Here is a 772,500-nt window from a genome sequence, read left to right on the forward strand (position 1 = left end):
TTGTTTCTGATCCAGTTTTGAGTGAACGACGTTTACTCAAAAAAACATAGTGTGGTGGCGATAGCGAGAAGGATACACCTGTTCCCATGTCGAACACAGAAGTTAAGCTTCTTAGCGCCGATTGTAGTGAGGGGTTGCCCCTTGTGAGATTAGGACGTCGCCGCGCGATTGAGAGCATCCAAGTAGTGGATGCTCTTTTTTTTATTAGTAATAGAGTTACTGTGAGATTGTAAAATTTCACGGTAACTTTTTTTATTATCTGTTTTGTTTTTCTACATAAAAGGGTATTATTTTCAGTCAAAAAATGTTCATGTTATACTTAAATTATGAAGAATAATGGAGGAATATGATGAAAAAACAGGAATTCAAAGGCGGGATCGATTTACATCAGGATCCAGCCTTGCACTTGAGAGGAATTGATAATTATAAAAATGTGGAGAGCATTCATCCTAAGAGGGTTTACATTCCGGTTCAGCAACATATTGGTGAGCCAGCAGAAGTGATTGTTTCTGAAGGCGAGAAGGTTTTTTTAGGACAGCCTATTGCAAAAATGGGTGAAGGATTAGGTGCCAATGTCCATGCGAGTATTTCAGGAGAAATCATCGGAGTCAGATCAATCGATCAAGGTCAAGGGGACGAAATAACTTGTGTGGTTATCGAAAATGATTTTCGTGAGCAACCACGTGAAATTCATCATGAGACGATTGATGATTTAACCTCTGAGATGATTGTTGAACGTGTCGAAGCTGCGGGAGTCGTTGGGTTAGGTGGTGCAACTTTCCCTAGTCATGTAAAGCTGAATCCCAAAGAAGAGATTCATACGTGCATCTTTAATGGAGCCGAGTGTGAACCATTATTGATGGCTGACGCTGCATTAATGGTCACTCAAGGGGAAAAGCTGTTCAAGGGCTGTGAATTAGTTTTGAAAGCTGTAGCGGCGAAAAAGGGCGTTATAGCGATTGAAGATGACAAGCAAGAAGCGATTGAGGTCATGCGAAAGTTGTGTCAGAACAACCCGCAACTTTCGGTAGTTGAAGTTCCATCAGTTTATCCTCAAGGAAGTACTGAGATGTTGTTTAAAACGATTACGGGGAAAGAAGTACCCGCAGGAGGCTCAACACGGGATTTAGGTTATTTAATTATTAATGTGGCTACAACAGCTGCAGTATTTGAAGCGATCGATCCTGGAATTCCTTTAAGCCATCGTATCTGTTCAGTGGTAGGGGATGTTAAAAAGCAAAAAAATATCTATTTTCCTATTGGCACATCAATTGAAGATATGATTGATTTTTGTGAAGGGTTTGAAGGAAAACCTTCTAAAATTATTACAGGCGGTTTTATGATGGGGAAAACAGTTGATACGATGGCCGCGTCCTTAACTAAATCAGCAAATGGCTTAATCGTTATTAATGAAGCTCACGATGAGGACAGTACACCAAGTCCCTGTATCATGTGTGCACGCTGTGTTGAAGTTTGTCCAATCGATCTGTTACCTCATCAGCTGGAAAAAGCTTATTTGAAAGAAAATTGGGAGCGAATGGAAAAACTTTATGCAGATAGTTGTATCAATTGCGGTTGTTGTACATACATCTGTCCAGCCCGCCGTCACTTAGCTGAAAACATCGTTGCTGGGCAGCAAGTAATGAAAGAAAGGCAGGCATAAGTATGGATAAGCATCGTTCATTTGAAGAGCTTCGCAGTCCCCTTTACCCATTAATGGAAGCATCACCCCATCTACTTTTTCGCGAAAAGACAGATCGGATCATGCAACTTGTTTTATTCGCACTCTTGCCAAGTGTGGTTGCCTCAATTGTGTTTTTTGGTTTTCGTTCGCTGCTTCTTTATCTGATCGCAATAGGTACTTGCTTGTTTTCTGAATTTTTATGGTTCAAAATTCGTAAGAATACATTGCCTAAGGATTATTCGGCAGCAGTTACAGGGGTATTGCTAGCAATGAGTTTACCTGCTAGTGTTCCTTTATGGTACCCTGCGTTAGGCGGAGCTATTGGGATTATTCTTGCCAAGGAACTTTTTGGTGGGATTGGACGAAATTTGCTGAATCCGGCTCTAACCGGGCGTGCTGTCTTACGACTGGTTTTTGTCACGGAGATGTCAGCGAATGTACAACCACACCCCTTTTTCTCTCTAGGCGGCTTGGATGTTGTTTCTTCAGCGACTCCATTGATGGATGCTAAAGCTGGTGAAAGTTTGAGCTCAGGTCAACTACTTGATAGTTTGACAGGCTTGATTGCTGGTAAAAATGCGGAAACTACGGCGATACTTCTTCTTTTAGGAGGCTTATTTTTACTTTTGAAAAAAGTCATCACTTGGCGTATTCCCTTTTGTATGATTGGAACGGTGGTCATTATTGCGCTTATCTTAGGGAACGGTGATCCAACCATCGTTTTTGCTCATGTTTTTGGTGGAGCAACGATGCTGGGAGCCTTTTTCATGGCGACTGATTACAGTACATCGCCTACAACACCAAAAGGCGAAATTATTTATGGTATTTGCTGTGGTATTTTATTGATGGCTTGGAGAACTTTTAGTTCGATGCCAGAAGGAATGACTTTTATTTTATTAATTATGAACTGCTTTGTTCCGTTGATTGATCATTGGATGATTCCAAGACCATATGGAGTGAAAAAATAGCAATTATTTTCAGTAAAAAGTAGACGTTCTTTCATTCAAATGATAAAGTGGTAAAGTCACTGGCTATGACCAGTTTATCAAATATAAATCGTATGAGAATCAACCGATCAATGGGTTTGATTTTCACTTTTATAGTAGAGAGGACTGTTTTATTTGCTTTATGTAGCAAGGCACGGAGAAACGGAATGGAATAAGCTGGGAATTATTTCGGGGCGAAGCGATATAGCATTATCAGCAGTTGGCTATCAGCAGGCTGCTTTACTGGCAAAAGAAGTGGCTGAACTTGATTCGCCCATTACTAAGATCATTCATTCACCCTTAGAAAGAGCACATGAAACAGCACGGATTGTAAGTGAGACGAATCAGTTGCCGATGAGTGTGGACGAACGGTTAGTGGAGTTGGATTATGGGGATTATGATGGAACAAGTGATGAGCAAGAAGGCTACTTAAAACTTCGCACGCAATTCGCCGTACGTTACCCTAATGGGGAGTCATTGATGGATGTCTATGCGCGAATCGTTCCACTATTAGAAGAATTGGAAAGAGATACAGAAAATACCTATTTATTGATTTGTCACAATTCAGTGATTCGTGCCATCAAGAATTATTTTGAACCACTGGAAAATGAGAAGGTCTTCGACTATCGTACTCCTAATGCTAAATTGATCAGTTTTGATTGGAAGAAAGTTATTTCGATTATTCAGAGCGCTTAAAAGGCTGGACAATTGCGTCCAGCCTTTTTTAAATAGTCTCATACATTGAATGGATTGTTTGAATCGTATGCTGCCATTTTTTTTGCTCTGTATCTGTCAGGGTCAATGGGAAACTTTCACTGATTCCCTCGCGCGATACCTTTGCAGGAGAGCCAACATAGCAAGCCTCCACAGGGTGATAATGGCTAACGGGAACCACCAGATAATTATCGTTTAGGATCGCCTCAACAATCTTTACAGCCTGGATTGCAATCCCATAAGAGGTGTAGCCTTTTCCTCTAAAGGTGACCCAGCCGCCATCACGAGCGGCATTATCTAAAGCATTTAACTTTTCAGTATTTAAGCTCTCAGTAATAGGTATACCACCGATCCTAACACTGGACCAAGCGACAAATTGGCTTTCCCCGTGTTCTCCGATAACATACCCATCGATCGCTGAAGGATGCACCTTCAAACTTTTGCTAACCGCATGCTTCATGCGCCCAGTGTCTAACGAGGTTCCTGTACCGAAAACTCGTTCACGTGGAAACCCTGTTAGTTCTTGCAAGTATTGTGTGATGACATCGCAAGGATTTGTGATATTCAATATGATCCCCTTGAATCCTGATTTTTTAATTAGGGGTGTCCATTCAGCTACAATGGACTTGGTTAAATTTAATTCTGCAAATCGATCGGGATTTCCTTCAAAAATCGAGATATCTCCCGCCGCAAAAATAATGACATCCGTGTCAACAAGTTCTGCGATATCTGGACCAATCAAGCGCACTTGATTGTTTTGCTCCATTTGCCCATCCATCAGATCGTTCAGCTCTGCTTTTAAAATATTATCCTTTGAATCAAACAGAACCAATTCATCCACTATATTTTTTGAAATTAAGGTGTAGGCTGTCGTACTTCCCACATGTCCTACCCCAATAATTGCGACTTTTCTCAATTGCAACACGCCTCTCTCATTGAATTTCCTATTTTAAAAAGAATGCCCTTAACATGAGAAAAAGTCAATAGAAGAATTAGTAAATGATTAATTTGACGAAGTCTTTCTCAAAATTTGGTAAACGCGTTCGCAGTCTACAGCTGTTCCTCGTAACTCGTAATCAGCTAAGAAAGGAAAGCCAAATACTTCGCTGTATTGTTTTGCAGTTAAGCAATATTGATAGTTAAAGTTTTTGTTGCCGCTTCCCACGACCCCTAGACATTTTAAGTAGTTGTTCTCGTATTCGAGATATTCTCGCATTACTTCAGTAAGTATTTCAGTATCTCCGCTATTAACGCCATTTCCACCTTCTAAGTAAGTAGGGACAAAGGTAAAGAAGGGAGCTGCTTCGATATCGAATGGACTATTTTCTGAAATTTCCTTTGATGTGATTAAGGGATTTTCTGAATTCAGCTGATGCTGTTCCTTTGCATAAGCTTCTAATCTTTTGACGAATGCCCGTGTGTTTCCAGAAATAGATATATATAGAATATGCATAAATAATTCCTCCAAAGTTTTTCGGATCTGTTCCGATTAGTAGTCTCAACTTAAAGATTATAACACGAAAATGGAGAATCAGACGATGTGTAACCGCTTGCAAAAAGTCGTAAATTATGGTATAAATATAGGTGTAAGGGGTAGGTCCCTAAGGTTGTGAAAAGATACAACAGAAATGAATGGAAGCAGTGTTCATTTCACAGTGAATGCCGAAATGGCAGAAAGGAAGTAGGGATTTGAAGTCTCCTTACCAAGTTATTCTAATCTAGCGGGGAAGAGAAATGTAGACAGTAGAACCATTTCTCCACTTAATGGTGAGGCTTAAACGAGAATTCAACCACGAAAACGTTTAAGACCTAGAAAAGGGTGTAAATATTCCAGAAATTTGGAATGAAGAACAAACACTTAGCCATGAGACCTGCTAGATTATTTTTGTGCCTAATAAAGGGCCAGCTGATTGTCCAGCTAGCCCTTTTTCGCGTTCTATTTATTGTAATAACGAATATCACCACTGATTTTATTGATAGCAAACTCAGTCGAATCAGAGAACGTATAAGTTTCTCCGTCAGTCGGTAATTTCTCATTAAACATTTTTTCGTATTCTTCGATTGAAAGCTGTTTGCGATCGGCAAGCAATGCACGGTTTCCTTCGCTAGTTAAATGCTTCTTGTAATCGTTCATCAAGGTCATTGAGAAAAATTCGCTGACTGCGCCCGATCCGTAGCTGAACAAACCAATGCGATCTCCAGCGGCTAATTCGCCGTTGTCTAGTAAAGAGATCAATCCAAGATATAACGATCCTGTATAAAGATTTCCTACTGCACGACTATAGACCACCGCTTCATCGTAACGAGCTTCCAACCGCTGCTGTTCCGATTCAGGCATTTCTGGGAAGATAGCTCGTAAAGCCTTACGTCCCATTTTTGTATAAGGTAGATGGAAAGTCAGTGCAGCATAGTCAGTACTATCAGTTTGATTGACTTTCTTATTTTGCTCCCAAATACGCGTAAATGAATCAATATAAACTTGATTAGACATATGTCCATCCACTAATGGATAGTCATGTCCAGCAGGACGCCAGAAGTCATATACGTCTTCAGAGTAGAAGACACTATCATTATTAAATGCTAATAAGCTTGGTTCCTTGGTGATCAGCATAGCAACTGCCCCGCAACCTTGTGTAGGTTCTCCGCCAGTAGCTAAACCATATTTAGCGATATCAGCCGCGATCACTAAAACCTTGCGATCCGGATGTAACGCGACATAATCGTGCGCTTGTTGCAAGGCAGCTGTGCCCCCATAACAAGCGTGTTTTATTTCAAATGAACGAGCAAATGGTTGAATATCTAACAGACCATGAATAATTACGGCAGCAGATTTTGAGAAGTCGGTACTCGATTCAGTTCCGACGATTACCATGTCGATGTCCTTTTTGTCTTCGTCTGTAAGAATTTTTGCAGCAGCACTTGCCCCTAATGTGACGATGTCTTGTGTCTCAGGAATAATTGCCATCTGATCTTGTCCAAGACCAATGTGAAATTTGTTGGGGTCAGTCTCACGGGCATTTGCTAAGTCTGTCATATCAAGATAATAATTTGGTACGTGAAAACTGATTTTATCAATCCCTATATTCATATTGCTCCTCCTTTTCTTCCAAAGGTAAATATATCATAGAAAGGTCATAATTAGTTGTGTTTGAATCTTAAGAAATTATAAAACTATCTGTGCTATACTTACATCTGATTTTTAAAGACATTATTGGAGGTGCACCCTTGGAAGAAATAGTTATTTTGAGCGCTGTACGAACACCAATTGGCAGATATAAAGGCAAATTAGCAGCCGTTTCAGCAGTTGATCTTGGAGCTATTGCGGTAAAAGAGGCAATCAATCGGGCGAAGATCGAAACAGACCAAGTTGAGCAAGTATTCATGGGAAATGTGTTGCAGGCGGGCAATGGACAAAATGTCGCTCGTCAATCCGCAGTCAAAGCAGGGATTCCATATGAGGTTCCTGCAACCACAATTAACGAAGTCTGTGGTTCTGGTATGAAATCAATCATCTTTGGCATGCAGCAGATTTTGTTGGGCGAGGCAAGTGTTGTTGTTGCAGGCGGGACAGAAAATATGTCGCAAGCACCAAAGGTGACAAGCTTTGATTATGCGACACAGGAATGGCAGGAACCAAAATCAAGTATGATTTACGATGGTCTAACTGATGCTTTTAGCGGTAAGCACATGGGATTGACGGCCGAAAAGGTCGCTGAAGTCTATCAAATCACTCGTGAAATGCAAGACCAATACGCCTACGAATCACAAATGAAGGCAGCGAAGGCTAGTAAAGATGGCAAGTTTGAATCAGAAATTGTTCCAGTGGCACTTTCTGATGGCAGTACTCTTTGGGAAGATGAAGGCATTCGTTTTGATTCAACCTTAGAAAAAATCAGTTCCTTAAAGCCTGCCTTTAAGGAAGATGGGGTAGTGACTGCGGCAAATGCTTCCACCTTAAATGATGGAGCAGCGGCGATTGTTTTGGCCTCAAAAGCCTATGCGATTGAACATGGCTTGGCCTACTTAGCAGTTATTAACGATTATAGCGAAGTGGGTATTGATCCAAGTATTATGGGGATGGCGCCTGTTTCTGCTATTAATAAATTATTAGTGAAAGTGAATCGTACCATTGATGAAATTGATGCATTTCAGATCAATGAAGCATTCGCAGCGGCTTCCGTAGCGGTACAAAAAGGATTGGAACTGCCTGATCAAAAGATTAATAATTATGGCGGAGCGATTGCGTTGGGACATCCAATCGGGGCTAGCGGCACGCGAATTGTTACGACCTTAATTTCAGAATTGATTCAAGAGGAGAAGCAGCGTGGGGTAGCAAGTCTTTGTATCGGTGGTGGTCTAGGGCTAGCTTTGATGATTACGAAAGCTGAGGATCAAGAAATCGCAAAAAAAAAGTTTTATCAGATGACTCAAGCCGAACGCTTAGCTAAGCTGGTGAAAGAAAAAAAGTTATCAGCTAAAGAAGCTGCTCAGTTAGCGAACGAAACGGTGTTACCTGAAAAAATCGCGAATAATCTGATCGAAAATCAAATCAGTGAATGCTCAATTCCTTTAGGTGTTGCACAGAATTTCGTGATTAATGGTAAAAAAAAACTAATTCCGATGGCGACCGAAGAGCCCTCCGTGATTGCGGCAGCTAGTAACGCAGGAAAGATTATTGCAAAAGCTGGTGGTATTCACACGCACGTGATCAACCAAGGGATGACTGGCCAAATCGTTTTACGTAAAGTCACTGATTTTAAAACAGTTACTCAAACAATTAGTGAGCATAAAAAAACGCTCTTCATGATAGCAGAAAAAAGCTATCCCTCGATCTATCAGCGTGGAGGCGGATTAAAATCGATAGATACCCGCACTTTTGAAGAGGGGTATGTTTCCGTTGATTTAGTTGTTGATACAAAAGATGCGATGGGTGCGAATATCTTGAATACGATGCTAGAAGCTGTGGCTCAAGAATTAAGACACTTAATACCTGAAGCAGAAGTCTTATTTAGTATTTTAAGTAACTACGCGACTGAATCGTTGATCGAAGCGCGATGTGAGATTCCGCTCACACAAGTGACAACGGAAATCGCAGAAAAAATCGCGGCGGCGAGTGAATTTAGTAAATTGGATCCTTACCGTGCAGCGACTCATAATAAAGGAATCATGAATGGTATTGATGCGGTAGTATTAGCAACTGGCAATGATACACGTGCTGTGGCAGCGGCTTGTCATGCTTATGCAGCAAGAAATGGACGTTATGAAGGGTTAACTGAGTGGGTGATTCAAGGAGATAAACTTATTGGGAAATTAACATTACCAATGAAAGTTGGCGTCGTTGGCGGAGCAACAAAAGTTTTACCAAAAGCTCAGTTGAGTCTAAAATTATTAGAGGTGTCAAGTGCAGCAGAACTAGGTGAAATGATTGTGGCTGTCGGATTGGCTCAAAATCTGGCGGCAGTGCGGGCGTTAGTGACGGACGGGATACAAAAAGGGCATATGGCGATGCAAAGTCGTTCGTTAGCGATTACTGCTGGTGCAACCGAGAAAGAGATAGCTCAAGTTTCTAGTCAATTGCGTCGAGCAAAACAAATGAATCTTGCGACAGCTGAGACAATTATCAAACAGCTGCGACAAGCATAAGTTCATAAAGAAAAGTGATAAGATCATGAAGTTGATCTTATCACTTTTTTTATGTTATTCGTTATTGAGATCTGCCCGCAGATAAACCATATCAACCAATCGAACTCCTTGATCAATGATTGGTTCGTGGTAATTATCGGTGAAAAAATTCTTCACGCGATGCGATTCGCGGAATCCGCTTTTTTTATAAAATTCCAATATTCCAGGCTCATCACCAGTTCCGACATACATCGTTTGATAATGACCTAGAAATTCATGGAATAAAAACTGGATCATTGCTCTGCCATAGCCTTGTCCATGTACAGCGGGGACAGTCGCTATGTTTTTCAGCTCACATTCCTGTTCATTCAACTCTGTGACAACGGCCACGCACTTCAAGTCATCATCAAATAATACAAACATGCGACCGTCATCAAGGTAACGATCAATCATGTCTTCCTGCGGATCAGCTAAAAGCAGCAAGTCTAAATAGTTTTTCTTATCTGTAACGACTTCTTCAATCTGCATTTTTTTTAAATGTAAAATGGGGAAATGATTCCCTTGTTCATCTAGCTCAGATCGTCCGATCACATGGAACCCCATATGCCGATAAAAACCAAAGGCCTGCTGATTCTGTTCATTCACATCTACGTAGTGGATGTTTAGCGAATCAAGCGCAAATTGCAGTAATTTTTTTCCAATCCTTTTTCCTCGAGCTTGATTTGCAACGAAAAGCATTTCAACCTTATCTTGTTGAACCCCAATAAATCCTAATAGCTCAGGATCGTAATAACCGTAAAGCTGATCAATTAGCTGCAACGCTTTTTTTACCTCAGGCTTTAAGGCTTCAATATCATTCTTTGTTAAGAAGGTGTGGGTAGCTGTAACCGCTGATTCCCAAATGGACATCAGTGTATCTAATTCGTTTTTATTCTTTCGTTCAACTTGTTTAATTGTCATCATTCTATTTTCCTCCAATTTTTATCTATAAAAAGAGGTTTCAAGCCACAACAAATAAACGTGTATAAATCCGCGCTTAAAATAGGGCGATGAAACAACTCCTATAGCTTCTCCAAACAATGTTTCATCTTATAGTAGTTTTCTTGTTTGGAGTAGAGTAATGGTGCGTATATTGAAGGTGAACTTCCACATTGAAATAAGTCCTTTTCTGTGATTTTATTTCATTTTATCAAGGAGAATGAATAAACGCAAATAGCCCTAAACCTAACTGAATTTTAAAAAGTAAAAAAGGCAAAACCTTCTTCATCAGAGGTTTTGCTTTTTATGCATGTTCAATTTTTGACTGGACCGATCATTCGAGAAAAATGAATCCTTTAAAAGATACAGCTATTTTATTTAAAATTGAAATCCAAATATACGGGATTATGATCAGAATATTTAAATTGCATATCTTTGATGTGAACCGCTTTGACATTGATATTATCTGAAATAAGAAATCCATCAATTAAAGTTGTGTAGGTCTGTCCTTTTTTATAAGGTTCATTCAATGCCCGAGCGGATGGCTTTTTCTCTTCTGCCAGCTGTCCAGTAGGCAGGTGAAAACCCTCTGGCAATTCTTCCTTCGGAAATGGATGTGTCCATGTTTCCCGTTTTTTACTTGTTCCAAAAACTTCAGGACTGTTTCCCAAAACATCGTGATTATAATCCCCAGCAACCATCACATAGTTTTCCTTTTTATACTCGCTTTCCATGACGTCAAAAATCTTTTTCAGCTGAGCTGCTTGGATAGAACGATCCTTGGTAAAGGCGGATAAATGTGTATTGATCGCAATAAACTCTTTCCCACCTTTGACGGGAATTCGGCTAACTGTAAAAGCACGATCTAAATCAAAAAATTTGTTGAAGTTCGTTTCAATAGGTAAAGAATAACGTTTACTGCTGGTTATCTTGGCTTGGCTCATCGTAACCAGTCCGGATTTTGCTTGACCAATGGGGTCTGTAAAGGGATAAAATAAGTAAGAAGAATCATAATTTTGTCCATACAGACTATTATAGTCAGGTAGCTGTTGTCTCAGAAATGCGACCTCATCTACATGTTGGGAACGATCACCATCTTGATCGACTTCTTGGTAGAAGGCAAAAGTTGGACTCAATTCCTTCGTTGTTTCAACAATTCCCCGCATATTTTCGTTAACGGTCTTTTTATCATAAGCGCGTGAATATTTTCCGCCATCCATAAAGAAACTATAGCTTGGAGGATAGGCACCGTAACCAATATTATGAGTCATAGCGCGATACGTTTTATTGATTTCTAGCGTTTGGTTATGATGATTATCCGGGTTTAACGTCTGGTTGTCAGGTAGACGGTCATAGCTTGCGAAGAGGTAAATCAAATAACCGCCTAAAACTACAATAATTGCTACAACAATCCCTAAAAAAATCTTTATTATTTTTTTCATGAAGCTCCTCCTAGTTTTTTCTTCAAAAATATCATAGCATATAGCAAGTTAATAACCATTTGCAAAGTTCCTAGCTTCCGAAAAAAATGTTCTCGTGGTACACTAGAATAATGAAAATAGACGTTATTAAAAGAGAGGTTTTAAAATGATTCGATTTGCCAAAAAAGAAGATGGTAAAGCAGTAGCAAAATTAATATTAGTTATTTTAAAAGACATGGAACTGGAATTTCTAGATCAATTCGGTGAGGAGAAGGCATTGGAAGTTATTGCCGCTTGTTTTGAAGATCCGACCTATCGTTTTGGTTACGCTCGAGGTTTAGTCGATGAAATTGATGGCGAGATTGCGGGGGCTGTTTTTGGTTACCCTGCAAATAAAGAAGAGATCATTGATCGTCCACTAGAAAATTATTTGCGTTCACAAGGGATTTCAGATGAGGTGAAAATGTTTGTCGATCCTGAAGCTTTTCCCAATGAATGGTATTTAGATTCAATCGCGGTGGATGAAAAATTCCGCGGACAGGGGATTGGGTCAAAATTATTAACGGCAGTAGACCGATTGGCAACGCATGAAGGGGAAAAGGTTATTGGTCTGAATGTCGATAAAGGGAATCCGAACGCTAAACGCTTATATTTACGAGCTGGTTTTAAGGATGTTGGTGAATTGATGATCAGCGGTCATTTGTATGATCATATGCAGCGGGAGGTCAAAGGGTTTGATCGCATCAAGCGTCATTAACAAGTATAGTTGAAGTTTTGATTATTAAAAAAAACGGCTAATACATTTACTATGTGAAGTAAACGTATTAGCCGTTATGTTAGTTTTGAGAGAAGGTTACTTCTAAAACAGTTTCTGGTTCTTTAGTTCTATTACGATTATACAACCAATAGTCCATGATTGCTGCCACACAAATACAGACTGGAGCATCGGCCGGATCTGTGACATCTAAAACATAGTAATCACCGGTCAATAGGGTGGCCTTGTCCATCGTCATAATCGACTGATTGAAATGATTAATTTTATATTTATGGTTATAAATATCGCCATAGACGGCCCAATGAAGCTGCTGTATGTAATAAAAATCTCCAGGCCAATGGAAGATTTTGTGAAGCACACCAACTTTTGTATGGTCACAATAAATCTCAAACTTACGGCCAAAAATCACGCTGGCCTGTTTGATGTATGCTACGATCTGACCGTCCATTGCATAGAGTGAAAGTACATTTCCTTTACGCCCCCAATGTCCTACCATTAAATAGAGTGGAACACCTTTGTTGTCTTTGACGATCGTTCGTGTTGTGGAACTTAGTTGTTTTTCTTGAATAAAAAATTCAGTCATGATGCTCACACCTTTTGATTTTTATTATTCAGAAAGGATTCGATCGATTGCCGTTGCTACTCCGTTTTCTTCATTTGTGTCAGTGACATATTTAGCAATTTTCTTAATAGCCTCTGCCGCATTTCCCATCGCAACACTCGTACCAGCATATGTCAACATACTGACATCATTAAAGTTATCACCAAGAGCCATCACCTGATCGGCAGAAAATCCGCGTTCTTCTGCAAATTGCTTCAAGGCGATTCCTTTTTGAGCATTAACGTGATTGATCTCGATGTTTGTCAATTCAGAGGCTGCAATGGCTAAGTCACCAATTTTTTCTAACTCTCCGGTCACCACTTTAAGCTTTTCAGGCCCATTTTTATCAAAAGCAATAATTTTTAGAACGTCCTCATCTTTATCGATCAGTGTTTGTCGAATATCTTTTACAAAAGTGATCGGTGTAAGGGATAGATGTCGAGAAGATGCTGCTATCGCCATTTTCTTAGAAATCCCCGGCATTTTATCAATAATGTGCTCTGAGAAAAATTCGATCCGCATTGGCTGATTAGAGGAATACACATGATCAGCGGTAAAAATCTCATAATAGAGCCCTGCCTTCTCGATGGCATCCATCACTTCAATTGTTTTTTCTTTACCAATTGGAATCGTGAAAATAGTTTCTCGTTTGGCATTTACGACATGGGCACCGTTTAATAAAATCATCGGTACGTGAATGTTCGCCTCATCTAGTGAGATTTTAGCATGACTCATTCCACGTCCGGTTGCTGTAATAAATTCAATTCCTTGTGCTTGAGCTTTCTGAATGGCTTCGATATTTGCTGTCGGGACTTGCATTTGATCGTTTAACAGTGTACCGTCCATATCAGAGGCAATGAGTTTTATCAAAATTATTCACCTAGCTTTCCTATCATACATCGATAGTGTACCATAATCCCAAAGGGGATAACCATGTTGACAGAATTCTTTAAAAAGAATTATTTGAGTAGTAGGGGCCTTCATTCAAATTTTTTAGTGAGTTTTTTGTAAAATAGAGAGAGTAATACGAAATCAAGTGGGAGTGTATAGCATGAAAGAAATCATTCATAACAATTGGCAAACAGTATTAGCCGATCAATTTCAGGCACCCTATTATCTGAAATTGCGGGAGTTTTTAAAACAGGAATATAGTACACAAAAAATTCATCCAGACATGTACCATATCTATGAAGCCTTGGAATTAACACCATATGACCAAGTGAAAGTAGTCATCTTAGGGCAAGATCCCTACCATGGAATCAATCAGGCACATGGCTTATCTTTTTCAGTACAACCGGGGGTAAAGATTCCGCCTTCCCTACGAAATATTTATCAGGAATTGCAGAATGATTTAGGGATTCCCCCCGTTCAGCATGGCAATCTGGTTAGCTGGGCAAAACAAGGAGTACTAATGCTTAATACCGTTCTGACAGTTCGTGAGGGACAAGCCTACTCCCATCGCGGACAAGGGTGGGAGCAACTTACAGATGCGATTATCGAACGTTTAAACGAACGGGAAAAGCCAATCGTCTTTATCTTGTGGGGGAAACCAGCACAAGAAAAGATCAAAATGATCGACACGAATAAGCACGCGATCATAAAATCTGTTCACCCGTCGCCTTTATCTGCACATCGAGGATTCTTTGGCTCAAAACCGTTCTCGAAAACCAATCAAATTTTGACAGAGTGGGGGGAGGAACCAATTGATTGGCAACTTCCTGAAACAGTGTAGTATGACAACGGTTTCTGTTATAGAGACAGTTTGTGAAAAACCTCTTAATTCATATTTACTTGATTTTAATTAGTAGTACAGAGGTTTTATTCTGTCCTTTTCTTTTCTTGTGAAGTATTGTATGATAGATAGGAAATAAATATCTGGAGGTTTTATCGTGGATCTATTTGATAGTTTGAAATTTAAGATTATTCGTCGCAACATTAAAGTGGCATTTCCTGAAGCAACGGACGCACGTATTCTTGGCGCTGCATCTCGTCTAAAGGCAGAGGAATTAATTGAACCAGTTTTAATTGGGAATCTAGCAGAGATCGAGAAAGCAGCGGGCGCTCGTGGAATCGCTTTAGAGAACTTTACCATCATTGATCCTGATCATTTCGATCGTTGGGATGAAATGGTTGAAGCGTTTGTTCAACGTCGTAAAGGAAAAGCCAGCAAAGAGGACGCTGAAAAGATTCTTAAAGATGAAAACTACTTTGGTACAATGTTGACTTATATGGGAATTACTGACGGAATGGTTTCGGGAGCAATCCATTCAACAGGTGACACCGTTCGTCCAGCTTTACAAATCATTAAAACAAAACCTGGCGTTAGTCGTACAAGTGGTGCTTTCTTGATGGTTCGTGGGCGTGATCAAGAGAAATACTTATTCTCCGATTGTGCCATTAATGTAAATCCAACGGCTCAAGAATTGGCTGAAATTGCTGTAGAATCAGCTAAAACTGCGGAATTATTTGATATCAAACCTAAAGTTGCGATGATGAGCTTCTCAACAAAAGGATCAGCTAAATCTCCGGAAGTTGAAAAAGTTGCAGAAGCAACGAAGATTGCTCAAGAATTGGCACCAGACTTTTTGATTGATGGTGAATTACAATTTGATGCAGCGTATATTCCTGGTGTCGCTCAATTGAAGGCGCCAGACTCAGAAGTAGCAGGACAAGCAACTGTCTTTGTTTTCCCTGAACTACAATCAGGTAATATCGGCTACAAAATTGCTCAACGATTTGGCGGGTTTGAGGCGATCGGTCCTATTTTACAAGGATTGAACAAACCGATTTCCGATCTTTCTCGTGGCTCAAATGAAGAGGATGTATACAAACTTTCTATCATTACAGCAGCTCAATCATTAATGAGCTAAGAAATTCTCTATGAAAAGCAATTAACCAAAGCAAGAACTCGTTCATAAGACGGGTTCTTGCTTTTTTTGGTTTGTTTCAAATCTGTGTGGGAAAATTCCCTGAGCTAGACACTTAAGTTCAACTCTATAGTTCAATTCCCAAGGTTGCTCGATAATATTGAAAACGCTTTTTTGCAGCCTGTATAGTCAGAAATGTAAACAGGAAGAAGAACTTATTGGAAGGAGATGTGTTTTTGTCATGATGGAAAAGATTCAGCGTTTTGGAGGGGCGATGTTTACCCCAGTGCTATTATTTTCATTTTCAGGAATAATGGTGGCACTTTGTATCATTTTCAAAAATCCTATGCTTGTAGGGAGTATCGCAAGTGAAGGGACAACTTGGTATTCCATTTGGAGTATTGTAGAAAATGGTGCATGGACAGTCTTTAATCAGATGGAACTACTATTTGTTATTGGGTTGTCGATTGGGTTAGCAAAAAAAGCAAATGCGCGAGCTGCGATGGAGGCATTTGTCGTATATACCACCTGTAATTATTTCATTTCTTCAATGCTTGAATACTTCGGCGATTTTTTCGGAGTAAACTTTGCAGCGGAGCCTGGAGGAGAAAGCGGACTTAAATTAATTGGCGGAATCAAAACGCTAGATACCGGAATTATTGGCGCAATTTTTATTTCAGCCATTGTTGTTTTTCTGCATAATCGCTATTTCGAAAAGAAATTGCCAGACTTTCTAGGGATCTTTCAAGGATCGTCATTCATTGTTATTTTAGGATTCTTCGCGATGCTGCCGATTGCTTTTCTAATCTGCTTGATTTGGCCCAAAGTGCAACAAGGAATTGGCTCATTACAAGGATTTTTAGCAAGTGCAGGGATCTTCGGCGTGTGGCTCTACACCTTCTTAGAACGAATCTTGATACCGACGGGGCTTCATCATTTTATCTATACACCATTTGTTTATGGTCCAGCTGTTGTCGAAGACGGGATCACCAAATATTGGATGGGACATTTACAAGAATTTGCCCAAACAACGACACCGTTGAAACAGTTATTCCCAGAAGGCGGTTTTGCTCTACATGGAAACTCAAAGATCTTTGCATCACCGGGAATTGCGGCAGCCTTCTACTTTACAGCGAAGCCTGAAAATAGAAAAAAAGTTTTGGCGATTCTTATTCCAGCAACCTTGACCGCAGTTTTGGCGGGGATTACCGAACCATTGGAATTTACTTTCTTATTCGTATCACCACCACTATTCGCAGTTCACGCCCTTTTAGCCGCAACAATGGCCGCGACAATGTATGGCTTTGGAGTCGTAGGAGATATGGGTGGAGGCTTCATCGACCTATTGGCAAAGGTTTGGATTCCATTGTTCCAAAATCATAAAAGTATGATTTTTATCCAATTGATTATCGGACTTGCGTTTATCGTGATCTACTTCTTCGTCTTCCGTTTCTTGATTCTTAAGTTCAATCTAGCAACGCCAGGTCGGGAGGAAAATTCGCAAGATATTAAACTATATTCTAAAAAGGATTACAAAGCAAAACAAGGCGGCAACGCACCGGTCTTAGAAGGTGCGAATCAATATACGGAACAAGCAGCAGTTTATTTAGACGGATTTGGCGGGGCAGAGAACATCGAGAAGGTTAATAACTGTGCCACCCGCTTACGAATTACAGTCAAAGACGAAGCGCTTGTTCAACCGGATGATGTTTTTCGTTCAGGCGGAGCTCATGGCGTTGTCCGAAATGGAAATGCCTTCCAAGTAATTGTGGGTCTGGATGTGCCGCAGGTCAGAGAACAGTTTGAAACACTAATGGATATTGAAAACTAAGAAATTAAAAGGAGAGAATTTAAGATGAAGAAATTTTCAATTGTTATTGCAGGCGGAGGAAGTACATTTACACCAGGGATTGTATTAATGCTCCTAGACAACCTAGACAAATTCCCAATCAGACAAATCAAATTTTACGATAATTTGAAAGAGCGTCAAGATCATGTTGCAAATGCCTGTGAAATCTTACTGAAGGAACGTGCACCGGAAATTTCGTTTGTGGCAACCACGGATCCAGAAACCGCCTTCACTGATGTCGATTTTGTGATGGCACACATTCGTGTTGGGTTATATGCGATGCGTGAAAAGGATGAAAAGATTCCATTGAAATATGGGGTCGTTGGTCAGGAAACCTGTGGACCTGGTGGGATCGCCTATGGAATGCGTTCGATTGGCGGAGTTTTAGAGCTAGTTGACTATATGGAAAAATATTCGCCAGATGCTTGGATGCTGAACTACTCTAATCCAGCAGCGATTGTGGCTGAGGCAACTAGAAAATTAAGACCAGAATCAAAGATCATTAATATTTGTGATATGCCTGTAGGGATCGAAGAACGGATGGCGCATTCAATCGGTTTGAAATCACGAAAAGAAATGGAGGTTCGCTATTATGGACTGAATCATTTTGGCTGGTGGACAGATATTCGCGACAAAGAAGGCAACGATTTGATGCCGCAAATTAAGGCGCATGTTAAAGATCACGGTTATTCACTACCAGAAGAAATCGAAGAATCTCAGCATACCGATGCTAGCTGGATGCATACATTTGCTAAGGCAAAAGAAGTTTATGCGTTAGATCCAGATACATTGCCAAACACGTATTTAAAATATTACTTCTATCCACAAGATGAGGTTGCTCATGCAAATCCGGAATATACACGGGCAAATGAGGTTATGGCTGGACGTGAACAGCATGTATTCAGTGAATGTGACCGGATTGCAGAAGCAGGAACAGCGGAAGGGACATCTTTAGAAGTGGATGAGCACGCAAGTTATATCGTCGATCTTGCTCGTGCTATTGCTTATAACACACACGAAAGAATGCTGCTGATTGTGCCAAATGAAGGAGCGATCGTCAACTTTGATGAAACAGCGATGGTTGAAGTGCCATGTGTTGTCGGCAGTAATGGTCCAGAACCGCTGACTCAAGGTAAAATTCCACGCTTCCAAAAAGGGTTGATGGAGCAACAGGTAGCAGTCGAAAAATTAGTGGTTGAAGCTTGGGCAGAAAAATCCTATCAAAAATTGTATCAAGCATTGGCATTGTCAAGAATCGTACCAAATGCTCGGATTGCGAAAGAATTATTAGATGATCTGGTCGAAGCGAATAAAGAATTTTGGCCAGAATTAAGTTAGTTGCGATGAAAAACAACATTTTTTCCTCCTCCATCACGTATAATAGTGTAGGAGGGGGAAAATTATGACATTAGAGCAGTTGATTCATCAACATTTAGCAGAACTGAGTGAGTTGGATAAAGACATCTTGCAATTCATGCTTGCAAATCCTGAGAAAGTTAGAACCTCAGGAATTATGGAGCTTGCCGATATGGTCCATGCATCTAAATCATCTGTATTAAGAACGACGAAGAAGCTTGGCTTTTCCGGTTACTCAGAATTAAAGTATTTTTTACGGCACACTGAAACCAGTCAACAGCAGGAAACTAGCGACAAGGATATTTTTGAAAAGCAACTCGATGATATCAAGAAGACGATTGAGTACATGCAATCAGTGAACTTGGAGCCAATCAACGAGATGTTCGATCGAAGCCAAACGATTTATTGTTATGCAACTGGTTTTTCTCAAAAAAACATTATCGATGAATTCTATAAAATGTTATTAAATGTCGATAAACGTGCACTGGTTTTGCCGAACAAAACAGAGTTGGACATGGTGATGCCGATGATTACTCAAAATGATTGTGTAGTGATTGCATCCTTGAGTGGAGAAACAGATGATGTCAAAGAGAATCTAACAGCATTTGAAGTTCGAAAAATTCCAGTACTGGCGGTTACGGCAGTCGGAGATAACTATTTTGCTAGACACAGTACGCATCATTTAAATTTTTATTGTGACTTTTTTCTAATCGGCAGAAGAAGACTTCAATCGCAATCCTTGATTGGACTAAGCTGTTTAATGGATTACTTGCTACGATCCTATGGCATTTATACACTTGAGAAAAGTACTGATTCATCGACTTAAAACTTATCTAAATTTTGACATAAAAGGAGAATTTAAAATGATAGCGCTTAAATCTTTAAGAGTTAAAAGAAATGTCTTACTTGGCTATTGGGTTATGATGCCGGTGCTCTTTTACTTCTATTTATTTTTAGTAAGCTTTAATCAGCAGGTGTCCATCCAACATCTTATTCTTCAAATTCCGGGACTAACATTAGGCTTGCTGCTGTCATTTTTAATGCTCTTTCAAGCAGCTTGTCTGTATTTTATTAGTTCTCAAAGTGAGAAGAGTTTTTTCGTTGAAAAACGTTTCTTAACCTTTAGTTTGTTTCAGCAAGTTTTGACAGGAAATATTATTGGCGCTGCTTTGTGCTATTTCTATAATAAAAAAATGATTGCTGAAAATCAGTCTGTCTCACGCAATACAATGATTATTTTCTATTTTTCAATCGGATTTATTAGTTTAATTACGGCAATCCTTCTATTTATTGCGATGAGGATGAAAGGAGTTTAAAAAATGTTCTCTATGTTCAAAAAGAAAGATAAAATTTTTAGTCCAGCGGAAGGACAGTTGATTCCGTTGTCTGAAGTAAGTGATCCTGTTTTTTCTCAAGGGATGATGGGACCAGGATTTGCGGTTGAACCTGCATCAAATGAAATTTTTTCTCCTATTGCAGGAATAGTAACCAGTATCTTTCCAACTAAGCATGCGATTGGGCTTGAAATGAGTGATGGGAAAGAGATGCTGATCCATATTGGTATTGATACAGTGGAGTTACAAGGTCAAGGATTTGATATTCTTGTTAGCGAAACTGATAAGGTTACACCAGAAACAAAGCTGGCTGTTATAGATCGAGACTATTTGAAAGCACAAGGAAAAGCAAGTACGATTATGGTTTTATTTCCAGGTGCTACTGAAAGCTATACGCCAAAATCCAAATCAGTTGAAGCGTCAGAAGCAATCAAATTCAACTAATTAAATAAGCTCGGCAATCAATAAGATAGGCTAAATGCTTATCTTTTTTTGTTTGTCTAAAAATCTCTATAGATATGGTATCAAAAATGAAGAATCTTTTTCTTTTCTCTCAATGCTTAAATCGTTATACTAAATTGGTAGCAGAAAAGAGGAGAAAACACGTGATAACATTAGTCGATACAGCAGCCACGGAACGATTAGGAAAAATGATTGGCACGGTAGCCCAAGCCAGTGACAATTTAGTGTTGACCGGAGAATTAGGGGCAGGCAAGACGACCCTAACTAAAGGAATTGCATTGGGTTTAGGAATCGATCAAATGATCAAAAGTCCGACCTATACGATCATTCGAGAATATCAACAGGGGCGTTTGCCGCTTTATCATATGGATGTCTATCGGATCGAATCAGGTGCCGATGACCTAGGTTTAGACGATTATTTCGAAGGTGATGGCTTATCAGTGATCGAATGGGGGCAGCAGCTAGGGGAATATATGCCGGAGGATTACCTAGAATTGATTTTAGTGAAAGATGATCAAGAGGAAACTCTGCGTCGTGTTGATTTAATCGCGAATGGAAAACAGGCGGAAGCATTTAAGACGCGAATTTTGAAAGCGTGGGAAGTGAAATGAGTGAAGTAGAAGTCACGTTGAGAGAAGCAATCCCTGATGATGCAGCGGAGTTACTACAAATTAGCCGTCAAATAGCAAAAGAAACGGATTACTTGATTATGGATGAAGTGGGCTTAGGATTAACTGAAGAAATGTTGAGCCTGCAGCTGGCGGATTTATATGAAAGTGAGAACAATTTGCTGTTATTGGCTTTTGCTGATGGGAAGATCGTCGCAATGGCTTCAGTCAAAGCCGCACCGGAGTTTACTGTGTCACATATCGGTGAGATCGGGATTAGCGTACTGAAAGATTTTTGGGGAATCGGTCTTGGAACGGCGCTTCTAGATGAGGTTATCTATTGGAGTGAGAATGCTTCGCCATTACACCGCTTAGAATTGACAGTGCAAAAAAGAAACGAACGGGCGATTCATTTATATCAAAAATTTGGTTTTGAAACCGAGGCAGTGATGGAACGCGGCGCGCGAGATGCTCGAGGGGATTTTTTAGATGTTTTGTTAATGAGTAAATTAATCAATTAAAGAAGCGAAGCAGAGCGCTTCGCTTCATGTCTAGCTATATTGGTAAAACTAATTTTTTCAAAGGATCTACGCCAAAATGGTCTTCCTGATAAAGCAAAATTTTAGCACAGGCTCGGCTGTCTTCTAAAGCATCATGATGATGTTCTAACGGAATCGCTAATTCTTCACAGACGGTGTTCAGTCGATGATTTGGCATTTCTGGAAATAGTCGGCGACTGGTTCGAACTGTACAAAGTGACAAATAAGAGGGCTGCTCTAGATGATAATAATCCAGACAGCCAGCTAATATCTTTGTATCAAAGCCGGCATTGTGAGCGACAATCAAACGATTCTCCTGATAGTAGTGTTGGATTTCTTGCCATACTTCAGGAAATTTTGGTGCATCCTCCACGTCCTCTGGATGAATCCCATGGATCTGAATGTTTTTCCAGAAGAATTCTGTTTCTGGTTTGATTAAAGAATAATACTCACCCACGATTTGACTGTTTTTAACCATTACGAGTGCTAATGAACAAGCACTATGGGTTTGGTAATTGGCTGTTTCAAAGTCCATTGCGATAAAATTCAACAGGGTCACCTCTTCGCCATTGTTTTAACATATTTTTCTCAGCGGCGAAAGGCTTGCGGTAAAAATTTCAAACATTTTAAAGATTGATGTCCAATTCTACCGGGCAATGATCGCTGCCGAAAATCTCAGTATGGATCTTAGCGTCTTGCAGTTTTTCTTTTAAGTCATCAGAAACGACAAAGTAATCAATCCGCCACCCAGCATTGTTTTTACGAGCATTGAAGCGATAGCTCCACCAAGAGTAAATGCCCTCTTGATCTGGATAGAAATGACGGAAGGTATCAATATAGCCATTCTCTAATAAGATACTGAATTTTTCTCGTTCTTGTGGTGTAAAGCCAGCGTTTTTTTGATTGGTTTTCCAATTTTTTAAGTCGATGTTTTCGTGAGCGACATTTAAATCACCACAGAAAATAACGGGTTTCTTTTCTTTGAGTCCGTTTAAGTAATTCAAGAAAGCTTCTTCCCATGTCATGCGATAGTCTAAACGTTTTAATTCATTTTGTGAATTGGGTGTGTAGCAGGTGATCACGTAATATTCAGGATACTCTAGTGTAATCACGCGACCTTCTTGATCGTGCTCATCAATGCCAAGTCCATAAGTTACGTTTAGTGGTTCGTATTTCGTAAAAATAGCAGTACCTGAATAGCCCTTTTTCTCTGCATAATTCCAATACTCATAGTAGCCGGGCAGATCCATTTCGATTTGACCAGCTTGCAGTTTGGTTTCCTGCAGACAGAAAAAATCGGCGTCTAATTCATTAAAGACGTCCATAAAGTTCTTTTTCATCACAGCTCGCAGGCCATTGACGTTCCAAGAAATTAATTTCACAGTTCATTCCTCCATATTGTTAAATCTAATGATTTACTCATGGACTAATTGTAACGAAAAAAGATCAGAAAGCAAAGGATGCCAGACTGACAATCCACTATTTTAAAAATAGAATAGCTTTGATTTTTTGAATAAACTAAAGAAGAGAGAGGAGAATGTTAAATGAAAATTGGCGTTATCGGCATTGGAGGAATTGCACAAAAGGCTTATTTACCAACCTATGCCAAAATGCGTAAGGAAGCAACATTCATTTTCGCAACACGCAACGATGAAACGCGGGAAAAAATTTCTCAAGAATACCACTTTACCAACACAGTTTCGACGATTGATGAATTACTGGCTGAGAAAATCGATGCTTGTTTTATTCATGTTGCCACAAAGGTCCATTTTGAGATTGCTAAGCAATGTCTAGAAACAGGAGTGGCGGTTTTTATTGATAAGCCAGTTAGTGAAAAGCTAAAAGAGGTGCGTGAACTGCAAGATCTGGCTAAGGAGAAAAAGCTATTGTTCATGGTGGGCTTTAACCGTCGCTTTGCAACGATGGTTGATCAGTTAAAGCAGCTTCCGCAAAAGCATGTCATTCATTTGGAAAAAAATGAGCCGAATCATGCAATGAATGCGCAATATGGTATCTATGATTTATTTATTCATTTAGTAGATACGGCTGTTTACTTGTTGGATGATGAAATTATGGCGGTTCATTCAAAAATTCGTGAAGAAAAGGGGCAGATGACCTACGCACAGCTGCAGCTTTCAACAGCAACAACGGAATGTATCCTATCGATGGACTTAATGAGTGGTGGGAAAATGGAGCGTTACCAAGTGAGCTCGCCTGAACAAACGATGATTTTAAATCAATTGACCGATTTGACGATCAAAAAGGGAACAGTTGAAGAAGTTCAACGTTTTGGGGATTGGACGACCACGTTAGAAAAACGCGGATTTGAACAGCTAGTTATCTGCTTTATTGCCGCATTAAAAGGCGAGGATGTTGATTTGCGTCAGGAAAATGTTTTGTTAAGTCATGAGTTGTGTGAAAAAATGCTGCAACAGCACATTCGTCATCAACTATAAGGGGTGGTAAGTTTTTTTCTCGCGTGCTAAAATAGCAAAGATGTTTGAAAAATTTACCCGTAATGAACGAGAAAGGCTTATCAAAGTGAAAATTACTGAATTATCGAACGCATTACCAAGTGTGAAAGTCCTTTTGGATGAACCTTTAATGAATTATACCTTTACAAAAACTGGCGGTCCTGTTGACGCTCTAGCATTTCCCAAAGACAATGAAGAAGTGAAAGCATTAGTTGATTACTGTCGTTCAAATGACATCCCTTGGATCGTTTTAGGGAACGCTAGCAATTTGATTGTCCGTGATGGCGGTATTCGTGGTTTAGTGATCATGCTGACGGATATGACAACGATTCGAGTAGAGGAAGATACGATCATTGCCCAAGCTGGCGCGAAATTGATCGACACAACATATGTTGCTTTAGATCATTCGTTGACCGGATTCGAATTTGCTTGTGGGATTCCTGGGAGTATCGGTGGCGCGGTCTTCATGAATGCTGGTGCGTATGATGGACAGCTGGAAGATGTGTTTGAATCAGTGGATGTATTATTGGCTGATGGCACATTTGAAACGTGGTATAAGGACCAAATGAATTTTTCCTACCGTCATTCAGCGATTCAAGATCAACCAGCGATTGTTTTGAGTGCGACCTTCAAATTAACACCAGGCGATCACGACCAAATCGAAAAACGGATGAAGGAATTAACCGAACTACGTGAGCTGAAGCAGCCGTTGGAATATCCATCATGCGGCAGTGTCTTTAAGCGCCCAGTCGGTCACTTCACTGGGAAATTGATTCAGGATGCTGGCTTGCAGGGGTTAGTATGGGGTGGCGCGCAAATCTCTGAAAAACATGCTGGCTTCATCGTCAACATTAACAATGCAACAGCTACTGACTACATTGAGTTGATCGCTCATATTCAAAAAACGATTAAAGAAACGTTCGATGTGACTTTAGAAACCGAAGTGCGGATTCTAGGCGAAGAACCGAAATAATAAACATACAAAAATGCTTGGTAGAAAATCATTTAGATTTCTACCAAGCATTTTTTATTTTTTCATTAACCTTAATAATACGGCGCAAACACCCATTGTCGCAATACCTGCAACAATCGCTTCAACCAGACCGCTACCGAAAATAATTCCTAAAATGACACCATAAACGGCATCTGCTGTGACTTGCAATACATTTGCGTAGCTGTCTTTAAAGAAGAAAAAGATCAGGTTCATGACTAAAATTGTATTCGTCATCGAGCCTGCTAGACCAGCGATGAACAAGCTGACCGGACGAGCCTTTTGTTTCATTAATTTATATAATCCTGTATAAACGAAATAGGGAACGACACCAATCAAAATACGCGGAATAATTGCTACGACAACTGCGCGCCAGTCGCCTTGATTCGTTAATGGATTTGCAATAAATGGTGAAAAGACAAAAGACATTGGTGTGATAACGACAGTTGCTCTCGCTAAACTAATTACTCCAAAGACAGCTCCCAGACCAGCTCCAATGCGCGGACCCAATACAATCGAAGCAATAATCACTGGGATATGCATGGTCGTTGCATTGATGGGACCGATTGGAATAAATCCTAATGGTGTGACCGCTAAAATAATCATGATGGCTAAAAACATCGCGGTCAAAGTAAAGCTTCTAACATTTTTCTCTTTCATTTGTTACTCCTTTAATTTCGAATTTACGATATGCACAATTTCAGCAATATCTGCTAAAGCACCTCGGCCATAATCGCCGCAAGCTAGCAAGGCCTCTCTTGGTTCGATTTCTTGATAACCGACTTCTTTTAGTGTGGTCAAATTTCGTTGGACGATCGGGTTTTGATACATATAGGTATTCATAGCTGGCGCGATAATTTTGGGTGTATCCGGCAGCAATGCGAGAGCTACGGTTGATAGTAAATCATCCGCGATTCCGTTGGCTAATTTGCCAATAATATTTGCTGAAGCAGGGGCAACAAGAAAGAGATCGGCTGCCTTAGCCAAAGCAATATGATTGATCAATGCGGCATCAGGTTCTTCAATTACATCCAGATGGACACGTCGGTGAGACAAGGATTGGATCGTTAAGGGCGTAATGAATTCCGTACTGCTCTTGGTCATCACAACATCTAAGTTATAGCCTAGTTTGGTTAATTGGTTGGTAATGTCGGCTGCTTTGTAGGCAGAGATGCTGCCGCTGACTCCTAGTAAGATGTTTTTCATTTTACTTCCTCCAGTTTCATGACTTCCTTTTTGATCAGTTCAGCAATTTCAGTTTTTGTCTGTGCTTCTTTGACTTTATGCTGCCTATTGATCAGATAACCATGATGTTTTTCACCGCGAATTTCCGTTAAATCATTTGCCAAGATAAAATCAGCTTGATTTTTTTCAAGACTGGCTTTTGCTACATTTAATAATTCAATCATCGGCACGTCAACTAATAATTTAAAGCCAACCAAAATCGTTTGCGGCTGCAATTTTTTGATCAAAGATATGATTTTTGGCGTTTTCTTTAGAACAACGACTAGATGATCGGTATCTGAAGAGATTTTTTTCTCTGTTCGCTCATTGGCAACTTCTACTAAGGCTTTTGGTAAATCTGCTGGTTTTGCCGCCATTGCTGCTTCAAGATCTTCAAGAGTAACCGAACTTTCTGGTGTGAAATCACTGACCGCCATGCTATGGATGACTACATCATACGTATTTTCTGACATTAAATCCTTCAATGTTTTTTCAAGATCTGCGGTAGAGTCGATTAAGTATTGATGAATCATTTTTCCTTCAGGTTTTACCGCGTGACGTGTAGTAATCATATCAATTGTCGCGTTTTCTTTCGCAAAGCTTTCCGCAATCGCTTTGCCTAGCTTTCCGCTGGAATGATTCGTTATCGCGCGGACATCATCGATTTTTTCGGAAGTACCGCCTGAAGTTATTAGAATTCTCACTGGTTTGTTCCCCCTAAAGCAACGATTGTACGTCCTACATGCTTTCCTTCTAACAGGGCATTTGCCGTTTCCAATACGTGCTCTAATTCAATTTGTTGGACTTGGAAATGATCAGGCAACGCCCATTCATTCGCCATTTTTTTCCAAAGCTTTTGCCGTTGCTCCATCGAGGCTTCGACTGAATCGATGCCTAATAAGTTAACACCTCGTAAAATAAAAGGCAAGACAGTTGTACTCAGTTTGATGCCGCCAGCATTTCCGCATAAAGCAGCACTACCTCCATAGTTAATAAAAGGCAGAACCTGAGCCAGCGTATCGCCGCCGACTGTATCAATGACAAAATCAAAGAGCTGTTTATTCAACGGACGGACTTTTTCTGGAAACAATTCAGCCGGAGAGAGAACAGCGGTTGCTCCTAGTTGTTGCAAGTAATCTAATTGATTCTCTTTTCGACTTAGCGCAGTGATCTCTTTACAGCCGATTTGTTTTAGAAAATGCAGAGCAAATCCACCCACACCGCCAGTCGCCCCAGTAACCAATACCCGACTGTCCGCGTTTAATCCATGAGTTTGCAGCGCATCTACCGCTAGTGCAGCTGTAAATCCAGCTGTCCCGAAGGTCATTGCCTGTTTAGTAGATAAACCTTCTGGCAGGTGAACGACCCATGAAGCTGGAACAACTTGTACATCGCTTAAGCCGCCATCCTGCTTGACGCCTAAGCCATAGCCCGTGACTAATACTTCGTCACCAACTTTAAATTCTTCCGCTTTGCTTTCTATAATTATACCTGCCAAATCAATACCAGGTGTCATTGGATATTCGCGCAATACCCCAGTATTGGCTTTGGTTGCTAATGCATCCTTATAGTTAATACCAGAATAATTCACCTTAACTAATACTTCATTTTCTTTTATCTCAGGTTTGGTAAAGCTCTCAATCTCTGTGTGAAGGGTTTCATCATTCATTACACGTAAACGGCGATAAGTCATTAGTTGTTAGCCTCCCTGTACTTAAAAAAATAGTTACTCCTATCTTAGCGGAAATGAAAGAAAAAGCAAATTTATTTTCTTTTTAATTTCCATTAAAATCGTGAAAGAATTTCATTCAGATCGCTTGATTTTTAGGGAAAAGTTCGTATACTGGAATGGTGCTATTAAACAAGAAGTTTACTATTAGCAAACAAGGAATGGAGGACTGAGAGTATGGAGATTGGTGAGAAGCTGCGAAATCTTAGAATCCAAAAAAATTTAACGCAAGAAGAGTTAGGTGAACGAACCGATTTATCTAAGGGATACATCTCTCAGTTGGAACGTGACCTAAGTTCTCCTTCTATGGAGACTTTTTTTGATATTTTAGAAGTTCTAGGTGTGACACCAGCTGAATTTTTCAAGCAAAAGACCGGTGATCAGAAAATCGTCTATAAGGATGAAGACACTACTTTTTACAGTGATGAGGAACACGGCTATCATATTAAGTGGCTGATTCCTGAATCGAATGAGAAGGAAATGGAACCCATTTTATTAACGCTAGATAAAGAGGGACAATATAAACAGTTTACCCCTTCGTTGTCTGAAACGTTTATCTATGTATTAAAAGGCAAGGTGGCGCTGCAATTTGGCGAAACCTTATATGAAGCGGAAAAAGGCGAGAGTATCTATTACGAAGCGAGTAAACCGCACCGGCTGCAAAACCAGGCGAATGGAGTCAGCAAAGTGCTGATCGTCGCTACAGAATCTTACTTATAGAAAAAGGACGTGAAGTCATGACAAACACAATTATCTCCTTTAAAGATGTAATCAAACAATACGATGATGACGATCCCGTATTGAAAAAAATAAATTTTGATATTGAAGAGGGGCGTTTTTATACCTTATTAGGACCTTCTGGCTGCGGAAAAACAACGATTTTACGAATTATCGCCGGTTTCACAGACGTTAGTGAAGGCGATATTTTTTTTGAAGGAAAACGGATGAACGATATTCCGGCTAACAAACGTCAGGTCAATACAGTCTTTCAAGATTATGCGTTGTTTCCTCATATGAATGTTTTTGATAATGTTGCCTTTGGCTTGAAGATCAAAAAGCTGTCTAAAAAAGAGATTGAGAAGAAAGTCTTAGAGGCATTGAAGTTAGTTCAGCTACCTGGTTATGAGAATCGTGAAATCACCGAAATGTCTGGTGGTCAACGTCAGCGGGTGGCGATTGCGCGAGCAATTGTCAATGAACCAAAGATTTTATTACTGGATGAACCATTGTCAGCTTTGGATCTGAAATTACGAACGGATATGCAGTATGAATTGCGTGCGTTGCAAAAACGTTTAGGTATTACCTTTATTTTCGTGACTCATGACCAAGAAGAAGCGTTGGCTATGAGTGATGAGATTTTTGTGATGAATAAAGGCAAGATCGTACAAAGCGGTACACCAGTTGATATTTACGATGAACCAATCAATCATTTTGTCGCAGATTTTGTTGGAGAAAGTAATATTGTTGCTGGTGAAATGGTGGAGGATAACCTGGTCAAATTTGTCGGCAAAACCTTTGAATGTGTCGATGGCGGGATGCGTCCCAACGAACCAGTTGAAGTCGTTTTGCGTCCAGAAGATTTAACCTTGACCACACCTGAACAGGGAAAACTGGTTGTGACGGTTGATACGCAGCTGTTCCGCGGGGTTCATTACGAAATGAACTGTATTGATGCGGATGGGAATGAATGGATGGTCCATTCTACGAAGAAAGCCAAAAAGGGCAGCAAAGTTGGTCTGTACTTTGAACCTGAGGACATTCACGTCATGCGCTTCAACGAAAGTGAAGAAGACTTCGAAGCTCGTTTGGAAAGCTATGAAGATTAGGGAGGGATCACTATGAAAAATATGCGTCGTTTATATTCAATCCCTTACTTTTTTTGGCTGCTGTTTTTTGTCATTGCCCCGGTGATTTTGATCGTCTATCAGTCTTTCTTTGATATGAACGGCAATTTTACGTTAACCAATTATCATACGTACTTAACCTCAAAAACCTATTTGATGATGACCGTCAATTCCGTACTATTTGCGTTTTTGATTACGTTGATGACGCTGTTAATCAGTTATCCGACGGCGTACTTTTTATCGAAATTGAAGCATCGCCAATTATTACTGCTGTTGGTGGTTCTGCCGACATGGATTAATTTATTGCTGAAGGCATATGCCTTTATCGGTATTTTTAGCGCGAACGGTTCGGTCAATGACTTCTTGAGTTTTATTGGGATCGGACAGAAACAACTGCTATTCACGGATTTTAGTTTCATGTTTGTGGCAGCTTATATCGAACTGCCGTTTATGATCATGCCGATTTTCAATGCATTGGAGGAAATCAATCCTTCTTTGATCAGTGCTAGTCGCGATCTAGGAGCGAATAATTTTGATACATTTCGTCGGGTAATTTTCCCACTTTCCTTGAATGGTGTAAAAAGCGGTGTTCAAGCTGTCTTTATCCCGTCGCTCTCACTCTTCATGCTGACGCGCTTAATTGGTGGGAACCGCGTGATCACACTGGGAACGGCAATTGAAGAACATTTCTTGGTGACACAGAATTGGGGCATGGGGTCTACGATCGGTGTGATTCTGATCGTGGCTATGTTTATTGTAATGATGCTAACCGGTGAAAAACGTAAGGGAGGTCGGGTGAAATGAGAAGAAGAAAATTTTCTTGGTCCACTATTTATTTGATTTTTGTGTTTATTCTATTGTACATTCCGATCTTTTATTTGATTTTCTATTCCTTTAATCAGGGTGGAAATATGAGTACCTTTACTGGATTTACGTGGGAACATTATCAAAGTTTGTTTTCTGATCGTCGCTTGATTAGTATCGTTGTTCAAACTTTTGTTCTGGCATTCTTGTCCGCATTGTTAGCAACGATTATTGGGACTTTCGGTGCGATGGGCATTTATTATACACGTAAGCGAAATTCAAGAAATGTCTTGTTGGGACTAAATAATATTCTTATGGTTTCACCAGATGTTATCATCGGTGCCAGCTTTTTGATTCTATTTACGATGCTTGGCGGGGTTTTGAAGAACTTCCAGTTAGGCTTTGTCAGTGTGCTGCTTTCTCATATCGCCTTTAGTATTCCCATCGTTGTTTTAATGGTGTTACCGAAGCTGAAGGAAATGAATGATTCCATGATCGATGCGGCACGAGATTTAGGAGCGAATAATTTTCAAGTGTTATCTAATATTATATTGCCGTTTTTGACACCGGGAATTATTGCGGGATATTTTATGGCATTTACCTATTCGTTAGATGATTTTGCCGTAACCTTCTTTGTTACTGGAAATGGCTTTACAACACTTTCAGTCGAAATCTATTCACGGGCTAGACAAGGGATCAGTTTAGAAATCAATGCCTTATCGACCCTCGTCTTTATTTTCTCTCTGCTGTTAGTCGTGGGTTATTACTTTATTAGTCGCGATACCTCAAAGAAAGCGCGGAAACGCAAACGTGATTTTGAGGAGGTGGCAGTACTGAAATGAGAAAATTACAATCACTTTTTATCGGTGTCGTCGCCATCATTCTCTTACTGACATTTTTGGTCATTCGCTTGAATCATTCTTCCAATGCCAGTTCTAAAGTATTAAATATTTATAACTGGGGTGATTACATTGATCCAGAGTTAATCAAGCAGTTTGAAAAAAAATACGGTTATAAGGTCAATTACGAAACCTTCGATTCAAATGAAGCGATGGAAGCCAAAATCAAACAAGGCGGAACAGCCTATGATATTGCGATTCCTAGTGAATACATGATCCAAAAAATGAAGAAGGAAAAATTACTCTTACCATTGGATCATTCAAAAATTCATGGTTTAGAAAATATTGATCCGCGCTTTTTAGATTTGGATTTTGATCGAGAGAATAAATACTCGATTCCGTATTTCTGGGGAACCTTAGGGATCGTCTATAATGATAAATTTGTCGCTGGAGACAAAATCAAACATTGGGACGATTTGTGGCGTCCAGAATTAAAGAACAATATTATGCTAATCGATGGTGCTCGAGAGGTCATGGGTTTGTCCTTAACCACCTTAGGCTATTCCATCAATAGCAAAGATATGACGCAGCTGAATCAAGCGATCCAGAAACTAAGCAGCTTGACTCCTAATGTCAAAGCGATCGTTGCTGACGAGATCAAAATGTATATGGCAAATGAAGAAAGTGCCGTTGCAGTGACCTTTTCTGGAGAAGCAGCAGATATGATGTCTGAAAATGAGCATCTCCATTACGTGATACCGCCTGAAGGTTCAAATCTGTGGTTTGATAATATCGTGATTCCTAAGACCTCCAAAAATCAAGAAGGCGCCTATGACTTTATCAACTTTATGCTGAAGCCAGAGTCAGCTAAACAAAATGCAGAATATATCGGTTATTCAACACCGAATAAAAAAGCATTAGCGATGCTGCCAAAAAGTATTTCTGGTGACAAGCAATTTTATCCAGATGATGAGACCATTAGTCATTTGGAGGTTTATAAAGATTTAGGTCCGGAATATTTGGGGATCTATAATGATTTGTATTTGGAGTTTAAGATGTATCGGAAGTAGCTTGAAAACTCAAAACAAACGGTTTAAAGTCGCATTTTAAATGTGAAAAATTATTTTTACTTATTCCTTTTAAACTTTCCATCCAAACTACGGATTACGATCAAAGTAGTAATTATTCTACTTTATAATTATTTGGTTGAGTAAAATGAATGAACGCTAAAACAGTTCGCTAAATAAAAGAATAATCCGTAAAACCTGAATCTTATTTATAAGATTCAGGTTTTTTATTTATTAAAAGAAACTTTTGCTGCAATTTGTAATAGCTAAAAAAGAGACGCTCATCTTATGAACTGAGCTTTATCTTCTTAGGGAAGGAACCAGAATGTTTTTAAAAGGCTATGGTTATTTTCTATCAATTTCTATTAACGAATTGTTTTGTTCTAGTTTAACAACAGTTTAATAATTCGTAGCGGTCTATTTTTTTTTGCTGATTAAACTGTAGTCAAGAAGTAAAGGATGGGGTGCAAAAAATGAGAATGCGTGATAAACATTTTTTTCTTGGAAAAATTAGAAATCCTAAGCGGAAAAGGGAGCCCTTGAGCAATGAGGAAAAAATTATCATTGTCGCCCTCTGCATTTTTATCGCCGCTCTTTTTATACTGACTGTTTACGCTGTGGCATTCACAGTGTCTAGACTAAAATTTCTGATCTAAATCAAAGAATGGAGGAATTAACATGAAATATTTAACTTTTGTCGTACCAAGCTACAATTCTCAAGATTATTTGGCACGTTGTGTAGATACATTATTAGCTGGAGGAGAGGATGTAGAGATCATTATCGTTAATGACGGTTCCACAGATGCTACTGCAGCAATTGCAGACGGATATGCTGCTGCTCATCCGACAATCGTAAAGGTGGTTCATCAAGAAAATAAAGGACATGGCGGAGCAGTCAATGCTGGCTTGGCTCAAGCCACAGGCCGCTATCTCAAGGTGGTGGATTCTGATGATTGGCTAGATGTTAGAGGTCTTATTTCCGTTCTTTTCCAAATGAAAAATTGGGAAGAGAAACAGCAAACAGTCGATATGATCGTTTGTAATTATGTCTACGATCATTTATTTGATCAGAAACAGCATACGGTGGATTATCGCAATGTTTTTGAGACAAACCAGATTTGTGGCTGGGAGGGTATCGGTCGATTTAATCCGTCTCAATACTTAATCATGCATGCGCTGATTTTCAAGACAGAGATTCTGCGAAAGAGCGGGGTAGAGCTGCCGTTGAATACTTTTTATGTGGATAATCTATTCGCGTATCAACCATTACCTTATGTGAAAAAGATCTGCTATTTAGATGTTGATTTGTATCATTATTTCATTGGTCGTGACGATCAGTCGATCAACGAAAGCGTCATGATGGAGCGGATTGATCAACAAATCAAGGTGACGAAAATCGTTTCCGAATGCACCAATCTTGCGGATGTGGAGGTCTCGAAGTTATCTACCTATATGATGCGGAATATCTCGATTATGTTGGCGATTTCTTCGATTCATTTATTGCTGATCGGGACAGACGAAGCCTTGGCTAAACGCAAGGAATTATGGAACTATATCAAAACAATCAATCGAAAACTCTATTGGAAATTGCGTTTGCGAACCGTCGGCGGGCTAACCTATCTTCCTGGGAAAATCGGAAGTCTCGCGACAGTCACTGGATATCGAGCAGCCAAAACGGTCATTAAATTTCAATAGTTGAAAAGGAGGCCCGCAGATGGCTGAAGTATATATTGCGTTAGTGGATACACCAGGTTTTTTCGCCAGCATCATTAAGAAGGTCATCGGTATCGACTATTGTCATGTCGTCCTCTCGTTGGATGAGACTTTTGACCAAGCATATAGTATCAACCGAAGAAATCCGGCAATTCCTTTTTTTGCCGGATTTGTCAAAGAGGATTCAGTAAAGATTTTGCGGAAATTTCCGACAGCCTACTATCGAATCATTCGTGTGCCTTGCTCGATGGAACAAAAAAAAGCGATCCAAAAGGAACTGGAATCCTGCTATGAGCGACGCTGGACCATTCACTATTGTGTCATTGGGCTGCCCTTTTTGTTAGTAAAACGCCCGTTTTATCAAAAGAATCATTATACGTGTTCGTCATTTTTAGCCAAGCTCTTAGATGAACAAGGGATTTCTTTATTTGATAAGCATTCTTCACTTGTGACACCGAGAGATTTTTATGAATTAACCGGTTTTGAGAAAATTTATGAAGGCTCATTTTCTAGCTACCTTAGTGATCGAGTCTATTGGAAGGAGGCGAAGGGGCATGCTTGGTAAATACAAGCTCAGTATCATTCTTCTATTGATTCTGATTCTCTTAACAGTAGGCACTTTTCTCCAAGCCAATGATCTTTCTGAAGTGCTGTCAGCTTTATCAGAAATGAGTCTCTTATGGCTAGCATTGGGCATCCTGTCGGTTCTCTTGTTTGTGATAATGGAAGGGGTGATGATCTGGTATTTATTGCGTTCTTTTCAAAAGGGAATTGGACTGTGTCAATGTATCAGTTGGTCCTTCGTTGGTTTTTTTGTATCGGGAATTACGCCTTCTGCAACAGGCGGACAACCGATGCAGATTTATTACATGAAGCGTGCAGGGATTCAGGTCTCAGCGAGCATGCCAGTGCTGATGATTCTTGCTGTTCTGTATAAGCTGGTGATGGTGGGCATCGGAATCGGGATCTGCCTTTTCTGGTCAACAGGCATCGCAGCTTCCTTCGGTGATTATTTGTGGTTGTTTTATCTTGGACTGGGACTTAATAGTTTCGTCGTTGTTTTGTTGACAGTCATTATGATTCGCCCCAATTACGCGGAAAAAATAGTCTTAAAGGTCCAGAGACTCTTGACAGTCACCCGCATTTTGAAGGTGTCGCCAGAGCGTCAAACGAGGTGGTTATCAGCGATTGCTGAATATCAACAGGTCATCAATTTTTTTCGCGGACATAAAGCGACATTGTTTTCTGCCGCTCTCATGACCTTGATTCAACGATCCCTGCCTTTTTTATTAACTTGGATCATTTATCGGGGATTGGGGCTTTCAGGTATAGGGATACTTTCCTTAATGGCTTTGCAGGCGGCAGTTACTTTGTCAGTCGATCTGCTACCGCTTCCGGGCTCTATGGGAATATCTGAGTTGGTTTTCAGCGCTGTTTTTGCCGCTGTTTTTAGTGAGAAGCTGCTGCCTGCAGCTTTGTGTATTTCAAGAGGGATCAGCTTTTATCTGATTATGATCGTAAGCGCGGCTGTTTTCGCTTGGGTGCACTTTTCAAAAAGTAAAGTCCAAAGCAAGGAGCATCGTAATTTTTTAGTTTAAAGAAATGATTATAGGAGATGATGTAGATGAAAAAGGAATTTAGACCGGACGTACTGGTAATTGGGGCGGGTTTTGCAGGTTCTGTTTGTGCTAGAGAGTTTGCCGAAAAAGGAATGAGGGTTTTAGTTTTAGAGCAAAGACCGCATATTGCTGGAAATATGTTTGATGGACCAGATGAGAGCGGCTTAATGATTCACTGGTATGGACCACATATATTTCATACGAACAATCGCAGGGTATTTCACTGGCTGGATCGATTTACTGATTGGGTGCCTTATGAGCATCGTGTGTTGGGAAGAATTCAAGGTCAAGAGGTACCGATTCCTTTCAATTTTACTGCTATAGACACGCTCTTTCCTAGTAAGACTGCACAACAACTAAAAGAAAGGCTTGTTCAAAGCTTTCCCAATAAGGACCGCGTCACTATTTCAGAATTAATAAGTCACCAAGATGAAGAGCTGGCACGATTAGGAGAATTCATTTTTGAAAATGTTTTTGTCCACTATACAGCAAAACAGTGGGGGATCGCAGCTGAGCAGGTCGATTCCACGGTGATCAATCGCGTCCCTGTTTTATTGAGTTATGATGCTCGCTATTTTCAAGATGAGTGGCAGTTCATGCCTAAGCATGGCTATACTGAGTTGTTCAACCAGATACTGAATCACGAAAATATTATCTGTCGATTAGGTGTTTCAACATCTGAGGTTCTCAGACTTGAAGATGATGGAATACTTTCATTTGAAGGAGAACGTTTTGATGGTCCAGTAATCTACACGGGAGCGCCAGATCAGCTGTTGAACTATTGCTTTGGCCGATTAGCCTATCGTTCGCTGGATCTGTATTTTGAAACCATCAGAAAAACCCGCTTTCAAAAAGAAGCAGTTGTCAATTATCCAAATGAGGAGAAATTCACACGAATCACGGAATTTAAACAATTGACGTGTCAAATCAAGGAAGGGGTCACAGCTATCTTAAAAGAATATCCTTGTGCGTATACTGGCACTGATGCGCTCGAGCCGTATTATCCAATCGAAACAGCGGCGAATCGTAGGCAATATGAATCGTATCAGAACAAGCTGAGTACCTGGAAAAACCTTTATCTCTGTGGTAGATTAGCCCAATATAAATATTTTAATATGGATGAAGTAATCGAATCCGCTCTGCAGCTTTCAGCAGGCATAATGAAAATTCATTGAGAACCATATAGATACAAATAAAACGGTACTGCTTAAAGAAACGCGACTAAGCAGTACTGTTTTTTTGCGGATAAATAATCCTGATTTGAGGGGGAGTTAGCTGCCAAAAAATCGGTCAAAAATCAAGATGCTTTCCTCTTACACAGCAGGCTGTAATCGAAGCTTTTATTTATCTTAAAGTCAGTCAGCAATGATCAGAGACTGAAGGAAACGAAAAAAGATCCAGACTGAACAGCGTTTCGCTGCAGTCTAGATCGGTTAGTTAAGGTCGAAAGCGATAGCCTGCACCCCAGACTGTTTGGATATGCTGCGGATCGGCAGGATCTTTTTCAATTTTTTCACGTATTCTGCTGAGATGGACGGCCACAGTTCGACTATCGCCGAGGGCATCTAATCCCCAAATCTTTTCGTAAAGCTCTTCTCGAGTGAAAACAACCTCGGGATTGGACATTAGAAAAAGGAGCAGCTCGTACTCTCTGTTCTTAAATTCTACTTCGATACCATCAATAAGCACTCGTCTTGTTTTAGTATTTAATTTAAACTTTCCATAATCCAATACTTCAGAAACCGTCGAAGTATTTTGATGAGAGGCACGTGCATACTGAGCGATATTTGCTTTTACTCGAGCCACAAGCTCCATTGCTGAGAAGGGCTTTGTGATGTAATCGTCAGCACCGACCCCAAGGCCCATAATCTTATCGGTATCTTCGACCTTTGCAGTTACCATTAGGATCGGGATGGAGAGTTTCTCACGAAGCTGCTTGCAGATCTCCAAACCATCCATGTCAGGCAGCATTAAATCCAATAAAATTAGATCGTAAGGATTTGAAAGGGCCTCTTTTAACCCTAAATGCCCATTCATGACCACCTTTGTTTCATAGCCATTGATCGTGAGAAAATCCTGTTCTATCTTGGCGATTGCTTCGTCATCTTCAATGATCAATATCTTATCCATTCTCGATTCCCTCCAATAAAGGTAATGTGATGATGATCCTCAATCCGTTTTCTGAGCCATTCTCAGCATGGATCGTTCCTGAGAAGCGATGGATAATTTTAGCAGAAATAGCTAATCCTAACCCATTTCCATGACGTTTCCCTGTGCTGGTGCGCGCCTTATTCCCACGATAAAATACTTCAAACAACTTATTCAATGAATCCTCGGATACTCCTGGTCCGTTATCCTGAAAGATAATCGTGACACGCTCATTTTCCTGATAGGACTCTATGGATAGGTGATTATTCTTCTCTGCGCCATATTTTACGGCGTTTTCTGATAAATTTGTAAACACTGTACGCAATTGAACAGGATCGACTTCGACATATTTCTGGTGAGTCTTATTTTCCAGTGTGATGACCATATCCTCCGAATACTCATCTGATGCTCTTTTGGCAAAGCTGTCGAGAGCGGCACCGATATCGATGATTTCTTCAGAAAAAGGAAATTCGCCAAGATCCAATTTTGAAAAGAGGAAAAGCTGTTGGACAATGTGTTCGAGATCGTCCGTTTTGGAAATGATTGTTCTTAGATACTCCTTTTGCAGCAGTGGAGTGGTAGCGACACCTTCGGCAAGTCCTTCTGCGTAGGTTTTTATCGATGTTAACGGCGTGCGAAGATCATGAGAAATACCAGCCACAAGCTCGCGGCGGTTCTCATCGTCCTTCTTTCGAGCTTCAATCAGTTCCTGCAGTTGTCTTGCCATCTCGTTAAAATCATTACAAATTCCGGCAAATTCATCCTTTCCTTCATAGGCGATCCGATAATCCAAATTCCCATCCCTGATTTCGTGAACACCATCGACAAGGATATTCAAAGGATTGATAATGCTGCGAAAAACAAACCTAGTTAAGATCCCGTTCGTCAAGACAATTGCCAAAAGAATAAATATAGCGAACACTATTCCGGGATTAACGGTTTGATTCGCCAGATCAAAGCGCGTGTCATTACTATAGTTATGGTCTTTGTTATACAGATACACGCGGTACGGTCCGGCTTGAACGGTAAAAAGAGCAGTATTGTCGATAGTATAGTGCCCTTGGCTCTTCGCTTTCTCCTGGGCTAAAGAGGTGAGAGGAGATGTCTTAAAGCCGCCGGTTTGATAAAGCTCTTTGTTTCCCTCGTATAAAGCAACAGAAACGTTTTTGCTTTTTTCGGGAAGAGCAAAGGCAGCAAGATCCTTCTGGATTTCTTCCTCGTCGTCATTTTCCCATTCCGTTGACAACCGTTTCATTTTGGCAACCATTTGATAAAACACATCGTTGCTTCGTGCAGGAACGTTGCCCTCTATTCCCGCACGATTAAGAATGATATTGATGAAGATTGACGATAACAACAAACATAACAATATCGGTATGATGAGCATTAATACGTTTGAAAAAATCAGTCGTCGTCGAATGGTCATGACCCTCAGCCCCTTTTTGCCAGTATACTATAGGAAATATGTGCTGCCTAATTCATCTTTTTAACAAGATAATCGGAGAAAATTTTTTCGCCATCTTTGATTGCTTGGTCATAGTATTCTTTAACGGTTTTTGTAGGTAACAGAGGACGAAAGACTTCGAAAACCGTTGCATATCTTGCTTTTTTGAAAGTCAATTTTGTGTTGCGAATATTTTGATACGTTTTTTTCGCGTATTCACTAGCTTCTGCTTTTGAAACCTTCTTCGCCAGTGCTTTAGCAAGATCTGCATCGCCATTGTTTACAGCAATCGTTAACCAAGCAGAATGTTTCGTTTCACTGGTATAGTTCACTAAATACTGAAAGGCATGTAAGGAATGATTTTTTACCATTTCTTCTGCTAAAGTATCTGCCTTCCAACCTGAGGGCATCCGTTTAAGGACGATAGGAATGTAAGCGTCACGTCTTTGATCAATCGCGAGGGTCAGAAATTCTTCAAGGGTTTTCTGTGGGGCATTTGCTAATTGCTTTTCAAACTCTTCCGGCTGATTTTCCAAATAGCTTTTCATCAATGGGGTATTTTCATGATTCTTCATAATCGTTTCAACAGAGGATTTTTGCTGTTCACTAGCAAAAATCGGGCTTAAGGGACCGATTATCAGACTTAGTATAGTGAAGATTAATAATGTGATAGTGAAAATAATGGTTGCTCTCATTTTTCTTTCCTTCTTTCTTTCTTTTTTGAAATCCAAAGCAAATCCCTCTTATAAGAATTGAAAACTTGCCAATTCCCTTAGAACCTATGACTGAATTGATCTGAGAGGAGCGATCTTCTTTTGACTTCACTATCAGAGTAAACAAAAAGGTATAAATATGTCGCACGAAATAGTTAACAGTTGTTAAACTATCAAAAGTAGAAACTGATCATAGGATTGGGCTGGACATTTAATTTATTATTTTGTTTTCTAGCCTACAAAGGATTACTTAAAATTGTAGACTTTCTAATACCGCTTAATTAAGTTTTGGTATACTTGGTATAACCGAAAAAAGGAAGGGCAAACCTTATGCTGCCGATGATTATAATTAGGTATTTATCTTTTTCCCATTTATTAGCATTTGGAATCAATTATTTTATTCTGGACGATATCAAAGATAAAAAAAGGATCAACTATCTGTTAATTCCATTAATTATTCTATTTGGAATGATTGTTGGAACAAGCTTCTCATACATAGATACCGTAGTGCTGTATATCTTTTTCCTAATGCTCTCAGTAAGAAATTCAGCGGAAAGAAACGTCGTGACTTCTTTGATGATCGTCTCAAGTGCATGCCTGATAGAGATATTGGTCAGTAATATAACGAAACCACTGATATCATTTGTTCTCGAAAAGAACAGTATAGTGTTTTTTATAGGATTTCTCCTACTTCATTATGGTCTCTTGCTTATCAGTCTCTTAATTTACAAAAAATGGCTGCTGCCTTGGATCAGAAGAAAGAAAAAGTTAAATTTAGCGGCTTATTTGTTAACGATCTCACTAATTATTTATTTCTCCTATTGGACGATTACCGTGTACGCCGAAACCTTCTTTTTAAAATCTTTCGTAGCTGTTTTCTATCTCGTTTTTGCGGTCTTAGGTGGTGCGATCATTCAAGCAATTTCTCATAATCAAGATTTAAAGCTTGAAGCAGAAAAACGACAGCTTGAGTATGCTATCCATCATCGCTATCTTGAGGATCTGAAAAGACAGTACCAGGGAATCCGCGAGTTTCGGCATGATTATGTCAATCTTCTGACGTCGCTTGAATATTTTATCGAAAAGGATGAATTCGAAGCGCTGAAAGACTTTTTCAATTCTAGTGTGAAAAAGACTAAGAATTATTTAGGAAAGGATATCCTTCACGCGGATGAATTGAATAAACTCGACTCGTTGGAGATAAAAAGCATTTTAACGATGAAATTACTAGCTGCTCAAGAAAAAAATATTCATGTTCAAGTCGAGGCGGATGACAAGGTACGCTTAAATCCGGCCGTTGATTCGGTGGTGCTGATTCGCATTCTGGGTATTCTTTTAGATAATGCGATCGAAGAACTAGAAACGCTCTCAGATGGGAAACTGTTGATCGGTATTTTCTCGGTTAAAGGGGATACCATTTTTGTAATAGAAAATACTGCACGCAGACAGATTGAACCTCTGCAAACCTTAAAACAAAAAGGTTTCTCTACTAAGGGTAATGAAAGAGGGATGGGGCTTTCCAATATCGATAAGTTGACAGCAACAGAGCCGAAGATTCTGTTGGAAACAATTATAGATAAGCAACAATTTATTCAAAAGGTGATTGTGATTGGCGAGGAGGGCTAGGTATGCTGGGGATTTTTATCTGCGAAGACAATGCGATTCAGCGGAATCAAATTGAATCGTTTATTAAAAACTATTTGCTGATCGAAGAACTGGACATGGAGATCAAAATCAGCACAGATCAGCCGGAACATATCCTTGATTATTTGGAACAGCATCCGGATAGTAGAGGAATTTATTTTTTAGATGTGGACTTGCAGTGTGATATGAATGGAATTCAATTAGGCGCGAAAATCAGAGAGCATGATTTACATGGAAAAATCGTGTTTATTACCACCCATGATGAGTTATTGGCATTAACCTTCAAATATAAAGTTGAGGCTATGGACTATATTCTAAAAGAGGATGAAATCGCGGATGTACGGGAACGAATTCAAGAGGCATTAATTCAGGCACAGCGTCATTACCAAAAAGAAGCACAAAAAGCCGATGATTTCATCCAGCTTAAAATTGGCAGTCAAATTCGAGTATTCGAATTACAGCAGGTGATGTTCTTTGAAACAGCACCAACGCCCCATAAATTGATTCTACACTTGGCGAATAGCACGTTAGAATTTTATGGGAAAATCAATGATGTTCCAGCTTTATCGCCGTTACTAGTGCGAATCCACAAATCGTATGTACTCAATTATAAGAATATCCAGTTGATCGATAAGAAAAAAAGAGAGGTCATTATGGTAAACGGAGAGAAATGTTTACTTTCTATCCGACTAGTCAAACAGCTGGAAACAGCGATTAAGACAAAATAATGACCGTTTATGACAATTATCAAACAAATCATCGCTCAGCCTTTATACTTTGATGTAGTAGGAGGTTGATCGATGATGAAGAAAAAAATGCTAGCGGTCTTTTTATTAACAGTATTGGCAACGACGCCAGTGTCGGCACTTGGAGCAGAAAATGAGTATGGGAGCTTTGATAATCAAACAGGAGATATCGGAGCTAGGGCAGTAACATTAAAGCAATGGTTCAAAAATGTTCCGCCTAAAACCTATAGGGGAAAGAAAAGAATCGATTACTATAAGGCCATTGGTGGCGGGTATATCGGCGTATATCTATGAGAAAAAGATTAATTGTCATAGCCTGTTGTTTAGGATTGCTGCTTGTTTTCTTCGTACTGGAGATCAGTATTCACATCAGAATAATCCTCGTTTTGGCAACTCTACTTTATCTTCTGATAGATGGGACGCTATGAGAAAAGGAATCATCGCCTTAAGCGGCGGTGATTTTTTTGTATTTAAAAGTAGTTTGAATGAGAAAAAAGGTTAGCGTATTTTTTGGATAGTGGTGTTACTTTCGAAAGCAATAGAAAAAATTAAAAAAAAGAATAGTGTCTAAAAGTATACTTTTTTAGGCCTTTTTCTTAAGCTTGTCACCTAATCTTAAACTTTTTATATACCAATCTATTTTACTTCATTTTTCATTTATTTGATTGGTTATTATTATTCAGCATAAAGGATATAATAAATGGATTAAAATTTAACAGTTAGTGTTTCTTTATTAAAACGATTTCAATTTTAAATTTTTCTCTTTTTATTGAATAATAGAGATAAATAACGAGTCTTATATCTGATAAGTGGAAAGGGAATGAATTATATGGAAATGAAGCAACTGACGAGAAGGCAGCTTTTTACAATCAAAAAAAGGGAAAACTTAGAGAAAAAAGTGCGTAAATTCTGGGAGGAGACCGGAAATGTAGATCTAGTGACAGAATACATTATCGCCATTCTTTTGAGAAATGCGTTGGTAGTAAGTGATTTTTCACTACCTTGCCAAGAGCTTGTTCGGGAGCTACTTTTTCATGCTGAGCCGAGTGAAATGCTTAAAAAATTTTGTCCATTCTTGAAGGATTACGTGGAAGAGCATGAATGGCTGACAGTTATTAAACGTTTATTTAAAACCGAGACAAACTACTATAAAGCGACAAAAAAGGTGCGAATTTATGAGAGCTACTTGAAAAATAAGGGTACCGCTGAAATTACTGAAAAATATGATAGCTATACACTTGTCTCGTATTTTGAAGATGAAGACGGGAAGAAGCACACATGGAAATTGAGAGATGCTGATCCAAGAAATTCTCTAGAAGAGGCAAAGCGTATTCTTAGCATTCTAACAAAAATGACGATTTTCAAAAAGGGTAATATACGTCAATTTGCAAAATTCTTGGACTGTGAATGCCATGGGACCACTACGCTTTACAGTTCACGAGCACCGAAAAAGCAAGAAGAAAAACAGGTTGCTTTTGAATCTGAAGAAATAAAAGCGGTTTCTGAAGGAGAGACCGATCTATTGAACGGTTTCGACCTTCAGCTGCTAAATAAGGATCAGTTGATCACGCTGATCAAAAGCTTACTAAAGGAAGCAGAGGCAATTATGCATGAAGCGGAACTCGGTGATATAAGTGAAGAAGATTTTGAAATGTTGCCCTATAATAACCTAATCTCACAGAAAACGAATCTAAATGATCGAATTGCTCCAGAAACTACTGACAAAGCACTAAAAACAACCAAATCAACTTGTTCAAAAGATGAGAACGAACGGACTTTAGTGGCTGCCGGTACCATGCCTGAAGCACTTGTTGAAAAACCTTCAGAAGTCAAAACCGCCCCCAAAAAGTATTATAAAAAGCAGGAACGAGCACTGATGAAAAGATTTGGTAAGATTTAGAATAATTTTTTTTCCTTTTAATAAGGCTTATTTGCTATGTCCACAGAGATTCAGGTTATCGTTTGTATGAATTGATTGTATTGCCTCTGGATTTTTGAGAGAGAAGTTTGTAAAGGAAGCAAAAAAAAGCGAAAGAAAAGTCTATTACTTATTAATACATCCCAGCATAAAAATTTGAAAAGTAGTGTGATTAAAGCTCTTTGCTGATTGAGTAATTAGAGAAGTGATATTTTAGCGATTTAGATATACAAACTATATGTTCAAATAATGATGATACGGAATTAACTATCCTAGAGCAATTCCGCATCATTTTTTTACTCCATGTCTGTATGTCTTTCCAGCATACTTTCTCCAGTTTCTCCCATCCTTTCCATTAATTCTAAGATGATCCCATCATAAGTTAGAAAACTGATTTGTTCAAAGGCAGAACCCATCGGTTGAATCGAGGTGAGATTATTTTCTTTTAGTTTCGGTGATACGCCGGGAAGCCCGACAACGACATCGGCTAGCTTAGCTATTTCAGATTCTTTATCCATCGTAAGTAAAGCAATTGTCACCCCGTTTTTCTTAGCTTTTTTGGCTAAAGCTACCAAACTCGGTGTGGTACCAGAACCGAGAATCAACAGATCACCCTTGGTGGTTCTCGGACAACTGATCTCACCCACGAGACTGACTGTTAACCCTAAATGAAGCAAACGGTTCGTGAATCCCTTGATAGCGACACCTGATCGGCCAGCTCCAGAAAGGAAAATTTTTTTGGCGGCCAAGATTGCTTCTACTAATTGATCTAGCTCCTCATCGTTCTCGTAATCGACGAAGAATGACAATTCCTCAATTATTTTCTGCGTTTGTTTTTTTACAGACATACATTTCCCTCCAATAACTATTTGTATCTAAAGTCTAAAGAATGCTGAAAGGTCTCACAAGAGTATTTTTGACAGAGGTAGACTGACAAAGGTGTCCTTTTAAACGATAGCTTTTATGAATAACGCCCCCTATAATTAGTGTCAGAAGGCGCTTTCTAAAACGAATATTCTCAAGGAGGAAAAGAAAATGGAATTTCAGCAACCTGCAAATGCAAATAGCTGGCGAGCGAAAATTCAACGTATGGGTGGATTTTTAAGTTCGATGGTGATGCCGAATATTGGCGTATTTATTGCTTGGGGTTTGATGGCAGCGTTCTTTATCCCAACCGGATGGACGCCCAATGAGCATTTAAATGAATTAGTTCCGCCGATTTTGAATTATTTATTACCTGTCTTGATTGGATATACAGGCGGATACAACGTTTACGGTAAAAGAGGCGGAGCAATCGGCGCGTTGGCAACTATGGGGGTAGTTGTCGGAGCGGATATCACAATGTTGATCGGCGGCATGATCATGGGACCGATCGGTGCGATTCTGATGAAGAAGATTGACGGATTATTTAAGGGAAAAGTAAAGCCAGGGTTAGAAATGCTGGTGGACAACTTCTCATTAGGATTTCTGGGGTTTGCGATAGCGCTTATTGGATTTGTTGCAGTTGAGCCGATCTTTGCAGTTATTCTATCCTTCATTTCAGGAGGAGTCGATTGGTTGATGGCGCGTAACTTGATTCCATTGACCAGTATCTTTGTTCAGCCGGCACAAGTTCTTTTCTTAAACAATGCTGTGAACCATGGGATCATGATTCCATTGGGGACCCAGCAAGTACTAGAAACAGGCAAATCGCTCTTATTCTTAGTTGAAGCAAATGGCGGCGCTTGGGTTGGATTGCTGATCGCTTTTTCAATGTTTGGTACAGGGATGGCTAAAAAATCGGCGCCAGCCTCTATGCTTATCCAATTCTTAGGCGGGATCGGTGAAGTGGCCTTTCCTTATGCCATGATCAAGCCAGTCACGATCTTAGCACCGATTGCAGGCAACATGGTGGCCTTAGCTATTGGTCAATTATTCGGTGGTGGAACAGTCGGCGCCGTTTCTCCCGGCAGCTTTTTAGCTTTACTGATGATGACGCCGCGAGGAAACTTCGTCGTGAATATCGCGATGTACGCGTCAGCAGTCATAGTTTCCTTTGTTGTCGGCGCCTTCTTCTTACGCCTAAGTTTGAAAAAGGATCTTGCGGCTGAAGAAGCGTTGGCTTTAGAGGGTGCTGGTGCATCTACTACAGAAGCATTCGAAACGGCAGTGTCAGAACCAATCGTAACTGAGACTGCTGTGCCAACAGGCAAGATGATTAAGAATGTCATCATCGCTTGTGATGCAGGGATGGGCTCTAGTGCGATGGGGGCGTCCATGTTGAGTACCAAAGCCCGCAAAAATATGCTGGAGGTAACAGTCAAAAATGTTTCGGTCGACAACATTCCAGAGAACGCCGATTTGATTATTACCAATGAAATTTTATTAGAGAGGGTAAAAGGTCTGACAAGTGATAAACAGGTTCCTATTTTGACGATCAAGAATTTCTTAGACAATAGTGAATATGATCGTTTTATAAAGTTTATCCGAGAAAACAATGGCGAATAGGCGTATCCGCTTTCATATTAGTGTAGTATGATGAATTCTACTAATTCATAGATGAGGGAGGAATCTACATGTACTTATCTACCAGAGAAAGCTCTATCTTAACGATCTTATTAAATAGTAGAAATAAACATACAGCACAGGATATCAGTGAGCAGCTGAACATCAATGAGCGGACCGTTTACAGAGAATTAAAAAATATCAAAGCGACCTTGAAGACCTTTGATTTGGAACTGGTGACGATTCCTTCAGAAGGCTTTGAGATCCAAGGCAAGTCTGAAAGTCTCTCGGCACTGAAACAGGCTTTTCAAAAGCAGAATATTCATCAAATCTTGACTGTGACAGAACGGGTCGATCTCGTCACATTGATCCTATTGTTGGAAGAGGACTTTATCAAGATGCAGGCGATTGCTGCGGAATTATTAGTCTCTCTTTCAACAATCAAGAAGGATATCGCCTTTTTAACAGATAATCTACCTGAAAAGGGGATTCGAGTGATCTCTAAAAAAGGCGAAGGGATCAAATTGGAGACGGATGTGATCAATCGTCATATCCTGACTTTGGATATCTTGACGAAGCATGTGGCTTCTTCGGAATTTATCGCATGGTTTTTACTAAAAAAATCGAAGGATTCATTTTATAAAAAGATTTGTTTTCAAAAAATAAACGAACCTCTCCATTTTGCATACGAGCAGTTAGGTGAGTTGAAGGCAGATATTGACGATAATGATTTACAGGAGCTCGTCATTTTACTCTCTTTATGGCTCAATATCTGTCATCTGACCGCTCTGCCAAATAATTCGATTGATACGATCGCCATCGAGCTGGATCAAACAGGGAATAAACTTTATCAACGAATGATTGAAAAGCAAAAGACGATCTTGGCGAAAAAAAGTCATCCAGAATCCTTTTTGGATTACTTGAAGTGGATCATTCATTTATATTTCCAGCGAAATCATACAGATGAGTTTGACCTGCCGCGTTTTGATAATGATATTGCCGTTTCAGTGAAGGCCATGGTGAATAATGTCGAAGCACAATTAGGGGTGAAGCTTCACGGCAATGAACGACAAATTCGCGATCTGTCTGCGCATTTAAGAAAGGCAGTCACGCGGATCAATAGCGGGCTGTTTGTCAGAAATCCCATGAAAGATGAGATCAAGAAAAATTATCTGTTCATCTTTGAGATTGTCAGTCGCGCAGCAGAAGAAGTCTTCGGAAAAGACTTTTTTCCAGAAGATGAGCTGTGTTTCCTCGTGTTGTACTTCGTGATGATGATCGACAAGCTATCTAATAAGGCCTTTCGTGTACTGATCGTGTGCTCCAGTGGGATGGGTTCATCAAAAATGCTGACCAGCCGGTTGGAATATGAAGTTCCTGAGGTTTACGTAAAAGATATTATTTCGCTAACTGATCTGCACAATAAAGATGTTCATGATTACGAACTCGTTCTATCAACGATCCCGCTGCCATTGGCGCCGGAAGACTACTTAAAGGTGTCTCCTTTACTGAATGAACAGGAATTGGCTTTAGTCCAGACTAAGATCAACAACCATAAATATAGCGATCTAAAAACGATCCAGCGACAAAGGCAGATGAATGTCGAGGATTTTGAACAGCATCTTGTCCAGAAGCTGTTCTATACCCAAAAAATCTTGGAGCTGATGAATCATTGTCAATTCAGCGAAAAAAGAATATTCACTACAAAAATCAAGAAGAAGCGAGACGCACTCAAGCAGTTAGCTATTGCATTGGACGTTGATGAAGCGAAACTGACTAACAGCATTCAAACAACGGTGCAGCAGGAACAGACGGTGAACTTCATTGTTCGCAGAAACAAAGCTTTATCGGCGGATCGTATCCAGTTGATTTCTGAGGCATCCAAGCAGTTGGGCAATTATTATTTAGTCGTGATCGATACAACGGAAGATTTTTCAGAGATCAGTCAAAAGTTTTATCGACAAGTCAAAGAGATCTTTTTTGATCATGTCTACGAATTAAGCAAAATCGAATCAGCGAATGGTTTGAAAACCTATTTAGTAAAAATGAATGAAATTGTATAGATTGCGAGATGGGAAGATGAAAATTTTTAAAGACGAAAATATTCAATTGGATCAACACTATGAGAATAAAACCGAAGCCATTTTAGCTGCTGGAAAAATTCTAGTTGAAAATGGGTATGTAGAGGAAAGCTACCTTCAGGATATGCTGGCGCGGGAAGAAGAAGTCTCGACATACATCGGAAACAATATTGCTATACCCCATGGCATCGTGAAGTCAGTGGAAAAAATCCACTCATCTGGAATCTCGTTATTGCAGGTTCCAGAAGGGGTCGATTTTGATGGGAACACAGCCTATTTAGTTTTCGGTATAGCGGGAAAAAATAATGAACATCTAGAGATTTTAGGACAGATCGCGACGATTTGTTCAGAGATGGAAAATGTCGAGATTCTTCGTCAAGCAACATCTAAAGCAGAGATTCTGAAAATTTTTGAGGAGGTCGTCGTTTAATGAAACAAGCATTACACTTTGGCGGAGGAAGTATCGGGATCGGCTTTATCGCTGACCTGTTGAATGAATCAGATTTTGAGGTAACGATCGTTGATATTGATAGCGGTTTAGTTGATCAAATCAATGAAACGAACACCTTTGATTTGTATCTGATCAATCAGGAATACAAAAAGAAACAGCTGACACACATCCACGCATTATCTTCCATCGAAGATCAAGCAGCGATCATTGATCAAATCAATACCACTGACTTGATCACGACAGCAGTCTGGGCTGAAAATTTGCCAAAGATTGCCCCTGTTCTTCTTGAAGGATTGAAAAAGCGTGCGGATCATGGGCATGATCGAGTAAACATCTTGGCGTGTGAGAATGCGATGTTCAATAGTGAGATTCTGCGTAAAGCGATTCTTGCGTTAGATTCATCAGCGGAGGACTGGCTAGACACCATCGCGGCCTTTCCTAATACCGCGGTTGACCGGATGGTATTGGCATCTGAGCACGACGGGAAAAAGACGATCGACATCGGTCGCGACCATGAATTAGTGATCGAAGAATCAAAATTAGTCGATCCAGCAGATAAGCCGATCAAGGAGGCTGTCTATACGACCAATTTAAAAAAATATATCGAACGGAAGCTTTATATAGTGAACTGCGGTCATGCATGGGCCGGTTACATTGGTTTTGTCCATGGCTATTCCATTATCCAGGATGTTTTCCATAATGAAGAGCTGGTGCAGATGATTCGCGAAACAATGTGGGAATCCGCACATTTGTTAATGAAAAGATATGGCTTCACTGAACAGGATATGATCGACTACATCAATTTTATTATGGATCGCTACCAAACACCGGGCATCGAAGACCTGATTACCAGGGTATCTCGCTCGCCGATTCGCAAGCTGCAGCCAGAGGAACGCTTGGTAGGGCCATGTGTTCAATGCGAAGAGCTGGGACTAGAGAATCAACGCCTATTAGAAGGGATCGCAGCAGCATTCCTTTTTGACAATCCAGAAGACGAACAGTCGGTAGAACTGCTGTCATTTGTAGCCGAGCACGGAATCGATGAAGCAATTCTTCAATTTACTAAGATTCCATTAGACAATCGGATGCATCAGGCGATCAAGAAAAATTATCAGAAATTTCTGGAAATGAAGGGGTAGGCCGACATGAATGCAGAATTTTCAAATCAAGCAGGAAGTCTAGTGGTGGATGCGATTATTTCCACGATCAAAGCCAACAAAGGATATTTAAGTGAGGTCGATAGTCATGGCGGTGATGGCGATCATGGCATCAATATGAATAAGGGCTTCACCATCGCCAGAGAAGAGCTAGATGAACAATCTGTTTATACCATGAGTGAGGGACTAAAAGTCATCAGTCAGGTATTGATGAATAAAATCGGCGGCTCGATGGGACCATTATACGGAAGTTTCTTCAGAGGACTAAGTGCGGCATCCAGAAAGAGCGGAAAGATCAACAAAGAAATAATGCTGAATATGTTGAAGAAGGCGTATCAAAATCTGGCTGAACTAACGGATGCTCGAGTTGGTGATAAAAGTTTGATGGATGTGCTGATTCCAACAGTTGAAGCATATGAAGAAGCATTATCAGCAGGGAAAAGCTTTGAACTTTGTTTAGCAGAATCTTTAGCTGCAGCTAAGACAGGTCTTGAATCTACGAAGGCGATCCCTGCAAAAATTGGACGGGCAAGCCGGATTGGTGATCGCTCGATCGGTCATCAGGATGCCGGAGCGACCTCTTGTTACTTGATCCTTGAAGCGATGGTACACACAATCTATGAATTATTGGAGGAATAGTAGCGATGCAAATTTTTGTGAATAATCCAGATTTTATTGTTGAGGATATGCTGAAGGGCTTTGCGGCGGCACATCCTGAGGTAATGCTTTCGCCGCTGAATGAGCGAGTCGTCATCCTCAAGGACAAGAAAGAAAAAGTCGGCATAATTACGGGCGGAGGCAGCGGACACGAGCCAGCCTTTCTAGGTTATGTGGGTGAAGGAATGTTAGACGCTGTTGCGATTGGTGAAATTTTTGCCTCACCGCCCGCTCAAGCGTTCTTGGATGCAATGATTGAGGCAGATAATGGACAAGGGGTGGCCTGCCTGTTCGGTAACTACGCCGGCGATAATATGAATGTCAAAATGGCAATTCAAATGGCTGAGGATGAGGATATTGAAGTCAAGTATGTCGTGGCGACAGACGATATCGCCTCTTCTCCTAAGGAAACTCGTGAAAAACGTCACGGAATCGCTGGAGGGTATTTCATGTGGAAGGTTGGCGGAGCAAAAGCAGCGAGTGGTGCGACGTTGGATGAGGTCATAGAAGTAGCGCAAAAAGTAGTTGATCGAACCAGAAGTATTTGTGTCGGAGTCAGACCATGTACCATTCCAGCTGTCGGTACGCCTAACTTCTTGATTGATGAGGGGACGATGGAGTTTGGAACCGGTCACCATGGTGAGACAGGGATTGAAAAGAAAGCATTAGGTACAGCCGATGAAATTGCTGGCGAGATGACGGAAGCTATTTTGACGGACTTTGATTTTGATGAAAATAGAAAATTGGCTGTGATGATCTCAGGCTTAGGCTCAACCATGCTGATGGAGCAATATGTCATTTGTGGTGAAGTTTTAGCCATATTAAAGGAACAGGGGCATCAGGTCGAAAAGGTTTATGTCGGCAATTTTGTCACTTCGTTAGACATGGGTGGTCTATCACTAACGATCGTTGATTTAGACGCAGAGATCACGCAATTATTAGAGGCCGATGGACAGGCTACTGGATTGAAAAACTATTAAGGATAGGGTGAAAAAATGAAATTACAACTAGCTTTGGATGAGTTAAAATTAGAGGAAGCATTAGTCTTTGCAGAAAAGGTACAGGAGCACGTTGATATTATTGAGGTAGGTACACCATTTGTGATTGATTCCGGGATGGAGGCTGTTCGCCGGTTCAAAGAGAAGTTTCCAAATAAAGAGATCTTGTCCGATGAGAAAATCATGGACGGCGGCTATTATGAATCACAGTTAGGCTTCGAAGCAGGTGCCGAATATGTGACTGTTTTGGGAGTGACTGATGTAGCGACGATCAAGCAATGTGTCAAAGCAGGGTCCGATTTTGAAAAACAAGTCGTCGTCGATATGATCTGTGTGGCAAATCTTGAAGAAAAAGTGGCAGAAATGGAAGAGCTGGGGGTGGATGTATTAGCGGTTCATACAGGAGCGGATCAGCAAGCCTGCGGTCGAACTCCACTTGACGATTTGAAGGTCATGACAACTTGTGCGAAGAAAACCAAGATTGCAGTCGCTGGCGGGATCAGCAGCAAGACGATTGATAAATATGTTGCTCTGAATCCGGATATCATTATTGTTGGCAGCAGCATCACCCATGCGCCCGATCCTGTAGAAGAAGCACGCTTGATCAAAGAAGCGATGCTTGCGAAAGCTTAGGGGGGGCGAAAACGGATGACCCCATCAAAAAATTTACTTGCAATTCTAACTGAGCTAACTGAAGATGCTCAGCAAATCGACCAACTGCAATTGGAGCAGGTCCAATCGTTGATACTAAAGGCAAAACGTGTTTTCATTGCTGGTGCCGGACGTTCTGGGTTTGCGGCTCGTGCCTTTTCTAATCGTTTGATGCATTTGGGCTTTACCGTGTATTTTGTGGGCGAGCCAACTACCCCTTCGATTCGCGAAAACGACTTGATCATAATCGGATCTGGCTCAGGTCGTACAACAGGTCTGGTCAATATGGCAAAAAAAGCAAAAAGTGAAAAAGCCCAATTGGCGACGATCACGATCCACCCGAAGAATCCGATTGGTACGATGGCTGATGCATTGATTCAAATTCCCGGTATTTCAACGGGTGATAAGGTAACAGAGAAAGCACCATCGATCCAGCCAAACGGCTCCTCTTTTGAGCAGTTATCTTGGCTTGTCTATGATTCACTAATCGTTGATTTGAAAAAGGAACTAAACCAAGAGCAGACGGATATGGATTTCCGGCATGCCAATCTTGAATAACCATCAGCATCGAGCTTACGCTCGGTGCTCTTTGGTCAGGGAGGACAAAAATGAAGGTTGCATTGTTTGATTTGGATGGCACATTGATTGATTCAGAACGCTATTATTTTTCGATTTGGCAGGAATTGATGGTACGAGAGGGGTACTGTTTAGAGAAGGATTTTTATCAAAGTGTTGTCGGATCGCCGACATCGATCTTGAAGGAGATGTTCCAGGAGCACTTCGGGGAGATTCCGATGTTTGATCAGCTGTTTGAAGAGTTTATGGCTAGACGAGAACAGGCACAAGCGCAGGCGGTTTTTCCCATAACCAAAGGCTGTTTCGAATATTTGACTTATTTGACAAAGCGTGGGATCATTTGCGGCATTGTTACGTCTAGTTATCAAAAAGAAGCAGAAAGCATTCTGGAAAACTTGAAGCTCGCCCGATTCTTCTCTTTTGGTGTATACGGTGATCAGGTTACCAAAGGAAAGCCCGATTCCGAAATCTATCTCAAGGCGATCGAGGTCGCTCAGCAGCCTGTCGATCAAATCGTCGTTTATGAAGATTCCCCCAATGGGATACGATCCGCAGTTGCGGCTGGGTTGTCCTGTGTCCACATCAAAAACTTTGTCGATCCGACTCCAGCGATCGAGCAGCTAGTTGAAAGCAGCTGTTCTGATTTTTTTGAGGTCATGAGTCTCCAAAAGATCCGCTTAGAGTAAGCAGTCATCGCACTGCTTTTTTTAATTGGGAAAAACGAAAATCCTTCTAGCTACCCTGCACCATATCCTCTATAATAAAAAGACGATGAAATTTTGCTGATAAAAGCTTCATCGAGTGTCAGGAGAGGGAGCGACAGAATGAAGATAGAGCCGTTTAAAGTAGAATTATGGATGAATGAACATGAAGATAAAGCGATTTACAACACAGGAGAGACTTGCGTCGACTCCATCAGCATGGATGAACTGTTCACGATTGCTGGATTGAGTAAGCAAGAAACGCTAAATGAACTAACCCAAAAACGTTTGACTTACGGGCATATTTTTGGCAACCCTCAATTTAAAAAGGGTATCGCTTCGCTATACGAAACGATTCAGGAAGAGGATATCACAACGACCCACGGCGCGATCGGGGCGAATCATTTAGTATTGTATTCGCTAGTGGAGCCAGAGGATGAAGTAGTGGCTGTGCTACCGACTTATCAGCAATTATATTCAATTCCAGCTTCTTTTCGGGCCACGGTGAAGCAGCATGTGTTGGCGCCAGAGAATCATTTCTTGCCTGATTTAGCGGTGTTAAGAAAGCAAGTCAGTCAAAAAACGAAGCTGATTATTATCAATAATCCCAACAATCCTTCTGGTTCATTAATGGATCGCAAGATGCTGGAGGAGATCATTATGATCGCCAAAGAAGTGGATGCCTATATTCTTTCGGATGAGACCTATCGCGGATTGACTCAAGAAGAGGTGGAGAGCCCATCAATTGCAGATATGTATGAAAAAGGCATCAGTGTCAGCAGCATGTCTAAGGTTTGGTCGCTGGCTGGACTGCGATTAGGCTGGATCGCCACGAAAAATAAAGAAGTGCTAGAGCAATGTTTGCTTCATCGTGATCATAATACCATTAGCTGCGGTCTGCTTGATGAAGAGCTAGCGGCGATTGCTTTGGCGAATAAAGAAAAAATCTTGGCAAGAAACTTAAAAATCGTACGTGACAATCTGAAAATTTTGGATGAATGGGTGGCAAAAGAACCTCACATCTCTTATGTAAAACCACAGGCCGGCACAGTGACGTTGCTTTATTATGATTTCGATCGTCCCAGCAGAGAACTTTGTCTTGATCTCATCAATCATCATGGCCTGCTGTTCACGCCCGGGGATTGTTTTGAGTTTGAAAACTGTGTTCGGATCGGGTATGGCTGTAGTACAGAAGAATTGGTTGCCGGCTTGAACAAGTTTTCCGAGTACTTAGCAACCGTATAAGCTTCAATGCGTAATTCGTTTAATGACGTTTTACGCTTTTTTTGTACTAAGTATCCTGCTGGTTAATAAAATCCTACAATTGGTTAACAACTGCTCCATTATCAATTATCACTAGCAATGGTACACTAAAGGTGATCAGAGAGGGGCGATTAACATGACGTTGTTAATGGGGAGGATTATTCAGAAACTCAGAAAAGAACAGAATCTGACACAGGAACAGGTGGCATCCGCTTTAGGTGTGACGACAGCAGCCGTTTCAAAGTGGGAAACAGACAGTACGTATCCAGATATTTCCATGTTGAGTCCCTTGGCTCGTTTATTGAAGACAAATGTGGATCAGCTTGTCAGCTTTAAGGAAGCATTGAGTGAGCTAGAAGTAGCGAATTTTGAAAAAGAAGTCCGAACTATTTTTGAAGCTGGTGATAGTCGAAAAGCGATGGACTTTTGCGAGGCTTTGCTAAAAGACTATCCTAGTGATGACCTGTTACGATTTCGGTTGGCTTCTACCTATTTTTTCTATTTAAATGCTTCTTCGGATGAGTCTCAAGTTACGCATCAGCTTGACGAGACGATTCGGCTGTTTGAAGGACTTCGGACATCAGAAAATATCGAGCTTCGCCATGCATCCATTCATGTACTAGTCAGCCTTTATACGATGAAGGAGGAACTGGACAAGGCAGAGGCGGCTATCGAAGAACTGCCTGCTTCCGGTTATGATGCCCGAATGATGAAAACCAATCTTTTATATATGAAGAAAGAGTACGAAGAATCGCTAAAGCTGGCTCAACTGTGTCTGTTTCAGGAATTACGGGATGCCAGTTTAAATCTTTATCATCTAGCAAAAGTTGCACGCAAACAGGAGCAATATGAAAAGGCCATAGCGATCAGTGATATTGCCATTCAAATGGAGCAGCTGCTGCATGTCGATCAAATCACTGGGACGAATGCCAATTACTATTTGTTTAAGGCAGAAATTTTAGCGGTTCAAGGAAAGAATGAAGCTGCAATGAATGAATTAGAAAGATTCATCCCCGCTTTAAAAGCCGCGTTTGCCTTGAAGGATACAAAAGAGGATCTCCTATTCAATAAAATTCAGCTGAAAGACCCGTCTGTTTCTACGCAATACATCGCTGATAGGATGGCCGATTTAATCGAGCAGTCTGAAGAATTTCAACCAATACTGATGAATGAACGATTTATCAGATTGCTAGAAAATTTGCGAAATTTGCGCTAAGTGAGTGCACGTTGAAGAGATCAATTAGACGATTGTTCTCTTTTTTGCATTTTTATTAAACAAACGCAATAAAATTGACGAAAAACCAATAATTTGATAGTTTGAAATTAACAAAAAAGTTGGAGGTGAGTGGCGAATGGACCCTGACGCCGGTGAGACGTCGTTATTAAAGCAGAAGATTCCTTATTTTCAAAAAGAATAGGCTTGTTTTAGTGCGTTGTAAATACAAGGTGCTTTTTTGTCGTATTCAAAAATAAGGAGAAGAGAACGAATGAAGGAAGATTATTACCAGAGTATCAATCAATTAAAGAAAGATTACCCAAATGCCGATTTTGAACAAGGCCTGTTAACTGAAGAGGCAAAGGAACGTCTATTAACTGACGGGCCAAATAAGTTAGAGACGAAGAAGACGCCTAAGTGGCGAATTTTTATCAGACAATTCCACAATATGATCATTTACATTTTGATTGTTGCGGCATTGTTGACGATCCTGATGGGGCACTATTCTGACGCGATCATCATAGGTTTGGTCGTCATTATCAATGCGCTGATCGGCTATTATCAAGAAGCGAATGCTTCGGATGCCTTAGATAAGATCAAAGAGATGCTGGCTATTGAGGCAACTGTCTTTCGTGACGGGCAAAGGATCGATGTATCCACAGAGGATCTAGTTGTTGGTGATGTCGTATTCTTAGAGGCGGGGGATAAAGTCCCTGCAGACCTGCGAATCGTCGATAGCGACAATTTGCGTATCCAAGAAGCCTCGCTGACAGGTGAAGCTGATTCGATTGAAAAAACCGCAGAAGATTTGCCGAACCAAAATATTCCTTTAGCCGAACAAATCAATCGCGCTTTTGCCTCGACCTCAGTGACAAATGGGAGTGGGCTAGGAGTGGTTACCGCAACGGCCGAAAAAACGCAGATTGGTCAAATTTCTACAGAGGTCGGACAGGTTAAGACCCGAAAATCACCTCTGATGCAGCAAATCGACGGACTGGGAAAGGGCGTTTCCTACGTCGTGATCGGAGCTGCGGTATTGTTGTTTGGTTTAGGTCTTTTTCTTGAAACCTATTCATTATCAGTCTTGTCTTTAGCAATCGTTACGATGATCGTTGGTTCGATCCCAGAAGGACTGCCCGCGACAACTTCGGTGATTCTAGCAATGGGTGTCAGTGATATGGCGAAGAACAAACACACGATCGTAAAATCGCTACCAGCCGTAGAAACGCTTGGTTCAGTCGACGTAATTGCCACGGATAAAACGGGAACGCTGACAAAAAATGAGATGACCGTCAAGGATATTTTTCTAGCAGGCCATCAGTACGAAGTCAGCGGAAACGGTTATGAACCAAAAGGTAAGATCATGGAGAATGGGCGAGAAGCGGCCTCTTCTGAAGCGCTTGAATTGTTTTTAGAAGCCGGTTATCAAGCGAATGACACGCTACTTTATAAAGAAGATCGACGCTGGGGAATCAACGGCGAGCCAACCGATGGTTCCTTCTTGACGCTGTATCACAAATACTTTGGCGAAGGGCATGAATCTGAGTATCAGGAAGTCGATATGCTGCCTTTTGACTCGGATTATCGTTACATGGCGAAGCTGGTCAAAGCGCCAAATGGCAAACAATTGATTTTTATCAAGGGTTCACCCGATAAACTTTTTCCAATGGCGAAGGTGCAAGGAAATACTTGGTCGAAGATTGTCCAAGAACTTTCTGAGACAGGTAAACGTGTAGTGGCAGTAGGCTACAAAGAAGTTTCTGCTGAACAAAAAGAGATCAGCCATGAACTTCTCTATGAAGGAATCGGCTTACTTGGAGTAGCAGGAATCATTGATCCGCCGCGAGAAGAAGTAATCGAGTCCTTAAAGGATATGCGTAAAGCGGGAGTGGAAGTCAAGATGATTACCGGGGATCACCCGTTGACTGCAAAAACGATTGGTGAAAAACTCGGATTAGCACCAAAAATTCAGGTCATTACTGGACAAGAATGGGATCAGCTTTCTCAAGATGAGAAAGAAGAGGCAGCGGTGTCTCATCAGGTATTTGCTCGAACCACACCTAAAAACAAGCTTGAAATCATTGAAGCATTGCAGGCGAAAGACAAAGTCACTGCTATGACAGGTGATGGAGTCAATGATGCACCAGCGTTGAAGCGAGCAGACATAGGTGTCGCAATGGGAATCGAAGGGACCGATGTCGCCAAAGACTCAGCCGATATGATTTTGACTAACGACCACTTTGCGACGATGTCTGTTGCGATACGTGAGGGACGACGTATTTACGATAATATCAAGAAAAGTATCCTCTTTTTATTACCGACCTCCTTTGCGGAAGGGTTGATCATTGCCTTTACGATCTTGATGCAGCAGGAGATGCCGCTTCAAGCGACACAACTGCTATGGATCAACATGGTGTCAGCTATTACAATCCAATTTGCCTTTATCTTCGAACCCGCGGAGGATCAGATCATGGAACGTCCGCCGCAAAAAACGGGGAGCCGATTGATGAATAAGCACGATATTTTTCAAATGGCTTATGTCTCGGTGCTCATGGCACTGATTAGTCTTGTGGCTCATGATTGGCTGCTGGCACAAGGTTTGGATCAAATTACAGCTAGTACAATGATGGTCAATATTATTGTAATCAGCAAAATTTTCTATCTGTTCAATATCAGGACCTCCAAATTTGCTTTTTCAAAAGAATTTTTCAGCAATAAGCCGGCCTTTCTGATCATTGGGCTGATGGTCGTACTGCAACTGATTTTGACCTATGTACCGTTCATGCAACAGGCTTTCCATACTGCACCAATGAGTATGGTCGAATGGGGAATGACAATCTTAGCAGGTTTATTGATCTTGGTAATTACTGAAATAGACAAATGGATCCGTATGAAGCGTCAGGAAACGCGGCTGCGGGAACTCTATAACTAACAAGAAGCTGGACTAGCGATAGTTCAGCTTTTTTTATAAGAATATCACTAATTATAATTTTCATTTTTCCCATCTCTAGGAAAAAAGTAAGTTTGTGAGTGTCATTCAAAATTTCCTATAATAAGCTTGTAAATAAATGAAAGTGGTGAAGAAAATGAAAAACATCTTGTTAATTTGTGGATCAGGCGCTTCGAGCGGCTTTATGGCTGCGGCGATTAGAAAAGCGGCGAAGAAAAGAAAGGTCGAAGTAACTGTGAAGGCAGCGAGCGAATCGCAGTTGGATGATCGTATTAATGAAATCGATTACTTGTTGATTGGGCCGCACTTGTCGTACATGCTAAATGATCTTCAAGAGCAAACCAAAGATAAAAATGTTAAAGCAGCAGTGATTCCGCAGGCAGTGTATGGAACGTTAAATGGTGAAAAGGCATTGGATTTGATTTTAAAAATGGAGGATTAGCTGATGGATAAAATTATGAATTTTATGACGAACTCCTTTGCACCTAAAGTAAATAAGGTGGTAAAGAATCCATGGATATCTGCTATTCAGGATTCAATCATGATTGCTTTGCCATTGGTTTTCGTTGGTTCATTAGTAACAGTGGTGTCATTATTAAAAAATATTTTCAGCGGAATGCCTGATTTTTCCATGATCAGCAATTTCTCATTCGGGATGTATGCGTTAGTAGTAGCATTTTTAATTCCCTATTATTTAATGGAGAAAAAAGGCTACGGTGGTCAGAAGTTGATCTCTGGTGCAGCTTCCTTGGTATTATTCATGATGCTGCTCTTCCCAACGATGACAGCCGAGGGTGAAGCGGTCTTTATTCTTTCACGTTTTGGTGCGACGGGCATGTTCCTTTCCATGATTACCGGCTTGTTCGTCGGCTTCGTGATGAATTTTGCTGTGAAGTATTCATTCTTTGATGAGGATACCCCAATTCCCGATTTTGTTGTTGGCTGGTTTAACAGCCTATTGCCGATTACATTTGTCTTACTGGTTGGTTGGCTGATTACCTTCCAATTTAAAATTGATTTCTTTGATGTTGTTTTATTGGTTTTCAGTCCATTAGCAAGCATTGTCCAATCCTATCCAGGCTTTGTGTTATCCGTTTTCATTCCTGTATTTCTATATACATTCGGTATTTCTGGTTGGGTAATGATGCCCGTTGTTTATCCGGTTTACATGTCTGGTTTAGCAGCAAATGCGGAAGCGGTGGCAAATGGCGGACAAGCGATCAACATCGCTACCCAAGAAACCTGCTACGCCTTTTCTTCGATGGGTGGGATCGGAACAACATTGGCTTTATCTGTGATGATGTTGCTGTTGAGTAAATCCGCCCAATTAAAAGCAATCGGTAAAGCAGTTATCATTCCTTCAATTTTTAATATCAATGAACCATTAGTATTTGGAGCACCGATTGCCTTCAATCCTTACTTAATGGTGCCAATGTGGATCAACAGTATTATTGTTCCAACAATTGCTTATGTAACAATGTCGCTAGGATTAGTCAACGTACCATCCAGCACATTCCTGTTGTGGTATATGCCTTATCCATTTACATCCTATTTAGCAACGCAGGATTGGCGAGCAATTGTCGTTTGTGCCCTGATCTTTGTCATTACTTGGCTGGTCTTCCTGCCATTCTTCAAAGCCTATGATAATTCATTAGTTAAGCAAGAAGCGCAAGAGGCGTTAGAAGAAGCGGAAGCAGAAGTCGTTCATTAAAAATAACTATAAGCTATTAGCAGGAGGTCGCATATGGAAGAGACAAAATATTTAGAGGAGAATGATCAGTTAAATCAGCTGTCTATGAACATTTTAGTTCATGCCGGCAATGCACGGGATCATTTGGTCCGATCATTAGAAAGCTTAGAAAAAATGGATTTTGAGAATGCCAAGACAGAAGTTCTAGCGGCACGCAAAGAAGTCGTTGTGGCACATGGGTTGCAGACTGATACTTTACAGTTAGAAGCCTCAGGTGAACAAATACGTTATTCGACCTTATTCTGTCACGCACAAGATACCTTAATGACTGCGCAAAGTGAAATCTTAATCGGTGAACATTTGGTTCGCTTGTTTGAAACCTTTAGCCAAAAATAAACCACACAACTAATCAAGGAGGAATTTCATTGGAAAACTATCAAATGCCTAAGGACTTTTTATGGGGAGGAGCAATCGCTGCTAATCAAGCAGAAGGTGCCTATAAAGTGGATGGAAAAGGCATCAGTCTAGCGGATCTGCACAAGTACTATCCAGGTAAAAGCAATGCTGAAATTGCAAAAGATCAGCACAAAGGAATGTCTTTAGCTGATGTTAGAGCTAATCTAGCGGATACGGAAGGTTATTATCCAAAACGCCATGGGATTGACTTTTATCATACCTATGAATCAGACTTGGAATTACTCAGTGAAATGGGCTTCAAAACCTTTCGGACTTCAATCGACTGGACACGGATTTTCCCAACTGGTGATGAAACGGAGCCCAATGAAGAGGGGCTCGCTTACTATGATCGGTTGATTGATAAGATCATTGAACTGGGAATGGAGCCGATCATTACTATTTTACATTACGAGACACCTGTTGAAATTACGTTAAAATACGGGGGCTGGAACAATCGCAAAGTGATTGATTTATTTGTTAAATATGGGAAAGTAGTCTTAGAACGCTATCAAACAAAGGTGAAATATTGGATCGTCATCAATCAAGTCAATTTGATTCAGTTCGAGCCTTTTAATTCAACCGCGATTCCTTACGATACGGTAGATAATTATGAGGAAGCGAGTTTCCAAGCGGTACATCATCAGTTCGTAGCCTGTGCCAAATTGGCAGCATATGCCAAAACGATCAATCCTGATATGATGATTGGTACGATGATGGCAGATTGTACGGCGTATCCGTATTCCTGCGATCCTGACGATGTGAACTTGGCCTTGCGTCGAAATCGTATGCAATATTTCTATACCGATGTTCAATTCCAAGGCGCGTACCCACAATATGCCTTGAATTACTTTGCTGAAAATGGCATCCACCTAGAAATTACTGATGAAGACAAACAATTATTGAAGGATCATCCAATGGATTATTTAGCCCTGTCTTATTACTACTCGCAAATGGTCGATGCTTCAAAAAATACGATGAGTCCATCTTCGGTGACACCGAATCCGAATTTGAAGGCCAATCCATGGGGCTGGGCAGTTGATCCACAGGGACTGTACAATTCATTATCTCAATACTGGGATCGCTATCACAAATCCATCATTATTGCGGAAAATGGTTTTGGTATGTATGACAAATTGGAGGACGGACAGATCCATGATGATTATCGTATAGCTTATCTGTCTGAGCACATTGCTCAAATGAAGCGTGCGATGTATGACGGCGCAGACGTGATTGCCTATTGTGCTTGGGGACCGATTGACATTATCAGCTGTTCTTCTGCCCAGATGGAAAAGCGCTATGGCTTCATTTATGTTGATCTGGATAATGAAGGAAAAGGCTCTGGTCAACGAATCAAAAAGGACAGCTTTGACTGGTATAAACAGGTGATTGCTTCAAACGGCGAAACGTTATAATCAATTGAAAAGTTGATCTTCGTGATCAACTTTTCTTTGAATGGAGGTGTAAATGTGCTGACTAAAAAAGAAAAAGAGCTGATTGATTATCTAAACAAAAAGGCTCGGTGGGTAACTTCTGATGAACTAGCTGAATTTAGCAATTGCACCACTCGTACGATTCGTAACCGTGTTGCCAAGATCAATCAAAACAATCCGACGCTTATTTTGACCAGTCATCGCGGCTACCAGCTGAACGGGGAGGTGGGTATCGAGTCAGGCGGTACCGAAGATCGTAAATCCCGGATCTTTTTGGAGCTGCTGAAGCACTCATCAGAAGGTGTTGATTTTTATGAGCTGGCGGAGAAGCTCTTCATTTCCGAATCGACGTTAAAAAATGATATCCAGCAATTAAAAAGAGAAATCACCAATGATGCGATTCAAATTGTTTTCGAACAAGATTATATTAAGCTAACCGGACCAGAACGGGCAAAACGCCGCTACCTCATCTCCCTTTTATATAACGAAAGTGACCTGCAGGAAAAATTGAAGGTCAGTATTCAGCAAATGATCGGCTACATCTCTCTCGAAAAGCTGCAGCAGACGATTCAACAGGTGTTAGCTGAAAATAATATCCAGATCAATCAATACTCGCTGAATAACATCGTACTCCACTTTGCCATCAGCATTGAACGCATTCGCCAAGGGCATAGTCTAAAGAAAAGCTTGAATGAGAATCCCGCACAAAGTAGCCCGGAATTTTTAATCGCAGAAGAAATCAGTAATCAATTGGCTCAGCAATACGACATTCACTTTTCTCACGCAGAATTGGAGCAATTGTCATTATTATTTATTGGTATGCAAAATGAAACCTTAACAAAGGAAAAGAGTCAGCAGCTCTCAAGCTTTGTTGATCCCAAAATCATCAATGCCTTAAAGGATGTCTTAGCCGAGGTTGAGCGGACCTATTTAGTCGAATTGAATGATGAAGATTTTTTCAATAAATTAGCGATTCATTTGCAAAGTCTCTATTTTCGATCCCATTATGAAACCTTTACGCGTAATAGTAGCTTACTAGATTTAAAAACTGCTTACCCGTTGATTTATGATTTGGCTGTGTACATTTCTTCTCTGATTCAGGACCGCTTGGCTATCTGGTTCAATGATGACGAGATTTCATTTATTGCATTACATATTGGCTCCTTTCTTGAAACGCAAAAGCATTTTCGTAATCAGATTACTATTCAATTGGTGGTGAACGATTATCATGACCTTGGCAGAAATCTAAGAAATGAAATTGAAGAACGCCTGGGAGAAAATATCAACGTTATCGTGACGGAAAAATGGAAAGCAGCGAATGCGGAGTATGATTTATTACTAACCACAGATCGGGAAACAGCTTCTAAACACGAGGGGGCCGTTTTTATCCATCCTTTTCTAACCGATAAGGATGTTAGAAAAATTGAAAAAAGAATTGATGCGTTAAAATCACAGCGTGAAAAACGACGCATGTATCAAACCATCGAAAAATTCATTTTGCCAGAATTGTATTTCAATCAATTTGATCCTGCTGGATTAACGCCGATGGAAATACGGCAACAAATCAATCAGCGGATGATGAATGAAGGATTTGTAGATGCTCAATTTCTCGAGAGAGTAGAAAAACGCGAGCGGATGTCTCCAACCAGTTTTCCATCAGGAATCGCGGTTCCGCATTCGGTTGAGCTGGAAGCTAAAAGAAGCGGAGTGGCAATCATGACGCTGCAAGAACCATTGGTTTGGGCCGATCATACGATTAAGCTAATCGCTTATATTGCGATCAATAAAGAAGAAGCAAATGAGTTCAATGATTTTTTTGAGAAATTCATTGAGATCGTTTCAGAGCCGATCAATACCAAGCAGTTAAGTATGAGCGAAGATTATGAGGCTTTTATTTTAAGGCTAAAGGCGATGGTGGAGGCCGATGACTAAAAACTTTTTGAGTCGATTATTCTTGGTGGTTTTCGGGACAATTTTGATGGGGCTTGGAATCGAAATAATCGTGGTGGCCAATCAAGGATTTGATTCTGTTAGTACGTTGATTTTAGGCTTAATGAAACATACAGCGATTCCTTTTGGACGCTGGAGTCAATTGATCAGTTTTCTTTTTTTGTTGATGACTTTTTTGTACAATCGCAGGATTTTAGGAATCGGCAGTCTCATCAATACGTTCTTAGTTGGCGAAACCATCAATCGAACGGCAGACGTTTTTCAATCCATCGAATTTTTTCAGAATAGTATGGGAAATTCTTTTTTGGGATTCTGTCTAATGGCTCTAGGCACAGCAATATATTTAACTGGTGGCTTAGGTTCAGGTCCATTGGAAGGAATGATGTTTTGTGTCTGCGATCGTTTACAGGTTTCTTTACAAAAAGGTAGAATCATCTTAGATTTTATCATTGTCGTCAGCGGTATTCTTTTAGGCGGAACATTCGGTGTTGGAACGCTGTTTGCAATTATTTTGCTAGGGCCGATGATTCAGCTGTATGTATCGCTATTAAAACGAATTTCTTTGAATGCACTAACATTGCGTGGAAAAGAAAATTTCTCAAAATGACAGTGTTTTTTAGAGAATAGTTAGAATGATGCATTCTTACTTACAATGAAGTTTGCCGTTCAGAAGGAATAGGCATTCACTGTCTATTTGCAATTGGTTACTCAACGTGATTGCGTGTTAAGAAATAGCGATAACTTAGAAAAATAAAACAGCAGTATGTTCAGTAGTTTGCAGAGGCACCTACTAATGAACAAACTGCTGTTTTATTTATTCCTTTAAACTCAAAATGACTTTTCGAACTTTAGAAATGGTTTCTTGTGCGTTTTTACGATTGTTGAACATCAAAATTACATAGAGTGAATCAATAATACTCAGCTGAGCAATGCGCGAAGCCAATGCCTCAGAGCGAAATTCAATTTCTTCAGAGATTGAAATAAAGACGACATCGCCCAGTTTTGCTAAGGGAGAATTGATTTGGCTAGTAATAATAATCACTTTCGTTCCAGCCTTTTTGACCGCTTCAGCCATATGGATAGTTTCTTTGGATTTTCCCGAGTGTGAGATAAACAAAGCGCAGTCTTCTTCAGTGAGTAAAGAGGCCTCCATTAATTGAACATGATAATCGGTACTGTGTCCAACCGAGATAGGAGAACGTAAAAACTTATGGTAGGCATCTGTGGCTACGATTTCTGAACCGCCGACTCCAAAGAAGTACAGTCGTCTAGATTCGGAAATCATTTTAACGGCTTTTTTTAGGTCTTCTTCTTTAAGTAATTTCTTTGTATCCGTCAAGGTAGTCATATTTGAATCAAAAACTTTTTGAGCCATCGTTAATTCAGAATCGTCCTGCTGAACATTCTCATGTATCGTTACAGCGGTCAAATCATTTTCTTGTTTTAATAAAGCTACTTTAAAATCTTTGAAGCCATTAAAACCTAACGTTTTAGTGAATTGAAAAAAAGTGGAGTCCGCGATACCAAGCTCTGCAGAAAGATCACTGATAGAACTATGGCTGACCTTATTTGGATTTTCCAATATGTAATCGGCAATGGCTTGCTCTTTAGGACTAAAATGTTTGTACATCGATTTGATTTGTAAGTGAATTGGGCTAGACATCAGCTTTCCTCCTTCATTCAGTAGTATGTACTCATAAGATACTAGGAAACCAAAAAAAAATCAACAAAAATATTTTTTATTTTTTCTATTTACAAAAAAATATTTTTTTGTATAATAAAGGCATAAGGTTGAATGCGTTATCAGAAATCGGTTTACTTAACGTCATTCAATTTGTAAGATGCTTTGTTTTTATAAAAAAAGGAGATGAATAAACGAAGAAAAGAGAATTTATGTATAAATAAAGCACGGTAATTGCGAGTCATTAAGTTGTAAAGCAAGTTTAAAAGGAGCTTTAAGGATGGGAAAATACAAAATAGCGATCGTCAATTCAAGTAGTTTTGGAAAAATCTTCCATGATCAGCTGGAGCGGCTGGAGAAAATCGGTGAGGTTCATTCATTCACCGTGGATGGAGAAATCGGCGGACGGGAACTGGCAGAATTATTAGAGGGCTTCAATATTATTATTGCGAGTGTCACCCCATTTTTCACACAGGAATTTTTTGATTATAAGGACGAACTTATTTTAATAACCAGACATGGAATCGGCTACAACAATATTGATATTGAAGCCGCAAGAAAACACGGGACACTTGTTTCAATTATTCCGGCTTTAGTCGAAAGAGATGCGGTAGCAGAAAATAATATTACGAATTTACTAGCACTATTAAGGAAAACAGTTGAGGCAGATCTAAGTGTCAAGAACGATAGCTGGGAGGATCGAGCGAATTTTGTCGGTCGAACGCTATTCAACAAAACAGTAGGCGTTATTGGTGTCGGAAATACCGGCAGCTGTGTCGTAGAAACGTTACGAAATGGCTTTCGATGTAACGTTTTAGCCTATGATCCGTATAAATCAGCACTGCACATTGAAAGCTACGGAGCGAGAAAAGTGGAGCTTCCACAATTGTTAAAAGAATCGGATATCATTTGTCTTTGTGCCAGCTTAAATGAAGAAAACTATCATATGATTTCAACAGATGAAATCGCACAAATGAAAGAAAATGTGTATCTTTCCAACAGTGCACGTGGGGCATTGCTAGATGAAGAAGCAATTGTCAGCGCTTTAAAATCAGGGAAAATCGCAGGATTAGCGACGGATGTTTTAGAAGAAGAACCGGGTCGTAAGGACCATCCTTATCTTGCGTTTCCTAATGTGGTCATGACGCCCCACACTTCCGCCTATACGATGGAATGCTTGCAAGAAATGGGCGCGAAATGTCTGCGAGATGTCGAAGATGTGGTTGCTGGAAAAATTCCAGAGCGTTCCGTTCAAGCTGAGAGTAAGCTAGTCGGTTAGAAAGGAGCAGACAAATGCTAACGGATTTAAAAGTTAAGGTAGGCCCACAGTTTTATCGTTATCATTTTGGCGCAATCAATTATGTACCTGAATTACTACAGGAATTTTCAGCAAAAAATGTTTTGATCGTTCATGGTCAGATTTCCTTTGAAAAGGCAAAGACTTTTTTGAATTTTCTAAAGGATGACACCTATAATTTCCATTTTTTACAATACACCGGCGAGTGCAGTTATTACGGTGCAGAGCGAATTGCTAAAGTGGTAGAGGAGCAGAAGGTCGACTTCATTATCGGTGTTGGCGGTGGAAAGCTAACGGATTTAGTTGGTTATGCAGCCCATGTATTGAATGTTAATTTTGGTGTGATCCCAACTCTGGCTAGTAATTGTGCACCCTGGACCCCGCTTTCAGTGATGTATAAGGAGAGTGGTGAATCCGAAGGGAAAAGCGAACACTTTTTGCGACAGGCAGCCTTTTTTATAACAGATCCTAAATTAGTTATTGATGCACCAGTCAACTATTTTGTAGCAGGTTTAGCTGATACGATTGCGAAATGGTATGAATCGGATGCTATCTTGCAACAGGAACAGTTGATAAATGAACCGTTCTTGCAGGTAGCTGGGTTTACAGCTGAACTATGCAAAAAAGCCATTTTGGATCATTCTGCCAAGGCAATTAAAGACATGGAGAACGGCGAAGTATCAGAAGAGTTTGTTCATTTATCTGAAATTGTTTTTGGCGTAGCAGGGTTGGTTGGCGGCCTAGGCGATAAATACGCGAGAAACGCAATTGCGCATGCAATGCATGATGGGATGAGTAAGTATATTCCTGAAAGTCATGATTTTCTACATGGAGAAAAAGTCGCCTACGGTATTTTTTACCAATTGGCAGTTGAAAAAAAATGGACGCAAATTGATGCGCTGATGCCTTTTTATCAGGAATTAGCCTTACCTATGTCCTTGAAGCAGATGGATATTTATCCTGAAGATGAAGCAGTCATCGATCAAATCGTGGCGTTTGTGGATTCAAAAGAAAAAGTTCATTTACTGCCAATCCCGATTACGATGGATTTATTAAAAGAATCAATTGTTGAATTAGAAGAATATATTTCTAAGCGTTAAAAAGTCTAAGCGTTCCACTTTTTACAATTGGTATTGTGATGGAATGTCTAATGGTGTCACAGTCATCTAAAACGTAAATCACTAGTGGAGCGATATAAGACAAAAAAATAAGACCACTTTTTCCTCGGAAAAAGTCATTCTTTAATATGAATAAGGAGGAACTTATGGATACTTTAAGTGTTATGCAGAGTCTGTTGATCGCGTTATGGGTCGCTGCGGTAATGTCCAGATGGCTTGGAGGAGGAGCGACACTAACTTTGCGCTTCTCACCTCTAATGACAGGTTTAATTGTTGGGATTGTTATGGGAGATGTTGCTCAGGCGATGATTGTTACCGCCGCGTTGCAAATGATTTATATGGGGGTCTTCTCACCTGGCGGATCAATGCCAGCTGAACCTTCGATTGCTGCGGCAATTGCAGTTCCCGTGGCATTGTTAGGGAATTTAAAACCAGAAGCCGCGATTGCGGTGGCTGTACCCGTAGGATTGTTAGGAAGCTATTTGTATCAATTCCGTTTCTTTATCAACACATTCTTAGGTAAATATACAGATAAAGCAGTTGAGGACATGAATGCGAATGCCATCAAACGTTCAATCATCCTTTATCCAACGATCGCCTCATTTGTTTTGTTCGTACCGTTAGTATTTATTGCGCTTTATTTAGGTGCTCCAGTTATCGCTGATGTTATCAATGCGCTCGAAGGAACAGTCGTGATTCACATCCTTGAAGTAGTCGGTGGCGGATTAGCTGCGATTGGTATCGCGACAACGGTTTATGTCATCGGACGTAAAGACTACATGGTCTTTTTCTTCCTTGCTTATTTCATGAGTGTAGTATTGAAATCCTTGGAAATCACAATGGTTACTTATGCGATTTTTGGAATCTTGATTGCGTTGATCTTTGTACAGTCACAAAAAGGAAAGGGCGCAGCACCCGCAGCAGAATCTGCAGCACCAAGCTCTGGAGCGACCTTTGATGACGACGATGATTATGATGACGGATTTTAGTGAAGAGAAATAGGAGGGAAAAAACATGGCGGAAGTAACAAATAAAAGTTTAGCACCTGAAGAAATTACCAGTAAAGATGTCACCAAAGCGTATCTAAGATGGCACTTTGCGAATGAAATACCTCATTCCTTTGAACGTTATTTGGCACCATCTCTACTTTATGCGATGATGCCGATCTTGAAGAAATTATATAAAGACGACGATGCCTTAAAGGCAGCCTATAAACGTCAGTTACTATTTTTTAATACACAGTTAAGTTGGGGTGGCGGTGTTATCACTGGGTTGATGTCATCGATGGAACAACAACGGGCGCAGGAAGAATATGAGAAAAAAGAAATCCTGATGCAGGATGACTTGATGTATAACACGAAAGCCGGTTTGATGGGCGCACTCGCTGGAATTGGTGATGCGATTGACTCAGGAACGGTTCAATATATTTTTATTGCCATCGCTGTTCCTTGGGCACAGCAAGGAAGTGCGTTAGGAGCATTGTTCCCATTCGTGTTCTTCGCGATCTATCAAGCAGCATTAGGGGTGTTCTTTGCGAGACAATCATTTACGATGGGACGTAATGCGACAGGATTGATGCAAAGTACCGGTGTTCAAACAGCCATCGAGGCGCTTTCCGTATTAGGATTATTCATGATGGGGATTTTAGCTGGTAACTATGTAAAAGTAGAATCGACACTAAAATTTGCGATCTCAGGAAGGAAGTTCGTTATTCAAGAAATTCTCGACCAGATCGTTCCAGGTATTTTACCGTTAGCAGTAGTGATGGGTGTCTATTGGTTCTATACGAAGAAAGGTCTAAAAGTAACACAAGCATTGCTCTGGTTGACCTTGATCTTAATTATTTTAGCCGGAGTTGGAATCTTATAATTTTGAAAAGGAAGTGTGAGAAATGGGCGTAATAAATTTAGCTCGAGTAGATGAACGTTTGATTCATGGACAAGTAATGATGACCTTATCACAAAAGAGCGGTGTAAATTCAATTTTTGTGGTTGATGAAGTAGTAGCAAAAGATAAATTTATGCGAGACCTCTATAAAAATGCTGGAAGTCGAACAGGGCAAAAAACGATCGTGATCACGCCAGAAAAAGCGAAATTCTATTGGGATGAATTCAATTTCAAAGAGTATAACTGTATTTTGATCACAAAAACCGTCAGTGTTATCTATGATTTAGTTAAACATGGTGTGCCGATGAAAGAATTGAATATTGGCGGGATCGCTCAAAAAGATCCAGATAAAGACATCTTGGTAACGAAATCTGTTTACTTAAACAAAGAAGATGCTGAACGATTGAAGGACATGCATGAAAATTATGGCGTTGAAGATATTTATTTCCAAGCAACTCCATCGGCACCAAAATCAAGTTTAAAAGATGTCTTGAAGCAATTTAATCTTTAAAATCGTTTGAGTCAAAGAACAGGAGAGAGAATAGATGGAGCAATCAGAAGTATTCAAAGATTGGCTGTTTCGTTACCAATATGTTTATCGGCTGCGACGAACAGAAAAGAGCAAGAAGCGATTTCTCGCAGCTTTAGTAACAGATATTGCCAAGATGCGTGAAGATGTTCAAGTCATTGAATATGATCAGCAAAAAAAATATGCCTCACGAAATGTTTATGTCGGCAATATTAAACAGGCGGATCGTGTGATTTGTACCTTCTATGACACTCCTCCTGAAAGTATCGGTTCTTATCAGCTATTCGATAGAAAAGATCAGGCGAGAAAGACGACCACCTTTATTTTGGCTAGCACACTTATCGCGATTCTTTTGGGAGTTATCGGAACGCTTATCTATATGCGGCTTTCTCCGGATTCGTTCCAGCTGAATTCGCTTAGTACAATAATGATTATGTTGATTTATGCGGGCTATTTTATTCTGTTAGGGAAAATCACGAAGGGCTTATCCAATCGGAAAACATTAGTCCGCAATACGTCCTCGATACTAGCGATGCTGAAAATGATCGCAGAGAATAAACAAAAGAATATTGCTTATGCCTTTTTAGACGAAGGCAGCTATGGCAATAAAGGCTTAGAGGAATTGCAGAGGCAAGTCAATGGACACTGTAAAATTTATTATTTGGACAGTATTGGCGCTACGGCTCCGCTACATTTGGTAGGAAAATTGCCTAGCAATAAAAAAATAGGTGAAAACGTTGAGTATCAAGAGGCTGATCAAAAGGTCAGTTATCTCTTTAGTGCTAGAAAAGATCAAACCAACGCCGCCTTTTATTTAAATCCGGCTGACTTGAAGAAAAAGCAATTGAATATGGATAATATTGTCACTGTAACGAATTTGTTTCAGTGAGGGAAATGGAGGGGCATATGTTAGGAATTGTCATTGCCACACACGGAAAACTAAGTGATGGCCTGAAAGATGCTGCAGAAGTAATCGTAGGAACAACGAATAATATCACGACAGTCAATTTGAATCCCGGGGATGATGTCCAAGAATTAGGGACAACAATTGAAGCGGCAATTAGAGAAGTAGATGAAGCCTCCGGAGTGATCGTATTAACGGATTTGGTAAGCGCTAGTCCATACAACCAATCCGTTTTGATTACGAATGGTTTAGAGCCAGAACTGCAGGCAACTGTCTATGTAATTGGTGGTGTCAATTTACCGATGCTGCTAGAAACGATTAATCATCAGCTCTTAAGTACCCCCGTTGAAGAAGCGGTGCCAGCGATATTAGCACAAGGAACAGATAGCTTAGCAGCTTGGCATATTTCAGATGTTGAGGACGAGGATGAAGAGGACGGATTTTAGTTTGTAGAGTCAAAGTACAAATAGAAGCAGGATAGGAGACTAAAATTAATGAAGTGGGGCTTTAGATGGTATGGAGAGAAAGGCGACTCCATTCCTTTAAATCATGTAAGACAAATTCCCGGTATCAATGGTGTAGTCGGCACATTACTGAACAAAATGCCTGGCGATGTTTGGGAAATTTCTGAGATACGCGAGTTAAAAGAATCAATTGAAAAAGAGAAATTAGAGTTATTAGGAATAGAAAGTGTTGCAATCCATGACGCGATCAAAGCTGGTACGGCTGAACGCGATCAGTACATTGATAATTATATCCAAACCATTAGAAATCTTTCTGCATGCGATGTTCACTTGATTTGCTACAGCTTCAAACCAATCTTCGGCTGGGCAAAAACAACGTTAAATTATGAGAATGAAGATGGCAGCTTGGCTTTATTGTACGATCAAGCCGTAGTAGATAACATGGAACCAGGGGATATGTACAAATTAATCAGCAGTCAGTCCAAAGGCTTTCAGTTATCTGGTTGGGAAGAAGAACGTCTGAACAAGTTCAATTCGTTAGTGGAAATGTACGAAGGTGTGACAGAAGAAATTTTATTTGACAACTTGAAATATTTCTTGGAAAGAATCATCCCAGTTTGTGAAGAGGCTGATGTGAAAATGGGCATTCATCCGGATGATCCACCTTGGGAAATCTTCGGTTTTCCTCGTATCACAAAGAACTTGGCTGATTTACAACGCATCATTGGTATGGTTGATTCTCCATATAATGGCGTTACTTTATGTACAGGAGCGCTTGGTGCGGATCCAAACAATGACATGGTGGAGATCGTTCATGCTATTGGAGATCGGATCAATTTTGTTCATTTCCGAAATGTTGAATTTTTAGGGTACCGCAAGTTTAAAGAAACCGCCCATTTGTCAACAGAGGGTTCCCTTGATATGTATGCGATCATGGAGGCTTTAGTCGAGGTTGGTTTTGATGGCGTTATTCGTCCCGACCATGGCCGAACACTTTGGGGAGAAGTAGCGAGACCGGGGTATGGTCTATACGATCGAGCAATGGGCATTACCTATATGCAAGGACTGCACGAAGCCATTACTAAACGTAAAGACTAGAAATCCCATAGGAAGTGAGAAAATAATGTCTGTAAATATGGAGCATGAAATTTATCAACAATTGCAGAAAACCAAACTTTTACCGCTTTATACAGCAACGGATTTAAGTTACTTGCCAAAAGTAGAAGAGATTTTATTGGAGAACGATGTTCCTTTGATCGAAGTAACTTTTCGCAGCGCACTTGCTGGTGAAGCAATGAAACAATTATCAGAGTCTGCTAAGTTAATGGTCGGGGCAGGAACTGTTCGAACGCAAGCAGAAGCAAAAACCGCGATTGAAAATGGTGCACAGTTTGTTGTTTCTCCGGCAGTTGTCCCTGAGGTGATCGAGTACTGTTTGGAGCGAGATATTCCAGTTTTTCCAGGTACTGCAACACCTCGAGATATCCAATCAGCAGTAGCCTCCGGCATTAATATAGTGAAGTTTTTTCCTGCCGATATTTACGGAGGACTAAAAGCAATCAATGCACTGAGTGGACCTTTCTACGATGTGAAATTTTTACCGACTGGTGGGATTAACGAAGAAAACTTTGTAGAATATCTAGAAAATCCTCATGTAATCGGCGTAGGTGGCTCATTCATTCTTTCTGAAAAAGTGATCAAGGAAGATAATGGCGTTCAGATGAATCAGATTCTTAAAAATCTAGTTCAACAAATCAAATAATTAAGAACAAAAAAACAATCATGAGACTTTAGTCGGGACTCGTGATTGTTTTTTGATCAAAAATGAATTTGACGCTCTTCATAATTACGCCACAGTTTTTTCTTACTTTTATTCAAAAAGCTCATAGCTTTTTCAAACATTTGCAGTAAGATAAATATAACCCTAAAATAATTCTTTTTCCCCTGTGAAAGCAGGAACCCCCAGAAATAAAGCTGATGCGTACGCATCAGCTTTATTTTGTGTATGCCCAGGCATTCGCCAATTGTGACATAAGCTCATCCATCGAGTACTTTTTCATGTAGTGCCCTTTATCGGTACTATCGTTAGGATCGTAAACAATAATCTGATCGCTTTGCACATCCTTTTTGATCACCATAATGTGACCAACGTCGGTAAACTCGCCAGGATTAACAGAGACCACAATTGGCTGATTTTGATTCAAATGCTGCTGAATTTTTGCTTGATCTTTGCCGAGGTCCTCAACAGTCAGTCCATAGTTTTGAGCAAAGGCAGGGAAAATCGACCATGCGGTTCCTTGTCCAGCCTCGTAATACTGGTTGCCGCTCCATTGTAAAATTTCAGTTGGATAGACAGTCCGGTGTTCCCAATAGGAAAGAATCATTGCTAAAGAAGTAATCGCACATCCGTTAGTGGCTAAGTCATTTTGAGCGGAGCCGCTGCCATAGGATTTATCGGCCCAACGAGAATCGGTTTGTACGAGTAATGGAAAATCTTGTCCATGCTCCTGTAAGTATTGATTCGCATTAGCGGAAAAGTCCTGTTGACTATTAACATTATTATCAAAATGGAAAATTTTAGAAGAGAGGATTACTAGGCTAGAAATCACTAAAAAGCTTCCAAGTAAGATTGAAAAAGGACGAATTTTTCGTCGCATAAAAAACACCTCCACTCTTTTATTAAAACGAAAAAAGTGTGAGGTGTCATCGGTCAAAAGTTGTAAGTTATTCGAATTCTTCTAGTTCTAAGCTAAGCTCTTCCCAACTTGAAAGCTGCTCTTCTTGCTCGGCCTTTTTTGCTTCCAATTCAGTTGTCAACTCTAGGAGCTGAACGTGGTCGTTCAAGATATCCGGCTGACTCATTTGTATTTCAAGCTTAGCAATTTTTTCGTCCAAAGAAGAAAGATTTTCTTCGATAGTTTCGATCTTACGGCGTAAACTGCGTATCAACTTTTGCTGTTCTTTATCTTGGTAAAACTTCTTTTTAGGTGCTTCGGCGGGCACTGCTTCTTTTGCCTGTAATTCAGCGATTTCTTCCTCTTCTTTTTTCTTTTCTAGATAGTAATCATAGTCACCAAGATATAATTTACTACCTTCAGGAGACAACTCAATCACTTTGTTCGCGATACGATTAATAAAGTAACGGTCATGGGAAACGAAGAGCAGTGTGCCTTGATAATCGATCAAGGCATTCTCCAACACTTCTTTATTATCAATATCCAAGTGGTTGGTAGGTTCATCCAGAATCAAAAAGTTTTCCTTATTCATAGAAAGCTTCGCTAGCGCTACACGAGCTTTTTCACCACCACTAAGTAGAGGGATCGTCTTTTCAACATCTTCACCACTAAAAAGAAAGCCGCCTAAGACATTGCGAATATCTTTTTCCGGTGTGGTTGGATGTTCATCCCAAAGCTCGGCTAAAATAGTTTTATTACCGTGTAAATCAGCCTGTCCTTGATCGTAATAGCCAACTGTGACATTGGTTCCAAAATGCGGGGTGCCCTTGATGAAAGGAATTTGACCGATCAAAGACTTTAAGAGGGTAGATTTCCCGATTCCGTTTGGTCCAACAAGTGCGATAGCATCTTCTCGACGAATATCCATATCAATCGGTTCAGAGAGTGTTTCCTCGTAGCCGATAGCAGCTTCTTCAACTTGTAAGACGACGTTTCCTGAAACCTTATCGATATCAAACATAAATTTCGCTGATTTTTCTTTGCCATCTGGTCGATCTAGCCGGTCCATTTTTTCTAATGTTTTTCGGCGGCTTTGGGCGCGTTTAGTAGTGGAGGCACGAACCAAATTACGTGCAACGAAATCTTCTAATTTTTCGATTTCAACCTGCTGCTTTTCATAAGCCTTCCAGTCGCTGGCAAGCTGAGCGGCTTTCAAATCAAGATAACGGGAATAATTTCCAGTGTAATGACGGATTTTATGACGAGAAATTTCATAGATTTCATTGACAACGCGATCTAAGAAATAACGGTCATGTGAAACGATTAATAGCGCACCAGAATACCCTTGAAGGTAGTCTTCCAGCCAAGCCAATGTCTCAATATCTAAATGATTGGTAGGCTCATCTAAAATCAAAATATCAGGTTTGACCAATAACATTCGTGCCAAGGCAAGACGGGTTTTTTGTCCACCGGATAATGTACTGATTTCTTTATCATAGGAGCTTTCATCGAATTTAAACCCGTGTAAAACGCTGCGGATTTCATTTTCATAACCATAGCCGTTCTGATCATTAAAATCATGCTGAAGCTGATCGTATTCCTTCAATAGAGAGGCGTAGCGACTATCGCTTTCAGGTGTTTCACCAATCGCCACCTCAACATCCCGCATCCGAGCTTCCATCTGACGAACTTTATCAAAAGCTTTCAACATTTCATTCCAAATGGTCTCAGTTGAATCTAGGCCTGTATCTTGAGCGAGGTAGCCCAAAGTGGCTTGTTTGTTTTTGATTACTTGTCCAGCATCTGGTGCTTCAATATTGGCGATTATTTTTAATAATGTTGATTTTCCTGCACCGTTTCGCCCAACTAAACCGATCCGTGCTTTGCTGGCGACTTCAAGATGGAGATTTTCAAATAGGGTGTCCGCGCCAAAATAGCGAGCAATTTGATTTGCTTGTAATAAAATCATTGGATATCTTCCTTAAATTTATTTTTCCGAATGGATTTAGTCTAACATATTTTTGAGGTCGTTGCGATTGGGAGCGGTCATTTCGATTAATCGTGATTTTTTCACAAATTTTCGAGCAAGTGCGTTGCAATTTCACTAAGATTCTTGCTATTATAGTGCAGTAGTCAACAATTACGAAATTTTTTGATAAAGGAGAGTTATTGTGAAAGAACATTCAATTCCAAAAGCGACTGTTAAACGATTGCCGTTATACTATCGGTATTTACGTATTTTAAATAATGCTGGAAAAACCAAAGTATCATCAACAGAACTAAGTGAGGCCATCCAAGTCGACAGTGCAACAATTCGCCGTGACTTTTCTTACTTTGGTGAACTAGGAAAACGTGGATACGGGTATGATGTTGAAGATTTGATGCATTTCTTCGGGAAAATCTTGAATGATGACCAATTGACCAATGTAGCGTTGGTAGGGGTCGGTAATTTAGGGAGCGCCTTGTTGAAATTCAAATTCCATCAAAGCAATAGTATCCGTGTAAGCTGCGCGTTTGATGTTAAAGAAGACATCGTTGGTCGTATCGTGGATGGGATCCCCGTTTATCCATTAGACAATATGGTGGAACAAATCAAATTGCAACAAATCGAAATCGCAATCTTGACGTTGCCAGCACAACAAGCGCAACAGGTGGTCGATCAATTGGCTGATGCAGGAATCAAAGGGATCTTGAACTTTACTGCCGCTCGTCTAACCGCGCCAGATGATGTGATCATCCAAAGCGTTGATTTGACCAACGAATTACAAACCTTGATTTATTTCTTGCATCATAATAATGATAACAAATAGAGACTGAGCAAGCGCTCAGTCTCTTTTTTATTTGAATAAAGATTGATAATCCGTCGTTTCCGAATCTTTCGGCAATTGTTGCAAAAGTTTTTCCATTGAATGAAAATCAATAAAGCGTGCCTGACGGGAGATTTCTTTTCCCTCGTGATAAATTAATACTGCTGGTACTGTTAAAACTTCAAAGAAGCCAGCTAATTCTGGTTCTTGCATAATATCTAAATGTTGGAAGGGAATATTGTTTTCTTCAGCAAGTTTTCTTGCTTTAGGTTCGTCTACATGACAAATACTACATGTTTCAGAGGAAATGAAGACGATGTTATTCGTATTTTTGGTTATTGCCTCTTGAACCTTCGTCAAATTTTCCATACGGGACTTCCTCTCTAAGTGGTTGTACTTACTATCTGTAAGATAATCAGAATTGGTCAAATTGTCAATTTTATTGTTTGAAATAAATAGTTGTTTGATTTTATAAAAAGCGTTATACTCTCTTATGTACTGCGGGTGTAGTTTAGTGGTAAAACAGAAGCTTCCCAAGCTTCCGTCGCGAGTTCGATTCTCGTCACCCGCTTCAAGTGGAAGTACCTAAATCTTTGTATAGCAAGGGTTAAGGTGCTTTTTTTGTAAGTTCCCAAATGATTTACAAAATCAAAGCACTCAACTCTTGTCTTACAAAAAATACGCATTCTTTCTTTTTGGTATTTCTTACTTTTGTTGTAAAGCACTCTTGCTATTCAATCAATGATTGATGTATGCTAAGGGTGAAGCGAGAGGAAACTTTCGTTTAGGGTATTATATCCTGATTAAACCAACGTTTGTGGCTGAGCGTTGGTTTTTTTGTGCGTTTATGAAAGCAAATTATGCGAAAAAGGATATTTATATTTATAGGCAACTATTACTTTAATGAAGGGAATTGAATAATAAAAAAAGAACCCGTTTGCTGCTTGATTTTAGTAGAGTTCCACCAAACATGGGCATATACTATGTGCTAATCACATAAGGAGGGTAGAAAAATGATTTTTGAACAAGCTTACCGGTGGACCATTCGAATCAGTTTTGTTATCTCTATAGTACTCTTTGGGTTGGGAGTATTTTTTTATTCTCGCTTACCGGTTAAAATTCCCGTCCAAATCGGATTTAATGGAGAGGTGAACAGTTGGGGAAGCAAGATAACTGTTTTTCTATTTCCTATACTTTTGTTTGCTGTAGCGTTAATCTCCAGAAGTAAATATGTGGACATAAAATATCCATTAAATGGCGATAACCGCCTACACAAATTGGCTCTATGCTGCTGCTTAATACTACTTTGCATAGGGAGTACCTATTTCTTTTTCATGTATGGAAAATTGTTAGAATAAAAAAATCCTCACGGGGAGGATTAAAATTTGATGCCAAATATATTGAGAATCAGCAGTAAGAGCGCTGGCAACATCGAATTCATTGTATTTAGCATCCAGTGAACGATGATGGATCCCCAAATATTTTTTGAGAATAGATAAATTAAACCGAAATACACACCCGTCACCATGTAAGGGATCATAGCATATATATTGCCATTGAAATTGTTCCAGTGAATGAACCCGAATAGAATACCTTGAATAAAAAGCATAAGTATTCTTAGAATTTTGCTGGAGAATTTACCTAACAACAAGTAACGAAAGGTTAACTCTTCAGCAAATGGTGCAATAAACGGCGCAACAGCAGCTAATACTGCCCAACTAGGACTAAGTGATTGCGAAGGTTGATTTATCGAAGAACGAACTTGTAATAGGTCGCTAGGTATCAATCCACGTACGATGCGTAATAATAGAAAGGCTCCGGCTACTAAAAGAATGCTAAGTAATAATTTTAGGAAAAGCTTTTGCCGATAGAGTCGCCATTGTTCTCTTAAAAAATCGTGGAATAAATAGATCATGATCAGGAATCCAGCAAGGAAAAGCAGTGTGGAGGCCATTAATGCAACTTTTGGGTCTTTTGTTAAATGTAGAAGTGGGAAAAGGTAGTTACCTATTAATAATTCTAGAGGAATAACTACAAGTCCCCACCATTGCTTTTTACTTGTTTCCATTTTTATCCCCTTTCTTTTCAAATAGTGTAAAAAAAATGATGAAAAGTGTAAAGCAATATGAAACTAAGGAAAAATTGATTGTGAAAGATTTGGTATACTATTATAAAGGAGGAGATTGTGTTGGATTATCAAATGCAGAAAACAATGGGGAAATGTTTTCGCAGTAAAGGAGCTAATATTACGGGACTTATCCGCATTTTGGGTAGTTGGTATGATTACAAAGTAATTAATGGACCGCCAGAAACTGGAGACATGTTGGAAGTCATTGATTTTACCAGTCGTGAATTGTTAGTTACCATAAACAATAATTTAGAAGAAAGTGATGTGAATTATATTGTTAATCGTTAATATTATTTTAATTATTTTAGCCGCGATCGTGTTCTTCTTTATCATTAGTCAAATGGTTGTGATCGTTCAGCAAGGGGAAGTAAAAGTTGTTGAAAGTTTTGGGAAATATGTAAAGACTATCGAGCCCGGCTTGCATTTCTTAATCCCGATTTTATATGTAGTACGTCGGCGCGTTTCGTTAAAACAAACACCGATCCAAATTGAACCACAAAGCGTGATTACACGGGATAATGTTATTGTGGAAATTGACGAAGCGATTAAGTATCACGTGACAGATGCCCGGGCTTTTGTGTATGATAATGAAGATTCTGTCACGTCAATGATCCAAGATTGCCAATCTAACTTGCGCGGCATCATCGGTAAAATGGAACTGAATGAAGTATTGAATGGAACGGAAGAAATCAATGTTAATCTTTACGAGAGTGTAAAAGATATTACGGCTGGTTATGGCCTGTCAATTGACCGGATCAATATCGGAGAAATTTCTGTTTCAAATGAAATCGTTAATTCAATGAATAAATTGATTACTGCTAGTCGCGATAAAGAATCCTTGATCACGATTTCTGAAGGGAAGAAACAATCCGTCATCTTAGAATCAGAAGCAAAATCATCTGAGATGCAGATTGATGCGGAAGCACGCGCACGACAAACAAAAATTGACGCAGATGCGCGAGCAGAACGTACACGGATCGATGCTGCAGCAGAAGCGGATCGAATTGCTAAGCTGACCGAAGCAGAAACCGCTCGAATCAAAGCGATTAACCAAGCAATTGCAGAAAGTAATTTGACCGATGAGATGATTGCTTACTTAGGAATCGAAGCCTTCAAGCATGTTGTTGAAAATAACGGCAACACGGTCATCATGCCGAGTAATTTGACAGAGCTTGGCAATGTTCCAGCAATCAAAGAAATTTGGCAGCAAACCAAGTAGTAGGATCAGCGTGATGGGAAAACAGAAGTAGGAGTTGAATAACCATCGCAGCAAAGAAACAAGCCCCTAAAATAATTTCGGCAGTAGTCGTATTATTAGCGGGTATTTATGGACTTTACTCTCAAGTAAAGCCAGATAACCAAACAGATAATGCAACAAAAGAAGTCACAGTTAGCCGTTTATCGGAAGTTCCTGACTTTGATGGACAGCATCAAACGATCGAATTGAATCATAATCAGCCAAGTTTTTCTCAAAACGATCTTTCATTGGATCAAGGAACTTGGACACGTTTTTCTGATTTGGATAAATTGAATCGCGTTGGAGTCGCAAATGCCATGCTGGGGAAAGAATTGATGCCTCATCAAGAACGTGAGCGCCTATATGTGAAGCCGACTGGCTGGCGACAAAAGTTTTACAACGATGAGCCATTGTATAATAGGGCACATCTGATCGCTTATCAGTTTTCGGGTGAGAACAATAATCTAAAGAATTTGATGACTGGAACGGCTTCCCTGAATGATCCAGGTATGAATGATCATGAAAAAGAAATTGGGAACTATATTCGTAGAACCAACCATCATGTGCGTTACCGTGTGACTCCTTTTTTCAAAGGAGACGAGCTAGTCGCTCGTGGTGTACAGATGGAAGCACAAAGTATTGAAGACGACCAGATTTCATTCAATCTCTTTGTTTATAATATTCAAGATGGAATCAAAATTGACTACCAAAATGGTTACTCGCAAAAAGAATAAGTAAAAAACATCCACATTTTGAACCGACCCCCAAAAGTTAGACCAAAATCTAGCTCTTGGAGGTCGGTATTTTTTATGACTAAATATAGTTTTGAATTCAAATTGAAAGTAGTTCAAGAATACTTAGATGGGAAAGGTGGTTATAGCTATTTAGCAAAGGTACATTCGGTTAAGGATAGTAGACAAATACTAGATTGGGTGAATTCCTACCGGGAATTTGGCGAAGAAGGTCTTCTCAGAAAACGTAAAAATGCGAATTATTCTGTTCAATTTAAGTTGGATGCGATAGAGTTATATCAAACTAGTGAGCTGTCTTATCGTGAAATTGCCAATGTACTTAAAATGAATAATCCGTCTCTCATTGCCAATTGGATGAGAAAATTTCGGGATGATGGTATCGATGGACTCTCAAAAACGAAAGGACGTCCATCCGCTTTGGCTGAGAAAAAAGAACAGAAAAAGAAGCGTTCAATTGAGACAACACCGGAAGAACGAGACCGTATTAAAGAATTAGAAAAACAAGTGCGTTCCCTTCAAATTGAGAATGCCTTTTTAAAAGAGCTGAGGAAGCTGCGAAAACAGGAAGCCCAACAAAGACGAACGAATCAATCGCACGAACCATCGACAGCCTCCGAGGATCATTCAAATTAGTTGAGCTTCTTGAGACGTTGAACTTTCCTAAAGCGACATTTATGTACTGGCAAAAACGATTTGACAGAGAAAATCCCGATCAAGGAATCGAAGCCGAAATGCTTCGTATTCGTAAAGAACACAAAGATTATGGCTGTTTACGAATGACCAACGAACTAAAAGAGCGAGGCTTTCATGTCAATAAAAAGAAAGTTCAACGTTTGATTCGAAAACTAGGGATCGAAGTCCGTTCCTACACTCGGAAATCACGTCGCTACAGCTCTTACCGAGGAAAGGTCGGCAAAGTGGCGAAACACCGAATTCGTCGTCATTTTTACACGAATATCTGTCATCAAAAAATTACGACTGATACAACAGAATTCAAGTATTTTGAAATAGATACCAAAGGCGTGATCCGACAAAGAAAGTTATACCTAGACCCGTTTATGGACATGTATAATAGCGAGATTCTTTCGTACCGCATTTCAGAAAAACCGAATGCCTTGGCAATTATGGAAGGTTTAGAAGAAGCCATCGCGATCACGGCTGATTGCCCCTATCGTCGCACCTTCCATTCGGATCAAGGTTGGGCTTATCAAATGAAGGCCTATCGGCAAAAACTAAAGAAACAGAAAATCTTTCAAAGTATGTCTCGCAAAGGGAATTGTTTAGATAATTCAATCATGGAGAATTTCTTCAGTCTTCTAAAACAAGAAATCTTTCATGGGGAAACCTATCACAGTTTTGATGAACTAAAAACGGCGATCGATGACTATATCTATTACTACAACAATCACCGGATGAAACAGAAATTGAACTGGAAAAGCCCTGTTCAATTTCGAAAAGCTGCACAGAAAGCGGCATAATTGCCCATCTTAACAAACAAAAAAAGGAGTAGATTTCTCTACTCCGAAATAAGTCTAACTTTTGGGGGTCACTTCATTTGTTGGATGTTTTTTTTGAAAAGAGCACTGTGTGACAAGCGTCATGGATAAAAATCAGATAGAATTGTTAATAATTATCAATAAATAGAAGAAAGCTGGTGTAATTATGCAATGGTATGACATGTTCAATGGCGAACAGGAACCGACAGAACAACAAATCACGGATTTTATTGCCAACCCTCTTTGGCAGGAATTATCAGATCATTTAATACGGACGTACCGGATAAAACCCAAAAAAACCTACAGTAGATGCTCAATGGGGGAAGGTTACTGGAAAGGTTGGAATATAAAGTTTCAAAAAAGCGGTAAATCACTGTGTACTATTTATCCTAAACAAGGTTTTTTCGTAGCTATGGTTTCCTTTAGCGCTAAGGAAATAGACGATGCAGATGTACTAGTTCAGATGTGTGATAACTACACCAAAGAAAAATACAAAAATGCTAAATCTAGTAAACTCGGGAAATCCGTCTCCTTTGAGGTCACGAATGAAAACATCCTAAATGATATTAAAGAACTTGCTGCTTTTCGCACAAAATCAGCAAAAAAAGTCAAAATACCAACTGCCTAAGTTTTTTCTTAGGCTTCTTTTATTTGTTCTTGCTATCATGATAAAAATCCTTGAGAATGAATAAGAGTAGCTTAAGGAGGAAAATGATGAAGGAGTATTTAAAAGAACGTTATACTGCTGCAGCAATGACATTAAGCAAAAAATTAAATCGCAGGAATTTTAATCCGATTATTTGTCAAAATTTGACGGAAGCAAAGCATCAAGCTCTAAAAATTATTGAACCAAATAAATCTGTCGGATTTGGCGGTTCGATCACAGTTGAGCAATCGGGAATTATTGCTGATTTATATCAGCGAGGACAAAAGATGATTGACCGGGAAAAAACGACTACGCCGGAAGAACGACATCAAGTAATGAAACAAGCGTTGACCGCAGATTATTTTTTAACAAGTATTAATGGCATAACAGAAGAGGGAGAGCTTGTGAATATCGACAGTGTAGGGAATCGAGTGGCGGCAATTACCTATGGGCCGGATAAAGTTCTAGCCTTTGTCAGTATGAAAAAAGTCTATGGAGATTTAAATACAACACTTGAAATGGTACGTAAAAATACCTCTCCATTGAATGCACATCGCTTAGAGTTAGAAAAAACACCATGTATTAAAAAAGGGACCTGCGGAGATTGCTTACAAGCCGAATGCATTTGCAATACAATCGTAATCACGCGTCGGTCCATGGCAAAGGATCGCTTGATCCTCTTTCTAATAATTGATGAGGTCGGTTTATAGAGAATTCCAAGTTGAAGCAGGTAAGAATGACAAAGAAAAAAACCGAGGGCATCCTCGGTTTTTTTATGGTTTAGGTTTAGCTTAATGAGCTGCTGTTTTCCATTACTTCATCAATCAATCCATAAGCTTTTGCTTCTTCAGCAGTCATGAAGTTGTCGCGATCTGTGTCGCGTTCAATGACTTCAATTGGTTGTCCAGTCCGCTCAGCTAAGATGTTGTTCAATCGTTCGCGGGTTTTTAAGATATGACGAGCAGCGATTTCGATTTCTGTTGCTTGACCCTGAGCACCACCCAATGGTTGATGAATCATGATCTCAGCATTAGGTAAAGCGAAACGTTTGCCTTTCGCACCCGCAGTTAGCAAGAAGCTACCCATGGAAGCAGCCATACCAAGTACGATTGTCTGAACATCAGCTTTAACAAAATTCATAGTATCAAAAATTGCTAAACCAGCAGAAACGCTACCACCTGGTGAATTGATGTAAAGATAAATATCTTTTTCAGAATCTTGGGCATCCAAGAAAAGTAATTGGGCGATGATAGTGTTCGCCATATCATCGTTCACTTCGCCGCTCAACATAATGATACGGTCCTTCAATAAACGAGAATAAATGTCGTAAGCACGTTCGCCACGAGATGATTGTTCAATGACTGTAGGAACTAAATTCATAGTGAATCCTCCTTAAAATATTGTTCGTAGATTAGTTTAGCACAAACAAGGTTGGATTGCTAAAACATATAGAAAGTATACAACGTTGGTCAGTTTTGGTCAAATAGAAGGCTTCGTTTTTTTAAGCGACTCAAACTATCCTAGAAATAGGAAAATATGGTACTATTAATAGCGCAGACAATCAGATGTCACATTCAGTTTTCCAAAACTTTAGAAAATAACAATTTAATGAAATGATGTCTGGATTGAGAATGGTTTTTATTCGAAAAAATAATTCTATTGTTACTATGAAACAGGAGGGAAAAACGTGGAGATTGCATTTATTGGACTAATCGGCGTGTTGATCGGTGCAGGTATTACAGGAGTTGCTGTCTTTTTTGTCTTTAAGTATATTGATTTACGCCACAAACGTGAAAGAGAGTTGGAGCATCAGGTCAAAGAAATTGAAACCATAAATCTCTTAAATAAGAAAATCAACGAAATATTATCCAAACGCAATGTGTTGATGCAGGAATATGTGACGTTCAATTCATTTGACGATTGTTACATTACAATTGATGATTTCATTTATTTGAATTCTTTTGCTGCACAAAATAATTTTTATCTGCCCAATTACTTAATTGAAGAATTTTTTAAAAACATTTCACACCGAAAAGTTATTTTATCTCCTGAAGAAACGGTTAAAATTGGGGGCTATACTTACAAGGGAGGCCGAATTGTGATGGAGACTTTTTCAGAACAGCTGTTGGAGATTTTAGACGAAAAAAAACAGCAATTGTCTCGCAAAACGAAACAGCCGTTAAGCTATTTTAAAGTACAATAGATTTTTACAAATTGTGATTACGGACGAGGTGGTAAATAGATGACAGCAATTATTGCTCATCGTGGGAGCGCAGGGACTCATCCAGAAAATACTTTGCCTGCGTTTATGGAGGCGGTACGATCAGGCGCAGATGGGATTGAATTAGATGTTCATTTAACGGCTGATCAGCAATTAGTGGTGATTCATGACGAGAGTGTAGATCGCACAACAGATGGTAAGGGTTTGATTCGTGAATTAACGTTAAAAGAAATCAAAGAATTGGATGCAGGTAGCTGGTTTGATGAAAAGTATCAGGCAACAAAAATATCTACCCTGCAGGAAGTTTTGAATTTACTGCTACAGATGCGTTTTCGAGGAATTTTATGTATCGAAATCAAGACGAACAAATTTCACTATCCGGGAATTGAAGAAAAAATCTCGCAGGTTATGACAAGCAAAGAATGGCCTTTTACTTATTGGTATGCTAGTTTCAACTTTGAATCATTACGGATTATGCACGAGTATGAACCAGACGCACAATACGATCTGATTCAAAAAAACGACTTAGAAAAATATCAAATCGTTTTGGACAGCGATTTTATTGAAGGACTACATCCTAGTTCTGATTGGGTGAAACAGCATCCTGAGATTGTCAAAAACTTTGAAAAGTCGATTCGACCTTGGACTCCAAACTTATATGAAACGTTGATGATGTGTTTTGAAAACAATTTGGCTGGCGTCATTACTGATTTTCCAGAAAAAGCCATTCGAACGAGAAGCAGGTTCAAGCAATGAAGGTAATCGCAATCGTAGGACCGACTGCAGTTGGTAAGACCAGCTTAAGCATTGATTTAGCGAAACGTTTTAACGGTGAAATCATTAGTGGGGATTCAATGCAGGTTTATCGTGGATTAGATATTGGAACCGCAAAAGTAACGACTGAGGAGATGGCAGGAATTCCACATCATTTGATTGATGTACGTGGTGTTGATGAAAGCTATTCAGCGGCGGATTTTCAAAAGAGTGCCAGAGAAGCGATTCAAGAAATTAGTCAGCGTGGAAAGATACCAATTATCGTTGGTGGAACGGGACTTTATATCCAGTCTCTACTATGGGATTACAAGCTTGGTAGTGAGGGAGAACCAGAAGACGATTCCATTCGTGAGAAGTATGAAGTCTTTGCTGAAGAAAACGGGAATCCGGCGTTGTGGGAAAAGTTACAGCTAAGCGATCCCTTGGCTGCCGAGAAGATTCATTACAATAATCGTAAGAAAGTCATTCGAGCATTAGAGGTGTTCGAGTTAACAGGGCATTCAATTTTAGAGCCAAAAGAACAGCCAAAAGAACTCTATGATAGTTTTTTGATCGGCTTAAATACTGATCGGTCGATTTTGTATCAACGGATTAACCAACGTGTGGACCTCATGGTGGAACAAGGGTTACTGGAAGAAGCTAGGAATTTGGCGAAAAATCCAACCGTTCAAGCTGCACAGGGAATTGGCTATAAGGAATTTTTCCCTTATTTTTCTGGCGATTCGTCCTTAGAAGCAGCGATAGAGGAAGTAAAATTACATTCACGACGCTATGCTAAACGCCAGCTGACTTGGTTTCGCAATCGTATGTCTGTTCATTGGTATGATTTGATTCAGCAGCCGGAAATAATTAAAGTGATTGAAACAGAGATCGCTAATTGGTTAGCTAATGGCGACCACATTTCTCCAATTGATGAAGAATAAGTTGCATAGAATTGATTCATAAAAGCATTGGGAACAAGACTTTTTTCATTTTGAAAATATCGTATTACTAAATAGGAGGAAACGGATTGTCAGAAAGAGTCATTTTAGTCGGTGTCGAAACAGACGAGAGTAGATATAATTATTTAGAATCGATGCATGAGTTGGCCGGACTAACCAAGACGGCTCATGGCGAGATAGTTTTTTCATTAACTCAAAAACGTCCTAAGGTTGATCGTCAAACTATTATCGGTAAGGGAAAACTAGAAGAGTTAGCGCAGTTGGTAGATGCTCATGAAGCAGAGCTGGTGATTTTCAATCATGCTTTATCACCACGTCAAAGCCAAACAATCGAGGCGCAGGTAGGTGTTCCAGTAATTGACCGAATCCAACTGATTTTAGATATCTTCGCACAGCGTGCTCGCTCAAAGGAAGGAAAATTACAGGTGGAGCTTGCCCAACTAGATTATTTATTGCCTCGATTGGTCGGTCAAGGGCAAAGTTTATCCCGTCTCGGAGGTGGAATTGGCACGCGTGGACCTGGGGAAACAAAGCTAGAAACGGATCGACGTCATATTCGCCGCCGAATCTCCTCAATTAAAAAAGAGCTAAAAGAAGTAGAAGCCCATCGTGAGCGCAGTCGACAAAAACGTCAACAATCTAGTATTTTCCAGATGGGCTTGATCGGTTATACAAATGCTGGTAAATCAACAATTTTAAACTTGTTGACGAATGCTGATACGTATTCTGAAGATCAGTTATTTGCGACCCTAGATCCGTTAACGAAGCGTTGGCATTTACCTCAAGGAATGGAGACCACGATCACAGATACGGTAGGTTTTATTCAAGATTTACCTACGCAATTAGTCGATGCTTTCCAATCAACTTTAGAAGAAAGTAAAGGGATGGATCTTCTATTGCATATTGTAGATGCCAGTGCGGAAGATCGACAACAGCAGGAAAAGACCGTTATTGATTTATTGAAGGAACTTGAAATGGATGATATTCCTATGCTTACAATCTATAACAAAGCTGATCGAATCGATGAGTTTTCTTTTGTACCGACCTTATTTCCAAGTGTTTTAATTTCCGCAAAGACGAATAAAGGTAAGGAGCTACTAGCGGAGGCCATCAAGCGCGAAATTATGAATTTACTTGAACCATATATGCTGACTCTGAATGCGAATGAGGGTCAAGCCTTAAGTGGAATGAAACGAGAGACTCTTGTCTTAAGCGAAAACTTTGATGAGGAAAATGAACAATATATCATTCGAGGCTTTGCTAAGAAAAACTCTCTTTGGATTAGGAGAATGGAAGATGAATTGGACAACTAAGCTAGCACCAGAGCTGGTTGAGAAAATCGATCAAATTGATAAAAAAATAGCAGAACGATTACAAGAAGTGCGAGAAGTTGCTTTGTCGAATCAAGCAAAAGTATTAACGGCTTTTCGTGAGAATCATGTGTCGGAGAGTCATTTTCTGCCATCAACTGGTTATGGGAATGATGATCAAGGACGAGATGTTTTAGAGGCTGTTTATGCGCAGACATTTGGTACTGAAGCTGCCTTAGTTCGTCCTCAAATTGTTTCAGGAACCCACGCAATTGCGACCTCGCTATTTGGTGTGCTGCGTCCTGGAGATGATTTATTGTATATCACGGGGACTCCTTATGACACTTTACTTGAAGTAATTGGTGTTCAAGGCAATGGCATCGGATCGTTCAGGGAATACAATATTGGTTACGACAAAGTGGATCTTTTGGAAGACGGCACTGTTGATTTTGCTAGTGTGAAAGAGAAAATTACTGATAAAACAAAGGTTATTGCAATTCAACGGTCACGCGGGTATGCTTCACGTCCATCTTTTACCATTGAGAAAATCAAAAAGATGTGTGATTTTGTCAAAAGCATTGCTCCAAATGTTATTATTTTTGTGGATAACTGTTATGGAGAATTTGCTGAGTTACTGGAGCCAACCCAAGTTGGAGCGGATCTTATGGCAGGTTCACTGATCAAAAATCCTGGTGGTGGGATCGCTAAAACGGGCGGCTATATAGTTGGGAAGGAAGCGCTAATTGAACGGTGCGCGTACCGTCTGACAACGCCAGGGGTAGGTGCTGAGGGTGGTGCCATGTTGGGTAGTGTTTTTGATATGCTGCAGGGCTTCTTTTTAGCACCGCATGTTGTGAGTCAAGCGATTCAGGGTGCTATTTTTTCTTCAGCGCTATTAGCTGAATATCAGTTGGAATCGACACCGAAATGGAATCAACCGCGAACGGATCTGATTCAATTGATTGATTTTCGCGATCGTGAAAAAATGATTCAATTTTGTCAAGCAATCCAAAAATACTCGCCGATTGATGCATATGTCGCCCCGATACCTTCTTACATGGCAGGCTATGAAGATGACATTATCATGGCTGCAGGAACATTTGTCCAAGGAGCAAGTATCGAGTTGAGCGCAGATGGACCGTTGAGAGAACCTTATTCACTCTACTTACAGGGTGGTTTAACTTTCGAACATGTTAAAGTCGCAGTAACCAATGCTGTAAATGAAGTGTATCATCAGTCTTAAAGGAAAACCGAAATCTTAACGATTTCGGTTTTTTTATACTGTTTTCTGTTCCAATGCTTCTTCCGGAAAGGAATGTTTTTGATTCTTATCAAAATGGATCGAATAGGTATGGGTTTTTTTGGAGTAACTTGTGATGATTCCGATATACCCAGCGAATGGAAAGTTCTGTTTTATTTGAACGAAGTCACCAATATTAAACTTTTGCATTTTATTTTCCTATACTTTTTTCTTAAGTATAGCATCTTTTTGTCCTTAAAAAAGCCGGTAAACTAAGGAATTCTCGGAAAACGCGAACATTCTAAAACTCTATGTAAGAAAATCTAACATAAACCCTTGACGATTGGTCTATCGGATGGTATTCTTTTTCCAACATCAAAAAACAAGGAGGAGATGTTATGCGGGAAAAAGAATTGCGACGTTCGCTTGCTGTTTTTCCAATTGGTACAGTTATGAAGTTAACAGATTTGACTGCAAGACAGATTCGGTACTATGAGGAGCAAGAATTGATTCACCCAGAACGTAGTGAAGGTAACCGTAGGATGTATTCTCTGAATGACATTGATGTACTGCTAGAAATTAAAGACTATTTATCTGACGGACTTAATATGGCAGGGATCAAACGTGTCTATCAAATGCGCCAAGAAGAAGTAAAAGCTGCCAAGGAGAAACCACCATTAACTGATAAAGATGTTCGTCGTATTTTTTACGATGAAATGTTGACTCAAGGTGGATTTCAGCAACAAAATCCATATCAATCACAAGGTCCAAAGCTTTAGTGATTGTGGAATATAAAAAAATGAAGTGCGAGGAAGGGATTAGATAATATGCCGAAAAAAGATCTAAACAAAGAGGATATCAAACGAATTGTAGAAGAAGAAAACGTCCGCTTTTTACGCCTGATGTTTACGGATGTCATTGGAACAATCAAAAATGTTGAAGTACCCGTTAGTCAATTAGAAAAAGTTTTAGACAACAAAATGATGTTCGACGGTTCATCAATTGAAGGGTTTGTACGTATTGAGGAAAGCGATATGTATTTATACCCAGACTTGTCTACTTGGATGATCTTCCCTTGGGAAAGTGACCACGGAAAAGTTGGTCGATTAATCTGTGATATTTATAGTCCAGATGGTACCCCATTCCCAGGAGATCCGCGCGGAAACTTAAAACGAGTTCTAAAAGGAATGGAAGAATTTGGTTTCACTTCATTTAACTTAGGACCTGAACCAGAATTTTTCTTATTCAAAATGGATGAAAATGGCGACCCAACCCTTGACCTAAATGACAAGGGTGGATACTTCGATTTTGCACCAACTGACTTAGGTGAAAATTGCCGTCGTGATATCGTATTGGAGCTTGAAAGCTTAGGGTTTGAAGTTGAGGCTTCTCACCATGAAGTAGCTCCAGGGCAACACGAGATTGATTTCAAATATGCAGATGCCATTGAAGCTTGTGACAATATTCAAACATTCAAATTAGTGGTTAAAACGATTGCTCGTAAGCATGGCTTGCATGCGACATTCATGCCAAAACCTCTTTATGGTATCAATGGATCTGGTATGCACTGCAACATGTCATTGTTCAATGACGAAGGGAATGTGTTCTATGATGAAGAGGGTCCAATGAAGCTAAGTAAAACGGCTTATCAATTCCTAGCAGGACTTTTGAAACACGCACGTGCATACACGGCAGTATGTAACCCGATCGTTAACTCTTATAAACGTTTAGTTCCAGGTTTCGAAGCCCCTGTTTATGTTGCTTGGAGCGGACGCAACCGTTCTCCATTAATTCGTATTCCAGAATCACGCGGCCTATCTACTCGTTTGGAATTACGTTCAGTCGATCCAGCAGCGAATCCATACTTAACAATGGCTGTTTTATTAGAAGCGGGATTAGATGGCATCCGTAATGATTTGACACCACCAGCAGCAGTTGATCGCAACATCTATGTGATGACTGAAGAAGAACGTAAAGAGGCAGAAATTTACGATTTACCTTCTACAATCCATAATGCGATTAAAGCTTTGCGTGAAGACCAAATCATGATTGATGCATTAGGAAGTCATATCTATACGAACTTCAATGAAGCAAAACGCATGGAATGGGCAGCTTTCCGTCAAACTGTCTCAGAATGGGAACGCGATCAATACCTAGAGCTTTATTAAACCTAACTCGCAAAACTCTTGAGGGATTCCTCAAGAGTTTTTTTGCTATTAAAAAATTATCGCTTTACTTCTACGCGTTTGACATTCCACAAAGCAAGTACTAGAAACAGACAACTTGAAAGAAGCAAAATAGCGATTGGAAGAATTATATCGTTTCGCCCGTTCATGATGATTCCTAGTTCTTCTTTTACTGTAGACATAGCAGGTTTGTCAGCAGCGGTAAAGACATTTTCAGTTAATATTTGGCGAATTAAAACCACACCGCTGGTCAATGGAAAATATTGAACGACTGTTTGAGCCATGTCAGGCAAGCTTCCGATAGGAACGTAGCATCCGGTAAGAAAACCAATCAGTGGACCAATCACAGAAGTCATTGTGGAGAAGGTATCTATACGACGGAAAAAACTGGCAATAAAAAACATAAACGCAGAAGAACAAAAAACTGTAAGTAGACTAACAAGAAACAGCAAACCAAATTGTGGCAAAGTCATTAAATCGCCTTTTGAAAGAAACACGATATAGAGTTCAGCAATTACAATAACAACGAGGGTGACTAACAATGAAATCAAGAAAGTACTGAAGAAATACCCTAGCATGATCTTACTTTTAGAAATTGGTGAAATCATAAAATCTGTATAGACATTTCGTTCTTTGTCGCGAATCATCAAGCTGACCGAACCGAGTGTGGAGCTGGCAGAGGCAATTGCGATCACACCAGCTAGCATCCAAGCATCTACTACTAATCGTGGATGAGCAAGGACTGACAATGAGTTAACGATGCTGTCACCTAATAAAAAGACATATAGTACGATCATGATCAATGCACCAATGAAGGATCCGATCACCGCTTGTTTGTTTTTAAAAAATAATAATAACCCTCTATAAACTAATGCATTCATAATGTTCTCTCCCTTTTTCAATAATAGTTAAAAAGACATCTTCTAAAGTTAAACAATGATAATTTTGTTTTAATGTTTCTGGAGCATCGTATGCCATTACTTGACCAGCATCTAACATTAGAATATTGTCTGAATCACGAGCTTCCTCCATGTAATGAGTGGTCAATACGACAGTCATATGATACTTTTCCTTTAACCTGTGAATCAGCTGCCACATATCAGCTCGAGAGCTAATGTCGAGGCCTGTCGTTGGCTCATCTAAGAATAGCAGTGTCGGTGTATTGAGCAGTGCCCGTGCAATATCAACCTTTCTTTTTTCTCCACCGGATAGTACGCCGTATCGTTTGTTTAGTAAATGGCTTGCTTGAACATCCGCTAGTTTTTGTTTTGCTAAGGATTTAGCTTCTTTCCAGTTATTCGTATAAAAGTATGCCCGTAGGAATAAATTTTCTTTTACGGATAAATCTGGATCTAAAATGCTGTTTTGAAAGACAACAGAAATCATTGATTTAAGTTCAATTGAGTCTGAATCAAGCTTCCTACCGTCAAATAATATTTCACCCCTATCAGCTTTTGCTAAGCCGAGAATTAAAGAAATTAAGGTTGATTTTCCAGCGCCATTTGGGCCGAGAATTGAAAATAGCTCTCCTTCCTTAATCGAAAATGAAATAGATTTTAGCACTTCCTGTTGATTATATTGCTTACTTAGATTGGTAATTTTTACAAGTTCTTTCATGACGATGTCTCCTTTGATGAATAGATTTTATTTTTTCCATTAGACAAATTTTGAAGAGTAAACATCTGTTGCTCTTCTTGATAAACCCACTATAATCAACTTTTTTTGCGGAAACAATGGTATTTCTCTAAGTGGTCGATAACTGCTTCTAAGATGATTAAGACTGAAAAATTTTAGATAGATTCAAAGAAAAAGTAGTTGTTCGTAAGGGATTTGCTATAATAAAGGAATAAATTTGTGAGACGAAAGGACGAAGGAGATGAAAGATAACTATAGTACGTTTGCATATGATTACGATGAGTTCGGAGAGATCGATCATTATTTGGGAGCAGAAAAACTTTTTTTTAAAACTCTTTTTGCGGAGCATCAGGTTGAGAGCGTTTTAGATTGTGCCTGCGGAACAGGGCAGCATCTTTATATGATGTCTGAATTAGGGCTGAGGGTAGTAGGCTCAGATTATTCCCGAGCGATGTTGGAGGTGGCTGAAAAGAACCTAAAAGAAAAAGGAAAAGAAATTCCCCTACATCAATGTGATTTTCGTTTTTTGGAGGAGATATACAAAGACAAGTTCGATGCGATTGTCTGTCTAACGACCGCATTGCCACACTTACACACAGAGGTAGATTTGATCACAGCCCTCAAATCAATGAAGGGACGCCTTAAGGATGGCGGACTATTGGTTTTAACTCAAGGTACGACGCATCATAATTTAACGTTGCCACCAATAGAAGTGGTTGTTAATCGTGAAGATTTTTCTCGTGTCTTTGTAAAAGAGCAGGATGATCAATTTCAGACAATCCATGTATTGGATATGTATCACTCAGCGAAACGTATGGAAAATAATCAATATGACATTGTTTATAAAATCATTCTTGATGATGAGTATCGGAAACTATTGACTGAGGCTGGCTTTAAACGAATTCAAATTTACGGTGATTATGATAGAGCCCCTTATGATAAAGAAAGTACACGATTGATCGTTGTTGCACAGTAGCAAGTAAAAGAGAACCAGATTACTCTGATTCTCCTTTACTTGCTTCTTTTTGCTGTTGGATGAGTTCATTTATTTCGTCGGCCTCTTTTTTATCATTGCTGTAAATAAAGAATTTGATGAAGGCGTAAATCAGCAAAGTGATACCAAAATTTTTTACTAATCCGATGAAGCCTAATCCCCAATCGTACAAAACATCCCCAATTACGATTTGGACTAAAATCAACCCAATATAGATTATTTGGTTGATAACAATTCGGCGGTTTGAGTAGCTCTCATTGTCTTCAATGATAAAACGCAGAAGACCTGAGATGACCGAAACGACTAGCATGTATTCGATGATATCAAACAGTGTATCTTTACTGATAAATAGATTGATGGTAGCTAGTAAGGTGAAGATCATAGAAGATAAACGAAAAACACTTTTTAGATATTCCACTAGTCTCATAGACGTTTCCTCATTCCTAAACCCTTTTTCAAATCAGGAACATATTTTCTCGAAACAGCGACTCGCTCCTCATTTATCAATGTAGCTTCAAAGCGTCCACTGAAAGTAGGGGAAACCGCTTTAATGGCTTCGATATTCAGCAGCAATGATTTTCCTACACGAATAAACTTGTGCGGCAGCAGTTTTTCTTCAAGTTGGTAGAGTTTTTCGGCACTTTGACATACCAGATCCTTTGTATAAATAAAGCTCTTCTTATCAACTACTTCGATATAAAGAATATCTGAAAAAGGGATCTTGTAATGAGCGCCATTTTCTTCCCCAACCAGGAAAAGTTTTTTCTCCTCAAGGATTGTTAAGACATTTTGCAGCGTATCAGTCACTTCATGAACCATAAATCTAGCCATTTCTTCTTGGGAGGGTTTGATTATTTCAATCGAAGTCTTCAACTGTACATCCTTTCTAGATCGTTTTCTATGCTTAAAAGTATAACAAGCCGGTTTGATAGAGGTCAAATCAATAAAGCAGATTCTTGTGGAGTAACGTATAATAAATAAGTAGCCAATATTTTATATAGAAAGGAAAGGATCTATGATAAAAGGAAATAAAATAATACTGAAGGCGGCGACTTTGACAGACCGCCAACGTGTATACGAATGGTGTTTTCAATCAGAAACGACCAAATCTCATAGCGGACCGCCGGATTATCCTGAAAAAAAGCTTGCGACTTTTCAAGAGTTTAATACAGAGTACTATGAGGAATATTATTTTAATGGAACGCAACCAGAGAAAGGGCAAGGCTTTATCATTATGAATGATCAAGAAGCTGTGGGATTCATTAGTTATTCTGCTTTTCATTTGAAACCGCATTCTGCGGAGCTGGATATCTGGATGAAAGATGAAGCAAATTGTGGGAAAGGCTTTGGAAATGACGCGATTCTAGCTTTGAGTAATTATTTAAATCAACAGTTAGCCATTAAACTTCTAATACTTGCACCCTCCAATAAAAATATTCGAGCAATTAAATCCTATGAAAAATCAGGTTTTAAACGTACAAATAAAGTGATGTCTGACTTTCTTTCAGAGGACTATCGGTCACTTTACGGGGCGGGTGATTATGGCGTTTCAGGAACAGCGATCTTGATAAAGTGTTTCGAAAAATAAAAAAACTCCCAATGTGAAAGGGAGTCCTTTGAGAAAAACTAGTTTAAAATGGCTAATCCAAAGGAAAGATACGTTGCATAAATGATCCAAATTAGATAAGGAATGAAACAAATTGCTGCTCCTTTGGATAACGCGCGAAACTCGCGAATACTGAAAATAATCGTTATCAGAAGGAACAGACTGATAAATGATGCGATCCAAAAGTGCGATCCGCCGAAGAAAATGATACTCCAAATAAAATTAAGCACCAGTTGGATACCAAAAAGAAAATAAGCTAGTGTTTTATTTTTTGGCTCTTTACTGTCAATGACTAAAAATAACGCTAAACCGATCAATGCATAAAGTACGGTCCAAATGATTCCAACGATATTTCCTGGCGGTGCCAATAGTGGCTTATTTAGCTGTGCATAGATCGTGGGAATATCACCAGCAAAAAATCCTGATATAGAGCCTATCAATTCTACACCAATAATACAAGCGAGTAATTTAAAAAATCTATTTAACATAATTTGCCTCCTTTATTATTGAAGCTTTGTTGTACTGCAAGGTACTCTCTACTTAATCAGTATAACGAGGATTATTCTTAAAAGAAAAAAAGATGCTTAAGAAAAGTAATATAATCTTAGCAAAAGAATGTTATAATAATTCGGAAGATTTTCTAAAGCCAAGAGATTGGCAACTTGCAAAATTTGTAAGTTTTGTCTTCTTTTAGTAAAATGTAATTGTTGATAATTCCAAGGAGAGGTGTGAGAAAATGGGATACACAGATGAAACAGTCCGTTTTGATTTTGATGACAACCGTAAAAAAGAGATTAGCGAAACACTGACGATTGTCTACAATGCTTTAGCTGAAAAAGGCTATAACCCAATCAACCAAATCGTCGGCTATTTATTATCAGGAGATCCTGCGTATATTCCTCGTTATCAAGATGCACGAAACTTGATTCGTCGTCACGAGCGCGATGAAGTGATGGAAGTTTTGGTGAAATATTATCTGAAAGATCACGGTATAGATATTCGATGAGAGTAATGGGGTTAGATGTCGGCTCAAAAACTGTTGGTATCGCAGTGAGCGATCCATTCGGTTGGACTGCTCAGGGAGTCGAGATTATCCGAATCGATGAAGAAAAAGGAAAGTTCGGCTTTGAACGCTTAGGTGAGTTGGTCAAGGAATACCAAGTGACTAAGTTTGTGGTCGGCCTCCCTAAAAACATGAATAATTCAATTGGTCCCAGAGCAGAAGCTTCGATGCTTTACGCCGAAAAAATCAAGGAACTCTTTGATTTACCGGTAGAATTCCAGGATGAACGTCTAACGACAGTGCAAGCTGAACGGATGTTGGTGGAACAAGCGGATGTCTCGCGATCAAAAAGAAAAAAAGTAATCGACAAACTTGCTGCGGTCATGATTCTACAAAATTATCTTGATCGAACCAGCAATAAACTTTAGAAAAGAGGAATAGATATGGCACATGAACACACGCATGACCATGATCACGAGCACGATCATGACCACGAACATGAAGTAATTACTTTAGTGGATGATGAAGGAAATGAAACACTCTACGAAATTCTTTTGACAATCGATGGTCAAGAAGAATTTAATCGCAATTATGTATTGCTTTATCCAGCGGGCGCACCTGAAGACGAAGATGTTGAATTGCAAGCTTACGCATACGTAGAAAACGAGGACGGCAGCGAAGGCGAATTGCAACAAATCGAAACGGACGCTGAATGGGATATGATTGAAGAAGTTTTCAATACATTCATGACTGAAGAAGAATAGAGAAATAAGCGGAATCCTAATAAAAAAGGATTCCGCTTTTATAATACAGAATTTATTTATTTTGTCTCATCTCCACTACAAACGAGAGAAGGCTGACGACAAAAAATGTCGGCAAGATAAAGTGAATGAATGTGAATAAACTTAATTGCTCTTTTGCTAAATAATTACAAATAGAAGCAATGGAACATAAACATCCCAAAGTTATCGCATGCTCTAAATTATTTTTCAGAGATTTATTCATGAGGCCTTCCTCTCTTTAAAAGGCGATGTGTTTGAAAATTGAATATCAATTGTCTAATCGACCATTCTCGTTTATTAAATGATAAATCAAAAAGCTTTGTTAGTTCGATTTATGTCTTGAAAGAGGCATATTACGTCGCAAATGTGTGAAAAAGCGGAAATTTGACTTCCTTTGAGAGATCATCTTAGATTTTACTGGAAGATATACTAAGAGTACCGGATGCTGAAGACACCATTTTCTATTCTAAATTCACTATTATTTTAATGAATTTTTAGCAAAATAACTGTACAAGCTAATCATTTGTTTCCTAACAAAGGAAGGCGTAACATCATTTGTGTAAACGTTATCACTTTGGAGGTAGAGATTTAGATGGAGAAAATTTATCAAGCTAGCACAGCAGAAGGTGCAATCGATTTTATTAATATGTACGATTTAGAAGAAGCTGCAAAAGAAGTCATACCAAAAGGTGGATATGGCTACATCAGCAGCGGTGCAGGAGATATTTTTACGTATCAAGAAAATGAAAAGGCTTTTAATCATAAGCTGATTATCCCTCACGTATTAAGAGATGTTGAATTGCCGGACACAAGGACGAAGTTTGACGGTGAGGAGTTAACAGTTCCCATTATTATGGCTCCCGTCGCTGCTCATGGGTTGGCGAATGTAGCCGCCGAACGAGCTTCAGCTAAAGGTGTTGCCCGTTTTGGTACCATTTATACGGCTAGTTCCTATGCCTCTTGTACTTTGGAAGAAATCCGTGAAGCAGGCGGAGAAGATGCACCGCAATGGTTCCAATTTTATATGAGTAAAGATAATGGAATCAATCAAGATATTTTATCTATGGCTAAGCGCAATGGAGCAAAAGCAATTGTGTTGACTGCCGATGCCACTGTTGGCGGCAATCGTGAAACGGATCGGCGCAATGGCTTCACTTTTCCTTTAGCAATGCCGATTGTCCAAGCGTATCAATCAGGAATTGGACAGACAATGGATGCGGTTTATGGCTCATCAAAACAAAAACTAAGTCCGAAAGATGTTGAATTTATTGCAAGTTATTCTGATCTTCCGGTTTATGTCAAAGGTGTTCAGTCCGAAGAAGATGTCGAAAGAGCACTCGGTTCTGGAGCTTCAGGAATTTGGGTCTCCAACCATGGCGGGCGTCAATTAGACGGCGGACCAGCCTCCTTTGATTCCTTGCAATATGTGGCGGAGGCAGTAGCAGGTAGAGCTCCGATTGTTTTTGATAGCGGTATCCGACGGGGGCAGCATGTCTTTAAGGCACTTGCATCCGGTGCTGATCTAGTTGCAATTGGTCGACCAGCGATTTACGGATTGGCACTCGGTGGAGCTACCGGTGTACAGCAAGTCTTTGATTTCTTTAAAAGGGAATTGGAAATGGTGATGCAGTTAGCCGGTACTCAAACGATAGAGGACATTAAAAAAATTGTTTTAAGAGAGAATCGTTATTTGTAAAAAGTCGTTTTATTTATAGAGTCTATTTCTAAATGAATAGATGAGTAGAAGTTCTGATTTATTGACTTCTACGAAGAGGCATGCGTTTTCTAAGTAGTTGAGATAGGCTAGTCTAGAAGTCCTTTTAAAAGATACACAATAAAGCGAATTCGAATGTTCTTATTCCCGTCAACGACGAAGGAAATAAGAACATTTTTTTTGAATTTTAAAACAAGTAATTTGAACGCTTCTAAAAAACAATAAACAGCGTTATTTATATGGTGTTCTATTACACGGGAAAGTTCAATTTCTTCTGTATTATTAACTGTTTTTCATAGGCATTTTACTATATGCTTTTGTTTTTTATATGCTATAAATAAGGCATCGTTTATAACATATAAAAAGAAGTGGAGATGACAACAGTGAGAAAATGGTTGATGGGGTTAATGGTGATTGCAACGGTATTAGTACTAACTGCCTGTGGGAGCACAGAGTCCAGTGGGGATGATAGCTGGAAAAAAGTTAAGGATAGAAATGAACTGATAGTTGCTACGTCGGGGACGCTTTTCCCGTCTTCTTATTACAATGATGAAAATGAACTAATCGGCTATGATGTAGATGTTGCGAAGGCTGTTGCAAAAAAACTGGATTTGAAAATCAAATTTAAAGAATACAATGTTGATGGCCAGGTTACTGCTGTTAATCGTGGAGAAGCTGATTTTGCAGCGAATGATTTTGGCATGTCAAAGGATCGCGCTAAGAAATTTTCATTATCTTCTCCTATTAAATATTCCTTCGACAGTATGATAGTTCGAAAAAGCGATGATTCTGGAATTCATTCTTTAAAGGATTTAAAAGGTAAAAAAGCTGCTGGTGAACCCAATACGAGTTACATGAAAATTGCCGATAAATATGGTGCAAAAGCGGTGACTTACGATAACGCTACAAATGATCAATACTTGACGGATGTGGCCAATGGACGAACGGATGTAATTCTGAATGACTATTATCTGCAAAAAATGTCATTAGCGGCTTTACCAGATATTCCAGTCAAGATTTTAGAAGATGTTTATTTTAATGCAAATTCCACAGGATTTCTTTTTGACAAGAAAAATGAGACTCTAAAAAAGCACATTAATACGGCTTTAGCAGATTTGAAAAAGGATGGAACCCTAAAGAAAATAGCTGAACAATATTTCGGTACGGATGTTTCCTCAAAACCTAAACAAGAAATAACCGAAAAGGTCTCGGCGGACTAATGTATATACCGGCAGTTGACTTAAGATTAATGTTTGAATCGATTCCTTTTTTATTAAGTGGATTAGGCTATACTATTGGAATTAGTTTGGCGGCATTTTTCTTTGGTAATTTGTTAGGCATACTTATGACCATCTTAGGATTTGTTCCTTTTCGAATAGTAAAACTATTTGTTCGTTTCTATTTATCCTTTTTAAGAGGTACGCCCGCATTAGTTTTACTGTTTTTACTTTATTTCGGACTTCCATATCAGCTGAATGCGGTAGTAGCGGCGATTATTTGTTTTAGTTTTACTAGCAGCGCTTTTATTGGTGAAATCTACCGTGGGTCGATTGCCGGAGTAAATGCTGGTCAATGGGATGCAGCTTATGCATTAGGAAATCGTTTCTTTCCCACGATGCGTTATATCATTTTGCCACAAGCCTTCCGGATTTCAATTCCAGCTCTAAGTAATGTAGCGATGGATTTACTAAAAGGGACTTCTTTAGCAGCAATGATTACAGTGCCTGATATTTTTCAAAAGGCAAAAATCATTGGTGGACGTACCTTTGATTATTTATCGATGTATTTATTAGTGGCATTAATTTATTGGTTGCTTTGTATTGGGATCGGTCATCTTCAGTATCGACTAGAGAATTATTTTCAGAAAAAATATGTATAGTGACATTGTCCCTCTAATTAAGCAGAGTCCTAACCGACTCTGCTTTTTTGTCGTGCGTTGTAGAAATCAGTGGCTCGTTATTACTAATGTTCATTATTTGTTTGTTGACCCCATACTTAGTGATGAGGTCTTCGGGAAAGCGAAGTTTGGCCGAAAGAATCAAATAATAATTGTAAAAGCTCAGGCCTATGAAACCTGTTAAAGTTTTAAAGTGTCCTGTTGAAGATCCGATTAGAAGAGAACACAATCGTTTAGAAGTGAGATTCAAAAGCGTGATGATTGAATAAACTAACTTCAGTCATCACGCTTTTATTACGAAGGTTAATGGTCTGTGACTGGTGTTCTAAAAGAAAATTTGTGATAATAAAACAAAAAACTGAAGAGGTGTTTGCGGTGAAGGACGGGCTATACTGGGCAGAAAAATTACGTAAGAAAGAACTTAGCTTTCAAGAACTATTAACGAATTTTGAAGAAAAGGCACGTAAGCAAAACGCAATGCTCAATGCATTTGTAACTATAATGGATCATGATGCGCGTGAAGAATTTGAAAAACATACGGATCTCTTAAATCGTCCATTTGCCGGTTTGCCGATCCCTTTGAAAATGTTGGGCCAAGAGAAAAAAGATTGGTTGAGTACTTCAGGTTCTAAACTACTGAGAGAACACCGAGCAAGTCATAACAGTCATTTCACCGATAAACTAATAGAAAATGGATTGGTACCATTTGCTCAGACAAATACGCCAGAGTTTGGCTTTAAAAACATCACCGACGCCGAGCTTTATGGTCCGGCTAGGAATCCATGGAATCTTGATTATTACTCTGGTGGATCAAGTGGTGGAGCCGCCAGTGCTGTTGCTGCCGGTATTGTTCCAATAGCAGGAGCTAGTGATGGGGGTGGATCAATACGTATCCCAGCTTCTTTTTGTGGATTAATTGGGTTGAAGCCGACTCGCGGAACAATGCCTGTAGGTCCAAGTGGTTGGCGTGGATGGCAAGGAGCAGCGATTGATTTCGCACTGACGGTCTCGATGCGTGACACGGAAAAACTTTTTTATGGAATGCGCGGAATTAATAGTGCAGCGCCATACCAAGCTCCTGAAAGAGCGTGGAAGCATGAACAGGCTTCCCAGAAAAAGAAACTAAAAATTGCGGTGATTATTGATTCGCCAATTAATTCAAATGTATCACCTGAGGCCGCTAGTGCAGTCGAAAAAGCACGTGATTTTTTACTAAAACAAGGTCATCAGGTCGAGATGATTTCCTATCCTGTAGACGGAAAGGAACTAATAACGAGTTATTATATAATGAATGGTGCCGAAACAGCTGCTATGTTTACTGGAATCGAGCAAGGGTTAAGACGACCGGTTGAAAGAAATGACATGGAGCTAATGACATGGGGGATTTACCAGTATGGTAAAAAAATTCCTGCTAGTCATTTTATTCATGCTCTGAATGTATGGGATCGAGCAGCTTTTATAATGGAGCAATTATTTACTGAATATGATTTATTACTAACTCCTACAGTTGCGACGACAGCTCCGAAAATAAATGATGATTTACAAAGTACTGAGATCCGTGATGCGTTGGAAATATCAGCAAATTTATCGGAAAAAGAGCTACACCAATTAATTGATCAGATGTTTGAGAAAAGTCTTGAAATTACACCTTATACCCAATTGGCCAATCTGACAGGACAACCAGCTATTAGCCTACCTACCTATTTAACTGAAAAACAATTACCTTTAGGTATCCAATTTATGGCAGCACGAGGACGTGAGGATTTGTTGTTGCAGATTGGAAAACTGTTCGAAACAGAATATGGCTTCTGTTTACCAGAGCATTATTCAAATAAATAGAATTATTTGTTTGGACCGATAAAATTGGCTATCCATTTTATCGGTTCTTTTGTTACACTAAAAGAGTGAAAACGTTTCATAATTGGAGGGGACGCAAGAATGATTTTATTAAAGGCTCAGAAAGTAATTACTGGTGATGGAAAGACCATCATTGAAGATGGTGGTGTTGTTTATGATGAGGATATAATTTTAACGGTTGGAAAAGCAGATAAGCTTTTAGCGGATTTTCCACAGGCAGAGGTTCGTGATTATGGTAGTGGTACAATTCTTCCTGGATTGATGGATGCTCATATCCATCTTGGTTATTATTGGACACAACCTGATTTGCACCGCTACAACGATTTTATGATTGCTTACTATGCACAAAAACAAGCTGAAACTTGTTTATCTAAAGGCGTAACCACAATTCGTGATTGTTGTGGGCCACAATTTCTGCTAGAAACATTACGACTAGCAGCTGAAAAAGGATTCGTGAAAGCGCCACGCGTCCTACACACAGATCGAGGAATTTGTATCACCGGTGGACATGGACATGAAGATGGGATTGAAGAGGTTGATGGGGTAGAAAATATTCGTCACACCATTCGCCGTCAAAAGAAAGATGGAGCAGATTGGATTAAGCTATTAACGACAAATCGTGATGATATTTGTGAGTTTACTCAAGAAGAGTTGACTGCAGGTGTCGAGGAAGCACATCGCCTTGGAATGAAATGCGTGGTCCATTCAGGGACACAACCAGGTATTCAAATGTGTATCGATGCTGGATTTGATACCATTGAGCACGGAAACTTTTTAACTGTTGAACAAGCTAAGCAAATGGTGAAAAATGAGCAATCATGGACGCCTACGATGTATGCTTATCATTTTTTGGCAGAGTATAATCAAAAGGTTCAAGAGGTCGGGGTGGATCACTCGAATCAGTCAACTGAAACCTATTCCCATCACTTAGACTTCTTTGAAAGCTCAGTTCAAGCGTATTCAGAAAACTTCAAAGCGATTTATGATGAAGGTGTAACGATTCTTGCTGGAACTGATATGGTAATGTTGGAGGCACCGAGTGTTCCAATCGTAGAAGAATTGGAATTAATGGTAAGGTATGGATTAACTCCAATCGAGGCAATTCAAACAGCTACACAAAATCCTGCAAGAGTATTCGATTTGTCTGAGGTTACGGGTGAATTGAAAGCAGGATTACAAGCAGATATACTTGTTGTAGACGGAGATGCAACTACAGACATTGAGGCATTAAGAAACGTTCAACAGGTATTATTGGCTGGAACAGAAGTTTAAAATAGTAACTGCCTCGCCAAATTGAATGGACATTCTGGCGGGGCAGTTCTTTATATCAATTTTTTTGCTTTTTCTGTATTGGCGAAATGGAGCTTTGCAAATTTTCGCAATAAATCTATTCCACCCTGCCGCAATAGTTTAGCGGCAAGTTCATCAGAAGGTTTGCCTGCGCCAGAAGGAACTTTTGTCCCTAATTCTATTGAAGCTTTGTCCAGTTCCTCAAGGAAACTTGCCCGACTAATAATCGAAGCTGCTGCAACAGAAAGATGGTATTGTTCACCTTTAGTGACAAAATAAATTTTTTGATCGACGCGTTGCTGTTCTTGTTTAACATATTTCGTATAATTAGCTTCAGAAGTGAATTGATCAATTAGGATCGCTTCAGGCTTTGTTGGTGCAATCTGATCCAACAGTAGACGGATTGCTTGATTATGCAAGGCGACTTTCATTCGAACAGCATTGTATTTCGGTTGAATTTCATTATATTTTTCCGGATGAACAACTAACAAACGGTAAGGAATCAGTTCTTTGATTGCAGTTGCCATTTTTCGGATTTGATCATCAGTAAGCATTTTTGAGTCTTTCACGCCTAAGCGTTTCAGAGCGTCAAGATGCTCTTTATCAGCATAAGCGGCACAAACACATAACGGCCCGAAGTAGCTGCCATTTCCAACTTCGTCACTGCCGAGGACAGCGAGTGAGGCAAAATTTTTAGGCAGGCTATTACTTTTTTTAGCTTCTGAGGAATCCGTTTTTCCCCAGCGAGCAGCTTCTTGTTCAGCATTGTTTCCTTGGAACAAGACTTTTCCAGAGGTGTAGGCGGTGATACTGATACCGTTTTTCTTAGCGGAGAATTCACTGTAAGGGACTTTCTTAGTTAAAAGATAGTCAGCATAGTAGTTTTTCAGCTTTTTGATTTCAGTTTTTGATAATTTTAGTACAGCAGAACTCATAATTTTTCTCTTTTCTTTAAGTTAATTGGCTTTCAATTGATGAAAGTTGTACATACGAAAGATTTTAGCATATAATATATTAGTGTTTTTGTTACCAGAATATTTTTATAAAAATTGTTTTAGGAAGGTTGATCGATATGGCGCAAAATCGCTATAAGGCAATCGTTGCCGGTCAGACTTATACTATCATTGGTCAAGAATCCAAGCAACATATGGATATGGTTACCGCATTGGTCAATGAACAGTTAAATGAGATCATGTCGTTATCACCTGGGATTACGCAAGAAAAAGCCACGATGTTATTGGCGATCAATGCAGTCTCAGATCAATTGAAAAAGCAAGAAGCGTTAATGAAGTTAGAAAAACAGCAGTATACGCTTGAAGGGCAAGCCGCCCATAATCTTGAATTAGAAAATCGTATTAAGAAAATCGAAGCAATTGAAGCCGAAGCCAAAGAAATCATGCGGAAAAATGGAAAAGAAAATGTTCCAATCCGAAATCACGTAGAAGCGCAACAAATCGTCAATGAAAATCGAAAACGTGAGATTCAAAAAAGAGCGGCAAATAAATAAGTGAGGGATACTATGTTAACATTAGTAATTTTATTTGCATTACTGCTATCTTTTTACGTGGGCTATCGTCGCGGTACAGCCTATCAGATAGTATTTTCGATTGGATACTTGATATCCTTCGTAATTGCTCGGATGTTTTATCAGCAATTAGGATCTCATTTGGATCTATTCGTACCTTACCCATCCGTTACCAGTGAATCAAAAATGGTTTATTACTCAGTTGAACAAGCCTTTAATTTGGATAAGGCTTTTTACGCTGGTGTAGCATTCGTCATGATTTTAGTCATTGGCTGGTTAGTGACGCATTTATTTGCAATTTTTTTCAAAGATTTACTGTTCAAAGTGCTTATTCCTCAATATGATGGTATTGTAGCGGGAATCTTACAATTAATTGTTTGCTATGTTAGTATTTTTTTGATTTTAAAGTTGGTCAGTTTCGTACCGATGGCTTTACTCCAAAATCAAATCGAAGGAAGTTGGTATGCTCGGTTTATGATCGAACATTCGCTGTTCCTAAGCTCGCATTTTAACAATTTATGGGTGACAAATATTATTGGATAAATTAAAAACCGGGACGCTGTTTGACAGGTTTCGGTTTATTTATGTATAGAAGGTGAAAAAATGAATGAACGTATTCTAAAAACGTTAGAGTTTGAGCAAGTAAAGAAAATGATTCAACAGTATTTAACGACTGAACAAGGGGAAGAAGAAATCCGTCAATTAACACCTTCTAATGATGAGGATACTATCCAGTCTTGGCTGGATGAAACGGAAGACGGAATGAAGGTACAACGCTTGCGTGGAGGATTGCCAATTCCCAAATTGAACAATATTAAGCCACATATGAAGCGAATTGAAATCGGAGCAAATTTAAATGGCTTAGAGTTGGCCGAGGTCTCGCGTGTACTTTCTACTACAAGTGAATTGGTTCGTTTTATTGAAGATTTGAAAGACAGTGAATTAGAGTTTTTGCGATTATATTTCTGGGAAGAACAATTAACCACTTTACCTGAATTAAGTGGAAAACTCCGTCGTTCGGTGGAAGAAGACGGACGTGTACGAGATGAAGCTTCGTCAGAATTGCGTACCATCCGCAGCCAGATAAGACGTAGCGAACAAACGATTCGTGAACAATTAGATGGCCTGATTCGAGGGAAAAATGCAAAGTATTTAAGTGATAGCCTAATAACAATGCGAAATGACCGTTATGTGATCCCTGTGAAGCAAGAATACCGTGGTATTTTTGGTGGAGTAGTTCACGATCAGAGTGCTTCTGGACAAACCTTATTTATGGAGCCAAAACAAGTTGTCGAGTTGAATAATCGGTTGCGTCAACAGCAAATCGCAGAGCGTACTGAAATTGAACGTATTTTAGCTGAATTATCTGCAGAATTGGTGGCCCCTCGTAAGGACATCTTACACAATGCTTACGTCTTGGGACGTTTTGATTTGATGAACGCCAAGGCACGCTTTGCCAAAGCTCAAAAGGCAGTCGTACCAATGGTTAATCAGGAAAATCATGTGTATTTCAAACAAGCGCGCCATCCATTGTTAGATCCGGAAAAAGCGGTAGCCAATGATCTTATGATTGGAGAAGATTTTCAGGCTGTCGTTATTACTGGACCGAATACCGGTGGGAAAACTATTTCTCTAAAAACTCTCGGTCTTTTACAACTGATGGGACAAGCTGGACTTCCATTACCTGTCGGTGAGGAAAGTGAAATGGGTATTTTTACCGAAGTTTTTGCGGATATTGGTGATGAACAATCAATTGAACAAAGCTTATCGACATTCTCTTCTCATATGACAAATATTGTTTCAATTTTAGATAAAATTGATGAGCACAGTTTAGTGTTGTTCGATGAACTAGGTGCTGGAACTGATCCGCAAGAAGGTGCTGCATTGGCAATTGCAATTTTGGATGCGGTTGGTGCTAAATCCTCTTACGTTATGGCTACCACCCATTATCCGGAGTTAAAAATCTATGGGTATAATCGCTCAAACACTATCAATGCCAGTATGGAATTTGATGTGGATACATTAAGTCCGACCTATCGATTATTGATTGGGGTTCCGGGACGCAGTAATGCTTTTGAAATTTCTCGTCGACTTGGCTTAGATCCGCTAGTGATTGAGAGTGCGAAACAAATTATTGACGAAGAAAGTCAAGATTTGAATGAAATGATTTCCGATTTAGAGAATCAACGAAAAGCCACTGAAACGGAATATTTAGAGATTCGTCATTATGTTGATGAATCTGAGAAACTGTATCGTGATTTAAAAAATGCTTATTCTTATTTCTTCGATGAACGTGAGAAAGAGATGGAGAAGGCTCGTAAAGAAGCGAATAGAATTATCAGTGACGCTGAAGAAAATGCTGAAAAAATCATCAAAGACATTCGTCAGATGCAGTTAGATGGTCAAGGAAATGTAAAAGAACATCAATTAATCGATGCAAAGACCCAATTGGCTGATCTTAAGCAAGATGAAAATCTCAAGAAAAATAAAGTTCTGCAAAAAGCCAAAGCCAAAAAACAATTTAAACCGAATGATGAAGTGATTGTGGAAACATACGGACAACGTGGAACGCTAATTAAAAAAGTTGGCGATAATGAATGGCAAGTCCAACTAGGAATTTTGAAAATGACTGTATCTGAAGAGGATATGACTTTGACCACACCCGTGGAAGAACCGAAACAGCGTGTAATCACAGGTGTCCAACGCGGAGCCAGCTCCAAAGTGAAGCCAGAGTTGGATTTACGAGGAAAACGTTACGAAGAAGCCTTGGCAGAGGTGGATCAATATATTGATGCTGCACTTTTAGCAAACTTTGCCCAAGTACGAATCATTCATGGTAAAGGAACTGGGGCTCTGCGTAAGGGAATCACTGACTATTTAAAAAATAATCGTAATGTTCAAAGCTTTGAATTTGCCCCAGCAAACCAAGGCGGAAGTGGCGCAACAGTAGTTACTTTTAAATAGTTTACAAGTGTAAGCAGAACAGTAGCGAAGAAAATAGGACCGTGCTATACTACTTTTAGTAAGAAAAACGGATACCGATTTTAATGTATCCAATTTATATAGGAGGAATTCAAATGTCACAAGTAGTTACTGATAAAACGTTTAACGAAGAGACAGATAACGGTCTTGTTTTGATCGATTTTTGGGCAACATGGTGTGGTCCTTGTCGTATGCAAGCACCGATCTTAGAACAATTATCTGAAGAATATGATGAAGATGAATTCAGAGTCGTAAAAATGGATGTGGATGAAAATCCTGAAACACCTGCTTCATTTGGTATTATGAGCATCCCAACGCTTGTTCTAAAAAAAGATGGACAAGTTGTTGATAAAGTAATTGGTGTTCATACGAAAGATCAACTAAAAGAGCTTATCCAAGCTCACATGTAAGCAACTGAGCTGGGCAATTTGTCCAGCTTTTTTGTCAGTTTAGTTTTAATCTAATGATGTAGCTCGGAAGGGAAGCAACTTATGAACGAACGAATCAAAAATAAACTAGCGCTTTTACCAGATCAACCGGGCTGTTATCTGATGAAAGACAAAAATGGCACGATTATTTATGTCGGAAAAGCTAAAATTCTAAAAAATAGGGTACGCTCTTATTTTACTGGTAGCCATAATACGAAGACAGAGCGTTTAGTCAGCGAAATTGTTGATTTTGAGTATATCGTGACAGAATCAAATATCGAGGCACTGCTGCTTGAAATCAATTTGATCAAGAAAAATGATCCTAAGTATAACATCATGCTGAAAGATGATAAAACCTATCCTTTTCTGAAAATCACGAACGAAAAATATCCCCGTTTGATGATCACGCGAAAAGTTTTAAAGGACAAGGCGCATTATTTTGGTCCGTATCCCGATGTGAATGCGGCTAATGAAACTAAGAAGTTATTGGATCGATTGTTTCCACTTAGAAAGTGTAAGCCGTCGCAAAAAACTCCTTGTCTTTATTATCATTTAGGTCAGTGTCTGTGTCCGTACGCTTTCCATGTTGATCCTCAAGTCTATAAGGACATGGTGGAAGAAATCAAACGATTCTTAAATGGGGGACATACAGAAATTCAGAAGCAATTGGAAGAAAAGATGAATCTGGCAGCTGCTGATATGGAGTTTGAAAAGGCGGCAGAATACCGTGATCAGATTAGAGCAATTGAAACAGTTATGACGAAACAAAAAATGACGAATACAGACTTGGTTGATCGTGATATTTTTGGATATGCAACAGATAAAGGTTGGATGTGTGTACAGGTTTTCTTTGTCCGTCAAGGAAAATTAATTGAGCGAGATGTTTCGATGTTTCCATTTTATAATGATGCAGAAGAGGATTTTTTAACCTACATTGGACAGTTTTATCAAGAAAATGAACACTTTATTCCTAAAGAGGTTTTGATACCTGATAATATTGACAAGCCAAGTGTCGAAGCGATGCTATCAACAAAAATTTTACAACCGCAACGTGGAGAAAAGAAAAAGCTAGTAAAATTGGCAGGGAAAAATGCTCAAGTTGCTTTGAATGAAAAGTTTGATCTCATTGGTCGAAGTGAAGCACGGACAATTGGTGCAGTAGAGAAATTGGGCGATGCTATGAATATTCCAGCACCGATTCGAATTGAAGCTTTTGATAACTCTAATATTATGGGAACTGATCCAGTATCGGCCATGGTTGTTTTCATTGATGGAAAACCTGCAAAAAAAGAGTATCGTAAGTATAAGATCAAAACGGTCAAAGGACCAGATGATTATGCGTCCATGCGTGAGGTTATTTATCGCCGTTACTCTCGGGTATTAAAAGAAGGGTTGCCATTCCCAGATTTAATTGTAATTGATGGTGGGAAAGGTCAAGTTGATGTCGCAAAAGATGTATTAGCTAACCAGTTAGGAATTGATATACCGATCGCGGGACTAGCAAAAGATGATAAACATAAGACGAGTGAATTACTATTTGGTCCAGAATTAAACGTCGTGCCATTGGAACGTAATTCACAAGAATTCTTCTTACTACAGCGTATTCAAGATGAAGTCCATCGCTTTGCGATTACCTTTCATCGACAGTTGCGTAGTAAAAATAGTTTTGCTTCGAAATTGGATAATATTGATGGATTAGGACCGAAACGTAAAAAAATGTTGCTAAAGGAATTTAAATCATTGAAGAATATCCAAGCAGCCTCTGTAGATGAATTGCAAGAAGTAGGATTACCTAAACAGGTAGCTGAAAATACATTTAATCAATTACAAGAAAAATAATGTATAGCACCCTTTACATTCAATGTAAAGGGTGCTATACTTTTTTTGTGATATGTAAAGTTAACTATACATTTGAACGATTAATCTCTTTTTCTAATCGAATCTACTGAGTCAAAGAAACAAGTAAGAGAACTAAAATAAATATAAAGAAATAAGACGGAATGGGTCCCTCGGTATGATTAAGGAGTGATTATTTGCAAAATCGAATTCAAGAATTACGCAAAGAACGTAAATTGACTCAGAGTGAGTTAGCTGATCACCTAGAAGTTACACGTCAAACAATTATTTCTTTAGAAAATGGTCGCTACAACGCCTCCTTGATCCTTGCCTATAAAATTTCTAGGTTTTTTGGATTAATGATAGAAGAAGTATTCATTTTTGATGAGGAGGATGAATAATGGAAGAGTTATCAAAACTGGATCGTGAATACAGAGATAAATTAAAAAAGTTAAATAAGGTTTATTTTGTGGCAATTATTTTCATGCTAATTTGTTCAGCGATTTTATTTATTGGAGTTAACTGGTATGAATTGAAAATTAGCGATCGAGCAGTGAGCTTTCTAATGGGCTTCTTTCTTTCTATTGGCCTTGTATTTATAATTTATATCATTAGAAATAGAAATACGATGAGAAATCCTGAAAAATTGAAACAGCAGCGGATTATTAAGACCGATGAACGAAATCTAGAAATCTGGAGCAAAGCATTGCAAATTACAAGTTATGTAATGATAGTAGCATTGGTGATTTTGAGCATTATTGGAAGCTTCGTTTCAAAAAGTTTAATGCTTACTGCAAGTGGGTTACTTTACGTATTCTCGATTAGCTACCTGATCTGCTATTTCTATTTCAGAAAAAAACTATAATATCAGTTATAAATTCACCGTTGAAAAGTGAATTTAATTATAAAAAAGGAGTGAAAAAATGTTACAGGTTGAGAATTTGAGTAAGAGTTTTGGATCGTATAAGGCTTTAAATAATATGAATTTTACGATCGAAGATGGGAAAATTTTGGGGTTAATTGGACAAAATGGCGCGGGAAAAACAACGACATTTCGCTTGATATTAGATTTCTTGTCAAAGGACTCTGGAAGTGTTTCATGGAATGGACATGAACTATCTGGTAAGGATTACAATTTAATTGGTTATTTACCTGAGGAACGGGGACTATATCCTAAGGTAACAATTGAAGATCAATTGCTTTTCTTTGCTTCATTGAGAGGAAAGAGCAAACAAGAGATCGCTCCGAAAATAGATGAGTGGATGGATAAATTTCAAGTCAAGGGGAAGAAGACGGATAAAGTAAAATCACTCTCTAAAGGAAACCAACAAAAAGTTCAATTGATTTCAACATTGATTCACGAGCCGAAATTAGTCATTTTAGATGAACCCTTCAGTGGGTTGGACCCTGTTAATGCCGAATTATTAAAAAACGGCATTATTGAGTTAAAAGAAAAAGGATCATGTGTCATTTTCTCTAGTCACAATATGGACAATGTGGAGAAAATTTGCGATCACTTAATCATGCTTCGAAACGGAGAAACTGTCTTAAACGGGAAAGTCCATGAAATTCGTGAATCTTTTGGGCGGAGCAAATTGTATTTAGAATCGCATTTGACTAAAAAAGAATTAGAAGCTTTTTCAGGTGTTCATACAGTAATCCAGAAAGAGGACGGCAGCTTTGATATAACCTTAGAAGACCCAACGGCAGGGCAAGAAATTTTTGCCGAAGCTACAAAGGATGGTTACATCCCTATGTTTAATCAACAACCACCAACACTGGAAGAAATTTTCAAATGGAAAGCAGGTGCTGTAAATGAGTAAAATGGGCGTTATTATCAAGGACGTATATAAGAAGAACGTAAAATCAACGGCATTTCTCATTATGATCCTAGCACCATTTCTATTGATGGGAATTTTCTATCTATCACAGCATTTTTTTGGTGATGCCAATGATATTAATGAAATTGGTATTGTAAGTGATCAACCCGCAATTGCCGAACAATTGACGAAAACTAAAAATGATGATTATAAATTTAAAGTAATAACTACAGAGAAAAAGGCTCAGCAGCAATTAGAGAATAAGAAGATCGATGCTTATCTTAATTTGAAAATGGGTAAGGATAATGTTTCAGGAAAACTTTACAGTAAAGCTTCTTTAGGAACATCAACTGAAGTACAGTTACAACAAATTTTGAGTTCGATGCAGGCAAATATTCGGGCAAGTCAATTAAATTTGACGACGGCACAAGTTCAAAAAGTGATGGAGCCAGCGAAATTTGAGGCAACAAAAGTGACTTTTGAGAATGGTAAAATGAAAAATGATGGTGGAGATTCAGGAACTCAATTTATCTTGAGCTTCTTGACGACGATCATTATGTTTGTCTTTATTGTCAGCTATTCCTCAATTATCGCTCAAGAAATTGCATCTGAAAAAGGCACAAGAATTATGGAAGTCCTGCTTTCTAGTATGAAGGCTAAAACGCACTATTATGGGAAACTGATAGGTGTTTTATTAGTTGCTTTAACACAATTATTGATCTACGGTATCGCTATTGTGCTAGGATATAGACAGTTCAAGGATATGGATATGGTGAAGGATTTACTTAGTAATGTGTCCATTAAGGCCTTGTTAGGCAGCAGTGCTTTTGTCATTATCACCTTCATGTTAGTAGGATTGTTCTTGTACGCGGTGCTATCAGCGCTATGTGGTTCGCTTGTAAGTAAGCCAGAAGATACGGCAAAAGCGATCCAACCCGTAACTTATTTGTCGATGATTGGCTACATGTTGAGTTTGATTCTAGGAACTTCTGATCCGACTAACGTGATAATCAAAGTTACGTCCTATATTCCTTTCTTATCATCTTACAGCATGCCTTTACGGCTTGCCTCTGGAACAGTAGGCCTTTCTAGCGCCTTTGTATCTTTGGCAATTTTAGTTTTATTTACGATTCTTCTAACTCTATTTTCTGCTCAATTGTATAAGTCAAATGTATTAGTGTACAGCGAAGGTGGAACATGGAGCGCTTTAAAACAATCGATTTCAATTATGCAAAACGATCGGAAAAAGAAATAATCAGTTCTGCAGATCCTCGAAAGAGAGTCTTCAACAATGAAAGTGTACGATAAACGGTAAACATCATCTTTAACCTGAGTAGAGATACTCCTTCAATTTTCCGAAGGTTAAAAAAAGTATCCAGTAGAGCTAATTGACTTGTTATACATGCACTAATGAAGCAGCGCATGGTACTTGTAACAACTTAAAACATGAACAGACATTCTTCAGTCTATTCATGTTTTTTTGTTTTGGACAATAAATTAGAATTATTTTTTTCAGAACAGCGTTTCAGAAAAACATTTATGATAAAATAGCAAGAAAAAGGAGGAGTTTGATGGAGAATTTATTAGTGAAAATTAATTCTTTGATTTGGGGCGCACCGATGATCATCTTAATTTTAGGAATCGGCATTATTTTAACTGTTGGTTGTCGGATGATCCAAATTCGTCGTTTACCTTTGGCACTGAAGTATATGGTAAAAAATGAAGATGGGGGACAAGGGGACGTCACTAGTTTTCAAGCGTTATGTACGGCTTTATCAGCAACAATCGGCACGGGAAATATCGTTGGGGTTGCTACTGCAATTGTGGCTGGTGGTCCAGGAGCGTTGTTTTGGTTGGAACTTGCTGGACTATTAGGTATGGCTACGAAATATGCAGAAGGATTGTTGGCTGTAAAGTATCGTACATTTGATGATCATGGAAAAGCATTAGGAGGGCCATTCTACTATATCGAAAATGGATTGGGAGCTAAGTGGAAATGGCTAGCTAAAATGTTTGCCTTTTTTGGAGCGATCGCTGGTTTGATTGGAATTGGAACAATCGCTCAGATAAACGGTATCACTTCTGCTGCAGAAACTTTTTTTGACCCAGAAAAATTGAACACGATTACACTTTTTGGGAATGAGTATTCTTGGGCAGTCATCGTTACAGGTATTGTTGTCACAATTTTAGTTGCAATTGTTTTGGTTGGAGGGGTTCAAAGAATTGCTCGCGTATCTGAGATTATCGTACCATTGATGATTGTGATTTATGTTGGACTATGTCTATTTATGATTATCTTGAACATCACTAAATTACCTGCGGTCATTGTTGAAATTGTCCAAAGTGCCTTTGGCTTGCGAGCTGTTTCAGGTGGGGCATTAGGAGCAATGATGATTGCGATGCAAAAAGGGATCGCGCGGGGGATTTTTTCAAATGAATCAGGTTTAGGGAGTGCACCAATCGCTGCAGCTGCTGCGCAGTCGAAAGAGCCTGTTCGTCAAGGATTGGTTTCAATGACTGGAACCTTTATTGATACAATCGTTGTTTGTAATATGACCGGAATGGCCATTATTTTGACTGGGGCTTGGAAAACAGGACTAGACGGATCAGCTGTTACAATCTATGCGTTTGCTGAGGCACTACCTCTTTCTCAAACAGTTGCATCGCTTCTGCTAATGATTTGTCTAGCATTCTTTGCTTTCACAACTATTTTGGGCTGGAACTATTATTCGGAGCGTTGCTTAAGCTATTTAACGGGAGGAAATACGAAGTTTTCAGCAGTATTCCGCTGGGTATATATCTTCGCTGTTTTCATCGGACCTTATTTGACAGTTTCAGCGGTTTGGACGATTGCCGATATCTTTAATGGATTGATGGCCTTTCCAAACATTATTGCTTTGATCTTATTGAGTCCAGTTGTCTTTAAGGAGACCAAGTCTTATTTTAATCGATTATCAGCAGGGGAAATAGAGGAGTTTTCATCTGTATCATTAACAGATGCTTCACTTGATGATGATTAAGTAATAAAAACCCTGTCGCAACTTAATTGCGACAGGGTTTTTATTACTCGTAACGTAGCGCATTGATTGGGTCTAACCGAGCCGCTCGGTTGGCCGGAAAAGTTCCTGCTAAAAAGGCAATTAGCATAATTATTAGCAAAATAATTACCATGGATGGCCATGAAAACTGCAATAAAGTCAGACCTGTTAGGCCATCCAAAAATGATGTGGTAGCAAAATCGTTTAGAAAATGACCTGCTGTAACCGCCCCAGCAATCCCAGTCACACCACCCCAGAAACCAATTAGTAAGGCTTCAATACTGAAGGTCAAAAAGACTTTGAACCGCCCCATTCCCATTGCCTTCATCAAACCGATTTCTCTGGTTCGATCTTGAACAGACATGTATAGGGTGTTGATAATTCCAAAACTTGCGGCTAATAAAGCAATAGCTCCAAAAAGAGTAAGTACGCCTGTGATCGCGTTTATAACCTGTCGAATCATGCCAATCTCATCTTCAACAGTCATAGCAGTAAAACCTTTTTTAGTTAAACGTTTCTTTAGCTGTTCGATCTGTTTCTTCGACAAATCCTTATCCATGGTAGCAAAAAGGGTTCCATACTTATTTTTCATATTTTCTGGCATTCCTTTTTCGTTTACGCTGACAATTTTGTCTGATAAGGCTTTACTCATAATCGACTGACCTTGTTGGATCAAACTAACATTTCGAACACCGACGATAGTCGCATTAAGAATTTCTTGTTCACCTGTAGCTTGACTGCTGACCGCAATTTTTAACTTCTGATTGAGCGCGTCTTTGGCTGTTTTAAACCCTAAAGATTTCATATATTCAGGAGCAATATTAATTTCATACCTATCACCAGTACTGTTTACTTCGCGACCGGCTTCTAAATCAATAGAAATATCACTGACGCTTACAGCAGATAAAAGATATCTCTCTCCATCATTTCGTTGAATGTAATCCGTTGATAGAAAATGGAAAGGTTCAACCTTTTTAATTCCTTTTGTTGCCTTTATTTTCTCCAAATCCTTTGTTGTTAAATAATCGGCATCCGCTCCGGAAGCCTTATCAGGATCGTATTTTTGTGGCTCATCGTTAGTTGAGCCCATTTGAGATTCTGGAAAAATCATCAACTGATCTTCACCGCCGACACCATTGATTTGGCGATCAATATAATCATTAACCCCGTTATTGACAGCAGTTGTTAGCGAGATAGTAAATGCCCCAATAAAAATTGCAATGACGGTTAGAATGGTTCGCCCTTTATTGCGCCATAAGTTTGAGCTTGCAGATTTGATAATGTCAAATAGTTTCATGTTAGGCATCCTCCAATAACTGACCATCTTTAATATGAATCTGGCGATCGCATCGATCAGCTAATTCAGGATCATGAGTTACGATAATCAAGGTGATGCCTTTTTTTTGATTTAAATCAAAAAGTAACTTCTCAATTTTTTCACCAGTAGCCGTATCTAAATTTCCGGTCGGTTCATCGGCAAAAATGATTTCTGGTTGATTTACGATGGCACGCGCGATACAAACACGCTGTTTTTGACCGCCTGATAAATCATTTGCTTTATTATTCGCTTTATCATTCAATTCGACAGCCTCTAAGGCCTCTATTGCCATTTGTTTTCTTTTCCGACTTGGTATTCCAGCAATTTTTAACGGTAGTAGGACATTAGATAGAACCGTATCTTTAGGATTTATAAAAAATTGTTGGAAGACAAAACCAAATGTTTCGTTTCGCATTCTATTTAGCGAACGATGTTTTATTTGACGTGTATCTTGATTGAGTAAAGAAATTTTTCCTGAACTTGGTCGATCCAATAATGCTAATATATGCATCAAAGTTGACTTACCTGAGCCACTTTTTCCGATAATTGCGACGGATTCTCCTTTTTTTATTGTAAAATTAACCCCTTTTAATGCTTCAAAAGCTGCCTGGCCAGAGCCATAAACTTTCTTCACATCCGTTACTTCAATTGCATTCATTTTTTTCCTCCTCTTAGCTAAAAGTTATGGATTGATTCTCCCATAAGTTAGAAATAATAAAATGGTACTAAAGTAGTATTTTGTTAATTATTACGAAAAAAATGAACTTATCTGCACAATTATTGGAGTTTTTCTACAGTGAATAAAAAAAGAGCAAATCATTGATTTACTCGAAGTCTTGAACAAAATAATTAAATAACTCTTGCTCTTGAGGATTATTTTGTTGTGTTAATTCAGGATGCCATTGAACACCGATGATTTTTATGTTTCGATCGCGACTTTCCACAGCCTCAATGATACCATCAGTTGACCAAGCAATTGGAACAAGACTTTCAGCCAATTCTTTAATTGCTTGATGGTGATATGAATTGACCTGTGCCTGTTCGCTAAATATAGGTGCTAAAACTGAATCTCCTTTAACAGTAATAGAATGCAATCCGAAATCAGGTACAGTAGGAAACATATCGTGCTTTACTTTCCAGTTAGAATACTGGGTTAAGTCTTGATATAGTGTCCCTCCAAGTGTGACATTCAAAAGTTGTGTGCCGCGACAAACCGTAAAAATTGGTTTATTCTGTTTGATTGCTTCTTTGATTAGAGCCATTTCAAATGTATCACGATCAATGCTCGTAGGGCCAAGTTTCGGATGTGGTTCTTCTCCATATAGGAAAGGAGTGACATCCTGTCCGCCTGCTAATAACAATTTATCTATTGCTGCAATGTAATTACTGGCAAGTTCGGGATCACTGATAGGTAGTAAAATAGGGATGCCTCCCGCTTGGTGTACTCCGTTAATAAAACCTTGAGGGCTATAAGTAAACTGTTGATCAAAAAAATCTTGATTATTTTGATAATGTTGATTTGCTGCGATTCCTATAATATTTTTATTCATTAATAATCACTCCTTCTATCTTTTGATACCATAGTCAAAACTTAAAAAGCAAGTAATTCGATCTTTAAATTTTCTTTGCTTTTTAATCTATTATATAAATTGCTTACAACGTTAAAATATAGCCGTTTTCGTCTTAATTACTTTAGGAAAATTTTGTCTTTTTTTTGAAAAATAGTTACGAGAACGGCTTTTTTTGATATACTGTAACCATTGAATAAATACAAAAAGGTTGGGCGTAAGCTTCAAGGATCGTGTTCTTCAAGGGGTGAGAAGAACAACCTTGATAGTTTTGCGCTCTTTTTGTATGTAAAGGAGGGTTTGTGTGTTAGAAGCTTTAGAAAAAATAAAGTATGCTGAAGATCAAAATGAAAGAAAAAAGCAACAATTACTGGCAGAATTAGCAGCTTATGAAGCTAGTAAAAAACAATTATTACAGGAGAAACGAGAGGCATTACGAACAGATTTTTCGAATGCGTTATCCGAAAGAGAACAGGTTTTAGCTCAAGATTTAGAAGCTGAAGAGCAAGTTTTATCTAGCAAGGCTGAAGAGTCTATTAAATTAATGGAGGAAAATTATTCCTCTAAGAAAGAACAGACAATTCAAGAAATTATTGAAAGGGTGATCTCAGAATATGGCAGTCAGTAAAATGAGTAAATTGACATTGATTGCTCAAGAAGAATATAGCGAGCGAATTCTATCTGCGATTCAGGGATTTCAAGGAGTTGAAATTCGAGACCTCTTTCAGCAAACGGTCAGTAATGAGTGGGTTGAGGAATATTTTAATGAAGTAGAACCTTTGCCTAGTCAAGATACGCTTGCAAAGATTGATTATCAATTAGAAGAAATCACAAATGCCATTAGATTTGTCGAACATCATGGCAGTAGTCGCGAAAAAGGACTTCATCTTAAACGCCAAGTGGCGACACTTAAGACTCTAGAAGACAATTTCGACGAAGCTTCTTTGCTTTCAGAATTAGAAAGTATTCAAGCGTTAGAGAAACGTTTTTCGGATACTAACTCAAAGCAGCGTGATTTAAGTGAACAGGAAAGTCTTTTACAAAAATGGCAAGCGTTAGACTTTTTACCAAAAGAATATACGCTACGCTCATCAAAGTGTTTTTTAGGAACTGCTGACGCAAGTATCTGGGAATCATTCAAACAGGAGCTGCAAGATAAGCAAATTCATTACGAAGTTATTTATAGTGATGATCATATTGTTAATTTTGTTCTATTATTTTTACGCGCAGAACAAAGTGAGGTACAAGAACTTATTCGTCAATTTAGCATAGTTGCCTTCACTTACAATCGAGCACAACTTCCAAAAATTGAATTAACAACTATTCAACGTGAAATAATGGAATTAGTTGAAGAGCAGAAGAAATTAGCTCGATTAATTGGCCAGAAAAAAATCGTTATTGAACATCTGGAAACATCAGAGGAGGTATTGCTGGCGCAGAAAAATCGTTGGTTGATTCACGATCGTTTCATCAGAGATGATAAAGTATTTCTACTTCAAGGTTGGATTGAAACAGACAGCTTTAAGGAATTTGAGGATTTTGTAGGCGAATTGATTGGTGCTGAGAACCTGTATATTGAAATTGAAGAACCAACTAGTACAGAGATTGATGAGGAAATTCCGACCAAATTAAAAAATCATCGGTTAGTTAAACCATTCGAGATGCTGACCGAAATGTACAGTTTACCAAAATATCATGAAGTTGATCCGACACCATGGTTTATGCCGTTTTATTTTGTCTTCTTTGGAATGATGGTAGCTGATGCAGGATATGGTGCTTTGATGTTAGTAGCAACAACGATTGCTTTGCGAACAATTTTACCACGCGGAATGGAGCGATTTATGCGCTTTTTCCAAATTTTGGCTGTTCCGACTATTATGTGGGGATTGATTTACAATTCATTTTTTGGTTTTTCGTTAGGCTATACACCAATTCTTTCTACTAGTGACGATGTTATTAGTATTTTGATTCTGTCGATTATTTTTGGTGTGATACAGATTTTTATCGGATTAGGCTTAGCTGCCAAAGAAAATATCAAAGCTAAGAATTATCTAGGTGCGGTTTCAGATGGATTTGCTTGGCAAGGCATTATGGTTGGTGCAATCATTGGTGGCTTAGGGAAAATGTTGATGAGCAATCAAGCACTCTTCCTTATTGGTGTAGGACTAGCTGTATTAAGTGCATTACTGATAATTGTTACGCCGATGCTTCAATCAAGATCCAAAATCAAGGGACTTGCTAAAGGAGCCTACAATTTATACGGAATTACTAGTTATATTGGCGATTTGGTTAGTTATACACGGTTGATGGCTTTAGGGATTTCTGGTGGGAGTATCGCGGCAGCATTTAATATGTTGGTAGGCTACATGCCGCCAATTGCAAGATTCAGCGTTGGAATTTTATTAATGCTGGCTTTGCATGGACTAAATATCTTTTTATCTTTGTTGTCGGCCTATGTTCATGGTGCTCGACTACAGTATGTAGAATTTTTTGGGAAATTTTACGAGGGTGGCGGACGTGCGTTCCGTCCATTAAAAACGGAAGAAAAATATGTAAATATCGAACAAGAAAAATAATTGGAGGAATTTTAAACAATGATGGAGTATTTGATTAACAACAGTGGTGGTATTATTTTCGCAATTTTAGGAATGGCAACAGCAACGATTTTCTCAGGTATAGGCTCATCTAAAGGGGTAGGTATGACTGGTGAAGCAGCAGCAGCTTTGACGACTAGCCAACCGGAAAAATTTGGTCAAGCCTTGATCTTGCAGTTACTTCCAGGTACACAAGGCTTGTATGGTTTCGTTATCGCCTTCTTGATTTTCACGAATCTATCTGGTGATTTAACAGTTGTTCAAGGATTAGGTTATTTAGGGGCTTCGTTACCAATTGCATTTACTGGATTATTTTCAGGGATTGCCCAAGGAAAGGTTGCAGCTGCAGGTATTCAAATCTTAGCGAAAAAACCAGAACACTCAACAAAAGGAATTATTTATGCTGCCATGGTTGAAACGTATGCAATTTTAGGATTCGTTATCTCATTCTTGTTAGTTGGACAAGTGTAAGGAGTTTTTTGATGGAAGCAATCGAAAAGATAGTCGAGCAGCTGAACCAGCAAGCTGACTTGGAGCAGCGACAGCTGAAAGAAAAAGAGACCGAGCGGATTGATCAGGACTTTCAAGCGGAATTAACAGAAATGAAAGCAGATCATCAAAAACGTCTAGAGAAAAATTTGCAAAATCTTGAAAGTAATTATAAGCAGGCTAAGAACCGGCGGCAGGTTGCACAAAAACAAATGATCTTAAATCAAAAGCAAGCGATTTTAGAGCGAGTGTTTGCTGAGGCTGTTGTACAAATGGAAAATTGGTCTATGAAGGAACAACAAGAATTCGCTCATAATGCTTTAAAGAAAATGCAGTTACAAGGCGACTTGGTTTTCATTCCAGGAGAAAAATCTCAAACTGTTTTTACAAAAGAATGGCTTGCGGAGCAAAATTCTATACTCTCCTATCGTCTAATCATGGGAGAAAATCCTATCATGGCTCAAGCGGGCTTTATTTTAGATAAAGACGGTGTACAGTATAATTTTCTTTATCAGAGTTTAGTTAGAGAAATACAACAACGAGAGAGTTTTCAATTCGCTCAAACACTTTTTAACTAGAGTGGTGTAAATTTAGATTTTAGTAAAATTAAAAGACTACGAATTAGGAGGCATTGAATGAAACAATCTACGTATCATGAATTGAATCCGCTGGTTCGTTTGAAGGAATTGGAACTGTTATCATCTGATTTTATGGGGCGAATGTTAAAAGCCGAAGATATGGAAGAAGTTGAGACGCTTTTTAGAGGGACGATTTATGGCGAATATTTAACTGATAATTTTTCTGAAAGTTTTGAAGAGGCTTTAGGAAAAGCGCAAGAAGAATTGCTCTCAGAGTTAATAAAAATCGTGCCTGATACGAAAGTGGTATGGATATATACAATGCGCTTTACCTTTCATAATCTAAAAGCGTTAATTAAAGCTGAATTATTAAATCAAAACTTTGATGATCTCTATATATATGATGGCTTTTATTCTTTAGATCAAATCAAAACAGCAATTCGGACTGGTCAAGCCAGTGGATTGCCGGATTTTTTACTCGAAAGTTTACAAGAAGTCCGGGAGCATTTTGAAGAATCAAATAGTTTACAAGGGATTGATATTATTCTCGATCGAAAATATTTGTACTGTCAAAGAAAGATTGCTGATGCGATCGATGAACCTGAATTGTCAAAAGAAGTTATCAGTTTTATTGACTTTACAAATATGCTTATGGTAGCTAGAGGGATCAAACAAAAAAGAAGTCGCAACTTCATGTCTACAGCGTTATCGAGCCATGGTAGTATTCCAAAAGATGAATTACTTGATAGTGTTGAGGGGGATTTAGAACAGTTTACACTCTTTTTAAGATCAACCTCGTATGGTGAAATTATCGAACCAATCATTCAAGAAAATACGATTAATCTAAGTCAGCTAGAACGACTTTGCGATGATTACTTGACGGGCTTTTATGAAACAGCTCAAACACAGGCGTTTGGCCCATTGCCGGTGTTGGCATTGTTAAACGCAAAAGCTATCGAGGCCAAAAATCTTCGTTTGATTATCACAGGCAAAGAGGTCGGATTATCAGAAGAACAAATAAGAGAGAGGATGCGTGAGACATATGGCACATAAGATCGGTGCAATTGGCGACAAAGACTCAGTCTTACCATTCAAACTTTTTGACTTTGATACTCGAACAACAAAAGACAAGCAACTTATTCGACAGCAAATTGATGAAATGGCTAAAAAAGACTATGGCATTATTTACATCACTGAGGAATTTGCTCAGCTTGTTCCTGATACCATTAAACGTTATGAAGAAAAAATGATTCCAGCGATCGTTTTAATTCCTAATCATGAAGGAACATTAGGCATCGGCAAGTCCATGATACAAGGACAAGTTGAACGAGCAGTAGGACAGAATATTTTATAAAGGAGCTAATGACTTGCAAGAAGGTAGAATAATTAAAGTTTCTGGTCCACTAGTGTTGGCAGAAAATATGGAGCAAGCGGCTATTCAAGATATTTGTTACGTAGGTGACCTTGGAGTTATCGGCGAAATTATTGAGATGCGCGGCGATGTGGCATCCATTCAAGTATATGAAGAAACTGCAGGCATTGGACCAGGAGAACCAGTTAAAACAACAGGAGAAGCACTTTCGGTCGAATTAGGACCTGGGATCGTTTCTCAAATGTTCGATGGTATTCAACGCCCATTAGATACATTCAAGGAACAGACTGACAGCAATTTCCTTAGTCGCGGTGTTCAAATTCCAGCATTGGATCATACGAAGAAATGGTGGTTTGACGCAACTGTTGAAGAAGGAATCACTGTGTCAGCTGGGGATATCGTCGGAACAGTAAACGAAACGAAAATCATTACACATAAAATTATGGTGCCAAATGGTGTTAAAGGGACATTGAAAAAGATCACATCAGGAGAGTTCACAATTGATGAAACAGTTTATGTAATTGAAACTCAAAATGGCTTGGAAGAGTTTTCGATGTTGCAAAAATGGCCAGTTCGTCGTGGACGCCCTGTATCTGAAAAGCTAAATCCAGAGGCACCAATGATTACAGGTCAACGGGTAATAGACACCTTTTTCCCAGTAGTAAAAGGTGGGGCAGCCGCAGTGCCAGGACCATTCGGGGCTGGTAAAACGGTCGTTCAGCACCAGATTGCTAAATGGGCAGACGTGGACATTGTGGTTTATGTTGGTTGCGGTGAACGCGGAAATGAGATGACAGATGTATTGAATGAGTTCCCTGAATTAGTCGATCCGACTACAGGGGAATCTTTGATGGAACGGACAATACTAATTGCGAATACCTCGAACATGCCAGTGGCAGCGCGAGAGGCTTCTATTTACACCGGAATTACCATTGCAGAATACTTCCGAGATATGGGATATAATATTGCAATTATGGCAGATTCTACTTCACGTTGGGCGGAATCCTTGCGTGAAATGAGTGGACGTTTGGAAGAGATGCCTGGGGATGAAGGTTATCCTGCCTATCTAGGTAGCCGTTTAGCAGAATACTATGAGCGTGCTGGACGTGTGATTGCATTGGGAAGTGATGGACGTGAAGGTTCAATTACAGCGATCAGTGCGGTATCACCATCAGGTGGTGATACTTCTGAACCAGTAACTCAAAATACATTGCGCGTAGTAAAAGTATTTTGGGGATTAAGTGCAACATTAGCACAGCAACGCCATTTCCCATCAATTGATTGGATGGAAAGCTATTCGCTGTATTCTTCCGAAGTTGGGAAGTATTTAGACAATGATTTACAAGCAAATTGGTCTCAAATGGTAGCAGAAGGGATGCGGATGCTGCAAAAGGAATCTGAACTGAATGAAATCGTTCGTTTGGTCGGAATTGATTCGTTGTCGGAAAAAGATCGTCTGACACTAGAGGTTGCGAAGTCTTTAAGAGAAGACTATCTGCAGCAAAATGCCTTTGACGATGTGGATACTTTTACATCAAGAGAAAAACAATTCAAAATGATTCGAAACATCTTGACTCTCAATAAAGAAGGTCAACGTGCATTAGAATTAGGGACCTATTTGAAAGAAATCATGGATGGAACGGTCACTTTGCGCGATCGCATTGCTCGAAGCAAATATATCTCAGAGTCAGAGTTAGAAAAATTAGATCAAATCAACTTGGATATTGTATCGGAAATTCAAGCGATTGTTGCTGAAGGAGGAATGACCAATGATTAAAGAGTATAAAACCATCAATGAAGTGGTCGGACCTTTGATGGCAATTGATAAAGTTGAAGGCATAAAGTATGAAGAGCTACTGGAAATCCGTTTAAAAAATGGCGAATTGCGTCGCGGACAAGTTTTAGAAATCCATGAAGACAAAGCTTTAGTTCAGATTTTTGAAGGGACAAGCGGTATCAACCTAAAAGAATCTACGGCTCGTTTTTTAGGACATCCGTTGGAGTTAGGTGTCTCTGAGGATATGGTTGGTCGTGTCTTTGATGGCCTGGGTCGTCCAAAAGATGGCGGACCAGAAATACTAGCGGAAAAGAATGTTGATATCAATGGGGAAGTAATTAATCCTGTTTCGCGAGATTATCCTGATGAGTTTATTCAAACGGGGATTTCAGCGATTGACCACTTGAATACGTTGGTTCGTGGACAAAAATTACCCGTGTTCTCTGGCTTTGGTTTGCCACATAAAGAGTTGGCGGCACAAATTGCCCGTCAAGCAACTGTGTTGAATAAGGAAGATGACTTCGCTGTAGTGTTTGCCGGGATTGGTATCACTTTTGAAGAAGCAGAATTCTTTATGGAAGATTTCCGTCAGACAGGTGCGATAGATCGTTCAGTTGTGTTCATGAATTTGGCTAACGATCCAGCGATTGAGCGGATTGCAACTCCCCGCATGGCTTTGACAGCGGCTGAATATTTGGCCTATGAAAAAGGAATGCACGTGTTGGTTATCATGACAGACATGACCAATTACTGCGAGGCGCTTCGAGAAATTTCAGCGGCTCGTCGCGAGGTTCCTGGCCGTCGTGGTTATCCTGGGTATCTTTATACGAACTTGGCGACACTATATGAACGTGCTGGTCGAATTCGTGGCTTGAAAGGATCGGTAACTCAAATTCCGATTTTAACGATGCCGGAAGATGATAAGACACATCCAATTCCCGATTTAACGGGATATATTACAGAGGGACAAATTATTTTGTCTCGAGAATTAGATAAAAATGGTATCCAGCCGCCAATTGATGTATTGCCATCCTTATCACGTTTGAAAGATAAGGGAACCGGTGAAGGAAAGACGCGGAAGGATCATGCGCCAACGATGAACCAATTATTTGCAGCTTATGCTCAAGGAAAACAAGCTAAGGAACTAGCCGTCGTGTTGGGAGATTCTGCTTTGTCAGATGTCGATAAAATCTATGCAAAATTTGCTGAGCGTTTCGAAGAAGAATATGTGAATCAAGGATTTTACGAGAATCGTTCGATTGATGAAACATTGGATCTTGGCTGGGAACTATTAGCAATGCTGCCAAGAACAGAGTTGAAACGAATCAAAGACGATATGTTGGACGAATATTTAACAAAAGGAGAATGATCCTATGGTGAAATTAAATGTTAATCCAACAAGGATGGAGCTTACACGCTTGAAAAAGCAACTGACGACTGCAAGTCGCGGTCATAAGCTTTTGAAGGACAAGCAAGATGAGCTAATGAGACGTTTCATTTTACTGGTCAAAAAGAATAACGTCATGCGTGCTGAAGTCGAAGAGGAGTTGCAGCAAGCGATGAAGAATTTCTCTGTAGCCGATGCGTTATTGAATGACAAGTACATTGAAGAATTGTTAGCCGTGCCTAAAGAACGTGTAACGCTTGATGTGATTGAAAAAGATGTGATGAGCGTAAAAGTTCCGATCATGAACTTCCAACATGAAAAAGATCTTGCTGATGGTCCGCTTGAATATGGCTTTTTGAATTCTAACGATGAGCTGGATCAAAGTATTAAAAAATTCACGAAAGTTCTGCCTAAATTATTAGAACTGACTGAAATCGAAAAAACTTGTCAACTAATGGCAAAGGAGATCGAAAAAACACGTCGTCGTGTTAATGCTTTAGAGTATATGACGATCCCTCAGCTAGAAGAAACGATTTATTTTATCAAAATGAAATTGGAAGAAAATGAACGTGCAGAAGTGACTCGCATGATCAAAGTTAAAAATATGGGTGCTACTTGAGAAAGTAGCACTTTTTTTGAAGGCAGGAAACTATGAGGAAAGAAAAGCAATGGCCATTTAAAATTTATCCTATTCAATTTATCGCTCTAGGTTTTGCAGGAATCATTCTCTTGGGAAGTTTGTTACTGACTTTACCTGTATTTACAAAATCTGGACAGGGAACACCGTTCATAGACGCATTGTTTACAGCGACATCTGCAACTTGTGTAACGGGCTTGACAACCCTCACTACAAGTGAACATTGGAATATGGGTGGACAGTTGATCATTCTAGGATTAATTGAAGTAGGTGGTCTTGGTTTCATGATGATGCCATTCATTTTTATGGCGATCATGAAAAGAAAAGCTGGCTTGATGACTCGGATCATTTTACGGGAATCACTAAACCTAGATAGTTTATCTGGAGTTATGAGGCTTATGCTGTACATTTTTCGTTTTGCAATGGTATTTCAGTTGCTGGGTGTCGTTTTATTAGCTATTGATTTTATTCCAACATATGGATTAGGCAAAGGTCTTTGGTATTCATTTTTTCATGCTATCTCGGCCTTTTGTAACGCTGGCTTTGATTTATTTGGTGATAGTTTAGTAGGATTTCAAGGTAATGCGTATGTGTTACTTGTAATTTCTGGCTTAATCGTCGGTGGCGGCTTGGGCTTTATCGTTTGGCAGGATTTAATGAATTTTCGTAAGACAAGGAAGCTCAGTTTGCATAGTAAGCTAGCTTTAACTGTTTCCTTAAGTTTGTTGATTGTTGGAACTATTGTGTTTTGTATATCTGAATCTGGTGGACGTTATATAGTGGGGAATTCATCTCCAATTAATCGTTTTGCAAATATGTTTTTCATGTCGGTGACTGCTCGAACCGCAGGTTATTTTTCAGTTGATTACGGCAATGTCAGTCAAGCGGGTATACTATTTACGATAGTCTTGATGTTTATTGGTGGAACCCCTGGATCAACGGCTGGCGGATTGAAAACAACGACATTCGGTGTTTTATTGGTTCAAACGATTTCTATGCTGAGGGGGCGGATGCATGCGGAGGCTTTTAGACGAACGATTCGTCCCTCTGTCGTTTCTCGTGCGCTTACCTTATTTTTTATTACACTAAGCCTATGTATCGCAGTAACGATGCTGATGTCAGTAACGGAAGTTTTGCCACGTTTTAGAGGGATTGAATATCTTTTATTTGAGACTTTTTCAGCCTTTGGTACTGTCGGATTAACGATGGGATTAACACCAAGTTTAAGTCTTATGGGAAAAATTCTAATCATTGGTTTGATGTATATTGGCAGAGTGGGGATTTTGACAGTTGGCTTCTCACTAACCATGCGTCTAACGAAGAAAGATCAAGGAAATTACAAACTGCCAGAAGAAAGTGTCATGATTGGATAAAGTATCTCATCAGGATGTTAGTAAAAATATAAAAAAGAGCTGGATTCATTTAGTTGAATCTAGCTCTTTTGCTTTTAACGAATAACTTCAATTTTGTAGCCATCTGGATCAGTAATGAAGTAGTATGAAGGATCGGTTCCAGGGAGACCTTTCAAGTCGGTCACGTTGAAGCCCTTATTTTTTTGTTCCTCATGAAGTTTTTCTAGATCATTCGAACTAATGGCAATGTGACCATAACCGTCTCCTAGATCATAGGCAGCGTGATCATAGTTGTAGGTTAATTCCAATTCGTAATCATCACCTGGTAAAGTTAAATAAACGAGCGTAAATTTTGAATCTGGAAAATCACGACGACGAGATTCTTCAAAACCAAATGCTTCTTGATAAAATTTGACGGATGCTTCTAAATCTTTTACTCGAACACAAGTATGTGCCATTTTCATAAGTAAATACCCTCCTAATAATTATTAAATTCATAATAACATAAAACGTCAATTTACTGACATTTATGCTCAGTGGTTGTTTATGAGTTTTTTTTAATGTACACTAGCTAGTAAATACGTTACTTAGGAGGACACCAATGATCCCAGTGTTTGGCGAAAAGGAAGCCGAAAAAAAATATCAAGCCCGTTATGCAGCTTATGCAATTTTAATGAATGATGAAGAAAAAATTGCGCTCGTCCAAGCTCCTAATGGTGCATACTTTTTACCCGGAGGAGAAATCGAAGGTAATGAAACGAAAGAAGAGACAATCGAGCGTGAAATGCTTGAAGAATTGGGCTTTGAAGTCGTTTTATCAGAATATTTAGGGCAAGCAGATGAATATTTTTACTCGCGTCATCGCGGAACCTTCTTTTATAATCCAGGCTACTTTTATTCTACAAAAAGCTGGGAAAAAGTTTCTGAACCATTAGAAGAAGGAAACAACAGCAGTTGGGAGAAACCAGCAAAAGCGATTGAGTTATTGAAACGCGGCAGTCACAAATGGGCAGTAGAAGAGTGGCTAAAACAAAAACCTTTCTGAGAAATCAGAAAGGTTTTTTGTTTTAGTTAACTAATGCACCATTATGAATATGTTTAGCAAAGGCGCGGTAATAATCATCGAAGAGATCCGAGTTTTTGCTATCTAGTTGAGTCATTTCTTTTGGATAATAGAAACGAACATCGCCTTGACCTTGCCCTGTTAAAGCAGAAACAAGCTGGCTGGCTTTGGATAATTCAATCATTGATCCATCTTTTTGCATCAATTCGATTTGTGTACGGTGGCTGCCTTTTTCTGGATGGTAAAGATCATAAGGTAAGTCATAACTGGAATTGATTGCGGTATAATAGCGCGGATTAAATCCAGCTTTTTCAACCAAGTCTTTCATTTCAATCAGCAATGGATTTTCACTGGAATTAACCGTGATTGATTTTAAAGGTTTTCTATTTAAAAAGCGATACGCGAGATCACTTAAAATCAAATCCTGTTCATCTATCCATTGAGCAAAATAAGTATTCAAAACCCCATCGTCTAATTTCAAGTAATCTTCTAAAGAAAACTCTTCTTTCAAAAATGGAATCAAGAATTGCGAATGAAGTGAAAAAATTTCCGCATCTTCTTGGTACAGTTCATGGGCACGGTCCAGCAGATGCTCCAATAAAACTTCCATTCCACGAGAAACAGAATGGAAATAGACTTGAACATACATTTGATAGCGACTGACGATATAGTCTTCCACGGCATGCATCCCATTCATTGAAAAGGCAATTCCGCCTTCGTAGGGGCGAATAACTCGTAAAATCCGTGTTAAATCAAACGTTCCGTATTCTGTTCCAGTATAATAGGCATCACGTAATAAATAATCCATCCGATCGGCATCAATTTGACTAGAAATCATTTGCACGACTTGCGGATTATCGTAGGTTTTAGTAATCACGCTGGCAACTTTTTCAGGAAAGCCTTCTTCGACATTGTTCAAAATCTGGAAGACCTCAGTTTCTGGTGATGTAATAATTGCTACAGTCAATGCTTCATGATCGGTGTGGAAAATATGTTCAAATGTGTGGGAATAGGGTCCATGACCAACATCGTGCAATAACGCTGCACATAAAGCAACTAAGCGATGGGAATCATCCCATCCATCTTTACCGTACTTTTCTTGAGAATAGTTTCGATGAAAAATGTCGCAGATTCGGCGAGTGATATCGTAAACTCCCAACGAATGTGAAAAACGGCTGTGCTCTGCACCATGAAAAGTATAGGAGGTAGTTCCAAGCTGTTTAATCCTTCGTAAACGTTGAACTTCCTTTGAGTTAATTAAATCTAAAATTACTTGATGCTGAACATGAATATAGTTATGGACTGGATCGCGAAAAACTTTTTCCAGCGGCAACATTTGATATTTATAAGTCATTAAGTACCTCCTGAATAAGCGTATTACGTTGCTGCATATTTTGAATGCGGCGTTGATACTCTTCTAATTGATAAAAGTTTGACAGAGAATTTGTTTGATCATAATGAGGTATCACTTGCAATAATTCTTTTTTGACAAAATTTACGGATACTTCAAAGGATGCAGTGCCATCTAGCGTCGTCATACTATCAGGATTTACGGGTGGATATCCCACTCCAAATTGTTCTTTTAATCCATTTTGGTAATAAGAGTGGACGATCTTTCCTCGAAGCTTCTGATCGCCATTCACACTAAGATACATCATAATTGCAACGCCTTCTTTGACCCGTCGCTGGGCGATCCCAGCAATTTTTTTTCCATTGATAGAAAGGTCATATTTACCTGGACAATAAGAATCGGCAACTTCGCCGATTTCTATTCCCAATTTACCAAAGCAAGTTTGCTCTAGCCAGTCTACCATTGACTGATAGCCGTCATCGATCGACAAAGCAGTAATTGTATCCTTAGGAAGAATTAATGAGACATTCAAAATGCCAGTGTCACTAATGACTCCCAAACCACCAGCATTGCGTAGAAGTAAATGGTAGCCTTCTTTATGAACTGCTTTAAGTGCTTCGTTAAAATATGGTACACGGCTGTCCTTCATTCCTAGGATCAATGTTTTCGGTAACTGCCAAAAATGAATGATTGGTTGCTCTTGCTCCCCACTGAATTCTGTTAAGACATCGGTCAAAGCAAAAGGATTGAATAAGTCCGTATATGGTAGCATTCCTTGATCAAAAAGCAACGCTTCTTTCATCTAATCTTCCTTTCGTTCCTTATAATCACCTCTATTATAAACAAAAATACAGAAAGTAAGTAATTATGTCGCTCAAAAAGCAGAAGTAGTTGACAAAAAAAGTAAAACCGACAAAAATAAGTAGTGGAAGAATATCCACTTTATTTGTGCTTCTACGGTTATTTTGCCACAGCAGTATGATAAAGTGATAGATGGTTTGAAAAATGTAAAAGACTAAAAAAGGAGTGGGAGCTCTGTGAATATCAACGAAGGTATTCCTGCAAAAATTAAAGTTCAAACAAAAGTCACTCAGAATAATGAGACAGAGGACTTTGTGTTCGATCTTCCCGGTCAAGTTGTTAAAATGGGAGACACACTGTACATTCGTTACAAAGAGATTCAACCAGATGGACAAGAAGTTCCAGTTACGGTCAAAGTAATGCCAGATTCGCAGGTACAACTAATTCGTTCTGGTGAAACTCGAATGCGCATGCGTTTTGCTTATCGCGAAAAAATGGAGACCAGTTATAAGACACCGTTTGGTATGTTTATGATCACGACTTATGCCCAAAAAATGCATGTGAGTTTAAAAGACCGACCGTTCTCAGGAATCATTACGATTGATTATTCTCTTTTGATGAAAGAAGAAAAAGTCGGTGATTATCAGATGGTCTTAGAATTTACGACCTGAGCATAAGAAAGGTTTGCTTTTTACCTTTGGTTTTTGTATGATAAGGAGTAGACTTTGAAAGGACGTGTCATACTTGGAACTTAGTGTTTTTGATGGTTTGAACAAAGATGAATTATCAATGATTGAAGTGGCACACGCAATTCTGGAAGAACGCGCAGATGTAATGGATTTTTCGGATCTAGTAAATCAAATCCAAAACTATCTTGGCAAGTCAGACAGTGAGATTCGTGATGCATTAGCACAATTTTATACCGATTTGAATATTGATGGGAGTTTTATTTCTCTAGGAGATAATCGTTGGGGATTACGTTCATGGTACGCGATTGATTCAATTGATGAAGAAGTGAATCATGGCCTAGAAGATGAAGAAGAAGACGCTCCTCGTCGTAAGAAACGTAAAAAAGTCAATGCCTTTATCAATGATGATGAAGATGCGATTGACTACAATGATGATGATCCAGAAGATACGGATCTATTGGTAGACGATGAAGAAGATGAAATCGACGACGATGATGACGATGATGATGACGAAATCGCAGCATACAACTCTGATTTACAAGAAATTGGAGCGGATGCAAGCGAGGATGACGAAGAAGTCGTTCCAGGCGGAATCGAAGATGATCTAAGCGTGATCGATGATGACGACGATGAATTTGATGATGAAGAAGATGAAGAATAGATCATAGCGATCTATTCTTTTTTTATTCAATTTTTTAGCGTTCACAAGCGCTTCCTTTGATTCTTTTCTATGAAACGCGATAGTATAAAATTAGAAAAAGAAGAACAGGAAGTGGATGGCTATGGAAAAAGTACCGGAAATTAAAATCAAACTAACAGATGTGACCGATCGTTTAGACGAAGGCTATTTATTGCTTTCAGAATTACGCAAGGAGGCAAACGCTCCAGTTGTCAAAGCGCGTCTTCTAAACAAAGAAGTGATTGCGATTTATGGAAAAGAAGCAGCTAAGAAGTTCTATGATCCGCAAAATTTCAAGCGAGAAGGTGCAATGCCGAAAATTGTTTTGAAGACATTGTTTGGAGAAAACGGCGTTCAAACATTAGATGGTCAAGCACATGAGCATAGAAAAACCATTTTTATGGATTTGATGACCCCAAAACGGATGGAGGAATACCACCGAATTCTTGATAAAAATTTGACACAAAAATTAGATCAACAGCAAGGGGAGTTTGAATTATTCGACTTGGCTAAAGATGTTCTGTTCCGTTCGATTTGTGAGTGGGCAGGTATTGATTTATCTCAATTTTCTAAGAAGGAAGTAGATCAATTAGCTGAATATCAGATCTCGATGATTAGCTCTGCTGTAACAAACCCTGCGACTCACATTAAAGGAATCGACAACCGTAAAAAATCTGAAAAATGGGCACAATCATTAATCGAAAATGCACGAATCAATCCGGTGGCAGGAAAAGATGATGTAGCTCTTTATGCTTTCGCAAAAGCGACAGATGGTCATGGTGAATTATTACCAATCGACATCGCTGCTGTGGAATTATTAAATGTGATTCGTCCAACTGTGGCCTTGACTGTTTGGATTGCTTTGATGGGGCATGCTCTATTTAGTCGACCAGATATTTACCAACGTCTACATGCTGAGTTTGATCAATTACAGGATTCATTCATACAAGAAATGCGTCGATATTATCCCTTCTTTCCAATGTTGCCAGCTTTTGCAAAGAAAGATGTGGAAGTTGATGGGTACTTAATTCCAAAAGATAGTTGGGTTGTTCTCGATCTGTATGGAACAAACCATGATAATCGAACGATTGAAACGCCTGAGGTCTTTCGAATTTCCCGTTACCTAGGAAAAGAAAAGCATATTTCTTACGATGAAGAATACGAGATGATTGCTCAAGGCGGAGGGAAATTTGAAGCAATGCATCGTTGTGCTGGAGAATGGATTACTTTGCATACGTTAAGGGTCTTTTCTGATCAGCTTGTTAATAAATATCAGTTCTCGATACCAGAGCAGGACTGGAGCATTCCGATGAATCAATTTCCAACTTATCCGAAAAGTAAAGCATTATTGATCAAGAAATAAACAAATGAAACCTCTCTAGAAAGGCTGATCAGTCTTTCTAGAGAGGTTATTTTCATCTTTATAAAAGATTATTTTTCAGCAATTGAAGATTTCGTGCTTGTTTTAACCGTTTGAACAATCGTTGATAATTATTGCTATTACAGGATTTGTGCATTAAAAGGGAGCTGAAATAGATAAAATTGATAAGTATCTCTTAAAAAAGTATAATGGAACTTATGGAGATAGACTAAATGTATCGGTAAAAGAAAAGACACTCCTCAAAAATGAGAAGTGTCGTAAAAGTACGCGCCCTGAGGGAATCGAACCCCCGTCTCAAGAACCGGAATCTTACGTGATATCCACTACACTAAGGGCGCAAGCACGATTATTAGTTTAGCATATTATTTTAAAAAAACAAGGGGAAAGTATATGAAGTTTCAACAAGGTTATTCGCAAAAGCAGCAGCAAACCCAAAAATTAGCGATGACACAGGAGCTGCAGCAGGCGATTCAAATATTACAATTTAATACTGAGGAGTTGCAAGACTATGTTGAAACAGTTTCTTTAGAGAATCCATTGTTTGATGTAGTTGCTCCGAAAATACAAAGTGATTTAATGCAAATGCACAGCGGCGCAGTCAAGGAAGAATCCTTCATTCAAATTGCCGATCACCCTGTTTCGTTATTTGAACATCTAATCAATCAGATACATTTGAATTATCGAGATACCTTTATTCGTGAAATTATGCTGGTCTTGGTAGAGTATATTGATGTTAATGGATATTTGAGGGTTGATGAAGAAGAAATTAAAGAGGAGTTACACGCGACAGATATTCAATATCTAGATGCTTTAACACTCTTACAGCAATTAGATCCGCCAGGTGTCGGTGCCCGAAATTTACAGGAATGCTTGATGCTTCAGACTGAGCAAGATGATTATGCGCCAGAACTAGCTTATCTATTATTAGAAGAATCCTTTGATGCGATTGCAAAGAGGAAATTCGAACAGATTGCTAAAGAATATCAAATCAGCCTACCACAAGTTCAGCAAATTTTAGATTATATTCGGACATTGAATCCATTCCCAGGAGCAAGTTTTGGCGGGCAGGATTCGAACTTCATCATTCCGGATCTTACCTTAGTAAGAAGGGATGGACAATTAGTTGTACTATCAAATAAGCGGGGACAACTAAGACTGAATTTTCAGGAAAATTATTTTAATCGTTTGAAACAGCAAGCGGACGAAGAAACCAAAATTTATCTGAAAGAAAAATTGCAGCAATTTGAATGGTTGAATAAAACGCTTGGACAGCGTAAAGATACGATTTTAGAGGTTGGAAAGATCATCGTCAAGCATCAAGCAGCGTTCTTTGAAGAAAAGCAGGGAGCATTAAAGCCATTGATGCTTAAAGATGTAGCGAAGCAACTAGATGTCCATGAATCGACGATTAGTCGTGCTGTGAATGGGAAATATATCGAGACGGATTTTGGTGTTTTTGAATTACGGAGCTTTTTTGTCAATAAGGTCAATGATGACGAAGATACCTCGGCTGACGAAGTGAAGCAGTTAATTGCTTCACTAGTTGAACAAGAAGATAAACATAAGCCATTATCTGATCAGAAAATCGTCGAATTGCTTGCGGAAAAAGATCAAAAAATCTCTCGACGAACAGTTGCGAAGTATCGAGATGCATTAAATATTCCTAGCTCTTCGAAAAGAAAACGTTTTGATTAAGCCAAGTAAAAAAACTTGGCTTTTTCCTTGCGCAGAAGCCACAAAACTGTTACACTTTGTCATGTAAGAAATTAGCGAATTACAATGATTGATTTGACTTTCTTGCATTTTTTTTAGAATTCATGGGTCGCTAAAAGTCTATGAGGGACTACTTAAGTCCAACGGAGGAATTCCTTTGTTAAGTGAATTAAGAGTACTTGAAGCAATCGCCCCTGATGTGCTAGAGGTTGTAAAGAAAAGATATCGCATTATGCAGAATATTTTTTGGATGCAGCCGATCGGTCGAAGAAACTTAGCTGATTCATTAGGTCTTACCGAGCGAGTATTGCGTGGCGAGACGGATTATCTTAGAGATCAGCGTTTGATTGATGCAACGAAGAGCGGCATGTTATTAACTGAGAAGGGCGAGGGACTGTTACAACATTTGGAACTTCTGATGGAACAGTTTACTGGAATGGATCAGTTAGAAAAACAACTTGCTTCACTTTTTAAGATCGAACGATGCTTGATCGTTTCTGGTAACAGTGATGAGCAGGGTAAGGTAATCGGTGAATTTGGTGAGTTAGTTGATGAAGCACTGCAGCGTCAATTACCAGAAGGCCGAAATATTATTGCAGTGATGGGCGGCACAACGATGGCAGAGGTTGCCAGACATGTTAGTCCATTAGAAACAGCAAAACGACATAATCTTTTTGTTCCAGCTAGAGGTGGTATCGGCGAAGCCGTATCAATTCAAGCAAACTCAGTTAGTGCTTTAATGGCAGCAAATGCTCATGGTGAGCATCGTGCATTATATGTCCCAGAGCAATTGAGTGAAGAGGCGTATCATACTCTGTTGAAAGAACCTTCGATTAGAAGTGTCTTGGCGATGATCAAAGAAGCCAATTGTGTGGTTCACAGTATTGGTCGTGCATTGCACATGGCAGCTAGACGAAAAATGTCAGAGGATGAGATTGTTCGCCTGAAACAAAAAAATGCCGTTGCAGAATCTTTTGGGTACTTTTTTGACGAGAATGGAGAGATCGTTCATAAGGTACCGCGTATCGGATTATCCTTAGAGGATATTCAAAAGATGCCGACGATTCTTGCAGTCGCTGGTGGTAAAAGCAAAGTTAAAGCCATTACAGCGTATATGAAAAATGCTCCACAACAAACGTGGCTCATCACCGATGAAGCTGCGGCAAACGAGATTTTAAAAGGGACACCCCCTTTAAAATAAATATATTTTTTGATTCCATAAGGAGGAAATCTTAAATGACAGTAAAAGTTGGAATTAACGGATTTGGACGTATCGGACGCTTAGCATTCCGCCGTATCCAAGATGTAGAAGGATTGGAAGTTGTAGCTATCAACGACTTAACAGACGCTAAAATGTTGGCTCACTTGTTAAAATATGATACAACTCAAGGTCGCTTTAACGGAACTGTTGAAGTTCACGAAGGTTCATTCAACGTGAACGGCAAAGAAGTTAAAGTTCTTGCTAACCGCAACCCTGAAGAATTACCTTGGGGAGAACTAGGAGTAGATATCGTATTAGAATGTACTGGATTCTTCACTTCAAAATCTGCTGCTGAAAAACATTTAACAGCTGGTGCTAAACGTGTTGTTATCTCAGCTCCTGGTGGTAACGATGTTCCAACAATCGTTTATAACACTAACCATGAAACTTTAACTGGTGACGAAACAGTTATCTCTGGTGCTTCATGTACTACTAACTGTTTAGCTCCTATGGCTAAAACTTTAAATGACGAATTTGGCGTTGTTGAAGGCTTAATGACAACTATCCATGCTTACACAGGTGACCAAATGACTCTTGATGGACCTCACCCTAAAGGCGACTTCCGTCGTGCACGTGCTGCAGCAGCAAACATCGTGCCTAACTCAACTGGTGCTGCTAAAGCTATCGGTTTAGTTATTCCTGACTTGAACGGTAAATTAGACGGAGCTGCTCAACGTGTTCCTGTTGCAACTGGTTCATTAACTGAATTAGTTACTGTTCTTAACAAAAAAGTGACTGTTGATGAAGTAAATGCAGCGATGAAAGCAGCATCTAACGAATCATTTGGTTACAACACTGACGAAATCGTTTCTTCAGATATCGTAGGTATGACTTACGGTTCATTATTTGACGAAACTCAAACTAAAGTTATGACAGTTGGAGACCAACAATTAGTTAAAACTGTTGCTTGGTATGACAACGAAATGTCATACACTGCTCAATTAGTTCGTACTTTAGAATACTTCGCTAAACTTTAAGATTTAGTTTAAACGAAAATGACATTGTCTGAACAAGGCGGGGAAGCAACGCGCTTCTCCGTTTTTTTCGTAAGTTTATCATTGGCTCTTTTATCAAAAAGAGTTGTATAATAATAAAGATTTAAAAAAATTATTTGGAGGTTTTCTTTCATGGCAAAAATGACAGTTAAAGATCTTGACTTGAAAGACAAGAAAGTTTTAGTTCGTGTGGACTTCAACGTTCCTGTTAAAGATGGCGTGATTACTGATGACACTCGTATCAAAGCGGCGTTACCAACAATCAACTACATTTTAGAACAAGGCGGCAAAGCTATTTTGTTCTCTCACCTAGGTCGTGTGAAAACAGAAGAAGATAAAGCAGGCAAATCATTAAAACCTGTTGCTGAACGTTTAAGCGAATTATTAGGTAAAAACGTAACGTTCGTACCTGAAACTCGCGGTTCTGAACTAGAAGCTGCAATCGCAGACATGAAAGACGGCGACGTGGTTGTCTTTGAAAACACTCGTTATGAAGATATTGACGGTAAAAAAGAAAGCGGAAATGACGCTGAACTTGGTAAATACTGGGCTTCATTAGGCGACGTATTCGTCAATGACGCATTCGGTACTGCTCACCGCGCACACGCTTCTAACGTGGGTATTGCTTCTACTGGAATTCCAACTGTTGCTGGATTCTTGATGGAAAAAGAAATCAAATTTATCGGCGAAGCTGTTGAAGAACCTAAACGCCCTATGATCGCGATCTTAGGCGGCGCGAAAGTTTCTGACAAAATCGGCGTAATCAAAAACTTGATTCCTAAAGCTGACAAAATCTTGATCGGTGGCGGAATGACTTATACATTCTACAAAGCTAAAGGCATGGAAATCGGCAACTCATTAGTAGAAGCTGACAAAGTAGAATTAGCAAAAGAATTGATTGAAGCAGCTGGCGACAAGTTAGTTTTACCAGTTGACTCAATCACAGCGGCGGAATTCTCAAACGATGTTCCTACAGAAGAACATACTGGTGATGTTCCTGCTGGACAAATGGGTCTTGACATTGGACCAGAATCAATTGCTTTGTTCGCCCAAACATTAGAAGGCGCGAAAACAGTTGTATGGAACGGACCTATGGGTGTGTTCGAAATGAGCAACTTCGCTCGCGGAACAATCGGTGTTTGTGAAGCAATCGCGAACTTAAAAGACGCAACTACAATCATCGGTGGTGGGGACTCTGCAGCAGCAGCTGAACAACTTGGCTTTGCTGACAAATTCACTCACATCTCAACTGGTGGCGGTGCAAGTCTTGAATTACTAGAAGGTAAAGAATTACCTGGTCTTGCAGCAATCAACGACAAATAAAAATCGATACCTTACATTAAAAAAGGAGTTTTTATAAATGCGTAAACCAATTATTGCTGGTAACTGGAAAATGAATTTAACTGCATCTGAAGCAAAAGATTTTGCCGAAGCAGTTAAAAACAACATTCCTGCTAATGATAAAGTAGATTCAGTGATTGGATCACCTGCTTTATTCTTACAAGAATTAGTTGAAGCAGCAAAAGGCACTGATTTAAAAATCTCTGCTCAAAACTGCTACTGGGAAAATGCCGGAGCATTCACTGGTGAAACATCACCTGCTGCTTTAGCTGATCTTGGTGTGGATTATGTCATCATCGGCCATTCAGAACGTCGTGAATACTTCCACGAAACAGACGAAGAAATCAACAAAAAAGCCAAAGCGATCTTCGCTAACGGCATGTTGCCAATTCTTTGCTGTGGTGAGTCTCTAGAAACATACGAAGCTGGCAAAACAGCTGAATGGATCGAAGGACAAATCAAAGCTGGTTTAGCTGATCTTTCTGCTGAACAAGTTTCAAGCATGGTTATTGCATACGAACCAATCTGGGCAATCGGTACTGGTAAATCTGCGGATGCACAAATCGCTGATGAAATCTGCGGCGTTGTTCGTTCGACAGTTGAAGGTATCTACGGCAAAGAAGTTTCTGAAGCTGTACGTATCCAATACGGCGGTTCTGTTAAACCAGAAAATATCGCTGAATACATGGCAAAAGAAAACGTTGACGGCGCTTTAGTCGGCGGAGCTAGCTTAAAAGCTGACTCATTCTTAGCTTTATTAGAAGGCGCAAAATAATTTTTTATAGAAAATTGCGGCTTTTGTTTGCAACTGTCCGCGATTTTCACTAATATTGGTTATAAGGGTTTTAAACCCTTTAATAAAAACAAATTTTAAAGGAGAGACAAAACATGTCAATTATCTCAGACGTTTACGCACGCGAAGTCCTAGACTCACGTGGTAACCCAACAATCGAAGTAGAAGTTTATACAGAAGACGGCGCATTCGGCCGCGGTATGGTTCCTTCAGGTGCTTCAACTGGTGAATACGAAGCCGTTGAATTACGTGATGGCGACAAAGCTCGTTACGGCGGTAAAGGTGTTACTAAAGCAGTTGATAATGTAAACAACATTATTGCTGAAGCAATTATCGGCTACGACGTACGTGACCAGGCTGCTATTGATGCTGCTATGATCGAATTAGATGGCACTCCTAACAAAGGTAAATTAGGTGCGAACGCTATTCTTGGTGTTTCTATTGCCGTTGCTCGTGCAGCTGCTGACTTCTTAGAAATCCCATTGTACAACTACCTTGGCGGATTCAATACAAAAGTTTTGCCTACTCCTATGATGAATATCATCAATGGTGGATCACATGCTGATAACTCTATCGACTTCCAAGAATTTATGATCATGCCTGTTGGCGCTCCTACATTCAAAGAAGCTTTACGTTATGGTGCAGAAGTATTCCACGCTTTAGCTTCAATCTTAAAAGCTAAAGGCCTTGCTACTTCAGTTGGTGACGAAGGTGGATTCGCTCCTAACCTTGGTTCTAACGAAGAAGGTTTCGAAGTAATCATCGAAGCTATCGAAAAAGCTGGCTATGTACCTGGTAAAGACATCGTTCTTGCTATGGATGCTGCTTCTTCAGAATTCTACGATAAAGAAAAAGGTGTTTACGTTTTAGCTGACTCAGGCGAAGGCGAAAAAACAACTGAAGAAATGATCGCATTCTACGAAGAATTAGTTGCTAAATACCCAATCATCTCAATCGAAGATGGCCTAGACGAAAACGACTGGGAAGGTACTAAGAAATTAACTGAAGCTTTAGGCGATAAAGTTCAATTAGTTGGTGACGACTTGTTCGTTACAAACACTGAAAAATTAGCGAAAGCAATTGATTTAGGTGTTGCTAACTCTATCCTTATCAAAGTTAACCAAATCGGTACTTTAACAGAAACATTCAATGCTATCGAAATGGCTAAAGAAGCTGGCTACACTGCAGTTGTATCTCACCGTTCTGGTGAAACAGAAGATTCTACAATCTCTGATATAGCTGTTGCAACAAACGCTGGCCAAATCAAAACTGGTTCTCTTTCACGTACTGACCGTATTGCTAAATACAATCAATTATTACGTATCGAAGACCAATTGGGTGATGTTGCAGAATATAAAGGAATCAAATCTTTCTACAACTTAAAAAACAACCCATTCATCGGTAAATAATTAAGATAGTTTTTCTATCTATTATGTTTTATTTGATGATACCAAAAAATCCTCTTGTCTAATTTTAGACAGGAGGATTTTTTATTTACTCTAACTAAACATTTTCTCAATTAATAAATCTTCTAAGAGATAAGCTATTTTCATCTAGACAATGGTTCTATTAGTATGTTTATAATGAAAAGAGTAGCGCTATTTTAAAAATCGGAGGGAATTATGAAAAAGGTTATTAGTTTTGCAGTTCTAGCTGTAAGTGTTTTTCTGTTAGTTGGTTGTAGTACTGAAAAAGAACAAAAGCGAGAGGCGAGTATTTCACAATCTTCCTCTGAAAAAGAGAAGAAGCTTGAAATTATTTGCTTTAAGACTTTTGAAACGGATGAACTAGGTAAAGCGATCATTACTGGAACAACAGAGCCGGATGCAGTGGTTTCGATTGAGAATCAGAAGGAAACTGCTGATGAGCACGGATTATTTCGTTTGGAATATCAATTGAGTGAAGCAACGGTCAAAGAGCTGACTTTGACTTCTAAGAAAAACAGTGAACAGGTTGAAAAGAAAATTAAAATTGAGCCTTCAGCAAGTTTTCAGCGTTCTAAAGAAGAGACTTCGAAAACAGAACCTGTCGCAGAACAGCAGACATCAACCAAAGCTGTGGAACCATCGGCTCAAGCAACACCAGCTACTTCTGAGGAACCTCAAAAAAATGATCAAGTTGGACAAGTATTAGTCAGCCCGAATGGGGAAGCGGTAACGGTTCTTCGCATTTTGCCAAATGGTGAACGTGTGATTAGCGAACAGACTTCTCAAGCTGATTTGAACAATGATGGTATTCTCACCTATGAAGAATTAGTTAAAGCTGAGAATGATTTAAACAAACAGACGGAAGAAATAAGACGCAAGCAGTTGGAAGAACAAAATCAATAATGCGCCTAAAACAAAATATGATAGGACCTTAATTAACGACAATCAGATTCGTGTGCTTTTAAGGCACACGTTTTTTTGTTTTCAAAAATAGCATGAAAGGGGACTAATACTAAAAAGAATCTGGACTTTTAGAAGGTATTTTTCTACTGATAATAATCATCGATAAGTTTTTTTATAAAATAACTCAAAAAAATTTACACAAAAACAGAGAAAAAGAAATTTATTTTTTTTAGATAAACTATAAAAAATTGGTACTTACTTATATTTAGCAATTTGTAGGTTTATACTGATTTTTCAAAGGTACATTTTTTACAATTCAATTGTAAGTGAATATGATAAATTAAATTACAAGGAAAGCTTGCGCGCGCTTTTTCGAATGACAAACCTAGGAGGGCTTTAAATGAACACTGTTGAAAAAGTTATAGATGGATACATCAAAGGGACGTATACAGCAGATATCGATTTGTTGCAATCTGTTTTTCATGAGAAAGCAAGGATGACAGGCTATTTAGGAAACGAATTGCTTATTGGTGATCCGCAACCTTTTATAGAAGATATTGGTTCACAAGCATCAATGGAAAGTAATGGCGATCCATATGAGTCTGAGATTGTTTCAAAAGTGATCGTTGGAAATATTGCAAATGTAGTGATTAGGGAAAGCGGATTTCGAGGAACGTTAAAATTAGAGGATCATTTTCATCTGATTAATGATGGTTCACGATGGTGGATTATTTCAAAATTGTTTACTGTCATTGACTAGTTAGGAGGGCTAACTATGATCAAAGTTGAACGATTTACTACGATTATCAATATTTTTGTTGGTGTTGCTGTTTGTTTAGTATTAGGGCTGTACCTACAATATGTGAATAATGCTTTTAGTCCAGAATTAATCCTACACGGCTTTGTCAGTAGCTTTTTTGTGAGTTACTTCATTGGTGACATTATTCCAGGAAAAGCTTGGGGTGATCTGTTCGCAGAAAAACTCGGATTAAAACAAGGAGTTGCTCGACATGCTGTTTCGACCATTATATTGACTTTTTGTATGGTTACTCCTATCAGTTTTTTAAGTACGTATGTAGGTGTAGGGCCAAATCCAATGTTAGTTCAAATTTGGTTAGCTAATTTTCCAGTTTTACTAGGATTGGGTTATATTACCTTGTTTATTAGTTTTCCCATAGCATTGAAAACAGCAATTTTTCTAACGAAAGACTCTAGACCAGCAGTTTCTTAATATGAAGGAAGGTGAACAGCTTGAAAGTATTAGAGACGAAAAATAAACATATTTTGGCCACACCATTTCAACTGTTTACCTATGATGAGCGAGTGGTAGAGTATCAAGAGGAAATTGTTGTTTGGTCGAAAGAACATTTGAAGGCCGAGGCTTTATTTTATCAATTTCGAGCGAAAGAAGAGATCGTATTGGACTATCTCCCAGATGCTTGTGTTAATTTTTTATTCGAAGTAAATAATCGAGGGATTTCCGCGAGTTTTATGGGAATTATCACAAAAGCATATCCAATAATAATTAAACCAAATGTACTTTATTTTGGAATAAAACCTTATTCAAATGTCGGGCTTCGCTGTAGGGAAAAGGACCAGAGCAGGCTGATAGATACAATGGTGTCGCTTGAAACCCAGTTTAACGGGTGTGAGCAATTACTTCAAGAGCTAAGTACGGCAACTCATTTTGAGGAGCGAAAAAAAATAGTGTTATCGCAGCATCGCGAACTTTTTCTAGACGAAGAAGAACGTTCTTTGTTAGCGGAATATTTATCTGTTTTACTTTGTACTGAGACGACAGCTTTTTCGATGGAAACCATTGGTCGTGAAACAGGCTACTCTGAAAGATACAGCCAGAGACTTTTTAGAAAAAAGATTGGTATAACACCGAAGCTGTACAGTCGTATCATCCGTTTTCAAAATGCAATCAAGGCGATTTATTTTGATAAAAACACAACATTGGCCAAAGTTGCACAACAATTACGTTTTTATGATCAGGCTCATTTGATCCATGAATTTCAATTGTTTACCAACACGTCACCAATTAAATCAATACAGACAATAGTTAGTCAAGAAACTAACGAAAAAAGGGAGGATAAGTTATGAATGTCGGAAATTGCTTTCCAATCAATGGAAAAATTGAAACAGAGTGTTTGAGTGTTGCACTCTTTCAAATGAAATTAGCAGTGGTACCAAAGTCTCGAGAAGAAGTCATGGAAAATGTGGATAAAATTATTGAGTGGATTGAACGGACTGTTACGGGTTTTCCTGGAATTGATATGATAGTAACGCCGGAAGCCTCATTAAATGGTGTGGGTCCTCATGCTTCACTTTGCTGCGTCACCTTAGATGGACCAGAATTGGCTAGGCTAAGGGCTGTTTGTAAAGAATTTCAAATCTGGCTAGCTGTGGGCGCGTGCGTTGATGAAAAGGATGGAAATTTTTATAAAAACTGCGCAATCACGATCAATGATCATGGAGAAATCGTTGATATCTATCGAAAAGTAACGCCATGGAATCCGGTGGAGCCATCTAGTCCAGGAGATGAGATCCGGGTTTTCGAAGGACCAAAGGGTTCAAGGATTGCCTCGATTATTTGTTCGGATGGTGATTATCAAGACAATTGGCGAGAAGCTGCGGCTAAGGGTGCAAACGTTGTTTTACGCTTAACAACATATATGACGCCCTTTGAAAATCAATATGAGATCACTAATCGGGCGGGAGCGTATTTCAATAAAGTATATGTTGTAGCAGCCAATACTTCAGAAATGGATGAGTGCTATTCGTTATTCGGTAGAAGTATGGTAGTAAATCCAGAAGGAGACATTATTGCACAGGCACCGGTGGGGATTCCGTATATCTTTAAAGCAGATTTGTATCCTGGCTTATGTGATGCTATTCAGAAGCAGACTTTAATGGGAGATTTGTTATGGTTAAGAGAGCATCGGGGGGCGGCTTCGCCGGATACTCATGGAAAAGGTAAAGATACAACAATGTACACCTATTTAGAAGGTAAGTAAAGGAGGGGGCATAATGGGATTTCCAAATGTCGGTATGCACTATTTTGTAAAGGCTTTCAATAAAATGGATATTACTTTTCCCGTCACTAAAGAGGAATTGATCGAACAAGCGGGAACGATTCAAGTAAAAACGTGGGACGATCAGTTTACACCACTAAAAGATATTTTTGAATCTATGGTACCAGATGAATACCCGAACGGAACAGCATTTATGTGTGCTTATACATCGGCTAATTTACAAATGCCGAAGAAGATGTTTTTAGAAGGAGAATAAAGAAAAAGCGAAGTCCGCGTCGGCTTCGCTTTTTCTTTAATGCAATTTTTTGATATACTAGCACTACAAAACTAACGCAAGGAAGTGAAATAGATGGCAAAGGATGAATTGCAGCAGCATTTGGATAAGGGACGTTTTGGTGCGGCACGAATCAATCCAGACGAGCAAAGGAAATATTTAGGAACTTTTCGCGAACGTTGTTTTGCAAGCATGACGATAAGAGAAATGAAAAGTCAACGAGATCGTGAATACTTAGTTTCGGAAATTCAAAAGTATCCTGAAGGGAAACTTTTGATAAATGGAGCTGTTGACGGGGAGTTACAGAATGATTTTATCGCCCTAGCTTCAAAAAATTCTGTCGACTTTACCATCGTTAATGATGCAACCGTTGACTCGGAAGATAGTATAGGTGTCTTATTAGTGACCGATCATGCAGTGAATCAAGAGATTATTGATATTGAAGAAAAATATCCAGCTCAAAATGATGATGAAACTGCTGAAACAAAGCCAAAGAAAAGCCTTTTTGGGCGATTATTTGATTAAAGAAAATTAAGCAACTAATAATTACAGTTGACATTTTTCCAAAGTGTCGGTATTATACTGCTTGGGCACCCTTTTAGAAGGGTCATGTGTTTAGTGAATTCAAAGCTCCCTATTCGAATTGGATAGGGAGCTTTCTTTGTTTTTTCTAGACGTTTCCTGCAAATTAGTATGAAGGAGTTTTTTCATTTATGACAAAGTATATTTTTGTAACTGGCGGCGTAGTTTCATCAATTGGCAAGGGGATCGTGGCAGCATCATTAGGTCGTTTGCTTAAAAATCGAGGATTGAAAGTGACCATTCAAAAGTTCGATCCATACATCAATGTCGATCCAGGTACGATGAGTCCTTATCAACACGGAGAAGTTTTTGTGACAGATGATGGTGCTGAAACGGACTTAGACTTGGGTCACTATGAGCGTTTTATAGATATCAATCTAAACCAATACTCCAACGTAACGACAGGAAAAATCTATTCTGAAGTCATTCGCAAAGAACGTAAAGGCGAATACTTAGGAGCAACTGTCCAAGTGATTCCGCATATTACAAATGAGATCAAATCAAAAATCATGCGTGCGGCAAAGATGACCGACTCAGATGTAATTATCACGGAAGTTGGCGGAACGGTTGGAGACATTGAATCCTTACCATTCTTAGAAGCTTTACGTCAGATGAAAGCCGATGTTGGTGCTGATAATGTCATGTATATCCATACAACATTGATTCCTTACTTAAAAGCAGCGGGTGAGATGAAAACTAAACCGACACAGCATAGTGTAAAAGAACTTCGTGGTTTAGGAATTCAACCAAACATTTTAGTCGTTCGTACAGAACTACCTGTTTCTCAAAATACTAAAAATAAGCTGGCCCAATTCTGTGATGTCGCTCCAGAAGCTGTTATTGAATCTCGTGACGTTGAGACATTATATTCCATTCCATTAGCACTACAGGCTCAAGGAATGGACCAAATCGTTTGCGATCATTTAAAACTTGATGCACCTGTTGCGGACATGACAGAATGGCGTGCATTAGAAGAAAAGGTCTTGAACCTTAAGAAGAAAGTTAAAATCGCTTTAGTAGGAAAATATGTGGAATTACCAGATGCTTATATCTCAGTTGTTGAAGCTTTAAAACATTCTGGTTTTGCATTTGATTCAGATATTGAGATTGAATGGATTCAATCTCAGGATGTTACCCGAGAAAATGTGGCGGAAGTATTGGGCAATGCTGATGGAATCTTAGTTCCTGGAGGATTTGGCGATCGCGGAATCGAAGGGAAAATCGAAGCCATTCGTTATGCTCGTGAAAACGATGTGCCATTCTTGGGAATCTGTCTTGGAATGCAAATGGCTTGTGTGGAATTTGCTCGTAACGTAGCGGGACTTAAAGATGCAAACTCAGCAGAAACAGTACCAGACACACCAAACAATATTATTGATTTGATGGCAGATCAAGAAAATATTGAAAACTTAGGCGGGACACTACGTTTAGGCTTGTATCCTTGTAAGTTGAAAAAAGGTAGCAAAACAGCTGCTGCTTACAACAATGAAGAGGTAATTCAAGAACGTCATCGTCATCGTTATGAGTTTAATAATCAATATCGTCAATTATTTGAAGATAAAGGATTAGTGTTCTCTGGCGTATCTCCAGATAATCGTTTAGTAGAGATCGTAGAAATCCCTGAAAATAAATTCTTTGTGGGCTGTCAATTCCATCCAGAATTGATTTCTCGTCCAAATCGTCCTCAACCATTGATCAAAGCTTTCGTTGGTGCTTCATTGGAAAGTAAAGAAGCAAAATAGTAATTTTGACTGAAAGGCATAGACGCCTTTCAGTCTTTTACATGAAAAAAGCAAAAAAGTTGAAATGTAAAGGTTTTATTGGAAGGTTAGCAGTAGCAAAGATGGGAAAACTTTGATAGAATTAACACGTTAGTTAAGCATGGCTTAACCAAATAGTAAAAAACCTTAGGAGGAATTTTTTATGCCAGTAGTATCAGGAGCAGAATTCTTAAAAGCTGCACGTAAAGGCGGATATGCAGTTGGTGGATTTAACACAAACAATTTAGAATGGACTCAAGCAATTCTAAAAGCTGCAGAAGCTAAAAAAGCACCCGTTCTTATCCAAACTTCAATGGGCGCAGCAAAATACATGGGCGGATACAAAGTTGCTAAAGACATCATCACTGATTTAGTAGACTCAATGGGTATCACTGTACCAGTTGCTATCCACTTAGACCATGGTGATTATGAAGCTGCTTTAGAATGTATCGAAGTTGGCTACACTTCAATCATGTTTGATGGTTCTCATCTTCCATTTGAAGAAAACTTGAAATTGGCTAAAGACGTTGTTGAAAAAGCTCACGCTAAAGGTATCTCTGTTGAGTGTGAAGTTGGTTCAATCGGTGGTGAAGAAGACGGAATCATCGGTGCTGGTGAATTAGCTGACATCGACGAATGTGTACAAATGGTTGCTACAGGTATCGATTACTTAGCATGCGGTATCGGTAACATTCATGGTGTATACCCTGAAAACTGGAAAGGCCTAGCATTTGACCACTTACAAGCAATCGCTGATGCTGTAGGTTCTGATGTTCCTTTAGTATTACACGGTGGATCAGGTATTCCTCAAGAACAAATCCAAAAAGCAATCTCAATGGGTGTTTCTAAAGTCAACGTTAACACTGAATTCCAATTATCATTTGCTAAAGCAACTCGTGAATACATCGAAGCTGGCAAAGATAAAGAAGGAAAAGGCTTTGACCCTCGTAAATTGTTAGCACCAGGTGTTGCTGCAATCGTTAAAGATGCTGAAGAACACATTGACTGGTTCGGTTCAGCTAACAAAGCTTAATTTTTAATTTTTTAGTCTCGGAGCAACTGCTTCGAGATTTTTTTTGTGGATTTTTACGAAATTAATTTCTTGACGAATGATCTAAAAAAAGAAGATTTTTTTCACTTAGACAATTAAATCCAAAACTAAAAATTTTAAAAATACCAATAATTTCACTGGAGTAAAAAAGTTGAAGTCGAAAATTAGTCCTCAAGTAATCGATTTTCATTTTAGTCTAGATAAGCCGCTTATTTTCTAAGCGGATTTGAGAAAGGTTCCTTTTTATACAGACAATAATATGCTAGAATGGATAATGGTCTATAAACTTCAAAATAATTAATTAGGTGAAAATAAATGAGAAAAATCGAAATTCATGGTGGAAAACCATTATCAGGTAATATTACAATCAGCGGCGCGAAAAATAGCGCAGTCGCATTAATCCCAGCAGCAATTATGGCGGACTCGCCAGTAACATTAGAAGGTGTACCAGATATTCAAGATGTGCATTCTTTGATTGAAATTTTAGAGATCATGGGTGCGAAAGTGTCTTTTGAAGACAATCGAATGGTGATTGATCCAAGTAACGTTGTATCAATTCCGATGCCAAGTGGTAAAATCAATTCTTTACGTGCTTCTTACTATTTTATGGGCGCTTTATTGGGGAAATTCGGTGAAGCAGTTGTTGGATTACCAGGAGGATGCTTCTTAGGACCTCGTCCGATTGATTTGCATATCAAAGGGTTTGAGAGCTTAGGTGCGGAAGTTTCAAATGAACATGGCGTGATTTATTTACGAACAGATGAAGAGGGCTTAAGTGGCGATCGTATCTTTATGGATGTGGTTTCTATTGGTGCGACTATCAATGTGATGCTTGCTGCAGTAAAAGCCAAAGGCAAAACGATTATCGAAAATGCCGCACGTGAGCCAGAGATCATTGATGTTGCAACATTATTGAATAATATGGGTGCAAAAATTCGCGGTGCTGGTACGGATGAGATTCGGATCGAAGGCGTTGAAGAATTACATGGCTGCGTCCATTCAATCATTCCTGACCGAATCGAAGCAGGAACTTACTTGGCCTTGGCCGCTGCGATGGGTGAAGGTGTGACGGTTCATAATGTCATTTATGAACATATTGAAAGTTTTATTGCTAAGTTGGAAGAAATCGGTGTGGAGATGAATATCTCTGAAGACAGTATCGAAGTGCTGCCGTCTAAGAATTTAAAAACAGTTGATGTTACGACATCCCCTTATCCAGGCTTTGCCACGGACTTGCAGCAACCAATCACGCCATTATTATTAAAAGCCCAAGGATCTTCTGAGATCGTTGATACGATTTATTCGAAACGAGTGAATCACATACCAGAATTAGTTCGTATGGGTGCGGATGCTCGTGTAGAAGGCAATTTGATCATACTAAACGGATCGAATAAACTACATGGTGCAGAAGTAGTGGCTTCTGATTTGCGTGCGGGAGCTTGTTTAGTTATTGCTGGATTAATGGCTGAAGGTAAAACAACAATTTTTAACGTAGAATACATTTTGCGCGGATATGATCATATTATTGATAAACTAACGGCTCTTGGTGCTACTATCGAAATGATCGACGAGGAAGAGGCGGAATAATGAGCGATTATTTAACAATGGCGGAACTTGAGAACAAGACGCTAAAAGAAATTTATGCATATGCAAAAGATTTTAAAATTCCTTATTACAGTCAAATGAATAAGAAAGAGTTGTCGCTGGCTGTGATACGTGCACAGGCAGAAAAACAAGGCTTCTTTTATATGGAAGGCGTCTTGGACATTGTAGGACAAGATGGTTACGGTTTTTTACGTCCAATCAATTACGGATCAAGTGCGGAAGATATCTACATCTCTTCCTCACAGATTCGTCGTTTCGGATTGCGAAACGGTGATAAAGTGGCGGGAAAAGCTCGTCCACCGAAAGAATCAGAGCGTTATTACGGCTTGATGCACGTGGAAAGTGTTAATGGCAAAGATCCGGAAGAAGCCAAAGAACGTCCACATTTTCCTGCATTAACGGCTCTTTATCCTGAAAAGCAATTAGTTTTAGAAACAACTCCCGGTCGTTTGTCTACACGAATGATCGACATCTTCTCACCGGTAGGATTTGGTCAACGTGGATTGATCGTTGCACCGCCTAAAGCCGGAAAAACAACAATCCTGAAAGAAATCGCCAATGGCATTACTGATAACTATCCCGATGTTGAATTAATCGTCCTCTTAATTGACGAACGTCCAGAAGAAGTGACGGATTTAGAACGTAGCGTTAAGGGTGATGTGGTATATTCAACCTTTGATCAGCAGCCACAAAATCACACCCGTGTGTCGGAATTAGTGCTAGAACGTGCGATGCGTTTGGTTGAAGATAAGCGTGATGTCGTCATTTTGATGGATAGCATTACTCGTTTGGCTCGTGCTTATAATTTAGTCGTTCCGCCAAGTGGTCGGACATTAAGCGGCGGGATCGATCCAGCTGCATTGTATAAGCCGAAAAAATTCTTCGGTGCTGCTCGTAATATCGAAGAAGGCGGTAGTTTGACGATTTTAGCAACCGCGTTAGTTGATACGGGTAGTCGGATGGATGATGTGATTTATGAAGAGTTCAAGGGAACAGGGAACTTAGAATTACAATTATCACGCGAATTATCTGAACGCCGAATCTTCCCAGCGATCGATATCAAGAAATCGGGTACACGTAAAGAAGAATTATTGATGGCACCGTCGCGTCTCGAAGAAATCTTTAAGCTACGTAACAATATGACTGGCGATTCATTAGAATACACGTCACAATTTGTCAATTTCCTGAAAAAGACAAAGAATAACGAACAAGTTTTCAAAGCTTTCAAGGACGTTTCATTCGGTGGAAAAACCGTGCGAAGAAATCAAAAAAGATAATTGCATTGTCGAATCATTCATGATAGTATATTCATGTTGCAAATTGCAAAAATAACTCTGAACCAGCAAATGATTCAGGGCAAAGGAGCGAAAAAAACTATGAAACAAGGAATTCATCCAGAATATCATCCAGTTGTGTTCATGGACTCAACTACAGGTTTCAAATTCTTGTCAGGTTCTACTAAAACTTCACAAGAAACAGTTGAATGGGAAGATGGAAACACTTATCCTGTAATCCGTGTCGAAGTTACTTCGGACTCTCATCCATTCTACACTGGACGTCAAAAATTCACTCAAGCAGATGGACGTGTCGATCGTTTCAACAAGAAATACGGTCTCAAAGACGCCAATGCAGAGGAAAAATAAAAATTCTGTTCAAACAGACTTTAGCGAGCTTCCTATTATGGGAAAGCTCGTTTTTTGTATTTCCCAAAAATGGAGTACCTCAGGATTTATTTTTTGTTATACTAATACTGTGTTTAATGAACGATTAGGCGAGGTGCGAAAATGATCATCAATCCAGCGAAGAAGGCATTACCTTTATTTAATCAGCTATCTGAAGTGGTGGATAAAAAATGGGCGAGAAGCTTTTCAGATAAGAATCCGCTTTTTTCTTGGCATGCGAATTACTTCAATGTTAAACGAAAGAAAGTTTTATTATTGGTTAATGATTTGACGTATTTTCCGATTGTTTTGATCGGAATCGACGCTCAAACTAAGAAACAGCTAGGGAAAATTATTCCCGCAGCAATCGAAGAAGTATTCCAGGCTGCTGGAATCTCTCAAGCAAAAATTGCTGAATATCTTGATTTGGCTGGTGATATAGAGGTAAGTGCAGGATATAATCGTGTGATTACTGGGATCATTAATAACATGATCACATCCATGGAGTATCATGGAACGTTTAATTTGAATATGCTGGTGGATGTTAAGCTTAGTCTTTACTTAGCAGATTCTTTTTATAAAAGTGAGCGTCCGCTAGATAAGTTACGAGAAATTTTTGAAAAGCCATTTGTTCTTCGCGATGTTTCACAAGAAGAGATAGAGAAAAAATATGTGGTAGAAAGAAATTGGAAAAGCCTGGCTGATTTCAAAGTAGTCGATTTTTCTGATGAAGAGTATGAAGCTGCATTGGCGAACAATCGCTTAGTTTTAGCTGCATTTAAACAATACCTTGAACAGCATGAAAAGTTAACAAAGAAGACGGTAAATAAACATCTAGCCAATATTGAAGATTATCTGAGCGGGTATTTAATTTTTTATGGCTATGACCTAGCAGTGTCTACTTTTCAGGTGATTGGCGACTTCTTTAGTTGGGGCGCTCGAAAAAATGTCTGGATCAGTGAAAGTGCGGTTAAGAAGGCCGGATCATCTATGAAGAAGTTCTATCAATTTTTGATTGCAGCTGGGGAAGTGAATGAATCAGCTATGCCGGAGATTCGAGAGCAACTCGAACTGGGCGTGGATGATGGGATTATGACACTAGAAATGATGGATGATTGGTATTAATTGGTGATGAGAAAATAAGCACAAGAAGAACTTGGTTTTCTTCTTGTGCTTATTTGTTATGCTCTGCCCGGAATGCTTTTGGCGAAATACCAATTTTTCTTTTAAAGAGATAGCTGAAATAATTTGGATCGTTATAGCCGATCTCAAAGGCGATTGCAGTAATTAAAAGATCGGTATCTATTAAGAGTTCTTTCGCGTGATTCAATCGAATCTCCGTTAGAGCATCAATAAAATTTTTGCCTTTTGTTTGCGAAAAAAGGGTACTTAGATAGGTTAAGCTGACGCCAGCATTATCTGCGGACATCTGTAAGGAAAGATTTGGATCAGAGTAGTTTTCCAGCATTTCTTTATATACAGCTGTGACGACAGGATGTTCTTGATTCTTACTATGATAGCTTTTTTCTTTTATGCCATTTTTGATGGCTGTTAATAAAACTTCCAGCAGAAGACGATAAACAGAAGGTGTCTTGCTGATTAAAACGAGATCGGACTCTTGGTATTCTGCTAAGACTTTTTTCCCTTGGGTGGTATCAAGTTTTTCTAAGAATTTCATCAAGTATTTGGCGGCCTGATAAGCATAGGAGGAAGAGAAGCCATTTTTTGTTTCTAAGCCGTCCAAAATCAGATCAATGGCTTCAGTCACGTGAAAATCCTGATTGAGATTCAATAATGTTTTATCTGGTAAGACAAAACCTGTATCTTCGACATTTAGAGTATCGGCAAGACGGATGATTTTTCCGTTGAACGGACCAAGACTATCTATTGCGAATTGCTGCGTGATTAATAGGTTATTCCGAAGCTCAGTCAAACGATTAGAGGTATAGCCGATTGCGATAACGAAGGCAGATTCGTTAAGACTTTGAAGCTCGTATTTCAAAATATCAGCGGCATAATAGGCTTTATCCATTGAATCGGACTCGGTTGCAGCACTCACTAAACACTTGATGATCAGCGTGTCATAGACCACCGATAACACATTTTTATCCGAACCAAAGATTTCATTTAAACGTAATACTAAATACTGGTAGTTCTGCTCATTCAAATGCTTTTGAGGCAATTTGACGTAAATGGCGGTTAGGTGTTGTCCTAATAAGTTAAAGTTGAGCTTTTCTTGACGCTCGATTAGTTCACTAGGTTCATAGCCGCTCTTTTCTAAATGGTGAAAAAAATGCTCTTTATAGTATTCAAAGTGCAATATTTTATTTTTTTGATCCGGCTGTTTTTGTCGTTCGCGTTCTTGCTGGATCTGTTTTTGAGATGTCTTGATGGCGTTAGTCAGTTCGTTCGTAGTAACTGGTTTGGTGATATAGGAATCGACACCGATGGCGATGGCTTCCTGCGAATACGCAAAATCATCATAGCCGCTAATGATAATCACATGGAGCCACGGAAGCATTTCTTTGGCATAGCGAGCGAGATCTAAGCCATTCATGAAGGGCATCCGTATGTCTGTTAATAGTAGATCCGGCTTCAACTCCTGCATCATAGAAAGTGCCATATCACCATCGCTGGCTTCACCGACAAATTGAACATCGCTTTCCTTTTCTAATTTGGCAATTTGCTTGCGTAAGGATAAACGAATGATTTCTTCATCCTCTGCGATAAATACCTTAAGCATTCTCGTCCCTCTTCTCTACAAAGACATCTGTTTTAAGTGGCAAAATGATCGTGACGGTCGTTCCGTAATTTTCTTGACTGTCGATTTTCAGCTCAGCGGTCTCTCCAAAATACAAACGCAATCTGCGATAAATGTTATAAAGTCCATAGCCGCCGGATACCCCAGTAGGATCCAGTTCTCGGATATTTTTCTGCAGGGTCTCAATTTGCTGAGGGGTCATTCCGACTCCGTTATCGGTGACTTCAAAGATTAGTCTTTCCTCCTGTTGGCGGCCATTGATATGAATCACTCCACGTTGGCGGCTGTGTTTGATCCCGTGATACATTGCATTTTCGACGATTGGCTGGAGGATCATTTTAAGCATTTTGACAAGTTCGATTTTTGGATCGATCGTGATTTGATATTCCAAGATCGAGCCGTATCGAGTTTTTAAAATTTGCAGGTAACTTGTAACATGTTCGATTTCCTGTTTGACAGTGACCCAATCATTTCCATTATTGAGTGTCAGCTTAAAGAAATTTGAAAGGGCCAGTGTTGTTTCGACGACACGTTCTGGTTCATCTAACTCAGATAAAGTGATAATTGCGTCTAAGCTGTTGTAAATAAAATGCGGAGTGATCTGTGCCTGTAAAGCCCTCAACTCAGCCTTTGCAATCGCCTGTTGTTTGCGATCATTTTGCTCCAGTAGTGCTTTGATCTGAGTCATCATCTGATTGACCTCCGAGGATAAAATGTCGAATTCAACGATCTCAGAGCTTTCCACTTGAGTATCTAGGTTGCCTTTAGAAATCTCAGAGAGTGAGGTCAAAAGCTTATCCATGGGAACCTTGATACGGGCATTCAAATTTTTTTTATTTCGAGTGATGATAATAACGAGGATGATCACTAAGCAAATCTCTAAGAATATCAGGATAATGATCGTTTGGAAAATCTGATTGCTCTTCTTATTTGATAAATTGATTTCACCGGTTACAAATTCCTGCAACGTATCCTTCAACAGCACATTGACGTTTCGAATCTCAATTAAGATCGCTTCACTATCGCTGATCGGTTTTTCTGCTGCGATATTTTCCTTGATCGTATTCACATAGTGTTGATCAGTATCTAAAATGCGTTTGGCCACATCTAGTGTTTGCTGTTGATCGAAGGAGGAAGAGCTGTCCTTCAATTTGTCCAACTCTTTTTGATAGTGAACGATCAATTCGGTCGGGTCCTGCATTCTTGTTGGCTTGCCGGTGATCAAATAAAAGACGGAATTGTCTATTTTAGTAGACATTTCGGAATTCATCTTGTTTACATCGTTGACATTTTCAATCGATTGTCGGTATTGAAAGATATTGACCATAAAAAAGATACTGATCAAAACCATTGGTAGAATGGCTAAGAGGATCACCAATTTATAGTGGTAGTCTAAGGTGTTTCCGATACTTATCCGCTTCATGATCAATACCCTCGTTTATCGATTTTAGTCAAATCTGAATATTCGGAAAACACGCGTCCTGTCGTGTAGTTTTCTTTCGGAATACTTTTTCCCTCTAATACGGCCGTAACGACTTCAAAGAGTTTTTCACCCATATTTGGATCACATTCAATCACGCAATTGATTTTCCCAGCTTTTAGCAGATCAATGGCGCTTTGCTGCCCATCAACACTACAAATCGTGATATCCTTTCCGGGTTTAATATCTGTTTCTTCTAAATAGGAGACGACACCATCCGCCATGTCATCATTGTGACAATAAATCACATCAACTTGTTTGAGATCATGGGACTTCGTTACATTTTTAATTGCCTCCCGTCCTTTTGAAAGCATAAAATCACCGTGAACCGAAGCAACTAGATGAAAACGCGGATCGTCCTTCAATCCTTCCACAAGACCATCATGTCGGCTGATCGCTGGCGAGGCATCTTTGCTCCCTTGGATTTCCACGATATTAATTGGTTCCTGCACATCTTTGTATTTCTTTTTTAGGAAATCCGCGGTCTGGATTCCTTGGATCGGAACATCTGGACCAACAAATGTTTTATATAGATGAGAATCTTCTTTCGAGATCAATCGATCATTGATAACGACAGGGATATTTGCATCGGCGGCTTCCTCCAAAACATGTTTCCAGCCAGTTTCTACGATAGGAGTCAAGATAATCAAGTCCACGCGAGAAGCGATGAAGGAACGGAGATCTTTGATTTGTTCAGTCTGACTTTGATTCGCGTTTTCGTAGAGGATTTTATAGTTAGCTTTTTTTCCTGCTTCTAAGACAGACTCAGTGTTGCGTTCTCGCCAGGAGCTTTCTGCTCCGATCTGAGAAAAGCCGATCACATATTGTTTTTTTTCTTCATTTGATGAGCGGGAGTTTCTTGCAGCACAGCTGGTTAGTAGTAAAATCACCAGCACTAAGAACGAAAACCTTTTCATATTGTGGTTCCTCCTTCTATCGGCATCATTTCCTACTTATATTGTATGAAAAAAAATAAACCAAAGATAGCGTATCAGAAATATTTATAGGAGCTCCCTAAAAATAATCAAGGTTCTTTTTTGTCTGCTTTATAGATCAAGTTAAAAAGCTGAATTATTTTAAGTAAATCATCACAAATGATTCGTGGTAGCGTTTACAATGCTGACTTATGATTAACTCATCAAAAGAAAAGCGAGGGAAAATAATGAAAAAGAAAAAATTAGTCAGCGCGTTTTTGTCACTAACGATCCTTGGTACATTGTTAGCTGGATGTGGAGGCGGAAGTGCTTCTACAGATGATTCTGGTGCAAAAAAGGGCAAAGACGAAAAAATCACGATTGGTTTTTCTCAGTTGGGTGCAGAGAGTCAATGGCGGACGGCCAATACGAAATCGGTCCAAGATGCAGCGAAAAGCGATTCGGATGTCACCTTAAAATTTTCTGATGCGCAGCAAAAACAAGAAAATCAAATCTCAGCAATTCGTAATTTCATTCAACAAGGTGTCGATGTGATTGCTGTTGCTCCGGTTGTGGAAACGGGTTGGGAAACCGTCTTAACAGAGGCAAAAGATGCAAACATCCCTGTCTTGATCGTAGACCGCAAGATGAAAGGCAAGAAGATCGATGATTTGTACAGTGCCTGGATTGGAACAGATTCGAAGGACGAAGGCGAACGTGGAATCAAGTGGCTAGAAGACAAGCTGAAGGCGGACGGCAAAGAAAGCGAAGCCTTAAACATCGCTCATCTGCAAGGAACAACTGGATCTTCCGCACAAGTGGGCCGAACAGCCGGGATTACTGAAGGAGTCAAGAAGCATAAAAATTGGAAGATCATTGAACAGCAATCAGGTAATTTTACTCGTGCTGAAGGCAAAGAAGTTGCAGAAGCTTTCATGAAATCTAATGGTGATAACATCGATGTGCTTTTCTCGGAAAACGATGACATGGCTATGGGTGCGATCCAAGCAATCGAGGAAGTAGGAAAAGTTCCAGGTAAAGATATTACCGTTATCTCATTTGATGGAACGAACGATGCCTTAGAACAAGTAGTCGATGGAAAAATCAATTGTGTTGTAGAATGCAGCCCACTTTATGGTGAGGATATCATCGCGACAGCCAAGAAATTAGCCAAAGGCGAAAAAGTTGAGAAGGAAGTATTTGTTGAAAATGGCATCTTTGATAGTGAGAATGCAAAAGAAAACTTACCACGACCTTACTAATACTTTTAAAGGAATAGAGGTCTCTCTATTCCTTTTTAATCTATCGGAACAGTGTTTATAGGAGGAATACCCATGGAAAATGAAATCGTCCTTTCCCTAGAGCATATCTCAAAAGAATTCCCTGGAGTAAAGGCATTAGATGACGTAAAGATCAATCTCCGCAAGGGCGAAGTACATGCCTTGATGGGAGAGAATGGCGCTGGAAAATCGACTATGATCAAAGTTATGACCGGCGTCTATCCAAAAACTAGCGGTACCATTCTACTAAATGACGAAGTGATCGAACCACAAACACCGCAGGAAGCACAAGAAGCAGGAATCAGTACAGTTTATCAGGAAATCAACCTTTGTCCGAATCTAACCGTTGCGGAAAATATTTACATCGGCCGCCAGCCAAAAAAACTGGGAACGATCGACTGGAAGAAAATGAATCAAGATGCGAAGAATTTACTTGAAACTCTGAAGATCGATGTGGATGTCACGCAGACGTTGGACAGCTATTCGGTTTCGGTGCAGCAGATGATCGCGATCGCACGAGCAGTTGATATGTCATCTGGCGTGTTGATTTTAGACGAACCAACATCTAGTTTGGATGGCAATGAAGTAGAGCAATTATTTGGAATCATTCGCGAGTTGAAGAAGAATGGCATGGCAATTTTGTTTGTAACACACTTTTTGGATCAGGTGTACGCGATCTCTGACCGTATCACTGTTTTGCGAAATGGCCGTTGGATCGGAGAATATTTGGCGGCTGAGTTGAGTCAAATCGACCTTGTAACAAAAATGATTGGGCAGGAATTCAAGGATGAAAATTCACGGGCATTCAGAAAAGCCGATGAATATCCGCAAACAACGTTTGTCCAAATGAAGGATGTGACAAAAAAAGGAGTGATCAGTGATTTCTCAATGAAGATTCGTGAGGGAGAGGTTTTAGGCTTGGCCGGTCTGCTTGGTTCGGGACGTAGTGAAGTAGCAGAGCTTTTGTTTGGTGCTCAAGAATTCGACGATGGCGTGCTTTATATCGAGAATGCTCATATCAAAAAAATGTATCCGCAAAAGGCCATCAAAGAAAACATCGGCTTCTGTTCAGAGGATCGTAAGGTTTCAGGGATTCTAGCAGATCTGAGTATTCGCGAGAATATTATCGTTTCCTTACAAGCGAAACGTGGATGGAAGCGTATCGGCTTCAAAGAGCAGCAGGAGATCTCCGAACAATATATTGAGTTGTTGAACATAAAGACACCAGATGCAGATAAAAAAGTCGGAGAACTCTCAGGAGGGAATCAGCAAAAGGTGCTGTTGGCTCGTTGGTTGGTAACAGAACCCAAACTTTTGATTTTAGATGAGCCGACACGAGGGATCGACATCGGATCTAAAAGAGAAATTGAGAGTTTGATTTTATCACTTTCACGCAAAGGCATGTCAATCCTGTTTATTTCCTCCGAGTACGAGGAGATGGTACGCTGCTGTGACCGAATCATCGTCTTGAGAGATCGATTCTCAGTGGCTGAATTGACTGAAGAAGCCATTTCTGAAAATAATATTATGAGCGCTATTGCCGGGGAGGTATCGTAATGGAAAAACTCAAAGGAGTATTGAAGCGCAAAGAATTATGGGCAGTTGTCGGTTTGCTGCTGATTTTATTGTTCAACTTATTTTTTTCACCGAACTTTTTCAAATTGTCGATCAATAACGGTCATTTATATGGCAGTATGATCGATGTATTGAATCGCGGGGCTTCCTTGGTGATTGTCTCCATCGGAATGTGCCTAGTGATCGCGACACGTGGAATCGACATTTCGGTTGGTTCAGTCAATGCATTAGGAGCGATGGTGGCAGCCTACTTATTGACGATTGGAACACCAGTTGTGGTGGCGATTGCTGCTGGATTGCTGGTCGGCTGTCTTTGCGGGGTATGGAATGGTTTCTTAGTGGCAAAGTTGAATATCCAGCCAATGATCGCGACGTTGATTTTGATGACAGTCGGTCGTGGCTTCGCCCAGATTATCTCTGGCGGCGAGATTTTAACATTAGGAAAGACCTCCTATTCCTTTATCGGTCGCGGCTATTTCTTAGGTCTACCATTTCCAGCAATATTGATGGGCTTGATCGTTGCCGCTGTCTATCTTTTAACAAGAAAAACCTCGTTAGGATTGTCGATCGAATCGGTTGGTATAAATGAGCAATCGGCTCGTTATGCAGGGATCAATACACGGCAGGTTCTGTGGATCTGCTACATAATCTGCGGTGTACTGGCAGCATTGAGCGGTATGATGGATAGCGCGAATGTTTCCAGCGCAGATGGAAATAACAATGGCTTGATGTTGGAGCTGGATGCGATCTTAGCCGTAGTGTTAGGTGGAACATCAATGGATGGCGGGAAATTTTATCTTGGCGGGACTGTTGTGGGCGCACTGTTTATTCAAACATTGAGTACGACTATCTTTACCTTCGGGATTCCATCAGAGACCATCATGGTCGTTAAAGCCATCGTAGTGATCTTTGTCGTGCTGCTTTCTTCTGAACGAATGAAGGAATGGTCGGCAACGATGAAACAAAAACGGAAAGCAGGTGTCTCTGTTGAAAATTAAAATTGGTAATCTGAATGTTCCCTTATTGGCATCTGTCGGTATTTTCTTACTTTTGTTTTTAGCTGGCTCGATCATGTATCCTAGCTTTTTGTCACTACGAGTGATCTTGAATCTGTTTATCAACAATGCCCATTTGATCGTATTGGCCTGCGGAATTTGTTTCCCAATCTTAACAGGTGGAATCGACTTATCTGTCGGTGCAGTAATCGCGATGACTTCGATGATCGCCGCTGCATTGTTGAAGGGCGGCATGAATGCATTTCTAGTCATTCCGATTTGTTTAGTAATCGGGCTCATCTTTGGAACAGTCCAAGGCTTTCTGATTCAATATTTCAAAATGCATCCATGGATCGTCACTCTGGCTGGTATGTTCTTTGCCCGCGGAGTCTGCTATTTGATTTCCATCGAGTCGATTCCTATCACGGACAATACTTTTTATGAGCTTTCGCAATTTAAGGTCTATTTGCTACCGGGCTACTTTATTTCTCTAAATGTGCTGATTGCGATCGTCTTTGTTGTCGCATGTATCTATTTGTCGAGATTCACTCAATTCGGGCGGACCGTCTATGCCATGGGCGGCAACATGCAGTCGGCATTGTTGATGGGGCTTCCAGTAGATCGAACGAAAGTAATGATCTATTCATTAAGCGGCTTTAGTTCTTCGTTAGCAGGACTCATGTTTAGCTTCTACACATTATCTGGTTATGGCTTGCACGCGCAGGGACTAGAAATGGACGCGATCGCGGCCTGTGTCATCGGTGGTGTTTTGCTGACAGGCGGTGTTGGTTCACTGATTGGACCGGTCATTGGTGTCTTGATTACTGGTGTGATCCGGACGATGGTTGACTTTCAGGGCACACTCAGCTCATGGTGGACAAAGATCTTTGTCGGCTTACTGATGCTCTTATGTATCGTGATGCAAGTGGCGATCGTCAATCGGGGAAAACGAACGAAGGGGAAAAAGGAAACAAAAGAAGAAACTATCGAAGAGTCAATCGACGTAGCCATATAACTGAATGAAAGTAAATTAAAAACGAGTCTCCTGTTAGAAATGGGAGTCTCGTTTTTGTATTAGGAAACTTTGCATCGCATTAATTGTCGTTTAATAGAATATTTGCTAAAGTTTTGTTAACAAGAATATCGTATTTCCAAAAAATAAGGAGCTCCTTTAAAATGCATACGAAAAACTACAAAATCCTGTTTTTATTTCTTCTCCTTCTAATTTTTCCTTTGAAAGCAGAAGCTGCACACCATGGTTTGACAGTCGACCAACAAAAGGATTCGTTGGAGGACTATCATCATTTTTATCATGCCGCATTTTCTGATAAAGAGGAGGTTCCTGATTATGGTATGTATAAAATTCCTGGCTTGTATAATGCGAAGACGCTCAATTTGAAGACAAACGATATTAGCGATAGTCGAACGATGACGCCCCAAGGAATTGCTTTGACTGAAAAGTACCTTTTGATTTCGGCCTATAGTCATGATCATCAGAATCACTCCGTAATATACATGCTAGATCGACAAACACATCGTTTTATCAAGACGGTTGTTTTACCCAAGCATCCGCATCTTGGCGGGATAGCCTATGATCCAAAGCATCAGCGGGTATGGGTCACAACTGGTGGTCCACTTGCTGGTCTGGCATCTATTGATTTAAAGGAATTAGAAGCCTATCAGCTTAAAAGGGACAGTGTCATTTCATACCATCAGCAATTATCATTAAAAGAAGTTTCTCATGCTTCTGCGCTGACTTATACATCTGGTGTTTTGGTCGTAGGCTATTTTACGTTGAACGAATATGGCCGCATGGCGACTTATCGTCTAAATGATCAGGGTGAATTAACGATTGATTCACATGAAAAGATCTCTAGTTTTGATCAAGGAGAAAGGGTGCATTCAGGTTTGACACCTGTTCCTTCTTCTCAATTTGCTCGTTCCTTGGGTTCATGGAAAACGTTGGATATGATTCAAGGATTAACTTTTTATCAAGATTATTTATTAATGTCCCAATCTTGGGGACCTGACCGCCCAGGTAAAATTTACTTCTTTAACTTGGATAAAGTGGATAGATTTTTCTCGATTAAGGACGCGGAATTTTCAATAGACACACCGCCGTATGTCGAACAAATTACAGCGATAGATGATCAGCTGTATACACTTTTTGAAGGTGGGGCATGGCCTTACCGAACGAGAAACCCAGTATTAGTTGATCACGTTATCCAATTAACGATCAAGGAGTTACTTTCTAAATAGCTTGCTGCTGGACAAAGATTCTTTTTTATTAACGTATCTGAAAGTCAAAGATATCTGGAGTTTCCTATCTTGGAGACTCTTTTTTAATACTCAATTATCATGAAACGTGTTTCAAATCGTGAAACGAGTTGAGTTGTAAGCGGTATCTGTTTATTTTTAGAAAAGTGCCCCGTATACTGAACACATCATAAAACGAAGGAGATAGAATGATGAAAGCGAAAATCATGGATAGCATGCAAAAGTTTTCAAAGGCCATGTTTGTTCCTGTGTTGATCTTGCCGATCGCTGGTATTTTAATCGCGATTGGAAACGTTTTTACGAATCCGCGCTTGATCGAGACATTTGGCTTTTTAGATAATCCGATCACAATGGGATTCGGTAGTATCTTGTCCGCAGCCTTGCTGCCAGTATTAACAAATCTTGGAGTGATTTTTTGTGTAGGGATTGCACTAGGTTTAGCCAATAAGAAAAAAGCGGAAGCGGCATTTACCGCCTTGCTTGGGTATCTAGTTTTCTTATACGCAATGAATAAGTTTATGGAATTAAGAGAGATGCTGGTGGCTCCAGATCAGTTACAAGGATCGGGACAGGCATTGGTCTTAGGAGTACAAGTGTTGGATATGGGCGTTTTTCTAGGAATTATTCTTGGAATCGTCGTAGCGTTAATCCACAACCGTTTTATTGATACGACCTTTAATAATGCCTTTCAGGTGTATGGTGGTGCTCGTTTTGTCTTTATCGTATTGATTCCGGTCTTGGTATTGGCAGCCATTCTACTTTCCTTTATCTGGCCAGTCATTCAACAAGGGATTGACGGTTTAGGTGGAGTGATTCAAAAGACAGGTAACTTTGGGATATTCCTTTATGGTTCACTAGAAAGATTATTGATCCCGACTGGATTGCATCATTTGATTTATACGCCATTTCTGTACACCTCACTTGGTGGTGTGGCAGAAGTCGGCGGTCAGGTCTTTGAAGGTGCAAGAAATATTTATTTCGCCGAAATTGCTGATCCAGCAGTGAGAGTGTTGTCACAAAGTGTCATCTGGGACGCTCGTGGAATTTCGAAAATGTTTGGCTTGATCGGGGCGTGTTTAGCGATGTATCAAACGGCTAAACCAGAGAATAAGTTCAAGGTGAAGGCTATTCTGATTCCAGCAGTAGTCACTTCGTTTGTTGCTGGAGTGACAGAACCTATTGAGTTTTCGTTTATGTTTGTGGCACCTGCGTTGTTCGTCATTCATTCAGCATTGAGCGGGTTGAGTATGGTGGCATTAAATATCCTTGGCTCGCGGGCAATTGGTCCCAATGGGTTTATCGACTTTTTACTTTATAACATTCCATTGGGGACAGAAAAGACACGCTGGCCGATCTATCTTTTAGTTGGCGTTGCCTTCTTCTTCATTTATTACTTTATTTTCCGATTCTTAATCGTTAAATTCAATTTTAAGACCGTTGGACGAGAAGATGAAGATCAAGAGACGAAGCTCTATTCGAAAAAAGAGTACAACGAAAAGAAAACAGCAGTGCCAGACGAAGGTGTCTTAGCCGTTTCATCAGCTGATGACGAGTTATCAGGAAAAATCGTAGAGGGCTTAGGTGGTGCAGAAAATATTAAAACGATTGATAATTGCTATACGCGGTTACGATTAAAGCTTGCGAAGCCGGAATTAGTGAATGAAGGTCTATTAAAAAATCAGACACAAGCCAAAGGTGTCATCAGTAATGGCGAAAATGTCCACGTGGTCTACGGGTTGACAGTCCCGCAGGTCCGAGAAAAACTTGAAAAATATTTAGGTAGAGACAACGGAGGAGACGAATAGCGATGAAAAAATTTTCAGTAGTGATTGCCGGCGGTGGGAGTACCTTTACTCCAGGAATCGTCATGATGATGTTAGATAATTTGGAGCGTTTTCCATTACGAACCTTGAAGCTTTATGATAATGACGGTGATCGACAAGGAATTCTTGGTGAAGCTTTAGAGATTTTATTGAAGGAGCAAGCGCCTGAGATCGACTTCTTATATACAACTGATCCAGAGGTTGCTTTCACAGATGTCGATTTTTGTATGGCCCACATTCGTGTAGGAAAGTATGCGATGCGTGAGAAGGATGAAAAGGTTCCATTGCGTCATGGCGTCTTTGGTCAAGAGACCTGTGGACCTGGCGGAATCGCTTATGGTATGCGCAGTATTACCGGGATGTTAGAGATTATCGATTATATGGAAAAATATTCGCCAGATTGCTGGATGTTGAATTATTCGAATCCGGCAGCCATTGTGGCAGAGGCGTGTCGAGTGTTAAGACCAGAGTCGAAAGTCTTGAATATTTGTGACATGCCTGTTGGAACACTGCGTCGGATGTCCCAAATTATTGGTAAGAAACCAGAGGAACTAGAAGTTCGCTATTTCGGATTGAATCATTTTGGTTGGTGGACTAGCGTTAAAGACAAAGAAGGACATGAGTATCTAGATCAAATTCGAGAATATGTTTCTGAACATGGCTATTTGACTCAAATCGAAGTAGACACACAACATACAGATCCTAGCTGGCAGGAGACTCATAAAAAGGCTAAAGATATTTTAGCGGTTACGCCAGAATACCTGCCGAATACCTATTTGAAATATTATTTGTATCCGGATTACGTCTTTGAGCATATGAAGGATCATCCTGAGTTTACTCGTGCCAATGAAGTGATGGAAGGACGAGAAAAAAATGTCTTCGATCATGCGCGACAAATCATTGCCAATGGATCAGCAGCCGGAATTGCATTCGATATTGATGCTCATGCTACATTCATAGTTGATCTAGCCCGCGCGATTGCCTTTAACACTCATGAACGGATGGTGATGATCGTTGAGAATAATGGCGCGATCGCCAATTTCCCAGATGATGCGATGGTAGAGGTGCCTTGTATTGTTGGAACGGATGGACCAGAAGCATTGGCTCAAGGACAAATCCCAGCCTTTCAGCAAGCCTTAATGTTCCAACAGGTTACTGTTGAAAAATTAGTTGTTGAAGCCTATGTAGAAAACAGCTATCAAAAAATGTGGCAGGCTCTGACTTTATCCAAGACTGTTCCTAGCGCACAGGTGGCCAAAGAATTACTAGACGATTTGATTGCCGAAAATGGCGATACTTGGCCAGAATTACATTAACTATAGAATGGCAGCAGTAACGACTGTTAAGTGAGTTGCTGCTGTCATCTTTTTAATCAAAAATTCAGGGGGAATGAGAATGAAAATCACGATGATCGGACTCGGAAAAATGGGCATGGGTATTGCTGAAAATTTATTAAGACATAACCATCAGGTGAATGGGATCGACATAGATCAAAAGGTTGAAGTCGTATTAACTAAATTAGGCGGAACGTTTTTTACGGATATTGAATCGTTACTAAAAGATTCAACCACGCGTCGGATTATTTGGCTGATGCTGCCAGCTGGAAGCATAACGAACAATACGGTTATGGAGATTGCTGATAAATTAACTGTAGAAGATATTGTGATTGATGCAGGAAATTCTCATTATCAGGATAGTTTAAAGAACGCTGAGTACTGTAGGGCTAGAGGCATTCATTTTATCGATGTGGGAACCTCTGGTGGTGTTGCAGGAGCAAGACAAGGTGCGTGTATGATGATTGGAGGCGAACAGGCGGTTTTCGAGGAATTAAAACCATTGTTTATCGATCTATGTGTTGAAAAGGGCTGTATTTACTCTGGATCAGCAGGCAGCGGACATTATCTCAAAATGGTTCATAATGGGATTGAATACGGGATGATGCAAGCAATCGGCGAAGGATTCAATTTACTACATCATAGTCTTTATGATTATGATATGGCTGAGGTCGCGCAAGTGTTTAATCATGGTTCGGTTATTCGTTCTTGGCTAATGGAATTAACGGAAAACATTTATCAGGAGCAGATCGATCTAAACGAGCTAGCAGGGATCATCCCATCATCTGGGGAAGGAAAGTGGACGGTAGAAGAGGCGCTGCGTCTAAAGGTAAATATTCCTGTCATTACCCAGTCACTTATGACGCGCTTTGCTTCAGAGGATTGTGATAAGATAAGTGAGAAGCTTGTCGCATTATTGCGCAATCAGTTTGGCGGGCACGCCTTTGTAAAGGATGAATAAATTTGTCAGTATTTTTAGGAATAGATATCGGAACAACAGCCATTAAGCTAGGAGTGATTCAGGAAAATAGCTTGCTTTATACGGGTGATTTACCACTTCAGACCTATGGCGATGATCGAATCAAATATCAAGATGGAAATGAGATTTTAGGAATTTTACAGGCGGGGATTTTGGCAATTCCAGTAAATCTTCGGCAAAAAATTACCACGCTTAGTTTTAGTACGGCGATGCATAGCCTGATGCCTGATGACGGCAGGAGACAGATTTTTTTGTGGTCGGATCTACAGGCTGCAAAGACAATAGATCGCTTCAAGCAAACCGAGCTAGCAGCGCGCTTTTATGAGATTTCAGGCACACCGATTCACGCGATGTCCCCATTTGCTAAATTGCTTTATTTTAAAGAAAAGCAATTCTATTCCAGCGAGACCTGTTGGTATGGACTGAAAGAACTGGTTATGGAATATTTTACCGGTAAACCAATCATTGATTTCGCTACAGCCTCGGCTACAGGAATGTTTGACTTGCGAAAACAGGCATGGAGTGGAGAAATTCTAAGCTATCTCGGAATAAGAAAAGAGCAGCTGGCAACATTGGTAGACACAAATCAGATCGTTGAAATATTGCCGGAAATACGCGAACTATTTGATTTTTCTAATAGTGTTCAAGTTGTCGCTGGTGCAAGCGACGGCACGTTAGCTGCATATGCGAGTTTTTACTCTACTGGTCGATCAGCAAGTCTGACGATTGGAACAAGCGCAGCGGTTCGCCAAGTCGCGAATAAGATCCAGCTGGATCAGAAAAAACAAAACTTCTGTTACTATTTAAAAAAAGATTTACTAGTGAGCGGAGCACCTTCCAATAATGGCGGGGTCGTGTTAGCGTGGGCGGCAAATCATTTAGCAGAAAATCCAGCACAATTTTATGAAAGCCTGCCAGATCTATTGGATCGTACAGAAGCCGGAGCAAACGGTCTACGTTTTTGGCCTTTTTTGAATGGCGAACGCGCGCCTTATTGGAGCAACGAGATCAAGGGTGGATTTTACGATTTGACCTTGCAGCATACACAAATGGAAATGATGCGAAGCGTGATCGAAGGCGTTTTGCTCAATGTTCGTCAACTAGTTGAGCTAGTCGCAAAAGGGGAGGCACTTTCTGTTAGCGGCGGATTTTTCCAAACAGCTGCCTTAGGTCAGTTGGCTGCAGATGTTTTCGGCACGCCATGTTATTATGCGCAACAAAATGAACCAATTTTTGGCTTGTACTATTTATTGGAGCAGCCGGATCTGACGATCGAGAAGGGGCAGGAAATATTCATTCCCGACCCTTTAAAAAGTGAGTTATACAAGCAGATTGCTCAAGGCTATTTCGACTAATTATTTCTGAGTAAATTCTTGAACGATGTATTCCATCAGCAATAATAGCTTGCCGAAAAAACTATTATACTTAATATTTTGGCTATCTAAAGGACGTTCGTCAGCGACTTCAAAAACAATTGTTGCAGCTTCTGTTGCACGGGATTGACTGTTACCTGTAAACAAGATGGTCGGAATCATTCGCTCCTGTGAAAATTGCATTTTTTCGATCACTTTTTGAGTTTCACCGGATTTAGATATGACAATCAGCATGCTGATATTATCGGCGTTATTGTTGATGATCCCAGACGAATCTGCTGCATTTACGAAAAGCGTTTTAATGCCATTTACTAACAGCTTTTTGTAAAGATATTCTGCGATAATACTCGAAAAGCCTGTAGCGTAAATGGTAATGAATTTTCCTTGATTTTCTTGATAGATTTTTTTCATATCTTGAATCGAAGGAGCGATTTTCTCCGTTGGAATTGAAATATCGACAGTTGCTTCGACGAATTGATTTTGTGGCTGATATTGATTTTTCAAGAAGTAAAATAATTCTAGATAACCAGAAAAATCCAACTTTTGCGCTAATCGTACAATAGTTGCTGGTGAAGTATAGAGTGTGGCAGCGATTTTTCTTAAAGAAACGCCCTCTAGTTCATTAACATGCGCGGCTAGATAAATCAAAATGGTTCGATCATTCTCCGATAATTGTTTTCCTTTAGTAACTATTTCCAGATCCATTTTTTCACCTCTTAGACAAAATAAAAAAGCCCTTACTTATGGTATTATACACTAAGAAAAGCCAAAAAAAGTAAGCTGTATTCTGAAGACATCTATTTAAAATATTAAAATGTTATAGGGAGGAGTATGACAGATGTTTGGATTATTTAAAAATAAAAGTAATGAGATCAGTACACCTGTAAATGGAGTAGTGGTTGATCTTAAAGAAGTAAATGATCCGGTTTTTAGTGAAAAAATGATGGGGGTAGGCTTCGCGGTGAAACCTTCGGATGGAAAGATCCACGCCCCGATAAAAGGCACGATCAAATCAGTTTTTCCTTCGCTGCACGCCTTGACCTTAGAGGCGGATGATGGATTAGACATCTTAATTCATATTGGGTTAGATACAGTAGAATTAAATGGTTCGGGCTTTAGCTCGACGATTAAAGAAGGACAAAAAGTGAAGTCAGGTGACTTACTAGTTCAAGTCGACCGGACTTTTTTAGCTGAAAACAAGAAAGATGACATTGTAATAGTTGTTTTTCCAGAAATGAAAGACAAAAAGATAACTGTGAACATGGGTGAAAAACAAGTCGGAGATATTGCCGCGACTATAAAATAATGAAGCCCTTACTGTGATAATCCATCAATACCGCTCAAATTATCAAGCGTAAAGAAAGGCAGACGGCGATCGAGGTTCCTTTTCCAATCCATGTGATTTGCACGTGAATTGAGAAGGAACCTTTTATGCTTTTCGCAGAAATGAATGTACTTCATAAATAGACTTAATATTGATGAGAAATTATCAAGCCCACCATTTAATAAATCCCCTTTAATTATCTTCATCGGAGCAGCAAAGTATTTTGTCCAGCTCAAAGAAGTTCATGCCGAATGAACGTGCTTTTTCTTATTACTAAACACAATCACAGAGAATCATTTCTTTTTTTTCTTCCTCTTTTTGTCTCTAGTCCCCAGCTTTCCGCTATTTCCTAAAGCCTTTTCAGTTCTTCTTTTTAACGATTTTTCGTTGCGAGTTTTTTCGATTTGTTCTTTGGTTTTTCCATAGCGCAAGTAGCTGGTATCCATTTTCTGAGGAGGTGCGGTCGTATTTGCTTTTTTTGCTGGCGGCTTCATGGTTGCCGTCGCATTTGATCCTGTAGAAGAGGACGCCTGTTCAGTTGCGGGGATTTCACCAGGCAGTGGGTACTTGTTTTCTATCTTTGCAGCGATTTCATCATAATAAGGTGATGTATATGTGGATGGTACCGGAACTGACTCTAAAGGAGATGTCATTTCACTAGAAGCTGTTGGGGCACCACATTCTTCGATTGTTTCCTCTGCTTCATCCGCTTCATGCTGCGCATGAACACGGTCTTCGCGATTTTTAAAACTTAAATATTTGGCAAAACGACGAACACCAGCATGTTGAAAAACTGTCAAGGTCGTCAGAAGTTTCAAAGTATCTGAGGTTTCCGCTTCTAATTCCTCGGAAACCATCTTCGTATCTCGTAGTGTCCAAGTATATTTTTTACCATCTGCATTTTTAAAGATTGAGACAATCCTGCACGGAAACTCAGAAGGTTCTGCTGTTACACGGTGCATTTTCTCTAGAAGAGTTCTATATGAACAAGTTTCCTTGGTAGCTTCATAGTATTCTGTTTCATTTTTGAAGAGGCGTTCCACGACCTTTTGCCATTCTTCCGTTGAAAAGAAGGATTGAAAAAAGACACAATGCTTCCGCAGTGTATCATTTGGCGTTGTCGTAAGGAAAATCTGCTGGATAAGTTCCATTAACGGTATCAGTGAGTAGTCGCCAATACATAAGGCATCACGCAAAAGAATCGCAACTAAATACTCCACCACCTGCGGAGCATTTTTGGTTTGTTCAAAGTATTGCGCTACACGCTTCATAAGATTATTAGGTTTCATTGCAAAAATCTGTCTTTGTCCGAGCTTCACTGTATCCATTTTTACCCCTCCATTTATTTCCACTTATTACTCATTGGTCACTTGTACCTCTATTTTCGAGATTATAATAACACTCTGTTTTTAAAATGAAAAGGTTTTCCAAGAATATTTTTTTCGGTTAAATAACCTAAAACTTTTGGGTAATAGCATTTTTCGTTTTTTAATTATAAAAATAGAGATAATCACGATATTTATAAATAACTATTGCTTTGGTACATTCCCAGTAGACTTAGAAAGGGAGTTGGTTATTTGTTTTTTTAAAATATTTTGAGAGAATCAAGTTTTTAAGTTGTTACAATTTTGGATAGCATCTTCCTAAATTTATTTTTGAATTCATTCAATTTTTGTCTTAAGAGATATTTGTTGAGTACCGTCCTTTTTTCATTCTTTACAAATGACTTTCTAGTCTATAAATCCTTTATGATAAAATAAAGAATACGCAGATGGCATGGAGGTGTTTTTATTATGGCGACGATTTTGATTGCAGAAGATGAAAAAAAGATTCAAAGGATAATAGCAGATTATGCCAAAAAGGCTGGCCATTTTGTTCTAGTTGCGAATGACGGGACGGAAGCTTTAATAATTTTGAAAAATTATTCGGTCGATTTATTGATTTTAGATATTATGATGCCTTCTATTGATGGGTATGAAGTTTGCAAGCAAGCACGAAAAATTAGTGAGTTGCCGATCATTTTCTTAACAGCGAAGTCAGCGGAAGCTGATAAGCTGCAGGGCTATCAATTAGGAGCGGATGATTATGTGACAAAGCCTTTTAGTCCGAATGTGTTGATGGCCAAAGTACAAGCTTTGTTAAAAAGAATTGGAAAAAATCAAGCAAACGAGACTTTACTACGAGTTGGACAAATTGTTCTGGATAAGAAGTTTCGTGAAGTAACCATTAATGATACGATAATAAAATTGACCCATACAGAATATGAACTACTGCTGTTGTTTATGCAAAATCCTAAGCAGGTTTTCTCTCGAGAGCAATTACTTAATTGCATTTGGGGTTATGATTTTGAAGGAACAACAAGAACGGTAGATGTCCACGTAAAAAATCTTCGCCAAAAATTAGGTGGGGAAGGACAGGCGATCGTGACACTGATTCGATCTGGCTACAAGCTCGAGGTGAATGCAGATGATTAATCATAAATGGTATTCTACTTATCAAATAAATAAAAAAATTTTTTTGTTGTCTAAAATAGTGATTGCCGGTTGTCTTTTATCGTACATTATTTCTTCTGCATTTGATGGTTGGCTTAGAGACACGATTTTTATCGTTTTACTAGTTGCTTTGATAATAAGCTGGGATTCGATTTTACGCAAAATCATTTCACAGCCTATTCATGAAATTAGTGAGACTGCCAAAAGAATGGCAGCCTTAGATTTTTCAAAGCCGTGTACGCTTGAAACGAAGGATGAACTGGGAACTCTGGCAGAAAATCTGAATAAAACGGCCAGGAATCTTGAGCAGGCGCTTACTCAGCGAAAGGAGCTAACAGATTCGTTGTCTCATGAATTGAAGACACCCTTAGGAATCATTCGGGCTTATACAGAAGGGCTAGGGGATGCGCTGCCAGAGCAGGAAACACTCTATCGTCAAACGATTATTGAAGAAACAGAAAAGATGTCAGAGATGGTAAATGCTCTATTGGATTTATCTGCGTTAGAAGCCGGTTCAACAACACTTGCTAAAGAAGCCTTCGATTTCGTTGAGTTGGTGGAGACGATCGCCGGACGAGAATATATTGATCATCCAGCGGCACATTTTGAAATCAGCTATTTGTTACCGGATACACCGATACTCATTGTTGCTGATTTGAATCGGATGCGACAAGTACTGCATAATTTTATGAGTAACGCGAAGAAGTTTGTGACGAAAAATGGGAAAATCCATATCGAGGTAAGCAGTTCAAATGAGCTAGTTCGCTTTTCTATTTATAATGACGGTTCAAAGGTTACAAGGGAGATTTGGAAAAAATTTGAACGAGAAAAAAGTTCGGCAAATAAAAATGGTTCGGGCTTAGGTCTGACCATCACCGCGCAGATTTTGACGATGCATCAAGCAGATTATGGTTTTATCAATCACGCTGCTGGCGTGGAATTTTATTTTACGATGCCTACAAATGAATAGTCGTTACTTTGCAGAACCGTACTAAGTAAGTGCGGTTTTTTTACATGGTCTTTATTCCAACTTTACACCATCTTTACAGTAAAGTCGTACATTGTATAAAAGAAACGCTATTCAGTGATAGGAGGGATCACAATGTTTTTAGGACTTGCTTGGTATTGGTGGATCATTTTCGCGGTAGTTTTTCTGCTCTCACTCCCTTTTAAGATTCGATTTATGAACTGGTGGTCAATGAGAAAAAAGACAGAAACAAAGCAGGATAAGTGGGGGAATGAAAAATGATTGAAGTAAGAAATTTAACATTCAATTATGCTAAAAACAAGCAAACACTGCATGGAATTGATTTTTCGGTAAAAGATGGAGAAATCTTCGGTTTTTTGGGACCAAATGGTTCAGGGAAGTCAACAACTCAAAAAATCCTAACGGGACTTTTGCGAGCATACAGTGGTGAGGTCACACTCTTTGGTCAAAATCTTCAACACAAACTGTCATCAAGCTTTTTTCAGAAAATCGGTGTTCTATTTGAATATCCTTACTTGTATACGAATCTGAGCGCGTTAGATAATTTGAATTATTTCGCTTCCTTTTATCCAAGAGATCAAATTCGAAATATTCCCGAGTTGTTAGAACTGCTTGAATTTAAGCAAGACTATCTTACTAAACCTGTTTCCTCTTATTCCAAAGGCATGCGACAACGTGTAAGCATGGTTCGAGCCTTAATGACCAGTCCGAAATTGTTGTTTTTAGATGAGCCGACAAGCGGACTTGATCCTTCTGGAGCGGTCTTATTTCGAAAAATCATCGAGGAGGAACGAAGAAAGGGTACAACAATCTTTTTAACTACTCACAATATGATCGATGCGGACTTACTTTGTGATCGTATCGCATTTATTGTTGATGGTACTATTGCGGCAATCGACACTCCTAAGAATTTGAAGGAACGAAATAGTGAACGACAAGTGGTTGTTACGTATGCTTTTAATAATGAGCGAAAAAGCCAAACGATTCCTATAATGGAAGTTGGCAACGGCTGGTCATTTCCCCATGATGAGATCATACAGATCCATTCTCAAGAGCCGACACTGGAGAAAATATTCATTCAGTATACAGGAAGAGGGTTATCTTAATGCGGACGATTTTCTTCTCACTTTTAAAAAAGGACCTTCGAATGATTATTTCTAGCAAATTTCTATTATTGACCCTAGGCTCTTTAGTCTTATATTGCTGTTATATTCAACTGGTTTATGTAAATGTTGATCAAAAAGCCGACCCAATCTTTCTTTACGACCCCAAAAATACATTGCTCGAGGTTTCTTCTGATACCAATAAAGTGGACAGTTTAGACGAACTTGAGAAACAGGCGATGGCTCAAAGTGGAATTGGAATCGATCTAACACAAGAAAAGCCAAGGCTTGTGTTTCAGACATCAGGTTCAAAGAAAGGGGATCAGTTGAAAATCAACTATGCCCTAGCCATGTTGTCTCCCACAAAGAGTAGTGAAGTAAGGGTAATCGGTCAGTACAATAGCAGAATGAAAAAGCTGCGAGAAATTACCAGTGAATTTCTCTTTTTCGAATTAGTGGCAGTCGGCTTTTTAGGTGTGGCATCAACGTTATTTAAGGAAAAACAGATGGGAGTCATCAGAGTTCACGGTGTAATGCCTATGAGCAGAAGCCTCTTTATAGTATCGAAACTCGGTCTATTTCTATTTATCGACTTATTATTTGCGTGTCTGCTCACGTTTCTTAATCTGGGACTGAGTCCTGGAATAAGCCTTTTACCAGCTGTATTGCTTCAAACAGGAATTCTGTCGCTTATTATGGCACTTATTGGCTTTATTTGTGCCATCTATTTATCTGATTTTAAGCAATTTTCTCTGGTTTATTTAGTTCTTGCAGTATTCATTACAACTCCAGTTTTTTTGGCTGGACAAACGAGTATCGAGTTGCAATGGATCAATTTTCATCCGCTATATCATTTATTTTTAGCGTTTAAACAAGCCTATTTTCAAAATCCAACGACTGGATTTGTTTACTATTTTAGCTGTATTGTTACCATATTTCTGCTCTTCTTTTTAGCTCGAAAGGTTTTGTCGTTGGAAATGCTAAAGGAGGGATAAAACATGAGCGGAATTGCTTATCAATTAAAAAATGTGCGTAGGGATAAGCTATCCATTTTAACCTTTCTACTACCAATTATTCTTGGCTTAGCTGTAAATGTCTTTTCAAATTTTGAGCTCTCCGAGACAAGCGAACCAGTTTATGGTGTAGTTAACGATCATTTGACGAATGAGCAAACGCAGTGGTTGAGAAGTGTTGGAAAGGTAAAATCTTATAAGAATCAAGAGCAGTTGCATCAAGCGGTGAATGATCCTGCTAGTCAGCTAATTGGTGTAGCCGCTGACGGAAATGCGCTCAAGACTTTTTTATCTGGGGATGAATGGAGCCTGTATCAAACGCTCGGTCAGAAGATTCCGGCAATGTATGCCCAGAGAGAAGACGCAAGTTCAGTAAAGGTCGATATACATTTTGCTAAAAGCAATGGTGACTGGTTAAAAAGATTGTTCTTAGTGATTACAATGGTGACAGCTATGTTCATGGGCTGTACATTTAACGCGATGAATATCATCGGTGAAAAAGAAGAAGGAATAGCTATGATCAATAAGATTATTCCCATGACACGCAGAGAATACCTCATTCAAAAGATTTTTTTAGGTTTTTGCGGGGCTGCCGTATCGGCGATACTCACTGCTTGTATTTGCATTCGCTTGAATAGTACACTAGTTGTTGCTTTGTTGGGATTGATTGTTCTTTCAGCCTTCATCGCAGGACTATTAGGCTTGTTTATCGGCTACTTTTCAAGCAATATGATGGTTGGGATCGTATACATTAAGCTCGTAATGATTTTATACCTAGCCCCGCCCATTCTTTTTTATTTGCTGATTCCTGAAAACAGTTCATTACGCCTTTACTCATTCATCTTGCCATCAAGCTGTACTTTTTATGGACTTATGGACTTACTGAATGGACGATTTGAAAGCATTTTGTACTATTGTGGGATTTTAGCTATTCATTGTGTGCTGGGTTTAACTTTCTACTTGTTCATTATCGGTAGAAGAAAAGCAATGGAAGAAATCTAACCGCTGAATTGTTGACTACGATAAGGTTGAAAAAGATTCAAGAAGTTAATAGTCAAATGACTCCGTCTATTCATTTAACAGATAACAAGAATTTTTATGAATGCGGATAATTGACACTAGGGTTTGATTAAACTATAGTGTGCGGAGAAGCAATTTGAGGTGAAGAGAATGAAATCAATTTTATTAATCGGGCAATCCAACATGGCCGGAAGAGGTTATTTAAAGGAAGTGCCTGCTATTTATAACGAGAATATTGAGATGCTGCGTAATGGACGGTGGCAAATGATGGCTGAACCGATTCATTTTGATCGAGAAGTAGCAGGTGTTGGGCCGGCAGCTTCTTTTGCGGCGGCATGGACACAAGATCATCCAGAGGAAAAATTAGGTTTAATCCCTTGCGCTGAAGGTGGGAGCTCCATCGATGAGTGGGCAGAAGATCAGTTGCTGACTCGTCACGCTATCACTGAAGCAAAATTTGCGATGGAAACAAGTGAACTAATCGGAATTTTGTGGCATCAAGGAGAAAATGACAGCTTAAATGGACGTTATAAGGAGTATGGGGCAAAATTAAAAGCGGTATTTGCCCATTTTCGCAAGGAATTGGGAATTCCTGATTTACCAATCATCGTCGGTGAACTTCCAGATTTTTTGGGCAAGACTGGCTTTGGTTTAAGTGCCACTGAGTTTATGGAAATCAATCATGAAATCAGCAAAGTCGTTACAGAGGAACAAAATTGTTATTTGGTCAGTGCCGAAAATTTGACGGCAAACTCGGATGGCATTCATATCAATGCTGAATCACAACGGCAATTTGGCATTCGTTATTACGAAGCTTTTTCGAAGGGAGCCAATGTTTCTCAAGCGATGGGAAATGAAGATGAAAGATTGAGTAAAATTTATGGTAGAGAAACAACGAAAAATGAAAAAATCTATTTATTGAGTCGTGATTTTGCTTTTGGAAAACTGAATTATCAAAAGTTTATGGAAAAATATGCTGAAATCACTGGAGCTTGATTCTGCTCTTTTTAACTAGACTCATCACTAGCTTTGTAGTAATAATTTTTACAAAGAACTCTTTTTATAAGCAACCCTTGAATATTAAATATGATAAACAGCCTCACGGTGTTCTTTCGTGAGGCTGTTTGTATATTTAGTGAAGCAAAATTTTAAGGGAATGCTTCCGTAATTAATTGAAAGTTTTTGATTTAGGGCTAGTTCAAGGCTACCTTTTCTTGTATGGTTAATTAAAGAAGGTTCTGTTGGAAAAGGAATGAACAGAGTTTTGATTGGTAAGTCCATTTTTTTATGTGTTCTTCCTTTTGCTTTTAAATAAAGAAACGGTCAAATTTAGCATCAACCTTGGAGGAGTGATTATTTTGACAGAATTAGAGTTGTGCAACGGGGATTCGTTACAAGCAAAAGAGCCAATGATTCGACGGCTGGGGCAGGATGAGTTAAATGTTGCAGCCCAAGTGATTCGCGAAAGCTTTATAACTGTCGCTAATGAGTTTGGTTTGACGAGTGAAAATTGCCCGACAAACGGGGCATTTACTCAATCTAAGCATTTGAAAGTGGATTTGGAAAAAGGTTGTTTCCTTTTTGGAGTGTATTTAGGAATGAAAATGATCGGTTTTTTTGAGCTTGTTTATAAAGAAAATCACGCTACATTGGAAAAGGTCGCAATTCTTCCAGCAGAACGTGGAAACAAGTATGGCAAGTTTATCTTGGATAAGGCTCAAGAGATTGCTAGAAATGATCATATCAAGCAAATTGATATTGGTATTATCAAAGAGAATACACGTTTGAAGCGATGGTATCAAAAGAATGGCTATCAAATTGTTCGTTCTGAAAAGTATACCCATTTACCTTTTGTGGTACTCATTATGCAGCTAAATTTAAATGACGAGGTGACAAATGAATAAAATCGAAGTGAAAACAAAGATTTCGCAAGCATATCCTGATTTAACGATCGATACGTTAGAGTTTTTAGGGGAGGGGTTTGATAGTGAAGCCTTTCTAATCAACCAATCCTATGTTTTCAAATTTCCGCGACATACTAGAGCTGCTAGAAATCTTTATAAAGAAGCGCTTATTTTTGATGGAATAAAGAATCAATTACCACTGAAGGTTCCAAAAATTTTTTTCATCGGAAAATCGAGTAAATCCGATCAACTAGAATTTGTCGGATATGAAAAAATTGAAGGTGTTCCTCTTAATAATAAAATTTTGGCAACCTTAACCGAGGAACGAACGGACGAATTAGCCCAGGAACTAGCTATCTTTTTCAAAGTATTGCACAAGGTTGAGCTTCCAACAGCAATCAAAGGGATGGAGGTAGATAAAAAAAAGAAGGCTGCTTATGAGTATGACGTAATTAAAAAAGCAGCATTTCCTCTTTTAGATAAGTCTGTTCAACAAGAAATCGATGAAGTCTACAGAAAAATACTGCAGCACGATTTTAATGATAAAAAATGTCTAATTCACAATGATTTCGGTGCAAGTAATGTCTATTTTGATCTGATGACCAATAAAATTTGCGGGTTGATTGATTTTGGGGATGTGGCGATTTATGATCGGGATATGGAGTTTATTTGTCTCCTATTTGATTATGAAGAGGGATTTTCTCAAGTGTTCGTAGAAAAGATGATGGACTATTATGGGCTTAAAATTGAGGACTTACAAAATAAGTTAGCCTTTGTCGAATTTTATAATCAGCTTGAGAATGTTTATTTAGGCAAAGAGTTCGGTATGGATAAGTTGTTTGCAGAAAGCATAGCTGAGATTAAAGCTGGGCTGAAAGGCTATGAAGAAAATATTTTACTTGATGATCGAACGATTTATTATATGTAATGAAACTAAGCCGCGTGGTATTGATGAATACGTGGCTTAGTTTTTTTTATTATTGATTGTCAGTTATATCTGAATTAACTGAACAAAAGATGATACCAACGTTTAAGCATTATTAATTAATGAGTAGGTCTGCTTTCATCGTTCTTCTTCGCTATTTTTTGTAAGAGCTCGATTTGCAGTTGCTGTAATTCAACCAAATGTTGCCACTTTGTTTCCATTAAGTAATCAATTTTTTCGTGGAGCAGCTGAATTTCGACCTCTGATTTTACATTCACTTCATAATCGTTATCGGCTTCAACACGATCGCGATCGGATTGACGATTTTGACTCATTAAGATGATGGGGGCTTGAATAGCTGCTAAACAGGATAGTGCTAGATTGAGTAAAATGTAAGGAAATTTATCAAAAGGCTCGAAAAACAAGGGTAACGTATTCAAAGTAATCCAAGTAGCCAGGACCAGAACAAATAAAATTATGAAGGTCCAGCTACCACCGAATTTAGCAATTCCATCTGCGACCCTTTGTCCGAATGTTTCTTTGATTTTTAAGGCATCATTTACATTTTTGATCTGAATTTGTTCTGTTCGGATTTTATGCTTCAACTCATGGTCGAATTGTTTGGAGATAGGAACTTCCTTTTCGAGCATATAATTAATGTGTTGAATGCGAAAATTTAATAAATCTGTAGATGAAAGAAAGCTTTGGACGGATAAATTTTCATTAGATGTTAAGATAAATTCTTGAAGATTTCTATCTAGTTCATTGACCTGGACATTATTTTTCTTTTGTTCATTCATAGGGATCACCCATTTTTTATTAATCATAGCATGTTGTAAAAAATTTCTATTTGAAGATGCTTCTTGAAAAACGTAATGCTCTTTTCAAATAAAGTGAAAAGGCATAGTTCTCTTTCATATTTCTATTATTGGTCAGATGTTCGTAGCTTCTATGTGGGGCCAACACATGCGTTGAGTACAGCGGCCTCGCTTTGGCAAGGATCTTCCAATTTTAGAAGATGTATTAGGCGGATTTGCAACATTGATTAGTGAGAATGAGGGGGTTCACCTGATTCTACGTCATGATTTAACTGGAAAACACGAAGTTGGCAGCGGCTCAAGTCCACAGGCAGTAACGACAGCCTTGATCGCTAGTATCTTAGAAAAAGCTCAATTGACTATTAAGGATGTCGATGTATATTCGGTAGAAATGCAAAACCCCGATATCACGAAACCAGCGAGTGCAGGAGATGTTTCTTTAGCTAATCTTAAAATGATTGGTGCAATCGGTGTCTTACGCAAGGATAGCGAGAAAAAAGAGCTAATGGAGTTTGTAAATGACAAAGCTTTAGTAGGCTGGGCGCCAACACAAGGTTACATACCAAGTGGTATTCCTTATTTAGGATTTGCGACAGAGGATTTAGTAAAAGGAGATAAAAATCGGGCTATGATTGTTGGTAGGGGCTCGCTTTTCTTAGGACGAATGACGAATCTATTTGATGGGGTGTCGATCTTAATTGAACGAAACAGCGGAAAATTATCCAATGATGCCCAACAGGATTTAGAGGAAATAGTTAAACGAGAAGTTGCGCAGGCATTGAGAAATTTCGCTTCCAATCTTTCAGCAGAATAGAGGTGGATTCAATGTCTGATCAAGTAAAAGAAGCAGTCAAAAAAGTTTTTGAGGATCTGGCGTCGAGCCTAGAAACTGGGCGGATGGAATCCAGACTTAAAATTGGATTGACTATTGATGGCAGTGAGCTCGGTATGGATGTGATGAAACAGGCTGCTTATTCTAGTAAACAAAAGAATCTTTTTGATATCGTATTGATCGGCAGTGATGTTGAGTGGGCGAAAGATTTCGAACACTATTCAACGACAGAATGTCAAAAAGAATCCTCAGAGGTAATGGAGGAATTATTAGATAGTGGGGAAATACAGGGCTGTGTGACTTTGCACTACAATTTTCCAATTGGTGTTTCAACTGTTGGCAGAGTTGTTACTCCTGCGTTAGGTCGTGAGATTTATATTGCGACTACGACAGGGACGACCAGCGGTGTTCGCAATGAAGCGATGGTGCTGAATGCGATTAATGGGATCATTGCAGCAAGAACCTGCGGTATCAAGCAACCAATTGTAGGGATATTAAATATTGAGGGGGCAAAAACAGTCGAACGTTCCTTAATTACGTTGCAGGAAAATGGTTACGAAATGGCCTTTGGTGAAAGTCAACGTGAAGATGGCGGAAACGTTTTGCGCGGGAATGATTTGTTACTGGGGAGTGTGGATGTTGTCGTTTGTGATAGCTTGACTGGAAATATTTTGATGAAGCTGTTCTCAGCTAGTTCAAGCGGAGGAAATTACGAAACGATAGGTTCAGGCTATGGTCCGGGAATCGGTCGAAATTATGATCGAAATATTTGTATCATTTCTCGTGCCAGCGGGGCTCCTGTGATCGCGAATGCTTTGGAATATGCTTATGAGTTAGCAAAAGGGAAGCTTGAAAAAATCACCCAAACAGAATATCAGAAAGCCGATCAAGCAAAACTCAAACAAATTTGTTCAGAATTACAGGCTCCACCAGTAACAGAAGCCGCTAAAGCGATCGTCCCGCCGCCTAAAGAAATCGTGACAGCAGAAATTGCTGGCATCGAGATCATGGAGTTGGAAGACGCGGTAAAAATTTTATGGGAAGCAGACATTTATGCCGAAAGTGGGATGGGCTGCACTGGCCCAATCATCTTGGTCAATGAGAAAAATGTGTCAGCGGCACAAGAGCAATTGAAAAAAGCCAATTATTTATAGAATGAAACCAGCTCATTGATTGGGCTGGTTTTTCGCATCTCAAAGCAGAATGAATTATTCTGAAGAAAAAGAATTTATTTGTGCCTTGACTCTCCAGTTGCGGAAGACTTTAGACTAGATGGGTAAGGGGGGATTTAGATGAAACCATTGAGATTAATCGGTCTCACACAAAATAATCTGCAGCATCTTTCATTAGAGATCGAGAAGAATCAGCTGATTGTATTTACAGGGGTGTCAGGTTCTGGAAAATCTAGTCTAGTATTTGATACAGTCGCGGCAGAAGCACAGCGACAAATGAATGCGAATTATTCTACATTTGTACGAAACCGGATGCCTAAGTTCATCAAACCGAGAGCAGAACGGATTGAAAATCTGAATCCAGCAATCGTGATCGATCAGACTCCTTTAGGCGGCAATCAACGGTCGACAGTTGGTACGATCACTGAAACGTATTCGTTGCTGAGATTACTCTTTTCACGGATTGGACAACCTTCTATTGGTTCAGCTAGTCAGTTCTCATTCAACCATCCTCAAGGTATGTGTCAAACATGCTCCGGATTAGGACGAGTAAATCAAATCAATCTAAAAAAGTTGATTGATCAAGAAAAATCTTGGAATCAAGGCGCAGTAATGGATACCCGATATGCAGTAGGAAATTGGTATTGGAAACAATATGCAGCAGCCGACTTTTTTGATAACGATCAACCGTTGAAGGAGCTGACGACAGCCCAGTGGAATCAATTAATTTATGGACACCCAGAGAAAGCTTCAACACCTGTCAATCCGAAATTGGAAGGAATCTGTCGCAACTATGAACGGATCATTTTGAAGCGCGACCTATCCGAGCGAAGTAAAATGTATGAGGAAAAGTTGAAGGAATTGCTAGTTGAAGCTCCTTGTCCAGACTGTGAGGGACGACGCCTGAATAAGGAGACTTTATCAGTCAAAATTAACGACTGTTCAATTGCAGACTGTGTTCAGATGGATATGAATCAACTATTTCAGTTTTTAAAGCAGCTGTATTATCCAGAGGTGAAGGAAGTAATCAATGAGCTTCAACGTCAGGTTCAACGATTGATTGATATCGGGTTGGACTATTTGCAGTTAGATCGTCAGACCCCAACCTTATCTGGTGGAGAAGCGCAACGGGTGAAATTAGTCAAGCACATGGGAAGTGCCTTAAATGGGATGTTTTATATCTTTGATGAACCGAGTACAGGAATGCATGCACGAGATGTTTCTCGTATCAATCGATTATTGCAGGATCTTCGTGACAAGGAGAATACCGTTTTCGTTGTGGAGCACGATCCAGATGTGATCGCGATTGCTGATGAAGTGATTGATATTGGCCCCTTGGCAGGCAAACAAGGCGGAGAAATTGTCTTTCGTGGGGACTACCAAGCGTTACTTCAATCAGACAGCCTAACGGGAAAAGAGATTTGTCAGACACTGCCGCTTAACACCCAGCCTCGTAGTTGGTATGAAAAAATGACGATCAGAGAAGCAAACCTACACAACTTGAACAATGTGACGGTGGATATTCCTAAGAATGTGTTAACAGTTATTACCGGTGTAGCCGGCTCAGGAAAATCTACACTCATCACAAAAGTTTTACCAGAACAATTTCCTAACGAAATAGCCATCATCAATCAAGCCCCAATCAAGGCAACGAATCGTGCTACACCAGCAACTTATTTAGGTATTTCCGATGAAATTCGACGAACCTTCGCTAAGGCAAATGATGTTCCTGCTGGCATGTTCAGCTTCAATTCAACTGGAGCTTGTCCTACTTGTCATGGTAAGGGTGAGACAACAGTCGAGTTAGTTTTTATGGACCCTATCGTAAATGAATGTGAGACTTGTGGTGGAAAACAATTTTCAGAAGAAGCGTTAAGCTATCGTTTAAGGGAGCGTACAATTTTAGAGGTATTGGATATGACTCCAAAAGAGTTGCAAGATTACTACGAAGGACACGCCAGTCGAAAATTCATGGAAAAACTACAGGCGATGATTGATACTGGATTAACTTATTTACCATTAGGACGAAATCTAGTTACATTATCGGGTGGCGAACGCCAACGCTTGAAGTTAACCAAAGCAATCACGCAAAATGAAACAATATTTGTGCTTGATGAACCGACTACTGGACTACATTTATCAGATATAAAAAGATTAAATAGTTTGTTCCAACGAATGGTAGATAATGGGAATACGTTGATTATTATTGAACATCATAGTGAAATTATTAAGCAGGCCGATTGGGTCATTGACGTTGGCCCCGATGGAGGCGTGAATGGTGGTAAGATTGTTTTCAGCGGTGTGCCAGAGGATTTATTAAAAAGTGGAACGATTACTGGAGAATATTTAAAGAAGAGTAGTGAAAGAATCGAAAATTTTATCTCTTGCTGATTTTTGCAGGAGATTTTTTTGCTTGATCGGAAAATTCTAATCGATTATTTTGATCAGAAATACAGATTATAAAATAATAAAAAATATTAATTAAAAGAATTATTTAAATTGATTATTATTTAAAAGCTAAAAACGCAACGGGGAGTAAGGTTCGTGAATAACCTTTGATTTTTTAAAAAATATTGGCGAGATTTTTTCTTTTTTGAGTTCCTTTTTTTGTTATACTTAAGAGGGGATGATTGTGATGGATAGATTGAAAAATATCTGTTGCTATGCACCCATGATGGTGTATGCAACACCAGAAGTAGAAGCAAAAGTGGATAAATTGTGTTTAGAAATGGTCACCCTAGCAGCAAAAGGTTGGAGTGTAGACCAGTTATATTATTATGCCCTAAAACATAGCGCTGAAGTGAAGGGAATAGAAATGGTATTATCGGCAGATTCTAAGGGATTAGTCATCGTCTTTCGGTCAGAGCCAGAAAGACAGGAGGTGGAAGAATATGCCAGTGAATACTTTTAATTTAAGCCTTATTCATCAAAAAATGTGTGATGAATTCATTGCAGATATCTGGATTTTCGCCATTGAGAACTGTATCGATTTATCTGAGGCATTTGTTGCAGCTAGAAAAGACGATCAGCTTAAATACTTCTATAATTTAATAGATCAAAATGAAGAAATGTCTTTATATGTGCATGAAGAATTGGGACTGGATTGCTAGTTCCAATTCTTTTTTTGTGGAATTGCTTCTCATGATAGAAGCCTTGTATACTTATGATAATAGATTTTTGTTGAAAAGCCGCATAAAGAAGACAGAATTTAAAGGAGAAAATAGGTATGACTAAAACCCTTAGATTGATATTTCCTCAATGGCAGGGAGGAAATAATCCAAATTATGTTTTTGGCTCCTTGTTGTTAGGTCACATTGTTCCACCAGGCGATAAGGCGGAGACCATTCAAATCATGATCGATGAGGATACTTCACAAGAACTATCGATCGAAAATGGTGTAATTGGTGGAGATGGGTTGTTAAAGCAAATGTCCGAAGCAACGAAGGTTTTAGTGGAAAAGGCTCCTGATAAGGTAATCACTTTAGGCGGCGATTGCTCTATCTCGCAGGCACCTTTCGATTATTTACATAGAAAATATCCTGACTCGCTGGGGATTCTTTGGCTAGATGCTCATTCGGACATGTCAACAATCAATGATAGTCAAAAAGGTCATATGCATGTATTAGGAAATCTTCTAGGTCAGGGAGCGCCACAGTTTGCCGAAAAGGTTTGTCATCCCTTCAAGGTGGAGCAGGTTATGCTAGCTGGTCTAAAATATGAAGAGCTGCGTCCCTGTGATCATCAAGTAAATGATCTGAAAATGAATTACCTCACGCCCGATAAGCTAGTGGATGATAGTCGCTTAATAATTGATTGGATTACTCAAAATCAATTTAAACATCTTGCGATCCATTTTGATTTGGATGTTCTGTCGCCACAGGATTATCGATCGATAAATCCGGGAAAACCATACTTAGAGATAGAAAAATTTCCTGCACCGGTTGGAGCGATGACACTCGAACAGATTACCCGTATCATGAAAGACGTGTCTGAACAGACCGAAATTGTAGGATTTAGTATCGGGGAACATTTACCGTGGGATGCGATCAATTTGCGGAAAGCGTTGGAGAGTGTAGAAATATTTAGGGATTAAAAAAGTCAGCGGAGTTCGCTGACTTTTTAGAGATGATCGTCATTATTCACAATTTCATATTTGATTCCATCTGGATCTTTAAAGAAAAAAGCATAGTAGTTCGGTCCGTGTTGTGGGAAAATCTGTGGTTCATCCAAAATCTCAGCATCTAATTTAAGTATCTCTTGATAGATGCGATCAACTTCACTTCTGGATGGCGCTCGAAACGCAATATGATGAACAGCGCCTGGTTTTCTACGATGGACTGATTCTTGCTGATAGTCATTAAGGGCGGAACAAATGCCGAAATCATAGGAGCTATCAAGATATTCGATGACGTTCATATCCAATTCCTCTAAGTAAACCTTGATTTTTTTGCTCAAATCAAAGCCCAAGCTTTCCATCAGTCCATCATAAAAGGCTTCTACTACATTAATATCTCTTACTGTGACTTGCATATGATCGATTTTCATTGGTAACACCATGATAACGGCTCCCTTCAAAACAGTTATATTTTCCAATAGGTCGTGCCATCTACGGTACGACCTAAAATTCCGTACTCAATCAAATATCGTCTGATCGTGACATAATCATCAAACATTGTAGAAATGACCTCATTGATTTCCTTTTCTGTGTATTGCTTTTCAGGAATAAAATTCTCAGCTAATTTTTGAATTAGAATTATCCGCTTTTTTTCTTTTTTTGGTATTTGGTTGGCTTTTCCATTCTCATCAAGGAAAACTTTAAAGACTTTTGCTCTTTCATTTTGTGTTGATACAAAGCGTTCATCAGAATCAATAATTGAATTCGCAGTGAAATCTCGTTGTTCTTTTTCTTCGATCGATTCCAATAAAGCTAATAAAATTTTTGCTTGACGTTTTTTCTCTTTGAATTTGAAACGATGATTTCTTACCGCGGAAGTCGTAATATTCAACTGATCGGCGATTTCCTGATCATCCATACCTTTTGAAAATAGATTCAAAAAATTTTTTTGTGTTTCGCTTAGTCCAGTTTGATTTTTGTCAAGATTAAGTAAAGCAATAAAAGGACCGTGATGTGTGTGCTTCACATGATAGATCATCGCACCTTCAGCTCGAGCGAATTGACTATTCGATTCACTGATCGGGTAGACAAAGCGATCATCAAATGTTTGATCACAATATAGGCAGTGAAAAAGAAATTCTCCTTTTTTTGAATAACCTTTTTTTATTTCTTTGATAGTTAATTCATTCTCCATACCATCTCTCCTTTTCAATATAATGCTAACACAAACTGAAATTGTTTGCAAATTAAGTTGCGAAATAAATTTTGGTCTTTATTTTTAAGTGCTGTTGACCTTTACGTAACGTCAACGATTATGATAAAAGAAAGGAGGTTATCATAGTGAATAATTTTGAAGTAAAACTAGTTGATTCGCTGAGCTTTTATGAACGATGTTTGCACAGTCAGGTGGACGAAAATAGCTTTCGTTATGAAATCATGCAGCCATTTGAAGAAATGTGGCGCTACTTAAGCGTTCCACTTGTACCTAAAACACCGGGAGGTTACGACGTAGTAATGGCATCAGAGATGCTAGGCATCTGGACACCAAGGAAGGAAATAGAGTTGATTAAATCAAAAGTAACTTCATTGAAAGACACGAATATTTTCAGGCAATACAATCAGGTGATTAACGAGAGTGTTCAACTTTTTAATGATATTGGGTATGACATTCCTGTGAATGAATTTCGCTTGAATATCTTACTTGGTGATTCCGAAAATAATATATTGATGGCAAGTGAGGGATATAGTGGATTTGGCGGTATACCTGGATACATTTTGCTGATTGTTGTACCGAATGCCTTTAATCGAACGCGATTAAAATCAGCATTAGCCCATGAGTTTAATCATAATGTTCGCTTTACTTATGAACCTTTTAATCATGGAGATGTAAGTGTCGAAGATTATTTAGTAATTGAAGGGTTAGCGGAAGTTTTTGCTGAAACCCTTTATGGAGTTGAACAGCGTGGTCCTTGGGTACAAGAGTACGATCAAGAGGAGTTAGAGTACACAATCGAGGTAATGAAGTCTGGACGAGAGGCTCGTGGCTTCGATCAGGTTTCCGCTTATATGTACGGGGATGAGGTGGCGCGTGAACAGGGCTACCAGCCAGTGGGGCTTTCAAGAAATGCCGGATACACGATCGGCTATCATCTTGTAAAGGATTATTTAAAAAATACTGGAGAAACAATTGCTCAAGCTACTTTGACGCCAAGTAGAACGCTAGTCGAAGAATCCAGAATATTTGATTAAGTTCAGATGATTTTAAATAACGGTCGTTTTACTAAAAAGAGTATGTTATACTTTTAATAATTGAATGACACTAGGGGTGCTTTTGAAGCTGAGATTATACCCATTGAACCTGAGATTATACCCATTGAACCTGAAACAGTTAGTACTGACGCAGGGAATGTGTGATGTTTTTAGAATTTGCACCCGACCGTTTTTTTGCGGTCGGGTTTTCTTCTGTACGCATGTTTTGAGCAGCAAGCCTCCTTTTCATTCTTATGTGAATAAAGGAGGTTTTTTTATGGTTTGATCCGAGATGATTTCTAACAAGTAAGAACACTAAGAAAGAACAATAAAAGGAGACTGAGAATGACTTTTACAAAAATTGCACGTGAAGAAGCAGCATTCTATTGGGAGAAGAGTTTTGAACATCCGTTTATCCAAAGACTGGCAGCCGGAGATTTAGAATCAGAGATCTTTCGTTACTATCTACTTCAGGACCGTTATTATCTTGAACATTTTAGTAAGCTTTACAGTAAGATCGCGGAACAGACGAATGATCAAGAAGCCCAGCAGCAATTGAAAGAGAATGCAGAAAATCTTAAACTTGGCGAAATGGCCATTCGTAAAGAATTCTTTTCAGAATTGGCGATTTCGGATCAAGAGATTCTGGAGACACCAATTGCTCCCACAGCGTATCACTATGTTTCTCATATGTATCGACAGTTAGTTGATGGGACACCAAACACTGCTTTTGCCGGCATGCTTCCTTGTGCCTGGCTTTATCAAGAAATCGGCGTTCGTTTGATTGAAACAGGTTCACCTGATTCTTTATATCAGCGATGGATTGAAACGTATGCAGGCGAAGCAGCTGCAGAAGGGATTAAAAAGGAGTGTGCCCTCTTAGATCGTTTGTATCAAGAAAGTCTAAAGAAGGAGCAACAGCAAATGATCCAGGCTTTCGTGATTAGCAGTAAGATGGAGTATGCTTTTTGGGAAATGGCTGTCAAGCTGGAAAAATGGTAGGAAATAGGAGATCGTTCGGAGGAGAACGGTCTTTTATTTTTTGAAAACGGTTGACAACTAATGTAAGTTGTATGTTAAAATGCAAGTCAATACTTGCATTTTAAGGAGGCGTGAAAAATGATTTCGGGAGCAGAGATGGTTGTTAACGCTTTAGTCAAAGAGGAGGTTGAAGTTTGTTTTGCCTATCCGGGCGGGCAGGCTATTGATTTGTTTGATGCACTTTATCAAAGAGAAGAGTTTCGGGTTGTTTTGCCGCGACATGAGCAGGGACTCATCCATGCTGCGGATGGATATGCTCGATCGACGGGAAAAGTTGGTGTTTGTCTGGTAACTAGTGGACCAGGGGCCACAAATTTAGTTACTGGAATTGCTACTGCAGGCTATGATTCTTCCCCTTTAGTTTGTATTACAGGTCAGGTCTCGACACACTTGATTGGAAAGGACGCTTTTCAAGAAGTAGATATGGTAGGAATTTGTCGTTCAATTGCAAAATATGCAGTAACCGTCAAAAAACGAGAAGATTTAGGAGAGATTCTAAAAAAAGCGTTTGTCATTGCACAAACTGGCAAACCAGGTGTGGTAGTAGTAGATATTCCTAAAAATATTCAGCAAGAACTTGGCTCAGAAATGTATCCAGAAGAAGTCACAATTCGTGGTGGTCAGAAAACACCACATATTTCATTTGAAAAATTAACAGAAGCGGTTGAATTGTTAAATAGCGCTAATAAGCCTGTGGTACTTCTCGGTGGTGGAGTTCATCGTGGAGCAGCCTATCGAGAAATAGCAAAATTTGTTGAAAAGTATAACGTGCCAGTTGTCACAACGATTATGGGAAAAGGCGCGTTGCCTAACAATCATGTGAATTATATTGGTAACGTAGGAATTCATGGCAGTTGTGCGGCGAATCACGCCCTTATGAATAGCGATGTTCTTTTCGCAATAGGGACAAGGCTAAATGATCGCGTAACTGGAAACACAACAACATTTTGTCCGCTAACTAAGCTGATCCACCTAGATATTGATCCGGCTGTCATTGATAAAAATGTCGATTCACAGATTCGCCTAGTAGGTGACATCAACGATTTATTACCAAAAATAACTAGTCATCTTCATCAATCAAGCTATGATGAGTGGCTACAAGAAATAAAAAAAATCAATGAAATTCTGCCTGTTCGGATGGAGGAAAGGGGCCTAACTCCTGAAAAAATAATCAAAAAAGTGAATGACCATTTCTCAAATGCTATTGTAGTGACAGATGTTGGACAAAATCAGCTGTGGACAACACAATTTCTTGAAGTAACAAAAGAGCGTCAATTATTAACCTCAGGTGGTCTAGGAACAATGGGCTTTGGCTTTCCTGCTTCGATTGGTGCAAAATTGGGAAATCCCAGTAAGGATGTTCTGACAATCACTGGTGATGGAGGATTCCAGATGAATCTTCAGGAGCTAGCAACCATTATCCTAGAAAAAATTCCGATCATTATTTGCATTTTCAACAATAGAAGCTTAGGAAACGTTCGTCAGTGGCAAGAAATGTTTTATGGGGAACGCTACTCTTACACGATGTTGAGTAATAGTAATGACACGTATGTACCGGACTTTATTGCATTGGCACACAGTTATGGGTTAGAAGGAATGAGAATTACCAAAGAAGAAGAGCTTGATAGTGCCTTTGAAAAAGCAAAACAATCGAAGGATAAGCCAATTGTTTTAGAGTTCATGCTTGAAACGGAACAAAAAGTGCTACCGATCGTTGCACCAGGTCAAGGGTTAAAGGAGATGATCACTTATGAAGACAACTGAACAGAAATGGTTAAGTGTTTACGTTGAAAATGAAGTAGGAGTACTAGCAAGAGTCTCTGGATTATTCTCTGGGAAATTGTATAATTTAAATAGCTTGACGGTTGGGGAAACGGAAGCAAAAGATATTTCTCGGATGACTATCAGTCTTTTTAGTGATGATCGTACCTTTGAACAAGTCAAGTATCAGTTAAGCAATATGATCGAAGTGATTCAAGTGATTGATTATTCCGACATTCCGATCCACACTAAAGAGGTGATGTACATTAAGCTTCCTTATGATGAGAACCTAGAGAATGACCTGGATAAATTAGCTAAGAATAATTCATTTACTATTGTTGAAGAAACAACACATCAATTACTGATTGAGTGTATAAATACGGATAAGCAAAATAACCAATTAATTGCCGATCTAAAGCAATTCATTTCTCAAGAAATCGAAATAATTCGGGGAGGAAGTGTGGCGATTGCAAGTTTAGTGAAGGAGTAAAAAATTCTGTATGAAAAATACCCGAACCAATATTATGGCTGCGACAAAAAAGCTAATTGTTGAAAAAGGCTACAGTGATATGACAACGAAAGATATTGCAAAAGAAGCGCAAGTAAATGAAGCAACGCTATTTCGACAGTTTGGCAGCAAGAAGGAGTTGCTATTGACAACTTTAAAAGAGGCCGATTGGGTTCCTTCTGTTAATCCAAACATCGCCGAGGGATTTCATTGGAATCTAGTCGATGATCTCCACTTGATAATGAGAGAGTATTTGAAGCAGGTGACGCCAGAGATCGTGCGCTTTTCTTTAGGCCTTCGTGCACAAGAAATTTATCAGGAAACGATGCCCTATGTAGAAAAAATTCCAACAGCTTTTATTAAAATACTGGAAGCATATTTGATTGAGATGAACTCGCAGCAGAAAATCGAGATTCAAGATCCGAAAAAAACGGCTGAGATTATTTTTTCCAGTATGATTGGCTTCGCTTTTTTGCATGCCTATTCTAGTAATGATCAGTATGAAAGAGAAGCAGAAGTGTTTATTTCTCACGCAACTGATCGCTTTATTAATGGATTAATTTGATTATAAAAGAACGCTTGAATACCTCGACTGATTATCCAAACAGTCTGTATTCAAGCGTTTTTTATTCCAACGTGATTCTTTTTAAAAGCGAACGGATTTTTTCTTTTAACTGTTTCGTTTTCCTCGGGTTCTTTCCATTAGTAGTCAAAGCGATGGCAAAATCGTTTTCTTTGATCAATGCCATATTGAAGAAATTACTATTATGTTGGTTTGTCGTATCGTTTACAAGCTGTCGCGGAGTAGTTTCGTTCAAAACGGCTCGATTGACGGCAGCGTTATCCGTACAGATAAAAATTACTTGAAAGCCGGCTGTATCGCCATACTGAAATGAGCGTTCACGCAACAGAACGGTTCCGTTCTTATTGGCTGTATGTAAGGCTTCAGAAAAATTTGGTGCTATAACTGTCGGTTTTGCACCTGCTTCAACCAATCCGCAAACTTTTCGAGTGGCTATTTTTCCACCACCAACGACTAGCACAGAAAGCTGTTGAATGTCAATTAAGATTGGATACATAAGCCTATCTCCTTAGTCCATGATTTTACGAATTATCACTGTTTTGTTTAGAAAGACCTACTAAAGCTTTTTTCTGTTCAAAACGAAAATAGATGAAGTGGGAAAGAACCCCAAAAAACACAGGACCTAATAGCAGAGTCGAAAAGTTCAAATAATTTCCCAGCTTCAATGGCTCATAAATTTGAAAGGCAATCGCAACAAAAATACAGACACAAACGCTTATTGAAAGAAAATAGTTTAGCCGATTGTTCTTAATAATCAAGGATTCTTTCTGGATAATCCTTTTTCTTAAAGAGAAAGGAAAACTAGCTGCAACAATAAAATACGGAATTGCCCGCGAAACATTTGTCATATAAGTCAATTGGTTAAACAAGTCTGACAAAAAGCTATTGCTGAATGAAAGCAGACCAATGAATAAAGAAATCAGCAGCGCTTGGAGCCAAAGTGCATTTTCAGGCATTTGGTTCTTATTTAAGGCTGAGAATTTCGGCCAAAATATCTTTGGCGTACTCTTGATCAAGCTTTTTAATGGTCCATAGCTAATGGAACTCAGTAGACTCAAGTACGCTAATCCCATTGTCAGTGCAGTGTAACGAATGAAGAGCTGAGTTAATAAATACGTGTGACTAGCAGAAAGGCTGAAGGTGGAGGCTAAGGTTTTGGCTAATTGCTCCATGACACCATACATGAGATTTCCTAAATGCAGAGAAGCGACATTTCTCAAGTTATCAATGTTATTTGCACAGCTCCAAATGATGATGCCGCTGACATATAAAAATAACACTATGAACGAACTGATAATCACTGCACGTGGGAATCTACTGCGACTTTTCTTTGTTTTATCTGCCAGACTTGCAATGGTATCTAATCCACCAAATGCAGTAATAGAAAATATAAAAAAGGGCAATTGTGACAGGAGGCGATTGGATGATTCTTGGAAAAAGCTGGGCACAGTTAGGCTATGGTTGATATTTATGATCACCTGTTCAGGATTTTTAACAATCAAAATCAAATTACCAGCTAAAGAAAGGATCAATAAGCCGACCATGGCATAACCGCTAATATGCAGAAATCTAAAAATTACTTGGAAACCGCGTTTGTTCATCCAAGTGATAAAGATTACCGCCAGAATGGAAAATACTGCTAACCAGACTTGAGAAGGAACACCAAACCAATTCATTGTCGAGGTCATGTCTCGCCCAAATAAAAGAATAGAGACTGGGATGAGAAGCTTCATGAATAAACTAATCATCCAAATGAAGTAGCTGCTATACCACAAAAAGACCGTCGTAAAGGCGGCTTTTGGCGAGAGCGACTCTTTTAACCAGTCATAAATTGCCCCTGAACGATGCGCGTACTTTTTTGTATATTGGGCTACGATAAGTGCGTAAGGAATAAAATAAAAGAGCGCACTAATGAGAAACCAAATAAGTGACTGACTCCCTAACATAAAAAAAGCTGAGATCATGCTAGAAAATGAGTACACGGTGGTGGTAATGATCAAAATCAAATTTTGTGAAGACGGCTTCTTAGTCATTGTCCCCTCCATAGATCTTTTCTCCATCTTATTTTCTTTTAAAAAAAAAGACAAGCTGATTTTTAAAGCAAAGGAATTACTTCAATCAAAAAGTGACCGATAAAAGTGAATGAGATGATTGATAAATCAACGATTCTAAAAACGATGATTAAGTAATAGCAAAATCTTGCCTTGTTTTTGCTGCAAAATAACAATATTTGGCTAATTTTAGTACTTGAATCTTTTTTTAATCACCTTAATAAGGAACAATTTACTAAAGTGCTTGTGTGAAGAAACTTTAGCTAGCCAATTTACACAAACTAAGCTAGTCAATAACAGTAAGCAAAGATTTATTGCTGAAGTATGAGTAGTTTCTTCAAAAGTGAAAAGTATAATCGTTCTCTTACGATCTCTTTTTGTAAGGAAAAGAACATAATTTAAATAAATTCGCTTTTTAATCTGGTTTAATTAATTGCGTAATCAAGGCTTCATTAAGTTGACACACTTTTCTTCAATCTTTTTTTTAAATTGTCAGTCTCGTTTGAATATAGCAATATTTTGCTCTTACTTTTTTTAAAATAGCACAATGTGGCTGAGTTATAGAAAAAAGCAAAGATTGAATAGAAAGCTTTGCTATAATAAAGAAAATCGAATAATTAATAACTGAGCAAGGGAATGAGGTGAAAATCCTCAACAGCCCCTTTCTACTGTATATGCGGATGAACTCTCATAAGCCACTTTTCGGGAAGGCGAGATAGTAAATAGATGCAAAGTCAGGATACCTTGTTCAGGGATTAAAAATAATTGGATTGGGAAGATTATTTTGCTAACTGTTTATTTGGTGTACCTAAGACAAATAAAAAACGCGGCGAGCCCATCTTTTCTGGACTCACTGCGTTTATTTTTTTTGAATGTTCGTCCAATTGTTATCTTCCACTTTTGTAAAAAGCATAGTAATACGAGTACTCAATTATTATGTTAGAAAAATTAAGATAGTAAAACAAATAAGGAGTGAAACATGATGAAGTATTCAACAAAGAAATTGGCAACATTGGCAATCCTACTGGCGCTGTGTGTGATCGGGGCAAACATCAAGATTTTAGGTTCAATCGCGTTGGACTCTTTTCCTGCATTTATTGGGGCAATCATCCTCGGTCCCGCCGCAGGAGCATTTTTAGGCTTTTTTGGACATATGATTTCTGCATTATTATCTGGATTTCCTAATACGTTATCGATCCATTTAATTATTGCTGTATTAATGGCGGCCTGCATGTTCTTTTATAGCTGGACACGTAAAAAGCTGCAAAAAAACAAAATCGCAGCCTCTGCCGTTTCAATGTTAGTTGCGTATCTGATTAATGTTCCACTGGATCTGATATTGCTCTATCCATTAATGGGCCCTGTTGTTTTTATGCTTTTTGTTCCGCTGACGCTAGCGACGGTCGTGAATTTATGTCTTTCTGAGGTTGTGATTCTTGGAATCCCTCAAAAATATAAAGAAGCAATCTTTCTAAAATAATCAAGAAGTGGAGTCGTTTTTATGGCAGTGAAGCATGGAGGGAATCTTCAAGAAGTCAGTGAGCTATACAAAATTGAGAAGAAGAATTTAATTGATTTTAGCGCGAATATTAATCCATTGGGCATTCCTGAAAGAGTCAAAGAGGTATTAATTAAAGGAATTACAGAACTAGTTCATTATCCGGATATCCGCTATCGAGCATTGAAACGGGCGATTGCCGATTTTCATGGGCTTTCCGAAGAATTTGTTTATCCAGCCAATGGTGCCGCGGAAGCGATTTTTATGCTAGGAAGAACACTGCAACTGAAAAGGCTGCTGCTACTTGCCCCGACATTCATGGAATATGAAGCAGCTTTTAATCAACAAGAGACCGAATTTTGTTATTTCAACTTAGAACAACGAAATTTTCAATGGACAATTTCAGAATTGATGCGATCGGCGAAAGAACAGCAAGTCGATGGTATTTGCCTTTGCAATCCGAATAATCCGACTGGACAAATGCTGAAGCAATTTGAACTTGAGGAATTATTCGCCTTTTGCCAAGAAAACAAAATAGTATTGATTGTGGATGAAGCATTTGTAGATTTTACAAAGGAGGAATATTCGTTTGTTTCTTCAATCAATACTAACGAAAACCTCTACATCTTTCGATCGTTGACGAAAATGTTTGCGATTCCAGGTTTAAGACTGGGCTATTTACTAACAAGTAATCGCTCAATCCTATCGGCTATTGTAGAAAAAACGGTGCCTTGGCATATCAATACGTTTGCCGATCTTGCGGGTCAGCAGGCTTTAAAGGAAACACGTTTCATTGAAGATAGTCAGCATTATATTGCACAAGAACGGGGCTTTTTGGAGGAGCGCTTAGCTTTCTTTAAGGAGCTGGAAGTATATCCCAGTCAGACGAATTTTTTGTTCATGCGTTATCAGGGAGCAGGTTGTCTGCAAGAAAAGATGTTGAAACAAAATGTCTTGATCCGAAATTGCAATAGCTTTAATGGGTTGACGCAGAAATACTATCGAATTGCTGTCAAGTCAAGAGCGGATAATCAGATTCTGCTTGCTGCATTGGAGGCGGTTTTATGCGAGTAACAGCTTCCTGTAATGGTTCATGTGGAGAACTCATTCAAGGATGGCTTGGTGATTCACAAAAATTAGTTAGTTATGGGATTGATCGGTTTTCTAAAGTGACAATTCAAACAGGCGTTGCTTCTAAAGTAATCAAACCAAAAGTTGAAGAAGCTATCTATAGAACGTTAGACCATTTAGGGATTCCTATTTCAGAAAAAGAAAAATTATCTTTTTTGATTGATTCAGATTTACCAGTAGCTAAAGGAATGGCGAGCAGCACAGCAGATATTGCCGCAGCTTGCCAAGCGACGGCGGCTTATTATGGTCGAAAAATTTCTAGAGATGAAATTATTAATATTTGTTTAGCGATAGAAAGAACCGACAGCATACTTTTCCCGACTCTCACATTGTTTGAGCAGAAAAATGGCTCAGTAAGAGAATGTAGCGGATGGGCCCCGCATTTTTACGTAGTTGTTTTGGAAACGGAAGAAACACTAGCCACCGAAGTATTTCATTCGCGGAAGACCGATCGGCTATTTTATCAGCAACGGGAACAATTTGCGGATGTTTATCGAAAGTATGAGATTGCCGTCAATGAGAGATCTTTACGAAAGCTGGGAGAAGCTGCTACATGCAGCGCTAGATTGAATCAAGCGATATTACCTAAACCCTATTTTTCAGAGTTACTGACACTTAGGAGGAATTATCAGTGGCTAGGAATCAACGTTGCACATAGCGGTTCAGTAGTCGGGCTGATGATTGAAAAATTAGACGAGATTCCAACGGCGTTAGCAGCAATTAAGAAATCAGGGATGATTCGTTGTTATTCTAAGGTAAGTGTCCATCAAAGCTGCTACCAAGGGGTACGGCTGATAGAAGCGGGGGATGTTAATGAAAAAGGTGATGATTGCCGCGGCTTCCAGCGGTTCGGGGAAAACTACGATAACACTGGGTTTAATGAAGCTGTTGCAAAATCGAGGGTATCGAATTCAACCTTATAAAGTGGGACCAGATTATGTCGATACCGAATACCACACACGAATAACTGGGAGAGCCTCTCGAAATTTAGATATGTTCCTGGTTCAAGACAATGCCCGTATGCGAGCACTCTTCGAAAAAGAAGCACAAAAAGCAGATATTTGTGTAATTGAAGGAGTAATGGGGCTTTTTGACGGATTAGGTGTAGAAAAAGATTTTTGTTCTAGTGCCGGGGTCGCGAAGCAGCTAGATTGTCCCGTGCTATTGGTGGTCAATGGACAATCAGCTTCAACCTCCGTGGCGGCGGTGATAAAAGGCTTTGCTGAATTTGATCCTGATTTAAATATCTGTGGTGTAATCATTAATAAAGTTGCCTCAGAGACACATTATCAATTGATAAAAAAGGCAGTAGAGAAATACACAAATGTTCCAGTTTTTGGTTATTTGAAACGAGAAAAAGGTGCAGAGCTTCCCTCTAGACAATTAGGTCTAGTTCCTGACAGAGAAATCAATAATGTCACTGAAAAGATTCTACAGGTAGCGGAATCTTTAGAACGAACATTTGGACTCGATCAGTTATTAGACCGGCTGCCGAATGAACAAGTCCGGTTTACAGCACCGCACTACCCGCAGTTTTCGGATATCAAGGTCGCATATGCTTTAGATGAAGCCTTTCATTTTTATTATCAAGATAATCTTGACTTGCTGAAAGCGCATGGTGTAGAACTGCTTACTTTTAGTCCTATGAAAGATCGACAGCTCCCTGAAGCTGATTTGTACTATTTTGGCGGGGGGTATCCTGAGGAATTTGCTCAAATACTCTCTGAAAATGAAGAGATGCGCAAGAGTATCAAGGAAAAGCATGAACAGGATGCGTTTATCTTAGCTGAATGTGGCGGCTTAATGTACTTAGGGGCAACGTTCAATAATGATGAGAAGCATTACCCGATGGTAGGGATTTTTGACGGAGCCAGCAAGATGACTTCAGGACTACGAAAATTTGGCTATTGTTATGGGAAAGCTACTCAAGAGACCTTGATCGGAAATACGGGAGATACGGTAGTAGGACACGAGTTCCATCATTCGATTTTTGAAAGTTCAGAGCCGACAGTCTTGGAAATGAAAAAGAAACGCGACGGAGAAGTAGTCAAAAGATGGACTGGTGGGTATCAGAAGAAGAATACATTCGGTAGTTATCTCCACCTTCATTTTTATCAAAGTGAGGATTTTCTTCTGAACCTGCTGGAAAAAGTGAGGAAAGGTTCATGATTTATTGGATTATTATTGCTTTTATCTTAGATTTGCTGATTGGTGATCCCTACAATTGGCCGCATCCGATTAAGCTGATCGGCAACTTTATCAGTTGGTTCCAAGACAAATTTACACAGGAAAAAACAGAACAGGAAAAGTATCGTTGGGGTATTCTTTTGTGGGTTATTACCGTTTTCGGGTCTGGATTCATAACGTATTGTCTTTTAAGAGTCAGCTTTCGAATCCATCCTTTCATTGGGATCGCTTGCTATATCTATCTTGCTTACACGACCTTGGCAACCAGAAGTTTATCATTAGAAGGAAAAAAAGTTTATCAAAAGTTAGTTAATGATAGCTTGGATAATGCTCGTAAACAGGTTGCAATGATTGTCGGAAGAGATACCAATGAGCTATCAAAAGAAGAAATTACTAAAGCAACAATTGAAACTGTCGCTGAAAATACGAGTGATGGCGTAATTGCACCGTTATTATGTTTGTTTCTTGGCGGTCCTACGTTAGCCATGATGTATAAAGCCGTTAATACATTGGATTCGATGGTGGGCTATGTGACACCCAAATATCGTGCAATTGGCTGGTTTTCTGCAAAAATGGACGATATTTGGAATTTTATCCCTGCACGCTTGACTTGGCTCTATCTCCTAGGCGCCACAAAAATTCTCCATTTAAATACTTCCAATGCTTGGAAAGTAGGTAAAACGGATTGTCGCAATCACAAAAGTCCTAACAGCGGTTATCCAGAAGCAGTCGTAGCAGGTGCGTTAGGAATTCAATTAGGAGGTACGCATTTTTACCATGGTGTTGAAATTTACAAACCAACGATTGGTGTCTCACTTCGTTCAGCCAGACCAAAGGATATTTTGACTGCCAATAAACTTTTATATACAACAGCGATTCTGAGCCTGTGTGTATTTAGTGTTATAGCAATTATCATCAATAATTACTTTTTATGAGAGGGGAAAGAGCGTGGACTATATTAAAAATCCGCAATTGATTGAAACAGAAAGCTTTAAAATCATTCAAGAAATTATCGATCAAGAATTTCCAGAATATGTTTTCTCATCTCCCAAGGAAGAAAAAATTATTAAGCGAGTGATTCATACGAGTGCTGATTTTGACTACTTGAAGAATCTGGTTTTCTCTAATGATGCTGTTTCGGAGCTTGAGAAATTTTTCTTAGCCGGTAAGGGAACAATTTTTACAGATACAACGATGGCGCTTAGCGGTATCAACAAGCGTTTCTTAGATAAGCTAGGTATTCGCTATGAATGTTATATCGCTGATCCAGAAGTAGCTGAGCAGGCAAAGGCTAAGGGGATGACTCGTTCAATGGCCGGGATAGAACGGGCGGCAACAATTGCTGGACCGAAAGTATTTGTTATCGGAAATGCCCCCACCGCAATTTTCAAATTATTGGAACAATTCCACGATGGAGAACTTGAGGTTGCCGCGGTTATTGGCGCTCCTGTGGGTTTTGTCGGGGCGGCGGAATCAAAGGAAGCATTGTTTGAAAGCGATATTCCAGCAATCGTAGCTAGAGGGCGTAAAGGTGGAAGCAATGTTGCCGCAGCAATCATTAATGCAATGCTATATCAATTGGTTGAAAGGGAAAATTGATGGAGGAGTTTGTTTTCTATAACGGAAAGAAGTTAAGAAAAGGCTATACTACGGGTTCTTGTGCGACAGCTGCAGCAGTAGCTGCGACGGCTTTCCTTTTTGAAGAGGAAGCATCAGAAGAAATCTGCATTGAATTACCCAATAAAAAAAATTTAACGATCCCAATTGCTTCGATTGAGACCGTAGAAGATGGCTGTCAAGCTTTTGTCGTAAAAGATGGCGGCGACGATGTTGATGCAACAGATGGTATGTTGATTGGTGCAAAAGTTGCAAAAACGAATGGAAATCAAATTCATATTGACGGTGGAATTGGGATTGGACGAGTAACAGAAGCAGGACTGCAAATTCCAGTAGGAGAAGCCGCAATCAATCCGGTCCCACGAAAAATGATCGAAGAATCCGTTCGTAAGATCATCGGACCGAATCAAGGCGTAAAAATCACGATTTTTGCTCCAACAGGAGAGGCGATCGCCAAGCAAACGATGAATCGGCGTCTAGGTATTTTAGGTGGCATCTCAATTTTGGGGACGACGGGAATCGTTACACCGATGTCTGAGGAAGGCTGGAAGCAGTCTATCTCTCTGGAACTAGAAATGAAGAAAAGCCAAGGACATTCCTCAGTCATTCTGTGTCCAGGTAATTATGGGGAGGCTTTTGTTCTAAATACCATGAAACTCAATGGGGAGAATGTCGTCTCGATGAGTAATTTTGTCGGTTATGTCTTGAAAGAAGTCCAACGTTTGGAATTTGAAAAGGTCTTGATGGTGGGACATCTAGGAAAATTAATCAAAGTTTCCGCAGGAATTTTTTCTACTCATAGTAAAGATGCCGATGCACGAACAGAAATTTTAATCGCAAATCTTGCTTTGCTAGGGATGCCGGTGAGTCAATTGCAAGAAATTGAGAAATGTTTAACGACAGAGGCGGCTGGAGAGATTATTGCCAACTCAGGTTATGGTGCGGTCTATCAGGTTCTGGCAGAAAAGGTCAAGAAGCGGTCTGAGGATTTATTAAAGTATCGGGAGCACGAACCACGTATCGATGTCATTCTTTTTTCGTCAAAACGAGGGTACTTAGCTTCAACCAAACCTTTGGAGCAACTGAAGGAGGAATGGGAATGATCACTGTTGTCGGTATTGGACCAGGAGGAACGCAAGACTATTTATTCGGAAAAGCTCAAGCGGCTCTTAAAGAAGCTAACGTAATTATTGGAAGTGAAAGACAACTGGAAATTCTTACCGAAGAAGAAAGACTTAAAGGAGTTCGGCTTCCCTGTAAACTGGATGATTTGGCGGAACTTTTAAAAAAGAATCAAGAAGCACAGATCGTGATTTTAGCTTCCGGTGATCCACTGACCTATGGTATCGGAAATTGGCTCATTAAACGATTTTCTGCAGAAAATTTACGTATCTTACCGGGGATCAGTTCACTTCAATACTTATTCAATCGCCTGAAAATTCCGATGGAGGATTGCTTTATCACTAGCAGTCATGGGAAAAAGCCAGATTTTTCACTGATCTTCAAATTACCGAAAGTCGGTCTGGTAACAGATAAAAAAATGGGTCCCTATCAACTAGCGCAAGAAGCTGTGAAGCGAGGACATGAGGCGACCTTTTATATAGGTGAAAAACTTAGCTACTCTGATGAAAAAATAAGATGTTACAAAGCTTCTGAGGTTCCCGATGAAGACTATCTAATGAATGCAGTGGTGATAATCAATGAAGGATGAGTGTTTTATTCGTGGTAACGTTCCGATGACAAAGGAAGAGATACGAACGATTAGTTTAGCAAAGCTGCAATTAAGCAGAGCTGATAATTTTTTAGATATTGGTACAGGAACAGGCAGCATTGCGATCGAAGCGGCTTTGCTATATCCGCAGCTGAAGGTCATAACCATCGATTCAAACCAAACAGCTTTGGATGTTTTGGAGCAGAATCTGACAAAATTTCAGTTGAAGAATATCCAGAGTATTCTTGGTAAAGCACCGATTGAACTAGATGAAAAATTTGATGCGATCTTTGTTGGCGGAACAGGTGGCAATATGACAGAAATACTTGCCTGGAGCTTTCAGCATTTGAAGGTTGGCGGTCGCTTAGTATTGAATTTTATTCTTTTAGAGAATGCGCTTGCTGCGAAGGAATGGTTAGAAAACAATCATTTTCCTTTCCAGACTATTCAAATACAAGTCAGTCATTTTACTAAATTAGGTCAGGGAAATTATTTCAAACCGCAAAATCCAGTAATTATTATAGAGACAAGAAAAGAGGAATAAGTATATGGCGAAGGTGCATTTTGTCGGCGCAGGACCGGGTGATCCTGAACTGATTACATTTAAAGGCTATCAGTTATTAAAATCAGCGGATATTGTGATCTATGCGGGATCACTTGTGAATCCGGAGCTGTTGAAATACTGCACAGAAGAGTGCGAGATTTTCAATAGCGCTTCAATGGATCTAACCGAAATTATTGACGAAATGGAGCGTGGCGTTCAAACAGATAAGGAGGTTATTCGATTACAGACCGGGGATTTTTCTATTTATGGGTCGATTCGTGAACAAATCGAAGAGCTAAAAAAGCGCAACATCGAGTTTACTTGTACACCTGGTGTTAGCTCCTTTTTAGGGGCAGCCTCTAGCCTGGGGGTGGAATATACTGTTCCTGAAATATCTCAAAGTGTGATTATCACTCGAATGGCTGGAAGAACTCCCGTACCGGATAAAGAGAGCCTGAGATCTTTTGCTCAACACCAAACATCAATGGTGATTTTTCTTTCTGTACAAGGAATAAAAGAGGTAGTTGCCGAGCTATTGGCGGGAGGCTATCAGCCAACAACACCTGTTGCTGTTATTTATAAAGCTACTTGGCCAGAGGAAAAGAAGATTGTTAGCACGTTGGAGAGAATTGCTGAGCAAATTGAGGCAGCGGATATCACAAAAACGGCTCTAATAATGGTAGGAGAATTTTTGGGAGATGAATTCTATTATTCTAAATTGTATGACGCTTCCTTTAAGCATGAATACCGCGATGTGAAGTCCGATGAATAAAGCAGCAATTTTAGCTTTGACTTCAGCCGGTATCCAATTGGCTAAAGAACTTCGAGATAAATGGGACCAAGAAATACCTATTTTTGTCTCAAAAGATAATTTAGAAGAAGGACTGCAACTTTTTCCTACAGGTAAATTTGGAACAGGGATTCAAGTACTATTCAAACAATTTGATGCTCTGATTTGCATCATGGCAACTGGTATCGTGGTTCGGAGCATTGCAGGATTACTGGAGGATAAACGAAAAGATCCAGCGATCGTCGTCATTGATGAAAAAGGCCGACATACGATTAGTCTATTATCAGGCCATATTGGCGGAGGCAACCAATTAACACTAGAAATCGCCGCAAAGTTGAACAGCTGTCCGGTAATTACGACCGCGACAGATGTGCAAAACGTAACGGCGCTTGATTTGTTAAGTAAAGATATTAACGCTTGGTATGCGGATTTTAAAGAAACAACGAAGAAAGTCAATCGCCTTCTAGCCGAACATCAACCAGTTGGACTGATCCAACGTGAAAACTGGGTGAAGGATTTACGAGGGCTCACGTTACTTCAAGAAGAAGACTCTTTTGCTTCCTACGAAGTGGTACTGTTGATCTCTGACAAAATAGAAGAGCTTAATTCAGAAAATATGATTCAAATCGTGCCAAGACGGTATGTTTTAGGTATTGGAGCCAAAAAAGGCATTGATTTTTCAATCATTCAAGAGGAATATCTTCATTTTTGCCGATCAGAAAATGTTCATTTCCGCAGTATTAAGAAAATCGCTAGTATTGATATTAAAGAGCAAGAAGCTGGAATTTGCCAATTAGCCGAATGGCTGAGCGTTCCCTTCGAAACCTATTCAGCGGCAGAGCTACTATCTGTTTCAGAGAAATATCCGCAGTCAGCTTTTGTCAAGCAAGTAACAGGTGTAGGAAGTGTTTGTTTAGCAGCGGCCGATTTAGCAAGTAATGGAAAAGTGGTGACCGAACGCTATGCCAGCAAGGGAGTCACCTTTGCGTTGGGAAAGGATGAAGACGACACATGTTATACGTTGTGGGATTAGGGCCAGGTGAGAAAGCAAAAATGTCGCTTGAGGCTATTGACGTCATAAAAAAAGTAGACGTAATTGTTGGTTATACAACCTACGTCCGGTTAATTAAAGAGCTTGTAGGTGAAAAAGAAATCGTCAGTACAGGAATGAAACAAGAAATTGATCGCTGCAAAAAAGCGATTGATTTGGCTAGAACAGGCAAGGATGTTGCTGTCATTTCTAGTGGGGATGCGGGTGTTTATGGAATGGCTGGCTTGGTTTTAGAGCTTATCAGTCAAATAGATGAAGAACTTCCAGTCAAAGTGATTCCCGGAATCACCGCCAGTATTGCGGGTGCAGCTTTGTTAGGAGCACCTCTTATGAATGACTTCTGTCACATCAGTTTAAGTGACTTAATGACACCATGGGAAATGATTGAAAAACGTCTTCACGCAGCGGCCAGTGCTGATTTTGTGATCTGTTTGTATAATCCACGAAGCAAAGGCAGACCGGATCATTTAGCAAAAGCATTAGCAATTATTCAACACTATAAATCCAAGGACACGATCGTTGGTTTGGCTAAAGATGTAGGTCGTAAAAAAGAGCAGGCTATATTCACCTCAATCAGCAATTTGGATGAAACTCTAGTAGATATGACGACTGTAGTATTAGTTGGAAATAAGGAAACCTATCTATCTGGAGACCGAATGATTACACCTCGAGGCTATCAATTATGATTCTTTTACTTGGGGGCACCTCTGACAGTTTGAAAATTGCGCAAGGATTAAACGAAGTAGGTCTAGACTTCTATTTATCGGTGGTTTCAGATTATGGAAAAAATTTGGCTGCAACAATAGCGAAACGTGTCATTAAGGGCCGTTTAAACCCAAAAGAAATGGTTGAATTTATTCAGCTACATCAAATTACTCAATTGATTGATGCGACACATCCTTATGCTATAGAGGTGTCAAAAAATGCTATGTCGGTATGTGCTCAGCTGGGAATTACCTATCTTCGGTTTGAACGTCCGTCATTGATAAGCGAAGATATGATTACTGTCAAATCAGTAAAAGCAGCCTGTGAGCAGGCCATGAACTATACAGGCAACATTTACTTGACGACCGGAAGCAAAACACTAGCAGAATTTTTAAAGTATTTACCTAAGGAACGACTGGTTGTTCGAGTGCTACCAACACTTGAAGTGATAAGCACAATTGAAAAACTGGGAATACCTAATGGTCAAATCGAAGCGATTAAGGGACCTTTTTCAAAAGAACTAAATCGCGAGCTTTTGATTCATAATCAAGCTAGAGTAATGATTACCAAAGAGAGCGGTCAAGCAGGTGGTTTTTTTGAAAAAACTGAGGCGTGTAAAGATCTGAATATTCCATGTATTGTAATTACGCGTGAACACTTAGACTATCCTGAAAAGTTTTCTTCGATTGAACACTTGATATCTCAAGCAAAAAAGAGACGTTCCTCTGGCTTATCATAGTTTGTTTGACTAAAAAAGAAGAATGAATGACTACAATTGAAAAGGAGCGATGAAATGACTGGACAAATTGCCTTAGTCGGTGCAGGACTTGGAGATCCAGAATTATTGACTGTCAAAGGATTGAGGAAAATCAAACAAGCAGATGTGATTGTGTATGATCGTTTGATCAATCCTGCGATTCTGAATTCCTGCAAAGTGGATTGTGAGAAAATTTACGTTGGGAAAAAGCCCAATTATCATCCGGTTCCTCAAGAAAAAATCGAGGAAATCATGATTGAAAAGGCTCAGCAAGGCCTTAATGTAGTCCGACTAAAAAGCGGAGATCCCTATGTTTTTGGTCGCGGTGGGGAAGAAGGTGCCTCCTTAAAGCAGGCGGGTATTTCCTTTGAAGTCATTCCTGGAATCACTTCTTCAATTGGCGGACTAGCTTATGCCGGAATTCCAATCACTCATCGAGATTTGGCGGCAGACTTTCATGTTTATACTGGACACCTAAATAACTCAGAACGTGAAATCGATTGGTCGACAGCCGCTAAGGTTGAAGGAACTTTAGTCTTTTTGATGGGGATGTCCGGGTTAAAAAAAATTACGGAACAGCTAATTTTTCATGGAAAGGATAAGCATACCCCAGCAGCGATCATTCAATGGGCAAGTCGCAAACAGCAAAAAACAGTAGTCGGCACGTTAGAAACGATTTTTGACAAGACCAGTGCCGCTAAATTGCAGCCCCCTAGTTTAATAGTAATCGGTGAAGTGGTTACCCGCAGAAAGGATCTAAATTTCTTTGAAGAACGACCATTGTACTCAATTAGTATTGCAATACCATTTACGAAAAAGAAAAAGATGACCAGCCGTCTGACGGATTTGGGAGCAGAAATCATCGAATTACCACCTAGCGATACGCGAATTTATGATCAGACGATTGATTTCTCTCAGCCTCACCAAATCGTTTTTACTGATTCGCTGAGTGTTGACGTGTTTATACGGGCAATGAAAGTACAAAAAATCGATTGGCGAAAATTAGCTGACTGGCAATTTATATCCGTTGGTCATCATACTGGAACGATTTTAGAAAAAGCTGGGATACGAGCAGATTTCGACTTTCCCGATTTTGAAAAATACTTGGAAGAATCAGAAGGACAGTCAAAAAGTTTAATTTTAGGTGATTCTTGGATGATCGGAAAGCTAACTGAACAAGGAGTTATAGGGACAAAACTGATTACCCATGAAGAGAAAATCACTGTGGAAATTCCTGATTTATGGCAAAAAGCGGACTTTATGTATTTTCCAAACTCAAAAGCAGCCCGATTATTTTTAAGCGCTTTAGCTGAGGAGGAATTGGTCGTTGTCGCACAAAAGAAAATTATCGTGATGGGGCAGAAGACAAAAGCAGTTTTTGATGACTATCAACTATCTGTAATTCAGACGGCAGAACCTAGCTTTGATTGCGTCGTAGAAAAAATAAAAGAGGAGATGAAGCGATGAAACCTGCATTAATTGCTGTTAGTTTTGGTACTAGTTATCCAGAAACGCGGAAAAAGACCATTGAGGCTGTCGAAGAAAAGTTAGCAAAGGAATATCCTGAGTTTGATATTTTTCGAGCTTTTACTTCCAATAAGGTAATCAAAAAAATCAAAGAGCAAGAGCAGATGACGATTTTAACAGTTGATCAACAGATGCAAAAATTGATTGCTGAGGGGTACAAAGAAATCTATGTTCAACCGCTTCATATCATCCCTGGCAGTGAATATTCTAAGGCACTCCATCAAGCAATGCGTTATAAGGATCAACTAGAACTCATTAAAGTCGGTAAACCACTGCTTAGTAGTATGGAAGATTATCAAAAAATTGTTGCGTGGTTAGAAAAACTTTCCCAGGATCTTAAGACTGATGAGGCACTTGTATTGATGGGACACGGCAGTCAGCATTCAGCTTTTACAGTCTATGCTTGTCTTGATCATATGCTATTGGAAAAACCGATTTTTATTTGTGCGGTGGAGAGCTATCCTGAGATTACTTTATTGATTGAAAGACTAAAAAAGAGCAGCTATAAAAAAATCAAGCTGTATCCATTAATGCTGGTAGCGGGTGATCATGCTACAAATGACATGGCTTCTGATGAAGAAGATTCATGGAAGTCGCAGTTGGAGCAGGCCGGTTTTGCGGTTGAAGCATATCTGAAAGGAATGGGTGAAGCTGCAGAAATTCAGCAGCAATTTGTGGAGCATGCAGCGGCGATGATGGAAGGAACAATAAATGAGTAAATTTTATGGAGTTGGCACGGGACCTGGAGCGTCAGATTTATTGACAATTCGTGGAAAGGAAGTTTTGCAGCTGGTCGATTGTCTTTATGCGCCAGAGCCAAAAAAGGCCGGGAAAAGTCTTGCCTTAAAGATTGTCAGTCCTTATTTAAGACAAGATCTGACAATCAAGCAGCGGCATTTTCCGATGGTGAATGATTGGGATGAAAAACGAAACGCATGGGATTCAATCGCCGAGGAAATAATTGCAGATGTAAAAAATGGATTAAATGTGGCGTTTATAACATTAGGAGACCCCATGGTATATAGCACCTACAGTTATTTATTGGAGCGTATGCAAGATCAAATAGAGACAGAAACAGTTCCAGGAATCTCTTCTTTTTGCCAAATCTCGAATGATTTGCAGATCCCTCTAGTTATTGATGAAGAAAGCTATGCTGTTTTACCTGCAACTGCAGACGAGGAAATTCTTCGAACAGCTTTAGAAAAAATGTCTACCGTGATTTTGATGAAGGTTTCGATTGCGTTGCCCAAAGTATTAAAGCTTTTAACAAAGCTAGAATTATTGGAGCAAACTATCTTAGTTAGTGATTCTTCAATGAATTCAGAAAAAAGTATGATTGGACTAAATGAGTTAAATGAGCAGGATACCCTTTCCTATTTCAGTACTATGATTGTTTATAAGAATAGAACGTTGAAAGGAAGTTAAAAAGATGAAAATCAAAGTAAAAACAGTTAGAAAAGTTCTTTTTGCAGTGCTTCTTTTAATTCTAATCGTACCGCAAAAGGCGCATGCGATGCATATTATGGAAGGTTTCTTACCTCTTGGCTGGTGTTTGTTTTGGTATGCAGCATTTATTCCGTTCTTTCTTTATGGTTTGTTCAGTATCAAAAAAGCTGTGGCAGATAGTCCGCAAAATAAAGTACTGCTAGCTTTTAGCGGGGCCTTCATTTTCATTTTATCAGCACTGAAGATCCCGTCCGTTACGGGTTCAACTTCCCATCCAACTGGTGTTGGAATCGGAACAGCGCTCTTCGGACCAGGAGTAATTAGTGTTTTAGGGACCATTTGTTTACTATTTCAAGCCTTATTGTTAGCTCATGGGGGGATAACAACTCTAGGAGCGAATGCCTTTTCTATGGCAGTTGTAGGTCCATTTGTTGGTTATGGCGTTTACCAGATTTTGAAAAAGGCGAACGTATCAAGTTCTATTTGTTTATTCTTATGTGCCTTTATCGCAGATTTAGCTACGTACCTCACAACCTCGATTCAACTAGGTTTAGTTTTTCCAGATCCTTCATCGGGCGTTTTTGGCGCTATCATGAAGTTTGTCGGAGTTTTCATGCTGACACAAATTCCGATCGCTATTGCTGAGGGTCTTTTAACCGTCGTTGCATATAATCTTATTTCAGCGAATTTTCCTTTTCATGAAAGTGGGGTTTTAGACAATGGAAAAAAATAAATCAAAAATGAGTTTGAATATCATTCTTTTATTGGCGGTTGCGGCTTTGATGGTGGGTGCACTATTAATCAATCAAAACGGCGAGTATGGCGGTTCAGATGGTGAGGCAGAAACCGTTATTACAGAAATTAATCCAGATTATGAGCCGTGGTTTGATTCCTTATTAGAGCCTAAGAGTGGTGAGATTGAAAGCTTACTGTTTACTCTTCAAGGAAGTTTAGGAGTGGGAATCATCACTTACATCTTGGGCTACTACAAAGGTAAGAATAAAAATGCTGTTAATTGACAAGATTGCCTATGAAAATCGGCTGATTGATCTGTCCCCGGGGATTAAGGGTTTTCTATATCTTTTTCTGTTAATCAGCTGTTTTCTAGCTCCACCAACGATTCAGATCTTAATTAGTCTCGTTATTGGAGGCGCGACAATTTATGTCACAAAGGTAAGAATTAGTAGATATTTCAAATGGCTGCTTATTCCTTTACCTTTTCTCGTGATAAGTATTTTGACGATCTTGTTTTCAATCAGTACGTATTCAAAGGAGTTTATTTTTGAGATTCCAGTGTTCAATCATTATCTAGGTGTTACGGAATCGTCGTTTCAACTTGGAACTCGTTTATTTTTTCGTTCGGCCAGTTGTGTCATCTGTACCTACTTTTTCATTTTGACTGTTCCTTTTCATCAAATTTTAGTGATCATGAAAAAAGCGCACTTTCCGGCGTTATTAATTGAACTAACAATGTTGATGTATCGCTTTATTTTCATATTTATTGATGAACTTCTAGTGATCAAGCGGGCACAAGATATGCGGTTTGGTTTTAAAGGATTAAAAAATAGCTATCAATCATTGGGAGCATTAATCAAGATTCTTTTTTTTCAAACCTTTGATCGTTTCAACAAGATGATCCTTTCGCTTGAAATGAAGTTTTTTGATGGCGATTTTCCACTATGATTACTAATTGAAAGAAGGAGCTAACATGTTTAAGGTTGCAGATTTATGTGTCAGTTACGAAAATCAAGCAGATGTCTTGCATCATCTTTCTTTAGATTTTAGCGATCATCGAGCTATCGGTGTATTAGGGGCAAACGGGTCAGGAAAGTCTACCTTATTTGCTGCGATTGTAGGGTTATTGCAACCGACTCATGGTGAAATCATTTATGAAGGCAATTCTTTGAATTATAAAAAAGCGGCTCTTTATCAGTATCGTCAAGAAGTAGGTATCGTTTTTCAGGAGCCTGAACATCAGATATTTTATTCGATTGTGGAAGACGATGTCGCTTTCGCTTTAAAAAACTTGGGATTTGATTCCGCACAGATCCAAGTCAGAATGGACGAAGTGTTCGCTCTATTAAAAATCGAACATTTAAAAAAGAAGCCGGTTCAATATTTAAGTTATGGACAAAAGAAAAAGGTCGCTATTGCCAGCGTTTTGATGCTTAAAACGAAATGGTTGCTGCTGGATGAACCAACTGCAGGTTTAGATCCGGCTGGTAGGCAACAAATGATTGAAATCATCTCTCGATTGTTACAGCAGGGAACGAAGATTATTTTATCCAGTCATGACATGGATTTAATGTATGAGGTTTGCGAGTATCTATATGTTCTTGATAAAGGAACGATCATCAACGAAGGGGAAGCGGATCAAGTTTTTTTGGATGAGACGATTCTCAAAAAAGCCGGATTAGAGCAGCCTTGGTTAGTGAAAATTCATCAGCAATTAGGCTTTCCGTTAGTAAAAAATCAACAAGAATTTATGCAAATAAAAATGAAGGCGAGGTGAGAAAAGTGGGGAAAAGCTTGATGGTCCAAGGAACTGCTTCCGATTCAGGTAAGAGTATTTTAGTCGCAGCCTTATGTCGTATTTTTCATCAAGATGGCTTGAAGGTCATGCCATTTAAATCACAAAATATGGCATTGAACTCCTACATCACGCTAGAAGGAAAAGAAATGGGGCGGGCACAGGTTTTTCAAGCAGAAGCTGCTGGAATCGAACCAGATGCACGAATGAATCCTGTTTTATTAAAACCAACCTCTGACCGTAAGTCGCAGGTGATTTTTAATGGAAAAGTTCTTTGTGATATGGACGCCGTGGAATACCACGAATTCAAACCGCAGTTAATAAAAAAAATATCAGAGTTATATCAGGAGCTGTTAAAAGAGAATGATGTAATTGTACTTGAAGGAGCAGGCAGTCCAGCAGAGATCAATTTGAACAGTCGTGATATTGCAAATATGGGAATGGCAAAAATCGCAGATGCCCCAGTTCTTTTAGTCGCGGATATTGACAAGGGCGGAGTCTTTGCGTCAATTTATGGAACAATCCATCTGTTGGAACCAGAAGAAAGAGCGCGAATTAAAGGGATCATTATTAACAAATTTCGCGGAGATATTGCTCTTTTAGATCCCGGGTTGAAAATGATTGAAGACTTGACTGATGTGCCAGTAGTTGGAGTTATTCCTTATGCACAGTTGAATATCGAAGATGAAGATAGTGTCGCGTTATCAAAGGTAAGTCGAACCTACAATACTCAAAAAGAGTTAGATATCGCCGTAATTGGATTATCTAAAATTTCCAACTTCACCGACTTTAAGAGTTTGGAAAGCGAGCCCGACGTGTCTGTTCGGTATGTTTTTCCTGGTGATCAATTAGGCAGTCCGGATATTCTTATCTTGCCAGGTAGTAAAAACACTTTAGAGGACTGTCTCTACTTAGAACGATCTGGGTTAGCCAAAGAAATTGAACGCGTAAGAAGTGAAGGCAAAATGATTTTTGGAATCTGCGGAGGGTTTCAATTACTGGGCAAAAAATTGCATGACCCGTACCAGGTGGAATCGACTCATGGCACTCTTGAAGGATTAGGTTTACTGGATACGGAGACCTATTTTGAGGCAGATAAAACGACCACGAGGGTAGAAGCGAAAATCGGAGAAGAGTCGATCAGCGGCTATGAGATTCACATGGGCAGAACAGAACGTCATGAGCAGAAGTATTTTGCTCAAATAATTACTGTTAATGGGGAAGCTTTTTCGAAGGAAGATGGAGCTGTCAGTTCTGATAAAAAAGTGATCGGCACTTATCTGCATGGTGTTTTTGATAACAGTGCTTGGCGACGAAAACTGTTAAATCAGGTTCGAGCGGAAAAAGGACTGGCACCAATTGAAAAGATAGCGACCCCGTATCAGGAGTATAAAAATCAACAATATGATCAGCTGGCTGATTTGGTTCGTGAGAATGTTGATTTGGAAAAAATCTATCAAATTATGAATCAGGAGGTAATTGTATGAACGTCTATACGCGTTATGGGGATCGAGGATTCACTAGATTGGTTGGGGGAGGTAGAGCAAAAAAGAATGCTCCCCGCGTCCAAGCGTATGGATCGATTGATACATTAAACGCGCAGGTAGGGCTAACGGCGGCCTCCCTTGCTGAGAAAGATTCATTGTATGATGAGCTAGTTCAGGTACAACAATGGATATTTGATTGCGGCAGTGATTTTGCAACCCCTGAGGAGAAGCGTCCTTATAAGGTTCATGCACAGACAATCATTTGGCTGGAAGAAAAAATTGATTTCTATTGGGAAGAATCACCAGAGATTGATCGGTTTATTTTACCTGGAGGAACGATCACTGCGGCAAATTTGCATCTTTGCCGCTGCTTTACTCGAGAAGCGGAACGAAAGGCTGTCGAGCTTCTAGAATACGACGAGGCGTTCAATGAAGAAGCATTGAAGTTTCTAAATCGGTTATCTGACTACTTTTTTGCTTTGGCTCGTTGGGTCAATGGGCAAGAGAAACAACCAGAAATTTTTTATGAAAACAGTTCGTCGGTTTTTAAAAGAAAAAAATAATCTAGAAAAAAGAGCTCTGCGAGTGAAAGAAGGAAAAACATGAAGAGGCTGAGAGTTGGAACACGGGGCAGTAAATTAGCCACAACCCAAACAAAACAAACATTAGCTATTTTTCAAGAACACTATCCAGAGGTGGAAGTTGAGTTAGTAAGAATCAAAACAAAAGGAGACCATCTGGCAACGCATAATTTGCAAGCAATTGGCGGACAGGGCTGTTTCGTAAGAGAATTAGAGTATCAGCTGCGGGAAGGAAATATTGATTTTGCGATCCATAGTTTAAAGGATATTCCAACCACGATTCACGAAGAATTAGCGTTGGCCTGCATAATGAAGCGCCATTCACCAACGGATGCTCTGATTATTAGAGAAAATGGGAAAACGTTGGAAACGTTACCTAAAAATGCCATTGTTGGGACCAGCAGTCTTCGTAGAAAGGCACATTTACTGCATGTACGACCGGATTTTGATATTCAACCCATTCGAGGAAATATCGACACGCGGATTCGTAAGATGACTGAAGGTCAATACGATGCGATCGTTTTAGCTTTAGCGGGCTTGGAACGTTTAGGCTTGGATCAGACCGTTTATCATCAAGAACTATCTCCAGAGGTCATGCTACCGGCGATTGGTCAGGGTGCGATTGCTTTAGAATGTCGCAAGGATAATACTGAAATCCTTCAGATGCTGCAAGCCATGGAAGATTCAGAAACGGCGACAGCTGTGACAGCAGAACGGGCTTTTTTGAACAGTATGGATGGTAGTTGTATATTTCCTGTGGGCGCATACTGTTTGCCTAAAGGTGATTCTTATGAGTTGACCGGTATGATCGGCAGTGAAGACGGAAAAATTATTTTGAAAGAAACGATGCAGGGGAATGACCCAGTGACTTTAGGAAAAGCTGTTGCCGCGAAAATCATTCAGCAAGGTGCGACTACGTTGATTGAGGAGTGTAAGAACGATCAAAAAGAAACTTTTATACACTAGAGAAACGCGCATGCCAGAGGATATTCAGCAAGCTTTTGCCGAAAAAGGAGTCGAAGTCGTTGCTATTCCGCTGAATCGCACGGTCTTCCAACCCTATCAAAGCTTAGAATTTGATTATGATTGGATTTTTTTTACTAGTGTAAATGCTGTTAAGTATTTTGATTTTACTCAATTGAATCCTCAAGCCAAAATTCTGGCTATCGGTAATCAAACGACTAAAACTTTGCGAAAGTTGGGCTATCCTGTTGATTTTCAGCCTAAAGAAGGTTTTTCTGAGGGACTGGTGCAGGAATGGCTTGGCTTTGTAGAGCCGAAGCAGCGTGTTTTTTGGCCGCATTCATTCCAAGCTCGACGTGTGATCTACAATGCGTTGACACGGCAAGGCCATGATGTTTTGGAGCAAGTCATTTATAGAAATGACTTTTTTCCAGAAGATCAGGAAAAATTGCGAACACTTATATTAAATGAAAAAGTGGATTATGTGTTGTTTGCAAGTCCTTCAGCTTGGCTTTCTTTCAGCAAAACCATAAGAGAGCTTCCAGATTTCCCCAAGGATTTTTGGTCACGATTAAAAATCGCAGCCATTGGACCTGTGACAGCAAGAGTGATTGAAAAAGAACAACGAGTGGCAATTCAACCAGCCGTTTATGATATGCCGCATCTTTATAAATGCCTATTAGAGAACATAGATCAGGAAATTGGCAGCACATCATTTCGCAATTTACTGAGAGAATAATTCTTTTATTAAGATGAAGGATACAAAAGATTCATATTGAACAAATAAGGGGGATAAGGCTGTGATTTTAACGCAAGAGTACCGCGATCTTTCGATTTTACCGGTTTCGAATGAAAAATGGCTAGTTATAGCCTGTGACTCCAGTGCTGGAATCGGAAAGAAGAAACAAGATGCCGTTGAGATTGATCCCGCGATAACCGCTGCTTTTTGTTTGCGGGTTCCTTTAATGGAATTATTCTGTTATGGAGCAGAACCGATCGCTGTGATTGATTTGATAGGAAATGAATACGAGCCTACAGGTGAACGGATGATCCTAGGGATAAGTGCAGAATTAGTGAAAGCAGGGCTTGCTGATATTCCGCTTAATGGAAGTACAGAGGAAAATATGCCTACTAAGACCACCAGTGTTGGCGTTACCGTTATTGCCGAGATAAAAGCAGGCAAAGAAAATTTTCAAATGAATGAAACTTGCAGCCTGCTGCAATTAGGTGAGCCTTTTGTTGGGGAACAGGTTGTGAAAAATCGTGAACGGATTTTTTCTTATCCTTTGGTAAAAGCGTTAAGAGCAGAGCCTGGAGTTATGGATATGCTTCCTGTTGGATCGAAGGGAATTCAGTATGAGGCGCAATTGATGACGAAGGATTCTGAATTTCAGATCCATTTTCTAGAGAAGGATGGATTGGACTGTTCAGCTGGACCGGCAACAGTCATCCTATTAGCAGTTAAAACAGATCAAGAAGCGGATATTTTGTCGCGTTATGCCGAACTTAAAAAAATTGGTGAATTTAAAAAGAGGTGACGAACGTTGGGAGAAATTACATTAGTTACTGGTGGCGCGCGTAGCGGAAAATCAGCTTTTGCAGAGAGCTTGTTGGATACAGAAGCCGAAATTAATTACATTGCGACAAATTGCTCGGCTCAAGATCCTGAAATGGCAACTCGAGTATCACTTCATCAACAGCGCCGCCCTAAAAATTGGCAAACCACTGAAACTTATTTGGTTGTCGCCGACGTGATCGAGCAAGCGCAAGTCTCAGCACATTTATTAGATTGTGCCACGATGCTGACAACGAATTATTTTTTCGATTTAATGAAAGAACGATTCGGTGAGGATTACGCGGTAATCGATGAAGAGATCATGAAGTTATCAGAAAAAGATAAAGCTGTGATTGAAGGCGAGATTCTTAATGAATGGGAAAAAATACTTACAACGGCAAAAAAAAATCAAGCAGATTTGGTTGTTGTGACGAATGAAGTTGGGCTTGGCATTGTGCCTGAAAACGCCTTTTCTCGTTGGTTTAGAGATGTATTAGGTTATGTAAACCAATCCTTAGGAAAGGAAGCGGATGCTGTATTTTTAGTGATAGCCGGTATCCCTATGAAGATAAAATGATTGATAGTTTAATTCTGTATTTCCAATTTTTTACGCGAATACCGATTCCTGTTGCGGTCGATGAACCTGAAGAAAAAATGCGTTCAGGCGTCCGTTTTTTTTCATTGTTTGGTTTATTGATTGGCCTGTTAGAGGCGATTGTCTATTGGCCGCTACAGTATTTACTCAGTCCCAGTATTGCTTGGATCGTCATATTATTTTTTGATGTGATGTTGACTGGCGGCTTTCACTTGGATGCGCTGTCGGACATGGCTGATGGGCTGTTTTCTTCTCGCAAGCGAGAACGTATGCTAGAAATTATGAAGGATAGTCGAGTAGGTAGTAATGGCGTTCTGGCAATTGTTTTTTATTATTTGATGTTAGTTTTTAGTTTTTTAGTTTTGCTTCCTAGTCTAAGTATCCAGCTTCAGGCAATAATTGTTTTGCTATTAAACCTTGTTGGAAAAAACGGTATCAGTCTATTGTTTTATCAGATGCAGTATGCCGGAAATAATCCTCATGGTTTAGGCACCACTTTTTTGAATGTAAAAAATCAAAATGTCATTATTTGTCAGTTGATTTCCTTTTGCACATTGTTGCTTTTTTTAGGCAGGATTGGCATTGTCTGTTTTGTTACTAACATTTTTGCCGCATTACTTTATCGAAAATTAGTCTTGAGTAAGGTAGGCGGTTTTAATGGGGATACTTTAGGTGCTTGTTCACCGATTTCTCAGGGAGTATTTTTGTTGACGTTAATCTTAATGCGAGGGTTTTTATGAAAATAATCTTGATTCGGCATGGTGAAACAGAATACAATCAAAGACATCTATTCTATGGAAAGACAGATGTCTCATTGAACGAAGTTGGAATTCAACAAGCCCGCTTATTGTATAAGAAATTGGCGGGAATGAAGACAGAAGCATCAATTTATACGAGCTACTTAAAACGAACGATTGAAACTGCTGAATTAATTTTTCCAAATCAGACAAAAATTCCATTAAAAGATTTAGATGAAAAGGATTTTGGGTTATGGGAGGGGTTGGATGCGGATCAAATCAATCAACGATTTCCTGTTGAATGGCAAAAGTGGTTATCTTCTCCTTTCGAAATAACACCTACAAATGCTGAAAAATTTTCGGATTTTCAAAAACGCGTCTTAAAATGTTTAAGGACGATCCTTCAGAAAAAACAAGATTTTGTCATTGTAGGACACCTAGGTGTTCTGAGAGTTATTTTGAAATATTGGTTTCCCGAACACAATTTTTGGGAAATCGTTCTAGAACAAGGTAATTATACGTTAGTGGAAATTGAAGACGGGTTTATAAAAATAATTGCTTGGAACAAGTAATTATTTTTATAATTTAATCGGATCAATCAATTGAATACGCAATGATGGACCGTGTAGCTTTTAACGGTTCTTTTTTTATTAATGATAGAGATCATAAGCAGTTTATAAAAAAATCCATAAAAAACCTTTCATAGTGGTGGATTTGATTATTTTTGGTATAAACTAGGTGGATAGTTTTACTTAATTACGCAACTAGAAAGCTTGGCAATTTAAGTTATCTACTTTTGTTGTCTAGAAGAGGAGTTTCAAATGAAAGTTTTTAAGCGTGTGGTCTTGATCATTTTAGGAATACTATTGGTTTTTGAATGTTATCTAGTTTTCTCCTTTATCCAAGGATATGAATCAACAAAAAATGCTCAAACTAAGCAGACGATTAAGTTCAACGGAGAAGAAGCTCCTGATCAGAATGATTTGAATGTTTTAATCATCGGGACTGACTCTCGCGGAGAAGATCGTGGTCGATCAGACTCTCTGATGATTGCTCATTATGACCAAAAAAAGAAACAACCGAAGTTAGTTTCAATCATGCGGGATAGTTATGTGGATATTCCAGGTCATGGTAAAGACAAAATCAATGCAGCATATTCCTATGGAGGTATTGAATTAGTACGTAAAACATTAAAAGAAAACTTTGATATTCCGATTGAATACTATGTGACGATCAATTTTGATCATTTTAAAGAAGCTGTAGACAGCCTTTTTCCAAAAGGTGTAACAATTGATGCTGAAAAAGATCTAGATTTGGATCAAGTGTTCATTAAGGCTGGAAAGCAGAAGATGGATGGAAATACGCTATTACAGTACTCTCGATTTCGCGAGGACGAAGAGGGAGACTTCGGACGAATTCGCCGACAGCAGCAAGTTCTGTCAGCGATTTCCCAACAGGTTACAAACGTCACTTCATTAAGCAAGTTACCCAAAACTACTGGAAAGCTTTTGGGGTATGTGGACACCAATCTATCTGAAGGAACGATTTTAAGTGTCGGAAAAGATTTTGCTCTAGGTGATACGAAAAAAATTGAATCACTTGCTGTGCCGATTGATAAAACGTGGGAATTTAATAACGACACGCCAAGTGGAAGTGTCTTAGAATTGGATACTGAAGCAAATGCAAAAGCCATTAAAACCTTTTTGACGGAATAGGAAATACACTCTTAGAAGTTCGAGAATATGCTCTCAGCCAACGACGAGTTCGTTGGCTTTTTTTCTTGTTTCATGCTTTGATAAATGTAGCCTCTCAAAAACTATAATCAACAAATAATTTTTAGACAGATCATCCAATTTGTTTATTAACAGCTTAACAGGTTTTGGTTATAATCCTTTGCAAGGGGATGAATTAACTAATGAAGAAATTAGCTTTAATCGTATCAGTCGCCGGGCTAACTAGCGGCTTCTTTTTGTTTGATACAACAGCCGCACATGCCGTTAATTCGGAAGCTGCATCGTCGGAAACTATGGCAAACAGCGGAATAACGGCTAATGATTTTGCGAATAGACAGGCGGAGATTGACAATGCTCTGAAGTTGGCGCAACAACAATTTGAAATGCAGCAAAAACAAATTGCACAAGACATATTAGACGCTCAGCAGCATTCACAGAAACGACATGAGGATCTTCATAATGATTTTGAAACTATTCAAAATCAAATTGATCAGACTCATAATGACTTTCAAAACCATTTTAATGAAGTAAATGACCAACTGCAAACGGATCATGTAGCGCTTGAAAATCAATGGACACAAGCAAAGGAACAATTAGATCAAGCGCGGAATGACTTTAACGGAAAACTTGCCGATCTAGAAAAATTGCAAAAGAAATTGAATGCAGATCGATCAACGATTAACCAAAGTATTTCAAATGGTAAAAAAAGCGCACAATCAGTCGATAATCAGCTAACTACGGGAGTAGAAAATACGCAGAAAGCGACTTCTGATATCCAAAATCGGGTGAACGATATCGAAGGCAGTGTTAATCGTATAAAAGGTATTCTTGATTCAGCGGGAAATGATCTATCCGTAAAAGCAACGAAAGCAGAACAAATATCTGATAAAATGCCTGCATCATCAAGTCAAAATATAGCTGGACAAGCTAATTCAAAACAACAATCAAAGGAATTTCCGAAAACAAATGACTATCAGAACACTTTTCTTTCTTTAGTAGGGATTAGTGTTGTTGGGAGTATCGTTTTTTTCTATGCGCGTAAAATCTATAAATAGTATATCAAACAAGACTTGAAAACCCGATATAGTTTATTTAGGGTTATCAAGTTCTTTTTATGACTTTAAAAATGTTATGAATATTTCAAATAATCGTGTGCTTCCTTCTATAATAGAAATATATGGTAGAATACGTCTGTTACTACTACTAAGAAAGAGGAATGAGATGACAGAATCCACTTCAGCCTACATTCACATCCCGTTTTGTGAACATATTTGTTACTACTGCGACTTCAACAAAGTATTTCTTGAAGGACAGCCAGTAGATGAATATATTGAAGCGTTGTTGAAAGAGGCACGCTTGGCATTAAGTCAGAATCCAGTGAAAAATATGAAAACACTGTATGTCGGAGGAGGTACACCAACGTCCTTAAATGCGACACAATTAGATCGCTTATTAAGTGGTTTGCGCCAAATCCTTCCATATAATAATGGAGAATTTACAGTAGAGGCGAATCCCGGTGATTTGACTGCCGATAAGTTAAATGTAATGAAAAATTATGGAGTCAATCGCCTATCAATGGGTGTTCAAACATTTGATGATCGTTTGTTGAAAAAAATTGGTCGTAAACATACAGCACAGGATGTGTATGAGACGATCCAACTGCTAGAAGAAAAAGATTTTAGCAATATAACGATTGACTTAATTTATGCGTTGCCGGGTCAATCTCTAGAAAGTTTTCGTGATACGGTAACACGAGCCTTAGCTTTGGATTTACCTCATTATGCATTGTATTCATTGATTTTAGAGAATCAAACAATGTTTATGAATTGGGTTAGACGTGGGAAAATTCACCTTCCTGAGCAAGAAATAGAGGCACAAATGTATACAGAAACTATCGAGGCGATGGAAAAAGCGGGGCGAAAGCAATATGAGATCAGCAATTTTGCAAAACCTGGATTTGAAAGTCAGCACAATTTAGTCTATTGGAACAATCAAAATTACTTTGGTCTTGGAGCAGGAGCTAGCGGCTATCTTGGAAATCGACGATATAAAAATCGTGGGCCGATCCAGCATTATTTGAAGTCATTAAAAAATGATCAGCTTCCCGTGTTAGAGGAAGAAATACTTACTCAAAAAGCTCAGATTGAAGAGGAAATGTTCTTAGGCTTAAGAAAAATTTTAGGTGTTGATAAAACCGTTTTTGAAAACCGTTTTGGGCTTAGTATGATGGATGTATATGGTGACGTGATTGAAAAATTGAAGCAGCAAAAGCTGATAACAGAGACGGATTCGCGGGTTTGTTTGACTGAGGAGGGCTTGTTTCGAGGGAATGATGTTTTTGAGGAGTTTTTATTGAATAAGGGCGATTAGCACTCTCGACACGAGAGTGCTAATTCTTTATATTTTTTCCTTGACTTATATAGAAGTTGTTGGTATATTAATAATCGAGTTAGCACTTAAAAAGAAAGAGTGCTAACTAAAGGATGAGAAGAATGTTAACGGAAAGACAAAAACTGATTCTCAGCTTGATCATCAAAAACTTTACCAATACGGGTCAACCGGTCGGATCAAAAAGTTTGATGGAAGAAGGCGTAAAAGCAAGCTCCGCAACTATCCGCAATGATATGAAGGCGCTAGAGGAATTAGGTATGTTGGAGAAAACCCATTCTTCATCGGGGAGAATCCCATCCGCTTTAGGCTATCGTTATTATGTGGATCATCTACTAACGCCAACTAAGGTGAGTAATCAAGAAGTAGACCAGATTCGTAGATCATTAAAGAAAGATATTCATGAGATTGATGATATCATTCAACAGTCTGCAAAAATACTTTCGCAAGTTACCAGCTATACGGCGTTCTCGCTTGGACCGGAAATGAAAGATCGGACATTGACCGGTTTTCGGATTGTTCCATTGAATGATCGACAAATATTAGCGATTATCGTCACAGACAAGGGAAATGTTGAGAGCCAAGTTTTTCGCATTCCTGAGAATGTTGACAGTCAGGACCTTGAAAAAATGGTTCGCATCATTAATGATCGTCTTGTAGGTCAGCCTTTGGTCAGCGTTTATCAAAAATTGAGAACCGAGATTCCAATGATTTTGCATCGCTATTTTCAAACAACCGAAGGAATCAGTCATCTGTTTGATGTGATTTTGAATGATGCTTTCGAGGATAAGGTGTTTGTCAGTGGTCGAATGAATATTTTAAATTTTAATCCGGACCAAGATTTTAATCATGTGAAATCAATGTATTCATTGATGCAGAACTCGGATGAGCTGACACAACTACTGTTACCTTCTGATAGTGATATTCATGTTCGGATTGGTACGGAGATGGGCAATGACTTGTTTGATCACCTAAGCATGATTCAAGCAAATTATGAAATCCGTGGTCACGGTCGCGGAACGATTGCTTTATTGGGTCCAACATCGATGCCATATTCAAAAATTTTTGGGCTATTGGAAGTTTTCCGATATGAGTTGACAAACGCATTGGATGATTATTATCGTTCTTTGGGTTTATATCACTAGAAACGATTCCTACAAAGAAAGGGAGTACGCGCAGTGGCAGAAAAAAAGAAACAAGAAGTTGAAGAAGAATTAGAAGAAGTCGAATCGGCAGAAACAGAGTCGACTGAAAAAGAAGCGGAAGACATTGATATTCCAGAAGTTTCGGAAGTTGAAGAATTGACAAACAAGTTCAATGAGATGGAAGACAAATTTTTACGAGCTCGTGCTGAGATCGCAAATATGTCCAACCGCAACAAGAACGAGCGTGAACAGTTAGTTCGCTATCGTTCACAAGATCTTGGTAAGAAATTGTTGCCAGCGATCGACAATCTAGAAAGAGCCCTAGCAACTGAGGTCACTGACGATCAAGGCGCTAGCCTGAAAAAAGGGGTAGAAATGGTCCTTGAAAGTTTAACCGTTGCATTAAAAGAAGAAGGTATCACAGAAATCAAAGCAGAAGGCGAAACTTTCGATCCGAATTTGCATCAAGCAGTGCAAACTGTTCCAGCTGAGGGCGAAGTGAAACCTGAAACAATTGTAAATGTGCTGCAAAAAGGGTATCAGCTGCATGATCGCGTATTGCGTCCAGCAATGGTGATCGTAGCTCAATAAATATATAAACTACTAAATTAAACATATAATGGAAAAGGAGATTTTCAACTATGAGTAAAATTATCGGTATTGACTTAGGTACAACAAACTCTGCTGTCGCTGTCTTAGAAGGCGGAGAAGCTAAAATCATTACTAATCCAGAAGGAAATCGTACAACACCATCTGTTGTTTCATTTAAAAATGGCGAAATCCAAGTCGGTGAAGTAGCAAAACGTCAAGCAGTGACAAACCCACACACAATTTCATCTATTAAACGTCACATGGGTGAAGCTGGATATAAAGTAGAAGCAGATGGCAAATCTTATACACCTCAAGAAATTTCTGCAATGGTATTACAATACATTAAAGGTTTCGCAGAAGATTACTTAGGTGAAAAAGTTGAGAAAGCCGTTATTACAGTTCCTGCTTACTTCAATGACTCACAACGTCAAGCAACAAAAGACGCTGGTAAAATTGCTGGTTTAGAAGTTGAACGTATCGTTAACGAACCAACTGCCGCAGCATTAGCTTATGGATTAGATAAAACAGATAAAGACGAAAAAATCTTAGTATTTGACCTTGGTGGTGGTACTTTCGACGTTTCAATCCTTGAATTAGGAGACGGCGTATTTGACGTATTATCTACAGCTGGAGACAACAAACTAGGTGGGGATGACTTTGATAACAAGATCATTGATTACTTAGTTGCTGATTTCAAACAAGCAAACGGAATTGATCTTTCTAAAGATAAAATGGCAATGCAACGTTTGAAAGATGCTGCTGAAAAAGCGAAAAAAGACTTATCAGGTGTTAGCTCAACGCAAATCAGCTTACCATTTATTACCGCTGGTGACGCTGGTCCATTGCACTTAGAAACAACTCTTTCTCGTGCGAAATTTGACGAAATCACTGCTGATTTAGTGGAACGTACAAAAGCGCCAGTTCGTCAAGCATTGAAAGATGCTGGATTGTCACAATCTGACGTTGATGAAGTTATTTTAGTCGGTGGTTCTACTCGTATCCCTGCTGTTGTTGAAGCGGTACGTAAAGAAACTGGCAAAGAACCAAACAAATCAGTGAACCCAGATGAAGTAGTAGCAATGGGTGCTGCAATCCAAGGTGGGGTTATCACTGGTGATGTGAAAGATGTCGTATTACTAGACGTAACACCATTGTCATTAGGTATTGAAACAATGGGCGGCGTATTCACGAAGCTAATCGATCGTAATACAACGATCCCAACAAGCAAATCACAAGTGTTCTCAACCGCTGCTGACAACCAACCTGCAGTAGATATTCATGTGTTGCAAGGTGAACGTCCAATGGCTGCGGATAACAAAACATTAGGTCGTTTCCAATTGACAGATATTCCAGCAGCACCTCGTGGAATTCCTCAAATCGAAGTAACATTTGATATCGATAAAAATGGTATTGTTAATGTTTCTGCGAAAGACTTAGGAACACAAAAAGAACAAAAAATCACGATCAAATCTTCTTCAGGCTTATCAGACGAAGAAATCGAACGGATGGTAAAAGACGCTGAAGCAAATGCTGATGCCGACAAAGCTCGTAAAGAAGAAGTAGATCTACGTAATGATGTTGATGCTTTACTATTCTCAGTTGACAAAACTTTGAAAGAATTAGAAGGTAAAGTTGACGCGGATGAAGTGAAGAAAGCTGAAGATGCTCGTGATGAATTGAAAGCAGCAGTTGAAGCGAACGATATCGAAGAAATGAAAGCAAAACGCGATGCATTGAACGAAATCGTACAAAACTTAACGGTTAAACTTTATGAACAAGCAGCACAACAACAAGCAGAGGCTGATCCAAACGCAGCTCAAGGCGGCGCGGATGATGTCGTGGATGCTGATTTTGAAGAAGTTAACGATGACGACAAATAATTGATTCGTTACGAAAGGCCAAAGTCATCGCTTTGGCCTTTTTTCTTTCAAGATTGGTGATTCCTTTAGAAAAAATCTAAGAAAAGTATCGTATCGATTTTGAGTGTGATACAATACTAACGATTCTATGAAATTATGGAGGGAAGCCAATGGCTACAAAACGGGATTATTACGAAGTCCTTGGGGTGCAAAAGGGCGCTTCGGATGATGAAATAAAAAAAGCATATCGTAAGCTTTCCAAGCAGTACCACCCGGATATTAATAAAGAAGCTGATGCTGAAGAAAAGTTTAAGGAAATTTCTGAGGCTTATGAGATCCTAAGTGACCCGCAAAAACGTGCTGCTTATGACCAATACGGTCATGCAGGTACCGATCCAAACTTTGGTGCTGGCGGAGCAGGTGGCTTCGGAGGCGCTGGTGGTTTCGGCGGAGCAGGCGGTTTTGGATTTGAGGATATTTTTGAATCCTTCTTTGGCGGCGGTGGTTCACGTCAAGCGGACCCTAAGGCACCAAGACAAGGATCAGATTTGCAGTATTCGATCAACTTGGAGTTTGAAGAAGCTATTTTTGGTGTGGAAAAAGATATTAAATATAATCGCGAAGAAACTTGCCATACGTGTAACGGGAATGGTGCGAAGCCAGGAACACAACCAGAAGTTTGTCATAAATGTCATGGCTCAGGTTCAATCAATGTAGAACATCAAACGCCACTTGGCCGTGTAATGAGCCGTCAAACGTGTGATGTTTGTCATGGGACAGGTAAAGAAATTAAAGACCCTTGTCCAACTTGTCATGGTTCAGGTCATGAAAAACGTCCTCATACAGTCAAGGTGAAAGTTCCTGCTGGTGTAGAAGATGGACAACAAATGCGTCTAGCTGATCAAGGAGAAGCAGGTGTCAATGGCGGACCATATGGAGATTTATATGTGGTCTTTAAAGTAAAACAAAGTGATATCTTTGATCGTGATGGTGCAGAGATCTATTACACATTACCTCTAAGCTTCGTGCAAGCTGCGCTTGGTGATGAGATCAATGTTCCAACTGTTCATGGCGAAGTGAAATTGAAGGTGCCTGCTGGAACTCAGACAGGAGCGAAGTTTAGACTCCGCGGAAAAGGCGCACCAAGACTTCGTGGAAATACGAATGGTGATCAACAAGTAACGGTTAAGATCATTACGCCGAAGAATTTGAATGACAAGCAACGGGAAGCCTTGCGGGCATTTGCTGAAGCAGGTGGTCAAACCGTTAGCGAACAAAAAGAAGAAGGTTTCTTTGGCAAGGTGAAAGATGCTTTTGGCGGAAAGAAATAATTATGGAGACTCAATCAATTGACTGTTGATTGAGTCTCTTTTTTCTTTTACTATTAGGTTAAGAAGAGAATATGTGTTGAAGGAGGTTCATATGGATAAGTTAGACAAGTTATTTGATCGAATGACTAGAGACATGATGCATTATTTTATTGCAGGAGGACTCGCTGAACCTGATGGCCTTATTCGCACAGTCGAATTTTTTTTAAGCTTTGTTGATAAAGGGAAATTAAGTGATAAACTTTTGGACAAACAAGTGGTTAAAGAGGCATTAATCCATCACATGCCTCAACATATGCCATTATTTATTGATGAAAGCTTTTATGCTTATCAAATTTTATTGGATCTCTATAGTGCGCTGTATCACGAGAGAGTTATCACCGAAGAAGAGTGTAAAGAGATGCACTATTTTATTTATCTTAATAAAACGCCTTTTTTGACTCGTATGAGCAATCCAAATTATTGGTCAAAGGCTAAATTAGCGATTATGGACGAGTGGCGTGAAGGGAATTTTGACGTTGAAGATCCCTATAATGTGGAGCACTATGATCTCGAAGAAATGCCAAAGAAAACAATGCCCGACAATATTTTGGCGTTTCCTAAACAGAAGAAGGTTGAAAGTCGAAGGACAAGCTATCTTGTTCGAGTGGACCTAAAAGGGTACAAACCACCGATTTGGCGACGATTGAAGATACCGGCAGGGGTTACCTATGAGCAACTTCATCATATTCTTCAAATTAGTTTTGGATGGGAGAACAGTCATTTACACAGTTTCTTTGTTGATCGGACTAAGATGATTGGACCAAGTGACTTGGAAATGTCACAGTTTTCTGAAGAACGCAGGTTAATTGACGAAGATTTTCAAGAAGGTGCTAAAATCGAATATATTTATGATTTTGGCTGTGATTGGGAACACCAAATTATTGTTGAAAAAGTTCTTATGGATGAAGCTGTACGTTTTCAGTACGCGGTGTGCGTAAAAGCCAAGGGAGATACGCCTGTTGAAGATTCACGAGGAGAGGAAATTTGGCAGCCGTTTGATTTGGCGGAAATAAATTTAAAGCTTGAACAAGAAAGAGTCAATCGAAATTAATTAATAAAAAAGTCTGGAACTAAATTGTCCAGACTTTTTCATTTGTATCGAACTTCTATTTGTATGCTATTTTTGGTGGAACGAATCAGTCTCTAAAAATAAAGCGACGAAGACCATGGTATTTTTTTTCTTCTTGGATTGGCGAATTATCTGTGATTAACAGAGCGATCATGACATAACCAATCCAACTGTCACGGGAGTAGAGTACATATTTTGGCAACCATTCGTTGGCGTATTTGTCTTTGTATTCTTTTAGACCGCCGAAGGAATAGAAACGAGAACCAAAATTGTAAACCAAATAGGCAATTCGTTCTTGAGTAAAGCTTTTTCGAGATGTTCCTACGTTAGCTAACGGTGCCATTCCTAAATCGAAATACTTAATGTCCATTTCATCTCTCATGTATTGGAAAAGATTAATAAAAAGGAAATCCATCGTGCCGCTTGGGGCTCTTTCTGGGCTGTGACGCATTAAATCGATTGTTCCGATATCATCGGTATAAGTAGGCATAAAATTCGCAAAGGCTACGATGTTTTCTTCGCTATTTCTAATCACTGCAATGGGTGCTCGTTGCAGATAATCCTCTGAGAAGAAGCCTAGAGAAAAGCCTTTTTCCTTCCGTCCTCCTAACCACTCATCTGAAACTTCTTTTAAAGCATTCATTGTTTCAGTTGAGAAAGGAGGTTTTATAACATCAAATTGAAAACCTTCTTTAAGAACTTTATTAAAGCTGGCCCGTTGCCCCTTCATCTTCTTGCCGCTTAATGTAAAGTCTGGTAAATGAACATGGGCTCTTTCACCAAATTTGATGAAATCATAGCCAAATTCATGAAGAATCATGACCATCTCTTCGCTGTTCTCGTAAAAGACCGGCAGATAATTGTAGCGATCAACTTCATTGATTAAGGCCTCGGTTGCCGCTTCAAAGTCACTTGCTTTCCCTGAAGGATCACCCATAACTAAAATTTTATTGTTAAATGTTGATAATTGGAAGAATACCGTGTCTTCTTCTCCGTTGTTATAATAGAAAACCTTCTTATCCTTTAGGAAAACTAATTGACTATCAGCATTTCCGCCATAAGTCGATAGAATATGTTGAACACGTGGCTCGTCAATCTCTTCACCAACTTGAATGCGTTTGTTCTTCAAAAAGCGGATCAATAATAAGATAATGAAAGAAACCAGCAAAATAGCTACAAATCCGACAAACCAAATTTGTTCACTAGGGAATAAGAAAAATTCCGGTAAACGATGACGATGGTGAATTTTTGGGCTGTTATAAACGCCGATAATAATATAGAGGAACGTTAAGCTACCCATAATAATACCATCGATAGTGACCCATTCAGCAGAGTAGACAAGCTGTTCTCTAAATAATTCGTTTTTCGAAAAAATAACAAAAAGCAACAGCATGGCGAGGAAAACGCCCGTTGAAAAACGGAATCCAGCTAGTAATGAATAAAGAAAGGTCAGAGTCACAATTACGATCGTAGGAACATAAGCTCTTTTAACCCGCGCAGCAATTCCACGACCTGATACAATCAACAAGAAGCCTAATAGTATGGCTGGAAAGACTACGATTACACGTGAATGAATAGGGTTTAATCGTTGTAAGAAAGGCAGGCGAATGAATGCCTCGGGTATTGTTGCTGATAAAACTAGCATGCTTCCAGTAAAGTAGAGTAAGAGAACTTCGAATTTATGTGCTAATTCTTTTAATAAACTAATCGGAATTCCTTTGTAACGTGTATTGATCGTTGTACCGATATTTTTGAAAAAGAAAATCAAGCCAATCGCAAAAGGAATTAGGTAGTAAAATAGTCGGAAAAGTAATAGCCATGCCACGACGGTTTCACGCGGCGTTCCTAAAGCAGACAGGCCGATGATCATCATCAGGTCAAAACTGCCCAATTCTCCGGGAATCATCGATGCGATCCCGATTACAGTCGCTGCAATAAATAACGGAACAACATCACGAATGCTTACTTGGACGCCCATCAACAGCCCAATCGAAATGAAGCTAGCCAATGCACCAGTCCATTCTAAAAAGGAGGTCGCAATTAGCTCAAAACGATGCGAACTCTTTAGATCGCCAAGGTATTCGCCTTTGCCGAAGAGGCTTAAGCAGAAAATGATCGGAAAGTATAACCCGCCTCCTATTAGCCATATCCAATATTGACGTAAATATTGATTATGATCATCAAACATCACTAGGAAAAAGGAAATCAACGCATAAATGGATAAACCAGACATTGTAAAAACTAGAATTTTTGATAAGGCTTGAACAACTTTTTTTCCGGAGGTCTGTTTGCCGTAAAACTCTGATCGCAATCCGGCACTAATCACTCCACCAAAACCTGCTATGTTATTTAAAGTGTTAACAAGCCAGCTTGTTTCGAAGACATAGAGTTTTTTTGGTTTTTGTCCCAAGATGTTATTTAGGGTAAAGTCATAGCCGATCATCGGAATTATAGAGACTAATCCGATCACTGCCATCAAAAGAATGTTCCAAATGCTGATTTCGCTTAAGAGTGTTGAAAGCTGTTCAAATGATATTTTTTTCGCAATATTTGATAATTCAAAAAAGACAATTATAATAACAGAAATCAAAAAAATTGTTTTAATTTTACTTAAATGAGTTTTGACCCATTCGATAAACTTTTCCATCAAATTACTCCTCACCGATTAAAAATTGTAGGACTTCCTGATTGAAACGTTTTGGATTTCTACGTGCAAACATGTGCCCTTGACCAGAAACAATTGCAAAACTCGCATTTGGTATTGAACGAGCAATGTACATTGAATGCTGTGTTTTAATTGAGTCGTGTTTTCCCACGATAACTAAGGTGGGGGCCTTAATTTTATTCAGATCCTCAGTGGATAACCCGATGTCGCGGAAAAGCAGACGCAGAATAGGTAAGAAATTACGCATCCCCGTATCGATAAATGAACCGACCCAAACAATGGCATACTGCACGTAACTTAGAAGGTGGTAAAGCGTTCGAACGCCGCTGGGAACGGTATTTCCGGCATTCAAAATCAAATGATCCACCTTGTCAGGGAAGAGTCGTGCAAAGACCATTGCCAAATTGGCACCGTCGCTAAAACCCAGGAGATCGGCACAGTTAAGCTCTTCTTGTTCCATGATAGCAGCGAGATCCTCTGCCATTAATTGGAAACTTGTTTCTTTTTGCGTATTCGTCGAACGTCCATGTCCACGGCTATCCACGACATAAACATTAAAATGCTTGCTAAAACTGTTTAGTTGTTTCGAAAAGTATCTGCCGCTTCCGCCGTTACCATGAAGCAGAAAGAGTGCTGGACCTTCTCCGTATTTTTCATAATAAATTTCTGAACCATCGCTCATTTGAGCAATTTTCTTTTCATTTTTCACAACATCACCTACCAGACTTAAGTATACCGATTTTTTTGTTTCTTGCACATTAATTTAATTGTTGAACGAAATGAAAACTTTAGAATGATTAATTAAATATAAAACTATCATTTTTTTCTTTTAAATGATCTTGCGACTCTTGTAGTATGGTTAGAGATAAAAGAAGACAGATAGGTAGATTTCATGTTAAAGATAATTGGAAAGCTTTTAAAAATAATGATTATATGTGCAATTTTAGTGACCGTAGTGGTCGGTGGGTTGTTCACAGTTCGAATCTATAAAAATACAAATACGGTCAATGGTTATCGCAATGACGTTCAAGTTTTGGCAGAACAAGCAGGTGTGGGAGACTACACGGATGTTATTTTAGGTATCATGTATACTGAATCAAAGGGTCAAGGGACAGACTTGATGCAAAGTTCTGAAAGTGCGTATGGCAGTCGTGGGAAAATTATTAGTCAACAGGAGAGCATCGAAAGCGGTGTTAAGCATTTTGCGGAAAGTTACAAACAAGCAAAAGCGGCGGGGTGTGATCTTAACACAGCCATTCAAGCATACAATTTTGGGACCAAATATATACAGTACGTCCAAGAACATGGTGGTAAAAACAGTGTAGAGCTTGCAGAAGAGTACTCGCGGGACGTTCTATCACCAGGATACGGAAATGATCAGCAACACACATATCGTTACATGCAACTACAGTCAGTGTTATACAACGGCGGGTACTTATATCAAAACGGTGGGAACATGTTTTACGCAGAAATTGTACAAATGAACAAACGGTTCATTACGATGTTTCAAAGGTTTCAAAATAGTTAAAATAATGAGCGGAAAGCTTGTAATAATAAAGAAATATGCTAAAATGATAGACGTATAAGTTTGTCTAAAAAAATCGCGCTGATCGAGAGATGAATTAGGGCGATTTTTTACGGCTGTTATCATATTTTTTGGGAATTGGGGTGAGGTTTTTTTGGCGCAAAGAATTCCCCAACAAGTGATTGATGAGGTTCGTGAAAAAACAAATATCGTTGAGGTCATTGGGCAATATGTTCAATTGAAAAAATCCGGTAAAAATTATTTGGGACTGTGTCCATTTCACGAAGAGAAAACTCCGTCATTTTCGGTTGCTGAAGACAAGCAGATTTTTCACTGTTTTGGTTGTGGTAAAGGCGGCAATGTTTATACTTTTTTGCAAGAGCTAGAAGGAATTAGTTTTCCAGAAGCAGTAAAAAAAGTTGCCGACATGGAACAAATTCCTTTAGGTATTGAGATTTCTAGCGAGCCAGTAAATCAAACGTCGACAGGACAGCAGCAGTTGATTGCTTTGCATGAACGGACACGTGATCTGTATCATCATTTGTTGATGAATACGAAGGTTGGCGAAACGGCGTTAGAATATCTTCATGAACGTGGACTGAGTGATGAACTGATCAATGAATTTAAGATCGGATTCGCACCTAGTCAACGAAATTTCTTAGTTCAAGTAGCTCAGCAAGACAAGGTTAATGCTGAGTTAATGGAACGTAGTGGATTGTTTATTCGCCGAGACGACGGCAGCTTTAGTGATCGTTTTTATCAGCGCGTGATGTTTCCACTGAATGATTTTCGCGGAAAGCCGATTGGTTTTTCGGGACGTTTGTTGAAGACAAAAGACTTTCCCGGAGAAGACCAACCAAAATATCTGAATTCTCCTGAGACAGAGTTATTTAATAAACGACAGGTTTTATTCAACTTTGATAAAGCGCGTAATGAAATTCGCAAGCAAGGTGAAGCGATCCTTTTTGAAGGCTTCATGGATGTATTAGCTGCTTGGCAAGCGAATATCAAAATCGGTTTAGCTTCCATGGGAACAAGTTTGACAGAGCAGCAAATTGCAGCAATCGAACGTGTGACCAACCAAGTAGTCATCGCTTACGATGGTGACGATCCTGGACAGGCCGCTACAGACCGCGCTTTGACGATTTTAGATGCACATAGTCGTTTGAATTTAAGTACTGTTACTGTACCGGAGAAGCTCGATCCAGATGAGTATTTGCGGAAATACGGTGTGACTGAGTTGCAGAACTTATTGCAACATGGCCGTCAGACACCGTTTGCATTTAAGATGCATTATCGCAAAAAAGGCTTAAATTTGGATAATGAATCAGATCGCTTGAATTACCTAGAGGTCCTGATGCAAGACTTGGCAAAAGTACAGTCTCCTGTAGAACAAGATTTGTATTTAGGTCAACTAGCCAACGAGTTTCATTTAACGCGAGAAAGCTTAAAACAGCAGCTGCAAATGGTTCGACAGACTTTGCGAACCGAACGACGTCAACAGCAGGTGCCAATTTCTCCAGTTCCGACTCAAACGGTTAGAAAGGTCCTGACCAAAGAAGAAAAAGCCGAACGAATGCTGCTGTATCGTAGTATGAATGAAAGTTCGATTCGCGAACAATTAGTGCAATCGGAATTTCAATTCATCCATGACCAGTATCAAGAATTGCTTCTTTACTTAGATAGTTATATGATGGTTCATGGAAATTTTGTTTTAGCGGACTTCCTGAACTATTTAAAAGAGGACGAGATGAAGCAGTTAGTCATCGACATCTCTATGATATCCATGTCAGAAGATAGTAATGAGCGGGAAATCTATGATCTGATGCGGGTAATCTCCCAATCTAGCATTGCTGAGGAAATCAAACAACGACAAGAAGAGCAGCTCGAGGCTAGAAAAAGTGGAAACCAGCAACGGGAATTAGAATTGACCGTGCAAATTATCGAATTGACGAAACGCTTGAAACAAGCCTAGAAGTGAAAGGGGCATTTATTTTATGGCAGATGTAAAAAACAAAAAAGAGTACGAAAAAGCTTTAGCAGCCTTCATTAAGGAGAAAAAACCTTTAGGACAGGTAGTCTACGATGAGTTAACCAATCGTTTGGCGACACCTTATGAATTAGGTGCGGAAGCAATGGATCAATTGATCCAAAAAGTCGAAGACGCTGGTATCAGTGTTGTTGATGAAAATGGTGAACCTTCTAAGGCTAGCTTGAAACAAAATGAAGAAACTGCAAAAGCCGCACAAAAAGAAGATTTATCGGCCCCAACTGGCGTTAAGATCAATGACCCAGTTCGTATGTATTTAAAAGAAATCGGACGCGTTTCATTGTTGACTGCGGAAGAAGAAGTTGAACTTGCATTATTGATCGAACAAGGTGATCAAGAAGCAAAACAACGTTTAGCAGAAGCAAACTTGCGTTTAGTTGTAAGTATCGCAAAACGTTATGTGGGACGCGGAATGCAATTCTTAGATTTGATCCAAGAAGGAAATATGGGCTTGATGAAGGCAGTTGAAAAATTTGATTATCGTAAAGGATTCAAATTCTCGACTTATGCGACATGGTGGATTCGTCAGGCGATTACTCGTGCGATTGCTGACCAAGCACGTACGATCCGTATTCCAGTTCATATGGTTGAAACTATCAATAAATTGATTCGTGTACAACGTCAATTATTACAAGATTTAGGCCGGGAACCAACGCCAGAAGAAATTGGTGCTGAAATGGACTTGCCAACTGAAAAGGTTCGTGAAATCTTAAAGATCGCTCAAGAGCCGGTTTCTTTGGAAACACCGATTGGGGAAGAAGACGATTCTCATTTAGGTGACTTTATTGAAGACCAGGAAGCAACGAGTCCTGCTGAACATGCCGCTTCTGAAATGTTGAAGGAACAATTGGAAGATGTGTTAGATACTCTTACTGACCGTGAAGAAAATGTTTTACGTCTACGTTTTGGCTTAGACGATGGCAGAACACGAACATTGGAAGAGGTTGGTCGTGTGTTTGGCGTTACCCGTGAACGGATTCGTCAGATTGAAGCGAAAGCTTTGCGTAAATTGCGTCATCCATCTCGCTCTAAACAATTGAAAGACTTTTTAGAATAAAAGCGTTAAGCTCCTCGAGGGATTCCTTGAGGAGCTTTTTATATAGAGAAAGAGCGACTAACCTTCCTCGATTCATCAATCTCAAAATGTATATGGAATTTATTATTTTTGATTAATTCGCTCGAAAATTGCTTGGAACATCCCTAAACATATGATAGATTAAAGCATATGATTGAAAAAAGGAGCCGATTTCATTGCAAAAATGCCCTAACTGTGGGTTTGAACCAGTTGAAGGACATTTAACTTGTCCGAATTGTGGTTTTTCTCTACAGTTAAATGATCAAGAAAATACCAAAGATGTCACTGATAAAAATGATACAATCGAATGGTCTGATCTAGCGGATATGCCAATTGAATCTGTGCAAAAAATGTTTAAGGATAATGAGGATAAAATGAAAGAAGAGAATTCAAACGAAACAATTGAAGAAACTCCAGAAATGAATCCGATTTTGGCGCAGTATATTCGTGAACATAAGGATGACCTTAACGAATCCGATAAAAATGAAATAGAAACGAACTCTGAAGAAGCCGTTGAGGCGGACTCAGTCAATGAAGATGAAATTGAAATTTCAGAGGAAAAAGAAGCCGTTGCTGCAGAAACGCAAGAACCTGTTTCTGAAGAAATTGTAGAGGAAAAAGAAGCAGAAGCTGGAGAACCGATTGAAAAGGATGAGGTGATCGAAGAAGCAGAAGTTTCCTCTGATAAAACAATCGTTGATTCGAAAGAAGAAGCATTGCTTGATCCTGCTATTCCTTATGAGGAAGAAAACGTAAAATCTGATTCTGATGAGAGGGAAAAAGAGTTGGCAGACACTGTGCCGACTGATGGATCTGGTGGCAATCACCTTCCACCAAACAATCCACGTCCCACTGAAGAAAAACCAAAGAAAAGCCGTAAAAAGATGTATATTACGCTAGCGGCAATCGCTGTTTTGGGTATTGGCGGTGCCTACTATTATCAGCACGAGAAAGAAGTTGAGGCGCAACGCGTCGCAACTGTAAAAAAAGAAAATAAAGCTCTTGATTCGATCGAAGAAAGTATCAATGGTTATTACACGGACGATCAGCATACGTTTCTACTTGCTGAAAAGGTGAATCTTAATCCTGGCAAAATCGACGAGGAACTGTCTAAGTATAAAGATCATAAGCGTTATGAGGATCTGAAAAAGGACTATGATGAGCTGACAAACAAACAGAAAGCTGAACAATCAGTGAACCAACTATTTACAAGTGCAGCGATTAATGGAAATAAGGTTGCAGAGAAGCCGCTCTTGAAGGCTGCTGAACCAGTGAATCTAACCGTTAATACAGGTGATAAAGCGTTTGATGATTTAATGAATCAAGCAATCAACAATGCAAAAGAACAGTATGACAAAATTGACGTTGCCAAAAAAGCAACAGATGGATTATTGAAAGATGGAAGCGTCGTTGACTCTGTCAATCGTGATCAATACAATAAGGCCAATGATGCAGTTAAAGCGGTGGCTAATCAAGCGTTAGTGCAGACTCAAAAGGATGAATTAACGAAAGTCGATCAAGTCTTGAAGGACAAAGAGAAAAAAGCGGCTGAAGAAAAGGCCGCAGCTGAAAAAGCAGCTCAAGAAAAAGCCGAGCAAGAAAAGGCGGCTCAAGAAGCTCAAAACAAACCTTCTTCCAACACTAGCCAGGCAGGTGACACCAGCAGTGATGCCTATGCATGGGCGCCAGGAGTGAAAGAAAAGGTTATCCAAACGTGTATTTCACGAGGGTACATCGTGGAAGGTGGGTACAGCTTGGAACCGGTGAAGGTTGAAAATGGCGAAGGCTATTATAATTTGTATGCCACTTCCAATCGTGCTTCTTTGACGAAGGGCTATTCAGATAGCGATTTACCGATGTATTTAGTAACAATCAACTGTAAAACAGGTTGGTTTAAAGGCAACGGTCCAAATTAAAAGAAAATCAAGGCTGGAAAGAAAGTTTTCTTTCCAGCCTTAGTCATGAGCTGTGGTAAAATATGATAGGCGGATGTAATGTTTTTCAGATTTGATGATGAAAAATAGATAAAGTGAAAGCAAAAGGAGCAACAAGTATGAATGAATTATTAGGTCAAGTTTTTACAGGGTTGATCATTGATGAAAATGACACAATGTATTTAGTGCAAAAAAACGGAGTCACTTTCCGTTTATTAAAAACTGAGAATGACGCTCACAAAATTGGCGACTCGGTTGAAGGGTTCGGCTACGTGAATCAAAAGAAGGAAGCCATTTTTACTACTTTGATTCCGCAAGTTCGAATCGGTCATTATGCATTTGGCGAAGTGACAGATGTTCGTCGGGACCTAGGCGTTTTTGTGAATATCGGGTTACCTGATAAGGACATGGTTGTTTCTTTAGATGAAATGCCTAGTATGAAAGAATTGTGGCCTAAAAAAGGCGATCGCTTGATGATCAGCATGCGCGTCGATGAAAAAGATCGGATGTGGGGTGTTTTAGCCGATGAGGCGATCTTTCATTCATTAAGTCGTGCAGGAAATGCAGAAATGCAGAATGAGAATAAAAAAGGCACGGTCTATCGTCTAAAAGTTGCTGGTTCTTATTTAATTACCGATGATTTTTACATCGGTTTTGTCCATCCTTCTGAACGTTATCAAGAACCGCGATTAGGTGAAGTCGTTGAAGCGCGTGTAATTGGTGTTCGTCCAGATGGTGTGTTGAATATGTCTTTGAAACCACGCAGCTACGAAATGATCAATGATGATGCAGCGATGATTTTAACGATGTTGCAAAGAAATGCAAATCATACGTTGCCTTACTGGGATAAGTCTGCTCCTGAAGTGATCAAAGAAGCTTTCGGGATCAGTAAAGGTCAGTTTAAGCGAGCAATTGGGCATTTATTAAAAGAAAAATTGATTGAACAAAGTGAAGGTCAGATTCGATTAAAGGGCTAATTGAGAATGTCCTTGCATAAATAAAGGTGATAAACTATAATAATTCTAAGAAAAACGGCAGTCACATTGTTGGTTGTTTAGAATTATTCTAAATTAGATAGAGGAGGGCTCTCTTGAACGCAATCCTAGCCTTACAAAAAACCAAAAAACAACTTCATGATTCTGGATTCAAGTTGACGCCTCAGCGCGAAGCGACCGTTCTCGTTTTATTGGAAAATGAAAAAGATCATTTATCAGCGGAGGAAATTTATTTTTTAGTAAAGAAAAAAAGTCCGGAAATCGGCTTAGCAACTGTTTATCGTACATTAGAAATTTTAACAGAATTGCAGATTGTCAATAAGATCAGTTTTGATGATGGCTTAGCCCGCTATGATCTTCGCAAAGAAGGGGCAGAGCATTTTCATCACCACTTGCTGTGTCTTGAATGCGGGAATATTGAAGAGATCGAAGAAGATCTTCTTGGTGAGGTAGAACGTGTAGTTGAATCACGGTATCATTTTTTAGTTAAGGATCACCGTTTGACATTCCATGGCATTTGTCAAACTTGCCAAGAAAAAAAAGAAGCATAAGGCTTCTAGCTTGAAATGGATTAAGTTATAATTAATTTATATAGTCCCTTGCAAAGATACGTGCTATCATTTCAAGGGACTTTTTGTTATGATAAGGCGAAAGTGGTGAGAACATGGATGATCAAATAACCGAATATTTGCATTATTTAACGATCGAACGGGGGCTTTCGGAGAATACTCGTGTGAGTTATCAAAGGGACCTTCACCAGTATTTGTCGTTTCTGCAGGAGCAGGGAGTAACCGAATGGCAAGCAGTCGATCGTTATATCGTTGTGGCTTTTTTGGCAAGTTTAACAGAGGCAGGCAAGGCATCCACGACAATAACGCGAATGATTTCTAGCTTGCGCCGATTTCATCAGTTTTTACGTCAAGAGCGTTACACGGATCATGACCCAATGCAACATATAGACAGTCCCAAAAAGGCTCAAAAACTACCTCAGACGCTTTCTTTAGCGGAGGTTGAACGATTGATCGCTGCTCCAGATACAACAACAGATTTAGGGATTCGGGATCGAGCGATTTTAGAAGTAATGTATGCCACAGGTTTACGAGTGAGCGAGCTGATCGGACTAAAACTTGGCGATATCCATTTAGAAATGGGGTTATTACAAACTGTTGGGAAGGGTGACAAAGAGCGGATCGTGCCCCTTGGCGACTATGCGATTCATTGGCTGGAGCGCTACTTAACAGAGGTGCGCCCATTATTAACGAAAAAAACACCTAATGAGCCCTTTCTATTTGTCAATAACCACGGTCACGGAATGAGTCGACAGGGAATTTGGAAAAACCTAAAGCAATATGTGATTAAAGCTGAGATTACTAAGGATGTTACTCCTCATACGTTGCGTCATAGCTTTGCGACGCATTTGCTAGAAAATGGCGCGGACTTGCGAACTGTTCAGGAGCTTTTAGGTCATGCTGACATTTCGACAACTCAGATCTATACACATATTACTAAACGAAGAATGACCGAAGTCTACAAAGAATTTTTCCCACGGGCTTGACAGGAGGAGAAAGAATGCTTAGTCAGTATCGAAAAAATCAACGGAAAATTGCCATGGGACTTTTAAGCTTCCATGAAAGCTTGAAGGATCACCAGCATTTGCTAAAAGAAATTGATACATATGAAGAGGATGATCGTTATCAGCTTTACTGCTATTACGATGAGCATTCTGATAATGTTCAGGGTGTTATCGGAATCAGTCAATTGGAAGATCAAGAAATTGTTTTGCATGATATCAGTTTAAATCCCTCTTATCGTGGGGAAGGTGTGAGCCGAAAAATGATGGTGGAATTACAAGCGCTGTATCCAGGGCAAAAAATAATTGGGACACCAGCAACGTCTGCCTTCTTAGCAAAATGGCAGGAGCATAAGTGAGGGTAAAATGGAAACAATTAGTTTGAAATTAGATGTTTTTGAAGGGCCGCTGGACTTATTGCTGCACCTGATTCAACAACTGGAAATTGATATTTACGATATCCCGATAGCGGAAGTGACGGAACAATACATGAATTTCATTCATGCGATGAAGACATTGGAACTTGAAGTAGCAGGAGAATACCTAGTTATGGCTGCAACTTTGATGTCGATCAAAAGTCAAATGCTTTTACCGAAACCTGAATTAGCGTTTGACTATGATGACGAAGAAGGTGAAGATCCACGAGAAGCCTTGGTCCAACAACTTTTGGAATATCGGAAATATAAATATGCGGCTTCTGTTTTATCAGAAAAGGAACAAGAACGAAGCTTGTTTTACACTAAGGCGCCCATGGACCTATCTGAATATGAAGAAGAAATTTTACCTTTACCCAAAAATCAATTGAATACAATTGATCTTTTCTTGGCCTTGCATGATGTTCTGCAACGAAAGAAAAGAAATCAGCCAATGGAAACAACAGTGACCGCTGAAACGATCACTGTCGATCAAAAAGTGACTGAGATTGGTCAGAGGTTAGACAAACTCCCCGAGAATGAAGGTTTGCCGCTGGAGTCTTTTTTTGTGCAATACACGAAGGATGAAATGATCACAACCTTTATGGCATTATTGGAATTAATGAAGAAGGGCCAAGCCACCGCGACTCAGGAAGAAACCTATGCACCAATTTTGATTTTTAAAGGAGTCAATATATGAATCAATTAAGTCAAATCGAAGCGATGCTTTTCGTGGTAGGTGAGGAAGGAATAAGTTTAGAAGAATTAGCTTTCACGTTGAAAAGACCAACCCCGGAAATCTATCAGAATATTATTGATTTAAGGGAATCCTATGAGGAAAATGAGACGTCTGCGCTTACTTTATTAGAAGTAGGCAATCATTTTGTTTTAAGTACAAAAAAGAAATTTGCTCCACTACTAAAAGAATTTGCTCGTTCACCGATGGCTAATCGATTAAGCCAAGCGGCACTTGAAACACTATCAATCATTGCCTATAAACAGCCAGTGACACGATCAGAAATTGATGAGTTGCGCGGCGTCCAATCAAGTGGAGCGGTTCAAACGCTGGTAGCACGACAGTTAATTGAAGAAAAGGGTCGTGTTGATGGACCAGGTAGGGCGATTTTATATGGAACCAGTGCTTACTTTATGGATTACTTCGGGCTTAAGGATATCGAAGAATTGCCGGATGTACAGAAGATGGAAGCAGATTTAGCAGATGAAGAAGAACCATTGGATTTGTTTTATGATCGTTTTAAAGAAGAGGATGGACAATAAATGGAGAGATTACAAAAAGTTATCGCCCACGCAGGGATTGCCTCGCGTCGTAAAGCCGAAGAATATATTACTGGCGGACGTGTTAAGGTAAATGGCGAAGTGGTGAAAGAGTTAGGAACAAAAGTAGGCAAAAAGGATATTGTTGAAGTCGACGGTGTGCCAATTTACCAAGAAGAGCCCGTCTATTACTTGTTTTACAAACCTCGAGGAGTGATCTCGGCCGTTAGCGATGATAAAAATCGCAAGGTCGTAACGGATTATTTTGCTGCTGTTCCAGAAAGAATCTACCCCGTAGGACGCTTGGATTACGATACGTCAGGTATTTTACTATTAACAAATGATGGTGATTTTTCACAACGATTAGCGCATCCTAAGCACCAAATCGACAAAGTTTATGTAGCAAAAGTAAAAGGCTTCGCAGAAAAAAGAACGCTTTTACCTTTGACAAAAGGAATTCGCATCGAAGGAAAGAAAACAGCTCCGGCTCGTTTTGAAATTCTCTCGACAGATAAAAAAGCGGAAACAAGTATCGTTGAACTGACAATTCATGAAGGCCGTAATCATCAGGTCAAAAATATGTTAGCTGCAGTGGGGCTACCGGTCCAAAAATTGAAACGTGAACGCTATGGTGACTTAACTTTACAGGGATTACGCCCTGGAGAATATCGTCGTTTGAATACTAAAGAAATCAACACTTTATTGAACCAATCAAAATAGAAAACCATTTACTTGTTTTTTGATAGTAAACTTGTTATAGTAATTACACAATAAAAAATAATTTAAGGTTCGTCTTCAGGGGCAGGGTGAAAATCCCGACCGGCGGTGATAGTCCGCGAACTGCGCAAGCAGCCGAATCGGTGAGATTCCGATACCGACAGTACAGTCTGGATAAAGAAGATAGAGCTTATTTGAGTGAGATCGTATTCAAGTAACTCTATGCTTTTTTCTGAAGCATAGAGTTTTTTTGCGTCGAAGTCTGACTCAAATAGTTCGATGAAGATGATTCCGAAACGGAGGATTTCACATGAAGAACTTACGGTTACAAAAAATGACAGCAGTAGCAGTGGCAGCAGCAATGGGACTAATATTACAATTTATCGCTTTTCCCATTCTCCCGATGTTCCCTTTTCTAAAGTTGGACTTTAGCGATATTCCAATTTTGATTAATATGTTTATCTTTGGACCATTGACAGGAGTTGCGACAGCTTTCATTCGATCATTGCTGCATTTGACGATGACCGGTTTTTCAATCGACAACTTGATTGGAGATTTTGCCAGTTTCTTCGCTTCAACCTTGTATACATTACCGATTTTTCTAATGTTTAGAAAAAGAACAACCTCGAAACGTATTATGGGTCTTGGTTTAGGTATTTTGGCCATGACGCTATTCATGAGTGTGGCAAATTACTTTGTCATCACACCGCTCTATCTAAAAGTTTTTGGACTTACAGCAGGACAAATGCTAGGAATGAGCATGGGACGCTATATCTTAGTTGGTATCGTGCCCTTCAATATCCTTAAAGGAGTCTTTGTCAGCACTGTTTTCCTAGCGTTGCATGCGAAGCTGCTTCCTTGGTTATCGAAAAAAACGATGACTTCGCAGCATCATTCAGTATAATTCAAAAAATCTCAGACACGTTTGTCTGAGATTTTTTTTATGAATATTGATAGTATTCGTGAACTTTTTTTAAATATGTTATTATGAATTTTGATATAAGATGGCATGAGAGGGACAACGTTTTGCAGACTGAATGACAGCTGCTTGGTGTTCTTCAGGAATGAATTCGTGGGTCGCTTCAGACTCTCCCAAAAAAAGGACCAGTCCATCATCGGTATAATCAAATATTTCGGGAGCGATCGTCTGACATAAACCGCAGGCGATGCAACGCTCAGGAATAATTTCACATTTCATTTTTTCACCTTCCACAGGAGATTTTACTATGACTTTTTTTATTCTAACGTTATTTCAGACAGGCTACAAGATAAGAACCTCGACATTGTATCATTTATTGGTCGGGAAGAGAACGAGCTCTGTTTTGCTACACGGTTTTTTTTACAATAATCTGATTTATTTAGGGGCTCTACCAACCTTGAAGGAAGCAATTTTCCAAAAGGAACTTCAGAACTTGGTTGCTGCTGGCTGGATTACCATAAATGAAGGCTTTGGGCAATTGACACAGCAAGGTAGAGAACAATTATCTGAAAAAAACTTTGATCTGGTTGGCTTGAATAATTTACGTTATGGTAGAATGCGGGAAGATTCTTGGCAGTTGATTCTTTTTGCTGTACAAGTTCTCAGCTATTTATCTTATAGTGAAAAAGACTATCTGCCGATTGAAAATCGACCGTTCTATTTGCAGCAGCTCAAAAAATGGTTAACAAGGTCACAGCCTCACTTGATTGAACGTTTCCAAAAAGAATTGCAAACGATCTTTAAGCAACTGCCAGTCGAAGAGGCTGATTTCTTGGCGAATCAATTTTCAGGTTATGGCTTTCAAGGCAAGACGACTTTTCAATTACTGCCAGCGAAGTATCAAGATGAACCGTGGAATCAACTTTATCGTCAACATGCGATTGATCTTTTTTTAGCACAAGTTAAAAAGGGAGAGCTAGCAAGATTGATTTCAACGTTGGATCAACAAAATCTTAATAAAAGTATGTTAAAAACAAGAGAATTTTTTTTAGCAGGTAAGACAGAAACAGACATTTTAACATTAAGACATTTGAAACAGGGAACGATCAATGATCACTTTATTGAATGGGCATTAATGGAGGAGACCTTTCCCTTTAAACGATTCCAATTGCTTGATTTCAGTCATCTGAGTATTGAACAAGTAATTGACCAGCACTATCAAGAATACGATGTTCCGTATTTAAGTTTTCGATTGTCCCAAATCTATCACTTAAGGAAATTTACATGGAATTGAAGAGACTATTAAAAGAAAAATTTCATCATGATCAGTTCAGACCTGGACAACAGGAGATTATTGAAACGATTTTAGCTGGAGAATCCGCTTTGGGGATGCTGCCGACGGGAACTGGGAAATCATTGTGTTACCAATTACCAGGTTACCTACTAGAAGGAACAGTAATCATTATTTCACCATTGATTTCTTTAATGGAGGATCAAGTGACTCAGTTGCAACGACTTGGAGAAAAACGAGCGGTAGCGCTAAACAGCCTACTCTCATCTTGGGAAAAGCAATGGATTTTAAGTGAACTTCATAATTATAAATTTATTTTCATGAGTCCCGAAATGTTCTTGGGGGCGGATGTTCAAAAAGCGCTAAAGTCTGCTAAGCTAGCCTTGATTGTAGTTGATGAGGCGCATTGTATTTCGCAATGGGGAATTGATTTTCGCCCGGAATATTTAAAGCTAGCTGACGGGATTAAGTTTATTGGTACTCACTTAGTATTGGCATTAACAGCAACGGCCACACCAGAGGTTCGAAGAGATATTCAACGGCTGTTATTTAAGGAAGAACCTGCGAAGGAATTTATTTATTCTGTTGATCGTCCGAATATCAGTTATTTTGTCTACCAAGAGAACAAGCTGGAAAAATTACGGGGGTTGATTGAAACCTTAGAAGGATCAGGAATTATCTATTGTGCTACCCGGAAGAAAGTTGAAGAGTTGTATCAAATGTTTAAGCACCAACAAGCGATTGCTTACTATCATGGCGGTCTTAGCGGACAGGAACGACGAATGCTTCAGCAGCAGTTTCTAGAAAATGATCTGAGGATTTTAATTGCGACGAATGCATTTGGCATGGGAATCAATAAAGAAAATATCCGTTTTGTGATCCATTATGATTTACCAGACTCACCAGAGAATTATTTGCAAGAAGTCGGCCGTGCGGGGCGAGATGGCCTAGCGAGTCAAGCAATTTTACTCTATGAAGCAGGCGATGAGCATATCCATCATTTTCTTCAGGAACAAACCGATCAATCGAAGAAATTATTTGAGATTAAGCAAAAAATGAGTGATCTAGTTTTTGAAGACCCATTAATAAAAAAGTGGGAACAGTTTTTTCCTAATGAAAGTGTGCGGTTGATGGATTTATTAAGTCAACGTGGAAGAACCAAAAAGGTTCAATTACAAAAAATGTTGGACTATATTTCTACTAACGAGTGTCGAAGAACCTTTTTGATCGCTTACTTTGGTGAAGAATTATCTGAAAAAAGCAAAAATTGCTGCGACAATGACGGGGCTATATTGAAAGTAAAAGCAGGAAAACACTCGTCGGGGGAAGAACAACTTCCGTGGGAAAAAATTCTTCAAAAAATTTTTAAAAATGATGAGAAAGATTGAAAATTGGCGCCACATTTTCAAGAGCTATGGTATAATACATGGCGATAGCATTTAGGAGGTTAGAGAAATTGAGTAGAAAAGATCGCTATAACGATACGAACAACGAACCGTGGGATCAACATATTTACGAATCTGATAGTGAAGAAGAAACTTATTCACGCAGCCAGTCTCGTCGTAGTGGTGGTGGCAATAAAGGTGGCGGAAATACGAAATTCTTGACGATTCTAGTCGCGTTATTATTAGCCCTTATTTTGATTCCAGCTGGTGCCTTTTTCTGGATTACTCGTGACAACGACAAGCCAGCAGCCTCTCCTGAGAGTACTACTCAGGTATCTAAGGTTTCTTCAACAGAAAAATCAAGCACCAAAGAAAGCAGCACAGAAGAAAGTACATCTACGTCTGAATCAGAACAAGATCAACAACAACAGCAACAGCAACAAGCCGCTGATCAGCAAGCACAGCAACAAGCTGCAGCTGAATCTCAGGCAGCCGCAGAGGCGCAAGCAGAAGCATCACGTTCTGCCGCAGCAGCTGCACAACAAACAACACCATCTTCAAGTACTACAAACGATGCAAACGCACAATACGGTACGGTTCAATCAGGTGAAGGTCCGCAACAAATCGCAGGCCGCTATGGTTTAAGTGTAGATGAATTCTTACGACTGAATGGGATGGATAGAAGCAACTTCTATTTTGATCCAGGTCAGCAAGTGCGTATTAAATAATTTGAATACTTTGCCGTAATCGCTAGCGATTACGGCTTATTTATTGAAAAGAGGCAGAACATGGAAAAAATTTCAATTGCAATCGACGGGCCTGCATCATCTGGTAAAAGCACAGTGGCCAAAATCTTAGCGAATGATTTTCATTTTATTTATGTAGATACAGGCGCGATGTATCGCGCCGTGACATTTTTAGCCATCAAACATAATGTCGCATTTTCAGATGAAGCGGGTTTAGCGGAATTAACAAAAAAATATCCGATCACCTTCAAGCAATCGGCACATGGACAACTTGTCTTTGCTGATGACGAAGAAATTACCCAAGCGATTAGACAGCCTGATGTGACTGGAGCTGTTTCTGAGGTGTCGGCACACGGAAAAGTTCGTGAGGAATTGGTCGAAGCGCAAAGACAGCTAGCCCAAGCCGGTGGAATTGTTATGGATGGACGAGATATCGGTACAACTGTTTTGCCACAGGCAGAAGTAAAGATCTTTCTAGTCGCAAGTGTTGAGGAACGGGCACAACGCCGCTACAAAGAAAATCAGGAGAAAGGCATCAAAATGGATTTTGAAGCGATCAAAGAAGCGATCGCCAAACGGGACTATTTGGATTCCCATCGTGAGGTTTCACCCCTTGTTCAAGCCACAGATGCTGAATTGGTCGATACGACTGGAATGTCGATTGAACAGGTAGTAACGAAGATTAAAGCGGTCATCCACTCAAAAGGTTTCTAAATTTTGGATAAAAACGATAAATAAAGCGGATTTCTTTCAAATTTTTAGAAAAAAAGAAGAAATCGCTTTATTTTTCATGTGGATTATTCTAAAATAGAACATGTAGTGTATTTTACGCAGAATTGTTGGTAAGGAGGACAAACGACATGACAGATTTAGAACAAAATTCGATGGACAACGAGAATGTTTCCATGGAAGCAGCAATGGAAAATGTGTATGAAGTTCAAGTTGGCGATATTGTTAAAGGTGAGGTGCTTGCCTTAGAAGATAAACAAGTGATCGTCGGTATTGAAGGCGCCGGAGTAGAAGGTGTTGTTCCAGCAAAAGAACTTTCGACACTACCTGTTGAAGATATCAATGAAGAAGTCAAGGTTGGCGATATTCTTGATTTAGTCGTTATCTCTTCTATCGGAAAAGACAAAGAAAATGGCAGTTATCTCCTTTCTAAACGCCGTTTAGACGCGAAAAAAGTTTGGGAAGATATTGAGAAAGAATTCCAAGATGGAAAAATCATTGAAGCACCTGTTACTAGCAGCGTTAAAGGCGGCTTAGTTGTTGATGTCGGTGTGCGCGGTTTTGTGCCAGCGTCAATGATCGATGATCATTTCGTAGATGATTTTTCAGCATACACTGGAAAAACATTGAAATTTAAAATCATTGAAATCGAACCTTCAGAAAATCGTTTGATTTTATCTCATAAAGCAGTTGTTGAAGCAGAAAAAGCTGAGAAGAAAAAAGAAATCTTATCAGAACTTTATGAAGGACAAGTCATTAAAGGACAAGTTGCTCGTTTGACAGACTTCGGAGCCTTCATCGACCTTGGTGGTATCGATGGCTTGGTTCACGTGTCAGAAATTTCTCATAGCCATGTGGCAAAGCCTGCTGATGTATTAAGCGTTGGCGATGAAGTAGAAGTTCAAGTACTTTCAGTTGATCCAGAAAAAGAACGGATTTCATTGTCGATTAAGGCCAATCTGCCTGGTCCTTGGACAGATATCGAAGAAAAAGCGGCTCCAGGTTCTGTACTTGAAGGAACGGTGAAACGTTTGACCAGTTTTGGTGCATTCGTGGAAATCTTCCCTGGTGTCGAAGGTTTGGTACACATTTCTCAAATCTCTCACAAACATATCGCAACACCGCATGAAGTATTACATGAAGGTGATCAAGTTCAAGTGAAGGTTTTAGAAGTACATCCTGAAGATCATCGGGTAGCTCTTTCGATTAAAGCGTTAGAAGAAAAGCCTGAGGAAGCAAAAGCAGAACCTGCTGAAGAAGAAACGTATGAATTACCAGAAGAAAACACTGGTTTTACCATGGGTGATATCTTAGGCGATGCTTTGAATGAAAATTCAGAAGAACAAGAATAGAGTGTATTGAAGGCGTGCTTTAGCACGTCTTTTTTGTCCGATTTGATGATCATTTTAAAGGGACACCTGATATTTTAATGAAAATCGCTCCTTCTCTTGCAAGAAGGAGCTTTCTTGGTTAAACTAAAGAGAATTTGGAAAAAGTACCAGCGCTTTACGAGTGGCTGGTATCTGCTATGAACATCAGATAAAATTTTTTCTAATAGAAAAGTATTTAATAGGAACGAGGAATTAAATTATGTCAAATCCTACAATTGCCATTGTTGGTCGTCCCAATGTTGGAAAATCAACCTTGTTTAATCGGATCGCTGGGGAACGTATTTCGATCGTGGAAGATACCCCAGGCGTTACGCGCGACCGGATCTATGCAAAAGGCGAATGGCTAGACCACGAATTTTCAATCATTGACACCGGCGGGATCGATATTGGTGATGAACCATTTATGGAGCAGATCAAACAACAAGCACAAATTGCTATCGATGAGGCGGATGTCATTTTACTTGTTGCCAGCGGTAAAGAAGGCGTTACGGATGCCGACGAAGCAGTCGCTAAAATCTTGTATCGCAGTAAAAAACCGATTATCCTCATGGTTAATAAGGTGGATAATCCGGAAATGCGCAACGAAATTTATGAATTTTATTCATTAGGCCTTGGCGAACCTTATCCTGTATCGGGAAGCCATGGACTTGGTTTAGGTGATGTGTTAGATGAAGCGGTTAAACATTTTCCAGAAGACAATGAAGAGGACGAAGACCAGTCCATCAAATTCAGCTTGATTGGTCGTCCCAATGTCGGGAAATCTTCTTTAATTAATGCTATTTTAGGTGAAGATCGAGTGATTGTCTCTGATATTGAAGGGACGACTCGTGATGCCATCGATACAAAATTTGTTGGCGAAAATGGTCAGGAATTTACCATGATTGATACCGCCGGGATGCGTAAACGCGGAAAAGTTTATGAGAATACTGAAAAGTACTCAGTTATGCGCGCAATGCGAGCAATTGATCGTTCGGATGTCGTACTAGTTGTTTTAAATGGAGAAGAAGGCATTCGGGAACAAGATAAACGAATTGCTGGATATGCCCATGAAGCGGGGCGTGGAGTGATTATTGTCGTTAATAAATGGGACCTGGTGAAAAAAGATACCAATACCATGAAAGAGTTTGAAGAAGAGATTCGGGATGAATTTGCGTATTTAGATTACGCACCGATCGTTTTTGTTTCTGCTATGACAAAGCAACGCTTGAACAAGATCCCAACGATGATTGAAGAAGTCAGCATGAATCAGAACTTGCGAATTCCTTCATCTGTCTTAAATGATATTATCATGGATGCAGTAGCGATCAATCCAACACCCACAGACAAAGGCAAACGTCTGAAGATTTTTTATGCTACACAGGTAGCGGTAAAACCACCAACCTTTGTTGTCTTTGTAAATGAAGAAGAGCTAATGCATTTTTCATATGCACGCTTTCTAGAGAATCAAATTCGAAAAGCCTTCGAATTTGAAGGAACACCGATAAAAATAATCGCTCGCAGAAGAAAATAAGGTATTTTATCATACTTTTATTTTGCTGACAACAGATTTCACTGAATGATAAAACAACCATGAATTTTGTGCCATTAATCGCTAAAAACCTTGCTAACATAAGGTTCTTATGCTATCGTTATAACAGAATATTGACCAAATCAATATTTCTTTACTGATGACTGGACCACTCAGTTTATCAGGTGATGTTTTTAACATCAATACTCATTTCTCAGGAGGTGAATTCATTCATGGCAAACAAAGCAGAATTGATCGAAAAAGTTGCAGCAGCTACTGACTTAACTAAGAAAGACGCTACAGCTGCTGTCGATGCTGTATTTTCAACTATCCAAGACGCATTAGCTGAAGGTGAAAAAGTTCAGTTGATCGGCTTCGGTAACTTTGAAGTACGTGAACGTGCGGCCCGCAAAGGACGTAACCCACAAACTGGTGAAGAAATCGAAATTCCAGCAAGCAAAGTACCTGCATTCAAACCAGGTAAAGCGCTAAAAGACGCAGTTAAATAATTTTTGCTGCTGAAACCGTTGTGACTCTTGAGTCGCAACGGTTTTTTTCTCGTTAAAAATGGAATCAGAATTATTAGATACTTATTTCTAGTAGAGATCGTTATTTCACTCAATTTTTAACTTATTTTTCATTTTACGAAAGCCTTGGCTTACGATAGAATAATAAAGAGGATTTAATGAAAAAGGAGAAAGTGGGTGAAGCGATGTCGAAGGAAAAATTATATTATGTGCCGAAAAATGATTCTTGGCATACCTATGAATTTCTTGCACAACGGCAAAACGATCCAAAGTGGCGACAAGCTTTTTTAGCTGCGGAAGCACAGATTGAAATGGAAGACAAAAAAAGAAAACGTCGCAACTTTATCATATTATTAATATCCGTCCCGCTAGTACTCATCGGAGTAATGGTTGGGTTGTATTTCTACGGGTCTTCCGATGATGTAGTCATTCCGAAGCGCGAGATAAGTTTAAATGATTCGGTAGAGGCATCGTCAGAGGTAACAGAGGAATCATCGACAGTTGATACCTCTAGTATCGGACAAGTATTGACCACGCCTTGGGGCGAGCAGGTAACGGTTTTACGTATCTTACCAAACGGTGAGCGGGTCATCAAAGAGGGCTATTCGCCATCAGACTTAAATAATGACGGGGTACTAACCTTTGAGGAATTGTCCGAGGTGGAAGAACGAGCAAATCAGCAGCAATATCAACAAACACCGCAGCAAGGACAAAACAATTATCAGCAGCAAACACCACAGCAAGGACAGAATAATCAACAACAGCAGGTGCCGCAGCAAGACCAAAATCAGCAACAGACACCTCAGGGAAATCAAGGGGTGCAACAGAATCCATCCAACGGGCAACAACCCGCTTCAAATCAAGAAGGACCTGTGCAAGAGCAGCAGACGCCGCAAAGTCAATAATTTCTATGATTTGCTTGGGATAGCTTTTGGATCTTCAAAATTTTTAATATTTGAGTGATTTTTGAAGATGATGGACAAAATGACCGACAGCCTTTCGCAGATTTGTTGCGGGAGGTTTTTTTGTAGTATAAAATGAAGTAAACGGGGTGAGTGTGATGGAAGTAACATACCGAAGCAAGCTTAATGAAACACGAATCACATATGGTGAAACCGTCGCTTCAATGATGCGTAAAAAGAATTTGGAAAATAAACAGATCCTTTTTTGCGGCAACCAGCGTTACTATGACCTATACGCGGAGAAGCTTCGGCAATTTATTCCGAAATCCAGCTCACATGATTGGTTTATCACACCGAATAATCGTTACTGTAATACGATGGAAAATTTTCAGGAGTTGATTCGCTATCTGGAACGATTCAGCCGCCAAAAAGAAACGATTTTCTTGGGTATTGGTAATGAAGGAGTGATTGAACTACTGGGATTTACGCATCATGTAGCAAATGTTAAAGCGGAATTATGTTTTTTACCGGTTTCGCTGCGTTCCTTCGCTCAAAGTCTTTCATTTGTTGATCAAATTCTTTCCGAAAAAAATTTATTGACCGTCATGGAGATCGAAGAGGTGCCTCAAAGTATCTTATTTGATCATACTTTAGCTGATCAGCAAACAACCGGGAAAATGGTGGACCTTTTAACCTTGATTCGTTGTGGAATCGTTTGTGATTACCCCTTTTTGCAAAGTTTATATGTCAATTTTCCAACTCGCGAAGCGTTATTGCAACAGTCGTTTTCAGCTTTCAGTGAAAGACTGATTAATTATTACCAAACAAATAGCGAGCAGTTACGTGATTTTGGCAAAATCTTTGAGCGGGCTTTTTTTCAAACGGAAAATGGGTCCCTGTTGTCAAATAGTATGAAGACGATGTTTGGATTATTGTTTGAGCTGGCTTGGAATGTTTCAGCAAGTAATCTTCATTTCAATTTCAAAAATTTTATGATATGGTTGGTGCGATTAGGATTTCCTATCATTGTGCCAGAGGGAATTTCGCTAGCTGACTATGGTCAGCAGGTGATTGCTTTAGCAAAAGAAAAACCATTGGCTGGGTTGATCCAAGTCGGTGAGGTCGGAATGAAAAAGGTTCCGACACAAAAAGAATTGCTTCAAACATTTGAGTTATATGAAAAAATCGTTACAGAGATCAGGGGAGAATAGATGTCAAGTTATAGTGAAAAAATGCTCGCAGCATTAAAGGAAGAAGATTTAAGTGAAGCAAATCTGATGTTCGAAGAGGCGCTTAAAAAGGATGAGCCAGAAATTCTGGCAAGTCTAGCAGAAGAACTGCAAGCATTGGGCTTTCTGGATGAAGCGAAACGTATTTTGGAAAAATTATTGAAGGATTTTCCTGAAGAAGATGTTTTCTATCTTTCATTAGCTGAAATTGCCATTGAAAATGATGACATTGATGCGGCCTTCGAATATCTAGAAAAAATTGCACCGGAAAGTGAAAACTATTTGGAAAGCTTATTAGTGACAGCCGATTTGTATCAAGTTTTAGGCATTCCTGAGGTGAGTGAAGCGAAGCTATTACAAGCCAAAACGATCGCTCCTGAGGAACCTTTAATCACCTTTGCTTTGGCAGAGCTGCACTTTACGGCCAATCAGTTGGGTGAAGCTATTAACGAATATGGACAGCTTCAAAAGCAAGGAATTGATGAAATTGCCAATATATCAATTGATGAACGAATTGGCACAGCTTATAGTATGATGGGAGGCTTTGAAGAAGCGATTCCATTCTTGGAACGCGCATTGGAGCAAGAGCATACTTCAGACCGTCTCTTCCAATTAGGGTTCACCTATTATCAAATTCACGATCATCAAAAGGCCATTAATTATTTACAAGAGCTGATTACACTTGATCCGCAATATCAAAGTGGTTATTACTATCTTGCTGATAGCTTGAAGGAAGAAGAGCTGTTGGAAGAAGCATTGGTCGCTGCAGAAGAGGGAGTCAAAGAAAATCCTTACCAAGTGGAGCTGTTGCATCTCGCGTCGGAAATCGCTTATCGCTTGCGTGATAGCAAGAAGGCTGAGGAATTGTTGCAGCAGGCGTTGGAAACTGGCGATAAAACAGATGAGACCTTATTAACCTTGAGTAATCTCTATTTGAATGAAGATCAGCCGGATAAAGCGATTGAGATGATCAGCCAAATGGATGAAGAAGGCAATCCTTATGCTGCTTGGAATTTGGCTCAGGCCTATAATGAACTAGAGGATTTTGCTGCTGCTGGGACTTATTATAAGCAGGCTTACGAAGAGTTGGCACATGAGCCAGATTTCTTAAAAGCTTACGGAATCTTTTTACGAGAAGATGGTCAGTTAGAAGAGGCGCAGACAGTATTGACACATTATTTAGAAATGGAACCAGGTGATTTAGAAGTACAATCATTATTAGAAGAGTAGAGAGGTGAGGAAAATGATCGATGTAGGTGAAAAACGTGAATTTCTTGTCTGGTTAATCAACAACGTGAGTTTTCAACGACGAGAAGTGATCTGGATTTTGAACTATCTAATTAATCATGAAGCCATTTTGCGCAATGTCCATATTGTGGAACAAGCGTTAGAAACGGAACGTGGATTGGTTTTTCGTGATATCACCCAACGGGAAGAGCCGATGGTCTTTTCAATTGAAGGGCATCAATTTACAAATAGTGATCAAATTTTTCATGAAATTCGTCTGCATTGGCAACAGCCTTTGTACTTAGAATGCATTTTCCCAAATTCTTGGCAAAATGCCCAATACTTATCTGTACTTGAGGATAACCCAGCTCTTTCTTGGAATGACAATGTCAGTCAGGAAATTGTTTCAGAGGTCGAGAATTTCTTAAAACATCAGGAACAAGAGGCGCAAATCAATCTGCTTAAGAAGCAGATCGATATGGCCTTGGAAGATGGGGATAAAGAAGCATTCCTCATTCTTTCAGACGAACTGAATCGCCTGAAACTTACGTTAAGTCAATAAAAGCATCGCACCGTTCGCCAATCAAGCGAATTTGTGCGATGCTTTTTCTAATTGGAACGTTTTAAAGTAAATCTCCGTCGCTGCGGTCTTAGGTACGTGAATCCTTCTCCTTCAACATCATGGACATTGCTGATTAGGATAAAGGCTTTTTCATCAACGGAGTGAATAATTTTCTTCACTTCATTAATTTCTTGTTGAGATACCACAATGTAAACAATTCGTTTTAACTCTGAAGAAAATCCGCCTTCGCCATGAAGGTAAGTAACTCCCCGTTCTAAATGAGCCATTAATAACTCCGCGATTACATTGCTTTCGTTAGAAATAATCATCACGCCTTTAGCGGCATAACCACCCGAAGATAATACATCCACTACTTTACTAAAGACGAAGGATACGATCAGCGTATACATCATACGCTTTAAATCTAAGTAAGTCAGTGAACAAATCAATACAACAATATCAAAAATCAGTAAGGATTTTCCCATGGTAAAGCCGATTTTCTGTTCTAAGATCCGTGCGATCACATCCGCGCCTCCAGTGGTTCCGCCGTTTCGATAGACCAAACCACTACCGAAACCAGCAAATAACCCGGCCAAGATAGAGACAATGAATAGGTCGTGATCCAAATTAATCTGTAGGGGAATCCGTTGCCAAATCCATAGGAAGACAGACAAGCAAACGGTTCCTAAAATAGTGTAATAAAAGGAACGTTTTCCCAAAATCTTTCCACCAATTAAAATCAATGGAATATTGATAAGCAATGTAGTATAGGCAGGATCGATGCCAAAAAGAGCGCGAATAATCAGAGTAATACCGGTGACGCCGCCTTCTGCCAAATGATTGGCAATATTTAAATAAACAAGACCAAATGCATAAATGGCTGTTCCCACCACAATAAATAGAATTTCTTTGATCCGTGTAGTCATAGTCGTTTCCATACGACACCTCCTGATTTGTATTTGATGAATAGAGAGCGACCAAAAAAACTTGCACAGACGCTTGTCTTGTGCAAATTTGATCCTCAACCAACATAGCACGAAATTCAGATAGTTACAACAACATGATAGGAAACAAAACTGTTTTTTGATAAGATAGGTTTGAGGTGGTTTAATGAATGAAAAGACAATGAAAATCATGCAACAGGAAGTTGATGATTATATCCAACAATTTAAAACCGGTTATTTTTCCCCGCTTGGTCAAATGGCCCGCTTAACAGAAGAAGTCGGAGAACTGGCGCGTGAGGTCAATCATTATTATGGAGAAAAGACAAAGAAGGATACTGAAAAGCCAAAAACGGTTGAAGAGGAGTTAGGAGATGTCCTGTTTGTGACGATCATTATGGCGAATTCCCTGGGAATTGACTTAACGGAGACCTTTAATCGCAACATGGAGAAGTTCAATCAACGTGACCGTTTTCGCTTTGAACGCAAAGACGGTTTGACGGAAGGGGACGCACAATGAGATTAGAAGCCTTTCCTTTAGAATTTCAAGGGGCAATGCCAATCTTGCGCAAGCTACAGGAGGCAGGATACGAAGCCTATTACGTTGGAGGCAGTGTTCGTGATATTCTCTTAAACAAACCGATCCATGATGTAGACATTGCTACCAGCGCTTTTCCGGCGGAAGTCAAAGAATTGTTCCATCGGACCATTGATGTTGGCATTGATCATGGAACGGTGATGGTGATTACAAAGGAAGCCACCTATGAAGTCACAACATTTCGAACAGAATCAACCTATCAGGATTATCGGCGTCCGGATCATGTAGAATTTGTTCGCTCCTTAAAAGAGGATTTAAAGCGCCGCGATTTTACTATTAATGCATTAGCGGTGGGAATTGATGGTACGGTGATTGATTTATTTGACGGGTTAGATGATCTGCGAAATAAAGTCTTGCGGGCAGTAGGGAATCCCTATGAACGATTTCATGAAGATGCCCTGCGAATGATGCGTGCTCTGAGATTCGTGAGTCATTTAGGTTTTACTCTTGAACCGAATACGTTTGAGGCGATTCAAGAATATCACTCACTACTAGCGAAAATTTCTGTAGAACGGATTAACGTGGAGTTTGTGAAGTTGATGATGGGGTCATTTAGAGAAGCAGGGCTGCGTTCCTTTGTTGAATCAGAGTGCTATATTTATTGTCCGGGACTACGTGATTATGGATCTGCATTGTTAAACTTTTCAGAGCTTCATGGTCCGGCTATCCCTACAGAACGTCAGGCTTGGACTTTATTAATGACGATGCTGGATATGAACATCACCGATATTCGCTACTTTATGAAGGAATGGAAGTGCTCCAATCAATTGATTCGTGAAGTAACTCAAATGGTTCCAGCGTTACAATTCCGTTTGAAATATGAATGGGACAATTGGACGTTGTATCAACTGGGCAGAGAGCTAGCTTTATCCGTTGAGTATTTGCTTTATTATTTTGATCGGGAACCCAATCTGGCTAAAATTCGCTTGCTTTATCAATTCTTGCCGATTTATTCATTAAAGGATCTAGCTTTGAAGGGGAATGAAGTGAAGGATCATTTTGATTATCCTCGCGGCCCGTGGATCAGCATGACCTTGAGTAAGCTGGAGCAGGAAGTCGTTGAAGGCAGATTGAAAAATGAAAAAGAAGCATTGCTGGCTTTTGCAGAGGATTTTTTGAAAAAGGAGATGCCATGAAAAATTTAGTTCAACTTTATCAGGTGAAGGAAGATCAAACGGCGTTAAAAATGGGTTCAGGTGATTTGGAGGTTTTGGCAACCCCGTCTTTGGTGGCAATGATGGAGAATTGTGCCAAGCTACTCTTAGCGCCTGAGCTTTCCGCTGAGCAAACCAGTGTTGGTTTTAAAATGGAATTAAAGCATTTAGCACCGACAGCTGTTGGGGCGGAGGTAAAGGTTGAAGCAGAATTACTTGAGAAGGAACGAAACAGAGTCTTTTTTTCCATTAAAGCGTTTGATGATGGACATTTAATCGGCGAAGCAACTCATCAGCGAGTGATCGTAGAAACAGCAGCTTTCCTAAAAAAACTGAAGTGAGAGCACAACATGTGACCGTTTACTCAAGGTATGCTAAACTAATTTTAGATCAGTAGTGAGGAGAATGTCGAATGGCAAGAGAAATGACAGCGTTAAAATTCTATTTTCGTAATGGCGAAACATGGACGATCGATCGTCGTTACATCGGTGATTTATGGATCAAACAAATTACGACTAGCTTCGGAAGAATTCATGGAAGTGAGTTTGTAGAAATCCATCCATGTGCCGGATTTAAAATCGAAATTTATCAAGAAGGCGACCATGTACAAACGACGGATATCAACCTAGGAGGATTAGAACTAGGTATGTTCGAACGTGCACGGAAATTTGAGGACATCGAGCGAATGGACATTATTTATCGTGCAGGACATCCTGATTCTGTGTACTTCCCGTACAAGGACAAAGACACTGAAGGTCTTGACAATGTATATCAATCAACAAAAGTTTCTGAAAAAACAAAAAGCCTATACATCGTAATCGATCCAACAAAAAATGTGGATGATGTTTACGGCGATCAATTTTAATCATTTGCTAAACAAGTATTCCCTCGTGAATGCTTGTTTTTTTTGTGTAAACAGAAAAACGTTTGTAAATTCATTGAGCTGAAGTATTTCTTTTTAAAAGAGAATTAAAGAAATTATTAAGGTACCAGAATAAATACTGAGTTCCCTCTTGATTTATTATTCAGGTACCTGTATTATATAGATGTAAGGTACCTGAACAAAATCAAAGGAGAGAGTACAATGGAAAATCAATTAAATGAACAATTTATGAAACTGCAACATGACTTGCGTCGTTATTACCATCGTCAAATGGCTAAAAATCAAGGATTTGGACCTCATCGTGGACAAGGCAGAGTTTTAGCGTTGTTGAAGATGAACCCTGAGATCAGTCAAAAGGATTTGACGTTTGTCCTAGGGATGCGGCCACAATCAGTTGGCGAGTTATTGCAGAAGTTAGAGGATAAGGAATTAATTACACGTGAAGCATCAGAACAAGATCGTCGTGTAATGATCATTCGTTTAACAGAGCTAGGTCGTGAAGAGGCAGAAAAGCTCTCAGAGGCCCCAGATTTTGGCGAAGAATTATTTGCTGATTTTAACGAGGAAGAAAAAGTTGAATGGACACGTCTCGTAGAAAAACTAAGTGAGACATTGAAAAATGAATTAGGCGAGGAAGATCCAGAGGAATTCTTTGGTGGCGGCAGAGGCTTTGATGGTCCTCGTCCACCGCATGAACATGGACCTCATGGTCATGGCGGCCCGCACGGTAAGGGCCCAGGTCATCCCCATCACTTTTCAGAATTCACTGATTTTAACTGGTAAGCAAAAGACCGCAAAGGAAAAATTTCCTTTACGGTCTTTTTTTGTTACAATAACGGAGAGAAATTTGAGGATGGTTCGAGATGAAAGAATTAAAAGTAACAGAGCTTTATAAAACCTTTGGTGACAAAACATTATTTGACCGTATTTCTTTTTTAATTCATGAAAAGGATCGAATTGGTTTAATCGGAGTTAACGGCACCGGAAAGTCTAGCTTATTAACGATTTTAGCTGGAAAAGATAGCGGTGATGGGGATGTTTCAGCGATTGAAAAAGCAAGTGATTATCGGATTGGTTATTTGGCGCAGGAGCAAAATTTTTCTGAGGAATTATTGGTATTAGATGTTGTCTTTCAGGGAAATAATCCATTGATGCAAACAGTTCGCGACTATGAAAAGTCTTTACTGCAATTGTCACATGAGAACAATGCAGAATCTCAACGACAATTTACGCTAGCGGAAGAAGCCATGAACAAGCAGGATGCCTGGACAGCGGATAGCGAAGCGAAAGCAATTTTAAATAAGCTGGGGATTGATACGTTGAACAAGCGAATCAGCGAGCTTTCAGGAGGACAGATTAAACGCGTAGCATTGGCTCAAGTATTGATCGATGCGCCTGATCTGCTTTTACTAGATGAGCCCACTAACCATTTGGATTATGATGCGATTCAGTGGTTGGAAAGCTATTTGAAAAGCTATACTGGCTCATTATTGATGGTCACCCATGATCGTTATTTCTTGGATCGGGTAACAAACCGGATTTTTGAACTTTCTTTCGGCAAGCTCTACGAGTATCAAGGCAACTACGAAGCCTACTTAGTTGAAAAGGCGGAACGTGATCGGGTGGCAGTGGAGCAAGAGGGCAAAAGAAAGCAGCTCTACAAACAAGAATTAGCTTGGATGCGCGCAGGAGCAAAAGCACGAACGACTAAACAGCAAGCACGGATCAATCGATTTGAGGACTTGAAAGAAAATCTCAATCAAGTGAAGACCGATGGTCAGCTGGAAATGAATATCGCAACAACGCGACTCGGCAAGAAGGTTTTAGAGGTTAAGCAAGCTTCCTATGCGATCGAAGGGAAAACGATCTTGAATCAGTTTGATTTGCTGATTCAGACAAAGGAACGTCTTGGAATCACTGGGAAGAACGGGGCAGGTAAATCGACCCTGTTGAATCTTTTAGCCGGGCGTTTGCAAGTAGATAGTGGTGTGATCGAAGTAGGTGAAACGGTTCGTTTGGCTTACTACACCCAACAAAATGAAACGTTAGATCCAAATAAACGCATGATTGCATATTTGCAAGAGGCCGCAGAAGAAGTCAAGCAACGAGATGGTTCGCAAATTAGTGTCGCGGAAATCTTGGAGCGTTTCTTATTTCCTCGTTTCATGCATGGAACCCTGATCGGTAAATTATCAGGTGGTGAAAAGCGGCGGCTTTATTTGCTGAAGCTGTTGATTCAACAGCCGAACGTTCTATTATTAGACGAACCCACCAATGATTTGGATATTGCCACGCTGACGGTTTTAGAGGATTACCTTCAGGAATTCTCAGGAGCAGTTATCACCGTTTCTCACGATCGCTATTTCTTGGATAAAGTGGCGGAGAAGCTTTTGATTTTTGAAGGCAATGGAAGAATTGTTTCTTACTTCGGTTCAATTATGGATTACTTAGAACAGCAGGTTCCAGTAAAAGAAGAAAAAGCGATTAAGCTGAAAGCTCAGCCGAAGGAACGCAAGAAAAAGCTTTCTTATAATGAGCAAAAGGAATGGGAAACCATTGAAGATGATATCGCTCTGCTGGAAAGTAAGATTGATGAGTTAACGGAAGAAATGAATCATCAAGGCGATGATTTTACAAAACTGCAGGATTTGCAAAAGGAAATTGATCAGACGGAGCAGGCGTTGGAGGATAAAATGGCGCGTTGGGAATATCTGAGCGAAATTATTGAGGAAAATTAACGGATGATTCCGTTAGGACATGGTAGGAGGAACGATATGTTAATTGCGATTTGGGCGCAGGATGAAAATGACTTGATAGGGAAAGAAAATCGGTTGCCTTGGCATTTGCCAAATGATCTGCGCTTTTTTAAAGAAACAACGATCAACCATACTCTAGTAATGGGACGGAAAACCTTTGAGGGAATGGGAGGCCGGCCATTACCAAATCGCCAAACGATTGTACTAACACGAGACAAGAATTATCAAGCGGATAATGTAGTAGTGATGCATTCTATGGAGGAAGTTTTGGCTTTTGCCCGTACTAACGACGGCGGAACATTCATCGCTGGCGGTTCTGCAATCTATGCGGAATTCCTGCCGTATTGTGAGAAAATCTATCGGACCTTTATTGAGGAAAGCTTTGAAGGCGATGCTTATTTTCCTGAAGTCAATTGGGAAAAGTGGCAGTTGACCAATCGAAAACAAGGACCTCAAGATGAAAAGAACCCTTATCGTTATTATTTCGAAACGTATCAAAGAATCGAGTCTTAAAAACACGGTTCTTTCAAGATTTTTAAAGAAGTAGTTTCAACAATGATTTATTTCATTAGTTTTGATATACTAAAATTAATTTGAAACTAGGTATGGAAAGAAGGATCAGAATGCCAACTGTTAAAATTGTAACCGACTCGTCTTGTACGATCGAAAAATCTGTTCGAGATGAATTAAATATTACTGTCATCCCATTATCAGTGATGATCGATGATGTGGTGTATCCTGACGATGATGAATTAACCGGTGAGCGGTTTATGGAGATGATGGCGCAGGCCAAAAATTTACCCAAAACCAGCCAACCACCCATCGGCTATTTTGCGGAATTATATGATGAATTAGGAAAAGATGGCAGTCCCATTGTATCAATCCACATGTCGCACACATTAAGCGGAACTGCCGAAGCAGCTCGGCAAGCGACGTTTCTAAGCAGCAGCAATGTGACAGTGATTGACTGTGGGTTTATTGATCAATCGCAAGCTTTTCAAGTCATTGAGGCAGCGAAGTTAGCCCAAGCTGGCGCTTCCTTAGAGGAAGTTTTAGCCGGTGTAGAAAGAGTGAGGGACCATAGCAAGCTGTTTATCGGTATTTCGTCACTTGATAATTTAGTCAAAGGAGGACGGATCAGTCGTGTAGCGGGCGTCATCTCCAGCGTGTTAAATATGCGCGTTGTGATGGAGTTGGAAGACGGCGAGTTATTGCCGATCACTAAGGGCCGCGGCAAAAAGACATTCAGTAAATGGTTTGCAGCATTCAAAGATGAATTAGCTAAAGTCAACGTCAAACAAATCGGGATTTCCTACGCTGGAAAATTGGATTTTATTGACGAAGCGAAACAAGCATTGCAAGAAATGTTTCCCGATATGCATATCCCAGTGTTGCACACGAACCCAATCGTGGCTACCCACACAGGACCTGGTGCTTTTGCAATCATGTACTATACAGATTAGTCGTCCCTGCCTCTAGAGATAGAGGCGCTTTTTTTACGAAAGATAAGCTGATGAGGACACTAATTGTATAAAAAGAAGGAGCAGATGAATGAAACGATTTTCAACAGTATTGATTCCAGTGGTAACGGCGATTGTTACGCTACTCGTTCTTTTTCTAACGATTCCTAAAGCGGAGTCGCGAATTCGTGTCGTTCGAGAGGATGACCAGAATTATAAGAAATCTGTCCATTTTGTGGCGGTAGGCGATTCACTAACGGAAGGGGTAGGCGATGAGACGAAACGCGGCGGTTACGTGCCTTTAGTAGCAGATGCGCTGCAGCAAAAATATGAGTTGTCGTCCATTGAAAAGGATAATTATGGCGTTTCCGGTGAGCGCAGTGATCAAATTTTAAAACGGGTAAAAAAAGACTCTGACCTGCGCAATAGCCTTGCCAGTGCTGATTTTATTACGATGACCGTGGGCGGAAATGATCTTTTTCAGGCATTTCAAAAAAATATCACCGCAAAATCAGCGAAACAATTCAATCGTCCAATCAAAAAATATGGGCAGTATGTGACGAATATTTTGGAGGAAATGCGGGAACTAAACCCTAAAGCACCAATTTATGTCGTCGGTATCTACAATCCGTACTATCTGAATTTTCCAGATATCAAAGCGATGCAGACAGTAGTAGATAATTGGAACGAGGAAACTGAACGGTTGACTAAGGAAATGACCAACTGTTTCTTTGTCCCTGTCAATGATCTGCTTTACAAAGGAATCGCTACTAAGGATAGTGATGAAACGACCAGTTCCAACTCTGAAGTGAAGAACGATGCCCTGTATGACGAAGACAATTTTCATCCAAATAACCTAGGCTATCAATTGATGGCAAACGCGATTCAGGAAAAAATTGTCGATACGAAGGATTTATGGTTAATAAAGGAGCGCAATTAATGACCGAAAACGAAGAAAACAAAGAAATCGAAGAACAGAAGGTTGCTGAGAAAAAGACCGAAACAAGAAAGACAAAAACCGTAAAAAATAAAATCAACGGCTGGAAGGTCGCGTTTTTGGTCTTAATTGGTATTATACTAGGCGGGCTCATTTTCTCTACGGTCCGAATATTCACGGCTCGTGAAACGAATCTGCCGCCTAGCAGTGAAACAACAGTACCGAAAGGTTCACCTGTCTTAACGATGAATACGAACAAAAAGAAATTGAACACTGTAATGGCTTACTTTTTAAATGATCTGCAAAAGGGCTCAGATATCAAGTATGAGTTTTATTTAGAAAATCAAGCGATGCTAAAAGGTGAGTTCAAAATTTTAGGCGCCGATGTGGATTTTTATCTTTACTTTGATCCGTATGTTATGGATAATGGCAATGTTCAATTAAAAGCACGGGATTTATCAATTGGGTCTTTAAATCTGCCGGTCAGTCAAGTGATGGAAACAGTGAAGCGCGGATACAAATTCCCTAAATGGGTAGCGATTGATCCGAAAGATCAAACAATCGTTTTGAAATTGAATGAGTTCAAACTAAGTAATGGAATGTTCATCAAAGCCAACCATATTGATCTTGTGGGCGATGATATTCAATTTAGTTTGTATTTACCAAAAGAAAAGAAAGCCAATGATTAATCAAGCAAATGAAGAGCAATCATTGAGGTGAATCAAATGAGAAGAAGCTTTTACCATTATATACTGACGCAACGCGGGCATAACCTTCATGATCCTGTTGAAGCATTTGCGGGGGAAGTGGCCAAAGATATCATGTTTCCGAAGCAGTCGGAGGATTATCATGAAATTGCCGATTACTTAGAATTAAATGTTGATTATTTGGACTCGATGGATTTGTTCGATCAAGTATGGGATAAATACTTAGAAAACAATAAATAATAAAAAGGAAAAGTTGTTGAAGGCTTTTCCTTTTTTTTCTAGCGTGCTATCATGAAAAAAAGGGTGAAAGGAAAATGCGCCTTGCAGAAAAAAACAGTACCAGTATCGATTTTTGTCATTTCGATCATATGCACGATCGTCATCACTGCAGTAGTCACTCATTTTATCGAGCAAAAACAAGCAATGGATAACGATTCAGTTGTCAAGATTACTCGTGATGATTTGGACGATGTTCAGGATTTGTATGATTTAATCAGCACCAATTATGTAGATAAAGTAGATAAAGAACAACTGATTCAAGGGGCCTTAAAAGGGATGACAGAGTCTCTAAATGATCCAGAATCCGAATTTTTAACTGCGAAAGAAACCAAAGAATTAAATGCCAAAGTAGCTGGAAGTTTCGAAGGCATCGGAGCCAATCTGCAGCTGGAAAATCGCTTGCCAGTGATTGATCGCGTTCCTGTCAAAAATTCTCCTGCTGAAAAAGCCAAATTGAAGGCCAAGGATATCATCTTAGAAGTGGATGGTAAAACGACGAAAGATCAGTCGTTAGATCAGATCGTCAGTATGATTCGTGGCAAAAAAGGCACACAAGTAAAATTGTTGATCCAACGAGGCAATGAAGAATTTGAAGTCTCACTTGAGCGGGATGTCGTTCCTGAGGATACCGTAAAAGGCAGCCTTGATAAAGAAAACCCGACAATTGGCTCGATTCAAATTGATAATTTTCGTGAAACAACAGCGTTAGAATTCAGAACGATTATTGAGCAGTTACGAAAAGAGGGAGCGAAATCCTTTGTGATCGATCTTCGCCAGAATTCCGGCGGACTGATTGCTGAGGCAGAACGTGTAGCTAGTTACTTTTTAGAAAACGGTGACACGATCGCACAATTCTCAAACAATAAAAAAATGATCTCCGTTGATAAGGCGGGGAAAAAGATCGATCAAGGATTTAAGGTGAAGGAACCGACAGTCTTTTTAATCGATCAGGAAAGTTCGTATGGTGCCGAGTTAGTTGCAGCTGCGGTCAAGAATAAAAACTATCCGCTGATTGGGGTCAATACTTTTGGCAAGGGCAGTGTTCAAACGCTTAGTCCGATCGGTAAGGATAATTTTGTTCAATTGACGATTATGAAATGGTTCGCGCCAGATGGGTCTTCTGTTGAAGGCAAAGGCGTCACGCCAACGATCGAAGCAGATTATCCTGAATACGCGAAACTCCCACCTATCTCTAAGCAATCAAATTGGCGCATTGGTGATTCTGACAGTGCGATTAAAAATCTTAATACGATGCTAAAGGCTTTGGGCTACCCAACAGAGGGGGATCTATTCAACGAAGCGACAAAAGAGGCAGTTAGCGAAATCCAGATAGAAAACAATTTATCTGCAACTGGCGCGTTGGACGATAAAACAGTGGATGCGATACAAGAAAAAGTGTTTGCGCTTGTTAAATCCAATGATGTTGCTTATGCTAAAGCTATAGAAACACTTAAAAAATAAAGGGTGTGACAGAAGTGGTCAGCGGCAAGAAAGTTCAGCTTATTTCCGAAGAAGCTACTTCTGGAACACCGTTCATTCGGAAAAAGGGACTGTGACAAGATGTTTCTCACAGTTCCTTGATTGCAAGGGGGGGAACCATTGAAAAATTTACTAACCAAATCGCACCTGTGGCTAGGTGTCAAATATTTATTGATTTCCCTCTTTTTTGGTGTGGTCATTCGCGGTTTTCTCTTGATTCCGGTCCCGGTAACAGGCAATTCAATGGATCAGACGCTTTCCCAAGGTGATATGGTCCTAATGGAGAAATTTAGTCGCGTCAAACGGTTTGATGTGATTGTATTCCAACAATCAGATGGCACAATTTATATCAAACGAGTGATTGGTCTGCCTGGGGATGAAATCCGTTACGACAAGGATCAGCTCTATATCAATGGTAAGAAGGTTACCGAATCGTTTTTAACGAACAACCGCAGTCACGACCACCAAGTTTCACCTTATACGACTGATTTCACTTTAAATGAATTAACTGGAGAGAAAAAATTACCAAAGAATGAGTACTTTGTCTTAGGAGACAATCGGCGAATCTCGAAGGATAGTCGTTCGTTCGGCACGGTACAAAGCGATGATATTTTAGGCAAGGCCCAAGCGGTTTATTACCCGTTAACACATATCAAGATTATTTCGTAGCAGAAACAAGAGGTTCTAAGCTCGTCTTTTGAGTTTAGAGCCTCTTATTTTTATCCCGTATAGCTAATTGATTTAACGTGCAACTAAGATTTTTTCGAAAGAAGTGTAAAAAAAAATTGAGAAAAGTTCTCATTTTATTCAATTGAAGTCAAATTTTTATTGGGTTACTCTTGAGGTAGGAAGTCGACTCCTAATCAATGATGAAGGAGAAAATTATATGTATCATGCAAGATTTAACGGCACACATTATGAAATTGGTAAAAAATGGGGACTGCTGCTTAAGAAAAATGGCAAGCAGCTAGTAGACACTATTCCCTTTGAAATGACAAAGGAAATGTACGAGTTCGGCCAACAATGCTACCCGGTCTATAAAGAATTTTTCCCTGAGATTATTGAGGAAATAAACGGAATTGCAGACGGGCAAGAGATCGATCCTGAAACGCTTTATGCTGTCCTGTTTTCAATGTATTCACTCGTCAGGGTCACAAATTGTTCAAGCTTTATTATTAAGAATGAGCATTCCTTTTTACTAGGGCGGAATAGCGACTTTTTAACGGCGATTGAAAAATTGTATATGAATTGTCTTTATACTTTTAAAGAATCCGATTCCTACGCTTTTTCAGGCAATACGACGGCTTTCGTGGAGATGGAGGACGGTGTAAATCAATTCGGACTTGCTGTTGCATTGACCTCTGTGTTTCCTGATCAGCTAAAACCTGGGATGAATGTGGGCATGATTTTGCGTGTGCTGTTGGAAAAATGCCAGACAGTCACAGAAGCTCTCGAATGGCTAAAAAGACTGCCACGTTGCTCAGCGGGCACTTTGGTAATGGCTGACTCTTCTGGCGACGCCTGTTTAGTTGAATTTACCAATGATAAAGTGGCTTATTCTGCCTTGGATAAAGAAGGCTTCCTTTGCGCTACCAATAGTTTCCATTTGCCGGAAATGGTTTCGCGAAAAATAACCATTGAAGATGATTGGTTTGCTGAAGAGCGGTACCAGACATTGGAAGACTATTTAACGGATCATTTTCGAGAGGTGGGCTTGTCTGAGTCTAAGCAATTACTAGCCGGTGAATTTGGCTTTTTGTGTCAATACGATCGTAAGACAGGTAAGGATACAGTTTGGTCTGCAATCTATGATCTAAACAGTAAGCAGGTTTATCGCTGCGAAGGCAATCCAGCACGGAAAACGTATCAAGAAGATGCAAGGTTTCGGATTCAATAACGAGGGTTCAGTTCTTTAGCAAAATAAATTTGGATCAAACACCATTTACTAGTGAAGGCTTCACATTTTCCGATAAAAGAGGATAATTGCAATAGAAACTATCCTATTTCTTCGTAGAGACGATCAATCAACGCGATCGTCTCTTTCTTTTTTGTATCGTAATCATCAAAAGCGTTCATCAAAGGCAAGCCATTAATAAGTTCGATGATCGCGAGGTAGCCTTGAATGATTTCCTGCAGCTCCTCAATCTTCTTTGAAAAAAAGATTTTGGAATTCTCAGCAGCTTCTATGTGATTATGAGTGCTATGAAAGTTTCGAAGAATTTTTTTGATTTCATCAATTGAAAAATGGTAATGACGCATTAACAGGATGAGTCGCATCGTTCTAAGGTCTTCATCAGAATAATAGCGATAACTATTTTCTCCTCTTTGTGGAGTAATCAACTTTCGTTTTTCATAATAGTGCAGGGTGGAAATAGGAATATTCAGGATTTTTGCCGCCTGTTGAACTTTGTACATCGTTGATTCCTCCAGAATGATTTTCTTCATTTTAGCATATTGACTCTCAACTTGGGTTGAGTGTTAAGCTGAAAAAAAGTTTTGAGGTGATGAAATGAAACACGTAATTTTCTATTTTTCAGGAACAGGTAATTGTTTACACGTGGCTAGAACGATTGCTAAAAAGATGGGAGGGACTCAGATTCTGCCAATGGCGAGTTTTCTGGAGCCCAAATTAGAGGGAGAATATGAAAGTATAGGCTTCGTCTATCCTACATATTTTCAAGGCCTTCCTGGCGTAGTAGAAGACTTTGTTCGACGTTTGGATGTATCCGACTGTAACTGTGCCTATTATTATGGAATTACAACATATGGTGAGCTACAGGGAAACGCGTTACCGCAATTAGCAACGCTATTAAGAGAAAAGGGTGCAATGCTCCATTATAGCTCGGGGTTAAAAATGTTCTCCAATTATGTTGTAATGTACAATTTGAGTAAAGAGGTTTCTAGTAAGACCGAGCAGGCAAACCTAGCGTTGCAGAACATCCTTTCTGAAATTCTTCAAAGAAAGCTAAAAAAGACAAGAAGAAGGATCCCCTTTTTGAACAGCTATCACGGTTGGCAAATCAAGCGCTCGAAATCCTTAGATCGTCATTATCAGGTAAATGATGCGTGTATTTCCTGCAACCTTTGTCAAAGAGTTTGTCCGGTTAATAATATCGAGATGGTCAAAGGCAAGCCAACGTTCCTAAACCACTGCGAGCAATGTGTGGCTTGCCTGCACTATTGTCCAAAAAAGGCAATCAATTATAAGGAAAAAACACAGACTCGAAGACGATATCACCATCCTGCTGTCTCAGCTAAACAATTAATTCAAAGTAATAAAACGGTTAAATACTAGACTATCCAAAAGAAAACGAGTCTCGAATTTGAGAATTGTTTTCTTTTTATTTTATGAACAATTTCATTGATTTTATCTAAAAAAAGAAGTGTGGTGAAAAAACTACAAAAAATATAATTATGTTATTGTATAAGGATGTATATCAAACTTATAATTCGTCTAATTCTTCTTAATAATAACATTTTCCATCTTCTATCCACTATGGTTTCAATCTTGATTATTGTTATTAAAATAGGTATTATTTTTATGAGGAGTCCCTCTGATAAATGAGAATCTCAAAATAAGAAAGGTGATGAAAGTGGCAGAACAAAAGAAAGCACAAGAGTTAAGTGAGAAGCAAATTGAGTATCAAAGAAGCTATTGTCGAAAAGTTTCAACTAGATACGAAGACTATAGTGAAGAGGCACTAAAATTTGTTTTTACCCCCTATAATCAACCCGATGTGTGGGAAGATGCCGCTAAGGTCTATCAACAATTAATTGTCGATTTTCTTCCATTAGATAAAAACGAAATTCCTGTTCTTTTCGTAGGAGCCAATGCTCAAAATAGAATCACTAGAAAAAGTAATGCCACAGGTTTCTTAGTAACCGATCATATGATCTATGTGAGAGAAGCAAGTCTGTTTAATGACTATCTCCCTAAGAAATATCCTTATCCTAAATCAATAACGGAAGCAATAAATGTTTTAGGCAAAGCGGTGAAATCCTTTGATTGGGATTACTTAAGCGACATTTTATCTGAAGAAGTGAAAAAAGAATTGATGCAATTGATGATCGAGGCAGTCACGGATATCCTAACAATCAAAGAAACGCTGAAAATTGTACACCTTGAATCCTTCAAATCAAAGGATGTGCAGGGAAGAATTGCTGATCTGGGTGTGCAAACAAATTCTTGCATAAAGATGGGAAATGACGAAAAGCATCAAAAGCACTTCCGAAAGGTCATGAAGAAATTCAACATTCCAGCAGCTGAAAAGATTTTATTTGCATTCACGGATTCGACACTTGTTGGACCTTATGGATTAGTGGTGACGGACCACTTCATCTTTTCAAAAGATACGCTGGAACAGCCAGTATCAACTAAACGCAGTGAATTGGAGCCGTGTTATCCAGTTAAGATTGTCGAGGATAGCATCATTCTAGGAACGAATACCGCACATATTTTACCTAGCAGTCTCAGTAAAACGGAAAAGGAGTCTGTTAGAACGATTCTGCAGGAGTTTATCAATGAAGAAATCACAGTTTGAGAAGGTGTTGGATAAAAAGGAGGTTTAGATGAAAAAGGTTGGTCTAGTATTATTTACGATTGTGACTATAGGTGTTTTGGCTGGATGTGACCAGGATAAAGAGCCGACGGAAAGCACTTCTAATTCATCAGAAGTTATCAGTAAAAGCTCAGAAACTCTGCCAAAATTCGAAGAGAACCAATTTGAAGTCGGAAAGAAACGATTTACCATCATTATTCCTGATTTCAATGTGATACCAGAAGGAGATATGGTGGATGCCAACGGGAATACTTGGTTGATTATGCAAAGCGAGAAATACGAAAACCTACTGATCCAATTATCGTTGCATAATAAAGCGTCTGAACAAACACCAGAGGATTATTCCCCAGAAGAATTAGGAGCGAAGATTACCAGCACGAAGTCGGTCAACTATCATGAGTTTTCACAAGAAGCTTTGCAAGAAACAGAGGATGAGAACGGACTGGTCTATCAATTCGATATAGATAAAATGGAAGGACAGCTGCTGTTTATTTCTGAGGAAAAGCTAAGCAAAAAGGAGAAGACCCTATTTGAAGCGATGATTAAGAGTATCAAGGTTGAAGATATTGACTAGTTAACACTACTACTCTGGAATCAGGAGGTTATAAAAAATGGAAATCTACATTCAGGAAATTATCAGCTATATGCAAGCATTTGCCTGCGAGGGATTGAAGGTTGAACAGGTGGCAGCGCATTTTGGGTATAGCAAATTTCATTTTAGTCGCGAATTTAAGAAGCTGACTGGCGTGACGCCCAATGAGTACCTATCTTCGATCAAAATAGAAAATGGGATTGATTCGCTGGTTCGGGGAGAGTCCGTCATCAATTCTCAATTGGATGCAGGGTATTCTAGCGCTGGCACATTTACGACCACCTTTACCAAGAATACGGGCTTGTCACCTAAAGCCTATGCGACTCAGGTCGATCAGTTGTATGAACTTGTGAAGCAACAGGAAATCGTCGACGAGGATAGCGATACACTGTTTTATCGAAATCCTAATTTTCCAGTTGCGGTTACTCCATATAAATTGACGATACATATTAGAATTCCTGGTGATTTTAAAGGCATTGTTTTTAGCGGTTTATTTTTGAGACCGAATCCGAATCATCAGCCTGTGATGGGCAGGTGCAGAGTCAAGGAATTCACGTATGATTTTTACCATTTACCAGCCGGGACCTACTATCCTATGGCCTGTGGTGTTAGAAAAAGCAAAAACCCCTTCAGCTATTTTCAATTGAGCAAAGCATTACGGGCTTGTGATGGACAAAAAATTACCTTTCCATTACAAAAGAACGAAGAACTAACGATTCAACTTAGAGAAAAAAGAGTCAGCGATCCACCATTGATTATTAATTTACCGAATATTTTAGCACACGGCATCAAACAACAAATGGCCAGAAATAGACGAAAAATCAAAAAAAGAGTACTGCAAAAGACCGCAAAGTAGAAGAAGTCTCGTTGGTTATTCTTTGTTAAGCTTAGTTTATCAAAGAAAAGGGAGCGATTTATGATGGAAAGAGTAGACTATTTGCAGGCGGTTATTGATTCACAAAGAAGTCCGATTGAAGTGTTTATGGGAATTCAGGAAAACAAAGAGGCCTTTGAAGTTGTTGACGTTCGAATCGGCGACCCAGAATTTTTAAAAGAAAAAATTGTTGGTGCGAAGGAAATTCCGTTAATCGCGTTAGAAGATCGATTAAGCGAATTAGACAAATCAAAACTGATCTATGTGGTGACCTGGAGCGCAGCATGTACATTGGCGAAGCAGGCGAGTATTCTTTTGCTTAACCACGGGTATCAGGTGCTAGAGATTGCCGGCGGAAACGAAGCGTGGAAGGCAACAGGATTGCCAATGCAGGAAGTCTAGGCGAGAAAAATGACATCAGGATTTTATCTAGCGGCTATCATAGGGACCTTTGGCTCGTTTATTGCTGGCTGTATCTGGTACACCGCAATAACTGGAAAAGTGTGGCAAAAAGAAATGGGATTTTCGGATGAAAAGATTCGTCAAATCTTCACTCCGAAACGAATGATTTTTGCCTTTATCAGTGAATGGATCGCGGCATTTTGTACGATCGGTATTTTCTTCAATCTCCCCGTCGATTTGATCTATAAACTATTGATGGTATCAGCAGTTGTGGTCTTTCAAGGAATCAAGCTTTCGATATTTGATGGGAAAAGCCTGAAGGTAATTGCTATAAACGAAGGCTATCGCATCATCAGTATACTTATTTTAGGCATCACGTTTGCCGTGTTTATGTAGCCAGACCTTCTAAAGGACACATTGTTCTTTAGAAGGTTGTTTCCATTTAAAAAAGGTACATAGTAATAGCAGAATCTAATGAAAAGGGTGTGGAACGAATGAGCATTTTAATCTATCTTTTAAAGACTTTTCTTTTTGGAGCTATTGCTTTTGTCACTTTATTTGTTCTTACACTTGCCATTGTGGTCTTCATCATTAATAAGATAGCTCAAAAAAAAGAAAAAACAAAGTTACAAAATGAAACACCGATAGAAAAAACGTGGAAAGAGACCCCAGAATTCATTGAAGCAATCAAAGAAATACTTCGACTACTTTCAAATAATGATCCTCAAGTATTAGAAGCAATCCAATTACTTAATCTAGAAACAAAGGGTACCTTTGCTCAGACTTATCTAGAAGAAATACATATGGAGAATCAGGATGATTATGACGGCTGGGACCTGATGATTTTCACTTTAGAAAAATTTGGCTATTTGTCTTACAATGATTGGAAATTTTTGATGGAGGATCTTGTTTTCAATCTCAAAACGAATTTGGAAAAAATGGCGATTGATCCGACGATTTTTGATACTTACCCTGACTTGGAAGAGGGAATCGAGCCTTCGAAATTCCTCGAACTCGCGAAATACTTACCATCGGGATACGTTTTGGCAACTCTAGATACTGGGGGCGATGACTATACCATGAATGTGGCGCCGATTGAGAATGTTCGAAAGGCAATAGAAATAAGCGAGAATATGGAGCTGCCTTTTGGGGTGAGGAGTATTGAGATGTATGGGGGACCCGAAAACTAGTTAAGTTTTAAGATTATTCGAATAACTAGAAATAGAGCTGTTTAGTAGTTAATAAGCGAAACAGCTCTGATTTTGTGCGTCTCTATTTTGTTTGAGAAACAAAATCTATAATCACATTCAAATGATTTTAAGTCTATAAGACATGCCCTCATATTCTTGATCGCTTAATAAAAAAAACCACTGAACAAAGTCAGTGGCAAGGGGGATGTATTCAACGAAGGTACTGGCTTTCATCGTTAAGAAAAGCTTTTGATAGAGATTCAATGGAATCATACATCCCCCTATAGATTATTCTAACACATTGATAATTAAAAAATAGTATTTTTGGTTTGGATGACGACTTTATCGATTTCTTTTTGACTATATGTTAGTTATATACTTTGTGTTTTTTTACCAAAAATGTTTCTAATTGTTTATTTCGCTTCGGTGAAAACCATATCCATCGTTATATCGAAAAGTTTCCTCACAAGAAAAATACTTTTTTTGATTAAAGATTCAAAAAGGTTGATTTGATAGCGTTTTAAAGCATAATAAGTTAGCTCAAAAATGTTCAATCTTTTTCATTCCGTCAAAATCGTTGGCAGCATAATAGTTACAACTATGGGGATTGGCAAGCTATTCTTGATCATAGTGTCCGCGATTTTGACAATACAATCTAATGGATTATTGTGAGTAGAAAAAAATTTTCCAGGTCGCTTTATTTAATACCATAGAGCTAGAAAGCACAGAAAAGGAAGAAAGCTGAGAACTACTGACAGGAATGCTAGAATAAATCAGTTATCTGGTCAGTAACGCTTGGAAGCTTTGCTTTCTTATCTCATCATAGTTCAATAATTGTTGCGACTGACGAATAGAAATTTTGGTGGTTAATCTCTTTGAAAAATCCTGTGTTAAATCCTTATTCTAGAAAGTCAGCAAAATACTAGTCCTAGAAACTATCCGACTAAATGACTACAATGAAAATACGCCCTTTGACCTATGACGAATCATGATTGATCTTGCATAATATAGACATAAGATAAAAACACATCGCGAGTGGAAAATAGGATTAGGAAAAGGGAGAGAATTAAAATGAAAAAAATGTTGACGAAATCAAATAATAATCGAGTATTTACAGGGACTCTAGCTGGTATCGCGGAGTATTTCGGGATTGATCCGACCATTGCACGTATCCTTTATGTTTTTGCTAGTCTTACCTTCATCGGCGCACCAGTTATCTTGTATATCGTAATGGCGCTGCTTATTCCATCAACGGAGGATAGCCGTTCCCATGCAAGCTTCTCAGAATTTGATGCTCAACCTAGGTAAGGGATAGGGTTTCTTCAAAATTAGTGATTAATCGGGTTGAATCGGTCCATGTGAGGTAGATAGAATAAAGTTAATCGAGAGCTTAAAACCACGAAAGTGATTTTGAGTTCTTTTTTGTATGGACAGGCTTTAAACAAATGATTTATAAGGTCAAAAATAGACATAAAATAACGGTTTATTCTTTATCAATTATTTGATCTATCTATTTTCAGTAGTTCTTAAAATACCGCTTGGAAAGAGAAAATGCTGAAAAACTTTATCGTATCTCGAAAAATAGTTATTTTGCTTTTTAAAAGCTAGTTCCCCGTTGGCTTTGTGGCTTGTGAATTGCCCTTTTGAACCAAAAAGTGGTTTGACATTCGGGCAGTTGTGGGATTATAGTCGAGGCGTGATCACAGATAAGGTGAAAATAAGGCTGTTCAATCAACGCTTGTCAGTTATTCGATCAAGCCTTCGTTGACTGAGAACAGCGCAATCAAATCAAACAAATTAAACCCAACAGGAGGTACACCATGGAAAAACCATTGTTTAGCCCGAATCAGATTTTTTCGCTAAAACGTAAAACGATTGAAAAACGAATGGAAAACTATTACACAGAAACACATGATGAGAAAGCAACGATCCAAATTCTGGTAGCGCTTCAAGTGCGAGATGAGCTTGGACAAGAGGATTTCTCCTTCTGCATGAAGGGACTCGTGCGGAGAATTCTTATGAAAAGCAAGACGTCTCGAACATTACGCCGCTATTATATTTATTTCAAAAATTATTTTTCTTCGAAGGAGTGGAAGGTGGTTAGTCTGCGACTATTTGCAGTCAAGACCTTCGTAAAAGAGAAAATTGAAAAACTTGTTAGTCAATTTATCAAAGAACCATTACAAGGCTTAGTGGGCTCATGAGCAGAAAGAGAAAATGTCTAAGGGGAAAGGAGGAGATACTATGACAGATATAGTCGCAAAATTTGAAAATAGCTTAGGTAGAAGGCATAAATTACGTGTGAAGGACGCGAATCCAGCGCTTGACCCAGAAGCAGTCAGAGCTTCTTTGGAAAAATTAACAACAGTCGATCTTTTTCGCAAAAAGGACGCCTGTCTATTTGATAAAGTGCTGAGTGCAAGCTATATCGAAACGATTGAAACCTACATTTTTGATGATTCGATCGATGAAGAGGTTTGTGAAGTTTGTATTGAAGAACCCACAAGCGTTGAAAAAACGGGAGAGTTGCGCGTACTGGCTCAACCAGAAATACCAGCAGCGCTTCCACCTCTGTCGATGACCGACTGGAATATCACGCTGATTGAAGAAGAAATGGTCGAGCCGACACTATTAAAACAAGTGTTGGAGTTGCCATCAAACGTAACGATGGAGCGTTTATCCGAAAAACAAAAACGTTCTTTAGTGACGTCAAAAATGCCAGAAGGCGGACAGCCTATCACGGCAAACATCTATAAAGAGAGCAACCGCATCCGTATTGAGCTATTAGCAGAGCTTAAGGAAGAGATAAAGGAGAAAGATAAATCCTCACCGCCGAAGGATAAACACAGGCGATGGCGGCTATTAGACCGCTTTAAGAAACGAAGGTAGAGAAAGTTGACTTGATGGCGCGATGAAGAACAAGCGACTCATTTCCGCGGGTGAGGAGTTGTTTCGTCACAAATAATCCTAGTCCGGACGTAGGTTTATTTGTGATGAAAAAACATCGTATGCTAATCGAGTTAGCATGCTACTAGCGCACTCATTTTATAAATATAGAAACCGTTCAATCACAACAAATTACTGACCTTTCCGACAAAAAATCTGGAGTATTGGTCAGGCTTCTTTCGTTTGAAGTTTTTCTTCCGCGCCTCTTTTCCTCTGTGTTAGTAAACAAAACGTGCGCGCAATTCTTATTTTTTATTTGGGAATTATTCCGTCTTTTTACGTATCTTATGTAAGAAGGATTTTGATAACCCATCATTGTCCATGCTATAATGTAGGCGACAAATGCCTTTCATTGTTGGAGAATGATCCTATCTGAAAGGCGGAAACCAATGCAAAAAATCTTACCTACCAACGATTTGTTATTTAAAAAAATGCTGACCTCCGAAGATTCCCAACACATCCTGAAAGCTTTTGTTAAAGACTTGTTAGGTATTGAATTCAAATCCCTACGACCAAAAGAAACCTACCACATCGACAGTTATAAAAGATCTCATCTTAAAGAAGTAAAGAAAATGGCGATTCTTCGAACGGAGGTAGATATTTTAGCAATATCTGAAGATGGTAGCCATGCAACGATTGAATGTCAGATTCAGCCTCATAAGTATTTTCATGAGCGTTCCTTATTTTACTTGTGTGAAGCCTACCGTTCTCCTTTTGGAACGATCCCTACGAACGAATCAGAGAAAAAGAATAACTTTTCTAGCCTACGTCCAGCTTATGGGATCAATATTGTCGATTTTCATTTATTTGATTCACAAGAGAATGCTATGCAGCTATTTCGTTTGATAAATGAAAAGACGTATCAGCCATTCTTAAATAAAGAAGGAAGAGAACTGTTGATATTAGGTTTCCTCAGTTTGAAAAATGAAAATTTAGACGGAACCAACGCGGCTTATCACTGGCAATATTTCCTAAAGACCGGAGAAGTTACAAACGATACCTCTGAATATATCAAGGAAGCAAAAAGAAAGACGGACTTCTTAACCTTAGAAAGCGAGGAAAAAGAAATGATCATGAATATCGAAAAAGCAAAAGCCATTTCTGATGCCGTATATGTAACCGCGATGGAAGAGGCTGAAGAAAAGGGAATGAAAATAGGTATGGAAAAAGGTATGGAAAGAGGTATGGAAAAGGCAAGTCGGAAAATAGCGATTAACTGCCTGAAGAATGGACTGACGATCGAACAAGTATCGGAAATTACAGATTTAGCCATCGAAGAAGTTAGGAAATTAACTGAGGAACAAGAGAAGTAGTTTCATTCCAAGCTTTTGCGTCGTCTCCGATCACAGTAGTTAACAGGTATATTTTTTGTTTTAATCAGCTAGGGACAATGATAGGAATAGAAAAGTGTTGAACTCTGATTCAGACTTTACTCCTATCAAATAGGTGAGTGCTGATGTGAAAGAAATGGGAGGGATTATTAATGGGAATCAATAATATTGCCAAACAAATGGTGAAGCAGTATCAGGTTGAAAAGATGACTGAAAAAACTTCTCAGCAGTATTCTCTTTTCATGAGTCACTTTAAAAATGAGGTTGAACTATGCGACAACCACAAGAAAATAATTAAAAAAACTGATGAATAAAATTTTTAGATTCTTTCAGATTCTCTTTGAACTAGTTTTACAAAAACAATGAGTCTTTTATCAGATATAAGTCATCAGTGCTCCTTCATATCGATCTCAATAATTAAAAATGGAGAGTTCAGCCTAAGTAGTGCTGAACTCTCTTTTTTACTGATTAAATAGCTCGAAATAATCTAAAGATAAAATGGATATTGAATAAAATAGACTTTCAGTGTATAATATATTTTACATAGAGTAAAATGAAACATACACAAAGTCTAATTTGTTAATCTTAAAGAAAGGAGAGTTTCCATGTCTTATCATAGTAAAAGAATTCTCGGTTCGATCGTTTTAGGATGTTGTTTGGCAGTTGCTTATGTAGTCTATGTTTTTAGATTAAATCCGCAGCTTTCGACAGATTTAAGTAGATGGGCGAGAGTCGTCTTAGTGTTCATTGGTATCGGTATCATTGGTGCGATTATTTCACATATTATCGGGGTAATCCTTTATACAATAAAGGTTTCAGTAACGGATAGTGAATTAAGCGAAAAGGATGTCGATCGTGTTGTTGAGTCTTCACTTTTTGAAGATGAGATGGATAAGTTAATTGGTTTGCGAGCATCACGTGTTGGCTATTATTTATCAGGATTTGGAGCAATCGTTGGGATTGCGATCTTAGCTTTCGGAATGGTTCCCTTTGTAGCGGTCCATATTATGCTTGCGGGTTTTTTCCTTGGTAATTTAGTTGAGGGGATCATGTGTATCTATTTATACGAAAAAGGTGTGCAGCATGGCTAAAAAAATAAAAATCACAAATAATATTCGCAAACTTCGCTTCTTCGCAAATGAGATGACCCAATTAGAGCTAGCGGAAAAAGCAGGTGCATCAAGACAAACGATCATCGCACTAGAGGCAGGAAAGTATACGCCATCATTGGAAATGGCCTTTCGAATTGCGGATGTTTTCAACGTAGAAATCGGTGAGGTTTTTCAACGTGAGGTGAATGAAAATGAATAGCAGAGAATGGTTATTATGTCCGAACTGTAAGAAGAAGACACGGGTTCAAATATGTGAGGATACACTTTTAAGGAACTTCCCCCTCTTTTGTCCGAAGTGCAAGCAAGAAACGATGATTGATGTCATACAAAAAAATATCATACTAGCAAGAGAGCCAATCGTGAAAACGTAGAGCCGGTAATTTGTGAGAATACTCCTCATAGATTATCGGCTCATTTTATTTTGCAGAACTCATTTTAGGAGGAACCAGTATGCGAACAGTAATCAAAGAGAAATATGGTGACTATCAAGTATTAAAACTCAAGGAGCGTCCAATACCTGTACCCAATGAAAAGCAAGTATTGATCAAAGTACGAGCGTCAACGATTAATGCTTATGATGTTCATCTAGTGAAAGGTGATCCATTTCCAGTGCGAATGACAGCTGGTCTATGTCGACCTAAAAATAATCAATTAGGGTGTGACTTGGCTGGAGTAATTGAGAATATTGGAAGTAAGGTCACGAAATTCAAAAAGGGTGACGAAGTATTTACTTGTCTAGCCGACGGTAATGGAGACGATGCTTATTCTGACTATGTATGCGTGAATGAAGAGCTGCTGACTTTAAAACCTCGGGGAATTTCTCATGAGGAAGCTGCAACGATTCCCATGGCTGGATTAACCGCGCTACAAAGTGTTCGTGATTTCGGAAAGATTCAACCGGGTCAAAAGGTCTTGATAAATGGAGCAACTGGAGGAGTAGGAAGTTTCGCTGTTCAAATTGCGAAGTTATTTGGTGGAATAGTCACTGCAGTTTGCAGAACAGAGAAAGAGGAATTTGCCTATTCTATTGGAGCAGACTATTTCATTGACTACACTAAAGAAAATCTCATTACTAGTAGAGAAAAATATGACCTGATCATTGATGTTGTAGGTAATCACGCATTTTCTGAATACAAAAAAGTTCTCAATGAAAAGGGAACATGCGTAATGGTTGGTTTTTCTTCCATATCACATATGATAAAGGTTGGCTGGGACATCTTCCGAACAAGAAATAAGCAACAGAAAATTGTGTTGTCGTTCGCGAAAAATTCCCAAGTCGAGGATCTTGAATTTTTAGCAGAAAAAATGAATGATAAAAAAATCAACGCAATCATTGATCAAACTTTTTCTTTAAGTGATATCCAGCAAGCTTTTCAATACTTTGAAGCAGAGCATTTAAACGGAAAAGTAGTGATTTCCGAATGATAGGAGAGGTAAATTTGAAATAATTATCTAAAAGAATTCAAATTGTCGGATTTTAGATGCCACTTTGAACTTCTTGTAGATACTGTTTTAAAGAAAGACCTAGAAACAATCATACTAAATGACTACAACAAAAATACGCCCTTTGACCTATGACGAATCGTGACCGATCTTGCATACTATAGACATAAGATAAAAACACATCGCGAGTGGAAAAAGTAGGAGTTCATCAGTTTGGTCGAATTCCTTCATCTATCAATCAAAAAAAGGATTAGGAAAAGGGAGAGAATCAAAATGAAAAAAATGTTGACGAAATCAAGTAGTAATAGAGTATTTACAGGGACTTTAGCTGGTATCGCTGAGTACTTCGGAATTGATCCGACCATTGCACGTATCTTATATGTTTTCGCCAGTCTAACTTTCATTGGCGCACCAATCATCTTGTATATCGTTATGTCACTACTTATTCCATCAGCAGAAACTAGTAACTATCAAACAGAGTATTCAGATTGCGGTGCATAAACCTAGAATATAGGTGGAAGAATATTGAATAATAGTTTCGTTTGTTCTCAGTTGATGAGAAACGATTGGGCAAATGTCTCGTTATGAAGACATGGGGCACGGATTATTGAACAGGATAATTTTAATAAAATATAGTAAATAGAAAAGAGCTAAAAAGCTAAAAAGCGAACCTTATTATAGAGGGTTTGTTTTTTAGCTCTTTTTTCGGATAGAAGCAGAAAGATTCATCGTATATGCTTATATTTTTCTCTGAAAGGTTTTAAATTAAGATTCGAAGATAAAAAATGGGTATAAATTAAAATTAATTTTAAATAACTCTAATAATTTACTGAATAATATTATAGAATATAAAGAGATTAATATATTTAGGGGAATTACATATATGGTGTATTTAAGTGGCTATGATTATGTTTATCATTTTAAGAATCTTGGTTTTTTGATAATCAATCTTGTGATTTTACAAATCATGTTTTACGTGCCATTTCAGGTTTTTTATAAAGACAAAATGAATTGGAAATTTATAATCAGCGTATTCTTTTTTCTATTTTTCTATTTTTTGATTTATATGGATTATTTGGAACGTTTTTTTGCGGGAATGAAAATGGTTAACTACTATTTAATCATCCTTGCGATTTTAATTATTTATTCGATGTTTAACTATTTTTTGAATGGAAAGGATATAGGATTTCAGTTCTATTTGTTTTCATATAGTTTGTTTATGATGCTTTGGTTTTTAGTTGCACAATATAGCACCTTTTGGCTATACGACAGAGTTCAGATGGGTTCTTTTTTCACATTTTATGGTATCAATTTATCTGGAGCTTATTTGTTTATTCAGGCGTATAGGGGATTAAAAAAAAGAGTTCATCCTACTAAGAAAAGGAATCTTTTTATCGGTTGTTTCTATTATGTTGTTTTGCTAACACTTAATCTAAAGGAAATAATGTTATTCTCCTTCAAGAAAAATTTTATCATGATCGTCGCGAAAAAAGGACATCTTGCCAGTAGTATCATCAATCGTTTTTCTAATCGGATTCGTCATTTATATTGGGACATGGATTTTCATGTCTTTTCGATTGTACTTTTTATCGTTGTTTCTTGTATTCCTGCAATTATTGTTATTCAACTATTAGTAAAAAAGCAGCAGGATAAAGAAATCATCAGTCTACAATCAAAACGGGAAGACGAATTAAAAAAATACATACAAATGATTGAATCCATCAATCAAGAAACGCGTCAGCTTCAGCATGATATCAAGAACGTTCTGAGCTCGTTGGGCATGTACATCTATCAAGAACAAGTAAATATCGTATCCATGCGAAATTACTATGATCAAGTGAATCAGGATTTTGGGTTACGTCGGATTACGAAAATTCCAAATGGAAAATTAACCCATCTGAAAAATCCCGAAATCCTCGGTCTGGTCCTAGATAAATTGATGAGAGCCAAAGAACTAGATATTCAGTTGAACTTAGAAATCGAAGAAGCCATTGCTTTTCCATCAAAAGGCTTGGTTCCAATTGTACGAATCCTTGCGATTCTTCTGGATAATGCCTTGGAAGAAAGTCAGAAGTATCCAGGAGCTGTAGTTCGATTGGCATTTGTTTCGGTGGGTGAAAATCAACTTTTGACCATGGTGGAAAATTACACGATGAATTCGAATTTTATTGGACAGTATTTAGCAGGAACGATTCAGAGTGACAAGGGCGAAGGTCGCGGTCAAGGATTAAGCATTATCCAATCTTTGATAAAGGAGAATAAACAATTAAACCTAGATTGTAAGCAAGCCGATCAGCTGGTATTGTTTTCGTTTTTAGTAGATGGGAAGGGATAAAACATGGTAAGAATTTATATTTGTGAAGACAATCAGAGGCATCTTGAAGAAATCAAACGTCATGTTGGGTACTTTGCGTCCTTTTCAGAATGGAATATGCAGATTGCAACAGCCTCAGTTTTTCCAGAGGATATTCTCGATCAGCTAGTGGTGGATCACGAGCCGAATATTTATATTTTTGATGTGGATTTGAAAGGTACAAGTTCGATTGATGGATTTCATCTTGGAAAAAAAATCAGAGAAGTAGATCCACATGGCTATCTTATTTATCTAACGAGTCATATTGAACTATCTTATTTAACGTTCCAATTCCATGTGAAGGCAATCGATTATATTGAGAAAAACGGTATTGAAGATTGGCATGGCCGACTAACGAACTGTTTGAAAGAAATTGAGAAGCAATTGGGGACCATTAAAAGAAACCGTGAAAAGAAGGTTCTCAAATTAATAACCTTCTCAGGACCAACAAACTTCTACATGGAAGAAATTATCGCATTCGAGGCAATTCCAGATCATAAGCTGATCCTGTATCTGCAAAATGAAAAGACGACGATTTTGCAAAAATCGCTGGAGCAATTGGAAAGTGAGTTGGGAGAGGCGTTCTTCCGCTGTCATCGCAGCTTTCTAATTAATCAGAAGCGAATTCAACGGATCGAGGTCGATTTTTCCTCGGTCATTATGGAGAATCAAATGATTGTTCCAATTGCTTATCGCAAACGCAAGCTGTTAAAGGAGCAAAGTAGGATTTGTTCCTAATAAAATGAAAGAAGCTGTTTCTTGGGTAGTGCTCAAGAAACAGCTTCTTTTTTGCGCTCAGGATTCCTAAACGCAAAAATGAGCGCAAAATTTGTGCGCTTAGGATTAATTTCGATGCGGTCAAGGAAAATAAGACTAATTAAATGAAAATAATTTTAATATATAAACTATAGAAGGACAAAAAAATTCCTATTCCTTTATAGAATAGGAAATTAAAATTAAAATTTACAAAATAAAAATTTGAAAAGGTTATTACAAGATTATTTTAGATTATAGGGGTTCTAAATGCAATCCTTTTTATTAAAAAAAATTAAACTTTTTTAGAAAAAAGAATAATAACGTCTCGTATTTATTGTTTGGAGCAAAGTGCAGGATTGAAACTTTGATTTATTCACATTTTTAACCTTTATTCTACGTCGTCAAAATAACCGTCAAATTTTAGGAGGTCCTTATATATGAAAAGAAAGGGAGAAAACATCTACCGAAGAAAGGATGGCAGATGGGAAGGCCGCTATATCAAAGAACGAAAAAGCGACGGAAAAATTCGTTACGGCTATGTGTATAGTCGGAATTTTCAAGAGGTAAAGAAAAAACTCTTCTTATATAAGATGCAATACAAGGAGAATTATCTAGTTCAAGAAAAGAGAAACTCACGGTCAATGACCTTACAAGATTGGTCGATTCACTGGTTGGCGAAGCAGGAAAAACGGGTAAAGCCCAATACGTCGATCAGCTATGAAAGTAAATTGAAGAACCATCTATTACCTTCTATTGGACAGTATGAACTAGAAGAGTTAACCGGTACGAAGCTACAGGAGTTGGTGAATCAGCTAAGTCGCTCGCTAAGTATTTCTTCCTTAAGAGCGGTATTCAGAGTTTTACGAACTTGTTTGAACGATGCGGTTAAGGAAGACCTTCTTCCCACGAATCCCTTGGATCAGGTGACATATCCATCAGAAGGACGGAGTGAAGTCAAAGCGTTCTCCGTTGAAGAACAAGAAAGAATCCTTGAAGCTATTACAGAAGAAAAGTATTTACCGATCCTGACCGCTATGTATACCGGCTTACGAATTGGTGAGATTGCTGGTCTGACTTGGAACGATATCGACTGGAAGGAAAAAGTTCTCTATGTGAGAAACAATGCCCAGCGGGTACGAACGAAAAAAAAGACGCAGCATTCAGAATTGGTGATCATGTCACCAAAGACCACACTCTCACAACGGGTCATTCCATTGAGCGAGTCCTTAGTGGAGAAGCTGTGGGCGCTACATGAAGTAAGCAACTCAAGCTTTGTTTTCTCAAACAAACAAGGACCGCTTGATCCGCGTACCATTCGGAATCGTTTCAAAAAGGTCAAAGAAATCGCGCAGGTATCCGATTTACCCTTCCACGCGCTTCGCCATACCTTCGCTACTCGTTGTATCGAAAATGGCGTGACGGTTACAACGGTTAGTGCGCTGTTAGGGCACAAGTCAATCAAGATGACACTGGATATTTACACTAGCAGCTTTATTAGTGAGAAGCGTGAAGCGATTTCAAAAATCGGTTAAATAAAACTCAAAGTCGTCAGCTTGCCGTCAAATGGCGCAAAAAACTAGACGAGTCAAGGGCAGACAAAAATTTCCTATTCTATAAAGGAATAGGAAGAAAATCTTATTTACAACTAAAAACTATATCATAAGGCCCTTATTTTTTCCAAGGTATCACCCTGAGCAATCAGGATAGATATAAATATAAAAAACAAAAGGAGAGAGAAAGAAATGAGTAAGAAAAAGATTATGGCAGGATTGTTTTGTACATCAATGCTAGGCGCGATGTTGGTAGGTCCGTCAGTTTCTCTGGCTGCCCCTGCTCCAATGGATGGTACATCAACAGGATCAGTTGAGTTTAAGGAGAAGACCATTCCAAATACAGATAGTTCTATTGGCGTTCTAGAAGTACCAACTGAGTTCAATTTCGCAAAAACAGAAGTTGCCGGGACTATACCTACAAGTGAAACGGTAATTGATTTAGATCCAACTGTTGAATCTGCTCCTGGTGCAAATCCAGCGACTAAGCGGATTGTTGTTGCCGATGTTCGTGGTGAGCATAAGGATGGATGGAAATTAACAGGAAAGATTTCTTCTGAATTGACTTACACACCTAGTGGAGGAGGAACACCAAAAACCTTGCTTGGTGCATCAATTAGAATGAAGCAAGATCTTAATTATTTACCCAATGCATTTGATGATCCACAAGACTTAGCTACGATGGTACCTTCAGCTTCATTCAATGCTGATATGCTAAAACATGCACCTGATGTAGTAACTGGTTCTATTCATTCTTCAACAACAAATGACATTGTAGAAATTAAAAATGTTGATAGTCCGGTATTACTGGCTTCTGGAGAAACTACAAGTGGAGCGCAAGATGGACGTGGTGAAGGTGCCTGGGCAGGTGAATTTACAGATATTAAATTAGCTATTCCAGCTGATCCAATGAAAAATGTTATGAAAAATGAAAAATACAGTGGTGTTATCACTTGGACAATGACTGATTCTGCTACTTAATAACTGATCGTTTAAAGGGTTGCGAGATCGCTCTCCAACCCTTTTGTCAAAAGGAGTGTTTCCCATGAATAAATATAAAGTCAAAGTCATACCAATTCTTTTCCTTTCCGGAGTTCTATTGCTACTCTTTAATCTGTTATTTCCGTTATCTGTTCTAGCGAATGAGGATGTTCAGCAAGCGGCAGGTTTTACCGTTAAAACAAAAATACCTGAGAATCAAATTGACACGAGAATCAATTATTTTTATTTACATGTAAACCCTGGTGATGAGCAAACCTTAGAAGTAGAGATCAGCAACAATACGGATAAAAAACAAAGCTATAAAGTCCAAGCGAATCAGGCGGTTACAAATAGTAATGCTTTAGTAGTTTATGACCAACCTGATGTTCCTGTGGATAAAAGTCTGGCTGTTTCTATTCCTGATATAGCAAAAGTAGAAGAAAAGAAAGTAACAGTGGATGCGAAAAGTAAGGGGACTGCTAGAATCCATTTAAAAATTCCACAAGAACCAGCGATCAATGGGATATTACTTGGAGGAATCCATATTTCTTTAATGGAATCGGATGATGCTGAATCAAAAGGAACTAGTGTAAGTAGTACTTACGGCTATGCTATCGGTTTAATAGTAACTGAAACACCGGAATCACCATTATATGGTGAAACAGGAGTAGAGCTAAAAAGTGTAGAGCCTGTTCTTGATTACGGAAGCAAGGTTTTACAAGCGAATATTCTTAATCCGAATCCAGAGATTATGAAGGATGTTTCTGCAAGTGGGTCAATTAGTAAAAAAGGCAGGAACGATAAGGTAGCGAGTTCTTCTTTAAAGGATGGAAAAATTGCACCGAATTCTGTACTACCTTTCCAAATTGATTGGGGAAAACAGGATGTAGAAGCAGGAACCTATGTTTTCAACGGACAATTAAAAACCGAGAACCAGAGCTGGAAATTCCAAAAAGAATTTACGATTTCCAAGGAAACAGCAGATAAATTGAACAAAGAGAGTGCCTTCAAATTAGTGGTTCCTCAGTGGTGGACGACGACTTTTTATATCATGTGTGTACTAACAGTTTTACTGTTTATTCTTTTGACAGGACGAATGGTTATCCAAAAAAGGAGAGGATAATGTATGAAAAAAATAGGCATACTCCTTTTGGTAATTATCATGACGTATGTCCCGACTGAGTTAGCAGAAGCAGCACAAAGTGATCAATCACAAACAAAGTTCGGTGTAACTTTTGTTGAAAATAAAGATGACGGTGGAACCGCAATTCCTGGCGGTTCATCAGGAGATAATACTATCTACCCAAGTTCAAGTTCATCATTCGGAAAAGACCTAAGATTGCCGAGCACAGGTAGCATATTAAACGGAGGAATTACTCTATTAGGGATTTGTTGCTTGTGGCTGATGTTCCTTCTCTGGTTATTAAAGAAACGAGAGGAGGATGAACATGTGGAAGAAGTTTCGTAAAGTAGCAAAAGTATTATTTTTTCTCTTACTTTTGATTATTGCTTCAAACATTGGAATTAAAAGTGCTCACGGAGTTACTCACACTCAAACAATTCCTTCTAGAAAACTAATAATTGAGGTGCTTGATCGGAATGGAGATCCTTTTACTGATGGACTTACAATGCCCGCAGCAAGAATGCAGTCAGGTACTTCAATTCCTTCGACGTGGTCAGGTTCGTACTATAACTATAGCTATACTAGCTTAGGTACTGATAATGCAAGTGTTTCCGAAATAGGCGATGGAAAGTTTGAAATTACGACACCTGCTAAAACACTCTCGGTTAATGATCAACCTGCCTATGCCTGGCAAGGAGCAAATGGACAAGTATACCATGCCGTGCCACAAGCATTAATGGGATTTGACTCTTTAAGATTAAATAGTTCAAATGAGTTGAATTATGTAAAGAATTTTACAACTAATCCACCCACTGGATTAGGTAGTCGATCACTTTACACTGCTTATACTTATCAATATGATGGGAAAACTTCTTCATCCAAAGTAGATAGAATTCATAGTGGTAGAAAATTGACCAATAAGAGTTTTAATTTGGCGGATGGTAGTATTCAGATTCCATCCAATGGAGGACAAGTCAGCTCAACATATTTTGGACTTGCTGTTTTGAGTTCGGTTTATAGTTACAATTCTAACGGGGCTATAACAGGAACTTTAGGATGGGGTAGAGGAGTATATGGCCTTCAAGGAGAAAAGCTAGTTTTTTATCCGAATTATCAGCAAATTACGGAAATTTTTGAGAACGAAAGTAAAACAGCGATAGTTGCTCCTACTGGTTTCACTCAAAGTAAAAAGACTGATATGACTTCAAGAGATTTTGTCTATACCATGGAGAATACTGACAATTTACCTAAGTTTTATACAAATACTGCTGGAACAATTGGTTACACCTATAAGGGCTGGTATCGAGGTGCGACAAAACCTACAAATTTAAATGAAGAATTTCCGCCTGAGATTTCCTTTAATCCAGATGGAGTGGATGCTGATGACACTGTGCACATAGTGTATAGTCAAGCTTCGACTGCAAACTTAACTGAGCAATTTCGTGATAGAAATGGGAAAGTGATAGAAGCAAGTTGGGATAAAGCATCACGTAAAGTTCCTATGGGAGTTTATACGACAACTCCTGAAGAAAACAAAACTGACACTCAAGGGCGCAAATGGGAGTATTACGGTTGGCGTGTTGGAACTACAGGCACAATTCAAACAACGCCGGTGAGTCAAAATTTAGCCGCAAATTCAAACACCACAATCCAATACATTTATCAGGAACCTAAAACAACGGGTGATCTCAGTCTAACGATTGAACCAGAAGTGATAGATAATGAGGGTGATACGACTCTGGTTGCTATTCTTAAGAACATTGGGACTAGTGATATGAAAGAGTTGAAAATAAAATTTTCCGATAAATGGATGCTTACTAATGGATCAATAAGCGGTATTTATTCTCCTTCATTTATTTTTGTAACCGTTGAAGGAGAAGCGCAGAAAAAAATAGGAACGAATCAAAGTAACTTTACGATTGGACAGCCTTTGACAGACATTGTCATTCCAGCAGGAAAAGAAGCACGAATTGAAATTCCAATTCGTGGTAGGGGGAACCCACTAGAAATGCTACAGGCGGGAATAGAAGTTACTGGTAATTTGATTGATGACGAAGGAAATGACACTACGTTAAAAGCATCTAACGTTGTTCGCATCGATGATCCTGAAGCACCGACAATTGATGGTGAAGGGGATGCGGGTTTCGTCAATATCTTTAAGAATCTGAATTTTGGAACCACCAGCTATAGTCCAAGTGCGCAAACGAAAGCTTTAGATATGACGAGCTCACCTTATCTGCGTTTTTACAATATGGATGATTTGCAGCCGCAATGGAGTTTACAAGCTAAATTAGATGAGTTTAAAACAACGGGTAATAAGACCCTACCAACAACAACATCCATTTCATTTAAGGATTTTCAATTGTATGACATCAATGATTACAAGAAGACGAGCGAAAATATAAGTGTGAATGGTGCGGCAATTTCAGAGTTTGTATTGCCGTCAGATGGGAATACAGTGGAAGTTACCAATCGAGGAAATAAAGGCTATTACGAAATTAAGACTGGACCGAGTAATGTGCAACTGAATATACCAGCATTTGCTGGATTATCTGGCGAAGCTTACTCAAGTACATTGACGTGGACATTATCAACAGGACCGTAGGGAGGGGAATATTTTGTATAACTATGTTTGGTTTTCTTTAGGGGTAGGCGTCTTCATTTTGATTAGTGGGATGTTCCTTTTATTGAAGGATTCATCTTTAATCGATAAGTTCAATCGAACTGCTGCAACAAAAGTGAACAAATTAGTGTTTGTTTCTCCAAATATTCTCTATTTATTACTGGGCATTGGCTGGTTAGCATTAGGAGTGTTTCTATATCTAGCATTCCAACAGCAATTGTCGAATAGATAAGTCGCCGCAATCAAAGGGAAAGTAAAGTATGTAGAGCGATTGCACTTGCTGTAATCGCTCTTTTTTTAAGATTCAATCTAAAGTCATTCAAAATGAGTTAGAAATCTTATCTAGAGAAGAGTGATTCATTGAGGATTATTTAATCTCAAAGTACATAGACTGCTTATCAAAAAATATTTAGCAGTTCTTGGCAGTGGATAGTGAATTTCCCTGTCTGAGTTTATCGCAATTCGTGTCATTGAAGTAATGAGAAAGAAGGGGAATGAAATGAAAAATATTTTACTCTTAACCAAGTCTTTAATTAGCGAACAATCACTTGAACAACAGCTCCAACAGCTGGACTGTGAAGTGTATGTCTCGAAACGGGTATTAGAGAGCTGCCTGTACGATGAGGTGGATCTGAATCTGCTTCAGAGCTTTGAAATCATCATGATCAGTGAAACCGTTAGTAATAACGAACTCACATGGTTGTTGCCAGCAATTACGGAGTCCCAAAGCTTCATTATCCGCAAATCAGATAGTTATTTGACCGAAGAGGAAAAGAAAGATTGGAATAAAAAAGGTGTCTTTAGTTGGATCAAAACTGAGAACTCTTTAGAAGAACTGAGAGAATCTATTGATGATGTGATGTCCATGAAGAACGCCGCAAATCGAACCTCCAATATTATCTCTATCAGAAGAATCAAAGAAAAGCGAAACTTTAGCTCCTTGATCCTGACGCATAAAGAACGGAAATTATTATTGTTGCTATTTCAAGCTAATGGACAGACGATCTCTCGTGAAGACTTAAGTCAAAAATTATGGGATCAAGCACCTTGTAATTCAACGATGACGCAGTTATCTACTTTGACCCATCGTTTGAAGATCAAATTAGCAGAACAAGGAATCTACGGCGATATTCTCCAAACGGTTTGGGGTGTTGGCTATCGATTGTTGGATGATTTTTATGATCAGGTGAACGCGGATGAAGTGTATGCAGAAATGTAAGCAACTAGAGGGAGAGAATTATGAAGAAAATTCTAGGCGGACTATCCGTTATTCTATTAATCGGGATAACGTTACGATTGATCACCGGACAACAATTACGAGCAGATGATGAGGTCGTGCAAACCACCGATTCTTCCATCACCAGTGTGGAATCGCAGCCTTCAAGTGAACAAGCCGCTATACCAGAAGAACAGGAAGCAGAGCCGACTGAGGAGATTCCGGTGATTCCTGAGAATGAAACGAGTACTCCTGTGGAAGAGTCCATTTCAGAGGAGTCTAACTCTTCAGAAATTTCCAGTGATTCTTCTTCTGAGGAGTCAGTGGAATCCAGTACCAGCAGTTCGAGTGACACGAGTGAAAGTAGTACAACGATGACCAGCTCAACGTCGTCATCCAGCAGCACCTCCACAAGTAACAGTAGCTCCAGTACGTCGTTATCCAGTACGACGATTAGCAGCACGACAGCCAGTAGTTCCTCAACAACACCTAGTTCGACGGGTACTACAACAACTACAACAAGGACCGGCAATACAGAGCCAACGTACAGTAATTCGATTGAACCAACGATTCCAAAGAGGAAAACGACTGTCGTGAGTCCGAATCCAACGGGTTCGATCTACTCAGGGCTTAATGACTTCTCGAATACAGCGACTTTGGGGTTGGATCAGTCCTATAAGACCGACTTTGCTGATTCGGAATTAAAGGGTTTTGAATTGCCGTTATTGAATTCCTTTGAGGACAAACGTCACGCGGCGCTAATCTATGAAGCAATCAAACAGCTCAGTGCAGAACAGGAAGAGACGTTGACGAATGAGGGATTTATTTCGGGGATTTATAAACGAGTGCTCCAACAAGACCTAAAAACTCTTACTGAACAGGAACTGGCAGAGGACCAGCTAGTCGCTGGGGATGTGTTGTATTTCAAAAAAGAAGAACAAACGGTTTGTGCCGGAATCTATCTCGGTGATGGCTATCTATTATCTGTGAGGGATCCTTCAGAGGAAAATGAGGAAGAGGAGGACACACACAAATCCTCAGAAACAGAGAAAGAAGAAGTCAAAAAGACTGAAAAACAAAAGAAGCGTACAAAAGTGTCTTCGAGTAATAAGGGTAGTACCCCAACAGATGATTCTGTCGAAAAAGAAGATACAACCAAAAAATCTGACGAGAAAAAAACTGAAGAGGAAGAATCTAAAGAAAGCCAAGAAAACGATCAATTAGTTGTCCAACAAACCAGTGATCGTGATGCCAAGGGCAAGTGGCTGGTCTTACGTGAAACAACGAACGAACTAACCACCTATGGGCAGGAATTATTAAAGGAATATCCGGCATCTTTGGACTTCAAAGCCAGCGCACAGACACAAAAATTTGTGGAAACGATTGGTGAGGATGCGCAAAAGCTGGGGCAAGAATACGATGTCTTTGCCTCGGTAATGATCGCCCAAGCGATTTTGGAAAGCGGCTCAGGAACCAGCGGACTTTCGGTCGCTCCTTATTACAATCTCTTTGGGATTAAGGGCAGCTATAAAGGCAATGCCGTTAACATGTCCACCCAAGAAGATGGTGGCAGCGGCAATATGTATACGATCCAGTCGGCCTTTCGTGCTTATCCAAACTATGCTGCATCTTTAGGCGATTATGTAGAACTCATTCGCGGCGGGATCAGCGGTTCAGAGAATTATTACTCAGATGTTTGGCGTTCCAATGCCAAAAACTATTTACGCGCTTCTGAAAAACTAACCGGAAAATATGCGACGGATACCTCGTATCACCGCAAGCTGGCTTCCTTGATTTCTGTTTACCATCTGACCCAATACGATAAGCAACAGGTTCAAGCGGAAACACCGCTAAACGGTTCAGGCACAGAGTCAGGTGTTTTTATCAAAGGCAAGAACGAGATTCCAGCAGAATATGCCAAGTTAATGAAATACAAAGACTACAATGGCGTGAATTATAACACATCCGGCTCTTATCCAGTCGGGCAATGTACCTGGTATGCCTTTAACCGCGTCGCCCAATTAGGCAAACAGGTGGATGACTTTATGGGTAACGGCGGCGAGTGGGCAACCAAGGGGCGTGCATTAGGCTATGAGGTCAGTTCGACACCGAAGGCAGGTCGATTGATTTCCTTCACACCAGGAGTTGCCGGCTCTGATCCTAGATACGGGCATGTGGCCTTTGTCGAAGCGGTGGGGCCGAATGGCATCTTGATCTCAGAAGGCAATGTCTATGGTGGTACCGTAATTTCGTATCGTGTGATTTCCAATGATCTCGCCTTATCAAACCTTGTGTCTTATGTGATACCAAAATAGAAAAGAATGAGCGCGCATGAAGAAAATTGTCGTATTCAGTATCCCTGTCCTTGTCTTTCTTTTTTCAGTTTTAATGGTTCAAACATACAAAATTCATCCAGTAAGTGGAACCTCCATGGAAGAGAAGCTGCATGACGGGGATCATGTTCTAGTCAATAAACGAAGTGCCATCAAACGCTACGACGTGGTGGGCTTCTCCTTAGATGGCGAGTCCGACCTTTATGTGAAACGAGTGATTGGGATGCCAGGAGATCAGATCTTGGTGTCTCATCAAACGATGATCATCAGTCTAAATAAGATAGGAGATTTTTCAACGACTTATCGGGTGAAGCTTTCTAAAGCGACAGCGGAGAAAATGAAAAGTATGAAACAAATCCCAAAAAATCAGTATTTTTTGATAGGGGATCATTTGGATGTTTCTAATGACAGTCGAGCCTTCGGTCTTGTTTCAAAATCTCTGATTGAAGGGAAAACTGAAATTCGGTTATTTCCAATTAATCGGATTGGCACCATTAGTTAGTAGAGAGGGAGAGGGCTGTGGTTACTTTTTATTTCATTATTATCATCTTGGTACTGTTAGTCATCAATATTGGCATTATTTTATCTAGAATCTATCTTCAAGATCAGTTAAATTATGCCAAAAAGTCCAATCCAGATTCGATTACTTTTTTGCGAAAATTTTCCTATGTTCAACAAAAAATCGTTGCGAAGCATTCTACGTGGCTCTTCATACTAAGTGCAAGTTTAACGGTTAGTTTGGTTTTAATGGTGTTTGTCGTTTTTCAGCTTTCTGGAGACAATCAATCAACGAAACGTCGATTGGCAAAAGCAGAGGAAGAAACTGTACGAGTGATACAGCAGCAAGAAGACATTATTAAACAAACAGTGATCCAAAGTTACCCAGAAAAAGGGTTAGGAATTAAGAATTACAATTGGCAGGAGGTTTTTGCTGAAGAAAAAAAAGATCTGCAAGCAAAAATCGAGGGGGATTTATCCGCTAGTATGGCACCATATTTTGGATCAACGACCTCCCTAACAATGGTGGAGGTAGCATCGCAGAAATTAACAATTGCCTTTTCCTGCAATCCAGGGACTAGTCGAAATAAAAAAATTGTTATGGATAACATTAGTGCATTAATTAAAGAACTTGAAGAAATTGAACAAGTAACACTAGTTAATTTTCAGATCGTCTTTGAAGATGAAAAAGAGACAGAAAACTATCGTTGTTCGTATCAACGTGAAAATGAGGAAGAATCATTTCAACAGCTATCCTAAAAACTTAGATGAAGGGTGAAAAATCAATGGCAAATAAGAAAAAAGACAATTTTTTTAGTAAGAATATTTTGGGAGTAATAAATGATGTTCCAGATGAGTTAGTTGATCCTTCTGGGGGTGAAAATGAATTAGGAAAAAGAAAAATCGAAGAACTAGAAAAGAAACTAAAAGTCGCGCAAGAAGAAAAGGCGGCACTGGAAATCATTCAAGATACCAAAGAAACAGAAATGAAGAACACGTTGGAAACCATGAAAAAGCAGCAACGTGAAATGGAGCTGCGGATTGAAACCCTGGAAATCGAGAAACAAACCCTTCGAAAAGCGGCAGAAAATTCCAAGAAGCCTTCCGTGGAACAATGGGAAGCCACCGAAGCTATCAAACGAGAAAACGGCCGCATGCAGGAGCAGCTGTTTGCCATGAAGGCGGAGAACAACAAGCTGAAGGAACTTGTCAATGGACCAGACAACGAAAAGGAAGAATTAAAAAAAAAAGTGGAACAATTAGAAAGTGAGCGACAACAGATGATGGAAAACTTAGCGATCGTCAAGGAAGAAAAGCAGAAAGTCATTGAATTGAACGACACCATGAAGCAAGAAGCCGCGGCAGAAAAAGAAGCGGTGCAAGAACTGAAGAAGCAAGTAGAAGCCCTGCATCGAGAAAATGAAGAATTGAAGCTTCAGAATATCCAGCTTGAAGAAGAACGTTCTGAAGAAGAAGTCGAGATTATTCAAAGTGAAAACAATCAGCTGAAACAGGAAAACAACCGGCTGAAGGTGCGGATCAAAGGATTGGAGGAGTCTACCTCCAGTAAGCTGGAGCTGCATGAACAGGAAATGAGCTTGAAACGGGAACGAGAAGCGTTGGATTCAGAAATTTTCAAGGCACAACAGGAAATCGGGGAAGTGCTGTTAAATGCACAAAAACAAGGCAGTCGAACGATTGAACGAGCGAAGCTGGATGCAGAAGAGATTTTAAAATCGGCGAACGAAGAATTACATCTGATCAAGATGCAGGTGAAGGACATTTCCTTAGAAATCGAAGAATCCAAACAGAGTGTGGTGGGAATTTACTCAGAGCTGCAATCGCGGGTGCATAAAATGGTGGATGACGTGAACGAGTTGAATTAAGAAGGAGAAAAAAATGAAAACTACGGGGTTTAAACGGTTGATGGTGGTTTCTTCTTGCGGCTTGGTCTTATCTGGAACGCCAGTGGCTATGGCACAAGAGCTGGTGGAACCTTCTCAGGAGCAAACAACAGAGGAAACGACGATACAAGAACCAGAGGTACTGGAGCAGGAACAGCCAGCGCCGGAACAAGAGGAAATCAAGGCAGAAGTAGTTAACGAAGCGCCTGTCAAAAAAACACTGCCCGTGTTGAATGGGGTCAAGAATCACACCATCAAAGAAGGTGAAACATTTGATCCAAAAGATGGGGTGACGGCGCAGGATGAACAGGATGGCGATCTCACTGATCAGATTCAATTTACCGGAAGCGTGGATACTAACCAAGCAGGAACGTATACCTTAACCTATTCCGTTAAGAATCTTCTCGGAGAAAGCGCAACGGCAACAGCCATCATTCAAGTAGAAAAAATAGAAAAACAAGCAGCGCCACTACCGCAGCCACGAGCATTTACGCTGGAAATTAATGATTTCACGGCGCTGCGCCATAGTGATCTCAAAGCTCAGATTATTGAACGACTGGTACTAAAAGAAGTGAATGGCGATCCTGCTACATTGGACGATGTAGCCACCTTTACGATTGATCAGCCAGATGCGACCAATACCCTCGGAGAGAAGACTATTTCCTTGTCAGTAACCGCCAGTGATGGCACCGTGAGTGAAAAGACGATCACCGTTACCGTCGTTAGTGGGTTGCGGATCGAAACGGCAGATTTAACAGTGATTGATGAAGAGAGCTTTGATCCCTATGCGGGCATTCAGGCGTTTGAAACCGCCAGTGATGGCAGTGAAATACGCTTAGGTGCCTATGATCCTGCAACGAAAACAGGGATTGAAGTCATCAAGAATACCGTTGATTTGAACAAGGCTGGTCTGTATGAGGTTCGTTATCGGGTTCATACAAGCTTGGGAGAAACCGCCGAAAGAAGTATTCGTGTCACAGTAATCGTGAAGCAAGTTTTCGATCCGACCATCTATCTTACCGTCAACGATCAGGACATGACTGTCGGTGAGGAATTAACCAGTGAGAAGATACTTGGCTGGGCAGAGGTATTAGGCGCAAGTCATATTGCCTATGAAATCGTGGATCAGGTGATTCCGGTGGATGCGTATAATCGCTTAACCACCGCGGGAAGCTATCGGATTCGTTACACAGCCACTAAAGAAGGAGTGCCCTCTGTCCAAAAAGAGATTACCCTGACCGTGCGAGATCGTGTGTGCTATTCCGCGCCAACTATTCAGAAACGAATCCTTCGTACCTCTCCACAACTAGGAAGTGTACGAACGGAAAGAACACTGCCGAAAACAGGGGAAACAAAGTCGGGTCTGTTAAATCCACTACTGGGATTGTCTTTGATCGGCTTAGTGGCGTTTCTAAAAAGAGAACGCCTTCTTTCAAAACTGATGGGGAAGAAATAGTCAGGAGGAAGTGGGATGAGTTGGGAATATGATAAGGGCACCATTATCTTTCTAGGAATACTCGGTGTATTCATCGTTTTTTGTGGAATCATGGCGATTCGATCAGCGAAACGACAAAAGCGTGAAACGCCGAAACAACGAGAATTGCGTCAACAACTTAGTCAGGAAATGACCCGACGAGGCGTGATCCTCTTTTTTGGAATTCTTTGGTTGGCGATCGGGATGTTGGTCTTTAGTTTATATGAAACGGGGATGCTCAATCAAACCTTTAAAATTCCGAGAGTCCTTACGTTCTTTTATGACGTTTTCGGAATAACAGTCGGTTCAATCGTTCAAGTTGTATTGTCCTTGTTGGTCATCGTTCTAACGATTCATTCGATGGTTAAAAAGCGGCGGGAGTTAACGTCAAAAACAGGAGGAGAGTAACGAATGAAAAAGTTGGTTTCAATTATTAGCTTATTCCTAGTTGCAGGGGTTCTCGGCGGGTGTGGTCCGAGTGCGCAGGAGCAGTTCAAAGAAGAATTCAAAACACAAAAAGAAATGAACGATCAAACCTTCAAAGTAACCATCGATAAGCTTTCCATCAATCCAAAGGAAGAAACAAGTGCGGATGAGAAACTGTCTTACGATGTTATTGAAAAGCAATTGAAAGGTTTAACACCGAAAGCCAATGTATTGCAGGATAAGAAAACGAAAGATATCACTTCCACGATATCGACAACTCTGTTTGGGCAAGAGTTAGAGTATGAGATTTTCACAAATAATAAAACAAAGGATGTCTATATTAAAGGGGATGCCTACAATCAGACGATTGAATTCATGAAACAGTTTTCAGACGAACTTCCTGTTGATGTAGTTGACTCTGAAGTAATCCAAGGAAAATATATTCTCCTTACAAAAGAAGACATGGAGGATTCACTTGATGAAGCCAATGAAGTGACAAACATTTCCGATAAGCAATACGACGAATTTTACGATTCATTGGACAAGAATTCATTTAAAAAGGAAGGTGATACCATCACACATCGGTTTACGAAAAAAGAATTAGAGGAATTCGTCGATAGTCTTTCAGAGAAAAAGGATAAAGACTTGCGCTCTTCCTTGGAAGAACGGTTAGAGCAATTTAAGAAATTAACGATCGATTTAACAGTAGATACGAAGAAGCACACGAAGAATGCAAAGATCGTCGCGACATCCAAACCAGTAGATGGCAATTCCTACTCAATGAATGTAACGGTTGAACAACACGCAAAAAATAGTGAGAAGCGTGTGGAATTACCACCTAAGACAGACATAATCTCACTAGCCGATTTTGCGGAGAAAGCGGCGAGTACCGCGATTGTGAAGGTTAGTGATGAAAACTTGAATACATTAATAGAAGGTGCTCGAAAGAATAAGGAATTTATCGATGCAGAGGCAGCAGAATTATATAAAGAGGAGTACCGTCAATACCTGAATGAAGAACAGTACAAGGAATTCAGCAAGGTATTGGATGAGATCGTCGCTGAGAATAATCAATGAAAGTTTTGATAAATAAACAAATGATTTAACAAATATTTAGCAGAAAAAGGGGATTAAAAACAAGAAAAGTAGTTGATTGAGAGAAGGATTACCTATTTGTAGTGCATGAAACTAAAAAACACTTAGTTTCATGCCATTTTTTTATTTTGAAGGGATGTTTTGTATGAGAAGAACAGTGAGCAATCGGGAGAAAGGTAGCACATCTAACTTATTAACTGTCAGCGCCAAGGTTTTACCAGTCTGGAAAGTACTGGTTTCTTGGGTAGGAATGGGCATGGTTTTTTATATGAGTTCGCAAGTACTTAGAGGTGTGCCTGCCAATTTCTTCTTGTGCTTTGGGATGGTCGCTGTGTTGACCTTCCAATATGGAACAGACTCCGTGACTAAATTATTTGGGCGTATGCGAAAGGGAACGAAACGCTGGATGTTGTTTTATCTTTTTGCGGGTTTTGCGGTACCACTAGTCTTAACTCTGATTCTTAAACCATTTTTAGTGCCACACGCGAGTGTTGAAAGTACCAGTCAGCTATCGCCACTAGTATTTGTTTTAGAAATGTTGGTTATGGTTATTGGTTTGATCGGAGAAGAGGTAGGCGTGGCGATACTTGCTTTTCCAATATTTGGTTGGCTCAATCAACAATCAGAATTACGTAGATACGCCTTTTTTCTCTCTGCGCTGATCAGCAGTGTGATTTTTGGGCTTTCTCACTTGCCAGTTTATCAATGGAACTGGTTTCAATGTATTTTCATCGCTGGAATACCAAGAATTTTTTACAACTATGCGTGGAAGAAAACGGATAGCTTGTGGGGCGGTGTCTGGGTGCATGTGCTGAATAATTGGATTGCTTTTGGATTAAGTTATCTAAGCCAAGGTCTTCCGAGGCATTAAGAACAAAGGAGTGATTTAGATGGAAAATAGATGTTCGCTTTCTGGTGAAGAGCCGGAAAATTCATTCTTTATAAGAATATGTTTGGTTTTATTACCGGTACTTTTTCTACTTGTCGGTTGCGGACAGGAACCCACTACTACTGAAAGGAGTTCGACGCAATCGTCTACAAGCGAAAGTCGTGTAATTCCAGCTAGTTCTAGTGATACGAGTATTCCATTTTTAACAAAGAATATCACGGGATTAAATGGTATGGTCTATCAATTATCACTTCCTTCCAATTGGATCGAAGAAGTAGATCCTGCCAGCCGAAACAAGGATTTTCAGTTTATGGTCAGCGATGAAAAACAGGAAGAATTTATTGGTTGTATCACCGAGAATAAAGAAGATTTTGCAGATATAGAGGCGTACACAAAATTAGCAACAAAAGGCTTAGAAGAGAATACAGGGACTAAAATAGGTTTTCAGAACGAAAGAATAAATGGAAAGCAAATACAAGTCGCAGAGTTTTCAGCAGTGGTTGATGGCGTGAAGGTCAGCTATATCTATCACATTATCGAAACGAAGACAGCCTATGTTCAATTATACGGATGGACCTACACACGATTATTCGAAGAGTCAAAGGATCGTTTGAAGACGATTTTGAATAGTTTTGAAGAAACTTAAAAGGAGGCCAAGCAGGTTTAGTGAAGAAATGAAGCACATATAAAGAAATAAAGTAGGAAAAATTACTCTTCTCCTGTATACAGGGGTTGAGTAGGAGGAAGGGAAAGAAAAAAATGAAGAAATTTATTATTGGTATTGGTGTTTTGGCTGTTTTAGGAGTGGGGTATTTGCTTTTGCAGGGTCCACCACCAGAGGAAGCAGAAGGAACCTCGGTAGAGATGTATGAGGTGAAGAAGCAGACGCCGCTTCACTTAAAAGGACAAGTGAAGCCTACGAAAAAGCAAACTGTTCTAGTGAACGCTGATAAAGGACCGATTCGAACGATCCATGTGAAGGAAGGCGATCACGTGGTGAAGAACGCGCCCTTATTGACGTATCGTTGGGGAGAAATCGTTCGTGCGGACAATGCGTCATTAGTGACGATGTTAAATGAAGATGCGAAAAATGATTCGCAGCAACAGCTAATGGTGCTAAAAAGTGAGGAATCGGCTATCAAAGGAACGGTAACAGAGTACGATCGCTCAAAAATCGTGTTGAATGAGCCGATTGAGATCAAGTACGCAAATAGTGAGAAGACGGTGACCGGCAAGATCACCACCTTATCTGAAATGAATAATGAAGCGGAGAAAGAAGAAAAGGACAGTTTAGTGACCTATAACTTTACAGCAGTTCCTGATGAGGCGATTCCTGTAGGCTACTCTGTCGAATGCTTGATTCCACGTACTGACATTCATCTGCCATTAAAGAGCGTCGTGGAAAAGGATGGTGAGCAGTTTGTCTATATCGTTGAAGGAAAAAAAGCCAAGAAACAGCTAGTAACCGTAGAAAAAGGCAATGGCTACTATATTTTACGGGAAGGACTCAATGAAGAACAACAAATCGTCAAAGATGCGACCGCTGTGAAAGATGGAATGGAAGTGAACACAAAATGATCGTCATGGAAAACATCAATAAGTACTATACCGCGGATCAAGAACGCATCCATGTGTTGAAGGATATCAGCCTAACCATAGATGAGCATGAATTTGTGGCGGTGATGGGGCCCTCTGGTTCGGGGAAGTCCACATTAATCAATACGATCAGTTTTCTCGATGGAAACTTTGAAGGGAGCTATCGCTTTGAAGGCAATGATGCCTATCGTTATAAGGATGAAAAGTTGTCTGCTTTACGAAATAAATCCGTTGGCTTCGTTTTTCAATCGTTTCAGTTAATCGACAACAACACGGTACTGGAAAATGTCGCCTTGCCCTTACTTTATGGTGGGATGAGGCAACGCCAAACCAAACCGTTAGTCATGGAGGCCTTACGAAAAGTGGGCATTGCCGATAAATACAACAAGCTTCCGAAACAACTTTCTGGTGGTCAGCAGCAGCGAGTGGCCATTGCTCGAGCGATTGTTGGTAATCCGAAATTTATTGTTGCGGATGAACCGACAGGTGCCTTGGACAGTCACACCTCTGAAGAAATCATGGATCTTTTCCAACACCTCAATGAAGAAGAAAAGGTCACGATCTTGATGGTGACCCACGATCCAGAAGCAGCGAAGTATTGTCGGCGAATCATTACGGTAAAGGATGGCGAATTATTGGAAGAAGGTGTCGTTTATGCGGATTAGTGAAATTTGGAAAACAGCGTTTAAAGCGATTGGGAAGAACAAGCGACGCAGCTTTTTGACGATGATTGGGTTAATTATAGGGGTCTCAGCGGTGATCACCGTCTTTTCCATTGGCCGTGCTTTTGAGAATTATGCCTCTGAATTTATGGGGCTGGATTCAGTGGAAAATAATTTGTTATTTGATTTCACCCCGAAAAGCAAAGAATTTATGGACAATGGTCTGGATGGCTTTACAGAGGAAGACATCAGTCGAATTGAAAGTCTTCCTGGTGTCCAATCGGCGAATTATTTTGACGATCAGAAATATGCGTCGAAAACCTTCGATGATGTCGAAAGCGAAGCACAGGCGGGAAATTTCAAGTTACTAAAAACAAAGGGGTCGAAGACCGTATACGGGCGTCCTATCCAATCAAGTGATTATTACAATCAAAATCCGGTTGTCGTCATTAATCAAACAACAGCGAAAGCAATCAATAAAGAAACACCAGAATCACTCATTGGTCAGAGTGTGAAGATTGGTGGGCATCTGTTTGAAGTGATTGGTATCATGAAGGACCGGATAAGTGGAACCATGATTACTACTCAGGAGAATAGTGTGACGGCAGAGGTACCAAAGACTGTTTTTAACCATTATTTTAAAACAGAAGATAGGAATGCGCTTGCCGTGAAACTAAGATCAGGGGTCAAAATGAAACGTATGACTCAATCCATTGAGAATACGCTGAAAGAATATGGCTCATGGAAGAATCTTGGCAGTTATAGAAATGATAATGATGCGATGAAGAAGCAGGTGGATTCATTACGAACGATATTGACAGGGATCACCTTGCTTGTGTCAGTCATTGGCGGCATTTCATTGTTTATCTCAGGTATTGGTGTGATGAACATGATCTATATCTCTGTCTCAGAACGAACCAAGGAGATCGGCGTGCGTCGTGCGATGGGAGGAACTAAAGGAAATATCATGTTGCAATTTCTGCTTGAAGGGATCACCTTAACTCTTTTCGGTGGAACGATTGGTTTTCTGCTTTCAATCTTGTTAGGAAATGTGGCGACGAGATTTAGTCCTCTCACTGTGCGCCCTGATTCCTTTACGATCGCTTTAGCCTTCGGTCTGTCGCTGGTCATTGGCATCGTCTTTAGCTGGTTGCCAGCTAAAAGTGCCGCGAAGAAGGATATTGTGACGTTGTTGCGGTAAAAGCAGGAGGATTAAATGAGTAAATTTTTGAAAGGGAGCACAGCTACTGTCTGCGTTCTCGTTTTCGCGACGATTGCGATGTCTGCCTATGAACTGTTAACGGAATTGATTAAAAGTGTGAACCCGCTAGTGACGAGTTTTATTGGAGCCATTTCAGGCATTGTGATTTTTTTAGTAGGCGTATATCTATGTGTAAAAATTGAAGGAAAAGCGCTTCGCGATTATGGGATTTCTTGGAACATGCGAGAAGTAAAACATCTGATTTCTGGTTTAGAAATAGGGATTGCGGCGTTTGTTTTCGTGGTGGTTCCGCTGTATATGATGAATGTCTACCACTTAACGACGGCTTCTTATTCATTGACGAAAATTGTGAGTATGCTCTTCCAATTTATCGCCGTAGGCTTTCTCGAGGAATACCTCTGTCGCGGCTTTATCCAGCACCATCTACAGCGTTATGGATGGTTTCCGGCACTTATTGTCACTGCCAGTATTTTCAGCCTGATGCATCTTGGAAATCCTGGTATCACCCCGTTAGCGCTGATCAACATTGCTCTTGCTGGAACTTTCATGGGTAGTGTCATGTATGCATTCAATAGCATCCATGCTGCTGTGGGTGTGCACATTACCTGGAACTGGGTTCAGGGTGCGATCTTTGGTATCCCAGTGAGCGGAACGACGCCAGCCGGCTATTTTTCTACCACGATTGTAAGTGAGAATCTTCTTCTTTCAGGTGGCTCATTTGGAGCAGAGGCCTCACTTATGTGTACAGGAGTGACATTTATGCTAACGATTCTTTTTTTAATTATGGCTCGAAGAAACGGGAATTTGGATAAGTTTAATTAAACTTATATTAGTTAAAATAAATATATTTTTTTATATTCTACTATTTGAAGAAAGAAAAATAATTCGCCATATAGCTATAGGAAGTCAAGTATGTGCCTTTACATGATGTGCTCTTCAATCTTTAGTGGACTGAGGGGGACGAAACCCTTATAATATCAACGGTAGATATTAGTAAGTGATACACAATCAGGGGAGTTAAAAAGCCACCCTATTTGTCTTATATCTAAAGATTGCCGATCAATGCCGATAAAAGAGGTTGATTGGTAAATGGAGGAGGAAATATAGCTATGACCATTCAATGGTTCCCAGGCCACATGGCGAAGGCACGGCGGGAAGTTTCTGAAAAATTAAAGTTTGTTGACATTGTTTTTGAATTGATCGACGCGCGCTTGCCGCTATCATCACGCAACCCGATGTTAGATCAAATCGTGCAGCAAAAACCGCGATTGATTTTATTGAACAAATCAGATTTGGCTGACCCAGTTCAAACAAACTTATGGGTTAATTATTTTCGTGAGCAAGGACATCACGTGCTGGCGTTGACAGCGAAGGAAGATAAAAGTGTAAAGCAAATTGTTCCTGCTAGTAAAAAGGTATTGGCAGAAAAATTCGCTCGTGACAAGGAAAGAGGATTGAAGCCGCGTGCGATCCGCGCGATGGTACTAGGGATTCCTAACGTAGGGAAATCTACTTTGCTGAATCATTTGGCAGGAAAAAAAATTGCCAGTACTGGAAATCGTCCGGGGGTTACAAAGGGGCAGCAATGGCTGCGTTTTGGTTCGCAATTAGAATTATTGGATACACCGGGGATTCTATGGCCGAAGTTCGAAGATCCAGCAGTTGGAAAGAAACTAGCACTGACGGGCGCGATCAAAGATGATCTTTTACATCTCGATGACTTGGCGCTTTATCTGTTGGAAGTATTTTGCCGTTTTTACCCAGAGCAATTGAAAGAACGTTATAAATTAACAGAAGATAACTTATTTATGGAGCTGCCAGAATTATTATTACTGATTTCTGAAAAGCGAGGCTTCAAAGATGATTATGAACGTGCAAGCGAAATGCTGATCCTTGAATTGCGTCAAGGAAAATTAGGACGATTTACGTTGGATCGTTTTGAGGAGCTGAGTGAGTAATATGGAAAAACAATCAATCAGCGCCATTAAGGCAGAGCTAAAGACGATCACTTCCGCAGCTGATCCTCGTTTAGCGGAATTCCGTCTGGATACGCGAAAAGGGGTCCAATTGGCGTTAACTCAATGGCAGAAGCAGCAGGACAAGCAAGCGGCGCTAGTAGAAAAGTATCAAGAAATGTCCGTGTTTGAACAGGCGAAAAAGGCTCAGGGCTTTCAAGCGATTTGCGGAATAGACGAAGTTGGACGCGGCCCTTTGGCGGGACCAGTCGTTGCGGCGGCAGTGATTCTAAATGATACGCATGAAATACTAGGCTTGAATGATTCGAAACAGCTCTCGGCCCATAAACGTGAAGAGTTGGTAGCGGAAATCAAAAAGAACGCGCGGGCTATCGGTATCGGAGAAGCAACCGCTGAAGAGATCGATCAGTTGAACATTTATCAGGCAACAAAGGTAGCGATGCAACGGGCAATTGATCAATTATCGATTGCGCCAGATTGCTTATTGATTGATGCGATGATATTGGATAATGGGTTGCCGCAGGAAAAAATCATCAAGGGTGATGCCCGATCCGTTTCGATCGCGGCTGCTAGTATCATTGCAAAGGTTTATCGTGATGATTGGATGGCTGAGTATGGTGAAAAATATCCCGCATACGGGTTTGCCAAAAATGCCGGCTATGGAACGAAGGAGCATTTGCAGGCAATCGAAGAGCAGGGCATTTTGCCGATTCATCGTAAAACATTTGCGCCCATTAAAAATAAACAATAAATAATATTCCTTCTTTTTTTGTATCTTTTTAATAAAGAGCAGAAAAGAGGGATTTTTTTGAAGAATAAGTTTTTATTACGGTTGAGTTTGACCAAAGGTATTGGGGCGTTTGGGAAGCAGAAAATATATCAAATTGCCAAGAAACATCACTGGTGGGAAATGAATAGTCTAGATATTCGTCTGGCTGCACAAACGACCAAGAAGAACGATTGGGATGAGTGGACTGAAGAGCGTCTTCAGAAAATTGAACAAACACATCAATACATCACGATTGAGGATGAGGCCTATCCAGAAACATTGCGTCAAGTACCGACGCCGCCACTTGTTTTATTTTATAAAGGAAATTTAGCTTTATTGGAGCGAGAAAAGCTAGCGATTGTCGGTGCAAGAGCGGCGACGGACTATGGCTATCAGGTTTTGCAGAAAATAATGCCAGAACTCACGAAACGCGGATTTGTCATTGTCAGCGGCTTAGCGAAAGGAATCGATAGCTTTGCCCATCAATTTTCGATCAGTAATCAAGGAAAGACGATTGGTGTGGTAGGCACAGGGCTAGATATTTGTTATCCTAAATCTAGTGGGAATTTACAAATCGAAATGAGTCAGCACCATTTGGTTCTAAGCGAATATCCTAATGGCACGCAGCCTGCGAAGTTTCATTTTCCAATGCGCAATCGAATTATTGCCGGTTTAAGCGGAGGCGTACTAGTAGTAGAGGCTAAAAAGCGCAGCGGTTCGTTGATCACGGCTCAGCAGGCGTTGGACTATGGCAAAGAGGTTTTCGCGGTTCCAGGATCGATCTTAGATGAGCGTTCAAGCGGATGTCATCAGCTGATTCAGGATGGTGCTATTTGTGTTGAAAAAACACAAGATATTTTTGATTCCTATGATTTATGGAATAAAATTCACTAGTCGCGACTTGACAAACAAAATTTGAATAGCGTATTATAGGCTACGATTTGTCAGTAGTTACCGATATATAATAGTAGAAAAAAATTGAGGAGGCAAAAACATTTGGCCTATAAATACCTAGTTATCGTGGAATCACCAGCAAAAGCAAAGACAATTGAAAAGTATCTGGGAAGAAATTACAAAGTAGTCGCAAGTGTCGGACACGTGCGAGACTTACCAAAAAGCAAGATGGGAATCGATGTTGAAAACAATTATGAACCCCATTATATCTCGATTCGCGGAAAAGGCGATGTCATCAAAAGCTTGAAGCAAGCGGCTAAAAAGGCACAAAAAGTCTATCTCGCAAGTGACCCGGATAGAGAAGGGGAAGCCATCGCTTGGCACCTCGCTTATCTATTAGGATTAGACTTAAAGGACAAGAATCGTGTCGTATTTAATGAAATCACTAAGGACGCTGTAAAAGCTGCCTTTAAAGAACCGCGTTCGATTGATGTGTCACTTGTTGATGCTCAGCAAGCACGTCGCGCGTTGGATCGCCTAGTTGGTTATTCCATTTCACCGATTTTATGGAAAAAAATTAAAAAAGGCTTGAGTGCTGGTCGTGTTCAATCAATCGCTCTAAAAATGATCATTGACCGCGAACAAGAAATCCGTGACTTTGTACCAGAAGAATACTGGAGCATTGATGGAAACTTTAAAAAGAAAACCAAAAAATTCAAAGCCAATTTCTGGGGTGTTGATGGTAAGAAGAAAAAATTACCAAATGCCGAAGCAGTAAAAGAAGTGACGGCTAGAATTGATGGCAAGGACTTTGAAGTGACTAAAGTCGAGAAAAAGGAGCGGAAACGTAATCCAGCGTTGCCATTTACCACCAGTAATATGCAACAGGAATCTGCTCGTAAATTAAACTTCCGTACGAGAAAAACTATGATGGTGGCACAGCAATTGTACGAAGGAATCGCACTTGGCAAACAAGGAACAGTCGGTTTGATCACCTATATGCGTACAGACTCGACTCGGATTTCAGATACTGCTAAAACTGAAGCAGCAGAGTTTATCGAAAAGACTTACGGAAAAGAATATTCGCAGCATCATGCCCGCAAGGCGAAGAATCCTCAAGGGGCACAGGATGCCCATGAAGCGATCCGTCCAACCAGTGTTCAACGGACACCGGATGAAATGAAGCAGTATTTAGACAAGGATCAATTAAAGCTCTATACCTTAATCTGGTCACGTTTTGTTGCTAGTCAAATGACTGCGGCGATTCTTGATACGATGAAGGTGACGTTAGAACAAAACGGGGTTATCTTTATTGCTAATGGATCGAAAATCAAGTTCAAGGGGTTCATGCAGGTCTACATTGAAGGCCGCGATGACGGAAAAGAAGATAAAGAAAACATTCTACCGGAGCTTGAAAAGGGCGAAATCGTTCAATCTGTCAATATTGAAAATAAACAACACTTCACTCAGCCGCCTGCACGATTTAGTGAAGCAACGCTGATCAAAACGCTGGAAGAAAATGGGGTTGGACGTCCTTCAACCTATGCGCCAACTTTAGATACGATCCAACGTCGTTATTACGTGAAATTGACGCAACGGCGTTTTGAACCGACTGAGCTTGGGGAAATCGTCAATACGTTGATCGTTGATTTCTTCCCACAAATCGTTGATGTCAACTTTACGGCTGAGATGGAAAATGATTTGGATAAGGTTGAAGAAGGCAAGGAAGAATGGACAACAGTTGTCGATCGTTTCTATAAACCATTTGCAGTTGAATTGGAAAAAGCCGAAGAAGGCATTGAGAAAATTCAAATCAAAGACGAACCAGCAGGATTCGATTGTGATGTCTGCGGGCATCCAATGGTGATTAAATTAGGGCGTTATGGCAAGTTCTATGCCTGCAGCAATTTCCCTGACTGTCGCAATACCAAACCAATTATCAAAGAAATTGGTGTCGAATGTCCAGTCTGTCATAAAGGGCAAGTGGTTGAACGTAAGTCGAAGAAGAATCGTTTGTTCTACGGCTGCTCACGCTATCCGGATTGTGACTTTACTTCTTGGGATAAACCAATCGGCCGGACTTGTCCGAAAGACGGCGGCTATCTAGTTGAGAAGAAAGTTAAAGGTGGCAAACAGGTCGTCTGTGTCAACGGTGACTATGAGGAAGCTGTACAAAAATAGCAATACAAAAAAAGAGTATTAAGTGAGGATTAAATGGTAAAAACAGTAAATGTTATCGGAGCCGGTCTCGCGGGAAGCGAGGCTGCTTGGCAATTAGCCGAAGCAGGTGTTCCAGTGAATTTATATGAGATGCGTCCAGTGAAATCAACAGCGGCGCATCACACAGCTGATTTTGCGGAGCTTGTTTGCAGCAACTCCCTGCGAGGAAATGGGTTAACGAATGCGGTTGGGGTTCTGAAGGAAGAAATGCGACGTTTAAATTCTTTAGTCATCTCCTCTGCGGATGAGACGGCTGTACCAGCGGGTGGTGCGCTTGCAGTAGATCGCAATAATTTCTCTGGCTTAGTTACGGAAAAGTTAAAAGCGCATCCGATGGTAAAGGTCATTTCAGAAGAGATCACAAAAATTCCTGAAGGGATCACCATCATTGCGACCGGTCCCTTGACCTCAGAAGCGCTAGCAGAGGAAATCGCGGAATACAATGGTTCCCACGGTTTTTACTTTTACGATGCGGCAGCTCCGATCATTGATAGTTCTACCATTGATCGGGATAAGGTGTATTTGAAGTCTCGGTACGATAAGGGCGAAGCCGCTTATCTGAATTGTCCAATGACCGAAGAAGAATTCATGCGTTTTTATGAAGCCCTGATCACGGCGGAAGTGGCTCCGCAAAAAGAATTTGAGAAGGAAAAATTCTTCGAAGGCTGCATGCCAATTGAGGTCATGGCCAAACGTGGAATCAAAACAATGTTATTTGGACCAATGAAACCGGTCGGATTGGAAGATCCTAAGACGGGGAAACGCCCTTATGCAGTGATCCAATTACGTCAAGACAACGCGGCCGCTTCGATGTATAACATCGTTGGTTTCCAAACCCACTTGAAGTGGGGCGAACAAAAGCGGGTCTTTCAAATGATTCCTGGGCTAGAAAATGCTGAATTCCTGCGGTATGGTGTGATGCATCGCAACAGCTTTATGAATTCGCCAGAGTTGTTAAGACCGACTTATCAAAGCAAAAAACGTGATGATCTATTCTTTGCTGGTCAAATGACTGGCGTGGAAGGGTACGTTGAAAGTGCAGGCAGCGGTTTAGTTGCTGGACTGAACGCAGCACGATTGGCAAAAGACGAGGAACTGATCGAGTTTCCTCGCGAGACGGCAATCGGTTCAATGGCTTATTATATTACTCACGCGGAAGGGAAACATTTCCAGCCGATGAATGCGAATTTCGGCCTATTTCCAAGTTTGCCTGAACGTATTCGTGATAAAAAGTTACGTTATGAAACACTGGCTGAGCGGGCCTTGAATGCTCTTGCTGAGATGAATAGTTAGCTAAGATTCCGTTGCTTCGGCAATGGAATTTTTTTGTGCTGTTTACATACGAACACGGAATTATTTTCGGTTTTCTAGAAAAGAGTGTTCAATTTGCGAAAGATTTTTGACAAAAATAAAGCGGATTCCTGTTTGATTTGAAAACAATTATGAAATATCTGTAAAGAATTGTTAGTATATTCGTGAAAAGTCAATAAATTCTGACAATTCAATTGTAATTAAAAAGCTCTTATGCTACATTTGTGATATGTTTGTGAGGTGAGAAAAAGTTTGGAAAATGAAGCAGCAATGCAAGAGTTTATGAGTTATTTAATGACTGAAAGAGGGTACTCTGAAAAGACGAAAGAAGCCTATCAGCGCGACTTAAATGACTTTTGTCAGTTCTTGGAAAATTCTGGGAATTCTTCATTAGTAGCCGTTGATCATTTGGATGTGCGGGTTTATTTGGCCTTTTTAAATGATCAAAAATACAGCCGTAATACCATCAGTCGAAAGATTGCTAGCCTGCGCTCTTTTTATCAATACCTTTTGAAGCATGAAGAGATCAAAGAAAATCCTTTTTCTTACGTTCATCTCAAGAAAAAGCAAGCACGTTTGCCACGCTTTTTTTACGAAAAGGAAATCGAAGTTTTATTTGCTAGTGTAGAAGGTACTGAACCATTGGATCAACGAAACCGCGCATTGTTAGAGGTACTTTACGGCTCTGGCTTGCGGGTCAGCGAGTGTGCCAATTTGCGATTATCGGTAGTTGATTTTGATAATAGCGTTATGCTGATTCACGGAAAAGGGAATAAAGATCGTTATGTACCGTTAGGCTCTTATGCAGCAGATGCGATCCAAGAATTTGTCGCTGATGGACGCAAGCGGTTAATGGCGCGTTTTGGCAAGGATCACGATTATCTATTCATCAATCATCGCGGAGAACAAATCACCGCTACGGGGATTGAATATGTATTGAAGCAAATCATTAAAAAGAGCAGCCTGAACAGTGATATCCATCCGCATATGCTGCGTCATACTTTTGCGACACATTTATTAAATAATGGGGCCGATTTACGTACGGTTCAAGAGTTATTAGGCCATGCGAACTTGTCGACCACACAAATTTACACGCATGTTACAAAAGAAAGTTTACAAAAAAGTTATCGCTCGTTTCATCCAAGGGCTTAGAAAACAGTTTAAATCAAAGGAGAGAACAAGATGTCAGAATCACAATTTCATTCAACCACAATCTGTGCGATCGAAAAAGACGGAAAATTAGCCATGGCTGGTGACGGCCAAGTGACTATGGGAGAACAAGTTATCATGAAGGGAACCGCGCGTAAAGTTCGTCGAATCTATAACGGCCAAGTGGTTGTAGGATTTGCCGGGAGTGTGGCAGACGCGTTTACCTTAGAGGAAAAATTTGAAGGCAAGTTAAATGAATATAACGGGAATTTACAACGAGCCGCAGTCGAGCTTGCACAAGAATGGCGGACGCAACAAGCGATGAAAAACCTAGAGGCACTGTTGATTGTCATGAACGATGAAGAAATGCTGTTAGTATCCGGCAATGGTGAAGTCATCGCACCGGATGACGGTATTTTGGCGATCGGCTCTGGCGGAAACTACGCGTTGGCCGCTGCGCGTGCTATGAAAAAACACAACACAGAGATGTCTGCTAAAGAAATCGCAGAAAGTGCTTTGAACATCGCAGCAGATATTTGTGTCTTTACAAACCATAATATTATAGTTGAAGAAATGTAGAGTGATTTATTTTTTAGAATACGTATATTCTTCAAAGACAATTAAATTTAGGAGCAAGGAGAATCCAGATGACTGAAGTTAATAAAACACCAAAAGAAATCGTTAGTGAATTAGATCAATACATCATTGGCCAAGATGAAGCAAAACGCTCTGTAGCGATTGCTTTACGGAATCGTTATCGCCGAATGCAACTAGAAGAAACGATGCAGCAGGAAGTAACCCCTAAAAATATTTTAATGATCGGACCAACAGGTGTTGGTAAAACGGAAATCGCTCGTCGTTTAGCGCGAATCGTCAAAGCACCTTTCGTTAAAGTCGAAGCGACGAAATTCACTGAAGTCGGCTATGTCGGTCGTGATGTGGAATCAATGGTTCGTGACCTAGTTGAAAATGCGATCACGATCGTTGAAAAGGAACAATACTCAAAAGTGTATACTCAGGCACTAAAACGTGCGAACAAACGCTTAGTGAAGATTTTAGTTCCTGGGATTAAGAAAGAGCAAAAACAAAGCAATAACCCGTATGAACAAATGATGAATATCTTCAACCAAGCACAAACTGAACCAAAAGAAGAAGTGACTGAGGACATCAAGGTAAATCGCCAAACTGTTCTTGAGCAGTTGGAAAAAGGACTATTAGACCAACGAGAAGTAAGTATCGAAATAACCGAGCCGAAAAAAACAATGCCGATGAATAATGGGCTAGAGCAAATGGGGATCGACCTTTCAGACACATTAGGCGCGTTAACTCCTGAGAAAAAAGTTCAACGCACTGTGACTGTTAAGGAAGCACAGGAGCTGTTGGTGAAAGAAGAACAGGCAAAACTGGTCAATGAAGGGGATATTTATACTGCGGCGATCAAATTGGCAGAAAGTTCTGGGATCATCTTCATTGATGAAATTGATAAAATCACCTCTAAATCGCAACAAAATTCTGGTGAAGTCTCTCGTGAAGGCGTTCAACGGGATATTTTACCAATCGTTGAAGGATCACAGGTTAATACAAAATATGGTGCGATTCAAACAGACCATATCCTATTTATCGCCAGCGGGGCCTTCAGCTTATCGAAACCGAGTGACTTGATTCCAGAATTGCAAGGACGATTCCCAATTCGTGTCGAATTAAGTGATCTATCTGCAGAGGATTTTGTGAGAATTTTGACTGAACCAAACAATGCACTGATTAAGCAATACATTGCTTTAGTGGGTACCGAAAATGTCAGAATTATTTTCACACAAGAAGCCATCGAGCGAATCGCTCAAATTGCCTTTGATGTGAATCGGGAAACAGACAATATCGGGGCGCGTCGTTTACACACGATCTTGGAGAAATTATTGGAAGATCTTTTATTTGAGGCACCAGATATGCAAATGGGAGAGATCAAGATCACGGAAGCGTACGTGGATGAAAAATTAGCATCAATTGCACAAAATAAAGATTTAAGCCGATTTATTCTTTAAAATGGAGGGGAAAAAGTGGAAACATTATTAGAGAAAACACGTCAGATTAATAAGTTAATGCAGCAAAAAAATGCCTTCGAACCGGCTGCGGAGTTACCTTACAACAATATGGCGCGGATTTTAGGGGACGTCTTAGGCTCATTGACGTATATCATTGGAGCCGAAGGTGAATTGTTGGGATTAAATGAAAAGATTGATATCAATACTGATCGTGTCCGTTCATTTCTGGTTGACCGTCAATTTCCAGATAGCTATGTTTCGGGTATGAAAGAAGTTTTTAAAACGGAGGCGAACATTCCGGTTGCCAGCGATTTAACAGCATTTCCCACGGAGCGTGCGGAGCTTTATCCCAACGGGTTGACCACGGTCGTTCCAATTTTTGGCTCAGGTGAGCGTCTAGGAACGATTATAGTGGCTCGGACAGAAGGGGCTTTTGATGACGATGACCTGGTATTAGCTGAATATGGCGCTACAGTTATTGGAATGGAAGTTCTCTATCAGCAATTCTTGAATGTTGAGGAAAAAATCCGCAGTCAAACGGCGGTTCAAATGGCTATCAGTACGCTTTCCTACAGCGAATTAAAGGCAGTTAAGGCAATCTTCGACGCTTTGGAAGGTGATGAAGGACGTTTAACCGCTTCAAATATCGCTGATAAAATTGGCATCACTCGTTCAGTGATTGTCAATGCGTTGCGGAAGCTGGAATCTGCTGGGATCATTGAATCTCGTTCATTAGGGATGAAGGGTACGTATTTGAAAGTCCTGAATCCGCTGTTCAAGGATGAATTAGTTCGTCATAAATAGAGGCTCCTCTATTTCTACGCAGATCCCTTTTTTATAAGAGGAATCTGCGTTAGACTGTTAGAGGAGAGATTATTTGGAATCAAGACTTTTCTACAAGAATAATTTGCGTTAGCAGGGAAAAGGAGTGGGGAGTTATGTCAGTAACAATTAGCAACGGCTTTTTGGAAGCAACGATCAATGAAAAAGGGGCGGAGCTTGCTAGCTTGCGCGCCAATGAAATTGAATATATTTGGCAGGCAGATCCAAAGTATTGGAACCGTCATGCACCGTTCTTATTTCCGTTTGTCGGTCGTTTAAAAGATAATCAGTACACCTATAAGGGAAAAACCTATCCGATGGGGCAACATGGTTTTGCCCGCGATAAGGATTTTACTGTGATTGATCAAGCTGAGGATAAAGTCTCTTTCTTACTGGAAAGTGATGAAGAAACGAAAAAGATTTATCCATTTGATTTTGCTTTAACGATTAGCTATGAAATTTGGGGTGAAGGAATTCGCATTCGTTTTAACGTTGAAAATACGGGTGCTGAAGAAATGATTTTTGCTTTAGGAGGTCATCCTGCTTTTAATATTCCTTTAACAGATGATTTGAGTTTTGAAGATTACTTCATTGCCTTTTCTCCACAAAAATCTCGGGTCAAAATTCCATTAGAAGGACCGTTTGCGAATTTGGATCAAAAAACTATCGGACAAACCAATACGAATATTCAATTAAGCCGTGAATTGTTCAAAGAAGATGCATTGATCTATGAGACACGAGGGCTGAATGCGTATACGTTGGGCAGTGAGGAATCACCCCACGGAGTAACCTTGGCATATAACAATATTCCTTATGTGGGTTTATGGTCCCCTTATCCTGCTGAGGCGCCGTTTGTTTGCATCGAACCTTGGTGGGGCTTTGCGGACACCGTTGACAGTACTGGGCGTCTAGAGGACAAGGAAGGGATGAATCGCTTAGCTGCGAAAGAAACCTTTAAAACAGAATTTTCTATTACCGTAAGTTAATTTAGTTTGGTTTCAATAAAAAAATAGTCGAGGAATTCTATGCTATCACTCTTGATAGTCGTAGAATTCCTCGACTTTTATTTTGTAAATAAGTATATTGGACTGCACTCGCTTAGTCGAAGGGGACCTGCCAGTCTTTTGTATTATGGGCGTTGAAGCACAGCTCGATTTGTGCTTTGGTATTCTTTTCCTCAGCAACAGGTGGCAGTTGATCAAGTGAAAACCAGTCCGTCTGGAGGGTTTCGATATTTTCGATAAAGTCTCCTCCAATAAGTTGGCACTCAACAAATACCTTGCAAACACTATACGCATAGCGAGGAGGATTATGTTTGTTTCGATCTTGGATGGCGATTACTTTTAAAGGTTCAACAGTTAAGCCTGTTTCTTCAAGGGTTTCCTTGATCGTGTTTTCCTTGATTGATTGGTCAAAATCGACCCAACCACCAGGTAACGACCAAAGTCGGTTCTTTTCTTGAACTAATAAAATTTTCTTTTCTTTAAAAATCGCGGCCCGAGTATCTAATTTAGGAGTTGGATAACCAACTTCTTCGGAAAATAGTTTTCGTAATTTTGGAATGGGGATCGGGGATTGGACTGCCAGCATTTCTGTTGCGATCGTGCGAATCCGTTCAAATCGTTCTTGATCAAAGGGGTCCTTTGTATAGGTTAGTCCCGCCTGAGCAAGCGCCTGCAATTCAATGGCCCAATCTAAAAGTTGCTCCTCCATTTATTTCTCCTTTTTATTCAAACCAAAGGATACACGATTTTCGTTTCCAGCTTTAATCCGTTGAATATTTTCTCTGTGACGATAAACAATATAGCAGGTCAAGACAAAACAAATCACTGTCAATAAAGGGCTGAATTCAGGTAAGATCGTCGGCCAAACAAAAGGCAACACGATCGATGAGAGGGTGACGAAAACGGCAGAGGCGATACTTGCTGCACTGACCATGCTCGTAACAAAAAGGACGATTAAAAAGAAAATCAATGAATAGAAAAAGAATAATGGCGCAAACGCCAGCAGCATGCCAGCACTCGTAGCTACCGCCTTTCCGCCTTTAAATCCAGCGAAGACAGGTAAGGTATGTCCAACGACAGCGACTAAGCCTAACCATAATGGATTGATATCCACGTGAAACAAAGTGGGAAGGAGGGTTGCTAGCGACCCTTTTAATAAGTCCATCGCAAAAACGACAAAGCCAGCTGGTTTTCCTAACACTCGGAATGTATTCGTAGTCCCAGAACTATGGCTGCCAAACTCGCGGATGTCTTTTTTGAAGAAAAATTTTCCAATCCAGATACCGGATGGAATGGAGCCTAAAAGATAAGCTAGGACAAAAATTATGGCGGTTTTCATATGAATCCTCATTTCTCTAGTTGTAAGGCTATTTTAGCAGATTTCAAAAGAGTGAACAAATCCTAATCCCGTGATATACTCAATATTGTGAGTAATCAAAAATTAGATTGAGCGAGGGAAAGCAAATGAGTTTTCAAAATCCTAGTCAAGAAAAGATTTTTCAGTATTTAGACGAAGCGAAGGTTATCGCGGTCGTTGGTTTGAGCGACAATCCTGGTAAAACAAGTTATCAAATTGCCGAAGTGTTGAAGGGACACGGGTACAAGTTATACGGAGTTAATCCAAAGTTAGCTGGTCAAACAGTCAATGAAATTCCTGTGGTTTCCAGTTTAACGGAGGTACCGGAAACGATTGATATCGTGGATGTCTTTCGCCGGAGTGAATTTTTACCCGCAGTTGCCGAAGATTTTTTGAAAACCGATGCGAAAGTTTTCTGGGCTCAGCTTGGTTTAAGCAGCGAAGAAGCGGCGGAAATGCTGCAGGCTCAAGGTCGTAATGATATTGTTATGGATCGTTGTGTGAAGATCGAATTGAACAAAAAATCCTAATTTTTGGCTTGATTTTCTTAAAAAAAAAGCATAAAATGCCTTTTCAGAAACAGGAGAGGCTTTTTTTTTGAGCTTTTTTAGCGTATCATACAAATGATGTACTTGAGATAGTGATATCAATCCAGCTTTTACTGAATCATCTTGAAGTTGGCTAGGGGATTGTACGAATGAAATTATCTTTCGACAGAAAATAATTTCGTCAATCGATGTAAGAATGTCCGTTCAACTTTTCGCAGGATCCATAATTAGAAAAGTATCAAGTAGTCGCGGTTAGCGTTGTGCCTATGTCCGTTAGCTGAATGATAGAGGGCATTTGAATCAAATACTTTTTTGAAAACTAATACATTAAAACGAATAAGGAGCTGTAGGATTGGCTAATATGAACAACGAATACAATGATGCTTCGATCCAGGTACTAGAGGGTCTAGAAGCGGTTAGAAAACGACCAGGAATGTATATTGGCTCAACGGATAGTCGTGGATTGCATCACTTGGTGTATGAAATCGTCGATAATGCAGTTGATGAAGCCTTGTCTGGTTACGGAAATGAGATTGAAGTGACCCTTCATCCTGATAATAGTGTTGAAGTAAGCGATAAAGGACGCGGGATGCCTGTTGGGATGCACGCTTCAGGAATTCCGACAGTGGAAGTTATTTTCACCATTCTTCATGCTGGAGGAAAATTTGGTCAAGGCGGCTATAAAACTTCTGGAGGACTACACGGGGTAGGTGCCAGTGTCGTAAATGCTCTTTCTGAATGGCTAACTGTGACTATCGTTCGTGATGGTGTAGAATATCGCGAAGAATTCAAAGATGGGGGCAAGCCTCAAGGAACGTTGAAGAAAATTGGCAAGACGCGCAAACCGAACGGAACGACGGTTCATTTTTTACCTGACGCACAAATTTTTTCAACGCTGCATTTCTCTTATGACACCTTATCTGAACGGTTAAGAGAGTCGGCTTTCTTACTGCGGGGCGTTAAAATCACTTTGACAGACCTACGCGGTGAAGAGAAAGTCACAGAGGGCTTCCATTTTGAAGAAGGAATCAAAGAGTTTGTCGAATATTTAAATGAAGATAAAGATACATTGACTCCGGTCGTGTATTTTTCAGGCGAGCGTGACGGAATTGAGGTCGAGTTTTCTTACCAATACAATGACGGCTACTCTGAGAATTTGCTTTCTTTTGTGAACAATGTTCGAACCAAAGATGGCGGAACCCACGAGTCAGGCATGAAGACCTCTATGACGAAGGCTTTCAATGAATATGCTCGAAAATCTGGTTTGCTGAAGGAAAAGGATAAGAACTTAGAAGGTTCTGATTTCCGTGAAGGGTTATCTGCAGTATTGTCTGTTCGAATCCCTGAAAACTTGCTGCAATTTGAAGGACAAACGAAAGAAAAACTAGGAACGCCCGCTGCACGTGGCGCAGTTGACAGTGTCATTGGCGAGCAAATGGGCTTCTATTTGCAGGAAAATAGTGAAAACAGTCAAATGCTGGTACGAAAAGCGATCAAAGCTCGTGAAGCTCGTGAGGCTGCCCGAAAAGCTCGTGAAGAGAGCCGAAACGGCAAGAAACGTAAAAAAGGCGAATCATTACTTTCAGGAAAACTGACGCCTGCACAATCACGTAACGCAGCGAAAAATGAACTGTTTTTAGTCGAAGGAGATTCTGCCGGTGGGTCAGCAAAACAAGGCCGAGATCGGAAATTCCAAGCGATTTTACCTTTACGAGGTAAAGTCATCAATACTGAAAAGGCGAAGATGCAGGACATTTTGAAAAATGAAGAGATCAATACCATGATCTATACGATCGGTGCCGGCGTGGGGCCTGAATTCTCCATCGAAGATTGCAACTACGATAAGGTGATTATCATGACCGATGCGGACACGGATGGGGCCCATATTCAAGTCCTACTGTTGACGTTCTTCTATCGTTATATGAAACCACTGATTGAAGCCGGAAAAGTTTACATTGCTTTGCCGCCATTGTATAAAGTGTCAAAAGGTGCCGGACGTAAACAAGTAATCGAGTACGCTTGGACCGATGATGAGCTGCAGGATGTGACGAAAAAGGTCGGTAAAGGCTACATGTTGCAACGCTACAAAGGTCTGGGAGAAATGAACGCAGAACAGCTGTGGGAAACAACGATGGACCCAGAATATCGGACACTGGTTCGCGTGCGTATTGATGATGCGGCTCAGGCAGAACGGCGCGTGACGACTCTGATGGGAGATAAAGTAGAGCCAAGACGTAAATGGATTGAAAATCATGTCCAATTTACATTAGAAGAAGATGGCAGCTTGTTGGATAACAAGGAGGAAACAACTGCTGTATCCGTGGCTGAACAAAAAGAAATAGAAGAAGCAACTGATGACGTCAAAATAATCAGTTTGTTTGATGAGTAGGAGGTGGTCAAACGATGGATGCGAAACATTCAATTCAAGAATTAACACTGGAAGAAGTAATGGGTGACCGTTTTGGCCGCTATTCAAAATATATTATTCAAGAGCGAGCTTTGCCGGATATTCGAGATGGTCTGAAGCCAGTGCAACGCCGAATTTTATATGCCATGAACAAGGATGGCAATACGTACGATAAAGGCTTCCGAAAATCTGCGAAATCAGTCGGAAACATCATGGGGAATTACCATCCTCATGGTGATAGTTCGATTTATGAAGCAATGGTGCGGATGAGTCAAGATTGGAAGCTGCGCCAGGTACTGATCGAGATGCACGGAAACAATGGTTCGATGGATGGTGATCCACCGGCTGCGATGCGTTATACCGAAGCACGTTTGTCTCAATTGAGTGGTGAGATGTTAAAAGACATCGAAAAAGACACAGTGGATTTGGTCTGGAACTTTGATGATACTGAAAAAGAACCAACTGTTCTACCAGCGGCTTATCCAAACTTGCTAGTGAATGGTTCAACTGGTATTTCCGCCGGATATGCGACGGAGATTCCGACTCATAATCTAACTGAAGTGATTGATGGCACGATTTATCTGATTGATCATCCAAATGCTTCATTGGAAAAAATTATGGAGTATATTCCCGGTCCAGATTTCCCAACAGGTGGAATTCTACAAGGAAAAGCTGAAATCAAAAAGGCTTATGAGACTGGTAAAGGCAAAGTCATTCTGCGCTCGAAGACCTCCATTGAACCGCTAAAAGGCGGCAAGCAGCAAATCGTCATTCATGAGATTCCTTATGAAGTGAACAAAGCTGTTTTAGTGAAGAAAATGGATGAGATCCGTTTGAGCAAGAAGATTGACGGGATTGCTGAAGTTCGTGACGAATCAGATCGGACGGGATTGCAGGTAGTTGTGGAATTGAAGAAGGATGCAAATGCTGAAGGAATCTTAAATTACTTATTTAAGAACACAGATCTGCAGATCAATTACAACTTTAACATGGTTGCAATTGATAATATGACTCCGCAACAGGTTGGCTTGAAGCATATTCTAGAGAGCTACATCGTTCACCGTAAAGATGTGATCACTAAACGGAGTCAGTATGAGCTGACTAAGGCACAAAAAAGACAGCATATTGTTGAAGGTTTGATCAAGGCGTTATCAATCCTTGATGAAGTCATCGCAACGATTCGCGGCAGTAAAGATAAAAAAGACGCAAAAACGAATTTAGTAGATCGTTTTGATTTTAGCGAAGAACAAGCTGAAGCAATTGTAACGTTGCAATTGTACCGCTTGACCAATACCGATATTACGCAATTGGAAAGTGAAGCTGAAGAATTAGCTGCTGAAATCAATGAACTGCATCTGATTCTAAACAGCGAAAAAGAATTGCACAAAGTCATGAAGCAAGAGCTGCGCCAAATCAAAAAAAATTATGGCAACGATCGTATGACGCAAATTGAGGATGAAATCAGCGAGATCAAGATCGAAACAGAAGTATTGATTGCACAAGAAGATGTCATCGTGACGTTAACAAAAGAAGGCTATTTGAAACGCAGCAGCTTGCGTTCATACAACGCTTCACGTCCAGATGAGCATGGAATGAAGGATGGCGATTCGATTATTTTCATCGATAAGCTGAACACCTTGGATCATCTGTTGATTTTAACCAATCACGGAAATATGATTTATCGTCCTGTTCATGAGATTACTGAATTGAAGTGGAAAGATGTTGGCGAGCACATTTCCCAAACGATCACGAATCTTTCGATGAGTGAAGAAATCATTGCAGCGTTCCCGTACAAAGAGATCGATGCGAATAAGCTCTTTATCTTCATGAGTCGCGAGGGAATGATCAAACAAACGCGAATGACCGAGTTTTCACCTTGGCGGACCTATCGCAGTCGTCCGACTACCGCGATGAAAATGAAAAGTGATACGGATCAAATTGTTTCAGTTTTCTTAACTAGTGATGTTCGGAATATCGATGTGTTTATTGCTTCAAATCGTGCCTTTGGGTTACGTTATCCATTAGATGAGGTACCTGTAGTAGGCTCAAAAGCAGCTGGAGTGAAGGCGATCAACCTAAAAGACGGCGATTTTGTAGTAGCTGGTGCATTAGTACCATCAGAGGGAGACTCACCTGTATTATTATTGAGTCAACGTGGGGCAGCTAAACGTATGCTGGCACAAGAATTGCCACAGCTAGGTCGGGCAAAACGCGGCTTGTTGATTTTCCGAGAATTGAAGAAAAATCCGCATCGTTTAGCTTATATGACAGCTGAAACAGAAGGAAAACTTGTTTTGACGACAACCAAGGGAATCGAAAAGGAAATTGAGATTTCTGACGTAGCAATCAGCGATCGGATTTCTAATGGTACCTTTGCGATTGATGAGAAAAAAGAGGGCGAACTTTATTCTGTTATGCAACCACAGGAACTGATTGAAGAATAGTCTCTGTATTATATAAAAATATTACAGCTGGGCATCTGTTTTAGTACAGATGCCCGTTTTTTTGTTCACAAAATCATGTAAATAAGACGATAATGATAAATTATTTCAAATGAATTAATATTGCTAAAGCCTTTGTTTTCAATTGTTTGCTAACGATTACAAAATATTTTTAACTTCTAATTAATCTTTCACAAGGAAAGGCTTGCATAAAAGAATTTATGTGTTATACTTTGTTCGTAAAGCTGTAGCAATAAAGTTTTTATATTCTAAGGAGGTCCTTTTGAAATGGGAACTGCAACAAATGAACTAGATCAAATGAAAAACACTGAAAAAGCTGCTTGGGAAGGGTTTAACGGGCGTTTATGGAGAAGCGAAATCAATGTTCGTGATTTCATTCAAACAAACTATACCCCTTATGAAGGCGCTGCCGAATTTTTGGCTGAGCCAACTGAAGCAACTAACAAATTATGGGGCAAATTACAAGAACTTCAAAAACAAGAACGTGAAAACGGCGGCGTATTAGACATGGAGGCAGATGTTGTATCTGCAGCGAATGCGTATGGCGCTGGCTATATTGATGAAAGCTTGAAAGACGAAGAAGCAATTGTTGGTATTCAAACAGACAAACCTTTAAAACGTGCATTCATGCCTTATGGCGGTATCCGTATGGCTGAAGAATCACTTGAAAGATACGGCTACACGCCAAATCCTAAATACACTGAAATCTTTAACGATTACCATAAAACACATAACCAAGCGGTATTCGATGTTTACACACCAGAAATCCGTGCGGCACGTCGCGCTAAGATCATCACTGGACTTCCTGATACTTACGGCCGTGGACGTATCGTTGGTGACTATCGTCGTATAGCTCTATACGGGATCGATTACTTAATGCAAGAAAAATTAAAAGACCACGCAAATTGCGGACATGGTCAGTTCACTGAAGAAGATCTTCGTCTTCGTGAAGAAATCAGCGACCAATATAAAGCATTGAAACGCATTAAAGAAATGGCTGCTTCTTATGGCTTTGACATTTCTCGTCCTGCTGAAAACGCAAAAGAAGCGGTTCAATGGACGTACTTCGGTTACTTAGCAGCAATCAAAGAACAGAATGGTGCGGCTATGTCTATCGGACGTGTTTCAACATTCTTAGATATCTACATCCAACGTGATATCGAAAAAGGACTTCTTACAGAAGAAAAAGCGCAAGAATTGATTGACCACTTAGTAATGAAATTACGTATGGTGAAATTCGCACGTATTCCTTCATACAACGAATTGTTCTCAGGTGACCCAGTATGGGCAACTTTATCAATTGCTGGTATGGGTATGGATGGACGTACTTTAGTAACTAAGAACGACTTCCGTTTCTTACACACATTGGAAAACATGGGACCATCACCAGAACCAAACTTAACTGTTTTATATTCTTCTCGTTTACCAGAAGGATTTAAAGACTATGCAGCGAAAATTTCAATCGATACTTCATCAATCCAATACGAAAATGACGATGTTATGCGTCCGGTATGGTTAGATGACTATGCAATCTGCTGCTGTGTTTCTGCAACACAAACAGGGAAAGAAATGCAATTCTTCGGCGCGCGTGCCAACTTAGCGAAAGCTTTGTTATACGCGATCAACGGTGGGGTTGATGAAAAATCTAAAGCACAAGTTGGACCTGACTTCCGCCCAATCGAATCAAATGATGCCTTAGACTTTGATGAAGTAATGGCTAAATACGACGAAGTGTTGGAATGGCTTGCTGGAATGTATGTCAACACCTTGAATGCCATCCACTACATGCACGACAAATATTACTATGAAGCTGCTGAATTAGCTTTGATGGATACAAACTTGAAGCGTACATTTGCAACTGGTATCGCTGGATTCTCACATGTTGTGGATTCATTAGCAGCTATCAAATACGCAAAAGTATTCCCAATTCGTGACGAAGACGGTATTGTTACTGACTTCAAGATCGATGGCGAATTCCCTAAATATGGTAATGACGACGCTCGTGCGGATGATTTAGCTGTTTGGGTATTGAAAACATTTATGGAAAAATTAGAACATTACCATACTTACCGCAACTCAGAACCAACAACGTCAATCCTTACAATCACTTCAAACGTTGTTTACGGTAAAGCAACTGGAACAATGCCTGATGGACGTAAAGCAGGCGAACCATTGGCTCCAGGTGCAAACCCATCATACGGTGCGGAACAAAATGGTTTATTGGCTTCACTTAACTCATTGACAAAATTACCTTACGAATATGCTTTGGATGGTATTTCAAATACACAAAGTATCAATCCAGATGCATTAGGTCATGATGAAGATGAACGTGTTGAAAACTTAACAAACGTTCTTGATGGTTACTTTGATCAAGGCGCTCATCACTTAAACGTGAATGTGTTCGGCAAGGAAAAATTAATTGATGCAATGGAACATCCAGAAAAAGAAGAATACGCAAACTTCACCATTCGTGTTTCTGGTTATGCCGTTAAATTCATCGATTTAACTCGCGAACAACAAGAAGATGTAATCAGTCGTACATTCCACGCAAAAATGTAATTGCTGATTTCAACAATTGAATGTATAGTTAGGGCGGATGGACGGAAAGTCTATTCGCCTTAGTTTTACGAGTTACTCTTCACGTTTTTAATGTGTTAGAGGAATCGTATACGCTCGAAAATAAATTTCGAAAATAAATTCATTTTTTGTGGTTTTGAAAAAATGATTCCATTACTTAGAGATAGTTACCAGTCCTACTCTTTGCTTTAGCAAAGTTAGTAGGATGGTATGCGTGAAGAGGATTGAAGTTATTTTCGCTTTTTTCGAAAAATACCTCCATTTAAAACGAATTAGCGACGAGTTACTCTTCGCATTTTCAATGCGTTAGAGGATTGTATACGCGATAAGGATCAAACTCAATAAAACGAATTAGCTAGAATTTCTATTGCTTTTTACAAACGAAAGAAATTATAGAACAGTGAAAATCAACACTTTAAAAAATTACATATATTAGAGGGGGACTGTTTATGTCTACTGTGGCTGAACAACCTATTGTTGGAAATGTTCATTCAATTGAAAGCTTTGGTTCTGTTGACGGACCTGGTGTGCGTTTTATCGTCTTTATGCAAGGTTGTCGGATGCGTTGCCAATTTTGTCACAACCCGGATACTTGGAAAATTAATGATCCAAAGGCTAAAAAAAGAACAGCAGACGATCTATTAAAAGAAGCCTTGAATTACCGCAGTTACTGGGGAAAAAAAGGTGGTATTACTGTTAGTGGCGGTGAACCGCTGCTGCAAATTGATTTCTTGATTGATCTGTTTAAGAAAGCCAAAGCAATGGGAATCAACACGACGTTAGACAGCTGCGGCAAGCCCTTTACTTTCGAAGAACCGTTCTTCTCTAAATTTGAAGAATTAATGCAGTATACGGATTTGATTTTGTTTGATATCAAGCAAATTGACAATCAAAAACATAAAGAATTGACCGGACAAGGAAACGAAAATATTTTAGAAATGGCGAAATACCTTTCAGACATTAATAAACCTGTTTGGATTCGTCACGTGTTAGTTCCGTTTAGAAGCGACTATGATGAATTTCTTATTCGTTTAGATACATTTATCAAAAGCTTGAACAACGTTGATAAAGTGGAAATTTTGCCTTATCACACGATGGGCAAGTATAAGTGGGAAGAAATGGGGATGAAATATCCTTTAGAAGGAATTGAACCACCTACAGATGATCGTGTGGAAAATGCGAAGAAGCTGCTTCATACAGAAGATTATAAGGGCTATTTAAAACGTAAAAACTAAAATAACGGAAAGATCAGATAAAGAAGTTTGTCTGATCTTTTTTTTGCAATAAATATGAGAAAAAATAAGTAGCAGGTTGTTGCTCTTTTGCTTTTTTTTGATATGATAAAGAAGAACTTATTTAAAGGAGCGATTCAACTATGGGAAAAGTTTTAATTTTTGGACATCAAAATCCAGATACAGATGCGATCGGAGCTGCGATTGCCTATGCGAACTTGCAAAAAGAACTAGGTGTGGACGCAGAAGCTGTAGCACTTGGAACGCCGAATGAAGAAACGCAGTTTGCATTAGACCACTTTGGGTTGACGGCTCCACGTGTGGTGGAAAAAATCGCCGCTGAAACAAATGATGTCATGTTAGTCGATCACAATGAATTTCAACAAAGCGTTAGTGATATCGAAGACTTAAATATTTTAGCTGTGGTGGATCACCACCGGATCGCAAACTTCCAAACGGCTAATCCACTTTATTATCGTGCAGAGCCAGTTGGTTGTACATCAACGATCGTGTTAAAACTTTACAAAGAAAACAACATTGCTGTACCAGCAAAAATTGCAGGGATGATGCTTTCAGCAATCGTTTCTGATACTTTATTGTTTAAATCACCAACTTGCACACAAGAAGATATTGATGCAGCAAACGAATTAGCTGAAGTTGCTGGTGTTGAATTAAACAGCTACGGGTTGGATTTATTAAAAGCCGGAACAAACCTAAGCACGAAATCAGAAGCAGAATTATTAGATTTGGATGCGAAGTCTTTCCCGATGGCTGACAAAACAGTCCGGATTGCCCAAGTAAACACGGTAGATCTTGAGGAAGTATTTGCGCGTCAAGATGCCTTACGTGATGCGATGTTAGAGGAAAATGTGAAAAACGGCTACGATTTATTCCTATTATTGGTTACGAATGTACTAGATTCTGATTCAGAGTTATTAGTAGCGGGTGAACCAAGAGAAATGGTTACAGAAGCCTTCAAAGTAACACTTGAAAACGACCGTGCCTTCTTACCGGGAGTGGTTTCTCGTAAGAAACAAATCGTTCCTCAACTAACAGAAGCGTTTGAAAAATAATTTAGTTTTATAAAAAGTGGACTTTCAAAGGTCCACTTTTTTGTGGAAATTTTTAAATAGGATTATAATGCGAATGGATCAAGAAATCGTTAAGAGCCAATTGAGTCTTATTCCTTCCATTAAGAAAGAAGGCTACTCTGGAAATGGAAATATTTACTAGCGATAAAAAGGTTCAACAAAGATTGGATCGTCTCGAATACCAAGAACTCCTGGATTATTTTCGAAGATTACAGGAACCAGTTATTTTACGGGAAATTCGAAAAAACTTTCCTGAGCACAAGCATCTAGATAAAGACCTCGAGTTTTTGATTGAGCAGGGGATTGTATCCCGCATAGAACGCCGATACAAACTTAGCGTCCCGCTCTTAACCAACTATCCGACAGATGAAAAGGTAAATGCGTTTGTTCACGAAAGTAACAACCAGTACTCGCCAGAGGAGCTGTTAGTCTGGCTGGGAGAAGAAGTATGGAGTGACCAATTACGATCGACAGTGGCAGTTGATTTTCCTTTAGCTACACGTAATTGTCTAGAGAATGAGGCATTTCGACTAGTAACGATCAATCAAGGGGGGACATTGACGGAAACTTTACCTAATTATTTTGAAACAATTGAACAGCCGACTTTGTTTCCAACCCTAGCACCGTTAATCGGTGATGTGAATCTTGAGTTTTTTATGAATCAAATCACTCTGATTCTAGAACGAGTTCTGGCAATGAAGGCACCCCGCCGAAAATCGATCTTTTTAGAGAGTTTAGTAACGAGTCAGTTGATTGCCGAGCAACCAAATTGGCATGTCTCTATTCCAGTGTATGAAGAAAGCTTTTCACTGCCTCAGTTGCCAAAAGAGCAGAATGAAACGGCATTCTTTTTTAGCCGTCAATTAGCCGAGCGATTATTAGGCGATCAAGCAAGTTTTACGTATTTAATAAAAAAGAAGGCCTGAGAAATGCAAAAAATGATCAAAGGACTCGTGTTAATTATTAGTTTTCTACTGGTATTTGCCGGTGTTTATTATGCAAAAGTCCGTTACTTTAGTCCGGGAACACTGGCTAAGCAGAAAAATATCCGTTATTCAAATGTTCCAACGGTGTTTATCCATGGATACGAAGGGAATTCCTTTTCTTTTGGTCCGTTATTACGACGATTAGAAAGAGAAAATGTCGCCAAACGGGAAATGACAATCGTGGTTCAGGCGGATGGCAAGCTGACTGTGGAAGGAAAACTTAAAAATAGAAATGATAACCCGACGATCATGGTGCTTTTTGCGAAAGATGTACCAGATGAGATCACCCAAAGTAAATGGATTGATAACGTGATGCGGTATCTTTATCAACAAAAGGTCACGCGCGTCAATCTAGTCAGTCATTCGATGGGCGGTGTTTCTTCTTTACGCTATCTATTAGAATATGCTGGGAACAAGACCCCAGTAACAGAACGCTTTGCGGCGATCTCAGCCCCATTTAATGATTTGGAGATCGCTGAAGATACGCAAGATGTCTTTGCCTATGAACTGACAGAACAAGGTCCAAGCGGGGAAACTCCGATCTATCAATATTTTGATCAAGCAATGGAGAAGCTGCCTAAAAATATCCATGTACTTGATGTAGCAGGTGATCTAAAAGATGGGACAGAAAGCGATGGGTCTGTGTCGACCCATAGTGCATTTGCCTTACGTTTATTATTTCAAAAACACGCACAGAGTTATCAGGAACTGACGGTGACAGGAAAAAGCGCGAGTCACTCATCAATTACTAAAAGCACGAAGGTAGAGAAGAAGTTAATCGAATTTATGTGGAAAAAAACAGCTTGAAGCTAAGGCTTCAGGCTGTTTTTTTGTCGTTTACGTACTTTTTTTGTCCAGAATCCACCGGATATGTATTTCGGCTCATAAGAAATGATAAATGCGCGCTCTTCAACTTCCTTGATTAACGCGTAAAGTGTCCTTTCTGTGTTGCGTGGGGACAGGATCTCCAGCACCATTCGACCGCCCTCCAAGCCTTCACCGTAGGATTGAGTGACGCCATAGCCATTTTCGCGTAAAACACGAGGAAGGCTAGCTTCCTGATTTGTATTTGTTGGTAAAATGACGGTCACCATGATATAGCCTAGGGCTAATTTGTCTTCAATTTTTATACCGACACTTATCCCGATGGCATAGCCTAACGCATAGGTGAATAGATTAAAAGGATTATCTAAGCGATCTAAAACCATTGAAAGTCCCAGAATATAAATAGTAATCTCCACCATACTCATTAGTGGCGCTAGAATTCGGTAGCCTTTCATGGTCAGCATGAAGCGCAGCGTATTCAATGTGACATAGGCAAAATTGATTAAAAATATCATTATTAGCATTTTTATGTCGACCATTATAAAATCTCCTTTGTTGTCTAAAGTTCCTTTTTAATAGCGATATTGGTCATGATTTGTTCCATATGAACTAGCGTAACGATTATTTTGTCAAAAGGCAAATAGAAGGACAGTAGGGTAAAAGAAATTCTTTATTATTTGTCAGAAAAACAGTTACTCGAAATAATAATCGTTATTTTTTGACAAAAAATCGATTTATTTAAAAGAATTGAAAATTTTATCTTCTATTTTAAATCTTATTATAATATAATGTTAGGTAGAGGGATTTAATAATGCAAAGCGAAATTAGTGAAGCACGTTAATCGTTATTTATTAAGGGTTTGTGTTATTATAATAAAACGCCCTTTGTTTTTATTATTAAAATTTACACAGAAAAATGTAATATAAGGACGCTCTGCCGTTCGTTCGAAAAGGTGGTTCTCATGAAAAATAAAAAAGAAGATGGAATGCAGCAAATTGATGATGCTAAAAGAACATTTTTGTCTGGAGAAAATTTTTATGCGCAACATTTACTAGGCGCTCACCAAGAGAGAGACGGCTACATTTTCCGCGTATGGGCACCGAATGCCCTCGCAGTTTTTTTAGTTGGTGATTTTAATGGCTGGCAAGATCAGGCGATGGAAAAGGATGAAGAAAACGGAATTTGGCATGTTTATACTGAAGCACCAAAGGAAGGCGATCTATATAAATTTAAGGTTCGTCAAGCTGATGGTCGCGAAATTTTGAAAATCGATCCGTTTGCTGTTCGCTTTGAGAAAAGACCTGGTGATGCTGCTGAATTGTACAGTTTCCCTGAGAAAAAGTGGAAAGACGGCTTATGGCGCGGACGCAATAAACGTTCCAATGCGTTCAAGCGTCCATTGAACATTTATGAAATGCACGCGAGTTCATGGAAGCATCATGAAGATGGGACGCCCTATAGTTTTGCTGACTTAAAAGAGGAGCTTATTCCTTACTTAGTCAAAATGAATTACACCCATGTTGAATTTATGCCGTTGATGGAGCATCCGCTAGGCCGTTCTTGGGGCTATCAATTGATCGGCTATTTTGCCTTGAGTTCTTATTACGGTACACCAGAAGAATTTCAGGATTTTGTCGAAGCTTGTCATTTGAATAATATCGGTGTATTTGTCGATTGGGTTCCTGGTCACTATTGTATTAATGATGATACCTTACCATATTATGATGGGACGCCGCAGTTTGAATATACAGATCCTGATCGAGCAAAAAACAACCGCTGGGGATCAATCAACTTTGATTTAGGCAAACCACAGGTACAAAGCTTCCTAATCTCTAGTGCGATGTTCTGGATTGAGATGTTCCACATTGACGGTATTCGTGTAGATGCTGTTTCCAGCATGATCTATCGCGATTATGATGACGGTCCTTGGACACCAAATCATGAGGGTGGTAATCGGAATTTTGAAGGCTATTATTTCTTACAAAAGCTGAATGCTGTGATTAAGCTGGCACATCCTAACGTATTGATGATTGCTGAGGAAAGTTCTTCTGAGACGCCGATAACAGGAATGATCGAAACGGGTTCATTAGGGTTTGACTTCAAGTGGAACATGGGATGGATGAATGATGTCCTGCGTTTTTACGAGATGGACCCGGTGTTTCGCAAGGATCATTTCAACTTGATTACTTTTTCTTTCATGTACATGATGCAGGAGAATTTCATTTTACCGTTGTCCCACGATGAAGTGGTTCATGGGAAAAAGAGTCTAATGCATAAAATGTGGGGCGATCGTTACAAACAATTTGCGCAGTTGAGAAACTTGTACACCTATTTCATGGTACACCCTGGTAAAAAACTTTTATTTATGGGGAGTGAATGGGGACAATTCTTAGAATGGAAATTTGATGAAGGGTTGGAATGGACGGATCTGAACGATTCATTAAATCAATCCATGCAGCATTTTACCGCCGAACTGAATACTTTTTATAAAGAGCAGACCGCTTTGTGGGAGCTAGAGGACTCCTACGATACGATCGAAATCATTGATGCGGACAATACTGGCGAATCAGTCTTAACCTTCATGCGTAAGGGAAAGCGAAAAAAGGATTTCTTAATTATTGTTTTAAATATGACACCGATCGAACGTCGCGAGTTTCATGTGGGCGTTCCATATCCGGGCACATATAAAGAAGTTTGGAATACTGAAATGAAAGAATTTGGTGGGACTTGGACAAAACACAATGAGGATTGTCAAAGTGAACCAATCAAATTTAAGGAGTACGGTCAGTTGATTAAGACGACTGTCCCAGCTCTAGGCGCCATTATTTTAAAACCAGAGTCAGTCAACACACGCAAGTAATAGAGGGGAGGTCGATGAAGGAAAGTCCTTCATCAAATAAAATGAAAACAGAAATTTTAGCAATGATCTTAGCCGGCGGGAAAGGTTCTCGTCTCGGCAAACTAACACAAAAAATTGCAAAACCTGCAGTCCCTTTTGGCGGTCGCTATCGGATTATTGATTTTACATTAAGTAATTGTATCAATTCAGGGATTAACAATGTTGGGGTTGTTACGCAATACCAGCCGTTGGCTTTGAATAATCACATTGGAAACGGCTCGAGTTGGGGCTTTGATGGTTTGAATTCTGGCGTTACAATTTTACAACCCTATTCCAGCAATGACGGCAGTAAATGGTTTGAAGGAACAGCCCACGCCATCTATCAAAATATGGATTATATTGACCAAGTGGACCCACAGTATGTTTTAGTATTATCTGGTGACCATATTTACAAAATGGATTACGAAGCGATGTTGGAGGATCATAAAGCCAATAATTCTTCCTTGACTGTCGCAGTCATCGAAGTGCCAATTGAAGAAGCTTCACGCTTTGGAATCATGAACACCGATGAAAACGATCGGATTATTGAGTTCGAAGAAAAACCAGAAGAACCAAAAAGCAATTTGGCATCCATGGGAATTTACATCTTCAACTGGAGCCGTTTGCGCAGCGTGTTGTTAAACAGCTACAAAAAGGATGATCAAATGCTGGACTTTGGTAAACACGTGATCCCAGCATATCTGGAAAGCGGCGAAAATGTCTTTGCTTATCGTTTCGACGGCTATTGGAAAGATGTGGGTACAATTGATTCTCTTTGGGAAGCGAGTATGGAGTTCATTGACCCAGAACATAGCTTGAACATTCGTGATAAAAATTGGCGGATTCTAGCAAAAAACACCGTTTCACCACCACATTTTTTGACCGAACATGCGAATGTGAAAGACTCGTTGGTTGTTGATGGCTGCTATGTAGCGGGGGAAGTAGAGCACAGTATTCTATCGGATGATGTTCAGGTTAAAGAAGGGGCTAAGGTCATTGATAGTGTGATCATGCCTGGAGCAACGATTGGTAAAAATGTACAAATCACCAAAGCGATCATCGGTGAAAACGCGATTATTGGCGATGATGCCGTGGTTGACGGGAGCGAAGAAATCGCTGTAGTGGGTTATTCAGAAGTGATTGGAGTGTTGACAAGTGAGAGCGAATAAAATGTGTGCCATTTTGGGCAATGTGTACGAATGTCCAGAGTTACTACCTTTAACTGAAAAAAGACCTTTGGCGACGTTGCCGTTTGATTGTAAATACCGTTTGATCGACTTCAATTTATCGAATGCAATCAATGCCAATATTAAATCTGTTTACATGGTTTTCAATCAAGGAACCACGAAGTCCGTTTTCGACCACATTGGAGGCGGTCGTGAGTGGCATTTGGACAGTGTAGACAGTCGCTACTTCATCCATTTTTATCAAGATTTCTTGAAGAAAAAAGCCGAAGGACGTCCCTATTTTGAATCAGTCATTGACTATTTAAACAAATCAAAATCGGAATACACGGTCTTCATGGGCAATCGCATGTTGTGCAATATTGACTTGGCCTCCGTCTTAAAAATCCATCTGCAAAATGATAGCACAATGACAGTTGTTTATAAAAAAATGCCTAAAAATCAAATTTATCGCCAAGATGAAATTATCGAAGCAGACGAACACGGCATTGTCCAAGGCCATCATAACTTCTTAGAAAATAAGACGGATGATGAACTGTTAAATCTTAGTATGAAGATCTTTATCTGCCGCACAGATTGGTTGATCAATGCTTTGCAAGAAGGCCAGAACCTTGGTGGGCCCGTTGCACTCGTTGACTTCTTAACTTTAGCAATGGAACAAGTGAAGACATATGCTTATGAATATACAGGATTCTTAAGCAATATTTTTGATATCAAATCTTACTATGATGCAAACATGGCTATGCTTGATCCTAAAAAATTCACCTCTTTACTTTATTCTAAGCAAAAAATTTATACTAAGTTGAAAAACGAGGTTGCTACCTATTACTCACCGACTTCTGAGGTGAAAAATAGTCAATTCGCAACAGGCTGTCTGGTAAATGGAAAAGTTCACGGATCGCTGGTGGCGCGAAGTGTTGTGATTGAAAAAGACGCAGAAATTGAAGATTCAATAATTATGGCTAGCTGTACGATCAATGAAAAAGCCTATATTAAACATGCAATCTTAGACAAAAATGTCGTGGTTGAGCCGGGAATTAAAATCATTGGTTCAGCAGATCAGCCTGTTGTAATCAAGAAAAATACCCATGTGTTAAGTGACGTTTACGGAGGCGAATAGGCGTGAAGACTTTATTTGTAGCGGCGGAATGTGCTCCCTTTTTTAAAACAGGAGGATTGGGCGATGTTGCCGGCGCTTTGCCCAAAGCGTTAAAAGAAAAGGGAACCGAAATTAAGGTAGTGCTACCATTTTTCACAAAAATGCCGCAGCGATACAAAGACCAATTACAGGATCTATTCTCTTATGATGTGTATGTTGGTTGGCGTAAACAGTACTGTGGCGTGAAATATTTACAGCTTAATGGGATTGATTACTACTTTTTGGACAATCTTTATTATTTTGACCGTCCTGAGTTGTACGGCTATTTTGATGATGGGGAGCGGTTTGCTTTTTATCAACAGGCGGTTATTGAATTAATGGAAAAAATCGATTTTATTCCTGATGTGATGCATTTGAATGATTATCATACTTCTTTCATTCCCTGCTTATTAAAGGAAAAATATCGATGGATTCAGAAATTCAGTAAGATTCGAACAGTTTTAACCATCCATAATATTGAATTTCAAGGACAGTATGATCCAGGAATTTTGTATGATTTATTTGGTATGGGTAGTGAGCGCTATGATGATGGGTCGATTCGATTCAATGATTGTGTGAATTTTATGAAGGCAGGAATCCTTTATGCCGATCGAGTAACCACAGTCAGTCCCTCATATGCTGAGGAAATTAAGACCCCAGAATTTGGTGCGGGCTTAGATGTCATCTTGCGGATGGAAAGTGGAAAGCTGCGGGGAATTCTAAACGGTATCGACTACGATGCGTTTGATCCAGCAAAGGACCCAGCCCTTTTCGCAAATTATGACCAAAAGCATTTAGATAAAAAAATCGAGAACAAAGTTCAATTGCAAAAATACCTAGATTTACCTGTTCGTCCGGATGTTCCAGTGATTGGAATTGTCAGTCGTTTGACGTATCAAAAGGGCTTCCATTTGCTTTTACAGGAAATGGAAAATTTGATGCAATTTGATGTGCAATTGGTTTTAATCGGTACGGGAGATCCCAACTTTGAGAATCAATTCCATTACTTTGGCGGAAAATATCCAACGAAGGCCAGTATCCATATTGCCTTTGATGTAACATTGGCTCAAAAAGTTTACGCAGGCGTCGATATGTTTCTAATGCCATCAGCATTTGAACCATGCGGCTTATCTCAGATGATATCAATGCGCTATGGCACTTTGCCGATCGTTCACGAGATTGGCGGATTACGTGACACTGTTGAGCCTTATAACCCTATTACGAATGAAGGAACCGGCTTTGGCTTTAACATTTATGAGCCATTCTATCTGATGAACGCCATGAAACAAGCGATCGAACTTTATCAAACTCAGCCGAAGATTTGGCAGAAGATGATGACAGAAGCCATGTCACGTGATTTCAGTTGGGATGGATCAAGTGAGCAATATTTAGAACTATACAAACAGATGTAGGATTCGAAGAGCCAGAATCTAAGCCATTAGGCGAGGGATTTTGGCTTTTTCTATCATTCATTTCTCATAAAGGTTATTATGTATATTAAGTAAAACACGTGATGATTAATCAGTGTAGGTTGGAGATGAAAAAATGAATAAGACAGAATTTAAAAGGTCGTTCAGTCAACGTTTGGCTGAGAAATTTGCAATGGAAGTCAATGATGCTTCACCGAATGAGCTTTATCAAACTTTAGGTTCGCTAATGACCTCTGCATACTCAAAAAATTGGCAGCAAACGTGGAAGGATTACCGAGAAGCAGATCAAAAGCAGACCTATTATTTTTCCATTGAATTTTTACCAGGAAAAATGTTAAAGAGCAATCTTTTGAACATGGGCTGGTTAGAAATGGTTACAGAAAGCTTAGCTGAATTAGGAATCAATTTAGATGATTTGGCAGAAGTAGAACCGGATATGGCGTTAGGAAATGGCGGTTTAGGACGTCTAGCCTCTTGTTTCATGGATTCAATCGCTTCGATGGGCCTACCTGGCAATGGAAACGGGATTCGATATGAGTACGGACTCTTCAAACAACGTTTTGTTGATAATTATCAGGTTGAGCTGCCCGATGAATGGTTGCAAAAGGGAAACCTATGGGAAGTCCGAAAAGAAAGTAAAGCGGTCGATGTTCGCATTGGCGGAGATGTCTATATGAGTCATGACGAGTTCGGCAATCTAGTTCCTCACTATTCAGGAGGAAAAACCGTACGTGCAGTCCCTTATGATACAGGAATGGTTGGCTATCAAAATGGAATTGTAAACACGATGCGTTTATGGTCTGTGGAGATTCCGCCAGAGGAAGAAGAGCGTTATCGCAGCATCGGAGACCGCCGCGTGGTCGAAGATTTGACATCTGTGCTTTATCCGGATGATTCGAATGAAGCCGGAAGAAGACTGAGGTTATCACAGGAATACTTCTTTGTTTCAGCAGGTGTGCAAAGTATTTTACGTTACTACAAGCAGTTGAATAAATCGATGGATGAAATCAATCAATATATCGCGATCCATATCAATGATACACACCCGGCAATGTGTGTTGCTGAATTTATGCGTCTTTTAATCGACGAAGAGAAGATGGGCTGGGAACGCGCTTGGAATGTGACGCAAGAAGTAATGAGCTACACGAATCATACTATTATGGCAGAGGCCTTGGAAAAATGGTCGATTAATATGATGAAAAGTGTCTGCCCAAGAATCTATCAGATCATCGAAGAAATTGATCGCCGCTTTGTTGAAGAGATGACAGGTGTCCATGATTTTGATCTGATTCAGCGTACACGAATCATTCAAGGCGATCAGGTGCATATGGCACATCTTGCAATTATCGGTTCTCATTCGATCAACGGTGTAGCGAAGCTTCATTCCGATCTTTTGAAAGCAGTGGTCTTGCACGATTTTTATCTGCTTTATCCGGCTCGATTTAATAACAAGACAAATGGTATTGCGATGCGTCGCTGGACACAGCTGGCCAACCCAACGATGAGCAAAGTTTTGGATAAGCATATTGGAGATTCTTGGCGAAAACAACCAAGAGATTTACGTCTATTGCTGAATTATGAGGACGATGATCAAGTACTCGATGCGCTAGCTGAAGCAAAATTAGAAAATAAGAAACGTTTAGCAGCATATATCAAACAGAATTGTGGCGTAGAAGTCAATCCTGAGGCCATTTTTGATGTACAGATCAAGCGGCTGCATGCATACAAGCGACAATTATTAAATCTGCTGCACATTATCAAACTCTATTTGGACTTAAAAGAGAATCCAGAGCTTGCGATTGAACCACGCGTGTTCATCTTTGGAGCAAAAGCGGCACCGAGCTATCACTATGCAAAATCGGTTATCAAGGTAATCAACGAAACGGCCAGCTTAATCAATCAAGATCCGTCAATCAATGACAAACTAAAAATTGTTTTCTTAGAAAACTATAACGTGAGTTTAGCTGAACGTATTATTCCTGCCGCAGATGTCAGTGAACAAATTTCTCTTGCCTCTAAGGAAGCATCCGGCACTTCAAATATGAAATTGATGCTAAACGGCGCTGTGACGATTGCTACGCTAGATGGTGCAAATGTAGAGATTCGTGATGCGGTAGGGGATGATAATATCGCGATTTTCGGTTTGACAGAATCTGAAGTGTATCAATATTATGAAAATAGAAACTATTCTTCTGCCGATATTTTTAGAGATGATGCGGTGGTCAATAAAGTCGTGAAAACACTGATCGATGGGACGATTCCTAATATTCTTGCAGAAGGTCAGGAAATTTTCGACTCTTTAATCAAATACAATGACGAATTTTTTGTTTTACGTGATTTTGAAGATTATTGCTTGGCTCAGCAATCAGTAGACCAGGCTTATAAGGACAAAAGACGTTGGCGTCAAATTAGTTTGCGCAACATCGCAAATGCGGGGCGTTTCTCTTCGGACAACACCGTCCAGCGGTACGCAGATGATATTTGGCAAATAGAACCAGTCTTCGCTCATGAAGACGATCGAGGTGTAACACAACATGACTCATATCTACTTTAATCCTTGGTTAGAGCGTTACAAACAACCATTTGGGGCTGTTCAAGAGGGGACGATGGTCAATATCTGGCTATCGGTCCCTGAACAGCAGAATACGAAGGTGTTTCTGATCGTTCGCAAAGAAGGCAGTTCTGTCGGCCAAAAAATCTTTCTGATGGAGCCAGCAACAGAGGACCGATTTCATTTTCAGACGATTATGGATCAGGGCTGGGGACTGTATTTTTACTATTTTAAAATTGTTCATGAATCCGATGGCTATGAGACGATCCAATATTATGGCTTCAACGGACAGGGTGGCGAAGGGCGAATTTACGGATCAGAACGTGAGGTCGTTCCCTATCAGTTGACTTGCTATCAAAAGCCAGAGGTCGCACCGAGATGGTATCGGGATGCAGTATTTTATCAAATTTTCCCAGATCGTTTTGCTAATGGAAACCCGAATCGTGTAATCAACCAGCCTAAAAAAAATTCATTTATCTACGCGACAGAAGAGGATGAACCCTTTTACATTAAGAACAAGGAAAATGAAATTGTTCGCTGGGACTTTTTTGGCGGGAATTTTAAAGGCATTCAAGATAAAATTCCTTATTTGCAGGAGCTGGGAATTACGGCGCTCTATTTGAATCCGATTTTCGAAGCCAGCTCGAATCATCGCTATGACACCAATGACTATTTTCAAGTGGATAGTATTTTAGGAACAGAAGAAGAGTTCCGCAGCTTAATTGCAGCTCTTCACACGGCCGGCATCGCGGTTGTATTGGACGGTGTTTTTTCTCATGTTGGTAAAGACAGCCGCTATTTCAATATTTCTGGGCTTTATGGTGAACATACGGGTGCTGCTCGTGATCCGCAAAGCCCGTATCGTGATTGGTTCACCTTTAATCATTATCCAAATGATTATAAATCCTGGTGGGGTGTAGCGGATCTGCCGGAGGTTAGAAAAGAAGATCCAAGCTATCAGGAATTTATTTATGGCGATTTAGACAGTGTGTTATCAAAATGGACTTCAATGGGGGTTGATGGGTGGCGTCTAGATGTTGCAGATGAATTGACGGATGATTTTATTGCTGGTATTCGTAAAAATTTGTTGTCCTATCAAGAAAAGATTTTGATCGGCGAAGTCTGGGAAGATGCATCTAACAAGATTGCATATGATACTCGTCGCAAATATGTTTTTGGCGATCATTTGCAGGGAGTGATGAATTACCCGTTGCGTCAGCAAATTTTGGATATTTTAAAACAATCGCGTTCATTACAAGATATTTGTGAGGAAATGATTCGCTATCAGGAGAATTATCCAGCGGACTTTTACTACAACCAATTAAACAATATAGGTACCCATGATACGGAGCGTATTCTAACGATGCTTGATGGTTCTGTTGAGGCTTTGGATCAGGCCTGGGGGTTGATGTTTATGATGCCGGGAATCCCTTGTGTGTATTATGGGGACGAGGCTGGATTAACTGGTGGCAAGGACCCAGATAATCGAAAATTTTTCCCTTGGCAATCGATTGATCCAAGACTATTCAAAAATTGTCAGAAATGGATTGAACGAAGAAAGAAATACGATGTCTTAAAACATGGCCAATTTTTCCCATTTTATTCCAAAGTGCAGCAAATCTTTGGGATCATTCGCTATTCAGGAAATGCCTATGTAATCTATGCGATCAACTTGTCTGATCAAGAGCAAAGTCTAAACGTTGGCGAACTTTCAAGTCCATGTGCTTATCGTGGAGAGTATGCTGTTTTAGATCGGATATTAGAAGGTGAAATTCTGGCGCCTAAAGGTAGCTTGTTCATGTATGATGCGGAATAAACGGCTGTTTTTCTGTTTCATAGGAAATTAAAAAGCATTTTTTCCGCTTTTATGCTAAACTATTGCTATATCAGAACAATGAGGATGATTTTATGCAAACGTACACCAGAAAAAAGTGCCGCTTTCCTGCTTTTGATGATGAAGCAGGTGTTAAAATAGTACAAACCAATCAACGTGTCTTATTTGATGGACAAGATGATTTGATTACAAGTTATCGCCTTGAAGCGAAAGATATTTTTGAACGTCAGCTACCGAAACCAAAACGAACCAGACGTGTTAATTTAGACGATGAACCAAGAAGAGAATTGGATCATCATAAAGCTAATTTGCCTAAATACAACGATCATAAAGAATCAAAAAAAGTAAATTTATTTGAAGAACGGAAACCAAAGGAACCGACTCAGTCGACCTTTAACACTCGAAGTGCTCGAAACGGCCGTAGTGCCACACCGTTTGCACCAAAGTATGTGCCTTCTTCCTTGATTCCTGATACACCAGCAGATGCGATATCGCCTAGAGAATTGATGAGCCGAATGGAAAAAGCACCTCAATCCTACATTTTATTTGCGTCTGAAAATGAAGAGCAGTCTCCAGTGATGGAAAGAAAAAATTCACGTCAACGGTTGGATCGTTCATTAAGAGGAATTATGCAAGAGGACAATTCACAGATTGAAAACAGTAAATATTTTCACGATTAAGACAGAAGGTGCCTTTGGCAGCCTTCTGTTGTTTTGCCAGTCCAACTTTCAACAATGAAGTAGAGATTTATTCAAGAGGGTTAGTATGAGCTTCCTTAAAAACAATTATTGGATGAATGGCAGGATAAAACAATACGAAATAACGGCACCAAGGAGAGAGAACAATGAATCCATTTGAAGAAAAAATTCGCCAGTTAAGAGCGGGAGAAATTGAGAAAATCGAAGTAACTAAAGATGATTTCTTTTTATTCAGAGAAGCGTGGATCAAACAAGAAGACAAGAAGTTTTTCCGTGGAATTGCGGGACTTAAGGGCAACATTACCTATGTTTATGATACAACGATTGTTTAAACTATTGACTTTTTAACGTCAGCTCGGTATCATAAATAAGGTTCTGCGCGGCGGTGTTGGAATTGGCAGACAAGCATGACTAAGGATCATGTGAGAGCGATCTCGTGTGGGTTCGAGTCCCATTCGCCGCATTAAAATGAGGATGACTCATAATTGTTCAGTATCCAGAAAGAAAAATGAGATGTCATAAACAGTTGCTCAAATTTTTGACTTAGTTTTGCAGATGCTGCTTGTGACTCGTCGTTTATTCGTTAAAGGAGCTGATCCGAAAGTCCAGAGACTTTTGGGTCAGCTCCTTCTTTTTAGCGAAAAGTGTTGGACTCGGTTTTTGACAGCAATACTTTTCATTTCAATTCAAATATTTTAGCTATTTCGAACGCAAGAGTTGCTTGTAAAATCATCATCGGCTAAAATTAAATTATTAAAAATGTGAATTTGCATATTTTGGAGGAAACGGTAATGGAAGCGATCGGTCAAGTCTTAAAAGATTTTAGGAAAGAACATGGCATGACACAAAAAGACCTTTCTCAAGGGATTTGTTCACAAAGTGTTTTGAGTCGAATCGAAAACAATGAAGAGATTCCTAATATTATTGTGATCCAGCAGCTTTGTCATCGATTAGGAATTACGATCGACCAATTGATGCTTGATTTTCTCCCAGAGGAATTATTCCTGCGTAAGTATTTCAACAAAATGTTTATGTATTTGCGAATCGGAAAATATTTAGAGATTCGTGCAACGTTGGACTACTTAGATGAACGCCAAATCACTCATCTAGATAAGGATCGTCAGCTAGCTTGCTTTTTCAAAGGAGTATGTGCCTACTTTATTGATGAAGACGCGGAAGCCGCTTTAGCGTTTGTCACTCAAGGACTTGCAATCTGTGTATCCAAAAAATACGATGGGTATTTTGATAGTCGTATTTTACTTTTAAGTTTTGCTGGTAAAATGAGCTCAGTCTTAGGGCGTGTGAATGACGCACATAGTTACTACAATCAAAGCTTTGAATTATTCAAAACGATGATGGCGGATTATTCCGAACGGAGTGAATTAAGCAACCTCTTTGTGAACTATGGAACTTTTTTAGTGAAGCAGGACCGGCTGGATTTAGCTGAAAAGGTTGTGGATATGGGGCTGAAATGGAATCGTCAGCAATGCAGTTACTACAAGTTGAAGGAGCTTTTGGAACTAAAAGTTCTTATGTTAGAAGCACGTGATGAGATTCATTTGTTGATCAATTATCGGAAAATGCTACGTGCTTTGGAAAAGATAAAAGATTTGTAAATGGTCTACACCATTCTTGACTTATAGTGGATTCAGGAGTAACTTTAAGGTACTAAGAAAAAAGGGAGAGCTCACAATGAAAACATTTATTTATGCTGACAAATTCTTTTTAAACTCTGGTGTAAAAGGTGAAGGTTATTTAGATGTCACTGATGGCATTTTTGGATCATATACGAAGGAAAAACCAGAAGGGGCAGAGATCATTGACCAAAGTGGAAAATGGATCGCACCTGGTTTAGTGGATACGCATATTCATGGATATAAGAATCATGACGTGATGGATAACGATGCTGAAGGAATCAAAGTAATGTCTGAAGGCTTGTTATCGTGTGGTGTAACAAGTTTCTTACCAACAACATTGACTTCTTCAAAAGAACGTTTAAAAGATGTTGCGGAAACCATTGGAAAAGTCTATAAGGATGTAGATGGGGCAAAAATTCAAGGAATTTACTTTGAAGGACCATTCTTTACTGAAGAACACAAAGGAGCGCAAAATCCTAGCTACTTTGGCGACCCAGACTTGGATACTTTCCATGAATGGCAAGAAGCTTCTGGTGGTTTGATCAAAAAAATCGCTTTGGCACCTGAACGTAAAGGTGTGAAGGAATTTGTCAAAACGGTAACTGACGAAGGCGTAGTCGTTTCACTGGGACACTCAAATGCAACATTAGAAGAAGCACAAGTGGCTGTTGAAGCAGGTGCAAGTGTCTTTGTTCATGCGTATAATGGCATGCGCGGGTTAAATCACCGTGAACCAGGTATGGTTGGTGCTTTATTAACTTTACAACACGTCTTTTCTGAATTGATTTGCGACGGACATCATGTCCATCCGCAAGCAGCAGAAGTATTGATGGAAAAAGCTGGCCATGATCATGTTGCTTTGATTACAGATTGTATGATGGCAGGCGGTATGCCTGACGGTAACTACAACTTAGGTGAATTCCCAGTAGTTGTTGCAGAAGGAACTGCTCGTTTAGAATCTGGTAATTTAGCCGGAAGTATTTTGAAATTAAAAGAAGCAATCAAAAATGTGGTTGACTGGGGAATTGCAACACCAGAGCAAGCAATCATGATGGCTTCATACGTACCAGCAGTCAGCTGTAAAATCGATGACAAATGCGGCATGATCGCTGAAGGTCGCGCTGCTGACTTTATCGTGTTAGAACCTAACATGGATCTTGTAGCAACGTACCTTGATGGTGTAGAACGTTACCACGCATAATTCAATTGAACATTTCAAGCTCGGTCATTCATTGATCGAGCTTTTTTGTTTTTCGCAAATTCTACAAAATACATTGGTATAAAATGAGCAGGCTGCGGTGACGGTCATTTTATGGTAAAATTTTTTCACAAGTTTTTGTGAAGGAAAATTCAATTAAAAGGAGAAAACGATGAAACCGATAATTGGTATAATGCCGCTATACGACGATGATCGTGATAGCATTTGGCTCTTGCCGGGGTATCAAGAGCTGATTGAGAAAAATGGTGGAATTCCATTAGTGCTGCCGTTAACAGCGAATAAAGAAACGTTGCTGCCATTTTTTACAATTTGCGATGGCTTTCTATTTACTGGTGGGCAGGATGTGACGCCTTCTTTATACGACGAAGAAAAAAGAGCGGTTTGCGGCGAGCAAAATCTAACGCGTGATGCAATGGAATATTTTTTTATGCAAGAGGTAATCGCTAAGGATAAACCGCTCATTGCAATTTGTCGAGGAGTACAGTTACTGAATGTGATTTACGGCGGAACGCTCTATCAAGATTTGCCAAGTGAATATACCAGCAAGATTGCCCATCACATGATGGCCCCTTATGATCGAATTCAACATGAGGTGGAACTACCTGAGAATAGTTTGCTGCAGCAATTGTTGAAGCGAAACAAATTGGGGGTAAATAGTTACCATCATCAAGCCATCAAGGAATTAGGTGAAGGATTAGAAGTGACGGCTGTTTCAATTGATGGCTTGATCGAAGGCGTTTCTGTGCCTAGTGCCAAATTTATTCTAGGCGTTCAGTGGCATCCGGAATTTTTCAATGCTACTACATCAGAGAATCAGGCGTTGATGACGGCATTTTTCACAGCCTGCAAGCAGACGCATGTTCAGTCGAATGGAAAATAACTTAACAGGAGGAAAGCAGAATGACCATAGAACCAAACAAAACGACCCTCGCAGACAAGGATAGTTTCCTTTTGATCATTGATTTGCTAAATGAGCTGCAGATTCAGTACTGGGTGGAGGGTGGTTGGGGAATCGATCTTCTTCTTGGCAAGCAAACCCGTGAGCACCGAGATATTGACATCGATTTCGATGCTTCTGTTGAGTCAGTGTTGATGGAAAAACTGTTGGAGCATGGCTATCAACTCATGACGGATGAACGTCCGACCCGAGTAGAGCTATACCATCCTGAACACGGCTATCTGGATCTTCATCCCTTTGATCTCAGTGAGCCTGACAAGATGAAACAGGTCAATCCAGAAGGCGGCTGGTTTGAGCTAGAAGCTGCTTGGTTTTCAGAAGCTATTTTTGAAAGCCGCCGGATTCCCTGTGTTTCAGTTGAAGGGCAACGATTGTTTCACAGCGGCTATGAGCTGAGAACGGTCGATCAGCTTGATCTAGAACGGTTGAATGCTCGTTACCCGAACGATAACGTTACTTAAAAAATAGGTCTATTGGTTGTTTGATTCACTCGCAGTGAGATAGGCATCAACCTCTAGTTGATTAAGTTTTCGTATTTCTGTTTTTGGAAAGCACTGATATTTTCCATGCCGGAAGAGGGCTTGATTGTGATTCGTAGTTTTCTTTTTATTTTTACTTAGGTAATCTGCATAGGCTTGGTCATTGACAAAAATCTTGAACGATTTTCGTCCAGTCTGACTGATGATTTCATAGATGCCACAGGGTACTTGCTGAAGTTGATCTGCGACTCTTAAATAAAGCTTTGCGATTTCCACACTTTTAAAGGGAAAATCGATACGTCGTAATTGACGTATAGGGTCTTTTTGACAGCAGATACATCTCCCGCAAGTTCCACAGATATATTGCTCATGATTTTCTAAACAGTCTTTTTTGCCTAGTATGGGTGTTGCTTTAGGATCAGTAGCATAACATTCGATGCATTCATTCATAGATGGCACCTCCTTTTCTTCATTATGTTATCAAAAACTGCAGTTTTCAATTGTTTTTTAGAAGAAGTTTTTTATGCTAGCGGCATCTGTCGTTGGCTTTTTTTTGTGCTATGTTAAACTAAAAGAGTTAATAATTATCGATGGATAAGGGGGATTATAGAGTGTCGTATATTGATGTAATAGATGAGAGTAAGCATTATAAGATGGGTGAGACCATTATTAAGGCGAATGAAAAAATAAATTTCTCGATCGAAAAAGGAGAGGTTGCCGTCATTCTGGGACCAAGCGGAGCGGGAAAATCAACGGTGTTGAATATTTTAGGCGGTATGGACAGCTGTGATGAAGGAAAAGTTGTCGTGGATGGGACCGATATTGCCACTTTCAATGACAAAGAATTAACTACCTATCGACGAAATGATGTAGGATTTGTGTTTCAGTTTTACAACTTGGTTCCTAATCTGACAGCAAAGGAAAATGTTGAACTGGCTTCGCAGATCGTTTCGGACGCATTAGAGCCTGAAGCTGTTTTGCGCTCCGTCGGTTTAGGTGAACGAATGGATAATTTCCCAGCGCAATTATCAGGTGGAGAACAACAACGGGTGACGATCGCTCGAGCTTTGGCAAAACGACCTAAATTATTGCTTTGTGATGAACCAACTGGTGCATTAGACTTTGAAACAGGCAAACAGATTCTAAAAATATTGCAGGATACCGCTCGAGAAAATGGGACAACGGTTGTCATTATTACCCACAACTCGGCAATTGCACCAATGGCTGATCGTGTGATTCGAATCAATGATGCCCGTGTTCGAAGTGAAGAGCTGAATGATCAACCTCAATCAATTGAAGATATCCAATGGTAAGAGGTGAGTAAGATGAAAAAAGCGATGCGTCGCACGAATTGGCGTGAAATTCGCCAATCAAAAACCCGCTTCTTTTCTATTTTAGGTATCATTTTCTTAGGTGTTGCTTTTTATGTCGGACTGCGAGCAACGGGTCCTGATATGCTGAAGACGGCGGCTGCCTATTATCAGAAGCAAAAGCTGGCTGATACACGCGTGGTCTCTTCATTAGGGATAACCGATGAAGAACTCCGAATGATGGAGGAAATTGACGGTGTGAAGGCGGAGGGACGTTATTTTCAAGATATTAATTTGAGTAAAGAGGATCAGATTTTTCGTATTTTCAGTTATGATACGAAGCAACGCATGAATCGCGTATCGGTTACGGACGGGCGTCTACCGAAAAATGCTAATGAAATTGTCTTAGACGAACGTGCCAAAGAAAAGGGCTATAAACTGAACCAACGCTTTAATCTAACTTCGGATGATTGGCATAAGAGTTTTAAGCAGGACAGCTATAACGTTGTGGGATTTGTTAAAAGTCCTGAGTTTATCGAAAACATTTCCCGTGGAAATACCACCGTTGGCAAAGGCTCCATTGACTGTTTTGCCTTTATTTTACCAGAGAATTTTAAGCAAAAGGTTTATTCCGAGGCGTTGGTCCGTTATCAGGATTTAGAAAAAAGTTCCGCGTATTCTGAGCAATATGAAAACCGCTTAAAGACAGATCAAAAGGAACTGAAGCAGCAGTTAAAAAAGATTGCTTCTATTCGTTTGGCTGATTTGAAGAAAGAGCAGCAGGGGAAATTGGATCAAGCGAAAGAAAATTTTCAGCAGCAAACGTCCTTGACACTTGATGCGCTTAATCCAGAACAATTGGCTGCTGTAGCGGGAGTAAATTCTGAAATTCCTAAACAAATTGAACGCTTAGAAAAGCAGCAGGAAATGATTGATCGCTTACCTGCTCCTGAATATCATCTTTTTGCGCGTTCAGACAATCCTGGCTACAGTGAGTTTAAAGACAATGCTCAACGCATCTCGTCGCTGGCTTCGGTATTTCCTTGGATTTTCTTCTTGATCGCCGCACTGGTCACATTAACAACTATGACGCGAATGGTCGAAGAGAAGCGAAATGAATTAGGAACGTTCAAGGCTTTAGGCTATCGTAACGGGGAAATCGCGGAGAAGTATCTGTTGTATGCGACATTGGCAGGTGGCGGAGGGACCCTATTAGGCCTTACAGTCGGTTTTTATTTGCTACCAGTGATTATTTTTAATGCTTATGGGCAGCTGTATAATCTGGAAAATGTCTCAACGCCTTGGTATCTGTCTTATGCGCTGATTGCACTAGCAGTCGCTTTAACTTGCTCTGTTGGTTCTGCCTGGTTCGTTTTACGTTATGATTTGAGAGCGACCCCAGCAATTTTAATGCAGCCTAAAGCACCCAAAAAGGGCAAGCGAATTTTCTTGGAACGCTTAAGCTTTATTTGGCGCCGACTGTCCTTTAGTCAAAAAGTGACATTGCGGAATTTATTTCGCTATAAGCAGCGGATGTTGATGACGATAATCGGGATCGCTGGCTGTATGTCCATGATTATTACTGGATTTGGCTTGCGAGATTCAATTGGCGATATTGTTTCTCTGCAATTTGATAAGCTTTGGCATTATCAAGGAACGACTGTTTTCATTGAGCCGCCTTCGCAAAGCCAAGAACAAAACTATGGGAAAGAGTTGGAAACTTTGCCAGATTTTCAAGATCATTTGTTTGTTTCTTTAGAGACGGTTACTTCACAAACAGACGCGGTCGCCAAACAGGAGATTAGCTTGACAGTACCAAAGGAAACCAAGAATCTTTCTGAGTTTCTCTCTTTTAAAAATCGGAAAACCAATGAACAGTATTCGTTGACTGATAAAGGCGTTATCATCAATGAAAAATTAGCCAAGCTCTTTGAGTTAAAAAAGGGTAGTCAATTGAAGATCAAGTCAATTGCAGGCAAGGAATATACCGTGAAAGTAGCGGCAATCGCTGAAAATTATGTTGGTCATTTCATTTACATGACCCCAGCATATTATCAAAAAACTTTTGCCGAAAATCCCGTTTATAATACGGATCTGTTACTTTTCAGTATGGAGCCAACGCAAAAAACTGAAAATAAATTGGCGAAGCAATTAATGGAGAATTCAGCCATTGCAAATGTCAGCTTTATGTCGAAGTCTCGTGATGCCTTGAAGGATACCGTAAAGAGTCTGAATATCATTATGTGGGTCTTGATTGTTTCGGCTGGACTGTTAGCCTTCATTGTTCTATATAATCTGACCAATATTAATGTTTCTGAACGGATACGAGAATTATCTACAATTAAAGTCTTAGGCTTTTATGATGGGGAAGTCGTTCGCTATGTATATCGGGAGAATATTCTGTTGACCTTGATGGGGATTGTTTTAGGATTATTTCTTGGAAAAATCGAACATCGGTATATTTTACAAACAGTTGAACTGGATATGACGATGTTTTCACCAGATATTCAACCCCTTAGCTATATTTATGCCAGCTTGATCACGTTGTTCTTTACATTGATTGTTGGGGTAATCATGTATTTCAAACTGAAGAAGATTGACATGATTGAGGCATTGAAGGCAAATGACTAAAAAGACGAACAGTTAATTTGTTTGAAGTATTGGATTTTTTCTATCAATCGAAAAAAATAAATAAAGGATCAAACCTATTTATGGGTTTGATCCCAGACTGTAGACAAAAGACGTTCCAAACTCGAAATTTGAGTTTGGGACGTCTTTTTATCTGATTTCTTTCGAAATTCAGGACAAAAAAATAAAGGCTTCTTGCCTTTCCATAGCCATGTGGCTAATTTCTTTAAATTCATTGCAGCAAACACCAGCATCGTATGCGTCGCGACTTTTTCCAAACCTCGATACTTGGTCCAACGCATCCCATGCTTCTCTTTTGCATCCGCAAATATTCGTTCAATCGTTTGTTTTCGTTTTTTATAAATCGATTTATTCCGATCCGTTAAACGAAGATGTTCCGCTTCATCCATTAAGTCTCCCCAAACATGTCTCGTGATGACTCGTTGATGATTTTTACTTTTAGTACATTGGTTTAGCAGAGGGCAGTGCACACACTCTTTTGGATTGGATTTGTATTCACGATATCCATCTCGAGTGACTGTTGAAAAATCGAGCATTTGATCCTGCGGACAAATGTAACAATCATAATACTCGTCATAGAGAAACTCGTTTTTTGATACTAGTCCCTTTTTCCCTTTGGGCCTTGAATAAGGCAAACAAGGTCGAAGGTTCATATGAGTCAAAAAGTGAACAAACTTAGGTGTCTTATACCCGGCATCAGCGACAACACAATTGATTTCAGGAAAAAGTCTCTTCGATTGTTTGACGAGTTGAAAGGCGACTTGACTGTCATGAATATTTCCAGGAGTTATGATGGTGCTGAGAACAAATCCGTTGTCGTCGCATGAAGTATGGGCAGAATAAGCAAATTGTTTTTCTCGTTCACCTTTGACGTAGTAGCCACTTTCCGGATCAGACTTACTTATTTTTCTTTCTTTCAGCTTCACTTCCTTTTCTAGGTCCAAAGTAAAAGGGCGTTTTCCGGCCTCTATTCGTTGACGATTGATCTCATCTTCTAATTCATCTTGATAGGCTTTCGCTTCATCATGGGTCATTTCCTTCGTGAACTTATGCTTATTGGCGTTGGCTTTGATGTGGGTAGAATCCAGATACAAATTATCCTCTGTTACGAAACCTGCTTTAACTGCTTGTTCTAAAATATAGGCAAAGATATCCTCAAACAACGTCGTTTCTCTAAATCGGCGGACATAATTCTTTCCAAAAGTTGAGAAATGGGGGATTTTCTCCTCGAAGGAATAGCCTAAAAACCAGCGGTAAGCGACATTGGTATCGACTTCCTTAATGGTTTGGCGCATGGAACGGATGCCGAATAAATACTGGATAAACACCAATTTGATCAGAATGACTGGATCGATACTTGGTCGACCTAAATCGGAGTAAGTGGCTTCGACGATTGGATAAATAAAGTCAAAATCAATCGCGGCATCAATCTTTCGAACGAGGTGATCTTGAGGAACCAGATCATCAATCGTGAGCATCGCAAATTGATTTCTACCGTTCGTATTGTTTTTAGACATCATAACTATCACTCCTTGTATTCGATTTCATAAATCTATTATAAAAGAAAAGACTGTAGACATCATCCATAAAATGGACTTTGTCTACAGTCTGGGATCAAACCTATTTATGGGTTTGATCCTTTATTTGCTTGCGTACATCATAGAGCATCTTATTCAAGTCCGCTTCCTTTTTGCGAAGCTCTACTAAATCTTCTTTAATTTGCTTTTCCTTTTCATCCGTTTGAGGAGAAATAATGCCGTTTAAAGAAATTCCGATGATCGTTCCGATAAACGTATCTAAAACGCGATTCAGCGCATACACAAAGGATTCACCTTGGGGGATACTCAAGGCAATCAATAGCATCGTAGCAATGGCTGAAATGATTCCCGAATTATTGTTCAGTCCATCAGAGAGAACGATCACTAAGATCACAAAGAGAGGCAAAATAAACAGCTCGATCAAAAAATCGTTTTTAAAAAAAGCTTGAATATAGTAAAAAATCAAGGCCAATAATCCGCCAAGTGAGTTTCCTAATACGCGGGAACGACCAAAGGAAATACTTGTGGTCAGATCCTGACGCAGAGAAAAAACGGCAGCCAGTGCAGCGATCAAGGGAGAACCACGATCGGTCACATGGAATAACAAAATACAGAGCATGACAGCTAGTGCCGTCTTTATCGTTCGCATACCTAAACGAAAACGACCAATTTGCAATTCTTCCTCCTACTTTCTTTTCTTTATACTTAATAGTTTAGCGGAACTTTGACAAAAAAACAAAAGGCATTGTCTAAACAACACCTTTTGCTTAAAAAACTATTGATTTTGTTGCCATTTTTGCTGCATTTGGTCTAAAATGTCGATTACATCTTTGGTAAAGAAGAGGGATTTATTTGGAAGCTCTCCCTGAATCATTTGTACCATGTGTTCGATTTCGTAATTCATTGCATTTTCAGAGAAGCCGGATTCAATCAATTCCTTGGTTCCATCATTGAAGAACAACTCCGCTTTATCCGCTCTTGGATACTCATCAATGGTTATGTAGCCATTTTCAAAAGCCACAATTCCTTTTTTAGGCATTTTCGCCTGGAAGGTTAAACTGACTGTTGCTAGTTCATTCTTTTCATTTTGTAAAATGGTCACTGATTGCTCATCTACCCCAGTTGAAAAGGGAACCATCGTAGAGGCAATCACAGCTGGTTGTTCAGTCATGAACCAGCGAGCAAAAGAAACGGCATAGGTCCCAATATCCAATAAGGCACCACCAGCTAGATCGGGATTGAAGAATCGGTTGGTAGGATCAGGTTCTTTATAACTGCCAAAAGGTGCTTGGATCATTTTCAGTTGGCCCAATCGGCCGCTGTCCATTAACGCGTGTAATTCATGGTATAGCGGCATATTGAAAATCGTCATCGCTTCTGCTAAAACAAGCTTCTTCTTTTCAGCAAGTTCTATCGCCGATTGCAGCTCATCAAGGTTCATCGTAATTGCTTTTTCGCACAATACATGTTTGCCCGCTTCCAAAGCCTGCATGATATGTTGATGATGCTGGCGATTTGGCACCGCAATATATATAATAGAAATATCCTTATCAGCTAGTAATTCTTCATAGCTGCCATACGCTTTTGCCAAGTTGTATTGTTTGGCAAATGTTTCCGCTTTTTCTAAAGTTCGTGAGGCACAAGCGGTAAGAGTACTTGTTGTTTGATTGAAATTTTCTGCAAAACTGTGGGCGATGCCGCCGAGTCCGACGATGCCCCATTGTAGGTCTGTCATAATGCTCCTCCTAAAGTAATTTCAAATTGCGCGGACAAAAGTTAAAAATTTATTGAATCATTTTCCAAAGTATAGCAGTAAATGTTAAAATATTTCAATCCATTTGCTAAAGAGCTGTTTTTTTTCTAAAAATTCAGTAGAATAGAAAAGGAGGGATTTTTCGTGAATCAAATTTATTTAGATTTAGTGATGAGTGCCATTTTTGAACAATTTCATACAGAGCAAGATTTTTATCAGAATTATTTAGGTGTTAGTGAGGTTCAGTGGCAACAGTGGAAAGCTGGCCAAAATAATTTAACACCAGAAGCGAATCAAAAAATCAAAAACTTGTTCAGTGATTACGAATGGATGTTGAGTCAAAAAGTGATTCGCCAAACCTTTTTGTTCCCAGAAAAACGTCCAACCGCGGTTGCCGAATACCGTGAGATGAAATCAGTCATCGCGCAAAAATGGATCGCCAGCGGCTTAGCTCAGGTTGAGATGATTCCTTTTAAAAATAAAAATGAAGAGGAAAACCATGATTTTATCGATTTGCGCGTAACAATCGATTATGATCATTGGGGTTACAGTGATATACTGAGTTTTCGTTTACCAGCTCATATTCAAAATCAAATTGCTAGTGCCCATAAGAAAACGGCCTTACTTGATTGGGTAAATGAGAATTTAACGGAGACTTATACGTCGCTAGACGATTAACGAGAGGATTTTTACATTGAAAAAAACAGTAGGACTACTTTCAGTCATCATCATGTTTGGGATGACCGCCTATTCGCTTTTTTACAGCACACCAGCAGAATCAGATTCAAAAAAAGAAACTGCAACGACGTATTCTTTTGAGAAAAAGAAGACGGCAACAAAGAAAAACGCTGTACAAAAGGCATTGCCTGATTCGAACGCAAAAGATTGGAATCTTGTGCTAGTCGGACCCAAAAATAAAATTGAAAAAGAAGTTGCTGAAAGTCAGTTGACTACACTGTCTGACAATAGTCATCAAGTCGATAGCCGTATCGCTAAGGATTATGAAGCATTTTCCGAAGCTGCAACGAAAGCAGGCTTTCCATTGGTTATTGTTTCAGCGTTCCGTTCTGTTGAGGCACAAAAGGAAGTCTTTGACACAAATGTTAGTGGCTTGATGAGCGCTAATGGGATGTCGGAAGAAGAAGCCATTGCTAAGACGAAAGAAACAATCACGGAGCCTGGCTATAGTGAGCATCATACAGGCTTAGCAATCGACATCGTGGATCAAGACTGGTACAATACGTATTCTTCACAAGTCTTAGATGCATCCTATGGGGATCACCCGGGGGCAAAATGGATTGCTGAGAATGCGCCTAAGTATGGATTTATTATCCGTTATCTGAAGGATCGCCAGGATATTACAGGAATTACTTATGAACCATGGCATATTCGCTACGTTGGAAAAGAAAATGCCGAGTATATTTCTAAACACGATTTAACATTGGAAGAATTTTTGAAACAGTTGTCAGCCAAGTAAGGAGGCACTATGCCTAAAAAAACTTATCGAAAACGGAAGACCAACGCTTCGATCCCTCTGATTTTTGCGGGGATCTTAGTCATTGGGTTGGCTTTCGTTTTTTCTTTACATACATTATCAAATTCTGGGGTTGAAAAGGAACCGCAGGAAGAAACACTTTCTCGTCAGCAGTTCATTGATCAACTAGCCCCCCATGCCAAGCAATTGCAGCAAGGCTACGGGGTATTGCCTAGTATTATCTTAGGGCAAGCCATTTTAGAATCTAATTGGGGACAATCACAATTAGCGAGTCAATACAAGAATCTTTTCGGTATTAAAGCATCTGGCAATCAGCCAAAGGTTAGCCTAGAAACAAAGGAATACGTTAACGAACAATGGATTACGATTCAAGGGGACTTTAAAGTTTATAATTCTTGGGAGGAATCCTTGGATGATCATACGATGCTCTTCGTAAATGGCACCAATTGGGACCCTAAGCTTTATGCCGGGGTTTTAACTGCTACTGACTATAAACAAGCAGCCCAAGCACTCCAAACTGCGGGTTACGCGACTGATCCGGACTATGCGAATAAGATCATCAGTGTGATTGAATCGTATAATTTGGATCAATACGACCATTCATAGTAAACTTGGTTTAGAAACCTGTTAGGGAGATGACCGATATGTCAGAAAACAAGGCACCTGAAATTATGACCGAATTACGAAAAGACATCGTACGAGTACCAGAAGTGATCCAAAAAGCTTCCGGAATCGTCATTTTTGGAAAAAAGATTCGCTCCATTATTTTTACAACGGATATTGCGATTATCCGAAATACCGACGCGGATGCAGTAATCGCTGTTTATCCTTTCACTCCGCACCCGGCAATCACAAAGAGTATTATTGAGGCAGCAGATATTCCAGTCTTTTCCGGAGTAGCTGGAGGACTCACTCATGGGGCTCGTTCAGCTTATATGGGGATGTTTGCCGAATCGCAAGGGAGTCTTGGTGTCGTAGTAAATGGACCTACACCAGTTGAGACCATTCGAGCGATCGAAGATGTCGTAGATGTTCCGGTAATTGCCACAGTTACTTCAAAATATTCTAAAATTGAAGAAAAATTAGCAGCCGGAGTAGACATCATTAATATCAGCGCCGGAAAGGATACCGTCGATGCGGTGAAGCATTTTCGAGAAATGTATCCTGAGCTTCCAATTATTGCTACGGGTGGTCCAGATGAGGAAACCATTGAAGCGACGATTGAAGCCGGTGCAAATGCAATTACGTATACACCGCCGTCAAATGGTGTTTTATTTAGTAAGAAGATGGAAAAATACCGTAAAATGGAATATGATGAGGATCATCAATAGGAAATCTGCCTAGAATCTATAATGATTCTAGGCTTTTTTTGACGAAGCTTACCGTTGTTTTAGGTTTATTTAAGCTCTACTTGTCATACTTTCCCTGAAGCTAAAGATAAGGGGTGAGTATAATCAAACGAAGAGTAAACTATCTTGGGAGTGTAGTAATTATTATCATCAGTGGACTCATTTTTCAAAGTAAAATGGCAAGTTCTCCGGTCAATAGTCAAACAACTGATTCATCGCAGGCAGAAGTTGTACTAGCAGATGCACAATTATCAGCCAACACCCTACTTGATGTCCCATTAGAGAATCAAAATGCTGGAGAGGTTCCTCTGGAAAACGGCTGTGAGATTACAGCACTATCCATGTTATTAAATTATTACGGCTATGAAACAGATAAAAATGAATTAGCTGAACTGCTTGATTATGTTCCTCTTTATGAAGACGAGGGAGAAGCCATTTACGGGAATCCTCATGAAGGTTTCGTAGGAAATATCTATGAGGGGTATGATGCAATGGGTGTTGCAGTCGAGCCGATTACCGAAGTAGCGAATCAAATTATTCAAAACAATCAGACAGTCATTGCTGATACAGATACTTCATTTTCGAAGATAGCCAGTGTTGTTCAAGCAGGAACGCCTGTCTGGGTAGTTACCACGGTTGATTTTCAAGTACCAACGAGCGAGGATTTTAGAGTATGGCAAACGACTAGTGGCGAAGTAGAGGTATCCCCCTTGTGTCACGCCGTCGTTATCACAGGTGTTGATGAAGAGAGTGTCTATGTGAATGATCCCTATGGCTACAAAAATCGAATCGTGGAGCGTAGTGATTTTGAAGCAATTTATCAGTTGATGGGCAGTGAATCCTTATATTTGGAAGACAAATAAAACATACTAAGATTAGAGGGACGAATCAGTGACGGCTGATTCGTCCCTCTATCTTTTCTTTTTGGATTATAGTGAGAAGTGAGAGAAAGCTCGGACATAACCTCATGGGCGGCATATAAGCCCGCATTTAAAAACGAGCTTCTTCACTTACATTCTTGAATCAGGTTTAAGTATGTTGGGGCTTCGAGCCCGTGTATAGGAAATTGGAATCGGAATGAGTAGTGAAGAACTTTCTAAAACAGAAAGAAGGATTTGTATGGCAACGATTGTCGCACTAGATGTTTCAAAAGGAAAAAGTTTTTATGTGATGTATCAAGAAATGACGTGTCTTTATGAAGGTGAAATCACGCATACCAAAAGCGGCTTTCAAGAATTACATGCTCTTATTAAGAATTTACCTGAAGTGCCGGAAATTGTCTTTGAATCGACAGGTATTTACTCTCGACCAGTAGAAACTTTTTGTCAAAAGAATCAGTTGATTTATTATATTTTAAATCCACTTCAAGCCAAACAACAGATGGAAAAGGAATCTTTGAGAAAATGGAAGACCGATAAACGGGATGCGCATCGATTAGCACAAACTCATTGGAATAATTCAAGGACGAAGTCTGTTTCAGCTGAACCTCTCTATAAAGAACTTAGAGACCTTTCAAGATTCTATCAAGAAATCATGGATGAAATCGGACGTATGCGCATGCACTTGCACAACGCCATCCAACTAACCTTTCCTGAACTGGAACAAGTCTTGTCTAACAGGCTTACGCCATATGGGTTGACGATGATCGCTCAATACCCTCATCCATCATTCGTGCTGAAACAATCTAGGACAATCATTAAAAATCGTCTAATGGCCTCTACCGCAAAGAAAATCTCAGAGAATCGTGCAAGAAACAAAGCAGATGAACTGATTGCTTATGCCAAAGATTCCTATCCAGCTGTTTCTGAAACGGCGATACCCGTCGCAAAAACACGCTATTATGCGGAGCAGCTCCAAGCTCTTTTAAATCAGAAAGAACGCTTAGCGAACCAAATGATTGAAACAGCCAAACAGTTGGAAGAATTTTCAGTGATCGCTAGTTTTCCTGGCATTGGTGAACTCAGTGCTGCCCAGTTCATTGGTGAGCTAGGAGACCTTCGACGGTTTTCTGATCCCAGAAAGGCCAACGCTTATATTGGTATTGACATAAGGCGCTATCAATCTGGAAACTATTTAGCACAAGACCACATCAATAAACGTGGAAATCCAAAAGGTCGAAAAATTCTCTTTTTTATTGTCAAAAATATGATAAAAGCACAACACGCTGCTCCAAATCACATTGTCGATTACTATTACAAATTAAAAAAGCAACCCCTCCCGAAAAAAGAAAAGGTTGCCATCGTAGCTTGTATGAACAAGCTGCTAAAGTGTCTCCATGCCATGATTAGGAATGGGACAAAGTACGATTACTCGTACACGGTCTCAACGGACCATTAATATAGCGTAATTATACCACGATTTTCCCTTCTTTAAAAAAAAGCAAAGTGAGGGCTATTTGATGTGGGTAAAAATAAATAGAGGCTCTTCTTCGTTTCTCTTGACTAATCGTAGGATAGAGGTTGTGACAGAAGTGGTCAGCTTCAAGAAATTTCGGCTTATTTCCGAAGAAGCTACTTCTGGAACACCGTTTATTCGGAAAAAGGAGCTATGACAAGACTTTTGTCACAGCTCCTCTTCGAATTTATTTTAAGCAAAAATATGTTGGAACGTAGGTAATAATTGATCAAAAGAGGTAAGCTCGATATCTTGGATCTGAGACGTCCCTTTGGGTAATTGGCGATTACGATGATTCAACCATAGAGATTGCCAGCCGGCACGTTTTGAGCCGATTACATCGTTGTTAAAATTATCACCGACATACAGTGAATTTTCAGGATTTAATGAAAATTGTTTTTTTCCTAACTCAAAAATTTCTACATCCGGTTTTTCGTAACCTGTCGCTTGGGAAATGATAATATTGTCCTCATTCACCCAATTCAATAATCCTAGCTGAAGGATTTTCTTATATTGATGGTCAGTTGGTCCATTTGTGATGATGCTTACTGGAACCTTTTTAGTTTTCAGAAAATCAAGGGTTTTTTCAACTTCCTGATGCATAGTGATAGCATCAAGCTCTGCTTCGTATACCTCTTGGAAAGTCAACGCTTCTTCATCCGTAATGTGGGGATAATCCAAATCCTTCAGTGATTGACTGATCCGGTGGGAACGCATGTACTCTAAGGTCCACTCTTGAGTAATGACTTTGTTAAAGTTGGCGTCACTGTGGACGCGGAAACGAGTGTAAAGGGGAAGCATATCTTCCTCGCTTACTAATGGAAATAATTTCTGGACTGCTTTACGGAATGGTTCTTGTTGATCGTAGATAGTATCATCGATATCAAATACGACAGTTTCAATCAAAATCGACACGCCTTTCATTTTCAGCAAATTTTCAAATTATTACAGTTGCTATTTTAGTACAAAAAATCACACAAAAAAAGAGCAAAATCGTTGATTAGAAAAGGTTTTTACTACTAAAAAAGACAAACCGCCGTCTATCAATTTTCAGTATTTGGAACTAAAAAAAAGATTTCTTTTTAAATTCTAATCAATTATGATTAGAGTAAAGAAAAATGGATGGGCGGAAGAAAAGTATGCGAAGAAAAAAACGACAAGTCACAGATGTAGCATCAATCAAGAATTTAGTCGAAAAATCACAAGTAGTAAGAATTGCTTTGAACGGGGAAGAGTATCCTTATGTTGTTCCCGTGAACTTTGGTTATGAATGGAACGAGGAGAAATTAACGCTCTATGTTCACGGTGCGAATGAAGGTAAGAAAGTTTCCATGATCAAAAACGATCCTAAGGTAGCAGTAGAAATGGATGGCAACCACAAATTAGTTGAAGGAATGAGAAACGCGGCAGCTTATTCTTATGCATATCAAAGCTTGATTGGTTTTGGTAAAGCTGAGCTATTGGAAGATTTAGAGGAAAGAAGGAAAGCCTTGCATTTATTGATGGATCATGCGGCAAAAGGGGCTGAATATGATGAAATTCCTGAAGGCATGCTGAAGCGCACTGGGATCATCAAAATTATTTTGGACTCTTATACGATGAAGGAAAATATTCATCCTGAGGATAAATAAAAAGATTGCAAACCGCATTAAAAACGGTTTGCAATCTTTTTTTACTTACGGATCTTTTTCAAACGATATTCCTCAAAGTGAGCGGCATCTCCGCGACTTTGAACATGTGCGTAAATTCCCATTAAGACCGCTCCAATCGTATTGGTTAAGAGATCACCCATCGTGTCCATCAATGCCTCACGTCCGACTAATAATTTCCCGGCAGAAGTTGCATATCGTTGAAGATTCATATCCGCAACGGTATCGCAAAGAAATTCCCAGAACTCCCAGAAAACGCCGCAAAGACCGGCAAAGGCGAAACCAAATAACAAGAATAGCCAAGGGGATGTTTTGCTGATATCGGCATCCTTCATGAAGTATCCAATCAAGCCATAGCCAAGCGCTGTCAAGACCATTGGACTCACGGTATGCAGGATCTTATCCCAGAAGGAAATGATCGAAATCATGTGCAACGAAGTCCCTAAAAAGACGGAAATCACTAAGAAGAACCAATAAAAATAAATAATTTTTTCAGGTAAAATGATTTTGAATAATTTCGTAATAATTTCAGGTAGGAATATCAAAGCAATCCCGGCTAAACACTCAATTACAAAGATCACTCCTTGCTTAGTGGAGTATTTACCAATTGCAAACTCGTAAATATTGTAGAACAAACAGATTGCTCCAAAAATCAAAAGAGCCAAACGGTATTTTTTATAAGTCATGGAAATCACTACCTTCTATAAAAGATTTGATTTGCTCCAACAACGCTTTTTCGGTGCTGACGATCGTACCATTCAATTTGATTAGACCGACAGTATAAAGGTTTAAGTAATGAAATTGATTTTCCGCAGGTGTTTGCAACGCATCCAATTTCTTTTGATTATCAGCGCCTTGTTGCCGAGAATCTGTATACAATCCGATTACAGGAATGCCTTTCGCGTAAGCAACACCGATTTCAGAAGCAACACCTGCATCAATGGTCAATCCATCTAGCAATGCCACCATCAAATCACTTTTTAAAACCTCGTCAGTATCGGCAAGGGCGATCATTTTGCTATCAGCATAAGCTGATTTATCATTAATTCCTTCATTTTCCTGAGGCAAATAAACAGTAAGCGTTGAATCAATTTCTCGAATTTTTTCAACTAAATAGTTGTTATAAAGTAAGTCGCTTTGTGCAAATAGCGGTGCAGCAAAATAAATGTGTTTAGAAGTAGTCACTAAAATAAGCCTCCATATCTGGGATTGTTGTTTCTAATAATTCAATTGCTTTTTTGTCGGCCTCAAGCCGCTCAATTCGTGCGAGATACGCAGCCCGCCGATAATTCATCAGCATGCAGGTCAAGGTTTGAATATTCAATGCAATTCGTCTTCCCTGGGGCTGATCGGAAATAGTTAACTCACCAGCATCATTCCAGCTAAGAGCGAAAATACCATTGTTCCATTCAGCGACGGGGTCCTCCACCTCAAAATAGAAGGGTTCGACTGGTTTTTCAAATGGGTATTCCAGCAAGAACTCTTTTACATCAACGATCCGCGCCATAAAGAAAGGAGCAATCGTCTCGGTAATCTCGCTGTCATCCAATAAGAAGGAGAGTGGTTCATTTTTAAAAATATCGCCTTTGACCCAATAAACCATCGAAAAATGCGCACTGATAAAATTCCATAGTCCATTTCGAGCCTCTTGATTCAAGTAGAACATTTCCTTGATATGGAAGACTTCGTCGGAAATCCAATAAAACAAGACACCCGTTGGCTTTTTGTCGGCATCATAATAAATCGCCGCAATCCGTTCCTCTTCATTTTCAAAGCGCCAATATTCTTCCCAATTCAATTCTTTCCGAATCATCGCCCCATGATTATTTAACGCAAACTCATGATACACCTGATAAACATCAGGATCGTCAACTTCTCTACGCTCAACGATTCCCGGCAGGTCGACTTGTTTTGGTAGCTGAGTGTCTTTGATTTTAAAGCTGAGCTTGTCAGACATAATTTCCCAGCCTTTACGGCGATAGTAGGGGATATTGTAAGGATACAGATAGGAAATCCATTGTTGATCCTCACGCATTTGGACCAATGCTTTTTTGATCAAGTCCTTCATCAAGCCATGGTTGGCATATTCGGGATAGGTTCCAACGCCAGTAACACCGCCCATTTGGAAAAGCTTCCCGTGAATATTTACTTCACAAGGGTAAATGGCAATCTGTGAAATCAAATTATCACCATGGAACCAGCCAAAAACTTTTGATTGTTCTAAGACCGGCTTTTTCGCTCGCACCATTTCTCTTTTATTCTCGTATCCGCTGTTTTCAATATCACTTTCTGTCACTTGAAAGACATAACTAAGCAGCTCATCATATTGCGCTAAGTGTTCCTCACCTACAGGCTTTAAGACGAGCTGTTCCTTAAAGTCACTATCCATACGTTCATCTCCTAAAAAAAATATCCTATGAGTTATTCCACTAGACTAGCTAAATAGCTGGTAGAATGGAGCCTCAAAATTCATCTATATTCTAAGTATAGCAAAACAAGAATGATATTTCTCTTCCCGACTTTTAGAAATAGGGGAAAAGACTTTTTTTCTATTCCGATCGTTGGTATAATTGACAGTGCTGAGTGAACTACTCACCACTTAGCTAAACTTATCGGTTCTTCACGCTTGAAGTGGGAGCTTCTTGGGAAGAGAGCATACTTGTAAGTGCATTTTTTTCTCACAGCGGTTTCTCTTATTTACCAAGCTATCCCCGTAGTTCCTACGGTTCTTGTGGTTACCTAAGCCAACGTTTGGAGTCGTAATCCTTCGTTCAGAATATTGATACTCGCATTGATGTCTCGATCGTGATGAGTATGACAAACAGGACACGTCCATTCTCGAATGTCGAGTGTCTTCTTGCCGTCCTTGTGTCCGCATTCTGAACAAATTTGACTAGACGGAAACCATTTATCTATCTTGATAATTTCTCGTCCATACCAGTCGGCCTTGTATTGCAATTTAGTGACAAAGTTAGACCAGGATACATCTGAAATGCTTTTGGCTAATTTATGATTACGCAACATGCCTTTCGTGTTTAAGTCTTCGATACAGATGACATCGTGATTTTTGATAATCTCTGTACTCAACTTATTCAGAAAGTCGGTCCGTTGATTCATTACTTTTTCGTGTAGCCTAGCGACTTTTTTCTTTTGTTTTTGATAGTTTCTCGCTTCAAAAAGGTCTTTCCCTAATTTTTTAGCGAGTAACGCGCGTCTCGATAATTTTCGTTGTTCCCGTTTGAATTTCTTTTCCATTTTTGATGTGAATCGATTATTATCGAATTTTTGACTATCAGAAAGAATCGCAAAATCAGTAATACCTAAATCAATACCGATCGCAGAGCTTGTTTTAGGGAACTCGCTGATTTCTTCTTTACACAACAAAGAAATATAATATTTACCGCTAGAATGTCGGGAGATTGTAGCCGATTTTATGAGCCCTTTTGGTTGTCTGTGGAGTGTAATTCTAATAAGTGATTTCAGCTTAGGAATTTTGATGAAATTATTCCCCACCAAAGCGACTGTTCCTTTTTGATTATTAGTTGTATAGCTTTGAACGGGATTTTTCTTACTTTTGAAACGAGGAAAGCCCACCGATTTATCGCGAAAGAAGTTCTTGTAGGCCTTATTCAAATTAAGTTGTGCATTAGCTAGAGCAAGACTATCGACTTCTTTCAAGAACGGAAAATCGTTCTTGTATTTTGCAGGTGTTGGGAAATATCTTTTCTTCGAGGGATCATTCTTGGTTTCTTCATACGCTTTCATACGGTCGCCAAGCATAAGATTGTAGACCTTACGGACGCAGCCAAAAGTCCTAGCAAAAAATTCTTCTTGATCCTCTGTTGGATAGATTCTGAATTTGTAGGCTTTTAGTCGTTCCATCACGTTTGCTCGCTTTCCATTGATAGTCATAAAGCTAAGAGACGAAACCTTTATTCTCTAAGGTTTGTTCGTTGATTTATTATACCAAAAGGGGAACAAGAAGGGAACAGAATCAAAATAGAAAGGCATTCATCCCCCACCTACAGAGGATGGGCGACTTCTGCCTGAATCGTTAAAAGAAATGAGGAACTTTGATGAATATAGAAGAAATGAAGAAACGCCAGCAGATGATTCGAAATTTTTCGATCATCGCGCATATTGATCACGGGAAGTCGACATTGGCTGACCGGATCTTAGAACAAACCAATACAGTGAGTTCTCGTGAAATGCAGGAGCAATTGCTAGACTCAATGGACCTTGAACGTGAACGCGGAATTACGATTAAATTGAATGCGGTCGAGTTGCATTATACTGCTAATGATGGTCAAAATTATATTTTCCATTTGATTGACACACCAGGACACGTCGATTTTACCTATGAAGTTTCACGAAGCTTGGCGGCCTGTGAAGGTGCGGTCTTAGTCGTGGATGCGGCACAAGGGATTGAAGCCCAGACTTTGGCGAATGTTTATTTAGCGTTAGATAACGATTTGGAAATCTTGCCAGTTATTAACAAAATTGATTTACCAGCCGCTGATCCAGAACGTGTTCGTAAAGAAATTGAAGATGTGATTGGGATTGATGCGGAAGATGCAGTTCTTGCTAGTGCGAAAACCGGCATCGGGATCAGTGAAATTTTGGAGCAAATCGTTACGAATGTTCCTGCACCAAGCGGTGATCTAGACGCGCCATTAAAAGCGTTGATCTTCGACTCTGTTTATGACAGTTATCGCGGGGTCGTATTAAATGTTCGGATAACAGATGGGATTGTTCGCCCTGGTGATAAGATCCAATTAATGAGCAATGGTAAAACCTTTGATGTAACAGAGGTCGGTGTCTTTTCACCGAAAGCTGTTCAACGAGATTATTTGATGGTCGGCGATGTCGGCTATATCACTGCCAGCATTAAGTCTGTTCAAGACACGCGTGTCGGGGACACTGTGACACTAGCGAATAATCCTGCAGCAGAAGCTTTGGACGGATATCGTAAAATGAATCCAATGGTATTCTGTGGGTTATATCCGATCGACACTTCGCGCTATAACGATTTACGAGAAGCGTTGGAAAAATTACAATTGAACGATGCTGCTTTACAATTTGAGCCAGAAACCTCTCAAGCATTAGGGTTCGGTTTCCGTTGCGGCTTCTTAGGCCTTCTCCACATGGATGTCGTTCAAGAACGTCTGGAGCGTGAATTCAATCTTGAATTGATCACCACGGCACCATCCGTTATTTACCATGTAAACTTAACAGACGGTACGCAGTTGATCGTGGATAATCCTTCAGATTTTCCTGATCCATCAAAAATTCAAAACGTTGAAGAACCTTTCGTGAAAGCCAACATCATGGTACCAAACGATTATGTCGGTGCCGTTATGGAGCTTTCGCAACGCAAACGTGGCGAGTTTATTACCATGGATTATCTCGATGATTATCGCGTGAATGTTGTTTACAATATTCCATTGTCGGAAATCGTCTTTGACTTCTTTGATAAATTAAAATCAAGTACCAAAGGCTATGCTTCATTAGACTATGAAATGGCTGATTATCGCGAAAGCCGCTTAGTCAAGATGGATATTCTGTTGAATGCAGAAAAAGTCGATGCCTTAAGCTTTATCGTTCACCGCGAGTTCGCACAAGAACGTGGCCGTGCGATCGTTGATAAATTGAAGACCCTGATCCCGCGTCAACAATTCGAAGTACCGATTCAAGCAACCATTGGTACCAAAATCGTTGCCCGTACAGATATTAAAGCCTTACGTAAAAATGTATTGGCGAAATGTTACGGCGGGGACGTTTCTCGTAAACGTAAATTACTAGAGAAACAAAAAGAAGGGAAGAAACGGATGAAACAAATTGGCTCCGTTGAAGTCCCTCAAGAGGCGTTCATGGCTGTTCTTAAGATGGATGAAGACGATAACAAGAAATAGCCTTTTTAAACGAGAAAAGCCTATTAAATCAACGTTTCGAATTTGTTGCATTTGAGTAAAAATTGTTTTTATACTGTTTTATGCTGTCACGGCTGCTGTCGCGAACAGTAAAAATTGCCAAAAGTGGAACATTTTCTTGAAGTTGTTTTGTTTAATGTAAGATGAAAACATCTCTTTTGAGGTGTTTTTTTCTTGCACAAAAATGAAGCAGAGTTTATGAAATATGGCAATCACTTAGAAAAGCTTCGAAAAAAGAAAGAATTTAGTCAACTTCAATTGGCTGAAAAAACTGGAATCAGTAGAAGTATGCAATAAAATATGAAAAGGGATTACGAAAGATTTCACCAAAAAGTAAATCACTAGTTTATCGAACGTTAGACGTAAATCAAAGTTTAAACGAAGAAGGGAACGAAAGAGACTCTTTATTAAAGAGCCTCAAAAATTCGAAACAAAAGTATAGTCTTAGTTCAACTGAGTTAGCTAAAAAGTTAGAAACTGGCGACCTATTCCCCCAATTAATCATTGGGATTGAAAACCGTGATATAAAACCACCTGAAAATATGATTAGAAGAATAAATAAACTATTATCAAAATCGCGGGACACTACTATTTATGAACGATCTAATGTCGTTGAAATCAAGAATAGACCATCACAAAATTAGGCTTAATCTATGAATCAATTAAAAAATATAAGGTTAAGATTGATAGCCAACTATTTTAGGATGATTATTTTTGATTTCATGACTATTTGGTCACAATAAAAGCAGTTTTTGCTACTCTTTTTTTGTAACAATAATAAAAAAATGGAGTGTGTTGATATGACAAAATTAAAAAAATTAAATTTATACGAAATGAAGAATATTGCTGGCGGTACCTATTATGGCAATGGTGTATCTTGTAACAAGAAAGGCTGCTCAGTTGACTGGGGCAAAGCTATCAGTATTATAGGAAATAATTCCGCAGCAAACTTAGCAACTGGCGGTGCTGCTGGTTGGAAGTCATAAGACTTTATTTTTAAGGTTAAAAAATTAGGTGGTGAGTTTATGTCTACAGTAAAATGGTTTTCTGGCGGTAATGAAAGAGGAGATCAAGCAGTAAATATTATCAATGTGTTACTTGATTACAAAGACCTTAGTCAAAATGATCAATTACGAAAAACTTTGATTGAATATAAAGCTGAGCTACAAAAACAAGGATCATCTGTACCTTTTATTCTAAGCCGAATGAATCTAGATATATCCAAGGCTTTACGAAATGATGGCGTTTATCTTAACGAAGAGCAAAAGAAATACTTAAAACAGTTAACTTCTTTGTCAAATATTCGATATGGATATTAGATCAACTATCTTTACCATTTTATATTTGATAATGAAAAAGTCATTTTTCTGTTTGGAATAATAGGAGTTGTTTTATCTAAAAATTGTGACTTTAAATGAAAGTTGATATGAAATGCACCACCGTCAGGTATGGAATGAACCTTCCATACTTCTGGGGGTGTATTTTATTGGATTTTTACGATTCCTTATCCTCTCTATTAATTAGAAAACTTAAACATTTTCGAATGAAGATTCAAACAAATTGAAAGTTTTCATTTTGCGACAATATCTAGCTATTAGAAGATAAATTCGACATTTAATATGAATAGCTATTTAAAATAAATTTGTATCATAAAAAAAAGATTCATAAAAGAAAGGAAAAGAAAAATGATTAAAAAGGATGTATTAAAGAAAGTAGATTTAAAAAAGGTAGTAGGTGGTGGCGGTGCATCAGGAACTTGGATGGATAGTAAAACCAAAGCTTGTATCAATGGTCAAGCAGGAGGAATGTTGGCTGGGTCTCCAGGCGGTATAGGTGGAATTATCATTGGCGGTATAGGTGGGGCAATTGCCGGTGGGTGTTTTGGTTAGGATTTTAATCCAAGTACTTTTGTTTATGATTGTGGTTGGGTTCATGACCAAATCAAATTTTTCCGTATCAGAATTTCTTTTAGGTACAGGAGTTTTTGCACTTGGAACTGTATTTGAAAGAATCGTAATTTCTAAGTTTTACAATAAAAAGAGCTGAAAAGCTCTTTTTTTGATATTGTGATCATTCATTCCGAATTATTTCACAAAAGTTAATTGAATTAATCAAAACAATTGGAAAACTCGTTCACTTTGATTGCTACTTTAGGATCAATATGTTGGATTTTAGGATTTTTTGTAATAGATACGAGTCATTATACTTATTCTTATGTAAAGAGCATATTTAGAAATGAGGATAAACATGAAGAGATTGAAGTTGATTAAACAGCATGACGAAAAGGATTGCGGTGTTGTTTGTCTTGCTATGATTCTAAAAACATATGATACAACATTACCTATCAGTAAGTTGAGAATAATGTCTGGAACGAATACTCAAGGAACATCTGCCTATGGGCTTGTAATGGCATTAGAATCTCTTGGATTCAAAAATGAAGTTTTTCAAACAGATTGCTCGATTTGGAACGAGAAAACGTTGCCTTTTCCATTCATCGCTCACGTTATTCTAGATGAGTCTTTTATGCATTACGTCGTTGTATATGGAAGAAAAAGAGGAAAATTGTTAATTGCTGATCCTGCACGTGGAAAGTTGAAAAAAACTCCCAAAGCGTTCAATCAAGAATGGACGGGCATTGTATTAACAGCAGTCCCAGACGATGACTATGAACCGATCCATGAAACATCTAATGGGTTATTCTCTTTTATCCCATTACTAAAAAGCCATAAAAAAAGTATTATTGGTATCGTTTTTCTTTCATTCATTTTGACAGGATTTGGGATTATTGGGTCCTATTATTTTCAGATAATTATTGATCAAATTGTTCCGGCCAAATCAATTCATTTATTGACAATGCTATCTATTGGACTGCTGTCTATGTATATGCTTCAAGGTTTTTTTCACTATTTTAAGCAGTATTTATTAATTAAACTCGGACAGCGACTCAGTTCTTCAATTATGCTAAAGTATTTTGATCATGTTTTGCGATTGCCAATGGACTTCTTTTCGACAAGAAAATCAGGGGAGATTATTTCTAGATTTTTAGATGCTAGTAAGATTATTGATGCTTTGGCGAATGCGGCACTATCATTGTTTCTTGATGCATCAATGGTTCTCATCATAGGCGGAGTATTGTTTCTACAAAATCGCCTATTATTTTTAATTAGTTCAATGACGATACCAATATATGCTTTAATTGTATTTATCTTCATGAAGCCTTTTGAGCGAGCAAACGAGGAACAAATGGAAGCAGGAGCAGTCGTTAATGCTCAAATTATTGAAAGCTTAAAAGGAATTGAAACAATTAAATCGTTAAATGCTGCAAATAAAATATCTAATAAAGTACAAACACAGTTTGAAAAAATGATGGAAAAATCTTTTAAAACAGAGAATTTGGATAATCTACAAATGAATTTAAAAACAGTACTTCAAGTGCTAGGATCTACAACTTTGTTGTGGGTAGGAACATCCCTTGTTTTAAAAGGACAATTATCCATAGGGCAACTAATTACCTACAATGCCTTGATGTCGTTTTTCACAACGCCCTTACAAAACATCATCAATTTACAGGTGAAAATTCAAACAGCGAAAGTAGCTAATGATCGATTAAATGAAATTTTCTATTTAGATCAGGAAAGTTTAGAGCTAGGTCAAGAGGGGAGTCGATTTTCTTCTTCAGTAATTAGTGATCGTTCTTTTCCCATGATTGAGGTCGAAAATCTTTCATTTGCTTATGGTTTTGAAGAAAATGTATTGAATAATTTATCCTTAAAAATACAGAAAAATGAGAAGATTGCAGTTGTTGGTATGAGTGGTTCTGGAAAATCTACATTAGCAAAATTATTAGTTAACTTCTATCAAGCACAAGAAGGAGCTATCAAAATTCAAGGACAGAATCTTAAATCAATTTCCCGAATTGATTTAAGAAATGCAATCAGCTATGTTTCACAGGAAGTTTTCTTTTTCAGTGGGAGTATTTATGAGAATTTGCTTTTTGGGTTAGATCGAGAGCCCTCCGATGAAGAAATAGTCCGGGTATGTGAATTAGCGCAAATAAGGAAGTATATTGAAGAGTTACCTCTAGGGTACCATTCTCCAATAGAAGAGGGCGCAGGAAATCTGTCAGGCGGACAAAAACAACGTCTTGCGATCGCAAGAGCTCTTCTCAAAAATTCTGACATAATCATACTTGACGAAGCAACTAGTGGGCTAGACACGCGACTAGAACACGACATCATTCAGAATTTGATGAGTATGAAAGACAAAACAATTATCTTTATTGCCCATCATCTTTCAATTGCAAAAGAGTGTGATCACGTATTTGTTATGGAAAATGGAAAGATCGTAGAAGCTGGTACGCATCAGCAATTGCGATCACTCAATGGAATGTATGAAAACTTATGGGAAATGATTGCTACTGCCTAACAATGAAAGCTGGCTTTTTTCACGATCTCCTATTTTGATTGATTATTGTTATAATAAGGTAACTATCATGATAGGAAGTGAGTCTGTGATACAGTTAGACATATTCACCTATTTTTTCAAGGAATTTTTCGATTTATTATTATTGTTCGTCCTAATTGGGCTCCTCACAAAAATAAAGAACAAAAGCTTTTATGGATTGTTGATAGTACTTCTATTTCCAATTACCCTATTATCTGTTACGGATACGTTTTTAACAGGAATAGCCCTAACTATTGTTTTTATTCTTTTACGAGTTCCGGTGTGGAAGAGAACACCAGATTGTAGAATAAACGATCTGTTTGGCTATCTTCTTTCTTTATCGTTATACGCCATTGTTCCTCTTTTTTCATCGATCATTGCAACAAGCGGTTCAAATCTTAAATTTTATGTTCCAATAAAAAATGGACCGCTAATCGCGTTAGTGATGGTTGTGCTTGACTGGTCTATTTCATTAATACTAGTAGTATTAATAAAAAAGAACATACTGAATCGCTCATTTAGTAAGGATGAAAAAAATATCTTCACAATGCAGCTTGCTGTATTCTTAACCTTTGTCTATTTATTCGGAGAAATTTTACGTAAAATGGAGGTTTTAGGTGTCTTTAGACTCATCATGGTTGGCTTTTTAGTTGCTCAATTTTCTTTCACTATTTTTCTCACCTATCTATCAATAAAAAAAAATCAAGAGAAAGTGGAACTAAAGAACCTTAAAGAGCAAATCGAAATGATGAACGCTTATACTACAGATGTCGAGAAAAATTATCAAGAATTACGTAAGTTCCGTCATGACTACAAGAATATGTTGCTTGGGTTAAAAGCTGGTAAAAATGAGTCAGAAATTAATCGAGACTATTTAGAGCAAATGATGGTCTATTCGCATCAAATGATCGATACTAGTGTAATGCGATTTTCGGGGATCAGTCATTTGAGGATTGCCTCGATCAAATCGTTGATAATCACCAAACTTTTACAGGCAGAGCAAGCGGGATTGACTGTAAATTTTGAATGTTTAATTCCTATCGATAAGATTAATATGAATGAGGTAAAGTTAATTCGAATACTAGGAATTTTGCTCGATAATGCGATAGAAGCAGCAGGTGAATCACAAGATAAATTCTTAACGATCCTTTTCATTGATTCTTCGAATACTATAGAAATTTCGATAGAAAATAGCTATAAAGGAAAACTACCCTCCATAGTAAAAATGAACAAAGAAGGATTCAGTAGTAAGGGGAAAGATAGAGGGTTAGGACTAGCTAATATTCAAGATATCCTATCTACAGCTAAACAGACAGATGTTTCCTATTTCTCAGATAATGGGGTATTTGTTTCAACAATAACCATAAAGAAAGCGTGAATACTATTATGACACTACCGATCATTTTATGTGATGATGATACTCTTTTGTTATCCCACTATAAGTCCGTTATAGAAAATTGGATAATGATCAATGACTATGAGATGAAATTGGTTCTGGCGACAACGGATCCGGAGGATATTTTCCTTTTTTTAAAAAACAATAAATTCACGAATAGTCTATTCTTCTTAGACATTGATTTAGGTAAACAACTTGATGGAATTGATGTTGCGCAACGGATCAGAAACGACAATGAATTTGCAGAAATTGTTTTTATTACGTCTCATCAGGAGTTGGCTTTAGAGACTCTAAAACGCCAAATAGCCCCATTAGATTACATCATTAAGGATGAAAAAACTGAGAAAAGGCAGATAGAGAAGATCTTAGACGGTCGTCATACAAAAACATTTATTGATCGTGGGCCTAATGAACGTCACTTATCATTCATGATTGGTTCCAGAAATATTAGGATTGATCTTTCGTCGATATACTTTTTAGAAACATCAGTGACACCGCATAAGGTCATTCTATATGGCGAAAATATGATGTATGAATTCTATGGGAAAATGAATGATTTGGAAAAGGAATATCCTGAATTAATGCGCGTTCACAAATCATATTTAATTAATTTAAAAAAGGTAAAATCAATCGATTTTAAATCACGTACAATACTTTTTCCTGAAGAGTATACTTGTACCTTTCCTTTGGCTAAGGCGAAGTTGTTAAGAACTAGCTTTAGCTAATGCTGAGAAAATCATACGGAAAAATTTACTTAAAGACATTTTTTTCATTTCATGATCGAATTGTTTTGTTTTGCGACAAAACGAACAAAATAGCTACTCATTTTCATACACTGAATTTATCAAATAGAAGGAGGGATTCACATGTCAAAAAAGAGACTAGTTACGAAAGAAGAACAAAAGAAAATCAAAGGAGGGACTCCTGGGGGATTTGATTATCTTACCGGCGGTCCACATGCTGCAAAAGGTATTCTAAATGCGATCAAAAATTATTTTAAATAGGAAGAGTACGAAGATGAAAGGAAAAGTGTTTAGGTATCGCGTAAATCAAAAGAGGACGTTATAAAATTTGAATGAAGGTGTGGATAGTTGTCATCACAGGCAATTTGGCTCGGACGATATTGATAATCAATCCTTCGTTAAATTTGACTATTAAAACAACGTTTACTCCCGTTGATTGAGAGTAAACGTTGTTTTTTAAGATCTAAGAATAGTACTCAAAGTATTAGATTTTAGAGCCGAACATTCTTGCTATAGTCATAGTTTTTGCCCATGGTCCTAATCCATTGAAAACTATTTTTTGAAGTTCATCCCATCGCTCTTGGGAAGCTGAGTCAAATTTAAATCCATTCAAGCCAATTTCAATATTGATCTTCTGAATCAGATTATCAAGGCAATTCTTGAATTGTAATCCATGAACTTTTGACAACTCAATAAGCGAATCTTCAATAGTAGTATAAGCTTTTGATTTATACTGATTTTGACTATGGCTCAATTGCAGCTGGATTTCTTTAAGTAGCAATAGAATATCCTCTTCAGTGTATTTTTTCAAAACTTATTAGCCCCTCCCGGCACCGATGAGTGCATTCGTTACATTGTTTACAGTTTGATTTGCAACGACATCCCACTTAACACGGCAATTCCCGACTTTAACAACTCCGTTGATGCATTCCATATTATCTGTAAATGAAACAGTCTTCCAATTTGCTCCGCCTACTGTTTTTCTCAAATCTTCTCCTAGTAATGACTTTTTAATCATATGAACACGTCCTTTCATCTTATGTATAAATAGTAATGAATATTAGGCGAGTAATGTCGCAAAAGTCATAAGATAGTGAATTCAAGTCTCAAAATGCATCTATTTAGGTGTCTTCACGGATCATCAAGAAAAATACAGAATAAAAGTAGATGAATGAAGCTTAGGGGATGAATAGCAGTCAACTAAATAAAGTGAAACCTTTTCTGGAAAATTTCATTTGTGTAATGTTAGAAAAATGAAGCACTGTTTTGCCAACTAGTGGACATGGATCAAATTTTTTCGAAGAAAGAAGGTAGTCTTAGTTCAATTTCTCAGTTTATTTTTAAATTCCATCATTGATTAATGAAAGAAAGCTTTTCATTTCTGGCGATAGCCATTTATTTTTATGATGGATATGCACGGCGGTCAAAACATGCCCGCTTGAATGCAGTGGAATTTCCTTTAGGAGTCCATTCGCCAACTCATCTTCTACAGTAAAACGTGGTAAAAAAGCAATACCTAAATTACTTAAAACGCTACGTTTTGTTGCTTCAATACTTCCGACTTCCATGAGCCCAGTTAAGGTAATGTCCATTTTATTCAAATAGCTATCTAACTTTTTTTGATAAACGCTTTGCTTATCGTCTGTAAGTAGGCACAAATCAAAGTTTTGATGCATCTTTTTAAAATTGAATACATTTAAATTGATTTTTGGATTCCCAATTAGCACCAAAGGGAACTCTCCTAAAGGTTCAGAAACAATGCTTTTCCCATATCCGCCAACATTATAATGGATACCTAGCTCAATATCTCCATTTTCTACTTTGTTTCGTATTTCATAACAATTTAAGGCTTGTAGAGAAAGTGTAACATTTGGTGCAACATGTCGAAATTTTTCTAAAAACGGCTGTATGCGATAAGTTAGGATTGTTTCAGGTATAGCAATTTCAAGGCTACCGCTAAGCTCATTATTCTTATTTTTATAGTTTTTCATGATTTTTTCTGAGTGAAGAATGATCTCGATCGATGGTAGCAAATCCTTTCCAGCCTGAGATAACGCCATTCTTCTTCCAACTTTTTCGAAGAGTTGAACAGAAAGTTCTTCCTCCAATTGCTGGATTTGGGAGGTGACTGTTGATTGTGCAAAATTCAATTTTTCAGCTGCCTTTTTAAAATTGCCCTGTTCCAAGATCGTTTTAAAAGTGATGAGATTCTTTGTATCCATTGTTTCCTCCTGATCGTTCGAAAAATACGAATAATAAATTTGAATATTTCGGCTTTTTTGAACTATATCTTTGGGTTAGTATAAGTTTCAGAGAAATGATTGTCAATGAACTGGAGGAAATAAAAATGAAAATCATCCCTTATGAAAAGCACTACAAAAATCAAGTTATCGCACTAATTCTGTATTTACAAAATTTTGATAATAAAGTGGACTTATCACTAGAAGAGCAGCCAGACATGAATGATATTGAAACATACTATTTAAAAAATGGAGGAGGCTTTTGGCTAGCTATTAATGAAACAGACGATGTCATAGGAACTTTGGGCTTAATGAAGAAAGAAGGACACTTCGGCATTTTAAAAAAATTTTTCGTCGATCCGACGTATCGAGGAAAAGAGGCCGGTGTTTCTAAGGAGCTTTATGATCAGTTGATCAACCATGCGAAGCAAAACAATATCGATTGTCTCGTTTTAGACACACCTGCTAATTGCAAACGTGCACATCATTTCTACATCAAAAAAGGCTTTCAAAAAATTAAGTTTGCGGAGTTGCCGTTCGACTATGACTTTCCTGATAGAGATTCTTACTTCTTTTTAAACTCTTGGTTTTAATCCAAAATGAATTTTACAAAAATGAAAGCCATATAGGTTTACTTCATAGAGAGTTGGAAATATTTCTTCAGTACAATAAGTTAGAGCTGATACACCTATCAAAGTTGTTACCACTATTAGCGTAGAATAAGAGGATATCTAATTTTTTACCAGCAACCTAAAAAAGGATCGATCCAGTCGTTATTGACAGGGATCGATCCTTTTTAGGATATTTAGGAGTTTAGAGAAGAGCTTAAGCAATCCGTTCATAGAACCAAAGCAATTGCGTTTCTTCTTGACTTTCGTTGCACCAGCCGTGATTTTCTTTCGAACTGTAACTTAAACAATCGCCTTCCTCTAAGTGGTAGACCGTTTCTTCACCAATAGTGAAGGTTACTTTGCCAGAGAGGACAAAGACGATTTCATTTCCTGAATGTGGTTGCAGGGTAGGCCGTTTTGAACCTGGCTGTAAGGTGTAAAGCATAAATGAAAGTCGAGAATTATTTTGATTCAAGAGGTTTTCAATCGAAAGACCACCATTTTTATCCACTACCCGAACACGCTGATCTTTCCTTACTAATTGGGAGGTTTCTTCAGGATCAGTGGAGAGATAGTAAAGGACATTCTCTCCATAGTAATCCGCGATTTTTTTTAATACTTCAACACTAGGATTGACCTGCATATTTTCAATTTTGGATAGGTAAGACGTCGAGATGCCAACAGCTTCTGCAACTTCTTTAATTGTTTTATTTTGCGATTGGCGACTTTCTTTCCATTTTTCACTAAGAAAGCTTTTTGTTAAAGCATTCTCACTAGGTGCTTTAAGCTCATTTAAATTATAGGAATCCACCATCATTTTTACCGCTTGGGTACCCATCTTCATATCAACAGACCAATTTTTTATTTTCCTTAACATTTCGATGTCATGTTGGTCAAAAATACGATAGCCATTTTCACTTCGCTTCGGTTTGAAAAAGCCATTCTGTTCCCAGTTTCGAATAGTGGCAGGAACTACCTCAAGGATTTTGGCGACTTCTTGTATTTTAAAATAGATGTTATTAGATATTGGCATGAGAAAACTCCTTAAATTCATTATGTGATTTCAAATGAAAACGAAATAGAATCGTTCTTGAAAAACGAGAAGTGATCATTTATGAGAACTCATTTAATTTTAAAATAGGTTGCCTATCATTGTCAATAAACCTTGCAAACGAGAGGAAACTATTGTGAATTATCGATTTTTGTTCAAACTTTTTTTGTCTTTTATTCAGCAAATCACTGACTAGCTAATTGTTTTTTATAAAAAAATAAATGATTTATTTATCATTGTTCTGCGCTATTCAAAAAAATGAGCTGTTATGTATTAGGTTATTTCCAGTTCCCTTTTTTGTTCGTGAATTTACTAACTTGTAAAAAGGTGTTTACAAAGTTAAGAAAATGACTTACGATGTTTTTGAAAACGTATTCATAAAAACTTTGCGCAAAGTCAGTTGAATAATTTCACCATTTTTTTCGATAAAGGGAGGCTTTTTTTATGAAAGTTGTACTGTTGGATTCACAAGTAATTAGTGGATACGATTACGCCATTGAACGAAAAATTGTTGAGGATGCTGGGTTTGAGTTTGTCATGGGTACTTGTAAAAGTGAAGATGAGGTGATTGAAAAATACAGTGATGCAGACGCTATATTAAACATTGCAACCAAAATGACCGAAAAAAGCATCAGTCAATTAAAAAATTGCAAAGTGATGATTCGTTATGGAATCGGTGTCAATGAGTTTGATATGGATGCTGCGAATAAAATGGGCATCAGAATTTGCAATGTGACGACCTATTGCATCTCTGAAGTTGCTATTCATGCAACGGCACTTGCGTTGGCTCTGACTAGACAATTGAAACATTTTGATGATGCAGTTGCACGAGGTGTTTGGAACCAAGAGTTAGGGAGAAAAATGCGTCGTCCATCTGCTCAAACAGTTGGTTTAGTTGGTTTCGGAAATATTTCTCGACAAATTTCTCGTAACTTTCAAGGACTTGGTTATAGCGTAATTGCTTATGATCCTTATGTACCAAATGAAGTTTTCAAAGAAAATGGTGTCGAACAGGTAGATCTTGATGGGTTATACGCAAAGGCGGATATTATTTCTCTGCATTTACCGGAAACAAAAGAAACAGCGGGCATGATCAATAAAGAAGCTTTCAAGAAAATGAAGGATAATGTCATTTTAATCAACGCGGCACGAGGTGGATTGATTGATACAGAAGATTTAATTGACGCACTCAATTCTGGAAAAGTTGGTGGAGCAGGTTTAGATACACTTGCGGATGAGCCAATGAAGGATGTGAAGAATCCGTTAATAGGAATGAAAAATGTGATCCTCACCCCGCATATTGCTTATAATTCCGCAGAAGCGAATCAGGAACTCTTTGCTTCAGTGGCTCAAACTGCAGTCGATGTGCTGAATGGAAAGAACCCAGCGAATATCTTGAACAAGAAGGCATTGAATTTATAAGGAGAAGCGAAATGGAAAAAAAAGAAAGCACTCTTCAAAGTTTGCTCGTTTCTTTTGGATTGGCCTCCGTCTGGTTCGGTATTTATATTGGTCCGGGGTTTTCAGGCGGTGCGCAGCTTGTTAGTTTTTTCGTAGGACAATCATGGCTTGGTGTGTTTATCGGTCCGCTTTTCACAACAACAGTAGCTGGAGTCATTTGCTATCTGGTGTTGGAGTACTGTCGAACATTTGAGTTGTATGATTTTCGTTCATTTTATGATCGCGTCTTTGGAAAATTTAACTTCTTCTTCGCGAATGTTAAAGAATTTTCGGCGATCTTAGCGTGTATTACGATTTCTGCACTGACCTTTGCTACAGGTGGACGACTGTTGTCGGAGTTTTTCCACGTTTCTTCTGTTGCGATGGGATTATTAACGTTTGGGATAGTAGCCGTATTGATTCTTGCTGGACAAAAGATTGTTTTAAAATCAGCCTCTTTTATTGCCATCGCGCTGATAGGACTGATTGGTTACATTGCGGTAAGAGGCGTCCCAGCGTCTTGGGAAGGCATGAGTCACTATGTTGGTAATCGTACGATGAACGCCCCACTATCGCAGGTCCTTATGCAGATTGTGCTATATATCAATATCATGGTTGCCTTCATCGATGCGGTAATCCCAGCATCTAAAGGACAGGTGAAAACTAGAAAGCATTCACTTGGGACCGCAATTATCGGAAGTCTGATGGTTTTTGTTTCAACGATTGCCATGAATATCATTTTTGCTGCCGGAATGCCAACTGTTGCCGGCGAAGATTTGCCGACTTTATGGAGTTTGAATCACATCATTGGTGCAGGTTTTACTGTCCGATTGCTTTATACAGCGATTGCTTACTTAGCCGTTCTTTCAACAGGGGCTGGCTATCTTTACGGAATGATCGAACGTTATCAATTACTTGTTCATAAAGTTTGGAAGGGTTCGAGCTACAATGCTCGTCGGATTTTGTTAGTGGTTATTTTGACCGCCTTAGCTTTTTACTTTGGGCGTGCAGGTATTCCGCAAATTGTCACAACAGCATATGGAATTATCGGACGCATTAATATTCCACTGTTTGAAATTCCATTTTTAGTCATTTTGCCCTATCAGCTTTATAAATATCAAAAAAATAAGATCGCCCCTGAAATTGAGTTATCTGAATGAACTACAGTCAAATCAAAGGAGGAATTAGGAATGGGTTTTAGAGAAGAAGGAAAATGGTGGGTCAGTCCCTCAAATTATGATGAAAAGGTGAGAAGTGAGTTCAAGTTTGTCGATCAAATCCAGTTTTTAGATACAACATTACGTGATGGGGAACAACAACCGGGGATTGTCTTAACAAAGGAAGAAAAAGTCGAAATTGCTAAAAAATTAAATGCAGTAGGTGTTCATAGAATTGAAGCAGGAACGCCTGCGGTAACGCAAGAAGATGCCGATGCGATTAAAGAAATTACAAGTTTAGGACTAAAAGCGGATATTTATTGTTTTGTACGTAATATGGTAAAAGATATGGAATTAGCTAAAGAATGTGGTGTAGATGGTGTTGTAGCAGAAATTCCAGGAAGTGAACATCTACTGGCTAAAGGAATCAAGTGGGGTGCTGAAAAAGCGATTAAATCAGCGATCGAAGCAACAGCAAAAGCCCACGAATTAGGCTTGAAGGTGCTCTTCTTTCCGGCGGATGGTTCACGAGCAAGTATGGATTTCTTGATGGACACGGTTCAAGCGATTGTTGATGGTGGCGGACATATGGATTCTTTGGCATTGGTGGATACTTTCGGCGCTTTATCACCAGAAGGTGCCCGCTTGAGAATTTCTCAATTGATCGAACGCTTCCCAGGAACGCCAATTGAATGTCATTTCCATGACGATTTTGGTCTAGGAACTGCAACATCATTGGCTGGTTTGGCAGCAGGTGCTTCGGCAGTCCATGTCACTGTTAATGGAATTGGTGAAAGAGCTGGATCAGCACAACTGGAGCAAGTTGCGTTATCACTAGAAGCATTATACGGTCAGGATACTGGATTAGATCTGTCGAAATTGAAGGATTTGTCTGATACAGTAGCACGTTTGGCTCGTGAACCAATCAATCCAACGGCACCAGTTGTCGGAGATGAAATTTTTGGTTGGGAAACGGGGATGCCTTCTAGCTTATGGGAGAATGCTCGCAAATCTGATCCGTTAGTAATGCTTCCATATCGTTGGGATCTTGTTGGAAATCGTGAACCAATCCTGGATTTAGGGAAAAAATCTGGAAAAGACAATTTGCGTGTCTGGTTGGAACGGTATGATTTAACAGTTGATGAAGACAAGAAAATGGATCTTTTGATGGCTGTTAAAGCAAAAGGAATCGAATTGCATAGAACGTTGAATGAAGCAGAATTTAGAGAATTAGTTGCGAAATTTCAATAATTATAGAAAGTTGGCTACTTGAAATGAAAGCGTTGATATTGAATTTGGGTGGAACCTCTACGAAAGTCGCTATTTGTGATGAGAATCAAATGATTTTGAAAGAGTCGATTCGCCATCCTTCCGAGGAGATTGAAGGCTTTAAAAAAATCTGGGCGCAATATGAGTATCGAAAAGAACGCATTCTTGGTTTTTTAAATAAAAATAATCTTTCGATTCATGATATCGAGTTGTTCATTTCTCGTGGGCCATCAGTGAAACCCTTAGAATCAGGCGTCTACGAAGTGAATGAATCAATGGTAACAGATACCAAGTCGGGAGAATATGGTCAACATGTGTGCAATTTAGGTTGTGCAATTGCTTTGAGTTTTGCAAAGGAGAACGGAAGGAAGGCATTAATCGCCGATCCGCCTTGTGTGGACGAAATGATTCCAATTGCACGGTATACGGGTCTTCCTGAAATTACGCGCCACAGTTATTTCCAGGCATTGAGTCATAAAGCTTTTGGAAGATTCATAGCGGCTAATTTAGGGAAAACGTATGAGGAAAGCAACATTGTGATTACTCATCTCGGGTCAGGGATTTCCTGTGGCACACATAAAAAAGGAAAAGTGATCGATATTACGAATGGGTTAGATGGCGATGCCCCCTTTGGAATGGATCGTAGCGGAACACTGCCTGCAGCAGATTGGAAGAAATTAATTCAATCGCAAAAATATAGTGAGGAAGAGCTGGACTATATGCTAAATGGCGGTGGTGGGTTAATGGCTCATCTAGGAACAAACAACGGTGAAGAAATTGAAAAAAGAATCTTAAGCGGGGATAAAAAAGCTCAGGAAGTATTCGAGGCAATGGCTTTTCAAGTCAGCAAGGCTGTTGGTGCAGCGGCTGGGGCGATGGGTGAACAGCCAGATGCAATTGGTATCACTGGAGGCTTAGCTCATTCTGCTCGTTTTGTCGATTTCATAAAGAAACAGGTATGGTGGATGGCACCAATTTATGTCAAACCAGATATTGATGAGTTGGACGCCTTAAGTTCTGTCTGCATTCCGGCCTATTTAGGAGAGATCGACATTAGAGAATACACGTAAGGCAGGTGAAATGATGCAAATCAAAACATTTAGTGAATTACGTACACAGGTACGTGAAAACACTCAAGTAAGAATTGTCATTGCGATGGCGGATGAAGAAGAGGTAATGCTGGCAGATAAAGCGAGTAAAGAAGGTCTCGCTACATTTAGTTTAATCGGAAAAGCAGACCGCATTCAAGAATTATTGGATAAGCACGGTTTGTCTTCTGTACATTTTGACATCCTTAATGAACCTGATTCTAAGCGTGCGGCTACAGCTGCGATAAAAATGGTCAATGAACAGCAAGCAGATATTCCCATGAAGGGGCTGCTTCACACCTCTGATTTTATGAGTGCGGTTCTTAATAAAGAATACGGATTTGAAAGAATGAAAAGAATCAGTCAAATAACAGTTTTTCAGGATCAATCGAATACATTAAGATTCCTAACCGATTGTGCTATCAATATTGAGCAAAGCCTATCTGTAAAGAAAGATATTATTGAAAATGCTGTGCTCGCAGCCCACGCATTCGGTAATCCATGTCCAAAGGTGGCGTTATTAAGTGCCGTAGAAACAGTAAATGAAAAAATGCCAGATACCACATTAGGGGCCATTCTGGTACAAATGAATCATCGGGGACAGATAAAAAACTGTATGATTGATGGACCACTTTCGCTGGATAATGCCATTTCAAAAGAAGCAGCCTCAATCAAAGGGATTCACAGCTCAGTGGCTGGAGCAGCGGATATCCTGGTGGGCTCTTCTCTGCAGGAGGCGAATACTTTAAGTAAAGCACTAAACTTTTATGCAGGGTTTGAAACAGCTTCGATTATTATGGGGACCAGAGAACCGTTTATTATGACTTCACGAACAGATGCTTTACAAAACAAGGTAAATTCGATTGCGGCTACTTGTTGGCTCTATCAGAAGAATAATTGCATCCAATAGAAGAACTTTCCATGGTCTAGATTATGATCAAAGCACGGATTTGATGATAATCTAGACTCTTTTGGACTGTTCGAATGACGAACGTTATAACAGGTATGGTACAATTAATATAACAGAGAAAACTTTATAAGTTGGTGACTAAAATGAAAAAAGTACAGTATCAAAATGCGGAAGATTGCTTTATTCAAATTGATGAGCCAGAGGTATATACGCGAAAAAAAATGATTGTGTTGATTCATGGCGGCTATTGGCGGCAAGAAAAAAGCCTAGAGACGGTTACTAGCATGCAAAATTGGTTTGTGTCAAAGGGTTATCCTGTCTGCAATATCGAATATCGTAGAGGTGTGAATAATCCTTGGCCGATTCCCTTGTCTGATGTAAAGAATGCGATTAAGAAGATTAAAGAACTGTATGAAGCTTTTGAGCTTATTCTGATTGGTCATTCGGTCGGTGGGCAGTTAGCACTTCTGAACGCTGATACAGCGCAACAGGTCATAGCATTAGCGCCAGTGACGGATTTAGTATACACCAATAAACATCAATTGGGTGATGATGCGGTGGGTGAGTATTTCGGTAAAAACGTTGACGAGAAGGAATTACTCGCTGCTTCGCCACAGCAGCATCTTCCTTTAACAACAGAAAGGTGTCTGATCATTCACGGTAGTGACGATGTGCGTGTGGACGTTAAAACAACACTAAACTATTTAAAAAAGAACCTATTAAGCAAACAAAACATCGAACTGCTTGTCCTTCCTCAAATGGCTCATCAAGATATTATTGATCCTAGTCAGCAGCATTTCCAGTATCTATTGAGCTGGCTAGACTAGAGAATAGTCAAAGTAAGTGAAGAAATGGTGATACTCAAGGCATTAACTGTGTTTCAAATATAAAGACACAAAACGGTATTAAAGGAAAGAGGATTACGCTAAAAACAATCAGTTTTTAGCATAACCAAACGCTGCGTTTCAAGTGCATCATTTTTATCAAAAGTCCATCAATCGATGGGCTTTTTTCTTGTTTTTTGGAATAAAAACAAAAAGTTCAAATTGCTTTTCTGTTATTTCAAATATTTATAAAAATCTTCATAACGGTATTTCGGCATATAACATTTGTTATGTTTGAGAAAAAATAAATTTTTTGGTTTGTATAACACCGCCGGATAGGCGTATGTTGTTGGTGTAGATATCTCAACAAAGAATTATTCCAAAGGAAAGGAGAGAATGGATGAACGATTATGGCATTACCAATCAAAAACTATTTACGTTGTCACGGCAAACCGTCGAAAAACGGATTCGCAAGTTTTATCATGAGACCAAAGATGGATCGGCCACCATCGAACTGTTGATTGCGCTCCAAGTGCGGGCGGACCTTTGCGAAGCAGAATTTACTCATATCTTGAGTGGATTAGTTAACCATATTTTCTTGAAAACCCGATCGACAGCTGCCATGCGGCGCTACTATATTTATTTTACCGATTACTTCGGAAAGAAAGATTGGCAATTACTAAACGCGAAATTATTTCCAGCACAAACTTATGTTGCTGAAGAATCTGAAGAGTTTCATACACAAACCAATCAACTTGTGGAGGGTGTGGCAGAATCATGACTCTGATTCTAGATAGAAAGAACAAATAAAACGAAAAGGATGGAACCTATTTATGAAAACGATTACGTTGGATGCGGAATTTGCTGATGAAAATGGCAAGTCCCATCATTTAAAATTAAAGCATTTTGATCCGACAAAAACTGCGGATCAAATCAAAGCAGCCTTAACCAAATTAACCAAACTGAACTTGTTTGAAAAAGACGGGGTGGCTTTGTTCAAAAAAGTCTTACATGCAAGAATCATCGTGCAAGAAGTCCAAACGCTATTTGATGATCGAGAAGAGAACGAGAGCCCAGTTGATGATCCAATGACTGTTATGCTGGAGCCAGCTGAGGCAGAACCAGTTGTGGAATCATCGCCTGTAAAGGAAGAACCACAGCCGAAGTCTGTCAAAAATACAGGACAAATCCGCTTTCCTGAAGACTTTACGATTACCGAAGCGCATCCGAAACCGGGCTGGTTGATCAAAACCATCCAGCTGCCAGTGGGTGTTGAACCACAGGATATTAGTGAAAGCCAGGCAATGATGATGATTACTGCCTGTCTGCCAGCAGGTGTTTCCGTGGAGGACCTGGCGGTAGATGAACAAGCGACACCAGCCAAGCTGATCATTACCGCGAAATATGAGGAGGAAGCAGAAGAAGCAAGCGCCTCCGCAAACAAAGAATCGCCGCCGGAAAAACCTAAGAAGCAACGCAAACGGCTGCTGAATCGTATGCGCAAACGAGAGTAGCTGAGTATAGCCGGTTCATTAAAAAAATCCAACGTTGGGATGAGTCGGTTTATTCAATTTAATTTGAGTGCTCGGTCAGAGCAGAATCGATTTTTGCCCGCTTTAACGGCGGGCTATTTGTCTTGGTAAATAATTTTTGATCAATAATAAGTAGCTTCTCATCTCAACTTGCTACGCTAGAATCATTTGAGTATACTGATTAAATGGTCTTCGTTTCCGATTTTCTCTCTCTTTTACTTGGCTAGATAAATTCCAAGAAGAAAGGTTTAAGATCGTGTTTTACTAAATAAATTTCGTTATTGGTTTTGATACCAATTCAATCAGAAAGGGTACATACATGGAACGAATGAAAGCTTTATTAGCAGAAAAATTTGGTTATACAGAATTTAGGAGTGGGCAGGAGGAAATCATTCAAAAGGTTCTACAAAAGCAGAACGTTTTAGGGATTATGCCTACTGGTGGTGGAAAGTCGATTTGTTATCAATTGCCTGCTTTAGTTCTAGATGGATTAACTTTGGTCATTTCTCCTTTGATTTCCTTAATGAAGGATCAGGTTGATAGTTTGAATGAAGTGGGCATCCCTGCTGCATTTATTAATAGTACCTTGTCGAATCTTGAGATGAATGAACGTGTACGAAAAGCTGCCCGCGGTGAGATTAAATTGCTATATGTTGCACCAGAGCGCTTAGAATCTGCTGATTTTCGCGAGTTGTTGCGTTATGTTCCGATCGAACTTTTAGCAGTCGATGAAGCTCATTGTATTTCTCAGTGGGGACATGATTTTCGTCCAAGCTATTTAAAATTAGCAGAAACGATTCAAAATTTTGACCAACAGCCGACAGTCATTGCGTTGACTGCGACTGCAACTCCACAAGTCGCAGATGATATTTCAAACCTACTACATATTTCAAAAGATAATGAAATCAAAACAGGTTTTGCGCGAGAAAATTTGGCGTTTCAAGTGGTCAAGGATCAAAAAGATTTGTATTTGACGGAGTATTTAAAGTTAAATCAGGGGCAATCAGGTATTATTTATGCTTCTACCCGTAAAGAGGTGGAGCGTTTGTATCATTTATTGAAGCATCAGCAATTTTCTGTGGGTAAATACCATGGTGGTTTGAACGACGTCGAGCGTTTGCAGAATCAGGAGGATTTTCTATTTGATCGCGTGGAAGTGATGATAGCCACCAATGCTTTTGGCATGGGAATCAATAAAAGCAATGTCCGCTTTGTGATTCACGCGCAAATTCCAGGGAACTTGGAATCTTATTATCAAGAAGCCGGTCGTGCTGGTCGTGATGGATTGCCAAGTGAGGCTGTCTTATTATATGCGCCGCAAGATCTTCAGATTCAGAAATTCTTTATTGAACAATCTCAGTCAGAAAGCTCGTATCAACAAAATGAATACACGAAATTGCGAGAGATGAATCAATATGGGCATACTCAAATGTGTTTGCAGCGCTATATTTTAAACTATTTCGGTGAGGATCAGCCGGATTGTGGAAAATGCAGCAACTGTTTGGATGACAGAGAGTTGGTCAATATTACTACCGATACACAAAAGGTTTTGTCATGTGTGAAGCGGATGGGAGAAAAATTTGGAAAGGCGCTGGTTGCCAAAGTTTTAACCGGCTCGAACGATCAAAAAATTAAGCAATGGCGCTTTGAACAGCTGCCAACCTATGGATTGATGAAGGAGTATTCGCAAAAAGAAGTGTCTGGCTTGATTGATTATTTGACTGCTGAGCACTATTTAGTGCCTTCCGAAGGACAATATCCGCTACTAACTGTATCTGAACAAGGAATTTCGGTTCTTTTAGGCAAACAGGAGGTTTATCGTAAACAGGCACCGGTGAAACAATTGGTCGCAGACGACGCACTTTTTGAAGAGATGCGAAGCTTACGTTCTCAACTAGCCCAAGAAAAAAATCTACCGCCATATGTGATTTTTTCGGATAAAACCTTGATGGAGCTAGCAGAAAAGCAGCCGCAAACTTCTCTAGAATTTTTACAGATCAAAGGGGTCGGTAAAAGCAAGCTGGATAATTATGGCGAGCAATTTTTAGCGCTTTTGAAAAAAGAAAACTAGGCAGTATAAAAACACGTTCTCACTTTGGCTGAGAGCGTGTTTTTTTCAGTGAGTATTAATTTGTTTCAAATATTCGTGGGATGATTGTGTCGATTCGCGACAATTCATCCTCAGAAAGCGTCTTTCCATCTTTTTTCCAGACATTGATGCGACGCTGCTCCTTTTCTAAGGCGTAGTTTTCTGTCACATATTTTGCTCGCGGATTATTCAGCAGTTCTTTAATAAATTGAGCCCGCAATTGGCTAAGCGTCAGCCCATGCTCTCCTTGTTTTAAAAAAGGTGATTCATAGTGGTAAACACGTTGGTCAGTTGAAACTGTTCCTCGCATAGTAGTCTCCTTTTCTTAGTGTATAGCATCTATTTTAACAGTGATTGATGTGTTAAAAAATAGTATTCCGAAAGTTAATAAAAAATTTCTTATTATTTTTCAAAAAAAAATAAACTTCTTTATCTGCTGACTTGCCCGTATAATATTAGTTGAAGCAGTAAGCGCTTGTTTAGGAGGCAAAAATGAAAAGAATACTGATTTTAGAAGATGATACTGACTTAAATGATGGGATCAAATTGGCCTTGGATCAGGGGGATAAGATTTTCTATCAGTGCAAAAAAATTAGTGAAGCAAAACAGATTTTAAATGATTTTACGATCGATTTGCTGCTATTGGATTTAAATCTTCCTGATGGTCACGGAATGGTTTTTCTAAAAGAAATTCGGCAAACGATCAAAGTACCAATTATTATCATTACAGCAAATAATTTAGAATCGGATATCATCCTTGGACTGGAGGCTGGGGCGAATGACTACCTCGCGAAGCCCTTTAGCTTAATGATTCTTCGTGCTCGCGTGGCTGTTCAGTTAAGACAGATCACGCCGCAACGGAAGTTTGTCATTGATCACTTCGTATTTGATTTTGATAAGATGGTGTTTCACGTCTCTGGAAATTTAATTGAATTAAGCAAAACAGAACAACGTTTGCTTTACTTGCTATTAAATAATCAAGGAGCAACATTGAAGCGTGGTTACTTAATAGATAAGGTTTGGTCTGGCGACAGTGAATTTGTGGATGAGCACGCGTTGACGGTGGTTATTCAACGTCTGCGGAAAAAAATCGGTGATGATCCAAGTCACCCTAAATACATAAAAACAGTTTACGGGATTGGTTATAGTTGGAGGTGACGGAATGGATTGGAGAATAACAATTTTAGTATTTTTGTTTGGCGCTGTTTGCAGCGGCACCATTTGTTTGATTCTATTTAGACGAAAGCAAAAAAAGGTGATTGATTCGCTTCAGGAAATGATCGCTGCAGCAGCAAGCGGCAATTTAAAATTAACCAATTACGAAGAGTCCCAACGATCATCATTGGAAAATGATCTATATAATTATTTATCGAGTACACTTGTGACCGCTGAGAATCTTACTGAGCAGAAGCAGGTGATCCAAACATTAATTTCTGATATCTCCCATCAATGTGTGACACCTATTGCTAATATCCTATTGTACGCCCAATTATTAGAGGAAAAGGATCACCAAGAAACTCGCGAGATCAAGTTGATTTCTCAACAATCAAAAAAATTAGATTTTCTGATTAAAGCACTAGTAAAAATGTCACGACTTGAAATTGGAACAATCGTCCCGGTGGTAAAGAAACAGTCGGTAGCTCCATTGCTTGCCCTAGTAAAGAAACAATTTCAAACCAACCTCTTGGAAAAAGCAATTACTTTAACGATAAAAGAATCGAATGAATCTGCTATTTATGATCGAAAATGGACGAGCGAGGCGTTGTCTAATATTTTAGATAATGCGATTAAATATAGCCCCGCTGGCAGTAACATCCAAATGACAGTTGAAAGCACACCTATGTTTACTAAAATCAGTGTTCAGGATGAAGGCAACGGCATTTCTGAAAAGGATCAAAACAGAATTTTCCAGCGATTTTACCGCAGTGAAGATGTTGCGGATCTGCCAGGTATTGGTGTGGGGCTGTATCTTGCGCGACAAATTATTGAAGCTCAGAGCGGTTATATTAAATTGACTTCGGAAATGGGACAAGGCAGTTCCTTTTCCCTGTATCTTCCGACAGAATAGAATCTCTCAAAACTGATACTTTTGAGAGACAACTTAGAGATAGTTATTTGCTATAGTTTGGATTGTAGAGATACGATGCAAACTTTTTTCTTGGAGGTGAGTAGAAATGGAAATTATACAAACAATCGGAGTTGAAAAAAACTATGGTCAAGGCGATGTAAAAGTACAAGCACTAAGAGGAATCAATTTAACGATCAAACGTGGGGAATTTTTAGCGATTGTAGGAACTAGTGGCAGTGGGAAATCCACGTTGCTGCATATTCTTGGTGGCTTGGATCAACCAACAAAGGGGGAAGTGAAGGTTCATGGCAAGAATATCGAAAAGTTGAATGATGAAGCTTTGACAATTTTTCGCAGAAGAAATATCGGCTTTGTGTTTCAGAAATACAATTTAGTTCCTATGTTGACGGTGTGGGAAAATATCGTTGTTCCGATTTTATTAGATAAGAAAAAGATTAATAAGGAGTATATATCGGAGCTGATCACTCTTTTACGACTAACGGATAAGGTAAATAGTCATCCCAATGAGTTATCAGGAGGGCAGCAGCAACGCGTCGCAATAGCCAGAGCATTAGCGACCAAACCAGTGATTATCTTTGCAGATGAGCCGACGGGGAACTTGGATTCTAAAACCGGACAGGATGTACTTGGGTTACTAAGAATTACCAGTAAGAAATTTAAACAGACGATGGTGATCATTACCCATGATGAGGAAGTTGCTCAACTGGCTGATCGAATCATTCGAATGGAAGATGGCATCTTAATATAGGAGGTGTGTGATGGATAAAATTGAAACGAAAAATACGCTATTAGGGCTAACAATCCGTTTTGTAAAAGACTATCGAAAAAATTCCTTCGCACTTATCTTAAGTCTGGTGCTATCAATCACATTGATTTTCAGTATTTTCACCCTCTTGCACACGAATCATCGCGTGATTGCCAAACAAAATTTGTTTATCTACACGGCAATTGATTATGAAATTAACGGCTTGGATGCTGAACAGATACAGTTGCTAAAGCAACATTCTGAAATCAAACACTTAGGCATTGGAAAGCAGTTGGGAAATATTCAAACAAAAGATTCTCAAAGAGGAATACTGCGTGCATCAAATTCCGAGGAAATACTTGCGGTAGCGAAACTACTAAAAGGAAGAATGCCTAAAAAAACCAAAGAAATTGTTGCGGAAAAATGGGCCTTGTTGAATCTAGGGATCAATCCGATTCTTGATCAGGAAGTAGTTGTGCCGGTTAGCTATGATAATGCTACAAATAAGATAGTGACGGAAAAATTTAAACTGGTTGGAATCATCAGCGATCAGGCTTTTCATAAAAGAGCCGCAGTGGTCACCCTGTATACTGGGTTGGATACGAAAAACGATCATGACAAGGATTTAACGGCTGCAATCACGTTCGATGAAGGCAGCCATAAACAGAAATTAGCGAAAATAAAACAGCAATTAAGTCTGAGGGATAAGCAAATTAGAAAGAATGTTTGGAAAGAGAACCCAAAAGATTTACTGCTGCTGGATGTTCAGATGGGGGCACTGATGATTGCTATTTGTGCAATTGTCATTTTTGGAATTCATCGAATTGCTTTAATGGTAAGAAAAGATCAATTCGGTATTTTACGTGCATTAGGATTAACCAAAAAACAAATAAGGAAAATGATTCTTATGGAACTTAGCGGCCTGACCCTAGTCTGTTTACCCATTGGAATCATCGCAGGCTATGGCTGTTCTTTTCTTGTCACTTTTCTTTCTAAGGATCAAAATATCAAAATTTATTTCTGGGGCAAGACGGATCCTTTTGATTTGATAGTTCCGATTTTTCCGATTGCTATTTGCCTTTTTTGTTTCTTCTTGACAATTTTAATGGTGGGCTATCTCGGTGCGAATACGGTAAATGCTGGATCAGTAACAGCCACCATCTTTGGTAATGAGACCAAAGAACAATTAGATGTGCGTTTCTTCCGATTAACAGACGCCCCTAAAAAACCGACAATCTATCAGCAGTTAGGGCTAAAATATGTTTTTAGAGATATAAAAACCTCTCTCTTTATAGTTTTATCCTTAATTCTAGCTTCAACGTTATTTATTGGTTTGTTTTATCAAGCAATTTTAGCAAAAGAAAATCAGCACATTAGAAAAACTACGAGTTTTTACAATAGCGACTATTTACTGACTACTTATGAGGATCTGGATACTCGTTTAGGTATCAAGCCGGAGGTCTTTTCAAAGATTGAGAAGATTAAAGGGATAAAGGAAATAGAGACACAAAGTGCTTTACCAGTTAAAGTTATTGATTCTGGTGTTGATCGCAATGAGCAATTTTTGAAGGAAAAAGACGAGATCGTTTTACGAAATTATGGCTTTTCTTTGACCGGCAAGCTTCAGGGGAAGTCGGTTTATCATACAAAATTAAAAGGCTATAATTCAAATGCTCTAAAGAAGTTAAAAAAATATTTGAAGACTGGTGATTTTGATCCTGAAAATCTGAGTGAAAATGAAGTAATTCTTGCGATGCCAACAACCAGTATTTCTGGACAATCAAAAGGATCGGTAGGTTATTTTAAAAACGGGGAACAGCTGATGGACTATCAGCTGGGGCAAGCTCTTACAGTGAAGTATGTTTCAGATTTTGCCACTAAAAGCGAAGACTATTGGAAAATGACGGACAATCAGACAGACTATTCGCAAAAGAAAATGACGATCGTTGCAATCGCCTATTATCCTTATATGCAAGAAGTGTCATTAGTAGAACAGGGGTATCCGTTAATAATAATGAGTGACCAAGCTTATCAAAAAATGGTTTCTAGTTACACCTATGAAACAATGAATGTCCATGCAAATGCTGAGCTAACCAACGTCCAGAAGGAGTCGATTGAAGAACAGCTCATCCGATTGGCTGTGAGAAATCAGCAGGTCACTGCCAGAAGTCTGATTGATGAAAAGGAACAGCTGTATTCCATATATCGGAAAGAAATTGTCTATGTTTTTGGGATAGCACTTGTTGTTCTATTGTTAGTCATCATTAATCTAACCAATAATTTGACGTATCGCATCGAAACGCGGAAACGAGAACTTTATCTATTTAAAGCGTTCGGTTTATCTTATAAAGAGTTAGAGAAAATGATAACTTTTGAGAGCACTTTGTTTGTCTTCATTTCAATCATTATCTCAACGGCGGTATCCCTCATAATCACAAAGCTTCAATACGATTATTCTCAAATCTATTTGTTAGGGATGAGGTTTGAGTATCCTGTACTGCCGGTGATCGGACTCAGCTTTTGTATTTTTGGCTTGTGTTACTTGATCAGTATCCATTTAGCTAGAGGACTTCGGAGTAGTAACATTATTGAAGAATTTAATAGGCTAGAGTGAAAAAGACCTGTCTTCGGAATCCATCGAAGACAGGTTTGTTCTTTATGAAAACGAATTTTACTCTACCATTGATCATTCTTCATAGTTGTAATCTTAAAAATGAAGGTTTGAGAAAATACTAGAAATCTAGTAATCAATTTTTTCTCAATCTCAATGATTCGAAGATGCCAAGTTTGAAAATAGGTTTTGATTTTGTTGTGCTTATAAAATTGCAAACGAACGAAATCCATTAATAATACAGTAATGCCTCCAGCAAAGCCGCAATTATACAAATTGATTCCAGCGGTTACATAATGCGTGTTACGAGTTATCAGTGAAAAAATTCCACCAGAAAGGGTGCCTGTTACTAACCCATATTTACGCGTCATCGGTGAAAGTGTGCTGGCAAAAAGCATAATCACGATGTTATTCGTTGTCGCGGCGTCTTGATAGAAGAATAGCGCAGTGAGGAACACACCAAGTGCAGGGAAAAAGAAGTAGCGAAATTTGAAATTGTACATACTAAAACCAGCGAAAGTCAAAATAGCTCCCACTAGGATTCCACTTAAAGGGACTTTTAGGATTAGAGTAAAGAGCACAGCCAGGTAGCCATAAAGTGAAAAACGGGCGATTTTTTTTAGATCCAAAAGTAAATACTTAGAACGAGCGATGTTCCTTCTATAAAAGGACAGGAAGATAAGAAACGGCACAGTAAATAAAGCAACTAAAAAGGAAAGTAACGCGTAGTGGTGATCAAAGGAAAGCGCATGAGGCACGATTTTTATCGCTAAAACATTTCTCGTGGTCAAGTTTCCGATAACCCCAATAAAACCAGCGGAAAAGCCCATGTTATAAAGATTTAACTCTTTTGTGTGGACTTTCAAAAATTCGAAGATCGGCAGAATCGTGTAGCCGATAACTAACCCTGCTACCAGAGCTATGAACGTATTCGAAATAAAAAAATGATCCGGTGCACAATAGATCGTGCTAACGATTGGCGAAAGGCACGTGCTCAAAAGCCCCATGACCAATAAATCCTGTCTGCCAGAATGATGAATTCGCAGATACAGCAAACACCCTAAAATAATCGGTGCTGAGTTGACGATGTTTTTCCCAAAAAAAGAAAAACCGGAAAGCATCATGATGACTGAAACAGTCAAAGAGCAAAAATGGTGTTTGTGCTTCCGTAAAAGGAAAAGGCTACTTAAGGTTAATAGCCCGCTGTTTAAAAACGCCGGACCAACACCGGCAATATGAACATAATCAGTAATTAAATTACTGGGGGATTGTATAATCTTCAGCATTCCTATAGTTAGATCATTCGGACTAGCGAGAAAAAATGCAGACAACGTAATCGCTAATCCATAGGAAAGCAAAAAAATAAAGATGATGTTTGTCGAGAGTAGTACGTGTTTTGTTTTTCCCAATACTTCACACTCCTTTAGTTGACTTGAACGACTGTTACACCCATTTTTCGAATCTCTTCTAACAGTTCTTCTGAACTGAATTGATCGGTAATGAAATAATCAAAGGCGGAGATATCACACATTTTGACCTTCGAGGTTACTCCGACTTTACGATGATCAGCCACAAGAATCTTACATCTGGTCGCGCGTTTGATCATTATCTCGTTAATCGTCGCTTCGCTCATAGTCTTGGTTGTAACCCCATTTTCTAAATCTATGCCACTGCAGCCCACAACGCAGACATCCGCATTGATGACAGATAAGGTGTTGATAGCGACATCGCCAACTAATGCTTCTTTTGGATAGCGCATTTCTCCACCTGTCAGGACGTAATTGTAATTGGCATGGTGTGGGGAATAATTGATTTTTAAGTTATTGGTTATGACTGTTAAATGATCGATATGGATAAAATCGATCGTTTTTAATGCAGTAGAGCTGGCATTAATAAAGATCGTGTCACAATCGTGAATAAATTTACTAGCCTCTTGCGCGAGTGCCTGTTTAATACGAATGGGCCCTGAATGATCGTCATCAGGTTTGTTTTCATAATTAAACATGCAGTAGCCAAATTTGCGAATAATATCGTTTTTTTCTTCCAGTAAATGTAAGTCGCGCCTGATCGTACTTAAGGAGACATCTAAAGCTTCAGCTAGTTCCAAAGTAGTCATGTGTTCCTTCTTTTCCAGAATATCTAAAATATCTTTGTGACGTTTATCGATGTTCATGATTGAATTTTTCATTAAAGTGCCTCCTATATAAAACCTTTAAATAGGGAGCTAATAAAAAGAAAGCGGTTTTATATGAGTTTATTATACATTTTTTGCTGACAAAAAGATATAAAAAATCATAAAAAAATCATTCAATCATATAGAATCTGATGTGGTTAAAGCTAGAAAGGCTAAGTAAAGAATTTAAGACTTAAGACCTATAGCTGTAACAATATTTTTCCGCTAAAATATAGGTAACAAGTTACTCATTTTTGAAGTTATCGAGGTGTTGTACATGAACATTGAAAGTTTAACGGAAGCCTACAAAAGTGGGCGTGATAATCAACAGCGAGCGATTTTTGCTAGTTTATTCATTTTGGGCAATCGCCTGCAGACATCCTTCGACAAAGTAGATCCAGTTATAACAGTGAAGCAATTCATGGTGCTTATCATGATCAAGCAGGTGCCAGAAAAAGTGTTGGATTTGACTAGCTGCGGTGAGCTGCTGGGCTGTTCAAGACAAAATGTTAAAAAGCTGGCGGTTGCCTTGGAAAGGAAACAACTCATCACGATCAGTCGAAATAGAAAAGACAAACGAAGGACGGATTTGTGCCTGACAGAAAAAGGGGAACGGTATTTTCAGTCAGTCGCAAAGCTTCATGACGAGGCCCTTTACTCAATTTTTGAAGGCTATACTGATGAAGAATTAACGCATTTCTTTATCCTATTAATGAGATTGTACACAGGTGTCGACAAACTAGAGGAGTTAGCGGTTAAAAAACAAGGAGGGAATTAGTATGAGCACGATGGTGATTTATGCAACAAAAAGAGGGAGTTCTGAATTGTACGCAAAGACCTTTGCGCAAAAGAACAAGTATCAAATTATTAAGCAGGAACAGGCTTCTTCAGAGGAGCTGGCAAAGGCAGACGAAGTTTATTATTTTGGTAGTGTCTATGCTGGAAAAGTATTAGGTTTAGAAGAGCTGAAAAAGAAACTAACTGGTAACAATCGTTTGACAATCCTTTCTGTCGGTTTGACAGCAGTCGAGGATCAGGAAAAATTAGCTGAAATTCGTGAAGGTGTTTCCAAGGTGTTTCCTCAGGCGAGCTTTTACCATCTAAGAGGGCGACTAATCAAGCAGCAGTTAAATATGCCGGAAAAAATCATTCTAAAAATGATTAGTAAAAGCAGCAAAAAGAAATCTCTTCAGGAAAAAATGGAAATTGAAAAAGCTATTGAACAAGCAGTGGATGAGGGAAGTGTCGATTGTATTGATTTGTCAGAATTAGAAAAGATTGGGTAACTGTTATAAGACAGAAGGGATTGGTGGGGTCATGGGAAAACGAATAATGATCATTTTCGTTGTTGTCATTTTACTTGTGCTTTGTGTAAAAGTAGGCGCTGATTTTTGGACGAAACGTACGTTAAAAAAGGTTGACATCAATGAGGTGCCGATTTCTCAAGTAGCAGATGGTGACTATCTGGGTGAAGCACAAATCAAACCAGTTTCAGCAAAGGTCAACGTGCAGGTTGAAAATGGAAAAATTATCGATATTGAGATTAACGATCATATGACCGGCTTGGGAAAGAAGGGCGAGAAAATTATTGATCAAATCATGAAGAAACAGAGTTTGAAGGTTGACGCAATTAGCGGTGCGACCCAAAGCAGTGTCACAATTACGAAGGCTGTCGAAAACGCATTGTCACAAGAAAATTAATTTTTACCCATCCTTTTTTATCCTTATTGAATTTGGTTCTTTTACTAGATATAATGGACCTATCAAATAGGAAAGCAGTCGATTGATATGTTCTATATCATTTACAATAAAGTGTGCATTGAAAGTTGCTCCGCACAATCGAATACGATGAAACATTGTACGGAGCCTAATAGAAATAAATCTTCATCAGTCAACTAGAGTGATCAGAAATTAGCTAATTTCTGGTTTATTCAAGATGTCTGCAAGATTTTACAAGGCCATTGACAGTGTTTTTGTCAATGGTCTTTTTTTGCATTTTCGTGTGCGTAAAAGAAGGTCATGTCATCGGTGACCTTCTTTTCTTTTTAAAAAATAAAAAGGGATGAGAACATGAGTAAATTTCATGATTTAACAACAGGCAGTGTCACAAAACAATTAATTCGTTTTGCGATTCCACTTTTTTTAGCTAATTTATTGCAGTCGCTCTATAATATTGCCGATATGCTAGTGGTTGGAAGGATCGTTGGAAGTACGGGCGTAGCAGCAATTAGTAATGCATCCTCCTTAGTTTTTATTGTCAATGCGATTTGCATGGGGATTACGATGGGAGGTACCGTGCTGATTGCTCAATATCGAGGGGCGAGGGATGAGCTTGGACAAAAAAAGACAATTGGCACAATTTATACAATGACGGCAGTTGTTGCGATCTTAATCACCTGCGCAGGTCTTTTCTTTTATAAGCAGATCCTAACCTGGATGAATGTTCCAAAGGCGGCCTATCAAGACGCCTGTGATTACATGCTGGTGATTTTTATCGGAACTATTTTTGTGTTCGGTTATAATGCCACCTGCTCGATTTTGCGAGGCTTCGGCGATTCACGAAGTCCTTTATATTTTGTCATGATTGCAGCGGGAATAAATGTCTTGCTAGATTATTTTCTGGTAGGCGTATGTCGTTTAGGGACTGTTGGAGCGGCGTATGCGACGATAGTTTCGCAAGCCATTTCTTTCTTTAGTGCGATTCTTTATTTAAGAAGAAAAAAATTTATTTTTGAATTTCAACTATCAAGTTTTAAGCTTGAAAAAACCGTTTTGTCAAAACTGCTAAAGGTGAGTTTGCCAACAGCGATCCAAATGACCGTAGTCAATATTTCGTATTTACTGATTGCAGTCATGATCAATAAGTACGGAGTAGTCATTGCGGCAGCAGCGGGAATCGGTTTGAAGATCAATACCTTTGCCGGCATGCCGTGTTGGGCAATCGGTCAAGCAGTAACGACAATGGTTGGTCAAAATATGGGGGCGAGGCTTTTAGAGCGAACGAAAAAAATCGTCCAGAGTGGTTTCATCGCAAGCATTCTTGTTTCTTTAGTAGCAATTTTGTTCATTCAAGTATTTGCTGAACCGCTAATTCGCTTATTTGATCCAGAAAATCAAGCAGTCTTAAAGGCCGGCGTAGTATATTTGAGAATTTGCTGTTGTTGGAATAGTTTGTTTTATGCCACAATGTACAACTTTGACTCTTTTGCAGTCGGGGTTGGATTTGCCAATCTTGGCATGATTAACGCACTGTTAGACACGTTGGTCATTCGTTTACCGCTGTGCTGGCTTTTAGGAACACTGCTAGCGTTTGGTGTTACAGGGATTTACTGGGCACAAGCACTATCACCAATTGTTCCGGCATGTATTGGAATGCTGTACTTTTTCAGTAGGAAGTGGCAGGAACGAAAACTAATTTAACAAAATAGCGTGTCTGCTTCAGCTGGTCAGAAACAGATACGCTATTTTGTTGATCATAGAATCACGTGGGCTACAAATAATACTTAAACAGATCCGGTAGATCCACACGAACAAGTTCTTCGGAAGCTAGCACCAGTTGATTTTTCGTATCGTAGACGGTTCCCTTATGCTGAATCACTGATAGACCGCTTTGAACATTGAACACTGCTGCTTGCTGATCCGTTAATTGTTTGATAGCCACTTGGTTCATTCCTTTAACTTTGGGTGCTATTTCATGCTCCGCCAGCACTTCATAGAGGGATCCGGAAAGGTCACATTCATATAAAAAAGTAAATTCCGTAGGTAAATAATTTTTCTCCAGCATGATTGCCACCCCATCGACCTTACGAAGACGCTCGATCATGATACTTTTATCTGAGTTAAAAAGGGGAATAAAATCTGCAGGGACAATCGTTTCTTTCACTGCAAGTACATCTGAAGTAAGTTTTTTTCCTTGATCAAGACAAACCTGAGTCAGAGAGAGGCTTTTTTGTATACCCTGATTCTGATGCTTTACAAAGGTTCCTTTTCCTTGAAGGCGAGTTAAATAGCCTTCTTCCACCAATTCATCAATGGCCTTTCGAACCGTAATTCGACTGACTTGAAAGCTCTTTTGAAATTGCGCTTCAGAGAGGAGCTTGTCTCCTGCAACCAACTCCTTTTCCTTAATTTGTTGAAGGATGGCTGCTTTAATCTGCAAATAGAGTGGTTTATGTTCATCAATTATCTTTCGAACCATTGCTACACCGCCTTTTCTCAATTATAAACAAAAATTTTTAATAGTTCAACTATAGTACAAGTTTTAAAATTGGTTCTATACACGTATTGACATGTATTTTAACTTGTATTAAACTCATCATATCAATAGACGTAAAAGTATTTTGAGAATGAAAGGAAGAAAAAGTATGGAAATCAAAGAAATGATACAGACGATTCATGCAGAGAAGCAGTCCAGCGGAGGTATCCAACAGGTGATTTGGTTAGCGGCAGGGGGAAGTTATGGTGGTTTTTATCCTGGTCATTATTTCTTGGATCAGGAATCCACGACGCTGCGTTCGAAAAATATCACCAGTAATGAGTTTGTTAAAGCGCCACCCGCCTTTGTGAATGAAACGACCTTGGCTATTGTTTGCTCTATGCGAGGAACACCAGAAACGATTGAAGCAGCAAAAGTGGCTAAAAGTCTCGGTGCAGCAACAATTGCGTTGTATATTGATGAATCTGACTTGACGGAAGTTTGCGACTACAAAATTAATTACGATTCCGTCGCTATTGATGAAAGTGATTTTTCAAAAACCAATGCCGCCTTTGGATTGAGGCTGGCTATGACCGTGATGGATGTTGTGGAAGGCTATCAGCATATGGACTTGGCCATTGAAGCTTTTGAAAAAGTCGATGCTCTATACAAACAAGCGGTTAAGGATATTCGAACAAAGGCAATTAAGTGGGCGCTGCAAAACCGTGATTCTAAGTCCATTCATGTTATGGGTAGTGGTGCTGCTTTTGGTGCTGCCTACATTTTCTCTATTTGTAACATTATGGAGATGCTGCAAATTGATTCCCCAACAGTCAACAGCTGTGATTTTTTCCATGGACCTTTCGAAGTGATTGATGAAGAAACCTCTGTTTTTCTTTTAATTGGAGAAGGCGGCAGTCGACCAAATGATGAACGAGCGGCTCGCTTTTTACAAGAGTTTGGCGGAAAGAAAGTGTTCGTACTAGACTCACAGGATCTAGGATTAAGTCAAATTGACTCAAAAATCTCAGAGCATTTCAATCACTTGATCTTTTCACCAATATTGAACAATGTCTTTATGCGAGAACTCGCTTACCAAATAAAAAAAGATTACACTCAACGGACTTATATGTGGAAGGCACCATACAACTAGAAAGAGGCTCAGTGAATCAATGACATTCACTGAGCTTTTTAAATGCTACTATATAAATAGTAATAAAAGTAGAATAAGCCATGCTCATTATCAACCTCCTCAAAATCTTCTTGTTCAAAAATTCTCTAAAAAAGAGCTTCAACACTCTAATCACACAATTTATTGAAATTGGAAAGAAGTGTTGAAAAGGATTAACTAGCCTTGATAGAACAACCTTTATTCGTTACAACTAAAGTTGGCACACCAATTGCTTATATAAAAGTGAGAACATTACAAGGATGTCGATTTACTAAGAGAAAGCGCACTTTATAAAGATTGAAGAAATCTTTGAAAAGAGCAGCTTAATTGAATGATAGTCGACATTCGAATCGAATTAATTTTTCCGTGAAAAGTTAATTCATTAATATGAACGAGGAGGATAGGGAATGAACAAGATTATTTTAGCGAGTCACGGAGAATTTTCACAGGGATTAAAACAAACAGCGTCGATGATCATCGGTGATGAAGGCAACATTTTCGCTTTATCCGCTTTTCGTGATGAAGACGAGCCAATCAAGCAGCAGGTAGAACGCTTACTGGAAAAAATTGGGTATGACAATGTCTATCTTTTAACGGACATTTTCGGAGGTAGCGTAAATAATGATCTGCTAGCAATTCAGCGAGAGCATCCAGAAGTACATTTATTCGCGGGAATGAATTTACCGCTTGTAATCTCCATCGCGACACAATCTGGAAAGATCAACCCAGATCAAATGAACCTGATACTCGAGGAAAGTCGTCAGGGAATGATCGACTGCAAGCAGTTATTAACAGCAAAAATAAATGTAGGAGGTGACGATTTATGATTAAACTAGTACGAATTGACTATCGGTTATTACATGGCCAAGTGGTTTTTTCTTGGACCAAATCACAAGGGATCAACCGCATTATCGTAATTAATAATGAAGCAGCGACAGATGAATTCAAAAAGATGTCCTTGAATTTAGCCAAGCCCACCGGAGTGAAGCTGAATATTTTTACAGTTGAGGAAGCTCTCTCAAAAATGGCGAAGGTGGAAACACTGAAAGAAAACATCATGCTGATTTTTGGAAACACTAAGGAGACACTGGCATTTTGCGAAGCTTATCCGAAGATCAAGGAAATCAATTATGGCGGGATACCCAAAACCAATGACGGCAAGCAATTTGGCAGTGCGATTTTCTTGAATGAGGAAGAGCAGATGGAAGCGAAAAAATTGAAGGAGATGGGAGTCAAGCAGTATATGCAGCAGATACCAACCTCTAAATCAGAGGATTTAAATAAATTAATTTAAAAGGAGGGCTTTAAATGTTGGTTCAATCAATAGTTTTAGGATTGATTGGTGTGTTCGTCATGTTGGATTCCCGTTTACTGGGCCGGTTGAACTTTGAGCGTCCGTTAATTGTTGGGACCTTGGTCGGTTTAGCTTTAGGGGATTTGGAGAAAGGGTTGCTTGTTGGGGCATCGATCGAATTGATTTCATTAGGGGTTGTTCAGGTCGGAGCAGCCGTCCCTGCAGATATGACATTAGGAGCAGTTATCGCAACAGCTTTTGCAATTTTATCTGGTTCAAATGCAGAGACAGCTTTGACAATCGCTATTCCGATCGCAATCTTAGGCCAATTGTTAGGAATTCTGATGCGAACGGTTCTAGCCAGTTTGACTCACCGAGCCGATGCATTGATTGAAGAGGGAAAGTTTAAACGGGTGCAGCATATTCACATTGTTTGGGGAACCATTCTTTATTCACTAATGTATTTTGTTCCGATCTTCTTAGCGATTTACTTTGGAACAGACCTAGTAAAATCAATCGTTGATGCGATTCCACAATGGATTACGGATGGATTGAGCTTAGCAAGTAAATTACTGCCAGCTTACGGGTTTGCGTTATTACTGCAAACGATGCTGTCTAAAAAAATGATGCCTTTCCTAGTTTTGGGCTTTTTAATCACTGCCTATTCAGGATTGGGAATTACTGGTGTGGCGTTGTTTGCAGGGATCGTGGCCTTTGTGATGTATCAAATTGAAGCCAATAAATCTGGCGGCAGCGGCAGTGGTGGACCAGATCAGGAACCTGACGCATTGGATGATCTATAAGAGGAGGGGAATAAAATGGCACAAGAAAAGGATCAAAACCGTCGTAAATACTGGCAATTTTTCTGGCGCTCATGGGCGATTCAAGATTCTTGGAATTATGAGCGTGCGATGAATATGGGGTTCTTATACGGAATAGCCCCAACATTAGACCGGATCTATAAAGATCCAAAAGACGATGCATTGAAAAAGGAAGCGTATCAACGACATATGCTCTATTACAACTGTACACCACAAACGAGTGCGTTTGTTTTAGGTCTGACCGCTTCAATGGAAGAACAATATTATGAGGATCAAGAAGGATTTAATCCAGATACGATCAATTCAGTAAAAACGTCACTAATGGGACCGTTATCTGGGATTGGTGACTCCTTCTTCCAAGGAACCGTCCGGGTTTTAGCCTTCGGTTTAGGGATCAATCTCGCACAACAGGGCAGTATTTTAGGACCGATTCTGGCAATGATTATTTCCTTTGTTCCATCATTTCTAGTGACCTATTACGGCGGGAAATTCGGCTATAACATGGGGAATAAATATTTGACTAAGTTATATGAAGGCGGATTGATGGATCGCGTGATGTATGTTTGTTCGATCATTGGTCTGATGGTTATTGGCGCAATGATTGCCAGTATGATCGGTATTACAACACCGATTAAATTCGGGAAAACCTTTGTTTTGCAAGATGTTCTAGACAATATCATGCCGCAAATGTTGCCGTTTGCTTTAACCATGTTCATGTATTGGCTGCTGCAAAAGAAAGTCAACACCAGCATTATGTTGTTGATTTGTATTGTTGGCGGATTAGTTTTAAGTGCTTTAGGCGTATTTGTTTAATTGCGGTAGTTAGAACCAAACGTTGAAAGTAGAAGTACTAGATCGTTTGTTTCTCTAATATAAAAAAAGAAAACTGAGGAGGAATTCAGAAAATGAATTCAACGATGGAAGCAAAAGAAATTATCAAAGAGATTGTAGGTAAGCACGAGGTAAAACACGTTGTTTTCGTCGGCTGTGGCGCATCAAAAGCAGATTTGTATCCAGCAAAATACTTTTTAGACCAAAATGCGAAACAATTACGCATTAGTCACTACACAGCCAACGAATTCAACTATGCGACACCTACTTCGATCGATGAGACCACAGTTGTGATCTCGGCTTCACTTGGAGGGGCAACTCCAGAAACAGTAGAAGCCAATGCGATTGCCAAAGATAAAGGTGCTACAGTAATTAGTTTAACACGAATGATTGATGCACCGTTAACAAAAGATGCAGATTATGTTATTTATCATGGATTTGCTGAAAACTACGCGACAAAACTTGAAAAAACAGGTTATTGCTTATTGTTAGCTGTAGAACTTCTAAACCAAGTCGAAGGCTATGAACACTATGACAAAATGATGGATGGCTTTGCTAAAATCTATGATTTATCACAAGAAAGTGCCGAATCTGCTCGTAAAGCCGCAAAACAATTTGCTCAACGCTTTAAAGATGAAAAGGTTATCTACATCATGAGCAGCGGTGCTACGCACGAAGTCGCTTACTCATCCTCTGTTTGCTTGATGATGGAAATGCAATGGATCAATTCAGGAACTTTCCATGCAGGTGAATTCTTCCATGGCCCATTTGAGATCGTGGACAAAGATGTTCCTTTCATTTTATTGATGAACGATGGGAAGACTCGTGCGATTGATTCTCGTGCTCTGGCCTTCTTGGATCGCTTTGATGCGAAAACAGAAGTTGTTGACGCGTTAGACTATGGCTTGTCCGCTTTCATTGAAAAAGAAGTGTTGGATTATTTCAATCCATTTGTGATTACTGCGGTATTCAGAGTGTATGCGGAAGAGTTGTCTTATGCTAGAGAACATCCACTTACTAAACGCCGCTATATGTGGAAACTTTCTTATTAGTCGTAGGTTATTCGGCGGAAAAACTGAGATGTACTGTCTCGGTTTTTTCGCAGTTAAAAATGTCATCCCTTATGAGCAAGGAAATGCTATACAATAGAAGTAAAGGTACATCAAATCGATTAAAGCAGGTGAAAAAAATGAAAAAGGAACTTGATGATTATTTATACGAATTAACTATGAATCTGAAGGAGGATTCCGATGAACGTTTTTCGGCATATCAAATCGCTGAGACTCTGCAATTAAATCGAAGTACCATTAGCAGCTACTTGAATCAAGCATTTCGTGATGGAGAGCTAGTAAAAATCAAAAGCTATCCAGTCTTGTTTTTACATAGAAAAGCCTTGGAGGATGCGTCAATTCAAGTTTCCAAGGTGGAATATGACTCGCTGGAGGAGTTATTTATTCAGGACAAAGGAAATGCGCTGGAGAAAATTATTGGTGCAAATGGCAGTCTAAAGGAAGCGATTGATCAAATCAAAACCGCCGTTTTATATCCCCACAATGGATTACCGATCTTGTTAATGGGTGTAAGTGGTTCAGGAAAGACCTTTTTAGCAGAGAAGATACATGAATACGCCAAAGAGCAGCAGGTGATTGATTCAAAAGCGCCCTTTATCGCCTATAATTGTGCGCAATATTTTAATAATCCCGAGCTACTTTCATCGGCATTATTCGGTCATACCAAGGGAGCCTTCACTGGTGCTGACCATGAACACAATGGGCTGATTGAAAAGGCTGATGGTGGAATTTTGTTCTTAGATGAGGTTCACCGTTTATCAGAAGAAGGACAGGAAAAATTATTTACCTTCATGGATACAGGTGAATTTTCTCCGATGGGGGATACGAGTATTCGAAGAAAAGCCAATGTTCGTTTAATTTTCGCTACGACAGAAAATGTATACTCAACCTTTTTACCCACATTTTTAAGGCGTTTGCCAGTCATCGTGACCTTACCAAAATTTCAAAATCGACCGCAATCAGAACGTCTGCGTTTGATTGATTCTTTCTTTATTGCAGAAAGTAGTATTCTGGAAAAGGAGCTGCAGGTATCGTATCCGATGATTGATTTTCTATTAAATAGTGATTTAGAAGGAAATGTCGGGAAGATCAAGAATATTATCAAGTATGCCTGTGGGAACGCCTACGTTCATCAAAAGGAAAAAGGGACAATTACCGTACGTTTGAAGGATTTACCGTTGGAATATAATCTGAAATTCAAAGAACAGTTTAGTAAACCTAAAAAGAAAATGTCTGATCGGACGTATTTACCAAATACAACGCAACAAATCTATTTGGAAAGCAAAGAAACGCAGCTTTTACGGAAGTTCTTTGATGAAGTTTTGTGTGATTTCAAAAAGATTCAGCAAAAGGAAAGTCTGGCTCAAGAGTTTATTGATAATAATGTGGCTCGAGTCACTCAAATGATGGATGAATTCATTTTTCAAGGCACGTATGAAAAGGAAGAATCATTGTACTCAGTCCTGACCTACCATATTCGTCAAACCTTAGATATGATGTACGAAAATTATGGTTTCGAGCAGGATGGCAATCGTGTGGTTTCCTTAGCTAGTTATCTTTATTTAAAGGACAATACGGATATTTTAGGCAGTCATTACGAATGGCAAGAGCAAAAAAATGAACTGCTGCAATTTTTAGACTCTTTTTTAGAAACCCCATTTTGGTATGCTAAGAAGCTGTTGAATTATTTGTCGCAGCAATTGGATCAGCAATTATTAGAAGAAGATATTGTTTTCGTCACCTTTTATTTTTATAGTTTGCATATCAGTAATTTGCCAAATGATGTGAAGTGCATCGTCTTGGCTCATGGCTACTCAACAGCCAGCAGTTTAGCAAATGTGGTCAATCGAATGCTGGGGAAAAATGTTTTTCAAGCATACGATATGCCAATCAATATTACCCTTGATAAGGTGGAGTCACAAATCATTCGTTATATCAACGATTATCGAACCGATTCAGGGCTGATTTTGCTGGTTGATATGGGTTCTTTTAATCAACTAGGGGAGCGATTATCTAATCATATTAAAAGTCCGTTGGTTATTATCGATAATGTCAGCACGCCACTTGTTCTAGAAGTTGGCCAGCATATCATCAGCGGCGATAGTGTGACCGAGGTTTATGAAGCGATTAATGTGGAGAATCGCATCCAAAAGCAGCTGATTATTCCAGAATTAAATAGAAAAAAAGCGATCATCACTTGCTGTTACACTGGAATCGGAAGTGCGACACAGATCCAGGAAATCTTAATGAAGTGTCTGGGAGATTCTGCAAAGGAATTAATGATTCTGCCTTATGATTATAAAAAATTATCAGAAAATAAGATGTATGAAACACCTTTCCAATTGTATGATGTATTAATGATCGTCGGGACAGAAAATCCGAAAATCAATCAGGTTCCATACATTGGTTTAGATCAGCTGATCAATGGAGAAGCTGTGGCAGAGTTTGCTGAACTCCTACATGAACAGGTAGATATTGACAGTGAAGCCTTCAAGAGTCAATTGATTTTCAATTTCTCAATTAATAAAATCGTCGAAAATTTAACGATTCTAGATGCTACTAAGGTCTTACGTTTGGTTCAAAAAGCAGTGAAGGAACTTGAAAAGCTAATGGCTATCGAGTTTTCAAATAATCAACTATTCTTACTGTACATGCATTGCTGCTCCATGATCGAACGGATTTTGCGTAAGGAAAGTGTCGATGAGCAAGCGGATATTGAAGACTATGTCCAAAAAGAAGGGCACAAGATGGAACTAATCCACCAAGCCTTTCAAGAGGTGGAAAAGGAATACACGATTGAGTTGCCGTTATTAGAGCTGCGCTTATTAAATGATATTGTAAAGGAATAGGTGAAGAAATGGAAAAAGCAGTCATTTTTGATATGGATGGGGTGCTGATAGATAGTGAACCTTTCTATTTTCAGCGGCGAATGAATTTTTTTAAAGAAAAAGGAATTCAACCGGGATCGGATAAATTTGAAGATTATGTCGGCAACTCTGAAAAACAAACCTGGGATTTACTGGTCTCTGAGAGTGAAGCAAGACGTGAGATGCTTCATCAGGAATATCTTGAATACAAAAAACACAAGGGAATTGATTTCAAAAAAGCCTTAAGAAATTCAGTACCGGATGTGTTAACAAAACTGACAGAGAATGGGATCTCAATTGGTCTGGCCTCTTCTTCTCCACGCAAAGAGATTAATCAGATGCTTTCCGATTGCCAGCTTGAGAGCTATTTTTCATTTACGATTAGTGGCGAAGAAGTGAAGGAAAGTAAGCCGAATCCAGAAATCTATTTGATCAGTCGTAAAATGTTAAATTGTCACGATTATTTAGCGGTGGAAGATTCTGCTTTAGGAATCGCTTCTGCTAAAGCAGCAGGTATCTACACGGTCGCTTTGAAACAAGCCTTTCCAATGGATCAACGAGAGGCAAATGTAGTAATCGATGAGTTAGAGGAACTTTTAATTTTGCCACAACTAATCAAGTAACGAGAAAGAAATTCTCCAACGAAAAAGCTGGAGAATTTCTTATTTTGTTGCATATTTATTTTTTTTGTATTAGAATAACAACAATTAATAATCACGCATTGAAGAGAAGAGTAATTGATCGTGAAACGATTAAAAGAGACCCTCGGCTGGTGAAAAGAGGGATCGTGGAAAATCAATGAAGATGAGCTCTGAGCATTCAGTTTGTTCACGCAAGCTGTACGGGAAGCGACCGTTATATCGCCGGGTATGTCTGTACCGTTGAGGTATTATCTGTGAGGATAATACGAATAAGGGTGGTAACGCGAAAATATTCGTCCCTTTATTTATCAGTGATCTGGTAAATAAAGGGATGGATATTTTTTTATTTGTCAAAAAATAATAGGAGTGTGTCAGTATGAAGAAGGTTCGTTTGGTTTTAATGATTTTAGGAAGCATCATATTTTTAACGGCTTGTGGTTCAAGCTCTGCAAAAACAACGAATAAAATCAAGATTGGGGCATCACCAACTCCCCATGCGGAAATTCTGGAGCATATTAAGCCAGAATTAAAAAAAGAAGGGATTGATTTAGAGATCGTCAAGTTCGATGACTATGTTCTACCTAATAAAGCATTAGAAAACGGCGACATTGATGCCAATTACTTTTCAACTGTTCCATATTTTAATCTACAGAAAAAAGAAAATGGGTATAAATTCTCGAACATTGGCGGTATTCATTTGGAACCGATGGGGATTTACTCACATAATATAAAAAAGGTTAGTGAGATACCAAATGGCGCAAAGGTAATCGTTTCAAATGTTCCTTCAGAGTGGGGACGTGTTCTAACTATTTTTGTGAAAAATAAGCTGATAAAATTAAAATCGGGAGTAGCAATTGATCAAGCGAGTTTTGACGATATTATAGAAAATCCTAAAAAACTCGTTTTCACACACAATGTAGATCCGACGCTTTTAACATCAGCATATGAAAATAACGAAGGGGATCTTGTAGCAATTAACTCTAACTTTGCTTATGAAAAAGGATTAAATCCGGTCAAAGATTCATTAATGATCGAGCAGAAGGATTCTCCATACGTCAATATTGTTGCGACTCGAACGGAGGATAAGAGCAACAAAGAAATTAAAAAAGTCGTCGAAGCATTACATGAACCTAAAGTCCAAAAATGGATTGAGAAAAAATGGGGCGGCTCAGTCGTCCCTGTAAACGAATAAGAAAGAATAGGTGATATAGATGGAAAGAGCAATTTTTGCAGGTGGATGTTTCTGGTGTATGGTCAAACCTTTTGATAGTCAGCCAGGTATTGAGTCCGTTATTTCAGGTTATACCGGCGGAGAAACAGAAAATCCTAGCTATCTGGAAGTAAAAAGCGGAAAAACTGGACACACGGAGGCTGTTGAAATTATTTTTGATCCTGAATTGATCTCCTATGAAGAATTAGTTGAGATCTATTGGCAGCAAACCGATCCAACCGATGCCTTTGGTCAGTTTGAAGATCGCGGCAGTAGCTATCGTCCAGTAATCTATTATTTTAATGAGAAGCAGAAGAAGACAGCCGAAAAAAGCCGTGCTGCTCTCCAAACCAGTGGCCGATTTGATAAACCAATAGTGACTCAAATAGAGAAAGCTTCAGTCTTTTATCCGGCAGAAGCAGAGCATCAGGATTACTATCAAAGAAATCCGGAAAACTACCAAAAAAATGCCCAACGAAGAGCGCATTTTATCAAAGAATTTTGGTAGGATTACTCTTCTGTGCCTTCAACCTCTTTTTATAAAGCTCGTCATTTTGTACAAGGACTAAGAGGATTAAGTATTCTCCGAAAGGTACAATAATGAAAAAAGAGGTGAAAATTCATGGTGAAAAAATCGATTGAAGCGGTTCTCAACGAATCAGTGGAGACAATCTGGTCAATTGTAACAGATTTGACGAATGCAGAGTGGCGGAGCGATCTTAGTAGAATTGACGTTTGCAACGATCAGAAAAGTTTTATTGAGTATACGAAGCAAGGGTTTGCTACAAAATTTACTATAACAACCTTTGAACCCTTAACGTTATACGCCTTTACAATGGATAACGCGAATATCTTCGGAAATTGGACAGGAGAATTTTATCCCCTAACTGATTCAAAGACGAAAATCATTTTTACTGAAATTATTACGCCCAAGAAGAGGTATCTGACACCCTTTGTAAAAGGGTATTTGAGAAAACAGCAAAAGCAATATGTAGACGACTTAACAAGATATTTAGCAGCGCGGCAATGAGTGGGAGGTCTAGTTGACTGTTGAAAAAAAGCGTGGGAAATTTCTAGTTTTTTTCACTTAGCGTTAACAAAATGTGACATATGTCCTAATTGATTTTTCGTTCATTGGTTAAGATACGAATATAGGAGGTGTCACTATGTTTACGCTACTATTATTCATCCTTTTGATTGTTAGTCTTATTGTTTTGACACAACGGGAAAAACACCAGTCCAACAAAGCATATTGGGATCGTATCAATGCCATTGAAGAGGAACGAAAAACCAAAATTTTATTCCTCGCTCTTGAACATCAACGACTGCTAAATGATAAATAGCCATCCATTTCTTTTTGAAGAGGTCGGATGGCTTCTTTTTTTGGGTAGGGATCTGATTTAAAAACAGTGAACTTAATGATTCAGTGATTTTTAGTAAAGTACTCCGCTCCAGATGAGCGTTGAACAAGCTGCTCCTTATCAAGAATTTGGAATCTCCGCTTCTCTCGTTGCAAAATCCCATCTTCGCATAATTTATTTAACAGACGCAGCAGGTGTCGATAACTAATCCCAATTGTAGCAGCGACATCCGTCAAATTATCAAAGAAATAGTTTTTATAGGCTCCTTGTAAAATGTACGTACATAGGCGTTGCTCCCCAGAATACAAAGCGTTTGAAGTGTAATTATAGGAACTGTTAATCAGATTTTCAGATAGACCTCTTGCTAAAGTGGTCATAAACGTAAGATTTTTAAACATTGAATCATGATTATCTTGGAAAGGAACGATAATACATTCAAAAGGAGATAAAGTAATGACTGATGCAGTGGCATATGTTGTGTCAGACATCAATTCAACGTCACCGATCAGACCACTTGAAAGATAATAGGCTAGAACCAAGTCCTTACCACTAGGAGCACTCGTACAGACCTTCGCTTTACCTGAAACAACGATCATAATATATTTATATTCAATCCCTTGAGCAAAAACCGTTTCACCTGATTTATACTGACGAACTTTACAAACTGACTGGTGATCTGACAGCCCATATTTATCAAGTAAGTCTAGGTGATGCTTCTCCAATTTCTGATTCATCCTTATCTCCTCGTTTCTAATGATCTTACTCTCATTTTACTATTCTTCCAGATACAAAGCTTTAAAAGTTACTCAATATTCAAGTTCAGCTTCTTAATGCTCGTGTAAAGAATGAAAGAAACAACGCCGTTAACAGAGTCAACGCTTTTGAAAATCCAGTTCAACGAATCAACCATGCATTTCAAAGCTGTTCTTTAAACGTCCTTCTAGGTACCATAAACAATACTAATTACTTTTTAAAAGTTATTTTAAAATATTTGCTTTTTTTAAAATATCATTCGTGAAGTATGTTACAATCATAATTGTAATGTAAACACTTTCAATTATTAGGAGGTATACTGAATGACAAAAACAGTAATCGTAGGTACAAACCATGCCGGAATTGCAGCAGCCAATACACTTTTGGATAACTTTCCAGATCAAGAAGTGGTAATGATCGACCGGAACAATAATCTGAGTTATTTAGGTTGTGGAACGGCACTGTGGGTTGGACGGCAAATCGATTCATATGAAGGATTGTTCTACACGAAACGCGAGGATTTTGAGAATAAGGGTGCGCGAATCTCAATGGAGACGACAGTCGAACGAATTGACTATGATAAGAAAGAAGTTCATTGTGTAACACAATCAGGAGAGACAGTTACTGAAAGTTACGACAAGCTGATTTTAGCAACGGGCTCGGTTCCGATTTCTCCTAAAGTTCCAGGTCGCGAGCTAGAAAATATCCATTTCTTAAAACGTTTCCAAGACGGAAAAGCTGTCGATGAAATTTTGAGTACCGATGGCATTGAAAATGTGGCTGTGATCGGAGCAGGTTATATTGGGGTGGAAATAGCAGAGGCGGCTAAACGCCGCGGCAAAAATGTTTTACTCTTTGATGCGATGGAACGCTCATTACCAAGTTATTACGATAAATGGTTCACTGACGATATGGATACCGTTCTGAGCGAACATGGGATTGAGTTGCATTTTGGTGAATTGGCTAAAGAATATAAAGGTGAAACAAAAGTAGAAGCGATCGTTACGGACAAGGGGGAATACAGTGTTGATCTAGTAATTAACGCGATTGGTTTCCTACCGAATAATGAATTAGGAAAAGAACATTTGGAATTGTTTAAAAATGGTGCTTATCTAGTGGATCTTCATCAGCAAACCAGCGATCCAAACGTCTATGCTGTAGGTGATTGTGCAACAATTTATTCAAATGCGCTGCAGGATACAACGTATATCGCGCTAGCTACAAATGCCGTGCGATCAGGAATCGTAGCGGGCTACAATATTGGTGGCGTAGCACTGGAATCAACAGGTGTCCAAGGATCAAATGGAATCTCGATTTTCGGCTTGCATATGGTTTCAACGGGTCTTTCAGTAGAAGCAGCGGCTAAAAATGGGCTTACGGTGAAGTATACGGACTTCGAGGATTTACAACGTCCGGGCTTTATGAAACAAAATGCAAAAGTTAAAATACGGATCGTTTATGAAGAAAGTTCTCGACGAGTAGTGGGTGCACAGCTATCATCAACAGAAGATATCTCAGGTGTGATCCATATGTTCTCGCTTGCTATTGAAGAGCAAGTAACCATCGATAAGCTGAAACTATTAGATATTTTCTTCTTGCCACATTTCAATCAGCCTTATAATTATATTACAATGGCTGCATTGAGTGCAGAGTAACATAAAGAAGAGAGTCATTGCCTAGTGCAATGACTCTCTTCTTTATGTCTTCCCGTGTTGATCTAAGAAATTAGGAAAATACTAATCTACCTTTTTCAAGATGTCCAATATTTTCTGATAATTTTGATTTTGAAAAATTTCATAGTTCAATTTTTTATATAATTTTACCGCGTGATGACTCCAAGTTTGAGTATTCAGATAAAGATCTTGACCTGGATAATAGTCATGGAGCAGTTCAGTCACACGTATCGTCAGTGCTTTAGCTAAACCTTTTCGCTGTTCTTGTGGAAGCACGCCTAACCAATGAAGTCGGGGAGAATGATCTTCAGTCCACCAAGCGGTGAAGGTAGCCACTTTTTCTCCTTGAGGATTTTCAATGAACAGCATACGTCTTTTTAATTCATCTTGATAGGGTGCAAACGAACGCTCAAAATACTCAGCCGCTGCTTTTTCCGAATCAAACTCTAAAACAGCCGTTTCGATCCGACACCAATCCTTTTCATCACCAGGTTGATAAAAGACGATTTGATAACCTGCAGGTAATTGGACTTCCGGAAGCGAAGGGGCATTCGAAGGGCGGAACATGGTAAACGGAATGAAAGGTACAGATTTATCCAACATAACAGAACCTCCAATTTTTTCTCAATAGAATCGTATCACGTAAAGATAGTAAAAGCTATATAGACTTTTGTCGGCTTGTAAAATGATCGAAACGCTTGTTCTCCATAAAAACTTCTATTATAAAAAAATTGGAGACAACGAGTTTACGCTCTATTATATAATGAAATGAGAAATTGACTCGCAGATTTATCAGAGGTTGTCAAGAAATTTCTTTATTTTTTACTGGCGAATAACTGATACAGTTTTTGAGCAATGAAAAAGTTAGGGAGGTAAATTTTTATGGCGAAAAGAGTTTTTTTCAGTTTTTATTATGAAAATGATTTATCAAGGGCGTTGGTTGTTAAAAACAACTGGTCTTTGAAAGAAAATGAAGAATCAGGTTTCATCAACAATTCAGAGTTTGAGCGAATGAAACGAGACGGGGATGAGACGATCGAACGCTGGATTGACAAGCAATTAACCGGGACAACGGTGACCGTTGTTTTGATCGGAAGCGAAACATTAGATTCAAGTTATGTTCAATACGCAATCAAGAAAAGCTATGAACGAGGCAATGCCATCATTGCGCTGAAAATTGGAAAAATTAAAAATCTAAGTCAGCAAACGTCTATTAGTCAGTCGGCAGTAAAAATTGTTGGTAAAAAAAGTGATGGAGAGTTACTTTGGTTTGATGAAATCATTGATGGGGAATATGACTACATCAAAAATGACGGATACAATAATCTTGAAAAATGGATTAATCATGTCGACAAGGTAAAGGAAAGATAAGAGAGAATTTGGTTACTGTCTTTTAAAAGATTTAGGTAGTGCTCGTTGATTACTGTTTAAAAAGGAGACAATGAACGCGAATGGAAAAATTAAAGGGGAAAAACAAAGCTGCGACGCTTAGAGAGAAGAAAAGGACAAGACATTGAACAAAAAGTTCAGTTCTTGTCCTTTTCATTTATTTTGCCAACGCTAGCGCTAGTGCTTTCTGAACGGCGACAATATTCTTATCCTTTCTAAATTGAATGGTTTCAGCAGGCAATTCCGCACTGGATATCCAAATCTTCAATTCTGCATCTAGGTCAAAGTGACCACTAGTCTCAACTGAAAAACGCGAAATCGAACGATAAGGAATTGATTTATACTCCGTCTTTTTACCAGTCATTCCTTGTTTATCGACTAAAATCAAACGGAAATCAGTAAAAACAATCAGGTCGCGAACAAGCTTAAAAGCTAGAGAGACTGTTTCATCTGATATTAAGACATCTTCTAGTTTTTTCTCGACAGCTTTATTGTCATGTTGGCTAGCATTTCCCATTAACCCATCAAAAATACTCATAAATAGATTTCCTTCTTTCTTTAAATGATTATCTTCATTTTAGCTGATTTTTACTTCGAAGACTATACCACCACAGGTTAAAGTAAATGTTGCATTTTAATTAAATATGCACTTTTTCACAAAAATGATTTTTGTTCTTTTTCGATCGAAATTCCCTTGCTAAATAAAACGTGTTTCGTTATACTCGGTAGGGAAAAGAACTCAATTCTAAAATAGATTCAGGAGGTGTTCTCATGTTTAAAAACTTTCAACAGTGACTATGATCTCAATCATTACTTAGAGTTTCTAAGCAAGTAGAACAATTGAATGTCCTCCAGAAACCTTTTTTTGTGCTGAGCTAAAAGGGTTATTCAGCTTGTAACTAAGAATTGATTAGGAGGAAGCATACTTGTTAAGTATGTTTTTTTGTTGTGCTTAAAAGGTCAGTAAACTGTTGTTGAAAACGGTTCAAGTGAAAGAATAAACTTAAAGGAGCATGATGATGAAAAAAGTATTAACAGTAGTAAGTTGCTTATTATTAACCGTATTAGTGGTTTTTGTAAAAACAGAACAGGTTCAAGCTGCGAAGAAGACGGATAAGGTACAGCGTTTAGTAAATAGCAAGGATATTAAAAAGGATGATTTCTTTGTTGACGCAAAATGGTTGAAAAAACAATTGAAAGACGATGATAAGACCGTCGTTATTGAGGCTTCTTACGGTGAAGGAAAAGACTACAAAAAAGCCCATATTCCAGGCGCATTGCATATCGATACGATGGAAATCGAAACGGAAGAAAACAATTGGAATATTTTAGATGCGGAGACCTGCAAAGAAGTCTTCTTAAAACGCGGTGTGACAAAGACGACACCAGTAGTTGTCTATTCTAGCGATATCAACGCGGCAGCACGTGTAGCCTTTGTTGCTTACTGGCTAGGTGTCGATCAAGTAAAAATTCTTGATGGCGGATTGAAGGCTTGGGAGAAAGCTGATTACAAAGTAGAAAAAGGAGACCAAGATGCTGAAGCTGCGAAAGATTTTGGTGCAGCTGTTCCTGGACGTCCTGAATACCTGATCTCAACCTCTGACGATTTATTAGCTGCGAAAGAAAAAAATCCTGATTTGGTTTTAGCAAGTATTCGTTCTTGGAAAGAATTCACTGGAAAAACAAGTGGGTATGATTATATTGAAAATGCTGGTGAGCCAGAAGGTGCAGTATATGCCAAATCAAGCAAAACGAGTGCCGATGTTGCTCAATTAATGAACAATGATGGAACAGTAAAAGACCCAACTAAAATTTTTGCTGCTTGGGAAAAATGGGGCATCACTCCAGACAAAGAAGTTGCTTTCTATTGCGGTACTGGTTGGCGTGCAGCAACAGCATTCTTTATTGCGAAACAAGAAGGTTGGAAGGATGTCCGTCTCTTTGATGGCGGCTGGTATGATTGGGATAAAGCGCATCAGAAAGACCCAAGCAAATACCCTGTTCAAGTTGGCGATCCAAGAGATAAAGACAAGGTGAAAATTCTGAACTAATGAAAATTTTGCGCTACTTTTTACATCTCCTTCAATTTGGCTTAATCTATGGAATGTATTTAATGGATGATCTTTATCATAATCATTTAGGCTTTATGCGGAATGTTTCCTTTTATTCTCGTAAAGTGGATGCAAGTCTGTTCGGCAGCAAATTGTTTTTGCTGCCGCTCTTGTTAACGATTGTTGCCTTTTTAGTAGTAAGAAAGAAAAAAAGTCTAGAATCACTGTTGTTGTTAATGATAGCGATTATTTTTCTAATTTGGCAGACAACAATCACCTTGCAAGTAATACCTATTTATTATCTAGTGAGCGGAATAATCCTTATTGGTTTCTTACTGCAACTAGTGATCGTTTTGCTAAAAAAGGAGTTTGTTTAATGGATTATTCGAAGGGAACAATTGAAACGGCTCGCTTAATCGCGGAAAATTGTACCAGCTGTCAACGGTGCATGAAAGATTGTCTCTTTTTGCAGCAGTATTGTGATGATCCTAAAAAGCTGTTTCAACAATTTTTAGCAGAAGGGTTAGAGCCAATCGTTCCGTACTCCTGTATGTTGTGCGGTCGCTGTACAGTTGTTTGTCCGTTAAAACTGAAATTAGACGAAGCCTTTTTAGCGATGCGTCAAGATCTAATCAAGGAAGGATTACCGCTTAAACAGCTCAAAAGCGTCGAAATGCATCAAAAACTATCAACAAGTAAACTATTTACGGCTGTGAATCGAGGAGAAGCAAAATGAAATATGGCTTTATGGCAGGCTGTTCTCTAAGCTCTAGCAGTCCGAAGCAAGTCGCACAAATTATCGATTATTTAAAAGGTTTTTATCCTGATTTAGCTGTTATCCAAAGTTGTTGCGGCAAACCGACTCGGATGATCGGTCAGGAGCAATTGTTTCAGCAGCGCTTTGGACAACTATCAGAACAGGTCCACAAGGCTGAAATTGATGAATTGATCGTTGCATGCCAAGGGTGCATAAAAACAATGACTCTTCAAAATCAATTTCCTACATCCTCGTTATGGGTAAAGATGGCTGAGTTAGGATTACCAAAGGAAGCTATCGGAAAAGGGAAAACAAGTGATGTTGTTTTTTCTATCCAAGATTCCTGTCCAACGAAGGAAATGACGGAGATTCATCAAGCGGTTCGCTATCTACTGGAGCAGCTAGGCTATCAGGTCCAGAAAAATCGTTTGTCGGGAAAAAACACTCTCTGCTGTGGAATGGGTGGGATGTGCGGTGTTTCTAATCCAAATCTCGCGAAGGATTTTGCAACCAAGCGTGTGCAAGATTTTAAAACTGATCATATTGTTACCTATTGTTCCAGCTGTACTTCAGCCATGATTCTTGGCGGGGGTGAGGCTTGGCATTTATTGGATTTGATCTTTGGAGAGGTAATACATAAAGACGACAAAAGTCCTGCGCATCCACTAGATAATCCGATACGAGCTTGGAAGAATCGTTATCAATCAAAAAAAATAGTCACAAAAGCATAGGAGCAAATAATGAAAAAATGGTTAGTCGGTCTACTGACAGTAGGGATGTTTTTTTCTCTAGCTGCCTGTAAGACCAGTGAAACAAAAGAAACGAAAACAACAGATTCTATTAGTAGCTTTTCTGAGGCAGTAAAAAAAGGCAAAGGTGAAACAGTGACTTTCTATGGATACGGCGGCGACGAAAAAGCGAATGCGTGGGTTGACGAAGTTGTGACACCAGCCATGAAGGAAAAATATGATATTACTGTTAAACGTGTTCCGATGGACATTGATCAAATTCTGAATAAGCTGACGACGGAGAAAGAAGCTGGCGCGAAATCAGGAGATATCGATGTTATTTGGATCAATGGTGAAAATTTCTATACGGCCAAGCAGGCAAAACTGCTCTATGGTCCCATCACAAATAAGGTCGATAGTTTTGAAAAATTAATGGATACCAAAGGACATCATTCAACCTATGATTTTGGCGTCAAAATTGATGGCTTTGAAGTTCCATATGGAAGTGCCCAATTGGTCTTCGCGGGAGACAAAGAAAAATTCAAAGCTGGGTTTCCAACAGATACTAAAGCTTTGTTAGCGTATGCGAAAGCAAATCCCGGAAAAATTACTTATACCGCTCCGCCAGAATTTACCGGAAGCGCCTTTGTTCGTAATATAATCTGTGATATTGTTGGCTATGATAAAGTAGAACAGGCGAAAGCCAATAAACAAGAACTATATAAGGTGATTAAACCAGGATTGGATTATTTAAATGAAATCAAGCCCTACTTATGGCAAGAAGGAAAAACATATCCGACAACGACTGCCGAATTGGACCAAATGTTTGCAGCTGGACAGATAGACCTAAGCTACAGCTATGCTCAAATGCACGTAGCTGAAAAACGTAGTGATAATGAATTTAAAGCGACGACTGAATCTTTCTTATTTGATAAAGGAACGATTGCAAACCAGAGCTACTTAGCGATTGCGGATACCTCGAAAGTCAAAGCAGCAGCATTAGTCTTAATCAATGAAATGACAAGTGAATCTGCGCAATTGAAAAAAGCAGAGGCGCAATACGGCTACAGTATTCCACCCTTTGATTCAGAAAAATTATCAAAAGAGAGTAATCAAAAGTTAGCGGATATCTATAAAAATCAAGGGGTCTTATCACTTGAGGAAATGCAGGAAAAACAAATTCCCGAAGTTCAAGCGGAAAAAATCCCAATAATTGAAGCATTATGGAAAGAGCATGTTTTACATGAATAGAAAAATTTTATTTCTTCTGCCTTTTATTCTTTTAAACAGCGTTGTTATTCTCGCAGCGCTGTTTAAGGGAATACAGATTAGTTTAGGATATTATCCATTACTAGGTCTGAATAAAATGACATTCGCAAATTTCCAACAGGTTCTAACGGATCCATTTTTTAGAAAGTCGCTCGTTTACAGCTGCTATTTGGCACTGACCGCGACTTTTTTGTCATTGTTACTGGGAATAGTTGTCGCATTCCTTCTATTAAAAGTAAAAAGTTCATGGTTGCATAAAATAATCAGTTTACCAATTTCTTTGCCGCATATCATTGTCGGGTTGATGATGCTACAATTAATCAGTCAATCGGGTATTATTTCTCGTCTGTTTTTTCAAGTCGGGATCATTCATGAGATTGGACAATTTCCTTTACTGATTCACGATTCAAAAGGGATAGGAATCATTCTTGTTTTTCTATATAAAGAAATTCCTTATGTTGCGGTGAGCCTCTTGGCGATCCTTCTTCAACTTGAACTAGGCTATATAGAAGTTGCTAAAAACTTGGGTGCGTCAATTATCCGAATTTTTTTCTCCATCGTTTTGCCAATGATTCAAAAGACATTAGCAAGTTTGTTTGTTCTTTTATTTTGTTTTACCTTCGCCTCTTTTGAAGTTCCCTATTTATTAGGTAGTCCCAGTAATCAAACGGTCGCTTTGACCGCCTATGATTTATTTACTCAAGCAGATCTAACTACTCGTCCGCAGGCTTTTGCCTTAAATCTTGTTATTTCGGGTGTTTGCTTGGCCGTTACGCTGCTTATTTTGACCATTAGCAAAATGTTGCCAGGAGGGAGAAAAACAGTATGAAACTCTCTTCAAAGAAAATGTATTTTTTATTGGGGTTAGCAGCATTGCTCGTATTATTTCCTTTGTTTATTTTGATCCTATGGACTTTTAGCGGGAAGTGGATGTATCCAGCAATTTTCCCGCAAGTAATGAACCTAAAAATTGTTCGACAAATGCTCAGTGAACCAAATTTCTTTCCGGCAATCTTGAATAGCTTTGTTATTGGTTTTGCAACCACCTTTGTAACGATCCTTATTGCGTTACCGGCGGCGAGCTTTTTTGCTTTTCAAAAGAAGCTGTCAAACCGCTTAATAGAAGTGATTATTTATCTACCATTAATTTTACCAGCTATTGCAATCATCACCTCCAGCCAGGTCCTTTTTCTGCAAGTACGATTAACAGGAACATTTTTTGGTATTGTGCTAATCCATACATATCTTTGCTTACCCTACGCGATGCAGATCTTAATAGAAAGTTATCGTCAATTTGGGGAGGGGTATCGCTTGACAGCTAGAAGTTTAGGGGCGCGTCCTTGGTCCATTTTTTGGCAGATTACTTGGCCGCTACTAAAACCAGGCGTGAGTACTGCCGCTGTTTTGGTTTTCATCGTCTCTTTCAGTCAGTACTTGCCAACATTTTTTATTGGCGGTGGAAGGATCGTAACATTGCCGCTCTTGTTACTGCCATATGCTAGTAACGGGCGTTTAGGGATAGCCTCCTCATACAGCTTAGTTTTCTTGGGCTGCACCATGGTGGGAGTGTTCATTTTAAAGAAAGTGATAGGGGGCATGCAACATGGGATTAAGCGTTAAAAACGTACAGCTAGACTATGGCAAAAAGGAAATACTGCGTGAAATGTCTTTTGATGTTCAGGATGGTGAAACCCTTGCACTTTTTGGACCCTCTGGCGTTGGAAAGACTAGTTTACTTAAATTAATTGCAGGTATTCAACCAATTACTCATGGAAGGATAGATTTTACGGGGGATTTTTCGCAAGCAAGTACAGTTTTAGTTTTTCAGGATTATTGGTTGTTTCCTCATATGAACGTATATGACAATATCGATTTTGGTTTGAAGGCCCGTAAATTTTCAAAAACGGACCGTCAACAAAAGATCAAGAAAATTATCGACGCCTTCGATTTAACAGGATTAGAGCAGCATTTTCCTGATCAATTATCCGGTGGTCAGAAACAACGCGTCGCGTTAGCACGAGCAATTGTTTTGGAACCAAAGTTATTGTTATTGGACGAACCTTTTGCAAATTTAGATGGTTATTTAAGAGTTTCAATGCGTAAGTATTTGCGCCATTTACAGGAGACGTATCGTTTCAGTACTATTCTGGTTACACATGATCGCGATGAAGCCTTTCAGCTAGCTGATCGCATGCTAGTTCTTTCAGAAGGGGCTATTCAGCAAGTCGGTAAACCAAAAGAGATTTATTTTTATCCTGCGAATAGAAAAGTTGCTGAAGCAATCGGAGAAACAAACTTTATTGCTGGGACAGTCAGTGATCGCCTTTTCCGAGCAAAAGACTTAGAAATAATTGTTCAAAATCCTGCACAGATTAATGGAGAAGCTTTGCTGTTTATTCCTTGTGGAACCGAAATCACTACTGGAGAATCCGGTGTTTTAGGCTTTATTGAAAGTAGCGAGTGGTCGCCAAATGGTCAACGGGCTCAGATTCGACTTGGAGAAGCCAGCTGTACATTCACCAATGTGACAGGAAAATTAGTTGCAGGAGAGAAAGTATCCTTACTATTTAATCAAACGTTGCAGGTGATGGAATGTTGATCTCAATTATTATTCCAGCTCTAAATGAAGAAAAAAAACTGGGAAATTTGCTACAACAGTTAATCCAGTTGGATAAAATGATTCCTTTTGAAATAATCGTTGTGGATGGCGGCAGCCGGGATCGTACCGTCGCGATTGCGCGTGAATACGCTACAGTTTATCAAGTGAAGCAGGCGAATCGCGGCGCACAGTTAAAATTCGGCGCAGAAAAAAGTAACGGTGATATTTTGTGGTTTTTACATAGTGATAGTTCCTTGGGAAATCAGCCCAATATTTTATCGTATATCCAGCGAGTCTTGACCAATAAAAAATATAGTGCGGGCTTTTTGAAACTATCCTTTGATTCATCCGCTTTTTTTTATCGCTATTTAGCGAAAACTTCCACTTTGCGGGCACGCTATCTCGGCTTGATCTTTGGTGACCAAGGATTATTTACGACACGTGAAAATTATGAAAAGGCTGGTGGATTCGAAGCTGTTCCATTGATGGAGGATTGGCGGTTGAGTCGCAAGTTGAGGAGAGTCGGAAACTTCTATTTCCTGCCGCTAACGATAACAACTTCAGCTCGTAAATTTGAAAATGGAAGGATAAGAACCCACTTACGTATGCATAAAATAAAAATATTCTATTTATTAGGAATGTCCCCAGAAAAATTAGCAAAACGTTATTATAAATAGCGAGGAGGATTATATGCTAGAAAAAATCAAACGCTATTTGAAACAAAATCTGCTTTTACAGAAATTGCCGTTACACGAACCATTTACAGTCGAATTTTTAGCACAGGGTGAATACAATCAGAATTTTTTACTTTCTGATAATAAAAACAGGTATGTGTTTCGCTTAAATTATGGGAGCCAGTTGAATTTAACTAATCAGATTCGTTATGAATACCAAGCGTTAAAATGGCTTGAGCGAACAGGAAGAACGCCAAAAGTTTACTATGTTGACGATAGCCGTCAAAGCTTTGATCAAGGCCTATTAATTATGGCTTTTTTACCGGGGAATCCGTTAGATTATCATAAAGATTTATCAGAGGCAGCGACTATTTTTAGTCAAATTCATAAAGAACCAATTGATGAGCAGGCGGAAATTTTTTTTGTTGAGGAAAAAGCCACGATTTTATCTGCTAGGGTTAGCGAATGTCAAAACCTATTAGAGCCTGTATTTAGAAGTTCTTTTGTTCCCTTACAAGCCCAGCGACAATTAGCAAATGCGTTGGAGACGTGTCAAAAAAAAGTGAGTCAACAGAAATTCTTTGTTGAGTTGAATCAATGGTGTATCACCAATACAGAGGTTAATTCGCATAATTTTATTATTGGGGAAAAAGGCTTTTTAATTGATTGGGAAAAACCAGTTATCAGTCATCCCGTACAAGATATTTCACAATTTTTAGCTTCTACCACCACTCTTTGGCGAAGCAATCTGATTCTGAAACAAGCAGAAAAACGAGCATTCCTTTCTCGTTATCTAGCTGAAACAAAATTCGATGCCGAGGCTTTTGAAGAAGCTCTTAGAATCTACCATCCATATCTAATGTTGCGAGCACTGTCGTGGTCCGCGATGGCTTTTGATAGCTACCAAAAAGAAACAAAAGCATTGAAGAATCAAGAGATTTTCGAAAAAGTTTCCAGCTATTTACAAGAAGAGTTTTTACGTCACGCATTAAAGGAGCAAATCTTTGAATAAATGGGCCTATATTTTATTTACCCGTGTACCTGTAGAAAATAAAGTCAAAACACGTCTGCAAAGCTTACTTAGCGGCGAAGAAGCTGCTCGAGTTCAGCAGAAAATGCTGCAGGACAGTTTAAAAAAATTTGAACGGTTAAATGAATTCGGGATAGATTTGTATCTCGCCTATTCAGATGAAGGAGATCCAAATCACTTACTCTCTTTACTACCGAAAAATGCCCATGCATTTCAACAGCAGGGAGAAACGATCGGGCAACGAATGAATGACGCAATCAAAACGGTGTTTGCAAAGAACTACGAAAAAGTTGTTTTAACAGGCAGTGATATTCCTAACCTAGATACAGCAATCATTCAATCGGCCTTTCATCAAATGCGCGAGATTGTTTTTGGACCGTCACTAGATGGTGGCTACTATTTAGTTGGCTGCACTCAATCCATTGATTTGACACCAATTTTTGAAACGGATATTTCATGGGGGAAAAACAACGTGTTAAATGAAACCCTTCAATATTTACCAGACTTTGATATCGTTTTACTACCGGCTTTACAGGATATTGACTATCCTGACGATTTAAAATTAATGCGTCATGAACTTAAAAAAGAGAATCACTTTTTAAGATATTGGCTAGAGGAGAATCGAGGATTACTAGAATGAGAAAAGTCATTTTTGATTGTGATAATACGTTTGGTTTGTCGAATCACGATGTTGATGATGGATTGACGCTTTTCTATTTGTTAGGAGCGCCTATGATTGACTTACTTGGCGTGACGTTAACCCATGGAAACGGTTCTCTTAAGGAAGTAGAAAAGATGACTAAAGAGCTTCAACAGCGATTAAGATTGTCATTTGATTATTATGCGACGAATCAAGCAGAATACTTGGTAGAGCAAGTTAATCAATACCCAAATGAAATTACATTGCTTGCAACCGGCGCGTTGACAAACCTATTAGAAGCACAGAGAATTGACCCAGCTTTTTTAAAAAAGGTTAAAGAAGTCGTTTTGATGGGTGGGACGATCGAACCGCTAAAAGTAAATGATCGAACAGTAACAGAGTTGAACTTTTCTTGTGATCCAGAAGCAACAAAAGTCGTCTTATTAAGCCAAGCAAACCTTACGATCATGAACGGACACATGACCTCTGAAGCCTTCTTTTCACAGAATGAGTTGAAGCAGTTTTTAAATTTGGCGAAAACGGTAACAGATTTCGATGCCTTAGAGTGGCTCAAACAGACACTAATGAACTGGATCGAGTGGAATGAAACATTTTTTGATTTCAGTGGTTTTTGTAATTGGGATATGACAACAGCGGTCTATTTAGAGCGTCCTGAGTTATTTAGTCCTGAGCAATACAACTTATCAGAAAAACAAACAAGTCTTACTCAAGGCAGAATAGCATTGGTAGATAAATCTGTGTATTCCGTAAAAATGCCTAAGCAGCTATTAAATATATCAGAGTTTAATCGATTGGTAATAAAGAGGATGGTCTCGGGATTAGCAAGAATTAAAGCAGAATAGATAATATGCCAATGAGTTGATGTAAAAGAAAGGAGCGCAAGTGAGAAAAATTATTCTTTTTATTGTTTTCGTTTTATTCATTATTTTTTTAGCCTACCATTTTGGTTTTGTCGATTTCTTAACGGATATTTCCGGTTTAAGAACTTATTTAGAAAGTTTGGGGTGGTGGGGGTATGGGATATTCATTTTATTATCCATTATTGTCGCCATCTTTCTTTTACCAGGGCAATTTCTAGCTATCGTCGGCGGATTGGCTTACGGTGGCCTTATTGGCGGCCTGTTAACGATTATTGGTGCATCACTTGGTGCCAGCATTTCTTTTGTTATTGGAAAATATGTGGCAAGAGAGTATATATTACAGCGATTTGGGAATGATCCTACTTTTCAAAAAATTGAAAAAGGGGTTAGAGAAAATGGAATCTCGTTCTTAATTTTTACTCGTTTGGTTCCGATCTTTCCCTTCGCGATCCAAAGCTATGCTTATGCCATGACTCCAATGAGTGTTAAAAAATTTAGTTTGATTTCCTTTTTAACTATGATGCCAGCAAGTTTCATCTATGCTTTTATGGCTTCTGAGATTGCCTCTAGAGGCGTATCTATCACTTTGTTAGTGGAACTAACAATCGCTGGCATCCTTTTAGCTTTGTTCGCTTATTTACCTAAGAAGGTTAGCAAAAAGATGAGCCAACTGGATTCTGAATACAAAAAAGAATAGCCAATCAAAGGATCAGGGCACACTGCTTTGATCTTTTTTCTGTTTCTCAATGGTTGATTTCAACCCGCGTAAGTTAACTGGAACTCCATTGTTTTCTTTTATAAGTCATTCTAAAATGAATATAAAGGGGGAGAGGAAGTTGGAAATGAATATTGGACCTATCATAATGGAGAAACGTAAGGAAAAGCAGGTCACTCAGCAGGAATTAGCAAATTTTGTCGGTGTTTCAAAAGCTTCAGTATCGAAATGGGAAACCGGTCAAACTTACCCTGATATTACGCTATTGCCGCTTTTAGCCGCCTATTTTGATATCACGATTGATTCACTGCTAACTTATGAGCCACAACTAGATAATCACGAGATACAACGCATTTATGCGATGCTGAAGGAATCGTTAGAAGCAAAACCACCAGAGGATGTCTTAGCAACCATTCGCAGCTTTGTCAGACGCTACTATTCTTGCTACCCATTCATTTTACAAATGGGCCTATTTTTACTGAATCATGCAGATTTGCTCCCGGGAGATGAAAAAGTTAAAACGTATACTAAAGAGGCTCAAGAACTATTTATTCATGTGAGAACACAGTCTAAGGAACCAGAGTTAATCACACAAGCATTGAAGTACGAGGCCTATACGGCACTTAATTTACAGGAATTTGATCAGGTCTTAACGATTCTTGGCGATCAGGTTCCAATCGTATTTCCCATTGAAAGCCTAATAGCAGCGGCACAACAACAGAAGGGCGATCAAGAGCAAGCTGTTTTTACTATGCAAAGTGCAATTTATCAATATACAACAGTTTTTTTGAGTTTCATAACCAATTATCTTCAACTATTGATTAACGATTCTAAAAAGTTTTCTGAAACTGTTTCGAGAGGGCAGGAATTTGCAAAGCTTTTCAATTTTAAACAGCTGCATCCAATCGCATGGATGAATTTTCAATTGTCAGCGGTTTTCGGTTATACACAAATCGGAGAGGAAGCAGCCGCATTAGAATCGCTAGAAGAATTTGCTGAAGTTTTCCAAAATACCGCCTTTCCTGTTGTTCTTCATGGAGATGCGTATTTTGATCAAGTTGAAGAGTGGCTAGAACACTTAGAAATCGGCAATCAGCTGCCAAGAGATTCAATAAAAGTTAAAGAGGGATTGCTGGATACGGTAGTAGATAATCCTGCGTTTGCAAATTTTAGTAATCAAGACCGATTACAAGATATATATCAGGTGTTGCGTACTATAAGAGAACAGGGTGTGACTAATCATGAATAACTTTGATTTTTTTAAAGAGAATCTACCCATTTTTCTACCATTAGTACTGCTGGAACTGATTCTAATGATCACAGCAGTTAGACATGTATTGAAGCATTCCCACTATCGCTTTGGCAATAGAGGAATATGGTTATTGATCGTCATTCTAATTCAAATTATAGGTCCAGTGATCTACTTTGTTTTTGGAAAAGAGGAGGATCAATGAGTATTTTAGAGTTGAAGGGTGTTACAAAAAAGTTTGGTTCTAAAACGGTGTTGGATAATCTAAATTTGTCGGTGCCGACAGGATCAATTTTTGGGTTTGTAGGAGAGAATGGCGCAGGTAAGACGACGACTATGAAAATGATTCTTGGACTGGAAGAAATCACTAGTGGAGAGATAGTGATAAATGATTTACCAGTTTCCTTTGGAGATAATCAAACGAATCGCCTGACAGGATACTTACCAGATGTACCACAATTTTACGACTACATGTCGGGACAGGAGTATTTAAGGTTTTGTGGAGAAATTACTGGTTTTTTAAAAACAGAATTGGATCTGAAAGTTACTGAGATTCTATCATTGGTTGGCTTGAAAAAGGATAACCTAAAAATTAAAGGGTATTCACGAGGAATGAAACAACGATTAGGAATTGCTCAAGCCTTGCTAAATGATCCAAAATTATTGATTTGTGATGAACCAACTTCGGCGTTAGATCCTAGCGGACGGAATGATTTTCTTGAAATGTTGGCAGCGTTAAGAGGAAAAATGACGATTCTATTTTCTACACATATATTAAGTGATGTGGAGCGAATTTGTGACTATGTTGGAGTATTAGATCAAGGGAAAATAGTTATCAATGGCTCCTTGATTGAATTAAAGCAACAATACGCAAAAAAACAGATTGAAATTGAATTTTCAAAATCAGAGGACTTAGAAAAATTTGCCGAAAAACTTTCCTCCCACAAAGACGAAAGAATAATGAAAGATTACTCATGTGATTTTTCCAAAAAAATACTAATGATAACTTATCTCCAATCGTACGAGGAAGCAGCACAGCTGATTTTCCAATTATTTGAAGCCTATCAAGTATTTCCGAAAACAATTAAAAAGATCGATCCATCATTAGAAAAAATTTTTCTGGAGGTGGTTCAATGAAAAACTTGTACTTTTTCACAATAAAAGAGTTAGTAGAAAGCTGGCGAACCTCGCGTTTGTTAATTCTAATTATTATTTTCCTGATTTTAGGTTTAATGAATCCTTTATTAGCGAAATTGACACCGGAAATTATCAAAATGACCATTGGAAAAACAATGGTAAATGAGATTCCAAAACCAACTTCAATAGACTCATGGACGCAGTTTTTTAAAAATCTTACTCAAATAGGATTGATTGTTTTAGCATTGATGTTTAGCGGGACGGTCAATAACGAAGTCAATAAAGGTACGTTGATTAATTTAGTAACAAAGGGTTTAAGAAGGTGGGTGATTATCGTTGGGAAAATGATTAGTCTGATAATTCAATGGACTTTCTGTTTTCTTTTGAATTTTCTAATTACGTGGGGGTATACTGCGTACTATTTTCCTGACGACAAAAGTCCATATCTTTTACAGGCAGTTCTACCAGTGTGGGTGTTTGGGTCGTTATTACTTGGAATTCTTCTTCTATCATCTACGGTCGCGCGTAATGGTTATGAGGGATTACTGTTTACTGGCGGCGTTATAGTGATCATGGTTTTAATAAATTTAGTTGAAAAAGCAAAACAATATAATCCACTCTCGCTGGTAAGCAAAAACCTTGTTTTTTTGCAAAAATCTGCAGAGTTCTCCAAATATTTACCAGCAATGCTACTGTCTGTGTTCTTTTTTTTACTTTTGACTGTACTTAGTGTTTACTTTTTTAATAAGAAGAAATTATAGTATTCAAAGACCTAGTTAATCTAGCTAGGTCTTTTTCTGCTTTGAGGTAACAATTACTAGAGGATAAAGAAAATCGAATCCAAAACCAATGATTTCATTTGAGGTGTTTTATAAAAATAAAAAAGCAACAACCAACTGTTGATGCTTTGACTGACTAAATGAATAGATAAATGACGGAGTAAATATAGTAAGCTAGCAGCAATAAAGCAATAACACAAGAAATTTTTGATAAAAGTCCGCCGCTCTTTGGACTCGATGATTGACGAGATTGTCGCCGTGTCATTTCATTGAATTCAATATCAGGAAATTTTGATTTTGAAGGTCTCAAAAGTACAACTGCTAATAAATCGATAAAAAGCAATCCTTGCAAAATGATACTGACGATAAAAATAATTTGATCGCCTTTCACCATTCTGAATACGAACAGAATAATCATTAAAAGATCAAATAGTAAAGTTAGTAAAAGCGCCATGTTAAAGCTCCTTTGATTAGGTTAGAATAGACAAGCCTTATTATAGCATACAACTAATAAAAAATAGTACGAATTATTTATGAACAATTCAAATTGAGGTCTCATTTATTTTTTTTTGAAAAAAGTATATAGCAACCAATAAAGCATAAATGTTCCCAGTGAAATAAACATTAAAAGAGCCAATGTCCAAGCTCCCTCAACGGGTTGGTAATGATGATAATTCATAAGTAAATAAATGCATAGAAAAGTCGGGGTCAATGAAAAATATAAATGAATCAACACTCGGTCTTTTTTAAATAGCCAGAAATAAATGATCGTCATAGAAAAGAAAATTAAGTAGATCACAAATGACACTGCAACACCAATATCCATGAGCTCCCCTCCTTCGTAAGTCATTATATCAGAATATGGCACTGAATAAATAACAAAAAAATGAGAAATGATCAGTTTTGTTAATGAGAAAATGCCATTTCCTAATTCATAAACGGCTTCCTAATCATAAATACGAATTTGATAGTTATTTTCTTTCTTTATTTTAAAAAACTAGAAAAAAATTGAAAAACAGTTGTTATTAAAGGGTTTTATCAAGTCAAACTTGAATAAAAAAATTTTACATTGTGATTAATTTTTGTTACTTTATATAAGGAGAGGGAAGAAACAAATCATTAATTGTAACCGTTAATTAATGATTAAAAGAGGGGGACGACATGGATTATAAAAAACTATTATGTAGTGTAATACTGTTAGGAAGTTTAGGAACATCGACTTTAGCGGCTTATGCTGACGAAACGGTAGACTCTACTGATGTAAAAGAGAGCTCAGTTTTTACTGAATCATCAAGCTCTTCTGAAAGATTGAGAGATACAGCTCCACAAGAAACTGACGCAAAAACAACGAGTTCGACAATGGAAACTACTTCGAGTGAACAAGTCACGCCAAGCAATGAAGCTGTTGATGAAGAGGAATATGATTCTCAAGGTAATTTGCAATTTCATCATCCGGTTCGATTTGAGGATTTCACACTAGAGCCACCTGCGTTTAGAAGCGCACGATCAACTATGAGCACACAACAAGCATTTATTAATCAAATAGCGCCATCGGCTAAGACATTAGCTAGTGCAAATGACTTATATGCCTCTGTCATGATTGCACAGGCAATTGTTGAAAGCGGTTGGGGCAGCAGCACACTTTCTAAAGCTCCAAATTATAATCTATTTGGGATAAAGGGAACGTATAATGGTCAATATGTAATAATGAAGACACAGGAATGGAGTGCCTCACAAGGCTGGTATTGGATTGATGCTAAATTTAGAAAATATCCTTCTTATAAAGAGTCTTTAGGTGACAATGCGACAGTTCTGAAAACAACTTCTTTTTCTCCAGGTAACTACTACTATTCTGGTGCTTGGAAGAGCAATACAAAGTCTTATAAAGATGCGACTGCTTGGTTAACAGGTCGATATGCAACTGCTCCAAATTATGCAACTACTCTGAATAGTATTATCCAAACGTATAATTTGACTCAGTATGATACGAGCGAACCCAATGTCTCATCACCTGTAACTTACTCAAGTCATGTGAATGAAAAAGGCTGGTTGAACGCCGTTTCAAATAATTCAATATCTGGAACTGTCGGCGAAGGCAGACGAGTAGAAGCTATAAAAATGTCTCTGGCAAGCAATCTTTCTGGAAATATTGAATATCAAACACACATTCAAGGTATAGGTTGGGAATCAACTTGGAAAAAGAATGGTCAAATTTCAGGAACTACTGGAAGTGCCAAAAGGGTTGAAGCATTAAAAATAAAACTCTCTGGTGATGTTGCAAGTAAATATGATGTTTATTATAGAGTACATTCACAAAATTTTGGTTGGATGAATTGGGCGAAGAATGGAGAAGCAGCCGGAACAGAAGGCTTTGCGTATCGTGTGGAAGCTTTTCAAGTCCAGCTTGTCCCTAAAGGAAAAAGCGCTCCTGTAGGTGAGGGAAGGAAGTTCGCCAAATTCCAAGATGTAAATGTTTCTTATCAATCACATGTACAAAATAAAAACTGGATGACACCCGTTTATGACAGTAAAGTTTCTGGTACTGTTGGTAATAAGCTTAGAATAGAGGCCGTGAGGATTGGAATAGTTAATAATCCTTTAGCCTTTTCCGGGACTCTAGAATATCAAACTCACAGTGCGAATATTGGTTGGCAAAATTGGAAGAACAATTATAATATCGCTGGTACTGTAGGGCAGAGGTTGAGAGTTGAAGCAATAAAAATTCGTTTAACGGGTGATTTATCAAAACATTACGATGTTTATTATCGAGTTCATAGTCAGACATATGGTTGGTTAGGCTGGACTAAGAATGGTCAAATGGCAGGGACTACTGGGAAGGCGAAACAGATGGAAGCGATTCAAGTGAAAATTGTTCGGAAAAATACAGCTGCTCCAAAATAAGTCAAAGGACATAAAAAACTCTCATTGAAAGCATTACCTTTCAGTGAGAGTTTTTTTTAATTTACATCAGTTATTTCGGAAATCACAAAAAAGCTATGAAGACTGTCTGTTGAGTACTCATATTTTTTGCTTATCTCGGAAAGAATCTGTTGATTTGATTTAACGATTTGTTCGTTCCCATCATACAAAGTGTCTGTTGGAAGATGAATTTCAAAAGGTTTTTTGTTGTCTAACACTAAAGGTTTTTCAAAGAAATATCCAGCGATCTTTTTCATGAGAATTACTCCTTTTCTATTATTTTGTTATATATTACATCAATGAAATATGTAAAACCAGAATTAAGCTCTATAACGAATGTAATTTAAATCAGTCGCAAGAGTGCAATTCCTAGAACGCCTGTCAAGACAATTTTCATAAGATCATTGGTCCGTATGCCTACGATCAAAGCGGGAATACAAGCAAATACCTCTGGAAATCGTAGTGTTGGAAAATGACCAGTTTGAAAATTTAGAAGACTTTGCATCAATAAAGCTGTCAAGATCGTCATAGGAAGATAGCTTAAAAATTTTTCTAAAATAGGTGGCAAAGTGATTGCCTTAGTAAGTACAAAAGGTAATACACGTGGAATCCAAGTAACTACTGCACAACCCAAAAGTGTTAATAGATAATAGTAATTATTCATCTTTTATCAGTACCCCCGTAAAACAACCTAATAGTGTAGCGAAAATAACCGATAATTCTGCAGTGACAAAACGCATGAAAAGGAAAAGACTACTAGTCGTTACAATTAAAAGAACAATCGTTTTATTCGTTTGTTTTCTTAGGGGTAATTGAACTTGAAAAAGAAACAAGCCTAGAAACATAGCAGTTAATGCGAAATCAAAGCCAAACGTAGTAGGATCAGGAATAAAGTTTCCTAATACAGCACCAATGACCGTTGAAAGAATCCATACTAAGTAAGCAGTTATATTGAGCCCATGCATCCAGTTACTTGTCACTTTCTTTTCTTGTGCTAAAGTTGTCATTAATACACCATATGATTCATCCGTCAGCAGGGTACCGATTGCGATGCCATTTAATAATGAATCTTCGTGAAAGTAATGAGCTACAGAAAGGCTCATAAGTAAATGACGCAGATTAACAAGAAAAACAGTAAAAACAATTGATAAAATTGGAGCACTTAGGAGAAGTAACCCACATAAGATGAATTGGGCGCTTCCTGCATAAACCAAGGTAGACATTAAAAAAATTTGCCAAATAGCAAGTTGTGCAGACTTTCCTACAATTCCCATTGCAATACCAATTCCTAAATAGCCCATGATCGTAGGTAAGCATGCCTTCACGCCATCTGAAAAACTATGTGTTTGTGTTATTTCATTATTCATCTACCTCACCTCTCATTTTGTTTTAATCATATTAGACCAAAACCAATAAAAAAACAAGAGGGATAAGTAGTGAAAAAAGAGCAACGAAGCCAAAGATAAGCAATATCAGCTGAAAATAGAGGCCGTTACTCTATTTATTTTACCATAAAATTATTAGGGTAAAACCTAAATAAATTATTTTTTTTAGTAAATAATGGAAAATTAGTTGGGGGAGAAGAGATTGTCTATGTTTTTCTTGAATGAAGTAGTTAGTGTATAATAGAAGTAAGGGAGGCGTTATCAATGAAAGAAAGTTATAAAAGAATCCTAGTAGCAGTAGATGGTTCGTCCTCTTCAACTAATGCATTCAACGAAGCGTTAAATGTTGCAGAACGAAATAATGCGAAACTTTTTATTCTTACTGTAGTTGATTTTAAATTTTCAATCGGTGATCCAGCATTTATTAACGATGCGCTGAAATTTCACCTTAATAATGCTGAAATTGAATTGGAGAAACTGATTGCTAATTCCAAGTTGAGTCAAGTTGAGTATGAGACAAAAATCGATTCTGGCAATCCTAAACGTAAGATAATTGAATACGCATTGGAAAATCAAGTTGATCTTATCATGTTGGGATCAACAGGCAGAGGAGCAGTAGAACAGGCAATAGTCGGGTCAACGACAGCTTACGTAGTGAATCATGCTGACTGCAATGTCATGGTAGTAAAATCTTAAATTAATATAATGACAAATAAAAAAAGTTTTTGCTTTGTTTGAAAGCAAAAACTTTTTTTATTGGGATAGTAGGGCTCGAACCTACACTTACCTGATTCAGAGTCAGGCGCCTTACCAATTTGGCCATATCCCAATGAGAACAGAAAAATTATAACGCTAGTTCTTCTATTCTTCAAATAAAATGTCTTGTCTATTTTTTTCTTGCCTGTTTCAAAGCAGCTAAAACAACATTTCCGTCTGCAAAGCCTAAATTGATCTTAATTATTTCTGTGTCAAAAGTTAAGGATAAGCGAATACCATTCAATTTCTTTTTGCCACTAATTTCTTTACATTGGTAAAGATTGTATTTATAGGCTTTCTGTTTACTTAAAGCATATAGAGTATTTCCAGAAATTCCATATGCAGTTAAGCCCTCCTGCTTTTTTAAACTTTCATATTTATGAAAGCCGATAAAAGAGAAAGTAAACGTTGTTTTGGGAAAAGATTTTAGGAAACTGTTAAATAGTTGAATACCCTTTTCTTCGTTCGTATTGTAATTGATACCATATTTTTTCGTAAATTGATAAAGTTCACTTGCAGTGTTCATAGTAACCTCGCTTTTTTTAATAGCTCCAGTATAATTGTTTCTTTCTATAGAAACAATTAGTAATTAATTGAAGCGACGAGTATTAATAAATTCTGAAACAGCCATGGTGATTAGCAGAAAACCAAATAGTTGGAAAAGAATCATCATACTGCTAAATGGATTAAACAAAAGGAAAAAACCAGCTACAATCATCAAAGCACTGTAGATAACTTGACCTGTAACAGGGAAACCATTTCGTCTCGCATTCCAGCTTTGCATGAATTGGCCAATTGCAAAAATCAAAATAATGAATCCCAAAAACATAGGCAAGATGCTTATAATTCCCTTGGCGAACCAAAGAACTACAAAAGCGATGATGACGCGAATAATACCTGCAGTTGTTTCAAAACCGACGTTGCCTGTATATTTCTTTGTTCGAATGCCTCGAATAATTTCCAAAATACCAAAAATTAATAAATAGAGGAAAACAATATAGACAATTCCTCGAAAAACACTTCGTGGGGAAAGTAAGATAGCGATTCCAAGGATTAGGTAGCAAGCGCTTCTTAAATACCCGTACTTCTTAATTGATTCAATAAAATTTGACATAAAATATCACTCCCTGGGAATAATTTTACCCGATTTGATCTTTTTTTGCGAATGAAGTGAAGAATTCGATTGTAAACCATTCCATACTTCGGTATAATTGCGAATAACATTGATCCAAAAGATTAGACGAACAAATGAATGTCGATACTGGAGGGCTTACTTATGAATGAAGAAGAAATTGAACTTGGAAGAAATTATCGTTGCCATCCAATTGGTTTCGAAGAATGTGTAGAAGGGGAAGTCATTTCAAAAATGACGAATTGCGCAGTCGTTCGTATTAACCAATGCGAAGAGGTAGATCAAGAGCAGCGAGATGACAAATCTAACATGGTCGTGGTAAAATATTCTAATTTCATTCCAAGTTAGAAGGCGGTTCTTTTGAATATATTTACATTGTTATTAGGGATTTTTACGATTGTTTTGTATGTCTTTTTATGGCTGGCACGCAAAGATATTGTCATCCCGGTTTTTAAGCGACGGAAGCAATACTCTTTTTATGTTTTCTTAGCACTATTGATTTTATGGATCGGGTTTAGCAACTGGCAAGATTTAAATGGGCGTATACAGACAGTTTTAGCTGCATTAGTCATGATTAGTTTTTTACTAGATAAAAAGGGATTTACAGAAGAAAGCTTAATTCTTTTCAGTTTGGATAATCGCGGAATTCCGTTGAACGAAATTGAACGAGTCGTTTTGTTTCAAGAAGAGAACGGCTTAATCAAGTTAAACTATTTTCGTAAACAACGTCGCGGGCCCATTCTAACCTTTGATTACTCACTAACTGAATTTGTCGTTTTTCTTTCGACTCATCTAAACGAAGGTAGCACACTGGAAATTCTAACCAAAGACGATCAGGATAAGAATGGTAAATAAACAGGCAATGCTGAATATTCAGCATTGCCTGTTGTCATTTAAAGGATTAATGGAAAACGCGGAAACGTTCATCATCAGCCAAATATTCTTTTTCGTTGGCTTCGCCTTCTTTAGAACCAAAAACTAACTGTGAACGTAGTTGCCAGTTAGCTGGAATGTTCCATTCCTCTGCGACAGCGTCATCAATAACTGGATTATAATGTTGTAAGTTTGCACCTAGACCTGCAGCTGTTAAGGCAGTCCAAGTATTCGCAGTGGCGATACCATTTGATTGCTCTGCCCAGTCAGGGAAGTTATCCGCATATAACGTGAATTGTTCTTGTAGATTTTTCACTGTATCGGTTTCTTTAAAGAATAAGACGGTTCCATAAGCATTTCTGAAGCTTGCAATTTTTGCTTGTGTATTAGGGAAAGCTTCTGCTGGAGTTAATGGTTTCAACGCTTCCTCAACAATATCCCATAATTTTTCATGTGCATTGTCAAAAAGGATGACAGCACGAGGAGATTGTGCATTAAAAGCTGTTGGGCTGTTTTTAACAGCATCTTTGATTAATTTAGTAATTTCTTCTTCTGATAATTTAACGTCACGTCCTAATGAATAAAATGAACGACGATTTTTTAAAGTTTCTAAAAATTGAGACATAGTAATTTCCACCTTTTCTTGTTTTGTTCTTATTAACAAAATCTACTTTACCATCTTACAAAAAGTAAGAAAAGAAATATGCTCGCAGAAAAATAAAATTTTTTAAAGGGGCAAAGAATAACCGCTATGAAACCGCTGAGAATATGATAAACTAATTATATGAATGTAAAAGATGGAGGCTCACAAATGAATATAAAAGAGGTAGGTAAAACGATTCTATGGTTTTTAATTTTGGGGGCAATTTTAATTGGACTCCGCCATTTCGTTTTCACCCCTGTAGTGGTTAAAGGGGATTCGATGGATCCAACACTGATTGATGGTGAGCGTGTCATCGCATTAAAAAATACAGAGGTCAAGCGTTTTGATATCGTAACTTTTCCAGCCCCAGATGATCCGGGCAAGAATTATATTAAACGCGTCATCGGTTTGCCGGGAGACACGGTTGAATACAAAAATGATGTACTGTATATCAATGGTAAAGAATATGCTGAAGCTTATTTAGATGATTTTAAGGGAAAACTAAATGATGGTCAGCCATTGACCTATGATTTTACGTTAAATGATTTATTTGGAGCGGAGAAGGTTCCAGAGGGCCAATTATTTGTCTTAGGTGATAATCGTCGAATCTCAAAAGACAGCAGAATGATTGGGATGATTAAAGAAAAAGACATTATGGCTGATGTGAAGTTTGTTTTTTGGCCGCTTAATCGCTTTGGTACTGTGGACTAGCAAATTCGCTAGTCTTTTTTTGCGTTCTATATAATTAAACGCCGTTCATCGCTTAATATTGTTGAGAAGCTGATCGCGCTTAAAATTGAGTATTTTGTAGTTATTTTGTACATTGTTTCAACCATGCGCAGATTTAGGCGAACTGTTATAATATATTGGGTAACATAATTTGAAGAAATGAGGGGAAACGATGTCTTTACAATTTTTACTAGGTGTTGGACAGAATGATGCGAAAGAGCGAATGATTCAAACTGCACAGACGTGGTTAGCGCAAAATTCTTCGAATCGCGTGTTTTTCTTAGTCCCCAATTATAATAAATTTGAACAAGAAATCGGCTTGTTATCAGCGATGAAACAAGCGAACAATCATACAGAATTTAGTACAATCCGCACACAAGTTTTCAGTTTTCAGCGATTAGCCTGGTATTTTTTACAAAGAGATGGTCAAGTTCCAGGAAATCTTTTATCTGACGCTGGCAACGCAATGATTTTACGAAAAATACTTCATGAATTACGAGAAGAATTGACGATTTTTCGAGGAGAGGTGGATAAAACTGGATTTATTCAACAACTAGTAAGTTTCTATCAAGAAATGCAAATTGGAAACGTGACAGTTGATGATTTAATAGAAACTGGTAATGATCAAGATCAGGTGTTGAAATTACAGGATCTTCAAAAGGTTTTTACTGCATATGAAAAGGCGTTAACCAATTATCAAATTGCCAACGTGGATCCTTTACTTTTACTAGAATCTTATTTGAGCGATCAAAACCTTTCAAATAGTCTTTTTATTGTTAGCGGATTTACCCGTTTTAACGCACTCGAGTTATCAGTATTAAATACGCTCATGATTACCGGGAGACTGTTTGTTTCTCTAGAACTAGATCGTTCTTATCCTAATGAGGAACCGAATCCTTTGAATTTGTTTGCTGAAACGGGAAAGACCTACTTTCAGTTAAAGAGGATTGCGGATGGACAACAAGTTCCTGTAAGTCGAGATCAATTTGCTCGTCAACGACAGAGTGTTTTTAACCAAGTCGGTGATTTTTGGGCAAATCAGAAAAACGCTGATTTAATTCAGTCAGATCAAGTACAAATTACAAGATATGCGACAGCAGCGGAAGAGATTCGCAAGATAGGTGAGGAAATTCGTCGTTTAGTCAGAGACGAGAATTATCGTTACAAAGATATCCAGATTTTACTGCGTAATCCGAGCGTTTATAACAGTGTGTTGCCGGATCTTTTTCAAAAGCTAGAGATTCCTTTTTATTTGGATGAGACTTTAGAGATGGCGACTCACCCCTTGATCGAGTTTTTACAATCGTTGTTTTTGGTCGATAAATATCACTTTCGAATTAATGATGTTTTCAGGATGCTTCGTACAGAATTATTTGCGCCTTTTAATTGGGAATCGAATACCTGGCTTACAGAGCAGCAATTATATAGAGAAAAGATTGATCAAACGGAAAATGTTTGTTTAGCCTATAATTTCCGCGGCAGTTCTTGGACTAAAAAAACAGATTGGGAATTTGTTGACTATGATTTTGAGGCCGATATCTTCAACGATGCCAAACAATTGGAGGCGACAACGAATGAAGTTCGTCGTTCTGTGCAGCAAATATTACCTGGATTTTTCAAAAAGATTAAAAAATCTGAGGATGGGCTATCAGCAGCAACCGTTTTTTATCACTTTTTAGAAGAAAGTGGTGTGAAGCGGCAATTGTTATTTTGGCGAGATCAGGAAGTGGCTAAAGGGAATTTGGACAAAGCGCGTAATCATGAACAGACCTGGCAAGCTCTGCTTGATCTTTTAGATGAATATGTTTTAATCTACGGAGAAGATGCGTTTGATTGGGTAACTTTTCAGGAAATCTTTTTAGCAGGTTTAATGAATCTGACTTACGGAAAAATCCCGACAGCGATTGATCAAGTTCGGGTTAATGATTTAGAATTGGCTCGGATTGATCAAACGAAAATCACTTTTGCCATTGGGTTAAATAACAATGATTTTCCAGCTCGCTTCGATGATAAGGGACTATTATCAGCAGAAGAACGCTCGACGTTTAATCAAAATCTACCCGAAGGAAAATTTTTACCCGAAAGTAACAGTTCTAAAGTAAGCCGTGAACCATTTTTGGCCTATTTAGTTTTTCTTTCTGGAACCGAAAAACTTTATCTTAGTGTAGCGACAACAGTTGAAGGTGAAAAAAAATTAGAGATATCATCCTTTTTGAGACAATTAGGTCGCGGTCTGAATATCACAATCAACGATAATGTTTCGTTGAATTTGTTTAGTTCTCCTGAAAATCACTTGGGCTCTATACGGACACTGCTTTCAGACTTAATTGCCTTGAATCGTTTGGCGCAAGATCAGAATCGAGCTTTTTTACCAGACTGGCGTGAGCTGCAAAAATTTATTCAGAATAGCTCATTGGCACCGATGGCCCAACGAGTATTTAAAAGCCTACAGGACCTTAACGTTCCAAGGTCACTTTTACCAGAAACGGCTGAACAATTGTACGGGAAGAATCTTTATGTTTCAGTTTCTCGAATTGAGAATTTCTATAATTGTCAGTATAAGTATTTTGCTAATTTCGGCCTTGGTTTAAAAGAACGAACGGTTTATGGATTGACACCGGCAGCAGCAGGTGATTTTTACCACGAGGCTTTGGATTATTTCTTCCGTTTATTAAAGGAACAAGGGATGCGTTTGGCTGAATTGAATGAAGTGGAACGTAATCAACTAGCTAATGAAGTGTTGAAGGAAATCTTTGGAGAATTGAAGTTTGCGATTCTATCAAGCTCGGCGCGAATGAATTATATTCGTTATCAGCTGTCACGAACAATTCAAAAAGTTAGCTGGGGCCTGGTTCAGCAAGGGACGCGAACAAATTTTGAAACACAACAAACGGAGGTAATCTTTGGCTCAATTGGTGGACAGAAAGGGATCCCAGGAATTAATTTACCCCTAAGAAACGGTGGTGAAGTTGCAATTCGCGGGAAAATTGATCGTTTGGATCAGCTTCAAAGTGCTGATCAAGACTGGTTAAGTGTAATTGATTACAAATCAAGCCCTCATAGCTTTAATGTTGCGGATGCCTATTATGGAATCGCCTTACAATTAATTACGTATTTAGATGTCGTTGTGACTGATTTTAGTCGTGCTAATGATAAGAATGTGAAGCCGGCAGGGGCTTATTACCTGCATGTTCATAATCCAGTACTAAAAGATCCTAAAAATATTGAAAAAGATATGCTGAAGGCTTATCAGTATGACGGTTTATTTGCAAAAGAGCCAGAGCTTTACGATCAGCTAGATCAAAGTTTACAAGAAAAAGAGAGCTCGCTACTATTTCCGATTAAAAAAGATAAAAATGGTCAAACTGTAATCGTCTCTCAGTCCAAGGACAAGTTTTATGAGTTATCTGAAATTGAGCTCCTAAGGCAATACAATCGTGAAAAAATACAGCAAGCCGGAAATCAAATTGTTTCTGGTGAAATCAAATTAAATCCTACTTATAAAGACAATCAGCGGATTGCTTGTCAACATTGTCCTTTCCGCAGTGTCTGCAAATTCGATGCGATGCTGAAGGAAAACAATTATCATCGTTTAGAAAAACTTTCGAAAGAAGAAGTCTTGAAACGAATGGAGGAAGAATTACATGACAACTAACTTTCCGATCCCTCCTAAAGCACCCAACGAAATGTACACTGATTCTCAGTGGCAAGCGATTTATGATCAGGGGACCAATCTTTTGGTCTCTGCCTCTGCTGGATCTGGGAAAACTGCAGTTCTTGTTCGACGAGTTATTGAAAAAATTAAGCGGCAACAGCTATCCGTTGATCAACTATTAGTTGTTACCTTTACAGAGGCTGCCGCGAGTGAGATGAAGGAACGGATTCAATCTGCTTTGCAAGAAGCAATTAATGAGGAAACAGATCAGAAATTAAAGAATCATTTCACTCGTCAATTGATGTTGCTGCCGACTGCAAATATCTCTACATTACACTCGTTTTGTTCGAAAGTCATACAACGCTTTTTCTATTTAATTGATCTAGATCCGAGTTATCGAATGTTGACTGATGATACAGAAACGATTTTGTTAAAGGAAGATGTTTGGGACGAATTGCGTGAGACATTTTATGAAGAAAATCAGGAAATTTTTTATCGCTTAACTGAGAATTTTTCAAATGACCGCAGTGATAGCGGGTTGGAAGAGTTGATTCTTTCGATGTATGAATTTGCGCGTGCGAACCCGAACCCTTTTCAATGGTTAGATGGCTTGGTTGAAAATTATCGAGTCGAGTCTCTTACTGAGTCGGCTATCTATCGTCAATTGATTCGTCCACAAGTGTTAAGTAGATTACAGGAAATTGACCAAACCTATCAATGGATGTTATCTGCCAGTCAAGGAGTGGATGAGTTACAAAAAATTACTGAACTTGCGCAAAATGAGCAGATGCTTACGCAGCAAATTACTAGTCTATTATCAGAAGACAGACTTGACGACGTCTACGCTATCTTCGAATCTTTTAAATTTGCTACTTATCCTTCTCCCCGAAAAAAAGAGGTGAAGGAGCTTTATGGCGATGTGATCAGTGAATGTAAAAATTATCGAGATCAAGCAAAGCAAGCATTGACGACGATCAAAGAGATCTACTTTCCGGTTTCACCTGAAGAGCAGGTCGAACGATTGCAGGAGGCTTTGCCGATCGTTGAAGAGTTGATTCGTGTTGAAAAACGTTTTATCGAAGAATACTCGGAGAAAAAAAGAGAAAAAGGAATGCTGGACTTTAATGATTTGGAGCATTTTACCTTACAAATTCTTCAAACTGAGGTAGATAAAAATAAACCGGCCAAATCGTATTATCGCCAACGTTTTGCAGAAGTTTTAGTTGACGAGTATCAGGATATCAATCAATTACAAGAGTCAATCTTACGCCAGCTTAGTAACGATGAGCCGGGAAATCTCTTTATGGTTGGAGACGTAAAACAATCAATTTATGGTTTCCGGTTAGCCGACCCCACACTGTTCATCAAAAAGTATCATGACTTTGCTACTGAAGAGGGTGGACGACGGATTATTTTAGCCGAAAATTTTCGTTCGCGTAAGGAAGTGTTGGATTTCACTAACTTAGTTTTTACTCAACTAATGGATCAGGCTGTTGGGCAAATTGAATATGACAAGCAAGCAGAACTAATCAATGGTTTTACTTCGTTTCCAGAAACGGAAAACTTTGCTCCTGAACTATTAATCTATCAAAAAAGTAACGAAGCTCCTGAGTGGATTGAGGATAAAGCCATGGGAGAAATCTTTATGGCTGCTGTAAAAATTCGTGAACTGATTGATCACGGTTTTGAACTATATGACAAAAAAGAAAAAGCAATGCGACCAGCGCGATATGAGGATATTGTTTTGCTGACTCCTACAAGGAGCAACAATCTGACGATATTAGAAGTATTTAAGCAATTGGGCATTCCGTTATCAATCAATGATACACAGAATTACTTCCAGTCGACTGAACTAAGGGTGATGATTTCCTTGTTACAGATCATCGACAATCCATATCAAGATATTCCACTCGCTGCAGTCTTACGCTCACCTATTGTTGGGCTGCAAGAAGAAGAATTGGCTCAAGTGCGATTAGCCTTGCCACAAAAAGAGTATTATCAAGCTGTTAAGTTCTATACCCAATCCAACGAAGATACGACAGCTAAAAAATTGGCGATTTTCCTTGAACAATTAAACGATTGGCGTGAATTTGCTCGACGGGAAGCTTTGGCAGATTTATTGATCAAAATTTATAATGAAACCGCCTATTTGGATTACGTTTTAGGTATGCCAGCTGGTCAACAGCGCCACGCGAACTTGTTAGCCCTGATCGAGCGAGCAAAGGATTATGAACACAGTAGTTTTCGTGGATTGTATCAATTTATTCGATTCATTGAAAAAATGCAGGAGAAAGATAAGGATCTAGGTGAACCGCCGACTGAAGAAGTCGAAGATGCTGTTCGAGTAATGACGATTCACGGTAGTAAAGGCTTAGAGTTTCCAATTGTCTTTTTAATGGATATGAGTAAAAGCTTTAACGTTCAAGATACTCGAAAAAATTATGTTTTTGATGAGGAATTGGGACTTGGTGTGAAACTATTAACACCAGATGATCGTATCAGAAAAGATACGCTACTCTTCCAAACAGTTAAACAAAAGAATTTGAATAAGCTCTTGTCAGAAGAAATGCGGAAGTTGTATGTTGCGCTGACGCGAGCAGAACAAAAGTTGTATCTAGTTGGTTCCTACGATGATGAAGAAGCAGCCTTAAAAATCTGGAGCAAAGGAGCTTTGAATGAATCCTTGGTTTTAGACGCTGGTTTAAGAAATGGTCAGAAAGACAGCTTCATTGATTGGGTAGGAATGACACTTTTCAGACATCCAGGAATGAATAATTACCAAAATCAGTACACAGTGAGTCAACTAGATGTTTTAAAGAAACATCCAGCATCTTTCAAGATAACGTTTGTTGAACCGCAAGCAATTGCTGAAACTGTCCAGGGCTATCTCCCAGAAGTGAAAACATTAGAAATTCCACAGGGTGCAATCAATATTCAACCGTTAAAGCAGCGCTTGTTATTTAAGTATCCCTATCCTGAAGCAACAAAGACAACTAGTTATCAATCAGTATCTGAATTAAAACGAATCTATGACGATCCGGATAATCGGGAAACACTAGCTCTTTCTCCTACACAAAATCAGTATCGATTTACTGAAACGGATTTAGGAGCCCCCAAATTTTTAGGAGCGAAAAAGGAATTGTCTGCGGCGGAGATTGGGACAGCTACTCACTTAGTGATGCAATTGCTTCCACTAAATGAAAAACCAGAGAAAAAGATGATTGAAGATTTGATTGAAGACCTAGTTCAACGAAAAACATTGACACCAGAGCTTGCTAATCAGATTTCGATTAGTCAGATCCTGCAATTTTTTGATTCTAAAGTTGGAAATTTTCTCGTTGAGAATGCGAAGGCTCTACACCGTGAAGAGCCGTTTGCAATGTTGCTTCCTGCTGATCAAGTATTTAGTGACTATCAAACGCAAGATGAAATCCTAATTCATGGGATTATTGACGGTTATTTGGAATTCGATGACAAAATTTTCTTGTATGATTTAAAAACGGACTATTATACACCGGAAAGAGAACAGCAATTGATTGACCGCTATCGAGGGCAATTGCATCTATATAAAGATGCATTGGAAAAAGCTAAACAAAAATCAGTTGAAGCCGCATATTTGGTCTTTTTACAGGGAAATAAGGTAGTTGATTTATTAAAAACTTTTTAGAGGTAGGCAAGATGTACTTATAAAAGGTAAGTGATGTGCTATACTCTCTCTATCGAGGTGAGAATGATGGAACAAGTAGAAGTAATGGACTTTTCGCTCTGTCCAAAGTTTGAGAAAGGTTTTCAAATTTTAGGCAAAAAATGGAACGGTTTGATTATTGATGTATTGTTAGAAGGCGGACCTCAAAGATTTGTTGATATTGCTGCGATGATTCCAGATGTCAGTGATAGAGTACTGACAGAACGATTAAAAGAGCTTGAAGCAGAAGGCATTGTTGGTCGTGTAATCGCTTGTGGAAGCCAAAAACGTATGGATTACTGTCTAACGAAAAAAGGCGAAGCTTTAAAAAATGTAATGAATGAGATTCATCAATGGGGCGACACTTGGATTACAGATGAAGAATGTAGTTGATAAATCTTCCAATTTCTTGTAGTATTGGATTAGTCAATTGAATAGTTTAAAAAGCGTTGATAGAAAAGAGTAATCTTTCTGAATCTTAAAGGGAATGTCTGTCACTGACTGAAAGCAGACTAAGAAGAAAAAGGATGAAGTTCACTTCTGGAGCTTGTCGAAAGACCGGCATAGCCGTTAAAGAGTGAAGAGCGTCAATGCAATTGACGAATTAGGATGGTATCGCGAGACCTCGTTCCTTTGTTGGAATGAGGTCTTTTTTTGTATTTAAAATATTTTTGAATCATTCACTGGATACAAGTGAGTTTTTCTCACTTTAGCAATAGGGAAAGGAAGAAAACAATGAGTTTACAAGACCAATTAGAAGAATTGAAAAGTCAGACGTTAGCCAAGATCGAAGCCACTGAAGAACTTTCTGCTTTGGAAACAATCCGTGTGGAAACGTTAGGAAAAAAAGGACCGATCACTGAGGTACTACGAGGAATGCGTGATCTTTCAGCAGAGGAGCGGCCAAAAGTTGGCGCTTTTGCAAATGAAATCCGTGATTTGTTGACAAGTGCAGTTGAAACGCGTAAATCTGAACTAACAGAGCTTGCATTAGAAAAGAAACTGGCAGCGGAGACACTAGATGTTACGTTACCAGGAAAACAGAGCACACATGGTTCACGACATGTACTAACTCAAATTATGGAAGAGATTGAAGACACCTTTGTCGGTATGGGGTATCAAGTAATCGAAGGGACTGAGATTGAATCTGACCACTATAATTTTGAACGAATGAACTTACCGAAGGATCATCCAGCTCGGGACATGCAGGATACGTTTTATATTTCTGACGATGTATTATTAAGGACTCATACTTCTCCCGTCCAAGCACGAACGATGGAGAAACATGATTTTTCTAAAGGTGCTTTGCGGATGATCTCTCCAGGAAAAGTATTCCGACGTGATACCGATGACGCTACTCACAGTCATCAGTTTCACCAAATTGAAGGACTGGTTGTTGACAAAGGAATTACGATGGGGGATTTGAAAGGAACACTAGAAGTATTATTGAAAGAATTGTTTGGAGCCGATCGTAAAATTCGCCTGCGTCCAAGCTATTTCCCATTTACTGAACCTTCAGTTGAAGTCGATGTCAGCTGTTTTAAATGTGGCGGTAAAGGCTGTAATGTTTGCAAATATACCGGTTGGATCGAAATTCTAGGTGCTGGTATGGTTCATCCAGATGTACTAGAAATGTCCGGGATAGATTCAAAAGAGTACTCTGGCTTTGCTTTCGGTTTAGGACCAGACCGGATTGCTATGCTACGTTATGGTGTCAATGATATTCGTAATTTCTATACAAACGATGTTCGTTTCTTGGAACAGTTCAAGGGGGAGTAAAAAGCAATGTTAGTTTCATATAAATGGTTAAATGAATATGTCGATGTAAAAGACGTAGCACCTAAAGAGTTAGCAAATCGTCTTTCATTAACGGGAATAGAAGTAGAAGGTTTGGAATCACCAGAGGATGGTTTGAAAAAAATTGTCGTTGGTGATGTGAAGGAATGTATTCCGCATCCTGATTCAGACCACCTTTCTATTTGCCAAGTTGATGTCGGAGAAGAAGAATTATCGCAAATCGTTTGCGGTGCGCCAAATATCAAGGCTGGCGTGAAGGTTATTGTCGCATTGCCCGGCTCTCGAATTGCCGGTAATGTAAAGATCAAAAAAGGAAAAATGCGGGGACAAGTTTCGAACGGAATGATTTGTTCATTACAGGAACTTGGCTACAGTGACTCAGTAATCCCTAAAGAATATTCTGAAGGAATCTATTACTTACCACAAGATGCGATTGCTGGCGAACCTGTTTTTCCTTATTTAGAAATGGATGATACAATTATCGATTTATCGATTACGCCTAATAGAGCAGATGCATTAAGCATTCGCGGTGTCGCACATGAAGTCGCTGCGATTTATAACAAGGAAGTGCAATTTCCCGCGGTAGAGCTAAAAGAGGCTGAGGAAAAGGCTAGTGATAAGATTACCGTTTCTGTTACAGATGAACAGGATGCCCCTCATTATGAAATTCGTATTATTGAAAATGTAAAGATTGGACCAAGTCCACAATGGTTGCAAAATCGGTTAATGAATGAAGGCATCCGTCCAATCAGCAACGTGGTCGATGTGACGAATTACATTTTATTATTATTCGGTCAACCTTTACATGCTTTTGATTACGATAAATTGGGTAGCAAGGAAATTCTGGTTCGTCGCGCAAAAGAGAAGGAACTGTTTAAAACATTGGATAGCGTTGAACGGACACTGACTCCAGAAAATATTGTCATTACTAATGGTGAAATTCCTGTTGCTTTAGCTGGTGTTATGGGCGGTTTAGATTCAGAAATTTCTGATGAAACGACTACAGTGGCATTGGAAATGGCCATGTTTGATCAAACATCGGTTCGTCGAACATCGCAACGTTATAATCTTCGTAGTGAGTCATCTATGCGCTTTGAAAAGGGAATCAATCAAGGTGAAATTAGTCTAGCCGGTGAAGTAGCCGCTGCAATGATCGCGGAATTAGCTGGAGGTAAAGTTTTACAAGGATCCGTAAAAGGTAGTGAGGTTCATCCGAAGAATGAAGAAGTCAGCACAACACTTGAAAATGTCAATCGTTTCTTAGGAACGGACTTAACTCAGGAGCAGATCAACACTATTTTTAAAGCACTTGGGTTCGAAGCCAAGGTTAGTGAAGGGGTAACAACAGTTAGTGTGCCTCCACGTCGTTGGGATATTCGAATTGAAGCAGATTTAATGGAGGAAATCGCTCGTATATATGGGTACAACAACCTCCCATCTACTTTGCCAGAAGGGCAGACAGTTGCTGGATATTTAACTGATGCACAAAAGGCAGTCCGAAAAGTCCGGAATCTTTTAGAAGGTACAGGTTTGTCAGAGGCGATCAGTTATGCTTTAACGACAGAAGAAAAAGCGCAACAATTTTTACTAAACGAAAGCAAAGTGACTCGTGTGGCGTGGCCGATGAGTGAAGAACGTTCAACAATGCGTTTAAACTTGATCAGCGGTTTACTTGAAGATTTATCCTACAACGTTGCTCGTAAAAATAGCGATGTGGCTTTTTATGAAATTGGTCATGTCTTTTATCAAAACAATGATCCGAAAAAAGATTTGCCTATTGAACAAAACCACGTTGCAATTGCAGTAACTGGGAACGTCCTTGAGAAGTCTTGGGCTGGAAAAGCGGAAGCCTATGACTACTTTACAATAAAAGGAATGGTTGAGGAACTAGTTGAAGGATTAGGTTTAACCGAAGAAATATCTTATCAAGCATTGCAGATGTCCGAGATGCATCCTGGTCAAACTGCTGGAATTTACTTAGGAGAAGACTTGATTGGATTCGTTGGTCAAGTTCATCCTAAAATGGCTGCCAGCTACGAATTGAAAGCTGCTTTTGTAGCAGAACTAAACTTGGAAGCTTTACTTGGACAAGAAAAATCACCACTTGTGTTTGAGGCAGTATCGAAATATCCTGCTGTAAGTCGTGACATTGCGATGTTAGTCGATGAAACGAATACGAATGCAGAAATCGCAGAAATCATCGGTAAGGCTGCTGGCAAGTTCTTAACGAAACTACAAGTTTTTGATGTCTATCAAGGTGAAAATATTGAAGCTGGTAAAAAATCAATGGCTTATAATTTAACTTTCGTAAATCCAGAAGCAACATTGACCGATGAAGAGATTAACCGTTTAATGGCTAAAGTAATTAAAAACTTAGAAGAAAAAATTCAAGCAGTTATCAGATAAAAAGAAACCCCCTCAAAATAGAATTTTGAGGGGGTTCGCTATTTGACAGAAAACATTAAGCTGATTTCATTTCACTTGTGGTGACAACATCAATTCCGGTATTTAATAAATTTTTGATGGCAACATCACCGATAGTCACTGGTGCCTGTAATCGAACACGGTTAATTTCTTTCATAGCCTCAAGGACTAAGTTTTTCGGAATACCGTCTGCAGTTTTTACAGAACAAAGAGGCGTCTTACCACCTTCTACGAGAACAGTGGAGGTTACAACCCGAACAGGATGGGTAGCTTCAGCCTTACCATATTTCACTCCTTTGTTGCAGCTATGTCCGCTTACTTGATAATCGTTGGCTTCATCAACAGTTAGGTGACAGCCCTTTGGACACATAATACAGATAAACTTTTTCATCGTTTTGCAACCTCCTCTACACAAATTTCCAGTTCCCCCTCGCGAACTTTATCTAAAACCTTTTTAGATAGTTTGATTTTTTCCATCTCACCAGGGACTATATAGCTTTTCTTTTGTTTTGCCAAGATTTCTCCTTGAGATTTGATCAAGATTTGACTATCATCAAAAACTTTATTGACACGGAAGAAGACGTCGACTTTCCGATCAACATTTTCATCTCGAATTTTTTGAGGAACAACATACGTTACGTGATCGCCATTCTTGACAGAAAGACAGCGTGTCAAATTTTTTTCGTGTTCTAAAATATAGCTCGCTGCAGCAGTGCCCGCCCGAATACTTTCAGCTGTTACAAAGTCAACTAAATCATGAACGTGGACAACATTTCCACAGGCAAAAATTCCAGGAATAGAAGTTTCCATGTTTTCAAAAACAATCGGACCGCTAGTTTTGCTGTCCAAATTCAAATTTGCATCACGACTGAGCTCATTCTCAGGAATCAAGCCGACTGACAATAAAATGGTATCACAATCAAAGGTCTGCTCCGTCCCTAAGATTGGTTGCCGCTTTTCATCCACTTCTGACACGACCACTTGCTCTACACGATTCTTACCACGAATTTCTGTGATTGTATGGGAGAGATACAAGGGGATATCATAATCATCCAAACATTGAACAATGTTTCGTGTTAATCCCCCAGAATATGGCATGACCTCAATGCAGGCTAAAACCTCCGCACCTTCCAAGGTCATCCGACGTGCCATAATTAGTCCAATATCTCCTGAACCTAAGATGATTACCTTCTTTCCAACAAGATAGCCTTCCATATTGACATATCGTTGAGCAGATCCAGCTGTATAAACACCCGCTGGCCGGCTTCCGGCGATACCAATAGCGCCGCGTGTTCGTTCACGACAACCCATCGCAAAAATCAGAGCCTTCGTTTTTAAAATTTGATATCCATTTGTCTTATTGACGATGTGCACTTCTTTTTTTTCTGTAACTTCTAAAACCATTGTATCTAATAAAACTTTGATCTCTGTATCTTCAATTTTCTTGATAAAGCGCGCTGCATACTCAGGCCCAGTCAATTCTTCTTTAAAGTAGTGCAACCCAAAACCATTGTGGATACATTGATTCAAAATACCTCCGAGTTGTTGATCCCGTTCAATAATTAAAATATCCTCAATCCCATTTTCATATGCTGCGACTGCTGCTGCTAATCCGGCAGGGCCGCCACCAATTACAATTAAGTCATGCATATTAATGTCCACCTTTCGTTGCTTCTACTAAAATATAGCTGCCTTCACGATCCTGCAGGATATCTAAGGGAGATTTGTGCAGTTCGTCAGCCAGAATTTCTACAACGCGCGGGCCGCAAAAACCACCTTGACATCGTCCCATTCCGGCATTGCATCTTCGTTTGATCCCATCAACGGAAACAGGAGGAATAGGGGAGTTCGCCGCTGCTCGAATTTCGCCTTCTGTGATGGTCTCACAACGGCAAATAACTCTGCCGTAATCTGTATTTTCGGAGATAATTGTATTCTTTTCATCAAGATCAAGTTCTTGAAAAACAATTTTTTCTCGAGAATCAATAAATGATTCTTTTTCAATAAACTTCTCTCCAGCAGATTTTTCCAACATCTCAATCCCATACAAAGCAATAGCAGGGGCAGAGGTCAGACCCGGTGATTTGACTCCAGCCAAGTCGATAAAGCCAACTGCTGCTTCTTGCAAAACAAAATCTCCAGTAGAGTTATTGGCACGAACGCCAGAAAAATTTCGAATCGACTGCCGCAAGTTGAGATCAGGAACGGATTTTCTTGCTAATTCCCCAACGCCCTTTAAACCGGCAATTGTATTTCCTGTATCTTTTCCCGTATCCAAATCAGCATGTTGTACAGCCTCTGAATTAGGGCCTACGACTAAATTTCCATGAACAGTCGGACTAATTAGCACGCCTTTTCCAATGCTAGATGGGCATTGAAAAATCACATGATTTACAACTGTTCCTTCTGATTTGTCCAATAAATAGTATTCCCCACGTTTTGGTGTGATCTCAAAATTTGGCTCAGCGATTAAGTTATGAATATCATCTGAATGAACACCGGCAGCGTTAAAAATATATTTTGTCTGGTAGGTGGACTTAGTCGTTGTGATTTCATAGCCATTTTCAATTTTATCGATAGCAGTCACTCGATTGCTTAAAGCAATTTCTACACCGTTTCTTACAGCTGTTTCGGCCAATGCTAAACAGAATTCCCAAGGATTTACAATTGCTGCAGTAGGGGCGTAAAGAGCCCCAAGACTCTTAGTTGAAAGATTCGGTTCTTTCTTCAGAAGTTCTTCCTGATTCAATAGCTCAAGATCTGGTACCCCATTTTTGACACCACGATCATAAAGCAATTCGATAAGTTCCAGCTCCTCTGGTGAAAAAGCTACGACAAGAGAACCTATTTGGTTATAATGAACAGAAAGCTTTTGGCAGAGCTCTTTTGCTCGTTTAGCGCCTTCGACATTTAATTTTGCCATCAAAGAACCAGGTTCCGGGTCGAAGCCGGCATGCATGATCGCACTATTTGCTCTAGTCGCTCCTAAACTGACATCATTTTCAGCCTCTAAAATCAGAGTTTTTAATTTAAACTTACTCATTTCATATGCGGTAGCAGCACCCACAATTCCGCAGCCAATTACAATTACGTCGTACATAATAAATTTCCCTCCTATATAAGTAGAGTCAATAGTTCTTGTAGCAGCTTCTTTGACGTACACAAAAAAGAGTACAGTGAACAAACGCCAATGATTGTTGACGTTTGCCGCTATACTCTTTTTATCTCTAGCAGTTATTAACTTACCTGTATTATAACACCTTTAGAAACGATCAACAATCGTTAAATTGACCAGATTGCACTTGCAGTTGTTGAGACCGCGAGACTTCCAGCACCTAACGCACCCATAATATCTTCTTTGTCACGGATTAGCCCACCAACAATCAGCGGTTTTTTCGAGCGGGTAACCAGCTGTTTAATAATTTTTGGAGAAACGCTGGGCAGAACCTCAACTAAGTCTGCTTCAGTATAATTTAGTTGACGTTCTACATTCTCTAAAGCGGAAGAGTCCAATAGAAAGAAGCGTTGAATAGCTAACAACTGATGTTTCTTTGCGTGGCGAATAATTGCTGGTTTCGTTGAAATAATACCATCGAAGGCGGTAGCTTTTTTTATATAATCAATGGCCTTTTCATCAGAAGAGAGCCCTTTGACCAAATCGGCGTGTAAAATTGCTACTTTTCCGCGGGATTTGATTTTATTCGAGAGTTCAGCCAACTCCATTAGATGAGATTGAAGTATAAAAATAACCTCAGCTTCAGAATTAAGAGCAGCATCAAGTTCAGCTTCATTTTTCGCAGCAGCAATAACTGGAGCTAGTTCTAGTATTTTGTATAGTTCATGAGTATTCATCCGTCCCAACTCCTTCTAATTTCTCATTTTTTATTTTACCATGAGAAAAAAAGAAGAGGTAGCTTTGTTTGCAGAGAGCTAAAAAAATAAATTTGTGTAATTAAAAAGAACGCCCTCAGATTGCTATTTCAATCTGAGGGCGTTTAATTCTTAATAAGATCTTTCCAAAAGTTGAGTGGCTACTTTGCTTAGAACCTCTTTATTTCTTCCGCTAGGTAATTCTTCTATCTCAGTTAACGCTTTTTGTGTTAACTTCTCAGCAAAATTAAGAGCGCCTGACAACCCATTGAACGTCTCAACATAGTGAGCCAATTCTATTAGCTCATTACGTGACAGGGTTTCCGGGTTAACTAGATAGGGTCGAATAACTTCAGGATGATTATCTCGTGCAATCAGTAAAGGCAAAGTGAAGATTCCTTGTTGAACGTCCGTTAAAATAGGTTTTTGTTCATTTCCCAAGTCCAAAGAATAATTTAAAATATCATCGTAGACTTGAAAGGCTAGTCCAATCGCTGATCCGATTCTTTTTGCACGAGCTTGAAGCTTCCTATCCGCACCACCAAAATAGGCACCCTCATGACAACTGAGACGGATAAGTTCTGCCGTTTTTCCATTGATGTTTCGCAAATAGTCATCTACTGTTTGATCAGGATTAAAAGTACAAGTCATCTGAGTTAATTCACCTTGAAGCACTTTTTTCATCGCTTGAGCGTTTTTCAGAAGAAAAGGAGTCTGACTCATACATTCAGCTAGCAATTCAAAATAACTAGTATACATAAAATCTCCTGTGTAAACCGCGACATCTTTACCAAAACGTGCTTGGATAGACGGTGATCCGCGACGAGTAGGAGAATCATCAATAATGTCATCATGGACAAGTGTTGCAGAATGCAGCAATTCAAGGGAAGCCGCGATTTTTATTAATTGTTCCTCATCTTTTTTTACCCCAAAATCTGCAAAAAGAAAAAAGAGTGCCGGACGGATCATTTTTCCTCCTGTTGAAGAAAATTTTGTGATGGCCTCTTCAATCGATTTATTATTAATAACAAGTCTTTGTGAGATCAATTTCTTAACCTGAATTAGATTTCCCTGGATTTCAGGATATTCATTCCAATAGTCTAACATGGGAGCTCCTTCTTACAACGTTTTCACTTTTATTTTAGCGCATACTTCTCGTAAAGACTATTAGAATGCTTAATGAATATTTAGTGAGAACAAACACATGTAAGACAAGCAAATCTTTTGAACAAAAAGTGTAAAAATAGCATAATGAGTATGAAAAAGAAAACATAGAAAGTTGGGTGAAATGAATTTAGCTGTTTTCTTGGAGCTCGTGGAATTTAAAGCGAAAACTGCGAGTGTCCTGCCTTTTTTTATTGGGATTTGTTTTAGCCTGTATAATTTTCACAAACTTCATTTAGGTCTAGTCCTGTTGTACTTTATCGCGATGGTCATTTTTAATATGGCTGTCGATATTTTAGATAATTACAATGACTATCACCATGCGACGGAAATTCACGACTATCGAGAAAAGACCAATATCATTGGAAGAGAAAACTTGGATTTAAAAATCGTTTTCCGAATGATGATTGGAATGATCATTGTTTCGGCAATGATTGGAATCGGTTTGTCTTTCATAGTCGGATGGCCTTTTTTATTAATGGGGTTATTTTGTTATGGTGTTGGTATCTTTTATTCATCTGGACCAAAACCACTATCCAGCCTACCGTTAGGAGAGGTCTTTTCCGGTATAACAATGGGGTTTATGATCACACTCTTGTGTGTCTATCTAAATGCGTATGACGTATTTCAATGGAGCTTCAATAATTTAAGTGAAATCTTTATGATCTCACTACCAAATACGTTGTGGATTGCAAATTTGATGCTGGCGAATAACATCTGTGACTTAGAAGAAGACGAAACGAATAATCGCTTTACTTTGGTTCATTATCTAGGGAAGCATCGAGCACTCAATTTATTTGTTACTTTGAATATTCTTGCTTTTCTGGCCATTTTATTGTCGGTGCTTCTCAGATTTGCTCCGTGGTCAATGCTGGGAACTTTTTTGGCAGCACCTTTTATTTTCAAACAGGTTCAATTGTTTTTGAAGCGACAAATTAAACGTGAGACGTTTATCTGTGCAGTCAGAATTTTAGCGGTAGGAGCGACCGCACAAGTAATCAGCTTCGCATTAGTGTTTCTATTTTAAAGGGGGATTTGTAAAATGAAAGAAATCGTCATTTTAGGTGCAGGTTATGCAGGATTGCGGGCCTTGCATGTATTACAAAAATCAGGAGCAGATATTCATATTTCGTTAGTGGATCGCAACGACTATCACTATGAATCTACAAGTTTGCACGAGGTTGCTGCTGGTACACAACCAGATGAAAAAATTTGCTACAATATAAAAGATGTTGTTAATCCAAACAAAACGACTTTTATTCAAGATACGGTAGAAAAGATTGATGCTGAGGAAAAGAAAGTTTATTTAGAAAACCAAACACTGTCTTATGACTATTTAATTGTAGCTTTAGGTTTCCAATCAGAATCATTTGGTATTCCTGGTGTAAAAGAAAATTCTTTAGAAATGGTTGACGTGAAGACAGCGGATCTAGTACACAAACACATTATCGAACAAATGAAGAAATATAAAGAAACACAAAATGAAGAATATTTACGAATCGTAGTCTGCGGTGCTGGCTTCACAGGTATTGAACTAGTAGGAGCTTTAGTAGAAGGTAGTAAAGCTTTTGCAGATATCGCTGGTGTAAAACCGAGTGAGATTGAGATTTATTGCGTTGAAGCGGTGGACAAAATTTTACCGATGTTTAGTGACAAACTGGGGCAATATTGCTTAAACTACTTGGATAAATGGGATGTAAAATTACTGACTGGCAAACCAATCAAAAAAGTTGAACCTGGGGCAGTCATTTACCAAAATTCAAAAGAAGATGAAAATGATCTTGTTGCGCTTAAAGCGAAAACGATTATTTGGACAACCGGAGTTAGCGGAAGTCATGTGGTAGGAGATTCAGGCTTTGAAGAACGTCGAGGTCGCGTAATGGTGAAACCAAACTTAACTGATCCAAATCATGATGACGTTTATTTACTAGGTGATGTATCTGCGGTTATGGATCCTTCAAGTAACAGACCATATCCAACAACTGCACAAATTGCTTTAAAAATGGGTTCGTATGCAGGTAAGGATATTTTGAATCAAATAAAAGGGCAACCAAGCAAACCTTTCTCATTCAAATCCTTGGGTTCTGTCGCATCAATTGGTAACACACATGCATTCGGTGTAGTAGGCAGCACAGAAGTAACTGCGTATCCGGCATCCTTTATTAAAAAGGCGATTATGGACCGCTCACTATTTGAAACAGGCGGCGTCAAAGAAGTACTGGCAAAAGGCCGTTTTGATTTTTATCATTAAACCGAAACCTGATAATAGGGTATTTAAAAAGCACTCGAAAATTTTCGAGTGCTTTTTTCATTAACCAAAATAATTAATTCCCATTGCTTGCTTTACTTCAGCTAAAGTTTCAGCAGCGACTGCTTGTGCTTTCTCGCTACCTTCTTTTAGCATTTGCATGATGGCATCGGGATCTTTAGCATATTCTTCACGGCGCGCACGAATTGGGCCGAATTCAGCTTCCAAGACATCAATCAAATACCGTTTTATTTTAACATCACCCAGGCCACCACGACGATAATGTTCTTTAAGTTCAGCAATTTTTTCTTTATCCTTACCAAAGACGTCTAAGTAAGTGAACACCATATTGCCTTCAACTTGACCAGGATCTTCCACATGAATATGGTTGGGGTCGGTGTACATACTCATAACTTTTTTTGCTAAAACATCCGCAGAATCTGCTAAATAGATGCCATTGCCTAATGATTTACTCATTTTTCCGTTGCCATCAATACCTGGCAGACGACCTTGCCCTTTTTCAGGAAAAACTCCTTTTGGTTCAACCAACACATCGCCGTAAGTATGATTGAAACTTTGAACAATTTCCTGTGTTTGTTCAAGCATCGGTTTTTGATCTTCACCAACAGGAACAAGGTTTGCTTTGAATGCTGTAATATCTGAAGCTTGAGAAACAGGATAAATAAAGAAGCCAGTAGGAACACTTTCACCAAACTTTTTCTGCTCGATTTCAGATTTAACTGTCGGGTTACGACGAACACGTCCGACACTTACTAAATTCAAGTAATACATTGTTAATTCCGCTAACTCAGGAATTTGTGACTGGATAAAGAGTGTGGAACGTTTGGGATCTAGTCCCACCGCCATATAGTCAAGCGCAACCTGTAAAACATTGGAGGACACCTTTTCTGGATTTTTTGCATTATCAGTTAAAGCCTGCATGTCGGCTATCATAATAAATAACTTGTTTTCAGGTTTTTCCTGCATTAATACACGATTTCTCAACGAGCCAACATAATGGCCTAAATGTAATTGTCCAGTTGGACGATCTCCAGTCAAAATGATATTTTTCATTAACTCACCTTTTCGTAAAAATTTCTTTCATTAGTCTCTTCAAATACTACCTTTTTTTTTCAATCATGACAACTCTTATCCCCATTTTAATCACAACCGACAAATAGTCTTATGTAAGAAAACATTACACGATAATGATAAATGATAGAAAAATTTTTTCGATCGTTGAGTTTTTTTCTTTACAAAGTAAAAAAACTTAGCTTATAATTAAACTCACATTGGAAAAATTAGAGAACGATAAGGAAAATGGGGTGGTTAGACATGCCAATGGTTGAATTTAAGCATGTGGAAAAATACTATGGGAAATTTCATGCTTTAAAAAAAATTGATTTATCCTTTGAAAAAGGAGAGGTCGTTGTGGTGATCGGACCATCTGGATCAGGGAAGAGCACAATGCTCAGATGTATCAATGGTTTAGAGGATATTTCCTCAGGGGAACTACTGGTAAACGGTAAAAACCTCCACAGCAAAGAAGTAAAATTAAAAGACATTCGAAAAAACATCGGAATGGTTTTTCAACATTTCAATCTTTACCCAAACAAAACTGCGTTAGAAAATATTACGTTAGCACCAATCAAAGTCTTAAAACAGTCGCCAGAAGAAGCTACTAAGACTGCTGAAAAATTATTAGATAAAGTTGATATGTTAGACAAGAAGGATTCATACCCTTCCATGTTATCTGGAGGACAGCAACAACGGATCGCCATCGCTCGCGGTTTAGCGATGAATCCTGACTTGCTGCTTTTTGATGAGCCAACATCGGCACTAGACCCAGAGATGATTGGTGACGTGTTGAATGTTATGAAGAAAATTGCTCGTGATGGCATGTCAATGATTGTCGTAACTCATGAAATGGGATTTGCTAAAGAAGTAGCGGATCGGATCATTTTCATGGCAGACGGCGAAGTCTTAGAAGATACACGGGATATCAAAGGGTTCTTTGAAAAACCACAAGAGGTCCGAGCACAACAATTTGTTAGCAAAGTAATTAATCACTAGGAGGGCAGTATATGTCGAAGATTAAAAAAATGGTCTCCTTGCTAGTTCTTCCATTACTGCTTGTAATCGTGTTGTCAGGATGTAAAGGAGACAGTGTTGCAAATGAGAATATTGCGAAACGAATCAAAGAAGAACCAACGATCACGTGGGGCGTGAAATATGATACGCGCTTGTTCGGTATGATGGATATTAAAACGCGTAAAGTTGAAGGTTTTGATATTGATATAGCAAAGGCCATCACAAAAGAAATTCTTGGTGAAAATGGGAAAGCAGAATTTGTCGAAGTGACATCAAAGACACGGATTCCGTTACTTAAAAACGGAAATATTGATGCAATCATTGCCACTATGACAATTACTGAAGATCGAAAAAAAGAAGTTGATTTTTCGGATATTTATTTTGATGCAGGTCAGTCACTATTGGTAAAAAAAGGCAGCCACATCAAAAATATCAAGGATTTGACATCTGATGATACGGTGTTAGCCGTTAAGGGGTCCACTTCTACGATAAATATTCGCAAACACGCACCCGATGCTAAAATTCTCGAATTAGAAAATTATGCAGAAGCATTTACCGCCTTACAATCTGGACAAGGTCAAGCGATGACTACAGATAACGCGATCTTGTTAGGGATGGCATCAGAAAATGATCAATATGAACTAACAGGTGGTACATTCACGAACGAGCCATATGGTATTGCGATCAATAAAGGCCAAGACGATTTCTTGAAAGAAGTTAATCGTGCGCTTCACAGAATGCATGACAATGGCACTTACAACAAAATATTTGAAAAATGGTTCCCTAAAGATGCAGACGGTCGAGCGAAAAAGGGGGCACAATTCTAATGACACAATTATTCCAAACGTTTTCTGCTGATTTTGTCAGTGGCTTTAAGTTTACTATCTATGCGAGTATATTAGCTTTAGTTTTTAGTTTAATTATTGGGACACTTATGGCAATTTTACAATTGTCTCACAATCGAGTTATTCGAAGCTTAGCAAAAGCCTATGTGGCCTTTTTCCGAAATATTCCGCTTTTAATCATTGTAATGTTCTTTTATGTCGTAGCACCAATGTATTTCTACAGTTTCGATGGTTTTCAAGCGGGGACGATCGGTTTGACAATCTATACCTCGGCGTTTATTGCAGAGACTGTGCGTTCAGGAATTCAAACAGTACCTAAAGGGCAAATGGAAGCCGGACTATCGTCAGGGTTCTCATACGCTGAGACAATGCGTTATATTGTATTACCGCAAGCGTTCAAAATTGTGGTGCCACCATTAGGAAATCAATTTATCAATTTAATCAAAAATTCTTCAATTTTGGCAATGGTTGCCGGGTTAGATTTAATGTATCAAGGTGATTTGATTGCCAGCACGACTTTTAATACGTTTGATACCTACATTATTGTTGGTTTGTTTTATTTAGTTTTAACACTGCCATTGTCTTATCTGATGAACTATTTAGATAAGCATTGGTCAAATGCCTAAAAAGGAAGGGGTAAAAAATAATGAGTGATGCTTTTTCATGGATTAATTTACGATTCCTTTTGGATGGGCTGTGGGTGACGATTCAAGTTTCAGTCGTATCGATTATTTTTAGTATGATACTCGGGGGAATCGCTGGAACTGTTCGTTACAGTAACATTCCGATACTTTCAAAGGTTGTAGGTATAATCGTAGATATTATTCGTAATTTACCATTATTACTAATCATCTTTTTCACGTATTTTGCCTTACCACAAATTGGAATCAAACTGAATATTTTCTGGGCAGCAGTTGCTGCACTGACCATTTTTGAATCAGCGATGTTATCTGAAATTTTCCGTGCCGGATTAAATGCTGTTCCATCTGGACAAACAGAAGCGGGAATGTCATCTGGTTTGACTTATGTCCAAACCTTGACCATGATTGTTATGCCGCAGGCTTTTAAATCAATGCTGCCGGCAATTTTAAGTCAGTTGATCTCGCTGATTAAGGATACGTCGTTGGCCGTGATTATTTCATTGCCTGAGTTGACGCATAACGCAAAAATTATTTATGGTCAAAATACCAATTATGTTATTCCGATGTTTATTGCAATGACGGCAATGTACTTTGTCGTTTGCTATTTATTATCCGTAGTTTCAAACATATTAGAAACAAGTAAATACAATTACTAAAAAAGTGAGGCTCTTCATTAAATATAGAAGAGCCTCACTTTTTATTCTTTTTCTTGTTCTGTTTCTCGTTCAGTTTCTTTCATAGCTGGATCTTCATAAATGGCACCGGCTTCCGTTTTGCCGAGTTTTTCCAACATGCTTGGTTCATGATCATCTACAGGATGTTCTTTTTTCTTTTTTTCTGTTTCCTTTTCTGTCGCTTTGATTGCGGGATCTTGATTACGATCGCCAGCAGAAACTTTCCCCATGTTTTCGGTTAGTTCTTTTTTATCCATTTTTATCCACCTCTCTCGTAAATAGTGTAGCATTAATTGTTATTCATTCAAAAGAAAACGCTTTTTATAAGACGGGGTTCTAGGGCTTGAAATATTTCGTTAAAAAGTGGAAAATAAGATGATACTTGTAACAAGATAGGGTGAGCGTTTTGTCAAATGAAAGACCAATTGGATTTATTGATTCTGGTGTAGGTGGATTAACAGTAGTGAAGGAGGCCATGCGCCAGTTACCTAACGAAGAAATCGTATATCTTGGAGATACGGCACGTTGTCCGTATGGTCCTCGACCTGCTGAGCAAGTCATTGAGTTTACGTGGCAAATGACTCGTTTTTTATTGAAAAAAAATATTAAAATGCTTGTGATTGCCTGCAATACGGCGACTGCAGTAGCATTAGATGAGATCAAAAAGAATGTTGATATTCCGGTAATAGGTGTTATTCAACCTGGTTCGCGTGCAGCGTTAAAAGCTAGTAATAGTGGACGAGTTGGCATTATCGGGACGTTAGGAACGGTTAAAAGCGGCTCTTATAAGCACGAGTTGCAGGAAAAAGCTCCGGACACCTATGTATCCAGCTTAGCATGTCCGAAATTTGTACCAATCGTAGAAAGTAATCAGTTTAATAGCTCAGTAGCGAAAAAAATTGTTTCGCAAACACTGACGCCTTTAAAAAAAGAAAAATTGGATACGTTAATCTTAGGCTGTACGCATTATCCTTTGTTACGTCCGATTATTCAAAATGTCATTGGTCAACAAGTGACATTAATTGATTCGGGTGCAGAAACGGTCAACGATGTTAGTACGTTGCTGGATTACTTCAATTTGAATAATTACGAACAAACTGAAAATAAGGCGAGAATGTTTTATACGACTGGTTCACCAAAAATGTTTAAGGATATCGCTGGTGAATGGTTAGCTATTAGAGATTTAGATGTGACACATATTGATTTAGGAGGAAAATAATTTGCGACACGATGGAAGAACAGTTCAACAATTACGACCGATTAAGATCGAAACGAATGTTTTTAAGCATCCTGAAGGATCAGTGGTCATTTCTTTTGGTGATACGAAAGTTATTTGTTCAGCAACATTAGAAGATTCAGTACCGCCGTTTTTACGTGGTAGTGAAACAGGATGGGTTACAGCTGAATACAGTATGCTGCCAAGAGCAACAAATACACGTAATCGACGAGAAAGCGCGAAAGGAAAACTATCCGGTCGTACCATGGAGATTCAGCGTCTGATTGGTCGTTCTTTACGAGCTGTCATCGATCTTGAGCTATTAGGCGAACGCAGTATTATCGTTGATTGTGATGTGATACAAGCTGATGGCGGAACGAGAACCGCAAGCATTACAGGAGGATTTGTCGCATTACGCTTAGCTGTTAACAAACTGTTAGCGAGTGGTGAGTTACTAGAAGATCCAATTAAAGAGCATTTAGCAGCGATTAGTGTCGGAATGTTGCCAGATGGAACGGTTGTCACTGATCTGGATTATCAGGAAGATTCTTCGGCAGCCGTCGATATGAACTTGGTAATGACAGAATCTGGCCGTTTTGTAGAAATTCAAGGAACTGGGGAAGAAGCGACCTTTGACGACGATGAATTGAATACATTGATTCTACATGGAAAAGCAGGGATTGCTGAATTAATAGCCTACCAAAAAGAGACACTTTTTGATGAAGTGGAAACGGAAGACAAGACGATTGTTATTGCGACACGTAATCCAGGTAAGGCGAAAGAATTTGCCGCCTTGTTCGCAAAAGAGGGGTATCAAACGAAAACACTACTAGATTATCCTGATTTGCCTGATGTTGAGGAAACTGGGAAAACCTTTGAAGAAAATGCTCGTTTAAAAGCTGAAACGATTGCTCAACTGCTACAACAACCTGTTTTAGCGGATGATTCTGGATTAGTAGTGGATGCCTTAAATGGAATGCCAGGAATATTTTCTGCTCGTTTTGCCGGAGAACGAAAAAGCGACGCGGCAAACAATGCGAAGTTATTGCATGAGTTGACCGACGTTCCAGATGAACAAAGAACTGCTCATTTTCATTGTACGTTAGTTTTTGCCGCGCCTAAAAAAGAAAGTTTAGTGGTGGAAGCGGACTGGGATGGGCAAATTGCTCGAATTCCTCAAGGAGACAATGGTTTTGGCTATGACCCATTATTTATCGTTCCTGGCTACAATAAAACATCTGCTGAATTAACATCTGAGGAAAAGAATGAAATCAGTCATCGTGGGATGGCTGTAAAAGAGTTAGAAAGAAGCTGGAAAGAATGGTTGGAGGGAAATAAATGAAGTATCTAGTTGTGAGTGACAACCATGGTGACCGTAATATTTTAACAGAAATTGTTAATCGCTATGTTGATAGGGTAGATCATATGTTTCATTGTGGTGATTCAGAGTTGAAAGCCAATGATGAGCTATGGGAGCATTTTACTGTAGTTACTGGTAATTGCGATTATGACCCTGGGTATAAGAAGGAACAGATTGTTTCAGTTGGTAATGATGTTATCTATATGACTCACGGTCATTTATCAAATGTTCGCTTTGGATTGACAATGCTTTCTCTACAAGCGCAAGAAGTTGGAGCAAATATTGCCTTATTCGGACACATCCATCAAGCAGTGGCTGAGCTTGATAAAAATATTTTATTCGTGAATCCGGGGAGTATTTCACAGCCGCGAGGGCCAATTCAGATTCCTAGTTATGCGATTATTGACAGCGAAGAGGCAGAATATCGTATTCAATATTACAATCGTGCGCATCAGGAGATTGAAGAGCTGAGCGCTGTTTTTGAACGTTAGTTCCTAATTTTTATTAAATTTTTGATGAAATACCGCTTTCTTTTTGCCGTTACGGTAAAATAAGGTGAAGATATTAGAACGGAGGCGTCATATGATTAGTCCCGCAATTGAACAATTAATGATGGAACATGAGGAAACTATGATGATTCCAGCGGAGAATGTGGCTAATGTGATGAAGGAACATCCATTAGAACATGCGCTATTGCTTTTGTCACAGGCTGGTTATTCAACCATCCCTGTTTTAGATAAAGAGGATCATTTTGTAGGTTTGCTAAGCTTGAATGATATTGTAAAAAAAATGTTAGGGATCGATGGTATTGATACATCCAATTTAGAAGAATTGACTGTAGCGGATGTTATGAAGACGGATGTTGCAGTGATGCGACCGGATGCCGAATTAGAAGATATTTTACATTTATTGGTTGATGCTTCTTTCTTGCCAGTATTAGATCACGATGGAATCTTCTGCGGAATCGTGACTCGCAGAGAAATTTTAAAAGCGGTAAACTATACTTTTCATGCTTTTCATCGGAAAAATCCTGAAACTCAATTAATTTTCCACGCTAATTCTTCAAACTAATAAAGCTCCTAAACAGGAGATTGGATTGACGATTAAACAGACCTTACGTTCAAATAATGGACGTAGGGTCTGTTTTTTTTACTACTAGGATTATAGTGTAAAAAGTAGTCTTTTTATAAAATAGTATCCTTTAGGCCAAATATGGATATTCCCATTTAATTAGGTATTTTATGACTATTTTTTTATGCTTTTCGTATCAAAATATGAGATTCCGTTTAGCGACAATTTTCATTTGTACTTTTATACCTGATCGATTAGGAGAGTATAAATACATCGTTTTAAAGCAAGCTTCTCCATGTCCGGATTACGAACGAGCTTTTCAACTTAAGCTATGCAATCAGTTGTTCAAAAGCGGAGATAGTTCGTCATACGTTTTTTGAGAACATAGTGAGAATACAGATGAATTGACAATAACAATGAATCATGCTAATTTTATCAAGCAAGTGTTTAAATAGTAACCGTTACGGTTAAGCTCGATTGATTAATCAATTAGGAGAATATGAATGGCAAAAAAATCTAAAATTGTTAAAATGCAAAAACAACAAGCGTTAATTGAACATTACGCAGAACAGCGTTTAGCTTTAAAAAAGGCTGGCGATTACGAAGGTTTATCGAAATTACCGCGTGATTCGAACCCTAATCGACTAAAACATCGTGACCTAATCGATGGACGTCCAAGAGGCTACATGCGAAAATTCGGCATGTCTCGCATCAAATTTCGTGAGTTGGCTCATAAGGGCCAGATTCCTGGGGTTAAAAAAGCTAGTTGGTAAAATTGCTATAAACTGTTCAAAACTAGAAGCATTCCTCTTTTAATTTTGTTAGACTAAAGATGTTTAACAAAGCGGAGAGGAGAGATAGAATGAAAAAAGCTTTATTTGTCCTGTTAGATGAGTACGCCGATTGGGAAGCTGCCTATTTACTGAGTCTTCTAAATCAAAGAGACGATTGGCAAATTGAAACTGTTTCAAATTTACCTCAAGTAAGATCCATTGGAGGGTTAAAAACGATGATTGATCTACATTTTTCTGAAATTGATCAAATGCATCATTTACTCGTTCTGATTGGTGGTAATTCTTGGGATATCCAAGATCAAAATCTTTATCGAATGATCGATGAACAACTATCTAATGGGTTACCAGTTGCTGCTATTTGCGGTGCGGTGGATTACTTAGCGTTTCATGGTTTTTTAGAAGGATACAGACACACAGGAAATACTCGTATTCGTTGGCAGGATTTTTCAAACTATCAGTCTCCTGAGAACTTTGTAGAAAGGTTAGCGGTCATTGATCGAAACCTTGTTACTGCGAATGGAACGGCAGCTTTGGATTTTACCGAATTTGCTTTACAATTAATCGGTGACAGTATGATCGAAGCGAAAAGAGAAGTTGATTTGTATCGGCTCGGATTTTATGGGTATCAAGAAAAATACGGTAGCTCCTTTGGAAAATAAAGAAGTTCGTTCCATGAATATACATGGAGCGAACTTCTTTATTTTCCTAACACAATCGGATCGTTTGGAATAGTAAAACCATTTTGATTTAAAATTTTCACATAAGCAGTCAAAAATTCCTCCTGCAACTTGTATTGTTTCCCGTTTGTAACATATAGAATTGTGCGAATCGCGTAATTGCTGTTACCTAAGTCAACCATTCCAAAAAGAGTCGGCCCATCAAATATTTCCTCTTTAAATTCCTCAGCCAGCTTTTTATTCGTTTCTTCAATCAACTGACTAATTTTATCGAAACCCTCATCTGGTTGAATTCGAATATCTACTTTAACCTGCATGTGCGCCCGAGAAAGATTACTGATGGTTGTAATGTTACGATTAGGAATAAAATGAACGGTACCATCTGTGGATTTCATCTGCAGCATACGAATACCAACAGAGGTCACAGTACCTTCAACTTGCAGGTCAGTTAATCGGATATAATCACCAACATCGATCTGTTGTTCCATAATAATGAAGAAACCAGTGATGATATCATTCGTAAAACCTTGAGCGCCTAATCCTATGGCAATACCAGCAATACCAGCACCGGCTAGAAGTGATCCCACTGGAATACCAAGCGTATCCAAAATTGAATATAGGAAAAAGAAAAAAAGTGTGTAAGAAAACACATTCATTGATAAAGCATGGATTGTTTCAATCCGAGTAGCGTTATCGGTCATTTTCTTTTTCTGTCGATCAAAGGATTGATTAATTAAAAAACTTCCAATTTTTCTTATCAAATAAAACAAGATCAAGACTGCAAGAATAGTGATTCCTTTTTGAATCAGAACAGAAAAGACACGATCCCAATCAATTGATTGCCAATATTTTTGCCAGGCAGATAATTGTTCGGTTGCTTGATCCACTACATTGGTAGTACTTGAATCCACTGTTTGCGTTGTAAATAAAAACATAATGCACTCCTATTAAATTAATAAAATCAGTGTAACAATCTTTCGCTTTTCTGTCGACCGAGGGATGAAAGATATCATTTCATTATAATTGAAAAAAATCATGACAACGGTGTGAGAAAATGATAGACTAACATTTAAATAAGAAGGGGATGATAGAATGGTGAATATAAAATGGGAAGAATTGGGTTTTGATTATATCAAGACACCTTTCCGCTATATATCTCATTGGAAAAACGGGCAATGGGATGATGGTGTATTAACTGAGGATAATACAATCACCATTAATGAAGGCTCGACTTGTCTCCATTACGGACAAGAATGTTTTGAAGGCTTGAAAGCTTATCGAAGAAAGGATGGAAAAATTAATTTATTCCGACCGGATGAAAATTCAAAACGTTTGAACAAGAGCGCTGAACGTTTGCAGATGCCAGCTGTACCAGAGGATAAATTCATTGATGCAGTGAAGAAAGTGGTAAAAGCGAACGAAGAGTATGTACCACCTTATGGTACAGGAGCAACTTTGTATTTACGACCATACTTGATTGGTGTCGGACCGAACATCGGGATTGTTCCGGCTCCTGAATATATATTTGGTGTATTTTGTATGCCAGTAGGGCCATACTTCAAAGGAGGATTGACACCGAGTAATTTTATTGTCTCCGAATATGATCGGGCAGCACCATTTGGTACAGGGGCTGCTAAAGTCGGTGGGAACTATGCAGCAAGCTTATTACCGGGACAAATTGCGCACGATCGAAACTTTTCTGATTGCATCTATCTAGATCCTGCAACACATACGAAAATTGAAGAAGTTGGCTCTGCTAATTTCTTTGGGATTACGCATGATAATCAATTTATTACACCGGATTCACCATCGATTTTGCCAAGTATCACAAAATATTCATTGCTTTATCTCGCAAAAGAACGTTTTGGCTTGGAAGCAATTGAAGGGGATGTTCGCCTAGATGAACTAGATAAGTTTTCCGAGGCTGGAGCCTGTGGTACCGCCGCAATTATCGCGCCGATTGCCGGAATTCAAAATGGGGAAGATTTCCATGTTTTTTATAGCGAGACAGAAGTAGGGCCTGTAACGAAAAAATTATATGATGAGCTTGTAGGAATACAATTTGGCGACGTCGAGTCACCAGAGGGATGGATTTTTGAAGTTTAATCATTGATAATAAAAATCGCCGTTCTTTAAGGACGGCGATTTTTATACGTAAGAAAGATTTAGCTTAAGTGTACACCCTTATCGACATAAATAATGTCACCGATGATTCCAGTAGCTAAAGGACTAAGCAAGAAGGCACATGAGTTACCAACTTCTTCAATTGTCACTGCGACCTTATCTGGTGTACGTTCTTCAGAAAGACTCAACAATGATTGATAATCCTTTACACCTGTTACTGCCAAGGTTTTAATAGCTCCTGCTGAAATTGCGTTGACCCGTATATTTTTGGGAGCCAATTCAGTGGCTAAATAACGAACCTCAGCCTCTAATGCCGCTTTTGCGATTCCCATCATATTGTAGTTAGGGATCGAACGCTCAGATCCCATGTAAGTCATTGTCACGATGCTGCCGCCATCAGTCATTAACGGAGCAGCATACTTTGATACTGCTAATAATGAGTAGGCACTGATATCTTGCGCTAGTTGGAAGCCATCTCGCGTGATCTCAGTAACATTTCCAGACAATTCTTCTTTATTAGCAAAAGCAATCGAATGAACTAAACCATCGATAGAACCAAATTCTTCTTTAATGATAGAAAATGCTGCTTCAATCTTTTCGTCACTTGCTACATCAAGCTCAAACATGTTGGCATCTTCGCCAACTAGCTTCACTAAATTTTTCTTCATACGATCGTTTTGATACGTGTAGATGATTTCTGCTCCCTGATCAGCAATGGCTTTCGCGCATCCCCAGGCAATGCTTTTTTTATTGGCTACGCCAGTTACGACAATTTTTTTTCCAGTTAAGATAGACATTAAATGACACACTCCTAAGTAATATAAAAAATAATATGCTCTCATTATGTTGTAAAAAGCTTTGATTGTCAAACTATTTTTTCAATTGTTCTAATACGTCTTGATTAAACTGTTAGAATATGATAGTTTGATAATCAAATAAAATATTCATAGAGGTGCAAAATGGAAAAAATTATGAATGTCGAAGAAATTATGGCTGCGATTCCGAATCGCTTTCCCATTTATTATTTAGATGCGGTCACAGAGTTTGAAGACGAGAAGCATATCACAGCGGTAAAGAACTTAACTATGAACGAAGATTTCTTCCAAGGCTATTTTCCAGGTGAACCAATTATGCCTGGAACATTGATTGTAGAAGCACTTGCTCAAGCAGGTTCGTTGCTAATCTTGAAATCAGCAGCGTTTGAAGGGAAGACAGCCTATATTGGCGGTATCAATAAGGCAAACTTTTTAGAATTCGTACGACCTGGAGACACATTATTTTTGAATTTTGATATTCAGAAAGTCAAAGGTCCTGTGGGCACGGCAAAGGCATGGGCAACAGTAGAAGATAAAGTCGTAACGGAATGTGAGTTCACATTTATCGTTGGAGACAAAGATCAAAAAAAATAATTTAAAAAAGAACCGAATTCTCTCAATTAAAGAAAATTCGGTTCTTTTGACTATTTCTTCGGTTCTTGCAAGACCTTTACTTCTGTGACCTTCACCGGATCAACAGGTGTTGATTTTTCACCAGAACCGCTGTCCTTGACTTCACCGCCTGCAATCTTATCAACAACATCCATACCCTCAGTGACTTGACCAAACACGGTGTACTCACCGTCTAATTTTGGTGCGCCACCTTTTTTGTAGGCTTCGATAATTTTTTCAGGATAGTATTGAATCGCTAAACCGTCACTCTGATCTTCATTATTCGTTACGATAAAGAACTGACTGCCGTTACTGCTGCGAGATTCTGCTCGTGCCATTGAAAGCGCACCGCGGATATTATAAAGTTGCTTGGAATCTTCGGTCTTGAAGCCTTTTTTCCAAATACTTTCACCGCCAGTACCATCACCTTTAGGGTCGCCGCCTTGGATCATAAAGTCCTTGATCACTCGATGGAAAGGTGTGTCCTTATAGTAACCACCTTTAGCATGTTTAACAAAGTTTTCTACTGCTTTTGGTGCTTGTTCTGGGAAAAGCTTGATCTTTATGTTTCCTTCAGTTGTAACAAGTTCCACTAAGTATTCATCATCAGTAACTTTATCGTTCAACTGAGGCAAATCCAATTTATTTAAATCTACACTGGATTCCGTTGTTTTTGTGGCACTTTCTTTTGTATCTTTCGTAGCATTATCGCTGCCACAAGCGGCGAATAATCCGATCGACAAGGCTAAGCTTGCACCGATCATTAATTTTTTGAATTGCATATAATTCTCCTTTTCAAACTTATTATCATTCTTATGATAACAAACTTTTAAGTCAGTTCCTATGAAAAAAAGGTGACTTTTGCTTCAAAAAATTTATTGAAATGCCCAATAAAAAAAGGAGATCAAAAATGATCTCCTTGAATGCTACTCGAATTTTATAAATTAGCAAATTTTTCTAACAAACGAATCATTTGGCAAGTAAAGCCGTATTCATTGTCATACCAAGCAACTGTTTTAACTAATTGGTAGTCGCCCGCTGAAGTTACTTCAGTTTGTGTTGGGTCAAAGATTGATCCTTGAGTAGTTCCGATGACATCACCAGAAACGATTTCGCGATCGTCGTAACCAAATGATGGGTTATCAACGGTATGTTTCTTAATCGCTTCGTTGACTTGATCAGCAGTTACTTTTGTTTTAAGAATTGATACCAATTCAGTCAATGAACCATCAACAACAGGAACACGTTGTGCATGTCCTTGTAATTTTCCGTTCAATTCTGGAATTACTAAGCCGATAGCTTTAGCAGCACCAGTTGAATGTGGAATCGTATTATCAGCAGCAGAACGTGCAGCACGTAAGTTACCGCCTTTAACCGGTCCATCTAACAACATTTGAGTTGAAGTGTAAGCATGAACGGTAGTCATTGTACCAACTTCAATACCGAATTCTTCATTTAAGAAGTAAGCCATAGGGGCTAGGCAGTTGGTTGTACAAGAACCTGCTGAAATAATTTTATCGTTAGAATCTAAAGTATCATCATTTACGTTGTAAACGATTGTTTTCATTTGACCTGCTGGGGCTGAGATAACGACACGTTTAACACCTGCGTCTAAGTGAGCTTGTGCTTTTTCTTCTGAAGTATAGAATCCAGTACACTCAAGCACGATGTCAACACCGTTTTCTTTTACCCAAGGGATTTTACTTGCATCTGGTTCAGCATATACACGCGTTTTTTCACCGTCAACAACGATTGAATCTTCTGTCGCAGTAACTGTTCCAGGGTATGTGCCATGTGTTGAGTCAAATTGTAATAATTGTGCCAACATTGTAGGACTTGTTAAGTCGTTGATTGCTACTACTTCGATATCGTCTGATACTTCTTTGATCCGGCGGAAAGCCAAACGACCAATACGTCCAAATCCATTAATACCTACTTTTACTGTCATAACCAAAAGTTCCTCCTTTTTAATATCAAGCAAAGCTTGATGCCTTACATTTTTCATTTTGCAACGCATCAATTTTTTTGTCAAAAGATATTACCTGAGAAATATATTTATAGGAAAATCACTATAAAAAGAGAGCCCACCAATTTTTTTCTTAAGCTTCTATCAATAAGAATGGACTTTTTCGCGTAATCTAGCTACAATAAACGAGACTTTGTTTAATGTGGAGATTCAGTAGTCAATAAAATAAAGAGTGAAGGAGGACACGAAGATGTCCATGTTTTTAGATCAAGTAACAATTGATGTCAAAGCTGGTAAAGGCGGCGACGGAATGGTTGCTTTCCGTCGTGAAAAATACGTACCTGATGGCGGACCAGCCGGCGGCGATGGCGGACGAGGCGGCGATGTGATTCTAGTCGTTGATGAAGGGTTACGTACATTGATGGATTTTCGTTATAATCGTCATTTTAGAGCCACTCCAGGAGAAAACGGAATGAGTAAAGGAATGCACGGACGTGGAGCTGAAGATACGTATGTTAGCGTCCCACCTGGAACGACTGTTCGTGATGCCGATACTGGTGCTTTAATAGGTGACTTAATTGAAAATGGTCAAGAATTGATTGTCGCTCACGGCGGGCGAGGTGGGCGAGGCAATACTCGTTTTGCTTCTCCAAGAAACCCAGCGCCTGAGTTAGCAGAAAACGGTGAACCAGGTCAGGAACGAAATATCGAACTAGAATTGAAGGTCTTAGCTGATGTTGGTTTAGTTGGTTTCCCTTCTGTTGGAAAGTCAACGATCCTTTCAGTCATTTCATCAGCACGACCAAAAATAGGAGCGTATCATTTCACTACGTTGGTACCTAACTTAGGAATGGTCACCACCAGTGATGGACGTAGTTTTGCAGCTGCTGATTTACCAGGTTTGATTGAGGGAGCATCGCAAGGTGTTGGTTTGGGAACTCAATTCTTACGACATATTGAGCGCACACGTGTCATTTTACATGTGATCGATATGAGCGGAATGGAGGGTCGCGAGCCTTATGAAGACTACCAAGCGATTAATAAAGAGCTAAGTACACATAATTTACGCTTGTTGGAGCGCCCACAAATTATTGTTGCCAATAAGATGGATATGCCAAATGCGGAAGAAAACTTGAAGAAGTTTAAAGAAGCGTTGAAAAAAGACAAGAAAGATGAATTTGCCGATGATATTCCTGTTTTTGCAATTTCAGCGATTACAAAGCAGGGATTGGATAATTTGTTGAATGCTACAGCGGATCTATTAGAGGTGACACCAGAATTCTTGTTGTATGACGAGGAAGTAGAAGAAGATACAGTTAATTATGGCTTCCAATCAAACGAACCAGAATTTACGATCACTCGTGAACCGGATGCAACTTGGGTACTCAGTGGCGAGAAATTAGAGAAGCTCTTTAAGATGACAAACTTTGATCACGATGAAACAGTTATGCGTTTTGCTCGTCAACTTCGTTCGATGGGCGTCGATGAGGCATTACGTGCTCGAGGAGCAAAAGATGGCGATCTCGTACGAATCGATAAATTTGAATTTGAATTTGTGGATTAAATAAAAATACTCTATCAAAAAAAGTATCGCAATTCATTTTGCGGTACTTTTTTGTGTGAAGAAAGCTAAAAGAAAGTGTTTTTAATTATCAATAAATAGACCAATTTGAAAAAACCAACACAAAAGATGTTGTCAATTATTAATTTATTTTTAAGAGAAATTATTGATTGAAGAATTTTGAGATTTTAAAAAAACAATGAGAATAAAAAAATAGAAAATAACGTGTTATTTTTAACTAGTTTAATCGCTATTTTTTTGTAAGTATCAATAACTGATAAAATTAAAAGAAAATGGCCTCTTAAGATCTTTCTTAAATGGTTTCGATTGAGAGTGAAAGAGATGCTAAAGTGATTAAATCTTATTTTTACAACGCTGTTATCGGTTTTATTTGGACAAAAGAATTTATTTTGTTACTAAGCCCTTAATAAAATTACTGGAGTTATATGTTCTAAATTTTTATGAATGATTCAAAAAAGTGTTGTTTAAATATGACTATTGAATTATTTTATCTAAGAAAAGTTTTTTTAACCCAAAAATTTTATCAATAATTCTAATTGTGAGTACTGAAATATAAGCTTTTGGGTAGCGTAATAGACCACGCCGGTGTAAACTAACATTGTAACAAGTAATAATTATATTGTTAATTAATAAAACTTTCCTAGTCAATCGGTTGGAAACTTATTTTTAATAATAAAAAAGGGGAATAATGTGATGCAAGTATTAATTTTAACGCACAATATTTTAGTTGAGAGACCTTTAGTTGAAAAGCTGCAACGTCTAAACATTGAAGTTTTAAGTTCAGCAAAATTACTAACAATGCTTCAAGCGAAGCAAGTACCATTAGAAGTAATGAGCTTTTTTGATGTTTTAATTGTTAGTGAAACAATTTCTGATCAAGAGTTATCAATAATTCTTGAAGAGGTCGGTGAAAAATTCACGATCATCAGAGAAACAGATCGGATGCCTCAAAAAGAAGAAAAAGCAGATTGGGAGTCTCAAGGTGTTGATGAATGGCTCCTTGAAGATGAAACACTTAGCGGGTTAAGAGAGAAACTTGCTGAGAAAACATTGAAAGAATCTGTTTATTCAATTGGTTTTGGTATGCGTACACAACAAAAAGAAAACGAACAAGAGAAACGTCCAATTCCATTGTGGAATTTAACACGTTCTGAACGTGAAATGTTGAGTACATTGATTTCAACGAAAGAAGCACCTATTAGCCGAAATGATTTGGCAGTAAAAATTTGGGGTGACAGCGACTCCGCAAGTCATATGACTCGTTTATCAACGATTATCAAACATTTACGCAACAAGTTAAAAATCGATGGTGTTGAATATGATGTCATTCGCACGAATTGGGGCGAGGGATATCAATTATCAAAAGTTTTCTTTGATCACTACATTATTGATGATCGTATTATGGAAGAAATTAAAACTGGAAACTAATTGTCAATTTGGATTGTAGAGACTATTCTCCTTAGAGTAGTCTCTACAATCTTTTTTGTATCAATAAATTTCGAAAGGATAACTCATACTATTTTCCAAAATTTCTTTTTATTGCTAAACTAGAATCAAACGAATAAGGGAGCGAAAATTAATGGAAAAACGAGTAATCATTATGAACTTCGATGTTGAATCAAAAGCCTATGAGGCATTCTCTAAGGCTAAACGGCTACACATGAATAAGTCATTTAAAGGGGAACAAATGGCTGTTGTACATCATTCTGATGATGGCGAACACAAATTTGAGATTGAAGATTTTTTAGATTTCACTGGCAGTAACAAAAGTTCCACTGGTGGTTTAATCGGTATGATGGTCGGCATTCTTGGTGGTCCAATCGGTATTTTATTGGGTTGGTTCACCGGAGGAATGATTGGCGCTACACAGGATGCGAAGGAAGTTCGAGAAGCTACTGGTGTTTTTGAATTTTTAATTGATAAAATCGGCGAGGGAGATACTGCATTGCTTTTAATTGCAGAAGAAGATGATAATCGTCCGTTAAATCAATTGGTTATGATGGAACTTGGTGGAGAAATCACTCGTCTTGATTATGAAGAAGTTGAGAATGAAGTTAAAAAGACGCAAGAGATGGCAAAAGCTTCTAAAGAAAAAGCAAAGACTGAGGAAAAGAATAATTTAGAAGAGTAATCAAAATCGGAAAAAGAATTAATTCTCTATTTAGATTGCACTGAGCAGGACTTTCTTCTAAAATAAGGTTAATTTGATAGAAAGTCAGGAAGATTATGGAATTAGAATTTTTAGGAACGGGCGCAGGTGTACCCGCAAAACATCGAAATGTTAGTGGTCTAGCCTTAAAGTTATTAGATGAGCGAAATGCAATTTGGTTATTTGATTGTGGTGAAGGAACGCAAATGCAAATTTTGCGAACAAATATTAAACCTCGTAAAATCGAAAAGATATTTATTTCTCATTTGCATGGTGATCATATCTTTGGGTTACCTGGTTTATTAAGTAGCCGTTCTTTTCAGGGTGGTGAGGAACCAATCACCATCTATGGTCCAGTTGGGTTAGAAAATTATGTACGAACGTCATTACAAGTGACAAAAACTCACTTAGCTTATCCGTTGAAGTTCATCGAGTTGAGTGAAGGGGTCATTTTTAAAGATAAGCAATTTACTGTTGAATGTATGCGATTGGATCATGGAATTGATAGTTATGGCTTTCGTGTGAAAGAAGCAGATCATGAAGGGATGCTTCAGGTAGAAAAATTAGTAGCGTTAGGTATTCCAGCTGGTCCAATATACGGGAAGTTAAAGCAAGGTCAAAAGGTAACCTTATCTGATGGACGAGTGATTGACGGAACAGATTTTGTAGGGGAAAGTAAAAAGGGACGAATCGTAACCATTTTTGGTGATACCCGATTTACCGACCGATCCGCGGAATTCGCTAAAGCTAGTGATGTGATCGTACATGAAAGTACCTTTAATAAGAATGAAGCAAAACTTGCTCGAGCTTACTTCCACACGACTACCCACCAGGCAGCAGCAATTGCCAAAGAAGCGCAAGCACAAAAGCTAATTTTGACGCATATTTCTGCAAGGTATCTGGCCAAAGAAGCGAAAGAATTAGAAGATGAGGCTCGTGAGATATTTCCAAATACACAGATCGCAAAAGATTTCGATGTTGTTGATGTTCCATTTTCATAAAAATCACGTAAGAATGTAATAGTACATTAAAAGAAAGAAGGAAGCTTGATGGATTTAACCGATAAAGTAGTCGTAGTGACTGGCGGATCAGCCGGCTTAGGCGAGCAAATTTGTTACGAAGCAGCTAAACGCGGAGCAATTGTTGTCACATGTGCTCGACGGATCAACTTGATTGGTCAAGTAAGGGAACACTGTAGTGAGTTAAGCGGCAAAGAAGCCTACGCTTTTCAATTAGATATCGCTGACCCAGAAAGCGTAGAAACTGTGATCGGAAAAATCGCAGATGAAGTGGGAAATGTCGATATTTTGGTAAATAATGCAGGGTTTGGTCTGTTTGATAGTTTCGTTGAATTTGACTTAGATGTCGCAAAAAAAATGTTTGATGTAAATGTTTTAGGCATGATGTATTTTACACAAAAAATTGCTGTTTCTATGGTTAATAATAAATCCGGGCATATTTTCAACGTGGCTTCTATGGCAGGAAAAATGGCGACGCCAAAATCTACAGTTTATTCAGCAACAAAATTCGCGGTTCTGGGTTTTTCAAATGCATTACGTCTAGAGTTGCGGCCGGCAAATGTTTTTGTAACAACGGTTAATCCGGGACCAATCGCTACCGAATTCTTCGATAAGGCTGATCCAAGCGGTAGTTATTTAGAAAATTTAGATGGGATCGTCTTAGATCCTCAAAAATTGGCTAAAACAATCGTGAATAAAATGGGTAAACCGACACGTGAGATTAATCGTCCGTTCATCATGGAAGGGGCTAGTCGTTTTTATACCCTATTCCCACATATCGGGGATTTTCTAGCGGGTGGATTATTTAACAGGAAGTAGGAAGGCCAAATGAAAAAACAATGGAAAGTTTTTTTAGGATTTATTTTAGTCTTGTTGATTGTAATCTTCGCGCTTTCCAATAGCCAAGAGGTCCCAGTGAATTTCTTAATTAAGAAAATCTACTCTTCACTTGTTTTAGTGATTATTGGATCGGCTCTAATAGGAGCGTTAGTTGTCTTTTTAACTTCCGGTGCGACAGTATTTCAACAACGTAAAGAAATTAAACAATTAAAGGAAACAATTCAAAGTTACGAATCGAATAATGAAAAAAAATTGGCAGAAGAAAAAGCAGCTTTCCAACGTGAACAAGAAAATGAAATCGCAGTGTTGAAAGCAAATTACGAAAGTCTTTTAAAAGAGAAAGATCAAGCTTTGGCTTCGATGCAAAGCTCTCAAAATGACCATGAGAAGAAACAGCCAATTGATTATTATGATTAAGAAAGAAGACCTTAGTTAGAAAACTAAGGTCTTCTTCTCTTTCTTGTCCGTTTCTTTTTTGCTATACTAATACGGTTGGGAAGTGATACAGTGAAAAAATCAAGCTTCGATTGGCAGTTCAGAGACGCGACTCCAATAGATTCCACCTTTAAAGAAAATATGGTGAGTCAAGGATACAGCGAAATGTTTGCTGAACTTTTATGGAATCGAAATATACATACAATGAACGATTTTTCGCAATTGATGAGAGCAAATATCGACGATCTTCATGATCCGTTTTTGATGCATGATATGGATAAAGCAGTCGAACGAATTCAAAACGCTATCATGGAAGAGCAACGGATTTTGATCTATGGGGACTACGATGCGGATGGGATCACTAGTACGTCAATTATGCTAGAATCGTTGGAAATGATTGGTGCAGATGTTCATTACGTCTTGCCGAATCGATTTATCCACGGTTATGGTCCAAATAAAGAGTTGTTCGCAGAAAAGATCAATGAGGGAACTCAATTGATCATTACCGTAGATAATGGTGTTGCGGGGAACGAAGCGATTGACTTTGCTAATTCGCAAGGAGTGGATGTAATTGTAACTGATCACCATGAGATGCCGCCGGTTTTGCCAGATGCCTATTGCATTGTGCACCCTAGACATCCAGACGGGCATTATCCATTTGGGGAGCTAGCTGGGGCAGGTGTTGCCTTTAAATTAGCGACGGCATTATTGGAGGAAGTACCATTAGAGATGTTGGATCTGGTTACTATTGGAACAGTTGCGGATTTGGTATCAATGACCGGGGAAAATCGTAATCTTGTGAAGCTTGGCTTACAGGCTATTAAACAAACACAGCGTTTAGGCCTTTTAGAATTACTGAAAATTAGCAGTATTGATTTGCAAAAGGTTGATGAAACAAGTATTGGTTTCAGTGTGGGACCAAGGCTAAATGCTATTGGTCGCTTAGGTGATCCTAATCCCGCTGTTGAATTAATGACAACCTTTGATGGAGAGGTTGCACATCAACTAGCCGAAAAATTAAATCAGATCAATGATGAACGGAAAAAAATCGTACAAGAAACAACTGCTGAAGCGGCCGCATTAATTAATCCAGAAGATGCTGTTCATTTGATTGCTGCAGAAGGGTGGAATCCCGGTGTCTTAGGAATTGTTGCTGGAAATATTTTGAAGCAGACGGGACACCCAACAATCATTCTATCAATAGATGAAAATGGGGTTGCGAAGGGATCAGGACGAAGCATTGAAGCTTTAGATTTGTTTGGTATGTTGAATACCATGCGTTCTAAGTTTACTCATTTCGGGGGACATGCTGCAGCTGTAGGATTAACTATGCCAGCAGAGAACATTCCTGTTCTTCAGAAAATGATGAATGACTACATCTCTGCTGAACAAATTGATTTAAGTAAGGGCTCCGGGCTCCTAATTGATGAAGAATTACCATTATCGACTATTAATCTAAAATTTGTTGAAGAATTAAAAAAATTAGCGCCTTTTGGAACAGATAATCCAGCACCACATTTCTTGGTTGAAGGAAATGTCAGTCTATTTAAGCGTATTGGCAGCGATCAGCAACACGTTAAATTTTCATTGAAAAATGAAGATAGTCAGCTAGATGCAATTGGTTTTGGTTTTGGTGATGAAAGTGAAGAAATTCAACAGCCAGAGACAAAATTTGTCGGAGATTTAGAGATTAATGAATGGAACGGTCAGAAAAAAGTCCAACTTCGTTTGATTGATTTTGCATCTGACGGATTACAGGTGGTTGATCGCCGAGCAAAATATACGTGGAATCAAAAAATTGAAGGCGAAAACGTTCTTTATTTAGCTTTTCAAACGAAAAGCCTGAAATTCTTTACGAAAGAACTACAAAAGCCAGTGTCTTTATATGATGAAACAATTAATTGGACAGACTACGATCAACTAGTTGTTCTCGATTGTCCAGATCAAAGAAATCTGTTGAAGGAAATCACAAATAAAGGACGCTTTGAGCGAATTTATTTATTTCTTTACAGTCCTGATGACGCTTATCTTAATGGGATGCCGAAGCGCGATCAATTTGCGAAATTATACCAATTTTTTCAAAAACAACCGCGAGTAGATATTCGTTTTAAACTGAAAGTTGTTTCGAATTACTTAAGAATTCCAGAAAAATTATTAGTATTTATGATTCACGTGTTTTCCGAGCTGAAATTTGTTACAATAGACGACGGCGTTTTACAAATGGTTGAATCACCAGAAACTCGTGCTTTTGAAGAGAGTAAGATTTACCAGAAACGCATGGCTCGAATTGATAGTGAAGAATTTTTATTGATGAATGATATTCAAACGATTAGAAATTGGCTGAAAAGCTAGGAGGAAATACCGAAATGAATTTGAAAGATTATATTGCTAGTATCCCAGATTATCCTAAAGAAGGGATCATTTTCCGTGATATCTCACCCCTTATGGCTGACGGTGAAGCTTATCGCGAAGCAACAAAACAGATCGTGAATTATGCGAAAGAAAAACAAATTGACATGGTTGTGGGGCCAGAAGCCCGTGGATTCATTGTAGGATGTCCTGTGGCGTTTGAACTAGGCTTAGGCTTTGCGCCTGTTCGCAAGCCTGGTAAATTGCCTCGTGAAGTGATCGAGGTAGAATACGAAAAAGAATATGGAACAGATACATTGACGATTCATAGTGATGCGATTAAACCAGGACAACGTGTATTAATCACTGACGATTTACTAGCAACTGGCGGAACGATTAAGGCCACAATTGAACTAGTTGAAAAACTTGGTGGTGTCGTTGTCGGCTGCGCTTTCTTAATTGAGTTAGAAGAATTACATGGCCGCGATAAAATTCAAGGGTATGATATCTTAACTTTGATGGACTATTAGTAAAAAATGAGCTGGAGAATTTTCTTCAGCTCATTTTTTGTAGTTTTTTTGAATTTAACGTAAGAAAGGCTTTGCGAACTCGCTCAGTTTTTGAGTACCAGATTAGCTCTGTAAGCAATCCCTGTGTGTCTCAGCAACAAGACCCAAATAGTTCGTTCTAAATTGCCAAGAAACATAGTGATCGAAGAGAACTGATGTTGATTGGTACTTAATCGGTGCTTCTTAAATATCGAAATATTTTTTTATTGTCGATAGACTAGTTCTGCTTAATGGAGTTTAGCAGTAACTTCATGCGTAGAAAAGTTAGTTCGTGAAGCCGGACATAGATATACCTGCTGTAAACAATTTATTCATGGGTGAATTGCTTCTTCCTGTATAGTCAAAAAAGCTGCTAGAAAAATTAGCAGCTTGTAAAACAATTTAAGCGGACTTGTGATAATGATGATCGTAAGTCACGTAATAAAAATCTTCGGCTGGTTCCTTATAGTATTGTTCATCCTCGAACTCTTCTTCATCGAGTTGACGCTCAGCATAATGCTGCGCATACTTCCGTTCATCCCACAACATGAACCAGACAAGAAACAAACCAGAGAAAATGACGACCGTAGCTAAAGAACCTAACTTACCGATCAATAATCCTAGCAACAATACGGCGATAATTAAACCAAATCTTCTTACTGCTTTCATCAATAATCACTCCTATATATAAATACGCGAACGTGTGTTTGTATTTCTATTATACGAATGTTTGTTCGTTTTGTAAAGAAAAAAATAATCGGAAATCAATTCCGATTAATAAATATGGTTTCGGTACAAGCCAACTACTTTACCAAGAATAGAAACATTATCGTAAATCAACGGTGCTAACTCATCATTTTCAGGTTGCAAACGAATATGATCAGCTTCGCGATAAAATCTCTTACAGGTTGCTTCATTCTCATCCGTCATAGCGATCACGATCTCGCCGTTTGTGGCTGTTGATTGCTTTCTGACAATGACATGATCACCATCATAGATACCTGCGTTAATCATACTTTCACCGCGAATCGTCAACATAAATAAGCTGCCTTCTTCGCTAGAAAGATCTGGAGGAACAGGGAAGAAGTCGGAAGCTTCCTCTACTGCTAAAATTGGTTCACCGGCGGTAACTACACCTAACATAGGAATGACCTGCGGAGTTACTCCAATTTTTTCTAAACCAGTTACGGTTAATTCGATTGCTCTAGGTTTTGTTGGGTCCCGTTGAATCCAACCCTTTTTCTCTAATCTGGATAAGTGGCCGTGAACTGTTGATGTAGATGAAAGATTCACAGCTTCTCCGATTTCTCTAACAGTGGGTGGGTAACCTTTATCTTCAACGCGTTCATGAATGAAACGTAAAACTTCTAGTTGTTTTGTTTCCGTTCTTTTTGCCAATGCCCGCACCTTCTTTCGTTTTTTTAGTGTAGCATAGTTATTCAAACAAATCAAACAAGCGTTCGTATTTCTTGGTACTTTCAACTTATTTTTTTTTATGTATAATTAGAAGGGGAAAAGAGGTGCTTAAGATGATTAATGATGAAACTATTGCACGCATCAACGAGTTAGCAAAGAAAAAGAAAACAGTCGGATTAACAGACGCAGAAGCACATGAGCAGAAAGTCTTAAGAGAAGAGTATATTTCTTCTTTTCGCAGTGGAATGCGTCACCACATTGAAGGAATGAAAGTTGTTGATCCTGAAGGCAACGATGTTACTCCAGAGAAATTGAAAAAGATCCAAAAAGAAAAAGGCCTGCACAACAGAAAATAAATCTTTTACTGGTTAAGTGATTGAAATGTTAAAATAAATCGGTTACAATGAATCTGTAATTAAAGTATTTATGACCAAAAAGGAGGAACTAATTTGTTCGACAAAATCGATCAACTAGGTGTAAACACAATCAGAACGTTAAGTATTGAAGCAATCCAAAAAGCAAACTCAGGTCATCCAGGTTTACCAATGGGGGCTGCTCCAATGGCGTATGCTTTATGGACAAAACATTTGAATGTTAACCCTGCAACGTCATTAAACTGGCCAAATCGTGACCGCTTCATTCTATCAGCAGGACATGGTTCTGCAATGCTTTATAGTCTTTTGCATCTTGCGGGCTATCAAGTAACAATTGACGACTTAAAGAATTTCCGTCAATGGGAAAGTAAAACACCCGGTCATCCTGAGTTCCATCATACAGATGGCGTAGAAGCAACTTCAGGTCCTTTAGGTCAAGGTATTTCAACGTCTGTTGGGATGGCAATGGCTGAGGCGCATTTAGCGGCAACTTACAACCGTGACAGCTTTAATGTAATCGATCATTACACATACGCTTTATGTGGTGATGGCGACTTGATGGAAGGTGTTTCTGGCGAAGCTAGTTCTATGGCTGGTCATATGAAGCTTGGTAAACTAATTGTATTATATGATTCAAATGATATTTCATTAGATGGCCCAACGTCAAAAGCCTTTACTGAAAATGTTGGTGCACGTTATGAGGCTTACGGTTGGCAACATATTTTAGTTAAAGACGGCAATGATTTAGAAGCAATTTCTAAGGCCATTGATGAAGCGAAGGCTGAAACGGATAAACCAACCTTGATCGAGATTAAAACAGTGATTGGTTTCGGTTCACCAAAAGAAGGAACCTCAGCAGTTCACGGTGCTCCAATTGGACAAGATGGAATCGATGCTGCGAAAGCTGTATATGGTTGGGAATATCCTGACTTCACCGTTCCAGAAGAAGTAGCTAAACGCTTTAAGGAAGAAATTAATGATAAAGGTGCTAAAACTGAAGCTGATTGGGATGCTATGTTTTCAAATTATGAAAATGCCCATCCTGAATTAGCGAAACAATTCAAAATGGCCTTTGCAGGGGAACTTCCAGAAAACTGGGAAGAAAGTTTACCAGTTTATGAAGATGGAACGGCTCAAGCAAGTCGTGTATCAAGTAAAGATGCGATCCAAGCAATTGCGAAAGCTGTACCAAACATCTGGGGCGGATCAGCGGATTTATCTGGTTCAAACAACACAACAATTGCTGATGAAAAAGAATTCCAACCTGACTCCTATGAAGGTCGCAATATTTGGTTCGGTGTTCGGGAATTTGCGATGGCAAGTGCTATGAATGGGATTCACCTGCATGGTGGCACTCGTGTGTACGGTGGAACATTCTTTGTCTTCACTGATTACTTACGTCCAGCAGTTCGGATGTCAGCGATTCAAAACTTACCGGTTATTTATGTGTTAACCCACGATTCTGTTGCAGTTGGTGAAGATGGCCCTACGCATGAACCAATCGAACAGTTAGCAAGCGTTCGTTGCATGCCAAATGTGCAGGTCATTCGTCCGGCTGATGGTAATGAAACTTCAGCTGCATGGATTCAAGCTTTAGAAACGAAAAACAAACCAACCATTTTAGTATTAAGTCGTCAAAACTTGCCAGTTTTACCGAACAGCAAAGCTATGGCTAAAGAAGGCGTAGCTAAGGGCGGTTATGTAATTTCTAAAGCTGAGTCAGATACACCAGAAGGTATCTTGATCGCCACTGGTTCTGAAGTGAACTTGGCCGTTCAAGCCCAAAAAGAATTAAAAGCCCAAGGAAAAGACGTTTCTGTTGTTTCTCTCCCAAGCTTTGATTTATTTGAAGCGCAAGATGAGGCATACAAAGAGTCTGTTTTACCGAAAGCAGTCACAAAACGTGTAGCGATCGAAGCAGCTTCACCATTTGGATGGGAACGTTATATCGGAACAGATGGTAAAATGATCGGCATTGATCACTTTGGCGCATCTGCACCTGGCGATTATGTCTTAGAACAATTTGGCTTTACCGTTGAAAACGTCGTAAATACTTTTAACGAATTATAATCATAGTACGTCTAAACTGAGAAGGGAAACTTTCTCAGTTTTTTTACTTTTAAATTTATAGAACGAGGGCAAACAGCAAGAGAGTTGTATAAAAAAATTGTTTACATAATAAAAATATTTTTATCTGTTTGATTTTTTTATTTATTACGGTTACAAAAATTCTTTGAGAAGAATAAAAATGTTTATCTGTGAGCAAAATAATTTAGACAGAATATAAATTCTGTTATACTGTCCTTGTGCAAAAGTTTGCAAACAAAAAACGAAACAACGAAAGTGGGATGACAATGAAAGTAGTAGTAGTAGGATGTACACATGCCGGTACCGCGGCCGTTAAAAATATTTTAGCAAATCACCCAGATGCAGATGTAACAGTCTTTGAACGGAATGACAACGTTTCTTTCTTATCTTGTGGAATCGCTTTATATGTGGGTGGAGTCGTTAAAGACCCAGCAGGTCTGTTTTATTCTAATCCTGAAGAACTTGCTTCTTTAGGTGCAAAAGTGAACATGGAACACGATGTAACAAACATTGATACAGATGCGAAAAAAGTAACAGCAAAAGACCTAAAAACAAATGAAGAAAAAATTGTTGATTATGATAAATTGGTTGTTACGACAGGATCTTGGCCGATTATCCCGCCAATCAAAGGAATTGATTCTAAAAATATTCTTTTATGCAAAAACTATAACCAGGCAAATGTTATTATTGAGCAAGCGAAAGATGCCAAGAAAGTAGTAGTTGTCGGTGGTGGATATATCGGAATCGAATTAGTCGAAGCATTTGCTGAATCCGGTAAAGAAGTAACACTAATCGACGGGCTTCCTAGAATTTTAAATAAATACTTGGATGAGCCGTTTACAAGTCGATTAGAAAAAGAATTGGTTGAGCGTGGCATTACTCTAGCATTAGGTGAAAATGTTGATGAATTTATTGCTGATGAAGCTGGTACCGTTAAAAAGGTTGTAACAGCAAGTAAAGAGTTTGATGCGGATATGGTGATTCTTTGTGTAGGATTCCGTCCTAACACAGAATTGCTTAAAGGAAAAGTAGATATGCTGCCAAGTGGTGCAATTATTGTCAACGAATATATGCAATCAAGTGATCCGGATATCTTTTCTGCAGGCGATTCAACCGTGGTTCATTATAATCCAACGGGACAAGATCAATATATTCCGTTAGCAACGAATGCTGTCCGTCAAGGAATGCTAGTTGGACAAAACCTAGTCGAACAAAAAATGAAGTATCGCGGGACGCAAGGTACTTCAGGACTTTATCTATTTGGCTGGACAATCGGTTCAACTGGATTAACGAAGGAAAGTGCCGCACTAAATGGAATTGATGCGAACGTCACAGTGATCGAGGATAACTATCGTCCAGAGTTTATGCCGACAACTGAAAAAGTTTTGATGGAGATTGTTTCAGAAAAAGGAACGAACAAGATCTTAGGCGCGCAATTTTTATCAAAATATGACATTACTCAGTCAGCCAATACTCTATCAGTAGCAATCCAAAACGGAATGACTTTAGAAGACCTAGCATTACAAGATTTCTTCTTCCAACCTCATTTTGACCGTCCGTGGAACTACTTGAATCTGTTGGCTCAAGCAGCATTAGCTGAAGTAAAATAATGAAACGACAGGAGGGGAGACCTTCCTGTTTTTTTGTCCACTAAGAACTCTCTGGTACTATTGGACTTCCTGATTTTTTAGTGTAAACTAAAAAAGTGAACGGAGGATTTTTAATGATTTCATTGAAAGATTATTTAGCAGGTGGAGAGACAACGATTTCCAACCTGCTATTACAAAATTATACAAAACTGGGATTGAAAACCGATGAATTTATGTTATGGTTGCAGCTTTATGCGGCTCATCAAGCAGGAGAAGATTTTCCTGATTTGACTTTAATTGCTCAAAATATGGGTAGTACGACTGAAAAGATTTATTCCGCATTGAACACACTTGTTGAGATGGAATTTGTTTCGCTTGAAACCGCACGAGATGAACAGGGAAAACAAAGTGATCATTACAATTTACTTCCAGCTTTTGATAAATTAGACGTGTTGAAAGAGCAGCAGCGCTTTGAAGCAGAGGAAGAAAATGATTTGGCAGCACAAAAGAAAATGCTGCGCTCTTTCGAACAAGAATTTGGGCGACCATTATCACCAATTGAATATCAAAAAATTGGCTATTGGCTGAACGATGATCATTATTCGCCTGCCTTGATTGAATTAGCCTTACAGGAGGCTGTCTTGAATCAAGCGTATAATTTTAAATATATCGAGACGGTTCTGCAAAGCTGGGAAAAGAAAAATATTCGATCAAAGGCCCAAGTAGAAGAAGAGCAACGACGACGAAAACAAATTTTGCTGCAAAAAGAGGAAGAACAAAAACAATCTGAAGAATTACCAAAAGTCTCTTTATATAATTGGTTAGAAAGGAAGGACCCGGATGCTTAGCAAAGAGAAAACAATGGAAGCTTTGTCGCGCATGTATGATATGTTTCCAGATGCAGTCGGAGAGCTTCATTCTGAGTCACCATTCCAACTATTGATCGCAGTGATCTTAAGTGCCCAAGCGACAGATGTTTCGGTTAACAAAGCGACACCAGCGCTTTTTGAAGCTTATCCAACGCCGGAAGCTTTGGCTCAAGCACCCATTGAAGATATTATCACAAAGATCAAAATGATTGGTTTGTATCGGAATAAAGCTAAAAACATCAAGGCTTGTGCAAAAATGCTGCTGGACAATTACGGGGGCGTGGTTCCTGCATCTAGAGAAGAGTTAGTTAAATTACCCGGCGTTGGCAGAAAAACAGCAAATGTTGTCCTTGGCGATGCTTTTGGAGTGCCTGCGATTGCAGTTGATACGCATGTCGAACGGGTCACTAAGCGATTAAGAATATGTAAATTAAATGCTTCCGTCACAGAGGTTGAAGCAACATTGATGCGAAAAATCCCAAAGGAACTATGGGTGAAAAGTCATCACACCTTAATTTTCTTTGGTCGATATCATTGTACCGCCCGATCTCCTAAATGTGAAATTTGTCCTTTGTTGGATATGTGTCAAGATGGAAAAGACAGACTAAAAGCCGCTCGAAAGTGATTCGAGCGGCTTTTTTTTAATTGCTAGATCTCGGTTGTTCATTTTGAGCAGCCGGTGTCTGTGTAGGAGGCTGACTACTTGACGACGGTTGAGATGGTTGGGGTTCGGCGGCCGATGAAGATGGCACCGGTGTTGAGCTTGCCGGTGGAACATTGCTGCTTGCCGGCGGAGCCACTGTTGACGATTCTGACAAACTTGATTCAGGTGCTACACTGCTGCTACTCGAACTCGTTGATTCATTAAACGTACTACTACTATAGTAAGAACTTTGGTAGGAATAGCTAGGTGCTGGAACCGATGAAGCTCCTTTAACGTAGAGTTCGTTCCCGATTCTTAGAACATCGTTAGGCATCACCCAATCTTCATTTGAGACATTTTGTGAGGCGTAGCTCATCATCTCGCGGTAAACCTCTTGTGCAATGTTTTCCGATTGTGTGGTGATTGGCGTTAACCGTTTATCATATCCAGCCCATATAGACAAGGAATAGTGGGGCGTATATCCCGTGAACATGACATCTGGTGAAATTGATCCATAATGAGGAATCTTCGCCAATTCATCATCCGTATAGTTTGACGTTCCCGTTTTACCTGCTTGGAATAGGTTAGGAATTTGTGCATACGTTCCGGTTCCTTTGGTAATTACGTCTTTTAACATATCTGTAATCATATAAGCAGTGTAGGGCTCCATTGCTTTTTTTCCTTTATTTTCAAAGGTTTGCTCTGAGCCATCTTGGTATTTGATTTTATTGATGTATAGTGGTTCGTTATAGGTACCACCATTAGCAAAAGCAGCATAGGCTGCTGCCATTTTTTCCGTGGAAATGCCATATTTCGTTCCGTCTTGGGTTTCCGTATTACTTGAGATTGCATTCGCTTGTTGAATTTCTTTATATTGAATACCTAAATTTTTCAAGAATTTCGACACATTTTCAGGTCCGACTTCATTGAAAAGCTTCACAGCTGGGACATTTCGAGAATTATACAGGGCTTGACGCAACGTAATATTTCCTTGGTAGCTGTTGTCCCAATTCTTAACGGCCGTTTTTGTTCCTTCGTAATAATAAGGCTGATCATCAATCCGCTCAGCAGTGGATTTTTGTTCATATTCAATAGCTGGGCCGTAATCAGTAATAGGTTTAACCGTTGAACCAAAATCGCGGTTTGTACTTACCGCACGATTCAAGCCTAAGTAAACATCGTCCGCAATGTTTCGACCTCCGATTTGAGCTGTCACTTTTCCAGTTTTGCTATCCATCAAGGTAGCAGCGATTTGTAAATCTTCATCCGGATATTGGACATATTCATCTCCGTTTACAATCGAGTAAAGTCGATTTTGCGCATCAGTGTCTAGATTCGTGTAGATATCTAGGCCGTCAGTGTAAACATTTTTCCCAGTTTTATCTTCAACTTGAGCAATAACTTCTTTCACATAATTATCCGCCACTTTGCGCTCTTGATTATCTGTTTCTAAAGGAAGTAAACCTTGATCAATTGGTTCATTGATGGCTGCATCATACTCTTTTTGAGAAAGCTTTTTGTTGTTTAGCATCGTGTAAAGTACTGTATCACGACGTTCCTTGGCAGCTTCCGGGTGTTTATAAGGATCATAAGAATTAGGTGCCTGCGGCATCCCCGCCAATAACGCCGTTTGCGCGATCGTCAAATGCTGCAATTCTTTACCGAAATAAGTTTCGGCAGCTGTTTCCATCCCATACAGGCCGTTTGCCATATAAACCTTATTTATATAGTAGGTTAAAATTTCTTGTTTCGAATGCTTCTTCTCTAGTTGAATGGCCAACCATGCTTCTTGGGCTTTTCGACGTAAGGTTTTATCCGCTTCCTCAGTCGTTGTTGAAAAGAAAGAAAGCTTGACCAGTTGCTGGGTCAGGGTACTTCCGCCTTGCAAACCACCCTTATTAGTAAGGTTGTGTAAAGCAGAGCCTGCAATACGTACTGGATCAACGCCATTATGTTTGAAAAAGCGGCGATCCTCGACGGATACGATCGCATCATCTAATTCTTGTGGAATCTTGTTTGCGCTGACCTTTTCGCGTTTTTCGGCACCAAGGTCTTCAAAGATATTTCCGTTACTGTCGAAAAGCTTAGATGATACCGTTGCTTCTAATTTTTTTTCACTCAAAGCTGGTGCATCTTTTACATAGTAGAAAAAGATACCGATACCGGTTAACAATGCCACGCAAAGCGCCCCTACGATTGCGATAGCGATCTTCAGACCGATATGGCGATTCTTTTTAGTTTTTGATTTAGGTTCCTTTCCTTGAGAGGTTCGCATTTTTTTTTGCGAACGTGAGGGATTAGCCATTTGATTAACTCCTTTTTTCAAGATATTGTTCCACCGCATCCAAATAAGGGATTCTTGGAGCAATTTGCGGTGTGATCTCGATACCAACTGTTTCAATTAATTCTAGCGGTATTGATTTTTTCCCATTTTCCTGCTCGTTCCAACAGTTTACCAGTTCTTCAGCAGAAAGAAAAAAGCAACGATTCAAACTTGAAAACCAAAGTAAAACAAAGCAAATCGCATCCTGCTTTAAACATTGCTGCATGTGAGTGATCTGGTGTTGATGGAAGTTTTTGAGTGGAAAGGAGGTCTTGTTTTTTGATTCCTTTGCTTCAAAATCTAAATAGTATCCGCGATAAACACCATTATAGTCAGTTGTAGAGGGCTGTCTAAAATAAGCCTCCTTAATCACCGCAGCACTTCGTTTAGGGTAATCGACCTTAACAATCTGAAGTGGTGTTGGCTTTTTATGGACAACTGCCTTATCATGAGTTAAGTAGTACTCGTTGCTTTGATTGATTGCTTCTTCAAAGCGCATGCCGCGATTAGCAAACGTCGTTTCTTTTTGTAATGGGCGTTCTCTTGGATTCTTTTGTGAAAATAGCTGACCATTGGGGTAGTGAAAGGCCATATTTCATCACACTCCTGTTTGCTATTATAGCAAATTTTTTTGAAAGATATTTTATTTTTAAGTGAAAGTAAGGAAAATGCAATGAATGAAACAATACAACGACTATACGTAACAGGATATCAAAGCTACGAACTAGGAATTTTCAGTGAACAAGACCCTCGTGTGCAAGTCATTAAGAATGTTTTAAAAAGAGAATTGACTGCACTGATTGAAAATGGTTTGGAATGGGTCATGATTAGTGGTAGCCTCGGAACAGAAATTTGGGCAGGACAGGTGATCAATGATCTGAAGCAAGAGTATCCGGAAATTAAATTAGCCATTATTTTCCCATTTGAAGAGTTTGGAAATAACTGGAAAGAACACAATCAATTACTTTTAAGCGAACTCGTACAAACAGCTGATTTCGTGGATGCAGTCAGTCATCAATCGTATCAGAACCCCGGACAATTTAAAAATCATATAAATTTTTTATTGCAACATACAGAAGCGGCGCTAGTCGTCTATGATACTGAGTATCCTGGAAAAAGCAAATTCTTTTTAGCTGATGTAGAAAAATTTCAGGAGCAAAATCCCTACGATTTGCTTACAATTACAATGGATGATTTAGAAAATTCTTCAGACTTTGGGGATAGTGTTTGATTTCCTTAGGTTTATCAGCTAGAATATATAGGAAAGTAAATTAAGATAAGAGCTAATGAGGTGGAAAAATGGCGAATGTAATCTATACTCCTAACGATATTTTGGAGCAAGAATTTAAAACAAAAATGCGTGGTTACGATCCGATTGAGGTCGACGAATTTTTGGACAATGTAATTAAAGATTATGAAGCTTATAACAAAGAATTATTAACACTAAGAGAAGAAAATGATCGTTTGAAAGCTAAAGTTGAACAACTATCTAAAGCTCAGCCAGCACCTTCACGTGTGAAAGAGGCAGCGCCGAAGAGTTCAGCTGTTACAAACTTTGATATCTTGAAACGTTTATCAAATCTTGAAAGAGAAGTGTTTGGTAAAAAACTCGATCAACAAGCAGCAAACCAAACTTCAGCTTCTGATTTTGGTCAAAGCTACACTCAAGACGAAAACGATATCGAGAAAACTCGTCAGTTTTAATTTGAATGATGCAATTTTTGGGTGATCGCGGTTTGCACTACGCAGGCTGAGGAAAGTCCATGCTCGCACAGACTGAGATGTCTGTAGTGTTCGTGCTTAGCGAAACCATAAGCTAAGGTACTTCTTTATGGAGTAACGGCAGAAAAAAAGGCTAAGGAGCAATCTATGTCTGAGTATTCTTGAAAGTGCCACAGTGACGAAGCATTTTGAGAAATCAAAATGGTGGAACGCGGTAAACCCCTCGAGCGAGCAACCCAAACAATGGTAGGGGCGCTTTTTCTAAGGAAATGAACGATGAAAGAGACGGCATTTTTGCCGGAGATAGATGATTACCACGACGATCACACTTCCCTGAGTTGATCGTCGCACAAAACATGGCTTACAGAAAATTGCAGCAATTCAGGGTGCCTTCCAACTTTGCGTTGTGAAGGTCTTTTTTTGCGAGTTCCACTTTGCGCTTTAGCGCAATTAGTGGAATCGTATGCGAAATGAGAATAAAACTAATTTTTTCGCTTTTTGAAAAAAATTATTACCTTAGTACGAAATAGCTGCCAGTCCAACTTTTCGCAGAGTTCCAAGTCGGATTGATAAAAAAAGCTTAAAACTTTATATTGATACGCGTGATTTAGTTGGATGGTATGCGTACGAAAATAAAGCTTTTTTCGGTCTTTGAAAAAAGCAATCCATTGAATTGAGCTAGATGCGAATCCCACTTCACATTTAGCGCAATTAGTGGAGTCGTACGCGAAGAGAAAATAGAACTCATTTTTTTGGTCTTTAGAAAAATGAATACCTTAAAATGAAATAGCTGTCAGTTCTGCTTTTATAGTAGTCAAAAACCGAACTGACATTAGCAAAATAAATTCATTGATCATACTGTTTAGTAGAATGATTTGTGGATAAAAAGTACCTCTTATAGACTTGCTTTACTTTACACTTCAACTTAAATGAACTTAATACTATAAAGAAAAAACCAAAGGAGCTATTATGAAAAAACAATACAGCCTGATTGCTACTGCCGCAGCAGGTATCGAGGCACTAGTAGGTAAAGAGTTACGGGACTTGGGTATTGATTGCCAAGTCGAAAATGGGCGTGCCCGTTTTAAAGGCGATTTGGAAACGATCGCTACTGCCAACTTATGGCTAAGGACAGCTGACCGAGTAAAAATCATTGTTGATGAGTTTGATGCATATACTTTTGACGAATTATTCGAAAAAGTTAAGGCAATTCCATGGGAAGATTATTTACCAATGGACGCTGAATTTCCAGTGGCTGGGCGGTCAATCAAATCGAAATTGTACAGTGTGCCCGATTGTCAATCAATTACCAAAAAAGCGATTGTTGAACGCTTAAGAGAAGTTTATCATCGTCCTGCTCGTGTGCCATTACCTGAAACAGGAGCATTATTTCAGTTGGAGGTTGCTTTGTTAAAGGATCACGTCGTTTTGACATTAGATACAACAGGCCCAAGCCTATTTAAACGTGGTTATCGTTTGGAAAAAGGGGGCGCTCCTTTAAAAGAAAATATGGCAGCGGCATTAGTTATGTTGACTAATTGGCGAAAAGATCGTCCATTTTATGACCCAGTTTGTGGATCAGGTACCTTATGTATTGAAGCGGCGCTGATTGGTCACAACATTGCACCAGGATTCAATCGTGACTTTGCCTGCGAGTCGTGGGATTGGTTTGACCCAGCTGTTTTTGATAAAGTTCGTACCGCAGCGGATGAAGCGGCTGACTATGATATCGAATTAGATATCGCTGGTTCTGACATCAATGGTCGGATGATCGAGATTGCTCAAGCCAACGCAGAAGAAATCGGATTAGGTGATTCAATCCAATTTAAACAGCAAGCGGTCAAAGATTTTAAAACAGAAAAGGAATATGGTGTGATTGTAGCCAACCCACCTTACGGAGAACGTTTAGGGGAAGAAGAGCAAGTGCGTGTATTGTATCGCGAAATGGGTGATGTTTTCCGTCCGTTAAAGACGTGGAGTAAATACATCCTGACAAGTGATTTAGCCTTTGAAGAGTTTTACGGGGCGAAAGCAACCAAAAAAAGAAAGTTATACAACGGCGCGATACGTACGGATCTATTTCAATATTGGGGCGAACGTCCACCGAGAAGACCACGTAATGAAGCAGAATAAAGTAAATGTGACTCGTCAATACGCGAAAGAAAAGCTTGGCGATGATCGCAGTGGACACGATTTTTACCATGTGGATCGGGTAGCGAAAATTGCGAAGAAGTTGGCAGAACAAGAAGGTCTTAAGGATACAGTAATAATTGAAGCTGCCAGTTATTTACATGATGTCATTGACGACAAGGTAGTTGAAAATGTAGCAGTTGAAAAAGAAAACCTTCAAAAGTTTTTAAAAGAACAGAACTTTTCTGTCGAAGAAATCTGTGAAATTTTTGAAATCATCGAAAACATTTCTTTTTCTAAAGAACTGGAGGAGGGAAAAGCGGATCTGACGTTATCCGGCAAAATTGTACAGGATGCTGATCGTATTGACGCATTAGGAGCGATCGGTATTTTGCGAACGGCCTATTATGGAGGACACACGCAAAGTCCGCTGTATGATCCGAATATTGCACCTCAAACATTCAAGACGAAACAAGCGTATCGTGAAAAAAGTACGGTGATCAACCATTTTTACGAAAAATTGTTTAAGCTTCCCGCCACAATGAATACGCAAGCAGGCGAAAAGGAAGCACAAGAACGTCTGATTTTTATGAAAGAGTTTTTAAAAAAATTTTATGATGAGTGGAATTTATCATAAATAGGACTCGAAAATAATAAGATTAAAATAAAAATATCCTTTAAACAAGCCTTTTCATTTCCAGAGAACTTCTTTTTCTCCTATAATATTGTTGGTTAGGAGGAACTCTGAATGCTACATCGTGAAATACTGAGTCCCGAAGAAGTTTTAGAAAAAATGCCTGGCTTGTCTGAAGGATTATTTGCCATTCGCTGCGGGCTTACAAAAAAGACCTATCAAATTATTTTATATAAATATCAAGAGGATTATTTTTTAGTAGAAAATCCCACACTGATTAGTGTCTTGCTTGAAAAAAAACAAAGCTTTTTTGGAACACCAGAACAACTTTTAAATGAAATTGAGATTTCTTTCGAGGAAAATCATTATCAACCTGCCTCGAAAGAGTGGGTTAACTTAGATTTGAATACCTTGAAATTATTAAATAATGTAGAAATCAAATTTTTTGATTTGGAAGAATAACAGGAAAACCTGTTATTCTTTTTTTCTGAATTGACGAAAAAGATAGTACACATTAATAACGGTGAGAATTGCTCCTAATAGAAAAGGGACGATCAAGCGACCTTGACTGTAACCAAAGTTTTTTTGAAAACTTTCTACAGAGGTCAACGAGACAATCGTTTGGCTATAGTTATAGACTTGATAACTGAAAGTTGTTAAAAAAACAGCAATCAATGTTAGAGCAAAACGACGATAGTCATTCGTTTTCTTTTTTCTAGTAAAAAAAAGAATGATATAAGCGACCATCAAAGCCGCGGGAACGCCAAACGCAAAAAGCGGGTTAAGCATCTATTTTACCTCCTTAAAACATATCGAATACATATTTTGATTTGTATCTATTTTACCACAACTTAGAAAAAGCTTGGATAATGAGAGGATGAGCAATAAGAAATTGTAATAGAGATTAGATTCTGGAAACTTTCTGGCTTTCAGAAGTTTGATTGGATTCGTATCAAAAATTAACAAAGCTTTCGTGAACATTGGACTATGGTAATAAGAATAAAAACCGCAATCATTTTCTTCGCTTTTGAAAAAAAGATATTTTAAACTATATTAGGTAACCACTTTGTGTTCCTTTGGAAAGCCGATCAGAAAGACAAATGACTAACGCTATCTAGGCGAATGATTGATCGTGTATGAAAAAGTAGATTCTTTTCAAAAAAATAAATCAAATTGTATAAAATTAAACGAGGGAGTTTTTTCATGAACAGTTACATTTTTCCAATCAAAGTTGCGGTAATCACTTTTCCGTTTTTGGCAATGATCATTACTGCGCCATTCTTGATCTATTATTATCGAAAGTATGGCGAACTAGGCAAGCTTAGAAGCGTCATTTTATATTCTTTTGTTTTTTATTTATTGTGTGCGTATTATTTAGTCATTTTGCCATTGCCAGATATTAGTGCGGTAGCGAAGATGACTGGCCCACGCTACGAGCTTCATCTATTTCAGTCGTGGCACAATTTTATGAATCAAACGGTACTGCAACTAAATAATCCAAGTACCTATTTACCAGCAATCAAACAAAGTGTCTTTTTGGAACCGGTCTTTAATATTTTCCTGCTTTTCCCATTTGGCGTTTATTGCCGCTATTATTTCAAGCTTTCAATTTGGAAAACTATTTTGGCGAGTTTCTGTTTGTCACTATTTTTTGAGTTAACCCAATTGAGCGGACTCTACTTCATTTATCCGCGCCCTTATCGGTTATTTGATGTGAATGATTTATTGCATAATACGTTGGGAGGCACTTTTGGTTTTATCTGTGCCCCTTTATTCACGTTCTTCCTGCCGACGAGAAGCGAGTTGGATTCAGAATCACTAGTAAAGGGGCAAAAAGTATCATTGTTGAGACGATTTATGGCGATGGTAATTGACTGGGTAGTGATCGGCTTCTTCAGTAGTCTATTGAGCCTATTCGCAAACTTCGTGCCAGTGGCACTTGAAGACTTATTGAACTACCCGATTGTTAGCTTCACATTAGAGGTTATTCTCTACTTTATGGTTGTCATGTACCTTTGGAACGGACAAACAGTTGGTAAAAAGATTGTACGAATTAAAGTTGTTGAAGAGAATCGGGAGCATATTCGATTCTGGAGCTTAGTGAAACGCTATAGTGCTTTTTATCTACTGCTTAATGGATTAATGCAGATTTTTGTCTTTACAATGACCAATTTTCCCCTTAATAATCATTCAATTTTTATCGCCTACGTCACATTTGGTTTTATGAGTTTAGGAATTTTACTTTTATTTCTATTCAACTTATTGTATGCTCTCATAAGAAGAAAAACCCGCCTATTCCATGATAAAGCGAGTCACACCTATACGATCAGTACGCTAAAGAAAGAGGTATAAGATGAGAACTTTTGAATCATTTAATTTCCAGCCGTTTATTCTTGAGGCTATCAAGGATAAGGGGTTTACAGAACCAACTGCGGTTCAAGAAAAATTAATTCCACTAATTAAAAAGGGGAAAAACGTTGTTGGACAATCCCAAACAGGATCAGGTAAAACCCATACATTTTTATTGCCATTAATGGACAAGATCGATGCTGCAAAGGATGAGGTTCAAATCGTCATCACAGCACCAAGCCGCGAATTAGCAACACAAATATACCAAGCTGCCATCCAAATTGCACAGTTTTCACCTTCGGAAATTCGTGTAACCAATTTTGTCGGCGGAACTGATAAACAGCGACAAATTGCTAAATTGACGACGCACCAACCTCATGTGGTTATCGGGACACCCGGTCGTATCTTGGATATGATGAATGAGCAAGCGTTAAAAGTTCATACCGCAGAATATTTTGTTGTCGATGAAGCGGACATGACTTTGGATATGGGCTTTTTGACCGAAGTCGATCAAATCGCTGGACGTTTACCAAAGCATTTACAAATGTTGGTTTTCTCAGCGACGATTCCAGAAAAATTACGTCCGTTCCTATTAAAATATATGGAAAATCCAGTAATTGAAGAAATTAAGACGAAAGCGGTAATTTCTGATACGATCGAAAATTGGTTGATTTCCACGAAGGGACAAGATAAAAATCGTTTGATTTATCAACTATTGACGATTGGCCATCCGTATTTAGCCATCGTGTTTGCTAATACGAAACAGCATGTGGATGAAATTAGTGCTTACCTAAAAGCACAAGGATTGAAAGTCGCTAAGATCCACGGAGATATTTCACCACGAGAACGGAAACGTGTCATGCGTCAGGTTCAAAACCTTGATTATCAATATGTGGTGGCGACAGATTTAGCCGCACGAGGAATCGATATTGAAGGGGTTTCTCATGTGATTAATGCAGAGGTACCGCAGGACTTAGATTTCTTTATCCATCGAGTCGGCAGAACCGGCCGGAATGGTTTGTCTGGTACGGCCATTACCTTATATGGACCGAGTGATGAAAATGATATCAGCTTGATTGAAAATATTGGTGTGACCTTCCAGCCAAAAGAAATCAAAAATGGAGAGATTGTTGATACTTATGATCGTAACCGTCGAAAGAAACGGGAAAAATCAAAAGATGAGCTAGATCCAACGTTGATTGGTTTGGTTAAGAAGTCAAAGAAAAAAATCAAACCAGGCTACAAGAAAAAGATTGATCGTGCGATTTCAGAATCAAATAAACAAAAGCGTCGTGTTGCGCGCCGTCAAGAAGAACGTGGTGCACGGAAGAATAAGAAACGTTCAAACTCCTAAAATTTTAGAGAAGTAAACATTAAAAGAACTTGTATCTATTAATCCGATACAAGTTCTTTTTGCATTTTGACACAGGGAATGCCGTCTTCTTCAAAGATATCGGAAACCACACGATAGCCAGCTTTTTCGTAAAAAGACTGAGCACTAACTTCAGCCGAAAGAATGGAGAACTGGCAGCCTTCTTGTAGCGCTCGTAATTCGATTTGTTTTAGAAGCTTCATTCCCAATCCTTGATGACGATAATTAGGATGGACACATAAGCGATCTGGATTCAATGTTAATTGATCCAGCTTTTGATAACGTACCGTCGCAACTGGAAACTGTTCCTCAAAGAAAACAAGATATTGGCGATCCGGCGTATCTAATGAATCAAATTCCAACTCAGCTGAGATATTTTGTTCTAAGACAAAAACTTGATAACGTAAATAAAAGGCCGCGGCTTGTAGTTCTGGCAAAGCGCCAAAATAATCCATCATCTTTTTCCTCATTTCTATATGATAATGGTATAATTCTAGCATATGAGTGTTGGAGGAGGCAGAAAGATTTATGAACTTGTTAGATCAATTAGACTGGTCCTATTGGAAACGATTGAATCCAAAGGAGAAACGCACCATGTTAAGCCAGCTTTTGCTTCATTTTGTCAATCCATTAATGAAGATTTCAGATATTGAATTAAAAGATTTTGAACTATACGGCATTAAATGTCAAACGTTCCAATTACTGATTGATGAAGAGGAGTTTGTCTTTATCCCTGGGAATAAGGATGCGATTCTCGGTTGGAACCTAGGAACAAAAGGATTGTCGTTATTAGAAACGGCACCAAATAAGCAAGAAATTATTATTCCGCAAGAATTAAGAGGACAATACAATTTCTTCGATGTAGATTCGCTAGGGGAATTGATTAATGATAAAACAACCAGCCTGCGTAAGGTTCAGATTCCACCTATGTTCGTGCAACGGTATGCTTTGCCGGCTGGAACAAGTTATTTAGGGATTTATGATTCTGTGACTGGAAGTTTCTCCGGAGAAGCGGATCAATTTTCAACCTATGAGCAAGAAATCAAAGAGATTTTGTCACCAACCCTGACCCCGGAAGAGAGCATGACTTGGTCATTTCCAAAAAACGTTTTGAAAGAAGATCGCTGGTACATTGAAATGGTCCCAAATTCTGATAGTTATCATGTGTTTAGTCATGAACGTCTTACGTATACAAGTTTACGAAAAAAAATTCGGAAAAAGAATTTTGACTTATTGACAGAGGATCAATGGGAATATGTCAATGGGGCAGGCAGTCGACGGTTATTCCGCTGGGGGAATGATTTAAATGTCACAGACCCTTATCGTGGGAAGAATGTCCGAAAAATGATGGAGCAGGAGAATATGTTCGGGCTATTTTTCGATACCTCGATGGAACGCTTTGAAATTACGGAAGATCCCGGCGTATTGAAACTGACCAATAAGAAAAACAATGTGGGGATTCCGATCGTTGATTTTCTACCATTATCTAGTTACTACAGCAATACGACGACCATGCTGCATGAGGAGATTCTTTCACCAAGCGACTATTTGTATCGTAAGGCGATTTTAATCAAGATCTAGTTTGACTTTTGACGGACTTTTTTCTATACTCTAAAAAGGATATGGTTTATTAATTTCGCTTCCACAGAAAGTGCACGATTGCTGAAAGCTGCACGTGGCGTATGATAAATTGCTCCCAGCAACTTTTGATTGAAAAATCAACGCTGCTCAGCGTTAACGAGCTGAAGAGGTAATGATCAAACTATCATTGCAATCAAGGTGGTACCGCGAGTTTTCGTCCTTGACTGCAGTGGTAGTTTTTATTTTTTTGAGAAAAGAGGAGAACAGATGAAAAAATTATCAAGCGCGCAAGTGCGCCAAATGTTTTTAGACTTCTTTAAGACCAAAGAGCACATGATCGAACCCAGTGCATCTTTAGTTCCAGTAAATGATCCAACGTTGTTATGGATCAACTCAGGTGTGGCGACCATGAAAAAATACTTTGATGGTAGCGTCGTACCAGAAAACCCACGGATTGCCAATGCACAAAAATCTATCCGGACAAACGACATTGAAAATGTTGGTAAAACTGCGCGTCACCATACGATGTTTGAAATGCTAGGAAATTTCTCGATCGGTGATTATTTCAAAGTGGAAGCCATTGAATGGGCTTGGGAATTCTTAACTTCACCTGATTGGATCGGCTTTGATCCAGATAAATTGTATGTAACGGTTTATCCTGAAGATAAAGAAGCAAAACGCATCTGGTTAGAAGAAGTCGGTATTCCAGCAGACCATGTGGTTGAAATTGAAGACAACTTCTGGGATCTTGGTGCTGGCCCAAGCGGTCCCGACTCAGAAATTTTCTATGACCGCGGCGAAGCCTTTAACGATTTAGCTGAAGACGATCCAGAAAATTATCCTGGCGGCGAAAACGAACGCTATCTAGAAATCTGGAATCTGGTCTTTTCAGAATTTAACCACACTCCACAGGGCACCTATGAACCATTGCCACATCAAAATATTGATACGGGGATGGGGCTTGAACGGATGGTTTCGATCATTCAGGATGCACCAACTAACTTTGAAACAGATTTATTTTTACCAATTATTGGCAAGGTTGAAGAATTGAGCGGCAAGAAATATGGCGTGGATAAGCAAATGGATGTGTCATTCAAGGTCATTGCGGACCATATTCGTTCATTAGCGTTTGCGATCGGCGATGGTGCGTTACCGTCAAATGAGGGACGTGGATATGTCTTACGTCGTTTGTTGCGTCGTGCGGTCATGCACGGCAAAAAATTAGGCATCGATCAAGCTTTCTTGTACAAGCTCGTTCCAGTGGTGGGCGAGATCATGGTCAGCTACTATCCAGAAGTAAAACAACAAGAGGCCTTTATTCAAAAAGTCGTTCGGACAGAAGAAGAACGGTTCCATGAAACCATCAATGACGGCTTATCAATGCTGAACGATGTGTTAGCTGAATTAAAAGCGAAAAACGAAACAACGTTAGACGGGAAAGTTATTTTCAAATTGTACGATACGTTTGGTTTCCCTGTAGAATTAACAGAAGAAGTCGCAGAAGATGAAGGCTTAAAAGTCGATCATGAAGGCTTTGATGTGGAAATGCAGGCACAAAAAGAACGTGCTCGGGCTGCTCGTACAACAGAAAAATCAATGGGTGTTCAAACCGCTTTATTAGGCGATATCAAGGTAGCAAGCAAATTTGTCGGCTATGATCATTTGGAAAGTGAAAGCGAATTGCTGGTGATCCTAAAGGATGATGCGATCGTTGACATGGTCGGTGAAGGCGAAGCACGCTTGATCTTTGCGGAAACACCGTTCTATGCTGAGATGGGTGGACAAATCGCGGATATTGGGATCATCGTCGATAGCGAGGGCCAAATCATCGCTAACGTGACCGATGTGCAAAAGGCACCAAATGGTCAAGCACTACACACCGTTGAAGTCCTTGCGTCATTAAAAGAAGGCGAAAAATACTTCTTGCAGGTCAATGCTGCATACCGCAATAAGATCATCAAAAACCATACAGCGACTCACGTCCTGCATAAAGCCTTGAAGGAAGTGTTAGGCGATCACGCGAACCAAGCCGGTTCATTAGTAACAGACAAGCATTTACGTTTTGACTTTACCCATTTCGGTCAGGTGACAGCAGTCGAACTAAAAGAAATGGAAAAAATCGTCAACCAAAAAATTTGGGAAGCTATTCCAGTGGTAACGATCGAAACCGATATCGATACGGCGAAAAATATGGGTGCAATGGCATTATTTGGTGAGAAATACGGCCATGATGTGCGTGTTGTCAACATCGGCGATTGGTCGATCGAACTTTGTGGGGGAACACATGTCATTAATACGGAAGATATCGGCTTGTTCAAGATCGTATCTGAATCGGGGATTGGTGCTGGTGTTCGCCGGATTGAGGCATTAACAGGTAAAGAAGCCTATGAAGCCTTCCGTGAAGAAGAGGAACAGCTGTTGCAAGTCGCACAAATTGTGAAATCACCACAAATCAAAGAGGTTGTTAGCAAAACTGAACAACTACAGCAACAACTTCGCGAACTGCAAAAAGAAAATGAGCAGTTGGCTACCAAACTAGCCAATCAACAAGCTGGCGATGTTTTCAAAGATGTTAAGGAAATCAACGGTACAACTGTGATTACCGCGCAAGTCAATGTGAAAGATATGAATCAATTGCGTCAACTGGCGGATCAATGGAAACAAAAAGCCTTGTCAGATGTTTTAGTTTTAGGAACCGTTCAAGGTGAAAAAGTAAATCTGTTGGCAGCAATGAGTCCAGCAGCCAATGAAAAAGGATTAAAAGCTGGCGATTTAATCAAAGCAATTGCACCAAAAGTTGGCGGTGGCGGTGGCGGCCGTCCAGATATGGCTCAAGCCGGTGGGAAAAATCCAGCTGGTCTAACGGATGCATTAGCAGAAGTAGCAAATTGGTTGGCTTAGTTTTATGAGTTTGAAGACAGCATCCTTGTGGTGCTGTCTTTTTAATGAGAAAATGAAGATTCCCCAGCGACTTTCTTTTATTAATAAGGCGATTTGGGTATAATTCAAATGAGAGAAATATTTTCTGAAAAGAGGGGACCATTTGGGAATTATTGAGCAAATTATTTTATTGATTTTTATTGTCAACTTGGTAGGGGCAATCATTACTGTGTTTCGTAAGCCAAGAAATATTACGACAATCTGGGCCTGGTTATTGACCCTAATTTTTTTACCTGTGATTGGATTTTTGATTTACGCTTTTTGTGGACGAGGCATCGATGGGGAAACGATGTATCTGTTTGAACAAGAGGATGAAGACCGTGTTAAGGAAATCAACGAAATTATCCAACACGATAATCGTCATGTAGATTATAATGAGCCGGATCAATTGTATCCTGCTGCAACGGCACTAGTAAAATATTTCAAAAATTTAGACGAATCACCGTTGGCGATCCGAAATGAATTGGATTTTTTCTTAGATGGAACGGAGAAATTTGAACGCCTGTTCAAGGATTTGCGGGAAGCACAAAGTACGATTCATGTTGAATACTATGCGTTCTTCAACGACCGTATCGGTAATCGCTTTATGCGGATTTTAGAGGATAAAGCTGCTCAGGGTGTGGAAGTTCGGATGATCTATGATCCATGGGGGTCACCAAAGACGAATAAAAAGTTTTTTGAGACCTTGATTAAAAATGGCGGAAAAGTCGCACCTTTTATTACTTCAAGAAATATTTTGGCTAAGACTCGCTTAAATTACCATTTACATCGGAAAATTGTGGTTATCGATGGACAAATTAGCTGGACAGGTGGTTTTAATGTAGGGGATCAGTACCTTGGAGAATCGAAACGATTTGGAAGATGGCGTGATACTCACGGGAGAATAGAAGGAACTGCAAGTTTTACCCTGCAGGAAATCTTTATTCGTGATTGGAATGCTTCTGTCAAAGATAAGACTAATCGGATGAGTTATTTGCCAGAATATTTTGTTTTGCCGCAAAAGCAGATCGAAAAAGGGGTTCCTATGCAAATTGTTGCAGATGGTCCTGATTCCAGCGAACAAATTATTAAAGATGGTTTCGTACGGTTGATTTTAGCTGCTGAAAAAAGTGTTTGGATTCAAAGTCCATACCTTGTTCCCGACGAGACGATGATCTCAGCCATTTTAATCGCAGTGCGTTCAGGGATTGATGTACGAATTATGATCCCGAATATGCCAGACCATCCATTTATTTATCGCGCGACGCAATACTACGCCAACTATCTCCATCAACGAGGAGTAAAAATCTATCACTTCGCAGATGGCTTCATTCATTCTAAAACCATCGTGGTTGATGATGAACTTGCCACTTTTGGTTCTACGAATCAAGATATCCGCAGCTATGAATTGAACTTTGAGGTCAGCAGTTTTATTTATGATCCAGAGATTGCTCAGCTGTTTAGAAAGATTTTTGAAGATGATATGAAGGATTGCATCCTATTGACTGATGAAATGATTGCGAACCAATCACATTGGTTAAATTTCAAGCAACGCTTTTCGCGCCTATTATCACCTGTTTTATAGTTTTTTTCGCAAACCTTGGCGGGCAAGATTGTCCGCCCCTTTATTTTTGCTCTCCGGAATCCATTGAAGGACGAGTAGAGGAAATTGCGGAGCTAATTCATTAAACTCTGATAAATATGGCTGGAAGAGCTTGTTTTTTGTCTGACCTTGGTCTAAAATTTTTATTGCAGTTTTACTATCTGAATGAAGTAAAATCGTTTGATCATTCAGTCCTTGATCAATTAAATAGTGTAATGCACGGAGAATGACAGCAAATTCAGCTTGGTGATTGTTGGTCTCAGTCATCGAGAATGCGAGCTGTGTTTGCTTTTCAGAAATAATTAAGATACCTCCACCGCTTTTTTCGGTATTCGTAGCAGCATCTGTATAAACTTTTAACATAATGACCATCCTTTTTAGAGTAGGAGTAGATGAATGAAGAAAAAACGCTATTTTTGGCAACCAGAGCTGTCAATCAGCATCATTTATTGGTCGTTGACCTTTATTGTTCTTTTTTACGGATTAATTTTGACTTTGGAGAAGACCCATCCATATTTACAAGGAAATATTGTTATCGGCATAGCAATTCTATTTGCGATTGTTGGTCTTCATCGTTATTTAACGATTGATGAGTCTGGTATCAGGGTTCGCTTTGCTAGATTATGGCGCCGCGAGACGCTTTTACGGGAGCATATCGATTATTTAACCCCCTGTAAAGACGGGGTAATCATCCAGCGAAAAGGACTCAGTGGCGCTTCCTTTCATTTCGCCATGCGAAAAAAAAGAAAAGCTGCCTTTATAAAAGATTTCATGAGCTTCTATCCTGAAATTGAAATCAGAGAAGAAAACGAAAAGATCAGTCACGACTGATCTTTTCGTTTATTTCTTTTTTACATGAGCTGCCTGCATCCCGCGAGCACCTTCCACAATTACAAATTCAACTTCGTCACCAGGATCCAGTGTTTTGAACCCCTCGTTTTCAATCGCGGTGAAATGAACAAAAACTTCTTGATTTTCTTCGTAGGTAATAAAACCATACCCTTTTTTTTCATCAAACCATTTAACAATGCCACTATTCATTACGCAACACCCCTTTGCAATTGCTGGTTTTATTATACGTGATGGAAACAAAAATTGCGAATCAATGAGTTTGGTGATTCTAAGTGGTGTTTTTCTTGAAAAAATTCGTTATAATAAAAAGGAACGAATAAAAAAGTGTATTTCTCTGAGTAACGTTCGGGAAAGGGAGTTTTTATGAAAACTGATATCGAAATATCTCAAGCGACGACTTTAGCACCAATCACGGAGGTCGCAGAAAAAATCAACTTATCTTTTGATGATCTGGAGTTACATGGCAAATATAAGGCAAAGATTGAGTTTGATGCGTTAGACCGGATGAAAGAACAGCCAGAAGGAAAACTGATTCTTGTCACTTCGATCAATCCAACGCCAGCAGGAGAAGGAAAATCAACGGTAACGATTGGATTAGGAGATGCTTTAAATAAAATAGGCAAGAAAACAGTCATTGCTTTACGCGAGCCTTCTTTAGGCCCTGTGATGGGCATTAAAGGCGGTGCAACAGGCGGTGGTTATGCGCAAGTATTACCGATGGAGGATATCAATCTTCATTTTACCGGTGATATGCACGCGATCACAACGGCGAACAATGCTTTATCAGCCTTGCTTGATAATCACATTCACCAAGGGAATCAATTGAACATCGATGCCAGACGTGTGATTTGGAAACGGGTGGTGGATTTAAACGACCGTGAACTGCGCCATATTACGGTTGGTTTAGGCGGACCAATCAACGGGGTTCCTCGGGAGGATGGCTTTGATATTACGGTTGCTAGTGAAATCATGGCAATTTTATGTCTTGCGACAGATATTGAAGATTTGAAAAATCGCTTAGCCAATATCGTGGTCGCTTATACGTTTGAGCGTGAACCAGTAACAGTAGGTGATTTGAAAATCGAAGGGGCTCTTGCGTTAGTTCTTAAAGACGCTATCAAACCGAATTTAGTTCAAACCATTTATCAAACACCGGCCTTTGTCCATGGCGGACCGTTTGCCAATATTGCCCATGGCTGTAACAGTATTTTAGCTACAAGAGCTGCTCTGCATTGCGGGGACTATGTGGTGACTGAAGCTGGTTTTGGGGCAGATCTTGGCGGTGAAAAATTCTTAGACATCAAAGTACCAAGCTTGGGCAAAGCACCGGATGCAGTGGTAATTGTAGCGACGATCCGGGCATTGAAGATGCATGGCGGCGTAGCTAAGTCGGATTTAAGCATGGAAAATCTTGACGCATTGAAAGAAGGCTTTAGCAATTTAGCGAAACATATTCGTAATATGCGTAAGTATGGCTTACCGGTGGTTGTCGCTATCAACGAATTCATTAGTGATACCGATAAAGAAATCGCACTGTTAAAAGAGCTTTGTGAGCAGGAAGGTGTCAAGGTTGAATTAGCCAGTGTTTGGGAAAAAGGACCAGATGGCGGGATTGATTTAGCAAATACAGTTGTTGAGACAATTGCGACTGAAGAAAACCAGTTCCATTCAATCTTCAGCAGAGAGCACGATGATTTAACTGAAAAAGTTGAGACAATCGTCCGTGAAATCTACGGAGGAAATGAAGTTATCTATAGTAAGAAAGCAAAACAACAACTGGCCAGCTTTAAAAAATACGGCTGGGATCGTCTGCCTGTTTGCATGGCGAAGACGCAATATTCCTTATCCGATGATCCAAGCAAGTTAGGTGCACCCATTGATTTTGATGTAACGATTCGCGAATTTGTACCAAAAATCGGTGCTGGATTTGTAGTCGCGTTAACAGGCGATGTTATGACAATGCCTGGACTGCCTAAAAAGCCCGCAGCTTTAAATATGGATGTCGATGAAAAAGGCAATGCTATCGGATTATTCTAAAATGAGAAAAGGCGTATACACTTGTAAAAACAGGTGTATACGCCTTTTTGCATATTCAAAAGCTGATTTTGCATAATTTATCGAAAATATGCAAAATAATTTATAAAAAACCATTGACTTGTATAAACAGTACACGTATAATCTTCACAAATAGTAGTTTTCTAATCGTATTATTATTCAATTCCAAGGATAGTAGATACTTTTCACAGGGGCCATGATTGCATTCTGCTTTCGTAGATTCCTAGCGTGGCATGTGTAAGAAAGCTCATACATTAGTAGCAAAAGGAGGGGTTAATATGAAAGTTTCGATTATTGGAGTGACTGGTTATAGTGGTGTTGAACTGGTGCGACTATTGTTGCAGCATCCTAAGGTAGAAATAACTTCCATTCATAGTCATTCACAGAACGGCAAAGATATTGATGAGTATTTGCCGCACTTAAATCGATTGTTGGACCTTCCTTTGGAACCAATTGACTCTAAGAAAATCATGGAGCAGTCAGATTTAGTTTTCTTTGCTACTCCATCAGGTATTTCAAAAGAGATAGCAACAACATTTGTGAAGGCTGACTTTCCCGTCATTGACCTTTCGGGCGATTTTCGATTAAAAACAGATGGGCAATATGAGAAATGGTATAAAAATTCAAGTGCTCCTTTTGAAATTTTGCAAAACGCTCATTATGGTTTAGCAGATTTTTATACAGAACCTTCATCAAAATTAATTGCCAATCCCGGTTGCTATGCCACTGGAACGTTGTTATCACTGGCACCGTTGGTTCAACAAAAAGTCATTGAAAAAGATTCAATCATAGTGGATGCAAAATCTGGACTTTCTGGAGCTGGAAAGAATTTGTCGGAATCTAGTCATTTTGTCAACAGCAATGAAAATATGACCCTGTACAAAATGAATAGTCATCAACATATCCCAGAAATTATGCAGCAGTTAAAGAAATGGAATAAAGACATTCCAGCCATTCAGTTTTCAACATCATTAATTCCAGTAACTCGCGGCATTTTTATCACGACCTATGCGCGTAGCAAGGAAAAGTTGACACAGGAAAAGGTTTTGGAGCTATTCCAAACTTTCTATCAGGAAAAACCTTTTGTTCGTGTTCAGGATCAAGATGTTTATCCCAATTTACGTCAAATTGTCGGTTCGAATTTCTGTGATATCGGTGTGGCTTATAATGAAGTCACCAATATTATTACCGTTGTTACAGTATTAGATAACTTAGTGAAGGGGGCCGCTGGCCAAGCGGTTCATAATCTAAATCATTTAGCAGGTTGGCCGGAAACTACCGGATTAAATCTCGTACCAATTTATCCATAAAAAATGTCGGAGCGTGAAGAATATGCAAATTATAGATGGAACAATCGCCAGTCCTAAAGGCTTTTATGCAACTGGCTTACATGCAGGGTTAAAAAAAGAGAAGAAAGACTTAGGCGTGATTTATTCAGAGGTTCCTGCTAACGCTGCGGCCGTTTACACAACAAATCAAGTCAAAGCAGCACCAATCTTTGTGACCAAAGAAGCAATGAAGGATGCCAAAATTCAAGCGGTGGTAGTTAATTCTGGCGTGGCCAATGCTTGTACCGGAAAACTTGGGTTAGAAAATGCGAAAGAGATGCAAGCCTTAACAGCAGCTCAGTTAGCGATCCCACAAGAAAATGTCGCGGTTGCTTCTACTGGAGTGATTGGGAAACAGTTGCCGATGGAAGTCATCGAAGCAGGAATTAGCAGCATTGATTTGCAGAAACAAGAACAGCCATATGGCTTTCACGAGGCCATCCTGACGACTGACACAGCGACGAAAGAAATCGTCATTACCGAGGAATTCAACGGACAGCAGGTAACTATGGCTGGGGTTGCCAAAGGATCAGGAATGATCCATCCCAATATGGCGACGATGCTGGCATTCATTACCACCGATGCTCAAATTTCAGAAGAGTTGCTGCAGGAAATCTTAGCAGATAAAACAGAAACCACCTTCAATCAAATCACTGTTGATGGGGATACATCCACGAACGATATGGTGCTAGTTTTAGCCAATGGCTTAGCCGAAAATCCAGTGATTGAAAAGAATTCCGAAGCTTATGAGAAATTTGTTGCGATGTTTCAACTAGTCAGTGAAACATTAGCTAAAAAAATCGCTAAGGATGGCGAGGGCGCGACGAAATTGATCGAAGCACAGGTTGTCGGCGCACTTAACGGCAGCGAAGCACGATTAGTTGCGAAGAAAGTCGTTGGTTCTAGTTTAGTAAAAACAGCGATGTTTGGCGAAGATCCCAACTGGGGACGAATCATTTGCGCAGTTGGTTATGCGGGGTCACATACGAATCCAGAAAAAATCGATATGTGGATTGGTGACCAGCAATTATTAAAGAATAGTCAACCGCAGGAATTTGACGAAGCGTTGATGAAACAAACGTTAGAAAAAGAAAAAATCAATATTACCGTTGATCTAAATATCGGTGATCAAAGCGGACAAGCTTGGGGCTGTGATTTGACCTACAAATATGTCGAAGTAAATGCTTTGTATCACACATAAGAGTATAGGGAGCGAAAAAAATGGGTAAGATAGTCGTAAAAATTGGCGGTGTGGCCAGTGATAATTTAACAAATAATTTTTTTGAGCAAATTGAGACCTGGCAAGCTGACGGTCATGAAATCATCGTTGTTCATGGTGGGGGTTATTATATTACGGAAATGATGGAGCGTTTAAGCATTCCGGTTATGATCAAGGATGGTTTACGAGTGACAACTGAACAGGCGTTAAAAGTGACGCAAATGGTACTGATTGGTCAGGTTCAACCGACCATTACGACTTTATTTCAACAACAAGGCTTTGGTACGATCGGTCTTAATGCCTCCAGCGATAATATGATTCAAGGGACTTTTATTGATCAAGAAAAATTAGGATATGTCGGCGAAATCACCGAGATCAATCCAGCGGCGATTGAAGGGGTTTTGTATAAGAATTACATTCCGATTATCGCGCCTCTGGGCATGACCGCAAATGGTCAATGGCTTAATATCAATGCAGATGATACTGCGTGTAAAATCGCTGAAGCCCTTGAAGCAGATGCGCTGTATTTATTAACAGATGTACCAGGAGTGAAGCAAGAGGACAAATGGCTTGAAAAGATTTCGATCCATGAAGTCGATCAGCTGAAAGCCGAAAAAGTAATTACTGGGGGCATGATCCCTAAATTAAATAGTGCCGTTGATGCGTTAGAAAACGGCGTTTCAGAAGTTCACATTACCAATTGTATCGAATGTGCAGGTACTGTGATCGTAAAGGAGGGGGTCTTTGCATGAGTCATTTGTTTCCAAATTATGCAAGGGATACGATTGATCTAATGAATGGTTCAGGAAGCTATGTTTATGATCAAGATGGAAACAGCTATTTGGATTTTATGAGCGGCATTGCTGTCAGTAATTTAGGTCATAACCATCCTAAGGTGATGCAGGCCTTGACTGAGCAAGCGGATAAAATCTGGCACAGCTCAAATTTGTATTCCAATCATCTGCAAGAGCAGGTAGCTGAAAAATTGACTATGGGAAAGGATTATTTAGCTTTCTTTTGTAATAGTGGAACCGAGGCCAATGAAGCGGCGATTAAATTAGCGAGAAAGGCCACTGGGCGTTCGAAAATTCTTAGTTTTGAGCAATCATTCCACGGACGAACCTACGGGGCTTTGAGTGCAACGGGACAGCCGGCGCTGCAAGAAGGTTTTTTCCCAATCGTCGAAGGGTTTGACTATCTTCCTTATAATGAACTAGCTCCTTTAAAAGAGAAGTTGACTGATGATGTAGCCGCAGTTATGTTAGAGGTTATTCAAGGAGAAGGCGGGATTGTCCCTGCAGAAAAAGAGTGGCTTCAAGCAGTCGCAAAATTATGCAATGAAAACGGCAGTTTATTGATTATTGATGAAATTCAAACCGGTATGGGAAGAACAGGAACCTTCTACGCGTTTGAGGATTATCAGATCGAACCAGATATCATTACGATCGCCAAAGCTTTAGCTAATGGCATCCCGGTGGGTGCGATGTTAGGAAAAATCGAATTAGCCGAAGCTTTTGGCCCAGGTTCTCACGGAACAACCTTTGGCGGAAACAATCTGGCGATGAGTGTGGCGGACACCGTGGTAGGCGAGATCAATCAGCCGGAATTTTTAGCAGAAGTTGCGGCTAAAGGTCAGTATTTGATGGATGAACTCACCAAATTGAGCAAGAAATCTAATAAAGTCCTCGAGGTTCGGGGAAAAGGTCTGATGGTAGGTGTAGAGTTGGATTCACCAGAGACGCTACAGCAGGCAATCCAAGAGTTAAAGGCGCAAAAACTCTTAGCCATCAAGGCTGGAAAAAACGTACTTCGCTTGCTGCCACCGTTGACCATCAGTCATGATGAATTAGCAAAAGGTGTTGAAATTATCAGCTCTGTATTACTAAAATAGGTCAATTTTAATTCAATATGTATAAAAAATCCTCTTCATTTTAACCGATGTTGAGGATTTTTAGCGTGTTTAGGTAGAGAAAACAGCCTTTTTAACAGATATTCAACTTTTTTATTGTTATTTAAAAAGTGATTGAGAGTTGATATATCAAAGTATTTAACAATGATAATCATTATGTTTAAAAGGGAATAAACTTTTAGGGATGTAAACGTTTGAAAAAAGGGCTATCTTTTAAGCGTGAGATAATTACGAATCATTCTCAACTAAGAAAATAATAGTGAGCGGCTTCTCTTTTGACCCTTGCGGTGCACAGTAAGTAAAGAAGAGCAGCAGATACTTGAATATAGATCAAATTATGAAAAGAGAGGAGGAGGATTATGAAGAAGCATTTATTAGATAAGAATCAGCTTTTTTCACTGAAGCGTAAGACATTAGAAAAGCGCATCAGCGAGTATTATTTTGAGACTGGTGATGTCAAGGATACGTTGGAGTTTTTACTTGTACTGCAAGTGCGAGAAGAATTAACCAGCGATGATTTTTCTTTTATGACAGTTGATATCGTTAAGCATATCTTTATGAAAACGAAAAATACGCGTTTATTACGCCGTTTAGCTGTTTTCTTCGAAGCATACTTTGATAAGAAAGAATGGAAAGTTTTGTCACGTAGATTGTTTACCATTAAACATTTCATTGGTGAAAAGCTTCCAAAGCTATATGAACACTTCGTTAAAATACCTTTGGAAGGATTAGTCGGTTCATGAAGCTGATTTATCCAGAATAAGCAGAAGGGGATGGAGAGTATAAGTAAGACGAGAATCAGACTACAAGTTAAATATGAAAAAAGCAACGGAAAATACCATCGTTTTAGTATCCAAAATGTTGATCGGGATGTATCAGCAGAAAAAATCAAGTCTTCCTTAGGAAAACTGGCGATTGTTGATCTGTTTGATCAAGAGGGCGTTGGCTTTTTTAAAAAGGCGGTTGAGGCGAAATTTGTCGAAACCACTGAGTCAGAGATTTTTGATAAACAAAACGATGAGAAGACCCTACAGGAGAAACAACCCAAAGCCTTAGCTGAAGAAAATCCGATTCGAATCCCAGAAGATCTGATCATCACGGAAGAAAGACCGGAGCCAGGTGTTTTGATCCAAAAAATTGGGTTACCAGCGGGAATTGATCTTCAAAAATTGAATGATCAACAAACGACTTCTATTTTGGTCACTTGTATGCACGTCGATGCTGAGCTGGCAGATGTTTGGATTGAAGACAATCGATTTGTGCTGATTGAGAGAATGAACAGCTAATCGATCCTTTTTAAACAAAGAAACAATCAGCACCTATAGCATCATTTCTGTTTGCTTTATCAGAAATCCAACGTTGGTATAAGGCGAACAACTAACAAAATTAGGCCTAGTTGTTGTTGTGGTTAAACTTAATTATGATTTTTTAAACCTGCTGAACTAGCGGGTTATTTGGCGAGGCTGATTTTTTTCTAGTTTATTTAACTCGTTGCGTAATAGTCAACGAGCCAAGTAATTTCCCTTTACCTTGAATCCTCAAACACTCCTCTGAATGTTGTCTTCTTATTTTTCCTCATACCTGAGACTTTCCATCACGCTTTTTTTCACTTATACTGGAGCTATCGGATTTTATCTGAATTAGAATCGAAAATAGTTTTTTTTAAATTGTTTAGAAAATCTAGTTCGTTGGATTTAAAAAATGATTTCACTAGTAAGGAATAAGGAGCAGCCGAATGGGAGAACGGGCAGATATTTTTTTAAGTACCTTTAATCGGATTGAAAAAGAACTAAAACGCCAATTGGGCAATCCCGCGAATATGAGTTTTAGCGAAGCGGTTCGTCGTCTGTCAAAACGACGCGACAATATCATTGGCGGAAGCGAGAATGATTTATTGCAATTAGCACAATTACGCAATGCGATTGTGCATGATCAGGTAGCGGATGATTTTGTTATTGCTGAGCCAAATGAGTGGGCCGTCAAACGAATTAAACAAATCGAAGAGAGCTTGCTGCGTCCGGAAAAGGTGTTGCCGCGGTTTGGCAAAAAGGTCACTGGATTTGAGCGAAGTCTGCCATTGGTAGAAATCATGAAAATTATCACGGAGAAACGGTTTTCGCAGTTCCCGGTATATGACTCTGGGAAATTCATGGGCTTGATCACTTTGAGAACCATCGGATTTTATTTTGCGCAGGCCAGTTTGTCTGGTTCGGTCAGTCTTAAGGGACGGGTGGCTGAGGATTTATTACTGGCAAATGGCAAACGGGCGAATTTTAAATTTGTTTCTGCTGATACGAAAGTGTCTGAGGTAGAAAAAATGTTTCAAACAGAAGCCATTTTAGAAGCGATTTTGATTACCAAAGATGGAAATTCGGATGGCAATCTGTTAGGCATCATTCGTCCACGGGATATTTATAGTCAAGAAGGGGAGCAATAAGCTTGTTAGTCATTTATTTATTATTAAGCGCAGGAATCATTGCGCTGGATCAATGGTTCAAATGGTGGATCGTCAATCAGTATAATTTTGGTGATAGTCAATCGATCATTCCAAATGTTTTGTCCTTAACACATATCCGCAATACCGGCGGTGCGTTCAGTTTATTTGAAGGCCAGCAGATTTTCTTTATTATTATTACCATTGTAGCTGTCGTTGCGGTGCTTTACTATTTAGTCAAACATTTACATGAGAGTAAGTGGTTGACTCTAGGCTTAAGCTTCTTTTTGGCTGGTGCGATCGGTAATTTTATTGATCGTTTCCGCTTAGGTTATGTCGTGGATATGTTCCGCTTGGATTTTATCAACTTTCCGATTTTTAATATCGCTGACATGGCTTTAGTCGTTGGTGTCATCATGATTTTTATTTATATTCTATTAGATGAGAGAGACAAGAAAAATGGATAATCAAATTGAAGTAATTATTAAAGAAGAAACTGGTCGGATCGACAAGGTCTTAAATGACCGGTTGGCTGATTTTTCCCGTTCACAGATTCAACAGTGGATCAAGGAGCAGCATGTTTCGATTGATGGTAAAGTTGTCAAAGCGAATTACAAGGTGAACGCAGGCGATAAAGTTCTGATCGAGATTCCTGAACCAGAGGAATTGGATCTGGTGCCGGAAAATCTTGATTTGGAGATCGTTTACGAAGATGAGGATGTGGTGATTGTGAACAAACCGCAGGGCATGGTGGTCCATCCTTCTGCTGGTCACCCGAATGGTACGTTAGTGAATGGATTGTTGTATCAAATCAAAAATCTTTCAACGATTAATGATGTGGTTCGTCCAGGAATCGTTCATCGGATTGATAAGGATACCTCTGGTTTATTGATGGTCGCGAAAAATGATCGCGCCCATGAAGCGTTAGCGAAACAGCTTAAGGACAAGACGTCGCTAAGAAAATATGTAGCGCTGGTTCATGGCGAGATTCCTCATGAAAAGGGTCGCATCGAGGCTCCGATCGGTCGTTCGAAGGTCAATCGTAAAATGCAGGCTGTGATCGAAGACGGCAAACCGGCTGTGACACATTTCGAAGTTTTGAAACGCTTTGAAGGCTTCACGCTGATTGAGTTACAGTTAGAAACGGGCCGGACGCACCAGATCAGAGTCCACATGCAGTATATCGGCTACCCGGTTGCCGGCGATCCTTTATACGGACCAAAGAAAACCTTGAAGGGCAATGGGCAATTTTTACATGCGAAATTATTAGGCTTTGAACATCCGACAACTGGCGAGATGATGGTCTTTGAAGCACCGCTGCCAGAAATTTTCAAAAAAACTTTGAAGCAGTTAAAAGAAAAAGATTGATTTCTTAAATAAGGAATAGTATAGTGTCTGTAGTAAGAAATAAATAACTAAATAGTAATCCTTTAAGAGTAGTCCCGTGAGGCTAAGAAGGAAGTAGATAGTGATTTGGACTAGGTGCGCCTAGGTGAACACTATCGTTTTGACGAAGTCGATAACATTCCTCCTACCTAACTACGGGTAGGAGTTTTTTTATTGGAAAATTTAAGGATGTCAGTTCAACTTTTCGCAGTTTACTTTAAGAAGAGAAACTAGTTCCAAAAGCTGAGCCAATCATCCGAGTGAACACTCTAGTTGAATGATATACGGCATTTGAATCGAACTAATTTTTCTCTGAAAAATTAATTCATTAAAACAAATAAGGAGGAAACAGGATGCATAAAAAAGAAGTTGTAGATGAGGTAACAATGAAACGGGCATTGACTCGAATCACTTATGAGATCATCGAACGAAATAAAGGAGTTCAGGATATTGTCTTGATCGGGATTAAAACCCGCGGAATCTTTATCGCACAAAGAATTGCTGAACGCCTTAAACAGTTGGAGCACATCGATGTGCCAGTTGGAGAACTAGATATCACGTTGTATCGAGATGATGTGGATGTAGCGGAAGCTGAACCAGAATTGCATTCTTCAGACATTCCTTTCTCAATCGAGGGCAAGGAAGTAATCTTGGTTGACGATGTATTGTTCACCGGCAGAACGATTCGCGCAGCGCTAGATGCTGTCATTGACTTAGGACGTCCAAACCGTATCTCATTAGCCGTTTTAGTTGACCGCGGCCATCGTGAATTACCGATCCGCGCGGATTACGTTGGAAAAAATATTCCAACAGCGTTAACGGAAGAAATCGTCGTTGAAATGGAAGAAAATGACGGACAAGATCGCATCTTAATTCAAAAAGAAGACTAATTAGACAACTGTTTAGATACTAGAAAGAGGAAGTTTCATGCAAGAGTTTCATAATGATGACGTTGTTTTAGATATTCACGATCGCCCAAGTGCAGGACACTGGGTCGGCTTAAGTATTCAACATTTATTCACCATGTTTGGTGCAACGGTTTTGGTACCGATCTTAGTCGGAATCAATCCAAGTATCGCACTGGTAAGTTCAGGTCTAGGAACATTGGTTTACCTGACTGTAACCAAAGGCAAAATCCCTGCCTACTTAGGTAGCAGCTTCGCTTTTATTGCAGCGATGAAATTATTGATGAAGAGTGACGGCTATCCGGCAGTCGCCCAAGGTGCTTTGACCTGCGGCTTGGTTTACCTGATCGTTTCCTTCATTATAAAAAAAATCGGCTCTGGCTGGTTGGATAAAATCCTACCGCCAATCGTCGTTGGACCAGTTGTCATGGTTATCGGCTTAGGCTTAGCCAGCAACGCCGCACAAAATGCGATGTATAACAATGGCGAATACAGCTTCAAATATGTGTTAGTCGCTTTGATTACTTTGGCCTTAACGATTTTCTTCAACATGTTCTTCACCGGATTTTTAGGCTTGATCCCAATCCTGTTAGGAATTGTTGGCGGCTATGTAACGGCAATGATCTTCGGCATCATCGATTATCAACCGATCATCGACGCAAAATGGTTGGCAATGCCCGCTTTCAGCGTACCATTTGCCACTTATCAGCCAAAGCTGTACGTCAATGCGATTACCACGATGGCGCCTATCGCTTTTGTCACTATGACTGAGCATATTGGTCACTTGATGGTCTTGAACAAGCTAACAAAACGTAACTTCTTCGAAGATCCTGGTTTGGATCGTACCTTGATGGGCGATGGATTAGCACAAATCGTCGCAGGTTTAGTTGGCGGACCGCCAGTAACCAGTTATGGCGAAAACATCGGTGTCCTTGCAATCACTCGCGTACACAGCGTATTCGTTATCGGCGGTGCAGCAGTCTTCGCAGTCTTACTAGGATTTGTCGGCAAACTCAGTGCTTTGATCTTAAGTATCCCGGGGCCGGTGATCTCAGGCATCAGCTTCATTTTGTTCGGAGTCATCGCAGCCAGCGGATTGAAAATCTTAATTGAAAACAAAATTGACTTTGATAAGAAAAAGAATCTATTGATCGCTTCAACCATCCTTGTCATCGGTATTGGCGGTTTGGTCTTTGAAGCGGGTACCTTCACCTTATCTGCCATGGCATTAGCCACAGTTTTAGGAATTATCTTGAACTTAATCTTGCCGGAACAGGCACGTAGCGAGAAATAATCACTTTATCTAGGAATTAAAGGAGGAAATTTCATGATCATCCAGTCTGAAGAGATCAGTCTGAAACATTTATTGACCGTCGAAGCTCTAACCGATCAAGAGGTAATGGGACTGATTCGCCGAGCGCAGCAGTTCAAACAAGGTGCGCGCTGGACACCCCACAAGGACCAATATTTTGTCTCTAATCTTTTCTTTGAAAACAGTACCCGGACCCATAAAAGTTTTGAAGTCGCTGAGAAAAAACTCGGACTTGATGTGATTGATTTTGACGCCAAAACTAGCTCGGTTCAAAAGGGCGAGACATTGTACGATACTGTGTTAACAATGTCGGCACTAGGTGTTGATGTCGCGGTGATTCGTCACGGGGATGAAAATTACTACGATGAATTAATTCAAAGCAAAACGATTCAATGCTCCATCGTCAACGGCGGGGACGGCAGCGGGCAGCATCCAACGCAATGTTTGCTTGACCTAATGACGATTTATCAAGAGTTTGGCCGCTTTGCTGGATTAAAAGTCGCGATTGCAGGAGATATTACCCATTCGCGTGTCGCAAAATCTAATATGCAAATGTTAAAACGCCTAGGTGCAGAAGTGTTCTTTTCCGGACCGGAAGAATGGTACGACGAAAGCTTTGATGTCTATGGGACCTATCGTCCATTAGATGAGCTTGTACCTGAGGTGGATGTCATGATGCTCTTAAGAGTGCAGCACGAACGGCATGATGGACAGGAAAGCTTTTCGAAGGAAGAGTACCATCAAAAATATGGGTTAACGATTGAACGCGGGAAACAATTGAAAGAAAAAGCGATCATCATGCATCCGGCACCTGTGAATCGCGATGTCGAAATTGCGGACAGTTTAGTTGAAAGCTTACAATCACGAATCGTTCCGCAAATGACCAATGGTGTCTATATTCGGATGGCTATTTTAGAAGCAGTACTTAATGGAAAAGCGTAAAGGGGCAGATAATATGAAAACATTAATTAAAAATGGAAAGATCGTAACAAAAGACAATCAAACAATGGCATGTGACCTTTGGCTAGAGGACGGGATTATCGCCGGTATCGGCAAAGACTTTTCGGACATTTCGTTTGATCAAGAGTACGACGCAAACAATCAATTAATCACACCAGGTTTAGTTGATGTTCATGTTCATTTACGAGAACCAGGCTTTACTTATAAAGAAACCATCAAGGATGGCTCAAAAGCGGCAGCTCGCGGCGGCTACACAACAGTCTGCGCGATGCCGAATCTTGATCCAGTTCCTGACACCGTCGAAAAATTCAACGACGTAAAAGCGATTATTGATAAGGATGCAGTCGTAAAAGTCCATCAATACGCACCGATTACAGAAGAGCTTCGCAGCGAAACCTTAACCGATCAAAAAGGCTTGAAAGCAGCCGGCGCCTTCGCCTTCACGAACGATGGAGTAGGAGTACAAACAGCTGGAACCATGTATCTAGCCATGAAGGAAGCCGCGGAAAATAATATGGCGCTAGTCGCTCACACCGAAGATGAATCCTTATTATTCGGCGGCGTGATGCATCACGGAAAAATCAGTGAAAAGCTTGATTTACCAGGGATTTTGAGCGCGACTGAATCTTCGCAAATCGCTAGAGACTTGATCTTAGCAGAGGAAACCGGCGTGCATTATCATGTTTGCCACGTTTCTACTAAAGAAAGCGTGCGTGTCATCCGCGACGCGAAGAAAGCCGGTGTGCACGTAACCGCAGAGGTTTCTCCGCATCACTTGATCTTAGTCGATGAAAATATTCCAGAGGATCACGGCTACTGGAAAATGAATCCACCGTTACGCGGGGTGGAGGATCGCGAAGCCTTGATCGAAGGTTTGCTTGACGGTACGATCGATTGTATCGCAACGGACCATGCGCCTCACGGCTTCGAAGAGAAAAATCAAAGCTTCTTGAAATCACCATTCGGAATCGTTGGCAGTGAAACAGCTTTCCAATTAATCTATACACACTTTGTTGAAACAGGACGCTTTACTTTAGAACAAGTAATTGATTGGATGGCAGTCAAGCCAGCAGAGATTTTCGGAATGACGGTAGGAACCTTAAACATTGGTCAGCCAGCGGACATCGCGGTATTTGACCTTAGTCACGAAGAAAAAATCGATGACAAAAAATTTGCTTCATTAGGAGTGAACACGCCTTTCACTGGCTGGCCAGTCAAGGGTGCGACACTGATGACCTTCGTGGATGGTCAGTTGGTATACAACAAGGAGGACTAAGACGTTGAAAAGACTTTTAATATTAGAAGATGGCACAGTATTTGAAGGGGAAGGCTTCGGCGCTGAAGCAAATGTGGTCGGCGAAGTGGTTTTCACCACAAGTATGACCGGTTATCAAGAAACGATTACGGACCAAAGCTTCAATGGACAAATCATTACCTTCACCTATCCAATGGTCGGAAATTATGGCGTGAACCGCGATGATTATGAATCCATCGCCCCCACCTGTAAAGGCGTGATCGTAAAAGAACATGCCCGTTTAGCTAGCAACTGGCGCAACCAAATGACGCTAGACGAATTTTTGAAGCGTAAAGGGATTCCAGGAATTTCCGGAATTGACACTCGCGCATTAACGAAAAAATTACGCAGCGTTGGAACCATGAAGGGCAGCATTGTTGATCCAGCCGATCAGTTTGAACATTCGTTTGACCAACTAAAAGCAACGGTCTTACCAACGAACCAAGTTGCACAAGTTTCGACAGTGACGCCTTACCCAAGCCCAGGCGTAGGCCGTAATGTGGTCGTGATCGACTTCGGCTTAAAACACAGTATTCTGCGCGAATTGTCACGTCGTGAATGCAATTTGACTGTGATGCCTTATAACACAGATGCTCAAACGATTTTAGACCTTTGTCCGGATGGTGTGATGCTGACTAATGGCCCTGGAGATCCCAAAGATGTGCCTGAAGCAATCGAAATGATTCAGCAGATTCAAGGAAAAGTGCCGATTTTCGGGATTTGTCTTGGACACCAGCTGTTCTCATTAGCCAACGGAGCGGATACTTATAAGATGAAATTTGGACACCGCGGATTGAATCATCCGGTGCGGGAAATCGCTACAGGTCGCATCGATTTTACTTCACAAAATCATGGATTTGCAGTGGATGAAAAAACAATTGATCCAGAAAAATTAATGGTGACCCACGTAGAGGTCAATGACGGCACGGTTGAAGGAGTTCGTCATCGGAATTACCCAGCCTTCAGCGTTCAGTATCACCCAGACGCTGCGCCGGGACCACATGACGGGGTTCATTTATTTGATGAGTTTATGGAAATGATGGATGCATGGAAGGAGCAAGCATAAATGCCAAAACGTACAGATATTAAAAAGATCATGGTGATCGGTTCTGGACCTATCGTGATCGGACAAGCCGCGGAATTTGATTACGCCGGCACACAAGCTTGCTTAGCGTTAAAAGAAGAAGGCTATGAAGTTGTTCTGGTGAATTCAAACCCAGCAACGATCATGACCGACAAAGAAATCGCGGACAGTGTTTATATCGAACCAATCACGCTCGAATTTGTTTCTCGCATCCTGCGCAAGGAATTACCAGATGCGATCCTGCCAACATTAGGCGGGCAAACTGGCTTGAACATGGCAATGGAATTAGCAGATTCAGGCATATTAGATGAGTTAAAAATTGAATTGCTGGGAACAAAATTGTCAGCGATCGATCAAGCGGAAGACCGCGACTTGTTCAAGCAATTGATGGAAGAGTTGAACCAACCAATTCCTGAATCTGAAATCGTGAATACCGTTGAAGAGGCGGTTGCCTTCGCCAATACCATCGGTTATCCGATCATCGTTCGTCCGGCCTTTACACTTGGCGGAACCGGCGGCGGGATGTGTGACAACGAAGAAGAGCTTCGGACTGTCGCTGAAAACGGCTTGAAGCTTTCACCAGCGACGCAATGTTTGATTGAAAAATCTATCGCTGGCTTCAAGGAAATCGAATATGAAGTGATGCGAGATTCAGCGGACAACGCGATCGTGGTTTGTAACATGGAAAACTTTGATCCGGTTGGTATTCATACTGGCGATTCGATCGTCTTCGCACCAAGCCAAACACTATCTGACTACGAATATCAAATGCTGCGGGACGCTTCCTTATCGATTATCCGCGCCTTGAAAATCGAAGGCGGCTGTAATGTGCAGCTGGCTCTTGACCCACATAGCTTCAACTACTATGTAATCGAAGTAAATCCGCGAGTATCTCGTTCATCAGCTCTAGCAAGTAAGGCAACGGGTTATCCAATTGCGAAGCTGGCAGCAAAAATCGCGATAGGCTTGACGCTGGATGAAATGAAAAATCCAGTAACAGAAACGACGTATGCAGAATTTGAACCGGCCCTAGATTATGTCGTTGCAAAAATTCCGCGTTGGCCCTTTGATAAATTCGAAAGCGGCGAACGTGTCTTAGGCACACAAATGAAAGCCACTGGTGAAGTCATGGCGATCGGCCGGAACATCGAAGAATCATTATTGAAGGCCGTTCGCTCACTAGAAATTGGAACTTACCATGCGGAATTACCAGAACTAAGCGAAGTGACTGATGACGAATTAACTGAAAAAATGGTCAAGGCACAAGATGATCGCTTATTCTATCTAACTGAAGCCATTCGTCGCGGCTATTCAATCGAAGAAATCAATGAGTTGACCAAAGTCGATCTCTTCTTCCTAGATAAGCTGCTTCATATCGTTGAACTAGAAACAGCTTTAGCTCAAAACAAAAAAGATGTTGAGCTATTGAAGAAAGCCAAACAAAATGGGTTTGCCGATGTAAAAATCGCGCAGCTTTGGGATATGACAGCAAATGAAGTGCGTGAATTCCGAACTGCCGAAAAAATCGTTCCAGTCTACAAAATGGTAGATACTTGTGCGGCAGAATTTGAATCCCAAACGCCCTATTTTTACAGTACCTACGAATTTGAAAATGAGAGCGTTCGTTCTGACAAAGAATCTGTCCTGGTTCTTGGTTCAGGTCCGATCCGGATCGGGCAGGGAGTGGAGTTTGACTACGCGACCGTCCACTCGGTAAAAGCAATTCAAGCAGCTGGTTATGAAGCGATCATTATGAACAGCAATCCAGAAACTGTTTCGACTGATTTCTCCATCTCAGACAAGCTCTACTTCGAGCCGTTAACTCTTGAAGACGTGATGAACGTAATCGAGTTAGAACAACCGATCGGGGTCATCGTCCAATTCGGTGGACAAACTGCGATTAATCTTGCTGAACCTTTAGTTAACAATGGGGTTAAAATTTTAGGAACAACCATCGAAGATTTAGACCGCGCGGAAGACCGTGATCAGTTCGAACAAGTGCTGAAAAGTCTCTCCATTCCGCAACCGCCAGGTGATACAGCAACGAGCGCGGAAGAAGCAGTTAAGATCGCTGAAAGAATCGGTTATCCAGTCTTGGTTCGTCCAAGTTATGTCTTAGGCGGACGGGCGATGGAAATCGTTGAAAACCAATCCGATTTGGAAGACTATATGGCCCACGCGGTTAAAGCCTCTCCTGAACATCCTGTTTTAGTCGACAGCTACTTAGTCGGTAAGGAATGTGAAGTAGATGCCATCTGTGACGGCGAAACGGTCTTGATTCCAGGAATTATGGAACATATCGAACGCGCAGGGGTTCACTCAGGCGATTCGATGGCGGTCTATCCGCCACAAACCTTCTCCGATGAATTGAAGGCAACGATTGAAGATTACACACGCCGGTTAGCATTAGGCATGAACTGCATCGGCATGATGAACATTCAGTTTGTCATCCATAACGATGAAGTCTTTGTCATCGAAGTTAATCCTCGTGCGAGTCGTACAGTGCCATTCTTGAGTAAAATCACGAATATCCCGATGGCGCAGATCGCAACAAAAGCAATCTTAGGCCAAAGCCTGAAAGAACTAGGCTATGAAGATGGCCTTTATCCTGAAAGCGACATGGTCCACGTCAAAGCACCAGTCTTCAGCTTCACGAAGCTGCAAAAGGTCGATACTTACTTAGGACCTGAAATGAAATCGACGGGTGAAGTCATGGGAACTGATCGTAATTTGGCAAAAGCTCTATATAAAGCCTTCGCAGCATCTGGCTTACATTTACCAGATTTCGGTGCAGTCCTATTCACGGTAGCTGATGAAAACAAGGATGAAGCGCTAGATTTGGCAAAACGCTTCAAGGCTGTCGGCTACAGTTTAGTTGCGACAGAAGGAACAGCCAATTTCTTAGAAGAAAATGGCTTAAGTGCGGAGCGAATCGCGAAAATCTCTGAATCAGACGATCATAATGTGATTGAGTTGATTCGCACGGGCAAAGCGCAAGTGGTCATCAATACGACCGATAAAAATCGCCAAAATTCATCCGAAGACGGCTTTATCATTCGCCGCGAAGCAGTTGAGCACGGTGTGCCATTGTTCACATCCTTAGACACAGCGGATGCCATCTTAAGAGTCATGGAATCACGCGCATTTTCAATCCAAGAAATTTAATTCATCCAGAGTGGAGCATGCTTCACTCTGGCGATTTATAGGGAGGCCGTTATGAAGCAGGAAATGATGACGATTGTTCGTCAACAAGAGTTAGCACCGAGAATCTATGAACTGGTTTTAACCGGAGAATTAGTCAAAGAAATGACGATGCCGGGGCAGTTCTTGCATATTCGCGTACCAAGAAGTGATTTATTATTGCGCCGTCCCATTAGTATTAATCAATACGATCAATCCGCAAGCACTTGCACGATCATTTATCGTGTCGAAGGTGATGGGACCAGCTATTTTTCTGAAATGTCCGCTGGCGAACAGCTGGATGTGATGGGACCTCTAGGCCATGGTTTTGAGATCGACAGCTTGAATGCCGGAGACACTGCCTTTATCGTGGGTGGCGGGATCGGAATTCCCCCTTTATACCAGCTTTCAAAAGAGCTTAAGGCAAAAGGGGTAAAGGTTATCCATTTCTTAGGCTTTGGTACACAGGAAGTGGTTTATTATGCAGATGAATTCCAAGCATTAGGTGAGACGCAATTTTCAACCGATGATGGAACGTTCGGTATCCAAGGCAATGTCGGTAATTTATTGCTGGCAGAAGAACGCCAACCAGACGCGGTCTTTGCTTGCGGCAATAACGGTCTTTTAAAAACAGTCGAACAATTATACAGCGAAGTCGCCAATGTGCAGCTTTCATTAGAATCCCGCATGGCTTGCGGGATGGGCGCCTGTTATGCATGCGTCTGTCATGTACCTGAGGATGAAAACAAGAGTGTCAAAGTATGTGAAGACGGGCCCGTTTTCCAAGCAGGGGAGGTCATCTTTTAATGAGTATTGCAGTGAAGTTACCCGGATTAGACCTGAAGAATCCGATTATGCCGGCAAGCGGATGCTTCGGATTTGGCAAGGAGTATGCGGATTACTATGATTTGAATCAATTAGGCGCCATCATGATCAAGGCGACTACACCAAAAGAACGCTTTGGAAATGCAACTCCGCGCGTAGCGGAAACACCAAGCGGGATGCTAAACGCGATCGGTCTACAAAATCCTGGCATGGAAGTCGTGCTAGAAGAGATCCTACCAAGTTTAGAAAAGTATCAAGAACTGCCCATCATTGCCAATGTGGCAGGTGCTTGCGAAGAAGACTATGTTGAAGTTTGCGCTAAAATCGGTGACGCACCAAACGTCAAAGCCATCGAATTAAATATTTCATGCCCCAATGTAAAACACGGCGGAATCGCTTTTGGGACCGATCCAGAGGTTGCTTATCGATTAACGAAGGCAGTTAAAGAAGTTGCCACTGTTCCAGTCTACGTCAAATTAAGTCCCAACGTGACCGATATCGTACCGATCGCTAAAGCCATTGAAAAAGGTGGGGCGGATGGTTTCACTATGATCAATACCTTACTTGGTATGCGGATCGACTTAAAAACGCGCCAACCAATATTAGCGAATAGAACCGGCGGCTTATCCGGTCCAGCCATCAAACCAGTCGCAATCCGGCTGATCAACCAGGTGGCTGCCGTTAGCGAACTGCCGATTATCGGCATGGGCGGCGTACAAACCGTTGATGATGTCTTAGAAATGTTTATGGCCGGAGCAAGTGCGGTAGCAGTTGGAACAGCCAACTTTACCGATCCATATATTTGTCCGAAACTGATCGAAGAACTGCCGATCAGAATGGCAGAACTTGGCATTGAATCCTTGGAGCAGCTAAGACAAGAGACTAGAGGAGGGTTCTAATGGAAAATCGACCGATTATTGCTTTTGACTTCGCTTCAAAGCAGGAAATTGACACCTTTTTAACCCATTTTCCCATCAGCGAAAAACTATTCGTGAAAATCGGGATGGAACTTTTTTATCAAGAAGGACCAGCAATCGTTAATTTTCTACGTAGTCAAGGACATGACATTTTCCTTGATTTGAAGCTCCACGACATTCCTAATACCGTACAAAAAGCAATGCGGGGAATCGCGAAGATGGGCGTGAAAATCACGAACGTCCATGCAGCCGGCGGTGTGGAAATGATGCAAGCGGCGAAGCAAGGGCTGACCGAAGGAACAAAAGAGAATCAAACAATTCCTGAATTAATCGCGGTTACCCAATTAACCTCTACCAGCGAAGAACAAATGCATGAGGATCAGCTAATCGAGGTCAGTCTGCAAGAAAGCGTGCTGCATTACGCAAAATGTGCAGAAAAAGCTGGATTAGAGGGCGTTGTTTGTTCGGCACATGAAGTAGAAAAAATCCATCAAGCAACAAATGCTAATTTCATCTGCTTAACGCCGGGAATTCGTCCGAAAGGGGCGAGCGTTGGCGACCAAAAACGCGTAATGACACCGGCAAAAGCCCGTGAGATCGGCTCAAATTATATCGTAGTGGGAAGACCCATCACCCAAGCTGAAAATCCTTATGAAAGTTACTTACAAATCAAAAAAGAATGGAACGGTGAAGCATAAATGATCGCAGAACAAATCGCCAAAGACTTATTATCAATCGAAGCAGTCTCTTTAAGTCCCGACGAACCTTTTACTTGGGCCAGCGGACTCAAATCACCTATTTATTGTGATAACCGTGTAACCATGAGCTATCCAGAAGTACGCCGTGCCATCGCGCAAGGCCTAGCAGCAAAAATCAAGGAAGAATTCCCCAATGTAGAAGTCATCGCAGGAACAGCAACGGCAGGTATCCCGCACGCTGCTTGGGTAGCGGAAATCCTAGATTTACCAATGGTTTATATTCGCAGTAAAGCCAAAGATCACGGCCGCGGCAACCAAATCGAAGGTCGGATTACGGAAGGCCAGAAGATGGTCGTGATTGAAGACTTAATTTCAACCGGAGGCAGTGTCCTAGAAGCTGCCGCCGCGGCAAAACGCGAAGGCGCTGATGTCTTAGGAGTTGCAGCAATCTTCACCTATGAGCTAGCTAAGGGCAAGAAGAATTTCGAAGAGGCCAACACACCATTAGTTACCTTAACCAACTATTCAACCTTGATTGAAAGTGCCTTACAAGAAAATTACATCAATCAGGAACAGCTTGAGCTGCTAAAAAAATGGCGGAAAGATCCTGAGAACTGGTTGAACTAACTAAAAAGCATCTTCGGGTGCTTTTTTTGCTCTACCTCATATTGAAAAAGATGTTTTTTTATTCATTGTATTAACGGCCAGTAACAGGATTGTTAGTGGTCTATTTTTAATTCCCTCATGCTATTTTTCTCTTATAAGTATATTAGAAGCCCAAAATGACGTTTAATGGTATAGTATTTTCAGTAGATTTTTAAACTTGCATGTCGTCAACTTTATTAGTTTGGATGGAAATAGTTAGCAGATTGAGGAATTTGTTATTGTTCTGTCCAACATGTAAGAAACACATCTAAATGATAAGAGGGTTTTGTATGTACGAAAACTTTATAGGCAATCTTCGTTTACGAAGATTCACAGTCTTAGCGCTGGTCATCTTCATTTTATTTTTAGTTAGAGATTTTATGACACCGATATTGTTAACGTTTATTTTCACGTTGATCTCGGTCAAAATCGTCAAATTTGTTCAACGTTATATCAAGGCGCCGACATTCTTATTGGCGACCATTCTTTATCTGTTTGAATTGTGGCTTTTATATCTTTTAATCTCAAGATATTCAACCATTTTAATTGATCAAGTCGTTTCAACCTACAATTCAATCGTTCATTTCTATCAGCATAAAGAATTTAACTCTGATGTTGCAACGAATTTTATTTCGAATTACTTTAAAAACCATAATTGGCAAGACAAGGTTGAAAGTGGAGCCGGAATCATTTTGGAACAACTGCAAAATGTTGGTCGCCTAGCCATCGCTTTTATTGTCTCGTTTATACTGAGCTTTTTCTTCATGGTAGAGAAGGAGAAAACGATTCTGTTTTCAAAGAATTTTTTGAGTAGTAATTATGCATGGTTTTTCCAGGATTTGTTTTACTTTGCCAGAGTCTTCGTTGAAACATTCGGTGTCGTCGTGGAAGTTCAATTATTGATTGCGATCGTCAATACAGTGATTACCACAGTTGGTTTAGGGCTGATTGGTTTTACGCAATTGCCGACATTAGCGATCATGATTTTCTTCTTAAGCTTAATCCCTGTTGCTGGAGTGATTTTTTCTTGTATTCCGTTAACGCTAATTGCTTATTCAACCGGGGGAATACAGACCGTCATTTACGTATTGATTTTGATCGTGGTGGTTCATTGTATTGAGGCCTATATCTTGAATCCGAAGTTTATGTCGAGTCGGACAAAATTGCCGATTTTTTATACTTTCGTTATTTTATTAGTTAGTGAAAAATTTTTAGGTGTATGGGGACTGATTGTCGGTATCCCAATTTTCAACTTCTTCTTGGATATATTAGGGGTCAAAATTCGTACGAAATTGACAAAAGACTAGGACAAAAAAATGGAGCAGCCAGATTAGGCTGTTCCATTTTTTCGTAATTGCTCAACAACGGATTCTTCGGGTGTCACGTACAATGTTTTTTGATTTTCATAAATCACGAATCCCGGTTTAGCACCATTCGGTTTATGAACATGTTTAACTGCGACATAATCAACCGGGACCTGTGCCGATTGCCGGAATTTTGAGAAATAGGCCGCTAATTCAGCAGCTTCTAGCAATGTTTCTTCACTAGGGGTATCATTCTTTACAATGACGTGCGAGCCAGGAATATTTTTGGCATGCAGCCAAATATCGCTTTTCCGCGCTTGCTTCAAGGTCAATTGATCATTTTGTAGATTATTCTTTCCAACGAAGATTTCTGTTCCATCACTCGCAACAAAGCGTTCTGGTTTAGAAGGGGCCTGCTTGCGATTTTTCTTGCTGCGTTTCTTCTTTAAGTAGCCACTGGCAATCAGCTCTTCTTTGATGACTTCGATATCCATCGGTCCAGCGATTTCTAATTGAGCTAAGACGGATTCAAGATAGGCAATTTCGTCTTTAGCCTCAGCAATTTGATCGTAAATCAATTTGACCGCATTTTTCAGCTTTTGGTATTTCTGGAAGTACTTCTGTGCGTTTTGATTAGGCGTTAATGCAGGGTTCAATTTGATCGTTATTGGCGCATTGTCCTCATAGTAATTCTGTAATTCAATACTTTCCGCTCCCCGTGGGACCTGCGCCATGAAGGTGGTCAGTAATTCACCATCACGACGAAACTCTTCTGCGTTTTCTGAATCTCTCAAAGTTTTTTCGCGCTTTGCTAACTTGGTTTGATTGCGCTTGATCTCATTTTCAACTTTACGAATGAGATCATTCCCCAACTGTTTAACGCGATCTTTTTCAGCCTTTTCCCCATAAAAAGCATCCAGCAGGGCGCTTAAACTATCATAAGCAGTACTTTCTTCGAAGGTTTTAAAGGCCAGCGGCGCAAAGAACTCCTTCTTATTTTTAACTCCCAGTGTGGGTGCAAGTGCCGTTTGAACAATTTCCCAAAACGTAGTCCAAACGACCATTTTCTCATTTGGACGTTCGCTGAGACGGTAAGCCAGCTCGTCAGCGGTGTCTCGTCCTAAACCTTGGAAACGCTGTTGCAAGTAGCGACCATCTAAATTCTCTGCGGTAGAAAGGAGGTTAAACACTTGCTCCTTGGTTGCGTGAAAGGGATTCAGCTGCTCTTGCTTCGGCGGTTCAATATACTCGCTGCCAGGCAGGATGGAGCGGTAAGTATTCTGCGAATGGCCGATATGCTTAATGGCATCCAGAATTTTACCTGTTTGCTTATTCAACAGGACAATCGTTGAGTGACGTCCCATTAATTCAACGATCAGGACGATATTTTGCAAATCACCTAATTCATCCCGCTTACTGAAGGTGAAGTGAACCACACGATCATTCTCAACTTGGTGAATATCCTCTAAAATCGCGCCTTCCAAATGTTTTCGCAGCATCATCACAAAATTCGGCGGATTGTCAGGATTTGTATAAGCAATTTCAGTTAATTGAATTCGTGCGTAACTCGGATGTGCGGAAAGCAGCAAACGACGATTCTTTCCTTGTGCCCGAATCACCAAAACGACTTCATTTTCATAAGGTTGGTGAATCTTGGATATTCTTCCAGTAACGAGTTGATCCTTCAATTCTCGTACCATTGCATGGGTAAAAACTCCATCAAAGGACATTTTTTATCCCTCATTTCTATTCATAATAGCTCTATTATAAACAAAAAAACGCCAGTGACCAAGTAAGTCACTGGCAAAAGCTTAGACTGTAATCGTTTCTTTGTAGTTATGAAGCTGATCCAGTAAATATAAAAGTAACTGTTCGGCTTCATTTGGCAAGCGGTCATAGCCGCCCTGATAGGTTTTACGAGACTGTACAAAAGCCAAACGAGTCTCCAGTCGGGTCATTAAGTGAATCAAATAGTGATGACTATTAAAGTCTGGCTCATGCTTTTTAACCGGCAGATAGCTAATTTCTTTTAACGGGCCAAAAGGTTTAAACTCTGCTGTGCCGTCTATGATTTTTTCAATACTGCCAAGGGTTTCTTCTGGCGTCACTTTCCGTCCTTTAAAGTCACCGGTATTCAAAATGTAGCAATCCGTTTTTTTCTTTTGGAACAAGTCTTTGAAATCCTGATAGTCTTCTTGTAAAGGATAACAACGGAACGGATTTGCAAACGGTTCAATCACCAATTGATCAGCTACTTCTCCAACAACATTTTCGGCCGTTGAGCGTTTCGTGGCTAAGGTTGCACCAAAAACAGCGGCGAGGGAAGGATCTTCTATTTTGATCAACGGCGGAAGGCTGTCGTCTTTCATAATCCAAAACAGACCATCGACTTTTTCATCAATATGATCGACTCGGTTAGGTGTTGCGTATCGACTCTTGATGCTACGCCCATTTCCGTTACGAATATCTTCTGTTACCAAAACCTTCTTGTTCTCTTCATCGAGTGTCACACCAACATTTTGTGCGGTGACAATATATTTAATCTGTTCACTAGACATTGGGTAATCCTGTGTCTTGTCAAAATAAGCCGGTTCTAAAGCGGTTGTTGAGCCTTTTTCTTTCGAAATAACGAAAGCATCATCATGGAGAACATGGACTTCTCCTTTATTTTTCGGTTTGGCTAAAGTAATGGTGGATTTTCCTGAGCCAGATAAACCAAATGCCGCCATCGTGTATTTTTTATCTTCTAATAGATACTGTTTCATACCGCCATGACAAGCGATAAAGCCATTTCGATGAGCAGTTGCCCAAGCAAGGGTGAGGGTCGCTTTTTTTAATTCTCCAAAATAACGCAAGCCCAGGATACCGGCGCAATTATGCAACGGATCAATCACCACCACACCATCAGGAAAATCGGGGTGCTCCCAATCTGGATCAGCAAAAATGAAAATATCACCCGTATGAATCTCGTCCGATTGCTGATAGAAAAGATGTTTGGCATCACCGATTTGAAAGTTCAATAAATAAGAGTAGAGGTTCGGGCTATAATCGGCAGGAATCATCAAATGGGATTTGACTGTAAATTCTTCATCTAGACCAACAATGACTTCGCCTGAATAGAATTTTTTCGACCGTGCCTGAAAAACAGCTTCACGCAAAAGCTCGCTGTAAAAATCAGCATTAATCCCTTTTTGACCAATGATTCGACGTGCGGCTGCAGTCCGACCAACGATTTGGCCATCATTGGTAACTAAAACTTTGGCATCTGTAGGCAATTGCAAGCGACTAGTATAGGCGACATCAAGATCAGTCGTGATCGTTCCAGGACTAGACTTGGCCAACGCATAGGCATCCGTTAGATGACGAATGCGTGTCACATTGTTTCCATAGAATGCCGTCTCGATCACACTGCGAATATTGGAAAAGAGTCGATTCTTTTTATTGATATCCTTATGCGAAAAATGTTCAATACTGCTCATCATAAAACCTCCTCAAAAAAGTTGTTATTATTATAATAGCATTAAAATAAAGCGCTCACAATCCAATATAGAACAGATTTTTCTTTGCTTATACGCCAAAAAATCTAAATTGATCGCTAGTGGTAGCGCTCTTAAGATAAAAATAATATAATGATAAGTAAGGAGGCGTTATTATGGAAAGATATTTAGCGATAGTAAAAGAGAAAATCCTTATTTTTTGGCGTAAATTTATTATTGTTGTCTCAGAAAATGAACGCCGATCCTTATTTATTGCAGCAAGTCTCGTCGTATTTGCCATCATTTTTTCTACTTCAGCAGCTTTTGCTCAAAAAGCGATTCGACAAGACCAATTAAACGAACTTGTTTTTGATTCTTTACAATCAGATCACCTCATACCACTGGAATATCAAAAGGTGGATCAAAAAATAAAAGAGACCAAAGCCATTTCTATTATGTTTAGCCAGCCAGATGGGACGTCCTTCAACAACGTTATGACGATTCTTGATGATCCTGATCAAAATCCTATGTTGAACCGTCAGTTTTACTACTACCCAATCGTCTATGATAGTGAAACAATCGCTGAGAAATACCAACTAGATCCGAGACAGGTAACCTTTATTTTCTTCCATAATGGCAAAGAGAAAAATCGCTTTGTTGTTGAGAGCTTGAAGGACTTAAACAATGAGTTTATTCCTGAGCTGAATCGACTGCCGATGTGGAACCTTAAAAATTAAAATGAGAGTTCAAATAAATTAAATGAGTTTTTTTTAATAAAAAGAGTTGACACTCCATTTTTTTTCCGCTAAACTAACTTCAACATTAAAAAAAGGAGTGGCATTCATGAAAAAGGCAAACTTATCTAATCAATTGAATAGCTGGCAAAACTGGCGTAGATAAGTTGTATTTATGAATTCACTCATAGATACAACGTTTAGACAACTTCTAAATTTTGTATCTATGCTGGATATTTTTCATGCTTATTCCCGCATAGAGACCATCTATGCGGTTTTTGTTTTTTTAAGACAACTACCGTGAAATTTTGGGTAGTTGTCTTTTACTGTTTTTAGCTCAACGAAAAAATCAAAAATCGGAGGAAACTATCATGAAAAATAAAGGGATTATCGGGTCAATCATCGCATTAGCAGTTGTATTAATCGGGGTTTTTGCTTATCAAATGGGGTCACGTCAAACAGGCGCGGCAACAGATAATAAAGAAGAACTGAAAACGGTCGGAATTTTACAATTCATCAGTCATCCATCGTTAGATCAAATCAAAGACGGAGTGATCAAAGGCTTAAAAGACGAAGGCTATGAAGATGGAAAAAATATCAAAATTGAATTTTTAAACGGTCAAGGGGATCAAAGCAAATTAAACAGTATGAGTCAGCAATTATTAGAAAAAAAATCTGATGTGTTAGTCGGTGTTGCTACACCAGCTGCTAAAGCATTAGCGAATGCCACCAGCGACACACCAATCATTATGTCAGCCATCAGCGATCCGATCGGCGCAGGCCTCGTAACAGACCTTAAGAAGCCAGGTGGAAATATCACTGGAGTCAATAATTTAACACCGGTGGATCAGCAATTAGATATGGCAAAAGAGCTGTTCCCAGATGCAAAAACCGTCGGGATGATTTATTCATCTTCAGAAGAAAATTCAAAATCACAAATCGAACGAGCAGAAAAACGTGCAACAGAGGATGGCTTAACGGTTAAGAAATACGCAATTAGTTCAAGCAATGATATTGCTCAAATCACACAGCAAGCTTGTCAAGAAACCGACTATTTATACATCCCGCAAGACAATACGATCGCCAGTGCTTTCCAAACGATGATCAATGAATCAGACAAAGCGAAAAAACCAGTATTTGTATCCGTAGACAATATGGTAAAAGAAGGCGGAATTGCGACAGTTGGTCAGAACCAGTTTAATCTAGGTGTGGAATCTGGAAAAATGGCGGCGGATGTTTTAAGCGGCAAAGCAAAACCTGCAAGCACTCCGGTAAATGTGATTGATTATGGTGACATGATCATCAACGAAGAAAAAGCGAAAGAATTAGGAATTACGATTCCAGAAAAAATCAAAGAAAAAGCAGAAGTAGTTAAAGGGGAGTAGACAGATGGTTATTTCAGCAATCGGACAAGGATTTTTATGGGGGATTTTAGGATTAGGGATTTTTATGACCTATCGCATCTTAAATTTCCCCGATATGACAACAGAAGGGTCATTCCCACTAAGTGGTGCCGTCTGTGTGACAGCCATCACCAATGGCGTATCACCCATTTTTGCGACCTTACTAGGAATTGTTGCAGGAATGTGTGCCGGTTTTATTACTGGCATGCTTTATACAAAAGGAAAAATCCCAGTCATTCTTGCTGGAATACTTGTTATGTCAGGACTAAATTCGGTAATGTTATTCATCATGCAAACACCGAATCTTTCCTTACTAAAACAGCCTAAAATCCAGGACTTCTTTACGAATTTAAACCTGCCGGATCATTTTGACATCGTCCTACTAGGGCTGATCGCAATCGTGATCATTGTAGGACTGCTATTATTTTTCTTCTTTACTGATTTCGGTCAAGCCTACATCGCCACTGGAGATAATGAAAATATGGCACGTTCAATTGGTATCAATACCGATCGTATGAAAGTCATCGGCCTAACCTTATCAAATGGTGTGATTGCCTTATCTGGTGCATTAATTGCCCAAAATGACGGTTATGCCGATATCGGTAAAGGTGTTGGTGTGATTGTTATCGGTTTGGCTTCCATTATCATCGGAGAAGTCTTGTACGGAGAAGTGACCTTCATTGAACGGTTAGTTGCGATTGTTTTAGGCAGTATCATTTATTAATTATTAATTTTAGTCATCATTAAAGCTGGTTTAGATACCACCTATTTGAAGATTTTCTCTTCAATCATTTTGGCATTGTGCTTGATGATTCCACGCTTAAAAGAAGCCTTAAATTTGAAAACGGGATTAGAGAAGGAGGAGTAGTCAGATGAACGCTGTAGAAGTAAAGAATGCCAGCAAAACCATTAGTAACGGCATGAACGACAAACGCAAGATTTTAAATAATGTCAGCTTAACGATCGCTCCCGGGGAATTCGTTACAGTTTTAGGCGGAAATGGGGCAGGAAAGAGTACATTGTTCAATAGTATTTCCGGCAGCCTGCAATTGGATAGCGGCACTGTTTCAGTGATGGGCAAGGATTTGACGAAGTTGTCCGAAGAGCAACGAGCAAGCTCAATCGCTCGAGTCTTTCAAGATCCAAAAATGGGCACCGCTCCTCGTTTGACCGTGGCAGAAAACTTAGGTTTAGCAGAAAAACGTGGTCAAAAACGCCGTTTGCGGCAGCGCCAGCTGAATCAAAAGAAGGAAATGTATCGCGAACTTTGCCAATTGATTGGAAATGGGCTAGAAAATCATCTCGATACACCAACAGGCTTCCTTTCTGGTGGTCAGCGTCAAGCGTTGAGTTTATTGATGGCGACGATCACAAAACCAGATTTACTATTACTAGATGAACATACAGCTGCACTTGATCCGAAAACTGCGAAGCAATTAATGTTGTTGACCGATCAACGAATCAAGGAAGAAAATCTCACCTGTTTAATGGTCACCCATAAAATGGAGGATGCGTTGCATTACGGCGATCGTGTGATCGTGATGGAAAAAGGGGAGATCATTAAGGACATCAGTGGAGAAGAGAAGAAACGCATGACATTGGCGGATTTATTCCTACTGTTTGAAGAGAGTGACACAGTAGCTGAAGTAATGTAAAAAAAACTTTTTTACAGAAAATTAAAATAATGGGTTGACTTATGTGAAAAACAAATCTATACTAAGTTCAATCTTAAATCAGTTTGGAGCGATTTTTATGAATAAGAATAAGAGTGCGCACACACAACTGAATAATTATTACTTTAGCTATTTTAGATAGGTTTGTGTTCATGGTTCATGGATGCAAACGACAACAAGTTTGTATCTATGATGGCTAAGGATTTTAAGTTCGACTTAACGCCACATAGATGAAAATCTATAGTGGCTTTTCTTTTGGTATTTTTTGGGAGACTAGGCTCATTGTAGATTTTCTACAGTGGGCCTTTTTTTCGGGTTCCACTTTCACAGTTTATATTGTTAGTTTCCCATTGATAAGGATTTGAGCTATCAAAAGAGACTAGCACTTTAGTGGAATCTTATGTGAAACGAGGATGGATGGTTTTAGAAAAATGACTTTCCATAAGTCGAGCTAGCTGCGAGTTATAACAAGCAACAAAAAAAGAAAAAATGAAGGAGTGAGGAAAGATGGAAAATGAAATTTCAGGAAAGACACGATTAGCCGGGTTATATGCGCTACCTGCAAGACACAGCTTTTCACCAATCATGCAAACAACAGCGTTTCAAGCAACAGGGGTGGATGCAGTTTATCTAAGCTTTGATGTCCAGCCAGAAAGACTTGGGGAAAGCATTCAAGCCATTCGTGATCTTGAAATGTTGGGAGTCAATTTATCGATGCCTCACAAAATGGAAGCCATCAAATATGTAGATGAGCTTAGTCAAGCGGCTCGATTAATTGGAGCAATCAATACCATCGTGAATCAAGATGGGAAATTGATCGGCCATATTACAGACGGAATCGGCTGTATGGAAAGCTTGAAACAAAACGGGATTGAAATCATCGGAAAAAGAATGACGATTCTTGGAGCTGGCGGCGCTGCAACTGCGATTATCACTCAAGCGGCGATCGACGGAGTAACAGCTATTGATGTTTTCAACATCAAGGATGATTTCTATCAAAAAATTGAACCGAAACTTGCGACGATTGCAGAGGAAACCAACTGTCAAATCCAACTACACGATTTAGCAGATCAACAGCAATTGGCTGATGCCTTAGCGTCAAGCAGTTTACTGGTTAATGCAACAAATATCGGAATGGCACCAAAGACTGATCAAATGCCGTTACCGGATGAATCATTGTTAAGAAAAGACTTACCAGTTTTCGATGTCATCTATCATCCAGGTGAAACGAAACTTTTAAAAGCAGCGAAAGCGACTGGAGCAACTGCTGTTAATGGCTTAGGAATGCTGCTATTCCAGGGTGCTGCCGCCTTTAAATTATGGACAGGCAAGGAAATGCCCGTCGATCAAATCCAACCGTTATTGGAAAACGAAATCAAAAAATAAAAAGTGAAGGAAGTTATTATTATGATCTTAATTATTAAAAAAGGAATTCAAGAATCAGAATTATCCCCAATTTTATCTCGCATCAAAGAAGAGGGGTTAGGCGTACAAATCAATCATGGGAAAGATCGTTTAGTTCTTGGTCTTTTAGGTGACCCAAAGATTATCCAAAATGTCCCTTTCCAAGCTTACAGCGTCGTTGAACGTGCAGTGGCGATTTCAAATACCTACAAGATCACCTCAAGAGAATTCCATCCACAAGATACAGTCGTTGACGTTGATGGTGTAAAAATCGGTGACGGTAGCTTCGTAACGATGGCTGGCCCTTGTTCGGTAGAAGGTGAAGAACAAATCATGGAAACAGCACGGATGGCAAAAGCTGGCGGCGCAAAAATTTTACGCGGCGGTGCTTACAAACCACGGACTTCTCCATACGCTTTCCAAGGCTTAGGTGAAGAGGGCTTGAAGATCATGCGTAAAGCTGCAGATGCACATGGTTTGAAGGTGATCACAGAGGTAATGGACGAAGCGCATATCGATGTTGTTTGTCAATACGCCGACATTATTCAAATTGGTGCTCGCAACATGCAAAACTTCCGTCTATTAGAAGCAGTTGGTAAAACCGGCAAACCAATCGGCTTGAAGCGTGGGATTTCAGGGACGATTCAAGAATGGTTGAACGCCGCTGAATACATTGCTGTTCAAGGCAATTCAAACATTATCTTCATTGAACGAGGCATTCGGACATACGAAACAGCGACACGAAACACGTTTGATTTAAGTGCTGTCCCATTGATCAAAAAATTGAGTCACTTCCCAATTATCGTTGACCCAAGTCACGGTACTGGCGTTTGGGATCTAGTTGCTCCAATGGCACGTGCAGGAGTCGCAGCTGGAGCTGACGGAATGATCGTAGAGATTCACCCCGACCCATTACATGCTTGGTCAGATGGGGAACAATCACTGAATGAAAAAAATTACCTACAAATGATGAGTGAAGTGGAAGTTATGGTGGACGCGATGAAGAAAATCAAAGATTTGAACAAAGAAGCGACACTTATCTAAGCGGGAGGAAACCTTCATGGACATTGTTCTACCAGGAAAAAGCTATGAAATCATTATAAAACGCTATGCCTTAGACTCAGTTGGGGAGTGGATTGATTCACTTTGGCAAAATAAAAAAATCGCCATTATTAGTGATGAGAACGTCTTTCCAATTTACGGAGAAAACATTCAGCAGCAATTAACAAACTACGAAGTATGTCATTATTCGGTGCCAGCAGGCGAAAGCAGCAAATCACTAGAAATGGCTAATGCTATCTATGATTTTTTAGCGGATAATCAATTCACTCGCAGCGATGCCATCATCGCTCTGGGTGGAGGAGTTGTTGGAGATCTCGCCAGTTTTGTCGCATCTACCTATATGCGAGGCATCGCGTTTGTGCAGATTCCCACGTCTTTGCTGGCGCAGGTCGATTCAAGTATTGGCGGCAAAACAGCGGTCAATTCTAGTAAAGCCAAAAATATGATCGGGACCTTTGCTCAACCAGACGGGGTGTTGATTGATCCAGAAACATTGAATTCTTTACCTGAATTGCGGGTTCGCGAAGGAATCGCAGAAATCATCAAGTGCGGTGCGATCAGCGATGCGTCACTCTGGCACGATCTTGAGAAACTAACAGGAATCCAAGATCTTTTAGACCACAGCGAAGCAATCATCCAGAAGGCCTTGCAAGTGAAAAAAACCGTCGTGGAAGAAGACGAGTTTGATAACGGTTCACGTTTATTATTGAATTTTGGTCATACGATTGGACATGCAATTGAAAATACCGCTGGATATGGAGAAATTAGCCACGGAGAAGCAGTTGCAATCGGAATGGTAACAATTTCCCGAACAGCAGAAGAAAAAGGGCTCTCTCCAATAGGTACAACCGAAAAAATCATTGCCATGAATCAGAAATATCAACTACCAAGTAGATACCAGCCTTGGGAGGCTGAAAAATTTTATGCGGCTATTACGCATGATAAAAAGGCTCGAGGAGACAGCTTGAACATTATTTTACTAAAGGAAATTGGGCAAGCCTACATCAAAAAAATCAACATGACAGAAATCAAAGACTTTTTAATAGAAGGGAAGTAGTTTATGCGTTACTTAACAGCTGGAGAATCTCATGGACCAGAATTAACAACGATCATCGAAGGTGTTCCAGCCGGACTTGCACTTTCCGTTGAAGCAATTAATCAAGAATTGGCTCGCAGACAAGGCGGGTATGGTCGTGGTGGGAGAATGAAGATCGAAAAGGATCAAGTTCGTATTACATCAGGCGTTCGTCATGGGAAGACGTTGGGGTCACCCATTACCATGATCGTAGAGAACCGCGATTGGAAAAACTGGCAGAAAGTTATGTCCGTTGAACCAGTCGAAGAAAAAGCAGAAAAATTACGTCGGGTAGCAAAACCACGACCAGGCCATGCCGATCTCGTTGGGGGGATGAAATACCATCACAGCGATCTGCGAAATGTTTTGGAACGCTCCTCAGCTCGTGAAACCACGATGCGGGTTGCCGTGGGAGCGTTAGCTAAACAAATCTTAGCTGCAGTAGATATCGAAATTGCCAGTCATGTTGCAGTACTTGGCGGAATTGAAGCGACTGTACCAGAAAAATTAAGTGTGAAAGAGATTCAAACGATAACGGCCACATCTGAAGTCAATATGGTAGATGCATCGGTGGAGGAATCGGTCAAAGAATTGATTGATCAAACCAAAAAGGCAGGAGATACCATTGGCGGTGTCGTGGAAGTTCGAACAGATAATGTGCCAGCAGGACTAGGCAGCTACGTTCAATGGGACCGCAAGCTTGATGGTAAGATCGCGCAAATCATGCTAAGTATCAATGCCTTTAAAGGGGTGGAATTCGGTATTGGGTTTGAAGCCGCTCGTCAGCCTGGCTCAAAGGTCATGGATGAAATCGTTTGGAACGAGGGCTACAGCCGAACAAGCAATCATCTTGGCGGGTTCGAAGGCGGGATGACGAATGGTGAACAAATCATTGTTCGCGGTGTCATGAAGCCGATCCCGACATTATACAAGCCGCTTATGAGTGTTGATATTGATACGAAAGAACCGTATAAAGCAAGCGTTGAACGTTCAGACAGCACGGCTGTTCCAGCTGCCTCAGTTGTAGCGGAGCACGTTGTTGCTACAGTATTGGCAGAAGAAATTCTAGAAAAATTCTCATCAGATACAATTGATGAATTGCAGCAAGCGGTAGCAGAATACCGTGAAGCAATCAAAAACTTTTAAGAAAAGAGGGTACGTCTATGAGAAAAAAAGTGTTCGTCTTAGGACTTGGTTTAATCGGCGCTTCACTTTGCAGAGCAATCAAAAATCCATCCATCGAGTTGTTTGGTTGGGACTATTCAGCTGAAACTCGTGAAATCGCTCGTGAAGTTGCCTTAGTCGACCAAGTTTCTTCTATTAAAAAGGCACCTGAGATGGATGTGATTATTTTAGCCGTACCCGTTTTATCTACATTGCACTATTTGCATGAACTAGCGCGTTTACCGTTGAAAGAATCAGTGATTGTCACTGACACTGGAAGTACGAAAAATGAGGTTATGAAATTAGCCAAAACTTTACCATTTACTTTTATCGGGGGTCACCCCATGGCGGGTTCGCATAAATCTGGCGTCAAAGCAGGAAATCCAAATCTTTTTGAAGAAGCCTACTACATTCTGACACCGCCTGAAGGGATCGACGTTAAACCTTTAATGGAATTACTAGAGCCGACCCGGGCAAAGTTCGTAGTGATTGAACCTGACTCTCATGATGAAATCGTTGGTGTGTTAAGTCATTTACCACACATCGTGGCATCAGGTTTGGTTAAAATGAGTGATCAGCTGACAGATGCATACCCACGAGCGACACAGCTCGCGGCTGGCGGATTTCGTGATATTACGCGAATCGCTTCCTCTGATCCGCAGATGTGGACAGATATTCTACTAACCAATCGCGGGACCTTACTGGGTTTGATTACTGATTGGCAGCATGAGATGTCTAAGATTCGCGAAAGCCTAATAAAAGAAGATCAACCAGCGATCTATGACTTTTTTAGTCAAGCAAAACATTCACGTGATCATCTACCTACGAAGGATCGCGGTGTTATCCCAGCATTCTACGATCTTTACATTGATATTCCAGATATCGCCGGAGCGATCGCTAAGGTTATGACGATTATCAGTGATGCAAAAATCTCTATTATCAACCTAAAGATCCAAGAAACACGAGAAGATATTTTCGGGGTTCTAGAACTATCGTTTAAGAATCAAACAGATTTGGAAAAAGGCCAATCATTAATTGAAGAAGCGGATTTTCGTTGTCGCAGGAGGAGTTGAACAAATGAAACTATTAAAAGCTAAATCAGGGTTAACAGGAGCATTGACTGTTCCAGCAGATAAATCTATTTCTCATCGCAGCATTATGTTTGGTGCGATTAGTCAGGGGAAGACAACGGTCCACAATTTTCTAAGAGCTGAAGACTGTATGAGTACTATCGCTGTTTTCAAAGCGTTAGGAGTGGACATCTGCGATGATGGAAAGGAAATCATCATCGAGGGGAAAGGCTTTGACCATCTACAAGCGCCGCAAAACATCCTAGATGCAGGAAATTCCGGTACGACGATGCGTTTAGTCTTAGGGATTTTAGCAGGTCAGTCCTTTCATTCAAAAATCGCCGGCGATGCTTCATTAAATCGGCGGCCAATGGAAAGAGTCATGGGGCCGCTAAGAACAATGGGCGGCAGCTTGCAGGGAAAAGACGGTAGCGAGTATCCACCAATTGAAGTAGAAGGTAGTGAGTTATCAGCGATCACTTATGAAATGCCAATTGCTAGTGCCCAAGTAAAATCGGCGATTCTTTTTGCCGCATTACAAGCAAAAGGTACGACTACTATTTTTGAAAAAGAGAAATCACGCAATCATACAGAAGAAATGATCAAACAATTCGGCGGTGAGATTACCGTAGATGATAAAACCATCACAGTAGCTGGCGGACAGCAATTGATTGGACAAGAAGTAACCGTTCCAGGAGACATTTCATCAGCGGCTTTCTATCTCGTAGCAGCAAGCTTGATACCAAATAGCAATCTGCAATTGAATCACGTAGGAATCAATCCAACACGGACTGGGATTTTAGATGTTCTTAAAGAAATGGGTGCTGACATCCAACAAGTCGCTTTAGACAAGCAAAATCAAGCAGCGGATTTGTTGATCAAGACCGCAGACTTAAAGGCCACTGAGATCAGCGGAGAAATTATTCCGCGTTTAATTGATGAGTTGCCGATCATTGCCTTAGCAGCGACTCAAGCAGAAGGTACGACCGTGATCCGCGACGCACAGGAATTAAAGGTCAAAGAAACCAATCGGATCGATGCCACAGCACAAGAGCTGAATAAGTTAGGCGCTAAGATCGAAACGACAGAGGATGGCATGATCATTCACGGGCCAACGCCATTACATGGGGGAAGCGTCGAAAGTCACGGAGACCATCGAATCGGAATGATGCTGCAAATTGCCGCATTATTGACAAAAGATCCTGTTGAACTGAACAATCCAGAAGCCATCAACATTTCTTATCCAAACTTTTTCACAGATTTATATTCATTGATCGAAGCGTAGTAGGAGAAACTATGCAGAAGAATTTGCGGCAGTATAATCAAAAAATTCAGTCCAACTTTTCACAGTAAAAGGAAAAAGGAGAATGTTTTATGGAATCAATTGTCTTGATCGGTTTTATGGGAGCCGGAAAAACGACTATTAGTAAAGAACTTGGTACAACACTAAATGCTCATGCAGTGGATATGGATGATATCTTAGTCGAGCGGATCGGACAACCAATTAGCGAATACTTCGAAGAACATGGTGAAGCCTCATTCCGTGAGCATGAAACCAATCTTTTAAAAGAAGCACTAAGTGAGGAATCGGTGATCGCTACTGGTGGCGGCGTCATTTTGCAAAAAGAAAATCAACAAGTTTTAGCTGATAAATTAGTTGTCTATTTAAAAGCTGACGCGAACGTACTTATTAAACGAATTCGTGAGGACAAGGTTAACATCCGGCCTCTAGCAATAAAGAATGATGACGGTGATTTAAAACGACTGTTCTTTTCAAGAGAAAAACTCTACGAAAAACTGGCAAAAATTACCGTAGATACTTCAGAGAAGACGCCGAAAGAAATTGTCAGCGAAATTCTTCAACAAGTTGGGGTTAATTCTTAATGAAAGTTGGCTATTTAGGACCTAAAGGGTCATTCACTTATAGTGCAGCAGTAAACTTTTTCGAGGAGGCGGATCTGTTTCCTTACGATTCTCTGACTGCATTACTGGAAGAACAAAGAAAAGGAACCTTAGATTATTGCGTGGTTCCAATCGAGAATACGATCGAAGGATCCGTTTTGCCGACGCTGGATTTGATTTTTCAAACACTGCCAACGATCCAGGCAGAAATTGTTCTACCGATTCAGCAACAATTGATGGTTCATCCTAGTCATGCAGATTCATGGGAAAAAACCGAATTAATTTGCAGTCATCAGCAAGCTCTGGCTCAATCACAGGTATTTTTGCTAAATCATTTTCCAACGGTCCACATTGAACAAATAGGTTCCACTGCGCAAGGGGCTCAAAAAGTCGCCGATAATCCAGAAAAACGGTATGCCGCGATTGGAGCACGAGCTGCTGCAGAACGATTCGGTTTAACGATCGTTCAGGAGAATATTCAATCAATCAGTGAAAACGAAACCCGTTTTTGGGTGTTAGGTGAACAGCCATTAAGCAGCAATTTAGCTCAGGGAATGAATAAAGCGACCGTTCTATTTGATCTGGCTTCTGACCATCCCGGTGCCTTGTATCAATGCTTAGCGATCTTCGCAGCTGAGAAGATTAACCTGACGAAAATCGAATCACGAACGCAGAAAACGAAATTGGGAGAGTATTTCTTTATTATTGACTTTGAAACCCCAGAAGAAGACAAACTGCAGAAAGTATTGCATCAATTTGAAGAACAGAATTTTACAGTGAAACTAATCGGTAATTACACCACTTATTTTCCAAACGTTAGAAAATCTTAGTAGTTAAGGTTTTCTAATTTTTTTGGTGAAAAATAAGACAAACTCTGAATGATTTGCTATTTTAATACTAATAGTATTGAGATGAAGAGGTGCACTATGAGCCGAATGGACAAATATAAAAAAATCCACGAGGAAAGTCAAAAGGAAGAGAAAAAACCTTTTGGCTTTCGTCGTGAGATGAAGAAAGAAAACCAGAGTGAAAAAACGCGTATTGAGGAAACTCATTTTGAAAAAACAGGAGAGCCTCAGATAGAATCTGAAGAAGAGTTTTATTACGAGGATCATTACCAGGAGTCTAAAAATAAAAAGACGCGTCCCAATTTCAAACTACCAGTGATCAAAAATCCTTTTAAGCGAAAATCAAAAAATCCTTATGAACAGAAGCCAAAGAAAAAACGTAGCTGGAAAAAAATTCTAGTCATGATCTTAGTGGCGCTTTTTGGCTACTCTGTTGTGGCTTTTGGCGTGGGCAATATCGCGGCAAAGACGGATTCGTCAATGCCTAAAATGGAGACACAAGAGTTTAACGGGGCAGCTTCAGAAAATGGAACAAAAAATATCTTGCTGTTGGGTAGCGATACTCGCGACAACATCAGTGGACGTTCTGATTCAATGATGGTGCTGCAAGTTGATGGGCGCGGCAAACCTAAGCTTGTTTCTTTCATGCGGGATATGTATGTTAATATCCCTGGTGTTGGTGAAAATAAACTGAATGCGGCTTACGCCTACGGTGGTGCTGATTTGGTTCGTCAGACACTGAAAGAGAATTTTGGAATTGATTGCCGTTACTATGCGATGGTCGATTTTCAGACCTTTGAGAAAGGGGTAGACGCTCTTTTTCCAAGTGGTGTGAAAATTGATGCTGAAAAGGATATGAGTGCCTACATTGATGAGCCAATCACAAAAGGGCCTCAACGGATGAACGGACACACCTTATTAAATTACGCTCGTTTCCGAATGGATGAAGAGGGAGATTTTGGGCGTGTTCGAAGACAACAGCAAGTGATGCAATCTGTTTTTGGTCAATTAAAAAATCCGCTAGTCTTATTAAGAGGACCTTATGCGGCGGGTAAAATTTGGGGATACTTGTCGACCGATATGCCAAATACGTTCGTATTAGCAAATCTATTCAACTTTGCTAAGGCAGCAGCTGGTATTGAACGTTTGACTCTGCCAATTGACGGCTCATGGTCTTACATTGATACGGCAAATGCTGGTAGTGCACTAGCAGTCGACACCACTCAAAATGCCCAAGCCGTTCAAGACTTTTTAGGGAAGTAATCGGATTTTTGATTCCCATGAATCTATGAGTGTGCTATATTATAATTATTGTAAATTTTGATTGAAACGAGGAAACAATTATGAAATTAGCGATCGTGACAGATAGTACCGCCTATCTGAATGAACGTATACGCAATCATAAAGATTTATTCATTATACCGATACCAGTCATCATTGACGGCCAGCCGTTTGAAGAAGGAGTGGATATCGGGTACGAAGAGTTTTATCAGAAGTTGAAAAGTAGTAAAGACTTCCCTAAAACATCACAACCAGTACTTGGTGAAGTGTTCGAATTATATCGCTCAATCAAGGAACAGGGCTATGATACGGTCATCAGTATTCATTTATCAGAAGGAATTTCAGGCTTTGTTCGTACCTTAACGGCAATTAAAGAAGATATCGACGGATTAACGATCATTCCCTATGACTCAAAAATCACCAGTGTTCCCATGGGGTACATGGTTGAAAAAGCCTTAGAATTAAGCGATGAAGGAAAATCATTGGATGACGTCTTAGCAGCAGTAGATGAGATTCGTGATACCACCAATGCGTATATTATCGTCGATGACTTGGATAACTTAGTACGTGGTGGGCGTTTGACAAATGGCGCTGCGATTATTGGCGGATTATTAAAGATCAAACCCATTCTTACCTTTGAAGACGGTAAGATCGTTTTGGCGGAGAAAATCCGTTCATTAAAAAAAGCATTGCAACGTACGGAAGAAATTATTGAGGAACGCCGCCAAAATAACCCTGATGAGTTACGGATTTTCGTAATCCACGGAAATAACCCCGAACTAGCCCAGCAGGAGTATGAAAAACTCAGTCAGAAGTACCCCGATGCCACGATTGATATTGGGACTTTCGGGCCGGTAATTGGCACTCATTTAGGCGACAAAGCCATCGCACTTGGTGTCGCAAAATAATGATTAGCTTTACAATGTTATGATTGAAGAACAAATACTTAACAAAAAGAAAGTCGAAGCGTCATACTCTTTCATATTGGAAAGAGTATGACGCTTTTCTTATCAATCAATCCTTTCTTCTTTCATAGTTTATTAGACTCATGCTCACTAAACAACTCACAATCTAAACCACCGATAGGAGTTCTTTAGATTGATGGTATACGTGACGAAGATAAAACTCATTTTTGTGAATTTCAAAAATGAATTCCTAGAGATTGAGTTAGTTGCCAGTCAATCTTTTCACAGTTTGCTTAGCTTGAGAGAATACAATTAATTCCTTTGATTATCACAAAACGAGCTGTTTAGATTGATGGTACACGCGACGAAAATAAAACTCATTTTTGCGCATTTCAAAAATAAATTCCTTAAAGTGAGTTAGTTGCCAGTAAATCTTTTCACAGTTTACTTAGCTTGAGAGAATACAATTAATTCCTTTGATTATCACAAAACGAGCTGTTTAGATTGATGGTATACGTGACGAAAATAAAACTCATTTTTGCGCATTTCAAAAATGAACTCCTAGAGATTGAGTTAGTTGCAAAAACCTTTCTTTTTTCGTATTCTTTTTTCATTAGTAGTTTAGTAATTTAGTAATTTACTAAAGACGAATGACAGATTAGGAGGAGTTACAATGAAAATACCGACAAATTTAAAACATAAACCCGTTTTTTTAGTTGAGGATTACGATAAAATCGATGGACACCATGCTTGGGATAGCGATGCTAAGGGATTAACCTTAGGGTTGGCGCAATGGAATGATCGCGGACGTGTAGATATTTCTGGAAAAGTTTGGCGTCATACTGGTGAAAAATGGTCGCGACAATCAGAGGAATTGCCGATTACGCGAATTCTAGATTTGGCGATTTTAGTGGCACAATCCAGTATCTATCTGCAAGATGCCTATCGCTATGAAAAATTCTATGATCCTGAGAACCCCAAGGTAGAAATTCTCGGCTTACAAGGAGGACGTATGGAGGTTCAAGTGGATACGGATAATCCAAAGATTGATGAGGATATTATTCTATTTAACGATACGATGAACAAAGATGGGGATTTAATCGCACAACGTTATCGTACCTTAAAACGTCTTTTAGACGAACTAGGCTATTAAAACAGAAGATGAGGTGAGTAAAGATGGAGCATACTTTTGTCGTTACAGAAGGACGAAAGTTTACCAAAGTTGAAGAACAAATGATTTGGCGCAAACCAACAAGTCATAAAACAAGTCAGGAAGAAGTGCGAATTGCCTCAGAAATTAAAAATAACTGGCTTGATCCTGAAATGAAAATTATGAACGTGTTGCTAGAAGGGGATGCGGGATCGGGGAAAACCCAACTTGCACGTGCCTTATCCGCAGATTTGCAGCTTCCTTATACCAAGGTGACTTGTTTTGCTGATATGGATAAAACAGATGTGTTTGGCGCGCTATTACCAGTCGTCTCAACAGATGATGACGAAGATCAAGAATTGCTGGAGGCTATTTATCAAACCGACTCGTTACAAGAAGTGTTGTCGGTAATTGAAACTCATTTTCAAATCAGTGCCGATCAAGCAAAGCAACGCTTAAGTAAACTGATCGAACGAACAAATCAGGAGGAGCTTCCTACAAGTGTCGAATACAAGTTTTATCCTTCAGAGATTGTTCGCGCAATGCAAAAGGGATATTTGCTTGAAATACAAGAACCAACCGTTATTCGTGATGCCTCGGTTTTGGTGGCGTTGAATTCTGCTTTGGAGCCAAATGGGCTCTTGAACATACCAACAGGAATTATTCGCCGGCATCCTGATTGTGTAGTGATCATCACCACCAACCGAAATTATCAAGGAAATCGACCGCTAAACGAATCTTTGCGAGATCGAGTGCAACATGCGGAAAAAATGGACCTTCCTACGATTGAAGTAATGATTGATCGGGCAATCGCCAAGACTGGTTTTGCTGATTACGATTATTTAGAAATTATGGCCAAAATCATTCGTCTGTTGGATGAAACAGCTAAGGCAAACGCGATTAAAGGAGTTGCAGGGATGCGTTCCTATTTCTTTTGGGTTAATAGCTTAAAGCAAGGCCAGAATCCTTTGGAAAGTATTTTCCCTAAGGTTTTATATAAACTGACGACAGATGAGACGGAATTACAAATACTACAAGAGGCATTGGAACACAGCCGTTTATTGACAGATCTTCAACAGGTAAAAAATCAACAGAAATTGAAGCAGGGCAGAAAAATCAGTCAAGCTGAAGCTGATCAACGGAATATTTTAGAAGAAGCAGAGGAAGCAACTCTGAAAAATGAAGCTACAGAAGCTAACGCATCGACAGAAAATGAAGAAACAAAGCTAGAGGAAGCTACCTCTGAAAAGGATAAACAACCCGAAGCCTTAACAATTCCAGAGGAAGTCAGCAAAAATGCGGACGAAGGCGAAAGCACCTCCGCGTCCATTGATGAGGAGGACAAAATCGGCTCAGCGATGTCGCTAGAAGAAATGGCTGAAATCGATAAGACAAAACGAAAAAAACGAAATCGTGAGATTCGTGAAAGCCTGAAGGAAACGATTCACGCAAAAGAAGGCACCATTCTTCATCGACCTACAATTAATGAGGAAGCTATCAAAAATGGGCAGGAACTAACACAACAGGTTTTACCAGAAGTAGAAAGCTTGAGTCGTGTGATTAATGATCTATTGAATAAAGAGGTCAGCAACGATTTTTCCAGCGGGAAATATTATGGTGCCCGTTTTAATCCAAGTCATGTTGCATACGGTGATTTGCGCAATTTTGATAAGAAAAATCCACCAAGTGAAAATCCTTCTTTGGCATTAGCTGTCCGTGTGGATGAATCAGGTTCAATGCTACGAGATGATCGGATGCAAAATGCTAAATTAGCTGCTGTTGCACTCAGTTTGTTTGCAGAAAAAACCAATATTCCACTGATGCTCTATGGTGATTCTGCCGATCTTAGTCAACGGGAAAAGACCTCGATCTATTCCTACAAGGAATTCGACGATAGCTACGATTTTATGGCAGCAAAACTATCTACAATGAAACCACGGCAAAACAATCGAGACGGTGTACCGTTGCGTTTGTTAGCAGAAAAATTGAGTCAGCAAGCCGCAGATACAAAGGTTTTACTATCCATTAGTGACGGACAGCCGAAAGCCTTACCGGACTATACTGGCGAAAAAGCTCGCCAAGATATTCAAGATGTTTTGTCTGACTATGAGCGTAAAGGCATTCTCTTTATTGCATGCGCTATTGGCGAAGACAAGGAGCAGTTGCGCGCCTTATATGGTGAAAATAACTTTGTTGATATTTCAGATATCTCTACGCTGCCTCAACAGTTACTCCAATTAATTGCTCGTTTTGTTTAAACACTAATAAAAGTCAAACACTGAGATACTTTTCAAGCGTTAAGTACATCGGTGTTTGACTTTTCTTTTGTAAACTAAAATTTAAAATTACTTATCATTCTGATAGATTAATAGGTTGCGCGCGGGCCGCCAATATATTTTGGGCGACTGCGTAAAGCTGTCACATGAGCACCGCCTAGTTCCTTGATAGAAGGACGAACTGGTACTTGAACATATTTAACGTGCATACCAATTGACGTATCACCAATATCAATTCCTGCTTGAGCCACAATATGCTCCACTTCTACAGGATCACTAAATTGCTCAAAGGCAGCAACCGAACAGGAGCCGCCTGCATGGAGGGCTGGCTTCACAGAGACGATTTCCCAGTCCTTTTTCTCGGCGATTTCTCTCTCGACAACAACTGCGCGGTTGATATGTTCACAGCCTTGTACGCCTAAGTAAATCTTTTTAGGATCAAGAATCGCTTTCAAGGTTTCAATAACCCATTGGCCAACTTCCTGGCTCGAATTTTTTCCGATCGTTCCGCCAACGATCTCACTGGTCGTACAGCCTAAAACAAAAACATCCCCAGCTTTAAGCTGTGCTTCTGTTAAAACATCATTAACGATTGTTGCTAAATCTTGTTGAATTTTTTCTTTTTCCATTTGGATAACTTCCTTCTATTTAAACTATTTATATTGAGGGTGACGTAGCACTCTTTGCAACGCGTGATAAAGAGGGACTGTCACCGCGATACCAAAAATATTTTGTACGAGATTACTTGGCAATGAAGCCAAACCCGCAGGCCAGCCAAATAATAGCGCAGTTGCTAAAGCATAGCCGACAATCATGAATAAACTCGCAAATAGGAACCCCGAATAGAGTCCTCTTCGATTAGGGTATTTTTGATACAGATAACCAAGAATAAAGCCTTGTACGCCATGAATCATAATCGAGAAAAAAGCCCATTCAGGATATCCAGAAATTAAATCAATCAGACCACCACTTAAGGCACCGACCAGTAAGCCGCCGGTTGGCCCAAAAAGCAGGGCGGAAGCATAAATTCCCACCTCACAGAGTGTAACAAATCCCTTTGTAGCAGGAATCGGGATAATGAAAAGGATTGAGAGGGTCACAGTCAATGCTACCATCATTGCCAATTTTGTCATTTCTTTTGTTTTCACACGATCACCTCCGATTTTACACTATCACCGAACCAAACATTGCCTTCGCCATTTTTCAAAAGAACGCCGTTTTTGATTCCTTGATAGACATATTCTTTACTCTCACTGATTGCAGGTATCAATGTCTTGCCTGAAACAAGATTTGCTGCAATAGCAGAAGCAAAGGTACACCCAGCACCATTGATTGTCACGTTTGCCAATTTCGGCTTGGAGAAGTTTTCAAATTTCTGCCCATCGTAAAAGAGATCCGAAGCGAGATCACCAGACAAACGTTCACCACCTTTGATCACTACTGATTGAGCGCCTAGTGCGATAATCCGTTCCGCTGCTTGTTCCATTTCAGTCAAATTAGAAATTTTTTGTTGGCTCAAAATTTCCGCTTCTTTTAAATTAGGTGTAATAACTGCAGCATGAGGAAAGAGCTCAATCAATTTTTCGCGGTAAGCATCACTATACACACGATTCGTTTCCTTAAATGCCATTACTGGGTCTAATACAATCGGACCATCAAACGTTCTCAAAAAGTTTTTGACAATTTCCAATGATTCTAGTTGATGAACTAACCCAATTTTTATGCCATCGATAGAAAGATTTTCCTTTATCGTACGTAATTGATCCTTTAATAGTTCAGTCGGCAGATCAGTGATTTCAAACTGTTCATTCTTCATAGTGGCAATACAGGTAATTGCAGTCAATCCAAACAAACGATAATTTTCAAATGTTTTTAAATCCGATTGCAAGCCACCTCCAGCAAGTGTATCTGATCCCGCAATCGTTAATACTGTCTTCGTCATAAAAAACTCCTCATAGTAAGACGTATAAATACCGTCAATCTTTAAACTCAAATTGAATTAATGATTTCATTATAAAGTTGTAAGTTGAAAAAGAAACAGCCAATTGGTTGTTTTCTATCTCATCCAATTGTGAGAGCAATTCCTTGTACCGAATCACAAAATACGTTAGCATAGCTGATGAGAAAGGGGATCATGTCGATGAAATTATTTATTGCTGGAGCCACAGGAAGAGTTGGCGAAGAACTGATCAAAGATTTAGTCGAAAAAGGACACACCATTTATGCTGGAGCACGTCGTGACGAAGATATTGAAATCAGCGATTCCGTTACGCCAGTTCATTTAGATTTACACGGTACTGTAGATGAAATTGCAGATACATTAGGGGATGCTGAAGCCGTGTATTTTGTTGCCGGATCACGAGGAAAAGATCTTTTACAAACAGATTTGTATGGAGCTGTAAAATTAATGCAAGCAGTGGAGAAGAAGGGGATTAAGCGATACATTCATTTAAGTTCACTATTTGCTTTACAGCCAGAAAAATGGAGTGATGCGTTGACGGATTACAACATTTCAAAATTCTTCTCAGATAATTGGTTGATTGATAAAACAAATTTAGAGTATACAATCCTACAACCAGGTAGCCTAAAAGAAACCCCTGGTAGTGGAAAAATAACTACAACCATCACCAAAAAATCAGAGAATTCGATTGAAAACGTCGCTGCTGTTTTAGCCGAAATCCTTGAACAAGATAACACCATTAAAAAAGTGATTCTGATGGGCGATGGAGATACACCAATCAAAGAAGCAGTAAATAAAATATAAAATATTTGATCCACTCGACAAGAATCCTTGTCTGGGTGGATTTCTCTTTTATTAATTCAGACGAGGCGAAAAATATTAAATAATTTCTTAGTTTTTCTACTGACTTAATGATAAAATAGAGACTGCCGAACATCGAATTCCGTGAGTAAGGAGCAGCCTTATGAATCTTCAAAATATCCATGATCTTAGAATCGAAGAGGGGGTTCAAATGATCAGAAAAAGAAAAATTGCGAAGTATTATATGAAAGAACAAGGTTTCGCTAAGAAAGAAGCGTACGAAACAGCGAAAAAAACGCAACCCGAATTTGCTGAAGCGCGCAATCTTTATCTTGCCTTGTTTTATGAAGCAAAACCCATATTTGCTGATCGTACCGAAAAAGAAAAAGCCTTAAGAGTTTACCAGGTATTTAGCGTGATTGCGTTGATTTGCTTCGTTATCTGGCTATTCAGTAACGGCTATCTTGATGGCTCCAGTGTAACAGACAACTTTTTATTGATTGCTCTGGTCATTAACGTGGCGATTACATGTTATTTTGATGAAAAGGTAACTGAACGAATCCATGAGAGAAAAATCAAAGATTTGTTACGATACAAGTCTGAAGCGATAAATAAACTAAAACAAGTTGAAGAAATCAAACGAAATATTTTTCGAGCAGAGCATCGTGGAATCGCATTAGTAGAAGAACGTAAAGAGGAAATAGAAAAGAATTCCGAACCGCAATCGAAAATTATTACACTTGAAAAAATAAAGGCTTTACGAGCAAAAATGAAGAAATAGCCAACTGCGTTGAGTGACTACGTAATTGGCTATTTTTGTGTTTCAATGCGGTTATCCATTTGCTTTTACTAAAAAGGTTTGCCATAATTTTCTATAGATAATTGAAGGAGGGCATTTAAATGCTTAAAGCAATCATTTTTGACATGGATGGCGTGATCGTGGATACAGAATTTCAAGATTTTCGAATTCAACAAGAATTCATTAAAAAAGAAAACCCTTCAATCAATCCAGCAGAAACCAATTTTGATGAATTGATTGGTCAATCTTACAACATGCTTTATGAAACGCTAAGAGAATTTATTGGTAGCAAGGATTCTTTGAATGAGATTAAACAGCGGTTTGAAGAATACAATGCGATCGCTTATCAAACAATCGATTATCGCGAACTATTCCGTAGTGATATTCTCTTGATTTTGAAATGGGCGAAGACCAATGGTATTTCACTAGCAGTAGCGTCATCATCAACTTATGAGCATATTATCGAAGTATTAGCTGCTTGTGGCATCAAAGAATACTTTGACGTCATCTACAGCGGTGAATTTGTTGAAGAAAGCAAGCCGAATCCAACCATTTATCTAAATACGCTCCAAAAGCTAAATGTCAATTCAGATCAGGTCATTGCTATTGAAGATTCTTATTATGGGATCTGTGCAGCTAAAGCAGCCGGTATTACAACGATTGCCTATAAGGAAACAAGGGCAATGGTGGATCAAAGCGCAGCCGATTATTTAGCTGTAGATATGAAAGAAGCCTATGAGAGGATCAAGGCTATAAATAAATAGGAGGAGCGGGGAATCTTGTTGAAAATAGTGCTAAATAAGCCATCGGCCTTTCTAACGTTCATTTACGCAATAGTTCTTTTACTTATCAAAAAAACTAGAAAACATACGTTATTACGAAAACGTATTCACTAAAAAAATAGATTTATGTAATGAATCAAAAATTGTTTAAAAACTCGTAAAATTGACGTTTAACGAAAAAATCTACAAAAATCATTATGGAAAATTTATATTACAAAAAGTACTCAAAAGATTATCGTGAACTTTTTTCAACGATCAACGATATCAAAACGAAAATTTGAAAAGCAATTCAGGTTAAAATTGTTAAACGAATAAGGAAAATGATTTTCGAATGGATAATTTACAAAAAATATAGGAAAAAGCACTAAAAGTACACGATAATCCCAAAAGTGATTCAAATACAAATCAGCGAATTAATGGATTCAATAAGTCTGGTTTTTAAGCATTTAACTTTGTTTAATGTATATTACCGTTAACTCATAAAATTATAACACCTCACTTGAGGTGTTATTTTTTATTGAATGGCTCATAATCGAAGAAATCCTTTAGGGAAATTTTCAAACCACCACATATTTTAGATAATGTTGATAAATTAGGAATTCTTTCTTCATTAATTATTCCATTCAACGTTGATTGTCTAATATTTGATAAAGAGGCGAGCTTGTTTATTGTTATGTTATTATCATGAGCTAATTGTAATATTCTGTCAACAATCATCTTATGTTCATCCAATTTGTTCATGCTCCACACTCCTTTTTCTCTCTATATAATAACACGTTTCGTTACCCTGATTAGGTTGATTATAGGGTTTTGATACGCTTATAATTACATTATAACCGATAAAGGTTAAAAAAGAGAAGAACATGAAGAAAGGAGAAAGCCAATGTTTATTAGCGCAGGAAAGTTAATTTTCGAGAAAGTTGAAGAGAAAGTAAGTAGTAAAGGCAATCCTTACAAACTGGTTCATATTATTGATACAGAAAACTATCAACGATTAGAATTTTTTGCAGATGAAGAATTTCAACAAAAAGTATCAGAAAACCAACCATGCAAAGTCACTTTGAAAGCCGTCAAAATGGGCTACAGCACGTCAATGAATTGTCTTGCTGTTAATCCTTCATAAGAAATATGGATGAACATCAAAAAAACCTAGACAATGAAATTCTAAACGAGCTAAAGCAATTGAACAAAAACACATATAACTTAATTTCCTTAATGAAAGCTCGTGAGGAAGATCGTTTGAAGGATAAACAGACACAAGCCACTAAGGATTCCGAGCAAGCCACTTTAGATTCTGAGCAGGCTGTTAAAACGGCTGAGTCACTCGAAGCAGAAAAAATAAAACAGGAAGCAGACGAGCTTCAAGACAAGCAACGACATGCTGAATTGGTTAGTGAGTTGAAAAAGACCAGTGAAGCAGTGGGCAAAATGAATTTAAGTGAAGATCAAGCAGACGTTTTGGAAGAGGTTAAATCTGTGAATAAAAATCTTCAAACAGTAATCGAGCAACAAGATTCAAGCACGCTGGTTCAAGAAAACTCATTTTCTCTTGGGACACTCGCATTTGCCGGTTTTCTCTTTTGTATAGGCGCCTATGCAGTATTGAAACTAGGCGGATTTGTTTATTCCGAGATAACTAAAAAAGTATTTAGATAAAATGTGGAGGTAATAATTATGAATTATTTTCTATTAGGCGCAACTATGCCAACTTTTCCGACGCTTGACCTTAGCGATCAAATTAAGTGGTTTCAAGATGGAATTACTGGAATCATGTCAGCTAATGCTAGTGTCATTATTATTGCTGGCGTAGTAATTGCCGCTTTCAGTGCTGCAATTTTCTACATCCGCCGATTTGGTAAAAAAGCAGTCAAAGGTTAAATCGTTTGGGCTAGGCTAATGTAGCCTAGCTTTTTTTATTGAAGTAGCTGAGTAACGTGTTGGGATCTCAACACATGTTTGACGAAGTAGGAAAGGAAGAAAATATATGCAAATGAAAAAAGTCTTTAAAGTGATCGGTGCGGTTTTTTTATTCTTTATTTTGGCTGTTTTAGCTTACCTGTTCACGCCGTTTCTGGCGTTAATAATGGTGTCAATGCAGTCAGTGACAGCAGTATTAATGGAGTTGGTAATTCTTCTAGTGTTTCTAGTTTTGACGAAAATATTGCTCCAAACTCTAATGGGCAAGAAGATTCAAATTCGAATGTTTCACTTGATGGCTCAAAAGATAAACCTGTTGAAAAAGAAAAAAATTCAGGAGGAATAACAACTTTTGCAACGACTTGGCAAGATGAAATTCGATATTTAAGAAATGAGTTCTATTCGTTTCGTTCTCTTGTTTGGGACGATTTTACTACGATCAACCTAAAAATATCTAAGGCGAATGAACGTATTGATAGAGTAGCAAATAGATTGACAGTCGTTGAAACAGACGTAAGCTCTTTAAAGACGCTAACCACAAGTTTAAACAGCAAAGTAAGCGAACTCTATTCTTTGCATAATATTCAACAGACGTCACTTGATTCTCATAGTGCTAGTATTAGACAACTTTATAGTTTGAACAATGAAAAAGGTGTTGTTTTAGGACAACATGCTAACTCAATTAATCAACTTTATCAATTAAGAAATGAACAGCAAAAGGTTCTTGAACGTCACTCCGAATCTCTAAACAATGCTGGAGAAAAGTTCAGTCAAATATACAGTTTAATTAATGATCAAGGTGTAGTGCTTGGTAGACATACAAGTTCAATCAATCAGCTTTATCAATTAAGAGACGAACACCAAAAGATTTTAGAACGTCATTCTGACTCTCTAAACTCTGCGGGTTTGAAATTTAGCGAGCTGTATCAGCTTCATAACATACAGCAAGATTCCTTAGATTCGCATTCTAAAATAATAAATAGCCACACAGAAACATTGAGTACAAATAAATCTCAAATATCACAATTATATCAACTTCATAATACACAACAAGATTCCTTAGATTCACATTCTGCTATTCTAACGGCTAATTCTGCTAGTATTCTTCAGTTGTATCAGCTTCATAATGCTCAACAAGAAGCAATTGACAATTTAAAAATTGAGCTTTTGGGCATTATCGCTGCAATTGTTAAAGCAAGTAGTGACAACATAGGTTTATGGGACGCAGAACACTATGACGGAGGTTCAGTCAGTGAGAATGATGGAAAAGCAGTAAGACTATTCAAGAATCAATTTCAAGAGTCTAGATCACATTTTGCGTTAATCATGAAACACTATTTTGACATGGACAACAAAGAGAGCTCCATTTATAGACTTAGATACTCGATTGTTGCAGGTTTCGAAGAAACAAAAGATTTGTTAAAGGAATGGTTTGTGACGCTCTTAGAAAGCCAAAATACGACTAATAAACTGCTTTTACTTCTAACCGATTGGTTAGAAATGCAACACGCACTTTTAGACAAGATACATGATGATTTGACTTATGTATTAACTGCATTGAATACCGTTAACACTAATCTAATGACAGTGATTAACAGTCTTGGTTTGGTCAATAGTAATCTGGGACAAGTCAATTCGAATTTAGGTTTCATATCGTCTCAATTGAGTACAACTAATACAAATTTGAGTACGATTATTACTTATCTATCACTCCAAGAGGAACATTTCAAAACTGCTGAGTTATATTTTCAATTTATTATTGGGTGGCTAGCTGATATTTATGAAAAAATCGGCTCTGAGGATGGTTCTGGCTGGATTAGGGAATTAATACAAACTATTGGGAGTCTATTAGAGACAGCAATTAAAACTCTAGGGACTGTGTTGGAAACAGCAATTCAAGAAGTAGGTTTTTTATTGAGCCAGGTCTTAGACTTTTTAAAAGGATTACTTGATGATCTAATTCATTTGATCGTTCCTGAAAATCTGGATTTTATTCATGAAAAATTTGACGATACAGGCGACTCTATCAAGATAAAATTTCCGTTCGTCTTTGGTTGGATTGATATTTTTAAAGGTTTATTCGGCGTTCAAACTAAAATCGAGGATCAACAATTTAATTTGAATGGTATGTTTGAGGGTGACGTTAGGCTTCCTTTTTCTAAATTAAATGATTTTGCTCCAATAATAAGGGGGTTCGCTACAGGATTTGTACTGCTAGGCTTCTTAATTGATATGTATCATTGGTTCCACTCTAGGGGTGAGGTGATCGAATGATTTTTGAAATGTTGTTCGAACTTTTATTTGGCGTCATTGATTTCATTATAGGATTGATTCCCTCATTCGATTTTGATTTTAATCTGGGATACATTGCCGAGTTAGGAAAAGTATTTAAGTATATAGATATTTTGATAGACGTAAAAGTTCTTTTAATGATAATTTCAGTAGTTGTCATACGAGATAATTTCGTCTTCTTAAAAAATATTTTTATGGCGATCGTTAAAAAAATCCCTTTTATCAATTAAGCAGGAGCTGAGGCTCACGCCCGCGTGAGTGTCAGCTCGCTTATTTAAAAGTATATTTAAACGTTGCCGAAAAAAATCTCTTAAGGGAGGAATTACACGATGAAAATACTAAAGTTCATAAAATGGAAAATCGTCGATATGCATAGGTATTATCAGCTTATTAAAGAAGGGAAAAAGCCTTTCAATGAGTATGGCTTGCGTCTTTATAGTGGTGTGCAAGGTTCAGGGAAAACTATGTCAATGGTAAAGGATTTGATTACGTATAGAGAACAGTATTCTAAGCTATTGATTGCTACTAATTTTGGGTACAAGGATGAAGATTTTTCTTTAACCAGCTTGGCGGAATTGCCTACTATTGCAAAAATAGCTCGTGAAAATGGTTATTGTGGTGTCGTGATCGGTTGGGATGAGATACAAAACGATTTCGACAATCAAACAAGATCGTTTCCAATCACTATTCTTCGTACGATCACACAACAGCGGAAACAGGGTATAAAAATATTGGCCACTAGTCAAGTATTTACACGAGTGGCCAAGGCAATTAGGGAACAAACCTTTGAGGTTGTAGCCTGTAAAACTTTACTAGGTCGTTGGACCTTCGAACGATACTATGACCCGATTGAGTACGAATATTTTATTGCTAATCCTGATAAGAAAAATAAGATGAGTTGCTGGCGTAGAAAAAACTTTATTCAAACTGATACTATCCGAGAATCTTATGATAGTTACGCTGTGATCGATTCTCTGGATACTCGTGTAGAAGAGGACGAAAAAGTTATTCAAGCTTTTTTCAATCGTTCGGAAATTAGTTGAGAATTCTAGTTGCATTTAACATTGAAAGTTAATAGAACACGAACAAACGTCACGCCTGGCATTCGTTTTCGTTCGTCATTAGGAGGTGGACTATGCAATTTTATGAACTATGTTGTTATTGGTCTGTTGTGATGATGGTGGTGATTATAGGTACAGTTATATATGAGAGTGAAAAAAAATAAATTCATGATTTGGAAAAATGAGGAGGGGTTTATCCTTATTTTTATGAATCATTTACCGGAGGCGCCGAGGTAGGGCGCTCAAACTTCAGTTTGAAAATTTAACGTGAGAGGGTTGATTGTATGTTTACAGAACATGAATTTTTTTTCGTGGATAAAATCTTTATTTTCGGTTTAAATGATAGAATGGCTCAATCTATTCAACTGAGAATACCTCATTCAGGTGAGAACTTCAATTTTCCTGTTAGGAAAAGCATTGATCTATCAGAGTTTTCTAGATGGGATCGTGTTCGAATCGAACTTGGCTTAACTAATAAAGGAAATTCTAAATCACCTCATTTTTATATCAGGAGAATTGAACGTTATATTTTGGAAGGAAGTGTCTCAAATTGAAGACTGAATTTCAGGATTCAACCCCCTGTTCTAACAGGGGGGTTATCACTCCAAACACTAACACATTAACATCTTGTGTTGACTGGTTTTCCGCTACTTTTTTCAATTGCAAAAATTGGCAAGAATTGTGCGGAATAATTTGTGTTTCAGAAGGACTTTTTGATGTTAAAGAAAAAGGGATCAACGGTTATTCAAAAAGTGCAATTTGGGGAAATATCCAAATCTTTTTTGATGGTCATTCAGATAACATGGGAATATTTTTAAATATGTCTGGGCAAGGTTGCAGACAATTCGAGGAGACTTTTGAGGAAACAGGATGGGGATGGAGCGATTTTTTTGAATATGTTTTAGGCTATGAAATGAATATCACTCGTCTTGATGTAGCAATTGATGACTTTTATGGATATTTTAAACTCAAACAAATTGAAAGTTGCATTAGGCGTGGGTGTGTTTTAAGTAGATTTAAAACTGCAAGAAATTTCGAAGAATTTATTTTAAAAAATGGGGAAACTAATGGTCAGACTATATATTTTGGTAAAACAGATGTCATCATTCGTTTTTATGATAAATATGCTGAAAGGGTGAATAAAGGATATGCTCTTAATCGCGAAATAGACTTTTGGCAAAGAACAGAAGTACAGTTGAGGGGAGATAGAGCTAAAGCCGCAGTAGAGACTATCGTTAATAATGAGTTGCAGATAGGAATATTCATTAAAGGGGTTTTGAATCGATATTTGTGTTTTAAAGAAAAGGGCACACAAAAACACCGAACGCAATGGAAAAATTGTCGATGGTGGGATAAATTCCTTAATGGCGTTGACAAAATTCGACTCTCGTTAACAGCTCCCGAAAAGACAATTTTACGTACAAAAGACTGGATTGACACACAAATATGTGCATCAGTAGCAACTCTTTTTGAAGCGCTCGGTGATGATCCACTTTTAATTGACTATATATTAAAACGTGGAAAAAAACAAATGTCTGAAAAACAAATAGAAATGGCAAATGATTTTAAAATGAATATCAACCAGAGAATTATGATAAAAGAGCAAATAAAAGAATTCATAGATTATCATAGTATTGAATTTGAAAAGGAGTGGATACCTAAGAATTAGCTCTTTTTGATTCCCTGATTAGACTAACTAATTTGTTTCTATCCCATAATTCAACATTTAATTTCTTAGCAAGTTGTTTGGCTGAATCGGTAAAGTAGCTATTAGTAACTACTATCGCTTGATCGAGAGAGTAGAAGCCAATACCTGAGTAAACCTCTTGAACGGCTTTATTACCAACTTTCTTTTTCCAGCGCTTACATTGAATTCCAATTTTTACAGAATCCTTGTTTGTAATTATATCAATGCCTTGATCGGATTGAGCTGGAGTTAATTTAGGATTGCGGTAATCAAGTTTTTCAAGCAAGTAAGCAATATATTCCTCAAATTCGATTCCTGACATAGAATCAATCGAACTTAATTCAGCATTAGCAAAGCGTTTAATTTTCGAAATAAATGGAATAATTTCAATTAAAAAAGCAATGATAATTGCTGAAATTCCTGAATATAAAAATAAAACTTGCTCATTAGAGTATTTAAAAAAGTAGATTAATAAACAGATCCCAATGAAAAGAAATCTAAAAGTATCTTTTTTCACGAATAATTTCCTCACAAAACAGTAGATTTTAATAGCATTATAGCATAGTTGAAATATTACAAATAGATTAAATAACCAAAAAGTAGACATCCAAATTAAAAAGTCTACTTACTAAAAAACTCTATTTAACTTTGTTTAATGTATATTATGTAAACTAGAATAAAAAATTTAAAGGAGCTGCTGTTTAAGCTCCTTTATTTAGGCTTCAATAATGAACCGTTCATTTTCTATTTTAACTAACTATTTTCTTGCAACAATTTAGAAATATTTCCGTAACCGAACTCATTCGCATAATCTTTTGCTGTTTTACCGTAATTATCAGCAATGTTTGGATCTGCATCATGATTTAATAATTCGGCTACAATGTCCTGATAAACTTGTGAACCATCTCTTAATGCAACAGCTTCGATCAATGCTGTATAGCCGTAGTTATTTTGATGATTGATATTCACTCGGCCATCATTTAAAAGTATTTTTACATTTTCCAGATGACCTTTTTCAGCTGCTGGAATCAGTGCATTTCCGCCAAAACGATTGGTAATGGCTTGATCTGGCGAACTATTAGTTAGCATATAAGCTAAAATTTCTGTTCTACCTTCTGCTCCTGCGTATAGATACGGACTGTCTTGAATAGCATCTTGATAATTAATATTCGCACCAGCATCAACCAACTTTTTAGCGATTTCCACTTGGTTATTATGCACAGCAATCATCAAAGGCGTTTCTTTTTTATCATTTACTTCGTCAATTGGATATGAAGAAGATTGAAGAATGTCGATAGTCTTTTCAAGATTATTTGTTGACACTGCTTGTAACAAACTTCCTGGATTGTACGTCATAGCCTCTTCCTCCTTTGGCTGTTGGGCACTAGATGCTTTACTTTCTATTGTTTCAGAAGAAATCCTCATTTTTGACGAAGAAGTTTCCGTGTGACTGTTCCTTTTATTTGATGAATCGAACTGACAGCCGCCTAATAAAATAAGAAAAAGACCTGCAATAATGATTTTTTTCATAGTCATCCTCCTCAATCTGAATTTTATTTAACTATTTAAATAGGCTCGTTCATCTCCCTACTCATTTTCGCACATTATAGCATTTGTATGATGATTCAGCAGTTTTGAGAACTCCAATATAAGAATCATTTTAACTGGTAAATTGCGTTTATTAAGAATTGCTTACATTCTCTGAGATAATAGATAGAAATGCTGGTATATCAATGGATTTTACCGTGATCAGTTTGACCTCCAATTAAAAAACCGATAAACTATTTAAGTATATGGAAAATAATGATGAGGAGCATGCAAATGTCTCGTTTAAAAAAATATAGTAACTTTATAAATACTAGAATCGGCTTCTTCAGCCTATTAATTGGTTTGCTTTGGCTTAAAAATATGTTTGCTTATGTCGTCGATTTTCATTTGGGAATTCAAAACCCGATGCAATTATTTATTTTATTAATCAATCCGTTAAGTGTTTCGATGTTGCTAATCAGCATTGGGCTCTTTATCAAACGCTCAAAGGTCGCTTATACGACTTTGTTTATTATTTACGGAATTTTGTCGATTTGGCTCTTCTCTAATGCGGTCTATTATCGTGAGTTTACGGATTTTATTACGATTAATACGATGCTTGGCGCTGGCCAGGTTTCAACCGGTTTAGGTGAAAGTGCCGTCCGGCTGTTTCGCTGGTATGATATTTTTTATATCTTAGACTTGTTTGCTCTACCTGTTCTACTTTTTAAGAAGAAAATTATCGTGGAGGAAAAACATCCGCGATTTCGTAAAGCGGCCGCTCTTTCTGCTCTCTCCTTACTAATATGCAGCGGGAATATTTTCTTGGCTGAAATTGATCGCTCAGGGCTGTTGAGTCGTCAATTTTCTCGTGAAAATTTAGTAAAATATCTTGGTGTCAATGCTTTTACCGTTTATGATAGTTATCAAACGTTTCAAAATAACCAAATCCGGGCGGAAGCTAGTCCGAATGATTTGAAGGAAGTAAAAAGCTATGTGAATGAGCATTATGCGGAACCAAATGATTCAATGTTCGGTCTTGCTAAAGGGAAAAACGTGGTTTACATTCACTTAGAAAGCTTTCAACAATTTCTGATTGATTATCAGCTGCCTGATGAGAATGGGGTTAATCATACGGTGACGCCATTTCTAAATAGTTTGTATCACGGTGAAAGTACCTATAGTTTTGACAACTTCTTCCATCAAGTAAAAGCTGGAAAAACTTCAGATGCTGAAACATTAATGGAAAATTCTTTATTCGGATTGAATCAAGGAGCATTATTCACGCAAATGGGTGATAAAAATACCTTTGAAGCCGCTCCGAATATTCTAAGTCAAAAAGCCGGATACACCTCTGCTGTTTTTCACGGACATTCGGCTTCATTTTGGAATCGCGATAAAACCTATAAACATTTAGGCTTTGACTATTTCTTTGATTCCTCTTATTACGATATCAATGATGATAATTCGTTCCAGTACGGCATGCACGACAAACCTTTTTTAAATCAATCAGTTCAATACTTAGAGCATTTGCAGCAGCCTTTTTATGCGAAATTTATCACAGTCTCCAATCATTACCCTTATTCTCGCTTTAAGAATGATGAGGATGGATTCCCTGTCGCTAATACGAAGGATGAAACAATTAATGGCTACTTTGCTACTGCTAATTATTTGGATACTGCTCTAAAAGAATTTTTTGATTATATGAAGGCTAGCGGCCTTTATGATAATTCGATCTTCGTTTTATATGGTGATCACTATGGAATCTCAAATACACGAAATAAGGAGTTAGCTCCTTTGCTTGGAAAAGATTCGGACAGCTGGACAGATTTTGACAACGCTCAGCTGCAACGCGTACCTTTCATGATCCATGTTCCTGGAGCAACAAATGGCGGCATAAATCACACCTATGGTGGACAAGTCGATGCTCTCCCTACTCTACTTCATTTATTGGGAATCGATTCGAAGAACTACCTGCAATTGGGTCAGGATCTATTCTCACCCGAACACAAACAAGTTGTCGCCTTTCGTGACGGAGACTTTGTTACTCCACAATATACCTTCTATGGTGGGAAGATGTATGATAATCAAACGGCACAGGTAATTGATGAGCCAACACCTGAACAAGAGAAAACCTTTGTAGAGCTGAATCAGGGGGTTGATGAGCAACTGATAACTTCTGATAAAATTACTAATGGTGACTTATTGAGGTATTATCAAGACAGTGGTTTAAAATCAATTGATCCCAGTGCTTATGATTATCGTAATCAGAAAGAACGGTTAGAAGAAATAGAACGACAAAAAGGAGCACAGTCCTCTAGTTTATATAGCGAAAATAATCAAAAATCTACCGTTGGACTATATAAAACAAAATCCTATCAGCAATATGAGTAAAATAAATCCTCCAGTCTTTTTGACTGGAGGATTTATTTAGTCTTGTCTTCTTTGCAAAGCTTCTTTTCTCAATTTACGTTGGGCCTTTTTCGATCCACGATCAATGTCTCGACGTTCTTTACGTGTATGGAAGTCTTCAAATAGATTTTCTAGTGGATAGTCCGCTGGATAAAGTTCACTGGCTCGGAACTCAAGCTTAATTCGTCGCTTTGGTACTTCGATAAATTGATCATTCAAAAAGACCGTCACATTGTCTGTGAATGGTACTTCTTGATAAACAAGAGCTGATGTTTGTTGTTCCAATAAAAAGATTTTATCGCCCTTATAATAAGTCATTTCAACCGCCTCAGAAGCCAACTTCTTCGCTTTCTTCTTGAAGGTTTTCTTTTCAAGGTTGTAATGACGATCTGAGAAGTAATTCTGCGCTTTAGCGAGAATCTGATCAGAGATCGCCATTTTCTTAGCAATCCACAAAGCATTACTTTCTCCGGTTTGACCAATTAATAAACGATACTTTGGAGTTAAATGCTCAGCATCAAAATCCATTGCTGCGGTAATAAAATCAGGATGCTGTTCCGCAAACCGTTTAATTTCACCATAGTGAGTAGTAGTTATTAGAATACTCCCCTTTTGATAAAACTCTTCCATGATAGCGATCGCTAATGCCGCGCCTTCATTTGGTTCAGTTCCGCTGCCCAATTCATCTAATAAAATCAAACTATTTTTATGCGTTTGTCGCAGAATTTCAGAAATATTTTGCATATGTCCTGAAAAAGTACTCAACGCATTTTCAATACTTTGAGCGTCACCGATATCAACGAAAATCTGATCGAAAATCGCTATTTCAGTTCCCTCTTTAGCGGGTATTTGTAATCCGATCATCGTCATTAAAGTCATTAAGGCAACCGTTTTTAATACGACGGTTTTCCCGCCTGCGTTTGGTCCAGTAATCGTTAATCCGCGATAGTCATCACCAATCGTTAAATCTAGTGGGACGGCGTTTTCAATTAATGGATGAGTCGCGGATATCAAATGGATGTAGCCATAACCATTTATTGCTGGAGTGATCCCCTTTAACTCACGACTAAATTTTCCGCGAGCAAAGATATGATCAAATTCCGAGATGATCTCAATGTTCTGTTGGATCAAAGGTAGAGCCTCGGCAAGTAACCCCGTCAAAGTCGCAAGGATTTGATAAACTTCCGCCTCCTCTACCATTCGATGATAGATCAATTGCTCATTCCAACGACTGACATTGCTTGGCTCAATATAAGCGGTTGTTCCTTTACTAGAAAGCTCAATAATTGTGCCTTTCACTTGCTTCTTATACGCAGCCTTAATCGGCACAGTGAAGACATCATTTCTTTTAGTAATGATCGCCTCTTGCATTTTTTCTTTATTTTGACGAATAAATTTCTTTAAAAGATCCTGTATTTTATCTTGTGTTTCCGCAATATCGCGACGCGCACGACGTAACTCGCGACTAGCATCATCAACGATCCGACCATTGCGAATCACTTGGTAAATCTCCGCTTCAATTTCATTAAAATCATTTAGTCCTTGAGCGTAACGATTTAGTGTCGGTGCGATACTTTGGTTCTTCTCAAAGAATTGTTGAATCAATCGTAGGCTTCGTAAAAAATCGGCATATTCTAATAATTCTTGAGGTGTTAGAACAAATCCTTTTTCAAGCTGATTGGTGATATGTTCGATACTTTGCAATCCCATAAATGGTACGTGTAAATTACTGTCAAGTAATTTTTTAGCCTCAGTTGTTTCATTCAATCGCTTTTCGACAACTGAAAGTTTTGAATGCGGTTGGGTAGCTTCTATCAACTTCTTGCCAAAGCTACTAATTGCATAACTGCTTAGTTGTTGTTTGATTTGGTTAAATTGTGTTTTTGTAAATGTTTCGTTATTCATGGTCTCTTCCTTTCGATTGAAAAGACACCCATCGAAGCCTTGGAAACTTAGCAAAAATATCATTATGAAATTCATACGCATACGATTTAATCAACTATCATGAGCACGGATAAACTGACTCACAGCTAGCTCGCCTATAAGGAATTATTTTTCCAAAAAACGGAAGAATAATTCGATTTTCGTACGCATACGATTCCACTAGGTGCGCTGAAGTGCACAGTGGAAGTCGCAAAAAAAGCTGTGAAGATTCCTCTTCACAGCTTGAATAGATATTCATTAGCTTTGATAGGTATCATCTAATTTGGCATGCGAAATAAACCTGTATCAACAGTCTTTTTTTCGCTATCAAGTTACTCCAAATTAAATAACTACACTCACCAAGACACCTCATAATTTTTGTTAAGTTTCCTTATTGCTAGTCTAACGTGGCATTAGACATTTGTCAATTTTTAATTGAAATTAACCAATTTTTGCTGGAACGGGTTTTACACCATCATTGATGAAATACACTTGGTACCAAGTCAAGAATGTGTAGATCGTCCAGATTTTACGACGACCATCTGCTGTTCCGGCAAAGTTATCGTCTAGTAGTTTTACAATTTTCTCTTGATCAAAGAATTCTTTGACAAAGTCTTGCGTGAACACATCACGGACGATTTGATAAAACTTCTCTTCTCGTAACCAATCCTTGATCGGTACTGGGAAGCCAAGTTTTTCACGGTTGTACCATTCCTCTGGTAAGTGACGTGCTGCCGCTTGGCGGAAGGCGAACTTCGTATTTTCAGCATTGATCAAGTATTTAGTGGGCACGACTTCAGAAACTTTCATCATTTCTTTGTCGAGTAATGGCACCCGAACTTCCAACGAATTAGCCATCGCTAATTTGTCAGCCTTCAATAGAATATCTTTTGGCATCCATTGGTGCATATCCAAGTATTGCATCTTTTTGATCTCAGACATATCTTGAACTTTTTCGTAATGAACATCAACAATGTCTTTGATCGTTGGACTTTGTTGGTATTCAGGCTGTAAATAGTCAACAGCTTCATCTTCTTCAAAGACCTTCGCTTGACCAATAAAGAACTCTTCGGCCGGTGCTAAAGAAGTATACAAATGCAATGCGCCTTTAAAGGTTTTGCCCTTCAATCCCTTCGCGATCGAGTAACGCATACCTTTTGGTAATTTTTTCAAGCCTTCAGCAACGACCTTAACTGCTTTTGACTTTGTATTCATACCATATGCTTGATAACCCGCAAACAATTCATCAGCACCTTCACCACTCAATGCCACTCGTACGTCACGGCTAGCAAGTTCGGTTAAGAAGTATAACGGTACACATGAAGGGTTAGAATCCGGTTCATCTAAGTGGTATTGAATCAATGGGAAGTATTCAAAGGCTTCATCGCCGGTCACCACACGAGAAGTATTATTTAAATCAATCAAATCAGCCAATTTTTTAGCTTCAATTGATTCGTTATATGATTTATCTCCAAATCCAATCGAATAAGAATGCTCTGGGCGTAAAACAGCCGTTACATAACTTGAATCCACACCTGATGACAAGAATGAACCAACTTCAACATCGGCAATTCGATGCGCTTCAACTGATTTCACCACGGTATCATCAATTAAATCAACGGTTTCTTCTAAAGTCATATTGGTTTCTTGTTCTTTCACATCCCAGTATTGCTGAATGTCCAACTTACCATCTTTGTAGATGAAATAATGGCCTTCTTTGATCCGATAAACATTTTTAAAGAAGGTTTCATCCAATGCTGAGTATTGGAAAGTCATGTAAGGTTTTAAGGCTTCCTTGTTCAGTTCTTTGACAAAATTTGGATGCTGTAAGAAACTCTTGATTTCTGAACCATACATAAAAGTTCCATTCATGATTGTATAATATAGAGGTTTGATCCCAAAATGATCACGGGCACCAAATAACTCTTGTTTTTTCGTATCCCAGATCACAAAAGCAAACATCCCGCGAACTTTTTGTAATAAATCAATCCCGTACTCTTCATAGCCATGCAATAGTACTTCAGTATCTGCATGCGTAGTAAAAATATGGCCCTTAGCAATCAAATCTTCACGAATGCTTTGGTAGTTATAAATTTCTCCGTTAAAGGTAATAATTTTGGTACCATCTTCATTCTTGATTGGTTGCGTTCCACCTTCAAGGTCGATGATACTTAAACGACGGAACCCTAGAGCGGCACCTTCATCAATAAATTGCCCCGCACTATTAGGTCCACGGTGAACGATTGTATCCATCATATTTTTAACAATTTGTTCTTTTTGCGTTGTATTTGAACGATCAATAAATCCTACAATTCCACACACATTCTCTACCCTCTTTCAAACATGGTAAACTGATACTCTTTCATATCAACTTTCAAAGTATATCATAGGATTTGCGGACTTTCACGAGTGAACGTGATTTCCTCTAAAAAAAGCGCCGAAAAATTAATTTTTTACAAAGAGCAAAATGAACATTCAAAGAAATTCAAAAAAAAGAACAACACATATCCTCCAAAGTAGTTTTGGCGCAACATGTGTTGTTTCATTCTTATTCAGTAATCGTCAACGGAACTAAGAAAGGATAGCTGCCAAAAAATTCAATCAACGATTTGTTTTTACGATCGGTATTTAGTTTTAGACTGCTTGATTCCTCTGTCGGACTTTGTTCGATCGTCACTGTCTGATTTCCGTCTAAGGCAATTAGGTAACTGTTCTCATTAAGCTTTTTAAAGTCATAATTGTCATTGTTCATAGTTGTAATAAAAATTCTGTCCAAGACATCAATCGGAGTCTTGTGATGAAGGTCTACGGATAGATCCAATGGCTTACTATTGTCTAATAAGTTGTCATCGAACTCGAATCCAAGTTCCTTCATATGGGCCATAACGTCATTCATTTCACGGCTGAACATTGAATTTTGACCACTTGTGTAGATATGCTTGTTATAGCAATCTTTTAACAAGGTTAATACAGCGTCGTCCAAAACGATTACTTTCATCGTTTCAGGATAAACTTCCATTAACTTGATTTTTTCATTTCGAAACTTGCCATCAGAGGTCGGCATCATAAAACTAAATTTAATTACATTCGCACTTGTCAAACGATAAGAAAGATTGAAATGTTTGCTCTCCCAGGTAGAAAAGTCATTTGTCGAAAGATACAACCCATAATTTTCTAACGGCTTAATCAGTTCAAAGGTAATGTACTCTAATAAAGCGCCCTTAGCGATCGCTGAAATCGAAAATTCTTCACCAATAAATATTTTTTTGAAGTAGTCCAGCAATGTCGGAAAATCAGATTCCATCAGTACTTTTCTAAACTTTAAATCAGCGATTTCTTTTTCTGCATCATCTATCAATCGCAATAAATCCTGATAATTCTCATTCCGATTATCATAATAATTAAGTGAAGAATCGCTAACAGATTTAGCTTGAGGTGTCGCCTTAAAAGCTTCCACAGATTCTTCCGTCGGTTCATCATCAGGGTGGAGAATTTCCTTCTCACGAATATTTAAGCCGGGTTCTTCAGAGTCGACTAAAGTATCATAGATCTGGTTAATTTTGTTCTTTTCTTCAGACATTTATTCCGCCCCCCTGTTTAAGAAATCTTTGATGAAAATCTCAAGTGCGGCATCCATTTCCTCTAATCCGCCGAAACGTTTCTTAATCAAACGCAATTCTTTTAATGCAATTGCCTGTTCTAGTTCAAGACGGGCAATTTTGCTTTCCAATGCAATTTTTTGGGATTCTCCTGATAACTGATCGCCAACAAAAGGCGTCCATTCACTTCGTTGCTTTTTTAATTCCTTAAGCTTGTCATCAATAACTTCAATTTCTTCTTCGATTTTTTTTCGATTCATGAAGCTTTTTGTTTCTTCAAGCTCTGCTTTTAGTTTTTCCTGATGCGCAATTTTACCGTTTATTTCTCTTAATTCTGATTGAGCAGCAATTGTTTTCGCATCAAAGTCATCCTGTTGATTCTGAAGCGCTAATAATTGCTCTTTATAGTCACCCTTCATGACCCTTTCCCATTGATCACGAATCTCAGGTAATATTTTTATCGTTGGCTGTGTCGCATCCACTTGCAACACTGAGCGATCTCTATAATAGCTGCCTATTTGATAGTTCATCAAGATTGGTGAGACAACCTCCCGCATGATCATAAATGGGAACGTCCTCTGAATTTCTTGATCCAATTTGCTTGTCAAAAAATTATCGATCTCATGATTGGCATTACTGGATTGTTGGATTGAGGCTGGCAATTCATGCCAATAGATTTGGTAAACGTCACCCATACGTTCTTCTTTCATTGCCTCTTCCAACCGTTTGATCTGCCCCATCAACCCACCTAACACATCGGAAGCAGATTCCTTCACTGAATCAAATGAAGTTTCAGTTTGAAGTTCTTCCTGTTTCTCTGGAGTCTCCATCTAAGACCCTCCTTCATTTTTATTAGTTAACTATATAATAAATATTACCATAATTATTATTGATACCCTTCATTGAAAGAGAAAATACCTACATATTTCCCTTAAAATCAGAAACCACTCCTCTATTTTACCCTAGCTGAAGGATAATGATAAGTATAAACTGTTAGCGAGTGTAAAAAAAGATTGTGTCAGTTTAATAAAATGACACAATCTTTTTAATTAATTTGTTAATCCGCCAAAGAAATCTTTAATTTGCTGCCATAAATTTGCAAAAAATCCTTGATTCTCTTCTAATTTACCTTTGAGCGAATCACCAAATTTTCCAAGTTGATCAGAAACCTTATTGACAGTTCCTTTGAAGTCATCACTGATTTTGTCCAGCTGTTGAATGGATTCCTTATCCAGCACTCCATCTGTTGTTTGGTATTGTTGTGCTAGTGTAACTAACTTATTGATATCGTCTTTAGTCACATATTGGGAAAGGTTATTCTTTTCCAATGCATCGTTCACAATTTTCTCAACATCTTCTTTAGTGGCTAACTCACTTTGTTTTTCCTTGAGATCAGCCAATTCCTTTTTGATATCTACTAAAGTTTGATTTAATTGCGCTTTATAGGCTTCATCAGCTTTTTCTTTTTCACTATCAGAAAGGTTTTGATTTTGACTTTGCTCATTCGCTTTGTTAACAACCGATTGTGATACATCTGAAGTTGTATCCAGTTCTGTTTGGGCTAATTGTGCCCGTTCCGGATCAACTTTTTCGCCATTTGATTCAAACGCTTTGTACACACCGGTCAAAGCACTTTCCCCTGTCACTTTTACTACGCTTGCTACTTTAACCGTTGCATCAGTAATACCCGCAGTAACTAACGGATTTTTATATTGGTCGGCTGTAATTTGTGTTATATTTTGCGGCGTCAAGATTTTAACATTAATTCCTTTTCCTAGATCTTCACGATTCACAACGACTGAGCTCAACATTACGCTGTCATCACCGCTACCATAACCCAAATATTTAACTAAATCAGCACCTGTGGCCTTTTCCATTTTGACACTGTCTTGAGTGATTCCTAATTTATTCATCGTTTCGTCTAATTGCTGCTGGTTCAATCCTGCTCCAGCAACAAAAGTTGGTTTTCCCCAACGTTCATTAATTGCTCCATCATCAGAATCAGCATGAGCGTTGGAGCTGTTTAATAATCCTGCTCCTAAAGAGAGTCCGATACCTGCCAATAAAATATATTTATGAAGTTTCATACTATTGCCTCCTGTTTCTTGATAATCCCATTTTAGCTGATTTGACCTTGTTTACTAACTCAAAACTCTTCTGTTTAACTAATTATTTACCAAGCTTAGAATCTCTTAAGTATTTTTTCAGTCTTAAGGTGGAGGAAAAAATTATTTTCCTATGGTTTCAATATAAAAAACTTCTCAACATTTTCTGTTGAGAAGTTTCAAGAATCAATTCTCTTTAGTTGTAAAATGAATCTTCTCTTGGTCATCACGTTCCAAGTAAGTCGTTTCTTTTAGATAGCTAAAGTGTAATTCTTTGATGCTGTTATCCTCCAGCATTTTTTCGTAGCCTTCAAAAATTGCTCGAATATATTGTTTGTAGGCTTGTTTTTTTCGTTGTCGCTTGTTCATAAGACACCGTCCTTCTTGGTTATCTTACCAAGCAACGGCTTTTCAGACAAGTATTTTATTGATAGGTTTGGTTTAAATAAGTCAACAAATCTTTAGAAAGATCCGTCGCAGATGTCCCTTCAGGTTTATTCTCAAGGAATTCAACCACTGAATAATTTTGCTTTTCCGTATCAAAAGCGTAAAGGAAACTATTTTCCTGTCCTTTTTCATCTTGTTTTTGTTTGATTTCTGCCGTACCCGTTTTGGCTGCTAATGGAATATTTAGCGCCGCTAGGCTGTGGGCAGTACCATTTTCGTCACTAACCACCGCTTGCATATCAGCAGTAACTGTTTCAGCAGAGCTTGGTCTAATTACCTCTTTTTCGTCTTTTGTTTCCTTATCAGCGATTAGCTTAGGATAAACCATTGTTCCTTTGTTAGGAAAGACAGAATAAGCTGCAATCTGTTGAATAGGATTCAGCAACAATTGACCTTGTCCATAGCCAGTATCTGCTAGTAGAATTTCTGAGTCAAAGCTATCTTTGCTGGAAATTTGCGCTTTGTCCATTGCAATCGGCAGATCCAAATCTTTTCCAAAAATAAATTTATTTAATCCAGCTCGGAATGTTTTCTCACCCATTTTCAAAGTTTCTTGCGCCATATAAATATTATCCGAATAGACTAGTGCCGTTCGCAAATTGACTGGACTTACATCGGATACGCGCGTCACTTGATAGGAACCCCAAGAACTGTCTTTTTGCCATTTTAACCCATTGATCGTTAGCTCTTCATTCGGATTTAGCGTACCTGCATCTAAGCCAATTGCAGCCGTAATTGTTTTAAATGTTGAGCCAGGTGCATACCCTGTGGCGAAACGACTCATAAAGGGTTGGTTTTTATCATTGCTATACGCATCGTAGTCAGCTTGACTGATACCATTCGTCATTTTATTTGGATCAAAGCTTGGTGAACTAGCCGCAACCAATAGTTCGCCCGTTTTAGGAGCCATCACAACACTTGAACCAGGCTGGCCGTTTAACCCGCTATAGGCGATTTGTTGTGCGCGACTATCAATCGTCAATTTGACATTTTCGCCGTCTTTTTTATCGATTTTTTGTAAGACTTTTTTCTCAGTTCCTTTACTATCAGTGATAGTCAAAGAACCACCATCTTTTCCTCGCAGCTGTTTATCTAATGCCATCTCTAATCCACTGCGACCAATCAAACTTTCACTAGCAAGCTCATTATTTTTTTTCAGATCTTCAGCAGTTACTTTCCCTACATAACCAATCAGCTGTGCTGCTGCTTCCTTTAATGGATAGGTCCGCCCGGTTGTTTCTCTAACTTCTAAACCATCTGCCGCGTCTTTTGGTGCATCAGCGGATGTTTTTAGTGGTACGAAGTAATCTTCTTGTACCCATCCTTGAGCTAAGGCTGATTCCACTTCCTTCGAAGTAATATCTAAGCTCTTAGCAATTGCAGCGATTTTTGCTGAACGTTCTTCTCCTGTACCAAGGTTTTTAGGGACCACTCCCAACTGATAAACCGTCCCATTTGTAGCGATGCCTTGTCCACTACGATCGAGGATCTCACCACGAGTGGCAGGATCAACGGAATAAGTGATCTTATCCTTACCAGACATACCAGGGAAAATCAGATTTGGCTTCCAGTTTATTTCTTTCCCATCAGCTGTTAAGGTTCCAGTGTATTTTTGATTCTTTAACTTTCCGAAACCCGTATTGACTGACAGCTCATAGGCAAATTGATAACTGTTATCTTTTTTATCAATGGTTAAATCCTTCATTTTTATATTCGAAGCATTGATTCCTGAAAAAATCGATTGGTATTTTTCGGCTACTTGTTTCTTCGTATACCCACTGGCTTTAACTGATTCTGCATTCAAGTTTTTAGTGATATCTTGATAATTACCTTTTTGCAGGCTTTTTACAAATGCCTGAACGGTTGCTTCACCTTGTTTTTTTTCCTGACTTGCTTGATAGGCGCGTACTCCAAAGAAACCGGCAGCAAGCAAAATAATAATACCAATGATAATGAACGGCAAGTATTTGTTTGATTGTTTTTTAGTGCGTGTACTTCTCTCCATATAGGGTCCCCTCCCTAGCTTCTTTCGTCCTATTTCTTTATACTATAAAAAAGGACGTGTTAATGATGAATCATTGTTACTTATTCATTGGACCAAGCGGTTCAGGAAAAACTAGTTTAGCTGAAAAAGCTTTTGCCCCTGAACAAAAAGTTATTTCGTATACGACACGTGCTCCTCGCAAGGGTGAGCAACATGGTCGCGATTACTTTTTTGTATCAAAAAAAGAATTTAAGCAAATGGTCAATCAAGATCAATTTGCCGAGTTTGATGTTTACGATGAAGAATTCTATGGTATTGCCAAAGCGACTTTAAGAGACGCCTTAGCTGCAGGTGATTGCTACGATCCAATAACGACTACTGGATTTATCAATCTGCACCGGATTTTCGGTGATCAAATGGTGCCCATCTGGATCAATATCTCACAGGAAACGATGATCACTCGTCTGGAAAAAAGAGCCACTGCTGAAGAATTACAGCGTCGTTTAGCGATTTTTCAAGAGGATCAAAAAAGCCTTGATCGTTTGAAAAAATTTCCCAATTTAATCGAAATCAATGGTGAAACCACCTTAGACAATATGCTGCATCAATTACGTCAGGCTCTGAAGTAGTTGAAAAGCTTTTCGTTCCCCGTGCTCAAAAGGGAAACAGATCATTCCGCAGTAAACAAATCCCAATTTATTGATTAAAGTCAACATTGGTTGATTAGCGGGATAGGTATCGATGCGAATGTCCTCCAAGCCTAAAAGCTGCGCCTGCTGTATCGCTGAAGTTAAGAGCGTCTTGCCAAGCCCTTTTCCACGATAATTTTGGCTAACTGCAACATGATGTAATGATACATAAGGTCCATTGCCTTGCCATTTTCCGTCAATTGCTTCATAAATAGGGTCTTTCTCAGCTATCAAAGCAACGGTTCCAACGATTTCACCATTTAAAGTCAGTACATAACTGGCTTTTTTTTTGATGTCCTCGCGAATCACCGCTGCATGAGGTTCGTGTCCATTTTGCCATTGTGGTGATCCTTGTTCCTTCAAATATTTCTTCGCTTGATTGACGATAACACCGATTGCTGGCACATCCTCAATCGTACTCAACCGGAAATCAAAAGCTTCTTCCTTCAGCTCGCTAGTCTTCGCTTCGTTCCCAAATGCTAAAATTGTTTCAGCATCTTTTTTTCCAACGATGCCTCCTAAGAGTTCACCCATTTGTTTCGCTTGCCTAACAATAAAATCTTCCTCTTCATATCCCATGATTATTCCATCCTTTCTGCCAATGATCCCCGTATTCCAAGAAGGCTCCGATTAATTCTAAATGATGTGCCAATGACCATTTTTTAATCGTTCCCAATCCGGGAAATTTTTGCGTTTCCTGATAGCGCAGTAATTCTTCTAAACCAAGTGTCAGCAATAGCTGATCCTGATTTCGAGAATACCACTCTGATAATTTTTCTAATGCTTCGAAGAATTTGCCACTTTGATTTTGGGCATTTTCATTATTATCAGAAACAAAATGTTTAACTCTAATATTAAGGTACGCATCAAAATAGCTAATGTGAATCGCTATCGCACGACTTGGTCCACCTTTGTCAAAATAACGGCTACCTTCGATTGTGTAATCACTGAACCCCTGTGATTCAGGGGATAGATAGAGGTGTTCATCGCTATAAAAATCATCCACCTTTTCAGCGTAATTGGCAACATTTTTTTTCACTTGAAAGGCTTCTCTGAGTAAAATTTTATTTGGCACATCTAAAATTCTAAAACGTCCCTGATCGGGGATAACAGACAACCGATTTTCCTCAATCGCTAAGCGCTCTTTTTTACGAGGAGAATGTGCGTTAAACACATAAAGTTTTGCTTCAAAAGGATTTTCATTCGTCACAATCTCTGCAGGTTTAACATTGGATTCTGCTCCTAATTCCCATTCGAAACGTTTCTCTGCAAAAAGCTTGGCCGTTCCAACTTGAGGATTGGTAATCAAATAGCAAATAAGCTGCTTTTGATCAAACAATTCAATCGTCTTTTTCAACGTAGCCGAATCACGAACCGGTTCGATGATTGGATAAATTTTTTTCGACCAGCGTGCTTCTTTGATTAAGGTATTAATTGCAAGCAGGTCAAATTGTTTTCCACGTAAATAAGGATAGTACATAGTCTCACTCCAATGGTTCAGTCGGACGACGTCGAACCTGTCTTTGCTGACGTAAATAGTCATAATCCTGCTCTAGAGCCCGTAGCTCTTCTTCCAAACTTTCAATTCGAGCTAACTGAACATCTTCAATAAAACGCTGATAATAATTGTTTTCCTGCAAACTGTCCTTCTCATCCAAACGTCGACGCAATTCTTTATACAGCTGTTCTGTAGAGAAGAAACTTGTGCCATAGGCCATCCGCTTGGCCTTTTGAACTTCACGGAACAACGAAGCCATAAACCGCTGAGTCAAAGCAGTTTCTTCAACCTGAAGCACTCTTTTCATTGGTTTTTTGGCAACAAAGAAGGTCCCAGCTGCAGGCAAATCCTCAACCTGAGTATAAGGTCGGTAAACTAAGACACCAATCTCATTGGGGATATCCTCCTGAACCTTCTGATACAATTCTTCCGTCAAAACAAAATAATTGTAATGACCGATAAATGAAAGCTTTGCTTTAGAGTAAAAATCAGCCTTCGTAACTTTTAGTTCGTAACAACGCCACTCTATTGAATCGGGTCTAAAGAAGCAAGCCAGTGTATCAACAATTCCTTGTTCATTCGGCATTGTAACCTCTTCCACAACGATTCCGCCAAGTTCAATACAGTAATAATACAATGCCTTTTCAATTTCTTGTGTTAAATTTGTTTTCATACTCTCACCATGGGAACGTATTTTCGTAAACTTTAGCATAATTGCACAAAAAAAAACAGAGGGGAACCTCTGTTTTAAATAAAATATGAAAGATCACTAGCTGGACTTGGATAGGCAAAAATAAATTTTTCAATTTCTTCATGAGTCATTTTCTTTGTTAAAGCAATCAAAAGATAATTGATGACTTCATCCGCGAGTTGACTCAAGCAACTAATCGCAGCAATTTTATCTTCTTCATCGTAAACAAACTTAATCTTCGCACCTTTATCATTAATCCGATGATAGGTGTACCAACTAGATAAATCCATCGTTTGTGAATGATATTTTTCAGGATGAGTAGATAACTCTTTTTCGCTTACTCCTAATCGTGCAAGTCGTTGATCACCAAAGACAATTGTTGGAATTAATGGGTACTCAATTGCCTCTTCTTTACCAGCCATTGCCTTAACAACATATCCCGCTTCGAAACCAGCTACAGGAGTCAGTTTTGGCTGGCTTTTAGCTACAATATCTCCGCAGGCAAAAATATTATGCTGCGTGGTACGTAAATGATCATCCACTTTAATTCCTCGTTTATCGTATGCAACTCCTGCTTTTTCAAGGTTCAAACCTTCAACGTTTGGAATACGTCCCGTGGCACCAAAAACCATGTCAGTGATTAATTCAAAATTTTCACCTGTAATTCGATACTGTGGATGCATCAGTTCGACCGCTTTAGTATCTACATTAAAGTGAAATTGAATACCATCTTCCTTCATATGTTCGACTAAATCTGCAACTAAATCTTGGTCAAATTCTTTTAATGGTCGATCGTTGTGATGGATAATGTGTACCTCTGAACCAGCAGCACTAGCAATTACAGCCAATTCAAAAGCAATGTAGCCTGCTCCAATAAAAGTAATTTTTTTAGGAAGGTGTTCCAAAGATAAGAAATCTGTACTGCTTTGCAAAAGGTCTTGACCTTCAATCGGTAATACTGCTGGTCGTTGTCCGGTAGCTATCAAGAACTGATTTGACGTTAGAACTTCATCGTTGACAATAATTTGATTCACATCAATAAAACTAGCTTGTCCTTGATAACGATCAATGCCTACGGAGTCCAGTCCTTCCTTTGTATTTTGGGGAACACTATCCGTATAACTTCGTTTGAAGGTCATTAAATCTTCCCAAATAATCCTTGGTGTTTGTTCAAAACCATTCCCGATCATTGTTTCTATTCGTTTTTGTGCCTCTACTCCGCTCATCAGCATCTTCTTAGGATCACAACCGCGATTTGGGCAAGTACCTCCCCACAAATCTGACTCGATAACTGCTACATTTTTTCCTTGATCCTTAAAACCATACGCAGCGGCGTTTCCAGCAGGACCGCTACCTATCACAATTACATCATATTTTTCCATTACTAACCCTTCTTATTCCTATTAAAGTATTCATTTTTCCAACATCGTGAAAAATGAGTCTGATTTTCATGCCGCATACCATTCCACTAGGATATTGCTTTTCATTATAGCAATATAACTTTGAAGGATAATCCTTTTAGTTTACTGTCAAAAGTGGAACTGGCATTCTTATTCCTATTAAAGTATTTATTTTTCAACATCATGATAAATGAGTCTGATTTTCATGCCGCTTAGTTAATTGCTAAAAGTGGAGCTGGATTCTTGGCTTAGGTAACGGAAGACATCGCTCCGATTAATGATACCTATGGTTTTCCCGTCCTTTTTCATCGCAAAGGCATCCTGTTCAGCCAATAGATCAAAAACTTCACTTAAATTAGTTTCAATATTTAAAGGTAAAAGCTCGGGAGCTGCCATTTCTGATTTTTGATAAAAGCCGCCGTTGTATAAAGCTTCTAAAGTTTGTGTATAAACCTCGTCCGTGGTTTCATCAAAGAATTCTTCGACAAATTTATTGGCAGGATGCTTTTGAATTTCATCAGGTGTATCACATTGAATCAACTTTCCTTCATGCATGACAGCGATACGACTTCCTAATTTCATCGCCTCCTTCATGTTATGGGTGACGAAAACTACCGTATTTCCTAATTTTTGATGCAACGCCAATACAAGATCTTGAAGACTTGCACGTGAAATTGGGTCAAGGGCACTGAAAGGTTCGTCCATTAGGACAATGTCCGGCTCTGAGGCTAATGCACGGATGATACCAATTCGCTGCTGTTGTCCTCCAGACAATTCACTTGGCATACGATCTCTGAATTGTTCGGGGTCCATGTCAACTTCCTTCAATAGTTCATCTACACGTTTATTCCGGCGCTCTTTGTCCCACCCCAACATATCAGGGATGACTTCAATATTCTCCTTCACACTCATTGTAGGGAATAGTGCAATTTGCTGTAGTACATAGCCAATTTGCCAACGAAGTTTTTGAATATTATAATCCTTAATTCGTTTTTCTTTAAAGTAAAGATTGCCATCAGTTGGTTCAATTAAACCGTTGATCATTTTTAATGAGGTAGTTTTTCCGCTCCCAGAAGGACCTACTAAGACAAAAATTTCTCCTTTCTTCACTTGAAAGTTTAAGTCTTTCAAAACAACATTCCCCTCAAATTCTTTACTAACATCCTTAAACTCGATAATTGATTCCATTTATTTATCCTCCCCAATGATTTTTTCTTTCACTAAGAAGTCATGGGCAACCTTAGCTGGTTGTTCTTTCTTCACGTTAACTAGGTAATTCATCTCGACCATCTGATCCTCGGTAATTTTTCCAGCCAAACGATTCAGCGCTTTGACAACATCCGGGTGCTTTTCAGCAAATTCTTTTTTCATCAGGGGTGCTCCTTGGTATGGAGGGAAGAGGTGTAGATCATCTTCTAACGTAACTAGATCGTACTGCTTAATTTCACTATCCGTTGAATAAGCATCGATCACATCAACATCCCCATTATTGATCGCCTGATAGCGTAATGCTGGTTCCATACTCTGAACAGAACTTAATTTCACCCCGTATTTGTCTTGAATGCCACGATAACCATCTTGACGATCAATAAATTCCAGAGTAAATCCAGCCTTTAGCTGATCCTGTTGGCCTTGCAATTGAGAAATCTTAGTAATACCACGTTTTTGCGCTTCGCTTTTCTTCATTGCTAAAGCATACGTATTTTCATAATCCATAGGTTTCAATAAGCGCATATCAAATTGCGAACCTAACAATTTATTGGCCTCTTGATACGTTTTTTCTGGCGACAAATTATCTGGCGTATTTTTTGGTACCTTGACTAAACTTTCCAAAACAGTACCTGTAAATTCAGGATAAATATCAATTTGATCACTCTTTACAGCACTGAATAAGAAGCTCGTTTTACCGAAATTTGGTTTTAACTCAACATTTATAGACGGATCTTCATCCTTAATGACTTCTTTATACATGTTAATTAAGATATCTGGTTCAGAACCCAATTTACCGGCAATTGTCACAGTTTCACTACCAATCGGATTGTTTTGAGCAAAGAAAATCCCACCAATACTTAGGCAAATTACGCCAAGTGTTATCAAAGTTACCTTTCCACTGCGATTTTGCAAGAAACGGATTAATGTACTGAAAATGATAGCTAGTAATGCAGAACTGATAGCTCCTATCAACGTTAGATTAGGATCGTTCCGATCAATTCCAAGTAAAATAAATGTACCAAGTCCACCTGCACCAATCAGAGCAGCTAATGTCGCGGTTCCGATTATTAAGACCAAGGCAGTCCGAACCCCTGAAATAATTACCGGCATAGCCATCGGTAATTCGACACGCATTAATTTCCGCATTCGTGACATTCCAAATGCATCAGCAGCTTCTTCGATTGATGGATCAATCTCCGCTAACCCAATATAAGTATTTTGGAAAATGGGTAATAACGCGTAAACCACGAGTGCAATTAGTGCGGGAACAGTTCCAATACCCACGAAGGGAATCAGCAACCCTAACAAGGCCAGTGATGGAATTGTCTGCAAAATACTTGTAATTTGCAGAACAACTTCTGCCAGTTTTTTTCGTTGGCTTAATAGTATAGCCAATGGAATTGCGATCACTATGGCAATCAATAGTGCACTTAAAGAGATGGCTAAATGCTCAAAAATCGCCGATAAGAGATCGTCCTTTTTTTCACTAAAGGTATTAATTAATTCATTCATAAAGTATCCTCTCAAAATTATGACTTGTTTTTATTATAGCTTAATAGAAAAAGGTGACAAAAAGATTGGCTCGCTCATAAAGTAGTATAATGTTGATTGGTAGTTGCTCAGAAAGAAGCAATTAGAGAAATATCGTACCAATCACACAGATAATACTGTTGGAAATGAAAGAAAGAGGCGATAAGAAGATGAAAACAATGGATGAATTAAAACAGGTTCAGCGTACCGAAAGTGAGAAAACTTATTCCTATTTAAATTCTTATTATTACAACTGGTTTAAAGCAATTGATCTGAATTTATTGAATAGCGACGGATTTACCAATTATTTCTTACGAATCAAACAAAATGAACCAACGATATTTGAGGAATTACAGGAAAAAATTCTAAACGCGACAATTACTGGCTTTCAACAAAATTTATCTGAAATAGATAGCTTCGTTCTATTAGCGGCGGCTTGGGCAAATGGTTTTGTTCCCGAAAAAGCTTCGGCCGCAATTCAAGAGTTTGATCGCTATCTAAATAATTACACGATTCAAAAAGACCCTTTGACCGGAATTAACCAAATGAATGCAGATTTAAATCAGGTTCTGATGCAGCATCTGCCAAAAGTTCGGCGTCAGGATCTTCGTTTAATCTACCGTCTACTTTTATTGAAAGAAGCGACGGAAAGCGACGTTCAAATTGAATTAGCTTCTTTAAATATGCCTACAGTAAAAAGAACAAAAGCCATGCTAAAGCTTTTTAAAAGCCTATAAAGAAAAAAAGAAACGACAAGTTAGGTCGTTTCTTTTTTAATTACCTCTCCATTGGCGCGATCAGCACATGCCATTGTTGCAATTCATAACGATAAAGACCACTTTGAAATACTGGGTCCGCATCTGAAATTGCCTGGGCTTCGGCTAAATTTTCTGCCTCAAATATCACCATTGCCCCATTGATCTCCTCTGTTGACAGATCACCAAATACACCCGCTTTTAAATACCGTTCTTCTGAAAGCTGCTTTAAATACGCCGCAGAATCCATTGCGATTTGCTCATTAACCTCTGCTTCACCAGTTTTAAAATCGGTTCGAACAAATAACTTCTTTCCCTCTTTCATACAATTACTCCCTTTCTTACAATAAATAATTATTTTCTTTGCTGGCTATTTGTAATCGATGTAGCTCATACGTCGCAAAACCAGCAACAATCAAAGGCTCTTTTTTACAAATCGCCTCCGCCTCCTCATAACTTTCAGCTTTTAAAACAAACATCCCAGCCATTCCTGAATATCCTTTAAATGCACTCGCTAATTCAATCTTCCCCGCGTTATCCAGCTCTTGCAAGTTCTCCACGTGTTCGGTAAGTTTGGCTTTATTTAATCGCCGATATTCTTTCGTTTTTTTGATTAACATGACATAGACCCATTCTTCCACTAGATATCCTCCTCTTGATTGTACTGTTGTGCGATTTTCAGCGCACGCTTTTTTAACTCTGAACGTGCCTCCACAGGTTCAAGTATTTCTACATAGGGGCCAAATGAGAGCAAACGATGATACGTCCACTCGTTCATCGGATATTGAACTGTTACCAAATAGCAATCACTAGAGCAACGCTTTACTTGGTCTTCTTGGAATTCATCAAATAGACGATAGGCCATTTCTGGTGAAAAGCGTAGTTTGAATGTCACATATTCGGTACTGTAGGTTGAGTCTCCTAACGAAAAATCTTCAGCTAAAGCTCGATCAAAAGTTTCATCCAAGACGTTGATTCTTTTCATTCGTGACAGACGGAACACTCGAATGTCCTGATTATGGCGACAATAGCCAACGATATACCAAGCATGAGATTTAAAGATTAAACGCAGTGGCTCAACTTCTCTATTTGATCGCTGTAATTCAGAATTAAAATAATCGAAACGTAAAAGTTTTTTTTGCGTAATCGCTCGTCGTAGTTCAGAAATTGTGATTTTCTCATCGTCACTACTCCCCCAATAACTAAAGTCAATCTCTAACCAATCCTCAGCAGGTAATTGATTAAAAAGTGATCCGATCTTATTTAACGCTTGATCTGCCTCTGGATAATTCGAAGCCTGCAAAATCTGCAAACCTTGATAGACCTGCAATTGCTCCTCATTCGTCAAAAATGACCTATTCAAAGTGTAGCCGTCCAGTAATGAAATCCCTCCACCGCTTCCTTTCTTAGAAACGATTGGAATACCTGACAAGGTTAGCGTTGTGATATCACGATAAATTGTTCGTGTGGAAACCCCAAAGTACTCGGCCAACTCTTTCGCAGTGACCTTTTTGCGGCTAATAATATAAAAAATCATCTGTACTAACCGTTCAATCTGCATCCAGCTTCTTCCTTTCATGTAAGACAATAGCAATGTTAATGTGACACCTAGCTGTCATATTAAAAGAAAAAGCAGATGAAAACACTTGATTTCATGTTTTCCATCTGTTTTTAAGACAAACGAGTAATTTCTCGTTCGATCAATGCAAGAGAAAGATTCAGTGCATTTACACGCTCCCTAGATAAAGTGATTTGGGCTTTCAATTTTCGTCCGGAAGCTTGTTTTTCTTCTAATGTTATGATCGCTTGCTGAATCTTGTTTCGCGTTGATATTAGTGACTTTTTTGCAGACAAATAGTCGTTTAATGCATACTCTTCCAAGTAGATCCGCCCCTTTATTCAATTATAACAAAAAAAATCTCCCCTTAATGAAAGAGGAGATAAATTTTCTATTATCTATTATATTAACGAATCCCAAGTGCAATACGTGCGTAACGACTCATTTTGTCAGTTGTCCATGCTGGGTACCAAACAAGTTTTACTTCTACATTGGTAACTTCCGGAATTTCTGATAATGCTGACTGAATGTTGTCCGTTAAAATATCTGCCAATGGACAGCCCATGGTCGTTAATGTCATCTTAATGACAGTGTTCCCAGTTTGTTCAAAATCTACTTCATAGATTAAGCCAAGGTTGACGATATCAATGCCCAACTCAGGGTCAATCACTGACTCCAAAGCAGTCAAAATAGTTTCTTTAATTTCAGCTACTTCTGCATCAGTCCATTTTTGTGTGTTCTCTTCCACCTATTCCACTCCTTTCGAGTTTCAAGAAGTATTTTACTCTATCTTAATGCTTTTGTAAATGAGAATTGATCCTTCTCTATTCTCATTTAAGAATCGTCACTGACTACTTTGTGACTTCTTCAACTGCAATTGCTCATCTTGAGTTAAAAAAGTACCAACAACAGAATCTGTTGCCACAATATTAGTAAATGAATGAGGATCAACATCTGCAACCACTTGCTTCAATGCGTATAATTCGTAGCGAGTAAAAACGATCATAATCATTTCGCGTTCACTGGAACTAAAGCCGCCGCGTGCCTGAATAACGGTCATTCCTCGCAAAAGTTCGTTGTTTAAAGCCGCCCGCATGTCAGCGCTTTTACTTGTCGTAATAAAAGCAGTCATTTTTTGGTGACTGGTATGAACGTAATCGACGACCGTGCTCATAGTAAAAATTGTAATGATCGTATATAAGGCGCTCTCCCAAGTGAAAAAGAACCCTGCAACAACAACAATGACACCATTTAAAAGCATCATATAATTTCCCACTGTTCGTCCAGTCGTTTTAGACAATAGCAATGAGACGATATCCAATCCGCCTGTTGTAAAACCAAATTTCAACGAAAGTCCCGCACCGATTCCAAGCAATACACCACCAGTGATCGCATTCATCAACACATTATCCGTAACTTGACCAGTAGGCACAACAGTTGTAAAGAACGACATCGCAATCACGTTGGCAAAACTCAGTATCATTGCCGACTTTCCTAATTTAATAAACCCTAAAATGAATACAGGAACGTTCAGAAGAAAGATCAAAATCCCAGTATCAATTGATAAACCAGCATTTGAGAGCAAATGCTCCACAATCTGGGCAATCCCAGTCATACCAGCAGAAAAAACATTCGCTGGAATCAAGAAATAATTTAGTCCAACTGCTCCAGTCAGACCTGTAAATAATATGACAAGGATTTTTTTCGTTAAATCCTTTGATGTATAATTGATAACCTTCTGCATCCGTGATTCCCCTTTCATTATCAAACCTATAATAGAGTAACAGGTTCTCTCATTAATAATCAATCTTTTTCCATATTAGATTGGAGAATAATTATGGCTTTCTTAGCAATTTTTGATAAACTATAGGAAATGGATTGGGATGTCTTAATGAATGATAGTTGGCATTTGAATCCTTAGAAAATAAGTTTCTAAATCGAATAAGGAGGATGTCTATGGCTAAAGATGCAAGCTTTGATATTGTTTCGGAATTGAATAAAGAGGAAGTTAAGAATGGCGTACAAATTGCCCTGAAAGAATTAAAGAATCGCTTTGATTTTAAAGGTAGTATCTTTGATATTAAGTTAGAAGGAAATCAATTAGTTATTAAAGCGGAAGATGAATACAAAGTGGAACAAGTCAAGGACGTGCTTTTCAGCAAACTGATTAAACGTGGAGTTCCTTTAAAGAACATTCAGTTTTCTGCTTCAGAACACGCGTTAGGCGGAAATGCTCGCCAAGCAGCAGAATTAGTAAACGGAATTGACAGAGATAGTGCAAAAAAAATCACGACTGCGATTAAGAACAGCAAGATCAAAGTAAAAGCGCAAATCCAAGAAGACCGCTTGCGGATAACTGGAAAAAACCGGGATGATCTGCAACAGGTCATCGCATTAGTAAAAGATATCGAACTACCGATTGATGTACAATTCATAAATTACCGTTAAAAAAAGCCGACACTTTTGCTGGGCTCCCCGTCAAGTGGACAATGAAATAGAATAAAATTATTTTGACGACTGTCTACCGAAATTCGGTAGGCAGTTTTTATGTTTTTTACTTTGTTTAACCTCAACTTTGCTCGACTGGTCTCCTTCTTGGATAGGCGGATTTATTCTATTCGCTTGTCCAAGAAGGAGAGTGATTAAGCTGCCATTAATAATTCTTGATGAACTTGGCTCGGTGTCTTACTCTTCAAACACCGTTGATAGCGACCATTGTTGTAATAGTTCATGTATTTCTCGATCATTTCAACGAGACTTTCTCTACTGATAAACTTTCGCCGATAATATTTTTCTCGTTTAAGCATTCCCCAGAAGCCTTCCATTGGACCATTATCGGTACAACGGGCGACACGAGACATACTCTGCTTCATTTTCGCTTTCTTTAGTTTTGTGCAAAAAAATTTACTTGTATATTGAAATCCGCGATCGCTATGAAATAGCGGATGAGCGGTTGGTTCGGCGGCGACTGCTTGATCGAAGGTATCAAAGACTAATTTATTATCATTTTTGTCGCTGATGACAAATGAAACAATGCGACGATCGGCGAGATCAAGAATAGCGCTCAAATAGATTTTCTTCACTTCGGACCCTTCATAATACTTGAATTCACTCACATCTGTTAGCCATTTTTGATTCGGTTGATCCGCATAGAATTTTCGATTCAAATGATTTTTCGCAATATGATACGGAGTCTTGGATGCCTTAGTGATACTATTGCCTGAATGCTTGATGGTTGATTGGATTTGAAGTTTGCGACAGATTCGAAGAATACGCTTGTCATTCACTTGAAAGCCATAATCATTCACGAGATCTTCACAGATTCTGCGATATCCTTTATCGTTGTCTGCTTCATAAATATAACGAACAAGGTCAGCCAACTGTTCATTAAATACCACTTCAGGCAGTTTGGGATTTTTTAACCAACGATAATAGGCCGATCTTGTGACATGGAGCAGGGTACACATGGTGTTAATTGGATAGCTTTTTGTCTCGTGCAGCTCTTTGATCGATTGGTATTCAAACGTATGACGAACTAATTCAAATCCCGCCTCCTTTCTAACTCGCTGACTTTTTTAACAGGTCATTTTCCATTTCAAGCAACTTGATCCGTCGTTCTTGTTGAGCCAGTTTATCGCGCATTTCTTCTTCGGGTGTTCTGGCAGGTTTACTTCCCGCTCGTTGCCCTCGACGATCTTCTAAGCCTTTTTCTCCCATCTCGTCGTATTTCAACACCCAGTTCCGAACTTGTTGGTAAGAGACTTGGTACTGAATCGCGGTTTTCCCATAGTCCCGACCGTTGATAATACAGTCATACACAATTTTAATTCGTTCATTCACTGTTGTTTTTCTGGATTTACTCATTCTACTTCCACCACTTTCTGATTTGAAGTTTCTATGAGTATTATATATCTTTAACCAGTCTTCTAATTGTTTTTTGTTACGAAGTCCGTATTTCTTGGCGATAGCTCTCAAGCTACCATATGTTCCAGCTAAATAATCATGGACCGCATTCAGTTTCAATTCTGTTGAGTATGATTGATTCCTTTTTGTAGGGAGTAAACCTGTGAGTCCTTCATTCTCATAAAGAGTGATCCACCTTTCTATCGTACTGCTATCGACGTGTGCTTCTTTGGCCAGGCTGCTTATGCTAGCTTCATTTCTTAAAGCTCTTTCTACAAGAGCTAGCCGTTCTTCTGAACTTAATTTCATTTTTCCTCTGGACATACAAAATCCCCCTATATAAGCCACTTTATATTTCAGTGTCCTATATAGGGGGAGCATATCACTTTTGTCGGCTTTTCTTTCTTCTTAATGAAGAGAGCTTTCGGTTACCTACTGATTACTGAGAAATGGGCCTTTATTTCATATGCGATATTTTTATCAATTATTACAGGAAAAAGTTCAATCCTGCACTACTCAAAGTTTTATTTTATTTCTTGCCAAAATTTGCGTGCTGACTTTTCTACATCTTCTGCTCCGTAAACTATTTTTCGATCTGACCAGCTGACTGGCAACAGATTTTGATAATGCGGATTGGTATAACGCTGATCGAGTAACAAAATAATTCCCCGATCTTCCATCGTGCGAATCACACGACCGGCAGCTTGAATGACCTTGTTCATACCAGGTAACTGATACGCATAACTAAATCCTTGATTCCGTTTTTCATCATAATATTCTTTGATCAACTCTTGTTCATGGTTGACTTGCGGCAATCCGACGCCAACAACAACCGTTCCAATCAAGCGTTCGCCAACTAAGTCAATCCCTTCTGAAAAAATGCCACCTAATACGCAAAATCCGATCAACGTTTTTTCAGGTTGATCAACAAAAGCTGCTAAGAAATCCTCTCTTTCTGCTTCGTTCAATTTTGAACCCTGAATCTGGATCGCATATTCTGGATAAATGTCATGGAAATAATCTGCCACCTGGTCTAAGTATTGAAAGGATGGGAAGAAAACTAAATAGTTGCCTGTTTTCGTTTTTATTAGTCGTTCAATCGATGCAGCGATTTTGGGAATACTTTGAGTCCGTTTTTGATAAGTCGTTTGGATACTGGCATCTACCATAACTAATCGATTTTCATTTGGAAAAGGACTTGGCAAACGATACGTTAAACTATCCTCGCCCCCGCCTAAGACCTCTTGATAATAATCTAGGGGTGAAAAACTAGCAGAAAATAGGATACTGCTACCGACCTTCTCCATTGTTTGCTCTAGAAACCAAGAAGGATCAATGCAGTATTCTTTTACAATCAGATCATAGCTTTTATGTTCAACGGTTGTTTGATAGTGATCGTCGTAGAATTCACTCATACGTGTAAAGCGAATAATTTCAAAATAAACCGGCAGCATTTTCTGCTGCGCTGGATGATCGGGATTCTCTGCCAACCATTCCTTGATCTGCTCTTGCAATTTGAACAAACTATTGATTAAACTTTCAGGGGCAGCCTGCTGATGGTGATAGGCTTCTCCCTCTAGTGATTGATGGATTAGTTCAAACTCATTATCAACTCTGGTAAATGCTCTATTCAATTTTTTAAAGGACTTATCTAAGTCTTTTTGCATCTGCGCGATGTTTTCCCTAGAAATACTAGCAGAGTACATCTCTTTCGAACGATTGACTAGATTATGAGCTTCATCAACTAACACTAAGTTCGTTTTATTCTCTTCTTCAAAGAAACGGCGCAAATAAACCGTTGGATCAAATAGATAATTATAATCGCCAACGACCAAGTCGCAAAAACGACTAATATCTAATGACAATTCAAAAGGACACAGCTCGTGCTTTCGGGCGTATTTTTCAATGACTGGACGTGTATATTGATCATCATTGTTTAACATATCCCAAAGACCGTCGTTGACCCGATCATAATATCCCTTCGCGAAGGGACAATGCTCTGGCGTACAGTTACGTTCTGTTAAAAAGCAAATCTTGTCCTTGGCCGTCAGTGTGACACTTTTAACCCTAGCATCCTTTTTGGTGATTTTCGTAACTGTTTCTTCTGCTACCTGTCGGGTAATGGTTTTAGCGGTTAGATAAAAAATCCGCTCACCTAATTCTTCACCCATCGCCTTGAATGTCGGAAAAAGAGTTGACATGGTTTTGCCAGTTCCAGTCGGCGCTTCCACATACAACTTTTGCTGTGCATGAATTGTTTTATAAACAGCCGCGGCCAGCTCCCTTTGACCTGCTCGATAGGTATCAAAAGGAAATGCTAATGACTTTAACGACCTATTGCGTGTTTCTCGCCATTGCATTTGAAAAACTAGCCAGTTTTCATATCGTTCAATCAAGTAATTGAAAAATTCTGTTAATTCTTCAAAACTAAATGTCCGAATCTTTCGCGTGATCTTTTCTTCTGTTGTTTGAAAATAAGTCAGACGCGTACCGATTTCCGTTAGTTCTTCTTGTTCACTATAAATATAGGCATAAACCATCGCTTGATAGAAATAGAGATCAATAATTCCTGCCTCAAGTTCTTCAAAAGGGGTTTCCGAAGTTTTAATTTCATCTATAATTATTTTTTCATCTTCTAAATAGATACCATCTGCCCGTCCTTCAATTTGAACGGCAGTTTCAGCAATCTCAAGAGACTTTTTCAGCCATACTTCTTTTTGGTAGCCTTCGCCCGCTTCTTTTTGTAATTGACGATGAATTCGGGCGCCTTCTTGAGGTGTATGATTACTGTTTTTTCCTTCATCAATACTGCCGCGACGTAAGATAAACTCAACGAGTTCGCGAATCGCTATTTTCTTGACCACCATACACTCACCTCATTCTTTGTTTCTGTTCAATGATTCTCAAAATCATTTCGCTGTTTCACCATAGAAGATTTTCAATCACTCGTCAAGTTTTATTCGTCATTCTTTTCCTTTGATTCTTTTGAATGGGCATAAATACTTTTATAGGGTCTTCATTTAATTAATACTCGTTATATAACTCTCATTCAAATGAGCCACAAAATTCCTGATAGAAATGTCAAAATCGTTCTGGGGAGCCGCATTTTTTTTACTTTTAAGGTATAATGAAGAAGGAATTTGTGATTCTAAATTTATTGATACTCATTATGAGTCAGCAATAGTGAATCGAATCAAGAAACACACTTTTAGTTTTCAGGGGGAAAATAAAAATAATGATTCAAATCGAAGGTTTTGTTACTGGAATCGCGCAAGAAAATTGCTACCTGATTCATAACGAACACAATTTATTGATCGTTGATCCTGGCTCAGAGGGAGATCGGTTGATTCAAGAAATCAAACGCATTGGAAAAACTCCGCGAGCTATTCTTTTAACGCACACCCATTACGACCATATTGGTGCAGTTGAACAGCTGCGAAAGAAATATGAGATTCCCGTATACGTGAGCCCACTGGAACAAAAATGGTTAGGCGATCCAATTTTAAATCTTTCTGGTCTTGGTCGCCATGATAATATGCCCGATCTGATCGTTCAACCAGCAGAATACGAATTTGAAATGAAAGAGTATACGATTGCCGATATGACTTTTCAAGTTGTACCGACACCGGGACATTCAATTGGCAGCCTGAGCTTCATTTTTGATGATTTCGTAGTGGTAGGTGACGCTCTGTTCAAGGGTAGTATCGGCCGTACAGATCTTTATACTGGCGATATGCAGCAATTGTTATACAGTATCAAAACGTATCTATTCACTCTTCCACGGGAATTGCCGGCTTATCCAGGACATGGTCCTGCAACTACCATTGGTCATGAGATCGATACGAATCCATTCTTTAATTAATCAACTTTTTGGAGGTTTTAAATATGGCAGAAACAAATCTTTATATTGTTCGACATGGTAAAACAATGTTTAATACGTTGGCTCGAGTGCAAGGCTGGTGTGACACTCCCCTCACTCAAAGCGGGCGTGACGGGATTCACTATGTTGGTTTGGGCTTACAAGACACGAAGTTTGAAGAAGCATATTCCAGTGATTCTGGTCGAGCGATCGAAACCATGCGCATTCTTTTAGGTGAACATCCTGATGGAAAAGATATTCCTTATCATGTGGATCCACGTATTCGTGAATGGTGCTTTGGTTCATTAGAGGGTGGTTTTGATGCAGAAATGTGGGGCGTTTTACCGCGAGTATTGAACTTCAAGACTGAAGATGAGCTTTTCGCGACTGAAGTGAGCTTTGAGGAAATAGCCAATGCTGTTTACGCTGCGGACACGGCAAACTGGGCAGAACCTTATGAAAAATTGCGTGATCGTGTATGGCAAGGCTTTGAAGACATCGCACAACACCGTGAAAAGCAAGGCGGCGGAAATGTTCTTATCGTTTCTCATGGCTTGACGATTGCCTTCTTATTAAGCTTAATCGATTCAAAACAGCCGGTTCGTGCAAACTTACTTAACGGCAGTATCAACCGTCTGCGTTACGAAAATGGGGAGTTCTCTATCCGCGCAATCAATGACATCAGTTATATGGAACGTGGAAAAACTATCTCAGATCAAATTGACGAATAGAAATTGGAACTGTCGACAACTGTCGGCAGTTTTTTCTTATAAAAAGCTTAGCCTTTTTTCGATGGTCTTTTTAAAGGTGAAACGGTATACTAATTATTGTTATTAATTTGAAAGGACGTAAACTATGCTTATTGCCAATATTTTCAAAGCAATTATTCTTGGGATCGTCGAAGGGATTACCGAATGGTTACCGATTTCTTCCACGGGCCATTTGATTTTAGCGGATGAGTTCATCAAGATGAATATGAGTGCCGCTTTTACCGAAATGTTCAATGTTGTAATTCAGTTAGGTGCGATTTTAGCCGTGGTGGTTTTATATTTCAATAAACTCAACCCCTTCTCAGCTAGTAAGTCGCATCAGGAAAAAAACGACACTTGGACATTATGGTTTAAGGTAATTATTGCCTGTGTGCCTGCTGCGGTGATTGGGTTGCCGTTAGATGATTTTTTAGAGGCCCATTTCCACAAATTCTTACCAGTAGCGATCATGCTGATCGTTTATGGGATCGCCTTTATTGTTGTTGAAAAACACAATAAAACAAAAACACCCAAATGTACCAATTTAAATGATTTTACTTATAAAGCCGCATTGATTGTTGGAGCCTTTCAACTACTATCCTTGATCCCCGGAACTTCACGTTCTGGAGCAACGATTTTAGGGGCTATCATCATTGGAAGCTCACGCTTCGTTGCAACGGAATTTTCTTTCTTCTTAGGCATTCCAGTAATGTTTGGCGCTAGTGGATTGAAAATCGTCAAGTTTTTGATGAATGGAAACAGCTTTGGCGTTTCCGAAATCGTTGTACTATTAGTCGGCATGGTGACTGCTTTTATAGTTTCAGTCATTGCTATCAAATTCTTATTGGATTATATTAAACGAAACGATTTCACCGCTTTTGGTTGGTATCGAATCGTTCTAGGGATTATCTTGATCGGCTATTGGCTAATTGCTATGTAGGATTTGTATAGATATAAATAAGTTCCGAGCTCGTAACGTTGAGCTTGGAACTTATTTTTTTGTTTACTAATTATTTAACGTCGCTTTCAATATGGAATCAGCTGTCACTTTTATTCTCATGGTAACATCGATTTAACATTAATAATATTAATTATAAATTGAAATAAAAAAAGGAAATCTTCTTTACTACGTTGATATAATAGTCTTTACTTTAACAAACACTAATGATAGTCATTCTCAACGCTAATTGATAATTACTTTCGTTCTCAATTAGCGAATTCTATTATCATTTACACTGACTCCTGTGGTACTATAATGGTGAAGATAACCCGTGAAATCATTTGCGGCTTACAAATTGAAAGGAGGAAAAGTGATGAGTAAAAAAGAACGAAATGCTTTTCTCTCTACCCTTTTCTGTTTACTATTTTTAATTGTTGGAAGAATTTCAATTGAACTTTCTCAATCTATTTATCCCCTCTTTTTCATCTTGGCGATTATTAGCGGCGGCTGGAAGCAAACCTATGAAGGTCTCAACGAACTAATTCATGAGCGTACATTGAATGTCGATTTATTGATGGCGTTAGCAGCAATCGGTGCATGTCTAATCGGAAACTGGTTTGAAGGAGCAATGCTGACCTTTATTTTCTGCTTGAGCGGTGCCTTGGAGGAATACGCGACTAATAAAAGTACTAAGGAAATCACTGCTATGATGAATGTAGCTCCAAATGAGGCGATTAAAATCGTTGAGGAAAAACACATTACGGTTCCTGTCGAAGAATTAGCCGTCGGTGACTTTGTTTTCGTACCGAAAGGCCAAGCAGTCCCGATTGACGGTCGCATGTTATCCTCCTCTTCAATTGACGAGTCAGCGATTTCTGGCGAATCTGTTCCAGTGGAAAAGGCCATAAACGATGATGCTTTCAGCGGAACAATCAACCTAGGTCAGGCTTTTACTTTAGAAGTGACCAAGACCAGCGATGATACCTTGTTTGCACAGATTCTGAAGTTAGTTGAAAACGCTCAAAATGAACAAAGCGCAACTGCGACGTTTATTGAGAAAATCGAAAATGTTTATGTGAAGATCGTTCTGATCGCAGTCCCTTTGATGATTCTATTGACTCACTTTGTACTTGGTTGGAGTTTTACAGAAAGCTTTTATCGTGGAATGGTGCTTTTAGTTGTCGCTTCACCTTGTGCTTTGGTGGCCTCTGCTACTCCGGCGACACTTGCTGCGATCTCCAATGGTGCGAAAAAAGGTATCCTCTTCAAATCTGGAAAAACACTGGAAAAACTAGCTGATCTGCGAGCGATCTCTTTTGACAAAACGGGAACATTAACCCAAGGAAAACCACGAGTAACTGACTACAAGACATTTTCTGATGAACCTGTCATTCCACAATTATTTTACTCGATGGAACGGCAATCTACTCATCCATTAGCCGTCGCAATTACCAATTTCTTTAAGGATGAAAAAACACTGGAACTACAGGTGGAAGAAAAAGCCGGTTTCGGATTACAAACTACCTATCACGGTGAGACGTGGCAATTAGGTAAACCACTGAAGAATCAGCAGCACCCCCTCATTGAACAATGGCACAATGAAGGTAAAACAGTCGTTGTCCTTAGTAATAAAGAAGAAATCGTGGCACTTTTGGCCTTAATGGATTTACCTAAACCATTTACCTCTGAGGTGATCTCCTACTTCCAAGACCAAGCAGTCGAAACAGTAATGCTTACTGGTGATAATCTTGGAGCAGCGAAATATGTTGCTCAACAGTTAGGTTTAAATGATTATCACGGCGGCTGTCTCCCTGCTGATAAAACCGATCTTGTAAAGCAGCAGCAGGAGGAATATACCATTAATGCGATGGTTGGTGATGGGATCAATGATGCCCCTGCGCTTGCCACTGCTAGTATCGGAATTGCTATGGGTGAAGGAACAGATGTGGCAATGGAAGTTTCTGACATGGTCTTAATGAAAAATGATTTAACTAAACTGATGTACAGTCATCGTCTAGCGAAAAAAATGAGACGAATCGTTCGACAGAATATTATTTTCTCTCTATGTGTCATCGTATTGTTGATTGCTAGTAATTTTCTTCAATTTCTCACCCTTCCTCTAGGGGTTGTAGGACATGAAGGAAGCACCATTTTAGTGATTCTGAATGGATTAAGAATGCTGATGCCCTTAAAGGAAGCCGAAAGTTTAGATGAAACCAGATGCACCTCCTGCCCGCTTTATAAGGCAGAACATTAGGAAGAAGCAGAATCGCAAAAGATTCTGCTTCTTTAGGTGTGTAAATTAATTATGATTTATCCAAAGAAATAATTTCCCATTTTTCTTTATTTTCTGTTAAGGAAAAAAACTTGTCACGATTTTATTGCATTAAAAAGCGGCTTTATGTATAATGAGTAATGTTGAATTGTACGGTATTAACCGTATAAGACTGAATTCGGAGGTGAAATCCATGCCAAACATTGAATCTGCAATCAAACGTGTCCGCACTAGCGAAGCTGCTAACGCTAAAAACTCATCACAAATGAGCGCAATGCGTACTACTGTTAAGAAATTCGAAGAAGCTGTTGCTGCTGGCGCTGAAAATATGAACGATCTTTACAAAGAAGCTGCTAAAGCAATCGATATGGCTGAATCAAAAGGTTTAATCCACAAAAACAAAGCAAACCGTGATAAAGCACGTCTTGCTAAAAAATTAGCTAAATAATAAAAACCGATCAAATGATCGGTTTTTTTATTTGTGCTCATAAAGATAGCGCCGATACACTCTGCATCGACGCTATGCTTTATTTATTCGTCAGTTCTTCGTAACTTTTCGCGCGTTCTTCCATATCTTCAACTGTTTGATTCAGCATTTCTTCTACTAGCGCATCATCTTTCTTAATGTTGTGCAAAGCAGAGAATCGAGTTTGACCTTCTAAGAAGTCATTCATTTTGCTGAAATCCGTTTTCTTGAAGTCGATGCGCATTGGGTCTTTACCTTTTTGTGCACGAACAGGATCATAACGATAAAGCGGCCAGTATCCTGACTCTACAGCTTTCGTAGATTCTTCGATTGATTTGCTCATACCACCGCGGATACCATGATTAATACAAGGAGTATAGCCAATAACCAATGAAGGCCCAGGATAAGCTTCCGCTTCTTGAATTGCTTTTAAAGCTTGTGTTGGATTGGCCTCGATTGCAACCTGTGCGACATAAACATCGCGATAAGTCATGGCAATCATCCCGAGATCTTTTTTCTTCGTCTTCTTACCACCGGCAGCGAATTTCGCAATAGCTGCTGATGGCGTTGCTTTCGACATTTGACCACCGGTATTGGCATAAACTTCATTATCCATTACCAAAATGTTCACATCTTCGCCAGAAGCAAGAACATGGTCGATTCCGCTAAAGCCGATATCGTATGCCCAACCATCTCCGCCAATAATCCATTGGCTAGGTTTCGCAAACATTTCGCTATCAGCTAGAATAGATTGCAATTCTGGATCTGTTTCTTCGCTTAATACCGCGCTCAATTTAGCAGCACGTTGCTGACTACCTTCGCCTTCTAACATATGGTCCAACCAATCCTGCATCTGTGCTTTTGTATCTTCAGAGCCAAGACCTTTTGCTAAAGCAGATATAATTTTGTTAGCAACACGATTTCGTTTAGTTTCATTTGCCATATGCATTCCTAAGCCATATTCAGCATTGTCTTCAAATAACGAATTACTCCACGCTGGGCCACGGCCGTCTTGATTGACTGTATACGGTGTCGCTGGTGCTGAACCGCCCCAGATTGAAGAACAGCCAGTCGTATTTGCGATCATCATGCGATCACCAAATAATTGTGTCAACAGCTTCACATAAGGTGTCTCACCACAGCCGGCACAAGCTCCCGAGAATTCAAGCAACGGTTGCTCAAACTGAGAACCCTTAACAGAAAATTTCTTCGCTGGGTTTTCTTTTTGACGCAATGTCATCGCGAATGCCCAATTCATTGCTTGTTCTTTTTGCTCTTCATAAGATTTCATGACTAGCGCTTTTTCCTTAGCAGGACAAGCTTCTACACAAAGGCCACATCCAGTACAATCTTCCAATGACACCTGAATACGATATTTGAAGCCATCTTTTCCACGCATGTCGCGAGTTACGAAACCTTCAGGTGCAGCTGCCATTTCATCTTCATCAGCAAGAAACGGACGAATCGCTGCATGCGGGCAGATAAAGGCACATTCATTACACATTGTACAAGCTTCTGGAATCCACTCAGGTACCTCTAAAGCAATTCCGCGCTTTTCATAAGCTGCTGTACCAGAAGGCATCACGCCGCCTAACATGCCGTTTTCGATTAGGTCATTTACAGAAAGCTGATTTCCCTCCTGACGATTAACCGGTTCGAGAATATTACGAATATAGTCTGGTTTGTTTGCATCGCCGCCATTAAACAAAGGTTTCACTTCGATAGTCGCCCACTCAGTTGGAATTTCAACCTTCTTCAACTCAGCAACTGTCGCATCAATCGCCTGCCAGTTTCGCTCAACAATTGTTCTAGATTTTTTCCCATAAGCTGCATCTACTTCCGCTTTAAGTAATGGCAGATAAGTTTCATGATCCATAATATCCGTCAGTTCAAAGAATGCTGTCGACATTACTTGATTGATCCGACCGCCCAAACCAGTTTTTTGAGCAATATCCATTGCATTGATAATATAGAAATTGATATTATGCTCTGCTAGATAACGTTTGATCCGGCCTGGTAGTAATTGTTTAACTTTCTCTTCATCCCAAACAGTGTTGAGCAAGAAGGTGCCGCCATCTTTCAGTCCCTTTACTAAATCATATTGATGAATATAAGCACTGTTATGACAACCAACAAAATCAGCGGCTTCTACATTATAAGTAGAGAGAATCGGTTCTTTCCCGAAACGCAAGTGAGAATTTGTCAGTCCACCAGACTTTTTGGAATCATAAGAAAAATACGCCTGAGCATAATAATCAGTGTTATTTCCGATAATCTTGATTGCCTGTTTATTCGCTCCAACTGTACCATCTGAACCAAGACCCCAGAATTTTGCCTGGAACGTTGATTTTGGTGTCAAATCTAACACTTCACTCATTGGTAAAGATAGATTGGTCACATCATCAATAATCCCAACTGTAAAACGTTGTTTCATTTCAGCCGCCGGTAACAATAAATGCTCAAAAACGGCTACGATTTGATCTGGTGTCACGTCTTTTGAAGCAATGCCGTAACGACCGCCGATGACGATTGGACGATTGGTATGACGGTAAAGAACGCTTTGAACATCTAATAATAATGGTTCGCCGTCTGATCCTGGCTCTTTTGTGCGATCAAGCACAGCAACCTTCTCAACAGTTGTTGGTAATTTTTCTAATAGATTTTCTGCTGGGAATGGACGATATAAATGGATATCCAAGAAACCGACTTTACGGCCATTAGCATTTAGATAATCAACGGTTTGCTGAATTGTTGGTGATGCTGATCCCATAGCAATAATGACTTCTGTTGCTTCAGGATCGCCGTAGTAATTCGTCAAATCGTAATTCGTACCACGAAGATTATTGATCTTGTTCATATACTTCTGAACAATCGCAGGCATTTCATCATAATAGCGATTAACAGTTTCTCTTTGTTGGAAATGAATATCCGGATTTTGTGCTGTACCAGAAACATTCGGACGATTAGGATTCATTCCTAATTTTCTGAATTCAGCTAATGCTTCCCAATTCATCATTGCCTTTAAATCATCATAGTCAATGACTTCGATTTTTTGCAGCTCATGACTTGTTCTAAAGCCATCAAAAAAGTTCATGAAAGGCAGCTTGCCTTCGATACTGGCTAAGTGTGCGACCGCGGACAGGTCCATTACTTCTTGGACTCCTCCTTCAGCTAGCATACAGAAACCTGTTTGCCGAGCAGCCATTACATCACTATGATCACCGAAGATACTTAATGCATTGGTGGATACTGCCCGTGCTGCTACATGGAAAACAGTTGGCAATAATTCCCCAGCAATTTTAAACATGTTTGGAATCATTAACAGCAAACCTTGTGAAGCTGTATAAGTTGTGGTTAATACTCCTGTTTTCAACGATCCATGGACAGTACCCGCGGCTCCAGCTTCTGATTGCATCTCTACTACTTTAACTTCTTCATTAAAGATATTCTTTCGGCCTTGTTCCGCCCACTCATCAACGACCTCAGCCATTGTTGAACTTGGAGTGATCGGGTAAATACCTGCAACTTCAGTAAATGCATAGGAAATATGCGCTGCCGCCGTATTTCCATCCATCGTTTTCATTGTTTTCATCATCTACACCTCTGTCTTAAACCAATTGCTCCTGCCTTGTCTTTTGAATATATTGATCAATCTCATTTGCTGCAATTTTTCCGGCACCCATAGCTAAAATAACAGTGGCTGCTCCTGTTACGATATCTCCACCAGCAAAAACACCTGGAATCGAAGTCGCACAGGTTTCTTCATCCGCATCAATATAGCCCCATTTATTCAGTGCTAACTCAGGGAATGTATCTAATAAAACTTTATTGGCTCCTTGTCCAATTGCTTCGATAGCAGTATCTGCTTCGATAATGAACTCACTACCAGGAATCACGATTGGTCGGCGACGTCCAGATTCATCTGGTTCGCCTAATTCCATTTGAACACATTTGACAGCTTTTAATCGTCCATTGCCATCATCTATGTATTCAATAGGATTGCTCAACCAATGGTATTCGATCCCTTCCTCAACTGAATGATGATACTCTTCTTCACGAGCAGGCAATTCTTCCAATGACCGTCGATAAACGATCGACACGTTGTCTGCACCTAAACGCTTCGCTGAACGTGCGGCATCCATTGCGACGTTCCCACCGCCAATAACAACGACATTCTTTGATTTTTGAACTGGGGTATCATACTCAGGAAATTGATAGCCGTGCATCAAATTTACTCGAGTTAAGTATTCACTAGATGAGTAGACTCCGTTTAATGACGTCCCTTTGATGCCCTGGAATCTCGGAGCCCCCGCTCCAACAGAAAGATAGCAGGCGTCAAACTCATCAATGATTTCTTCCATTGTGATCGTTTTCCCTACGACGACATTTGTTTCAATTTTTACCCCTTGCGCGACGATTCGTTCGATTTCTTGCTTGACGATTCGTTTTGGCAGTCGGAACTCCGGAATACCGTAAGTCAATACCCCACCTGGTGCATGTAATGCTTCATAAACAGTCACGTTATAGCCTAATTTCGCTAAATCACCTGCTGTGGTAAGACCAGAAGGCCCTGAACCAATTACCGCTACGCGGCCCTTATCGCCACTCACTTCTTTGTATTCAAATGGCTGTTCTAGCGCCCAATCTGCAACTAAACGTTCCAACTTTCCAATAGCCACTGGCTCGAATTTTTTTGAACGTCCTAATCGACAGACCATTTCACATTGCTTTTCTTGGGGACAAACACGTCCGCAGATTGCTGGCAAATTCGTATATCGGCCTAAAATTTCATAGGCTAACGGCATGTCGCCTTCTTCAATTGCTTTAATAAAACCAGGAATATCAATCATTACTGGACACTCCGAGATACACGGAGCATTTTTACACTGCAAACAACGACTTGCTTCAAGCTGGCCTTCTTCTAAAGTATACCCTAACGCTACTTCGTCAAAGTTTTGATTGCGGATCTCTGGTGCTTGTTCCTTCATCGGAGTTTTAGTATAACTGCGTTTAGCCATTTGAACTCACCTGCTTTTCATATCTTTCGTTAGCCAGTAATTCCTCTGGACGATACTGCTGCATTCGATTGACAAATTCATCCCAATCGACTTCTTCGCCTAAAAACTCTGGCCCATCCACGCAAGCGAATTTAATCGAATCACCAACTGTCACACGACAACCGCCACACATACCTGTTCCGTCAATCATAATTGGATTTAATGAAACGTAAATCGGTACATCATATTTCTGCGCAGTAAGCGTGCAAAATTTCATCATGATACTTGGTCCGATAGACCAAGCCATTGAAATTTTCTCACGTTTGAAGACTTCCTCCATTGCATCGGTAACCAGACCCTTTTTCCCAAGTGAGCCATCGTCTGTCATCAAAATCAGCTCATCGGAATACTTTCCACAGTCCTCCTGAAGAATCAATAAATCCTTATTTTTTGCTCCAAGAATAGTGATCACACGATTGCCGGCTTCCTTTAAGCCTTTTACGATCGGGAACAACGCCGCGATCCCAACTCCGCCTCCTACTAAGAGAACGGTACCATAATTCTCGATATCTGTCGCTTTACCTAAGGGGCCTACAATATCCGTTAAAGCTTCACCAGCCATAACAGTCGCGAGCTGGGCTGTTGATTTGCCGATCACTTGAAAGATTAAGCGTACCCAACCCGCTTCTTTGTCTGTATCAACGACAGTCAGCGGAATACGCTCACCGTTTTCGTCAATTCGCAAGATTACAAACTGCCCTGGTTGTGCTTTACTGGCAATTCGTGGTGCATCAACCAAAATCTCAAATTCAGTTGGTGCCAGTTCCTTGCGTTCTAATACTTTAAACAAATCCTCACTCCGTTCTTTCAATGTGATTCCTTACTCTGCTGCTTCAATCAGCGTTTTTACAAAAGTCTTCAATACTTCTTCGTCATCATCGTCTGCTTCATTTTCGATTTTCACAGTTTCTGCTGCCTTTTTCGCCCCAGTTTTAGCAAAAGCTTCATCAAATGCAATTGCTGCGTGGCAGAAGTAATCGGGATACAACTCGCTATCTCCGCTTCCTACTACCCCATAAACTTTTCCTGATAAATCTTCTTCTGGCAGCTCTTCATGAAAATCTTCCAAATCAAACGGAATCTCGCCATCACCATCAGTATAGGTAGCTAGGACACAGATGTCTGCATCTTCATAAAAATCTGATTCTGCATCATCCGCGTCAACGCGTTCTACGTCGATCCCATTCGCTTCGAAAGCATCCTCGAGAATTTCAGATATTCCTTCTGTGTTACCTGTGTTAGTTGCATAAACGATCTTTGCTAATGTCATTTTGTTCATCCTTCCTTTTATCTGATTTTGGATAAATAAAGCCAGTTAGATTTGGCTATTATTCCTTAATTAATGAAAACCCTTTTTTGCATTTTGGAAAGAAACTTCAAAAAAATATTAGAAGTTTGCCACTTTTATCATAACCTAAAACTGTGAATTAATGAACAGTCCCTAAGGATTTTTATTCGTAATTTTTTTAATAAAACATGTTTTTCAAATGTTTTTTGAGTTCTATCTACTCTAATTGAGAAAGCTTTTCATTTAGCTGTATTTTTTTGAATTAGCAACCAAAACATAATAAAAAACTAGCGCGACAAAATCGTCGAGCTAGTTTAGCAAACTGGATAAATATTGAACGAATTTGAGAAAAAATTCTAATTCTTAATTCGTTCGGTTGTTTTTAGAATAAACAATTGAAAATTTAACTCTTTTTCAGCTTGACCTGTTTTTACTTCATAATCATTTTCAACTAATTCATCATACATAGATACAAGTAAATTTAATGGGAATTTTGCTACTTGCTGTATCGCAAGCTTCACTCGATAAGGGTGCACACCGAGTGTTTCTGCAATATTCGCCTGCTGATACCCAATTTTTTGTAAAATTTTGGTTTGTAGCAGCAGACGTATCTGACCAATTAAGATGGCGGTTAGCTTGATAGTTTCCTCTCCTTGAAGATGTAACTCTTCGTATGTTTGGTAGGCCTTCGCAGTATCCCCCATTAAAATTTGCTCTGTCAGTTCAAAGATATTGTGTTCCAATGTTTTAGGAACCAAGTCTTGAACTAATTGCAACGTAATAGTCCCTCCTTCACCAGCCAGCAATAATAGTTTTTCAATCTCATTCATTGCTTTAGATAAGTCAAAATCCGTTAATCGTAAGAAAAGATCGAAGGCTTCTTTTGATATCTTCACATGTTCATTACTGATGTAACGTTGCAAGTAATTACGCAATTCTCGTTCTTGTAATGGAGCGGCATCAATCATCGCTGTTTTCTTCAAGGCCTTCGTTACTTTTTTCCGAGCATCAAGTTTAGGATACGTTGCCCAGAAAACGACGATCGAGGTATCTAACGGCTGTTTCAAATAGGCCATTAAGCTGTCAGTATCCTGTTCGGGTGTGCTGCTTTTCTTTTCCCCTGTCAAAAAATAAGGCTTTTCAACAAAAATTAAACGATAATCACCAAAGAATGGTAACGTTTCAGCTTCATCAATTACTGCTCCTAGTCCAGATTCCTCCATATCAAAAGACATGAAGTTTAATTCTTCTAAATCATCTTGCTTCATTCGATCCAAAAAAGCTTGGCGAATCTCCTGAATCAAATAATCCTCCGTCCCAGTTACAAGATATACAGGTTTTAATGGATCATTTCTGATTTGTTTGAGGGCTTCTTGTGTATTCATGTCAGTACTCCTAATTTAATAGTAAAAAATTTCTTCTACAGATTCTATGATGATTAAGACATAACAGAACTCTGACTATTTATGCTACCACGATTAATCCAGAAAATCTATTAAGAGTTCTATTTCACCACGTTTTGTTATGGGAGACCATTGATAATAGATCATTCCTTGCTGATCCGTTCGGAAAACGGTAATTTTATGCCGTTTCAACTTTGTTAAGGTTTCTTGTGTTGGGTGTCCATAACGATTCTTTTTACCTACTGAGATTATCGCGTATTTCGGTTGCATTTGTTTTAAAAGTGTTTCACTCGTTGAGGTGTTACTTCCGTGATGCCCAATTTTTAGGAAATCTATTTTAAGCTGCGGATAATTTTTTAGCAGAACTTCTTCTCCCGTTATTTCTAAATCCCCAGTCAATAGAAAGCGCTGCTGGTTTAGATTAAAGTACGTAACTAATGAATCATTATTCTCACCTTGACTACTCTCGGGTGACAGTATCTGTAATTTTAATTTCTTTCCTACAGTATCTCCTTTCTTCAACAAATGAATCTTGGTGCCTTTAATTGGCTGTAGAAGCTTCTTTAATTCCATGTGCGAGCCCTTCGCTAAATAAAGATTTTTTACTTTCACTTTGTTTAACACATTCAATAATTCTCCCATATGATCGGCATCATTATGCGTTATCAATAAGTGATCGATTTTCGTACAACCTAAAGATTTTAAAAATGGAAGAAGGTTGTAATCTGAAGAGTGTTTTTGCTGTCGTGCTTGCCATTTCTTTTGTTTAAAATTTAATCGCCCGCCAGTATCAATCAAAAAAGTCTCCTGCTTAAACGGCAGCTTGATAAAAATGCTATCGCCCTGACCAACATCAACAAATGCTACCAAACCATTCGCCGAAAAAGAGATCGAGAGTATTAGAAACAGAAAGACCACCAGAAACCAATAAATTTTTTGTTGATATTTTAGACGATCAATCACTAATAAAACTAGCAAAATGAGAAGTAAAAATAGAAAAAAATCTGGTCGCCCAATCGTTAAATTAGGTAAAGCCGCTGATTCTAAAACTTTTTCAAGAATCTGAAAAAAAAGATCCATAAAGATACTAAGAAAACCTGGAAGTGGAAAAAAGCAGCCAAAAAAAAGAACCAAACACCCTGGAAGAATTAGCCATTCAAAAAAAGGAAATAATAGAATGGTAAGCAGTCCGCCGATAATCGTCCACTCACTAAAGCTATAAATCAAAAGTGGCAAAGTAAAAATGGCAAACAACAGTGCCTGTTGCCAAGATTTAAGTTTCAGGTCGTTAAGATAGAGTAATATCAAAGCAAAATAAATACTTAACTGTGCACCCACAGACCAAAACACTAAAGGGAAACAAAAAATGACTAGAAAGAGCATTATGCTCCATTGATCAAGTTTAGATAACTGGAAATTAGCAGTTACGCAAGCAAAAGCAATAAGAAAACTGAAAATTGCCCGAATCGTACTAAAACTACCTCCAGTTAAAAAGATTAATAGAAGTCCTACTAAACTCAAAAGAACAAGACGCATTTCTCTGACTAATCCGACTCTTTTCAAAAGCAAATGAAATCCACCTAAATAAAATTGAATGTGCAAGCCAGAAAGAGTGAACAAATGCAACAAACCCGTCGTTTTATAGGCAGATGTGTATTCAGCAAATTCAGAATCTTTGTAGCCGATCACCAAGGCTTTAACATAACTAGCCACTCTCTTGGAGTAGCGCTGATCAATTTGCCAAATTAATTGTTGACGAACCTCACTCAACGAGAATTGCTTTTGTCTAAAAGGCTTCATTGAATCAGTTCGAAGAATTTGAGTGAAGCCAAGACTTTGATAGTATTTCTGCGCATCAAAGCCATTCAAGTTTCTCGCACGATCAAATGCTTCTGTCTCACCACTAATTATTGCGGTATTTGGCAGTATTTTCCTTTCCCAAATAGCTTTTTCTTTCGATGTTTTTAATGAATAGTAAACTAGATACTTTTCTCCTTGTATCTTACCGGTTAGCTTCAAAAAATTTCCATCGACTTTAATGGAATCCCCTTGAATCTTCATAACTTGATTTGTAACTTTTTCTGGAATATGGTCCAACTTGTTTACATAATAATATGTTCGTAACCCAATAAAAAAACTGCACAAAAAGACCATAAGCACTAGCTTGTGGTTTTTCATGCAGATGATCCGAATCAATAAAACAATCATTAACAGAAGCAATCCTAGATGAAACTGATAAAGCAGACTTGCCAATAAGATAGCCGTCAGGATCGGCAAAATCAAATAATTTTGTAGTGCTTCTATCCTTTTGGTAATGTGGCAGCATCTTCTCCTAACTGAAGTTTTGTAAAGTATTTGCTCTCTAAGTGAACTTGGTGAGCGCTAGCCCCCACTTGATTGATCAATTCGATTGCGTAAGGGTCATTGCGATAATCTTTTAGGTAGTGAATCTTTTTGATTCCCGCTTGCAATAATGCCTTGGTACAGGCCAAACAAGGAAAATGCGTTACGTAGACCTCCGCTTGATCCGTTGCAATTCCTAATTTTGCACATTGCAACAAAGCATTCATTTCCGCGTGGATTGTTCGCAGACAGTGCCCGTCAACGACATAGCACCCTTCATCCATGCAGTGCACATCGCCACTGACCGATCCATTATAACCTCCTGCGATGATTCTTTTATCTCGTACAATTGTCGCGCCAACTTCCAAACGAGTACACGTACTTCTTAATGATAGTAAAACAGCTTGCGCCATAAAATATTGATCCCAAGGGATTCTTTCTGTCGTCAAATTATTCGTCCTCTCTTTCGATCTTTCTTATATTGTAATCGAGTCCTTCAAATTTTCAAGCGTCTTTTCACCAATACCAGATACTTTTGTCAAATCCTCTATCGCACGAAAACTGCCATTTTCCTCGCGATATTTAATGATGTCTGCAGCCCGCTTTTCACCGATTCCTGATAATTGTTGTAACTCTGCTGCATCTGCTGTATTAATATTGATTTTTTCGATTTCTGAGTTGGAGCTTTTAGTCCCTCCGGTTGAATCATTTTCATTGATTAAGGGGATTTCTTCTCCAACTTTTGGTACATAAATAATCTCCTGATCTGCTAATAATTTGGAAAAATTAATTTTATTTTGATCGGCTTCTTCTGTAAAACCACCAGCTAGGTCAATCGCATCCATTAAACGCATACCCTCTGTGATGCGATACATCCCAGTCTTTTTGACTGCACCTTTAACATCAACGTACCACTCCTGACTACTAGACTCAGATGTTTCCTTTACACTGCTTTCCGTTGAAAAAAGTGCTGGCTCAATGGTCTCTTTCTCAGGTTCTCTATTTAAAAAGAGAAAAACAGCAAGGATAAGAAACACTGGTACTCCGATTAGATATGGATACTTTTTAAGATAGTCTTTCATAGTGCCCCCTTTCACTCTTAAAATACGCAAATGGCATAGAAGGTTCTTCAAAGAGTTGAATTTTTCGCAAAAAAAAGTGCTGAACGTTTTTGTTCAACACTTTTAGAAAGTTTATTTCATTTTTGCTAGATAGTTTAAAGCATCCTGTACCGTTTTTACTGGTACAATCTTCATATCTGTTTTTAGTTCTTTAGCAGCGGCTTTTGCTTCTTGATAATTGGATTTGATATCTGGCTGCGCCTTTTTCATTTCTTTAGTGATTTCGTCATCGGGAGCAAAGAATACTTTATTGTTGCTAGCAGCAGCACTGGCAACTTTTTTATCAATTCCACCGATTCTTCCAACTTCGCCTTCAGAATTAATTGTACCGGTTCCGGCGATCTTTTCACCATGCCGCAAATCTTTATCGACTAATTGTTCATAAATCTCCAAAGTGAACATCAAGCCTGCTGAAGGTCCACCGATATCACCTGCATCAACTTTTACCTTATCTGAGGAGTCGATCTCTGTGTGATCGGTCAGTGTGATTCCGATCCCTGGTTTTTTATCAGTAGGAAGCTTAATTAATTTCTCAGTCGCTTCCTTTGTTTCTCCGTCATGTGTGTAAGTCACTTTCATTTCCTGACCAACTTTTTGTGATTTTACATATTTCATAAAATCCTCGCTGCTGGTGAAGGTTTTTCCGTCAGCCTTTGTGACTGTATCCCCGACAGTGATTTTCCCAAAAAAGTTTGATTTCTTTTCGACGCCTAAAACATAAACCCCTTTGTATTTCATCTCATAAGGTTTATTTGCCAATTTTAAGGCTTGCTCTATCGCAAAGTTCTGAGATGTTTCCATATTGAATTTCTGAATCTGCATGTATTCATCATCACTGGCACCGCCAGTGAGTTCATCCGCCGAAATAATTTCGTGGAACGGTTGAACCTTGGCCTTAATTGCGGTAAAGACGGTCGCCCGTCGAATACCTACAGAGGTTAAACTGAAGGAACCTTTGTGTTCATCTTTTTTATCATTAACGGTGATTAATTCTTTTAGATTGATCGTCTCTCCCGGCTCCTCAATGTAATAAGGGATCGGCACGATCACACAAGCCACTACTACTAAAGCTAAAAAAATAAGGGCTAATCGTTTGACAAGTTTATTATTTTTCACTATTCTCACGCTTCTTTTCCAACGCCCGATAAACTGCCTCGGGCAAATATTCTTTGACATCCCCATTAAATGTCCATACTTCTTTTAAAATTGACGAACTGATATGGCTGTATTTAGGTTCTGCTAGTAAAAAGACTGTCTCCAACTCCTGATCAAGATGATGATTCATCAAGGCGATCTCTTTCTCATATTCATAGTCTTTGATACTGCGGATTCCACGTAGCAGGAATTTTGCTCCAAGTTTTTTGGCAACAGACACGGTTAACTCATTCTCTTGAGTAATCACTCGTACATTTGGGATATGGTTGACTGATTCCATCACGACAGCAAGTTTTTCCTCTGAAGTAAAGTAACTTTTTTTGTTCGTATTCACAAAAACGCCGATAATTAACTCATCAAACAATTTTGCTCCGCGTTCAATCGTGTCCAGATGCCCCATTGTCAATGGATCAAAACTACCAGGGAAAAGCGCGATTCGTTTCATCTTAATCCTCCCAATCATAAATAGTTACAGCAGTAATGCCGTAATCATGACGTTTACGTTCTATTAGTTGACCGATTACCTTTGGCAGCACAACTTCCTTATCTGTCTCACAAACGACAACCGCGTCTGCTGTCAGTAATTCATTTTTGAGCAACATCTCAATTTGTTTGACAATTTCTTGCTGCGCATAAGGGGGATCCAATAGGACCAAATCATATTTTAACTCGCCTTCTGCTAGTTGTTGGATAGCTTGATTGGCCGGCATCTTCATTAACTGAAATGCTGCTTCATTTTTGGTCATCGTAACATTTTCGCGGATAATCTCCATTGCACGATAATTTTTTTCGACTAAAACAGCGTGGTCCATTCCACGAGAAACGGCCTCGATTCCAAGGGAACCACTGCCAGAAAATAAATCTAAGGCGGCACCTCCGTTAAAGTAAGGACCAATCATATTGAACATGGCCCCTTTCACTTTATCCGTGGTAGGGCGTGTATTGTTCCCTGTTAATGTTTTTAGCTTCCGTCCACCAAATTCACCTGCTACTACACGCATGATTGACATGCCTCTCTTTCCTACTTAAATACGTCGTGTTGAAAAAACGTGCGAACACACCTATTATCAAAGAAAAAGATGAAAAATGTTTGAAAAAATCAGACATTTTTCACCTTACTTAGACTGTTTCTGCTAACCGAATCTTTGTATTGGCTTCCACTACATCTAACTCCTCATCATCTTTCACTTGATAAGCAGCTTTTGTCCCGATCCGATCTGCAAAATTCATTTCAATATCTGGTCTGTAGGATCGCTCCACTTGGCGTACAAAATGTAGTGTCTGAAGTTTTTCTTCGACTTCATCGACTACTTCTTCATTCACATACAATACCACATATTTCATCTTTCTTGAGACAAAATGCACTAAGCCATATCGTTTCAAGGTCTTTAATTGCTTTAAGGAATATACCCACACGATTATTCCCCGTCTTTTTTGCATTATAAATTCAGTATTATCCATGACAATTCCCCTTACAACTATGATTCCCTGTTTCAAAAAAAGGATTCCCTGCATCAACCTTGATCTCCGAAGAAATAGTCTGAGCAATGCGCTGACCAACTTCATCCAATAATTGTTGAAGATCTGTTTCTGCCAACCGAAATGCTGCGACTTTCTCATTAAGATCAAGTGTGCGTTTACTCAATCGAACTTTACGCTGTTGTTGGTGATAATCCGGTGCATATTCGCCATAACTTGCGATTTGTTCAAACCGATCTTTGTCTGCTTGAAACGCTTTTTTGAGCTTTGCGACTTCTGGACTAGTATTCATTTCATTTCTTGTCAGCAGATAGTTTTTATAGCTTTGGCTCGCTAGAATTTCCTGTATCAACAGCTGATTCTGATCCTCTAGCCGAAAGAAAGCATCATTAATGATCAATTTACTCACTATCCTTTGTTTTCTCTGGTTCCTGCAACAAGATTAGCACATTTTCTTGATCAATTGCAACGCCAACATCCCTCTCAGAAGCGTCAAACAGTTCATTCAAATGATCTCGACTAATCCAATTAAAAAGATTGAATAAAGGATCAACCATTGGGGAATAGAATAATCCGCTTTGATAATCGATTTTGTCATGCTTAGCTAGGTCCTTAAACTCAGCTTGCGTTAACTCAAAGGACAAATTACTCAAGTGTGCTCCTTGATCCGTTTGCCATTCTTCTAAACGCTCATTAGACAACACTCGTTTAGGAGTTGTTAAAAAACTTTTTAATAGTTTTTTACTATTTTCTCTAGTTCTATCAGTCACTGTTAATTTAGGTAATTTGTTTAAGCCACGATATTGATTGATGGCTTCCACAGTTCGTGATTGTTTTTGTTCATTCAAAACATTCCAATCAAGATTACTCTCTTGTACTCGATTTGCCAAAGGATTTCCGCTATTGATCTGGTAAGGCATCAAACGCAAAAGGTTTTCTAAGTCTAAATATACCATTCCTATAAGCTTTTCGCTGTCTCCATTAAAAAAAAGCATGGCAAATGTATTGTTGTCAAAAGCGATCAGTGGCCGGAAACGCATATCATTTTCGCTCAATTCGATTGCTACAGGCTCCTCGTCATAGGTCAGAGCAAAATCTGCCGATAAATTGATTTGATCGGATAGCTGGCCGCTCGTCATCCCGAACTTAAATGGTTGAATATCCGCTTTTTTCGCCATCACTTTAATTGTACTAACTTTTCCAGCTTCTACATTCACTTCAAGAATGCCTCTTTCAAGCTCATAATCACGCGTTTGAAAGAAAAAGCCGCTGTCTTCTACTTTTGTCGGCTGACCAAACTTTTGTTCAAATGTTTCAATTGGTTGTGAGACATATTCGGCATAGCCCTCTGCCTTGATTGTTTGATGCTTCAATGCCTTATGACGTACCACTTGATTTTTTTGTTCAACCGGTACTTGCTTTTGCGTAGGCGGAAAGAGGACTGGTTGTAAATAGTAACCAATCAAAACTAAACATAAAATACTAAGAAAACCAATCACTCTTTTCACACGAAAACGCTCCTACTTATACTGCTTATTTTTCTTTTACTTCGATCAATAAATCGCCTGAAGAAATACTTTCACCTTCTTCAACATATAAATGCGAAACTTCGCCTGCAAAACGTGCATCAATGGACGTTTCCATTTTCATCGCTTCGGTAATCAGCAATGGTTGGCCCTTCTCTACATGGTCGCCTTTTTTAACTAAGACTTTCAAGACTGATCCAGTCATTGTCGCACCGATCTGTTCACGATTAGTTGGTTCAACTTTACGCTTAGTTTGGACCGCACTCTTGATGGACGCATCTTTCACGACGATTTCACGACGTTGACCATTTAAGTTGAAGAACAACGTCCGATTTCCTTCAACATCTGCTTCACCGATTTCATCTAGACGAATAATTAATGTCTTCCCTTTTTCGATTTGGACATTGATTGTTTCGCCCAGACGCATCCCGGTAAAGAAGGTTGGTGTATCTAGCAATGTAACGTCAGCAAATTGACCATAAGATTTTTGATAATCTAAAAAGACTTGCGGATACATCAAATAGCTTAATACATCTGTCTTGCTTGGCTCAAAGCCGATCAATTCTTGTAACTCTTGTTTCACTTTTTCAAAATCTACTGGTTCAGCAAATTTTCCTGGTCGTTCTTGCATTGCTGGACGGCCTTGTAAAATGATTCGTTGTAGCTTTTCAGGGAAGCCGCCTACAGGTTGACCAAGTTCCCCTTGGAAGAAGCTGACAACCGATTCAGGATAGCTTAACTCATCTCCATGATCATAGATATCTTCTTCTGTCAGCTCGTTTTGCACCATGAACAATGCCATGTCACCAACCACTTTAGAAGACGGCGTTACTTTTACAATATCACCAAACATCAAATTAACAGTTTGGTACATTTCTTTGATTTCATCCCATTTATCGCCTAAACCGACAGCTTTAGCTTGCTGTTGAAGATTTGAGTATTGTCCACCAGGCATTTCATGATTGTAGACTTCCGTTTGAGCGGCCATAATACCATTTTCAAAACTTGAATAGTATGGACGAACATCTTCCCAATAGTGATTGATTTGACGAACGTTCTTCAAATTCAACTCAGGTGTACGATCTCCGTACTGCAAAGCAAAATACAAACTGCTCATACTTGGTTGACTAGTTGCTCCGCTCATCGCGCTGGTTGCAACGTCAACCACATCCACTCCTGCTTTAACAGCCGCAGAAAGCGTGATAAGTCCATTTCCAGAAGTATCATGGGTATGAAGATGAATTGGTAAATCCGTTGTTTCTTTCAATTCACTGATCAAACGGAAGGCAGCCTGTGGTTTCAATAGACCAGCCATATCCTTGATTGCAATCATATGAGCACCGATTGATTCCAATTCCTTCGCCATGCCTTTATAATAGTCAACATTATACTTTGTACGATTTGGATCTAAAATATCGCCTGTATAACAAATCGCTGCTTCAGCAATTTTACCTGCATCACGAACATATTGAATGCTTTTCTCCATTTGCGGAACCCAGTTTAAGCTATCAAAGATTCGGAAAACATCAATGCCGTTATGAGCCGCTTCTTTAATAAATTCTTCTAATACATTGTCTGGATAATTGGAATAGCCGACTGCATTTGAGCCGCGGAACAGCATTTGCAGCAATGTATTTGGCATTGCTTTACGCAATAATTTCAGACGCTTCCAAGGATCTTCTGTTAAGAAACGATAAGCAACATCAAAAGTCGCCCCACCCCACATTTCACTTGAGAACAATTCAGGAATGCCATCTCCAGTCGCCTGGGCTACATTTAAAAGATCGTGTGTACGAACTCGCGTAGCCAACAAGCTTTGGTGCGCATCACGGAAAGTTGTGTCGGTCAATAGGACTGAATCTTGTTCTTTGACCCATTTAGCAACTGCCTCTGGACCAGATTGATCCAAGATATTTTTCGCAGTGATGATTTCTCTTTTCTCAATTTTGGGCTCGCGAGGTGTTTCAAAATAACGTTTTTCTTGTTTTTCAATTCCTGGAAAGCCGTTAACTGTGATTTCGGAGATATAGCGCATCGTTTTATTTCCACGGTCACGAACACGCGGAAATTCAAATAATTCAGGAGTGTTGTCAATAAACGTCGTCTTCGCATCACCACTTTGGAAAACGGGATGACTAATCACGTTGTGCATGAAAGGTATATTCGTCTTCACTCCGCGTACTCGGAACTCAATTAAGCAACGTTGCATTTTCTCGATTGCTTGATCAAAATTCAAAGCATGCGTACAGACTTTTACTAATAATGAATCAAAGTATGGCGTTACTGTTGCTCCGGCATAGGCGTTACCGACGTCTAAACGCACACCAAAACCACCTGGTGAACGATACGTATCGATTTTACCCGTGTCTGGCATGAAGCCATTCAACGGATCTTCAGTTGTTACGCGACATTGAATCGCCGCACCAGACATTTGCACGTCATCTTGCTTAGGCAGTCCGATTTCTTTGTGTAAATTTTTGCCTTGCGCAATCATCAATTGTGAAGTAACAATATCTACTCCTGTGATTAATTCAGTAATCGTATGCTCCACTTGGACCCGGGGATTTACTTCAATAAAGTAGAAGTTGTCACCCTCAACTAAAAACTCAACCGTTCCGGCGTTGACATAGCCCACATGTTTCATTAATTGAACAGCGGCTTGACAGATTTTTTCTCGTTGTTCACTATTCAGGGAAATACACGGTGCCACTTCAACCACCTTTTGATGGCGGCGTTGCACAGAACAGTCACGCTCAAATAAATGCAAAACATTTCCATGAGTGTCACCTAAAATCTGAACTTCAATATGTTTAGGATTAGCAACATATTTTTCTACGTAGATCTCATCATTCCCAAAAGCCGCTTTGGCCTCACTTTTGGCACGATCATAGCCTTCACGAGCTTCTTTCTCATCATGAGCCACCCGCATACCGCGACCGCCGCCGCCTAGCGCTGCTTTGATCATGATCGGATAACCATGTGATCCAGCAAATTCCAAGACGCCTTCAATCGTGTCCACGGGACCATCAGAACCAGGAATTGACGGGATTCCAGCCTCTAATGCAGCCGTTTTTGCTTTGATCTTATCGCCGAAAATATCTAAATGATGCAACTCAGGTCCAACAAAAATAAGCCCCTCTTCACGACAACGTTTCGCGAACTCTAAGTTTTCAGAAAGAAAGCCGTAACCCGGGTGAATTGCATCCACCTTTGCTTCTTTCGCTACTCGGATAATATCCTCAATATCTAGATAAGCATCAATCGGTTTTTTTCCTTTTCCGACTAAATACGCCTCATCTGATTTAAAGCGATGGACCGAATATTGATCCTCCTCTGCGAAGATCGCCACCGTTTTAATGTTTAATTCGCTACACGCACGAAAAACCCGCGTTGCAATTTCTCCTCTATTTGCTACCAATACCTTTTTCATACACTTCACTCCTGACTTTTTAAGTATTCATACTCAATTGCTAGTTTTGTTCGTTTTTCATCCGCGCTGATATTCAGTGCAAAAGCCACGCCAACTGACAATACGAGTAAGCTATTTCCTCCTTGACTCAAAAACGGGAATGTAATCCCAGTCAAAGGAATAATTCCTAAAATACCACCAAGATTAATAAAAACTTGTAATAACAACAAACTTCCAATTCCGATACAAATCAATGAATTGAAAGGCTTCTTCGAACGAATCCCAACCAAGTAGATTCGCGCGATCATGAAAATCAAAATTGCTAATATAATTAAAGCGCCGATCAAACCAACTTCTTCTATTACAATAGAAAAGATAAAGTCCGTATGAGCTTCACTTAAAAAACCTTTTTTCTCAATACTATTCCCTAAACCACGACCAAACCAGCCACCATTAAACATCGCATAATAGCCATTGACCATTTGATGTCCGGTATCGAGTTCGAATTTAAAGGGATTTTTAAAGCTTTCAAAACGACTCGCAATATATTTTAGCTTACCAGGAAGAACCTTATCCCCAAAATGAGTCAAAAATTCGATGACTAGAAAACTGCCGGTAATTCCAGCACCACCGATAATCAAGCTATAGACCCAATTAACCCCACTAGCTAATAATAGAATCAATGCCAATAATGTAATAATCGCTGCATTCCCCATGTCAGGTTGAATGGCAACCAAAAAAATCATAGCAAATACTAAGATTAAGGGGCGTTTCATATCGCTGATAAAATTATCTTGGATTGTTTCTTGACGTTTCGATAAGATATATGAAAGATACCAGATAACCATGATCTTCAAATATTCAGCTGGCTGCATAGTGAAACCACCGATATCAATCCAACCTTTGGCACCATTTCTTTCATCCCCAAAAAAAAGCACGACAATCAACAAGATAAAGATCAGATATGTCACAAAAATGATCAGTTGCTGACTTTTCAATACATCGGTCTTCATTTTATACATCAGACTAATTACAATTAAGCTCAAAACCCAAAAAATCCCTTGATTCATTACCAAACTTGTCGGAGTCACGTTATTCGTAATTAATAAATAGGATGTTGAACTATAAACAAAAATCAGACCAATCACAGTTAGAATTAAGTATGGAATCAAAATGCTATAGTCTAAAAAATGACGTTTCTTTATCTTCGTAGGCAAGAGTTAAGCCTCCCAGCCGGCGTCCGTCATATCCTGACGAGTCTCGTACAATTCCGTATATAAACGATTCAGTTCTGCTTCCAATTCACTAAGCATCTTTTGTCCTTCGCCACGCTTCAAGATACCGACCTTTTCAGCGAAGAAGACTTGACGTGAGAAGCCATACATTTGTGTATCGACGACTTCTTCGAAAGCCTTACATTGAGAGATACAAAGGCTATTCGTTTGATTACGAATCAATAACTTGATTCGATCAGCATCCTCTTGTAATACTTTAATGGCAAAATCAGAAGAAATATTTTCCATTTTGCTTCCCTCCTATCTTGATTTAACATTATAACATAGAAAAATTTTAAAAAGGAAAAAAAGTAAGCTAGACTAAGCTTTTTCTATACCCTTCGTTCGGGTTTTAAGTTTTACACAGCCTATCTAATATTACATAAAGATTACAAACCAAAAACTTAAGCAAAAAACGCTAAAAATCAATTCTTTCCTAACTCAAGCCCGTGAAACAAACACTAAATATGAAACATAACGTTTTTCTCTGTTTATTCGATCGTGAGGTTTACTAAGAAAGAAATAGCTAATTATCGTTGTTCGAATTTTATTCAAGCATCATTTCCCTAAACTTTGCTGGAATAATAAAAAAAGACCATGCTATAAAAGCATGATCTAAGATTACTCATTATTCTACAGCTAATTTGCGTTTCTTCGCTGCTTTTTCACGTTCAGATTTGTTTAGAATTTGTTTACGTAGACGAATTGTTTCTGGTGTGATTTCACAGTATTCATCGTCATTCAAGAATTCTAAAGATTCTTCTAAGGTTAAAATCCGAGGTTTTTTGATAACTGACGTTTGGTCTTTGTTAGCTGAACGAACGTTTGTCATTTGTTTTGCTTTCGTGATGTTTACGCCTAGGTCTTTATCGCGGCTGTTTTCTCCAACGATCATACCTTCGTAAATTTCGGTTCCTGGTTCAACGAAGACTGTTCCGCGTTCTTCAACACTCATGATTGAGTACATTGTTGCTTTACCCGCATCAACAGAAACTAACGCACCATTACGACGTCCACCGATTACGCTCTGGATTACTGGTAAGTATTGGTCGAAGGTGTGACTCATGATTCCGTACCCACGAGTCATTGATAAGAATTCAGTCGTAAATCCTAATAAACCACGAGCAGGCGCTAAGAAGATCAAACGAATTTGACCATTTCCTGAATGGACCATGTCTTGCATTTCAGCTTTACGTTGGCCCAATGCTTCGATTACGCTACCCATGTATTCTTCAGGTGTATCAATTTGAACTCGTTCGAACGGTTCACATTTCACGCCGTCAACGATTTTCTCGATAACTTCTGGACGTGATACTTGTAATTCATAGCCTTCACGACGCATGTTTTCGATTAAAATTGATAAATGCAATTCCCCACGGCCTGAAACAGTCCAAGCATCTGGTGAATCAGTATTTTCAACACGCAATGAAACGTCTGTGTGTAGCTCTGACATCAAGCGTTCTTCGATTTTACGAGACGTTACGTATTTTCCTTCACGTCCGGCAAATGGTGAGTTGTTCACCAAGAACGTCATTTGCAACGTTGGTTCATCAATGTGTAAGATTGGCAATGCCTCTTGATGGTCAACAGGCGTAACTGTTTCACCAACGAAAATGTCTTCCATCCCAGAAACGGCGATCAAATCGCCAGCCTTCGCTTCTTGAACTTCCAGACGTTGCAATCCAAAGAATCCAAAGATTTTCGTCACACGGAAGTTTTTAATAGAACCATCTAGCTTCATAACTGAAACTTGGTCTCCAACTTTCATTTTCCCGCGGAACACACGGCCGATACCGATACGACCTACATAGTCATTGTAATCAAGCAATGACACTTGGAATTGTAATGGCTCGTCGCTGTTATCAACGGGAGCTGGAATTTTTTCAATGATTGTATCGAATACAGGAGCCATTGTAGGCTCTTGTTCTTCAGGATTGTCTGACAAGCTAGATGTTCCATTAATCGCTGAAGCATAAATTACTGGGAAATCTAATTGATCATCGTCCGCACCTAATTCAATAAATAATTCTAATACTTCATCAACAACTTCTTCTGGACGAGCAGATGGCTTGTCGATTTTATTCACCACAACAATTGGTGTCAAATGTTGTTCTAAAGCTTTTTTCAACACGAAACGTGTCTGCGGCATTGTGCCTTCATAAGCATCTACAACTAGCAGTACGCCATCAACCATTTTCATGATACGTTCCACTTCACCACCGAAATCGGCATGTCCTGGTGTATCCATGATGTTGATTTTGTAGTCTTTGTAGTTAACAGCTGTATTTTTCGCTAAGATCGTGATTCCACGTTCTTTTTCTAATGCATTGGAATCCATGGCACGTTCTTGTAGGCTAACGTGGCTATCAAGGGTATCTGATTGTTTAAGCATTTCATCAACTAGTGTTGTTTTACCATGGTCGACGTGGGCAATAATAGCCACGTTGCGGATATCTTCTCTGTAATTCAATTTTAATTGCTCCTTTTCTTGTAACGCGAGACTCACTCGATTGACAATTATAACAGAAAATCGTTAAGAGTGTTAGTAAAACATTTTCATTTTTTCAGAAAAAGTCTCTTTCTTAATTTTTCTCTTCATCAAACGCTTGAATGTCAGCCATTGCTGCTTGAGTAGCCCCTATAAAATATTCCCGACCATAAAAACGCAAAGGGGCTTGATTAGCTCCGCAAAGGGTCATTCCCAGTTGTTCCATCATAATTCCCCCAGCCGCATAATCCCAAGGGCTTAAAGAGCTTATATAGCCAATCTGAGTACCTTTTAGAATTGCAATGAAGTCCAAGCCAGCACAACCTAAAACACGGATGCCCATGGATGCTTTTCCAATCTCTTGTGCATGATAAAAATTCTTGCGATAAAGTGCCGCGTTCATCCCAATCAAGCCTTCACTCAGCCCTTTGTTTTCTGGAGCAGAAAGTTCTTTCTTATTATGATAGACTTTACCAACTTTCGGGCCTCCCCAAAAAAGATCATCCCGCATAACATCATAAATGAAACCTAGTTGTCCCACACCTTCCTCATAAACAGCGATCATGATACAAAAATTTTCTTGTTGCATCACAAAATTCAGTGTGCCATCAATTGGATCAATTACAAATACACGACCGTCATCAATTGGTGTTTGATCCAAACCATTTTCTTCACCTAAAATCTTCGCATTAGAGTCAAAGGTATTGATTTTTTCGACAATAAAGTCTTGGATTTCCTTATCAACATTCGTTACTAGATCCGTACGACCATTTTTTTGATCAACTTTCAACGCATCCCCTAAGCCGATTTTGATCTTTTCTGCTGCCTCATAGATCCAACTAATAATCTCATTTTCCATCGTTATCTCTCCTAAATAAAAGATTCGTCTATTTTACATTTTAAAGCGCTTAGCCGTCGTCTTCTTTGCCTGCTGCAGGGTCCGATAGATCGAATAACCGCTGACTTCTTCAAATTCGCGACCAATGCGCTTTTCTTCACCAATACTTTTTACGACTGTTTTAAATTTTTGATAGCTCTTTAAAAAGTCCTCCGCCTCAACACCAGATTCATTGGCTGCTTCGACTTGATTTAAAAAATTGATCACTAATGTAATTTCCTCGTGTGACCAATCCTCATCGATTGGATATCCATAATTTGCCACTGCTCCACACCCCATTCGGAAATAGTTTACCATAGAATTGTAAATGCTTTGTAAAAGTCGCTTTTAGACTTGATTACGTTTTGATTGATAGCCGGTTTTATCTTCTGCGGTGATTTCTCGTAAGTCGCGTCAAGGATTGCCGACAGCGATCACATTGGCTGGAATGTATTTGGTTACGACACTCCCAGAACCGATGATCGTATTTTTACCAATTGTCACACCTTGGTTGATGGTAACGTTAGCCCCGACCCCACTTCAGCCTCAATAATAACATTTTTAAAGTAGCCGCCACCAGCTCTTCCGAGTCCGTTGCATAATTGGCCGTAAAGACACCAATACGCGGGCCAAACAGTACATCGGCGTCGATGATAATTTCATCGCCGTCTAATAAAATACAGTTAAAGTTTGCAAAAAGCGATCACCATGATGGATACTCTTACCGAATTCACAACGAAAGTCCGAGTCAAAAAAAGGATTGTCCTCTACTGAACACAATAGCTTTTCAGGAGCTCCTTTCTTTTTTCTCGTCCTTACAATATAAACGTTATACTTAGTAGTTATCTTCACTACGCCTTTTTAACTTGCGCCACAGTTGATTGATAGATAATGTTCAAACGGTTGCCGTAATTTAAATAGCCGCAGTCCTCGACAAAAATCTCGATGATCCGTTCACACTGACGTGGACCTTTCGGATCGTTCTTCTTGATCAGCAGCAGTCCATAGACAAATTTTGCGTATAGATCATAATGAAGATATTTCATATCGCGATTAGGGCTCAAATTATTTAGGTATTCTAACAAGATCTTCTCCGCTAAAGCTAACTGATCCTCTTCGATTAAGTAACGAGCCAAATGAAGTACGGCATCATGACGCCATTTTCGTACTTCAAAGCTGCCATGATCCTGTTTGACTAGCTTTTTCGCGTAATAATACGCTTCCTCAGGCTTAAACAGATCTCCGTTGTAAGTGATCAAAAAGAATTCGAACTTCCCCCATGTTTCGGTTTCCCGCAAATAATCAGCAATGGGAGACAAATCAACGGTATAGCTTGGCAAGAAAATATAATTATAGAAACGTTTACCAATGATAGCCGCGAACAAAAAACGATTTTCATTTGTCTCTTGATACAAACGCTCTTGTTTTTCCACGAATTTTTTTAACAAAAAAGAATTTCCTGCATGATAAGCCTGATCAATTTCTTCCTCAATTAAATAAAACCAACAATCCATGCTTTCATCGATCTCAAAAACAAACTCGTCGATCGTTGTATTGAGGCGATTCAGTAATTGGATCAGATTTGAAAAACGAATATCTCCGTTATCACGTTCGTATTTCCGTAAAAATTGCGGCGTTACGATACCTTCAGACGTATTCATGATCGTTTGATTCTTCTTTTCCCGGATTTCTTGAAAAATTTTCCCAGTCACTTTATTTGCCCCCTTGCTCATTAAAACAAGTTCCATTTTCACTCCATGTAACAACGAACGAAACTTTTGTTTCCATTTTACCTAGAATACCATGGAAAATTAGTGAGAATATCGGATTATTGAAAAGATTGTTTCGAAAAAATGAATTTCTTTGATTTCTCCCTATACTTAAATTAAATAATAAATGAAAAAGGGGTATAAAAAATGAAAAATCTTAGTTTATCACAACAATATCTACTTTTAACGATGAATCGCCAAGGAAAGATTTCTTCACTAAATTATTATGTTGGTATGTGTCTGGTCATGGCTGGGTTGCTTGATCTGCAAAGCGCGAGTGTGGTCGAACTGAATCAAAAGGAAATCATTATTCTAACGGATGAGCTACCTGATGAATTGGCTTATCTGAATTGCCTTTTAGATAAGATCATGATCCTAAAGAAGAAACGGATCGACAAACTCGCGGTCGCCTATGGCGGAACATTCTTTGAAAAGGACTTGAAACAATTAGTGGCTCAAATTCGCAGATCGCTGATCGAACTCAATGAAGTCAGTGTGATAAACGACACCAGTTATTTAGCAAAAGAAAATACCATCGTGAAATTGGTCGCTCGTTTGGAAAACTTGAACCAACTGGACTACGATGGATTAAAACTCGCGATCCTCCTGAAAAAATCTTCTTACTTGAAACAATACATTGAAAAAGAAGATCGAAAAAAGCTTGAAGCCAAGATAAAAGCAGCCAAGAAAGATCCTGTTTCACAACAAACCCAAACAATGATCTCGCAACTTGATTGGTTAGTTGGATCACTTGTGATAATAACTAGCGTATAAACCTTCTATCCAGTCGCTTTGACGCAAATAAAGGGATTTTTTTAGAAAAGAGGAACGAAATGGAAAAGTATCAAGAAGGGTTCAAAAAAATGAAAGCGGTGCTGAAACAGGAAGGCTATCGAGAAAAAGATGTGACGTTCACTGCTAAGGAAGCAACGGTGATAGGTATTCTCTATTCAATACCATTTATTGCTATTTTAGGAATCATCTATCGTTTTTTCTTGATTGATCGGGCACACTTAACTGAAATTACAGGCAGTTCGTTCTATCTTATGTTTATTAGCGTTGTCATTATTTCTGTAGTTATCCATGAATTGTTGCATGGGATCGGTTGGTCAGTCTCAAGTGGTAACGGCTGGCAGACTGTTCGTTTTAACATCAACGCTTTGATGCCTAGCTGTGCATGTAAATCTCCATTGAAAAAGCACCAATACTTATTCGGTGTTCTCTTACCTCTATGCGTTTTAGGAACAGCCAGCACGATTTTTCTATTTGTATATCCCGGAACGGTTGCAATTCTGACTATGCTCGTTAACTTCGTCGCAGCAGGCGCAGATTTGATTATTGCTTCTAATGTATTAAAAGAAAGGGATAGTTTGATCGTTGATCATCCAACTGAAGCTGGCTATATCGCCTTTTATAAATAGAAAAATCGACGCACACTTTCTGAATGTTAAGTTTTTAGAAAAAAACTTTCCTTTTGTTAAGAATCAACAAGATATGCTTTCTAAGTAGAAATTTTAAACAAGTATCTGTTCAGTCATGAATATACAAAAAAAGACGACAAAATCCGCTGAAAAAAAGGACGTTGTCGTCTTTGTATTTTTAAATATGAATTGGCAAACCTAAGGCTAACTCAGAAGCATCCATGACTATTTCTCCTAATGAAGGATGTGGATGGATCGTTAACGCGATATCTTCTGCATTCATGCCTGATTCGATCGCTAAAGCAAGTTCAGAAACCATATCACTTGCACCGACACCGGCAATTTGACCACCGATAATAACATTATCTTCAACGGTCGTAACTAAACGAATAAAGCCTTCTGTCTTACCAAGCGATAGTGCGCGACCATTTCCAGAGAATGGGAATTTGAAGGCTTTTGCCTCTAGTCCTGCTTCTTTGGCTTCTTTAATTGTCATTCCTACAGTAGCCAATTCTGGATCAGTAAATGCTACAGCAGGCATTGCTTTATAATCAACCGCAACTTTCTTGCCTGAAATGGCTTCAGCCGCAATTTTTGCTTCATAGCTTGCTTTGTGGGCTAAAGCTGCACCAGGAACAATATCACCGATCGCATAAATACTTGAAACGTTTGTGCGACCTTGTTTGTCTACCTTGATCAACCCACGGTCAGTCATTTCGACACCTGCTTGTTCTAAGCCCATGTCATTCGTGTTTGGACGACGGCCTACAGTGACCATCACGTAATCTGCGTCAACACTTTCTTCCTTGCCATCAACTTCATAACGAACGGTTACGCTATCGCCGTTATCAACTGCTTCGCGAGCCATTGCAGAGGTGACAACTTTAATACCCTTTTCTTTAAAATCTTTCTCTACAAGCTGCACCATGTCTTTTTCGTAGGTCGGTAAAATCTGTGCCGTACCTTCGATAATAGTCACTTCAGCGCCTAAATTAGCGTAAGCTCCACCTAATTCCGCACCAATTACACCACCACCGATAATGACTAATTTTTCAGGCACTTCTTCTAAAGCCAACCCACCAGTAGAGTCGATCACACGTCCGCCAAATTTGAAGCCTGGAATCTCAATTGGACGAGATCCCGTCGCCACGATCGCATTGTTGAAAGAATATGTTTGGGCTGAATCTGGATGAATCACACGCAAGTTTTTATCATCCACAAAGAAGGCTTCTCCTTCAATGATTTCTACCTTGTGTTTCTTAAGTAAGAATTTAACTCCTGACGTTAGCTTATTAACCACGCCGTTTTCTTTCCATTCTTGGGTTTTCGCAAAGTCTAGCTTTACATTTTCACTAGTTACACCAAACATGGAAGAATCTAGCGAATCTTGATAATGATGACCAGCAGAAATCAATGCTTTTGAAGGAACACAGCCAACGTTTAAACAAACGCCGCCGATGTATTCCCGTTCAATGATCGCTACCTTTTGTCCCATTTCTGCGGCGCGGATGGCGGCAACATAGCCGCCAGGTCCAGCACCGATTACAACTGTATCTAATTCAATGGCAAAATCTCCAACTACCATGATTTTATCATCCTTCCATTAATAGTAATTCTGGATCAGCTAATAAACGTTTGATATTGTTCATCGCTTTTTGTGCTGTCGCACCATCAACGATACGATGGTCAAAACTTAATGAAAGTTTCATGACACGACCAACCGCTAATTCGCCTTCATCGTTCACGATTGGTTGTTGAGCAATCGTTCCGACACCAAGGATGGCAACTTCAGGGTAGTTGATAACTGGTGTGAACCAGCCGCCGCCAACCGATCCAATATTAGAAATCGTGATTGTTCCATTACGCATATCATCTGCAGCCAATTTTCCATCATGAGCCAAAGCGGCTTTTTCATTGATTTCGTCAGCGATCTTGAACATGCCTTTTGTATCAGCATTTTTAACGTTAGGAACATACAAGCCGTGATCTGTATCCGTTGCGATACCAATGTTATAGTAATTTTTATACACAATTTCTTGCGCAGCATCATCAATTGATGCATTCAAAACTGGGTATTTTTTGACTGTTGCAGTCAATGCTTTAACCACGTATGGCAAGAACGTTAATTTCGTACCATTGTCCAAAGCCACTTGTTTGAACTTCTTACGATGATCCCAAAGTTTAGACACTTCAACTTCGTCGTGCAAGGTTACATGCGGCGCTGTATGTTTACTATTTACCATTGCTTTAGCAATTGCTTTACGTGTCGGTGTTAACTTCTCACGGGTTTCCATTTCGCCCATATTAGAAGTAAATGGTTGCGCAGGCTTTTCTGTTTTTGCAGCTGGCGCACTTGAAGTTGACGCTGCCGTCTCAGTAGCTTGAACTTCTGATTTTGCTGGTGCTGCTTGTCCGCCACCAGAAACAAACGCGTCGATGTCTTCTTTAACAATTCGTCCGCCCTTACCGGTTGCAGTTACTTGTGTAATGTCCACATCTTTTTCGCGGGCATATTGACGAACAGATGGCATAGCCAGTACGCGTTTGTCAGGATTGCTTGCTTCTACTACTGAAGAGTTACTTTTTGCTTCAGCTTTCGGAGCTTCCGCTGGTGCAGAGGACTCACTTGAAGATGCGCTGGAATCATTGTGTCCAGGTGCGTCAATTTCTACTAAGACGTCGCCAACATTTGCTACTGTGCCTTCGTCTACGATGATTTTTTTGATTGTCCCTGTTACAGGTGATGGAATTTCTTCCACTGATTTATCATTTTGTACTTCTAATAATGTATCATCCTCGTTAATTGTGTCGCCTGCTTTGACAAACCACTTAACGATTTCGCCTTCTGCGATGCCTTCCCCGATATCTGGAAGTTTAAATTGGAAAACGCCACCGTTATCACTAGAAGAACCGCCTTCCGCAGCTGGTTCAGCAGCTGGTGATTCCGGTGTTTGTGACTCAGCAGCGACACCTGCATCCCCTTCATTATCTTCGTGTCCAGGTGCGTCGATTTCTACTAACACATCCCCAACATTTGCTACTGTACCTTCATCAACAATAATTTTTTTGATCGTTCCTGTGACAGGTGAAGGGATTTCTTCCACTGATTTATCGTTTTGAACTTCTAATAAAGTATCATCTTCGTTAATCGTGTCGCCTGCTTTAACGAACCATTTGACGATTTCGCCTTCCGCAATGCCCTCACCGATGTCAGGCAATTTAAATTGAAATGCCATGTCTTTTCGCTCCTTATTCTATTTGCCAACCTTCAAGCTAGCTCACAAGTTTTGTCTAAATCTTTCTGCTAGAAAAATTCAATCTTTTCTTACACATTTATTTTTACTAACCTACTGATATTGACATAGTAGGTTAGTAAACTGGCAATTAAAATTCTACGATTTCTTTTACTTTCGCTTCGATATCTGCTGCGTTAGGCAACCAGATACCTTCCGCTTGTCCGAATGGGAAAATCGTATCTGGAGCAGAAACTCGTCCGATTGGTGCTTCCAACGAAAGAATTGCTCGCTCAGAAATTTCAGAAATGACCTGTGCAGAAACACCCGCTTGTTTTTGTGCTTCTTGAACCACGACTACACGACCAGTTTTTTCCACTGATTTAATGATTGTTTCAATATCAAGTGGTGCCACTGTACGTAAGTCAATAATTTCTGCATTAATGTTTTCTTTTGCTAAATTATCTGCTGCTTTGATCGCTTCACGAACCATTGCTCCGTATGTGATGATCGATACATCAGAACCTTCTTTAGTAACAGCCGCCTTATCCAAAGGCACTTCATAAATTCCTTCTGGCACTTCCTCACGGAATGAACGATAAAGTTTCATATGTTCTAAAAAGACCACGGGGTCGTTGTTACGGATTGACGCGATTAAAAGTCCCTTTGCATCATATGGATTAGATGGGATAACCACGCGTAAACCTGGTGATTGTGCCATCAAACCTTCTAAGTTATCTGAGTGAAGTTCCGGCGTGTGTACGCCACCACCAAATGGCGCACGGATCGTGATCGGTAAATTGCGTGTATTTCCCATACGGTAACGTGTACGAGCCATTTGACCGACAATTTCATCCATTGCTTCAAATACAAAGCCAAAGAATTGAATTTCAGGAACGGGACGGAAGCCTTGTAAAGCTAGACCGAAACCAAGTCCGGCGATACCTGATTCTGCTAACGGTGTATCAAATACTTGATCTTCGCCAAATTTTTCTTGAAGTCCTTCTGTAGCACGGAATACTCCACCATTTTTACCGACGTCTTCACCGAAAACTAAAACTTCTTTATCTTTTTCAAGCATCAGAGCTAAGGCATCTGTAATTGCTTGGATCATTGTTTTTTGTGCCATGATTATTTCGACTCCTTCGCTTCATAAAATTCAATTTGTTCTTTAATACTTTGCGGTTGTACTTCATACATATTCTTTAAGAAATCAGAAACCTTTTGTTTTGGTACACGGTCAGCATCAGTGATTGCTTGTTTGATTTCTTCTTTCGTTGCTTCAATGACTTTCTCTTCTTGTTCTTCTGACCATAAGCCTTTTTCCGTTAAATATTTACGGAAGCGAACCAACGGATCTTTCTTCGTCCATTCATCATCCATCTCTTTTGAACGATAGCGAGTTGGATCATCACCAGAAAGTGTGTGTGGACCATAACGATAAGTTAATGTCTCAATCAAGACTGGACCATTTCCATTTGCTGCCCATTCGCGAGCTTTTTTCGATACATAATAAACCGCTAATGGATCCATACCATCAACTTGGATTCCAGGAATTCCAGCAGCAACAGCTTTTTGTGCTAAGGTTTTAGCGGCTGTTTGCTTTTCTCTAGGAGTTGAGATAGCGAAGCCGTTGTTTTGAATATAAAATACAGCGTTTGCATGGTACGCTCCTGCAAAGTTAATTGCTTCGTAGAAATCGCCTTGCGATGAACCACCGTCACCTGTATACGTAAATACAACATTTTTACTATTACGTTTTTTCAACCCTAATGCTACACCGGCAGCTTGTACATATTGAGCTCCGATAATAATTTGAGGTGGTAAAGCTTGTAAATCAGCCGGATAGTTATTCCCAGCAACATGTCCACGTGACCATAAGAACGCTTCCGCTAAAGGCAAACCGTGTTTAATCAACTGTGGAACATCACGATACCCTGGTAATAAAACGTCTTCTTTTTCAAAAGCAAAATGGCTGGCTAATTGGCTAGCTTCTTGTCCAGCAGTTGGTGCGAAGAATCCTAGTCGTCCTTGACGATTCAATGCGGTTGATCGTTGATCTAGTACGCGAGACCAAACCATTGAAGTCATCAACTCAACAAGTTCTTCATCAGTCAATTCAGGAACTAGGTTCTCATTGACGATTTTCCCATCCTCATCTAACGCTTGGTACACGGGGAAATCCGCGTTTACATCTTGTAGTAAGGCTTCAAAATCAATCGTTAACTCTTTTTCTGCCATGGTGTCACACTTTCCTCTCTTAAGTAAATTAAGTCTTGTTATCAGTGCAACAGCAACTCAATCTGTATCATTGCTATTGCCCCTTCCTCTCTAAATTAGCATTTTTAGATTCAATTGACAACAAACTTGCTCAATAATTCTGAACAAATTGAAGCGTTTCACTTTTTTTGCTTGTGAAAACTTAAGCAACAGTTTTTTAATAATCATTTCTCAGCATTTAGAATCAATAAGTTTGCTGGCTAGCAAAATAATAATTTTATCATATGTCTCGTTAACACCTAACTAAAGAAGGACAAAATAAACAGAATTAATCCCTTATTAATCCATAATTTGTTACTTATTTTCACAAAAAAAGAAACAGAAGAGCAATACAGGCCCTTCTGTTATAGTTCAGATCCATTCTTTAGCAATTTTTATATATAGAACTTTTCCTAGTTGCGTTGCCAGCATATAAGCAATAACGATTCCGACATACCAGAACCAATAGCTCGTTGGTAAATGAACAAAATCAAATTGTTCAGCAAGTGGCGTTAGCACGACTAATGCTCCGACGACGACTGCCATTAATAAGCTGATAAACACTTGTGGTGCTGGTCGACTTTGAATAAAAGGAATTTTCTTTGTCCGTACCATTAAGACAACCAATGCTTGTGTAGTTAAGCCAATCATGAACCAGCCCGTTTGAAACAGATTTTGAGCACCTACAGTATTCGCACCAAATACGAACCACATTACCCAGAAAGTGATAATATCGAATATTGAGCTAATTGGACCAATGCACACCGTAAATTTTAGCAATCCTCTTGTTTCCCATTTCGTTGGTACTTGCAATTCCTCCTCATCAACATTGTCCCAAGGAATTGTTAACTGAGCAAAATCGTAAATTAGATTTTGCAATAACAATTGAAGGGATAACATTGGTAGAAATGGTAAGAAAGCACTAGCAATTAAAATTGAAAACACATTTCCGAAGTTTGAACTGATAGTGATTTTGATATATTTCATCATATTGCTAAAAACGCGACGACCTTCGATTACCCCATTTTCTAACACACCTAAACTTTTTTCTAACAAGATAATCGAGCTGGCATCTTTTGTAATATCTGCAGCGGTATCCACAGAAATTCCTACGTCCGCTTTCCTCAGCGCAGGTGCATCATTAATTCCGTCTCCCATGAAGCCAACAGTGTGACCTTTACTTTGCAACGCCTCAATAATTCTTGATTTTTGCATCGGATTCAACTTCGCAAATAAATTAACCGTTTCCGCCACTTGATACAATTCGTCATCTGACATGTCATCAATTTGGTTTCCCAATACATATTCATCTGCTGGAATCCCTACATCTTGACAAACTTTCTGTGCCACAATTGCGTTGTCTCCCGTAAGAACTTTTACGGTTACACCATGTTGGTGCAGTGATTTGATAGCCGGTTTAGCAGACGCCTTCGCTGGGTCAAGGAATCCCATAAAGCCAACCAAAATCATGTCTTTTTCATCGTCTGTGGAATAGATTGCTTCATCATGAGCATCTCGTCGAACAGCTACGGTAATAACCCGCATGCCTTGACGATTCATTTTTTCATTCACAGCTTGCAGCTTTTGTCGAATTTCCGAAGTTAATTCTAAAATTTCCCCGTTAATCTCAACATACTTACAAATTGCTGCCATTTCTTCAACCGCACCCTTAGTGATCATCAATTGATGATCATCTGTTTTCATCACCACTGTCAAGCGCCGGCGAGAAAAATCAAAAGGTATTTCATCAATTTTTTGAACTATTTGATAAGGCAGGTGACGATCTTGTTCTTCAAAATAATTAATAACGGCAATATCCATCAAATTTTTCCAACCCGTTTGATACGTAGAATTCATAAATGCTAGATCTAGCACTTGTTCATTTTCATTTCCTAATGGGTCGAGATGTTGAACTAAAACTACCCGATCCTCCGTAATCGTCCCAGTTTTATCTGTACATAAAACATCCATGCTGCCTAAATTTTGGATTGAGGCTAATTCTTTCACAATGACTTTGTGTTTCGATAACGTTAAGGCTCCTTTAGCTAAGTTAGAGCTCACAATCATCGGCAACATTTCTGGTGTAAGTCCAACAGCTACAGCAATTGCAAAGAAAAAGGCGCTACTCCAATCCCCTTTCGTTAGTCCGTTGATCAAGAACACTAACGGAAATAAAATCATTACCATCCTCAGTAACATTTTGCTTACTTTAGTTAAGCCTATGTCAAAAGAAGTTTTTCCACGTTTTGACGTCGCATTTTTGGCAATATCACCGAAAAATGTTTGTTGACCGGTTTTTAAAATAATTGCTTTTCCTTGACCGCTTAAAACATCGGTTCCCATAAATACCAAATTGGTTAAATCCAAAGCCGTTGTTTCCTCTGTTAAATCTTTGTCTTTTGCGAGATATTTTTCAACAGGCATCGATTCTCCTGTTAGCGATGATTGGTTGACAAAAAGATCTTTTGTCCAAATCAAAACGGCATCCGCCGGAATCATATCGCCGGTTGCTAACGTTAAAATGTCACCTGGTACTACTTCATCCATCGGAATTTCTTTTGTCTCTCCATTACGTGTGATGGCAGCAGTATTCTCAATCATTTCTTTTAATTCAATGCTCGCCTTTTGCGAACGATATTCTTGAATAAAAGTTATTAAAACACTTGCCAAAATCATAATCGACATAACCACAGCTGCTTCTATATCGTTTGTTAATAAGGAAACAATTGCTAATGCGGCCAAGACATAAACGAAAGGATCGTTAAATGCTTGTAAAAATAATAAAAATCCTGGCGTTGGTTTTTGCGCCGAAACTTCGTTTGGACCGTACTCTTCCAAACGGCTTTGCGCATCCTCTTCAGATAATCCTTGTAAAGAAGTTCGCAGATTAAGAAAAAGATCGCGATCAGACAGAATCGCTAATTTTTTCAATTCTTGATCCTTGTTGACTTTGCGAGCAAGAAGGTTTTTTTTGTTCATCATAATGGTTCCTCCTAAAATTCAGGCCAACCTCAGTCGCCCTCGAGTAGTTACTTTTCGGTCGACTATCGTCATGATCCATCTCCCTCACATCCTTTCCATTTAACTAATAGACACTGACTTGGACACACAAATAAAGCGCGCACTCGAAAATGAGCACGCGCAAAAGTTTCATTCATGTTCATCGTCGAGCTTTAGCACTATAGGGCGTAGACAGATTTGTCAGCTACATTATGAATCACCTTCACGATGATCCCTGTTATACCCATTGGCGTCTCTCGACATTTTTGGGCAGTAGCCTGTGTCCATATAGGAGCCTCACCTAACAATTAATTTAATTTTCATCCTTACTATAAGGTACTTACCTATCAGTGTCAAACTTAACACCGAAAAATTTGTTAATTTTCAGAAACTCATCCACCTTTTTATTCGGAGTGTTACTAAAATAGTCGGCAAACTTTTTACTCCATAGCTTTGTTTCCCGAGCTTCAGCAAATTTCTCCATGGTCTCATCATACGTTTCAATTAAAGAATAATCGTAATCTTTATAGGTATCATAATGGATGACGGCTTGTTCTGGTAATCTAGGTTTTACCTGCATTTCCACATTCGGCTTTCCAATACTCAAACCAGCAACTGGCAATACATAATCAGGCAGCTTTAATAATTCGCTGACCTCAGCAATATCTTTGCGAATTGTCCCAACAACTACAGAGCCTAAACCTAATGCCTCAGTCGCGATCACGGCATTTTCTAATGCTAAAGCTGCATCGGTGACAGCCGTGATTACTGGGTCAAATCCTTCATTGATTCGATACTCAACCCCATAGTGTTCAGCAACTTTTTGTGTTCGTTTCAAATCTGCTACAAATACTAGAAAAACGGAACTATTCAGTACATGAGGGTTTCCAGGATTCATTGCTACTAGTTGTTCACGAATCCCCCGATCCTTAACAACAATAATGCTGTACATTTGGCCGTTCATCCAGCTTGGAGCTTGCCGGCTAGCTTGTAAAATTTTTTGCAGCTCCTCTTCTGATAATTGATACGTTTCATCAAAGTTCCGATACGTCCGATGTTGATTCATTACTTCTAGCGCTTCCATCTAACTCCTCCTTAATTCCTTTGAGATTGCTTGCAATTTGATAAAAAACTCTTGTCTCGTCTTTTTAGACATGCGAGTATAATTTACTCTCATTGACATTGTATCATTACTAAAAAGAAATGAGGGCGCGATCAATAATTTTTCCTGTAAAAAAATCTCCCAATCTTTTCGCGTTAAATGTTGGTGTCGCCATGTCAGATATACATATATGCCGCCTTCAATCTTTGAAATACTCCAATCACCCGCGATAATTTTTGACTGATCAATAAAAGCCTGGGCTTTCTGCTTTAAAGCAACAACTAATTCTGCCTGATTTTGTTCAAATAATGGATCTGTTAATGCCGTATGTGCGATTACTTGAGGAAAAATGCTGATTGAGAAATCCATCATTTGTTTAGCATCAGATAAGCGTTGAATTAGCTTCTGATCTGCGACAATCCATCCAATCTTGATCGAAGAACCAAATATTTTTGAAAGGGAACCTAGGTGAATCACCTGGTGTGGTGCAAGTTCTTTTAAAGATGGTGGAATTTTTTTGAAATTCATTTCGCTAAACACTTCATCTTCTACGATCGGCAGCTGGTATTTGAGACTGAGTTCGATTAATTCATTTCTGCGTCTTTCTGACATCGTCGTTCCAGTAGGATTTTGAAAAGTTGGATTCAGAATGATTAACTTAATTTTTTTTGTCAAAATCAATTGCTCTAATTTATCAATTCTCATTCCCTCTTTGTCCATTTCAACACCGTACAACCGTACTCCAGCACTGGCAAAAATTGGTAATGAATACAAAAATGAAGGATCTTCAATTGCAACACTATCACCACTTTGCAACATCACTTGTAATAATAAAAACATGGCCTGCTGACCACCAGAGGTGATTAGTACTTGATCGGACGAAACGTCAATTTTTTGTTCTAATTTGATTCGTTTACAAATAACTTGTTGTAAAGGGCGGTACCCTAACGAACTTTGCTTTTTTTCTTCTAACAATAATTCTTCCCATGTATAAGATGGAAAACGGAAGTCGGGGATCATACTTAGTGGTAGTTCTCCAGAATATAGATCGATGATATCTGGCTCCTTCAATAACCGCTGAGCCCTTTCCAAAAAGGGTTCTTTAGGATGGGTTTCTTGAGTAAATAAACTACGCCAATCTACTCGTGGATGGGTACTTCGCCCCCAGTTCCCCTCATTGACGAGGGTGCCGCTGCCTTGCCTACGAATGACCCAGCCCAAACTGACTAGTTCTTCTAATGCATGAACCACGGTGGAACGATTCACTTGATAATATTCTGCTAATTTTCGTTCCGCGGGTAATTTATCTCCTGGCTGCAACGTACCATCTTGAATATAGGAAATAATCTGTTCGATAATTTGTTGATAAATTGGTGTGGATTTTGTATTTGCTAATTGCCACATAATCTTTCCTCACTTACCATTGGATGACTTAAAACTAACCCAATCATCCACCACTGTCAATCGATCTTTAAAAACATATCATTCGAGCGAACAAAAAAAATGAACGATTACCTACTATTGTAATCGTTCATTTTGAATTAATTTGTTTAGTTTCAAAAAACAGGATAATCTTTTAAAAGTTTTCTAAAAATAGTTAAATCGTATCACCGTTGAAAATTGAGTTCTTCACAACCACATAATCTACCTTCTGCAAAGCTTCTAGATCATTTCCGCCAGCGTAAGAAATGGATGATTGTAAGTCTTGTTGCATCTCAACTAAAGTGTCTTTTAAAGAACCTTTATAAGGGATCCAAATTTTCTTACCTTCAACATTTTTCTTCTCCCCTTTTTGAAACTCTGAAGCACTACCAAAGTATTCTTTGTAAACAACACCATCTTCTACTTTCGTTTCGCCAGGAGATTCCTCATGACCAGCAAACAATGAACCAATCATCACCATTGTTGCACCGAAACGAATCGATTTTGCTACATCGCCATGCGTTCGAATTCCACCGTCGGCAATAATTGGTTTACGCGCTGCTTTAGCACACCAACTTAATGCCGCCAACTGCCAGCCACCGGTTCCAAAACCAGTTTTGATTTTCGTAATACAAACTTTTCCGGGTCCGATTCCAAGTTTTGTAGCATCTGCTCCCGCATTTTCCAATTCACGAACAGCCTCAGGAGTACCTACATTTCCGGCAATAACGAATGTTTCCGGCAAATACTTTTTGATATGCTTGATCATATTGATTACAGGATCTGAATGACCATGAGCGATATCAATCGTAATATAGTCTGGATTTAATTTATCTTCTGCTAATTGTTTTACAAAATCGTATTCATATCCTTTTACACCTACACTGATTGATGTAAATAGACCGCGAGATTGCATTTTCTTTATGAAGGGAATTCGTTCTTCTTCATAAAAACGATGCATGATATAGAAATAACCATTTTCTGCCAAAAACTCTGCAATGTTCTCGTCAATAATTGTTTGCATATTGGCTGGTACTACAGGCATCTTAAAACTAAATTTCCCAAGTTGAACGGTCGTATCACACTCAGAGCGACTGTTCACAACACATTTGTTAGGGATCAACTGAATATCTTCATAATCAAATACTTTCATAGTGGCCTCCAATGAATAAGATAACTATCTCATTTAATTTTTCTTCACGCTTAAAAAAAGAAATTATTATTTTTTATTTAAAGTAACAAGCGTGAACAATAAAAAACATAGGGCAGTATCGCCCTATGTAATTTACAACATATTCATCTAAAAAGCAAGCTGATTTTAAATTAAACCGCAAAAACACGAACATTTATTTTTCAAACCAACGCATTCCTTAATTTTTTAGCCTGTAAGCTAATTAGAAAAATAACATCTTCCATTTCCTCTTCATTAGTAACTTTCATTTCTATCTGCTGAGTATTTTTTGACACATCTTCAAACTTTTCCTTGAATTCATTCGACATTACCTTCACCATCGGTGTTAAGTAGCTGATTCCGAAATCTGGAAATGGTGTGACCACAGAGAAGTAGTTTTCATGAATTTGAATACGGCAAAGCACCCCATTATATTGTTCAATTAAAAGCTTCCAGCCTGTTTGTTTTTGGAAAATGTATTTAATTGTTGGATCATAATGTCTCATAATTTGAGCTAATAAAATTTTTAAATACTGAGAATTCGGTAATCCGGATAGAATCATTTTTAAATCATGATTCTCATCATCCGTTTTGGATCGTTTTCTCTCCATAGTACTCGCCTCTTTCAATACGCTTTGGAACGAAAAATATTTCTACTAATGCAATTGACTCTATGAGTTAATTCTTTTTATTTTTCTTCAAATTCCTATATTTTTCTAACGCTTTTTTCATATTCAGTTTACCACTTTTAATTAAAGCTGTCATTTTTTAAATCTGAGAGCTTTTTGTACATAAGAAAGGCTTCGCGAACTCGCTCAGCTTTTGAGCAATAAGACCAAAATATTTCTAAATTGTTTCTCAAATTTCGAAATATTTTTGTTTATTGCCGATAAAGCTAGTTCGTGAAGCCGGACATGGATATTCCTGCTGTAAAGCGATTTATTTATGTGAAAATTTTATACTCCCTTTAAGTATAAAAAAACGGCCAACTGGCCGTTTTCTCTTATTTAATAGATTTAGCACCAATATCTTTTCGATAAAAGTACCCCATAGTGTCAGCACCGTCTAAAGCTTGATAAACTTTTTTTTGCGCCGCTTCAATCGTTTCTGCTTCTGCTTCTACTAGAAGTACACGTCCACCTGAAGCACGTGTTGTTCCTTGATCATCAATGACTCCTGCGTAGTAAACAGTCACCTGATCATTGAAACATGGAATCGCCATCCCTTTTTGATAATCATTTGGATACCCTTCAGCAGCTAAAACGACTCCGACTGATGCCTGATTACTCCAAACCAATACTGGCTCTTGGTCGTTCAAGATAGCGTCAATCACTCCGGCAAGATCACTGGTTAAGCGCGGTAAAACAACTTGAGTTTCTGGATCCCCAAAACGAGCATTGAACTCGATGACTTTAGGTCCAGCATCAGTAGCAATCAATCCTGCATACAAAATACCTGTAAACGGTGTATCATTTTTCACCATCCCAACAGCGGCTGCCTTCAAGATTGTTTCAACAGCTGTATCGACCATCTCTGAAGAAATTTGCGGTACCGGAGAGTATGCCCCCATCCCGCCAGTGTTCGGTCCCTGATCATTATCATAGGCCCGTTTGTGATCCTGAGCAATTACCATCGGATAGACCTGTTCATTTTTAACAAAGGCTAATAGCGAAAATTCTTCACCAGCTAAAAATTCTTCAACAACAACTTTATCTCCACTTTCTCCAAAACGATGATCAGTCATCATCTCTTTCAAAGCTTGCAAAGCTTCATCTAAAGTCATCGCTACCGTGACACCCTTACCGGCGGCTAATCCATCTGCCTTGATCACAATGGGGGCTCCTTTTTCCTTCACATACGCACAAGCCGCTTCGTAATCGGTAAAGGACTCGTAATCAGCAGTTGGAATCTGGTTATCCACCATAATCTTCTTAGCAAATTCTTTTGAACCCTCAATCATCGCCGCCGCTTTATTCGGTCCGAAAATTTTAAGCCCTGCTGCCTGAAAATCATCGACGATTCCATTTAATAATGGAACTTCTGGACCGACAAATGTCCATTTAATTTCATATTCCTTAGCGAAGGAGATCAGTTCTTCGTGATTATCTTCAGCAATATCTACAATTTGGATACCATCCTTTTTCATGCCGGGGTTTCCCTTAGCACAATAAACATCCGTCACTTGCGAACTCTCTAACATTTTTTTAGCAATAGCATGTTCACGACCGCCGCTACCAATAATTAGTAATTTCATTGAATCCTCCTCGAATTAATGTCTAAAGTGACGAACACCAGTGAAGACCATGGCTACACCATACTTGTTAGCCATTGCAATTGAATCTTTATCGCGAATACTTCCGCCGGGTTGAACAATGGCTTTGATTCCATGCTGAGCAGCGTATTCCACACTATCATCCATAGGGAAATAGGCATCACTTGCTAAAACAGCACCTGCCATACGCCCCTTTGCTTCTTCTAAAGCGATTTTAACTGAGCCAACACGATTCATTTGTCCTGCGCCAACACCAACTGTTTGATGTTCATTCGCCACCACGATGGCGTTGGATTTCACATGCTTAACAGCTTTCCAAGCAAACGCTAGAGCTTTCAACTCTTCATCTGTTGGTTTACGATCCGTTACGACTTCCCATTCTTCAGCAATTTCTTCAACAACGTCCTGATCTTGAACTAGTAATCCGCCTAAAACAGAAACCATTTCTGGCTGATTACTTGTCTGATCACTAAAATCTAAAGTCATTAAACGTAAGTTTTTCTTGCCTGATAATACGTCGAATGCTTCTTTGCTAAAGCTTGGTGCGATGATGATCTCTAAAAATAATTTGTGCATTTCTTGAGCGGTTTCCAGATCAATTTCACGATTTGCTACTAAGATTCCGCCAAAAATTGATGTTGGATCTGCTTCATAAGCGAATTGATACGCTTCTGAAATCGTCCGGCCGCTGCCAATTCCACATGGATTCATATGTTTTAATGCAACAACTGTTGGCTCAGTAAATTCTCTAGCAATCCGAATTGCTGCATCTGCATCTTTAATGTTGTTGTATGATAATTCTTTTCCATGTAATTGCTGTGCACTAGCAATTGAATAGGAAACTGGCAAGGCATTTTGATAAAACGCAGCAGATTGATGACTATTTTCACCATAACGCAGAGTTTGTTTCAATTCATATGTCAAAGTCATTTTTTCCGGTTCGACATCACCGACACGCTTAGTTAAATAATCCGCGATTAACGCATCATAAGCTGCTGTATGACGGAAAACCTTCGCTGCTAATCGTTTACGCGTTTCTAAAGACGTTTCATTATCGCTTTTTACTTCCGCTAAAACTAATGCATAATCTTTAGGATCAACCACCACAGTAACCGATGCAAAGTTTTTAGCTGCAGAACGCAACATGCTTGGCCCACCGATATCAATATTTTCAATCGCATCTGCTTCCGTTACATCCGCTTTAGAAATCGTCTCTTTAAACGGATATAAATTTACACAAACAAAATCAATTGGTTGAATATCATGCTCACTCATAGCATCCATATGACTTGTTAAATCTCGCCGTCCTAATAAACCACCATGGATTTTCGGATGCAAGGTTTTTACTCGACCATCCATCATTTCAGGAAAGCCTGTTACTTCATCGATACTTAGCGTTGGAATTCCTGCTTCGTCCAAAACTTTCTTCGTTCCACCAGTAGAAATAATTTCAATTCCTGCTTGAACTAATCCTTTAGTAAATTCTACAACTCCGCTTTTATCTGAAACACTAATCAATGCTCTTGTCATGATGACTCTCCTTATTTGTATTAATGAACTGCTATTTCTCGTATTTAACTTTACTAATGTAAAAAATCTTTTAATTATTCTTTACATATGTTAAGGCAGAACGAAAATCGCTAAATGATTTTACTGTTTATTCAGATGAAAATCTTTCGCAATTTCTGCTAGAACTTGTGGATAAAGCTGATGTTCAACTTGATGGATTTTTATTTCTAAGTCCTCCAAAGTATCACCCTTTGCAATTTCAACACTACCTTGAGCAATTATCGGACCAGTATCTACCCCGCTATCCACATAATGAATCGTGACACCCGTTTCTTTCACCCCGGCTTCATAGGCATCCTTAATCCCATGCAATCCTGGAAAATTAGGTAGCAAAGCTGGATGAATGTTGACAATTCGGTTAGGAAAAGCCGCTAATAAATCTTTTCCAATGATTCGCATATAGCCTGCCAAGACAACTAAATCTACTTCGTATTGTTGTAACAATCTTAATAAAGCTGTCTCATAACTTTTTTTATCAGGAAATTCTTTTAGCTCAAAGCTTTCACAGGGAATCTCAAAGTTTTTTCCACGTTGTAACACATAAGCATCACGATGATCGGAAAAAAGCAACGTCAACTCAGCATCTATCTTTTTATCTTTTACTGCTTGAGCAATTACTTCAAAATTTGATCCATTCCCTGAAGCTAAAACGGCTAGTCTCATGCCTGCGCTCCTTTGAAAACAATTGCTGAATCTTGTTTTTCTATTACTTTACCAATTACAAAAGATACTTCATTTCGTTCCTTCAAATCAGCTTGCAACTCTGCTAATTTTTCTGGCGCTACAGCCAATACCATCCCTATTCCCATGTTGAAAATCTCATACATTTCCATTTCAGGAATCTCACCATATTTTTCCAGCGCTTCAAAAATCGGTAACACCGGCCAAGAGCCCATTTCAATTTCACAAGCCAATTTTTCTGGTAACATGCGTGGTAAATTCTCAACAAAGCCGCCACCAGTTACGTGTGCGATCCCATTCACTAATTCCTTTTTAACCAAAGGAAGCACCGCTTCAACGTAAATTCTAGTCGGTGTTAAAATCTCATCACTAAGTTTTCCAGATAATTCTGGTAAATTTTCATCAAGTGAAAAGCTATTTGTTTCGAAGAAAACCTTACGAACTAGTGAATAGCCGTTGGAATGAATCCCTGAGGACGGTAATCCAACCAAGATATCGCCTGCTTGAATTTTCTCACCAGTAATCATTTGACTTTTTTCAGCGATACCAACAGTAAAACCAGCTAAATCGTAATCATCTTCACCATACATCCCTGGCATTTCTGCTGTTTCGCCTCCGATTAAAGCAGATCCCGCTTGAACGCAGCCTTCTGCAACACCTGCAACCACCTGCTCTAAACGGGCGGGCACATTTTTACCAGTAGCAATGTAATCCAAGAAATAAAGCGGTTCAGCCCCCTGCGCTACGATGTCATTGACACACATTGCCACACAATCAATCCCGATCGTATCATGTTTGTCCGCTTGGATTGCTACCATTAATTTTGTCCCTACACCATCCGTTCCAGAAACTAAAATAGGTTCCTTTAAATCAAATTGACTAAGGTCAAAACAACCTCCAAAACCGCCTATTGCTCCCATAACGCCTAGACGTTCAGTTCTTTTCACATGCTTTTTAATCCGTTCTACTACCTCGTAACCAGCTTCTACGTCGACACCAGCTCTGGAATATGCATTTCCCACTAGATCCGCTCCTTATTCACATTAAAATTTTAGTCACTTCGTTGATCTTCTGCTTTCTAATAAAAAGAAGTTTTTTCTTTTAGAGTCGCTTGATAATGCTTTTCGTAATCATACAGCGGCGTTGGATAATCCCCATTGAAATAAGCCATACATAATCCTGAATAAGGCGCGTCAAAATCTAATCCAATAGCATTAATCAAACCTTCTTCACTTAAAAATGACAACGAATCAGCGCCAATCATTTCACGAATTTCTTCAATAGAATGGTTCGCTGCAATCAACTCTTTACGAGTTTGGATATCAATACCATAAAAACATGGGTAACGTAACGGTGGCGAAGCAATTCTTACATGGACTTCCTTCGCACCTGCTTCTTTCAACAGATTAACGATCCGACGACTGGTTGTGCCGCGGACGATTGAATCATCAACCATGATGACGCGTTTTCCTTCCACAACCCCGCGCACTGCAGATAGCTTCATACGAACGCCTTGTTCACGTAACTCCTGCGTTGGTTGAATAAATGTTCGTGCGACATATTGATTTTTCACTAAACCCATTTCATAAGGGATCCCAGATTCTTCTGCATAGCCACTGGCAGCAGACAGGGAAGAATTTGGTACGCCAACGACCATATCGGCTTCGATTTCAGCTTCATTAGCTAAGATACGCCCCATATTTTTACGGGCACTATGAACATTCACGCCTGCAATATTCGAGTCCGGTCGTGCAAAGTAAATGTATTCCATTGAGCAAATGGCGTGTTGCGTATTCTCAGTAAAAGTTTCGACTTTTAACCCTTCATCATTGATTGTAATAATTTCACCGGGATTAACGTCTTGAATGAATTTCGCACCTACAACTTCTAACGCACAGGTCTCCGATGCAACTACATAAGCGCCATTGACCATTTGACCAATTGATAATGGTCGAAAACCATTTGGGTCTAGGGCAGCCACCATCGATTCCTCTGTCAGCATTAGATAGGCAAAACCGCCTTTAACAGTGTTCAACGCTTCTTTCATGCGTTCACACAAAGTCTCTTTTTGGCTGCGGCGGATCAAATGCATCAAAATTTCTGTGTCAGAATTTGAGTGAAAGATCGCGCCGTCAATTTCTAACTCTTTTCGCAGACTTTTCGCATTGGTCAGATTTCCGTTGTGAGCTAAAGCAAAAGCACCATCATAAAAGTTGAATAAAAACGGTTGAATATTATCAACACTGCTTGTTCCTGCTGTCGCATAACGAACATGTCCAATCGCTGCTTGGCCAGTTAAACGACTTAATTGACGTTCATTCTTGAATACTTCCGAAAGAAGCCCTAATCCACGATGACCATTCAACTTTCCAGCATCATTACTGACGATTCCAGCGCCTTCTTGTCCGCGATGTTGCAAGCTGTGTAAGCCAAAATAAGTGACGCGCGCAGCATCTGGGTGTCCCCAGATGCCAAAAACGCCACACTCTTCATTTAAACTTCTTACTTCATTAGACATGGAATGGCTTCCTCCCATACTTCTTCGGCCTTTTTAGTAGCGACGTTGATTTCACCGCCAAGCGCAGTCAACTTCAAGTCACCTGTATTAGTTATTTCACCGATATTCACTGCTTTTTCACCCGCTAAAGCCTCGAAATCTGCTTGTTTCTCTGGTTTTACAGATAAAACAAAACGAGATTGTGTTTCTGCAAATAGATTTTCGACAGGCATTTCAACAGAAATCTCGACTCCTAACTGATTGTTAAATGCGGCTTCAGCAATAGCTACTGCCAGACCGCCTTCCGCACAATCATGAGCACTTTCAACTAAGCCTGCTTTGATTGCTGAAAGCACTAATTCCTGATTAGCTTTTTCAACAGCTAAGTCAAACGCCATCAGTTTCCCTTCAATCAAGCCCTTTTGCATTTTTTGAATCTCTGCACCATTAAAGTCTGCTTTAGTTTCTCCAACGAGATAAACCAAATCACCAGCAGCTTTAAATTCTTGCGTTGTGATATGTGACAGGTCTTCGATCAAACCAACCATACCGATCATCGGCGTTGGATAAATAGCTTTCCCGTTAGTCTCGTTATACATTGAAACATTTCCTGAGATAACCGGAGTATTCAATGTGCGGCAGGCTTCCGAAATACCGTCAGCCGAGGTCCATAATTCCCAGAATCCTTCAGGTTTTTCAGGAGATCCATAATTTAAGCAGTCCGTGATCGCTAACGGCTGTCCTCCAGATGCAACAATATTTCGAGCTGCTTCAGCAACCGCGATTTGCCCGCCGATTTCAGGATTCAAGTATAGATAACGTGCATTACAATCAGTTGTCATTGCCAATGCCTTATTTGTTCCACGAACACGTAAAACGGCCGCATCGCTTCCTGGTCGAACAACCGTATTAGTCCTAACCTGTGAATCGTAGGTTTCATAAATCATTCTCTTTGAAGCGATCGTTGGTTGTTGTAACAATCCTAATAATGTTTCCGTTGCGTCTGCCACTTCTGGTTTGAAATCAGTCATATTAGCAAATTCTTGGATTCGAGCGGGTTCCCGTTTTTCATTTTCATAAACAGGCGCATCTTCGGCAAGCGCATCAACTGGTAAGTTAGCTACTTCTTCACCATGATGATACAAACGATACAACCCATCATCTGTTACTTCACCGATTGTCACCGCGTCTAATTCATAGCGTTTAAATAATTCAACCACTTCATCCTCATGCCCTTGTTCAACACAGATCAGCATCCGTTCTTGTGATTCAGATAACATCATTTCATATGGTGTCATATGAGTTTCCCGTTGTGGGACGTCATCTAAATACAGCTTCAATCCAGAACCCGCTTTTGAGGCCATTTCTGAACTAGAAGAAACTAACCCAGCCGCACCCATATCTTGAATACCTACCAAGATATCTGAATGATCTAAGATTAACTCCAAACATGCTTCCAACAGTAATTTTTCCATGAAAGGATCGCCCACCTGAACGGCAGAACGCTGTTGTTCTTCACCTTCGACAAATTCTTCTGAAGCAAAAGTCGCTCCGTGAATTCCGTCACGTCCTGTTTTTGCTCCAACGTACATGATCGAATTGCCGACCCCTTTGGCTTGCCCTTTTTGGATGTCCTTGTGATCAATCAAACCAACACACATCGCATTAACTAAAGGATTGCCTTCATAGCAAGGATCAAAGGCTACTTCTCCGCCAACTGTCGGTATCCCAATACAGTTACCGTAACCACTAATTCCAGCAACAATCTCTTCCAATAAATATTTCGTTCTTTCTGTTGTTAATTCGCCGAAACGTAAAGAATCTAAGACTGCTATCGGACGTGCACCCATACTGAAAATATCGCGGATGATTCCACCAACACCTGTTGCGGCACCTTCATAAGGTTCAACAGCTGAAGGATGATTGTGACTTTCTGCCTTGAAAACCACAGCTTGATTGTCACCAATATCGACAATTCCAGCACCTTCCCCAGGTCCTTGTAATACTTGAGGACCATCCGTTGGAAATTTACGCAGGACTGGCTTCGAGTTTTTATATGAGCAGTGCTCACTCCACATAACGGAGAACAGTCCCGTTTCTGTATAATTGGGCAAACGACCAAGAATCTCTTCTGAAATCAAACGATATTCTTCATCAGTCAGTCCCCAACCAGCGTAAATACGCTGATCTTTGATTTCTTGTGCCGTCGGTTCTAATTTCATCATTAGTTTGCAGTCACCTTTCCAAAATTAGTTAAAATAGAAGCAAAGAACTTCTTACCATCATCAGAACCTAGCAATTTCTCCATTGCTCGTTCTGGGTGAGGCATCATTCCTAAGACGTTACCAGCTTTATTCGTAATGCCGGCAATACTCTCGATACTCCCATTGATATTTTCACCTTCATAAGTAAAGACAATTTGATTATTCGCTTTTAACTCAGCTAATGTCTCATCATCACAATAATAGTTTCCTTCACCATGGGCGACTGGGATTTGAATAACTTCATTTACTTGATATTCAGATGTAAATTTTGTTTGATTGTTCACAACTTTTAGCGGCGTAATTTTACTGATAAATTTTAACGATTCGTTACGACGCAAAGCGCCAGGTAAAAGCCCCGCCTCCGTTAAAATTTGAAATCCATTACATGTGCCGAAAACTGGCTTTCCTTCTTCAGCAAAACGAATCACTTCTGACATAATATTGGCAAAGCGAGCAATCGCACCGCAACGTAAATAGTCGCCGTATGAAAAACCACCTGGCAATAATACACCGTCAAAGCCATCAAGACTCTCTGCGTCATACCGAACATACTCACAGTCGGCTTTCATGATTTCCTTCATTGCCCAGTACATATCTAAGTCACAATTAGAACCGGGAAATACAATGACCGCAAATTTCATGCTATACTTCCTCCGATGTCAAAATTTCATAACGATACGTTTCCATATTGACGTTTGCTAATAGTTTGTCACAAACCTCTTCGATCATTTCTTCCACAGGACGATCACTTTTGGCAACTTTAATCTCAAAATATTTTCCGATCCGTACATCTTCGATTTCGTTGTAGCCCATCCGATGGACTGCGCCTTTCACTGCTTCTCCTTGTGGGTCCAATACAGAATCCTTATACGTTACATAAACTTTTACAAAATACATCCTTATTCTCCTCGCTTTTCTAATCTATTTAGTACTTCTTGATATACCGGAATGATGTCACCTAAGTCTCGACGATAAATATCCTTATCCAAGTGTTCCTTCGTCTTTTTATCCCATAAACGACAAGTATCAGGAGAAACTTCATCTGCCAATAAAATCGATCCATCTTTTTGACGACCGAACTCTAACTTGAAGTCAACTAATGTGATATCTATTGAATCAAATAGTTCTGTTAGTGCCTGACCAACTTCTAAAGCCATCTGACGTAACTGAGTAAGTTCTTCAGTACTAGCAAGTTCTAGAGCAAGAATATGTGCATCAATAACCATTGGATCATCTAACGCATCGTTTTTATAGTAGAACTCAACAATTGGTGATTTTAAAGGAGCTCCTTCTGGAATCGCTAATCGTTTCGAAAAGCTGCCAGCGGCAATATTTCGCACAACCACTTCTAAAGGGATGATCTCAACAGTCTGAATTAATTGTTCATTGGCAGAAAGCTGCTTGATATAGTGATTAGTAATTCCTTTACTTTTTAAGAAATCAAAAATCAAACCGGTGATCCGATTATTAAGTTCGCCTTTACCGCTAATTTGATCTTTCTTTGCCCCATTTAAAGCAGTGGCTTGATTCAAATATTCGACCCATATGATAGTTGGATCATCTGTTTCAAACAATTGTTTTGCCTTACCTTCATAGATTAAAGTTCCTTTTTCCACGTCATAACGCTCCCTTTTTATGAACATTTATAAACGAACTACTTTAATTGTTCGTTTCTTAATTTCTTATTTAGTGTAACAACTGAAATTAGATTTTTCAATATTTTATCGGATATTATAATGAAATAAGTCTTTCAATGTTCGTGTTTAACGAAAGCATCTTTCTTGTTTTCTAGAACCTTTACAAAGAGAGCGTTTACATTTTGTGAAAATGGTGCTATATTTAATTCGAATGATATATATGGGGGAATCGCTTATGTTAGATGCGCCGGTAGCAGCTGAAAAATTTCTTAATTCAATGCTAGAAACAGACAAACAACACTTACTAAATGCGTTATTGGGTTTAGACAACACTCATAGTATTAACTGCAATACCAGCTTTTATTCCTATCGTAATCTAAAAAAAATACTGCATCCAAGACAATCGCAACCTATGCAGTCTTTACGTTTTTCTAACCAGTCTCAGGATGAATTGATCATTCGGCAATTGAAGGATCACTCCTTCTTGAAGAACTCCTATCGTATTGAAATTCTTTTGAATTCACAAACTTATGATTATCAACTAATCTGCTGCTTATTGGAACAACTCCATGAAAGTTGTTTTGTTGACGTGTATTCATATGCTTAGTACAAAAAAACTCTTACCGCAAATTTTTTGCGGTAAGAGTTTTTTTATTTGATTCCGACACGTTCAAAAACTTTGTCGACATTTTTCAGGTGATAATTATAATCAAAAGCGTCGTCTAACTCAGCCTTAGATAAAACATTCGTGATTTTTTCATCCGCATCTAAAAGTGGACGAAACTGCGTTTGATTATCCCAAGCATAGGCAGTTTTTGGTTGAACCAAATCATACGCTTCTTCACGAGTCATTCCTTTATCAATCAACTTCAGCATCACTCGCTGACTATAGATCAAACCAAATGTTGCCTCCATGTTGCGTTTCATATTCTCTGGGAACACAGTCAGATTCTTAACGATATTACCAAAGCGATGCAACATATAATCGACTAGAATCGTGGTATCTGGTGTAATAATCCGTTCCGCAGAGGAATGAGAGATATCACGTTCGTGCCATAAAGCTACATCTTCAAAAGCAGTAATTAAATGCCCCCGTACAACTCGAGCCAAACCAGTCATATTTTCTGAACCGATTGGATTTCGTTTATGAGGCATCGCAGAAGACCCTTTCTGTCCTTTTGCGAAAAATTCTTCAACTTCACGAGTTTCAGATTTTTGCAATCCACGAATTTCTGTCGCAAACCGCTCAATTGAAGTTGCGATCAACGCCAAACTTGAAAAGTATTCGGCATGTAAGTCCCTTGGTAATACTTGTGTTGAAATTTCTTGCGGACGAATACCTAATTTTTCACAGACAAATTCTTCAACAAATGGTGGAATATTGGCAAATGTACCGACTGCACCAGAAATTTTTCCAGCTTCCACACCCTTAGCCGCATGTTCGAAGCGCTCGATATTACGTTTCATTTCCGAGTACCAAGTAGCTAATTTCAAACCAAAAGTCGTAGGTTCTGCATGAACGCCATGCGTCCTTCCCATCATAACTGTATCTTTATGCTCTAAAGCTTTTTGCCCAATAATTGTTAAGAACTCTTGCAAATCTTGACGCAAAATATCATTTGCTTGTTTATATAAGTAGCCGTACGCAGTATCAACGACATCTGTACTAGTCAAACCATAATGAACCCATTTACGTTCTTCCCCTAATGTTTCAGAAACCGCACGTGTAAAGGCTACAACATCATGTTTCGTTGATTGTTCGATTTCTAAGATACGATCGATATCGAAACCAGCGTTTGCACGGATTTTTTCAACATCTTCTTTAGGAATCTCTCCTAATTCTGCCCACGCCTCATCAGCTAGGATTTCAACTTCCAGCCAAGCTTTATAACGATTTTCATCGCTCCAGATGTTTCCCATTTCGTCTCTTGAATATCTAGGTATCATTAATTTTCTCCCTCGTAAATCATTTAATTTTTTAACGATAAACTCAAAAACACATCATTGAATAGAATGATTAGTCCCATGTTTCGGTCTTTTTAATATCGTCTAATGTTCGTTGAATACTGTCGGTTAATATTGTAATGTGCCCCATTTTACGACCCTTTTTAGGCATGGCTTTACCATAATAATGAAAATGCCATTCTGGCCATAAATCAATAAGTTCGTATGTCTTCAACAGGTTCTCACCCAAAACATTGACCATTACTGCATTTGACAACAGCTTGGGTTCACTCAATGGCCAACCACAAATTCCACGAATATGCGCATCAAATTGACTCATATTGCAGGCTTCAATCGTGTAATGACCAGAATTATGCGGCCGTGGAGCGATCTCGTTAACGTATAATGCGCCGGCTTTGGTTAAGAAAAACTCTACACAAAGAGTGCCGACTAAATCGACTCCTTGAGCGATTACTTTTGCAATTCGACTGGCTTCTTTTGCTACAGCCGCGTCAATTCCCGCCGGAACAATTGTTTCGTGCAAAATATTATTGCGGTGAACATTTTCCACTACTGGAAATGTTACATAATCGCCAATGTTATTTCCTGCCACTTGCACCGATAACTCTTTTTCAAATGGAATCCAGGCTTCCAGTACGCAAGTACCTTGACGCAATAGATTCATCGAAGGGGCTAAGTCAGCAGTGCTGTTCAAAACATATTGTCCGTGTCCATCATATCCCCCACGCGTAGTTTTCAAAACACAAGGATAACCGATTCCTTCAATTGCATCTTGAATGTCTGTTGGACTGATTATCGTCGCATAAGGTGCAATCACGATATTATTGTTTTCTAAAAAAGACTTTTCCATTAATCGATCCTGACTGATGGCTAACAGGTCAGTCCCCTGAGGAATATTGGCGAAATGTTGAATATGATTGATGGTATCTACATCTACATTCTCAAACTCATAGGTAATCACCTGTGATCTGCGAGCCATTTCTTCCAATGCCATTTGATCATCATAATCAGCAACAATATGCCAATCTGAAACTTGCGCAGCCGGACAATCTTCCGTTGGATCGATTACACCCGTACGGAATCCCATTTCCTTCGCACTGATAGCCATCATACGGCCTAATTGTCCTCCGCCTACGATACCAATCGTAGAGCCTGGTTTTAACGATTTAACCAAGTTGCTCACTACTTTCCAATACAGTTTCTGTCATTTGCTGCCGTTTCATTTCTAAACGTTCAGCTACTTTGTTATCATACATTGAAAGCATCTGTGCCGCAAGTAGTCCTGCGTTGGTTGCACCAGCTTTTCCGATCGCTGTAGTAGCCACAGGGACACCGCCAGGCATTTGTACAATCGATAATAATGAGTCTAAACCATTCAACGCCTTTGATTGGACTGGAACACCAATAACTGGCAAGGTCGTTTTGGCAGCTACCATACCTGGTAAATGAGCTGCTCCTCCGGCTCCTGCGATAATCACCTTAATCCCTCGTCCGCGTGCCTGTTCAGCAAAGTCGAACATTAAATCCGGTGTGCGATGTGCTGAAACAACCCTTTTTTCATAGATCACACCTAGTTCATCAAGACTATCACACGCAAACTTCATTGTCTCCCAATCGGAGGTACTGCCCATAATAACTGCAACTTCTGGATTCATAATTTGCCCCTTTCATTATTCAAGCTTATTTTAGCAAGTCCCTTTTCGTAAGTCAAAATGTAATTCGAATATTAACAGACAATTCTAACCTATTGTTCGCTTTTTACGAAAATAAAAAAGAAACGCAGCTTACGCTACGTTCCAGACTGTAGACAAAGTCCATTTTATGGATGCTGTCTACAGTCTTTTCTTTTATAATAGATTTATGAAATCGAATACAAGGAGTGATAGTTATGATGTCTAAAAACAATACGAATGGTAGAAATCAATTTGCGATGCTCACGATTGATGATCTGGTTCCTCAAGATCACCTCGTTCGAAAGATTGATGCCGCACTTGATTTTGACTTTATTTATCCAATCGTCGAAGCCGCTTACTCCGATTTAGGTCGACCAAGTATCGATCCAGTCATTCTGATTAAATTAGTGTTTATCCAGTATTTATTCGGCATCCGTTCCATGCGCCAAACCATTAAGGAAGTCGACACCAATGTCGCTTACCGCTGGTTTTTAGGCTATTCCTTCGAGGAGAAAATCCCCCATTTCTCAACTTTTGGAAAGAATTATGTCCGCCGATTTAGAGAAACGACGTTGTTTGAGGATATCTTTGCCTATATTTTAGAACAAGCAGTTAAAGCAGGTTTCGTAACAGAGGATAATTTGTATCTGGATTCTACCCACATCAAAGCCAACGCCAATAAACATAAGTTTACGAAGGAAATGACCCATGATGAAGCGAAAGCCTATCAAGATGAATTAGAAGATGAGATCAATCGTCAACGAATAGAGGCCGGAAAACGCCCTTTTACTTTGGACCTAGAAAAGGAAGTGAAGCTGAAAGAAAGAAAAATAAGTAAGACTGATCCGGAAAGTGGCTACTACGTCAAAGGTGAACGAGAAAAACAATTTGCTTATTCTGCCCATACTTCATGCGACGACAACGGATTTGTTCTCAGCACCATCATAACTCCTGGAAATATTCATGACAGTCAAGTCGCCTTTCAACTCGTCAAACAATCGAAGAGACTTTTTCCTGAAATCAATTGTGTTGTCGCTGATGCCGGGTATAAGACACCTAAGTTTGTTCACTTTTTGACTCATTTGAACCTTCGACCTTGTTTGCCTTATTCAAGGCCCAAAGGGAAAAAGGGACTATTATCAAAAAACGAGTTTCTCTATGACGAGTATTATGATTGTTACATTTGTCCGCAGGATCAAATGCTCGATTTTTCAACAGTCACTCGAGACGGGTATCGTGAATACAAATCTGATCCAAAAGAGTGTGTCCACTGCCCTCTGCTAAACCAATGTACCAAAAGTAAAAATCATCAACGAGTCATCACGAGACATGTTTGGGGAGACTTAATGGATGAAGCGGAACATCTTCGTTTAACGGATCGGAATAAATCGATTTATAAAAAACGAAAACAAACGATTGAACGAATATTTGCGGATGCAAAAGAGAAGCATGGGATGCGTTGGACCAAGTATCGAGGCTTGGAAAAAGTCGCGACGCATACGATGCTGGTGTTTGCTGCAATGAATTTAAAGAAATTAGCCACTTGGCTATGGAAAGGCAAGAAGCCTTTATTTTTTTGTCCTGAATGTCGAAAGAAATCAGATAAAAAGACGTCCCAAACTCAAATTTCGAGTTTGGAACGTCTTTTGTCTACAGTCTGAAACGCAGCTTACGCTACGTTCCCTTCTTATTTTACTTCTCTCTTATATCCGTGAAATAGAAGATTCAAAATAATCGCAGATAAACTGCTCATCACGATTCCATTTCCTGTAAACATTTGAACTGTTTCTGGCAACTTAGCAAATAAAGTCGGCATCGCATTAAATCCTAAACCAAAACCAATTGAAATGGCAATAATCAAGAGATTTTTTTCATCGTTGTAATCAACTTTAGACAGCATCTTCATCCCTTGAACAGCTACCATACCGAACATTACCAACATCCCACCACCTAAGACAGGTTCAGGAATAATCTGGGCCAAAGCACCAACTTTTGGGAATAGTCCTAAGACAATTAAAAAAATGGCTGAAAAGTAGATTGGACGACGAGTTTTTATTCCCGATAATTGAACTAGTCCCACATTTTGAGAAAAGCCTGTGTAAGGGAATGTATTGAATAATCCCCCTAGAATAACCGCTAAACCTTCTGCACGATAGCCGCGTTTCAGATCGTCCTCCTTCACTTCTTTGCCAACGATATCGCCTAGAGCAAAATAAACTCCGGTGGATTCAACCATACTTACAATCGAAATAATAATCATTAATAAAATAGAAAATGGCTCAAACTTTGGTGTTCCGAAATAAAAGGGCTGGGGAACATGAAACATTGGCGCATGACCAATAGCTGCTAAATCAACTTGTCCCAAAAGGGCAGCCAAAATGGTTCCACCAACTAAACCGACTAAAACCGCAATTGAACGAACAAACCCTCGACCAAATATTTGAATAGCTAGAATCAAAATAATCGTTACGAAAGCTAAAATTAAATTCGTAGGGTCCCCAAACGTCTTATCAGCAGCATCGCCACCGCCCATTTTCGTAATAGCAACAGGAATCAATGTTAGTCCGATGGTTGTGATGACTGTTCCCGTTACGATTGGCGGAAATAATTTTTCTACCTTAGAAAAGAAGCCTGAGATCAGCACAACGAAAATCCCAGCAGCAATGATCGATCCATAAACCGTGCCAACTCCATGCGTTTGTCCAATCAAAATCAATGGTGCGACCGCTTGAATGGCACAACCTAGTACAACGGGTAACCCGATTCCGAAAAATTTATTAACTGTTAATTGCAGTAGTGTTGCCACCCCACACATAAAGATATCGATGGAAATCAGATAAGTCATTTGCGCTTCGTTAAAACCTAACCCTGTTCCAATCAAAAGTGGTACTGCTACTGCTCCTGCATACATCGCTAAAAGATGTTGCAAACCTAATACTGCTGATTTTCCATTTCCTGTCTCACTTGTCACTCTATGCGTCCTCCTCGATAAATGTAACTTTACCGTCATGTAAGGAAGAGATTCTAGCTAAGGATACAACAGGAATTCCCATGTCTTCAATTAACTGGCGCCCATCTTGGAAAGATTTTTCAATCAAAATTCCAATTCCGGCAACACTTGCTCCAGCTTGTTGGCATAGTTCAATCAATCCTTTTGCCGCTTGGCCGTTCGCTAAAAAGTCGTCGACTAATAAGACATTGTCCTCTGCAGAAAGGAATTTTCGAGAAATGGAAATAGTACTGGTTACTTGTTTGGTAAATGAATAAACAGAAGCCGTCAATAATTCTTCATCCATCGTTAAGCTCTTAGATTTACGTGCGAAAATCATCGGTACCTTTAGGGCTTGAGCAGCGTAGACCGCAGGTGCAATTCCAGAAGCTTCGATTGTCACTACTTTAGTGATCTTTTTATCTGCGAAAACCTCTGCCAACCGTTTACCCATTGCGTCCATCAATTCAGGATCTACTTGGTGAGTAATAAACTCATCAACTTTTAAGACACCTTCACCTAAAACACGGCCATTGTCTTTGATGCGATCTGTCAATTCTTTCATTATACTTTCCCCTTTTCTTGTCGTTTTTTGATTAATACAAAAAACGCACCTCATCTGCAAAGCAAAAAAGGTACGTTACCGTACGATTTTTACTTATAGTCTTGCGTTTACGGCACAAGGTAGAAACTGTCATCCATATTATGACGATATATAAGTTTACTTCTAATGAAAATTTTCATTGAAGTTTATGAAATATGAAAATTATTATATCAGATACAAATTAGGTGTAAACTAGAATTAATTTAAATGAGAAGATTTATACCTGACTAACATGATTGTTTAACCTTCTCAAAATTTCTTCCATTATATAAGAAGTTTATTCTGCGTTCAATTATGACGATTCAAAATAATTGGCAATCATCTAAGGATTTGAGATGATTAAATTAATAAATTAAAAGCAAGGAGAGTTCTACATTGATCGATTACTTTTCAATTTCGGAGGAAGGGGTTCGTCCACAGACGAATAAAGGAAATTGGATAGCTGTTTCCAATCCAACCCTCGAAGAAAAAGAACAATTACATAATTTATTTGAATTACCAAAAAATTTCTTTTCTTTAAACGAAAACTACTCCGATGTTTCTTTTTTTAAAAACTATTCGACAGAAAATGAAAAAAAACTGTGTTTGATGCTTTTTATCGATATCCAATCAATTGATGAGCCTGAATCATTGCCTTCTACTGTGACCGTTTTTCTAACATCAAATACATTAATAACTGTAAGTGAACAATCGTTGGTTACTGAAGTCTTGGACAACTACGAAGCGGAAATTTCTAGTAAAGCCGGAGGCATTTTACATATGATTCAGATCATCAACCGACATTATTTACTTTTTTTACACGAACAGCGTAAAATGATTGAAGAAATCAGTCGCGGTGCCTCAAACGGATCAAACAGGAATATATTAGAAAAGACAACTGATACCGAAAAGACACTTGTTTACATTGATAATCTATTAAAAGAGCAGAGCAAAACGATTAATTCTCTTCTAGACTCTAGTTTAGTCGCTTCAGATCGTGATTTAGCGATTGAGATCGAGTTGCAAACCAAACAAGCTACTACCTCCGTTCAAATTTATCGAGAGATGTTAAGTTCCATCAGCGGTCTAATCAATAGTATGATGGATCACCGTCTAAATCAATTGATGAAATTCCTAAATACAGCCTCCTTGTTGCTGGCATTACCGACATTAATTTTCAGCTTATGGGGAATTAATACTGGCGGGTTGCTCTGGCGAGATTCGGAGATCGGATCAATCATGGTCGTTTTATTAGCATTAATTGTTTCAATCGTTAGTGGTATTTATCTCTTTAAAAAGGATTATGATACTTAAAAAAGAAGTAACGGCAGATGCCGCTACTTCTTTTACTATGCTTATTTCAATTCATTAGCTACTGAAAAATGACCGATAACGTCAGTGATTCGATTTAAATCGACATTACCGCCAGATACGACAGCAACTACTTTTTTTCCATTTACATAATTATCGACTTTGCCTGAAAGTATAGCTGCTGTTGCCAGCGCACCTGCTCCTTCGACAACAATTTTCGTCCGTTGAATCAAGTCTTTCATCGCAAGTTCAATTTCATGTTCAGAAACTGTCACCATATCATCAACTAAATCTTCTACTACCTCATAAGTAAGATTGCCAGGAAATTCTACTGCACAACCATCGGCAATCGTAGGGGCTTTCTTGTATCCAACTTTATGACCCGCACGGAAGGAAGCCGTCATTCCATGAATATTATCTGCTTGGACCCCAATAATATTAATGTTCGGATTAAACGTCTTCATTGCAACTGCTATTCCCGCAATCAATCCGCCACCTCCGACAGGAACAATTACAGTATCAACATCCCATATAGAATCTAGGATTTCAAGTCCAATCGTGCCTTGTCCAGCCATAACGAATTCATCATCATAAGGCGGAATATAGGTTACTCCAGTTTCCTCAACGATTTTTTCGCAATAGGCTTTTGCATCGTCAAATCCTGAACCATGCAAAATGACTTTTGATCCATACCCTTCTGTGGCTTCAACTTTCGCTTTGGGAGCTGTTTCTGGCATAACGATCGTACTTTGAATCCCCAAAAGCTTAGATGTCAGTGCCACTCCTTGAGCGTGATTGCCGGCAGAAACTGCGATAACACCTTTATCTTTTTCCGCTTGTGTTAAATGAGCAATTTTATTAAACGCTCCGCGGAATTTGAATGAACCAGTAAGTTGCATATTTTCCAATTTCAAAAATACTTGCCCGCCTGTTTTAGCTGTTAGGAACATTGATTGAATCAATGGTGTTACCCGTCCATATTGTTTGACCACATTTTTCGCTTCATGAATATCTTCAATCGTGACAGGAAGCTTTGTCATTGTGCTAGTCATTACAGAACATCTCCTACTTCAGTATAAGCGACATCAATTGAATCCGCTAAAGCTTTAGAAACGACTTTACCATTGTAAACACTTAAACCAGATAATAACGATTCGTCAGATTTCAAAGCAGCCTCTAAACCTTTGACACTGACATCCTTAAGAAATGAAATGTTTCCTTTTGCTAACGCGATTGTTGCTGTTCTTGGTGTAGCCCCAGGCATGTTAGGAACGGCGTAATGAATAACACCATGTTTCGTGAACACTGGATCTGCATGATTAGTTGGTTTATCAATAGTTTCTACTGTACCGCCCTGGTCAATCGCGATATCGACAATCACTGAACCTGGCTTCATTGATTCAACCATATATTCTTTCACTAATTTTGGTGGTTTCGCTCCTGGAATTAAGACAGTAGAAATAAATACATCTGCTTCTTTAATTTTTTCTTCTAAGTTTTCAGTATTTGAAACAATGACATCAACATTGTGGTCTTTATATCGATCTTCCAATTGTTTCATGCGTTTTTCATTTACTTCAAGAATAATTACATGACATCCAATACCAACAGCCATATCAGCGGCGTTTTCAGCGGCATTTCCTCCACCTAAGATGACCACTGTTCCAGCTTCAACGCCATCAATACCAGGAAGTAAAATTCCTTCGCCGCCATGTTGTTTTTCCAAATAGTATTGACCTAAATTCACTGCACGACGTCCAGCGATTGCACTCATTGGTTTCAATAATTCTAAAACGCCGTTGATCGAAATATTTTCACCGGATAAAGCCGTAACGCCAACTTCCATCATTTTCTCAACACACGCTTTGTTTGCTGCTAGATGTAAAAAGCCCCAAATAATTTGACCCTTCTTGAAATAGTGATATTCACTTTCCATTGGTTCCTTCACTTTTACAATCAAGTCTGCTGTCCAGGCTGTATCTGTGTCAACAATTTTTCCGCCGGCTTCAACATATTGTTCATTTGTAAAGCCTGAACCCGCTCCAGCATTATTATCAACGAGTACTTCGTTTCCTGCTGCTACTAAAATCTTTACATTTTCAGGTGTCATTCCGACACGTGCTTCACCTTGTTTTGGATCTTTAATTACACCGATTTTCATAAGAAATCACTCCTAAAAGGTTAATATTGAAGTTTTTTAACTTCAGAACATGTTTAATATATCACAATCCATTCTAGAAGCAACGATCATGCACCAAGTGTTATTGATATCTCATTATTATAGATAGCCCCTTCATTTATTTGACCATTAAAGACAAAAAAACGCCTGTATAAAGGCATTTCAAAATAAGAACACTTTCATTTTATCTTTTTAATTTCTCTTCAAAAAGTTTTTTTAATAAAAAGTTTGAAAACGTAGTCAATCATTTTATGTGATTTTTCTCATTTGCAATACTTTTCATTTTGTTATTTTAGACAAAACAAAAGCTGAGGATTACTCCTCAGCTTTTGTTTGACAATCTGGACATAAACCATAAACCTCTAATCGATGCTTATTGATTTGATAACCTGTCAATTTACTAGATGCCATCTCTACGTCTTCTAATCCAGGATAGAAAAAGTCGACGATCTTCCCACATTCTGTACAAATTGCATGATAGTGCTGCTTGTTTGTGAAATCAAAGCGACTAGCTGCATCACCATAGTTCATTTCTTGAACGATTCCAATTTCAACGAATTTTCTCAAGTTGTTGTAGACTGTCGCCACACTCATATTTGGGAAGCGGCCTTCTAACGAACGGAAAATCTCATCAGCCGTTGGATGATTGCGGTACTCAATTAAATACTCTAAAATGGCATAACGTTGTGGGGTAATGCGAACTCCGCCGGCCTTTAATTCTTTGACCGCTTGATCAACTGCCTCATTTACCATATAAGCCCCTCCTGTTTTGATTCTATATTAAAATGATACTATTATCTGAGGGGAAATACTAGCTGGATTCAAAAATTAATATTTTTCATAAAATTATTGGTTAAATTGAAATAATTCAGTGGATAAGTAACGTTCACCGTTATCTGGGAGTAAAACCAATATTTTTTGATCGGAAGTCATTTTCTTCGCTATATCGATCGCTGCAAACAGCGCAGCACCAGAAGATATACCAACTAAAATGCCTTCTTTTTTCGCAATTTCTCTAGCAGTTTCCATAGCATCATCACTTTTAACCGGTAAAACTTCATCATAAATGTTAACATTTAATATACTGGGAATAAAACCTGCGCCAATGCCTTGAATTTTATGAGGCCCCGCTTGTCCACCTTCCAATACAGGTGATTCTTCAGGTTCTACTGCATAAATCTTGATATTGGAGTACATACGTTTCAGTTCATTTCCCACTCCTGTGACCGTACCACCCGTTCCAACTCCTGCAACGAAAGCGTCTAATCCGTTCTTTTCAAAAGCGTTAACAATTTCTTTAGCCGTAGTTTCTTCATGGACCTTTGGATTTGAGGGATTGTCAAACTGTGCTGGGACAAAACCATGTTTTTCTTCAGCTAATTCTTTAGCCTTTGCGATTGCTCCCTTCATCCCATCAGCACCAGGGGTAAGAACTAAATTCGCACCATAAGCTTGCATTAGCTTGCGGCGTTCTACACTCATTGTTTCAGGCATGACTAACATCACAGGATAACCTTTTGCCGCTCCTACCATTGCTAGACCAATTCCAGTATTCCCTGATGTAGGTTCAATGATCATCATTCCGGGCTTTAATGCACCTTTTTTTTCGGCATCTTCAATCATTCTTAAAGCAATTCGATCTTTAACACTGCCACCAGGATTAAAAGACTCTACCTTTACATAAACTTGTGCCATCTCATCGGTTGTCATGTTTTTAAGCTTTACAATTGGTGTTTCACCAATTGTGTCCAAAATAGATTGATAAATTTTTGTCATCTGTCCTCGCTCCATTTCTTACCTTATGTAAGTTATCTTAACGAATAATTAGGGAAGATGCGAGAAATTCGACTTTAATTTTTGTATAATATCATTTTTTTTAAAGAGGAATCTCTAGCTCAGCCTAATTTTTGAAGCCATCAAAACATCCATTACCAAGTCATTGAAACATGAGCCGTATGAAAAATAAAGGACTATTAAAAAGATGGAACAAATTGCCCCATCTCAAAAATGTTAAATGACGATTGTATCTCCAGGCATGATTGTTGAATCAGTATTCCAACCGTTATCTGCCAATAGTTGATCGACACTAATATTAAATTTTTCTGCAATTCCCCAGATTGAATCTCCTGATTGAACCGTATAAGATTGACCGCTAGCTGAAGTAGCTGTTTGCTGAGTACTTTGAGCCGCTGAGGCATTTTGTGTCTGACTTGAAGTCTCAACAGCCGTTCCTGCTCCAGGTGTATCAAAACGAGTCAAATTATAGCTTTGAATTAAAGAGATTAATTTTCCGGCATAACCAGGATCAGTAGCGTAGCGACCCGTTAAGTACACTGCCGCATCTTGGTAGCTATTTGTATGACTTTTTCGTGCACCTGCATAGTAAGAACCAGTTAGAAGACTAGCATGAGCTTGAAATGACTCGGCATAACTGTTGTAAACAGCAAATGGTTCATTCATCGTTACCCATTGTCCATTCAAGTATTCTTGGGTACTCATTGAAACTGATGGGCCGCCGCTGTATTCTTTAACACCAAATAAATTGTAATAAGGTGCCGCTGATAGCTGCGATGTACCAAATCCAGTTTCAACTAAAGCTTGCGCAACCATAATAGAGGCATAAAGATCATTTGAAGCAGATACTTGCATTGCAGAAGCACCTAATTGTTCAATAAACGCAGATTGGTTCTGTGTCTGTCCCATTTCAGCTGCATGTGCCTTTATATTGTGTGTAGTCAGAACAGCAGGTGAAAGAATCATCGCTGTACCTAGAATAGGAACTGTTCTTTTCACCGTTTTCATTCGTTTTTCCCTTTGTTGAGTTTGCATATATTTATATTTTTCGGTACGGGTTTTAAATTGGTTCATTATATACCTCCAAGAAACCTTTCCAAGCTCTTCATTTTTAATTACTTTAAAAGTATAATGCAAGAACAAATAACAAACAATTTAAACACCGTAAATTCACTAATTTGTCATTATATCGTAACATCCGTAACGAAAAAGTTGTTATGTTTCCGTTTTTCTACACTTGATTTTTTTATTTTAGCAGAATAAATACTAACAGTAGAAAAAAGAATGAAACGGCACGATCAATTACATGCTGTTTCATTCTTAATTTCTAATTTTATTTTGATTACAAAATTATTTTATTCGTCCAATGGTTGATTCTGAAATGCCAATTGATCATCAAATAATTCGATGGAAACTTTGGTTTTCGGCATTACCCGACCAGCAATAATTTCTTTTGCCAGCGGCGTTTCCACTTCTCGTGTAATGAAACGTTTCAAGGGACGAGCACCATATTGTGGTTCATAAGCTTTTTCTGCGATCCAACTTTTCGCATCCTCAGTGATATCCAGTTGAATCTCCTGTTCTTCCAAACGATGAGATAAATGCTGCACGATTTTCTCAACAATGCCTTTCACATCTTCTAAGCTTAATGGTGTGAATAGAATTGTATCATCGATTCGATTCAAAAATTCTGGTTTGAAATGTCCGCGCAACATGCTTAATACCTGTTCTTTAGTAGTTTCAGGAATTTTACCTTCAGCGGTTACACCATCCAACAATACTTGAGAGCCAATATTGCTAGTCATAATCAATACGGTGTTCTTAAAATCAACTAAACGACCTTTAGAATCCGTCAATCGTCCGTCATCTAGAACTTGTAATAAAATATTAAACACATCTGGATGAGCTTTTTCGATTTCATCTAACAAAATGATCGTGTAAGGATTTCTCCGAACTGCTTCGGTCAATTGACCGCCCTCTTCATAACCAACATAACCTGGAGGTGCCCCTACTAACCGTGACACAGAATGTTTCTCCATATATTCGCTCATGTCGATTCGTACCATATGATCCTCTGAATCAAATAGATTTTCAGCTAAAGCTTTTGCAAGTTCCGTTTTTCCCACACCAGTTGGTCCTAAGAATAGGAATGAGCCCAATGGACGATTTGGATCTTGTAGCCCCGCACGTGAACGTAATACAGCATCGCTCACGGCATCAATGGCCTCATCTTGACCAATTACTCGTTTGTGCAAGGTGCTATTCAAACTTAATAGCTTTTCACGTTCACCTTCGACCAATTTGGTTACAGGAATTCCTGTTAATCGTCCAACCACTTGCGCAATTTCATTTTCTGTAACTGATTCTTGCACCATCTTGATGTCATTCTTTTTATTTTTTTCTTCTAATTCAGCTAACTCTTTTTCCAAATTAGGAATCGTACCATGCCGTAATACAGCTGCTCGCTCTAAATCATAATTGTTCTCTGCATCTTCAAGTTCATGTTTTGCTTGATCAATTTCCGCCCGTTTGTTTGATACCACATTGACTTCTTCTTTTTCCGTTTCCCATTGCAATTTCATTGCATTCGTTTCTTCGCGAAGATCAGCCAGTTCTTCTTGCAAGTTTTCTAAACGTTTCTTACTAGCATCGTCGCTTTCTTTCTTCAGAGCAGCCTCTTCGATTTCCAGTTGCATTAATCGGCGAGTGACCTGATCAAGCTCTGTCGGCATCGAATTCATTTCTACGCGAATGCTGGCACTGGCCTCATCGACTAAATCAATGGCCTTGTCTGGCAAAAAGCGATCTGTGATATAGCGATCCGATAGTGTTGCTGCAGCAACTAAGGCATTATCATGAATATTTACACCATGATGAATTTCAAAGCGTTCTTTTAATCCACGTAATATACTGATCGTATCTTCAACTGTTGGTTCCTTCACCAATACTTTTTGGAAACGGCGCTCTAACGCCTTATCTTTTTCCATATATTGACGGTATTCATCCAGTGTTGTAGCACCAATCAAATGCAACTCACCACGAGCTAACATCGGTTTTAAGATATTCCCAGCGTCCATACTACCTTCAGTTTTTCCAGCCCCAACGATATTATGGATTTCATCAATAAACAGTAAGATTCGACCATCCGATTTTTTTACTTCCTTTAAAACCGCTTTAAGTCGTTCTTCAAACTCCCCGCGGAATTTGGCTCCAGCAATTAATGAGCCCATATCCAAAGAAAAAACCGTTTTGTCTTTTAAATTTTCTGGTACATCTTTTCGAACAATACGTTGGGCCAATCCCTCAACAATAGCTGTTTTACCTACACCAGGTTCTCCAATCAACACAGGATTATTTTTGGTTTTTCGCGAAAGTATTCGGATAACATCACGAATTTCTTCATCACGTCCAATGATTGGGTCTTGTTTGCCATTTTTAACCTGTTGAACTAAGTCAACGCCATATTTTTCTAGTGCTTTATACGTTTCTTCTTGATTTTGTGAGGTCACTCGATCCCCTCCTCGCATTTCTTCTATATTTTTTTGTACTTCGCGTTCATTTAGACCTTGCTGATTCAAATATTTCGTCAAGGAATAATTTTTCAATTTCATCAAGGCTAGAATGACAATTTCTGTTGATAAGAAATCATCTTGAAATTTTTCACGTAACTGATCAGCTTCATTTAATAAATTAAAAAGATTCTGACTGATATTTTGACCATATTGAACATTGCCACCACTGACAGTTGGATATTCATCCAATACTTTGTCAACTTCACGTTCAAATTGTTCCACATCAATCCCAGCGTCCGTATAAAAATTGCGACCAAAGTGATTAGTCTGTAGAAAGATTTTCCAAACATGAGCGATGTCAATTTCCTGATGATGTCTTGTCACCGCAATTTGCTGAGCTTCAGCAATTGCTTCTTGTAAGGTTGTCGTCATTTTTTCGATATTCATAAGCATACCTCCGACATAATTATTCATTTACATTAATAGTATATAACTATGGTCAGTAAAGGTCAAACATTTTACCTTTTAAAATCAAAGTTTATTATTATGAAGAAAAACAAAATAATGCTACAATTCTCTCATTAATAGAAAGAGAGTGATTCAATGATTTCACGCGTGATTGGATTTGAAAAAGGGTTTGCGCTCTCAAGCGGAAACCATTTTGAAACTTACGAAGTCATGCTTCCTAAACTAAATAAAACGGATCTTGTCGTTAAAAATATGGCGACCTCTATTAACCCAGTTGATACAAAATTAAGACAGACTGGTAAAGGAACGCCACAACCACACGTTTTAGGCTTTGACAGTGTGGGGGTTGTTACTCAATTAGGGAGTGCAGTAAAGCATCTTGAAATCGGCGACCGTGTCCTTTTTGCCGGTACCACTAAAAGATTCGGTAGCTATAGCGAACATCAAGTCGTTGATTCCCGCATCGTCGCAAAGTTACCTAATGGAATTTCAACGGATGAAGCCGCTGCCATGCCCTTAACCTTCATCACCGCTTATGAGATGTTATTTGAAAAAATGGATTTGGTTCCTAATGAAAATCAAAACAATGGGACAATTTTGATAATCAACGGTGCCGGAGGTGTTGGTTCTATTGCGACTCAACTAGCTAAATGGGCAGGATTAACAGTCATCACGACAGCTTCTCGCAAAGAAAGTAAAGATTGGTCAGAAAAAATGGGCGCTGATCATATCATTGACCATCATAAGGATTTGACCAAACAACTTAAAAAAATCGGCTATCAATCACTGCCTTACATTTTGATTCTTCATTCCACTGATCGTTATTTTGAAGAGATGAGTGATTTGTTGGAACCCTTTGGTCACTTGGGTTCGATCGTTGAATCAAGCAAAGACTTAAATCTAGCAAAATTAAAGAATAAATCTGGCAGTTTTGACTGGGAATACATGTTTGCTAAAACAGACTTTGATCATAATACTGCTTCACAAGGTGCCATTTTAGCATTACTAGTTCAGCTACTGCAGGAGAAAAAGATTCAAAGCACTTTGACCAAGATAATCCCTGGATTTACACCTGAGGTCTTTTATCAGGCACATCAATTCGTAGAAGAAAGTACTATGATTGGTAAACTTGTGGTTCATTACTAAAATAAAAAGAAGTTAACGCTCATTAGTCGTTAACTTCTTTTTTAGCTTCTTTGATTTCATGATTGATTTGTCGCTGCTTGTTGAATAGTACATAAATCATCCCAATCAGAAACGGCAGCAAATATGTCGCGTATCTGTACAATAACAATGAAGACACCGCATCTACCCTGCCAACAACGTTTCGGAAAAGTAAAACATAAACAAACTCAAAGCCACCGATTCCGCCTGGAGCCGGCAACACACCGCCGATAATCACCGTAAAACTGATGAAAGCCACTGTTAGCCAAAGATCAATAGTAGGATAATCCTGAACCAAAATGAAATATGGTAATGAATACCAAACAACCAGCTTTGCCATATTTGAGAAAAACACGCGAATAACAGAACGACGATCACGAATAAACGTTTTGATCGCTCCCCGTAAAGAATAAACTTGATTATTTACCTGGTCGACGACATCCCGTAATTTTTTACGTTTAAACAAACGATTGCAGATGATTACTAATAGCACCTGAGCGTTAATATTTAAACTCAAAATCAGCAAGCCAGAAATAATCACCAAGGTTACCAAAATCCCTGCCAACACCAAAAAGATCCCGTTTGAAATATGTTCTTGAATCGCATCGCTTTTTACGATTAAAAAAACCAATGCCCAAACCATTAAAGCGACTTTATACGTGACCATTCTTAAAGCACTCGTCCCTGTCCCTTCAGAATACCTCAGATCTTTTTTGTGATAGTAAATAACCTCAGATACGATTGATCCTGTACCAAATGTGATGACACGATAGAAAGTTGCATATGCTGATGCAAAGAAACCATCTCGAATGGTAAATTCTGGGTTAAATTCACCCGCGATATTTTTAATCGTGTACCCTTCAATTACTTGACTAATTAAACCAAGTCCTGTCACACCTAAAAGGACCGGCAAAGAAGTTCTGCCTAATTCAGTAAAAATATCACTTAGCGAATCGCGAATAACAAAAACAATAATACCGATCATAACCACAAACACTAAGATATTTAGAATCAATTTACGATTAATTGATAAATTCATTTATTTGCCTCATTTTTTCTTTATTGCTATAGACTAACACATACGAATGAGCAAAAAAAGAAAAAGCTTCAAGTTTCCTCAAAGCTTTTTCAGAAAAAAATTATTTAGCGTTATTTTCAATGATCTTCACAATTACATCAACAGCTTTTTCCATCGTTTGTAATGAGACAAATTCAAAACGTCCATGCATGTTTTCTGCACCCGCAAAAATATTAGGTGTAGGAATACCCATGAATGAGATCTTAGAACCATCTGTTCCTCCGCGAATTGGTTCAATAACTGGTTTTACATCTACCTCTTCCATCGCGCCTTTAGCTAGATCAATGACACTCATATCCTTTTCAATGATTTCGCCCATGTTGTAATATTGATCATACATGTTAATTTCAACCCGCTCTTGATCGAACTGGCTGTTCATTTTCGTTTGAAGATCCGTAATCATTTGCTTACGTTCCTCAAATTTATCACGATCATGATCGCGAATAATGTAAGTCATTTTCGCTTCTTCCACATTACCATTTAAAGCTAATAAGTGGAAAAATCCTTCGCGTCCATCCGTTTTTTCTGGTCGATCGCCTTCTGGTAATTGATTGTGGAAATCAATCGCCATTTGCAAAGCATTGATCATTGTATTTTTAGCCGTTCCAGGATGAACATTTTTACCATGCATTGTAATTTCAGCTTGCGCCGCGCTAAATGTTTCATATTGCAATTCACCAATTGGTCCGCCATCCATTGTATAAGCAAAATCTGTGTTGAATTGTTTTACATCGAATTTATCTGCACCAATACCGATTTCTTCATCAGGACCAAAGCCGACACGTACTTCTCCGTGTTTGATTTCAGGATGAGCAATTAAATACTCCATCGCTGTCATAATTTCAGCAATTCCTGATTTGTCATCAGAACCAAGTAACGTTGAACCATCTGTTGTGATCAATGTTTGACCAGCATAATTTTTTAAGTTAGGAAAATCCTTTACATTCAATGTATATTTTCCATCAGCGTCTAGTTTAATTGTAGATTCACCATCATAATTCTCAACGATTTGAGGATTAACTCCATCAGCGTTGAAATCTGCTGTATCCATATGAGAGATAAAACCGATAGTCCGCGCCTCTTTGTCAAGGTTGCTTGGCAAAGTAGCAATCACATAACCGTTATTTTCATTGTAGGTAATATCCTGCATGCCAATTTCTTTTAATTCCTTCATCAGCTCATGGGCAAAAGACACCTGTGTTTGAGTTGTTGGTGTTGTGGTGCTTGTCGCATCAGAACGAGTTTCTGTCTTAACATAGTTTAAAAAACGCGGTAATAAATTTTCGTACATCTTACTCTCTCCTTTAATGCTATTTATTTAAATGAAAAAGGGTTTGTGGAGGTCTCAGAAACAAAGAAATCAACCTTCCAATCCTCTTCATTTTTCCATTGATTAAATAAGTCCACCATTTTTTCTTTACATAGGGACTCAATGTAGTGTCCTGGATCAATTACCAACATTCCTGTCTCTTGCATGTCATGGGCGGTATGGTAGTAAACATCTCCAGTAATATAGACATCTGCTTTCGCTGCTAAAGCATCCCGGTAAAATTTTTCTCCGCTTCCTCCGCATATTGCTACTCGCTTGATTGTTTTCTTTACTTTATGTGGGTAAATAACGCGTAAACCTTCCAAATGGAAAGTTTCTTTCACTTTCGCTATAAAATCCTCCGTAGAAACAGCTTCCTTCAACTCTCCAACTCGACCGATTCCATAATTTTCAGCTAGATTATCCAACTGATAAATATCGTAAGCCGGTTCTTCATACGGATGAGCCTTCAGCATAGCTGACACAACTTGCGTTTGTTTCGTCTCAGGAAAAATCACTTCGATTTTGCTTTCTTGAACTTGCTCCGGAACATTTGCCGAACCAATAGTTGGATTCGCTTGATCATTTGGTGTAAATCGACCAGTACCGTTTACAGTAAATGAAGTTGAGTGATAATCTCCTTGCTGTCCCGCGCCAGCTTTTGCCAAAGCCTCACGCATTTTTTTAGCATCCGTTTGCGGAACATAAACCGCCAGCTTTTTCATCTTAATCGTATGAGTAGGAATCAAATATTCTGTATCATAAACATCTAATGCTTCACAAAACCAATCATTCAAGCCATTATCAATAATGTCCATATTGGTATGTGCTGCATAAACCGCTATGTCATGTTTGATTAAATCAGCATACATCTTAGTTTGGACATCATCTGTCGTTAAACGAGAGACCGGACGAAAAATCGGTGGATGCTTCACAACCAGAAGGTCAATCTTCTTTTCAATCGCTTCTGCAACAACAGCAGGGCGAACATCCAAGCTCATCATGATTCGATTGACTTCTTTGTTTAAGGTGCCAATATGCAAACCCACCGGATCGCCATCTTCGGCCAACCATTCGGGACAATATTGATCAAAACGCTGGATAAACTCACTTCCCTGCATCTGCAAGTACCTCCTTAATCCATTCAATTTCCTGCATAACTTCACGAATTTTTTCCGCAACATCCTGGTCACTCTGATGTAAACTGTTTAAGATCTTTTCCTGCTTGTTTAACTTGTGCTGCCATTTTCCGACAAAAACAGGGGCTTTTGTTTTCAATAAAACAGGTCCAAAGAAAATTTCTTTATCCGTGTAGGTAGGCTGATTCGACTTCTTATCCGCAACGATGATTTCATAAACCTTATTGTTCTCTTCTATAATAGATTCATTCGTAATTGTATATCCTTCACTTATCAACCATTGACGTAATTGTCGTTCACCGACATTCGGCTGTAAAATCAACCGTTCCTCTCCGGATAGACGTTGTTTTTCTTTTCCTCGTTGTAGGATATCACGAATCAAGACACCGCCCATCCCGCAAATTGTAATAGCAGAAACCTGATCACTCAACGATACCGCTTCAAGTCCATCGGCTAAGCGAACATCAATTTTATTCTCTAATCCATACTTTGCTACCTGTTTTTGGGCAGATTTATACGGACCAACTACAACTTCTCCCGCAATGCCGTAAGAAATTTTCCTTTGCAGCATCAAAGCAACGGGCAGATAAGCATGGTCTGAACCTATATCTGCTAAACGAGCATCTTGTGGCACAAACTCTGCTGCTTTTTGTAAACGAATTGATAAATCTTTAGCATTCATTTTTTCACATCCTAAAAGTAATTATAACACTCCTTAAAAAAAGCGCCCCTGAAAAAGTGCTAAATGATAGCGCTTTTTAATAGGACGTTTTCCTTTTTCTAAGAATTTTTTCTTTTTTAACCGTTTCTACGATTTTCTCCAGTTACTGTTATTTCTTTACTTAAGTAACGGACTCGCTCCATTATTCGTTTCGCTTTTAGTACATCCTCATTTCCATTTTTTGTAAGCGAAAGGTAGGATTCCAAATCATCCATATTAGTATTTGAAGAGAAAAATGTCGGAAGTTGTTCTTGCATTCGGTGTTGTAAAATCACTCCTAACACTTCATCACGAATCCACTCGCTCATTGATTCAGCTCCAATATCATCAATCATTAGTATCTGTGCTTTCTTAACTGAATTTAATTTAGGACCCACTTGATCATTAGAAATAGCTTGCTTCATTTCACCAGCAAACGTTGGAAAATGAACAAGTGTAGTTTCAAAACCTCTTAAAGCAAGCTCGTGAGCAGCAGCTCCTAAGAGATATGTTTTACCTACACCAAAGGTTCCGACTAAATATAATGCTTTGTGAAAATCTTTAGGTCTTTGAGTATATTCTTTTATGAACTTCATTATAGCATCGATGGCATCATTTTTTCCTTCAGTCCAATCAACAGTACTTATTGAAGCATTACGTATATCTTTTGGCATATTCAGTGCATTAATTCTGCTTCGTATTTCGACATCCCGCTTCATACGAAGTAATTCATCTGTTGGAACATATATAACATCTACGAAATGAAAATTCAGACTTAATTGCGGCTCATAGCCTGGTGCAATCATTGTAGGATCTGATGCTAAATACTTTTTCTTTTCTTGTACAAATTCATACAATTTTGCAAATGATTTTTCAATATCCTCTTGGGATAGCTTATCTTTATGTTTTTCAATAAATTGACGAACATCCGGATGATCCAAAATTTCTTCCATCATTTGGCGGTAGCGTCCATCGACGCCTCGGCTCATAATTATACGATTCAATTCTTTACCAACATCTTCCATTAATCATCACCATCCCTTCTCATGAACTCTGCCATTCTGCGTTTTACTTCCGCTTCCTTTTCTGCACTTACTTTTTTTGGTTTTGGAGGATTTTTTATATATTCAGGTAAATCCCTTCTCAAACCAGTATTTCGATGATGAGATTTCGATTTGTCTACTTGTGATTTACCTATAAGTTTATTACCGTCATTTCTCATATAAAGAATAGCTTCTTCTGGGGTTCTAACATTATTTTGCGCCCAAGCATTTGAAACACTATCAAGATAATTTTTATTGATTCCTGTGTTTTTCTTAATTACTAAAATATAATGTATCATCATATTTATTACACTTGAATCAAAAATATTTCGTTTTATCAATTTGTCTAATAATGTGACTTCTCCGTCATAAACAAAGCCTCCTTTAGCATTTTTTATTGAACTTATAAAATCTATTGGAGTAAGTTCTTTGCTTTGTTTGATAAGTTCTAATTCTTTTGAATTAAATTTTTCATTAATAGATACATTTTTCTTTTTGTCAATTCTTTTCAATGCAGGATTAGGTCTATTCTCTTTATCTACTAATTTTCTTAAATAGCTGAGATTTAATCCATCTTTTTCGGCCACTGTCGCATTTGCAACATAACGAGCCATGTCTAACGGGTTTAAGCCATAAAGAATTTGTAGTTGTTTGACATTAAACTGTTCTTCGGGAGTAAGAGATATCTTATATACCTGTAATAATTGTTGCGTAAACAGTTTCCAATTAGATTCTTCCTCTGTTGTAAAATCACTCTGAGTTTGCTCCAAAATATCACTTTGACTATCAAATGAAGTTTCATCCAAACGATACACTTCAAAAAAGCGCTTTGTAATGTTTTGGGCACTACTCATGTCAAAAACTTTTGGTTTAAATCTTTCTACTAAACGATCATAGCGAGTTCTCCCAATTTTTTCAATCAATAAAAAACTCAATAGTTGATCTTGAAAAAAATCTATAGAATCTGAAGGAGTCATCAATTGGTAAATCAAGTTCATACCTATACTTTCATCTTCTAATTTATATGTTCTCAATAGACCAATACCTTCAAGTTTTTCTCTTGCTTTTATCATACTTGATAACCCAATATCAATTGCCGCTAATAGTTCTGCATGCATTAAAGCAGGACTTTTTCTTTCTATTGTGACATCACTCGCAAGATTCAAATATAAACTTAACGCCTTACTTCCGATAATTGGCTGGTATAAGTAAAGCAGCGCATCTTGTTTGCTTTGATCAAGTTGTGGCTCGCCGTAGACCGTGTAAAAGGTACTGGGTTTTAGTTCTTCTGCCACTAAAAAGCCTCCTACTCTTCATCCGTTGATTTGGCTTTGTCAACGATCTCTTGTAATTCCTTTAAGAATACTGACATGTCTTTAAACTGTCGATATACACTCGCGAAACGGATATACGCAATTTCATCGACCTCCATTAAGTCCTCCATGACAAATTCTCCGATTTGGCTAGTTAGAATTTCATTTTCTCCCATGCTGCGAACACGATTTTCTACGTGATCCACGATTTGTTCCATTTGTTCCATCGCTACTGGACGTTTCTCTGCAGAACGAATCAATCCACGCAAGATTTTGTCACGACTAAATTCTTCGCGATCACCATTGCGCTTCACAACTAATAACGGGGCAGCTTCGATACGTTCAAAGGTCGTAAAACGAAATCCGCAGCTTTCACACTCTCTTCTACGGCGAATTGCTCGCCCATCATCTGTCTGTCGACTATCAATTACTCGAGAATTATTATGATTACATCTTGGACAACGCATAATTCCACCTACACTTTCTTTATATTGGACAAATTCACTAATTATATGTGAATAATTATTTTGTTTATATAACAAGAGTTTACCATAACCAGTCCACTAAAAAAAGCGTCGTAAAGCTACGACGCTGAATTCTTTAAGAAACAAATTTGTTTTTCTTTAACCAATCTAAGACCTGTTCTTTGGTTCTTTCTTGAGAATCACAATTATCAAATACAATGTCCGCTCGTTTTTTCTTTTGCTCCAGTGAAAGTTGACTATTAATCCGAGCCAAAGCAGCTTTTTCGGAGAGATCATTTCTATTCATTAATCGTTTCAATTGAATTTCTGGCGTGACATAGACAACTGCCACTGCACTCATCATCGCTTCATAATGTCCCTCGAATAAAAGCGGAATATCCACAATCACTAAATCACTCTTGTTTTTTGCTTCAACGGTTTGTTTTTCGATCTCTCCTCGAATAAACGGATCAAGTGTTTTGTTTAATACTTGTCGTTTTTGCTCATTTTGAAAAATTAATGCTCCTAGTTTTTTACGATCTAGACTGCCGTCTTTTTGTAGAATTTCTGATCCGAACATTTCTTCTAAAGCGTTTAATCCTTCACTTCCCGGCTCAACCACTTCGCGAGCCACAATATCTCCATCAACAACTGGGAAGCCTTCTGTTTTAAAAAAATTAACGACGGTCGATTTTCCACTAGCGATTCCACCAGTGACACCTAATACGAAGCTCATTTCTTACACCTTCTTCAGTTTTTGACAATGAGGACATAGATGTGTTCCTCTCTGCGCTACTTTAATTTTAATAATGGGTGTGCCGCATCGCGAGCATGGTTTTCCGGTTTGCCCATAGACATGCAACTCCTGTTGAAAGTGACCTGCCTCTCCCAACGCATTTAAATACGTTCGAATCGTCGTTCCCCCAGCTTTTTTCGCTTTTCCGATCACCTCGATAATCGCTTCACGTAAATGACCGACTTTTTGTGAGCTCAATGTATTTGCGGGTTGTTCAGGATGAATCTTAGCCAACCAGAGCACCTCATCAACGTAAATGTTCCCTAAGCCTGCCACTACCTTTTGATTTAGTAATAAGGGCTTGATCATGGTTGAAGCCTTCTTCAATTTAACCTTAAAATCAGCTAAATCAAAATCTGTATCTGTTGGTTCCGGGCCTAACTGCATCAAACCTTTATATTCCTTCGCCATTCCTTTTTTCAATAAAGCCATTCGACCGAATTTTCGTACATCATGATAAATTAGCTCAGATCCATCAGTAAAAATGAAACGGACATGGCTGTGTTTGTCTAGAGTAGTCGGTTGATCAAAATATTCATATTTTCCTTCCATCCGTAAATGTGACACCATTTCATAATGAGAAAATTTAAAAATTAAATACTTTCCACGTCGATCAACCGTTTTAATTGTTTCGCCAATTAATTGTTGTTGAAAAATTTCGACTTCTGGAAATTCTATAATACGTGGCCAATAGACGTCTACTTTGGTAATTGTCTTGCCCTTAACTAAAGAAACTAGCCCCTTTCTGACTGTCTCAACTTCTGGTAATTCTGGCATAATATTTCACTCCTAAACCAAAAAGCTGGAATCTCTCCCAGCTTTCTATTATTTTGCTTCATACCACGTTTTACCCCAATTACTGTCAGTTAACAACGGAACATCCAACTGAACGGTATTTTCCATTACTTCCTTCACTAACTTATCTAATTGTTCCAATTCACTTTCTGGAACTTCAAAGACCAGTTCATCGTGTACTTGCAATAGCATTGTTGCCTGTAATTTTTCTTCCTTCAAACGTTTAGCCATTTCGATCATCGCTAGCTTCAAAATATCTGCTGCACTACCTTGAATCGGCGTGTTGATGGCCGTCCGCTCTGCGAATGAACGAAGATTGAAGTTTCTTGCATTGATATCTGGTAAATAGCGTCGACGATTATAAAGTGTTGCCGCATAGCCTTTATCTTTTGCCTCACGCACACTTTCTTCCATGTAGCGTTTCACATCAGGATAGTTTTCAAAATACGTATCAATATACTCTTGCGCTGCCTTACGCGTAATCCCTAAATTTTGCGATAAGCCATAATCGGAAATACCATAAACGATTCCGAAGTTTACTGCTTTGGCATTGCGTCGCATATTCGGTGTCACTTCATCTTCAGTGACATTGAAGACTCGCATCGCGGTACTAGTATGGATATCCATCCCATCTCGGAACGCCTGTTTCAAATGCTCATCACCAGAAATATGTGCGAGAACTCGTAGTTCAATCTGTGAATAGTCAGAAGAATAAATCACCCAGTTTTCATCGCGAGGGACAAAAGCCTGACGAATCTTTCGACCTTCTTCCAAACGAATCGGAATATTTTGCAGATTAGGATCAACTGAACTTAATCGACCTGTTTGCGTCAAGGTTTGAATATAGCGAGTGTGAATTTTATTATCACTTTGAATCACCTTTAATAAGCCTTCAACATACGTTGATTGAATCTTTGCGATTTGACGATAATTTAAGATATGTTCAACGATTGGCGCTTGTTCACGTAACTGTTCTAATACGTCGACAGCCGTAGAATAACCCGTCTTCGTTTTCTTAATAACGGGCAGATTCATTTTTTCAAACAAAATTACACCTAACTGTTTTGGTGAATTGATATTGAATTCTTCGCCTGCTTCTTGATAGATTTTTTCTTCAATTTCCTGTAGACGTTTTGAAAATTCTCCCCGCATTCCCTGTAAGGTTTGGGCGTTAACGGTTATCCCAGCAATTTCCATTTCTGCTAAAATACGAGAAAGTGGTAGTTCCATTTGATAAAATAGCTTATCCTGTTTCTTTTCTTCCAATTCTTTCTCTAACTTATCGTTTAGAAAATGGATGGCTTTGATTTTGCGAGCTAGGTGTCCAAAGAAAATTTCATCATCTTCGGGCAACCCTTTTTTGGCGCCCTTTCCGTAAATCTGGTCGTCAGTTTGAATTTCTGTATAACCATAGTATTGTGCCACGCCAGCAATATCGTTACTGTTATCATTCGTATCTAATAGATATGCGGCTAATAACACATCAAAGTTGATTCCCTCAGTTTTTGTACTATAACGATTCAATGCCACATAGGTACGCTTAGCGTCATAAACTTTCTTACCATTCGCAGTCTCTAGCCATTTCTTGAAGGCTTCATTTTCAAACAAAGCCAGTTCGTTCGTTACATAGATTTTATCTTTTGTACCCCAAGCGACACCCACAATATCAGAGATATGATAGTTATCTTCCAGCATTTCGACATATAGAGCTGAATCCGGGCCAAACATTTTTTCATTGAACTCTGTAACAACTTCAAAATGGATGTCTTCTAACTCGACTTCTTCTTCTTCCACGTTCAGTTTGCTTAAAAAGCCTTTGAAATCCATTTCCTTAAAGAAAGGAATAAGCTTATCCAAATCTTTTCCAGTATACACTAATTCATCAATGGAAATTTCAACTGGTGCATCTAATTTGATTGTTGCTAATTCTTTCGATAAAAAGGCCTGATCCTTGTCATTGATCAGATTTTCTTTCATCTTACTTTTCTTTAGCTCATCAATGTTTTCGTATACACCTTCAACACTGCCAAACTGCTTCAATAATTTGATTGCTGTCTTTTCTCCGACTTTCGTTACACCAGGGTAGTTATCTGAAGTATCTCCAGCAAGCCCCTTCATGTCGATAATTTGATTTGGGGTTAAACCGTCATATTTTTCAGCAACATGTTCCGGTGTATAAGACTCGATTTCACTAACACCCTTAACCGTAATATCCACCTTGATCTTATCTGTGGCTAACTGCGTTAAATCACGATCTCCAGATAAAACAACAACTTCATAGCCTTCATCTTCTGCCTTGTGTGCTAAGGTTCCAATGATGTCATCCGCTTCGTAATTATCTAATTCATAATGTTTAACCCCTAAACCGACTAATAATTCACGTAAGTAAGGCATTTGCTCGCGAAACTCTCCAGGCGTCTTTGAACGACCACCCTTATACTCAGAATACATAGCCGTTCGGAAGGTGGTATTTCCCGCGTCAAAAGCCACCAAAACATGGGTCGGTTTTTCGCGATCCATCACATTTTCAAACATGTTATTAAATGCATAAATCGCATTTGTGTGCAGGCCATTTTTGTTTTTAAATCGCTCCAGCGAATTATGCAAGGCAAAAAAAGCACGGAATGCTACACTATTTCCGTCAACTAATAATAATTTCTTTTCACTCATACCTTCGACTCCTACTATTATTTTTTTCTGTTCATCACTAAGTATGGTTCTTATTTTTAGTAAAATTGAACCCTAAGTCATAATTGTGAAAACAGTAAACGAATCAAGTTTCCTCTTGTGTATATCGACAAGCTCACGTTTCATTTTAACAAAGACTGCAATGAAATGAAAAGAATGCAGTCAAGTTTTGTAGATTTCTTTTTCCTTTTAACGTTTTAAAAACAAGAAAAATCATTTTACTCTCTTCAAGTAATTAAATTACTTCTCTCATTGTTTAATCCTTGAAATAAAAAAAGAGACGATTGCTCGCCTCTATTTGCTATTTCCGAAAATTCGTAAGAATGAAATGAATAGGTTAATGAAATCTAGGTATAGCTGCAAGGCCATAAATACGGCAACTCCGTTTCCTGCTTCGCCATTTGTACCAAGGTAGATTTTACGAATCATTTGATTATCATAAGCGGTAATACCTGACATAATTACGACCATTAAAATGGAAATGAAGAAATCAACCGCACCACTATGCAATACAAAGACATTCAATAGCATTGCAATGATAATTCCTAATAAACAGCTCAATGCAGCTCGCCCGATTCCTGATAAATCACGTTTAGTAAAAGAACCTACTAACGACATTACTAGAAAAGTAGCTGACGCCGTAACAAAGGCTTGGGTCACCGTACCTAAATCGTACATTGCCAACGTAACAGCTAAAGTCAGACCGTTTAAAGCAGAGTAAACGATAAAACCACTGATAGCTAGTGTTGGATTTTTTTGTGCCTTTACTCCAAGGAAAATGACAAGTGCAATCTCAGCAATCCAAATCCCCCAAAAGCCTAATGGAAAGTTTTGAATGAAACTTCCAACTTGATAAGCCCAAGGGCCTAAAGCCATATAGGAAATTACTGCACTAATTCCAATTCCTAAAGCCAAAAATGCATAAATCTTTCCATAGAAACGATTTAGGCCATAAACGCGTGTCTCTTGATTATTCATTTATCTCTTCTCCTAACTGTGCTTGTGGTGGTTTCACCATCACCACAGCATCTAAAATGCGTTTTTCTTCGTTATCCGTTGATTCAACAGCTTCGACAGAAATAGTAACGACATCTTTCATTTTGTCTACTTTGATTACTTCAAATTCAAAGGTTAATGTTTCATAGTGGAAAACTGGATCAATAAAATTGATTGAGAAGTTCACCACGTGAGAACCCGGTCCTGGTAAATGTTTTGAAATCGCACTTGTAATAATCCCCATCAGCATGATCGATGGTACAAGTGGTCGTTCATACTCAGTTTCTTTTGCGTAGTCGTGCTGAATGTACAAAGGATTTGCATCATTTGTCAATCCTAAGTATAAAAGAATCTGATTATCTTCGATCGATTCCGTTAACGATAACGAGTCACCTTCCTCAATTTCGTCAATCGTTTTGCCTATTTTCCGAGCCTTCATATTATACAAATTCATTCCCTCCGTAATGTGTTCTACTCATTATTTTATCAGAAAGCATCTAAAACACAAGTTTGTGCATACTTTCGTATAAAGATTTCTAAAGCCACGATATCATTCGTTTCAAAAAAATTGTTAAAAGAAGGGTTCGGACAAAAAAATGTCGGAACCCTTCTTTTACGTTATAGAACGTTACGTGTTGTATTGCTTAACAGATCCTCGTAAGCCCGTTCAAATTTTTGAACATCACCGGCCCCCATAAAGATCACTACTGCATTTTCATGATCCAATAAAGGTGACATGTTTTCTTCTTTGATTACCTGTCCGCCTTTTTGAATCTTTTCACCTAAGTCTTCAATTTTTACATCGCCAGCTGTTTCACGAGCAGATGAGAAGATATCACATAAGTAAACCTGATCCGCTTTATCCAATGCTTCAGCAAACTCGTCCATCAGTGCAATCGTCCGAGTAAAAGTATGCGGTTGGAAAACTGCTACCAATTCTTTTTCCGGATATTTTTGACGAGCAGCATCAATTGTCGCTTTAATTTCAGCTGGGTGGTGCGCATAATCGTCCACGATAATCATGTCAGCAACCTTTTTCTCAGTAAAACGACGTTTAACACCAGAGAAAGTCAACATTTCTTCTTTGACTTTGTCCATGTCTAATCCTTCAAAATAGGCCACTGCAATAACGGATAGCGCATTTAGAATATTGTGCTTGCCGAATGATGGAACAGAAAAACGTCCGATAAACTTCTCTTTATGATAAACATCAAAAGCAGAACCATTTGTTGTACGTACAATGTTGCGTGCTTGAATATCATCGTTTTCAGATAATCCATAATAATAAATTGGCACATTTGCTTTCAATTTTCGTAAGTATTCGTCATCCCCATAAGCGAAGATTCCTTTTTTGACTTGTGAAGCCAACGTTTGAAATGCTTCGAATACATCAGCGATACTCTTGAAATAATCTGGGTGATCAAAATCAATATTCGTCATGATTGAGTAATCAGGTGCATACGCTAGAAAATGGCGTTGGTATTCGCAAGCTTCAAACGCAAAGAATGTTGCATCAGGTACTCCATGCCCCGTTCCGTCACCAATCAAGTAACTTGTAGGTGCTAAACCGTTTAAGACATGAGCCAATAACCCAGTCGTACTTGTTTTCCCATGTGAGCCCGTTACTGCAATACTTGTGTAAGGTTGGATGAATTCACCAATGAAATCATGATAGCGGACGATCTCTAATCCTAGTTCCTTCGCCCGAGCAATTTCTTCATGAGTATCAGGAAAAGCATTTCCTTGAATGATCTTCATGCCCTCTTTAATATTATCTTTACTAAATGGCAAAATAGTAATGCCGGCTTTTTCTAAGTCACGTTGTGTGAAAAAATATTTTTCGACGTCAGAACCTTGTACATGGTAGCCCTTTTCATGCAAGACCAAAGCCAATGAACTCATCCCTGATCCTTTGATTCCAACAAAATGATAAAGTGTGTCTTTATTATTCATTTAATCCTCTTCCTTATATGTACAAAATTGTTTGCGGTTCACATTATCATATAAATCTGCAAAAATAGCAATCTTTTATTCTCTTAAGCGCTTTTTCTCTACCTATATTTCAATCGTCTTCAAAAAATTCAGCTTTCCATGACAATTTCCACACACATAGCGTTTTGTATCGAGCTTTCGACGGCGTTTTACTTCTTGATCGCATTTTTCGCATGAATATACATGATACTTTTCTATCACAAGTTTTGGCGCAAATCGCGTTCCACCTGTTGCTTTTAATAATTGTTTGAATTCCAGATCCTTATGTTGATACCCTCTTCCAGCCAAATGTAGGTGATAGTGGCAGAGCTCATGCTTGATCACTTTGATCAACTCTACTTCGCCATATTTTTCGAAAAGAACTGGATTAAAATCTAAATCGTGACTCTTTAAATGATAACGTCCACCTGTTGTTTTTAACCGGCGATTAAAACTGGCTTTATGACAAAAGGGTCGTCGAAAAGATTCCTGAGAAATCTTTTCGACGAGAGCCTGTAACTCTTGATTAGTCATTTTTATCACTTTGGACCATCGTCAAGCTAATACGGCCTTTTTTAACATCTACTGCTTCGACCCAAACGGTCACCACATCTCCGACAGATACAACATCTGTTGGATGTTTAACGTATTTTTTACTCAATTTAGAAATATGAACTAGGCCATCTTGCTTCACGCCAATGTCAACGAAGGCTCCAAAATCAATCACATTCCGAACCGTTCCCTGCAGTTCCATACCTGCTTGTAGATCCTCCATTGTCAGTACATCTTGACGTAACAAAGGAGCCGGCATTTCGTCCCGCATGTCGCGACCAGGTTGAAGTAAAGCCTGTAGAATATCCTTAATCGTTTCCTTACCGATTTCAAGTTTTTGCTGTAACTGACTTAGCTGCAATGCTTTAATTTTTTCTGTTGCTTCTTCCGTGCCTAACGATTTCAAATCAACTTCAGCTAGTGCCAAAATTTCTTTGGTGCTATCGTAGCTCTCTGGATGAATTGCCGTTGTATCTAAAATATTTTTAGCTTCAGGAATACGCAAGAAGCCGATTGCTTGTTCATAAGCTTTTGGTCCCAAACGAGGCACTTTTTTCAATTGTGGGCGCGAAGTGAACGCTCCATTTTCTTCACGATAAGTGACAATATTTTGTGCAGTTGTCTTATTTAAACCAGAAGCGTACTGCAGTAACTGTGGGCTGGCGGTATTAACATTCACACCAACTTGATTGACCGCTGTTTCCACTACAAAGTCCAAGCGTTCAGAAAGTCGTTTTTGCGAAACATCGTGCTGATATTGGCCAACACCGACTGCTTTGGGATCGATTTTTACTAACTCTGACAATGGATCTTGCAAACGGCGAGCGATACTGACTGCGCTTCGTTCTTCCACCTGTAAATCAGGAAATTCAGTCCGAGCGATATCGCTAGCAGAATAGACAGAAGCTCCTGCTTCATTGACGATTACATAAAAAACTTCTTGTTGAACTTGTTTTAACTGATCCGCTACAAATAGTTCTGACTCGCGACTAGCTGTTCCATTTCCAATGGCTACCATTTCAACACCATATTTATTAATTAATTCCTGAAATGCAGGGCCAGCAGCCTGTCGTTTGGCCTGCGGGGCTGGTTTGTGCGGATAAATCACTTCAATCGCTAAAACTTTTCCAGTTTCATCAACAACGGCTAACTTACAACCTGTTCGATACGCTGGATCGAATCCTAGGACAACTTTCCCTTTCAATGGTGGTTGTAATAATAAATTGCGCAGGTTTTCTCCAAAAATATTAATGGCCTGTTCGTCAGCCTCTTCCGTCAACTCATTTCGAATTTCACGTTCAATCGCGGGACCAATAAAACGTTTATAGCTATCTTTATAAGCTTCACAAACAAACTCTGCAGTGATGGCCCGATTATTTTTTACTAACTGACGTTCTAGATAGTCAAATATTTTATCTTCTTCTACGACAATCGAGACTTTTAAAATTTCTTCCTTTTCACCACGATTAGATGCTAAAACACGATGAGAAACCATTTTATTGATCGGTTCAGCAAAATCGTAATACATTTCATAGACACCTTTTTCATCTTTCTCAGCATCTTTGACTTTGCTTTGATATACCCCTTTATTTTTTGTAAACGTCCGAATCCATGTCCGAAAATCAGGGTTGTCACTGATCTGCTCTGCTACGATTTCATGGGCACCTTGCAAGGCTTCTTCTGCATTTGCAACATTTTCATTGGTAAATTCACCAGCTTTAGCATAAACATCACCAGATTGTGGGAAGCTCATCAGATAGTCTGCTAATGGTTCCAACCCATTTTCTTTGGCAATCGTGGCTTTTGTCCGACGTTTTTGTTTATATGGACGATATAAATCTTCGACCTTTTGAACTTTGACTGCTTTTTGGATTTTTTGAGCCAGTTCTTCTGTCAGTTTTCCCTGTTCGTCAATTAAGCGCAATACTTCCTGTTTACGCTTTTCTAAGTTTTCTAAATAATTATACCGTTCTTCGATTTCTCGAATTTGCACTTCATCTAGACTACCGGTCATTTCCTTTCGATATCGCGCTATAAAAGGAACGGTATTTCCGTCAGTCAATAGTGTCAAAACGACATTAATCTGTTGCGGACGATAGTCCGTCATTTCTTTATTCAGTAGTTGAATGATTGCTTGGTTTAAACCTTCTGCCATTTTAATTCCTCATTTCATCCAAAATCTTTTTTATTTTATCATACTTCTTGAAAGATTGCTTAGTAGCCTTAAAACCTCATTCGCAGATCTATTTTTATTCTTCCAATTTTTTTCGTCGATGCAAAATATTAGGCAGCTCGGATAAAATCAAGCCTGATAGAGTTAGTAAAATTCCAAAAAATGTTTTAACCGTCATTATTTCACCCAAAATAAACACAGAAGCTAGTGTTGTCAGCATGGGAATCGTGTAGATATAGACTGCTGCGCGAACGGCCCCTAGGTTCTTAACCGAGAAATTCCAAGTAACAAAACATAGTGCAGATGCACCAATACCTAAAAACAGAAGGTTGGCGAAATTTCCCATCTTCATGAAGCGTGAAAAATCAAAAGAATCTATAGAAATTAGTAGAACTGGTACCATAAACAATAGCCCGTAGAAGAATATCCGTTGTGTTGTAACAATTGTTCCATAGCCAAATCCACTAATTTTTTTGATGATCAAGGAATAGGATGCCCAGCAAATCGTTGCCAGCAATGCTAACCCATCGCCAATCGGATTTACATTTAATGTTCCTGAAAGACTTATCAATGAAATTCCAATCATTGAACAGATAAAACCTAAAACAAATACACGTGGAATCATTCCTTGTTTCAGCACAAAACGACTAATTAAAGCCGTCATAAATGGACTAACTGAACCAATAATTCCAACATTCATCGCTAAAGTATAGGTCAACGCTACATTTTCCAAATAATAATATAGGAAAACGCCAAATAAACCAGCTATCATATAAAAAGCTTCTTCATGCCAATTTTTGAAGGGCAAAAGCTTCCGTGAAATAAGCGCCAAAATAAAAAAGCCAATCAAAAAGCGAATAAATAGAATCTCGATCGGCAGAAAATCTTTTAGTAATACTTTAGTAGAAATAAATGTTAGCGCCCATATGGTCACAGTTAAACTTGCGGCTAAATGTCCTTTTATTGTATCTGACAAGGGTACACACCTTCCTTTATTTGATTTTGCAGTTATAATTAGCCTCTTATACAGTTGAAATACTTTCAAATGAAGCAGCTTTTTTTTCTTACCAGTCGAACAATAGACGATACTTTGACCTGCAAGGATTTCTAACAGGAACTTACAAAAAAGAAAGCGAACGCTCTTTTTTCTTTCCAATTAGAAAGTTTTCGAGCGCTCGACTTATCTACTGATAACTCCGATTCTTTTATAGCACAAGTTATTAATCAAATCGGAAACCATAAGTCATTTATTAAAAGTCAGGTTGCCATGGACCATCTTTATTGGGAATTTCATAATCATGGACAATACCATCTTTATCAAAGACTACCCCGTGCAATGTCCCACCAAAGACTGCCCCGCCGTCAATCCCGATCTTTCCATCTGATTTCCAGAGAGCCGTAGTTTCCATATCACCATAGAGCATCGGTGTAATCGTATGTCCAAATACGATTGTCATTCCAGTATTATTTTTTCCTTCATGAAATGGTTCGCGAATCCACAAAAAATCCTGTGGAGATGTCTCACGCCATTCTTTTGTTAAATCAACTCCAGCATGAACAAAAACATAATCTCCCCACTCACAATACAATGGACGTTCTGCCAAAAAATCAAGAACTTTTTTATAGCGACTACGAATCATCATGGCAATCTCAGTCGGCGAGTATTCCTCTGTTGCCCCTTTATGTAGTAGACTTTCGATTGTTTCTTTTCCACCATTATACAAATAGCTTGGAAACCAATCTTCGGGATTATCCATAAATTCTAAAAAATATTGCTCATGATTGCCACGTAAATAAACTGCCTCATATTTCTCAACGAGTTCCATCCCTAAAAGCCAGCAATCTTTACTTTTCGGCCCTCGATCATTGAGATCTCCGATTAAGATTAGTTGCTGTTTCTCCGGTTGATACTTCTTCAAGATTTCACGGAACATTTCGTACTCGCCATGAATATCACCAATTACAAAAACTTGCTCCATTTGATTCGCTCCTTTTAATCGAAGACGCTTTTAACTACCCGACACTACAAAATAATTACCATCTTTATCAACAAAATTAAATACAAATTCCTCACCAATTTGAGCCAACTCACCTAACTGAACATCTACAGTTTGCAGTTTTTTGTATAACGACATGACGTCATCACTACCAAAAATCAACGCGGGAGAAGGTTCAACGACTTCATCATCATTTTTTTCAATAAATTCTCTATCGTAGATTACTAGATGCGTGGTACTGGTTTTGCTCATGGCCACTTCAGCTACCCTTGATCCGTCCAGCTCTTCAAAACTAATTTCTACAAAACCCAAACTTTGCCAAAATTCGCTGGCCTTTTGCACATCATCTGCATATAAAATTACTTTTACCTGTTCATTAAACAAACTTTTCACTCCAAACAATTTTTTTTAATTGACAGTTATTCAAGATATCAAAGCGTCTCACTTGAATAACTATCAATCAATCAGAACCATTAAACTAATCGTTTCTATTGTCCCTACTTGTATAGCAAAACTGTATTGCTAACACTATCCGTAATATGAGTGTACTAAAAAAGACTTGGTCGCGCTAGCCAAGTCTTTCTTAGTATTAAGAATTCACTTCGATCGAAGCATTCTCATCATGTAAAATTTCACGATTCAGCTCATGAATTCGTTCACTGGTAACAACACCAGCAACCATACTACCGCTAACATTCACAGCTGTACGAGCCATGTCAATCATCGGTTCCACAGAAATTACTAAACCAACAATAGCAACTGGTAAATTCATCGCACCTAATACGATTAATGAGGCAAATGTTGCTCCGCCTCCGACACCAGCAACCCCAAACGAACTGATAGTTACGATAGCAATTAGCATCACAATGAACTTCAAATCAAAAACATTTACGCCGACTGTTGGTGCAACGATCGTCGCCAACATTGCTGGATAAACACCAGCACAACCGTTTTGACCAATCGAAATACCAAAACTTCCTGCAAAGTTAGCCGTGGCTTCGTCTACACCTAATGCTTTGGTCTGTGTTTCAATATTCATTGGCAATGTTCCAGCACTTGAACGTGAGGTAAATGCAAAACTCAATGCTGGGAAAGCCTTCTTAAAGAAATTGATTGGGTTCACCTTAACTCCTAAAAGAATAATAGAATGAACCAGTAAAACAACGATCAATGCACTATAAGAAGCTAAAATGAATTTACCTAAATTAACAATTGCTTCAAAATCACTAGTTGCTAATACGTTCGTCATTAAAGCAAATACACCATATGGTGTTAAACGCAATACTAGTGTGACAATACGCATAATAATCTTATACAAACTCTCAATCAAATTCGCGAAAAAATCCGCTTCTTTTGGTGCTTTGCGACGAACGCCAAGAAAAGCAATCCCCACAAATGCCGCAAAAATTACCACACCGATCGTACTTGTTGGGCGTGTTCCCGCAAAATCAGCGAAGACATTGGTTGGGATAAAGGATAAAATCTGTTGCGGAATTGAAAAGTTTTGAACCATTGATTGACGATCCGCCAATTCCTTGATTCGGGCGGTTTCAGCCGCCCCCTTGGTAAATGTCGCGCCGTCAAGTCCGAAGACCATAACCGCTAAAATTCCAATCAAAGCAGCAATCGCTGTCGTGGCTAATAACGTAACCAAGACATTCGCGCTGATTTTACCTAATTTCTTGCTGGATTTCATTTTGGTAAAAGCACCAACGATGGAAATAAAAACTAAAGGCATGACTAACATTTGTAATAATGAAATATAACCATTACCAACGATCCCGATCCATTCCATTGCTTGAGAAATAACTTTGCTATCATTGCCTAAAAGCAGTTGCAAAACGCCACCGAAAACTATTCCGGCTCCTAATCCAACAAAAACACGATTAGAAAATTTTACATGCCTTTTTTGCATTTGATAGAAAACAACAATCAACGCAACAAACGCTAAGATCACTAATACAGTGAGCAGAGTTGTCATTGTAATCCTCCTTATACGATTTAATGAACAAATTTTCCAGAAAATTGTTCGATTCGAAAGTCCTTTATCATTCAACTAGAAATTTATTACATATTCCCTTCAATAAGGAATGTCTTTTATGCCCATCATGATAGTTGTTTCACTAACTCAAGCAAATAAAAGATAATTGTAAAAACTGACTAGAATTTTAAAATAACTTTCAATAATGACAAGTCTGTCAAAGGAAGTAAAGGTTCCCGGTATCCGTTCTTCAACAAAATACCCTAAAATATAGCTGCGCGAAACATAAATTTTAGTGACCTATAAATTATAACTCATATAAAATAATCTGTCTTATGATTTGCATAGTTTCAAAAAAATTTCATGATAGCATTGAAACAGAACGCCTACTTAAATTACTTCCAAAAGAATACTTTTGAAGTGGTTTAAGTAGGCGTTCTGTTTAAATAGTATTTGAAGAAAAATTGATTTTTACGCCTGGTTTATCCAAAGCGATTTCTGTGATTTCATAGACCATGCGTTCGATCAATCTTAGAATTGGACGAATCATTTCATTTGCTTCAGCTTCAGTTAAATCATTTTGCTGCTTAACTTGGCGCCCGATCACATGAATTACCTGAGAAAGCACGCCTCCGATAATAAATTCTTCGAAGGGAAGTACGAATTCTATCCTTACACCCATAATGCTATTCTCAGCTGGATAGTTAGGATCCACTGCTTCTAATGGACTAAAATTAATTAACAGTTTTTGCTTCACTACTTGGTCCTTTGGAGGTAATCCGTAATTAAATGATTCTACGACCTCCTGATCGCGTTGTAATTCCATTTCGCACCTCCTTATTTAAAATAATCATTTAAACGAAAATAATGAAAGTTTCATATTTTTAAAATTGCTACTTAAGAATTTGAGCCCTTATCCCAATTATAGCTTTCTGCTCAAAAAATTTGTACCATTTCTTTTAAATTATTTATAAAATAATCCGCTTTTATATCTTGATTAAAATAATCTATATCAAAGAAAACGGTTAATACACCAGCGTTATTGCCGGCTTCGATATCAAGTTTACGATCACCGATCATTATAGTTTTTTTTGCATCTAGCCGATACTTATGAATAAAATAGTGAATAGCTGCTGGATTCGGTTTTCGCGGAAAATCAGAGTCGCTTCCAATGATATCAACAATTAGGCTATCCAAATCATCTCGTTTCAGTAATTGCCATGTAGACTCCACTGTACGGTGAGTCAAAATAAAATGCCTTCCACCTTTACGTTGAAGTTGTTCCAAAGTTTCCTTTGTCTCACTAAAAGGAAAAGAACTCTTGTTTTGTTGGGCTTCATAACTATGATACGTTTGATCAAAAGCTGGTGCAGGTAACTGCCAATCAATGATCATTTGACGAATAGAATCAGTTTTAATTTTTCGATAAACCTCTTCTTCCTCTTTTTCAATCTCAAATTCCTTAAAAGTTTGCATTAAAGCCTTTAACATCATTGGATAAGTGTCATATAAAGTGCCATCAAAATCCCAAATATAATTCATGATAAACCTTCCTAAGTCGACATAATAATTTTATAGTATTTCTTTTTGAATAAGTTCTAGTTCTGCGTTAAATGTATATACCATCGGAGTTGCATTAGGAATATCTATTTGATCTACTTGATCAGTCGGAACGTCTTCCAAAAATTGAACTAACGCGCGCAGACTATTTCCGTGCCCGCAAACCAAGGTCGTCTTTTCAGCTAATAAATTCGGAGCAAGTTGATCCTGCCATAGGGGCATTACTCTTTGTAAAGTCATATGCAGACTTTCTCCTACTGGAATCAATCGTGGGTCTAACCTGTCATATCTACGATCAAAAAGATTTTCTTTCGCCAATGGCGGTATTTCATCAAATCCTCTACGCCATTTTTTCACTTGGGCCGTCCCAAAATGCTCTGCAATTAAGTCTTTATTCTTTCCTACTAGTGCCCCATAGTGACGTTCATTTAAACGCCACGTTTTGTATTCTGGGACAAAGCTTGCTTCCGCTACTTGCAAAATCATTTGTGCAGTTTTTATCGAACGTTTCAATACGGATTCATAGGCAACATCAATTAACAAGCCGTGATCCTTTATTTTTCTACCGGCTACCTTGGCTTGCTCAATACCTTTTTCAGTTAGATCAACATCTAACCAACCAGTCCAATAATTTTCAAAATTCGCTTCACTCTCGCCGTGACGAACTAAAATTAATTTCATTTTCTCACCTTCTCGTTAAAAGAATATCAGAAAAAGCCTAGTTTTAAAAACTAGACCTTCTTAACGAATTGGGTATGACAATTTTTACAGGTAACTTTGATTTTACCTCGACCTTTGGGAGCTCGCAGTTTTTGCTTGCATTCAGGACATTTGAAGTAACGATACGTGCCCTTTTTACCTTTAAGAAAATCTTTCACCTGAGCAAGCCATTGAACAAATTTTTGATTTTCATTGCTTCGCGGATAAATCTTTTTCGAACAGAAGCGATAAACTACCAAAGCAAAAGCAATAATCGCCAGAATGTTTCCAATATAGAAGGGGATCCAACGATCAAAAATCATCATCACAGCCCACACAATTAACAAAGCTTTATTGATTTGATCCAATCTGCCATATCGTCCACGCATTAAATACGCATACTTTTGATAAAATTTTGTCAGTCGTTGCATCCAAATGTTTCCCAACGAAAATACCCCTTTCTATACTCTTACTTATTAAAGATTTTTGGTCCTTTGCGCATATTCTTGCGATCATTTTTTGGTGTTTCCATTTTCTTGGAACGTCCGCCACCTTGTTTCTTTTTGATTAGTTCGAGCATTTTTTCTTTTTGATTCATTTTTTATACCGCCTTTACAAGTAATGTTACGGATTCGACATGGTGGGTTTGTGGGAATAAGTCAACTGGTTGAACTTTCACAGCATGATAACCAAGGTCTTCATACCTTCTTAAATCTCTTGCTAAAGTCGCAGGGTTACAAGAAATATAAACAATCTTTTCAGGATTTACTGCAACTGAAGCTTCGATAAATTTCTCATCCAAACCTTTTCTTGGCGGATCAACGAAGATCACTGACGGCTCGATTCCCTCACGCGCCCAACGCGGCATGATTTTCTCTGCTTTCCCGACCTCGTAATTGGCATTTTCGATCCCGTTTGTCTTCGCATTTGTCTTCGCGTCTTCAACCGCTTGTGGCACAATTTCCACACCATAGACATGCTTGACTTTTTCAGCCAAAGATAACCCAATCGTTCCAATTCCGCAATAAGCATCTACAACAATATCCTCTGAATTCAAATCAGCAAAGTCAATTGCCGTTTGATATAGGACTTCCGTTTGTTCTGTATTCACTTGATAAAATGATTGAGGTGAAATTTGATACGTTTTACCTAATAATGTATCAATGATGGTTGTTTTTCCGAGTAATACTTTTTCCTCACGACCCATAATCACGTTCGTCTTTTCTGGGTTAATGTTTTGAATCACCGAAACAACCTCTGGCAACTCAGCTTTAATTACTTTGGCAATTTCGATTCCTTTAAAGAAACGTTCAGTACGCGTAACTAATATTACCATCATTTCGTGACTATAATGCCCACGACGAATGATAATGTGGCGAATAAACCCCGTATTCTCTCTTTCGTTATAAGCTTTTACGTTAAAACGTCGTAAAATATCTCTTACGGTAATAATCGCTTGGTCAATTTTAGGATCTTGAATGAAGTAATTTTCAATTGGCAGCAATACATGTGAATTTTTACGATAAAAACCTGTCATCAATTGATTTTCAACTTTTTGAACAGGAATTTGTGCTTTATTTCGATACTGAACTGGATTGTCCATTCCTAAAGTAGGAGTTACTAACAATTCAGGCAGTTTCGCAATCGTCTTTAATACCTTTTCGACTTGTTGCTGTTTAAAGCGTAATTGATACTCATAGGTCATATGGCTTAAAGGTGCAATACCACTTCTCAATAAATCTTGGTCCTTCACTTCCTGACGTTCTGAATTGTCAGTAAACCGTTCGATCACTTTTCCATATCCGAATTTCTTGCCGACTTTAACTGCCTTGATTGTCATCTCTTCTTCAGGCAAAGCATTTTCGATAAATAGCGGATATCCGTCAATGTGAGCGACGCCTAAACCTTCATGTGACAAGTCATCAATTGTGACGGTGTATGTTTGATTTTTTTCTACTGTGGTCATGTTAATCTCCTTTAAGGCTGATTTACTTATTCTAATGAATTCTACTGAAAAAAGCAAGGTGAGCTTAGTTATCGATAGCTTAAGAGTTTTGTAAGAATGCCCATTTGCTTATACTCTTTCACGTAAAAAAACTTCAAGAGGAAATATGCTCTTGAAGTTTCTTCTAGATAAGAATTTTCTATTAATGATTCCCCATTTTAAGCATGAACTTAAATCCATCCTTTTGATGTGGCGAATATTTTTTCTTCTACCAGTTCTATCCTTGCTGGATTAAATGGTTTGCAGCACGTAATGCTAGTTGATAGGTTTCAAATCCAAAGCCGCACATCACTCCGGCCGCTTTTTCCGAAAAAACCGAATGGTGTCGGAATTCTTCGCGAGCATGCACATTAGACATATGCATTTCTATGAAGGGGACTTCTAAGATTTCTAATGCATCTCGAATCGCGTAACTATAATGGGTCCAAGCACCCGCATTAATAATTACTGCATCTACTTTATCCTTATAGCCTTGATGAATTCGTTCCACCATTTTTCCTTCATCGTTCGTTTGATAGTGTTCAACTTCAACGGTTAACTCTTTGGCAAGGTCTGCCATGTTTTGATCAATTTCGTCAAGTGTCACTGTCCCATAATGTTTGGGGTTACGATGACCGAACATATTGTGATTCACTCCATGAAGCATTAATATTTTTTTCATTTTTATTTCTCCTTCTTATTGCCACGGCACGACATCTAAAATATCACGGACAGTCTCTGGGTTAGCTTGTAAGATTTCGATACACAGTCCATCCGGCAACTGCCACCAGTTATCTCCCTGCGGCATTGGTTTGACATCGTACTGTTTGATTTTTTCGAGTGTGTTTTGCTGGTCCTCGGCCATGATACCAAGATGACCTAATTTCCCAATCGCTTGATCCTCTGGAACCTCGATTAATTGAATTCCGCCATACAACCAGACTTGTTTAGGTTGTCCCGACTCTTGTTTGCGCATGCGCTCAGTGAAACCTAAAGTATTATTGAAGAATTCGATGTACCAATCAATATCCTTCACATAAACGGCGACGTGTTCGATATACGCTTTAGCCATTAGCCGTCACCTCATTTCGTATTTCGATTCCTTTCACGCATGCAGTCAAAGCATGATTAACGGGCGTTTCAATATTCAATTTCTTTCCCCAGCGGACAACTGCACCGTTAATAAAATCGACTTCCGAACGTTGCTTTTTCTCAAGACTTTGTAAAATCGAAGTTTTAAATTCATATGGCAAGCCTACTGCCGCTTTTTCCCAAATCTGTTTCGGCTTTTCAGTGCTCAGTGAAATATTGCTTGCTTTTGCCACGGCGATTCCTTCTTCGATCGCTGCAAAGGCGGTTTCTTCGATTTCTTTGATCTTGTAGAGATCACCATATCCCAACCCGGTAATTCCCGCCAATGCACCCGTTGCAACATTTATCAGTAGTTTATCCCAAATCATACCCTTGATATTGTCACTAATTTTTGTGATGATTCCACCGTCATTGAATTCTTGTGCAATTTTTTTTATGCGTTCTGTCGTTTCACCAGTCATTTCACCGATACAAATTTCTTTACCAACAACGCCAGGAATAATTTTTCCAGGGGCCTTCAGTACACCACCGACATAGGCTTTACCACCGATGATTTTTTCAGAACCAACTTGCTTCTCGATAATTTCCTCGTTACCAAGCCCATTTTGTAAAGATACAACGACAGTTTCAGGCCCAATCAATGGTGATGCTTGTTTGATTGCAGCTTCTGTTGCGAATGATTTCACCAAGACAACGATCACATCCATTGTTCCAAGTGTTGAAGGATCGGTCACTGCTTTTATCGGGATACGGATCTCTTTTTCATCTTCAATAAAAATCAAGCCATCCTGGTTCATTCGATCTACGTGTTCTTGCCATTGATCCACTAAATAAACTTCTTTGCCATTGCGAGCCAAGGTTCCGCCAATGGCACTGCCTAACGCTCCAGCACCCAAAAAACAAAACTTCATCGATCCATCTCCTCTTCATGTATAAATTTTAAAATGTGCTGGGCGTACACACAAATGTCCCCATGCTGATTAAATATTTCAACGTCAGAATATGTTTTCATTGCTTCGGCATCGACCTTTTTTACGGTATATTTTGCAGTGACAGTATCTCCAAAGAAGACTGGTTTGATAAAACGTAATTTATCATAGCCATAAGAAACACTTGGAATCTCTGCTTTCATTTGTTGTTGGATTAGTGTGGATGCGGTACATCCGAATGAAAACGTCAGTACTCCATGAACGATTCGCTCTTTGTAGGGCGTTGTTTTCATAAATTCCGCGTTCATGTGCATTTGACTAAAGTCTCCTGTAATCCCCGCGTAGAGATACACGTCGGATTCGCTGATTGTTTTGGTGTAGGAACAGGTGTCATTTACTTTCAATGGTAAATCTGTCATTTTTATTTTCCTCCTAATTGATTTTCTGACCATTCTTTTTTGATGCCCATAATATCTTCATTGAACAAGCGTGAATCCATCACACTTAAAGGCTCTGAAATTTTTGGGCGAAACGCCATTTGCTGCACAATATCTCGCTCAAGGTCTACACCTGGAGCGATTTCGATTAACGCTAGACCGTTTACAGTTAGCTTGAAAACAGCCCGCTCTGTCACGTAGTAAACTTCCTGCCCTCGTTGAATGGCGTCTTTTCCGTTAAATGTGATCTCCGGAACCCTATTGATAAATTTTTTGAAGCGCCCCTCCTGCTCGATCTTGATTCGCTGATCATTGATCGTCGTCTTTAATCCGCCAGCTGTTAATGTGCCACAAAAGACAACTTTCTGTGTATTTTGGCAAATATCAATGAAGCCGCCTGTGCCAACAATTTTTCCATTGAAGCGATGGACATTGACGTTTCCTTCTTTGTCTACTTCTGCAAAGCTCAAGTAACAGACATCCAGACCACCACCATCATAAAAATCGAACTGTGCAGGCATGTCCATCAATGCTCGACTGTTTAAAGTCGCACCGAAAAAGATTCCCTGAGCAGATTCACCGCCGACTGCTCCTGTTTCAACAGTCAAAGTGAACGCATCCTGTACGCCTTCTTCTCTGGCAATGATCCCAATACCATCAGCGATCCCGACACCCACGTTTCCAACATCACCAGGTGAAACCTCAAAGAGTGCTCGACGCCCAACGACCTTCCGCTGGTTTAACGGAATTAACTCACTGGATTCTGAACAAAAAGTGTAATCTCCTGAGATAAAGCGATTGACACCACCAACATACATCTGTGATTGCTCCTCATCCACCACAATGGCATCTACCAAGAAGCCGGGAATCTTGACTTGCCTTGGATGAATGGTCCCTGCTTTGACTACTCTTTTCACTTGAACGATAACCTTACCTCCATTGTTGTGGGCAGCCTGTGCCATGACTAATGCATCGGCATAAATGATTTCATCCTCCATGGAAATATAGCCATCGGTATCCGCAGTTGTTCCTCGGATGATTGCAACATCAAGCGGGATGGTTTTGTAAAATAAATATTCTTTCTCATCGATTGTTTGTTTTTTCACTAATGGGTCCATCGTTTTTTTATTTAGACGGCCCCCCGTTTGATCAGGATCAACAAATGTTCCTAACCCAACATGGGTTAAAATGCCTGGTTGCTTCGAAGCTGCTGCCCGAATCAAATGGCACACTACTCCTTGCGGAAAATTGTACGCTTCGATTTCATTACGTTCTGCCATTTCTGCCAATCTAGGAGACTGCGCCCAGTGACCTCCAATCACTCGTTTGATCATCCCCTGTTGTGCTAGTGGGGACATCCCGCGATCATTTCTATCACCAAGTCCTGTTGTATGAATTAATGTCAGATCTTTTGGTTGCTGCTCCTTTTTGAATCGTTGAGCTAGAGCCTCGATCACTTTTGTAGGTTCAGTAATTCCGCCTCCTGCTCCACAGAAACCAACGACCTCATCATCGGAGATTAGTCGAACGGCTTCACTGGCTTTCATTAGTTTTGATTTCTTCGTTCCCAAAACATCGCCCCCTTTTCTTTATCATAAGAGAACGCTACCATGAAATCTAATATCGTTTTTTTTAATTTCAATAACTAATAGTTATCAAAATAAGCTATACTATCTTTAAAGGAGTGATTAAAATAAACATTCAACAAATTCGTTACTTTCTTCATTTAGCCAATACTGAAAATATGAAGCAATCCGCAGATGAATTATTTATCAGCCAACCTGCCCTAAGTAAATCCATCAGCAATCTTGAAGAAGGTTTAGAGGTTAAACTCTTTGATCGTGTTGGCAGACGCATTCAATTGAACAAATTTGGGAAACTCTTCTGCCAACGAGCTTATCGCGCAATGAATGAGCTTGATGTTGCGCAGGAAGAATTGTATGCATTAACGAACGCTGAAAGTGGTCGAATCGATCTTGGATTTGTTTATTCATTAGGGCCCGTCTTCATTCCCAACTTGTTAGCGATGTACGCAAAAAAAAGCCACGTAAAAATTCGTGTCAGTCAAAATAATACGGTTAATTTATTAACCCAACTTCAAGACGGCAACTACGATGTTGCTTTTTTTACAGGTAATGACGAATTTCCTGATGTTGCACAATTTGAAGATTTGGACATTATGCCCATCCATGTACAACCGGTCATTTTTATTGCCGGCTTACATTCTGAATTCTCAAGCGAAAAGGTTTACACACTTGAAGAACTTTTGAGCTGTGATTTTATTACCTTTCATGAACCGAGTACGCTTCGTCCCTTGATAAACCATTACTTTGCCGAAAAAAAAATGGTGCCTAATATTACCTATGAGGTGTTAGACGATTTAACACTTCTTAGTCTAGCCAGTAAAAATTTAGGTATTGGAATTTTTCCTCAATCAAGTATCATAGAAAACTTTGGTGTGAAGGAAATTCATCTTAAGGAACCTTTTCTTACTCAGACAATTTACTTGGCACAAAATCCGTTACGCTATAAGTCTCCAGCAGTGAAAAAATTTGTTGAATATATTAAATTGCAAAAAGAGGATCTGCTGAAACATATTTAGTTGTTTGAGGATTAGTTGCATTCAGATTACCAATAAAGTTTAGTCGTTCGTACAATCATCAGATTGTTATATAAACTAGTGGTAATTTCTAAAAGTCTAGCTGAAAAATTCATTTACAGCACTTCTACCTGCTTGAAGTTATTTTCTTTATTTGAATTTCTTATGATTGAAAGCTTTAGCAGGGGGATGAGTTCCTTTTAAATTTAACTTCATTTTCATTAATCCTTGAACAAAAAAAAATCTCATCGGATTGATGAGATTGTTTTTTTGTTATTCTTTTATGTCTTCATCTTGAATCTTTTCGTATTCTTTGACCAATTCAATACCTGCTTCTCTTTTCTCAGTGTCTGGGCCTAGAATCGCAGCATCATCAATCTCATCAGTATTCGCATAAAATTCAATATGCTGATGGAGATTTTCAAAGCGCATAGGCGCATCGCCGCCATATTCACCATCTAAATTGATCATCATTTTTTTGTCAGTATCAATCAGACTAGCATCTAAAAAGCTGGTTTTTACATATAGAACTTTCGAATCGTTGACATGCTTTCCACCATTTAATACTAGTGTAATCAAACGAACAATTTCGAAAAGATTGGCCGTTTTCACGACAATCAGTGAAAACTTTCCATCATCCAACTTTGCATCTGGAGCGATTGTTTCGAACCCACCGATTGAATTTGTTAAGCCTAAGAAAAACATCGAAGCGTTGCCTTCATATTCGCCGCCTTCATAAATCAAACGCATTTTGGTTGGTTTGATTCTTGGTAGCATTTCTGCACCTTTAGCTAAATATGCCAAATAACCAAAAATGCTCTTCAATTCAGAAGGAACTTCGTAGGTCAACTCAGTTAATGAACCCCCGGCTGCAATATTGATAAAATAAGTATCTGCTGCTTTTCCGATATCCATTTTGACCGTTTGCTGCTTTTGAATAACTTCAGCGGCTGCTTTCACATTATTGCGAGGAATTTTTAATGCACGAGCATAGTCATTTGTGGTACCAGCTGGAATGATCGCCATTTTAGGGCGTTTTTTCAATCCGGCAATCCCATTTACTACCTCGTTGATAGTTCCATCCCCGCCTGCCGCAACCACTAATTCAAAACCAGCTTTTGCGGCACGAGTTGCTTCATTTTTTGCAGAATCAGGCTCAGGAGTCGTCGCAAAGGCACTTGCTTCATAACCTGCTTTTTCAATAGCATCTAAAATATCTGCTAAGTTATTGCGCATGATCTCTTTTCCAGATACGGGATTATAAATCAGTCGTGCTTTTCTCATGATCGAGCTCCCTCTACCGTTTCGCTAATTCCTCTTGAAGTAATTTGTTGACTACTCCTGGATTTGCTTTTCCTTTAGTTGCTTTCATAATTTGTCCAACTAAGAAACCAACTGCCCGATCTTTACCATTTTTAAAGTCTTCAACAGATTGTTCATTATTATCAAGTACTTCATTAATCATCGGCAACAATTGGGCTGGATCGGATAATTGTACAAGACCTTTTGCTTCTACAACTTCCTTAGCATCTCCACCATTTTGGATCAATTCACGGAAGACTTTTTTGGCGATCTTGGAGCTAATCGTACCATCTGCGATCAATGTAATCATACCCGCTAAATTATTTGGAGTTAATTTTGTATCCGCTAATTCTAGTTTTTCACTATTCAAGTAAGCAGAAACCTCACCCATCAACCAGTTAGAAGCTTGTTTTGCATCCGCGCCTTCTTTCAAAGTATCTTCAAAGAAATCAGACATTTCACGACTCATAGTTAAGACCATCGAATCGTACTCTGGTAAGCCTAAGTCATTTACATAACGTTCACGACGAGCTGCCGGCATTTCGGGTAATGTTTCACGAACTTTTTCAATCCACGCATCATCGATTTCAAAACGTGGAATATCTGGTTCTGGGAAATAACGATAATCACTTGAGCCTTCTTTGACACGCATCAAAATCGTTTTGTTCGTTCCTTCATCGTAACGACGGGTTTCTTGTTGAATCGTTCCGCCAGAAAGTAAAACTTTTGTTTGGCGTTGTACTTCAAAGGCCAACCCCTTTTTGACAAAGCTAATAGAATTCAAGTTTTTCAACTCAGTCTTTGTTCCGAATTCTTCTTGCCCATAGGGACGCAAAGAGATATTCGCATCACAACGCATTGATCCTTCTTCCATTTTCACATCACTAACGCCAGTGAACTGGATGATTGAACGCAATGCTTCCAAATAGGCATTGGCTTCTTCTGGCGAACGCATGTCCGCTTCAGAAACAATCTCGATCAATGGTGTACCTTGACGGTTCAAGTCAACGTATGAATAGCCGCCGATACCGTGCATATTCTTTCCAGCATCTTCTTCCAAGTGAACACGTTCGATACGGATTTTTTTCTTTTTACCATTTACATCAATTTCGATCCAACCATCGTGACCAATTGGCTCATCAAATTGCGAAATTTGGTAAGCTTTTGGATTATCTGGATAGAAGTAGTTTTTGCGGTCAAAGTGCATGTTTTTAGAAACTTCACAATTTAATGCAAGTGCTGCTTTCATTCCAAACTCGATCGCTGCTTTATTCATAACTGGTAAAACGCCTGGATAACCCCAGTCGATAATATTCGTATTCGTATTTGCTTCTGCACCAAAGTGAGCGGGCGCAGGTGAAAAGATTTTAGAGTTTGTTTTTAATTCAACATGGACCTCTAGCCCAATGACTGTTTCTAAGTTCATTATTTGTCCCCCCCTAAAATCACTGGTTTTTGCTTATGGAAATCTGTTGCTTGTTCAAAAGCGTATGCCGCTTTATACATAGTTGATTCGTCGAAATGCTTTCCGATGATTTGTAATCCAACTGGCAATCCTTCAGAGAAGCCTGCTGGAACAGACATCCCTGGTAAACCAGCTAAGTTTACAGGAATTGTTAAGATATCATTTAAATACATGGTGATTGGATCATCGATATTTTCGCCGATACCAAAAGCAACTGTTGGTGAAGTTGGGCCAATGATCAAATCATAATCAGCAAAGACTTTGTCGAAGTCTTGTTTGATCAATGTCCGAACTTGTCCGGCTTTCTTGAAGTACGCATCATAATAACCGGCAGATAGTGAGAATGTCCCTAACATGATCCGGCGTTTTACTTCATCGCCAAATCCTTCAGTCCGAGTATTTACATACACATCTTCAAGATTTTGAACATCTTCTGAACGGAAACCATAACGGATGCCGTCGAAACGCTGCAAGTTTGAGCTTGCTTCTGATGAAGCGATGATGTAGTACACTTCTACACCATATTTTGAATGTGGTAAGTTGACTTCTTCAACCGTTGCACCTAATGCTTTAAAGGTTTCGACCGCTTTCGTGATCGCTGCTTTAACGCCAGGTTCAATCCCTTCAGCCATGAATTCTTTTGGTAAGGCAATCTTCATTCCCTTAATGTCGCCTGTTAAGCCAGCAGCAAAATCAGGCACAGATACTCCAGCAGAAGTACCATCCTTTGGATCATAACCACTGATAGCATTCAGAGCCAAGGCATTGTCTTTAACCGTACGCGTAAATGGTCCGATTTGGTCTAACGAAGAAGCAAACGCGATCAAGCCAAAACGAGACACACGACCATAAGTAGGTTTCAGCCCAACAACACCGTTGAAGGCTGCTGGTTGACGAATACTACCGCCAGTATCACTCCCCAATGAAACAGGAACTTCACCAGCAGCAACAGCTGCTGCAGAACCACCTGAAGAGCCCCCAGGAACTTTTGTTTGATCCCAAGCATTTTTAGTCGTCTTGAAATAAGAAGTCTCACTTGAGCTTCCCATTGCGAATTCATCCATGTTAAGTTTTCCAACTGGAATTAAATCCGAGCTGTACACTTTTTCCATAACAGTTGCATCATAAATAGGATCGAAGTTTGATAGGATCTTAGATGCAGCAGTTGTCAAAAGCCCTTTCGTTACAATGTTGTCTTTGATTCCGATTGGAATACCAGCCAACGCATTCTCATCGGTAATTCCTTTCGCATCAATAGCTTTTGCCATTTCTATCGCTTTTTCTTCATTTAGAGTAATGAAAGCATCAATGTCTTTCTCTGTTTCTTTGATGCGAGCAAAGGTTTCACTTGTTAAATCAGTGGCTGTAATTTCTTTTGAAACTAACAGACTGTGTAATTCTTCAATTGATTTATCGTATAATTTTTCCATTATGCACCAGCCTCTCCGTTGTCAATGATAGCCGGAACTTTAATGAAGCCATCTTCACTTTCCGGAACGTTTTTCATTAACTCATCGCGTGACCAGCCTTCATCGGCTACGTCCTCACGCATGACGTTGATTGTTTCTAATACATTGGAAGTAAATGGCACACCTTCTGTATCAACTTCCCCAAGTTGTTCGACCATGTCGATTATTTTGCCTAATTGATCCGTGAAACCGGTCAATTCATCCTCTGAAAAAGAAAGCTTCGCAAGTTTTGCGACATGTTTTACTTGTTCTTCATTGATTGCCATAATATCCCTCTTTCTTTTGTCAATTTTCAATCATTTTATCATATCTCTGTTAGAATTCACGTTTTTTTCTTGAAATTTTTTGAAAAATTGTTCAATTCAAACAATTTAAAAATAAACACGTTCTAATAGATTTAACGCCTTTTTATAATACCCGTTCGCTAATCGAATCGTCAACAAAGTTCTAGACAAATTTACCTAATCTGTCTGACTTTCTTCAATCGCTTGAATCATTTGTTTTTCGTCCCAGATTTCAATTCCTAAATTTTGGGCTTTTGTCAGTTTGCTTCCGGCATCTTCACCAGCTACAACGATATCTGTCTTCTTAGAGACACTGCCCGTTACTTTACCACCGAGATTTTGAATTTTCTCTTTAGCATCCTCTCGTGTGTAATCAACAAGTTTACCTGTTAGAACAATTGTTTTATCTTTGAAAGGCGAATCGATTTCTGCCAATTGACTCGCACGGACCCCTTTATATTCGAGATTCACCCCACGATCAGCTAATTCTTGCATCAGTTCGTGGACCTCGTCATTTTCAAAGTAGGTGACAAGACTATCTGCAATCGTTTCGCCAATCGTATTTAGATTAACAATTTCCTCTTTGGACGCCTGGCTGATGACCTCAAGATTCCCGAAATGTTCAGCTAAAATACCCGCTGCTTTCGCACCAACATGACGAATTCCTAAACCAAAGATCAATCGTTCAACAGAATTCTCGCGACTGGCATCAATTGCCTGTAAAATATTTTCAGCTGACTTCTCTTTAATTTTATCTAAGGTTAGTAATTGTTCTTTTTCCAATGCATAAAGATCCGCAACATCAGTAACCAACCCTTTATCGAACATTTGCGCTAGCACACGTGGCCCAAGACCCTCGATATTCATGGCGTTCCGAGAAACAAAATGACTCAATCCTTCTTTGATCTGTGCTGGACACTTTGGATTAATGCATCGTAATGCCACTTCTTCATCTAAATGAACGAGCTCACTGTCGCAGATTGGACAATGTGTCGGTACCGGATAAGGTTGACTGTCGACTGGTCGTTTTTCTAAAATAACTTGCGCAACTTCAGGAATAATATCCCCAGCCTTATAGACTAAAATCGTATCATTTAAACGAATATCTTTTTTCTCAATGTAATCACTATTATGCAGACTGGCCCGTCCAACCGTCGTTCCAGCTAAACGTACTGGCTCCATAATCGCAGTGGGTGTCAGCACACCAGTCCGACCAATTGTCCAGTCGATGTCTAATAATGTCGTTTGTGCTTCTTCAGGCGGGAATTTATAGGCTGTTGCCCACCGTGGTGCCTTTACCGTAAAGCCTAACTCGTCCTGTAATGAAAACTCATTTACCTTGATGACAATACCATCGATCTCATAGGATAATTCATCTCTTATTTCATGAAATTTCTCGATATATTCCCAAACCTCATCGATTGTTTCACAGACTTGATGTTCAGGATTCGTTCGAAATCCAAGACGAGACATTTCATTCAATGCATGATCTTGGGTAGTTGATTCCAAGGGACCGAAATCAGCTAGCGTATACAAAAAGGTGCTTAAATTTCTTTGGGCGGCGATACGGGTATCGAGTTGGCGCAAACTTCCTGCTGCTGCATTCCGCGGATTTGCAAAAACTTCTTTTCCGTCTTCTTCTCGCTGCTGATTCAGTTTGATAAATGAAGCTTTCGGCATGTAGCACTCCCCGCGAACCTCAATTGTCAAAGGCTCCTTTAATCGTAAGGGGATTGACTTCACAGTTTTTAAATTCTCCGTGATGTTCTCGCCAACGGTGCCATCTCCGCGAGTTGCGCCTTGAACAAAAAGGCCATTTTCATACTTTAATGAGATCGACAAACCATCGATCTTTAATTCCACACAATATGAAACCGGATGTCCAACCGCTTTTTTCACCCGTTCGTCAAAGGCAATCAATTCTTCTTTGCTAAAAACATCATTCAAACTATACAAAGGAATATCGTGAACAACTTTTTCAAACCCCTCTAGTACTTTTCCACCGACACGCTGTGTCGGTGATTCAGGCGTAACTAAGTCAGGATATTCCGTTTCGATTTCTACTAACTCTTGATATTTTTTATCGTAAACAAAATCCTCCACTGAAGGCTGATCTTGTACGTAATATTCATACGCGTATTGATTCAGTTCGTTACGAAGCTCTGCTGAACGCTTTTCCGCTGCTTGAAAGGTCATTGGTTCCAAGAAGATTCCTCCTAATATTGTTTATACTTTTTGGATTGGTGCAAAAGCTGCCAATAAACGTTTAACCCCTTGCTGAGGAAAGGCAATGTCTAGCTCTATATCTTTTGCATTGCCGCTAACCTTCACAACTGTTCCAGTTCCCCATTTTTTATGTTGAACCTTATCACCAGGATTCCAATTCTCATTTTCACCGCCAGATGCTGTCTTATTCGTCATTGGTTCGCGAGTTGCATGCTGGTACTTAGGCTTCATAGCATTTGGATTTGAAGTAAATGGATTGTTGTATGCCGTTTTAGGTTGCGGCTGCATTCCCACAGCATTCAACAAGCTGTCATCTATTTCAGCAACAAATCGAGAAGGCTGATTGTATTGCGTTTTTCCATAAAGTGTTCGAGAAAAAGCATTCGTTAAATACAAGCTTTCCTCGGCACGAGTAATGCCGACGTAAGCTAAGCGGCGTTCTTCCTCTAGTTCTGCCTCTTCCATCAATGAACGAGAGAGTGGGAAGATCTTTTCTTCCATCCCAATTAGAAAAACGATCGGAAATTCTAACCCTTTAGCTGCATGTAATGTCATTAAAGTAACTTGTGCACTCTCTTCTTGATAATCATCTAAATCTGAAACAAGCGCTAAATCATTTAAGAAAATTGCTAATTTCTCTTCCGGTGCATTCGCTGCATCGTCCTCTTGTGCTTCATTCCGTTTATCAAACTCTTTTGTAACTGTCCGAAATTCTTCTAAATTTTCTAAACGTGATTCCGCTTCTAATGTCCTTTGATTCTTTAGTTCGTCTAAATAACCAGTTCGTTCTAAAACTTGATCAACTAGATCCGTTACCGGCAAATAGGCAATCATTTCCTGAAATTGTGCAATCATGGTCCCAAATTCGCCAATCATGCGGCCTGCTTTACCAGAAATATTGGCTAGGTCAACATTTTGCGCTGCTTCCACCATTGACCAGTCATGCATCGCTGCGAAATTTCGTAATTTCTCAACTGAGGCAGCACCAATTCCCCGTTTGGGTGTATTAATCACTCTTTCAAAACTGACACCATCCCGCGGATTATTAATGATGTTTAAATAAGCGATGATGTCCTTAATTTCCTTACGATCATAGAACTTGTGTCCACCGACCATTGTATATGGAACATTGGACTTAACTAGCGTGTCCTCTATCACCCGCGATTGTGCGTTCGTTCGATAAAGAACAGCAAAGTCATTATAACTACGATTATTAGTTTGAATTTCTTCTTTGATTTTGCTAACGATGAATTGGGCTTCGTCGCGTTCGCTGTCGGCACGATAATAAGTGATCTGTTCTCCAGACTGGTTATCTGTCCAAAGATTTTTGTCTCGACGATTACTGTTATTTTTGATAACTTGGTTGGCTGCGTCTAAGATACTTTTAGTCGAGCGATAATTTTGTTCCAATAAAATAACAGTCGCGTCATTATAATCTTTCTCAAAGTCTAAGATATTTTGCATATCCGCACCACGCCAGCCGTAGATACTTTGATCAGCATCACCGACTACACATAGATTACGGAAACGTGCAGCCAACATATTGACCAATGTATATTGTGCATGGTTAGTATCTTGATATTCATCCACATGCAGATAATGGAACTTATTTTGATAATACGTCAAAACTTCTTCATTATCCTCAAATAGACGGATTGTATTCATGATCAAATCATCAAAATCCATACTTTGATTGTTCCGTAATGCTTTTTGATAGGCATCATAACATCGAGCGACGATTTCTTCAAAAAAAGATCCCTGGCGCTCAGCATAGGTTTCTGGTGTCAATAATTCGTTTTTTGCATTACTAATACTTCCTAAAATTGACCGCGGATCATATTTTTTCGGATCGATATTTAATTCTTTTAAAATTCGTTTCATTAAAGTTAGCTGATCGGAACTATCTAAAATTGTAAAGTTTCGATCGTAGCCGATTGCATCAACATCCCGACGCAAAATACGTACGCACATTGAGTGAAACGTTGATACCCATACATCCTCGCCGCCCTGTCCTAATATACCATTGACTCGTTCCTTCATTTCTCGCGCTGCTTTATTGGTAAAAGTGATCGCTAGAATATTCCACGGATTTACATTTTTTTCTTCTATTAAATAAGCAATTCGATGTGTCAAAACACGCGTTTTTCCACTTCCTGCTCCGGCCATGATTAATAGTGGTCCCTCGGTATGAAGCACCGCTTCCTTTTGTTTAGGGTTTAGCCCTGCTAACAACTCCTGTTTGTTTGGCATGCAAAACGTCCTTTCTTTATTCAATCTTTTTTATTATAGCATCTCAGAAAGTTTCGCGACACTAGCAACATTTTAAAAAAGCGAATTCATTGATTCATCCTTGAATTTCTCAGAAAAGCGCGTTAAATTTAATAAGGAAATGGGAGGAAATCATGAAGAACGAACATGAAATTAAACGTTTAGATCGTACAAAAGTCAATTTTATATTGAAAGGAGTGTTAATTGGAGCCATTGCCGGGATAGTTGTTAGTCTCTTTAGATTATTCATCGAAGAAATCATGGACCATCTAGTTATTCTATATCTTTGGTTCAATGACAATCCTTTTTGGCTAATTCCCTGGGCCTTGGTTATGCTGGTCTGTGCTCTTGTTGTGGGATTACTTATAAAGTCGGAACCAAACATCAAAGGAAGTGGAATTCCACAAGTCGAAGGGACATTACAAGGTGAGATTAAATTAAACTGGTTTTCAGTCCTCTGGAAAAAATTTATTGGCGGGGTCCTATCAGTTGGATCAGGATTGTTTTTGGGTCGTGAAGGGCCTTCAATTCAACTAGGAGCGATGATCGGTCAAGGCTTCGGTGAATACACACAAGCGTCTACTTCTGAGAAAAAGATTTTTATTTCTAGTGGTGCGGCAGCTGGCTTGGCTGCAGCCTTCAACGCTCCCATTGCCGGATTGTTATTTGTGATTGAGGAGGTCCACCATCATTTCTCTCCTTTGATTTGGTTGACTTCTTTGACGGCAGCATTAACCGCAAATCTAGTCTCTTTGAACTTTTTTGGACTAAGACCCGTTTTGTTTATTGCTGATGTCCCATCCTTACCCTTGAAATATTACGGATTATTGATTCTATTGGGAATTATTTTGGGGATTCTTGGTTACGTTTATCAAATTGTACTTTTGGCATTACCACAATTCTATAAACGTACACATTTGCCAGAACATCTTTATGGCATCATTCCATTTTTATTAATTATTCCAATCGCGCTCTTTTTCCCTCATTATTTGGGCGGCGGTAATCAAATCGTTTTATCGATGGGCGAAAAAGTATTCCCACTAACTGCTTTGCTTTTTTTATTCTTATTGCGTTTCCTGTTCTCGATGGTTTCCTACGGAGCAAATCTTCCAGGCGGCATTTTTTTACCTATTCTGACATTGGGTGCTTTAATCGGGGGGATTTACGGAACTATTTTACATCAATCATTTGGAATGAATTCTATGTTAATTCGTGATTTTGTCATTTTTGCAATGGCAGGCTATTTTACTGCTATCGGGAAAGCCCCTTTAACCGCCATTATTCTTGTCACAGAGATGGTCGGTAACATCACCCATTTGATGCCATTAGCAGTTTGTTCCTTAACAGCCTATGTCATCAATGACCTGTTAGGTGGTAATCCTATCTATGAGTCTTTGCTTGAACGATTACTTAAAGGGCACATTCCAAACATCACAGGAAATAAGACGATTATCGAAATTCCCGTTACTGCTGAAAGTACTCTAGATGGTACAATGGTGCGTGATTTCAATTGGCCAACAGAAATGTTGTTGATATCGATTCGACGTGGTTCCTCAGAAATACTTACCCATGGAGACACCGTCATGAAAGTTGGCGACTTGCTGATGATTCTAACCGACGAAGGCTATACTCAGAAAATAAAAAGACAAATTCGCGAACGTTCAGATGCAGCTATCGCAAAAAAACAAGACAAAGCAATCCAAAGCTAATCATAAAGTATTTTTCGAAAAAACTTTACAAAAAGAAAGCGAACAATCAACTATCTATCGCTTTAGATAGTAAAAGAATTGTTCGCTTTCTTTTTGGATATTAATTGTTACTGGCTTTACTAGTAAATGTTTCTATCGTTGTGTGTTTATCCACGAATTCTTTTTGCCAATTTTTCATTCACATAGACAGACACTTGTCCGTCATTTACAGGAAAGACTCCTTGCCCGTTTTCATCTAAAACAACTTTTGCTTCATTATTTCCTAGTAAATCCACAAATGTTTCCCCTTCATGAATGGCACTGATGGTCATTTCTTTTTCGCCACCCTGAGCATTTGTCATAATTACTGCTGCACCTGATTCAGCATCGTCAAAATCACCTGTTAATGTCCAACCAATAACATCAGGATCATCAAAATAATCTGCCTGATTTCCATAGGTTAATTCCTCACGTAGCTTGATCAAGTGATTCAAGCCTGGTCCAACTGCCTCAGCATTCTCCGTTCCAAACAAATCACCCCAAAATACTACTGGAGTTCCTTCATTCCGTAATAAGATCAAACTGTAAGCATGCAGTTTGAACCAGCCCTCTACCCATGATTCCAGACTTTGACCATGTTGAGTATCATGGTTGTCGACAAAAGTTACTGCCCAATCAGGTCGTGTTTCAATTAAGGTCCCAGCAAAAATTTGACGCATGTCAAAGTCACCCATGGTTGAAGCCGCTTGAAATAGATTAAAGTGCAGAGGAACATCAAACAATGAAATCAAATTTCCCGATGAATCCAGATACTCCTGTAGTTTTTCCAATTCATCTGACCAATACTCGCCTACTACAAACAGCTCTTCGTCCTTTTCCTCTCGACGATGTAAAAGCCAATCAACAAAAAGATCAAAACGAATATGCTTGACTGCATCCAAGCGATAACCATCCACACCTGTTAATTCCTGATACCATTTTCCCCATTTATCCAGTTGTTCAATTGTCTCTGGGTTCTCCATATCTAGATTACAGCCCATTAAGTAATCAAAATTGCCATTTTCATCGTCAACTTTGGGTTCCCATCCTTTGTCTGCAAAATTAAAGATCGCATGATCTTTTTCACGTGCATCATAATCAACACCGGAGAAATTTTTCCAATTCCATTGATATTCGTTGTATTTACCTTTTCGACCAGGGAAAGTAAATTTGGTCCATGCTTCAATTTCTTCTTCACCAGAACTTGGTTTTGTACGATCATCAAACTGATAAGAAACCGCTGAAACAATTTCCGTCTCATCCGCACCCATAAAATGATCAAAAACGATATCTGCGTAAACCTTTAATCCAGCTTTCTTCAATGCAGTAATACTGCTCAAATATTCCTCTTTTGTTCCGTACTTTGTTCTAACACTACCTTTTTGGTCGAACTCTCCAAGATCATAAAGATCATAAGTACCGTAACCGACATCATTTGCACCTTCTGAGCCTTTATAAGCTGGCGGCAACCAAATAGCGTTAATTCCAAATTGACTTAATTCTTTCGCTTTTTCAGCTAAGGTTTTCCAATGATTTCCATCCGCCGGAAGATACCATTCGAATCCTTGTAAAATCGTTTGTTTGCTCATAATCTTCACCTCTTACTATCCATCATACAGAAAATGAACGTTCCCTCAAAATAAGACGACCCAAAATTTCCCGCTTAAACGTTTTTGAATGTTTTTGGCTGTTTATGGTTGTATTAAAAATTTATTTGTGCTATTATTTCAAATGAAGGAGGATTGAAAATGCTTACAGAAGAACGACACAAAAAAATTATGGAACGGTTGGAGCAGGACGGATTGGTTAAATCTCAAGAATTAATTCACTATTTAGATTCTTCAGAATCTACGATTAGACGGGATCTTCAAGAATTAGAAAATCTAGGTTTACTTGAACGGATTCATGGTGGTGCTAAACGTCCGCAACATCTTGAACAGGAATTAGGAATGATCGAAAAATCATCCAAAAACGTTCAACAAAAGAAAATAGTCGCTGAATATGCTGCTGAAAGCCTTGTTGAGGGCGACGTCATTTATTTGGATGCTGGAACCACTACTTCCGAAATGATTCCTTTCCTTAAAAATCGAACAATTACTGTCGTTACAAATTCCGTTGGCTTGGCTGCTCGTCTAGTTGAGGCACAAATCTCAACGATCGTATTAGGCGGAAGGATCAAATTAACAACTGATGCAGTGGTCGGATCACAAGCTTTGGAACAACTAAAGCAATATAGATTTAATAAAGCCTTCATGGGAATGAATGGCATCCATTGGGAAAGTGGCTACTCCACTCCTGATCCAGAAGAAGCCAGTTTAAAAAGAGTGGCTATTCAACAATCCGAGGAAGCATTTGTCTTAGTTGACCATAGCAAGTTCAATCAAACCAGTTTTGTCAGCGTTGCTCCATTATCAGCTGCTTCAATCCTCACAGACACCTGTCCTTTGGTTATCCATGATCAAATCACAGAACAAACTACCTTGAAGGAGGTTTCTGTATGATTTATACAGTAACGTTAAACCCATCAATTGATTACATCGTGCACATCGACCAATTAGTTATTGGTGATGTTAATCGTATGAAGAGCGATTTAAAACTACCGGGCGGCAAAGGAATCAATGTTTCTCGAATTTTGAAAAGGATTAATAATGATTCTACAGCCTTAGGATTTCTCGGTGGATTTACCGGAAGCTTTATTAAGGAATGGCTGGAAAAAGAAACCATTCAAACAAATTTTACAACGGTTTCTGACGATACACGGATTAACATAAAACTGAAAGCTAGCGAGGAAACTGAAATTAACGGTCAAGGCCCCACCGTTTCAGTCAAAGAAATGGCTGATTTAAAAAAGATTTTAGGAAACTTATCCTCTTCTGACATCGTTGTGTTATCCGGCAGCAAACCTGCAAGTGTCCCTACTGGTTTTTATCAAGAATTAATTGAAATTATCAAAGCTCAGGGAGCCTCATTTGTAATCGATACTACTGGCGCTGATTTGATGGATGCCTTAGAAAAAAAACCTTTGCTGGTTAAACCAAACAATCATGAGCTAGCAGATCTCTATCAAACAACCTTTAATTCCGTTGAGGATATCTATCCTTTCGGCCAACGTTTGCTAGACGAAGGTGCTCAACATGCACTAGTTTCTATGGCTGGTGATGGGGCACTACTATTTACTAATGAAGGAATATATCGTTCGAACGTGTTGAAACGTTCAGTTAAAAATTCAGTTGGCGCTGGCGATTCCATGATCGCTGGATTTGTTGGGAATTTTACAAAAACCAAAAATGCTGTAGAAGCCTTCAAATGGGGCGTTGCTTGCGGGAGTGCGACAACTTTTTCGGATGACTTAGCCACAGCAGATTTCATTCAAGAATTATTACCAGAAGTCAAGATAACTAAAGTAAACTAATTATTTTGTCTGCTTCTGTTTAAAATATGTATCACTATAGAATTTGGAGGAATTATGATGGATATTAAAGATTTATTGATTAAAGATGCCATGATTATGGATTTGCAAGCAACGACAAAAAGTGCTGCAATTGATGAAATGGTTCAAAAAATGTATGACGCTGGCCGTATTTCTGATATTGATGTTTATAAAGAAGGTATTTTAAAGCGCGAAGCTCAAACATCGACTGGTTTAGGTGATGGGATTGCAATGCCTCATGCAAAAAACAGTGCTGTAAAGGAAGCGACAGTCCTATTTGCAAAAAGCCAAAATGGCGTTGATTATGAATCATTGGATGGTCAACCTACCTTTCTATTTTTCATGATCGCCGCTCCAGAAGGCGCTAATGATACGCATCTTCAAGCACTTGCTGCTTTATCGAGACTTTTGATTAATCCAGACTTTGTGGCTAAATTGAAAGCTGCAGAAACTCCTGACCAAGTACAATCTACTTTTGATGCAGCTGAAAAAGCAAAAGAAGCAGAAGAAAAAGCAGAAGCCCAGGCGGAAGCAGAAGAAAAAATTAAAGACACAAATCGACGGTACATCGTAGCAGTTACTGCTTGCCCTACCGGGATTGCGCATACTTACATGGCAGAGGATGCCTTGAAGAAAAAAGCAAAAGAATTGGGCGTAGACATTAAAGTGGAGACAAATGGTTCAGAAGGAATCAAACATCGTCTAACAGATGATGAAATTGCTCGTGCAGATGGCGTTATCATAGCTGCAGATAAAAAAGTAGAAATGAACCGATTTAACGGGAAGGAATTAGTCAATCGTCCTGTTAGTGACGGAATTCGTAAACCAGAAGAATTGATTAATTTAGCTTTAAGTGGAAAGGCTCCGGTATATCGTGCTAGTGGCGAAGATACTTCAATTGATGAAGAGAAAAGCGACAACGGTACGTTAGGGCAACGCATTTATAAAGATTTGATGAACGGTGTTTCTCATATGCTACCATTTGTAATTGGTGGTGGGATCATGATCGCTTTATCTTTCATGATTGATCAATTTATGGGTGTGCCTCAATCCGAATTAGCTAACCTAGGTAATTACAATCAAGTCGCAAGCTGGTTTAACCAAATCGGTGGTGCGGCATTTGGCTTCATGCTCCCAGTCCTTGCTGGTTTTATTGCCTCAAGTATCGCTGATCGTCCCGGTTTAATCGCTGGTTTTGCTGCTGGTGCGCTAGCTAATGCTGGTGGTGCAGGATTCTTAGGCGCATTAATTGGTGGTTTCTTAGCTGGATATGTCATCATCTTTTTGAAAAAATTGTTTAAGAACTTACCGAAGTCACTAGAAGGAATCAAGGCGATTCTCTTCTATCCATTCTTTGGCTTGATGATTACCGGATTCTTGATGCTCTTAGTCAACGTTCCGATGAAAGCGATCAATGATGGATTGAATGGTTTCCTAACTGGATTAAGCGGATCTAATGCTATTTTACTTGGTGCATTACTCGGAGGCATGATGGCAATTGATTTAGGCGGTCCTATTAATAAGGCAGCTTACGTGTTTGGTACTGCAACGTTAGCTACAAGTGTTGCCCAAGGTGGATCAATCGTTATGGCTGCGGTTATGGCCGGTGGTATGGTTCCTCCGTTGGCTATCTTTGTTGCTACTCGATTATTTAAAAACAAATTTGAAAAGAGTCAGGTAGATGCTGGATTAACAAACATTGTAATGGGGCTTTCTTTCGTAACTGAAGGCGCTATTCCATTTGCTGCGGCAGATCCAATTCGTGTGATTCCAAGTTTCGTTGTTGGTTCGGCGTTAGCTGGTGGATTGGTCGGTGCTGTGGGTATCAAATTACTTGCTCCGCATGGCGGTATTTTCGTTGTCTTATTGTTAAGCCATCCACTACTTTACTTATTGTTTATCATTATTGGTGCAATCGTTTCAGGCGTGATTTATGGGTTAGTCAAAAAGCCAGTTGCAAAATAAGTAAAAGCCACTCTCGAAATTCGAGAGTGGCTTTTTTACATCCAACGATCTTTTCTATGAGCTCTCACCGGCTGTGCTTTCGGTTTAATTGCAAAAAGAATCATTCCAATAAAAAGGACTACAATTGACAAAGGAATCTCTAGCGATGGAACCGGCAACACAAAAATTAGACCAATAATCAGCAAACAACTACCCATAATCTTGATATACCTGTAATCCATAGATAACCTCTCCTTTTTTCTCTCGTCAAAATGCAAAACAACTTATTTGATTAGACTCAAATCACCAATTTATTTATATCTCAAGTATGTCTAATTGATTTTTTGCAGATACTTTTTTTTGATCAATAAAAGAGACAATTAAATGTTTCGCCTCTTTTTCCAATGAAAAAGTCAAAGAATCGTTTTTACGACTGACTTGATGAATCGTCATATCTTTTAATGCTAACTTTAATTCCTCTAAAGGAAAATCTAAGAATGCTTTCTTGGGAATAAATAATTGTAAAACTGCAGTATATTCTTTATACCGCATATCTTGGATCTCAAATTCGATAGAATCACGTATATAGTACTCAAAGGCTGCTAATCCCTTATCCAATGTTAGCTCAGGATATAAAATATGATAATTCATCATCCGTTCACTTTCATCATCAATCCAAGGGAAATAGGCTAAAGCGTTTAATCCGCCCTTCATGCGATTCACGCGATATTGATTTGTTAAGAAATTATACGTACGTGTCACAAAATAAGACGCTTCACTTTTCTCTGTCGGTTGAAATTGTTCATTTTGATATTGAACAGTCTGAATAACTGTATCCTCGAAAGCAAACTCAATATAAGGTTGTTTTAGTAACCCAACACCGTTTGTATAGGAAAGTTGCGAGATCCCTAATTGATCACGAAATAATTGTTGAAACCTCAAATTAGTGTGATCCTGCCATTGGAATGGATCCTTGTATAATTCAAAGAAAACTCCCGAGCCCAGTTCAGCTACCTGTTCAACTTGCTGAATCTCTAACAAAAGCTGTTTAGCAAACAATTTTTTGTATGGAGCGCCCAGAAATAACCACCAGCATGCCGTTAAACAGACTCCCTTATAGAAAACATCGTAACCTGGAAATACATTACAATCGACTACTATATCCCCATTAAGCCCCTTCATTTTTGGCAACACATTTGTCTCTTCTGCCGTTTCAAAAGAGCGACGCTTCGATAGTTCACTCGTGTTGTGATAAAGGTATTCATCATAGGAGCGAATGTAAGCAAAAAAACCATGCTCGATCAAACGATTTTTAAAATAATCTAAATAAACTTTTTCCCAGTAATAAAAATTTTCCTCATCAAGTATGCATTTTTCAAACAACGTATCACCTAAAAGATGCAACGTCGTCTCCTCTTTCGAGTTTTTTATTTGCAACCAAACATCTTCTTTTGTACTGAACTCTGAAATCACCTGTTTCAATTGGTGCTGATCAAATATCTGTTCTTGCCCATTAATCAACATTTTATCTGGTTCCAGCAACAGACGACTCATGACTAACCAATCATTTACTTTTGATTGGATGTCGGCTTGCTTCAAATCGTAGAGCTGGCTGACACTATAAATCTTCTGATTCTTCTCCATTGCTTTCCCCTTTCTCATTACTCTATTATAATTATAGCGTAAAGATTTAAAAAACCCTATGAAATTGATTACTAAGTTTTAAAAAATTGTATCCTGTAGTAGAATGTGATAAAACTGAAATGGAGGTGTTCAGATGGGCCTTAAATTTGAAAAAACCGATGATTTGGATAAGTTATTTGAATCGTTTGCTGTAGATCCAGATAAAAAAGTACAAAAAGACGAGGATATTCAGAAGTTTTTAAAACCAAAAAATGAACAAAATGATAAAAAAAAGGATCAAGCTTAAGAAGCTTGATTCTTTTCAATTGCTGTTTCAATCGCCTGCCACGCTTCCTCTTTACCCATTTTCGTCTCAGAAGAGAAAAGAATGAAAGTATCATTGGGATCAAAATCCAATTTTTTCTTAATTGCACTAGTATGTTTATTCCACTTCCCACGAGGAATCTTGTCTGCTTTTGTCGCCACTACAATCACAGGAATACCGTAATACTTCAGAAACTCATACATTTGAATGTCTTCTCTACTTGGATCGTGCCGAACATCAACTAGAGACACCACCGCACGCAGTTGCTTACGACTGGTAATATATGTTTCAATCATTTCTCCCCACTTCGCACGTTCTGTTTTTGATACCTTCGCGTAGCCATATCCAGGTACATCAACAAAATGCAAAGCGTTCTCAATCAAATAAAAGTTCAAGGTTTGTGTTTTTCCAGGTTTTCCAGAAGTTCTAGCTAAATTCTTCCGATCAATCAAAGTATTAATAAAAGAGGATTTTCCAACATTTGATCGTCCCGCTAAAGCAATCTCTGGTAAATCAGTTTCAGGATATTGTTTTGGTGAGACCGCACTAATGACGATCTCTGCATTATGCACTTTCATTCTTCCACGCCTTTCAAAAAGGGTCCACAAATTATTTTGTGAACCCTCGTTTATTACCTACCCTGCTTTTTTCTTATCATTATGATATTCGATAATTGGTTTACCTGATCCTTCAACAGAATCCTTTGTAACAATTACTTTTTCAATTGATTCATCAGAAGGAATGTCAAACATGACATCCATCATCACGTCTTCAATAATTGAACGTAATCCTCGAGCGCCAGTATTGCGCGCAATTGCTTTATCAGCAATAGCATTCAAGGCATCAGCATCAAACGCTAAGTCTGTATCATCATAAGATAGTAACTTTTGGTATTGCTTTACTAACGCATTTTTAGGTTCTGTCAAGATACGAACCAAGTCCTCTGTCGTTAATTTTTCTAACGCTGTAGTTACTGGTAAACGTCCGATAAACTCTGGAATTAAACCAAATTTTAATAAGTCTTCCGGAATGATTTGTTGCATGATACTTGCATCTTCATCAATTTTCTTATTGTTTTTACCAAAGCCAATAGTTTTTTCACCCAAACGATTTTTAACAATCGTTTCAATGCCATCAAAAGCACCACCAACAATAAACAAAATATTGGTCGTATCAATTTGAATAAACTCTTGGTGTGGGTGTTTGCGTCCTCCTTGAGGCGGAACACTAGCTACTGTTCCTTCAAGAATTTTAAGTAGTGCTTGTTGCACGCCCTCACCGGAAACATCACGAGTGATCGAAACATTCTCACTTTTACGAGTAATTTTATCGATTTCATCGATATAGATAATTCCTTTTTCAGCACGCTCAACATTGTAATCGGCCGCCTGCAATAATTTCAATAAAATATTTTCGACATCTTCACCAACGTAACCAGCTTCCGTCAAGCTTGTCGCATCTGCAATAGCAAACGGAACATTAAGTGTTCGAGCCAACGTTTGTGCCAAAAATGTCTTACCTGAACCTGTAGGTCCAATTAGACAAATATTACTTTTTTGCAATTCGACTTCATCTAGTCCATCATTTTCAGTATTCACTCGTTTATAATGATTGTAAACCGCGACAGATAAAGCTTTTTTTGCTCGATCTTGCCCTATAACATATTGGTTTAGGACATCTAACAATTCTTTTGGTTTTGGTACATCAATAAATTCACGAATAGCTTCTTCATGGAATTCTTCATCTATAATCTCTTTACAAAGGTCGATACACTCATTACAAATGTAAACTCCTGGACCCGCAACGACTTTTTTTACTTCTTCTTGGGTCTTTCCACAAAATGAACAGCGGACTGTTTCACCTGCGCCTGTGCTCTCATACATGGCTTTCACCTCTTGCTTCTTTCTCTACAAGTGTTTCCACGATTGCAGTCTTTATCTATAATAACATAAAGCATTAAAAAGACAAAGAATCCAAATGGATTAAAAAGGAATTTTAAAGAAAAAAGTATGCGATAAAAACTATCGCATACTTTAATAAATATTAACTCATATAACATATAAAACTGATGATGTTAATCTTACTTTTCTACAGCAGTTCCTGTAACTAATTCAACTGCTTTTTTCATTTTAATATCGTGTTCTAACATGTCTTCTGTTAAGACACGTTTGATTTGTTCTTCTGGCATTTGGTACATTTCTGCTAAATCTTTGATTTCTTTAGCAATATCTTCCTCAGAAGCTTCAATTTTTTCCGCTTCAACGATTGCTTCCATTACCAAGTTTGTTTTCACTCGGCCTTCAGCTTCACCTTCAAATTGCGTATGAAGATCTTCTTCGGTAGAACCTGTCAATTGATAGTACATTTCAGGAGAGATTCCTTGACGTTGCATGTTGTTTAAGAATTCATCCATTGAACGGTGTACTTCGTCATGAACCATTACATGTGGAAGGTCAACGATGTCAGCATTTTCAACTGCTTGTTTAATAGCAGCTTCATCTTTTGCTTCTTTCGCAGCTTCTTCTTTTTGCTTGGTTAATTCATCACGATATTTTGCCTTTAATTCGTCTAAAGAATTTACTTCTTCATCAACGTCTTTAGCAAAATCGTCATCTAACTCTGGTAATTCTTTTGCTTTAACTTCATGAATTGTAACTTTGAAAACAGCTTCTTTACCAGCTAAGTCTTCTGCTTGGTAATCTTCTGGGAAAGTGACCGTAACGTCCAAGCTTTCACCAGCTTTGTGTCCAACAAGTTGTTCTTCAAAACCAGGGATAAATGAACCAGAACCTAATTCAAGTGAATAGTTTTCGCCTTTTCCACCTTCAAAAGCTTCTTCACCGACAAAACCTTCGAAGTCAATAACTGTTGTATCGCCATTTTCAGCAGCTTCATCTTCCTTGATAACCAATTCAGCTTGCGCTTCTTGCTCAGACTTCAACCGTGCATCTACGTCAGCCTCTGAAACTTCAACATCTTGTTTAGGCACTTCAAGTTCTTTGTAATCGCCTAATTTCACTTCAGGTTTCACTGTAACTTCAGCCTTAATAACCCAAGCTTCACCTTTTTCCATGCTATCTACATCGATTTTTGGTTGAGAAACTGGGTCAATTCCTGCTTCCTTTACAGCAGCTTCATAAGCAACTGGTAATACATCATTCAATGCATCTTCATATAATGCTTCTTCACCGTACATACGGTTAAATACTTGGCGAGATACTTTCCCTTTACGGAAACCAGGTACATTAAGATTTTTCTTTACTTTGTTGAATGCATTTGTTAATCCTTTTTGGATCTCAGTTTGTTCAATTGAGAAAGTTAACACACCATCATTGGTGCCTGTTTTTTCAAAATTTGCAGTCAAATTTGTTCCCTCCGAATACTAATATACTTGCATTTTGCATACCATTAAATATTACACTACTGATTGTGAAATGTAAATATAAAGCTTTTACTCTCGGCATTTTTTAATGATAATCGAACATCAGTTGTTTAATCTTTTCACGAATCATTTCTACATCCTCATCGAGTGATTCAGATTCCCTCCAGTATTCTGATAAATAACTATTAACCCAAGCATCCGGCCTCATAAAGGAGTAGTGCAGCGGATATAAGAATGCCATCTCCAGTTTAACCTGCTCCAAAATATTTGCTAAAAGAATCGGATCCTCATCAGTTAAACGTTTTTCCAATCGTCTCATGATTTTCTCTTGTAATGTTTCATCAAAATCCGATGCTGCTGGTGATAATTCTACAATTTCATCTTGGATCGTCAGATAACGCATTTTTTCATTAATACCTATCCGTGCTAAACTTTCAAAAAAGTAACTGCGTACCAAAGGAGCAATTTCAGGGTCAACCATGAATTTCTCAGCCAATGTTTGTAATCGCTGTTCTGATAGTTGCTTAACTTTTCGTACCAATACCAATTGTTCCATTGCTGACAAAAACGGCAATTGTTCAAGCTCTGATTCTAGCTGGTTCATGGCTGCCTGCTGCTGTCTTTGATAAAAAGCTTCTTGATCATCAATCCGCAATAACCAAAGATTTTTTTGCTCTTCGGTAAATTGTTTCATTTTCTGAGCCCGCCATAAATACTCGCGGGCAGAAAAAAATCTATTTGAATACAGTTGAATTTGTAAATACAAATCAATTGTTTCCGGTGCTTCGAGATAACTTTCTGACTCTTCTTCAGAAAATGCCAAAGCTTCCTCAAATTTTCCTTGTTCTAAAGCAAGACTTGCGATTAAGCGATTCAACTTAGGGGAAGGATTTTCACTGTAAGCAAGCTTGTAGTTTTCCAGCGCTTGTGAAAAGTTCCCTTTTGAGAAAGCTTCTTCAGCAAGTGTTAAATAATAATGATCATTGTTAGGAAATTCTATTGGATTCATTCTTGTATAAAATCCTCTCTAGCTGCAATTAAATTTAATGTCACTACACTCGTGTCTGAAAAGTAATCACCAATGTGTTGCTTGTTCGGTGTAAAAATCGTTACAAGATACCCTAACATAAAAATCGAACCTCGCAGAACAAACCGGCAAGCTCCCTCACGGACTAAAACGGTTTGCCAACTCAATTCTTCCTCCGTAAAACAGATTACTCGAATACCGAAGATCATTTTACCCAATGTTTGTCCATGATTTAGTTTTGTCAGCAAAATAAAATATGCCAAGTAGATAAAAAGCGCTAATAATCCATAAACGCTGACTAGTTCTTTACTCTTCGTCATTCCGAAAAAGCTTGTTGGGAATCCGAGTAGGACTCCAGTAATAGATGAAATGCAAAGCAAATCCAATAAATACGCAAAAAAACGAATCCAAAATCCTGTATAGAAATAATCTGGGTAATGATGAAATTGTGGTTTACGTGTCTTCTTTTCAAGCAGCTGTGTAACGGGGCCGACAGCTGGTCTCTGTTGTATTTCCTCACTCACAATTACTCACCCCCATAGAGATACATTGCTTTAGGTGCCTGTGGAGTCCCCACACTTTCAACAATATTTCTAACTAACTCTTCTTGAGTAGGTTTGAATCCTTGCAACTCCGCTAGACGACTACCGAACCAGGTGTCCACGAAACTTGTTGTCCCACTTGTATAAGAAACAACTTTCGCATCATTCAATCCATTGTCTTTTCGCAAAGCTTTAAGTGCTTGATCTGGATAACCAATATCATCTACTAATCCATTTTCAAGAGCTTGTGCCCCATCGTAAATTCTTCCATCAGCTAATTTTCGCACATCTGATTCACTCAAATCTCGACCATTTGCTACAACTTTGACAAAGCGACCATACATACTATCAACAAAGGCTTGCAGGACCTCTTTATCCTCCTTAGTCTGAGGTCTAGATCCAGAGCCAATATCTTTTAATGCCCCACTTTTAATCGTTGCATCCGTGATCCCAAGTTTTTCCATCAAACCTGAATAATTCATGCTGGACATGATCACACCAATAGATCCTGTCATCGTATCCTCCGTAGCAAAAATCCGATCAGAATTTGCTGCAATATAATACCCACCGCTAGCAGCTTGGCTTTCCATCGATGAATAAATCGGAATTTTCTTCTCACTCTGAATTTCCTTCAATGCTCGTGTAATCTCTGCTGTCTCGTAAACTGAACCTCCTGGTGAATTAATCTCCAACAAGATGCCCTTTACTGAAGAATCATTTTTTATCTTAGTTAATTGCTTCATAAAAGCTTCATGGTTATATCCACCTGTTGAAAAGATACCGCTACTACCGTCATCAACGATTGTCCCTTCAACAACTAATTTAACAATTTTTTTACTGCTTGAGCCGGTTTCTTCAGTTTTCTCTTGCGGTTCGCCCGAACCGTACAATAGTTCGTTTACTTGGCTAAGTTCCTTCTTATTCTCATTTTTGGGGCCTATTGTTGACGTAATTACAGAAAACACCAATAAAACTACTGCGATACCAACTGCCACCCAACGTCTCTTATTCATTAATTTACCTCCTGAGCCATTGCTTCTTCAAAAGCAAAGTTTTCATACTAATATAAATTGCGGATAACTACTACTTTTTCGATCGGACCCTCTGCTTTCATTTTTCCGGCCTTTTCCAATAGTGAGTAGCCGCCAAAAAGCTCCTGCGTCAGCGGATCTTCAATTTTAAATGCTTGAGCATCTTCAACGCTTAAAGCGTCAGGATTGATTTCCTGAATACTATCCCAACCGGTATCAAGAAAGATTTTCGTTTCATCATTGATTTCTGGATCATCGGTAAGTTGTGCTAGAAAGTTCCTTAACTCTCCGACCGTAAGATTTTTTGGTTGATTCAATTGACTTCCTCCTCTTTTTTTGTGAAAGATATCCACACAAAAATTACATCATCTAAAACGAACAATGTCTACAATAATTGTTTATTGCAATTGAAGCTGTTCGATAACTGATACTTTTCTATTTTACCCTATTCTTCCATTAGATGAAACGCCGAAGATTGGGTGATTTCTTTTTAGCTTTTCACAAATTTCATATATACCAATTTAATAAAAATAAAAAAATATTTGACTACACGGCAAGTTTATATTATATTAATCATTGTTTCCGATATTAAAACAAAAAAATCTTAAATGTACCAATAGGATAGCGCCAGGCCTTTTAAAGGTGACGAGGAAGAAGCTAATCGAATGATTCGGCGGGTGGCTTCAGGGTTGCTGTGCTCTACAGATCATTACAAAAACTTTTAATTATTTAAAACTTTTAATTATTTATTTAAAGAACAAAAAAATGATCAGACAGCTCGGAAACATATAATGATAGGAAAGTAGGAAGACATTATGTGTGGTATCGTAGGGATTGTAGGAAATGAGCAAGCAACAAGTATTTTAGTAAACGGTTTGGAAAAATTAGAATATCGAGGTTATGATTCAGCAGGTATTTTTGTGGCAGACCAAGAAAAAGATTTCTTAGTGAAATCTCAGGGACGTATCAAGGAATTAGCAGACAAAATTGGCGAAGATGTGCAGGGAACCATCGGAATTGGTCATACACGTTGGGCAACCCATGGAGAGCCAAGCGAAGAAAATGCTCATCCGCATACTTCACAAAGCAAACGCTTCGTTTTAGTTCACAATGGTGTGATTGAAAACTATGATGAATTAAAGCAAAAATATTTAGTAGATGATCTTTTTTATGGCGAAACGGATACCGAAATTGCCGTTCATTTAGTAGAATTTTTTGCGAATCAAGGACTTTCAACAAAAGAAGCTTTCCGTAAAGCACTAAAAGAGATCCATGGCTCATACGCTTTTGGTTTGATTGACAAAAATGACCGCGAAACGATTTACGTTGGAAAAAACAAAAGTCCGTTACTAATTGGATTAGGTGAAGGTTTTAATGTTGTCTGCAGTGATGCCATGGCTATGTTAGAACAAACCAATCAATTTGTTGAAATTAATGATGGTGAAATGGTAATCGTAACAAAAGATCATGTAGAAATTGAAGATGCCGCTGGAAATGAAATCCAACGTGCTCCCTATGAAGCAAAAATTGATCTTTCTGATATGGAAAAAGGCACCTACCCTTACTATATGTTGAAAGAAATCGATGAGCAACCTGCTACGATGCGTCGGATCATCAGTGAATATACCGATGAAACAGGAACCGTCGTGATTGAGGATGAGTTGCTACAAAGCTTATTAGACAGCGATCGTATTTATATTGTTGCTTGTGGTACAAGTAACAACGCTGGTTGGGCAAGTAAGCAGATTATTGAAGGCTTAGCGAACATTCCAGTTGAAATCCATTTATCAAGTGAATTTGGTTACAATATGCCTTTGCTTTCAGAGAAACCATTCTTTATTTACTTAACTCAAAGTGGTGAAACTGCAGATAGTCGTCAAGTATTAGTCAAAACGAATGAATTGGGGTATCCTTCCTTAACGGTAACCAATGTTGCTGGATCAACGCTATCTAGAGAAGCAAGCTACACCATGCTTTTGCATGCAGGACCAGAAATTGCAGTTGCTTCAACGAAGGCTTATACTGCACAAATTGCTGCTTTAACCGTATTAGCAAAAGCGGTTGGTGAAGCAAAAGATATTGCATCTGCAAAAGAATTTGATCTGACAAAGGAATTAGGGATTGCAGCAAATGCGATGGATGTGATGATCGCAGAAAAAGCAATGATTGAAGAAATTGCTGCAGAGTATTTGGCGACAACCCGAAATGCTTTCTACATTGGACGCTCAGAAGATTATTATGTTTCAATGGAAGTAGCCTTAAAACTGAAAGAAATTTCTTATATTCAAGCAGAAGGATTCGCTGCTGGCGAATTAAAGCACGGAACGATCGCTCTAGTTGAAGAAGGTACACCGGTGATTGGGATCATTACAGAAGCTGTGACATCTCCTCACACACGCGGAAACCTGCGGGAAGTTGAGAGTCGCGGAGCTCATACACTTGTAATTGCTTCTGAAGAGTTAAGCAAAGAAGGCGACCAGATCGTCCTACCAATCGTTCATCAATTCTTACGTCCGCTCGTATCTGTCATTCCAGGACAGTTGATTGCTTATTACGCAACCTTATTGCGCGGATATGATGTTGATAAACCACGGAACTTAGCGAAATCAGTAACAGTTGAATAAAAGTAAAAGAGGCTGTCTTCGCTGACCAGCCTCTTTTTAGTGCTAAAAAAACGCCTGATCAATTGAGATCAGGCGTTTTACTAATTAATCTAATCCAATTTCTTCACGTACAACTGAAGCAATTTTTTCTACGTAGTATTCAACTTTCTCATCCGTTGGCGCCTCTGCCATCACTCGCAATAACGGCTCTGTTCCGGATGGACGAACTAGGATGCGACCATCTCCATTCATTTCTGCTTCAGCCTCATCAATTGCTTGTTTAATAGCAGGCACAGTCATTGCACCATACTTATCACTAACACGAATATTCACTAGTTTTTGTGGATAGATAGTGACTTCGCCAGCTAGTTCAGAAAGTTTTTTACCCGTTTGCTTCATGATGTTCAATAGTTGAACCCCTGTCAACATTCCATCACCAGTTGTATTGTAATCTAGGAATAGAACGTGACCAGACTGCTCACCGCCAAGATTGTAATCATTTTTACGCATTTCCTCTACAACATACCGGTCTCCGACTTGCGTAATTACATCCTCTAACCCAATTTCTTCGATTGCTTTGTGGAAGCCTAAATTACTCATAACTGTTGTTACGACTGTATCCTTTTTCAACCGATTGCGTTCAGCCAAATATTTTGCGCAGATAAACATAATACGATCTCCGTCAATGATATTTCCTAATTCATCTACTGCGATCACACGATCGCCATCACCATCGAAAGCCAAGCCAGCATCTGCGCCTTTTTCAACTACCATCTTTGCTAAAGCTTCTGGATGAGTTGAACCAACACCTGCATTAATGTTTAGACCGTTTGGAGAAGTCCCCATCGTATAAAAATCAGTTTCTAAATCAGCAAATAACCGGTTTACGCTTGTAGTAGTCGCGCCATTTGCGGCATCAACGCAAACTGTTAGACCTGATAAGTCCCCTGAGATTGTTTGTACTAGAAATTGGGAATATTTTAATAATCCCTCATGAAATTCATCTAACGTTCCTAACCCTTCAGCAGATGGCCGAGGCAACGTGTCTTCTTCAGCATCGATCAATGCTTCGATTTCTGCTTCTTGTTCATCAACTAATTTAAATCCGTCACCACCGAAAAATTTAATCCCGTTATCCTCTGCCGGGTTATGGGATGCTGAAATCATTACACCAGCTGAAGCTTTTTGTAGTCTTGTTAAGTAAGCAACTCCGGGCGTTGAAATGACTCCTAGTTGGAAAACTTCGATACCAACAGATAATAACCCTGAAATTAAAGCCGTTTCTAATAATTCGCCTGAGATACGCGTATCGCGTCCTACTAATACACGTGGACGTCCTTCGCTTTCTTGATGTTGACTTAAGACATAGCCGCCACAACGACCTAATTTAAAAGCTAGTTCAGGTGTTAACTCCTTATTCGCGATTCCGCGTACTCCGTCTGTTCCAAAATATTTACCCATTAAATTATATTTCCCTTCTTCATCTAGTTAGCTGATTGATTTGTCGACTCTTCTTGACTGTTAGTTGGTTGAGTCTCAATACTGTCCGCGGAAGATTCTGTCGTTCTACTTGAATCTCCTGTAGTTCCGCCTGTCGACGAACTAGAATGATTTGTACTACTAGTATCTGATGCTTGTGATTTTTTAAATACCGGTGTTACTTGTGCGCTCACCGTCTTCGGAATAACTTGGTATTCTCCAGAGATTGGCACATCTATAAATTTTTTAACAGTTCCCTGAATTTGAGAAACATCCACCGGAATTCCAATGCTGTCTATTTGATCAATTACTGATTGGACACCTGTAATTGTTGCCTTTGTACGATTCAGATCAATTTTGACACTTTCAACTGTCTCAGGTAAATCACCCTCTTGGATTGGATAAAGAGAAACTTCTTTACTCGGTGTCTTAATTTCAAAATTGACTGTTACATTTTGTGGATCTGATTGAATCGGCAAAACTTCTCCACTGGCATTCAGAGCTTGAACAGGCGCTTGGATACTTTCTTGATCCGAAGTGAGTTTACTACTATCCACTGAAGCAACAACACGATCGATTTCTTTCATTGTAGTTTCTCCAGTTGTGATTTCAACTTGCTCCGGTTGGGTAGATAATTCGCCGACTTTCAACCCATTATTGCTGGTTGTACTACTTAGAATTGGTGAGACATCAAATTTTTTCTTAACCTTTTTCTCAATCGTGACAGAAATCTTTTCTGGTTCAATCGTTGCAAATAAAGAACTAGATAAATTCTTTGTTTTTAACCTTACCTCATGCGTGCCCGAACCGAGTTTAGATAAATCGGCGACCACACTAAAAGTACGCGTATCAGGATCAATTTCTTTATTTAACTGGATTCTGTTTGCGCCACTTAATTTGACTGAAACATTCGATGAAAATCCATGCACAAAATAAGCAGATGAATCGTAATCAACGTTAATCGGCACATTTTGAATGGTCTCCTCATAGCTCGTTTCAGAAGAAATCAATCTGCTGAAATTTGAACTATTTACATTAAAAAATAAAATCAAACTAAACAGCAATGAAACGAGCATGTAAGGTACGTTACTTTTCTTGAACTTAATTCTCATTTTTGGCCTCCTTTAGTCAACCCTTCCAAAAAGGTTTGTAAGAGACTCTTTCTTCCAGCATTTTTTTCATCTGGAAGTAATTCCCGCCGCATCACGGCCAAATATTCCTCTTGCGTTAAATCATGTAAGAAATCATTGTTTAGCGTAATACTGACGCCACCTGTTTCTTCAGAAACTATGAAGGTCACTGCATCACTGACTTCGCTAATACCAACTGCTGCTCGATGCCGTGTACCAAATTCTTTCGGGATCAGCATACTATCTGAAAGAGGTAGATATGCTGAAGCTACAGCGATTTTCCCATCTTTCACAATAACGGCTCCGTCATGCAACGGTGTGTTAGGAATGAAAATATTGATCAACAACTCTCCAGTAATATCAGCATCTAAATCAATCCCAGTTTCAATGTACTCTTCAAGGCCTGTTGAACGTTGAATTGTAACTAGAGCACCGATTTTTCTTTTTGACATATACTGAATAGCTTTATCGAAGGCTAAAATCATTCGCTCGTCGTCCAGCTCTTCCTTTTTCGAAGTTTTAAAGAAAGCACTGCGTCCCAAATGTTCCAAACCACGCCGAACCTCCGGCTGAAAAATAATGATTGCTGCAATTACACCATAAGTGATTATTTGATTCATTAACCACGATAATGTATGCAGTCCAATTAATTCAGCAATGATCCGAATCCCAATGAATATCGCCACACCTTTAAGCAATTGAACAGCTTTTGTCCCGCGAACAAGTTCAAACAAGCGATAAATCAAAAACCAAACGACAAATATATCTAAAAGGTTGACGATGATATCCCAGGTTGAAAGGTTCTCAGAAAAAAAGCTAAGCCAATAATCTGGTTTGAATAATTCAATTAGACGATTAGGCATAGATAACCTCTCTTTCTATCCAAAATTCTCTACAATTATACCACAGTGGTACAGTTCTAGCATAAAATTTAAGAGAGAGCCTTAGCAAACTAAGACTCTCAAAATTATTTATTTTTTTAATTTTTCAGCTCGTGCTGCTCTACGTGCAGCACGCCGAGCTTCCGCTTCTGGATCTACTTTCCGTTCGCGTTTTACCCTTTCATTAATCTTTTTCTCATTATCCTCAGCCTTCGTTCCAGTCAATTTTGCACGAATTTTTTCTTCCTGTCCTGCTAACCGAGCATAGTTATAAAAACGTGTTTCTGCATCGTTGACCGTTTTTTGGTATAGACGCTGTGCATCATCCGGTTGAATTCTTTCCAACGCGGAAAAACGCGTTTGCTGTTTCATGAAACCAATCATCTCATCGAAGTTTGGTTTCTTGTAATCTAACGTCATGGGATTCTTTCCTTTTTCACGTTGCAAAGGATTGTATCGATACAATGACCAATAGCCTGAATTGACAGCATCTTTTGCTTCTTGGAGAGTTTTGCTCATCCCACCACGCAGGCCATGATTGATACAAGGCGTGTATGCAATGACAAGAGATGGTCCAGGGAATTTTTCTGCTTCCTCTAGCGCTTTAATTGTTTGCATTTGGTTTGCTCCGGAGGCGATTTGAGCAACATAGACATTCCCGTATGTCATTGCCATCATTCCCAAATCTTTTTTAGACTGGTATTTACCACCTGCGGAGAATTTTGCGATAGCAGAAGCTGGAGTTGCTTTAGATGTTTGTCCACCTGTGTTTGAATACACTTCATTATCCATCACTAAAATATTCACATCTGCGCCACTAGCCAAGATATGATCAATTCCGCCGAAGCCAATATCATACGCCCAGCCATCGCCACCAAACATCCACTGACTGGTTTTTACAAATAAGTCACGGTTCTCATAAATATCTACAAGCCTTGGATCAGATAAATCGGTCGATTCAAGTGCCGCAGTCAGTTTTGTAGCTCTTTGCTGTGTACCTTCTGACTCAAACATATGATCCATCCAGTCTTCCATTAGCTCGCGTAAATCATCTGAAACGATGTCTAACACATCATTAATTTTATCAGCAAGCTCTTTACGCCGTGTCTGATTTGCTAGAAACATCCCGTATCCGTACTCAGCATTATCTTCAAATAACGAGTTTGACCAAGCGGGTCCTTGACCTTTTTCATTTGTCGTATAAGGACTGACTGGAGCTGCTGCACCCCAAATGGACGAACATCCAGTTGCATTCGCAATCATCATACGATCACCAAACATTTGTGTCATTAATTTTACGTAAGGTGTTTCTCCGCAGCCTGCACAAGCCCCTGAAAATTCAAGTAATGGTTGATTAAATTGAGAGCCTAAAACGGAATTTGTTTTTGCAGGATTTGCCTTTTGTTTCAGAGTCATTGAAAATGCCCAGTTGATCGCCTGTTCCTTTTCTTCTTCATATGGTTTCATAACCAATGCTTTTCCCTTAGCTGGGCAAGCTTCGACGCATAAGCCACAACCAGTACAATCCTCAACAGAAACTTGAATCCGGTATTTCAGACCGTCAGCGCCACGCATCTCCCTTACAATATACCCTTCTGGTGCCTCTTCCATTTCTTCCTCGTCCGCTAAGAACGGTCGAATTGCAGCATGCGGACAAACAAAGGAGCATTCATTACACATAGTGCAGCGATCACTGATCCAATGTGGGACCTCTAAAGCCACACCACGTTTTTCATATTTTGTAGTACCGGTCGGAATAGTCCCATCCGTCATGCCATTGACTACTAAATCATTCACAGTCAGGTCATTTCCTTGTTGCGAATTAATAGGCTCTACAATTTGTTCTACATATTGAGAAACCTCTTTTCTTCTAACCTTTTCCGGAACTTCCACTTGAAGCCAGCTTTCTGGCACTTGAACTTGATGCAGCAATTCAACCGTTTGTTCAATCGCAGCGATATTCTTCTCGACAATCTCTAATGACTTACGACGGTAATTTTTATCTGCCTCCATTTTTAGAATATCCAATACTTCATTAAATGGAATAATGCCTGTTAAGCGGAAGAACGCCGTTTGCATCACAGTATTTATTCGTGATCCTAGACCGACATCCATAGCCAATTTCGCGGCATTAATGGTATAAAATTCGATATCATTTTCAGCGATATACCGTTTCATCTTCGCGGGAAGCAATCTTTCGATCTGTTGATCATTCCACATGGTATTCATCAGGAAGATTCCCCCCGGCTTCAACCCCTTCAATAGATCATACGTATGAATATAAGCAGGCGTATGGCAAGCAATAAAATCCGCGCTCTCAACAAGATACGTCGAACGGATCGGAGTATCGCCAAAACGTAAATGAGAGACGGTTAGTCCGCCTGATTTCTTTGAGTCATAGCTAAAATAACCTTGAGCATATTTATCTGTATGATCACCAATAATCTTAATCGCAGATTTGTTGGCTCCAACAGTTCCATCTGATCCAAATCCCCAAAATTTTGCCTGAAAGGTCTTAGGATTCGTGAGATCAACAATTCCTTTAGTTTCTAATGACATATGTGTTACATCATCAACAATCCCGATTGTAAAACGTTTTTTAGCCTCTTGTTTATCTTTTTTCAACTCATCATAAACTGCAATGATTTGATCTGGAGTTACATCTTTTGAACCTAAACCAAATCGACCACCAATAATTTTCGGGCGAATATCCGCCTCGTACATGACGCCTTGAACATCCAATAAGAGTGGTTCTCCATCAGCCCCAGGTTCCTTCGATCGATCCAACACGGCAATTGATTTAACAGTACTAGGTAATTTTTCCAAAAAGTTCTCAGTTGGAAATGGACGATACAAATGAATATTCAGAAAACCGACCTTGCGCCCATTCTTATTTAAATGGTCAACAGTTTGTTCAATTGTTTGCGCAACGGACCCCATCGCTACAATCACTTCTTCGGCATCTTCTACGCCATAGTAGGTCACTAAGTCATAGTTTGTTCCGCGTAGTTTGTTGATCTCAAACATATACTTCTGAACGATTGCTGGCAGTTCATCATAATACCGATTGACCGTTTCCCGTTGTTGAAAATGGACATCCGGATTTTGGTTTGTCCCGCTGATGGTTGGATGATTGGGATTCATACTGCGTTTGCGGAAAGCTTTCAATTTTTCTTGATCAATCAGCGGTGCTAGTTCTTCATAATCAAGCACCTCCACTTTTTGAATCTCATGGCTTGTTCGAAAGCCATCAAAAAAGTTCATAAATGGAAGACTTCCTTCAATCGCTGCTAAATGAGCGACCGCTGATAGATCCATTACCTCTTGTACGCTGCTTTCCTGAAGCATTGCAAATCCCGTTTGACGAGCGGCCATGACATCCCCGTGATCTCCAAAAATATTTAAAGCGTTTGTTGTAACCGCACGACTCGCAACATGAAAAACACCTGGTAACAATTCGCCAGCAATCTTATACATATTTGGAATCATGAGTAATAAACCTTGGGAAGCAGTATAAGTTGTGGTCAAGGCACCCGTTTTTAATGCCCCATGTACAACGCCGGCAGCCCCTGCCTCAGATTGCATTTCAGTAATAGATACGGGTTGCCCAAATATATTTTTCTTTCCTTGTGAAGCCCATTGATCCACAAGTTCAGCCATGGTTGAGCTAGGAGTGATCGGGTAAATTGCAGCCAACTCTGTGAATCCATATGAAATGTATGCAGCCGCTGTATTCCCATCCATCGTTTTTTTCTTGCGCATAACTTTTCTCCCTCTTTTAATAACTATTGTTACTTCTATTGTAGAAAAACAACATAACATTTTATTGTCCTTCTAATAGATTCTTGATTAACATTCTCTTTGCTATTTTGAATACGATTATTCGCTCTTATGAGATGATGACTTTAGAATTTCTATAACAACGGATTTATTATAAACTAACATACCTTAATTTCAAATAAGAGTTTCAGTCTTTTTAACTTATTTATATGAAAAGAATTTGTATTCTTATAAATATTCTGTACACTAAGAGATGAAAGGATGTGTCTTCTCATGGATATTTCAGTTATTAAAGGTAATTTAGTTAACGACTTTAATGGGATCAAAATCGGATCGGATAACGCACCAAAACGATTAATCGAGTTTATCAACCTTCGTTGCCCCTACTGCAAACAATGGTTTGAAGAATCTTATGAATTCTTGGATCAAGCAGTCGCAGAAGGAAAAGTTCAACGTATTATCAAATTATTAGATAAAGACAAAATTAGTTTGCAACGAGGCAACATTATGCATGAATACATCAGCGCTGATCCACAAAGAGCTTTAATCCAAATTCAGCAAGCATTTGAAACACAAGAAAGTTGGCAAGAGTTAGACTTAGAAGCTGTTGCTAAATATGCTGAACAAACATTACATTTTACTCAGCAAGCCAATCATAACTTGCAAAGTGAAATTCGCAACGAAGCGGAGCAAGCCAATATTAAATTTGTGCCTACCATTGTTTTAGGCGAACATATTTTTGATGAGTCGATTGACTCAGCCACATTAAAAGCCTACATTGCTGAGTAAACAAAAAAACCGTTTGGATTTCAAACGGTTTTTTTGCGTAAATTATCAGCAAAATCATTGATTTTACGGATTCGGTGATTGATTCCTGATTTAGAAATTGCACCGGAAGGAATCATTTCTCCTAATTCCTTTAAGCTGATTTCTGGATTTTGAATTCGTAATTCTGCAATTTCCTGCAACTTTTCCGGTAAAGATTGCAGACCAACAGTCGCTTCGATAAAATGGATATTTTCAATTTGTTTAGATGCGGCATCGATCGTTTTATTCATATTGGCAGTCTCGCAATTTACTAGTCGATTAACTGAATTCCGCATATCCCTCACAATTCGAACATCTTCAAATTTCAACATTGAATTCGTTGCACCGATAAGCGTTAAAAAGTCAGCGATTTTTTCGGCACCCTTTAGATATGTGATATACCCATTCCTACGCTCTAATGTGCGAGCGTTTAAATCAAATTGATTGAGCAAGTCGCAAATATCTTGATTGTGCTCTTCATAGATTGATGAAATCTCCAAGTGATAACGGCTAGTTTCAGGATTATTGACGGAGCCAGAAGCTAAAAAAGCTCCTCTTAAATACGCTCGCGTTTTCTTCTCTGATTGCTTGATTTCTTGAGAAATATGCGATTGAAACATCGCGCCATCCATGATATCTAAGTCTAATAGTATTTTCTGAGTTTCTTGTTTCAGACGCACGATATAAACATTGTTTTTCTTCAATTTCATTTTGCGCCGTACCAGCAGTTCGCTGCGTACACCGTAATGTTCCTTTAGTAACGTAAAAATCCGTCGTGCAATTGCGGCATTTTCCGTCTGAACATTTAGGACAAATTGATGATTATTCAGACTAAGTGAACCATTCATTCGTATCAAAGCGGCTAGCTCAGCTTGCGCAAGATTTTTTTGGACCGCCAGACCCGTTAACTCTTTCTTTACTTCTGCTGCAAAAGACATGGCGAGCCCTCCTTACTCCTACTTTATTTAAATTTTTGCACCGAAAACAATTCGGAACAGTTCATCAACAACTTTGTCACCATCATGGAAGACGCCGCCATCACGTAATTTTAGAAAATCTGTCGAAACGACACGACATCCCTCTTCACGTAAGCCATTGAAATCGTGAGTCACTTGAACTAGATATTCATCGTAAATTTCAGGATCCATGTAACCTTCTGGTACGTGCTCTGTATTAACTAATACAGTATTGATAAACTTACTTTCGAGATGCTTGTGTAAAACACGAATATGATCCGCATCACTGAAGTGCTCTGTCTCACCTTTTTGCGTCATGATATTACAAATATAGACTACTTCTGCGTTCGTTGTCCGAACAGCTTCGCCTATTTCTTCAATCATCAAATTGGGTAGAATGCTGGTAAACAATGAGCCCGGGCCTAGAACGACCATATCTGCTTCATTGATTGCATTCACAACTTTACGAGCTGCATGAACAGCCTTTTCTCCACTTTTATCAGTGACATAAACTTTTTCGATAGTTTTACGATCCAGAGCGATTTTGGACTCGCCTACTGCACTTGTTCCATCATCAAAATCTGCATGTAACACTAATGGTGTCTCTGAAGAGGGATAAATATGTCCGTCTACGTGCATCATCATTGAAAGTAATTGAATTGCTTCATAAGTACTGTTGCGCATTTCTGACAAAGCTGCAATCAGCAGGTTCCCAATCGTATGGTTTGCTAAAAACTTATCACTTTCATGAAAACGATACTGAAATAGATCTTCATAAAGCTTGGGCATATCTGATAATGCTGCCAAGACATTTCTAAGATCCCCAGGCGGAGCCATGTCGATGGAATCACGTAACTCTCCACTGCTTCCCCCATCATCAGCTACCGTTACAACAGCAGTAATATCTGCACTTTGATTTCGCAAACTCTTTAAAATAACAGGAAGACCAGTTCCCCCACCTATGACGACAATCTTCGGTTTACGGATACGATATGTTTTCATTTTCATGAACGATTCACCGTCTCTTTCCGCTTATCCTTATCACGATGAGTGATGTTAACTTTGTAATTTGCTTCCTTAATCGCTTTTCCTACTCGTTCCGTCAACGCAACTGAACGATGCTGTCCGCCGGTGCAACCAATAGCAATCGTAAGCGAGCTTTTACCTTCTTTGATATAGCCAGGTAAAATATCCATAATCAACCGAACAAAATTTGCATAAAAACTTTCTGTTTCAGGAAATGACATAACATAATCATATACAGGTTTATCTAGTCCTGTTTGCGGACGTAATTCTGGGATGTAATGGGGATTTGGCAAGAAACGGACATCCATGACAATATCTGCATCAATTGGAAGCCCATATTTGAAGCCAAAAGACACCACCTCCACATGGAAGCCTACATCATCTTGTTGTTTAAATGATTGATTGATTTTTTCTCGTAATTGACGCGGAGTTAAATCTGTTGTATCAATCATTAAGGTTGCACGATTTTTTAGATCTTCTAAAATTGCTCGTTCCTTACGGATTCCTTCTGTGATCATCCCTTCCATTGCAAGTGGATGGGCACGTCGAGTCTCTTTATATCGAGAAACTAACTCCTCATCAGAACAGTCCAAAAATAGAATACTGGTATCAATAAAGCCAGTATTTTCAATTTCTACTAACATTTTTTGAATATCTTCGAAAAACGAACGGGAACGCAAATCTACTACAAGGGCAATTTTCGTTACCTTTCCTGATTCTCGAATCAATTCCCAAAATTTTGGAATTAATCCAGGTGGCATATTATCCACACAAAAATAGCCCATATCCTCGAAGCTTTGAATTGCTACGGTTTTCCCCGCACCACTCATACCAGTAATGACAACTAAATGTAAACTCTCAGTCATTTGTGTCACTCCTTTCTCAATTTAACCGACTTCTTTTTAAGTCTTAAGTCATTTTACAATGTTTACTTTTCTATTATTGAAAAAAATTGTTAACCCGAACCACGTAAGTCTAAATAATTTTCAGACTTTTCCTAAAATGAAAGCCTTTAGTTCGATTAAGCACAAATATTTTTACTCTATGCGTTAAAAAAAGGCAAATTCCTTTGCCTTCTTAGAAATTATAACATTCCAGGCGTGTCTTTGCTACTTTTTTGTCATTCTTTAACGATTCATAATATGCGTAGTTGCAAAAATAGATCTTCCTATTTGGAAGATCTATTTTTTAAAGCTAATTCAATTGTACGGTCTGCTAGAATAGACTGCGCATCGATCACTGGATAAGGAACTTCATCTGTCAGCTCTTGAACTAGAGAAAGCTCTGTGCACCCTAAAATCGCATTTTGACACTGATTTTTTTCAAAAACATCTGAGAGAATTTCCAAGTACAAATCACTATTGATAAAGTCGTTTTCTTTTACATCATGGTAAATCAAATGATTGACCTTATCTTGAAGTTCTTTTTCAGGAACAAGAACTTCATAGCCTTTAGCCTCTAGTTCACTTTGATAAACTTTAGCCGTCATTGTTCCCGCAGTAGCCAAAACAGCGATTTTTTCTCCTGCTTGATGATATTTCGTTACCTCATTAACAGCTTCTCGTGGCATATGCAATAACGGAATCTTGGTTGCCCCTTGTAATTGATCGAAAAAGTAATGAGCCGTATTGCAGGTCAATACGATAAAATCTGGTTGTAGTAAATTTTGCTTCTCGATATCGTCTAATAGAAACGGTAATGGATTCGCCGCTTGATTGTTTAAAATATAGGCCGTCCGATCCGGCACTGTCGCGTGATTAAACATTACATAGTTCAAATATTCTTGATCGTTATGTGCTTGAGTTCTCTGATTAAGAATTCGAATGAAACTCTCTGTGGCCATTGTTCCCATACCACCGAGTATGCTGAAGAAATTCTCCATGTTTATCCTTCTTTCTCTTTAAAGAATAAGTCAAAACGTCCTTTGTACTGGCTAAACATATATTTCATCAAAATCCAGCGCATCAAGGACATGTCCTTCTTGTAAAAGACCGTCGTTCCCCATTGATTATTCTTAATCATACCAAGTGCTTTCTCTTTATCGGCGTTATTACGAGCATATTTCTCAAATACACCCTTAGGAACCCCCATCCACAATTTAGAATTAGCTGGTTCGGCTTTACCGTAAATTGTTTCATTAAAAGGTTTCTCAAAAACACGATCCTCCGTTACATATTGAGCTAGGTTGAAGCCGTTCAATGTCACAAAGAAACTACTACGCCCTTGACGCAGATTAATTTCGAATAACTTATATTCCCCATCTCTCGGGTCATATTTCATATCGAAATTTGCAAAACCTGTATAATTAATTTTTTCCAAAAAGCCTTTGATGGTCTGGTAAATTTTTTCATTGTATTCAGGCATGATCGCCACGTAATTTCCAATCGCTTCAGGAGAAGGATCTTCTAGTAACGGGTGTCCTAAACACATCATTCTAACTTGATGATTTTGGTCAACATACGCATTCAAAACCCGCATATTACTGTCATCACCTGGGATAAAATCTTGGGCGATCATTTCGCTTGTGTATCCAGCATGATAAATTCGTTCGATAATCGTATCAAATTCATCACGAGTATCCAAAATGAAAGCTTTTTTACGTCCTTCAAAATCGATGGATAACCACTCCACACTATTAGCTGGCTTCAAAGCTACTGGAAAAGCAAATGGCAAATCTTGTTTCAATTTTCCAGCTTCCAGCATGTCTTCTGTGACAATGAAGGTTTTAGGATAAGGCAGATCATACTTTTCACAGATTTCATAGAAGCTTACTTTACTGATTAAACGTTGCAATAAGTCAAAATCAATATAAGGGCAAATAAACCATTCAGAAAGCTCTTCCTTGTGTTGTGAAACCAATTCTGCATAGCCATCCCCGCAGGCAATCAGCAGATATTTTGTGTCAGGATCATTATAGGTATTTTTCCCTAATTCGCGCATTTTCTCCATGAAGACAGGGTCTTTGTCAAAACCTGGTACAACATGGACATTCACGATTTTACTGTATTTTGTCGGTGCCAACTGTAAGCCAGCATAAGCTTCAGAAACGATTCCATAAGCTTCATGGAATGAACGAGCCATCCCATAGACATTGATGTCGCTCCCTAATAAGATCGGTACAAACTTTTGTTTTTCATTCATATTTTCTTACACCTTCTCATTCTAAATCAACGATAATCATACCATAAAGAAAAATGCAAGCAAAGGAGAATCCTTCACCTGCATCAAGCTTTATCAGTTATTTATTTTTTAAGGACACGTTTTAAATAATGACCCGTGTAACTCTCTGGAACTTCAGCAATTTCTTCCGGTGTTCCTGTTGCCAAAATAGTACCGCCACCATCGCCGCCTTCTGGACCTAAATCAATCACATAGTCTGCCGACTTAATTACGTCTAAGTTGTGCTCAATTACAAGAACTGTATTACCAGCATCAACAAAACGTTCAAGTACCTTCAATAGGCGAGCAATATCATCTGTATGCAAACCAGTAGTAGGCTCATCCAAAATATAAAAATTCTTCCCATTCGAATTCTTATGCAGTTCGCTGGCAAGTTTCATCCGCTGTGCTTCACCACCAGATAATGTAGTAGCCGGTTGCCCCATTGTAACGTAACCTAAACCGACATCCACGATCGTTTGTAGTTTGCGATGAATTTTAGGAATATGCTTAAAGAACTCGACCGCATCCTCCACGGTCATTTCTAAGATATCTGCAATATTCTTACCTTTATAATGAACTTCCAACGTTTCTGAGTTGTAGCGTTTGCCATGACAAACTTCACATGGTACATAAACATCAGGTAAGAAATGCATTTCAATCTTAATAATCCCGTCTCCGCGACAGGCTTCACAGCGTCCGCCTTTAACGTTAAAACTGAATCGACCTTTCTTATAACCACGAATCTTTGCTTCATTTGTTTGAGCAAATAAATCACGAATATCATCGAATACACTCGTATAGGTTGCTGGATTACTTCTTGGCGTACGACCGATCGGACTTTGATCAATATCAACTAACTTTTCAATATTATTGTACCCAGTAATTTTCTTGAATTTTCCTGGCTTATTTGAATTACGGTTAAGCTTTTGAGCGAGAGCTTTCTTCAAAATCTGGTTAACTAGGGTAGATTTCCCTGAACCAGAAACTCCCGTAACCGCAACGAATTTACCTAATGGAAATTCAGCATCAATATTTTTTAAATTATTTTCAGCAGCTCCCGTAACTTTAATCTTCTTGCCATTTCCTTTACGACGTTCTTTGGGTACGGCAATTTCCCGTTTACCTGACAGGTACTGACCAGTTAAAGATTTAGGATTCTTTTCAACCTCTTTTGGTGTGCCAGCAGCAACGATTTCGCCACCTTGGTCTCCTGCTCCTGGACCAACATCAATCAGATAATCGGCAGCCCGCATAGTATCTTCATCATGTTCAACAACGATCAACGTATTTCCAAGGTCACGCATTTTCTTCAAGGATTCGATTAAACGATCATTGTCACGTTGATGCAATCCGATTGAAGGCTCATCCAAAATATAAAGGACCCCAGACAAATTTGAACCAATTTGGGTCGCTAATCGAATCCGTTGGGCTTCTCCTCCAGATAAGGTGCCAGAAGCACGACTTAAGGTCAGGTAATCTAAACCAACATTTCGCAGAAAGCTTAAGCGATCTTTGATTTCCTTCAATATTGGCTTTGCAATAACTTTTTCTTGCTCACTCAAAGCAACTGTCTCGAAAAATTCTAGTGCACTATTGATGGAATCTTCACTCACTTGTCCAATGTTCGTTTCATTAATCTGAACCGATAAGGCCTGTGGATTCAACCGATAGCCATGACAGGTTTGACACGTTAATTCTGTCATATACAATCGCATTTGATCTCGAGTAAAGTCGCTATTTGTTTCGGCGTAACGACGATTAATATTATTGATAATTCCCTCAAAAGGAACTTCTACATCCCGTACTCCACCGAAGTCATTTTCATAATGGAAGTGGAAATTTTCACCATTTGAACCATTCAAAATGATGTCTTGATGTTCTTTAGGTAGGTCCTCAAAGGGTGTATCCATATCAATTCCAAAGCTCAAACATGCTTGCTCCAACATTTGTGGATAGTATTGAGAACTAATCGGATTCCAAGGAATCAATGCTCCTTCGCGTAAAGTTTTGCTTTGATCTGGAATTACCAGGTCCATGTCGACTTCAAGCTTAACTCCTAAGCCATCACAGTCTGGACATGCGCCAAATGGTGCGTTGAATGAGAATAGACGAGGTTCAAGCTCACCCACAGTAAAACCACAATATGGACAAGCGTAATGTTCACTAAAGAGCATTTCCTTTTCGCCAATCACGTCAACAATCGCATAACCTTCTGCTAAACGCAAAGCCGCTTCAAATGAATCAAACAAGCGCGAACGGATGCCATCTTTTACGACAATTCGGTCCACAATAATTTCAATATCATGCTTTTTATTTTTGGTTAATTCGGGAGCCTCTGTTACATCATACAGTTCACCATCGACCCGCATACGAACATAACCCTCACGCTGAATCATTTCAAAGACTTTTTTATGCTGCCCTTTTTTCTTAGCCACAACTGGTGCTAAGATTTGAATTTTTGTTCGTTCAGGTAATTCTAAAACTTTATCAACCATCTGCTCTACTGACTGTGAAGTGATCTCGATATGATCATTGGGACAGATTGGATGACCTACTCGAGCATAGAGCAACCGCAAATAATCGTTAATCTCAGTTACAGTTCCTACCGTTGACCGAGGATTTTTACTTGTCGTTTTTTGGTCAATCGAGATTGCAGGACTTAATCCATCAATACTATCAACGTCTGGTTTGTCCATTTGACCCAAAAATTGACGGGCATAGGCAGACAGACTTTCCACATAACGACGTTGTCCTTCAGCGTATAATGTATCGAAAGCCAATGAACTCTTCCCAGAACCAGATAAACCAGTAACAACCACCATTTTGTCACGAGGAATCGTAACATCTACGTTTTTCAAATTATGAGCACGCGCTCCATGAATAACTATCTTATCATTCGCCATTTATATCTCCTATTTCATTGTTTTACTGTGTTGCTCTTCTTAACAATTATCTCTTATATTTACTAGGCAACTAGTTTTAATTGAAAAAAGTAGTTGCCTGAGCAAAGTTTAATTAGAATACTCTTACTGATTAAGTTTGTCTATTCTGCCGCTTTTAATTCTAAAATAGTATCTCTTAAAGTGGCAGCAGTTTCAAAATCAAGGGTTTTAGCCGCTTCTCGCATTTCGTCTTCCATTTTGGCAATCAGTTCTTTTCGTTCTGATTTAGACAACTCTTCAAATGAAGTTGCATCATATGTTTCAGTATTTTCTGCGACTTTGCTAATTGAAATTAAATCACGAATTTCTTTAATGATTGTCTTTGGAACGATTCCATGTTCTTCATTATACTGCTCTTGAATACTGCGTCGACGTGAGGTCTCATCCATCGCTCGTTGCATCGAATCCGTCACCTTGTCAGCATACATAATTACTTTACCTTCAGAATTACGTGCAGCTCGCCCAATCGTTTGAACAAGTGATCGTTCACTACGCAGGAAACCTTCCTTATCCGCGTCTAGGATGGCAACCAAGGAAACTTCTGGTACATCCAACCCTTCCCGCAGTAAATTAATTCCTACAAGAACATCAAATTTTCCTAACCGCAAATCACGAATAATTTCCGTCCGTTCCAGCGTTTTGATGTCACTGTGCAGATACTTAACCTTAATCCCTAATTCTTTGAAGTAGTCCGTTAAGTCCTCTGACATTTTCTTAGTTAAAGTCGTGACAAATACACGCTCATTTCGTTCAGAACGTTCATTGATTTCTCCAACAAGATCATCAATTTGCCCCATAATTGGCCGCACTTCAATAACTGGATCTAACAAACCAGTTGGACGAATAATTTGTTCAACTACTGTGTCTGTTTCTTCGTGTTCATATGGACCTGGTGTTGCTGAAACATAGACGATTTGATTAACACGTTCTTCAAATTCTTTCAATTGTAACGGCCGATTATCTAAAGCAGATGGTAAACGGAATCCGTAATCGACCAGCATTTGCTTCCGAGCCCGGTCACCGTTGTACATTCCGCGAACTTGCGGCATCGTCACATGTGATTCATCAACTACAAGTAAGAAATCTTCAGGAAAGAAGTCAATCAGTGTGTACGGTGGTTCACCTTCTTTACGACCGTCCATATGTCGAGAGTAGTTTTCAATTCCTGACGTATAGCCCATTTCACGCAGCATTTCAATATCATAATTTGTTCGCTGTTCCAATCGTTGGGCTTCCAGAAGTTTATTCTCACTACGCAATACGTCTAATCGTTCTTCAAGTTCCTTTTGGATATTGCTGATGGCTACTTCCATATGTCCTTCATTTGTTAAGAAATGTGTCGCCGGGAAGATCGCAACATGCTCAGTTTCGCCAGTAATTTCGCCAGTTAATGCATCAACTTCACGAATCCGTTCGATTTCATCGCCAAAAAACTCCACGCGTAAAGCACGTTCGTCCCGTGATGCGGGGAATATTTCCACTACATCACCACGAACGCGAAAACGGCCACGTTGGAAATCAATATCGTTTCGCTCAAATTGAATATCAATCAAGTTCCTCAACAGCTGGTTTCGATCCATCTCCATTCCTACTCGTAATGAGACTACTTGCTCTAAGTATTCCTTCGGAGAACCTAAACCGAAGATACAAGATACTGATGCAACTACAATCACATCATTTCGTTCTAATAACGCACTTGTTGCCGAGTGACGCAGCTTATCGATTTCGTCATTGATACTTGAATCCTTCTCAATATAAGTATCACTAGATGGCACATATGCCTCAGGTTGATAATAATCATAGTAACTAACAAAATACTCCACCGCATTGTTAGGAAAGAATTCTTTAAACTCACCATATAATTGCCCTGCCAATGTCTTATTGTGAGCAATTATGAGGGTTGGTTTATTGACTTCCTTGATGACATTAGAAATTGTGTATGTTTTCCCGGTACCGGTGGCTCCTAATAGTATTTGTGCTTTTTTTCCATCGACGATTCCTTCGGCTAGTTGTTTGATGGCCTCAGGCTGATCGCCAGCAGGCTGATATTTTGAATGAAGATCGAACGTGTTGTCCGTTACTCTTTCAATCATACAAAAATCCCCCTTTTTCTATTAAATAAACAAAGATTTTCCATTTCAAAATTATAGCATACCGAACATATTTTCGCCATTTTTAATTCTCAGCGTAAAAAGTTCTTAAAATTTCCAATGTAAACTTTTCTGACATTTCATGTTATAAAAATTTTGCTTTTTTTCTCTCCTACAATGAACCTACTTGTATTTTATCCTTAAACTAACATATAATAAACAAATGATAAGTGTATAGGAGGATTATTATGAGAAAAAACAAATTAATTCCATTCGTCGTTTTTTTAATGGCAAGTATCTTCACACTTGGCTTTGCCAGTAAGAGCAACGCCGCGGAAAAGACATATAAAATAGGAACGGACTTGACTTTTGCTCCTTTCGAGTTTCAAAATTCCGACGGTGAATACATAGGTATCGACGTGGATTTGATTAATCAGATCGCTAAAGATCAGAACTTTAAAGTAGACTTACGTCCATTGGGATTTGACAGTTCCATTCAAGGCGTGCAATCAGATCAACTTGACGGTATGATTGCCGGAATGAGTATTACCGATGAACGTAAAAAAACCTTTGACTTCTCAGAACCCTACTTTGATAGTGGTATCCAGATGGCTGTCAAAAATGATAATAAAGACATCAAAGATTACAAAGATTTAAAAGGTAAAACTGTTTCTGCAAAAATCGGCACAGAAAGTGCTACTTTCCTAGAGCAGAACAAAGACAAATATGGCTATGAAATTAAATTGTACGAAGCAGCCGACGCAATGTACAATGCTTTGACGAACGGAAATTCTGTCGCGATCTTCGATGACTATCCAGTTTTAGGCTATGCTGTTACCAATGGTCAACCATTTAAGTTGGTTGGCGAACCGGAAAAAGGCAGCTCTTATGGTTTTGCTGTAAAGAAAGGCGAAAACAAAGAGCTATTGAAGAAATTTAATGCTGGATTGAAAGATTTAAAGAAAGACGGCAGTTACGATAAAATCGTTGCGAAATACATCTCGACTGGCTCTGGTGATCAAGCCGAAGCTTCAGGTGAAATGAAAAAAATTGAACCTAAAAAAGATGTCTATGTAATCGCAAGTGATTCTGCTTTTGCCCCATTTGAATACAAAGACAGTGATGGCGAATATAAAGGAATCGATGTTGACTTACTGAAACGAGCAGCTGAGCTGCAAGGGTTCAAATTAGATATGAAATTTATCGGTTTTTCTTCAGCCATGCAGGCATTGGAGTCTGGACAGGCAGATGGAATGATTGCTGGAATGACCATTACAGATGAGCGAAAAGCGAATTATGATTTTTCCGATCCTTACTTCCAAAGTGGAATTCAATTAGCTGTTGCAAAGGATGATAAGGACATTAAGTCTTATAAAGATTTAAAAGGAAAAACTGTTGGCGCCAAGGTTGGTACTGAAAGTGCGGATTTCCTAGAAGCTCACAAAAAGGAATATGGCTACACGATCAAAAGCTTTGATGCTGCGGATCAATTATATGATGCATTAAAAGTTGGATCAATCGATGCCATGATGGATGACTATCCTGTTATTGGTTATGCCGTAAATCAAGGACAAAACCTAAAAACACCGATTAAGCGCGAAGTTGGCGGCGAGTATGGCTTTGCCGTGAAAAAGGGACAAAATCCAGAACTTCGCGAAATGTTCACTGAAGCATTAAAAGAAATGAAACGAACTGGTGAATACGATACAATCGTAAACAAATACATTGGTGCTGAAAAAGAAGAAAAGAAAGATGCTGTTGATGAATCAACTATTACCGGCTTACTAAAAAATAATTACAAGTCATTATTAGACGGTCTATGGAAAACGATCGTGTTAGCTTTAGTATCATTTGCGTTGGCCCTAGTACTAGGTGTGATCTTCGGATTGTTCCGTGTCTCTCCTGTCCGTGGTCTACGTACTTTCGCAGGTATTTATATTGACATTATTCGTGGTATTCCAATGATGGTATTAGCCTTCTTCATTTTCTTCGGCTTACCAGGAATTACGGGAATCAAAATCCCTGACTTTGCTGCTGGGATTATTACTTTAACCTTGAATGCCAGTGCGTATATCGCAGAGATCGTTCGCGGCGGTATCAATGCTGTCCCTGTTGGTCAAATGGAAGCTTCACGAAGCTTAGGTCTATCTTACAACCGTACCATGCAAAAAATTATTTTGCCGCAAGCAGTTAAGATTATGATTCCTTCATTCATCAATCAATTTGTTATCAGTTTGAAGGATACGACGATCATCTCTGCTATCGGTGTGGTGGAATTACTGCAAACTGGGAAGATTATTGTGGCACGGACTACACAAAGTTCTTACGTTTACTTGATTATTGCGATCATGTACTTGATCTTAATCACGATCTTGACTAAGTTAGCGAACCGTTTAGAAAAGAAGGTGAAATAGATGGAAAAAACGATGGATAAAAAAATTGTCGTTAATCATTTGGTAAAGAAATTCGGTGACAACACCGTTTTAAATGACTTAAATATCACTATCAGTGAAGGTGAAGTGGTCTGTATCATTGGACCATCTGGTTCCGGAAAAAGTACGTTCTTGCGTTGTATGAATCACTTGGAAGAACCGACTTCTGGTGAGATCATTATCGATGGACAAGACCTAACAGATAAACACACAGATATCAACTTGGTCCGTCAGCATATTGGAATGGTATTTCAACATTTCAACTTGTTCCCTCACCTCACTGTTTTAGAAAATATCACTTTAGCTCCACTTGATTTAAAAGGTGAATCGAAAGAGTCCGCTGAAAAACGCGGTGTGGAATTACTAACACAGGTTGGACTTGCAGAGAAGAAAAATGATTATCCAGACAGCCTTTCTGGTGGTCAAAAGCAACGTGTGGCAATTGCCCGTGCGTTGGCAATGAATCCTGACATCATGCTGTTCGATGAACCTACTTCGGCGCTTGACCCAGAAATGGTTGGAGACGTGTTGAAGGTTATGAAGGATTTAGCTTTACAAGGAATGACGATGGTCATCGTTACCCATGAAATGGGCTTCGCCAAAGAAGTAGCCGATCGTGTCATCTTTACTGATGGTGGGAAAATTTTAGAAGACGGCACACCTGAACAAGTCTTCAATAATCCTCACAATCCAAGAACTCAAGATTTCTTGAATAAAGTTTTGAATATCTAACACGAAACCCGTGAAATCATTTTAGATTTCACGGGTTTTTCTGAATGTTAAAAGGATTTTATAGACTTCATCTTTTGTTACTGATACATTGCTGCGAATAATCCCATCTTCTGGTGAAAAAGCTAGATTTGTAACTTTTTGCAGGTCGTTTGCTGATGGAAAAACAGATAAGGCTTCATAAGTAATCGGCAACTCCAACTTTTTGAATAAGGCTTGATATCTTGAGAACTCCTCTTTTCGACCTTCTATTTGTAATTGCTGCAAAGTAGTCATAGCGATAATTTGACCATGGCTCCCTTTTATTTCTCCGCCCCACAAACTGACCATAGCATTATGAAGTGCATGAGCAATACTCAGTCCGCCGGATTCAAAGCCAATACCACTCAATAGCGTATTGGCCTCAACGACTGCCTCAAATGCTGGCGTAACTTTTCCATGTTTATTCGCTTCCACTGCCGCTTCTGCATAGTTAAGCAAAACGTCACGACATTTTTCAGCGATTGCTTCGGCTGCCAACGTAGGTAGAGCACCTAATGTGTTCACACCACGATTTTCTCGTACTGTTCTTGCCTCAATCGAAGTTGATAGACCATCAGCGATTCCCGCCGTCAAAAAATGAACTGGACTATTAATTAAAATCGCTGTATCTACCAACACAAGGTCTGGACTTTTAGTGTAATAGGAATATTTTTCAAAATAGCCATCACGATACTTAACTGAGATCCGTGACGTCGGTGCATCCGTAGAAGCAGATGTAGGGACAACAACCACAGGACAATTTGACTCAAAAGCGAGAGCTTTCCCTAAATCAATTGCCCGACCGCCACCTAAAGCAACGACAGAATCAAACGCTCCATTAGGTTTTTCTTCCTCTACCAACCATACGAAGATCTCCCCGCCTAGCTCCTTCAATTTCTTACATAATTGTTCTCCCAGCATTTGATATACAAAGCCATCAGTTACGATCAAGCACTTTTGACCAAAAGCTAGTATATCTTCCAAGTGATTCCATAAAACATTTTCTCCCTGACGATAAGTCATAGGACTAACAAACACTTTTTCCATACGTTCTCCTTCTTATCCTGTTTAGAAATATCATAGCAATCAACTAAAATCGTTGCAAGTTGTGTAAGGACACAAAAAACACGCAACGACTAGCGTTGCGTGTTAATCAATTCTATTTATGCTTCGATTTCAGTTACGATACCTGAACCAACAGTACGTCCACCTTCACGAATAGAGAAAGTTGTTCCTTGCTCAACAGCGATTGGGTGAATCAACTCAACGTCGATTGTAACGTTATCGCCAGGCATAACCATTTCAGTTCCTTCTGGCAATGCGATGTTTCCGGTAACGTCAGTTGTACGGAAGTAGAATTGAGGACGATAGTTATTGAAGAATGGTGTATGACGTCCACCTTCTTCTTTCGTCAATACATAAACTTCTGCACTGAATTTTGTATGTGGTGTAATTGAACCTGGTTTAGCTAAGACTTGACCACGTTCGATTTCATCACGTGTGATCCCACGTAATAGAACCCCAACGTTATCGCCAGCTTCACCATAATCCAATGTTTTACGGAACATTTCAAGTCCTGTTACGACCGCTTTTTGAACTTCAGGTTTAATCCCGATGATCTCCACTTCGTCACCGACTTTAACTTCACCACGATCGATACGACCAGAAGCTACAGTTCCACGACCAGTGATAGAAAATACGTCTTCGACTGGTAACAAGAATGGTTTGTCAGTGTCACGTTCTGGCGTTGGGATGTATTCGTCAACTGTATCCATTAAATCAAGGATTACTTGTTCTTGTTCAGGATCGCCTTCTAAAGCTTTCAAAGCAGAACCTTTAAGAACTGGAATATCATCGCCAGGGAAACCATATTCAGAAAGTAATTCACGGACTTCCATTTCCACTAGATCAATTAATTCTTCATCGTCGACTAAGTCAACTTTGTTTAAGAATACGATTAAATGTTTAACACCCACTTGGCGTGATAACAAAATATGTTCACGTGTTTGCGGCATTGGGCCATCAGTAGCTGATACTACTAGGATTGCACCGTCCATTTGAGCAGCACCGGTGATCATGTTTTTCACATAGTCCGCGTGTCCTGGAGCATCAATATGAGCATAGTGACGTTTTTCAGTTTCATATTCAACGTGCGCAGTGTTGATGGTGATTCCACGTTCACGTTCTTCGGGTGCAGCATCGATACTAGCGTAGTCTTGAGGGTTTGCTAGACCTTTCTTACCTAATACCGTTGTGATTGCTGCCGTTAAAGTTGTTTTCCCATGGTCGACGTGACCGATGGTACCAATATTAACGTGTGGTTTACTTCTATCGTAATGTTCTTTTGCCATAATAAACAAACCTCCTAATAAGTGTAAAAATTCTTACGGATATAGTGTAAAACATTTTGGGTTAAATGAAAAAGATTTACACTTATTTACTTTTTGTAAGTAACTATCCGAGATCATAATACATCAGAATTGGTCAAACTCCAAATAATATGTTTTGTCATTCTCATACATGAAACAATTTTGAAAAAATTTCTGTAATTTTAGCGGTTTCAGCAAAATCAGTAGGCTATAATAGAGATGAATAAGTGTACATAAGTAAAAAATATTGGTTTAATAGGATTGGATTTTTTTGATGATGAGGTTTTGAAGACCGAATAAAACTGGAGGGATTTTCATGCAAGACTTTCAAGAAAAAATTTCTCAGCTTCCAGCTGATATAAAAAGGGCATGGAGCGTTGGGTTTGTTTTTGTTAAAGAAAATGAGCATTTTTGGCACTTTCCCGCTCGACAATGGACGGAGCAACAAATTCAAGACTATTTCTTGGAACGTTATGGTAAAACAAGCAAGTTTACTCTTTACCCTGAATTGGGGATAAAGCAACTCGTTGTAACTGACATGCCTTCACTTTTTGTTATAATTCCATATGATCCGAGAAAGGAAAAAAAATAATATGACGTTACTAGAACTAAATTCTGTTAGTTACCAAAGCGATCAACGAATGATTTTGGATCAAATTTCATTGACCGTAGAGCAAGGAGCATTTTTGACAATCACAGGACCCTCTGGCGGTGGAAAAAGTACATTGCTCCGACTAGTTGCTTCTTTATTGACCCCAACTAGTGGAGAAATTCTTTTTCAGGGAAAAGCACAGCAATCCTATGAATACACAGAATATCGCCAACAGGTTTCTTATTGCTTTCAACAGCCCTCCCTATTTGGTGAAACTGTTCTGGATAATTTAACGTTGCCTTATACCATTAGAGAACTTACTCCTGATCAAACACAGATGCTGGAACATCTCCAAATGGTAGATCTGCCAAAAGAATATTTGACAAAAAATATCTCGGAATTATCAGGCGGTGAGCGGCAACGAGTAGCTCTGATTCGAAATATTTTATTTTTACCACAGATTTTGCTGTTAGATGAGGTGACAACGGGACTTGATGAACAAACAAAAACGGTTATTCATCGATTGATCAAAGATATCCAGCAAAAAGGCTGTACGATCTTACAGGTGACTCATGATGAAGCAGAGATTCAAGCAGCAGAAAAATTACTGATTATCCAAGGAGGAAAACTCAAACAATGAATCAATTAGCCGTAAATGACCTTTCATTAGTTTTGGCTTTTGCATTGGTACTGATTGCTGTTGCCATCAGTACGAAGGAAAAACTAAATCTTTCCAAAGACATTTTTTTTAGTATTATTCGTGCTATCATACAACTAGTTATTGTCGGGTATTTATTGAAATACATTTTCCAGGTCAATAACAATTTTTTAACGATTGCAATGAGTCTCTTTATTGTGTTTAACGCTGCTTGGAATGCCCACAAGAGAAATCCCAGTCTTCATAAAAAATATCTTCATTCATTAGCAGCAATTTTTATTAGCACTTATATTACTCTTGGCGTGTTGATTTTCGCTGGAGCTATTAAATTTATTCCCTCTCAAATCGTTCCTATCACTGGAATGATCGCTAGTAATTCAATGGTAGCAATCGGGTTATGCTATAGAGCGTTGAACACTCAGTTTCATGATTTGAGACAACAGGTGTTAGAGAAATTGGCTCTCGGTGCTTCAATCAAATTAGCTTCTAAGCCGATCCTGCAACAAAGTATTAAAACCGCTATGCAGCCTACTATTGATTCTGCTAAAACAGTTGGTCTGGTCAGTTTGCCAGGGATGATGTCTGGCTTGATTTTCGCTGGATTAGATCCTGTTCACGCCATCAAATATCAAATTATGGTTACTTTCATGTTATTGTCAGCGACTAGCCTCGGATCAATCATCGGTGGTTACACGGCCTATAAGAACTATTTCAACGCAAATCATCAATTGACGCTATAAAAAAAGGGAACTCAGAAAATGACTTTTCGAGTTCCCTTTTTTCTATTTAAACTAATAAATTGTAGAGCGTTTTGTTTTGGCTTAATTCAATGTAGGTCGAATCAAACTCCTTTAATCGCTTCAATAATTCCGGTAAAGTTTCAGGTTTTTTCAATAGCACACCGATCACTACAGGCCCCGTTCCACGATTGCTCTTCTTTGTGTATTCGAAGCGCGTAATATCATCGCCTTCACCTAAGACTTCTGAAACGAACTCCTTCAACGCTCCTGGACGTTGCGGAAAATTCACGACAAAGTAATGCTTCAGCCCTTCATAAATCAACGAACGCTCTTCGATCTCAGCCATTCGATTGATGTCGTTGTTGCCCCCGCTGATCACACAGATTACTGTTTTTCCCTTAATCTTGTTTTTCATCAGATCCAAAGCAGCTACGCTCATTGCACCGGCTGGCTCGACCACGATTGCTTGTTTGCCGTATAAGTCTAAAATCGTAGAACAGATTAACCCTTCATCAACAGACATTAACTCATCCACGTATTCCTTACTATGAGAATACGTAATTTCGCCAACAAGCTGTACGGCAGCGCCATCAACGAATTTGTCGATCTCAGTCAGCTTGACTGGGTGCTCCTCCTCAAAGGCCGCTTGCATTGAAGCTGCCCCTTTAGGCTCAACACCAATAACTTTGGTTGTTGGGGAGGTGTTTTTCACGTAAGAGGCCACTCCACTGATCAACCCGCCGCCGCCAATCGCAGTAATCACATAATCCGGCTTGTAGCCTTCACTTTCTGCGTCCGTCATCATTTCTAGAGCAAGTGTTCCTTGACCGGCTATGATGTTCTTATCATTAAAAGGATCAATAAAGGTCATACCGTGTTCTTCGCAGTATTTTCTTGCGGCAGCGGCAGAAGCGTCAAAGGTATCGCCAACTAAATGAATATCCGCAAATTCACCACCAAAGAATTTTACTTGAGAAACTTTTTGCTGGGGTGTGGTGGTAGGCATAAAAATTGCTGCCTTTGTCTTTAATTCATGACACGTATAAGCAACTCCTTGTGCGTGATTTCCCGCACTCGCACAGACCACACCCTTTTTCAACTCTGCTTCTGGAAGTTTCTTAATGGCATAATAAGCCCCACGTAATTTAAATGAACGAACCTTTTGCAGGTCTTCTCGTTTTAATAAAACAGTTGCCTGGTATTTTTCAGATAAATAACGATCATATTGTAACGGCGTGTGGTTAACAGAGTCTTTCAATAATTGATAGGCACTGCGAACCTCAGTATCTTTGATCAATTCCATCGCTGCATCCCCCATTAATCTTTACGACTTACAAAAGGCATCATTTTACGTAATTCGCCGCCCACTTTTTCAATTTGATGTCCAGCGCTTTCTTCACGCATTTTCTTGAATTCTGGGAAGCCATTTTTATTGTCATCAATGAAGCCTTTGGCAAACTTGCCATTTTGGATATCAGTCAAGACTTCCTTCATGCCAGCTTTGGCTTGTTCAGTAATTACCCGCGGTCCAGAAACGTAATCGCCGTATTCCGCAGTATTAGAGATCGAATTACGCATTTTCGCAAAGCCACCTTCATAAATCAAATCAACGATTAATTTGATTTCATGGCACACTTCGAAATAAGCCAATTCTGGCTGATAGCCTGCTTCAACTAGTGTTTCAAAGCCTGCTTCGATCATACTTGTTAAGCCGCCGCAAAGCACTGCCTGTTCGCCGAACAAATCAGTTTCAGTTTCTTCCTTAAAGGTTGTTTCCAAGACACCTACTCGTGTAGCGCCAATACCTTTCGCATAAGATAACGCCAATTCTTGAGCAGTTCCTGTTGCATCTTGATGAACAGCAAACAATGCTGGTACTGCAAAGCCTTCCGTAAAGGTACGACGAACTAAATGACCGGGACCTTTTGGAGCTACTAAGAAAACATCCACATTTGCCGGTGGATTGATAACATCGAAATGAATATTAAAGCCATGAGCGAAAACTAACGCATCGCCGTCTGCTAAGTTTGGTGCAATTTCATTGTCGTATAGCGTACCTTGAATTTCATCTGGAGCTAAAATCATGACTACTTCGGCTTTTTTTGTTGCTTCAGCTACAGGCAACACATCAAACCCATCTTCACGAGCAGCCTCAGCGGATTTTCCTTCTCGTATACCGATCACAACTTGGTGACCTGTGTCACGTAGATTTTGTGCATGAGCATGTCCTTGAGAACCATAGCCCACCACAGCAATTGTTTTTCCTTCTAAAGCATCCTTCGCTACTGCATCATCATAATAAACTTTAACCATAATTTTTCCTCCAATTTTTATAAACTATATTAATAACAAAATTAAGTATAAATTTTGCGTTTAACCTCTGCTAAATCCGGTGACACCGGTTCGGGCCAATTGTTTGATTCCATAAGGTCGCAGGACATCAATACACGCATTAACCTTTTCTGTAGAACCAGCAACCTGCACCACAATCGTTTTCAATCCGACATCTACAACATCCGCCCGAAATGGATCGATCATTGCTTGAATCTCAGAACGTGTAGCAGCTGGAGCACTGACTTTGATCAATGCCAACTCCCGTTCCAAATGCGGCTCATCGGTTACATCAGAAACCTTTACCACGTCGATTTGCTTGTTTAATTGTTTGGTCACTTGTTCAACATCCGCTAACGTGTCGGCTTGAATAATAATCGTCATACGAGATTCGCCGTCTCTTTCTGTCCGGCCGACCGAAACACTGTCCATATTTACTTGCCGACGATTCAAAACACTCGTGATTCGACTTAACACCCCTGCTTGGTCATGGACCATTGCTGTAATCATCCGTCTCATTTTAATCAACTCCCAACATCTGATCATTCGGCATACCAGCCGGAATCATTGGTAATACATGTTCTTTGTTGCAGATCATGACTTCAATCAACATTGGTCCTGGTGTAGCGAACGCCTCCTGCAATTCTTTTTCTAAAGTTGCGGGGCTAGTTATTTTCTTACTACCGATCCCATAGGCTTCAGCTAATTTCATAAAGTCCGGCTGCTCATGGAAAACGGATTGCGAGCGACGTTCATTGTAAAATTTCTCCTGCCACTGTCGCACCATCCCAAGTGATTGGTTGTTTAGTAAAACGAACTTAATATCGAGATTATTTTGATTCAAAATCGCCAATTCCTGATTTGTCATTTGGAATCCGCCATCTCCAACAAACACAACCACAGATTCATTTGGTTTTCCGAATTTTGTTCCAATACCTGCTGGAATACCATAGCCCATTGTTCCCAAACCACCGCTCGTAATCAACTGTTTAGGGAATTGGAAAGGATAGTATTGCGCTACCCACATTTGATGCTGCCCAACGTCGGTAACAACGTAAGACTTTCCTTCTGTGATACGACCGATGATCTCAATTACCTCTTGTGGTTTGATATTTTTTTCATCCCATTCATATTTCAATGGGTACTTTTGTTGCCGTGCTTTACAAACCATCCGCCACTCTTCGCAATCAGGAGCATCGATTTCAATACTCAGCATTTGCTGAAGGGCCACTTTAGCATCCCCAACAATCGGAATATCTGTTCGAATGATCTTGCCAATCTCGACTGGATCAACATCAATATGAGCGACTTTCGCGTTAGGAGCAAAGGCTTCTGGTGAACAAGCAAGTCGATCATCAAAACGACTGCCAATATTAATTAAAAGATCTGTTTCCATCATCGCCATATTAGCAGCATAAGTGCCGTGCATTCCACCCATCCCTAAGAAATATGGATGGTCCTGCGGCAACAAACCGAGCCCTAACAAGGTAGACACCGTTGGCAGCTGATATTTTTCAACAAACTGTCGTAATTCTTCCCCACCATTCGCAGCAACCACCCCACCGCCAACTAAAACGATTGGTTTTTTAGCTTTTTTTAGTAGGTTCATTAGGCGTTCAATTTGTAAAATCGATGGTGTTACAGTCGGCTGATAGCTCTCCAGACGAACAACCTCATCAATTTTTGGATTAGCCTTCAAGTTCATGATGTCCTTTGGCAGGTCAATCAAAACAGGCCCTTTTCTGCCAGTTGTCGCGATGTGGAAGGCTTCATTGACGATTCGTGGAAGCTCCTCAATATCCCGAACTTGATAATTGTTCTTGGTAATCGGTACAGTAATTCCTAACATATCGGCTTCTTGAAAAGCATCCTTCCCAATTCCCGGTGTAGTTACTTGTCCAGTGATGACAACTAACGGCACGGAATCGATCATGGCATCGGCGATTCCAGTCACTACATTGGTTGCTCCAGGTCCGCTGGTAACAATCACGACTCCGGGATTTCCGGTAGCTTTCGCATAGCCTTCCGCTGCATGAACGGCGCCTTGTTCATGACGCGTTAAAATATTTGGGATTGGTTCATCATAAAGTGAGTCATATAATGGTAGAACAGAACCTCCAGGATACCCAAAAATCAATTCAACCCCTTGATTTTCCAAACATTTGATTAATAAATCTGCCCCTGAATAAAGGCGCTCAGCTTCCGGTTTTGGTTTCATCTCTTCCACCCCCATTCCTCCTTATCCTTACTAGTGAATTTATTTTTTCAGAAAAATAAGCTCGTTAGCAACTTGCTTCTTAAACTTACCTTCCTTAGTTCCTCCTTGTGACTATGTCCTTCACTTAATTACTATCAGTGAAACATTCACCCTCATTTTTAATCTTCTGGCAGCTTCATAACACCGCCGGTATGTGCCGAGGTAACCATTGCTGAGTAACGAGCCAGCCAACCTTTTTTGACTTTCGGCTGGAACTTTTCTAAATGTTCTTTCCGTTTCGCCAACTCTTCTTCTGGCACATCCACATTCAATGTTCGATTCGTTAAATCAATCGTGATTTCATCACCATCCTGAACAAGGGCGATTGGTCCGCCAGCGGCTGCCTCCGGTGAGATATGACCTACAGCGATTCCACGAGTGGCTCCAGAAAAACGACCGTCTGTAATTAGTGCCACATCTTTTCCTAAGCCGCGACCAACGATACTTGAAGTTGGTGCCAGCATTTCCGGCATCCCCGGTCCGCCTTTTGGTCCTTCGTAGCGAATAACTACCACATGCCCTTTAGTGACGGTATGGTTATCGATTGCTTCAACTGCTTCATCATGAGAGGCAAAGCAAATCGCCTTTCCTTTAAAGACTTTAATACTTGGATCAACACCGCCGACTTTGATGACACTGCCTTCTGGTGCGATATTCCCGTAAAGGATGGATAGACCACCCACTGGACTGTAAGGTGCTGTTTTTGGATGAATGACTTCTTCATTCATGATCTTAGCTGAAGCGACATTTTCACGGAGTGTCTTGCCCGTGACGGTAATACGATCTGAATGGATTGCCCCGTCAATTGAGACTAGTTCATTGATAATCGCTGGGACACCACCTGCTTCATGAACATCGTGCATTGAATAACTGGACGAAGGAGCAATTTTAGATAGATATGGAACTCTTTTGGCAATCTCGTTGATATCTGATTGATCATAATCAATCTCTGCTTCATTAGCGATTGCTAATGTATGAAGGACTGTATTGGTTGAACCGCCCATCGCCATGTCTAAGGCAAAGGCATCATCAATCGCTTCCTTTGTTACGATATCTCTTGGTTTAATCTGATTTTTTACTAGCTCCATCAAATGCTTCGCTGATTCTCGTACCAACTCTCGTCGTTCATCAGAAACAGCTAGAACCGTTCCATTACCAGGTAAAGCTAATCCTAGCATTTCCAACAAGCAGTTCATCGAGTTTGCTGTAAACATCCCAGCACAGGAACCGCAAGTAGGACAGGCATTTTGTTCCATAAATAGGAAGTCTTCTTTTGTCATTTTGCCCTCTTTGAAAGTTCCTACTGCCTCAAACATTGAAGAAAGCGTTGTTTGATGTCCTAACGGATCGATCCCAGCCTTCATTGGACCGCCTGAACAAAAGATTGAAGGAACATTGGTCCGGACAGCCGCCATAATCATCCCCGGTGTGATCTTGTCACAGTTAGGAATGTAGAAAACGCCGTCAAACCAGTGAGCATTGATTACTGTTTCTGCTGCATCAGCGATTAATTCACGACTTGGCAACGAATAGCGCATTCCGATATGACCCATCGCAATCCCGTCATCCACACCAATCGTATTAAATTCAAAAGGGATTCCCCCTGCTTCACGAATAGCTTCTTTCGCTACATCAGCTAGTTCTCGCAGGTGGACGTGCCCCGGTACAATATCGATATAAGAATTACAAATGGCAATAAACGGTTTATCCATATCATGGATATTTTTTACTTGGCCAGTCGCATATAATAAACTTCTAGCCGGTGCTGCATCAATTCCTTTTTTAATCTGATCACTTCTCATAGTCACATCTCCCTGCTCTTAGCTAACACATTTTTAATGAGGTTCATTTTTCATACGCATATCAGTGTATTAAGTTCTTGGCTTGATCGTTTGCTATCCATCACTAGTGTTACTCTTTCACTGAATAAACTGCGAAAAGTACAACTGACAAAAAGAGCATCCCATCAATAAATGGGATGCTCTTGCAAGAACCCCATTTGTAACGCAAACAGGACTCAAACAAACGGTTAATACTTCTTCCGTGTTCTAAGTCCTGGACTCAATAATTAATAAGACGATGCCATCGAAATTATTGTATTTACTCTTGCGCATAAAAATCGGCTCCTCATTTTTCTAATAATATCTTAATCATTTTTTTATACTATACAGTTCATAAGATTAAAAGTCAATGAATTTTCAGAATATTTTCTAACTTAGTAACTTTTTGGTTCTTTTATCGAATCGCTTCAACGTCAAAGAATTGCTTGTTAGATTTGTTCTCGTAGGTCCTCACGAAACTTTGCAAACGCAAAGTAGATAAATTTTCAATAAAAGTGCCACTAGCAACCACTTCATCCTTCTAATCTATTTTCTTCATTTATTAAAAATAAGCTCAACGAAAATCGTTGAGCTTATCCAGCGAACTGACTATTGTATAAGTTTGCGTAGAAGTCGCCTTTCTCCATTAAGCTGCGGTGACTTCCCTGTTCAATGATGGCCCCATCCTTCATTACTAAAATCAAATCAGCATTTTTGATGGTAGACAAACGATGAGCAATGACAAAGCTGGTCCGTTCTGCGGTTAATTGATCCATCGCCTGTTGAATCATCCCTTCTGTTCGCGTGTCTACACTTGATGTTGCCTCATCTAAGATCAACAATTGTGGATTTGCTAGAATCGCTCGAGCAATCGTTAAAAGCTGTTGCTGTCCTTGAGAGATTTGGGTACCATCAGAAGAAATGATCGTATCATAGCCATTCGGCAACGTTCGAATAAAGTGATGACACTGTGCATCTTTCGCTGCCTGAATAATTTCCTGTCTTGTAGCGTCTGGCTTGCCATAAGCAATATTATCCGCTACCGTTCCTTCAAATAGCCACGTATCCTGCAGAACCATTCCAAATTTTTGTCGGATCGCCGCACGAGAGTAATGACTGATATTCTTACCATCTACATCAATCTGACCACCCGTTAACTCATAAAAACGCATCAATAAATTGATCATTGTTGTTTTTCCTGCTCCTGTTGGACCAACAATTGCAACCATTTGTTTCGGCTTCACCTTAAAATTGACGTCTTCCATCAACATCCGATCAGGTGTGTAACCGAATGCTACGTGCTTGAAGGCTACTTCGCCACGCACATTTTCGGGGACTGACACATTTAGTATTTCTTCTTGCTCTTCTTCCTGATCCAATAGTTCAAAAATTCGCTCTAAAGCTGCAAAAGCACTCTGCAAACTATTGATTACATAAGAAACCTGTGTGATCGGTTCCGAAACTTGGTTCACATATTGAAGATAGGCCTGCACTAACCCAATCGATAGTTGCCCGTTGATAACCATAATCCCGCCAACAACTGCACTAGTCACAAAGCCTAACTGATTAATTAAACGAATTAGCGGATTGATAGCAAAGCTGACAAACTGGGCTTTTTTGAAGGCTTGAAACTGAGCTTCATTTAATTTATCCAGCTCGTCTGCTGTTGCTTGTTGCCGATTGTAAGCTTTAATCAGCAAATTACCTGAATAATTTTCTTCTGCTTTGGTCCCCACAGCACCCAAAGCAGCCTGATTTTCAGAAAAGTACTCCTGATTTTTATGTGCTAAACGATTCGTCAAAAAGAGGCTCAGTAACAAGATGAAAACAATCCCCAATGTTAATAATGGACTCAAATAGAGCATCAACCCGAGACCTATCACGATGGATAAAATCGCCGAGATCATTTGCATCAAGCCCACCTGCAATACCTCCGAAACTTTATCCAAATCAAGTGTCGCTCTAGTTAGAATATCACCTGTCTTATAGTGATCAAAGAACTTCATTGGCAAATGGTTTAGCTTGTCTGTCAAGGTCTTTCTCAAGCGTAGCGTCAACGTTTCAGCGACACTAGCCATCGTGTATTCCTGTAAGAGAGAAAACAGCGAGACGCCGCCCCACGTTAAGAAAAGCCAGAGCACAGGCTGAAAAAGCGCGGTAAATAAATTTTCCATCGTTACTTGTTTTGTTCGAACCAATGTAATGATCGTGTCTAATCCCCAGCCCAGAATCAATGGAGTGATCGCCATCAATGTCGCAAAACAGATAGCTGACGTAATAATGATTGCGAATCGACCTTTTTGCTCTGTTAGTAATTTAAATAGTCGCATTCCCGTTTTTTTAAATTCCTTTGGTGTTTCTGTATCGAGCTTTTTTTCATCAACTTGCTTGATGCTCATGCTTCTTCTCCTCCATTCCTTGAGATTTTGCAAATTCTTGATAAACTTTGCACGTACGAAGTAACTCCTCGTGCGTTCCTTTACCAACGATTTTTCCTTCCTCTAAAACAATAATTTGGTCTGCATCCTTGATTGTCGAAAGGCGTTGTGCAACAATCACGATCGCAGCATCCTTTAAATAGCTCTTTAAGGCTTTTCGTAATTTCGCATCTGTCTGATAATCCAGAGCCGAAAAACTATCATCAAAGAAATACAAATCAGCCGGCTTAATCAACGCTCTGGCAATACTCAACCGCTGCTTCTGTCCGCCTGAGAAGTTATTGCCTTTTTGGGCAACGAACGCATCGAATTGTCCGTCTAAATTGGCAATAAACTCTTCGGCCTGTGCCACTTTAGCTGCTTGTTTCATCTCTTCCTCTGTTGCATGAGGCTTTCCGAAAAGAAAGTTGTCCCTAACTGTCCCGCTAAATAGGAAAGCCTTCTGCGGAACATAACTAATCCGCTCTCTTAACGCTTCTTGGGTCATGTTCTGGATCGCTTCTCCTCGGAAACGGATTTCTCCTTTGGTTGTATCTCTAAGACGCAACAAGGCTTTAGCAATCGTGCTCTTGCCAGATCCGGTTCCTCCAACAATTGCGGTGACTCCTTTAGGAATATCAAAACTGATATTGGACAAGACTGACTCTTCCGCTCCACTGTAGGCAAAATCTACCTGATCAAAAACAGCAATCGGTGCATTCTCCTTTAATTCAAAAACGACTTTTGGACCATCGATAATTTCCTCTTGCGTATCCAAGACTTCGCCGATTCGCTCTAATGAAGCCAACGCTTTGGGGATCATTACAATCACCATAGCCGCCATCGTCAAGAACCAAAGACTTAATATCGTGTATTCGCTGATAGCTGTTAAACTGCCGATAGGTACGCTGCCTTGAAGAACCATGACTCCGCCAAATGCCAAAACAGCTGTCATTCCAATTCCCATCACTAAGTTTACTGTCGGATTCAGAACTGCAAATAATTTATTGACTCGAATCATCACCTCAGCATAATTGCTGAAGGTTTTGTCCGTACGTTGCTTTTCAAAATTTGTCTTATTGAACGCGCGAATCACTCGAACTCCTGTATAGAATTCCCTTAAAATTTGCATCATTTTATCCATTCGCTGTTGCATCACATCTGCCAACGGAACCGCCTTTTTAATGACAGCAAACGAAACGATTGAAAACAGGACGATTGAGGCGATTGGAATCCAAACAAACCGCCATGAAATGGCCCCGGTTAATACAATCGATGCCAAACAGATTAGCGGTGCTGGAATAATCATTTGAAAAACCATCATCATAATCTGTTGAATGTTGGTAATATCGCTCGTCGTTCTGGCCAATAGTGTCGGTGTCCCGAATTCATCCATATCCGCCATTGACAAGCGCTGTGTCTTATCAACTAGTTGTTTTCGTAGGAAATACCCAAAACGGCCCGCTAAGATTGCCGAATAATAGCTAGCAATAATTGAAACGATTCCGGTTATGACCGCAATCCCCAGCATAAATACCCCATTTCGCCAAATCGCTCCTTGATCTTGAGTTAAAATACCTTCATCAATAATTTCAGCAACATAGTAAGGAATCATTAGCGTTCCAACCGCTTGCACGATCATTAAGATGAAGGTGCCTAAAAACATCCTATGATATTCTTTGAAAAAGATTTTGAATAGTTTCATCTTTTTTTCCCTCCTTCTCTTATGGTAGAATAAACTGTAACGTAACGTCACAGTCAAGCGAAAACTGAGGAGAACATATGAAAAAATATTTAACGATTAGCGAGATGGCTAAATATGCAGGAATCAGTCGTAGGACGCTGATTTACTATGATCAAATCGATCTTTTTAAGCCAGCCAAGGTTGGAGAAAATGGCTATCGCTATTATGGGATTGATCAATATTTTGAGCTCGACGTCATCCTTTTACTAAAAAATCTCGACGTTTCCTTAGAAGATATCCATATATTTTTAAAAAATCGAAATGTCGACTATGTACTGGATGGTTTTATGCGCCAGAAGCAAAAAGTTGATGAACAGATCGATCAATTAAAAGGAATTCGTGGGGCTTTGGATAGCTATATCGAGCGTTACACTACCTTGAAGAACTTTGATTTAGAATCCATCACCTATTCTTATCGTGAGGCAGAATCGTTCGTCATTTCTGATATTATCGACAGTTATGACGACATTGACTCTGTACAAGTTTATGGACGCTTTTATTCTTCTGTTGATAGCAGAGATCTTTTCAGCGGTTACCCAATCGGCTTCTTAGTGGACGGTTCCGCCTTTTATCAAGAAAACTTCCATGCTGCCCCTTACCGTGCGCTTGTAAAGATACCTGACGATCGTTTGCACATCTATGACCAGCAACGTGTCGTCAAGCGTCCTGCTGGCAATTATGTTTCTGGATTTATGAAGGATGAAATCCATCATATTAATACCTTTAACAATCGCTTTAGAAATTATTTGAGGGAAAATAACTTAGAGCCAAATGGCGATATCTGGGAATTACTCTGGCAGGATGAAACCACATCAGAACAGCCAGAAGATCAAGTGTTTGAGGTACTGATCCCAGTGAAGCGAAAAAGAGCGTCAACACAGTATTGACAGTCGATCTTGATTGATGATAGGATGAAAAAGAATTTGAAGAAGGGAGAGAGCACAATGATTAAGACAAGAAAAAACAACCATATACAATCGATTGATCTGTTTTGTTTGCTTTATTCGAACAAAGAGTCTTATTCTATGGACTCTCTGTATTCGTAAATAAAGTCTATTTGTAAAACTGTCAATCAGATGATTGACAGTTTTTTTTGCGTGTATCATTTTTTCACAATTTGAGAAGTTAATGAGTAAGAAGCATGAACAACATCAGCGGAGGTGTTTCCTATGAGTGGAAAAAGAAGAAAAAACCAAAGAATAATAATAAAGAACTGAGGAATCAGTTGATTCCTCAAAGAGAGGATTCAATATGTTAACTATTAAAGGAAAATACAATACAGCAACAGTCTATACAGATATCTTGACTGACAGTACAGTCGGTCAAATCATGACTCTTTGCAATCAAAAATTCGCGCAAGACGCTAAAATTCGGATCATGCCGGATACTCATAGCGGATCGTGCTGCGTTATTGGAACAACGATGACAATCAAAGATCAAGTCGTCCCTAACCTTGTCGGTGTAGATATCGGCTGCGGACTCAATGTAACGAAGATTAAAAAAGGTGTCAGATTAAATTTTGATAAGCTGGATCGGATCATTCGTAATCGAATTCCCAGTGGCTCCCATTCTCACGGAAAACCGCAATACCAGTTTTCTTTAGAAGATATTCAAGCACCGATTCACCGAGGGCGGGTATTACGCAGTCTAGGAACGTTAGGTGGAGGAAATCATTTTATTGAAGTCAATGAAGGCAGCGATGGATTTTATCTGGTCATTCACAGCGGCAGTCGTGTTTTAGGCAAAGAAATCGCCGAATATCATCAAGAAATAGCCTACCAAAAATTGACACAGTTGCGACAAGAAGTAAAGTTACAAGCCAAAGCAACGAATGAGCCTGATGAAAAAGCAACTTTGCTACAGCTACGAGAGGAAATGAAAGTTCCTTATGAATTATCTTATGTATCCGATCAAGAGTTGAAAAACTACTTATCAGATATGCAGATTGCTCAACATTATGCGGCACTTAATCGTCAAAGTATGGCTCAGACGATCTTAAAGGTAATGAAATGGGAAAAACAGGTGGTTGAACGTTTTGATAGCCCCCACAACTACATTGACTTAGAGCATATGATCTTGCGCAAAGGTGCCGCCTCTGCCAGAAAAGGCGAGAAAATGATCGTCCCTTTAAATATGAAGGACGGTTCTATTATCGGGATCGGAAAAGGCAATGACGAGTGGAATCAGTCTGGCCCCCATGGAGCTGGCCGGACCATGAGCCGCTCTCAGGCAAGAGCCTCGATTAGTCTAGAAAACTACCAACACATGATGCGACATGTTTGGACCACTTCTGTTTCCAAAAAGACCCTAGACGAGGCGCCCAAAGCATATAAATCAAAGAAACAACTCCTGGAAAATTTGCATGAAACAATGGAAGTAAAAGAAATCATCCGACCATTGTATAATTATAAGGGCTAATCTGAAATCTAAGAGGTTTCTAAATAAGAGCTGAAAATAAACTGGTACTGCAAGGTAACTTTTATCTTGCAGTACCAGTTTATTGTTACTCTTCCCCTATTTGCTTTATTGCGGTATAAGTGCTCAATACTTCAATGCCTGAGTTGGCTATTTTTTGATTCCACGTATCAATTACGTTACTAGCATTCTTAATAAATGTGCTATGAGCATTTGCTAATAGTTTGGTATCAAAGCCTTTTGATCTCCCCTCTAAACATGCTGCCTGCACACAGCCATTTGTAACAAACCCACATACATAGATTGTCTTTACATTCTCTTTTTCCAATAACTCTATAAAAGCTGGCTCAGCGAAAACACTACTTCTTTTTTTATCAAAAAAAATCGAAGTTTCGGGACAATTGATAGTAGAATCGAGTTTCCATGAATTTGTCCCAACGCTCAACGAAGTTTTATTTGTATGTCGAGTAAAAACGATAGTCTGCTGGGCACTTGTAAAAGAAGCAATAAGTGTGTTAATAGTTGAAATCGTTTCAGCTTTTCTGTAAATTCTATTAAGTACGCCAACCTGTCCATCTAGAATGAGTAACATTTTTTTGGTCATTTAATCCCTCCATAAATTAAGTTAGAAGTTGTTCGTATAAGTTTAAACCCTCTCATTACAAGAGAGTCAAGCAAATTAGTCTAACTTCACATATCAGAAATTTTGCAAAATTATCATAGAAACAATCAAATACCTGATTCTCTGAAATCATTATAATTTACCAGCCTGAATCTTTGCTGACTGAAGCATCAATAACTGTTATCCTTATATTATCCAATGAGTTTACAAAATATAGACTACTAAGGAGAAAAAGATGGAATTTCAAATCACAGATAAAATTGACGATAACGATAAGGCTAAAATATTAGAAAAGCTGGTAGACTTTAATCTTGCAAGAATTGAAGATAAAAATCCAAAAGAGTTAGGTATTTATCTGCGAAATAAGCAAGGAAATATAATTGCTGGACTTATGGGAGAAACACACGGTAACTGGCTTACAATAGAGTTTCTATGGGTAAATGAGGATTTGCGAGGACAATCTGTTGGAAGCCAAATTTTGGAGAAGGCTGAGTCAATAGCAAAAGAACGAGGTTGTAACTTCGTCTTTTTAGATACCTTTAGCTTTCAAGCACCGGCGTTCTACAAAAAGCATGGATACCAAGAAGCGTTTATATTAGAGGCGTATCCTCTCACTGGAAAGCGAGTTTTCTTCACAAAAATACTTAATTGAAGATGAGTGAACCAATTAGCACATTATTCCAACTACTAGCAATTTTTCTTAAAAAAAGACTCAGCAGAAATCTGCTGAGTCTTCATTAGGGCGAATGATGGGAATCGAACCCACGAGTGTCGGAGCCACAATCCGATGCGTTAACCACTTCGCCACATCCGCCATTACCCTATTTAATTTCAAATAAAAAACTAAGATGAAATAACATCTTAGCTCTTTATACCGGCGGCCGGGGTCGAACCGGCACGCCCGTGAGGGCACTGGATTTTGAGTTGGACAAAAGTGAGTTCTTTGAAATAGAAAAAGCGTTATATCACCGTTTAGGTCCGTTTTAATTTTATAAAAATAGTGATAATTTTGATGAAATGGTCCATGATTGGTCCGTATAAAGAAGCAACAGAATATGGTATGCTCTAAAAACGATATATAAATGCCAAAATGTATAACAGAAGATTTCCCTCCATTGAATTTATTACCACTGGTTATCCCCCTTCTAAATGAAAGGAAAGTTGGTTCATCTATCATAGTAAATTATGGAGCTTCTATCCGCGCCTAGCTTACCCGCTATCTTGAAGGAATTTCCTGAATTGTTTAAAATTTTAAGAAAAATAGCCACATTTAAAGTAACAAAATTACGTGTTACTAGTTATAAATAGGAATGAAAACGAAGTTATGATTATATATTATAAATACGGGATTCGTTCAATTTTTATATTCTCTGAAACACTTAAGCTTCTAATTAAATTCTCCTTAACCGCTATATTTCTCTCCGTTTCACCTTTATAAATGAATATCTTCACCCTATTTAAGTTCGTCAAGCTCCTGATAATTTCACTTATTATTTCCTCATCAGCTTCCAAACTGTGACCCATGATGATAAGTTCCTCTATGTCCTCAAATTTCACTCCTGTAACGATAGGAAATGTCGAAAAACTATTCTGTTCTCCATAATCATTGATTATTTCAGAGATTTGATTGCATCGCTCCTTTTTCATCCGCTCTTCCAATTCTAGACTAAGATTTTGTCTCTTAGGTTCTCCAAAATATTGCCATACACTGAAACCCTCTTTGGTTAAATTCAAATGCTCTTGGTACAAACTCATTGTTTCCTCAGAATAATCAAAACAATATCCTCCTCTTCCAGTAAAAAGTCGCTCCAAATGTGGAAAAAACTCAGTTTCATATTTTTCCTGCTCTGAGGGTGATAAGCCAAGCTTTACAAGGTATCTTTTGAAATTGAGCAGCTCTCTTAATTTGCTTTTAAAAAAACTCGTTGCTTCGCTGGGCATACCAGTATGTTCAACTCTTAATTTATACCCAAGAACAATATAATCTTCTTTGATTGATCCATGAATATGGTATGTGTCATTCAAATACAAATTCGCTGTGTCTGTATAGTTGAATGTTATCGCCTTTGTATGGGTATCTAGGTATTTCTTTACAGATGGTATCACGTCTACCTCTTTTTTATTCTCATTAGTTAAATAGTTTTGAAGCTCCTCTGATAGTCGATTGAAAACATGGTTAATCTCATCTATTTTTGCCTCCAATTTCGCTGTATTCTTTTCTTCGTTATTAGCACTAGAAAAAAAGAATCCTTCAGAGCTATAAAACCAATCGTTGGTAAGTTTATCTATCATCTTTTCAAAATCTGTCCATGTATCCTTCTCAATCTTAAACTCACCTAACAAGGTCTCCCAATCATTCTTCAAATCATCAGGCATCTCACTATAGAAATCATGGTACGTTGTTTTTAAATTATGGGCAATATCGAACCCATTTCCAATTATAGCTAATTTATTATACCCCATTTTCACTTCTCCTTCTAACTAATATAACTATCAGATGACTTATTTCATATGACTGTTCTAAGCACCGTTACACTATGTTTTAGGCTTGGCTACAGGATTGATGCGTCTTTTTTTACAGGCATCACTTCTTTATTATACTCATCAATAATACTGATTGTTTTATTTGAAACTTCACTATTTAATGATGCGTACAGTGATTTGTCTCCAATCACATAGAACTCTTTCACCGCACGTGTTGCCGCGACATTTGTAATGTTTGCTTCAGTCACCGCCCAGTTTGCAGCTCCTTTGCTACTTTCATCCGCACCTAATACAAAGTAAACAATCTTCGCCTCTTTCCCCTGGAAAGTATGGACCGTACCGACATTTGTTGCTTTTCCCTTCTCAATCCTAACAAAACCACTTTTAGTTAAGAAATTTACCAATTTAGATGCAACATTTCTAAATGGCGAAACAACATAAATTTGTTCTTTTAACGTTGGATCATGCTTGATATGTTCATCTATTCTAGAAGATAGGAATTCAGCCTGCTCTTTTACAAATTTATCATTTGCTTTACCAGTGATATCGAACCAATAGGATTTCCCTTGCGTTTGTTCACCTTTTAGTCCTTGGACCATTAATCCGTTATAAGATATTGTGTTAGAAAGGGTAAACATTGGGTATGCACAGCGTCTGTGTACCCAAAGAGGAATACCTATCCATTCATCTTTCGATTTCTCAAAACCAAACTGACTAGCAGCATCTACTAAGGTTTGAGTTGAAGCATCTGAAGAAATGAAAGTCTCATCAACTTGATAATACTGAGCAATGAGACTCAATATACTGGAATCCAAGGTTAATACCGGTTTAATTTGAAAAGGGTCCCCTACAGCCAAAATCTTCTTGCTTCTAAATATCGCTCCAACACTTGCTTGTGGCAGAGCTTGACCAGCCTCATCAATAAAAAGATTCCCGATTATATTAGTAGGAAGGTGCTTAAACATTCGTCCGAAACTCGCAAAGGTAGTACTAATAACGGGAATAACAAAATTTATCCAATGCCACGCTTCAGATATTAGCTCTTGCCCGTTTTCTTTGGCACAATACTTATACTGATATTTCCAAATATTCATTGAGCCTTTTAAATGCTTACGATTTTCAAATATAAATTCTTTCCGGACTTTTAAGGCTGCTATGAACAGCTCTGTCTGCATGGTTCGATATTCTTTCGTAAACCAAGGATTAGAATTTTGGAGTTCATCATAGGTCACTGAAAAGTCTATTTCCTTTAGCGTACTTTTCTGTGTACTTTGCTCTAATTCTGATATTTGCTTTTCTTTTTTTCCCAAATTGTTTAAATTAAGAATTTGCCATTCCTCGAAGCTGCATTGCTCTTCTCCCAGTATTTCTTTAAGTTTGCTTTTTTTCCTAAAGAGAGCATTCAACGTATTTTTCTCACTTTTTTGATCATCCACTAATTTACTTTTTTGCTTCTTAAGAATTTCTAATTGGTTTTTTCTTTGCTCGATTTTTTCAAGATAATCAGTAATACTCGTATGATTGAATATTTTCTTTACTAAAAAGAAGCGAGGCTTTTCCGGTTCATCCGCACCAATCTGTTTTTCCGCTTCATTGAGCTTCATTAGCTCAAATTCAATTGAGGACAGCATTTCCTCCAAAATTCCTGTTTCTTTTTGAAGATGTTCAATCTTCTGTCGAGTTCTGGTCTCTAACATTACGAGTTTTTCTTCTTTTTGTTTATGCTCTCTGATATATTTTTGATTGTCTTGTTCAAAGCTATCCCTTAGCTTAGCTAAATCATGAATTTGTCTAAAATATTTTTGGGCCTTATTACGCCTTTTTAGAACAGTCTCATAAAGCTCCAAAAAATTTTGGTATACATCAGGATCAGAGCGATACTCTTCATTCAAATCATTCTCAATCGCTTTTAGATGTATCAGTAGTGACTGAATATTCTCCGCTTTTCCTCCCTCTAGCGAAAAAGTCCCCCATCTTAACTTATCATCGGCAACATTTTCAGTAGTCTCTGCACTATTCTTTCTTAAATCAAATTTCGTATTCGCTACCTTAGTAAAATAATCTGCTTCCAGTAGATGATCAACAAATTCTTGAGCTATCTTCTCTTGAAGTGGTAACTCATTTACGATGTTTTGAACTGCTCCATTATTCGAGCTGGTTACGACGCTGTTTTTATTAGCTAGTTCGGTCGGAAGTAATCCTAACTTTGCTTGTTTAAAGTACACTAACGTCCCTTTAATATATTTATTTTTCATTTCACAAACATATTTTGCTTGTTGAACAATCAAATCCGCAAAAATATCCTTCAGTATCGTTGTCTTACCTGTTCCCGGCGGTCCATTTACACTACGAATAGTATTTGCTTCATTAAGTGTTAAATTAACAGCGACTTGTTGCATCAATGATAACGCATGTTCCGAATTGCTTGGGAAGCGTCCTAATGGATAAAACTGAGGCTGTAAAATTTCCTGAATAATCGTTGGGTGGAAATTGGGAGAATGCTTATTACCATCCAGATTGTAACGTTCACCAGAAAATCCAGAAAAATAACGATTTAAATTATCAGTTTGAATTACTTGGCTTCTCTTTAAGTCCTCGATAAAAAAAGAATGTAGGTTTACATCCCCACCATCCAAATCTTTCACAAAGTCATAGCCGCAATTACTTAAGTCTACCCTATATTGCTTAAATAAATCTGAAAAAACTTGATTGAAGTCTTTGTCTTCAAATTGTTTTTTTAGATCCTCACGTAAATCATTTTCTGCTTTTTCGAAATCCTTAGGTAAATCCTTTTTATAACGGATATAACCACTAATCGTAAAGAATAGTTTTTCAGGAACAAATTCCAACTCTTTATCAAAGTAAAGCGCAAAGGTAAATTTTTTGGAGAAGATCGTTTCTTCATGCGCAGATTGAATCCCGTATCTTTTTCTTAAAATAGTCATTATTTCTTGAAAGCTGAAAATATCAAAATAGACAACAAAACCGTATTTCTTAGGATATTCCTTTTTTTTCTTCAGTTTTTCGATCTGTTCTTGCATGAATCTAGCAAACAGATCATTGAGTGGAATATTCTCGGATTCATGAAATTTCCGCAATGATTTATCAATATTCCCTTCAGATAATTGTTCTGTAGTAATCCAACCATTTATAATATCTTCTTTTTTATTCATTTAGTACTCCATTTCAAACTGATATAATTTACAACCACACAGAAAAAAGCCTCAAAAAAATATTCTCCAAGACTTGATGTAGTTTTATACTCAACTCTTCACATACAGAGTAACATAAAGAAGATTATTTTCAAAAAATCACAAGATTCAAAATCAATTATTAAGATAGCTTCTGATGGAGCCCGTACCACAAAAATCTAAATTTATTGACCAGTTCAAAGTTGGTGGAGAAGTGGCCTTAAAGCCTTCACCCGTGAGAACGTTAAATTTTTAATATTCCAAAAAAATGCTTTTACTTGTATTCTCCATAAATGGAACTCTTTTAAATGACCGCTCGTCGCTCACTATGTTATTTCTTTTGCTTATTTTTTGGCGAAAATCTTACTAACGTATAGAATTAATCCGTTAGTGCATGGCTTCAATGATTTCTACTTCTTTCGTTTCAAAATTCTTACGCAAAAGCTTTCGACACCATTTCCTAATTCCTCATAATTTACTTGCCTTCTGTATTTTGGAATTAACACGATAAAATATTTACAATTCCAGCGAAAAAATTTTTTCACTAGATTTCTTTCGTCAACATGTAGAAACCGTGCAGCTTTCTTGTCACAATCGAAGCTATTATAAACAAATAATCACAGAAATTCTAAAACTAGTATCCTTGAACCTTTGTATTCATTTTAGATGGCTTGGGAATAGTTCATTAGGTTAGCTTTTCTCATTCTTTGAGCTAATTTCTTGTACAGCAATAAACTATTATTATCATTGACGCAAATGTTTTTTGAAATGCCTATTGAGACAGTCTCTATTATTTCAGTAAATAATCTATTTCTTCTTATGATGTTTCTCAAAACCCGTTCAGATTTTTGGCAATATGGTTTAGTAAGTTCAATCTGATTTTTGCCATTTTAAATCTTCATGCAAATTTTTTGGCGAATATGTAATGTCCAAAAATTTTCACAAGCTGTAATTTAAATGTCTGATTGCTTTATGAGTGTCTGTTCTATATATCGCTCTAGATTCAATGATAAATCGCTTTGAATATGCTATATAGAATAGATGAATCAGAATTAGTTCTTTTCGCAATTATGATTTCGAACAAGTCTTTCTCAGAAAGTACTTTCTTATTTTATCTTAATACTAACGATCTACATAAATGATAATTATAACTCTTCAACCCTATATTCCATATACCCCTCATAGAAGTAACTTGTATCTATACCCTTCATAAAAATCTCACGATCATCAACCATACCTGTCAATGCCTCTTTCAATAAAAATCGAATCTCCAGATCATTCACAGGACTACGCTCCATTGCTGAAAGATAATTTTCCTTATCAACTAAACTCCAATCAACAACTTTCCCTAAGTTTTGTTTCAAAATCAAATCCAACCAAATTCGCATACTCCGTCCATTCCCTTCTCTGAATGGATGGGCGATATTCATTTCAACGTATTTTCCAATAATTTCTTCATAGGTCGTCTCCGGCATTTGATCAATATTTTCTAGTGCTGCTTTTAAATACATTACTGGTGCAAATCGGAAGTTCCCCTTAGCGATATTCACATCTCTAACCTTACCAGCAAAAGTATAAATCTCAGAAAATAAATAATGATGAATTTCGGACAATCCTAGAAATGTTCCAACTTCTAATTCATTGATTTTTCCGGTTTCAAATAATTCCTTCGCTTTTAGCTTACTCAATTTTTCTTCTGCTTTTGCGAGTTCTATTTGATCGGTAATTCCTAACTTGTTTTCCAGCATATCAAGCACTCCTTAATCCAAAAGATTCAAGTTGCTAATCTTATTTTTTCTAACTTCACTAGTCATTCTATCAAGATAAATCTTTAAATCTTTTTGATATAAATAATCAGCAATACCACGGTAATGTTCATTCGTCCATGCGTACATACCGATTATCGTATCGAGATGGAATCTCTCACCTTTTATATTCCCTTTTTTCTTTTCCATATCTGCCCTTGCCCACTGATCTTCAACGATACTAATTTTGTCAGATAGACCCGTAACAGAGTAATCTAACTGCTCAAGTTGCTCTGTCTTCCAGTCCTTCCAGTCGCTATCTTCTAGTAGCAATTCATTAGGCGTCGTATCCAAAATCTCACAAATTTTAAGTAATGTAGCAAAAGAAGGCGAAAAAACACCACGTTCGATTTTGGAAACTGTTTGTTCAATGATCCCTAAAGATTCGGCAAGTTCCTTTTGAGTGATTTTTCGATCATTTCGAATCCGTTTAATATTTTTTCCAATTTTTTTATCTAAATTTTTCTCTTCGTTAGACATCGTTTTAACCCCTTTAAGTTTGTTTGAAAGAGTTACATATCGTTTCCACTACACAATGGTAACATTAAATATGTTGGTTGTAAACAACACTAACATTATCAGTGTTTACAAAATGGATTAAGCCTGATATACTAAAGACAAACATTAACAGTGTTAGTTCATAACACTAAAAAGGTGGTGAATCTATGGCAAAACTCGTCTCAAAAAAAGATCTCATTCGAGCAGGTTATTCAAACTATCATGCAGCAAAGATTATTCACGATTCAAAACAGTTATTAGTTAGCAAAGGCTTCTCTTATTATAAAAATCGCAGACTTGGAGTTGTACCGAATCATGCGATCGAAGAGCTGATTGGTATTGATCCACTAGAATCAGACTAATATAGGTGTCGAAACGCTGTGGCAAAGCGCGGTTGCGCCAGCAACCGCAAGCTTTTTTACAGCGATTTCGATACCCTAGCAGCTTTGCTGCTTCAAGCCCCATATTCTAACAGGGGGCTAACACTAAACAATTATGTCTTACAACTCCCCTCAACACTGTTACATCAACAATTTGTCTGTCACTTTTTTCAACTGTTCAGTCACACTCTTATTACGGAGGTATTAAATGGAAAAATTAGATTCACTAGAAGTTGGAGAAGCCATCAAAGAATCCCGAATGTTTCACCGATTATCGCAAAAAGAGTTAGCAAAAGAAATTGGCATTTCACGTTCTATGCTCTCTAAAGCAGAAGCTGGAACACGTAAATTATCTCAAAGCAATTTAGAAACATTATTCGACTTCTTTCACGACCTTGAAGGTGACGAACCTCTCAAAGGAAAAATAGATTATCTTTCCATCCACTTCTCTACTTTAGAATCCGAGTGGGTTATTAAGGAAATATTAGGAATTGCAAGTAAACATTTTGAATTTCACGATAGCGCACCTTTAGGTTACGATGATCGGCTATCTCTTTTGAACGTTATCAACCTCTTAAGGTCTCATGCGAATCGAGAAAAAGGTGTTCTTTTAGAACTCTCTGGGCAAGGCTGCACGATGTTAGGAGGATGGCTCAAATCCAGAAAAGAAACCTGGTTTGACTTTTTTGAAAAAGTAGTTACGTATCAGGGGAATTTCACTCGAATTGATTTGGCTTTGGATGATTCGGTAGGCGTAATTGATTTAGATGAGATCAAGGAAAAGATCGAACAAGAGGAATTCTGGTCAAAATTCAAAGTCGCTGAAGTGATCTCCTCAAAAGATATCTCTAATAATGAGTCAAACGGAACGACAATCTATTTCGGTTCCAAGAAAAGTTTAGTTCATTTCTGCTTTTATCAAAAAAATTATGAACAAAAACGCAAGAAAGGAATTGAATTGGATGAAGCAGGAATCGTCAATCGCTATGAACTACGATTCCGACATGAAAAAGCAGACAAATTAGCGAAAGAGTTATTGAAACACCAAGATGTAGAGGATGTCATATATAGACTATTGAATACTCACCTGTGCTTTTACGATCGGCCTAAAACAGAAAAAGATGTTGAAATGGATCACAACTGGAAACGTTTGATAGGAGCGGCTAGAAAAATCTCTTTACCTTTGGATGTCAAAGCGGTATCGTATGCAAGAAGCGCCTCATGGATAATCAATAATGTAGCTCCCACACTCAAATTTCTCTCGATCGTTGACACTCATTTGAATGCTAGACTACTTGAACAAATCATTGAAAATGCGGAATTAAATAAAAGACAAAAAACATTGATTGAAATCATTAAGGACGATCCAGAACCTTATAAGGATCAGATTCGTATTTTTGAACGATCCTTCTTTTTTAAAAAGGAACAAAAAGAAAAAAGCAAAGTACACATAACAGAAGAAATTGATCCTTCCGATGCATACTCCGCCCTAGACAAGTTGAGTATACCACATTCTGAAAAGCTTCTAAAGAACTTAGGAGGTTTTCAACAATGACGATAAGCAAGGTAAAAGGAAAATACAAGGTTGATGTGTCCTTTGGAGTCGATCCAATCACAGGCAAACGGATTCGGAAAAAATTATATGGAATCGACACATTAGCGAAAGCGAAAATGATTGAGAGCGAGCTTAGACAAACTGATACAACAAAATTGATGAAAGATCGTAATACTATCACTTTCGAACAACTCGCCGAATTGTTCTTTGAACAAACTAAACATGAGCATAAACCATCTTACAATTATTCAAAGCAAGCAAATTTCAAAAGCCATCTTCTCCCTCATTTCAAAAATGCGGATGTCAGAAATATTTCCAGATCACACATCCGAGAATTTCGAGAAGAGCTCATTGACAACAGCAAACTAAGTTACAACACGATCAACAAAATTATTCTGCTTTTAAAGAAAATATTTGATGTAGCTGTTGATGAAGAAATCATTGAAACTAATCCTTGTTTTAAAATCAAAAATCTTCGAATTGAAAAGAAAGAGATGGAGTTCTGGACACCCGATGAATTTTCACAGTTCTTAGATTATCTGAAAAAGGAAAATTCAAAAGAAAACTGTTTTGAATTAATTTTCTATACTCTCTTCTTTACGGGAATGCGAATTGGTGAGCTGCTTGCTCTAACTTGGAATGATATTGATTTTTATCGCCGTGAGATCATCATCAATAAAAATGTCTCACAAATCAAAGGACAGACGGTTGTATCAACACCGAAAACAAGAAGCTCGATCCGCAGAATCAGTATTCATTCAAAACTCGCAAATATGCTGAAATTTTGGAAAAATGAACAAGAGGTATTGTTCATCAATAAGTTCGACCTTCCACACGGAAACACAACACAAGTCTTTCAATTTAAATTGATGGAAACAACAAGATTTCACGTTCGCAAGAA

At 39.1% G+C, this 772,500-nt stretch carries 744 protein-coding genes, 5 tRNA genes, 1 rRNA gene, 1 other RNA gene, 3 pseudogenes, 5 riboswitches and 3 other annotated features (1 of these 762 cut by a window edge); of the genes and pseudogenes, 498 read left to right on the plus strand and 256 right to left on the minus strand.

Going from position 1 to position 772,500, the window contains the following annotated elements; all coding sequences use genetic code 11:
- Nucleotides 1-50: 50 nt before the first annotated feature.
- From rrf to IGI44_RS05695, 4 genes are all read left to right on the plus strand, one after another.
- Nucleotides 51-166: ribosomal RNA gene (gene rrf, locus IGI44_RS05680) — 5S ribosomal RNA — on the plus strand.
- Nucleotides 167-349: 183 nt separating this feature from the next.
- A complete protein-coding gene (rsxC, locus tag IGI44_RS05685; protein WP_438786828.1) occupies nucleotides 350-1,663 on the plus strand; it encodes an electron transport complex subunit RsxC in 1,314 nt (437 codons plus the stop codon).
- A 2-nt stretch (nucleotides 1,664-1,665) separates the two neighbouring features.
- On the plus strand, nucleotides 1,666-2,652 hold the full coding sequence (locus tag IGI44_RS05690) for an RnfABCDGE type electron transport complex subunit D (RefSeq protein WP_438786829.1): 987 nt from the start codon (nucleotides 1,666-1,668) through the stop codon (nucleotides 2,650-2,652).
- 153 nt (nucleotides 2,653-2,805) lie between these two features.
- On the plus strand, nucleotides 2,806-3,366 hold the full coding sequence (locus tag IGI44_RS05695; RefSeq protein WP_438786830.1) for a histidine phosphatase family protein: 561 nt from the start codon (nucleotides 2,806-2,808) through the stop codon (nucleotides 3,364-3,366).
- Between the two features lie 28 nt (nucleotides 3,367-3,394).
- Here the strand turns inward: IGI44_RS05695 and IGI44_RS05700 are convergent, their stop codons facing one another.
- The 3 genes from IGI44_RS05700 to IGI44_RS05710 all read right to left on the minus strand — a co-directional run bounded on the left by IGI44_RS05700 (nucleotide 3,395) and on the right by IGI44_RS05710 (nucleotide 6,472).
- The gene (locus IGI44_RS05700) at nucleotides 3,395-4,300 is read right to left on the minus strand and encodes a lactate/malate family dehydrogenase (RefSeq protein WP_438786831.1); all 906 of its coding nucleotides are present in this window, start codon (nucleotides 4,298-4,300) and stop codon (nucleotides 3,395-3,397) included.
- 87 nt (nucleotides 4,301-4,387) lie between these two features.
- A complete protein-coding gene (gene nrdI / locus IGI44_RS05705; RefSeq protein WP_438786832.1) occupies nucleotides 4,388-4,837 on the minus strand; it encodes a class Ib ribonucleoside-diphosphate reductase assembly flavoprotein NrdI in 450 nt (149 codons plus the stop codon).
- Between the two features lie 483 nt (nucleotides 4,838-5,320).
- Nucleotides 5,321-6,472, minus strand: coding sequence for a hydroxymethylglutaryl-CoA synthase (locus IGI44_RS05710; protein ID WP_438786833.1), 1,152 nt, complete (start codon nucleotides 6,470-6,472; stop codon nucleotides 5,321-5,323).
- 137 nt (nucleotides 6,473-6,609) lie between these two features.
- Here IGI44_RS05710 and IGI44_RS05715 point away from each other — a divergent pair, with 137 nt between their 5' ends.
- Nucleotides 6,610-9,027, plus strand: coding sequence for a hydroxymethylglutaryl-CoA reductase, degradative (locus tag IGI44_RS05715; protein WP_438786834.1), 2,418 nt, complete (start codon nucleotides 6,610-6,612; stop codon nucleotides 9,025-9,027).
- Nucleotides 9,028-9,081: 54 nt separating this feature from the next.
- Here IGI44_RS05715 and IGI44_RS05720 read toward each other — a convergent pair whose 3' ends face one another.
- Both IGI44_RS05720 and IGI44_RS05725 read right to left on the minus strand, forming a co-directional pair.
- The gene (locus tag IGI44_RS05720) at nucleotides 9,082-9,969 is read right to left on the minus strand and encodes a GNAT family N-acetyltransferase (protein ID WP_438786835.1); all 888 of its coding nucleotides are present in this window, start codon (nucleotides 9,967-9,969) and stop codon (nucleotides 9,082-9,084) included.
- Between the two features lie 389 nt (nucleotides 9,970-10,358).
- A complete protein-coding gene (locus tag IGI44_RS05725) occupies nucleotides 10,359-11,426 on the minus strand; it encodes an endonuclease/exonuclease/phosphatase family protein (protein WP_438786836.1) in 1,068 nt (355 codons plus the stop codon).
- A gap of 145 nt (nucleotides 11,427-11,571) precedes the next feature.
- On the opposite strand from IGI44_RS05725, the gene IGI44_RS05730 reads away from it, so the two are divergent.
- Nucleotides 11,572-12,162: a GNAT family N-acetyltransferase gene (locus IGI44_RS05730; protein ID WP_438786837.1), complete on the plus strand. Its 591-nt coding sequence runs from the start codon at nucleotides 11,572-11,574 to the stop codon at nucleotides 12,160-12,162.
- A gap of 79 nt (nucleotides 12,163-12,241) precedes the next feature.
- On the opposite strand, the gene IGI44_RS05735 is transcribed toward IGI44_RS05730, so the two are convergent.
- Together IGI44_RS05735 and IGI44_RS05740 are read right to left on the minus strand one after the other, a co-directional pair.
- Nucleotides 12,242-12,763 (minus strand): LURP-one-related/scramblase family protein, encoded by a 522-nt coding sequence (locus IGI44_RS05735; protein ID WP_438786838.1) that lies wholly within the window; start codon nucleotides 12,761-12,763, stop codon nucleotides 12,242-12,244.
- Nucleotides 12,764-12,787: 24 nt separating this feature from the next.
- Nucleotides 12,788-13,651: a Cof-type HAD-IIB family hydrolase gene (locus IGI44_RS05740; RefSeq protein WP_438786839.1), complete on the minus strand. Its 864-nt coding sequence runs from the start codon at nucleotides 13,649-13,651 to the stop codon at nucleotides 12,788-12,790.
- Nucleotides 13,652-13,832: 181 nt separating this feature from the next.
- Between IGI44_RS05740 and IGI44_RS05745 the strand changes: the two genes are divergently transcribed.
- The 9 genes from IGI44_RS05745 (at nucleotide 13,833) to IGI44_RS05785 (ending at nucleotide 21,778) form a co-directional block, all read left to right on the plus strand.
- Nucleotides 13,833-14,513 (plus strand): uracil-DNA glycosylase, encoded by a 681-nt coding sequence (locus IGI44_RS05745; RefSeq protein WP_438786840.1) that lies wholly within the window; start codon nucleotides 13,833-13,835, stop codon nucleotides 14,511-14,513.
- A gap of 157 nt (nucleotides 14,514-14,670) precedes the next feature.
- Nucleotides 14,671-15,651, plus strand: a complete 981-nt coding sequence (gene pta / locus IGI44_RS05750; protein WP_438786841.1) for a phosphate acetyltransferase — start codon at nucleotides 14,671-14,673, stop codon at nucleotides 15,649-15,651.
- Nucleotides 15,652-15,889: 238 nt separating this feature from the next.
- Complete coding sequence (locus tag IGI44_RS05755) at nucleotides 15,890-17,479, plus strand: alpha-glucoside-specific PTS transporter subunit IIBC (protein ID WP_438786842.1); 1,590 nt, start codon at nucleotides 15,890-15,892, stop codon at nucleotides 17,477-17,479.
- A 24-nt stretch (nucleotides 17,480-17,503) separates the two neighbouring features.
- On the plus strand, nucleotides 17,504-18,835 hold the full coding sequence (locus IGI44_RS05760) for a 6-phospho-alpha-glucosidase (RefSeq protein WP_438786843.1): 1,332 nt from the start codon (nucleotides 17,504-17,506) through the stop codon (nucleotides 18,833-18,835).
- Nucleotides 18,836-18,899: 64 nt separating this feature from the next.
- Nucleotides 18,900-19,679 (plus strand): MurR/RpiR family transcriptional regulator, encoded by a 780-nt coding sequence (locus IGI44_RS05765; protein WP_438786844.1) that lies wholly within the window; start codon nucleotides 18,900-18,902, stop codon nucleotides 19,677-19,679.
- Nucleotides 19,680-19,716: 37 nt separating this feature from the next.
- A complete protein-coding gene (locus IGI44_RS05770) occupies nucleotides 19,717-20,169 on the plus strand; it encodes a hypothetical protein (RefSeq protein WP_438786845.1) in 453 nt (150 codons plus the stop codon).
- Between the two features lie 3 nt (nucleotides 20,170-20,172).
- The gene (locus IGI44_RS05775) at nucleotides 20,173-20,631 is read left to right on the plus strand and encodes a PTS sugar transporter subunit IIA (protein ID WP_438786846.1); all 459 of its coding nucleotides are present in this window, start codon (nucleotides 20,173-20,175) and stop codon (nucleotides 20,629-20,631) included.
- Between the two features lie 161 nt (nucleotides 20,632-20,792).
- On the plus strand, nucleotides 20,793-21,260 hold the full coding sequence (tsaE, locus tag IGI44_RS05780) for a tRNA (adenosine(37)-N6)-threonylcarbamoyltransferase complex ATPase subunit type 1 TsaE (protein WP_438786847.1): 468 nt from the start codon (nucleotides 20,793-20,795) through the stop codon (nucleotides 21,258-21,260).
- Entirely contained in the window at nucleotides 21,257-21,778 is a 522-nt protein-coding gene (locus IGI44_RS05785; protein WP_438786848.1) for a GNAT family N-acetyltransferase, read from the plus strand. The genes tsaE and IGI44_RS05785 overlap by 4 nt, the downstream gene beginning before the upstream one ends.
- A gap of 34 nt (nucleotides 21,779-21,812) precedes the next feature.
- On the opposite strand, the gene IGI44_RS05790 is transcribed toward IGI44_RS05785, so the two are convergent.
- Together IGI44_RS05790 and IGI44_RS05795 are read right to left on the minus strand one after the other, a co-directional pair.
- Nucleotides 21,813-22,346, minus strand: a complete 534-nt coding sequence (locus tag IGI44_RS05790) for a 3'-5' exonuclease (protein WP_438786849.1) — start codon at nucleotides 22,344-22,346, stop codon at nucleotides 21,813-21,815.
- A 76-nt stretch (nucleotides 22,347-22,422) separates the two neighbouring features.
- The gene (locus IGI44_RS05795) at nucleotides 22,423-23,178 is read right to left on the minus strand and encodes an exodeoxyribonuclease III (protein WP_438786850.1); all 756 of its coding nucleotides are present in this window, start codon (nucleotides 23,176-23,178) and stop codon (nucleotides 22,423-22,425) included.
- 162 nt (nucleotides 23,179-23,340) lie between these two features.
- Between IGI44_RS05795 and IGI44_RS05800 the strand changes: the two genes are divergently transcribed.
- Together IGI44_RS05800 and murB are read left to right on the plus strand one after the other, a co-directional pair.
- Nucleotides 23,341-24,252: a Gfo/Idh/MocA family protein gene (locus tag IGI44_RS05800; protein WP_438786851.1), complete on the plus strand. Its 912-nt coding sequence runs from the start codon at nucleotides 23,341-23,343 to the stop codon at nucleotides 24,250-24,252.
- A gap of 85 nt (nucleotides 24,253-24,337) precedes the next feature.
- Complete coding sequence (gene murB / locus IGI44_RS05805; protein WP_438786852.1) at nucleotides 24,338-25,243, plus strand: UDP-N-acetylmuramate dehydrogenase; 906 nt, start codon at nucleotides 24,338-24,340, stop codon at nucleotides 25,241-25,243.
- A 54-nt stretch (nucleotides 25,244-25,297) separates the two neighbouring features.
- Here the strand turns inward: murB and IGI44_RS05810 are convergent, their stop codons facing one another.
- The 4 genes from IGI44_RS05810 to IGI44_RS05825 are packed head-to-tail and all read right to left on the minus strand — an operon-like array spanning nucleotide 25,298 to nucleotide 28,178.
- On the minus strand, nucleotides 25,298-25,921 hold the full coding sequence (locus IGI44_RS05810; protein WP_438786853.1) for an ECF transporter S component: 624 nt from the start codon (nucleotides 25,919-25,921) through the stop codon (nucleotides 25,298-25,300).
- 3 nt (nucleotides 25,922-25,924) lie between these two features.
- Nucleotides 25,925-26,467, minus strand: coding sequence for a phosphopantothenoylcysteine decarboxylase (gene coaC / locus IGI44_RS05815; protein ID WP_438786854.1), 543 nt, complete (start codon nucleotides 26,465-26,467; stop codon nucleotides 25,925-25,927).
- Nucleotides 26,464-27,189 carry a phosphopantothenate--cysteine ligase gene (locus IGI44_RS05820; protein WP_438786855.1) on the minus strand — a complete coding sequence of 242 codons (726 nt, stop codon included), beginning with the start codon at nucleotides 27,187-27,189 and terminating at the stop codon, nucleotides 26,464-26,466. Before IGI44_RS05820 ends, coaC begins: the two co-directional genes overlap by 4 nt.
- Nucleotides 27,186-28,178, minus strand: a complete 993-nt coding sequence (locus IGI44_RS05825) for a YhdH/YhfP family quinone oxidoreductase (protein WP_438786856.1) — start codon at nucleotides 28,176-28,178, stop codon at nucleotides 27,186-27,188. The genes IGI44_RS05820 and IGI44_RS05825 overlap by 4 nt, the downstream gene beginning before the upstream one ends.
- Before the next feature lie 213 nt (nucleotides 28,179-28,391).
- On the opposite strand from IGI44_RS05825, the gene IGI44_RS05830 reads away from it, so the two are divergent.
- The 9 genes from IGI44_RS05830 (at nucleotide 28,392) to glf (ending at nucleotide 37,275) form a co-directional block, all read left to right on the plus strand.
- The gene (locus IGI44_RS05830; RefSeq protein WP_049218705.1) at nucleotides 28,392-28,934 is read left to right on the plus strand and encodes a helix-turn-helix domain-containing protein; all 543 of its coding nucleotides are present in this window, start codon (nucleotides 28,392-28,394) and stop codon (nucleotides 28,932-28,934) included.
- A 17-nt stretch (nucleotides 28,935-28,951) separates the two neighbouring features.
- Nucleotides 28,952-30,040 carry an ABC transporter ATP-binding protein gene (locus tag IGI44_RS05835; RefSeq protein WP_216408383.1) on the plus strand — a complete coding sequence of 363 codons (1,089 nt, stop codon included), beginning with the start codon at nucleotides 28,952-28,954 and terminating at the stop codon, nucleotides 30,038-30,040.
- Nucleotides 30,041-30,052: 12 nt separating this feature from the next.
- The gene (locus IGI44_RS05840) at nucleotides 30,053-30,862 is read left to right on the plus strand and encodes an ABC transporter permease (RefSeq protein ID WP_016181860.1); all 810 of its coding nucleotides are present in this window, start codon (nucleotides 30,053-30,055) and stop codon (nucleotides 30,860-30,862) included.
- Nucleotides 30,859-31,704 carry an ABC transporter permease gene (locus tag IGI44_RS05845; protein WP_438786857.1) on the plus strand — a complete coding sequence of 282 codons (846 nt, stop codon included), beginning with the start codon at nucleotides 30,859-30,861 and terminating at the stop codon, nucleotides 31,702-31,704. Before IGI44_RS05840 ends, IGI44_RS05845 begins: the two co-directional genes overlap by 4 nt.
- On the plus strand, nucleotides 31,701-32,771 hold the full coding sequence (locus IGI44_RS05850) for an ABC transporter substrate-binding protein (protein WP_438786858.1): 1,071 nt from the start codon (nucleotides 31,701-31,703) through the stop codon (nucleotides 32,769-32,771). The genes IGI44_RS05845 and IGI44_RS05850 overlap by 4 nt, the downstream gene beginning before the upstream one ends.
- Before the next feature lie 675 nt (nucleotides 32,772-33,446).
- Complete coding sequence (locus tag IGI44_RS05855; RefSeq protein ID WP_438786859.1) at nucleotides 33,447-34,463, plus strand: glycosyltransferase family 2 protein; 1,017 nt, start codon at nucleotides 33,447-33,449, stop codon at nucleotides 34,461-34,463.
- Between the two features lie 19 nt (nucleotides 34,464-34,482).
- Nucleotides 34,483-35,046, plus strand: a complete 564-nt coding sequence (locus tag IGI44_RS05860) for a hypothetical protein (protein WP_438786860.1) — start codon at nucleotides 34,483-34,485, stop codon at nucleotides 35,044-35,046.
- Nucleotides 35,036-36,079 carry a lysylphosphatidylglycerol synthase transmembrane domain-containing protein gene (locus tag IGI44_RS05865; RefSeq protein WP_438786861.1) on the plus strand — a complete coding sequence of 348 codons (1,044 nt, stop codon included), beginning with the start codon at nucleotides 35,036-35,038 and terminating at the stop codon, nucleotides 36,077-36,079. Before IGI44_RS05860 ends, IGI44_RS05865 begins: the two co-directional genes overlap by 11 nt.
- Nucleotides 36,080-36,105: 26 nt before the next feature.
- Complete coding sequence (gene glf, locus IGI44_RS05870; RefSeq protein WP_438786862.1) at nucleotides 36,106-37,275, plus strand: UDP-galactopyranose mutase; 1,170 nt, start codon at nucleotides 36,106-36,108, stop codon at nucleotides 37,273-37,275.
- Between the two features lie 262 nt (nucleotides 37,276-37,537).
- Here glf and IGI44_RS05875 read toward each other — a convergent pair whose 3' ends face one another.
- The 3 genes from IGI44_RS05875 to IGI44_RS05885 are packed head-to-tail and all read right to left on the minus strand — an operon-like array spanning nucleotide 37,538 to nucleotide 40,387.
- On the minus strand, nucleotides 37,538-38,230 hold the full coding sequence (locus IGI44_RS05875; RefSeq protein ID WP_438786863.1) for a response regulator transcription factor: 693 nt from the start codon (nucleotides 38,228-38,230) through the stop codon (nucleotides 37,538-37,540).
- Nucleotides 38,223-39,674 carry an ATP-binding protein gene (locus tag IGI44_RS05880; protein WP_438786864.1) on the minus strand — a complete coding sequence of 484 codons (1,452 nt, stop codon included), beginning with the start codon at nucleotides 39,672-39,674 and terminating at the stop codon, nucleotides 38,223-38,225. The genes IGI44_RS05875 and IGI44_RS05880 overlap by 8 nt, the downstream gene beginning before the upstream one ends.
- Before the next feature lie 47 nt (nucleotides 39,675-39,721).
- On the minus strand, nucleotides 39,722-40,387 hold the full coding sequence (locus tag IGI44_RS05885) for a hypothetical protein (RefSeq protein WP_438786865.1): 666 nt from the start codon (nucleotides 40,385-40,387) through the stop codon (nucleotides 39,722-39,724).
- Nucleotides 40,388-41,071: 684 nt separating this feature from the next.
- Between IGI44_RS05885 and IGI44_RS05890 the strand changes: the two genes are divergently transcribed.
- From IGI44_RS05890 to IGI44_RS05905, 4 genes are all read left to right on the plus strand, one after another.
- On the plus strand, nucleotides 41,072-42,031 hold the full coding sequence (locus IGI44_RS05890; RefSeq protein WP_438786866.1) for a GHKL domain-containing protein: 960 nt from the start codon (nucleotides 41,072-41,074) through the stop codon (nucleotides 42,029-42,031).
- A gap of 2 nt (nucleotides 42,032-42,033) precedes the next feature.
- A complete protein-coding gene (locus IGI44_RS05895) occupies nucleotides 42,034-42,777 on the plus strand; it encodes a LytR/AlgR family response regulator transcription factor (RefSeq protein WP_438786867.1) in 744 nt (247 codons plus the stop codon).
- 72 nt (nucleotides 42,778-42,849) lie between these two features.
- Nucleotides 42,850-43,089, plus strand: coding sequence for a hypothetical protein (locus IGI44_RS05900; protein WP_438786868.1), 240 nt, complete (start codon nucleotides 42,850-42,852; stop codon nucleotides 43,087-43,089).
- A 526-nt stretch (nucleotides 43,090-43,615) separates the two neighbouring features.
- Nucleotides 43,616-44,695 (plus strand): hypothetical protein, encoded by a 1,080-nt coding sequence (locus IGI44_RS05905; protein ID WP_438786869.1) that lies wholly within the window; start codon nucleotides 43,616-43,618, stop codon nucleotides 44,693-44,695.
- A 314-nt stretch (nucleotides 44,696-45,009) separates the two neighbouring features.
- Here IGI44_RS05905 and hxlB (IGI44_RS05910) read toward each other — a convergent pair whose 3' ends face one another.
- Nucleotides 45,010-45,561: a 6-phospho-3-hexuloisomerase gene (gene hxlB, locus IGI44_RS05910; protein WP_438786870.1), complete on the minus strand. Its 552-nt coding sequence runs from the start codon at nucleotides 45,559-45,561 to the stop codon at nucleotides 45,010-45,012.
- 187 nt (nucleotides 45,562-45,748) lie between these two features.
- On the opposite strand from hxlB (IGI44_RS05910), the gene IGI44_RS05915 reads away from it, so the two are divergent.
- From IGI44_RS05915 to IGI44_RS06000, 18 genes are all read left to right on the plus strand, one after another.
- Entirely contained in the window at nucleotides 45,749-47,200 is a 1,452-nt protein-coding gene (locus tag IGI44_RS05915) for a PTS transporter subunit EIIC (RefSeq protein ID WP_438786871.1), read from the plus strand.
- A gap of 68 nt (nucleotides 47,201-47,268) precedes the next feature.
- Entirely contained in the window at nucleotides 47,269-49,260 is a 1,992-nt protein-coding gene (locus tag IGI44_RS05920) for a BglG family transcription antiterminator (RefSeq protein ID WP_438786872.1), read from the plus strand.
- 16 nt (nucleotides 49,261-49,276) lie between these two features.
- A complete protein-coding gene (locus tag IGI44_RS05925; RefSeq protein WP_438786873.1) occupies nucleotides 49,277-49,708 on the plus strand; it encodes a PTS sugar transporter subunit IIA in 432 nt (143 codons plus the stop codon).
- Complete coding sequence (locus IGI44_RS05930) at nucleotides 49,708-50,868, plus strand: mannitol dehydrogenase (RefSeq protein WP_438786874.1); 1,161 nt, start codon at nucleotides 49,708-49,710, stop codon at nucleotides 50,866-50,868. Before IGI44_RS05925 ends, IGI44_RS05930 begins: the two co-directional genes overlap by 1 nt.
- Nucleotides 50,869-50,874: 6 nt before the next feature.
- Complete coding sequence (gene dhaL / locus IGI44_RS05935; RefSeq protein WP_438786875.1) at nucleotides 50,875-51,525, plus strand: dihydroxyacetone kinase subunit DhaL; 651 nt, start codon at nucleotides 50,875-50,877, stop codon at nucleotides 51,523-51,525.
- Between the two features lie 5 nt (nucleotides 51,526-51,530).
- The gene (locus IGI44_RS05940) at nucleotides 51,531-52,523 is read left to right on the plus strand and encodes a dihydroxyacetone kinase subunit DhaK (RefSeq protein WP_438786876.1); all 993 of its coding nucleotides are present in this window, start codon (nucleotides 51,531-51,533) and stop codon (nucleotides 52,521-52,523) included.
- 15 nt (nucleotides 52,524-52,538) lie between these two features.
- Nucleotides 52,539-53,174: a 3-hexulose-6-phosphate synthase gene (gene hxlA / locus IGI44_RS05945; RefSeq protein WP_438786877.1), complete on the plus strand. Its 636-nt coding sequence runs from the start codon at nucleotides 52,539-52,541 to the stop codon at nucleotides 53,172-53,174.
- 15 nt (nucleotides 53,175-53,189) lie between these two features.
- Nucleotides 53,190-53,750, plus strand: coding sequence for a 6-phospho-3-hexuloisomerase (hxlB, locus tag IGI44_RS05950; RefSeq protein WP_438786878.1), 561 nt, complete (start codon nucleotides 53,190-53,192; stop codon nucleotides 53,748-53,750).
- A gap of 50 nt (nucleotides 53,751-53,800) precedes the next feature.
- Nucleotides 53,801-54,454, plus strand: a complete 654-nt coding sequence (locus tag IGI44_RS05955; protein ID WP_438786879.1) for an HAD family hydrolase — start codon at nucleotides 53,801-53,803, stop codon at nucleotides 54,452-54,454.
- A 138-nt stretch (nucleotides 54,455-54,592) separates the two neighbouring features.
- The gene (locus tag IGI44_RS05960) at nucleotides 54,593-55,714 is read left to right on the plus strand and encodes an aminotransferase (RefSeq protein WP_438786880.1); all 1,122 of its coding nucleotides are present in this window, start codon (nucleotides 54,593-54,595) and stop codon (nucleotides 55,712-55,714) included.
- Nucleotides 55,715-55,868: 154 nt separating this feature from the next.
- Nucleotides 55,869-56,948, plus strand: coding sequence for a helix-turn-helix domain-containing protein (locus tag IGI44_RS05965; RefSeq protein WP_438786881.1), 1,080 nt, complete (start codon nucleotides 55,869-55,871; stop codon nucleotides 56,946-56,948).
- Between the two features lie 271 nt (nucleotides 56,949-57,219).
- Nucleotides 57,220-59,880 carry an HAD-IC family P-type ATPase gene (locus IGI44_RS05970; RefSeq protein WP_438786882.1) on the plus strand — a complete coding sequence of 887 codons (2,661 nt, stop codon included), beginning with the start codon at nucleotides 57,220-57,222 and terminating at the stop codon, nucleotides 59,878-59,880.
- A 154-nt stretch (nucleotides 59,881-60,034) separates the two neighbouring features.
- The gene (locus IGI44_RS05975) at nucleotides 60,035-60,340 is read left to right on the plus strand and encodes a PTS sugar transporter subunit IIB (protein ID WP_207107058.1); all 306 of its coding nucleotides are present in this window, start codon (nucleotides 60,035-60,037) and stop codon (nucleotides 60,338-60,340) included.
- A 3-nt stretch (nucleotides 60,341-60,343) separates the two neighbouring features.
- Complete coding sequence (locus tag IGI44_RS05980; RefSeq protein WP_438786883.1) at nucleotides 60,344-61,609, plus strand: PTS sugar transporter subunit IIC; 1,266 nt, start codon at nucleotides 60,344-60,346, stop codon at nucleotides 61,607-61,609.
- 33 nt (nucleotides 61,610-61,642) lie between these two features.
- Nucleotides 61,643-61,984, plus strand: coding sequence for a PTS lactose/cellobiose transporter subunit IIA (locus IGI44_RS05985; RefSeq protein ID WP_438786884.1), 342 nt, complete (start codon nucleotides 61,643-61,645; stop codon nucleotides 61,982-61,984).
- 29 nt (nucleotides 61,985-62,013) lie between these two features.
- Nucleotides 62,014-63,456: a glycoside hydrolase family 1 protein gene (locus tag IGI44_RS05990; protein WP_438786885.1), complete on the plus strand. Its 1,443-nt coding sequence runs from the start codon at nucleotides 62,014-62,016 to the stop codon at nucleotides 63,454-63,456.
- A 54-nt stretch (nucleotides 63,457-63,510) separates the two neighbouring features.
- The gene (locus tag IGI44_RS05995) at nucleotides 63,511-65,406 is read left to right on the plus strand and encodes a BglG family transcription antiterminator (protein ID WP_438786886.1); all 1,896 of its coding nucleotides are present in this window, start codon (nucleotides 63,511-63,513) and stop codon (nucleotides 65,404-65,406) included.
- Complete coding sequence (locus IGI44_RS06000) at nucleotides 65,399-66,031, plus strand: YczE/YyaS/YitT family protein (protein ID WP_438786887.1); 633 nt, start codon at nucleotides 65,399-65,401, stop codon at nucleotides 66,029-66,031. Before IGI44_RS05995 ends, IGI44_RS06000 begins: the two co-directional genes overlap by 8 nt.
- 207 nt (nucleotides 66,032-66,238) lie before the next feature.
- Here IGI44_RS06000 and IGI44_RS06005 read toward each other — a convergent pair whose 3' ends face one another.
- Nucleotides 66,239-67,087, minus strand: a complete 849-nt coding sequence (locus IGI44_RS06005) for a MurR/RpiR family transcriptional regulator (RefSeq protein ID WP_438786888.1) — start codon at nucleotides 67,085-67,087, stop codon at nucleotides 66,239-66,241.
- A gap of 298 nt (nucleotides 67,088-67,385) precedes the next feature.
- On the opposite strand from IGI44_RS06005, the gene IGI44_RS06010 reads away from it, so the two are divergent.
- The 9 genes from IGI44_RS06010 (at nucleotide 67,386) to IGI44_RS06050 (ending at nucleotide 75,066) form a co-directional block, all read left to right on the plus strand.
- Complete coding sequence (locus tag IGI44_RS06010) at nucleotides 67,386-68,384, plus strand: D-isomer specific 2-hydroxyacid dehydrogenase family protein (protein WP_438786889.1); 999 nt, start codon at nucleotides 67,386-67,388, stop codon at nucleotides 68,382-68,384.
- A 14-nt stretch (nucleotides 68,385-68,398) separates the two neighbouring features.
- A complete protein-coding gene (locus IGI44_RS06015; protein ID WP_438786890.1) occupies nucleotides 68,399-69,502 on the plus strand; it encodes an iron-containing alcohol dehydrogenase family protein in 1,104 nt (367 codons plus the stop codon).
- A 164-nt stretch (nucleotides 69,503-69,666) separates the two neighbouring features.
- Nucleotides 69,667-70,509 carry a PTS mannose/fructose/sorbose/N-acetylgalactosamine transporter subunit IIC gene (locus IGI44_RS06020; protein ID WP_438786891.1) on the plus strand — a complete coding sequence of 281 codons (843 nt, stop codon included), beginning with the start codon at nucleotides 69,667-69,669 and terminating at the stop codon, nucleotides 70,507-70,509.
- A 25-nt stretch (nucleotides 70,510-70,534) separates the two neighbouring features.
- A complete protein-coding gene (locus tag IGI44_RS06025) occupies nucleotides 70,535-71,389 on the plus strand; it encodes a PTS system mannose/fructose/sorbose family transporter subunit IID (protein WP_016181955.1) in 855 nt (284 codons plus the stop codon).
- 22 nt (nucleotides 71,390-71,411) lie between these two features.
- Nucleotides 71,412-71,918, plus strand: coding sequence for a PTS system mannose/fructose/N-acetylgalactosamine-transporter subunit IIB (locus tag IGI44_RS06030; RefSeq protein ID WP_016181956.1), 507 nt, complete (start codon nucleotides 71,412-71,414; stop codon nucleotides 71,916-71,918).
- 34 nt (nucleotides 71,919-71,952) lie between these two features.
- Complete coding sequence (locus IGI44_RS06035) at nucleotides 71,953-72,825, plus strand: hypothetical protein (RefSeq protein ID WP_438786892.1); 873 nt, start codon at nucleotides 71,953-71,955, stop codon at nucleotides 72,823-72,825.
- Between the two features lie 17 nt (nucleotides 72,826-72,842).
- Nucleotides 72,843-73,286, plus strand: a complete 444-nt coding sequence (locus IGI44_RS06040) for a PTS sugar transporter subunit IIA (RefSeq protein ID WP_438786893.1) — start codon at nucleotides 72,843-72,845, stop codon at nucleotides 73,284-73,286.
- A 48-nt stretch (nucleotides 73,287-73,334) separates the two neighbouring features.
- Nucleotides 73,335-74,402, plus strand: coding sequence for a mannonate dehydratase (uxuA, locus tag IGI44_RS06045; protein ID WP_438786894.1), 1,068 nt, complete (start codon nucleotides 73,335-73,337; stop codon nucleotides 74,400-74,402).
- A 25-nt stretch (nucleotides 74,403-74,427) separates the two neighbouring features.
- On the plus strand, nucleotides 74,428-75,066 hold the full coding sequence (locus tag IGI44_RS06050) for a bifunctional 4-hydroxy-2-oxoglutarate aldolase/2-dehydro-3-deoxy-phosphogluconate aldolase (protein ID WP_438786895.1): 639 nt from the start codon (nucleotides 74,428-74,430) through the stop codon (nucleotides 75,064-75,066).
- A 232-nt stretch (nucleotides 75,067-75,298) separates the two neighbouring features.
- Here IGI44_RS06050 and IGI44_RS06055 read toward each other — a convergent pair whose 3' ends face one another.
- Nucleotides 75,299-75,961: a C39 family peptidase gene (locus tag IGI44_RS06055; RefSeq protein WP_438786896.1), complete on the minus strand. Its 663-nt coding sequence runs from the start codon at nucleotides 75,959-75,961 to the stop codon at nucleotides 75,299-75,301.
- A 67-nt stretch (nucleotides 75,962-76,028) separates the two neighbouring features.
- On the minus strand, nucleotides 76,029-77,948 hold the full coding sequence (locus IGI44_RS06060; RefSeq protein WP_438786897.1) for an ABC-F family ATP-binding cassette domain-containing protein: 1,920 nt from the start codon (nucleotides 77,946-77,948) through the stop codon (nucleotides 76,029-76,031).
- A 202-nt stretch (nucleotides 77,949-78,150) separates the two neighbouring features.
- On the opposite strand from IGI44_RS06060, the gene IGI44_RS06065 reads away from it, so the two are divergent.
- Nucleotides 78,151-78,789, plus strand: coding sequence for a redox-sensing transcriptional repressor Rex (locus IGI44_RS06065; protein WP_316405508.1), 639 nt, complete (start codon nucleotides 78,151-78,153; stop codon nucleotides 78,787-78,789).
- Between the two features lie 27 nt (nucleotides 78,790-78,816).
- Here IGI44_RS06065 and IGI44_RS06070 read toward each other — a convergent pair whose 3' ends face one another.
- Nucleotides 78,817-79,155 (minus strand): thioredoxin family protein, encoded by a 339-nt coding sequence (locus IGI44_RS06070; RefSeq protein WP_438786898.1) that lies wholly within the window; start codon nucleotides 79,153-79,155, stop codon nucleotides 78,817-78,819.
- A 131-nt stretch (nucleotides 79,156-79,286) separates the two neighbouring features.
- On the opposite strand from IGI44_RS06070, the gene IGI44_RS06075 reads away from it, so the two are divergent.
- Both IGI44_RS06075 and IGI44_RS06080 read left to right on the plus strand, forming a co-directional pair.
- A tRNA-Gly gene (locus IGI44_RS06075) sits at nucleotides 79,287-79,357 on the plus strand.
- 442 nt (nucleotides 79,358-79,799) lie between these two features.
- Complete coding sequence (locus IGI44_RS06080) at nucleotides 79,800-80,144, plus strand: DUF1648 domain-containing protein (RefSeq protein WP_438786899.1); 345 nt, start codon at nucleotides 79,800-79,802, stop codon at nucleotides 80,142-80,144.
- 20 nt (nucleotides 80,145-80,164) lie between these two features.
- On the opposite strand, the gene IGI44_RS06085 is transcribed toward IGI44_RS06080, so the two are convergent.
- The gene (locus IGI44_RS06085) at nucleotides 80,165-80,854 is read right to left on the minus strand and encodes a lysostaphin resistance A-like protein (protein WP_438786900.1); all 690 of its coding nucleotides are present in this window, start codon (nucleotides 80,852-80,854) and stop codon (nucleotides 80,165-80,167) included.
- A 117-nt stretch (nucleotides 80,855-80,971) separates the two neighbouring features.
- Here IGI44_RS06085 and IGI44_RS06090 point away from each other — a divergent pair, with 117 nt between their 5' ends.
- From IGI44_RS06090 to IGI44_RS06115, 6 genes are all read left to right on the plus strand, one after another.
- On the plus strand, nucleotides 80,972-81,202 hold the full coding sequence (locus IGI44_RS06090; RefSeq protein ID WP_438786901.1) for a hypothetical protein: 231 nt from the start codon (nucleotides 80,972-80,974) through the stop codon (nucleotides 81,200-81,202).
- A complete protein-coding gene (locus tag IGI44_RS06095; RefSeq protein WP_438786902.1) occupies nucleotides 81,189-82,133 on the plus strand; it encodes an SPFH domain-containing protein in 945 nt (314 codons plus the stop codon). The genes IGI44_RS06090 and IGI44_RS06095 overlap by 14 nt, the downstream gene beginning before the upstream one ends.
- Nucleotides 82,134-82,171: 38 nt before the next feature.
- Nucleotides 82,172-82,885: a DNA/RNA non-specific endonuclease gene (locus IGI44_RS06100; protein ID WP_438788925.1), complete on the plus strand. Its 714-nt coding sequence runs from the start codon at nucleotides 82,172-82,174 to the stop codon at nucleotides 82,883-82,885.
- 75 nt (nucleotides 82,886-82,960) lie between these two features.
- Nucleotides 82,961-84,381, plus strand: a protein-coding gene (locus IGI44_RS06105) for an IS3 family transposase (RefSeq protein WP_438786903.1) whose coding sequence is annotated in 2 segments (ribosomal slippage) — nucleotides 82,961-83,438 and nucleotides 83,438-84,381 — 1,422 coding nt in all. Because the reading frame shifts where the segments join, the coding sequence is not laid out codon by codon here.
- 184 nt (nucleotides 84,382-84,565) lie between these two features.
- A complete protein-coding gene (locus tag IGI44_RS06110) occupies nucleotides 84,566-85,027 on the plus strand; it encodes a DUF3788 domain-containing protein (RefSeq protein WP_438786904.1) in 462 nt (153 codons plus the stop codon).
- A gap of 86 nt (nucleotides 85,028-85,113) precedes the next feature.
- Entirely contained in the window at nucleotides 85,114-85,755 is a 642-nt protein-coding gene (locus IGI44_RS06115; RefSeq protein WP_438786905.1) for a lactate utilization protein, read from the plus strand.
- Between the two features lie 76 nt (nucleotides 85,756-85,831).
- Here the strand turns inward: IGI44_RS06115 and clpP are convergent, their stop codons facing one another.
- Nucleotides 85,832-86,425 (minus strand): ATP-dependent Clp endopeptidase proteolytic subunit ClpP, encoded by a 594-nt coding sequence (gene clpP, locus IGI44_RS06120; protein ID WP_016181975.1) that lies wholly within the window; start codon nucleotides 86,423-86,425, stop codon nucleotides 85,832-85,834.
- Nucleotides 86,426-86,732: 307 nt separating this feature from the next.
- On the opposite strand from clpP, the gene IGI44_RS06125 reads away from it, so the two are divergent.
- From IGI44_RS06125 to IGI44_RS06145, 5 genes are all read left to right on the plus strand, one after another.
- Entirely contained in the window at nucleotides 86,733-87,248 is a 516-nt protein-coding gene (locus IGI44_RS06125) for a hypothetical protein (RefSeq protein WP_438786906.1), read from the plus strand.
- Between the two features lie 39 nt (nucleotides 87,249-87,287).
- Nucleotides 87,288-88,022 carry a glycerophosphodiester phosphodiesterase gene (locus tag IGI44_RS06130; protein ID WP_438786907.1) on the plus strand — a complete coding sequence of 245 codons (735 nt, stop codon included), beginning with the start codon at nucleotides 87,288-87,290 and terminating at the stop codon, nucleotides 88,020-88,022.
- Nucleotides 88,019-88,963: a tRNA (adenosine(37)-N6)-dimethylallyltransferase MiaA gene (gene miaA / locus IGI44_RS06135; RefSeq protein ID WP_438786908.1), complete on the plus strand. Its 945-nt coding sequence runs from the start codon at nucleotides 88,019-88,021 to the stop codon at nucleotides 88,961-88,963. Before IGI44_RS06130 ends, miaA begins: the two co-directional genes overlap by 4 nt.
- Before the next feature lie 86 nt (nucleotides 88,964-89,049).
- Entirely contained in the window at nucleotides 89,050-90,294 is a 1,245-nt protein-coding gene (gene hflX / locus IGI44_RS06140; protein WP_438786909.1) for a GTPase HflX, read from the plus strand.
- Nucleotides 90,278-91,534 carry an aminotransferase class I/II-fold pyridoxal phosphate-dependent enzyme gene (locus IGI44_RS06145; RefSeq protein WP_438786910.1) on the plus strand — a complete coding sequence of 419 codons (1,257 nt, stop codon included), beginning with the start codon at nucleotides 90,278-90,280 and terminating at the stop codon, nucleotides 91,532-91,534. The genes hflX and IGI44_RS06145 overlap by 17 nt, the downstream gene beginning before the upstream one ends.
- Before the next feature lie 33 nt (nucleotides 91,535-91,567).
- On the opposite strand, the gene IGI44_RS06150 is transcribed toward IGI44_RS06145, so the two are convergent.
- Nucleotides 91,568-91,741 carry a hypothetical protein gene (locus tag IGI44_RS06150; protein ID WP_438786911.1) on the minus strand — a complete coding sequence of 58 codons (174 nt, stop codon included), beginning with the start codon at nucleotides 91,739-91,741 and terminating at the stop codon, nucleotides 91,568-91,570.
- Nucleotides 91,742-91,929: 188 nt separating this feature from the next.
- On the opposite strand from IGI44_RS06150, the gene IGI44_RS06155 reads away from it, so the two are divergent.
- Nucleotides 91,930-92,310 carry a MerR family transcriptional regulator gene (locus tag IGI44_RS06155; RefSeq protein WP_010744471.1) on the plus strand — a complete coding sequence of 127 codons (381 nt, stop codon included), beginning with the start codon at nucleotides 91,930-91,932 and terminating at the stop codon, nucleotides 92,308-92,310.
- Between the two features lie 48 nt (nucleotides 92,311-92,358).
- Entirely contained in the window at nucleotides 92,359-93,699 is a 1,341-nt protein-coding gene (gene glnA / locus IGI44_RS06160; RefSeq protein ID WP_438786912.1) for a type I glutamate--ammonia ligase, read from the plus strand.
- A gap of 56 nt (nucleotides 93,700-93,755) precedes the next feature.
- On the opposite strand, the gene IGI44_RS06165 is transcribed toward glnA, so the two are convergent.
- Together IGI44_RS06165 and IGI44_RS06170 are read right to left on the minus strand one after the other, a co-directional pair.
- Entirely contained in the window at nucleotides 93,756-94,598 is an 843-nt protein-coding gene (locus IGI44_RS06165; RefSeq protein ID WP_438786913.1) for an ABC transporter permease, read from the minus strand.
- On the minus strand, nucleotides 94,579-95,334 hold the full coding sequence (locus IGI44_RS06170) for an ABC transporter ATP-binding protein (protein WP_438786914.1): 756 nt from the start codon (nucleotides 95,332-95,334) through the stop codon (nucleotides 94,579-94,581). Before IGI44_RS06170 ends, IGI44_RS06165 begins: the two co-directional genes overlap by 20 nt.
- Before the next feature lie 259 nt (nucleotides 95,335-95,593).
- Here IGI44_RS06170 and IGI44_RS06175 point away from each other — a divergent pair, with 259 nt between their 5' ends.
- Nucleotides 95,594-96,328, plus strand: coding sequence for a class I SAM-dependent methyltransferase (locus tag IGI44_RS06175; protein WP_438786915.1), 735 nt, complete (start codon nucleotides 95,594-95,596; stop codon nucleotides 96,326-96,328).
- 19 nt (nucleotides 96,329-96,347) lie between these two features.
- Here IGI44_RS06175 and IGI44_RS06180 read toward each other — a convergent pair whose 3' ends face one another.
- Entirely contained in the window at nucleotides 96,348-96,773 is a 426-nt protein-coding gene (locus IGI44_RS06180; RefSeq protein WP_438786916.1) for a DUF3021 family protein, read from the minus strand.
- Nucleotides 96,770-97,219: a LytTR family DNA-binding domain-containing protein gene (locus tag IGI44_RS06185; RefSeq protein ID WP_438786917.1), complete on the minus strand. Its 450-nt coding sequence runs from the start codon at nucleotides 97,217-97,219 to the stop codon at nucleotides 96,770-96,772. Before IGI44_RS06185 ends, IGI44_RS06180 begins: the two co-directional genes overlap by 4 nt.
- A gap of 142 nt (nucleotides 97,220-97,361) precedes the next feature.
- Here IGI44_RS06185 and IGI44_RS06190 point away from each other — a divergent pair, with 142 nt between their 5' ends.
- On the plus strand, nucleotides 97,362-97,934 hold the full coding sequence (locus IGI44_RS06190) for a GNAT family N-acetyltransferase (RefSeq protein WP_438786918.1): 573 nt from the start codon (nucleotides 97,362-97,364) through the stop codon (nucleotides 97,932-97,934).
- Nucleotides 97,935-97,972: 38 nt separating this feature from the next.
- On the opposite strand, the gene IGI44_RS06195 is transcribed toward IGI44_RS06190, so the two are convergent.
- The gene (locus tag IGI44_RS06195) at nucleotides 97,973-98,440 is read right to left on the minus strand and encodes a TspO/MBR family protein (RefSeq protein ID WP_438786919.1); all 468 of its coding nucleotides are present in this window, start codon (nucleotides 98,438-98,440) and stop codon (nucleotides 97,973-97,975) included.
- Between the two features lie 248 nt (nucleotides 98,441-98,688).
- Between IGI44_RS06195 and IGI44_RS06200 the strand changes: the two genes are divergently transcribed.
- The 8 genes from IGI44_RS06200 (at nucleotide 98,689) to IGI44_RS06235 (ending at nucleotide 106,477) form a co-directional block, all read left to right on the plus strand.
- Nucleotides 98,689-98,958: an IreB family regulatory phosphoprotein gene (locus IGI44_RS06200; RefSeq protein ID WP_010739601.1), complete on the plus strand. Its 270-nt coding sequence runs from the start codon at nucleotides 98,689-98,691 to the stop codon at nucleotides 98,956-98,958.
- Nucleotides 98,955-99,383 (plus strand): Holliday junction resolvase RuvX, encoded by a 429-nt coding sequence (gene ruvX / locus IGI44_RS06205; protein ID WP_438786920.1) that lies wholly within the window; start codon nucleotides 98,955-98,957, stop codon nucleotides 99,381-99,383. Before IGI44_RS06200 ends, ruvX begins: the two co-directional genes overlap by 4 nt.
- Nucleotides 99,384-99,398: 15 nt before the next feature.
- A complete protein-coding gene (locus tag IGI44_RS06210; RefSeq protein WP_218257062.1) occupies nucleotides 99,399-99,719 on the plus strand; it encodes a DUF1292 domain-containing protein in 321 nt (106 codons plus the stop codon).
- A 610-nt stretch (nucleotides 99,720-100,329) separates the two neighbouring features.
- Nucleotides 100,330-101,433 (plus strand): alpha-hydroxy-acid oxidizing protein, encoded by a 1,104-nt coding sequence (locus tag IGI44_RS06215; protein WP_438786921.1) that lies wholly within the window; start codon nucleotides 100,330-100,332, stop codon nucleotides 101,431-101,433.
- A gap of 401 nt (nucleotides 101,434-101,834) precedes the next feature.
- Entirely contained in the window at nucleotides 101,835-102,671 is an 837-nt protein-coding gene (locus IGI44_RS06220) for a transporter substrate-binding domain-containing protein (protein ID WP_438786922.1), read from the plus strand.
- Entirely contained in the window at nucleotides 102,671-103,330 is a 660-nt protein-coding gene (locus IGI44_RS06225) for an amino acid ABC transporter permease (RefSeq protein ID WP_438786923.1), read from the plus strand. Before IGI44_RS06220 ends, IGI44_RS06225 begins: the two co-directional genes overlap by 1 nt.
- A 393-nt stretch (nucleotides 103,331-103,723) precedes the next feature.
- Entirely contained in the window at nucleotides 103,724-105,187 is a 1,464-nt protein-coding gene (locus IGI44_RS06230; RefSeq protein WP_438786924.1) for an amidase, read from the plus strand.
- Between the two features lie 99 nt (nucleotides 105,188-105,286).
- A complete protein-coding gene (locus IGI44_RS06235; RefSeq protein ID WP_438786925.1) occupies nucleotides 105,287-106,477 on the plus strand; it encodes an amidohydrolase family protein in 1,191 nt (396 codons plus the stop codon).
- Nucleotides 106,478-106,527: 50 nt separating this feature from the next.
- Here IGI44_RS06235 and rnhC read toward each other — a convergent pair whose 3' ends face one another.
- A complete protein-coding gene (rnhC, locus tag IGI44_RS06240; RefSeq protein ID WP_438786926.1) occupies nucleotides 106,528-107,430 on the minus strand; it encodes a ribonuclease HIII in 903 nt (300 codons plus the stop codon).
- A 137-nt stretch (nucleotides 107,431-107,567) separates the two neighbouring features.
- On the opposite strand from rnhC, the gene zapA reads away from it, so the two are divergent.
- The 10 genes from zapA (at nucleotide 107,568) to IGI44_RS06290 (ending at nucleotide 118,106) form a co-directional block, all read left to right on the plus strand.
- Nucleotides 107,568-108,002 (plus strand): cell division protein ZapA, encoded by a 435-nt coding sequence (gene zapA, locus IGI44_RS06245; RefSeq protein ID WP_438786927.1) that lies wholly within the window; start codon nucleotides 107,568-107,570, stop codon nucleotides 108,000-108,002.
- A 12-nt stretch (nucleotides 108,003-108,014) separates the two neighbouring features.
- Nucleotides 108,015-108,563, plus strand: a complete 549-nt coding sequence (locus IGI44_RS06250) for a CvpA family protein (protein WP_438786928.1) — start codon at nucleotides 108,015-108,017, stop codon at nucleotides 108,561-108,563.
- A gap of 60 nt (nucleotides 108,564-108,623) precedes the next feature.
- Nucleotides 108,624-110,984 (plus strand): endonuclease MutS2, encoded by a 2,361-nt coding sequence (locus IGI44_RS06255; protein WP_438786929.1) that lies wholly within the window; start codon nucleotides 108,624-108,626, stop codon nucleotides 110,982-110,984.
- Between the two features lie 113 nt (nucleotides 110,985-111,097).
- Nucleotides 111,098-111,412, plus strand: a complete 315-nt coding sequence (trxA, locus tag IGI44_RS06260) for a thioredoxin (RefSeq protein WP_010744490.1) — start codon at nucleotides 111,098-111,100, stop codon at nucleotides 111,410-111,412.
- A gap of 81 nt (nucleotides 111,413-111,493) precedes the next feature.
- Nucleotides 111,494-113,269: an excinuclease ABC subunit UvrC gene (gene uvrC / locus IGI44_RS06265; protein ID WP_438786930.1), complete on the plus strand. Its 1,776-nt coding sequence runs from the start codon at nucleotides 111,494-111,496 to the stop codon at nucleotides 113,267-113,269.
- Nucleotides 113,270-113,463: 194 nt separating this feature from the next.
- Nucleotides 113,464-113,667: a helix-turn-helix transcriptional regulator gene (locus IGI44_RS06270; protein ID WP_438786931.1), complete on the plus strand. Its 204-nt coding sequence runs from the start codon at nucleotides 113,464-113,466 to the stop codon at nucleotides 113,665-113,667.
- Entirely contained in the window at nucleotides 113,667-114,131 is a 465-nt protein-coding gene (locus IGI44_RS06275; protein WP_438786932.1) for a hypothetical protein, read from the plus strand. Before IGI44_RS06270 ends, IGI44_RS06275 begins: the two co-directional genes overlap by 1 nt.
- A 58-nt stretch (nucleotides 114,132-114,189) precedes the next feature.
- Nucleotides 114,190-115,089: an ABC transporter ATP-binding protein gene (locus tag IGI44_RS06280; RefSeq protein ID WP_438786933.1), complete on the plus strand. Its 900-nt coding sequence runs from the start codon at nucleotides 114,190-114,192 to the stop codon at nucleotides 115,087-115,089.
- Nucleotides 115,082-116,341, plus strand: a complete 1,260-nt coding sequence (locus tag IGI44_RS06285) for an ABC transporter permease (protein ID WP_438786934.1) — start codon at nucleotides 115,082-115,084, stop codon at nucleotides 116,339-116,341. Before IGI44_RS06280 ends, IGI44_RS06285 begins: the two co-directional genes overlap by 8 nt.
- A 316-nt stretch (nucleotides 116,342-116,657) precedes the next feature.
- Nucleotides 116,658-118,106 carry an alanine/glycine:cation symporter family protein gene (locus IGI44_RS06290; protein ID WP_438786935.1) on the plus strand — a complete coding sequence of 483 codons (1,449 nt, stop codon included), beginning with the start codon at nucleotides 116,658-116,660 and terminating at the stop codon, nucleotides 118,104-118,106.
- 43 nt (nucleotides 118,107-118,149) lie between these two features.
- Here IGI44_RS06290 and IGI44_RS06295 read toward each other — a convergent pair whose 3' ends face one another.
- From IGI44_RS06295 to IGI44_RS06305, 3 genes are all read right to left on the minus strand, one after another.
- Nucleotides 118,150-119,421: an ABC transporter permease gene (locus IGI44_RS06295; RefSeq protein ID WP_438786936.1), complete on the minus strand. Its 1,272-nt coding sequence runs from the start codon at nucleotides 119,419-119,421 to the stop codon at nucleotides 118,150-118,152.
- A 1-nt stretch (nucleotide 119,422) separates the two neighbouring features.
- Nucleotides 119,423-120,100 carry an ABC transporter ATP-binding protein gene (locus IGI44_RS06300; RefSeq protein ID WP_438786937.1) on the minus strand — a complete coding sequence of 226 codons (678 nt, stop codon included), beginning with the start codon at nucleotides 120,098-120,100 and terminating at the stop codon, nucleotides 119,423-119,425.
- Nucleotides 120,101-120,266: 166 nt separating this feature from the next.
- Entirely contained in the window at nucleotides 120,267-120,992 is a 726-nt protein-coding gene (locus IGI44_RS06305) for a gamma-glutamyl-gamma-aminobutyrate hydrolase family protein (RefSeq protein WP_438786938.1), read from the minus strand.
- A gap of 227 nt (nucleotides 120,993-121,219) precedes the next feature.
- Nucleotides 121,220-121,267: a sequence feature (sodium ion sensor (DUF1646 type); this cis-regulatory element may regulate processes involved in with the transportation of sodium ions), on the plus strand.
- 47 nt (nucleotides 121,268-121,314) lie between these two features.
- Here IGI44_RS06305 and IGI44_RS06310 point away from each other — a divergent pair.
- Genes IGI44_RS06310 through IGI44_RS06355 form a run of 10 tightly spaced genes read left to right on the plus strand, consistent with a single transcriptional unit; the run spans nucleotide 121,315 to nucleotide 131,217 of the window.
- Nucleotides 121,315-121,638: a hypothetical protein gene (locus IGI44_RS06310; RefSeq protein WP_438786939.1), complete on the plus strand. Its 324-nt coding sequence runs from the start codon at nucleotides 121,315-121,317 to the stop codon at nucleotides 121,636-121,638.
- Nucleotides 121,625-123,586: a V-type ATP synthase subunit I gene (locus tag IGI44_RS06315; protein WP_438786940.1), complete on the plus strand. Its 1,962-nt coding sequence runs from the start codon at nucleotides 121,625-121,627 to the stop codon at nucleotides 123,584-123,586. The genes IGI44_RS06310 and IGI44_RS06315 overlap by 14 nt, the downstream gene beginning before the upstream one ends.
- Nucleotides 123,587-123,604: 18 nt before the next feature.
- Nucleotides 123,605-124,075, plus strand: coding sequence for a V-type ATP synthase subunit K (locus IGI44_RS06320; RefSeq protein WP_222226670.1), 471 nt, complete (start codon nucleotides 123,605-123,607; stop codon nucleotides 124,073-124,075).
- 11 nt (nucleotides 124,076-124,086) lie between these two features.
- A complete protein-coding gene (locus tag IGI44_RS06325; protein WP_438786941.1) occupies nucleotides 124,087-124,671 on the plus strand; it encodes a hypothetical protein in 585 nt (194 codons plus the stop codon).
- A 57-nt stretch (nucleotides 124,672-124,728) separates the two neighbouring features.
- Nucleotides 124,729-125,724, plus strand: coding sequence for a V-type ATPase subunit (locus IGI44_RS06330; protein ID WP_438786942.1), 996 nt, complete (start codon nucleotides 124,729-124,731; stop codon nucleotides 125,722-125,724).
- Complete coding sequence (locus IGI44_RS06335; protein ID WP_438786943.1) at nucleotides 125,714-126,025, plus strand: V-type ATP synthase subunit F; 312 nt, start codon at nucleotides 125,714-125,716, stop codon at nucleotides 126,023-126,025. The genes IGI44_RS06330 and IGI44_RS06335 overlap by 11 nt, the downstream gene beginning before the upstream one ends.
- A gap of 13 nt (nucleotides 126,026-126,038) precedes the next feature.
- Nucleotides 126,039-127,820 (plus strand): V-type ATP synthase subunit A, encoded by a 1,782-nt coding sequence (locus IGI44_RS06340; protein WP_438786944.1) that lies wholly within the window; start codon nucleotides 126,039-126,041, stop codon nucleotides 127,818-127,820.
- On the plus strand, nucleotides 127,813-129,189 hold the full coding sequence (locus IGI44_RS06345) for a V-type ATP synthase subunit B (protein WP_016182019.1): 1,377 nt from the start codon (nucleotides 127,813-127,815) through the stop codon (nucleotides 129,187-129,189). Before IGI44_RS06340 ends, IGI44_RS06345 begins: the two co-directional genes overlap by 8 nt.
- A 4-nt stretch (nucleotides 129,190-129,193) precedes the next feature.
- Nucleotides 129,194-129,826 (plus strand): V-type ATP synthase subunit D, encoded by a 633-nt coding sequence (locus IGI44_RS06350; protein WP_016182020.1) that lies wholly within the window; start codon nucleotides 129,194-129,196, stop codon nucleotides 129,824-129,826.
- Nucleotides 129,827-129,858: 32 nt separating this feature from the next.
- The gene (locus IGI44_RS06355; protein WP_438786945.1) at nucleotides 129,859-131,217 is read left to right on the plus strand and encodes a TrkH family potassium uptake protein; all 1,359 of its coding nucleotides are present in this window, start codon (nucleotides 129,859-129,861) and stop codon (nucleotides 131,215-131,217) included.
- Nucleotides 131,218-131,291: 74 nt separating this feature from the next.
- Here the strand turns inward: IGI44_RS06355 and gloA are convergent, their stop codons facing one another.
- Nucleotides 131,292-131,660, minus strand: coding sequence for a lactoylglutathione lyase (gloA, locus tag IGI44_RS06360; protein ID WP_438786946.1), 369 nt, complete (start codon nucleotides 131,658-131,660; stop codon nucleotides 131,292-131,294).
- Between the two features lie 137 nt (nucleotides 131,661-131,797).
- On the opposite strand from gloA, the gene IGI44_RS06365 reads away from it, so the two are divergent.
- Nucleotides 131,798-132,241: an NUDIX hydrolase gene (locus IGI44_RS06365; protein WP_438786947.1), complete on the plus strand. Its 444-nt coding sequence runs from the start codon at nucleotides 131,798-131,800 to the stop codon at nucleotides 132,239-132,241.
- A gap of 22 nt (nucleotides 132,242-132,263) precedes the next feature.
- On the opposite strand, the gene IGI44_RS06370 is transcribed toward IGI44_RS06365, so the two are convergent.
- Complete coding sequence (locus IGI44_RS06370) at nucleotides 132,264-133,613, minus strand: HD domain-containing protein (protein WP_438786948.1); 1,350 nt, start codon at nucleotides 133,611-133,613, stop codon at nucleotides 132,264-132,266.
- A complete protein-coding gene (locus IGI44_RS06375; protein WP_438786949.1) occupies nucleotides 133,603-134,412 on the minus strand; it encodes a lipoate--protein ligase family protein in 810 nt (269 codons plus the stop codon). Before IGI44_RS06375 ends, IGI44_RS06370 begins: the two co-directional genes overlap by 11 nt.
- 235 nt (nucleotides 134,413-134,647) lie before the next feature.
- On the opposite strand from IGI44_RS06375, the gene IGI44_RS06380 reads away from it, so the two are divergent.
- The 3 genes from IGI44_RS06380 to IGI44_RS06390 all read left to right on the plus strand — a co-directional run bounded on the left by IGI44_RS06380 (nucleotide 134,648) and on the right by IGI44_RS06390 (nucleotide 137,142).
- Nucleotides 134,648-135,082, plus strand: a complete 435-nt coding sequence (locus tag IGI44_RS06380; protein WP_438786950.1) for a DUF1934 domain-containing protein — start codon at nucleotides 134,648-134,650, stop codon at nucleotides 135,080-135,082.
- A 73-nt stretch (nucleotides 135,083-135,155) separates the two neighbouring features.
- Nucleotides 135,156-135,761: a DNA-directed RNA polymerase subunit delta gene (gene rpoE / locus IGI44_RS06385; protein WP_438786951.1), complete on the plus strand. Its 606-nt coding sequence runs from the start codon at nucleotides 135,156-135,158 to the stop codon at nucleotides 135,759-135,761.
- A 121-nt stretch (nucleotides 135,762-135,882) separates the two neighbouring features.
- Nucleotides 135,883-137,142: a cytochrome P450 gene (locus IGI44_RS06390; protein WP_438786952.1), complete on the plus strand. Its 1,260-nt coding sequence runs from the start codon at nucleotides 135,883-135,885 to the stop codon at nucleotides 137,140-137,142.
- Nucleotides 137,143-137,426: 284 nt separating this feature from the next.
- Here IGI44_RS06390 and IGI44_RS06395 read toward each other — a convergent pair.
- Nucleotides 137,427-137,498: transfer RNA gene (locus tag IGI44_RS06395), tRNA-Arg, on the minus strand.
- Nucleotides 137,499-137,550: 52 nt separating this feature from the next.
- Between IGI44_RS06395 and rpoN the strand changes: the two genes are divergently transcribed.
- The 19 genes from rpoN to IGI44_RS06490 all read left to right on the plus strand — a co-directional run bounded on the left by rpoN (nucleotide 137,551) and on the right by IGI44_RS06490 (nucleotide 156,689).
- The gene (gene rpoN / locus IGI44_RS06400) at nucleotides 137,551-138,855 is read left to right on the plus strand and encodes an RNA polymerase factor sigma-54 (protein WP_438786953.1); all 1,305 of its coding nucleotides are present in this window, start codon (nucleotides 137,551-137,553) and stop codon (nucleotides 138,853-138,855) included.
- Between the two features lie 175 nt (nucleotides 138,856-139,030).
- A complete protein-coding gene (locus IGI44_RS06405) occupies nucleotides 139,031-140,074 on the plus strand; it encodes a sugar-binding transcriptional regulator (protein WP_438786954.1) in 1,044 nt (347 codons plus the stop codon).
- 35 nt (nucleotides 140,075-140,109) lie between these two features.
- The gene (gene gap / locus IGI44_RS06410; protein ID WP_010744520.1) at nucleotides 140,110-141,111 is read left to right on the plus strand and encodes a type I glyceraldehyde-3-phosphate dehydrogenase; all 1,002 of its coding nucleotides are present in this window, start codon (nucleotides 140,110-140,112) and stop codon (nucleotides 141,109-141,111) included.
- Nucleotides 141,112-141,261: 150 nt separating this feature from the next.
- Nucleotides 141,262-142,452: a phosphoglycerate kinase gene (locus tag IGI44_RS06415; protein WP_438786955.1), complete on the plus strand. Its 1,191-nt coding sequence runs from the start codon at nucleotides 141,262-141,264 to the stop codon at nucleotides 142,450-142,452.
- 37 nt (nucleotides 142,453-142,489) lie between these two features.
- Nucleotides 142,490-143,245: a triose-phosphate isomerase gene (tpiA, locus tag IGI44_RS06420; RefSeq protein WP_010744522.1), complete on the plus strand. Its 756-nt coding sequence runs from the start codon at nucleotides 142,490-142,492 to the stop codon at nucleotides 143,243-143,245.
- Nucleotides 143,246-143,358: 113 nt separating this feature from the next.
- Entirely contained in the window at nucleotides 143,359-144,672 is a 1,314-nt protein-coding gene (eno, locus tag IGI44_RS06425) for a phosphopyruvate hydratase (RefSeq protein ID WP_010744523.1), read from the plus strand.
- Nucleotides 144,673-144,885: 213 nt separating this feature from the next.
- Entirely contained in the window at nucleotides 144,886-145,593 is a 708-nt protein-coding gene (locus tag IGI44_RS06430; RefSeq protein ID WP_438786956.1) for a hypothetical protein, read from the plus strand.
- A gap of 400 nt (nucleotides 145,594-145,993) precedes the next feature.
- Nucleotides 145,994-146,353 carry a nuclear transport factor 2 family protein gene (locus IGI44_RS06435; RefSeq protein WP_438786957.1) on the plus strand — a complete coding sequence of 120 codons (360 nt, stop codon included), beginning with the start codon at nucleotides 145,994-145,996 and terminating at the stop codon, nucleotides 146,351-146,353.
- Nucleotides 146,354-146,368: 15 nt separating this feature from the next.
- Nucleotides 146,369-146,824, plus strand: a complete 456-nt coding sequence (locus IGI44_RS06440; RefSeq protein ID WP_438786958.1) for a hypothetical protein — start codon at nucleotides 146,369-146,371, stop codon at nucleotides 146,822-146,824.
- A gap of 20 nt (nucleotides 146,825-146,844) precedes the next feature.
- Nucleotides 146,845-147,699, plus strand: coding sequence for a helix-turn-helix domain-containing protein (locus IGI44_RS06445; RefSeq protein WP_438786959.1), 855 nt, complete (start codon nucleotides 146,845-146,847; stop codon nucleotides 147,697-147,699).
- Nucleotides 147,696-148,613: a nitrilase-related carbon-nitrogen hydrolase gene (locus tag IGI44_RS06450; RefSeq protein ID WP_438786960.1), complete on the plus strand. Its 918-nt coding sequence runs from the start codon at nucleotides 147,696-147,698 to the stop codon at nucleotides 148,611-148,613. Before IGI44_RS06445 ends, IGI44_RS06450 begins: the two co-directional genes overlap by 4 nt.
- Before the next feature lie 13 nt (nucleotides 148,614-148,626).
- Nucleotides 148,627-148,887, plus strand: a complete 261-nt coding sequence (locus IGI44_RS06455) for a hypothetical protein (protein ID WP_438786961.1) — start codon at nucleotides 148,627-148,629, stop codon at nucleotides 148,885-148,887.
- 93 nt (nucleotides 148,888-148,980) lie between these two features.
- Nucleotides 148,981-149,430, plus strand: a complete 450-nt coding sequence (locus IGI44_RS06460) for a YueI family protein (RefSeq protein ID WP_438786962.1) — start codon at nucleotides 148,981-148,983, stop codon at nucleotides 149,428-149,430.
- A 188-nt stretch (nucleotides 149,431-149,618) separates the two neighbouring features.
- Entirely contained in the window at nucleotides 149,619-151,229 is a 1,611-nt protein-coding gene (locus IGI44_RS06465) for a CTP synthase (protein ID WP_438786963.1), read from the plus strand.
- Between the two features lie 181 nt (nucleotides 151,230-151,410).
- Nucleotides 151,411-152,280, plus strand: a complete 870-nt coding sequence (locus tag IGI44_RS06470) for a class II fructose-bisphosphate aldolase (RefSeq protein WP_048718717.1) — start codon at nucleotides 151,411-151,413, stop codon at nucleotides 152,278-152,280.
- Between the two features lie 333 nt (nucleotides 152,281-152,613).
- Entirely contained in the window at nucleotides 152,614-153,885 is a 1,272-nt protein-coding gene (locus IGI44_RS06475; RefSeq protein ID WP_438786964.1) for a UDP-N-acetylglucosamine 1-carboxyvinyltransferase, read from the plus strand.
- A complete protein-coding gene (rho, locus tag IGI44_RS06480; protein WP_438786965.1) occupies nucleotides 153,885-155,180 on the plus strand; it encodes a transcription termination factor Rho in 1,296 nt (431 codons plus the stop codon). The genes IGI44_RS06475 and rho overlap by 1 nt, the downstream gene beginning before the upstream one ends.
- A 99-nt stretch (nucleotides 155,181-155,279) precedes the next feature.
- Complete coding sequence (locus IGI44_RS06485; protein ID WP_010744532.1) at nucleotides 155,280-155,546, plus strand: type B 50S ribosomal protein L31; 267 nt, start codon at nucleotides 155,280-155,282, stop codon at nucleotides 155,544-155,546.
- A 141-nt stretch (nucleotides 155,547-155,687) separates the two neighbouring features.
- Nucleotides 155,688-156,689 (plus strand): DUF6933 domain-containing protein, encoded by a 1,002-nt coding sequence (locus IGI44_RS06490; RefSeq protein ID WP_438786966.1) that lies wholly within the window; start codon nucleotides 155,688-155,690, stop codon nucleotides 156,687-156,689.
- A 49-nt stretch (nucleotides 156,690-156,738) separates the two neighbouring features.
- Here IGI44_RS06490 and IGI44_RS06495 read toward each other — a convergent pair whose 3' ends face one another.
- Genes IGI44_RS06495 through IGI44_RS06505 form a run of 3 tightly spaced genes read right to left on the minus strand, consistent with a single transcriptional unit; the run spans nucleotide 156,739 to nucleotide 160,722 of the window.
- Complete coding sequence (locus IGI44_RS06495) at nucleotides 156,739-158,307, minus strand: response regulator transcription factor (RefSeq protein ID WP_438786967.1); 1,569 nt, start codon at nucleotides 158,305-158,307, stop codon at nucleotides 156,739-156,741.
- Entirely contained in the window at nucleotides 158,300-159,748 is a 1,449-nt protein-coding gene (locus tag IGI44_RS06500; RefSeq protein WP_438786968.1) for a sensor histidine kinase, read from the minus strand. The genes IGI44_RS06495 and IGI44_RS06500 overlap by 8 nt, the downstream gene beginning before the upstream one ends.
- A 2-nt stretch (nucleotides 159,749-159,750) precedes the next feature.
- Nucleotides 159,751-160,722: an ABC transporter substrate-binding protein gene (locus IGI44_RS06505; protein ID WP_438786969.1), complete on the minus strand. Its 972-nt coding sequence runs from the start codon at nucleotides 160,720-160,722 to the stop codon at nucleotides 159,751-159,753.
- Nucleotides 160,723-160,967: 245 nt separating this feature from the next.
- Between IGI44_RS06505 and IGI44_RS06510 the strand changes: the two genes are divergently transcribed.
- From IGI44_RS06510 to IGI44_RS06550, 9 genes are all read left to right on the plus strand, one after another.
- A complete protein-coding gene (locus IGI44_RS06510) occupies nucleotides 160,968-161,981 on the plus strand; it encodes an ABC transporter substrate-binding protein (protein ID WP_438786970.1) in 1,014 nt (337 codons plus the stop codon).
- Between the two features lie 72 nt (nucleotides 161,982-162,053).
- Nucleotides 162,054-163,556: a sugar ABC transporter ATP-binding protein gene (locus IGI44_RS06515; protein WP_438786971.1), complete on the plus strand. Its 1,503-nt coding sequence runs from the start codon at nucleotides 162,054-162,056 to the stop codon at nucleotides 163,554-163,556.
- Nucleotides 163,556-164,572 (plus strand): ABC transporter permease, encoded by a 1,017-nt coding sequence (locus IGI44_RS06520; protein ID WP_438786972.1) that lies wholly within the window; start codon nucleotides 163,556-163,558, stop codon nucleotides 164,570-164,572. Before IGI44_RS06515 ends, IGI44_RS06520 begins: the two co-directional genes overlap by 1 nt.
- Entirely contained in the window at nucleotides 164,562-165,584 is a 1,023-nt protein-coding gene (gene yjfF / locus IGI44_RS06525; protein WP_438786973.1) for a galactofuranose ABC transporter, permease protein YjfF, read from the plus strand. The genes IGI44_RS06520 and yjfF overlap by 11 nt, the downstream gene beginning before the upstream one ends.
- Nucleotides 165,585-165,745: 161 nt before the next feature.
- Nucleotides 165,746-166,828, plus strand: coding sequence for a YncE family protein (locus IGI44_RS06530; protein WP_438786974.1), 1,083 nt, complete (start codon nucleotides 165,746-165,748; stop codon nucleotides 166,826-166,828).
- 209 nt (nucleotides 166,829-167,037) lie between these two features.
- Nucleotides 167,038-168,651, plus strand: coding sequence for a PTS transporter subunit EIIC (locus IGI44_RS06535; protein WP_438788927.1), 1,614 nt, complete (start codon nucleotides 167,038-167,040; stop codon nucleotides 168,649-168,651).
- Between the two features lie 2 nt (nucleotides 168,652-168,653).
- Nucleotides 168,654-169,985 (plus strand): 6-phospho-alpha-glucosidase, encoded by a 1,332-nt coding sequence (locus tag IGI44_RS06540; RefSeq protein ID WP_438786975.1) that lies wholly within the window; start codon nucleotides 168,654-168,656, stop codon nucleotides 169,983-169,985.
- A gap of 79 nt (nucleotides 169,986-170,064) precedes the next feature.
- Nucleotides 170,065-170,964 carry a phosphogluconate dehydrogenase (NAD(+)-dependent, decarboxylating) gene (gene gnd, locus IGI44_RS06545; protein WP_438786976.1) on the plus strand — a complete coding sequence of 300 codons (900 nt, stop codon included), beginning with the start codon at nucleotides 170,065-170,067 and terminating at the stop codon, nucleotides 170,962-170,964.
- Nucleotides 170,961-172,337, plus strand: a complete 1,377-nt coding sequence (locus tag IGI44_RS06550) for a gluconokinase (protein ID WP_438788928.1) — start codon at nucleotides 170,961-170,963, stop codon at nucleotides 172,335-172,337. Before gnd ends, IGI44_RS06550 begins: the two co-directional genes overlap by 4 nt.
- Here the strand turns inward: IGI44_RS06550 and IGI44_RS06555 are convergent, their stop codons facing one another.
- Nucleotides 172,338-173,060, minus strand: a complete 723-nt coding sequence (locus tag IGI44_RS06555) for a MurR/RpiR family transcriptional regulator (RefSeq protein ID WP_438786977.1) — start codon at nucleotides 173,058-173,060, stop codon at nucleotides 172,338-172,340.
- A gap of 133 nt (nucleotides 173,061-173,193) precedes the next feature.
- On the opposite strand from IGI44_RS06555, the gene IGI44_RS06560 reads away from it, so the two are divergent.
- Nucleotides 173,194-173,661 carry a PTS sugar transporter subunit IIA gene (locus IGI44_RS06560; protein ID WP_438786978.1) on the plus strand — a complete coding sequence of 156 codons (468 nt, stop codon included), beginning with the start codon at nucleotides 173,194-173,196 and terminating at the stop codon, nucleotides 173,659-173,661.
- A 311-nt stretch (nucleotides 173,662-173,972) separates the two neighbouring features.
- Here the strand turns inward: IGI44_RS06560 and IGI44_RS06565 are convergent, their stop codons facing one another.
- Nucleotides 173,973-175,007 carry a hypothetical protein gene (locus tag IGI44_RS06565; protein ID WP_438786979.1) on the minus strand — a complete coding sequence of 345 codons (1,035 nt, stop codon included), beginning with the start codon at nucleotides 175,005-175,007 and terminating at the stop codon, nucleotides 173,973-173,975.
- Between the two features lie 465 nt (nucleotides 175,008-175,472).
- On the opposite strand from IGI44_RS06565, the gene IGI44_RS06570 reads away from it, so the two are divergent.
- The 9 genes from IGI44_RS06570 to IGI44_RS06610 all read left to right on the plus strand — a co-directional run bounded on the left by IGI44_RS06570 (nucleotide 175,473) and on the right by IGI44_RS06610 (nucleotide 183,127).
- Nucleotides 175,473-176,153: a response regulator transcription factor gene (locus IGI44_RS06570; RefSeq protein ID WP_438786980.1), complete on the plus strand. Its 681-nt coding sequence runs from the start codon at nucleotides 175,473-175,475 to the stop codon at nucleotides 176,151-176,153.
- Nucleotides 176,146-177,141, plus strand: a complete 996-nt coding sequence (locus tag IGI44_RS06575) for a HAMP domain-containing sensor histidine kinase (RefSeq protein WP_438786981.1) — start codon at nucleotides 176,146-176,148, stop codon at nucleotides 177,139-177,141. Before IGI44_RS06570 ends, IGI44_RS06575 begins: the two co-directional genes overlap by 8 nt.
- A gap of 132 nt (nucleotides 177,142-177,273) precedes the next feature.
- Nucleotides 177,274-177,420, plus strand: coding sequence for a hypothetical protein (locus IGI44_RS06580; RefSeq protein WP_438786982.1), 147 nt, complete (start codon nucleotides 177,274-177,276; stop codon nucleotides 177,418-177,420).
- Nucleotides 177,417-178,265: an ABC transporter ATP-binding protein gene (locus IGI44_RS06585; RefSeq protein WP_438786983.1), complete on the plus strand. Its 849-nt coding sequence runs from the start codon at nucleotides 177,417-177,419 to the stop codon at nucleotides 178,263-178,265. The genes IGI44_RS06580 and IGI44_RS06585 overlap by 4 nt, the downstream gene beginning before the upstream one ends.
- Nucleotides 178,265-179,257 (plus strand): ABC transporter permease, encoded by a 993-nt coding sequence (locus tag IGI44_RS06590; protein ID WP_438786984.1) that lies wholly within the window; start codon nucleotides 178,265-178,267, stop codon nucleotides 179,255-179,257. The genes IGI44_RS06585 and IGI44_RS06590 overlap by 1 nt, the downstream gene beginning before the upstream one ends.
- A gap of 3 nt (nucleotides 179,258-179,260) precedes the next feature.
- The gene (locus IGI44_RS06595; RefSeq protein ID WP_438786985.1) at nucleotides 179,261-180,277 is read left to right on the plus strand and encodes an ABC transporter permease; all 1,017 of its coding nucleotides are present in this window, start codon (nucleotides 179,261-179,263) and stop codon (nucleotides 180,275-180,277) included.
- A gap of 168 nt (nucleotides 180,278-180,445) precedes the next feature.
- Nucleotides 180,446-181,291, plus strand: coding sequence for a sialate O-acetylesterase (locus tag IGI44_RS06600; RefSeq protein WP_438786986.1), 846 nt, complete (start codon nucleotides 180,446-180,448; stop codon nucleotides 181,289-181,291).
- Between the two features lie 362 nt (nucleotides 181,292-181,653).
- Nucleotides 181,654-182,199, plus strand: coding sequence for a GNAT family N-acetyltransferase (locus IGI44_RS06605; protein ID WP_438786987.1), 546 nt, complete (start codon nucleotides 181,654-181,656; stop codon nucleotides 182,197-182,199).
- Nucleotides 182,192-183,127, plus strand: a complete 936-nt coding sequence (locus IGI44_RS06610; RefSeq protein WP_438786988.1) for a phosphotransferase family protein — start codon at nucleotides 182,192-182,194, stop codon at nucleotides 183,125-183,127. Before IGI44_RS06605 ends, IGI44_RS06610 begins: the two co-directional genes overlap by 8 nt.
- 116 nt (nucleotides 183,128-183,243) lie before the next feature.
- On the opposite strand, the gene IGI44_RS06615 is transcribed toward IGI44_RS06610, so the two are convergent.
- A complete protein-coding gene (locus IGI44_RS06615) occupies nucleotides 183,244-183,924 on the minus strand; it encodes a DUF1003 domain-containing protein (RefSeq protein WP_438786989.1) in 681 nt (226 codons plus the stop codon).
- A gap of 241 nt (nucleotides 183,925-184,165) precedes the next feature.
- On the opposite strand from IGI44_RS06615, the gene IGI44_RS06620 reads away from it, so the two are divergent.
- The 6 genes from IGI44_RS06620 (at nucleotide 184,166) to IGI44_RS06645 (ending at nucleotide 190,039) form a co-directional block, all read left to right on the plus strand.
- Complete coding sequence (locus tag IGI44_RS06620) at nucleotides 184,166-184,756, plus strand: DUF5940 domain-containing protein (RefSeq protein WP_438786990.1); 591 nt, start codon at nucleotides 184,166-184,168, stop codon at nucleotides 184,754-184,756.
- Between the two features lie 11 nt (nucleotides 184,757-184,767).
- Complete coding sequence (grdD, locus tag IGI44_RS06625) at nucleotides 184,768-185,928, plus strand: glycine/sarcosine/betaine reductase complex component C subunit alpha (RefSeq protein WP_438786991.1); 1,161 nt, start codon at nucleotides 184,768-184,770, stop codon at nucleotides 185,926-185,928.
- A gap of 138 nt (nucleotides 185,929-186,066) precedes the next feature.
- The gene (locus IGI44_RS06630; RefSeq protein ID WP_438786992.1) at nucleotides 186,067-188,337 is read left to right on the plus strand and encodes an ATP-binding cassette domain-containing protein; all 2,271 of its coding nucleotides are present in this window, start codon (nucleotides 186,067-186,069) and stop codon (nucleotides 188,335-188,337) included.
- Between the two features lie 244 nt (nucleotides 188,338-188,581).
- A complete protein-coding gene (locus IGI44_RS06635) occupies nucleotides 188,582-188,857 on the plus strand; it encodes a hypothetical protein (protein ID WP_438788930.1) in 276 nt (91 codons plus the stop codon).
- The gene (locus IGI44_RS06640) at nucleotides 188,838-189,056 is read left to right on the plus strand and encodes a hypothetical protein (RefSeq protein ID WP_438786993.1); all 219 of its coding nucleotides are present in this window, start codon (nucleotides 188,838-188,840) and stop codon (nucleotides 189,054-189,056) included. Before IGI44_RS06635 ends, IGI44_RS06640 begins: the two co-directional genes overlap by 20 nt.
- Before the next feature lie 116 nt (nucleotides 189,057-189,172).
- Entirely contained in the window at nucleotides 189,173-190,039 is an 867-nt protein-coding gene (locus IGI44_RS06645; RefSeq protein ID WP_438786994.1) for an arginase family protein, read from the plus strand.
- Between the two features lie 26 nt (nucleotides 190,040-190,065).
- Here IGI44_RS06645 and IGI44_RS06650 read toward each other — a convergent pair whose 3' ends face one another.
- Complete coding sequence (locus IGI44_RS06650) at nucleotides 190,066-190,503, minus strand: VOC family protein (protein WP_438786995.1); 438 nt, start codon at nucleotides 190,501-190,503, stop codon at nucleotides 190,066-190,068.
- Between the two features lie 23 nt (nucleotides 190,504-190,526).
- Nucleotides 190,527-191,255, minus strand: a complete 729-nt coding sequence (locus tag IGI44_RS06655) for a DUF2087 domain-containing protein (RefSeq protein WP_438786996.1) — start codon at nucleotides 191,253-191,255, stop codon at nucleotides 190,527-190,529.
- Nucleotides 191,256-191,401: 146 nt separating this feature from the next.
- Between IGI44_RS06655 and IGI44_RS06660 the strand changes: the two genes are divergently transcribed.
- The 5 genes from IGI44_RS06660 (at nucleotide 191,402) to IGI44_RS06680 (ending at nucleotide 196,185) form a co-directional block, all read left to right on the plus strand.
- The gene (locus IGI44_RS06660; RefSeq protein ID WP_438786997.1) at nucleotides 191,402-192,310 is read left to right on the plus strand and encodes a DUF2268 domain-containing protein; all 909 of its coding nucleotides are present in this window, start codon (nucleotides 191,402-191,404) and stop codon (nucleotides 192,308-192,310) included.
- Between the two features lie 62 nt (nucleotides 192,311-192,372).
- A riboswitch (TPP riboswitch) is annotated at nucleotides 192,373-192,485 on the plus strand.
- Between the two features lie 170 nt (nucleotides 192,486-192,655).
- Nucleotides 192,656-193,312, plus strand: a complete 657-nt coding sequence (tenA, locus tag IGI44_RS06665) for a thiaminase II (RefSeq protein WP_438786998.1) — start codon at nucleotides 192,656-192,658, stop codon at nucleotides 193,310-193,312.
- A gap of 117 nt (nucleotides 193,313-193,429) precedes the next feature.
- Complete coding sequence (gene ilvB, locus IGI44_RS06670) at nucleotides 193,430-195,115, plus strand: biosynthetic-type acetolactate synthase large subunit (RefSeq protein ID WP_438786999.1); 1,686 nt, start codon at nucleotides 193,430-193,432, stop codon at nucleotides 195,113-195,115.
- The gene (gene ilvN / locus IGI44_RS06675; RefSeq protein ID WP_438787000.1) at nucleotides 195,102-195,602 is read left to right on the plus strand and encodes an acetolactate synthase small subunit; all 501 of its coding nucleotides are present in this window, start codon (nucleotides 195,102-195,104) and stop codon (nucleotides 195,600-195,602) included. Before ilvB (IGI44_RS06670) ends, ilvN (IGI44_RS06675) begins: the two co-directional genes overlap by 14 nt.
- Nucleotides 195,603-195,612: 10 nt before the next feature.
- On the plus strand, nucleotides 195,613-196,185 hold the full coding sequence (locus IGI44_RS06680) for a TetR/AcrR family transcriptional regulator (protein ID WP_438787001.1): 573 nt from the start codon (nucleotides 195,613-195,615) through the stop codon (nucleotides 196,183-196,185).
- A 61-nt stretch (nucleotides 196,186-196,246) separates the two neighbouring features.
- Here IGI44_RS06680 and IGI44_RS06685 read toward each other — a convergent pair whose 3' ends face one another.
- Both IGI44_RS06685 and IGI44_RS06690 read right to left on the minus strand, forming a co-directional pair.
- Entirely contained in the window at nucleotides 196,247-196,699 is a 453-nt protein-coding gene (locus tag IGI44_RS06685) for a precorrin-2 dehydrogenase/sirohydrochlorin ferrochelatase family protein (protein ID WP_438787002.1), read from the minus strand.
- Nucleotides 196,700-196,724: 25 nt separating this feature from the next.
- On the minus strand, nucleotides 196,725-198,236 hold the full coding sequence (locus IGI44_RS06690) for an amino acid permease (RefSeq protein ID WP_438787003.1): 1,512 nt from the start codon (nucleotides 198,234-198,236) through the stop codon (nucleotides 196,725-196,727).
- Nucleotides 198,237-198,885: 649 nt separating this feature from the next.
- Nucleotides 198,886-198,999, plus strand: a riboswitch (cobalamin riboswitch).
- Between the two features lie 234 nt (nucleotides 199,000-199,233).
- Here IGI44_RS06690 and IGI44_RS06695 point away from each other — a divergent pair.
- The 36 genes from IGI44_RS06695 (at nucleotide 199,234) to IGI44_RS06870 (ending at nucleotide 231,803) form a co-directional block, all read left to right on the plus strand.
- Nucleotides 199,234-199,734, plus strand: coding sequence for an ECF transporter S component (locus IGI44_RS06695; RefSeq protein WP_438787004.1), 501 nt, complete (start codon nucleotides 199,234-199,236; stop codon nucleotides 199,732-199,734).
- Nucleotides 199,735-199,755: 21 nt separating this feature from the next.
- Complete coding sequence (gene cobD, locus IGI44_RS06700; RefSeq protein ID WP_438787005.1) at nucleotides 199,756-200,826, plus strand: threonine-phosphate decarboxylase CobD; 1,071 nt, start codon at nucleotides 199,756-199,758, stop codon at nucleotides 200,824-200,826.
- Nucleotides 200,817-201,806, plus strand: a complete 990-nt coding sequence (locus tag IGI44_RS06705; protein ID WP_438787006.1) for a GHMP family kinase ATP-binding protein — start codon at nucleotides 200,817-200,819, stop codon at nucleotides 201,804-201,806. The genes cobD and IGI44_RS06705 overlap by 10 nt, the downstream gene beginning before the upstream one ends.
- Nucleotides 201,697-203,052 carry a cobyrinate a,c-diamide synthase gene (locus IGI44_RS06710; protein ID WP_438787007.1) on the plus strand — a complete coding sequence of 452 codons (1,356 nt, stop codon included), beginning with the start codon at nucleotides 201,697-201,699 and terminating at the stop codon, nucleotides 203,050-203,052. The genes IGI44_RS06705 and IGI44_RS06710 overlap by 110 nt, the downstream gene beginning before the upstream one ends.
- On the plus strand, nucleotides 203,049-204,005 hold the full coding sequence (cbiB, locus tag IGI44_RS06715) for an adenosylcobinamide-phosphate synthase CbiB (protein ID WP_438787008.1): 957 nt from the start codon (nucleotides 203,049-203,051) through the stop codon (nucleotides 204,003-204,005). Before IGI44_RS06710 ends, cbiB begins: the two co-directional genes overlap by 4 nt.
- 13 nt (nucleotides 204,006-204,018) lie before the next feature.
- Nucleotides 204,019-204,669 (plus strand): cobalt-precorrin-8 methylmutase, encoded by a 651-nt coding sequence (locus tag IGI44_RS06720; protein WP_438787009.1) that lies wholly within the window; start codon nucleotides 204,019-204,021, stop codon nucleotides 204,667-204,669.
- Complete coding sequence (cbiD, locus tag IGI44_RS06725; protein ID WP_438787010.1) at nucleotides 204,669-205,790, plus strand: cobalt-precorrin-5B (C(1))-methyltransferase CbiD; 1,122 nt, start codon at nucleotides 204,669-204,671, stop codon at nucleotides 205,788-205,790. The genes IGI44_RS06720 and cbiD overlap by 1 nt, the downstream gene beginning before the upstream one ends.
- Nucleotides 205,781-206,398, plus strand: coding sequence for a cobalt-precorrin-7 (C(5))-methyltransferase (locus tag IGI44_RS06730; protein ID WP_438787011.1), 618 nt, complete (start codon nucleotides 205,781-205,783; stop codon nucleotides 206,396-206,398). The genes cbiD and IGI44_RS06730 overlap by 10 nt, the downstream gene beginning before the upstream one ends.
- Nucleotides 206,388-206,942, plus strand: a complete 555-nt coding sequence (locus tag IGI44_RS06735; RefSeq protein ID WP_438787012.1) for a decarboxylating cobalt-precorrin-6B (C(15))-methyltransferase — start codon at nucleotides 206,388-206,390, stop codon at nucleotides 206,940-206,942. The genes IGI44_RS06730 and IGI44_RS06735 overlap by 11 nt, the downstream gene beginning before the upstream one ends.
- Nucleotides 206,943-206,946: 4 nt before the next feature.
- Complete coding sequence (locus IGI44_RS06740; protein WP_438787013.1) at nucleotides 206,947-207,714, plus strand: cobalt-precorrin-4 methyltransferase; 768 nt, start codon at nucleotides 206,947-206,949, stop codon at nucleotides 207,712-207,714.
- Nucleotides 207,707-208,765: a cobalt-precorrin 5A hydrolase gene (locus IGI44_RS06745; RefSeq protein ID WP_438787014.1), complete on the plus strand. Its 1,059-nt coding sequence runs from the start codon at nucleotides 207,707-207,709 to the stop codon at nucleotides 208,763-208,765. Before IGI44_RS06740 ends, IGI44_RS06745 begins: the two co-directional genes overlap by 8 nt.
- Nucleotides 208,744-209,469 (plus strand): precorrin-3B C(17)-methyltransferase, encoded by a 726-nt coding sequence (cobJ, locus tag IGI44_RS06750; protein WP_438787015.1) that lies wholly within the window; start codon nucleotides 208,744-208,746, stop codon nucleotides 209,467-209,469. Before IGI44_RS06745 ends, cobJ begins: the two co-directional genes overlap by 22 nt.
- Nucleotides 209,466-210,227: a precorrin-6A reductase gene (gene cobK / locus IGI44_RS06755; RefSeq protein WP_438787016.1), complete on the plus strand. Its 762-nt coding sequence runs from the start codon at nucleotides 209,466-209,468 to the stop codon at nucleotides 210,225-210,227. Before cobJ ends, cobK begins: the two co-directional genes overlap by 4 nt.
- Before the next feature lie 54 nt (nucleotides 210,228-210,281).
- Nucleotides 210,282-211,712 carry a uroporphyrinogen-III C-methyltransferase gene (gene cobA, locus IGI44_RS06760; RefSeq protein WP_438787017.1) on the plus strand — a complete coding sequence of 477 codons (1,431 nt, stop codon included), beginning with the start codon at nucleotides 210,282-210,284 and terminating at the stop codon, nucleotides 211,710-211,712.
- A complete protein-coding gene (locus IGI44_RS06765) occupies nucleotides 211,709-212,491 on the plus strand; it encodes a sirohydrochlorin cobaltochelatase (RefSeq protein WP_438787018.1) in 783 nt (260 codons plus the stop codon). The genes cobA and IGI44_RS06765 overlap by 4 nt, the downstream gene beginning before the upstream one ends.
- On the plus strand, nucleotides 212,484-213,197 hold the full coding sequence (locus IGI44_RS06770; RefSeq protein ID WP_438787019.1) for a cobalt-factor II C(20)-methyltransferase: 714 nt from the start codon (nucleotides 212,484-212,486) through the stop codon (nucleotides 213,195-213,197). Before IGI44_RS06765 ends, IGI44_RS06770 begins: the two co-directional genes overlap by 8 nt.
- Before the next feature lie 4 nt (nucleotides 213,198-213,201).
- Nucleotides 213,202-213,951 carry an energy-coupling factor ABC transporter permease gene (locus IGI44_RS06775; protein WP_438787020.1) on the plus strand — a complete coding sequence of 250 codons (750 nt, stop codon included), beginning with the start codon at nucleotides 213,202-213,204 and terminating at the stop codon, nucleotides 213,949-213,951.
- A complete protein-coding gene (locus IGI44_RS06780; RefSeq protein WP_438787021.1) occupies nucleotides 213,938-214,237 on the plus strand; it encodes an energy-coupling factor ABC transporter substrate-binding protein in 300 nt (99 codons plus the stop codon). The genes IGI44_RS06775 and IGI44_RS06780 overlap by 14 nt, the downstream gene beginning before the upstream one ends.
- Complete coding sequence (cbiQ, locus tag IGI44_RS06785; RefSeq protein WP_438787022.1) at nucleotides 214,224-214,901, plus strand: cobalt ECF transporter T component CbiQ; 678 nt, start codon at nucleotides 214,224-214,226, stop codon at nucleotides 214,899-214,901. Before IGI44_RS06780 ends, cbiQ begins: the two co-directional genes overlap by 14 nt.
- Nucleotides 214,902-214,926: 25 nt before the next feature.
- Nucleotides 214,927-215,730, plus strand: coding sequence for an ATP-binding cassette domain-containing protein (locus tag IGI44_RS06790; RefSeq protein WP_438787023.1), 804 nt, complete (start codon nucleotides 214,927-214,929; stop codon nucleotides 215,728-215,730).
- Between the two features lie 5 nt (nucleotides 215,731-215,735).
- Complete coding sequence (locus IGI44_RS06795; protein WP_438787024.1) at nucleotides 215,736-217,235, plus strand: cobyric acid synthase; 1,500 nt, start codon at nucleotides 215,736-215,738, stop codon at nucleotides 217,233-217,235.
- Complete coding sequence (locus IGI44_RS06800; protein ID WP_438787025.1) at nucleotides 217,232-217,798, plus strand: cob(I)yrinic acid a,c-diamide adenosyltransferase; 567 nt, start codon at nucleotides 217,232-217,234, stop codon at nucleotides 217,796-217,798. Before IGI44_RS06795 ends, IGI44_RS06800 begins: the two co-directional genes overlap by 4 nt.
- A 39-nt stretch (nucleotides 217,799-217,837) precedes the next feature.
- On the plus strand, nucleotides 217,838-218,782 hold the full coding sequence (hemC, locus tag IGI44_RS06805) for a hydroxymethylbilane synthase (RefSeq protein WP_438787026.1): 945 nt from the start codon (nucleotides 217,838-217,840) through the stop codon (nucleotides 218,780-218,782).
- A 10-nt stretch (nucleotides 218,783-218,792) separates the two neighbouring features.
- On the plus strand, nucleotides 218,793-219,518 hold the full coding sequence (locus IGI44_RS06810; RefSeq protein WP_438787027.1) for a uroporphyrinogen-III synthase: 726 nt from the start codon (nucleotides 218,793-218,795) through the stop codon (nucleotides 219,516-219,518).
- 61 nt (nucleotides 219,519-219,579) lie between these two features.
- Nucleotides 219,580-220,317, plus strand: a complete 738-nt coding sequence (locus tag IGI44_RS06815; RefSeq protein WP_438787028.1) for a hypothetical protein — start codon at nucleotides 219,580-219,582, stop codon at nucleotides 220,315-220,317.
- A 6-nt stretch (nucleotides 220,318-220,323) separates the two neighbouring features.
- Nucleotides 220,324-220,911 carry a bifunctional adenosylcobinamide kinase/adenosylcobinamide-phosphate guanylyltransferase gene (cobU, locus tag IGI44_RS06820; RefSeq protein ID WP_438787029.1) on the plus strand — a complete coding sequence of 196 codons (588 nt, stop codon included), beginning with the start codon at nucleotides 220,324-220,326 and terminating at the stop codon, nucleotides 220,909-220,911.
- Complete coding sequence (cobS, locus tag IGI44_RS06825; RefSeq protein ID WP_438787030.1) at nucleotides 220,908-221,669, plus strand: adenosylcobinamide-GDP ribazoletransferase; 762 nt, start codon at nucleotides 220,908-220,910, stop codon at nucleotides 221,667-221,669. Before cobU ends, cobS begins: the two co-directional genes overlap by 4 nt.
- The gene (locus IGI44_RS06830; RefSeq protein WP_438787031.1) at nucleotides 221,666-222,238 is read left to right on the plus strand and encodes a histidine phosphatase family protein; all 573 of its coding nucleotides are present in this window, start codon (nucleotides 221,666-221,668) and stop codon (nucleotides 222,236-222,238) included. Before cobS ends, IGI44_RS06830 begins: the two co-directional genes overlap by 4 nt.
- A gap of 249 nt (nucleotides 222,239-222,487) precedes the next feature.
- Nucleotides 222,488-223,381 carry an LCP family protein gene (locus IGI44_RS06835; RefSeq protein ID WP_438787032.1) on the plus strand — a complete coding sequence of 298 codons (894 nt, stop codon included), beginning with the start codon at nucleotides 222,488-222,490 and terminating at the stop codon, nucleotides 223,379-223,381.
- 200 nt (nucleotides 223,382-223,581) lie between these two features.
- Complete coding sequence (locus tag IGI44_RS06840; RefSeq protein WP_438787033.1) at nucleotides 223,582-224,454, plus strand: LPXTG cell wall anchor domain-containing protein; 873 nt, start codon at nucleotides 223,582-223,584, stop codon at nucleotides 224,452-224,454.
- A 166-nt stretch (nucleotides 224,455-224,620) separates the two neighbouring features.
- Complete coding sequence (gene hemW, locus IGI44_RS06845; protein ID WP_438787034.1) at nucleotides 224,621-225,769, plus strand: radical SAM family heme chaperone HemW; 1,149 nt, start codon at nucleotides 224,621-224,623, stop codon at nucleotides 225,767-225,769.
- Nucleotides 225,770-225,891: 122 nt separating this feature from the next.
- Nucleotides 225,892-226,932, plus strand: coding sequence for a heat-inducible transcriptional repressor HrcA (gene hrcA / locus IGI44_RS06850; protein ID WP_438787035.1), 1,041 nt, complete (start codon nucleotides 225,892-225,894; stop codon nucleotides 226,930-226,932).
- A 33-nt stretch (nucleotides 226,933-226,965) separates the two neighbouring features.
- The gene (gene grpE, locus IGI44_RS06855; protein WP_438787036.1) at nucleotides 226,966-227,523 is read left to right on the plus strand and encodes a nucleotide exchange factor GrpE; all 558 of its coding nucleotides are present in this window, start codon (nucleotides 226,966-226,968) and stop codon (nucleotides 227,521-227,523) included.
- Nucleotides 227,524-227,573: 50 nt separating this feature from the next.
- Nucleotides 227,574-229,403: a molecular chaperone DnaK gene (gene dnaK, locus IGI44_RS06860; protein ID WP_216406882.1), complete on the plus strand. Its 1,830-nt coding sequence runs from the start codon at nucleotides 227,574-227,576 to the stop codon at nucleotides 229,401-229,403.
- A 149-nt stretch (nucleotides 229,404-229,552) separates the two neighbouring features.
- Nucleotides 229,553-230,713: a molecular chaperone DnaJ gene (gene dnaJ, locus IGI44_RS06865; RefSeq protein WP_438787037.1), complete on the plus strand. Its 1,161-nt coding sequence runs from the start codon at nucleotides 229,553-229,555 to the stop codon at nucleotides 230,711-230,713.
- Between the two features lie 91 nt (nucleotides 230,714-230,804).
- Entirely contained in the window at nucleotides 230,805-231,803 is a 999-nt protein-coding gene (locus IGI44_RS06870; RefSeq protein WP_438787038.1) for a plasmid pRiA4b ORF-3 family protein, read from the plus strand.
- An 85-nt stretch (nucleotides 231,804-231,888) separates the two neighbouring features.
- Here IGI44_RS06870 and mprF read toward each other — a convergent pair whose 3' ends face one another.
- A complete protein-coding gene (gene mprF, locus IGI44_RS06875) occupies nucleotides 231,889-234,468 on the minus strand; it encodes a bifunctional lysylphosphatidylglycerol flippase/synthetase MprF (RefSeq protein WP_438787039.1) in 2,580 nt (859 codons plus the stop codon).
- 4 nt (nucleotides 234,469-234,472) lie between these two features.
- Complete coding sequence (locus tag IGI44_RS06880; RefSeq protein ID WP_438787040.1) at nucleotides 234,473-235,195, minus strand: alpha/beta fold hydrolase; 723 nt, start codon at nucleotides 235,193-235,195, stop codon at nucleotides 234,473-234,475.
- 183 nt (nucleotides 235,196-235,378) lie between these two features.
- On the opposite strand from IGI44_RS06880, the gene IGI44_RS06885 reads away from it, so the two are divergent.
- From IGI44_RS06885 to IGI44_RS06940, 12 genes are all read left to right on the plus strand, one after another.
- Entirely contained in the window at nucleotides 235,379-236,014 is a 636-nt protein-coding gene (locus IGI44_RS06885) for a lysozyme family protein (RefSeq protein WP_438787041.1), read from the plus strand.
- 151 nt (nucleotides 236,015-236,165) lie between these two features.
- Nucleotides 236,166-237,986, plus strand: coding sequence for a DNA primase (dnaG, locus tag IGI44_RS06890; RefSeq protein ID WP_438787042.1), 1,821 nt, complete (start codon nucleotides 236,166-236,168; stop codon nucleotides 237,984-237,986).
- Between the two features lie 22 nt (nucleotides 237,987-238,008).
- Nucleotides 238,009-239,118: an RNA polymerase sigma factor RpoD gene (rpoD, locus tag IGI44_RS06895; protein ID WP_438787043.1), complete on the plus strand. Its 1,110-nt coding sequence runs from the start codon at nucleotides 238,009-238,011 to the stop codon at nucleotides 239,116-239,118.
- A gap of 194 nt (nucleotides 239,119-239,312) precedes the next feature.
- A complete protein-coding gene (locus tag IGI44_RS06900; protein ID WP_438787044.1) occupies nucleotides 239,313-241,052 on the plus strand; it encodes a cell division site-positioning protein MapZ family protein in 1,740 nt (579 codons plus the stop codon).
- A gap of 137 nt (nucleotides 241,053-241,189) precedes the next feature.
- Complete coding sequence (locus IGI44_RS06905; protein WP_438787045.1) at nucleotides 241,190-242,047, plus strand: CvfB family protein; 858 nt, start codon at nucleotides 241,190-241,192, stop codon at nucleotides 242,045-242,047.
- Nucleotides 242,048-242,160: 113 nt separating this feature from the next.
- Nucleotides 242,161-242,616, plus strand: a complete 456-nt coding sequence (gene fur, locus IGI44_RS06910; RefSeq protein WP_438787046.1) for a ferric iron uptake transcriptional regulator — start codon at nucleotides 242,161-242,163, stop codon at nucleotides 242,614-242,616.
- A 113-nt stretch (nucleotides 242,617-242,729) separates the two neighbouring features.
- Nucleotides 242,730-243,620: a site-specific tyrosine recombinase XerD gene (xerD, locus tag IGI44_RS06915; RefSeq protein ID WP_438787047.1), complete on the plus strand. Its 891-nt coding sequence runs from the start codon at nucleotides 242,730-242,732 to the stop codon at nucleotides 243,618-243,620.
- Between the two features lie 14 nt (nucleotides 243,621-243,634).
- Nucleotides 243,635-243,994 (plus strand): GNAT family N-acetyltransferase, encoded by a 360-nt coding sequence (locus IGI44_RS06920; protein WP_438787048.1) that lies wholly within the window; start codon nucleotides 243,635-243,637, stop codon nucleotides 243,992-243,994.
- A gap of 7 nt (nucleotides 243,995-244,001) precedes the next feature.
- Nucleotides 244,002-244,748 carry a segregation/condensation protein A gene (locus IGI44_RS06925; RefSeq protein ID WP_438787049.1) on the plus strand — a complete coding sequence of 249 codons (747 nt, stop codon included), beginning with the start codon at nucleotides 244,002-244,004 and terminating at the stop codon, nucleotides 244,746-244,748.
- Entirely contained in the window at nucleotides 244,745-245,326 is a 582-nt protein-coding gene (scpB, locus tag IGI44_RS06930) for an SMC-Scp complex subunit ScpB (RefSeq protein WP_438787050.1), read from the plus strand. Before IGI44_RS06925 ends, scpB begins: the two co-directional genes overlap by 4 nt.
- Complete coding sequence (locus IGI44_RS06935; RefSeq protein ID WP_438787051.1) at nucleotides 245,327-246,043, plus strand: pseudouridine synthase; 717 nt, start codon at nucleotides 245,327-245,329, stop codon at nucleotides 246,041-246,043.
- A gap of 67 nt (nucleotides 246,044-246,110) precedes the next feature.
- Nucleotides 246,111-246,229, plus strand: a riboswitch (FMN riboswitch).
- A 121-nt stretch (nucleotides 246,230-246,350) separates the two neighbouring features.
- Nucleotides 246,351-246,944 (plus strand): ECF transporter S component, encoded by a 594-nt coding sequence (locus tag IGI44_RS06940; RefSeq protein WP_438787052.1) that lies wholly within the window; start codon nucleotides 246,351-246,353, stop codon nucleotides 246,942-246,944.
- Between the two features lie 81 nt (nucleotides 246,945-247,025).
- Here the strand turns inward: IGI44_RS06940 and IGI44_RS06945 are convergent, their stop codons facing one another.
- Nucleotides 247,026-247,238 carry a ferredoxin gene (locus IGI44_RS06945; RefSeq protein WP_438787053.1) on the minus strand — a complete coding sequence of 71 codons (213 nt, stop codon included), beginning with the start codon at nucleotides 247,236-247,238 and terminating at the stop codon, nucleotides 247,026-247,028.
- Between the two features lie 28 nt (nucleotides 247,239-247,266).
- Between IGI44_RS06945 and IGI44_RS06950 the strand changes: the two genes are divergently transcribed.
- From IGI44_RS06950 to IGI44_RS07000, 11 genes are all read left to right on the plus strand, one after another.
- Nucleotides 247,267-248,253, plus strand: coding sequence for a helix-turn-helix domain-containing protein (locus tag IGI44_RS06950; RefSeq protein ID WP_438787054.1), 987 nt, complete (start codon nucleotides 247,267-247,269; stop codon nucleotides 248,251-248,253).
- A complete protein-coding gene (locus tag IGI44_RS06955) occupies nucleotides 248,244-249,638 on the plus strand; it encodes a RecQ family ATP-dependent DNA helicase (RefSeq protein WP_438787055.1) in 1,395 nt (464 codons plus the stop codon). Before IGI44_RS06950 ends, IGI44_RS06955 begins: the two co-directional genes overlap by 10 nt.
- 68 nt (nucleotides 249,639-249,706) lie before the next feature.
- On the plus strand, nucleotides 249,707-250,363 hold the full coding sequence (locus tag IGI44_RS06960; protein WP_438787056.1) for a LysM peptidoglycan-binding domain-containing protein: 657 nt from the start codon (nucleotides 249,707-249,709) through the stop codon (nucleotides 250,361-250,363).
- Between the two features lie 60 nt (nucleotides 250,364-250,423).
- The gene (gene cmk, locus IGI44_RS06965) at nucleotides 250,424-251,095 is read left to right on the plus strand and encodes a (d)CMP kinase (protein ID WP_438787057.1); all 672 of its coding nucleotides are present in this window, start codon (nucleotides 250,424-250,426) and stop codon (nucleotides 251,093-251,095) included.
- A 146-nt stretch (nucleotides 251,096-251,241) separates the two neighbouring features.
- Nucleotides 251,242-252,462, plus strand: coding sequence for a 30S ribosomal protein S1 (gene rpsA / locus IGI44_RS06970; protein ID WP_438787058.1), 1,221 nt, complete (start codon nucleotides 251,242-251,244; stop codon nucleotides 252,460-252,462).
- Between the two features lie 238 nt (nucleotides 252,463-252,700).
- A complete protein-coding gene (der, locus tag IGI44_RS06975) occupies nucleotides 252,701-254,011 on the plus strand; it encodes a ribosome biogenesis GTPase Der (RefSeq protein WP_438787059.1) in 1,311 nt (436 codons plus the stop codon).
- A 230-nt stretch (nucleotides 254,012-254,241) separates the two neighbouring features.
- Nucleotides 254,242-254,517: an HU family DNA-binding protein gene (locus IGI44_RS06980; protein ID WP_010744623.1), complete on the plus strand. Its 276-nt coding sequence runs from the start codon at nucleotides 254,242-254,244 to the stop codon at nucleotides 254,515-254,517.
- A gap of 176 nt (nucleotides 254,518-254,693) precedes the next feature.
- On the plus strand, nucleotides 254,694-255,440 hold the full coding sequence (locus tag IGI44_RS06985) for a hypothetical protein (RefSeq protein ID WP_438787060.1): 747 nt from the start codon (nucleotides 254,694-254,696) through the stop codon (nucleotides 255,438-255,440).
- 155 nt (nucleotides 255,441-255,595) lie between these two features.
- On the plus strand, nucleotides 255,596-256,648 hold the full coding sequence (locus tag IGI44_RS06990) for a hypothetical protein (RefSeq protein ID WP_438787061.1): 1,053 nt from the start codon (nucleotides 255,596-255,598) through the stop codon (nucleotides 256,646-256,648).
- Complete coding sequence (locus IGI44_RS06995) at nucleotides 256,649-257,896, plus strand: tetratricopeptide repeat protein (protein WP_438787062.1); 1,248 nt, start codon at nucleotides 256,649-256,651, stop codon at nucleotides 257,894-257,896. It begins immediately after the preceding gene.
- A gap of 13 nt (nucleotides 257,897-257,909) precedes the next feature.
- Nucleotides 257,910-258,455, plus strand: coding sequence for a YpiB family protein (locus IGI44_RS07000; protein ID WP_438787063.1), 546 nt, complete (start codon nucleotides 257,910-257,912; stop codon nucleotides 258,453-258,455).
- Between the two features lie 47 nt (nucleotides 258,456-258,502).
- Here IGI44_RS07000 and IGI44_RS07005 read toward each other — a convergent pair whose 3' ends face one another.
- A complete protein-coding gene (locus tag IGI44_RS07005; RefSeq protein ID WP_016179954.1) occupies nucleotides 258,503-259,393 on the minus strand; it encodes a YitT family protein in 891 nt (296 codons plus the stop codon).
- A 172-nt stretch (nucleotides 259,394-259,565) separates the two neighbouring features.
- Between IGI44_RS07005 and IGI44_RS07010 the strand changes: the two genes are divergently transcribed.
- From IGI44_RS07010 to IGI44_RS07075, 14 genes are all read left to right on the plus strand, one after another.
- Nucleotides 259,566-259,916, plus strand: a complete 351-nt coding sequence (locus IGI44_RS07010) for a nucleotide pyrophosphohydrolase (protein ID WP_438787064.1) — start codon at nucleotides 259,566-259,568, stop codon at nucleotides 259,914-259,916.
- Nucleotides 259,913-261,130 carry a CCA tRNA nucleotidyltransferase gene (locus IGI44_RS07015; protein ID WP_438787065.1) on the plus strand — a complete coding sequence of 406 codons (1,218 nt, stop codon included), beginning with the start codon at nucleotides 259,913-259,915 and terminating at the stop codon, nucleotides 261,128-261,130. The genes IGI44_RS07010 and IGI44_RS07015 overlap by 4 nt, the downstream gene beginning before the upstream one ends.
- Entirely contained in the window at nucleotides 261,127-261,489 is a 363-nt protein-coding gene (locus tag IGI44_RS07020; protein ID WP_438787066.1) for a thioesterase family protein, read from the plus strand. Before IGI44_RS07015 ends, IGI44_RS07020 begins: the two co-directional genes overlap by 4 nt.
- 71 nt (nucleotides 261,490-261,560) lie before the next feature.
- Nucleotides 261,561-262,013 carry a hypothetical protein gene (locus tag IGI44_RS07025; protein ID WP_048718266.1) on the plus strand — a complete coding sequence of 151 codons (453 nt, stop codon included), beginning with the start codon at nucleotides 261,561-261,563 and terminating at the stop codon, nucleotides 262,011-262,013.
- Nucleotides 262,014-262,232: 219 nt separating this feature from the next.
- Nucleotides 262,233-262,814, plus strand: coding sequence for a MarR family winged helix-turn-helix transcriptional regulator (locus tag IGI44_RS07030; protein ID WP_438787067.1), 582 nt, complete (start codon nucleotides 262,233-262,235; stop codon nucleotides 262,812-262,814).
- 80 nt (nucleotides 262,815-262,894) lie between these two features.
- Nucleotides 262,895-264,769 (plus strand): ABC-F family ATP-binding cassette domain-containing protein, encoded by a 1,875-nt coding sequence (locus tag IGI44_RS07035; protein WP_438787068.1) that lies wholly within the window; start codon nucleotides 262,895-262,897, stop codon nucleotides 264,767-264,769.
- Nucleotides 264,770-264,805: 36 nt separating this feature from the next.
- Entirely contained in the window at nucleotides 264,806-265,300 is a 495-nt protein-coding gene (locus tag IGI44_RS07040; protein WP_438787069.1) for a dihydrofolate reductase, read from the plus strand.
- Between the two features lie 110 nt (nucleotides 265,301-265,410).
- The gene (locus tag IGI44_RS07045) at nucleotides 265,411-266,250 is read left to right on the plus strand and encodes a DegV family protein (RefSeq protein ID WP_438787070.1); all 840 of its coding nucleotides are present in this window, start codon (nucleotides 265,411-265,413) and stop codon (nucleotides 266,248-266,250) included.
- Between the two features lie 88 nt (nucleotides 266,251-266,338).
- Nucleotides 266,339-267,187 (plus strand): SGNH/GDSL hydrolase family protein, encoded by an 849-nt coding sequence (locus IGI44_RS07050; protein WP_438787071.1) that lies wholly within the window; start codon nucleotides 266,339-266,341, stop codon nucleotides 267,185-267,187.
- Complete coding sequence (locus IGI44_RS07055) at nucleotides 267,187-267,873, plus strand: YpmS family protein (protein ID WP_438787072.1); 687 nt, start codon at nucleotides 267,187-267,189, stop codon at nucleotides 267,871-267,873. Before IGI44_RS07050 ends, IGI44_RS07055 begins: the two co-directional genes overlap by 1 nt.
- 36 nt (nucleotides 267,874-267,909) lie before the next feature.
- On the plus strand, nucleotides 267,910-268,131 hold the full coding sequence (locus IGI44_RS07060) for a YozE family protein (RefSeq protein WP_438787073.1): 222 nt from the start codon (nucleotides 267,910-267,912) through the stop codon (nucleotides 268,129-268,131).
- Between the two features lie 81 nt (nucleotides 268,132-268,212).
- Nucleotides 268,213-269,631 (plus strand): S41 family peptidase, encoded by a 1,419-nt coding sequence (locus IGI44_RS07065; protein ID WP_438787074.1) that lies wholly within the window; start codon nucleotides 268,213-268,215, stop codon nucleotides 269,629-269,631.
- Nucleotides 269,632-269,769: 138 nt separating this feature from the next.
- Nucleotides 269,770-270,318, plus strand: a complete 549-nt coding sequence (gene lepB, locus IGI44_RS07070; RefSeq protein WP_438787075.1) for a signal peptidase I — start codon at nucleotides 269,770-269,772, stop codon at nucleotides 270,316-270,318.
- Nucleotides 270,319-270,535: 217 nt separating this feature from the next.
- Nucleotides 270,536-271,546, plus strand: coding sequence for a C45 family autoproteolytic acyltransferase/hydolase (locus IGI44_RS07075; RefSeq protein ID WP_438787076.1), 1,011 nt, complete (start codon nucleotides 270,536-270,538; stop codon nucleotides 271,544-271,546).
- A 98-nt stretch (nucleotides 271,547-271,644) separates the two neighbouring features.
- Here the strand turns inward: IGI44_RS07075 and IGI44_RS07080 are convergent, their stop codons facing one another.
- The gene (locus tag IGI44_RS07080) at nucleotides 271,645-272,064 is read right to left on the minus strand and encodes a MerR family transcriptional regulator (protein WP_438787077.1); all 420 of its coding nucleotides are present in this window, start codon (nucleotides 272,062-272,064) and stop codon (nucleotides 271,645-271,647) included.
- A gap of 94 nt (nucleotides 272,065-272,158) precedes the next feature.
- Between IGI44_RS07080 and IGI44_RS07085 the strand changes: the two genes are divergently transcribed.
- The 7 genes from IGI44_RS07085 (at nucleotide 272,159) to IGI44_RS07115 (ending at nucleotide 277,266) form a co-directional block, all read left to right on the plus strand.
- Nucleotides 272,159-272,944, plus strand: coding sequence for an EFR1 family ferrodoxin (locus IGI44_RS07085; protein WP_438787078.1), 786 nt, complete (start codon nucleotides 272,159-272,161; stop codon nucleotides 272,942-272,944).
- A gap of 298 nt (nucleotides 272,945-273,242) precedes the next feature.
- On the plus strand, nucleotides 273,243-274,190 hold the full coding sequence (locus IGI44_RS07090; protein ID WP_438787079.1) for a hypothetical protein: 948 nt from the start codon (nucleotides 273,243-273,245) through the stop codon (nucleotides 274,188-274,190).
- A gap of 28 nt (nucleotides 274,191-274,218) precedes the next feature.
- On the plus strand, nucleotides 274,219-274,782 hold the full coding sequence (locus IGI44_RS07095) for a hypothetical protein (RefSeq protein ID WP_438787080.1): 564 nt from the start codon (nucleotides 274,219-274,221) through the stop codon (nucleotides 274,780-274,782).
- Nucleotides 274,783-274,819: 37 nt separating this feature from the next.
- Nucleotides 274,820-275,656, plus strand: a complete 837-nt coding sequence (locus IGI44_RS07100; RefSeq protein ID WP_438787081.1) for an AraC family transcriptional regulator — start codon at nucleotides 274,820-274,822, stop codon at nucleotides 275,654-275,656.
- A gap of 60 nt (nucleotides 275,657-275,716) precedes the next feature.
- A complete protein-coding gene (locus tag IGI44_RS07105; RefSeq protein ID WP_438787082.1) occupies nucleotides 275,717-276,076 on the plus strand; it encodes a rhodanese-like domain-containing protein in 360 nt (119 codons plus the stop codon).
- 9 nt (nucleotides 276,077-276,085) lie between these two features.
- Nucleotides 276,086-276,472: a DUF1761 domain-containing protein gene (locus IGI44_RS07110; RefSeq protein WP_438787083.1), complete on the plus strand. Its 387-nt coding sequence runs from the start codon at nucleotides 276,086-276,088 to the stop codon at nucleotides 276,470-276,472.
- A 98-nt stretch (nucleotides 276,473-276,570) separates the two neighbouring features.
- On the plus strand, nucleotides 276,571-277,266 hold the full coding sequence (locus IGI44_RS07115; RefSeq protein ID WP_438787084.1) for a DUF6630 family protein: 696 nt from the start codon (nucleotides 276,571-276,573) through the stop codon (nucleotides 277,264-277,266).
- 117 nt (nucleotides 277,267-277,383) lie between these two features.
- Here the strand turns inward: IGI44_RS07115 and IGI44_RS07120 are convergent, their stop codons facing one another.
- Nucleotides 277,384-277,539: a hypothetical protein gene (locus IGI44_RS07120; RefSeq protein WP_438787085.1), complete on the minus strand. Its 156-nt coding sequence runs from the start codon at nucleotides 277,537-277,539 to the stop codon at nucleotides 277,384-277,386.
- Nucleotides 277,540-278,337: 798 nt separating this feature from the next.
- Here IGI44_RS07120 and IGI44_RS07125 point away from each other — a divergent pair.
- The 42 genes and pseudogenes from IGI44_RS07125 to IGI44_RS07330 all read left to right on the plus strand — a co-directional run bounded on the left by IGI44_RS07125 (nucleotide 278,338) and on the right by IGI44_RS07330 (nucleotide 318,965).
- Nucleotides 278,338-278,574 carry a PspC domain-containing protein gene (locus tag IGI44_RS07125; RefSeq protein ID WP_438787086.1) on the plus strand — a complete coding sequence of 79 codons (237 nt, stop codon included), beginning with the start codon at nucleotides 278,338-278,340 and terminating at the stop codon, nucleotides 278,572-278,574.
- A 512-nt stretch (nucleotides 278,575-279,086) separates the two neighbouring features.
- Complete coding sequence (locus IGI44_RS07130) at nucleotides 279,087-279,470, plus strand: hypothetical protein (protein ID WP_438787087.1); 384 nt, start codon at nucleotides 279,087-279,089, stop codon at nucleotides 279,468-279,470.
- 40 nt (nucleotides 279,471-279,510) lie between these two features.
- Nucleotides 279,511-280,155, plus strand: coding sequence for a DUF2922 domain-containing protein (locus tag IGI44_RS07135; RefSeq protein WP_438787088.1), 645 nt, complete (start codon nucleotides 279,511-279,513; stop codon nucleotides 280,153-280,155).
- 446 nt (nucleotides 280,156-280,601) lie between these two features.
- Complete coding sequence (locus IGI44_RS07140; RefSeq protein ID WP_438787089.1) at nucleotides 280,602-281,525, plus strand: Rpn family recombination-promoting nuclease/putative transposase; 924 nt, start codon at nucleotides 280,602-280,604, stop codon at nucleotides 281,523-281,525.
- Nucleotides 281,526-281,695: 170 nt separating this feature from the next.
- Nucleotides 281,696-281,857 carry a hypothetical protein gene (locus IGI44_RS07145; RefSeq protein WP_438787090.1) on the plus strand — a complete coding sequence of 54 codons (162 nt, stop codon included), beginning with the start codon at nucleotides 281,696-281,698 and terminating at the stop codon, nucleotides 281,855-281,857.
- A 291-nt stretch (nucleotides 281,858-282,148) separates the two neighbouring features.
- Nucleotides 282,149-282,634 (plus strand): hypothetical protein, encoded by a 486-nt coding sequence (locus IGI44_RS07150; RefSeq protein WP_438787091.1) that lies wholly within the window; start codon nucleotides 282,149-282,151, stop codon nucleotides 282,632-282,634.
- The gene (locus IGI44_RS07155; RefSeq protein ID WP_438787092.1) at nucleotides 282,627-282,854 is read left to right on the plus strand and encodes a helix-turn-helix transcriptional regulator; all 228 of its coding nucleotides are present in this window, start codon (nucleotides 282,627-282,629) and stop codon (nucleotides 282,852-282,854) included. Before IGI44_RS07150 ends, IGI44_RS07155 begins: the two co-directional genes overlap by 8 nt.
- Complete coding sequence (locus tag IGI44_RS07160) at nucleotides 282,847-283,026, plus strand: cysteine-rich KTR domain-containing protein (RefSeq protein ID WP_438787093.1); 180 nt, start codon at nucleotides 282,847-282,849, stop codon at nucleotides 283,024-283,026. The genes IGI44_RS07155 and IGI44_RS07160 overlap by 8 nt, the downstream gene beginning before the upstream one ends.
- A gap of 79 nt (nucleotides 283,027-283,105) precedes the next feature.
- Nucleotides 283,106-284,080, plus strand: a complete 975-nt coding sequence (locus tag IGI44_RS07165; protein WP_438787094.1) for an NAD(P)-dependent alcohol dehydrogenase — start codon at nucleotides 283,106-283,108, stop codon at nucleotides 284,078-284,080.
- Nucleotides 284,081-284,371: 291 nt separating this feature from the next.
- Nucleotides 284,372-284,563, plus strand: a pseudogene (locus IGI44_RS07170) (PspC domain-containing protein); the annotation flags it as partial.
- Between the two features lie 1,009 nt (nucleotides 284,564-285,572).
- Complete coding sequence (locus tag IGI44_RS07175; protein WP_438787095.1) at nucleotides 285,573-286,433, plus strand: GHKL domain-containing protein; 861 nt, start codon at nucleotides 285,573-285,575, stop codon at nucleotides 286,431-286,433.
- A gap of 3 nt (nucleotides 286,434-286,436) precedes the next feature.
- Nucleotides 286,437-287,189 (plus strand): LytR/AlgR family response regulator transcription factor, encoded by a 753-nt coding sequence (locus tag IGI44_RS07180; protein WP_438787096.1) that lies wholly within the window; start codon nucleotides 286,437-286,439, stop codon nucleotides 287,187-287,189.
- A 455-nt stretch (nucleotides 287,190-287,644) separates the two neighbouring features.
- Complete coding sequence (locus tag IGI44_RS07185; RefSeq protein ID WP_438787097.1) at nucleotides 287,645-288,739, plus strand: tyrosine-type recombinase/integrase; 1,095 nt, start codon at nucleotides 287,645-287,647, stop codon at nucleotides 288,737-288,739.
- Nucleotides 288,740-288,949: 210 nt separating this feature from the next.
- Entirely contained in the window at nucleotides 288,950-289,738 is a 789-nt protein-coding gene (locus IGI44_RS07190) for a WxL domain-containing protein (RefSeq protein WP_438787098.1), read from the plus strand.
- Nucleotides 289,739-289,802: 64 nt separating this feature from the next.
- A complete protein-coding gene (locus IGI44_RS07195) occupies nucleotides 289,803-290,861 on the plus strand; it encodes a DUF916 and DUF3324 domain-containing protein (protein ID WP_438787099.1) in 1,059 nt (352 codons plus the stop codon).
- Nucleotides 290,862-290,864: 3 nt separating this feature from the next.
- The gene (locus tag IGI44_RS07200) at nucleotides 290,865-291,206 is read left to right on the plus strand and encodes an LPXTG cell wall anchor domain-containing protein (RefSeq protein ID WP_438787100.1); all 342 of its coding nucleotides are present in this window, start codon (nucleotides 290,865-290,867) and stop codon (nucleotides 291,204-291,206) included.
- Nucleotides 291,187-293,466 (plus strand): WxL domain-containing protein, encoded by a 2,280-nt coding sequence (locus IGI44_RS07205; protein WP_438787101.1) that lies wholly within the window; start codon nucleotides 291,187-291,189, stop codon nucleotides 293,464-293,466. The genes IGI44_RS07200 and IGI44_RS07205 overlap by 20 nt, the downstream gene beginning before the upstream one ends.
- 13 nt (nucleotides 293,467-293,479) lie before the next feature.
- On the plus strand, nucleotides 293,480-293,716 hold the full coding sequence (locus tag IGI44_RS07210) for a hypothetical protein (protein ID WP_438787102.1): 237 nt from the start codon (nucleotides 293,480-293,482) through the stop codon (nucleotides 293,714-293,716).
- Between the two features lie 267 nt (nucleotides 293,717-293,983).
- Complete coding sequence (locus tag IGI44_RS07215; RefSeq protein ID WP_438787103.1) at nucleotides 293,984-294,703, plus strand: winged helix-turn-helix domain-containing protein; 720 nt, start codon at nucleotides 293,984-293,986, stop codon at nucleotides 294,701-294,703.
- A gap of 20 nt (nucleotides 294,704-294,723) precedes the next feature.
- Nucleotides 294,724-297,015, plus strand: a complete 2,292-nt coding sequence (locus tag IGI44_RS07220; protein ID WP_438787104.1) for a glucosaminidase domain-containing protein — start codon at nucleotides 294,724-294,726, stop codon at nucleotides 297,013-297,015.
- 16 nt (nucleotides 297,016-297,031) lie between these two features.
- Nucleotides 297,032-297,535, plus strand: a complete 504-nt coding sequence (lepB, locus tag IGI44_RS07225; RefSeq protein WP_438787105.1) for a signal peptidase I — start codon at nucleotides 297,032-297,034, stop codon at nucleotides 297,533-297,535.
- A 17-nt stretch (nucleotides 297,536-297,552) separates the two neighbouring features.
- A complete protein-coding gene (locus tag IGI44_RS07230; protein WP_438787106.1) occupies nucleotides 297,553-298,290 on the plus strand; it encodes a hypothetical protein in 738 nt (245 codons plus the stop codon).
- 26 nt (nucleotides 298,291-298,316) lie between these two features.
- The gene (locus IGI44_RS07235; protein ID WP_438787107.1) at nucleotides 298,317-299,417 is read left to right on the plus strand and encodes a hypothetical protein; all 1,101 of its coding nucleotides are present in this window, start codon (nucleotides 298,317-298,319) and stop codon (nucleotides 299,415-299,417) included.
- A gap of 13 nt (nucleotides 299,418-299,430) precedes the next feature.
- The gene (locus tag IGI44_RS07240) at nucleotides 299,431-300,891 is read left to right on the plus strand and encodes an immunoglobulin-like domain-containing protein (RefSeq protein ID WP_438787108.1); all 1,461 of its coding nucleotides are present in this window, start codon (nucleotides 299,431-299,433) and stop codon (nucleotides 300,889-300,891) included.
- A 15-nt stretch (nucleotides 300,892-300,906) separates the two neighbouring features.
- Complete coding sequence (locus tag IGI44_RS07245; protein WP_438787109.1) at nucleotides 300,907-301,317, plus strand: hypothetical protein; 411 nt, start codon at nucleotides 300,907-300,909, stop codon at nucleotides 301,315-301,317.
- A 3-nt stretch (nucleotides 301,318-301,320) separates the two neighbouring features.
- Complete coding sequence (locus IGI44_RS07250; RefSeq protein WP_438787110.1) at nucleotides 301,321-302,412, plus strand: hypothetical protein; 1,092 nt, start codon at nucleotides 301,321-301,323, stop codon at nucleotides 302,410-302,412.
- A gap of 163 nt (nucleotides 302,413-302,575) precedes the next feature.
- A complete protein-coding gene (locus tag IGI44_RS07255) occupies nucleotides 302,576-303,301 on the plus strand; it encodes a lysostaphin resistance A-like protein (protein ID WP_438787111.1) in 726 nt (241 codons plus the stop codon).
- A 19-nt stretch (nucleotides 303,302-303,320) separates the two neighbouring features.
- Nucleotides 303,321-303,965 carry a hypothetical protein gene (locus IGI44_RS07260; protein ID WP_438787112.1) on the plus strand — a complete coding sequence of 215 codons (645 nt, stop codon included), beginning with the start codon at nucleotides 303,321-303,323 and terminating at the stop codon, nucleotides 303,963-303,965.
- Nucleotides 303,966-304,078: 113 nt separating this feature from the next.
- Nucleotides 304,079-304,897, plus strand: coding sequence for an efflux RND transporter periplasmic adaptor subunit (locus IGI44_RS07265; RefSeq protein ID WP_438787113.1), 819 nt, complete (start codon nucleotides 304,079-304,081; stop codon nucleotides 304,895-304,897).
- On the plus strand, nucleotides 304,894-305,580 hold the full coding sequence (locus tag IGI44_RS07270; RefSeq protein ID WP_438787114.1) for an ABC transporter ATP-binding protein: 687 nt from the start codon (nucleotides 304,894-304,896) through the stop codon (nucleotides 305,578-305,580). Before IGI44_RS07265 ends, IGI44_RS07270 begins: the two co-directional genes overlap by 4 nt.
- Complete coding sequence (locus tag IGI44_RS07275) at nucleotides 305,570-306,778, plus strand: ABC transporter permease (RefSeq protein WP_438787115.1); 1,209 nt, start codon at nucleotides 305,570-305,572, stop codon at nucleotides 306,776-306,778. Before IGI44_RS07270 ends, IGI44_RS07275 begins: the two co-directional genes overlap by 11 nt.
- Nucleotides 306,779-306,793: 15 nt before the next feature.
- Nucleotides 306,794-307,621, plus strand: coding sequence for a CPBP family intramembrane glutamic endopeptidase (locus IGI44_RS07280; protein ID WP_438787116.1), 828 nt, complete (start codon nucleotides 306,794-306,796; stop codon nucleotides 307,619-307,621).
- A 287-nt stretch (nucleotides 307,622-307,908) separates the two neighbouring features.
- Complete coding sequence (gene ylqF, locus IGI44_RS07285) at nucleotides 307,909-308,757, plus strand: ribosome biogenesis GTPase YlqF (RefSeq protein WP_438787117.1); 849 nt, start codon at nucleotides 307,909-307,911, stop codon at nucleotides 308,755-308,757.
- Nucleotide 308,758: 1 nt separating this feature from the next.
- On the plus strand, nucleotides 308,759-309,526 hold the full coding sequence (locus IGI44_RS07290) for a ribonuclease HII (protein ID WP_438787118.1): 768 nt from the start codon (nucleotides 308,759-308,761) through the stop codon (nucleotides 309,524-309,526).
- Between the two features lie 57 nt (nucleotides 309,527-309,583).
- Complete coding sequence (gene dprA / locus IGI44_RS07295) at nucleotides 309,584-310,438, plus strand: DNA-processing protein DprA (protein ID WP_438787119.1); 855 nt, start codon at nucleotides 309,584-309,586, stop codon at nucleotides 310,436-310,438.
- Between the two features lie 102 nt (nucleotides 310,439-310,540).
- A complete protein-coding gene (gene topA, locus IGI44_RS07300) occupies nucleotides 310,541-312,619 on the plus strand; it encodes a type I DNA topoisomerase (protein WP_438787120.1) in 2,079 nt (692 codons plus the stop codon).
- A 33-nt stretch (nucleotides 312,620-312,652) separates the two neighbouring features.
- The gene (trmFO, locus tag IGI44_RS07305; protein WP_438787121.1) at nucleotides 312,653-313,951 is read left to right on the plus strand and encodes an FADH(2)-oxidizing methylenetetrahydrofolate--tRNA-(uracil(54)-C(5))-methyltransferase TrmFO; all 1,299 of its coding nucleotides are present in this window, start codon (nucleotides 312,653-312,655) and stop codon (nucleotides 313,949-313,951) included.
- Between the two features lie 270 nt (nucleotides 313,952-314,221).
- Nucleotides 314,222-315,121, plus strand: coding sequence for a tyrosine recombinase XerC (gene xerC / locus IGI44_RS07310; RefSeq protein ID WP_438787122.1), 900 nt, complete (start codon nucleotides 314,222-314,224; stop codon nucleotides 315,119-315,121).
- A 30-nt stretch (nucleotides 315,122-315,151) separates the two neighbouring features.
- The gene (hslV, locus tag IGI44_RS07315) at nucleotides 315,152-315,697 is read left to right on the plus strand and encodes an ATP-dependent protease subunit HslV (protein WP_438787123.1); all 546 of its coding nucleotides are present in this window, start codon (nucleotides 315,152-315,154) and stop codon (nucleotides 315,695-315,697) included.
- A 68-nt stretch (nucleotides 315,698-315,765) separates the two neighbouring features.
- Nucleotides 315,766-317,157: an ATP-dependent protease ATPase subunit HslU gene (gene hslU, locus IGI44_RS07320; protein ID WP_438787124.1), complete on the plus strand. Its 1,392-nt coding sequence runs from the start codon at nucleotides 315,766-315,768 to the stop codon at nucleotides 317,155-317,157.
- A gap of 15 nt (nucleotides 317,158-317,172) precedes the next feature.
- Nucleotides 317,173-317,961: a GTP-sensing pleiotropic transcriptional regulator CodY gene (codY, locus tag IGI44_RS07325; RefSeq protein WP_438787125.1), complete on the plus strand. Its 789-nt coding sequence runs from the start codon at nucleotides 317,173-317,175 to the stop codon at nucleotides 317,959-317,961.
- A 134-nt stretch (nucleotides 317,962-318,095) separates the two neighbouring features.
- Entirely contained in the window at nucleotides 318,096-318,965 is an 870-nt protein-coding gene (locus IGI44_RS07330) for an aldose 1-epimerase family protein (protein ID WP_438787126.1), read from the plus strand.
- A 112-nt stretch (nucleotides 318,966-319,077) separates the two neighbouring features.
- Here the strand turns inward: IGI44_RS07330 and IGI44_RS07335 are convergent, their stop codons facing one another.
- Together IGI44_RS07335 and plsY are read right to left on the minus strand one after the other, a co-directional pair.
- Complete coding sequence (locus IGI44_RS07335; protein WP_438787127.1) at nucleotides 319,078-319,692, minus strand: NUDIX hydrolase N-terminal domain-containing protein; 615 nt, start codon at nucleotides 319,690-319,692, stop codon at nucleotides 319,078-319,080.
- Nucleotides 319,693-320,322, minus strand: coding sequence for a glycerol-3-phosphate 1-O-acyltransferase PlsY (gene plsY / locus IGI44_RS07340; RefSeq protein ID WP_438787128.1), 630 nt, complete (start codon nucleotides 320,320-320,322; stop codon nucleotides 319,693-319,695).
- Nucleotides 320,323-320,447: 125 nt separating this feature from the next.
- On the opposite strand from plsY, the gene IGI44_RS07345 reads away from it, so the two are divergent.
- The 8 genes from IGI44_RS07345 (at nucleotide 320,448) to IGI44_RS07380 (ending at nucleotide 332,450) form a co-directional block, all read left to right on the plus strand.
- The gene (locus IGI44_RS07345; RefSeq protein ID WP_438787129.1) at nucleotides 320,448-320,870 is read left to right on the plus strand and encodes a CoA-binding protein; all 423 of its coding nucleotides are present in this window, start codon (nucleotides 320,448-320,450) and stop codon (nucleotides 320,868-320,870) included.
- A 379-nt stretch (nucleotides 320,871-321,249) separates the two neighbouring features.
- The gene (parE, locus tag IGI44_RS07350; RefSeq protein ID WP_438788932.1) at nucleotides 321,250-323,277 is read left to right on the plus strand and encodes a DNA topoisomerase IV subunit B; all 2,028 of its coding nucleotides are present in this window, start codon (nucleotides 321,250-321,252) and stop codon (nucleotides 323,275-323,277) included.
- A 14-nt stretch (nucleotides 323,278-323,291) separates the two neighbouring features.
- Entirely contained in the window at nucleotides 323,292-325,739 is a 2,448-nt protein-coding gene (gene parC, locus IGI44_RS07355) for a DNA topoisomerase IV subunit A (RefSeq protein ID WP_438787130.1), read from the plus strand.
- Nucleotides 325,740-326,024: 285 nt separating this feature from the next.
- Nucleotides 326,025-328,316, plus strand: coding sequence for a formate C-acetyltransferase (gene pflB, locus IGI44_RS07360; RefSeq protein ID WP_438787131.1), 2,292 nt, complete (start codon nucleotides 326,025-326,027; stop codon nucleotides 328,314-328,316).
- Nucleotides 328,317-328,783: 467 nt separating this feature from the next.
- Nucleotides 328,784-329,569 (plus strand): pyruvate formate-lyase-activating protein, encoded by a 786-nt coding sequence (gene pflA / locus IGI44_RS07365; RefSeq protein ID WP_438787132.1) that lies wholly within the window; start codon nucleotides 328,784-328,786, stop codon nucleotides 329,567-329,569.
- Nucleotides 329,570-329,709: 140 nt separating this feature from the next.
- Nucleotides 329,710-330,639, plus strand: coding sequence for a manganese-dependent inorganic pyrophosphatase (locus IGI44_RS07370; RefSeq protein ID WP_438787133.1), 930 nt, complete (start codon nucleotides 329,710-329,712; stop codon nucleotides 330,637-330,639).
- Between the two features lie 143 nt (nucleotides 330,640-330,782).
- Complete coding sequence (locus tag IGI44_RS07375) at nucleotides 330,783-331,583, plus strand: DUF1803 domain-containing protein (RefSeq protein WP_438787134.1); 801 nt, start codon at nucleotides 330,783-330,785, stop codon at nucleotides 331,581-331,583.
- Between the two features lie 3 nt (nucleotides 331,584-331,586).
- Nucleotides 331,587-332,450 carry an alpha/beta hydrolase gene (locus IGI44_RS07380; RefSeq protein ID WP_438787135.1) on the plus strand — a complete coding sequence of 288 codons (864 nt, stop codon included), beginning with the start codon at nucleotides 331,587-331,589 and terminating at the stop codon, nucleotides 332,448-332,450.
- 2 nt (nucleotides 332,451-332,452) lie between these two features.
- On the opposite strand, the gene IGI44_RS07385 is transcribed toward IGI44_RS07380, so the two are convergent.
- Complete coding sequence (locus IGI44_RS07385) at nucleotides 332,453-333,007, minus strand: DUF2179 domain-containing protein (RefSeq protein ID WP_438787136.1); 555 nt, start codon at nucleotides 333,005-333,007, stop codon at nucleotides 332,453-332,455.
- 422 nt (nucleotides 333,008-333,429) lie between these two features.
- Between IGI44_RS07385 and glgB the strand changes: the two genes are divergently transcribed.
- The 13 genes from glgB to IGI44_RS07450 all read left to right on the plus strand — a co-directional run bounded on the left by glgB (nucleotide 333,430) and on the right by IGI44_RS07450 (nucleotide 348,456).
- Nucleotides 333,430-335,328 carry a 1,4-alpha-glucan branching protein GlgB gene (gene glgB, locus IGI44_RS07390; RefSeq protein WP_438787137.1) on the plus strand — a complete coding sequence of 633 codons (1,899 nt, stop codon included), beginning with the start codon at nucleotides 333,430-333,432 and terminating at the stop codon, nucleotides 335,326-335,328.
- Nucleotides 335,329-335,369: 41 nt separating this feature from the next.
- Complete coding sequence (locus IGI44_RS07395; protein WP_438788933.1) at nucleotides 335,370-336,515, plus strand: glucose-1-phosphate adenylyltransferase; 1,146 nt, start codon at nucleotides 335,370-335,372, stop codon at nucleotides 336,513-336,515.
- Entirely contained in the window at nucleotides 336,502-337,650 is a 1,149-nt protein-coding gene (gene glgD / locus IGI44_RS07400; protein WP_438787138.1) for a glucose-1-phosphate adenylyltransferase subunit GlgD, read from the plus strand. Before IGI44_RS07395 ends, glgD begins: the two co-directional genes overlap by 14 nt.
- 2 nt (nucleotides 337,651-337,652) lie before the next feature.
- A complete protein-coding gene (gene glgA / locus IGI44_RS07405) occupies nucleotides 337,653-339,080 on the plus strand; it encodes a glycogen synthase GlgA (protein WP_438787139.1) in 1,428 nt (475 codons plus the stop codon).
- 133 nt (nucleotides 339,081-339,213) lie between these two features.
- Nucleotides 339,214-341,652: a glycogen/starch/alpha-glucan phosphorylase gene (locus IGI44_RS07410; protein ID WP_438787140.1), complete on the plus strand. Its 2,439-nt coding sequence runs from the start codon at nucleotides 339,214-339,216 to the stop codon at nucleotides 341,650-341,652.
- Nucleotides 341,633-343,465: a glycoside hydrolase family 13 protein gene (locus tag IGI44_RS07415; RefSeq protein ID WP_438787141.1), complete on the plus strand. Its 1,833-nt coding sequence runs from the start codon at nucleotides 341,633-341,635 to the stop codon at nucleotides 343,463-343,465. The genes IGI44_RS07410 and IGI44_RS07415 overlap by 20 nt, the downstream gene beginning before the upstream one ends.
- A 92-nt stretch (nucleotides 343,466-343,557) precedes the next feature.
- Entirely contained in the window at nucleotides 343,558-344,163 is a 606-nt protein-coding gene (locus IGI44_RS07420) for a hypothetical protein (RefSeq protein ID WP_438787142.1), read from the plus strand.
- Nucleotides 344,164-344,327: 164 nt separating this feature from the next.
- Nucleotides 344,328-344,513, plus strand: a complete 186-nt coding sequence (locus tag IGI44_RS07425) for a hypothetical protein (RefSeq protein ID WP_438787143.1) — start codon at nucleotides 344,328-344,330, stop codon at nucleotides 344,511-344,513.
- A 47-nt stretch (nucleotides 344,514-344,560) separates the two neighbouring features.
- Nucleotides 344,561-344,644 (plus strand) — tRNA-Leu (locus IGI44_RS07430).
- Between the two features lie 328 nt (nucleotides 344,645-344,972).
- On the plus strand, nucleotides 344,973-345,797 hold the full coding sequence (locus tag IGI44_RS07435) for a helix-turn-helix domain-containing protein (protein ID WP_438787144.1): 825 nt from the start codon (nucleotides 344,973-344,975) through the stop codon (nucleotides 345,795-345,797).
- 76 nt (nucleotides 345,798-345,873) lie between these two features.
- Entirely contained in the window at nucleotides 345,874-347,019 is a 1,146-nt protein-coding gene (nagA, locus tag IGI44_RS07440; RefSeq protein WP_438787145.1) for an N-acetylglucosamine-6-phosphate deacetylase, read from the plus strand.
- 169 nt (nucleotides 347,020-347,188) lie between these two features.
- Nucleotides 347,189-347,917: a gamma-glutamyl-gamma-aminobutyrate hydrolase family protein gene (locus IGI44_RS07445; RefSeq protein ID WP_438787146.1), complete on the plus strand. Its 729-nt coding sequence runs from the start codon at nucleotides 347,189-347,191 to the stop codon at nucleotides 347,915-347,917.
- A 20-nt stretch (nucleotides 347,918-347,937) separates the two neighbouring features.
- Nucleotides 347,938-348,456, plus strand: a complete 519-nt coding sequence (locus IGI44_RS07450; RefSeq protein ID WP_438787147.1) for a nucleotidyltransferase domain-containing protein — start codon at nucleotides 347,938-347,940, stop codon at nucleotides 348,454-348,456.
- Nucleotides 348,457-348,465: 9 nt separating this feature from the next.
- On the opposite strand, the gene IGI44_RS07455 is transcribed toward IGI44_RS07450, so the two are convergent.
- Entirely contained in the window at nucleotides 348,466-348,924 is a 459-nt protein-coding gene (locus IGI44_RS07455) for a hypothetical protein (protein WP_438787148.1), read from the minus strand.
- Nucleotides 348,925-349,085: 161 nt separating this feature from the next.
- Here IGI44_RS07455 and IGI44_RS07460 point away from each other — a divergent pair, with 161 nt between their 5' ends.
- Complete coding sequence (locus tag IGI44_RS07460; protein ID WP_438787149.1) at nucleotides 349,086-349,787, plus strand: ABC transporter ATP-binding protein; 702 nt, start codon at nucleotides 349,086-349,088, stop codon at nucleotides 349,785-349,787.
- A 12-nt stretch (nucleotides 349,788-349,799) separates the two neighbouring features.
- The gene (locus tag IGI44_RS07465; RefSeq protein ID WP_438787150.1) at nucleotides 349,800-352,415 is read left to right on the plus strand and encodes an FtsX-like permease family protein; all 2,616 of its coding nucleotides are present in this window, start codon (nucleotides 349,800-349,802) and stop codon (nucleotides 352,413-352,415) included.
- A gap of 74 nt (nucleotides 352,416-352,489) precedes the next feature.
- Here IGI44_RS07465 and IGI44_RS07470 read toward each other — a convergent pair whose 3' ends face one another.
- From IGI44_RS07470 to IGI44_RS07480, 3 genes are all read right to left on the minus strand, one after another.
- Nucleotides 352,490-353,953, minus strand: a complete 1,464-nt coding sequence (locus IGI44_RS07470; protein WP_438787151.1) for an IS1182 family transposase — start codon at nucleotides 353,951-353,953, stop codon at nucleotides 352,490-352,492.
- 100 nt (nucleotides 353,954-354,053) lie between these two features.
- Complete coding sequence (locus IGI44_RS07475; protein WP_438787152.1) at nucleotides 354,054-354,647, minus strand: FUSC family protein; 594 nt, start codon at nucleotides 354,645-354,647, stop codon at nucleotides 354,054-354,056.
- Nucleotides 354,648-354,746: 99 nt separating this feature from the next.
- Entirely contained in the window at nucleotides 354,747-355,706 is a 960-nt protein-coding gene (locus IGI44_RS07480) for a Gfo/Idh/MocA family protein (protein ID WP_438787153.1), read from the minus strand.
- 162 nt (nucleotides 355,707-355,868) lie between these two features.
- Here IGI44_RS07480 and IGI44_RS07485 point away from each other — a divergent pair, with 162 nt between their 5' ends.
- The 6 genes from IGI44_RS07485 to IGI44_RS07510 all read left to right on the plus strand — a co-directional run bounded on the left by IGI44_RS07485 (nucleotide 355,869) and on the right by IGI44_RS07510 (nucleotide 360,905).
- A complete protein-coding gene (locus IGI44_RS07485; protein ID WP_438787154.1) occupies nucleotides 355,869-356,402 on the plus strand; it encodes a hypothetical protein in 534 nt (177 codons plus the stop codon).
- Nucleotides 356,403-356,418: 16 nt separating this feature from the next.
- Entirely contained in the window at nucleotides 356,419-357,201 is a 783-nt protein-coding gene (locus IGI44_RS07490) for a M15 family metallopeptidase (RefSeq protein ID WP_438787155.1), read from the plus strand.
- A gap of 9 nt (nucleotides 357,202-357,210) precedes the next feature.
- Entirely contained in the window at nucleotides 357,211-357,825 is a 615-nt protein-coding gene (locus IGI44_RS07495; RefSeq protein ID WP_438787156.1) for a glycoside hydrolase family 73 protein, read from the plus strand.
- Nucleotides 357,826-357,863: 38 nt separating this feature from the next.
- Nucleotides 357,864-358,550 (plus strand): hydrolase, encoded by a 687-nt coding sequence (locus tag IGI44_RS07500; protein WP_438787157.1) that lies wholly within the window; start codon nucleotides 357,864-357,866, stop codon nucleotides 358,548-358,550.
- 194 nt (nucleotides 358,551-358,744) lie between these two features.
- Complete coding sequence (locus IGI44_RS07505) at nucleotides 358,745-359,431, plus strand: C39 family peptidase (RefSeq protein WP_438788935.1); 687 nt, start codon at nucleotides 358,745-358,747, stop codon at nucleotides 359,429-359,431.
- 256 nt (nucleotides 359,432-359,687) lie between these two features.
- Complete coding sequence (locus IGI44_RS07510) at nucleotides 359,688-360,905, plus strand: IS110 family transposase (RefSeq protein ID WP_438787158.1); 1,218 nt, start codon at nucleotides 359,688-359,690, stop codon at nucleotides 360,903-360,905.
- Between the two features lie 249 nt (nucleotides 360,906-361,154).
- Here the strand turns inward: IGI44_RS07510 and IGI44_RS07515 are convergent, their stop codons facing one another.
- Complete coding sequence (locus tag IGI44_RS07515; RefSeq protein ID WP_438788936.1) at nucleotides 361,155-361,886, minus strand: HAD family hydrolase; 732 nt, start codon at nucleotides 361,884-361,886, stop codon at nucleotides 361,155-361,157.
- 215 nt (nucleotides 361,887-362,101) lie between these two features.
- Here IGI44_RS07515 and IGI44_RS07520 point away from each other — a divergent pair, with 215 nt between their 5' ends.
- Nucleotides 362,102-362,593, plus strand: coding sequence for a pyridoxamine 5'-phosphate oxidase family protein (locus IGI44_RS07520; RefSeq protein ID WP_438787159.1), 492 nt, complete (start codon nucleotides 362,102-362,104; stop codon nucleotides 362,591-362,593).
- A 41-nt stretch (nucleotides 362,594-362,634) separates the two neighbouring features.
- Here the strand turns inward: IGI44_RS07520 and IGI44_RS07525 are convergent, their stop codons facing one another.
- From IGI44_RS07525 to tnpB, 4 genes are all read right to left on the minus strand, one after another.
- On the minus strand, nucleotides 362,635-363,297 hold the full coding sequence (locus IGI44_RS07525; RefSeq protein WP_438787160.1) for a hypothetical protein: 663 nt from the start codon (nucleotides 363,295-363,297) through the stop codon (nucleotides 362,635-362,637).
- The gene (locus tag IGI44_RS07530) at nucleotides 363,287-363,796 is read right to left on the minus strand and encodes a nucleoside 2-deoxyribosyltransferase (protein ID WP_438787161.1); all 510 of its coding nucleotides are present in this window, start codon (nucleotides 363,794-363,796) and stop codon (nucleotides 363,287-363,289) included. Before IGI44_RS07530 ends, IGI44_RS07525 begins: the two co-directional genes overlap by 11 nt.
- Complete coding sequence (locus tag IGI44_RS07535) at nucleotides 363,783-365,000, minus strand: GNAT family N-acetyltransferase (protein ID WP_438787162.1); 1,218 nt, start codon at nucleotides 364,998-365,000, stop codon at nucleotides 363,783-363,785. Before IGI44_RS07535 ends, IGI44_RS07530 begins: the two co-directional genes overlap by 14 nt.
- 350 nt (nucleotides 365,001-365,350) lie before the next feature.
- Complete coding sequence (gene tnpB, locus IGI44_RS07540) at nucleotides 365,351-366,493, minus strand: IS200/IS605 family element RNA-guided endonuclease TnpB (protein ID WP_438787163.1); 1,143 nt, start codon at nucleotides 366,491-366,493, stop codon at nucleotides 365,351-365,353.
- A 194-nt stretch (nucleotides 366,494-366,687) separates the two neighbouring features.
- Here tnpB and lepA point away from each other — a divergent pair, with 194 nt between their 5' ends.
- The 9 genes from lepA to IGI44_RS07585 all read left to right on the plus strand — a co-directional run bounded on the left by lepA (nucleotide 366,688) and on the right by IGI44_RS07585 (nucleotide 375,384).
- Nucleotides 366,688-368,523, plus strand: a complete 1,836-nt coding sequence (lepA, locus tag IGI44_RS07545) for a translation elongation factor 4 (RefSeq protein ID WP_438787164.1) — start codon at nucleotides 366,688-366,690, stop codon at nucleotides 368,521-368,523.
- 216 nt (nucleotides 368,524-368,739) lie between these two features.
- Nucleotides 368,740-368,838, plus strand: a complete 99-nt coding sequence (locus IGI44_RS07550; protein ID WP_438788938.1) for a helix-turn-helix domain-containing protein — start codon at nucleotides 368,740-368,742, stop codon at nucleotides 368,836-368,838.
- Between the two features lie 503 nt (nucleotides 368,839-369,341).
- Nucleotides 369,342-369,527, plus strand: a complete 186-nt coding sequence (locus tag IGI44_RS07555; RefSeq protein ID WP_438787165.1) for a leucocin A/sakacin P family class II bacteriocin — start codon at nucleotides 369,342-369,344, stop codon at nucleotides 369,525-369,527.
- Between the two features lie 39 nt (nucleotides 369,528-369,566).
- Nucleotides 369,567-369,860 carry a bacteriocin immunity protein gene (locus tag IGI44_RS07560; RefSeq protein WP_438787166.1) on the plus strand — a complete coding sequence of 98 codons (294 nt, stop codon included), beginning with the start codon at nucleotides 369,567-369,569 and terminating at the stop codon, nucleotides 369,858-369,860.
- A gap of 366 nt (nucleotides 369,861-370,226) precedes the next feature.
- Nucleotides 370,227-370,430, plus strand: coding sequence for a Blp family class II bacteriocin (locus IGI44_RS07565; RefSeq protein WP_438787167.1), 204 nt, complete (start codon nucleotides 370,227-370,229; stop codon nucleotides 370,428-370,430).
- A gap of 358 nt (nucleotides 370,431-370,788) precedes the next feature.
- Entirely contained in the window at nucleotides 370,789-372,966 is a 2,178-nt protein-coding gene (locus IGI44_RS07570; RefSeq protein ID WP_438787168.1) for a peptide cleavage/export ABC transporter, read from the plus strand.
- A 298-nt stretch (nucleotides 372,967-373,264) separates the two neighbouring features.
- Nucleotides 373,265-374,362 carry a sensor histidine kinase gene (locus IGI44_RS07575; RefSeq protein ID WP_438787169.1) on the plus strand — a complete coding sequence of 366 codons (1,098 nt, stop codon included), beginning with the start codon at nucleotides 373,265-373,267 and terminating at the stop codon, nucleotides 374,360-374,362.
- An 8-nt stretch (nucleotides 374,363-374,370) separates the two neighbouring features.
- Nucleotides 374,371-375,105, plus strand: coding sequence for a LytR/AlgR family response regulator transcription factor (locus IGI44_RS07580; protein WP_438788940.1), 735 nt, complete (start codon nucleotides 374,371-374,373; stop codon nucleotides 375,103-375,105).
- A gap of 141 nt (nucleotides 375,106-375,246) precedes the next feature.
- Entirely contained in the window at nucleotides 375,247-375,384 is a 138-nt protein-coding gene (locus IGI44_RS07585) for a hypothetical protein (protein WP_438787170.1), read from the plus strand.
- Between the two features lie 223 nt (nucleotides 375,385-375,607).
- On the opposite strand, the gene IGI44_RS07590 is transcribed toward IGI44_RS07585, so the two are convergent.
- From IGI44_RS07590 to IGI44_RS07600, 3 genes are all read right to left on the minus strand, one after another.
- On the minus strand, nucleotides 375,608-375,934 hold the full coding sequence (locus IGI44_RS07590; protein ID WP_438787171.1) for a hypothetical protein: 327 nt from the start codon (nucleotides 375,932-375,934) through the stop codon (nucleotides 375,608-375,610).
- Between the two features lie 6 nt (nucleotides 375,935-375,940).
- A complete protein-coding gene (locus IGI44_RS07595; protein ID WP_438787172.1) occupies nucleotides 375,941-376,141 on the minus strand; it encodes a hypothetical protein in 201 nt (66 codons plus the stop codon).
- Between the two features lie 322 nt (nucleotides 376,142-376,463).
- Nucleotides 376,464-377,345: a LysR family transcriptional regulator gene (locus IGI44_RS07600; RefSeq protein ID WP_438787173.1), complete on the minus strand. Its 882-nt coding sequence runs from the start codon at nucleotides 377,343-377,345 to the stop codon at nucleotides 376,464-376,466.
- Nucleotides 377,346-377,470: 125 nt separating this feature from the next.
- Between IGI44_RS07600 and IGI44_RS07605 the strand changes: the two genes are divergently transcribed.
- Nucleotides 377,471-377,956 (plus strand): GNAT family N-acetyltransferase, encoded by a 486-nt coding sequence (locus IGI44_RS07605; RefSeq protein ID WP_438787174.1) that lies wholly within the window; start codon nucleotides 377,471-377,473, stop codon nucleotides 377,954-377,956.
- A gap of 232 nt (nucleotides 377,957-378,188) precedes the next feature.
- Here the strand turns inward: IGI44_RS07605 and IGI44_RS07610 are convergent, their stop codons facing one another.
- Nucleotides 378,189-379,007, minus strand: coding sequence for a helix-turn-helix domain-containing protein (locus IGI44_RS07610; protein ID WP_438787175.1), 819 nt, complete (start codon nucleotides 379,005-379,007; stop codon nucleotides 378,189-378,191).
- Between the two features lie 462 nt (nucleotides 379,008-379,469).
- Here IGI44_RS07610 and IGI44_RS07615 point away from each other — a divergent pair, with 462 nt between their 5' ends.
- From IGI44_RS07615 to recQ, 9 genes are all read left to right on the plus strand, one after another.
- Nucleotides 379,470-380,447 (plus strand): C-terminal binding protein, encoded by a 978-nt coding sequence (locus IGI44_RS07615; RefSeq protein WP_438787176.1) that lies wholly within the window; start codon nucleotides 379,470-379,472, stop codon nucleotides 380,445-380,447.
- 11 nt (nucleotides 380,448-380,458) lie between these two features.
- Nucleotides 380,459-381,625 carry a hypothetical protein gene (locus tag IGI44_RS07620; protein ID WP_438787177.1) on the plus strand — a complete coding sequence of 389 codons (1,167 nt, stop codon included), beginning with the start codon at nucleotides 380,459-380,461 and terminating at the stop codon, nucleotides 381,623-381,625.
- 30 nt (nucleotides 381,626-381,655) lie between these two features.
- Entirely contained in the window at nucleotides 381,656-382,873 is a 1,218-nt protein-coding gene (locus tag IGI44_RS07625) for a LeuA family protein (RefSeq protein WP_438787178.1), read from the plus strand.
- Nucleotides 382,874-382,896: 23 nt separating this feature from the next.
- The gene (buk, locus tag IGI44_RS07630) at nucleotides 382,897-383,961 is read left to right on the plus strand and encodes a butyrate kinase (protein ID WP_438787179.1); all 1,065 of its coding nucleotides are present in this window, start codon (nucleotides 382,897-382,899) and stop codon (nucleotides 383,959-383,961) included.
- 10 nt (nucleotides 383,962-383,971) lie between these two features.
- Entirely contained in the window at nucleotides 383,972-384,889 is a 918-nt protein-coding gene (locus tag IGI44_RS07635; RefSeq protein ID WP_438787180.1) for a phosphate acyltransferase, read from the plus strand.
- Nucleotides 384,890-385,032: 143 nt separating this feature from the next.
- Complete coding sequence (locus tag IGI44_RS07640; protein WP_438787181.1) at nucleotides 385,033-385,716, plus strand: alpha/beta hydrolase family protein; 684 nt, start codon at nucleotides 385,033-385,035, stop codon at nucleotides 385,714-385,716.
- Between the two features lie 397 nt (nucleotides 385,717-386,113).
- Nucleotides 386,114-386,494: a hypothetical protein gene (locus IGI44_RS07645; RefSeq protein WP_438787182.1), complete on the plus strand. Its 381-nt coding sequence runs from the start codon at nucleotides 386,114-386,116 to the stop codon at nucleotides 386,492-386,494.
- Between the two features lie 52 nt (nucleotides 386,495-386,546).
- Nucleotides 386,547-387,227 (plus strand): DUF2922 family protein, encoded by a 681-nt coding sequence (locus IGI44_RS07650; RefSeq protein ID WP_438787183.1) that lies wholly within the window; start codon nucleotides 386,547-386,549, stop codon nucleotides 387,225-387,227.
- A 337-nt stretch (nucleotides 387,228-387,564) separates the two neighbouring features.
- Entirely contained in the window at nucleotides 387,565-389,316 is a 1,752-nt protein-coding gene (recQ, locus tag IGI44_RS07655; protein ID WP_438787184.1) for a DNA helicase RecQ, read from the plus strand.
- A gap of 55 nt (nucleotides 389,317-389,371) precedes the next feature.
- Here the strand turns inward: recQ and IGI44_RS07660 are convergent, their stop codons facing one another.
- Nucleotides 389,372-389,644, minus strand: coding sequence for a hypothetical protein (locus IGI44_RS07660; RefSeq protein ID WP_438787185.1), 273 nt, complete (start codon nucleotides 389,642-389,644; stop codon nucleotides 389,372-389,374).
- Between the two features lie 182 nt (nucleotides 389,645-389,826).
- Between IGI44_RS07660 and IGI44_RS07665 the strand changes: the two genes are divergently transcribed.
- The 4 genes from IGI44_RS07665 to IGI44_RS07680 all read left to right on the plus strand — a co-directional run bounded on the left by IGI44_RS07665 (nucleotide 389,827) and on the right by IGI44_RS07680 (nucleotide 394,782).
- Nucleotides 389,827-390,492, plus strand: coding sequence for a response regulator transcription factor (locus tag IGI44_RS07665; protein WP_438787186.1), 666 nt, complete (start codon nucleotides 389,827-389,829; stop codon nucleotides 390,490-390,492).
- A gap of 4 nt (nucleotides 390,493-390,496) precedes the next feature.
- A complete protein-coding gene (locus IGI44_RS07670) occupies nucleotides 390,497-391,402 on the plus strand; it encodes a sensor histidine kinase (RefSeq protein ID WP_438787187.1) in 906 nt (301 codons plus the stop codon).
- A 106-nt stretch (nucleotides 391,403-391,508) separates the two neighbouring features.
- Entirely contained in the window at nucleotides 391,509-392,171 is a 663-nt protein-coding gene (locus IGI44_RS07675; RefSeq protein ID WP_438787188.1) for an ABC transporter ATP-binding protein, read from the plus strand.
- Between the two features lie 10 nt (nucleotides 392,172-392,181).
- Nucleotides 392,182-394,782, plus strand: coding sequence for an ABC transporter permease (locus IGI44_RS07680; protein WP_438787189.1), 2,601 nt, complete (start codon nucleotides 392,182-392,184; stop codon nucleotides 394,780-394,782).
- Nucleotides 394,783-394,844: 62 nt separating this feature from the next.
- On the opposite strand, the gene IGI44_RS07685 is transcribed toward IGI44_RS07680, so the two are convergent.
- Both IGI44_RS07685 and IGI44_RS07690 read right to left on the minus strand, forming a co-directional pair.
- A complete protein-coding gene (locus IGI44_RS07685; RefSeq protein ID WP_438787190.1) occupies nucleotides 394,845-396,188 on the minus strand; it encodes a DUF1576 domain-containing protein in 1,344 nt (447 codons plus the stop codon).
- Nucleotides 396,189-396,202: 14 nt separating this feature from the next.
- Nucleotides 396,203-396,967: a DeoR/GlpR family DNA-binding transcription regulator gene (locus tag IGI44_RS07690; RefSeq protein ID WP_438787191.1), complete on the minus strand. Its 765-nt coding sequence runs from the start codon at nucleotides 396,965-396,967 to the stop codon at nucleotides 396,203-396,205.
- Nucleotides 396,968-397,229: 262 nt separating this feature from the next.
- Between IGI44_RS07690 and IGI44_RS07695 the strand changes: the two genes are divergently transcribed.
- From IGI44_RS07695 to IGI44_RS07710, 4 genes are all read left to right on the plus strand, one after another.
- Entirely contained in the window at nucleotides 397,230-397,730 is a 501-nt protein-coding gene (locus IGI44_RS07695) for a MarR family winged helix-turn-helix transcriptional regulator (RefSeq protein WP_438787192.1), read from the plus strand.
- A gap of 1 nt (nucleotide 397,731) precedes the next feature.
- Entirely contained in the window at nucleotides 397,732-398,238 is a 507-nt protein-coding gene (locus IGI44_RS07700) for a flavodoxin domain-containing protein (RefSeq protein WP_438787193.1), read from the plus strand.
- Nucleotides 398,239-398,269: 31 nt separating this feature from the next.
- On the plus strand, nucleotides 398,270-398,653 hold the full coding sequence (locus IGI44_RS07705) for an FMN-binding protein (RefSeq protein WP_438787194.1): 384 nt from the start codon (nucleotides 398,270-398,272) through the stop codon (nucleotides 398,651-398,653).
- A gap of 369 nt (nucleotides 398,654-399,022) precedes the next feature.
- The gene (locus IGI44_RS07710) at nucleotides 399,023-400,372 is read left to right on the plus strand and encodes an MATE family efflux transporter (protein ID WP_438787195.1); all 1,350 of its coding nucleotides are present in this window, start codon (nucleotides 399,023-399,025) and stop codon (nucleotides 400,370-400,372) included.
- A gap of 70 nt (nucleotides 400,373-400,442) precedes the next feature.
- Here the strand turns inward: IGI44_RS07710 and IGI44_RS07715 are convergent, their stop codons facing one another.
- Nucleotides 400,443-401,150 carry a GntR family transcriptional regulator gene (locus IGI44_RS07715; RefSeq protein WP_438787196.1) on the minus strand — a complete coding sequence of 236 codons (708 nt, stop codon included), beginning with the start codon at nucleotides 401,148-401,150 and terminating at the stop codon, nucleotides 400,443-400,445.
- A 166-nt stretch (nucleotides 401,151-401,316) separates the two neighbouring features.
- On the opposite strand from IGI44_RS07715, the gene IGI44_RS07720 reads away from it, so the two are divergent.
- From IGI44_RS07720 to IGI44_RS07775, 12 genes are all read left to right on the plus strand, one after another.
- Nucleotides 401,317-402,300 (plus strand): sugar isomerase, encoded by a 984-nt coding sequence (locus IGI44_RS07720; protein WP_438787197.1) that lies wholly within the window; start codon nucleotides 401,317-401,319, stop codon nucleotides 402,298-402,300.
- A 425-nt stretch (nucleotides 402,301-402,725) separates the two neighbouring features.
- Nucleotides 402,726-403,145 (plus strand): PTS sugar transporter subunit IIA, encoded by a 420-nt coding sequence (locus IGI44_RS07725; RefSeq protein WP_438787198.1) that lies wholly within the window; start codon nucleotides 402,726-402,728, stop codon nucleotides 403,143-403,145.
- A complete protein-coding gene (locus IGI44_RS07730; protein ID WP_016180090.1) occupies nucleotides 403,142-403,612 on the plus strand; it encodes a PTS sugar transporter subunit IIB in 471 nt (156 codons plus the stop codon). The genes IGI44_RS07725 and IGI44_RS07730 overlap by 4 nt, the downstream gene beginning before the upstream one ends.
- 14 nt (nucleotides 403,613-403,626) lie before the next feature.
- Entirely contained in the window at nucleotides 403,627-404,415 is a 789-nt protein-coding gene (locus tag IGI44_RS07735) for a PTS mannose/fructose/sorbose/N-acetylgalactosamine transporter subunit IIC (protein ID WP_438787199.1), read from the plus strand.
- Nucleotides 404,416-404,430: 15 nt separating this feature from the next.
- Nucleotides 404,431-405,246: a PTS system mannose/fructose/sorbose family transporter subunit IID gene (locus tag IGI44_RS07740; RefSeq protein ID WP_438787200.1), complete on the plus strand. Its 816-nt coding sequence runs from the start codon at nucleotides 404,431-404,433 to the stop codon at nucleotides 405,244-405,246.
- 92 nt (nucleotides 405,247-405,338) lie between these two features.
- Nucleotides 405,339-406,316 (plus strand): SIS domain-containing protein, encoded by a 978-nt coding sequence (locus IGI44_RS07745; protein ID WP_438787201.1) that lies wholly within the window; start codon nucleotides 405,339-405,341, stop codon nucleotides 406,314-406,316.
- Between the two features lie 137 nt (nucleotides 406,317-406,453).
- On the plus strand, nucleotides 406,454-409,183 hold the full coding sequence (locus IGI44_RS07750; protein ID WP_438787202.1) for a sigma 54-interacting transcriptional regulator: 2,730 nt from the start codon (nucleotides 406,454-406,456) through the stop codon (nucleotides 409,181-409,183).
- A gap of 8 nt (nucleotides 409,184-409,191) precedes the next feature.
- Entirely contained in the window at nucleotides 409,192-409,824 is a 633-nt protein-coding gene (locus tag IGI44_RS07755) for an HAD family hydrolase (RefSeq protein ID WP_438787203.1), read from the plus strand.
- Nucleotides 409,825-409,913: 89 nt separating this feature from the next.
- Nucleotides 409,914-410,146 (plus strand) — a binding site (T-box leader).
- Nucleotides 410,147-410,218: 72 nt separating this feature from the next.
- Entirely contained in the window at nucleotides 410,219-411,034 is an 816-nt protein-coding gene (locus IGI44_RS07760; RefSeq protein ID WP_438787204.1) for a MetQ/NlpA family ABC transporter substrate-binding protein, read from the plus strand.
- A 19-nt stretch (nucleotides 411,035-411,053) separates the two neighbouring features.
- Complete coding sequence (msrA, locus tag IGI44_RS07765) at nucleotides 411,054-411,560, plus strand: peptide-methionine (S)-S-oxide reductase MsrA (RefSeq protein WP_438787205.1); 507 nt, start codon at nucleotides 411,054-411,056, stop codon at nucleotides 411,558-411,560.
- A 114-nt stretch (nucleotides 411,561-411,674) separates the two neighbouring features.
- Nucleotides 411,675-412,082 carry an SRPBCC family protein gene (locus tag IGI44_RS07770; protein WP_438787206.1) on the plus strand — a complete coding sequence of 136 codons (408 nt, stop codon included), beginning with the start codon at nucleotides 411,675-411,677 and terminating at the stop codon, nucleotides 412,080-412,082.
- Between the two features lie 136 nt (nucleotides 412,083-412,218).
- Nucleotides 412,219-412,395 (plus strand): hypothetical protein, encoded by a 177-nt coding sequence (locus IGI44_RS07775; RefSeq protein ID WP_438787207.1) that lies wholly within the window; start codon nucleotides 412,219-412,221, stop codon nucleotides 412,393-412,395.
- A gap of 80 nt (nucleotides 412,396-412,475) precedes the next feature.
- Here IGI44_RS07775 and IGI44_RS07780 read toward each other — a convergent pair whose 3' ends face one another.
- Nucleotides 412,476-413,147, minus strand: a complete 672-nt coding sequence (locus IGI44_RS07780; protein ID WP_438787208.1) for a Crp/Fnr family transcriptional regulator — start codon at nucleotides 413,145-413,147, stop codon at nucleotides 412,476-412,478.
- Nucleotides 413,148-413,489: 342 nt separating this feature from the next.
- Between IGI44_RS07780 and nox the strand changes: the two genes are divergently transcribed.
- Nucleotides 413,490-414,821 (plus strand): H2O-forming NADH oxidase, encoded by a 1,332-nt coding sequence (gene nox / locus IGI44_RS07785; protein WP_438787209.1) that lies wholly within the window; start codon nucleotides 413,490-413,492, stop codon nucleotides 414,819-414,821.
- 81 nt (nucleotides 414,822-414,902) lie between these two features.
- On the opposite strand, the gene IGI44_RS07790 is transcribed toward nox, so the two are convergent.
- On the minus strand, nucleotides 414,903-415,442 hold the full coding sequence (locus tag IGI44_RS07790) for a GNAT family N-acetyltransferase (RefSeq protein ID WP_438787210.1): 540 nt from the start codon (nucleotides 415,440-415,442) through the stop codon (nucleotides 414,903-414,905).
- Between the two features lie 279 nt (nucleotides 415,443-415,721).
- On the opposite strand from IGI44_RS07790, the gene IGI44_RS07795 reads away from it, so the two are divergent.
- Nucleotides 415,722-416,210, plus strand: coding sequence for a TIR domain-containing protein (locus IGI44_RS07795; RefSeq protein ID WP_438787211.1), 489 nt, complete (start codon nucleotides 415,722-415,724; stop codon nucleotides 416,208-416,210).
- 175 nt (nucleotides 416,211-416,385) lie between these two features.
- Here the strand turns inward: IGI44_RS07795 and IGI44_RS07800 are convergent, their stop codons facing one another.
- The gene (locus tag IGI44_RS07800; protein ID WP_438787212.1) at nucleotides 416,386-416,766 is read right to left on the minus strand and encodes a PH domain-containing protein; all 381 of its coding nucleotides are present in this window, start codon (nucleotides 416,764-416,766) and stop codon (nucleotides 416,386-416,388) included.
- Nucleotides 416,767-417,247: 481 nt separating this feature from the next.
- On the opposite strand from IGI44_RS07800, the gene IGI44_RS07805 reads away from it, so the two are divergent.
- The 17 genes from IGI44_RS07805 to IGI44_RS07885 all read left to right on the plus strand — a co-directional run bounded on the left by IGI44_RS07805 (nucleotide 417,248) and on the right by IGI44_RS07885 (nucleotide 430,719).
- Complete coding sequence (locus IGI44_RS07805; RefSeq protein ID WP_438787213.1) at nucleotides 417,248-418,279, plus strand: sulfurtransferase; 1,032 nt, start codon at nucleotides 417,248-417,250, stop codon at nucleotides 418,277-418,279.
- A 62-nt stretch (nucleotides 418,280-418,341) separates the two neighbouring features.
- Nucleotides 418,342-418,656, plus strand: a complete 315-nt coding sequence (locus IGI44_RS07810) for a hypothetical protein (protein WP_438787214.1) — start codon at nucleotides 418,342-418,344, stop codon at nucleotides 418,654-418,656.
- Nucleotides 418,656-419,015, plus strand: coding sequence for a 4Fe-4S dicluster domain-containing protein (locus IGI44_RS07815; protein ID WP_438787215.1), 360 nt, complete (start codon nucleotides 418,656-418,658; stop codon nucleotides 419,013-419,015). Before IGI44_RS07810 ends, IGI44_RS07815 begins: the two co-directional genes overlap by 1 nt.
- Complete coding sequence (locus tag IGI44_RS07820) at nucleotides 419,012-419,767, plus strand: heterodisulfide reductase-related iron-sulfur binding cluster (RefSeq protein WP_438787216.1); 756 nt, start codon at nucleotides 419,012-419,014, stop codon at nucleotides 419,765-419,767. The genes IGI44_RS07815 and IGI44_RS07820 overlap by 4 nt, the downstream gene beginning before the upstream one ends.
- Before the next feature lie 9 nt (nucleotides 419,768-419,776).
- On the plus strand, nucleotides 419,777-421,015 hold the full coding sequence (locus tag IGI44_RS07825) for an ABC transporter substrate-binding protein (protein WP_438787217.1): 1,239 nt from the start codon (nucleotides 419,777-419,779) through the stop codon (nucleotides 421,013-421,015).
- Nucleotides 421,008-421,862: an ABC transporter permease gene (locus IGI44_RS07830; protein WP_438787218.1), complete on the plus strand. Its 855-nt coding sequence runs from the start codon at nucleotides 421,008-421,010 to the stop codon at nucleotides 421,860-421,862. Before IGI44_RS07825 ends, IGI44_RS07830 begins: the two co-directional genes overlap by 8 nt.
- Nucleotides 421,859-422,653: an ABC transporter permease gene (locus IGI44_RS07835; protein WP_438787219.1), complete on the plus strand. Its 795-nt coding sequence runs from the start codon at nucleotides 421,859-421,861 to the stop codon at nucleotides 422,651-422,653. The genes IGI44_RS07830 and IGI44_RS07835 overlap by 4 nt, the downstream gene beginning before the upstream one ends.
- Complete coding sequence (locus tag IGI44_RS07840) at nucleotides 422,637-423,632, plus strand: ABC transporter ATP-binding protein (RefSeq protein ID WP_438787220.1); 996 nt, start codon at nucleotides 422,637-422,639, stop codon at nucleotides 423,630-423,632. Before IGI44_RS07835 ends, IGI44_RS07840 begins: the two co-directional genes overlap by 17 nt.
- The gene (locus tag IGI44_RS07845) at nucleotides 423,626-424,309 is read left to right on the plus strand and encodes a TIGR04283 family arsenosugar biosynthesis glycosyltransferase (protein WP_438787221.1); all 684 of its coding nucleotides are present in this window, start codon (nucleotides 423,626-423,628) and stop codon (nucleotides 424,307-424,309) included. Before IGI44_RS07840 ends, IGI44_RS07845 begins: the two co-directional genes overlap by 7 nt.
- Before the next feature lie 13 nt (nucleotides 424,310-424,322).
- Nucleotides 424,323-425,318 carry a phosphotransferase gene (locus IGI44_RS07850; RefSeq protein ID WP_438787222.1) on the plus strand — a complete coding sequence of 332 codons (996 nt, stop codon included), beginning with the start codon at nucleotides 424,323-424,325 and terminating at the stop codon, nucleotides 425,316-425,318.
- Complete coding sequence (locus IGI44_RS07855) at nucleotides 425,311-425,976, plus strand: TIGR04282 family arsenosugar biosynthesis glycosyltransferase (protein ID WP_438787223.1); 666 nt, start codon at nucleotides 425,311-425,313, stop codon at nucleotides 425,974-425,976. Before IGI44_RS07850 ends, IGI44_RS07855 begins: the two co-directional genes overlap by 8 nt.
- On the plus strand, nucleotides 425,973-426,839 hold the full coding sequence (locus tag IGI44_RS07860; protein WP_438787224.1) for a nucleoside hydrolase: 867 nt from the start codon (nucleotides 425,973-425,975) through the stop codon (nucleotides 426,837-426,839). The genes IGI44_RS07855 and IGI44_RS07860 overlap by 4 nt, the downstream gene beginning before the upstream one ends.
- Nucleotides 426,840-426,879: 40 nt before the next feature.
- Nucleotides 426,880-427,554, plus strand: coding sequence for a TVP38/TMEM64 family protein (locus IGI44_RS07865; RefSeq protein WP_438787225.1), 675 nt, complete (start codon nucleotides 426,880-426,882; stop codon nucleotides 427,552-427,554).
- A 145-nt stretch (nucleotides 427,555-427,699) separates the two neighbouring features.
- Nucleotides 427,700-428,821, plus strand: a complete 1,122-nt coding sequence (locus IGI44_RS07870) for a helix-turn-helix domain-containing protein (protein WP_438787226.1) — start codon at nucleotides 427,700-427,702, stop codon at nucleotides 428,819-428,821.
- Complete coding sequence (locus tag IGI44_RS07875) at nucleotides 428,814-429,026, plus strand: PLDc N-terminal domain-containing protein (protein ID WP_438787227.1); 213 nt, start codon at nucleotides 428,814-428,816, stop codon at nucleotides 429,024-429,026. Before IGI44_RS07870 ends, IGI44_RS07875 begins: the two co-directional genes overlap by 8 nt.
- Entirely contained in the window at nucleotides 429,023-429,958 is a 936-nt protein-coding gene (locus IGI44_RS07880) for an ATP-binding cassette domain-containing protein (RefSeq protein ID WP_438787228.1), read from the plus strand. Before IGI44_RS07875 ends, IGI44_RS07880 begins: the two co-directional genes overlap by 4 nt.
- Complete coding sequence (locus IGI44_RS07885; RefSeq protein ID WP_438787229.1) at nucleotides 429,955-430,719, plus strand: ABC transporter permease subunit; 765 nt, start codon at nucleotides 429,955-429,957, stop codon at nucleotides 430,717-430,719. Before IGI44_RS07880 ends, IGI44_RS07885 begins: the two co-directional genes overlap by 4 nt.
- Before the next feature lie 154 nt (nucleotides 430,720-430,873).
- Here the strand turns inward: IGI44_RS07885 and IGI44_RS07890 are convergent, their stop codons facing one another.
- Entirely contained in the window at nucleotides 430,874-431,191 is a 318-nt protein-coding gene (locus IGI44_RS07890) for a hypothetical protein (RefSeq protein WP_438787230.1), read from the minus strand.
- Nucleotides 431,192-431,296: 105 nt separating this feature from the next.
- A complete protein-coding gene (locus IGI44_RS07895) occupies nucleotides 431,297-431,563 on the minus strand; it encodes a hypothetical protein (protein WP_438787231.1) in 267 nt (88 codons plus the stop codon).
- Nucleotides 431,564-431,898: 335 nt separating this feature from the next.
- On the opposite strand from IGI44_RS07895, the gene IGI44_RS07900 reads away from it, so the two are divergent.
- Entirely contained in the window at nucleotides 431,899-433,638 is a 1,740-nt protein-coding gene (locus IGI44_RS07900) for a glucosaminidase domain-containing protein (RefSeq protein WP_438787232.1), read from the plus strand.
- Between the two features lie 56 nt (nucleotides 433,639-433,694).
- Here IGI44_RS07900 and IGI44_RS07905 read toward each other — a convergent pair whose 3' ends face one another.
- The 3 genes from IGI44_RS07905 to IGI44_RS07915 form a co-directional block, all read right to left on the minus strand.
- Nucleotides 433,695-433,913 (minus strand): hypothetical protein, encoded by a 219-nt coding sequence (locus tag IGI44_RS07905; RefSeq protein ID WP_438787233.1) that lies wholly within the window; start codon nucleotides 433,911-433,913, stop codon nucleotides 433,695-433,697.
- Between the two features lie 86 nt (nucleotides 433,914-433,999).
- Nucleotides 434,000-434,320: an AzlD domain-containing protein gene (locus IGI44_RS07910; RefSeq protein ID WP_438787234.1), complete on the minus strand. Its 321-nt coding sequence runs from the start codon at nucleotides 434,318-434,320 to the stop codon at nucleotides 434,000-434,002.
- Entirely contained in the window at nucleotides 434,313-435,023 is a 711-nt protein-coding gene (locus IGI44_RS07915) for an AzlC family ABC transporter permease (RefSeq protein ID WP_438787235.1), read from the minus strand. The genes IGI44_RS07910 and IGI44_RS07915 overlap by 8 nt, the downstream gene beginning before the upstream one ends.
- 282 nt (nucleotides 435,024-435,305) lie before the next feature.
- On the opposite strand from IGI44_RS07915, the gene IGI44_RS07920 reads away from it, so the two are divergent.
- Nucleotides 435,306-435,737 carry a universal stress protein gene (locus IGI44_RS07920; protein WP_438787236.1) on the plus strand — a complete coding sequence of 144 codons (432 nt, stop codon included), beginning with the start codon at nucleotides 435,306-435,308 and terminating at the stop codon, nucleotides 435,735-435,737.
- A 60-nt stretch (nucleotides 435,738-435,797) separates the two neighbouring features.
- Here IGI44_RS07920 and IGI44_RS07925 read toward each other — a convergent pair.
- From IGI44_RS07925 to IGI44_RS07935, 3 genes are all read right to left on the minus strand, one after another.
- Nucleotides 435,798-435,870: transfer RNA gene (locus tag IGI44_RS07925), tRNA-Gln, on the minus strand.
- Nucleotides 435,871-435,927: 57 nt separating this feature from the next.
- Complete coding sequence (locus IGI44_RS07930; RefSeq protein WP_438787237.1) at nucleotides 435,928-436,323, minus strand: hypothetical protein; 396 nt, start codon at nucleotides 436,321-436,323, stop codon at nucleotides 435,928-435,930.
- Nucleotides 436,324-436,386: 63 nt separating this feature from the next.
- A complete protein-coding gene (locus IGI44_RS07935; RefSeq protein WP_438787238.1) occupies nucleotides 436,387-436,911 on the minus strand; it encodes an HdeD family acid-resistance protein in 525 nt (174 codons plus the stop codon).
- Nucleotides 436,912-437,073: 162 nt separating this feature from the next.
- Here IGI44_RS07935 and IGI44_RS07940 point away from each other — a divergent pair, with 162 nt between their 5' ends.
- Both IGI44_RS07940 and IGI44_RS07945 read left to right on the plus strand, forming a co-directional pair.
- Nucleotides 437,074-437,277, plus strand: a complete 204-nt coding sequence (locus IGI44_RS07940) for a hypothetical protein (protein ID WP_016180129.1) — start codon at nucleotides 437,074-437,076, stop codon at nucleotides 437,275-437,277.
- Nucleotides 437,278-437,289: 12 nt separating this feature from the next.
- Complete coding sequence (locus IGI44_RS07945; RefSeq protein WP_438787239.1) at nucleotides 437,290-437,784, plus strand: hypothetical protein; 495 nt, start codon at nucleotides 437,290-437,292, stop codon at nucleotides 437,782-437,784.
- A 46-nt stretch (nucleotides 437,785-437,830) separates the two neighbouring features.
- Here the strand turns inward: IGI44_RS07945 and IGI44_RS07950 are convergent, their stop codons facing one another.
- A complete protein-coding gene (locus IGI44_RS07950; protein WP_438787240.1) occupies nucleotides 437,831-438,427 on the minus strand; it encodes a nitroreductase family protein in 597 nt (198 codons plus the stop codon).
- A gap of 186 nt (nucleotides 438,428-438,613) precedes the next feature.
- On the opposite strand from IGI44_RS07950, the gene lepB (IGI44_RS07955) reads away from it, so the two are divergent.
- The 6 genes from lepB (IGI44_RS07955) (at nucleotide 438,614) to pheT (ending at nucleotide 450,717) form a co-directional block, all read left to right on the plus strand.
- Nucleotides 438,614-439,156, plus strand: coding sequence for a signal peptidase I (gene lepB / locus IGI44_RS07955; protein ID WP_438787241.1), 543 nt, complete (start codon nucleotides 438,614-438,616; stop codon nucleotides 439,154-439,156).
- 190 nt (nucleotides 439,157-439,346) lie between these two features.
- Nucleotides 439,347-442,829, plus strand: a complete 3,483-nt coding sequence (locus IGI44_RS07960) for a PD-(D/E)XK nuclease family protein (RefSeq protein ID WP_438787242.1) — start codon at nucleotides 439,347-439,349, stop codon at nucleotides 442,827-442,829.
- Nucleotides 442,819-446,496, plus strand: coding sequence for a helicase-exonuclease AddAB subunit AddA (gene addA, locus IGI44_RS07965; protein WP_438787243.1), 3,678 nt, complete (start codon nucleotides 442,819-442,821; stop codon nucleotides 446,494-446,496). Before IGI44_RS07960 ends, addA begins: the two co-directional genes overlap by 11 nt.
- A 66-nt stretch (nucleotides 446,497-446,562) precedes the next feature.
- Entirely contained in the window at nucleotides 446,563-446,907 is a 345-nt protein-coding gene (locus tag IGI44_RS07970; protein ID WP_438788942.1) for a winged helix-turn-helix transcriptional regulator, read from the plus strand.
- Nucleotides 446,908-446,954: 47 nt separating this feature from the next.
- Nucleotides 446,955-447,150 (plus strand) — a binding site (T-box leader).
- A gap of 99 nt (nucleotides 447,151-447,249) precedes the next feature.
- The gene (gene pheS / locus IGI44_RS07975) at nucleotides 447,250-448,293 is read left to right on the plus strand and encodes a phenylalanine--tRNA ligase subunit alpha (RefSeq protein ID WP_438787244.1); all 1,044 of its coding nucleotides are present in this window, start codon (nucleotides 447,250-447,252) and stop codon (nucleotides 448,291-448,293) included.
- A gap of 6 nt (nucleotides 448,294-448,299) precedes the next feature.
- The gene (gene pheT / locus IGI44_RS07980) at nucleotides 448,300-450,717 is read left to right on the plus strand and encodes a phenylalanine--tRNA ligase subunit beta (protein WP_438787245.1); all 2,418 of its coding nucleotides are present in this window, start codon (nucleotides 448,300-448,302) and stop codon (nucleotides 450,715-450,717) included.
- A 55-nt stretch (nucleotides 450,718-450,772) separates the two neighbouring features.
- Here the strand turns inward: pheT and IGI44_RS07985 are convergent, their stop codons facing one another.
- From IGI44_RS07985 to IGI44_RS08005, 5 genes are all read right to left on the minus strand, one after another.
- The gene (locus IGI44_RS07985; protein ID WP_438787246.1) at nucleotides 450,773-451,126 is read right to left on the minus strand and encodes a DUF1667 domain-containing protein; all 354 of its coding nucleotides are present in this window, start codon (nucleotides 451,124-451,126) and stop codon (nucleotides 450,773-450,775) included.
- Nucleotides 451,123-452,385: an NAD(P)/FAD-dependent oxidoreductase gene (locus tag IGI44_RS07990; RefSeq protein WP_438787247.1), complete on the minus strand. Its 1,263-nt coding sequence runs from the start codon at nucleotides 452,383-452,385 to the stop codon at nucleotides 451,123-451,125. Before IGI44_RS07990 ends, IGI44_RS07985 begins: the two co-directional genes overlap by 4 nt.
- 1 nt (nucleotide 452,386) lies before the next feature.
- Entirely contained in the window at nucleotides 452,387-453,835 is a 1,449-nt protein-coding gene (locus tag IGI44_RS07995; protein ID WP_438787248.1) for an NAD(P)/FAD-dependent oxidoreductase, read from the minus strand.
- Nucleotides 453,836-454,017: 182 nt separating this feature from the next.
- On the minus strand, nucleotides 454,018-454,587 hold the full coding sequence (locus tag IGI44_RS08000) for a glycerol-3-phosphate responsive antiterminator (RefSeq protein ID WP_438787249.1): 570 nt from the start codon (nucleotides 454,585-454,587) through the stop codon (nucleotides 454,018-454,020).
- Nucleotides 454,588-454,737: 150 nt separating this feature from the next.
- The gene (locus IGI44_RS08005) at nucleotides 454,738-455,712 is read right to left on the minus strand and encodes a polyprenyl synthetase family protein (protein ID WP_438787250.1); all 975 of its coding nucleotides are present in this window, start codon (nucleotides 455,710-455,712) and stop codon (nucleotides 454,738-454,740) included.
- Between the two features lie 181 nt (nucleotides 455,713-455,893).
- On the opposite strand from IGI44_RS08005, the gene IGI44_RS08010 reads away from it, so the two are divergent.
- Together IGI44_RS08010 and IGI44_RS08015 are read left to right on the plus strand one after the other, a co-directional pair.
- On the plus strand, nucleotides 455,894-456,796 hold the full coding sequence (locus IGI44_RS08010) for a prenyltransferase (RefSeq protein WP_438787251.1): 903 nt from the start codon (nucleotides 455,894-455,896) through the stop codon (nucleotides 456,794-456,796).
- A gap of 15 nt (nucleotides 456,797-456,811) precedes the next feature.
- Nucleotides 456,812-458,020 (plus strand): NAD(P)/FAD-dependent oxidoreductase, encoded by a 1,209-nt coding sequence (locus IGI44_RS08015; RefSeq protein WP_438787252.1) that lies wholly within the window; start codon nucleotides 456,812-456,814, stop codon nucleotides 458,018-458,020.
- 60 nt (nucleotides 458,021-458,080) lie between these two features.
- On the opposite strand, the gene trpS is transcribed toward IGI44_RS08015, so the two are convergent.
- Nucleotides 458,081-459,091, minus strand: a complete 1,011-nt coding sequence (trpS, locus tag IGI44_RS08020) for a tryptophan--tRNA ligase (RefSeq protein ID WP_438787253.1) — start codon at nucleotides 459,089-459,091, stop codon at nucleotides 458,081-458,083.
- A gap of 261 nt (nucleotides 459,092-459,352) precedes the next feature.
- On the opposite strand from trpS, the gene IGI44_RS08025 reads away from it, so the two are divergent.
- From IGI44_RS08025 to IGI44_RS08040, 4 genes are read left to right on the plus strand one after another with little or no spacing between them, the layout of a single operon-like run.
- Entirely contained in the window at nucleotides 459,353-460,090 is a 738-nt protein-coding gene (locus IGI44_RS08025) for an amino acid ABC transporter ATP-binding protein (RefSeq protein ID WP_438787254.1), read from the plus strand.
- Nucleotides 460,091-460,101: 11 nt separating this feature from the next.
- Nucleotides 460,102-460,935: a transporter substrate-binding domain-containing protein gene (locus IGI44_RS08030; protein WP_438787255.1), complete on the plus strand. Its 834-nt coding sequence runs from the start codon at nucleotides 460,102-460,104 to the stop codon at nucleotides 460,933-460,935.
- Nucleotides 460,935-461,579, plus strand: coding sequence for an amino acid ABC transporter permease (locus IGI44_RS08035; RefSeq protein ID WP_438787256.1), 645 nt, complete (start codon nucleotides 460,935-460,937; stop codon nucleotides 461,577-461,579). Before IGI44_RS08030 ends, IGI44_RS08035 begins: the two co-directional genes overlap by 1 nt.
- Before the next feature lie 20 nt (nucleotides 461,580-461,599).
- Entirely contained in the window at nucleotides 461,600-462,250 is a 651-nt protein-coding gene (locus IGI44_RS08040) for an amino acid ABC transporter permease (protein ID WP_438787257.1), read from the plus strand.
- Between the two features lie 41 nt (nucleotides 462,251-462,291).
- On the opposite strand, the gene IGI44_RS08045 is transcribed toward IGI44_RS08040, so the two are convergent.
- Nucleotides 462,292-462,525 (minus strand): hypothetical protein, encoded by a 234-nt coding sequence (locus IGI44_RS08045; protein WP_438787258.1) that lies wholly within the window; start codon nucleotides 462,523-462,525, stop codon nucleotides 462,292-462,294.
- A gap of 149 nt (nucleotides 462,526-462,674) precedes the next feature.
- Between IGI44_RS08045 and racE the strand changes: the two genes are divergently transcribed.
- The 6 genes from racE to IGI44_RS08075 all read left to right on the plus strand — a co-directional run bounded on the left by racE (nucleotide 462,675) and on the right by IGI44_RS08075 (nucleotide 467,368).
- Nucleotides 462,675-463,487 (plus strand): glutamate racemase, encoded by an 813-nt coding sequence (gene racE, locus IGI44_RS08050; protein WP_438787259.1) that lies wholly within the window; start codon nucleotides 462,675-462,677, stop codon nucleotides 463,485-463,487.
- 1 nt (nucleotide 463,488) lies between these two features.
- Complete coding sequence (rph, locus tag IGI44_RS08055; protein WP_438787260.1) at nucleotides 463,489-464,826, plus strand: ribonuclease PH; 1,338 nt, start codon at nucleotides 463,489-463,491, stop codon at nucleotides 464,824-464,826.
- Nucleotides 464,823-465,335: a metallophosphoesterase gene (locus tag IGI44_RS08060; RefSeq protein WP_438787261.1), complete on the plus strand. Its 513-nt coding sequence runs from the start codon at nucleotides 464,823-464,825 to the stop codon at nucleotides 465,333-465,335. The genes rph and IGI44_RS08060 overlap by 4 nt, the downstream gene beginning before the upstream one ends.
- A gap of 91 nt (nucleotides 465,336-465,426) precedes the next feature.
- Nucleotides 465,427-465,915: a cyclic-di-AMP-binding protein CbpB gene (gene cbpB, locus IGI44_RS08065; RefSeq protein WP_438787262.1), complete on the plus strand. Its 489-nt coding sequence runs from the start codon at nucleotides 465,427-465,429 to the stop codon at nucleotides 465,913-465,915.
- Nucleotides 465,916-466,418: 503 nt separating this feature from the next.
- Nucleotides 466,419-466,688: a 30S ribosomal protein S14 gene (gene rpsN, locus IGI44_RS08070; RefSeq protein ID WP_438787263.1), complete on the plus strand. Its 270-nt coding sequence runs from the start codon at nucleotides 466,419-466,421 to the stop codon at nucleotides 466,686-466,688.
- Nucleotides 466,689-466,777: 89 nt separating this feature from the next.
- Complete coding sequence (locus IGI44_RS08075) at nucleotides 466,778-467,368, plus strand: DJ-1/PfpI family protein (protein ID WP_438787264.1); 591 nt, start codon at nucleotides 466,778-466,780, stop codon at nucleotides 467,366-467,368.
- Nucleotides 467,369-467,406: 38 nt separating this feature from the next.
- Here the strand turns inward: IGI44_RS08075 and IGI44_RS08080 are convergent, their stop codons facing one another.
- Entirely contained in the window at nucleotides 467,407-468,321 is a 915-nt protein-coding gene (locus IGI44_RS08080) for a mechanosensitive ion channel family protein (RefSeq protein WP_438787265.1), read from the minus strand.
- Between the two features lie 157 nt (nucleotides 468,322-468,478).
- Here IGI44_RS08080 and IGI44_RS08085 point away from each other — a divergent pair, with 157 nt between their 5' ends.
- Nucleotides 468,479-469,492 (plus strand): branched-chain amino acid aminotransferase, encoded by a 1,014-nt coding sequence (locus tag IGI44_RS08085; RefSeq protein ID WP_438787266.1) that lies wholly within the window; start codon nucleotides 468,479-468,481, stop codon nucleotides 469,490-469,492.
- A 59-nt stretch (nucleotides 469,493-469,551) separates the two neighbouring features.
- Here the strand turns inward: IGI44_RS08085 and fabI are convergent, their stop codons facing one another.
- Nucleotides 469,552-470,307 carry an enoyl-ACP reductase FabI gene (fabI, locus tag IGI44_RS08090; protein ID WP_438787267.1) on the minus strand — a complete coding sequence of 252 codons (756 nt, stop codon included), beginning with the start codon at nucleotides 470,305-470,307 and terminating at the stop codon, nucleotides 469,552-469,554.
- Between the two features lie 162 nt (nucleotides 470,308-470,469).
- Here fabI and fabZ point away from each other — a divergent pair, with 162 nt between their 5' ends.
- Complete coding sequence (gene fabZ, locus IGI44_RS08095) at nucleotides 470,470-470,919, plus strand: 3-hydroxyacyl-ACP dehydratase FabZ (RefSeq protein ID WP_438787268.1); 450 nt, start codon at nucleotides 470,470-470,472, stop codon at nucleotides 470,917-470,919.
- A gap of 50 nt (nucleotides 470,920-470,969) precedes the next feature.
- On the opposite strand, the gene IGI44_RS08100 is transcribed toward fabZ, so the two are convergent.
- Both IGI44_RS08100 and gap (IGI44_RS08105) read right to left on the minus strand, forming a co-directional pair.
- On the minus strand, nucleotides 470,970-471,719 hold the full coding sequence (locus IGI44_RS08100) for a peptidylprolyl isomerase (RefSeq protein WP_438787269.1): 750 nt from the start codon (nucleotides 471,717-471,719) through the stop codon (nucleotides 470,970-470,972).
- A 155-nt stretch (nucleotides 471,720-471,874) separates the two neighbouring features.
- The gene (gene gap / locus IGI44_RS08105; RefSeq protein ID WP_438787270.1) at nucleotides 471,875-472,885 is read right to left on the minus strand and encodes a type I glyceraldehyde-3-phosphate dehydrogenase; all 1,011 of its coding nucleotides are present in this window, start codon (nucleotides 472,883-472,885) and stop codon (nucleotides 471,875-471,877) included.
- A gap of 268 nt (nucleotides 472,886-473,153) precedes the next feature.
- Here gap (IGI44_RS08105) and obgE point away from each other — a divergent pair, with 268 nt between their 5' ends.
- From obgE to IGI44_RS08145, 8 genes are all read left to right on the plus strand, one after another.
- On the plus strand, nucleotides 473,154-474,467 hold the full coding sequence (obgE, locus tag IGI44_RS08110; protein ID WP_438787271.1) for a GTPase ObgE: 1,314 nt from the start codon (nucleotides 473,154-473,156) through the stop codon (nucleotides 474,465-474,467).
- Nucleotides 474,468-475,178: 711 nt separating this feature from the next.
- On the plus strand, nucleotides 475,179-475,913 hold the full coding sequence (locus tag IGI44_RS08115; protein ID WP_438787272.1) for a winged helix-turn-helix domain-containing protein: 735 nt from the start codon (nucleotides 475,179-475,181) through the stop codon (nucleotides 475,911-475,913).
- A 151-nt stretch (nucleotides 475,914-476,064) separates the two neighbouring features.
- Nucleotides 476,065-476,616 carry a DUF1269 domain-containing protein gene (locus IGI44_RS08120; protein ID WP_438787273.1) on the plus strand — a complete coding sequence of 184 codons (552 nt, stop codon included), beginning with the start codon at nucleotides 476,065-476,067 and terminating at the stop codon, nucleotides 476,614-476,616.
- A 95-nt stretch (nucleotides 476,617-476,711) separates the two neighbouring features.
- Nucleotides 476,712-477,635, plus strand: a complete 924-nt coding sequence (gene rnz, locus IGI44_RS08125) for a ribonuclease Z (RefSeq protein ID WP_438787274.1) — start codon at nucleotides 476,712-476,714, stop codon at nucleotides 477,633-477,635.
- A 48-nt stretch (nucleotides 477,636-477,683) separates the two neighbouring features.
- Complete coding sequence (locus tag IGI44_RS08130; protein WP_438787275.1) at nucleotides 477,684-478,472, plus strand: SDR family NAD(P)-dependent oxidoreductase; 789 nt, start codon at nucleotides 477,684-477,686, stop codon at nucleotides 478,470-478,472.
- 9 nt (nucleotides 478,473-478,481) lie between these two features.
- Nucleotides 478,482-478,910, plus strand: coding sequence for a LapA family protein (locus IGI44_RS08135; RefSeq protein ID WP_438787276.1), 429 nt, complete (start codon nucleotides 478,482-478,484; stop codon nucleotides 478,908-478,910).
- Nucleotides 478,911-479,000: 90 nt separating this feature from the next.
- Nucleotides 479,001-481,280 carry a single-stranded-DNA-specific exonuclease RecJ gene (recJ, locus tag IGI44_RS08140; protein WP_438787277.1) on the plus strand — a complete coding sequence of 760 codons (2,280 nt, stop codon included), beginning with the start codon at nucleotides 479,001-479,003 and terminating at the stop codon, nucleotides 481,278-481,280.
- A 14-nt stretch (nucleotides 481,281-481,294) separates the two neighbouring features.
- On the plus strand, nucleotides 481,295-481,807 hold the full coding sequence (locus IGI44_RS08145) for an adenine phosphoribosyltransferase (RefSeq protein ID WP_438787278.1): 513 nt from the start codon (nucleotides 481,295-481,297) through the stop codon (nucleotides 481,805-481,807).
- Nucleotides 481,808-482,227: 420 nt separating this feature from the next.
- Here the strand turns inward: IGI44_RS08145 and IGI44_RS08150 are convergent, their stop codons facing one another.
- Both IGI44_RS08150 and lexA read right to left on the minus strand, forming a co-directional pair.
- The gene (locus tag IGI44_RS08150; protein WP_438787279.1) at nucleotides 482,228-482,494 is read right to left on the minus strand and encodes a hypothetical protein; all 267 of its coding nucleotides are present in this window, start codon (nucleotides 482,492-482,494) and stop codon (nucleotides 482,228-482,230) included.
- Between the two features lie 105 nt (nucleotides 482,495-482,599).
- Nucleotides 482,600-483,223: a transcriptional repressor LexA gene (lexA, locus tag IGI44_RS08155; RefSeq protein WP_438787280.1), complete on the minus strand. Its 624-nt coding sequence runs from the start codon at nucleotides 483,221-483,223 to the stop codon at nucleotides 482,600-482,602.
- A 131-nt stretch (nucleotides 483,224-483,354) separates the two neighbouring features.
- Here lexA and IGI44_RS08160 point away from each other — a divergent pair, with 131 nt between their 5' ends.
- From IGI44_RS08160 to nth, 5 genes are all read left to right on the plus strand, one after another.
- Complete coding sequence (locus IGI44_RS08160) at nucleotides 483,355-483,597, plus strand: DUF896 family protein (RefSeq protein ID WP_301517569.1); 243 nt, start codon at nucleotides 483,355-483,357, stop codon at nucleotides 483,595-483,597.
- A 93-nt stretch (nucleotides 483,598-483,690) separates the two neighbouring features.
- Nucleotides 483,691-485,685: a transketolase gene (gene tkt, locus IGI44_RS08165; RefSeq protein WP_438787281.1), complete on the plus strand. Its 1,995-nt coding sequence runs from the start codon at nucleotides 483,691-483,693 to the stop codon at nucleotides 485,683-485,685.
- A 284-nt stretch (nucleotides 485,686-485,969) separates the two neighbouring features.
- On the plus strand, nucleotides 485,970-487,313 hold the full coding sequence (locus IGI44_RS08170; protein WP_438787282.1) for an FAD-dependent oxidoreductase: 1,344 nt from the start codon (nucleotides 485,970-485,972) through the stop codon (nucleotides 487,311-487,313).
- 113 nt (nucleotides 487,314-487,426) lie between these two features.
- Entirely contained in the window at nucleotides 487,427-488,140 is a 714-nt protein-coding gene (locus IGI44_RS08175) for a DnaD domain protein (protein ID WP_438787283.1), read from the plus strand.
- Nucleotides 488,133-488,786 (plus strand): endonuclease III, encoded by a 654-nt coding sequence (gene nth, locus IGI44_RS08180; protein WP_438787284.1) that lies wholly within the window; start codon nucleotides 488,133-488,135, stop codon nucleotides 488,784-488,786. Before IGI44_RS08175 ends, nth begins: the two co-directional genes overlap by 8 nt.
- Before the next feature lie 16 nt (nucleotides 488,787-488,802).
- On the opposite strand, the gene IGI44_RS08185 is transcribed toward nth, so the two are convergent.
- Nucleotides 488,803-491,109 carry a PBP1A family penicillin-binding protein gene (locus IGI44_RS08185; protein ID WP_438787285.1) on the minus strand — a complete coding sequence of 769 codons (2,307 nt, stop codon included), beginning with the start codon at nucleotides 491,107-491,109 and terminating at the stop codon, nucleotides 488,803-488,805.
- 4 nt (nucleotides 491,110-491,113) lie between these two features.
- A complete protein-coding gene (gene recU, locus IGI44_RS08190) occupies nucleotides 491,114-491,719 on the minus strand; it encodes a Holliday junction resolvase RecU (RefSeq protein WP_438787286.1) in 606 nt (201 codons plus the stop codon).
- Nucleotides 491,720-491,800: 81 nt separating this feature from the next.
- Between recU and IGI44_RS08195 the strand changes: the two genes are divergently transcribed.
- The 6 genes from IGI44_RS08195 (at nucleotide 491,801) to IGI44_RS08220 (ending at nucleotide 496,075) form a co-directional block, all read left to right on the plus strand.
- Nucleotides 491,801-492,358: a DUF1273 domain-containing protein gene (locus IGI44_RS08195; protein WP_438787287.1), complete on the plus strand. Its 558-nt coding sequence runs from the start codon at nucleotides 491,801-491,803 to the stop codon at nucleotides 492,356-492,358.
- A gap of 68 nt (nucleotides 492,359-492,426) precedes the next feature.
- Nucleotides 492,427-492,831, plus strand: coding sequence for a cell division regulator GpsB (gene gpsB / locus IGI44_RS08200; protein WP_438787288.1), 405 nt, complete (start codon nucleotides 492,427-492,429; stop codon nucleotides 492,829-492,831).
- A gap of 13 nt (nucleotides 492,832-492,844) precedes the next feature.
- Nucleotides 492,845-493,218, plus strand: an RNA gene (gene rnpB, locus IGI44_RS08205) — RNase P RNA component class B.
- Nucleotides 493,219-493,818: 600 nt separating this feature from the next.
- Nucleotides 493,819-494,982 (plus strand): THUMP domain-containing class I SAM-dependent RNA methyltransferase, encoded by a 1,164-nt coding sequence (locus tag IGI44_RS08210; RefSeq protein WP_438787289.1) that lies wholly within the window; start codon nucleotides 493,819-493,821, stop codon nucleotides 494,980-494,982.
- Entirely contained in the window at nucleotides 494,969-495,616 is a 648-nt protein-coding gene (locus tag IGI44_RS08215; protein WP_438787290.1) for an HD domain-containing protein, read from the plus strand. Before IGI44_RS08210 ends, IGI44_RS08215 begins: the two co-directional genes overlap by 14 nt.
- A gap of 111 nt (nucleotides 495,617-495,727) precedes the next feature.
- Nucleotides 495,728-496,075 carry a hypothetical protein gene (locus IGI44_RS08220; RefSeq protein ID WP_438787291.1) on the plus strand — a complete coding sequence of 116 codons (348 nt, stop codon included), beginning with the start codon at nucleotides 495,728-495,730 and terminating at the stop codon, nucleotides 496,073-496,075.
- Between the two features lie 12 nt (nucleotides 496,076-496,087).
- Here the strand turns inward: IGI44_RS08220 and IGI44_RS08225 are convergent, their stop codons facing one another.
- On the minus strand, nucleotides 496,088-496,402 hold the full coding sequence (locus tag IGI44_RS08225) for a hypothetical protein (protein WP_438787292.1): 315 nt from the start codon (nucleotides 496,400-496,402) through the stop codon (nucleotides 496,088-496,090).
- A gap of 414 nt (nucleotides 496,403-496,816) precedes the next feature.
- On the opposite strand from IGI44_RS08225, the gene IGI44_RS08230 reads away from it, so the two are divergent.
- Both IGI44_RS08230 and IGI44_RS08235 read left to right on the plus strand, forming a co-directional pair.
- Nucleotides 496,817-497,965 (plus strand): VanZ family protein, encoded by a 1,149-nt coding sequence (locus IGI44_RS08230; RefSeq protein WP_438787293.1) that lies wholly within the window; start codon nucleotides 496,817-496,819, stop codon nucleotides 497,963-497,965.
- A 1-nt stretch (nucleotide 497,966) separates the two neighbouring features.
- Nucleotides 497,967-499,316 carry a DEAD/DEAH box helicase gene (locus IGI44_RS08235; protein ID WP_438787294.1) on the plus strand — a complete coding sequence of 450 codons (1,350 nt, stop codon included), beginning with the start codon at nucleotides 497,967-497,969 and terminating at the stop codon, nucleotides 499,314-499,316.
- A 38-nt stretch (nucleotides 499,317-499,354) separates the two neighbouring features.
- On the opposite strand, the gene IGI44_RS08240 is transcribed toward IGI44_RS08235, so the two are convergent.
- The gene (locus tag IGI44_RS08240) at nucleotides 499,355-499,792 is read right to left on the minus strand and encodes a GNAT family N-acetyltransferase (RefSeq protein WP_438787295.1); all 438 of its coding nucleotides are present in this window, start codon (nucleotides 499,790-499,792) and stop codon (nucleotides 499,355-499,357) included.
- Nucleotides 499,793-499,862: 70 nt separating this feature from the next.
- Between IGI44_RS08240 and IGI44_RS08245 the strand changes: the two genes are divergently transcribed.
- The 3 genes from IGI44_RS08245 (at nucleotide 499,863) to cls (ending at nucleotide 505,419) form a co-directional block, all read left to right on the plus strand.
- Nucleotides 499,863-500,915: a DUF7278 family profilin-like fold-containing protein gene (locus IGI44_RS08245; protein WP_438787296.1), complete on the plus strand. Its 1,053-nt coding sequence runs from the start codon at nucleotides 499,863-499,865 to the stop codon at nucleotides 500,913-500,915.
- Between the two features lie 267 nt (nucleotides 500,916-501,182).
- Nucleotides 501,183-503,816: an alanine--tRNA ligase gene (alaS, locus tag IGI44_RS08250; RefSeq protein ID WP_438787297.1), complete on the plus strand. Its 2,634-nt coding sequence runs from the start codon at nucleotides 501,183-501,185 to the stop codon at nucleotides 503,814-503,816.
- Between the two features lie 142 nt (nucleotides 503,817-503,958).
- Nucleotides 503,959-505,419 (plus strand): cardiolipin synthase, encoded by a 1,461-nt coding sequence (gene cls, locus IGI44_RS08255; protein WP_438787298.1) that lies wholly within the window; start codon nucleotides 503,959-503,961, stop codon nucleotides 505,417-505,419.
- Here cls and IGI44_RS08260 read toward each other — a convergent pair.
- Entirely contained in the window at nucleotides 505,414-505,800 is a 387-nt protein-coding gene (locus tag IGI44_RS08260; RefSeq protein WP_438787299.1) for a ribonuclease HI family protein, read from the minus strand. The two genes, cls and IGI44_RS08260, sit on opposite strands and share 6 nt — an antisense overlap.
- A gap of 33 nt (nucleotides 505,801-505,833) precedes the next feature.
- Between IGI44_RS08260 and IGI44_RS08265 the strand changes: the two genes are divergently transcribed.
- Nucleotides 505,834-506,268 carry an EbsA family protein gene (locus tag IGI44_RS08265; protein WP_438787300.1) on the plus strand — a complete coding sequence of 145 codons (435 nt, stop codon included), beginning with the start codon at nucleotides 505,834-505,836 and terminating at the stop codon, nucleotides 506,266-506,268.
- A 9-nt stretch (nucleotides 506,269-506,277) separates the two neighbouring features.
- Here the strand turns inward: IGI44_RS08265 and IGI44_RS08270 are convergent, their stop codons facing one another.
- The gene (locus tag IGI44_RS08270) at nucleotides 506,278-506,478 is read right to left on the minus strand and encodes a cold shock domain-containing protein (RefSeq protein ID WP_438787301.1); all 201 of its coding nucleotides are present in this window, start codon (nucleotides 506,476-506,478) and stop codon (nucleotides 506,278-506,280) included.
- 174 nt (nucleotides 506,479-506,652) lie between these two features.
- Here IGI44_RS08270 and IGI44_RS08275 point away from each other — a divergent pair, with 174 nt between their 5' ends.
- The 21 genes from IGI44_RS08275 (at nucleotide 506,653) to IGI44_RS08375 (ending at nucleotide 529,747) form a co-directional block, all read left to right on the plus strand.
- Nucleotides 506,653-508,326 (plus strand): formate--tetrahydrofolate ligase, encoded by a 1,674-nt coding sequence (locus tag IGI44_RS08275; protein ID WP_438787302.1) that lies wholly within the window; start codon nucleotides 506,653-506,655, stop codon nucleotides 508,324-508,326.
- 296 nt (nucleotides 508,327-508,622) lie between these two features.
- Complete coding sequence (gene argC / locus IGI44_RS08280; RefSeq protein WP_438787303.1) at nucleotides 508,623-509,654, plus strand: N-acetyl-gamma-glutamyl-phosphate reductase; 1,032 nt, start codon at nucleotides 508,623-508,625, stop codon at nucleotides 509,652-509,654.
- Nucleotides 509,655-509,676: 22 nt separating this feature from the next.
- Nucleotides 509,677-510,873: a bifunctional ornithine acetyltransferase/N-acetylglutamate synthase gene (gene argJ / locus IGI44_RS08285; protein ID WP_438787304.1), complete on the plus strand. Its 1,197-nt coding sequence runs from the start codon at nucleotides 509,677-509,679 to the stop codon at nucleotides 510,871-510,873.
- A gap of 20 nt (nucleotides 510,874-510,893) precedes the next feature.
- Nucleotides 510,894-511,643, plus strand: a complete 750-nt coding sequence (argB, locus tag IGI44_RS08290) for an acetylglutamate kinase (RefSeq protein ID WP_438787305.1) — start codon at nucleotides 510,894-510,896, stop codon at nucleotides 511,641-511,643.
- Complete coding sequence (locus IGI44_RS08295; RefSeq protein WP_438787306.1) at nucleotides 511,640-512,782, plus strand: acetylornithine transaminase; 1,143 nt, start codon at nucleotides 511,640-511,642, stop codon at nucleotides 512,780-512,782. The genes argB and IGI44_RS08295 overlap by 4 nt, the downstream gene beginning before the upstream one ends.
- 377 nt (nucleotides 512,783-513,159) lie before the next feature.
- The gene (locus tag IGI44_RS08300) at nucleotides 513,160-513,543 is read left to right on the plus strand and encodes a hypothetical protein (RefSeq protein ID WP_438787307.1); all 384 of its coding nucleotides are present in this window, start codon (nucleotides 513,160-513,162) and stop codon (nucleotides 513,541-513,543) included.
- 30 nt (nucleotides 513,544-513,573) lie between these two features.
- Nucleotides 513,574-514,086 carry a DUF2922 family protein gene (locus IGI44_RS08305; RefSeq protein ID WP_438787308.1) on the plus strand — a complete coding sequence of 171 codons (513 nt, stop codon included), beginning with the start codon at nucleotides 513,574-513,576 and terminating at the stop codon, nucleotides 514,084-514,086.
- 449 nt (nucleotides 514,087-514,535) lie between these two features.
- Nucleotides 514,536-515,237 carry a CBS domain-containing protein gene (locus tag IGI44_RS08310; protein WP_438787309.1) on the plus strand — a complete coding sequence of 234 codons (702 nt, stop codon included), beginning with the start codon at nucleotides 514,536-514,538 and terminating at the stop codon, nucleotides 515,235-515,237.
- Nucleotides 515,238-515,239: 2 nt separating this feature from the next.
- Complete coding sequence (gene lspA, locus IGI44_RS08315) at nucleotides 515,240-515,701, plus strand: signal peptidase II (protein ID WP_438787310.1); 462 nt, start codon at nucleotides 515,240-515,242, stop codon at nucleotides 515,699-515,701.
- A complete protein-coding gene (locus IGI44_RS08320; protein WP_438787311.1) occupies nucleotides 515,694-516,602 on the plus strand; it encodes an RluA family pseudouridine synthase in 909 nt (302 codons plus the stop codon). The genes lspA and IGI44_RS08320 overlap by 8 nt, the downstream gene beginning before the upstream one ends.
- Before the next feature lie 371 nt (nucleotides 516,603-516,973).
- A complete protein-coding gene (gene pyrR, locus IGI44_RS08325) occupies nucleotides 516,974-517,510 on the plus strand; it encodes a bifunctional pyr operon transcriptional regulator/uracil phosphoribosyltransferase PyrR (protein ID WP_316404019.1) in 537 nt (178 codons plus the stop codon).
- Between the two features lie 37 nt (nucleotides 517,511-517,547).
- Nucleotides 517,548-518,819, plus strand: a complete 1,272-nt coding sequence (locus IGI44_RS08330) for a solute carrier family 23 protein (protein ID WP_216407350.1) — start codon at nucleotides 517,548-517,550, stop codon at nucleotides 518,817-518,819.
- Nucleotides 518,820-518,852: 33 nt separating this feature from the next.
- Nucleotides 518,853-519,779: an aspartate carbamoyltransferase catalytic subunit gene (locus IGI44_RS08335; protein WP_316404016.1), complete on the plus strand. Its 927-nt coding sequence runs from the start codon at nucleotides 518,853-518,855 to the stop codon at nucleotides 519,777-519,779.
- Nucleotides 519,780-519,792: 13 nt separating this feature from the next.
- Nucleotides 519,793-521,073, plus strand: a complete 1,281-nt coding sequence (locus IGI44_RS08340; protein ID WP_438787312.1) for a dihydroorotase — start codon at nucleotides 519,793-519,795, stop codon at nucleotides 521,071-521,073.
- Nucleotides 521,074-521,077: 4 nt separating this feature from the next.
- Nucleotides 521,078-522,157 (plus strand): carbamoyl phosphate synthase small subunit, encoded by a 1,080-nt coding sequence (locus IGI44_RS08345; protein ID WP_016180209.1) that lies wholly within the window; start codon nucleotides 521,078-521,080, stop codon nucleotides 522,155-522,157.
- Entirely contained in the window at nucleotides 522,158-525,340 is a 3,183-nt protein-coding gene (gene carB / locus IGI44_RS08350; RefSeq protein WP_438787313.1) for a carbamoyl-phosphate synthase large subunit, read from the plus strand.
- A 33-nt stretch (nucleotides 525,341-525,373) separates the two neighbouring features.
- The gene (locus IGI44_RS08355) at nucleotides 525,374-526,162 is read left to right on the plus strand and encodes a dihydroorotate dehydrogenase electron transfer subunit (RefSeq protein WP_438788944.1); all 789 of its coding nucleotides are present in this window, start codon (nucleotides 525,374-525,376) and stop codon (nucleotides 526,160-526,162) included.
- On the plus strand, nucleotides 526,162-527,079 hold the full coding sequence (locus IGI44_RS08360) for a dihydroorotate dehydrogenase (RefSeq protein ID WP_438787314.1): 918 nt from the start codon (nucleotides 526,162-526,164) through the stop codon (nucleotides 527,077-527,079). Before IGI44_RS08355 ends, IGI44_RS08360 begins: the two co-directional genes overlap by 1 nt.
- Nucleotides 527,079-527,795 carry an orotidine-5'-phosphate decarboxylase gene (gene pyrF, locus IGI44_RS08365; RefSeq protein WP_438787315.1) on the plus strand — a complete coding sequence of 239 codons (717 nt, stop codon included), beginning with the start codon at nucleotides 527,079-527,081 and terminating at the stop codon, nucleotides 527,793-527,795. Before IGI44_RS08360 ends, pyrF begins: the two co-directional genes overlap by 1 nt.
- Nucleotides 527,796-528,422, plus strand: a complete 627-nt coding sequence (gene pyrE, locus IGI44_RS08370) for an orotate phosphoribosyltransferase (RefSeq protein ID WP_438787316.1) — start codon at nucleotides 527,796-527,798, stop codon at nucleotides 528,420-528,422.
- Between the two features lie 308 nt (nucleotides 528,423-528,730).
- Nucleotides 528,731-529,747 (plus strand): AI-2E family transporter, encoded by a 1,017-nt coding sequence (locus IGI44_RS08375; protein WP_438787317.1) that lies wholly within the window; start codon nucleotides 528,731-528,733, stop codon nucleotides 529,745-529,747.
- Nucleotides 529,748-529,770: 23 nt separating this feature from the next.
- Here IGI44_RS08375 and efbA read toward each other — a convergent pair whose 3' ends face one another.
- Nucleotides 529,771-531,474: a fibronectin-binding protein EfbA gene (gene efbA / locus IGI44_RS08380; protein WP_438787318.1), complete on the minus strand. Its 1,704-nt coding sequence runs from the start codon at nucleotides 531,472-531,474 to the stop codon at nucleotides 529,771-529,773.
- Between the two features lie 81 nt (nucleotides 531,475-531,555).
- A complete protein-coding gene (locus IGI44_RS08385; RefSeq protein ID WP_438787319.1) occupies nucleotides 531,556-533,223 on the minus strand; it encodes a phosphoenolpyruvate carboxykinase (ATP) in 1,668 nt (555 codons plus the stop codon).
- A gap of 173 nt (nucleotides 533,224-533,396) precedes the next feature.
- Here IGI44_RS08385 and IGI44_RS08390 point away from each other — a divergent pair, with 173 nt between their 5' ends.
- The 16 genes and pseudogenes from IGI44_RS08390 to IGI44_RS08465 all read left to right on the plus strand — a co-directional run bounded on the left by IGI44_RS08390 (nucleotide 533,397) and on the right by IGI44_RS08465 (nucleotide 551,149).
- Nucleotides 533,397-533,957 carry a hypothetical protein gene (locus tag IGI44_RS08390; RefSeq protein WP_438787320.1) on the plus strand — a complete coding sequence of 187 codons (561 nt, stop codon included), beginning with the start codon at nucleotides 533,397-533,399 and terminating at the stop codon, nucleotides 533,955-533,957.
- 368 nt (nucleotides 533,958-534,325) lie between these two features.
- Nucleotides 534,326-535,339: a tryptophan ABC transporter substrate-binding protein gene (trpX, locus tag IGI44_RS08395; RefSeq protein WP_438787321.1), complete on the plus strand. Its 1,014-nt coding sequence runs from the start codon at nucleotides 534,326-534,328 to the stop codon at nucleotides 535,337-535,339.
- A 4-nt stretch (nucleotides 535,340-535,343) separates the two neighbouring features.
- A pseudogene (locus IGI44_RS08400) lies at nucleotides 535,344-536,225 on the plus strand (ABC transporter permease).
- A gap of 4 nt (nucleotides 536,226-536,229) precedes the next feature.
- Nucleotides 536,230-537,012, plus strand: a complete 783-nt coding sequence (locus IGI44_RS08405; protein ID WP_216408654.1) for an ABC transporter ATP-binding protein — start codon at nucleotides 536,230-536,232, stop codon at nucleotides 537,010-537,012.
- A 525-nt stretch (nucleotides 537,013-537,537) separates the two neighbouring features.
- A complete protein-coding gene (gene aroE, locus IGI44_RS08410; RefSeq protein ID WP_438787322.1) occupies nucleotides 537,538-538,416 on the plus strand; it encodes a shikimate dehydrogenase in 879 nt (292 codons plus the stop codon).
- Between the two features lie 21 nt (nucleotides 538,417-538,437).
- Nucleotides 538,438-539,478: a 3-deoxy-7-phosphoheptulonate synthase gene (gene aroF, locus IGI44_RS08415; RefSeq protein WP_438787323.1), complete on the plus strand. Its 1,041-nt coding sequence runs from the start codon at nucleotides 538,438-538,440 to the stop codon at nucleotides 539,476-539,478.
- Between the two features lie 16 nt (nucleotides 539,479-539,494).
- On the plus strand, nucleotides 539,495-540,553 hold the full coding sequence (aroB, locus tag IGI44_RS08420; protein WP_438787324.1) for a 3-dehydroquinate synthase: 1,059 nt from the start codon (nucleotides 539,495-539,497) through the stop codon (nucleotides 540,551-540,553).
- A 3-nt stretch (nucleotides 540,554-540,556) separates the two neighbouring features.
- Nucleotides 540,557-541,717 (plus strand): chorismate synthase, encoded by a 1,161-nt coding sequence (aroC, locus tag IGI44_RS08425; protein ID WP_438787325.1) that lies wholly within the window; start codon nucleotides 540,557-540,559, stop codon nucleotides 541,715-541,717.
- A gap of 17 nt (nucleotides 541,718-541,734) precedes the next feature.
- A complete protein-coding gene (locus IGI44_RS08430) occupies nucleotides 541,735-542,808 on the plus strand; it encodes a prephenate dehydrogenase (RefSeq protein ID WP_438787326.1) in 1,074 nt (357 codons plus the stop codon).
- A gap of 4 nt (nucleotides 542,809-542,812) precedes the next feature.
- Nucleotides 542,813-544,090 carry a 3-phosphoshikimate 1-carboxyvinyltransferase gene (gene aroA, locus IGI44_RS08435; RefSeq protein WP_438787327.1) on the plus strand — a complete coding sequence of 426 codons (1,278 nt, stop codon included), beginning with the start codon at nucleotides 542,813-542,815 and terminating at the stop codon, nucleotides 544,088-544,090.
- Nucleotides 544,091-544,179: 89 nt separating this feature from the next.
- The gene (locus IGI44_RS08440; RefSeq protein ID WP_438787328.1) at nucleotides 544,180-544,689 is read left to right on the plus strand and encodes a shikimate kinase; all 510 of its coding nucleotides are present in this window, start codon (nucleotides 544,180-544,182) and stop codon (nucleotides 544,687-544,689) included.
- Nucleotides 544,689-545,537, plus strand: coding sequence for a prephenate dehydratase (gene pheA / locus IGI44_RS08445; protein ID WP_438787329.1), 849 nt, complete (start codon nucleotides 544,689-544,691; stop codon nucleotides 545,535-545,537). The genes IGI44_RS08440 and pheA overlap by 1 nt, the downstream gene beginning before the upstream one ends.
- Before the next feature lie 96 nt (nucleotides 545,538-545,633).
- Nucleotides 545,634-546,818 (plus strand): LCP family protein, encoded by a 1,185-nt coding sequence (locus tag IGI44_RS08450; RefSeq protein WP_438787330.1) that lies wholly within the window; start codon nucleotides 545,634-545,636, stop codon nucleotides 546,816-546,818.
- A gap of 80 nt (nucleotides 546,819-546,898) precedes the next feature.
- Nucleotides 546,899-547,744, plus strand: a complete 846-nt coding sequence (locus IGI44_RS08455; RefSeq protein WP_438787331.1) for a DegV family protein — start codon at nucleotides 546,899-546,901, stop codon at nucleotides 547,742-547,744.
- Nucleotides 547,745-548,414: 670 nt separating this feature from the next.
- Nucleotides 548,415-548,894 (plus strand): DUF6530 family protein, encoded by a 480-nt coding sequence (locus tag IGI44_RS08460; protein WP_438787332.1) that lies wholly within the window; start codon nucleotides 548,415-548,417, stop codon nucleotides 548,892-548,894.
- Between the two features lie 23 nt (nucleotides 548,895-548,917).
- Complete coding sequence (locus tag IGI44_RS08465) at nucleotides 548,918-551,149, plus strand: AAA family ATPase (protein ID WP_438787333.1); 2,232 nt, start codon at nucleotides 548,918-548,920, stop codon at nucleotides 551,147-551,149.
- A 107-nt stretch (nucleotides 551,150-551,256) separates the two neighbouring features.
- On the opposite strand, the gene IGI44_RS08470 is transcribed toward IGI44_RS08465, so the two are convergent.
- From IGI44_RS08470 to IGI44_RS08480, 3 genes are read right to left on the minus strand one after another with little or no spacing between them, the layout of a single operon-like run.
- Nucleotides 551,257-551,796, minus strand: coding sequence for a TIGR01440 family protein (locus tag IGI44_RS08470; RefSeq protein ID WP_438787334.1), 540 nt, complete (start codon nucleotides 551,794-551,796; stop codon nucleotides 551,257-551,259).
- 24 nt (nucleotides 551,797-551,820) lie between these two features.
- Nucleotides 551,821-552,315, minus strand: coding sequence for an ECF transporter S component (locus IGI44_RS08475; protein ID WP_438787335.1), 495 nt, complete (start codon nucleotides 552,313-552,315; stop codon nucleotides 551,821-551,823).
- Complete coding sequence (locus tag IGI44_RS08480) at nucleotides 552,312-553,109, minus strand: bifunctional hydroxymethylpyrimidine kinase/phosphomethylpyrimidine kinase (RefSeq protein ID WP_438787336.1); 798 nt, start codon at nucleotides 553,107-553,109, stop codon at nucleotides 552,312-552,314. The genes IGI44_RS08475 and IGI44_RS08480 overlap by 4 nt, the downstream gene beginning before the upstream one ends.
- 198 nt (nucleotides 553,110-553,307) lie before the next feature.
- On the opposite strand from IGI44_RS08480, the gene IGI44_RS08485 reads away from it, so the two are divergent.
- The 3 genes from IGI44_RS08485 (at nucleotide 553,308) to IGI44_RS08495 (ending at nucleotide 555,491) form a co-directional block, all read left to right on the plus strand.
- Entirely contained in the window at nucleotides 553,308-553,931 is a 624-nt protein-coding gene (locus tag IGI44_RS08485; RefSeq protein WP_438787337.1) for an NAD(P)H-binding protein, read from the plus strand.
- Between the two features lie 160 nt (nucleotides 553,932-554,091).
- Entirely contained in the window at nucleotides 554,092-554,709 is a 618-nt protein-coding gene (locus IGI44_RS08490; RefSeq protein WP_438787338.1) for a hypothetical protein, read from the plus strand.
- A gap of 119 nt (nucleotides 554,710-554,828) precedes the next feature.
- Nucleotides 554,829-555,491 carry an HAD family hydrolase gene (locus tag IGI44_RS08495; RefSeq protein ID WP_438787339.1) on the plus strand — a complete coding sequence of 221 codons (663 nt, stop codon included), beginning with the start codon at nucleotides 554,829-554,831 and terminating at the stop codon, nucleotides 555,489-555,491.
- A gap of 525 nt (nucleotides 555,492-556,016) precedes the next feature.
- Here IGI44_RS08495 and IGI44_RS08500 read toward each other — a convergent pair.
- Nucleotides 556,017-556,250, minus strand: a complete 234-nt coding sequence (locus IGI44_RS08500; protein WP_049221567.1) for a helix-turn-helix domain-containing protein — start codon at nucleotides 556,248-556,250, stop codon at nucleotides 556,017-556,019.
- A 142-nt stretch (nucleotides 556,251-556,392) separates the two neighbouring features.
- On the opposite strand from IGI44_RS08500, the gene IGI44_RS08505 reads away from it, so the two are divergent.
- The 8 genes from IGI44_RS08505 (at nucleotide 556,393) to IGI44_RS08540 (ending at nucleotide 562,448) form a co-directional block, all read left to right on the plus strand.
- Nucleotides 556,393-556,632, plus strand: a complete 240-nt coding sequence (locus IGI44_RS08505) for a hypothetical protein (protein WP_438787340.1) — start codon at nucleotides 556,393-556,395, stop codon at nucleotides 556,630-556,632.
- Nucleotides 556,633-556,691: 59 nt separating this feature from the next.
- Nucleotides 556,692-557,165 carry a hypothetical protein gene (locus IGI44_RS08510; protein WP_438787341.1) on the plus strand — a complete coding sequence of 158 codons (474 nt, stop codon included), beginning with the start codon at nucleotides 556,692-556,694 and terminating at the stop codon, nucleotides 557,163-557,165.
- 18 nt (nucleotides 557,166-557,183) lie between these two features.
- Nucleotides 557,184-557,387, plus strand: a complete 204-nt coding sequence (locus tag IGI44_RS08515; protein ID WP_049221577.1) for a hypothetical protein — start codon at nucleotides 557,184-557,186, stop codon at nucleotides 557,385-557,387.
- A gap of 106 nt (nucleotides 557,388-557,493) precedes the next feature.
- The gene (locus IGI44_RS08520; RefSeq protein ID WP_438787342.1) at nucleotides 557,494-557,772 is read left to right on the plus strand and encodes a hypothetical protein; all 279 of its coding nucleotides are present in this window, start codon (nucleotides 557,494-557,496) and stop codon (nucleotides 557,770-557,772) included.
- Between the two features lie 146 nt (nucleotides 557,773-557,918).
- A complete protein-coding gene (locus tag IGI44_RS08525) occupies nucleotides 557,919-559,700 on the plus strand; it encodes a hypothetical protein (protein WP_438787343.1) in 1,782 nt (593 codons plus the stop codon).
- Between the two features lie 347 nt (nucleotides 559,701-560,047).
- Complete coding sequence (locus IGI44_RS08530) at nucleotides 560,048-560,761, plus strand: ATPase (protein WP_438787344.1); 714 nt, start codon at nucleotides 560,048-560,050, stop codon at nucleotides 560,759-560,761.
- 302 nt (nucleotides 560,762-561,063) lie between these two features.
- Nucleotides 561,064-561,333 (plus strand): hypothetical protein, encoded by a 270-nt coding sequence (locus IGI44_RS08535; RefSeq protein WP_438787345.1) that lies wholly within the window; start codon nucleotides 561,064-561,066, stop codon nucleotides 561,331-561,333.
- The gene (locus tag IGI44_RS08540) at nucleotides 561,330-562,448 is read left to right on the plus strand and encodes a replication initiation factor domain-containing protein (RefSeq protein WP_438787346.1); all 1,119 of its coding nucleotides are present in this window, start codon (nucleotides 561,330-561,332) and stop codon (nucleotides 562,446-562,448) included. Before IGI44_RS08535 ends, IGI44_RS08540 begins: the two co-directional genes overlap by 4 nt.
- On the opposite strand, the gene IGI44_RS08545 is transcribed toward IGI44_RS08540, so the two are convergent.
- Both IGI44_RS08545 and IGI44_RS08550 read right to left on the minus strand, forming a co-directional pair.
- Entirely contained in the window at nucleotides 562,438-562,983 is a 546-nt protein-coding gene (locus IGI44_RS08545; protein ID WP_438787347.1) for a restriction endonuclease, read from the minus strand. The two genes, IGI44_RS08540 and IGI44_RS08545, sit on opposite strands and share 11 nt — an antisense overlap.
- Before the next feature lie 236 nt (nucleotides 562,984-563,219).
- The gene (locus IGI44_RS08550; protein ID WP_438787348.1) at nucleotides 563,220-563,996 is read right to left on the minus strand and encodes an ankyrin repeat domain-containing protein; all 777 of its coding nucleotides are present in this window, start codon (nucleotides 563,994-563,996) and stop codon (nucleotides 563,220-563,222) included.
- A gap of 291 nt (nucleotides 563,997-564,287) precedes the next feature.
- Here IGI44_RS08550 and IGI44_RS08555 point away from each other — a divergent pair, with 291 nt between their 5' ends.
- Nucleotides 564,288-566,387, plus strand: a complete 2,100-nt coding sequence (locus IGI44_RS08555; RefSeq protein WP_438787349.1) for an LTA synthase family protein — start codon at nucleotides 564,288-564,290, stop codon at nucleotides 566,385-566,387.
- Between the two features lie 36 nt (nucleotides 566,388-566,423).
- Here the strand turns inward: IGI44_RS08555 and IGI44_RS08560 are convergent, their stop codons facing one another.
- The 7 genes from IGI44_RS08560 to pbp4 form a co-directional block, all read right to left on the minus strand.
- A complete protein-coding gene (locus tag IGI44_RS08560; protein ID WP_438787350.1) occupies nucleotides 566,424-568,310 on the minus strand; it encodes an endonuclease MutS2 in 1,887 nt (628 codons plus the stop codon).
- A gap of 459 nt (nucleotides 568,311-568,769) precedes the next feature.
- Nucleotides 568,770-570,650 carry an asparagine synthase (glutamine-hydrolyzing) gene (gene asnB, locus IGI44_RS08565; protein ID WP_438787351.1) on the minus strand — a complete coding sequence of 627 codons (1,881 nt, stop codon included), beginning with the start codon at nucleotides 570,648-570,650 and terminating at the stop codon, nucleotides 568,770-568,772.
- A 226-nt stretch (nucleotides 570,651-570,876) separates the two neighbouring features.
- Complete coding sequence (locus IGI44_RS08570; protein WP_438787352.1) at nucleotides 570,877-571,908, minus strand: hypothetical protein; 1,032 nt, start codon at nucleotides 571,906-571,908, stop codon at nucleotides 570,877-570,879.
- A complete protein-coding gene (locus IGI44_RS08575) occupies nucleotides 571,909-572,757 on the minus strand; it encodes a hypothetical protein (RefSeq protein WP_438787353.1) in 849 nt (282 codons plus the stop codon).
- Nucleotides 572,758-572,976: 219 nt separating this feature from the next.
- Nucleotides 572,977-574,014 carry a DUF1002 domain-containing protein gene (locus IGI44_RS08580; RefSeq protein ID WP_438787354.1) on the minus strand — a complete coding sequence of 346 codons (1,038 nt, stop codon included), beginning with the start codon at nucleotides 574,012-574,014 and terminating at the stop codon, nucleotides 572,977-572,979.
- Nucleotides 574,015-574,218: 204 nt separating this feature from the next.
- On the minus strand, nucleotides 574,219-574,401 hold the full coding sequence (locus IGI44_RS08585) for a hypothetical protein (RefSeq protein ID WP_438787355.1): 183 nt from the start codon (nucleotides 574,399-574,401) through the stop codon (nucleotides 574,219-574,221).
- A 55-nt stretch (nucleotides 574,402-574,456) separates the two neighbouring features.
- Entirely contained in the window at nucleotides 574,457-576,484 is a 2,028-nt protein-coding gene (gene pbp4 / locus IGI44_RS08590; protein WP_438787356.1) for a penicillin-binding protein PBP4(5), read from the minus strand.
- A 62-nt stretch (nucleotides 576,485-576,546) separates the two neighbouring features.
- On the opposite strand from pbp4, the gene IGI44_RS08595 reads away from it, so the two are divergent.
- The gene (locus IGI44_RS08595; RefSeq protein WP_438787357.1) at nucleotides 576,547-577,092 is read left to right on the plus strand and encodes a guanylate kinase; all 546 of its coding nucleotides are present in this window, start codon (nucleotides 576,547-576,549) and stop codon (nucleotides 577,090-577,092) included.
- Here the strand turns inward: IGI44_RS08595 and IGI44_RS08600 are convergent.
- From IGI44_RS08600 to IGI44_RS08625, 6 genes are all read right to left on the minus strand, one after another.
- Nucleotides 577,072-577,731, minus strand: coding sequence for a GNAT family N-acetyltransferase (locus tag IGI44_RS08600; protein ID WP_438787358.1), 660 nt, complete (start codon nucleotides 577,729-577,731; stop codon nucleotides 577,072-577,074). The two genes, IGI44_RS08595 and IGI44_RS08600, sit on opposite strands and share 21 nt — an antisense overlap.
- Complete coding sequence (locus IGI44_RS08605) at nucleotides 577,721-578,632, minus strand: sce7725 family protein (protein WP_438787359.1); 912 nt, start codon at nucleotides 578,630-578,632, stop codon at nucleotides 577,721-577,723. The genes IGI44_RS08600 and IGI44_RS08605 overlap by 11 nt, the downstream gene beginning before the upstream one ends.
- A gap of 4 nt (nucleotides 578,633-578,636) precedes the next feature.
- Nucleotides 578,637-579,323: a hypothetical protein gene (locus tag IGI44_RS08610; protein WP_438787360.1), complete on the minus strand. Its 687-nt coding sequence runs from the start codon at nucleotides 579,321-579,323 to the stop codon at nucleotides 578,637-578,639.
- 74 nt (nucleotides 579,324-579,397) lie between these two features.
- Nucleotides 579,398-580,723, minus strand: a complete 1,326-nt coding sequence (locus tag IGI44_RS08615; protein ID WP_438787361.1) for a dihydrolipoyl dehydrogenase family protein — start codon at nucleotides 580,721-580,723, stop codon at nucleotides 579,398-579,400.
- Between the two features lie 234 nt (nucleotides 580,724-580,957).
- The gene (locus IGI44_RS08620; RefSeq protein WP_438787362.1) at nucleotides 580,958-581,929 is read right to left on the minus strand and encodes an ABC transporter ATP-binding protein; all 972 of its coding nucleotides are present in this window, start codon (nucleotides 581,927-581,929) and stop codon (nucleotides 580,958-580,960) included.
- Nucleotides 581,930-583,465: an ABC transporter permease/substrate-binding protein gene (locus IGI44_RS08625; RefSeq protein ID WP_438787363.1), complete on the minus strand. Its 1,536-nt coding sequence runs from the start codon at nucleotides 583,463-583,465 to the stop codon at nucleotides 581,930-581,932.
- A gap of 188 nt (nucleotides 583,466-583,653) precedes the next feature.
- Between IGI44_RS08625 and IGI44_RS08630 the strand changes: the two genes are divergently transcribed.
- Nucleotides 583,654-584,220, plus strand: coding sequence for a hypothetical protein (locus IGI44_RS08630; protein ID WP_438787364.1), 567 nt, complete (start codon nucleotides 583,654-583,656; stop codon nucleotides 584,218-584,220).
- A 40-nt stretch (nucleotides 584,221-584,260) separates the two neighbouring features.
- Here the strand turns inward: IGI44_RS08630 and IGI44_RS08635 are convergent, their stop codons facing one another.
- From IGI44_RS08635 to IGI44_RS08660, 6 genes are all read right to left on the minus strand, one after another.
- A complete protein-coding gene (locus IGI44_RS08635; protein WP_438787365.1) occupies nucleotides 584,261-584,563 on the minus strand; it encodes a YciI family protein in 303 nt (100 codons plus the stop codon).
- A gap of 16 nt (nucleotides 584,564-584,579) precedes the next feature.
- Nucleotides 584,580-584,879, minus strand: coding sequence for a YciI family protein (locus IGI44_RS08640; protein ID WP_438787366.1), 300 nt, complete (start codon nucleotides 584,877-584,879; stop codon nucleotides 584,580-584,582).
- Nucleotides 584,879-585,799, minus strand: a complete 921-nt coding sequence (locus IGI44_RS08645) for a helix-turn-helix transcriptional regulator (protein WP_438787367.1) — start codon at nucleotides 585,797-585,799, stop codon at nucleotides 584,879-584,881. The genes IGI44_RS08640 and IGI44_RS08645 overlap by 1 nt, the downstream gene beginning before the upstream one ends.
- 110 nt (nucleotides 585,800-585,909) lie before the next feature.
- Nucleotides 585,910-586,119, minus strand: a complete 210-nt coding sequence (locus IGI44_RS08650) for a hypothetical protein (RefSeq protein ID WP_438787368.1) — start codon at nucleotides 586,117-586,119, stop codon at nucleotides 585,910-585,912.
- A gap of 83 nt (nucleotides 586,120-586,202) precedes the next feature.
- On the minus strand, nucleotides 586,203-586,544 hold the full coding sequence (locus IGI44_RS08655; RefSeq protein ID WP_010739126.1) for a metal-sulfur cluster assembly factor: 342 nt from the start codon (nucleotides 586,542-586,544) through the stop codon (nucleotides 586,203-586,205).
- A 96-nt stretch (nucleotides 586,545-586,640) separates the two neighbouring features.
- A complete protein-coding gene (locus tag IGI44_RS08660; RefSeq protein ID WP_438787369.1) occupies nucleotides 586,641-587,540 on the minus strand; it encodes a YitT family protein in 900 nt (299 codons plus the stop codon).
- A 212-nt stretch (nucleotides 587,541-587,752) separates the two neighbouring features.
- On the opposite strand from IGI44_RS08660, the gene IGI44_RS08665 reads away from it, so the two are divergent.
- Nucleotides 587,753-588,244, plus strand: coding sequence for a YajQ family cyclic di-GMP-binding protein (locus IGI44_RS08665; protein WP_438787370.1), 492 nt, complete (start codon nucleotides 587,753-587,755; stop codon nucleotides 588,242-588,244).
- 194 nt (nucleotides 588,245-588,438) lie between these two features.
- On the opposite strand, the pseudogene IGI44_RS08670 reads toward IGI44_RS08665, so the two are convergent.
- The 3 genes and pseudogenes from IGI44_RS08670 to IGI44_RS08680 all read right to left on the minus strand — a co-directional run.
- Nucleotides 588,439-589,323: pseudogene (locus tag IGI44_RS08670) on the minus strand (IS3 family transposase); the annotation flags it as partial.
- 31 nt (nucleotides 589,324-589,354) lie between these two features.
- Nucleotides 589,355-590,023, minus strand: coding sequence for a transposase (locus IGI44_RS08675; protein WP_438787371.1), 669 nt, complete (start codon nucleotides 590,021-590,023; stop codon nucleotides 589,355-589,357).
- Nucleotides 590,024-590,223: 200 nt separating this feature from the next.
- A complete protein-coding gene (locus tag IGI44_RS08680; RefSeq protein ID WP_438787372.1) occupies nucleotides 590,224-592,566 on the minus strand; it encodes a helicase C-terminal domain-containing protein in 2,343 nt (780 codons plus the stop codon).
- A gap of 368 nt (nucleotides 592,567-592,934) precedes the next feature.
- Here IGI44_RS08680 and IGI44_RS08685 point away from each other — a divergent pair, with 368 nt between their 5' ends.
- From IGI44_RS08685 to rpsT, 5 genes are all read left to right on the plus strand, one after another.
- Nucleotides 592,935-593,561 (plus strand): MBL fold metallo-hydrolase, encoded by a 627-nt coding sequence (locus IGI44_RS08685; protein WP_438787373.1) that lies wholly within the window; start codon nucleotides 592,935-592,937, stop codon nucleotides 593,559-593,561.
- Nucleotides 593,562-593,584: 23 nt separating this feature from the next.
- Nucleotides 593,585-594,289 (plus strand): histidine phosphatase family protein, encoded by a 705-nt coding sequence (locus tag IGI44_RS08690; RefSeq protein WP_438787374.1) that lies wholly within the window; start codon nucleotides 593,585-593,587, stop codon nucleotides 594,287-594,289.
- A gap of 124 nt (nucleotides 594,290-594,413) precedes the next feature.
- On the plus strand, nucleotides 594,414-595,247 hold the full coding sequence (locus tag IGI44_RS08695; RefSeq protein ID WP_438787375.1) for an undecaprenyl-diphosphate phosphatase: 834 nt from the start codon (nucleotides 594,414-594,416) through the stop codon (nucleotides 595,245-595,247).
- A 373-nt stretch (nucleotides 595,248-595,620) separates the two neighbouring features.
- The gene (locus IGI44_RS08700; RefSeq protein WP_438787376.1) at nucleotides 595,621-597,504 is read left to right on the plus strand and encodes a heavy metal translocating P-type ATPase; all 1,884 of its coding nucleotides are present in this window, start codon (nucleotides 595,621-595,623) and stop codon (nucleotides 597,502-597,504) included.
- Between the two features lie 211 nt (nucleotides 597,505-597,715).
- A complete protein-coding gene (gene rpsT / locus IGI44_RS08705) occupies nucleotides 597,716-597,970 on the plus strand; it encodes a 30S ribosomal protein S20 (RefSeq protein WP_016180291.1) in 255 nt (84 codons plus the stop codon).
- A gap of 79 nt (nucleotides 597,971-598,049) precedes the next feature.
- Here rpsT and nifJ (IGI44_RS08710) read toward each other — a convergent pair whose 3' ends face one another.
- From nifJ (IGI44_RS08710) to IGI44_RS08805, 20 genes are all read right to left on the minus strand, one after another.
- Nucleotides 598,050-601,583, minus strand: coding sequence for a pyruvate:ferredoxin (flavodoxin) oxidoreductase (gene nifJ / locus IGI44_RS08710; protein ID WP_438787377.1), 3,534 nt, complete (start codon nucleotides 601,581-601,583; stop codon nucleotides 598,050-598,052).
- A 13-nt stretch (nucleotides 601,584-601,596) separates the two neighbouring features.
- Complete coding sequence (gene gltA / locus IGI44_RS08715; RefSeq protein WP_438787378.1) at nucleotides 601,597-603,006, minus strand: NADPH-dependent glutamate synthase; 1,410 nt, start codon at nucleotides 603,004-603,006, stop codon at nucleotides 601,597-601,599.
- The gene (locus IGI44_RS08720) at nucleotides 602,999-603,835 is read right to left on the minus strand and encodes a sulfide/dihydroorotate dehydrogenase-like FAD/NAD-binding protein (RefSeq protein WP_438787379.1); all 837 of its coding nucleotides are present in this window, start codon (nucleotides 603,833-603,835) and stop codon (nucleotides 602,999-603,001) included. Before IGI44_RS08720 ends, gltA begins: the two co-directional genes overlap by 8 nt.
- Before the next feature lie 30 nt (nucleotides 603,836-603,865).
- Nucleotides 603,866-604,315: a flavodoxin gene (locus tag IGI44_RS08725; RefSeq protein WP_438787380.1), complete on the minus strand. Its 450-nt coding sequence runs from the start codon at nucleotides 604,313-604,315 to the stop codon at nucleotides 603,866-603,868.
- 374 nt (nucleotides 604,316-604,689) lie between these two features.
- Nucleotides 604,690-605,718, minus strand: a complete 1,029-nt coding sequence (gene holA, locus IGI44_RS08730) for a DNA polymerase III subunit delta (protein ID WP_438787381.1) — start codon at nucleotides 605,716-605,718, stop codon at nucleotides 604,690-604,692.
- A gap of 93 nt (nucleotides 605,719-605,811) precedes the next feature.
- The gene (locus tag IGI44_RS08735; RefSeq protein WP_438787382.1) at nucleotides 605,812-607,944 is read right to left on the minus strand and encodes a DNA internalization-related competence protein ComEC/Rec2; all 2,133 of its coding nucleotides are present in this window, start codon (nucleotides 607,942-607,944) and stop codon (nucleotides 605,812-605,814) included.
- A 92-nt stretch (nucleotides 607,945-608,036) separates the two neighbouring features.
- On the minus strand, nucleotides 608,037-608,528 hold the full coding sequence (locus IGI44_RS08740) for a ComE operon protein 2 (RefSeq protein ID WP_438787383.1): 492 nt from the start codon (nucleotides 608,526-608,528) through the stop codon (nucleotides 608,037-608,039).
- Between the two features lie 27 nt (nucleotides 608,529-608,555).
- Complete coding sequence (locus IGI44_RS08745; protein ID WP_438787384.1) at nucleotides 608,556-609,161, minus strand: helix-hairpin-helix domain-containing protein; 606 nt, start codon at nucleotides 609,159-609,161, stop codon at nucleotides 608,556-608,558.
- Between the two features lie 111 nt (nucleotides 609,162-609,272).
- Nucleotides 609,273-610,325 carry a SepM family pheromone-processing serine protease gene (locus tag IGI44_RS08750; RefSeq protein ID WP_438787385.1) on the minus strand — a complete coding sequence of 351 codons (1,053 nt, stop codon included), beginning with the start codon at nucleotides 610,323-610,325 and terminating at the stop codon, nucleotides 609,273-609,275.
- Nucleotides 610,306-610,800 (minus strand): pantetheine-phosphate adenylyltransferase, encoded by a 495-nt coding sequence (gene coaD, locus IGI44_RS08755; protein ID WP_438787386.1) that lies wholly within the window; start codon nucleotides 610,798-610,800, stop codon nucleotides 610,306-610,308. The genes IGI44_RS08750 and coaD overlap by 20 nt, the downstream gene beginning before the upstream one ends.
- A gap of 1 nt (nucleotide 610,801) precedes the next feature.
- A complete protein-coding gene (gene rsmD / locus IGI44_RS08760; protein ID WP_438788946.1) occupies nucleotides 610,802-611,356 on the minus strand; it encodes a 16S rRNA (guanine(966)-N(2))-methyltransferase RsmD in 555 nt (184 codons plus the stop codon).
- A gap of 118 nt (nucleotides 611,357-611,474) precedes the next feature.
- On the minus strand, nucleotides 611,475-611,822 hold the full coding sequence (locus IGI44_RS08765; RefSeq protein WP_438788948.1) for a YlbG family protein: 348 nt from the start codon (nucleotides 611,820-611,822) through the stop codon (nucleotides 611,475-611,477).
- On the minus strand, nucleotides 611,809-612,234 hold the full coding sequence (locus tag IGI44_RS08770; RefSeq protein WP_438787387.1) for a YlbF family regulator: 426 nt from the start codon (nucleotides 612,232-612,234) through the stop codon (nucleotides 611,809-611,811). The genes IGI44_RS08765 and IGI44_RS08770 overlap by 14 nt, the downstream gene beginning before the upstream one ends.
- 1 nt (nucleotide 612,235) lies before the next feature.
- Nucleotides 612,236-613,342, minus strand: a complete 1,107-nt coding sequence (locus IGI44_RS08775; RefSeq protein ID WP_438787388.1) for a CAP-associated domain-containing protein — start codon at nucleotides 613,340-613,342, stop codon at nucleotides 612,236-612,238.
- Between the two features lie 25 nt (nucleotides 613,343-613,367).
- Nucleotides 613,368-616,790 (minus strand): pyruvate carboxylase, encoded by a 3,423-nt coding sequence (locus tag IGI44_RS08780; protein ID WP_438787389.1) that lies wholly within the window; start codon nucleotides 616,788-616,790, stop codon nucleotides 613,368-613,370.
- A 5-nt stretch (nucleotides 616,791-616,795) separates the two neighbouring features.
- Nucleotides 616,796-617,986, minus strand: coding sequence for an FtsW/RodA/SpoVE family cell cycle protein (locus tag IGI44_RS08785; RefSeq protein WP_438787390.1), 1,191 nt, complete (start codon nucleotides 617,984-617,986; stop codon nucleotides 616,796-616,798).
- Between the two features lie 3 nt (nucleotides 617,987-617,989).
- Nucleotides 617,990-618,292, minus strand: a complete 303-nt coding sequence (locus IGI44_RS08790) for a YlaN family protein (protein ID WP_216408792.1) — start codon at nucleotides 618,290-618,292, stop codon at nucleotides 617,990-617,992.
- A 379-nt stretch (nucleotides 618,293-618,671) separates the two neighbouring features.
- Nucleotides 618,672-620,513: a translational GTPase TypA gene (gene typA / locus IGI44_RS08795; RefSeq protein WP_216411003.1), complete on the minus strand. Its 1,842-nt coding sequence runs from the start codon at nucleotides 620,511-620,513 to the stop codon at nucleotides 618,672-618,674.
- A gap of 112 nt (nucleotides 620,514-620,625) precedes the next feature.
- On the minus strand, nucleotides 620,626-621,390 hold the full coding sequence (locus IGI44_RS08800) for an inositol monophosphatase family protein (RefSeq protein ID WP_438787391.1): 765 nt from the start codon (nucleotides 621,388-621,390) through the stop codon (nucleotides 620,626-620,628).
- Between the two features lie 33 nt (nucleotides 621,391-621,423).
- Complete coding sequence (locus IGI44_RS08805; RefSeq protein WP_438787392.1) at nucleotides 621,424-621,693, minus strand: UPF0223 family protein; 270 nt, start codon at nucleotides 621,691-621,693, stop codon at nucleotides 621,424-621,426.
- A 109-nt stretch (nucleotides 621,694-621,802) separates the two neighbouring features.
- On the opposite strand from IGI44_RS08805, the gene IGI44_RS08810 reads away from it, so the two are divergent.
- Nucleotides 621,803-621,961: a hypothetical protein gene (locus tag IGI44_RS08810; RefSeq protein WP_438787393.1), complete on the plus strand. Its 159-nt coding sequence runs from the start codon at nucleotides 621,803-621,805 to the stop codon at nucleotides 621,959-621,961.
- Nucleotides 621,962-622,259: 298 nt separating this feature from the next.
- Here the strand turns inward: IGI44_RS08810 and IGI44_RS08815 are convergent, their stop codons facing one another.
- On the minus strand, nucleotides 622,260-623,156 hold the full coding sequence (locus IGI44_RS08815; protein ID WP_438787394.1) for an Rgg/GadR/MutR family transcriptional regulator: 897 nt from the start codon (nucleotides 623,154-623,156) through the stop codon (nucleotides 622,260-622,262).
- A 168-nt stretch (nucleotides 623,157-623,324) separates the two neighbouring features.
- Between IGI44_RS08815 and IGI44_RS08820 the strand changes: the two genes are divergently transcribed.
- Nucleotides 623,325-623,951 (plus strand): GPP34 family phosphoprotein, encoded by a 627-nt coding sequence (locus IGI44_RS08820; RefSeq protein ID WP_438787395.1) that lies wholly within the window; start codon nucleotides 623,325-623,327, stop codon nucleotides 623,949-623,951.
- Between the two features lie 59 nt (nucleotides 623,952-624,010).
- Nucleotides 624,011-624,598 (plus strand): DUF3267 domain-containing protein, encoded by a 588-nt coding sequence (locus tag IGI44_RS08825; RefSeq protein WP_438787396.1) that lies wholly within the window; start codon nucleotides 624,011-624,013, stop codon nucleotides 624,596-624,598.
- A 178-nt stretch (nucleotides 624,599-624,776) separates the two neighbouring features.
- Here IGI44_RS08825 and lpdA read toward each other — a convergent pair whose 3' ends face one another.
- The 18 genes from lpdA to purC all read right to left on the minus strand — a co-directional run bounded on the left by lpdA (nucleotide 624,777) and on the right by purC (nucleotide 647,684).
- Entirely contained in the window at nucleotides 624,777-626,183 is a 1,407-nt protein-coding gene (gene lpdA, locus IGI44_RS08830) for a dihydrolipoyl dehydrogenase (protein WP_438787397.1), read from the minus strand.
- Nucleotides 626,184-626,190: 7 nt separating this feature from the next.
- Nucleotides 626,191-627,834, minus strand: coding sequence for a dihydrolipoyllysine-residue acetyltransferase (locus tag IGI44_RS08835; RefSeq protein ID WP_438787398.1), 1,644 nt, complete (start codon nucleotides 627,832-627,834; stop codon nucleotides 626,191-626,193).
- Between the two features lie 148 nt (nucleotides 627,835-627,982).
- Nucleotides 627,983-628,960, minus strand: a complete 978-nt coding sequence (locus IGI44_RS08840; RefSeq protein ID WP_438787399.1) for an alpha-ketoacid dehydrogenase subunit beta — start codon at nucleotides 628,958-628,960, stop codon at nucleotides 627,983-627,985.
- A 2-nt stretch (nucleotides 628,961-628,962) separates the two neighbouring features.
- Nucleotides 628,963-630,072 (minus strand): pyruvate dehydrogenase (acetyl-transferring) E1 component subunit alpha, encoded by a 1,110-nt coding sequence (pdhA, locus tag IGI44_RS08845; RefSeq protein ID WP_438787400.1) that lies wholly within the window; start codon nucleotides 630,070-630,072, stop codon nucleotides 628,963-628,965.
- Nucleotides 630,073-630,462: 390 nt separating this feature from the next.
- The gene (gene mgtA / locus IGI44_RS08850) at nucleotides 630,463-633,069 is read right to left on the minus strand and encodes a magnesium-translocating P-type ATPase (RefSeq protein ID WP_438788949.1); all 2,607 of its coding nucleotides are present in this window, start codon (nucleotides 633,067-633,069) and stop codon (nucleotides 630,463-630,465) included.
- A gap of 172 nt (nucleotides 633,070-633,241) precedes the next feature.
- Nucleotides 633,242-633,406, minus strand: a riboswitch (M-box (ykoK) riboswitch).
- A 24-nt stretch (nucleotides 633,407-633,430) separates the two neighbouring features.
- Nucleotides 633,431-634,174 carry a nitroreductase family protein gene (locus tag IGI44_RS08855; protein ID WP_438787401.1) on the minus strand — a complete coding sequence of 248 codons (744 nt, stop codon included), beginning with the start codon at nucleotides 634,172-634,174 and terminating at the stop codon, nucleotides 633,431-633,433.
- A complete protein-coding gene (locus IGI44_RS08860) occupies nucleotides 634,175-635,596 on the minus strand; it encodes a PLP-dependent aminotransferase family protein (RefSeq protein WP_438787402.1) in 1,422 nt (473 codons plus the stop codon).
- A 193-nt stretch (nucleotides 635,597-635,789) separates the two neighbouring features.
- Complete coding sequence (gene guaC / locus IGI44_RS08865; protein ID WP_438787403.1) at nucleotides 635,790-636,767, minus strand: GMP reductase; 978 nt, start codon at nucleotides 636,765-636,767, stop codon at nucleotides 635,790-635,792.
- Nucleotides 636,768-636,967: 200 nt separating this feature from the next.
- On the minus strand, nucleotides 636,968-637,396 hold the full coding sequence (locus tag IGI44_RS08870; RefSeq protein WP_438787404.1) for a DUF3788 family protein: 429 nt from the start codon (nucleotides 637,394-637,396) through the stop codon (nucleotides 636,968-636,970).
- A gap of 392 nt (nucleotides 637,397-637,788) precedes the next feature.
- A complete protein-coding gene (gene purD / locus IGI44_RS08875; RefSeq protein ID WP_438787405.1) occupies nucleotides 637,789-639,039 on the minus strand; it encodes a phosphoribosylamine--glycine ligase in 1,251 nt (416 codons plus the stop codon).
- Between the two features lie 15 nt (nucleotides 639,040-639,054).
- Nucleotides 639,055-640,587, minus strand: a complete 1,533-nt coding sequence (gene purH, locus IGI44_RS08880) for a bifunctional phosphoribosylaminoimidazolecarboxamide formyltransferase/IMP cyclohydrolase (protein ID WP_438787406.1) — start codon at nucleotides 640,585-640,587, stop codon at nucleotides 639,055-639,057.
- 120 nt (nucleotides 640,588-640,707) lie between these two features.
- Nucleotides 640,708-641,289, minus strand: a complete 582-nt coding sequence (gene purN, locus IGI44_RS08885; RefSeq protein WP_438787407.1) for a phosphoribosylglycinamide formyltransferase — start codon at nucleotides 641,287-641,289, stop codon at nucleotides 640,708-640,710.
- Nucleotides 641,286-642,329: a phosphoribosylformylglycinamidine cyclo-ligase gene (gene purM, locus IGI44_RS08890; protein ID WP_438787408.1), complete on the minus strand. Its 1,044-nt coding sequence runs from the start codon at nucleotides 642,327-642,329 to the stop codon at nucleotides 641,286-641,288. Before purM ends, purN begins: the two co-directional genes overlap by 4 nt.
- A gap of 56 nt (nucleotides 642,330-642,385) precedes the next feature.
- A complete protein-coding gene (gene purF, locus IGI44_RS08895) occupies nucleotides 642,386-643,825 on the minus strand; it encodes an amidophosphoribosyltransferase (protein WP_438787409.1) in 1,440 nt (479 codons plus the stop codon).
- Nucleotides 643,810-646,029 carry a phosphoribosylformylglycinamidine synthase subunit PurL gene (gene purL / locus IGI44_RS08900; protein ID WP_438787410.1) on the minus strand — a complete coding sequence of 740 codons (2,220 nt, stop codon included), beginning with the start codon at nucleotides 646,027-646,029 and terminating at the stop codon, nucleotides 643,810-643,812. Before purL ends, purF begins: the two co-directional genes overlap by 16 nt.
- Nucleotides 646,029-646,709: a phosphoribosylformylglycinamidine synthase subunit PurQ gene (gene purQ, locus IGI44_RS08905; RefSeq protein WP_438787411.1), complete on the minus strand. Its 681-nt coding sequence runs from the start codon at nucleotides 646,707-646,709 to the stop codon at nucleotides 646,029-646,031. Before purQ ends, purL begins: the two co-directional genes overlap by 1 nt.
- Before the next feature lies 1 nt (nucleotide 646,710).
- Nucleotides 646,711-646,965, minus strand: coding sequence for a phosphoribosylformylglycinamidine synthase subunit PurS (purS, locus tag IGI44_RS08910; RefSeq protein WP_016180334.1), 255 nt, complete (start codon nucleotides 646,963-646,965; stop codon nucleotides 646,711-646,713).
- Between the two features lie 2 nt (nucleotides 646,966-646,967).
- Nucleotides 646,968-647,684 (minus strand): phosphoribosylaminoimidazolesuccinocarboxamide synthase, encoded by a 717-nt coding sequence (gene purC / locus IGI44_RS08915; protein WP_438787412.1) that lies wholly within the window; start codon nucleotides 647,682-647,684, stop codon nucleotides 646,968-646,970.
- Nucleotides 647,685-647,940: 256 nt separating this feature from the next.
- Here purC and IGI44_RS08920 point away from each other — a divergent pair, with 256 nt between their 5' ends.
- Nucleotides 647,941-648,312 carry a hypothetical protein gene (locus IGI44_RS08920; protein ID WP_438787413.1) on the plus strand — a complete coding sequence of 124 codons (372 nt, stop codon included), beginning with the start codon at nucleotides 647,941-647,943 and terminating at the stop codon, nucleotides 648,310-648,312.
- A 44-nt stretch (nucleotides 648,313-648,356) separates the two neighbouring features.
- On the opposite strand, the gene purB is transcribed toward IGI44_RS08920, so the two are convergent.
- The 3 genes from purB to purE all read right to left on the minus strand — a co-directional run bounded on the left by purB (nucleotide 648,357) and on the right by purE (nucleotide 651,325).
- Nucleotides 648,357-649,652, minus strand: coding sequence for an adenylosuccinate lyase (purB, locus tag IGI44_RS08925; RefSeq protein ID WP_438787414.1), 1,296 nt, complete (start codon nucleotides 649,650-649,652; stop codon nucleotides 648,357-648,359).
- A 70-nt stretch (nucleotides 649,653-649,722) separates the two neighbouring features.
- Nucleotides 649,723-650,844 (minus strand): 5-(carboxyamino)imidazole ribonucleotide synthase, encoded by a 1,122-nt coding sequence (purK, locus tag IGI44_RS08930; protein ID WP_216408585.1) that lies wholly within the window; start codon nucleotides 650,842-650,844, stop codon nucleotides 649,723-649,725.
- Nucleotides 650,837-651,325 (minus strand): 5-(carboxyamino)imidazole ribonucleotide mutase, encoded by a 489-nt coding sequence (gene purE, locus IGI44_RS08935; RefSeq protein WP_438787415.1) that lies wholly within the window; start codon nucleotides 651,323-651,325, stop codon nucleotides 650,837-650,839. The genes purK and purE overlap by 8 nt, the downstream gene beginning before the upstream one ends.
- 233 nt (nucleotides 651,326-651,558) lie before the next feature.
- Here purE and IGI44_RS08940 point away from each other — a divergent pair, with 233 nt between their 5' ends.
- Entirely contained in the window at nucleotides 651,559-653,004 is a 1,446-nt protein-coding gene (locus tag IGI44_RS08940) for an IS1182 family transposase (RefSeq protein WP_438787416.1), read from the plus strand.
- 26 nt (nucleotides 653,005-653,030) lie between these two features.
- Here IGI44_RS08940 and IGI44_RS08945 read toward each other — a convergent pair whose 3' ends face one another.
- Both IGI44_RS08945 and IGI44_RS08950 read right to left on the minus strand, forming a co-directional pair.
- Complete coding sequence (locus IGI44_RS08945; RefSeq protein ID WP_438787417.1) at nucleotides 653,031-654,314, minus strand: nucleobase:cation symporter-2 family protein; 1,284 nt, start codon at nucleotides 654,312-654,314, stop codon at nucleotides 653,031-653,033.
- A 1-nt stretch (nucleotide 654,315) separates the two neighbouring features.
- Nucleotides 654,316-654,897, minus strand: coding sequence for a xanthine phosphoribosyltransferase (locus tag IGI44_RS08950; RefSeq protein ID WP_438787418.1), 582 nt, complete (start codon nucleotides 654,895-654,897; stop codon nucleotides 654,316-654,318).
- 76 nt (nucleotides 654,898-654,973) lie between these two features.
- Nucleotides 654,974-655,071, minus strand: a riboswitch (purine riboswitch).
- A gap of 240 nt (nucleotides 655,072-655,311) precedes the next feature.
- Here IGI44_RS08950 and IGI44_RS08955 point away from each other — a divergent pair.
- Complete coding sequence (locus IGI44_RS08955; protein WP_438787419.1) at nucleotides 655,312-656,229, plus strand: CorA family divalent cation transporter; 918 nt, start codon at nucleotides 655,312-655,314, stop codon at nucleotides 656,227-656,229.
- A 41-nt stretch (nucleotides 656,230-656,270) separates the two neighbouring features.
- Here the strand turns inward: IGI44_RS08955 and tdcB are convergent, their stop codons facing one another.
- The 6 genes from tdcB to clpB form a co-directional block, all read right to left on the minus strand.
- Nucleotides 656,271-657,278, minus strand: coding sequence for a bifunctional threonine ammonia-lyase/L-serine ammonia-lyase TdcB (tdcB, locus tag IGI44_RS08960; protein ID WP_438787420.1), 1,008 nt, complete (start codon nucleotides 657,276-657,278; stop codon nucleotides 656,271-656,273).
- On the minus strand, nucleotides 657,278-658,387 hold the full coding sequence (gene ald, locus IGI44_RS08965; protein ID WP_438787421.1) for an alanine dehydrogenase: 1,110 nt from the start codon (nucleotides 658,385-658,387) through the stop codon (nucleotides 657,278-657,280). The genes tdcB and ald overlap by 1 nt, the downstream gene beginning before the upstream one ends.
- A gap of 333 nt (nucleotides 658,388-658,720) precedes the next feature.
- Nucleotides 658,721-659,158 carry a Fur family transcriptional regulator gene (locus tag IGI44_RS08970; protein WP_016180345.1) on the minus strand — a complete coding sequence of 146 codons (438 nt, stop codon included), beginning with the start codon at nucleotides 659,156-659,158 and terminating at the stop codon, nucleotides 658,721-658,723.
- 93 nt (nucleotides 659,159-659,251) lie between these two features.
- Complete coding sequence (gene cysK, locus IGI44_RS08975; protein WP_438787422.1) at nucleotides 659,252-660,181, minus strand: cysteine synthase A; 930 nt, start codon at nucleotides 660,179-660,181, stop codon at nucleotides 659,252-659,254.
- A 234-nt stretch (nucleotides 660,182-660,415) separates the two neighbouring features.
- A complete protein-coding gene (locus tag IGI44_RS08980) occupies nucleotides 660,416-661,273 on the minus strand; it encodes a glucosaminidase domain-containing protein (protein ID WP_438787423.1) in 858 nt (285 codons plus the stop codon).
- A 281-nt stretch (nucleotides 661,274-661,554) separates the two neighbouring features.
- Nucleotides 661,555-664,158 carry an ATP-dependent chaperone ClpB gene (gene clpB / locus IGI44_RS08985; RefSeq protein WP_438787424.1) on the minus strand — a complete coding sequence of 868 codons (2,604 nt, stop codon included), beginning with the start codon at nucleotides 664,156-664,158 and terminating at the stop codon, nucleotides 661,555-661,557.
- Between the two features lie 156 nt (nucleotides 664,159-664,314).
- On the opposite strand from clpB, the gene IGI44_RS08990 reads away from it, so the two are divergent.
- Complete coding sequence (locus IGI44_RS08990) at nucleotides 664,315-665,325, plus strand: zinc-binding alcohol dehydrogenase family protein (protein ID WP_438787425.1); 1,011 nt, start codon at nucleotides 664,315-664,317, stop codon at nucleotides 665,323-665,325.
- A gap of 22 nt (nucleotides 665,326-665,347) precedes the next feature.
- Here IGI44_RS08990 and IGI44_RS08995 read toward each other — a convergent pair whose 3' ends face one another.
- From IGI44_RS08995 to IGI44_RS09140, 30 genes are all read right to left on the minus strand, one after another.
- The gene (locus IGI44_RS08995) at nucleotides 665,348-666,382 is read right to left on the minus strand and encodes a lysylphosphatidylglycerol synthase transmembrane domain-containing protein (RefSeq protein ID WP_438787426.1); all 1,035 of its coding nucleotides are present in this window, start codon (nucleotides 666,380-666,382) and stop codon (nucleotides 665,348-665,350) included.
- A gap of 100 nt (nucleotides 666,383-666,482) precedes the next feature.
- Nucleotides 666,483-667,712, minus strand: coding sequence for a peptidase T (gene pepT, locus IGI44_RS09000; protein ID WP_438787427.1), 1,230 nt, complete (start codon nucleotides 667,710-667,712; stop codon nucleotides 666,483-666,485).
- 23 nt (nucleotides 667,713-667,735) lie between these two features.
- A complete protein-coding gene (locus IGI44_RS09005) occupies nucleotides 667,736-668,857 on the minus strand; it encodes a Nif3-like dinuclear metal center hexameric protein (protein ID WP_438787428.1) in 1,122 nt (373 codons plus the stop codon).
- Nucleotides 668,838-669,551 (minus strand): tRNA (adenine(22)-N(1))-methyltransferase, encoded by a 714-nt coding sequence (locus IGI44_RS09010; RefSeq protein ID WP_438787429.1) that lies wholly within the window; start codon nucleotides 669,549-669,551, stop codon nucleotides 668,838-668,840. The genes IGI44_RS09005 and IGI44_RS09010 overlap by 20 nt, the downstream gene beginning before the upstream one ends.
- 116 nt (nucleotides 669,552-669,667) lie before the next feature.
- Nucleotides 669,668-670,594: a primosomal protein DnaI gene (gene dnaI / locus IGI44_RS09015; RefSeq protein WP_438787430.1), complete on the minus strand. Its 927-nt coding sequence runs from the start codon at nucleotides 670,592-670,594 to the stop codon at nucleotides 669,668-669,670.
- The gene (locus tag IGI44_RS09020) at nucleotides 670,594-671,907 is read right to left on the minus strand and encodes a DnaD domain protein (protein ID WP_438787431.1); all 1,314 of its coding nucleotides are present in this window, start codon (nucleotides 671,905-671,907) and stop codon (nucleotides 670,594-670,596) included. The genes dnaI and IGI44_RS09020 overlap by 1 nt, the downstream gene beginning before the upstream one ends.
- Before the next feature lie 11 nt (nucleotides 671,908-671,918).
- A complete protein-coding gene (gene nrdR / locus IGI44_RS09025) occupies nucleotides 671,919-672,392 on the minus strand; it encodes a transcriptional regulator NrdR (protein ID WP_438787432.1) in 474 nt (157 codons plus the stop codon).
- 133 nt (nucleotides 672,393-672,525) lie between these two features.
- The gene (coaE, locus tag IGI44_RS09030; RefSeq protein ID WP_438787433.1) at nucleotides 672,526-673,125 is read right to left on the minus strand and encodes a dephospho-CoA kinase; all 600 of its coding nucleotides are present in this window, start codon (nucleotides 673,123-673,125) and stop codon (nucleotides 672,526-672,528) included.
- A gap of 3 nt (nucleotides 673,126-673,128) precedes the next feature.
- A complete protein-coding gene (mutM, locus tag IGI44_RS09035; RefSeq protein WP_438787434.1) occupies nucleotides 673,129-673,962 on the minus strand; it encodes a DNA-formamidopyrimidine glycosylase in 834 nt (277 codons plus the stop codon).
- A 48-nt stretch (nucleotides 673,963-674,010) separates the two neighbouring features.
- Entirely contained in the window at nucleotides 674,011-676,650 is a 2,640-nt protein-coding gene (polA, locus tag IGI44_RS09040; RefSeq protein ID WP_438787435.1) for a DNA polymerase I, read from the minus strand.
- 312 nt (nucleotides 676,651-676,962) lie between these two features.
- Nucleotides 676,963-677,646 (minus strand): Bax inhibitor-1/YccA family protein, encoded by a 684-nt coding sequence (locus IGI44_RS09045; RefSeq protein WP_438787436.1) that lies wholly within the window; start codon nucleotides 677,644-677,646, stop codon nucleotides 676,963-676,965.
- On the minus strand, nucleotides 677,639-678,118 hold the full coding sequence (locus IGI44_RS09050) for a MaoC/PaaZ C-terminal domain-containing protein (protein ID WP_438787437.1): 480 nt from the start codon (nucleotides 678,116-678,118) through the stop codon (nucleotides 677,639-677,641). The genes IGI44_RS09045 and IGI44_RS09050 overlap by 8 nt, the downstream gene beginning before the upstream one ends.
- Nucleotides 678,119-678,282: 164 nt before the next feature.
- Nucleotides 678,283-679,617: a UDP-N-acetylmuramate--L-alanine ligase gene (murC, locus tag IGI44_RS09055; protein WP_438787438.1), complete on the minus strand. Its 1,335-nt coding sequence runs from the start codon at nucleotides 679,615-679,617 to the stop codon at nucleotides 678,283-678,285.
- Between the two features lie 102 nt (nucleotides 679,618-679,719).
- Complete coding sequence (locus IGI44_RS09060) at nucleotides 679,720-680,169, minus strand: SprT family protein (protein ID WP_438787439.1); 450 nt, start codon at nucleotides 680,167-680,169, stop codon at nucleotides 679,720-679,722.
- Complete coding sequence (locus IGI44_RS09065) at nucleotides 680,162-682,342, minus strand: Tex family protein (RefSeq protein ID WP_438787440.1); 2,181 nt, start codon at nucleotides 682,340-682,342, stop codon at nucleotides 680,162-680,164. The genes IGI44_RS09060 and IGI44_RS09065 overlap by 8 nt, the downstream gene beginning before the upstream one ends.
- Before the next feature lie 94 nt (nucleotides 682,343-682,436).
- Nucleotides 682,437-683,336, minus strand: a complete 900-nt coding sequence (locus IGI44_RS09070) for a DMT family transporter (protein WP_438787441.1) — start codon at nucleotides 683,334-683,336, stop codon at nucleotides 682,437-682,439.
- Between the two features lie 274 nt (nucleotides 683,337-683,610).
- On the minus strand, nucleotides 683,611-684,339 hold the full coding sequence (locus tag IGI44_RS09075; RefSeq protein WP_438787442.1) for a metallophosphoesterase family protein: 729 nt from the start codon (nucleotides 684,337-684,339) through the stop codon (nucleotides 683,611-683,613).
- A 30-nt stretch (nucleotides 684,340-684,369) separates the two neighbouring features.
- On the minus strand, nucleotides 684,370-684,741 hold the full coding sequence (locus tag IGI44_RS09080; protein WP_438787443.1) for a VOC family protein: 372 nt from the start codon (nucleotides 684,739-684,741) through the stop codon (nucleotides 684,370-684,372).
- Nucleotides 684,742-684,946: 205 nt separating this feature from the next.
- Nucleotides 684,947-686,338, minus strand: a complete 1,392-nt coding sequence (locus IGI44_RS09085; RefSeq protein ID WP_438787444.1) for an L-cystine transporter — start codon at nucleotides 686,336-686,338, stop codon at nucleotides 684,947-684,949.
- Between the two features lie 442 nt (nucleotides 686,339-686,780).
- Entirely contained in the window at nucleotides 686,781-687,164 is a 384-nt protein-coding gene (locus IGI44_RS09090) for a DUF1149 family protein (protein ID WP_438787445.1), read from the minus strand.
- Between the two features lie 110 nt (nucleotides 687,165-687,274).
- Entirely contained in the window at nucleotides 687,275-687,880 is a 606-nt protein-coding gene (locus IGI44_RS09095) for an HAD-IA family hydrolase (RefSeq protein WP_438787446.1), read from the minus strand.
- Between the two features lie 30 nt (nucleotides 687,881-687,910).
- Nucleotides 687,911-688,579 (minus strand): 2,3-bisphosphoglycerate-dependent phosphoglycerate mutase, encoded by a 669-nt coding sequence (locus tag IGI44_RS09100; RefSeq protein ID WP_438787447.1) that lies wholly within the window; start codon nucleotides 688,577-688,579, stop codon nucleotides 687,911-687,913.
- A gap of 50 nt (nucleotides 688,580-688,629) precedes the next feature.
- Nucleotides 688,630-689,043 (minus strand): hypothetical protein, encoded by a 414-nt coding sequence (locus IGI44_RS09105; protein ID WP_438787448.1) that lies wholly within the window; start codon nucleotides 689,041-689,043, stop codon nucleotides 688,630-688,632.
- A gap of 23 nt (nucleotides 689,044-689,066) precedes the next feature.
- Nucleotides 689,067-689,195: a hypothetical protein gene (locus tag IGI44_RS09110; RefSeq protein WP_067625539.1), complete on the minus strand. Its 129-nt coding sequence runs from the start codon at nucleotides 689,193-689,195 to the stop codon at nucleotides 689,067-689,069.
- Between the two features lie 3 nt (nucleotides 689,196-689,198).
- The gene (gene rlmD / locus IGI44_RS09115) at nucleotides 689,199-690,563 is read right to left on the minus strand and encodes a 23S rRNA (uracil(1939)-C(5))-methyltransferase RlmD (protein ID WP_438787449.1); all 1,365 of its coding nucleotides are present in this window, start codon (nucleotides 690,561-690,563) and stop codon (nucleotides 689,199-689,201) included.
- A gap of 256 nt (nucleotides 690,564-690,819) precedes the next feature.
- Nucleotides 690,820-691,263, minus strand: coding sequence for a type II 3-dehydroquinate dehydratase (gene aroQ / locus IGI44_RS09120; protein WP_438787450.1), 444 nt, complete (start codon nucleotides 691,261-691,263; stop codon nucleotides 690,820-690,822).
- Nucleotides 691,264-691,278: 15 nt separating this feature from the next.
- A complete protein-coding gene (locus IGI44_RS09125) occupies nucleotides 691,279-691,653 on the minus strand; it encodes a VOC family protein (RefSeq protein WP_438787451.1) in 375 nt (124 codons plus the stop codon).
- A complete protein-coding gene (locus IGI44_RS09130) occupies nucleotides 691,646-692,584 on the minus strand; it encodes a ketopantoate reductase family protein (RefSeq protein WP_438787452.1) in 939 nt (312 codons plus the stop codon). Before IGI44_RS09130 ends, IGI44_RS09125 begins: the two co-directional genes overlap by 8 nt.
- Nucleotides 692,581-693,021, minus strand: a complete 441-nt coding sequence (locus IGI44_RS09135; protein ID WP_438787453.1) for a MaoC family dehydratase — start codon at nucleotides 693,019-693,021, stop codon at nucleotides 692,581-692,583. The genes IGI44_RS09130 and IGI44_RS09135 overlap by 4 nt, the downstream gene beginning before the upstream one ends.
- Before the next feature lie 2 nt (nucleotides 693,022-693,023).
- Nucleotides 693,024-694,610, minus strand: coding sequence for an acyl CoA:acetate/3-ketoacid CoA transferase (locus IGI44_RS09140; RefSeq protein ID WP_438787454.1), 1,587 nt, complete (start codon nucleotides 694,608-694,610; stop codon nucleotides 693,024-693,026).
- Between the two features lie 113 nt (nucleotides 694,611-694,723).
- Between IGI44_RS09140 and IGI44_RS09145 the strand changes: the two genes are divergently transcribed.
- Nucleotides 694,724-695,641 (plus strand): LysR family transcriptional regulator, encoded by a 918-nt coding sequence (locus IGI44_RS09145; protein WP_438787455.1) that lies wholly within the window; start codon nucleotides 694,724-694,726, stop codon nucleotides 695,639-695,641.
- A gap of 270 nt (nucleotides 695,642-695,911) precedes the next feature.
- Here the strand turns inward: IGI44_RS09145 and IGI44_RS09150 are convergent, their stop codons facing one another.
- The 6 genes from IGI44_RS09150 to pcrA form a co-directional block, all read right to left on the minus strand.
- A complete protein-coding gene (locus IGI44_RS09150; protein ID WP_438787456.1) occupies nucleotides 695,912-696,922 on the minus strand; it encodes a diacylglycerol kinase in 1,011 nt (336 codons plus the stop codon).
- Nucleotides 696,923-696,935: 13 nt separating this feature from the next.
- Entirely contained in the window at nucleotides 696,936-698,366 is a 1,431-nt protein-coding gene (gene gatB / locus IGI44_RS09155; RefSeq protein ID WP_438787457.1) for an Asp-tRNA(Asn)/Glu-tRNA(Gln) amidotransferase subunit GatB, read from the minus strand.
- Nucleotides 698,366-699,835 (minus strand): Asp-tRNA(Asn)/Glu-tRNA(Gln) amidotransferase subunit GatA, encoded by a 1,470-nt coding sequence (gene gatA, locus IGI44_RS09160; RefSeq protein WP_438787458.1) that lies wholly within the window; start codon nucleotides 699,833-699,835, stop codon nucleotides 698,366-698,368. Before gatA ends, gatB begins: the two co-directional genes overlap by 1 nt.
- Entirely contained in the window at nucleotides 699,835-700,140 is a 306-nt protein-coding gene (gene gatC, locus IGI44_RS09165) for an Asp-tRNA(Asn)/Glu-tRNA(Gln) amidotransferase subunit GatC (protein ID WP_216408521.1), read from the minus strand. The genes gatA and gatC overlap by 1 nt, the downstream gene beginning before the upstream one ends.
- A 195-nt stretch (nucleotides 700,141-700,335) precedes the next feature.
- Nucleotides 700,336-702,354, minus strand: a complete 2,019-nt coding sequence (gene ligA, locus IGI44_RS09170) for an NAD-dependent DNA ligase LigA (protein WP_438788951.1) — start codon at nucleotides 702,352-702,354, stop codon at nucleotides 700,336-700,338.
- Nucleotides 702,355-702,384: 30 nt separating this feature from the next.
- The gene (gene pcrA, locus IGI44_RS09175) at nucleotides 702,385-704,634 is read right to left on the minus strand and encodes a DNA helicase PcrA (protein WP_438787459.1); all 2,250 of its coding nucleotides are present in this window, start codon (nucleotides 704,632-704,634) and stop codon (nucleotides 702,385-702,387) included.
- Between the two features lie 152 nt (nucleotides 704,635-704,786).
- Here pcrA and IGI44_RS09180 point away from each other — a divergent pair, with 152 nt between their 5' ends.
- On the plus strand, nucleotides 704,787-706,361 hold the full coding sequence (locus IGI44_RS09180) for a ClC family H(+)/Cl(-) exchange transporter (protein ID WP_438787460.1): 1,575 nt from the start codon (nucleotides 704,787-704,789) through the stop codon (nucleotides 706,359-706,361).
- 146 nt (nucleotides 706,362-706,507) lie between these two features.
- Here the strand turns inward: IGI44_RS09180 and IGI44_RS09185 are convergent, their stop codons facing one another.
- Entirely contained in the window at nucleotides 706,508-707,968 is a 1,461-nt protein-coding gene (locus IGI44_RS09185) for an alpha-amylase (protein WP_438787461.1), read from the minus strand.
- Nucleotides 707,969-708,127: 159 nt separating this feature from the next.
- Between IGI44_RS09185 and IGI44_RS09190 the strand changes: the two genes are divergently transcribed.
- Genes IGI44_RS09190 through IGI44_RS09200 form a run of 3 tightly spaced genes read left to right on the plus strand, consistent with a single transcriptional unit; the run spans nucleotide 708,128 to nucleotide 711,774 of the window.
- Nucleotides 708,128-708,880 (plus strand): DeoR/GlpR family DNA-binding transcription regulator, encoded by a 753-nt coding sequence (locus IGI44_RS09190; RefSeq protein ID WP_438787462.1) that lies wholly within the window; start codon nucleotides 708,128-708,130, stop codon nucleotides 708,878-708,880.
- On the plus strand, nucleotides 708,877-709,791 hold the full coding sequence (gene pfkB, locus IGI44_RS09195) for a 1-phosphofructokinase (protein WP_438787463.1): 915 nt from the start codon (nucleotides 708,877-708,879) through the stop codon (nucleotides 709,789-709,791). Before IGI44_RS09190 ends, pfkB begins: the two co-directional genes overlap by 4 nt.
- A 57-nt stretch (nucleotides 709,792-709,848) precedes the next feature.
- The gene (locus IGI44_RS09200) at nucleotides 709,849-711,774 is read left to right on the plus strand and encodes a PTS fructose transporter subunit IIABC (RefSeq protein ID WP_438788953.1); all 1,926 of its coding nucleotides are present in this window, start codon (nucleotides 709,849-709,851) and stop codon (nucleotides 711,772-711,774) included.
- Nucleotides 711,775-711,809: 35 nt separating this feature from the next.
- On the opposite strand, the gene IGI44_RS09205 is transcribed toward IGI44_RS09200, so the two are convergent.
- Nucleotides 711,810-711,995 carry a hypothetical protein gene (locus IGI44_RS09205; RefSeq protein ID WP_438787464.1) on the minus strand — a complete coding sequence of 62 codons (186 nt, stop codon included), beginning with the start codon at nucleotides 711,993-711,995 and terminating at the stop codon, nucleotides 711,810-711,812.
- A 73-nt stretch (nucleotides 711,996-712,068) separates the two neighbouring features.
- Nucleotides 712,069-713,397, minus strand: a complete 1,329-nt coding sequence (locus IGI44_RS09210; RefSeq protein ID WP_438787465.1) for a hypothetical protein — start codon at nucleotides 713,395-713,397, stop codon at nucleotides 712,069-712,071.
- A 133-nt stretch (nucleotides 713,398-713,530) separates the two neighbouring features.
- On the opposite strand from IGI44_RS09210, the gene IGI44_RS09215 reads away from it, so the two are divergent.
- Nucleotides 713,531-713,683: an SPJ_0845 family protein gene (locus IGI44_RS09215; RefSeq protein ID WP_438787466.1), complete on the plus strand. Its 153-nt coding sequence runs from the start codon at nucleotides 713,531-713,533 to the stop codon at nucleotides 713,681-713,683.
- Here IGI44_RS09215 and yihA read toward each other — a convergent pair.
- From yihA to IGI44_RS09250, 7 genes are all read right to left on the minus strand, one after another.
- Nucleotides 713,680-714,279 (minus strand): ribosome biogenesis GTP-binding protein YihA/YsxC, encoded by a 600-nt coding sequence (gene yihA, locus IGI44_RS09220; protein WP_438787467.1) that lies wholly within the window; start codon nucleotides 714,277-714,279, stop codon nucleotides 713,680-713,682. The two genes, IGI44_RS09215 and yihA, sit on opposite strands and share 4 nt — an antisense overlap.
- 57 nt (nucleotides 714,280-714,336) lie before the next feature.
- Nucleotides 714,337-715,584: an ATP-dependent Clp protease ATP-binding subunit ClpX gene (gene clpX, locus IGI44_RS09225; protein WP_438787468.1), complete on the minus strand. Its 1,248-nt coding sequence runs from the start codon at nucleotides 715,582-715,584 to the stop codon at nucleotides 714,337-714,339.
- Between the two features lie 197 nt (nucleotides 715,585-715,781).
- On the minus strand, nucleotides 715,782-717,065 hold the full coding sequence (tig, locus tag IGI44_RS09230) for a trigger factor (protein ID WP_438787469.1): 1,284 nt from the start codon (nucleotides 717,063-717,065) through the stop codon (nucleotides 715,782-715,784).
- A gap of 103 nt (nucleotides 717,066-717,168) precedes the next feature.
- Nucleotides 717,169-718,092: a tetratricopeptide repeat protein gene (locus tag IGI44_RS09235; RefSeq protein ID WP_438787470.1), complete on the minus strand. Its 924-nt coding sequence runs from the start codon at nucleotides 718,090-718,092 to the stop codon at nucleotides 717,169-717,171.
- Nucleotides 718,089-718,634, minus strand: a complete 546-nt coding sequence (locus IGI44_RS09240; protein WP_438787471.1) for an RDD family protein — start codon at nucleotides 718,632-718,634, stop codon at nucleotides 718,089-718,091. The genes IGI44_RS09235 and IGI44_RS09240 overlap by 4 nt, the downstream gene beginning before the upstream one ends.
- A gap of 2 nt (nucleotides 718,635-718,636) precedes the next feature.
- Nucleotides 718,637-719,665 carry a signal peptide peptidase SppA gene (sppA, locus tag IGI44_RS09245; protein WP_438787472.1) on the minus strand — a complete coding sequence of 343 codons (1,029 nt, stop codon included), beginning with the start codon at nucleotides 719,663-719,665 and terminating at the stop codon, nucleotides 718,637-718,639.
- Nucleotides 719,666-719,712: 47 nt separating this feature from the next.
- A complete protein-coding gene (locus IGI44_RS09250) occupies nucleotides 719,713-720,000 on the minus strand; it encodes a hypothetical protein (RefSeq protein WP_438787473.1) in 288 nt (95 codons plus the stop codon).
- A 498-nt stretch (nucleotides 720,001-720,498) separates the two neighbouring features.
- On the opposite strand from IGI44_RS09250, the gene glmS reads away from it, so the two are divergent.
- Nucleotides 720,499-722,307: a glutamine--fructose-6-phosphate transaminase (isomerizing) gene (glmS, locus tag IGI44_RS09255; RefSeq protein WP_438787474.1), complete on the plus strand. Its 1,809-nt coding sequence runs from the start codon at nucleotides 720,499-720,501 to the stop codon at nucleotides 722,305-722,307.
- 84 nt (nucleotides 722,308-722,391) lie between these two features.
- Here the strand turns inward: glmS and glmM are convergent, their stop codons facing one another.
- The 4 genes from glmM to nifJ (IGI44_RS09275) all read right to left on the minus strand — a co-directional run bounded on the left by glmM (nucleotide 722,392) and on the right by nifJ (IGI44_RS09275) (nucleotide 729,538).
- A complete protein-coding gene (glmM, locus tag IGI44_RS09260; protein ID WP_438787475.1) occupies nucleotides 722,392-723,747 on the minus strand; it encodes a phosphoglucosamine mutase in 1,356 nt (451 codons plus the stop codon).
- Nucleotides 723,748-723,770: 23 nt separating this feature from the next.
- On the minus strand, nucleotides 723,771-724,877 hold the full coding sequence (locus IGI44_RS09265; protein WP_438787476.1) for a CdaR family protein: 1,107 nt from the start codon (nucleotides 724,875-724,877) through the stop codon (nucleotides 723,771-723,773).
- Nucleotides 724,874-725,758 (minus strand): diadenylate cyclase CdaA, encoded by an 885-nt coding sequence (gene cdaA, locus IGI44_RS09270; RefSeq protein ID WP_438787477.1) that lies wholly within the window; start codon nucleotides 725,756-725,758, stop codon nucleotides 724,874-724,876. The genes IGI44_RS09265 and cdaA overlap by 4 nt, the downstream gene beginning before the upstream one ends.
- A 108-nt stretch (nucleotides 725,759-725,866) precedes the next feature.
- Nucleotides 725,867-729,538, minus strand: a complete 3,672-nt coding sequence (gene nifJ, locus IGI44_RS09275) for a pyruvate:ferredoxin (flavodoxin) oxidoreductase (RefSeq protein WP_438787478.1) — start codon at nucleotides 729,536-729,538, stop codon at nucleotides 725,867-725,869.
- 291 nt (nucleotides 729,539-729,829) lie between these two features.
- On the opposite strand from nifJ (IGI44_RS09275), the gene IGI44_RS09280 reads away from it, so the two are divergent.
- Entirely contained in the window at nucleotides 729,830-730,345 is a 516-nt protein-coding gene (locus IGI44_RS09280) for a thioredoxin domain-containing protein (protein ID WP_438787479.1), read from the plus strand.
- Between the two features lie 20 nt (nucleotides 730,346-730,365).
- Here IGI44_RS09280 and whiA read toward each other — a convergent pair whose 3' ends face one another.
- The 7 genes from whiA to uvrB form a co-directional block, all read right to left on the minus strand.
- Nucleotides 730,366-731,301, minus strand: coding sequence for a DNA-binding protein WhiA (gene whiA, locus IGI44_RS09285; protein WP_438787480.1), 936 nt, complete (start codon nucleotides 731,299-731,301; stop codon nucleotides 730,366-730,368).
- A 27-nt stretch (nucleotides 731,302-731,328) separates the two neighbouring features.
- Nucleotides 731,329-732,327 carry a gluconeogenesis factor YvcK family protein gene (locus tag IGI44_RS09290; protein ID WP_438787481.1) on the minus strand — a complete coding sequence of 333 codons (999 nt, stop codon included), beginning with the start codon at nucleotides 732,325-732,327 and terminating at the stop codon, nucleotides 731,329-731,331.
- Nucleotides 732,324-733,211 (minus strand): RNase adapter RapZ, encoded by an 888-nt coding sequence (gene rapZ, locus IGI44_RS09295; RefSeq protein WP_438787482.1) that lies wholly within the window; start codon nucleotides 733,209-733,211, stop codon nucleotides 732,324-732,326. Before rapZ ends, IGI44_RS09290 begins: the two co-directional genes overlap by 4 nt.
- A 302-nt stretch (nucleotides 733,212-733,513) precedes the next feature.
- Nucleotides 733,514-734,227: an amino acid racemase gene (locus tag IGI44_RS09300; RefSeq protein WP_438787483.1), complete on the minus strand. Its 714-nt coding sequence runs from the start codon at nucleotides 734,225-734,227 to the stop codon at nucleotides 733,514-733,516.
- Nucleotides 734,228-734,229: 2 nt separating this feature from the next.
- Nucleotides 734,230-735,486 carry a carboxylate--amine ligase gene (locus IGI44_RS09305; RefSeq protein WP_438787484.1) on the minus strand — a complete coding sequence of 419 codons (1,257 nt, stop codon included), beginning with the start codon at nucleotides 735,484-735,486 and terminating at the stop codon, nucleotides 734,230-734,232.
- A 101-nt stretch (nucleotides 735,487-735,587) separates the two neighbouring features.
- A complete protein-coding gene (uvrA, locus tag IGI44_RS09310) occupies nucleotides 735,588-738,410 on the minus strand; it encodes an excinuclease ABC subunit UvrA (protein WP_438787485.1) in 2,823 nt (940 codons plus the stop codon).
- A gap of 140 nt (nucleotides 738,411-738,550) precedes the next feature.
- Nucleotides 738,551-740,542: an excinuclease ABC subunit UvrB gene (gene uvrB, locus IGI44_RS09315; RefSeq protein WP_438787486.1), complete on the minus strand. Its 1,992-nt coding sequence runs from the start codon at nucleotides 740,540-740,542 to the stop codon at nucleotides 738,551-738,553.
- A 245-nt stretch (nucleotides 740,543-740,787) separates the two neighbouring features.
- Here uvrB and IGI44_RS09320 point away from each other — a divergent pair, with 245 nt between their 5' ends.
- Both IGI44_RS09320 and IGI44_RS09325 read left to right on the plus strand, forming a co-directional pair.
- Complete coding sequence (locus tag IGI44_RS09320; protein ID WP_438787487.1) at nucleotides 740,788-742,953, plus strand: amino acid ABC transporter substrate-binding protein/permease; 2,166 nt, start codon at nucleotides 740,788-740,790, stop codon at nucleotides 742,951-742,953.
- 12 nt (nucleotides 742,954-742,965) lie between these two features.
- Nucleotides 742,966-743,703, plus strand: a complete 738-nt coding sequence (locus tag IGI44_RS09325; protein WP_316402964.1) for an amino acid ABC transporter ATP-binding protein — start codon at nucleotides 742,966-742,968, stop codon at nucleotides 743,701-743,703.
- A gap of 21 nt (nucleotides 743,704-743,724) precedes the next feature.
- Here the strand turns inward: IGI44_RS09325 and IGI44_RS09330 are convergent, their stop codons facing one another.
- Nucleotides 743,725-744,768 (minus strand): glycerol dehydrogenase, encoded by a 1,044-nt coding sequence (locus IGI44_RS09330; RefSeq protein WP_438787488.1) that lies wholly within the window; start codon nucleotides 744,766-744,768, stop codon nucleotides 743,725-743,727.
- A gap of 116 nt (nucleotides 744,769-744,884) precedes the next feature.
- Nucleotides 744,885-746,072, minus strand: a complete 1,188-nt coding sequence (tuf, locus tag IGI44_RS09335; protein WP_438787489.1) for an elongation factor Tu — start codon at nucleotides 746,070-746,072, stop codon at nucleotides 744,885-744,887.
- A 334-nt stretch (nucleotides 746,073-746,406) separates the two neighbouring features.
- On the opposite strand from tuf, the gene IGI44_RS09340 reads away from it, so the two are divergent.
- From IGI44_RS09340 to IGI44_RS09350, 3 genes are read left to right on the plus strand one after another with little or no spacing between them, the layout of a single operon-like run.
- Nucleotides 746,407-746,682: a hypothetical protein gene (locus IGI44_RS09340; RefSeq protein WP_438787490.1), complete on the plus strand. Its 276-nt coding sequence runs from the start codon at nucleotides 746,407-746,409 to the stop codon at nucleotides 746,680-746,682.
- A gap of 1 nt (nucleotide 746,683) precedes the next feature.
- Entirely contained in the window at nucleotides 746,684-747,322 is a 639-nt protein-coding gene (locus tag IGI44_RS09345; RefSeq protein ID WP_438787491.1) for an ABC transporter ATP-binding protein, read from the plus strand.
- Nucleotides 747,319-748,080 (plus strand): ABC transporter permease, encoded by a 762-nt coding sequence (locus tag IGI44_RS09350; RefSeq protein WP_438787492.1) that lies wholly within the window; start codon nucleotides 747,319-747,321, stop codon nucleotides 748,078-748,080. Before IGI44_RS09345 ends, IGI44_RS09350 begins: the two co-directional genes overlap by 4 nt.
- 46 nt (nucleotides 748,081-748,126) lie before the next feature.
- Here the strand turns inward: IGI44_RS09350 and ilvA are convergent, their stop codons facing one another.
- From ilvA to IGI44_RS09385, 7 genes are all read right to left on the minus strand, one after another.
- A complete protein-coding gene (gene ilvA, locus IGI44_RS09355; RefSeq protein WP_438787493.1) occupies nucleotides 748,127-749,383 on the minus strand; it encodes a threonine ammonia-lyase IlvA in 1,257 nt (418 codons plus the stop codon).
- A gap of 14 nt (nucleotides 749,384-749,397) precedes the next feature.
- The gene (gene ilvC, locus IGI44_RS09360) at nucleotides 749,398-750,393 is read right to left on the minus strand and encodes a ketol-acid reductoisomerase (protein WP_438787494.1); all 996 of its coding nucleotides are present in this window, start codon (nucleotides 750,391-750,393) and stop codon (nucleotides 749,398-749,400) included.
- Between the two features lie 60 nt (nucleotides 750,394-750,453).
- Nucleotides 750,454-750,930, minus strand: coding sequence for an acetolactate synthase small subunit (gene ilvN, locus IGI44_RS09365; protein ID WP_016179202.1), 477 nt, complete (start codon nucleotides 750,928-750,930; stop codon nucleotides 750,454-750,456).
- A 1-nt stretch (nucleotide 750,931) separates the two neighbouring features.
- Complete coding sequence (gene ilvB, locus IGI44_RS09370) at nucleotides 750,932-752,629, minus strand: biosynthetic-type acetolactate synthase large subunit (protein WP_438788956.1); 1,698 nt, start codon at nucleotides 752,627-752,629, stop codon at nucleotides 750,932-750,934.
- Between the two features lie 158 nt (nucleotides 752,630-752,787).
- Nucleotides 752,788-754,470: a dihydroxy-acid dehydratase gene (gene ilvD / locus IGI44_RS09375; protein WP_438787495.1), complete on the minus strand. Its 1,683-nt coding sequence runs from the start codon at nucleotides 754,468-754,470 to the stop codon at nucleotides 752,788-752,790.
- Nucleotides 754,471-755,081: 611 nt separating this feature from the next.
- Nucleotides 755,082-756,887, minus strand: coding sequence for an ABC transporter ATP-binding protein (locus IGI44_RS09380; protein WP_438787496.1), 1,806 nt, complete (start codon nucleotides 756,885-756,887; stop codon nucleotides 755,082-755,084).
- A complete protein-coding gene (locus IGI44_RS09385) occupies nucleotides 756,868-758,610 on the minus strand; it encodes an ABC transporter ATP-binding protein (RefSeq protein ID WP_438787497.1) in 1,743 nt (580 codons plus the stop codon). The genes IGI44_RS09380 and IGI44_RS09385 overlap by 20 nt, the downstream gene beginning before the upstream one ends.
- A 77-nt stretch (nucleotides 758,611-758,687) precedes the next feature.
- Here IGI44_RS09385 and IGI44_RS09390 point away from each other — a divergent pair, with 77 nt between their 5' ends.
- Both IGI44_RS09390 and IGI44_RS09395 read left to right on the plus strand, forming a co-directional pair.
- On the plus strand, nucleotides 758,688-759,536 hold the full coding sequence (locus IGI44_RS09390) for a MerR family transcriptional regulator (protein WP_438787498.1): 849 nt from the start codon (nucleotides 758,688-758,690) through the stop codon (nucleotides 759,534-759,536).
- A 364-nt stretch (nucleotides 759,537-759,900) separates the two neighbouring features.
- Entirely contained in the window at nucleotides 759,901-761,067 is a 1,167-nt protein-coding gene (locus IGI44_RS09395; protein ID WP_438787499.1) for an RtcB family protein, read from the plus strand.
- 85 nt (nucleotides 761,068-761,152) lie between these two features.
- Here the strand turns inward: IGI44_RS09395 and IGI44_RS09400 are convergent, their stop codons facing one another.
- Nucleotides 761,153-761,668, minus strand: coding sequence for an isochorismatase family cysteine hydrolase (locus tag IGI44_RS09400; protein WP_438787500.1), 516 nt, complete (start codon nucleotides 761,666-761,668; stop codon nucleotides 761,153-761,155).
- A 253-nt stretch (nucleotides 761,669-761,921) separates the two neighbouring features.
- Here IGI44_RS09400 and IGI44_RS09405 point away from each other — a divergent pair, with 253 nt between their 5' ends.
- Nucleotides 761,922-762,338: a GNAT family N-acetyltransferase gene (locus IGI44_RS09405; protein ID WP_438787501.1), complete on the plus strand. Its 417-nt coding sequence runs from the start codon at nucleotides 761,922-761,924 to the stop codon at nucleotides 762,336-762,338.
- 89 nt (nucleotides 762,339-762,427) lie between these two features.
- Here IGI44_RS09405 and IGI44_RS09410 read toward each other — a convergent pair.
- From IGI44_RS09410 to IGI44_RS09430, 5 genes are all read right to left on the minus strand, one after another.
- Nucleotides 762,428-762,500, minus strand: a tRNA-His gene (locus IGI44_RS09410).
- 521 nt (nucleotides 762,501-763,021) lie between these two features.
- Nucleotides 763,022-764,149, minus strand: coding sequence for an AbiH family protein (locus tag IGI44_RS09415; RefSeq protein ID WP_438787502.1), 1,128 nt, complete (start codon nucleotides 764,147-764,149; stop codon nucleotides 763,022-763,024).
- Nucleotides 764,150-764,238: 89 nt separating this feature from the next.
- Nucleotides 764,239-767,343 carry a DEAD/DEAH box helicase gene (locus IGI44_RS09420; protein WP_438787503.1) on the minus strand — a complete coding sequence of 1,035 codons (3,105 nt, stop codon included), beginning with the start codon at nucleotides 767,341-767,343 and terminating at the stop codon, nucleotides 764,239-764,241.
- Between the two features lie 1,163 nt (nucleotides 767,344-768,506).
- Nucleotides 768,507-769,109, minus strand: a complete 603-nt coding sequence (fic, locus tag IGI44_RS09425) for a protein adenylyltransferase Fic (protein ID WP_438787504.1) — start codon at nucleotides 769,107-769,109, stop codon at nucleotides 768,507-768,509.
- Between the two features lie 12 nt (nucleotides 769,110-769,121).
- Nucleotides 769,122-769,646, minus strand: coding sequence for a helix-turn-helix domain-containing protein (locus IGI44_RS09430; RefSeq protein WP_438787505.1), 525 nt, complete (start codon nucleotides 769,644-769,646; stop codon nucleotides 769,122-769,124).
- A gap of 185 nt (nucleotides 769,647-769,831) precedes the next feature.
- Here IGI44_RS09430 and IGI44_RS09435 point away from each other — a divergent pair, with 185 nt between their 5' ends.
- From IGI44_RS09435 to IGI44_RS09445, 3 genes are all read left to right on the plus strand, one after another.
- Nucleotides 769,832-770,026 carry a DUF3173 family protein gene (locus IGI44_RS09435; RefSeq protein ID WP_086303677.1) on the plus strand — a complete coding sequence of 65 codons (195 nt, stop codon included), beginning with the start codon at nucleotides 769,832-769,834 and terminating at the stop codon, nucleotides 770,024-770,026.
- A 226-nt stretch (nucleotides 770,027-770,252) separates the two neighbouring features.
- A complete protein-coding gene (locus tag IGI44_RS09440) occupies nucleotides 770,253-771,599 on the plus strand; it encodes a replication initiation factor domain-containing protein (protein ID WP_438787506.1) in 1,347 nt (448 codons plus the stop codon).
- Nucleotides 771,596-772,500: the 5' portion of a tyrosine-type recombinase/integrase gene (locus tag IGI44_RS09445; RefSeq protein WP_438787507.1), read on the plus strand. Its footprint extends 220 nt past the window's final position; the window shows 905 of its 1,125 coding nt (coding positions 1-905); its start codon is at nucleotides 771,596-771,598; its stop codon lies beyond the right edge, outside the window. Before IGI44_RS09440 ends, IGI44_RS09445 begins: the two co-directional genes overlap by 4 nt.

The organism is Enterococcus sp. DIV0756 (genome assembly GCF_051710745.1).
GTDB lineage: Bacteria > Bacillota > Bacilli > Lactobacillales > Enterococcaceae > Enterococcus_A.

Excerpts from the sequence above, each read along its gene's own strand:
- rsxC (WP_438786828.1), top strand. The coding sequence starts at position 350 with ATGAAAAAACAGGAATTCAAAGGCGGGATCGATTTACATCAGGATCCA.
- IGI44_RS05690 (WP_438786829.1), top strand. The coding sequence starts at position 1,666 with ATGGATAAGCATCGTTCATTTGAAGAGCTTCGCAGTCCCCTTTACCCA.
- nrdI (WP_438786832.1), bottom strand. The coding sequence starts at position 4,837 with ATGCATATTCTATATATATCTATTTCTGGAAACACACGGGCATTCGTC.
- IGI44_RS05710 (WP_438786833.1), bottom strand. The coding sequence starts at position 6,472 with ATGAATATAGGGATTGATAAAATCAGTTTTCACGTACCAAATTATTAT.
- IGI44_RS05720 (WP_438786835.1), bottom strand. The coding sequence starts at position 9,969 with ATGATGACAATTAAACAAGTTGAACGAAAGAATAAAAACGAATTAGAT.
- IGI44_RS05725 (WP_438786836.1), bottom strand. The coding sequence starts at position 11,426 with ATGAAAAAAATAATAAAGATTTTTTTAGGGATTGTTGTAGCAATTATT.
- IGI44_RS05730 (WP_438786837.1), top strand. The coding sequence starts at position 11,572 with ATGATTCGATTTGCCAAAAAAGAAGATGGTAAAGCAGTAGCAAAATTA.
- IGI44_RS05735 (WP_438786838.1), bottom strand. The coding sequence starts at position 12,763 with ATGACTGAATTTTTTATTCAAGAAAAACAACTAAGTTCCACAACACGA.
- IGI44_RS05745 (WP_438786840.1), top strand. The coding sequence starts at position 13,833 with ATGAAAGAAATCATTCATAACAATTGGCAAACAGTATTAGCCGATCAA.
- IGI44_RS05755 (WP_438786842.1), top strand. The coding sequence starts at position 15,890 with ATGATGGAAAAGATTCAGCGTTTTGGAGGGGCGATGTTTACCCCAGTG.
- IGI44_RS05760 (WP_438786843.1), top strand. The coding sequence starts at position 17,504 with ATGAAGAAATTTTCAATTGTTATTGCAGGCGGAGGAAGTACATTTACA.
- IGI44_RS05765 (WP_438786844.1), top strand. The coding sequence starts at position 18,900 with ATGACATTAGAGCAGTTGATTCATCAACATTTAGCAGAACTGAGTGAG.
- IGI44_RS05770 (WP_438786845.1), top strand. The coding sequence starts at position 19,717 with ATGATAGCGCTTAAATCTTTAAGAGTTAAAAGAAATGTCTTACTTGGC.
- IGI44_RS05775 (WP_438786846.1), top strand. The coding sequence starts at position 20,173 with ATGTTCTCTATGTTCAAAAAGAAAGATAAAATTTTTAGTCCAGCGGAA.
- IGI44_RS05785 (WP_438786848.1), top strand. The coding sequence starts at position 21,257 with ATGAGTGAAGTAGAAGTCACGTTGAGAGAAGCAATCCCTGATGATGCA.
- IGI44_RS05800 (WP_438786851.1), top strand. The coding sequence starts at position 23,341 with ATGAAAATTGGCGTTATCGGCATTGGAGGAATTGCACAAAAGGCTTAT.
- IGI44_RS05810 (WP_438786853.1), bottom strand. The coding sequence starts at position 25,921 with ATGAAAGAGAAAAATGTTAGAAGCTTTACTTTGACCGCGATGTTTTTA.
- coaC (WP_438786854.1), bottom strand. The coding sequence starts at position 26,467 with ATGAAAAACATCTTACTAGGAGTCAGCGGCAGCATCTCTGCCTACAAA.
- IGI44_RS05825 (WP_438786856.1), bottom strand. The coding sequence starts at position 28,178 with ATGACTTATCGCCGTTTACGTGTAATGAATGATGAAACCCTTCACACA.
- IGI44_RS05830 (WP_049218705.1), top strand. The coding sequence starts at position 28,392 with ATGGAGATTGGTGAGAAGCTGCGAAATCTTAGAATCCAAAAAAATTTA.
- IGI44_RS05835 (WP_216408383.1), top strand. The coding sequence starts at position 28,952 with ATGACAAACACAATTATCTCCTTTAAAGATGTAATCAAACAATACGAT.
- IGI44_RS05840 (WP_016181860.1), top strand. The coding sequence starts at position 30,053 with ATGAAAAATATGCGTCGTTTATATTCAATCCCTTACTTTTTTTGGCTG.
- IGI44_RS05845 (WP_438786857.1), top strand. The coding sequence starts at position 30,859 with ATGAGAAGAAGAAAATTTTCTTGGTCCACTATTTATTTGATTTTTGTG.
- IGI44_RS05850 (WP_438786858.1), top strand. The coding sequence starts at position 31,701 with ATGAGAAAATTACAATCACTTTTTATCGGTGTCGTCGCCATCATTCTC.
- IGI44_RS05855 (WP_438786859.1), top strand. The coding sequence starts at position 33,447 with ATGAAATATTTAACTTTTGTCGTACCAAGCTACAATTCTCAAGATTAT.
- IGI44_RS05860 (WP_438786860.1), top strand. The coding sequence starts at position 34,483 with ATGGCTGAAGTATATATTGCGTTAGTGGATACACCAGGTTTTTTCGCC.
- IGI44_RS05865 (WP_438786861.1), top strand. The coding sequence starts at position 35,036 with ATGCTTGGTAAATACAAGCTCAGTATCATTCTTCTATTGATTCTGATT.
- glf (WP_438786862.1), top strand. The coding sequence starts at position 36,106 with ATGAAAAAGGAATTTAGACCGGACGTACTGGTAATTGGGGCGGGTTTT.
- IGI44_RS05875 (WP_438786863.1), bottom strand. The coding sequence starts at position 38,230 with ATGGATAAGATATTGATCATTGAAGATGACGAAGCAATCGCCAAGATA.
- IGI44_RS05880 (WP_438786864.1), bottom strand. The coding sequence starts at position 39,674 with ATGACCATTCGACGACGACTGATTTTTTCAAACGTATTAATGCTCATC.
- IGI44_RS05885 (WP_438786865.1), bottom strand. The coding sequence starts at position 40,387 with ATGAGAGCAACCATTATTTTCACTATCACATTATTAATCTTCACTATA.
- IGI44_RS05895 (WP_438786867.1), top strand. The coding sequence starts at position 42,034 with ATGCTGGGGATTTTTATCTGCGAAGACAATGCGATTCAGCGGAATCAA.
- IGI44_RS05900 (WP_438786868.1), top strand. The coding sequence starts at position 42,850 with ATGATGAAGAAAAAAATGCTAGCGGTCTTTTTATTAACAGTATTGGCA.
- IGI44_RS05905 (WP_438786869.1), top strand. The coding sequence starts at position 43,616 with ATGAATTATATGGAAATGAAGCAACTGACGAGAAGGCAGCTTTTTACA.
- hxlB (WP_438786870.1), bottom strand. The coding sequence starts at position 45,561 with ATGTCTGTAAAAAAACAAACGCAGAAAATAATTGAGGAATTGTCATTC.
- IGI44_RS05915 (WP_438786871.1), top strand. The coding sequence starts at position 45,749 with ATGGAATTTCAGCAACCTGCAAATGCAAATAGCTGGCGAGCGAAAATT.
- IGI44_RS05920 (WP_438786872.1), top strand. The coding sequence starts at position 47,269 with ATGTACTTATCTACCAGAGAAAGCTCTATCTTAACGATCTTATTAAAT.
- IGI44_RS05925 (WP_438786873.1), top strand. The coding sequence starts at position 49,277 with ATGAAAATTTTTAAAGACGAAAATATTCAATTGGATCAACACTATGAG.
- IGI44_RS05930 (WP_438786874.1), top strand. The coding sequence starts at position 49,708 with ATGAAACAAGCATTACACTTTGGCGGAGGAAGTATCGGGATCGGCTTT.
- dhaL (WP_438786875.1), top strand. The coding sequence starts at position 50,875 with ATGAATGCAGAATTTTCAAATCAAGCAGGAAGTCTAGTGGTGGATGCG.
- IGI44_RS05940 (WP_438786876.1), top strand. The coding sequence starts at position 51,531 with ATGCAAATTTTTGTGAATAATCCAGATTTTATTGTTGAGGATATGCTG.
- hxlA (WP_438786877.1), top strand. The coding sequence starts at position 52,539 with ATGAAATTACAACTAGCTTTGGATGAGTTAAAATTAGAGGAAGCATTA.
- hxlB (WP_438786878.1), top strand. The coding sequence starts at position 53,190 with ATGACCCCATCAAAAAATTTACTTGCAATTCTAACTGAGCTAACTGAA.
- IGI44_RS05955 (WP_438786879.1), top strand. The coding sequence starts at position 53,801 with ATGAAGGTTGCATTGTTTGATTTGGATGGCACATTGATTGATTCAGAA.
- IGI44_RS05960 (WP_438786880.1), top strand. The coding sequence starts at position 54,593 with ATGAAGATAGAGCCGTTTAAAGTAGAATTATGGATGAATGAACATGAA.
- IGI44_RS05965 (WP_438786881.1), top strand. The coding sequence starts at position 55,869 with ATGACGTTGTTAATGGGGAGGATTATTCAGAAACTCAGAAAAGAACAG.
- IGI44_RS05970 (WP_438786882.1), top strand. The coding sequence starts at position 57,220 with ATGAAGGAAGATTATTACCAGAGTATCAATCAATTAAAGAAAGATTAC.
- IGI44_RS05975 (WP_207107058.1), top strand. The coding sequence starts at position 60,035 with ATGAAAAACATCTTGTTAATTTGTGGATCAGGCGCTTCGAGCGGCTTT.
- IGI44_RS05980 (WP_438786883.1), top strand. The coding sequence starts at position 60,344 with ATGGATAAAATTATGAATTTTATGACGAACTCCTTTGCACCTAAAGTA.
- IGI44_RS05985 (WP_438786884.1), top strand. The coding sequence starts at position 61,643 with ATGGAAGAGACAAAATATTTAGAGGAGAATGATCAGTTAAATCAGCTG.
- IGI44_RS06000 (WP_438786887.1), top strand. The coding sequence starts at position 65,399 with ATGACTAAAAACTTTTTGAGTCGATTATTCTTGGTGGTTTTCGGGACA.
- IGI44_RS06005 (WP_438786888.1), bottom strand. The coding sequence starts at position 67,087 with ATGTCTAGCCCAATTCACTTACAAATCAAATCGATGTACAAACATTTT.
- IGI44_RS06010 (WP_438786889.1), top strand. The coding sequence starts at position 67,386 with ATGGGAAAATACAAAATAGCGATCGTCAATTCAAGTAGTTTTGGAAAA.
- IGI44_RS06015 (WP_438786890.1), top strand. The coding sequence starts at position 68,399 with ATGCTAACGGATTTAAAAGTTAAGGTAGGCCCACAGTTTTATCGTTAT.
- IGI44_RS06020 (WP_438786891.1), top strand. The coding sequence starts at position 69,667 with ATGGATACTTTAAGTGTTATGCAGAGTCTGTTGATCGCGTTATGGGTC.
- IGI44_RS06025 (WP_016181955.1), top strand. The coding sequence starts at position 70,535 with ATGGCGGAAGTAACAAATAAAAGTTTAGCACCTGAAGAAATTACCAGT.
- IGI44_RS06030 (WP_016181956.1), top strand. The coding sequence starts at position 71,412 with ATGGGCGTAATAAATTTAGCTCGAGTAGATGAACGTTTGATTCATGGA.
- IGI44_RS06035 (WP_438786892.1), top strand. The coding sequence starts at position 71,953 with ATGGAGCAATCAGAAGTATTCAAAGATTGGCTGTTTCGTTACCAATAT.
- IGI44_RS06040 (WP_438786893.1), top strand. The coding sequence starts at position 72,843 with ATGTTAGGAATTGTCATTGCCACACACGGAAAACTAAGTGATGGCCTG.
- uxuA (WP_438786894.1), top strand. The coding sequence starts at position 73,335 with ATGAAGTGGGGCTTTAGATGGTATGGAGAGAAAGGCGACTCCATTCCT.
- IGI44_RS06050 (WP_438786895.1), top strand. The coding sequence starts at position 74,428 with ATGTCTGTAAATATGGAGCATGAAATTTATCAACAATTGCAGAAAACC.
- IGI44_RS06055 (WP_438786896.1), bottom strand. The coding sequence starts at position 75,961 with ATGCGACGAAAAATTCGTCCTTTTTCAATCTTACTTGGAAGCTTTTTA.
- IGI44_RS06060 (WP_438786897.1), bottom strand. The coding sequence starts at position 77,948 with ATGATTTTATTACAAGCAAATCAAATTGCTCGCTATTTTGGCGCGGAC.
- IGI44_RS06070 (WP_438786898.1), bottom strand. The coding sequence starts at position 79,155 with ATGGAAAATTTGACGAAGGTTCAAGAGGCAATAACCAAAAATACGAAT.
- IGI44_RS06080 (WP_438786899.1), top strand. The coding sequence starts at position 79,800 with ATGATTTTTGAACAAGCTTACCGGTGGACCATTCGAATCAGTTTTGTT.
- IGI44_RS06085 (WP_438786900.1), bottom strand. The coding sequence starts at position 80,854 with ATGGAAACAAGTAAAAAGCAATGGTGGGGACTTGTAGTTATTCCTCTA.
- IGI44_RS06110 (WP_438786904.1), top strand. The coding sequence starts at position 84,566 with ATGCAATGGTATGACATGTTCAATGGCGAACAGGAACCGACAGAACAA.
- IGI44_RS06115 (WP_438786905.1), top strand. The coding sequence starts at position 85,114 with ATGAAGGAGTATTTAAAAGAACGTTATACTGCTGCAGCAATGACATTA.
- clpP (WP_016181975.1), bottom strand. The coding sequence starts at position 86,425 with ATGAATTTAGTTCCTACAGTCATTGAACAATCATCTCGTGGCGAACGT.
- IGI44_RS06130 (WP_438786907.1), top strand. The coding sequence starts at position 87,288 with ATGACAGCAATTATTGCTCATCGTGGGAGCGCAGGGACTCATCCAGAA.
- miaA (WP_438786908.1), top strand. The coding sequence starts at position 88,019 with ATGAAGGTAATCGCAATCGTAGGACCGACTGCAGTTGGTAAGACCAGC.
- IGI44_RS06145 (WP_438786910.1), top strand. The coding sequence starts at position 90,278 with ATGAATTGGACAACTAAGCTAGCACCAGAGCTGGTTGAGAAAATCGAT.
- IGI44_RS06150 (WP_438786911.1), bottom strand. The coding sequence starts at position 91,741 with ATGCAAAAGTTTAATATTGGTGACTTCGTTCAAATAAAACAGAACTTT.
- IGI44_RS06155 (WP_010744471.1), top strand. The coding sequence starts at position 91,930 with ATGCGGGAAAAAGAATTGCGACGTTCGCTTGCTGTTTTTCCAATTGGT.
- glnA (WP_438786912.1), top strand. The coding sequence starts at position 92,359 with ATGCCGAAAAAAGATCTAAACAAAGAGGATATCAAACGAATTGTAGAA.
- IGI44_RS06165 (WP_438786913.1), bottom strand. The coding sequence starts at position 94,598 with ATGAATGCATTAGTTTATAGAGGGTTATTATTATTTTTTAAAAACAAA.
- IGI44_RS06170 (WP_438786914.1), bottom strand. The coding sequence starts at position 95,334 with ATGAAAGAACTTGTAAAAATTACCAATCTAAGTAAGCAATATAATCAA.
- IGI44_RS06175 (WP_438786915.1), top strand. The coding sequence starts at position 95,594 with ATGAAAGATAACTATAGTACGTTTGCATATGATTACGATGAGTTCGGA.
- IGI44_RS06180 (WP_438786916.1), bottom strand. The coding sequence starts at position 96,773 with ATGAGACTAGTGGAATATCTAAAAAGTGTTTTTCGTTTATCTTCTATG.
- IGI44_RS06190 (WP_438786918.1), top strand. The coding sequence starts at position 97,362 with ATGATAAAAGGAAATAAAATAATACTGAAGGCGGCGACTTTGACAGAC.
- IGI44_RS06195 (WP_438786919.1), bottom strand. The coding sequence starts at position 98,440 with ATGTTAAATAGATTTTTTAAATTACTCGCTTGTATTATTGGTGTAGAA.
- IGI44_RS06200 (WP_010739601.1), top strand. The coding sequence starts at position 98,689 with ATGGGATACACAGATGAAACAGTCCGTTTTGATTTTGATGACAACCGT.
- ruvX (WP_438786920.1), top strand. The coding sequence starts at position 98,955 with ATGAGAGTAATGGGGTTAGATGTCGGCTCAAAAACTGTTGGTATCGCA.
- IGI44_RS06210 (WP_218257062.1), top strand. The coding sequence starts at position 99,399 with ATGGCACATGAACACACGCATGACCATGATCACGAGCACGATCATGAC.
- IGI44_RS06215 (WP_438786921.1), top strand. The coding sequence starts at position 100,330 with ATGGAGAAAATTTATCAAGCTAGCACAGCAGAAGGTGCAATCGATTTT.
- IGI44_RS06225 (WP_438786923.1), top strand. The coding sequence starts at position 102,671 with ATGTATATACCGGCAGTTGACTTAAGATTAATGTTTGAATCGATTCCT.
- IGI44_RS06235 (WP_438786925.1), top strand. The coding sequence starts at position 105,287 with ATGATTTTATTAAAGGCTCAGAAAGTAATTACTGGTGATGGAAAGACC.
- rnhC (WP_438786926.1), bottom strand. The coding sequence starts at position 107,430 with ATGAGTTCTGCTGTACTAAAATTATCAAAAACTGAAATCAAAAAGCTG.
- zapA (WP_438786927.1), top strand. The coding sequence starts at position 107,568 with ATGGCGCAAAATCGCTATAAGGCAATCGTTGCCGGTCAGACTTATACT.
- IGI44_RS06250 (WP_438786928.1), top strand. The coding sequence starts at position 108,015 with ATGTTAACATTAGTAATTTTATTTGCATTACTGCTATCTTTTTACGTG.
- IGI44_RS06255 (WP_438786929.1), top strand. The coding sequence starts at position 108,624 with ATGAATGAACGTATTCTAAAAACGTTAGAGTTTGAGCAAGTAAAGAAA.
- trxA (WP_010744490.1), top strand. The coding sequence starts at position 111,098 with ATGTCACAAGTAGTTACTGATAAAACGTTTAACGAAGAGACAGATAAC.
- uvrC (WP_438786930.1), top strand. The coding sequence starts at position 111,494 with ATGAACGAACGAATCAAAAATAAACTAGCGCTTTTACCAGATCAACCG.
- IGI44_RS06275 (WP_438786932.1), top strand. The coding sequence starts at position 113,667 with ATGGAAGAGTTATCAAAACTGGATCGTGAATACAGAGATAAATTAAAA.
- IGI44_RS06280 (WP_438786933.1), top strand. The coding sequence starts at position 114,190 with ATGTTACAGGTTGAGAATTTGAGTAAGAGTTTTGGATCGTATAAGGCT.
- IGI44_RS06285 (WP_438786934.1), top strand. The coding sequence starts at position 115,082 with ATGAGTAAAATGGGCGTTATTATCAAGGACGTATATAAGAAGAACGTA.
- IGI44_RS06290 (WP_438786935.1), top strand. The coding sequence starts at position 116,658 with ATGGAGAATTTATTAGTGAAAATTAATTCTTTGATTTGGGGCGCACCG.
- IGI44_RS06295 (WP_438786936.1), bottom strand. The coding sequence starts at position 119,421 with ATGAAACTATTTGACATTATCAAATCTGCAAGCTCAAACTTATGGCGC.
- IGI44_RS06300 (WP_438786937.1), bottom strand. The coding sequence starts at position 120,100 with ATGAATGCAATTGAAGTAACGGATGTGAAGAAAGTTTATGGCTCTGGC.
- IGI44_RS06305 (WP_438786938.1), bottom strand. The coding sequence starts at position 120,992 with ATGAATAAAAATATTATAGGAATCGCAGCAAATCAACATTATCAAAAT.
- IGI44_RS06315 (WP_438786940.1), top strand. The coding sequence starts at position 121,625 with ATGGCAGTCAGTAAAATGAGTAAATTGACATTGATTGCTCAAGAAGAA.
- IGI44_RS06320 (WP_222226670.1), top strand. The coding sequence starts at position 123,605 with ATGATGGAGTATTTGATTAACAACAGTGGTGGTATTATTTTCGCAATT.
- IGI44_RS06325 (WP_438786941.1), top strand. The coding sequence starts at position 124,087 with ATGGAAGCAATCGAAAAGATAGTCGAGCAGCTGAACCAGCAAGCTGAC.
- IGI44_RS06330 (WP_438786942.1), top strand. The coding sequence starts at position 124,729 with ATGAAACAATCTACGTATCATGAATTGAATCCGCTGGTTCGTTTGAAG.
- IGI44_RS06335 (WP_438786943.1), top strand. The coding sequence starts at position 125,714 with ATGGCACATAAGATCGGTGCAATTGGCGACAAAGACTCAGTCTTACCA.
- IGI44_RS06345 (WP_016182019.1), top strand. The coding sequence starts at position 127,813 with ATGATTAAAGAGTATAAAACCATCAATGAAGTGGTCGGACCTTTGATG.
- IGI44_RS06350 (WP_016182020.1), top strand. The coding sequence starts at position 129,194 with ATGGTGAAATTAAATGTTAATCCAACAAGGATGGAGCTTACACGCTTG.
- IGI44_RS06355 (WP_438786945.1), top strand. The coding sequence starts at position 129,859 with ATGAGGAAAGAAAAGCAATGGCCATTTAAAATTTATCCTATTCAATTT.
- gloA (WP_438786946.1), bottom strand. The coding sequence starts at position 131,660 with ATGAAAATGGCACATACTTGTGTTCGAGTAAAAGATTTAGAAGCATCC.
- IGI44_RS06365 (WP_438786947.1), top strand. The coding sequence starts at position 131,798 with ATGATCCCAGTGTTTGGCGAAAAGGAAGCCGAAAAAAAATATCAAGCC.
- IGI44_RS06370 (WP_438786948.1), bottom strand. The coding sequence starts at position 133,613 with ATGACTTATAAATATCAAATGTTGCCGCTGGAAAAAGTTTTTCGCGAT.
- IGI44_RS06375 (WP_438786949.1), bottom strand. The coding sequence starts at position 134,412 with ATGAAAGAAGCGTTGCTTTTTGATCAAGGAATGCTACCATATACGGAC.
- IGI44_RS06390 (WP_438786952.1), top strand. The coding sequence starts at position 135,883 with ATGGAAAAAGTACCGGAAATTAAAATCAAACTAACAGATGTGACCGAT.
- rpoN (WP_438786953.1), top strand. The coding sequence starts at position 137,551 with ATGAAGTTTCAACAAGGTTATTCGCAAAAGCAGCAGCAAACCCAAAAA.
- gap (WP_010744520.1), top strand. The coding sequence starts at position 140,110 with ATGACAGTAAAAGTTGGAATTAACGGATTTGGACGTATCGGACGCTTA.
- IGI44_RS06415 (WP_438786955.1), top strand. The coding sequence starts at position 141,262 with ATGGCAAAAATGACAGTTAAAGATCTTGACTTGAAAGACAAGAAAGTT.
- tpiA (WP_010744522.1), top strand. The coding sequence starts at position 142,490 with ATGCGTAAACCAATTATTGCTGGTAACTGGAAAATGAATTTAACTGCA.
- eno (WP_010744523.1), top strand. The coding sequence starts at position 143,359 with ATGTCAATTATCTCAGACGTTTACGCACGCGAAGTCCTAGACTCACGT.
- IGI44_RS06430 (WP_438786956.1), top strand. The coding sequence starts at position 144,886 with ATGAAAAAGGTTATTAGTTTTGCAGTTCTAGCTGTAAGTGTTTTTCTG.
- IGI44_RS06435 (WP_438786957.1), top strand. The coding sequence starts at position 145,994 with ATGAACACTGTTGAAAAAGTTATAGATGGATACATCAAAGGGACGTAT.
- IGI44_RS06440 (WP_438786958.1), top strand. The coding sequence starts at position 146,369 with ATGATCAAAGTTGAACGATTTACTACGATTATCAATATTTTTGTTGGT.
- IGI44_RS06450 (WP_438786960.1), top strand. The coding sequence starts at position 147,696 with ATGAATGTCGGAAATTGCTTTCCAATCAATGGAAAAATTGAAACAGAG.
- IGI44_RS06455 (WP_438786961.1), top strand. The coding sequence starts at position 148,627 with ATGGGATTTCCAAATGTCGGTATGCACTATTTTGTAAAGGCTTTCAAT.
- IGI44_RS06460 (WP_438786962.1), top strand. The coding sequence starts at position 148,981 with ATGGCAAAGGATGAATTGCAGCAGCATTTGGATAAGGGACGTTTTGGT.
- IGI44_RS06465 (WP_438786963.1), top strand. The coding sequence starts at position 149,619 with ATGACAAAGTATATTTTTGTAACTGGCGGCGTAGTTTCATCAATTGGC.
- IGI44_RS06470 (WP_048718717.1), top strand. The coding sequence starts at position 151,411 with ATGCCAGTAGTATCAGGAGCAGAATTCTTAAAAGCTGCACGTAAAGGC.
- IGI44_RS06475 (WP_438786964.1), top strand. The coding sequence starts at position 152,614 with ATGAGAAAAATCGAAATTCATGGTGGAAAACCATTATCAGGTAATATT.
- rho (WP_438786965.1), top strand. The coding sequence starts at position 153,885 with ATGAGCGATTATTTAACAATGGCGGAACTTGAGAACAAGACGCTAAAA.
- IGI44_RS06485 (WP_010744532.1), top strand. The coding sequence starts at position 155,280 with ATGAAACAAGGAATTCATCCAGAATATCATCCAGTTGTGTTCATGGAC.
- IGI44_RS06490 (WP_438786966.1), top strand. The coding sequence starts at position 155,688 with ATGATCATCAATCCAGCGAAGAAGGCATTACCTTTATTTAATCAGCTA.
- IGI44_RS06495 (WP_438786967.1), bottom strand. The coding sequence starts at position 158,307 with ATGCTTAAGGTATTTATCGCAGAGGATGAAGAAATCATTCGTTTATCC.
- IGI44_RS06500 (WP_438786968.1), bottom strand. The coding sequence starts at position 159,748 with ATGAAGCGGATAAGTATCGGAAACACCTTAGACTACCACTATAAATTG.
- IGI44_RS06505 (WP_438786969.1), bottom strand. The coding sequence starts at position 160,722 with ATGAAAAGGTTTTCGTTCTTAGTGCTGGTGATTTTACTACTAACCAGC.
- IGI44_RS06510 (WP_438786970.1), top strand. The coding sequence starts at position 160,968 with ATGAAAAAGAAAAAATTAGTCAGCGCGTTTTTGTCACTAACGATCCTT.
- IGI44_RS06515 (WP_438786971.1), top strand. The coding sequence starts at position 162,054 with ATGGAAAATGAAATCGTCCTTTCCCTAGAGCATATCTCAAAAGAATTC.
- IGI44_RS06520 (WP_438786972.1), top strand. The coding sequence starts at position 163,556 with ATGGAAAAACTCAAAGGAGTATTGAAGCGCAAAGAATTATGGGCAGTT.
- IGI44_RS06530 (WP_438786974.1), top strand. The coding sequence starts at position 165,746 with ATGCATACGAAAAACTACAAAATCCTGTTTTTATTTCTTCTCCTTCTA.
- IGI44_RS06535 (WP_438788927.1), top strand. The coding sequence starts at position 167,038 with ATGAAAGCGAAAATCATGGATAGCATGCAAAAGTTTTCAAAGGCCATG.
- IGI44_RS06540 (WP_438786975.1), top strand. The coding sequence starts at position 168,654 with ATGAAAAAATTTTCAGTAGTGATTGCCGGCGGTGGGAGTACCTTTACT.
- gnd (WP_438786976.1), top strand. The coding sequence starts at position 170,065 with ATGAAAATCACGATGATCGGACTCGGAAAAATGGGCATGGGTATTGCT.
- IGI44_RS06555 (WP_438786977.1), bottom strand. The coding sequence starts at position 173,060 with ATGGATCTGGAAATAGTTACTAAAGGAAAACAATTATCGGAGAATGAT.
- IGI44_RS06560 (WP_438786978.1), top strand. The coding sequence starts at position 173,194 with ATGTTTGGATTATTTAAAAATAAAAGTAATGAGATCAGTACACCTGTA.
- IGI44_RS06565 (WP_438786979.1), bottom strand. The coding sequence starts at position 175,007 with ATGGATACAGTGAAGCTCGGACAAAGACAGATTTTTGCAATGAAACCT.
- IGI44_RS06570 (WP_438786980.1), top strand. The coding sequence starts at position 175,473 with ATGGCGACGATTTTGATTGCAGAAGATGAAAAAAAGATTCAAAGGATA.
- IGI44_RS06575 (WP_438786981.1), top strand. The coding sequence starts at position 176,146 with ATGATTAATCATAAATGGTATTCTACTTATCAAATAAATAAAAAAATT.
- IGI44_RS06580 (WP_438786982.1), top strand. The coding sequence starts at position 177,274 with ATGTTTTTAGGACTTGCTTGGTATTGGTGGATCATTTTCGCGGTAGTT.
- IGI44_RS06585 (WP_438786983.1), top strand. The coding sequence starts at position 177,417 with ATGATTGAAGTAAGAAATTTAACATTCAATTATGCTAAAAACAAGCAA.
- IGI44_RS06590 (WP_438786984.1), top strand. The coding sequence starts at position 178,265 with ATGCGGACGATTTTCTTCTCACTTTTAAAAAAGGACCTTCGAATGATT.
- IGI44_RS06595 (WP_438786985.1), top strand. The coding sequence starts at position 179,261 with ATGAGCGGAATTGCTTATCAATTAAAAAATGTGCGTAGGGATAAGCTA.
- IGI44_RS06600 (WP_438786986.1), top strand. The coding sequence starts at position 180,446 with ATGAAATCAATTTTATTAATCGGGCAATCCAACATGGCCGGAAGAGGT.
- IGI44_RS06610 (WP_438786988.1), top strand. The coding sequence starts at position 182,192 with ATGAATAAAATCGAAGTGAAAACAAAGATTTCGCAAGCATATCCTGAT.
- IGI44_RS06615 (WP_438786989.1), bottom strand. The coding sequence starts at position 183,924 with ATGAATGAACAAAAGAAAAATAATGTCCAGGTCAATGAACTAGATAGA.
- grdD (WP_438786991.1), top strand. The coding sequence starts at position 184,768 with ATGTCTGATCAAGTAAAAGAAGCAGTCAAAAAAGTTTTTGAGGATCTG.
- IGI44_RS06630 (WP_438786992.1), top strand. The coding sequence starts at position 186,067 with ATGAAACCATTGAGATTAATCGGTCTCACACAAAATAATCTGCAGCAT.
- IGI44_RS06635 (WP_438788930.1), top strand. The coding sequence starts at position 188,582 with ATGGATAGATTGAAAAATATCTGTTGCTATGCACCCATGATGGTGTAT.
- IGI44_RS06640 (WP_438786993.1), top strand. The coding sequence starts at position 188,838 with ATGCCAGTGAATACTTTTAATTTAAGCCTTATTCATCAAAAAATGTGT.
- IGI44_RS06645 (WP_438786994.1), top strand. The coding sequence starts at position 189,173 with ATGACTAAAACCCTTAGATTGATATTTCCTCAATGGCAGGGAGGAAAT.
- IGI44_RS06650 (WP_438786995.1), bottom strand. The coding sequence starts at position 190,503 with ATGGTGTTACCAATGAAAATCGATCATATGCAAGTCACAGTAAGAGAT.
- IGI44_RS06655 (WP_438786996.1), bottom strand. The coding sequence starts at position 191,255 with ATGGAGAATGAATTAACTATCAAAGAAATAAAAAAAGGTTATTCAAAA.
- tenA (WP_438786998.1), top strand. The coding sequence starts at position 192,656 with ATGACTTTTACAAAAATTGCACGTGAAGAAGCAGCATTCTATTGGGAG.
- ilvB (WP_438786999.1), top strand. The coding sequence starts at position 193,430 with ATGATTTCGGGAGCAGAGATGGTTGTTAACGCTTTAGTCAAAGAGGAG.
- ilvN (WP_438787000.1), top strand. The coding sequence starts at position 195,102 with ATGAAGACAACTGAACAGAAATGGTTAAGTGTTTACGTTGAAAATGAA.
- IGI44_RS06680 (WP_438787001.1), top strand. The coding sequence starts at position 195,613 with ATGAAAAATACCCGAACCAATATTATGGCTGCGACAAAAAAGCTAATT.
- IGI44_RS06685 (WP_438787002.1), bottom strand. The coding sequence starts at position 196,699 with ATGTATCCAATCTTAATTGACATTCAACAGCTTTCTGTGCTAGTCGTT.
- IGI44_RS06690 (WP_438787003.1), bottom strand. The coding sequence starts at position 198,236 with ATGACTAAGAAGCCGTCTTCACAAAATTTGATTTTGATCATTACCACC.
- IGI44_RS06695 (WP_438787004.1), top strand. The coding sequence starts at position 199,234 with ATGATGAAGTATTCAACAAAGAAATTGGCAACATTGGCAATCCTACTG.
- cobD (WP_438787005.1), top strand. The coding sequence starts at position 199,756 with ATGGCAGTGAAGCATGGAGGGAATCTTCAAGAAGTCAGTGAGCTATAC.
- IGI44_RS06705 (WP_438787006.1), top strand. The coding sequence starts at position 200,817 with ATGCGAGTAACAGCTTCCTGTAATGGTTCATGTGGAGAACTCATTCAA.
- IGI44_RS06710 (WP_438787007.1), top strand. The coding sequence starts at position 201,697 with ATGAAAAAGGTGATGATTGCCGCGGCTTCCAGCGGTTCGGGGAAAACT.
- cbiB (WP_438787008.1), top strand. The coding sequence starts at position 203,049 with ATGATTTATTGGATTATTATTGCTTTTATCTTAGATTTGCTGATTGGT.
- cbiD (WP_438787010.1), top strand. The coding sequence starts at position 204,669 with ATGGAGGAGTTTGTTTTCTATAACGGAAAGAAGTTAAGAAAAGGCTAT.
- IGI44_RS06730 (WP_438787011.1), top strand. The coding sequence starts at position 205,781 with ATGGGAATGATCACTGTTGTCGGTATTGGACCAGGAGGAACGCAAGAC.
- IGI44_RS06735 (WP_438787012.1), top strand. The coding sequence starts at position 206,388 with ATGAAGGATGAGTGTTTTATTCGTGGTAACGTTCCGATGACAAAGGAA.
- IGI44_RS06740 (WP_438787013.1), top strand. The coding sequence starts at position 206,947 with ATGGCGAAGGTGCATTTTGTCGGCGCAGGACCGGGTGATCCTGAACTG.
- IGI44_RS06745 (WP_438787014.1), top strand. The coding sequence starts at position 207,707 with ATGAATAAAGCAGCAATTTTAGCTTTGACTTCAGCCGGTATCCAATTG.
- cobJ (WP_438787015.1), top strand. The coding sequence starts at position 208,744 with ATGTTATACGTTGTGGGATTAGGGCCAGGTGAGAAAGCAAAAATGTCG.
- cobK (WP_438787016.1), top strand. The coding sequence starts at position 209,466 with ATGATTCTTTTACTTGGGGGCACCTCTGACAGTTTGAAAATTGCGCAA.
- cobA (WP_438787017.1), top strand. The coding sequence starts at position 210,282 with ATGACTGGACAAATTGCCTTAGTCGGTGCAGGACTTGGAGATCCAGAA.
- IGI44_RS06765 (WP_438787018.1), top strand. The coding sequence starts at position 211,709 with ATGAAACCTGCATTAATTGCTGTTAGTTTTGGTACTAGTTATCCAGAA.
- IGI44_RS06770 (WP_438787019.1), top strand. The coding sequence starts at position 212,484 with ATGAGTAAATTTTATGGAGTTGGCACGGGACCTGGAGCGTCAGATTTA.
- IGI44_RS06775 (WP_438787020.1), top strand. The coding sequence starts at position 213,202 with ATGAAAATCAAAGTAAAAACAGTTAGAAAAGTTCTTTTTGCAGTGCTT.
- IGI44_RS06780 (WP_438787021.1), top strand. The coding sequence starts at position 213,938 with ATGGAAAAAAATAAATCAAAAATGAGTTTGAATATCATTCTTTTATTG.
- cbiQ (WP_438787022.1), top strand. The coding sequence starts at position 214,224 with ATGCTGTTAATTGACAAGATTGCCTATGAAAATCGGCTGATTGATCTG.
- IGI44_RS06790 (WP_438787023.1), top strand. The coding sequence starts at position 214,927 with ATGTTTAAGGTTGCAGATTTATGTGTCAGTTACGAAAATCAAGCAGAT.
- IGI44_RS06800 (WP_438787025.1), top strand. The coding sequence starts at position 217,232 with ATGAACGTCTATACGCGTTATGGGGATCGAGGATTCACTAGATTGGTT.
- hemC (WP_438787026.1), top strand. The coding sequence starts at position 217,838 with ATGAAGAGGCTGAGAGTTGGAACACGGGGCAGTAAATTAGCCACAACC.
- IGI44_RS06810 (WP_438787027.1), top strand. The coding sequence starts at position 218,793 with ATGCCAGAGGATATTCAGCAAGCTTTTGCCGAAAAAGGAGTCGAAGTC.
- cobS (WP_438787030.1), top strand. The coding sequence starts at position 220,908 with ATGATTGATAGTTTAATTCTGTATTTCCAATTTTTTACGCGAATACCG.
- IGI44_RS06830 (WP_438787031.1), top strand. The coding sequence starts at position 221,666 with ATGAAAATAATCTTGATTCGGCATGGTGAAACAGAATACAATCAAAGA.
- IGI44_RS06835 (WP_438787032.1), top strand. The coding sequence starts at position 222,488 with ATGAAAGTTTTTAAGCGTGTGGTCTTGATCATTTTAGGAATACTATTG.
- IGI44_RS06840 (WP_438787033.1), top strand. The coding sequence starts at position 223,582 with ATGAAGAAATTAGCTTTAATCGTATCAGTCGCCGGGCTAACTAGCGGC.
- hemW (WP_438787034.1), top strand. The coding sequence starts at position 224,621 with ATGACAGAATCCACTTCAGCCTACATTCACATCCCGTTTTGTGAACAT.
- hrcA (WP_438787035.1), top strand. The coding sequence starts at position 225,892 with ATGTTAACGGAAAGACAAAAACTGATTCTCAGCTTGATCATCAAAAAC.
- dnaK (WP_216406882.1), top strand. The coding sequence starts at position 227,574 with ATGAGTAAAATTATCGGTATTGACTTAGGTACAACAAACTCTGCTGTC.
- dnaJ (WP_438787037.1), top strand. The coding sequence starts at position 229,553 with ATGGCTACAAAACGGGATTATTACGAAGTCCTTGGGGTGCAAAAGGGC.
- IGI44_RS06870 (WP_438787038.1), top strand. The coding sequence starts at position 230,805 with ATGGATAAGTTAGACAAGTTATTTGATCGAATGACTAGAGACATGATG.
- mprF (WP_438787039.1), bottom strand. The coding sequence starts at position 234,468 with ATGGAAAAGTTTATCGAATGGGTCAAAACTCATTTAAGTAAAATTAAA.
- IGI44_RS06885 (WP_438787041.1), top strand. The coding sequence starts at position 235,379 with ATGTTAAAGATAATTGGAAAGCTTTTAAAAATAATGATTATATGTGCA.
- rpoD (WP_438787043.1), top strand. The coding sequence starts at position 238,009 with ATGGCAGATGTAAAAAACAAAAAAGAGTACGAAAAAGCTTTAGCAGCC.
- IGI44_RS06905 (WP_438787045.1), top strand. The coding sequence starts at position 241,190 with ATGAATGAATTATTAGGTCAAGTTTTTACAGGGTTGATCATTGATGAA.
- xerD (WP_438787047.1), top strand. The coding sequence starts at position 242,730 with ATGGATGATCAAATAACCGAATATTTGCATTATTTAACGATCGAACGG.
- IGI44_RS06920 (WP_438787048.1), top strand. The coding sequence starts at position 243,635 with ATGCTTAGTCAGTATCGAAAAAATCAACGGAAAATTGCCATGGGACTT.
- IGI44_RS06925 (WP_438787049.1), top strand. The coding sequence starts at position 244,002 with ATGGAAACAATTAGTTTGAAATTAGATGTTTTTGAAGGGCCGCTGGAC.
- scpB (WP_438787050.1), top strand. The coding sequence starts at position 244,745 with ATGAATCAATTAAGTCAAATCGAAGCGATGCTTTTCGTGGTAGGTGAG.
- IGI44_RS06935 (WP_438787051.1), top strand. The coding sequence starts at position 245,327 with ATGGAGAGATTACAAAAAGTTATCGCCCACGCAGGGATTGCCTCGCGT.
- IGI44_RS06940 (WP_438787052.1), top strand. The coding sequence starts at position 246,351 with ATGAAGAACTTACGGTTACAAAAAATGACAGCAGTAGCAGTGGCAGCA.
- IGI44_RS06945 (WP_438787053.1), bottom strand. The coding sequence starts at position 247,238 with ATGAAATGTGAAATTATTCCTGAGCGTTGCATCGCCTGCGGTTTATGT.
- IGI44_RS06950 (WP_438787054.1), top strand. The coding sequence starts at position 247,267 with ATGACTTTTTTTATTCTAACGTTATTTCAGACAGGCTACAAGATAAGA.
- IGI44_RS06955 (WP_438787055.1), top strand. The coding sequence starts at position 248,244 with ATGGAATTGAAGAGACTATTAAAAGAAAAATTTCATCATGATCAGTTC.
- cmk (WP_438787057.1), top strand. The coding sequence starts at position 250,424 with ATGGAAAAAATTTCAATTGCAATCGACGGGCCTGCATCATCTGGTAAA.
- rpsA (WP_438787058.1), top strand. The coding sequence starts at position 251,242 with ATGACAGATTTAGAACAAAATTCGATGGACAACGAGAATGTTTCCATG.
- der (WP_438787059.1), top strand. The coding sequence starts at position 252,701 with ATGTCAAATCCTACAATTGCCATTGTTGGTCGTCCCAATGTTGGAAAA.
- IGI44_RS06980 (WP_010744623.1), top strand. The coding sequence starts at position 254,242 with ATGGCAAACAAAGCAGAATTGATCGAAAAAGTTGCAGCAGCTACTGAC.
- IGI44_RS06985 (WP_438787060.1), top strand. The coding sequence starts at position 254,694 with ATGAAAAAGGAGAAAGTGGGTGAAGCGATGTCGAAGGAAAAATTATAT.
- IGI44_RS06990 (WP_438787061.1), top strand. The coding sequence starts at position 255,596 with ATGGAAGTAACATACCGAAGCAAGCTTAATGAAACACGAATCACATAT.
- IGI44_RS06995 (WP_438787062.1), top strand. The coding sequence starts at position 256,649 with ATGTCAAGTTATAGTGAAAAAATGCTCGCAGCATTAAAGGAAGAAGAT.
- IGI44_RS07000 (WP_438787063.1), top strand. The coding sequence starts at position 257,910 with ATGATCGATGTAGGTGAAAAACGTGAATTTCTTGTCTGGTTAATCAAC.
- IGI44_RS07005 (WP_016179954.1), bottom strand. The coding sequence starts at position 259,393 with ATGGAAACGACTATGACTACACGGATCAAAGAAATTCTATTTATTGTG.
- IGI44_RS07010 (WP_438787064.1), top strand. The coding sequence starts at position 259,566 with ATGAATGAAAAGACAATGAAAATCATGCAACAGGAAGTTGATGATTAT.
- IGI44_RS07015 (WP_438787065.1), top strand. The coding sequence starts at position 259,913 with ATGAGATTAGAAGCCTTTCCTTTAGAATTTCAAGGGGCAATGCCAATC.
- IGI44_RS07020 (WP_438787066.1), top strand. The coding sequence starts at position 261,127 with ATGAAAAATTTAGTTCAACTTTATCAGGTGAAGGAAGATCAAACGGCG.
- IGI44_RS07025 (WP_048718266.1), top strand. The coding sequence starts at position 261,561 with ATGGCAAGAGAAATGACAGCGTTAAAATTCTATTTTCGTAATGGCGAA.
- IGI44_RS07030 (WP_438787067.1), top strand. The coding sequence starts at position 262,233 with ATGGAAAATCAATTAAATGAACAATTTATGAAACTGCAACATGACTTG.
- IGI44_RS07035 (WP_438787068.1), top strand. The coding sequence starts at position 262,895 with ATGAAAGAATTAAAAGTAACAGAGCTTTATAAAACCTTTGGTGACAAA.
- IGI44_RS07040 (WP_438787069.1), top strand. The coding sequence starts at position 264,806 with ATGTTAATTGCGATTTGGGCGCAGGATGAAAATGACTTGATAGGGAAA.
- IGI44_RS07045 (WP_438787070.1), top strand. The coding sequence starts at position 265,411 with ATGCCAACTGTTAAAATTGTAACCGACTCGTCTTGTACGATCGAAAAA.
- IGI44_RS07050 (WP_438787071.1), top strand. The coding sequence starts at position 266,339 with ATGAAACGATTTTCAACAGTATTGATTCCAGTGGTAACGGCGATTGTT.
- IGI44_RS07055 (WP_438787072.1), top strand. The coding sequence starts at position 267,187 with ATGACCGAAAACGAAGAAAACAAAGAAATCGAAGAACAGAAGGTTGCT.
- IGI44_RS07060 (WP_438787073.1), top strand. The coding sequence starts at position 267,910 with ATGAGAAGAAGCTTTTACCATTATATACTGACGCAACGCGGGCATAAC.
- IGI44_RS07075 (WP_438787076.1), top strand. The coding sequence starts at position 270,536 with ATGTATCATGCAAGATTTAACGGCACACATTATGAAATTGGTAAAAAA.
- IGI44_RS07080 (WP_438787077.1), bottom strand. The coding sequence starts at position 272,064 with ATGTACAAAGTTCAACAGGCGGCAAAAATCCTGAATATTCCTATTTCC.
- IGI44_RS07085 (WP_438787078.1), top strand. The coding sequence starts at position 272,159 with ATGAAACACGTAATTTTCTATTTTTCAGGAACAGGTAATTGTTTACAC.
- IGI44_RS07095 (WP_438787080.1), top strand. The coding sequence starts at position 274,219 with ATGAAAAAGGTTGGTCTAGTATTATTTACGATTGTGACTATAGGTGTT.
- IGI44_RS07100 (WP_438787081.1), top strand. The coding sequence starts at position 274,820 with ATGGAAATCTACATTCAGGAAATTATCAGCTATATGCAAGCATTTGCC.
- IGI44_RS07105 (WP_438787082.1), top strand. The coding sequence starts at position 275,717 with ATGATGGAAAGAGTAGACTATTTGCAGGCGGTTATTGATTCACAAAGA.
- IGI44_RS07110 (WP_438787083.1), top strand. The coding sequence starts at position 276,086 with ATGACATCAGGATTTTATCTAGCGGCTATCATAGGGACCTTTGGCTCG.
- IGI44_RS07115 (WP_438787084.1), top strand. The coding sequence starts at position 276,571 with ATGAGCATTTTAATCTATCTTTTAAAGACTTTTCTTTTTGGAGCTATT.
- IGI44_RS07120 (WP_438787085.1), bottom strand. The coding sequence starts at position 277,539 with ATGATTCCATTGAATCTCTATCAAAAGCTTTTCTTAACGATGAAAGCC.
- IGI44_RS07125 (WP_438787086.1), top strand. The coding sequence starts at position 278,338 with ATGAAAAAAATGTTGACGAAATCAAATAATAATCGAGTATTTACAGGG.
- IGI44_RS07130 (WP_438787087.1), top strand. The coding sequence starts at position 279,087 with ATGGAAAAACCATTGTTTAGCCCGAATCAGATTTTTTCGCTAAAACGT.
- IGI44_RS07135 (WP_438787088.1), top strand. The coding sequence starts at position 279,511 with ATGACAGATATAGTCGCAAAATTTGAAAATAGCTTAGGTAGAAGGCAT.
- IGI44_RS07140 (WP_438787089.1), top strand. The coding sequence starts at position 280,602 with ATGCAAAAAATCTTACCTACCAACGATTTGTTATTTAAAAAAATGCTG.
- IGI44_RS07145 (WP_438787090.1), top strand. The coding sequence starts at position 281,696 with ATGGGAATCAATAATATTGCCAAACAAATGGTGAAGCAGTATCAGGTT.
- IGI44_RS07150 (WP_438787091.1), top strand. The coding sequence starts at position 282,149 with ATGTCTTATCATAGTAAAAGAATTCTCGGTTCGATCGTTTTAGGATGT.
- IGI44_RS07155 (WP_438787092.1), top strand. The coding sequence starts at position 282,627 with ATGGCTAAAAAAATAAAAATCACAAATAATATTCGCAAACTTCGCTTC.
- IGI44_RS07160 (WP_438787093.1), top strand. The coding sequence starts at position 282,847 with ATGAATAGCAGAGAATGGTTATTATGTCCGAACTGTAAGAAGAAGACA.
- IGI44_RS07165 (WP_438787094.1), top strand. The coding sequence starts at position 283,106 with ATGCGAACAGTAATCAAAGAGAAATATGGTGACTATCAAGTATTAAAA.
- IGI44_RS07175 (WP_438787095.1), top strand. The coding sequence starts at position 285,573 with ATGATCGTCGCGAAAAAAGGACATCTTGCCAGTAGTATCATCAATCGT.
- IGI44_RS07180 (WP_438787096.1), top strand. The coding sequence starts at position 286,437 with ATGGTAAGAATTTATATTTGTGAAGACAATCAGAGGCATCTTGAAGAA.
- IGI44_RS07185 (WP_438787097.1), top strand. The coding sequence starts at position 287,645 with ATGAAAAGAAAGGGAGAAAACATCTACCGAAGAAAGGATGGCAGATGG.
- IGI44_RS07190 (WP_438787098.1), top strand. The coding sequence starts at position 288,950 with ATGAGTAAGAAAAAGATTATGGCAGGATTGTTTTGTACATCAATGCTA.
- IGI44_RS07195 (WP_438787099.1), top strand. The coding sequence starts at position 289,803 with ATGAATAAATATAAAGTCAAAGTCATACCAATTCTTTTCCTTTCCGGA.
- IGI44_RS07200 (WP_438787100.1), top strand. The coding sequence starts at position 290,865 with ATGAAAAAAATAGGCATACTCCTTTTGGTAATTATCATGACGTATGTC.
- IGI44_RS07205 (WP_438787101.1), top strand. The coding sequence starts at position 291,187 with ATGTGGAAGAAGTTTCGTAAAGTAGCAAAAGTATTATTTTTTCTCTTA.
- IGI44_RS07215 (WP_438787103.1), top strand. The coding sequence starts at position 293,984 with ATGAAAAATATTTTACTCTTAACCAAGTCTTTAATTAGCGAACAATCA.
- IGI44_RS07220 (WP_438787104.1), top strand. The coding sequence starts at position 294,724 with ATGAAGAAAATTCTAGGCGGACTATCCGTTATTCTATTAATCGGGATA.
- lepB (WP_438787105.1), top strand. The coding sequence starts at position 297,032 with ATGAAGAAAATTGTCGTATTCAGTATCCCTGTCCTTGTCTTTCTTTTT.
- IGI44_RS07235 (WP_438787107.1), top strand. The coding sequence starts at position 298,317 with ATGGCAAATAAGAAAAAAGACAATTTTTTTAGTAAGAATATTTTGGGA.
- IGI44_RS07240 (WP_438787108.1), top strand. The coding sequence starts at position 299,431 with ATGAAAACTACGGGGTTTAAACGGTTGATGGTGGTTTCTTCTTGCGGC.
- IGI44_RS07245 (WP_438787109.1), top strand. The coding sequence starts at position 300,907 with ATGAGTTGGGAATATGATAAGGGCACCATTATCTTTCTAGGAATACTC.
- IGI44_RS07250 (WP_438787110.1), top strand. The coding sequence starts at position 301,321 with ATGAAAAAGTTGGTTTCAATTATTAGCTTATTCCTAGTTGCAGGGGTT.
- IGI44_RS07255 (WP_438787111.1), top strand. The coding sequence starts at position 302,576 with ATGAGAAGAACAGTGAGCAATCGGGAGAAAGGTAGCACATCTAACTTA.
- IGI44_RS07260 (WP_438787112.1), top strand. The coding sequence starts at position 303,321 with ATGGAAAATAGATGTTCGCTTTCTGGTGAAGAGCCGGAAAATTCATTC.
- IGI44_RS07265 (WP_438787113.1), top strand. The coding sequence starts at position 304,079 with ATGAAGAAATTTATTATTGGTATTGGTGTTTTGGCTGTTTTAGGAGTG.
- IGI44_RS07270 (WP_438787114.1), top strand. The coding sequence starts at position 304,894 with ATGATCGTCATGGAAAACATCAATAAGTACTATACCGCGGATCAAGAA.
- IGI44_RS07275 (WP_438787115.1), top strand. The coding sequence starts at position 305,570 with ATGCGGATTAGTGAAATTTGGAAAACAGCGTTTAAAGCGATTGGGAAG.
- IGI44_RS07280 (WP_438787116.1), top strand. The coding sequence starts at position 306,794 with ATGAGTAAATTTTTGAAAGGGAGCACAGCTACTGTCTGCGTTCTCGTT.
- ylqF (WP_438787117.1), top strand. The coding sequence starts at position 307,909 with ATGACCATTCAATGGTTCCCAGGCCACATGGCGAAGGCACGGCGGGAA.
- IGI44_RS07290 (WP_438787118.1), top strand. The coding sequence starts at position 308,759 with ATGGAAAAACAATCAATCAGCGCCATTAAGGCAGAGCTAAAGACGATC.
- trmFO (WP_438787121.1), top strand. The coding sequence starts at position 312,653 with ATGGTAAAAACAGTAAATGTTATCGGAGCCGGTCTCGCGGGAAGCGAG.
- hslV (WP_438787123.1), top strand. The coding sequence starts at position 315,152 with ATGTCAGAATCACAATTTCATTCAACCACAATCTGTGCGATCGAAAAA.
- hslU (WP_438787124.1), top strand. The coding sequence starts at position 315,766 with ATGACTGAAGTTAATAAAACACCAAAAGAAATCGTTAGTGAATTAGAT.
- IGI44_RS07330 (WP_438787126.1), top strand. The coding sequence starts at position 318,096 with ATGTCAGTAACAATTAGCAACGGCTTTTTGGAAGCAACGATCAATGAA.
- IGI44_RS07335 (WP_438787127.1), bottom strand. The coding sequence starts at position 319,692 with ATGGAGGAGCAACTTTTAGATTGGGCCATTGAATTGCAGGCGCTTGCT.
- plsY (WP_438787128.1), bottom strand. The coding sequence starts at position 320,322 with ATGAAAACCGCCATAATTTTTGTCCTAGCTTATCTTTTAGGCTCCATT.
- IGI44_RS07345 (WP_438787129.1), top strand. The coding sequence starts at position 320,448 with ATGAGTTTTCAAAATCCTAGTCAAGAAAAGATTTTTCAGTATTTAGAC.
- parE (WP_438788932.1), top strand. The coding sequence starts at position 321,250 with ATGAACAACGAATACAATGATGCTTCGATCCAGGTACTAGAGGGTCTA.
- parC (WP_438787130.1), top strand. The coding sequence starts at position 323,292 with ATGGATGCGAAACATTCAATTCAAGAATTAACACTGGAAGAAGTAATG.
- pflB (WP_438787131.1), top strand. The coding sequence starts at position 326,025 with ATGGGAACTGCAACAAATGAACTAGATCAAATGAAAAACACTGAAAAA.
- pflA (WP_438787132.1), top strand. The coding sequence starts at position 328,784 with ATGTCTACTGTGGCTGAACAACCTATTGTTGGAAATGTTCATTCAATT.
- IGI44_RS07370 (WP_438787133.1), top strand. The coding sequence starts at position 329,710 with ATGGGAAAAGTTTTAATTTTTGGACATCAAAATCCAGATACAGATGCG.
- IGI44_RS07375 (WP_438787134.1), top strand. The coding sequence starts at position 330,783 with ATGGAAATATTTACTAGCGATAAAAAGGTTCAACAAAGATTGGATCGT.
- IGI44_RS07380 (WP_438787135.1), top strand. The coding sequence starts at position 331,587 with ATGCAAAAAATGATCAAAGGACTCGTGTTAATTATTAGTTTTCTACTG.
- IGI44_RS07385 (WP_438787136.1), bottom strand. The coding sequence starts at position 333,007 with ATGGTCGACATAAAAATGCTAATAATGATATTTTTAATCAATTTTGCC.
- glgB (WP_438787137.1), top strand. The coding sequence starts at position 333,430 with ATGAAAAATAAAAAAGAAGATGGAATGCAGCAAATTGATGATGCTAAA.
- IGI44_RS07395 (WP_438788933.1), top strand. The coding sequence starts at position 335,370 with ATGAAAACAGAAATTTTAGCAATGATCTTAGCCGGCGGGAAAGGTTCT.
- IGI44_RS07410 (WP_438787140.1), top strand. The coding sequence starts at position 339,214 with ATGAATAAGACAGAATTTAAAAGGTCGTTCAGTCAACGTTTGGCTGAG.
- IGI44_RS07415 (WP_438787141.1), top strand. The coding sequence starts at position 341,633 with ATGACTCATATCTACTTTAATCCTTGGTTAGAGCGTTACAAACAACCA.
- IGI44_RS07420 (WP_438787142.1), top strand. The coding sequence starts at position 343,558 with ATGCAAACGTACACCAGAAAAAAGTGCCGCTTTCCTGCTTTTGATGAT.
- IGI44_RS07425 (WP_438787143.1), top strand. The coding sequence starts at position 344,328 with ATGAATCCATTTGAAGAAAAAATTCGCCAGTTAAGAGCGGGAGAAATT.
- IGI44_RS07435 (WP_438787144.1), top strand. The coding sequence starts at position 344,973 with ATGGAAGCGATCGGTCAAGTCTTAAAAGATTTTAGGAAAGAACATGGC.
- nagA (WP_438787145.1), top strand. The coding sequence starts at position 345,874 with ATGAAAACATTTATTTATGCTGACAAATTCTTTTTAAACTCTGGTGTA.
- IGI44_RS07445 (WP_438787146.1), top strand. The coding sequence starts at position 347,189 with ATGAAACCGATAATTGGTATAATGCCGCTATACGACGATGATCGTGAT.
- IGI44_RS07450 (WP_438787147.1), top strand. The coding sequence starts at position 347,938 with ATGACCATAGAACCAAACAAAACGACCCTCGCAGACAAGGATAGTTTC.
- IGI44_RS07455 (WP_438787148.1), bottom strand. The coding sequence starts at position 348,924 with ATGAATGAATGCATCGAATGTTATGCTACTGATCCTAAAGCAACACCC.
- IGI44_RS07465 (WP_438787150.1), top strand. The coding sequence starts at position 349,800 with ATGAAAAAAGCGATGCGTCGCACGAATTGGCGTGAAATTCGCCAATCA.
- IGI44_RS07470 (WP_438787151.1), bottom strand. The coding sequence starts at position 353,953 with ATGATGTCTAAAAACAATACGAACGGTAGAAATCAATTTGCGATGCTC.
- IGI44_RS07480 (WP_438787153.1), bottom strand. The coding sequence starts at position 355,706 with ATGACAGACCTACAATGGGGCATCGTCGGACTCGGCGGCATCGCCCAC.
- IGI44_RS07495 (WP_438787156.1), top strand. The coding sequence starts at position 357,211 with ATGCCTAAAAAAACTTATCGAAAACGGAAGACCAACGCTTCGATCCCT.
- IGI44_RS07500 (WP_438787157.1), top strand. The coding sequence starts at position 357,864 with ATGTCAGAAAACAAGGCACCTGAAATTATGACCGAATTACGAAAAGAC.
- IGI44_RS07505 (WP_438788935.1), top strand. The coding sequence starts at position 358,745 with ATGGCAAGTTCTCCGGTCAATAGTCAAACAACTGATTCATCGCAGGCA.
- IGI44_RS07510 (WP_438787158.1), top strand. The coding sequence starts at position 359,688 with ATGGCAACGATTGTCGCACTAGATGTTTCAAAAGGAAAAAGTTTTTAT.
- IGI44_RS07515 (WP_438788936.1), bottom strand. The coding sequence starts at position 361,886 with ATGAAAGGCGTGTCGATTTTGATTGAAACTGTCGTATTTGATATCGAT.
- IGI44_RS07520 (WP_438787159.1), top strand. The coding sequence starts at position 362,102 with ATGCGAAGAAAAAAACGACAAGTCACAGATGTAGCATCAATCAAGAAT.
- IGI44_RS07525 (WP_438787160.1), bottom strand. The coding sequence starts at position 363,297 with ATGACTTATAAAAAATACCGTTTGGCTCTTTTGATTTTTGGAGCAATC.
- IGI44_RS07535 (WP_438787162.1), bottom strand. The coding sequence starts at position 365,000 with ATGGATAGTGACTTTAAGGAACAGCTCGTCTTAAAGCCTGTAGGTGAG.
- tnpB (WP_438787163.1), bottom strand. The coding sequence starts at position 366,493 with ATGGAACGACTAAAAGCCTACAAATTCAGAATCTATCCAACAGAGGAT.
- lepA (WP_438787164.1), top strand. The coding sequence starts at position 366,688 with ATGAATATAGAAGAAATGAAGAAACGCCAGCAGATGATTCGAAATTTT.
- IGI44_RS07550 (WP_438788938.1), top strand. The coding sequence starts at position 368,740 with ATGAAATATGGCAATCACTTAGAAAAGCTTCGAAAAAAGAAAGAATTT.
- IGI44_RS07555 (WP_438787165.1), top strand. The coding sequence starts at position 369,342 with ATGACAAAATTAAAAAAATTAAATTTATACGAAATGAAGAATATTGCT.
- IGI44_RS07560 (WP_438787166.1), top strand. The coding sequence starts at position 369,567 with ATGTCTACAGTAAAATGGTTTTCTGGCGGTAATGAAAGAGGAGATCAA.
- IGI44_RS07565 (WP_438787167.1), top strand. The coding sequence starts at position 370,227 with ATGATTAAAAAGGATGTATTAAAGAAAGTAGATTTAAAAAAGGTAGTA.
- IGI44_RS07570 (WP_438787168.1), top strand. The coding sequence starts at position 370,789 with ATGAAGAGATTGAAGTTGATTAAACAGCATGACGAAAAGGATTGCGGT.
- IGI44_RS07580 (WP_438788940.1), top strand. The coding sequence starts at position 374,371 with ATGACACTACCGATCATTTTATGTGATGATGATACTCTTTTGTTATCC.
- IGI44_RS07585 (WP_438787170.1), top strand. The coding sequence starts at position 375,247 with ATGTCAAAAAAGAGACTAGTTACGAAAGAAGAACAAAAGAAAATCAAA.
- IGI44_RS07595 (WP_438787172.1), bottom strand. The coding sequence starts at position 376,141 with ATGATTAAAAAGTCATTACTAGGAGAAGATTTGAGAAAAACAGTAGGC.
- IGI44_RS07600 (WP_438787173.1), bottom strand. The coding sequence starts at position 377,345 with ATGGATACAAAGAATCTCATCACTTTTAAAACGATCTTGGAACAGGGC.
- IGI44_RS07605 (WP_438787174.1), top strand. The coding sequence starts at position 377,471 with ATGAAAATCATCCCTTATGAAAAGCACTACAAAAATCAAGTTATCGCA.
- IGI44_RS07610 (WP_438787175.1), bottom strand. The coding sequence starts at position 379,007 with ATGCCAATATCTAATAACATCTATTTTAAAATACAAGAAGTCGCCAAA.
- IGI44_RS07615 (WP_438787176.1), top strand. The coding sequence starts at position 379,470 with ATGAAAGTTGTACTGTTGGATTCACAAGTAATTAGTGGATACGATTAC.
- IGI44_RS07620 (WP_438787177.1), top strand. The coding sequence starts at position 380,459 with ATGGAAAAAAAAGAAAGCACTCTTCAAAGTTTGCTCGTTTCTTTTGGA.
- IGI44_RS07625 (WP_438787178.1), top strand. The coding sequence starts at position 381,656 with ATGGGTTTTAGAGAAGAAGGAAAATGGTGGGTCAGTCCCTCAAATTAT.
- buk (WP_438787179.1), top strand. The coding sequence starts at position 382,897 with ATGAAAGCGTTGATATTGAATTTGGGTGGAACCTCTACGAAAGTCGCT.
- IGI44_RS07635 (WP_438787180.1), top strand. The coding sequence starts at position 383,972 with ATGATGCAAATCAAAACATTTAGTGAATTACGTACACAGGTACGTGAA.
- IGI44_RS07640 (WP_438787181.1), top strand. The coding sequence starts at position 385,033 with ATGAAAAAAGTACAGTATCAAAATGCGGAAGATTGCTTTATTCAAATT.
- IGI44_RS07645 (WP_438787182.1), top strand. The coding sequence starts at position 386,114 with ATGAACGATTATGGCATTACCAATCAAAAACTATTTACGTTGTCACGG.
- IGI44_RS07650 (WP_438787183.1), top strand. The coding sequence starts at position 386,547 with ATGAAAACGATTACGTTGGATGCGGAATTTGCTGATGAAAATGGCAAG.
- recQ (WP_438787184.1), top strand. The coding sequence starts at position 387,565 with ATGGAACGAATGAAAGCTTTATTAGCAGAAAAATTTGGTTATACAGAA.
- IGI44_RS07660 (WP_438787185.1), bottom strand. The coding sequence starts at position 389,644 with ATGCGAGGAACAGTTTCAACTGACCAACGTGTTTACCACTATGAATCA.
- IGI44_RS07665 (WP_438787186.1), top strand. The coding sequence starts at position 389,827 with ATGAAAAGAATACTGATTTTAGAAGATGATACTGACTTAAATGATGGG.
- IGI44_RS07670 (WP_438787187.1), top strand. The coding sequence starts at position 390,497 with ATGGATTGGAGAATAACAATTTTAGTATTTTTGTTTGGCGCTGTTTGC.
- IGI44_RS07675 (WP_438787188.1), top strand. The coding sequence starts at position 391,509 with ATGGAAATTATACAAACAATCGGAGTTGAAAAAAACTATGGTCAAGGC.
- IGI44_RS07680 (WP_438787189.1), top strand. The coding sequence starts at position 392,182 with ATGGATAAAATTGAAACGAAAAATACGCTATTAGGGCTAACAATCCGT.
- IGI44_RS07690 (WP_438787191.1), bottom strand. The coding sequence starts at position 396,967 with ATGAAAAATTCAATCATGAACATCGATAAACGTCACAAAGATATTTTA.
- IGI44_RS07695 (WP_438787192.1), top strand. The coding sequence starts at position 397,230 with ATGAACATTGAAAGTTTAACGGAAGCCTACAAAAGTGGGCGTGATAAT.
- IGI44_RS07700 (WP_438787193.1), top strand. The coding sequence starts at position 397,732 with ATGAGCACGATGGTGATTTATGCAACAAAAAGAGGGAGTTCTGAATTG.
- IGI44_RS07705 (WP_438787194.1), top strand. The coding sequence starts at position 398,270 with ATGGGAAAACGAATAATGATCATTTTCGTTGTTGTCATTTTACTTGTG.
- IGI44_RS07710 (WP_438787195.1), top strand. The coding sequence starts at position 399,023 with ATGAGTAAATTTCATGATTTAACAACAGGCAGTGTCACAAAACAATTA.
- IGI44_RS07715 (WP_438787196.1), bottom strand. The coding sequence starts at position 401,150 with ATGGTTCGAAAGATAATTGATGAACATAAACCACTCTATTTGCAGATT.
- IGI44_RS07720 (WP_438787197.1), top strand. The coding sequence starts at position 401,317 with ATGGAAATCAAAGAAATGATACAGACGATTCATGCAGAGAAGCAGTCC.
- IGI44_RS07725 (WP_438787198.1), top strand. The coding sequence starts at position 402,726 with ATGAACAAGATTATTTTAGCGAGTCACGGAGAATTTTCACAGGGATTA.
- IGI44_RS07730 (WP_016180090.1), top strand. The coding sequence starts at position 403,142 with ATGATTAAACTAGTACGAATTGACTATCGGTTATTACATGGCCAAGTG.
- IGI44_RS07735 (WP_438787199.1), top strand. The coding sequence starts at position 403,627 with ATGTTGGTTCAATCAATAGTTTTAGGATTGATTGGTGTGTTCGTCATG.
- IGI44_RS07740 (WP_438787200.1), top strand. The coding sequence starts at position 404,431 with ATGGCACAAGAAAAGGATCAAAACCGTCGTAAATACTGGCAATTTTTC.
- IGI44_RS07745 (WP_438787201.1), top strand. The coding sequence starts at position 405,339 with ATGAATTCAACGATGGAAGCAAAAGAAATTATCAAAGAGATTGTAGGT.
- IGI44_RS07750 (WP_438787202.1), top strand. The coding sequence starts at position 406,454 with ATGAAAAAGGAACTTGATGATTATTTATACGAATTAACTATGAATCTG.
- IGI44_RS07755 (WP_438787203.1), top strand. The coding sequence starts at position 409,192 with ATGGAAAAAGCAGTCATTTTTGATATGGATGGGGTGCTGATAGATAGT.
- IGI44_RS07760 (WP_438787204.1), top strand. The coding sequence starts at position 410,219 with ATGAAGAAGGTTCGTTTGGTTTTAATGATTTTAGGAAGCATCATATTT.
- msrA (WP_438787205.1), top strand. The coding sequence starts at position 411,054 with ATGGAAAGAGCAATTTTTGCAGGTGGATGTTTCTGGTGTATGGTCAAA.
- IGI44_RS07770 (WP_438787206.1), top strand. The coding sequence starts at position 411,675 with ATGGTGAAAAAATCGATTGAAGCGGTTCTCAACGAATCAGTGGAGACA.
- IGI44_RS07775 (WP_438787207.1), top strand. The coding sequence starts at position 412,219 with ATGTTTACGCTACTATTATTCATCCTTTTGATTGTTAGTCTTATTGTT.
- IGI44_RS07780 (WP_438787208.1), bottom strand. The coding sequence starts at position 413,147 with ATGAATCAGAAATTGGAGAAGCATCACCTAGACTTACTTGATAAATAT.
- nox (WP_438787209.1), top strand. The coding sequence starts at position 413,490 with ATGACAAAAACAGTAATCGTAGGTACAAACCATGCCGGAATTGCAGCA.
- IGI44_RS07790 (WP_438787210.1), bottom strand. The coding sequence starts at position 415,442 with ATGTTGGATAAATCTGTACCTTTCATTCCGTTTACCATGTTCCGCCCT.
- IGI44_RS07795 (WP_438787211.1), top strand. The coding sequence starts at position 415,722 with ATGGCGAAAAGAGTTTTTTTCAGTTTTTATTATGAAAATGATTTATCA.
- IGI44_RS07800 (WP_438787212.1), bottom strand. The coding sequence starts at position 416,766 with ATGAGTATTTTTGATGGGTTAATGGGAAATGCTAGCCAACATGACAAT.
- IGI44_RS07805 (WP_438787213.1), top strand. The coding sequence starts at position 417,248 with ATGAAAAAAGTATTAACAGTAGTAAGTTGCTTATTATTAACCGTATTA.
- IGI44_RS07810 (WP_438787214.1), top strand. The coding sequence starts at position 418,342 with ATGGATGATCTTTATCATAATCATTTAGGCTTTATGCGGAATGTTTCC.
- IGI44_RS07815 (WP_438787215.1), top strand. The coding sequence starts at position 418,656 with ATGGATTATTCGAAGGGAACAATTGAAACGGCTCGCTTAATCGCGGAA.
- IGI44_RS07820 (WP_438787216.1), top strand. The coding sequence starts at position 419,012 with ATGAAATATGGCTTTATGGCAGGCTGTTCTCTAAGCTCTAGCAGTCCG.
- IGI44_RS07825 (WP_438787217.1), top strand. The coding sequence starts at position 419,777 with ATGAAAAAATGGTTAGTCGGTCTACTGACAGTAGGGATGTTTTTTTCT.
- IGI44_RS07830 (WP_438787218.1), top strand. The coding sequence starts at position 421,008 with ATGAATAGAAAAATTTTATTTCTTCTGCCTTTTATTCTTTTAAACAGC.
- IGI44_RS07835 (WP_438787219.1), top strand. The coding sequence starts at position 421,859 with ATGAAACTCTCTTCAAAGAAAATGTATTTTTTATTGGGGTTAGCAGCA.
- IGI44_RS07840 (WP_438787220.1), top strand. The coding sequence starts at position 422,637 with ATGGGATTAAGCGTTAAAAACGTACAGCTAGACTATGGCAAAAAGGAA.
- IGI44_RS07845 (WP_438787221.1), top strand. The coding sequence starts at position 423,626 with ATGTTGATCTCAATTATTATTCCAGCTCTAAATGAAGAAAAAAAACTG.
- IGI44_RS07850 (WP_438787222.1), top strand. The coding sequence starts at position 424,323 with ATGCTAGAAAAAATCAAACGCTATTTGAAACAAAATCTGCTTTTACAG.
- IGI44_RS07860 (WP_438787224.1), top strand. The coding sequence starts at position 425,973 with ATGAGAAAAGTCATTTTTGATTGTGATAATACGTTTGGTTTGTCGAAT.
- IGI44_RS07870 (WP_438787226.1), top strand. The coding sequence starts at position 427,700 with ATGAATATTGGACCTATCATAATGGAGAAACGTAAGGAAAAGCAGGTC.
- IGI44_RS07875 (WP_438787227.1), top strand. The coding sequence starts at position 428,814 with ATGAATAACTTTGATTTTTTTAAAGAGAATCTACCCATTTTTCTACCA.
- IGI44_RS07880 (WP_438787228.1), top strand. The coding sequence starts at position 429,023 with ATGAGTATTTTAGAGTTGAAGGGTGTTACAAAAAAGTTTGGTTCTAAA.
- IGI44_RS07885 (WP_438787229.1), top strand. The coding sequence starts at position 429,955 with ATGAAAAACTTGTACTTTTTCACAATAAAAGAGTTAGTAGAAAGCTGG.
- IGI44_RS07890 (WP_438787230.1), bottom strand. The coding sequence starts at position 431,191 with ATGGCGCTTTTACTAACTTTACTATTTGATCTTTTAATGATTATTCTG.
- IGI44_RS07895 (WP_438787231.1), bottom strand. The coding sequence starts at position 431,563 with ATGGATATTGGTGTTGCAGTGTCATTTGTGATCTACTTAATTTTCTTT.
- IGI44_RS07900 (WP_438787232.1), top strand. The coding sequence starts at position 431,899 with ATGGATTATAAAAAACTATTATGTAGTGTAATACTGTTAGGAAGTTTA.
- IGI44_RS07905 (WP_438787233.1), bottom strand. The coding sequence starts at position 433,913 with ATGAAAAAGATCGCTGGATATTTCTTTGAAAAACCTTTAGTGTTAGAC.
- IGI44_RS07910 (WP_438787234.1), bottom strand. The coding sequence starts at position 434,320 with ATGAATAATTACTATTATCTATTAACACTTTTGGGTTGTGCAGTAGTT.
- IGI44_RS07915 (WP_438787235.1), bottom strand. The coding sequence starts at position 435,023 with ATGAATAATGAAATAACACAAACACATAGTTTTTCAGATGGCGTGAAG.
- IGI44_RS07920 (WP_438787236.1), top strand. The coding sequence starts at position 435,306 with ATGAAAGAAAGTTATAAAAGAATCCTAGTAGCAGTAGATGGTTCGTCC.
- IGI44_RS07930 (WP_438787237.1), bottom strand. The coding sequence starts at position 436,323 with ATGAACACTGCAAGTGAACTTTATCAATTTACGAAAAAATATGGTATC.
- IGI44_RS07935 (WP_438787238.1), bottom strand. The coding sequence starts at position 436,911 with ATGTCAAATTTTATTGAATCAATTAAGAAGTACGGGTATTTAAGAAGC.
- IGI44_RS07940 (WP_016180129.1), top strand. The coding sequence starts at position 437,074 with ATGAATGAAGAAGAAATTGAACTTGGAAGAAATTATCGTTGCCATCCA.
- IGI44_RS07950 (WP_438787240.1), bottom strand. The coding sequence starts at position 438,427 with ATGTCTCAATTTTTAGAAACTTTAAAAAATCGTCGTTCATTTTATTCA.
- lepB (WP_438787241.1), top strand. The coding sequence starts at position 438,614 with ATGAATATAAAAGAGGTAGGTAAAACGATTCTATGGTTTTTAATTTTG.
- IGI44_RS07960 (WP_438787242.1), top strand. The coding sequence starts at position 439,347 with ATGTCTTTACAATTTTTACTAGGTGTTGGACAGAATGATGCGAAAGAG.
- addA (WP_438787243.1), top strand. The coding sequence starts at position 442,819 with ATGACAACTAACTTTCCGATCCCTCCTAAAGCACCCAACGAAATGTAC.
- IGI44_RS07970 (WP_438788942.1), top strand. The coding sequence starts at position 446,563 with ATGGAACAAGTAGAAGTAATGGACTTTTCGCTCTGTCCAAAGTTTGAG.
- pheS (WP_438787244.1), top strand. The coding sequence starts at position 447,250 with ATGAGTTTACAAGACCAATTAGAAGAATTGAAAAGTCAGACGTTAGCC.
- pheT (WP_438787245.1), top strand. The coding sequence starts at position 448,300 with ATGTTAGTTTCATATAAATGGTTAAATGAATATGTCGATGTAAAAGAC.
- IGI44_RS07985 (WP_438787246.1), bottom strand. The coding sequence starts at position 451,126 with ATGAAAAAGTTTATCTGTATTATGTGTCCAAAGGGCTGTCACCTAACT.
- IGI44_RS07990 (WP_438787247.1), bottom strand. The coding sequence starts at position 452,385 with ATGCATGACTTAATTGTAATTGGTGGCGGCCCTGCCGGATTAGCAGCA.
- IGI44_RS07995 (WP_438787248.1), bottom strand. The coding sequence starts at position 453,835 with ATGTACGACGTAATTGTAATTGGCTGCGGAATTGTGGGTGCTGCTACC.
- IGI44_RS08000 (WP_438787249.1), bottom strand. The coding sequence starts at position 454,587 with ATGAATACTCATGAACTATACAAAATACTAGAACTAGCTCCAGTTATT.
- IGI44_RS08005 (WP_438787250.1), bottom strand. The coding sequence starts at position 455,712 with ATGTTAGACTATTGGAATGAATATCCTGAAATCCAGGGAAATCTAATT.
- IGI44_RS08010 (WP_438787251.1), top strand. The coding sequence starts at position 455,894 with ATGAATTTAGCTGTTTTCTTGGAGCTCGTGGAATTTAAAGCGAAAACT.
- IGI44_RS08015 (WP_438787252.1), top strand. The coding sequence starts at position 456,812 with ATGAAAGAAATCGTCATTTTAGGTGCAGGTTATGCAGGATTGCGGGCC.
- trpS (WP_438787253.1), bottom strand. The coding sequence starts at position 459,091 with ATGAAAAATATCATTTTGACTGGAGATCGTCCAACTGGACAATTACAT.
- IGI44_RS08025 (WP_438787254.1), top strand. The coding sequence starts at position 459,353 with ATGCCAATGGTTGAATTTAAGCATGTGGAAAAATACTATGGGAAATTT.
- IGI44_RS08030 (WP_438787255.1), top strand. The coding sequence starts at position 460,102 with ATGTCGAAGATTAAAAAAATGGTCTCCTTGCTAGTTCTTCCATTACTG.
- IGI44_RS08035 (WP_438787256.1), top strand. The coding sequence starts at position 460,935 with ATGACACAATTATTCCAAACGTTTTCTGCTGATTTTGTCAGTGGCTTT.
- IGI44_RS08040 (WP_438787257.1), top strand. The coding sequence starts at position 461,600 with ATGAGTGATGCTTTTTCATGGATTAATTTACGATTCCTTTTGGATGGG.
- IGI44_RS08045 (WP_438787258.1), bottom strand. The coding sequence starts at position 462,525 with ATGGATAAAAAAGAACTAACCGAAAACATGGGGAAAGTTTCTGCTGGC.
- IGI44_RS08060 (WP_438787261.1), top strand. The coding sequence starts at position 464,823 with ATGAAGTATCTAGTTGTGAGTGACAACCATGGTGACCGTAATATTTTA.
- cbpB (WP_438787262.1), top strand. The coding sequence starts at position 465,427 with ATGATTAGTCCCGCAATTGAACAATTAATGATGGAACATGAGGAAACT.
- rpsN (WP_438787263.1), top strand. The coding sequence starts at position 466,419 with ATGGCAAAAAAATCTAAAATTGTTAAAATGCAAAAACAACAAGCGTTA.
- IGI44_RS08075 (WP_438787264.1), top strand. The coding sequence starts at position 466,778 with ATGAAAAAAGCTTTATTTGTCCTGTTAGATGAGTACGCCGATTGGGAA.
- IGI44_RS08080 (WP_438787265.1), bottom strand. The coding sequence starts at position 468,321 with ATGTTTTTATTTACAACGCAAACAGTGGATTCAAGTACTACCAATGTA.
- IGI44_RS08085 (WP_438787266.1), top strand. The coding sequence starts at position 468,479 with ATGGTGAATATAAAATGGGAAGAATTGGGTTTTGATTATATCAAGACA.
- fabI (WP_438787267.1), bottom strand. The coding sequence starts at position 470,307 with ATGTCTATCTTAACTGGAAAAAAAATTGTCGTAACTGGCGTAGCCAAT.
- fabZ (WP_438787268.1), top strand. The coding sequence starts at position 470,470 with ATGGAAAAAATTATGAATGTCGAAGAAATTATGGCTGCGATTCCGAAT.
- IGI44_RS08100 (WP_438787269.1), bottom strand. The coding sequence starts at position 471,719 with ATGCAATTCAAAAAATTAATGATCGGTGCAAGCTTAGCCTTGTCGATC.
- gap (WP_438787270.1), bottom strand. The coding sequence starts at position 472,885 with ATGACAGTAAAAGTAGGTATTAATGGATTTGGACGTATTGGTCGTTTG.
- obgE (WP_438787271.1), top strand. The coding sequence starts at position 473,154 with ATGTCCATGTTTTTAGATCAAGTAACAATTGATGTCAAAGCTGGTAAA.
- IGI44_RS08115 (WP_438787272.1), top strand. The coding sequence starts at position 475,179 with ATGCAAGTATTAATTTTAACGCACAATATTTTAGTTGAGAGACCTTTA.
- IGI44_RS08120 (WP_438787273.1), top strand. The coding sequence starts at position 476,065 with ATGGAAAAACGAGTAATCATTATGAACTTCGATGTTGAATCAAAAGCC.
- rnz (WP_438787274.1), top strand. The coding sequence starts at position 476,712 with ATGGAATTAGAATTTTTAGGAACGGGCGCAGGTGTACCCGCAAAACAT.
- IGI44_RS08130 (WP_438787275.1), top strand. The coding sequence starts at position 477,684 with ATGGATTTAACCGATAAAGTAGTCGTAGTGACTGGCGGATCAGCCGGC.
- IGI44_RS08135 (WP_438787276.1), top strand. The coding sequence starts at position 478,482 with ATGAAAAAACAATGGAAAGTTTTTTTAGGATTTATTTTAGTCTTGTTG.
- IGI44_RS08145 (WP_438787278.1), top strand. The coding sequence starts at position 481,295 with ATGAATTTGAAAGATTATATTGCTAGTATCCCAGATTATCCTAAAGAA.
- IGI44_RS08150 (WP_438787279.1), bottom strand. The coding sequence starts at position 482,494 with ATGAAAGCAGTAAGAAGATTTGGTTTAATTATCGCCGTATTGTTGCTA.
- IGI44_RS08160 (WP_301517569.1), top strand. The coding sequence starts at position 483,355 with ATGATTAATGATGAAACTATTGCACGCATCAACGAGTTAGCAAAGAAA.
- IGI44_RS08170 (WP_438787282.1), top strand. The coding sequence starts at position 485,970 with ATGAAAGTAGTAGTAGTAGGATGTACACATGCCGGTACCGCGGCCGTT.
- IGI44_RS08175 (WP_438787283.1), top strand. The coding sequence starts at position 487,427 with ATGATTTCATTGAAAGATTATTTAGCAGGTGGAGAGACAACGATTTCC.
- nth (WP_438787284.1), top strand. The coding sequence starts at position 488,133 with ATGCTTAGCAAAGAGAAAACAATGGAAGCTTTGTCGCGCATGTATGAT.
- IGI44_RS08185 (WP_438787285.1), bottom strand. The coding sequence starts at position 491,109 with ATGGCTAATCCCTCACGTTCGCAAAAAAAAATGCGAACCTCTCAAGGA.
- recU (WP_438787286.1), bottom strand. The coding sequence starts at position 491,719 with ATGGCCTTTCACTACCCCAATGGTCAGCTATTTTCACAAAAGAATCCA.
- IGI44_RS08195 (WP_438787287.1), top strand. The coding sequence starts at position 491,801 with ATGAATGAAACAATACAACGACTATACGTAACAGGATATCAAAGCTAC.
- gpsB (WP_438787288.1), top strand. The coding sequence starts at position 492,427 with ATGGCGAATGTAATCTATACTCCTAACGATATTTTGGAGCAAGAATTT.
- IGI44_RS08210 (WP_438787289.1), top strand. The coding sequence starts at position 493,819 with ATGAAAAAACAATACAGCCTGATTGCTACTGCCGCAGCAGGTATCGAG.
- IGI44_RS08215 (WP_438787290.1), top strand. The coding sequence starts at position 494,969 with ATGAAGCAGAATAAAGTAAATGTGACTCGTCAATACGCGAAAGAAAAG.
- IGI44_RS08220 (WP_438787291.1), top strand. The coding sequence starts at position 495,728 with ATGCTACATCGTGAAATACTGAGTCCCGAAGAAGTTTTAGAAAAAATG.
- IGI44_RS08225 (WP_438787292.1), bottom strand. The coding sequence starts at position 496,402 with ATGCTTAACCCGCTTTTTGCGTTTGGCGTTCCCGCGGCTTTGATGGTC.
- IGI44_RS08230 (WP_438787293.1), top strand. The coding sequence starts at position 496,817 with ATGAACAGTTACATTTTTCCAATCAAAGTTGCGGTAATCACTTTTCCG.
- IGI44_RS08235 (WP_438787294.1), top strand. The coding sequence starts at position 497,967 with ATGAGAACTTTTGAATCATTTAATTTCCAGCCGTTTATTCTTGAGGCT.
- IGI44_RS08240 (WP_438787295.1), bottom strand. The coding sequence starts at position 499,792 with ATGATGGATTATTTTGGCGCTTTGCCAGAACTACAAGCCGCGGCCTTT.
- IGI44_RS08245 (WP_438787296.1), top strand. The coding sequence starts at position 499,863 with ATGAACTTGTTAGATCAATTAGACTGGTCCTATTGGAAACGATTGAAT.
- alaS (WP_438787297.1), top strand. The coding sequence starts at position 501,183 with ATGAAAAAATTATCAAGCGCGCAAGTGCGCCAAATGTTTTTAGACTTC.
- IGI44_RS08260 (WP_438787299.1), bottom strand. The coding sequence starts at position 505,800 with ATGTTAAAAGTTTATACAGATGCTGCTACGAATACCGAAAAAAGCGGT.
- IGI44_RS08265 (WP_438787300.1), top strand. The coding sequence starts at position 505,834 with ATGAAGAAAAAACGCTATTTTTGGCAACCAGAGCTGTCAATCAGCATC.
- IGI44_RS08270 (WP_438787301.1), bottom strand. The coding sequence starts at position 506,478 with ATGAATAGTGGCATTGTTAAATGGTTTGATGAAAAAAAAGGGTATGGT.
- IGI44_RS08275 (WP_438787302.1), top strand. The coding sequence starts at position 506,653 with ATGAAAACTGATATCGAAATATCTCAAGCGACGACTTTAGCACCAATC.
- argC (WP_438787303.1), top strand. The coding sequence starts at position 508,623 with ATGAAAGTTTCGATTATTGGAGTGACTGGTTATAGTGGTGTTGAACTG.
- argJ (WP_438787304.1), top strand. The coding sequence starts at position 509,677 with ATGCAAATTATAGATGGAACAATCGCCAGTCCTAAAGGCTTTTATGCA.
- argB (WP_438787305.1), top strand. The coding sequence starts at position 510,894 with ATGGGTAAGATAGTCGTAAAAATTGGCGGTGTGGCCAGTGATAATTTA.
- IGI44_RS08295 (WP_438787306.1), top strand. The coding sequence starts at position 511,640 with ATGAGTCATTTGTTTCCAAATTATGCAAGGGATACGATTGATCTAATG.
- IGI44_RS08300 (WP_438787307.1), top strand. The coding sequence starts at position 513,160 with ATGAAGAAGCATTTATTAGATAAGAATCAGCTTTTTTCACTGAAGCGT.
- IGI44_RS08305 (WP_438787308.1), top strand. The coding sequence starts at position 513,574 with ATGGAGAGTATAAGTAAGACGAGAATCAGACTACAAGTTAAATATGAA.
- IGI44_RS08310 (WP_438787309.1), top strand. The coding sequence starts at position 514,536 with ATGGGAGAACGGGCAGATATTTTTTTAAGTACCTTTAATCGGATTGAA.
- IGI44_RS08320 (WP_438787311.1), top strand. The coding sequence starts at position 515,694 with ATGGATAATCAAATTGAAGTAATTATTAAAGAAGAAACTGGTCGGATC.
- pyrR (WP_316404019.1), top strand. The coding sequence starts at position 516,974 with ATGCATAAAAAAGAAGTTGTAGATGAGGTAACAATGAAACGGGCATTG.
- IGI44_RS08330 (WP_216407350.1), top strand. The coding sequence starts at position 517,548 with ATGCAAGAGTTTCATAATGATGACGTTGTTTTAGATATTCACGATCGC.
- IGI44_RS08335 (WP_316404016.1), top strand. The coding sequence starts at position 518,853 with ATGATCATCCAGTCTGAAGAGATCAGTCTGAAACATTTATTGACCGTC.
- IGI44_RS08340 (WP_438787312.1), top strand. The coding sequence starts at position 519,793 with ATGAAAACATTAATTAAAAATGGAAAGATCGTAACAAAAGACAATCAA.
- carB (WP_438787313.1), top strand. The coding sequence starts at position 522,158 with ATGCCAAAACGTACAGATATTAAAAAGATCATGGTGATCGGTTCTGGA.
- IGI44_RS08360 (WP_438787314.1), top strand. The coding sequence starts at position 526,162 with ATGAGTATTGCAGTGAAGTTACCCGGATTAGACCTGAAGAATCCGATT.
- pyrF (WP_438787315.1), top strand. The coding sequence starts at position 527,079 with ATGGAAAATCGACCGATTATTGCTTTTGACTTCGCTTCAAAGCAGGAA.
- pyrE (WP_438787316.1), top strand. The coding sequence starts at position 527,796 with ATGATCGCAGAACAAATCGCCAAAGACTTATTATCAATCGAAGCAGTC.
- IGI44_RS08375 (WP_438787317.1), top strand. The coding sequence starts at position 528,731 with ATGTACGAAAACTTTATAGGCAATCTTCGTTTACGAAGATTCACAGTC.
- efbA (WP_438787318.1), bottom strand. The coding sequence starts at position 531,474 with ATGTCCTTTGATGGAGTTTTTACCCATGCAATGGTACGAGAATTGAAG.
- IGI44_RS08385 (WP_438787319.1), bottom strand. The coding sequence starts at position 533,223 with ATGAGCAGTATTGAACATTTTTCGCATAAGGATATCAATAAAAAGAAT.
- IGI44_RS08390 (WP_438787320.1), top strand. The coding sequence starts at position 533,397 with ATGGAAAGATATTTAGCGATAGTAAAAGAGAAAATCCTTATTTTTTGG.
- trpX (WP_438787321.1), top strand. The coding sequence starts at position 534,326 with ATGAAAAATAAAGGGATTATCGGGTCAATCATCGCATTAGCAGTTGTA.
- IGI44_RS08405 (WP_216408654.1), top strand. The coding sequence starts at position 536,230 with ATGAACGCTGTAGAAGTAAAGAATGCCAGCAAAACCATTAGTAACGGC.
- aroE (WP_438787322.1), top strand. The coding sequence starts at position 537,538 with ATGGAAAATGAAATTTCAGGAAAGACACGATTAGCCGGGTTATATGCG.
- aroF (WP_438787323.1), top strand. The coding sequence starts at position 538,438 with ATGATCTTAATTATTAAAAAAGGAATTCAAGAATCAGAATTATCCCCA.
- aroB (WP_438787324.1), top strand. The coding sequence starts at position 539,495 with ATGGACATTGTTCTACCAGGAAAAAGCTATGAAATCATTATAAAACGC.
- aroC (WP_438787325.1), top strand. The coding sequence starts at position 540,557 with ATGCGTTACTTAACAGCTGGAGAATCTCATGGACCAGAATTAACAACG.
- IGI44_RS08430 (WP_438787326.1), top strand. The coding sequence starts at position 541,735 with ATGAGAAAAAAAGTGTTCGTCTTAGGACTTGGTTTAATCGGCGCTTCA.
- aroA (WP_438787327.1), top strand. The coding sequence starts at position 542,813 with ATGAAACTATTAAAAGCTAAATCAGGGTTAACAGGAGCATTGACTGTT.
- IGI44_RS08440 (WP_438787328.1), top strand. The coding sequence starts at position 544,180 with ATGGAATCAATTGTCTTGATCGGTTTTATGGGAGCCGGAAAAACGACT.
- pheA (WP_438787329.1), top strand. The coding sequence starts at position 544,689 with ATGAAAGTTGGCTATTTAGGACCTAAAGGGTCATTCACTTATAGTGCA.
- IGI44_RS08450 (WP_438787330.1), top strand. The coding sequence starts at position 545,634 with ATGAGCCGAATGGACAAATATAAAAAAATCCACGAGGAAAGTCAAAAG.
- IGI44_RS08455 (WP_438787331.1), top strand. The coding sequence starts at position 546,899 with ATGAAATTAGCGATCGTGACAGATAGTACCGCCTATCTGAATGAACGT.
- IGI44_RS08460 (WP_438787332.1), top strand. The coding sequence starts at position 548,415 with ATGAAAATACCGACAAATTTAAAACATAAACCCGTTTTTTTAGTTGAG.
- IGI44_RS08465 (WP_438787333.1), top strand. The coding sequence starts at position 548,918 with ATGGAGCATACTTTTGTCGTTACAGAAGGACGAAAGTTTACCAAAGTT.
- IGI44_RS08470 (WP_438787334.1), bottom strand. The coding sequence starts at position 551,796 with ATGGAAAAAGAAAAAATTCAACAAGATTTAGCAACAATCGTTAATGAT.
- IGI44_RS08480 (WP_438787336.1), bottom strand. The coding sequence starts at position 553,109 with ATGACGAAGACAGTATTAACGATTGCGGGATCAGATACACTTGCTGGA.
- IGI44_RS08485 (WP_438787337.1), top strand. The coding sequence starts at position 553,308 with ATGAAATTATTTATTGCTGGAGCCACAGGAAGAGTTGGCGAAGAACTG.
- IGI44_RS08490 (WP_438787338.1), top strand. The coding sequence starts at position 554,092 with ATGAATCTTCAAAATATCCATGATCTTAGAATCGAAGAGGGGGTTCAA.
- IGI44_RS08495 (WP_438787339.1), top strand. The coding sequence starts at position 554,829 with ATGCTTAAAGCAATCATTTTTGACATGGATGGCGTGATCGTGGATACA.
- IGI44_RS08500 (WP_049221567.1), bottom strand. The coding sequence starts at position 556,250 with ATGAACAAATTGGATGAACATAAGATGATTGTTGACAGAATATTACAA.
- IGI44_RS08505 (WP_438787340.1), top strand. The coding sequence starts at position 556,393 with ATGTTTATTAGCGCAGGAAAGTTAATTTTCGAGAAAGTTGAAGAGAAA.
- IGI44_RS08515 (WP_049221577.1), top strand. The coding sequence starts at position 557,184 with ATGAATTATTTTCTATTAGGCGCAACTATGCCAACTTTTCCGACGCTT.
- IGI44_RS08520 (WP_438787342.1), top strand. The coding sequence starts at position 557,494 with ATGCAAATGAAAAAAGTCTTTAAAGTGATCGGTGCGGTTTTTTTATTC.
- IGI44_RS08530 (WP_438787344.1), top strand. The coding sequence starts at position 560,048 with ATGAAAATACTAAAGTTCATAAAATGGAAAATCGTCGATATGCATAGG.
- IGI44_RS08535 (WP_438787345.1), top strand. The coding sequence starts at position 561,064 with ATGTTTACAGAACATGAATTTTTTTTCGTGGATAAAATCTTTATTTTC.
- IGI44_RS08550 (WP_438787348.1), bottom strand. The coding sequence starts at position 563,996 with ATGAAAAAAATCATTATTGCAGGTCTTTTTCTTATTTTATTAGGCGGC.
- IGI44_RS08555 (WP_438787349.1), top strand. The coding sequence starts at position 564,288 with ATGTCTCGTTTAAAAAAATATAGTAACTTTATAAATACTAGAATCGGC.
- IGI44_RS08560 (WP_438787350.1), bottom strand. The coding sequence starts at position 568,310 with ATGAATAACGAAACATTTACAAAAACACAATTTAACCAAATCAAACAA.
- IGI44_RS08570 (WP_438787352.1), bottom strand. The coding sequence starts at position 571,908 with ATGTCTGAAGAAAAGAACAAAATTAACCAGATCTATGATACTTTAGTC.
- IGI44_RS08575 (WP_438787353.1), bottom strand. The coding sequence starts at position 572,757 with ATGGAGACTCCAGAGAAACAGGAAGAACTTCAAACTGAAACTTCATTT.
- IGI44_RS08580 (WP_438787354.1), bottom strand. The coding sequence starts at position 574,014 with ATGAAACTTCATAAATATATTTTATTGGCAGGTATCGGACTCTCTTTA.
- IGI44_RS08585 (WP_438787355.1), bottom strand. The coding sequence starts at position 574,401 with ATGAACAAGCGACAACGAAAAAAACAAGCCTACAAACAATATATTCGA.
- pbp4 (WP_438787356.1), bottom strand. The coding sequence starts at position 576,484 with ATGGAGAGAAGTACACGCACTAAAAAACAATCAAACAAATACTTGCCG.
- IGI44_RS08595 (WP_438787357.1), top strand. The coding sequence starts at position 576,547 with ATGATGAATCATTGTTACTTATTCATTGGACCAAGCGGTTCAGGAAAA.
- IGI44_RS08600 (WP_438787358.1), bottom strand. The coding sequence starts at position 577,731 with ATGGGATATGAAGAGGAAGATTTTATTGTTAGGCAAGCGAAACAAATG.
- IGI44_RS08605 (WP_438787359.1), bottom strand. The coding sequence starts at position 578,632 with ATGTACTATCCTTATTTACGTGGAAAACAATTTGACCTGCTTGCAATT.
- IGI44_RS08610 (WP_438787360.1), bottom strand. The coding sequence starts at position 579,323 with ATGAAAACAAATTTAACACAAGAAATTGAAAAGGCATTGTATTATTAC.
- IGI44_RS08615 (WP_438787361.1), bottom strand. The coding sequence starts at position 580,723 with ATGGAAAAATATGATGTAATTGTGATAGGTAGCGGTCCTGCTGGAAAC.
- IGI44_RS08620 (WP_438787362.1), bottom strand. The coding sequence starts at position 581,929 with ATGGAATCAATTATCGAGTTTAAGGATGTTAGTAAAGAATTTGAGGGG.
- IGI44_RS08625 (WP_438787363.1), bottom strand. The coding sequence starts at position 583,465 with ATGAATGAATTAATTAATACCTTTAGTGAAAAAAAGGACGATCTCTTA.
- IGI44_RS08630 (WP_438787364.1), top strand. The coding sequence starts at position 583,654 with ATGAAAACAATGGATGAATTAAAACAGGTTCAGCGTACCGAAAGTGAG.
- IGI44_RS08635 (WP_438787365.1), bottom strand. The coding sequence starts at position 584,563 with ATGAAAGAGGGAAAGAAGTTATTTGTTCGAACCGATTTTAAAACTGGT.
- IGI44_RS08645 (WP_438787367.1), bottom strand. The coding sequence starts at position 585,799 with ATGCAGATTGAACGGTTAGTACAGATGATTTTTTATATTATTAGCCGC.
- IGI44_RS08660 (WP_438787369.1), bottom strand. The coding sequence starts at position 587,540 with ATGCAGAAGGTTATCAATTATACATCAAAGGATTTAACGAAAAAAATC.
- IGI44_RS08665 (WP_438787370.1), top strand. The coding sequence starts at position 587,753 with ATGGCTAAAGATGCAAGCTTTGATATTGTTTCGGAATTGAATAAAGAG.
- IGI44_RS08675 (WP_438787371.1), bottom strand. The coding sequence starts at position 590,023 with ATGTCCAGAGGAAAAATGAAATTAAGTTCAGAAGAACGGCTAGCTCTT.
- IGI44_RS08680 (WP_438787372.1), bottom strand. The coding sequence starts at position 592,566 with ATGGTGGTCAAGAAAATAGCGATTCGCGAACTCGTTGAGTTTATCTTA.
- IGI44_RS08685 (WP_438787373.1), top strand. The coding sequence starts at position 592,935 with ATGATTCAAATCGAAGGTTTTGTTACTGGAATCGCGCAAGAAAATTGC.
- IGI44_RS08690 (WP_438787374.1), top strand. The coding sequence starts at position 593,585 with ATGGCAGAAACAAATCTTTATATTGTTCGACATGGTAAAACAATGTTT.
- IGI44_RS08695 (WP_438787375.1), top strand. The coding sequence starts at position 594,414 with ATGCTTATTGCCAATATTTTCAAAGCAATTATTCTTGGGATCGTCGAA.
- IGI44_RS08700 (WP_438787376.1), top strand. The coding sequence starts at position 595,621 with ATGAGTAAAAAAGAACGAAATGCTTTTCTCTCTACCCTTTTCTGTTTA.
- rpsT (WP_016180291.1), top strand. The coding sequence starts at position 597,716 with ATGCCAAACATTGAATCTGCAATCAAACGTGTCCGCACTAGCGAAGCT.
- nifJ (WP_438787377.1), bottom strand. The coding sequence starts at position 601,583 with ATGATGAAAACAATGAAAACGATGGATGGAAATACGGCGGCAGCGCAT.
- gltA (WP_438787378.1), bottom strand. The coding sequence starts at position 603,006 with ATGGCTAAACGCAGTTATACTAAAACTCCGATGAAGGAACAAGCACCA.
- IGI44_RS08725 (WP_438787380.1), bottom strand. The coding sequence starts at position 604,315 with ATGACATTAGCAAAGATCGTTTATGCAACTAACACAGGTAACACAGAA.
- holA (WP_438787381.1), bottom strand. The coding sequence starts at position 605,718 with ATGAATACACAAGAAGCCCTCAAACAAATCAGAAATGATCCATTAAAA.
- IGI44_RS08735 (WP_438787382.1), bottom strand. The coding sequence starts at position 607,944 with ATGATTGTTTTATTGATTCGGATCATCTGCATGAAAAACCACAAGCTA.
- IGI44_RS08745 (WP_438787384.1), bottom strand. The coding sequence starts at position 609,161 with ATGAAAGACTATCTTAAAAAGTATCCATATCTAATCGGAGTACCAGTG.
- coaD (WP_438787386.1), bottom strand. The coding sequence starts at position 610,800 with ATGAAACGAATCGCGCTTTTCCCTGGTAGTTTTGATCCATTGACAATG.
- rsmD (WP_438788946.1), bottom strand. The coding sequence starts at position 611,356 with ATGCGTGTAGTAGCAGGTGAATTTGGTGGACGGAAGCTAAAAACATTA.
- IGI44_RS08780 (WP_438787389.1), bottom strand. The coding sequence starts at position 616,790 with ATGAAAAAGGTATTGGTAGCAAATAGAGGAGAAATTGCAACGCGGGTT.
- IGI44_RS08790 (WP_216408792.1), bottom strand. The coding sequence starts at position 618,292 with ATGGAAAATATTTCTTCTGATTTTGCCATTAAAGTATTACAAGAGGAT.
- IGI44_RS08800 (WP_438787391.1), bottom strand. The coding sequence starts at position 621,390 with ATGGAAAATGAGATTATTAGTTGGATCTATGAGGCAGCAGAAAAGATC.
- IGI44_RS08815 (WP_438787394.1), bottom strand. The coding sequence starts at position 623,156 with ATGGAACTTGTTTTAATGAGCAAGGGGGCAAATAAAGTGACTGGGAAA.
- IGI44_RS08820 (WP_438787395.1), top strand. The coding sequence starts at position 623,325 with ATGAAAAATCTTAGTTTATCACAACAATATCTACTTTTAACGATGAAT.
- IGI44_RS08825 (WP_438787396.1), top strand. The coding sequence starts at position 624,011 with ATGGAAAAGTATCAAGAAGGGTTCAAAAAAATGAAAGCGGTGCTGAAA.
- lpdA (WP_438787397.1), bottom strand. The coding sequence starts at position 626,183 with ATGGTAGTTGGAGATTTTGCCATTGAATTAGATACAGTTGTAATCGGT.
- IGI44_RS08835 (WP_438787398.1), bottom strand. The coding sequence starts at position 627,834 with ATGGCATTTCAATTTAAATTGCCTGACATCGGTGAGGGCATTGCGGAA.
- IGI44_RS08840 (WP_438787399.1), bottom strand. The coding sequence starts at position 628,960 with ATGGCACAAAAAACAATGATCCAAGCAATTACAGATGCCTTAGCTCTG.
- pdhA (WP_438787400.1), bottom strand. The coding sequence starts at position 630,072 with ATGGCAGAAAAAGAGTTAACGATTGATTTTGAAGCCTTACTACAAGAT.
- mgtA (WP_438788949.1), bottom strand. The coding sequence starts at position 633,069 with ATGAACAAAAAAAACCTTCTTGCTCGCAAAGTCAACAAGGATCAAGAA.
- IGI44_RS08855 (WP_438787401.1), bottom strand. The coding sequence starts at position 634,174 with ATGGAAGCGCTAGAAGTAATGAATCAACATCGGACGTATCGGAACTTT.
- IGI44_RS08860 (WP_438787402.1), bottom strand. The coding sequence starts at position 635,596 with ATGTGGCAATTAGCAAATACAAAATCCACACCAATTTATCAACAAATT.
- guaC (WP_438787403.1), bottom strand. The coding sequence starts at position 636,767 with ATGAAAGTATTTGATTATGAAGATATTCAGTTGATCCCTAACAAATGT.
- IGI44_RS08870 (WP_438787404.1), bottom strand. The coding sequence starts at position 637,396 with ATGGAGAGAAAACGATCCAAAACGGATGATGAGAATCATGATTTAAAA.
- purD (WP_438787405.1), bottom strand. The coding sequence starts at position 639,039 with ATGAAATTACTAATTATTGGTAGCGGCGGTCGTGAACATGCTATTGCT.
- purH (WP_438787406.1), bottom strand. The coding sequence starts at position 640,587 with ATGACAAGAGCATTGATTAGTGTTTCAGATAAAAGCGGAGTTGTAGAA.
- purN (WP_438787407.1), bottom strand. The coding sequence starts at position 641,289 with ATGAGACTAGCCGTTTTAGCTTCAGGGAATGGATCAAATTTTGAAGTA.
- purF (WP_438787409.1), bottom strand. The coding sequence starts at position 643,825 with ATGTCTAATGAAGTAAGAAGTTTAAATGAAGAGTGTGGCGTTTTTGGC.
- purL (WP_438787410.1), bottom strand. The coding sequence starts at position 646,029 with ATGATGAAATTAGAACCGACGGCACAAGAAATCAAAGATCAGCGTATT.
- purQ (WP_438787411.1), bottom strand. The coding sequence starts at position 646,709 with ATGAAATTTGCGGTCATTGTATTTCCCGGTTCTAATTGTGACTTAGAT.
- purS (WP_016180334.1), bottom strand. The coding sequence starts at position 646,965 with ATGTATTTTGTAAAAGTTTATGTAACGTATAAGGATTCTGTATTGGAC.
- IGI44_RS08920 (WP_438787413.1), top strand. The coding sequence starts at position 647,941 with ATGTTAGATGCGCCGGTAGCAGCTGAAAAATTTCTTAATTCAATGCTA.
- purB (WP_438787414.1), bottom strand. The coding sequence starts at position 649,652 with ATGATACCTAGATATTCAAGAGACGAAATGGGAAACATCTGGAGCGAT.
- purE (WP_438787415.1), bottom strand. The coding sequence starts at position 651,325 with ATGAATCCAGAAGTTGCAGTTATTATGGGCAGTACCTCCGATTGGGAG.
- IGI44_RS08940 (WP_438787416.1), top strand. The coding sequence starts at position 651,559 with ATGATGTCTAAAAACAATACGAATGGTAGAAATCAATTTGCGATGCTC.
- IGI44_RS08950 (WP_438787418.1), bottom strand. The coding sequence starts at position 654,897 with ATGAAAGAATTGACAGATCGCATCAAAGACAATGGCCGTGTTTTAGGT.
- tdcB (WP_438787420.1), bottom strand. The coding sequence starts at position 657,278 with ATGACTAGCACAATGACAAAGCTTCCTGTCACGATTGAAGATATTCAT.
- ald (WP_438787421.1), bottom strand. The coding sequence starts at position 658,387 with ATGAAAATCGGTGTAATTAAAGATCCAAAACAAGGTGAAGCACGTGTC.
- IGI44_RS08970 (WP_016180345.1), bottom strand. The coding sequence starts at position 659,158 with ATGGTAAATGAGGCAGTTGATCAAGCGGTCAAAGAATTAAAGGCCGGC.
- cysK (WP_438787422.1), bottom strand. The coding sequence starts at position 660,181 with ATGACAAAAATTTATCAATCTATTTTGGACACAATTGGTGAAACACCA.
- IGI44_RS08980 (WP_438787423.1), bottom strand. The coding sequence starts at position 661,273 with ATGAACCAATTTAAAACCCGTACCGAAAAATATAAATATATGCAAACT.
- clpB (WP_438787424.1), bottom strand. The coding sequence starts at position 664,158 with ATGAATATCGAAAAAATGACGACAACCTTACAAGAAGCAATTGCTGAA.
- IGI44_RS08990 (WP_438787425.1), top strand. The coding sequence starts at position 664,315 with ATGATTTCACGCGTGATTGGATTTGAAAAAGGGTTTGCGCTCTCAAGC.
- IGI44_RS08995 (WP_438787426.1), bottom strand. The coding sequence starts at position 666,382 with ATGAATTTATCAATTAATCGTAAATTGATTCTAAATATCTTAGTGTTT.
- pepT (WP_438787427.1), bottom strand. The coding sequence starts at position 667,712 with ATGTACGAAAATTTATTACCGCGTTTTTTAAACTATGTTAAGACAGAA.
- IGI44_RS09010 (WP_438787429.1), bottom strand. The coding sequence starts at position 669,551 with ATGAATGCTAAAGATTTATCAATTCGTTTACAAAAAGCAGCAGAGTTT.
- dnaI (WP_438787430.1), bottom strand. The coding sequence starts at position 670,594 with ATGGAAGATGTTGGTAAAGAATTGAATCGTATAATTATGAGCCGAGGC.
- nrdR (WP_438787432.1), bottom strand. The coding sequence starts at position 672,392 with ATGCGTTGTCCAAGATGTAATCATAATAATTCTCGAGTAATTGATAGT.
- coaE (WP_438787433.1), bottom strand. The coding sequence starts at position 673,125 with ATGAGCTTCGTATTAGGTGTCACTGGTGGAATCGCTAGTGGAAAATCG.
- mutM (WP_438787434.1), bottom strand. The coding sequence starts at position 673,962 with ATGCCAGAATTACCAGAAGTTGAGACAGTCAGAAAGGGGCTAGTTTCT.
- polA (WP_438787435.1), bottom strand. The coding sequence starts at position 676,650 with ATGAGTGAAAAGAAATTATTATTAGTTGACGGAAATAGTGTAGCATTC.
- IGI44_RS09045 (WP_438787436.1), bottom strand. The coding sequence starts at position 677,646 with ATGAATAATCAAGAGACACGCGTTTATGGCCTAAATCGTTTCTATGGA.
- IGI44_RS09050 (WP_438787437.1), bottom strand. The coding sequence starts at position 678,118 with ATGAATTTGTATAATATGAAGGCTCGGAAAATAGGCAAAACGATTGAC.
- murC (WP_438787438.1), bottom strand. The coding sequence starts at position 679,617 with ATGAATAATAAAGACACACTTTATCATTTTGTTGGAATCAAAGGATCA.
- IGI44_RS09060 (WP_438787439.1), bottom strand. The coding sequence starts at position 680,169 with ATGACTAATCAAGAGTTACAGGCTCTCGTCGAAAAGATTTCTCAGGAA.
- IGI44_RS09065 (WP_438787440.1), bottom strand. The coding sequence starts at position 682,342 with ATGGCAGAAGGTTTAAACCAAGCAATCATTCAACTACTGAATAAAGAA.
- IGI44_RS09075 (WP_438787442.1), bottom strand. The coding sequence starts at position 684,339 with ATGGAGCAAGTTTTTGTAATTGGTGATATTCATGGCGAGTACGAAATG.
- IGI44_RS09085 (WP_438787444.1), bottom strand. The coding sequence starts at position 686,338 with ATGACAACTCTGCTCACTGTATTAGTGATCTTAGCGTTTGTTGCGTTG.
- IGI44_RS09090 (WP_438787445.1), bottom strand. The coding sequence starts at position 687,164 with ATGGAATTACAACGCGATCAGGAGGTCGTAGAATCATTTAATTACGGA.
- IGI44_RS09095 (WP_438787446.1), bottom strand. The coding sequence starts at position 687,880 with ATGAATTATATTTGGGATTTTGATGGCACTTTATATGACACTTATCCA.
- IGI44_RS09100 (WP_438787447.1), bottom strand. The coding sequence starts at position 688,579 with ATGAAATTAATTTTAGTTCGTCACGGCGAGAGTGAAGCGAATTTTGAA.
- IGI44_RS09110 (WP_067625539.1), bottom strand. The coding sequence starts at position 689,195 with ATGAATCAAAAAGAAAAAATGCTCGAACTAATCAAAAAGAAACAAGGT.
- rlmD (WP_438787449.1), bottom strand. The coding sequence starts at position 690,563 with ATGACCACAGTAGAAAAAAATCAAACATACACCGTCACAATTGATGAC.
- aroQ (WP_438787450.1), bottom strand. The coding sequence starts at position 691,263 with ATGAAAAAAATATTAATGCTTCATGGAGTGAATCACAATATGTTCGGT.
- IGI44_RS09125 (WP_438787451.1), bottom strand. The coding sequence starts at position 691,653 with ATGGCTAAAGCGTATATCGAACACGTCGCCGTTTATGTGAAGGATATT.
- IGI44_RS09130 (WP_438787452.1), bottom strand. The coding sequence starts at position 692,584 with ATGAAGTTTTGTTTTTTGGGTGCTGGAGCGTTAGGCAGTGCCATTGGC.
- IGI44_RS09135 (WP_438787453.1), bottom strand. The coding sequence starts at position 693,021 with ATGACAGATTTACCATTGAAAGTAAATGACACCTGTTCCTACACCAAA.
- IGI44_RS09150 (WP_438787456.1), bottom strand. The coding sequence starts at position 696,922 with ATGAGAAAAGCACGACTGATTTATAATCCCGTATCTGGAAAAGAGATC.
- gatB (WP_438787457.1), bottom strand. The coding sequence starts at position 698,366 with ATGAACTTAGAAACAGTCATTGGGCTAGAGGTCCATGTTGAATTAAAA.
- gatA (WP_438787458.1), bottom strand. The coding sequence starts at position 699,835 with ATGGAAAAATTATACGATAAATCAATTGAAGAATTACACAGTCTGTTA.
- gatC (WP_216408521.1), bottom strand. The coding sequence starts at position 700,140 with ATGGCAATCAATGAAGAACAAGTAAAACATGTCGCAAAACTTGCGAAG.
- ligA (WP_438788951.1), bottom strand. The coding sequence starts at position 702,354 with ATGACCTTTCAAGCAGCGGAAAAGCGTTCAGCAGAGCTTCGTAACGAA.
- pcrA (WP_438787459.1), bottom strand. The coding sequence starts at position 704,634 with ATGCCAAACAAACAGGAGTTGTTAGCAGGGCTAAACCCTAAACAAAAG.
- IGI44_RS09180 (WP_438787460.1), top strand. The coding sequence starts at position 704,787 with ATGAAGAACGAACATGAAATTAAACGTTTAGATCGTACAAAAGTCAAT.
- IGI44_RS09185 (WP_438787461.1), bottom strand. The coding sequence starts at position 707,968 with ATGAGCAAACAAACGATTTTACAAGGATTCGAATGGTATCTTCCGGCG.
- IGI44_RS09190 (WP_438787462.1), top strand. The coding sequence starts at position 708,128 with ATGCTTACAGAAGAACGACACAAAAAAATTATGGAACGGTTGGAGCAG.
- pfkB (WP_438787463.1), top strand. The coding sequence starts at position 708,877 with ATGATTTATACAGTAACGTTAAACCCATCAATTGATTACATCGTGCAC.
- IGI44_RS09200 (WP_438788953.1), top strand. The coding sequence starts at position 709,849 with ATGGATATTAAAGATTTATTGATTAAAGATGCCATGATTATGGATTTG.
- IGI44_RS09205 (WP_438787464.1), bottom strand. The coding sequence starts at position 711,995 with ATGGATTACAGGTATATCAAGATTATGGGTAGTTGTTTGCTGATTATT.
- IGI44_RS09210 (WP_438787465.1), bottom strand. The coding sequence starts at position 713,397 with ATGGAGAAGAATCAGAAGATTTATAGTGTCAGCCAGCTCTACGATTTG.
- IGI44_RS09215 (WP_438787466.1), top strand. The coding sequence starts at position 713,531 with ATGGGCCTTAAATTTGAAAAAACCGATGATTTGGATAAGTTATTTGAA.
- yihA (WP_438787467.1), bottom strand. The coding sequence starts at position 714,279 with ATGAAAGTGCATAATGCAGAGATCGTCATTAGTGCGGTCTCACCAAAA.
- clpX (WP_438787468.1), bottom strand. The coding sequence starts at position 715,584 with ATGTATGAGAGCACAGGCGCAGGTGAAACAGTCCGCTGTTCATTTTGT.
- IGI44_RS09235 (WP_438787470.1), bottom strand. The coding sequence starts at position 718,092 with ATGAATCCAATAGAATTTCCTAACAATGATCATTATTATTTAACACTT.
- sppA (WP_438787472.1), bottom strand. The coding sequence starts at position 719,665 with ATGAATAAGAGACGTTGGGTGGCAGTTGGTATCGCAGTAGTTTTATTG.
- glmS (WP_438787474.1), top strand. The coding sequence starts at position 720,499 with ATGTGTGGTATCGTAGGGATTGTAGGAAATGAGCAAGCAACAAGTATT.
- glmM (WP_438787475.1), bottom strand. The coding sequence starts at position 723,747 with ATGGGTAAATATTTTGGAACAGACGGAGTACGCGGAATCGCGAATAAG.
- IGI44_RS09265 (WP_438787476.1), bottom strand. The coding sequence starts at position 724,877 with ATGAGAATTAAGTTCAAGAAAAGTAACGTACCTTACATGCTCGTTTCA.
- cdaA (WP_438787477.1), bottom strand. The coding sequence starts at position 725,758 with ATGCCTAATCGTCTAATTGAATTATTCAAACCAGATTATTGGCTTAGC.
- nifJ (WP_438787478.1), bottom strand. The coding sequence starts at position 729,538 with ATGCGCAAGAAAAAAACGATGGATGGGAATACAGCGGCTGCATACATT.
- IGI44_RS09280 (WP_438787479.1), top strand. The coding sequence starts at position 729,830 with ATGGATATTTCAGTTATTAAAGGTAATTTAGTTAACGACTTTAATGGG.
- whiA (WP_438787480.1), bottom strand. The coding sequence starts at position 731,301 with ATGTCTTTTGCAGCAGAAGTAAAGAAAGAGTTAACGGGTCTGGCGGTC.
- IGI44_RS09290 (WP_438787481.1), bottom strand. The coding sequence starts at position 732,327 with ATGAAAATGAAAACATATCGTATCCGTAAACCGAAGATTGTCGTCATA.
- rapZ (WP_438787482.1), bottom strand. The coding sequence starts at position 733,211 with ATGACTGAGAGTTTACATTTAGTTGTCATTACTGGTATGAGTGGTGCG.
- IGI44_RS09300 (WP_438787483.1), bottom strand. The coding sequence starts at position 734,227 with ATGGAGAATTTCTTCAGCATACTCGGTGGTATGGGAACAATGGCCACA.
- IGI44_RS09305 (WP_438787484.1), bottom strand. The coding sequence starts at position 735,486 with ATGAATGAAAAACAAAAGTTTGTACCGATCTTATTAGGGAGCGACATC.
- uvrA (WP_438787485.1), bottom strand. The coding sequence starts at position 738,410 with ATGGCGAATGATAAGATAGTTATTCATGGAGCGCGTGCTCATAATTTG.
- uvrB (WP_438787486.1), bottom strand. The coding sequence starts at position 740,542 with ATGATTGAAAGAGTAACGGACAACACGTTCGATCTTCATTCAAAATAT.
- IGI44_RS09320 (WP_438787487.1), top strand. The coding sequence starts at position 740,788 with ATGAGAAAAAACAAATTAATTCCATTCGTCGTTTTTTTAATGGCAAGT.
- IGI44_RS09325 (WP_316402964.1), top strand. The coding sequence starts at position 742,966 with ATGGATAAAAAAATTGTCGTTAATCATTTGGTAAAGAAATTCGGTGAC.
- IGI44_RS09330 (WP_438787488.1), bottom strand. The coding sequence starts at position 744,768 with ATGGAAAAAGTGTTTGTTAGTCCTATGACTTATCGTCAGGGAGAAAAT.
- tuf (WP_438787489.1), bottom strand. The coding sequence starts at position 746,072 with ATGGCAAAAGAACATTACGATAGAAGTAAACCACACGTTAATATTGGT.
- IGI44_RS09340 (WP_438787490.1), top strand. The coding sequence starts at position 746,407 with ATGCAAGACTTTCAAGAAAAAATTTCTCAGCTTCCAGCTGATATAAAA.
- IGI44_RS09345 (WP_438787491.1), top strand. The coding sequence starts at position 746,684 with ATGACGTTACTAGAACTAAATTCTGTTAGTTACCAAAGCGATCAACGA.
- IGI44_RS09350 (WP_438787492.1), top strand. The coding sequence starts at position 747,319 with ATGAATCAATTAGCCGTAAATGACCTTTCATTAGTTTTGGCTTTTGCA.
- ilvA (WP_438787493.1), bottom strand. The coding sequence starts at position 749,383 with ATGGAATTGATCAAAGATACTGAGGTTCGCAGTGCCTATCAATTATTG.
- ilvC (WP_438787494.1), bottom strand. The coding sequence starts at position 750,393 with ATGGTTAAAGTTTATTATGATGATGCAGTAGCGAAGGATGCTTTAGAA.
- ilvN (WP_016179202.1), bottom strand. The coding sequence starts at position 750,930 with ATGAGACGGATGATTACAGCAATGGTCCATGACCAAGCAGGGGTGTTA.
- ilvB (WP_438788956.1), bottom strand. The coding sequence starts at position 752,629 with ATGAAACCAAAACCGGAAGCTGAGCGCCTTTATTCAGGGGCAGATTTA.
- ilvD (WP_438787495.1), bottom strand. The coding sequence starts at position 754,470 with ATGAGAAGTGATCAGATTAAAAAAGGAATTGATGCAGCACCGGCTAGA.
- IGI44_RS09380 (WP_438787496.1), bottom strand. The coding sequence starts at position 756,887 with ATGAGCATCAAGCAAGTTGATGAAAAAAAGCTCGATACAGAAACACCA.
- IGI44_RS09385 (WP_438787497.1), bottom strand. The coding sequence starts at position 758,610 with ATGAAACTATTCAAAATCTTTTTCAAAGAATATCATAGGATGTTTTTA.
- IGI44_RS09390 (WP_438787498.1), top strand. The coding sequence starts at position 758,688 with ATGAAAAAATATTTAACGATTAGCGAGATGGCTAAATATGCAGGAATC.
- IGI44_RS09395 (WP_438787499.1), top strand. The coding sequence starts at position 759,901 with ATGTTAACTATTAAAGGAAAATACAATACAGCAACAGTCTATACAGAT.
- IGI44_RS09400 (WP_438787500.1), bottom strand. The coding sequence starts at position 761,668 with ATGACCAAAAAAATGTTACTCATTCTAGATGGACAGGTTGGCGTACTT.
- IGI44_RS09405 (WP_438787501.1), top strand. The coding sequence starts at position 761,922 with ATGGAATTTCAAATCACAGATAAAATTGACGATAACGATAAGGCTAAA.
- IGI44_RS09415 (WP_438787502.1), bottom strand. The coding sequence starts at position 764,149 with ATGGGGTATAATAAATTAGCTATAATTGGAAATGGGTTCGATATTGCC.
- IGI44_RS09420 (WP_438787503.1), bottom strand. The coding sequence starts at position 767,343 with ATGAATAAAAAAGAAGATATTATAAATGGTTGGATTACTACAGAACAA.
- fic (WP_438787504.1), bottom strand. The coding sequence starts at position 769,109 with ATGCTGGAAAACAAGTTAGGAATTACCGATCAAATAGAACTCGCAAAA.
- IGI44_RS09430 (WP_438787505.1), bottom strand. The coding sequence starts at position 769,646 with ATGTCTAACGAAGAGAAAAATTTAGATAAAAAAATTGGAAAAAATATT.
- IGI44_RS09435 (WP_086303677.1), top strand. The coding sequence starts at position 769,832 with ATGGCAAAACTCGTCTCAAAAAAAGATCTCATTCGAGCAGGTTATTCA.
- IGI44_RS09440 (WP_438787506.1), top strand. The coding sequence starts at position 770,253 with ATGGAAAAATTAGATTCACTAGAAGTTGGAGAAGCCATCAAAGAATCC.